We start from the raw sequence: 816,918 nt of genomic DNA, 5'->3' as shown, positions 1-816,918 counted from the left end.
GGCGCGTTCGAAAAATATTGCGCGCGCAGTTTTTTCTTCTGGATGACCCGCTTTTTGCGGCGGCAGTATGAAAAGGTGGAAATCGTGTTTCTCGCCCACCACACGGAGGCCAAGGAAGTCAGCGAGGAAGAGTTCTTCACCCGCGGCGAAAGCGGCGGCACGATCTGCTCGTCCGTGTACCAAAAAGCGCTGGAAATCATCGATTCCCGTTACCCCCCGTCCAGCTACAACATCTACCCGTTCCATTTCTCGGACGGCGATAACCTGACGAGCGACAACGAACGCTGCACCAAGCTGATCGTCGAGCTCATGAAGCGCTGCAATCTGTTCGGCTACGGTGAGGTCAACCAGTACAACCGCGGCAGCACCTTGATGTCCGCTTACCGGAACATCAAGCAGGAGAAATTCATGTATTACGTCATCAAGGAAAAAGGCGAGGTTTATAACGCGCTGAAGCGGTTTTTCCACAAACGCGAAGGGGGTGCGGCCAGTTGAACAGCCAACATGAGCAGCTCGAATACGCGATCGCGGAAATTATGGAAATCGCCGACTCCTTTGGTCTCGATTATTATCCGATGCGTTACGAAATCTGTCCCGCCGACATCATTTATACGTTTGGCGCCTATGGCATGCCTACCCGCTTTTCGCATTGGAGCTTCGGCAAAACGTTCAATAAGATGAAAATGCAATACGACCTCGGGCTCAGCAAAATCTACGAGCTCGTTATCAACTCGAACCCGTGTTACGCCTTTCTGCTGGAAGGCAACTCCTTGATCCAAAACAAGCTGATCGTCGCGCATGTGCTGGCGCATTGCGATTTTTTCAAAAACAACGTCCGCTTCTCCGGCACCAACCGGGATATGGTAGAAAGCATGTCCGCCACCGCCGAGCGGATCAGCCGCTACGAACTGATCTACGGCGCGGGTACGGTGGAAAGCTTCCTCGACGACGTGCTGGCCATCCAGGAGCATGTCGACCCGCAGCTCATCAAGCCGAAACGGTACGACAAACGCCGGCAGATGGAAGAGAAGCTGCGGCTGGCCAAAGAAGGGCGGCAGGGGCGGATCAAGCCGAAGGAATACGACGACCTGTGGGAACTCGACGTGATCGCGAACAAACGCGAAGCCGCAGCCGAAGCCAAAACCAAAGCCAAAGAGTCCTCTTTCCCCCCCGAGCCGGAGAAAGACGTCGTCTGGTTCATCCAGGAATACTCGGAAACGCTGGAGGACTGGCAGCGGGATATCATGAGCATGCTGCGCGAGGAAATGCTGTACTTCTGGCCGCAGATGGAGACTAAGATCATGAACGAAGGCTGGGCCTCCTATTGGCACCAGCGCATTATCCGCGAACTCGACCTGACCAGCGACGAAACGATCGAATTCGCCAAGCTGAACGCCTCGGTCGTGCAGCCCTCGCAGCAAAGCCTTAACCCGTATTATCTCGGGCTGAAAATCTTCGAGGATATCGAACGCCGCTGGGACAATCCGACGAAGGAGGAACAGGAGCGCTTCGGCCGCGAGCCCGGACAGGGCCGGGAAAAGATTTTCGAAGTGCGCGAGCTCGACTCCGATATCTCCTTCCTGCGCAGCTATTTGACCAAGGACCTGGTGCGCGACCTCGACCTGTACATTTTCGAGAAGCAGGGCCCGGAATGGAAAATCACCGATAAGACGTGGGAACACATCCGCGATCAACTGGTAGCCACCCGCGTAAACGGCGGCTCCCCGTACATCGTCGTCCAGGACGGCGACTACCTGCGCTCCGGCGAACTGCTGCTAAAACATCAATATGAAGGCCTTGAGCTCGACCTGAAATACTTGGAGCATACGCTCCCCCACGTCTACCGTTTATGGGGCCGCCCCGTCCACCTGGAAACCGTGGTCGAAGACAAACGCGCGCTGTTCTCCTACGACGGGCAGAAGCATCTGCGGAAGATGTTGTAATGGAGACGTAAGCCGTGGGCCGAAATCAGTGACGGACTACAAGATCAGATGGCCGATCCTTTCGTATGGAGTGAACGGTTCGGCCCTCGGGTCTCTGGATCTCCGGGCCACCGGTCTAACGCTAACGGTTGTAATCGCGCCTAATTAGCCGAAAAGACAGGGTTTCAATTTCTAACGGTTATGATCGCGCCTATTTAGGCGAAAAAGACGCGAATCTGCAGAAAAAAGGCAAAATAAGCTCTGCCACAACCGTTAAAATTAATTTCCTCGGCATTTTACCAAAATAACGGCGCTGACAACCGTTAGAATGGCAGCTCGGTTAAGGGATCTGTGCCTTTTCTGGTGGTCAAGCACCGTTTTTGGTTTTGCGCCTCTCGTGTATTAGAGCATTTGTTAAGTCAACATTAGAAAACTTTGCGTAGCTTAAATTTACTCTTCGAAATGATGCTCGCCTCAAGTCATATCCAGATATATTAACAAAGCTAAGGTCTGTACCATCAAAAGACGCTTTTATACCTACACAAATTCTTATATTTGAATGTATTAGGGAGGCGTAATCAAATACTATTTTACTCAGTATACACTCCGAGAGATTCACTTCTTCGAATGATATACTTAAAAAATAGCAATCACTCATATCATTATTAGTCAAAAACGAATTGTGCATATTGACTCTTCAATCTCTGAACAACTAAAAATTCATCCATGTAAGCTTCAGTTGTATTAATTCTTCTTTCACAATTTCTAATTTCTCTCCAATATGACCCTCCGAATCTGCCAATTTATGATGTTTTAAAAACATACTATCATCGCAGCCGAGCATCCGGCCGACAAAGAGATACAGCAAGATGCGGCGCAGAGGGAAGATCATCAAGATCAAATCCATGTCCTGACATTCTCCCGCCGTATCAGGGCTCATTTAATGGAAAACGATTCATGGATTTTCCCTCCCTACTGTGACGGCGACGGCATTTAGTTCTTGTTATACTCTCCATTTTCTCCATAAGAGATACTGCCGTTGTAATTGCATTAATACGTTCTTTACAATTTGCTGTTACATTATTCAACATTTTCTAGCTGATATAGCTTTATAGCTTCATTTCCATTTGACTTAATCGCAATTTTATTCCTATTTTCTAGTATTTTTATTTTCCTTGGAATAGCAAGTTCACCCGTTCTCTTCATTTCACTTCTTAGTTCTTCTTCCTCAAAATCATTAAAAGAATAGTACAAACTCTCATCTTTTTCCCAGTCTATATTATGATAGTCTAACACCTCTTCGTTTCTTAGTGCATACGTATATACTTTTCCATCGTCACCCCAATAGTAAAATCGTTTACATTCCTCACAGTACCAAATTGCAATTTGAGTTAGATCAGTAAATTCTCCTTCAAAATTTTTAATAAGTTGATTTTTTTCAGTTGCCTTATAAGTCCAAAAAACTACATTATTAGGTACAATTGTATCCGACAGAGTTACTCCGCACTTGCATGTCTTTCTCATGATATCCTCCTACTTAATGACATCCCCATCTGATGTCCATATTTCAATAGTTTTGTTTGGGAATTTCTCCTTAATTTTATTTGCAATATTACTCGCTTGCTCAAAAGTAATACTCTGACCATTTGAAGAAACATCCAAAACCAAAGAATCTGCGTTTTTACCTGCAGGTAACGGTGTGAAACTCTCTCTAGCGTATTTAAATGCCTTACTTTCAATACTTTCAAGCGTATCAGTAAGCAAACCTTTGAATTCCACCTTAACTTCATCAACTACAAAATCAGCTACCTTTTCCTTTGCGTTTTCGGGAATTCTATAGACATTCTTTCCGTTCCCCATGTATTTATCGATTGCCAACCATTCTTCTCGAGTTAAGCCATCCAATTCCCCTGATATTTTACCCGTCCACTTAGAAATATCAACTCTACCATCATTAATTGCTGAAATTACTGCACTTCGCTGTTCAGCATTAAGATATTTAAATTCATCCAAGTTCAAAATTTTCTTTTGAATAAACGTGGAAGAGTTCATTTCATTTTGAATCACTTTAGTGATGTTCTCTTCTGTTACACCTACAGCTTGCAATTTTTTAGCACGAACCATATTCTGTGGTGTATTTAACCCTAAATTCTCCAGTGTATTGAAAAGATTACTCGTCCCCTCAGCCATCTTACTCGGTACCAGCGTCTCCAAGTTTCCTTGCGTTGCCGGCACCTCATCCACTTCCGAACGCTTCAGCCACCCGTTCAGCTTTTGTCCCGCTGTACTCTTGAGCGCGCTGGAAATGAGCTTAAACGCATAGGTGAAGGTCACGTCCCCGGCTCCGGCCATAGCGGTATCCAGAGCGATATTTTGGGCGCGGTCAATGAGGTCTTGGTCGCCGTCATGCTTGAAGTCGGTTACCGCGTCAGATGCTTCGGTAGCCGTGCCGAAGATCGCTCCCGCCGTCATGGATCTGACCACCGTCGGCGATAGCTTGGAGAGGGCCGCCGGTGTTTTCACTGCCTTCACATATTTAAAGGGCAAAAAGAACCCGGCTACATTTCCGGCAGCTTCGCCAACTCCTTTGCCGTACGGATCATCCAGCGGATTTACGTATCCTTCCGGCTCCGGTCCCATAATCCATTCGGCAAGCAGCTCCGGCAATCCTGCCGAGGCCGTGTTGATTGCGTTCACCACGGCATTTGACCCGCCGACCATTAGGTTCGCGAAAAAAGGATTGCCGATGCCGCTTTGTTTTTGCCGCATTTCGTTTTCTTCTTTTTTCTCAAGCTCTTTCTGTTCGTTATATATCCTGTCTTGTTCTTCCTTGGTCAAATCTGCCCAACAGGTCTGTTTCAGCCGCTCCTGAACTTCCGGATCATCGCGGTTTAGCACATCGTCCAGCGAATAGCTTCGCGGATCATCGGCCATAATAAAGTATTGCGGCTCGTGCTTGGCCTCCTCAACCGGTTCCACTTTCGGAATATTAAACAGCGCCTGCCAGGTTGCCTGCCCGATTACACCCTGGAGCCCGTCTTGATCCTTCTCGTAAACCTCCCGGAACCCTTCCAACGCGCGTACGGTAGCTTCATCAAAATAGCCGTTCGCCTCGACCTCAACCCCCAGCTCTTGCAACCGCAGCTGCGCCATTTTCAACGGCTCGGAATAGGTTTGACCGTGCATTTGCACCGTCAGCAGCCCGCTCAGCGTCCCGAACAAAGTCCGCCACACATTTTCATCCACGATCCCTTGCCGATCGCCGGTATTGTCCAGGCCGTATTTTTCTTTGTACCGATTAACTGCTGCCAGCGTGGCCGAGTCAAAATAACCGTTTGCTTCCAGCTCGTATCCCAGTTCCTGCAATCTTTCTTGTAGCTTTAACACTTCGTCGCTCTTATGCTCCGGATCCAGGGTCAGTTCTTTCGTAAGTGGCTCTACGGTGATAGGGAGGTAAACCGCCGCCCGGGAGAATAAGGAAAACGCCGAAAACGGCAAAGGAAGGACGGCCGTTTTATTCCCTGAAGTCGTCGGGAGCGCGGCAAATTTATTTAAGGTAACTGGAAGTTTTAACTGCTTCGCCTTTAAAAAGGACTCCTGCTCCTGGCGAGTATACTCGTTCGCCGCCCAGCGCAGCGTTTTCTCTTTCGTGCGCAATTCGCCGCCGATCTCCCGGGACAGCTGCCTAATCCGCTCCATCCGCCGCTCCACTTCAGATATTGCGGAGCGGACTCCCGGCTCGGAATAAGCCGAACTTGTTCTACTGGCTAACTCCGATACCCTTTTTAGCGTAACTGTGACTTGATCCCCGAACTGTTGCTCCAACCGGCGTACTTCGTCTGCGAGCCCGTTAATGCGGGCCGGATCAACCTTCAGTTCCAAGACGTTCCCCCTCCTTTCCCCAACATACTTGGAAACGCAAAAAGTTGTTCAAGAGCGGAAAGCGGTTTGCGCCGAAACAAAAGGGCCTGACTTCGCTCCGGCATCATCCCCAGCATCCAGGTTCCTTTTTCTGTTCGCGCACAGGTAAACAGCGCTTCGGCCTCCTCTCCAGAAGCCAAGTGGTATCCGGCAATGACCCGGCAATCGGACTGTGGCCCAAAGGCTTCCGCTAAGTCTGACGAGGTTTGGCCGTCTATCCCAAGCTTTTGCCAAAGAACCGTTGCCGCTCCTTGTTCTCCCGCACCTGCAAGCGCCAGAGCGTAATTGGCCTCCGCCGCGGGTAGAGGGTAAAATGCCTCCTGCTCACAATCGCTAAGCAAAAACTGCTCCCGGAGCATGGCAATCGCTTCTTCCCGCCGGTGCAAAGCTGGACCTCGCAAGTCTCTTCCCCAGTTAAGCGCGTGAACATCCCCGCCCGGCAATGGATAAATTCCATGGAGACTGCCCCGTTTTTTTCCACCAAGCAAGCAAACACCTGGTCCGGAAACGACAAAATTTCCGCAATCGCGGCATAATCACGCTTTATGTATAGTTGATCCTCATCTTCTTCCGTCAAAATATGTTTTCTCTTCAGCCGCCCGGACACGATCTCCCATCGTTGGCGGGCCTCCTGCAAATTAAGGCCATTCAGCACATTTTCCAAACCGAACAAGGTAGTGGCACCGGAAAGCAAGCACAGGTAAAACCATTCATCTTGCGACAGCACATAGTTTGTCCTATTCATTCCGTACTCCTGGACATTTAGATATTTTATGGAAAAAACACTTCAATACATTCTATCAACCCGCCGCCGGCCTCACAATTCCTTAGTTGGCATAATATCCCACAATTGATCCGTTTCACCTATATAAATGAACAAAAAGTCCGGAGCAGCACGGGGCTGCCCCGGACACATTTATGAGGATAATTTACTAAGGGAAACGTAGGAGACTCGTCCCCTGCACCCCATCGCTCACCACGTGGCTGTCCCAGCAAAGGAATCCAATCACCAGTCAAGTGTGGCCTTGACTGGTTTACGGTGAGCGGTCAACATGGCCATCAAATCTTGGACACTAGAAACCATTATAGTACGCTGCCGCTTCCTATTGCACTTTTGCAATGCTTCCTCGATTGGAATCATTTTTTCATTGGCATGAATAGCTGTATTTGCTTGGCTTCGTTCTCTTCCGCCTACTAAATGAACGGGTGCATAGTGCACGGGGCGGCAGGACTCGTAAAAAACAAGACCACATGCAGTTGTCACACTCGCATGTGGTGAATAAAAAACTACTTTAGCCTGTTTGTCAGTGAATTAAGATCAGTAACCTCTTTTAAATCCATACCACTCAGATAATATGACTCATTATTTGTTTGATTATCTAACATAAAACTAATAGACGATAATCTGTAGTCCTTCTCCTTAAGAAACAAAACGATTTCAAAAATTGCATTCATAATTTGCTCTTGCTTGTCATCATTTACACTAATCCATAGTCTTAATTCAGGCATATCTTTTTCCTTGATTTCTTTCTTTATTTCATGGTAATTAGGCGGATATATTCCGTTAATTTCTGATCGATCTTGTGATGGATCAGACCTCAATTGAAACGACACACTTGATATTTGGTGAAATTGCTGTTTAATCTCATTTTTAACTTCATATTCCCAGTAGGATATATAATAATTGTCCGTTAACTTCTCCTTGTACTTGTTTACTTGAAATTGATTTTGTAGATTCTTCTTTAAGTGAACTACTGTATAGTACCTATACTTGAAATAAAATGAATTGTCAAAATCATACTTTACCGATTCAATTTTCATCTCGTCACCATACTTGTCCTGCAAGTATCTTGATGATTCTTTCCTCATGTTTTCTTTCCCCCACGGCGTTCCATTAAATATGCTATAAGCAAAAAACAGTACAGTAAAAACTACAAGTCCTGTGATCCAATATTTCACTTCATCACCCCTTAGTAGTAGGATAGATATTCAATCCCTATCCTGCTACACGCTTCTAATCTAATAGTTGCATTCCTATGTTAATATTCTTCAAAAATATATCAAATCGTTCGGATATGATTGTACCTCCCCTATTTTAGTGCCATTTCAATAAAAATTGCCGTTTTAATTGAAATGCAGGCCATTTATTTCATAGGAGGATTTCCGTCCTGATCATAGGGTGTTTCTTCTAACCCATTATGACCTCATACTGAGCAGATATTGTTCATATATATACATAACTCACTTATTACTGGACCATCAGTCCCTATCGGCTATCCCTGTATACCTGAAAGGAGTTTCTCTATGGCTCTGAAAATAAGTATTAATGGTTGAATGATGGATTCATTCGTCACTGGGTAGCCTTACCAAAGAAAAAACCTTGAAGGACACGAAGTCAATCAAGGTTCATAGATGGTGTTATTCCTCCAACATTACATCAGAACATACTACCGACAACCACGGTTTTGAGTAGTTTGTAGTAAAAATCCCCACATGATTTTGCTTATACGAGTTGTTTTTACTCTCCGCCATCTCTTTGAAAAGGACAATTGTAAAGAGACTTTCTTTGTTTACTTCATGAGAAGTTAAGGGAAGTTCTGTGCTGAATTGAAAATCCGCTTTCATGCAATTTTTGAAAATGATCTTTAATAGTCTTGTAGTGTCACGACCATCTTGAATATCCCAATAGTAATCGACAACTACTATCAGGTCTATTAGGTTGTCATCCCATTTCACTTCAGTAACTATGCTATCTGTAAAATCGAAATTTTCTAGAACATCATGCAAATTGGTAGCCAACTCACCTGCTAACAAAATAGAAATGTGTTGCATCTCTTAATTCTTGCTTATTGTCATCAAGATAGCCCCCGCCCTTATTTTGAACCCTAAAATAAGGAGTACCTCCCCCAGGCTCTGCATGTATTCTCACTTTAGTACCTGTGCTTGGGTCAGTAAGAATGGTTGCTACAAAGATTCGTCCCTTTAACCGCATAAGACGCACCGTATAAGCCTAGGGCGATTGAATTAATTTTTAAACCCAGCGCTGGAAATTTCGAAACTCATTTTATCCAACTGCCCTACCGTTAGCTCAGATAAATCTTGGCCATGCTTTCGTAGGAAATATAACTTGACGACAAGATAAAAACTATGACTTATGAGTAAATATATAGGTCTACGTAAAACTCGGCTTTTATTTCACTGGCAAATTCAATAAAATCATGATTAAAGTACATTGAAGGCTTTTCATTATTTTCTACGTTTATTACTATTGCAAAAACATATTCAAGGCTATACTTTGTTTTGATTTCCTTCAAGATAAGTTTTTTGTCTAAAATACTGTCAAGAATTTTAGACAGTTGTTCGTTGATGTCAAGAGATTCTTCATATTCAGTTTCAATCATCCAAATTGTCTCCACTCTTTTGATGCTCTTTCCAGGTATATCATCTCCTTTATCCCAAGATTTCGACGGAATTAGCTTTAATAAATCGCTTATCTCAGTAACGTTAAACTCTTCACCAGTGATAATGAATTCTACTTTCACGTTTGTTTTATCCATGTACATTCTCCCATTAGTTAATGTACTCACCTGTTCGATAACTTAGAATTTTGAACCTGATGATAGGTTCCATTCGGTACTGGGTAGTCTCCGCCAAAAAAAGAAACCTTGAAAAGCACGGAGCCAATCAAGGTTAATCGTAATCTTTAGATTAGATACGGCGAGGTAAATGCCTCTATAAATAACCCCGACTCTCTAATCTCATTTAGCCCAAGTCGGCATTCTTTTTGCAGTCCAATATACATATAGAAGTCATAACCAAAATGAACAAACATTGAAGACGTGGACAACTTTCCCCATGAATGCTCACGAAGAATTAGTTTACATAAATCAGGGATATTTGTAACGTTAAATTTATCACCATCTTTAATAGTCGTAAACATCTCGACCATATTTCTTGTAACATACTGATTTTGAACAATACTATCTTCAAATTTCTCTAGATTGCTAATTTCCAATGAAGATACATTCATATAATCCATAAGAATGGTTACTGCGCTGATATACTTACTCTCTATAGACAGATATTCTGTTATGGTAAATTGCTTTCCTCCAAATACTCTCCCAATATCAGAAAATGATGTCCACTCCTCCTTTTTAAAGTTCCCTTCGTAGTCGCGATATGCAGGATCATACTTTGTTATTCTCCAGCAATGCATTCTATTTAATCTCCAATCCAAGTTAAGTTTTCATCGTAAGTACCCATCCTAGTACTTTTACTGCCTAAGTTTTTCACAGAATCAGCCATTTTCCATATCCCACCATTGTGTCCATCTACATCAGGGGTAATATATTTATTTCCTTTCTTAAAGACAGGTTGGCCATGAGATGTAAAGTTGGTTTTTGTATACCCAAGTTTTTTTGCTGCCGCCGTAGCTTCTTTGGTTGTCATACCACCAAACTGCTGCAAATGCAACTTCAGCTTATTCCCACTCTGTGTTGGTTCACTCGTCTCCTTAACCCCATAAGACGCGCCATATAAACCTAGAGCAATTGAATCAATTTTAAACCCGGCGCTGGATAGGTCAAAGCTCATTTTATCTAGCTGCCCTACCGTTAGCTCAGATAAATCCTGGCCATCTTTCCGTAAGAAGTATAGCTTGACGACAACATACGAACTATGGCTTAAGGACGCAGCGTCAAGACGATCAAATGCTTTACTTCCGTTATACCACAAAGATTGGTATTGCTGCGCCTCATAAAACATCTCTTTATGATCCACAAATTTAAAATTAGGAAGCTGTTGTCTTAATTCGGCAAGTGTAAGTGTTGTTATATCCGGGGTGACCGTAAATCCGGCTCCTTGCTCATGTCTATGCCCCGTCGGGTCTAAATAAATTAATGGATTATTCTGCACATACGTATACAAATTCAAACTTAGCGGATCAGTAAGCTGCCCCTGATACGTATCTTCATTTATAAATCGACCAACCGACGGATCATACCAGCGGGCTCTCAGGTATTGTAACTCAACCTCATCATCCCACAACTCACCGGAATAACGGAATGGATTATGGACTTTCTCCTGTTCGGAAATGATATTTCCCCATATATCATATTGATACTGGTTCAGTAACGTCCCTGCTGAATCTCTCAGCTCTATTAAATCCCCGTGTCCATTATATAACGGATAGGCTTTGGTTTGATCTGCATATTCTATAGCTTCCAGCTTCAGTCCTCTTGTGTAATTTGCGACCAAATTGGCCTTTCCGTTTTCTACGGTTGCTTCGGATATAATTTGTTCACTGTTGCTGTCATAATAATAGCGCGTGTGTACTCCGCCTTGAATTCTTTCAACCAGCAGACCGTCTCCATTATACCGGTATTCGACGGTTTGACCATTCAGACTAACCCTTGTTAACTGATTTTGATCATCATAGCTATATTCTCTTGGTTTCGTCTTTAATTCTTGAACCGTCATCAAGGTAAGACGGTTGCCTCGGGAGTCATAGGTGTAAGTCTCGTTATTTTCTGTCGAGGTGTTTATTCGATTTAGCTCATCATACGTAAATGAATCATTAATTCCGTTTTGCAGGCGCTCTCTGATATTTTTATTATCATCATAACCATACTCGAAATGATGGGTAACATTTTCTGCCAGCGCATGATTTAACTCCGTCAATTTTGAGCCTGTATACCGATTTTGAGTTTCGTAACCATTGCTGGAAACTGCGCCTTGAACCAGTCCATTTTTATAATACTGATACGTTGTGTCCGGTTGCTTTTCTACACTTCCTACCGTTTTCACTTGGTTCAGGTTGTCATAAGTATAGAATGTTTCGGCTCCGAATGGACCTGCCATGTGTATTCGATTATTTCCTGCATCATATTGATTGCTAAGGGTTAATCCATCCGGGTAAGTCATCGTCTTCAACAGTTCCGTGTACTTATCATACTCGTAAGAAGTTGTTCCGGTTCCATCCGTCATCGACAGACGTTTACCGGCTGCATCATAGGTATAACTTACCGTTTCACTGTTGCTTTTCCGTGTTTTCAAACGATTGCGGCTGTCATATTCAAAAACCGTCGAGTTCCCGTTTCGATCTACCACACGAATTACATTTCCACTAGGATCAAAATACTGTTTTTCGGACTGGCCGACTTCGTCTTTGTTCTGAATAACGCGTCCAAGCTCATCGTAACTCTTCGACTTAACGTTACCATCAGGATAGGTAGTTTGAATTAGATTTCCAAGCATATCATAGTCATACTTGGTGATGTCTCCGTTAGGATCTGTAACCGAATTAACTTTGCCTGATGAATTATACTTGTAAGAAGTGGTGTTATTCAGAGCATCATAATCTTTTAGAACCTGGTCGTTGACCCAATCGTATTCGAACTTCGCCACAACCGTACTTTGATCTTGATTAGCAGGCTGTTCTTCCGTTATCTCAATTCTGTTCCACTTGTCGTAAGTGTTAATTTGTTTATTGCCTTCTCCATCAGCTTGTATTATTTGGCGAAGAGCATCGTTGTAAGTCGATGTAGCCGTAGAACCATCCGGGTAAGTTGTTGATGTCAGACGATCCAAACCATCGTAGGTATATCTGGTGAGATTTCCTAATGCATCTTCACTCGATACCAGTCGGCCATTGTGATCGTAAGCCGATTTTGTTTTAACTTGATACTCTGTGCCATTATACAAGCCAGTCTCAATGTTCCATCCTAGAGCATTCCAACGCGTTCTAGACTTTACTCCCAGTTCATTCGTTACGGTTACCGTATTTTCCTGATCGTCGTAAGATGCGCCTATGTTGTTTCCATCGGGATAGGTTACCTTAATCACACGCCCAAGTGCATCATACTCATAAGCGGTTTCATGGCCATTTCCATCCGTCGAAGCACTGACTAGTCCCGTTTCTTTGTTATAACTGATTTTTTTGCTGACTGTTGAAATATCTCCATCCGCATTCGTCACTTGTACACTTTGCAAAGTAGGGAATGCATTACCATACTGACTGCTGAACTCGCTCAGAGTAGTAACCGTCTTATCATCATTAGTAATGATTTGCTTGGTGACATTCCCGTACGAGTCTCTATCCGCATACTCCACCTTCTGCAGTAATTTACCGCTTGCATTGTTCTCGCGAACAGTAGTTTGAACAATATCTCCTTGCCCATTTCGTACAAATTCAACATAGCCATTGGTGTTGGAGTCTAGAGGTTCTATCGCTGTTTTAACGAGGTGATTGTCATCGAACGTATAGTACGATTTTGAGCCCCGATCATCCGTTGATTCCGTAACATTCCCGTAATCGTCATACACCGCACTTGAAGTATATACATCTGAATTTTAATTATTACTCGATGTAGTAACCGTTGGAACCGGCGCCGAATACGACTTGCCCTCTACCTGTTTATTATACTGATAGCTGGTTACCTTCTCGTTATCCACTGCTTGAACAACGGCCTGTTCCAGGTAATATTTGGAACCGACTTTATTATCGACATATTTTTTATTGTACTTATAAGTCGAATTAGTTAACCCGTTATTAATAAGGGTTGAAAAGCTTGTATTGTCATTATAGGTCGCTGCCATGTCAGAGGTATAGTGTATCGTTTCGCGATTAAACTCCTCAACAAGGTCATTACTGTAAATAATTTGATCCACTCGCGAGACGGCTCGGTAAGCTTCGTTAACAGAATTCGCACCAATATATCGCCGTACCGGCTGATCATCGTAGGTGTAGACGGTGGCAGCCCCGGTAGGATGGTACACTTTGGTCAGAAGCGCGTATGGATTCGACAATTGTCTTCCTGGCTCTGAGGCGTTTAGATTAAATTTAGCAGGAGCCAAAGTATATGAATACGTCGTTTTCCTTCCGGCTGCATCTGTTATCGAATCGAGAAGTTCAACTCCTTGTTCAGTATGCTTTTTATAAACTACCGTCTCATCTTCTTTCTTAAGTATTACTTCAGTCGCAGAATACGAAATTTCTATTGTGTTCCCTATGGCATCCTTAATTTTGCTCAACAATTTACGATTATAAGTAGCATTTTGCTCATAGTAAAAGTGAATAAAGTTGTTATGAGCGTCCGAAATCTGCAGTAATCTGCCGTCTTTTGAAAAATAGTATTTGGGCTGGGCATTCGTTGACTTTAGTACGTAAGCTGACACTTCACCATTTACGATTACGCTTTCGTCCGCTACAAAGGTAAGTCCCTTCCAATCATAATTTTTGAGTTGGTCTCCCTCAATTTCATAACTTCCACCCTCAGGAAGATGAATATATTGTTTGTCATCTTTGGTTTCTACATAAGGGAGATTCCAGGCCCACCCTTTGCCTAATGGAAAAAGCTGCTCGTTTAGCGGCGTATTAGTCGTATTCTGATAGATAAATTTGGGTTGATATTCAACGGTTACTGCACCAATAACGGGATGAGCACCTTCTGCAATATAATACCGATAGTTAGGTTCGGCGCCTTCTTCCGAGCCGGTAATCTCTAAACCGGAATTGCTGCCGATAAACTCTTTCCACACTTCGGCTTCTTCCAGTGTAGAGTAAAGCTGTGTTTGTTTCAGAACCTTACTTCCATTTCCTTCAGACTCAAGCTTATCGATCCATGGCAGGCCGTCAGCAGTATATGCGTACCTTATCCTTCCTCCCTGCCCATTGTCGACCCAGGGATCGTAGCCGGTGTCACTGGTGTACCCAGGTTTGGTAACAATCCCTTCGTAGTTCTGTCCCCATATACGGGTATCCTCAGTTCCTTTTGAAAAGACTGTCCCCGAATAATAAGCATCGCCTCGTACAGTGCACACCGAATTACGTTTTTTGTATTCAGGAGAAGGACAACCTAACCATATAAAATCATAGTTAAATGACAATGTTCCGCTATAGGTACCATCGTTATATTCTAGTCTTGATTTACCACATGAACCGCCAGGATAATCATATAAATTAGGAGACCAGTATCCATAGCCATCGTAACTCCCTACTTTAACGATCTCACAACTATAGTTTGAAATATATTTAGAGTCCAAAGGTGTATATGAACCTGATATCACTTCCGCTCGTCCTCTAGGCTCAAGACTTCCAACAAAGCCATCTTGATTATAACGAATAGATTGTGGAAACAATTCCAGTTTGCTGGCTGTGATGTAATCAGTTACTATCTTAGATTCTGCAGGAACCGTGTACGTTATCTTTTGACTTGCCGCCTGATTTGCCTCTTCCAATGTCGAATAGGTTCCTACAACTTTGGTTGTGGCAGGGAGATCATATGTATTGCGGTCAACTACCCCGTCTCCATTGGTATCTTCCTGGATCCATTTTTTCTCGTTATAGCTCACCTTATATTGTCTTATGATAGGCTTCTCAATGACATTAAATTCGACGTAGTAATTTTGCTTTGCTTCGCTTACATCAATTAATGTAGCTCCCATGCCATAAAATTGGGCATCGTTGGAATTATATTGCCGAGTAAGTGAAAATCCAAGACCATTTCTCCCCGGTAACGACATATCTGAATTTTGGACATGCAAGTTACCCGAAAGAGTGGAAATGCTTTCTTTTTCATTTCCCACGGAGTAAGGAGCGTCGTTAAATGAAGTTTTATCGTAAACCGGAGCTTCTTCTGTTATTGGGGGGAGTACAGGTATATCGGCCACTCTATTTAAGGAATTCGCTGTAGCCTTACTAATAGAGTACACATCTTCTGTAACAGAACTACGGTCCTCTGTTTTATTCGCATCGACGTCATCCGTGACATCAAAAACTACGATACCGTCTAAAGGCGATGTATTTAACCGATTATAAACATTACTCGTAACGGTTTCTGATTTATTTAATTCCTTAGGAAACAATTCCGCCAAGGCTTCTTCATAAGTTTTACTCGACTGTTCTGCATGAAAAAGTGCAGTATAAATCTGATTTATAGAGTATCCTTTTTGCAGCTCGTTCTGGATAAATGAAGCAGACATTCCAAAGCGGGAAGCGATTTGTTCGTATGTACCCGTTTTCTCGGAAGCGCTCGCGATGTTAGGGATATAGGCACTCATTGTATTGAAAAAAAGGAGTAGCAGCAGGAATATAGCAATATTACGCGTACCCAGTTTTCTCTTCATCGACCTTTTCTCCAATCTTAAGGATTGACCAGTGTAATAATTTGTATGAGATTCCCGTTCTTGTCATATTGGTAATCGAATATCACTTTGCCGTTCGACTCGATATAGTCCAGTCTTCCAGCGGCATCATACTTGTAGTTATAGTTTTTAGACACGCCTTTAGTGACCGTATTGCTCGGACCGGAATAATTTCCGGCGGCATCCTTGGCCTTCACGGTAAACGCATAGCTGGTTTGCGGATCCAAGTTTGTGATTTCATAAGCGAGTTCTCTTGTCTCACCAATGAGCTGACCGTCAATATAGATTTCGTAGCTGACCCCGCCTTCATCATCGGTAGAAGCCTTCCAGGACAGTTTGATGCTGGTTGGCGTTACATTTGTGCCGACTAGGTTGGCAGGAGTAGACGGGCTGTTTTGATCATCTGGCACATCCGGCATCACTTGGATAGCATTCAATCGGTTCAGCAGAAGTTTTTGATCGGTATCCTTTAAATCACTAATGAGGGTGCGGGCCGCATTGATATCCGACTGAAGCCTCGATGCCTCAGCTTTTTCAACTGCTTGGATGGCTTCGGCCAGTGTTTTCTGGTATAAATTCGCATCAATTACCGCTACCGCTTCAATGGATACATTCCCGACCCGATCTATCGTTCTTGCATAGACGATGACCGCATCCTGACGGTTAACGGTAAATGGAGCCGCATACGCTGTCCAGGTGCCCTGATCCCCGATTTTGTACTCCGTCCGGCTCACTCCGCTAAGTGTATCCGTTCCCGGCGTTACCGTGATATTGGCTCCTGATCCGCTCGGATTCAATATGCTTTCAATCACCGGTTCCGTCGGAGCTGTCGTATCTATTCTTGGTTCAGCCAAGACTTCTTCACTAAAGTTACCTGCTGCATCAACAACCCTCGCATACACCTTTATGCCTTCATCTCCAACGGTGATGGGAGACTGGTAATCAGCCCATGCGCCGGTATCCCCGACTTTATACTGAGCCTTGTAGGAGATGCTTCCGGTTGAGTTGTTTGGATTGTTGATTGTCGCGATAACATTTTGGCTCGTCCAGTCCACAGGACTTAAGGTGATAGCTGGCTTTACCGGCTTGGTCCGAATAATTTTAGCCACTGCGGTTGCTTCTTCGCTCACATTCCCTGCTTTGTCCATGGTACGGGCATAGATGGTCGTTACCCCTTCATTGGTCACTGAAAAGGGCGCCGTATAATCGGTCCATGCTCCTGAGCTATCAATCCGATACTGTGATTTCAGCACGCCACTCAGGGCATCCTGCCCGCTGGTTACGGTGACCGAAACATTTTTGGACGTATATCCGGTCTCACTCAATGTAATGGAAGGCTGCGCCGGGGGTGTGCAGTCAATATTTCCGTTGGATTGAGCAACCTCGCCCGCATTACCGGCATTATCTATCGTTCTGGCGTAAACGACGAGGTTCTCTTGGTTTACGGTTACCGGATCGGTGTAATCGGTCCATGCCCCACTATCTCCGAGCTTGTATTGACTTCGGTTTACTCCGCTTCCTCCATTATCTGTTCCGTGTTGGAGCGTAAAAGTTTTACCGCTGCTGGTCCAGTTCCCATCCATGCTAATTGTTGGCAGGTTGGGCGCAAGTTTATCAATGTAGACCACACCTGTACTTTCTGGACCCACATTACCAGCATTGTCTATCGTTCGGCCATGGACGACACTCTGACCATTAGCGGATATGTTGAACGTCCCCGTATAGGTTTGCCATCCTATATTAGTTGCTCCTGTCACGGCGATTTCACTTCTCGATACGCCGGACTGGCTGTCCGCCCCGTGGCTGCTGATGCCTACCATGACGTCCGTATTACTCCAATCCGATCGGCTAATGTATACGGCTGGTTCAGTTGGGCCTGTTTGGTCTATGTACGCACTGGAAGTGCTCACCCCGCTGACATTGCCCGCTGCATCTACCGCCCTGGCACTAATCGTGGTCTGTCCGGGGTTGGTAATCGTTATCGGGTTGTTATATACCGTCCACCCCGAATTATGAGCTCCTTGAAGGCTGTACTCATAACTGGCAACTCCCGTGTTGTCCGTACTCCCACTGATCGAAACAGAGACGTTGCCTTGGGTATATCCCGGTGGGTTAACAGATATTGTAGGATTAGTAGGAGGGCTTGCATCTCTATAGTAGATAACCATAGTGATGGTATCTATAAGATTAGGTTCATAGGTGCTAAAGTGAGTTAGAATGTTTTCTGTGACAGAAAAGTCATTGTTATTGGAGAACAAAAAGGAAGCAGAACCGCCCCTATTATCCCCATATACAATATTTTTTCTCCTCATAATATTAGTGTCACCAGACTTTACTGCTCTAACATCAATAGTACCAATATCTGTTTTATTGTAGTGATATATAAGATATGTGGTATAAGTCCAAGAGAGATCTATTCTGTAATTCCCCAGTTCACTTCTGGGGATATTTGTTGGATAATGCAAGTACACATTATCTTCGTAGTACATTAGTCTTTGAGTTTTGCTATAAATCGGTTTCCACTCACCTGCTGCCTCTGCTTTATTGCTTGTAATATATAATGAAACTGATAATATCCAAAATACTGCGATGAGCATAAGGCAAACTTGTCTGTTTATTCTTTTGCTAGTCATACTGCTCCCCTTTCTAATCAAGACTCTATAAAGTTGTAATCTTGTTCCATCTCCTACATGCATGCTTCCAATGTAATATCCAAAGACCTGCTTCTTTAGATTCACTTATGATTCACTCCCGCCCTCCCATCCTCCTAATTTCACAAAATCCAAATAGTATTATCATTCCATTTTTGGCTTTTGCATATAGCGAAACATGTCGACACCTGGTTTGGATACATGATGTTACTAATTTTGTCGTTTTTTGCACCATGAAAACAACCAAAAATGGATAGAGCTCAGACCTTGTCTGAAACCTCTATCCATCAGTTATTTTGCGCTAAGCCGCCTAACCTCCGTAGCTATTTGACCAGGGACCTGGTACGCGATCAGTTGTTCGCTTCTCGAGTCACTTACTCCTGTTCTCGACTTTTTGCCTATTCAGAAATCGGCAGAAACGGATGAAGTCCGGATCATTCATACCGCAGCGCATCGATCGGCTTCAGTTGGGCCGCCTTCCTGGCAGGATACACCCCAAAAATAATACCAACCGCCATGGATGACAGGAAGGAGTACAGCGTCGGCTCAAGCGTCAATTCAATAGACAGATTCGCCACTTTCTCAAGAAGTTTGGCCGTACCGAGTCCAAGCAGCACTCCTGCGGTCCCGCCCATGAGACTCAGAATAACCGCTTCGATCAGAAATTGGCGCATGATGACTCCACGCTTTGCCCCAATCGCTTTGCGGATGCCGATTCCGCCGACGACAAGTGAAATGACTTGGAAATCATCCTCTTCACTGGAAAGCAAGCCGTGTGAGGCCCGCAGTGCTGGTGTAATATCATTCTGCGCCTGGGTCATCGCTTCAGCCGATACGGCGGAAGCATAAATGGTTCGAATCGTGGTGATACCCAGTCTGACCTGCGCCGGATGACCGGGCACTGGCTGCGCCTGCGGATTTCTTTAAGCAGATACCACCCGTCATGATCCGGAAGCATGACATCCAGCAATATTAAGGCCGAGCCGAGCATTAGCGCCTTACTCATTGCCTCTCTGCCTGTAAATGCCTGCTCAACACGATAGCCAGCCTTTTCAAGTTATTGAGTATTATACTCTATGAAGTTTCAGAGCTTCAAAATAAGTATAAAAAAACACTAGCGTTGCATAAAACCTAACGCGAATAATCAAATATTAGTTAAATATGGGTAATTATGATCATTTTTCATGGAAAAAGCATAAAAAATCTCCTATTGTAAAGAGGTAGGTACGTTGTCCATAACTCTCTACAAAAGGAGACCATCCATGGATAACGTTAAAGCTAAAACGGTCATTCGTCAACTGATTTCCTTACTGCCCATCGATGTGCATCAACGTTTACTCTTCGACCATTACACCAAGAAACTTACCACGATGAAAGCGATCATGCTCTTCATCAATGCTCAGTTGAAACAATGGTCATCTTACGGTGAAATGGAAATTGCACTTCGTGCTGAGCCGAAACTTCAGCAGCTTCTACAGTTGGAGAGTATCAGCGGCTCGCAATTATCCCGAAAACTCGATCAGATCCCAACGGAGCTGTTGGAGTGGATGTTTCAGCATCTGGCATCACAAACACAGCAACGTGCTTGCCACCAGGGCCAGAGCGGGAAATTGCACATCATTGATTCTTCCAGCATTCGACTGCCGCTTCAACTTGGAAGTTGGGCCAAGATGTCAAATAAGAGTAGCGGCGTCAAGATGCATCTGCGCCTCGTTGTTACAGCTCCCGACAAGCTATTTCCTGATGCCATGATCCCCAGTTCGCTCAATGTAGGGGATCGTGCGGGGGCCGTTGAACTGGTCGTCCCCTCGGATGCGATTTATGTGATGGATCGCGGTTATGATGATTATGCCCGGATGGATCAATGGGTCCAGGACAACATCCAGTTTGTGATCCGTATGCGAGATCGCGCGCTTGCCACCGTCATTGAGGAGTATCCTGTTCCGGAAGGCTCGAACATCACGCGGGACGCCAAGGTTTGCGTGGGCAGTTCCTTCCGATCCATGGAACATTCCGTTCGTTTGGTGGAGTTTTATGACGAGCAGGAACGGACTTATCGTATTTTTACATCGGTATGGGATAAGACCGCTGAAGAAATCGCGCAGATCTATAAAAATCGCTGGCTCATCGAGTTGTATTTTAAATGGCTGAAGCAACATTTGCGATTGAAGAAGCTGCACAGTCATAAACCACAGGCTATTTGGAACCAGTTATTCTTGGCTTTAATTACTGCCTTGCTCGTGGAGCACATCCGGCACAGCACCCAAACGGCAAAAACAAACTGGCAAGTGCTCCGGATTCTCCGCGAGTATTTGTACCGTTCATGGCGATCCTTTCGAATCGAACTGGATCGGAAACCCAGTCGAAGTAGTCCGGGGAGACGTCCGGGGTCAGGTCCCAAAGTGTTATCGGTGCGCACAATGGTTGGGATAATTAAGCCAAGCAAATTCAAGGAATAATATCCATTATATACATTTAATGGGACATCGCGACCTACGCATTAGGTAACCTTGGCTTTTTGGTCTTAAGCTTAAAAAATGACTGTAAAAAAATCCATTTATAGTTTCAATAATCCAAATGTGGGTTTTGCTGAAAATTGATGTTAGTGTTCTTGCAACGCTAGTGTAAAAAAAACGTCTATCGACGTACATTCAAAGAAGACAGACCACGTTAAGCGGAAGTTTTTCTTGCGATTATAGAATTGTTCAGCTCCGCTGAAAACTTAAAAATTCTATAATCTAAAAAAATCCCTGCCTCGATATTCTTCAGAAATATCAAAGCAGGGAGTTCATCTTACCATGGATGTTACCGGCAGAGCATGTTCATTTAACGGTTCAACAAGCTTCCCACATAGCGCAGCAGCTCGTTGGCGCACACCGGGCAATACCCGTGCTCGTCGATCAGTCGTTTGCTGACCTCGTTGATCCGCTTCAACTGATTTTCGTCCGGCGTTTTGGTCGACGTCGTAATTTTCACGATATCCTTGAGATCGGCGAACAGCTTCTTTTCGATCGCCTCGCGCAGCCGGTCGTGATGATTGTATTCGAATTTTTTCCTTTGCGCGAGTAGGCGGAAATGCGGATCAGGATTTCTTCCCGGAACGCTTTTTTGGCGTTTTCCGAGATGCCGATCTGCTCTTCGATGGAACGCATCAAGCGCTCATCGGGGTCCAGCTCCTCATCCGTCAGCGGATCGCGGATTTTGGTCCAGTTGCAGAACGCCTCGATATTGTCGAGATAGTTTTCAAACAGCGTGCGCGCCGATTCTTCGAACGAATACACGAACGCTTTTTGCACTTCCTTTTTGGCCAGTTCGTCGTATTCCTTCCGGGCGATGCCGATAAAGTTCAAATAGCGCTCGCGCTCCTCCTTCGTGATGGAGGCATGCTGATCGAGACCGTCCTTGATCGCCCGCAAAATATCGAGCGCCCCCATGCAATGCAGGTCCTGCTTGATCAGCGCGCTGGAAATCCGGTTGATTACATAACGCGGATCGACGCCGGACATCCCTTCCTCCAGGTATTCGTTTTGCAGCTCCTTCAAATCGGCGTCCTTGTAGCCCTCCACTTCCTCGCCGTCGTACAGGCGCATTTTTTTCACCAGATCGACGCCCTGCTTTTTCGTCTCCTTGAGCCGGGTCAAGATGGAAAAAATCGCCGCCGACCTTAGCGCGTGCGGGGCAATGTGAATGTGGCTCATATCGCTTTGACCGATCAGCTTCGCGTAAATTTTCTCCTCCTGGGACACCTTGAGATTGTATGGAATCGGCATCACGATCATCCGCGACTGCAGCGCCTCGTTTTTCTTATTGGCGATAAACGATTTGTATTCCGCTTCGTTCGTATGGGCGATAATCAGCTCATCCGCGCTGATCAGCGCAAACCGGCCGGCCTTAAAGTTGCCCTCCTGGGTCAATGACAGCAGGTTCCACAGAAACTTTTCGTCGCACTTCAGCATTTCCTGAAATTCCATCAGCCCGCGGTTGGCTTTGTTTAACTCGCCGTCAAACCGGTATGCCCGGGGATCGGACTCCGATCCGTATTCGGTAATCGTCGAGAAGTCGATGCTTCCCGTCAAATCGGCGATGTCCTGCGACTTTGGGTCGGAAGGGCTGAACGTGCCGATGCCGATCCGCTCGTCCTCGGAGAGCAGCACCCGCTCCACCCTGACGTTTTCAATGTCGCCGCCGTACTCCGTTTTGAGCTTCAACTGGCAGACCGGGCATAAGTTGCCTTCGATCCGGACGCCCAGTGCCTTCTCTACCTCGGGCCTCAGCTCGTGCGGAACAAGATGGAGCGGGTCCTCATGCATCGGGCAGCCGGCAATGGCGTATACGGCCCCTTTGTCCGTCCGCGAAAATTTCTCCAGCCCCCGTTTCAACAGCGTCACCAGCGTCGATTTACCGCCGCTGACCGGGCCCATCAAAAGCAGAATCCGCTTCCGGACGTCCAGCCGGCGGGCGGCGGAGTGAAAATATTCCTCAACCAGCTTTTCAATCGCCCGGTCCAGCCCAAAGATTTCCTGCTCGAAAAATTTATACCTTTTCCGGCCGTCAACTTCCTCTATCCCATAAGACTTGATCATCTCATAAACTCGGGCATGGGCGGTCATCGCCGGCGAAGAGTCCTTGGCCAAAAGTTCGATATATTGTTTAAATGTGCCGCTCCACGACAAAGAGTCGCTTTCCGCCCGGTAAGCCGCTATACGTTCAAAAATGTCCATGTTAGGTACCTCCTGTACTCCCGCTTAGGGGTTCTCCCGCGTCCCCGGCCTTGGCCTTTGTATCTGAAGCTGAGTTTAAATGGAGCTTCCACGTTGAAAAGTGTATTACATTCCTATGCGGCTTTTCCCGAGAAGTTGACCGTTTTCGGGGTAAAAATATTCGCATCGAAAAAGTGGGGATTGAGGTTTGTGCTATAATTTGTACTGATCATGGATACGTAAAATGTAAGTTCAAAAAGTTAGATTTGCAGGACCGAGAAGGTTGGATGAAGCTAGGGACGAAAGGAGCGGAGCGTACGTTTTGGGTACGTGAGCACCGGAAGGCCCGGCTGAATTCAAGATTCGACGCCGTTCCGCTTCATGAACTTGCTTCGTCATGGAAAGATAACTTTTTGAACAACCTTGTAAAATGTAAGTTCAAAAAGTTAGATTTGCAGGACCGAGAAGGTTGGATGAAGCTAGGGACGAAAGGAGCGGAGCGTACGTTTTGGGTACGTGAGCACCGGAAGGCCCGGCTGAATTCAAGATTCGACGCCGTTCCGCTTCATGAACTGCTTCGTCATGGAAAGATAACTTTTTGAACAACCTTGTAAAATGTGAGTTCAAAAAGTTAGATTTGCAGGACCGAGAAGGTTGGATGAAGCTAGGGACGAAAGGAGCGGAGCGTACGTTTTGGGTACGTGAGCACCGGAAGGCCCGGCTGAATTCAAGATTCGACGCCGTTCCGCTTCATGAACTGCTTCGTCATGGAAAGATAACTTTTTGAACAACCTTGTAAAGGAGATCGTCATGGCCGTACAGCATGAGACGGAACTATACGCCCCGTTGAAGGCTTTTTTGAGGAGCGCGGATACATCGTGCGCAGCGAAGTCCGCCATTGCGACCTGGTCGGCTATCGGCCGGGCAGCGATGAGCCGCTGATCGTCGAAATGAAAAAGACATTTAACCTGCCGCTGCTGCTGCAGGGACTCGAACGGCAGAAGCTGAGCGGCGAGGTTTATTTGGCCGTGGAGAAAAACCGCGCGAAAAAGGGGCCCACAATCAGCGCTGGAGCGAAATCACCATATTGTGCCGCAGGCTGGGTTTAGGCCTGATCGCGGTCACCCGGTACAAAACAAAACCCGCGTTTGTGGAGATTTTATGCGCGCCGCAAGACAGCGTATACACCCCGGGGCCCAAGGTTGTCAAAAGGCGGGCGGAGCGGCTGATGCACGAGTTTCATGAGCGCAGCGGCGATTACAATGTCGGCGGCAGCCACGGCGCCAAGCTGGTGACGGCGTACCGCGAAAAGGCGCTGCGCGTCGCGCTCGCCCTGCAGGAAGGGGGCGGGGAGATGGCTCCCAAGGACGCGCGCGACCGCAGCGGCGTCGGCAGCGCCGCGGCGATTCTGCAGCGCGACTACTACGGCTGGTTCCGCCGCGTCGCCCGCGGCCGCTATTGTCTGACGCCCGCGGGGACGGAAGGGCTGCGGCAGTACGCCCACGTCGTGGACACGTGGCGGCGCGCCGCCGCGGCCTTGGAGCGGAGCGAGGGGGCGGAGTAGGGCGCGGCGTTGGCGGCGCGTTCAGCCCTGGGGCGCAGCGTTGGCGGCGCGTCGGCCCCCGGGGCGCGGAGATGGGGCGTGTCAGCCCCCGGAACGCGCCGTAAAGCCGGCGAGGGCGGCGGCGATGCGCGCCAGCCCCTCGCGCAGCCGCGCTTCTTCGAGCGCGGCCACGGTGAGCCGGATGCACCCGTCATCCGGCTCACCGGCGCAGCACAGCGTCCCCGGCAGGAACGCTGTGCCCTCCAGCAGCGAAGCGCGCAGCAGCGCTTCGCTGGAGATCCCGGCGGGCAGGCTGACCCACAGGTACAGCCCGCCGCCGGGATCGGCCGCGCGGGCGCCCCGCCAGGCGGGCGCCCGCAGCAGCTCCAGCGCGAGCATGCGCCGCGCTGTGTACGCCGCCGCGGCTGCGGCGGCATGCCGCGCGGCTGCGGGCGACGCGAGCCAGGCGCGGAGCCGCCCGGCCCTTGCGGCCACGGCCCGATCGCCCGCGGCCCGCACGGCCTCGCTCCATTGGCTGGCCGGGCCCGCCGCCGGCAGACCGCTTCCGCCGCCGCTCCCGCGCCCCGCTTCCCGCCGCAGCTTTTCCATCACCTCCGCCTCGCCGCGCAGCCAGGCCAAAGGCAGCTGCGGCAGAAGCGCCCGCTCAAACGAGCCGATGCCGATCACCTTGGCCCCGGAAATCCCCGCCATCTGCCGCAAGCGAAGCAGTGACTCGCAGCCTTCCGGCACCGCCGCTTTCAACATTTCGCCTTCCGGTACCATCGCTTTCGGCATTTCGTTCCCCAGCACCGCTGCGCTCGGCGTTTCACCTCCCGGCACCGCCGCCAACTTCTTCTCCGCAGCAGCAGCCCCCGTTTCCGGGACTTCCGGAGCTTCAGGAACCTGCGGATTTTTGAATAACAGCGCAAATGGCAGCGCCCCTGCCGTATCGTCCTCCACGAGCGGCAGCCCAAGCTCTGCGCTCAGCGCAAGCAGCGCCAGCTTGCGCTGCCGGCTCCACACCCGGCCGGACGGATTCGAGAAGTGCGGCGTCACATACGCCAGGGCAGGCTCCCCCCCGGCAGGCTTGCCCCCGGCCAGCCGCGCCTTCCGCCGCACATCGTCCGGCAGCATGCCGTCCCCGTCGCACTCCACCGGGACGGCCCGCAGCCCGAGGCGGCGCATCAGCTCGAGCGCCTCCGGCGCGGCGGGCGTCTCGACCAGCACGGCCCCGCCGCCGGGAACCAGCGCCCGCAGCGCCAACTCAAGCGCCCCGTCGGCGCTTTCCGCAAGCAGCCACTGCCGCGGCTGGAGCGCCTCTCCGCCTTCGCAATTGGCGTAAGCGGCAGCCAGCCAATCCACCAGCATACGCTCCGCCGCTTCCTCCGCCTGCACGCCAGCCGCGCTTTCATCCTGCGGAATGTTTTCTTCATTAAATATATCTTTATCATGTGCCGACTGTTCGTCCGCCCGATGCTCCCAAGGTTCTTCTCCGCAGAGCGGTCCTAATTTCTCATCACGGCTGCCGCTTCCCCCGTCCCCGTGCGACCCGGCCAACCCGATCAATGTTCCGTTTTCCAGCCGCTCTTCGGCTTCAAGTACAAAAGCAGGCGGCAATCTTCTCCTTAACATCTCAAGCCAGAGGTTCAGGTGAACTCCCCCTTTCCGCTCCTTCATTTACGGCGATTGTACCCCAGGACAAAGTTTCCAGACAACCGGCGCCGGCAAACAAAAAAAGATGCGCAAATTGGCATATTTTCTCTAAATCTATCCTTTTTGCGATAAAAATGTCGCCGTGTTAGAATGGGTACTGCGAATAATAGTTTTTGAGGTGATCATGTGATGTCTTATTCTACGGAGCCTGCAACCGTCACCGAACCGATGCGCCCCCGGAAAAAGCAGAGTCCTTCCGTAGCTTTGATTTTGCTCGTCTGGGTACTGTTGATCGGCGCCGGGGCCGCCGCCGCCTATTTTTACAGCAATCATTTAAAGCAATCGATGGTCGCGCAGCTGGACGCCAAATGGCAAAGCCAAACGGAAATGATGAAAGCCGACTACACCTCGCAATTGACGGCTTTATCGAAAGAAGTCGAAGAACTGCAGAGCAAAGTCGATACGTTTAATGAACTGCTTGAATTTACGAAGGACAACACCAGCGAAAAAACGGACAACAGCAACAAGCTGTATACTCAACTGAACGAGGTCAAACAGCAGCTGGCCAAGCTTCAGAAACAGATGGGTCTGCTCAAATGATTACGCCGTTAAAACGAGTCAACCGTTTTTTTCTGCTGGCAACCGGTCCTTTGTTTGGCCTTCTGATCGCCCTGCTGATCAGCGGCCCCCGTATCGAATGGAACAGCCCACCCGGCGATATTACGCCGGAGGCGGATATTTTTCAGACGACTGGGGCGATTTCCCGCGGACTTACGCAGGCGCAAGCGAACGCCAAAACCACGATTTCGTCCATTCAAAAAACCGCCGAGCTGTACCGCAAAACGACCTCGGCGATGAGCACCATCGTGAAAACGGCCAAAACGTCGGCCGGAATGCCCGCGACGATCTATAACCGAAGAATCACGGCCAAGCTCGGAACGCCGTACGAAACGGTCCAAAGCGACCGGATTCGCATCGAGTTATACAAAGTCAACCCGGGAACCTACCGGGGCTACGCGATGAAGGTTAAGCTGAAATCTCCGGACGCGATGACAATGACGCTGGGCAAAGACATGCTGGGCGGTTCGGAAACGACCAAACAAGCCGCCCAGCGCTACGGCGCCGTGGCCGGGATCAACGCCGGCGGGTTCGCCGATTCCCGGGGCAAACGTTACCCGTTAAGCACGACGATCGTGGGCGGCAAATATGTAAACGGGTTCGAAGCCACCTACAAGGATTTGTTTTTCGTCGGTTTGAGCAAATTCGGCAAGCTCATCGGCGGCAAGTTTGAGCGCAAAGAAGATTTGGACAGGCTGGAGCCGATGTTCGGCGCTTCCTTTGTCCCCATCCTGCTTCAGGACGGCAGGAAAACGGCAATCCCGGAAAAATGGCGGTCCTCGCCTTTACGTGCGCCGCGTACCGTGATCGGCAACTACAAGGATGACCAGCTGGTCATTTTGGTCATCGACGGCCGGAACGAAAACGGAAGTTCCGGGGCAACGCTGGAGGAGCTTCAGGCAAAATTGCAAAAGATGGGCGTTCAGGACGCCTATAACCTGGATGGCGGCGGTTCTTCGTCGCTCGTCGTCAACGGCCGGGTGGTGAACAGCCCGTCGGACGGTGCCCTGCGCCCCGTGCCAACCCACTTCCTGTTCTTCAAATAGCACAAGCAAACCACAATCATCTTCGTCTATGAAAAACATCACATTTTAGCATTTATTTTTAAAGTATAGGCGGGTATAATAAGAGCAGAAGTTCAACGTGGAGGTGTTCGGGTTTGTCTTTCTCTTTGACGTTCTGGATTATTACCCTGGTTATGGTTATGTTTGTGTGCGGGATTTTGACTGCGGCTTATAACGACGATAAAACAAAAGGTCTTTAATGAAGACAAGCGCCCATCGGCGCACATTCCAAGAAGAAAGACCGCGGCAAGCGGTCTATTTTCTTATGGCCAGGCAGGCGCGTTTGATCGCCGCTTGTCCAAGCCCACCGCACGTTTGCTACCAAAATAAATAAGCCCCCTTACGGGCAGCTCATTTATTTTGCGATCCGCCGCGGGCCGCCTCCCCTTATGGAAGGAAAGGACTTCCCGCGGCTATCAGGTCTTTGGTTTTAGGACAACTGGTTCATTTCGACCAAACACTGATTGCAAATGGAGCGATCTTTAAAATCGCTCACGTTTTCCATCGATCCGCAGAACACGCATTTCGGACGGTATCTTTCCAAAATAATGTGATCTCCCTGTACCAAAATCTCGACGGGATCGCCCTCGTTCATTTGATATCTTTTGCGCAACGACTTGGGTAAGACGATTCTTCCCAGCTGATCCACTTTACGGACTACACCAGCAGGTTTCATAAAGGCACACCTCTCCTGAAAAAAATTATGTAAAAATAGAACCAAATACCTAATCTATTTTATTTCGCTATCATTTTCAGGATTCCTGCTAAATTTCAATTGTTTTAATTATTTTGGCAGGATTTCCTCCAACCACCGTGCCGGCCGGCACATCTTTCGTAACGACCGCACCCGCGGCAATGACCGCGTTATCGCCGATCGTCACCCCGGGAACGATCACCGCCCGGCCGCCGATCCATACATTGTTGCCGATTTTGACCGGCTTCCCGAATTCCGCCCCGGAGTTGCGTTCGGCCGGATTCAGCGGATGGGCCGCCGTATAAATATGAACCCCCGGCGCCATAAAGCAGTACTCGCCGATATGCACCTCGCATACGTCCAGAATAACGCAGTCGAAATTGGCATAAAAATGATTGCCGACATAAATATTCGTGCCGTAATCGCAGCGGAAGGTCGGTTCGATGTAAATATCGTCGCCGCAGCTGCCGAAGAGCTGCTTCAAAATACCGGTTCTCCGCTCCCGTTCATCCTCTTGTGTGGCATTAAACTCTCTGGTCAACCCGCGAGCCCGCAGCCGTTCGGCAACGAGCGCGGGATCGCTGGCGTCGTACCAATCGCCGACCAGCATCTTCTCTTTTTCCGTTTTCATCACATCTACTCCATTCCCGGAAAATCAAGCTGCCGCAGCGCCTCATACACGATAATCGCCGCGGAATTGGATAAATTCAGCGAACGGACTTTATCCGTCATCGGCATCCGCATCACGGTATCGGGATGCGCCGCCAATATTTCCGGAGACAGCCCTTTCGTCTCTTTCCCGAACACCAGAAAATCCCCGTCCTGAAACGAGAAATCCGTATACCGTTTGTCCGCCTTGGTGGTCGCGAAGAAAAAACGGCTGCCCCGGTATTTTTCCTCCACTTCCTGAAAGGAATCGTGGTATTCAATGTGGACCGCGTACCAATAATCCAGCCCGGCCCGTTTTAAAGTTTTGTCATCGGTACGAAACCCCAGCGGACGCACCAGATGCAGATGGGTCCCCGTCGCCGCGCAGGTTCTGGCGATATTCCCCGTATTTGCCGGAATTTCCGGCTCCACCAGCACAATATGCAATGCCATGAAACTAACACCTCGTCCAATTTGTGAGTCTGTCCATCCTCGGGCAGCGCTTGTTCCATTATAGCAAATCGGCCGCCTTCTTTCAGGTGCGGGAACCGAAAATAAAAGCTCCACCACCGTCAAACCATGCGATGATGGAGCCGTATTTTGCGATGGCCCTAAACAGCGGCCAGGTCCGCCAGACCGAGACCCGCTTAGCCGTGCGATTTTTGAAAATGGTCCATAAATTCGACCAATGCCTTGATGCTGTCATACGGCACGGCATTGTAGATCGAAGCGCGCAGACCGCCGACGCTGCGATGGCCTTTGAGCCCGACAAAACCAGCCTGCTCCGACTCTTTGACAAACAGCTTCTCCAGTTCTTCGGAAGCGAGGCGGAACGTAACGTTCATCGTCGAACGGCTGCCTTGCTCCACACAGCCCCGGTAAAATCCGCCGCTTGCGTCGATCGCTTCATAGAGAAGACCGGCTTTTTGCTCATTTTTTTGCTCGATGCCTTGCAAACCGCCTTGTTCTTCAATCCATTTCAATACTTCGTTCACCATGTAAACGGAGAAGGATGGCGGGGTGTTGTAGAGCGAGTTGTTTTCCGCATGGGTATCGTACCGGAACATCGTCGGCAGATGCTTCGGCGACTCGCGGAGCAGTTCCTCGCGGGCGATTACGACCGTTACGCCGGACGGGCCGAGGTTTTTCTGGGCCCCGGCATAAACCATGCCGAACTGCTTGAGATCAAACGGACGGCACAAAATATCGCTCGACATATCGGCAATCAACGGCACGCTGCCGGTATCCGGGAACTTCCGGAACTGTGTGCCTTCAATCGTCTCATTGGACGTGATGTGTACGTACGCCGCGTTATCCGGAAGCTTCAAGCTGCCTACATCCGGAACGGACATATATTTGTTTTCCTCCGAGGAGGCCGCGATAAACGTCTCGCCGATGAGCTTCGCTTCCTTAATCGCCTTGTTGGCCCAGCTTCCCGATTTCACGTAACCGGCCGTTTTGCCTGCGGTCAGAAAGTTCATCGGAATCATCGCAAACTGCGTGGAAGCCCCGCCCTGCAGGAACAGCACCTGATAGCCGGATGGGCTGCCCAACAGCTTCAAAAGGCGGCTGGCCGCCTCGTTATGAACCGCTTCGTACACGGCTCCGCGGTGCGACATTTCCATAATCGACATGCCTGTTCCGCGAAAATCGACAAATTCCGCCTGGGCGCGTTCCAGCACTTCCAGCGGCAGCGCTGCCGGTCCGGCGTTAAAGTTATAAGCTCTGTTACTCATTGCTCCCCATCCCTTTCCCTTCCATGGCTTGTATGGTTCGAAGTTTTAGATAAGGATTATCATATCAACTAAACCGCCGCCCAGCAAGCTGATATTTCGCAAAAATTCGCCAGTTTACAGAAATGACACATTAATGCTTCATTTTAATAAAGACATAGGCTGTGTTCGTGTATGGGTGTCCTGCATGCCGCTTTGCACGATTATCCCCTTCGTTCAGGGGGGTCAGGGGGCTTAATGTACGGAATAAATAAAAAGAGAGCAGGAAAAAATGAGGCGGTTGCCCCATTCCTTCCGTCAGGTCTGCTTCACTTCTTCTAAACCTCTTTCACCTAAACCCGTCTAATGATCTCGAACATGTCTACTTCTCCCTAATCCGTCTAATAATCTCTAACAAATTTGCTTACCCTAAATATATCCGCTTCACTCAAATATATCTTCTTCTTTTGAATTTATCTTCTGCTCTGAATTTATCTACTTCTCTGCTTCCTGATCAAATGGGATAATCGTGCAAAGCGTCCGGACAGTGGATGTTGATCCGCCGACCACCCCGCCAACCAACCCACCGGCCTTCCCTGTCAAGCGCTGATTATTAGGTTAGTTAAGCTTAAAAAATGCCCTTTTTTTGCCTGAACCACCTACATCGTCTGAAAAAACTCGTAGATCCGGGTCCAGGTCTGCCGCTCACCCGGAGCGAGCTTCACTTCCACGAACATCTCCGGTGAAACAACGTGCCCCTTGCCCCATACCGCTGCTGCGGCCACGGGGAGCTTGCTGCGCTCGCGAACTCCCAGGCCGCTGGGCCGATGAACCAGTTCCCAGAGCCACGGCTGCTCCGCTCCGTCGACCCCCGGCAGGCGAAAATAAAAATCTTTCTCCGGCTGCCGCTCCCAGGTAACTTCGTTGCCGCTGAACGCAAGCCCGTCCAGCGTACCGGGGTCATCGCTCAGGGGTGAAGGCGCAAACGGAAAGCGCAGCACGTAGTCCGGGCCAATCGGCTCGCCGTCAATCCCGAAGAAATTGTGGCAATACTCATCGGTAAGAACTGGTCGGGTGCCAACGTTATCCAGCTCAACGCTCACGCTCAGACGGTTTTGCTTGATAGCGACGGTTTTTACGAGCTGCACGGCGTAACCGCGGCAGTCTTCAGGCAACACAGTAAACGCAACGCTTTGCGGCCCCTGCTGCTCAGTCATGATGGAAAACGGTTCGGCCTCATAATCGCGGAAAAATTGATAAGGCGCCTCGTCCGGGCGTGTCAGCAACCCGACGCCAAGTTTGGGAAATTTCCCGCCGCTCTCCGCTTCGTCATAGCCAATGGTTTGCGCGATCCCGAATTCGCTGCAAAGCCCTATGCCTCCGGTTCCTTGACCGGGAACCAGGCTTTCCGGAACGCAAAACGTATGGCTCGCGAACCGGACGCCCGTAATAAAGCCGCTCCAGTCGAACCGCGTTCCCCGGTATTCCCCGGGGTCCGCGATATCAACCGCAAGCAGCTCGTTATTCAGTTGATAAGCCATGCGATCATTACCTTTCTTGAGCTGTATAAGTTGAACTGTTGATTGTACGGATCAGGGCAGCCTTGTGAAATGACCCAACCCCCGTATTTCTTTAGTTCAACTTATATTGCGGCCAAGCGTAACGATCAGTTCGTGAACACCGTCGGCGGGCAAAGCTTCGATCAGCGAACGGCCGATCAGACAGCCGGCCCCATCGTTTTGGCAATCTACGCTTTGACCGTTCAGGCTGACGGAATCCACCCGGTACTGGCCGTGTTCGGCCGCCTGCGGATTGCGGTAAACGACGCGCAGCATGCGCCCCGCGAACAAGGTTTCGACCGCCGCTTCGCCGGAACCGTCAAACTGCGCCTGCACGAGCTTCGGCTCCAAACGCAGGTCGCCGAAGCAGCCTTTGACCCCGTAAACCTCGGTAAGCTGCGTCAGCAGCAGCCAACTCGCCGATCCGGTCAAATAGGTGTACATCCCCCGGCCGCGTTCGTTGATATACTCGGGAACCCCCGGATAAATCCGGCTGTTCTCGAAATCGGCGGACAGCCGGTAGATGGAGTCGAGCACCTCGAACCCTTCCTGCACGAACCCGCGTTTATACAGCGCGTTGGCGTACATGACGGTCATGTGGCTGAACATCGCGCCGTTCTCTTTGTGGCCGAAAGCGAAGCCAAAGGCCCGGCCGAGGTTTTGCTGGATTCCGCCGAAGCGGGAATTCAGCCGGTAGCCGATCCGCTCGTCCTTCAAGTAGCGGTTTACCGCTTGCGAGATGTTCTCCGTCTGTTCGTCCGTGGCGACGCCGCCCATAATCGCGAACACCTGCCCGGTTAACGTCATCCGCACGCCGTCCGGATGATCCCCCTCGACGCGTTCGCCATCGTTGTTGTAATACCCGTTGAACCAGGCGTACCCTTCTTTGCTTTGGATCCATTCGCTCCCGCGCAGATGCGCTACGGCCCAATCCGCTTTCCGCTTCAAATCCTCGGCCACCTTGCGGATGTCCAGCAACAGCTTTTTGCCGCTTACGCGCGGAGTGACGGCGTCGTAATAGCGGTCAAGCAAGCTCCGTTTTTCCTGAATGCTGTCATAGGAAATCGGCTTCCCGAGCGTATCGAGCAGCAGGGCCATTTCTTCGGCGATGTCCAGCGAATCTTTTCCGGTGCGCTTCTGCAGTTCAAGCAGCAGCTCGGACAGCTCCATCAGGTTGCTGGCGTAAAACGCCGTAAACGCCACGCTTTCGCCGCGGTCCGGGGCCAAATCGAGCCCGTCGTTCCAGTCCGCGCCCTCCAGCTTGATGTTGCCGTGATCGCCGACATTAAAGAACGGAACGATATTTTGCAGCAAAATATGCTCCAAAATCGTGCCCTCATAAATTTGTCCGTCCGCGGTCAGCAGCTTGTTCCCCTGCTCCGGCGTCCAGGAGGCGTCGCGCTCGCGGCACCGCTTGACGAATACGTCGCGGAAATAGCTCTGCGGCTGGAACAACAGGTCCAGGTCCCCGCTTTGATGGAGGTACAGCAGCGTCGTCATCAGCGGCCAGGCGCCATGATCCATCCATACCCGCGGGATGTTGTTGCGGTCGGCGACGAATTCCCCCGGCCCCGCGCCGATAATCGTCGCGTTGCTGCCGTCCATCCGCACGCCGGCGTAGTTGTTGAGCAGCAGATGGCGCACTTCCGCCGGCTCCATTACCATCAGCGCCAGGCAGTCCTGCCACAGGTCGCGCCAGCCTCTGCCCCCGCGTCCGTAATCGTGATACGGCAGAAACGAATTGCCGTAAAGCCGGCGTAAAATCGGCTGCAGCGTCACCCATTTCATCCATAAATCCTGCTCACCGTCCCCGGAGCTGAACCGGACCGTATCCAATTTGTCCCGCCAGTAGGCCCGGTTTTGCTCCAGCAGGGCATCAAACCGGCCGGCCGCCAAATAATCCGCCGCGTACCGCCCGACATCGATCCGGTCCCCCGAAATGACCATGGCCACGACATAGGAGACGGACTTACCCGGCGCTAATTCCACCGGAGCGAAGCGCAGCGCGCCGACGGCTTCGTAGCCTTCCACGGCGGCCCCCGCCTGCGCATCCGGTTCGCGGTTCGCGACGACGGCCTCCGGCCAGTCCAGCGCCCCGCCTTCGCCGATAAAATCCTCCGTCACCGGGAAAAATCCGGCGGGCGCCGTTCCGCCAGCTTCAGCGCCAAACACGCCGTAAGTGACCTTGTTGACGCGGTGGCCCCGCTCGTCAAAGGAAAGCGCCGGCTGCACTTCAATGCCGTACTCCGACGTAAATATCCGATGCAGCAGCGATGTGACGTGGCGGTGATCCCGCAGATCGTCGGCCGAACGCCCGTACAGCGGAATCGCCGCCGTCGGCGTCAGCTTAAGCGGAGCGTTCCCCGTATTGGTCAGGGTCACCCGCATCAGCTCGATTTTATCGTCCGTTACCGGAACAAAGCTGACCGTCCTGGCCTTTAGTCCGGCTTTTTCGTTGTCGCGCGTCACGGCATGCCATAGGAACCCCGCCTCCACCGCGGAGCGCTCTTCTTCGCCCGTAAACCGCGCCGCGTTTTGTCTCGCGGAGTTGCCGCTGACGGACCATGCCCCGTATCCTTCGATAAACACCCAAAAGTTCCGCGATGCCTTGGAATTATGCAAACTTTCCGCCGATACGGGCTCCATCAGAAACGTGTTGTGTCCCGAAGTGATTTCTCCGTGCAAATTCGGGGTCACGGCCGACATCATCCCCGCCTCGTTGACGAGGGGAAAATACAAATAGCTGTTATGTTCTGGCTGCTCCAGTCTGAACTCGCCTTGCTCCCCTTGAAACTTCCAACCTTTTTGTCCCATTTGCGCTTCTTCCTCTCTCTCTTTAGTCCGCATTTAAGATTTCACGGCCCCGGCAAGCGCGCCGTCCACCAGGTATTTTTGAATAAAGGTATAGAGCAAAATGAGCGGAGCCGCCACGATCGTAATCCCGCACGCCAACAGCGGCCAGTTGTTGCCGTATTGGCCCTTGAACTCTTTCAAGCCAAACGTAATCGGATAGTTCACTTTGCTCGGCAAATACATGATCGGACCGACGAAATCGTTCCAGATCCCGATTGCCGTAAGGATGACGCCTGTCGCAATAACCGGCTTCATCAGCGGCAAAATCATTTGGAACAGGTACCTTGTATAGCCCGATCCGTCCATGCCCGCGGCTTCGTCCAGCTCGCGGCTGATCGATTTGATGTAGCCGACGAACATCATGAACACGACGCCCGTACCGCTCGTTTTCAAAATGATATAACCCAGCTTCGTATCGTAACCGAAGAAATCCAGGCTTTCTTTAAAAGAAAGCATCAGCTTATATTGGGCGACCATCGGATTCGGGAGAAATTGCGACAGCAGGAAGAACAGGTAGATAAACCCGCTCCATTTGACGTACCCCCGGGCTACCGGAAACGCGCCGAGAATGGATACGATGATCGTGAGCACCGTAGCCGCCCCGGTATAAAGCACGCTGTTCAGAAAATAGCTGGCAAAATTGCCCTCGGTCCAGGCGCTGACATAGTTGCTCCATTGGGCTTCCTTCACCATTCCGATCGGATTCATCAAATATTCGGGATACGATTTCAGCGAAACGTTAAGCACCAAAATTAACGGCACCACGTAAAGGACAAGCAGCACGGCGATGACGGCGTAAGACAGAATCGTAAATGAATTGGATTTTTTCATTTTAATATTCCACCTCTCTCTTACGCGTCTGTCTGACGGCCACGATAACGAACACCAAAATGATCAGGAACTGGACCACGGACAGCGCCGATGGCAAGCCCATTTCCAGACTGCCGCGGAACGTTTCCTTATACACGTCGTAAGCCATCGTTCTGGTGTTGAACTTGCCGTCCGTCGTGGCGAGGATAATATCGAACGTGGACATCGCCCCGATGATCGAAAGCAGCATATTGACCGTAAAAGACGGGGCGATCAGCGGGAACGTAATGTTCTTAAACGATTGCCAGCGGTTCGTACCGTCGATGTACCCCGCTTCGTACAGATCTTTTGGCACGGATTGCAGGCCGGCAAGAAAAATCAGCATTGAATAGCCCATGTACATCCAGATTTGCACGAAAATAATGTAGCCGAACGCATGCGTAAAGCTGGAGAAAAACATGTCTTTATATCCGAACAGCGATTGATACAGCATGTTAACCGGCCCGCTCATCGGGTCGAACATCATGCCCCAAACGAGCGCGACGACAGCCACCCCAAGCACGACCGGAAGAAAAAACACGGCCCGGTAAAAATAATCGCCGCGCAGCCGTTGGTTAATCAGCACAGCCACAAACAACGCCACTCCGTTTTGCACGATGGTGACGATAAACATGAAAATTAACGTGTTTTTGATGGAAACCCAGCGTTCCCCGGAATTTCCGGCAAAAAACAAGTCTTTATAATTATCGAGCCCGACGAAGTTCATGGAGCTGCCAGGGATGTTTTTCACATCCGTAAACGAATAAATCACGGTCAACACCGATGGTCCGAAATAAAAAACGACGTATAACGCCAGCGGAATCAACAGCAGCAGAAAAGGAACGTAACGGGCAAAGCCTTTTCCAAATGGGTACATCTCTCTCACCTCTTCAGATCCAAATCAAATAAAGGATCGGGGCCTGACGAGCAGACCCCGAGGGCAGTACAGTATGGTTGTTTTCTTTCTATAGATTCAGGCAGAAACCTTAGGCTTACTTAGGCGCTGCGGCTTCCCATTCTTTTTGCTGGACGTCGGCCAGTTCCTTCGCGGTTTTAAATGCTCCGCCCGGAGCCAGGTATTCCGTATGCACGCCTTCGGCCGCAAGATGTTCGCCGACGTTTTCGCGGTTGATCATCATAATCTCGTAAGCCAGCTCAAAATCGCCAAGGTATGGAGTCAGCTCCTGGTCGATAAATTCGCTTTCCGTCGAGATGTTGTCCTGCGTCGGAATAAAGCCGGCGGCTTTGACGAATTTGGTGTAATTTTCAGGCTGGGAGAAAAATTCCATCCATTTGAGGGCCCCTTCTTTGTTCGGTCCCTTTTCGGCAACGTACCAGGTTACATCGTACTTCCCTACGAAAGAAGCGTTTTTCGCGGCGTCTTCCGTGGCCGGAAGCGGGAAATATCCATATTTCAAATCGGGATTCGCGGTTGCGATCGTCGGAGCGTCCCAAGATCCGTCCGCCAGCATCGCGGTTTTGCCCGCAGCGAAAATCGACGGTACGGAAGCATAGTCGATGCCCATAAAGCCATCGATCATGTAATTGTCTTGAATCGTTTTCGCTTTTTCCAGCACTTCCACGGCTTCGGCGTCATTAAACGCCGTTTCGCCCTTCCAAACGCCTTCGATCCATTTTTGCTGATCGCCGCCGCCCAAAATTTTCGACTGCAGGGCGAATACCGGCAGCTTCAGCGGCCATACGTCTTTACCGGCGACGGCGATCGGCGTGATGCCTTTCGCTTTCAGGTCATCGCAAAGCTTGATGAATTCCGACCAGGTTTTCGGTACGGAAAGGCCGTTTTCTTCAAAGATTTGTTTGTTGTAAAACAGGCCGGACATCGCCACTTTGCCGGTTGGAATCGCATACACCTTGCCGTTGTAAGTTCCGGCTTTTTCAATGTCGTTTGCATTCCAGTTCTTGACGAACGCCTGGTCCGACAGATCGGCGATCAGACCGGAATCGATCCATTGCTGCCAATCCGGCGTTTTCGCTCCGGGCGTCCATTCTTGCGGGGAAAGTCTCATCCCGGACAAGTCGGCCAAAATATCAACATCATTCGCCGTGATTCGCGCTCTTTGCGCCTGCTTGTACTCGTCGTCAGGGCCGGTCGTCGTATATTCAATCTTATATTCCGGATATTTTTCCTCGAACGCCTTATTGATCTCTTCCATCGCTTTGTTAATGTTTTCTTGCTTCCAGTGCAGAATCTTAATGACTTTCTTCTCCCCGGATGCTTTGCCGCCTTCGCCTCCGTTTGCCGGAGCCGTGCTGCCGCCATTGCCTCCTCCGCCGCAAGCAGCCAGACTAAGCGTCAGCGCACCGGCCAGGATCAAGGCTGAAATTCTCTTTACCATGCTGTTACCCCCTATTAAGGTAATGATTTTGGACTATCGATTCGGTTTACCTTCCCGATTTACGCTGTGCACTGAAGTTTTTCATAATTTTCGTAAAACCAGGCCATTTTAGAGAATTTCGGGATGAATTTACCGAAAGCGGTTTCGTCAAAACACATTATTGCATCAAAAATTTGCTTTGTAAAGGTTTTTTTCGCGATTCGCAAAAACCTCGTTCCGACGCGGATCAGACGCTGTATTTATCGTCGAATAGTCCATTTCCGGCCTTAGTATGCTTCGTTTTTCCCATTTATTTCGAGTTGTCTTGACTCCGTTTCGCAATTCCTTTAAACTAATCACGAAACCAGTTTCGTAAATGTTTCGCCATCGATTTCTTTAATAGTCTTGAGTATCTCATTAAGATATACTAATTCCAAAATGTTCTTTTATTGTAGGGAGGGCTGCTTTTTGGCGGTCAATATTAAAACAATCGCGGAAATGGCCGGAGTATCGGTATCGACCGTTTCCAAAATTATTAATAACTATAGCGACATCTCCGAGGAGACAAGAACGAAAGTTCTCGAAATTATGAAGCAGACGGGGTATATACCTTCGAATTCAGCGAAAACGCTGGCTACAAAGAAGTCGAACCTGATCGGCGTTATTTTCGCGGGCAAACTCAATATCGATTTTACCCACCCCTTCTTTATTGAAGTGCTGAACGCGTTCAAGAAGCAGATGGGTTTTCTGGGCTATGACCTTCTGTTTTTCTCCAACGAGAAATTCCACTCCGTCGACGGCGATTATTTGGCGCGCTGCCGGCATTTCCAAGTGGACGGATGCATCATCGTCACCGGTCAGGAGGTCGAGCCGTCCATCAACGAGCTGGATCACAGCGAAATCCCCTGCATCGGCGTCGATATTCAACTAAACGGCAAAAGCTCAGGGTACATCATGTCCGATAACTACAAAATGTCCTATAAAGTAGTGGAGCATTTTTATTTGCTCGGATACAGAGATCTCGGATATATCGGCAGCACGCTGGAATCGGACATTTCCAATATGCGCGAACAAGGGTATAAGGACGCGATTGAAAGCTTCGGCCTCCCTGTCATGGAGCAATGGTTTGTCAACGGGGACAATTTCTTCGAGTCCAGCGGCTATGAAGCCATGACCCGGATAATCCAATCCGGGTCCTTGCCGCGGGCCGTTTTTGCGGCCTCGGACCTGCTGGCGATCGGGGCGATGCGCGCTTTGAAGGAACATGGGTTTCACGTCCCCCAGGACATCGCCATCATCGGCTGCGACGACATCGAAGCGTGCAAATACACGACGCCAACCCTGTCGACCATCCGGCAAAACAAAGACAAAATCGGCAGGCTGGCCGCTTCGCTGCTCTACGACCTGATCAACAGTCAATCCGAGACGAGCAATGTTGTCGTGGAGCCCGAGCTCGTGATTCGCGAGTCCTGCGGAGGCAAACCCGCCGTGCTTTAAGGCGAACAGGTTGGAATCTCAACTTTCGCAGAGCAAAAATCAGCTTGAGTCCCTGAGCTGAAGGTGTTCAAAGAATTAAGAGTGGCAAGAAACACGAAAGGGCGTTGAACGCTTCAGGATAGGGAGGTGGGGGAGGTGGAGGACGGAGATCAACACTCCCTATCCGGAGACTTTGGACGATTATCCCGTTTGATCAGGTAGCTAGAGAGAAAGGCAAGCTCGGAAAATATTTGGTGAAGAAGCAGATAGGTTCGAGATAATTTAGACGGGCTTAAGAGAAGGAAACATATCATATTTAGGTGAGGTGAAGCAGACCGGATAGGAGATCAAGACAGGAAATCAAGGACCATTAAGTTGATCTGCATCAAACTCCCCCTACCGTTTCCAGCGTCTCGATCAGGCTGCAGCAGCCGCAAGGGGCTGGTTCGGTTGGCGTGCGATCAGCTTACGGTAAGGGATCGCCGGAATCGCCACACACATTTGCAGCAACTTCTGCCGCATCGTTTCTTCCGCTCCGGGCAGTCCTCCTTGCAGGCGCAGCCGGCGGCGTACGGTGTACTCGTTCAGGTACGCCTGCAGATGCTTCAGTCCCAAGGCTCCATACGTACTCTTCAGCGATTCCCATGCCTCTCTCACCACTCTCCGCAAGGGCGCATACAGCCGAAAGGCCTGAGGAAACAACTGTACCGCCGATGTATGGACATCCACATGCCCGCTAATAAAAGCGGTTAGATCGTGACGGTTTGTCATTTTCCCGTCCCCCCGCTTATGCGGCACCAGGCGGATTTTGACCTGCTCCGGCTCGCCCGACTCCGTTACCGTGCAGCCGGCTACGACCGCCGAGGCGTACGGATGCGAAAGCTGACACCGGGACGGATTACGTCCATACTGATCGCTGTTCACCTTCACCTCTCCGGAGAGCAGTTCCCGGGCATCGAACTCCCCCACGGCATGACGTATTTTGTGCAGCATCGACCAGGCGGTCTTGTAGGTGACCCGGATCACCTGGCGCAGCCGCAACGCTGAGATGCCGCCCTCAAGCAAGAACAAATCCAGGGCCTCGAACCACTTGAGCAAGGGCACCTTGGCTCCTTCAAAAATCGTGCCGACCAAAGGCGATGTTTGATGCTTGCATTTTCCGCACTCGAACAAAGGGATATGCCGGGAGGTCAGACGGCTGCACCGGGTGTGAGCGCAGCGCGGGCAGACGAAGCCGTTTGGCCACTTCATCGCGATCAGCGCCTCCAGGCAGGCCTGCTCGCTGTTAAACCGGCTGCTGAATGGCTGAAGTTCTGTTCCCGCATTGACCTCCATGTTCACTCGCCCCCGAATCAAGGATATACGAACATAAGTTCCATTTATTTCATTATACCAAACATGCGTTCCCTTATCAAGCCGAAAATCTCACCTGAACCACCTCATTTTTTCCTTATCTTTTTTTGTTTTTTCTTCTCTTTTTTTGGAACCCTTGACTTGCTTTAGCCCCCCCTGCTCCCTGGACGAAAGGGATAATCGTGCAAAGGCAGGTTGCAGGCAGGAACACCAAAGACACGAACCCTTTAGACAGGCCCCCTCACCTGGCGTCGATTTGTGACACAGCTCGAAACGGCCACGGTGCAAAAGGTAGATATACTAACCCCACCGGATCGTGACGTCTCTACATCGTTTACGCTTCCATAGTTGCTCGACTTGATCACCGAAGCAGCCCAAAATACCGGGAAGACATTGTCCGCCTTAGATTCAGCGTCAACTCCGGCAATGGATTGCTGCTTTACCCCAGCTAAATCAAAGCTTGTCTACGCCGATTTTTTGCTGCGAAAGTTGAGTAATAAATTTTATAAATATTTAAAAGGCCATCCGGCGAAGGTGATTGATAACCTTCAAGGGATGGCCTTTGGATTATTTTCTATTTATATAGTAGCAATACTTCTTACAGATCGTAATAAAGTCCAAATTCGTAAGGATGTACTCTTACGGCTACCGCTCTTGCTTCAGCGCGTTTCAATTCGATGAAGTTCTCGATGAAGGCTTTCGTGAATACGCCGCCTGCCGTCAGGAACTCGTTATCGGCTGCCAGTGCGTCCAGCGCTTCGTCCAGGGAGCCCGGTACGCTGCGGATGCCGGCTTTTTCTTCGTCGGACAATTCATAGATGTTTTTGTCGAACGGTCCGTAGCCCAGTTTCACCGGATCGATTTTGTTCTTGATGCCGTCCAGACCGGCCATCAGCATCGCGGAGAAGGCCAGGTACGGGTTGGCCGTGGAGTCCGGCGTACGGAACTCGATCCGGCATCCTTTCGGCGTTACGGCCGCTACCGGAATACGCACGGCCGCCGAACGGTTGCCCTTGGAGAATACGAGGTTCACCGGCGCTTCAAAGCCAGGCACCAGACGTTTAAACGAGTTCGTGCTCGGGTTCGTGAACGCGATGATCGCAGGAGCGTGGTACAAGATGCCGCCGATGTAGTGCAGCGCCGTTTCGCTCAGGTTCGCGTACGCCCCTTTATCGTAGAACAGCGGAGTGTCGCCGTTGAAGATCGATTGGTGCACGTGCATGCCGCTTCCGTTGTCGCCGAACAGCGGTTTCGGCATGAACGTCGCGGTTTTGCCGAATTGAGCGGCCGTGTTGTGCACGATGTACTTATAAACCATCAGGTTGTCGGCCGTTTTCAGCAGCGTGTCGAAACGGAAGTTGATTTCCGCTTGGCCGGAAGTGGCCACTTCATGGTGGTGGCGTTCTACGCGGAGGCCGGCTTCCTCAAGCAGGCGGCACATTTCACTGCGGATGTCCTGCTGCTTGTCGGTCGGAGCCACCGGCACGTAGCCGCCTTTGACAGGCACTTTGTAGCCGAGGTTTCCGCCCTCTTCGGCGCGTCCCGTATTCCAGATCGCTTCCTCGGAATCTACCGAGTAGAACGTTTTATTCATACCGCTCTCGAAGCGGACATCGTCAAAAATGAAAAACTCGGATTCCGGCGCAAAGAAGGCTGCGGTTCCGACGCCGCTTTGCTTCAGGTATTCCTCGGCCCGTACGGCCACACTGCGCGGATCTCGTTCGTAACGCTCGCCGTCCGGCGTATAGATATCGCAAAACACGTTCAACGTCGGATGCGCTGTAAACGGATCTACGAATACGGAGCCGTGGTCCGGCATCATAACCATATCGGATTCTTCGATACCGCGGAAGCCGGGGATCGAAGATCCGTCGAAAGCAACGCCGTTTTTGAAAGTATCTTCATCCACTTCTTTGGCAGGAAGTGTGATATGATGCGCGCGTCCCGACAAATCAACAAAACGAAAGTCTACCCATTCGATTTGCTTTTCTTTGATTGTTTTTAAAACGAACTCTGCTGACATTACGCTTTCCTCCCCAAATCACGAACATTAAATCTCGTTAATGCGATTAACGTTCATCCTTTTGTTTTATTCTGTGGTTCATTATAGGTCTATTGGGGCCGCTCGTCAATACTTATGTAAGGTATTTTTATATCTCATGTAAGGTATTATTACAACAAGTACAAATTATCCGACAAAAAGTATAAAAACCCCTTCGCTGGCGTGGCGAAAGGGCTGCCCATTATTGGCAAATACTCCAAAACATTTGTAACTTACAGCTGAAGCGCAGCCTTCGGGGTATCAAACCGTTTGCCGACAAGCGGAGCCAGCTTCTCCAAATCTTGCAGCAGGGCCGCAAACTGGTCGGGGAACAACGACTGAACGCCGTCGCCCGTCATCGAATTGTCGGGATCGGTGTGCATCTCGATAATCAGGCCGTCCGCTCCGGCCGCCACGGAAGCTTTGGTCATCGGCTCGACCAGCTCGCGCCGCCCCGTCCCATGGCTCGGATCGGAGATAACCGGCAGGTGGCTAAGGCTTTGCAGCACCGGAATCGCCGACAAATCGAGCGTATTGCGCGTATACGTTTCAAATGTACGGATGCCGCGCTCGCACAACATAACGTTCGGGTTGCCGCCGGCAAGGATGTACTCGGCCGCGTTCAGGAACTCGTCATAGGTCGCGCTGAACCCGCGCTTCAGCAGCACCGGCTTGTTGCATGTGCCGAGCTTGCGCAGCAGGTCAAAGTTTTGCATATTGCGCGTCCCCACCTGCAAAATATCGGCGTATTCCGCGCAGACGTCGACGTATTCCGGCGTCATGACCTCCGTGATCGTCAGCAGGCCGTGTTTTTTGCCCGCCTCGGCCATCATGACGAGGCCTTCCACGCCGATGCCCTGGAAGCTGTACGGGCCCGTACGCGGCTTAAATGCGCCCCCGCGCAGCACCTGGCCGCCGGCCGCTTTGACGAGCCGGGCGATTTCGTCGATCTGCTCGGGAGATTCCACCGCGCAAGGACCGCCCATCACGACCAGCTCCCCACCGCCGATGGTTACGTCGCCGATGCGGATGACCGTGTTTTCCGGATGGAAATCGCGGCTCGCCAATTTGTATGATTTTGAAATTTTAATGACATTTTCAACATCCTTCATCTGACGGAGATGCTCGGACAGCTTCGGTTCAATCGTCCCGATCAGGCCGATCACCGTATGGTCCTTTCCGCGCGATACATGGGCCTGCAGCCCTTCCTTTTCAATCACGGCGACAATTTCCTGGATACGCTCTTCCGGCGTCTGTTTCGAGGTAATTACGATCATCTTCATACATCCTTTCATGATTAAGGGGGTAGTACAAAAAGTCATCTTTTGATCACGCCCTATAATGGCAGGGGCCTGGCGTGAGTACGACAATGATAATTAAGAAGAATAAATTTGCTCTTTCACTTAAACGCTTGTTCGCTTTTAAGCTTTTATCCATTAAAGCAACTATAGCCGATTATCTCCCATCCGTCAAGCCTAAAGGTAACTTATAGATTTATTCGCGAAATGCAAAAGTACAGCGTATTTCCGACTCTCCTGCCGAATAATCCCAAAACAGATGTACTTTCGGGTTTTGCATTTCAATCGCTCTACCGTCCATATTCCTATTATATTAAACCAAACCTTGGCGTAAAAAAATAGAAGGCGCGGAGATTCTCTCTCCAGCCTTCTATCATACACCGCTAGATTAACTTATCTGCCCACAAATTCCTGTGCCCAGTAGCCGTTGTAGTATCCGACCCCGATCAGGTTGTAGTTGGCGTTCAAAATGTTGGCGCGGTGGCCTTCGCTGTTCATCCAGGCGTTGACGACCTCTTGCGGCGTTTTTTGCCCCATAGCGATGTTCTCGCCGGCATAGCTGTACTTGATGCCAAACTTCGTCATCATGTCAAACGGCGAGCCGTAAGTTGGCGAGGTGTGGCTGAAGTAGTTGTTTTGGCTCATATCCTTCGCCTTGGCCAAAGCCATGTTGTTCAGCGCGGAGTCGCCGGTGAGCGCCTTAAGGCCCTGTTTCGCCCGCTCCTGGTTTACCAATTTGATAACCTGGGTAGCAAACTGCGATTTGTCCGCCGTCGTTCCTGCGCCCTGCTGAGCCGAAGAACCGGAGTTACCGGTAGTTCCTTTTTGACCGGTTCCGCTTTGTGTATTTCCGGATTGCTTATTTCCGGATTGCGTATTGCCCTGGGGAGTTCCGGTTTGCGTTTTTCCTGCGTTCGATCCGCTGTTTGGATAACCTGTTACCGGCTGGGAACCAAAAAATAAATACCAAGGAATCGTATAATAGCTTGTCCAAGAATTATCAGAGGAATTATCCACATTCACTGTATAAGTTTTATAAGTCGTATTAGTCCGGTAAGTCGTCGTATCCGATGCCGATGCCGCCGAAGCCGTAGCCGGAACGATCAGAGCTGCGGCTACGAGCGCCGTAATGCCGCCGGATACCAACCGCTTCATTCTATTCGATTTCATGCTGTCATCTCCTTAGTAGTTTTTCGGTTACAATTTTGTAACCAATCTACTAGGAGTATAACATGAGATTTGCGGGGTTGTGACCCCGCAAATGTTGGAAATCGAAACGCTATTCCTCCCTGCTGCGGGCGGCGGCTTTTACCGGAGGCAGCAGCTTTTTCATGTTCACCGTACGGACGATGTCCCAGGTAGCCGGATTTTCCGGATCATATTGCTCCAAATAATGAATGACTTCCTTCGTAATCGGCGTAGGCGTCGAAGCGCCCGCCGTGACCGCTACCTTCCGGACACCTTGCAGCCACTCCCGCTTGATCTCCGTGACATCGGCGATCCGGTACGCCTTCACCCCGGCGATCTCCTCGGACACTTGCGCGAGCCGGTTGGAGTTGTTGCTGCGCGGATCGCCGACGACGATGACCAGGTCCGCCTGCCCCGCCTGTTCGGCGACAGCTTCCTGGCGCACCTGCGTCGCCAGGCAGATCTCGTTGTGCACTTCCGCTCCCGGGAACTTCTCCAGCAGCTTTTTCATGATATGCTTGATATCCCACTGGCTCATCGTCGTCTGATTCGTAATGACGATCTTGTCCGCAGCGACCTGCAAACCTTCGATCTCTTCCTCTTTCTCAATCAGATGGACATGCTCCGGAGCTACGCCGACCGCGCCTTCCGGCTCGGGATGGCCTTTTTTGCCGATGTAGATAACCTCGTATCCGTCCGCCACTTTTTCCTCGATCAGCACATGCGTTTTCGTCACATCCGGACAGGTGGCGTCAACGGTCGTAAGCCCTTTGTCCCGGGCTAATTTCCGGACCTCCGGGGACACCCCGTGGGCGGTAAAAATAACCGTCCCACTCTCCACTTGCTCGAGAATCTCCATCCGATTAGGCCCATCCAGCGTAATAATGCCTTCGTCTTCAAACGACTGCGTGACATGGCTGTTGTGCACAATCATGCCCAATATATAAATCGGCCGCGGCAGATCCAGATTTTTAGCCGCCTGTCTGGCCAGCACCATCGCATCAACGACGCCGTAACAGTAGCCGCGCGGCGAAATTTTGATCACTTCCATAACTTTATCCCTGCTTTCTGGCACCCATATTTCCTGACGGAGGGAAGCAACTCTATTATAGCGTGTTCAAAAGTCCGGTTTTCAGCACCGAAAGACCCTGCTGAATTCAAGATTCGATGCCGAGTTTCTTCTTGATTCACTTCGTGATCAAAAGCGGACTTTCTGAACTACCTCTATTATAGCTTATTCCAGCAGGCCGTTAAAGCTTGCAGGGAGCCAGATGACGAACGTCGTGCCTTGTCCGAGCTTGGTCATGACCTCCACCGAGCCGCCGTGCTCGTCGATGATCCACTTGGCGATGGACAGGCCAAGACCCGTGCCCTGGATCACGCCGCGGGAAGGGTCAGCGCGGTAGAAGCGCTCGAAAATATGCGGGACCTCGCTGCGGTCCATGCCGATTCCCGTATCGGCAATGCGGATGCCGATTTGGTCCCCGGAGCGCAAAGCGTCGATGGTGACGCTGCCCTTTTCGGTATATTTGAAGGCATTTTCAATGAAAATAAACAGCATCTGCTGCAAATAATCTTTGCTTCCCGCCACAACGGCGCCAGCCAGCGCATCCAGATTGCCGGTAATCCATTCGGCCTTGCGCGGCAGAAATTGGGCGCGGCGAACGACCTCCTCCACTACCGGCTGCAGCATGAGCGGTTCCTTGGCCACCGTTTGCCCGGCGTCGGCGCGCGCCAGCGACAGCATATCGTTGACCAGCCGGCTCATCCGTTCTGATTCGGCGGAAATGTCGCTGACCGCCTCCACGGAATAGGAACGTATCCTTTCTTCTTCGGCGGGATCGTGTTTTTCCGCTTCCTGGCTCCACATCTTTTTCAGCAAATCGACATTGCCGCGAATCGTGGTCAGCGGAGTCCGCAGCTCATGGGAGGCGTCGGAAACGAAGCGCCGCTGCGCCGAATAAGCTTCCTCCAGTTCCTTATAAAATCCCTCGGTACGTTCAAGCATGCGGTTTACGGTGCCGATCAGGCGGCCGATTTCGTCGTTCGGTCCGTCGTAGTCGATCCGTACGCTCAAATCGTTCCCCGTCTGAATCCCGTTTGCGGCTTCGATCACCTTCCCGATCGGCGCCATCGACTTGCGGGCCAGGAACAGTCCTAGCGAACTGGCGATCACAATCGTAAACAGCGAGCCGAATAAGATGACGGTCCGCATCTGCTTCATCAGCCGGTCTTCAGCGTTCGTATCCGCAGCCAGCTGAAGCAGCCCAACGATGGTATGATCGTTAAGCCCAAGCGCTCTTTCGTACAGCATATAGGAGTTTCCGTTTATGGTAATCGGTTGAAATTTACCGTTTTGGATATCTTTCATCTCGGGGATGGGAAAAGAAATCTTTCGTTCTCTCAAGCCGGGAGAGGTGCGGTATGTTCCAATGACATAATTGTTAAGCTGCCAAAATATCCGGGCATCCTCCAGCCGGATGATTTGATCGGGGTCGAGCTGCATATCCCATCCCTGCGTGACCGTAATGTTTTGTGTTTTAAGTATCTGGTCCGCCTGCTCGATGACCCTATTTTTTACTTCCTGATACGTATTATAATAAACCAGCCCGTATATCGAAGCGCTAAACAAAATAAGCGTCACGGCCAATATGCCGGTATACCATGCGGTCAGCCGCAGCCGGATCGACATATTAAGCGTCTCCTCTCAAAATGTAGCCGGCGCCGCGGATCGTTTGGATAAGCCGCTTGCCGCCATGTTCCTCCGTTTTTTGGCGCAGCATGGCGATATATACCTCCAGCACATTGGATTCCCCGCTGTAATCGTATCCCCAGATTTTATCCATAATTAAGTCCCGGGTCAGCAGCCGTTTCGGATTTTGCATGAACAGGTGAAGCAGTTCGAACTCTTTGGCCGTTAACTCCAACCGATTCCCAGCCCGCACCACTTCGCGGGAATCTAGATCCATGACGATATCCTCAAAAATCAGCCGCTGACCGCCAGCCTCCCCGGCGCTTTCCTTGCGCCTAAGCAGCGCCCGCACCCGGGCCAGCAGCTCCTCCAGAGCAAACGGCTTGACCAGGTAATCGTCCGCGCCGATATCGAGCCCCTTCACCCGATTCTCGACCTCATCCTTGGCGGTCAGCATCAGCACGGGGACCGTACTGCCTCCTTCGCGCAGCCTGCGGCATACTTCAAAGCCGTCGACCTTCGGCATCATCACGTCCAGAATGATCAGGTCGGGGTCGGCCGTCATGATCATGGACAGCCCTTCCGCCCCGTTATGCGCCGTATATACGTCATATCCCTCAAACGCCAGGCCGCGCCGCAGCATGGACGTGATTTTTTCGTCATCATCAATAACCAATATTCCCGATCGCACTTATGATCTCTCCTTATCTATACAACTCGCCTTACCTTATTGTACCAAAAGAGACGGCAGGCTTTAAACCTGCCGCCTCGCAAGCGCTTGGGCCATAAATGGCCGATCGATTACTCCACGTTCGGGTAATTGTTTTTGTCGCCGATCGTGACTTGAAGATCGACATTTTTTCCGTCGCGTACGACGTTCATGGTCACTTTGGCGCCAACCTGCTGCTTCTGGATAAATTCGATCAGTTTTTCCTTCGTGGCGAATTTAGTTCCATTTGCCCCGACGATGATATCATAAGGGCGCAGGTCGGCCGTGTAAGCAGGCGATTTGAAAACGACATCGGTCACGATCGAGCCTTCCTTTACATCGGTGCCCATCTGTTTTGCAACTTCATCGGTCATTGTCATCAGCGTGGCTCCGATGAACGGTTCCGGTTTTGCCGGAATTTCCTCGTTGTTTTTCAATTTGTCCAGCACTTCTTTGATCGTGCTGCTCGGAATCGCAAAGCCGATACCTTGGGAATCGGTGCTGACGGCGACGTTAATGCCGATTACTTCCCCGTTCAGGTTGAGCAGCGGACCGCCGGAGTTCCCCGGGTTAATCGAGGCGTCGGTTTGCAGCAAATGCTCGTACTCCCGGTCCTTTTCGCCGTTTTCGCCAGGAATCGTGATGGGTCCGCGTTCCTTCGCGCTCAGAACCCCTGCCGTAACGGTGTGGTCAAAGCCCTGCGGGTTGCCGATGGCCACCAGCCATTCGCCGACCTGCGTACTGTTGGAATCGCCCAGCGGAATCGACGGAAAATTGCTGGTTCCATCGATTTTCAGCACGGCCAAATCAAGGTCGTAGCTGGAGCCGAGCACTTTCGCTTCATACGGTTTGTCCGTGCCCTGCACAGTGACTTGGACCACATCCGCACCGTGAATGACATGCTCGTTTGTCAAAATGTAGCCCGTTTTATCGAAAATAAACCCGGAACCAATTCCGGTCGGTACCAGTTGGCCGGCCCCGGAAGAAGAGCCTCCATTACTGCTGTTCCCCCTGCCCGAACCGAAGGAATCGCCGAAGAAGTAGCGGTAAAACGGATCATTGCTGTAAGGATTCGAATTGCTGCTTTGCTTGCTCGAATCCGTCAGCGTTTCAATTTTGACCACAGCCGGGCCAGCTTGATTAACAACGCTGGTTACGTCTCCCGAACTCGTGACCGGATACACTACGTTCGCCGCCTTGCCCGCTGAACCGTTGCCGCTTCCTTCCGTCGTTGTGCCGGACGCAGGCGCGGTCGTTGTCGCCGCCGCTTGGTTCGATGTAAACAGGTTTTCGCGATCGGCGAACACCATGGCTCCGGTCACGATCAGCATCCCGGCCAGAACGCCGGCGATCACGGAACGGAACGATTGTTTCTTCGGCGGCTTGCTGTACTGCCAGTTGCCCGCGCTTTTAAGGGTCGGCACGCCGCGGCCGCCGTCCCCGTTCGAACCGCCGGACGCCTGCGCCGAAGAGCGGTAGTCATGCATCGGAAGCGGCTTTACCGGCTCCGGCCGGGTGATTTCCACTTCCTCCGGCTGACGGCGCTCATAGAAGCGGTCCTCTCCGGATCCTTCGTTGTTTTTTCCATAGGATTGAAAAGGTCCGTAAGAGTAATAATATGAAGAGCCCGACTCCGGAGATTCCTGTCGCTTATCGCCATGGTTGTCTCCAAAATTTTGGCCTGGTTTGTTTTTTTGATCGTCCATCTATGTTTACCTCCTTCCCCTGTTTCCAGGGGGTGTTGTTTTCATATTTTTATTTTGTACCAGGAACCTTAAGGGTACCTTAAAAACAATTAAAAAGGAGATAAAAGCTATAAGTCCGTATAAGTTGAACGAATTTGAAATATTGTTGGGGATCGCAAAACTTAAAGGCAAAAAATGCCCTTATACCTGGACTACCTGTCCATTTGAGAGAAATAGAGGCAATTGATGCCGCTATTTTCAAAGCCCAGCCGGGGTTCGCCGCTCCAGTAGCTTAGAGCAATTACCGGCTGCCAAATGGCGATTTTCGGGTCGTTTCCATATCCATATCCGGGGAAGATAAAACAACCTTACTGACGGGACGCCCAGCCCTGCCGGTGGGCATGAATGGCTAGCTGTGTGCGGTCGTCCAGCTCGCATTTCATCAGCAGGTTGCTGACGTGCGTTTTGACGGTTTTGATGCTGATATGCAGCTCTTCGGCGATATCCTTGTTGGTTTTGCCTTCGGCAATGAGCAGCAGCACTTCCTTCTCGCGCTCGGTGAGCCCGGAATCGTCCCCCTGCACGGTACGCTGGCGCAGCCCGCGCGTCAGCGCCTGGGCCACGTCTCCGGTCATGACCGGCATCCCGCGGTAAGCTCCTTGCAACGCATAGATGAGTTCTTCGGCCGAGACCGTTTTTAAAACATAGCTGACCGCTCCGGCTTCGACCGCCTGAACGACAAGCTCATCCTCCAAAAAGCTGGTCAGGATGACGATCTTGATCTGCGGGTAGCGGCTGAGTACCGCTTTGGTCGCCTCCGCGCCGTTCATGACCGGCATCATTAAATCCATCAAAATGATGTCCGGCAAGCCGCCGGGAATGCCTTGCTCCAGCAGTTCGACTGTCGCTTCGCCGTCCCCGGCTTCGGCCACCACCTCAAAGCCCGGGTCCAGCATCAAATAGGTTTTCAGTCCCATTCGCACCATATCATGATCATCGACGATCATGACCCTGATTTTGCTGCTCATTCGCGGCTTCCTCCCTTACCTTCCTCAAATTTCGGGATATGCACCCGAATGGTCGTGCCCGCTCCCGGCTTGCTGATCACCTCAACATGACCGCCAAGCTTTTCGGCGCGCTCCTTCATCGTCGTGAGCCCGTAAGAGCCCTGCTTCTGCGAGGTGCCGCTGAAACCCTGTCCGTCATCGCTAATGCCGAGCACCACCTGGCGCGGCCCTTCGCGAAGCGACAGGCTGACCAAATGGGCCCCGGCATGTTTGACAATGTTGGCCATGGCTTCCTGAATGATCAGAAACAGCTGATGCTCTTTCGCTTCCGACAGCTCCCCCTGAAGATCCAGGTCTTTGATTCCTTTCAAACCGTTTTGCCTGCAGTAATCCGGAAACCACTGATCCAGTGCCTCCGCCAGCGATTTGCCGACCAGCTCCATCGGCCGAAGTTGGGCAATCAGCGCCCGCATTTGCTTTTGCGCCGTATTCGACATCTGGATGAGCTGTTCCAGCACCGTATGAGCCGCGGGCGCATTGCTTTCCAGCACTTTGGGCAGCGAGGAAGCGGCCATGTGAATCGCGAACAGCTGCTGGCTCACCGTATCGTGCAAGTCTCGGGCCATGCGTCTTCTTTCTTCCAACACCGCTTTTTCGGCCGCCTGCTCCTTTTCCATGACTTCCTGCTCCCCAAGCTGCTGCAGCAGTTGCATTTTCGTTTCCATGGAATCGACCATTTCATTGAATTCCTGATAAACACCGGCAAACGTCTGATCCGCCGTTTCGGGCATCCGAATCGACAAATTGCCTTTGGCCACCTGCAGCATGTTTAAATGAAGCAGATCGATTTTCCCCTGAATCCGCCGGCCAGCGATATAGCCGATGATCAGCGTAAACACCACAATGCCGGCAATGTCGTAAATCCACACGTGGGGGTCGCCCACATGAATCACTCCGGTTTTGGAGCCGATGTAAAGAGCAGCCGCCGTCAATCCTCCCGTAAGCAGAAAATAACACAGCAGCTCCCATTTCGTATTTTTTAAAATACGCTGTACGATCATCCGCCTAACCCACCATATTCACTTTAACGTCGCCGATAAACACGCTGACGACCAGCTTGATTTTTTTGCTCGCTTCCCGGTAATACGGGGATTCGGCGGAAACGCTGCTCATAAATCCGCCCTGCTTCTGCTTCAGCACCTTCAAATCGCCGATAAAGGCGCTGGAAGTGGCCATGATGCCGATATCCATATCCTCCGGAATGAATATCTTGACGTCGCCGATAAAAGACGAAACGTTGATTTTTGTCTCCCCGTACGGAATTTGCGCCTTTGTCAAATCGATAACCGTATCCCCGATAAAATGCGAGATGTTCGTTGGCCGCAGCTGAAAATAATCCTGCCCCAAATGCACGTCTCCGATAAATCCCGATTTATTGACCACTTCACCCTTGTCGCTGTCCATGCCATAGTAATGATCGTATTTCGGACGTTCCTGCTTCGGACGTTCCTGCTTCGGACGCTCCTTCTCCTGCGTGGCTTCCTTCTTGGCCTCTTCCTTCTCCAGCGAACCGAAAATCGAATCCAGCGGCGACTCCATTTCCGGATGAAATGCCGGGGGCGGGGGCGGATTCAGCGGCGACGGCGGCGGAGGCGGAAATTGCTCATGGCGGCGGCGGTGCGGATGCGGCGGAAATCCCTCGCGGCGGCGGTGTGAATACCGCGGTCTGAAAATGAGGCAAATCCCGCCGATAATCAGCGCAAGCGGGAAGAAATACTTAAAGAAGTCCCCCGGATCGAGCGATATATATCCCAAATTACTGCCAAGAAAATAACCGCCGATCAGCAGCAAAATCAGGCTGCCCGCCAGTCCGCCGCCGTGCCGGTTGCCCGAGGCCAGGCTCGTCAATCCGGCAAAAATCAGAAACACCGGCCAAAACGTAGAGAACAGATAGCCGATGCTAACGTCGGTTATTCCCATTTGGTTGAGCAAAAACAAGGCCCCGATACCAATGAGCAGCAACCCGCCGATCAGCCTGCCGAACCAATTGTGTCTCATCATGTTTCCCTCCATATCTCAAGCAAACTCTGTTAATGATAGTGTACAACAAGCTGCTGAAGGAGGACAGCGGCGGGAGAAGTAAGCTTCTCTCGGTCTCCGGACCGAGGAAAACACCAAATATTTACATATAAAAAGAGCACCCGATTTTAGGGCGCTCTTCGCTTAGTTGCTTAACTATTGTTGTTGTTGTTGAGTACCGCTTACAGGCGTAGTTGCATTGCGGGAAGCTTTAGCCTTTTGGGCAACGGTTGCAGTGCTTTCCTCAGCAAATTCTTCGTTAAACTTCTCGTTTGGTGTTTTGTAACCAGGAGAAGCCGCACGTTTTTGATTTTGATTTTGATTTGGCATGAATTTCACCTCCCTCTCCATAACAGAGCGGTTTGTCACCGCCGGGTGCGATGCGGTCCTCGCGAAGGATGACCACATCGGTTATTATGCGACAGGCGAAGTAAAATATGCGGACTGGAGCAAATTGTTAATCCGCTGTTAAATGGCCTTGTTCCACAAATCTTCCGGGATTTCCTTGCTCACTTCCATCGCTTTGCCAAGCTCTTTCAGCATCGCTTCCGTCAGTTTCCCATTGCCTTTCCGGACGATCTGCACTTCGACTTCCTTCTTGCCCCATTCTTTATATACTTGCTTCGTTGTATCGAAATACAAATCGATTTTTTTTCCTTTGATGGCGGAACCTTTATCCGCGACGACCCCGTATCCGTAGCCCGGAATATATAAAATGGTGCCGATCGGGAACACCTTCAGGTCGGCCGCAATGGTCGATACCGTATCCTTGTCCCGCCGTACCTTGACTCCCGAATACGTTATGCCGTACTGCGGATGGTTGGGCTTTTTACCCGTGGATTCATAGCCCGCGGTATATCCGGTAGCCAGAACCCTGACCGTCTTGACGGTCTTTTGTTTCGGTTCGGGCTTCGTCTCGGTTTTTTGCACGTTTAACATCAACTTGTGCCGGTAATGAACGGCCCGGTTTTGCCAACCGGCGGGTGTCCGGGAAATTCCGGCTTCCAGCCACGGCGCATGACTCCGGTATTGATATACCGCCTGATTCGCCCCGGCAATCCCGTGCGGCGGAACATCCGCGGCGAGCGTAACGGTCAGCAGCACTCCTAGCATCAAGCACTTGCCGATATGTTTCCAGATATAAATTTGGCGCATGAGAAAACCTCCCCCTTATCCGAAGGTTTTCCACATGCGCCTCAATTTATACGTGAGCGGCTTTTGATCACGAAGTAAATTCATGAAGTTTATACGGCGTCGAATCTTGAATTCAGCCGGGTGGGGCATATGCTTTCGAAGCATGTTTCCTACGGAAACATTTTAGTTGCTTTACGTAGGATCCACCTACGCTCCGCTACTTTCGTCCCTGGCTTCAACCGACCAAAACGTTTTGGAAAAACGCACAACGGAAGCACATGCTCCGGTGCTGAAAAGCCGCCCTTTATTATATCGTATGGTTGCGGATTTCGTCCTGCAGCTTTGCGATCACTTCATCCAGCGCTTTGGCTCCAAGGTCGCCTTCGCCGCGTTTACGCACCGATACGGTGCCGCCGCTTTGCTCGTTTTCGCCGACGATAAACATGTACGGCAGCTTCTCGAGCTGGGACTCGCGGATTTTGTACCCGAGCTTCTCGTTGCGCAGGTCGCTTTCCGCCCGAATGCCGGCGGCCCGCAGCTTGTCTTCGACTTGGCGGGCATACGCGTCGAAGTTTCCGGATACCGGGATGACCTTCGCTTGCACCGGCGCCAGCCAAAGCGGCAGATTGCCGGCAAAGTTCTCAAGCAGGAAGGCGGTAAACCGTTCCATCGTTCCGAGAATGCCGCGATGCAATACGACTGGACGGTGTTTGGCCCCGTCTTCGCCGACATATTCCAGCTCAAACCGTTCCGGGAGCAGGAAGTCGATTTGCACCGTCGACAGTGTCTCTTCCTTGCCGAGCGCGGTCTTGATCTGCACGTCCAGCTTCGGACCGTAGAAGGCCGCTTCGCCTTCGGCTTCGAAGAACGGAAGTCCCGCTTCCTCTACGACCTCGCGAAGAATCCGCTGCGCTTTGTTCCACATTTCATCGTTTTGGTAATATTTCTCCGTATCCTGCGGATCGCGGTAGGACAAACGGAACCGGTATTCCTTGATGCCGAAATCGTTATAGACTTGGGCGATCAAATCCAGCACGCGCTTGAATTCATCTTTGATTTGGTCAAAACGGCAGAAAATATGGGCGTCGTTGAGCGTCATCGAACGGACCCGGTGCAGTCCGGTAAGCGCTCCGGACATTTCATACCGATGCTGCATGCCGAGCTCGGCGATGCGGATCGGCAAATCCCGGTAGCTCCGCAGATCGCTTTTATAGACCATCATATGGTGCGGACAGTTCATCGGGCGAAGAATAAATTCCTCGGTGTCGATGGCCATTTTCGGGAAAATATCGTCCTGGTAATGCTCCCAGTGCCCCGAGGTTTTGTACAGGTCGACGTTGCCGAGCACCGGAGTATACACGTGCTGATAGCCAAGCCGCTCCTCGATATCGACGATGTACCGTTCCAGCGTCCGGCGCACCGTCGCCCCCTTCGGCAGCCAGATCGGCAAGCCTTGTCCGACCAGATTGTTGAACGTAAAGATATTCAGCTCTTTGCCCAGCTTGCGGTGATCCCGTTTTTTCGCTTCCTCCAGCATATGCAGATGCTCGTCGAGTTCCGCCTTTTTCATAAACGCGGTGCCGTAAATGCGCTGCAGCATTTTGTTGTCGCTGTTGCCGCGCCAGTAAGCCCCCGCGACGCTCAGCAGCTTGAACACTTTGATTTTGCCCGTCGAAGGCACGTGCGGCCCCCGGCACAGGTCGAAAAACTCGCCTTGATCATAAATCGAGATGACGCTGTCTTCCGGCAAATCGCGAATAAGCTCCAGCTTGTACGGATCGCCCAATTCGGTGTAAATCGCCAACGCTTCTTCGCGGCTGACTTCGCGCCGGGAAATCGGCAGATTTTCGCCGATGATGCGCTCCATCTCTTTTTCGATTTTCTGCAGATCCTCCGGATTCAGCGGATGCTCCAGATCCATGTCGTAATAAAAACCGTCCTCGATGACCGGACCGACCCCAAGTTTGACCTCCTTGCTGCCGAACAGCCGCTTCACCGCTTGCGCCATCAAATGCGCGGTGCTGTGGCGCATAATCTCCAGGCCTTCTTTGGAGTCCCCCGTAATGATTTCCACCTTGGCCCCGTCAATCAGCTTGGCGCTCAAATCGACCGCCACGCCGTTTAATTTCCCGGCCAGCGCGTTTTTGCGCAGCCCGCTGCTGATCGAAGCGGCCACATCCTCCAAACTGCTTCCTTCCGCGTACTCCCGGACCGACCCGTCCGGCAAAGAAATGGATACTGCTCCCATCGTCGTTTCCTCCCTGTTTTCGTAAATAGTTTTAAGGTCTTCCGGAAACGGACAAATCAAAAAACGCCCGTCCCGGCAAAGGGACGAGCGTTATACCCGTGGTTCCACCCTCATTCGGCTTATTCCGCAGCATCCGCCAGCGGCGATAAACCCTTAATTCGGCATTGTGTAACGGCAATGAACCGGCATTCCTTAGTACCGTTAATCATCATAAACGAAAAACGGCGGACATGAATCCGCGCACTTGGGGTTCGGGAACGCAGCTACAAAGGGGTAAACCAAAACCGAATCCGGAGGGAATTCCAGCCCATGTTCCCTCTCTCTGCACCTTCAGGCATTTTGGTTCATGTCTTTGTCATCGCTTTTAGCTTGAACATCATTATAATGCTATCCCCGCCGGCTCGTCAAGATTTTGCCGGATCCCCCTTAAGTGCGAGTTCAAAAAGCCGGATTTTCAGCACCAAAGAGTATGCTTCCGATGTGCTTTGTTCAAAACGCTTTACCTCTTTATTATGTGCCTTGATCCAGGCGGCGGACCTCACGGTGAAACAGCTTGCACTGCGGACAGAGAAGGCAAATTTCCACGCGCTCGCCAAAAATTTTCGCCAAGGTTTCAATGACCTGCGCCCCCGGGTCCTGTGTATGGATCAAAATGCGGTCCGGGGAAAGCGAAATCAGCGTGCTGACGATAACGTCCTCCATTTCCATTTCCTGATCGGCGATTCGGGCCACCACTCCGCCCGAGGACGGAAGTTGGATCGGTGAAAATTGCTCGTTTAAAATCGCGAATTCATGTCCTTGCTTATGCATCAAATGGACGAGCGGCGTCAGCGGTTCCTGAAAATAAACAAAATACTGCAGCAAACTAATAAACTCCTCATACTGCTTATCCAGCAAATACTCGTCCACCGCGAAATCGGCGGCTTCCCGCAGACTGGCCTCGTACTCCTTCAGCCGGAAGGCGGCAAAACCGTCAAGATGCAGATGCTTTTCGCTGTGCAGATATTCCCGCAGCGCAGCGCAAACCATCTGAACCCGCCTTTCCGCCGGACAGGTCTTGACTCCGTCTCTGGGCTGCTCCAAAAGCTCGCGGCAGATGTTCTTCACGATTTCCATTTCCTCGCGCGAAGTCCACTCATATTCCCGGTTCAAAATCCGTCCGAGCAGCTCATCCTCTTTCACATGCACGACATACTTGGCTAATCCCAGCGATAAAAGGTCGATCAGTCGTTCCGGTTTGTTTTCTCCCGCCGCCCCCGGCAGGTTGACCACAGCCTCCATCGTTCCGCCCGAAACCTCGCTCAGCGTGAGCACGGCCCGCGGAGAGTGCAGACTGCTTACGGCATCATGCAAGTAACCGGCGAACCGGTTTTGCGCTTCGGCCTCAGCGGCTTTGACCCGTATCGTAAAAAAATCCATGAACCTGTCCCCCTTCCGCTTCCTTCTCCAAGTATATGGCGGGAAGGAAACGGATATACGGAATAGGTTCATGGAATGAAAGGCAGTTTTGCCAATAGCCTGCCAGCTTATGCGGATTAATTTTGCATAATAAAATCGCGTTCGACCGTGGCTTCTTCGTCAAACACCCGCAATATTTCGTATTTCGTATTGCGCTGCGCAGGAGTTTTTCCGGCCTCGCGGATGATTTGCAACGTCGTTCCGATGTTGACTTTGTAAGTTGCGCCTGCGGACGAGACGACATTCTCCTCGATCATCGTGCTGCCGAAATCGTTGCAGCCGTATTGCAGCGACAGCTTCCCGACTTCGGGGCCCATCGTCACCCAGGAAGACTGCAGATTTTTGATGTTGTCGAGCACGATCCGGCTGATCGCCACCGTTTTCAGGTACGATTCCGGCGTCTGTCTTTCGGCTTTCAAGTTCGTGTTGTCCGGTTGGAACGTCCATGGAATGAAGGCCAGGAAACCTTCCGACGGGTAGCCGTTTTGAATGCACTCGTCCTGCGCCTCGCGTACGCGCAGCAGGTGCAGCGCCCGCTCCTCCATCGATTCGCCGAACCCGATCACCATCGTCGCGGTCGTGTTCATGCCGATTTTATGCGCCGTCTGCATCACGTCCATCCAGTCTCTCCAGGAGCCTTTCAGCCGGCTGATTTTGCGGCGGGTGCGGTCGTCCAAAATTTCCGCGCCGCCGCCGGGCAGCGAATCGAGGCCCGCGGCATGAATTTCGCGGATCACCTGTTCAAGCGACAGTCCGTTCGACACTTCTTTCATTTTCATGATCTCCGCCGGGGAGAAGGAGTGCATCGTGATATCCGGGAACCGCTGCTTGATCGCTTTCAGCAGGTCCGTATAATAGCTGAACGGCAGATTCGGGTTCGTTCCGCCCTGCATCAAGATTTCCGTACCGCCCACGTCGATCGTTTCCTGGATTTTTTGAAAGATCACCTCATCCGGCAGGACATACCCTTCCTCCGAGCCCGGACGGCGGTAAAACGCGCAAAAACGGCAGTACACGTCGCAAATATTCGTGTAATTGATGTTCCGCCCGATGACGAATGTCGTCACCGGTTCGGGATGCTTCCGCTCCATCAGAATGTTGGCCGTGTGCCCCATTTTTTCCACTTCAGCGGATTCGAACAGACGGACCGTGTCCTCCAAATCCAGGCGTCCGCCCTGCAGCGCCTTGTTTAATATATCGTCGATCGCAGCCATATCACTGCCTCCCTACAACTAAAAATGAGATAAATAAAATCGTGAAAAATTAAACATTATGGTTTAATCGTAACATAATCATGGGCAGAAAAACAGCACCCGTGTTGAGCGAAGGCCGGATCGGAAGAACGGTTGAAGAACGGTTGAAGAACGATCGGGAGAACGGTTGGAAGAAGGACGGCCTTATGGAACCAACTGCAAAAGTGCAGTTGAAAAAGGCTAAAACCTGGTTGCCTGAGCCTGAGAGAGGAGTCCAGCAAAATATAAGGGCAACAAAGGGCGTTATTCCGGCGGTATCCGTCCATTTGAGAGAAATAGGTACAATTTATGTCGCTATTTTTTCGAATGACAAGGAAATGACCGCGTTCTAGACCTTTAATAGGAAAATAAGTACCAAAAATGCCGCTAATGGGAATGAACATGCCTGAGTCCGGATAATAAGTACATAAAATGCCGTTAACTTTCTTACCAAAAAGCAAGCACCCGGCCAGGATGACCGGGTACTGTGGGGGAAAACAAACATCAGCTTCGCTGAAGGGCGCGGTCCAAGTCGGCGATCAGGTCGCCGATATCTTCAAGACCGACGGAATACCGCAACAGGCCGTCGGTAATCCCGCGCTCGCTGCGTACTTCCTGCGGCATCGAGGCGTGGGACATCATCGCCGGATACGACAGGATACTCTCGACGGCGCCGAGGCTGACGGCGACGATCGGCAGCTTCACTTCGCTCAGCAGCCGTTTCGCCCGCTCGCCGGAGCCGACGTCAAACGAGACGACCGCGCCGTAACCGGCCGACTGCTTCTCCTGGATCTCCCGGCCTGGGTGATCCGGCAGGCCGGGATAAAAGACGGCGTCGATGTCGCCGCGCTTGCTCAGCCAATCGGCCAGCTTCCGGGCGCTGATTTCGCTGTGGGCCATGCGGGCGCCAAGCGTCTTCATGCCCCGCATGAGCAGCCAGGAATCCGACGCGCCAAGCACGGTGCCCATGCCGTTTTGCAGGAATTTAAGCCGCTTCGCCAATTCCTCGGTGCGGGCCACCGCCAAACCGGCCAGCACGTCGCTGTGGCCGCCCAGGAACTTGGTCGCGCTGTGCAGCACGATATCGGTTCCCAGTTCAATCGGCCGCTGGTAATACGGGGTCATGAACGTGTTGTCGACGATGCTGATCAAATCATGCTCGCGGGCCCAGGCGGAAATTTCGGCGATATCGGTGATTTTCAGCGTCGGATTCGACGGCGTTTCCATATATACCGCTTTGGTGTTGGACTTCAGGGCCGCTTTCACCTCGTCCGGCCGGGTCATGTCGACGAAGGTCGTTTCGATGTTCATCCGGCTTAAAATGTTCGACAGCAGCCGGTATGTACCGCCGTACACATCCTCCGTCACAATGATATGATCGCCGGCGGACAGCAGCATAAACGTCGTGGAGATCGCCGCCATTCCGCTGGAGAAGGCGAAGCCTTGCACGCCGCCCTCCAGCAGCGCGATATAATCCTCCAGCGCCTGCCGCGTCGGGTTGCCAGAGCGGCTGTAATCATGCTGCGGAGGATTAAAAATATCGTGATGATGAAACGTCGAAGCCTGATAAATCGGCACGCTGGATGCGCCCGTAGCGCTGTCGACCTCGCTGCCGAAATGAATCAGCTTCGTGTCGAATTTTTTCCCCAAATTCCCGGGTTGAGCCGCCGCTTCGTTATGATCCTGTTTACTCATGTTTTTGTCCCCCTTCGACTTCGATCCGCGCCGCCTCCAAAGCCTGTCCCAAATCGGCGATCAAATCGTCCTCATGTTCAATGCCTACCGAAAAGCGCAGCAGACGGTCGTCAACGCCCACCGCTTCGCGGATTTCGGCGGGAATGTCGGCATGGGTCTGCACGGCGGGATAGGTCATCAGCGATTCGACACCGCCGAGGCTTTCCGCAAACGCGATCAGCCGCAGGTTGCGAAGCACCGGCTCCACGTAGCCGGCGTCCGTCACTTTGAAGGAGAAAATTCCCGTGTTGCCGCGGGATTGTTTGTTCTGAATCCCGTATCCCGGATGATCCTCCAGCCCCGGGTAAAACACTTCGGCCACCTGCGGATGACCCTGCAGGTATTTGGCGACCGCCAGGGCGTTGCTTTGATGGCGCTCCATGCGCAGGGCCAGCGTCTTCATGCCGCGCATCAGCTGATAGGAATCGGACGGGCTCAGCACCGCGCCGATGGAATTGTGCAGGAACGCCACCTCCTCGGACAACTCTTTGCCCTTGGTGACGATCAGTCCGGCCAGCACGTCGTTGTGCCCGCCCAAATATTTGGTCGCGCTGTGCACCACGATGTCCGCTCCAAGCTCCAACGGCCGCTGAAAATACGGCGTAAGCAGCGTATTGTCCACGATCGTCAGCAGGCCATGCGTATGAGCCCATTTGCCGACGGCCTCGATGTCGGTCACCATCATCAGCGGGTTGGTTGGCGTTTCGATAAACACCGCTTTGGTGTTCGGCTTGCGCACGCTTTCCAGCGCGTCCAGATCGTTCGTGTCCACATACGAAGCCGTCACGCCGTATTTGGACATGATCCGTTCCAACAGACGGTAGGTCCCGCCGTACAGGTCGAGCGATACGATCAGATGATCGCCCTGGGCAAACAGGGTGAATATCGTTTGCAGCGCCGCCATGCCGGAGCTACAGGCAAACCCCGCATCCCCGGCTTCCAAAACGGCCGCCGCGTCTTCCAGCACTTTGCGGGTCGGGCTTTTGGTCCGGGCGTAATCGAAGCCTGTGCTTTGACCGAGCCGCGGATGCCGGAACGCCGTCGCCTGATAAATCGGGTAATTCACCGCCCCGGTCACCGGTTCCTCCACGGAACCGATTTGCGCCAGGACGCTTTCGATGCGCCACTCTTGCTTGTTGTTCTCTCCCATCTGTTATCCCTCCACTTCAGATCTCATACATAATTTCCGCCGCTTGATCGATATCATACGGCGTTTCCTGATACACATAGTAGTTCAGCCAATTGGAAAATAATAAGTTTGCATGGGCGCGCCAGGACGAAACCGGCTGGCGGGACGGATCGTCTTTCGGGAAATAGTTGACCGGCGGATCGACTTCCATTCCTTTGGCTATGTCTCGTTCATACTCCCACTTGAGCGAATCGGGATCGTATTCCGAATGTCCGGTCACGAAAATCTGTTTGCCGTCCCGGCTGGCCACCAGGTAAATTCCGGCTTCTTCGGATTCGGCCAAAATCTGCAGCTCGGGCACCCGCTCGATGTCGGCGCGCTCCACATCCGTATGACGGGAATGCGGCACCAGGAACATTTCGTCGAAGCCGCGCAGCAGTTTGACGCGCGGATCGTTGACCGTATGGGAGAACACGCCGAAGCATTTTTTCGGCAGCGGGATTTTCCGCACGCCGTAATGATAGTAAAGACCGGCCTGGGAAGCCCAACAAATATGCATGGTGGAAGTGACGTGGGTTTTGCTCCACTCGAAAATTTCTTTGAGCTCTTCCCAGTAATTTACATCTTCAAATTCCAGCTGCTCCACCGGAGCGCCCGTAACGATCATGCCGTCGAACCGGCGGTATTTGATTTCGTCGAACGTCTTGTAAAACATCTCCAAATGCTCGGCCGAAGTATTTTTGGAGGTATGGGAGCTCGGGTGGAGCAGGACGATTTCAACCTGCAGCGGCGTGTTGCCGAGCAGACGCAAAATTTGCGTTTCGGTCGTTTCTTTGGTCGGCATCAGGTTCAGGATCGCGATCCTTAATGGACGGATGTCCTGATGATAGGCCCGGCTTTCGTCCATCACGAAAATATTTTCGTGGGTCAGCACTTCTTTGGCCGGCAGATGGTCCGGTACTTTAATCGGCATAGGGGGTTCACTCCTTTAGAAGTTAGTCGGAAATCATATCGATTCGAAAGTCGGCGATAACAAGAAAGACCTCTCTCCGCGGGAGAAAGGTCATTACGTTCCAGTATGCGCCTCTCTCATCTCTCAGAATCCGCCAAGCATCGCTTGAAATCGGTTCTGCAAGAATTAGCACCGCTGCGATCAAAGATCGCCGGTTGCCGGGTTTCATCGGGCTAGTCCCTCCACCTGCTCTTGATAAGATTTCGCTGTATTTAATTGGGGTTCGGAGCTGTTGTTCATGAAGCGTTGCTCCTTGAAATCACTTTAATGTAAATGCTGCCTTCCGTCAAGAACTTAGGAGAAAAATCACACTGTTTTTTCATGTACGGCTTTCGTCCCGGTGCATAATATACTTTTGGGTTGAAACATTTCCGATCGCAGCGTTATACTAAACAAGTGCTTAGAGGCTGTTCGGCCTTGAAGCGGACTGAATGTTTCAATTTTGAAAAGTTGCGAGGTGAAACCGAGAATGGAAGGCGACCCGAGTTCGCAGAGGACAACCCGGAAATTACAATCGCATAGGAAATTGATCAGCTGGGTGCTCAAGGACCGAGATGGGCACTTCCGTTTCCCGGTGTTTGGCTAAACGCCTCTTTCGGTGCGGCCGAATGCAGCGGTCTCTTTCCTATGCTCTAACCAAGAGCAAACCCTGGATTCATCCCCAGGGGAAAGGGAGTGAAAGCATATGAAAATCCGTCATGTTAAAGAAGGCGTATTTAACGCTGTAGAGGACGTTGAACTGACGACAACCCCGCCGGAGGAAGGCTTCTATTGGATCGATGCCGACGTGGACGATCTGGCGCTGCTGCAGCCGCTGTTTTCGCTGCATGATTTGGCCGTGGAGGACTGCCTGACCGAGGAAGAGCAACGTCCGAAAATCGAGACATACGACAACCATTACTTTATTGTTGTGAACAGCATCCGTTATGATGACGAAGAGATTTTTCTGCGGGCGCTGAACATCTTTTTGGGACGGCATTACATCATTACCGTAACCAAGCAGAAAATCAACGAGCTGCGGGCGGTCAAACCGATTTTATGGGAACAGGAAGTAAGCGAACCCGACCGTTTTCTGTATCTGCTGATCGACCTCGTGGTGGACAATTATTTCATTGTCGGCGACCGGATCGAAGTCAAGATCGAAAAGCTTGAGGAAGACATTCTGATGCATACGAAACGTTCGCACTTGAACGAAATCATCGGGCTGCGAAGCGAAATTTTGTGGCTCAAAAAGGTGCTTGGCCCGCAAAAAGAAGTCATCAATATTTTAAATAAAAAAGATCTGCGGCTGATCGACGACCAACTGCAGAAATATTTCAGCGACATTTATGAAAACGCCGTGAAGATATCCGAAAACTTCGATACGTTCCGCGAACTGGTCGGCAACTTGCGCGAGGCCTACCAGTCCGCCATCGCCAACCGGGCCAACGAAATCATGCGCGTGTTTACGGCGATTACGACGATTTTCATTCCGCTGACGCTGATCACCGGCATCTACGGGATGAACTTCGACAACATGCCGGAGATCCATTCGCAATACGGCTATTTTATCGTTTTGGGCATTATGCTCGTGCTTGGTTTGGGCATGTTTTATATTTTCCGGAAGCGGGATTGGATTTAGGGGCAGAGCGGTGAAGAACGGGATTACGAGAAATATTTGGGCCTACGATCGCTGTTGCCGCTAGGATTCTATATAAGTTGAACTAATGATTGCACAGATGGGGCAGACGGGTGAAATGTTCTTACGATCGCTGTTGTTCCCGGATTTCTATGATTGTATAAATTCAAATATGGTAGAAATCCGCTCGCAAAGGCGGCCACTGCCGTTTCTTCAGAATCATTTCACCCTCTTGCCTATTCTTCACGCTTCTTTAATTCAACTTATATAGACAATACTGAAGCGGCAAGGCAAGCGCTACCCGCTTCAAATTTTCTCTCCATCCCGTAACACCGCTCTTTTGGTATGAAGGTCAAAGCGCCGACATGGAAGTTAAACCATGTTCGGCGCTTTTTTATATGGGGACAATCACCCCGCGTGGCGGGCGCTTTCGCGGTGGCGGCGGTAGCGGAGGCGGATCAGGCGCAGCCGTTCGTAGAGCAAATCGAGATTTGCTCCTTCCGGTGTTTCGGCGCCGTAAACCTTCTGGAGCACCGGCTTAAGAAAAGCGTCGCCCAGTTCCTCGTAAGCCTGCCAAACCGCGATTTGCTCCTCTTCGGGCATCTCCTGCAGCTCGGCATCCACCAGGGAATCGGTATCGTACCCTTCCTTTTCCAACGATTCAAGCAGCTCCAGCGCCTCCCTCCGCTCGATGCCGGCCCGGGAACACATGTCGTTTAAGCTTGAACCTGCGGCCAGGGATTCAAGCAACGAGCGGCGAACGCTGAATTTTTCCATCTCCGCGCGAAACTTGACTTCCTTCTGCTTATATAGCCAGGACCGGAATGTCTCATCATCGATCTCCCGCTCCACCCAATCCAGCGGAAAATCATGGGTTCGTTCCGCTTTCTCCGTAATATCCAGCACCTCGGCGCCAAACTCGGCGGCTTTGTTCTCGCCTACGCCCGGAAGCTGCAGCAGTTCCTCGGCCGTATGCGGCAAAAATGTGCTGATCATGCGCAGCAGCCGATTGCTCGCGATGAGATAGGGCGCTTTCCGGTCGGCGGCGGCCTTCTTTCTACGCCATACACAAAGCTCGTTATACACAGGCTCGTTTGCGTTCAGCTCGCTGTAACAAATCAATTTCTGAGCCGCCATTCCCCGCCCTCTCAGCTGCTCTTTTTCATCCCAGATTCCCTCCATGACGGGGCGAAATCCCTCCCCCAGCTTGACCGCCAGACGATGGCGGTAAACGTGAAGCATTTCCGACCAGGAAGCCCCTTCGTACCACAAATGCTCCTGCTCCCCGTCCGCGGTCAATTCGTTCCAGCCCATCCGCCATTGCCCTTCCTCTTCGCCGATCCAGACCTGGGCCTCGGTCATCAACGCGCCGTTTCTTTTCTTCTCCAAACTGTTCAAAAATACGATCCGCATAAGCTTTCTCCTCCTTTAACTTCAGCTACGCGGAGGAACCACCCTGATGTTGGCGGAACGCAAAAAGCACCCCTCCTGCGGTTATCGCAAGAGAGGTGCTTCCTCCAGACGTATACTGTTATTCCTAATCATACCATATTCAATGAGACTGTCAATAGACGACACTGCTATTATAAGATTAATCCTTTTTCCAACGGTCCGGCTTTTCCTGTATAATTAACCAAAAAGACATGTAACCACACCCACAGGAGGCATAAATGATGAGCCAACCGAACCCGCATAAAGATTTGGACTTTCTCTCCGACAGCACCGAGGATACCTCGACCCGTTTCGTCACGTTTATCGGGAGCTCGCTGCGTCGGTTCGATCTCGCCGTCACAACGACCAACCGCTTTTACGGCAAAAAGCTGGTCACGGATTTGCAATCCGGCAAAACCGCCATCTTAGGCACGGATGATTTGGATGAGGAAGGCTACCTTGAACACGTCTACGGCCTGGACGAAGAAGAAGCCGAAGAAATGCGCTCGTTTCTGTATCAGGTGGTTGGCGACGCTTATTTTACGGACTGATGCCACAAAGGTTTCATCTTTACAAAAGCCAAACGATTCTTAACTCGAATGAATGGACCAATTTCCGGTCAGACGGGACAGCAGAACCACGACTTTCTGCCGCTTTATTGTCTGGTCCGACCGGAAATGTCCGTTGGAAGTAAATTGCATAAAATTTCAAATTTATGTTACCGGAAATTCACCTTAGCCAAAAAGAAGTTCTTCCTTTGCCACGTATACTTCCATCATCATTAATGCCGCAAGCTGAAACCCATTTACGAGAAAGACTTACACATGATAGATTAAATGTGCAGTCTGCCTTTCAGGCAGTTGCGGGGAGGAAGTGGCGATTTCTTTTGCGAGGAGGCGCCGCTTCCTTTTTACTCATGATCATCCAACTTCTCAATCTTACGCTTACAGTCTCATTTTTCGTAAGCCGTACTGTAAGGCGGATTTCTTTCGGATTTTCCGAAAAAGGGTGCTCAAGTTTTTTTACGATATTTCACCTCCATATTTAACTTGAATTTTATATCGCCTAATGGATACATTTTGATTGTATATCGATTAGACGATACAGTCAATCATGTTTTCATAACGGACAAGAAAGCGTATAATTTATGTGATGAACTCTACTCGGAAGTTGGTGGCATTTTGCCAGTTGTCGTTAAACTCAAAGAGATTCTAGCCGAACGCAATATGTCTCAGCGTGAATTAGCAAGACTAACAGGACTAAGACCAAATACCATAAGCCATCTTTGTTCCAAAGAAGTTGACAGGGTACATCTCAGCACCTTTGATGTGATTTGTAAGACTTTAAACATCAGCTTGAGCGAACTTCTTGTATTGGAAGATGGCTAATCATACTGGATAGGGATGACTCAGGGGGAGCATTATCGTTTCCTACCTTTGGTGCGGTATTTAAGCCCTCTTTCCCCTACTGTCATCCTGACTTCGTTGAAGTGAGAATTTCCTCTAATGAACTCGCTGAATACAGGGCATTTTCTGTTTCTTTACCAGTTGCTATCCTCAGGCATTTCTTTCGAGTCAATCCGGTTAATCATACCAAGGATGTAATCTTCTTTTCATTGGTATAAATGGGGAGTAGGGGATGATAAAGCAACCAGACTCTTAAATATTTAAAACTCCTTTTTTAGTCTGCTTCTGTTCAAAAAAATAAAGCTGTCTCCATCCTATTTTTAGGCGTGAAGTATATGTAGTTATAAAAAACTCCCTTACTCCTAGAACGACTAAGGAGAGGGGGTTATGAGGTCTGACAAACCTTTTTTAAGATATTTGAAATTAGAATATTGAACATTTTCGAGATACAACTATTTAGTTAGCGGGGGAGCAATTACCTCAAATAAGGGATTTGGCCAGCAGTATTTCTCGCTCAAGCAGCGTTGCACAACCAGTGGATTCATTTGGTGTCACCTTGACACTACCATCATCTGCCAAATGGCGGATTTTTTTATATGCCGTTTGGCAGCTATTAAACTACAATCCTTATTCAAAATCCCAAAGATTCACCAACGAGGATAATCTTTATTCTCCCCGCCGGTCTACACATTCTTGTTTGGACGATGTAAGAACAGATGCAATCATCTGTTTTACAATCTCCGCAAGCACCATTGATCAAGCAGGGCGTTTTTTGCGGCGAATGTAAAAATGGGCTGGACGAATACGAACAGCGGTATACATTAATGGGGGCCGCATATGTTCTGGCTCTTATAACTGCGTCTTCAGCGGTCTTGCAAACCTTATTCATCCCAACGATAGCAACAACACTTTTCGGTCCAAAGGTAATCGCCGCCGTTCGATTGCCCACACTGTCTATATTGACCAATATGCCATCTTCGCTAACGGCGTTAAAACTCGTTAAATAGGTGTCGCACAAAAGAGATTGGCGCATGAGGTCATAACGTTCCTTCATTGTTTGCGCTTTATCACGATCAGTGATTATATAGCTGCCTTGACGTACTCGATTCAGAAGCCCGATTTCTTCAAGCGTGACTGACCCGCCCCATGATACCGAAGAATGTTCCGGAATAAATGATAGTGCCTTTTCTACAGCTTCTATGGCGTTATCACAGTAATAAGCCTCAAACTTTCTGCTTTGCAGATTTTTAATAACCTTTGAGGCTAAAAGTCGATTTCTCGCTTTTATTGAATTTTCTTTCTCTTGCATTGTTTTTCCTCCATTCTGACCTTAGAAAAGGTGACTAACTTTTTGTGTATTTATGATTAATATAGTATAGTAAACAGAAAAAGTATGTTGCACATGCAACGAGGAGTCTTTCATGAACAACTTAGATTCCCTATGTCAATCACGTTTATTTTCGGGGATTTCCCCATATGATATTCCCCAAATGCTTAAATGTCTGTCAGCCACACGGAAAGAATATGCAAAAGATGAGATGGTTGTCCGTGAGGGCGATTTAGTTGATGATGTCGGCATCATATTGCAGGGTAGCGCTCAAAGTACGAAATTGAGCGTCACGGGAAAACAAATTATTGTATCTCTCCATTATCCGGGTGGATATACCGCAGTTTTAACAGCGGCTAGCCGTGGAAGAAGATGCCCTATGTCAGTACAGGCAGTAGAACCGCTTGAGGTTCTGTTTATTCCTATCAAAAGCATATTGAGCCGTTGTACGAAGTTATGTATGGCACACGAACAATTACTTGGCAATCTTTTTGATAGTATTGCAGAACGAGCGTTAGAACTGCATGACCGAAATGATTGTCTGATTATGCCTACTATTCGGGATAAGGTCTTAACTTATTTAACAAGAGTTATGCGTGAAACTGGAACAGAAACTTTTACTATTCCTTTTGATAGAGAAGCGATGGCCGAGTATTTAGATGTAGATCGAAGTGCTTTATCCAGAGAGCTTGCATGGATGAAGCGGGACGGCTTGATTGACTTTTATAGAAACGAATTTAAGCTATTGCAAAAGCAGTAGAAAAAGATTTTCACTAACCGGCAAGCAGGGAGGGCGTCCCTCTCTTCATTTCGTCAAACAAAAAGAAACCGCTCTCTGGTAAAATGGAGGTACCACCCAACCATAAACCAGAAGGAGACGGTTTCTTTGTATATTCAATATACCATGGATCAACTTACCGACATTACCGAAGTGCCGGCTGTGAGGACTGTCCACTAAAGCCGCAGTGTAACAAAAGCCCAAGGTGATCGCGAGATCAAAGTTAGTATGAAGTATTTGCGGCTAAAGAACCAGGCAAGACAAAAGCTCCGCAGTGAAGAAGGTTATGCCCTGGCCGTAAGGCGCATGATCGAGCCGGAGCCTGTGTTTGGCCATATGAAGAACAATCGAGGCTTTAAAAGTTTCCTGCTTCGAGGTTTACCAAAAGTAAGTCTGGAGATCGGGTGGCTTTCCCTTGCCCATAATCTGCTCTTAAAAAGCTGCCGTGGACGCCAAAACTAAGGAGCTAAGCGAGAACAGACTGCTTAGCTCCTTAGTTTTTTTACGAATACCATCCTAATTTTATTGCTGAGGGTGTTCCAAAGTTTACTTTTGGGACACCCTCTTGCAAGCATTTCTTTACGATTCTAACCAATCATTTTCAACAAAGAGGTAAACCGGTATTTTTCAAACAAGTCCGCCGCCGCGTCCGGGTTCACCGTCCACAAGCATTCTTCCAGCGAGCATTCGATCGGCACCTCGATATTAATCCGGGCGAGCGTTCTGGACAAATGGAGGTTGTCCAAGTCGGCCTCGATTTTGGCTTTAACGCTCTTCGGCAAATGCTCCAAATTGTCCAGAATCCCGTCGATGGATTTGTATTCGGCCAGCAGCTTTAACGCCGTCTTTTCGCCGATCCCCTTCACTCCGGGGTAGTTGTCGCTGGTGTCGCCGGTAAGACCCTTCATCTCGACCACCTGGAACGGCTGAATTCCCTTGTCCTCTTTTAAGAAATCCAAGTCGTACACCGCATAATTGGATCTGCCCTTCTTCATGATTACGACATGAATGCGTTCCGACACCAACTGCAGCATATCCTGATCGCCGGTAAGAACATAAACATGACCGAACACGCTTAACCGGTTGGAAACCGTGCCGATGCAGTCATCCGCTTCGTATCCTTCGAGTCCGATATTGGGGATGTCGAGCGCGGCTACGATGTCTTTGACCAAAGAAAACTGCGGCACCAGGTCTTCCGGGGCTTCGGGACGATTCGCTTTATAATCCGCGTGAAGCTCATTGCGGAACGTTTTGCTGCCCATATCCCAGCAGCATAGGACGTGCGTAGGGTTAAACGTATTTACCGCGTCGAACAGATATTGCAGGAATCCGTAAATCGCATTGGTCGGGGTGCCGTCCGCCAGACGCCTGGCACTGTAGGACTGGGCAAAGTAGGCTCTGAAAAGCAAGGCCATTCCGTCAACCACAAGAATTTTATGTTCGCTCATGAAAAATATAAACCGCCTTCCTCAAAAGCATGGAGCTATTTGCCCCATACCTGCTCGTATTGTTCTTCCTTGTACCCGACCGTGACCGTTTTTCCGTCCGTGACGATCGGCCGCTTGATCAGCATGCCGTTCGAAGACAACAGCGTTATCTGCTCTTCCCTGGACATGCCGGACAGCTTGTCCTTAAGTCCCAATTCTTTATAAACCTCGCCGCTCGTATTAAAAAACTTCTTCAATTCCAGACCGCTCCGCTCCACCAACTCGGCCAGCTCAGCCTCGCTTGGCGGGTTCTCCTTGATGTGCCGCAAATCAAGCTCGTGGCCTTTGGACTCCAGCCATTTAATCGCTTTGCGGCATGTGCCGCATGGCGGATATTGATAAACCAATAATTTGCTCATATTGAACTTCCCCTTCCGTTTCGCAAAAGATCGTACAGCGCCTGCATATCCGCAGGCAGCGGCAGCGTGAAATGGAGCAACTCGCCCGTAAGCGGGTGGACAAAGCCCAGTTCCGAGGCGTGCAGCGCCTGCCGGCCGATCGCTTCGTCCCACCAAAGCACGGCCTCCCGCTCCTCTGGTCCGAGCAAGTCCAACCCCGGCATCCGATAAAATTTGTCGCCGATCAGCGGATGGCCGATCGAGGTCATGTGGACGCGGATTTGATGCGTCCGCCCCGTCCCGAGCCGGAGCTCCACGAGAGAGCCCGCCTGCCGGCCATCAAGCACCTTGTAATAGGTTTGGGCCGGATAGCCGCTCTCCGTGACGATCCGCCGGTGCGGCTCGGCCGGATCGCGGTCGATCGGCCCGTCGATCATCCCCTCCGGCTCCGCCGGCCATCCGTGCACAAGCGCAGTGTATTTCTTCGTCACCTGCCCGGCGATCAACTGCTCGGAGATATGCTGGTGCACGTAGGCGTTTTTGGCGATTGCTAGGAGTCCGCTCGTTTCCTGATCCAGCCGATGCACCGGACGAAACCGGAATTTTTCGCCTTTTTCCTGCCAGTAATGCACGACGCCGTTGGCGAGCGTGCCGGTGTAATGCCCGTGCGTCGGGTGGACGATCACGCCGGCTGCCTTGTTCACGACAAGCAATGCCTCATCTTCATAAACGATGTCAACAGGCATCGGCTCCGGCAAAATATCCTCTGACGTTTCTTTTTCCAGTGTGATTGAAACCGTATCGCCGGCTTTGACCGGCACGCTGATGTAAACTCTTTCGCCGTTAAGCTGCACCCCGCGCTCGGTCAGCTTGATTTTGGACAGCAGTTTCCGGGATACGCCCAGCCGGCGCTGCAGCACGCTTTTGACCTGCCAGCCGTCCTCGCGTTCGGTGACATGATAGGTGATCGGATCGTAATATTCGGTCATGACTTGTTGCCGAACACCTTCCTGCCGCGGGCGTATTCGATGTCGGAAACGTGCTGCCGGGCATTGGCGGTGCGGGCCGCCGCGAAGAAATAATCGGACAGCCGGTTTAAGTAGGTTAACACATGCGGATTCACTTCCGTGTGGCGGCTTAAGGTGACCGCGCGGCGTTCCGCGCGGCGGCAGACGGTACGGCAAACATGCAAAGCCGAAGCCAATTCGGTTCCGCCCGGAAGGATGAACCTTTCCAGCGGCGGATTTTCCGCTTCGTACCGGTCGATCCACGTTTCCAGCCGTTCCGCCAGCTGTGCCGCCACTTTATAGCGGCTTTCGGACAGCTTGACATAGGCCAGATCCGAACCGCAGTCGAACAGTTCCTGCTGAATCTCCACCAGTTGTTCCCGCAAATCGGAAAACAGCTCCGGTCCGGCCAAACTCGCCGCTACCCCGACAAAGCTGTTCAGTTCATCGATCGTACCGTAAGCTTCAATCCGGTCGTCATCTTTGTCCACTCTGCCCCCGATGACCGAGGTTTGCCCTTGGTCTCCGGTACGCGTGTAAATTGGCATTGGTACTCCTCCCATTCGCTTCGAGCCGCATATAGATCTCGAATATAGGTCTCACATATAGATCCGGAAAATAGGTTTCACAGATAGATATCGCATATAGATATCACATATAAGTCTCGCATATAGGTCAGCCGTTCTATCGGAACTTGCCACCTTCCATGATACCACAACAAAAACCGCCAGAGAACGGAGGTTATGCAGAGGCCCATCCATTATGTGCGGGAACCCTGTTGCCTAAAGCGGCGGCAATTTATGGCTCAACCTAGAATTCGGCGCTAGACAGCCGGCTGCTGGAACGACGAAGACAAGCCGGATGTCCTCCAAAATAGCGCCAATTTGTGTTCTTATGATCCGGAGCCAGCCATGTTCGTCACCCTTAACGGCATTTTATGTTCTTATTTTTCCATAAATAGTCCAGGTTGCGGGCATCTACTGGCGATTCGAGAAAATAACGGCATAAATGTCCTCTATATTACTCAAATGGACGGATATCGCTGAAATAACGACATTTTTTGTCCTTATGTTTTTCGCAACAGTTTCTAAGGGCAGCCAACGTACATTCTAGGATACCAAACACCAAAGAAGGAGATCCCCCGGGATCCCCTTCGAAGCCGCAAGCGGCTAACCATTATTTGTTTTTTTAGAGGTTGTTCAAAAAGTCCGCTTTTGATCACGAAGTGAATCAAGAAGTGGATTCACATCGAATCTTGAATTCAGCCGGGCCTTCCGTTGCTCTCGTACCCGATACGTACACTCCACTCCTTACGTCCCTAACTTCTTTCAACCTTCTCGGTGCTGAAAACCGGCCTTTTTGAACACGTATTTTTATGGGTTTTCATAAACTCATTGATTTTCAAATCAAGCAAACTGCTGATTTCGATCACGACATCCGAAGTAAAGGACTTCTCCTGCAAAAAGATCTTCTCCATCTTACTGCGCAGCAGATGAATTTCATCCTCTAACGTTACAGCTTGTGGTGAATTCGCCCGATCTTCTTCGTCCATCCACTGATTCGTATCATTGCCTTCGGCGATTATCATGTTATCGAATGGCAGGTTGTATCCACCACTGCGCAAAAGAAATCCCTCCCTGAGAAACTAAAACCTTCTCCCAAAATCGAATTATACCATGTCCTTATGACAATAATCAATTAAAAAATGAAAGAAATGTTAATTAACACCATTTCTACAGGGATTTTTTTCTAACCTAGCTTCAGTTTGTGGACAAACTCTCCTATCCGATGCAGCGCCTCATTGATTTGGCTGACTCCCGTCGCATAGGAGCAGCGAAGGAAACCTTCGCCTCCGGCCCCAAACACATTCCCGGGCACCGCCGCAACCTTGGCTTCGATCAGCAGGCGCTGCGCGAATTCGTCCGACGTCAGCCCCGTCGATTCGATGCTCGGGAAGGCATAAAACGCGCCTTGCGGTTCATGACAACTCAAACCGATGTCCCGCAGCCCTTGAACGATCAATCTGCGCCGCTGGTTGTAGGATTCGATCATCTGGTCTTTTTCCTCAAGTCCGTTTCGGAGGGCTTCCAGCGCCGCGACTTGCCCCATGACAGGAGCGCACATCACCGTGTACTGGTGAATTTTGAGCATGGCGTATATTAAATCCGGATGGCCGCAGGCATATCCCATCCGCCAGCCGGTCATGGCAAACGCCTTGGAAAAACCGTTGACGAGGATCGTCCGGTCCTTCATGCCCGGAATCGATGCGAAGCTGACGTGTTTTTGACCGTACGTCAGTTCCGAGTAGATCTCATCCGAAATAACGATCAGATCGTGTTCCTCCACCACTTTGGCGATCGGAAGCCAATCCTCGTACGTCATAATCCCGCCCGTCGGATTGCTCGGATAGTTCAAAATCAGCACTTTCGACTTCGGCGTGATTTTAGCCTTCAGGTGCTCGGCCTTCAATTTGAAATTGTCGCCTGCGTAGGTTTCGATTTCTACCGGAATCCCTCCCCCGATCGTAACGATCGGCGAATAGGAGATGTAACAAGGAACCGGAACGAGAATCTCGTCCCCCGGTTCGATCAGCGCCCGGAGGGCGAGGTCGATCGCTTCGCTTGCGCCCACCGTAACGAGAATTTCATCCTTCGGGTTATATTTGACGTCATAACTGGAATATAAATACTCCGCGATCGCTTCCCTGAGCTCGGGCGTGCCGGCGTTGGACGTATAGCTCGTGTACCCGCGCTCCAGCGAATACACGCAAGCTTCCCGCACATGCCACGGCGTGATAAAATCCGGCTCGCCTACCCCTAAAGTAATGATATCCTTGCTCCCGCTGGCCAGGTCGAAAAAACGGCGGATGCCGGAAGGCTGAATCTCCCGGACCCGGGGAGCCAAATATGAAGTCATCGTTGGTCCTGCCTGCTCTGCTTGCTGTGAATTAACGCTCATAACATTACTTCCTTTACGGAGAAATCATCAAACGGCGGTCTTCTTCCGGATCTTCGAAGATGACGCCGTCTTGTTTGTATTTTTTGAGAATAAAATGGGTTTTGGTCGATAACACGGACTCCAGCGTCGACAACTTTTCCGACACGAAGCTGGCCACCTCTTTCAGGTTGCGGCCCTCCACCTCGACCAGCAAATCGTACGCGCCGGACATCAAATAGACGGATTTGACCTGAGGGAACAAATAAACCCGCTCCGCGATCGCTTCAAACCCGCGTCCCCGTTCGGGCGTGATTTGAACTTCAATCAAAGCCGTTACCTTCTCGTCGTCCAGCTTGCTGGAATTGATCACCGTCGCGTATTTGACGATCACATGGTCATCTTCCAGCTCCCTGATCGCTTCCGCCACTTCCTCCACCGGAACCCCGATCAGGGTCGCCAGCAGATTCGCATCACGGCGGGCGTCCTCTTTCAGGAGGTCCAGCACCTTCAGCTTCAATTCGCTTAGTTGTTTCATCCCTCATCCTCCAGCGATGCTTCCGCTTCACCGCATCAATCCAGTGATTCGGAATCTAAATTTAATACTTATATTACATGAAATTTAGGCTCCTGCATAGAAAAACCGCCCATTCTAGGTGAGCTTCCCGGAACTGGACGGTTGCCCGCCGAAATCAGGCTCTAACGGCCCTAACCGTTTTTTTGCGGCGGCTATCCGGGTCTGAAGGGCTCGGCGCCTTTTTCAGCTGTTTGCGCAGCGCCAGCCAGCTCAGGATCGGCGCCGCCCCCAAACCGAACATCAACCATGTTACCGTGCTCATCTGCGGATAAAGCGAATAAATGACGATAAACAGCAGCGTTCCGGCCATGCGCCCCACCGTGATGCTCAGCTCCCGCAGGACGACGAGCTCGACGCGCCGCTCCACGCTTTCCGGGCTATTGCCGATCAAATCGAACACCGAAGAAACGACGGGGATGAGGTACAAGGGCAAAAACAAGGAGGTGCCGATGCCCATAAACATCAACGTGCCATAGCTCACCTTCCACAGCAAAGGGCCGATGACGAGCGTAATCAATACAGCGCCAATCAGCATTCCGTAATAGCGGAATTTCAGCTTCAGCCATTTGCCGACCGCCCAATAGCTGACGAGCGATACCAGCGAAGTCACAAACGAAAACTGCCCGATCCGCCATTCTGCCGACGTGCTGATAAAGACGAGCAGGTTAGTAATGAAAGTGAACACGCCTTCGCGCAAACCGTGGGCCGCCGACGCGGGTGCCGCTTGACGCCATGGGCTGTCGTGCCGCAGCTTGCGCACCGGGGCGAGCCAATCGTAGGGACCTCCCCGCTGCCTTTTTTTGAGCCAAAAACTGAGCAAAATGCCGAGGCCGTATACAACGAGGGAAATCGTGAAAATAAGCCGGTAGCCCGCTTCGCCATGCTTGACCGAAATCAGCCAACCGGATACCCAAGGGCCGAAAATCCCGATCACCGATCCCAACACTCCGACCCAGCCGTTAAACAGGTCCCGTGTTTTCACATCGGTCACTTCAAAATAAACCACATTGAAGGCCAGCCAGAACAGGCCCGATCCTGCGCCAAACAGCAGGCCCAGCGGCCAAATATAGTCAACCGTATGTTTCCCCGCCCAGAGCACCAGCAAATAAAACAAGCCGGATACGATGATGCCAAGCCGCAGAAAAAACATTTTGTCGCGCTCCTTGACCCATTTGCCGGCGATCCAAAACGCTAAACCAAGCGCCAGTTGCTGGGAAAACGTAAACCAGCCGATCAAAGAGAAATCCTGCTTCACCTTCCAGATGTACACGTTGAGAAAAGTCCCCGACAAGGCTCCGGCCAGCACAAACAGTCCGTTGACCGCCAGCAGCAGAATCGACTGACCGTTCAGGCTTTTGCGGTGTTTACTCATGATTCGTTCCTCCAGCCGTCAAAAAAGTTACTCTTGTAGAGGTTGTTCAAAAAGTCCGTTGCTCTAAACCCGCCTTTTTGAATACGCACTTTGTAAGATGCCCAAAACTGGAGGAAGCATGAGATTTTTTTCATGGGCAGGCTGGGGTTATGTTAAATCGGGATTATGCGATAACTCCGAAAGTAATGCCAAAAGCAACTCCGAAAGTATGCTAAAACTAAGGACTGGTCCGGGTTGTTCCGCCACCCGCGAGCGAAATGCAAAAATGCATGCGATTTTCGTCGAAATCCCTCGAAAAAGGGGGTTCAAATGCAAATGTGCATTTCATTCCCGTTCGAAAAAACCTTTTTTTATCCATCAGCGCCAAAACAGATGCACTTTTGCATTTCAACCTTCATAAACCGCCGCTATACTCGAAAACCAAATGCACTTTTGCAGTTGGTTTAGCCACGCCGTCATTAAATATCGAATACGCTCCGAGAAATCGAGTAGGAGAGGGTGACTAACCCCCGTCCTCTCACACCACCGTACATGCGGGTCCGCATACGGCGGTTCCAAAAGGTTAACAAAGCTCCAGGTAACGAGAAAGCAAACTCTTCAGCCCTTTCACTTCCCAGTAGGAAGTCGGAAGGGCGTTATTTGTGTTTCGAGACATTTCCCATGCACCCCGGCGGGAGTTTGCCATAACATAGCAGGCCCATTCTGGGACTCCGAGTGCCCGAAGTTCACGAATTCGGGTGCGTACCCGCTTCCATTGTTTCCATAGGCACATTCGAAGTCTTCTTCGAATCCACTGGTCGAATCTTTCACAGTGGCTCTTCGCCGATGCGATTCGGAAATATCCAATCCATCCCATGAGGTAACGGTTCAGTCTAGATATACGTTCCTCCATGGAGACTGATTGGGTACGGTTTGTCAACTCCCGGATCTTCTCTTTAAATCGAGAGATTGTCTTGGGAGCCAATCGAATCGTCGCCTGTTTATTCGACAGGAAACTAAAGCCAAGAAACTTCCGGTTCCATGGCCTGTCCACTGCACTTTTGTCCCGATTCACTTTCAGTTTCAACTTTCCTTCCACAAATCGTGTGACCGATTCCATGACTCGTTCACCTGCTCGCCTGCTCGCTACAAAGATGTTGCAGTCGTCCGCGTAACGAACAAACCGCAGCCCCCTCTTTGTCAGTTCTTTATCCAAATCATCGAGTAAGATGTTTGCCAGAAGCGGACTTAGCGGACCGCCTTGCGGAGTTCCCTCGTCCGTCTTCTGGCAGATGCCACCTTCCATCATTCCGGCTTCCAAGTAGGCCCGAATCAGCTTCAAGACTCGCTTGTCTGTCACTCTCCTTGCCACTCTTGCCATGAGAATGTCGTGGTTCACCCGGTCAAAGAACTTTTCCAAATCCATATCTACGACCCATCGCAGACCGCTTTGGATATATCGCTGGGCTTGCTTCACGGCATCGTGTGCTCTCTTCCCCGGTCTAAAGCCGTAGCTGTACCAAGAGAAGGGGGCATCGAAAATCGGGTTCATCACTTGCAGAAGTGCTTGTTGGAGGAAGCGGTCCATCACGGTCGGGATACCGAGCAGCCTTACACCGCCTCCGGGTTTGGGGATTTTCACCCGTCTGACAGGTATCGGTCTGTACGTTCCCGTTAGGAGTTCATCTTTCACCGTTTCCCAGCGTGTGTTCAGGTAAGCCTGTAGCCCCGCTACCGTTACTCGGTCTACACCGGGGGCACCTCCGTTTTGTACCACTCGCTTATAGGCGAGCCTGAGGTTCTCCCCTTCGAGCATTCGCTCCAACAAGTCGTTACTTGCCTCGTGAGAGGAAGGATCGATTTGTGCCGATGAAGAACTCGGCGCTCCAACATACCCTGACGGCTTCACCGCTTCTCTTTGTTGGCAGCTCCCTTTTGGGATATTCGGCTGTCTTTGCTCTTCACGCGAACGCATCGGTTTCCTCTCTCCTTTCGGTTCGGCCCTTCCGCTTTCCGGCGTCCCGTACTTGCGTACTATGGCCTCTGCTGACTCCTGCGGGTTCAGCGCAGCCTCTCGGTTGCGGTTACGAAGTGACTTCGCATTTTTTTTTTCTCCCGCAGGCCTCCCCAGATAAGAACGTCATCTTTCCGCCCACGACCACTGGAGTTTACAGGAGTGATCCTTGGCGGCTTTGGATTTCGCTGTGTTATGGCAGCTCATCCGGTTCATCCTGCCTCAAATCCAGTTTGTGTACCTTGGCCCGTGCTTTTGCCTCCGGCTTCCTTCAGATTCCACCTCGCGATGGACACCCTTGCCCTTGGCTAGCGGTAGGCGCTCGCCAGCCCCCGCTCGGGACTTTCACCCTATAGATGACGCCCATGCTGGGCGTACATGCAAAAAAGACGCCGTTTTGGCGTCTTTTTTCACGGGCGAATCATTTGTTGGATGCCTCATCATTCCCGCTCACCGTGCGGATAAAAGAAATCCGGTCGTCCTCGGATAAGAAGCGGCTGACATGGAAGCAGGCGGAGCAGATGTACACGTTCAGCTTAACCGGCGCCTGCAGCAAAGGCCGTTTCAGGCCGGTCGGAATCGGAGCGTCCAGACTGCCCGGCGCAAGCTCCTGCTGGCCGGCATAAATCATGTACTCCCGGCAGTGAGGGCATTCCGGAACCTCGTCCTGATGATCGAGCAGCTTTTCCACGCCGGTCTCGTACGCCAGCAAATCCCCGCCGGAGGACGTAAAGGCTTCCAGCCGGCGCACTGCGCCGAGATGCCCGCCCTGTTCGTCGTCCCAGTAGTCATCTTCATCCCCGTGATCATGCCCTTGATGATGATCGTAGTCACGGTCGTGTGCACGATCGTGGTCATGGCCATGGCCATGGTCGTCACCGTGTTCATCATGGTCGTAATCGTGGTCGTGATGATGCCCGCGTTTACGGTCGCCAAAAGGATGGTCCTCGTATTCGTCTTCAAACTCCTCTTCACTGCCGAGGGTAATGCTGAGCGTCCGGTAGCCCTTTAGTTCATTATGGCAATAGGGGCATTCTTCCTCCGGCCCCAGTTCTTCGTCCCATACGATTTCGGTTTGACACCATGGGCAAATCGTCGTTTCCATCGATGTTCGTCCTTTCAACGTATATTAAGCGTTCCATAAATAAATAATACCTGCTGCCAAAAACAGGATCGACGCAACAAACAAGATCCGGACCAAATTTTTCACTTCCGCTCTACTCCCCCTAAACTAGCCTATACAAGCTCCAATCAAAAAGGACACCGAAACGGAAACGGCCATGGAAATAAAACCAACGCTCGTGTTTCCTTCGGCGATTTCCCGGTCGAGCCGGAACACCGGCGTCCAGAACTGAAATAACAGGTAAGCTGCAAAAAGCAGCAGCGAGCCGACCGACGACCAGATCATAAAGTCGTAAATGGACGGCTGCTTGGCGGCAAACCGGATCACGTTGCACAGCCCGAAAATTTTTCCGCCGGTCGCCAGCGAAGCAGCCATATTCCCACGCTTGATTTCCTGCCAGCAGCGGTATTTGGTCAACGATTCAAAGCAGGAAAGAAAAACGATCAACTCCACAACCGCCACGGAAAAATAACCGATTATAAGCCCCAGCGGCTGCTCCAGCAGCGGATCGATGTTCTCCTTCACGTCCTCCCTCTCCTCTTACGTTATTTCAGCTCCGCAACCGTCACTCCCGTACCGCCTTCGCCGTAATTGCCGAGCCGGTAGCTTTTGATATGCTTATGTTTACGCAAATAGTCGGAGATTCCCGTGCGCAGAACCCCGGTGCCTTTGCCGTGGATGATATAGATTTGGCCCAAATTCGCCAGATATGCCTCGTCGATAAACCGGTCGACCTCGATCAGCGCCTCCTCCAAGTTGGCCCCGCGCAAATCAAGCTCGCTGCGGACCTGATCGTCGCGCGACCGCTTGACATTCGTCACCGTGCGTTGCGCCGGCTTGCTGGCCGGAGCCTGAGCAATGAGCTCCATGTCGTCCAGGCTCACCTTCATCTTCATAATGCCAAGCTGAACCACGGCCTCCCTGCTGCCGGCAAGCTCAACGACATGGCCCTTTTGATTCAGGCTGTACACCATCACTTCATCGCCGGGTTCGATTTGCCGGGGCGGCTTGGCCGCCTTGCGTCCGGCCGCGGTTTTCTTCCGCTGCTGCGGCTCGGCCTCATCCAACTGCTTGCGGGCCGCAATCAGCTTGTGCTCCTTGACGGCGGCTCCTTCCTCCTGGGCCATTTTGCGCAAATCGGCGATGATCCGTTCGGCTTCCTGGCGCGCTTTGGCAACGATCGCCGCGGCATCCGCCTCCGCTCTCTCGAGATGTTTGTCCCTTTGCTGTTCCAGCTTCTCCAGCTCCGCCGCATGGCGGGTGCGCAATGCCTCGAGCTCGCGCCGCAGCTTCTCTGCGGACTCCCGCTCCTGCTCGGCGCCAAGCCGGTTTTCCTCCAGGGAAGCGATCATGTTTTCGACCCGCAGGTCTTCTTCCTTCACTTCGCCGCGGGCATACTCCAGGATCTTCTCCGGCAGCCCCAGCCGCTCGGCTATGGCAAACGCGTTGCTGCGTCCGGGCACGCCGACCAGCAAACGGTAAGTCGGGCTCAGCGTATTGACGTCGAATTCCATGCTGGCGTTAATAACGCCTTTTCGTTCATATGCGTAAGCCTTCAGCTCGCTGTAATGCGTCGTCGCCACCATGCGGCAGCCCAAACCGTGGATATGCTCCAAAATCGCCACGGCCAGCGCCGATCCTTCCGCCGGGTCGGTGCCCGCTCCAAGTTCGTCGAGCAGCACAAGGCTTTTTGGCGTCATTTTCCTCAAAATGGAAATGATATTCGTCATGTGGCTGGAGAACGTACTGAGACTTTGCTCGATGCTCTGCTCATCCCCGATATCGGCGTAAATCGCGTCGAAAACGCAAAGCTGGCTGCCGTCCTCCGCCGGGACGAACAAGCCGGACATCGCCATCAGGCTGAGCAGGCCGATCGTCTTCAAGGTGACGGTCTTCCCGCCGGTATTGGGTCCGGTCACGATGATGGTCGTATATTGGTTGCCGAGCTCCACATCGGTCGGTACGACTTTATCCGCAGCAATAAGCGGGTGACGCCCTTTCTTGAGCTTCAGGAAGCCGCGGTCGTTCATTCGCGGCAGCGTCGCCTTCATCTCCCGCGCCAACCGTGCTTTGGCAAAAATAAAATCAAGCTGCCCCAGCACATCTGAGTCATACAGCAGCAACTCTGCTTGATCACCGACGGCGGCCGTCAGCTTCTGCAGAATCACTTCGATTTCCCGCTCTTCCTTCAGCCGGGTTTCCCGCAGCTTGTTGTTCATGGCCACGATCGACTCGGGCTCGATAAACAGCGTGGCCCCCGACCCCGACTGGTCGTGCACGATGCCGCCGAAGTGGGACCGGTACTCGGCTTTTACCGGAATGACGAAGCGGTCCCCCCGGATCGTGATGAGCTGATCCTGCAGCATTTTGGCCACGGAAGAGGAGCGGATCATTGCGTCCAGCTTCTCCCGGATGCGCACCTCGCCTCCGCGCAGCTCGCGGCGGATTTGCGCCAGCTCCGGGCTGGCGGAATCCAGCACCTCGCCGCTTTCGTCGATGCAGCGCTTGATCGCATCCTCAAGCGGCTTCTGGTCGCTCAAGGCATCGCTCAGCACAAACAGCAGCTCCACCTCGTGCTCCTCATGCACGGCCGCAATGTATTTTTTGACTCTGCGGGAACCCTCCAGCGTCGTCGCCACGCCAAACAGCTCGTGCGGATTCAGCGTTCCGCCGATGCGCGCCCGCTTTACCGCCGGCGTTATATCGACAATGCCGCCAAACCCCGGCGCCCCCTTTAGCCGGTCCACGTTAAACGCTTCGTCCGTCGCCTGCAGCAGCCGTTTGACGTCCTCCAGGTCGCTGACGGGAGCAAGCGACTCCGCCGCTTGTTTTCCCATCGGCGTTTGCGCAAAATGGATCAGCTGATCTATGATTTTTCGATATTCCATCGTTTTAAAAATTTTTTCGTCCAAGAACATTCACAACTCCCCTCGGGCTATGATCCCATTATAACCGAAACCGCTCATTTTTCGCTATTTTACGAAGCCGCACACATAAGATGCCGTATTGCGGAACATGATAATTACGTATAGCCAAACGTACTTACCAATTAAAAGGAGGCTATGTGCCAATGCAATTTCTGGGACACGTCGTGCGATTCATCGTCTCCGCCATTGTATTGCTCGTGGTGGGATGGCTTGTACCGCAATTCAGTATCGGGGGATTCGGCAGCGCTTTGCTGCTGGCTCTCGTAATCGCCCTTCTCGGATGGGCCATTGAAGGCATTTTCGGGAAGCGGGTTACCCCGTTCGGGCGCGGAATCGTCGGTTTTCTAACGAGTGCGCTTGTGATCTGGCTTGCTCAGTTCATTATTACCGGCGTTTCCGTCTCCGTCATCGGGGCGCTGCTTGCCGCCCTCGTGATCGGGATTATCGACCTGTTCATCCCGGTGTCTACGCCGTTTGAAGCAGGCAGAAACAAAGACAGAGCAACCCGTTGATGCCCTAAACCCGTTCATGGCGGAGCAGAAAATGCGGTCGTCCTTATGCAGCATCCAGCTGCTCAGGGCGGCCGCTTTTCATTTGTTCAATAATTATTCAAACCTGTCCCCGTTGTACTCCCGTAAAATACGATATGATATTCTTAAAATTGTCACAAAATATTTAAAATGCGGGGGATGACTGTGAAGAAAGGTATTGCTTTATTTGCATCCGCTATTATGCTTTTGGTTTTATCCGCCTGCGGCGGCGGAAGCTCCGCTGGAAACGGCAGCGCGGCCGAAAGCAATATTCAGCCCGAAGCCGAACTCGTGATCGAAGCGTCCAATTATCAGTTTGACCAAGCCGAATACCATCTAAAAAAAGACGTACCGGTCAAAATCGTGTTCAAAAACGCCTCCGGCAATCACGGCGTACTCGTCCCAGGTTTGAAGCTGCAGCTTGACCGCAAAAACGATTCCGCCGTCATCATCCCGAAGGAAGCCGGGGAATTTGAAATGTCCTGCTCCGTTATGTGCGGCTCCGGACACAGCTCGATGATTTCCAAAATCATCGTCGAATAACCGAAAAACAGCAGGAGCCCGCGGCCGTATGCCGGGGCTCTTGCTGTTGGCGGTACGTTTAAAATTATCAGGACTGGTCCTGCTCGATCAGTTCGATCCATTCGTTGAATTCCGTTTGCAGCTTTGCATAATCCTCCTGCAGCCGGCGGTGTTCCTCTTCCCGCCGCTCAAACGCCTCGCGTTCGGCTTCGCGTTCTACCTTAAGCAGCCGGTATTCATGCGAAATGATTTCGTAATGCTCGGAAATTTGCCGGAGTTCTTCGGCAAGCCGCTGCTTCTCTTCCTCCAACTGCTGGTAATCGCCCGACAACTGGATCACGCGCTCGCTGCCGGCCGCGCTCTCCTGCTGCCACTCGTCCAGCTGGCGCAGCAGCTCGGCTTCCTTCCCGCGCAACGCCTCAAGCTCCCCCTCGGCGGAGGCCCACTGCTCCATGAGTTCCTGTTCCCGCTTTTCCGCAGCTTCCCGGAGCTGCGCAAGCCGCTCTTCCCGTTCGGCATGCTCCTGCAGTTCCACGTTCATATCCTGCAGCCGGTCGTGCAGGCGGCTGAGCTCCGCCGCCATCCGCTGTTTCTCTTCCTCGGCCGAGCTTGCCGTCAGGAGCGCCGTCTCCCGTTCGCGGGAAGCCTCCTCTAGCTGCCGGCGCAGCAAATCCAATTCGTCCGCCAACACGCGCGCATTTTCCTCTTCCGCTTGCAGCCGCTCGCGGACGCTCGCCAGATCCGCGGCCGAAGAACGGAGCTGTTCTTCCAGCTGTTCGCCGCGGCCTTCCGCTTCCAGCAAGCTGATTTCCAGACGGCTAAGCTCTTCGCCGCGTTTATCGGCCAGCTTCTGCCACGACCTTTCGTTCTGTACGGCGGCGGCGATTTCCGCACGCAGCTTGTCCTGCTGTGCGCGCGCCTCCTGCAGCTGCTGCTGCAGCTTCTGGGCTTTGGCCTCGCTTGCTTGACGCGCTTCCTGCAGCTCCCGCGCTTTCGCTTCGCTTGCCTGACGCGCTTCCTGCAGTTCTCGGGCCTTCGCTTCGCTTGCCTGACGCGCTTCCTGCAGCTCCCGGGCTTTCGCATCGCTTGCTTGACGCGCTTCCTGCAGCTCCCGCTCCAGCTCTTGCGCTTTCGCTTCGCCCGCCTGGCGCGCCTCCTGCAGCTCCTGCTGCAGCTTTTGCGCCTTCCCTTCGGCGATCTGGAGCATATCCTTCAGCCGTTTCACCTGTTCCTCCAGCTTGGCCCCGTTCTGCGCGGCCCGCTGTTCGGCCGCTTTGGCGGACTGCTCCCGCTGCAGCGTTTCGCTTAGCTGCTTCTGCAGCTTCTCGCGCTCTTCCTTCTCCTTTACCGTCAGCTGTTCGGTCTGGCGCAATTTGGCCTGAAGCTGCGAGTTGCTGCCCCGCTGCTCGTTTAATTGCCGCTCCAGCTCCTGGATCCGGCCCTTGTGCTTGCGCGCTTCGCCATCGTGCGCCTGCAGCGCCGCCTCCAGCTTCTCCTCCTGGTCGGCCAGCTGCTGCTTCTCCTCCTTCAGCCTGCGGTGTTCCTCCTGCAGCGCCTTGTACATATCCTCCTGCTTGGCATGAAGTCCCTGCAGCGCGGAGTTCTCCTGCGCGATCACGGCTTTCTCCTGCTTGGCATTCTGCAGCTCGTTTTGCAACTGCTCCGTTTTGACCGCCTCTTCAGCCATCCGAACCGCCGCGAGCACCGCCAAACGCGATATATCGAGATGAGGATAGGCCTGGGCAATGCTGTGCATCAGCTCGTCTACGCGGCGGGCCACCTGCTTCATGTACTCCGTGCTGCTGCCTACGATTTTATAAGAAGTGCCGTATATTTCCACACTCACGCTAATTCGGCTTTGGTTACTCAAAACTATGTGCCTCCTTCGGTCCTGGGCTTAGATCTAAGATGTCTTTTATAAATTAAACGAAAGTCACATCGAATCGGTTATCTAACAATGGATTCGATGTGACTTTGCCCAATTCCTGCTATTTTCTCAGTTCGGCGGCAAAAGTTTGCGCAAGTCCGGCCACGACCCGATCATGGACCGCCGTCACCTCTTCGTCGGTCAACGTCCGCTCCTTGTGACGGTACACCAGGGACAACGCCACGCTCTTTTTGCCTTCGCCCAGTTTGGAACCGGTAAATACGTCAAACACCTGCACGTCTTCCAGCAGCTTGCCTGCGGTTTGCCGGATTTCGGCGATCAGCGCGCCGGCTTCGACATCGGCCGCGACGACGACGGCGATATCCCGTTGCATCGCCGGGAAGCGTGGCAGTTCGCGGTATACGGCCGGTTCACCGGCATATTCGTAAATCGGCTTCAGCAGCAGCTCGGCCACATACGTATCGTCCAGATCCAGTTCCCGCTGCAGCTCCGGATGAACCTGTCCCAGCGAGCCGATCCAGCGTTTTCCGCCCTCCGTCTGCAAATAAACGGAAGCCGAACGCCCCGGATGGAAGCCTTGCGGCCGATCCGCCGCATAGCTCACGCGGCCGCCCAGCCCCAGGTAATCGAACAGACTTTCCAGCGCGCCTTTGAGATCGAAGAAATCAACCTGCTCGGCCGGTGCGTTCCAGCGCTTCGGCTCGCGCTCGCCGGCCAGCAGCAGACCGAGCGCAGGCACTTCGTCCGGCTGCTTCGTCAGCTTCGCTTCCTCGGTCACGAATACGCCGCCGATTTCGAACAGCGCCAGATTTTCCTGCTTGCGGTTGCGGTTATATACGGCGATATCGATCATTCCCGGCAGCAGGCTGCTCCGCAAGGTGCTGCGATCCTCGCTCATCGGCATCGCCAGCTTAACCTCGTGGCCGCCCCCGCCAAGCTGCGGAAATTTCCGGGCCGCCCCCGCCCGGATAAAGGAGTAGCCGAGCACTTCCTGCCAGCCGCCATGGACCAGCAGGCTGCGAATCGCCCGCCGCAGCGCCTGCGGCTTCGTGCAGCCCCCGGCCGTGGTCGGCCCCTCGATCAGCGTGGTCGGAATGTTGTCGTAGCCGTAAAGCCGCGCCACCTCTTCGATTAAATCCACATCCCGGGTGATGTCGCCCCGCCGGGTCGGAATCCGCACTTCCAGAGCGTTTTCGGTCAAATCGGCGCTGGCGAAGCCAAGCCGGGTCAGAATCGTTTTCGTCTCCAGCGTGGAGATGTCCGTTCCCAGGTAATCGTTCAGCTTGCCAAGCGACAAAGTAATCACCTGTTCCTGCGGCTCACGGTTCACGACCTCTACGATCCCCTTGCAAACGTTGCCTCCGGCGTATTTGGCCATTAGCTCGGCGGCGCGGTTCAACGCGGGAATGACGGCGGAGGGGTCGACCTCTTTCTCGAAGCGCTGCGAAGCTTCCGAGCGGAGCCCCAGCGCGCGGGACGTCTTCCGCACCGCCCCGCCGTCGAATTTCGCCGACTCCAGCACAATGTTGACCGTCCGGTCCGTGACCTCCGAGTCGAGGCCTCCCATTACGCCGGCGAGACCTGCCGGCTTATCGTCGCCGTCCACGATAAGCAGCGCTCCGGGCTCCAGTTCGCGTTCCTGGCCGTCCAGGGTCACCAGCTTTTCGCCCTCCCGCGACTGGCGGACGCCGATTTGCCCGCCGGCGATTTTGTCGGCGTCAAAAGCGTGCAGCGGTTGTCCGTACTCCAGCATGACGTAGTTGGTAATGTCCACGACGTTGCTGATCGGACGGATGCCGGCAGCCATCAGCCGGTTTTGCATCCACAGCGGGGACGGGCCGATTTTAACGCCGGAAATGTAGCGGACGGCATAGCGGCTGCACAGCTCGGAAGCCTCGACTTTGACGGCGATCCGCTCCTCGGCCGGCTGGGCGAACTCGATCAGCTCCTTTTCCGGCTTCGGCAGCTTCACGTCGCGTCCCAGAATCGCGCCGACTTCATAAGCGGCGCCCAGCATGCTCAGGCAGTCGGAACGGTTCGGGGTGAGATCGAAATCGAGCACTTTATCGTCCAGGCCAAGCAGCCCCGCGATCGGCGTACCGATCTTGGCGTCCTCCGGGAGCACGAGGATGCCTTCCTGCTGCTCCTTCGGCAGCAGCTTGTCGTTCAGGCCCAGCTCTTTCGCGGAGCAGATCATCCCCTGCGAAGGGACGCCGCGCAGCTTCGCCTTTTTGATCTCAATCCCGCCCGGCAGCTTGGCGCCGACGAGCGCTACCGGCACCTTCTGGCCGGCGGCGACGTTTTTCGCCCCGCAGACGATCTGCAGCTCCTCGTCCTGCCCGGCATCAACAATGCAGACGTTCAGCTTGTCGGCATCCGGATGCTTTTCCTTGCTTTTGACATAACCGACAACTACGTTCGATACGCCTTTGTTGCGGTTTTCAACGGAATCGATCTCAATACCCGAGCGCGTGATTTGCTCCGCCAATTCCTCGATGTTGACTCCGTCCAGCGATATATAATCGGACAACCATTCGGTTGATACTTTCATCGTAATTCCCTTCCCTCTTCCAAAAATTAAACTCTGGCAAACTGCTGCAGGAAACGCCCGTCGTTGTTATAGAAATAACGGATGTCGTCCACCCCGTATTTCAGCATCGCGATCCGTTCCACGCCCATCCCGAACGCAAAACCGCTGTACTCCTCGGGATCGTAACCGCTCATCTCCAGCACGCGCGGGTGCACCATGCCGCTGCCGAGAATTTCCAGCCACCCGGTATGCTTGCACACCCGGCAGCCGCTGCCGCCGCATTTCATGCACGTCACGTCCACCTCAACGCTGGGCTCCGTGAACGGGAAGAAACTCGGACGCAAACGGATTTGCGTGTTCGCTCCGAACATTTTGCGGGTGAATTCCAGCAGTGTGCCCTTGAGGTCGCTCATGCGGATTTTTTTGCCGACGACAAGGCCTTCGATTTGGTGGAACTGGAACGAGTGGGTCGCATCGTCGTCATCGCGCCGGAACACCCGTCCCGGGCAGATGATTTTGACCGGCACTTCGCCCTTCATCGCCTCCATCGTGCGCGCCTGCACCGGCGACGTTTGCGTCCGCATCAGCAGATCGTCGGTGAGGTAAAACGAATCCTGCATGTCCCGGGCGGGGTGGTTTTTCGGCAGATTCAGCGCTTCGAAGTTGTAATAGTCGGTTTCCACTTCCGGACCTTCCGCGATTGAATAGCCCATGCCGATAAAAATATCCTCGATCTGCTGGATGACCTGGTTCAGCGGATGAACCGCCCCCTGCCTCAGCGGCCGCCCCGGCAGCGTCACGTCAACCTTCTCGGCGGCCAGGCGCGCCTCTGTCTCAAGACGCTCGAAATGCGCCTGCTTCTCTTCGATCAGGGCCTCGATCGCCGACCGCACCTCGTTGCCGATCTGTCCGATGACCGGGCGCTCCTCCGCGCTTAACGATCCCATGCCGCGCAGGATTTCCGTCAGCGCCCCTTTTTTGCCCAAATATTTGACCCGCAGCTCAGCCAGCTGCCCGGCGTCCGCAACTTTGCTAAGCTGCTCCAACGCTTCGTGCTTGAGTGCTTCCAAACGTTCTTTCATGAATATTTCCTCCTCAGGCAAAATAAAAAAGGCCTTTTCTCCCGAAAGGGACGAAAAGACCGTGGTACCACCCTTGTTAGAGCCCGTCAGGCCCGGCATTCCGTATAACCTCCGTATAATTGGCGCTGTTTGCCGCGCCAACTTCGGCCAGGCGGTACGGTGTCCGATGCTTCCTGCAGCTCTCACTTTAACGATATAACGGATCGTAACCGGTATCCTCTACTGCGCCGGCCCCTCGCCCATTGAACAGGCGAAAAGCGCACGGGGTTCAAGGAACTGCTCCGGAGCGAACTTCGGCAGCCTGTTTCCGTGGGGACGCTCTCAATCTCCGGCGTTCCCTCCCTGTAAGGAGGCCTCTGCTTACTCTTCTCCATCATCGCATTTCGTCGTTAGTGTTTGCAACCGCGCCTGTGACGGCGCGTTTTCGACTTTAACTGCTATTATATGCAAACTTGCCGCCATTGGCAAGCCGCCGCATAAATATGGTATGTTTATCTCAGCAAACTATACCATACAAGGAGTACACCCCCATGAACGGCAACGAACGCAAAAACATCTATCCCGGCCTTACCGTCGACATCGTGCTGAAAAAAGACCAGCCCAGCGGCCGTCTGACCCGCGGTGTGGTGAAAGACATTCTGACGAATTCGCCCGCCCATCCTCACGGCATCAAAGTACGGCTTCAGGACGGCCAGGTGGGCCGGGTGAAGGCCATCCATCCCGCCAAAGCGGACTAAAGGGTGCCGCCAGGCTCCATCCGCGCGGGCAGCCGGTTATTTCCTCACCGTCCACCATAATGAAGCGGATCGGCGGAACTTCAATCAGCATCGGCTCCGGTTTCGGCCAATACAGCTCCTTGTATTTCTTTTTATAATCGAGTTTTTCCATCATCGTCCATCCCGTTCCTTATTCCCGCTAGTCCCGCTTCCAGCGCTTCAGCGCCGGAAACCACGCCTGCATCCGCGTTCTGGCCTGTTCACGATCCGCAAAAAATTCCGCTCCAGACTCGGCCCCGTATTTCAGGCACTGCTCGATCATCTCCTCCATCGACAAATCGCTCGTAAACGCCCCGTCCCGGTAGCAGTAACCGCAATACTCATAGTTGGCCCCGCCGCCTTGTTCCGAGCCGAGCTCCTCGTTGTTCGTCAGCGGCATGCCGCAGCTTTGGCAGAACAGATGGCCCTTTGCCACCGGAAAATACAGCTCCACATGCGCCGGATTGCCCGGTTCCGGATAATGCTCGTGCACGGCTCCGGTCAACTGCAGCCCATGCTTGGGCAAATCATGTTCAATCGTTTGCTGAAACACCTCGCCGTAAGCCGTTCCGCGGCAATCCCCCACCAGATACGTGTGCGCCGGCACCGTCCATTTTGTCCATCCTTCCGCAACTTCGGCGTCCGCTCTCACTTCACAGCCGGCCAGATAAAGGCCCCGGTCGTCCCACCGTCCCAAATAGACGTCAGGGTGCCCCATCACCCCCCACATTCCCTTGGGCGCACCGGTTTCGTTCTTGAGGGCGATGTCCTGAATCTGGGAATACGCTCCGTTCGCTTGCTCCCAAAGGGGAACAATCCACTGGGGTCCCTCGTCCGCTTTTCCCTGGCCAAGCTTTCCGGCCACCGTAAACTCTTCCACATACTTCAACTTCAATTCCGCCATTTCTTGTCCACTCCCTTCTTTGATGGAGCCATTGTATCAATCATAATATGACGACTGTATGTCATATTCAGAAGGGTTTTGATATATTTTTGCGATTTTTTCCGCTTTGTCCCTCAGGATCTGCCGGATATGCGGCGGGGAGATCACCCGGACGTCCTCGCCAAAAGACAGCAGGTACCCGTACACCCACCCGTTTTCCGGATAGCTGACCGTAACCCGAAAGCTGCCGTCCTCGTTTTTATGTACGGAAGTCCGGTCAAATTCATCATGGATGCGGAAGGCCAAACGCGGCGAAAACCACAGCTCCAGCCGAACAAGCGGCGCCAATTCCCGTGAGGACGACACAAGTTCGGGAACTTCGCCCTCTCTCCGCTCAAAATGCTCGCCGGTATACGCGACGGCTTCCATCCGGCTGATCTTAAATGTGCGGAACGTCTGCTTTTGCAAGCAATATCCCTGCAAATACCAGGACTTGTTTTTGAAATGCAGCTTCAGCGGGTCGGCCTGCCTTTGCGTTTGTTCCCCGTTCGAATTGTAATAGGTAAAAGAAATCCTCCGCCGCTCCAGAATCGCCGTCTTCAGTATGCCGAACTTCCGCCGTTCCGCTTCCCCGCTTTCCCAATGGGAAAAATCCACGTCGATCCAGTTCACTTCTTCCCGCCGGAACAGGCGGCTTAATTTGGCCAGCACCTCCCCGGTTTGCTCGGCGTTCGTGGCCGCAAGACTTTGCAGTCCAAACAAAATTTCGTTTTGCTCCGTTTCCGATAACAGTGATTTATTGAGCACAAAATCCGGCAGCAAACCGATGCCCCCGCCCTTGCCTTTGCTGCAAAACACCGGGATACCCGCAGCGCTAAGCGTATCGATATCCCGGTAAATTGTCCGCGCCGACACCTCAAAACGTTCGGCAAGTTCGGCCGCCGTCACGGTTTTGCGTTCCATCAACAAATAGACGATCCCAAACAACCGACTTATTTGCACGCAGTTTCCCCCCTGCTACAAGTTCCTGCTTTGAGTATACCGGCAGCAAGACGACAATACCATGTATTTAAAGCGAACGACCCTGTCATTAGAGCGAAAGACCGTGTCACAAAGCGAAAGACCGTGTTCGGACAAAACGATTCAGAATATGCGGGCGGGCTATCGGACTAAAATAACCTTAAAGGCTAAAATTGTCGTTAATCCCGCGATATCAGGCAATTTGAGGAAAATAGAGACAATTCACGCCTCTATTTTCCTCTTTCGCAAGGAAATGACTCTCTTCTGCGAACATTCTAGGAAAATAAGTACATAAAATGCCGCTAATGGGGATGAACATGCTAGGTTTCGGATAATAAGTACATAATGTGCCGATATTTTAAACGCTGACGGTTGGGCGTTCCATTTGGTTGGCTGTCAAGCGCCGATCACTAGATTGAGCCCCACATTTGCCGTCATTCCCCAACACTCCGCAAAACGCAGAAAAAAAGACCCTTCACAAAGGAAGAGTCTTGGAAAGTGGCTTCCGATCTCAGATTCTTACCAGTCCAGTCGGCCGCTTTACGCCGTATGCTTCACATTCACCGGTGGCTGCGGCGCTCCCAGCTTCGTTCCTGTGTCCCCCTTTTTGCCGAACAATTTGCGCAGGTAAGGGAGCACGTAATAGTCAAGGCCGATTTTGCCGGCATTGGCGGCGGCGACGACGACCAGCACTTCAAGCAGCAGCATTTGCGCGTTCGTGCTTACCGTTCCGCTGAAGAGGAACGCCGCGTTCATTACCAGGCCCATCAGGGCGGCGAAGGTGGTGAAGGTGCCGAGGATCAGCCCCAGGCCGACCAGGAACTCGCCGTAAGGAACAAGGACGTTGAAGAGGCCTACGTTAGGCAGGGCGAAATGTTCCAGGAAATTGGCCCACCAGCCTTGGACAGCGGGATGATCGCCCGTGCTGTTCGCGATCGCGCCGGTGAGGAAGCCCGCGGCGTCGAAGCCGCCGGTAATTTTGTGATACCCGGCTTCAATCCATTGGTACCCGAGGTAAACCCGGATGACGGTCAGCAGCCACATGGCGATTTTATTGGTTCTCAGGAAGTTGTTAAACATATTTACCACTCCTTAAGTTGGTTTGTTTTGTTTTTTAAGGATGATCATCTTTGATGTCTTTATTATAAGTGATTTTTTTCACAATATATGTGATTTAAATCACATATATTAAAAATTTAATAAATTAATTTTAATATACACGAGCAAACTTCATTCAGGTTCCGTCAATAAAAAAACTAATGGTTATCAGCGCCGGCTACAGCCTGAATTTGTCCCTTAAACTGCCCCCTAGAGCAGAACGCAGCCCGTATTGGCAGCGTTAAAGACAAAAGAAAAAACCCCTGCGCCGCAAGGGTTTTTACAGAAATTTCACAGTAAGCGGGTGATGGGAATCGAACCCACGCTACCAGCTTGGAAGGCTGGAGTTCTACCATTGAACTACACCCGCACATTACCCGCAAAGGTATAATATGGTCGGGACGACACGATTCGAACATGCGACCCCCTGGTCCCAAACCAGGTGCTCTACCAAGCTGAGCTACGTCCCGGAAGCTTCGCGATCAGTCCGAAACGCGAAGACAAAATATAATATACCATTTTTGCGGGCCCGGTGCAAGAGGATATTATTTCCTTTAGGAAATAGCGGGAGAAGGAAAATCCCCTAGCCAGCGAGCCGGCTGAGGAATTCATGCTCCAGCACGCCGGCGGATACCGGTCTGCTGAACAAATACCCCTGGCCTTCATGGCATTTTTGCAGCCTCAGAAACTGCAACTGCTCCTCGTTCTCAACGCCTTCGGCCGTCACCTTGAGCTTCAGATGATGCGCCATCGTCGTGATCGTCGAGACGATCGCCGCGTCGTTGCCGTCGTACATAACCTCTTTGACGAAAGCGCGGTCGATCTTCAACCGGTCGATCGGCAAGCTTTTCAAATAGTACAGCGAACTATAGCCGGTGCCGAAATCGTCGATGCTGATCTGGATGCCCAAGCTCTTCAAACGATGGAGCTGGTCCAAAGCCGTATCGATATCGTAGGTCATGCTTTCGGTCACTTCCAGCTCCAGGTAACGGGGGTCCAGATCGACCTCGCGCAAAATCGCGCCGATCCGCTCCGCCAGATTGTATTGGCGGAATTGACGCATCGACAAATTGACCGATACGTTTACCGGTTCATATCCCGCAAGCTGCCACTGCTTATTGTACTGGCAGGCCGTTTTGAGCACCCATTCCCCCAACGGAACGATCAGGCCGCTCTCCTCGGCCAGCGGGATAAACTCGCCGGGCGGCAGCAGCCCGCGTTTCGGGTGGTTCCAGCGGACGAGCGCCTCCATCCCCACCATTTTTCCGGTGTCCAGACTCATTTGCGGCTGAAACTCCAGAAAAAACTCCTCGCGGTCCAGCGCTTTTCGCATATCGTTCTCCAGCTCCACCCGGGACTGGGTATACATCTTCATCGCCGGAGTATACCGCATAAAATGAACCCCGTGCTCCTTGGCGTGATGAACCGCCATATCCGCGTATTGAATCATTTGATCGACCGACTCGCCGTCAACCGGGAACACCGACAGGCCCATGCTGAGCGAGATATGGTATTCCGTATCGTCGATCAGCACCGCTGGGTTTACCGCACCGAGCAGCTGCTCGGCCCGCTCTTCGGCAATCTCGGCGCCGTCCGTCCTAGGCAAAATCAAGGCGAACTCGTCCTCCCCCATGCGGTACACCTGCTCTTCGGCACGACACAGCGCTTTCAGCCTGGCTCCGAACTCGGTGAGCAGCTTGTCCCCCGCGCTGTACCCCAGCGAATCGTTAATCGCTTTGAAACGGTCGATATTGATGACGGCAACCCCGGTATACGCCCCCGAAACGCTCAACCATTGGCCGAGCTGCTCCTTCATTAGCCTTAGATTCGGCAGGCCCGTCAAATCGTCATGATAAGCCATATGCTTCATCCGCGCTTCGGCCTGGCGCCGGCCGCGGATCGGCTCTTCGATCGTCAGCCGGTAAACGCCTTTCAGCACAAAATAATAGGATAAGCACATATACCACTGGCCCGCCGCTTGTATGGAGCCTTGGGGGTCTTTGAAAGGAAACGTCAGCATCACATGGCCCATAACCATAAACAGCAAGGCCCGCGTTACCGTCATGATGGCCGGCGGCTGTTCCGCCCGGTGGCTGTGCATAATCGCGGCGATCGCTACAATATACAGCATGGAAACGCCGAATATGAGCGTAAACCTGCCCGCCGGCGAGTTCAGAAAGCCCGCCGCCAAACCGGAAGCGAGCTTGGCTTCGTGCCGGTTCATCCATGCCAGGCCGGCGGCGGCGATCAGCGCCGTCACGGAAAACAGCGTAATTTTATGAACGTCGGACACCTGCTTCTCGGAGGAAGCGAAAACAGCCAGCATGCCAAGCGCTCCCACCGTATGGGACAACGTTAAAAACCAATCCGCCAGCCCCGGTCCGGGCTCGAAGCCCAAAAGCGGAATGCCTCCGTAAGCGGCGGAATATAACATGTCAAGGATACCTACCACCGAAAACAATGCGGCGGAATACAGCCGCTGCCTGGACAACTTGTCGGTAAACATGATCCATCCCTGCGCAAAGATGGAATAAGACACGGCCAGGCACATCAAGCCCGCAAGCAAATGCAGCGCTTGCATCGTTTTGCCGGTTCCGCCCAGCAAGACGGCTGTTGCCGACAACCAGACGACACCGATCATCGCTGCCAGCCCGACTACCCCTGGGACGATTGTCGATTTTGCTTCTGCCCTGATTCTCAATGCCCTCAACCTCCGGAGGTAAGTATCTGTCTATGGTCCTAAAAATTAATAATTCAACATTTTCCGTGTTTTTCCTTCCTTTTGTTCCAAAAATGTCGGAGCAAAAGAAAAGCCCGGCCAAAGCGGCCGAACTTTTCGCAGCATTACTTCTTCTTCTTGTCAAAGCTGATTTCCGGCGTCGTTAATTTATCGTAGAAATCCACAACGCCGTCCTTGTCGTCCGAAGCGCGCAGCGCCATCGCCGAGCGGGGATGCTCGTCCAGCGTCCCGGTGATCATGTAAGGGATCAAATAACCCCATTCCTCTTTTTCGCGCAAAGGGATAAGCAGCTCTTCCAGCACTTCGAGCACCGGACGCAGACGGTAGTTCGTATTTTTCAGATGCGTGACGAGCAGTTCGGTCGGGCAGTTGCCCGCGGCGCGCCCCATTCCGTACACCGACGCATCGAGCAGCTCGACGCCTTTTTCGGCGGCTATGAGCGTATTGGAAAACGCCAGCTGCATATTGTTGTGGGTATGCACCCCAAGCCGTTTGTTCGGCAGATGCGTTTTGAACTTGTTGACCAGATACTCCATATCCTTATAATCCAGGCTGCCGTAGGAATCGACGATATAAACGACGTCCACGACGCTCTCCCGGATCATTTCGAAAGCTTCCAGCAGCTCATTTTCCATAACGTTGGACAATGCCATAATGTTCAAGGTCGTTTCGTAGCCGCGGTCATGGAACAGCTGCACCAATTGAAGCGCCTTGTCTACATCTTTGATGTAGCAGGCGACGCGAATCAGATCGAGCAGGCTTTCGCTGCGCGGCAGGATGTCGTTTTCATCGACGCGTCCGATGTCGACCAGAGCCGACAGCTTCGTACGGCCTTTTTCGGGAATGACTTTCCGGAGAAAATCATCGTCAAGAAAGCGCCACGGTCCCGCCTGATCGGCGCCTTTAAGCAGCTTGGGCGAATTTTTATAGCCGATCTCCATATAATCGATCCCCGCCTCGTTCAGGCCGGCGTACAATTTTTGGACAAATTCAACGCTGAAGTCCCAGTTGTTGACCAAACCTCCGTCACGTATTGTACAATCCACGATTTTGCACGGGTTACCCTTCATACCAGCATGTTCCTCTCCATCGATAGTATTAATACCCATCTTACTTGAAGCGAAATCAAAAAGTAAAGAAGCAATTAATAATTGATATGAGGTTAGTCACAGTATGGTACGAACTAGCGTGATATATTACTTTTGAATCTAATTGAGATTGATTCTCAATGAAAACATCCATTCCATCTATCGCAGGCATCCAATAGACATACATTATTATCTTCCTAATTGACGAGGAGTGATTCGTAATGGAAACTTGCCGCTTTTGTTTGCTCAGATTAAAGCCGGGCGCGTCGGCCCGGGTTGCGGATTTCGGCCAAATGGACCCGATCTTGAAGCGCAGGCTGGCCGATCTCGGGATCCGGGAGGGATCGCGTATAACGGTTAAACGGTACTGCCTGCTGGGCGGTCCGGTGACTTTGGAATGCGGCGGGCAATTGCTCGGCATCCGGCAAAAGGAAGCCGCTAATATCGAGGTTATGGTGTCATGAGCGTCGCAGCGTTGATCGGCAACCCCAACACCGGAAAAACCTCGCTGTTCAACAGCCTGACGAAATCATACGAATACGTGGGCAACTGGTCCGGCGTGACCGTGGAGAAAAAAGTCGGACAGCTCCGCAACAAGTCCGGGCAGTTGACCGATCTGCCGGGCATCTATACGCTGCGCCCCCTGTCGCGCGACGAAGGGGTGGCCGCCGAATTTCTCGCCGCGGAACGCCCCTCGCTGCTCGTCAATATCGTCGATGCGTCCAATTTGGAACGCAACCTCTATCTGACGCTGCAGCTGCTGGAATACGGCCAGCCCGTCATCATCGGGCTTAATATGATGGACGTCGCCAAAGCAAACGGAATCGACGTCAACATAGAGCGGCTGGCCGGCTTGCTGGACGCCCCGGTTATGCCGCTTGTTGCCCGCACAGGCAAGGGCAGCAAGGAAATGCTTGCGGCGATGGGCAAGCTGTTGGCCTCGTCCGCAGCCGCGCCGGCGTTTAAGATTTATTACGGAGACATCCTTGAAGAGGCCATTCAGGACATTACCCGTGAATTAAACGGCTCGCTGACGGACCCTCATCCTTCCCTGCGCTGGATCGCTCTGCAATATCTGGAGGGCAATCCCGCCGTAAGTTCGGTGCTGCCTCCGCAAACCGATCTGAGTAAACTGGCCGCCTTACGGACAGCGGCGGAAAACCGGCTTGCCGCGGCAGGCGTCGCCGCCGGCGCAGAGGATCATATCCGCGCGATCCGCATGCAGGCAATCGGCAAAATATGCCGCGAAGTCATCGACACGACCGGCGAAAAGCCAAACGATTTCACGGAAAAAATCGATCGAATCTTCACCCATCCTATTTGGGGAATTCCGCTGTTCATCGCCTTTATGTTTCTGACCTTTCAGCTGACGTTTGACTGGATCGGCAATCCGTTATCCGATTGGCTCGACGCTCTGATCACCGGCCCCGTAACCCAAGGCGCGGCATGGCTGCTGGCGGCGGCGGGAGCTTCCGGTTTCACGCAGGCGCTGATTCTGGACGGGATTATCGGCGGGGTCGGCGGCGTGCTGGTGTTTGTTCCGCAAATTTTCATCATGTTTCTGATCATCTCGTTTATCGAAGACTCCGGCTACATGGCGCGGATCACCGTGATGATGGACAAATTGATGGAGCTCGTCGGACTGAACGGCAAGGCGCTGATCCCGTTTATTCTCGGGTTCGGCTGCAATGTGCCGGCGGTCATGGCTTCGCGGAATATCGAACAGCCCAAGGAACGCTTGCTTACGATGCTGCTCATCCCCCTGATGTCGTGCTCGGCCCGGCTCCCGGTTTACGCCTTGTTTGCAGGCATCCTGTTCGCCAAGTATCAGGCCTTGGTCGTGCTGTCGCTGTACGTGCTGGGCATCGTTCTTGCGCTGGTAATGGCCAAACTGTTCTCCGCTACCCTGTTTAAAAAGGAGCACTCCTTTTTTATGGTCGAGCTGCCGCCCTACCGTATGCCGCAAAGCATAACTTTACTCCGCAGCACTTGGGAAAAGGGCAAAGGTTTTCTGCGGAAGGCCGGTACGTTCATCCTGGGCGGTTCGGTGCTGATCTGGCTGCTTACTTACCTCGGACCGGGCGGTATCGCCGAAAATATGGACGACAGCTTTCTGGCCCTGATCGGCGGCCTGTTTGCCTCTGTGCTGGCCCCGGTCGGGTTCGGTACCTGGCAGTCCGGAGCGGCGCTGATTACCGGTTTTATGGCCAAAGAGGTCGTCGTTTCAACGATGAACATTATTTACCACGTTCCCGATCTGGCCGGTCTGCAGGGGCAAATCGCCCGTTTCTTTACGCCGCTGCAAGCCTACAGCTTCATGGCCTTCGTCCTGCTCTATACGCCTTGCATGGCTACGGTCGGCGTGCTCCGCAAAGAGACCGCCTCATGGAAATGGACGCTGTTTACGATCGGATACTCGCTGTCTCTCGCCTATGTCGTTTCGCTGATCATCTACCGGGGCGGAATATGGTTGGGACTTGCCTAAGTCAGCTCCCAACCCAAGCCAAAGAACGGAAAGGAGAAAAACTATGCTGTTCGATATTGTGATCGTAACCGCCGTCTTCGCCTTCGCCGGATACTCGCTGTACCGCGGCTTCAAAAAAAGCAAGAAAGGCGCCTGCGCGTCGTGCTCGCAGCAGAAAACCTGTTCTGCGGCGTGCAGCGGACGTCAGGCGCCCCCCGCCTCTTCCTGTTCGCCGGCCAAGCCCAAACGCGAGTAAGTGCAGCATCGTTTTTAAGATACGAGCGGCAGTTTGATGACGAAAATCGTTCCCGCGCCTTTGAGGCTGTCCACGGAAATATTCCCCCGATGGTTGCGGATAATCCGATAGCTTACGGACAGCCCCAAACCGGTGCCTTTCTCTTTTGTCGTAAAAAAAGGATCGAACAGACGGCCCAGCATGCTTTTGTCCATGCCGTTTCCGTTGTCCTGGATGGAAATGTTGACCGCCTTGCCCTCCATCTCCGCCCGGATATCGATGACTCCCTTATGATCCCCCTCCACCTCGGCGATGGCGTCCATCGCGTTTTTGATGATGTTGAGCAGGACCTGCTTGATCTGCTTCACATCGATCGATACGAGAAGCTCCTCCTCCGGAGCGTGCAGCATCATCTGGCAGCCTTTCATCACCGCCTCGCTTTCCGTCAGCAGGACAACCTCTTTCAGCAGCGATGACACGCTGACGGTCGATTTCTGCGGGGCGGAAGGCTTGGACGAATTCAAAAATTCATGAATGATGTCGTTGGCCCTGTCGATCTCGGTTAAAATTATCCGGGCGTACTCATCCTTGCCCAGCTCCACCAAATGCGGGCGGAGCAATTGAATGAACCCGCGGATCGCGGTTAATGGGTTGCGGATTTCATGGGCGATCGCCGCCGATATTTTCCCGAGCATCGCCAGCTTGTCGTTTTGGTACGCCGTTTGCTCGATCCGTTTGAAATCCGACACATCTTTGACGCTTAGCAAAAAGTCCCCGTCCATCTGATCTCCGTATGTAACCGTAATGAGCCAATGCCTTCCGTACTCATCGATAAACTCGTGGTATTTTTTCCGGTGAAAAATGGTTTCCCGATAAATCCGCAGAATCTTCCGCTTCTTGAATCGGTTCAGGTGCGGGTGGCGCAGCATTTGCAGCAAATTGCAACCGATGAGTGATTGGCGCGGCATCTCGAGCAGCCTGGCCATTTGAACATTGATGAAGGTTAATATTCCTTCGCAGTCAAACAGCATAATTCCGCTGTCTAGGTGCTGGAGCACGTTTTCGTATTTGTTTTTGACGAGTTGGGTTGATTGGAATGCTTTGACGGATTGGAGCAGCGTCTCCTGGAATTCACTCAACAAGTTGGTTCCCCCTTTTCCCATAAATGATGTACTTGCCTTACTGACAACATACGATCACTACCTGAGAAGAACTTACCCGAAATCGGCTCGCGCGTAACGCTTTTTTTCATTCCATTAGCCGCTCCGATCCGTTTCGACGACGGTAATATTTCATGAACTAAAAGCCTGTCCGAAAATCAGTCCGAAACTGCCTATTTCAATCATAGTAAAGTCTTCCAAATACCGTCAATCAGAGATACTGTCGAAAAACATGGAATCACCGCAAATGGACGACCATAGTCCTAAAAATAAAACGGCCTCCCTGCCGGGAGGCTGTTTATGGCCTGTATTCAGCCGTTATTTGTGTTGAAGCCGGGCTCTGCGCCTGCTCATAACGGCCAATCTTTTCTTCAGTTCTTCCTCCCATTTATCATCGCCGATTTGCTTCGCAACGGACAGGAGATCAAGCGAAATATCGATTTGGCTTTGAACGATCAAGAGCGGGTCCTCATCCTCCCGGTTGACGCAATTTCCGAAAATCGATTCATCGTCCTCCATGACGAAATCCTGAAAATCGATTTCCGAAACCCCGTCGCCGTGGGCGTATTCCGCCAATATTTCGTATTCGTTCTCCACCTTATAATGAACCTCAACCCGATGGCATACCGGGCAAAATAACAGGGGAACATTATGAACCTGCGTACGATAATGCTTTAAAGTCCCCTTTGTTCCCAGCATGCTTGCTCCGCAGCAAAAACTCATTCCCCTTCACCCTTTCGCGTGTTCGGTACATCCATGGATCCCAGGCTAATCGCATTGCAGGATTTTCATATAATTTATTCGTGAAGCAGGATTGAAATTCCTGCGCCTCATTTGAAAATTCACCCATTTTGTTACAAAACGGGACTATGGTCCGATCCTCAGGCAGGTAAGCGCCGGCGGACCAAGCTTGGCATAAGGCGCTTTTGATGGGCAAAAAACCCCCTGATTGGCAGTGGCCAAACAGGGGGTTCATCGCTATTCACCCGAAATTAAGCGTTCAGGTTTTTATCACCCGGTTTCCAGTTCATGGCGCAAAGGCCGCCGGATTGCAGGGCTTGCAGCACGCGAAGCGTTTCGTCTACGCTGCGGCCGATGTCGTTATGGTTAACGACTTGATATTTCAATTCGCCTTCCGGATCGATGATGAACAATCCGCGGAGGGCTACGCCTTCTTCTTCGATCAGCACGCCGTAATCGCGGGCAACTTTCTTCGTGATATCGGAAGCGAGCGGGAAGTTCAACTGGCCGAGGCCGTTGCTATCCTTAGGCGTGTTGATCCACGCTTTGTGGCTGTGCTCGGAGTCCGTGCTCACGCCGAGAATTTCGCAATCGAGGTCGCGGAATTGAGCGTAAGCGTCGCTCAGCGCCGTAATTTCCGTCGGGCACACAAACGTGAAATCAAGCGGATAGAAGAAAAATACCAGCCATTTGCCGCGGTAGTCGGCCAGCTTCTTGCGTCCAAATTCCTTTCCGTCTCCCGTTACGATCGCCATGTCAAAATCCGGAGCGGGTCTTCCAACCAAACGTTCTGCCATTTTTAAAACTCCTCCTTTGAAAATATGTAAGAAACACATGAGTGTTTCTAATCCCTTTGTTGGTAAGTTTCAACCTTTTTCAAACTTACAGTTCTCATGGTATCAAAGGCATATTTCAAAGTCAATATTATAACAGTTACTTTTTTATAATTATTATAAATAAGGATTTTTTTTGAACTTTTTTTAGACTCAAAACCGAGATCAGTGCTTGAAAAAATAAATTATGACTTTGACTCTGAGGTGGCTGTCTATAGCGTTTGTGTCTTGGTATCCCTGCATACTGCTTTGCACGATTATTCCTTTTGTTCAGGAGGGAGAGGATGGGGGCTATTCACAGTCCTTTCATTTTTCCCGGTGTCTTGCCCCGTTCCTCCCGTCAGGTCCGCTTCACTTCTCCTAAACCTCATTCTCACAAACCTGTCTAACGATCTCAAAATAACGATCTCGAACTAATGATCTCGAACAGGTCTGCTTCTCCCAAACCAATTTTCTTCTCCTGAATTTAACTTCCTATCTGCTTCCGGATCAAATGGGATAATCATGCAAAGCGTCTGGACAGCGGATGTTGATCTGCCGATATCTCTTGCCACGATCGGTTACCGGCCCTCCCTGTCAAGCGCTGATTATTAGGTTGAGCCCTTTTTTTGCTTATTTTTTCATCGCCGCGACGATCAGGTCGCCCATCGCTTTCGTGCCGATCGCCTTGCTTTTGTCAACCGCGATGTCGCCGGTCCGGTGGCCGGCGTCCAACACTTCCGCCACGGCGTTTTCGATCGCGTCCGCCGCGTCGGCGTAACCAAACGTCATGCGGAACATCAGCGCCACCGACAGAATCGTGGCGATCGGGTTGGCCAGGTTTTGGCCGGCGATATCGGGCGCCGAACCGTGCACCGGCTCGTAAAGGCCAAAGCTTCCTTCGCCGAGGGAAGCCGATGACAGCATGCCGATCGAGCCGGTCAGCATCGCCGCTTCATCGCTGAGAATGTCGCCGAACATGTTTTCCGTGACGATGACGTCAAAGCTGGCCGGACGGCGCAGCAGCTGCATCGCGCAGTTATCCACGAGCACATGCTCAAGCTCTACGTCCGGATACTCCGGCGCGATCCGGTTTACGACTTCGCGCCATAAACGCGACGTCTCCAGCACGTTCGCCTTATCGACGGAAGCAAGCTTCTTGCGCCGCTTTTGCGCGATTTCAAACGCTTGGCGGACGATCCGCTCCACCTCGCTGACGTTGTACGCGCAGGTATCCACGGCTTCCTGGCCTTGATCCGTATCCCGGCGGAATTTTTCGCCGAAGTAAATGCCGCCCGTCAGCTCCCGCACGACGATCAGGTCGGTGCCCTCAAGCACCTCCGGCTTCAAGGTGGACGCGTCCTTCAGGCAGTCGAAAACGACCGCCGGGCGCAAATTCGAGAACAAGCCCAACGCTTTGCGGATGCCGAGCAGGCCGGTTTCGGGACGCAGCTCCTTCGGATTGTTGTCCCATTTCGGGCCGCCGACCGCACCGAGCAGCACAGCGTCGGCGTTTTTGCACACTTCCAGCGTCTCTTCCGGAAGCGGCGTTCCTTTCTCGTCGATCGCAATGCCCCCAAACAGGGCATGCTCCGTTTCAAAACGGTATCCGAACAACTCCTCCGTCCGTTTCAGCACCTTTTCCGCTTCGGCCACCACTTCCGGTCCGATGCCGTCTCCCGCGATAACCGCGATTTTTTTTACTTCTGCCATTGCTTCCAGCTCCCTTTCGTGAACATACTCTTCTTCAGTTGTATCATAGCCGGTTAGGATAAACAAAGATATAGAATCTATTAAGGCAATAGGCATTAGCTATAAGCTATTTCCGTTTTCCTATGGATTATGGCGATTGTTTTATCCTCTACCGTTATCCTCGTTAGTGTCTCTAAGAAAGCTCGGACCAATGCGCAAAGCGGGCATGTTCCGGAGGCCCGAAGCGCCATCCGTAACGTGAAGGATAAACTGTGGCCGAGAAAGCATTACAATGAGTTTTTACGGCCCCCCGCCATGGGGTTAACCCGCCGGCTCCTCCTGCAGCGGCGGATCTTCCTGCAGCAGCTGCGGGGGCGGATACAGCAGTTAAAAAAACGTCTGTCGAGGTACATTCGGGAAGTTGAATCTTTTGCATTTCAATCGCTCTAAGATGGTGATTTACGGAAAATAGAATGCACTTTTGCAGTTGATCCCAGCGGGCTGTCCTTCTTTCCATGAAAAACGAAAAACGAAAAGCGAAAAGCGAAAAAACGGAGCATCTTCCGCTCCGTTTTTTTCGTTTATTTTTATTACTTTTTGATCCAGTGCATCAATCCGCGCAGCTCGCCGCCGACCACTTCGATCGGATGGCTGGCTTCGTTGCGGCGGGTAGCCGTCAGGAAAGCACGGTTCGATTGGTTTTCCAAAATGAAGTCGCGGGCGAATTTGCCTTGTTGAATATCGGCAAGCACTTCTTTCATCGCTTTTTTCGTTTCTTCCGTCACGATGCGCGGGCCTGTTACATAATCGCCGTATTCCGCCGTGTTGGAGATGGAATCGCGCATCGTAGCCAGACCGCCTTCATAGATCAGGTCGACGATCAGCTTCATTTCGTGCAAGCATTCGAAGTATGCCATTTCCGGAGCATAACCCGCTTCCACCAGCGTTTCGAAGCCGGCTTTGATCAGCGCGGATACGCCGCCGCAAAGCACAGCTTGTTCGCCGAACAAGTCGGTTTCCGTCTCTTCGCGGAACGAAGTTTCAATGACCCCTGCACGCGTACAGCCGATGCCCTTCGCATAAGCCAAACCGATTTCTTTAGCTTTGCCCGTAGCATCCTGATGGATCGCGATCAGGCCGGGAACGCCGAAGCCTTCCACATAAGTACGGCGAACCATGTGGCCCGGAGACTTCGGAGCAACGAGCAGCACGTCGTTGTCTTTGGAAGGCACGATTTGGCCGAAATGTACGTTAAAACCGTGAGCGAACATCAGGGCCGCGCCTTTTTTCAGGTTTGGCGCAATTTCACTGTTGTAAACCGCAGCCTGCGTTTCGTCCGGCATCAGGATTTGCACCACATCGGCGCGTTTCGTCGCTTCGGCGACGGACAATACTTCAAACCCGTCCTCTTTGGCTTTATCGAAGGATTTGCCTTCGCGAAGACCAACGATAACGTTCACTCCGCTTTCGCGCAGGTTTTGCGCATGGGCATGGCCTTGGCTGCCGTAACCGATAATTGCGATTGTTTTTCCTTTCAAAACGCCGAGATCTGCATCTTGTTCATAGTACAAAGTAACTGCCATTTTAATTTGCCCTCCTAAAATTTGCGGGATAGCCGTTTGGCTTCCCTTGATATTTAACCCTCCGCCTGATGAGCGGGCGTTTCAACGGACCGACGCCATAACGAGGTAAAGCGCTGCTGTCCATCCGCTCAAACCCCCGCTCTCCGGCGGAAGCCGAAGCCGTAAACGGCTTAGTTAAACCTGATTGTTTACTTGGACTTAAGGCTTTCGTTTTAGGCGTTGCCGCGAATCATCGCGGTCACGCCGGTGCGGCTCAGCTCCCGGATGCCGTAAGGCCGGAGCAGTTCGATCATCGCGTCGATTTTTTCGGTATCGCCCACTACCTGCACCATCAAGCTGGACGAACCGATATCGACGACCGCCGCACGAAACGTCTCGACGACGCCCATGATTTCGGGACGTTCGGCCGGCTCGGCTTTGACCTTGATCAAAGCCAGCTCCCGGGAAACCATCGGTCTGGAGCTCAAATTGACAACTTTGATGACATCGATTAATTTATAAAGCTGTTTTTCGATTTGCTCCAGCGTCTTGTCGTCCCCTTGGGTCACAATAACCATCCGGGACAAGCCTTCCTCCTCGGACTGGCCTACCGTGATGCTCTCGATATTGAAGCCGCGCCGGCCGAACAGGCCGGACACGCGCTGAAGAACACCCGGTTGATCGTTTACCAATACGGAAATGGCGTGCTTCATCATTCTTGTTCACCGTCCCCCATCAGCATTTGATCGATGGTAGAACCTTGCGGAACCATCGGATACACGTTCTCCTCTTTGCGGACCATGAATTCCACCAACACCGGTCCCGGCGTATCGAGTGCTTCCTGCCATACCCGTTTGGCCTCTTCCTTGCTTGCGGCCCGCAAACCTTTGACACCGTACGCTTCGGCGAGCTTCACGAAATCCGGGCTGCCCTCGAGGTTGATATGGCTATAACGGTTGTCGTAAATCAACTCCTGCCATTGGCGAACCATCCCGAGCACCTGGTTGTTGATGACGACGATCTTCACCGGAATGTTGTTGATGGCGCAAATGGCCAGCTCCTGAGAGCACATTTGCATGCCGCCGTCGCCGTTGATCGAGATGACCAGCCGGTCCGGGAACGCCATCTGCGCGCCGATCGCCGAAGGGAACCCGAAGCCCATCGTTCCGAGGCCGCCCGAAGTGATCCAGGACCGCGGCTGATTGAATTTGTAAAATTGCGCCGCCCACATTTGATGCTGTCCGACGTCCGTGGTGACGATCGCTTCGCCGCCGGTGGTTTCGTTCAGCATTTCGATAACCCACTGCGGCTTCAACTCGGAGTCCGAGTCTTTGTACTTCAGCGGTTTATCGATCTTCGACTGCCGGATCTGCTCTCTCCAGGCATCCGCCTTGTCCGCCCGGGATACGAGCGGGTTGAGCATTTCCAACACCGTCTTCACATCGCCGACGATCGGAATGTCGGCATGCACGTTTTTGCCGATTTCGGCCGGATCGATATCGATGTGCACGATTTTCGCGCGAGGCGCAAAACCGTCCAGCTTGCCCGTCACCCGGTCATCGAACCGGGCCCCGATATTGATCAGCAAATCCGCCTGCTGGATCGATTGGTTTGCCGTGTAGGTGCCGTGCATTCCCGGCATGCCCATCCACAGCTCGTGCCCGCTCGGGAAAGCTCCCAAGCCGAGCAGCGTCGTCGTAATCGGAATTTGTGTCTTGTTCACGAATTCGAACAGCTGCTCATGGCCGCCGGAGTAGACGACCCCGCCGCCGGCGATGATCACCGGACGCTCCGCTTCTTTGATCGCCGCCGCCAGTTTGTCGAGCTGCAGCCGGTTCGGTACAACCGTCGGATTGTAGCCGCGCAGATTGACCGTTTGTACCGGTTCGAACAGCGTCTTGGCCGCCGACACGTCCTTCGGAATATCGATCAGCACCGGCCCTTTACGTCCCGTGTTGGCTAAATGGAACGCCTCGTGGATAATGCGCGGCAGATCCTCCACGTTTCTTACGAGATAGCTATGTTTCGTAATCGGCATCGTAATGCCGGTAATGTCCGCTTCCTGGAAAGCGTCGGTGCCGATCAGGCTGGTCGCGACGTTGCCGGTAATGACAACCAGCGGTACGGAATCCATAAATGCGGTGGCGATGCCCGTTACCAGGTTGGTCGCCCCCGGACCGGAGGTGGCGATGCACACGCCGACTTTGCCGGTGGCCCGGGCGTAACCGTCCGCCGCATGAATGGCGCCCTGCTCATGTCTGGTCAGCAGGTGATGGAAGTCGGTAAAACCGTACATCGCGTCGTAAATATACAGCACCGCGCCGCCCGGATAACCGAAGACGCACTCGACACCTTCCAAAAGCAAACTGCGAAGCAGTATTTCCGAGCCCGTAATGACTTCCGGTTTCATCCATTTCTCACGTAATTGTTCTGTAGACCGCACTTCTGGAGTTTGCGCGCTCATCAGTCATCCTCCTTTTCAAGGGTTGTTCAAAAAGCCGACTTTTTGAACTCTTATTGAATTACATTGCAAATAAAAAAACCTTCCGTCCGCCGGAAGCAGTCTCCTGTTCCGAGGGACGAAAGGTTTGCATCCTTTCGTGGTACCACCCATTTTCACCCGGCACCTCACGGTGCCAAGCCTTATCGAGTACGGTGCTTGTTACCCTTACCCGAAGTCCCTAACGCGGACCTGACGATTTTCCCTAATAGGCCTTGTTCGCAAGCGTCACCGCGGAATGGCTTGCAGCTTTTCAGGAAAACAGCTCCGAGGTGAGCTCGCATTTAAGGGGTTTTGGTGGTGGTCTCAGCAAATCCATCCACTCTCTGAGCAAAGAGCCCTTAAACCTTCGTCCTCATCATCGCCGATTCAGTATGTTCATAAAATGTTTAGGAACATTATATGATTACTTTACACATAGAGTCAATACCCAATCGAATGAAAACTTTTGACCGGAACACCTCTCCCCCTGCTCTCATAAGATAAATGGCGGCGCCCATACAGGATACGCGGCAAGGAGGAGAATCATCGCATGATCCGCTACAGAAGACCAAAGCAGGACGATCCCGTCATTTTCGATCTCGTTCAAAAGCAGCTCGTCCCCCATTCGAGTTTGCCTTCCCACGAAATCGAAACGATCCTGAAGGAACTGCCGAAACGGCTTTCGCGCGGCGTTACGCTGGTAGCCTCGCCTTATTATGAAGCCGATCCGGTGGCGTTTATTCATTTTCTCGTGTACGACGATTTGCTGTATATCGATATGATGGCGGTTGCTCCCGCTTATCAGCGCAAGCGTTACGGCCAGACGCTGATGCTGCACGCGGAGCATTTTGCCGCTTCGCGCGAATGCATTCGCGCAAAAGTGATGGTGGACCGGGACAACACCCGAGCCCACCTGTTTTACCGCAAAATGGGGTACCGTAGGAAGCGTTTCATTGAGGCGACAAAGTGCTATGAAATGGAAAAAATACTTAATTTCTACATTTAGGCCGGTTTACCAAATGAACGGGCCACCAAACCCAAAGGGGCCGAAGCCGCCAAATCCAAAGGGACCAAAGCCGCCGAAAGCAAAGGGCGATGTGCCGATAGCCAGCAGATCAAACAAAACGAGCGGAGCAATCGCTTTGGTATGCACTTTTTTACCGGATTTCTGGCGGACGTACAGGCGGTTGCCGCTGATTTTCACCAGTTTGCCCGTTACAATACTACCGTCCTTTTTATAAGCTACAATGTCTTTGCCCAGCAATTTTTCGGCGTCTCTCTTCGTCACCGTTCTGCCCATCTTAACTCCTCCTGTTAGGTTATTTCATAGCCGTCAAACCGCTCGGGTGAACCGTTTTATTCGGCTATTGTGTGTTCAAACCTAACATATTCGCCTGTAATCATCGGTGCCTGCACCATCGCCTTGCTCCCTAAAAAAACAGGCCGGTGTCTACGGATTTAGGCAAAAAAAAGATGCTTGCGCGTTAACGCAGCATCTCTTTTATATAGCTTTCCGTCGTGCTTCTCACGGTTGTTTACCGTTTACCCGGATCGTAAGGCGTTCCCAGCGCGGACGGAGCCGAGGAGCGGCCAACCGCACCGACAAGCACGATGATCGTCAGAACATACGGGATCATGAAAATGAACTCCTGCGGTATGTTTCTTGACCATTCAAACAGCTGCACATAGTTGCGGATCGCCTGGGAAAAGCCGAAAAACATCGCCGCTCCGAACGCGCCCAGCGGGTTCCATTTGCCGAAAATCATCGCCGCGATCGCAATGTACCCTTGCCCGGAAATCGTATTATGGGCAAACGTGCTTGTTGTCGTCAGCGTAATCGTAGCCCCGCCGATGCCCGCCAAGGCGCCGCTGAGCAGCACGCCGATGTAACGCATGCGGGTTACCTTGACGCCCAGCGTATCGGCCGCGCTCGGATGTTCGCCCACGGCGCGAAGACGCAGGCCAAACGGCGTCTTGAACAGCACGAAATAAACGACCGCGACGAGGATCAACGCCAGATACGTCGTCGGATAGGAGTTGAAGACGCCCGGACCGATGATCGGGATATCCCGGAGCACCGGAACGGCGTATTTCTGGAAGACGTCGACCAGCGGCGTTTCCGCCGCCCCTTCAAACAGCAGCTTGACGATGTAAACGGTCAGGCCCGCTGCCAAAAAGTTGATGACGATCCCGCTGATCGTCTGATCCGCCTTGAACGTGATGGTGGCAACCGCGTGAATAAGCGCCCCCAAAGCCCCGACAACGACAGCCGCCAGCACCCCGATCCACGGGGCCAGTCCTCCCATTCCGGCCTCCTGGGCATAATAGGTGCCTACGCCCGCCGCAAACGCGCCGAAGATCATCAAGCCTTCCAAACCGATATTCACCACGCCGGAACGTTCCGAAAAAATGCCGCCCAGCGCCGTGAAAATCAGCGCGGTCGAAAATACAAGGGTTGAATTAAGCAGTTGACCAAGCAGCGTTAGTACGTCCATATCACAACACCTTCTCTTTCTTTCGCTTCAGGAAGAAAGGTTTCAGTACCAAGCGTACGATGCCCTGAGCGGCAATGAAGAATATGATCGAACCGAGCACAATCTTGATCAGCTCCGGCGGAACTTTGGCGGCAAAGCTCATCCCGGCGGAGCCGTAAGTCAACACGCCGTAAAGAATGGCCCCCAGCACCACGCCAAAAGGATGGTTCATCCCAAGCAGCGCTACGGCAATACCGTCGAAGCCGTACCCCGGCGATGCGGCGTATACCGACTGATAGTGAAAAACGCCCAGCACTTCAAACGTGCCGGCCAGGCCGGCAAACACGCCGCTGATGAACATCGCTTTCACCACATTCCGGCCAACGTTCATCCCCGCGTATTCGGCCGCGTTCGGGTTCAGGCCGACCGAACGCATTTCGTACCCTTGTTTCGTTTTCCACAGGTATACAAAGAAAAATACCGCCGCCAAAAGGGCGATCACCGTTCCCCAATGAATCCGGGCGTTGTTGAACATCCCGAACAGGAACGTCATCGAAGCCGAAGCTTCGATATCCTCGGAACGGTTTTGGCCTTTCAGTAAAAAGAAGTTCCGGATCACGTAATTGGATAAGTACAAGGCGGTCCAGTTGAGCATGATCGTCGTAATAACCTCGTTAATGCCCCGCTTGGCCTTAAGATACCCGGCGATGGCGGCCCATAGACCTCCGGCGATCCCGCCGGCGATGACCGCGAGCGGCACAAGGATGGCGGACGGCAAACCCGACAAGGACAACGAGACAGCCGTGGCGGTCGTCATGCCGATGAGCACCTGCCCGTCCGCACCGATGTTGAACATCCCCGAACGGAACGCAAAGGCAACGGCCAGACCGGTGAAAATAAGCGGCGTAATTTGCCGGATCGTTTCGCCGAAATCGTACGGATTGCCGACGACCCGCTTAATCAACGCGCCGTAAGCCACCAGCGGATTATAGCCGCCGATCAGCATCACCACCGCCCCGACCAGCAGGCCGAGCAAAATCGCCACCAGCGGGACGATCAGGCTGTCCATCGTAAATATTTTGCGCAGTTTATCCAATCGACTGACCTCCCCGTTCCAGGCTGCCCGCCATCATCAGGCCGAGTTCCTGATCGTTCGTTTCCTGCGGAAGCACTTCGCCGACGATTTTCCCCTCGTAAATGACGGCAATCCTGTCGGATACGTTCATGATTTCATCCAGCTCGAAGGAAATAAGCAGTACCGCTTTCCCCTGATCGCGCTGCTCCACCAGCTGTTTGTGCACGAATTCGATCGCGCCGACATCAAGCCCGCGCGTCGGCTGGGCCGCGATCAGCAGGACCGGATTTTTGTCTATTTCCCGAGCAATAATTGCCTTTTGCTGATTGCCGCCGGACAAGGAGCGGGCTTTGGTCTCAATGCTTGGCGTACGCACGTCGAATTGCTCGACCAAAATCTTGGCACGCTCGTCGATTGCACGCTGGTTAAGCATCACACCTTTGCTGTAAGGCGCTTTATAATACGTTTCCAGCACCATATTTTCACTGATGGAAAAGTCGAGAACGAGGCCGTGCTTATGTCGGTCTTCCGGAATATGCGACACGCCGCTTTCAATGATCTTGCGGGTCGGCAGGTTCGCGAGTTCCTTCCCCAGCAGCCGGACCGATCCGGATTCGATCTTGCGCAATCCCGTAATCGCTTCGATCAGTTCCGTTTGACCGTTGCCGTCAACCCCGGCGATTCCGACGATTTCCCCTGCCCGCACTTCGAGATTCAAGCCGTCCAGCACCGGAATGCCGTGTTTGTCCCTTGCCTTGATTTCACTTAGCTGCAATACAGGCTGCCCAATTTTCGGCTCATTTTTATCGATTTTGAACGATACCCCGCGGCCCACCATCTTTTCGGCCAGTTCGCTCGGATTCGTTTTGTTCGTCTCGACGGTATCGATCACTTTGCCGCGCCGGATAATCGTTACCCGGTCGGAAATTTGCATAATTTCCTTCAGCTTATGGGTAATCAGAATGATCGATTTTCCTTCGGCGACGAGCCGGCGCATGATCGCCATCAGCTCTTCGATTTCCTGCGGCGTAAGCACCGCCGTGGGCTCGTCAAATATAAGAATATCCGCGCCCCGGTACAAAATTTTCATGATTTCCACCCGCTGCTGCATCCCGACGGAAATATCGTGGATTTTCGAGTTCGGATTGACATGAAGACCATATTGTTCCGACAATTTCGCCACTTGGGCGGACGCCGATTTATAGTCGATGTTAACGCCTTTTTTCGGCTCCAAGCCGAGAATGATGTTCTCGGTCACCGTAAAAGGCTGGACAAGCTTAAAATGCTGGTGAACCATGCCTATTCCCAATTTGATCGCTTTATTGGGACTGTCGATCGTTACCGGTTGGCCGTTCATCTCGATCGTACCCTCATCAGGTTGATAGAGCCCGAACAAAATGTTCATTAGCGTCGATTTGCCCGCACCATTCTCGCCGAGAAGCGCGTGAATTTCCCCTTTTTTCAGGGTCAGGCTGATGGAATCGTTGGCCACTATGCCGGGAAAACGCTTTGTGATTTGCTTCAACTCGACTACGGGAGCCTCGGCATTCATGAAATCACCCTCACCATTTTGGGATTTACGCAAGCAACAAGGCCAGTTCATCCACTGGCCTTGCCTGCTTGATTGCTATGTTTACTGCTGCTTGACCGCATCCGGCTCAAACCCGGCCGATCTTTTAAGCCGCTTGGTTATTCGGATGGAACCGTGATTTCGCCGCTTACGATTTTTTGTTTGTACTCTTCCACCTTGTCGAGAATTTCCTTGCTCAGGTTCGGATTTTCTTCCGGCAAACCAACGCCGTCTTCCTTCAGCGTCAGGTTGGTAACTTGTCCGCCTTTAAACGTGCCGTCGATAACTTGCTGAGAAACGTTCTTCACCGCAACGTCAACGCGTTTAATCATCGAGGTTAAAGTAACTTCATGCCCAAACTCAATCGATTGGTCTTTGTCGACGCCGATAACCCACAATTTGTTTGCTCCGCCGGCGTTGTTGCGCGCGGTTGCTTCGTTGAACACGCCGTTGCCGGTTTGGCCGGCGGCCGGGAAAATAATGTCCGCGCCGTAATCAAACAATTGGCCGGCAAGAGATTTGCCGATATCCGGTTTGTCATACGCGCCGGCATAAGTAATTTTGACTTCCGCATCCGGATTAACCGCCTTAACGCCTGCTTGGAAACCAACCTCAAAGCGTTTGATAACCGGGCTATCGGCACCGCCGATAAAACCGATTTTGTTTGTTTTCGTCGTCAAGCCGGCTACGACACCGACCAGATAAGCCCCTTCATTTTCCGCAAATGTTACGGATTCCACGTTTGGAGCGTCAACCACGTTGTCGATAATGGCCATTTTGGCGTTCGGATTCGCGTCAGCCACTTGTTTCGTAGCGTCGCCGAGGTCAAAGCCGATCGACCAGGTCAGATCAAAGCCGTTTTGCACGAATTGGTTCAGGTTTGGAACGTAGTCCGAGCTGCTTGCGCTTTGCAAATACTGGTTTTGAATGCCTTTTTCTTTGTTCAAAGCTTGCAGCGCTTCCCATGCCGATTGGTTAAACGATTTGTCGTTAACGCCGCCGACGTCCGTGACAAGACCGATCTTCACATTGGAAGCTGAAGCCGTATCCCCGCCGTTGCCCGCTCCGGCATTTCCGGTTTTAGCCGCGTTGCCTCCGTTGGCACCGCCATTGTTCGCCGCTTTCTGACCGCAGCCGGCCAAAACCAACACGAAGGCGAGCATCATGACTAGAGAAAGTTTGAAGGCTTTGTTCATTGAAAAATAATCCCCCTTAAAATTTATGACCTTATCCAAGGTTTCGATATAGTCAGATTATAACTGCAAAATAAGCTAAAATCCATACTTTTAACGACCTTGGGTCAAATAATTTTCGTGTTTATTCCAGGTAAAGCGCTTGCTTTTGACAAGTTTCCCACGCAATGTTCGTTTGATGTGAACTTAAGCTGGGAAGAACTGTCTATTTCCGAACTTTTCCCAGCAACCCGAAGCACAATGTAAGCTTTTTCTCTCGGCCCGCTTCGCCCCGCTGTACCTATATACTTCCTCATTTTCTAATTTCCATGCCTGTCTTGCTTATGCATCTTCTAAAAAAGGCGCCGCCCCGGTGTTCTAATACCGGAAACAGCGCCTTGTCAACCTAATTAAGCGTTGATTTTTTCTTTGGCTACGGCGGCCAAAGAATTAAATGCGTTCAGGTCGTTGACGGCGAGATCCGCCAGCATTTTGCGGTTGATGTTCACTTCGGCCAATTTCAAGCCATGCATCAATTTGCTGTAGGACAAACCGTTCATGCGAGCTGCCGCATTGATCCGAACGATCCAAAGCTTACGGAAGTCGCGTTTTTTCGTGCGACGGTCGCGGTATGCGTACAGCAGGGATTTCATAACCTGCTCGTTCGCGGTTTTGAAAATGCGGTGCTTCGAACCGAAATAACCTTTAGCCAGTTTCAATACTTTTTTATGACGACGACGAACGACGAATCCGCCTTTTACTCTTGCCATATTAAAAACCTCCCAAAAAGTTGTGTTAAGTATGAGCGTTCAAAAAGTCAGGTTTTCGGCAGGCTTCATGATCGGAAAACCTCGATCGATGCATCTGCACGGAAGCCAGACCGCCTTAAGCGGTGGTTATTCTTGCGATATAAGGAAGCTGGTGCCGAGAGGCTTTACTTTCTTATATCTTCAAAAGATGACTTTTTGAACTATCTCTTTGATTACTTCAAGTTTGCCAGTTGTTGCTTCATACGGCTAACGTCACCTGCGTAAGCAACAGGGCTGTTGGCCAAAACACGTTTTCTGCGATTGGACTTATGGGACAGCAAGTGATTGCGGTTCGCTTTGTAACGTCTAACTTTACCGGACCCGGTAATTTTGAAGCGGCCTTTCAGGCTGCTGTGAGTTTTCATTTTAGGCATTGTACTTCCCCCTCAAAGTTTGTGAGACGATTGTTCCCTTTCCGTGGCATTCCGCGGGCGGAACGCTCATATATAGAAAACAAGCGCTTAGTTTTTCGGTGCCAGAATCATGATCATGCTGCGTCCTTCCAGCTTCGGAAGGCGCTCAATGCTTGAGATTTCCGCAACCTCATCTTTGACGCGGTCGAGAATTTTTTTCCCGATGTCGGCATGGGCAATTTCGCGTCCGCGGAAGCGGACCGAACATTTCACCTTGTCGCCATCCTTCAAAAATTTGATCACATTGCGAAGCTTCGTTTGGAAATCGTGCTCCTCGATGTTGCTCCGGAACCAGACTTCTTTGATGTCCACAATTTTCTGATTTTTGCGGGCTTCCTTCTCTTTCTTCTGTTGCTCGTAACGGAACTTGCCATAGTCCATAATCCGGCAAACCGGCGGCTTGGCAGTCGGCGCAACGTTCACCAGATCCAGATTCAGGTCGATCGCCATCTGCAGCGCTTCGCGCAGCGGCTTGATGCCAATTTGTTCTCCAGCAGCGCCAACCAGACGGACCTCTTTCGCACGAATCTCATCATTGATCAAATGTTCCTTACTGATAATTCTCCACCTCCAAAAGGTCTTAAGCTCTTTGACCGAAACTTAGGCACATAAAAAGGATGCAGGTCTTACGCCCGCATCCCAAATTGATCGTCAATTCTTCATGAACATATCATTCACAAATCATTGGATCAAAACCAGCCAACGTTAAAGTCGGTCAGGTGAGAAGCCGGGGCCTCTGCTTGCAATCCAAAAACTTCTTGCAACCTCAAATACTATAGCATGCGGATAAACGCCAAGTCAAGGGGATTTGATAAAAAAAGCCGGTTTGTATTTCTTTTGTATTTCCGTTCGCCTCCGGCGGGGAGTCAGACTCCCTCCCTACAAGCTCCCTATCCACTTGGTGGTCTCGCTGCCGGAAAGTTAGGCTGGAAAGATGGGCCGGAGAGTTGGGCCGGAAATAGCGGTCATTAATGTCGTTATTTTAGCTTTTTGATTCCGTTTGCCCGAAATAGAAGCGTTTTACGCCCTTATTTTCCAAGACAGCCCGTAAAAAGCAGCGATATTGAGCCTTCGCCCAAAAATAAGAGCCTAAAAATCCCTTATTTGCTCCACAGCTCCCTGGTCGGATAAAATAAGGTCATTTTTTGCCGCTATCCTTCCGACACGGCACGGTACAGTACAGTACGATACTGTACGGCGCGCTCAAGCGCCAACTTCGGCGAACCTGCATGACTTGCGAAATAAGGCAGATTATTTCTTCGATGATGATTCAGTCTTATATCTTCAAAAGATGACCTTTTGAGTTTTCGATTCAATAAAAGTTTAAAAACCGGCTTTTCGGCACCGAGAAGGGTTGGATGAAGCTGGGACCGAGTAGCGCAGCGTAGGTGAGACTACGTGAGCACACGCAGGGCCCGGCTGAATCCAAGATTCGACGCCGAGCCCGCTTCATCCATTTAAAGCTTCGTGATAAGAAAAACCTTTATCGATGCAAATCCAAGCAGTCAGACCGCATTTAGCGGAAGTTTTTCTTGCGATATGAGGAAGTTCTTTCTTGGATGATTACTCATCCTCATATCTTCAAAAGTCGGTTTTTAAACAACTGTTACAATCAAGACTCAAAAGGCCAGGTTTTCAGCACCGAAAAGGTTGGATGAAATAGGGACTGAGGAGCGGAGCGTAGGTAGTTCCTACGTGAGCACCGGAAGGCCCTATTGAATTCAAGATTCGACGCCGAACAGCCCTCTGAAATTACTTCGTGATCAAAAGACGGCCTTTTGAGTTTCCTTAAATCAGCCTTGTTTGCTTTGCACTTCTTCGAGGCGAACTACGCGCGTATGCTGCGTATGGCTCCATTGCTTGTTGTTTTGCGTAAAGAATGCGTAGAACGTGATCGGCCACCAGGAGATCAGATAAATCGGGAAAAGGATCAGGTATGCGTACACCTTCTTGGACTTCACCTTCTCCAGGATCATGGCCGCCAGGAAAATAAACACGTTCGCCGCGATCGCCAAATAGGAAACCCACATCGGCAAGTATTGATAAAGCGTATCGAAATGCGGCCCTTGCAGCAGCGACTGGTCCACCCAGATCAATGCCGTCAGCAGGAACGTCAGCAACACGATGTATACGTTGACCCCATAAAGCGCCATATCCAGCTTGACAAAATTGCGTTCCTTGATGCTCTTCCAAAGCAGCGGGAAGAAGTAACGGCGGGCGACCGTAAAGTGTCCCTGCATCCACCGCAAACGCTGGCGCGCCGAAGCTTTGAACGTCAGCGGCTTCTCGTCGAACAGCTTGGCGTCGTAGTTAAACACCGGATACACGCCCCGCTCCACGCAGCGCATCGTAAATTCCAAGTCTTCGACCAAGCTTGTCGCGCCCCAGCCCATCTCTTTGAGCAGGTTCGTTTCAAAGCACATCCCCGTGCCGCCCAGGAAGTTCGCCATGTTCAAATTATGCCGGGACAACTGCCAAAGCCGGTTGCAGTACCAGTACGAGATCCCGTAAGAAGCCGTAATCCAGGAATCCTCCGGGTTCTTCGTGTCGATGTACCCTTGGATCACGCGGGCCCCGGAGCACAGATCGTTGTTCATTTCCCGCAGGAAATCCGGATGCGCCAGATTGTCGGCGTCAAACATCACAATCGCGTCGTACTGGCGCGGCATTTTCCACAGCTGCTTCAGCATCCATTCGATCGCGTAGCCCTTGCCGCGCAAATTCGGATTGCTGCGGACGCAGGCGTTCATGCCGTGGCTGCGGACGATGTCCGCCGTACCGTCCGTGCAGTTATCGCAAATGACAAATACGTCGAACAATTCTTTCGGATAGTTCAGGAGCTTGAGATTTTCCATCAAAGCCCCGACTACTTTTTCTTCGTTGTGCGCCGCGACAAGCACGGCAAAAGATTTGGTTGGCTCGAATTGCCTTTTCGTTTTTTTCTTGTACATGCCGAATAAAGCTAAACCGAACTGATACACCCCAATCACCGCAAGCACCACCTGCAGCGAGACCAAGATGATGTCCAACATGATTTCTTGCCCCCTTTTTAATGCTCCGTTTTCTATCTCTCATGTCCGGAGCGTTTGGTAATAATTGACCCTTTTTTTGTCACTGTCCCTTTTTTTGTCACTGTCCCTTTTTTTGTCTTTCGAATGGCATTTTTTTCTAATCAAATTAACGTAACGCATTCGATTTTCCACGAATTTGCCGCTTTTGTCAAAGCCACTATAACCCCGCCGTAGCGCAAATATATCCGAAGTCGGTCTATTTTCGCGTACGGGACCGCCGCATCCTGCGTGCAGGTGCGGTTTGTTCTTATTTTCATCACTTTTGGCACTTTTTATTTCAGGTTCCAACTTTTTTTTCATTCTCCGCGTCAAAAAAAGGAACGTTCCATATTTAACAGACGTGACAAAGCGGCAAAAAGTTTACAGATTCCTGCACTTTTTTTTAAACTTTTTTGCTATTATTTGAATCATTGTAAAGGGACGCCGGGCAAAAAGTCAAAACCCGCCGATGTACCCCGAACAAAAAAACAGTTCTTGAAAAGGCCATGGATTAAAAATATGATAAGTCTAACCTGAAAATGCCATCCTACTTTTTAACCAAAACGTAAAAACGGGCAGTTTTAGGCCGTAGAACGCGGCCAAACCAAACGCGGAGGGATTACATGAATCAGCTCATTCAAAAATTAAAAAACCTGGACCGCCGGATTTTCGTGGGGATCAACGGCCGCTGGCACCGCGAATTTCTCAATTCCTGGCTTTATCGATTAACTTTTTTGGGCGGAGCTACGTTTACGATCGCCTTTTCCTTGCTCATTTGGCTTGCCGCACCCCAGCCCTGGAGCAGGGTAGGCCTGCAATCATGCGTTGCTCTTGCGCTCAGCCATCTTCCCGTCGCGCTCGTCAAAAAAACATATCCGCGCGTTAGGCCTTATTTGACGCTGCCGGGCACGAACACCTTCAGGAATCCGCTGAAGGACCATTCTTTTCCTTCCGGGCATACGACGGCGATTTTTTCGGTAACGGTACCGTTCGTGGCCGCCGCCCCCGGGCTCGGATTTGTGCTTTTGCCCGTGGCGCTGGTGGTCGCCGTTTCGCGGATTTACCTGGGCCTGCATTATCCTTCGGACTGCCTTGCCGGCGCGGTGATCGGTTCTTGCGTGGCCCTCGGCACGGTTGCATTCTGGGCGTAAAGGGGATATTGTAGTTCAGTAGGAAAACCTTGCAGGAAAAGGTGAAACCAAAGTGCATAAACAAAGAGTCTTGCTTTTATCCGAAGGGTTTGGAGCGGGACATACCCAGGCGGCCTATGCGCTCTCCAGCAGTTTACGGAAGCTGGCGCCAAACGTGCAAACGAAAGTCCTGGAGCTCGGCAGTTTTTTGAACCCGAGAGTGGCTCCGCTGTTCATCACCGCGTACAAAAAAACAGTGTCCACCCAGCCCAGGCTCATCCGCATGATGTACCGCAGCAATTACAAAAAATCCATGAACCGATTGACGACGCTTGCTCTACATCGGATTTTTTATACCCGCACCATCCAGATCATACGCCAGTTGCATCCCGACGTGATCGTCTGCACCCACCCGATTCCCAGCGCGGTCATCTCGCGGATGAAGCGGCTGGGCATGCTTGACGTGCCGCTTTGCACCGTAATTACCGATTATGATGTGCACGGGGCGTGGGTAAGCCGGGAAGTGAACTGCTACCTCGTCTCCACCGACCAGGTGCAGCGCAAACTGATGGACCGCGGCGTGGACAAGAGTAAAATCCTGATCACGGGCATTCCCGTGCATCCGAATTTCTGGGAGCGCCACCGCAAAGAAGACATCCGCCTGCAGTTCGGCTTGAAGGACATGCCGACCGTTCTGGTGATGGGCGGCGGCTGGGGGTTTATGAAGGATGAGGCAGTGAACTCGCTGCTGGCCTCATACCGGGAAAATATCCAAATCATTTTCTGCTTCGGCAGCAACGAAAAGTCGCTGGAAAAGATGAAAAAGGATCCTCGCTTCATCCATCCGAATATTCGGCTGCTCGGATTCACGAAGGAAATCGACAAGCTGATGGAAATATCCGACCTGCTGATTACGAAGCCCGGGGGAATGACCTGCTCCGAGGGACTGGCCAAAGGCATCCCGATGCTGTTCCACAAGCCGCTTCCCGGCCAGGAGGAAGAAAATTCCCACTATTTCGCGCAGCAAGGATGGGGGACTCCGATCGATTCCCTGGACGATATCACGAATTGGATCAAACGCCTGACCGACGATTACGAAGAGGTCGTCCGCGCCAGGGAAGACGCGCTGAGCCATATCGCCCGCTTCCGTCCGATGCAGAGCGCCCAGGCCATCATCGATCTTCTTGGAAACACGAATTTCATTCGAAAATAAAACAAGGCGGCGCGAAGGGTATCCCTTTGCGCCGCCTTGTTTTTTCAAGCCCGATCTAAAACCGCTCCAGCTTATGTTCATGATACCGCTGCAGCGCCGCTTCCCCCACAATCACCTCGCAGCGGTAAATCGGCAGGCCTTGACCGACGAACTTGCTTTCGTATTCCGTCATGACATGCCCCTCGTTAACGCCTCCCTCATGCAGGCTGAGTGAAATATCGCTCATCTGCAGCCCGCACGCGGCAAACGAATTCAACGAAAACTCGAACAGAATCCTCGAATCCGTCTTAAAGTGAATTTCCCCCCGCTCGTTCAACAGGGCGCGGTATTTGTCCAAAAATCTGGGGTGCGTCAACCTTCTCCGCCAATGCTTCTTCTTCGGCCAAGGATCGCTGAAATTCAAATAAATCCGCTCCACTTCCCCCGGAGCAAAAAACTCCTCCAGCGATTCGACGTTGCCGAGCGCCAGCCGAACGTTTTCCGGCCGCTCCGCGCCCTGTTCCCGCCAAATCGCCCGCACTTTCTCGCCCGCCCGGCGAATCAGTTCATCGTACATATCCATGCCGATAAAATTGACCTCCGGGTATTTTACGCTCATCCCGCTGATAAACTGTCCTTTTCCCATGCCAAGCTCGATGTGAATCGGCCGTCCGTTGCCGAACGCCTCCGCCCAGCGTCCTTTATATTCCCGGGGATCCAGCACAACCAGGTCGCGCTGCTGCTCCAAATCCTCCCGAATGCCTTTTCTGCCGCGTAAACGCATGTTATTCCTCGCTTTTCTGGTTATTCGTACTTGCAATATTTTGCCGAAGATCGTCATAAAAGTAAAGAGCGGAAAATGAAAAAGGAACCGAAACGAACGCCGGGGAGACGAACGAGTGATTCCTTTTTCGATATATTTTGGAATTGGGGTTCCAACAAATTTAATACATTCAAAATAGCATAATCCGTATTTCACTGCAAGGAAGCTACCAGGCTGTATTCCCCTTTTTTCGAAAAATTTGATACAATGAATCAGGTAGAATCGCCGAAACGACGGGCTTTTCCCAGTGAATAAATATACAAAAAATTTTTTTGACAAAATAAAGGAGCTTGTGATGAGTACACTAATGGCGGACACTCCTGCTTTGTGGGGAGACAAGCGATTTCATACCTGGAATACCGAGATGCGCCGCGAATTCGGGGAAAAAGTGTTCAAGGTGATGCTGGATGCCGGCTTTACCTGCCCCAACCGCGACGGTTCTATCGCCAAAGGCGGCTGCACCTTTTGCAGCGCCCGGGGCTCGGGAGATTTTGCCGGCAGCCGCCGGGACGACCTGGTGACCCAATTCAACCGGATCCGCGACCGGCAGCACCAGAAATGGCCGCAGGCCAAATACATCGGTTACTTCCAGGCCTATACGAACACGTATGCCCCGGTGGAGGTGCTCCGCGAATATTACGAGGCGATCCTCGAACAGCCCGGCGTCGTCGGCTTGTCCATCGCCACCCGGCCGGACTGTCTCCCGGATGACGTCGTCGATTATTTGGCCGAGCTGAACGAGCGGACTTATTTATGGGTCGAGATGGGGCTGCAGAGCATCCATGAATCGACTTCCGAACTGATCAACCGGGCGCATGATACAAAGTGTTATCTTGACGCCGTCGAGAAGCTGCGCAAACGCAACATTCGCGTCTGCACGCATATCATTTACGGCCTCCCCCAGGAAACCCATGAAATGATGCTCGAAACGGGGCGGGCCGTCGCTGCCATGGATGTTCAGGGTATCAAAATCCACCTGCTTCACCTGATGCGCAAAACGCCGATGGTAAAGCAGTATGAAGCCGGACTGCTGCGGTTCCTGGAAATGGACGAATACATCAAGCTGATCGTCGATACGCTGGAGTTTCTGCCGCCGGAGATGATCGTCCACCGCCTGACGGGAGACGCGCCGCGCGACCTGCTGATCGGGCCGATGTGGAGCCTGAAAAAATGGGAAGTGCTGAACGCCATCGACGCCGAGCTGAAACGGCGCGATTCCTGGCAGGGCAAATACTGGAGGGGGCAAGGGGCATGGGTTTCCTCTCGGTGTTAAGCATGGCCCATAAGCTGGCCGGCGAACGGCTGCAGCCGGGCGATGCCGCGGTCGACGCCACCGCCGGCACGGGGGCGGACACGCTGTTTTTGGCCAAAGCCTGCGGACCGAAGGGGCGGGTGTTCGCCTTCGATATTCAACCGCAGGCCTTAAACCTGACCCGGGAGCGGCTTGACAAAGGGGCGCCCTCCCCCCTGGCCGGCGTCACCCTGATCGAACGCAGCCATGCCGAGATGGAGGCTGCTTTGCCCGCCGAGGTCCATGGCCGTTTGGGCGCCGTGATGTTCAATCTCGGCTACCTGCCGGCCGCAGGAGCGGACCCGGCGCTGATCACGCTCCCGGACAGCACGATCCCGGCGCTTGAGGCCGCCGTGCGCCTGCTGCGGCCGCGCGGGATTCTCACCGCCGTCCTCTACCCGGGGCACCCTGGCGGAGAGACCGAAGCCGCAGCCGTGGAAGCCTGGGCCGCGTCACTGTCCGCCGCAGATGGACAAGCGATTGTATACCGGCAGCTGCAAAGGCCAGCCGCGCCTTATCTGATCGCCGTAGAGAAAAAGATGAGCGATGAACGATGAACAGCGAACAATAAACAATAAGCGGCAAACGATAAAAGAAAGGCTGGGGTTTATTCATGGGTATTCGCAAAATCGAGCATGTCGGAATCCGCGTGTCCGCGCTGGAGGATTCGATCGAATTTTACGAGCGGGTTATCGGGCTGAAGCTGCTTCACACGATCGGGGAGGTCGGCGACCCGTTGCGGCTCGCTTTTCTGTCTTTTCCGGGACAGGAGTCAGTAGAGGTAGAACTGGTTAGTTTGCAGGGCGGGGAAGATCTGCCGGGAGAAGGGCGCGTTCACCACATCGCCTTCACCGCCAGCGAGATCGAGGAAGAATACGCCCGCATCGCCGCTTTGGGCCTGTCGGGGCTTGATGGGGAAATCCGCTCGCTCCCGGGTGGCGGCGGCCGCTTTTTCTTCTTTAACGGACCGGACGGCGAGCGGATTGAGTTTTTTCAGCCGGCGGTGACGGTGTGACGGAATTGCGGTGTTATGAAGTTGCAGTGTAACGATGTTGCGGTCGGTGTTGCGGTGTAATGGTGTTGCAGTGTAATGGTGTTGCAGTGTAATGGTGTTGCGGTTTGACGGTGTTGCAGTGTGACGGTGTTAAGGTGTGATAGAGTTACAATGTGACGGAGTGACGGACTGACGAGTGATGGACTGACGAGTGATGGACTGACGGAGTGACCGTCTTCGGGTCGAACGCGGCTTTCCGCTTTCGCAGCATAAAATTGGCAATCAAGCCTTGATCTAACGGGGAAATCCGTGATCTACCGGTGGAGCCGACGCTAAATCAGAGCGGAAAGCTTTTCCCGGTTTTGGCAACGGCTTCGCGGGGGCAGCTTCAGTAATAGTTGCAAAGCGACCGCCCCACTAGGCCAGATTTGGTTAAGGCCTACAGCCGAGTTGATTTTTTTCACGGGAAGAAGGGCAAGCCGATGGAATCAACTGCGAAAGCTGATAGTACATCTCATTTAGGGCTATATAATAAAAAAGTAGACTTTGGACCGAAATGAACTGCATTTTTACATTTGAACCATCGGATTGACCTGCTTTTAGGCTGATTTTCATTCTGTGAAGTTGAATTGCGTTTTTCTTAACTAATCTGAGAAAGCGAGTGCTGCGCATGGAAGAGCGAACGTTTACGTTCGAAAACAGCGCCGGCCATAACGTGTTCGTCTATCGCTGGAGCGCGGAAGGAGCCGCTCCCCCGCCGCGGGGTGTGCTGCAAATCGCTCACGGCATGGCGGAAACCGCGAAAAGATACGAGCGCCTCGCCCGGGTGTTGACCGCCTGCGGCTTTGTCGTTTACGCCAACGACCATCGCGGCCACGGCCGCACCGCCAGAGGCCCGGAGGAATTGGGCTGGCCCGGCGAAAACGGCTTTAACGGCATGGTGCAGGATCTCATCAACCTTGGCGCAATCATCCGCGGCGAGTACCCGGAGCTGCCGCTGTTTTTGCTCGGCCACAGCATGGGTTCTTTTTTAACGCAAAAAATAATGTATGCTGCACACGAGCCTTACCGCGGGTTCGTCCTTACGGGTACGAACGGGCCGCGCTCGCTGCTCGGCTTCGGCAAAAACCTGGCCCGCCTGCAGGCAAGGTTTCAAGGAGATGATCATCCCAGTTTCCTGATGAACGCGCTCACCTTCGGCGGCTTCAACCGGAAGTTTCTGCCCGCCAGAACTCCGTTTGACTGGTTGTCCCGCGACGAGCTAGAGGTCGACAAATACATAAACGACCCTTACTGTGGTTTTCTGTGCAGCGCCGGTTTTTTTCAGGATTTTTTCGATCTGCTGCAGGAAATCCATCAGCCGGAGCACATGCAGTTTATCCCGAAACATAAGCCGGTCTATATTTTCGCCGGCGACCAGGACCCGGTCGGCTTGCACGGCGAAGGCATTCGGCGGCTGAGCGCTTTGTATTCCTGGCTGGGGCTGCAGGAAGTCGAGGTGAAGCTGTACCCCGGCGGGCGCCACGAAATGCTGAACGAAATCAACCGTGACGAAGTGATGAACGATCTTGCCGATTGGTTGGAGCGCCATTTGCCTATCAGCGCAGAGGCTGAGGGCAGCTCATCTTAGTATAGCAATCAAGCCGCTGAATAAGTCAGCGGCTTGATTTTGGTGTTTGCGCAGGTTGATCAGCAGTTGGCTTCCCGTCGAACGTTCTCCGATACTCAGTGGGTCGTCCGCCAGATACTCGGTGGAATTCCCGGAGGAATACCTGCCGGATGCCTGCCGATATTCGATGGGATACACAATAGCGGAGTTTTTTGTCCTTATTTTCGTAATTCGGCCACTTTTCGCAGCAATAACGACATTCTTGGTCTCTATTTCTGCGGCGGGCCCCCATTTCTCCCCCATTTTAGCTGGTCTGTGGAAAATAAGCACCTTTTATACCGCTAATTGTCTCATATCCCGGTTTGGAAGAAAATAACGACATTTTGGGCCTCTATTTCCACGCCTGTGATGGAGGAAGTGCCGGAATTTACTGAAATGCCAGCGGCGCATGGAAAAATACCGGGCGCTCGTCCTCGTTCTGCTGGTACAGCACGATCAGCAGGGTCGTGTCCGCAGCGGCGGGGAGAGGATCGGCGACTGAGAGTGAAACGGCGGTTGTGGCCGCGTCTACGGTTGTCGCCGGAGCCGCCGCTACGTCTTGGCCCGCGGCCGTGAATGCAGCGACGTCTGCGCCCGCGGTTGCGGTTGCAGCATCACCCGCGCCTGCGGCTACGACTTCCACGCCTGCGGTTGCGGTTGCAGCATCACCCGCGCCTGCGGCTACGACTTCCACGCCTGCGGTTACGGTTGCGGCATCACCCGCGGTTGCGGCGGCTGTAGCTGCGACATCGCCTGCGCCTGCGACATCCGCGCCTGCGCCTGCGGTTGCAAGATCGCCCGCGCCTGCGGCGGCAGCCGCAACCGTGCTCCCGCCTTGGTCCGCAGGCTCTGCCGGGGCTTCCTCCCCGGCAAGCACGTCGCCCAGCCGGAACGGCAGCACCTGCAGGCAGGCGTATTTCTGCAGTTCGCGCTCGTCCAGACCGTAGGCCGCGAAGTCCGCGGATAACGCCGCCGGATGCTTCGCCAGCGCCTTGAAATAGCCGCTGCGGCGCTCCTTGTCCAGCCGGTCTTCCCACCAGATTTTGCGCGGCTTGTATTTATGCCCGAGCAAATAATCGAGCTTCATCAGGCCAAGGGCCACCTCCGGCCGCTTCAGGCCGCGATGGGCGAGAAATTCGTGCAAACGGGCGAACAAATCCTCAAGCTGATGGCCGATCCGCTGCCAGCCCCGCTCCTCCCAGTAATCGCCGAACTCCTGGAAGAAATCGAACGGCGAGTCGAACTCGCGGCTCACCAGATATTCCAGTGTGTGGTCCATCCGATGCGCGTTCCAGTATTTCTCCAGCACATCCTCGAGCCGTTTCAGGCGCACGACGTCCGAAAACGGCAGCACATCGTTGCCCAAAATCTCATATGGAGCATGGTCCATATACACGTAATTGTATTTGGCCGCGTTATTCCGCAGCCCGGTTCCGCGCAGCATTTTCAGGAAGCCGAGCTGCAGCTCCTCGGGACGCAAAGCAAACACGTCGTTAAACGTCTTGCGGAACGTCGCGTAATCCTCCTCCGGCAGCCCGGCGATCAGATCGAGGTGCTGATCGATTTTGCCGCTGTCCTTGATTTTGGTCACCGTGCGGGTCAGCTTCGCGAAGTTCTGCCGCCGCTTGACGAGCTCGTTGGTCGGATCGTTCGTCGACTGCACGCCGATTTCGAAGCGGAAGATCCCCGGCGGCGCGTTTTCCGCCAGAAAATCCAGCACCTCGGGCCGCATGATGTCCGCCGTGATTTCGAATTGAAACACGCAGCCTTGATGGTTGTCGATCAGAAACTGGAACATTTCCATCGCATAGCTGCGGTTGATGTTAAACGTGCGGTCCAAAAACTTGATCGTTTTCGCTCCGTGCTCGATCAGGTACAGGATGTCGGATTTCACCCGTTCGATATCGTAATAGCGCACGCCCACCTCGATGCTGGACAAGCAAAACTGGCAGCTGAACGGGCAGCCCCGGCTCGTCTCAAAATAAATGATCCGCTTACCGAGGTTCGGGATGTCTTCGGGAAAACGGTGCGGCGAAGGCAGCGTGTTCAGATCGGATTTCGGACGCGGCGGGTTGATCACGACTTCCTCCCCTTTGCGGTAAGCCGCGCCGAACACGAAGTGGAACTTCCGGTCGCCGGACAGCTCCTGCAGCAACTGATGGAACGTCTCCTCGCCGTCGCCCATCACGATGAAATCGACATCGCGGACGCGCTCCATCCAATGCTGCGTATCGTAAGACACCTCAGGGCCGCCCAGCACAATCGCCGTTTCCGGCAGCACCTTTTTCAGCAAGCGGATCACTTTGATCGTCTCTTCGATGTTCCAGATGTAACAAGAGAAGCCGACCACGTCGGGCCGGCGCTGAAACAGGTCGGAAACGATGTTCATCACGGGATCCTTGATCGTATATTCGGCCAAATCGATATCGAACTCGTTCCCGCTGTAAGCTTTAAGCAGCCGAATGGCCAGTGAAGTATGGATAAATTTTGCGTTTAATGTCGCCAGTATGACTTTCATATTTCACAACCCTATTCCATATTTTGAAAAAATTCCAGAAACGGTTTGCCGTATTTGCGATATTTGACTTCCCCCACGCCCTTGATCTTCAGCATATCCGCTTCGCGCGTCGGGCAGACGACGCTCATTTCGCGCAAGGTCGCATCGTTGAAAATGATATAGGAAGGAACGTGCTCCTTCTCGGCGAGATCGCGCCGGATGAGGCGCAGCTGCTCGAAAATCGTCTCATTCACCGCGGACGGGCCGTCGTCATAGCCCCTGCGGCGCGATCCGCCGCCGGATCCGCTCTGTTTGCCGGCCGCCGGCTCCGGCGCGCGCAGCATCACTTGATGGCGGCTTTTCAGCACCTCCACGGCCAGCGGCTGCAGGCGCACGACCGGGTACTGCCCCTCCGACAAGGCCAAATATCCCTCGGCGATAAACACGTTGATCAGCTCGGAAATTTCCTTCTCCGTGCGCGTGCGCATCATCCCGTAGGTCGGCAGCGAGTCGAAGCCGTACTGCAGCACCTTTTTGTTCTGCGAGCCCTTAAGAACGGAGGAGACCAGCGACACGCCAAACCGCTCCCGCATCCGGTGGATGCAGGAGAAGACGATCTGCGCGTCGCGGGTCATGTCGACCAGCTCGCGTTCGTCCCGGCAGGAGCTGCAGATGCCGCACGGCGTATGGTCGTGCTCCTCGCCGAAATAATCGAGCATCGCCCAGCGCAGGCACTTGGTCTGATAGCAGTACTCCACCATCTGCTGCAGCTTGCGGTATTCGTTGCGCTTGCGGCTGTCGTCCTGCGGATTTTGCTCGATCAGAAATTTTTGCGTCATAATGTCCTGCGGGCTGAACAGCAAAATGCATTCGCTCGGCTCGCCGTCGCGGCCGGCCCGGCCGGCTTCCTGGACATACGCTTCCATATTTTTCGGCATATTGTAGTGGATGACGTACCGTACGTTCGACTTGTCGATCCCCATGCCAAACGCGTTGGTGGCGACCATGACGCGAATATCGTCATACAAGAACGCCTCCTGGCTTTCCTCCCGCTCCTTGTCGGACAAGCCGGCGTGGTAGCGGCCCGCCGGAATGCCGGAGCGGCGCAGCCGGTCGTACAGATCGTCGACCTCCTTGCGGGTCGCCGCATACACGATGCCGGGCTGGTGCGCGTGCGAGTTCGCATAGTTCATCACGAATTCGCGTTTATTTTCGCCGCGCAGCACCGACATCGCCAGATTGTCCCGGCCGAGGCCGGTAACGAACACGGCCGGTTCGGCAAGCCGCAGCAGCGACACCATGTCGTCCATAACCTCCGGCGTCGCCGTGGCCGTAAAGGCCGCGATGATCGGGCGCTGCGGCAGCCCTTGCACAAACGGCGACACCGCCAGGTAACTCGTCCGGAAGTCGTGCCCCCACTGCGAAACGCAGTGCGCTTCGTCCACGGCTACGCAGGAGATGGTCAGCCCGCTCATCTCCTCGCGGAACCATTCCAGCTCCAGCCGCTCCGGCGCCACGTACAGCAGCTTCAGCTCGCCGCGCCGGGCGGTGCGGATGCGCTCGTTCACCTCTTTGCCGGTGAGCGTGCTGTTGATGTAAGCGGCGGAGATCCCCATCGCGGTCAGCGCGTCCACCTGATCCTTCATCAAAGAAATGAGCGGCGACACGACCAGCGTAAGCCCCGGCAGCAAAAGCGCCGGAACCTGGTAGCAGATCGATTTGCCGCCGCCGGTGGGCATGATGCCGAGCGTGTCCGCGCCCGACAGCACGCTTTCCACGATTTTTCGCTGACCTTCGCGGAAATCGGGGTAGCCGTAATATTTTTGCAGCAATTGCCGCGCTTGTTCCATGTTTGCTGTTTGTGAAATCATTTGCTCCTCACTCTTTTCTCCCTAAATCCATATACTTAAAGTTTACCGGGCTTGGCCGCACCTTGGCAACCATGATCCATCGATCCGCGAATTCATCGCTCCGCGATTCGTCGATCCACGACCCATTAAGCGGGCCGCCTCACGCCCTTTCGCCGCCTAAATAAACCGCCTCTACATAAACATTTCCAAAATAACCAACACTCTAATTAGTTAGCGTGCTTCTACACAAGTTGAACTATTGATTGTATGGATCAGGGCAGCCGTGTGAAATGTTTTTGCGGTCGCTGTTGTTCGCGGATTTCTGATGATTTTTTTAGATTCCAACAAGGATGAAATCCGCTCACAAAGGCGACCACTGGTGTGCCTAACTTCCGCATTTGTTTAGTTCAACTATGTATAACCCGTTTAGGCGGGCGAATAGCCGCACCCGAACGATCAAACACTGCAGCGGAGGGCTTAAGTGATGTTGGATTGGAAACGCAAATACGAAACTTTTGTGGAAAAGCAGCGCCAAGCCGGCTCCTCGTCTTCTTCCTCCAAAGATACCGGTGGACAGGACGGTAAGCGGGGAAACGCCAAGCAACTGGACATCAGCCTGGAACGCAATTTGCGGGAGGTGCAGGTGCGGCTCGGCGACAATACCGATCTTACCGTTCGGAAGCTGCATTACGGCAAGCGGGAAGCGGCATTGTTGTATTACTCCTCCCTAACCGACCAAAAGCAAATCCAGGAAGGGATCGTCAGAGCGCTGATGTCGGCGGAGGGCGGACGGGAGGCAGGTTCGGGGGACGATGTGCTGGCCGCCATTTGCGAAGAAACGGTCTACATTAATGTAGGAGCGCGCAGCGCGGATTGGAGCGCACTGCTGGAATGGATGACCAAAGGGCATGCCCTGCTGCTTCTGGACGGATACGCCGAGGCGCAAACCTTTGACACGCGCAAAATCGAAAAACGCGGGATCGAACAGCCGCAAACCGAGCAGGTCATCCGCGGCGCCCGGGAAGGATTTATCGAAGCTTTGGAAACGAACCTGTCCCTGATCCGTTACCGGCTGCAGAGCGCCAGTCTGAAAATCGAAACCGGGGATATCGGGGCGCGGACCAAATCGAAAGTGGCGGTGTGCTATATGGACGGCATTGCGAATCCGGATCTGATCGGCGAAGTGATGCGGCGGTTGGCGAAAATCAATATCGACGGAATCATCGATACCGGTTACATCGAACAGTTTATCGAAGATCAGCCGCTTTCCCCTTTCCCGCAAATCCAAAACACGGAACGGCCCGATAAAACCGTCGCCGCCTTGCTGGAAGGGAGGGTCGCGATTTTGGTCGACGGCTCCTCCTTTGCGCTGATCGTACCGGCGCTGTTCGATCAGTTTTTTCAAACGATCGACGATTATTCCGAACGGTTCCTGATCGCCAGCCTGCTCCGGTTCGTGCGGCTCGCGGCCTTGATGTTTTCGATTTTCTTCCCGTCGCTGTACGTGTCCGTCATCTCCTACAACCCCGAGCTGATGCCGACGGATTTTGCGGTCGCGGTCGCCGGCGGACGGGCCGGAGTTCCTTTTCCCGCCATGCTGGAAGTACTCATTATGGAGGCTTCCATGGAAATTCTGCGCGAAGCGACGATCCGGCTGCCGCAGATGATCGGGGGCGCCTTGTCGATCGTCGGCGTACTCGTCGTCGGCCAAGCCGCCGTCTCGGCCGGCTTAGCAAGCCCGATTACGGTCGTCATCGTCGCCCTGACCACGATCGGGTCATTCGCTACACCGGCCTATAATGTGGCGATCGCCTTGCGTATGCTCCGGTTCCCCCTGATCATTCTCGCCGGCTTGTTCGGGCTGTACGGGGTGATGATCGGAAGTATTTTTATCATCAATCATTTGCTGTATCTCGAATCGTTCGGAGTCCCTTATCTAAAGTCGATTGTGGCCAAAAAACGGGCCGGGGTCAAGGATACCTTCGTTCGCGCTCCGCTCTGGTGGATGGGCAGACGCCCCGCCTATCTGCATGCGGTCGACGATACGCGGCGCGCCGAGGGCATGTTTGAGCACCAATTTGAAAAGATCATTCTTCCGGAGGGAAATCTCGATGCAAAGCGCAGGAAAAATCAGCACGATTCAACTGGCGGTCGTGATCAGTAGCACGATTTTCGGCTCTAATGTCTTAAGCTTTCCGAAAATCATGGCCGAAAGCGCCGGCACCGCAGCCCCGTTAATCACGGTGGCCGGAACGGCCTTTGCTGCGGTCAGCCTGTTCATCTTTGCGATCCTGAGCCAAAGGTTCAGCGACCGGACGATTTATGACTACAGCCGGAACCTGATCGGCAAATGGCCGGCTTTTTTCATCAATTCTTTGGTATTGGCCGTTTTTCTGATCACGACCGCCCTCGGACTCCGGCATACCGGTGAGGTGCTCTCCACCGTCGTCTTTCGCCAAACGCCCATCGAGATGAGCATTTTGCTGATGCTGCTTCTGGTCGCTTTCTCCTGCCGCCGGAACGTGCTTAAGTTTTGCTACGTGCATATTTTTTACTGGCCTTTCGTAATTACGCCGTTTTTGTTTCTGTTTCTGGTTTCCGCCAAATCGATCAATCCGCTGAATCTCATGCCGCTGCTGGGCAATGAGCCTGCGGATCTCGTCCCGTCGCTCTTTTCGTCGGCTTCCCTCTATTTGGGATCCTTTATCATCGCCATCCTGCTGCCTGTAACGGAAAAGCCAAAGAAGGCCCTAAAGGCAAGCGTTATCGCCATTTCGGTCGCGGGGGGAATGTATTTGCTGATCATCATTTCGGCCCTTGGCATATACGGGGTGGAAGAAACCAAGCTTCTGCTGTACCCGACCCTTGAAGTGGCCAGGTCCATTGAGCTCGGCGGCCAGGTCATCGAGCGCTTTGACGCGATCTTTATCATCATGTGGGTCATTAACATCTACTCGACGCTGTATTCCGGCTATTATTTATCGGCTTATTCGCTGTGCGAACTGCTGCGGGTAAAGGACCAGCGCATGACGTCGACCCTGCTGATTCCCGTCTTTTTCGGCATTTCCATGCTCCCGAATGATTTGTTTCAATTGTATGAGATCTCCCGGATCGCGGATTGGTCCAGCTATATTTTCCTGACGGGATACGGGCTGCTGCTTTTGGCGGTTTCGCTGGTTCGGCGCGGGAGGAGGACTTAACCATGAACAGGAGACTTGCCAAAAGATGCCTGCTTGGCCTGATGGCTTTAACCCTGCCGCTTAGCCTGTCCGGATGCTGGGATCAGGTTGAAATCGAAAACCGGGCGTTGGTGCTTGGCCTCGCCATCGACGAAGCTCCGCCGGAGAGCGCCAAGGAAGATCCGAAGGTAACCATCCTCAAAGACCAGCCGCCCAGCGCCAAAATGTTCCGGGTGACCGCGCAAATCGCCGTTCCCGGGCGCGTTCCTTTAGGGCCAAGCAGCGGAATGGGCGGCGGGAACGAGAACACCAATCCGGTCTGGGTCGTTCAAGTCATCGGTCACAGCCTGGACGAAGCGCTGAACAATTTGCAGCAGCAAATTGCCGATCCCCGCTATCTCGTGCATCTGCGGATTATCGTGATCAATGAAAGCATCGCCCGGCAAGGGCTCGATGAACTAAGCGATTTTCTGCGCCGCAACCCGGAAGTCCGCCGCCGTATCTGGCTGCTTGTTTCCGATATTGAAGCGGCAAGGCTGATGAAGGTGGCTCCTCCGCTGGAACGCGTACCGACGCTTTATCTCGATGCTATGGTGGAAAAAGCGGTCGATATGGGCAAGTTTCCTCCCAATTTTCTTGGGGCTTTCTGGGATGAGGAATCGAAATGGGGGCAGGACGGCTACCTGCCTTACGTCACCATTCAGGGCAAAGATAATATTTTGATCAAAGGGCTCGCGTATTTCAGCGCCGGACGTCTCGCCGGAACGAGCGATCCGATCGAAATCGGGGCTTTTATGGCGGCCAAAGGCCTGAATCCCGGCGGATACTCCACCCTGTATCATGTCCCCGGCATCGGTTACGTCATGACCAAGGTCACGGAGCGGCACACGCGGACCATCGTCAAAATCGTTGACGGCAAACCTCGCGTTTCCTTTAAAATTCATGTGGAATCCGTCCTTGACGAACACTTCGATTCCGGTCAAGCCATCGACAGTTCGGCGGACATCCGGCGTATTGAGAAAGCATTCGATCAAAAAGCGGCCGCCCTGATCAAAAGCTTTATCCGCAAAACCCAACGCGATCATTCGGATATTTTCGGAATCGGAGAATATGTCAGAGCCCACTACCGTTCCTTCTGGCGGGACAATATTCATCAAAAGCGCGATTGGGAGCTGATGTATTCGGACATTCCCGTTGATGTCGAAATCGAAAATACGATCCGCCGCGTCGGAATAAAGAGCAAATAGGAGGAAAACCGTATGATTCGCGTGCTCGCATCCACCTCCGTCATGTTCCTGTTCTCGGGACTTATTCTGCTGCTGGTGGACAAGGAGATTTACAAAGTGACGCATATGAAAAAGGAGCACCGCTGCGCCCGCTTCTTTGGCTGGGCCGAAGTCGCCCTCTCCGCCGCAGGGCTGCTGACTTTTCTATTGCTGCACGCCTTGAATTAAAAACCGAAGCGTTAGCTGCCAGTGGTGCTCCACGACCCCGCATGGTATAGTGGGTCTGTACATATTTCGAAAATGGAGAATCCGGATCAATGAAAGACAACAAACAACAACATTTTGATAAAAAAATACAGACGCCGGGAAAAAAACACGGTTCGAAGCCGCGTCCAAAGCAATCCGCCGCAACCCGGGAGGAAGCCGACCGGCTGCAGGCCGGAGACAGGATCGTCGTCACGGTCAAGAGGCTCGGGATCAACGGCGAAGGGGTTGGCTACTACCGCCGCAAGGCGGTATTTATCGAAGGCGCCATCCCCGGGGAAGTCATCAAGGCGGAAGTTACCGGTGTTTCGGACAAGTTTATTTCCGCCGTCATCAAGGAGATCGAAAAACGCTCCCCTTACCGGGTGGATGCGCCATGTCCGGTTTTCGGCATTTGCGGCGGCTGCCAAATCCAGCACCTGTCTTACGAAGGCCAGCTCGCCGGCAAGGAGGACATGGTGCGCGAGGCCTTTTCCCGTTATGCCGGATTGCAGGACATGCGGATTAAGCCGATACTGGGCATGGAGCATCCCTGGAATTACCGCAACAAAGCACAGCTGCAGCTCGGCATGGCCCAGGAAGGCGTGATCGCCGGACTGTACGCGGCCGACTCGCACAAGTTGATCGACATCACCGGCTGCCCGATTCAACATCCGAAGATCAATGAAGCGGTGGACCGGACGCGCAACGTCCTGCAGCAGTTGCAAATCCCCGTCTACCGGGAAAAAAGCAATCAGGGGCTCGTCCGCACAATCGTCGTTCGCTGGGGGTTCCAGTCGGAGCAGCTCCAGGTCACGCTCGTAACGGCGAGTGACAAGCTGCCGCGCCAGGCCGAGTTGATCAAGGGACTGCGGCTGGCGCTGCCCGATTTGACGAGCATTGCGATGAACGTCAATCCGAAAAATACATCGCTTGTCTTCGGCAACAAGACGGTGATTCTTTGGGGCGAAGACAGCATCCGGGAGTCGCTTGGCGACCTGGAGTTTACGTTATCGCCCCGCGCCTTTTTCCAGTTGAACCCGATTCAGACGGTGAAGCTGTACGAAACGGTGCGCGCCGCCGCCGGGCTGACCGGCCGGGAAACGGTCGTCGACGCCTACTGCGGCACCGGTACGATCGGCCTGTGGCTGGCGCCTTACGCGCGGGAGGTGCGCGGGATCGAGTCGATCCCCGAGGCCGTCGAGGACGCCAAGGCAAACGCCGCCCGCAACGGCCGCGGCAACGCCTCCTTTTACGCCGGCTACGCGGAGGAACTGCTGCCCCGCTGGGTGAAGAGCGGCTTCGCGCCCGACGTGATCGTCGCCGACCCGCCGCGCACCGGCCTTGATCCCCGCTTCCTCGAAGCGGTCCTGCGCACGAAGCCGAAGCGCTTCGTTTACGTGTCCTGCAACCCTTCCACCCTGGCCAAGGATTGCAAGGTGCTGCTGGACGGCGGCTATGCTATCGACTGGGTGCAGCCGGTCGACATGTTCCCGCAGACGAGCCATGTGGAGTGCGTTATCCTACTGCAACGGAAAAACGGTTAAATCCCCTTCCGAATTAATCGAAGAAAGAATTAAGGAACTGGGCGACTGGCGGAGCCAGTTGCTCTCAAAGTTGGGGAACCTGGTCAAGCGGGTCGAACAGGAGGAAGTTGAGGAGTGAAAGTGGAGCGGGCAGCTTCTGGAAGGACGAACTGCCGGCCTTCAAAAATAGTGGAATTTTATGTTCTTATTATCGGGAGCCCTAGCATGTTGATCCCTATAGCGGATTTTTTTGTCCCTATTTTCCTATAAATGGTCCAAAACATAGGTATATCCTGGCGACCGGGGAGAATAGCGACATAAATTTCCTCTATTTCTCTCAAATGGACGGATATCGCCGGAATAACGACCTTTTTTGTCCTTATCATGACGAAGTTAGGCGCTAAACCGGTACTCATTTATGATCAGCCATAATCAGCGGCGAATGTAATACCGGCCGATTCTCTCGCCGCTTGCACGATCTCCATCACTCTCCGGCTTTGCTCCAGCAATAGCTCCGCGGCCTGCGTGTCCCGCTGGGCTATCATCCGTTCAAACTCCACGAACTCGTCATACATCCGGTGCGCGTGATTTTTATGATCCACTTTTTCCGGCGGCGCTTGACGATGGAGAGTATAGGTATACGAATCGCAGATATTGGCCGGACTGTTCATCTGAATGACGCCCTTGTCTCCTTGAATGCTGTAGAAGGCGGAAGCCGAGCTATCCTTGGCGCCAACGCAGACGGCCTTAAAATGTCCGTAATCCAGCAGCAATACGCCGGAAGTGTCAATCCCCCGCTCGATATTGGCCGTATATTGCACATGTTCCGGGCTGCCGAACAATCCGGTTACCCAGTGGATGTTGTAAATGTTGATGTCCATCAGCGCTCCGCCGGACATTGCCGGATCAAACGCGGGCAGCGTGCTCCCTGCTTTAAACGCGTCATAACGGGAGGAATATTGGGAGTAGTTGCACTGCACGATTTTGATATCGCCAAGCAATCCCGCACGTTCTTTTATCGATTTGTAATTTTGCAGATGAATCGTTGTGACCGCCTCCAGCAGCATCAAGCCGCGCTCGCGCGCCAGCCTGTCCAACTCCAGAAACTCCCGCAAATTCGATGTAAAAGGCTTCTCGCAAATCACATGTTTACCCTGCAGCAATGCCTTTCTGGCAAAAGAATAGTGCAGATGATTGGGCAGGCCGATATAAACTGTATCCAAATCATCCTCCAGCATCCTGTCGTAATCCGTGTAAATCTCCGGAATCCGATACTGCTGCCGTAATTGCCCCAGTTTCTCATAGCTTCTTGGTGTCCCGCAGATGGCGATGACGGAAATGTTGGGAATCTCATGAATAAAACTCAACAAATCCAACACGATCTTACCCGCGCCCGCTATTCCCAATTTCATCTTGTCCGCACACTCCTTATCCTTGTAATTTAATGACTCCATTATAGGAACATAAACTCCCGCTCGTATAGAGACTGCCGCCAGAATGGTACTTATGTTCAGCCGTGCCGATGGCGCTCCCCCTAATGCTGAACTAAAAGTTCATTTTCTATACTTCTGAGCAAATCCTTTGGTACAATAAATCTTGAGGTGTGGGTCTGATGAAAATACTAACATTGCTGAAAGAGATGAGAGGTTTTACGCCAAATGAACAGAGTATTGCCGCCTACGTTCTGCAGCATCCGGAGAACTGCCTGTCCTTAAGCATCCATGAGCTTGCCCGAGCGGCTTTCACCTCGCATTCCGCCGTGGTTCGTCTGACGCAAAAGCTCGGCTTGGCCGGCTTCAAGGAATTCAAAATCAAACTGGCCCAGGAATTGCAGCAGTCCCTTCAGCAGATTTCCGGCGTAGATCCGAACCTGCCTTTTGGGGTCGATGAGTCTTCCATTCAGGTAGCCAAAGGGATGGCCGAACTCTTGAAGGAGACCATTGAGAAAACATTTGTTTTGCTGGATCATGAGTTGTTGAACCGGTCTGCCGAAATGCTGAACCGTGCGAAGCGGATTTTTATGTTTGCGTTGGGGGATTCTCAAATTCGTGCCCAGAGCTTTCAAAATAAACTGATTAAAATCAACAAATATGCCATTATTGCCACCGAACTGGCGGAATGGGCGCAGCATACCGTGAATATGACTCCGGAGGATTGCGCCGTTTTTCTGACGTATCACAGTAAATCGCCCATCTATTTGAAGGCCGCCCGGCATCTCAAAAATACCGGAGTTCCCATGCTGACCATCACCTCTTCGGCCCGCAGCGAACTGGCCGCACTCAGTAAGGTTTGTATTCAGGTGCCAAACGACGAGTTGTCCTATGCCAAAATCGGGACCTTCTCTTCCCAGATCGCATTTGAATATGTGTTAAACGTGCTGTATTCCTGCATTTACAAACTCGACTACTCCAAAAATAGGCAGACCGCCCTGCAATCGCTAACTGCCTTTCAAGCGTTCGACATGATGCAAAATCTATGAAAATTGAGGATATAAATCGTAACCGGAAGGAGCAGGCAAACATGGAAACTATGAATGAACCGCAGCGGATGGAGCAGGCCTTGCAGCAATTGGCGCGGTTGATCCTTCGCCACGCCCCGTCGAACGGAACGCATCGGACGGTTATGCCTTCTTTGACGCTGATGTATGCCGCGCATCCGGCGGAACCGCTGGAAACCGTACACAAGCCATCCATTTGCGTCGTGGCGCAAGGGGCGAAGACGGCCACATTGGCGGAGGAAACCTACCGTTACGATCCTTCGACTTATTTGGTCACTTCCGTCGAATTGCCGACCATCGGGAGAATTGTCGAGGCTACGCCCGAGATCCCCTATTTAAGTTTAAAGCTGAGCTTCGACGCCGACGTCATTCTTGAGATCTTGAACAAAATGGATCTGCCCGTTTCCGCTCCCGCGGAAGCCGGCCGCGGCATCAGCGTAAACCGGATGTCCTCATCGCTGCTCGAAGCCGTCGTGCGGCTCATGCAGTTGCTCGACACGCCTGAGGATATACCGATTATGGAGCCGCTCATCGTCCGCGAAATTCTGTATCGAATGCTTCAAGGGGAACCAGGGGCGCTCCTCCATCAATTTGCGATCGTCGGCAGCCATGGGTACAACGTCGCGCAGGCGATCCGGGTGATTAACCGGCAATATGACCGCCCGCTGGCGGTCGAGCAGCTCGCCAAGTCCGCGAACATGAGCGTGTCGGCGTTTCACAAGCATTTCAAACGCGTCACCGCGATGAGTCCGTTGCAATACCTGAAATCGGTGCGTTTGCAGGAAGCCCGGCGGTTGATGTTGGCGGAGTCCATGCCGGCATCCGATGCGGCGTTCCGCGTCGGCTACGAGAGCCCGTCCCAGTTCAGCCGGGAATACGCCCGGATGTACGGAAAACCGCCGATGCGGGATGTCCAGGAGACGACCAGTCGGTCATGAACCTGGGTCGGCTCCGAATATTCTCCTTCAGAACATAAGGGCACTCCCCTTGCTCCCAGCAATGTTATATTCAGCTTTATTTTACAGGAAAAAAAGAAGATCAGGACGCCGATGTCCTGATCTTCTTTTTACTTATCGAGAGGCAACCTCCTCCGCCGCACCGGCAATATCCTTCGCGGTCAGCTTGTAGAACTGTTTTAGGTATTCAAGCTTGCCGACCTGGCCGAATTGTTCCCTGACGCCGATCCGCCGCATTCGGGTAGGGCAATGTTCACTGAGCACCTCGGCCACGGCGCTTCCCAGTCCGCCGATCACGTTATGGTTTTCCGCCGTAACGACCGCTTTGGTTTTTTCGGCGTACTTGACGATTAACTCTTGATCGATGGGTTTGATCGAGAACATATCGATCACTGACGCTTCGATGCCCTGCTCTTGCAGCAGGTCAGCCGCTTTTAAGGATTCCGCCACCATAATACCGCTGGCAATAATGGCGACATCGCCTCCTTCACGCAGAACCTTTCCTTTCCCCGCTGCAAACACCTCATGTTCCGGGTAAAGTTTTACGGCATGTTTGCGGATCGTGCGTATATAATGAATCCCGTATTCTTGTTCAATTTTGCGCAGCAGGTAACGCAGCATCGTGGAATCGCTCGCCTCATACACCTGGGCCCCCGGAATCAGCCGAACCAGGCCAAGGTCTTCGAAGGCCATATGGGTACCGCCGTTATGCTCGGCGGTCACGCCGGCGTCGGAGCCTAAGATTTTGATGTTCGTTTTCGCGTAAGCGCCGGAAACGAACAGCTGGTCAAAGGCGCGGCGGGTGGCGAACTGGCCGAAGGTATGGACATAAGGGATCTTGCCCGTCAGCGACAGACCGGCGGCAACCCCCATCATATTCGCTTCCATAATTCCGGTGTTGATGATTTGCCCCGGAATCTCTTTCATTATTTTATTTGTCGAGATTGCGCTCATTAGATCGGCTTCCAGGCCGATGACATGGGGATTGGCCTTGGCCAGCTCCAACAACGTATTGGCATACATTTGGCGCATTTCCACGTTTTCCATTTCATAGTTTCCGGCAACTGCGTTCATCATAACTCCACCGCCTTTCCAAGTTTAGCTTCCAATTCCGCAATCGCCCTTAAAATAGCGGCTTCATCGGCTTCGCTGGGACGGATGTGATGGTTATCGGCCTTCTCTTCCAGATAAGGAACGCCCTGCCCTTTGACCGTATCCAAAATAATCGCAACCGGCTGATCCCCCTGCGCTTTTCCTTGTTCAATCGCTTCATGGATTTCCCGCAACGAACCGCCGTCCACCTTCATCGCGTAAAAACCAAAAGCGCTAAACTTCTCCGCAAAATCGAGCGGATCGATAATGTCCTTCGTTAAGCCGTCCAGCTGTTTTTTGTTGTCATCCACAAAGACAAAGAGGCGGTTCAGCTTATGATGCGCCGCGAATTGAAAAGCCTCCCAGCACTGCCCTTCGTTTAATTCGCCGTCCCCTACTATGCAATAGGTGTAATTGTCCTTACCCGATAGTTTATGAGACAGAGCTACCCCAACAGCCGCGGAAATGCCTTGGCCTAAAGATCCGGTGGTCATATCCACGCCCGGCGTTAAATTTTTATCGGGATGCGAAGGGAGCTTCGTGCCGTTTTGATTTAACGTATACAGAACTTCTTCGGGAAAGTAGCCTTTAGCCGCCAAAGCGGCGTACAGCCCCGGTCCGCCATGGCCTTTGGATAAAATGAAATAATCGCGTTCCTCCCACTTCGGGTTTTGCGGATCGACTTTCATCACACCGCCATACAATACGGCCAAAACCTCTACGATAGACAAGCTGCCGCCGTAATGGCCAAAACCAAGATGATGCAGCTCTTTTAACGTTTTTAAGCGGATTTCGTCACGAAATAATTCCAGTTTCTGCATATCCAAGCCCATTCGTATTTCCTCCTCTGGTATGTCTGGCATTTAAGCTTCCATCTGCTGCGAATCCTGGTTCGCTTTGCTTTTCTTAAAGAACCCGAATACCACGGCCAGCAGCACTAGTCCAACCACCGTTACGGTGACGCCTGTCGCCCCCAGCGATTTGGCGATATTCCCGAGCAAAATGCCGGAAGCCGCAAAATCGGTATCCGAGAACGTCGTGCTGGCAAAACCGAGGTTGCCGAGAACCGGCATTAAGAATACGGGAAGGAACGTAATGATCAAGCCATTTACAAAAGACCCCAGGGTTGCGCCGCGAACTCCGCCCGTGGCATTGCCGAATACCCCGGCCGTCGCCCCCGTAAAGAAATGGGGAACCACGCCCGGCAAGATGATCACGGAGCCTGTCATGGCCAAAATCACCATCCCCACGATCCCGCCAAGAAAGCTGCTGAAGAAGCCGATCAGCACCGCGTTTGGCGCATAGGGAAAAACAACGGGACAATCGAGAGCAGGCTTGGAGTCCGGAACCAGCTTGGTGGAAATCCCTTTGAAAGCGGGTACAATTTCCGCGAGCACCAGCCGAACCCCGGAAAGGATCACAAACACCCCTGCCGCAAAGGTAACCCCCTGGATGATGGAGAATACAAGGTAATGCGTGCCGCCGCTAAGTTCTTTTTCCACATAAGACGGGCCGGCAAAAATAGCAATGATAATATAAAGAACCACCATCGTTAACGAAATGGTCACCGAACTGTCGCGCAAAAATCCCAGCCCTTTGGGAAAGCTGATCTCTTCCGTGGAACGGGAGCCTTTCCCGACAACCTTTCCGACAAGCCCGGAAGCAACGTAACCTATGCTCGAAAAATGCCCGAACCCCACGCTGTCGTTCCCTGTGATTTTCCGCATAATGGGTTGGCAAATGGCCGGAAACACCGCCATGATCAAGCCTAAAGCCAGGGAACCGACGATAATCAGCGGGATTCCTTCCAAGCCGGAAACCACCAAGATGACAGCAAGCATACAAGCCATATAAAGCGTGTGATGACCCGTCAAAAAGATATATTTCAGCTTTGTAAAGCGGGCAATCAGGATATTCGCGATCATGCCGAAGAACATAATGAAGGCGGTGGCGCTGCCAAATTCATTTAAGGCCATGGCCACGATGGCCTCGTTATTCGGCACAACCCCCGACACATGGAAGGCGCTCTGAAACATTTTTCCGAATGGATCCAGAGACTGAACAATGATTCCGGCCCCGGCGGAAATGACCAGAAAACCGAGGAACGTCTTGGTGGTTCCTTTCACGATCTCGCTTGCCGGTTTTTTCTGAATAATCAGCCCCACCAGAGAAATCAGCGCAACCAGGACGGCCGGCTGGCTTAAAATATCCATCATCAATTTGAGAATTCTTTCGCCCATAGCAGATGTCCCCCCGTTATTAAATCATTCCCTTGGCTTGGAATACGTCCTTAAGTTTGGCGCGCAAACCGTCCATATCGATAATGCTGTCGATCACAATCACCTCTCCCAAGTGCCCCATTCCTGCGGCAATATCCTTGGCGGCGATAAACAGATCCGCAGAATCCGGCGTAGCCGAGCTAAGGTCGGAATGGTCCACTTCGACACCGCTTAACCCCAGCTCCGACAAGATTTGTTTGACGTTCATCTCCAACATAAAGCTGCTTCCCAAACCCGTACCGCAAATCGCTAAAATTTTCATAGCTCTTCTTCCTTTCGTTTCCATGTTTTAAACCGCGGCAGAATATAACTTGAATAAGTCAAGAAATGCTTCTATCGACGCTTCCTCTTTGAGGAGCTCAATGTTTTTGGTGTCGCTGAGAAGTTTCGTTAATTGCGTAAGCGCCTTAAGATGGGTCTTGTTATCATTGGCCGCAACGCAAAACAACAGCCGGACAGGGTATTTTTCGTCATTCAAAAAATAGACCGGCCGATTAAGCTTTAAAAAGCTCATCCCCACCTGGTTCACGCCCATTTTGGGACGCGCGTGCGGGATCGCCACTTCATTGCCAAGCACGACATACGGCCCCATGGTCTTGATATTTGCAATCATCGCCTCGATATAGGAGGACTCGATGGCTCCTTTCTCCAGCAGCGGGTTTGCCGCTACTTTAATCGCCTCTTCCCAATCCGAGAGCTGATCAACCACTTGGATCGTTTCTTCTTTTAATAAATCGTTTAGCACAGGTTGGCTCCTCCTCTGGATATCTATTTTTCTATGGAACGTCAGTTGGCTTAACGCATCCGTTAATCCCTTTTCGTCGAAAATGTCGGCGTAACGCCCAATCGTTTGGATCAGCTCTTTTAAGGACAGGTCCTGGTACCCGATTCCAAACAGCTGCCGATACACTTCATTGACCAGCCTGTTTTTTTCGTTGGGCGTCATAATCGGCTTTACATAAAAGCACGGGAGCTTGGACTCGAGCTCAATCGTCGAAAAGATCAGATCATACGGATCGTCATTCTCTGTTTGGTACTCCTGTAAGGACAGCGTTTTTTCCACGGTGATTTCCGAAAACAGCGACTCGATCTGGTGCTTCACCATCAACGAAGAACTGACTCCGCTGGGACAAACGACAATCGCTCGTTTCTTTTTCGGCATGGCGTGCTGCGGTTTGGCCAGCAGCGCTCCAAAATGCATCGTAATAAAGCCGATTTCTTCCTCCGGAATATTGATGCTTAGCAGCGATCCGACCGGCTGAAGCAGTTCCTTGATTATGGTGTAAAGCTCGCGATGTTCCTTCTGAATCTGCTCGAGCAGCGGATTATGAATCGGAATCCGGTATTTCATGCGAAAATAAGCCGGCTTAAAATGCTGATATAAGGTGCGGATAACTTCATCCTTTTGTTCGAAAACAATCGCCGCCTTATATTCAAAATCGACGACCAACTGTTCACATAAGTGAAAAAGCAAGTCCCGGCTCCCTTCTTGAACCGCGCGGCTGCCTAAAGACAAACCTAACAATTGGGTGGTGAAATAGCACAGCTCATGTTCATCTTCCTCGAATCCCAGATGATCAAATAAGGTTTTGGCCACGGGCCACATGGGATCTCTGCTTAACAACTCGATTTCATCACTATGAAATTGAACGGATTTTCCTTCTTTGTGACGGTAAGCGTAAAGAACAAGAAAATAAGCAAATTGACGAACCCGTTCCTCCACAAAATCGAGCTGAAAAAGCTTTTCCGCTTGCACAAGCGCACGGTGAGCCGAATCTAAGGGAAGAAGTTCTTGCCGATCCCGCACCAGATAGTGGATTAGTTTTTCAAAATACGGAATTTGCATCATCTGCGCTAAATGCTGCTGGACAAGGATTCGCTTATCGGACTCGGTCCCCCGAAGATGGTAGCCCTTCTGCCTGGAATAACGAATTTCAACCAGGAAAGGCCGGTTCATTTCGTTGGCCTTTTTCACATCGGAAATCACCGTGTTCTTGCTTACCTGGAGCAGCTGCGTCAAATGTACCGACGAAATATGCTCTTGCCGTATAAAGAGATACAGGTAAATGAATATCAAACGTTCCTCTTCCGTTAAAAAGAAATCCTGTTTGCGGTTCTCCAATTGCTGCTTCCGGCAAAAAGCCATCACCTCTTCCGGCACCATGATATGGTTCATTCCTTTGTACGGAATGGCAGGAAGTGCTCTCTCCTTCAACCAATAATTGATTTTGTCCAAATCGTAGGCAATTTGCCGTTTGGTTAATTGAGAGTGCTCCATGACTTGATTCATGGTTGTATGCTTCACTTTCAAAAGGTGCTTCAGTAAAAGCGCAGGACGTTTATCAATCATCAATGGAACCACCTCCTGCAATGATCATATAATAAAACGCTTTCATTTTGGAGGATCGTTGAGAACAAACGATGGCGGGGAGTGAGGAACAAAATTGGGCTGAAGTTGGGCTTGGGTAAAACCCTGTATGTGTGCAGAGGGAGTATAACAGGGACATAACGAAAAACGGTGAAGGTGATCGGTTGTGAAGGATATGGAGAGACTACGATTGCTTTTGCGGTAAATCGGGACTTAGGCTGTCGGAAGCCCAAATCCCGCTATTATTTACCCTCTCCTCTCTTCTCCCTAAATACCGTTATCAATATTTCGTCCAATAATCTATATTGCCGCTTGAGGAGTTGAATTTTGGACGTTGAGGCTGATCCCGTTCCCACGCCTCCAGGATGACTATCGTATCCAATCTGGGATTGTCCGGCCAGAAGATATACCGCTGCTCCACCAACCCCCGCAATCCGGCAAATATATCCTGCTTGTTCCTGCCGGTCTTAATCTCCAACTCATCGATCGTAGGCATCCGTTTCCGCTGCGTCGAATAGCTGTATAGGATACGGAGTAATTTCCGTTCAAGGTCTGGAAGCATTTTGATCACTCCTTTTGAATAAGAACATATGTTTGTATTATATACGAATATTCGTTCCACGTTCAATCAGAAAAAACTGTAATTCGCCCCTAAAGTATAAGAAGCATATGTTTGGAAGGAATATTGCTGTTGAATTTTACGAATAATAAACATACAATGATAACAGCAACCAAAAGGAGTTGTTATATATGCCGAATATTAAGCCCATATCCGATTTGAGAAATTACAATGAGGTTTTGCGGGATATTTCTGTAGGTGAACCGGTATTTTTAACTAAAAACGGCAGAGGGAAATTTGCTATTGTCGATATAAGTGAATATGAAAAACTAACGGCTTCTCTAAAACTGATGTCAAAGCTTGCTCAAGGGGAGCAATCAGGGAAAGAAAAGGGATGGATGACTATAGAGGAAGTCGAAGCAGACCTGGAAATATAAAATGAATAAACTGAAAATTTCACCTGAAGCCAGAAATGACTTAGTGGAAGTGAAAAACTACATCTCCCAGGAGCTTTATAATTCTGAAGCCGCTGTAAATTTGATCGCAAAAATAACGAAAAAAATTCGCAGCTTGGTGGATTATCCTGAAATTGGTACACCTCTATCCGCTACTATAGACATTCAAACCGATTATCGGTATCTTGTTTGTGACAATTACCTGATATTTTACAGATATGAAGATGGAGTAGTTTATGTGGTTAGAGTCTTATACGGCAGACGGAATTTCATACGTGTTTTGTTTAGCAATTTACTTGAGGAAGAAAAATAAAATTATTCTACTTAAATCAACATAGAAATAACGGGACAAAGGCTAACCATTTATCGGAACCTGCGTCCCGTTTTTTTATTTTTCCTGCCACTAATTCTCCCTACTCCTCCCGTAATAATTCACCAACGGAAATATCCAGCGCCTTGGCAATGGCAACGACTTCGTAATCCTAAAAGTGAAAGATTATTTTTTCACTGCGAATACCGAATTAAAACAAACCGATCCCTCGAGACGCGATTCAGGAAAGGTTGAACCACATTACAGCGCGTATCAATCGTCATCCCGAATTGCGTAAACTTCGTGCCGAGGAACGCTCGGCTTTTGAGGCCATGTTTTCCGGTACGGATCAAACGAAGTCGCCGGAGTATATGGACTGGGAGGACAAGCACCACTTCAGGCAGGGTTTAGAAAATGAACGTTTGTACATGCAAGGGATGATGGACGGTGTGCAACTTGCAATAGCGTTGTTTGATGACCTTCTTTTCGATTCTACAAGACCAATCAGAACGCCAAATCCGGCAAAATCGGATACAGAAAGCAAACTGTAGGGTGTTGAGTTACTATTGTACGCATAGCGGTCAAGTATACAAAAACAGCCGGTTTGTAAGCGTGAGGGAAGGCCGATCGGCCAGATCCAACTGTAAGATCCAAGTGGCACAAAGGGATGCAGAATGCCACGAAATGCAAAAGTGCAGGCGATTTTTGTCGAAACTCCTCAATAGGGGCAGTTCAAATGCAAATGTGCAGTTCATTTCCGCCCAAAAGTCACTTTTTTATCGCATAGCTCCAAAACAGATGCACTTTTGCATCTCAGCCGCTCAATAATAGCGATTTACGAAAAATCAACTGCACTTTTACACTTGGTTACCTCGCCCCCCTCCCCCTGTTTGAAGGGCCATTGGTGCGCAAACACGCTGCCTAAAGATTTGTTTTTGGGGGAGCAACATGCCGTCAAATTCATTGAAATGCAAAAGAGGGTGGATGAATCCGGATGGTTGGATGACGTTTGGGCCGAAGGCGGAGCAATTGTTGACTTGGATAAAAAGAAGTTAGTATTTTATGGCGGCGAGGATATACTTTACAATGTTCCACTCAGGAATTTCTACTTAAAACTGATGAGAACTATTTGGTCCGGTTGGGAAATCGCATGGGCTTACGAGGGCATTTTAGATTTGGCCAACTACGTCGGTTATCCGCAGGAAAAAATATTGACGTACGGTGAAGACGATTTAAAAGATACAAACTTAGAACCTCCCGAAGAGATGGCCTTAATATGATCCACGAGATCAATAAATCCTATGGATATAAAAGCATCGCCCTGCGTGAATGGTCTAAGGAATTCCCTATCGGAGGCTTCCATATTGATATAGATTGCAGGAGATTGGAATTTTGGCATGCCAACGATATTCCCAACATATCCCATGAACTTAAATCGAAATGGTCCGGCTGGGAAGTCGTTCATCATTACGGTGATTATGAATCCCATTTAAAGCGTACCGCCGGACAACTGCAATTCCAGGATATTGACCAGCAACAATTATTGGCGGATTTAAAGAGCCAACTGCTTTGGGAATCGTCCAATCCGGTAGATACTATAACCTGCTTTGCCAAAAAAGAAGCCGAGACAGGAAGAAACGTAGAAATAAACCCGCACGCTTTGCGATACGATTCATATGAACTGTCCAAGGAAATCAAAGCGGAAATCCTACAACGCGCTATAGATAACTTGCGTTAAATTTCTGGAACTGCCGCCGCAAGCTGTGCAGCCGTTCTGCGGAGGGCAGCAGGCCCCCGGGGCGGCGCATCTCCAGCACCCAGGCTCCCCGATATTCGCAGGCCGCCAGCCAGACGGCCACCGCTTCGATCGGGACGGTGCCGACGCCTCCATTCCCGGGGAGCGCGCCCCATCCGTCTGCTTGTCTACTTGATGCCGGAATGAATAAAACTGTCGATAAACTGGCGCTGGAACGCCAGAAAAATGATCAGGAGCGGCACGATCACCAGCAGCGTCGCCGCGCTGACCTCCGTCCACTGCACGCCGACCTCGAACGATTGCGCGAAAATCGACAGCCCCACCGTTAGCGGCCGGTTTTCCACGGAATTGGTTACGATCAGGGGCCACAAAAAATTGTTCCACTGATAGCTGATGGACACCAGCGCAAACGCGACAAAGGTTGGCCTGGACAAGGGAAAATACACCTTCCACAGCACCTGCCAGCGGTTTGCCCCCTCCACAAGCGCCGCCTCCTCAAGCTCGTTAGGGAGCGTCTTGAACACCTGCCGCAGCAGGAAGATGCCGAAGGAGGAGGCCAGATAAGGCAGCATAATCCCAAGCTTCGTGTCGAGCAGTGAGAACTGCTTCAAAATGTTATAGTTCGGAAAAATCAGCACGTCCGCAGGGATCATGATCTGGGCCAGGAACAGCAGGAACACGAGGCTGCTCCCGACAAACGGAACGCGTGCAAATGCAAAGGCCGCCATGGTTGCGGTCAGCATCTGCACCGCAAATACACAAAACACAATGAGCAGCGTGTTCAGGCAATACACCGCAAAGGGGGCGGCGGACCACACCGTCGCGAAGTTATCCAAGGTAAAATCCGCCGACCAAAAGCCGGACAGCGCCGCCTGCCGCGGGCGAAACGCCGTCACCGTCATCCAGACGAGCGGCACCAGCCAAATGATGGCCAGCAGCAGCATGAGAACATTGCCGATTTTCGGCGCAAGTTTCTGCAGCATAAATACGCCTTTCTTCCCGGACGGCCATCCGGGATCAGTTGTAATGAATTCGCTTGTCGAGCCCAAAGAACTGCACCGCTGCAAACAGCAGCATCAGCCCGATCATAATGACGGTCAGCGCGGAAGCAAGCCCCTGGTCCCAGAAGCTGAACGCCGTCTCGTAAATGTAATACAGCAGCAGATTGCTGGCATTGTTGGGACCCCCGCGGGTCATGATCATCAGATGATCGACGAGCTTAAAAGCATTCGTCAAAGCGATAATGCTAACGAACAACGTCGTTGGCATCAGCAGCGGGAACGTGATTTTGCGGAACACCGTAAAGGCCCCGACCCCATCCATCTGAGCGGCCTCGTAAAGGTCGCGCGGGATATTTTGCAGACCGGCCAGATAAAAAATCATCAGGTACCCCGATTCCTTCCAGATAATCATGATAATCATCGCCCACATCACCAGCCCCGGCGTGCCCAGCCAGTTTAGTTCGGGCTGACCCGTCCATGACAACATCCTGCTCACCAAGCCGTACTCCGGCGTGTAAATGAACAGCCAGATGTTCGCCGCTGCGATCATCGGAATCAGCGTCGGATAAAAAAAGCCCGTCCGCATCAGCGCTTTTCCCCGGATCGCTTTGTTGGCAAAAACCGCCATCAGCAGGGCAAGGGCGATCCCCGCAGGAACCGTTCCCGCCGCAAACAGGGAATTGTTGCGCATCACCTTCCAGAACACCTCGTCCTCCGCCAGCCGGCGGAAGTTGTCCAGCTCCGCGAAAATCGGCTCCGGCGTAGCCAGGTCAGCCTGAAAAAAGCTCAGGCGCAGCGTCAGAAAGATCGGGTAAAACGTAAACAGCGCCAGGATCGCCAGCGACGGCAGCAGCAGCAGCCAGGCGAATCCGTTGTTTCCAAGTCTGATACCCTTCATGGCTATTTGTTAAAGGACGCCAGCGCCTGGTCCGCCTCCGCCTGAGCTTTCTTCAGCGCGCCGGCCGGAGTCAAATCGCCTATCAATGCCGCCTGCACGGAATCATTCAAAATTTTCATCACCTTGCCGTTGTTATGGGTGGACAGTTCGGCCGCCGCGTATTCCAACTGATCGCGGGCCACGACCGCCGCCGGGAACCCGGCCGCGTACTCCTTCATCCGTTCCGTCTCATAAGCGGACTTGCGCACGGCTACATAACCGGTGTCGATGCTCCATTGGGCGGCGCGCTCGGGTTCGGTCATAAACTTGACGAATTCCCAGGCGGCCTGCTGCTTCTCGGGTGCGATATCCTTGAAAATATAGAAGTTGCCGCCGCCCGTCGGGCTGCCGTACTGCTTCTTCGCCGGCAGGAAGCTGACGCCAAAGTCAAAGGTGGCGTTCTTTTTCACGTTCGACAGGTTGCCGGTCGTATGGTACATCATCGCCGTTTTGCCTTCCAGGAAATCGGACGGCACGGTGCTCCAATCGGTCACGCCCTCCGGCGTCGCCTTGTGCTTCGCGGCCAGGTCCACCCAATACTGCAGCCCTTCCACGTTTTCCGGCGTATCAAACATGACCTTTTTGCCGTCCGGGGTCATCAGATTGTCGCCGTTCTGCAGAGCAAAAGTCTGCATCATCCAATAAGCAAAGCCCGTGACCGGGATTTCCAGGCCGTAGCGCCCATCCTTTTTCAGCTTAACCGCGTACTCCTGCATTTGCTCCCAGGTTTCCGGCCCTTTTTCCGGATCGAGTCCCGCTTCCTTGAACATCTCCTTGTTATAGTAAAGCACGATGGTGCTGCGCTGAAACGGAATGCTGTAAGTATGGCCGTCCGTTTGCGAGTTGGCCATAAAGGCAGGATAGAAATTCGCCAGATAGCCGCCCTCTTCCTTTACGATAAAATCGTCCAGCGGAATAATCGCGTTCATATCCAGCAGACTGAACAGCTCGGTCGACTGCTGCACCGCCTTCATCGCGCGGTGCAGCTTGCCGTAGTCGAACTCCCGGTCCATGCCGACCAGCACATGCGTCGCCTGCGCCGGATCGTCCGTCGTTTCTACCCCAACCGAGACGAGTTCATTGCGCAGCGCCTGCTCCCCGGCAACGAGCACCCGCACCGCCTCACGCGATTCCATAAAGTAAGCGGCGGACATAAACCCCGCCGTCACGATTTCTTCCTCATGCGCCGCAAGGCCAAGCTGCAGCAGGCGGTCCCGGCATTCCCCGCGGGTGCGGATGGTCGTATTGCTCAAAAACCTCACTTGTTTGTTCAAGCTTCTTAAATGGCACAGCGTTTCCTGCACGCCGGGCAGCAGGACGTCCCCCAGGAAAATGGTGCCGTCCAGATCGAAAAAGTACGTTTCAAATGACAGCGTGTCCGGCAATGAATGAGCAGCCTCCTTTGGTGCGGACAACACAAAAAAGCCCGTTATGCGGCGCACGGAAGCGGATATGGCAAACAAGCCATTCCTTCCGGCACCGCATAAGGGCTTTCTCCTAGTCTCCGACCCTCTAATGATGAAATTATTGAAAAAACAAACTTCTTACCTTACGATAATCCTTCCGTGTTATCCCGGTATTAACGTTATGTTAACGGTGAGCAAAAGAATGCGCAAGATTCACGCTTCAATAGCTTTAGGGGCCGCCGTCTGCCCAGCCGAACGCGGGGTTCTCCAACATCTGACGATACCTTCACTTTAACGGGGATTTATAACGTTGTATCATTGCCGGGTAAACGGCTTGTCAATTCGTCTCAGGTTACATCGGAGTCAGTAATTGAATTTTTTTAAGCAGGTAATACTGACAGGATTTTTGCAGTTGGGAGCCGCGAACCCGTCCTATAAACTCGTTTTGCCGCCTGGCGAGGATAATGCCTGCTATTCCTTGGGCATTTATGTCGCTGACGTTGATCGGGTGTTTGAAAATGCGGTGGCCAAAGGTGCACGAGTCAGAGAAGCCGTTACTAATTTTGTTTCAGGCGACCGGTTCGGAAGCATTTGGGATCCTTTTGGGGTCAGATGGAGCATCATGACCAGGGTTGAGGATTTATCCGAAGAAGAGAGCACCCGGAGAGTGAGAGAATGGGCTAAAAGTTTGAACGGTAATTGAAAATAATTCAGGGGCAATATTAAGAAGGCTCTTATGACGGAGCCTTCTTTTTGCCTTGGTTATGTTACTTGCCGCAGCATTTTTTATACTTTTTGCCGCTTCCGCAAGGGCAGGGTTCGTTGCGGCCTACTTTACTCACTTTGACAGGGGACTGTTTCGGCAACGTCAGGCCGCTAAGCGCATCCAGAAGGTCCAATTGCGAACCCATATCACGTTTAGGTTGGAAACTAGCCCAACCCTCCATTTCGGCGATCGTATCGTCAATAAAACTGTAGTCCCGAGTCCGCTGCGCCCCTTGCATAACCTCTTCTTGCGTTTTTTTCAGCGCGGACTCAACACTGCGAAAATCTATGTAGTTCTTCTCGAGTTCCCCGCTTTCATACAGTTGTTTGATATCTTCGTAAACTTCGAGCGGGTAAAGATCACTGGAGCAAGACACGATCTCGGCGTTCAAATAATATGGGGCATCCGAAAGCCTGCCGTTTAACAATTGTTTCATGTAATCTATTGCAAACTCTCTCGTCAATTGGTGATCAAAAACAAGCGTAACTATTGCTTTTAACGCTTGTCCCCTATCGGCGCATTCCGGCAATAAAAAAAACCGTCTGCAAACTCGCAGGCGGTTTTGATGATATTCCACATTAGATATCCGTGTGAGACAAAGCGAGCTGATCCTCGGGCATAGCCTTGGTCGAGCCGTCCAGATTAAGGATGGAGCGCCAGGAATAACGGGGTTCATAACCGAGTATTTTCCGGGCCTTGTCGATAGCCATCAGCGTCTCGTATCCCTGGATCTCCTTCTTTAGAGGGACCTTCGGAAAATACTTTTCGGCCAAATCGCGGCTCGGATCGGGCATAATCGTGTCCGGGGCCGTGATGTGGAACACCTCATGCCCCAGTCCGTTCTTCTCTATCGCCAGCAGGCAGGCGGTTGCGGCGTCCCGTACATCGCAGTAAGCCCATGCGTTTTTCTTCTGAATATCCTTCTCCTTGTCATGCCAGTGCAGGATCGGAATCTTCTCATACTCGTCGGGCTCATACATGTTGGCGAAACGCAGGGATACGAGCTGGGCGTTCGTCAGTTTGTGAAACATTCCCGTCAACTGTTCCGTCAGCGCCTTCGCCATCGCATAGGAGGACTTGACGAGCGTCGGATGCTCTTCATCCACGGGAAGATAACTAAGCTCTTCCGGCACGAACGGATACCCTAACACCGTTTCGCTGGACGCCCATACCAGCTTGGGAATTTTCAAATCCTTGCAGGCTTCGAGGATATTGAAATTGACGATCATGTTATTTTCGAATATGGCCTGGGGCGTATTTCTTACGTCCGTAGGGATGTTCCCCAGGTGAACAACGGCATCGCATCCCAACAGGAGCTGGATAACCTGGCCGTAATCGCGCAAATCCGCCTGGATAAAATTTTTCGACGCGGATTCTTCCCGCAGCTTCCGGTCCGAAGCGACTACGTCGTGCCCCGCTTCAAGGAACGTTCTTACGGTCCAGCGGCCGATCTTGCCCGCCGCGCCCGTTACCACTACTTTCACGATGGATTCACTCCTTTTGATCCTGAATCAAAATTTCTTTTTTAAAATCTCCCATCTTTGATGGTTTTATTAGCGGAGGAACGTATTTGCAGGAGCGTGGTGCAATAAAGTCCCGGATGTTATAATGAAACGAACTTCCTTGAATGGGTTACCTGCTGCAGATTTCGCAAAAAGGAGGCGCAACATGCTGTTGCAAGGAAAACGAATTATACTGAAACCAGCCGCCAAGGAAGACGCCCAGTCCCTGCTGGATCTCGAGGTAAGAAACCGGCCGTTTTTTCAGCAATTCAGCGGCAAAAAGGACGGATCTTTTTATACTTATGAGGGGCAGGCGGACAGAATCGGCAGATTTTTGGAACAAAGCGAAGCCGATCAAGCCTACCTTTTCTTGATTTTTTTCCCGGGCTCGGATGAAGTGATCGGCGAAGTGATGTTAACCGAGGTCGCCCGCGGAAATCTGCAAGGCTGCTGGATCGGCTATTTCCTCGATCAAGCTTACAACGGCCAAGGCTACATGACGGAAGCCGTAAGGCTTATCGTCCGATATGCGTTTGAGGAGTTGGACCTTCACCGGATCGAAGCCGGGGTGATGCCGCATAATGCCGCATCGATGCAGGTGCTGTTGAAAGCGGGGTTTAAGAAAGAAGGGCTTGCCCGCAAAAACGTAAAAATTAACGGAGAATGGCGGGACCATCAGACCTTTGCGATCCTCAAAGAGGATATCCTACCGGCGATTTCCGGCGAAGCCAAGCCGGCAACCGGCCGCAGCTTTATTATTTTCGGAGCCAGCAAAGGCTTGGGCGGCGCGTTCGCCAAAGCCTTGCCCGCCGCAGGGGATACCGTGTGGATCGTTTCCCGCAACCGTCCGCAAAGTTTGGAGCTCAAGGATGGCGTACGCCGCCATTGGATTGAAGCCGACCTCGCTTCGCCGGATGCCGGAAGCATGATCGCCAAAGCGCTTCAGGGCGCGGTCATCGACGTGCTCATCTATAACGTCGGGATCTGGGAAAGCCGGGGGTTCAGCCCAGACTATGATTTTGAAAAAGACGACCCGCAGCACATATCCGCCATCCTCCAGGTAAACTTGACCTCCGCGATCACCTGCATTCAGAAGCTGCTGCCTAATCTGAAACAATCGGACCGGGGCAAAATCGTTCTGATCGGTTCGACCGCTGGACTGGAGAACAATCATATATCCCAGGTCGCTTTTGCCGCATCCAAGTTTGGTCTGCGCGGCGCAGCTAATGCGTTAAGGGAGCATCTTAAGCCGCACGCCATCGGTGTAACCTGCATTAATCCGGGGGAACTGGCTACCCAAATGCCTTATGAAGCCGGCGTCGAAGCGGTCTGGGCGGCTTACCGTGGAGCCCAAATCCCCCTGCAGGATATCGTTGAACTGGTCAGATTCGTCATTCATCTGTCAAACGCTTCGTGCATAAAAGAAATCAATGTGCCGGCCATGCTGGACGCGGATGCCTGAATTTAGGGTAAGTGCAAAACATACAATTATTTTTGGACTATTTTTTGCTCCTTCCGGTTTAATTGCAAAACCTGCAGTTAAACCGGAGCAAAATTTCGCTTATTCCTCTGTCCCTTGTTTTTAGTTGTACTTTTTACAACTATCGCCACTTGCGGATCAAGCGCTCTATGCCAAGTGTAAGAAATGCAATTATTTATGATTAACTCCTATAAGGCCCTTAATGAAACGTGTTAACGGCACTTCAAAGCTAGTTTTTCGCGGTCCCCCTATTTAAAACTCTCGATAAACCGGCGGGCCGCTTGCGAAAGCGGCATATTCCGCATGTTCATGATGCCGACCTGGGACGGCGGCAGTTTGACGTCCAGCCTAATTTCGAACAGGGAGCCCTCCTCCAGCTCTTTGGACACGAATTCCCGCGCCACGTAAGAAATCCCCAGCCCCCTGCGCGCCATCTCGATCAGCAGCCCCACGCTGCCGACCTCGATTTCGGGCTTCAGCTCAAAGCCGAAGTCCTGAAACAGCTCCGTAATGGCCATCCGCGCCCGGCTGTTGCGCGAGAACAGAATCAGCGGATATTTCATCAGTTCCTCCAGCGTCAGCACCTTGTCCCTAAGCTCCTCATAAAAACGGCAGCCCGCCACAAAGCAATCCTGCAGCTCGATCCCCTGGCGAACCTCAATCTGCGCGTCCACAATCGGCATCCGGGCGACGCCCAAATCGATTTTCCCCTCTTTCAGAAACGTCATAATCTCCGGTGTCGTCCCGTGCAGCAGATGAATGCCGATCCCCGGATACCGAACGTGGAACGCCTCCACGAAGGGCAGCAAATAATGCTTGAACAGCGAATCGCTGCCGCCGATCCGCAGCTCGCCGCTGTCGAGGTTTTTCAGCTCGGCCATTTTCTGCTCGGCTGTCGTCATTAAAATATGCGACTGTTCGATATAGGAATAAAGGACGGCCCCCTCCTGGGTTAGCGAGACCCCCTTGGAATTCCGGTAAAACAAAGTCAGCCCGAAGCTTTCCTCCAGCTGTTTGATCGCGTGGCTTACGCTCGGCTGAGTGAGGTATAGGGCGTTGGCGGCTTGCGTCAGGCTGCCTGTCTTAGCGGCCCAATAAAACACTTTGTATAATTCATAATTTATGCTCATAGATGTGATCTATATCTCCTGTCAAATATATTAATTACATATATGAAGTCTATTCGTATTATAGTGGATTATGAAAAAAGATACCATAGCTTACAGATAGGAGATAGGGTTATTTGATCCCGTCTTCCGTTCATCTAATATGACCATAGAGAAGCTATGCGAGAGGAGAGAAACGTATGGAAGCCAGCACATTTGTTTTGTTTGGGGCGACAGGAGATTTGGCCAAACGGAAAATTTATCCGGCCCTGTTTAATTTATATCTCGACGGCAAGCTGCCGCAGGTTTTTTCCCTGATTGGCCTTGGCCGAAGAGAGTGGTCCGATGACACCTTCCGGGCGAACATCGAACAATCTCTGCGCAGCTTTTCCAGACGGGATGCCGATGATTCCGGAGCCTTGGCCCGTTTTCTGAGCATGTTCCGCTACCAAGTGCTCGACGTGGATCGTAAAGAGGATTACCAAACTTTGCTGCGGTTGATCGAGCAGCGGGAGCAAGCCTTGGGGGCTGCCCCTAACCGGATGTTCTATTTGTCGGTGGCGCCCGAGCTGTTCGAAACGATCAGCACCAACATTCAGGAAAGCGGGCTCGGCTCTTCCAAAGGCTGGAAGCGGCTGATCATCGAAAAGCCGTTTGGACGCGATTTGGAATCCGCCCGCCAATTTAACGCGCAGCTCGGCAAAGCTTTTACCGAAGAGGAAATTTACCGGATCGACCACTATCTCGGCAAACGGATGGTTCAGAAGCTGGAGGTGCTGCAGCAGACGAATCCGGTGCTGCAAGCGGCCTGGAACAACCGTTACATCGCCAATGTGCAAATTACGGCCAGCGAGACGGTCGGCGTTGAGGAGCGGGCCGGTTATTACGATAAATCCGGCGCCGTCAGGGATATGTTCCAAAACCATATGCTCCAGCTCCTGATGATGCTGGCCAGCCATCTGCCGAGCAGCAACAGCATGGAGCAGGTCCGTCAAAACAAAAAGCTGGTGATGGAATCGCTTGAACCGTTATCGGTTGAAAATGTGGGAGTAAACGTGGTTCGCGGGCAATATACTAATGGAGTCATTCAAGGCAAACCCGTCGCCGGCTATACATCCGAGCCCGGCATCGCCAAGGACTCCCGCAACGACACATTTATCGCCGCCAAGCTGCAGATCGACGATGCCTTTTGGCGGGGAATCCCGTTCTACATCCGGACCGGGAAACGCATGAAGGAGAAATCGACGCGGATCGTGATCGAATTCAAAGAGCCGATCAAGCAGGCCGCCGCGAAAAAAGGCGGGCAGGCCCCCAATCTCCTGGTGTTTGAAATCAGCCCGAATGAAGGCATTTACCTGCAATTGAATTCGGGGGGAGTTTCCCATAAACAGGATCTTACCCCGGTGCTGATCGGGTCGGAACAAACCGGCAACGCGGTTCCCGAAGCATACGAAAACTTGATTTTCGACGCTTTGCGCGGGGATTCCACTTATTTTGCGCATTGGGACGAAGTAGAGCTGTCCTGGAAATGGGTTCAACCGATTCTGGACGCTTTTGCGGCTGACCGGGTTCCCCTTCACGATTACCCGGCCGGCTCCTTCGGTCCGGAGGCAGCGAACGAATTGCTCGCGAAAGACGGGTATCGTTGGTGGTTCGACGAGGAAGCCGACGCCGGCGCCGCAGCTTCATCCGCCGCAAACGGCGTTCGGGAAGCCTTGTCGATCAAATAAAGCCAAAAAATCTAAAATTGGAGGTAAGGACGATGAAATTTTTTATCGACACAGCGAATGTGGAAGACATCAAAAAAGCTTACAAAATTGGTGTTTTGTCCGGAGTGACGACCAATCCTTCCCTCGTTGCCAAGGAAGGCGTGAAATTCGAGGACCGGATTGCCGAAATCCTGCAGACCGTACCCGAAGTCGAATCCGTCTCCGCCGAAGTGACGCCCGACGCCCTCACCGCAGAAGACATGATCGCCGAGGCCAACGAGCTGATCAAAATCAACAACAACGATCCCAAGATTACGATCAAGCTGCCGATGACGCTCGCCGGGCTGGAAACCTGCCGTTATCTTTCCCAAAAAGGCGTAAAAACCAACGTGACGCTCATCTTCACCGTCAACCAGGCGCTGCTCGCCGCACGCGCGGGCGCCACGTACGTATCGCCGTTTCTCGGCCGCCTGGACGATATTTCCGAAGACGGCGTGCAACTGGTATCGAAAGTCGCGGAAGTATTCCGCATCCACGGGCTGGAATCGCAGATCATCGCCGCCTCCGTACGCCACCCGGACCATGTGACCCGCGTCGCGCTGGCCGGCGCGCATATCGCCACGATTCCGTTCGGCGTGATCGAACAGTTGACCAAACACCCATTAACCGATCAGGGATTGGAAAAGTTCGCTGCCGACTGGAAAAAATCGCTGTAACCCCGGACTCCCGGGTTCCTCCTTATGGACCGCCGCCTCGGCCTCGCCGGGCGCGGTCTTTTTGCGTATCGGAGCATGTCCCCGGCCAGGATAACTTGAACACTTTCTCTCCGCCAAAGCAGGAACTTTACAAAACTTTGTCGAAATTTAACCTTAACAAACTAGCAAACGGTGCTGGAATAACGTGAGTATGGCGGCGGGCGGCGGCGGCTCCTCTTGCGGAACGAAACATAAGGGAAAAAAATGTCGCTATTTCGGCGATATCCCCCAAGTTGAGTGAAATAGAGGAAATTTATGGCGTTATTTTCTCAAAACGTAAGGGAAATGACCGCATTTCACAACGTCCATAGGAAAATAAGGGCAAAAAATTCCGCCAATGAAGATGAACATGGCCTGTTCTGGGAAATAGGGCCATAAAGTTCCTCTATTTTTATGAGGTGGGTATCCATCCGCAGATTGCCGCGTTCTTTCCAGCGTCGGTCCGCTAGATTTAAACTCGAGGTGACAAATGTTTTGACTATTCTGAAAAATGATTGGGCCCCCTTCCTGGAGGCCGAATTCGCGAAACCGTATTATTTGAACCTGCGCAAATTTCTGGCGAACGAATATAGAACACGCACGATTTATCCCGACATGTACGATATTTTCAACGCGCTCCATTATACTTCTTTTGCCGATACGAAAGTCGTCATTTTAGGTCAGGACCCGTATCACGGGCCGGGGCAAGCCCACGGGCTAAGCTTTTCCGTGAAACCGGGAATCAAGCCGCCTCCATCCCTGCAAAATATTTTCAAAGAGCTGCAGGACGATCTCGGCTGCTCCATCCCCAATAACGGCTATCTCGTTCCATGGGCCAAGCAGGGCGTGCTGCTGCTCAACACGGTGCTGACCGTGCGCGCGGACACGCCGAATTCCCACAAGGATATGGGCTGGGAGAACTTCACCGACAAAGTGATCGAGACGTTGAACCAAAAAGAAGAGCCGGTCGTGTTCCTGCTGTGGGGCAGCCATGCCCAGAAAAAAGCGGCGCTCATCAGCAACAATAACCATCACCAGATCCGGACGCCGCACCCCAGCCCCTTGTCCGCTCATCGCGGATTTTTGGGCAGCCGGCCTTTTTCGCGGGCAAATCAGTTTCTGCGCGCCAAGGGACTTCCCGAAATCGATTGGCAGCTTCCGAATTTGTAACTCAACTTTCGCAAAACGAAAACCAACTTAAAAGCAGGTGGAGCAAATCCCGCGAAATGCAAAAGTGCAGGCGATTTTTGTCGAAACTCCTCCAAACCGATGGTTCAAATGTAAAAAGGCAGTTCATTTCCGGTCAAAAGCTGCTTTTTTATCATCCAGCCCTAAATGAGATGTACTTTTGCACTTCAATCGCTCCAAAATGGTAATTTACGAAGAATGGAAAACACTTTTGCATTTGATCCTATACGACCGTCTTCTTCCCATGAAAAACGTTATTTTTTTTCGGTAGAAGGTGGATATCCCCAATTACATCAATGGCCCTGCTTGCCAATTTCATATAGCGAAAGTTGAGTCATGAATTTCAACCTTAGAATACGCTTCGCACGAGTCCCCCGTCGATCCGCAATGCGGCGCCGTTGATCGCCGAGGATAGCGGGCTGCTCAAGTAAGTCACGAAATGGGCGATTTCCTCCGGACGGATCAGCCGCTGGATGATCGAAGTCGGCCGGTTTTCCGCCATGAATTTCTTTTCCGCCTCTTCGATCGTCAGCTGCTCATTCGGGTACAGCGTGTCCAGCATCTTCTCCACCCCTTCGGTCAGCGTCGAGCCGGGCATGACCGTATTGACCGTGACGCCGGTCCCTTTCGTCAACTCGGCCAAGCTGCGGGACACCGAAAGCTGCATCGTTTTTGTCGCGCTGTAATGCGCCATTTCCAATGACGGCATCACCGCGGCTTCGCTGGCGACGAAGATGACCCGCCCCGTCCCTTTTTCCAGCATCCGTTTTAAATACCCGCGGGTCAACCGGACGCCGCTCATCACATTGACTTCAAAAAACTTGAACCATTGCTCGTCGGGGATATCGAAATACTCGGCCGGCTCAAAAATCCCGAGATTGTTAATTAAAATGTCGAGCTCCGGGTAATCGTCCATCACCTTGTTGCACCCATCCTCCGTGCCTAAATCGGCAGCCGCCGGTCTCAGCACCGCCGCAGGATACCGCGCTTGAATCTCCGCGATGGCTTGATTTACTTTCTCAACGCTTCGGCCATTTACAAGCACGGCCGCGCCTTCCGCCGCCAGCGAAGCGGCGATCGCTTTGCCGATGCCGGCCGTGGACCCGGTAACGAGCGCCGTTTTCCCCTGAAGTTGCAAATCCATAACCCATCCCTCCGTAACTCTCCTGATAATTTCTGATCCAATATGTTATTATGCACTCATAGCTCGTGAAATTAACAGTACGCACTTTGCGGTAACATAGGCACCTAGAAGTGCCTTTAGCTGGCCGCCGGACCAAGAACCGGACCCGACAAACCAGTACTGACTTCTACTGCTGCTTCTCCAAGCCTTCGGCCAAAGACACAAGCTTGTTTACCGTCTTCCAGTTGCGAACGGTGGCGGATTCGTCCAGCTTCTGCAGATTCGCCGCCAGCTTGGAGTTGCGGACGCTGTCCGAGAACAGCAGATAAACCTCACGGCCGGCCGCGCGGAACTGCTCCTTGTCGTTCGCGTAAACGGCAAATCGCTCCAGCGCCTCCGCCGAAGGCTCGCCTTGCAAGAACGCCGCGTACAAGCATTCTCCCGCGGAAGCCGCTTCCGCCGCGGATATTTCCTCCGCCGTAAACGGGCAGCCTGCCGCTGCGCCTCGCAGTTCCGCCGACGTTCTTAAAACGACGGGGACGTCCAAGCCGAAGTCCTGGCGGATAATCTGTTCGATCCGCACGCGCAGCGCTTCCTCCTCCTCATCCGATACGAACAGCACATTTCCGCTTTGAATATAGGTTTGCACCTCTTTTAAACCATTGTCCGTTAAAGAACGTTTCAAATCCGCCATCCTGATCATGTTTTTGCCGCCGACGTTAATGCCCCGCAGCAGCGCAATATAAACCGTCATGTTCCGTCCTCCTGAGTTTGATTTGGGCAACCGCCATAAGCCATAAAACCAATATACACCAAACCGCGGATTCACCTATAAATGAATGTTCAAAAAGTCGGCTTTTCAGCATCGGGAAGGATGAGGGTAACAGACGCCCAGCATCCGCATAGTGTATAGGAAAACCGTTCATAGAAGGGAGAACGTTTCCTTGTTTAATTACTACTATCGGCAGTGCCCCGCAGAGCACTACCCTTATACGGTTCAGCCCGGAGATACGCTGAATTACATCGCCTTCCGGCTGGAATCGAGCGTGTCCCGTATCCTCGCGGCCAATCCGGGAGTCGACCCGAACAATCTCCAGATCGGCCAGGTGATCTGCATCCCATCCTGCCCGCCCAATCATTTCTCAAAAATCATTGAGCCCGGAGATACGCTATACGCCATAGCGCAAGCCTACGGAGTCAGCGTTTCAAGCATTTTGGAGGCCAACCCGGGAACGGATCCGAAGGCCTTGCGGGTTGGCCAGCGCCTTTGCATCCCCGCGATCGGGGCCGGAGGAGCGGCCGATATTTCGGGGGTTCGCGAGACGCTCACCGCGATGCAAAGCGACATCAACATGCTGAAGGCCGAAAGCAGCGTGCAGCAAACGGTGGAAGCCAACTACGGCACTTCCAAGCAAACGACCCGAGCGCTTAGCGTAACGCCTCGCGAAATCCGGTTCGAGGCCGTTCCCGTCACGTTCGCCGGCTCCTACCGCGGCCATTACACCGGAGGCAGAAGCTATCCCTACTACCTGGATGCCGCCATGGGAGGACGGCGGGGAATCACGGTCAAAGACAATTTCGGAGTGTGGCATTCCTTCAGTTACACGGTGGAGACAGAGGCACAATAGATGTTGAATGACACGTCTGCGGAAAGGTATAATAGTAAGGATCACATTCGCATTGGAGTGACTTTTGAATCATGATCCATTACATTCGCTTACGTTAATGAAAGGTACGGATGGCGTAAACTCGGCTTTTTTTGAATTGTAGCTGCCGGGTTTATTTATCTGTGCCTTTTTTCATTCACGTAAATACGAATGAGAATGGGGTGCTTCTATGTCCGCCAATGGAAAAATTACTGCATGGCAATCCCTTTTTGCCGAATATGCGCATCTGTTTATTTGCCCGATCTGTTCCGGCCGCATGGCCGTTGACCATTTAAAAAGCCTGATCTGCCCGCAGGGGCATTGCTTTGATTTGGCCAAGCCGGGGTACGTACATCTGCTGCCGCGCGCCGCCAAAACGACTAAATACGACGGGCGGCTGTTTGAAGCGCGCCGGCTTCTGCATGAGCGCGGTTATTTCGAACCGCTGATCTCCGCCCTTTGCGGCGAAATCGCCAACCGGCTGCCCGCCTTGGCTCCCGATAAACCTGTAATCATGGATGCGGGCTGCGGCGAAGGCTCCCATCTGTCCGCTATTTTGCACAAGCTAGGGACCGGACCGCTGGGCGCTCCCCTGGGAATCGGCATCGACATTTCCAAGGAAGGCATCCGCCTGGCAGCCAAACATGCCGCAGCAGACGTCCAAAACGGCCGTAAGGAGCGTCACGATATCCTATGGTGCGTTTCCGACTTGGCCCAAAACCCCTTTGCGGACGGGGGAATGTACGGCATTCTCAACCTGCTGTCGCCTTCCAATTACGCGGAGTTTAAACGTCTGCTTGCGCCCGGCGGGCTGCTGATCAAGGTCGTTCCCGAAACGGAGTATTTGCAGCCTTTGCGCGCACGGTTTTACGGAGACAGCGCGAAAAAATCGTACTCGAATGCCCGCACCGTCGAACGGTTTGCCGAGCATTTTGAGCTCGTCCTTTCCCGGCGGATTCAATATCCCGTCACGCTGCGGCATGACGAGATCCGGCATTTGGTGGCGATGACCCCCTTGCTTTGGAATCTGCCGGCGGACCAGGCGGCCCGCGTCACCCGGCAGCCGGAGCTGACCGTAATGTTCGATTACCGTGTCCTAATCGGAACAAATCGATGTTGTGATTGATACATGCCGAACGCGAGTACCCGAGGAGCATAAAAACCCCGGGTGCTCGCGTTTTTTTCCCGCCAGATTGGGAATAAAAATTAGGGTAAACCTATACTGGAGGGGATTGCCTGATGAAGCTGACGCCGCAGCAGCGCGTTCAACTGCATGGGTTCAACAATCTGACCAAGACGTTAAGCTTTAATATGTACGATATTTGTTACACCCGGACGAAGGAAGAGCGCGAAGCGTATATCGCCTATATCGACGACGAGTACAATTCGGACCGTCTGACGAACATTCTTGGCAACGTGGCGAACATCATCGGCGCCCATGTTCTGAACATCGCCAACCAGGATTATGTCCCCCAGGGGGCCAGCGTCACGATGCTCGTCTCCGAAGGCCCGGTGGTAGAGGTGCCTACCGAATCTTTGGCCGAATCTCCCGGCCCGCTTCCCGAGTCCGTCGTCATGCAGCTCGACAAAAGCCATATCACCGTCCATACGTATCCGGAATACGATCCGAACGAAGGCATCAGTACCTTCCGGGCCGATATCGACGTCTCCACCTGCGGTGAAATTTCTCCCCTGAAGGCGCTCAACTATCTGATCCATTCGTTTGATTCGGACATCATGACGATCGATTACCGGGTCAGAGGGTTCACCCGGGACATCAACGGCCAGAAGCTGTTTATCGACCACGATATCAGCTCCATTCAAAATTATATTCCCGATGAAGTGATCGAACTTTATCAAATGATCGACGTCAACGTGTATCAGGAGCATATTTTTCATACGAAATGCAGGCTGAAGCAGTTTGATTTAAACAATTATTTGTTCGGTTACACGAAAGAGACGCTGACGCCCGAGGAGCAAAAGGAAATGACAGAAAGGCTCGTTGCGGAAATGGATGAAATCTTCTACGGCAAAAATATCGAGCCGGCCCGGGCATAAGATGCCCGCCAACCTAAAGGCTGCCCCTGACCGGATCAGGTTAAGGGCGGCCTCTTCTATGCACGGAAATTCGAACGCCTTAAATTTTATAAATGATAGTTCCAAAGTAATATTTTGTAGATTTTTGATAAATATTAGTTGTCGATTATAGAATTCTATTGCTCCTTTTGGTATATTATGGGTAGGTCGGATAACTTATCCTCTCGCTAGTCTGTTACTCACCCCCTTATATTGAAACTGAAAGTGAGGTGAACGGATCGTTTTATTGGTTTAGACGTTACTCCGGCCGGCATAATTTCGGGTTTTAGGAGAAACGAGGGCTGTTCGGCCAGCAAGCGCCGCATCTTTTGTTTTCTCGTAGAATCTCTTAAGAAGGAGGATGGAATCTAGCAAATGGGCAAAAGGATCAGGAAAGGTGGTATGCTGTCATTTAGCCTCATGATAGCGCTTACGGGTTATTCGGGATGGGGCGCTTTCTCTCCTGCAGCAAACGCGGCGGCATCGGATTATAACTACGCCGAAGCGCTGCAAAAATCGATGTATTTCTATGAAGCCCAGCGGTCGGGCAAGCTCCCGGAAAACAACCGCGTGGAGTGGCGCGGCGATTCTGGGCTTCAGGACGGTGCGGACGTCGGCCACGACCTGACGGGAGGATGGTACGATGCCGGAGACCATGTCAAATTCGGGTTTCCCATGGCCTCTACCGCAACTATGCTTGCCTGGTCGGTTTATGAGTACCGGGAAGGATACGAACAGTCCGGGCAGCTTGATGAAATTTTGGATAATATCCGCTGGGCGACGGATTATTTCATGAAAGCCCACACGGCCCCGAACGAACTGTGGGGCCAGGTAGGGGACGGCAACGCGGACCATAAATGGTGGGGACCGGCGGAGGTTATGCCGATGGCGCGGCCCGCCTACAAAATCGACGCCGCTCATCCCGGCTCCGATCTGGCCGGGGAAACGGCCGCGGCGCTCGCCGCAAGTTCGATTGTTTTTCGGGACAGCGACCCGGCTTACGCGGACAAGCTGCTTCGTCACGCCAAGGAGTTATACGACTTCGCCGACCGGTACCGGGGCAAATATTCCGACAGCATTACCGGTGTCAAGGAGTTCTACAATTCCTGGAGCGGATACGCCGACGAACTGAGCTGGGGCGCGGTGTGGCTGTATTTGGCCACCGATGATCAAACGTATCTCGATAAGGCGATCGCCGCCAGCAAGGAATGGGGCACCAACCAGCAGGGCGATTGGGATTATAAATGGACGCAAGGCTGGGACGACAAGCATTACGGCGCGCAGCTGCTGCTGGCCCGGATCACCGGCGATCCCAAGTTCGTCCGCTCTACGGAAAAGAACATGGAATTCTGGACGACCGGCGTTGCGGGAACCGGTGAACGCGTCGCGTATACACCGGGGGGACTGGCCCATCTCGATCAATGGGGAGCCCTGCGTTATTCGGCTAACCAGGCTTTTCTCGCCTTTGTTTACTCCGACTGGGTGAGCGATCCCGCGAAGAAAATAAACGCGCGTTCATTCGCCGAACGGCAAATTCTTTACATGCTTGGCGACAATCCGCGCCAAAGCAGCTATGTCGTCGGTTACGGCAACAATCCGCCGGAGCATCCGCATCACCGCACTGCCCACGGCTCCTGGGCCGACAATCTGAGCGTGCCGGAGAACCATCGCCATACTCTATACGGCGCACTCGTCGGGGGACCTAACAAAGACGATACCTACAAGGATTCGGTCAACGATTATGTCTCCAATGAAGTGGCGACCGATTATAACGCAGGCTTCACCGGCGCTTTGGCGAAAATGATGATCCTTCACGGCCAAGGTCAGCAGCCGCTTCCCTCCTTTCCCGCTCCGGAAGAGCGCGAGGACGAAATGTTCGTCGAGGCTGCGGTTAATGTCAGCGGCAGCAACTTCGTGGAAATCCGCGCGCTGCTGAACAACCGCTCGGCCTGGCCGGCACGCGCCAGCGAGGACATATCCTTCCGCTACTACGTCGACCTCAGCGAAGCCATCGAGGCCGGATACGGTCCGGAGGACATCAAGGTTACGGTGGGAGGCTACAATCAGGGAGCGACGGTATCCCAGCTTCAGCCGTATGACGAGAACAATCATATTTACTACACGACGGTCGACTTCTCGGGAACCCGCATTTACCCCGGCGGCCAGTCGGATTTCCGGAAGGAAGTGCAGTTCCGCATCGCCGCGCCGGAGAATACGAATTTTTGGGACAATGCCAATGACTTCTCGTTCCAGGGAATCGCGACGGGCGCAGCTTCTCCGGTCAAGACGCCGTACATTCCCGTGTTTGACGCCGGCCGCCACGTGTTCGGCGAACTGCCCGCCGGAGGCGGAAATCCGGGAGAACCGACGGCACCGGCCGCCCCGCGCAATGTTCGCGCCGTTCCGGGCGACGGTTTCGTCCAATTGTCCTGGAACGCCGTAAACGGCGCCGAAGCGTATTCGGTGAAAAGATCGCTGGCCAGCGGCGGTCCTTACGAGACGGTAGGAACGGTGACCGCGGCCGCGTATACCGATTCCGCGGTGATCAACGATACGACCTATTATTACGTCATCACCGCGACAAACGCCGCCGGAGAGAGCCTCCCTTCAGCCCAGGTCAGCGCCAAGCCGCGCGAAGCGCAGACGCCGGCGGAAGGGGATTTGAAGGTTCAATACCGCAATAATGACACAAATGCCGGAGACAACCAGCTGCGGCCGCACTTCCGCATCGTCAACACCGGCGATGAGGCCGTTCCGCTCAGCGAGCTCACTCTGCGCTACTATTACACGATCGACGGGGACAAGTCCCAGCAGTTCAACTGCGACTATGCCTTCATCGGCAGCGGCAACGTAAGCGGCCGGTTCGTGAAATTGGATAGCGCAGCGGACGGCAGCGATTACTACCTGGAGGTCTCATTTGCTCCCGGAGCGGGCAAGCTGGCTCCCGGGGCGGACAGCGGAGAAATCCAAACCCGCGTCAACAAAACCGACTGGAGCAATTATAACGAATCCGACGATTATTCCTACAGCGGATCTCAGCAGCAGTTTGCCGACTGGGACAAAGTGACGCTTTACCGGAACGGAACGCTCGTCTGGGGCGTCGAGCCTTAAGCCCGCTATTTTGCGGAAATCTTATAACGTCACCAAAACCAATATCCATGAAAGGATGATATAAAGATGACGCATTGGAATCGATGCAGGAAACCTGCTTCAATCCTGATGACCGTGGTGTTATCTCTAAGCGTGGGAACCGGCTTGTTCGGTTCCGGTTCGGGGCGAGCCGCTGCCGAAGCCGCTGCTGAAACTGCAGCAAAAAACGCAGCGGCAACAGTCTCCGCTCAAACCGGGGCCGCTTCCACGGAAAGAACCCGCTTCCTGCAGCTTTACGACCAGATCAAGGACCCGGCTAACGGTTATTTCTCGGCCGAAGGCATTCCCTACCACTCCGTGGAAACGCTGATGAGCGAAGCGCCCAATTACGGGCATATGACGACCTCGGAGGCCTACAGCTACTGGATGTGGCTCGAAGTGCTGTACGGATACTACACGGAAGATTGGAGCAAGCTTGAAGAGGCCTGGGACAACATGGAAAAGTATATTATCCCGGTCAATGAAGGCGACGGCAAGGAAGAACAGCCGACGATGAACTATTACAACCCGAACAGCCCGGCTACCTATGCGGCGGAATATCCGCAGCCCGACCGTTATCCTTCGGATCTCACCGGCCAATACGCAGGCGGTAAAGACCCGTTGGACGCCGAGCTGAAGAAAACTTACGGGAACAACCAGACTTACCTGATGCACTGGCTGCTCGACGTAGACAACTGGTACGGCTTCGGAAATCTGCTGAATCCAAACCATACGGCGGCCTATGTGAATACCTTCCAACGCGGCGAGCAGGAATCGGTGTGGGAAGCGATTCCCCATCCTTCGCAGGATGACAAGTCGTTCGGCAAAGCCGGCGAAGGCTTCATGTCCCTGTTCACGAAGGAGAACCAAGCTCCGGCGGCGCAGTGGCGCTACACCAACGCCACCGACGCCGACGCCCGGGCCGTTCAGGCCATGTACTGGGCAAAAGAGCTGGGCTACGACAACGAAGAGTATTTGGACAAAGCCAGAAAAATGGGCGACTATCTCCGCTACGGCATGTACGATAAATACTTCCAGGAAATCGGCAGCGCCGCGGACGGCAGCCCGACTCCCGGCAACGGCAAAAATGCCAGCCATTATCTGATGGCCTGGTATACGTCCTGGGGCGGCGGTCTCGGGAACTACGCCAACTGGGCTTGGCGGATCGGGGCCAGCCACGCTCACCAAGGGTATCAAAACGTGGTCGCGGCTTACGCTCTCTCCAACCCGGACGGCGGCCTGATCCCCGAATCACCGACAGCCGGACAGGATTGGGACACTTCGCTGAAGCGCCAGCTGGAATTCTACACCTGGCTGCAATCCGCCGAAGGAGCGATCGCCGGCGGCGCGACGAACAGCTGGGACGGCGCCTACAAAGCGTATCCGGCCGGAACGAGCACGTTCTACGGAATGGCTTACGACGGCGCGCCCGTCTACCACGACCCGCCGTCCAACAACTGGTTCGGCATGCAGGCATGGCCGGTGGAACGGATCGCGGAATTGTATTATATTCTCGCCTCGAACGGAGACACTTCGTCGGAAAACTTCCAAATGGCCAAACAAGTCCTCGATAAATGGATCGATTGGTCGATGGATTACGTGTTTGTGGACAGCCGTCCGGCTTCCGACGCGGACGGGTATTATCTCGATGAGCAAGGAAAACGGGTGCTCGGCGGACAGGATCCGCAAATCGCTACCGTCGAAGCGCCGGGCGAACTCTGGATTCCAGGCAATCTGGAATGGCAAGGCCAACCGGAAACCTGGAACGGGTTCGACAATCACGCCGGCAATCCAAACCTGCACGTTGTAACGAAAGACCCTGGCCAGGACTTCGGCGTAATCGGCAGCTACGTTAAAGCTTTGACTTTCTACGCAGCCGGTACGAAGGCTGAAAACGGCAAATACACCGAGCTTGGCGAACAAGCCGAAAAATTGGCCAAAAACTTGCTGGATGCTTCTTGGAACTATAATGACGGCGTCGGCATTACGAAGCCGGAGCCGCGTAAAGATTATTACCGTTACTTCACGAAGGAAATCTACTTCCCGGCGGGCTGGAGCGGCAAATACGGGCAAGGCAACACGATCCCGGGGACGAATTCGGTTCCGTCCGACCCGTCCAAAGGCGGCAACGGCGTATATATCAGTTATTCCGATCTTCTTCCGGAGATCAAAAACGATCCCGATTGGAAATACCTTGAGGATAAATACAATACGTCCTGGAATGCGCAAACCGGAAAATGGGAAAACGGCGCGCCGGAATTCACTTACCACCGCTTCTGGTCGCAAGTCGACATGGCCACGGCTTATGCCGAATACGACCGCTTGATCAACGGCGGCGGCGGTCCGGGCGAACCGACCGCCCCGAAAGCGCCGACAAAACTGAAGGCCGAAGCGGGCGACGCCCAAGTATCGTTGTCCTGGAGCAAACCGGCCGGAGCGAACAGCTACACGGTGAAGCGCGCAACAGTTAGCGGCGGACCTTACACGGAAATTGCCACGGTTACGAATGCAGTCTACCTGGATCAAAATGTCGTCAACGATCAAACGTATTATTATGTCGTCAACGCGGCTAACGATATCGGCGTGAGCCCGGATTCCGCCGAAGTCAGCGCTACCCCGACGGAAAAGCCAAAACCGGTGGAAGGCGATCTGAAACTGAAGTACCAAACGAACGACTCGAATCCGAACGACAATCATATCCGGGCGCAATTTAAGATCGTCAACAATGGAAAGGAAACCGTCAACCTCAGCGATGTGAAGTTCCGTTATTACTTTACGATTGACGGAGACAAACCGCAGGAGTTCCACTGCGACTACGCGGTAGTCGGCAGCGGGAACGTGAGGGGCACCTTTGTGAAGCTGAACGAAAGCGCTGAGGGCGCGGACTACTATCTGGAAGTTTCCTTCGGCCCCGGCGCGGGAACCCTTGCGCCCGGCGCGGACAGCGGCGAAATCCAGGTCCGCTTCAACAAGACGGACTGGTCCAACTACAGCGAAACGGATGACTTCTCCTACGATGCGACGAAAACATCCTATACCGAGTGGGAGCGCGTTCCGCTCTATCTCAACGGCACTCTCGTGTGGGGGCTTGAGCCGTAAGGCGTACCTCCGCACACTGTAACGATTTACTTTCTCCTTCTCCCCCTTTGGCGCGGTCCGGACATATTGTCCGGCCGTGCCTTGTTTTTATTCACTCGGCCGGCACCGGGGACGCAGCGTCTGCCGTAGCCAGCCGTTTCTCCGCCAAACGCCGCATAACAAAGGTTAAGAAAATCATGGCGGATACGAATACGGAACCGGCACAGACGAAAAACAAAACCTCGTATCCGGTATATTGGGAAACCCAGCCGAGAATGATCGAGCCAAGCCCGATCCCCCAGATCAAACGCCGTCATAAATGACGCGCTGGCAACGCCTCTTTTATCGGGGGGAGCCAGCTTTAGATTCGCGGCTTGAAGAGCGGGCTGGGCGGAACCGAATCCGATTGAATTTTTTTTCGATTGCACACAAGTTCGGTTCTGAAATCCGGCGCTAATTAATAGTAATAATTATGATTTAGCCAAGCCGTTATCTGCCATTAAATTTGAACCCGTTCGTTGAAGGAGATCGACATGAACAAAATCGCCCGGCCCCGCCGCCTGCTGCCGCTTCTGGTTCCGCTTGCTTTTGCGCTGGCCTGCCTGACAGTCCTTGGGCCGGCTCTCTTAAAGCAGGTCCCGCTGAACGAGGTGCAGACGTTAAAAACGAGCTTTATCGGCATTTTACTGGAGGCGCTGCCCTTCGTGCTGGTCGGAGCGCTGCTCTCCTCGCTGCTCCATCTGTTCGTGTCCGAGGAGACCCTCAGCCGCTTTATGCCCAAAAACCCGGCGCTCGGCATCCTTTGCGCCTGCCTGCTCGGCCTGATCTTCCCCGTGTGCGAATGCGGGATGATTCCGCTCATTCGCCGATTAATCCAGAAGGGGATGCCCGTTTATATGGCGGTCGTGTTTATATTGTCGGGACCTATCCTGAATCCGGTCGTGTTCAGCGCCACATACATGGCTTTTCGCTTATATCCCGAAATGGTGTACGCCCGGATGGGACTGGCTTTTGCCGTGTCCGCGGCGATCGGCGCCATCGTCTATCTCACCTGGAAAGACGGCCCGCTGAAGCTCAGCTTTGCCCGCGGGACGGTTGAACATGGAGGGCATACGCCCGGGCATGGCGGCGGGAAGTTGACGGCCGTGTTCGTGCACGCCGCGGACGAAGTGTTCGAAATGGGCAAATATTTGCTGGTCGGCTGCATGTTGACGGCGGGCATCCAGGCTTTTGTCGCTAAGGAAAACCTCGCGGAAATCGGCGGCGGGCCGGTCAGCGCCTATGTATTTATGATGGGGTTTGCATTTCTGCTGTCTTTGTGCTCCACGTCCGACGCTTTTGTGGCCGCCACTTTTCTGCAGACGTTTTCCGGGGGTTCGCTGCTCGCTTTTCTCGTGTTCGGGCCGATGCTTGATTTGAAAAACGGGTTGATGCTGCTCTCCGTCTTTAAAACCAAATTCGTCCTCTACCTGGCCTTTCTCATCTGTACGATCGTGTTTACGGGGGCCGTGCTGACGGAGGCGCTGTGGCTAAGCCCCTAACGGAAAAAACAAGGAGGTATCGAGCCGGATGAACCACCCCCGCGTGATTCGGGCCCATTATTTCGCCAGATCGCTGATCCTGCTCGGGTTCGCCCTGTTCATCGCTCATCTGTCCAAAGCGGGAGCGCTGAAATATTATATTGCCCCGTCCATGGAACCGTATATCCGCTACTGCCCGATCGCGTTGGTTTTGATGGCCGTGGCCCTGGCTTATCAGGCATTGTTTCAAAAAGCCGCCGTCCTCTGCGACTGCGAGCGCCCGCTGTCCGCGTCAGGCTGGAAAAACGCCGCGGTCTACGGCCTGTTCCTGCTCCCGCTGCTGCTGGGGGCGCTGCTTCCCGATCAGGCGCTCGGCAGCTCCGCCGCCGCCAAAAGAGGGATGAGCCTGACCTCCCCCCTCTCTGCCGCAGAGCAACTGGAGGCGACGTTTAAAGCGCCCGACCCGTACAACGCCGAATTCGCCGAACTGGCCAAGCGGCTGTACCCGGAGGAGATCATCGAGATCCGGCCGGAGATATTCTCGGAAACGGTGGGGGCGATCGAGCTGTTCCAGGATCAATTTCGCGGAAAAAAAGTCAAACTGAGCGGGTTTGTGTACCAAGCGCCGAACGCCCATGAATTTATTCTCGGCCGCTTCCTGGTGATGTGCTGCACGGCGGACGCGGCTCCGTTCGGCGTTGTCGTGACCTCGGCCGAGCCGCTGAGGAATATTCGGGCGGATGCCTGGCTGGAAGTGGAAGGAACGATCGAGCCGCAGATTCGCCAGGGGAAAAACATCATCACCGTCGCCGCCGAACAGATCAAGGAAATCCCCAGGCCGGACACGCCTTACGTGTACCCGAGCGGGGACTCGGTGAAGGTTTGGGAGAGCGGGCAAGACGAATAAAGGAGGAGCCACTAGGAGCGCTGCCTTACATTAGCGTCGGCGGATCGGACGTTGGGGCTACCTTACGTAAGCGTCGATTCCGTCATCATCAGGTTCCCCGCCTCCGGTGCTCACGATCTCCACGTACACCCGGTTGGGAACGCATATGATCGTTTCGCCCGGGCGGGAGATGAAACCCATCTGCATGGAAATTTTTTTCGGGCAATCGGCGTAAACCATTTGAATTCCCTGGTTAAACACCTTTAACGTATTGTGGCCGTATTCCGTCCGGATATCGACCGTTTGCTCCGGACCGTCCAGGGGTACGGTCGCATAAGGTTTTCCATCCACCGTTATAACCGCGTCCAGGGCGGACGGATCAAAGGTTTGCCGGTTTTCCGCAGCGGCCCGGAGCAGCAGCCAAACGGAACCGACCAGCACCAGAAACGCCATCAGCAGCACGTCGCCGCGTTTGAGTTTTAACATAAGCTCATTCCATTCTCGTTGTTTAAACGTAATTGTTACGAATAAACATATATTAGGAGCACGTCTCCCATTTGTCAATGACATGTCCCGAAAGGAGCTTGCAGGTATGCACCCTAACAGTAACACGCCAGGCACGCCGGTCATCATTTTAAGCGGATTTTTGGGCAGCGGCAAAACGACGCTGCTGCTGAAATTACTTGAGGAAGCGGGCAAACGCGGGCTTCGGCCCGGTGTATTAATGAATGAACTCGGGCGGCTCGATATCGACGGCGATCTCGTGTCCCGCGCATCCGGCACGGCCTTTCCGCTGGAAAAGCTGCTGGACGGCTGCATCTGCTGCACGAAAAAAGACGAAATCCAAGGAGCCATCGCCAGCCTGCTGCGGCAATCGCCCGACTTGCTGCTGCTGGAGCTCACCGGCGTGGCCAATCCGGAAGAAATCGTAGAGCAGCTTACCGAGCCGGGGTTGGTCCGCCGGGTCTATCTCCACCGCGTCATTACGATCGTAGATGCCGAGCATGCGCTTGAATACAACAGCATATTCGCCGCCGACAAACAGCTCGTGCGAACGCTGCGCGGTCAGATCGCTACGGCCGATGACCTGATCATCAACAAAACCGATCTTGCCCCCTCCTCCCATTGCGCCAAAGTGGCGGAAATGGCCCGCAAGCACAATGCCGCGGCGCGGATGCATTATGCCGTCAACGCCGCCGTCCCGCTGGGCCCTTTCTTTGAGGGCGTGCAGCCGGTCCCCGGCAAAACGGCCGTTCCGTTGAAGCGCTCCCCTTTCCGGGTGATCGTGCCGGGTCACGCTTATTCTCCCGGAGCACTCCGAAGCGGGCCGGGGAGCGAGCTGCGCGGGAACCCTGCCGGCAACGTATCTTCGGGCGGGCTTAAGGATGATCCCCCCGTTTCCTTCAGCAGAATCCGCACCGTCGTTCTGCCTTTGCCCGAGCCTCTAAGCCTGCCGGCAAGCAAGCTGGAACGTTTCATCAAACAATGGGGCAGCGGCGTACTGCGGGCTAAAGGCTATCTCCGGTTTTCCCGGCAGGAGCAAACGTATCTCCTCCAATTCGCCGGCAAGCGGTTCCGTTGGGAGTCCATTGCCCACAGCGGTCCGCATTACCTCGTACTGATCGGTTATGGGCTGGAGGAAACAGCAATCCGCAAGGAATGGGCTCTGCTCGTTTAACGGTCGCCCGCGGCGCGGGCCGGAGTTCGTTAAACATCTGGCGTGGGTCCTGTATCCGTTGTCCATCGAGATAGGAAGACAGCATCCTAACAACATCCCGCAACATCCCGCAATATCCTGCGCAGCATCCGGCATCCTCCGGTTTCCTCCGCCATCCTTACCGCACACCAAAAAGCCGCTTCCATCAGTCCAAGCGAAGGAGCGGCTTTTTTATGCAAGCAAACGCTCGCGGTTATTTCTGATTTTGGTTTACGACCAAATTGACGAGAATATCCAGCTGTTTCTCCAGGTTCAGCCCGTCAACCATCCAAAACTCTTTGTTGTCCAGCTTATACACATGATTGTTTTTGAGCGCCGGGAGGTTTTTCCAGATCGAACCGTTCATGACCTCTTGCGCGCGTTCCGCCCCGCCGTCCGGCTCATAAACCGTTACGAACATGTGGTCCGCCGCATACTCGGGCAGCACCTCCAGCGAAATGTCCGCCCCTGTCGTCGGGAACACTTCTTTTTCGATTTTGTCAAGCGGCTTCAAGCCGAACATCTCGTACAGGTTGTAGCCGGCATCCCGCGTTTTCGGCCATACCCAGAAATTTTTCGCCCAAATCGAATACGTTCCGACGGTTTCGTCCGGGCCAATGACTTCCTGCAGCTTAGCCTTGGCTTCTTCCGCTTTTTGCTTGTAGCGGGTAATGAACGCTTCCGCCTCTTTCTCCCGGCCAAGCAAGGCGCCAACCGTCTTCACCTCTTCGAGCGGATCGACGCCCTCCCAGCCTGTCGTGGCCAGAGTAACGACCGGTGCGATTTTTTTGAGCTGTTCCACAGTCTCGGCCGGCAGATAAGTAGGCACGATAATGAGGTCTGGCTGAAGCTCCAGCACCTTCTCCACGGATACATCGCCGACATTCTCGACACCTTCCAGCTCCTTTTGCAGCAAAACCGAATTTTCCAGCGCCACCGAGCCGGCGCCAGCCGGCTTCACGCCCAAGGCCGCCAGGTCGCCCAAATGCGTGATCGACACGATCCGCTGCGGATTCGTTGGGATTTCCACTTGCTCCCCTTTATAGTCCGTGTAGACTCTCGTCCCGGCTTGTCCTTCCGATGCTCCGGCGTTTCCGCCCTGCGCATTCCCCGCGGCTCCGCCGTTCGCGGCCCCATTTGCGGGAGCTCCGCCAGCCCCATTCGCCCCGGCGTTTCCGCCTTGACCGCCGCAGGCGGCAAGCACGACGGCCATCAGCATAATTACAGCCAAAGTAAGAAAACGATATTTAAAAGCGTGCATATTTCTAATTGATCCCCCATTCATACCTCTACTGATAATGATTATCATTATATAAAGAAACAGGGATTTAGGCAATAGGAGCCGGGATAAACGTAACGGATACGGGCTGCGCCGGCTCCTGCGAGATGCAAAAATACAGTTCGTTCGCGCCCAATCCCCTGACAATGGCCCGTCAAATGCAAAAGCTTTTGCATTTCGATGGACTATTTCGAGGAAATCTGACAAATATCGCCTGCACTTTTGCATTTGGGGACTATAAAAAATTGTCCCCGCCACCCAAAGTGACAGGGACAATCCCACGCATAAGCTAAAGCTTCAACCAAACGTTAAGACTAAGCGTTAACAAAACGTTAACTAAGCGGCATTTTACTTCCGTTCCACAGTAATCCAGCCTTCGGGGTCGACCTCAACCGTCGCTCCCAGCGCTTCTGCCAGAAAACGCAGCGGCACGTAGGTCGCTCCGTCCTTGTGCACGAACACCGGCCCGCTCAACTGAACGGTCTTGCCGCCCACCACCGCTTGTTTGGAGCCGATCGTCAGGACGATTTCCTCCCCGGTGAGATCGTTGACAACAACGATCCGTTTCGAGCCTTCCGTCCATTTCACTTCGGCGTCGAACTGCTCCGACAAGTAGCGAAGCGGCACGAAAGCAGTGCCCTTTTTATTGATGACTCCGTAATAATCGTTTTTCGAATCGATCACCGCATATTTATGGCCGATCTTCATTTGGTCCTTAAGCAGCTTATAGAGCGGCGTCACTTCTTGGAAATTGCGCAAAATTTGCCCCGGCGTTACCTTTCCGTCCGTCGTGTCAAGCACGCCCGCAGAGGTATCCACCTGATCGATGGCCACCTGGCCGCCAATGTTCCAGACTTCGTTTTCGCTGTGAACCTTGATCGCCGAAATCGGGAGATCTTCCGAGCTGGGGAGCGCTATGTTCAGATCCATCGTTTGCTTGCGGATGTTCAGATTGCTGTCGAAATACAGGTCCAGCTTAAGCACCGTATCTTTGCCAAGCACGGTGGACAATTCCGGCGTATCGTTCAGCAGAACGGCAATATCTTTATCAAAGTCTTTGATGAACTCTTCCAGTTCTTTTTTGATTTCCGGGTAAAGTTCTTCTACAACTTGCGCTTTGGACTGCTGGTCCATCGTTGTTCCCATGTCCCCGGCACCAAACTCGTTAACGGCGTTAACAACAGGAAGTACCATATCATAAAACTCGCCGATCAGCTCTTTCAAACCTTGCTCATCCGTGGACAAGCTGACAAGAAACGGCTTGATCATGCCGACCAGCTCATCGCCGCGGATCTCGGCGTGCAGATTGGTCAGGTTTAACGATTCGCCGTTAACCTGTTCCTGCGTTTGTTTTACGGTGAGGACCGACGGATTCGGGAAATGCTTGAAAATAAGCTCCGCTGTCTTCAACGTTAAATTTTGCACGCCTTCTTCATTCATGCCCATTTCTTTGGACAGCGCGTTATCCAGCGATATGTACAGTGGCTGCTTAGCTCCTTCGATCTGGAACGCAATCCCTTTAGCGGCATCCATCGACATCAGAAACGGGATGTTTCCTCCCTGGAATCCGACCGAGCCTTTGATGGACGCATGATTTTTATCCTGCACCTTGGCGCTGTCAATATTGATAGATAAAGAATTGATCAGTTCGATAGCTGCTTTGTCCTCGGCAGACAAGTTTCCGGAAGCCGGCACCAGTTCCACCTTAAGCGTCTGTCTGGATTCGCTGGATGTCGGGTTCAGGCTGCCGGCCAGCGCCTTGCTGACGTCAAAGCCGCCTACGGCTTGACATCCGGTCAGCACCGCCAATAGCAAAATGACGGGAATGGCCAGCCATTTCATTTTTTTCATCGTTCACCCTCCTCTATATTGATCTATAAATGATCTACTCCATTATCGACGATATCCCCGGTTTTGTGAACAGCTAAATAACATATCACTTCCAAAGAACTACCTGCGTCCGAATCGCATCAGCCCCTTTCCCGCTATAAAAATTGTGTTATAATGAACTTTGTGCCTAATGCCTATTATGAAAGCACCCAATTGAAGAAGAATCCATGCTGGCCGGATCCGGCTTACGGCATGGGAGAGGTTCGAGAACTCCCTCTATAAAAAACTATAAAACGCCCTGTCATATGGAGGGGTTGATTTTGGCGTTCCGTTCATCAGCGCTGCAAGCGCGGAAGGGGCAGCCGAAACACCCGCCGGAACCGGGCTTGTTTTTTTGCGACCAGTTCAAGAACTCTCTTTCTTCTGCCGGCGGCCAAGGCTTGCCGCTTTCAAATCCCAAAGAAGATGGAGGGTTTTTTTATGCTTAAAAACGAAAAAGCGGTCGTCGTCTTTAGCGGCGGTCAAGACAGCACCACCTGCCTGTTCTGGGCGAAAAAGCAGTTCGGCGAAGTGGAGGCCGTGACGTTCGATTACGGCCAGCGCCACGCTCGCGAAATCGAATGCGCCAAGGACATCGCCCAAGAGCTTGATATCAAGCACACGATTCTCGACATGAGCCTGCTCGGCCAGTTGACGCAAAACGCGCTGACCCGCAGCGACATCGCCATCGTGCAAAAGGACGGGGAGCTCCCCAGCACGTTCGTGGACGGGCGCAATCACCTGTTCCTCAGCTTTGCGGCCGTCCTGGCCAAAGGGATCGGCGCCAAGCATATCGTGACCGGCGTCTGCGAGACCGATTTCAGCGGGTATCCCGACTGCCGCGACGTGTTCGTCAAATCGCTGAACGTGACGCTCAATTTGGCGATGGATTACGAATTCGTGATCCACACGCCGCTGATGTGGATCGACAAGGCCGAGACGTGGAAGCTGGCCGACGAGCTAGGGGCCTTCGATTTTGTGCGCGAACGGACGCTCACCTGCTATAACGGCGTCATCGGCGACGGCTGCGGCGAATGCCCGGCCTGCAAGCTGCGCAAAGCCGGCCTGGACAAATACCTGCTGGAGCGTCAGGGGGCGGACAAACAATGAGCCGGACGCCGGGCGAATTTCGAATCGTCGAATCGCTGCAGAAGCTGGGTCGCGACATCGGCAAGGAGCAGCTGCGCTACCACCGGCGCCGCGTTCTCGTCAGCAAGGAATTTACTTTCGACGCCGCCCACCATCTGCATGCCTATGAAGGCAAATGCAAAAATCTGCACGGCCACACGTATAAAGCCGTGTTTGGCATCAGCGCCCTGCCTAACGAGATCGGCATTACCGTTGATTTCGGCACGATTAAGGAGATCTGGAAAAACGAGATCGAAGTTTATCTCGATCACCGTTATTTGAACGAAACGCTGCCGCCGATGAATACGACGGCGGAAAACATGGTCGTATGGCTGTTCGAGAAAATGGAAGCCGCGCTTGGGTCGGAGACCTACCGGAATGTCGTGCTGGAAGGCCGGACGGAGTTCGTCCGCCTGTACGAGACGCCGACCAGCTATGCCGAAGTCAGACGGGAGTGGATGCTGGATGAATAACCCGCCGATTCCCGTGCTGGAAGTGTTTGGACCAACCGTTCAGGGCGAGGGCATGGTCATCGGGCAAAAAACGATGTTCGTCCGCACCGCCGGCTGCGATTACCGCTGCGTCTGGTGCGACTCGGCCTTCACCTGGGACGGCAGCGCCAAAGACGCGATCCGCTTCATGACGCCGGCGGCGATCTGGGAAGAGCTGCGGGAGATCGGCGGCGATCGTTTCTCGCACGTCACGCTGTCGGGCGGCAACCCCGCCCTACTGCCGCAGCTCGCCGGCCTGGTGGCACTGCTGCACGCCAAGGGCGTTGCCATCGCCGTCGAGACGCAAGGCTCGCGCTGGCAGGACTGGCTGGCCGAGATCGAGCAGGTCACGCTGTCGCCCAAGCCGCCGAGCTCGGGAATGGAGACCGATTGGGCTATTCTGGACGATATCGTGACCAAGCTGTCCCATCGCCCCCATCCCTTGGCCGTCAGCCTGAAGGTCGTCGTGTTTGACGAGGCCGATCTCGCCTACGCCAAACAAGTGCACGCCCGCTACCCGGATACGGCGATGTATGTGCAGGTCGGCAATCCCGACGTACGGCGGATGGATATCCGGGAGCATGCCGCCGATCTGCTGCGGCGCTATGAAGCGTTGATCGACAAGGTTGTCGCCTCATCCGAATTGAATAACGTGCGCGTTCTGCCGCAGCTGCATGCCCTCGTATGGGGGAACAAACGCGGCGTATAGTTTTGGCAATTATTTTTTCTATATTGATAAAACCACTTTGCAAAGGAGAGCCAACCATGGCCGGAAGAAAACCTGAAGAAATGCAAGACGTTACGCTGCTGGGCAACCAGGGCGTAAAATATCCGTTTAATTACGCGCCGGAAGTGCTCGAATCGTTTGACAATAAACACCCTTACCGCGACTATTTTGTAAAATTCAACTGTCCCGAGTTTACGAGCCTTTGTCCGATTACCGGGCAGCCGGATTTCGCCACCATCTACATCAGCTACATTCCCGACGTGAAAATGGTGGAGAGCAAATCGCTGAAACTCTACCTGTTCAGCTTCCGCAATCACGGCGATTTCCACGAGGATTGCGTCAACATCATCATGAACGACCTGATCAAGCTGATGGATCCGAAGTACATCGAGGTATGGGGCAAATTTACCCCGCGCGGCGGCATTTCCATCGATCCGTACTGCAACTACGGACGCCCCGGCACCAAATACGAGGCAATGGCCGAACACCGCCTGCTCAATCACGACATGTACCCGGAAAAGATTGACAATCGCTAACGCCTCCCCCTCTCTTTTCTGGTATGATAAAGGTAAGTTTAAGTGTTTGTACGAAATCTTTATAAGTTGAACTAAAAAAAGCGTGGTCAGGCAAGAGGGTTCAATATTCTAAAAGAGTGACATTTTAGAATATTGAACCTTGGGGAAATGATTCTGAAGAAACTCAAAGCTTTCTGCAAGAAAGCTGCATCGAAAGCATACGCTTGGTCGCCTTTGTGAGCGGATTTCTACAATATTTGAATTTAATTCGATTTAATTTTAAACCCGGTCATCGAAATCTGCGAACAACAGCGTTCGTAAGAACATTTCACACGGCTGCCCCACACGTACAATCAATAGTTCAACTTATATAGAAAAGGGAGAGGAGAACCGTGAAGCCACATGTATTTATCGCCAGACCCGTGCCTCCGGAGGTTGAGGCCTATCTCGCCGAACACTGCCTTTGCAGCAAGTGGGACGGCGACGGACCGATTCCCCGCGCGCGGCTGCTCGCAAGCCTAGCCGAAGCGGACGGCCTGCTGACGTCCGGCACCCGGATCGACGCGGAGCTGCTGGAGCATGCTCCCCGCCTGAAGGCCGTCAGCAATATCAGCGTCGGCTACAACAACTTTGACCTGGAGGCGATGAAAGCCCGCGGCGTGATCGGAACGAACACGCCGTCGGTGCTGAACGACACGGTCGCGGACCTGATTTTTGCCTTGATGCTGGCGGTCGCCCGCCGCGTGCCGGAACTGGACCAGTACGTCAAGCAAGGGAAATGGAAACGCGGCGACGACGAAATTTTGTTCGGGCTTGATGTGCACCACAAGACGCTTGGCGTCATCGGCATGGGGGAAATCGGGGAAGCCGTCGCCCGCCGGGGCCATTTGGGCTTCGGCATGGACGTGCTGTACCATAACCGCAGCCGCAAGCCCGGGACCGAAGCCGAACTGGGCGCCGTGTACTGCTCTATGGAAGAGCTGCTGCAAACATCCGACTTCGTCGTCCTGATGACGCCGCTGACCCCGGAAACGCGGGGGCTGATCGGCGAACGCGAGCTTGCCTGGATGAAGCCCACGGCCGTGTTCGTCAACGCCTCCAGGGGGGCGACGGTCGACGAAGCCGCGCTGACCGAAGCGCTGCGGCAAAAACGCATCTACGGCGCCGGGCTCGACGTTTTCGAGCGCGAGCCGATTGCCCCGGACCATCCGCTGCTCGGCTTGCCGAACGTCGTCACCCTGCCGCATATCGGGTCCTCCACCGCGCAGACCCGCCGTCAAATGGCGTTGCTGGCCGCGGAGAACCTGGCCACGGCGCTGGCCGGCGGCACACCGCCGAATGTGGTCAAGGAGCTGCGCTCCTAAAGCCGGTGTGCTACACGGCGTGACTACGCAGTTTGCCTACGCGGCATGCCTACACGCTATGCCTACGCGGCGCGCCTAACACGGCGTGACTACGCGGTTTACCTACGCGGCGTGCCTAATTGCGTGCCTACACGCTGTGACTACACGGCGTGCCTATAGGTGTGACTATAGGCACGCTTATCATGGAAAGAAGCCGCTCCCTGGCATGGACTTGAACGTCCATGTTTCGGGAGCGGCTTTTTCTTTGGGCCAGGGTGGCCGGAAGAACTCCAGCGAAAAAATAAGGCTAAAAAACGCCGCTATTCCGCCGATATCCGCCCGTTTGAGAGAGATAGCGGCAATTTATGCCGCTAATTTCCCCGGCCGCTATCGAAATGCCCGCATTTTGGGCCACCCGCAGGAAGATAAGGACAAAAACTGCCGCTAATGAGGATAAACATGCTTGGCTCCGGATAATAAGTACATAAAATGCACTAGCGTTGCAAGAACACTAACATCAATTTTCAGCAAAACCCACATTTGGATTATTGAAACTATAAACGGATTTTTTTACAGTCATTTTTTAAGCTTAAGACCAAAAAGTCAAGGTTACCTAATGCGTAGGTCGCGATGTCCCATTAAATGTATATAATGGATATTATTTCTTGAACTTGCTTGGCTTAATTATCCCAACCATTGTGCGCACCGATAACGCTTTGGGACCTGACCCCGGACGTCTCCCCGGACTACTTCGACTGGGTTTCCGATCCAGTTCGGTTCGAAAGGATCGCCATGAACGGTACAAATACTCGCGGAGAATCCGGAGCACTTGCCAGTTTGTTTTTGCCGTTTGGGTGCTGTGCCGGATGTGCTCCACGAGCAAGGCAGTAATTAAAGCCAAGAATAATTGGTTCCAAATAGCCTGTGGTTTATGACTGTGCAGCTTCTTCAATCGCAAATGTTGCTTCAGCCATTTAAAATACAACTCGATGAGCCAGCGATTTTTGTAGATCTGCGCGATTTCTTCAGCGGTCTTATCCCATACCGATGTAAAAATACGATAAGTCCGTTCCTGCTCGTCATAAAACTCCACCAAACGAACGGAATGTTCCATGGATCGGAAGGAACTGCCCACGCAAACCTTGGCGTCCCGCGTGATGTTCGAGCCTTCCGGAACAGGATACTCCTCAATGACGGTGGCAAGCGCGCGATCTCGCATACGGATCACAAACTGGATGTTGTCCTGGACCCATTGATCCATCCGGGCATAATCATCATAACCGCGATCCATCACATAAATCGCATCCGAGGGGACGACCAGTTCAACGGCCCCCGCACGATCCCCTACATTGAGCGAACTGGGGATCATGGCATCAGGAAATAGCTTGTCGGGAGCTGTAACAACGAGGCGCAGATGCATCTTGACGCCGCTACTCTTATTTGACATCTTGGCCCAACTTCCAAGTTGAAGCGGCAGTCGAATGCTGGAAGAATCAATGATGTGCAATTTCCCGCTCTGGCCCTGGTGGCAAGCACGTTGCTGTGTTTGTGATGCCAGATGCTGAAACATCCACTCCAACAGCTCCGTTGGGATCTGATCGAGTTTTCGGGATAATTGCGAGCCGCTGATACTCTCCAACTGTAGAAGCTGCTGAAGTTTCGGCTCAGCACGAAGTGCAATTTCCATTTCACCGTAAGATGACCATTGTTTCAACTGAGCATTGATGAAGAGCATGATCGCTTTCATCGTGGTAAGTTTCTTGGTGTAATGGTCGAAGAGTAAACGTTGATGCACATCGATGGGCAGTAAGGAAATCAGTTGACGAATGACCGTTTTAGCTTTAACGTTATCCATGGATGGTCTCCTTTTGTAGAGAGTTATGGACAACGTACCTACCTCTTTACAATAGGAGATTTTTTATGCTTTTTCCATGAAAAATGATCATAATTACCCATATTTAACTAATATTTGATTATTCGCGTTAGGTTTTATGCAACGCTAGTGCATAAAATGCCGCTATTTTGAAGGCCATTTCGTCTAAACCCAGCCTACGGTTCGTTGTTCCAACAGCCAGTTGCCCGCTGGCAAGGTTCGTCGTTCCACAGCTAGCTCAGCCAGCTGCCAGCTCTCAAGCGCCGATTTCTAGTTGACAGAGCGCAACCGCATGGTGCTTTTCTCTCCATCCTGATCATCGTATACTTTGTCTCAAACCATTCAGCCCTGCTGCTTGGACGGCTTGGACGGCCTGGCCGCCGCGCCGCGAACAATCCGGTCCTTGGGCATGGCGATGACGACCATGATGGAACAAACGGCCGGAATCAAAGCCCACATGAAGGTGTGCGCGATCGAACCGGATAAGGCGTCCGTAATTTTATCCAAAATTTCCGGCGGGATCATGGCCCGCTTGTCCGAACTCAGCGCCTCCTGGGCATTGCCGAAGGTGGCCTCTGCTTGTCCCCCTGCTTGTCCCGTTCCGGCAAAAGCCGCCGACATCTTGTCCGCCAGCAGATTGCGCTGCACGATCCCGAAGATCGTAATCCCGAGCGTCATGCCAAGCGAGCGCAGGAAGGAGTTGGTCGACGTCGCCGCGCCGCGCTGCCGCATATCGAAATGATGGACGGAGGCCATGCTGAGCACCGAAAAGGAGAAGCCGACGCCAAAACCCGTCAAAATGCTGAAGACGGTAAGCACCAGGCGCGAGGTGTCGTTCGTCAGCGTGCTTAAGGCGAAAACGCCGCAGACGAAGCAGACGACCGAGATCGCCATAACCGCGCGGTACGACAGCCGGGAAGTCAGCATTCCCCCCATCATGCTGCCGACGACCGAACCGACCATCATCGGCATCAAAATAATGCCTGAGTTCGTGGCCGAACCGCCGAATACGCCCTGCACGAAAATCGGGATGTACACCGTCGCCACGATAAACACGCTGCCGTACAGCAAGGCGAGCAAACAGCTTGTCGCGTAAAGCCGTACTTTGAACATGCCGAACGAAATGATCGGCTCCCGCGCTTTGGTTTCCGCCAGCAAAAAAGCGACAAACAGCACGGCGAAGCCGGCAAACAAAGCGATGATCACCGCCGAGTTCCAAGCGTATTTTTCGCCGCCGAGCTCCAGCGCGAACATCAGGCAAATCACCGCGCCGACGAGGGTAACCGCCCCGCTCCAATCGATTTGCTGCTTCGTGTGCGCAAGCGATTCCCGGTAATATGCGGTGATCAGCAGCAGGGAGACGATCCCGATCGGCACATTGATGTAAAAGACCCAGTGCCATCCCAGCGAATCGGTGATAAACGCGCCGAGCAGCGGGCCGAAAATGCTGGAGGTGCCGAATACCGCCCCAAGCAGGCCGGTCATTTTGCCGCGCTGCTCCACAGGGAAAATGTCATAGATGATCGTAAATGCGATCGGCATCAGCGCCCCGCCGCCGATCCCCTGGATCGCCCGGAAGATGCTGAGCTGCATGATGCTGCCGGCCAGCCCGCACAGGATCGATCCGAGCAAAAACGTGATGATCCCGAACAGGAAAAAGCGTTTCCGCCCGTACATATCGGACAGTTTGCCGAAAATCGGCGTTCCCGCCATCACCGCCACCATATAGGCGGAGGTTACCCAGACGAACTGCTCCATGCCGCCGAGATCGGCGACGATCGTCCCCATCGCCGTCGTCACGATCGTGTTGTCCATGGCCGACATCAGGATCGCCAGCATCAGGCCGATCAGGATGAGTGGGGTTTGATTCTTTTTTTCCGCTGTCAACGTCGTCTCTCCTTTTAGCCAATTGATTCAAATTTTACATAACATAGCTTCTTCCCATTCTATTGAAATTTCCGCAAATGTAAACCATTATTCCGTTAAATTTTACGCCGGCCCCCAACTATCCCTTTTCCAATTATTAGCCTATAATGATATTTGAAACTGCTTGCGAAAGGAAGTATTTTTTAATGAATATGAAATGGGCTGAGCTTGACCGAAAAATGCGCGAATCCGGGATCAGCACCCTGCTGATTACCGATCCGAAACATGTATACTATCTCACCGGATTCCTGAGCAATCCTCATGAACGCTTTCTTGGCGCCGTCCTTCAAGCGGGAAGCGAACCGTTTCTCGTGGTGCCCGCGCTGGACGAGGAAGCGGCCCGGGCGGCGGCGGACGTCGCAGAAATCATCACCCACCAGGACACGGACGATCCATATCTCCTGCTGAAACAGCGTTTGAAGGGGACGATCGGCACGATCGGGTTCGAAAAAGAGCAGGTCTCCGTGGCCAGGTTCGAACAAATGCAGGAAACGCTTGGTTTTTCCCGGTATTTGGACGTTGGCCCGTGGCTGCGTGAGCTTCGCTTCCGCAAAAGCGCGGACGAAGTCGCTAAAATCAAGCGCGCCGTAAACCTGATCGAGCAGGTGCTGACGGAATCGGTACGCCAGGTCAAGGAAGGGGTCAGCGAAAACGAGCTGGTTGCCGAAGTGGAGTATCAAATCCGCAAGCTGGGCGCGGACGGCCCTTCTTTCGACTCCATGGTGCTGTCCGGAGAAAAGACGGCTTTGCCGCACGGCGTTCCCGGAACGCGGCAAATTCGCCGCGGCGATCTTGTCATGTTTGACATCGGGGTTTACGCGGACGGATACGCTTCCGACATCACCCGCACGTTTGCCGTAGGGGAGTTGTCCGATGAACTGGTCAAAATATACGAAACCGTGCTGGCTGCCAACACGGCCGCCATCGAAGCCATCAAACCGGGAGTCAGCTTCGCCTCGATCGACAAAGCCGCCCGCGGCGTGATCGAAGCCGCCGGTTACGGCCGCTATTTTATTCACCGGTTAGGCCACGGGCTGGGCATTGACGTCCATGAATTCCCTTCCGTCCACGGCAAGAACGAACAATTGCTGACGGAAGGCAACGTATTTACGGTAGAGCCCGGGATTTATGTGCCTGGAGTCGGCGGCGTCCGCATCGAGGACGACGTGCTCGTGACCGCCTCCGGCGTGGAAGTGTTGACCGCCTATCCGAAACAGTTGACTTATATCTAACGCTAAATGTAAGAAATCAGAGCCTTCTTCCCCTTCAAAAGGTTGAAAGCTCTGATTTTTTTCTTTTTCGCAAACATTCAGCGGATATTTTTCATTTTCAAAGGGCATTTTTTCCTATAAAATAATACTTATGAACCAGTGGTTAAAAAAAGAGAATCCACGGTTCGGGCATAGGACTATAGACATAAAACACTTATTTTATGGGAGAGATTGGGGAGATTTCCGTGTTAAAAATCAACAGCTCCATCAGCCGCAAATTCATGCTTACGTTTGCAGCGCTTATCGTAGTATCTTCGCTTTTGTTTAGTGTAAGCTTTTATTACATTTCTATGGGAATCATTAGCCAAAACGTGCTGCCGCAATTTGACAAAGTGCTCCTGACCAGTACGCAGGACATTTACAAAAGGCTGGACACGAATCAGGCGATGCAACTGATGAGCGGCAAGGAAAATTCCCGGTTTGCGGTTGAATCCTATTTGACGAAAAGCGCCAAGGAGTTTCATTTAAACAACGCCTACCTGATCCAGCTTCAGGAAAACGGAGCTGCCGTCATCGCCGCCAACGAAAATTCCGGAATGAAAGCCGGCGACCCGTTGGAGATTCAAAACGCCATGGCCGAGACCTCCGATGGCGAAATACATATCAGCGAGCTGTATTCGGACCGGTTCGGTTCGCACAAGACGGCGTTTATCGCGATCCCCGGAAGCAAAGCGGTGCTGGCCATCGGGCTGGACGCCACTTTTATCGATCAGAAGCGGGCGGAAATTTTGCAGATCTGCATCGGTATAACCGCCCTCGTGATCGGAGCCGGGCTGTTGGTCGCATATTTTGTTAGCCGGCGCATCACCAAATCGATCAAAAAGCTGGTTGCCGTTACGGAAAAAATGGCCGGCGGCGATTTCCGGCAGGCGATCGAGGTGGCTGGCCATGATGAAGTCGCTCAGCTTGCCGCAAGCTTCCGTACGATGACGAACCAGCTCAAAGAGATGTTCGCTAAAGTGCTGGACACATCGCAAATCGTCGTGAGCGGATCGGAACATTTATCCCGGTCGGTAGACACGTTTGGGGCGTTGATCACCCGCTCCAACGCAGCGACGCGGGAAATCGAATCCGGCAGTCTGACGATCGCCACGGCCGCCGCCGAGAACGCCCGGGCGATGGAAGAAATTTCGCAGGGCATCCAGCATATCGCCTCCTCTTCCGCCGAGGTCACCGAACGGATCGGACAAGCCGCCGAGGAAGCCGGCGCCGGCAATGCGTTAGCACAAACGGCCGTCGAGCAGATGCAGCTCGTCGAGGAAGCGGCCGGACGCACGCTGGAGCACATCCGCATTCTGAACGAACGGTCCGAATCGATCGCCACCGTCGTCGGCACGATTACAGAAATCACGAAACAGATTAATATTCTGGCGTTAAACGCGGCCATCGAAGCTTCGCGCGCCGGGGAGAACGGCAAAGGCTTCGCCGTCGTCGCCGAGGAAGTGCGCAAGCTGGCGGAGCAGTCCCGGGGGGCCATGGACGAAATCGGCGAATATTTGCTGAGCATCCGCGAGGAATCGGAAAATTCCGTCAGCGCCATGCAGCGCGCCAGCGAGCAGATCGTCTCCGGGACCGGCCGCGTAAAACAAGCCGGCAGAGCCTTCGGCCAACTGACGGAGCTGATCCAAAACATCAATTTAACGATCCAATCGGTGTCCTCTTCCACGCAGCAGGTTTCCGCCGGCACGGAAGAAGTTACCGCCTCGGTTGAGGAAGCGGCCAACATTACGGCCAAATCGCTGGAAAGCATGGAGCAAATCGCCCAATATTCGCAGCAGCAGCTCACCGAGATGGAAAGCCACGCCCAAACCGTGCGCTCCCTTCACGAGCAGGCGCTGTCGCTGCGCGAAGCGGTGGAAAAGTTCCGCATCTAATTGGGCGGAGATGCTCTCCTCCGTATGGGAGCTGCTCCATCTGCCGGCCAGAACGCTTTAGCACTTATGCACCATTCTATACGCTTATGTCGGACAAGCCAGATTTCTCGGGCAGCTCGTTGACGGAAACGATATCCGCCCGTTTTTTCTCCGGCTTCTTCCGGTGCGCATCGTTCCCCGGCAGATCGTCGAACCAGGCGGCATCGTCCGGGCATTCCAGCACCATAAACTTCCCGTATTCGTCATCTCTGGACTGATGGTATTTCAGGTAAGCGAAGCCGTTTTCGATCGCCAAAATTTCGATTTTCCCCGAGGTGCGGCTCATCGACAAACGCTCGCGTTTGCCCAGCCCTGACGTTTTCGCTAGCCGCAAACCTCCGATACGATGAGCAGCGCGGTCGTCCTGTATTTGTGCTGGCAGCCGGGAACGACGTAGTTCGTGTCTTCGTCGGAAGCGTCCCAACGCCCGTACTCCTTCAGTTCCCCGGTGTTCGGGATCACCAGCTTGCGGATCGGGTCCCGGGGATCGTTTCAATCAATCAGCTTCATGCTCAAGACCAAAATCAGTGCTGACAAAATAAATGATAATGGAGATGGGGGGAGGTTGTCCCTCCAAAGCACTTTGCACGATCATCCCTTTAGTTCAGGAAGCATAGTCACCTGGTCAAAGGGGATAATCGTGCAAAGCCTCCGGATAGCGAGTCTCGCTCCAGGCCACGGTCTGTTGCCGGCTTGACTGTCAAGCACTGATGATTAGGTTGAACCAAAAAACAGGGTCAATGATTGATGACTGAACGTATAAAAAATGACCCATCCGCTGCAAACGAGGTTAGCTGACTTCCTAGCCGCCCTTCCTGTTCGCCAGCGCCGGATCGAGCCCGGCGATTTCATAAATTTGCTCCAGCTTCAGATGCCGCCGGACATGCCCAGCGAGGCGGTCGAAGGCCGCTTCCTTGCGGGAGGCCGCCGTGAAGGTCGGGCCCAGGGGATCAAGTCCCTTCGCCGTGCGAATGCCGTCCAACCAGGCCCGCCGCCACGCGTCGTTATGAAACAGGCCGTGCAAATAAGTGCCGAACACGCGTCCATCAGAGCGTGCGGCGCCTTCGGGATGGACTTCGTCCCCGTCCGTAGGCGGCCCGTCGACGGAAGCGGCCATTTCGCGGCGGATCAGGAACATATCGGATATAGCTGAGCCGGCGGAAGCGAAGGCAGAAGCAGAAGATGCCGAAGCGGAAGCTGCCGGCAACCGAACCGTCTCCCCTTGATGGATTTCGTAGCCTTCGATAGGCAAGGCGGCCTGGCCGGGAGGATGCAGCCGTACCGGATGCCCGGTTGCCGTCGTCCCGCGGACGCGATCCGTCTTTTTGCCCGCGCGGAAGGTCGTCGCGAGCGGCAGCCAGCCCAGACCTTCCGCCGACCGCGGCGCATCCGCCTCCACCGCCTCGGGGTCGTGCAAACGCGCACCGAGCATCTGATAGCCTCCGCAGATGCCGGCCAGCTGAGCATGCTCCCGCAACTCCATATGCCGGCGGATGGCTAGATCCCATCCCTGCTCCCGCAGGAAGGACAGGTCTCCGATCGTGTCCTTTGTGCCCGGCAGGATAATCGCGTCGGGCTGCCCCAGGTCGGCGGGCTTGTCCACGTAACGGAGCGATACGTCCGGCTCGGCGGCGAGCGGAGCGAAATCGGTGAAATTGGAAATGCGCGGATAACGGATTACGGCGATATCGACCGCGGCTTGCTCCCCGGCGGATTCCGCCGCCGAAGGATAAGTATCCAAAACGACCGAATCTTCAGCTTCAATATCCAGGTCGGGAAGATAAGGCAACACGCCGAGCACGGGAATGCCGGTGCGCCGCTCCAGCCAATCTAGCCCCGGCTGAAGCAGGGAAAGATCCCCGCGGAATTTGTTGATGATGAAGCCTTTGACTCGGGCCCGCTCCTCCGGCTCCAGCAGTTCCAGTGTTCCGACCAGGAACGCGAACACCCCGCCGCGATCGATGTCCCCGACCAAAATAACCGGCGCATCCGCCCACCCGGCCAGATTCATATTAACGATGTCGCGCTGCTTCAGGTTGATTTCCGCCGGACTGCCGGCCCCCTCCATGAGGACAATGTCGTATTGCCGGCGCAGGCGGTTCAAGGCATCCATCACAAGCGGCTTCGCCTCCGGGAGAAACTTCTCCCGGTAATCCGCCGCGCTGAGACGCTTGAGCGGCTGGCCGTGAACGACGATCTGCGAATGCATGTCTCCGGTCGGCTTGATCAGCACCGGATTCATGTCCGTGGTGGCGGCGATGCCGCAGGCCTCGGCTTGAACCCCCTGGGCCCGGCCGATTTCCCGGCCGTCCGGGGTAACGTAGGAGTTTAAAGCCATGTTTTGGGACTTGAAGGGGGCGGTGCGAAACCCATCCTGGGCGAAAATGCGGCAGAGCGCCGTCACGATGACGCTTTTCCCGACATCCGAGGCCGTACCCTGCACCATAAGCACCGCGCCGTTCACCGTTTCTCTATTTTCCATCCGCTTCCTCTCCCTTCCGTTTTGCGCGCCAGCGATTACCGGAATATCAAAACCGCCAACAGCAGCAGCGCCGCTTCCAGACCTTCGTTCAGCGCCCCGTAAGTGTCGCCGGTTAGACCGCCGAGCTTGGCGCTCATCCAGCGGGCCGCCCGGGTTCCCGCCGCCCAGGCCAGCACCGGGTGCAGGCAGGCGTACAGCAGCAATTCCGCCAAGGCCGGTTCGATGCGGCCGCGATGGGCGGCCTCTGTTCCCGGCAGCGCCGCTGTCTGCGATAGCGCATCCGTCGCCGGCAGCATAGCCAGCAAGACGATCAGCAGCACAGCGGGCAGCAGCGCCGCCGCGGTCAATACGATCGCCCAAGCGGTTGCTCCCCGCGCATCGCGGGCCCCCAACCCGCGGAACTGCCCGGCCAAGCCTTCCCCTTGGCGGGCGTTCGGCCACAACCGCATGGCCCGGGTCATAAACCAGCGGCTCCAAACGGGCGCCGTCAGCAGCGCGGCCCCGGTTTGCCAAACGCCGCCCTGCAGCAGGGAAGCCAGCAGCGAAGCCTTCAGCATAAGCAGCAGCACACAGGCGAGCACCCCCATCGCTCCGACCCGGCTGTCCTTCATAATTTCCAGCATTTTTTCCCGGGGCCGGTAGCTGAGCAAGCCGTCGGCCGTGTCCATCCAGCCGTCCAGATGCAGCCCGCCGGTGACCCAGACCCAAACGATCAGCGCCAGCACGGCGGCGGGAAGCGGCGGCAGCAGCCACGCCGACAAAACCGCGGCGGCCCAGACGCTAAGCCCCACGGCCGCCCCGACAAGCGGGTAATATCGGACGCTTCGCCGCAGCAACTCGGGCGTGAAATCGAGCTCGGCCCGGACCGGAAACCGCGTCAAAAATTGGAAAGCAGCCAATATCGGCTGCCCCGGGCCGCTCTGCTCGTTCTGCTTGTTCTTGCTCTCATCGCTCATAGCCGGTACTCCCTGCTTTTCAACTCGATCGGAATGCCCGCCGTCACGAGAAACACCTGTCCGGAAATGGCGGCCATCCTGCGGTTCAACCGGCCCGCCAGATCGCGATACAGCCGGCCCAAGGGGTATTCCGGCACGATTCCGTTCCCCACCTCGTTGGTGACCATCACCAGCGTGCCGGGGAAAGCTTCGGCCGCGGCAGCCAGCCGCCCGATTTCCCGCTCCATGACCTCAGCCGCGTCGGACCTTTCCCCCTGCTCAAGCAGCATGTTTGACAGCCATAACGTGAGGCAGTCGACGAGCACGACGGCCGCGGCGGACGAGCCGGCCTTTTCCGTTCCCTGCCGGTCCATCCCGGCCGCTTCCGCCCCGCCTGCCCGCAGCTCGTCCCCTAATGCCGTGAGCTTTTCCGCCAGCCGCAACGGCTCCTCCAGCGTCGTCCAGGTGAATCCGCTTTGTTCCCTTTGCTGCCGGTGCAGGGCGATCCGCTCGGTCATTTCTTCGTCGAAAGCTTGCCCGGTCGCGATATACAACGCGGCTTCCGCGTGCTTCATAATCCAGCGCTCGGCAAACGAGCTTTTGCCGCTGCGGGCGCCGCCCGTGACCATTACTTTCATCGCTTTACCCCCAAACTCATGTTGACTGTCACCGCGATTTCAGCCGGGCAGCGCCCCGCCCATTTTACCGGTCGCCGCCCGTGGAAATCCCCGCGCTCTCAAAGGTCGCCATCTCCCGCACGATCCGGCTCGCCGCGTCCACCAAATGCAGGGCGAGCACCCCGCCGGTTCCCTCGCCGAGCCGCATGCCAAGCTCCAGCATCGGCTCGAGCTTCAGCTCCCGCAGCAGCTGGTGATGCCCCTGCTCCGCGGAGACGTGGGATGCGATCATATACCCGGCCGCTTCCGGCGCAAGCCGGCTTGCGGCAAGCGCGGCCACGCTGGATATAAAGCCGTCGATCACGACGGGGCAGCGGCTTTTCGCGGCACCAAGAATGACTCCGGCGAGCCCGGCGATTTCCAGGCCGCCCACTTTGGCGAGCACGCCGAGCGGATCTCCCGGGTCCGGGCGATTGATCTCCAGGGCGCGCCGCACGACTTCGATCTTGCCGCGCAGCCGTACATCGTCGATCCCGGTCCCCCGGCCGACGCTTTGCTCCGGCGAAATCGCGGTCAAAGCGCTCATCATCGCCGCGCTGGCCGTCGTATTGCCGATGCCCATCTCGCCCGTAACGAACAGGCGGACGCCGCGGGATGCCGCTTCCTCCACGAGCCGCGCTCCGATCAGCACGGCCGCCTCCGCCTCCTCCCGGGTCATCGCCGGGCCTTTGGACATATTGGCGGTGCCGTACCGCACTTTCCGCGACACCAAAGCCGGATGCGACAGCTCCGCGTTCACGCCGATATCAACGCACACGACGTCGGCGCCGGCCTGGCGCGCCAGTACGTTCACCGCTGCTCCGCCGGCGAGGAAATTGCCCACCATCTGCGGCGTCACTTCCGCCGGAAAGGCGCTGACGCCTTCCTCGCAAACGCCGTGGTCGGCAGCCATCACAAACACCGTGCGCCGCGGGAACTCCGGCAGCGCTTCGCCCGTTATGCCGGCCAGCCTGACGGCCAATTCCTCCAGCTTGCCGAGGCTGCCGGGCGGCTTCGTCAACCGGCCCAAGCGTTCCTCGGCGGCAGCCATTGCCGCCGCATCAAGCCTGCCGATGCTCCCTGCAAGTTCCAAAATAGCGTTATGCCCCATGATTGTTCTTCCCTCCCTCGTGGTTCATCCATTCAGTTCATCTATTCGGTTATTTGTTTGGCTCATCCGCCCGCTTTATTTGCCCGCTTCATCCGTTCGTATCTCAAGCCGGCCTTTTCCTCCTCAGCCGCCGGTTTCGCCGCTCCTAATCCCCTTGGCCTCCCCGCTTTCCGCCTTCCTTCGCTGTAGAAGCAGCTGCGGCACTCCGCTGTCCGGATGCGGCACCCGGTGCGCCTTCACTTGATAAACCTTATCTACCATAGCCGCGGACAAAATGTCTTCCGGCGGCCCCTCCGCCACAACGCACCCTTCGCTCAGCACCAGGAGACGGTCGCAAAACAAAGCGGCCAGGTTCAAATCATGCATCACGGCCACGACCGTCAGCCCTTCCTCCCGCTGCCATCCTGAGACCAGTTCCATGAACTGCATTTGGTAGCGAAGGTCCAAATACGTCGTCGGTTCATCGAGCAGCACCAGCTCCGGCTGCTGCGCCATCACCTTGCCGAGCGCGGCGCGCTGGCGTTGCCCTCCGCTAAGCGCGCTTAGCGGCCGGTGCTCCAGCGCGCTCAGCTCCAGCTTATCCATAATTTCGCCGAGCAGCCGCCGGGAGCCCTCCGGTCCGTCCTTCTCCCTGCCGCGCCAGTCCTGATACGGAAAGCGCCCCATCTCGACCACGTCGCGGACGCTGTACGAAACCGGAGGCAAACCGTCCTGCTGCAGGACGGCGATTTTCCGCGATAACGCCTTGCGGCCATAGGAAGAGAGCGGACGTCCGTCCAGCGCGATCTCCCCAGCGCCCGGCCGCTCCACACCGGAAATCAGATTGAGCAGCGTCGTTTTGCCGCTGCCGTTAGGTCCGATCAGCCCCCAAAATTCGCCCTTTCGCACGCTCCAGGTTACATCGTGGAGAACCGCCTGGCGGCCGTACGTTTTGGAAACTTTTTTCACCTCGATCAACGCAGTTCCCCCTCCCGCTCCTTCTTTTTCCGGTGCAGCAAATAGCCAAAGAAGGGGGCCCCGACAAAAGCGGTAACGATGCCAAGCGGGATCTCCGTCGGCGTCAGCAGGGAGCGGGCCGCAAGATCGCTCCACATCATAAATATCCCGCCGCCAAGCGCGGACAGCGGAATAATCAGACGATAATCGGGCCCGGTTATCAGGCGGATCATGTGCGGAATGACCAGGCCGACGAAGCCGATAACGCCGGACACCGACACGGCCGCCGCCGTCATCAGCGTGGCTGCCAGCAGCACGGTCAGCTTCGTCCGCTCCACGTTCAGCCCCGAATGCGCCGCCTGACGTTCGCCGAGCGCCAGCAAGTTAAGCGTTCCGGCCCGGCTCCACAGAAACACCCCGCCCACCAGCAAATACGGGAAAAGGATGGCCGTATACGACCATCCGCGCAATGACAAGCTGCCCATCGTCCAATATAAAATTTCATTGACCGTTTGCTTGGACATCGCCGTCAAAAACGACACCACCGCGCCAAGGAACGACTGCATGACGACACCGGACAAAATCAGGCTTTCAATCGGAATTTTCCCGTTTTCGCGCGCCAGCCAAATGACGATCCACAGCGTGATCGCACCCGTCAGGAAAGCGACCGCCGGCAGCGTAAACACCCCGAGCAACGAAAACTGCCAGCCGAAAAAAATAAGCACGGCCGCGCCGATCGCCGATCCCGACGAAACCCCGAGCGTAAACGGATCGGCCAGCGGATTGCGCAGCACGCCTTGAAAGCCTGCCCCGGCCACCGCAAGCGTGGCGCCGACCAGCATCCCCAACAAAACGCGGGGAAGGCGCACCTGTAGGACGATTTGCTCCGAGGCCACGCTCCAGTCCGCCGTGATCCAGCTTCCCGGGCCGGGAATCCGGTGCAGCAAAATGCGGGCGATATCGCCGAGCGGCAGCGATACCGAACCGATTCCGATGCAAAACAGCAGCGTTACGGCCAGCAGCGCCAGCAGAACGGTCCCGTAACCGGCCAGCTTACCGGTCATCATGGCTGAATCAGTTCCGGATAAATCGCTTTGGCTACCTCAATTAATCCTTGCGTCACCCGCGGACCCGGGCGGCTGAGCAAATTGTCGTCCAGCCCGACGACGCGGTCTTCCTTGATCGCGGCAATTTGATCCCAACCGGCGCGTCCTTTGATAATGTCCGCCAGCGTGCGATTGTTTTTGTCGACGACGCTTTTGGCGTACAGGATCACGTCCGGATTCGCTTTAATGATGTTCTCCTCGTTGATTTCGCTCCAGCCCGCAATGTCGGAAGCTACATTAACGCCGCCGGCCAGGGTGATCATTTCGTCCATGAACTCGCCCTTGCCGACCGTCCAGCCCGGCGAAAATTCGATGTACACTTTTTTCTTCTGATCCTCAGTCAGCGATTTGACCGCATCGGTCACCCGGCTCAATTCCTGCTGCATTTGGCCGACGACTTCTTCAGCTTGGGCCTGATGATCGGTGATCTCGCCGATTGCCTTGATGTGCTCCATCACGCCGCTCACCGTTTTCGGATCGGACTGGAACACCTTGAACCCCAAATCGCTCAAGCTTTTGACCGTCTGTTCGTCGATCAGGCTGGCCGCCACGATCAGGTCCGGCTGCGCGGCGACGATCGCCTCTACGTTCACCTTGAAACCGCCCATTCTAGGCTTGTCCTTCACCGCTTCCGGATAATCGTCCAAATCCGAAACGCCGGCGATCTGCTGATCGAGCCCGAGCGCGAACAGCGTCTCCGTCTCCGACGGGGCCAGAGAAACGATTTTTTGCGGCGCCGACTCAAACGTAAATTCCGTTCCGCTCGAATCCTTCAGCGTCAGCGGATACACCGTCCGTTTGGCGCCCTGTTCGCCCTGTGCTCCGTTTCCGGCATTCGAACTTGCATTTTGCCCGGTTTGGCCTGCGGCGTTGCCCGCCGCTCCTTGGCCGCCCGCGCCTTTATCCTGGCCGCAGCCCGCCAATAACAGCGCCATCGCCAGCAGCGCGATCCCCCATAAATTCAGCCATTTCTTCATCAATATCTCTCCTCTGCTCTGCATTTCTTCCGGGTGTTCCAAAGCCTACTGACACGCCCGAATCTAAGCGATGCGTACGGCACCGGGATTTACCCGTTCAAACAAGAAAACCCCCAATCCCGGGCGGATGGGGGTACGTCCACAAAGCCATGCCTTCTGCGGGAAACGGATCTCCCGCCTTTTGGGCATGGTGCTCTTAGCAGAACGTTATCCTTTCCTCGAAGGACCGTCTTTAATCTCCCGTGGGCAGGTCTCCTGACTTGCAGGCTTCGACGCCGGCTCGCCTTCCCATCCCCCGTCTTAAGCGGATGACAGTGGCAATATGAGCTGCGTCCCTGTTTACAGTGGCGGGACCGTGCCGGATTTGCACCGGCTTCCCTTTTAACCGAGAAGCCGCGGCGGCAAACGCACCGGCTTCAAGGACCTACGGGCACTGATTTTCGCTTGGTTCCAGGCTTTCTTCACTCTAGGATTATAGGTTAAAAAAATAAAACTTACAATAACCACCCTTTTATTGGAGGCTCAGCCAAAAACCGCGCTTAATACAAAATATTCAGCCGTGCCTCTTCATCCTAACCCATTCAGTCCCTGAACAACTCCAGCGAAAAATAAGGACATAAAGTGTCTTTATTTCGCCGATCCCCGCCCATTTTAGAGAAGTAGAGGCATTTTATGCTGCTATTTTCTTAGGACCGCAAGGAAATACCCCATCCTGGACCATTCAAAGGAAAATAGGTACATAAAATGCCGCTAATGGGGATGTACATGTTGGGGTTCGGATCATAAGCACTTAAAATGTCGCTATTTTGAAGGCCGATGGTTTCGGCAGCCGATAGCTCGAACGCGCCTTTATACAACCTTCATGCATATTTCATCATCGATTCATCGCGCCTTCATGACAAAGCTTCCCCGTCCCGGTAAAGTTAAGTTATCAAAGCGAAGGAAGTTGAATAATTACATTTACTAAGAGGTGATCAAATGACTAATGATAAAAAACGGTTAACCACCAGCTGGGGCGCTCCGGTCGGGGACAACCAAAACTCGATTACGGCCGGTCAGCGCGGCCCCGTCCTCATCCAGGACGTCCATTTGCTTGAGAAGCTGGCTCATTTCAACCGGGAGCGCGTACCCGAACGCGTCGTTCACGCCAAAGGCGCCGGGGCCCACGGGGTATTTGAAGTAACGAACGATGTCTCCAAATACACCAAAGCGGCGTTTCTGTCCGCAGTCGGGAAGCAGACCCCGATGTTTATCCGTTTCTCGACGGTGGCCGGTGAACTGGGCTCCGCGGATACCGTCCGCGACCCGCGCGGTTTCGCCGTGAAGTTCTACACCGAGGAAGGCAACTACGACCTGGTCGGAAACAATACGCCGGTGTTCTTTATCCGCGATGCGATCAAATTCCCGGACTTCATCCATACGCAAAAACGGCACCCGCAAACGCACCTGAAAAATCCGAACGCCGTGTGGGATTTCTGGTCCTTGTCGCCGGAGTCGCTGCATCAGGTGACGATATTGTTCTCAGACCGCGGTATTCCGGCTACATACCGTCATATGAACGGTTACGGCAGCCATACCTTTAAATGGGTGAACGCGGAAGGCGAAGCGGTGTGGGTGAAATATCATTTCAAAACGAATCAAGGCATCCAAAACCTTGACGTCAAGCTGGCCGAAAAATTGGCCGGCGAAAATCCGGATTACCATACCGAGGATCTTTTCAACGCGATCGCTCAAGGCGACTTCCCGAGCTGGACGCTGTACGTGCAAATCATGCCGATCGAAGACGCGCAAACGTACCGTTTCGATCCATTCGACGTGACCAAAGTATGGTCCCAAAAAGATTACCCGCTGATCGAGGTCGGCGTGATGACGCTGAACCGGAATCCGGAGAACTATTTTGCCGAAGTCGAGCAGGCGACATTCTCGCCGGGCAACTTCGTCCCGGGCATCGAAGCTTCGCCGGACAAAATGCTGCAGGGCCGCCTGTTTGCTTACTCTGACGCGCATCGTTACCGCGTCGGCGCCAATCATAACACACTGCCGATCAACCGCCCGATCGCCGAAGTGAACAACAACCAGCGCGACGGCTTCATGCGCGGAGACGGCAACGGCGGAGCCTCCGTTTACTATGAACCCAACAGCTACGGCGGCCCGGCGGAATCTCCGCAGCATAAAATTTCGCCGTTCGAAGTGTCGGGATATGCCGACAGCGTCGCCTACGACCATGATGACCACTATACGCAAGCCGGCGACCTGTACCGCCTGCTGAGCGAAGAAGAACGCACACGTCTGGTCGAAAACATCGTAAACGCCATGAAAGCGGTGGAAAAAGACGAGATCAAGCTGCGGCAAATCGAGCATTTCTACAAAGCCGACCCGGAATACGGAACGCGCGTTGCCGAAGGCCTCGGCTTGACCGTACCGCAAGGTAACTAAACCGCCCAAAAGTGCGTGTTAACCTCTAAAAAATAAAAGGAATGCGTACCTCCGCTTAGGACGGATACGTATTCCTTTTCACATAGATGAATAAATAACGGCAAAGACTTAACTGTATTTGTTGCCTATACCAGCTGCTGTGTGGTCAACCACACATGGCGGACAAAAGCTCCTTTACTGACGGAGCAAGAGTCCATGATTTTCAGGCCTGCGGCTTCAATCTCGGGCTCCAGCGGCTCGGAAGAAACGATCACCGCCCGCTTGCTGATCCGCCTTACGCTGGCAAGCATGAGGCTGCGCTCGGAGGCGGAAAGGACGGAGCATAAATTGTACGGCAGATCGACGATCGCCGCATCGAACGGCTCGTTAATATCGTTCAAGTCGCCGATGGCTATCAGACCCGCATCATCGTAACCGAAATGGCGCAAATTGACCCGCGCCCCGCGAACGGCCAGCGGATTGAGGTCCCGTCCGACGATATCGATGCCCATCGACAGCGCTTCGATTAGCACGTTGCCCATGCCGCAGCACGGATCGATCGTGCGCACGCCTTGCGGATCGGGCACGGCGATGTTCACTAATGCCCGGGCCACGACGGTCGTCAGACCCGTGGAGTAATTTTGCGGCTTATGTATATGCCGCTGCCAGACCGGGTCGGCCGGCCGGCAAATGCCGAACATCCAGCCATCGTCCAACGACAGCAGTCCAAATGTCACATCCTGCTGCCTCATATCGGCTTTGCCGCGGATCCTTCCGCCTAGCTGCCGCTCCAATTCGCGCTGCTGCTCATAAGTCCGTTTCAAACCGTTTTTGAGATACAGCACCTTAAAGGTGCGTCCGTCCAGTTCCAGCTCCGCCACCTGGGTGATGATTTCTTCCAGCGTCCCGGCGGCCAGCAAAACGTCCAACCGCATGGAAACAAACGGACTCCGGTTCGGTTCAATCCGCAAACGGCTGTCTATCAAAGCAAACGCCCCGGGCTCTTGTCCAAACAGGGCGCGAAGCTCCATCCGGCATAGCTCCAGCTCGTTCTCATGGCATGCAAAAGGATAGATGTACCGTAAAGGCGTTTGATTCAAATCCACTCCGTCAACTTCCCCTCTAAAAATACCTTTCCGTCCATTGTACCAGAACCGCCGGAAATCGGACGATGCCAAGCATATCCAGGCGTTTACTGCTTGCGGTTACTGCAAGCGTTTACCGCAGGCGTTTACTGCAGGCATTTACCGCAGGCCGTTTACCGCAGGCGTTTACCTCAGGCCGTTTACTGCTGGCGCTTCGACTCCGGAGAGTCGGGGCGGTATTCGCGCACTCCCTGCATCTCGGTCAATTGTCCCCAGTAGCGCTTGGGCATATGGGACATCTGCGCCCGAGGATTAATCCTCTCCCGGATCGCCACCGTTTCGTAAAACTGCTTCCAAAGGCGGCGGTACGCTTGGTCCTGCTCCCCCGCCTCAGGCAAAATCAGCTCGTCGACGTCCACGATCTCCGCTTTCCCTGCCCCCGCTTCCTCCGCACGGTGAATGAGCGCCTGTCCGTGGGTTTTGTCGTAAATCATAAAAGACTCCTTCCGGTAGCGGTCGCAAAAATGCGCGGCCAGCAGCGGCAGCACCCGGTTCTTCGGCTCAATGACCGAGACCAGCGTCTCGCCATACACCGAAAAGCGCACGAAGCCCATCAAGGCATGGCTCTCCGTGTTCAAATGCCGCACCGCCTTGCGCAATCGGTGCACCGTGTTCTCCGTCAGCATATCCATCACCGCCCTCCCATGCTTAAAGCCCAGCCGCAGGAACCGGTAAATCAGCAAATCCTTCTGCGGATCGCAGGTGAGAAAGCCGCGGCGGACAAGCTCTTGGGCGGCCGGCGATATTTTTTGCCCGATGGCCGCGTACACCCTGTTAGCCTTCTCCGGACAGGTTTCCACCCAGCGGGTTACAAACAGAGTATACTGCGGATCAGCGTCCGAACGCAGGTCGACCAAATCCTCCTTCCGCACATAGCTCTCAAACACGCAGCTCAGCAAGCCGTCAAAGCTGCCGTCGTAAGCGTAAGCCGCATCGCTTATCCAAGCAGCCATGGGCTTAGCTCCTTCCCGGCCTGCCCCGCCAGCTCCTCGTCCGAAAACAGCGACAGCTGCTCCACCTTCGGCTTGGGCAGGAACATATCGATTTCTTTGCGGGACAGCAGCGACCTGAGGATTGTGCTTTCGTTCACTTTCAACCCCTCAAGCCGCCGGCCTGAGCAGATGATAAAATATTGGGCCCGTTTGAGCACGACGCCCAGCTTCTTTAAGCCGGAAAAATCCAGCCGCGCCGTTCTGCGCGCCGCCACGATCCGCTTGGCGCTGCGAACGCCGATGCCGGGCACGCGCAGCAGCTCTTCATAAGGGGCTTTGTTGATCTCCACGGGAAACCGTTCGATATGATTGAGCGCCCAATGGCACTTCGGGTCCATGAACAAATTGAAATTCGGGGTGTGCTCATCCAGCAGTTCCTTCGCTTCAAAACCGTAGAAACGCAGCAGCCAGTCGGCCTGGTACAGGCGGTGCTCCCGCAATAGCGGCGGCTTGCTGCCGGGCGACGGAAGCAGCGAATGCTCCGCGACCGGGGTATACGCCGAGTAATATACCCGTCTCAGCTCGTATTTCCTGTACAGCGCCTCCGTTAAGGTTAAGATCCTAAGATCGCTGTCCGGCGTCGCGCCTACGATCATCTGGGTGCTTTGTCCGCCCGGCACAAACCGGGGAGCGTGGCGGTATTTGACGAGATCGGTGCTGTTCTCCCGAATGCCCTGCCGGATCGCGGTCATCGGCCTCAGGATCGCTTCCTTGCTTTTGTCCGGGGCTAACTGGTGCAGGCTGTCCTGTGAAGGCAGTTCGATGTTCACGCTCATCCGGTCGGCCAGCAGGCCCAACCGGGAAATCAGCGCCGGATCGGCGCCGGGAATCGCCTTCACGTGAATATAACCGCCGAAATGATATTTCCGGCGCAGCAGTTCCAGCACCCGGATCAGTTGTTCCGTCGTGTAATCCGGATTCCGCATGATGCCTGAGCTGAGAAACAGACCTTCTATGTAATTGCGGCGATAAAAATTTATCGTAAGCTCCGCCAGCTCCTCCGGGGTAAACATAGCCCGGCGCGTATCGTTGGAGCGGCGGTTCACGCAGTATTTGCAATCATAAATACAGCTGTTCGTCATCAGCACCTTCAGCAGCGAAATGCATCGTCCGTCCGCGGCAAAGCTGTGGCAGATCCCCGAGCTGACGGCGTTTCCCAGCGAGCTGCCTCCACTGCCCCCGCCGCTCCCGCGCTCCGCCCCGCTGGACGAACAGGATACGTCATATTTGGCCGAGTCCGTCAAAATGGTCAGCTTGTCATACACATCCATACGCTATGGCCTCCCTTTTGACAGCATTATATTGCGAACACACGTTCTTGTCAATGATTAAGACCGCCGAAGTCCGAAGGAATTCGTTCCGGCGGCCCCTGTGAGTCCCTGTGCAGTTCCTGTGCGGTCCCTGTGCTGTTCCTTTGCAGTCCCTGTGCAGTCCCTTGCAGTTCCTGTGCAGTTCCTTTGCAGTCCCTGTGCAGTCCCTTGCAGTCCCTTGCAGTCCCTTGCAGTCCCTTTGCACTCCCTGTGCAGTCCCAGGCAGTTCCTGTGCGGTCCCTGTGCGGTCCTTTTAATGTACAAGCAGGTCTCTAGCGGAAATAAAGACAATTTATGGCCTTATTCTGGGATTTCACCCCTTTTACTCAAAATAGAGGTACTTTAAGTCGTTATTCGGGAATTAAACCAGGAAATATCGCCCGTTTGACGCCATATCTCAAAAATAGAGGCAAAAAAATCCCCTATTTAAACTGTGCCCCCTTTTTTCACAAAAATAAGACCCATATTTGTCGTTATCTCAGGACATACACAAATACACGGGCCATCTGTTCCCCTCGGACCCCCACAATCCTGGAAAAAAGCCGCCGCCCCGTCTAAGCTTTCGGTTTACCTTCTTCCGGCCGGCGCGGTGCCGATCACCCCGTAACGCCACAGCACCCTGCGGCCAAACCAGCCGAACAGCCGGTCGGTGGCAAATCCCATCAACCCCAGGCTGAGCAAACCGACAAAAATCCAGTCGGTACGGAAGAACAGCCGGGAGTTCCAGATCAGGTAACCGACGCCTTCGTTCGCCGCGATCATCTCCGCCCCGACGATCGCCATATACGAGGTGCCCATCGCCAATCTGACGCCGGTGAAAATATACGGCGCGGTCGCCGGCACGATCACGTGCCGGACGATTTGCCACTCCGAAGCGCCCATGCTGCGGGCCGCGCGGATTTTGTCCTCCTCCACCGCCAGCACCCCCGTCAGCGTGTTCATGATGACGATAAACAGCGTCGCGTACAAAATCAGCGCGATCTTCGACTGCTCGCCGATGCCGAACCAGACGAGAAACAGCGTGATGAAAGCGATCGGCGGAATAAAGCGGATGAAGTTCAGCAGCGGTTCGGCAAAACGGCGGATAAAATCCACCTTGCCGATCAAAATGCCGAGCGGGATGGCGATCAGGCTCCCCAGCGTCCAGCCGCTGAACACCCGGTAGAAGCTGATCCCGATATATTTCGGCAGCGAGCCGTCCCGCAGCAGCTCCAGCGCTCCCGCCGCCGTATCCGCCGGCCCGGGCACCACCTCGGGACCGTAAAGCCAGGCGCCGCCTTGCCAGGCGGCCAGGATGAACAGCCACAAGAAGAGCAGGCCGACCCATTTCTTTTTCAGCCATGTCATAAGATTCGCCCTTTCTATTCGTCAAAATGAGCTTGAATCCGCCGGTAATACTCGTAAAATTCCGCCGCGGACACGTCGCGCGGATAGGCGAGCGGAATCTCGTAGATTTGCGAAATGTTGGAAGACGGGCCCGAAGACATGATGCCCACCCGTTCCCCGAGCAGGATCGCTTCCTGAATGTCGTGCGTCACGAAGACGATCGTTTTGTTTGTCTGCCGCCAAATGCGCACCAGCTCCTTCTGCATCGTCCGGCGGGTCATGGCGTCCAAAGCCCCGAACGGTTCATCCATGAGCAAAATTTCCGGATCATTGGCCAGCACGCGGGCCAGTTGAACCCGCTGCTTCATGCCGCCGGACAGCTCCTTCGGAAATTTATCCCCGTGGCCGGCCAGCCCGACGAGCTCCAGATAACGGTCGGACACGGCCCGGCGCTCTGGCTTCGCCACCTTTTTCATCTTGAGCCCGAACTCGACGTTTTGGCGGACGGTCAGCCAGGGAAACAGCGAGGAATCGGCCTGCTGAAACACAACCGCCCGATCCCGCCCGGGCCGGTCGACATCCGCGCCGCCAACCCGCAGGCTGCCGCTCGTTTTGGAGATGAAGCCGGCGATCATGTTCAGCAGTGTCGATTTGCCGCAGCCGCTGGGCCCCAGCAGGATAAAAAACTCGCCGCCCCGGACGACGAGGTCGACATCTTTGATAATGTAGTGAACCTCCCCGCTCCCCGCCGGACGCTGATCGCTATAGCTCTTGCCCAGCCCCGCGATCGTAATCGTGCGGTTCTGCGAAACCAATGATACGGACATGCCCTTCCCCTCCTTACGGTGTAATCGTTACGCGATCCGGTAAAACCTCGCGCAGAAATTCCAGCTTAATTTTATCCTTCAGTTCAAAATCTTTTTCGATAATTCCGTTCTCCACCATATATTTTTTCTGCCTTGTCAAACTGTCATAAGCGGCCTCCGTAAAATCGACGTTCCAATTTAGCACTTCCAGGTCTTTAAGCGTAGACTCCCGTGGCTGCTTGACTTCCTTATACAAAATGTCCGCGACCTCCTGCGGATTTTCCTTGACGAACCGCGAGGCTTCATCGAGGGCGCGCAGGAAATTCGCCACCGCTTCCGGGCGCTCGCGGATCAGCGCTTCCGGCGCTACGATCTGGCTGCCGATCCGCACCTTCGTCTGCGACATGTCGGTCAGCTGGCGGACCCCTTCGGCGGCCTCGAACTTCGCCACCAGCGCCGCGCCGCTGACCCAGACCGCGTCCACCTCGCCTTTTTTCAAAGCGATATACGCTTCGTCCGAGCCGCCTTGCCCGATCAGCTTAACGTCGTCCAAGGCGAGGCCGTGTTCGGCCAAATATTCGTCCCATAAATAGGAGAGAAAAGTCCCGCGCAAAAAGCTAAGCTTCTTCCCTTTCAAATCCTCTGGTTTGCCGATGTCGTCCCGCACGAACAGCTTCCACTGCTTCGCGTTTTGTTCGGTCGAGGTGCCGGTCGAGGCGATGATCGCAAACTCCCCTTTGCTCACGGCGTTCAAAATCGGAAAATCGGCGCCCCAGGCGATGTCCGCCTGCTTGATGAACAGCGAGTTGATGCCTTCCGCCGGCGTGGCGAAAGTGACCAGCTTCGCTTCAATGCCGTGTTTTTCAAAAAAACCTTTGCTTACCGCCATGCGCAGCACCGGATTGGTCGAAATGTCGGCGATATTCAAGGTAACGGGGGCTTGCTTCTGCCGGTCTTGCCCCCCGCCGCTCCCGGCGCCCGCGGCCTGCACTGCCGCCTGGGACCCCTCCTTCGCCGAACCGCAGCCGCTTAAGACGAGCAGCAAGGCCGCAAATAGCCAAATAATCAGGCTCGGCACCGTTTTTGCCTTCGTTTTTGAGGATATGGCCATACGTGGTCGCTCCTTTCTTCTATGTGGATTCCCGTTAAGACGGATCCGCAGCCGCGCGCGGCCGTTCATCAAACCGGGCGACGCAAAGCGCGCCTTCGCCGTAGGAGACGGTCCCTTCCACGGTGACGACCGAATCCGTGCCTTTCCCCGCGGCGCCGGGCACCCGGAAGCTGGTCACGTCGAGCGGCTCGATTGCCCGTTCCTCGGGATGCGGAAGCTGCGGCACCCAAGTGTAAGGAACGCGGTAAGCGCGGTAGACCATGTTGGAGTTCCGCTTGTTTTTGTACGGGGAAATATATTCCCATACGAGCTCATGCTCCCGCGTCACCTCGAAAATCCGCCCATCCGCTCCTTCCGTTATCAGCGTGTTGCCGTTCGGCAGGCGCTGGGCGGAGCTGATGTACGGGCTGTAGAAGCGGTAGGAGTCGAGCGGCGCCTGAAATCCGGCTTCCGTCGGCGTATACTGCCAGACGATCTCCAGGGTGACCGGATCGATTTCCAGCACGCGCGAGTGGTCGCGGACGGCGTTTTTCTGGCCGGTCGGTGACGCTGGATTCGGCAGCCCGTAACCCCCCCAGCCGCCGTTGTCGAATACGAGCAGATTACCTTCGCCGGGCAGACCGCGCGGGATGAGATGGGCGTGATGCTGGCCGATGATCCACTCCAGATGGTTGACCTCGGGCGCCGAATAATCCGGTCCCAGCTTCCAGACAAGATTTCCGCTTTTTTTGTCGATGATCGCGATGATGTTGCTTTCCCGGGCGTCCCAAATGATGTTGTCGGGATGAAAGCGCTCGTCGCCCGCGTCGTAATGACGGTTGGGTCCGAGCACCGACATCGAGTTGATATGCATCCAATCCCCGGCCTCATTGCCGAAAAAGCGGGTATTCGGTTCTTCGCGCAGCACTTTTTTCGCCGCATCGTCAAAACCCAGCTCGTCAAAATGCTCGTGGCAGTTCCATTCCCAAACGATGTTGCCTTCCCAATCGACCTCGATAATGGAGTCGTCCAGCAGCAATTTATCGGAAATTTTCGGGTTGCGCACATTTTTGTGAACCAAAATCAGCGTGTTGCCCCCCTGCGTTTCGGGCTCAAGTCCCGGCACAAAATAACCTACCGGATTGCCGGCCCGCTGATAGTCGTGATGGGCTCTCGCCATCCACTGCGGCTCATGCCCGGGATCTTCGATCCATTCGTGGCGGTTGAAGCGCCAGACTATATTGCCTTCCCAATCGACCTGAACGAGATCGGCCTCATCCTGGAACCCGTGCTGCGGATCGCGTTCGGCCGTGCTTCCGAGCACATATCCTCCGGGCAGCAGCTTGTTGGGAAAACCGCGCAGCCCCTGCCACAGCCGGATTTCTCTCCCGTTCATATCGATCAGCAGCGCGCCTTGTTCGGCCGCCTGATAAATCGTGTAGCCGCCATAAGCTTTCTCCGGCTTGTAAATCGTTGCCCCTGTCGGATAAATCGTCGGATGCCCCATGTTCCCCACTCCTTCAATAAGATAAAAATCTGCTCCGGATCTGGTTCTTGTTACGGTTATTGATCTGGTCCTGGCCTTGATCGTGATTCTGATTTTGGTCGTGATCCTGGTCGTGATCCTGATTCCGATTCCGATCCCGATCCCGATCCAGGTCCCGGACCTGGTCATGGTCCTGAACCTGATCCCGATTCCGATCCTGGTCTTGGTCCTGACCCCGATCCCGATCCCGATCCTGGTCCTGGCTCTGGTCCTGACCCAGTTCCTGCTTCCGGCCCAACTGCAGCTCCTGGTCCGCGCGCTTACTGCCTTCGCTCGGCTTTTGTCCGGCATTGCTCTCCGCCAGCGCGTTCAGCGTACCGGAGAAATGCTCCAGATTCCCGGTCAGCTTTTGGAAAAGGCCGGCCATTTGGTTCAGCTCCTCCGGGGAGAAGCCATCGAACAGCAGCGTGATGCACGCCGCGCCGATATTGCGGTTGCGGGCCATCATTTCCCTGCCCTGCTCCGTTATATCCAGCCATACCGTTCTCCGGTCGAGCGTCTGGCGGACCCGCCGGGCGAACCCTTTCTGCTCCAGCTTGTCGCACAGCCCCGTTACGGCCCCGGAGGTGAAATCGAGTTCCTCCGCCAAATCGCCAAGCCGCTGCGGCCCTTCCCGGATCATTTTTTGCATGACCAGCAGTCCGGGAAGCGCAATCCCTTCAACTTCCACTTTGTCCCTTTCCTTCACAAACCGTCTGACCATTTTGCGGAACAGCCAGTCGGCTTCCTCCAGCAGTTCCCACTCCGCATGACAACCGGATATGCGTATCACCTCCTTCGGCAAAAATAAAAGGCCCCCAAAAGTTCCCTCAACAGGGAACCTCCGGAAGCCTTTGGCGGTCCAATCGGCTGCAGTCCGAAGCGTATCTTAGACTTCTCTTAGCGCTAAGATAATGAGCTGTGAACGATTTTTCATCATATTAAACCAATTATTCTTACCAGTCAAGTATGAATTAAAGAAAGCTGGTCTACGGCCAGGGACATACTAACCCAAGGCTATGCCACATCCTGCGAAATGCAAAAGGGCATACGAATTTCGTCGAAATTCCCCGAAATAGGCGGCTCAACTGCAAAAGTGCATTTCATTTCCGGGCAAAAGATACTTTTTGATCCGATAGCCCCAAATCAGATGCATTTTTGCATTTCAATCACGCAAAAACGGAAATTTATAATGAGTTGAAATGCACTTTTGCATTTGATTCGGTCAAGCCGCGCCATTCTTCCGAAGGAGCATGCAGAGGCAATCCGTGCTGCCTTCACCGGAAGACCTCAGACTCCGCACTCCGCAACCGATGTCGCAAGCAGCCGGTAGGAGCGCAGCCGTTTTTCGTAATCGGGAATCGGCGTCACGATCAGAAATTCCTCGTTGCCGTATTGCCGCTGCATCTCCGCCAACTGCTTTCTTACTTGCCCGGCCGTTCCGGCAAATCCGCTGAAAGGGGAGCCGCCGCGGGCACGATATGCCGCTTCCACACCGGCGGCCATGGCTTCGGCCTCCTCCCGGGTTTCGCCGCAAATCACGCTGACCGCAAGGATCGTCCTCGGCGCTGATTGAAAAAGGGATGGCTGAAAAGCATCCCGGTACGCTTTCAGCGTTTCGATGCCGTCGGTCTCGCTCATAAAGCGGCCGAACACGTACCCCGTGCCAAGCTCGGCGGCAAAGCGGGCGCTTTTGACGTTCGTGCCCAGCAGCCAAAGCTCGGGCGGCGTCTGCGGAATCGGCCGGGCCGTTACGGGGCGCTCCTCATAGCGGTATCCGTCCCGGAGCAGGGCGGCAAGATCGCCGGCCAACTGGCGGTAACGGGCCACCCGCTCCAAAAAATTGCCGCTAAGCGCCATGACGGTATGCGCTTCTCCCCCGGGTGCCCGGCCGATGCCGAGGTCGATTCTGCCCGGATAAAGGGCGGCCAGCAGCCGGAAGCATTCCGCCACCTTCAGCGGGCTGTAATGCGGCAGCAGTACGCCGCCCGAGCCGAGCCGAATCCGGCTTGTCCGCGCGCCGATATGGGACAGCAGCACCTCGGGGGAGGCGCTGGCCAGCAGCTCCATGTCATGGTGCTCCGAGGTCCAGTAGCGCACGTATCCCCATTCTTCCGCCCGCTGCGCCAGCAGCACGGCCTGCGCCAAAGCCTCCTCGGCGCTATGGCCCGGCAGCTTTGGAACCATATCCAGTACCCCAAGCTTAAAGTTGATATTCGGCACGGCCAAACCGATCCCGCCTTTCTTTTTTAAGTAATGTAAGCAGTATTGGGGATCATAGGATCATCATAGCAGGACACCGCCCACGATAGTTGCCTCGTGCAGTCACACAAGAGTTCCCCTGTCCTCAGTCGTCCCTCCACCTCTCATTGGAAAAATCCAATAGATTGGCGGAAATCGTTCACCATTTTGATCTTTCATTGGAAATATCCAATAGATTTCGCTCGAGTCACCCATTTTGCGCCTGCCGAACCTCATCTGTTGGAAATATCCAATCAAACTGTTGCTATGCCATTAGATTTCTAATTCCATTGGATATTTCCAATCAAAACATTATGGATACTTCGTTATATCCCATCGTTAGAATCGCTATTCCCAATAAAGCCGCTTGATCCCGCCCGGAGGCAGCCGGGTATCCCAAAAGCCGAGCCCGGGCTCCAGCATCGATGACAACAGCGAGATGACCCCGCCGTGGGTGACGATCAGCAGCCGTATCGTTCGGGAGTTCCGCGGCAAAACCTTGCTTGTCTCAAGCCTCACATCAACATGTTCGCTCATCGCCCCGGTACATTTCCACAATGGCTCTGCTGGTTCCCCTACGACCTCAGCATGCTCTCCCGAAACCTCCACATTTTCCTGCATCAGCTCGCCGTTCTCACGCATCTCCTCGCCCGGTTTCCCCACCGTCACGGCGTTCTCACGCATCCCCTTGGCATCTATCCGTTCCCCATCTACGTTTCCCCGTATCTGTCCAGCGTCTTCTCTGCGCAACCGTCCACCCGCGGCCAAAGCTTGCGAATATGCCGCCAGCTCCTGGCGCACGCCCTCAACCCGCGCCCGGAACGCTGGCCACGACTCGCCGCCCGGCGGCGTGACCCGCTGCGGGTCGTCGATCCAGGCCCTGTACGAGGCATCGTCCTTCAGCATCTCGTACGTCCGGCCTTCCCACGCCCCGAAATCCATTTCCCGCAAGCGGCGGTCGGCCACGCAGCGTTCTATCAGATCCGGGCGGGCGTATTCCAGCGTTTGCCGGCAGCGCGCAAGATCGCTCGAGTAAACGGCGGAGAAGTCCACCCTCGCCAGCTCCAGCCGAAGCGGTTCCAGCCCGGAAGCTTCGCCGTGGAGCAGCGCAGGATCGCTATGCCCCTGATACCGATGCTGAACGTTCCACTCGGTTAATCCGTGACGGACAAGCCACCATTCGATCCGCACTTCCCTCCCTCCTTTCGCTTTCGCCGCTGTATAGTTTCTCCCATGATTATACTCCTCAAGACCAAGCTTGGCAGCTTTAGCCGCTCCGATTTTAACCTTTCCTTATCGGCCTGGCAGCGGCAAGGCGAGCAAGGTTTATAGGGGTTGCAGGGGTTGCAGGGGTTGCAGGGGTTGCAGGGGTTGCAGGGTTGCGCCCCAAAATAGCGGCCGCGGGCAACCCAGACGGCCAGCAGATCGCACCGACAATCCCCGCCTAAACAGCCAAAAGGATGGGTCCGGGTTTCCCCGTTCCCATCCTTCCCATCGCCGCTGCTAAGCCAAATGTGAGCCGACTTAAAGGTTCGGTGTAATATGGCGTTTGTTCGCCTGCAAAAACTCCGCCGCGTATTTTTGCGCGTTTCGCGTTTCTCTCTCCACCGCTTCCGGGTCGCGGCGCAAGGATGCGCCGTTGTTCAGCAGCTCGGCCTGCAGCTCCTTAATATCCAGCTCCCGCGGCCGAATCCCCTGCTTGGCGCTCAGCCCCGCCGCGGTGCCGGCCGCCTGCCCGATCGCCATCACGCTGCCTTGCGTGCGGAAGGAGCCGTGGGCTTCGCTAGTCGCCGAGATGCATCTCCCCGCCATCAGCAGCCCGTCGACTTTGACCGGCACAAGGCAGCGGTATGGAATGTCGTAGGAGTCCTTAATGTCGATCCACGCTCCCGCGGTTTCCGGATTGCCGTACCCCGCTTTGCCCGCCATATTGTGCACATCGATCGGGAAGTAGCCTCTCGTGATAACGTCGTCGAACCTTCTGCCCTCGATCACATCGTCCGCCTGCAGTACATAGTTGCCGACGATATGCCGGGATTCGCGCACGCCGAGCTCGCTGCCGGTCATGCTTAAGAAGGCATGCTCAAAACCGGGCACATATTTGTTCATGAACTTGACGATCGATTCAACCTGTCTGCGGCCTTCGATCTCTCCCGCCGTTCTGGAATCGGCGTTTGTGCCGTCCACGTCGATCACCCGCGTGGAATTGAAATGAATGACCCCGGGGTGAACGGAATTCAACAGCAGGATCGAATCCCGCCCAATATGCAGCTCGCCGTTATCGACCGCCTGTTTTACGAACTTTTTGAAACCTTGCGCGACAAAATACTTGCTCACGAGCCTGTCCGAATATTTCCGGATCGGAATAACGTCGGATTTCCATTCGAAATCGTCCGGGTTATCGAGGATATATTGGTAAAGCTTCTCCGTGTCCACGTTGCCCATTTCGAACATCAAGGTCGACGGCTGCATTTTCCGGTCTTTAGCCCGCCCCAGCACGAACTCCGCGCCGGCTCCGCCGGCCACGTCCCCGTCCCCCGTTGCATCGACGACCACCTTGGCCTTCAAAATATTTTCGCCGGATTTGTTGACGACCTTCACGCCCGTCACCCGGCCGCCTTCCGTCAGCGTGCCGCTGAACATGGAATGCAGCAGGACGTCCGCGCCGGCTTCCCTGACCATTTCGTAAGCGATATACTTGTATCTCTCCCGGTCGAAGAAGCCCAGATAAGCCCCGCTGCCGTAAGGATCAAGCACTTTGCAATGCCCCGGGCTCGCGCCGTACTCGACCATTCGATCCATAAATTGCTGCGGAATGCCTTTGACGACCTGTTCGTCCCGAATATGAAAAGGAGATATGGGACCCAATGCCGCCGAAGTGGCCGCGCCCCCCAGAAAACCGTTCTTATCCACCAGCAGCGTGCGCGCCCCCGTCCTGCCCGCGGCAATCGCCGCGATAAAACCGGAAGGGCCGCCGCCCATGACGATGACATCATATTCTTTTTCGACCATGTTCTCTTCCTCCCATGCCTGATGTTTTATATTAAACGGAGCCTTTTCTAAGTTTGCAGAAAAGCTCCGCCCAATACCGTTCCAACCGCTTACCTTACTGCTTGCCGGCGTTGTAGTTGCCCGCAACCGCGTCCAGCGTCTCCTTGGCCGGAGCGTTCTGGAAAATAATTCTTTGCGCCGCTTTGGCCAGATCCGTGCTCAAAAGGGTATAATCCGCCGGATAGAAAACGATTTGACCGCTTTCGCTTGCCTCCTGCTTCCAGCGCAGCAGTTCCTCGTAGTTCGGCAACGCAGTTACCGCGGCATCCTCGTAAGCGGAGGACAGCACGGGCATAACGCCGGCTTCGGCCCATTTGATCTGCGATTCTTTGCTCAAATAGTATTTAATGAACTCCCACGCCTGATCGGGATGTTTGGTGTTCGCCCCGATCGCCAGCGTCTGGCCGGCGACCATGGTCGGCGCGGGTTGCCCTTTTTCGAACGGAGGCATCGGCATCGTCATGATGTTTTGGCCGATCTCGGAGCCTCTGATCGCCGAAGCGCGCATCGTTCCCGACACCGCTGTGGCGATGTTGCCGGCTTTGAGCCCGCTTGTGATGTCGTCGGCCGTCATCGAAATCGTCTGATTGTTCATCGCCCCGCTGTCCACCATGTCTTTAAGGAAATTGATCGCTTTGACGCCGGCGTCATCGTTAAACACCGCTTTGCCGTCCGCGTCGAACATCTGGCCGCCCGCCGCCCGCAAAATCGGAATAAAGGTCTCCATGAACGATGCCGCGTTCGCCCCTTCGGACATGCCGACCGCAAATCCCAGCCGGCTGCCGTCTCCCACCTGCTTCGATGCTGCGAGCAGCTCGGGCAGCGTTTCCGGAGCTTTCAGACCGGCCGCGTCGTAAAGGTCTTTCCGGTAGAATAAGGTGAATACCCTCGCCTCCCAAGGCATCGCCATAATTTCGCCGTTCAGCTTGAGCTGGTCCGCCGAATAGATATAATCGTCTTTTCCTTCCTGACCCAGCCATTCCGCCGCATATTGGGTAATGGGCTGAATCGTCTTGGCTTCGGTATGCATTTTCAACAGATCGGTGTATACGTTCAAAATATCCGGTCCGCCGCCCGAAGCGGTCGCTTGAATAACCTGGGAATCGATCTTGGAAAAGTGAACGCTTTCAACCGAAACTTTGATGTCGCTCTGACTGGCGTTAAAGCTCTCGACGATGCTTTTTAACGCCGCCGATCGCGGATCGTCCTGCTGCTCCGGGTTAAGGAACGTCCACAATCTTAGCTGGGCAGGTTTCCCGGCATCGCCGGCGGCTGAATTGCCCGGCGTGTTTGAGCCGCCCGGCGTTTCCCCGCCCCCCGAATTGCCGCAACCGGCCAGCGCTCCGATCATCACCACGGTAAAGATGAAGGTCCAAAGCTTTTTCATGTTTAATACCCCCCAGTCGTTTAGTTATGTGAAGAGGATGTCCCTCTTGACACCGCCGATTACCCTTTGACCGCCCCCGCGGACAAGCCGTCCACGAATTTGGACTGCAGACAGACAAACAATACGACTACCGGAATGACCGAGATGACCACGGCGGCCATCAGTTGTCCCCAGTTGATCCCGTACTGGGTAATGTAGTTGTACAGGCCGACGGACAGAAGCCGCAGCTCGTCCTTGGTCGTAAAAGAGAAAGCCACGAGAAAATCGTTCCATACGTAGATGGCGGACAACAGCGCGCCGGCGGCCAGGCCGGGCTGGGATACGGGAAGAATAAGCTGGTAGAAGGTGCGAAGCGGCGAGCTGCCGTCGACCTTGGCCGCTTCCTCGATCTCCTTGGGGACGGAGTCGAAGAATCCCCGCAGCACCCAAATCAGCATCGGCGTTCGCCAGGCCGTGTAAATCAGGATCATGCCGATAAAGGTGTCGTACAAACCGACCTTGACGGCGGTTAAATAAAGCGGAATCAGAATGGCAATGCCCGGAATCATCGAAGTCATGAGAATCAGGAACAGGATTATTTTTTTGCCCCGGAAATGAAATCTTGAAGCCGCATACGCCGCATGTGCGGAAATAAACAGGGAAGCCAGGATGGAAACGGCCGCGACCAGCATGCTGTTCAGATAATAGCGGGGAAAGTTGGAATGAAACAGCACGTTGGCATAGTTCTCGAAAGTAGGCTGCGCCGGAATCCATCGCGGCGGGTATTGCACGATCATCGCCTCGGACTTGAGCGAAGTGCTGACCGCCCATAAAATCGGGATAAGCGCAAAGGCGGAGCTTAGAATCAATATGAGATACACGAGGAAATCGAATCTTTTTCCGTTGGACATGAGCCTGCTTTGCATAGCCGCCCCCCCTTTTCTTGTGTTCGCTATTCTTTGTTTTTAAGCGCTTTCACATATAGCAAGCTCAAAATGATATTGAAGCCGAAAAGCAGGACACTGAACGCCGAACCCATGCCGATGTTCCAATATTCGAAACCTTCCTTGAACGCCCGCAGGCTTAACGTCTCCGTCGCGCTGAACGGTCCGCCGCCGGTAAAGACGTAAATTAATGTCACCATGTTAAAATACTCCAGGCTAAGCATGATCAACGTGACCAGAACCGTAGGTTTGATCAGCGGCAGCGTGATGTGCGTAAACGACTTCCAGCCGGTCGCTCCGTCGACGCGCCCCGCTTCGTAAAGCTCGGACGAAATCGTCTGCAGCGCGGCCAAAATAAGCACCAGCGCGATCGGGAAGGTGTTCCAAACGTTGGCGGCGATTAGCGCGAGATTGGCTCCCCCGCTGGTGCTGAGCAGATCGACCTTGGCGCCGCCGAACCGCTCGATCACATAATTCACGGGTCCATAGTTGGCGTTGATCAGCCATTTCCACAGCAGCGCCGTAACCGTTTGCGAAATGACCCAAGGCAAGATGATCGCCGTTCTGAACAAAACTCTGAACTTGATTTTCATATTTAACAGAACAGCCAGCAGCGTGCTTAGGGGAACCACGATTAGAATTGATCCGAATACGTAGACAAATGAATTTCCGATGTTTTTGAGACCGCTTTCATTTTTGAAAATGGAGAGAAAATTGCCGGCGCCCACATAAGCTCCCGTTCTTACATATTCCGTTTCGTACATGCTCCATTTCATGGCCACGGCGATCGGATAAAACGATACCAGCAAAACCAGCAGCAGCGCGGGGGCCATAAAAGCGTACGCAATCCATTTTTCGCTATTTTTCTTCCCGATCGTCTCCATTCGTCTACCTCCTGCCTTAGATTTCAAAGTATAAATGATGGAAAACGTTCCATATTATAGAACATCGTTCTTAATATTTCGTAAAAAAAAGCGGAGTCACCCCTTTCAGGCGTACAATGAGATTAAGACAGCTGTCTTTCGATTTGTTGCTTATGCTGCTTCAGCAGGCTGGCGAAAAACTCGATTTTGTCCTCGTCAAACCGCAAGGAAGGACCGGATATGCTGATCGCCGCGAACGGATACCCTCTTCTGTCCATAATGGGAACACCGACGCCCTTGATTCCGTATTCATGCTCCATGTTGTCTACCGAGTACCCCCTTTTTCTTGATTTGATCAGTTCGGCCCGCATCGCCTCTTTATTAGTGATCGTGTTTTCGGTAAATTGCGTAAAATCGTCCTGCAGCAAGCTTTCGAGTTCGTCGTCCGGCAAAAAAGCCAGCATCGCTTTTCCCGTCGCGGTGCAGTACACTGGAGCCATGACGCCCATCTTGGACGTCTCCATGATCGTGCCGGACGTGCAGGCGTAGTCCAGATAGAGCACCTGTTTATTGTGCAGAATGGCGTAATATACGATTTCGTCCGTTTCGTTGGCGATTTGCTTGATGTGCGGCTGGATGAAGTCTCTTTCGTGCAGGTTGCTGCTGATAATGTTGCTGAGCTTCAGGATATTGAGGCCCAGCTTGTATTTGTTGGTGTGCGGATTTTTGGTCAAATAACCGTGTTTTTCGAAAGTGGATACGATGTTGTGCACATTGCTCTTATACAAACCAAGCTTGTTGCAGATCTCCGTGATGCCCAGCTCCGGCTCGTCAACGGAAAAACACTCCAGCACGTCCAACGCTTTGGATAGGGACTTTACTTTGGATTCTTCCATGGCCTAAGGTCCTCTCTTTTTGTCGACGTTCTATATTAGAGAACGTCGTTCTATTTCTATATCGTCATTATGGAATGCGCTTTCATTCTTGTCAAGGGGGTTTTTCTACTTTATTTCGACAATTTTTCTGTGTACTAGCCTGTTGAAAACTCAGGCGGCGGAAACATAAGGGGAAAAAATGGCGTTATTTCGGCGATATCCCCCATGTTAAGAGAAATAGAGGAAATTTATGTCGCTATTTTCTCGAATCGCAGAGGAATGGGCATTTTTTGCAGCGTTCATGGGAAAATAAGGCCATAAAATTCCGCTAATGGTAATGAACAGGCTAGACTCCGGATAATAAGAACATAAATTTCCGTTATTTGTATGGACGTTTCTGAGACAGCCTGATTTTTACAGCTATTTGGTTCATGCTCGCTGAGCATCCTCGATTCTGGCGCCAAGAACAAATGGAAATCAGCGATACATGGTACTCACCCGCAGATGAACCACGTTATTTAAGAAGCAAGCCGCTAGATCCAGGCAATTCCCCCGCTTCGCCAAATCCACAGCGCTGTGCCCAGCAAGACGAAGACGCCGGCCACCCAAAAAAGCAGCTGAGCGGTGCGGGGGATGTCCTCGGGCGCGAGCTCGCGGGTTTTGTCGCCCATATAAGCGCGGAACGAAACGACGCCGCGGTAGCTGTTTTCGCCGCCCAGCCGCACCCCGAGCGCTCCGGCGACCGCCGCCTCCGGGCGGCCGCTGTTCGGGCTCGGATGCTTCCGTGCGTCGCGGCGCACCGTGCGCCAGGCCCGGGCCGCGTCGAGCCGGAGCGTCCAGGCGGCCGCGATCAGCAGCAGCGCCGTCAGCCGGGCGGGGATAAAGTTGGCGACGTCGTCCAGCCGGGCGGAAGCCCAGCCGAGATCGATGTACTTGTCGTTTTTGTAGCCGACCATCGAATCGAGGGTGTTGACCGCCCGGTAAGCCATCGCCAGCGGGGCCCCGCCCAGCAGCGCGAAAAACAGCGGCGACACCACGGCGTCAACGATGTTTTCCGCGACCGTTTCGACGGCGCCGCGGGTAATTTCCGGCGCATCCAGGTGCGCCGTATCGCGGCCGACGATCATGCCCAGCGATCGCCGGGCCGCGGGGAGGTCGCCGCGCAGCAGGTGGCCGTGCACGTCCATGCCGGCGTCTCGCAGGCCTTTGGCCGCGATCGTCGTCCAGATCAGCGCGGCTTCCGCCAGCGCCGCGAGCCACGGGCTGACCTGGGCCAGGAGCCGCAGCGCGGCCCAGGTCAAGGCAAAGCTGCCGCCGGCGACTAGCAGCGGCAGCAGTACCCCCGCCGCTCGGTAGCGGCGGGGAGGGACGAGGCGGCGGAGCGCCGCCTCGAGCGCGGCGACCGCCTTGCCCATCCCGACGACGGGATGGGGCAGCCAGCGCGGGTCGCCGAGCAGCCGGTCGAGCAAATACGCGACCGGCAACACCCACCACGCCGCCGTCATGGGCGCAGCTCCTGCCCTGTCCCCGGCCCTGTCCCTGCCCCTGCCCCCGTTTCCGCTTCGGCCTCCGCCGCAGCGCGCAGCGACTCGGTCACGGCGGCATACACCAGGCGGCCCACCGTGCCGCCGAGGTCCGTGGCGGTGCCGGCGTACGCGTGCAGCAGCGGCCAGCCGGCCCGCTGGCTCGCGCCGAGCACGACCGCATCGGTCGTGGTGCCGGTGGCCGCAAGACCGTTCTCGGCGTCGCGCACGCCGAGATCCGCGAGCGCGGCCGTTTTCGCCTCCGTCGCCGTGATCACGGCGTTCACCAGCGCCGCCGGCGTCAGCCGCCCGTCCACGGCCAGCATAATATTGATCGTTCCCGGCGTCCAGGAGGCCGGGAACGTCGTCCGCCGCACGCCGGCCCGCGCGGCGTTCCCCGCCCCCGCCGTCGCGCAGCAGAAGACGGCGAAATCTTCGCCGCGCTCCTCCGCCACCGCGGCGTGCCGCAGCTGCACGGCCGTCAGCAATCCGGCCGTCCCTTCCGCCGGATATCCCCACTTGCGCAGCAGCGCCGCAATATCCCGCTGCGGATCGTCGCAACGGTAAGTCCGGTCTACATAGATGTTGACCATCCGCCGTAAAGCCCCGGGCCCGCCGCCAAACACCGAGCTGCCGAGGCTGTCCAGCTCTTCCGGAGCTACCAGCAGCAGATGCCGCTCCCCAAATTGAAGGCGCAGCCCCGGCCATACCTCCGAGTTATAAACGGCTCCCGGTTCCCCCGTCACAAAAGGCATCGTCATACTTTTACTCCTCCCGTTCTCCCATTACCTGCTCCATTTCCCAAACCAGCTTGGCGCAGGCCGCGTCATCCTTGACGGCAACGCGAATATCCCGCGCGGTTAAACCCGGATACATCGCGCAGCTGCGCACCAGCACTCCGCGCCGTCCGAGCGCTTCCTGCATCCGCTTAGCGGTCCAGGGCTCCGGCAGGCGGACGAGCAAAAAGTTCGCTTCCCCCGGCCACGTCCGGCAGCCGAGCCGCCCCAGCGCCTCGCGCAGCCGTTCGCGCTGCCGCTCAACCAGCGCGATCGTCGCCCGTTCATAATCGGCATCCGCCCGCAGACAAACTTCGCCGGCCAAGAGCGCCAGCGTGTTTACGCTCCACGTCACCCGCTTGTCCCGCATCGCCGCGGCCAGCCGTGGATGCGCCGCCGTAAACCCGAGCCGCAGCCCCGGGATCGCGTAAAACTTCGTCATCGAGCGGATGACGATCAGATGAGGGTACGCCTCAAGCTCGGGAAGCAAGGTACAGCGCCGCTCCTCCGGGATAAAATCGATAAACGCTTCGTCCACCGCCACATAGGTGCCGTACGCTTCCCCCGCCTCAGCGAACCGCCGCAGCTCGTCCAAACCGTACTGCACCCCGTTGGGATTGTTCGGCTGCCCGACAAACACCATGTCCGTATCGCGGATCAGCCGCGTCAGCTCGTCCGGGTCGGCCTTGAAATCGCGCTCCTCCGTGCCGAACACCGAAACCACCTCCGCGCCATACCGCTCCGACAAGCTGCGGTATTCCGAAAAGCAGGGCTCGACGATCCCCACTTTTCCCGGAGACAGCGCGAGCAAGGCCAAGGCCATATTTTCCGCGGCCCCGTTGCCGATGACAAACGACGCCTCCGCAAGCCGATAGCGTTCCGACAGCAGCCCGACAAGACGCCGGTGCCCGGGGTCCGGGTAGCGCACCACCTCCGGCAGCGCGTCTCTGAGCGCTTCCAGCAATCCCGGCGGCGGACCGAGCGGGTTGATGTTGGCGCTGAAGTCCGTAAATCCGCCGGCCGCCGCGCCGTATTTAAGCGAGGCCGTTTCCAGATCTCCCCCGTGACCGTAAATTTCCAACACGTCCATCATTCCTCTTTTCATGTTCCGCAAATCCTTCCATTTTCACCAATGCCCTCATTATGAAGTTCCGGCCAGTCTCCGTCAATCCGCAAAAAACGCGGCCGACCGCAAAAAACGATAGGCTGAACTCCGCTGAAACGGTTCTTTGGTTTCAAGGCCGATTGGTTTACAATAGAAGTGAAGCAGTTTTCATAGATTGCGGGAAACGCTCGAACGCCGGGCCGTCCGCAGACGAAAAGTGATAGGGGGAAAGAAACCTAATGTTATTTATCGACAACGAGGGGATTACCGATGCGTCCGTAAACCTGGCCATCGAGGAATACGCCCTCAGACATCTTCCGCTGGAAGACGACAGCTATCTGCTTTTTTATATCAATGCCCCGTCGATCATCATCGGCAAACACCAGAACACGATCGAGGAAATCAACGCCGAATACGTCAAGGAAAACGGCGTGCAGGTCGTTCGCCGGCTTTCCGGGGGCGGAGCGGTATATCACGATCTGGGCAACCTCAATTTCAGCTTCATCACCAAAGATGACGGACAGTCGTTCCACAATTTCCGCAAATTTACCGAGCCTGTCGTGCAGGCGCTCAAATCGCTGGGCGTCAACGCGGAGATGACCGGGCGCAACGACCTGCAGGTCGGGGAGCAAAAGATTTCCGGCAACGCCCAATTTTCCACGCGCGGGCGGATGTTCAGCCACGGCACGCTGATGTTTAATCTGAATTTGGACAACGTGCAGGCTTCGCTTCACGCCAACCCGGAGAAATTCAAATCGAAAAGCACCAAATCCGTGCGCAGCCGGGTCGCCAACATCATTGATTTTCTGGACAAAAAAATGACGATCGAAGAGTTCCGCGCCGAGCTGCTGCGCCATATTTTCGGCATGGAGCCGGAGGCGGTACCGCAATATAAATTGACCGAAAGCGATTGGGCCAAAATCCATGAAATCTCCAACCAGCGCTACAAAAACTGGGACTGGAACTACGGATTGTCGCCGGAATGCAACGTCAAACACGCGAAAAAATTCCCGGTCGGCATCATCGATCTGCGCATGAACATCAAGGACGGGCATATTCAGGAGATCAAGATTTACGGCGATTTCTTCGGCGTCGGTGACGTCGCCGACATCGAGGACAAGCTGCGGGGCATAAAATACGCGGAAGAGGCCGTGCGAACCGCGCTGGCCGGCATCGACATCCAACATTACTTCGGCAATCTGGAATTTGACGACTTTATCGGACTGGTGTTCCTTGAGGAATAGGACGCTTTTAGCAAAATAGAAGGAGAGAAACCATGTACAAACTGATAGCGATCGACATTGACGATACTTTGATCAACGACGACAAGGAGGTGACTCCGGCCACTCAGCAGGCGCTGGAACAAGCGGTGGCAAAAGGCGTTGTCGTCACGCTGGCGACCGGCCGGGCCTACGCTTCCGCGCAGGCGATCGCCCGCCAGACAGGGCTCAATGTGCCGATCATTACGTACCAGGGTTCGCTGATCAAGAATTTGATGGACGAAAAGGTGCTCTACGAGCGGTATGTCCCGAAGGAAGCGGCCCGCAAACTGTTCGAATATTGCATCCGCCGCAATCTGCATCTGCAGACCTACATCGATGACAAGCTGTACGCCCGCGAAGAAAATCAGAAGCTGATCGACTACACGAACCTGAACCGGACCCGCTATTATATCGAACCCGATTTTGAAAAATTGGTCGAACAGCCGACGCCAAAAATGCTGATCATCGACGAGCCCGATTTTCTCGACGAGATTGCCCCGGAGCTTCGCGAGCTGCTGGGCCAAGGCGTGCATATCACGAAATCGAAGCCGAATTTCCTGGAGATCATGCACGAGGAAGGCACCAAAGGCCATGCCCTGAAATTCCTGGCCGGCCATTTCGGCTGCGACCTGTCGCAAACGATCGCCATCGGCGACTCCTGGAACGATCACGAAATGCTCGAAGCCGCCGGACTCGGCGTGGCGATGGGCAACGCCATCCCGGCCCTCAAAAAAATCGCCGATTACGTGACGCTAAGCAACAATGAGGACGGCGTCAAACACGTCATCGACAAGTTCGTGCTGAATCCGGTAGCTCCGGAAGCTTAAATCCGCCCCTAATGAAAGAGGTTATCCTAGTAAAGCGCCGCGCATCCAATACGGCAAAACCAAGGATAACCTCTTTTTGATCTTGTCCGCCTAGCACAACTTCCTCCAAAAATAAGGACATAAAATGTCGCTAATGGAGATCAACATGCCAGGCTTCGGATAATAAGTACATAAATTGCCGCTATTTTGATGGCCGATCATCGGTCATTTCACTAGCTAGTCGTTTTCATTAGCAGGCCATTCCAACAGCCGGTCATTCCACTAGCAGATCGCTCCACTAGCAGGCCGTCCCTAGAGCTTGCCGTCAAGCGCCGCTTCCAGGTTGACCCCTTCTTACCGCTAACGCTGCCCCTCTTCAAAATTCCAATTCGATTATTCGCCAAGCCATACGCTCATCCCCGTTCTCGCAAACGCTACGCCGGCCGGCAAGCCGTAATCGCGGCGGAGGTCGATATCGTGGGACATGTGGGTGAACAGCGTCCGCTTCGGCCGGGTTTCGCGCAGCAGCTCCAGCGCTTCGGTGACGTCATATACCGATCTGGTGGAAAATTCGGCCTCTTCCCGGTAAAAGCTCGTGCCCAGCACCAGCAGATCCAAACCGTGCAGCGGGGCACGCTGTTCCTCGGGCAAAGCGATCGAATCGGAGCAGTACGCCCAGGCGAAGCCGTTTTTCTCGAAGCGGTACGCGTACGAAAACCCGTTTTTGCCGTGAAACACCTTCCAGCCGCGGATTTGCCATCCGCCGAGGGTGATCCCGTCATCCGCCGCATGCATATCGAGATTTCCGCCCAGCCAGGGGTACTGCCGGACGATCATGTCCAGCACCTCACGCGGCGCGTACAGCTGCCCTCTCCGGTTCAACCAGCGGCAGGCGTCGGCCCATTCCGGCAGCCCGCCGATATGGTCAAAATGGGCGTGAGTCACCAAAATCCGCTCGGCAAAACGCTGGCCTCTCCGCTCCATTCCCGTCCGCCAATCCGGGCCGCAGTCGATCAGAAAGCTCCCTTCTTCCCCCTCGACCGAGACGAGCGAACGGTACCTCCGATTGACGCCCGAGCTTCGGGCCTCCCCGCAAACCTCGCATTCGCAATATACTCTCGGAACCCCCATCGCGTCGCCGGTGCCGATAAATACAAGCTGATCCATGCAGGAGTCCGCTCCTTTCCAGCTAAATTTCCATACCCCCATTTTATCCCTTTCGATATATTCGCAACAAGCAAAAACGCCTTTTTTTATGCCGGGTAGTGGAAATCGACCTTACGGGCCGTGCGGCAATATCGTAAAATAAACCATGTCCCTTTCGAAGGAAATAACTATAAATGGTACAGAGCAGACTTGAATGCTAAAATAAAACAGAAATCATTAACGAGAAGAGTGAAAGCAGTGAGAATAGGATTTTTGGATTCCGGGATCGGCGGGATTACCGTGCTTCACCAGGCGCTGCGGCTGCTGCCGAACGAGGATTACATCTTTTATGCGGATACCTTGCACGTCCCGTACGGCGAAAAACCGAAGGAAGAAGTTAAAGAGTATATTTTTGATGCGGTGGACTTTATTGTGGGCCAAGGCGTGAAGGCGCTGGTCGTGGCCTGCAACACGGCGACCTGCATCGCGATCGAGGATCTCCGCCGGAAATACGATCTTCCGATCGTGGGCATAGAACCAGCCGTAAAACCCGCGGTACAAAAATGGGAGGGACGGCGGAAAAAAGTTTTGGTGCTGGCGACACAGTTAACGCTGAACGAGGAAAAGTTCCATAATCTAGTCAAAAGAATCGACCATGAGGACATCGTGGAGAGTTTGCCTCTTCCGGGTTTGGTCCGTTTTGCGGAGAAGTTCGAATTCGCCGAAGAGGTCGCCGTGCCCTATTTAAAAGAACAATTGTCTCCCCTGGATCTTACCCAGTATGGAACCGTTGTTCTGGGTTGCACGCATTTCCCTTATTTCGAAAATAGCCTTAGACAGCTGTTTCCGCCGGAAGTGGACATCATTTCGGGGAGTTTCGGAACCGCCAAAAACTTAAAACGCATCCTCGAAGCAAGAGGGCAATTGCACGAAGGTACGGGCGATATCGTGTTTTACCAGTCCGGCGCGAAAGTCGAAGATCAGGAAACGTTGACGAATTACAAAAATTTGCTGGCCATGCTGGACGAATTATATTACCATCCGAAACATGTCTGATTACCGAAAAGCGCGAGCCGTCAGGGTTATCCCCTTGCGCTCGCGCTCTTTTTGTGTCTATGCCCCATCCGGCCGGCGGCTACCGCCCCAGCAAATCCAAAGAGATTGTATGCAAAAGCGGCTTTCCTTCCGGCGCTCCGCCCGCCGGTTCGATCGTAAGCTCCAGGTTGTCGGCGTCGCTTAATGTTTTGTCCTTGACGTAAAGATGGGCCCGGTTGGCGTGATACTGCAAGAGGCCCAGGCTGTCGCGCATGCCCTCCTTGACGATCCATACCCTTACCAGTTGATTTTTATCCGGGACGAGCCCGCCGACCAGCATCAGCATCTCCCGGGAATCGGCATTATACCAAACCATGCCGCCATCCTGCTCCAGCCGCCCCATATCGATCTGATAAGATATCGTCCCCGGCTTGGACATTACCGGCAGCGCCTCGGGCTCATAGGTTTGTACATAGCGGTCCCACTTAGCATCCGGCTGCGTCAAGCGGCCGATACCAACCCCCATCCCAATCAGCACCATCAAAACAGCGGCAAACGATACCGTCCATTTCCAGCGGTGCGCAAAAAAACGGGAAACGCCGATCCGCCACCCGGTCATTTGTACCCGAAGGCGCAGTTTTCTGCGGATCGAGTCGGAAGGGACCTTGGCCGGCAGACCGTAATCTTCGCCGGCGTACGCCAGAGCATAAGCCGGTTCTTTCGTCTTATCCGCGGCGTCTTGGCCGCCGCCGCGAATATCCAAAATTTCTTCCCAGCGCCGCTTATGCTCAAGGCAGACCGCGCAGGAGGTTAAATGAGCCGCCATCTCCGAACGTTTCACCGCCGCCAGCGAGCCCAGCAGCCAGTCGATCCACTCTTGCTCCGAATACAAGCGGACGCAGGTACCCGGGTCGTCCTCTTTCCGTTTCGCCGCGCTGGTGCTAGGATCGATGTGTCGTCCGATCATGCGGATTCCCTCCCTCCAGTTGGTCTACCCAGCCCTGTTTTTCCAATTGCTTGCGCAAATTGTGCAGCCCGTACCGGACCCACGATTTCACCGTGCCGATCGGCACGCTCCAGGCCTCCGACATTTGGCGCTGGGTCTGCAGCGCGTAATAGGAGCCCATGATCGCTTTTTTCTGCGGCTCCGGCAGCGTATAAATCGCGGTGCGGATCGCTTCGCGCTCCAGCCTGGACAACACCTCGTCTTCGCCCGAACCGCCGGCCCCTTCCGTTTTCCGCTGCAGCGCCTCATCCCCAGGGTACTCCAACCGTGCCTTGCGCCGCATCCGGTCGAGGCTGCGGCTTCGCGTCATGACGGCCAGCCATGCCTTGATCGAGCCGCGGGCCGGATCGTAATCTTTGCCTCGGCGGAGCACTTCGATGAATACTTCGTGGCAAACATCCTCGGCTTCCATCCGTTCTCCGACCAAACGGCTGGCCACCTGCATCACAAATGGAGAAAACTCAGCGTAAAACGCATCAAACGCTTGCACCGAACCGCCGCACATCTCGCGCAGGCGCCGCGTCATCTCTTCATTTTGCAGGTCCATTCCCTTCCCTCCCGCAAGTTGTTCTCCTCTTCCTATTTAATTTTCGTTTTACCAAAAACGCTTCCTTTTGAAAACCCTAATTTTTTTTCGGCTCAAAACCGAGATCATTGCTTGACGAAATAAATGATGACTTTAGGCGGCTGTCCTGAGGGGCTGTCTATAGCGTTCGTGTCTTGGTGTCTTTGCCTGCTGCCTGCCTTTGCACGATTATCCCCTTCATTCAGGAGCAGGGACCAGGGGGTGGGGGCTAGAGCAAGGGTTCCAAAAAAATAGAAGAAAAAAACAAAAAAGATGAGGAAAAAATGAGGCGGTTCAGATGAGATTTTCGGCTTGATAAGGGAACATACGTTTGCTATAATGTAATAAATGGAACCTATGTTCGTACATTCTTGATTCGGGGGCGAGCGGATATGGAAGCCAATACGGGAACGGAACTTCAACCATTGAGCAGCCGTTTTAACAGCGAGCAGGACTGCATGGAGGCGTTGATCGCGATGAAATGGCCAAGCGGCTTCGTCTGCCCGCGCTGCGCTCACACCCGGTGCAACCGTCTGACTTCCCGGCATATCCCCTTATTTGAGTGCGGAAAGTGCAAGCATCAAACATCGCCTTTGGTTGGCACGATTTTTGAAGGAACGCATCTCCCCTTGGTGAAGTGGTTTCAGGCGCTGGAGTTGTTCCTGCTGGAGGGCGGCATCTCGGCGCTGCGGCTGAGCAAGGTGATCCAGGTCACCTACAAGACCGCCTGGTTAGTGCTACACAAAATACGTCATGCCGCCGGGGAGTTCGATGCCCGGGAGCTGCTCTCTGGAGACGTGAAGGTGAACAGCGATCAGTATGGGCGTAATCCGTCCCGGTGTCAGCTTTCGCATCCGTACGCCTCGGCGGTCGTAGCCGGCTGCACGGTCACGGAGTCGGGCGAGCCGGAGCAGGTCAAAATCCGCCTGTTGCCGCATAAGCGGGGAGGCGAAAAAAGGGCGAACCGTCACGAACTCGATGCGTTCATCAACGGGCATGTGGATGTCCGTACATCGACGGTGCAGTCCTTCCCTCTGGCCTTTCGGCTGTACACTCCCTTGCGGAAAGTGGTGAGAGAGGCGTGGGAATCGCTGAAAAGTACGTATGGAGCCTTGGGACTGAAACATCTGCAGGCGTACCTGAACGAGTACACCGTACGCCGCCGGCTGCGCCTGTCCGAAGCGGAAGAAACGATGCGGCAGCAGTTGCTGCACATGTGTGAGGCGGTGCAGGTGCTTCCCTACCGCCGGCTAATCGCGGGCCAACCGAATCAGCCCCTTGCGGCTGCAGCCTGATAGAAATGCTTGAACGGTACAGACGATGCGGCAAACGGATTTCAGGCTGCAGCAAGATCACGGTCTTTTCATTTTTCCCGGTGTCTCGCCCTATCCCTCCTGTCAGATCTGCTTCACTTCTCCTAAACCTTCATCCCCAAAACCTGTCTAATGATCTCGAACATAACTGCTTCTCCCGAACATTGCTTCTCCTAGACATATCTGCTTCTCCTAAACACATATCTACTTTTCGCAAATATATCTCCTTCACCTGAAGTTATCTTCTTCCCTGCTTCCTGATCAAACGGGATAATCGTGCAAAGCGTCCTGACAACGGATGTTGATTTGCCTTCAACGCTCTTCCGCCATTTCTTACCACAATCGGTTGCCTGCTTGATTGTCAAACACTGATTATTAGGTTGAGTTTTTTTCCCGGCGAATAAATCCAACCCGTTTTCCCGTTCGTATCCTTAATGAAATAACATTTTAACCATAGGGGGATCAAAGAGATGCTTCTATTTTTTCGAAAAGCGTCGCTGACGCTGCTCATCTTGTTTACCGCGCTCGGGGGCAGCGCTCTGACCGGCCCGGGCAAAGCTTCCGCAGCCGGCTCGCTGGAGCTGTACACCCCGTATCTCGAGTGGTCGGCCGCTCCCGGCGAAACCGTCTCTTATTCGATCGACCTCGTCAACCACGGGTCGTCCACCACTTCCGCCAGCCTGTCGCTGGAGACCGCGCACAAGGACTGGACCTATGACATGTCCGCAGGCGGGCGGGCCATTTCCCGGCTTGCCGTAAAACCCGGAGAATCGCAAACTTTTACCCTGGACTTGGAAGTGCCGCTGAAGGTCGATAAGGGCCGTTACGCCTTTAATTTGAAAGCCGATCAGACTACGCTTCCGCTCGTCGTCAACGTCTCGGAGCAAGGCACCTTCAAAACGGAGCTGACCTTGGATCAAGCGAACATGGAGGGCCATTCCGACTCCACGTTTACGTACAGCGCGGTGCTGCGGAACCGGACGACGCAAAAACAAACCTACGCCTTAACCGCCCAGGCCGAGCAAGGCTGGGACGTCCGGTTCAAAGCGGATTCCAACAGTGTGACCTCCGTGGAAGTCGAACCGAACGCGGAAAAAACGATCTTGATCGAGGTCAAGCCGCCGGAGCAAATCAAAGCCGGCACGTACGACATCCCGATCGCGGCCGCCAGCGGCGACTCGACGGCGAACGCAAGCATCGAAGCGGTCGTTACCGGTACCTACGATATGAAGTTTACGACATCCAATGAAGTCCTCAGCACGGATGTTAGAGCGGGCTCCGAACGCAAGCTGACGTTTGTGGTGCAAAACACCGGTTCGGCCGATCTGCAGGATCTTTCTTTTTCGTCGAGCGCGCCAACCGACTGGGAGGTTTCCTTTGAACCGTCCGCGATCAATGCCATCGCCCCTGGGGAGAGCAAGCAGGTCCAGGCCACGATCAAATCGAGCGAAAAAGCGCTGGCCGGAGACTACGTCGTCAGCCTGACCGCTTCTTCCGCCAATAAAAGCGCGAACGCCGATCTGCGGGTGACGGTGAAATCGTCCGTATTATGGGGATGGGTGGGAGTTCTCATCATACTGGCCGTCTGCGCGGGGATTTACTATTTGTTCCGGAAATACGGGAGAAGATAAACGATGGTGACCGGCATGAATCCCACAGCGGTTGCCGCCGATGATCAACCTGTCGTGCAGCTCAGCCAGTTAACCAAGAAATACGGAGAAGCCACCGCCGTAGACCACCTCGACCTGAGCATTTCGCGCGGGGAAATTTTCGGATTGCTTGGCCCGAACGGCGCCGGCAAAACGACAACGATCCTCATGATGCTGGGGCTGACCGAGCCGACTTCCGGGCACGCCCGGATTTGCGGCCTCGATCCGACCCGTGAAGCGCTCCGCGTAAAACGGATTGTCGGCTACCTCCCTGACGACATCGGCTTTTATGAGGACCGAACCGCGCTGGACAATTTGGTATACACCGCCAGACTAAACGGAATTCCGGAAAAAGAAGCCGTCCGGCGGGCCGGAGAGCTGCTGGAGAAAACCGGCCTTACCGCACACAGCGGCAAAAAGGTCGGGGCGTTCTCCCGCGGGATGCGGCAGCGTCTGGGACTGGCCGACGTTTTGATCAAAAACCCGGAGGTCATCATCCTCGACGAACCGACGCTCGGCATCGACCCGGAAGGGGTCCGCGAGCTGCTGGGGCTGATCTCCTCGCTGAGCCGCGACGAGAAGCTGACGGTGCTGTTGTCTTCGCACCATTTGCATCAGGTCCAGCAAATCTGCGACCGGGTTGGCCTGTTCGTTCAGGGCAAGCTGATTGCCGTGGGCGATATCCAAACGTTGTCGAAGCAGCTGGACGAAGACGGCAAAACCTACATCGAGGTCGGCACCAAAACCTGGCCGGAAGCGCTCGCGGACCAAATCAAGCAGCTGGACGGGGTGCAGGAAATCCGTTATCCGGAGGCGGGTGGCGCGGAGCATGACCAAGGCGTTACCGCGACGGTCGTCTGCAGCCGCGACCTAACGGCGCAAATCGCCGAAACCGTCATCCGCGCCGAAGCGGAGCTCGTGTATATCCGGCGCAAAGAGTATGGTTTGGATGACATTTACCATCGATACTTCGAAAGGAGAGGAGAGCGATGATGCCTAAGGGCAAGATGGCGTGGAACCTTTCCTCCATGAAGGAAACGCTGCATCTGAAAGACATACGGAAGCGGATGCAAAAAACGCTGCATGAGCTTCTTCCCCGCCGCGATGCGGAAGACGGAAGCGGCGCCCGGGTGCGCTCCTCTTCCTCGTTTTGGGTGATGGTGCAAAAAGAAATCGGCGATCATCTCCACAGCTGGAGGTTCGGCATCCTGATGGGGATCATCGTCCTGGCCTGCATCGGCTCGATTTATTCGGCGGTCACCGCGATCGCCGGCGGCAGCGCCACTAGCGACAGCGGGGGCGGAGACACCTTTTTGTTCCTGAAAATGTACACGCTGACCAGTTCCTCTCTGGCGGTGCCGTCCTTTGCCACCTTCCTGTCCTGGCTGGGGCCGCTGATCGGCATTACGCTCGGGTTCGACGCCGTCAATTCCGAGCGGAACAAGGGCACCTTGGGCCGGCTGTTGTCGCAGCCGATCTACCGGGACGATTTTATCAAAGCCAAGTTTGTGTCATCCCTATTCATGATCGGGATCGTGGTGTTTTCGCTTGGATTTCTGGTGATGGGGCTGGGCCTGATGACGATCGGGTATCCGCCGACGCCGGAGGAATTCGGGCGAATCCTCATCTTCCTGCTGATCGCGGTCGTCTATATCGGCTTCTGGCTGTGCCTGTCGATCTTGTTCTCGATCCGCTTCCGCCAGGCGGCCACCTCGGCGCTTTCTTCGATCGCTGTCTGGCTGTTCTTCACGATTTTTTACAGCATGATCATCAATATGATCGACAGCGCCACGGCCGTTTCGCAAATGGCGGCGGCGGACGTGCAGCTGCGGCAAATGAACTTTGTCCTGACGCTGAACCGGCTGTCCCCGACGGAGCTGTTTTCGGAGACGATCACAACGATGCTCTCCCCCGGCGTCCGCTCGCTGGGGCCGCTGACGATGGATCAGCTCATCGGGGCGATCGCCAGCCCGTTGTCGCTGGGGCAAAGCCTGCTGCTGATCTGGCCGCAGCTCACCGGTTTGCTCGCCGCCACGATGATCTGCTTCGGCCTGTCCTACGTGCTGTTCATGCGCCAGGAAGTGCGTTCGAGAGTGTAAATTTTGGAACAGATAGATTTGAAATAGATAGATTTGGAGTAGAGGTGTTTGGAGTAGAGGTGTTTGGAGTGTGCGGGAAACTTTGGTGCGGAATATTCAAAATAGAAATGGCGGCTTAAAAACACGCGGTTTCCGGGCAAATAGGCGGCCCCACACCGGCTTCTTAACGGGTGTGGGGCCGTCTATTTGTGCCTGCTAGGCGGGCAGGGTACGACGCCTGATTGGAAATATCCAATAGATTAGAAACTGAACGGAAAATACAGCAACTAGATTGGATATTTCCAATAGATGGGCTCGGCAAGATAATAAAACGGACAATTTGAGCGAATTCTATTGGATATTTCCAATGAGAGATCAATTTGTCGTTTGATATCCGCCAATCTATTGGATTTCTCCAATGGAATAATGTCAGATAATGACGCTAAGCGGGTTGCCTTTCAGCGGGTTTTCCAAGATCCAGCTGCGCTCGTCATTGAACAGATAAGCCCGGTGGACGAGCACGCGCACCTCTTGCCCGGGTTTCAGCGTCTCTTTTTCCAGCGAGCGGAAGGTCGTTAAAGTGTGGCCCCCGACTTCAACTTCCACCAGCCATTCGCTGCCGCGGAAATGCAGGTGCTTCACGATCCCCGGAGCCGTAGCGGAAAGCAGCGTAAACTCATGTTCGGCTCCCACCTCGATGTATTCCGGCCGGATCAGCGCACGCGTCCCGGGTCCGCCGCTTTCTTCCTCAAACCCTTTGAGGTCGGCCGCCCGCTCGACCAAAGTCGATTGCCCGATAAACGAGGCGACAAACGGGGTTTGCGGCTCCTTGTAAATATCCCAGGGCGTGCCTTTTTGCTCGAGGCGTCCCTGGTTAATGATCATGATTTCATCAGCCACTTCGATCGCTTCGTCCTGGTCGTGGGTGACGAAAATGGACGTAATGCCAACCCGCTCGATCAGCTCCCGCAGCCAGGAACGGAGCTCCTGGCGGATTTTCGCGTCGATTGCCGCAAACGGCTCGTCAAGCAGGAGCAGCTGCGGCTGGGGTGCCAAAGCGCGGGCAAAAGCGACCCGCTGCCGCTGCCCGCCGGACAGCTGATGCGGATAACGGCTCTCAAAGCCCTTGAGCCCGGTCAGCTCGACAAGCTCCATCACCCTGCCCCGCACCTCCGCTTTAGGTGCTTTTTTAACCTGCAGGCCAAAGGCAATATTATCAAAAACGGTCATATGCTTAAATAAAGCGTAACTTTGGAATACGAAACCGATGCCCCGTTCCTGGGGAGCGAGTTCGTTCACCCGTTTTCCATGAAACAGAATCTCCCCCGCATCCGGCTGCTCCAGTCCGGCCAGCATCCGCAAAATCGACGTTTTGCCGCCGCCGCTGGGCCCCAGCAAACCGATCAGCTGCCCCTTCTCGATCCCGAAGCTGACATTTTGTACGGCATGAAAAGCGCCGAAATGTTTATCCAGATTTCGTACTTCAACATGCATGTAAAGCCACATCCTTTCCAGATTCCGCAAGCCACCCGTGCCGTCAAACCGTTTCCCGAAAAAACATGAACCCCTTCATTATGTCTATTCTGATGTAAATACTCGGCTTTATATATATGGATAGATTACCAAACCCCTGGCCTTCCGTCAATCCGTAAATGGGCTAAGGCCAAGCGCTATGAGAAACATTTTTATGGCAAAAAATAAAACCGGCTGCTTGCGAAATGAGCTGGTTCATTTCACGTCCACCGGTTTTGTAAAGTAATGTTATAAAGTATTGATGCTATGATAGTGTAAATGATTAAAGCGTTAATTTAAAACAAAAACGCCTCATGACGTTATCCGGTAACAGCTGTGACTCAAAATTTTCACATGGGCCACCGCTGCGGGCTTGATTTCCTCAAAGGTCAGCCGATCCTGGATGTAGTAAGAGATAAATCCATGCATCCCCAAAAACATGCTGAGCGGAAGAGACGGATTGTCTTCCAGCGGGTGCTTTTCCTCCTGCAAAAAACTGCGAACGATGGATTCGAACATGTTAAAGCATTTGGTTTGCTCGCTGCGGCAATACGCCAATATTTCCTCATCCCTCAGCATGAACATGATTTCGTATTGGTGCGGATGCTCCAAGCCGAACTTGATGAATTCCAGCATCAGCTGCTCAGTCTTGGTCAAACCCTCCGCAGGCGGACGTTTGGCCACCTGCTCGCACAGATGGGCTAAAGATTCGAAATCCTTGACCACGATAGCGTAAAATAATTCGGCTTTTTCCTTGAAGTGATAATACAACGAGCCGTGACTGTAACCCAAATGCTGACCGATGCTCCGCATGGAAATTCCGCGGTACCCTTTTGTAATGAATAAATGCCGGGCCGCTTCCATAATTCTTTCTCTCGACAACTCCTGATCTACTGCTCTTCTTGCCATAGGCGTTATTCCCCTTCGATAAAGTAAACCTGGTCACCTTCCGCCATCAGCGCTTGTCCCCCCGTCAGATCCGTCATCCAAGCGATGAAGGCCTGCGCTTCATGATGAAGCGGCAGACAGCAGAGCGTCACCTTATCCGCAAACACCGTATCCCCCGTACGGATTCCACGGTTTCGCAGCTCATTTTCCACCTTGCCCAGCCAAGTATATTCCAGTTCCACAAACACTTCCTGGTGCAGTACCCGGGTTATGGCTTCCCCCGCTTCGATCGCCGCAACCGCCCCGTCCGTATAAGCGCGGATGAGACCTCCGGCCCCCAGCATGATGCCGCCAAAATACCGGGTAACGACGATGGCGACGTTTTTGAGGCCCTGATTTTTGATTACTTCCAAAATGGGCTTGCCGGCGGTGCCGCTCGGCTCCCCGTCATCCGACTGCTTCTGGATTTCATCCCGCTCGCCGATCATATAAGCGGAACAATTATGCGTGGCGTTCCAGTGCTTTTTCTTGATTTCCTCAATAAAAGCTATCGCTTCGTCTTCCGTTTCCACCGGCCTGACGTGTCCGATAAACCTCGATTTCTTGATGACGATTTCTTTCTCGCCGGCTCTTCGAACCGTCTTATACCGTTCCAGCATATGAATCCATCCTTATGAATGTGCCAAGAAGCAGCCCGGCCGAAACATGCGGCGAACTGCTTCCTGGCGCTGTATCTTTCCTTCGAAAAGGGGACCTGCTTCCGAAAAGCCGTTATTCGGAAAGTCTTGCTTCCAGTGCGGCCTTTTCCTTTTCGTATCCCGGTTTGCCGAGAAGCGCAAACATGTTTTTCTTGTAGGCCTCAACGCCCGGCTGGTCGAACGGATTGACGCCCAGCAGGTAACCGCTGATGCCGCAGGCTTTCTCAAAAAAGTACACGAGGTAGCCAAACGAATACGGCGTCAAATCAGGCACGTTGACGACCAGGTTCGGAACCTGTCCGTCCGTATGTGCGAGCAAGGTGCCTTGGAACGCCTTCTTATTCACGAAATCGAGCGTTTTGCCGGCCAGGAAATTCAGCCCGTCCAAATCGGCCGGATCGGATTCGATCGTGATGTGGCTCGGCACTTCCGTCACCTGAATGACCGTCTCGAAAATATTCCGGTTGCCTTCCTGGATAAACTGCCCCATGGAGTGCAGGTCCGTGGAGAAGTCGACCGATGCCGGGAATATCCCTTTAAAGTCCTTGCCTTCGCTTTCACCGTACAGCTGCTTCCACCATTCCGACACATAGTGCAGGGAAGGCTCGTAGTTCACGAGAATTTCCGTCACTTTGCCTTTGCGGTACAAAGCGTTGCGGACGGCCGCGTACTGGTAGCTGGCGTTCTCGGCCAGGTTCGGGTTGCTGAACTCTTTGGCCGCGTCCGCCGCGCCTTGCATCATTTCGTCGATGCTGATGCCGGCGGTCGCGATCGGGAGCAGGCCGACGGCCGTCAGCACGGAGTAACGTCCGCCCACGTCGTCCGGAATGACGAACGTTTCATAACCTTCCTCGTCGGACAGCTTCTTAAGAGCGCCTTTGGCACGGTCGGTCGTGGCGTAGATCCGTTTGCGCGCTTCTTCCTTGCCGTATTTCTTCTCCAGGGCCGCGCGGAAAATCCGGAAAGCGATCGCCGGTTCCGTTGTCGTTCCCGATTTGGAGATAACATTGACGGAGAAATCCTTGCCTTCGATCAGCTCCAGCAGGTGATTTACGTAAGTCGAACTGATGTTGTTGCCGGCAAAATAAATTTCCGGCGTTTTGCGCTTGTCCTTCGGCAAAATATTATAGAACGAATGGGACAGCGATTCGATCGCCGCGCGCGCGCCCAGGTAGGAGCCGCCGATGCCGATGACGATCAGCACGTCGGAATCGCTTTGGATCTTGGCTGCCGCCTTCTTAATGCGGGCGAACTCTTCCTTATCGTATTCGGTCGGAAGGTTGATCCATCCCAGAAAGTCGGCCCCGGCCCCCGTACCGTTATGTAACTGCTCATGAGCCGTTCGGACCTGCTCGGCAAGATAATCCACTTCATGCTGTCCGACAAATTGCAGGGCTTTGCTGTAGTCAAAGGTTACTTTTTTCGACATGTTTGAAAATACCTCCGTCTATTTATTTAACCCACTTTCCTATCCTAAGAGGCAACATTCAAAAGCTGAGGCGTGATCATTTTAACGTCTTGAGCTGAACTTTCCTCTCAAATAACTTAAACCTAGGATACTGTAAATTTCCAGCGAAAACAAGGGCACATTATACAGGTTTTAGGCCCTCTATGCTAAAATAATTAAATGCTGTTCAATTTTTCTTGAAAGGTGATCGTTTATGAAAAAAATCGGATTTATCGGACTGGGCACGATGGGCGCTCCGATGGCCTCCAACCTGCTGAAGCAGGGCTATGAGGTTGCCGTCTACAACCGCACCGCGTCCAAAGCCGCTGCTCTCGCCGAACAAGGCGCCGCCGTGGCCGCCTCGCCGAAGGAAGCCGCTGCCGCCGCCGACGTCGTCATCACGATGGTCAGCAACGACGCCTCCATCGCCGCCGTTTACGAAGGGCCCGAAGGCGTGCTTGCCGGCCTGCGCCCCGGGACTAAAGTCATCGACTGCTCCACGATCTCGCCCGCGCTCGTAAAACAGCTGGCGCAGCAGATTTCCGTGCTGGGCGGAGCTTTTCTCGACGCGCCGGTCACCGGCAGCTCGCCGGCCGCCATCGCCGGCACGCTCGTCTTTATGGTCGGCGGGCCGGCCGATACGCTGGCCGAGGTCATGGATATCTTTGAGACGATGGGCCAAAAGGTGCTGCATATGGGCGAAAACGGCAGCGGCGCGGTGGCCAAGCTGGCCCATAACACCATCGTCGGCATCAACAACTTGGCGCTCGCCGAAGGCTTCGCCATCGCCGCCAAATCCGGCCTGCCCGCCGGCCTGTTCCTGGAGCTGGTGCAGCTCGGTTCCGCGGGCAGCAAAGCGGCCGAGCTGAAAGGCCGGAAAATCATCGAACACGATTTTTCCAACCAGTTCTCCCTGGCGCTGATGCTCAAGGACCTCAAGCTGGCCTCGGCGCTGACCGACGGCTCGGGCATTCCCGCGCCGATGCTGAACCAGGCCAAAAGCCTGTTCCAGGCGGGCGAAACGCAAGGCTTCGGCGAAGAGGACCTCTCCTCCGTCGTGAAGCTCTACGAGGCTTGGATCGGCCAAAAAATCGGCGATAAAAAGGTGTAACGGTCGATCGGACTCTCCACGATATTTGTAAAAAGGCAGGTACAGCGCCATAACGCTGTTAACCTGCCTTTTTATTTGCTTTTTGCGGCATGCGCGCACCCGCCGCTAGACGTACGAGCAGCAGTAATCCGTGACGCTCCGCACTTCCAGCTTGAAGGAAGACTTGGCGGGAACGGTAAACGTTCCGCGGCCGCTGATTTCTCTCCACAATGTTTCGCCCGGAAGCAGGACCTTCAGGTCCCCGGACAAAATGTCCATCACTTCCAGCGAATCCGTTCCGAACTCGTATTCCCCGGGGAGCATGATCCCCAGCGTCAATTTGCTGCCGTCCTGAAGCCATACGGTCCGGCTGGTCACTTTGCCGTCAAAATAAATATTGGCGTTCTTCTCTACGGTAACATTTTGCAATTGCTGCGCCACGTTCCCCTCTCCCTTCGCGACCCGGCCGCCGAGATTATTTGTTCAATTGCGCTTTTACGTGCTTAACGACGTTTTCGATGGTGAAGCCGTATTCGGCGATAACTTTGTCTCCGGGAGCGGACGCGCCGAATTTATCGATGCCAAGCACGGTTCCGCTTTCGCCGACGTAACGTTCCCAGCCGAACGGATGCGCCATTTCCACGGCGACGCGGGCTTTGACGTTCGGCAGGATGACGGAGTCTTTGTACCCTTGATCCTGCTGGTCGAACAGATCCCAGCTCGGCAGGCTGATGACGCGGACGTGAATGCCTTCTTCGGCCAGCGCGGCTTGCGCTTTAACCGCCAGCTGCACTTCGGAGCCCGTCGCGATGATCTGCGCCACCGGCTTGCCGTCCTTCGCGTCGGATACGACGTAGCCGCCGCGTTTTACGCCGTCGCGCGCCAGCTCTGCCGTGTTCTCGAGAATCGGCAGGTTTTGGCGGGTTAATACGAGCGCTACCGGATTCGCTTTGTTCTCAACCGCATAAGCCCAGGCTGCGGAGGTTTCGTTGCCGTCGGCAGGACGGATGACCGTCAGGCCCGGAATGATGCGCAGGGAAGCGAGCTGTTCGATCGGCTCGTGGGTCGGGCCGTCTTCGCCGACGGCGATGCTGTCGTGCGTCAGCACGTAAGTTACCGGCAGCTTCATCAGGGCCGACAAACGCACCGCCGGACGCAAGTAGTCGGTAAATACGAAGAACGTGCCGCCGAACACTTTCAAACCGCCGTGCAGCATAATTCCGTTCATGGCCGCGGCCATGCCGAATTCGCGAACGCCGAAGTACAGGTTGCGGCCGTCGCGGGTTTCCGGCGTGTACATGGCAAGGTCGTTCAGATGCGTCATCGTCGAGCTTTCCAGGTCAGCGGAGCCGCCAAGCAGCTGCGGTACGTTCGGCGCCAGGCCGTTCAGCGCGTTGCCGGAAGCGACGCGGGTCGATACCGCCTTATCCGAAGCGCCGTATTTCGGCAGCTTCGCATCCCAGCCTGCCGGCAAATCCCCGGCTACCGCGCGTTCGAATTGAGCCGCAAGCTCCGGATATTGGGATTTATATTGGGCGAACGTTTCTTGCCAAGCTTTGTAAGTAGCGATGCCCCGTTCTTTGACTTTGGCAAAATGCTCGCGCACTTCTTCAGGGACATAGAAGTCTTCTTTATAGACCCATTTATAGAACTCTTTCGTCAATTGGGCTTCTTCCGCCCCCAGCGGGGAGCCGTGCGTACCGCCGTGGCCGCCTTTGCCCTGCTTGTTCGGGCTGCCGTAGCCGATGATCGTCTTCACTTCGATCAGCGTCGGGCGCTCCGTATCGCGTTTGGCCTCTTCGATCGCCGCTTCGATCGCGGCCAGATCGTTGCCGTCCTTAACGAGCAGCGTTTGCCAGCCGTAAGCATCGAAGCGCTGTCTTACGTTCTCCGAGAAGCTCAGGTTCAGCTTGCCGTCGAGCGAAATATCGTTGGAGTCGTACAGGAAAATCAATTTGCCCAGCTTCAGGTGGCCGGCCAAAGAAGCCGCTTCGCTGGCCACGCCTTCCATCAGGTCGCCGTCGCCGCAAATGCCGTAAGTATAGTGGTCGACGACTTTCAGATCGCCTTTATTGTAAGTCGCCGCAAGCTGCGTTTCCGCCAAAGCCATGCCGACGGCCATCGCCAGACCTTGGCCCAGCGGTCCCGTCGTGGCGTCTACGCCCGGAGTATGTCCGAATTCCGGGTGGCCCGGCGTTTTGCTGCCCCATTGGCGGAACTGCTTGATTTCTTCCATCGGCAGATCATACCCGCACAGATGCAGCAGGCTGTACAGCAGCATCGAGCCGTGTCCGGCGGACAAGACGAAGCGGTCGCGGTTGATCCAATTCGGAACGTCCGGGTTATGGTTCATCGTTTTGGCAAACAGCTGGTAACCCATCGGTGCGGACCCCATCGGCATGCCGGGATGGCCGGACTTCGCCTTTTCGATCGCGTCGATCGCCAGCGTCCGAATCGTCGTAATCGACAAATTATCGATCGTGTTGTTCTCTGAAATTGGCATTCATTTTCCTCCTTAATCATCAAAAGATCCTTGAAAACCATGAAAACTTAACTTTGCGATTACAAAACAATCAAATTGAAAAAATCATTTTGACTTTATTTATTGTATCATCATTTGTAACCCATTACCATATCATTATTCCCAAGGTGTTCACTCGAAATTACTTTGTAATCATTTTTGCCGCTCTTTCATGCAGGCGGCAATCTCCCCCCTCGAAACGTCACCATTAAATAAAAAAAGCCCCTTTAGAGAAAAGGACCTTCTATACGGCCTATTACTCAAAGGAGCTAAACCTGGTTATGGCCAATCCTTATTAAGGAGGTACACTCCTAAAAACACCGATAGATTGATAAAAGCAAAGATCGCCCTTTTAATTCTGTTTTTCAGTAAAACTCGAAAACTAAGAAATGTTCTAACGGTTGTGAGCGACGCTAATACGGCATAATCAAGGGGTTTTCCATTCTAACGGCACTAGCGCCTGCATTAAATCCGACAAGATACAATTTCTCGCCACCACATTCTAACGGTTGCCACAGCCGCTATTTGCTCTAATATCGCCGTTTTCAAATTCTAACGGTTGCCATAGCGCTTATTTAGCTAAAACCCGGCGATTTGGGCTCAGATTTGAGCAGATAACACCGCTCACAACCGTTAAAATTTAGAAAGGGGCTTTTTTGGCAAAATAGCGACTAATACAACCGTTAGATTTCTGGCGTAATCTCAAATGGAATTGCGGGCAAGGTGTACCGGAGATTTTGTGTAGGCGTTAATGCAACGCCAGTGTTCTAACGGTTTTGAGAAGGCTAATTTAGCCTTTTCTCGGCGGTTTCGGGCTTTTTTCTTGTAAATAAGCTCAGTCACAACCGCTAGAAATGGAACCCTCGACTTTTTGACCAAATAAGCACGCTCACAACCGTTAGCGTAAATCATCGTCGGATGGACTCTCGCCAAGCGCTACGTGTCCTCCCATTTATGTTGCGTAACTAAAGGGAAGAGGCTAACGCCTGCTTCGCCGCTTGGCCTCCAGCAGGCGGCCAAGCGGCGAAGCCCCCGGCCCGCTGTCCTGCGGCGGGCCGGCAGGCGCCGAACCGGCTCCCTCCCGCGGGGGAGCCGGCACTTCGGCCCGCGGCTCCTCGCTCGCGGGCCCCTGGCCCCCGCCCGCCCCGCTGCGCGGAGGGCGGGCCGGCGGGGCGGGCGCCGCTGGCGCCCTGTCGGCGGCGTTCTCGCCGACAGCGCCGCCGCGGCGGGCGCCTGCCCCGCCGTAAAACGCGGCCGCGCGCGACTTGCGCGCCGCGAGCCGGGCCAGCCCGGCGTCCGCCTCCGCGGACGCGCCGGGCGCGGCCCCGTCCGCCGCGCCGCCCGGCGCGCGGCGGCGCCAAGGCATGGCGGCGCGCACCAGCGCCGCCGCCATGCGGTCCCACGGCAGCGCAAGGCGGCGGATCGCGATGTCCGCGAGCCATAGCAGCAGCGCTGCCATCAGCAGCGGCCGCTGCAGATCGTGCGGCGACGGGTAAGGCTTGGCCGCAAATTGAAAGGCCGCTTCGGGCTTGTTCCAATCCAGCACCCGGCCCCCCGTGCTGTCCGCGATCTTCCGCAGCGTGTCCGGCGGCGCCCCGCTCGGCAGCCGGTACTCCGGGGAATAAGGGATGACAAAACCGGTCCCGGTCCCACCATCCACCTGTTCCCCATCGCTTTTGCCCTGCAGATGAACGAGGAACGAACCGGGTTCATCGGCCAGCATCGTCCCCCGGTAAACCCCCGGCGAGGTTTGGGCCAGCGGCACCCGCTCCTCCCGCAGATTTTCGCCGCTGACCGCCGCTTCAAGCTCTTCCGGAGGAGCTTCATCCTCGGCGGTAACCTCAAATAGAACCTCGTTCCCGCGAATCGTCGTGTTTACCTCAAATGGAGACGCCGAAAACTGCGGAAACGTCCATTTCACCATTTCTGTGAACAGGCCGGCATAGGACGGCCAATTCACCCAATCCCGCGACCATTTTCCGGTCAGATCACTGGTCCAGGCCACGCTGCGGCCGGAGCCGTACTGCCATCTAACCAGCAGCGGGTCCGGCTCGGGGCTGGACAGCACCGTTTGAGCCGTCGCTTTTGGCGTAGCGGCCACATAACCGTAAATTTTCGGCACCCCGCCCGCAAACCATTTTCCCCAATCCCCCGGCGATATCAGGGCCGGCACAAACGGCTTGTCCACAATGTACGTTCGGGCGACCATGGCGGCCTCCCGGCTAAAGATCGCCGGCAGTGTCGTGGCATCCGTTACCGGATAATACCGGCCTTTGGCCTCCTGAGCCAGCGACTGCAGCAACGCCGCATCCGCGTCTTCCCCGACCGCGACCGTGGACAGCGTGATTTTTGAGCTATTCATCGTTTCGAGCAGCGCGCCGTATCCCGAGTCCGCGGCCGACTGCCCGTCGGTCAGCAAAATCAAGTGCTTGCGCTGCGCCTGGACATCCAGCAGCTTGTTCAGCGCGCCTTCGACGGCCGGGTAGATATTTGTCCCGCCCCCGCTCGGAATGCCGTTAATTTGCCCCAGCACGTCTTTCTTATCGCCCAGCTTCTGCGGTTCGACCACCCACCAAGGCTGATCGTCGAAAGCGACGACGCCGACCGTATCCTGAGGACGCAGCAGCTCGACCGTGCGCTGCGCCGCCTCCTTGGCCAGCTTCAATTTGTCCCCGTCCATGCTTCCCGACCGGTCGATCACGAGAATCAGGCCGAGGGAAGGAATTTGCCGTTTGCCCTCCAACTCCATCGATACCGGCAGCAACTGCTCGATCGGCGTTTTGAAATAGCCGCCCATCCCGTAGCTGTCTTCACCGCCGACCATCACAAACCCGATGCCAAAAGAGCGGACCGCCTGCTCGATCAATTCCATCGTCTTCCCGCCAATCCGCTCGGCGGACACATTGTTAAAGACGATGCTGTCATAGCCGGCATACTTGGTCAAATCCGCTGGCAGCATCCCCGGATCGATTACAGAGTAATCGACCAGACCGGATTTCAAGGCGTTTACCAGATTGGCGGATGTCCCGCGCGCTCCTTCCACGATCAGCACCTTCGGACTTCCGGTGACCCGTGTAAACGCATAGTTCGCGTTGTTGGCCGACTGCTCGTCGCCGTCAGCGAAAATCTCCGCCCGATAGCGGTGCATCCCCTGCTTTTGCGCCAACCCCTGCAGCGTGAAGCGGTTGTCTCCACGCTCCAGAGTCACTTTGTGCCGGCCGATCTCGCGGTTGTCCTCGTATAAGCCAAGCTCGGCGCTGCCCGAGAACGTGCTGCGAATCAGTACTTCAAAGGCAAACGATTCCGCCTGATACAGTTTCCCGGGCACCTGAAACTCCTCGACGGACGCATCCTTCCGCTCTTTGACGGGTACGGGCAGCACATCGACGGCAATCCCCCGCTCCTTCAGCAGGCTGGCCGCCTTTAGCGCATCGCCTACGTTTTCTTCGCCATCGGAAATCAAAATGATCCTTTGGTTACCCCGTCCTCCGAACAAACTGCCGGATAGTTCCAAGCCCTGCTCCAGGTTGGTAAAATCGGGATGAACCGCCGCCTTCAGGCTGTCTGCGGAGACGGATTGCGTATCCAGACTTTTGTCCACTGCGGCGTTCAGCCCGGCAACTACGATGCCTACGCGGTCTCCCGCTGCTTTTCCTTCCCCGGCCCGCCCAATCCACTCGCTAACAAGCCCCGTCTCCGGCATGCTGGCGGAGCGGTCCGTCAAAATCACGACTTCCTTGTCCTTCACCAAAGTGTACGTCTGGACGCCGGCCAGAACCGCTGCCAACAGCACCAGGATCGCCGCGCGCAAACCGACCGCCAGCTTCCGGCGCCCCCCGCTTAATCTAAAGTCGGAGCGATAGGCGTAGACCACGCCGGCAGCCAGCGGCACAAGGAGCAGCAGAAACCAGGGATGATCAAATCGAACGCCCACGCTGATACACCCCCCACTCCGCCAAAATCACCAGCAAAGCCAGCAGAGCCGCCAACGGCACAAGCGATTGCCGCGATTGCGGCGGCGAAGCGCCCGAAAGCTTGCTATGCTCAGTGTCTTTGGAACCCTCGGCACCCTTAAGCCCATGGCTGTCCACCGGTGCCGCCGAATCGCCGGAAAATCCAATCGGAAACGGCTGCCCTCCCCCGGAAATGCCCGATTCCGCAGGATCGGCGGCAACCTCAAGCTGATAAGCTGCAAGCTTCTCACCGTCAGCCCCTAGCATCTCAAAGCGCCACAATCCCGGGATTCCCGGGGAGGTCTGCCGGGAGGCCACGCGGCCCATCTTGCGCGCTGCGGGAAGCTTCGCCGCGCCGGAGCGCAAAGCATAACCGTCAACAGGAACCCAGGTGGCCTGCTCCGCCTCCGCAGGGACGGGAATATCGACCTCGGTTCCCGCCGTCAAGCGGCCGAGCCCGGCCGCTTGACCGGATTGCAGCCATTTTACGGCATTGCTCACCAGGATCGGAAATTCCGGGCGAAGCGGCAAATCGCTGTCTTCAAGCGCAAATAGGAACGCCAGCCTTTTCCGCCCGGCTTCCGTCCCGGCATACGCCGCCGGCTGTCCGCCGATCTCCAAAATCGGTTTGCCCCATGCCGGAACCTCCTGATCGAGAAGCTCGCCCGTTGGCGGAGTCGTGAACGATAAATAACGGGTGACCGGGTGATTGACCGACTTCACTTCCCCGCTGGCCAGAGCCGCTTTTTTTCCATCGCCTCCCCAGGTCCACAGCGGCGTTTGACGAAGCAGCGCAGCCCAAGGTTCCCCCTGCAGAAACGCAGGAGGAACACCGTCGATCACGATCAGATCCGGCTTAATCCCGGGCAAAGCCGGCCGCCCCGCCGCTGCGGCTTCATCCGTTCCGGCCGGGACTGTATTCATCCGGGTAACGCGGGCCCCGGACAACTGCAGCGCCTTCTCCAGAAACAGATTCCCGGGGGAGATGAACAGGATGTCCGGCTCATCTCCACTCTCGAGAAAAGCAAAGGCTTCGTTGTCGGGCGCATAGTCGTCCTCGGGACTTAAGCGGAGCCGGTATACGTCCGCCGAGGGCAATTCATCGAACGGAACCTGCAGGCTTTTTCCGCCTTCCACCGTAATTTGCTTGGAGGCGAGCAGCTTCCCGTCGCCAAACAAATCCAGATTGGCCTGGATGGAGACATTCCGGTAATTCCGCACCACAGCTGTACCCGCAACCATGTCTTGGCGACCGCCGCCGTTCTTTACCCCGAATTGCTCGACGGCCGCGTTCGCTTCCGCTCCTTCGTTCACGGCTGCGATCTCAACCGGTACGCCGCCCGCCGCGAGATCATCGGTACGTTCGGGCCAGCGGCCATCCGAATATACGATGACGCTCGCTTCCGGATCGTCCCGCGTCAAGGCTTCCGCAAGCGACAAAGTCTCGCGGTATGCCGCTTGCCCGTAATCGGGGGCAAGCCCGTCGACCGCCCGGTTCAGTGCGCTTCGGTCCCGCTCCCGGGACAACAGCACTTCCGGCTCGCGGCCCAATCTCACCAAAGTGATTTCCGCCCCCGTTCCCAAAGCGTCAATGCGCGAGCGCAATTGTTCCTTGGCCCGGTCCAGGCGAGAGCCCGGTTTGTTCTCCGCCTCTCCGCCGCCCCAAGCTGCGCTCATGCTGGCTGACGTGTCGACGACGATGACCACATGCCCGGTACGGCTGCCAGAGGTCCACACGAAAGGCTGCATCAGCGCAAATACGAGCAAAGCGGCGACGAGCAGCTGCAGCCAGAGCAGCAGCCGATTCTGGAGCTTCTGCCACGGACGGTTGGCTTCGATGTTGCGCAGCACGCGGTTCCACAGCAAATGGCTGGGCACGAGCGTATCGGTATATTTTCGTTTGAACAGATACATCAGTACGATCCCCGGAAGCGCAAGGCCAAACCACAGCCCCGACCAATCCAATACCCCCATGACTTCATTCCCCCACGTTGATGATCTAACATACGCAACAAATCACGAGCGGCGTCCCGGATCATTGATGAGGCAAAAAGAGCCCACGGCCTTGGTCCGATCCGGCTACTTCCCCCCGGTCGTTCCCGCCTTGTCCATCATTTTCACAATCCCTTGCTCAAGCGGCACATCGGTTGGGGCAACCACATAACGAATCCCGCGCCCGCCGCAAAAGCGGCCGATTTCCTTGAAGTACTCGTCCAGCTCGCGCCCGTACCTGTCCAGGATTTTGCCGGTTAACGCAATCTCTTTGCCGGTCCCAAGCTCGCTGTCGAGGAGCCGCAAGTCTCCGCTGAGCACAGGACGAAGCTCCGCTTCCGACAGCACGTGGACGAGTACGATCTCTTGCCCGGCCGCCTGAAAAAAAGCCAACGTCTCCGCAAGCCCCTCGGCCCCGCTCTCCAGCCACAAATCCGAAAATATCCAGGTCATTCCTGGCTGCGCGGGAAGCGCTCCCGGCTGCCGCAGCGCCCCTCTCAGATCCCCCGGTCCGGCCGGCCCCATCTCCTGCAGGAACGAGAACAGCCTGAAAGCGGAAGCCTTTCCCCGCAGCGGCGGCAGCTTGCCCTTGATCTCTTTCGAAAAAACGGCCGCCTGCACCACATCGTCGCCTGCCAGCGCCATATAACCGACGGAAGCGGCCAACCGCTTAGCGTATAGCAGCTTATTCTCCGGCGCCTGCCCGGTTTCAGCGCGCCGCTCCGAACCGCCGCCGAAATCCATCGATGCGGAAATATCCACATACAGGTTGATCCGCAGCTCCTGCTCATCCCAATATTGACGGACAAAAGGGCGGCCCGTACGCGAATAAACGCTCCAGTCAAAGCGCCTGATATCGTCTCCGGGCGCGTATTCGCGATAATCGGCAAATTCGAGGGAGCTTCCGAAACGGCTGGAGCGCCGTTTGCCCTGCAGCGTTCCCCGGATTCTCCTCCGTGAGGCGATCGACAACCGTTCCAACCGGGGCAGCAGAGACGGAGGCAAGAGGGAAGAAGTCATTGCGCTCCCTCCAGCGCCGCCAAAATGTCCTCAATGATCCGATCCGTCGCCACGCCCGCCGCCTGCCCTTCGAAATTCAGAAACAAGCGGTGCCGCAAGGCTGGCACGGCAACCGCCTTAATATCTCCGGTCGATACGTGCATGCGCCCTTTGGAAATCGCCCTTACCTTGGCGACCGAAACCATCGCCTGGATGCCGCGCGGCCCCGAGCCGAAACGGACGTAACTGCGCACCGATTCGGGCGCGTCCCGCTCCTCGGGGTGCGTCATCATCAGCAAGCGCACCCCGTACTCCAGCACTTCATCCGCCAGCAGCACTTCTTTGGCGGCCTGGCGGATTTCCAGCAATTGCTGCGCCGAAGCGATCGTTTCCGCCTTGGGCTGATCGGCCGCCGTCGTCCTTCTGACGATCTCCGTCAATTCCGCGGGAGACGGGTAACCCACATGAATTTTCAGCATAAACCGGTCCAGCTGGGCTTCCGGGAGGGGATAAGTACCTTCGTTCTCCAGCGGGTTTTGCGTCGCCAGCACAAAAAAAGGCTGCGGCAGCCGCCGCGTCTCCCCGCCTACCGTCACCGTCTGCTCCTGCATCGCCTCCAGCAGGGCGCTTTGGGTTTTCGGCGTCGCCCGGTTGATCTCGTCGGCCAGCACGATGCTGCTGAACACCGGGCCGGGCTGGAATACCGTATCGGTCGCGCCCTGCGGTCCGAACCGGATCACATTCGTGCCGGTAATGTCGCTCGGCATTAAATCCGGCGTAAACTGAATCCGCGAAAAGGACAGGGCCAGGCAGTCGGCGATCGTGCGCACCAGCATCGTTTTGCCGAGTCCCGGAATCCCCTCCAAAAGCGCATGTCCTCCCGCAAAAACACACCACAGGATCTGTTCCACGACCTCTTGCTGCCCTACGATTACACGCGAAATTTGCTCCTGCACGGCCGCGACCGTACCGATCCACAATTCCAACCGGGCTTTCGCATCCTCCATCGTCTCTCCTCCTCGTTTACGCTCCTTCGCCTACGAACCCGGATCGATTTCGATAAAATAGTTCTCCACCAGGCTCTGCAGACTTTGCGGCAAATCGCCGCGCTTTAGCGACTCCTTGGCTTCGGCCGCATAATCGCTGTAAACCTCTTCATACGGACGGCTAACCCCGTCAAATACTGGGGAGGTGCCCCCTCTCTGGACGCTGCCGCCGGTTGCCGGTCCGCCGTCTTGCTTGACGTTGCCGTTGCCGCTGCCGGCCAGGTCGCGCGGCGTAGTCACCAACGCCCGGCCTCCGCTGCCTAGTCCAGCTCCGGCCCCATTTCCGCCGCCCTGGCCCTGGCCCGCTCCCGCGCCGCCGCCTCCGCTGCCGGAACCCGAGCCTGAGCCCGAACCGGCTCCAGCACCCGGTCCCGTCCCGGCAGCGCCTCCCGCCCCGGAACCTTGGCCTGCTCCGGGCCCGGAATCTGCGGCCGGGCCCTCTTGGCCCATGCCAGGGCCGCCGCCTGCGGCCAGCTGTTCGGCGCTGCCGCCCATGCTCCACGTGTCCGATACGGCCAGGCCCGACGCTTGCATATTTTCCGCCAGGCCGAGCCCCTGCTCGGCAAGGGCCGATGCCAGGGCCGCCGCGGCGTCCGCCTGCCCGGACGATGCCTCCACAGCCCGCATGTTTTGCAGCATAACCTCGTTTAAGTTCGCCAGCGCTTGATCCGTGGATAGCTGCTGACCTTCCTTCACCGCAGCGGCGGCTTTTTTCAGCGCATCCGCCAGTTCCTTCGCCCGCTCGTTATCGGGCGGCGCCGCTTCGGCGATCCGCTTCAGCTTATCGGCAAGCTCCTCCCGTTCCTGCTCCGTCAAGCCGGACAACTGCTTGCGAAAAGCCTCAGCTTGCTTGGTCAACTCCGCTGTGCTTTTGTCCCGTAAAGCGTTGGCCAGCTTTCCCGTCAGCGGATGAGCGTCCCACCGCTTGAGCCACTCCGTCCTTGCCTGCTGCCGGAGCTCCAGCTTTTCGGACATTTCCCTCAACCGCTTCATCGTTTCCTCCACGTTTTTGAGCGCCTCTCCCGGCTTACGGCTCGTCTCCAGCGCCCGGCGCAACTCGCTCAGCTCTTTAGCAAGGGCTTCCTTCGCCTTCATATCCAGCTTCAGGCGGTCCAGTTCGGCAATCTGCCCGTTCGTCTCTTCCTTCTGCGCATTGATCCATGCCCGCTCCTCTCGCGCCTGGGCGACCCGCTGATCCATCGGATTCGGCAGGATAGCCAGCAGCAAAGCGGCCAGAAGGCCAAGCACGGCGGGAATCCGCCATACGCGGCGGCGCGGCAGCGGCAGGCGTTGCTTGATATCCCGTACAAAGGCCGCGCCGTATTCTTCGGCCTGCTCCCGCTCGAGCTGCGCCGGAAACGTCTGCAGCTTCGCGTAGGCCAATGCCGTCGTCATCAGGTCCAGCCGCTCTTGCCCGGCCTCGGGACGATCCATCGTCTGCGCCGCCAAAATGACGGATACCCGGCGGAGCCGTCCCCACACCCAGCCTCCGGCAGTGCACAAAATGAGGCTGGCCGCGGCCGCGATTTTTCCGTATTCAAGCGGCCACAGCCTCCCCGCCGCAAGCCAGACAAGAGCGGCCGCCAAACCGGTCAGCAGGCCGTATCTGAGCCCGTCCAGCCCCCGAAACCGCCGGATGCGGCGGCGCACAACATCAAGCTGACGATAGATTGTCTCCACGCGCCAGGTCCCCTCCGTTTCGCGTTTTTTTGTACTATGGCGTTCGTACCCGATGATCCCGTGCTCTCGACCCTGCCGTCTACTCTTCCGTCTTGGTCTTGGTCATCGTCCCCGGTTCGGTTGTCTCGATCGCGCGGCTTTTTATTCTTCTTCTCACCGGGCGAACATGACGGATGGCCAGCCACAGAAACAGCGCGATCAACGGGCTGTAAACCCCCAGAAATTGCTGCCACAGTTCAACCGGCGCGCCGGACTGCATATTGCCTCCCCGGACCAGGAACACGGATTCGGAAAAAGACGGCTCAAATAGGCTGATCAACGCTCCCGCGGGATTTAACCCCAGGATGAAGCCTACCCATGAATAGGAGCGTGGAGGCCCCCCCGAACTGTAGTAGCTCGCCTGCTCGATCCCCATCGCAATGATATAGACAATGCCCGTCACCAGAAAAATGATCAAGCCCGTGCCGTAAGTCATGATGACCGATACGATCGTTTTTTTGAACAAAGTGGAATAAAACACCCCGATCGAACCCAACAGCAGCATGACAAACAGATAGAACAAAAAGACGAGCGCCAGTTGCTTCGGCGAGAGTCCCCCGTATAAAAAAACGATGCTGTACACCGGCAAAGTCGCCAGAATAACAAGCGTCATGAAGCTTAAGGAAGACAGGAGCTTGCTCAAAATAATCGTTGCGGAGCTCTGCTGCGTGGTAAGCAGCATGTTCAGCGTCTGCTTCTCCCGTTCGCCGCTGATCACCCCGGCCGTCAAGGCGGGGGTCATGAACGCGATCAGTACCAGTTGGCCGATGCTGAGCACGTAAAAGATGATCCGGCTGACGCCGGGATCCAACCGTCCGCCGGCGCTAAACCCTTTAGATGTCGTCATATAAATGATGGCCATCGCCAGCAGCCCCGTCACCAGAATATAGGCAAACACGATAAACGCCGAACGGGGTGTTCGCATCCGGAGACGAAACTCTTTGTCCAGCACGGGATTGATCAGCCTTCTACGCCAGTTCATCGCTTGCCCCTCCTTTGGTAATCTCCAAAAATACATCTTCCAGGTTGGTCTGCGCTTCGTTAAAGGACAGCACCTGGAACCCCAAAGAGATCATGCGGCCCAGCAGTTGCGCCTGCTCCGCGTCCCCGCCTCCGAAATGAACATGCACGCCGGTTTCATCCTGCAGCACCTCGCTGACATGCATCTCATCCTGCAGCAGCCCGGCCAATTCATCGGCCCGGTCGAGCACGCGGATATGCAGCACTCTTTTAACGCGCAGACGATTCTGTATTTCCGCCACCTTGCCCTGAGCAATCAGCCTGCCCCGCTCGATCACACCGATTTCGTCGACCATCTCGGCCAGCTCCGGCAAAATATGCGAGGAGATAATGATCGTTTTGCCCATCAGCTTCAATTCCTTCAAGATCTCCCGCATTTCAATCCGCGCCCTGGGGTCAAGCCCGGAGGCCGGTTCGTCCAAAATAAGCACATCGGGATCATGCACAAGGCAGCGGGCCAGGCAAAGGCGCTGCTTCATCCCGCGCGACAGGCTGTCCACGTATGCGTCTTTTTTGTCGCTCAGGTTCACCAGCTCCAATAGCTGCGGAATCAAGGCGTTGCGCTCAGCGCGGGGAATTCCGTAGCTGGCCCCGTAAAAGTGCAGGTACTCCGTCGTTTTGAACTGATCGTAAACCCCGAAGAAATCCGGCATATAGCCGATTCTTTTCCGCACTTCCTGCGGTTGTTCGGTAACTTCGAAGCCGCCTACTTTAGCCGTGCCAGACGTCGGCAGCAGCAGCGTGGCCAAAATCGACATCGTCGTCGTTTTCCCGGCCCCGTTCGGACCGACAAACCCGAACACCGTCCCTTTGGCGATGGACAGGTTCACCGCTTTCAGCGCCTCGAAGCTGCCGTAGGTTTTCGTCAGATTTTTGATCTCGATCATTCGCTGTACCTCCCTTGCAGGGAAAGTTCCGGTATATCAAAGCTCGTCCATTCCTCGGCCGTGATGCGGATCCGCAAGTTAGTTCCGTTTTGCAAATATTGATTTGCTTGATCCGCAAATTTAACTTCGCCATTCTTCCAATTCAGCTCTCTCCAGGCTTCTTTCTCCGCGTTCCAAATCGCCGCCGTCGTCCTGCTCCCCTTATCCTGCTGACGAATGGCTATCGACAGCTGTGAATAGGCCGGATTCGGCGCCGCCGGCAGCCGGTACTCGATCTGCATTTCTCCGGGAGCCATATTGACTCTGCCGCTGCCTTCCTCGCTCCATTGGCTTGAAGTTACGTTCAAAACCCGTCCTGCCGCAAAACCGTACGGCAAATACATTTCCCCATTCTGGCCAAGAGCCGGTTCGAACGGCTGCACCCACATGTTCAATTGGTCGGATTTTACGCTCTTTCCGTTCACCTTGTAGTCGCTTAGCTGTTCTTTGCTCCAGGCGATAAACAGATACTTGTCCTGTTCAAAAAGAACGTTCAAATAGCTGTTCACAAGTCCTCTTTGCCGCTCCAGCAGCATATTGTCCTGCCGGGTGCTGCTGCCGTTATAAGGGAATAAATTCCCCCCGTAATCATCATAGGGAACCGTCATCGAACTGGGCGCAATCGGAACGGATTGCTGCTTCGGCAGCTCTCCCAGCAGAAACACTTTTTTGCCCACAATCAGCGCGGCATCGCTCAAATCCGCATCCGTGCGGTTCGTTACGGTGCCTTGCAGCCTGCCTTGTCCGTCGAATCCGGCTTCAACGCTGACCGCTCCGAATTCCCTGTCTTCCGGCTGATCCATCCACAGCTTGGCGAAGGAACGGTGGGTCATGCCCTTGAGCTTCACCGTCGTACGATCCGCCTGCACCCGGATGGACTGCCGGTTCGGCTCCTGATGCTGTCCGCCGGCGAGCAGACCGTCCTCCCGCTTCACCGACACGTACGTGCCGGCGGGCAATTCTACATGGTAATCTCCGCCTCTCGGGACGAACATAGCCGAGGCCGTCGTTCGTTCGGCCCGTCCTTTTCCGTCCAGCTCCATAATATTGAAGGTATGTGTCTGAACCGACGACCCTCCGGAGGTCCCGGCCATATAAATGCCGCCGCTCGCCGCAACGGCAATGAGCGGAATCAGTACCCAAGACCACTCCCGCTTGTCCAGCTTTTTAAGTATGTAATACAGTAAAGGCGCAACGAGCACCGCATAACCCAACAGCAGCCATATTAATAGTGAGAAAGGCGGTAGGGTCACGGACGGAAAATAATCAAGCAGGCCGTCGATTCCCGAAAACAGTTCGCTTTTACTGCCTTCCGGCTTGCCGGTGCCGCTCGTTAGATCAAGCTGCAGGACCGAAGACCAGACCCCGGGATGTCCGCTCCAGGCATGAAGCGGTTCCATCGCAACATCATAAGCCGCATAAATGACCTTACCTTGCCCCACGGACCAAGACGCGATGAGCGGCTCGGAATCAAACTGTGCGATGGCCGCGGCCCCTTCCTTCAGCTTAGCCGCGGAAACGGGGAAAGAACGATCCAGGGATAGCTTTTTCCCGCCCAGTTTTTCAAGCTCAGGCAGCTCGGATACACTCGTATTGCCGGCGTAATCGACCGGAGACAGGTCCTCGAAGCCTTTCGCGCTTTTGGGATAACCGCCTCCGCCGCTGAGGATAAGCGTGCCGCCCTTATGAACCCAGGAACGAATGGCCCCGGTTCGCCCCTTGCCAAGCGTATCGGCGGAGTAATCGTTAATAAGCAGCACATCCAGCGAAGACAGCAGCGTACCGTCCTCGGGCACCTGCTCCTTGTCTAAAGGAACGACGGTCACGTTTCCGCCCGAACCGTTAAGCGTCCTTAGAAAGTTCAAGCTGTCCGGATCGGCGGCCAGGGTCCCGACCAGCGTTCCGTTCTTGGGGATCGTCTCCAAATAGGAGCTGCCCGCAGCAAACGGGATCATTTTCCCCGATTCCGCCGTTCCTTCGTAAAAACGAATCGAATTGTTATATTGGTCGAAACGGTTTCCAAGCACCGCAAAGGTAACTTTTTTCGGCGAGCCGGCCGGCAAATCCACCGCCTGGATATGGGTTGTACTCTCCCCGGTATACGGAATCTGCGCCTCAACAACCAGTTCCCCGCTTATGTCGGCACTACTCGTAAGGGTAATGGTAAGCGGATTCCATTCGCCCAGCTTGACAGTACCGTTAAACCCAAGTTCGCTCTCTATGGTGATGGACGGCTTGTCCGCCGCTCGGGCCGGCTGCGGAACCGCATAAACGATCCCCGCCAGCAGCGCCGCACAGAGCACGATCAGCGGTACGATCCGTTTTGCTTGAAACAACACCTGACACTCTCCTCCCCAATGATCGATAAATTTGGAAACTATCGTCTTTTATAATAACGTTAATTGGCTGAAAAGGTTACCCTATGTCAAAATAAAAAACGCCGGCACAGCGTGTAGAGTTGCTGCACAGACGTTTATTTACCTTGTTTTTTAGTTGAACACGACGGTCTTGTTCTGATGTACCAGGATGCGGTCCTCAATATGCCATTTGACGGCCCGGGCCAATACGACGCGTTCGATCGTCCGCCCGATGCGCTTGAGTTCGCTGACATTGTCGCGGTGCGTGACGCGCTGCACGTCCTGCTCGATGATCGGGCCGCCGTCCAGTTCCTCCGTCACGTAGTGGGCCGTGGCGCCGATCAGCTTCACGCCGCGCTCGTAGGCTTGGGCGTACGGCTTGCCGCCGACGAAAGCCGGCAGGAAGGAATGGTGGATGTTGATCAGGCGGTTGCGGTACGGCTCGATCAAGGCCGGGGACACGATTTGCATATATCTCGCCAGCACGATCAAGTCGACTTTGCCGCCGACGATCTCCAGCTGTTTTTGCTCGGCTTCGCGCTTTGTTTCCGGCGTCACCGGGATATGATAATACGGAATGCCGAAGGATTCCACGTACTCTTTCATGTCCGGATGATTGCTGACGACCATGGAAATTTCGGCGTCCAGATCGCCGGCCTGCCACTGCCAGAGCAGTTCCACCAGACAGTGGTCCTCCTTGGACACGAAAATCGCCAGCTTCTTTTTGCGGCTGAGCTGATAAATATTCCACTGCATGCCGAACTGCCCGGCGATGGCGGCAAAATCCCGCTCCAGCCCGGCGATCCGCCCAGCGAGATTTTCCAGATCAAACTCTATCCGCATAAAAAACATGCCGCCCTCGGGATCCATCGTATACTGGTCCGATTGCACGATGTTCGCCCCGTGCTCATGCAGGAAGCGGGACACCGCCGCCACGATCCCCGGTCCGTCCGGACAGGAAATCAGCATCCGGGCCCGGTTGCTTTCATAAGGTTTCACCGGCCGCCGGCCTGAGTGAATATGCGTTTCCATTGCTCTCCAATCCCCTTGCTCCTAATGATTTATGTCGATTATTTGTGCGCGCTCGCAAACCATGCGACCAGACGCTGGTTGATCTGTTCCTCCGATTGGTCCGGGAACAGGCCCGCTTCGATGACCATATCGAACAGGCGCTCCATAGGTTCGCGCGGATCGGCCTTTTTCGCTTTGGCATCGTTTTTCAGCACCGTCCAGGTGTCCAGCACAAAGCTGCGCGGATGAATTTCCTGTTTGCCGAAAAAGTCCCCCAAACGCTCTACGTCGGTCAGGAACGCGTCACCGAACCGCATCGCCGTATCGCCCCGCAGCAGCGCGATTTCCACCTCATACATCGGACGCTGCGTTTTCGCATCCTTGCCGACCCATGGCGTCTCCAGAATAAACGGCCGTCCCTGCAGCGCCTCATGGTGCACGACCCGGTGGATCGCCTCGAACCCGATCCAGCCTGAACCGATCGGCGTATGCCGGTCTTTTTGCGCGCCGGCCGGATTTTTGCTGTCGTTGATATGCACGACCTCAATCCGGTTCAGTCCGATCGTTTGATCGAATTTGTGCAGAACGCCGTCCAAATCGTTAACGATGTCATATCCGGCATCATGAATATGGCATGTATCCAGACAAATCGTCAAACGTTCGTTATGCTGCACCTTGTCGATGATTTGCGCAATTTCTTCGAAGCTGCGCCCCACTTCCGTCCCTTTGCCGGCCATCGTTTCCAGGGCAATATGCACTTCGGTCTCGTTCGTGCCGTTCAACACTTCATTTAGGCCTTCCGCAATCCGGTTCACGCCATACTCGGCATCCTTGTCCGTAAAAGCGCCGGGATGAAGCACGATATTGCGCACGCCCAGCGCGTGGGTGCGGCGGATCTCCTCCTGCAAAAAATCAACGGCAAGCTGATAAGTGTTCGACTTATATGAACCTAAGTTGATGATGTACGGCGCGTGAACGACGATTTCGCCGATCCCGGCCTGCTCCATCGCCTTTTTGCCTTCTTCAATGTACATCGTATCGATGGGCTTGCGCCGAGTGTTTTGCGGAGCCCCGGTGTATATCATGAACGAACTGGAGCCGTAGGATTCCGCCTCGGCCGTTGCGCTCAGCAGGCCTTTGTCCGAGAACGAAACATGGGAACCGATTTTAAGCATGAACATTTTCCCCCTTTTGGACAGTAAATCGCTAAACAAGCCTATTTTAGCTTGAATGCTGAAATAAATAAAGAAATAAGGTATAATTTCAATTTGAAGTATATTGTAACGTAAAACGCGCAGAAAATCTAAACAAGCGCCTGAGGTGATGAATCAATGCTGCAAATGGGGGTTCAACTATTAACGGCGGAAGGGCCCAATCGCTGGTTTATGAACGGGATTGCGTTTTGGGGATTTGTGCTGCTCGGCATGATGACGATCGGCGGATTTTTCATGTTCCGCAAATTTTTAAAGGTGCTCCCCAAAGCGGACGGCATGTCCAAGCTGGACTGGCAAAATCATTGGGTCGAGAAAAGCCGCCATCTGTGGACCGCCGAAAGTAAAGCCTTTCTCGATCAGCTCGTTGAGCCCGTGCCCGGACCGTTCCGGGACATCGCCAAACATTCCATCGCGGCGGAAATCGGCAAAATCGCCCTTGAGGAAAAAGCTCCCGCGGTCACCCGCGATCACTGCATCAAAGGGTATATCGTAGCCACGCCAAAACGCGACAATAAATTTCTGGTCCGGTTTCTGGAACAGAACCAGATCGATTACCAGCCATACCGGCATCTGTTAAATAAATAATCGCAACGCGAAAAACATCCGGCACATGAATTAGCTATTCAGACAGCCGGATGTTTCTTATAAGGAGGCGTAAGGATGAAGATCGCGGTTTTCGGCGGCACGGGTTTTATCGGCCGGGCCTTAACCGCTTATTGGCTTGAGCGGGGGCACCAAGTGCTTATCGTCAGCCGTGAAAAAGGCGGCGGCAATCCTATGCAGTCAAAGCCCGATGATCAGGCCGCCTTACACCCATCCCTCCCCAGCTATGTCACCTGGAGTGAGCTCGAAAAGGACGTCTCTCCGCTCGAAGGAACGGACGCCTTCGTCAATCTGGCGGGGACAACGCTCAACACGCGCTGGTCCGAGCGCAATAAACGGCGGATTTTGGAGTCCAGATTAACTGCGACGAGGATGATCGCACGTTTCGCGCGGGCGCTCCCCCACCCGCCGGAAGTGATTCTGCAAGCTTCGGCCGTGGGAATTTACGGCACCTCCTTAACCAAGGAGTTTGACGAGTTTTCCCCGCTCGCCCCGGAGCGTGCCGATTTTTTGTCCGAGGTTACCACTGCCTGGGAGGCCGCCGCGGACAAAGGGTTTTCCGGGCAACGTCTGGTCAAGCTGCGCATCGGCGTGGTGCTGGGCAATGACGGGGGCGCTTATCCGCTTATGCGCCTTCCCTGCTTGCTGGGGGCCGGCGGACCCATTGGAAGCGGACGGCAGTGGGTGCCGTGGATTCACCTCAAGGATATCGTTTCGCTATTCGATTACGTCCTGACCCATCCGGACATCCGCGGCCCGGTAAACGCCGTCAGCCCGAATCCGGTAACGAATGAACAATTCGGCCGGATTTTATGCCGCGTCTACCGGCGCCCGTTTTGGCTCCCGCTGCCGTCCGCAATGCTCAAAACGCTGCTCGGCGAGCGGTCGATGCTCCTGTTGGAGGGGCAAAAGGCGCTCCCCGCAGCGGCTTTGCGCGCCGGGTTCACCTTTGCTTATCCCGAACTGGAACAAGCGGCCGCTCACTTGCACGATGAAAAATAAAGGCAGCAAAGCCCGGAATCCGATGATTCGGAGATTCCGGGCTTTTTTAGGAGCGAATTGCCCGCGTTTTTGTGGAGGTCGGTCGCGGAAATAGCGGTAAAAAAGGTCCTTATCTTCAGCAAGAAAAGGATTTAAATAGAAATAGAGGAGTTTTTTACTCCTATTTTTAGAAGATGAGGGTAATAAGGCGCCTTATCTAAGCATGTTCCCCAAATAAGGCCAAAAAGTTCCGCTATTTTAGGGCACGAGGGGGGAAATCTCAAAATAGCGCCACAAATTACCTCTATCTCAGAGAAGAAGCTTCCCATCCCCATACCATACTTTCCTGTACGCCTAAAATATCGATTTGCGCATCCCGCTCCCTCTCAAATCAGACCTTTTCTTCAGCTATACTCTCGACTTTGAAAGCAAATACAGGAAGTAAGGAGCCCCGATCACCGCAACGACGATACCGGTCGGAATTTCATAAGGCTGAAACACCCAGCGTCCCAGCGTGTCGCCGACGATAACGAGCAACCCCCCGGCCAGCGCGGAGGCCGGAAGCAAATACTCGTGTTTCGGCCCGACCAATCTTCTCGCCAAATGCGGCGCAATAAGGCCGACGAACGAGATGCCGCCCCCGACGGCGACGCAGGAGCCGGTTAGCCCGACTGCGGCGGCCAGCAGGCCGAACCGCGAGCGCTCCAGCGGCGCGCCCAGCCCCGTCGCCGTTTGGTCTCCCAAGTTCATTACGTTTAGCGCGCGCGCTTTTGTAAATACATAAGGTATCAAAACAACGATCCACGGAATCAAGGCAAGCACGAATTTCCAAGACGTCCCCCAAATATTCCCTACCAGCCAAATTTGCAGGTTTTGAAAATTTTCCGGCCGCAGGCGCAATTGCAATACGATCATCGCGGCGTTAATTCCCGCCGCAACCGCAATGCCGACCAGCACCATACGAATGGGAAGCAACCCGTAATTTTTCTTGAACGACAATACGTAAATAAGCGCAGCCGCCAACGCCGATCCCAAAAACGCCAGCAAAGGCATCAAAAACACGGGGGCATCGGAAGTCGTCGGATAAAACGAAATAAACAAAGTGACGGCGAGCCCTGCCCCGGCATTAATCCCCAGCACGCCGGGATCGGCCAACGGGTTGCGCGAAATTCCTTGAAAAATGCAGCCGGCAACCGCCATTCCCATGCCGATTAGGACGGAATTGACGATCCGCGGCAGGCGGAATTGGAATAAGGCCAGTTCCTGTTTATCCGTCCCCATGCCGAACAGCGTTTTGAACACGTCAACCGGAGAGAGACGAAAATAGCCGGTATTCATGCTAAAAATGAACACGCCGACGATCAGCAAAGCAAAAATGATCATAACGATATACGCTCTGCGGGATCTTTGCTGCAGATGCAGCGGATAATTCCCCTTGTTCATTCCAATCCCCCCTTCTGCTTCATAGCCAGATAGAGGAAGAAAGGAACCCCGATCACGGCGATCAACGCCCCGATCGGCGTCTCATGCGGAGGATGGACCATCCGCGCCAAAATATCGGCAAACACCAACAACAAACCGCCTAGGAGCGCGGAGGAAGGAATCACCCACCGATAGTCGACGCCCACCAGAAACCGGGCGACGTGAGGAATCATCAAACCGACGAAACCGATCGCCCCAACGATCGACACGGCGCTGCCGGCAAGGACGAGCACGATGAGCATCCCGGCGATTTTGATCGTTCCCGTTTTTTGACCCAGCCCTGTGGCTACCTCTTCCCCGAGGCTGAGCAGCGTAATGGATTTGGACAGGAGCACAGCGGCGATAAGCCCGGCACCGATCCAAGGCGACACCATTTTAATCTGCAGCCAGGTGGAGCCGGAAATAGCCCCTGCATACCAGAACGCAAGGTCTTGTCCTATCCTGAAATAAAGCGCGATCCCTTCGCTGATGGCGGTCAGCAGCATGCTGACCGCGGCCCCGGCCAAGGTAAGCCGGACGGGCGACAAGCCGCCTTTGGACAGGGAACCGACGCCGAACACCAGTCCGGCTCCCAGTCCGGCTCCAATGAATGAATAGAACATCATCACCAAAAACGGCGTCCCCGGCAGCAACGCAAAACAGACGGCCAGCGCCAAACCGGCCCCCGCATTAAGTCCGAGCAAACCGGAATCGGCCATCGGATTCCGCGTCATGCCCTGCATTATAGCCCCCGCTACGGCGAGCGCCGCTCCGATCAAGGCGGCCGCAAGCGCCCTCGGCAGACGCAGCTCCATAATGATTTGATGCTGCGTCAGTTCCGGCTGAAAATGAAATACCGCGTTCCAAACCGTTCCCAGTCCGATGTCCGCGGCTCCGACCGAAATCGAAAGGCAAACGGCAAAAACTAGCAGCGCCGCTCCGCCAATGAGTACAATTGTTGCCGCAAGCGGGCGAGAGCGGAATTGCGGCTTGGAAGATTGTGTGACTGCCGACATATGCTGAACCATCCCTTAAACAAAATTTATTGCCTATGCAACCGATGAAACCCGTTAAGTCACGTAATTGAGAATCATTCTCGTTAATTATAACTGCTTTTGGACCACTAGCGTTGCAAGAACACTAACATCAATTTTCAGCAAAACCCACATTTGGATTATTGAAACTATAAATGGATTTTTTTACAGTCATTTTTTAAGCTTAAGACCAAAAAGCCAAGGTTACCTAATGCGTAGGTCGCGATGTCCCATTAAATGTATATAATGGATATTATTCCTTGAACTTGCTTGGCTTAATTATCCCAACCATTGTGCGCACCGATAACGCTTTGGGACCTGACCCCGGACGTCTCCCCGGACTACTTCGACTGGGTTTCCGATCCAGTTCGGTTCGAAAGGATCGCCATGAACGGTACAAATACTCGCGGAGAATCCGGAGCACTTGCCAGTTTGTTTTTGCCGTTTGGGTGCTGTGCCGGATGTGCTCCACGAGCAAGGCAGTAATTAAAGCCAAGAATAATTGGTTCCAAATAGCCTGTGGTTTATGACTGTGCAGCTTCTTCAATCGCAAATGTTGCTTCAGCCATTTAAAATACAACTCGATGAGCCAGCGATTTTTGTAGATCTGCGCGATTTCTTCAGCGGTCTTATCCCATACCGATGTAAAAATACGATAAGTCCGTTCCTGCTCGTCATAAAACTCCACCAAACGAACGGAATGTTCCATGGATCGGAAGGAACTGCCCACGCAAACCTTGGCGTCCCGCGTGATGTTCGAGCCTTCCGGAACAGGATACTCCTCAATGACGGTGGCAAGCGCGCGATCTCGCATACGGATCACAAACTGGATGTTGTCCTGGACCCATTGATCCATCCGGGCATAATCATCATAACCGCGATCCATCACATAAATCGCATCCGAGGGGACGACCAGTTCAACGGCCCCCGCACGATCCCCTACATTGAGCGAACTGGGGATCATGGCATCAGGAAATAGCTTGTCGGGAGCTGTAACAACGAGGCGCAGATGCATCTTGACGCCGCTACTCTTATTTGACATCTTGGCCCAACTTCCAAGTTGAAGCGGCAGTCGAATGCTGGAAGAATCAATGATGTGCAATTTCCCGCTCTGGCCCTGGTGGCAAGCACGTTGCTGTGTTTGTGATGCCAGATGCTGAAACATCCACTCCAACAGCTCCGTTGGGATCTGATCGAGTTTTCGGGATAATTGCGAGCCGCTGATACTCTCCAACTGTAGAAGCTGCTGAAGTTTCGGCTCAGCACGAAGTGCAATTTCCATTTCACCGTAAGATGACCATTGTTTCAACTGAGCATTGATGAAGAGCATGATCGCTTTCATCGTGGTAAGTTTCTTGGTGTAATGGTCGAAGAGTAAACGTTGATGCACATCGATGGGCAGTAAGGAAATCAGTTGACGAATGACCGTTTTAGCTTTAACGTTATCCATGGTTGGTCTCCTTTTGTAGAGAGTTATGGACAACGTACCTACCTCTTTACAATAGGAGATTTTTTATGCTTTTTCCATGAAAAATGATCATAATTACCCATATTTAACTAATATTTGATTATTCGCGTTAGGTTTTATGCAACGCTAGTGCTTTTGGACGGATAATCTACGGGTAGCACAAATTTTAAAAAGGAGGTTCGTTGAACCAGGGTACAATCCTTGGTACCCGATACACGCTGCAAATAAACTTAAAGCATTTCCTTGCCAAACTTGAAGGATACCTCCGCCAACGAAAAAACATCCCCGGTTTCGAGTTTATATTCTTTATAGGGAGCAATGAGTTCTCCCTTAAAACGCGTTCCGTTTCGGGACCCCAGATCCTTGAGGCAGCATTTCCCCGGGGTCACCATTACTTCAACATGAGCGCGGGATACGCCCGGCGTTCGCTCCACGTACTGGGCCATCTCCTCGGAGCGGCCGATCACAAAGCTCCCCGGCTTTAAGGTTATCCGTTCCGGGCTTACTCCGTCACCGCTAAACCTTTCCAAATAATACCGGGGTTCGATTGCGTGCTTCGACTCGCCGGAAAGCATCGGCTTGTTCAAAAGCATCGTTGCCGGTTGGCCGGCGCCACCGCTTGAAGCCTCCCATGAGGATGCCCCTCCATAGGCAGGCGAAAAATGCTCCTGCCCGGTTCCGGACATCGCTAATTCCACAGCCTCCCCCCCGTTCCCCGTACCCGCTTCGGACTCAGATCGGTTGACTTGAAGAAACGGCGAATCTCCAAAAAAGTCTTCGGGAAAGGTGCCGTTTCGATCATATGCGGGAATGGCATCGGGCTGCTCACCGACTGCGTTTTCACGCTGCTTTGCCCCGCTTGCGGATTGCAGAACGGGCAGCTTTCCGCTGCAAATGAGGTAGGCCGCCCCGGCCAATAGAAACGTTGCCGCGAAGCAAATGTAAAGGCCGATGTTCCATGGCCGGTCCAGGTATAGAAACTTCCAGCACAGCGCGTCCAGCAGGATGGCCCCCAAAATGCAGGATGTCGGCGTTATCCTAACTTTGGGCCCGGCTTCCTCCTCCAAGCCGGGCCACTGTTCCCGCCCGGGATTCACCGTTGCAGCCTTTGGGATCTCCGGCGCATATCCGGAGAAGAGACCGTCCGGCAAGTACTCTTTGATCACCGTATGCGATGATTTCAACTCAGCCGGCGCATTCTGGCGGCCCATATTTAAACGGTCCGGCTTCAAGCGCTCCTCCCTCCGCAGCGGCGTCCGGCTCTTCCTCGCGTTCTCTGAAGCGGCAGCGGCTGCGGCGGCAGCAGGCCCAGCAGCTTGCGCCTGTTTCCCTTGGTTTGGGCCGGCTTGCTGCGGCTTGAACCGAAGCGGTTCTTCCGGGAACGCTGGATTCCCTTCAGCCTGCTCCGCAGCGGTCAACAGCTCCAGCAGCATTTTTTTCAACCGGGGTAAGGAAAAATGCTCCTCGCTGCCGCAAAAAGAGATGATCTGCTGTATCCCGTTTCCCTCCACCCGGCTCACGCTAACAAGCATCCGGGTGATCAAAGCCAGCAGCGCTTGAGATAGCGGGACAACGGCCAGAGTATCGTTCAAAGGCAAATAAGCAAAGTAAAAAACTCCGCAGGGTAAGGGCTCCTCCACAAAAATATGCTCCTCGTCGAGCAAAACATTGGCGGGAGATAACATGTATTTTTTGCAATCGTCCAGCACGGCAACCACCTGAAGCAGCAAACCGTAAAATTCGGACATGCCGATTTTGTCGCTCTTCAGACAGTGTGAAAGCATTTTTTTGCCGGTGATATCATAATGCAGGCTTACCTCGAAATCCACCTCGCGAATATCCAGCCGCAGCAAATTGGGCACCGAAACCGCGGCCAGCATATTCCTTTGGACCCGGCTCAACTCTTCCGAGCGCAGCCCCTCCTCGGCCTTTAAAAGCATGTAAACTCCGCCGTTCCTGACAAAATCGGTTTGAAGCTGCTTCCGCATGAATCAGGCACCTCCTTTTCCAAATGCATAGTCCCCTTCACTGATAACAAAACGAAAGGATCGCCCCGGGCAGCACCGCCAGCATAAACGGAAACTGCAGCTGCCCCTTGGCCGCGGACTGAATAGGCGTAATGCTGCGGAAAATGACCGCTCCCCATACGCCCCAGACGACCCGCCGCAGCCGAAACAGCGTCTCCCGCCGGCACAACAAAATGAAAAGCCCGATACACCCGGCGGCCAAAATCGAATACATCATAACGGATAACGTAAAACTAATGCCCGTCCACGCCCCAATTCCGGCAAACAGCTTAACGTCACCTCCGCCGACGGCCTTCAGCAGATACAGGATAAACATCAGACCGAATCCAACCGCCGCGCCTTTAAAAGCATCCCCTATTCCGTTCCACGCCCCGGTCAAGGCGTGAAACAAAAATCCGCTCGCCAAACCCGTCAGGGTAATCCAGTTAGGGATTTTCATCGTTCGGATATCCGCTACGAAAGCCGCTGTCAGCATCAAAAAACAACCCCAATATTCCCATGGCATCCATTTGCGCCCCCTTCACATTATTTGGGACTGGTTACCTCAAACTCCATCGCCGTCCGCAACCCGTCTTCCGTTTCCACAACAAACGTCCACGTTCCCGGCGTCGTGTTTCCCCCGACCAGCCAATTCCATTCCACGATGCCTTCGCCGTCCGCCGTAGTTTCTCCCAAATATTTAGCTTGGCTGACGCCGCTCTTGTAAAAGACGGTCAACTTGGCCGTCTGCCCCGCCCCTATCTTCGCCTTCACCGTCGCCCGATGCCCGGCGTAAGCCGGATCCGGCTTGGACAGAATGACCGGAGCTCGTCCCTGGCCGTCGCCCCCGGCTTCCCCCGATTCCAGTTCCCCGGTATCGCCGATCCAAATGCGTTCCTCGGCCCGCGATTGAAGCACGACGCGGTTTGATGTAAACGGTACTTTAATCGGAAGCTCATAGCTGATTTCCAGCCCGAAATATGGCCGCTTTCCCGTTTTTAAGTCGGGCACGGTAACGCGGCTTACATGCAAACGCTTTTCGGTTAACAGCGTTCCTTCAAGAAACGGCAGAAGCAGCGGTTTAACCGCGGGATCAAGGACGCTTTCCGCAACGCCTGTTTTGATATGCTGCAGCGGCTCGTCTCCCTTCTCCGCGGCATCCATTACCCAATCGGAGATCGGTTCAGGCAAAACGCCGGCATATTGCTTGGCCCATTCGCTCACAGAAAGGCTTGGCATTTTCCAGTTAAAAGAAGATCCTTCGCCTGGCGATTTGTCCTCGCCCCCGGCATTTCCCGCAGATTCGCCTGAGCCGGCCGACACCGCCAAAGCAACGGGGTATATATGGGCGGAAACCTGCCTGACGGCATTGGATGCGACCGTATTCAGCTGGCTGGACAACAGCGTCATATGTACCATATAAATAAACCAGAACAGCACCATCACAAAAACGGGCATAACCAGTGCGGCTTCCAGGACAATGCTTCCTCGCGCCAAGCCACTTTTCCGGCCAGCAACTTGTCGTTCATCAATATGAGAAGTCCGCTTGTTTCTCGGCATAATACCGGCTTCCTTCCACATTTCCTTTCAGTACGCCCGCCACTCCCAACGCTCTGGCAACCCCCGGCAAAAACCACAGCGGCATCGATACCGAAACTCTCCCGCTCGTATAGGTCGCCCGCTCACCCGTGTCAATCCCCGTGTTCATCCGGATTACTGCGAGCATGCGCGACAATCTGTTCTCGCTTCTTCCATGCAACAGCAAAAAAATCCGTAAATGATCCCTGTAGGTAAGATCAACTTTGATGTACTCGCTCAGCTGTATTTTACCTTCGCGCGTTAAGGCAAGCATGTCCGACAGCGCATGTTCCGCGCCGTACAGCAACGCGGCGGCCAGAACCAGCAGAGGATGGCCCTTTGATGCGTTTTTGATGAATCCCTCCATCGTCCGGATTGCCAGACGCATCGCAAAGATTTCTCCGTAAGCGGCGGCGATATTGCCTACCGGATTGTGAAAGCCGTATAAAATATATTCGGCCTCCTGCCGCTCAGGCGCAAACTGATCGCCCAGCGCATTCAGTTTGTCCGTGCCGGAGCTCCCCTGCAGCAGCTCATTCAGCGCACTTAAATCCAAGCAACGGAAATAGCTGGCGATGTATTCGGTTTGAAAAGCGTTGTCCGTCATTCCGCCCATTAGTCCGGATAACCCCCCGAATAAGCCGTCCATGTCCGTCATCGCCGAATCCCCCGCCCGATAGGGATCGTTATCGATCGCGGCGCCCGCCGCCTCATCCCCGCCCGATGCAGCCTGGTTTATGTCCCGGTTCGCTTCATAATCCGCTTTTAATTGATTAAAGCGCTCTTGCTGGGCCTTCAGCTTGTTGCCAAACTGCTTAATTCGCGCGAGTAGACCAGTTGCTTCTTTCAGCTTGGCCCTGGCCGTCTTCTCCGCCGACTTGCGCTCCTTATCGCTCCCTCGATGCGATTCCAGCAGCTGCATATTGGCCTCCAAAACATTCGCCGCTCCCCGGTCCACATAGCTCCGCATATATTTATCCGCCTTCCAGCCAACCCGGCGTACAGCCGTTTGCAGCTTTCTTGAAGACGTTACCGCCGATAAGACCCCGCTTTGCAGGGTGCGCAGCGAGGTGATTTCCTCGTTCAATTGCTGAAAAGCCGCGGCTTGATCGTCCGTATCCGATTCGAGATCCGTAAAAAGTTCCTCGGAGAGGACAAGCGAACCGCTTTGCTCCCGTATTGCAGCAATCTCCTCCATCCCGCTCACTTGGCCGTCGTCCCTGGTGCTTGGCCCTGCAGCCACTTCGTTGTACCCCTTCTGGGCGGCGCGCTGCCCCGCCTCTTCTATCGTTTGTTTCATCTGCTCATTGATTTGGCGCGCCTCAGTAAGCAGCGCTTTGGCCTGCAGCAGCAAATTTTCATGCTTTTCTTCGGCTTTGGCGCGAATTTTGTCCAATTGCTTGTATACTTTGGACGTTTCGGAACGGTAGATTTTAATCTTCCATCGGTACTTTGGGTTCCCTGGCCCAGGTTTCTTATCCAGCTCAACCTTTTCCTTGTAATCGTCATATTGGGCAGTAAAGTCCAGGACTGAAGAGATCTTGCCGCCCAAAGGTTCGTCGTCTATCGCGAGCGCCGAACCCCTGGGCAGCAATTCCCCGAACCCCTCCGCCGCGCGTGCTGCCTGGCGCTGCATTTCCAGCAGCTCGTCGAGTTTCGCTTCGCGCTTATCGTACAGTTTCTGCAATTTACCGAGCAAATCGACCGTATTCGACGCTTCCTTCATCACTTGCGCCATCGGTTTGAAGCGATTTAGAATTTCTACCGTTAGATCAATCGGCGCCCGGTATTTCATCTGCTCCTGAATTTGCCGTTCAAACGCGGCGTAGGAACCGAGCGGACGGAGTTGTTCAATTGCCGAGGATTCCAGCTTCGCTCCAAGCAGCGGCAATCCGCCGCTTCTTCCCGCAAGCTGCAAAGAATCCTGGAGCACTTTGGACATAATGTAATTGCTGTCGGTCTCTCCTAACGCAAACAAACCGTACCGCTCGGCCAATTCCCGGTCGTACGAAGACATCGCGGATCTGGCCGCGGCATGGGCCAATGCTTCCGTCTCGGCCTGCAGCGCAAACATTCTGGCAAAGTCGATAAAAATAGCCACAAAGGCGAATATCGCCGCAAACACCACAACTAAAAAGACCGTAACCGCTCCTGACTCCGAGCGTCTCTTTGCAAACAAACGCTTCGCCTCCTTTCCATCCCCCATCCCTGATTCCCGGCCTATTTGCCAAACAGCTTCAGCGCGTTTCCGGCCTCCGTCCGGTCCATCGTGTCTCCGCCTTTGCCCTTAAACTTCGCCCCATAATAGCGCGCCAACTCGACGGTGCGAATAAATTCCATAGGTTCGATAACATAAGCGTAAGAAGATCCGGTTTGGGAAATATCGCCCAACCAGCTCTCCAGCGGCGGCAATGGAACGAACCGTTCCATTGCCACTTTAACTTTGCGCAAAAGCATGCGGTTGTCATATTCCATTTCTCCCGAGATGTTCCCGGGCAGCCCGCTTCCTGTCCTGGCCAGCTTTTTGCCGGCCAGCGAATCGGCGGAGTCCGCTCCGGCAGGCAAGCGAAGCCGGACGGCTCCGTTGGCCTCGCCCCAACCGAAAATGCTCTGCAGCATACCGTCGTCCTTGAGACGCCAATATAAGGAGTCATAGTGCCCCTCCTCAAAAGCTCCGGTCAAATCGTTACGATAGCTGTTGTCCCAAGTGTAAGCGCTGCGTTCCGCGGCCGCGGAAGCGGCCTGCCCAAGCAGAGCGTTTTGGTACAGATACAAGCAGAAGAACAGCAAGACCAATATCGCGTAAAAAATGACCGGCAACACCAAGGACGCTTCCAGCGTAAAGCTTCCCCTCGCATCCCGCAGGCAACGCCGCATGTTTCGCCTACTTCCCGTCCATAAAGTCTTCGGTTTTCGTTTTTGCTTTGCCAAGCAGGCTGCTTACGATTTCTTTCAGTTGCGAACGGAAGATCACGGCAATAATGACGATGACCGCGATAATTAAAATCATCTCAAGCATCCCCAAGCCGTCCTCGTCATGCAAAAAACCTTTAACTTCCTTGCCCATTGTCGTTAACATCGGCCTTTTCCTCCTTAAATTTCAAAAATTCGATGCCGCATACACTCCATGTGTTCTTGCTTCGTGATCAAAAGACGACTGACTTTTTGAACTGCCTCTTAAAGGTCCATGATCATAAATGCGGGGGCGCCAACCAGCAGAAGGATCGCCATAAACATCAGCACCATGGGAAAAACCAGCTTTGACGAAGCCTGCTCCCCCAGCGTTTTGCTGACGGCCTTGCGCTTCTCCCATAACGAATGGGACAAGTCGCGCAGCGCCAGGGCAAAATCATGGCCCCCGCGGCGATAGTTCAGCAGCACGGCGGTGGTGAAGGCGGAAACCTCCTGAATTCCGCAGCGCTTGCTGAACCCCTCCATCGCTTGCTGGAAGGAATAGCCCCCTTCCCATTCCCGCATCATTTGGAACAGTTCCCGGTAAAGCGGATGGTTCTCCTGTTCGCGCTTGCGTTCCAGACAGAGCTTGATCGCCTGCTGAACCGTTGAGCCGGCCCCGACGAGAAGCACGATTTTGTTCAGCAGCTCGGGAAGCTCCAGAATAACGGCATGCTCCCGCCGGACCAACTTGCGATGCAGATCATGGATCAAGGCAGCCGGAAGCAGCAAGGCTAGAACCGCACCGATCACGAGCCCCGATGAATCACCGTTCATCAGCAGGGACAGGACGCACCCCAAAGTGAGCAGCAGCCAGCTGTAAGTGAGCGTTTCGGCGAGAAACAGGAGCGTAAACTCACCGCTGCGCCGGTCGCCGCAAATTTTTTGCACCGCCCGGTTCACTTTAAAGAACACGCCCGGAAACCGCCGGGACACCTTGCCCCGTTCCAGCAAATACAGCATTGGCGGCGACAAGCGCTGAAGCCTCAGCCCCTCCATGACAAATCGGGTATATCCGCTATAGCGGCGGAAGGATATCCGGTATCCCCACCCCCATCCTCCCAGCAAAACCAGCAAGATCCCCCAAAGCATTAGGAACATCCGGCAAATCCCTCCTTAAACCCGAATATCGACGATTTTAAGCATCAGCCAGGAGCACCCGGCAAAAACGAGCAGCGCGGCCGCCGAGATCAGCAGACCGGCTCCGCTGTGCAGCGGCTGCATATAATCCGGCGAAGTCATTTCCATAAACAATAAAAACAGAATGGGAGCGGCAAGCATGGCCTTCGCTTCAAAGCGCTTTTGGGCAATCATGACGCTGATCTCCTGCCCGATCTCCAGCTTCTCGCCAATCAGCGCCGAGGTCCGCCGGACGATATCCACCAAATCCCCGCCGCAGCGTTTGCAGGTCGTAAACACGTCGGCAAAATTGCTGATATCCTCCATGCCGGCCCGGCGGCTGAAATCCAGCAGCGCTTCCTCGACAGGCTGTCCGTACTCCATCCGCGCGCAGATGATCCCGAGTTCCCTGATCAAATCGTTATCCCCGTCCGGGTACAGCAGTTTCAAATCATCGATCGCTTCGCGGAACCCGTTCTCCACCGATCGGCCGGCGGCCAGCGAAGAGGAGAGGGAATAAAGCGCCTGCTTAAAATGCAAGCTGAGATTTTCTCTTCTTTTTCTGAGCAAATGCCTGCTCCAGGGCTTCGGCACAAACAACGCGCCGGCGGACAACCCTAAAGCCAGCGGGATGGAATGAAAAAAAACGCAGCCGACGGCGAATAAAGCCGCACCGCCGAGCAGCATGCATAAAGCCTTCTGCCGCCCCGTCAAAACATACACACGGTAATCGGCAAGACCTTCGGAGCGGGCCCCGCCCGCTGCGTTTCTTTCCCCCGAAAAAACATCAGTCCGCCATGTCATGCGGTCCCTCCTCCTTCTGCCGGAGCCTCCGGCGGCATCCCCGCCATCCGCAGCTTGTCCGTATGCAAAAGCCCTGTTCCGGTACTTTTCAGCCGGCCGATGATTTTGCCTTCCCGCTCCCCTTCCTCCTGAAAGACAAACAGCGGCCGCAGCACCACCTCCCCTTTCATTAACCCCGCCACCTCGGAAATCTCCATCACCCGGCGCGAGCGGTCGCGCAGCCGGGACAAATGCACAAAAATGTCAATCGACGAGGCGATCTGCTGGCGGACCACGCCGATCGGCAAATCCGCGCCGCTGAGCACCATCGTTTCCAAGCGGCTGATCATATCCGCCGTACTGTTGGCGTGCCCGGTCGATAAGCTCCCGTCGTGACCGGTGTTCATCGCCTGCAGCATATCAAGCGCTTCGCGGCCCCGGACCTCGCCGACGACGATCCGGTTGGGGCGCATCCGCAGCGACGAGCGGATCAGGTCGCGAATGGCGATTTCGCCTTTTCCTTCCGTGTTGGCATTGCGGGTCTCCAGCGACACCAGATTCGGCACGGTCACGATTTGCAGCTCGGCCGAATCCTCAATGGTGATCACCCGCTCGTCCGGCGGGATGAACTGCGAGAGCGCGTTTAAAAACGTCGTTTTGCCTGAACCGGTACCGCCGCTGATAAAAATGTTGTATCTGCTTCTGACGAGCTTCTGCAGCAGCAAAGCGGCCTCCTCGCTCAGCGATCCGATGGCGACCAGCTTCTCCATTGTCAGCGGCTGCGCCGGGAATTTCCGGATCGTCATGGTGGGGCCTTTCAGGGCGATCGGCGGCAACACGATGTTTACCCGGGAGCCGTCGCGAAGCCGGGCGTCCACGATCGGCGAAGATTCATTGACGACCCGGTTTACGCCGGAGACGATCGATTGGATAATGTCCTCCAGCCGCTCACGGGATTCAAAACGGACGGGAAGCCTTAGGACATGGCCTTCCTGCTCGACGAAGATCTCCTCGTGGCTGTTGATCATGATTTCCGTGATCGTCCGGTCTTCAACAAGCGGCTGCAGCACATCGAGACCGCGGAAAGAATCGTATAACCGGCGAACCCATTTGCGCTTGTCGGAAGCCGTCAAATCGGCCAAACGGGCATCGTTCAGCACATACTCTTCAATGTACTCCAGCAGCTGCGCGTCGCTCATTACCTTTGTGACATCGAGCCCCATGCGTATATCGCTGCGCAGCGCGGCGAATATTTCCTCCTTCACCTTTACCCCTCCCATGCCGGGCTAGTTTCCGCACCGCCCAAAAGCTCGCGGCACAACTTCAGCACATCCCGCTGAAACGCGGGGGAATACGGCAGTTCGCCCTGCCTGCTTCCCTGGCTCCAGGAAGGGACAAACGACAATGTCGCTTGAATCGAAAGCCCCGGCTTCGGCAATTCGGTTACGATATTTCCGGTGTACTTGTTCAGGACAAACCGCGTTTTGCCGAGCAATTCATGGTATAAAGCAGTCCGCGAGCGTTCCAGATGGGACAGCCAACCCCCCGTCTTCCGCATCACGCCCCATTCATCCGTGACAAGCCACACCAATTGATCCGCCCGCTCAAACACGCCTTCCGTTCTTCCGCCCGGATAGGAATCAGGATCAATAATGACCGCGTCATAAAGTCCGCTCCCCGCGATGTACTCGATAAGCCCGACAGCATCCTTTCGTTCCATTTCCAGCATTTCGTTGATATTCTCCAGCGGGCCGAACGTATCTCCCTGCAGTACCGGATGCCTGTAAGCATACATGGAAATCGGAAATTCCGGGGCCGCCCGTTTGTCGTCGGCAGCCTTAAGGTCATACAACAACCGGGCCAGTCCGGCCGTCTGCCCTTCCCTGAACGAGGGTCCGGCAAACAGGCTGCCGCTGCTTAACGTCTCGAGGTTCAAATAAAACACTTTACCTCCTTCCGCGGCCAGCTGCCGGGCGATGTTCAGCGCCACGGTCGTTTTGCCGCATCCGCCGACGCTGGAGTAAACCCCGATGACCGCCGCTTGGCCTTCCTCCGGCGCCTTCCCGGCTTTGCCGCCGCGAACATAGTCCAGCACCGTTTGCAGAAGCAGGTGGAGCGGCTGATATTTCTCCACGCAAGGTTTGCCGTCATTTGCGCTGCCTTCTTCGCCGAGAACGATCCATGAAATCCCCCGCTTGTCGGCCGCATCCATCGCTTCCCGAAAAACCGCTTCTCCCAGCACGGCGTCAACAAACCCGGCGGACTCCTCCAGGTATCTGTCCAGCGCCTCCTTGCGGCTGAACGCGGTCAAGATCAGATTGCGGTTGAACTCCCCGCTGCGGGCGTAATATAAAAAAGCTTCGATATACTGCTCATCCTGCACGGCAAGCACAAGCCGGATCGGCCCCATAAGTCTTCACCTTCCTTTGGACGAAAACAAAAAAGCACCGCCCAAAACCCGACACAAATCGGATCATGGACGGTGCTACCGTTCCCGTTATTCCTGAAATTTACTGTAAGAATATCACAGTTTTGGGTCCTCGGCAAGTCCCAAATTAAAAGAAAAAAGCACGGGTTTCCCCGTGCCCGCAAACTCTTAAAAATTACTCCGACAAAAGCTTGTCAAGCCATTGTCCCTCATCGATCTGACGGTGAATTTCACCGGAAAACTTCTCCATGCACTGGCAAATAAAATCTTTGCGGCAGACCGGGCACGGCGTCTTTTGAAGCCGGTTGACGTTCGTTAACCGCCAGTTCGGATCGCGGTGGTAAAACACACGGCATTCCGTTCCATCGGCCAATTTGGCGATAAACTCGTATAATCCATCATTGTAGTTGCTTCCGGCCTTCGTCACGTTCACAACTTTCGGTCTGTAAGACATTCGATCACCCGTATTATCAAATTTCATTCCGCTCCAGAGATACTCTCTTTTAGAGGTTGTTCAAAAAAACCGCTTTTGATCACGAAGTGAGTCAAGAAGTAGCTCGGCTTCGAATCTTGAATTCAGCCGGGCCTTCCGGTGCTCACGTACCCAAAATGTACGCTCCGCTCCTGACGTCCCTAGCTTCATCCAACCTTCTCGGTGCTGAAAACCGGCCTTTTTGAACCCGCACTTTTAGTACTTAGACATATTAAATAATTTTCTCCGGCGTGTCAACTTAAAAAGGCGCTAAAAAAGCTTGTTTGGCATTATAATTCCTGCATTTGGATAGGATGCGCAAAAAAAAGCGATTTCATTCTTCGCCAAGCCGTTTTTAAATAAAAAGCACCCCGCCTTCGTTTATTTTCAGAGCGGGGGTGCTTGTCATTATTCTTTGATCTCTTCAAAAGCGGCGTCGTACAGCCGGAACATCGTCTTGTAACCGGACTCGTCGATTTTGATGCCAACATCGAGCCGGCCGGTTATCTGCAGCGCCTCCGGCTTGTAGCGAAGGTTGACATCGTCCGGTACGAACACGATCATGATTTTGTTCCAATACGTCTCGTCCCCGTTGTCAAAAGGGCATTCCGCACCCGGCTCGGGAATGAGCAGAAACCAGTGGTTTTCAAACGACAGCACCTCGCCCATAAACCCCTTGATGGTGACCGTTGAACCGCTGAGATCCCAAAAGCGTTCGGAGGGCGTCGTCTGGTCGTCCCCGTCAAAAAACTCTGACCAGCCGATGGTCGTCACACCCGACTTTGCGCCCTTCGTATCGGAAGCGGAAGTGCGGGCCGTTTCGCTTGCGGCGCCGGACGTTTCGACTTTCGGAGTCCCGTCTGAACCGGAGCTCTTGGGCGAAGCCGCCGCTGCATTTTTGCCCGGCGCCTGGTTTTGCCCGGACTTCGCGGGGCCCGGCTTTTTGGAGTTTGAGGCGGAAGATGAGCCGTCGTCCGCGGACTCCGGCTTTTCGGCTTTTTTTTCTTCCGCCTTGCCCGATTCGCCCGCGCCCCCCGCAGACGCTGCCTCCCGCGGAGCTCCGGCGGCCGTGTCCGGCGCAGCCGCCTTATCCGGTGTGGCGGCGGCTTTCAGTTTGGAATCGGCCGTGCGCTCATTTCCCGGAGCGTCCCCGTCCTTCCGGACGGCCGGATTATTGTTTGAAGCCGGCTCCTGCTGCGGCTGTTCGCTCTCCGCCGTACCCGAGCTTTGCACCTCATAACTGAAGGCCGTCCCCGCCGACGCTGCGGTGCCGAACGATCCGGCTCCGCCCTCTAAGCTCTCATCCTTGCCGCAGGCTTGCAGCAGCAGCGCCGACAGCACGAACAGCAGGCACGGCAGGGATAATTTTTTTTTCACGCTAGGCCATCTCCTTTCATTACGCCCGAAATAAAGCGAGCGGGTCCATTCTGTACAGCCGGATCGCCGGCCCCAGCGAAGCCGCCAGTCCGATGACAAGCGTCCCCGCGGCGATATACGCCTGGTCCGGCGAACCGCGGAACGGTTCAATCTGAATCCCCCCGTAAGCAAACAGCGCATCCTGCAAAACATAACCGGCGGTATGGCCGGCCAGGATGCCTAGCACCAGCCCCGCGGTGGTGACGAGCAGCCCTTCGCCGATCATCGTCATCCAGACGTAAGTCTTCGACTTTCCCAACAAGCGCAGCAGGCCGACATCCTTCGTCCGTTCGCCGGCGGCGGCAATCAGGGACAGCAGGATCGAAATCGCCGCCAAAATAACGCATAGCCAGGTCAGGATTTCAACGATTTCCGCCCCGCGGTCCACCAGGTTGACGACGTCGGCAACGGCTTTGCTCGTATAGGCAACCTGCACTTGCCCCGTTTGCTCCAGAGCGTTTTTGAGCTGCTGCGCTCCTAGAAGCGTCGCCGGCTTAACCAGAATCGCCGTGATTTCCTCGTCAGCTTCCTGATGCACGGCCCAGGCATAATCGACCGTCGTGAAGACGGCGCGGTCATCGGGCGTGTTGAGCCTGGGAAGAATCCCTTTTACCGTATACCTGAAGCTTCCGTGCTCATCATGCTCGCCGTGCTCCTCCGACTCTTCCTCCAGGTGATGGGCTCCCTCGATCAATCCGTGCGCTCCGGCAAACGTATCGCCCACTTGAAGGCCGAGCATGCTCGCCACATACGTCCCGACCACAACCTCGCCGGTTTTCCCGTAAAGCTCCCCGGCGGCTAAAGCGCGATCCCCGTAACGGGTCAAAAAATAGGACGGCTCGATCCCGACGATCGGATACCCGTTGTAGTTGTCCCCCGCCGTCATCGCATACGCCGCGTCCACGCCCGGGTCCTGCCGGACCGTCTCCAGCGTTGCCAGCGGGATGTTGCCGGTCGGCGCTCCGATATGATAAAACGTGCTGAGCACAAGCTGCGTTTCGCTCCCCGCCGCCCCGACGACGACATCGAAAGGCCCGTAGCCTTTCTCGGCCCCCTGCTCCACGCTGTCCCGCGACAGCGAAAGCAGCACGGTAAAGGCCACGGTTGCCGCCACCGAAACGACGGTCAGCAGCGATAGAAACTTGCGGTGCCAAATATTGCGCAGCAAAATCTGAAACAAACTCATCCTGTCTGCTCCTCCCGAACCGCAGGCGCGGAACCGCCGCTGCCGGCGGCGGATAGTCTCCGGCGCTCTGCGGACAATCGGTTGATTTCCGCGATATGCAGGCGGCGCGGAAACCGGTCCGCCAAATTGAGGTCATGGGTTACCGCCACAAGCGTATGCTGCCGGCCTTCGCACAGCCTAAGCAGCAGGTCCGTCACTTCCTCCGCCGTCTCCCAGTCCAGGCTTCCCGTCGGTTCGTCGGCCAGCACCAGCGCCGGATCGTTGATCAGCGCCCGGACGATCGCCACCCGCTGCTGCTGGCCGCGGGACAACTGGGACGGCAAATGGCGGCCGCGGTCGCTTAAGCCGACCTGCTCAAACCAATGGTCGATCAGCTCCCGCCGCTCTCTTCTTCCTTTCGTGCGGGGCAGCGTAATTTCTACGTTTTGCCTGGCCGTCAAGGAAGGAATCAAGTGAAAATCCTGAAGGATGTAGCCGATATGCTTCGCCCGGAAACGATCCCGGGCCGCTTCCGACATCTGCTGGAGCTCCCGGTCAAACACCTGTACCTCGCCTTCGTCGGGACGCATCAAGCCGCTGACGATATGCAGCAACGTGCTTTTGCCCGATCCGCTCGGCCCGGTAATCGCCAGCTTCTCCCCTTGGCGCACCTCCCACTGGGGGATATCCAGAATCGGAATGTTCTGCCCGGCAACCTGAAACTGTTTTCTCAAACCGCGAATGTTCAGCATGAGTGCTCTCTCCCTCCGTTAATCCGTTAAGATGGAAAAACAGGAGAACACGGATCGTTCCTCCTGTTTTTTCGGAAAGTCTGCCTGCCGGATTACTGCAATGCGATCCGTTCGGAAAGCGCGTCCCATTTCAGCGATTTTCCGGTCAGTTCGTTAAACGCCGCCAGCGGCAAGTACAATGTACCATTGTCCACGTCGACCGTCAGCTTATTCGAGGCCTCGGCGGTTTTTGCGGATCCCGCTTTGAGATCCACCGTAATCGTCTTGCCGCCTTTTCCGCTCAACGTCGCCGTGTTGCCGGATTCATTGTATGTCCCGCCGAGCGCTTCCGTTAAGGCCTTCGCCGGATAGAGCACCTCATTTTCGCGATTGATTTTGAATTTCGGATACAGATATTTGGATTGCAGCTCAGCCGTCGCTTTTTGCAGGTCCACGCCCAGTACCTCGGCACCGGCAAAAGCGATCTGCGTGTTGTCGATCTGTCCTTTGACTTTGTCGGCGATCGGCCCGTACGCCCACACGCCTACATCGACGGCGGAGTGTCCGTGGCCGGACCAGCCGATCAGCAGCCGCTTGGAAATAACGGCGTTATATCCGCCTTCGCGTTTGTAGGAAGAACCGTCGCCATCGAGAATCAGCTTGGCTTCTTCATCCGTCAAGTCGGTGATCCAGGTGTTCTCCGCAACGATTTTTTTCACGTCGGCAATCGTTTTCGCTTCATTCAGCGCCGTCACCAGATACTCGGAGGAATGCTTTTGCTTGTCCCACAGGTCGATGTTGACTTCATAAATATTGTCCCGGGACAGGGATAAACCGCCGGTCTCATGGTCGGCCGTAACGACGACGGACGTATTGCCGTCCTTCTTGGCAAAATCAAGCGCCACCTTAAAAGCCGCGTCGAAATCGAGCGCTTCCTGCACCAGTGTCGGCAAATCGTTGGCGTGTCCGGCATGGTCGATCCGGCCGCCCTCGATCATGATCGCAAAGCCGTTTTTGTCGGCGGACAAAATCTCGAGCGCTTTGGACGTCATATCCGCCAGGCTTGGCGTTTCGTCCGTGCGGTCGGGCACATAGGCGACGTGCGAGCTGCCGAACAGGCCGAGCACTTTACCCTCTTTCGCCGGCAGAGCCTTCAGCTCCTGGGCCGTTTTCACCACTTGGTAACCTTTGGCTTTAAACTCGGGCAGGAGGTTTTTGTCGCTGCGTTTTCCTTTTTCTTCTTTGGTGACGAAAAACGATTCCCCGCCGCCCAGCAGCACGTCCACGCCGCTGTCGAGGTACTGCGAAGCGATCGCGTTTTCGTTATCGCGATTGCGGACATGGGAGGCGTAAACGGCCGGCGTCGCATGCGTGATCCGCGCCGTCGTCACCAGACCCGTCGACTTGCCGCCGCGCTCGGCCGCCTCGATGATCGAAGCGAACGGCTTGGAGACGTCTTCGTTCGATACGCTGATGCCGGCGTTATACGTCTTGTGTCCGGTGGCGAAAGCGGTTCCGGCCGAAGCCGAATCCGTGACGATCCCGGACACGACGGTGCCCCCGTCTTCCCCGCGGTCCGCGTATGTAGTCGCTTGACCGACATAATACGGATCCAGATTCAACGACTTCGTGCCATGCTCGTACTGCTGGTAATAACGCGCCGCCGAGATTTGCGCCGGACCCATGCCGTCGCCGATCAGCACGATCAGATTCCGCGATTTTCCGTTTGCCGCGTTTTGCTCCGGCTGCTCCCCTTTTGCCTGGACGAAGCTTCCCGCCGATACGACGGACAGCGCCAAACCGCTGATGGCCAATCCTTTCCAAAACTTGTTCATTGCTTTCCCTCCCCAAAATAACGAACTAAAGAGAAGTTTAATTGGGGAGTATTAGCCCGATGTTATAAGATTGTTCTTGTTTGGTAAAAAATATCAGCCTTAATATAGCGGAAACAGAAAAAGAGATGTCCCGCAAGTTTGCACTTACGGGACATCTCCGTCATTCTTTCATATGATGCGGTCGAGAGGACTCGAACCTCCACGGGCGTACGCCCACTACCCCCTCAAGATAGCGTGTCTGCCATTCCACCACGACCGCGAATGGTTTAGAAACGAACATTACTATTATATCTTCGCGGCGGTTAAATGTAAAGTGGTATTATTGTCCAGACTGCTTTCCCCTTAGTTTCCGATAGCGGGCAAATTCGATATACTCCCGGACGAAAGCCCGCTCCGCTTCCGACAGCGCGGCAAAAAAGGCGTTCCAGTCGCCTTCCCGGGCCGTATATTTGGCTTTGCCTTCGTTTACGGCGGAAGCCTGTTTTTCCCGTCCGGTCATGAGCCAATCCAAACTTACGTCAAAAAAATCCGCAATTTCGATCAGCTTATTCGAGCTCGGCGTGGACTTCCCGCGTTTCCAGTCGCCCAAATTCCCCGTGCTGATGCCAAGCTTCAAACAAAACGCCTTTTTGGTCAAACCCGCATTTTTAATCAGCAGTTCGATACGCTCGTAAATGGACAACTTCTTCCCCAACCTTCCCATAACACCGTAATCATCTCGCATTTACGTTATTTTTTCGATTGTTAATTTACGCATTTACGTATACAGTGTGGATGAAACAAAAACTATTTTACCTGCGTATTCGTGTAAAGAAGGGGTTTTTGAAGATTAAGAGGCTGCTTACATCTTAACACAGCGCCTTGAAGGACTTAATAGGTCTCTATGACTGCCCTTATTCCATTGACGGGAGCGCATCCGCCGTGAAAGAAATATCCCTGTGTGAAGCAGCAATTCATTCGCTAAGCCAAAGCATTGCCGTAATCGGTCCGGATGGAATCGTCCTGGCGGTGAACCACAATTGGGCCAAAAGGGCATGTCAATATGGCCAAACGCCCCTTTGGGACCGCCCGGGAATAAACGTGATTGAGTATTTTCGCAGCGCCGAACGCGACGACCCTGAGTCCCGCCAGCTTCTCCAACATATCCTCCAAATCCTCGACGGGACATGCGATTATTACGCTATGGAAATTCGGGCCGTTGGCCCTCAAGGAATTAACTGGTTTCTGGCGGAGCTTAGTCCCTTGGGAAAAACACGCAATACTCCGGCGCAAGGAATGGTCGTCAGTTGTACCGATATTACACGCCTTAAGGAAAGGGAGCAGCATATGGAGCAAGCCTTGTCGCATGTTAATGCGCTGCGGGGTTTGCTTCCGATCTGTGTCGTCTGCAAAAAAATCAAGGACGAAAATGAAATTTGGAATTCGATCGAAGCTTATTTGCAAAAGCATGCCCATGCCGAATTTACCCATGACATTTGTCCCGATTGCATCCGGCTGCTTTATCCCAAATATTCGTCCATTTTGGAAAGGCAGGATGACACTTGACGGGCCCGCCCGGCTTTCTTCGGACGGACCTAACCCGGGGCGCTAAGCTGTCTCACTTTTGACGGCTGCCGCTTTTTTCCTCGTCCGCCGCACCATCTGCCCAAGGGTAGCGCCCGCCACCCCGCCGGCGACAAGGCCGAGGCCGCCCATATTCACCATCTCCCCCAAAGTGGATAAAACGATGCCGGTGCAGGCTGCCACCATGGAAGGCAAAGTTCGTTCGCCGCCGAACAGCAGCGCCAGGAACAACGCCGGCAAAGCGAAGCCGAGAATAGCCGCCGCCTCTGGCGTGACCAAACCGCCGAGGCCGGTTCCGACAACGGTTCCGGCAATCCAGGACCCGTAGATGGCCAAAGAAAACGTTATATAATAGGAAGGATTTAGCGGTTCGCCGCTGGCTGCCCGGGTTGATGTAACGGCAAACCCTTCGTCCGTCAGCCCGATCGCCGCCAGCCATTTTTGGCCTTCCCGCCATCCGGTCAAATATGGCCCCATCGTAGCTCCATAAAGAATATGGCGCATATTCACCAGCAAAATGGTCGTTACGATCGTAAACGGCGCAGCGGCGGAGGCAAACATGCCCAGCAGCATAAATTGCGCCCCTCCGGAAAAAATCCACAGGGAACTAAAAACCGTAAGCGGTCCGGAAAGTCCGCCGGCGGCCGCAAGCAAACCAAATGTCATGGATAAGGGAAAATAGGCAAGCATAATCGGGACGGCATGGCGCAGCGCCAGCCCTATTTCATCATAACGTTTCATCTCCACCGTCCCCCTATCCAATCAAATAATAAACCGCGGCATAAAAAGCAATCCCGGCAGCAACCGTCAGCAGTAAACGCCGCGACCACCAAGCTACCGCCATCGTCGGGATGGCGGCCAGCAGCATTTTATTTTCCATGAGCGGTATCCACTCCCCGTCGACCAGCAGCAGCAAAGGACCGATCAGCGCTCCAAGCACGGCCGGGGAAACAAAAGAAAGCCACTCCTTCGTGCGTTCGGACCATTTTATGCGGCTCCCGAGGACCAAAGATCCCGCGCGCAATAAATAAGTCCCCGCTCCAATCATCATAATAATCCAGAAAGCGCTGGTCACGTTTACCCTCACCCCATTTTTGCATATGTATTTTGCCGAAATGAACGCGTTGCCCGGGCCTGTTGACCTGAAATGCATTTCATAAACTATACTTTTAAACGGAGATCAAAAATATAAACCAATAGACCCGAAAGAGAGACACACTTGGGTAAGGAGGAGACCATTCATGAAACTGATCGCCGTTGATTTGGACGGTACGCTGTTGACATCCGAAAGCAAGCCGAGCACCGAGGGGCTGGATGCGATTCGCCAAGCGGCCGCCAAAGGCCACACCGTAACCCTATGCACCGGCCGGGCCAGCTTTGACGCTAAAGATTTGACGGGCGGCCTGGCTATCCCGATTATCGGTTTTAACGGAGCCGCCGTTTATGACGAACGCGGACAGCTGTTGCGGGAAACGCCGATCACAGCAGCCGCGGCTCAGGACGCGGTTCGATATCTGCTGGAGCAGCAAGTTTATTTTGAGATATTCTGCCCTGAGGCGATTTATTCCCCTTACGGCGGGGAGCGCAAGCTGCAGGCGGAACTGGATGTGCTGGCAAGCGCCAATCCGGCGGCCAGCCGCGAGCGCTTGTGGAAAAGCGCCCAAATCCAATTTGTCCAATTTGGTTTTCAACAGATCGAAGACCCTTTGCAGCTATTGAAGCGCGGGGCGCCGGTCTATAAGCTGCTGGTATTTACTTACGACGAAGCCAAGCTGGACCGTATCCGCAAGCACTTTGGCGGGCAGCGCCAGCTTCATACGACATCTTCCGCCGATCACACAGTGGAAATTATATCCACCGAAACCGATAAAGGGAACGCCCTGCGCTTTATGGCCGAGCATTTGGGGGTCCCCATGGCCGATACCGTCGTGATCGGCGACAGCTACAACGATATCTCCATGTTTCGCGTAGCCGGGACAAGCATTGCGATGGGCAACGCGGTCGATGAAATCAAGCAATTAAGCACCATGGTCACGCGCGACAACAATCACCATGGCGTGGCTTACGCTTTGAACCACCTGCTGAAACTGTAGCGGGCGGTTCATGGAACACGCGAGCGTGGCGGCTTCAAGGTTAGATCCGCAAAAAAACTCGGGGGAACTCTTGCCCAAGAGCTTGTAACGCTGATACTTTTCAGAATTCCCGCAAAAACTCAGGTTTTCGCGAGACACTATCGCCCAGCGGAACTCTAACGGTTGCAGCAGCCGCTATTTTTCGAAAAAAGACCTTTTCTAAATTCTAATGGTTACGAGCACCGTTATTTGCCTTAATCCAAGCAAAAATTACCGGTTTTCGGCGAAATAAGCGCCATGACAACCGTTACAATTTGAAATCAACGTTCCTGGAACAAATAGTGCTTGTGACAACCGTTAAATTTAACGAATCGCCTTTGGTTATGCAGAAAGAACCTTGCGTTCTGCAAGGTTCTTTCTGCAATTTGATGCGGTCGAGAGGACTCGAACCTCCACGGGCGTACGCCCACTACCCCCTCAAGATAGCGTGTCTGCCATTCCACCACGACCGCATATTCATATGTTCAGGGCTTCCACCCCTACTTGAAGCTTTGAAGAAAGCGTCGACCCGTTAGGGAATACTCTCGCTTCGCTCGAGACTGCGAAGTTTTCCTGCCGAAGCTTATGCTCCGACGAACCCCTATCAGGGCTTCTCCCCCTACTTGAAGCTATTAAGAAAGTGGTGACCCGTAGGGGATTCGAACCCCTGTTACCTCCGTGAAAGGGAGGTGTCTTAACCCCTTGACCAACGGGCCACAGCCTCATGCCGCTTGGAAGCAGCGACAAAATTGAGTATAGCAAAAACATGATCGCCTTGCAACCCCTAATTTTCAGGTTTACCTTTTAAAATTCTTTTTGAGAGAATTATAGGGAATTATCCTGCGCGCCAGTTCATCGCTGGATATCATTCTCATCCCTCTGCATAAAAGAACCTCCCGGATGAACGGGAGGTTCTTTTAGATCGTTATTTCAAAACGGAGAGAGAGGGATTCGAACCCTCGCACCGCTTACGCAGTCTAACCCCTTAGCAGAGGGTCCCCTTATAGCCACTTGGGTATCTCTCCAAGAATATGGCTCCCCGAACAGGACTCGAACCTGTGACAACTCGATTAACAGTCGAGTGCTCTACCGACTGAGCTATCGGGGAACATTTGAAATTGTGAGAACACCAATAAATTTATCACGATTAGGCGGCAAAGTCAAGATTTAGCGGCCATTCCCCTGAAGGACAAGCAATGGAAAATAAATATTGCAATCCGCAGGGAAATCAATAAAATAAACTTAACATTAAAATAATTTTAACGTTAAATTTATTTTTTAACGAGGTGATTGTTTTGAGCGAAAAAGTCCTGGTCAAAAGAAAAGGATTAGGAGGTTTAAAGCAGGAGCTGACAGTAAGCAGACCGTTTACGTATCTCCTTCTTGCCCGCGTCATCTCCAGATTTGGGGATTCGATCGATTCCATTGCCTACATCTGGATGGTGTATATGCTAACGGGATCCAAGGTTTTAATGGGGACTCTATTCGCTTTGAATTATGTCCCTAACTTGCTGTTCAGCTTTTTTGCGGGAACCCTGGTGGACCGCTGGCCCAAAAGAAATGTCGTTGTTGCAGCCTATCTGGGCCGGGGAATCCTCGTCAGCGTCACCGCTTTGATGTATTGGAAAGGGCTTCTGGCTCCGTGGCACTTGTATATTTTTACCTTGTTGATTTCCACGCTTGAATGCTTCGCCTCCCCCGCCGAGACCGCCTTGGTTCCACAGCTCCTTTCCAAGGAAAAACTGCTCAGCGGCAATTCCCTCAGCGCCACTGCGTCAAGAATCGCCGAGTTGGCGGGCATGGCGGCGGCCGGCGGTATCATCGCCTTTTGGGGAATATCGGCCGCGATTTTAATAGACGGACTTACCTTCACGGCCGCAGCCGCGCTCCTGGCCTTCCTTCGCGTTCCCCCGGTCTCCCTTCCCCCGTTAAACCAAGCAAGCAGCGCCTTTTTTCAAGAAGTCAAGGAAGGTCTGCGCTACCTTCAAGCGAACAAACTTGTCCTAACCCTTATTTTCACCGCAGCTTATGTGAACTTTTGTCTGTCGCCGTACAATGTGCTGAATGCGGTATACGTTAATGAAATTTTACGGTCCGGCCCCGAGGCCCTCAGTCTGTTGGGCATTAGCTTGATCATCGGGATGATCGCCAGCGGATTATGGATCGGCAAAAAGGGCGTCCACTTTAAAAAAAGCCGGCTCATCATCACCGGTTACTTGCTGCTGGGAAGCAATTACGCTTTGTTGTATGTCCCCGCTATTTTACCGGTACATCCGCTTTATCCGGCTGCGGCTTTCTGTTTTGGCATGGGCTTGGCCATCTCTTTAATCAACACCCCGTGCACGACGTACTTCATGGAATCGGTACCTAATGAATTGCTTGGAAGAGTAAGCTCCCTTAACAACATGGTCTGCACCTGTGCGATTCCGGCGGGGAGCGCCCTGGCTGGCGTGATAGGGGAATGGATGCAGGTCCACCTGCTCTATCTCGTTTTTGGAATATTCATGCTGCTGCCCGTCTTTTACCTGTTGAAGCAGCGTAAGTTTATGAACATTTGACGAACCGCCAGCTGCTTTGCGCATTTCCATGGATAAGCTATACTAAATTAAACGAAAAAATAACCGGTTGTTAGTCTTAACATGGGGTGCGCGCACATGGAAATCAAGGAACTGAAAACGCTGGAGGAAATCCGCATTTATTCGGATCCGTATCGCATGCAGATCATAAACGAATTTCAGCGCTTAAATCGTCCGGCGACGATCAAGGAAGTGGCGGATGCGATGCAGGAGGTGCCTGCCAAAGTATATTACCACGCCAAAAAACTGGAGCGCATCGGGCTGCTGCAGTTGGCGGACACCAAACTGGTCAACGGCATTACGGCCAAATATTATGAGCCTTTTAAAGGGGCAATCCATATTAAAAAAAGCGAGATGGACAAGGTGATCGGGCAGGTCTTTCAATCCGAGACGGAAAAACTGCTCAGCCATCTTTACGATGAAAGCAAGCAGCGCTTTTTGAAAGCCTCCAGGCTCACCCCGCCTTCGGCGCAAATGACGAGTCCGAGCGTTTTTTTGACGAAGGAAAAAGCGGAGGAATTATTCCGGTGGATCAATGATTTCTGCGAACAGCACCAGGAAGATAACAAATCTCCGGATGCCGAACGTTATGAAATTTTTTTCACCATAGCCAAAAACACGGATTCTCCGGGAAGATAAAAAGAACCATCGTCTCCATAAGCGGAAGCGTGGTTCTTATATTTTTGCTTGTTCATTTGTTCCAGCTTCGTTTTCGTTTTACGGGTCCTCATATCCGTGAAAACAAACGGGCTGCGGCTCAATTCGGGATTTCTCTTCCCTTCGCGGATCTGCTTGTTGCGTTGTTTTTTGGCTTTGGACTCAGCCATCTTCAATCACTCCTCTTTCAAATAAAGGCGAAAATCGCGGCTTTTCAGCACCTAGAAGGTTGGATGAAGCCAGGGACTGAGTAGCGGAGCGTAGGATAATCCTACGTGAGCAACGGAAGGCCCGGCTGAATTCAAGATTCGACGCCGAACCCGCTTCTTTAGCATCCGCTTCGTGATCAAAAGCCGTGATTTTCGCTTCCTCTTTCAAATGAAGGCGAAAATCGCGGCTTTTCAGCACCTAGAAGGTTGGATGAAGCCAGGGACTGAGTAGCGGAGCGTAGGAAAATCCTACGTGAGCAACGGAAGGCCCGGCTGAATTCAAGATTCGACGCCGAACCCGCTTCCTTAGCACCCGCTTCGTGATCAAAAGCCGTGATTTTCGCTTCCTCTTTCGCATTATGATCAAAGTATATCATATATCGGACCTATGTTCCGCCTATTTGCCGAGGAGCTGGATTAAGCGCAGCCGTCCGGCGCATTTTCCGCAGCGGTAGCGGTTTGGATCCGCGCGGCGTTTGCGTAGATATTCCATGCCGCACTCTACGCAGACCAGTTTGTAACGGTAAGGCAAAGTTTTTCTTTGTTGATTTCCGGGCAAAGCGTTGCAGAACCGGCTTCCTCCGACCCTTTTTAACAGAGCCTTAAATTCCGGGTCTCGATGCTGATAGCCTTGTCCCGACAAATGCAAATGGTAGTGGCAAAGCTCGTGCTTGATGATTTTCTCGACTTCCTCTTGCCCATGAACGAAGAGCTGCGCGGGATTGATTTCGATGTCATGGGTTTTTGTAAAATAACGCCCCCCGGTCGTACGCAGCCGGCTGTTAAACCGGGCCCGGTGGCGAAAAGGAACGCCGAAATCACGGAGCGAGATTTGCTCGATCCAGGCTTGCAATTGGTCGTTGTTCATCGGGTTCTCCTTTCTTGCTGAACTTCGTACCGGCGGGTTGTAGTCACCGGAATGGCCGGCTTGGGCCAGCGTGGACTTTTACTTGAAATTTAACTTCCTATTACGCTACACTGTCAAGTAGTTTAATAGAAAAGGAGATCATAAGCGATGTCCATGATGAGGTACGTGATTTTGCAGCAAGGCCAGGAGTTGAAGTTCGTGGAGATGCCGGCGGACTATGCTTATCAACTCAGCGCATTGAATTTGCGGTTAAATAAGGAGATCGACAAATTAACGGCCCGGGAGGTCCCGGCGCTGCCGCGTGCGATCGCGGAATGCGACCGGTTGGATCTATTGCAGGAATCGCTGAGGATTACGAGCGGACTGGATTATATCAATGAGCTGGAGGCCGCCTTTTCTTCCATCCAGGAAGAAAACTACCCGCTGATTTCACTGCTGACCGAAATTCGCGCTCTTCAGGCCCAGCTTGAGCAGTGGTACGAGGAAGAAGGCGCAAGCTGAATTCAGGGTTGAGTGTAGGAAAAGCCTACATGAGCCACTAGCGTCGCATTTAAATCTGACAAACTACCTTTTCTGGGGACACCAATATTCTAACGGTTGCCACAAGCGCTATTTGTTCCAATACGGTTGATTTCAAATTGTAATGGTTGCCATGGAGCTTATTTCACTGAAAACCGGCAATTTTTGCTTGGAGGCAGGCAAATAACGGCTCTTGCAACCGTTAGAATTTAGAAAAGGCCTTTTTTCGGCAAATAGCCGCTGATGCAACCGTTAGATTTCGGATAGCTTTACGGGAAAGCTTGAACAAAAGTCACTGTCAACGCCAGTGTACATGAGCACCGGACTTCGAAGGTGAACGCAAGATTCGACGCCGAACCCACTTCCTTAGCACCCGCTTCGTGATCAAAAGCTGTGATTTTCGCTACCTCTTTCAAATGAAGGCGAAAATCACGGCTTTTCAGCACCGAGAAGGTTGGATGAAGCCAGGGACTGAGTAGCGGAGCGTAGGATAATCCTACGTGAGCAACGGAAGGCCCGGCTGAATTCAAGATTCGACGCCGAATCCGCTTCTTTAGCACCCGCTTCGTGATCAAAAGCCGTGATTTTCGCTACCTCTTCCGGCGGGACGTGCACATCTTGGGGATTCGCCCCATAGTCTAAACATACCAAGGTGATTGCCGGAGGAGGAGATACATTTGCCTAACTGGCTCAGCAATCAGATCATGCGTGCCTTTAACAAAAGAGACCGCCGTCAAATTCGGCTGCTGAACGATTGTTGGTTCTTTTACTACAGCCGCCGGAACAGCCAAGGAGAAACGAGCAGTATGCAGTAAACGCTGGAAAAAAGCCGTCCCCTCCGCTTATACGGATTGGGGACGGCTGCTTCATTTTTTCACCACTGGGCTGAGCACCCGGCAACACATTTCGCCCCTCGCCTCTCAGTGGAAAAATCCAATAGATTGACGGACATCAAATGCGATTTCGAGCTCTCATTGGAATTCTCCAATAGATTTCGATCAAATCGCCTGTTCTGCTCTCTGCCGAGACCGATCTATTGGAAATATCCATTCAAGCCGCGGCATCCCCAAACAAACTTCCGATTCTATTGGATATTTCCAATCAGAACGTTATTTCGGACCGATGGAAATAGCTGCCGCCCGATTCAACCTAAGCAGCCGTTCCCAACTTGCTCTCGGTCTCTCGCCCCTCGCACCCAGCGAGGCGGCTCAACTCAAAGACGCCAGCCTGCCCTTCCCGCTCACAACAACGGCGCCAGCTTGCCGTCGCGATACCGCGCTTGCCGAAGCGCCTCGCCCGGCTGCGCCCGCAGCACCAGACCTTCCTCCCGCATTACAATTTGCCGCGGGTAAGCGGCATAGCTGGTGATTATCCAGCCATCCCCGTCCCGCGTCAAACAGCCGTTCGCGCAGCGAAGCCGCCCCTGCTCATCACGGTACAAATAAGCGGTCGTGCCGAACCCGAGCAGATACGCCACCAGTTCCTCGCCCATGTCCCAGTCGTCGCCCGCAGCATTCGCGAACAAACGGGCGAACAGCGGGTCGCTCGCGCCCCGGAACACCGATTGGCCGAACCGGTTGCGCGACAAGGACGGCATGTTCAGATTGGGGGCGGCGACGCTGTAGGTCGACGCGGCTTCGCCCGGTTGCAGGCGGCGCGGCGTCGACACCACGTTCCAGTCGTAACAGTTGAAGACGGCCATGCTGGCCCGGTAAGCCGCTTCCAGATACTGCGGGTCGCCCAGGTGCTCGTAAGCCGTCCGCGCCGAAGCCGCAACCAAACCGCCCCACAGGGAGTGAATCATATAGGACAACGCCTCCCACCAGCGGTCCGGATTTTGCCCCCGGTAATCGTTGCTGAAGCCGATGTTGGCCAAAATCAGCCGGGCGTACTTCTCTCCCTCGCCGGTCAAGCCGACGCGCAGCAGTGTTTCGCAGGTCGGGCCAAACCCCGCGTTGTCGTAAAAATGCTCGGTGACGGCCCCGGCAAACTGGCTGGCATTTCGCTTCAAACGGCTTCCGAACGCCTCCCACAGCGCCTGCAAACGGTTAAGCTCCCCGGTCAGGCCGCAAGCCGCCAAATCCGCCAGCAGGTCTAACACATACATAATAAACACGCCGTTTAAACCCGTCTCGTTTTTTTCCCGCTGCCCCTCATGACAGTCCGGATCCAGCCGTACGCACAAAACTTCGGCGGCCCACCGCAAGTACGTTTGCGGCGGATGGAGCTTCAGCAGCGCCGCATCCATCCGGGAGAGCAAATAAAACACATGAGCGATATAATCCAGATCGAAAATCCGGTAAAACGTCCCGTACAAAACGCGCGGCCGGGAGAAATCGCCGCCCTCGAACCAATGGTGTTTCATGTCCAATACCGCCGAGGCTTCCGCCATCGCCACCTGCTCCGGGACCGGCGCCGCCAGGCTGTTTTTCATCAGCAAAAAAGCCAGCTTGCCCAACGATTCGCCCTGGTTGGACAAAGGCAAAAAAGCATGCGGCCTGCCCGCTGTCCCCGCGGGATCGTAATTGTTCCGGCACAGCCATTCGGCCCGCTTCTCCAAAATGCGGTCGACCGGCTCCAGCACGTTCCACACCAGCACATCCTTGCGCCCGTCGTCCAGCGTCAGCTCCAGCTTATGTTCACCGGCCTCCTCCCGCCGTAAAGCTAAGTGCAGCACCTCCCCTTGTCTGCCATCCGCGGCAAACCGCTCTGTCACCGTTTCCTCTACGCCAGCAGCTAACCGCTCTGTCACCGCTTCATCTACGCCAGCAGCTAACCGGTCCGTCACCGCTTCCTCGCGGCGGCGGAAGCTTCCAGCCGCAGCGGGAACCGCGGAAACCACGCGGATTTCCCGCACACGCTCCCCCGCCGGAAGCTCCAGCTCCGCCTCGAACATTCCTCCCCGGACCAGCACCGGCGTATATTCCCAGCGCGGATGACCGTACGCCATTGCCTGCCGGTAGAAATCCTCCCGTCCCTCGCAGGAAGCGAAGGCGTACTCCCAACTCATATTCTGACCGGCCTCCAACACGACCGGATGATATCTTTCCCTATAAATCCAGTCTGCCGCCGCCGATTCCGGCATCGAGCCGCCGTCCTCCACCAGCGACAGGCGATGAAACAGCACCCCGTCCAGCGAGGGCGAAACCTGCTCCAAAAACCGGTTCTCGTAACGGCAGAACGAACCAAACGCCGCCGTGCGTCCTTTAACCCCGTACACCGCCAAATGGGGCGCCTCATCGCTGCGCCGGATCGCCGCAAACTTGGCAAAATCGCCGCCCAAATGGGCGAAAACCGCACACGATTGCCGCATATTGCGCAGCACGTTTTCGTCCCGGAACATCACGTAAGCGAGCGCAAACCAAATATGCAGCCCCTCGATCCGCACACTCCTGTCCGCCCTGTTTTTGCACTCCACAATCCAGCGAATGCACTCCTCCTCCAGCGCATAGGTCAGGTTAATCTCCAGCTTCTCCGCCATAAACCGGACCCGCATCCGGCTATCGCTTTCCCGCGTGATTTCCGGCGTCAATTCCGCACTATTCAGCGTCTGGCCGTCCACCACCGCCGTCCATTCTCCAAACAGTTTATCCAGCGTATCCTCGTACCCTGCTTCGGCCAGATACTCCGGATCCACCACCCAGTTCATAGCGGCGGGATCTTCTTTCATCAACAGCGCCGTCACCGCGCCGCGTCCGTTAAACTCCAGCTTAAACTTTGCATTGCTCAGTATGGTCATATTTCTCCACCCTCCGTCATGACGGCTCGTTATTTTTTGACACCGCTAAGCGAGATGCCCCCCAGAATCAAATTTTGCGTAAAATAGAACAGCGTGGCCGGAAACAGCACCGACAGGCAGGAAATCGCCATCAGCTTCTCGTATTCGATGTTGAACGCATTTTTGAACAGATTGATCCCCAGCGGCAGCGTATACATACTCTGGTCGTTGATAAAAATCAGCGGCGTCAAAAACTCGTTCCAGCACCACACGAAATGGAATACGCCGATAACGACGACGATCGGCCGGCATAACGGGAGGATGATTTTCCAGTAAATCTGCCAGCGGTTGCAGCCGTCGATTTCCGCCGCTTCGTCCAGGTCGCGCGGCACGCCCATAATAAACTGCCTGGCCAGGAAAATGAAAAACGCGGACCCGAACGCCCCGGGCAAAATCATCGGCCACAGCGTATTGATCATCCCCAGCTTGTTGTATTCGATATACAGCGGGATCGCCGTGACGTCCCAGGGAATCACCATCGTGCCGATGACGAGCAGAAACAGGGCGTTCCGGCCCCAGAAATTAATCCGTGCGAACCCGAAGGCGACCATCGTCGCGGACAGCATGGCAAACGGCGTCGAAACGCCCACCACGATCAGCGTATTGAGCAAAAACCGCCCGAACGGCTGGGCGTTCCAGGCATCGGCAAAATTACGGAACTGCCACGTATCGGGAATCAGCTCCGGCTTCGGCGTAAAAATATCCTCCGGCGCTTTCAGCGCGGTGGACAGCATCCAGGCGATCGGAAACAGGAACGCCGCGGCAAGCAGCAGGATCAAAATTTGGAACAGCAGCGTCTGAATTCGTTTTTTTCGCGCCAGCGTGTGCATCAGCGTCCACCTCCATCGGCTTCATAGTACACCCAATATTTCGACGATTTGAGAATAAGTCCGGTCAGCAGCACGATCAGAACAAACATCACCCAGGCCATCGCGGAAGCGTACCCCATTTTGAAATGGGTAAAAGCGTTGCGGTACACGTGCAGGGAATAAAAATACGTCGAGTTGGCCGGGCCGCCGCCGGTCAGAACAAACGCGAGCACGATCGTCTGGAAAGCCGAGATCAGGCTGGTCAGGATGTTGAACAGGATCGTTGGCGTGATCAGCGGAAGCGTAATGTTGAAAAATTTGCGGATCGGACCGGCGCCATCGATATCGGCGGCCTCGTAATATTCCGACGAAACGGAACGCAGGGCCGAGAGGTACAGCACCATCGGCGATCCAACGCCCCACAGCGCGATGAAGATCAAAGCGTATAAGGCGACATTCGGATCGGTCAGCCAATGCACCCGCGGCAGGCCGGCAAGCTCCAGCATGTAATTGACCGGTCCGAAATCATCGTTCAGCATCCAGCTGAAAATGAGCGCCAGGGTAACCCCTTGAATCAAGGAGGGCAAGTAAAAAACGGCCCTGAACAGCTTGATGCCGTACGAAGCCCGGTTCAGCAGCACGGCGATAAGGATCGCGAAAATCACCTGGAGCGGAACCATAATAAACACATACTTAAACGTGACGGTCATGGCATTCCAATAAAAAGGATCGGCCGTAAACATCTGCGCATAATTCCGAATCCCGATAAATTCGGGGCTGCCGACCATATTCCACTCGGTAAAACTGATACCTAACGAAAACATCATCGGGAAAAACATCAACAGGAGGAACCCGATCAGCCACGGAGAGATAAAAAACAGGCCTGCGAAATTTTCGCGCCGTCTTTTCCGTCTGGCCGCACGGCGCAATATGGCGGCATCCGAGCCGGCTGCTTGCATTTTGTCATCACCTCGTTTGGGGAAACGCGGAAAACGCCTGGGGCGCTTCCCGCAATTCCGTTACTTTAATACCGCTTGCGCTTGCTTTGATGCGTCATCCAGCGTTTTCTGAATATCGGCGTTGCCGTAGAAAATCGCCTGCACCCCGGCGCGGATCAAATCTTCCGCTTGGCTCCATTTCTCGCTGCGCATGCTGGCGATCAGCTTATCGGTGCCTTCCAATTCCTTCGCGAAGGACTCCAAATAAGGATCTTTGGCGTAACCGTTCTGTTCATCCACGGAAATGACCGGTGAAAAAGCGAATTTGTCGGCCGTAATGATTTTGATGCCTTCCTCGCCGGACATGAACTTGATCAACTCCCAGGCGGCTTCTTTGTTTTTGCCGGCTTTCGGCATGGAATATCCTGAAGTATGGATGATGCCTTTCAGACTGCCGCCTTCGGGAAGCGGATGCGTTACGGTCCCGATATCCAGCTTGCCTTCCTTCAGCATATCCCCCAGCGGCCACATGCCGTTGTCAAACATGGCGATCTGCCCGGTTTGGAAAGACTCCAGCCCGTTGTTGGTGCTGAATTTGCCGGCCGAATTGATTTTGGAGGAGGCGTCGTACAGCTTTTTCAGGAACGTCATCGTTTCCACATTTTCCGGGCTGTTCAACACTCCATCGACCGTTTTGCCGTCATCGCTAACCATATCCCCGCCGTTGCTCCAAAAATAAGGCTGCATCGTCATGACATCGTCCGGCGTCATAATAAATCCGTATTGGCCCGGTTTGGTCAGTTTTTGCACCGTATCGACGAACTCGTCCCAGGTCCATCCGTCCTTAGGGTAGGGAACGCCCGCTTCGTCAAACAGCTTCTTGTTATAGTAAATCGCCCGCGTGGAATAGGTCGTCGGAAGCCCCCACAGTTTTCCGTCATATTTCATGTAATCCATAATGATGGGATAATATTTGTTTAGATCGTAGTTGTCCTTGTCCACCCAGGTTTGCATATCCTCCAGCGCCCCTCCAGGAACATAAAGCGGATAATTCCAAGCCATAAACACGTCGGGCGCCGTCTCGGAAGCAAGGGAAGTCAGCAGCTTTTGATCGTAGTTGTCCGGTACGGATTCCACTTTGACCTTGATGTTCGGATGCTGTTCCATAAAAGCGTTGATCGCGTTTTGATAAGGCTGCAGCGTTTGGCCGGAGTCCCAGGTCATAAACCGCAGCGTCACTTGCTCCGCTCCTTTTTCTCCGCCGTTTGCCGCTCCGTTCGGATTGGCACCGCTTTCATTTTTGCCCCCGCAAGCGGACAGCAGGCCGAGACATAACGCGCTGACCAAGGCAAGGACTAACCATTTTTTGCTCTTTTTCATACGAACCCCTCCTTGAAATTTATGGTTGATGTTATATGTGAACTTGCGGGGGCGAGCTTTGGCTTTTGGCTTCACTTCCGCAAGACATCACCGCAGCAAAATCTAAACGTTTAGATTTTTCCGGTTAAAGAAACCTTCAGCGCGAAAGTTTCCCGTAAAAGCCTTCGTTTCGAAGTTTCCGTGTTATAGTTTCCTTGTTTAAGTTTCTATGTCCAAATTTCCATATCAAAGTTTTCATGTCATGGCTTTCCTCCTTTGGGAGGCGCCACGGAATCGCGCTCAATCAGCCGGCACACCGGCATTTCCGGACGCCAGGCCTGCTTTCCGTTGATCACTTCATGCAGCGTCTCCATCGCACGGTATCCCATCTCATGGAGCGGCAGATCCATAGTCGTAATCCGCGGGCTTAAATAATCGCTAAACTCCCGGTTGTCGAACCCGATGACGGACAAGTCGGCCGGGATGTTCACTCCCGCTTCGTTCGCAGCCTGCAGCACGCCAACCGCCATCACGTCGTTCATCGCCAGAATCGCCGTAGGCGGCGCGGGCAAGGATAGCAGCTCCCGGGTCAAGCGATATCCGGATTCCCGCTCCCAATCCCCCATTTTAATCAGCACCGGGTCAAAAGGAAGCTCGAATTCAGTCACCGCCTTGTAGTAACCGTTAAGGCGCAGCCGGGATGGAATGGAGTCCATTAAACCGCTGATGATCGCGATTCTCCGGTGTCCCCTGGCAACCAGGTAAGACATCGCCTCGTAAGAAGCTTGTTCATCATTGTATTGGATAGCCATGTCGTTTTGGGTATAGGCGTACGTATAAACGATCGGTTTGCCTTCGCTGTCGATCAGTCCGGTTAAATCCCGGGGATGCACGCCGATGTATATCATGCCGTCAACCTGCTTGCTGAGCAGTTCGGAAACCGCGCTTGCCGCATATTTCCGGTATTTGTCCGTATGTTCGAAATCCCGGCCGATCCGTTTGTCGAGCCGCAGGTTCGTCAGCAGGATATGTAAATCGTGGCGGTCGCCATAATCGTTGATTCCGTCGATGATCTCCGGCGTGTTGAACACGGTGACGTCCTCGGCGATCACGCCGATCGTGTCGGTACGCCGCCGCTTTAGGCTTTTGGCGATGTCGTTCGGCTTGTAATTCAGTTCCTCGATCACGGCCAGCACCCGTTCGCGGGTTTTGGGACGGACGTTCCGCGTGCCGTTCAGCACGTAAGAAACGGTTGCCGTGGATACGTTGGCTCTGGCGGCAATATCTTTGATGCTAGGATTGGAGCTAGGATTGGACATTGTTCTTGTTCCACCTCCCCCGGATTTGCTCCGCAAAACATAATTTAATCGTTTAGATTTATAATCCTTTTATATCACAACCCGTTTTTGGTTGCAAGCGGTTTCTTATTCGGTATTTTCAAATTTGAAGGAAGTTGTCGATCTTACGCGGGACGAACGTATTTTTTGCATAGGAGGCAATGCGATGAACGAATTGGAGTTTATTCGGAGCCCTTCCTGCAACTACATCCAAACTTCTGCGCCAGTCCTGCGAATGGCAGATCAATATCCGCTGTCCGGACGCTTTGCACGATTATCCCGTTTGATCCGGCAGCAAGGAGGAAGATAAATTCAGGAGAAAAAAATAGGTTTGGGAGAAGCAGATATGTTCGAGATCGTTAGACAGGTTTGTGAGAAGGAGGTTTAGGAGAAGTAAAGCAGACCTGACGGGAGGAACGGGGCAAGATACCTGGAAAGATGAAAGGGCCGAGATTCCCCCCCACCCTCTCCCCCTGAACAAGAGGGATAATCGTGCAAAGAAGCATGCAGGGATACCAAGACACGAACGCTATCATAATTTATTTTGCCAAGCACTGATCTCGGTTTTGAGCCGAAAAGTCTAAAGACTTTTCAACGGCATTCCCACTATGATTTTAAAAAAGCGCCGGCCCGCTAAAGCTCAGCGTCCGGCACATTGAAAAATTTAAACACTTAAACGTACTGAGGCTAAAGATTAAGCCTCTATTCCGGCCGGTTTGCGCATCGTTAATCCGACCCGGCCTTTTTTGACATCCACATTCAGCACCCATACGGTGACGTTGTCCCCGACCGAGACGACATCCATCGGATGTTTGACGTACCCTTTGCTCATCTGGGAGATGTGCACGAGCCCGTCGTTTTTGATGCCGATATCGACGAAAGCGCCGAAATCGATCACATTGCGGACAGTGCCCTGCAATTCCATGCCGGGCGTCAAATCCTCAATTTTCAGCACGTCGGTGCGGAAAATCGGCAGCGGGAGCTCTTCGCGCGGATCCCGACCCGGACGCCGCAGGCTGTCCAAAATATCGCGCAGCGTCGGTACGCCGACGTCCAGCCGGGCGGCCAGCTCCTGCGGATCAAGGGCGGACAACCGCTCCGCCAGCTCTTTGGAGCCAAGCTGATCGAGGCTGACCCCGAGCTCCGCGAACAGCCGGTTCACCACCTCGTAAGACTCGGGGTGGATCGGCGTCTGGTCAAGCGGATTTTCGCCTTCATTGATCCGCAAGAAACCGACGCATTGCTCGAATGTTTTGGTCCCGAGCCGCGGCACCTTCTGCAGCTGCTTGCGGCTACGGAAGCGGCCGTTTTCCTCGCGGAACTTCACGATGTTTTTCGCCGTCGTGGCATTGACCCCGGAAACGTAGGACAGCAGCGCCGGCGATGCCGTGTTGACGTCCACCCCGACATGGTTAACGGCCGATTCCACGACATTTTTGAGGCTTTCGTCGAGCAGCTTCTGGGACACGTCATGCTGATATTGCCCGACGCCGATCGCCTTCGGCTCGATCTTGACCAGCTCGGCGAGCGGGTCCTGCAGCCGCCGCGCGATCGAAGCCGCGCTGCGCTCGGCAACGTCCAGATCGGGAAACTCCTCCTGGGCGAGCTTGGAGGCGGAATACACGCTTGCCCCCGCCTCGTTGACGATCAAATACGCCAGCTTCCGGTCGCGCCGCTCGGCGATCACCTCGGCCACGAACTGCTCCGTTTCGCGGGAAGCGGTGCCGTTGCCGATGACGATCAGTTCCACGCCGTATTTGTCGATCAGCTCGTTGAACTTGACGGACGCTTCCCGCTTTTTATTGTTCGGCGGCGTCGGATAAGTCACCGCGACCTCCAGCAGCTTGCCGGTATCGTCCACGACGGCCAGCTTGCAGCCGGTCCGGTATGCCGGGTCGACGCCAAGCACGATCTTGCCGCGAACCGGCGGCTGCAGCAGCAGGCTGCGCAAATTGGCGGCAAAGATGGAGATCGCCTGGCGTTCCGCCTTCTCCGTCAATTCCCCGCGAACCTCCCGCTCGATCGAAGGGGCGATCAGGCGCTTGTACGCATCTTCGATCACCGTCTTCAACACGTCTTCCGTGGCCGAACGGCCTTTGATCACTTTGCCGGCAATATGGCGGAGAATAGGTTCCGTCTCCACCTCGAGCGTCACTTTAAGCACGTTTTCCCGCTCGCCGCGGTTCATGGCCAAAATGCGGTGGGAAGGCATTTTTTTGGCCGCCTCCCGATAGTCGTAATACATCTCGTACACGGATTCCTCGCCAGGCGTTTTGGCTTCGGACACCATCAGACCGCGATCCATCGTGTGCGCGCGAACCCAGGCCCGGACCGCGGCGTCGTCCGCGATGATCTCGGCGATGATATCCATCGCCCCCTGCAGCGCCTCCTCCGGCGTCTCCACGGGGTGCTCCGCTTCGGCGTTCACGTATTTGGCCGCTTCCGCCAGCGGCTCTCCCTGCTTCGGCTGGGACATTAGCCATTCGGCCAGCGGCTCCAGCCCTTTCTCCTTGGCAACGCTGGCCCGTGTCTTGCGTTTTTGCCGGTAAGGGCGATACAGGTCCTCCACTTCCTGCAGCTTCACCGCCCGGGCGATCGCCGCCGCCAGCTCGTCCGTCAGTTTTCCCTGCTCGTCGATGATTCGGACGACTTCCTTTTTCCGTTCCTCCAGATTGCGGAGATACTGCGTGCGTTCCTCGATACTGCGAAGCTGATTCTCATCCAGCTCCCCCGTCATCTCCTTGCGGTAACGGGCGATAAAGGGGATCGTGTTGCCTTCGTCAAGCAGCCCGATCGTCGTGCGCACCTGCTTCAAGGACAAGCTTAGCTCCTTGGCGATTTGCCCGGCAATCCGTTCCTGTTCCCCTGCATCCATGACTTGCTGTCCGGCGGTTCCGTTCGATTCCGATTGCGACAATGTGGATCCCTCTTTCATAAAAAATAGCGATTGTTTCTATTATAAGTAAAACATCCATCAACGTAAAATTCAAAGCAGACAGACCGCAATTAGCGGTAGTTTTTCCCCGCGATTATACCGCGGTCCATTGACGTGTTATGGAGAAGGAATAGGAACGGGGTTGGGGCAGCCTCGTTGCAGGAAATAGGTGTAAAAAATTCCTCTATCTTCGCTTAGCTCCTTTTTTGATGAAAATAGGGCCCTTTTTTACCGTCAATCTCCCGACCTCTCAAAACGCTGGCAGTGTGCCTATAATGACGAAAAAACACCGGGCCCTAAGGCACCGATGCTCTCTCCCTCTCTTACATTCATCCTAAAAGTTCGTGTACAAGTCCGGCGTTGCCGCGTACGCAATGATAAAGATAACAATGAACAGCAGGATAATTCCGTATAATGCCGTTCCGATAATGCCGCAGACGAGTCCCGCTACGGTTAAGCCTTTCCCTTGTTCATTCGTCTTTTTAAGTTCCTTGAATGCCAATGTGGAAAATACGATAGCGACAATGCCCAAAATAAAGCCGATGTAAGGTATAACGATCGACAGTATGCCAAGCACCAGCGAAGCGATCGATTTGCCGTTCGTTTTGGCTGGCAGCGGCGGCTGGCCTGGCGGGTAATTGCTGTTGAATGATGCGTACGGATAAGATGTGTCAGACGGATGTTGATCCATGTAAAGCGGTCCTCCCTAGATTTTTCCTTATAATTATTGTACTTGATCTTTGGGAATGATGCCATGAATATTTTCCCGTTTTTCTGTTTGTGGATAATCCTTTCAGAAAATATTAAGCTCCGATTCAGGTTTGCTTCTAAACCAACACAAAAAACGCCCCGGAAACACTCCGGAGCGTCTGTCCGCGCATCAAACTCGCGCGCACATATCAAAAATCGATCAAACCGAGACTAATCAGCAGCGAATCGTTAACTTTTTTCATCGTCTCTTCGTCCAAATGGGTAATTTTATCGGTAAGTCGTTGTTTGTCGATCGTACGTATCTGTTCCAGCAAAATCACGGAATCCCTGTCAAATCCGTGCGTAGCCGCATCGATCTCCACATGGGTCGGCAGCTTTGCTTTTTGGATTTGTGCCGTAATAGCGGCAACAATGGCCGTAGGGCTAAATCGATTGCCGATATCATTCTGGATGATAAGCACAGGTCTTACCCCGCCCTGCTCTGATCCAACGACAGGAGAGAGGTCTGCAAAAAAAACGTCGCCGCGCTTTACGATCAATGTTTACACCCCGCTTACTAGGCGGTCCAGAGTGATGTCTGCATCTTCCTCCGCATGGAATGCTTCCGAGGCCATGGACAAATTGATTTTAGCCATCTCCATATACCCGCGCTGCATCGATTCGCGAATGAACCGCTTCTTGCGTTCGTTCAGATACAGCTTCATGGCCTGTCTGATCAACTCGCTGCGGTTGGAATTTTCCATCGCAACGATCCCATCCACTTCCTGCAAAAGATGATCCGGCAAACTGATCATGATTCTTTTGGTGTTGTGCATATTGGCCATCCTTAACTTCCACCCCCAAAACCTTGTCGACCCTGATTCCCTGTCATCAGTATAGCATTATTCAAGGGAATTTATACAAAAATATATGCCATTGGTATATCAAGTATGCTGCATTTCATTATAAACAAAAATGACAATGCCGTACATACCTGAACAACTTCCATCTATTTGCTATTTCGATGGACCTGGCACAAAATCCTTCATGCGGGCGAAAAGTTTTGTTGAATTTTGTCTGCGGAAACGAATGTTTACAGCAGCGGATTGATCAACACGTCAGGCTGACCCTTGCGTTTGTATACCCGGGGTACACGGTGAGCAAGCATACACACCACTTCGTAATGAATGGTTCCAAGTGCGGAAGCCAGCTCGCCGGCGCTAATTTCCTCGCCGGACTGCTGACCGATGAGCACAACCTCCTCGCCGGCTTGAATTACTTCGGCTTCATCAGCCAAAGTTTGAAGCGAAACCATACATTGGTCCATGCAAATCGTTCCGACCACAGGGACGCGGCGCCCGCGTATCAGTACTTGCGCCTTGCCGCTCAGCATCCGGGAATACCCGTCCGCGTAACCGATCGGCAGGGTGCCGATCAGCTCCTCCCGCCGGGTTACGTATCTCGCCCCATAGCTAACCGCGGAATGAGGGGGCAGCGTTTTCACCCAAACCAACCGCGTTTTGAGCGACAGCACCGGGGTGAGCTGCACCTCGTCCTTCCGCACTTCATCGGACGGATAAAGACCGTATAAAGCGATGCCGATTCTTGCCATCCGGAGCGACAATTCCGGCAAGTCGATGGAGATCGCGCTATTACCCGTATGTATGATCGGGATCTCAATTTCATGCTCCCGCAGCGCGTTTACCACTCCCTGAAACCGGCTGAACTGTTCCAATGTATAGCTTTTGTCCGCATCGTCCGCCGTGGCGAAATGGGTGAACAACCCCTCCACTTCCACCTGCGGAATCTGCAAGGCCTTGCGTACGAAGGCAACCGCACCATCTCCCGGCAGCAGGCCCAAACGCCCCATCCCGGAGTCGATTTTGACATGGACTTTCAGCTTATGCGGGAATTCCGCCGGATCAAGCGTAGCGATTTCCTCCAGCACCTCTTCGCTGAACACGTTCAGCGTGATGTCGTGCTCCCAAGCGGTACGGACGCCATGCGGGGGCGTATACCCCAATACGAGAATCGGAAGCTTGATCCCGGCGCTCCGGAGTTCAAGCGCCTCATCCAAAAACGCGACGCTGAGATAATCCGCGCCGATCCTTTCCAATTCTTTCGCCACAGGCACGGCACCGTGTCCATAAGCATTAGCTTTTACACAAGCAAGCAATTTCATGTCTGCGGGCAATCTTCTCCGCAGCGCCAAGAAATTCGCTTCAAGCGCGTCCAAATCAATTTCTGCATGGGTAGGTCGATACTTCACTTGCACTTCTAGGTCACCTTCTCTAAAGATTGAAAGTCCAAAAACATCCTGAGCATTACACTAATCGTAATGGTCAGGGGGGCGGCTGTCAATTCTGCAGAAGCACCCATTTTAAGGCAAGTGAAGGCGGCCAAACAAAAGCAGGCGAAAAGACGGGCCCGGCCAACTCGGTCACGATAGCCGGAACAGCCGTAATCCGCCTGTTCATATCATTATTTACCCGTTTGATCCTGCATAGAAGCGGCGACTTTAACCATTTCATGGACAGGCAGGTTTTCGCTTGTGATCCGGAACTCCAAACCGTCCACGGTCCAGGTCAAGGTTTGCAGCTCCTCGCCGGTCAAGAAGCCCCAGGTAAAGCCCATGTCGACCAGTTCACCGGGCACCAGCGAGGCGGTGCGGTCCGGGGAACGCGTCTCCGACAGCGTAAACTGATATGTACCGTCATAACGCTGAAGCACGGTGATACGCTCGCTGCCTTCCACAACTTTATCGTCCTTGTACTCCACGCCGTCCGGCAAATAGGTGGGAATAATGACGCCGAACGGTTCCGACAGAGCCGGACTCGACGGCTGCTCCGCACTGGCTCCGCCGGCGGATGCGGTTCCGGTTCCGTCCGCTTGTTCCGAGACCGGCTTCTCGACGAGCATCCCATTCTCATCGACCTCCAGCAGCGTCCCTTGGGCGTCCTGTGCCGCCGCGTCGAGGTTGTGCTGCATGTCGAACGATTTGTCGTTGAACTTCGCATCAAAATCAAATTTGTCGAATTTCACTTCGACAACAACTTTGGCTTCGGCATCGGAGACCTGAACTTGTTTCGGCGCATAGTTGTCTTTGGCCAGCCAGATTTTTTGCCGTACGAGCGCATGGGTGTTGTAGTTGGCGGCCACTTCAAAAATATAGCTGTCCTTGTCGGTTTCGAACTGCCTCGAGCCGTCGGTCAAAATGCTGCGGGCCAGCGTCTGATACAGATAAACCTGGCCTTGGTTTTCCGGCCAATCGCTCTGGAAGCGGAAGCTCTTGTTCAGGCTTGGCGTGAGCACGTAAACGCCCTGCTCGTTGCGGAGCACGATTTGCGTGATATCCTTCTGCGCATTCGTCAGCGCGATCCGGTAGAACGACGGGTTCTGATACCACACCTCCACCTTATACTCCTGCGGCTTGTCGCCGGTATAAAGCGTCATCGTACCTGAACCTTGATAACTCTTTAATCCGGCGACCACTTTGTCCAAATCCTTGACGACGCCGTCAGCGTCCTTTTTCCCGCATGCAGCCAGCACAACGCTTAAAGCCAGCACGATGGTCAGCATCCCCAACCATGAGAAACGGCGCATGAGATCATCCCCTCTGCAGTTTGATTTCCTAAACTGATACATGTCTATGAGGGAACTTGGCCGATTATGCAGACTAGCTCCGGCTCGGCCAACGTTGGCCAAGCAGGCGGATGCATTGGGCCCCGCCCGAAATTGCAAGATGGCGCAAGCCTTACCCCGCCGAACAGGCGAACTCGCTCACGCATCTTACCCCTTTCAGCGTGCAGCTTGCCTGCGGCGGTATTGCTTCCGTAAAAATCGCCGTGATATGGTTAACTCACCAATAGATAAGGATACCGGGGAGTGAACCCTTTGAAATTGATTATCGACCAATCGCTTGACCATGAGGACGTGGAAATCACCATCAAATGCAGGCTGATCGACGCCGATTTGGAGAAGCTGATCGCGCAAATTCGCCTTTACGGCTTTTCCATCACGGGAAAAAAGGACGGCGCAACCTATCCGCTGCGGCCCGAGGACATCTACTATTTCGAGTCCATCGACGACAAAACGTTCGCTTATTGCGAGGAGGACGTTTATGAATGCAGTCTGCGGCTTTACGAGCTGGAGCAGCAATTCGCCCGGGCCGATTTTGTGCGGATCAGCAAAAGCTGCATTTTGAACATCATGAAGCTGTCCAGCAGCTCGATCGTATTTTTCCTCACGTTTTTGCGCAGCCAAAACGCCTTCTCGGCGGCCAGCACGGTGATCGGAACGCTGAGCGGCTTCCTGACCGGCATTTACGTGCCGATGGGCAGCCTGCCGGAAGCGGTGCAATGGGTCATCAAGGCATTTCCCGTATCGCACGCCGGCATGCTCATTCGCAGCGTAATGCTGGAGCGGCCGCTGGCGATCTCCTTCGCCGGAGCGCCGGCCGGAATGGAGGCGGAGTTCACGCGGCGCATGGGCGTGGTGTATCATTTCGGCGGCTACACGGTGGAGAACTGGCTAAGCATCGTCATTTTGCTCGGGACTACAGTTTTGTTTTTCGGCTTGTCCCTGCTGAATTTGTCGCGGAAAAACAAATAGCTCTGGCCCGCGGGCATAAGCCGTAGCGGCGTAACGGCTCCCGCCCAGTCCGCCTACATCTCGGCCACATTCATTATCGAGTCCAGGTGATGCACCAGGATGCGGCTGATCTTGTCCGCGCCCAGCCGCTGCGGATCGAGCAGCGCATGGAGCGCGATGCCGTCGATCAGGGCGTACAACCGCTCCGCCTCCAGCTCTTGATCCGCTCCCGCATTCAGCAGCCCCTGCTCACCCAAATAAGCGATGATCTGCCGCATCATTTGATGTATCCCGTCATGCTGCGCGTCAAAGCCGGGCTGCTTGTGCCGGAAATAGGACGTAAACGCCAGCCACACCTCCATTTCCGCCCTGGTTTCCTCGCGGGTCGGCACGATCTCCAGCAATAATCTCAGCACTTTCTTCTTCGGCGGCAGGTCCAGCTCAGCGATCTCGTTAATCCGGGCCGCCGCCTTCTCCTTCACCAAATTCATGGCATAGCGAAGCAGTTCCTCCTGCGAGGAAAAATCATGGCGCAGCGCGCCGGCCGACATCCCCGCCTCCTTGGCGATATTGCGCACCGACGCCCCTTCCATCCCCTGCTGCAAAATAACCCGCCACGTCGCTTCGGCGATCGTTTGTTTTCTTTGATCATGATCTACTTGTTTTGGCATATCTTCAGTTTACCAGCCCTGGGCCAACAACACAATTTATTAAATACAGTTGTATTAAATAAATAAGGATGCTACAATACTTCAAGACTTTGCAAATTGCAGGAGGGAAAACACGCATGAACACGGTGGCCTGGACAATCGTCGCCTGCGAAATCGCCTTTTGGGTGGTCATTGCCGCAGGATTAATCGTTCGTTATTTATGGAAAAGACCCAAGCTGGGGTTGGCCTTGCTTGCTCTGACTCCGGTCATCGACCTGATCCTGTTCGTCATTACCGGCGTCGACCTGTACAACGGGGCAACGGCCACGACGGCCCATGCGCTTGCCGCCGTATATATCGGGGTATCGATCGCCTGCGGAAAAAGCATGATAGACTGGGCCGACGCCAAGTTCCGCTACTACGTGGCCAAAGAGGAAGCCGCCAAGCCGGAAAAGCGTTACGGCATGGACCATGCCAAACATGAATTGAAAGGATTTATCCGTCACATCCTCGCGTTTCTGATCGGAGGTCTGCTGCTCGCCGGGATGATTTATTTCATCAACGATTCCAGCCGGACCGAAGCTTTGCTTGGGGTGCTGCGAGTGTGGGGTGTTGTACTGTGTGTGGATTTGGTCATTACCGTCACATATTTCATTTGGCCGAAACAACTCAAAAAATAATCAAGGGCCTAAGCCGAAACGCTTTTACCATGCATAAAACCCATCATGCCAACGCACCCTACTGTTGACTTATCGGGAGCTCGAAGGAGGGTAGCAGTATGGAGAAAAAGTCTCAAGGTCCTAGCAAATATGAAGTGCAAAGAGACGAGTTCAACAAAATGCCGGTTCCGAGCAAGGAAAGAGAAGAGTTTGCCAAAGAAATGGCGGAAGATGCCAAAGCGGCATTCGGCCAAGGCCAACAGCAATCGGAGCGTTAAAATAAGCATTCAACTTCAATCGCGTTATGAAAAGAAAAGCCAACCGCATTGGCACGAAGGCGGTTGGCTTTTCTGCTTTTCGCAAGTCTATGCTTAGATGTTCTCCAGCGGCGCGGTGTTCCCGTAAACCGGCGTCGGTCCTTGAACCGGAGCGGCCCAATCCACCGCGTTCGAAATCACTTTGAGCACTTCTGGCTGATGATAGATCGGGAACGTTTCATGGCCCGGTCTGAAATAGAAGATCTTTCCCTGCCCCCTGCGGTAGCAGCAGCCGCTGCGGAACACTTCTCCGCCCTCAAACCAGGAGATGAAGACAAGCTCGTCCGGCTCCGGGATTTCAAACCGCTCCCCGTACATTTCTTCGTTCGGGATTTCGATGTATTCCCCGAGGCCGCGGGCGATCGGATGACCCGGCTCGATCACCCAAATCCGTTCCTTCTTCCCGTCTTCGCGCCATTTCAGCAATTCTGTGTTCGTTCCCATCAGCTTCCGGAATATTTTCGAAGCGTGTCCGGAATGGAGCACGATCAGCCCCATCCCGCCGAGCACTTTTTGCCGCACCTTTTCCACCACTTCGTCGCTGACTTCATCATGGGCCACATGCCCCCACCAAATCAACACGTCCGTTTGATCCAGCACATCATCGGTCAGTCCATGCTCCGGATCGTCAAGGACGGCCGTCTTCACCTCGTAATCTTCATTGTTCTTCAAATAACCCGCGATCGCCATATGAATGCCTTCGGGATAAATCGCTTTGACCTGATCACTAAGTTTCTCGTGACGAAACTCGTTCCATACCGTTACCTTAATGGTTGACATGCCAAACATCCTCCTGCTGAATAGTGATCCATTTCTCTTCCGTAAACGAAGCGATGATGGAGTCGATCGTTCGTTGGTTCATATAACCGTCTTCCAGCGTGGCGTCAAATCCGTCGCCCTTGCCCAGAACGAGGTTGATAAACGACTGAATCTGACCGGCCTGATAGGAATCCGGGATGTCGACTTTGCGGAAATCTTTGTCTCCGTCTTCGTCGAAGCGGACATAAAGGGCATCCTCTTCCTCCAAATCGTAAACGAGCGCCCCGGCGCTGCCGTAAATCTCCATCCGCTGGTAATTGCCCCGCCCGTAAGCGAACCTAGAGATCGCCATCGTCGCGGAAACGCCGCCGCTGAGCCGGGCCAGCACATGGCAGAAGTCGTCGACATCGACCTCGCCTTTGCCTTCGCCGTCCAGCAAAGCGCGCTCTTTCACGATCGTGTCCGCGTCGGCGATCGCCCGCTCGACGTTGCCGACCAGGAGGCGCTGCAGATCAAGGATATGCGAGCCCAGATCGCCCAGCGCTCCGGAGCCGGCCAGATCTTTGCGGAATCTCCAGACCAGCGGGATGCGTTCGTCCAGCCCCCAGCCTTGGAGATACTGGCTGTACACATGTTTAATTACGCCCAAACGCCCCTGGCTGAGCAGCGCCTTGGCATATCTGACCGCTTTTTTGTAGCGGTAGCTGAAACATACCATGTGGGGCAGCGGTGCGGCCGCGATTGCGTCGCGCAATTCGGCCGCCTCGCGCGTATCAAGGGATACCGGCTTCTCCAGGGCAAACGGCTTGCGCTGCCGGATCGCCTCCCGGGCGATCGCAAAGTGGCTTTGGTTCGGCGTGGCGATCGTCACGGCATCCAGCTCGGGGTCGTCAAGCAGCCGCAAGTAACTTTCATATCTCCGCGCTGCGGGAATATTCAGCTCTTCTCCCCGCTTCGCCAGGGCCTCCTTATTGGCATCGCAAATGGACCATACTTCCGCGTCCGGGCTGGCCAAAATACCGGCGATGTGAGCCCCCGCAATTCCGCCCAAACCGATCACGCCGATTTTCAACTTTCCCATGCTGCCTCACCTCTTCACACAAAATCGCTTTCAATTTCTACTCCAGTATAGGCTGTGATAGAATGAACGGGAATGCCTAACACATACTCTTTTTGTACAAAAACGACTTTTTCATTTTGCCCAAGGGGGATATCCGTATGCTTGCCATCAACATCGAGGTGATGCCCAAAATCAAACTGATGGGGTTCGTTTCTTACCCGAATCCGTGGATTCATTTTAAAAGAACGATCAATGAGCATATTTTGTACTTTATTAAAAGCGGGGAATTGCATATCCGGGAGAACGGGGTTCCATATATATTGAAAAAAGGGGATGTGTTCATCCTTGAACCGGACTTGGAGCACGAGGGGATCGAAAAACGCGCCTGCGACTATTATTACATTCATTTTGAGCATCCGGACATGAAGTCCGTCGAGATTCCCGATCTGCTCACGCTGGCCCGGCATTTGATCGTGGAGGAAGGCGCCGAGCAGTCGGGGCCGGGCAGCCCGCTTTGTTATTTTCCCAAAGCCTACACCTTGTCCAAAAACAGCCAGCCGCTGTCCTTCCATGCGATGAACGACATGCTGCAGCTGTACAGACGCAAATATTTCAACCGGGGGCTGACCGCGCTGAAGCTGACCGAATGGCTGATCGAGGTGTCCCGGGAGCATTTTATGAACACGCTGCAGGCGGACCCTAGAAACAACTCCAAATCGTTCATCAAAGTGCATGCCCTGCTCGATTATATCCACCAAAACTATGCCGGCAAAATAACCAGCTCGGACATCGAGCAGGAATTCGACTGCAACTACGACTATATCAACCGGGTTTTCAGCAAGTTCACCGGGCACAGCATCATGCGCTACGTGAACCTGATCCGCATTAACCATGCCAAGGAACTGATCGAGGCGACCCATCTCAGCTTCGGCGAAATCGGGTATTTGACAGGGCTGGACGATCCGTATCATTTCAGCAAGCTGTTCAAAAAATACGCCGGCGTCTCGCCAACGCAGTATTACAAAAGGCACCGGGGCGAAACATAGTCACACGTTGCCGTATAGCAACGGAGCTCTTAGCCGAGCTGGCCGTGGCCAGCGCCGTCTTAGCTTTGCGCCGCAGCCTCGGCGGCTTCGGCCGCTTTGGCCGGCCTGCCGTCCCCCGAATGGCGGTTGGCCAACAGCAGAAACGGCACGCCGCAGGCGGTCGTCAAGGCAAGGATCGCGAAAATGGGCAGCGCCGCCCCGGCGCCCAGCGAATCCAGCAAAAATCCGCCGAGCAGCGGGGCCAGCGTGTTCCCCAGGTTGTTGAACCCGAAAACGCCGAAATAAGTGCCGCGCAGCTCCGGCTTGGCGATCTGGTCGACCAGCACATCCGTCATCGTAAACATCAGCACTTCCCCGATCGTAAAGATAACGACCCCGAGGATAAACGCCCAAATCGTATGGAACGATCCGAACAGAAGCAAACTGCAAGAAACGAACAAATTGCCGGCGATGATCGGGACGATCGGCGAAAAACGGCTGGCCAACCGGACGAGCGGAAACTGCACGGCCAATACGACGATCGCATTGAGCGACAGCATATAGCTGAACCACTTGGCCCCGTTTTCGATATCCGGGCTCATTTCCATATACTGCGCCAACGTGGAGTCGAAATGGCCGTAGCCCAGCACGCAAAAGATCATCCCGATCAGTACGTACACAAACGTCCGATCCCGGCCGGTCACCTGCAGGGCCCCTTTTAATGTCAGGCGCTCGCCGGCCCCCCGTTCGGCGGTGCCGATATTTTTATGGGCCATGAACTGGATCAGCAGCACGATGCCGTACAGGAAATAGACGAGGCCGGCAAAATAAAAAGCGATGCCCGATTCCGAAGCGCCGAGCTGCATGCCGAGAATCGGCCCGATGACCACGCCCAGATTGATCGCCGCGTAACGAAGGTTAAATACGAGTATCTTGCTCTCCTGCGTCGTAATGTCGGCCAGCAGCGCCCGCGAGGTCGGCTCGAACATCGCCCGGCACAGCCCGTTGAGCGCGTTCATGACGAAAAATACCCATACCTTGTCCGCCAAAGCAAAGCCGACGAACACGAGCGCCCAGCCGAAAATGGATATATACAGCACTCTTTTTCGTCCAATGACGTCCGAGATGTATCCTCCGTAAAAGCTGGCGAACACGCCGATCAGCGAACTGACGGCGACGACGATCCCGGTTTCCGAGGCGGTCGCGCCCATCGATTTGATCAAATAAATGGACAAGAACGGAATGCTCATGGATGTGGCCATCCGGCCAAAGATCGTGCCAACAATAATAGTCCAGGATAAAGGATGAATGTTTTTGAGATGCGTATTCATGGAGTTCGCCTTTCTTTGTTCACATTTATGCGAAAACTATTTACCTATTAAACCCCGGCTGTAAAATATTTGTCAAGACAAAAGACGAGGTTTGTCATTTCCTATCTCCGCCATTTTGCAGTAAGATTAGTAAATATCCATTTACGACCAACATCCTTTTCAGGGGGCCTTTAGCGTTATGAAATCCAACAACCAAACCACTTTGCAAAAAAAATTGCTGCCGCGCCATATCAGTTTTATGGCGATGGGCGGCGTGATCGGCACCGGCATTTTCAAAGGCAGCGCGGAAACGGTAAGCCTGGCCGGTCCAGGCGTCATTTTTTCCTACGTTTTCGCCGGCTTGCTGCTGCTTGTCGTGATGGGGGCGATCGCCGAAATGGCCACCGTTTATCCGGGCCGGAATATGAAAGACTTCATCCGCCAAGCGTTTGGGGAACGGGTATCTTTTATCATCGGCTGGCTGTATTGCTTTATGTGGCTGGCCGTCTGCGTCATCGAGGTCATCGCCGCCGGCAGCTTCCTGCAGTTTTGGCTCCCGGGCGTGCCGCTCTGGGTTTTGAGCCTGGCCAGCGCGGCCTTCATCCTGGCCGTCAACACGATGAGCGTCGGCGGATACGGGGAATTCGAATTTTGGCTCGCCGGCATCAAAATCGCCATGATCGTGGTGTTCATCGTGCTGGGCGCGGCCATCCTGTTCGGCTGGATTCCCGGGGACGGGGCACCGTTCCCGTACAACTACACCGCTTACGGCGGCTTTTTCCCTCACGGCTGGACCGCCATTTTCTCGGCCCTGCTGGTCGTCATGTTCTCTTACGGCGGCTCCGAGCTGATCGGGCTGACGTTATCGGAAGCGCAAAATGCCGAAAAGGTGCTGCCCCGGGTCGTCAAAAGCTTTATTTTGCGCGTCGTCCTGTTTTATACGCTGCCGATTCTCATCATCTGCGGACTGGTCCCGTGGAACAGCCTGAACGAACAGACCAGCCCGTTCGTCCAGGTGCTGGCATCCGCCGGTTTGCAGGGCTCGGCGCACCTGATGAATTTCATCCTGATTACGGCCGTTTTGTCGGCCGCCAATTCCGGCATTTACGGCGCTACCCGCATGCTCCACTCCATGGCGGCGGGCGGCGAAGCTCCGGCTTTACTCGCCCGAATTTCGGCCCAAGGGGTTCCGGTCAACAGCCTGAAGCTCTGCGGCAGCGTGCTGATCCTCGGTTCGCTGGTCGCCTATTTGAATCAAGCCGGCTTATTTCGCCTGCTGATGGCCGTGCCGGGTTTCGTCGTGGTGCTCGTTTGGATTACGATCTGCTTGTCCCAGCTTAAGCTGCGCAAATCCTATCCGGGAACGCCGGGCTTTAAAGTCTGGGGATATCCCTATATTACGATCTTAACGATTATCTGCTTATCGGTCATCGCCCTGATGTTTTTGTTTGACGCGCAAAACCGGATCAGCATATCGGTCTGTCTCGCCGTGCTGACCCTGCTGATCGTCTGGTCAGCGGTGCGGTTTCGCTCCGGCGCCGGCCGCGGCCGCTAGAACGCCGTTAACCTGCGAACCTAAGCGAAAGACAGTTTGCCCCTGTTCCTCCGTCCATGCCCGGCATGTTACAATAACGTCAGAAGTCTAAACCGGTTTGGGGGAATTATGGAACTACAGGTACTAACCGAACTTGTTCTGCAGAAACCGATGCTGCGTTACCGGCTGATCCGCCGGATTCAAGGCGCTTACCGGTACGATACCGCCTATTGGCGTTTTGCCGCAGCCGGTCCATGGGGCGCGGGTATGTTGGCTTTTATGCTGCTGGCTTTGGGCATGCCTACAGGCCTCGGGTCCGCCTTCGACATGCTGCTGTTCGTATTGACGGGGACGATGGGAATGTTCGCCGCCGCGCACGCGGCCGCGGCCCTGCTGGCGCTGATCGGAATACCGGTCCCCCGCCTGTTTGCGGGAACCGTGTTGTATGATCTGATCGTCATTTTTTTCATCTTCTATTATAATGATGTGCCTCTTGCCGCTGCGGCGGTAATATCCGGCGCGGCGACGCTGGCCGGAGCCATCGCCGGCTTGATTGCCGCATGGATCGTCCGCCTGCGTGTCCCGCTTCGCGCCAAAACCGGCCTGCTTGCGGCGCTTGCGCTGTTTGGACTTACCGCCGCCGTCTGGCCGGAGGTTTCGCCGCAAACCGATCTTATGCCGGCTTCCCTTACCGCTTCCGGCGCTTTCGAACCGGCCGATAATCCGGCCAATCCGGGACCTTATCGAGTTTCTACATTATATTATGGGAGCGGTAAAGACCGCTGGCAGCCGGAATTCGGGAAAGAGACGGATCTGCGGTCCGCATCCGTTGACGCCTCCGCTTACATTAAAAACTGGCCGAGGCTCCGCACCTGGTTTTGGGGTTATGACCAGCGCGCGCTTCCCGTCAACGGCCGGGTATGGATGCCGGATGCGGGCAAAGGAAATTCGGGGTACGCCGGCCCCTATTCGCTCGTTCTGATCGTTCACGGCAACCATTTGATGGAGGACTTTTCCGACGGGGGATACGCTTATTTGGGCGAGCTTTTGGCCAGCCGGGGATATGTGGCCGTTTCGGTGGACGAAAACTTTTTGAACTATTCGGCATGGTCGGGGATTCCCGACAATGATATGAAGGTGCGCGCCTGGATGCTGCTGAAGCATTTGCAGCAAATCGGAGAGTTTGCCGCCGAGCCGGGCAATCCGTTATACGGGAAAATCGACTTCGGACAAATCGCCCTGATCGGCCATTCGCGCGGAGGGCAAGCGGCCGCCATGGCCGCCGATTACCGGAATTGGTTCGGTTCCGATGCGACGCTGCAAAACCTGGACTCGTTCCGGATTCAAGCCGCGGTTGCCATTGCCCCCACCGACAAAAAGGTGGACAACAAATACACCAGGCTGCGGGAAGTCAGCTACTTGACGCTGCAGGGCGCCCGGGACGGCGATGTCAACGATTTCGACGGCGACCGCCAGTACATGAGGACCACGTTTTCCCGCGGGTCGGACAAATTCAAAGCTTCGCTCTATATCGCCGACGCCAACCACAGCCAGTTTAACAGCAGCTGGGGGGCCAGCGATGTCAGTTATCCGAAAGGCATCCTGCTTAGCCGAAGCGGCATGCTGGCTCCCGACGAGCAGCGGGAAATCGCGAAGGTGTACATTTCCGCATTTTTGGAGGAAACGCTGCAGCGGCAGGAGCAGGAACAACAGGAGCAAGAGTCATACCTTGCCTTGTTTCAGGACTATCGCGCCGGAATGTCCTGGCTGCCGGATACGGACTATTATAACCGGTTTGAGAGCGGATCATTTATCCCATGGGCCCGCTTTGACGAGGACACAAACAGGGCGTCGATTCCCGGCGGCGGAAAAGCGGAGGCCAGCGGCCTCATCTGGACGGAGCAAAACGCCAAAAACCGGCACAACGTCAGCAAACCGACCCGCGGCATCGTGCTGGAGCGCAGCGAAAGCGTGGCAAGGGGCGGCGCCGGCTCCGTTTACGCTCTGCAATGGGAGCAAGGCGCCCCCGTTCCCGGGCCGGGCGGGTCCGCTCCCGAATGGTTGTCCTTTTCATTGGCGGCCTTAAACCATGAACTTGAACCAAACGATTCGGGGGCTGCCGATGCGGCCGCTTCTGCGGAGATCAGCGTAGAGCTGACCGACGGCCATGGCACATCCGCCGTCCTGCCATTGTCCGCATTTATGGACAGGGCTCCGCTTCCGGAGACCACTTTCACAATTCATCCGTGGCTGGAACGGAACCTGTCGGAAGGCAAATACAAGCATCCGACCGAAGCGGTATTCCAAACCTGCCGCCTGCCGTTAGCGGCCTTCGCCGCGGCGAAGCCGGGCTTTGACCCGTCGCCCGGCATTACCCGCCTGGCCTTCCGCTTGAATGGCGGCCCGGCCAAAATCATGCTGGACAACATCGGGGTATATTAAAAACGCTTATTCCCTTCGGCCTATCTACAGGCCGGGAATAAGCGTTTTTTTACAATAAAGCGCGTATTATTCAGGTTTAGGTACGAGCTGGTAGATGTCCCCGCTTTCCATCGTATCGATCAAACGGTCCAGCCACTCGTAATATTTTACCGCTTCCCTCATTTTGCGAGCATCTTCCTCCAGCACCTTGCGAAGCGGTCCTTCCGGCTCGCTCGCCAGACAGCGGTTCAATTCATCCAGGGAACGGCGCAGCACCAGAATGTTGCCTTCCACGGCTTTTCTCCATTTAATGGCAAAAAAGTCCGTAAACGTCTGATACCAATCGTATTCGACTACATATAAGTCCTTGCGCGAGCCTTTCTCCCATACTTTATTCACCATTTTGAGATCAAGCAGCGTTCGCACGCCCGTGCTCATGCTGGTCTTGCTCATACTCATTTCGACGCCCATCTCATCCAGGGTCATCGGCTTATCCGCAAAAAAAAGCAGCCCGTACAAATGGCCCGTTGATAGAGAAATGCCATATAAGTCCATATTTCTGCCAATCGCTTCTATAACACGCTTGCGTACCTTCATTAATGACGCATGCTGTTCTTCCGTGAGCTGGTCCAAGCTCATGCTTGCAACCTCCTATTCATTGCGAACCATGATTCTATGGTGTTGGCGCCATCTAACACTGCGTAGTCTAACGCTTATTCTATCTTAAGGAAAGCCTGCCGAAATGTAAAGAAGCGACTTCGGCAGGATATGGGAGCATACGAGAGTTATCTGTAGATTCGTTACGTTCAGTTTTTTCTGTACGTTCCTTACGTACGGATTTGAGCTTTGATATATGTTTGTTTTACCTGTTAGACTGTTATACATAGGTTGATGCGATGCTGACCGCTTCGCCTTGCTTTTTGCTGCAGCGAAGTCAGGCATCGGAGGGCAAAGTTGTTAAGAAGAGGAGTGAATATATGAGTAAGGAAATATTGCGTGTCCATGAAGTAAGCAAATTGTTTGGCCCGCACGCGGAGCAGGGCATACCTTTGCTGAAGCAAGGTTATACGAAAGAACGCCTGCTTAAAGAGAAAGGCATTACGATTGGCGTCGGCCAGGTGAGCCTGGATATCCGCGAAGGGGAAATTTTCGTCATCATGGGCCTGTCCGGCAGCGGCAAATCGACGCTTGTGCGGATGCTGAACCGGCTCATCGAACCTACGGCAGGTGAAATTCTGCTGCACGGACAGGACTTGCTGAAAATGAATAAATCGCAGCTTCGCGAAGTGCGGAGAAAATCGATCGGCATGGTGTTCCAGAAATTCGCCTTGTTCCCGCACCGCACGGTGCTGCAAAACGTGGAATACGGGCTTGAAGTTCAAAAAGTAAACAAAAGCGATCGGAAGGAAAAAGCAATGCAGGCGCTGGAGCTCGTCGGACTGAAGGGCTGGGAAAATCAATATCCCGAGCAGCTTAGCGGCGGCATGCAGCAGCGGGTCGGTCTGGCCCGGGCGCTGGCCAACGACCCGGAGATTTTGCTGATGGACGAAGCGTTCAGCGCGCTGGATCCGTTGATTCGCCGCGACATGCAGGACGAACTGCTCGAGCTGCAGGAAAGAATGAAAAAAACGATCGTCTTTATTACGCACGATCTGGACGAAGCGCTGCGCATCGGCGACCGGATCGCGCTCATGAAGGACGGCGCGCTGGTGCAGATCGGAACGCCGGAGGAAATGCTGACGAACCCGGCCGACCGCTACGTCGAGCGGTTCATCGAAGACGTCGATCTGTCCAAAGTGCTGACCGCCGCGCGCGTGATGCGGCGTCCGGAGACGATTTACCCGGACCGCGGGCCGCGGGTGGCCCTGGAGCTGATGCGCGAACGGGGAATCTCCAACCTGTTTGTCATCGACCGCAGCAAGCGCCTGCTCGGCGTCATTACCGCCGAGGACGCCTCGTCCGCGGCGAAAACCGGAGCTTCGCTCAGCGACATCCTGATTCAGGACGGTCCGCGGGTTATGCCGGATACCGTGCTGAGCGATTTGTTCGAGGTCACTAGCTCGTCCAAAGTGCCGCTGGCGGTTGTGGACGAACAGGAACGCCTGCTTGGCGTTATCGTGCGCGGCGCCGTGCTCGGCGCGCTTGCCGGAGAAACTCATCATGAGACGAAGGAGGTGACCGGTCATGAACTCGATTCCGAAGTTGCCGCTAGCCGACTGGATTGAGTCGATCGTCGATTGGATGAGCACGTATTTGGGAGGATTTTTCGACGGCTTGTCCCTGGTGATCGAATCGATCGTGAATTTCTTTGCCGGTTTGTTTTTGCTGCCTCACCCGCTTCTGTTTATCGCAATCATCGGCATTCTCGCTTATTTGATCGGCAAATGGAAGCTTGCCTTGTTTACGGTGATCGGTTTTCTGCTGATCGATAACCTCGGTTATTGGCAAGAAACGATGAACACGCTTGGCCTTGTCATCACGTCGGGGCTGATTTCGATCCTGCTGGGGATTCCGATCGGGATTTGGAGCGCCTACAGCAAAGTTACCCACCGGATCATCGCACCGCTGCTTGATTTCATGCAGACGATGCCGGCGTTCGTGTATTTGCTGCCGGCCGTTACCTTTTTCAGTCTGGGGGTCGTTCCCGGCGTCATCGCCTCGGTCATTTTTGCGATCCCGCCGACAATTCGGCTAACCTATCTGGGCATCAAGCAGGTGTCCGGCGAATTAACCGAAGCGGCCAACGCTTTCGGCTCCACGTCCTGGCAGAAGCTGTTTAAGGTCGAGCTGCCTTTGGCGATGCCGACGCTGATGGCCGGGGTGAACCAAACGATCATGCTGTCGCTGTCCATGGTCGTCATCGCGTCCATGATCGGCGCGCAGGGAATCGGGGCCACCGTTTACCGGGCCGTGACCCAGCTTAAAATCGGTCAAGGCTTCGAAGCCGGTCTGGCCGTCGTCGTACTCGCGATCGTGCTGGACCGCTTTACGCAAAATTTGTTGAAATCCAAAAAAAGGGGAGATTAAGATGAAAAAAACGAGGAACCTGATGATGCTGGTAGGATTGGCCGGAACGCTGCTGCTGTCCGCCTGCGGTCAAACGGGCGGCACCAGTGCCGGAAGCAATGCCGGCGGAAACGCGGCGGCCGGCTCCATCGGCAAACAAGTGAACTACGAAATCATCGGCATCGATCCCGGCGCGGGCATCATGAAAGCGACGGCCAGCGCAATCGAACAATACGGACTTAGCGATTGGAAGCTGATCGAAGGCTCCGGCGCGGCGATGACCGCGATGCTGGACAAAGCGGTTAAAGCCGAAAAACCGATTATCATTACGGGCTGGACGCCCCACTGGATGTTTGCCAAATACGATCTGAAATATTTGGATGATCCGCAAAAAGTGTACGGGGAAGCCGAAGAAATTCACACCCTGGCGCGCAAAGGCCTGAAAGAGGATCAGCCGACCGCCTATGAATTCCTGGACCGTTTCGAATGGACTTCGGACGAAATGGGCGAAATGATGACGGCGATCCAGGACGGCCAGGACCCGGCCGAAGCGGCCAAAGCTTGGGCGGACAGCCACGAGGACCGCGTGAACGGTTGGACCCAGGGCTTGACGCCGGTGAACGGCGATAAGCTCAAATTGAGTTATGTCGCTTGGGATTCGGAAATCTCCAGCACGAATTTGCTGAAATACATCCTTGAGAACAAGCTTGGCTATAAGGTAGAAGCGCTGCAGGTCGAAGCTGGCCCGATGTGGACCGGGGTTGCCGGTGGCGACGTGGATGCGACCGCGGCCGCTTGGCTGCCGTTGACCCACGCGGACTACTGGGATAAGTACGGCGATCAGTTGGAAGACCTGGGCCCGAACATGACGGGTGTGAAAACGGGGCTTGTCGTTCCAAGCTACGTCGATATCAATTCGATTGAAGATTTGAAATAAACATGATCCGCAAAAGAAGAAGCCGCCCCTATTCGGGACGGCTTCTTCATATATATCAATTAAGAAGAGGGAGTATTTAAAATATATCATTCCTTGCTTAAAGGAACCTTACAGAAAGCTGAAAATTACCTTAAATTACGTGTTCAAAAAGTCGGCTTTTCAGCACCAAGAAGGTTGGATGAAGCTAGGGACTGAGGAGCGGAGCGTACGTTTTGGGTACGTGAGCACCGGAAGGCCCGGCTGAATTCAAGATTCGATGTCGAATCCGCTTCTTGACCTGCTTCGTGATCAAAAGATGACTTTTTGAACTTCCTCTTAAATTATAAATGGCCAATTCCAAAGCTAATCGATTGATTTATAGATGCCGATAAAACCGGGTAGGAGGTGAGAACATGGATATCGCAGCAGCGTCAACCGCTATGAGCCAAGCCAAACTGTCCCAAGCCGTCGGCATCCAAGTGCTGAGCATGGCCAAAAACCAGGCCGAAATCCAAGGCCAGAACCTGGTGAAAATGTTGGAGCAAAGCCAGCTGGATCCCAACCTGGGCAAACATTTGGATATTAGAGTATAAAATCGCAACCGCAAAAAACCGTCCGATGATGAAGTCGGACGGTTTTTAAATCTTTGCCGCGAATATTCCGCTTAGGACATAACGCCGTTCGCCGGGATTTGCTGCCACGAATAAAATTTGCCTTTTTTGTTGATTTTGCCGACCAGCGTGGGGGCTCCTTTTTTGGTGAACGTATATTCGTTAGCTTTGATCGTTACCGAGTAGCCTTTCAGATTGATCGAAAAGATGGATTGAACCGCCGGTTTGGCCACGGACAGGGCTTTAGCCTTGCTCAGCTTCGGTTTGGCAAACGATTTGGCAAAATCCTTCTCATCGTTCCAGTCCTCTCCCGTGATATTCAGAACCTCCCAAACTTTGCCGGTCTTCGCCCCGATCAGAACATGGTTAAAGTCGTTGTCGTCCTGATAATTCCATATGAACTTCTTATCCCCTTCCTTCTCGCGAGTGACGAAGTTGAAAGGTTTGGTGGAGCTGATCCCCAACGCTTTCAGGGCGCGGGAAGCTTTGTTGTTCGACTTCGCATTGGCGCTCTTCAAAGAATAGGAAATACTTGCTTTAATGGCATTGTTATTGTCCAAGTCGATGTACAGGTTTTGGGCATTGCCGAAAAATACCCAGTAATTGCGCAGCTGTTTATCCTCTTGGTACGGGGAGTAGGACCGCCAGAGCGCTTCGGGTTTGAATTTTTTGTCGGTGTCAAAAGTTTTCAGAAAGGACGTTACACGAGAACTCAAAGTTTTGTCCATCACTTTATCCATATCGTCGGCCTTATAAATAATCGACGTGGACTCCACCCGGTTTTTCTCGGGGTTGTAGAGTTGGCTGAAGCTCGCTTCGGTCTTCCCGCTCAGCGTCCCCTCAAAGACCCAAAGATTTTCGTCTACGCTGGTAAACGTAATTTTCGAATTCGGAGCCAGCTTGTTCAGCGCATCCGTAAGTTTATCCGAGACGGCCTGATCGATGTTCGGCGCGGTTTGCCCGTTTTGCTCCACCGATTGGGACAGTTGTTCCTCGGCGTGGATCGGGACCGCGGTAAACATAAGCGACAGTGCTGCGGCGGTTGCTGCGATTGATTTCCATTTCTTCATACTCCTTAAATTCCCTCCTGTGCTAAATGTGAGTCATCAATTTATATAACGTATGAAGTGAGGAGAATGTTGCCAATTCGCTAAAAAAGCCTTTTATTAATTTGCTAATGGTAATGACTAGGACAGCATTTTCCGGCTGTACGCATACTATCTAAAGATTAAGAAGGTCCGAGGTTAGCTGGTTTGATATAACTCTTAAGGCTCAACCTAATAATCAGCGCTTGACAGGGAGGGCCGGTAACCGATCATGACAATAAATATCGGCAGATCAATATCCGCTTTCCGGACGCTTTGCACGATTATCCCGTTTGATCCGGTAGCAGAGAGGAAGATAAATTTAAGAGAAGAAAATAGGTTTGGAGAAGCGTACATGTTCCGAGATCGTTAGGCAGGTTTGTCAGAAGGAGGTTTAGGAGAAGTGGAGCAGAGCTGACGGGAGGATTTGGAGGCAAGACACCGGGAAAAATGATTGGGCCGTGATATGATTACCGCCCCCCCTCTCCCCCTGAACAAGAGGGATAATCGTGCAAAGCAGCAGGCAGGGATACCAAGACACGAACGCTATCATAATTTATTTTGTCAAGCACCGATCTCGGTTTTGAGCCACTCTTAAGACTTAATTTATGTTCATCGTCCCTCGCTTCGGTTCAATTTCTTGCGAAAAATGTGAAGTTTTGTCCTAATTTTATTTTCAAAGGGCCGACGGAAAAGTATAATTGGGTTATTAAGCAACTCCCTCGCCGATGAGGAACACGATGAGGAGTTTTGTACAATGAGCAACGCGGAGCTAAAAGAAATGCTACAATTCGTCATAAACGAGTCCTAACAGCCGGTAAAGGATGACATTCGTTCAGTGAAGGATGAAATCCAACTGCTGAAGACAGGACAAGAAGAACTGCGGCTAATCACTAGCGCGATTCGCGACCGGCAGGAAGAAACCGACGCCAAGCTTGAAGCGTTATGCCTGGACGTGAATCATATGCACGGCGATCTGGTCCGGATTGAGCAAAAGCTGGACGAAAACGAGTCCGAACTTCGGGGGGATGTCCGGTTCCTTAACCATCGGATCGCCGATCTCGAAATGGAAGTCGAAAAATTAAAAAACCGGTAATGCGAACCGCCAGGGAAATTGCTCTGGCGGTCTTTTGTTCCGATAGCCCGTCTTCAAGCCCCGATTTTTAGGTTGAGCCCTTTTATGCCCCGTTAATCCCGGGCCACCGCTCGTCCAGACCGGGAAGCTGCAGTTAAGCGGCGCCGGTTATTACGGAAACAATGCTCTTCCGCAGTTGCTCCGCATTCCGCGCCTGATAAGGATCGGCGTTGAAGAGGATCGCATCCGCCAGGTAACCTTCCGCGATCCTTCCCAATTCGCGGCCGCTGCCGAGAATATCGGCGGCGGTTGTTGTGGCGGCCTGCCACGCATCTGACCAAGACAATCCGTAATCCATCAAAGTATCCAATTCCTGAAGATTGTGTCCGTGAAGCAGAGGGGTGGCGTAATCCGTTCCGAAACCGATCCGGACTCCCGCCCTTTGGGCGTATGCGATCGCCTTGGGATGGGCTTCGGCCGCCCGGGCTGCCCGGTCGCAGATCGCCTGGTTCAAAGCCAACACACCTTTGGGGTCGGCGGCAATGCGGTAGATCGATGTCGTGGGGACAAAGGCAACGCCGGACGCGGCAAGCCGGCCGGCCTGATCCTCCGTCAAAAACATACCGTGCTCTATAGATTCCACCCCCGCAGCAATAGACCAGTCTATGGTCACTCCACCCCAGGTATGAACCAAAACTTTTTTGTGATGAGCATGCGCATGGCGAACGATGGAGGCGAATTCTTCTTCCGAAAAAGTCGGATCGAGCACCTTTTCCGTTGGCGCTCCAAGGCCGCCCGTGGCCATAATTTTAATCCAGCCCGCGCCGGTGTCAAAAATCTGCTGCAGCCGCAGCTCCAGGTGCCCCAGGCCGCGGCGGGCATCGGCGGCCCCAAGCATATCGCTGCAGGCGTGCACCCTTAAAGGATGGCCATAGTGCTGCACGATATGCCGTACGGTGCCGGGCCGGATGCCGCCGGCATCCCTCGCTGTCGTCACCCCGGTGCGAAGGGTGGCTGCAAAAGCCTCCGCTTGCATCACTTCAATCTCATGCGGGTCTCGCTTCAATTGATCGGCATGGTCAAAATCGGTCCAGGCCAGATGGGTGTGCAAATCGATGACCCCGGGGCTTATCCATAGATCCTGGCCCGGGGACTCCGCCTCGGCACGATGCGGGCCGGTTTCGACGATCGAGGCAAAGCGGCCGTCCTGGATTGTAATATCAAAACGTTTACCGGCAATCCCTGCTATATGGACTTGATTCAAGATTTGCGGTTGGTGGCGGGAGCTTTTATCGATCAACTTCATCCCCCCAAACCTGCGAAACGGCCGCGATGGCGTGTTCCGGCTCTTGGCTTAACAACCGGGCGAGCGTCCTGACAGCCTCTTCTACGCTTGGCCGGCAGGCGTTCGCTCCAAAATGGTTGATCCGCAGCAGTTGCCCAAACAATTCCCCATCTCCGGGAGCGACGATGCCCACAGGCTGATCGATCAGCAAACCCGGTTTCCCGGAAATCCGCACCGTTGTCGTTAGCGTGGAATAAAACCGGCTGTCCTTCTGCCAAGGCACAAGCCCCAGGGCTCTTATTCCCGCAATCGCGGAGGCTGCGGCCAATTCATGACGCCGGATCACCCGCTCCAATCCCTCCTCTTCCACAAGCGTCAAGGCGGAGATCAAAGCTCTAGCTTCCAAAGCCGGAATGTTGGGCGGAACCCGCACCGGTGCCGTACCATTCCCGTCCGGCTTCAAATCCAGCAGGGACAGGATCGAATTGCGCGGGGCATGCGGGTTCGATTCAAGGAACTCCCAGCCGCGCAGCGAAACGCTTACGGCGCTGACGCCATTCGGACCGGCCAACGCTTTTTGCGCGCCAATAGCTGCGAAATCCACGCCCCATTCATCCACCGGCAGGGCTTCTCCTCCCACCGCCGACACGGAATCCATCACCGTGATGAGATCGAAGTCGCGCGCGATTTTCAATATTTCACGAGCCGGATTGGATCCGCCCGTCACTACTTCAGCCTGCACAAAAGAGAGCGCGCACGGCTTATGCTTTTTAATCGCCGCCAATATCGCTTCGGCAGTAATGACCTCATCAAAGGGGACGGCAACTTGGGCGACCGTGGCCCCGCCGCGTTCCAGCCACTTTCCGAACAAGCTTCCATAGGGACCGGTCACGACATTCAAAATCGTCCGGCCGGGCGCGGAGATCCCGGCGGCCACCGCCTCAATGCCCAGGATCGCCTCCCCGGGGATGATGACCGGAGCGTGCTCTGTAAACAGCAATTTGGAAAGCTGATGTTTAAGCGTGTCATACTCGGAGCGTGAAAGCGGTACGTATCCTTTAGGTTCTCGGCTCATGCTCAGGCAAACCTCCTGTGGTATTTAGTTTCGGCATTCTCGGAACAGCGGACAACAGCTCGCGGCTATACGCCGTTTCAGGACTGGCGAAAAACCGCTCCTTGGCATTGATCTCCACCAGCCTTCCCTGTTTCATTACCGCCACCGTATCGCTGATTTCATGAATAACCCCTAAATCATGGGAAATGAACAGCATCGTAAGGTCAAGCTCGGCCTTAAGCGCGTTAAAGAGGTCCAGCACGCTCCGTTGGACGGAAACATCCAAAGCGCTCGTCGGTTCATCCGCGATCAAAATGCTTGGTTCCACGCTTAATGCGCGGGCAATGGCGATCCGCTGCCGCTGGCCCCCGGAGAATTCATGGGGAAACCGGTCCAAGGCACTGTCGGCAATGTGCACGCGGGCCAGCAGCTCCTTGCAGCGTTGCTCGACTTGAGCGCGGTCCACAATCCGATGAAACAATAACGCCTCGGACAAAATCTGCCGGATCGAATGCTTGGGATTCAGCGACGCATCGGGATTCTGAAAGATCATCTGGATCTTTTTGCGCTGCTCGCGGCTCCTCTTTTTCTTCAAAGGCTCCGACTCCAGCACAATCTGCCCCTCGTCAGGCACAATGAGCCCGGCAATCACCCGCGCCAGCGTGGATTTTCCCGAGCCCGACTCTCCGACAAGCCCAAGCGTGGTATGCATCGGCACATGCAGATCGATGCCGTCCAGCGCCGTAAATCCGCCGTAACGCACCTTGATATTTTTGACTTGCAGGGCTGACTCCATCTTTAAACGCTCCCTTCAAGCTCAGGTACAGGAAGCACCGAGTCCATCAGCATTCGAGTATAAGGATCTTGAGGGTTTTGCAAAAGATTACGCGCCTCTCCCTGCTCCACAATTTTTCCTTCCTTCATGACGCACAGCTTGGAGCACAACGCCGCCGCAATGGCCAAATTATGCGTAACAAACACCATGGCAAAACCCAGCTCCTGCTGCAAAGCCGAAATCGTTTCGATGATTTGCCGCTGCACGGTTACGTCGAGCGCCGTTGTAGGCTCGTCACAGAGCAGAATCCCCGGTTTGCACGCCAGGGCGATGGCGATGACGACGCGTTGACACTGGCCGCCCGACAGCTGGCTCGGATAGCGGTCGGATTTCTTCAAGGAATCCGGCAGACCCAGCATTTCAAGCAGCTCCAGCGCTGCTCTGCGGGAAGCTTTGCGGCTCAATCGCTGCCGGTAATACACGACTTCCGTCAGCTGCTGTACAACCGGACAAAGCGGGTCCAGCGCCCCTCTGGGGTCCTGAAAAACCATCGCGCTTCCGGCCTCGCGCTTAATGACCCCGCCGGCCTGCTCGACACCGCGCGGAAGCAGTCCCAGAATCGCGCGGAGCGTAAGCGATTTTCCGGAGCCTGATTCCCCTACCAGCCCCAACGTTTCTCCTTTGTTCAACGAAAAGCTGACGTTATCGACCAATTTGGGGTTTGTTTTGGACGCCAGGGACAATGACTCTATTTCAAGGATTGGAGTTGTTGACATTATTTTTTCCTCCATATGTCGGCCAATCCATCTCCCACAAGAGACAGTGCGATTCCCGTATACACTACCGCAAGGCCCGGAACCGCCGAGAGCCACCAGGCTGTGGTGATGAACGGCTGGCCGTCGGAAATCATCGTCCCCCAATCCGGGGTTGGCGGGGTGATGCCGATGCCCAGATACCCGAGCGTCACAATGGCAACAAGCAGCCCCACCATATCCGTCATGAGGACGACGATCGCTTGAGGGAGCACATTGGGCAAGATATGACGCAAAATGATTTTTACACCGGGCAGGCCCAAGGTTTGCGCGGACGCTACCCATTCCTGCCGGCGAAACGAAGCGGTCAACCCCCTGGTCACCCGGGCGAATACAATCCAGCCGACCAGGATAAAGGTGATATAAATTCCGCGCTGGCCGGCACCGCTGGCAAAAGCGACGATAATCACCATCAAATAGAACGGAAAAGCGATAAATGTATCGGTAATCAGCGAAATGACGGTATCCACCCATTTTCCGTAATACCCCGCGACCATGCCGAGAAAGACACCGGTGCAAAACGGAATGATTTCAGCCAGCACCATAATGGTCAAATCCGTCCGCGCCGCATAAATCAGCCTCGTAAACAAATCGCGGCCCAATTGGTCCGTTCCCAGCCAATGCTCGGCCGACGGGGGCTGCAAAAAATCGCTCAAATTTTGCCCGGAAGGATCATAGGGACTAATAAACGGAATGAACACCGCCAGCAGGGCAAGCACCGCCAGCATCACACTTCCCGCCAGAAGCGAAGGAGTACGCCGGATCCGGCCGAAGACGCCCGCTCTTTTACCGCCTTCCTGCAAGTCGGGGTTTATGGTTATAGGTTTCATTGTTTTCCTTTCGTTCTGGGATCAAGCCACCAGGAGATGATTTCAACCAGAAGACTGATCATCACGACACCGATCGCACAATAAAGCGCGATGCCTTGAATGACCGGGAAATCCCGATTGGAAATGGAAGTGAACAACAGGCTGCCGATCCCCTTGATGCCGAACACCTGCTCCACGACCAGCGTGCCGCCGATCAGATACGAAATATTTACGCCAAGCAGCATCAGCGTCGGCAGGGCCGCATTCCGCACCACATGCTTGAACAAAACGACTCTGCTTGGTATTCCCGCGGCTTTCAAGGTGACGACAAAATCCGCTTCCAGCACTTCAAGCATCTGCACTCTTAACGACCGGACGAGGGTGGGGATCTGCGAAAATGCGACCGTAATCGCCGGGAGCGCAAGACTGTGCAATGTCCCGATCCAGCCTTCGCGCACCCCGCCTACCGGGAACCAGCCCAGCCGAACGCTGAAGGCCAAAATCAAAAGTAAGCCAACCCAAAAGATTGGCATACCTAGGGTTACCGTAGGAAAAATACGGATCAAATGATCCGGCAGCTTATCCTTCTGCGTAGCGGCAAGCACGGCCAGCAAAAGGGCGATCACAATCGCCGCAAAACAAGCCATCCCGATCAGAAGCAAAGTAATCGGCGCCCGCTCGGCAATCAGCTCCCTTGTAGGAGTGCCGGCAATGATGGAATTGCCGGTGTCTCCTTGGGTGAAGAGCGTCTTCACAAACCGGGCGAACTGTTCCCACAAGGGGAGGTCCAGCCCGAGAGCATGATGCATGCTCTCGATGGCCTCAGGCGTACTGTACTCTCCCAGGATCATTTTCGCCGGGTCCCCGGGCACGATTCTGATCAGAAAAAAAACGGCGGTCATCACACAGAAGATCACGGCGATGGCTCTTACGACAGCCGCCCCCAGCCACCTGTACGAGGACGGGGCGCCCGCCGCCGGATTCAACGTTTTGCTCCGCTTCATCATTTCTGGATACGCACATCTTCAAAGCGGAGGCTCCCATTAGGCAAAACCACGAGGCCTTCCACGGAAGAACGGACGCCTTTCAGAATATCCGGATAATAAAGCGGAATATACGGTACTTCATCCGCCAGCGTTTGCAGCAGTTTGGAGTAAACTCCGGCCCGGCCTTCGCCATCCGGCGTTGTTTGGCCTTCATGCAGAAGCTTGGTTACTTCATCGTTTGTGTAATGCGTCCAGTAGGATTTGCTGAAGCCCTCCGGATCGGTTTGGAAGGCAATAATCGAATTCGCGTCGGGCGAATCGGCTTGCCCGCTGTTCAGCATGGCCGAGAAATCATAAGCGAAAAACCGCTCGCGGAAGGTCGCCAACTCAATGGATTCAATCTCGATGTTAATCCCGATTTCCTTGCCGGCCGCCTGGATAATTTGCGCTTCCTGCGCTCTTGTGCTATTGCCTGACGCCACCAGGAGTTTGGTTGTGAAACCGTTAGGGAAAGCCGATTTGGCCAGCTCCGCCTTGGCGGCTGCTAAATCGAAATTCAGCGGTTTGATCGTATCGTTGGCGTTATAGGGAATCGCCGTCGGCAGCAAGGAATCCGCGCGTTTCGCATATCCGAAAGTAAGCGCATTGGTCAAACCATCCCGATCAAGGGCCAAAGCCAATGCGCGGCGAACGTGGACATCGGAAAAATGCTCATCCAGCGTGTTGAAGAACAGCTGCTCCGTCACCCAGCTGCCATTGGTTAATACGGTGGTGTCGGGGCCTTGCTTGATCTCATTCGCATTTTGCAGCGCCAGGGACTCGATCGCGTCCACTTCCCCGGCCTTAAGCTGGTTGATCGCCTGACTGTCATCTTGAATCAGCTTGTAGACAAGCTTATCAATATAAGGCTTCCCTTCCTGCCAATAGTAGGGATTTTTCGTAAAGGTTACATCGCCTGCCGGATCCCACTTTTCAACAACGAACGGTCCCGTGCCTACCGGTTTTTTGAAAAATTCTTCCTCGGAAACCCCGCCGAAATTGTTCGGAATGATCCCGTTGGAGAAATTGGACAGCTCCGAAATAAACGGGGTGTACGGCTCCTTAAGCGTAATAACCAGCGTGCGGTCATCCTGCGCTTTAACGGAATCCACCTTGGCCGCGATCGCAAGCGGACCGCCAACCTCCAAATGCCGGTTCAGCGAAAATACAGCATCCTCCGCCGTTACGTCCGTACCGTTGGAGAATTTCAAGCCGTCGCGCAGCACAAACGTATAGGTCAATCCATCATCACTAACGTTATGGGACTTTGCCAGCCAATCGATAATTTTGCCGTTGCTATCGAACGAAACCAAGGGTTCGAATACTTTGTCAATGGCAAAAGCATTGTTCGCCGTTATCTGATTATGCAGATCAAAGGAGGTGACCGATGCAGGCCGTCCATAGACGAAGGTTCCTCCCGCCGCGGGCTCTTTCGAATTTGCGCTTTGATTTGCGCTTTGATTGGTGTTTTGCTGTGCTCCATTATTTTGATTCGCAGCATTTCTAGCTCCGGAGCATCCGGCGACCCATACCAATAATAAAATGGCCGACAAGCCTAACCCTAATGATTTCTTTAAAGACGCTTTGTACTTTAACACAGCTGCCCCCTCCTTAACTTATAATTCCCATTAATTTAGTATGAATAGTATTATGAACCTCAGCTCCATATCTGTCAAACAAAAAATCACGATAAGGATGCGGGTTTAGTTTATTTTTTCCATTGCAGGAAATGAATTTGTTTTAGCGGCATCTGGTTTTACTTATTTATACAATTCAACACTTTTTCGGAGACAACATAAGCTTTAAGGAATAAAAATACGGCCCCGAGAATCTCGGGAGCCGCGCTGTACGTTTAATTGACGGAATCTATATAAGTTTGAAGCTGCTCCTCGCTGCTGATTTCCCCGATGATCGGTTGGGCGATGTTCCCCGCTTGATCGATCACATATGTAGTCGGCAAGGCTGTAACCTTGTACAATCCCGATATTTTGCCGGTTGCGTCGATGATGACGGGGAAATCCAATTGATGATCGGACAAAAATTCATTTACGGTCCCTTTGGACTCCCCCACATTCACAAACAAGGTTACGGCATCCGGGGCGTTGTTTCGGGAAATACGATGAATGAGCGGCATTTCCTTAACGCAAGGTCCGCACCAGGACGCCCAAAAATTAAGTACGATAACTTTGCCGCGATACTCGTCAAGCGACAGCTTCTCTCCGTAAGTACTTACCGCCTGGAATACGGGAGCGGCGCTGCCGATACTCAGTTTCTCATGGCCCTGATGAGCCTCGCTGCTATGACGATTGGACAGGGCAACCCAAAGTACGGCACCGGCGCATAAAAATACGATCAAATAGGTTAACGTCCTATTCATCCTCTATCCCGCCCTGCGGCGCATCCGCATCCAAACTATGCTGAAAAGCTTTATGGAGCGGAAAAGAGCCGTATATCTCACGAAAATGCCGCACGGAGCCTTCGCCGCAAATGCGTCCCGAGTTCAGAAAGATGACGTAGTCCGCCAACTCTTCGGCAATATCCAATTGGTGGGTTGAGAATAGAACCGTTTGGCCTTTGAGCTTTACGGCTTTCACCAGGCTTACAAACTGTTTCATCCAGTAAGGATCCAGGCCATTGGTCGGCTCATCCATGATGACCAAAGGAGGTTTCGACAGCATCGCCTGGGCAAAAAGAACGCGCTGCCGCATCCCTTTTGAAAAGGTGCTGACCAGTTTGTTTTTCTTTTCTGCCAATCCAACAAGGCTTAATACTTCCTGCACTCTTTGCCCGGGCACCTTGCGCAATGCAGCCCAAAAAGCTAATATTTCTTCCGCCGTCATTCCCTGCGGGAACTGAAAATCATCCGGCATATAACTTATCTGTCCGGCGAATTTCTTTCTGTCTTGTTTCCACTGCAGCCGGTTGACGTAAATTTCTCCCGAGGTGGGTTGAAGGATCCCCGCGACCATACGCAGCACCGTACTTTTTCCCGCCCCGTTGCCGCCGCATAATCCGACGATACTGCCAGGTTGAAGCCGGAAAGAAACATCCCGGACGATCCTTTGCCCTTTGATCGTTTTGTTTACACTCTCGGCTATCACAAAAGCTTCAGCCACGCCGTCTCCCCCTTTCCCAAATCCAGCAGACAACCGTCAAGGAGATGACCAGCCAAACCACAAGCAAGACCACAAACATAAGACTGCCGCCAGGACGTTGAATCCAGCTTACCCATTGGTAATATTCCGGCCCGAGCACGGAACCGCCTCCAAGCTTAATCACCACAAACAGCCTGACAAATTCCGCCGGGTTTAAAAACGTCAGAAACACGAGCAGCGGTTTTATCCATAAATACGGCAGGAATCCAAGGACAGCGATTAATATCGTCGGCCAGCCAATCACCGCAAAAAACCAGATCATCACCGAAATGGTCATGGCCTGCCAGCGATTTTTGGACAATGACCCGATCAATAACGCCAGCGTCAAAAAAAGCAGCACCAGCCCGCACGAAAACAGAAAAAAGAGCACATACGTATTTACTTCAAAAACGATCCCAAAAAGCGCGGTGATTAGGCCCATTAAGCCATAGCCAAATGAAATAATGGTTAACACGACGATGGATAAACCAAAGTATTTCCCAAGCAGAAACGGGATGGTTCCCAAAGGAAATGTCGATAACAGCTGCCAACTGCCTTCTTCTTTTTCTGCGGTTAATGAAAACGACCCTAGAAAAAGCGCCATCAATGGGAGCAAGTACAATATTAAACTTAACATCGAGCCGGTTACCCCGGAATACCCGCTAATCTCATTTTGCGAATTTACCAGCAGCAAACAAAGGCTAAACACCGAGAATAAAGCTAAAAATGAGTAAGCCCACGGGTTTCGCAGTCCAACCTTGATTTCTTTCTTCGCAACCTGCAGCATATCTGACATGGCTATAACCCCATGTCCATCATTCCTTTGCTTTGCTCCCAGGTGTGATTATTCAGATCCGCCGCGCTTAACAATCGTCCCACGCCCTGCTCCTTGATAAATGCCTCCGCGGACGCCTTGTCCTTAAAGCTAATGATCCCGTAAGCCATGGGCGTGCGGATCGAAGGATCATAGACGTATGTCGCCTTGGCAAACTCGATCCATGCTTTATCGTTGTAATCGCGTACAAAATCCATTCCGATATCGTCCGTACCGTTTTGCTTTTTCCATTCATTCATACATCCAATGTCATCGAATTTCAAACTCTTGCCTTCCTTCGTCACGATCTGGGTGGCATAGGCATCGTCCTTGACCTGCATGTTGCAAATGACGCAAACATCGACATCCTCATTGACGGGCTGCGCCGTGTACGCCTTCTTTCCGCAGCCGGCCAGCGCAAGCATAGCGATCAAAATTAAACTTAAAGCAGCGAATCCCTTTTTCATGATTTGTTTACCCCCGCATAGATTATGGTTATTACCGATGTGAAAAACAGCAAAGAAGCCACGATGAGCATGAAGCTTTTGCCCGAAATATATTCCCCCTCCGCTGATGAATCCCCGGTGATCACCGGCGTATTCAGATTCATGCGCGGTGAGCTGTCCGTAGTCCAGCTGGTCCGATCATTCTCATACATAGCGCTTAAAAAGCTGATCCCGGGCGACTGGAAAAAAAGCTGAAAGGCGGAATCTTTGGCGGTTAACTCCCGGTAAAACGGATTGATCGAATAGGCGATTTCGCTAATCCCGTCATTGTTCAAGTCCAAGACACGGGACGAATCCCAGAAATTCCGTTCCATTTGGTTTATTTGGCTGTCCGCCGCTTCCGCCTCAATCACATTAGCTACAAAATCGTTTTCATGAATGAGGTTGTTTTCCGCATCAACAAACTGGATACCTACAAAATTTCGGTATATCGAATTGTTTCTTATTTCATTGCGGCTGGACTGCTCAAGATACAATCCCACCCGGTTTCCGTCCACCACATTCTTCTCAACCAGGGACGTTTGCACATCATAAAGCAAAATGCCTTGCGCATTGACGTTGCCGCTTTGTTTAGCGAAGGAATTGTCCGAGACCAGCACATCTCTAACCCCCATAATCATGGCCCCAGTGATGTTAAATTCACCCCGATTTCCGACGATTTTCGTTCCATCGATATACATGCAATGAATGCCGTAGCGTGAGCCGAAAATTTGGTTGCCCGTGATGTCCAAGTTCTTGCTGTCCTCCAGATATACACCGTCTCTCATATTCACGATTTTATTTTGTTCAATGACGGTATTATCCGCATTGTACAGATCGACCCCATTGCCTTTTTGCCCCATCTTGGCGGTCCCCAGGCTTCTGTCCCAAGAAATGAAGTTGCCTGTCACCACGCCGTCATTGGAATCGCGCAGGACAATTCCGAATCCGCGGGTGGTAATCCGCAAATCTTGTACGGTTACGTTGTTACCTCGTACATCGACGGCCGCCAGCTCTTCCCCGGCTTGTTTCTGAAAAATGCGCAGTCCCTCAACCGTTGCCCCGTCAGCTTGTATCGTCATCGCCGATTCGGATTCTTCATTTAATAACGTCGCCCTGCCCAACCCCTGAATGATTAACGGCTTATTAATAAGGACCGGTCCCGAGTAGTTCCCTTCCGGCAACACAATGCGGTCCCCCGGTTTGGCTTGATCAACGATATCCTGCAGAGAAGGAGCGGATTCATGTAAAAACCCGTTATCGCCATCGGAGGCATATACAGCGGACGTATCCCAAAATGGATAACCTAGCAGAAAGACGCCGGACAGAATAAAAATTATGAATTTACTTTTGACATTCATCTTTTCCTTCCTATTCGGACACTCCTCTCACAAAATATCCCAATAGCATCATAAGCTATAACTGTTGATTCTTTATATAGCCCATCCGAGTGATAATAATCATAAATAACCGATGTTTTATGTCTTTTCTATGACAATTAGTTGGGGTGATTGACGATCTGAAAGGACGTATCCATTCGTTCTATTAGTATAGTTCTTTTCACACAGGTTATAACTCAACTTTCGCGGCAAAAAAACGGCAGACAAGCCTTGATGCAGCAGGGCTGCTTCGTTGAGGAAGCGTTAACGATGTGGAAGCGTCACGATCCGGCGGGGGCAGCGTATCTACCTTTTGCACCGTAGCCGTTTCGAGCCGTGTCACAAATCGACGCCTGGTGAGGGGCTATCTAAAAGGTTCGTGTCGTGGTGTTCGTGTCGTGGTGTCCCTGCCTGCTGTCTGCCTTTGCACGATTATCCCCTTCGTTAAGGAGCAGGGAGCAGGGGTGGGGCTAGAGCAAGTCAAGGGTTCCAAAAAAAGAGAAGAAAAAACACAAAAATGCTGAGGAAAAAATGAGGCGGTTCAAGTGAGATTTTCGGCTTGATAGGAGAACGTACGTTTGGTATAATAAAATAAACGGAACCTATGTTCGTATATTTTTAATTCGGGGGCGAGCGAATATGGAAGTCAATACGGGAACGGAACTTCAGCCATTCAGCAGCCGTTTTAACAGCGAGCAGGACTGCATGGAAGCGCTAATCGCGATGAAGTGGCCAAACGGCTTTGTCTGCCCGCGCTGCGCTCACACCCGGTGCAGCCGTCTCACCTCCCGGCATATCCCCTTATTCGAGTGCGGAAAGTGCAAGCATCAAACATCACCTTTGGTCAGCACGATTTTTGAAGGAACGCATCTCCCCTTGGTGAAGTGGTTTCAGGTGCTGGAGTTGTTCCTGCTGGAGGGCGGCATCTCAGCGTTGCGGCTTAGCAAGGTGATCCGTGTCGCCTACAAGACCGCCTGGTCGATGCTGCACAAAATACGCCATGCCGTGGGGGAGTTCGATGCCCGGGAACTGCTCTCCGGAGACGTGAAGGTGAACAGCGATCAGTATGGGCGTAATCCGTCCCGGTGTCAGCTTTCGCATCCGTACGCCTCGGCGGTCGTGGCCGGCTGCACGGTCACGGAGTCGGGCGAGCCGGAGCAGGTCAAAATCCGCCTGGTACCGCATAAGCGGGGAGGCGAAAAGAGGGCAAGCCGTCACGATCAAACCGCGTTTATTAGCCGGCATGTGGATGTCCATACATCGGCGGTACAGTTGTTTCTTCAGGCCTTTCGGCTGTATGCGCCCTTGCGGAAAGTGGTGAGAGAGGCGTGGGAATCGCTGAAGAGTACGTATGGAGCCTTGGGACTGAAGCATCTGCAGGCGTACCTGAACGAGTACACCGGACGCCGCCGGCTGCGCCTGTCCGGAGGACTGCCCGGAGCGGAAGAAACGATGCGGCAGAAGTTGCTGCAAATGTGTGTGGCGATTCCGGCGATCCCTTACCGTAAGCTGGTCGCACGCCAACCGAATCAGCCCCTTGCGGCTGCGGCCTGAATCGTGGCGCTTGAACGCTAGGAGGAGTTTGATGCAGATCAACTTAATGGGTCCTTGATCTCCTGCCTCTTGTCTGTTTCTCTGATGCATGATCAACTCTTAGCTGCCTGATCAAACGGGATAATCGTGCAAAGTCTCCGGACAGCAAGTGTTGATCTACCGCCCACGCCCACCCCACTTCCCTGTCCTCAAGCTTTCAACGGCCTTCCGCGTTTCTTGCCACGAGCGGTTTTCGACTTGACTGGCAAGCAAGGATTATAAGGTTGAGCCAGACACCTCTTCCGTCCGCCTATCTTAATTCTTTGAACACCTCTAGCTCAGGGACTCAAGCTGATTTTTGCTCTGCGAAAGTTGAGTTATAAATGCTATAATGTTCGCAAAAAAGCTTCTCACGAGCATATGCCCGGAGAAGCTTTTTTTAATATTTTATGTGGTTAAACGGCATTTCCGTTTACGGAAACTTTTGATAATAAGGGCGGGGGGCCCTTATTACATCATGCCCATGCCGCCCATTCCGCCCATGTCCGGAGCGGCTGGTTTTTCCGGTTCCGGTTTGTCGGCGATCACCGCTTCGGTCGTCAGGAACAGACCAGCAACGGAAGCTGCGTGCTGCAGCGCGGAACGAGTAACTTTAGCAGGGTCTACGATACCGGCTTCGATCATGTTCACCCATTCGCCGGTAGCGGCGTTGTAGCCGATACCCACTTTTTCTTTCTTCAGGCGATCCACGATCACGGAGCCTTCTTCGCCGGCGTTAGCGGCAATCGTGCGAACCGGTTCTTCCAGTGCGCGAAGCACGATGTTCACGCCGGTTTTTTCGTCGCCTTCAGCTTGAACGGAAGCCACCGCATTGTATACGTTCACGAGAGCCACGCCCCCGCCGGATACGATACCTTCTTCAACGGCTGCACGCGTTGCGTTCAGGGCGTCTTCGATGCGCAGTTTGCGTTCTTTCAGCTCGGTTTCCGTAGCCGCGCCGACCTTAACAACCGCTACGCCGCCGGCTAGTTTAGCCAGACGTTCTTGCAGTTTTTCTTTGTCGAACTCGGAAGTCGTTTCTTCCAGTTGCGCGCGGATTTGGTTGACGCGAGCTTGGATGTCGGCTTTGTCGCCGCTGCCGTCCACGATCGTCGTATTTTCTTTCGTAACGATAACTTGACGTGCGTTACCGAGTTGATCCACAGTCGTGCTCTTCAGGTCAAGGCCGAGTTTTTCGGTGATCACTTGACCGCCCGTCAGAGCGGCGATGTCTTGCAGCATCGCTTCGCGGCGATCGCCGAAGCCAGGAGCTTTAACGGCTACCGCGTTGAACGTGCCGCGCAGCTTGTTCACGATCAGCATCGCTTGCGCTTCGCCTTCGATATCTTCAGCGATGATCAACAGCGGTCTGGATTGTTGCACGATCTTCTCCAGCAACGGCAGGATTTCTTGTGTGCTGCTGATCTTCTTGTCAGTGATCAGAATGTAAGGATTGTCGAGTACGGCTTCCATTTTGTCCGTATCGGTGATCATGTAAGGAGATACATAGCCGCGGTCGAATTGCATCCCTTCCACCACTTCAAGTTCGGTGGCAAAACCGCGGGATTCTTCAACGGTAATCACGCCGTCTTTGCCCACTTTTTCCATCGCTTCGGCGATCAGTTCGCCGACTTCTTCGTCAGCAGCGGAGATAGCGGCAACTTGCGCGATCGATTGTTTGCCTTCGATCGTTTTGGAGATGTTCTTCAATTCTTCAACAGCCGCGCGAACCGCTTTGTCGATCCCTTTGCGCAGGCCGATTGGGCTGGCGCCTGCCGTAACGTTTTTCAAACCTTCGCGGATCAGCGCTTGCGCCAGAACCGTAGCGGTCGTCGTACCATCGCCGGCAACGTCGTTCGTTTTGGTAGCTACTTCTTTAACGAGTTGGGCGCCCATGTTTTCAAAAGCGTTTTCCAGTTCGATTTCTTTAGCGATCGTTACGCCGTCATTCGTGATCAGCGGGCTGCCGAATTTTTTCTCCAGCACCACGTTGCGGCCTTTCGGTCCAAGCGTTACTTTTACTGCGTTCGCCAAAGCGTCAACCCCACGAAGCATTGCGTGGCGGGCGTCTTCACTGAATCTGATCTCTTTTGCCATGATTAGATTACCTCCCTGAAAATGTTGGATGAAAATTCATTCGTATATTTCGGCTAAATTTCACCTAGCTGCTGTTCTTAGCCGATGATCGCGTGAATGTCGCTTTCTTTCATAATCAAATACTCTTTGCCTTCGTATTTCACTTCGGTTCCTGCGTATTTGGAGAACAGCACGCGGTCGCCTTCTTTAACTTCAAGCGGAACGCGCACCCCGTCCTTCAAAGTACCGCTGCCTACGGCGATTACTTTGCCCTCCTGCGGTTTTTCCTTGGCCGTATCCGGAAGCACGATGCCAAATGCCGTTGTCTCCTCCTGCTCGATCGGTTGTACCAGAACGCGTTCACCTAAAGGTTTGATCATGAAAAAACAGCCTCCTTTGAATATGTTGGTTTAAGGGTTTGTAAGGTCATATGTATTAGCACTCGATCTGTTCAAGTGCTAACAACCACTTTTATATTACTCAACTTGCGGACAGATTTCAAGTTCCTTTATGCAATTTTTTTCTATATTTTACGGGCGTGGAGATGCCCTTCCCATTGTATCCTATGAGTTGGAAAAATATTCCTGATACTCAGTTGCCCAGCCTTTGCAATATCCTCTAATATGATTTTCTCGGCGGAGTATTTTTAAGCTTGATTCCCTCCCCCTCGATGCTTAATCACCGTTCCCACCAAAATTCTGCCTCTGCCCCTTCCCCAACCTGCCGCAACACCAACCGCATGCACAAAAAAACACGCCCCATCTCAAAGGCGCGTTTCCTTATTTATATTTCTCCGCCCGCTCCGCATCCGCCGCCACGATCCTGTTATGCACCCGCTGCGACAAGAGCACGCTCAGCTCATACAAAATAACGAGCGGAATCAGCACCATAAAGGCGGAGAATAAATCGGCGGGAGTGATCATCACCGAAATAACGACCAGCGCGAAATAAGCGACCCGGCGCATTTTCCGCAGCAGCTTCGGCGTTACGATTCTCAGCTGCGTCAAAAACAAAATGATAAGCGGCAGCTCGAACAACAGCGAAATCGGCAAAACGAGGTTCATCATGAATTTGAAATAGTCCGCCATGCCGTACGTTTCGACCAGGCCAAGCTGCTTGTTGAGCGACCCCGTAAACGACATCGCCAACGGAAATACGACATAATAACCAAAGGCGAGCCCCACCAAAAAACAGATAAATACGAACGGAATGTATTTCACGGTCGCTCTGCGTTCTGCCGGCCTCAGCCCCGGACTGACAAACGCCCAGACCTGGTACAGTGTAAACGGGAGCGTAATCCCCAGCGACACCAGCATCGCGATTTTCATGTAGACGCCGACGCCGTCCCAAAACGAAAAGGCGTTCAATTCGATTTTCGCGCCGGAAATGGCGTTTGTCGTCAAATAATGATAAATCGGATCGACCACAAAAAAAGCGCCGACCAGCACGATGACAAAAACGATGCAGACCAGCATCAACCGCCGCCGCAGCTCCGACAGATGGTCGACGATGCTCTGCATCTCCTGCTCTTCAGCCATCAACCGTCCTCCTTTTCCCGCCTTGAGCTCATTCCGGCAGCCGGCGGTCCTCCGGTTTAGGGCTTTCGGCGCGGGCAGGGGCCGCTTCCGTCCGCTTTGCTTCCGGCACATCGTCCACAATGTCCCGCGTCGCCTCTTTGAACTCCCGGAACGTACGGCCTACGGCCCGTCCCAAATCCGGTAATTTATTCGGTCCAAACAGCAGCAAAGCCGCGATGACAATCAATAAAAATCCGCCTGCGCTCATCGCTATATTCTCCTTTCGCTACGTCCAAAATAGGCAGGGATATAACATGTTTTAACCACACGCCCACATCATACCATAACGAATGTCACAGTTACAGTCCATATATTTTACATTCAAGCAAAAAACGACGGTAAAAGTGCGGTCGATTACAGGCGGAATTGACCGGTTACCATTAGCAGCGCTTCCGGCAGCTGTTCCATAATGGCCGCCAGATTTTCATGCACACCTTTCGGCGTACCGGGCAGGTTGACGATCAGCGTGCGGCCGCGGATGCCGACAATCCCGCGGAACAGCATCGCCGCCGGATTTTTTTGCATCGCCGCGTAACGCATCGCTTCCGCCATGCCCGGAACCTCGCGCTCGATGACCCGTCTCGTCGCTTCGGGCGTAACGTCGCGGATCGCCAGCTCCGTCCCCCCGGTGGTGAATACCAAGTCCGCATGAAAATAATCGGTCATTTCAATCAAAGCCGCAATAATTTCATCCGGCTCATCGGGAACGATCCGGTATTCTACGATTTCGCCGCCCAACTCCTCTTCCACCAGCTCGCGGATAACCTGGGCGCTCGTATCTTCACGTTCGCCTCTGGCCCCTTTGTCGCTTGCTGTAAGGATCGCTGTTTTCCAAACCATGAAGTCACCCTCCTTATCCATTGTAGGAACTCCAAATTCAGTACGGTCATGCCGGGATCATCAATGCGAGTTCCGTGTGCTTAAATTTTTAAGTCCTCCCCAGCCTTCACGGCCGGACGTAATCCCCGCTTTTTCCGCCCGTTTTCGAGCGAAGCAGCGTCGGGCCGATCGCCATATCCTTCTGCAGCGCTTTGCACATGTCGTACACGGTTAGCGCCGCGGCGGAAACCGCTGTTAGCGCCTCCATTTCAACGCCGGTTTTCCCTTCCGTTTTTACCGTCGCCTCCACATACAGCTCGTCCCGCCCGTTATCGGAAAACGCGATATCCACGCCCGTCAGCGGCAGAGGATGGCACATCGGAATCCATTCGGACGTCCGTTTCGCCCCTTGAATCCCGGCCACCTGGGCAACGGCGAGAACGTCCCCTTTGCCGATCCGGCCTTGTTTTATCGCCTCAAACGTGGAGGGAAGCATCGAAATCTTCGTTTCGGCCACGGCGACGCGGACGGTCGGCGCCTTGCCGGAAATGTCCACCATACGGGCTCTTCCCTGCTCGTTAAAGTGAGTCATGCCTTGGCCCGATTCCGAGTTCATCAAGCTTATCACTACTTTCCTTCATATATATTGTTCCGGCAGCCGTAAACAGCAGGTCCAGCTTAAAATCATGCCGCTCCATCGGAACCTTGCCGGGAACGATCAGTTCCTCAAGCGCCAGCGCGGCCAGGACCACCCGGCCCGTTCCCCCGCTGCGCTCCGCCAAATCTCCGATCAGCCGGTCGTAATACCCCGCACCGAAGCCGATCCGTCCGCCGCCGCGATCAAAGGCCAGCCCCGGAACGAGGATAAGATCGATCTCCGGATACCGGGCAGGCGGCCAAACCGGCGTTTCGTCCCCCGGTTCGGGAATGCCCCAGGTGCCGGGAAGCAAAACTTCTTCCGCGCTGATTTCGTGCAGGGCAAGCGTGCGGTTCCCGCGAATTTTGGGGACGAGCATCCGATCGCTTTGCGCCAGGCAGCTTCGGATCAGCGGACGCGTGTCGGGTTCATCCCGGAAAGACACGTAACACATTACGTTAAGCCGGCCGCCGCGCTGCCCGCGAAGCGGTTTCAGCACGTCCCGCTCGGCCCGGGCGGCCGCGGCAACCGACTGCTCCGCTCTCGCAGCTTCGGGAATGCTTGCCCGAACTTGGAGCATCCGCCGGCGCAGCTCTTGTTTCGCTTCCGCAAGCTCCATTCCTTATCCCCTTCCGTTCACGGCAAAAGTACGATTTCATCATTGATCATGGCAAAAAAAGTCGAGTATTCTCTATGAACTAGTTTATCATTGTTATATGAAAATGAAAACTAAACCGGAAAAGGCAACCCGGCCATACGTTCTCCCACAATGAGCGGTGCAATGAGCGGTGCAATTAACGTTCGTTTCATGTACACTAAATATACAATAATGTTCATATTCTAATGATAATGTTTTTGGAGGATAGAATCGGATATGCTGCTTCAAGCCACAAACATCACAAAATTATACGGAGTAACCGCCGTTCTAGAGGGAATCAACCTGCAGGTGCTGGAACGTGACCGCATCGGTCTCGTGGGCGTCAATGGCGCCGGCAAGTCGACATTTCTGCAAATTTTAGCCGGTGAATTATCCTATGACGGCGGTCAAATATTCAAAGCGAAGGAAACGACGATCGGCTACCTGGCGCAAAACAGCGGGCTGCAGTCGGACCGCACCATCTGGGAGGAAATGCTCGCCGTATTTGCCCCGTTGATCGAAACGGAGCGCGAGCTGCGGCGGATGGAGGAGCAGATTGCCGATCCGGAGCTGGCCCGGGACGAGAAAGCGCATCAGGATTTGCTCAACCGCTACGCGCTGAAATCGGACTGGTTCAAGGATCACGGCGGCTACGAGATCGAGACCCGCATCCGCAGCGTCCTGCACGGCATGGGCTTCGGCGATTTCCCGCCGGACACCGTCATCTCCACGTTAAGCGGCGGGCAACGGACCCGGCTGGCGCTGGCGCGTATATTGCTCCAAGCGCCCGATTTGCTGATGCTTGACGAACCCACTAACCATTTGGACATCGAAACGCTGACCTGGCTGGAGGATTATTTGCGGAATTATTCCGGGGCATTGCTGGTCGTTTCCCATGACCGTTATTTTTTGGACCGGCTGGTCACTTCCATCGTTGAAATCGAACGCCATCAATCGCGTAAATATACCGGCAACTACAGCCGGTTTATCGAACTCAAGGCGGCGGAATACGAGAGCCAAATGAAGCAATATGAAAAACAGCAGGACGAAATCGCCCGGATGGAAGCTTTCATTCAGCGGAACATCGTTAGAGCGTCTACGACCAAACGGGCCCAGAGCCGGCGCAAGATGCTGGAAAAGATGGACGTCATCGGCCGCCCGCAGGGCGATCTGAAACGGGCCAGCTTCTCCTTTGAAGCCGAGGTTATGAGCGGCAAGGACGTGCTGCAGGCCGATCATCTTGCATATTCGTTCGAAAACAAGCAAAAACCGCTGTTTCAAAACGTCTCCTTCTCACTGCAGCGCGGCGAGACGGTCGCTCTGATCGGCCCCAACGGCATCGGCAAATCGACGCTGCTCAAAATGCTGACCGGGGATCTGAAGCCTGCGGCCGGCAAAATCACCTGGGGCGCTAAGGTGAAAATCGGCTTTTACGATCAGGAGCAGACCAACTTGAATCCGGACAATACGGTGCTTGAAGAACTGTGGAGCGCCTTCCCCCATATGGAAGAGGCACGCATCCGCACCGTGCTCGGCAATTTCCTGTTCAGCGGCGAAGACGTGCTGAAGAAGGTAGCCGCGCTAAGCGGCGGCGAAAAAGCCCGGGTCGCCCTGGCCAAGCTGATGCTGCAAAAAGCGAACGTCCTGATTCTCGACGAGCCGACCAACCACTTGGATTTGTTTAGCAAGGAGGTTTTGGAGTCCGCTTTGCTCGAATATGACGGAACGCTGCTGTTCATATCCCACGACCGTTATTTCCTGAACAAAATCGCGGAGCGCATCGTGGAGCTTCATCCGAACGGAGCGGAGCATTTCCTGGGCAATTATGACGACTATTTGGCGAAAAAACAGGAACTTGCGGAGCTTGCCGCGGAAAAAGCCGGAGCCGGCGAGGTTAAACCGGGCGCGGCCAACCGGGCCGTTCCTGCGCCCGAACAGGCCTCCGCTTCCCAGAAGACGGGAGCCGCTTCGTACGAGGCCGACAAACAGGCCAAACGCGAAGAACGCAACCGGCAGCGGAGGATGGAGCAGTTGGAGGAAACGATCGCTAAGCTGGAAGGCGACATCGCCGCTTTGGAGAGCGAACTTGCGCTGCCTGAGGTTTACCAGGATTACATGGCGGTTCAGGAACGCCAATCGGCCATCGAACGGCACAAGGAGCAGTTGTCTTCCGCTTATGAGGAATGGGAAACTTTAGCCGAAGCGTAAAATGGATTTTACAACACCTTCACAAAAATTTTTTATTTTACAAAACGAAAACAATAAAGCGAATTATGCACAAATTTATCCACATTATCCTGAATTATTTTCACATTAAAACGGCCCTTAGGGCCGTTTTTTTTGCAGGTTAACTAGGTTTTTTCACAAAAACGCCTAATTATCCACCAACTTATTCACATTATCCACAGTTTTCAGAAAACAAACCGGGGCTTTTTTCGTATCCGCATTCATAAGTTGACGGACAAGCTTTCATCTTTCTTTCATAAATTTAGCCAACAATCTGTGGATAACCTTGTCCACATCTTGACAAAATCAGACTTTTTTCTTCCCCTTCCATTATCCCATTCCCAAATGCCGGTTTTCTTCACAGGAGATCTCCCAGGTTCGAAGCTCATAGTTCTCGGCTCCCGATTTCACGAACGGATCTTGTCCGGCGATTTGCCGAGCCTGCTCGATCGTGTCCGCTTCGATGACGATCATCCCGCCTTTATAATCGGTAAACGGACCGCACATGACCAAATATCCCAGCCTATCCAGTTCCCTTAAATGGGCCACATGTTCGCGGATCAGCCCCTCGTCAAGGCTTTTCCCGGGATTTAGCGTAAGCAAAATGACATACTTTGTGAATTTCGGTGCCTCGGTCTTCGTTTTCATGCTAATTCCTACTGTCAAGTTACTGATTCTTTTTTCCCGCTTTTTCCGTTAAACCGTTTCACCGCCCGCATCCCGCCTGCAAACCATCCGAAATGCCTATTGCCCTCCCGGTTTTAAACTCTTTATGATCGAATAGAGCAAAACTAGAGAAAGCTGTAAAAGATTGCCGAAAAGGAGAGAAATGAATGAAACTTGTCAAAGCCGCTTCACTGGCCGCACTGGGAGCCGGCCTCGCTTTTTTGGGAGGCTGCCAGGTGCTTGGCGCGACGCAAGACGCTTCATCCACGGCTCCAGCCTTTACGGAATCCAAGCTCCCGGGCGGAGGGCTCGCTTTGCCTCTAAACGAGCGGATTCATTTGTCGACAGACCAAAAGTGGGTTGCGGAGGAAGGCCATCTGTCCGATTTGATCCGGCTGCAATGGACGGCGGAGCGGGCCAAACCGGCCATCGCTTGGGCCAATGAAGAAGGGAAGGACAAGACCGCCATCATCTCGCACGACAAGGCCAACAACCCGGAGCAGCACGATCATAAGCATATATCGATCGAAACGACGATGTCCCCTGACGGGGAGTATAAGGACCAGCTGTTCACCCGTTTTGAAATTCCTTATGATACCGATGTCGCCGAGATTCGCACCCATTCTTCGAACTTCAACGTAATGAACGGGATTTTGCGGGTTGCCGGGGAAGGAAACCGGGTTCTGGAATTTGCCAAAAACGGGAAGGATAACGCCACGACGCCGCTTTGGAGCATTCGGGCCAATAGCGCGGAGCAAAAAGGGAACAACTCCGGGGCCGACCTGAATATCGTCCGCTATTCCGATCAGGGAGAGGCCGTCGACAGCGCTCTGACGATCAAACGCGACGACGCCCATGTCGGGATCGGAACCAATGACCCGCAAGCGGCGCTCGACGTAAACGGCGACAGCATCCGGGTCCAGCAATCCCGGACTCCCGCCTCCGCCAATGCGCCGGGCAACCCGGGGGAAATCGCCTGGGACGAAAATTATGTCTACGTTTGCGTTGCCAAAGATACGTGGAAACGCTCCGCCTTATCTAGCTGGTAATGCCGGAAATGCCGGTAAAATAGCGGTGCGGGCAGCGGCAGCTTTACGGTATCTGCCCTGCCTTAGCCCGCTCCATTTCCTTGCTGCCGTCTCCTCGCTTGTCTTCTCCTTCTTGTATTCTCCTCGTTTGCCGTTTCCCCGCCATTATTTTGCAGTACCGACAGACCTGTTTGAAATCCTCGCCAACTTAAGCCCCCTTTTTCGTCCATGTGTGTAAAAAAAAGAAGAGTTCTCGCCGAACCCTTCTACGCTGTGCGTGTACATTAACACAGAGGACCTATTTGCGCAGTGACTTTTGTTACTTCGAGTTGCCCAAATGCCCTGAAACCCGATACAATAAGCGAAGACAGTTGCAGATCAAAATGGATTAAAAATAACGGGTATCGGAAAGCAGGTGCCGCCACGACATGTCCAGCAAAGCAGTAAATCATATTACAGAGCTGATCGGAAACACCCCGGCCGTTAAACTGGGGCGGTTGGCAGGAGAGCAGGATGCCGAGGTATTTGTGAAGCTTGAATATTTCAATCCAAGCCGGAGCGTCAAAGACCGCGCCGCCTTCCATATGATCGCGGCCGCGGAACGGGCCGGCCTGCTGAAGCCAGGGGCCGCGATCATCGAGCCGACCAGCGGCAACACCGGCATCGGCCTGGCGATGAATGCGGCGGCCAAAGGCTATAAAGCGATTTTGGTCATGCCGGATAACATGACCAAGGAGCGGATCGCCATCCTTAAAGCCTATGGCGCCGAAGTCGTGCTGACGCCGGCCGCGAAGCGGATGCCCGGGGCAATCGAAAAAGCCCGGGAGCTTCACGCTCAAATCCCGGGCAGCTTTATGCCGCAGCAGTTTCAAAACGAGGCCAACCCCGAAGTCCACCGGCTGACGACCGGTCCGGAAATCGTACAACAAATGGAAGGACAATTGGATCTATTCATCGCCACCGCGGGAACCGGCGGGACAATTACGGGGACCGGGGAATATTTGCGCGAGCGTATTCCCGGCATCTCCATCGTCGTCGCCGAACCCAAGGGCTCGCCCGTGCTGTCCGGAGGGCAGCCGGGGCCGCATAAACTGGTTGGAACAAGCCCAGGCTTCATCCCGCCGATTCTGAACACCGAAGTATATGACGAAATCGTCCAGGTTAGCGATGAAGCTGCGCTGGACACCGTCCGGCGCCTGGCGGCCCTGGAAGGCATCCTCGTCGGACCCTCCAGCGGCGCTTCGGTGTGGACGGCGCTGCAGTTTGCCAAAAAGCTTGGAGCCGGCAAACGCATATTGTGCATCGCTCCCGATAACGGCGAACGTTATCTGAGCATGGACGTTTTCCATTAATGCCGCGCCGGACCAGGCATATACATTTTTAATGAAAAGAGGCGCTACTCATGAGCGAAATCATTGACGGCATTTCCCATATCAACTCGGATGAACTGAAGAACCTGCTGCAAAACCCGGATGACCAAACGATCATTATCGATGTCCGGGAACCTTTCGAATACGAAGCCGGCCACATTCCCGGTGTTCCGCTGATCCCGATGGGCGAAATCCCGCACCGGCTGGAGGAATTCGATCCGGGCAAGGAATACGTGTTTATCTGCCGCAGCGGCAGCCGCAGTTTTGAGGTAGCACGCTTCTTCCGGCATAACGGTTTTGAACGGGTTCACAACTACAGGGGAGGCATGCTGAATTGGGATGGCGATGTGGAAGCGGGGCTCCCCGCCGAATGATCGCACCGGCAGCCAAACCATTTTAGCTTATCCTTCCAGCTCCGTTCTATGGCTTGCAAGCCATTCGACGGCATAGTCGACCAAATCGCGCTGGGGCATGAGCATCGCCTCGGCCCCGGCGATCTTTCCTTTTTTCACCAACCCCGTATCCTGCGCAAAATCCGCCCCCAGCTGTTCAAAATCGTCGGCATCGTAGGCGACGTCCGGGAACTCGACCCAACGTCTTACGCCGTTAACATTCATCGGGGCCTTGTTGATGAGCTTCGTTTTGCCCGGATAATCGGACCGGCATTCCGCCAAATGGATGGAGGTGTTGTTGCCGTGCCCGACGCCCAGCAGCAGCACGTCTCCGCGCAGATCATAAATCCGGGCCAGCGGCGACTCGTTTCCAAGCCCGTACGCCAGGGAATGCGCCGTAACGATGCGATCCGCGCGAGCGCCCCGGGCGGCAAAGGAATAAAGCGGGTGCCCGCTGCGCAGGGTTCCCTCCTGCTTGCGGAACGTTTCCGGAATGACGCCCATCTTGAGCGGAAGCGTTAGCGACGGATCGTACGCGGGCATTTGCTCGCGGATCGCCTCCCACCACGCCTCAGGCACCGGCGGATTCCCCCAGCCGGACGGGTCGGTCAAATCGCCGCTATGGGTCGGCATCACGATCGTGCCCGTTTCCCCCACCGCGGCTTCCAGGGCAAGCACGACGGCGGCAGGCCCTCCGCACACCCATTCCCCTAACGATTTAAAAGAGGAGTGTACGAGCAGCGTCGCTCCCTCCCGAACGCCAAGGTTAACCATATCCGCCCGCAGCGTTTCCACCGTAATTAACTTGCCGTTGATCTCTTCCATGTTTCGTTTCTCCTTCTCCTTTTTGGTTGCTCGCTACTTCCGGCTGCTGCGCATCCCGTCAAGCAGCTTGACCCGGCCGTCCTGCACTTCGCAGAACTCGCGGTATTCGCGGGAATCCACGCCGTATAAGGCGATTTTTCCATGTTCATCGTAATGCACGCCCCATCCGTATTTTTTCGGAAGGGCCGAAGCCCGCATGCAGGCGTGCGGTTTGCTGAACAATTCGTCCCCAATCTCCTGTCTGCGCTCGCAGAGTTCTTCCTCGGAAATGCCTTTATGGCGGATATGCACTTCGAAAATCAGTTCCTCATGATTGTATCGGTAAGGCGCCTGCGACAGCAGCTCGTACTGGATCATATGAATCGGTTTTCCCTTCTTGCCCGCCTCCGGAACAACGGCCCTATCCGCCGGACAATCGGGAGAAACCCGAATAAACGCGTTCTTGTAGCTCACATAACCCAACTCCTTCCATTGGAGGGTTCGGCGGCATTCTTGCCTCCGCTTCCGGACTCCAGCAGCGGCTCATACATCATCAACGCATGGTTTTCCGTGACGTACTCGTCCCGCATTATTTCACCCGCAAGGTTGTAGGTGCGCCGGAACAGCAAATTATGCCGGATGTAACCTCCCCAATATTCCTGGGAAATCCGGTGATCCTTTTCATAAACCTCATAGCGATAGTGCGGTTCCTTCATGGATCTGACTTCTCCGGCCAAATACCGCTCCGTTAAATAAACGTGGAGCTGCAGCGGTTCCGGACCGGGGTTATACAGCTTTAAATCAAGGTAGTTGTAGGAGCAGGTGGCTCCGCTTCCAAAGGGCTGGGTTCTTCCCGAATCGGGAAATACGTCATAGCTGTGGCGGTGGCGCTCCGTTATTTCAAGCGGTGAATGCAACGCCATCCAATAAAGCAAATTGGCTAGTTGACATAAACCGCCTCCTATTCCCTGCTTGAATTTCCCGTAGTGCAATACTATGCCGTTTACGTACCCTTTTTTCCGCGTCGGTTTGCCTATCGTTCTCCAAAACGAAAAGGTCTCCCCCGGCCGGATGATCAGCCAGTCAATGTTCTTCGCCGCCAGCTTGAGGTTAATTATTTTGTTGTATTGCAGTTGCATATCGACATCCTTGAGCTGCCTAAGCAAAACCGTTTGATGCTGAAAAATCCGGTGGGGAAAAAGTTCGGTTATCCGCTGTTTGGCCAGCTTATCCGGACCAAACCACCAATTCAGGTAACGCTGAGTCCGATAGAAACAAGTTCCTAACCAAATTCGAAATTTTGACCTTTTAACCGGTTTCACCATGTTCCTCCCATCCCGGCACCCCGGCGGAATGCCCGCTCGCACTTCCATCATTATACACCAGCCGGATGAGCACATTCACTTGCCTTCGACAAAATCCTGCTTGAATGGTGAAAAAAAGAGCAATTTTTTTCACAATGGAGGAATTTGGAACATTTTGCCGAAATAATTGTAGGGGCAAGTAGAAATAATGACTTTTGTCCTACTAGATATATCGGCGCTAGAATGACAGGAGGATGACATGAGGGGAAGATTCAAGAAAAAGTTAAACCGGCGATATACCATGCTGGTCGTACCCGAAGGTACAAATCCCGTATTTCGCTTTAAATTTCATTTTACTCATATGTTAGCCGTTCTGATCGCCGCAGCCCTGCTGCTTGGCTCAGTGTTGGCCTTATTTGCCGTCAATCGCAGCCACACAAGCCGCATCGGTTCGCTGGAGGCGGAGCTTTCCGATTCGTCGAACCTATTCGTCGACAAGGAGAAGGAGATTGACCGGCTATTGTCGGAGCTGATGGAGCTTTCCGAAAAATCCAAAACGATCGAAGCGAAAATGAGTGAATTGGAACAGCTGGAGGCCGAACTGAAGTCGATCACCAAAGACGGCATCATCCAGAGAACCAACATCAATTCCGCCTCTTTATCCAAAAATACCGCTACGGAAGCTTTGGCGGCGGGAGGCGTTGGCGGCGACGCAGTTCCTATAATGGAACAGGACATCGCCTCCCTCGTGGAGGAAACGAAGAAAAGCATCACCGGCTCGTTAAACGAACTGCCGAAATTGCAGCAGCGGCTGGAACTGGCCAAATCATCGCTGCAGCAGTATAAAAAAATGATGCTCATTTTCCCGACTTTTTGGCCCACGGAATCGGTCCGGATTACGTCCAGATACGGTGAACGGGACAACCCTTTTGACGGCAGGGGGCATGAGCTGCACAAAGGTCTCGATATCGGCGGCGGGGTCGGGGATCCGGTATATGCCGCCGCGGACGGCACAGTGACGGATGCGGGACACAACAGCGCACGGGGCAATTACATAACGGTTTCCCATCCTTCGGGACTCAGCACCATCTATATGCATCTAAGCAAAATCGAAGCGGAAAAAGGAGATTCCGTCAAACAGGGCGAGAAGATCGCGGAAATGGGTTCGACCGGCAGAAGCACGGGGCCCCATTTGCACTTTCAAGTAGAGAAGAACGGAGCTACGGTTGATCCCGAGCTGTATTTAAGAAAACCCGGAGAGGAAGATCAAAAATGAAACTAAGAGGCAATAGGCAGCAGCCCGAGAGGCTCGACCCGAACACGACCGACACGTTGATTGGCGAAGGCAGCGTTTTTGAAGGAAAAATCAAATCGGAGGCCGGCGTGCGCATCGAGGGTCAAATTACCGGAGACATCGAATGCGAAGGGGACGTTACGATCGGGGAGAAGGGGCTGGTTCACTCCAACATTCTGGCCAGAAACATCATTATCGCCGGGGAAGTCCACGGCAATGTACAGGCCAAAAACAAGCTGTCGATCACGTCCAAAGGAAAGCTTTACGGAAATATCGTAACCGCGGCGCTTTCCGTTGAAGAGGGCAGTATTTTTGAAGGAACGAGCAAAATGAGCGGCGGCGCCTCCGCTGCTTCGGCAGCGGTCTTAAGCCCCGGCATCAAAGAAACCGCGGCCGCGGCCGAAGCGGCGAATGCGGGGGAAAACCGCTAGGATTCATTGCCGAACGGCACCACGCAAAAACAGCTGTACCATAGAATATCCGGCAACGGTCTATGGCACAGCTGTTTTTTTATATGGAGTTAGTTATCCGTTTGAACGGACCAGCCCTCCAGCGACAAGGAAGGCTCGGCCTTCAGCCCAAGGCTGGAAAATTCCCCGCTTCTCCATTTCAGGTAAGCGGCGGCGCCGATCATAGCCGCGTTGTCCGTGCAATAAGCCAGCGGCGGAATAATCAAGGATATCCCTTCGCCGGCGCAGCGCTCGGTCAGCGCGGAACGAAGGCCGCGATTCGCGGCGACTCCGCCGCAAAGCAAGAGCTGGCGCGAACCGGTCGCCCGTACCGCGCGTACTGCCTTCTCCACCAGCACTTCGATCACCGACTCCTGGAACCCGCGGGCAATGGCCGGCTGATAGCCGTCTTCCCCGCGCATCCGGTGCTGGTTCACCGCGTTCAGCACGGCGGATTTCAATCCGCTCAGGCTGAAATCGTAGGAATCCGGCTCCAGCCACGCCCGCGGGAGCTCCTCGGCCTCCTCCGCTTCGCCGGCCAGCTTGTCCACATAGGGTCCGCCCGGATACGGAAAACCGAGCGCCCGGGCCACTTTGTCGTAAGCTTCCCCTACGGCGTCGTCGCGGGTATGGCCCAGCAGCTTAAAGCTGCCTTCGCGTTCCATCAGCACCAGTTCGGTATGTCCGCCGGAAACGACGAGCGCCATAGAAGGATACAAAATGTCCTCCATCAGGCGGTTGGCGTAGATATGCCCGGCGATATGATGTACGCCGATCAGCGGTTTTTCGAGGGCGAAAGCGAGGCTCTTGGCCGCCATAATCCCGACGAGCAGCGCGCCCACAAGCCCAGGCCCCTCCGTAACGGCAATCGCGGACAGCGACTCCGGCGGAATATCCGCCTCCCGAACCGCTTCTTCCAGGATGCGCGTAATGCTCTCCACGTGCTTGCGCGAGGCCACCTCCGGCACCACGCCGCCGAAGGCGCGGTGCGTTTCGATCTGGCTGGCGATCAAATTGGAGAGGACCTCGGTCCCGTTTTTGACGACGGCGGCGGAGGTTTCGTCGCAGCTCGTTTCCACCGCCAAAATATAACAATCCTGTTCCTGCATCAATACCATCCGCTTCCTTCCGTGTTCCCTGCCCGGTGCGGCCGCTTCGGCAGCTCGCACCACATAATGAGCGCATCCTCATGATTATCGGAATAATACCCTCTTCTTACTCCTGCAGGGGAAAAGCCCATTTTTCCATAGAGTGAACGCGCTACCTCGTTGGAAACGCGAACCTCCAGCGTCATCCGGACCATGCCGAGCTCGGCCGCCCATTTCATCATGCGGCGGAGCAGCTTTTCCCCCAAATGCAACCCGCGGTATGCGGTTCTCACCGCAATATTCGTCACATGCGCTTCATCCACGATCGTCCACATGCCGGCATAGCCGATCGGCTGGCCGTTATATTCCATCACCAAATAGCGGGCAAAATGATTATGAGTCAATTCGTTGCGAAACGCCTCTTCGCTCCAGGGCAACGTAAACGATTCATGCTCGATGACCATAATATCCGGGATGTCCTCCAGCTTCATGGTGCGGAAGCCGACGTTTTCGGGGTTGAAATTCTCCGCTTTCCTTGAGATCATATCGGCTCCCCCCTTCACCCGTTGCGCAGCCGCTTGGCTTCCGCTTCGGCCAACTGGGTATAGTTCGGCTCAAGCGAATGAACCTCGTCGGCCGGAAACGTCCGCAGCCGCTTCACGCCGGCCATTCCCATGAAGATACCTTCCAGTTCGTAAGGGACCGGATGGACCGGCGCCAACGCGGCGGAACGCAGCTGGCCAATGGCCGCTTCGTGCTTCCCGGTTTCGCCCACAAACCAAACCGCGGCCGGGCGCTCCTGCGGCTCCAGCGCGGTAAGGCGCTGCAACAGCTCGCCGGCCCAGCCGTCCATTAGCCGGATGGCGTCGGGCGCGAGCCGCTGCGGCCAGCCGCCGGACGCCGGCGCGGCAAACAGCGCCGTATAGGCCTGGCCGCGCCGCGCGTCCACCAGCGGCACGATCCAGTGGCCGCCGGCGTAGCGGCGGTTCTCGGCGGCCGGCTTGGCCCGGCCGGCTTCAGCCGGGGCAGCGGCCCAAGCGCCCAGCTTGGCCGCGTCCTGCCCGCTGGCGCCGGCCCAGCCGCCCAGCGCCAGCGCCTCCAGGCTCGAGACGCCATATACCGGCAGCCGCAGCGCCCAGGCCAAAGTTTTGGCCGTCGTGACGGCGATCCGGATTCCGGTATACGAGCCTGGCCCGACCCCGGCGGCGATCCCGGTCAATTCCCGTTTGGACAGCCCCGCCGCGTCCAGACATTCCTTGATCGCCGTAACCAAAAGCGACGAATGATCCCGTTCGGCGTGCATGCTCCGCTCGGCCAGCAGCCGGCCATCCTCCATGACCGCTACCGCCAGCGACGACGTCGAGGTGTCAAACGCCAAAAGCCGCTGCTGCGGCCGCTGTTCGTAATTGTTGTTCATCTTCAGGAGACCCCATTCTTTTGCAGGGCGGACACCCACGCTTCATAGGGTTCGCCCCGCCCTTTGATATGCATTTTCCGCGCCGTGGCCGACACGGTTTCGATATAGATTTGCAGCAAATTTGCCGGAAGCAGCTCCTCAATCAGGCTGGCCCACTCCACCAGAGAAACGCCCGCCCCGTAAAAATATTCGTCAAGCCCCAGCTCCTCGGCCTCTTCCAGCGACAACCGGTACACGTCCATATGATAAAACGGCAGCCTGCCCTCGTATTCTTTGATCAACGTAAACGTCGGACTGTTGACCGTGTCCGTTACCCCCAGGTGTCTCGCGAACAATTGGGAAAACGCCGTCTTCCCCGCTCCCAAATCGCCGTCCAGCGCGATCACCGTTCCCGGCAGCGCCTGCCGGGCCAAATGGGCCGCCAGTTTTTCCGTTCCGTGCAGATCCTCGGCCTCATAAACGTACGAAGCAAAGGGTTTGTCAAATTCCACCATGCTCAACCACCTTTAAGCGAGCCAGTATAGCCCCGTGGCCCTTGAAGGCCCCGTCCTTACGGCCCGCCGGATGAAACGATCGCAAAAAAACGTATGTCCCCATTATATCGGTCCGCCGAAGCCCCCGCAACCACGAAACCTATCTGTTCAATACGGTTGTTGTGCTTGGAAATCTCCAATAGAATTGTAAATTAATAGTAAATATAGCATCCTGATTGGATATTTCCAATAGATGAGGCACGGTAGGATGCAAACTGGGCAATTTGAGCGTATTCTACAGGATTTTTCCCCATGAGAGTTCCAAAATCGGCCAATTTTTTGCGGTCACAACCACTCTAACGGTTGCCATAGCGCTTATTTAGCTATAACCCGGGTATTTGGGCTCAGATTAGAGCAGATAACCGCGCTCACAACCGTTAAAATTTAGAAAGGGACTTTTTTGGCAAAATAGCGACTAATACAACCGTTAGATTTTCTGGCGTGATCTCAAATGGAATAGCCGGCTAGGTGTACCAGAGATTTTGTGTAGGCGTTAATGCAACGCCAGTGACATATCTGGCCTTTACCCGGCAAATAGCGACTCCCCTGTCCGTTAGAAATCAAACCGGCGTCTTTTCAGGCAAATAACGGCGCCTGCAACCGTTAGAATCAAATATGGCCTGGCGGCCACCGCCATATATGAAAAATATGGGTTGTACACGCACTCACTTTATGAGGTAATAATTATAGGTGGATCATAGGTCGATTACATTTTGGAGAAACACTCCGTGTTAGAATCGGACCAATTGCAACCACGAGAATCGCCGATTGTTACCACGAGTACGAGTATAAAGTGTCATCTTTATACAAGGTTGCATGATCTGCTTAAAACATCCAGAAAGGAGTTGTTCGTTTTGGATGCGATTTTGGAACGATGTGCAGGTATAGATGTCCATCAGGATAATATCGTGGCCTGCCTTCTGTACGGTCCGCTCGACAAGAGACCGTCAAAAGAAATCGAGACATTCGGAACGACCACCAAGGAACTACTTCGTTTAAAAGACTGGCTCGAAGATCAACAATGTACCCATGTGGCCATGGAAAGCACCGGGGTATACTGGAAGCCGGTATGGAACATTCTGGAGGATTCTTGTAAGTTGACCCTCGCCAATCCGGCCCGCATCAAGAATGTTCCAGGCAAAAAAACCGACTATAGCGATGCCGAGTGGATCGCCCGGTTACACCGAAGCGGATTAATCGAGCAAAGTTTTGTCCCGAGCGTAGATATTCGCGACTTGCGTGACCTCACTCGATACCGCCGGAAACTCCTGCAGAATGTGACCCAAGAGAAGAACCGGATTCACAAGATATTGCAAGATGCCAATCTGAAACTCACCACCTTTATGTCAGACGTCTTTGGGGTTTCCGGCCGATTGTTACTTGAATCCATTGTCAACGGTGAAGTGCTTAATGAACGGCAGGTTCGTGACATGGTGAAGTCGTCTCTGAAACGCAAAGTTCCCGAACTTATTGAGGCGCTAAACGGCCGTTTACGCCTTCATCATCGGAAAATGATTCGAAGACATCTGGAGCATATTGCGTATCTAGAACAGGAGATTCAAGAACTGGAAACAGAAATTGAACAACTGACTATGCCTTATCGCTTGGAAATGGAGTTGCTGGACACTATTCCTGGGATCAAACATGATGCAGCGGCGAGCATCGTGGCCGAATTGGGTACAGATATGTCACATTTTCCATCCGATGCTCACCTTTCTTCATGGGCCGGGGTATGCCCAGCCAACCATGAAAGTAACGGTAAAAAAAACGAAAAAAGAACCAACGCGGAAATAAGGGACTAAAATCCGTACTTTGTCAATGCGGTTGGGCCGCCATAAGGGTCAAAGACTCCCGGATATCCGCTTTATATTACAGGCTAGTCAAACGAATGGGTAAACAAAAAGCCATTATAGCGGTTTCACATTTACTCTTACGGATCATCTACGTCGTCCTACGAGATAAAGTGCCTTACGAGGAACTGGGCGCAGACTATTTGGGTAAACGTGAAAAAACCATCGAGTACTGGATTCGAAAAATCAAACAGATGGGCTATGAAGTTGAACTTCATGAACTGAATTCAGTATAAACCCATATTATGGAAAAAAAGAATCAAACACCCCCCCTTTTTGTTTCGACGCGCTTCCACACTTTAACGCGTTGAGTTATTTTTCGTATAAATTTAGAAAAGATCCTTTTTCGTAAAATAGCCGCTGCTACAACCGTCAGAGCTCCGGCGGACGATAGTTTCGATTCGAAACCCCCGCTAATAGAAAAATATTTTAAAACCATAATAAGACCTATGAGCGTTTCATGCGCCAACTGAGCAACCAATTCAGCCGCATAAACCACATAAACATGCATAAATCGCCTAACGCCTAAAAAGAAAGGAGCCATCCCCTCATGCATACCGTCTGGAAAGGGGCGATCAGCTTCGGGCTGGTCCATGTTCCCGTCAAAATGTTTTCCGCCACGGAGGACAAGGACATCTCCATGAAATATATCCACAAAGTGTGCGGCAGCCCGATCTCCTATGTCCGGCGCTGTCCGGCTTGCGATGTCGATGTCAACTGGGAGGAAATTTCCCGCGGCTACGAATACGAAAAAGGGAAATTCGTCCTGTTTGAAAAAGAGGAGCTTGAGCAGCTGAACGATCACGTCGAAAAAACGATCACCATTCTCGATTTCGTCGATTTGGAAGAGATCGATCCGATTTATTTTCAAAAAACGTATTACCTCTCGCCCGATCAGGCGGGCTCGAACGCCTACCAACTGCTGCTCGAAGCGATGAAGCAGTCGGGGAAAATCGGCATCGCCAAAATCGCCATCCGCTCCAAAAGCAGCTTGGCGGCGATTCGGGTGCTGGAGGGCTGCCTGGCGGTGGAGACGATTTTTTATCCCGATGAAATCCGGCCGATTTCCCAAGTCCCCAACCTCCCGGAAACGATTCAAGTCAACGACAAAGAGCTGACGATGGCCAAATTGCTGATCGAGCAGTTGTCAACCCCGTTTGAGCCGGAAAAATATACCGACGACTACCGGGAGGCGCTGCTTGAACTGATCGAGCACAAGGTGTCCGGCGAGGAGATCAGCCTGGCTCCGGCGAAACCGGAGACCAATGTCATCGACCTGATGGCCGCGCTGCAGGCCAGCATCGAGGCGGTCAAACCGGTTGCGACCGATCCCGGCCCCGCCAAACGAACGCGCAAGCCCGCCGCCAAAAAAGCCAAAGCGCAGCCGGAGGAAGGAGCGGTAGCGGGAAGGGGTGCAGTGGGAGGCGCAGCAACGGGAGGCGCAGCAACGGGAGGCGCAGCAACGGGAGGCGCAGCAACGGGAGGCGCAGCAACGGGAGGCGCAGCAACGGGAGGCGCAGCAACGGGAGGCGCAGCAACGGGAGGCGCAGCAACGGGAGGCGCAGCAACGGGAGGCGCAGCAACGGGAGGCGCAGCAACGGGAGGAACGCCAACCGTCGCGGTCAAACCGAAGCCGAAACGCAAAAGCCCCGCCAAAACGAAAGCCGAATAACGGGCCGGACGCTACATGTTTTGCGAAACGCTGCATTCCTCCGCCGGGACGCCCCCCCAGCCTTGTATGATCGGGTGGCGCATCGTTCCGCCGGGCGTCCACTCCAGAAATTGCACTTTTACGGTCAGGGCCGGCTGAATCCAGACGGCCCCTTTGATGCGTTCGGGCACGTTGTAAAACGGCCGCTCCGGCACGGCGAGCCCCGGAATCTTGGCGGTCAGCTTGCGCCACTCCCGAACCTTCCATTTTCCCGTCCCCGCATGTCCGATGTACAAAAACCGCCCTTCGTCGTCATATAAGCCGAGCAATATCGCGTTAACGATGCCGTCCCGGTACGTAACGCCTCCGATCGCCGCATGCAGATCCCGGGCCAGCTTCCGCTTGACCCATCTGCCATCCTTGCCGCCGATCAGGTACGGGCTGTCAAGCTTTTTGCAGACGATGCCTTCCCAGCCCCGCTCTTTCATCAGGTTAAACAGAAGCTGTCCATCCCGGGTATTGGGAACAAGCTGCACCCGGTCGCCGGGAACGACGATCTCCTGCAGCAGCTGCTGGCGTTCGGCCAGCGTACGTCCGGTCACCCAGCCGCCGTCGTAATATAAAATATCAAAAATCATGTAAATGGCCTGAATCCGTCCGCTCGCAAAGCGGATTTCCCGTTCCCGCCGCAGGCTGTCGCGCCGCATGATCTCATGAAAAGAAGGCTTGCCCCCGGATAAAGCGATCATCTCCCCGTCAAGGATGACCGAGCTCGCCCGGCAGTACGAGGGGACGTCGATGAATTCCGGATATTGCGCCGTCCGGTCGTTGCCTTTGCGGTTGATGAGGCGCGTCTCCCGCCCGTCACGGTAGGTCAGCATCCGCACGCCGTCCCATTTGACCTGGGCCACCCAGTTTTCCCCCTGCGGGATCGTTTCGCTGCGAATCGGTTCAAACGGCGCGACCGGTTTTAAATCCATAAGTGTTTGCCTCCATCTGTCTTTTTAAGTTGAACTAATGACTGTAGGGGGGATAAAGGCAGCCGGGTGAAATGTTCTTACGATCGCTGTTGTTCTCGGATTTCTATGATTTAATTAAATTCATGTATGGTCGAAATCCGCTCACAAAGGCGAACGCTTCGCTTCTTCAGAATCATTTCACCCTCTTGCCTATTCCCGAACTTTTGTTTAGTTCAACTTATAGCTCGATGTCTTCCAAGTTTGCCCATCGCCGCCAAGCTCCATTCTCCCGCCGGCTCATAGTTTCCGCGCCCCCAGGCAAGCCTAGAGATAATAACCCCGCGGGAAGCGCGGCCGGATCGCCCCAGCCAACCGACCTTCCCGCTTGAAAGGAGCTGTCCCAAGCGCATGCCGAAATCGATCAAAGGCACCATCCTCGTCGATGGCGCGGAAGTGCCCGTATCCAATCCCGACAAGCTGCTCTGGCCGGAAGCCGGCATCAGCAAACGGATCTATTTGGAGAAGCTCGCCGAGCTGTCGCCGTACCTGCTGAAATACTGCAAAAACCGCCTGCTGACGACGATCCGTTATCCCGGGGGCATCCACGGCAAATTTTTTTACCAGAAAAACGCGCCCGACCCGCTCCCGCCGTTCGTGCGCACGGCGCTGCACGAGAACATCCGGTACGTCGTTATGGACAGCCTGCCCGTCCTGCTCTGGCTGGGCAATTTGGCCTGCATTGAATTTCATCCTTCGCTGCATTACGTAGGGGAAAGCTTGCCCTGCGAATGGATGATCGACCTCGATCCGTCCCGGGAGGAAGAGCCGCGGATCATGGAGGCGGCCGCCATCGTCGGCGATGTTTTGGCTTCATTGGGACTTGCCTCCGTGCCCAAAACGTCGGGGGCCACCGGCGTGCAGATCATCGTCCCCGTCGAATACGGAGTTACCTTCGATGAATTGCGCTCCATCGGCCACTTTGTGGCCCGCTATGTCACCGAAAAACATCCGGGCCTGTTCACCATCGAACGGTTGAAAAAGGACCGGGGCGACAAAATCTATTTCGACTATCTGCAGCATTACGGCGGCAAAACGCTGGCCGCGCCATACACGCCGAGAGCCCGCGCCGCAGCCAGCGTCTCGACGCCTTTGACTTGGGAGGAGGTGCGCAAGGATCCCAAACCGTCCGACTTCAACCTGCTGAACATCGGCCGGCGCCTGAAGGAACGCAGGGATTTGCTGGCGGCCGTTCCGCCCCAGTCCGTCAAGCTGATTCTGCAGCATTTGCGCGGCCCCGTGAAGGTGTAACCCGCTACAGCAAAGGCTACAGTAAAGGCGACAGCAAACGCGCAAGCAGCTCCATTCCTTTTTGCCAGCGCGAACGCCGGGCAAATTCCGCAAGCCGGATCGGGACCGAGTCGGATATATCCCGTTCGAAATCGTCCGCGAGTTTTGCGATCGGTCCCTGATCGAACAGCAGCGCGGTCATTTCAAAATTGTAGAAAAAGCTGCGCATATCCATATTCGCCGTTCCGACGGAAGCAAGCAAATCATCGACCAGCAGGACTTTGGCGTGGATAAAACCCTTCGTATACTGATAGAACTTCACCCCGGCGGCCAGCAGTTCCTCAACGTACGACAGCGAAGCCAGCTTGACCAGCCGGTGATCGGCGTGATACGGCAAAATGACGATCACTTCGACTCCGCTGAGGGCCGCCGTTTTTAAAGCCGTATAAACCGCCTCGTCCGGGATGAAATAAGGCGATGCGATCCAGATTCTCCGTGTCGCCACCGACATCGCGCCAAAGCACATTTCCCGGATGTTGTTCCTCGGCTGGCCCGGGCCGCTCGTTAAAATTTGCACCTGCTCCCTGCCCTCGCAGCGATGGTCGGGAAACAAGCCCGGTCCTTCGATCCGCTGGCCGGAAGCCAGCCGCCAGTCGTGCACAAACGTCATCTGCAAAAAATAAACGGCATCGCCGCGCAGCTGCAAATGCGTATCTCTCCAGTATCCGGTTTTAGCGTACAGCCCCAAATAATCGTCCCCGACATTCAGCCCGCCCACAAAGCCAACGGTTCCGTCCACAACGATAATTTTGCGATGATTGCGGTAATTCAACCGGCGGCTCTGCAAAGCGGTCAGCGGCGGCAGGAAGAAATAAACCTCCACTCCCTCCGCCCGCAGCCTGCGGACAAAGGAAGCCCGCAGCAGATAACTGCCCAAGCCGTCGCAAAGCAGCCGCACCTTCACCCCTTCTTTCGCCTTGCGGATCATGACCTCCTGAAATCGGGAGCCAATCCCGTCGGCGCGGAAAATGTAAAATTGTACATGGATGTGGTCCTTCGCCTTCTCCATTTCCTCCAGCATAGCGGAAAAAGCGGTTTCGCCCTCCGAGTATACCTGCGTTTGATTGCGGCCCGTGATGGGACTTTTCGGCCAATGCGTCAGCAGCCCGAACAGCCGTTTTTGATTTTGAAAAGCCGGATTCTGCGCCTCTTCGGCCGTGCTTACGATAGACATCCGCTTCCGCAGCTTCGCCTGGGCTTCGGGAAACGGCCGCCGGCTGCGGAGCCGCAGCCATTTGCGTTTGGTGTAATCCTTCGCCACGAAATAATAGGTAATGAATCCAATGAACGGACAGAGGAACAAAATAAACATCCAAGCCACGGCCTTGCTAGGGTTCCTGAACTCCAAAATGAGAATCATAGCGATTGGAGCGATGTACGCGAGTAAAACTACAAGCAACCAGATCATAGGTGCAGCCTCCCCTAGCCATCAGCTTTAACCATCCGGCCTCCGGTTTATTCATCCCGCTCGCCTTGTATGACGGTTCGTACGTAAAACGCGATTTATATCAGACAGGGATTACATTTTTGACATGATTTAAGAGTCATAGGAATAGATAAGATATAGAACCAACTCGAGAAGTAGGGGAGGAGATGCCATGAGGAGTGTAAGCTTGCCGAACCCTAACCGGATGACGCTGCTTGTCCTTCGCGACGCCAACCAGCCCGTCAAGCAGGTTCAAGTGTCCAAGCCGCTCGTTGTTGCCGTCCCGCTGCTGGCGCTGCTGTCGATTTCCGGCCTGATCGTCAGCCTGCAAATCCAATCGGACCACACCGTTTCCAGGCTGGAAAAACAATTAAAATCGCAGACCATCGCTTTTGAAGCGGTCGTTACCGACAAAAACGAAGCGATCCAGCGTCTGCAAAATGAAGTGATTGCGCTTTCCGGACAATCCAAGGACATGATGGACCGGATGGAACGCGTGGCGGAGCTGGAGGCCCAGCTTCAGAAATTCATCGATAAGTACGGCGATTCGAAGGAGCTGGGCAAGCTGTCTTCCCTGTCCTGGGACAATTCGCAGGATTCGCTTGCGGACAGCGGGATCGGCGGCGAATTTATCGCCGTTCACGACAATGAAATTGAAACCCTTGCCCGGGAGACGAGCGACGATTTTGCGATGATGAGCGACATGCTGGATGAAATGGAGAAAAACGTCCCGGTTACGCTCAAAAAAGCAAGGCAAACGCAATACTCCATTTCCGGCACGCCTTCGGAATGGCCCACGCTGTCCACGCGGCTGACTTCGAATTTCGGGTACCGGACGGATCCTTTTTCCGGCCGGGCCGCTTTTCATGCCGGCATCGATATCGGCGGCAAGCTCGGCGATCCCGTTTACGCCGCCGGAGCCGGCAAAGTCATCACCACCGACAAGGACAGCTCGCATGGGAGATATATCGTGATCGAGCATCCCGGGGGCCTGCAAAGCTGGTATTTGCATTTGAACGAGATCGGCGTTATCGAAGGAGACACGGTCGACAAAGGACAGCAGATCGGCAAGCTGGGCAGCAGCGGGCGCAGCACCGGGCCGCATCTTCATTTTGAAATCGTGAAGGCCGGCAAACCCGTCGATCCCCTGCCCTATTTGAAGTAAATATCCTAAGTATGGAGGATTGAAGTGAACGATGTTAAAAGACAGGAAAAATGCCGCAGGACTCACCGACACGTTAATCGGCCAAGGCAGCAGCATCGAAGGCAAACTGGAGTGCAAATCGAACCTGCGTCTGGAAGGAAAATTCAGCGGTGAAATCGAGTGTCTGGGACAGGTCGTGATCGGCGAGACCGGAGAAGCCCGCTCGAATATTCAAGGCGGCGAAGTGGTCGTGGCCGGCAAAGTGGTCGGCGACATATCGACAAGAGGGAAGCTGACAATTACGGGAAACGGCCAGGTTGACGGAAATGTCGACGTCGCCAAGCTGATCATTCTCGAAGGCGGGCAGCTCAACGGCTCAAGCAAAATGGAACCGGCCGCCCCCGCCCCTGCTCCCGCACCCGCAAACGCTAAGGAGAAGCGAAAAAAATCGGCGCAGCCGGAAGCAGGGTAATCTCCGGTGCGCCCAAGGCACTGGAACCCCCCGGGTATCCATGAAAGTTCCCGCCTGCCGGATGCCAACGGGAACTTTTTGCTTTGACGGTCAAGCCGCGACATCCCTTTTTTTGAATACAAACCAGGAAATAAGAAGAAACAGCACGACGTACGCGGCCAGCACCGCCGATGAAAAGCCGAGCGTCATTCCTGCGGGTCCTGTACGTCCGCCGTAGTACTGGCTTAAATTCATATTGGTGAACAGGATGTATTTGGCCCACGGAAAGCGCACCGGGTTAAACAGCGCCGCGAACAGGTCTCCGGCAAACAAAATGAAAATGGACAAACCGATGGCAAGTCCGCCGGAGCGAAAAACCGTGGACAGCATGAAAGAAAAAATCGTAATCACGAAAAACTTTATGTAGTTATAGAGCCAATTTTCCAGAATGGACAGGGCCGGACTTGCCCCTTCCGGAAACACGGCCGAAGGCATGTCCGGAAAGATGAGAAAAGAGACCGCCAGCGCCGCGGCAAAAAACACCGCCGACATCGCCAGCGTAAACAACAGCACGGCCAGCAGCTTGGAAGCGAGCACCTTCGTGCGGGTCCAAGGACGAATCAGCAGCAGCTTGATCGTTCCCCACGTAAATTCTCCGGCAACCACATCGGCGGCGGCGATGGCGGCGAAAATGCCGACTAGATAATACAGAAAGGTCAGCTGATCCACGGCGTCCCAGGCGCTGAGCGTGGAAATTCCTCCATCCAGCGCATACAAAGTCCCAAACAGGAACGTCAGCAGAACCAGCAGTCCGGCCATGATCCAGGTGCGCAAACGGCGGTATATTTTCATATTTTCGTTTTGGACGAGCCGCCAAAAATTACTCAATGCGCCCACCTCCCGTAAGCTCCAGAAATTGATCCTCCAGCGAACGCGTCAACGCCCGGATTTCATAAACGGAAATGCCCGCCATGACCAGCTTCGCGTTGATTTCCGCCGCCTTGGTCCGATCCGCCGCGACGATCAGGCGGCTGTTTTGAATGCGGCCGGCTCCGATTACCCCGGCAGCCCGCTCCGGGTCGCTAACCTCAAAGGCGATTTCCCGCCCTTGTTCCGCTTCCCCTTCCGTCCGCAGCGGTTTGACGTCGATGAGCCGCCCCTGCTGAATCACGGCCACCGTATCGCACATCAGCTCCATTTCCGCGAGCAAATGGCTGGAAACGAACACGGTCGTGCCTTCCTCGCGGGCCAGCGTCCGCAAGTAATCGCGAAGCTCGCGAATCCCCTGCGGGTCGAGGCCGTTGGTCGGCTCGTCCAGCACCAGCAGCTTGGGCCGGTGCAGGATTGCTTGCGCCACGCCAAGCCGCTGGCGCATCCCCAGCGAATAGGTTTTCACCTTGTCGTGGATGCGTTGCTCCAGGCCCACCAGCTCAACCGCTTCCCAAATCCGCTGCTTCGTCACCCCCGGCGACATCCGGGCGTAATGCAGCAAATTTTGGTACCCCGTCAGGAACTTGTACATCTCCGGGTTTTCCACAATCGCCCCCACATGCGAAATCGCTTGTTCGAAATGCTGCTTGATACTGGCCCCCTGAATGAAAATATCGCCTTTGGAGATCGACATCAGGCCGACCATCATCCGGATCGTCGTCGTTTTCCCGGCCCCGTTCGGCCCAAGAAACCCGTACACCTGTCCCGCCGGAATGTCCAGCGTCAAAGAATCGATCAACGTCTTGGAGCCGATCGTTTTGCTCACGCCCTGAATCCGCACAACAGGCTCCTCCGTCACCGTCATGTTGCTCCCCCTTTACTTCTTGTTTGTCGATAGTTCCTTGCTTCGAAACTTCTTATTATACTTCAAAATGTGCAACAAAAATAATGCCTGGCCAAAACAACACCTGGAATGCATGGCACATTGATTGCACGATATCACCGAACTTCACCATTATAATCAGGTAATATTATAATCAAGAATATTTCTATATTCTACCACAAAATGGCATGCCCTTTAACCCGCTTGTTTCCAGGCCAAACCTATATAGAAGAATACACGATTATAGTTATACATAAGTTGCGGACCTACTGCTAAGTTTTGCACGGCCTGCCGCTTTGCAAGGACAAACAAGTTTACTCCTTCTGCACGCCTTGCATGGCAACCCAACCCGCTCCTTCTGCTCCCCAGTTCCTTTTTGCTGTGCTAATTCTTTTGAGCCTAGTGAAGATAGTTTAATGCCAGTTCCTGGAGCTCGTATGCACGAACCCCACGTCCCGTTTCGATAGGGCCCAACATTCCTTTGGCCGAAAGGACTCGAAGGCGATTGCGGGCGGTCCTAAAGTCGATATCAAGCTCTTGGATCACGTCCCTTGGCCGGACGCGCCCGCCCAGCCTCCAAGCCAAACGGAGAATTTCCTTCTCCCTGACGGGCAACCCCTGATCCCTGCCGTCTCGCAGAAGGTAAGGACTGATCACTAACTGAAGCAGCATGCGACATACCTCGGGACGCTGCTGCACATCATCGAAGGAAAAATGGATCATTGTCCAGCCCATCCCGGTTAAAAACGTATCCCGATTCAGCGAATAGCTGAACCTCTCACGATCCATGTCTTTAACATGGCTTTGAAACCCATCGCACTCCAAACCAAAGCGGCCGAAGGCCGGCAAAAAGGCAAAATCGAGAAACTGCGACTTTCGGTTCCAATCATACACTTCATACTCCGGGTGCAGGTTATCAAGAGTTCCGAACAGCGGCCACCACACATTTTGCAATAGAAGTTTCTCGGCATATTGATGCCCGCGAAGCAGCCTGCCTTTCCTTTCCCCCGCCCTGCCGGACAAATGATACTCTAAAAACGCCTGATGAGCTTTTTCAAACTCCATGAGCTTCCCTCCCCATTAACCATAAAAAAAGAACGTCCCGACGCATACCACGATATGCGTAATGGACGTTCTTCGTCTGAACCTAGTATAACATGCGCTCCTTCCGTAGAGCAATTTAGAAACGTTTTGAAATTTACTGGCGGTTTTTCTCTCACTTTACTTGCCTCGGATAACACTTGAGTTAATTCTGATTGGAAATTTCCAATAGAATTTAAAATGGGGCCCCTCGCTGCAAGTTTGATTGGATTTTTCCAATAGAATTGGTCCACAAAGCGGCAAATTGATCCGATTTGAAGAAATCTATTGGATTTTTCCAATGAATGTATCAGTGTGGCCATCAATCCGGAAATTCTATTGGATTTTTCCAACGTACCACGGGTCAGGGGGATACGGACAAGGAGGTGGAACTGCGGAAGCAACAATACCCGGAGGAGGGTGAGTCTATTATGGAACTGATGCCTGCGTGGAAGCGCTTGGGATACGATGAAGGATGAAGGCTTGAAGAAGGCGGCACTCAATATGCTTCGAGAGGGAATGGAGACATCGCTGGGGATTAAAGTTACAAGGCTGTCCGAAGAGCAAGTAGCGAAACTGAAGAAGCAAACAAGCCAGAAGGAGTAGTTCGAATCTTAAGTTCAGCCGAGAGGCAAGCGTATGTCTCGGTGCTAAAAACCTGACTTTTTGAACTCGCACTTATACAAAAACCCGGAGGCCTGATCAACGCAGGTCCTCCGGGTTTTTCCGGTTTAACTCTCGTATATTCGTTTCAATATGCCGTTATCTCGTCAGTCCTTGCCAGCTCTGGCCAATTCGCGCGCGTTGGCTTCGAAGGCGGCGAGCAGGGCCGCTTCGCCTTTAAGGCCTTCGTTCTCCACTTTGCGGATTTGCTCCAGCATCCGTTTGTAGTCCTTCGGAATGACGCGAACGAACTTCGGCAGGCATTCGTTCCAATTGCCCAGTACGCGCCGCCCCACCGCGCTGTCCGTGTACAGGACATGGCGGCTGATCATCGTGCGGAGCTGATCGGCTTCGGCCGGATCCTCCACGGCTTCGAGCAGCACCATCTCCAGGTTGCAGCGGCCGGCAAAATCGCCGCTCTCGTCGAGCACGTATGCGATCCCGCCGGACATCCCGGCCGCAAAGTTGCGGCCCGTTCCACCCAGGACGACAACGCGTCCGCCGGTCATGTACTCGCAGCCGTGGTCGCCCACGCCTTCGACGACAACATTCGCGCCGGAGTTGCGGACCGCGAACCGTTCGCCGGCGATGCCGCGAATGTACGCTTCGCCGCTCGTAGCGCCGTAGAACGAAGTGTTGCCGATGATAATGTTCTCCTCAGGCACGAACGTCGCCCGCGGCGAAGGCTTCACGATCACTTTGCCGCCGGACAGCCCTTTGCCGGTGTAGTCGTTGGCGTCGCCTTCCACGGTTAGCGTCATGCCCTTTGGAATGAAGGCGCCAAAGCTTTGGCCCGCCGAACCTTCGAAGTGCAGCGTGATCGTGTCCTCCGGCAGCCCTTCGGCTCCGTAGCGGCGCGTCACCTCGCTGCCCAGCACGGTGCCGGTCGCCCGGTTGACGTTGCAGATCGGCAGGCGCGCGCTGACCGCTTCCCCGCGCTCGAGCGCCGGCGCAGCGATTTGAAGCAGCTTCGTCACATCGAGCGTCTCCTCGATCCCGTGGTTCTGCCGCTTCGTGCAATAGCGGCTGCCGCCTTCTGGCAGCTCCGGCATATGCAGCAGCGAGTTCAGGTCGATGCCTCTCTTTTTCCAATGGTCCACTGCTTTAATAGTATCCAGGCAGTCGGTGCGGCCGATCATTTCGTCCAGCGAGCGGAAGCCAAGTTCCGCCATCCATTCGCGCAGATCCTCGGCGACAAACTTCATTAGGTTCACCACGTGCTGCGGATCGCCGGTGAAGTTTTTCCGCAGCTCCGGATTTTGCGTGGCCACCCCAACCGGGCAGGTGTCAAGCTGGCAGACGCGCATCATGATGCAGCCGACCGCCACGAGCGGCGCCGTTGAGAAGCCGTACTCCTCGGCGCCCAGCAGGGCGGCGACGGCCAGGTCCCGTCCGGTCAGCATCTTGCCGTCGGTTTCCAGCACGACGCGGTCGCGCAGATTGTTCAGCATCAGCGTTTGATGGGTTTCGGCGAGGCCCAGCTCCCAAGGCAGACCCGCATGGCGGATCGAGCTTTGCGGCGAAGCCCCCGTTCCTCCGTCATAGCCGCTGACCAGGATCACGTCCGCCCGGCCTTTGGCGACCCCGGCCGCGATTGTGCCGACCCCGGCTTCGGACACCAGCTTAACGTTGATGCGAGCCTGCGGGTTGGCGTTCTTCAGGTCGTAGATCAGTTCCGCCAAGTCCTCGATCGAATAGATGTCATGGTGCGGCGGCGGCGAAATCAGGCCTACGCCCGGCGTCGATCCGCGCACCTCCGCAACCCACGGATACACCTTGCGGCCCGGCAGCTGTCCGCCTTCGCCCGGTTTCGCCCCCTGGGCCATCTTGATTTGGATCTCATCCGCATTGACCAAATAATGCGAAGTGACGCCAAACCGGCCCGAGGCCACCTGCTTGATCGCGCTGCGGCGCAAATCGCCGTTTGCGTCCGGCACGTAACGCGCCGGGTCCTCGCCGCCTTCGCCGGTATTGCTCTTGCCGCCGATGCGGTTCATCGCGATCGCGATCGTCTCGTGCGCCTCTTTGCTGATCGAGCCGAACGACATCGCGCCCGTCTTGAACCGGCGCATGATCGATTCCGCCGATTCGACCTCCTCCAGCGGCACCTTCGGTCCAACCGGCTTCAGCTCCAGCAGGGAACGCAGCGTGAGATACTTTTCGTTCTCTCCTTGAACCAGTTCGGCAAACTTTTTATACACCTTATAGTCGCCCGTGCGCACCGACTGTTGAAGCAGATGCACCGTCTGCGGGTTGAACAAGTGTTCTTCCCCGCCGTCGCGCCACTGGTATTCCCCGATGGAATCCAGCACCTTGTCTTTGCCGTCCTTGTCGGTAAACGCCCGGAAGTGATGGTCGAGCGTTTCCTTGGCCACTTCGCTCAGCCCGATCCCGCCGATCCGGGAAGGCGTCCATGTAAAGTACCGGTCGACAAACGACGCCTCCAAACCGACCGCTTCGAAAATTTGCGCCCCGCGGTAGGATTGGATTGTCGAGATGCCCATCTTGGACAGCGTTTTGACCACGCCCTTGGTTGCAGCCTTGATGAAGTTGTAGACCGCTTTTTCGTACGACACGCCTTTCAGCATGCCTTGGCCGATCATATCCTGCAGCGTTTCGAACGCGAGATAAGGGTTTACGGCGCTGACCCCGTAGCCGAGCAGGAGCGCAAAATGATGAACCTCGCGCGGCTCCCCGGACTCCAGCAGAATGCTCACCTTCGTCCGCGTCTCCTCGCGGATCAAATGGTGGTGCAGGCAGGAGACCGCCAGCAGCGCGGGAATCGCCGCGTTCTCCGGATCGACGTCGCGGTCGGACAAAATCAGGATGTTGTGGCCTTTGGCAATGACGCGGTCCGCCGCCTCGCACAGCGTATCGAGCGCCTTGCGCAGCCCTGCGGCTCCTTCAGCGGCCGGGAACAGGATCGGAATCGTGATCGCCTTGAATCCCGGACGATGCACATGGCGCAGCTTGGCAAAGTCCTCGTTGGACAAAATCGGCGAATCGAGGCGGATTTGCCGGCAGCTTTCCGGCTCCGGCTTCAGCAAATTGCGCTCCGGCCCGATCGTCGTGATCGTGGAAGTAACCAGTTCCTCGCGGATCGCATCGATCGGCGGGTTGGTTACCTGCGCGAACATCTGCTTGAAGTAGTTGTACAGCCGCTGCGGCCGGTCCGAAAGCACGGCCAGCGGCGCATCGTAGCCCATCGAAGCGATATTTTCCGCCCCGGTCAAGGCCATCGGCTCGAATACTTTGCGCAAATCCTCGTACGTATAGCCGAACGCCATTTGACGCAGCGAGATATCCTCATGGCTTTCCTGGGGAAGCTCCGGCGCTTCCGGCAGGTCCTCAAGCGTGATCATATGCTCGCTTAACCATTCGCGGTACGGATTCTCTTTGGCGATCGCCGATTTCACTTCCTCGTCGGAAATGATCCGTCCTTCCCGCGTGTCCACCAGCAGCATCCGCCCCGGGCGCAACCGGTCCTTGTACAGTACGTCCTCCGCCGGGATATCGAGCACCCCGACCTCCGACGACAACACGATCAGATCGTTTTTCGTCACATAATAACGCGACGGACGCAGGCCGTTCCGGTCGAGAATCGCGCCGATCTGGATCCCGTCGGTAAAGCCCATCGCCGCGGGTCCGTCCCAAGGCTCCATCAGCGAGCTGTGGTACTCGTAAAACGCTCTTTTATCGTCATCCATATCGTCCCGGCCGGCCCAAGGTTCAGGGACCATCATCATCGCCACATGCGGCAGGGAACGGCCGCTCAAATACAGAAATTCAAACGTATTGTCGAACATCGCCGTATCGGAACCGTCCGGATTGATGATCGGTTTAACTTTTTCCAGATCATCGCCGAAGGCATCGGTTTCAAGCATCGACTGGCGTGCGTGCATCCAGTTCACGTTGCCGCGCAGGGTGTTGATCTCGCCGTTGTGAATCATAAAGCGGTACGGATGGGCCCGCTCCCAGCTCGGAAACGTGTTCGTACTGAAGCGCGAGTGAATCATCGCGATTGCGGATTCCAGGCGTTCGTCATTCAAATCCAGGTAAAACCGGCCGACCTGTTCCGTCGTCAGCATCCCTTTGTAGACCACTTTGCGGCAGGAAAGGCTGGATACGTAAAAAGCGTCTCCGCCCTCCGCCCCGCCGTACCGGATCGCCAATTCGGCCCGCCGGCGGATTACGTACAGCTTGCGTTCAAAGGCCAGCTCATCCCGCACTCCTTCGGCGCGTCCAATAAACACCTGGCGTACGAACGGCTTGGCCTCCTTGGCCGATTTGCCGAGCATGTCGTCCCGGGTAGGCACGGTGCGGAAGCCGATCAGCCGCTGGCCTTCCTCCTCGATAATTTGCGTCAGCAGCGCCTCCTGCTTGCTGCGCAGCTCCTCGTCATGCGGCAAAAACAGCATGCCGACGCCATAATGGCCCAGCTCGGGCAAAGCGAATCCAAGGCTTTGCGCTTCCGCAGCAAAAAAACGATGCGGGATTTGCAGTAAAATACCTGCGCCGTCCCCCGAATTCGGTTCGCTGCCCTGACCGCCCCGGTGCTCCATGTTCGCCAGCATCGTCAAAGCTTTGCTGACGATATCATGGGAGGCCCGGCCTTTGATATGGGCGACAAACCCCATGCCGCAAGCGTCTTTTTCAAAAGCGGGATCGTACAGTCCCTGCTTGGGTGGTGTAACGGTGTGTTTCATCATCTGACGCAACCTTTCTATAAGTAAAATAAGCGATAATTAACGAAACATTTCATGAGTCTGATCACCTTTGCTTGGCCGGATAAGCCCGGAACAATCTTTCTTTTATTCTAACGGAAAATGTCACGTCTGTTTTTGCACTATATTCTATTTCTTTTGCACTATTGATTATATTTTTCAGGGAACTCTGCCGCTTCTTGCCGCGAAAGCGTTCTTACTTATGCAGGATATTCTTCCGGTGTGAATATCAGCCAAAAAAAAAATCCGCTCCCGGCCTTACGTTCCGGAAACGGATGATGATCGGCGAGATAGCGGGTTTGCCCGGCTTATTTTACCGGCGACAGTCCGCTTGCCAAAAAATCGCGGATGAAATTTTTGATCTGGTCTTTGCTTAAAGGTTTATGCGCTTTGTTCCAATCCGAAGTAAGGGTGATGTACAGCTTGAACACCACGAACGAAACCAGCTTGGGGTCGAAATCGCGAATCTCTTTGCGCTCCGCCGAGCGGGAGATGTGCCGTTCCAGATAATCCAAAATGTTGTTCTCGACCCGTTCCAGACCTTCGCGGGCCTTGGGCGTGCCGATTTCCCGCACTTCCTGCGACAGCTTGATAAGCAGCTCATGCTCGCTCCGGTACTCCAAGATCGCATCCATCACCCGGTGCAAATTATCAAAAAAAGGCTTGTTCTCGTCCACCTCACGCTCAACGATCCGGCGCATATCGACAATCACGGAGCGCAGGATTTCATCGAACAGCTCCTCTTTGTTCTTAAAAAAGGTATAAATCGTTCCCTTGGCCACATTCGCGATTTTGGCCACATGGTCCATCGTCGTCGCTTTGTAACCGAACAGCGAAAACGATTTTTCCGCGGCTTCGACGACCTGCTTGCGGCGGTCCACCAGTACCATAAGGGACACCTCCTTGTACAAAGTACATGATATAATCTAAGAAATAAACGCATAAAAAAATCAAACGAAATATCATTTTTGGTCATTAAGTCAATTTTCACTCTATCACTATTAAGTATCGGCTGCAAGGTGTTTTATCATCTTTTGGGGACATGCCCGAATTCCCCATCTGCGGCCGCCTCCCCGTCCAAGGTCCAGCGCCGTACCCGTCCCGAGCCCCTTTAAACCGATGAAAAAAAGAAATAAAATATCCATAGGAAAAAGAGAGAATCCGGATTAAACTTTGGAGCAGGTGAACGACATGCGCAAAAAAAGAGTACTGATCTTATCGGAAGGATTCGGAAGCGGCCACACTCAGGCCGGACACGCTTTGGCCGCCGGTCTTAGAAAGCTCGCTCCGGATATCCAGACGAAGGTGATGGAGCTCGGGTCGTTTTTGCATCCGACGGTAGCTCCGTGGATTATATCCGCTTACCGGATGACCGTGAGCACAAGTCCGGCCCTGGTCGGCAAGCTTTACCGCAAAAATTACGAAAAACCCGTGAGCAAACTGACGCGCCTGGCGCTTCATAAAATGTTTTATCAGCATGCCGCGGATGTGATCAATCAATTGGATCCCGATCTTATCGTTTGTACGCATCCGATTCCGGCCGCCATCGTGTCGCGGCTGAAAGCGTCCGGGATCGATATCCCGTTATGTACGATCATTACCGATTACGATGCTCACGGCTCCTGGATCAGTCCCGGCGTGGACCGGTTTCTCGTCTCCGCGCCCGAGGTAAAGGAGCTGCTGCTGGGCCGCGGCGTAAGCCCGGCCAAAATCCAGGTGACCGGCATCCCCGTCCATCCGGAATTCTGGGTCAAGCAGGACCCCGCTCAGGCCAGAGCCGAGCTGGGACTCAAAAATATGCCCACCGTGCTTGTGATGGGCGGGGGATGGGGACTGTTGTTTGACGAGGAGCTGATTGCCGGAATAGCGGGTTGGCTGGATCAAGTGCAATTCGTGTGCTGCGTGGGAAGCAACGGCAAGCTGGCCGAAAAGCTCCGCAACCACCCGGCCCTGCAGCATCCCCACATGAAAGTTCTCGGCTTCACCCGCGAGGTGAGCAAATGGATGGACGCCGCCGATCTTTTGATCACGAAGGCTGGGGGCATGACCTGCACCGAAGGGTTGGCCAAAGGCATTCCGATGCTGTTTTTCGAAGCGATTCCGGGGCAGGAGGAGAAAAACCGCGAGTTTTTCGTCAGCCATGGCTATGGCTCCGAATTGACTTCGCTGGACGTTTTGGACGATTGGCTCGCCTTGATCCGCAGCGGCAAGGGGCATTCCGCCCCCGTTCAGCCGCGCCGCACGCGGACCGCCCTTTCCTCGCCTTACCGGCCGGGCCAATGCGCCGCAAGCGTGCTGGAGATGCTGAAAACGGCGGACCGCTTGTCCTCCAGAGCTCATCTCCCCGGCAAAAGCCATGCCGCGCAGCGGGCCAACTAGCAGAGCGAGAGAAAAAAGCGCCGGCCGGAATTAACCGGCAAAACCGCCAGGCCCGCCAGGGCCTTTTTTCATTGGCTAAAGCTGACGGTGGCCACCGTCTCGTACATGGGGCGTTCATGCATATGCGTGCGGTAGACCACCAAGCGGTCCGCCGTCCACGAACCGAACGCGGCAGCCTCCTTCAGCGCCTCGGCGCTTATCGCCGCCGCGTCTTCGCGGTATTTGCGGGCCAGCGTAATATGCGGGCTATAGCGCCGGTCTTCGGGGACGAAACCAAGCTCCCGGTTGGCTTCGGCAACCTCTCGGTGCAGCCGGCCCAGCGCCGGCAGGTCCCCTTTCACTCCGGCCCACAGCACGCTCGGACTGGCCGGCCGGCCAAAGGTGCCGCAGCCGCCCGCCTCCAGCGAAAAAGGGGCAACGCCAAAGGCCGCTTTCGTAAGGGAAGTTTCCAATTCCCCCAGCCGCTCGGGCGGCATGTCTCCCAAAAATTGCACCGTAATATGATAATCCTCCGCGTGCACCCATTTGCGGAACGGCAGCCGGTCCCGCCGCTGGCGGCACCAGTCGTCCAGCTTCCGCTTCACCTCGGCCGGAATGGGAACCGCCACGAACAAACGCCATTTCTCCCCGGTTTCTGTCATGTCGTGTCACCTCTTGTGATTTTTTTCCCAATATTTTATTTTTAGTGACGTTGTTTATTTGATGCAAATATTTTCTCATTATAATGTGTCTTAGACCATTCTACATATTCAGACATCATTCCGCAAAAAAGATAGGGGAGAAACCATGGGATTCGCACAAAAAATAACTTCCGTGTTAATCGGACTGCTCGTTATCGTCGGGCTTTTGCTCGGTTTTTTCGGTTACCGGATGACGTACGCCCAAGTCGAACAGTCCGTCGGCATCGAAACCGTAGGCTGCGCCAACATAACGACCGGCCTCGTCGATCCGAAGGATATCGAAGCATTGGCTCAAGGGGACAGGTCCGGCCTGACGGAACTGGAGAAACGACTGAACTGGACGGTGGCCCATAAGCCGCTGTTCAAGGAAGCGTTCCTGATGTCCCTGGACGGCAAAATCCTCGCCGCTGACGAAAATTTGCAAAAACGCGGGTACCGGGCAGGGGATTCGTTCTACTTCAGTCCGCAGGACCGGGATATGATCATGACGATGAAACATTCCGTTTATACGAAGGTTTATGACTACGATGGGGCCAAGCTGCTCAGCGGTTACGGACCGATATACAGAAACCACGATCCGAACCGGGAGATCATCGGCCTGATGGTCATTAACTTCGACGCTTCCATTATCGGGGAGCGCACCTGGGATATCATCGCGCTGCCGTTCGCCGTCGGCGGGGTCGTATTTTTGGCCGCCGTGGCGTTTATTTACTTCTTCATTCACCGCATGATCCGTCCGCTGGAAACTTTGTCGGGGCAAGTTGGCCGCGTCGCCCAAGGCGATTTGACCGTGGAGCCGCTGCTGCTAAGCAGCCGGGATGAGGTAGGAAAGCTGACGAGAGGTTTCGGAGAGATGATCGTCGGTTTACGCCGCCTGATTTCCGAGGTGAACGATATGTCCATGCAGGTGGCTTCCTCTTCGCAGGAGCTTTCGGCCAGCGCCGAGCAGACGGGACGGGCGGGAGAGCAGACTGTGGACATTACGCAGAAGCTGGCGGAAGGCGCGGAGACGCAGCTCCGCAATTTGGAGGCAAATTCGGAGGCGCTGCGCGAAATGTCCGGTACGATCGCTAGAATCGCAAGCCGGGCCGAAAACGTGGCGCAGGCGGCACGGCAATCGTCCGAAGCATCGCGGCAAGGCGGGGAATCGATCCGCCTCGGCAGCGGGCAAATGGAGACGATGGAGCTGAAAATCGTGCAGCTTTCCTCGCTGATTCAGGGGCTTGGGGACAATTCCAAAGAGGTCCAAAGCATCCTGGACATCATGACGGAAATTACCGCCGAAACCAATCTGCTCGCGCTTAACGCTTCGATCGAAGCGGCCCGGGCCGGGGAGCACGGCAGCGGCTTTGCCGTCGTCGCCGCCTCCGTCCGCAAGCTTGCGGAGCGGTCGGCCGACTCCGCCCGGCAAATCGCCGCGTTGATCGAGCATATCGTGAACCAGATCGAAGCGACCGGCCGGGCGATGGACGAGACCGTTCTGGAAGTTAGGCGCGGCGCGGAGCTGGTCCGCAGCGCCGGGCATTCGTTTGCCGATGTCGGCAATTCGGCGGAATTTACCGCCCAGGCTATAACCGATGTCAGCGGAAACGTACAGGCGCTCTCCGACAGTTCGCAAAGGCTGGTTCATTCGCTGGAGAACATCGTCAAGTTCGCGAACCAGACCGCGGAGAACGCGCAAAACATGTCCGCCGCTTCCGAGGAACAGCTCGCCGCGATGCAGGAAATCGATGCTTTGGCCAGCTTCTTGTCTTCCTTGTCGGAGAAGCTTCAGGGGCTCATCGACCGCTTCAAGGTGGTTTAAGCCTTGCAAAAAGACCTGCCCGGCAGCGGTTCGGCTGCCAAGGCAGGTCTTTTGTTTGCGGCGGTGTTTAATCGGCCAGCTTATTTGCCCAGGTAAGCGTTCAGCATCCAACGATGTTTGTCCAGGGCGGAAAGAACGCCGAGAAGCAAATCGCCGGTCGCTTCATCTTCAACGCGGGCGGCCGTTTCCATGGCGTCTTTCAGGTCGCTCGACAGCGTCTCGAAGTCGGCGACAATGGCGGCTACCATTTCATCGGCCGTCTCTTTGCCGCTCGCTTCCTGCAGGCTGGCGACCGCCAGCGATTCGCGCAGCGTAGCTACCGGAGTTCCGCCGATGGCCAGCAGGCGTTCCGCGATATCGTCGATGTATCCGGCAGCTTCGTCGTACAAGGATTCGAATTTTTCATGCAATGTAAAGAAATTCGAGCCTTTTACAAACCAGTGGAAATTGTGCAGCTTTGTGTACATCAGAGTCCAGTTTGCGATTTGCAGGTTCAATTGTTTCTGCAGCTGTTGATCAACTTGAGTCATCGTTTGATTTGCCATTTTAAATTCCTCCTATGTCCAAAAATTTTAATGCCCTTTTCGCTTCGATTTGTGTCTTTTAAAATCTTAAATTTAGACTAAATCTAAATCTTGTTTATATATTACCACTTGACGTCCCAAGTTGCAAGTCTTGGAAACATGAACATCCCGTGAAGATTGAACAGGGCTGTTAACAGGGCTGTTTATTTTCGGGGCTACCCGACTATTCTTCGCCTAAAGCGGCGCCAATATGCAAAAAACCGGCGCCTTTCGCGTCGGTCCTTAGAATGTTCACATCCTTTATCCGTTCCCTATTTATTTGTCCTTGCGAACCTGCAGTTTTAGCTGCTCCAGGCTGCGCTCCAACTGGCGGATCCCGTCTTCGACGAGGCGGCGGTCCACGGCGTTCTCCAGCTCAAGCTGCGGCTTGCGGGCGGCGAACGCCTTTATCTCTTCTTCCCAATAAGCCTGGCGGCGCTGGATTTCCTTATATTTGTCCAGTAAATCGGTGATGATATCGTAAAAGCGCTCATAGTCGACGATGATTTCGTCAAGGAAACGATCCACGTCCTCCTTGTCGTAACCGCGCATTTTGACGTCAAATTCCTTTTCATGAATGGAGAGCGCATCCAGCTTGATGCCAAGCTGTTTGAACAGACCTTTCTGGTCTTCAAGTTTACGCGAGTAATCGTCTTGCATGCTTATTATCCCCCCGTACGGTTCTTGCCTTTTCCTATAATGTACCACAGATACGGGCTTCGGTTCACCCTTCGCCTGTTAACTGTATGCAGCTATTGTAGCATGTATTCGACAAGTTTTAAGATTCTTTTTATAATATGGGATGTAAAAGTCAATAAGTCTATCCATCTGGTGGTGAGCAAGATTTTATACGTACTTTCCTTTTTGCTATCGTTTTTGATCGTTTATTTTCTCATTCCGCCGCTGGGCAAGCTGGCCTTTCGTCTCGACTTTGTGGACAAGCCCCGCGCCGACAACGAGCGGAAAATCCACCGGCAGCCGATCCCGCTGACGGCGAGCTACGCCATTTTTACCGGTTTTTTTGTTTCGTATCTGCTGTTCACGCGGGATTTCTCCTGGGAAACCGGGGCGTTATTTGGCGGAGGCTTGCTGCTGCTGGCGATCGGCACCGTCGACGATTGGTACAAAACGAAAGGCCGCGATTTTCCGGCGCTGCCGAAGCTAATCGTGCAGGTATCGGCAGCCGTGCTGGTCTATTTTGCCGGCATTCAATTCAACGGGTTCGTGAATCCGCTAAGCGGCCAATATGTATTTCTTCCGGAATGGCTGCAATTTATACTGACGATTTTGTGGATTTTCGGCGTAACGACGGTGGTCAATTTCTCGGACGGGCTTGATGGGCTGGCCGGGGGATTGTCGGCGATATCGGCCGTAACGTTGTTTGTGGTGGCAGTGACGAAAGGACAAACGAACTCCGCCATGCTGTCGATCACATTGATCGGGGTTACGCTCGCTTATTTGCGCTATAACAAACCTCCGGCCAAAGTGTTTATGGGCGACGCCGGAGCGACTTTCCTCGGCTTTATGCTGGCCGTGATCGCGCTGGACGGCGCATTTAAGCAAGCGACGGTGCTGTCCCTGTTTATCCCGGTTCTGGCGCTCGGCGTGCCGATCTTCGACAATCTGTTCGTCGTCATTAAGCGGATGATGGAAGGCAAATCACCGTATCAGGCCGATGCCAGCCAGGTCCATTATCGGCTGCTTCGCGCCGGCTTCAGTCAGAAACAGGCGGTCGTGGTGCTTTATTTGGTCAGCACCTGCCTAGGGCTGTCCTCGATTATATTGTTGCTGCTGCAAACATAACGACGGCGCGCGGACAAAAGCAAACGGCCGGTCTCCGAATTTGGTCCTTCGGAAGGCCGGCCGCCCGTTTATTTTTTCTTCAAAAGATCATCCAATATAAATTGCCCCGCTGTCTGAATTTGCTTGATAGCTTCGTCCAAGGAAACTTGGTTTTCCGCAACCTTTTGCAGTTCTCTTTGCATCAGTTCTTCGAACGATGGATAAAATTTGTCCGGAATATTGTCTTCCATGCTATGGTTTGCAATATTGGGTCTTAGTGAATAAAAAGCGTTAAGGTCAATTCCGAGGTCTTCATAATGCCCCCTTCTGGACAAAATAAAACCGTCCATGGTCTTCCCCTTCACTCTCGCGTAATCGTCGCTATTCACGTATTTGATAAACTCCCATGCCGTTTCCGCATTAGGCGATCCGTTTCTAATGGACCATATCTCTTTAAGCTGTATGTCATTGGATAGATCGCGTGCGTGCGAATCGACCGGCCCGGCCGCCGCTCCCAATGAAAATGCGGCATAGTCCCGATTCCTGCCCTGCGCATTTTCAAGATCCTGGAGCAAAAGCAAATCATCCACCGTCATCGCCATAGAACCGTTTATAAACGGATCGTTCATTAAATAATCGCGATATGTACTGCCTGTCCGCTCATCCGGCGGAATATAAACGTTTTTAGAGGCGCAAGCATCCAGCGCAAGCTGCAAAACTTCCCGCCAAGCATCCGAATTTATCGTGACTTTCATATCTTTAGAGTTAACAACGCGCAGTCCTTGTGTTAAAGCGATACGATCAGCCAAAATGTCGACGGACAGGCCGTCCTTTAAGCCAAATCCGTATAATCTTCCCCCATTGCTATCGTACTGCGGAAACCGCTTGGCCAGCTCAATCAGTTCGGCCCAAGTCATTTTATCCTGAGGGGGTGTTATTCCGTATTTTTCAAACAAGGTTTTATTGTAAAAAACCGCCGTTTCGTAAAACCGGGGGCTTAGCCCGTAAATTTTTCCGTTCCCTTTCTCTTGCAGCAATTCGATAATCGCGGGATAGATACTTTGCAAATCATAATTGTCTTTATGGATAAACGTGTCCAATTCCATGAGCAGTCCTTCTTCGATATACCGCTCATATTGCTCCGCCTCCAACAACAGAACATCCGGCTGCTCCCGCTTTATAAATTCGATTTCCGCTTTGTCCACATCGTCTTCGGAAGCGTAGTCTATATGGCTGTAGTCCAAAACTTCAATTTCTATATCGGGATATTTCGCTCTAAACACGTCGCCATATTGCTGATTGAAATATTCCTCGCTATAGTACATCACTTTCAACGATTTCGGTTTATTTGGAGCCGCTGGCGGACTGCCTGCGCACCCTCCGAGAAGCAGTGCAAAGATGATCAATATCCCCCATGCGTATTTCCCCTTAAACAATTTAACCGCCCCCGGTATATCTCAATTTTTATCCGAGATTTCAACCAATTTTTCGATGCGGCCATCGGCATTCCGCACAGCCTCTAAATCGATCGCGCCGTCGGGAAAGGTGAAAAAACGGTAAGTCCCGTTCCCGTCCAGTTCATCCGCAAAAGAACGGACTAATTTGCCGTGGTAATAAAAACGGTGCATTTTTTTATCAAAGGTTAAACCATACTTTTCATATACGGCATAACTCTGCGCGGTCTCTTCACTGTCCATCCAGTTCGCCGTGCCCGCTTGCTCCCGGACCGATGCAACGGCTTCTTCAGCATACGATCCGGCGGCCGCTTCTTGATTGGCCGGAAAGGCTATCCCCGAGCCTATTGTTCCTAAGAGGATAAGACCAAGGACAACGATTCCGTTCTTTTTCTTGGCTATATCCATAATGCTGAAAATTCGCTGCTTCATCTCTTTTAAACCTCCGTGAAAATTGGTGGAAAACATCGTTTGCAGCTTGGATTGATTCCTGATTACCCGAAGGATCGTCTCGCTGTATTGCTGCCTTGCGGCATCATCCGCCCCTTTCACCACCTCCGCATCGCAGGAAATCTCGCATTGCTTGGCAATCGACTTGGCCATCAGATACACCGCGGGGTTAAACCAGTGCATCGCCGCCGCGACAAATACCAGGCTTTTATACCAAAGATCTTTTCGTTTAAAATGAATAAGCTCATGCTTGAAGATATACGGCAATTCATCGGCGGAGAAATGCTGTGCGGGCAGTAATAAAGCCGGGTTTACGAAACCGGTGAGCATCGGGCTGGTCACGCAGGGGACGATATGCAATCCGACCTGTTTGGTTATGCCGAGATCGCTTTTAATGTTCAACAATATTTCATACATTTGCGGATCTGCGGGTTGTCTCCACCGTTTGACCAGCTTGAGAAAACGATAATGCTTCAGGCCATAATAAGCGGCGAATATAACAACCCCAGCCAGCCATAAGCCTCTCGCCGCTTGCTCCCAGGAACTTGCCGCCGTCAATCCCAAGCTCTCTTTGCCGGCCGGGATTAAAGCTTGGGTGCCCGCCGTATGTCCATATTCCTGCATGGCTTGACGAACCTCGGCGGGGGGAATAATATTCACCGGGATTAAAGCCGCGCCGGCGTGGAACCTGAGCGGAAAAATAAGTCCGGCCACAATGATCGCCCAAGCATAGTAAATCCATTTTGCGGCATATCTTTTCGACAGCCACGGTGTGACGGCCATAAAGCCAAATATAAGGACGGTCATGGAAATGGAACACTCGATCAAGGTACTTAGAAATCCCCGCATTTTACTTCCCCCGTTCTCTTACCCAATTTACCAATTCTTCAATATCGCGGTCGCTGAGCCGTTTTCCGTCATACAGCGCATTTACAAAGCTAAGGAAAGAGTTTTCGTGATAAAGTTGCATAAACTTTCCCGTTTCAAACTTGAGATAATCCTCCTTGGTTACAAGCGGGAAATAGGTGCGTTCCTTGCCTTTTTTCTCCGTTCGCAGAAAACCTTTTTCAACCAGGCGCATCATGAGGGAAATGACGGTGGGCGCTTTCCACTCACGTTCGTTGCCCAGCTGTTCCATGACCATGGCTGTCGTAATCGGGGGTTCATTGGCCCAAGCGACCTTCATGATTTCAAACTCGGTGTCAGGCAGTTTTTTGAAGCGGCTCATTCGCTATCCATCTCCTTTTTAGACAATTGCCTATAATGATGTTATACACTTGCCTAAAATGAAAGTCAATACTTTCCAAAGCTGACCCGCTGAAAAAAATTTGTCTATTTGATGGCAATCATGACCCCCAGAACAAACAAAAAGCGCCCGCGAGGGCGCCTCATTCTTTTATGCTAAGATGGTTTATTCGTTTCCGTCGCGGTTTGGATTTCCTGAGTTTTCTCCTCCTCAACGATATCCCCCCGCGCTCCTCTCTTGAACTCCTTCAACATCGTGCCAAAGCTGCGCCCAAGTTCCGGTAGTTTGCTGGGACCGAACAACAGCAGCGCAGCTATGACCAAAAGCAGCAAATGAGAAGGACGCAACAAATTCTCAAGCACATTTATCACCCCTAAGGATTATCTTTGTGGCAATTATACTACTTTATAAAGATAATGAAAACCTTTTATCGGCGCCCCTTCGTCTTCTGCGGACAGGATAACGGCTTCTTCCAGAAACCAAAAACCGCTTCTAGGCATATGCTGTGTCATCACGTAACGCAAAGGAGCGAACATCATGGATTCTTACGGTCTGTGGGCTGTCATCGCCATTGGACTCGCGTCCAACCTGGATAATGCGGGTGTCGGTATTGCTTATGGGGTGCGGAAAATCCACATTCCCTGGTATTCCAATTTGGCCATCTCCTTCATTTCTTTTCTGGCCACTCTAGTATCGGGGCTGTTCGGCAGTTGGCTCTCCCTGTGGTTTCACCCCTGGATCGGGCAAATACTGGGAACGCTCGTCATCGTGGGGGTCGGAGTATGGGTACTGCTGCAGCCGTTCATCGAGAAAAAACCGTTGCCCCCGGCAAACGGAGCAAATTCGCTTACCCGGCTGCTGCGCAATCCCGAGGAAGCCGATACAGACAGTTCCAAATCGATCAGCCTGGGGGAATCGATCGTGCTGGGGATCGCTTTAGCCATGAACGCGTTGGCGGGCGGATTTAACGCCGGAATCACGAGCCTGAATATTTGGTACACCTCGCTGTCGGTCGGCATTTTCAGCTTCCTATTGCTGGCGTTATGCTCCGGATTCGGCGAGAAATACGCCGCGGAAAAACTCGGCGACTACGCCACCGTCATCTCCGGCCTGCTGCTGATTTTTATCGGAATTCATCAAATGCTATAAATAAAGAATAGAACATGTAAAATTTAGGTGGCTCCGAATACCGTAAATAACTTTATTTCGCTGGTGAAAAGCGGATTTTACGACGGAACCACCTTCCACCGCGTCATTCCGGACTTCATGATTCAGGGCGGCGACCCGGATGGCAATGGTACCGGCGGTCCGGGCTACGGCATTAAGGGCGAATTCCCGATTCGGCCGGCTCCCAATTCTTCATCATGGTTGCGGATGCCCCGCACCTTGACGGCGACTATACCGGGGACAGACGCTGTCTCTGGCGAATTGGAACAAGCACGGCCTCTCATTATATAATGATTACAGGTTTCCTAATTTATGGGGGAGGTCGTATTCTTGAACTGGTTTACTAGTTTTGAAAAAGAGCTGGAAACAGCTTTCAGCGACGCGGAAAAGATTTTATCGGGAATGCCTGAAGCCTTCCGGGGACAAGCTGCCGCCTACCTTGACAGGTTTCACGCGCTTAAAAGGGGCGTTTCCCAAAACTACATATGCTACTTGCTGCCGTTTTGGCTGCAGGAGGCTGCCGGCACCAAAACGGAGGACAGCCGGCGCTTAACCGTCGCCATGATTTTCGTCATGATGTATTACCATTTGATCGATGAAGTAATGGACGATCCGGAAGCCGCGGATAAACGGAAACTGCCGTTGGCGAATCTGATTCAGCTTGAATTTTTACATATTTACGGCAGCTATTTTCCCGCCGCTTCTCCATTCTGGGGCTATTTCCGCAAATACGCGGCGGAGTGGGCGGAAGCGGTCGCGTTTGAGAACGAAAGTGATTTTTTCCAAGAGGACCCGGTACGGGTGGCTCACAAGGCCGCTCCGGTCAAACTGTCCGTTGCTGGGGCGCTGCTGCTGACCGGGCGGGAAACGCGGATTCCCGCTTTAGAAGCGGCGGTGGATACGGTACTGGTCACCCTGCAAATGCTCGACGATTGGGAGGATTGGGAGAAGGATTTAAGGGAAGGCAGCTACAATTGCCTGATCTCCGCCGTCCAGCGGGAGCTGCAGATCACTAATGACCGCCGGCCTACGCCGGAGGAGATCAGAGAGGCGTTGTACGTGCGGGACATCCTGCTCACCTATGCGGAACGCACGGATCAACACACTGCGGCCCTGGCCACCGCCGCCCCCGACCTTACGCATTTGCGGGAGTTTCACGAATATCTCCGGCAAAGCCTCAAACAAGGGGCGCAAGATCTACGGGAGCAGCGAAATTTGTTGATTCATGGCGGACTGGAGTATTGGCTGTCGAAAAACAAGTCGCTTACCTAGCACTTTGCCGAGTTCCATGGTATAGTAAAGAGGAAATATTAACCTATTTTTCAGGAAAGGGTGATCTTATGACAACAGGAGCTCTCCTTCAATCGCAAGTTATTGAGAAAGCATGGCAGGACCCCAGCTTTAAGGCGAAGCTGCTCGCCGACCCGAAAGCCGCTATTCAGGAGGCACTCGGCGTAATTCTCCCGGATCATATCAAAATTAAAACCGTCGAAGAAAGTTCTGACGAATTTTACGTGGTGCTGCCGCCCAATCCGGCAAATGTAGTGAAAAGCGAGATTAAACCGCTTGGAAGTTGGGGATAGTTAATAAGCCAGACTCAGCGACGTCGGGCAGTTAACACCAAAACGGACAGGGAGCGGAAACGCTTATCCGTTAGATTGTTCCTCTTGATTTACGGAGGGAAACCGGATAACAACTTCCGTTCCTGCCCCTCTCTCACTTGTAAAGTGTATTTCGCCGTTCATCACCTCGATAATCCGGAACGTAACCATCAGCCCCAATCCGGTCCCTTTGGTTTTGTTGGAGAAATAAGGCTCTCCTAGCCGAGCCAACACCTCATTGTCCATCCCTTCCCCGTTGTCCTTAATATGAATCACGATGCTGTTCTCTTCCTCATAACCCCAAATCAGAATCTCGCCCTCCCCATTAAGCGCTTCGATACTATTTTTAATAATATTAATGAACGCCTGCTTAAATTTTGAGGAGTTTCCCCGAACATAGAGATTTTTGGGAATATGAACGGAGATTTTGCCGCCTTGAAGGTTGGCGAGCGGAATTAATATTCCTTCGATATGGATAAATTCATCAAGCACATTCAGGGCCGTCACCTTCCCGGCTTCAGGCTTGGCAAAAGTCAGAAAGTCCGTAATAATCCCCGACGCACGATCCAATTCTTCCAAGGCCATGCTTAAATAAACTTTATCTGAGTTTTGCTGTTTCTCGGCCAGCAGCTGCAGAAATCCGCGAGTAACTTGCAGCGGGTTGCGAACCTCATGGGCTACGGAAGCTGCCAGTTCGCTAATGATCTCCATTTTCTCCGAACGCTGCAGCTCATTGTTAAACATCTCCAACTGCTTGGAGTACTCAACCACTTGCTCATGATTGGCGGCAATTCTTCTGCCCAAAATAATAACCAGTGAGACGAGGAAGCAGACGACTCCCCATTTCCATAAAGAAAGTTTATAATACCCGCCGTTATAATAATACTGTAACAGGTCCCCAACGCAGATCAGCGCAAAAGTAATAAATCCGGCGAAAAAAACAACCGCCTCTTTGTTCCGATTCATGATATAGATCGTTGAGGTGCAGGCCAAAATAATAAACTCTGCAATCATGATGTATCCGACTAATTGAACGGTAACCACGGAGTAGATCGTGTAAAAATGATTAGACGACATCTCATTGACAAGCATCACAAGGAAACAAAAAATAAAGTAAGCGACTAAAAACTTCCGAGTATGTCGAATGAGGCCACGGTACCCGGGACCGAATATTTTTTCAAAGAAAAAGATCACCGAGGGAAGCATGGTAAACAACGATATGTCAAACAGCATCAACAATAATGAGCCCGCTGTCGTATAGTCGAAAAGCCAATTTACAAACGGTGAATACGTAAGCACGAGCAGCCCGCTAGATAAAATGACCGCGCAGAGCGAAAACCACATCGACATATTTACATATTTCAAAAAAAGAGAACAAACGAGCATAATTACGGCGATAAACATAAGCGTACTGCCCACAATCAAATCCGCAATGTTGCCTCTGACAAAGTCCTTCATCAATCCCTGATAATGACCGATTTTGATATCATCGAAAACGCCAATTTTGTTGGTAGCTGACGATACTCCAATATAGACTGTTTGCCCGGAATTTTCAGCGGTGATCGGGAACAGGACGCTATTTAGGTTATAGTTGAATTTTCGCTGGGTTTCGTAAACTTGAACTCCATCCATATCAACTACAATGTGCCTACCGTATATTTTATCGATTAGAACAACCAGGGAATTGTCGGTTAATTCGGGAAGCTGGATCTTGATCCATTGGGCCATCTCCGCGTTTGGCTTCAACGGAATCTTCTCGCCCGCTTTCACATCGATCCAACCATCAAGCGCCTCAAGCTGCTCAATGCTCATCTGCGGATCTAAGCGGTCAGTCCAGGCAATTTGCCAGCGATCTATTTTGATAACATCCGATCCCGAATCGCTTGAACTATTAAATAGAAAGACACAAAAAGCCGCCAGAAGCAGCACGAAAAAAACAGCCACGCCTTTGATCCAAGACTTCATTACAGCACCTCTGCACTTAAGATAAAACGAGCTACCTTGTACATTTCGCTACAATCCCTATTAAAACCTCCAATTTTATGGAAATGTAGAGAAATTTTTTTAAGCTTTATGCACCACAGTTATTTTAACGTTTACATGAAGTTTTAGCTATGAATAGGTGCAAAAAAATGAAAGAAAAATTTGGCTCAACCTAATAATCAGCACTTGACAGGGAAGGGCGGTGGGTTGGTCGGCAGATCAATATCCACTTTCCGGACGCTTTGCACGAATATCCCGTTTGATCCGGAAGGGCAAGACACCGGAAAAAATGAAAGGTCCGTGATTAGCCCCCACCCTCTACCCTCTGAACCAAAGGGATAATCGTGCTAAGCAGCGTGCAGGGATACCAAGACACGAACGCTATAATTTATTTTGTCAAGGACTGATCTCGGTTTTGAGCCAGAAATTTTGGGCTCAACTTTAGAAATCGGCGTTTGACGAATAACCGTTGGACGAGGAATAAGTGCCGTGAACTATAGGAGCTATCGCTGCAACGCGAAAAACCGCAGGCAGTGCCTGCGGTAAGAGTGTGGCCGAATTTTATAACAAGTAAAGAGGTCACAAATCCGCCATTGTCATGAAAATTATTGATCAAGCAATTTTACAAGTTCATTTACCGTCAACCCTGCTACAGCCGATATTTGGTCAAACATCATTAAGTGGCTTGAGGCGGTTCATCATTAGTGGATTTCCTCCTACAGCAATTTTACCATATCTCTATGGCTGCAAATAAGACCCCTTTACAGTCTTAAAACGGAAAAGAAAGCTGCTCGACCTCCGGGGTAATTTCCCGCTCGGATACGGTGCAGGCCGGCTGCGGGACGGCCCCCGGCCGCGAGGCCGGGACCTCCGTGCCGATGCCGGATGAAGCCTGGGCCCCGCGCGTTTCCGAACCGTCTAGTCCGTGTTTGGCCAAAAGGGCGCGCGCCATCTGCTTAAAACGGTCCGTATACCATGGCTCCGCGTAGGCCCCGGCGTAAAGCGCACGGTAGCGGGATACCAGCTTGGGATCATGCTGCTGCAGCGTCCGGAAGTACCAGGCTTTCACGTCCGGCGAAAGCCTAAGCAAGGAGATCATGGCAAACCCGGCGCCATGCTCCTTGGCCGACCGGAGCAGGTTGTCCAAACCTTCCTCCGAATCGGTCAGAAACGGAAGGACCGGTGCGGCGAATATGCCGACAGGAATACCGTGCTCCGCCAAATATTTCACGGTGGCGAGACGTTTGCCGGGATGAGGCGAAGCCGGCTCCAGCTTGCGGATCAGCTCGGCGTCCAGCGTATTGACGCTGATGTTCACCGAAACGCCAGGCATTTTGCGCAAAATATCGATGTCCCGCATCACCAGCGGAGAACGCGTCGTCACGCTGGTATGAATCCGGTATTTGGCCAATACTTTCAGGCACTCCCGGGTGATCTGTTCCTTGGCTTCGACAGGCTGATACGGGTCGGTGGCCGTGCCGATCGCCACCTGCCCGACATGCCGGCTAACGGCCTCAATGTCGTAGGCGAACTTACGGGCCAAAGCCGTTAGCTGCCGTTCCAGCGCCTCCGCCGCATTTTCCTTGACCGAAATATGAAATTGGAATTCGTCCTCCGCGCTCCTCCCGAGAAACGTCTGGAACGCTCTGGCATAACAGAAGCTGCATCCATGGCCGCAGCCGCGGTACGGATTAATCGACCATTCGAAGGGCATCGCCTCCTCCTTGACGCGGTTTAACGTCGTCTTCGTCTGAATATGTTCATACCGGGTTTCGGACATCCCCTTCCCTCCTTACATTAAAGCTCCACCGAAAAAAAATAAGGGCAAAAACGCACGTTATTCTGGCGATAACCGTCCATTCGAGAGAAATAGAGGAAATTTTTGTCGCTATTATCTCGAATCACAAGGAAATGCCCATATTCTGGACCATCCATAGGAAAATAAGGACAAAAAGTGCCCCTAATGGGAATGAACATGGCTGGTTCCGGATAATAAGTACATAAAGTGCCGCTATTTGAAGGCCGAGGATTCGCCATACCAGCACCCAACAGTCAAGCACCGATTTCTAGGTAAATCCTCATTTCTGCATTCATTTTTGCCAATCACTTTTGAATATCGTCAATTCTTAGTATACCAAACATACGTTCTCATTAAAAGACGTAAGGCGATCCAGATTTTTCAAGTGGAAGTTTCCCTGAAAGCGAGAGGAACACAGGATTTTGGGGCAAACTCAACATAATCGCGAATTCATTAGGAGGGACTTGTTCATGGCTCCAAAACACGATAAAACCAAGGCGGATTTTGTATATGAAAGATACGAACTGTTAGCCGACGACCGCCCGGAAAACGATATTCCCGATGATGATCTGCTGCACCACGATACGCGTGTAACCCAGGGCATCAGCGAAAATACGGGCGAGGACGGCCAAAACGATATCGACAGCCTTCCCGATCTGCTGTTCGGCGAGCTGACCGATGTGCCTGACGCCGACGCTATCCAGAAGGACAGCCCGGTTGATCCGGTCGCACCCGATCCGGACGCAATGCACGGCACCGATTTGTTAAACGGGTACGACGGAGATGAGGATTAGCGGTAAATTGCGGAATCCCCCTGACAATGCCGGGCGCTGGCGCCGTATGCTTAATAAATCGCCCGGCACAGCCGGTTGCGGCCCGCTTGTTTCGCCTCGTACAGCGCCTGGTCCGCCTTGTCGATCAGCTCTTCCTGACGAACGTTGGGATACGTTGCGCTGCCGGCGGAGATCGTTAGCCTAAGCTCCCCGCCTCCCGGCAGGAAGAACGGATGCGCCTCCACGTTTTGGCGCAGCCGTTCGCCGATCTTCTCGATCTGCTCCGCGTCGCACTGGTCGACCAGGATGACGAACTCTTCGCCGCCCTTGCGAAAAATATGATCGCCCGGCCGGAACGTGTCCCGCAGCACATCGGCAAATTGCAATAAAACGGCGTCTCCCGCCGAATGGCCGTAGCTGTCGTTGACCTGTTTGAAAAAATCGATGTCTACAAACAGCAGCGTAAAGGGGGCGCCGTTTCGGTTGGAGGAGGCGACTTTTTGCGCCATCATGGCCTCAAACGCCCGCGAGTTGTACAAACGGGTCAAAAAATCGCGGGTAGCGGCCTCCCTCATCATTTTCACGGACTCGTCCGCTTCGCGCAAATGCTGGAGCATTAAATACGTAAACATCCCGGCGACAATAAATAAAAGGGTATACATAACTATAGCAGTCCATGAACTTATGTTTAACACCAGCAAAAAGAGAACCATCGTATTGGCGGCGGATAACATCAAGGCTGGCAGCCACCTTTTCAGCGAAAGCTTTCGCGCGCGCAGAAAAAACAGGGCAATCACCAGCGTGATCAGCACGTTCACGGCGCCGGCCATGGAACGGAAGCTAAACCCGTGCAAAAAGAACAGGCGGTAGACCGCAATAATCAGGGCGGAAATGCCCCCGCTGATCCCTCCACCCGCGTAAACGGCGATCAGAACGGGCAGCTGCCGGAAATCGGCAACCGTTTGCGTGCCGATGGGAAAGGTATAATACATCAGAACGACGCCGAACAACCCCAGCATCAATCCAAGGAACGCTCGGGTCCACGGCGTGCTTTGTTTTTTGGACAAAAACCTGCTTTGAATCATATAACCGAAATAAATAAAAGCCGTAAGCAAGGCAAAATTGGATAGTAAACTGTGCAGCATCATGAAGGTACCTCTCTGATGGAAGTGCAGGCAAATCGATGATTCATAATGCTAGCATAGCACAGATATAGATGAAAAAGATCATCTTTCCTCCTAAATTTCGTCATATTTCGACAACACGGCCCGTATTCCGGCTTGATAGACTGCGTGCTATAATGGCTCTGGAGATCGCCGAGACGAAAGGGTGAAAACGGATGAATGAGACTACGGAGTTGAATGAGGCTGCGGAGTTGCCGCAGGATTCTGTTCAGGTATGCCTTTTGGCGGGAAAAATCATGCTGCAGAGCGGGGCGGAGACCTACCGCGTGGAAGATACGATGAACCGGATGGCCAGCGCGCTGGGACTGCCCGGATCGCACAGTTATGTAACGCCGACGGGAATCGTGTTTCAATCCGGCGATACGGAATCGGCCAAACTGATCCGGATCGTCGAACGCACGACGGATCTGCAAAAGGTCGCCGATGTCAACGATGTATCGCGAAAGCTGGCCGGCGGAGAGCTGACCTGCTCCGAGGCCCGCGCCCGGCTCCTGGAAATCGAGGCGGGCACGAACGCCTATCCGGTGGCGCTGCAAATCGCCGCCGCCGCAGTGGCCAGCGGCTGCTTCACCTTGATGTTTCGGGGCGGGCTGCCCGATTTCATCCCCGGGGTACTGTGCGGCGGCTCCGGGTTTGCGGCTTTTCTTCTTTTTCACCGCTTGGTCAAAGTAAAATTTTTTGCCGAATTCACGGCTTCGCTGCTGATCGGCTTGCTGGCGGCGCTCCTCGTATCGCTCGGCTTGGGCCGCGAGCTCGACAAAATCATCATCGGCTCCGTCATGCCGCTTGTTCCCGGCCTGTTGATCACCAACGCCGTCCGGGATTTAATGGCCGGCCACCTCGTTTCCGGCTTGTCTCGCGGGGCCGAAGCCTTTCTTACCGCCTTCGCCATCGGTACGGGCATCGCGGTGATGTTTACGTTGTTTTGACGGCAGCAAATTGTTGTTTACCGGACCAAATGTCGTGACGCATCGGAGGGAATTTTAAACCTATGAACTTGATCGTTCAACTGCTTACCAGCTTTATCGCCTCGGCGGCCTTCGGCATTTTGTTTAATGCCCCGGGGCGCACCCTGCTGCAGTGCGGTTTCTCCGGCATGATCGGCTGGATCGCCTATGTGCTGCTCGAGCAGAGGGCGGACGCCGTTTTCTCCACCGTCGCGGCCACGTTTATCGTCGGCGTGATTAGCCGCCTTTTTGCCAGATATTACAAGAAGCCCGTCATCATCTTCAGCGTCGCGGGAATCATTCCGCTCGTACCCGGCGGCCTCGCCTACGATGCCATGCGCAAATTCGTGGAGAACGAGTACAACCTGGCCGTCCAGTTTGCCGCCCAGGCTTTCTTGATCTCGGGTTCGATCGCCATCGGACTGGTGTTGTCCGAGGTGCTCGGCCAGCTTCTGATCAGATATCCGCGCCGCTTAAACGGCAAATAGGCCCTGTCTCGCATCCGCATTTCTTCGGAGCGCTACGGGGCCTGTCCAACGCTTTGTATGATGTTTTGGGATTACTTACTGGGCTTCCAATTTGACGAATTGGCCTTTCGCTTCGCATTTAGGGCATTTTTGCGGCTTGCAGCGCCCTTCCTTCGTTTCCCCGCAAGCTTCGCATTTCCATACCGCCATCTAAGCTCACCTCCCCGCCATCCTTTAACCCGAATTGTAGCAAGGATTTCCGCGAGAAGATGAGACAAATATCACAACCAGGCGTTCGTTATTCCTCTATCGCCGACTTCATCCAAAACGTGTTCATATACACCTGTTCAAACCCTGCTTTCAGCATATTCCGATGGCTGGCCGTGCCGAATTCCACGTCAACGTAAACCCTTTTTAATCCCAGCGCCGCGGCAGCCTGAAGGCGATGCCGGATCAGCGCCGTCTGCAAGCCTTGCCCCCTGTAATCCGGGAACGTAAAATCGTTGGCTACGTATCCTTCCTCGCCGCGGATAAACAGGGAGCCCATCGCGGCCGGGTCCTCGTCCGCATAGGCCACGAAATTTTGAAAGTCGTCCCGGCAAAAGTAGCGGCATTTCCGCTCAATCCCCTGCTCGTCCAGCTTGACCGCGCCGCCGTTCGAGCGGCCGATCAGCGCGATAAACCGCTTTGCCTCCTCCGGCGTGGCGACCCGGCGAACGGATAGCGCGGGAACTCCCGTTTCTCCCTGATTCCGGGGACCGGGGCCGGTTTCGGGTTCCAGCTCCCGCTTAAGAAAAACAAGCTGCAGCCTCGGAACAAAGCCCTGCGACGATAAGGCCTCCGCGACTGCGCCGCTTTGCTTGTCCGGCGTCATATCGAAGCAGGGCACGATATTTGCCGCGCCGTAATGCCGCAGGATGTCCGGCAGCCGCTCCGCTTCGGCCGGTCCGAACCCGATGACGCGATTATAATAACTCGACTGGGGCGACTGACGGTCCATCAGCAGGGTTGCGCCGCCCATTTTCGTCGCCGTCAGTTTTGTTTCAAGATGCGATAACGACCGTTCGTTGTTGAACACCGTCATCTTCATTTCCAGAGCGGCAATCCGTTCCACCTCCTCTACAATCCGGTTCTTTCGCTCCTGAGGCTTGTGCATGCCAGCATCATCCTTTCCGCTTGCTCAAATCCGATCGCCTTCGAAACCGGGGGGCATGATATAATAACAATCGGTTGTCCTTTTGCTAGAATAACATCTCTTACCGAAAGAAGTGAAGAACACCGCGATGATCGGCGATATCATTTTGGAGGTCGTCCTCCCCATTTTCGTGCTGATCGGACTTGGCTGCCTGATGCAGCGCGCGTTCCGGCTCGATTTGTACACCTTGTCCAAAATCAATTTTTATTTCATCACCCCGGCGGTGGTGTTTCTAAGCATGTACCAATCCCAAATGTCCGCGGAGCTGCTCGGCAGCGTCACCGGTTTTTACGTATTATATGTGTTGTTGTTATGGGGAATCAGCATGCTGGTCAGCCGCACCCTCAAGTTCCGCCGCGGGCTGCGGGCCGCGTTCACGAACAGCCTTATCCTCGACAATTCCGGAAACTACGGGCTGCCGATCAATCAATTGGCATTCAAGGGCGACCCGCTTGCCGCGTCGGTGCAGGCGCTGGTGATGACGTTTCAAAGCCTGGTCACCTTCACATACGGCGTGATGTCCGTGCAGCGGGCCAAATCCGGCGGCACGCTGAAAGCCGCCCTGATCGGATTTTTGAAGATGCCCGTGCCTTACGCTCTCGTGCTGGGCATGGCTTTGCACGTCCTGAATTTGCCCTTGCCGTACTTTGTCTCGAAGCCGATGGGGTATATCGCCGACTCCATGGTCGCCGTCGCCCTGCTGACGCTTGGAGCGCAAATCGTTAAATACCCGCTGCGGCTCGACCGGTTCGACGTGTATGTCAGCGTCGCCCTGCGCCTGCTGATCGGCCCGGCGATTGGCTTTGGTTTAATTCTGCTGCTGGGGCTGAAAGGCGTTCCGGCCCAGGCGCTGCTGCTCGCCTCCGGCATGCCGACCGGCGTGAACAGCACCATTTTGGCCGAGGAATACGACAATGAACCCGATTTCGCCTCGCAAACCGTGCTTATCTCCACCTTATTGAATATCGTGACGATGACGGCGCTGATTTCGCTCGCCAAATACGTGGGGTGACAGCGCCAACGCTTGCCGGCGGCGATCGGAAGCGGCAGCAGCGGGCGGTTGCAGCGGGCGGTTGCAGCGCCCGAACGGGGGCGATCGGCGCGGCGCTTGCTACGGCCCGGCCGGAGCGGGCGGCGCGCCGCCTGCATGATTCAACGGCGACGCTAGGCTGCACCATTGGAATCCGCTAGGTAGCTCCGATTGTCGTACTCGTACGGCCAAATCCGTTCCCCTATTAACGGAACTGCTCCAGGTGAATTTTGATCACGATTTTGCGGACTGGACTCTCTTCGTGGATATAACCGCAAGGGCGATGCAGCTCGGAAGGGAAAAACACCGCGAACTGCCCCGGCCCAAGCAGCAGCTCGCTTACGCTCCCGGCAGCGGCGGATTCGTAAAACCGGATGTCCTCCCCGGGCAGCCGATCCTCAATCATGTTCAGGCGGCCGCCATCCATCGTCCATCCGATCCGCTCTTCCCCGCTGACGATGAATTGGATGTCTACGTACGTCTCGTGGGACTCGAAGCTCAGCGAGGCTGCCGGGCGGGTAACATATTCCTGCACCAGCGCATACATCCGCTCCCCTTCCAGTTCGTACCTGCCGGCCGGCAGAGCGGATAGACAGCCCGCAAACAAATGCTCCAAGCCCTTGCGAACGGCAGCCGGATACACCTGCTTATCCCGCTCGAAACGCCTGATGTCGCCCGCCATCACCGGCGTTCGCTTCCTTTGGCGCGGCCGCCGTCCATCCCGGGCAGCTCGGGATCGCGCTGTTCTCCTGCCGCCGCGGCCGTCCGCTGCAGCCGCTTCAGCCGCGCCATCGCCTCGCTGCCTCCGCGCCCGAACAGATCGTGCAGCTCGGTGTACTCCCTGTATAACAGGTCATACACCGCCTTGTGCGCCGGGTTCGGGCGATAGGCCGCCTCCTGCACCCGGGCCATACGCCCCGCCGCTTCCTCGATACGATCGTAACCGCCGCAGCGCGAACCTGCGGCTACCGCGCCGAGCATCGCCGCGCCGAGCGCAGGCGTCTGCGCGGAAGCGGCGATCTTGATTTCGCGGCCGGTAACATCGGCGAATATTTGCATCAGCAGCCGGTTTTTCCCGGGCAAGCCGCCGCAGGCAAACAGCTCGCGCACCTCCACGCCCGCCGCCTCAAAGGTTTCGATCACTTTGCGGGTGCCGAAAGCGGTCGCTTCAAGCAACGCGCGGTAAATTTCCTCCGGTTTCGTTTGCAGCGTCAAGCCCATGATCAAGCCGCTGAGATGGGCATTGACGAGAACGGAGCGGTTGCCGTTCCACCAATCGAGCGCCGCCAGTCCGTGTTCCCCCGGCCGCAGCCGGCTTGCCCGCCGCTCCAGCCATTCGTGTACCGTCAGGCCTTCGCGTGCAGCGGCCTGTTCGGCATACGCCGGCACAGCCTGCTGCACGTACCAGCCAAACAAATCGCCGACCGCCGCCTGCCCGGCCTCATAAGCGTACAGTCCGGGGATAATACCGTCCCTGGCCACGCCGCAAATCCCTTCTACCGCCACCTCCTTGCCGCTGAGCAAAAGGTGGCAGAGCGACGTTCCCATAGACAGCACCATCTGCCCCGGCTTCGTAGCGCCGACGCCGGGGACGGCCGCATGGGCGTCGATCATCCCCGGAGCGACGGCGATGCCGGGGCGCAGCCCCATCACGGCCGCCGCCTCGGCCGTCAACCGGCCCGCGGCCCCATCCAGCTTCGCGATCTCCCCGCGCAGCTTGGTCTCCGCGAAGCTTTCGAACCGCGGATCAAGCGCCCGGCAAAACGCGGCGGAGGGGTATCCCTCCCCGGAGTGCCACAGCGCTTTATAGCCGGCACAGCCGCTGCTGCGCTTCAGCTCCCCGGTCATCCAGAACACGATCCAGTCCGCCGCTTCGACGAAACGATCCGCCGCAGCGTACACCTCAGGAGCTTCACGCAGCACTTGCAGCACTTTGGGGAACATCCACTCGGAGGAGATTTTTCCGCCATAGCGGCTGAGAAAAGCTTCGCCACGCGTTGCCGCCACGGCGTTGATCAGGTCCGCCTCCTCCTGGGCGGCGTGATGCTTCCACAGTTTGACGTATGCGTGCGGCTCGCGGCGGAATCCTTCTTTTAAGAACAGCGGGGTTCCCGCTTCATCCACCGGCAGCATCGTGCAGGAGGTGAAATCGACGCCGATGCCGATCACTTGCCCGGGGGAAACGCCCGCTGCGCGCAGCACCTCCGGTACGGACCGCCGCAGCACCTCCACGTAATCGCCGGGGTGTTGGAGCGCCCACTCCGGGCCAAGCCGGATACCGCAGCCGATGAGTTCCTCCTCCATTACACCGTGCGGATAAGGGGTCGCATGCCAGGCCAGCTCCCGTCCGTCCGCCGCATCAACAAGCACCGCCCGCCCCGATGCGGTTCCGAAATCGATCCCGATCGCATAACGCGGTTCCGTCTCCTTGCCCATGTCCATCTCCATCCTTTCCGCCTCTCTATTTGTACAGCGGGCCGAACGCCGCGCACGCCCGGTAATCGGCGCCGACCGGATCGTTTGCGCCGAAGGCGTCCCAGGCGCTCGGGCGGAAAATCCGCTCCTCGGGCACGTTGTGCATGGTGACCGGAATCCGCAGCATGGCGGCAAGCGTCAGCCACTCCGAGCCGATATGCCCGTAGCTGGCCGCGCAGTGGTTGGAGCCCCAATGGCTCATCACCGCGTAGACGTCGCGGAACGGACCGGAACCGGTCAAATTGGGGACAAACCAGGTGGTCGGCCAGGTCGGGTCGGAGCGGCGGTCCAGCTTCTCGTGCACCTCCGGCGGCAGCTCCACCGAATAACCTTCGGCGATTTGCAGCACCGGTCCCAACCCGCGGATCAGATTGATGCGGGCGATCGTCAGCGACATGCCGCCGCGCGTAGTGAAATCGGTGGAAAATCCGCCCGACGGGAAAAAGTCCTTCGCCGGGCACCAGGCTACCGCGTCTAGACAACGCTGAACCTCCTGCTCGCCGATCTCCCAAAACGGCTTCATCGCCGGCTGCCCGTTCAAGCTCTGTTCCCCGGTGCCGTCCAGCGCGGCCGGGCCGGAATTGATCAGGTGAATCACGCCGCCCGCCGCCCGGCCCGTCAGCCGCTGCCCGGTAACGCGCTCCACCGCCTCCGGACTCCAGTAAGTCCGCACATCCGCGAAGATTTGCGCGCTTTGGCTGAGCTGGTGGCCCAGCAGCATCGTAACCGCGTTCAGGTTGTCGTTTTCGGTCGCCAGCACAAACGGTTCGCGGATGCCGTTCCAGTCGAAGGAGCTGCACAGCACCGCCTCCATGAAATCGCCGGTCGGCAAATGGTCGGTCCAAGCCCGCTGCCCCTGAAATCCGGCGGCGATCGCGTTATGGCCTATCGCTTCCTCGCCATAGCCCATCTCCGCGAGCTTTGGATTTCCGATCATCAAATCGCGGGCAATCAAGGCCATTTTCACGACGGTCTCCCAATCCCGCTCTTTCTGCTCCGCCGATCTTTGCCGTTCAGGGGGATTCACGTCCTCTCCCTCGCGGCAGTTGGCTTTCGTCCAGGCCAGCGCTTTGGCGTACTCCTCGCGGTCGTAAATGCCCCGCTCCATCCGGCGGATGAACTCGGTCATGTCCACGTACTCATTGCGCATGCCAAGGTAGTTCTGGAAAAAGCCCTCGTCGACGATGCAGCCAGCGATCCCCATCGAAACGCTCCCCATCGACAAATACGATTTGCCGCGAATCGCCGCGACCGCCAGTCCCGCTTTGGCGAACTGCAGCAGCTTGTCCTGGACGTCGCCCGGAATGGTATCGTCTCCAATATCCTGCACATCACGCCCATAAATGCTGAACGCGGGCAAACCCTTCTGATTATGGGCGGCTAACGCGGCGGCCAAATACACCGCTCCCGGACGCTCCGTGCCGTTGAAGCCCCAGATCGCTTTCGGCATCCACGGGTCTTCGTCGATCGTCTCCAGCGGATAACACCAGGAGGGCGTTACCGTGATCGTCAGGCCGACCCCCTCGCGCCGGAACTTCTCCGCCGTTTTGGCCGCTTCGCCCACGCCGCCGATCGTCGTGTCGGCGATGACGCATTCCACCGGCAGCCCGTTGGCGTGGCGCAGCTTTTCGGTGAGCAGACGGGCGCAGGCCTCGGCCAGCTTCATCGTCGGCTCCTCCAGGGACTCGCGGATGCCGCCCCGGCGTCCGTCGATAACCGGGCGGATGCCGATTTTGGGCATTTCGCCCGCCAGACGATTTACTATGATAGGTAAGCTCATGTTGTTTATCCCTCCCATTATAATGAAAGCTGCCCGGAGATACGCCGCGATAAATCGCGAAGCTGGCGGACTTCCAAGCGGTTCGTTTCCGTGAAGCTCCGGTGGTCCTTGACGCGGCAGCCATAATTGCCGAAAATGCCCTCCAGCATAAGAAAATACTTGGCGTTGACCGGATACAGCTGCTTCTCGATCAGCGAGGTCATACTTAGAAAACCGGTCAGTTCATCGGCCTTCTCCGGCTGTTCCCGCCAGTTTTGCAGCAGCCATACATACAGGTCCGGTTGAAAATTGGCCATGACCCCGCTGTAGCCATGTACGCCAAGCTCCAGCGTTTCCAGCAGGGTGGCCGTGTTGGCGTTGTATATTTTCAAGCCGCTGTCCCGGGTAGCTTCCAGCTTAAAGCGGATATTGCCGGTGTCGCAGCTCGTGTCCTTCAGGAAGCAAAAACGGCCGGTGCCGGCGCTCCAGCGGAGCAGTTCGGGCGAAATGAGCCGTTTGTAAGGATAGGGGCATTCGTAGAAGCCGAGCGGAATTTGCTCCGGCAGCTCCTTCAGAAGCCGCTCCAGATTGCGTCTCCACACGTCGTCCCCTTCCTCTTCCCGGGCCAGCCGGTTGGTAATGAGCACAAGCGCGTCGATGCCCGTCCCGGCCATCGCGTTCAGTTCCCGGACCTGTTCGGCAAAATCGTCGGAGATGTGCCCCGAAGCGATGACCGGTACGCGCCCAGCCGCCTTCTCCTTAATAAACGCGGCCAGCTTCACCCGCTCTTCCAAACTCAAATGGAACATCTCGCTGGACTGGCATACGGCAAACAGCCCGTTTACGCCATGGGCGATATACCATTCCACAGCCCGCGCCTGCGCCTCGTAGTCGATTTCTCCGCCCGCCGTAAATGGCGTGACCATCGTCGGCCAGACACCGCCGGCCATGGGCGAATTACTCTGCCTATTCATGTGCGTTCCTCCACGTTAGTCATTATGTTTTGCCTCCGGAATCGTAAAGCCAATCCTAACGGACTCCAGCCCCGTTATTTCCACCGCAGCCGCACAAAAGCAATGTTCTCCCGGTTCCAGGTGTAAGTCAGGTATAGGATGCCGCCATGAACGATCAGCGCCGGATAGGAGTACTCGCCTTCCCCGTCCTCCAGCACCGCTTCGCGCCTCCAGGTCAGCCCGTTGTCGCGCGAAATGTCCAGCGTCAGCGGCGTTCGCGGACCCCAGTTGACACCGACCGGATTGCTGCACAGCACCAGCGTCCCGTCGTCAAGGCGGGCAACGTCCAGCCCGCTGTTGTTGTTGGGCAGCCCGGTCGGATAAGCTTCGCTCCAGGTCAGCCCGCCGTCCGGCGAATCGCTGCGGTAGATTTGCCCTTCGGTGCTGCGCAGCAGCATATGAGCCTCCCCGGGCCGGGATTCCCACAGGGACGGCTGAATCACACCCCGCCCGTAGAAGGACTGCTCCGATACCGGAATGTCGCTGGCCGGAGCGGCGCCGCCAATAGCTGAAGCGGCCCCGTGCCCGGGAGCGCTGCCATTTAACGGCACGTCGTCCACGGGAGCAACGCCGCCTTCCGGAACACTGCAGTCCGCAGGAACGCCTCCGTTCCCCGCTGCAGCCCCGAACGCCGATGCGCCGCTGCTTCCAGCTAGACTGCCGGATGCCGATGCGGTGACGCTCCCCGATATGCCGCCGGCCGGCCAGGCATCCTCCCCGCCGATGCCGGGGATGCCGACCCAGCCGCTGCGGCGCCAGCTCCTGCCGCGATCGTCCGAGCGGTCGGTGAAGGCGCGCCACAGCCCGTCCTCGGTCGAAGCAGGCGCGAGCCAGGCCCCGTCCGCCAGCACGATCGCTTTGTTGCGCACCGGTCCGCGCCCGCCGCGATCTCCCGGAACCAGCTCGGCCGCCATGGTCCAGGTGCGCCCGCCGTCAGCCGAGCGCTTGAACAGCGTCCGCCACTCCTTAATCAAGCGGCCAGCTTTATAGAACAGAATGATTTCGCCGCTCTCCAAAACCAGCAGCACCGGATTCCAGCAAGGCTCATCCGGTTCGTCCGCCAGCTTGCCGGGCTCCGACCAAACGCCGCCGCTTCTGCGCGCCCCCCAGATAGCGGTGTCGTCCGCCCCCTCCCGGCTGCCCGCGAACCAAACCGCCAGCGCGTCGCCGCCTTCAAGCACGGCCAGATGCGAAGCGTGACAGCAGGCAAACGGCTTTTCCCCGTTCATGATGAGCTCTTTCTCGATTTTTTTAAACATGTCATGCCCCCTCTCCATCACGTTCACCTAGCCTTTGATCCCCGAATTGGTAATCCCTTCGACGAAGTAGCGCTGCAGGGACAGAAACACGATGATCGACGGGATAATCGCCATGCAGGCGGCGGCCAACGACGTGCCGTACTGGAACTGGGCGGTGGAGTTGGCTCCGCCCATAAACTGCGCAATCCCTACGGTGAGCGGCTTCAGCGCGTTCTCGCGGATCGCGATCATCGGCCACAGGAAATTGTTCCAATTGGAGATGAACATCAGAATCGTCACCGTGGACACGGCCGGTTTGGTCAGCGGCAGCATGATTTTGGCGAAGATGCCGAAATCTTTGCACCCGTCGATACGGGCGGCCTCTTCAAGCTCGTTGGGGATGCGTTTGAAAAAGCTGGTCAAAATGTACACGCTCGTTACGTTGGCTCCCGCCACGAGAATCAGCGCGGCGAACGTGTTCAGCAGCTTCAGTTCGGAGACGAGCAGGAACAGCGGTACAATATAGGCCTGAATCGGAATGAGCAGCATGGACACGATCAGGGTGAACATCAATTTTTTGCCGCGAAAATTCAGCCGTCCGAAAGCGTAGGCCGCCGGCGTCGTCAGCGCCAGCACGAACAGCGTCGACAGCACCGTGATCAGCACGCTGTTCGCCATCCAGCCGGTAAAGGGGTACTGCTCCAGCACCGCCTTGTAGTTGACGAAGGTGAAGGCGGCGATCCATTTTGGCGGATAGTTCATGATTTCGGCTTCCGGCTTCAACGAGGAGACGAGGGACCACAGCAGCGGAAAGACGAATACCGCCCCGATGACCGCCATGACGAGGTATGTCAGCGTTATTTTGAGCTTCATGTCACAGGTCCCCCCTAGTCTTCCAGCTTCAGCAGTCTGGATTGAATTTGCACGAATACGATCAAAATGAGCAAAGTGGCCATGCCAAGTACGGAGCCGTATCCAAGATTGTAGTTCTGGAACGCCGTACCGTACAAATACTGCACCAGGGTGAGCGTGGCCGTCCCCGGCCCGCCGTTCGTCATGACGAAGATCTGGTCAAAAATCTGGATCGTATTGATCAAGGTTAGCGTAATGACCATCGAGGTGATCGGCTTCAGCAGCGGCAGCGTAATCCGCATGAAAGCCTGCGCGCCCGTCGCCCCGTCGATCTTGGCCGCTTCGTACAGATCGGCGGAAATATCCTGAAGGCCGGCCAGATACAAAATCATGTTGTAGCCGAGAAACGACCATACCGTCACGATCGCGATCGACAGCAGCGCCCATTTTTCGCTCGTCAGCCATTCCACGGGGCCGAGCCCCGCCGCTTTCAAATAGTAATTCAGAATCCCGAAATTGTTGTCGTACAGCCAGTTCCAGATGATGCCGACCACTGCGGGAATCAGCACGTAAGGGATGATCGAAATCGTTCTTACGGCGTTTCGAAACCGCAGCTTCTGGTTAAGCAGCACCGCGACCAGCAGGCTGAAGACAATCAGCGGCGGCAGCGTCAGCAGCAGGAACAGCAGCGTATTTTTCAGCGAGACCCAAAATATCGGATCATGCAGCAGCTTCCTGAAATTGTTCAGACCGGCAAACTCCGCGTCGCCCACGATGTTCCATTTCATGAAGCCGATAAACAGCCCGGCCACGCTCGGGCCAAACCGGAAAACCAGGAAAACGAGCAAATAAGGCAACAGAAACAGCGCCGCGACTTTTCCTTGTGATTTCATAAAGTCGACAACCTTTCCAGCCGGCCGCTATTCGGCCAGCAAGCTATCCATGTCTTTCTTAAGCTGTTTTGCGATTTCATGCGGATCCTTGTTGTTCAAAACGGCGTCCTGCGCCGCCGTAAGAATCGGGCTCGGCGCCGTGCTGGAGAAGATTTGCGCCGCTTTAGGATGCGCCGGCAGCAGCACCGCGTTGTCCAGGCTGTTTATGAATGCTTCCCGTCCATCCATGCCCTCCGCCGTTTTCATGCCGTTGTTGCTGGACGGAAGCTGTCCGGATTTGGCCCATTGGCCCGAATTTTTGTCCAGCCAGCGTACAAACTCCACGGCCGCTTCCAGCTTGGCCGGATCTTCGTCCTTCTGCAGCGGGAAGGTCATGATTTCCGCCGCCCCCCAGGCGGCCGGCCGGTCGAATACCTGCGGATAAGGCGCGCTCGCCCACTGGATGTTGGAGCTTTCCAGCTTCGGCATCTGCCACGGGCCGTCGATGAACATCGCAACCTTGCCGCCCATGAAATCGTCGACCGGGGATTTCTCGCCCTTCGGTACAACTTTATATTTGAAAACGAGGTCCTGAAGAAAAGCGATCGCTTTGGCGGTTTTTTCTTCATCCAGGTCCACCGAGGCCATGTCTTCGGTAAACGGGTTGCTCCCCTGCTGGTTCAGAAGGGCGTAGATTTGATAAAATACGTGGTGGTTCATTGAGAAGCCCAGCCCGTACTGCACGACATTGTTTTCGTCAAAGCCGTCCTCGCCCGCATGTTTTCCATTGTTGTCCACGGTTAGCTTTTGCGCCGCGGCGATCAGTTCTTCCCCGGTTTTCGGCGCTTCGCTTATGCCTGCTTTTTCCAAAAGCTCTTTGTTGTAATAAAGGCCGTGCATATGGACGTCCAGCGGTACGGCGTATTGCTCGCCTTTATACTTCGTGCCTCCCCAGGCAAAGCCGGAGTAATTCGCCTCATCCATTCCCACCGACGCCACCGGCTTGCTGTCCAGGACGCCCATCTCCACGAACTGCCCCAGCTCGAACGGATGCATCACGAGCACCTCCGGCGGGTTGCCGCCTTTCATTTCCGTCAAAAACTTGGTGAACAGCGGCGTCCACTGCAAGGAAGTAAATTCCACGTGAATCTTCGTCTGCTGCTGGTTAAACACTTCGACCAGCGCCTGCATCGTGTTGAGATCGGGCCCCGTCCATCCGCCCCAGAAGTCGATATTGACGGTGTCTCCACTCCCGGTAGAAGACGTGCCGCCCGCTCCGGATTGCCCGCCCTGCGGCTTCGGGTCGGACGCGCATCCCGCCAGCGTCAAAGCCATTGCCATTGTTGCCAGTAACACTCTCATGGACCATCTCTTCATTTTCATGTGTTTTCATCCCCCTTGAAGGATTAATTCCGAGCAGTTAAGCGTTTTTGATAATGTAAGCGCTTTCTTATATGCCGTTGCTGATGCGCCGATCACCTCCTGAACCGGATTTAAATAAGCTTGCAACTTTTATTTATTAACGGGGAGAAGCTTTGGGCCGCCCCCCGGTGTTGCCTCGGGCACAAATTTTGCTTAGTTGCTCGGCCCGCCGCAGGATTTGCGCGTAACGATCCGCGTATCCATCTTTTTGGCGGCCTTTACGTTGGTCTGGTACCGCATCATCTCGATCAGCAGCTTCAGGCACTCGCCGGCCATGTCCTCCACCGGCAGATGAACCGTCGATAACGTCGGTACGGTGTAGTTCGTCACTTCATCGTTATCGTAACCGATGATCTCCAGTTCTTCGGGCACCTTCACGCCGCATTCGTCCAGCGCCTTCAACGCTCCGACGGCCATCTGGTCGCTGAGGGCGAATATCGCCGACGGCCACCCCCCGCCCTCCGGCTTTAGGCGTTTAACGGCCTCGTAACCGCCCTGTTCCGAAAAGTCCTCGTAAACGATCCACGCTTCGCCGACGTCCAACCCAAGCTCCGCGGCTTTGGCCATAAAGCCTTCCTCGCGCAGCCGGATCGCCCTGGAGGAAACGTCCGGAACGATCAGCCCCACCTTGCGGTGTCCGCGGCTATGCAGCAGCTCGGCCACCATCCCGCCGCTTTTGAAGCTGTCCACGCTGACGGAGGCATATTTGCCGGAATCCCGCTGGTACAGCACCACCGGCACGTTCAAGTCCGCCGCCTCCAGAAATTCATCGTCCTCCTCCGTCGAGTTGGCGATGATCGCCCCATTGAACCGCGTGCCGGTCACGAGGCTCTGGACTTCGCTCAGCTTCGTGCCCACGTAAGGGTGAATGAGCAGCTCGTATTCGTCTTCCAGCTCACTCATCGCATGCTGCAGTCCCTTCAAAAACCGCCCGACCAAAGCGGCGCGGGTGTCGAGCGTCCAGAACAGCGCAATGATCGGCAGGACCGTCTCTCCCCCGCTGCGCAAACGGCGCGCCGAGATGTTCGGCTGATAGTTGAGCTGTTTGGCGGCTTCAAGTATTTTCCGCTGGGTTGCGGCGGATATCCGGTATTTGTCCCCTTTGCCGTTCAGGACCATCGAGGCCGTCCCTTGCGATACATTGGCAAGTTTGGCGATTTCTTTAATACTGGCCATGACTATAACACCCCGTTCATATTCTTGGAAAAAACAAACAGCCTAATCTCCATTGTACATGGCCCTTGAAGACGAGAGCAATGAAATCCGCCGGACACGTTAGCAAAGCGAAGCTAAATCGTTTTGCTAAAACGTATTGCTAATACGTTTTTATTGTATTTTAAAAGCGCTTACATGTCAACGCAAAAATTATTTTTCCGACCGTAAACATAAGGACAACAATAGCCGCTATTTCGGTGATCCCACCCATTTTGAGTGAAATAGAGGCATTTTATGCCGTTATTTCTCCCCGTCGCAAGAAAATCCCGGTCTGCTGGACCGTTCGTGGAAAAATAAGGGCAAAAAATGCCGTTAATGTGGAGGTACATGCCTGCATTCGGACAATAAGTACATAAAGTGCCGCTATTTTGCAAGGTTGTAGGGGATACGTCACTTAGCCGATGCACGGCAAACAAAAAAGCACGCGCCATTCGGATTGGCGCGTGCCCTTCATCATTTCCATCACACAAAAATTAGACTTTGAATTTAGCGACCAAACTCTGCAGCTCTTCCGCCATGGTGGCTAAAGTGGTCGCGGAAGCCGTGATCTCTTCCATCGACGCCAGCTGCTCTTCGGAAGCCGCCGCCGTACTCTGAGAGTTCCCTGCGGATTGTTCGGAGATCAGCGCTACGGCTTCGATCATCGCCACCATGTTTTGGGAAGAGGCGCTTACTTCCTGCACGATGGCGGAAACTTCCTGGGACTGGGAGGATACTTCCTCGATCATTTTGGTGATGGTTCTGAAGCTGTTCCCGGTCTGCTGCGCCCGTTTCATCCCTTCGTCCACAGCTTGCGTCCCCTCTTGGATAGCCGTAACCGCATCGCGCGTTTCATTCTGAATGTCCTGAATAATGGCCCGTATCTTTTCGGTGGCTGCGGATGATTGCCCGGCCAATTTACGGACTTCATTGGCCACCACGGCGAATCCCTTGCCGTCTTCCCCGGCTCTGGCCGCCTCAATGGCCGCGTTTAAGGCAAGCAGATTGGTTTGGTTCGCGATTTCCGTAATGAGGGATACAACCTCCCCGATCTCGCTCGATTTCTCGCCTAAAGAGTGAATCACATGGGATGTAGCTTCAACCCGGTCATGTACCACACTCATTTGTTCCACCGTTTGCTGAATCACTTCATTACCCTTCATCGTTTCCTGATTTGCGCTTACTGCCGCCTCGGCAACCGCCTGGATCGAATAGGCGACCTGCTCCATGCCTTTTGATATTTCGCTTACGACTTCATTGGCGTCATTTGCGGTTTTGACCTGCTGTTCCGCTCCGACCGCGACTTCCTGGGCGGAAAGCGCGATTTGTTCGGTGGCTTTGGAGGTTTGCTGCGCGCTTGCGTTTAATTCTTCGGATGAAGTCGCCACCTGCCCGGAGCTGTTCGACACATGGCGAATCAGTTCCCTGAGGTTGGCGGTCATCGTGTTGAAACCCTGCGCCAGTCTTCCGACTTCGTCTTTATTTTTGACAACCAGCGGCTCCATCGTTAAATCGCCGTTGGATACCTTTTCCACTTGACCGGCCATGACGGAGATCGGTTTCACGATCGAGCTGACGAACAACCATGCGGCGGCCGCGCCGATGACCATAGAGATGGCCAGGGTAATGATCAGAACCCGAAGCACCTCGTTGGCTCCCTGATTAAACTCGCTCATATAAGCCCCCGAACCTACAATCCACCCCCAGTTTTCGTCCATTTCCACATACGAAATCTTAGCTTCGTCATGGCCGGATAATGGATTGTTCCATATGTATGTAAAAAAACCCCCGCCTTTCGCGCCAAGTTCAGTAAGCGTCTTGCCCATATGAACGCCGTCTTTGGTCACGACCGTATTCAAATCCGACCCTTCGTTGGCGGGATTCATTACGGAAACGCCATTTTTGTCGACCGCATACAAGTACCCGCTTTGACCGACCACGTATTTTGGGTTAATCGGCCGTTTGTTGTCGGAGCCTTTGGGCCCGAGAATCTCTTCGCGAAACATATCCTGCGCTTGCTCAAGCGTTAAATGTCCCGCTTTGACCTCTTTGTCCAAGTTGTTGATCATGGCGATGCTCAAATTAACGCTGTGTTTCAGCTGCGCCCGGCCCGACGCATCCAACTGCTGCTTGGAGATGTTAAAAGCCAGGAAGCCAAGCAAAAGGGAGGGAACGGCCAATAGCAAAAGACAAATTAAAAGAAATTTGGGGCGTAAAGCGTTCATGCGGAAAGTTTTCATGTTAGCGGTATCTCCTTTTGTGATATTTTCGCCATTATACTACGTATTTCGACATATCCATATATAAAATTTAGGGTATTCAAAATCGAGTAGGAGAGGGTGACTAACCCCCGTCCTCTCACACCACCGTACATGCGGGTCCGCATACGGCGGTTCCAAAAGGTTAACAAAGCTCCAGGTAACGAGAAAGCAAACTCTTCAGCCCTTTCACTTCCCAGTAGGAAGTCGGAAGGGCGTTATTTGTGTTTCGAGACATTTCCCATGCACCCCGGCGGGAGTTTGCCATAACATAGCAGGCCCATTCTGGGACTCCGAGTGCCCGAAGTTCACGAATTCGGGTGCGTACCCGCTTCCATTGTTTCCATAGGCACATTCGAAGTCTTCTTCGAATCCACTGGTCGAATCTTTCACAGTGGCTCTTCGCCGATGCGATTCGGAAATATCCAATCCATCCCATGAGGTAACGGTTCAGTCTAGATATACGTTCCTCCATGGAGACTGATTGGGTACGGTTTGTCAACTCCCGGATCTTCTCTTTAAATCGAGAGATTGTCTTGGGAGCCAATCGAATCGTCGCCTGTTTATTCGACAGGAAACTAAAGCCAAGAAACTTCCGGTTCCATGGCCTGTCCACTGCACTTTTGTCCCGATTCACTTTCAGTTTCAACTTTCCTTCCACAAATCGTGTGACCGATTCCATGACTCGTTCACCTGCTCGCCTGCTCGCTACAAAGATGTTGCAGTCGTCCGCGTAACGAACAAACCGCAGCCCCCTCTTTGTCAGTTCTTTATCCAAATCATCGAGTAAGATGTTTGCCAGAAGCGGACTTAGCGGACCGCCTTGCGGAGTTCCCTCGTCCGTCTTCTGGCAGATGCCACCTTCCATCATTCCGGCTTCCAAGTAGGCCCGAATCAGCTTCAAGACTCGCTTGTCTGTCACTCTCCTTGCCACTCTTGCCATGAGAATGTCGTGGTTCACCCGGTCAAAGAACTTTTCCAAATCCATATCTACGACCCATCGCAGACCGCTTTGGATATATCGCTGGGCTTGCTTCACGGCATCGTGTGCTCTCTTCCCCGGTCTAAAGCCGTAGCTGTACCAAGAGAAGGGGGCATCGAAAATCGGGTTCATCACTTGCAGAAGTGCTTGTTGGAGGAAGCGGTCCATCACGGTCGGGATACCGAGCAGCCTTACACCGCCTCCGGGTTTGGGGATTTTCACCCGTCTGACAGGTATCGGTCTGTACGTTCCCGTTAGGAGTTCATCTTTCACCGTTTCCCAGCGTGTGTTCAGGTAAGCCTGTAGCCCCGCTACCGTTACTCGGTCTACACCGGGGGCACCTCCGTTTTGTACCACTCGCTTATAGGCGAGCCTGAGGTTCTCCCCTTCGAGCATTCGCTCCAACAAGTCGTTACTTGCCTCGTGAGAGGAAGGATCGATTTGTGCCGATGAAGAACTCGGCGCTCCAACATACCCTGACGGCTTCACCGCTTCTCTTTGTTGGCAGCTCCCTTTTGGGATATTCGGCTGTCTTTGCTCTTCACGCGAACGCATCGGTTTCCTCTCTCCTTTCGGTTCGGCCCTTCCGCTTTCCGGCGTCCCGTACTTGCGTACTATGGCCTCTGCTGACTCCTGCGGGTTCAGCGCAGCCTCTCGGTTGCGGTTACGAAGTGACTTCGCATTTTTTTTTTCTCCCGCAGGCCTCCCCAGATAAGAACGTCATCTTTCCGCCCACGACCACTGGAGTTTACAGGAGTGATCCTTGGCGGCTTTGGATTTCGCTGTGTTATGGCAGCTCATCCGGTTCATCCTGCCTCAAATCCAGTTTGTGTACCTTGGCCCGTGCTTTTGCCTCCGGCTTCCTTCAGATTCCACCTCGCGATGGACACCCTTGCCCTTGGCTAGCGGTAGGCGCTCGCCAGCCCCCGCTCGGGACTTTCACCCTATAGATGACGCCCATGCTGGGCGTACATAAAAAATACCCCTTAAAAAAATAAGGGGTATTTAACATATCGTGTCCGCTCTATATGAGAATTTTCACTCTTTCTCTTAGCTGCCCGCTTTCGCATTCCGTTCCTGCTCGTTTTGATGCAGCTCCTTAATAAACCGCTGCAGCAGAAGGGCGTCCTGACGCCCCAATCCGTACTGGTTCTCCCTGCAAATCATCCGGCCGATCCGTCTTTTCAACAATTCGCTGCGGCGCTCAAACGCGTCCCCATTACTCAAGCTGCCCACTCCTCTATTTATACTTTATCCGTACAATCCTTATAAGTATAAAAGTTTTGGGGCCGGGCTGAAAAACCGGTTCGCTCCCGATATGACCGGGGATGGCAGCGTGAAGGGTCATGAAAGCGCCCACTTGCCGGCCGGGCATAAACATACTCCCGTTTGCTCCCAGATTCTCTTATTTTGCATTATCGCGGTAAAGCAATGAATATTTCATTTCAGCCTTTGACCGATCCGGCGGCGATGCCTTCCACAATGCGGTTGCTCATGATGAAGAAGGCGAGCAGAATCGGCAAAATGCTGATCATCAGCGTCGCGCCGATCGCGCCCCAATCGGTCGTATACTGGCCGATGAAGTTCTGGACGCCGACCGTCAGCGTTTTGAAGTGATCCGAGCTGATGAAAGTGTTGACGAAAATAAATTCGTTCCAATTGTAGATCATGTTGATGATCGCCGTCGTCGACAGCACCGAAGCGGTCATCGGCAGGATGATCCGGAAGAACATCCGATGGATCGAGCAGCCGTCCATAATGGCGGCCTCCTCCACTTCCTTCGGCAGCGCGTAATAAAATCCGAGCAAAATCATAATCGTGATCGGCAGGTTAAACGCGGCATAGGACAGGATGACCGACAGCGGATGGTCCGTCAAGCCGACTTTCAAAAACAGGCTAAACAGCGGAATCAGCGTCGAGTGTACGGGAATCATCATCCCGACCATAAATAAACCGAGAACAAACGAGCTCCCTTTCCATTTCATGCGGGTGATGGCAAAGGTGACGAAGCTCGCCAGTATTACGGTCAAGACGAGCGATACGGCGGTGATCCATACGCTGTTCAGGAAATAAACGCTGATATTGCCTTGGGTCCATACCTTTTCGTAGTTCTCCCAGCGGGGATGCGCCGGAATGGAGAAAGGCGGCATGTTGAAAACTTCCTGATTGTTTTTCAGCGAAAAGAACAGCAGCCAGATCAGCGGCAAAATTTGCAGCGCCGCCACAAGGACGAGCACGATATATAGCAGCCCGTACCCCAGCTTGCGGCCGAGCTGCAGACCGGGACCGGAAACCGCCGGTTCCAAACGGATCGATTTTTGCGTTTCCATCATTGGCCCCTCCTTAGGAATATTGAATCGTGTCGTCCGAGGCCGTCAATTTGCGGATCAGCCATGTCGCGACCAGACAGATCAGCAGCAGCGAGAACCCGATCGCGCTGCCGTAACCGAAGTCGAAGCCGCGGAAGGCCTGATGGTACATGTAGGAGGCCATCACTTCGCTCGCTCCGTTGGGTCCCCCGTCGGTCATGACATAGATCAGATCGAAATACTTAAGCGAGCCTACAATTGCGAGTACGATCGTCACTTTAATCACTTCCACGATCAGAGGCAGCTTGATGCGAAAGGCGATCGACATTGCGCCCGCACCGTCGATGCGCGCCGCTTCCACGAGCGATTCCGGGATGTTCTTCAGCGCGGCGTAATAGATCAGGATGTAAAAGCCGGCATACTGCCAGATGATCGGCACGAACAGGGCATACAGCACCATCGACGGCTCCGCGAGCCAGGACGGTGCGTCCGTAATGCCTACCCCGGTCAGGAAGCTGTTGAGCACCCCATTCGAAGGGTGGTAAATTTTCAGCCACAGCTGCGCGATCGCGACCGAAGACAACAGCATTGGGATCAGGTAAATTTTTCGAAACAGGTTGGCTCCTTTAATTTTTCCGGACAAGACGAGCGCAATCAGCAGGTATCCGATCAGGCTAAGCCCGGAGAAAACGGCCAGCAGCAAGGAATGGTACGCGCTTTGCCAAAACATCGGATCCTTGACGAGCGTGCTGTAGTTGGCAAGGCCGACAAACGTCATCGCTCCGATGCCGTCCCAGTCCATCAACCCGTAGTAACCGGTCAGTACGATGGGAATATAGATCATGGCCATGATCAGCAGCAGAGAAGGCAGCACATACAGGGCAATGACCCATTTATTCGACATGACCTTATTCATAAGGTTTCATCATCCTTTTCTATCTATCATGCCTTACTCCCCTTTTTGCAGGGCAGCTTCATGCTCCTTGGCGAAATCCTCCGGCGTGACCGCTTTGCCGAACAACGCCTGAATCATGTTCAAGTGCGTTTGCGCCGCGTTCGGTTTCATTTGCACGTCGGCGAACAACGTCAGGTTGCTGGCATTGTTCAGTTCGTTCAGCAGGTCGATGTACATTTGCGGAAGATCGGAAGAAGAGGTGTCCACTTTCGTGGCCGGAATAACGCCCGCCGTGCTAACCGATTCCGCGCCCCATTTGCCGATGAAATACTCCACGAATTTTTTCGCTTCGTCTTTGACCTTGGAGTTTTCGGCGACGAACAAGCCTACGCCCGGACCGCCGACCCAGCTGTTGATGTCGCCTTTCCCGCCTTCCACGGTCGGGAATTTGAAGAAGCCTACCTTGTCTTTGAATTCCTGCGGGACGTCCGGATTCGTCGTGAAGTTCGGAATTTCCCAGGTGCCCATCAGGTACATCGCCGCTTTTTCGTTCATAAACTCGGATTTGCCTTCATCGTTGGACAAGCCGTTAAAGCCTTTGTTGAACGCGTTCGTATCCACCAGCTTTTGAATTTCCGCGGCAGCCTGGATCAGCGCAGGATCTTCAAACGACCCGGAGCGGTCGATCGCTTTCTTCAGCGTTTCCGGTCCGCCGAGCCGATCCGCCAGATACATGTACCACAGCGAACCGGTCCAGCGGTCTTTGTTGCCGAGGGCAATCGGGGCCACGCCGTTCTCCGACAGCGTTTTCACGACTTGCAAAAATTGATCGTACGTTTGCGGTACTTGCAAATTGTATTTCTCGAAAATCGCTTTGTTGTAATAAATCGGCGAAATGTTGAGCTCGATCGGCAACCCGTACGTCTTACCGCCCACGGCGTAAGCGTCGGTCGTGCCCGGGACGAATTTATCCTTCAAACCTCCGTCCAGCAAATCGTCGAGCGGGGTAAACAGGTTTCCTTTGACGTACGGATCCATAAAGCCTGCCGCCCAAGTCACGCCGACGTCGGGAAGCTCGTTCGAAGCGGATAAAATTTTCAGCTTATTTTTGTACTGCTCGTTTTCCAGCACCTCCTGCTGAATCGTCACGTTCGGATGGTCGGTCTGATATTGGGTAATGATTTCGTTGACCAGTTTATTTTGCTGGGCCGAGCTGCCCTGCGGCCACAAATGCATGAACTTGATGGTGACTTTCTCGCCGTCCGCCGGTTTGACTGCTTCGCCGCCGGCATTGGCGCCAGCATTTCCTCCACCGCCGCTCGCCGCGCCGCCGTTCGATTTCCCGCCGCAGCCGGCAAGCACCAGCAATAGTGAAAGCGCAATCAAAAGGATTGATGCTGTCTTTTTGTTGGACATTTGTTATATCCCCCCATCATTATTAACGGTTTTATGTAACCGCTTAACCTGAATTCTAGCACCTTCGTTTCGTCCTCATAAGATCACGCTCATTAGCTAAAATTCCACTTTTTTTAGGTTGTTAATGCGTCCGTTTATGCTAAACATTTACAAAGCTAGTGATAGCGGCAGACTAGTACATATCATTTAGTAAAAGTTAAAAAAATTAAGTGCTCCTTTAGTTTTTTCTTGTTTCTCGGCTAACTTGAACGAAAAATACCTACAAACTTATATAATAAACCAAGTATAATTTCTTGCAATAAAAGCGGCTCAAAACCAGTGCTTGACGAAATAAATTATGACTTTGCCTCTGCGGTGGCTGTCTATAGTATCTGTGTCTGTGTCTGTGTCTGTGTCTGTGTCTGTGTCTTGGTGTCCATGCATGGTGCTTTGCACGATTATCCCTTACGTTCAGGGGGCGGGGGGTGGGGATTGTACGGGATAAAGAAAAAAGAGAAACAGAAAAAATGAGGCGGTTCAGGTGAGATGTTCGGCTTGATTCGAGAACGTACGTTTGGTATAATGAAATAAATGGAATTTATGTTCGTATATTCTTGATTCGGGGGCGAGTAAACATGGAGGTCAATGCGGGAACGGAACTTCAGCCATTCAGCAGCCGTTTTAACAGCGAGCAGGACTGTATGGAGGCGTTGATTGCGATGAAGTGGCCAAATGGCTTTGTCTGCCCGCGTTGCGCTCACACCCGGTGCAGCCGTCTGACCTCCCGGCATATCCCCTTGTTCGAGTGCGGAAAGTGCAAGCATCAAACATCGCCTTTGGTCGGTACGATTTTTGAAGGAACGCATCTGCCCTTGCTCAAGTGGTTCGAGGCCCTGGATTTATTCCTGCTGGAGGGCGGCATCTCGGCGCTGCGGCTGAGCAAGGTGATCCGGGTCACCTACAAAACCGCCTGGTCGATGCTGCACAAAATACGCCATGCCGTGGGGGAGTTCGATGCCCGGGAACTGCTCTCCGGAGAAGTGAAGGTGAACAGCGATCAGTATGGGCGTAATCCATCCCGGTGTCAGGTTTTGCATCCGTACGCCTCGGCGGTCGTAGCCGGTTGCACGGTCACAGAGTCGGGCGAGCCGGAACAGGTCAAAATCCGTCTGGTACCGCATAAGCGGGGAAGTGAAAAATGGGCAAACCGTCACGATCTAACCGCGTTTATTGGCGGGCATGTGGATGTCCGTACATCGGCGGTACAGTTGTTCCCTCAGGCCTTTCGGCTGTATGTGCCCTTACGGAAAGTGGTGAGAGAGGCGTGGGAATCGCTGAAGAGTACGTATGGAGCCTTGGGACTGAAGCATCTGCAGGCGTACCTGAACGAGTACACCGGACGCCGCCGGCTGCGCCTGCAAGAAGGACTGCCGGGAGCGGAAGAAACGATGCGGCAGAAGTTACTGCAGATGTGTGTGGCGATTCCGACGATCTCTTACCGCCGACTGATCGCGCGCCAACCGAATCAGCCCCTTGCGGCTGCAGCCTGATAGAAATGCTTGAACGGTACAGACGTTGCTGCAAACGGATTTCAGGCTGCAGCAAGATCACGGTCTTTTCATTTTTTCTTGTGTCTTGCCCCATTTTTCCCGTCTCAGGCTTGCTTCCCTTCTCTTAAGCCTGTCTATGATCTTAAACAGTTTTAATGATCTCGAACAGGTCTGCTTCTCCCATATCCACTTCTTCCAAATATATCTTCTTCTCTGAATGTATCTTCTTCTCCTGAATGTATCTTCTTCTCTGCCTCCTGATCAAAAGGGATAATCATGCAAAGCGTCTGGCCAGCGGATATTGATCTGCCGACCAACCCACCGGCCTTCCCTATCCTCAAGCTTTCAACGCCTAGGTTGAGTCGTTCATATTTTCCCTTTAGATATCAAAAGTTCTTGACGCTGTTTCTATATTTGCTGGGACTCATGCCTTCGAACGATTTGAACACTTTGATAAAATATTTGTCCGTTTGATACCCGACGCGTTCGGCGATTTCACCGACGGGTAAAGACGTGCGCAGCAGCAACTCCTTCGCCCTTAGCATCCGCAGCCGGCTGAGGTACTCGCTGAACGTCATTTCCGTTTGCTCCTTGAACAAGACGCTGAAATAACTCGGGTTCAAATGCAGCATATCGGCCACCTGGCGAAGTGTCACCGGCTCGTGCAAATGCTCGTCCAAATAGCGAAGCGCATCGCTAACCAGCGGATTGTACCGGGCATCGGTCTCCTTCGTCTCCAGCAGCCGCGGGTCGGCCAGCTTCTCCAGCGTTTCGATGCGGTGCCGATCGCCCTCGACCAGAAGCGCTTGCTCCACGGCTTGCACGAGTTTATGCTTATCCACCGGCTTGAGCAAATAGTTGACGACGCCTAACTGCATCGCTTTTTGCGCATAATCGAATTCCGGATAGCCGGAAATGATGATCGTTACTGGTTTAAACGGCTTATGCTTTCGCTGCATTTCGATCAGCTCCAACCCGCTGATGCCCGGCATGCGGATGTCCGTGATCAGCAGATGAGCGGCGTGGTTCTCCAGCCAAGCCAGCGCTGCCTGGCCGCTCTCCGCCGCTTCGATCCGGTAGCGCCCGCAGGACCAGGCCTCCAGCGTTTTGACAAAACCTTGCCTCGTTCTCGGCTCGTCTTCCACGATTAAAATCGTTTTGGAATGAATCATACCGCTCCCCCATATTCGCTCGGAATTTCAAAGCTCACCAGCGTGCCCTCTCCCGGCCGGCTATATACGTCCAGTCCCGGTTTTGCGCCTTGTTCCTTGTCAAAATAAAGCCGCAGCCGCCGCTGCACGTTGACGATCCCGAATCCGCTCCCCTTGGACGACAGGGCCGGCCCGCCGTCCAACGCCTGCTTCAGCTTGCGCAGCATCTCTTCGTCCATGCCGGGGCCGTTGTCCCGGACCGTGATTTTTACGTAACCTTCCCGGCCGGAAGGCGATACGTTCACCGTCACCACGCCCGGGCCTTCCTTTGTCTCCACACCGTGCAGAATCGCGTTCTCCACCAGCGGCTGGATCAGCAGCTTGGGAATTTTCACACCCCCGAAAGTTCCGGCTTCGATTGACCAAGTTAGCCGCTCGCCCAGCCGGATGTCCATAAGCTGCAAATAATGCTCGACATGCTCGAGCTCCTCTTCGACGGTGACCCACTCGTCCTGGTTCGGTCGGCTGATGGTATACCGGAACAGGCTGGACATGCTGACGACAAGGCTGGCCAATTCCTCTTCGCCTTTCTCCTCCAGCGACCAATAAAAAGCCTCCAGCGTATTAAACAGAAAATGCGGATTGATCTGCGCTTGAAGCGCTTTCAGCTCCGTCCGGCTTTGCAGCAGTTCCTTCTCGTAAACGACCCGGATCAATTCGTTCATGTTGTCGACCATCTGGTTGTACGTATTGTTCAGTTCGTTGATCTCCATCGTGTTGGAGAACATCGGATTGGGCTGCAGCACCCCGAATCTCGCCCCCCGCATCGCCTTGATCAGCTTGAAGATCGGCCGGGTGATCATCGTCGACAGCAATAGCGACATAATCAGAAACAACAGCACCCCGATCGCGCCGGACACGAGCACGGCCGTGCGCAGGGCGGAAATCCCGCTCGTGACGTAGCTGACAGGCGTAAAAAATACGAGCGTCCAGCCGGTAGGCTCTGACTTTTGCTTCACCTCGATAAATTCCTGCCCGCCGATCGTAATGTTTTTCCCCTCGTTGGTAAGCAGTTCGGACAAATTCAGCGTCCCGGCCGACCGGCCGAAATTGGAAGCGATCGTGTGGAAATTCCCGTCGACCAGCAAAATATATTCGCCGCCTTCTCCGCTCACCTGCTCCTGAAGCTGGAAGTAGGTACGGTCGATCCGCACCATCAGATATCCCCCGGACGAAAACCAGCGGTCGATCAGGCTGACGCGCCTTAAGGCGAGCACTGAAGAGGGATCTTTGGGATCGGCGCCGATCCAGACGAGTTCCCCTTTTCCCCGGTCGGCGGCGGCGATCCATTTCGGATCGATCGTGTCCTGCAGCGGAATATCGTTCAGCGGGAACAGCCGGCGGTAATCGGTCGTATACAGCTCCAGCGATTTAATCCCCGTGACGTACGACTGATAATTTCCCAGAATCGATAGAAGGGATTGGCGTGCGCTGAACGGCGTCTTCGTCCCCTCCACCTCGGACAGCAGCAGCTGCTGGATGCTGCCGTCCGTCGCCACCTGCGTCGACAGCGTTTTGATCTGGGCGAGCAAAGCGTCAAGCCGGCCGTTGGCCTGCAGCGCGGTTTGGCCGATATGCTTCTCCGCATTGTTCTCCAGCAGGGCGGAGCCCTGGGTGTAGGTCAGGATGCTGGCTAGCGTAAGCACGAGAACCATGGCAAGCATAAAGCCGACGAAGATTTGATTTTTTAAGGTGAACCATCGTTTCGGTTTTCTCACCTCGAAAGGTCTCCTCCCTGCAATCTTAAGTTGCAAAACATCCACCAATAATATAATCCAAGCGCCTGGCAGGCGTCAGCAAAATTCGTTCGGGTCTGCCGGTAAAACGCGGTATCCTGTATAATGGACGTTAGACTAGTAGATTTGTTCTTATGTTTTCGCCCACGTTATTTAGGAGCAGTCTGCCAGGATCAATCTAGCATATACGGTACATGGCCGAAATAAATAGAGAGACGGCCTTACGCGCCAAACGATAGAAGGAGGAATTCAACCTTGAAGTCTACAAAACCTGCCGCATGCGCACATGCCGTTTTTTTCGATCTGGACGATACGCTCTACGATCATTTGCTTCCCTTTCGCGGAGCCCTGCAAGCGGTGCTTAACACTGGAGACGATTTCCCGTATGAACCCGCTTATCACCGGATGCGCTATTACAGCGACCACCTGTCCGCCCTGGCCGGCGGCACGCCTACCCACGGCCCGGCGCTTGAGGAAATGCGAACGGAGCGTTTCGTGCGCTCCCTGGCCGAGTTCGGTGTAACGCTCAAGCAGGAACAGGCAGCCGCCGTACAGGCCGCTTATCTGGACCGCCAGTTTTGCATCCGCCCCTTTGAGCGTGCATTCGAGCTCATCGGGAAGCTGAAATCGGACAAAGCCCTCGTAGGTTTAATTACCAACGGGCCGCCGGAACACCAATGGCGCAAAATCCGCGCGCTGGAGTTGGATCGCCTGATTCCACCGAACCTGATCTATATTTCCGGAGCCGTCGGCATCACCAAACCGGACCGGAAGCTGTTCGACCGCGTGGCCGCGGAGGCCGGCTTAGCCCCAGAACAATGCTGTTACGTCGGCGATTCATGGCGCAATGACGTCGTAGGCGCCGCCGGTGCCGGCTGGCGGACCATATGGTTCAACCACCGGCGCGCCCAGCCCGAATCCGCGTTTCGTCCGCATGAGCAGGCGTTCAGCTACGCCGACTTAAGCCGCCTCCTTCTCGGGGAATAAGGCGCGCTTCAAAGCGCCTGTCCCCCTCCCCTCTGCATAGTTCCCCTCCATCTACGCACAATAGAAGAAAATGCCTCATTAGGGGGAACTTTGGTGTTATTCCGCCTTTTCAAATTTTTTGCGAAGCAAACAAAACAGCAGAAACAAAAATTGATGCAGGTGGACGCAGGGCCCCATGTAAACGAACCCCAGGCCCCCGGCCCGCTTTCGCTCGCAAACGTGATGGGCGAATTCCGCGGCTGCTCGGATCTGACCCGCCGTTCGCTTCCCTCCCTTAAGGCCGAATTAATCTATTTCAGCCACCTGATCGACAAAAACATCTTCAAACGCGACGTCTTGGGGCCGCTGGAAAATATCCGGCAGGAAGAACTCGGAGCATTGCTGCGGCAATCCCAATTCAACGAAGCCAAAGATGCCGCGTCGGTCGTAAACGGCATTTGCGCGGGCGATGCGGCGCTTTTTGTGCCGCAAGGTGTTTATTTGGTGCATGTGTACGGGCCGGAAACGCGCGCCATCGAAACATCGCAAACGGAATCGGTCATCATCGGACCCCATGACGCTTTTAATGAATCGCTGGACACCAATCTGTCCATCATCCGCCGCCGGATCAAGAGCAATCGGCTCAAAGTCAGGCAGTTTGAGGTTGGCGAAGTCCTCAAAACCAAGGTCTGCGTTATCTATATCGACGAGCTGGCCAATATGGACTACGTCAACCGCATGTCCGAACGAATTCAAAGCATTGAATACAGCGGATTATACGATAGCAACATGCTTGCGCAAATGATCGAGGATTTTCCAAGTACGATATTCCCTATACTTATGACCTCCGAACGCCCCGACGTAGCCGTTTCCAAGCTGAATGAAGGCAGGGTGGTCGCCATTATGGACCAAAGTCCGTCCGTAATCGTAGGTCCAACCACGATCTTCGAGTTTTTTACTACTCCGGACGACTATTACAGCCGCTGGGCGGTCGGTACATTTTTACGGATGCTCAGATATATCGCCTTTTTACTTACGCTTTCGCTGACTTCCTTGTATGTGGCGGTGACGACGTACCATTATGAAATGGTTCCGCAAAATCTGCTCGCCTCCCTGACCGAATCGCGCAGCCGCGTGCCGTTTCCGCCTATCCTGGAAGCTTTGCTCATGGAAACAACGCTGGAGCTTTTGCGCGAGGCGGGCGCCCGGCTGCCCTCGAAAATCGGACAAACGATCGGGATCGTCGGCGGGATCGTGATCGGCACCGCTGCCGTCGAAGCCGGCTTTACAAGCAATATACTGATCATCGCCGTGGCGATGTCTGCCATCGCTTCCTTTGTTATCCCCAGCTATACGATGAGCGGTTCGATTCGAATCATCCGGTTCGGGCTGATCATTTTATCGGGCATGCTTGGCAACTTTGGTTTTATGGTTGGAATTGCCCTGGTCATTATTCACGCCTCCGAGCTGACCAGCCTCGGCGCGCCGTATACGATTCCCGCCGCCCCGATGAAACCGGCCGACTGGAAGGACATTTTTATCCGCGGGCCGTTCTGGATGATGAGCAAACGACCGACACAGTCTCGCACCCCAAACCAACATACCAACAAAATGAAGAAATAGGTGACTTTGCTTGGAACACGAAAAGCTGCATCGTATCCATATCGCGTTTCTGATTTTTAATACCCAAAGCGGTATTGTGCTGTTCATCCTGCCGCGGCTTACGGCCCAGTATTTCGGAACGAACGGCTGGCTTGCGATCGTGATCGTATTCCTGTTTGTCACCCTCAATATCATGCTGATCTCGGCGGTTTACCGACTGGGGCGCGGGGCTTCCGTATTTGAAATTCTCCAGGCATCCCTGCCGCGGGTTATATTATACCCGCTTTATTTGCTGCTTGGAGGCATCTTCGGCATGATCGGCTGCCTCGTGGCCAAGCAATACGCCATGATTTATCAGATCCTGATTTTTCCTACGACCTCGGAAATGGTACTGAAGCTGTTTGTGGACGTTCTTGTGTTTTTGTATGTTGCCAAAGGGATTTACACCATGTCCAAGGCCAACACTTTTTTTGTGGCGGCGCTGCTGTCTCAACTGCCGTTGGCCTTCAACTTTATGAGGGATTTCGATTTCGTACGGTTGACGCCGTTTGTTTTCCGGGGCGGCACAGATATGCAGGAGGGCTTTTTGCGGGTATTTGGGGCGTATGCCGGCTACGAACTGTCGCTATTCTTGTTCCCGTATGCGGAGAAATCAAAAAAATGGCTAAGGTACGTTCATGTCGGAAACGCCATCACGGTGTCGATTTACCTGATCGTTTCCATTTTAAGTTACGGCTATTTTAATTCGGACGAGCTGACCCATATCGCGTTTCCGCTTCTCGACATGTACGCCTATTTAAGATTTCCGTTCGTCGAGCGGGTCCAAAACTTTCTGTTCAGCGTATTTCTATTCTCGATTTTGCAGACAGCCGGGATGTATTATTGGTCAAGCCAGGAAGTTCTCTCGCAGGTATTCCGGCGGATCAATTGGAAAGTTCTCATATTGGTGACCATGGTAATGACGATCCTAATCAGTCTCATTCCGAAAACGCTGATCGAGGTGGAAGGCTGGTTTCGGTATTTTACGATGGCCCAGCTTGCTTTCTCCGCAGGTTTTCCGCTCTTGTTGATTATCCTTCTGCTCCTTCAAAGGGGGAGAAAAAAACATGCGTAAACGGATCGGCTTGCTCTGCGCCTCGGCTTGTCTTCTGTTGGCGGGATGCGCCCAGGATCAGCGGATTTTGGAACGGATCGGTTATGTGGAAACGGCCGCCTTCGATGCCTCTCCCGAGGGCAAAATCAAGGTTACGGTCAGCATTCCGCTGGTTACCCAATTTGCCAAGAACGGAGAGACGACCGACGAACTGCTGACCACCGTCGCCAAAAGCCCCAAAGAAGCGAATAAAGAACTGGGGTTGAGGACAAGCCGCATCATCGTAAGCGGCCAGATCCGGACGCTGATGTTTGGCGAAGCTTTGGCCCGTATGGGTTTATGGAAGCATATGGATACATTCTATCGCGATCCGACCATTTCCCAAAGGACCTCCGTCGTTGTCGTGGAAGGTGACGCCGGGACGGTCATCAGCCAGGAATTTCCGCGCCATACGAAGACGGCGAACTATATTAACAAACTGCTGCAAAAAGAATACAACAGGCAGGGCTCGCCGCGCACCATGCTTCACCAGTTCGTCCGGGATTATTTTGACGACGGCCAGGACCCGATCGCCGTCATGATTAAGGAACAGAAAAAGGATATTACCGTCAGCGGCCTCGCCATGTTTCAGAAAGACCGGATGGTTGAAAAAATTCCATGTAAAGACATGTTTATCTTTTCTTTGATGTATCAAAATATGTCGCGAGGCGAGTTCAGCATAAAGACGGATAACCCGAACCTTGAGGCGATTTCTTTCCACTCCGTAAAAAGCAAGCGCAAAATCAAAATCACAAAAACCGAAAGCGGAGAATACGAAGCGGATATATTTATAAATGTCGTGAGCGGGGTCGAAGAATACATCGGCAATTTAAAGCTCAGCGGCGCCGATCGCCAAAAAGTCGAAGTCATGATCAGCGACTACATCGCGGAGGAAGCGGCCCGAATCGTCAAGGAAATGCAAAAGATTGGCGCCGACGGCATCGGGATCGGCAGGTACGTGCGGAACCGCATGAGCTACGCGGAATGGAAAAGAACAGCGTGGCACGACATGTACAGCGAAATGCCGGTGCGCGTCCACTGTTCTTTCCTGATCAAGCATTTCGGAACGTATTTCGATTAAAGCGCCTTACGTCTCTAGGATATCTGTAAAATATCCACGTCATAAGGGGCAAGGCTAAGCGTTCTCTCTCTCTCATGACGCCGTATAGCACGCTGGGATAACCTGCCGGCAAAGCGGCTCCCGGCTTAAGTTCAGCAACAACCAGGTAGGTCCCCCGATTCGCCGCTCCGCGCTGCGACCTGCACGCCCTCCGGCAAATCCGAAACCACCGGAATTTTCAGCTCCCCGGCGATCGGCGCGAACAGCTCCTTAAGATAACTTGCTTCGGGATGCGTGCCGAGATAGTACTTATGTATTTTGCAAAATAACAAAACTGCTCCCGCCCGATCGATCCTCTCGAAAGATGGCGGAAGCAGTCCATGATGCCAAAACTAAGACGGGCTTATATTTACTTTTTCAGCTTGTCCCAAGCCGCTTGCATGTTGGCCATCCAGCCGCCCTCATCCACTTTGCCGGCGATCAGCTCTTGAATGGCGCTGGCGAATTCCTGGGTTACGCCGTCCGGGAACTTGGACGATTGCAGACCGTACACTTTGTTTTCATCCACGTATTTTTTCACGTCCGCGCCCAATTGCCCGATATCTTCGGACGTTGCCGGGATCGTCGTCAAAGCCGGGATGAATTTCCATTTTTTTACGATGTATTCTTTCCCCAAATCAGAGGTCACAAGCCAGTTCAGGAAGATTTTCGCTTCTTCTTTGGAAGCGGAATCTTTGTTTACGACCAGGTTCGCGGGAATGCCGACCGTCAGCTTGTCGTTTTTCTCGGCATCGTCGTCGATCGGCAGCGGGAACATGCCGATGTTCATGTTCGGCGTGATGTTGTCGATCAGCGTTTGCGCCCAGTTGCCTTCCTGCATCATGGCGACCTCGCCGCTGGCGAACATGGCCAGATGCGTGTTGGCGTCAGTGGTCAGCGGGTTCTTTTGCCCGTATTTCACAGTCAGGTTCAGCAGATTGCTCCAGTTTTTGAACTGTTCGTTGCCGACGATCGTTGCGGTTCCTTCGTTAAGGCCTTTGATGAATTCGTCGACATTGTCCTGTCTTGCGAAAGCGGTGCTGATCCCCTGGTTGCCGAGCAGCCACCATTCTTGATAAGCGTTGCCGAACGGAGTCACGCCGATTTGCTGCAGCTTCTTGGCCGCTTCCTCCAGTTCGGTGATCGTTTTCGGCGTTTCGGTGATGCCGGCTTTGGCGAACAAATCCTTGTTGTACACGTAGCCGATCCCTTCCAGGTTCATCGGCATGCCGTACACTTTGCCGTCCTTGGTCATCGGTTCCGCGGCCAAAGGCACGAGGTCCTTCACCCAAGGCTGGTCGGACAGATCTTCGATTTTGTCCTGCCACATATCAAGCTCCGCAAATCCGCCGTTCGAGAAAATGTCCGGAGCGTCGCCGGACGCGAACTTCGTCTTCAGGGCCGCCGCGTAATCCGCGCCGCCGCCGACGGTTTGGATGTCCAGCTTGATGTTCGGATGTTCTTTTTCGAATTCGACCTTCAGTTCGTTAAGGCCTTCCACGATTTCCGTTTTGAACTGAAAAATTTTAACCGTTTTCACTTCGCCGCCTGCTGCAGCGCTTCCATTTTGTGCGTTGCCGGCTTTGCTGGAGCTGTTTCCGCCGCCACAAGCCGCGAGCAGCATGCTCATAACAAGCAATACGGATAAAATAATCAGCGAGCGTTTTTTCTTCATTTCTCATTTTCCCCCTATGCATAAAATTAATTATATACCTGGAACGCCAGGCCCGGCATCAACCTTTTACCGAGCCTGCCGCGATTCCCTCAACGATGTAGCGCTGCAGCAGCAGATAAAATGCCACGATCGGCAGGATGCCGATGGCCAGCGCCGGAAGCGCCATGTCCCATTGTTTCGTGTATTGCCCGAAGAACGAATAGGTCGCCAGCGGAATGGTCCGCAGCTCGGGCTTTTGCAAAATCAGGGACGGCAGCAAATAATCGTTCCAAATCGCCAGCGCGTTCAGCACGATGATCGTCATCATCATCGGCTTCAGCAGCGGCAGGACGATCCGGAAAAATACGGTGAACGGATTGCAGCCGTCGACGGTAGCCGCTTCCTCGATCTCAAGCGGCACCGATTTGACGAAACCGTGAAACAGGAATACCGCCAGCGGAAGGCTTAACCCCAGGTTCGTCAGCAGCAACCCCAGGATGCTGTTGTTCACTCCCAGCGTGTTGACCACTTTCAGCACCGGAATCATGATCGTCTGAAACGGAACGACCATCGCCGCCACGAACAGCAGCAGCAGCAGCCGGTTGAACTTCGTGTCCGCGCGCACCATCCGGTAAGCCGCCATGGCGCTGAACAGCGTGATCAGAATGACGCTGATCACGGTGATGATCACGGAGTTCCGGAAGGCCTCGGAAAATCGGGCCAGCTCCCACGCTTTGCTATAGTTTTCCCAATGAAACTGCGACGGCCAGCTGGCCGCATTTTTCAAAATCTCGCCAAACGGCTTGACCGAGTTCACGAACAAAAAATAAAACGGTGCGAGAAAAATCAGGCCCACCACAATCATAACGATTTCCGTGACGATGTTTCCCGCGCGCTTTTTGGCTCCCATCAGGCTTCAACCTCCTTGCTCTTCGTGATCCGCACTTGAATCAGGGAGATCACCGCCACGATTAGGAAGAACAGCAGCGCTTTGGCTGTCCCAAGGCCGTACCGGTTGTTCAGGAACGCCTCGTTGTAAATGTTCAGGGCTACCGATTCCGTCGATTTGAACGGTCCTCCCTTGGTCAGCGAGAGGTTGAGGTCGAACATTTTGAACGACCAGGAGATCGCCAGGAACAGGCACACCGTCACCGCCGGCATGATCAGCGGCGCAATGATGCTGCGCAGCACCTGAAAGCGGTTGGCCCCGTCGATTTCCGCCGCCTCCAGCACCTCCTTGGATACGTTGCTGAGCGAAGCGATGTATACGACCATCAGGTAGCCGGAATATTGCCAGACAAACACCATCACGATGGCCCAAAAACCGGTCGTCGAGTCCCCCAGCCAAGGCAGCTCGAAGAACGACCAACCCGTCATGTCTCCAAGCGTCGCAAACCCTTTAATGAAAATAAACTGCCAAATAAAGCCGAGCAGCAGCCCCCCGATGACGTTAGGCATGAAAAATACCGTCCGGAGCACATTCCGCGATCTTAACGGCTTGGTCAGGAAATAAGCGAGGAAAAAGCCTACCCCGTTCACCAATACGACGCCAAGCACGGTAAACCGCACCGTAAACCAAAACGCTTTCCAAAAATCGGGATCGTTCGCGAAAATTTTCGCGAAATTATCGAATCCGACCCAGGCGACCTGCCCTGACACCCCGTTCCAATCGGTAAAGGAATAGTACATCCCCATCACGAACGGAATGATCATCACCACGGTGAAAAACAGGAAGGCCGGGCCGACAAAAAAGGTCTGTTGTCCCCATTGCGACCATTTCTTTGTCCGCAACGCTCGCCCCCTCCTTTCTTTTGTCTATCTTTGTTGAAATATATCTTGTAATGTTATTATGTAGTTAATTTCACGCTCATTACACCTACGGAAGTGATCACTAAGGTGTAAAATATTGATCGGATGTGCACAACATGAAATGGACCAGTATTCGGACGAAATTGATAGTCTTTATGATCCTTCCTATCGCCCTTTGCATCATCGCGGTCATGTTCATCAGCTACTCGCTGACGACGGAGTCCCTGAAAACCCGGGCGGTCGAGGAAAATACGAATTTGCTGTATCAAGGGTACCGCAATATCGACAGCCTGCTGGGGGAAATCAACCGCATTTCGCTCACGGTCTATTCCGATTCCGAGTTCTACCGGTTGCTGAATGCCGGTTACGACGACATGTCAGCCAATATCGACATTTACGCTTCGCTCAATTACATTTACAAGTCCATGCCCGATATTTTTCAGGTGTACCTGTTTGGCGTTAAAGACAGCAAAGCGACGCTGATTACGCAAAATATCCCCAAACGCTGGCAGGGAGCGGCGCCCTACAAAGGCTCGGTTCCTCCCCAGGGCGAAGTACTGGCGGTCGAGGGCACGCATATGAGCCATCTGTACGGCATGACCCTCCCTTTTCAGCAAGCAACCTACGAGCAGGTGTTTTCCCTGCACCGGCGCATCGAACAGATTCCGTCCGACACCCCGCTCGGCTATCTGTCGATCGACGTGAAGTTGACCGCGCTGCAGGATATCGTAGAGCAGCTTTACGACCGCAACGAGGAAAAACTGTATATTACAGACGATGCCGGCCGGATCGTCTACGCGGATCAGCCCGAGCGAATCGGCCGCGCGCTGTACGACAGCTGGTATACGGCAAAGCTTGCCGGATCGCCCGGAGAACAGGGCAGCTTTGAAGAGAACGGCTCCATGTTTATTTATCAGCGAATCGATCATTACGGGGCCCATTGGACCTTGATCAAGGAGATTCCGAAATCCTACCTGCTCCGCGAAGCCAACCAGGCGGTCACGATCAATTTGATGCTGTTCGGCCTGGCGCTGCTCGTCATTCTGACGGCGACCATCCTGATCTCGATCCGCGTCACCGCGCCGATCAAACGGCTGTCCAACTATATGAGCCAGGTGAAGACCGGCAATCTGAACGTCGACGTCCTGCCGGCCGGAAATGATGAAGTCGGGCTGCTGACCGAACGGTTCCGCACGATGATGGACACGATCAACAATTTGATTCTACGGGAGTACAAGCTCGAATTGTCCAGCAAAAACAACCAGCTGCGGGCCCTGCAAGCGCAAATCAACCCGCATTTTCTCAACAATACGCTGCAGATTATCGGCACGCTGGCGCTGGAGCTGAAGGTGCCGCAAATCTACACCCTGATCTCGTCCCTGGCCAAAATGATGCATTACAGCATGCATTCGGGCGACCGCATCGTGACGCTAAAGGACGAGCTTGAACACGTCAAGGCATATGTGGAGCTGCAGAAAGAACGGTTCGAGAACCGCTTTGCTTACCGGTGCGAGGTCGCAGAGCCGCTGCTGCAGGTGGCGATGCCCAAACTCATTTTGCAGCCGATCATGGAAAACTACTTCAAGCACGGCATCGACCGCGCGGGCACGGACGGATGGGTGCGGCTCGCCGCCGCGCGGACGCCGGACGGACTCATCCAAATCACGGTGGACAACAACGGAGCGAGCATCCCGGAGGACAAGCTGGCGCGATTGCAGCGGAAGCTGCGCGAGCTATCCGACGCTCCCCAGGAGAGCGGTCCCGGCAACCCGGGCAAGGAACCGGGCTCATCGTCCATCGGCCTGATGAACGTATTGACCCGGCTGCGGCTCGTGTACGGCGATGAAGCCGCGTTGACCGTAACCAATCTGGAACCGGCCGGGGTGCGGATTACGCTAATCATGCCGGCTCAGCCGCAGTAAATAGTTGAACTAAATTTGAACTATAGAAAAGCTTGAGTTAGTCCAGAGAGTGGAGTGTGAACCGATGAAGGCATTGATTGTTGACGATGAAGCGCGCGTAAGGAAGGCCGTTCGGCTGCTTGTCGACTGGGAAGCGCACGGCATCCGGGAAATCGCTGAAGCTGACGGGGGAAACGAAGCGATCGAAATGATTCAAAGATCGGCTCCTTCGCTGGTCATTATGGACATGATGATGACTTCGGGCCACGGCCTCGACCTGATGGCATGGGTTCGCGAGCATGCCGGGAACATCAAGTTCATCGTCGTCAGCGGCCATGACGATTTTGATTTTGTGCGCAGCACCGTGCGCCACGGCGGGATCGACTATATTCTCAAGCCGATCGAACCCGAGGCGATCAACGCCGCCGTGGCCAAAGCGGTGGAGCAGATCCGGCGCGAGGAGCAGGAACGGCTGGATCAGCAGCACCGCAGCATTCGGCTCAACGAAATCAAACCGATTTACGGCGAAAAGCTGCTCTCCTCGCTGATCGACGAACCCGGCGCGGCCGAATCGTCGCTGCGCAGGTTGCGCCAGGAAGGCGTAATCCCCGGGGAAGTCGCCGCGATCAGGCTCATGCTGGCCCAGGTCGACCCCGGCGACGCCTCCCTGCTGCAGCGCTTCGCAGGCAACAGCGATCTGCTCCATTTCGCCCTGATCAATGTCTGCAACGAATTTCTGCTGCCGGACCATAGCGGGGTCGCCTTCAAGCATTGGGGCGCGCAGACGGAGATCGTGCTGCTGCTCTGGGCGGAGCCGGAACGGGCGCCGGAGCTGATCGCGCAAATCAACGACGGGCTGTATGCGACGCTGCAGCGGCGGCTGCATTTTGGCCTCGCCGCCGCCGGGGAACTCCCGCAAAGCCTCCCCCGGCAGTACGCCGAGGCGCTGGCGGCGCTCCGCCGCCGGAACCTGCTGGAGCCGGACAAGCATATCCATACGCTCCTTGCCGGCTCCGCCGCCGCTGCGCCAGGGACCGGCGGAAGCCTCTCCTTGACCTTCGCCAAAGTGCAGGAGGACTGGAAGCTGGCGGTCAGGAGCGCGGACCCGGCCCAGATTGCCGCGGCAAGCCGCAAATGGATCGACGAGCTCAGCCGGCTGGGAACGGTAACGCCGGAAATGCTGGCCGCGTGGACGTCCGATATTTTGTCGTTTCGCTCGGGACTGATCCGGGAAACGCTTGGCGATAAAACCGATAGTGTGTTGACGGAGTTGGAGCGGGACGATGCCGGACATGCTCCCCCCTCGGCCGACAGCTACACCTTCTCGCATTATGCCTGGAGCGACTGGGCGGAGCAGGTCATGACCGGGCTGGCGGACGTCATCTCCCGGCAGCAGGCGCGCGACAAAAGCACGTTCGCCGACATCGTCAAATACATCGAGCAGAACTACCAGTCCGATTTGTCGCTGCAGGACATCGCCAGCCATTTTTACGTAAGCCGCGAATACGTGTCCCGGAAATTCAAGCAGGACTATGGCATCAATTTCTCGGATTACCTGGGCAAATACCGGATCGACAAGGCCAAGCTGCTTATGCTGAACCCGCATCTGAAGCTGCAGGATATCGCCGAGATGGTCGGATTCCACGACGTGAAATATTTCAGCAAAGTGTTTAAGAAGCAGGTGGGTCAGTCGCCTAGGGAATACCGGGGGAAGTAAAAAGTTGGAAAGTGGCATAGGGACAAAAAAGGTCGTTATTTCGGCGATATCAGCCAACTTGAGTGAAATAGAGGCGATTTATGTCGCTATTATCCTAGGATCGCAAGGAAATGCCCTATCCTGGACCCTTCATAGGAAAATAGGGACAAAAAATGCCGCTAATGGGGAGATACATGCCTGCCTCTGGATAATAAGTACCTAAAGTGCCGCTATTTTGAAGGCTCAGCCGACGGTTCGCCGTTCCAGTCGCCGGCTGTCATGCGCTAGTAATGTCATGGGCTAGTATGGTCATTGGCCGGTATTGTCATTGCGCCGGTATTGTCATGCGCCGGTATTGTCATGCGTCGGTATTGTCATGCGCCGATATCCAGGCCCAAGCCTTATTTACCGGTAAACCCGCGAAAGGTCCCCCGGTTTAAACGACAATAGAAACCGTCCGATAACCGGACGGTTTCTATTTGTTTATCCCACGTACCACTTCAAAAAAGCCTCTGCCACCACTTTGCCGGCAAACCCGTTCGGGTGCGGATCGTCGCCGGGGCTCATAAATTCCGGTCTCAGCCGATGTTCCATAGGAGCCGCCTGGGACAGCAGCGCCGCCATATCGAACACCCGGTCCACTCCCGGGATGGAGGAGGCCCGAATCGCGGCGTTGACGCTCCGCCACACCTGCTCGCGCGATCCGCTGAAATTAAACGGCGGTACGGTGAACAGAATGATTTCCGTGGCGGGATCGTTTTTTTTCAACAGGGATATGATCGTTTCCAGGTCGCCAAGCAGCTGTTCGGCCGTCCGGGCGCCGATGTCGATGTCGTTGACGCCCAGCGCCAGGATCACCTGCGAACCGGGATGCTCCCCCTGCCCGTGCTTCACCTTGCCCAGCCAGGCGCCATCCGCCGCGGCGTCGTACGCTCTCGCCCACCCGGAGCCGAGATTCCATACCCCGTACCGCGCCCCCAGTCCTTCGGCGATCCGCGCCACCCAATATTCGTAGCCGTCCAGCGCCGTTCTGACCCCTTGGGTGATGGAGTCGCCGAAAAACGTCAACTGCCGCTCCACCGCCTTGGCATAACCGATAAAAGCGGGCGCCACCAGCAATTTCTCGGACAGCGCAAACGGCTCCGCCGATTCCTCGTCCGCATGACGGCCGGGGGCATCGTAGGCCGACACCAGCATCTGTTCGACGTTGTACGGGAACGTTTTGCCCGCCGCCGGCGCCGTAATCGTCCAGGTGAACGCCAAATAATGTCCTTCCGGCAGCTCGATATGTACGGGATCGCTCCAAAACGTCTCTCCCGGTTCCACCGCCTTCCCGTTTTCCCCGTCAAACGTGACCGGGACCTGCGAGCCCGGCGCCACCGCGCCGTCCGGCTCCTTGCCGCCGTCGGCCACATAGGCGGCCTCGATCCGCCACGCTCCGCCAAGCTGGCTGCCCTTGGCCACCGTTCCGGTATCCCAGGTGGAGTCCACGGCATTGCTGTGCCAAAACCGGAGCTGAAGCGGGCCGTTCTCCCTTAGTTTAAAATAAGTCCGGTACGTATGCGTGAACCGTTCTTCGCGGTCCATAATATAGTTGGCCGCCGTAGAAACTACGGTGGCTGGCGCATACTCTTTTGTCATGACGAGCACCTCTATCCTCTTGCAGCATTTCGCAAACACGCGAACATTTATGATTCTACAACACCCGCTGCAAAAATGCTCGCGTCCGTTCATGCCGCGGCTGGCCGAACAGCTGCTCCGGCGCCCCCGATTCGATGAACTCCCCGTCGGCCATAAACATCACGCGGTCCGCCACCTCCCGGGCAAACCCCATTTCATGCGTCACCACGATCATCGTCATCCGCTCCTCGGCCAGTTGCTTCATCACCTGCAGCACTTCGCCGGTCAGTTCCGGATCGAGCGCCGAGGTCGGCTCGTCAAACAGCAAAAGCTCCGGGTTCATCATCAGCGCCCGGGCGATCGCCACCCGCTGCTTCTGGCCGCCGGACAAATTCGCCGGGTAAGCGTCCGCCTTATCCAGCAAGCCAACCTTCTCCAGCAATTCGGACGCCCTGCGGCGGATGTCCTCGGCCGGCACCCGCTTTACCAGCTTCGGCGCCAGCTCCAGGTTGCCGCGCACCGTCAGATGCGGGAACAGGTTGAAATGCTGGAATACCATGCCCATGCGCGCCGTAATCTTTTTGATTTGCGCGTTCCCGGCATACCGGCCGTCCTCGACCAAATAGTCGTCGCCGATCCGGATGCTCCCGCCGTCCGCCTCCTCCAAGTGGGCCAGGCTGCGCAGCATCGTGCTTTTGCCGGAGCCGGACGGCCCGATGACGGCCACCACCTCGCTCGTATCCACGGTAAAGGAAACGTTCTTCAGCACCGGCAGCGAACCGAACGATTTTTGCAATTTCGTTACTTCCACGATTTTCATACCCGTTTATTCAACCCTTTATTCGAATTTGAACTTCCGTTCCAGCGCTTTAAACAGCAGCGTCAGCACCAATGTCAGCAGCAAATAAATGATCCCGGCGAGCACGAACGGCATAATCGTAAAATCCCGGTTCACCGCCGTTTGGGCAAAATGCAGCAGTTCCGGAACCGCCACGGCGTACAGCAGGGCCGTATCCTTCACCAGCGTAATCGACTCGTTCGAAACGGCCGGCAGGGCGATGCGCACCATTTGCGGCAAAATGATCCTGGACGTCGTTTGCCAGCGGTTTAAGCCAAGCACTTTGGCCGCTTCGTATTGGCCTTTGTCGATCGCCAGCAACCCCCCGCGAAAAATCTCGGCAAAATACGCTGCGTAATTCAAAGTGAACGCCAAACAGGCCGCCGCGAAGCGGTCCATCACTAAATATTCGCCGATGCCCGGAATGACGGGCAGCCCAAAGCAGATAAACAGCATCTGCAATAGCAGCGGCGTTCCGCGCATCACATAAATGTAGGCGTTCGCGAACCAGGCGACCGGCTTCACCCGGCTTCTCGCCATAAACGTAAACGCGAAGCCAAGCGGAATCGACGTCACGATCGCCAGCGCAAACAGCAGCAGCGTCATCCGCATACCTTCCAGCATCGGTCCCAAAATATCGAAAAAATAACTCAAACTCATCTCGCATCCCCTTCATTGACGGAATCAACGGAAGCGCGGTCCGGCGCGCAGCTCCCAGCGCGCAGTGTTTCGCTGCATGACGGCGGTCGGCCGCATGCTAAGCCCGGCTTACTCGCCGAAAGAACCAGAAAAACCGGATCGCGTTCAATCCGGTTTTGTCCTCGCCCCTGCGCGTTTTCAGCTTCCGGGTTTCCCCGTGTTCTTCGCACCAGGCTCCTTACTTCAGCACCTTGTCTTCGCCGAACCATTTTTCCGAAATCCGAGCGGCCGTCCCGTCCTGGTTCAGTTCGTCCAAAGCTTTCTGCAGCTTGTTCAGCAGCTCTTCGTTGCCCTTTTTCACGCCGATTCCGTATTCCTCCGGAGCGAGCGACTCGCCGAGAATTTTAAAGGTACCTTCTTCTTTGGACATGTAATATCTCGCCACGACTTCATCGATGACGACCGCGTCGAGCCGCTTTGTCTTCAAATCGCTGAGCGCCAGCACGTTGTCCGGAAATTCCGTAACCGTCTTGATCTCGGACTTGATCGGATCGGCGTTCAACGCATCCGCCGCGGAAGACAGCGATTGGAGCCCGACGGCTTTGCCGGCCAGGTCCCTGATCGAAGAAATCGGCGAATCCGCCAGCGTGACGATCACCTGGCTGTTTTTCAGATAGGGCTTCGTGAACAGCACTTTTCCCTTCCGTTCCTCGGTGATGGTGTAGCCGTTCCAGATCAGATCGATCCGGCCGCTGTTTAGCTCCGACTCCTTGGACGACCAATCGATCGGCTGGAAGGTGGCCTCCATGCCCATCTTCTCCGCAGCCGCTTTGGCGTAATCGATATCGAAGCCGACGATTTCGTTCTTTTCGTCGCGGAAGCCCATCGGCGCGAATTTATCGTCAATCCCGATGATCAGCGTATTGCCTCCCTTTACGGAACCCGAACCGGAACCGGAGCAGCCGGCCAGCGCCGTCAGCATAACCGTCAGGACCAAACCTATTAAAGCGATATTTTTCAGTTTCATAGTAACTCTCCCCCAATAATTTAGCAACTCCGCCGAACGCTTTAGTTCGTTAATACGTTATCAGATTCTCATGATAACATACTAATATAGAAGAGTCGAGGGTTTGGGTCATGATTCACCTTTTTTTCTATTCTTTCTGAACGTACCTACAAGAAGCAGCAGTAAGGGGATCGCAAAAAAATGCAGCGGCAGCACATAATTGATCCATACCTCAGTCAGCAGCATCCTGGATGAGGGGTTTAAGCGAACGACCGCCATACATACGGCCAGCGTAACCGTGGCCACGAACCATATGCAGTTTTTCCAGCCGGCCGGTCTGCCGATCCATTGGGCCGTTCCGTAGCTGGCGATAAACAAATAAACGGTCAGCTTGATAAACACGCTGATCAACCAGATCGCCACCAAAAAAATATCCATATTCTGAATGAATTCCATTAAATAAACCAGCTTGACCATTTCGAAAAACGGAAACTGGATTTTGGAAGACAATTCCGGACCAAAGGTCATAATCACCCATACCGCGCCGATCGCCAGGATCAGCGAAGCTACCGTTACCCCCAGCCATACGTTGCGCAGGGCGGACCGATCCGGTTTTTCCAGGAAAGCAACCAGCATCGCGATAAACGCGATTTCGCCGAGCAGGGACATCGGCGTCAGACTGCCCTTCAGAATGGCAAACGCCTCCGTATCGGCATAAACCGGAAGCAAGGCGCCCAAGTTCAAATTGCGCATCGACAGGGCGAAGGTTAGAAGCAGAACAAACAGCAGCACAGGCCCCCAAAGCTCGCTGAAACGGCCGAGGCCGACTATTCCGCCTTGGCGGACCGCATAAACGGCGATCGCCAAAAAACTGACCGCTATGACCAGGTCCGGCGTTTTCTGCAGCATACTTAGCCGGATAAAGCTAAACTGTTCGCGCAAAATGATCCCCATCACCCAATACCATTGAAGCAAGTACAGGAGACCAACGAGCTTGCCCGGCCATTTGCCCAAGATCGAAATGCTGAACTCAAGCAAAGTTTGGCCGGGATATAACCGGCTGACTTTAAACACCAGATACGCGATCAGCATGGCGGCCAACCAGGCGATGATCAAGGAAATCCAGACATCCTGCTTTGCGTCGGTAATGGAGAAGTTCAAAGAAATCAACAGGTTGATCCCCATTTCAAACGTCCATACAAGCCAAAAGAGCTGTCTATTGCTGATTCGCACCGTTATCCTTGTCCTCCACGCCGGGAACCAGGGATTTTCCCGTAAGCCCCGTGCCAGATATTTTCATGTGAACCCGAAATTCAATGTCCGCGTTTACGAACCGCCTGTCCCAATCCTTTTTCATCCTTTTCCAAACATAGGGGTGCTTGCGATGCAGCGTCTCTCCCAGTTCGAAAATATCCGCCTTATATTGCTTCTGCACCAGGGCCACCGTCTGCTCCACCTTTTCCGTCAACCGGCGGTTCAGTTCGTCCTCTACTTTTTTGACGTTGTCCGGCTTGGACAGATCCAGGTTTGCGTTGTTTTCGTTGATTTCGCCTTCCCCGCTAAGCCAAACTGTAAAGCTGACTTCTTCACCGTTGATCTTCGGCACAATCCGGCTTTTGAACCTCATCGCAGGAATCGTTACCGTCTCGCGCTCCTTCCCCATACGGATCGTAAACACGCGATGGTCAAGTTTTTGCGCGATCCATAAACGAACCCAAAAATTGTCAAACCCCAAATAACCTTTCAATTTGAGGTTGCGGTCGAATACCGCCGAGCCTGTCAGCGCCAATTCCGAACCTGCCGCATTGTCCGTATCTTCGCCTTTCTTTGCCGTTTGCCCGGGAGAGACGATCTCCACGATCGGTATCACGCTGCCTCCCGACGCCCCATTCGCCATGATGAAAAAATCGAGCAAAGAACGGCTCACCGGGGCACCCATCACCTCCTGTATTTTTTGCACGCTGATCGTCGGATTCTTTTCCAGCCGGCTGCCCAGGCTCATAGCTTCCTGCGCCGTTCCTCCCTTGACGACAAAAATATTCGTCCGCAGCCTGACCAGCGGATTGCGGGCATATTCGTCAAGCACATCCGCGATCCCGTGCCTGGCCAGCGCCTCGCCGATAAACACGTTCCTCCGGTGGCTAGCAAAGATGACGCGGGGCAGCTTTTTTTGCATATTTTGACCGGCATCGCCGTCGCTCGCGCCATAGGCGGTCTCGATGAGATATTGGTTTTTCCCGCCCTCGGTCCCTCCCGACTTTGTACCCCCGGGAACGACGATGTTGGCCGTGGCAACGTACCGGCCGTCCCCGTTCAGGTCCATCCCCCAGCCCAAAATGATCGCCCGGTCATTCATTTCCTGCCGGTCCCAGCAGCCGGTCGTCAGCAGCACACAAGCCAAAAAAGCCGTCCCCAGCTTCAAACGCATGATGGTCTCACTCCTTGTTTTTCTTGCCCGCATCGTTTGCGCCCGGCATAGGGTCCGCGCTCGCTCTCGTTAGGGAATGCCGCTGCGTTTTGGGCATGTTCCAGGTCGGTCCCCGCACCAGCACATCGTCGGCGCTTTCCCGGGAAACCGTGCTGGGACCAAGCGGGGTCATGTACGGAACGCCAAAGGACTTAAGACATACCAAATGAATCGTCAATGCGGTAATAAACAACACGATCCCGTAAAAACCGAACATGCCGGAAACGATCAACAACGGGAAGCGCAGCATCCGGTAGGCGGTTCCCAGATTGTAACGGGGAAACGCAAAGGAAGCGATCCCCGTGGTAGCCACGATAATGACCATCGGCGCCGAGATGATTCCGGCTTCCACGGCCGCTTGACCGATAACCAGGGTTCCGGCAATACTTACCGCCGATCCGATTTGGTTCGGAAGACGGATCCCCGCTTCCCTGAGCCCTTCGAAAAGGAACTCCATCAAGAGCGCCTCGAACACCGCCGGAAACGGAACGCCCTCCCGGGCCGACGCCACGCTGACCAGCAGGGATGTCGGCAGCACTTGCGGATGAAACGTCGTCAGCGCGACGTAAAGGGAAGGCAGCAGCAAGGAAGTATGGACAAAAATATAACGGACCCAGCGGACAAAGGTGGTGTAGATAAAACGTTCGTGATAATCTTCGGGCGACTGCAAACCGGACCAATAGGTCATCGGACAAATCAGGGCGAACGGGCTGTTATCCATCAAAATAACGACTTTGCCCTCCAGCAGCGACCCTGCGGCCACATCGGGCCGTTCCGTATTTTGAATTTCCGGAAACGGGGAGTAGGGCTGCTCTTCGATCAATTCCTCCAAAATCCCGGAGCCGTTTAACGCATCGATGCGGATTTTGCCCAGACGTTTCCGGACCTCTTCGACCAGCGACGGCTTGGCAACGTTCTCCATATAAACCAGCTTCACTTCGGTCCCCGTCAGTTGGCCGATCGACATCGACTCCATCTTAAGGCTGGGGCTGTGGATTCTTCGGCGCAGCAGGGACGTGTTGACGCTGATCGTTTCCGTAAAAGCGTCCCGCGGTCCGCGCACCACCTTTTCGGAAGGGGGCTCCTCGATGCCCCGCTGCTCCATTTTGGTTAAATCGGCAAGCAGCGCATAGCTTTGCCCTTCGAACAAAATCGCCGTCTGCCCCTCCAATACCCCTTCGATCAGGGAAGCGTATTGGGAAGTCTTTTTCACCTGGGCAGCCGCCGCCAGCGCGTCCTCAACAAACCTGCCGAATTGTTCCGGCTTGGGGAGCCGCTCCGCTTCCCCCTCGCTCAGCCAAAGGCGAAGCAGGATCTGATCCAGCAGTTGGGTATCGGTCATTCCTTCCGTATAGATTAATAAGATGACTTCCGCACCATGTACGGAAACCGGACGGAACACGATGTCGGAGCAGCGGTCAAACGACTGGCGAAGCTGCTGTTCGTTATGGGCCAGCTTTTTTAATATCGGTGTGTCATTGCTCATCCCCGGCACCTCCCGCAAACGTTATCCCGGTTAGTTTCATTCCAAATTTTGCAAAATATTCATGATTGCCGCTTTTTTGCGCCTTGCCAAGATTCACGCGGCATGCAAATATGAAGATAGATGCATGAAAGCGATTACGATTTCAACGCCGCTTCCGCTGCATGATCTGCTTCGTGATCTGCTTCGTGATCAAAAGATGGCTTTTTGAACTACCTTTCTAAGGAGGGGATGTTGATGAATGAACCTGCTGGGCACGGCATGGCGCCGCGGGGTATTACGGTGAATCAGCTCGGCTATCCGCCGGACGCCCGCAAGACCTTCATCCATGCAGGCCAGGGTGGAGTGTTTGAGGTCGTCCGGGAATCGGACGGGGAAGCCGTTTACCGAGGGGAAACCGAACCGCCGCTGGATGATGAAGCATCGGGAATCGCCGTCAGCCGGGGCGATTTTACCGCTTGTTCGGAGGAAGGCAGCTACTTTGTCAGACTGAATGGGGAAAAATCCGCTTCGTTTAAGATTAGCAGCAACCCGTATACAGAACTCCAATACGGTCTGCTCAAAGCTTTTTATTACTTCCGCTGCGGCACTGGACTGGAGGAGCCGTATGCCGGCCCGTGGACGCACGCCGCCTGCCATACGGCGGAGGGCATCGTTTACGGCGAGCCGGACCGGAGGCGGGACAGCTCCGGCGGCTGGCATGATGCCGGTGATTATGGCAAATACACCGGACCGGGAGCCAAGGCGGCAGCCGATCTGCTGCTGGCTTACGAATTGGCGCCGCAGGCGTTCCAAAAGCCGGTTCCGCTGCCGGAGACGGACGGCGTGACGCCGGATGTCCTGCGCGAATGCCGCTACGAGCTCGAGTGGCTGCTGAAAATGCAGGACGAGCACACGGGCGGAGCGTTTCACAAGCTCACGACAAAGCAATTTCCGGCGCTGGACGTAATGCCCGAGGACGACCGGGCGGAGCTGTATTTTATGCCCGTCTCCGCTACGGCGACCGGCTGCTTCGCCGGGGTCATGGCGCTGGCGGCGCGGGTGTACCGGACGTTCGACGAGGCGTTCGCGGACCGCTGCCTGGCTGCGGCGGAACGTGCGTGGGAGTGGCTTAAGCGGCATCCCGCGTCGCCGGAAAACCCCGGCTTCAAAAATCCGCCCGACATCGCCACGGGCGAATACGGGGACCCGGTCGACCTTGACGAGCGGTACTGGGCCGCCGGCGAATTGTTCCGGACGACGGGGAAAGCGGCCTATCACGAGGCGTTCCGGAAGCTGGCGGCGGAATCTTTTCCGAAATACGAGCTGGGCTGGGCCGATATGGGCGGCTACGGGACGATCGCCTACTTGTTCGGGGAAAAAGCGATGGCTGACGCCGCGCTCCGGGCCTCGCTGGAGGCAGGTTTGCTTGAAGAGGCGGAAAGACTGGCCCGGCGCTGCGCCGAGGACGGCTATCTGACCTCGCTGCGGCCTGAGGACTATATTTGGGGCAGCAACATGGTGCTCCTGAACCGGGCGATGCTGCTGCTGATCGCCGCAAGGGTTAGCGGCGAAGCCCGCTATCAGGCACTGGCGCTGGAGCATGTGCACTATTTGCTCGGCCGCAACGTGCTGGACTACAGCTACGTCACCGGCTTTGGCGACCGGGCGGTCCGGCATCCGCACCACCGCCCTTCCGTCGGCGACGGCGTGGAAGATCCGGTGCCCGGCTTAGTGGCCGGCGGCCCCAACCGCGGGCTGAACGACGACTGCATGCAGGAGCATCTGCAGGGCAAACCGCCGGCCGCCTGCTTCATCGACGACGCGCTTAGCTACGCCGGCAATGAAGTGACGATCTACTGGAACTCCCCGGCGGTGTTTGTGGTGTCCCATTTTGTGAAGTAGCTGGGGGCGAGCAAGTAGGAGCTTGCCAGTCGAATTCCATTCTATTGGATTTTTCCAATCACGGGAGGGGCGGGAGCATAAATAAGCACATAACAGACACCTAAAAGCGCACTTAAGGCGCATTTAAAGCGCATTTAAAGCGAACTTAAAGCGAACTTAAGACACACCTAAGGCGACAAAAAGGGATGCGGCAAACGAATGCCGCATCCCTTTTACATTTTGCTCTTTATATATTATTCGCTCTTAATATATTAATCGATAAACTGCAGCGCCTGCAGCATCCGCATCAGCAGGAGGGCCGCCTGAGCCCGGGTGGTATGTCCGTTCGGGGCAAAAGTTCCGCGATTATCGCCCTGCATGATCCCTTGCTCAACCAGCCGGGCCACGTCTGCCGCGGCCCAATCCGGGATCGCCGGACGGTCCGTGAAACGGGCCAGCAAAGCGGTATCGGTGCTTGTTCCGGCAGAACCCCCGCCATCTGTACCCTCATTTCCGTTCTTAACCAGCCGCATCGCTTTCGCAACCATTACGGCCATCTCCGCCCGGGTAATGCGTTCATTCGGTTTAAACGCGCCGGTTGCATCCGGAGTAACGAGACCGAATTCGACCGCGGCCGCGATTTCAGCGGCGAGACTATTTCCCGCCCCTACATCGCTGAATACGTTCGCCTCTTGCGCCGGAGTCAACCCCAGCCCGCGAACCAGCAGCGCCGTAAATTCCGCTCTCGTCATTTCCCGTCCGGGCTCGAAGCGGGTTTCGCTCACGCCTTCCACAAGCAGCTTGGAGGCCAGCTTGCCGATGGCTTGCTCCGCCCAATGCCCGTTTACGTCGGTAAACTGCCGTTTTCTGCCGCTGACCAGTGTATACAAGCTATTGCCCGGACGCTTCAGCTCTAAAGCAGGTTTGCCGTCCGCCATAACCTTGACTGCGGGAACGAAAACCAGTTTTCCGGCCGCTTCATTGTACATAACCGCTGCTACCAAACCACTATCGACTCCGCCCGGCAGCGAGATCGTTCGGCTGAGGTACGTGTTCCCGAAATCCGTGATTTCCCGCTCCTGACCGTCCGCAGTAAGAAGCAGCACTTTGAACCCGATTGTCGCAGAGCCCGTAAGGGTTACTCCCTGATTCGCGGCGGCCTTGGCGATCTCCGCCTGTTCGGACGTTTTGGCCGATAAAATGGAAATTCGTATGGATGCACCCGCCCCGGATGAACTTGATGCGCCGGTGCCGATGAAACCGGAACTACCCGAAATGATCGCCTGAAGCGGGATTCTATAGCTTGCCAGCGCGGTACGAATGGCCAGCGTTACATTCCCGTTTACAGCCCCGTCTTTATTAACCGAAAGGAGCGTATCCGCAGGCAGGGAAATCACGGTTCCCCCCTCGAGGTCCGTCAGCTTCACCACCAGTTCGCCCCGGCTGCTTGAGGCGGCTGCCGCTAGTACGTTCTTCAACACCTCAGGCTTGACGGAGACCTGATTCACCGTCTGGCCGTCGGCGCTGCGGACAACTTCAACCTGCAGCATATCGCCCACAAGCTCATACGCCGCATTTCCGGAGGCGGATTCCCCGGACGGAGTAGCCGTTCCCGGGGTGGGCGCCCCTCCGGATCCTGACGAACCCTTCCCGCCACTGCCGCCACTGCCGCCGCTACCACCACTGCCGCCGCCGTTACCGCCGCTGCCGCCGCTTGGCTTCGCCCGCTCGACGATCCGGCCATCCACGACCGGAGAGACCGTACCACCCAGCCGCCCGATATTCTCGATAAAAATCTCGTAATCGGGATACCCCAGATCCTCGTGGTAAGCCCCGGCGGCGATCGCTTCGGCGAAGGAGCTGTAGCCGTCCCCGCCGTTCGCCACGAAGCTGTTGGTCGCAAGCCGGTAAGTGGAAGACAGATTTAACGGAACATAAGCGCCGCCTTGCTTGATTTGTACGTCAAAAACACGGCTTCCTGCCGGCTGGGCGGGATCCCACTTAAACTTCATGCCGGCGATTTGCGGGAATTTTCCCGGAAGGTCGGTCAACTTGGCTCCGCTGATTCCGTTTTCCAATCCATCCTTCAACTGCTTCCCGGTGACGTCCAGCACGTACAGCGTATTGCCGAACGGCATCACCGTCCGCAGTTCGCCCATCGTGATCTCGCCTTGGTCGATGGAGGCGCGTATTCCGCCGCCGTTCATAATGGCGATTTGCGTTCCTTTGAGCTGCTGCGCTTTGGCCAGCATGCCGTCGGCGATCAGATTGCCCAGGTTCGTTTCCTTAGAACGCACATTGGCACGTTCACCGTCAAGAACGACCGCCGCCGTTCCGATCACCTGCTTCTTCAATTCTTCGAGCTCCGCCTTGAGAGGATCAAGCATCGCCTTCGCTGCGGCGTCTTCGGCAACCTGGCCGTTCACCGGAACCAGGCTGCCCGACGTTTGTCCGGGACCCGTCAAAACCCGGCCTTGCTCATCGAACACCAGGTCTGCCCGGCCGAGGTACTTGCCCCATTCGTTTGCCTGAACGATGACGGTCGGCGTTTGATGGACGCTGTCGGTGACAATTTCCGGCGCGTCCAGCTTCGTATGCGTATGACCGCCAACGATCAAATCGATGCCTTCAACTTCGGCGGCCAGCTTCTGATCCCGTGCGTACCCGAGATGCGAGAGGCCGATGATGATATTCAGTCCGTCCCGCTGCATGGCGGCGACGGTCGCTTCAGCGGCTTGAACCGCTTCGTTGAACGTCACGTCCTTGCCCGGGCTGGACGTATAAGCCGTATCTTCCGTCGTCAGGCCGAACACCCCGACCTTGTGGCCCCCTACTTCAAGAACGACATAAGGATAAACGCCCGCGTGCTCCGTCGTTTTCGGCGCGCTTACGTCAATGTTGGCCGGCGATTTCAGGAGCGGCGCGATGTTGCTGTCCTTACTGAAAGCGATATTGGAGCTGACCAGCGGAAACCGGGCTTTTTTGATGAAATCGGCCAGCACCCTCGTACCTTTATCGAACTCATGGTTGCCGAAAGTCATGGCGTCATATCCCATGTAATTCATAAATTCAAGATCACTTAGGCCCTGCCATTTGGTGAAATACAAATCCCCGGAAAAAACATCCCCGGCGTCCAGCAGCAAGCTGTCGCCGCCCTCGGCGCGGATTTGCTTCACCAGCGTGGCGCGTCTGGCCACATCGTCCAAATGCGCATGCGTGTCATTCGTGTGCATCACCGTCAGCTTCCAGGTGTCCCCGCCATCCTGCGCGGGCCGTACCGTCACCTGAGCTTCGGCCACGCCGTAGCCGTCTTCGCTTAACGCGGTAATTACGGCCTGCCCGGCTGCCGCCGGCGTAACGGTTCCGTCCGCGTCAACGGCAGCGACGGATGAATCGGAAGTCGACCAAACGACCTTTCCCCCGCTGCCTGCCGAACCGCCGGCCGGCGTCACCGTTGCCGTCAATTTTTCCGCCGCGCCGCCTGCGGTGAGTGTCAGCGAGGTTTTATCCAGGCTCACCTTCGTCACCTGCAGCTCCAAAGCCGCTACCGTGCCGCTTACTTCGTTGGCGACCAGCAGCAATGGCAGCCCCGTCGGGCTTTCAACAGCCGGCACAAACTCCAGCCCCTCCGGCCCGGTATCCGTGTTCAGCCCCGCGTTAAAGTCGCGCGTATTCGTGTAGTTGGCGAAGACCGGTTTTTCCGGATCGGTCACGTCGTAAACCATCACCCCGCCGATTCGCTCAAGCCCGGTAAAAGCAAATGCTTTGCTCCCGACTTGGCCGACGGTAACGTATTCGGGCTCGGGGCCTTTTTTCGGACTCCGTTTATCGAAATTCGCTTTGCTGTGGTTGGAGTTAAAATAGTCCGGCAGCCGCTCGGCCGTCACCCGTTCAAAATCGTTCCCGCTATCGTATACCTGCTGCATGGTGTCGGCATCCCACACCGAAAACGAGCGTGCTCCATATAGATAGACCCCGTCCGGGCCCATATCGCTGGCCGTTTCCACCTCGCCGTAACGCGAACCGTTTTCTTGTAAAAAGCGTCCCGCTTGCGAGTCCGGATCCAGCCCCTTCAGCTTTTTGATTTTAGTTACGTTGGTGCGCCCCGGCCATTCGGTTCCGTCACCTTCGTTGGCCGTGAACAAATATGTTTTTCCGCCTACCGTGTAGGCATCGATGCCGTCCGGCATGTACATCCCTTTGAACGGCACGTTTTCCAGATTGATGATTTGGTCTTCAATCAGGTCCAAAGCGTTGTTCGGGTCGCTCAAATCCTTAAACCCAAGCCCGCGAACGTAAAGAACCTCCGCTTTGCCGATATCGATCGCGGCAATCGCGTTGTTCTCCTGCAAGGATACGTATGCCGTAGTCTCGTCGCCGGAGAGCGCGATATATTCGGGCTCCAGGTCGAAGACGGCGTCTTCCTTGGCGCCGCTGCCGGCAATCATGCCATCGGCGTCGGCCTTGCCCCGGATATGCACCAGATCATCGATCACGGACGGATCGTCGAACTTCACGCGGCGGATTTGCCCCTGCGCCGTATCGACGATCGTAACGCTGCCTTCGGGGTCGATCCCGGCTTCGCGCGGCTCGCCCTCGTCCGCCGTCAAAATGTACCGGCCGTCCGAGGTATACTTGACCATGTCGGGCTGAACGCCGGCTTCGTATTCATCCAGCAAATTCCCGTCATAATCGAGCACGAGGATTTTGCCGCTTTTGGCCGCATCGGCTTCCTGCACGGCGGCGGCGATCTTTTTCGTGGCCGTGTTAATGTCAAGGCTCGTCAAATCGCCGAATGTAAAACCGTTCTTCTCAACGAGGCTTTTGACATCGACCGTTTTCTCCCTTGTCAGCGTGCCGCCTTCCGCCAGCGGAACGATATCGATGCTCGGCGGTTCGGACGACCCGTTTACCAGATAAAACTTTCCGTTGTCCTTGTTGTATTTGACGATTTCGGCGACACCGCCGTCCTCGTTTGCAGCCCCCACGGAATAAGAAGCGATTTTTCGGATCTGCAGCGTGTCCTCCAGGGGGGCCTGCTTCTGGCCGGCGGCAACCGTCAACTGCAGAACCGCTTCTGCCCGGCTAGGTTCGGCCGCGCTGTCCGTCAAGGTTACTTTAATTTCATGGGTGCCTTCCGTGCCGGCAGCAGGGGTTCCCGTTATCTTCCCGTTTTGAGCATCCAAAACGAGCCCGTTCGGAAGCCCTTCCGCCGCAAAGCCATAAGGCGGCTCACCGCCGTAAACGGCGATCGTCGCCGAATATGGCGAGCCGACAACGGCTTGCGGCAAATTTTGCGCGGCAATACCGAGCCCGTCATCCGCAGCAAGCAGGGCCTGGCCGGCGGTGCCGCCGGTCCCGGCCGCATCCGTACCGGCGGGGGCAGCTTCAGGTTGGACGGCGTTTGTTTCGGCGGCGCTATCCTCCGCTTGGGGGGCGTTTGCACCCGCCCCATCCCCTCCTGCTCCCTCCGAGCCGTGGGCCGACTGCGTCACCTGAGAGTTTTCCGCGGCAGAGCTTTCCGCAGCGGCCGCCCATTCGCCCGGACCTGCCAAGCTGACGAGTAACGCCGCAGCCAAAAGTGTTGAAACCGCTTTTGAACCTCTTTTCGTCAAACCGATTCCTCCCTAACTTCATCTATCATATTTTCATAGAAGTTTAGCGGGGAATTGTTATCGGAGAACGCTTTTTTTCTGAATTTTTGTAAAATAATTGTTAATAGATATAGATTCATAACTCAACTTTCGCAGAACAAACATCAGCTTGGCCCCTGCGTTGAATGCTTGAGGATAGGGAAGTGGGGGAAGGAGCGGCAGATCAACACTACCTGTCCGGAGGCTTTGCACGATTATCCCGTTTGATCAGGTAGCTGAGAGTTGATCATGCATCAGAGAAACAGACAAGCTCGGGAGAAGAAAATTTGGTGGAGAAGCAGATAGGTTCGAGATAATTTAGACGGGCATAGGCCATAGGAGAAGAAATCAGGTTTCGAGGAGGTGAAACAGACCGGACAAGAGAAGATCAAGGACAAGACGCGAGGGAAACGAAATGACCGTGATTATGCTGTATCCTGAACCCTTCCATCTGCAGCAACGCTCGCACTGTTCATGCTAACCCCTACCCATTAAGTTGTTCTGCATCAAACTCCCCCCATCGTTTCCAGCGTCCCGATCAGGCCGCAGCCGCAAGGGGCTGATTCGGTTGGCGCGCGATTAGCCGGCGGTAAGGGATCGCCCGAATCGCCACACACATTTGCAGTAACTGCTGCCGCATCGTTTCTTCCGCTCCGGGCCGTCCTCCTTGCAGGCGCAACCGGCGGCGTCCGGTGTATTCGTTTAGGTACGCCTGCAGATGCTTCAGCCCCAAGGCTCCATACGTACTCTTCAGCGATTCCCACGCCTCTCTCACCACTTTCCGCAAGGGCGCATACAGCCGAAAGGCCTGAGGGAACAACTGCACCTCCGATGTACAGACATCCACATGCCCATTGATAAACGTGTTTAGATCGTGACGGTTTGCCCTTTTTTCGCCTCCCCGCTTATGCGGCACCAGGCGGATTTTGACCCGCTCCGGCTCGCCCGAATCCTTGACCGTGCAGCCCGCTACGACCGCCGAGGCGTACGGATGCGAAACCTGACACCGGGACGGATTACGCCCATACTGATCGCTGTTCACCTTCACGTCTCCGGAGAGCAGCTCCCGGGCATCAAACTCCCCCACGGCATGACGTATTTTGTGCAGCATCGACCAGGCGGTTTTGTAGGCGACCCGGATCACCTTGCTCAGCCGCAGCGCCGAGATGCCGCCCTCCAGCAGGAATAAATCCAGGGCCTCGAACCACTTGAGCAAGGGCAGATGCGTTCCTTCAAAAATCGTGCCGACCAAAGGCGATGTTTGATGCTTGCACTTTCCGCACTCGAACAAAGGGATATGCCGGGAGGTCAGATAGCTGCACCGGGTGTGAGCGCAACGCGGGCAGACGAAGCCGTTTGGCCACTTCATCGCGATCAGCGCCTCCATGCAGTCCTGCTCGCTGTTAAAACGGCTGCTGAATGGCTGAAGTTCCGTTCCCGTATTGACTTCCATATCCGCTCGTCCCCCCGAATCAAGAATATACGAACATAGGTTCCATTTATTTCATTATAGCAAACGCACGTTCCCTTATCAAGCCAAAAATCTCACCTGAACCGCCTCATTTTTTCCTCATCTTTTTTGTTTTTTTCTTCCCTCTTTTTTTGCCCCCTTTGCTCTAGCCCCCCTGCTCCCTGAACGAAAGGAATAATCGTGCAAAGGCAGGCAGCAGGCAACAGGCAGGAACACCAAGACACGAACCCTTTAGACAGTCCCTTTAGCCCCTTCACCTGGCGTCGATTTGTGACACAGCTCGAAACGACTACGGTGCAAAAGTGTCCGCCTTTGATTCAGCGTCAATTCCGGCAATGGATTGCTGCTTTGCCCAGCTACAATCAAGGCTTGTCTGCCGATTTTTTTACTGCGAAAGTTGAGTCGTAAATTCAGCAATAAACGGACAAAAAACGCCCGAAGGCGTTCGTGAAATGCAGAAAAAGTGCAAGCGATGTTCGCCAAAATGCGGTGGCATATCGACTGCCCCAATCGGCGGCAGTTTTAGCGGTATAACTTTTTCCCCACGTCCGCAAACAGCGCACTTCCGGCTACCCCTTGATCGCGCCTTCCGCCATTCCGGACATAATCCGCTTGCTGAAAATGGCGCAGACGGTAATCGTCGGGATCGTCGCCATCAGAATCGCCGCAAACATCGGGGCATAATCGGTCGTATACTGGTCCTTGAAGTTGGACAGGCCGACCGGCAGCGTCATTTTCAACGGGTCCGATATAAAAACGAGCGCCACGAGCAGCTCATTCCAGATGCTGACGAAGCTGAAGATGACGATCGTCATCAGCGCCGATTTGGCCACCGGCAAAATGATCCGCCAAAACATCCCGTAAACGGAGCATCCGTCGATCACGGCGGCTTCCATCAGCTCGTTCGGAATCGCTCCAAGGAAGCCGCATAAAATCAAAATCGCGGCGGGCAGCGCAAACGCGGCGTAAATAATGATCAGGCCGGCTTGCGAATTGATCATCCCGATTTTGGAGAAATAGACGAATAGCGGAATCAGGGTGGCGTGAATCGGCACCATCATCCCGATCAAAAAATACCCTAACGTAAGTTTCGAGGCTTTCCAGCGCAATTTGGCCAGCGCATACGCCGCCATGGAGCTAACCACGACCACGATCAGCAAAGTAACGGCCGTAATGACCACGGAGTTGAACAAATATTTTCCCGTTCCCCCGGTCGTCCAGGCGTCCGAGTAGTTGCTCCAGATGAACTGCTCCGGAAAGCCCCACGGATTTTCATAGATTTGCGGCGTATGTTTTAAAGAATTCAAAACCAGCCACAGCAGGGGATAAAGGTAAAACAAACTTCCTATGCCAAGAAAAATGTAGATCAGCACCATTTTCAGAGGGTGCCGGCCGATGTCGTTTAGCATCATGGGAACGCCATCCCCTTTCAGTTTTCCTGATCCGTCATGCGGAACAGCTTGTTGATGATGACGGTAACCACCAGGCACATGACCAGCAAAACGACGGCCATCGCATCGCCGTAACCGTACTCCGACTGGTCGAACGACCGGTAATAAAGATAGGAAGCAAGCACCTGCGTGCGGTTGGCCGGACCGCCGCCCGTCATCACAAAAATCAAATCGAAAAACTTCAGCGACCCGATCGAAATCAAAATCGTGTTCACCTTCGTAATCGGCTTGACCAGCGGCAGCGTGATGTGTTTGACTACCTTCCAGCCCGTAGCCCCGTCGATCCGCGCCGCCTCGAAAATGTCGGCGGAAATGTTCTGAATCGCCGCGATAAACAAAATCATCGTATACCCGACGAACTGCCAGGACGTAACGATCGCGATCGCCCACATCGCCGTTTTCGGCTCCGACAGCCACGGCCGGGCCCACGCTTCCAGACCCGCCGCCTGCAGCAGCGCATTGATAATCCCCATGGACGGATCGTAAATAAAGGTCCACATCATCCCGACCGCAACGCTGGAAATGACCGCCGGGGTGAAAAAGACGTTTTTAAACCATTCCTTGCCCCGCAGCCTGCCGCTCAAAAAAACGGCCAAAACGAACCCCAAACCGAGCTGCAGCACCAAGCTGACCGCGAGCAGCAGCAGCATGTTGCGGACGCCGACGCCAAACACGTTGTCTTGCGTAAACATCCGCGTATAGTTATCCAGGCCGATAAATTTCATCGGACTGATAACGTCCCATCTGAAAAAGCTGAAGTACACCGAGGAAACGATCGGAACAAAAACGACGGCGGTATAAATCAGCAGAGCCGGGAGAATGAAGAGCAGAATGGACATTCTGTTTCGCAGCACTTTTTCCATCATTGACCACCCTATCCGAAAGGGAGCGGATTCCCTAAAAGTAAACCCGCTCCGTTTATCATTACTTGTTTTCGGCGCGATAACGCTCGGTGTATGCCTGCAATTCCTTAAACGCCTCTTCCGGCGACTGCCCCGCCAAAATCGCCTGAATCGTATTGTTGTATTCATCCCCGATTTGGGCGCCGAGACCCTGATCATAGAAAATAAACATGCCTTTCATCGTCGACATTTGATCGCTTAATTTCCGGGACAGCTCCGGCACTTTCTCCGGATCAAGCTGCACGTTGGTGGCCGGGATATCCCCGCCTTCCTCGACGATCCGCTTCTGGTATTTGTCCTCCGACCAGGTTTTCAGGAAGCGGATGGCCGCGTCCGGATCTTTCGCTTTCGCGTTGATCACCAGGTTAAACGACGGCTGGCCCAGCCACGTGTCCAGGTCGCCTTTTCCTCCTTCAAACGTCGGGAATTTGGCGATATCCACGGCACTTTTCACTTTGGAATCGTCCGCCGTAAGCTGGTTGATCGCCCAACTGCCGGTGACCATCATCCCCGCCCCGCCATTTTTGAACAGATTGACCATGCCGTTGTTGTCGATGCCGAGGAAGCCTTCGGGAAAAGCACCGAGCTTGGCCAGTTCCTGCATGATACGCCCGGTTTTGATGTAGGACAGGTCTTCCCAGGTGCCGCCGCCGTTCATGATCTTGTTAAACGGTTCGTCTCCGCCGATCCGGTTGGCGACCAATTCGCTGAACAACGCACTCGTCCACGCTTCCTTGGCACCGAAAGCAAACGGCGTGACTTTGTTGTCCGTCAGCACCTGAATCACCTGTTTCAGCTCCTTGTAAGTGGCGGGCGCCTTCAGACCGTATTTGTCGAAAATATCTTTGTTGTAAAACAGCACCGCCGCCGAAAATGACGTGGGTATGCCGTAAGTTTTGCCGTCGAACGAGAGCAGATTAAACGCGCCGGATGTAAAGCGCTCTTTCCATTCCGGGTCGGCCGCGAAAGCATCGTCCAGCGGCAACAGCCGTCCTGCATCCACGTACGTTTTCATTTTGCCGGCCGCATGCAGCGAAAACACATCCGGCCCGTTGTTGGCGGCAAGTCCGGCATTGATTTTCGGATAATACGGATCGCCGGGAACATGCTGAATTTCAATTTGCGCGGCGGAATCGGGCAGCGCATTAAATTCCTTGGCCAAATCCTCGCCGATTCGGGTCATGGCCGTATCGCTCGTCTGCCAGTCGTACATCACCATCCGGGTTTTGCCCTCGCCTTCCGCGGACGGGCCGCCGCTCGTATTGTCCGCAGCTTTGCCGTTTCCGCCGCCGCAGGCGGTTAAGCTGACGACTAGCGTCAGAAACGCCGCAAGGCTTGCGGTTTTCATTCTTTTTCTACTCATCCCATCGAACCCTCCCTTTGTCTCGCGCTGTTACTCTTTCATCATAAAGTTCGGGGGAACAAACCAAAACGAGGCGGCGCCGACTTCGATGTGGAAAATTCCGACCCGTTGCCGGATTACGGACCGTCTATTTCGGGCCGGCTGCCCAATTCCGCCCGCTGCCTGATGCCGAACCGGCCCCTTATCCTGCCCCGCCGCCGACTTCTTTCAAGGAGCCGGGCTGGATTCCTGCTCATTCCGGCCTGTCATGCCCGGTATGCCGGGCAGCGTGATCGTAATTTCCGTTCCTTCGCCGCAGCTGCTGTCGACCCGCAGCCCGTATTCTTTTCCATAGTGCAGTTGAATCCGCTGATGAACATTCAGCAACCCGATGCCCGCCGTATCCGCCGGACCGCCGTCCAGTACGGACCTGATTTCCTCCAGCTTGGCGGGCTCCATCCCCCCGCCGTTGTCGCTCACCGTCAGCAGCAGCCGGCCCTGTTCAAAGTACCCTCTTATCTCGATGAACCCTTTGTCCATCGCCAGCTCCAGCCCGTGAACGATCGCATTTTCGACCAGCGGCTGCAAGATAAACCGCGGGACCGACAGGGACAACGCATTCGGATCGATATCGGTGTCGACTTCGAATTTGTCGCCGAAACGGTGCTTTTGGATATACACGTATTTCTCGACATTGCCGATTTCGCTTACCAAAGGAATAAAATCCTTCCCTTTGATCCCCTCCCGCATCAAATCGCCCAGCGCCTTGGACAGCTTGCCGACCTCGGGGGCTCCTTGAATGCGGGCCAGCCAGTTGATCGTCTCCAGCGTGTTGAACAGGAAATGCGGGTTGATCTGGAACATCAGATACTTTAGCTGAGACTGCTGCTTGAGCAGCTCCTCCTGATACACCTTGTTGACCAGATGATTGATCCGGTCGACCATCCGGTTGAAGTTGCGGCTGAGCAGTCCGATTTCGTTGCGCGAGTTGTACACGAAGCGGGCGTCCAAACGAGCTCCTTCCACGTTTTTCATGACGGCGGAAAGCTGGCGGATCGGTTTGGAAATGCTGTTGGAAACGATATAGGACAAAATTACGGCCACCGTGATAAAAATAGCGAAAAGAACAAGCATCCAGTTTTTGAGGAGGATCGATAAGTTTTCGTATTCGGTCGCGGGAATGACGCTGACGATCCGCCACCCCGTTTCCCCGATCATCCGGTAATTGACGACAGCGTTTTGGTTGTTCAGGGCCGTCTTGAAGCTCCCCTGTTTGCCGCCGCTCAGTACCTGGCCGATATAGGCTGCGGAAGGCCGCGTATTGATCAGCTCCTTGTCGCCATGGGAAATGATGACCCCGCCCTGATTGATGATGTAAAGTTCCCCTTGTTTGCCGAGCTGGATCGAGCCGTAGATGGAATAAAGCGCCTTTTCGCGGAGATGCAGCACAAAATACCCCGATTTCTTCAGGTTGTCCATGTCATAAACGGAACTGCCCGCCGTGACGGCGGGCACCAAAGGTTCGGGGTCCATCCAAATCAGATTGCCTTCGTTTTTTTGCAGGCTCCGCCACTCTTCCCGGCTTAATTCGGTCAACGGCGGATCCGAGGATTGGAACAGGTAGGGCTTTAAAGAATACAGTTGAATTGACTGCACCTCGTCCCGGTCGATGATCACGCTGTCCAAAAAATGGTTGATCCGCTTGGCCGCGGCCACGTATTCCACCTGGCTGTCGAAGCCTTTGTTCGCTTCCCGCAAGGCGTTCCGCACATCCACGTTCGTAAAAACGGTGTGATACAGCCGGTCGATGTCCACCAGATGGAGTTCGATATTTTTGCTGACCTCGCTGAGCAAGTCGAGCGTATAATCGTTCGTTTTTTCCTGAATCAGCGATCTTGACTTCTGATAAGTCAACGTGCCGATCAGGGCGATCGGCACCAAGATGAGCAGCAAAAACGACGCCAGCAGCTTGCTGCGGATTTTAAAATCATGGACCCGCTGAATCAGCCTGCGCCCGAGTTTACCGAAGACCATGTTCATTTCTCCCCGCCGGCCAGCTGTTTGCTGCGGAATTCCTGCGGCGTAAGTCCATAGCGCTTTTTAAAGAGCTGCCCAAAATAACGGGCGTCCCGGATGCCGACCTTGGCAGCGGCCTCGTAAACTTTCACGTCCGGATCGGCCAAATATTCCATCGCCTTCTGCAGCCGGATCCGCGTCAGCGTATCGCTGAAGGTCTCCCCCGTCTCTTTTTTGAACAATCGGCTCAAATAATCGGGATGAAAATGGAGCGCCTCGGAAATTTTGGCGATCGTCACCTCCTCCATGAAATGGGCCTCCAAGTAATCCGTCATCCGTGCGACGACCGCATTATGGTTTTCCGCGGCCGGCAGCACCTTCCCCTGCAGGGTGAGCGAATATTCCTTCAATTGCTGGCGCATATCGCGCTCGGCGGCCGCCTGCTCGCGCTCCGCTTCGATTTGCAGCTTGGCCTTCCTGCAAGCCGCCATGATCTCATCCGGATCGGTCGGTTTCAGCACGAAGCCGACCGCCCCCAGTTCGATCGCCGACAAGGCGTAATCGAGCTGATGATAGGCCGTAATGAACACGACCTTGACCGGGCGGTTTTCCTGGTTCAGCGTCTTCATCAAGGACAATCCGTCCATACCCGGCATCCGGATATCCGTCAGCAGCAAATCGGGCGCCAGCGAACGCACCATATCGAGCGCTTCAGGGCCGGAAGAAGCAAGGCCGGTAAGCCTGAATCCTTCGGACTCCCAGTCCAGCGATTGCAAACCGAGGCGGGTAATATGCTCATCGTCGGCAATAACCATCGTGATCACTTCGGTCATCTCCTTTGCGCTAGTCCAGCGGGATGTAATCAAACCAGTCAAAGCGGGCCGGGGCTGCGGGAGCGGAGGTGCCGCTGACCGCGTACAGCCCGAAGAATACCCCGGTGAACCCGCCGGCCACCTCGGTCGCCAGCATGATGCACTCCCCCCTGCCCAGAATCGTTCGTTCTTCCTCCCGTTCCGGATGGCCGTATGTAAAGACGTAATTTTCCGCATCGGCCTGTACGCCAAGAATCACCCGCTCCCCTGCCCATGGGACGCTGTGCTCCACTTTCCGCAAAGAGCCCAGCCGCCGGCGGAAAATTAGGACGCGTTCCCCGCCCGTCCGCGTCAGCGCGATTTCATAATGGAAGCGATGGTTCATCAGCACGGTCAACCCGGCCTCATCCCCTTCGTGAGCGGGCGGAAACTCCAGCAGCGTCTCGGCCCGGCAGGCAAAATGCTGCTGCCGTCTGCCCAGGAACGCCGGCGCATCCTCATCGTCCAAAGTTACCTGCAAACCATGCAGGGTCAACCAGCCGGGGCGTTCTTCCAGCGACCAGCTGCCCGGACGGGGATTCCGCAGGAAATTCCAGGTCAATTCCGGGGCCGCTGCCGTAAAATCGTCGCGGTGATCTGTTTGTTCGCTCCACGGATGCAGCGGCAGTGTATCCGCTTCCACTTTTTCCGCGATCATCCCGCCTTCCCCGATCTCCGGCCAGCCTTGCTCGTTCCATTTCACCGGGGCAAGGAACGTCTCCCGTCCCAAATGGTGCCGGTTCGGATAACCGACCGGACGAATCCCCAGACAAACGGCCCACCAGCTGCCGTCATGAGCCTGCACCAAATCGGCGTGCCCGGTGGCCTGAATCGGACTCGCCTTGCTGCGGTGCGACAGGATCGGATTGCCGGGGCAGCCGGTAAACGGACCGGACGGACTGTCGCCTCTGGCGATCGTCACCATGTGACCGTATTCGGTGCCGCCCTCGGCCAGTATCAGATAATAGGTCCCGCCGATTTTATACAGATGCGGAGCCTCCGGATGTTTGCCGCCGCTGCCGTCCCAGATGATTTGCGGCTCGGTTAATCTTTTTCCCGTCTTAAGGTCGATTACGCTTTGGTATATGCCGGTTTCGGCCTGGCCCGAAGCGGTCGAGAAATACACCGTCCCGTCCTCGTCAAAAAACAAATCCGGATCGATGCCCGGCTGATCGATCCATACCGGGTCGGACCATTCCCCCGCCGGATCGCCGCTATGCACCAACAAATGCCCGCCTCCGGTCACGTTCGTTGTCGTCACGTAAAACTTTCCCTGATGGTAACGGATCGTGGGAGCGTAGATGCCTCCCGAGCTTCTCGCTTTGTCGAGCCGCAGCTGGCTCGGGCGGTTCAGCACATAACCCAGCTGCCGCCAGTGAACGAGGTCGCGGCTGTGGAAGATCGGCACCCCCGGAAAATATTCAAAAGAACTCGTTACCAGATAATAATCTTCTCCCGCCCGGCAAACGCTGGGGTCGGGATAAAATCCCGGAATCACGGGATTGCGGTAAGGGGCCATACAATTCATTCCTTTCCATTCGATCAATTTTTGGGTTCCGTAAGCCGGCCGCGCGTCCGGCGCCCTCAAATATGATATCGCCCGCGGAATTTGCCGGGCGGTTCGCCGGTCCAGCGCTTGAACTGCCGGCTGAAATGGGCGATGTCCTTGTAGCCGAGCCGCCGCGAGACGTCTTCCACCGACAGCTCCGGCTCCATCAGCAGCAGCTTGGCTTTTTTCAGCTTCAGCGCCGACAGGTACTGCCGCGGAGACATGCCGTACACGCTGCGGAAGATGCGGTTGCAGGAGGAGGCGCTGTACCCGAGGCCGGCGGTCACGGCCGCCACGGTGTCCCGCGCTCCGTCCGCGTCCTCGACTGCGCCCGCGCGGCCGCCGCTGTCGCTGCCGCCTTCACCATCGCCGCTCACGTTTCCGCCGCCTGCGCCGTGTCCGCCACCGCCCGCCGTCTCAAGCCCGGCCGGACGGCTCCAGGCGTCCGGCGCCTCAACGCAGCGCGTAAGGCCCGCGGCGATCTCCGCGGCGATGCGGTGCACGCGGCTGCCGGAAGCGCCGGCGCCGCCGCTTTCCGCCAAGCTGTCGCTGAGGCCGGCGAACAGCTCGAACAGCGCCGCCAAGGTTCGCATCTTGTCGGCCAGCTTCACGCCCGCGCCGCCCGAGGTAAGCGCGATCAGCTTGTCCAGGCTGGGGCGGATTTGCCTCGCCAACGGGCTGGCCGCCGCGTACAGCACCTCTTCGCCCCGGCACAGCACCTCCCGCAAGGCGGGGTCGTCCACGTTGAAATGCAGGCAGTAGTACGTCATTCTTCCCGTCCCCGCCGCCCGGCTCTCGTGCACATCCTCGGGCCGCAGCAGCATCAAGTCTCCCGGCTGCTGCACGTAGCGCTGGCCGCCCACGATCATTTCCTGGCGCCCCTCCAGCAGCAAATTTACTTCAAACAGCGGATGGCTGTGCCGCGGGTAGGACCATTCGTTCGTTACCGTCCGCATATGCGCGGCAAACAAACGGAACGTCGAATCCATATCGGGCAGCATAAACTCGGCCACCTGATGCTCTCCGGACATATTCATACACCGACTCTCCTTTTACCGTCAATTTCTTTTTTCTGATTGATTTGGGTAAATTGATTGGCGGTTTGGACATAGGAGGCTCCAATACCCCTTGATATAATCAAACTAACATACCATTTACCGAAATAACAGGAGGTAATCAAGTTGGGTAAAAATATTTTTTTCAACGCGCATCACTCGCCGGTCGGCGCTTTCGCCAGCTTCACGCTCGGGTATCCCGGCAAAAGCGGCGGGTTTGATCTGGAGCTTGGCAGCCCGCCCAACCAGAATATATACATCGGATTGCAGGAAGACGGCCAGAACCGCTACCGGGCCTTGCCGTTTTTCGGGGAAGGCCAGGACGAACGCGACCGTTACACGACGGAGGATAGCGGAGATGAGGGTGAACTTCAGCATTCCGTGCAAAAAAATGACAGCGGTATCATCGCTGCGTTTGCGCGCGGGGAGATCACCCGCAAGTTTGGCGTGGCGACCGACGAGTGGCAGGCCGGCGATCTGACGTTCCGCCTGTACTCCCCGTTCGGGCCGGTGCCCGATCCGGCAGCCGCCGCGGAGGAGGAGCTCCGCTTCGCCCTTTGCCCAGCGGTGCTGGCGGAAATTACGGTCGACAACACCCGCGGCAAGTCGGCGCGCAAAGCGTTTTTCGGCTTCCAGAACACCGACCCGTACACTTCGGTCCGCCGCCTGGAAGACACGACCGAAGGGCGGATTTGCGGCGTCGGCCAAGGCCGGAACACGGCGATTGCCTCAAACGATCCGCGGGTGGCGAGCGCCGGATTTTTCACGATGGAAGCGATTCTGCAGCCGAAGGTGCCGGAAAACCTGCGGTTCGGGCTCGGTCCGGTGGGCGCGCTGTTGATGGATACCCCGGCCGGCGAAAAAGCCACTTACCGCTTTGCGCTTTGCTTCTACCGCGGCGGTTACGTTACTACCGGGATGGACACGTCCTACTATTACACACGGTTTTTCGGCAATATCGAGGAAGTGGCCGCTTACGCGCTGGAGCAGTTCGACCGCAAGCTCGCAGCCGCGCGCCAAGCCGAAGAACTGGTGAACGCTCCGCATCTGAACGAGGATCAGCGGTTTATGCTGGCGCACGCCATTCGCAGCTACTACGGGTCCAGCGAGCTGCTTGACCACGAGGGACGGCCGCTTTGGATCGTCAACGAAGGCGAATACCGGATGATGAACACGTTTGATCTGACGGTTGACCAGCTGTTTTTTGAGCTGAAAATGAACCCGTGGACGGTCAAAAACGAGCTCGACCTGTTCACCCGCCGCTACAGCTACGAGGATACGGTCCGCCTTCCGGGCGATGATACCGTGTATCCCGGGGGCATCAGCTTCACGCATGATATGGGCGTGGCCAATTCGTTCTCCCGGCCCGGCTACTCCGCTTATGAGCTGCATGCGATCGACGACTGCTTCTCGCACATGACGCATGAGCAGCTTGTCAACTGGGTGCTGTGCGCTTCCGTTTATGTGAGTCAGACGGGGGACAACGAGTGGCTGAGCCGCAACCTCGGCGTGCTTGAGCAATGTCTGGATAGCATGGTAAACCGCGACCAACCGGACCCGGCCAAGCGGACCGGCATCATGGGCCTGGACAGCTCGCGGACGATGGGCGGCGCGGAGATTACCACGTACGACAGCCTGGACGTGTCGCTCGGTCAGGCGCGCAACAACATTTATTTGGCCGGCAAAAGCTGGGCCGCCTACGTGGCGATGGAGAAGCTGCTGCGGGATAACGGCCGCGAAGAGCAGGCGGCGCTGGCCGGCCGGCAGGCCGAGCTGTGCGCGCGGACGATCGTGGCTCACATGCAGCCGGGCGGCTACATTCCCGCCGTGATTCAGGAGAACAACGACTCGAAAATCATTCCGGCGATCGAAGGCTTGATTTTCCCGCTGTATACGGGATGCGGGGAGGCGCTGGACAGAGGCGGCCGGTTCGGCGAGTACATCGCGGCGCTGGCGGAGCATTTGCGCGCGGTGCTGAAGCCCGGCGTCTGCCTGTTCGAAGACGGCGGCTGGAAGCTGTCCTCGACGAGCAACAATTCCTGGCTCAGCAAAATCTACCTGTGCCAGTTCATCGCCCGCCGCATTCTTGGCCTGCCGTGGGATGAGCAGGGCCGGGCCGCCGACGCGGCGCACGCCGCCTGGCTCACCTCCGAGCAGAACGCCTACTGGAGCTGGAGCGACCAGATGATGGCCGGCGTCATTTGCGGCAGCCGCTACTACCCGCGCGGCGTAACCGCCATTTTGTGGCTGGACGAGAAATAGAACAAATCTGCGGGGTGCCGCGCAGTGAGGTAAACCGCCGGCCGGAGGCCTCCCCTCCGGAGATCCTTTGCTTGGGATGTGGAGAAGGCGCACTGCCTGCGTTTTTGTAGGTGGCCAGGGGAATAGCGGTAAATAATGTCCCTATTTTCAGCAAAAAAGGTAAATTGACTAAAATAGAGGAGTTTTTTACCGCTAATTTGGGAATAAGTGGACAAAGAGGGGCTTTTCCCATGCTTGTTACCCAGATAAGGCCCAAAAGTTCCGCTATTTCATGCAGAAGCGGAACTTTTTAAAAATAACGCCATAAATTACCGCTATTCCGGCAACAGAGGCAATGGCTGGCCCCTATCCTCGCCTCCCCGCACCTAAAGCAAGGGTTTCTCAAAAAAACGGGGTTGTCCCTAAGGTCATGTATATGACCTTTTGGGCAGCCCCGTACTATATCGCGTTTTTTATGATGAAATCTGTACATGCAGCCTAACGAATGCGCTGTTCATCCACTTCATTTAATTCCAGAACGTTACCCCAATATCTTATAATATCGAAGCTGAAGGGGCCGGGATATTGCCGGTAGTTCGGAATGGAGAGAAATGTTCCTTCCCCGGCATCATATTGCTGAGTGAAGGGATGACGCTCGCCGTCGGCATCCGCAAACGTATCCTTCAGTTCGAAATACCCTCCTTTAACCTCTTTTTGGGGCCCGTATTGCAGACGCAAACGCAATTCCTCGTCCGTACTTTCCTCCGGAATCCGCTCCAGTGAGATCTGGGAATCGGGAGAGTGAACCAGCTTGCCTTCCTCGGGATCAACGGTAATCTGCACTTCGTGATCGGGCTGGAAGCTCGCATAATAAAATTTTAGCCATAATTCCCTATGCTCCGAGTAGAAGCTGCTGGTCAGGTAAATCGTTCCCCCTTCAGGCGTCAGCAGGGTTCGATCATACCTTAATGTTGTATCAAAATCCATGCGCTCCTTTGCCTGCTTTTTCAGTGAGGCAAGCTCCAGCACGGCTTCGATCTTTTCCAGCTTTTGGCCGGTGCTGCTCTTGAAATCGAAAACAAGGTCCGTCCTCAGGGGGCTCTGAATCAGTTTGGTAAAGGTGATCTGCTGTCCGCTCTGCGTTATCTCCACGTGGATCGGCCGCTCCTCAATATCCGCGGCGTGAGCGCCATTTTGAATCGTAACGGGTACGACCAGGTTTTCTGTTCTCTCTACACTAACATTGCTGCTTTGGCGTTCATTGCTGCCTTGCCGTTGAAACTGAGACCAGGTCGTTTTGATCTGGAAGCTTTCCGGAATTTGTCCGGCCGTTTCAAAATCAAATACCATAACCCCCTTGGTCAGCGGCTGATTTTTAGGCAACTGGGCGTAGGTGTCCCAAGTGAACGAACCATTCAGCGGCCGGCCCTGACGATCCAGCAACTGCGGAGGCTGGTTATAGCTCAGGCGTAATGGAAGATCCTCATTCTGGTTCTCTGTGGTATAAAACATAATGATTCGCCTGCTGTCCGCCACGATTCCATCAACCGTCATTTTATAACCTTTAGCGACGATAGATTGATTCAGCTCATGATACAGACCGTGATCGGCAGCTTGTTTGAGCATGTTGAGAAGTGAAGGATTATCCAATTGGCTGTTCGCATCGAAAATGTTCTCCACATAGGAGGGAATCCGCGCATTGATCGGTGCCTTTTCTGCCGCTGGGACCCGGTATATCCGGTTTAGCTTATAGCTGCCTACTGCGCCGGCTCCGATGACCAACAAGATAGACAGGACCGCAGCGGCAACGCGAAGCCGCTTCATCGTCCGCAATCGGGACAACGGACGCATCCGTTCACGAGCAGCCCGCTCTATGCCCTGCCGCAGCGCCTCGTCTAACTTCTCGTCCGTTACTCTTCCGGCAGCCTGACGTACTTCCTGCCAGCTTTTTTCCATTATCCAGTCCTCATGATTGGCCATGTTGAAGTTCACCTCCATGTTCGTCTCCGTAATTTATTTTGCCGCGCAATTGCTTGAGTCCCTGGTGCAGCCACGTCTTGATGGTCCCCTCCGCCTTCCCGAGTATTTGGGCGATCTCCGGAACGGTCATATCATTGTAGTACCTGAGTATAATTGCATTTCTGTACTTGGGCTTTAGGCGGCTTAGCGCCTTTTCCATGTCGAGCTTTGCAACACTTATCATCTCGGGGGTGTATGTAACGGAGCGCTCCAAAATGATCTTTTTCCGGCGTTTTTGCCGTCTTAGTTCTTCTATGCAGCAATGGATGACGATTCGGATCAACCAAGGCAGCATTGCGCCGGGATCTTTTAATGTGTGGCATTTCGACCACCCCCTATATGCTGCTTCCTGCAGCATATCCAGCGCGTCGGCCTCGTTGTGCATATAGCTGTATGCAACACCGTAGAGCTTTCGCTTGTGCCTGGACACGAAGTTGAAGAAGGCTTCTTCATCTCCCGTGCAAACAGCCACGGCCAGCTTTTCCTCTTTCATGATGCCCTCCCTGTTCATAAGCTTCTTTCTTCAGTTGAATGCTGCTGATCTGTCTTGAACTCTCACTTTATAGACGGAAAGTTAACCTCCAAGCGTTTTATTTTTTTATGGGCATGAAAAAAGATCGCCGCGTTATCCTGACCAAGAAAGCAGGGTAACCGGCGATCTTTCTTTTAAAACGGGATGTTTGTATTGAACCGATAACCAAGCTGACCGGATAACTTGGCCAGAAATTCGGCATCAGTTTTGGCTGCCTCTCTGTAGGAAAAAATAGACTTCTGTTCTTCATAGCGCCCTCAATCGGGCTCGAATCTCCGACAACAGCCGGTTCTTCTCTTCCGGGGGAATCCAATCCGCGAGTCTGGCGGCGGCGACCGGCAAGGTCCATCCGTCGATTTCATGATAGCTCACATTCGAATGCTTTAAGTAGTGCTTTAAATATCCTTTTCGGCTTCGCTGATTCGCTGCCTTAGGAAATTTACGATGATGGATACGATTTTGGGAGTTCCCTCGGGCATCGTTCCGTAAGTCAAAAAAAGCAGGGATCTTGCAATATCCCCCGATGGATTGCCAGCCATTCCGGTCATCCAATCGATGATCCAATAATCCGTAGCCACCAGATCATCTCCTATAAAGATGGTACGTCTCGAAATGACAATATCTCATTGGAAATATCCAATGGCTTTGCCGCGGATGGGCTCCTTTCGCGAATTTTAGCTGATTCTATTGGAAATATCCAATCAAGCTTGCGAAACTGGGAGCAGAAACAAAAAAGACCTCCGCAACGGAGGTCGCCAAAATCAAAGTTAGTTAACACACAGGTTAAACGATCTTCCCTGTTAAGCGCCAGCTTTACCCACTTTGCCCGCGTTGCCCGCTTTCGTCTCCGCGGCGGGCGAGCCGCCCTGGCGTGAGATGATGAACAGCGCCGCCCAGATCAGCACGAAGCCGCACACTTGGGCCGCCGTAATCATCTGCTGGAACGCCACCCAGTTGACGAGCACCCCGACCATCGGGAAGCTCAGCTCGGCCAGCGTGGCTACCGACGCCTTCGTGGTCGTCAGTCCTTTGTAGTAGACGAGCAGGCTCAGGAGACCCGGCAGCAGCGCTTGTCCAAGCATATTCAGCGAAACGGCGGCGATTTGCCAGCCTCCGGCCGGCAGGTTCCAGCCCGCCCCTTCGTTCCAGGCGATAGCCAGCAGCAGCGGCAGCGCCAAAATAAACCGCAGCGACGTCACCGTCTCGTACTTCATCTTCCCGACCATCAGCCGCCCCATCACGGTGGAACCGCCCCAAAGCGCGGCCGCTCCCAGCGAAAGCAGGCTGCCGATTTGCACGAAATCGCTCCAGTGCCCGATCGGAACCGTAAATCCGAAAGTAAGCAGGTACGTTCCGGCCAAAGCGACCGTCAGCAATCCGAAAAAGTGGCGCGGCAGCTTCTCCTTCAATAGCAGGCCGGCGAGCAGGATGGCGAACAGCGGCTGCATTTTTTGCAGCAGCAGCACGGCGTTCAAATCGCCGCTGGAGAGCGCCATCGTGAACAGGATGGTGGCGATCGCCGACCCGCCCCAGGAAATGAAGAGCAGCGCGCCGGCGTGGCGCCAGCCCAGCCCTTTCAGTTCGGAGCGGTTTTTCCATAACACCGGAACGGCCACCAAAGCGATGATGATGTGTTCAATCAGAACGATTTGCGCCGACGTCAGCGACTTCAGCAAAATGACCCGAAACAGCGGGTCGACGCCCCAAAGGGCGGCTCCCAAAACAACGAGCCAAAACCCGGTTTTCGCCGTACCTTTCGCGGCCGCGCTCCCGGCCAAGGCTGCCGCTTTCCCTGACGCGCCGCCTGGCGCTGCGGCCCCTCCCGCCAGCGTGCCGGCGCTGCGTCCGGCCTGCAAACCGGTCTTGCCGGTTCCCGCTCCTACTCCGTTTACTCTGCTGCTTGCGCTTGCATTTTTCATAATGATGTCCCCTTCTTGAATATGGGGTCTACGTAGAAAACCCCCGCAATCCTTCCTACAAAAGGGGTTGCGGGGGCGACCAAATAAGCCTGGCCGAAGCAAAAAAAGCTCCGTTCAAACTTGCTTGTTTGATCTTCTCCCATCCGGACTATACCGTCGGCCTTGGAATCGCACCAAGTCAGTCGCCAACCGCGGACAACACGCGGTAAACGAGTCGCGGGCTTAAGCCCCTCTCTTCCCATGGAACAGAGGAACCTCACCGCCGGTCAGGAATTTCACCTTACCCCGAAGATCCATATTCATTTAAATTTTTTTAAAAATGTTGGGTTGGTTTCAGCATAACGCATCCACCCCAATATCACTGTAGCAAAAATCACATGAAAATTATATTTGAAAATTCTTGAAAATTCAAGACCTCCCGACATTGGCATTACCCGCCCAACGTTAATTACCTGAATTACACCCGCTTCGCCACGTCGAAGTTGTTTTCGATAAGCAGCCAGTTTTGCGGGAAGCTGAAAGCCCCCGTTTCCTATAGCTCATGCCCCAAAGGTCCAGTTCTTCCCAAGCCCGTTTTTAGAACGCCGGCAGCGCGATCTCGTCGTATTTTTGTTCCAGGAACTGTTTCACTTCCGGGCTGGAAATCGCTTTGGCCAGCTTTTGGACCGGCTCCGAATCCTTGTTGTCCTCGCGGGCGACAAGCGTAATGGCAAACGCGGAATCGACGGTTTCCGTCAGCAGCGCGTCCTTCTTCGGCGTCAGTCCGAGCGGACTGGCATACGCCGGCGTCATCAGCACCAGGTCGGCGTCATCGAGCATCCGGGCCAGCATCAGCAAATCGACTTCTTCGAATTTGTAATTATGGCTGTTTTCCACGATGTCCCCCTGGGTGGCTTCCAGCCCCGCGCCTTCCTTCAGCTTGATGACCCCCGCCTTATCCAGCATCATCAGCGACCTAGCGATGTTGGAAGGATCGTTGGCGATGGCGATCGTCGCCCCGTCCGGCAGTTCCTCCATCGATTTGTACTTTTTGGAATATGCGCCGTACACCGCGTGATATACCGGCTGAACCGCCGCTAGATGGGCGTTTTTGCTTTCATTGTACTGTTCCATGTAAGGAACGTGCTGGAAAAAATTCGCATCGACTTCCTTGTTCGCCAAGGCATCGTTCGGCTGCACGTTGTCGGACAATACGACCAGTTCCAGATCGATGCCCTCCTCCTTAAGCTGCGGCTTAATCAATTCAAGAATTTCCGTCATCGGCGGAATCAAGGTGGCTACCTTCAACGTTGTCGTTGTTGTTTCTGCGGACGCTGCCGCCGAAGTTGCCCCGTTCGTCCCCGCTTCATTTCCGGCGCCTTTCGCCGCCCGGTCTTGTCCGCCGCCGCCCCCGCACGCAGTCAGCACAAGCGCCAGCAGCGCCAAGCTCATCATCCATTTCATCATTTTCATGAAAAAACTCCCCCTTCAACCCTCATCCTAATTCTCTTCCTTGCTCTTTTTACCCGCTGCCTGCTTAATGCTGCCAGTGAATCCGGGCTTCCCCGCAAAAAAACTTAACGCTTGTCCAAACGCCGGGAAATCGCATTTCCCGCAAACTGAATGCCCTGCACCAAAATAATCATCAGCACGATGACGGCAACCATCAGCTCCGTTTCGAAGCGCTGGTAGCCGTAGCGGATGGCAAAATCGCCGACCCCGCCGCCGCCGACCACCCCCATGACCGTGGAGTAGGAAATAAAGCTGATCGTCGAGGAGGTCAGTCCAAGCACCAGACCGGAACGGGCTTCCACCAGTAAAAATTTGAAAATGATAGCCAGCTTCGAGGCCCCCATGGCCCGGGCCGCCTCCATCACGCCGCGCGGCACCTCCAGCAGCGACTGCTCCACGAACCGCGAATAAATCGCCACCGCCACGATCGCCAGCGGCACGGAAGCGGCCAGTGTTCCAATCGCGGTGCCCACAATCAAGCGGGTGAGCGGAATCATGAACACGACCAGCAGCAAAAACGGAAAGGAGCGTACAATGTTCACAGCGCTGTTCAGAACGGCCGACCAGCCGCGATGTTCGTACAGCTGCCCTTTGCTGGTCAGAAACATCAGCGTGCCGAGCGGAAACCCAAGCAGGATAGCCGCGGCCAGCGAGATACCGACCATCATAAACGTTTCGCCGATCGCTTCCCCGATCTGAGCGCGGTATTGCAGCACATCGTGCCACATGGCGGCAAAATCAAACATGGCGCCCCTCCGTTCCTGCGAGCAGCTGCTCCCGGTAGGACATCGCAAGTGCAGACTTATCCGCCGCACCCCGGCGCTGCCCCAGAGGGAACGTATCCGTCAGCCTTCCGTTCTCCATGACGGACACGGTGTCGCAGAGGCTTTTCACGACCTCCATTTCGTGGGTCACGATCACGATCGTTACTCCAAGGGTGTCGCGGATATGCCTCAGCACCTCCAAAATTTCCGCCGTCGTCCGCGGGTCGAGCGACGAGGTCGGCTCATCGCAGAGCAGCACGTCCGGCCGGTTCGCCAGGGCCCGGGCGATCGCCACCCGCTGTTTTTGCCCGCCGCTTAAGGCCGACGGATACTGCTTCGCCTTGTCCGGCAGGCCAACGAACCGCAGACACTCATCCACGCGCTCGGCGCGCTCGCGTCTTGGGGTCCCGGCCAATTCAAGCGGCACCGATATGTTGCCGCTGACCGTCCGGTTATTCAGCAGATGAAACTGCTGGAAAATCATCCCGATCGACCGGCGCACCTTCCGCAGCGCAGCCTCCGGGAGAACTGTCAGTTCCCGCCCCATGACGGTAATTCTCCCGCGGTCGGGCAGCTCCAAAGCGTTCATCATCCGCAGCAGCGTCGATTTGCCGGCCCCGCTCGCTCCGATAATGCCGTGAATCGTCCCTTTCTCGACGGCAAGGGACACATCCTGCACCGCTTCCAACTGACCGTCCGGCAAGCGGTATGTTTTGCTCACATGCTCCAGGGTGATGATAAGCCCCTCCCCCTTTCTTTGCGCCAAAACTACTGTACTAGTTATTTAAAACTACTGTTATATAAGTTATTCACCACCTGATTATAGACTATGTTTTTATCTGTGTCACCATTTTATATTATCTATTACAAGAATGAACTCGAGAAGAATCCGCTCCTCAAGACCTCTAATGGGCGAGCTTAAAACATGGGGGCACGTTAAAGGACTGCCGGAGCGATTAAAGGACTGTCAGTGCAATTAAAGGGTGTAAGGAGGACACGCGGCCTGCGTTTTTGTGGAGTTCATGAAAATAGCGGTAAAAAAGGTCCTTATGTTCCCCAAAAAAGGTGTGCAACGAAAATAGAGGATTTTTTTACCGCTATTTCAGAAAAACGGGGGACAAACATATGCTTTTTCCAAGCTAGTCCCCAAATAACGGCAAAAAATGCCGCTATTTTGCGTAGAAAGGGGAGAACTCACAAAATAACGGCATAAAATACCTCTATTTCCCGGCAGAGGTTTGGTGTGGTGTGGAGATAAAAGCGGGGACGCAGCCGGTCAAATCGCCGGCATCACATTGCCGCCGCTGACCGGAATGTACGCGCCCGTAATAAAGCCGGCCAAATCGGATGCGAGGAACGCCACGGCGTTGGCGATATCCTGGTCCTCGCCCCGCCGCTTCAACGGAACGCCGGCGATGTAAGCCGAATCGTTCCGTTCCTCTAAGTTTCGTTCCCGCTCGCTGATCGTCCAGCCCGGGGCCACCTGGTTGACGGTGATTTGATGCTCGCCGACCTCTTTGGCCAGTACGCGGTATACGCCGTCCATCCCTCTTTTGCCGGCCGTGTAGGCCGATTGATTCGGGAAATTCTGCATCGCGCATTCGGTGTTGATCCCGATAAAACGTCCGTATTTTTTCTCCATCATTGCCGGAATAAACGCTTTGGCGAGAAATACGCTCTGCAGCACACACGATTCGAACTGGCTGACGTAGTCCGATGCAGGCTGCTCCAGCACGGACATCCAGTCGTATTGCACGACGGCGTTGGCGGCGACGATATCCGGATCGCCCAGGTTCTCCCGGATTTCTTTTTTCATATGCACCGTGGACGCTTCCTTCGTGACATCGCCCTGCACAATCATCGCCGATCCGCCCGCCGCCGTTATTTCGTCAAGCAGTTCCTGCGCTTTGGCTTCGTTATTCATGTAATGAATGGCCACCTTGGCCCCGCACCCGGCCAGCGTCCGGGCCATCACCCGTCCCAGTTGCCCCGTTGCTCCAGTGATCAAAGCAATTTTTCCCGTCAGATCGATTTTTAGCATACCCATGTTATCCTTTCGCCCCTTGCGATTTCAGCTAATTTAGCGGTCCGCTTCGGACAGCTCTATGCCAATTCTACCATTTGAGCTTTCGTAAGCCTTCAGTACCGAATCGAGCAGTCCGGGAAAGCGGTACTCCAGATCCTCCTCCCGCAGCGACAGAAAGCGCTGGGTTCCCTGGATGCGCGTAAACACAACCCCCGCCTCGCGCAGCGTGCGGGCATGATGGGACAATGTCGATTTGGCGACCGGCACGTCGAAGCAGTTGCACGGCTGCTCGCCCTTTTTGCGGATTTCGGCCACGACGCTTAACCGTACGGGATCGCTAAGGGCATACAGTACGGAAGACAACTGGATTTCTTCCCGGTCCGGATGATACAGCACTTTCATCGAAAAAACCCCTTTGTGCATATATTGATCTGCCATCGATTAAAAATCGCGTAAAAGAAATTTTATCTTTTTTTCGATTCCCTAATTGCATTTTAAACGATGGCATGCTATATTTCAATCGTTCGATTACAATCGAACAATAAAACAAATAAAGAGTGGGTGAAATGCTGCATGAATGTTGTATCAACCGAAATTCCCGCGCTCCCTTCCTCCGAAACCTCTATAAAGAAGGAAGGGCTGCTGACACTTTTGCTCGGACTCGCCGTCGTCCTGGTCATCATGAATACGGCCATGTTTAACCTGGCGCTGCCCGACGTAACCGAAACGTTTGGCCTCACGGCTTCCGTTTCCTCCTTGATTGTCACCGGCTATTCGATTATGTTTGCCATTTCATCCATTACGTTTAGCCGGCTCGCAGACTTTCTGCCCATCCGGAGGCTGCTGGCGGTCGGGCTGCTGACGCTGGGGCTTGCCGCCGTAGCCGGACTGTTCAGCACCAGCTTCTGGTTTTTGCTCGCCGTACGCGTGATCCAGGCTTCCGGCGCCGGGGCGATCGTGTCGCTGTCGCTGGTGCTGCTCACCCGGTACGTGCCGATTCAGCGCCGCGGCAAAGCGATGGCGCTGATTATGTCGGCCGTTTCGCTGGGACTCGGGCTTGGTCCCGTCGCCGGGGGCGCGATCGTGGAATACTGGGGCTGGAGATACCTGTTTGTCGTAACCGCGCTGACCCTGGTGCTGGTACCGTTTTTTCTCCTCTACATACCGAAGGAGAAAACGGCGCGCGGCACCTTCGATACCCCCGGCGCCGTATTTATCGCCATCGGCACGACCGGGCTGCTGCTGTTTTTGACCCAACACGCCTGGGTCGCTTTGGTCTTCGGCGTACTTGCGCTCGCCTTGTTCGTCTGGCGCGTCCGCAGCGCGCGGGAGCCGTTCGTATCGCCCGCCCTGTTCGGCAACGGCGCTTATCTGACTTTGTCGGCCGTGGGGATCGCCTCGTACTTGTGCAGCTTCGCCACACTGTTTCTGCTGCCGCAAATCCTGGTGCACCATTTTCATCTTAGCGCCAGCCATGCCGGCCTCATCATTTTTCCCGGCTCGATGCTGGCCATGGTCGTCTCGCGCAAGGTCGGCTCCGTTATCGACCAGCACGGCAACGGCGCAATTTTGCGGTTTGTGCCGCTGCTGATGCTAAGCGCCATGATCCTGTTCGCGCTGTTCAGCGGGCAATCCTGGCTCGCCATCCTGTTCATTTATTTGCTCACGAGCCTAGGATTCACCATTATTTCCAGCAGCGTGTCCAACGAGATCTCCCGCATCCTGCCCGCGTCCCAAATCGGTTCGGGCATGGGGCTGTTCCAGCTGCTGCAGTTTTTCAGCGGGGCCTTCAGCATCGCCTTGGCCTCCAGCGCCATCGAGTGGCAGCACGGCCTGCCGCTTACCGCCGCCTATGCCAACATTTTTTGGGGGCTGATGGTCATGGCGCTGCTCGCCCTCGGCTCATCGTTTGTTTATCTCCGCAGCGCTTCCGCGGCGGGGTCAAGAAAACGCGAGTCCCTAGAAGCTTGAGCTCTTTCTCGTGAGTTATGAATAAGGAGCCGCCTCACGGCATCCCTTCCAAATAAATGCACCCCGAAGAGCAAATATCGGAGAAACGCCTATCCCGTTTATCTCGATGAACTCGCAGGGGTGCATTTTATTGGGCCGATTTTATTCCGCTTCCCGCAGCCTTTCCACGATCGTTGCCCTGGACATCCGGCGGTAGGCGGCCAGCGTAACGCTCAAAGCTATCGCGATGAGCAGCGGCACCGCGGCGGCGATCGGCAGCGGGTTCAACCGAAATTCCGCAAATGCGATGTTGTCGGTAACTCCCCTGGCTACCGCATACGTCAATCCTATTCCCGCCGTGCTTACGATCAGGCTCGTCAATAAAACGCTGTAGAGCCCTTCAAACACAAGCATTTTCTTCAGTTGTTTTCGGGTCATGCCGACACTCTCCAAAATGGCGAATTCATTACGGCGGGAAATCATGCCGGTGATCACCGTATTGATATAGTTCAATATGCCGATCAGGGCGATCACAAAGCTCAGACCGTAACCGATCGTTTGGAAGATGCGGATAAAGCCTTGCATCTCCTGTTTGTAATCCCCCCGGGATTTTACGAACAGGCTGGGACTGGACGCCGCGATGGATTTTACCGCCGCCTCCGCTTCACCAAGCTTGGCCGGATCGGCATGCAAGGTCGCGGACAAAATGACCGGGTCCTTCGCCGACTTGACGAACTCGTCCGCCGGCCAGAACACTTTAAAGCCTCCGGTCATGTAAAACTGCGTCCCCGCCGCATACAGCGCATCCGATTTCAATACCGCCATAATCTCATAACTCTTCTTCATGCCGTCCGGCTTAATCCGGTCGCCCGGCCGATAGTAGCTCGTATATTGATCCGGGCCCAGCTCCGCTTCCGTAACGAGAACATAATTCCCGGAATCGAACTTGACGGGGTCAAACGCACCGGCGGCGATCTCGTTTTTGTCGAGCACACCGTACCATCCGCGGTCAATGCCATGAAGCTGCAGCGGGACGGTTCCGTTCTTCAGAAGCATGGCGAACGCGGGCTGCCTGGGGTCTTCCGCCGCCGCCAGCGGTTCCAGCGTCCGCCGGATCGGCTCGCTCATTTTAAGCACATCAGCACTATAGTACACTTTATCCAAGCCAGTGACCCCGTCGATCCCGCTTAGCTCCCGGCAAACCTCTTCCGTAAGCACGGCGGTATCCGGCTGGGGCACGCCACCCAGGCCCCCGGCATCCTCTTTAACGACAAAGTCTCCGGAAATAAAAGTGTTCAAATACTTGTTAACGCTAAACGAAGAGATGACCGTATAAATCACGCTGAACAAAATAATGCTTAACGACAAGGAGGCCAGCATGAGCAACAGCTTCTTTTTGTAGCGGAACAGATTCGCAAACGACATCCTGAACAGCTTGGCTCCATGCAGCGAGCGTTTGGTTTTCCGGCCCGCGCCTCGGCCGCCGATCCCGGAATATTTCACCGCCTCGACCGGCGGAATCCGCGCTGCCGTCCGGCCCGGCTTGCTGGCGGCGATCCGGACCGTCAAATAAGCAAAAATGGCGGCTCCGAGAAAAATCAGCGGGTTGGCCGAATTTACGGTCTCCATTCCATCGGACAAGCGCAGCAACAACGGCAGCAGCCACACGCCGGCTCCGTAGCCCAAAGCCAGCCCGACCGGAAGACCCGCCAAATACAACCGGTTCGCTTGAATGGAAATGACCCTTCTGAGCTGCCGCGGGGTGGTCCCGATCGTTTTCAGGAGCCCGTAAAATTTAATGTCCCGCACGACGGAGATATGAAAAATATTGTAGATCAGCAAATATCCGCTCAGCATAATAATCAAGATCAGGATGACGAGCGGAATCACATTCGTCGGGTCCTCATTCAGAGCTACGCTGGTGTAGGCCCAGTTGACGCCGTAAGGAACATCCAGCCCGGTGTCGGACAGCACCTTTTGCAGCTTCTTCTCGATGTCCCAGGAATTGCCGAACATGACGTCCAGCCGGATCGTATTGACATAACTGCCGCTCAGCCGCGACCGTTCGGGGTCGATCTGTGAAATATTCCGCTGCACAAACGCCTCCGATACAAAAGCCAGCCCCGACATCGACAAGTTGCGGTCCGCCGGATAATACCCCGACAGCACAAACTCTTTGGAGACCGCCTGACCGTCGATATCCAAATCGAGCTTTACCTTGGCGCCCAGTTTATGGGGCACGCCAAGCAAATCGAGCACCCAAGTGCTCATCGCGATTCCGTTCTCCTCCTGCGGCAGACCGCCCTGCGTAAATTGAATAAAGCTGTGCTTGGCCTCATTTTCGTCGATTTGGTCGATTTCCAGCGCGGTGCCGCGCAACGCATCGCCCGTCGCGAACCCGACCAGCACGGATTTGCCGTACTCCTTAATCGCCGGGTGCTGCAGGAGCCGGTCCGCCTCCTCCGGCTTCAAATATTTGAAGCTGCCGTGAAAATCGCCGCCGGACGTTTTCATTTTCGTCAGCTGCATCGATTCGTTGATGCTGAAGGCCATCGTAAACACGGAGGTGAGCAGCAGCGTCGTGAGCACGATGGCGCTGATGATGATCAGATTGCGCGGCCGGTTGGCCTTCAGGCTTCGCCCGGCGATGCGGGCGACCGCTTTACGATTGTTCGCCGCCATCATCTCGAACCCGCCTCCTGCCCTTCGGCGCGGCCGGAACGGCCGGCGATGAGGCCATCTTCGATCCGCACGATCCTATCGGCGGTGAGCGCGATCTCTTCATTATGGGTAATCATCACAATCGTCTGATTAAACCGCTCGCTCATCTGCTTCAGCAGGATCATCACTTCTTGGCTTGTTTTGCTGTCCAGGTTTCCGGTCGGCTCGTCCGCGAGTATGATCGCAGGCTTGCTCGCCAGCGCCCTGGCAATCGCCACCCGCTGCTGCTGCCCGCCGGACAAATTCGCCGGCAGATTGTGCACCTTACCGCCAAGCCCAAGCGCTTCGATGACCTGGTCCACATATTCCTTGTCCACGCGGGCTCCATCCAGTTCGATCGGCAGCACGATATTTTCGTAAGCATTCAGGATCGGGATCAGATTGTAGCTCTGAAACACGAAGCCAACCGACCGCCGCCGGAAGATTGTCAGCTTCTCGTCATCCATCGCAAAAATATCGTTTCCGTCAACGTAAACCTTTCCCTCCGTCGCCCGATCCAGCCCGCCCAGCATATGAAGCAGCGTGCTTTTGCCGCTGCCGCTCGTGCCGACGATCGCGACAAATTCGCCTTTTTCCACGCTCAGGTCGATTCCGTCCAGCGCCTTTACGGCGGTGCTTCCTTGACCGTAATATTTCTTAAGCCCCTCGATTTGCAGAATCGGCATGTCCTTTTCCTCCCCCCAATAAAAAAACCTGTACGCACGTACAGGATTAAATGTAGCAGATCAATCTGACTCCCGGGTGTCTGAAAAATAACAATATCGACAGAATTCCCTAAATCGCGGGCAAAAAAACAGAGAACACCGCTCCCTGGCGGAGCTTGGACGACACCTTAACGTACCCGCCCTGGGCGGTAACGATCTCCCTGGCCAGATACAGGCCGATCCCGACGCCTTCGTGCCCCGCCGCTTGCTTGCTGCGGTAAAAGCGTTTAAAAATATCGTTCCATTCGCTCTCCGCGATGCCGATACCCCGGTCGGCGACATCGATGCGGGTGAACATTTCGCCCGCCTGAACCGAAATACGCACGCTGCTTCCGGGCTCGCTGTATTTGACCGCATTCTCCAGCAGGTTGAAGAGCGCCTCCGCGGTCCATTTCGGATCGTGCTTCGCCGCGGCCGCCGGATCGCAGTCAATCGCGATCCGTGTGCCTTTGCGCTCCGCCGCCGCATACACATGCGATACGGCTTGCGTAATCGTGGGGATCACCGGAGACACGGCGGTCTGCAGCGAGATCATGCCTGCCTCCAGCCGGGACATTTTGACCAGCGAGCCGATCAGCCAGTCCAGCTTCGCCGCTTGGAGCTTGATCTGAGCCGCATACTGGCGGGCATCCTCTTGCAGATCCGGAACTTCCTCCAGCAGCTCGCTGTACAGCATGATGCTTGAAAGCGGCGTTTTCGTTTGGTGCGAAATGTCGGAGATCAGCGTTTTGATCTTGCTCCGTTCCGTTTCGATTTGCCGCTCGCGCGCCCGGGTCAGCTCGACATAGCGGAACACTTTGTTTTCCAGCGCGGAAAGATTCGTTTCCGCGTAGCCGGTGAGCCGCTGCCGGCCGCCGATCGCCGCGTCCACAATGTCGAAAGCCGCTTGGATCGCGGCCGCCGCTCTGGCCCTCAGGAGCAGGGCGAAGGAAACGGCGGCCAGGAACATCGCCGCGGCAAAGGACACGGGCAGCCAGAGCGGCGGGCCGAACACCTCCCCGGCCAAATACCGGGCCGCAACCGGGTAGCCCAGCACCAGCAGGCCAAACAATGTCCCGTACGCCGCATAGACCGGGGCAAAAGCAAGGGCGTTCCGGCCTCGGGAGCCGGCTTGCGCGCTGGATCGACCTTGGCCGGTTGCTCTGCCAATTCCGCCGCCGCTCATCGCCGCACCCCCGCGTCGGCCCACATGTATCCGAGACCGTATACGGTTTTGATGTACTTCGGCGCGGACGGGTCGTCTTCGATTTTGGCGCGCAATCTTTTAATCGTCACCGTCAGGGCGTTCTCGTCCACAAATTCGGCCTCCCGCAACCACACGGCGTCCATCAGCTGCTCCCGCGTCAAGATTTGCCCCCGGTTGGCCACCAGCGTTTTCAGCAGCTTCTGCTCCGTAATGCTGAGGCCGATGCTTTGCCCCTGCTTGCGGTAATCCATTCTCCCGAAGTCGAACAGAAACGGCGGAATCGCCGCCTTGTCCTCCTGTCCGAAATCGCAGCGGCGCAGCACCGCCATCACCCGGGAGCGCAGCACCATCAGGCTGAACGGCTTGGTGATGTAATCGTCCCCGCCGAGCTCAAAGCCCATGACGATGTCCGACTCCATATCGTTGGCGGTCAAAAAAATAACCGGCACGCGCGACCCCGCCCTTACTTTTTCGCAAAAATCAAGCCCGCTCCCGTCCGGCAAATTCACGTCGAGCACGATCAAATCGACGCCCCCTGCGGCAAGCCGCCGCTCCGCGCCGGCCAAATCATAGGCCTGTTCGATCGAAATCCCGTCCTGGGCCAGCGTTAACGCAATCCCCTTGTTCAAGCTCATATCGTCTTCCACGATCAGAATGGTCGTCATGGTATATGTATGCTCCCCTTCCTTCCGCCGTCATGCTTAGACTGGAATCAATTATACACAATGGTACAATTACAAAGGTGATAGATTGGTTACAGAAAACTAAGCGCAGCGGTCGCGGTGCTAGTGAGCGTGCATCTTTTGCACAGTAGCCGTTTCGAACAGTGTCACAAATCGACACCAGGTGAGGGGCTATCTAAAGGGTTCGTGTCTTGGTGTCCCTGCCTGCTGCTGCCTTTGCACGATTATCCCCTTCGTTCAGGAGCAGGGAGCAGGGAGCAGGGGGGGCTAGAGCAGGGTTCCAAAAAAGAGAGAAGAACAAAACAAAAAAGATGAAGAAAAAATGAGGCGGTTCAGGTGAGATTTTTGGCTTGATAAGAGAACGTACGTTTGCTATAATGAAATAAATGGAACCTATGTTCGTATATTCTTGATTCGGGGGGACGAGCGGATATGGAAGTCAATACGGGAACGGAACTTCAGCTATTCAGCAGCCGTTTTAACAGCGAGCAGGACTGCATGGAAGCGCTGATCGCGATGAAGTGGCCCAGCGGCTTCGTCTGCCCGCGCTGCGCTCACACCCGGTGCAGCCGTCTGACTTCCCGGCATATCCCTTTGTTCGAGTGCGGAAAGTGCAAGCATCAAACATCGCCTTTGGTCGGCACGATTTTTGAAGGAACGCATCTGCCCCTGGTGAAGTGGTTCCAGGCGCTGGAGTTGTTCCTGCTTGAGGGCGGCATCTCGGCGCTGCGGCTGCGCCAGGTGATCCGGGTCACCTACAAGACCGCCTGGTCAATGCTGCACAAAATACGTCATTCCGTAGGGGAGTTCGATGCCCGGGAGCTGCTCTCTGGAGACGTGAAGGTAAACAGCGATCAGTATGGGCGTAATCCGTCCCAGTGTCAGCTTTCGCATCCGTACGCCTCGGCGGTCGTGGCCGGCTGCACGGTCACGGAGTCGGGCGAGCCGGAGCAGGTCAAAATCCGCCTGGTGCCAAATAAGCGGGGAGGCGAAAAGAGGGCAAACCGTCACGATCTAACCGCGTTTATTAGCGGGCATGTGGATGTCTGTACATCGGTGGTACAATTGTTCCCTCAGGCCTTTCGGCTGTGTGCGCCTTTGCGGAGAGTGGTGAGAGAGGCGTGGGAATCGCTGAAGAGTACGTATGGAGCCTTGGGACTGAAGCATCTGCAGGCGTACCTGAACGAATACACCGGACGCCGCCGACTGCGCCTGCCCGGAGGACTGCACGGAGCGGAAGAAACGATGCGGCAGAAGTTGCTGCAGATGTGTGTGGCGATTCCGGCGATCCCTTACCGTAAGCTGATCGCGCGCCAACCGAACCAGCCCCTTGCGGCTGAGGCCTGATCGGGACGCTGGAACGGAAGGGTTAGCTTAATGCGGATCAATTTGATTGATGTGGGTTAGCATGAAGAGTGCGAGCGTTGCTCCAGATGGAAGGGTTCAGGCTACAGCAAAATCACGGTCTTTTCGTTTCCCGCGCGTCTTGTCCTTAACCCCTGTCTTGATCTCCCATCCGGTCTGTTTCACCTCCCCTAAACCTGGTTCCTTTTCCTAAGCCCGTCTAAATTATCTCAAACCTATCTGCTTCTCCACCAAATAATTTCTTCTCCCGAGCTTGCCTGTTTCTCTGCTACCTGATCAAAGGGGATAATCGTGCAAAGCGCCCGGGACAGTAAGTGTTGATCTGCCTCCCACCCCAAGAAAAGAATACTTTAATTCGTTTGGCAGTTGATTTAGGTCGGGCTGATGGCCTATAACAATGAAACACCACTTCTGTCTGATCGTAGAAGCTCGTCACTCTCGCTTTACCAAACGTTTCGCCCAACTCCCAAATCGCCTCTCCCCCAAAATAGACACAAAAAGTTCCGCTAATTTGGCGATACCGGTTGAAACGCGCAAAATAGCGGAACTTTTAGAACTAGACTAGAATTGTACTGTTAGGTTAGCGGCCACGGTCACTCCCGGCACCACGAGCGATGTTCGACAAGCAGTTGCTCGACCTGCATTTCGGTGATCGCGTGCTGACGTCGAGGAAATCCTTGCCGTCATGGCCGGCCGTATTTGTATCGATTTCCTCCCATCTCGACTGCTCCATACATATTCCTTTTGGAAAAATTAGTGCATCGTACATCCTACATTGGCGTTGTCGTCGTTTGGGCCGCCATTACCGGGGGCTGCGAGGATTCCGCGAACGCCGGAGCCGGCGGCGCCAGCACCTGGTCCGCATCGTGATCCGCAGTATGTCTGAACGATACAAATCGGGAATAAAGCAGCGATGCCAGCAATGTGATCAAACCGATCAAACCGGTCGCTATGCAATCCTTCAAAACTTGGGCGGTCGTCAGCCCCTTCAGCATCACCGCGCGCACCGCCTCGAGAAAATAGGTCAGCGGCAGGCCGTGGGCGATCACCTGCAGAAATTTGGGCATCGCCTCCATCGGCCAGGAATGTCCCGACAGCGAAAAAGAAGGAAGCGCGACCAGCATGGAAATTTGCAACGCCGTGATTTTGTTGGGAGCAATCAGGCTGAGCAAATAACCGACGGACGCCACGGCAAAAGAGAAGACTACGGCGATCAGCAAAATCGACCACGCCGACCCGCGGAACGACAGCTCATACACGGAGGTGAGAATCGCCATGACGACGAAGACGTTCAAAATACCGATAAGCCAATACGGAAACATTTTGACGAACATGATTTTCCACGGGCTTCTCTTCCACACGGCGAAGCGGCTCCAGGTCCGCTCTTCCTTTTCCCGGGCGACCGCCATCCCGACGGCCATAAACATGACCTGCTGCAGCGTCGTTCCAGCCATCCCGGTGACGAGGAAATCCACGTAATCATAGGTCGGGTTATAAAGTGTACGCGAGGTAAACGGGATGATCGATAAGGTCGCGCTCACCTGTTCATCCTTCATTCCTTGCTGCTGCAGCCTTTTGGTCGTCGTTCCGTAGCTGTACGTCGTGACCACTTCGTTGGCGCCCTTGACGACGGCGTTCGTGATCATCAGGTTGGTGCCGTCCACCGCGGCGACGATCGGCGTCGGCGTTCCCCGCTTCAGCTTGGCTTCCAGATCGGCCGGGATGATCACCCCGGCTCTGGCTTCGCCGTTATCGATCGCTTGCCGTAGTTCCCGGCTCGAATGGACTTCCCCGACGACTTTGATCGACTGATGCGCATCCAGCGCCTGGATGATTTGTTGGCTTAACTGGCTCTGATCTTCATCGTAAATGAGCGTGGGAATTTCCAAAACCGCCCGATGACTGTAAAGGGAGGCGAAAAAAAACGTATAAAAAATCGGCCCGATCAGCAGGATGACGAAGATCACCCGGTCCTTGAAAATATTTTTCCACTCTTCCGCCAGCATAGAGCCTATCGTAAGCCTATCGTTCACTGGGCTTCACCCGCTTTGTCCGCTTTGTCCGCTTTGTCCGCTTTGCCCGGCGATTCCTCAGTTCCCGCCTGCCCCCCGGAGGTTCCGCCGTCCTTGCCGTACCATTCCACGGTCATCCCGGTCGCGGCGGTGTCCGGCAAATCGATGAACTGAACTTTAATGCCGAAGGAGCGGATGTCCAGGTCCCCGGTATTCTGCGTCGCTTTTTGCGAAGCGAACGTCGCCGCCTGCGCTATCGTAACGACCTTGGCCTTCTGCATGCTGCCGTCGGCAACGAGTTTCACGTTTACGATATCGCCTTTTTTCAGGCCGGCCATCTCGGTTTCGGGCAAATAAAATTTCGCCGTCTTGACCGCTTCGGTCTGCTGAATCGTAAATACGGGGAACCCGGAACCTACGATTTCGCCGAGCTCCGCCGATTGGGACACGATTACCCCGTCTACGGGAGCGATCAGCTTGGTGTAGCCCAGATAGGTTTGGGCCTCCTTCAGCGCTGCGGCGGCTTGCTTCTTGCCGGACTCGGCCGTCCGCCGGGCCGCCTCGGCCTGCTCGATCATCGCCACGGCCGCGTCCACATCCTGGCGCTTGATTTCAATTTGCGCCTTGTTGGCCTCGGCCAGCGCCAAAGCCGCTTTCGCCTGCTCAAGCTGGGCTTCGGCAGCATCGATCTCCTCCTGCCGGGCGCCTTCTTTCGCCATGTTGTATTGCTCGACCGCGGCGTTGTAAGACGCTTCTGCCTGCGTATAGGACAAGTTCACTTTGTCAAAATCGGCTTGGCTGACTATCCCTTCGGCAAACAAGCCTGTGGTCCGCTGCAAATTGTCCTTGGCGATGTCGTAAGCTTTTTTGGCCGCTTCCATTTGGACTTTCGCCTGCTTCAGCTCCTGCGGGCGCGCTCCCGCTTTGAGCCCATTAACCTTGGCCTGGGCCGCCTGAACCACCGCCTGCGCCTGCGCGATCTGTTTGTCGATCGTTTCCGCCGTCAGGAAAACGGCACTTTCACCCTCCGCTTTTTTCGATTTCGCCGCATTTACGGAAGCTGCCGCTTGCCCGATCTGGCCTTCGGTCACGGCCACCGCCGCCTGGGCCTGGGATACCTTGGCTTTGACCTCATCGCTTTCGATCTGGGCCAGGATATCCCCCTTTTTCACCTCATCGCCTTCCTCCGCCAACAGCTCGACGATCCGTCCCCCGACTTTAAAGCTCGCGCTCGATTGATCAGCCTCGATAAACGCCGTCGGGCGATTCTCTTTTTCGCTGCCTGAGGTAATCTGGTTCGAGTTCAGGATCCAGATTCCGCCCGCAATGAGCAGAACGATCGCAACATAAATCAACAACCTGGGTATCAGTGCTCTTAGCTTTTCCATCTTCCTCTACTCCTCCAAATATCATCTCACTTAAGTTTGAACTGTTAATGGTTCATGCGCGGCCGCTCGGCCGACAGGCCTCCCGCCAGAAAAATCCGCATGGATTCCTTGATTCGCTCCTTCTCCAGCGGCTCGTGGTTTTTGTTCCAATCCAACGTTAACGCTATGTACAGCTTCAGCATGACGAAAGAGATCACTTTCGGATCAAAAGCATGAATTTCACCGCGCTGTCCAGCCAGCGTAATTTGCCGCTCCAAATAATCCAGAATGGCGCTTTCGATTTTTTCCAAACCTTCCCGCGCCTGCTGGGTGCCGAAATTACGCACCTCCTGAAACAATTTGGCCAGCAGCTCATGCTCGCTTCTGAACTCCAGCAAGGCATCCATGCTTTGAAAGAGATTCTCGAAAAAAGGCTTATTCTCATCCACCTTTTGCGCCGTGAGCCGCTTCATCTCCGCAATGATGGAACGGAGAATTTCATCGAACAGCTCTTCTTTGTTGGAGAAAAATGTATATATAGTCCCCTTGGCTACATTGGCGATTTTGGCCACTTGATCCATCGTCGTCGCCTTATAGCCGAACAGCGAAAAACATTTCACGGCGGCTTCAATCACCATTTCCCGACGGTTGATTTGAGCCAATCCCCATAGCGCCTCCTTTCGCGAAAATGACTGATTGACCAAAATAAGAATATAGTCAATTGGTCGATTTTTACTTTACTCCTTCCACAGACGAATGGCAAGGTATTTTTTGCAAAAAACCTTTAAAAAATTTTCCCGTTCCGTGTTGCGCGATTTTTTTATTACTCGTTTTCGCTTTTTATTGATTAATATTTGGTGATTTTATCGTGTTACTACTTTTTTGCGAGAGATAGGGAATATTCTTAATGTGCCGCTATTTTGAAGGCTTGAAGATCAATTGTTGGCTGTAGCCGGCTGTTAGCGCCGACTCTGCCGGTGAACATCACGCTGCCGGACAATAAAGAGACTGAATAACGTTATTCAACTTGACAAAAACCAGGCCCCTGGCGGCGCCTGGTTTTTGTCATACGTTTAGCTGCGAAAGCGCCTCAAAGGCTAGTCTTCCCGTAACGAACATCTCAACCAAAAAAGTCCCGGCCCTATCGTACAAAGGGCGGGACTCTGCTTGCTTATTTTTTCCGGTTTCGCAGCTCTTTCATGATTTTGCGGCCGGTCGGCGTTTGGGCCAGGCCGCCCTGGGCCGTTTCCCGATGCCGGCTGGGCATCGCGGAGCCGACCTCCAGCATGACGTCGATGACTTCGTCGGACGGAATCGCGCTGCGCACGCCGGCAAGCGCCATATCCGCGGCCGCCAGCGCATTGACCGCCCCGAAGCCGTTGCGGACGATGCAGGGGATTTCAACCAGACCGCCGACCGGATCGCAGATCAGGCCCAGCGTATTTTTCAGCGCCAGACCGACGGCGTGCACCGCCTGCTCCGGCGTTCCCCCGCGCAGCTCGACCATCGCGCCCGCCGCCATGCCGATCGCCGAGCCGATTTCCGCTTGGCATCCGCCTTCCGCGCCGGAGATAAACGAGTTGTTGGCGATGACGTACCCGATCGCCCCGGCGCAGAACAAACCTCGCACCAGATGCTCATCCTCCCAGCCAAAACGTTCCTGCGCGCTGACGAACACCCCCGGGATGATACCGCAGGAGCCGGCCGTCGGAGTGGCCACGATCCGCCCCATCGAGGCGTTGACCTCGGAGACCGCCAAAGCGTAAGCCATGGCCTGACAGGCGATGTCCCCCGCGGCGGGCTCCCCGCTGCCGCGGTATTCGTTCACCCTTTTGGCATCGCCGCCCGTCAGCCCGCTCGTCGAGGTAATTTCCTCCGTCAATCCTCGGCGTACCGCTTCCTTCATAATTTGATAATACTCGGCCATCGCCGCCATGATTTCCGCTTCGCTCTGGCCGCTTTCCGCCGCCTGATCCTGCAGCATCACCTGCGAAATCGTCAGGGCCTCCTTATCGCACAAAGCGACGAGCTCCCGCAAATTCCGAAAACGCATGTTTATCTACCCCTTCACTTTGATGTCAAACGCTTTACGTTAAATCGATGTAAGCCGTCCGGCTCACGTGCGGAAGCTTTTCGACCGCTTCGATGAGCGCGCCCGGAATCGCCCCATCCGCCTCGACGACGGTCAAGGCTTCTTCGGTCCTGCCCTTCCGGTCGGTTATGATATAGCCGATGTTCACGTCCGCCCGGCTGAACAGCGCCGTGATGCCGGCCAACATGCCCTGGCGGTCGGCATGCTCGATCACAAGCGTCGGCAGCTCGCCCGAACACTTGACCTCAAACCCGTTGATGCCCTGGATCGCAATGTTCCCGCCGCCGATCGACGCGCCCGTCACCTCGACCTTGCGGTTTTCGCCGGCCAGTGCGATTTTTACCGTATTGGGATGGACCCCCGGCTGAACGCCGGTCGTAAAGTCAAGCTTTATCCCCGTTTCTTCCGCGATTTGCAGCGACTCCCGGATGCGCTCGTCATCCGTGCGATAATCCAATATCCCGCCGGCAACGGCCAGATCCGTGCCATGCCCCTGATACGTTTCCGCAAACGATCCGTAGAAGCAGATATGCGCTTCGGCGGGCGCCTCTCCCAACAGCTGCCGCGCAAAACGCCCGATCCGTACCGCCCCCGCGGTATGGGAACTGGACGGTCCAATCATCGCCGGACCAATAATCGAAAATACATTTTTAAACCGCATGGTCATCTTCCCCGTTCCCCAATATCTTTGTTTTCACCATTTCGCAAAAATCTTACTTTCAGCTTTCCCTATTAGTGCGTGTTCAAAAAGGTCGGTTTTCAGCACCGAAGCGAAGGCTTGGGCCAGGCTGAATTCAAGATTCGATGCCTATGTAGGAAAAATACCCGATGCCCTCCAAGCGCCAAAAAGGACAGAAAAAAGGCTTGCAGCCTTTTCTCTGTCCCCGTTACCTGAGAGTTTGATGCTTCCGTTGGCCGGAACCACGTACCCCTTGGGTGGCTTTCGCTCTCTCCAGAGTCGCGTCAGGCCATGGTCCTTGTACCTGAGAGATTCAAAGCCGCCCCGCATGGCCGGCTATTTGCTCCTTCGGTGCCGCCTCCAAAGCGGACTCTCCCATGACCCTCATTCGCGCGATATCATTTTGTAATTAATGTAAAACGAAAAGCACCATATGTCAATATAGCTAACATACAAATTCAGCTAGATGCCAAATAATATAGTAAAATATTCCTATTTTTCTATGAGTATATGTATATTTTCATAAAATTCTACTTGTGCATTTTCATTTTCATAGATATACTATTTTCAAAACAAGCCAGTATTTACCTATTTTTATTTTTTATTGAAAATAACCTACTTTTCCTATCGAATTTATAGATCAGCCAACCTCAACCCCATCGGTAGTTCAACGAAGGCTTGAATTTATCGCCGATACCTCACTGTTTTCCGCTTCACGTTTTGGTTATGTCCTAATCGGCTTGCCGTATAAACCGGGCCCGACCGCCAAGCGTTAGCTCCCCGCTGCCCGAAGCGGCTCGCTTTCTCAACTCAACGGCAACTAGTGTTAACTTTTCTCCCATGAAAGGAGGTGATGCTTGGAATTACGATAAATGTCCGTCTTTTTTTCGCAAGTCTCTCAGGTCGTCTCCGGTTTTAACTGACAGCCGGCAATTCTCCGGGCTGCCACAAGAGGATGTTCCGAAGGAACCATTAACCTAGAAGAGGGAGTGAAGAAGTTGATCCGATTCAAAAGATTCCGTAAAAATTTCTCACTCGGTATGTCGATCCTCCTTGTGCTTACTTTTGTTCCTGCGACCTATGCCGAAAACGCCGGCGCTGCGGCCAGCACCAGTTTAAAATCCAGCTCGCCGCAAATTGCCGAAGCCAAGATCGATGACAAGCTCACGACGCAGTTCAAGCAGGACGATTACGTAACTTATCTTGTCAAATTAAAAGAACAGACCGATACGGCCTCCGTTTCCAAGCTGGCCCTGCAAAAAGCCGCAACCCAAAAAGCGACGCCTTCGGCCGCCAAGCTGTCGGCCCGGACCTCCGTCATTAGCGCCCTGCGCGAAACGGCTTCCCGCACCCAATTCAGCTTGGAAAACTATTTGAGGCAGGAGCAAAAGTCCGGAGAGGTTAAAGATTACAAAAGCTACTTTATCGTAAACGCCATGGCGGTGACAAGTACAAAAGAAGTGCTTGACCAAATCGCCCTGTTTCCAGAGGTAGAAAAGATTCTGCCCAACGAAGAACGGTTTCTGGATAAGGTGGAAATCGACAAACAGGAGGCGGCGGCCGGTCAAGAAACATCCGTCAAGGATGCCGCGGCCGATCACGCCGGAGCGGCGGCCGTCAAGCCGAGCAGCGTCGAATGGAACATCGCCCAGGTCAACGCCCCCGAGGTGTGGGCCCAAGGCATCGACGGGACGGGGATCGTCGTCGCCAATCTCGACAGCGGCGTGGAATACACCCACCCGGCTTTACGCGCTAAGTGGCGCGGGTTTGACGCCGCCGGAAACATCGTCAACCCCGAGCTGAACTGGTACGATCCGCACAGCCACGCCACGCTCCCGGCGGACACCGACGGGCACGGCACCCACACGATGGGCACGATGGTCGGATCGGAGCCGGACGGCTCGAACCAAATCGGCGTAGCGCCCGGGGCAAAATGGATCGCGGTGCGCATTTTCAACCCGTCGACCACTGACGCCATTATCCTGGACGGCGGGCAATGGCTGCTCGCTCCAGTGGATGCGCAGGGGAATCTCCATCCCGAACTGGCTCCCGACGTCGTCAACAACTCGTGGGGTGGGGGCTCGGGGGTGGACGAATGGTTCCGCCCGATCGTGCAAGCCTGGCGGGACGCCCAGATCTTCCCCGAATTTTCAGCCGGAAATACGACTCTCACCAATCCGGGCGGTCCCGGTTCCGTCGCCAATCCGGCCAACTATCCGGAGGCATTTGCCACAGGGGCGACGGACATCAACCGCAACCTGGCCGATTTCTCCCTGCTTGGCCCCTCGCCTTACGGCGAGATCAAGCCGGAGGTATCCGCGCCGGGCGTCAACATCCGCTCCTCCGTACCCGGCGGCGGTTATGAAGGCGGCTGGAACGGCACCTCGATGGCCGGCCCGCATACGACCGCGATCGCCGCGCTGCTGCTGCAGGCCAACCATTCGCTGACGGTCGACCAACTGGAAGAAGTCCTCACCGGCACGGCGACGCCGCGCACGGACAGCCAGTTCCCGAACACGCCGAACAACGGATACGGCCATGGCATCGTCAATGCGCTGGACGCTGTCGGTTCCGTGCTCGAAGGGGTCGGAACGGTGTCCGGCCGGGTCGTCACCGCCGGCGACGATTTCGAAGAACCGGTGCTGGAGCATACTCCGCCTTCTTTAATATATGAAGGTTTCGACGTAACGTTAACCGCCCATGCGGCCGATAATGTCGCCGTGACTTCGGTTGAATTTTACGCCCGGGAGGCGGGAACCGAGCATTATTTATACCTGCCTGCGAAGCGCGTGTCGGGAACGAGCCAGGACGGCGTCTATGAAGCCACCGTCCCGTCCTTCCTGGTCGGAACCGCGGGGCTCGAATATTACATCAGGGTCAGCGATTACGGGGGCAACGGCTTTGATACCGCCCCGTATTCCGTGACCGTGTCGGCCGGGATTCAGCCCGGATACGAGCAGGATTTTGAGACCGGTGTGATCGGGTACGCCTCCGGCGGAACGGGAAACACATGGGCCTGGGGAGCGCCGGTCAGCGGCCCGGGCAGCGCCTATTCGGGGGAAAAAGTGTACGCCACGAACCTGAGCGGCACCTATTCCGCGAACGCCAACTCCTACCTGCTGGCGCCTCCGATCGATCTCACCGGAAGCCCGGAAGGGGCGCTGCTTTCTTTTAAACATTGGTACGATCTTGAAAACAACCGGGATTACGGCACGGTGTATATCGCTTCCGAGGAGAGCGATTACGCTTTCGCGCCGGTGGCCGAATTCACGGGAACGAGCGGCGGCTGGAAGACGCAATATATCGACCTTCGCCCCTATGCCGGCCAGCAGGTTTATCTGCAATTCAATTTAACGTCCGACGGTTCGGTGCAAAAAGCCGGCTGGTATCTTGACGACCTGTCGCTGCAAGCTCCGGACGACGTGGCTCCGGCGGCTCCCGGCGGGCTTAGCGGTTCCGTCAATTTCGTCGGCAGCGCGGAGCTTTCCTGGTCCGCCCCGGCCGATGAAGACGTGAAGGAATACACCGTATATCGCTCCGTAACTTCGGGAACGGGCTACGAAGCGATCGCCACGACGGCGGAAACGGCTTATACGGACGCTTCCACCGCGACCGGCGCCACGTATTACTACGCCGTCGCCGCAATCGATTACAGCGGCAACGAAAGCGAAAAATCAAATGAAATCGCCCTGACGATCGAACGTCCGGTCAGCCTGTTCAGCGACGATTTTGACGGCGCCGACGACGGCGGCTGGACCCATAGCGGCACGCAGGACGAATGGGAACGCGGCACACCGTCCGCCCCCGGCCCGAGCAGCGCCGTATCTCCCCCGAACGTGTGGGGCACGGATCTCGACGATACCTACGCGAATGGAGCGGATTACTCGCTCGTGTCTCCGGCCATCGATCTGAGCGGGGTGGACAATGCCACGCTGGCCTTCGACCACTGGTTTGAAATCGAAAGCAACTATGATTTCGGATACGTGGAAGCCAGCTCCGACGGCGGTGCGACCTGGGCCCAGCTGGGCAGATTTTCGCACAGCACGAACGGCAAGCAGTGGAGCCCCGTATACTACAGCCTGGACGAGTATGCCGGCGGAGCGGCGAAAATCCGCTTCCGGCTGAAGACGGATAACAGTGTTGCCAAGGCGGGCTGGTATATCGACAACGTTCAGGTGCTCAGCGTAAATACGCCGGCAACGAAGGCTGCCCAAGACGTGGTTGACGAGATCACCCCGCAAAAATCCAAGGCCGACAAACCCGGTCCCGCCTACAAGCTGATCCGCACCACCAAAAGCGAATATAATGCCGCTGTCGGCAAAGCGCAGGGGAGCGGTGAAGTCGGCGTCAGCAGCCTGCCGGCCAGCGCAACCGTGACGGTGGTGGAAACGGGACGTTCCGTGAAAACGGACCCCGCGACCGGAAAATACAGCCTGACCCATGTGGCCGGCAACTATACGCTCAAGGCGGAAGCCTACGGCTATTATCCACAAACACTGCCGGTCTCGATTGAAGATCAGAAGAACGCGAAGGCTAACTTCAATTTGCAGGCGATCCCGAAAGGGCAAATCGCCGGCACGATTAGCGACGAACGCAGCGGCGAGCCGATCGCGGACGCTACCGTAATCGTGCTTGAGGACGCGGCCATCGCCCCGCTGCGCACCGGTGAGGACGGCGGCTTCTCGCTGGAAGTGCTGGAAGGAACGTACACGCTGTCGGTGTCGGCGCGCGACTATTACAGCGGCACAATCACCATAACCGTGCCGCCGGACGGCAGCGCCGACGGATCGCTCGCGCTCAAGCCGTTCATCGGCTTCCCGGGCGAAATCGGCTACGACGACGGCACGGCGGAAAACGCCTGGTCCTTTAACTCCGCAGGCAACGCCTGGGCGGTGCGGATGACGCCGGAATCCGGCGCTGCGCAAGTGACCGGCGCCTCCATCCGGTTCTGGAACGAGGAATGGCCCGTACCGGGCGGAACGGCGTTCCAGTATGCGGTATTCGACGCCTCCGGACCGGACGGCTCGCCGGGCCGCCAGCTTGCAGGACCGTTTGACGGCACGGCGCTGCGCAACGACCGGTGGACGACGCTGGAATTGCCGGAGCCGGTGACGGTCGAAGGCGACTTCTACATCGTCTATATCCAAACGTTGGCGGGCACCAGCGCGCCGGGCCTCGCGGCAGATGAGAACGGTCCGCACGCCGGCCGCAGTTGGCAGCGGGTCAGCGGCGTCTGGAGCCAGACGAAGGAAGAGGACGGCAACTTTATGATCCGCGCCATTGTCCGCTACCCGGTGAACGCGCCGGTGATTACCTCGCCGGCGGCCGGCTCCTTTACGAACCAGCCGACGATTGCCGTAACGGGAACGTCGCCGGCCAATGAGGCGACGATTAAGCTGTACAACGGCACGGAACCGGCCGGTACGGCGACTGTGGAGAACGGGCGGTTCAGCTTGAATACCGAGCTGCATTCCGGCGCGAACGAACTGAGCGCGGAGGTCGTGGTAAACGGCAAAACGACCGACCGTTCGCTCCCGCGGACGGTGACGCTTGACAGCGACGCACCGCAGCTCGACGTCGTATCGCCGCGGGACGGATTCCGCACCAATTCGGAAGTGCTGAATGTGGCCGGTACCGCCCTAGACGATTATCTGAGCAAGCTGACCGTTAACGGCGCTGAGGTTGCCGCCGGAGACGCGGGCTCCTTCGCCCACCGCATTTTGATAAATGCCGGCGAAAATATCGTTACGGTCACGGCCACCGACCGGGCCGGCAACGAAACGACGGTCACCCGCGCCGTTTATGTCGATCTCGAGCTGCCCGAAATCACGGGCCTCTCCCCGGCCGAAGACGTGCATTTGACCGCCGGCGAACCGCTTACCGTAGCTTTTGACAGCGTTCCGGGACTTGATGCCTCGTTCCGCATCGAGCTGCCGGTGGCGCTGGCGGGAAGCGGCGGCAACGGAATCGCCCTGGAAGAAACCTCCCCGGGGCATTATGAGGGCGTTTATGTCACGCCGGCATCGCTTGTGCTTGACGGCGGAGTGATCGTCGTCAGCGTGCGGGACGAAGCCGGGAACGCCGGCGACTTCCAGGCCCCGGGCCGATTGTTCGTCGCCGCGCCGGGCGGCAACCCGCCGGGTGAAGATCCGGGCGAGGACCCCGGGCAAAATCCCCCGGACGACAATTTGGCTCCCAAAGCCGTGATCAAGGCCGCTAATAGCGCGCAGAAGAGAAAGCAGGTTGAATTCGACGGCAGACGTTCCTCGGACGAGGACGGCCGCATCGTCAGCTACAGCTGGCAGTTCGGCGACGGCGGCAGCGCGTCCGGCGCGAAAGTAAAGCATCGCTTTGACCGCGCCGGAACCTACACCGTGACGCTGACGGTCACCGATAATGACGGAGCTACCGGCACCGCCGTTCACACGATCAAAATCAAATAAGCAGAAAAAACAGGCGGCCTTGGCTCGAGCGATTTAAGCCAAGGCCGCCTTGCATTTTGCTGCATTTCTACATTCCGTTATGCTGGACCAGGTCCAAGCGATTTCCGTAAAGATCCTCGAACACGACCTCGATCCCCCACGGCACTTCCTTTGGCTCACCGAAAAATTTGACCCCGTTTGCCTTCATATGCTCGTAATCGCGATAGCAATCCTCAGTCTGAACGGTCAGAAAAACGTGACCGGCCGCCTGGCTGCCGACCCTATCCGCTTTGTCCGCCGTGTCGGCCTCGACAAAAACGATCGCCGTTCCGGCATCTTGAGCCGGGGCGACGGTCACCCAACGCATCCCGCCTCCGAACGCGTTATCCGTCAGCAGGACGAAACCCGCCTTCTTCGTGTAGAACTCAATCGCTTCATCGTAATTTTTCACCAGCAACGTAACATGCCCTATTTTCTTCACAATTTCACTCCTATCACTTTGTAACTACCACTTCGTAACTATCACTTCGTAACTCATAGCCTGCTTCTTCATTAATTTTTCCTCTGATCGAACATAGTTTATGGGAGATTCGCCGTATCTATCCAACTCCCCAGCCGGAAGATCTATTCTAACGGTTGCCTTAGCGCTTATTTAGCTAAAACCCGGCTATTTGACTCAGATTAGAGCAGATCAACATCCGCTGTCCGGACGCTTTGCACGATTATCCCATTTGATCCGGAAGCAGAGAGGAAGAGAATTTAGGAGAGGAAAATAGGTTTGGGAGCAGCGGACATGTTCGAGATCATTTGTTCGAGATCATTAGTTCGAGATCATTAGTTCCAGATCGTTAGACAGGCTTGTGAGAAGGAGGTTGGAGAAGTGAAGCAGACCTGAAGGGAGGAATAGGGCAAGACACCGGGAAAATGAAAGGACCGAGATTAGCCCTCACCCTCTCCCCCCTGAACAAAAGGAATAATCGTGCAAAGCAGCATGCAGGGATACCAAGACGCTTATTTTGTCAAGCACTGATCTCGGCTTTAGGACTTTAAAAAGATCTTTTTTCGTAAAATAGCAGCTGCAACAACCGTTAGATTCTCAGCAGGTGTAATATCGGCTCGAAAACCTAGCAATTGCGGGAAATCTGAAAAGTATCGGAGCAAACACTAGTGTAATCTGTAGCATGCAACGGATACAGCGGACCTTATTAGCCCTTTTAGCTCGTTTTGCCACTGCCAGCAGCAGCTCAGCGATACCTACGACGCCGAAAAGCTGCGGATAACCTCCTCGAAATCGGGCTCCTCCATGTCGACTTCGTCGATTTCTCCCCAGCCGCCAAGCTCCCGGATGATCTCCATGGTCCCGATCTCGCGCCGGTCGGCTTCGATGACGACCGTGTTCTCCTCTATGCCTGTGACGCGAAACGGCAGGCCGGACGGGGCGAACGTGGCCCGAACGGCCTGCGGACCCGCCGTCGCCCGAACGAATCCGGCCGAGGCAGCGCCATCCGGGGAACCTGCAACATGCCGTACCTCGAACCCTTCCTCCTGGTTCCCGGCAACATGCCGCGCCTTGATCCCTTCCCCCGGGTTCGAGGCAACATGTCGCGCCTCTCTCCATCCCTCCGGCATCCGAAACCCGCCCCGGAACTTTACGCGGATGACCGTCGGCAAGCCGATCATGTCCCGCAGCGCGCGGATCGTCCCGTCATAGGCGAGCTGCCCGTGATTAATCACCATCACGCGGCTGCAGAGCTGCTCGATATCGTCCATGTCGTGCGTGGTAAGCAGGATCGTTTTCCCGAATTCCTTGTTCAAGGTTTGCAAAAACTGGCGGATGTTGCGTTTGGCGTGCACGTCAAGGCCGATCGTCGGTTCATCGAGGAACAGCAAATCCGGATCGTGCAGCATGGCGGCCGCAATGTCCGCCCGCATCCGCTGGCCCAGCGACAGCTTGCGCACCGGCGTCATCCAAAATTCGTGCAGGTCCAGCAGCTCGGCAAACCGGTCCAGGCGCTCCCGTTTTTCCGCCGGGCTTACGCCGTACATTTCCGCTAGGATGTCGTAGGAATCCTTCACGGGCAAATCCCACCACAGCTGGCTGCGTTGTCCGAACACGACACCCAACCTGCGAACGGCCCGCCGCCGGTCGCGATGGGGATTGAGGCCGCCGATCATAACCGTGCCTGAGGTCGGATGCAAAATGCCGGTGAGCATCTTGATCGTCGTCGACTTGCCTGCGCCGTTGGGACCGATATAACCGACAAACTCCCCGCGCTCGATGTTGAAGCTGATGCCCCGGACCGCCTCTTTCAGCCGGTATTCCCGCGAAAACAGCGTACGCAGGCCGGACAGCTTTCCCTCCCGCACGACGGGTGTTTTGAACTCCTTATATAAATGGCTGGCTTCGATCATAAGCCGCTCCTCCTTTTCGTCCTGTATGCCTTCGCTTACCCTTACGCAGCATGCCTTCACTGACTTATACACAGCATGCCTTCACTTACTCGTACGCACTAGCTTCCTTGTACTTACGGCCTTCCGTTCTTACTCTCCCTGTGCGCTTAGCTTCCTGTGCTTTGATATTTCGTGATGCCGAACAGCCAGAACCGCAGGCTTGCGGCTAAGCATACCGCCGCCGCCCCCGCCGTCGCCGCAAGGATCCACGGCCCCCATTCGCCCCGTAAAATATAGAGCGAAGGTACATAATTCACAAAGCCGACCGGGATCACGAACAAAAATAGCGAGGACATCCACTTCGGATACAGGGTGAGCGGGTATCGCGCCGCCGTTTGAGCGGCATCCTCGGTGAAGTTTTGCAGTTCGCTGATGCGGGTCGTCCAGAAACCGAGCGTAGCCGTAGCAAGTCCGATAGAAAACAAAATGACCGCGCCGGTAACGATAATGAATAGCGTAAACGGTACTGCAATCCAGCCGACTTGTCCGCTATGCGTCATCGCGCCGAGCGACCAGCACAGGATGAAACCGCCCTGCAGCAGTTCGCCGGGCATCAGCCGGAAGTTCTGCGGCATTAAAGCGAGCAGCACCGGCATCGGCCGCGTCAATAGCTGGTCGAGCTCTCCGCCGACCAGGTATTTTTCCAGATGGTGCACCTCCTCGGCAAACGTGCGGTACAGCGTCCTGGACAACGTCATCACCGCAAACAAATACCCGATCTCGTAAACCGACCAGCCCTGTATTACGCCGAACTTGTCCAGAACGATCGCGATCATCAGAAATTCGGAAATCTGGATCAACGCGGCCAGCACCGTACCCAGCACAAAATTGAATTTGTACTGCATCCGGCTTTTTATGCTCGTACGGATCAGCAGCCGGTACAGGTTCAGCCAAGACATCGGCTTCGCGCCAGCGGACCGGGTCGGGCCGGCAGTGACCTTCGAGAATCGTCCGCCGCTGCCGCTAATGTCATCGTACATTTCGTGCGTGCCGTCTATGCCGCTCATAGGCTTCTGCCCGCTCTTAGACTTCCGCCCGTTCTTTGGCTTCCGCCCTCTCCCAGGCTTTTGCCCGTTCTCAGCGCCAGGCCCCTTCCTCTCGTTCATCCGCCCTGCACCTCCACTTTCCGCCGCAGCAGCCGGGTTGCCAGCAAGCAGCAAGCAGTCATCAGGACGCACCAAAGCAGCGTTCCCCATAAGGCGGAGCCGCTTCCGTTTCCAAGATAAATCGTTGTGGGAACATAGAGCAGGTAAGGGTAAGGCGATAGCCAGGCGAGGTTTTCCAGCGGTCCGGGCAGCCATTCCAACGGGATGAAAAATCCGGCAAGCAAATTGATCAGCGCGCTATTGGCCCAATAGAGCCAGGACGATTCCATCGTCCACAAGGCGCTTACGCCGATCAAATAATTGATGCAGATCGACAGATAGGAGGCCCCGAGCAACCCTAACACGGTGTACAACACGGCGGTCCATTGATTTGGAATTTGCAATGAAAAAATGAAGAAATACAGGAGATAAATCGGGATGGATTTGAAAATGAACTGGTAGGCGATCTGTCCCCATTCCCTGGCCATCGTATGGCTGAACAGATGGACGGGACGCATCAGATCAAGCGCGATTTGCCCGGTCCTGACGGATTGGGGGATGCCGAGCCCGTTCGTGATGAAGCTGGTGATCCAGAGACACGCCTGGGTGAAGGCGATATAATTCACCATTCCCTGCGTTCCGTACTCTCCCAGCGGGTGGTCCTTCCCCAACCCGATCCAGATGCACGCATACATAAATCCGAACATCGCGCTCGCGAGGTTGTGCACCATATGGGCTCCGCGGTACTGCAAATTGCGGGCATAGGCTTTGGAAGCCAGCGTGAAATAAAGCATCCGGTTAAACACCTCCGATAAGCTTATTTAGAGGGGGGGTCCCCCTCATAGACGGGCAGACCCGTCCACTTCAGTCAAGGCGATTTTGCAAGAAGGGTACTATCATACCTTAATATTCCAAGAGTGGCAAGAGAAATTTTGCGCACCCGGATTACCAGGAAATGGATTGCATGTTTTATGGAATCGTGATACGATGTTTTTTGTGAAAAAAGCGGCTACGATAAACGGCAAACCTGTCGAAAGGCAGCGACGCAAAGCTAAAGGGCCTTCCCGCAAGGATGGCAGCCAGCTACCGAACAGAAGGCTTTTTTTGTTTTTTTATATGTATATTAATTTAAGTAGGCTCAACCTAGAAAACAGGTATTCGACAGTCGGCTGCTGGAGCGCACCAAACGCCGGTCTTCAAAATAGCGGTAATTTATGTGCTTATTATCCGGAGCCGGGCATGTTCATCCCCATTAGCGGCATCTTTGTTCCTTATTCGCTTGTGAAGGGCCCAGAACGCGGGCGTTTCCTTGCGACTGAAGACAATAGCGGCATAAATCGTCTCTATTTCTCTCAAATTGACGGATATCGCCGGAATAGCGGCATTTTTTGCCCTTATGTTTTGCGCTTTTCGCAGGAGTCTCTCATGATCGTTTGGTCAAGCGCCGTTTTGGGTTTTTGTGCTATAAAATAGGAAACGCTTAATCCAAATGAACGGGTTTTGGCATACGCAAGCGGAATGTACTTCCTTGCCCTACTTCCGAGGTTAACGTAATCGTCCCCCCGTGGTCTGTTGCAATTTTTTTGACGATATAAAGGCCCACGCCGCTGCCCTTAATTTGACGGGAACCCGAATGACCGGCTCGATAAAATTTATCGAACAGCCGCGCATGCATCTCCGCGGGAATTCCTATTCCGTAATCCGTAACCTCGATGATATAATAGTCTGCTTCTTCCGCGATTCGGATGAGTACTAATGGTTTGCCGGGAGAATATTTAATCGCATTGCTGATTAAATTGTCAAAAACTTGAGACATTCTAAACCGGTCCGCGTAGATGAAAGCGTCTTCAACCTCGGAATCCACCTCGATAAGATGCGATGATTTCAAATTCCACCGTTCGGTCACTTCGTGAATGAGTTCAATCAGCGGTACATAAGTTTTATGATAGTTATACCCTCCCGATTCCAGCCGCTCACTGTCCAAAACATCCTCAAGCAGATGGGACAACCGGTTTCCTTCCGCAAAAATGATTTCCATGTAACGCCGCCTGTTCTCCGCGGAAATATCGTACTGCATCAACATTTCCACATAGCCCAGCAGCGTCGTCAGAGGTGTCCTTAATTCGTGGGAGACCACGCTGATCATTTCGCGTCTCTGCGGATCGGCCGCCTCTTCTTCGCCGCATTCCCGAAATACCAATAAATACCCGTAACACGCCGTTTGCGCGGTATCCAATACCGGGCTTACATAAAACGAGAACAAACGCCTAGGTCCTTGGGCATATGGGAACTTCCCCTGATTTCCGTTCACCTCTCCTTTTCGAAACGCTTGTATGGTCTTGGTCAGCTTATGGTCCTCCTGCTGAATGTTCGCATCCATAGCTTTGGTAAAAGCCGTAATATCCTGCCCCGTCATCTCTTCCAAGCCGAACAAATCTTTGAGCCTGCGGTTCATAAACACGATCGTCCCCCTAGTGTCGCATTTAAGGATACCTTCCTGAAATGATTCCAAGTAGTACGTATCGATGTCCTGTTGTTCCTCAGCCATGTTTTCTCTCATTCGCCAACCGCTTGTCCGGTTTTACCGCCTGGCCGGCACCTCATGGTTTTGCTCTTCCCCCTTTCCCTCCTTCGCCATCCAAGGATCGGCATAACGGATCATGTCGCTGTCTTCGATTTTTCGGCCGATTTGCAGTTCGATCAACTCCAGATCGCTGTACGCCAACAGCGCATGTTTCATGCCGGGCTCAACGACAACAACGCTTCCCGCCTCTACGGGAAACGTTTGGCCGTCAATGCACGCTTCGCCCGCGCCGGCAATCACGATCCAGATTTCTTTGCGCCGCCCATGTTCATGATAACCGATAAAACGGCCTGCGGAAATCACGGCCCGGTTGGTCAACGATTCCGTTTCGCCCGCGCGTCTTGCGGTCAACACCGTCTTCCGGCCCCACCCGGTTTCTTTAAAACGGGGGGTGATTTCGACTTGAGCCACCATATCTTTAATGCCGGCCGACGCTTCCCGGTCGGTGACCAGAATACCGTCCGGTCCCGCGGCCACGACAATGTTGGGCACTCTCCATACGCCCACGGGGATATCCAGCTCATTGACAATCCGGGAGCCGGATGAATCCGGACAGACATAACCGCTCCCGCTGACCTGCTGCTCCATTTCTTCCGAAAGCGAATTCCATGTGCCGATATCCTTCCAGCGGCCTTGATAAGGAACGGCTACAATGCGCTTCGTTCGTTCCACCACCTCGATGTCGAAGCTTTGGCGCGGAAGCAGCTTATACATGCCGAGCAGCTCATCGTAATCCGCCGGCAGGCCCCTTTGCTTAAGCGCATCAAGCAGAAATCCAAGCCGAAACACGAACACTCCGCAGTTCCATAAGGCGCCCTCGTCAATCAACGTTTGGGCCCTAGCCGCGGAAGGCTTCTCCACAAACGCTCGCACCCGCAAGCTTCCGTCCGCTTCGGCCGGCTGCTGCGTCACAATATAACCGAATTTATCCGCAGGCGCGTCTGGGGTCACGCCCAAAAGCGCCAGATCGGCGCCAGCGTCCGCCAACACGCCGGGCAGTTTGCCCAAGGCTTGAAAAAAGGAATCCTCCGCATAGCCATCGACCGGCATAACCCCCACGATTTCGTCAGGACCGCAGCCTTCCTTGCTGTGCAAGTAGGCGGAGGCCAGACTGATGGCCGGAAAGGTATCCCTGCGCTCCGGTTCCTCGAGAATCGGCGCCAGATCGCCGACCTGCCCTTGAATCAGCTCCCTTTGTCCGAGGCCGGCCGAGAACAACAACGCCTCCCCTAGCCCCGCGCCGGAAAGCTGGCGGCAAACCCGCTGCAGCATGCTTTCCGCTTTCCCCTCATGCCGCAGCACGGGCAAAAACTGCTTCGGGCGGTTCGTGTTCGACAAAGGCCATAGCCGTTTCCCCGCACCGCCTGACAATAAAATTAGACGCATTTTTTCTCCCACCTTTAAATTGATGATTGTCACATTATTTCAAATATTAATCATTTTTGTAATTTTGTATATTGCAAATATTAATTTTTCCTTTATTATTTCATAGAATAGGAGGGTGACTTATGAATGAGTACCAAAGTACTACTTGTTGATGATGAGAAAAATCTAACCGACATGATCGCTCTCTTCCTTGAAGAGAACGGGTACCAGGTGAATAGCCTCTATCATTCCCGGGAAGCGATGCAAATGCTGAAGCAAGATGAGCCCGATGTGATCATCATCGACTTGATGCTGCCCGGGATGGACGGCAACGAGCTGGTCCGGGCGCTTCACGCCCATACTTCCGCACCGGTTCTGATGATTTCGGCCAACACCCTGCTTGATGAACGGATTCGCGCGCTCGAAAACGGGGCGGACGACTTTCTGTGCAAGCCGTTCAGCCTAAAGGAGCTGGACGCCAGAATCAAAGCGCTGCTCAGAAGATCGCAGGCCGCCCGCGAATCGCCAGGCGCCTCGCCCGTTACGGCCAAAAAGGGCGAAATCGCCGTAAACGAGTACAGACGCTGCTTATTTGTAAACGGCGAAGAGATCGAAGTGACGAATATTGAATTTGAAATTATGAAGCAGTTGGCCAGCTCCCCCGGCAAGGTCTTCACCCGCAACGAACTGCTCGACCGGATTAAGGGCAGCGATCGCGCCTACTTGGACCGCACCATCGATGTGCATATTTCCAGCTTGCGCAAAAAAATCGAACCCGACCCGAAAAATCCCCGTCACATTCTGACTGTATGGGGAGCCGGGTACAAGTACGCCTTATAAGGTTTTACGAAAAAAACCGCCTTTGGCCTTGTTGATAATTCTCATGGAAGAACAGCCGGCCCAACGCAAAAATACATACCGCACCAACCGACAGGCTTAGCACCAGCAAAACGATTCCAATCTGATAGAAGCGGCGGAGAATCACGACGATCCTGCCGCTTCCGCTCCCGCTCGTGATGAACCCGGTCGTTACCCCGTTAACGGCGATGCGCGCCCGTTGCTTCTCTCCGTTTAGTTCAAGCTCCCACAGCGGATGGGGCGATTCGCTCTCATTGATCAGCACCTGCTCATGCCGCGGATTGTGGAGCGTAAACCTGCGGCTCATCGCATCTATGCGCTGAACCGTCACCTCGGGCGGATGCGGCGGAGAGATGAAAAAGGGGCTGCTGCCGTCCCCTTCAAAAAGGATAAATTGATCGAGCAAAATCATGTCTTTGTACGGAATGACCGAATAATTTTTCATCCGGAAAAACCCTTTTTCCCGGCGATCCCCCTTCGCCAGCACTTGAATCCGCATCCCCGCCGCCCCTTCGGGCGCAGTAAAGATCTGCTCATAATGATTCCACTTGTTTTTGTAGCTCTCTTCGATCTCATCGACGTAGGAAGTTGCAATCACTTCATCTTGATCGTTAAAAAACACCACTTTCAAATGCCGGCCGGGAGCATTCTCCGATACAGCGTCAAAGCTTACCAGGTACTCCCCATTCGCTTCTGCGGGCATCAAGCCGGATTCATAGGTATACCAGGCGCAGGAAGCGCTGGGAGAATAGCGGATTTCCAGCTGGTCCGCCGCTGTTTTCAGCTCCGAGCGGCCCAGCGGAAGACGGACGCACGCTTCTTCCGCATGCACCGGTGCATCCGACGGCGCATTGGTCGGCACATTGGACGGAGCATTGGACGGAGCATTGGACGACGCATTGGACGGAGCGTTGGACGACGCATTGGAAGGCGTATCCACCACAGCGGGCGCCGCTTGGCCGGATGCTTGCTCCGGCGCCTGAAAATCCGCCGGCGAGCTCAGCGACGGAACCGAACTGTCGAAAACGATCGACAGCGTGTAAGTTCCTTTAGCCAAATGCAAATTCCGGATTTCATGGCGCCGGTAATCCGCCAAAACTGCGGGCAGACAAAGCAGCTTTTTGGGGAATGTCTCCCGCAAACGGTCGGTTTCGATCACCGTATCCTCTGTCCGAAGTATACTTGCCCCCGCCGCTTGTACGGTGCGTTTAATCACTTCCCCGGACGCCTGATTGGTCAAGGTTACCGTCAGCTTGCCGCGGTGACCGGACGGCAAATTGGCCAGCAGTGCCGCCGAATAATCGCCGTCCCGCAAAATTTCCACGGTTCTGCGCAGCTCCCCGTCCTGGTAGCTGACCCCGCGGCCCATGCTCAATTTCGGGTAAGCACGATCGCTTTGCACGTTCCCCAATCCCATAAAATCGTGCTCCGCCTCCAGCACCAAAAACAGCTTGGCCCGCTCGATCGCCCGCTTCACGGGAAGCGCCAGTTCCTCCCGCTTCTCGTCAGGAACGATTGCCAGCGTATTGACGGCATTAAATCCCTGAACATTGGTTACCGAAACATTCACCTCCCCCTGCGGCAGCAGATGCTGTCCCAAGTCCACCCATTGAAACTGATTGATGCTGTCGTCTTTGGTCGGCACATCGACCGTCCCGTCCGGCAACGTAACACGGATGCTCCCCCCCGCTTTGTTGATCAGCACCCGCGCGTAGATCCGCGCTAGCTGCTGCTTGTCCATCGTTTTATGCATGACAAAAGTGTTCGGTTTCTTATACGCCCCGAGATCGGCCAGATCAATCGCATGAATCCGCCAATAGGTATTTTGCTCTGGCCGCTGCCGGGTCAGCAGGTCGATCCGCATCCGCGTGGTGCCGGGCGGCGTGATAAACTCCCCGTAAAAGCGGGCCCCGTCAAAGTCGCTTTCCGTCGTAGGGGCGACGACATAATGGATGCCGAGCTCATTTTTATTTTCATCATAAAAACGGACCTTGAAATGCAATTGGTTTGTCCCCTTGCCGGAAGCCGTAATGGAAAATTGATAAGGGTTGTTTTCCTTCGCCTCCAGCAAACCCGATTTGGCCACCTGCCAGATGTTCTTCGGTTCTCCCTTCATAATCTCTCCGTACAGTTTGGGCAACCGCTCCGCCGAACTTGAGGAGGCCGCCTCGATTTTGAACAGGTCCGGGTTATCGGCGGTAAAAAATCGGTTCTCGCTCAGCATGCCGTCAAGATCAAGCACCGTTTTCCCTTTGACCCGGTCCATCATATAAGGTGCGACATCCAGCTTGCTGGTGGCAAAGGTAACGGCGGTCCCGGCGTTCAGGTCCATGTCAAAGGGATAATTGCCGATATTTTGCGAGGCCAAATACCACAGCCAATCATTGTTGGAAACCAGCGTTTTCGACCATTTCAGATAAGCGTTCCCGTCCTCGATGGCATCGAACGGGCGCAGGTAATACTCGGCGGGAAGCTGGGACAACAGCAGATCGTCAAACGAAGCCGCCTCCAAATAATCCCCTTGGTTCACGGCCGGCAAGATCGGCAGCGAGGGGTTTAAGCCGGTAAACAGCACCGCAAAATTGGAGAAGTCAAAACCGGGTTGATGGCTGTAGCTTTCCATGCGGCTGAAGCCGTAAGGCGTCACCACCTTGCGCGGGACGACATACATGTAGGGCAGCGCGTGTTCCAGCCGATACAATGAGAAGTACCGGTTATTGTACGTATTGTCCAAGCCTTCCTGCATCTTCAGCAGCTCTTGGTTAAACGCCTGTCGTTCTTCCTGCCCGGCGTATTCCTGATGGTAGACAAGCTGGTCGATCCCAAAAGGCGCAAACAGCTTGCCCAGCTTGCCGCTAAGCCCGTTATCCAGCAAATATTGAAGAAAATTAAAATAGTACGTAATGCTCGGCGCGTTCCCCTCATGGTGAAACAACGTGTTCTTGGGCGAAGAATACACCTGAAAGTCGCCGGTCGCTTTTTCCATAAACGTATTTCCTTGATTCCACACCGGTGTGGCCACACCGTTATAGCTCTGAATCATATTGTCGGCGATAGGGAAATAAAGCGCCTTGCTCCCGAGCTGCTTGGCATCGGTCTGCTTGGCATCGGTCTGCTTGGGATTGGTCTGCTTGGGATCGGTCAGCTTGGCGGCCAGTTCGCCATACTCCGCGGGAATTTGCACCGGCATGTAGTAGCCCTTAATAAACTCTTCGCGCAGCGGATTGACATAAATCCATAAACAGCCCAGCACGGCCAGCACCGCCGCCGCTTTCACAACACGGGAGCAGCCCGGCGGCTTCAGCCACGCCAACGCCCGGATGACGCCAAAGGACAAAAGCACGCTGAAATTGACGGCAAGAAGTCCGACGATTTTGTTCGGGTCGCGGAACATCGTGCCGATGATCGGCGTCTTGGTCACCAGCAGGACAAACGCCTTGGCCAACAGCGGGATTTTAACCCCTGTCGCCACGAGCGCAAACACAAACGTCAGCAACGTAAACATCAAAATGATGGAAAACCGGCGCGACGCTGTCAGCATGCTTAATGCGATCAGCGCCAAGAGCACGCCGCCGCCAACGTAGAAGGAGCGCGGCAAGCGCTCCAGCGGAAACATCGGCCACCAGTAGCTGATGAAGTACAGCACATTGACCAGGCTGCTGTTCCTGCTGAAGAGGGACAAGGTGTCGACCACGTTGATGTTGTTCTGGGACACCTGGGCATCCATCAAGATGCTGCCGAAATACAGGGACAGCCAATAGAAGCTGAGCAGACCGAAGAAGAGGCCGAAGATCACTCCTTTGAGCAGAAAGTTCCGGTACAGCGCCTTAAGTACGGACCAGCCGCCGCTGCGGTAAACCCAGCCCTGCTTGATCGCCAGTAACACCGCAAACATCCCCAAATAGATCAGGCCGTAAAAAAAGTAGTGGATCGCCGCCGCGCTAACGGTAAAAACAACGGCAAGCAGAAACAAGTCAACCACGTTGCGGCGGTACAGCCTGCGAACATCGTAATTTTCGATCCGCCGGCGCTGAAATTTCGGATCAAACGCGCTGAAGAACAGCATCAGCACAAGCGGGAACAAGCTGTACCCGCACAATAAATAAATGTGCTGAATGCGAAACACAACCCATGGGTTAAGCGCGTAAAACAACGCCCCCGGAAGCAGAGCCATCATGCGGATGAGCGTAAAGTCGCCGGAATCGGAATAATACACTACGGCCAGCCGTTTCGTAAACAGATACATCGACAGCGCCGACACCAGCAGCAGACAGGTGACAAACGACTTGAGCAGGACGGCGCCGCTTCCTCCAAAAACAAGAGACAATCCATAAAACGGTAAAATATACAGCAGCCTCGGCGCGTTGAGCAGGGTCGACGTAGACCAGCGCTCATTCCAGACGCCGACAATTTCCTCCATGTAGCGGTCCGAACGGCCGCCAAAAGCCAAATCGCTGAACACGATTTGCCCCCGGCCGTAAATGGGCGCCAGAAACAATAAAACAATCAATAGAATCGCTCCGGCGGCGATCAAATCGTAGCGATATATGTAAATCCACCGCTTCACTAGCGTCCTCCTCTACCCGCGGCGGCTATTTGCCCCCCAACAACCGTGATTTCAACAAAGCTGCGATGCCGATAAAACTTAGGCATACATACATATACAGCATGGCGGCGGTCAATACCGGATGCTTGGCATATTTCCGCAGGTTGGCCGGGCGGTACAGCACCGGACGGAAGAAATACCAGCGCTCCAGCGCTTTGCGGAAGCCTCCCCGCTCCGAAGTCAACGTACGGTCCATCACCGAAAAATAGTAAGCTTTTTTGCTGAGCAATTCGCGCAGCAGCACTTTTTTCTCATCGTGATAGATTTTGCCGAAGGTCGCGCGCCGGACAATCCCGCCCTGTTCGAGATAGCGGAGGGTGGGCTGAATCTCTTCAAACGAAATCTGCTGCGACTTGAAGCCCCCGGTACCGACATAAGCTTCCATTCTCCAGAAGCGCGCCGCCTCGATCGACCTTTTCCCCAACTCCTCCCCGGCGTTGTTGAGGACATTCCGTTCAAATACTTTGACTTTGGAAAAAAAATTGCCGGCATGCGTAAACGCCTGTTCAGGCACCACAAGCGCGCCCACCTCCGGATGAGCCTCGAAGTAATCGATCCCGCCGCGCAGCAAATGATCGTCCAAAATCATGTCGGAATCGATCACAAGCAAATAATCGGCGCCCGCCTGGCGCGCCGCTTCTACCGCCTTGACCCGGGCCACGCCGCGTTCGCCGTGCGGCAGTTCCAGCAGCGTAACGGGATAGGGAGCGGCGGACGCCTTGCTGCGGATGACCGCAACCGTATCGTCCGTGGAGCCGTCATCGGCGATAAAAATCTCCAGGCCGGGGTAGTTTTGGCGCATACAGCTGTCCAGACACGCCTCCACACTGGAGGCGTTATTATACGTCGTAAACACGATCCCCGCTTTCTTCATGATGCTGTTCTCCTTTCGTCAAGCTGTCCATCCAGCGGCCGAACACGGCTCCGGTATTGTCGAAATGAAATTGGCGCGAAAATTGATGCGCCCGCCGCCGGATCGCTTCATACTCGCCGGGGTTTTCGACGACCCTTTGCATTTGCGCCGCCAAACCGTGCACGTCTCCATGGATCGTCAAATAGCCGCATTTACCGAAATCGGTCGCGTCAATCAGTCCCGCCGTGTTGCTGACGATGCTTGGCGTACCGACCGCCGCGGCTTCCGTCACGGTCAGCCCCCAGCCCTCCCGCCGCGAAGGAAAAACAAGCGCATGGCAGCGGCTCATCAGCTCCAGCTTCTTCTCCTGCGTGACAAAGCCGTGAAAGAAAATGTCCGCCTCCAGCGCGGTTTCCTTACGGTCGTCCGGCTCCGCGCTCCGTAAGCCGTACCGTTCCAGCAGCGGCCGCAGCTGCTTTTGCACATAGGCCTTGTCGGTTTTTCCGGCGATCCACAGCACCGCGTCGGGGTACTTTTGCTTGAACTCTCCGAAGGCCTGAATCGCCAGATCGATGCCTTTATATTTGACGAACCTCCCTACGTACAGAAATGTAGGCCGCCGCTGCTTGGGCAGAAAGCGCTGCTCGGGCCAATGCTCGAATTCGATCCCTTCGGGAACGATCTGGATCCGGCCGGCCTGAAAACCCAGCTTCACCAAATCGCTGCGGGTCGAGGGGGAAACCGTCAGCGCCCGGTCCTTCCTGGCCAAGCGAAGCAGCAGCGGTTCCAGCACATAACCGACGGCGCCCGGCAGCGGGCCCAGGTTATGAAACCAGATTTCCCTCGTCAATTGGTGGATAAAAAAGATACGCTTGGACGGCGGCACCCACAACCGGGTGAAAAACTGGTGGGTATTGCATTGGTTGACCACATAATCGATGGCTTTGCGGTGACGCCAATAGTACAGCATGGCATGCACGATCACACTAAACGTGTTGCCGGCTCTCAGGTAAGTTACTCCATCCGCTTCCTCCCGCGTTTTGGCGCCGGGAAAACGCGGCGAAAAGTGAATAAACCGCAAGCGCGGATTCGCCGAGCGCTTTAGCATTTCATGCGTGAATATCTCCGCCCCGCCGCTTTTCGGAGAGAAAATATCCCGCCACGACAGCAGCAAAATGACCGTTTCCCCGGGATTACTGCGGATATTTCTCATACATAGCCCTCCCTTTGATCCGTCTAAAGCCCAGCGCGGCATCGGCGGCAAAACCGGCCGCAATCCCTCCATATACGGCAAGCTGCGCCAGCTGCAACTCTTCCGGCGTGCGGTGCCGGAGGCCGAAACTTAGCAACAGCGCCGCCGCCCCGGCCGCCAGCCACAGCATAAAACGTCTGCGTCCGGTCAGCACATGCAGATGCGCGAAAAACAGCACGGCCGCAAGCAGCCAGTACACCGCGCCTCCAAGCGGAAGATACCGCTCCGCCGCCTGATAGCCGGGACCGAACAGCAGCGGGAGTGACAACGGAAACAGCCAGGCGGAACCGGCATAAACAAACCCCGCGCAGCCCAGCATAAATCCCCCGAACAGTAAAACCTGCTTCCTCAGCGCGGCCCTGTCCCCCGCCTTCGCCCCAAGTTTGGGCACAAATGCCGTGATCACGCTAAACGCCACAAAATAAACGAGCTGGCTGTACTTGAGCGCGATTGCATATACGCCGGCATCTGCCGGCAAATAACGCTGCACGGCGAGCATATCAATCGACGTGAAAAACAATATGAACAGATTCATGAGCAGCGTGTCCATCCAATCCCGGCCCAGACTCTTCAGCGGTTTGCCGCGAAGCGAACCGTCCGCGGGGGATGCGGGTCCGGCGCTTTTTCGTTCCGCAAGCCAACCGTGCGCAAGCGCTAAAATCATGCCCGCGGCCAGCGCCAGCATCAAGCTCCAAACTTCCAGCCCCAACGGAACGCAAACGAAGATGACGGCCAGCTTGCCGCCAACCTCGAGGTAAAAATTGACGTTCAGCGCCAGCATCCGCTCGCGCCCTTGCATGCTCCCTCTGAACAGGCTGACCAGAATATGCATGGACACCACTGCGTACAACAGGATCAGCGCTCCGCCGTCCACGTTGAGCAAGCGGACAAGCAGCGGATGGGCGCCGCCCAGCGCGGCAAAAACAGCGGCAGCGGCCAACGCCGGAACAAGCGCTCCCCCCGGGAACCCGCCGCCGGCTTTGTTTTGCGAAACAAGCTTGGCCGCTAGCAGCTGGACGGATAAGCCGAGTACGGACAGCAGCGCGAACAAAGCCAGCAGCGCGTTGGCCTGCCCGTACTGATCCTCGGTCAAATACCAGCTTGCGGCCATATGGAAGAAGAAATTGAAGGCATTCAGCAGCACATTAAACAACGGAAAAACGAGCGCACGCCATCTCCGCAGCATAGGGCTACCTAATCCGCCGATCAAGGCGCCAAATATCCACCAGCGAACGCATAAACCGGACGGAATCCCGCCACACCTCGATGTGCGAGCCGTCGCGGTCAATACATTCGACGGGCAGCTGCAGCACCCGCAGCTTCAGCTTCTTGGCGATGAACATCATTTCCAGATCAACGGCCAAGCCCAGCTCTTCTTTTAAATGGGGAAATATCCGCCGCACGGCGACAGCGCTCATCACCTTCAGACCGGTCTGCGAGTCGATGACTCCCGCCGGCAAAAAGGGCTTGGACACGATCCGTTTGCACTTGCTGATCCAAAACCTTAACCATGGCCGGTTCTCCGCAGAGTCGTCCTTCGTGCCGATGATGATGTCATAGTAGCCCATTTTGACGATATTGATCATCCGGGCAATGTCCTCGATAAAAAAGGAATCGTCGGCGTCCACAAACACAAAATAATCGGCTTCGATGGTGCGCATCCCTTCAAGATAGGTGCCGGCTTTGCGGGTATTCCTCCCCAGTTTTCTGGCGCTTACCAGCGGAATGACGTTATCGTTATCGTTGATCCGGCCTGCCGCCAGATTCGTCTCCCGCTCGATCCCTTCAAGCAGTTCCAGCGTCCGGTCCTCGCTGCCGTCGTCGATCAAATAAATGGAGCCCTCGATGAGATGGGCCTGAATATAGGCCTGCAGGCGTTCGCAAAAGCGGCGCACATGCCTGAAACGCTGTTCTTCATTGTAAACGGAGAGGATAAAAGCGGTATGCGGGCCTTCCGAGAGAAATTCCGGATGCAGCTGCCGCTGAATTTCCAGCAGCAGTTTGCTACGGTAATTCTCTTTCCAGTGGATCAGACTGATTCTTCCCACCCCGCGAATACGGATGAGATCATTATCGCTTAACGCGGCTCCCATATCTGTGATGAGAAGCAAAGCAACCTCCGGCAGCGATGCGCGGATGGTGTTGGAGGCGGCAATAGCCCGCTCGGGATCCGCATAATCGACAATGCAGCAAAGCACGGGCTGAAGCAGAATATCCGCGCGCGGTTCCGCAAAATATTTAACCGCATAGAACCGGTTAATTTCCGTATAGGAAATGTTTCTCTCGCGGTCCGTGAATATTACGACATCTCTATCTCTCACAATGAAAACCTCCATTACCTTTCGTTTCCATTGTGCGAAATGAATTTTAAGAAGATTTGCGTCAAAATATAAAGGAATTATGAAGTTTATTTGCGCTTTTTTAACAATTTATGAGCTTATTTGATAAAATAACTTGCGAACCCTGGCGGAAAATTGTTGAACTATCGGCGCCGTAAACGAGAACTGCCCCATCCTGGAGCCACCAGGCCGATGTTCGTATCTTGCGATGAAGAGTCATGGGGGCGATTTGGGGCAAAAGCCCCGCTTTTTTACAGGATGAAATAAATCGGTCGTAAACCTTGGGAGAATTACTTGACGCGCCGCGAGGCATCCACGAGCTGGAGCGTATCACTTAACGCAGCCCGGAGCGGTAATCAAGAAAGATTACTTGAGTTTAGGAGGGGAACAGGTAGTTTGATTGGAAAAAATCCAATAGATTACGCCCAAATCTCCCGTTTTCCGCCCTGCCGAGCCTATCTATTGGAAATATCCAATCAAACGGCTGTATTTTCCATTCAATTTCCATGATATTGGATATATCCAATGGCAATGTCATCTGTAAGAAGGACCGCTGGAACGAATTCCTCCGGCGGTCCCTTTGATGGGCAAAACAAATCTCTACTGGAAATAGAGACAATTTGTGTACTTATTTTGAGATCCCCCCCTCCTGGGGTAAAATAGCGGAAATTTTCGTCGTTATTTGGGGATTAAGCTGGGAAAAAGCGTCTGTTTGACGCCATCTATCTAAAATAGCGATCAAAAATTCCTTTATTTCTGCTGTATACCCTTTTTGGGAGAAAATAGGTCCATTTTTCACCGTTATTTCCAGTAACTTTAGAAAAACGCAGGCCGTGGGTTCCCCTCCGCACCCGCAAAAAGCCCTTAAATCTCCCCGAGGGTGATTTAAGGGCTTTTATTGCGTAATATTCAACTGTCCAAGGACCCGCCGCCCGAGACCTGCTTTACTCGAGATTGGCGTGGCGTGCGAACATGTCTTCGTCGGTTTGTCCAGTCTCCTGCTTCAAGTCGATGATGATGCTGTCATAGATTAGCCAGCTTAGCTGCTCGAAGGAGGAGCCTTTGGTCTGGATCGACGCCGCTTTGCCTGCTTCCTGGTTCACCTTGGAGGTAACGCCGGGAATTTTGATGCAGGCCGAAGCCAGAGAACCGATCGTATTCGCCGGAAAAATCGTCAAGGTAGCCAGTGTTGCCCCCTGATCGAGTGCCTTTTGCGCCATTGCCTTCAGGCTGGCCGTTTCGCCGGAGCCGGAGCCGATGATCAGCAGATCGCCCGGCTGAATCGACGGTGTCGTCGGTTCCCCGATAAAATAAGCGCTAAACCCCAAATGCATCAGGCGGTTGGCGAATCCCCTGGCGGCGAAGCCGGAACGGCCCGCCCCCGCCACGAACACGCGCTTGGCCTTGGCAATCAGGTCCTTAACCGCTTCGACCTCCCCACCGTCAACCTGCTTTGCGTCCTCCGCAAGCTCTTCCAATATCGCCAGCAAATTACCGCATGGTTTCATTACCGCATCTCTCCCTACGTTTTCACTGTATTCCCCATCTTCATCAAACTTACTTACTTACTTACAATTCAACTCACTATCCTCACAAGCATTTTCACACTCTTCGCGCCATTGCTTCTTTAATCAGCCGCGCTTCCTTGACCGGGTCGGCCGCATGGGTGATCCCCGTTCCCACGATGATGATGTCGGGTTCGAGCGCGACATATTTGTCGATTGTGCTGCTGTTGATGCCGCCAGCGACGGCGATTTTGGCCGATTTGGCATGGGCCTTCATCACCTTCAGATCATCGATCGGCCGTCTGCCGGCCGCCTGTTGATCAGCCCCCGTATGGACAGCCAGCACATGAACGCCTAAGCCTTCGAGCTCGTTGATTTTGTCCGGCAGATTGTCCACGCAAATCATGTCGACCACCAGTTGCTTGCCGAACTCGTCCGCCGCCCTCAGACAGGCTTGGATCGTCAGCGCATCGGTAACCCCAAGCGCCGTTACATATTCGGCCCCGGCATCGAAAGCCAGTTTCGATTCAAAAAAGCCGCCATCCATAATTTTTTCGTCGGATAAAATTTCTTTGTCCGGAAAACGCTCCTTAAACGTTCTGACCGCGTTCATGCCTTCGGCGATGACGAACGGGGTACCGATTTCGATAATATCTACGTAGTCCTTTACCCTTTCGGCAAATTCCAGCGCTTCCTCCAGTTTCAATTCATCCAATGCCAGCTGCAGTTTCATTTTCCTGTCTCCTCTCCAATTTTTAGAGGTTGTTCAAAAAGTCATCTTTCCATGACGAAGCAGCTCATGAAGTGGATTCGACGTCGAATCTTGAATTCAGCCGGGCCAAGCATATGCTTCCGAAACCGTTTTCTCCGAAAACGTTCAGCTCCGCTACTCAGTCCCTAGCTTCATCCAACCTAAAGCGTTTTGAAAAAACGCACTTCGGAAGCATACGCTTCGGTCCTGAAAACCCGACTTTTTGAACTACACTATTTGAATTACACTATTTTAAACTCGCACTATTAGTATTTGACGGCAGGGCATTGACCCGGATAATCCAGGAGCACCTTCAATTCCTCGTCCAGGCGCACAATCGTGAGCGACGCGCCGTTCATATCCAGGGACGTGACGTAATTGCCGATAAATGTGCGGTCGATCCGGTGCCCTTGTCCCGTCAGGAGCTCTGCCACTTTGTCGTAAAGCACATACAGTTCCATCAGCGGGGTCGCGCCCAAACCGGACAGTAGGACGGCCAGGTTCTCCGACCCCTCGAAAGCAAAGTCCCGCAGGATGGCGCCGGTCATTTCTGCGGCGATTTCGTTCGCCGTCCCCAGCGGCTGCACCCGGATCCCCGGCTCGCCGTGATGGCCGATCCCGAACTCCATTTTGCCTTCCTCAATGGTGAAATTGGGAGAGCCGGCCGCCGGAATCGTGCAGGAGCCAAGTCCGACGCAGATGCTGCGCGTGTTGTCGGCGGCTTTTTGCGCAGCGGCTACAACTTCATCCAACGAGCCGCCCATCGCCGCCCGCGCGCCCCCGGCCTTCCACATGAACAGGCCGCCGGCAAAGCCATGCCGCTTCTCCCGGGTTTCCGGCGGTGATGAAGCTATATCGTCCGTGGCGGTCACATACTTCACGGTAATCCCTTCGTCTTCCGCAAGCTGCACCGCCATTTTGACGTTCATGTTGTCGCCCGCGTAATTGCCGAACAGGCAGGCCACCCCTTGGCCGGAATCGGCTTCGACGATGGCGTCAAAGAACGATTGGGCCGGCGGAGAAGCGAAAACTTCGCCAATCGCGGCCGCATCGGCCAGCCCTTCGCCGACATAACCGAGAAAGGCCGGCTCATGGCCGCTGCCGCCACCGGTGACAATGCCCACCTTGCCCTCCACCGGGGCTTGAATCCTCTTCACCACACGGTCATTGCGGTCCGAAAGTATGACCGTATCTCCATGGGCTTTGACATATCCTTTCAGCATATCGTCCACGATCAGATCGGGATGGTTTACAAAACGCTGCATTCTTACGCCCTCCTTAACCTGTTTTGGCCAGCCGGAGAGAAGCTTCGGCCAAGGCCCCCAGAATGATATAGCAGGAAGTTGCGCCCGCGTCCTGATGCCCGATCGCGCGGTCTCCCAGGCGGCTGCCGCGGCCAAGTTTGGCCGCCATCCCTTTCGTCGCTTCAAGTCCGTTCCGGGCGGCTTCCAGCATCCGGCCCAGGCAGGCCTCCAGATCGCCGCCGCCGGCCGCGGCTTCCTCATAAGCCCGTACTGCCGGGTCCAGCACATCGATCAGCGTTTTGTCCCCGGCCGCGGCGTCCGTCAACACGGCGATCCGGTCGTAAGCTTTCCGCAGCATGTTCCCCATGACCGCCGCGCCGATGACCGGCTCGTTTTTGGACGCCATGGCCAGGCCGCGGAAGAAGCCACCGTATAAAGGGCCCATCGAGCCGCCGATTTTGCCTACCAACACGGTGCTGATCGCAAGGAAACCCGCGCTCATATCGGCGTCAGGCTGCTTGCTAAGCTCTTCGCCGGCGATGGTAAAGCCTTTGCTCATGTTGATGCCGTGGTCGCCGTCTCCCACCGCGGCATCGACCCGGCTCAAATAATCCCGGTTGGCGCAGACCGCCTCAATGACCGCGGATACAACAGCGAAACCCGCCCGGTTCGTAAATTCCATACTCGATCATCCCTTCTCTTCCCAGCGCTGCCGCTTGATCCGGGACAGCTCTTCGTAATGGTGCAAAATGGCCTGATGCAACCGGGTCGTCTCCGCAATTCCGGTATAGCGCGTAATCGCCGCGCCGATGCCGTGCTTCTCGATAAACAGCCGCAATTCCTCGCTTTGGGCGTCCTCCGGGTTCCTGAACAGAAAAGCGGCGGCGATGCCCTGCAGCAAGCGGTCGTTCTTCAGCCCGTAAGCCTCGCAGCCGAGGCAGGGCCCGACCAGCCGATCATCCGGCTGCAGCTTGCGGATCGGCGAGCGGCAGACCCGACCGATCGTATCGACGATGCCCGGCGTCCGGAAACGAGCGACGGCAAAATCGACATATTCGGCCAGCTCCCGGATCGCGAACCCGTATTTGCGCTCCAGCAGCCCCGCCGACTCCATCATCGCCTCCAGGATCTGCCGCAGCAGGGCGTCATTTTGGAACACGTCCTGAATGATCTCGTAGCCGTAAATATGGCCGATGTAGCCGGCCCAGGCATGCCCGCAATTAATGATATACAGTTTCCGCTCCAGAAATTTCAGCAGATTGTCCGTATACACGGCATTTTGGATCGGGATGCTGCCGGGTTCGGCCAGCTTGTTCTGCTCGATGACCAGCTCGAAGTCTTGGCCGATGTTAATGACCTTTCTGCCTTCCCGCTCATCCTCAAGCACGAGCCGGTCAACGGCCGTATTCGGAAAAGCGGCGGTTTCCGCCAATTCTTCCGCTGACAGCCCGCCTTCGATGGAGAGCAGGCTGCTGCGCAAAATATCGGAGTTGAACATCGCGTTTTCGCAGGCGAGTATATTCACCTTGCTTTTGCCCGCCTCCCGCCGGGCCCGCAGCCCCTTCAGGAGAACGGGCGCTATCCGCGGCAGGTTGTCGGCCCATACCGAGGTCGTAATGATATCCGCATCCGCCAACGCCGCCACGGCCTCTTGCTCCTGGGTGACCGAAGAGACGGCGCACACGTGGTCAATCGTCTTCCTTGCATAGTTCTGTTCAATCACATACAAATCGTAAGCTTTGTCCCGGTTGATCTGCGCGATGATCGCGGGATCGACATCGACAAACGTGATTTCGTATCCCGACGCATGCAGCAAATCGCCGATAAAACCTCTGCCAATGCTCCCGGCTCCAAAGTGTACCGCTTTCAAAACAAGCACCTCTTTTGTTTGGCCATGAATTTTATAATCTTAAAAAATACCCGTGATGGCGCCGATAATACTAATCGCAATAATGACAAGCATGATGACCGTAAAATTTTGATTTTTCTTGTTCAACCACCAGTACAACCCCAGCACGGCCAAAAGCGGCAGCAGACCGGGCACGATCCCGTCGAGAATCTTCTGCAGCACGAACGGCTCGTTGCCGCTGCCGAAATTGAACTGCAGCGGGGTGCTGAGCTTAACGTAGGTGGACGAGAGCGCCCCCATCATGAACAGCCCGAGCGTGCTCGCGCCCGCGATCAGCTCCTTGATCCGCCCGGAGTGCAAGAGTTCCCGGATCGAAGCCTTGCCGGCCCGGTACCCGTATACGGACAATCTCAGGCCAACCAGGATTTGAATCAGCGGCAGCAGCAGCAGGACAAACGGGCCGATGATGCTCCCGGTCGCGGACAGCGTCGCCGCAAGCGCGAAAATAATCGGCTTCAGCGTGGCCCAATCGATGGAGTCGCCGATCCCCGCAAGCGGTCCCATCAGTCCTGTCTTCATACCGGTGATCGATTTGTCGGTGATCGGTTCCCCTTTGGCCTTCTGCTCTTCCATCGCGATCACGATGCCGTTGACCGGCGAGCCGAATACCGCTTCCGTATTATAGAAGACGAGATGCCGCTTCAACGCTTCCTTCAGATCCTCAGGATCCGAGTACAGCTTCTTTAGAATCGGGATCATGGCCGTCGTAAATCCCAGCGCCTGCAACCGTTCGTAAGAAATGCCCATCTCCGCCACCATGTAATAGGTCAGCCAGTTTCGGCGCACATCTTTTTCGGTGATCAATTTGCCGGTTTCCTGGCCGGTTTCCGCTACATTTTGCGTTTCCGTCATTTTCCTCACGCCTCCATGTTCTTCTTATTGTTGTAATAAGTGATCAAGAGCACCGCGCACAGGCCGAAGATCGCCGCCCCAATAATCGGGATCCCGCTGAACTGAATCAGGAAATAGCCGATGATAAACCAGGGAAACAGCTCTTTTTTGCCGATCACGAACATCGTTAAAGCGAATCCGAGAGCGGGCAGCAGACCGCCGGCCACGCTAAAGCCGTGAACCAGCCACTGCGGAACGCTGTTCATGAAGGAATTAACGGCATCAGCGCCGTACAGGATCGCGAAAAAAGGAATCGGAAAACGGAAGAAAAAGCTCAAAGCGGTAGGATAAACAACGGAAGCCAGCATGATTTTTCGGGTGTTGCCTTCTTCGGCATAGCGGTCGGCCATATGGACGAACATGACATTGATCGTTTTGCGCAGCTGATCGACGAACACGCCCATGACACCGACCGGAACGGCAATGGCAATCGCCAGCGCCGGGGTAAGATGCGACTGAATCGCGATCGGTATGGCAATGAGTCCCGCCAGGCAATCGTCGGCCGGAAGATTGGAGCCCGCCGCCACCAGACCGATATACAAAATTTGCACGGCTGCTCCGATAATCATCGCTTGTTGTACATCGCCCATCATCAGACCGATGGGAAGCGCGGCGAACAGTGGCTGGCGAATCGCGTGGGTAATCGCGTAACCGACATCGGTTTTACAGATCCAATACCATATTCCCGCAAAAATACTTACTGCCAACATTGCCATCGTCTATACCCCCAATTTTTTCAGCGCTTTATCCAGCGGAAGTTTGGTTTCCTCCGGGGTGACCTGGAATGAAACCTCCGTGCCCCGGTCCTTCAAATAAAGCAAATTGTCCGCGTCTTCCCGGTCGATGGAAATGCCTTTGACCACGGAGGTTTTGCTGCCGGCCGCGCCGAGCCCTCCGATCTGCACCTCTTTGAAAGAGATCCCCTGCTCCGCAGTCCGGCGCACATCTTCGATATTTTTAAACAGCACGAGAATGCTGCCTTTATCATATTGGCCGGTCTTCGCCTGCTCAGTGAAAGCAGCGATGGAGAGCACTTCCACCTTGATGCCGGGCGGAGCCGCCATGACATAAATGTCGGCCATAAATTCGTCTTCGGACAACTCGTCGTTGACGACGATGATCGTTTTGGCCGTAATCGTGTTGCTCCATTTGGTCACAACTTGGCCATGAATCAGTCTGAAATCAACGCGCACCAGTTTGATTCCGTTTAACATGCCGGTCCATTCCTTTCTTTAATGATTTTGGTGATATTGCGGATGCCCTCGGCTCCGAACGCGATAATTTTGTCCTCGACTCCTTCCCATTCTCCCAAGGACCTGCGCGTTTCCGCCTCGATCAGCATCGGCAGATTGACTCCGCAAATTACGGAGTATCCATCCTTCTTGGCAAAATAAGCGCCGATATTCGACGGAGTTCCCCCGTACAGGTCGGTAAGAAAAATGGAATTCGGCGGTGCCACGGCCAGCGCGTTCCGGATCGTTTCAATCAGCGTTTTGGATTCCATGCCTTCCATTAAGGAGTAGCAGTACACATCCTCCATTTTTCCGATGATCATTTCCGCGCTTCGTTTCAGTTCTTCGCCGAAGGTCCCATGGGTGATGATGATAATCCACGGCTTGGTATTCACGGTTAGCCCCCTCCAAGTTCCTTGATGTTTCATTAACCCCGCGATTTACCGCCGGTAATATTCACGATGGTGCCTGAAATGTAGGAGGAGCGGCCGGACAACAGGTACGTTACCAGATCGGCGATTTCCTCCAGCCTCCCCGGTCTGCCCAAAGGGATGATTTTCATATAATCGGTGGATACGCTGCCGGCTTCCATTCCACGGGTATAGGCCAGCGCTTTGACATGTTCGGGATTGCCCATCGGTGTAGGTTCGTTGATCCCGGGAGCGATACCGACCACCCGGATGTTGAAGCGGCCAAGCTCTTTTGCCCACGATAAGGTAAAAGAATTCAGCGCACCCTTAGTGGCGGAATAGATGCTTTGCCCTGTCGAGCCTTCCATGCCGGCTTCAGAACTGATATTGACCACCACGCCGTAATTTTGCTTGATCATCACTCTTGCGGCCGCCTGAGTGCAAAAGAACGCCCCTTTCACGTTGACGTTAAACATAAACTCAAAATCTTGCTCGTTGAATTCATGATTCTCGTCATCGTGGTAATAATCCACCAGCAATTTGGGCCGATTGACTCCGGCGTTGTTAACCAGGCCGTCAATCCGCGAATATTTGGCCACAACTTTGCCGATCATCTCTTCCACCTGGCGTTTATTGGTGATATCGCACTGTATAAAATCCGCGTTTCCTTGAGCGCTCCCTGAAACATCCGCGATAACGACCTGCGCACCATGTTCGTCAAGGCTTTGCACGATTTTTGCGCCGATGCCCGAACTTCCCCCCGTGACCACGATGACCTTTCCCTGCAGATTCAACCAATCGTCCTTCATAGCTGCTCCCGCCTTTCTTTTTCTACTTCCCCTCAAGACATCATGACGTCATTATGTCTTATCGTTATAATGACACTATCTCTCCTTTTTGTCAAGCGCTTTCATTGGAAAAACGGTACAAAAAAATAAACCGGCCGCATCCGTTCATTCCCGCGGTTGGCGGAAATATTCAAAGCGGCAGGTTTATCCTGTCCATCATACTTATTGGATAAGTGTGGGAAAATGTCTAATCCTTGTATCTCAGCAGCACCCGGAACCGGTTGAGATCGCCTCTGTCCCTGGACACGGAATATTCGAACGGTCTGTCTTTGTCATCATAAGTGACCGTCTCCACCAACTGGATTGCAAAGTTCGGCTCCACCTTCAAAATCGCGGCGTCCTCGGGGCTGGCGTTGATCGCGCGGAACGTCTTGTTCGCGTAATTGATTTTGAGGCCGTAATGCTCTCTTAACGTGGCAAACAAAGAAACCTCCGAGAAGTTAAACCGTTCCAAATCGGGCGCTACATCCACCGGCACATACGTCGTTACCAGTACGGATGGCTCATTTTCAATAAACCGGAGCCTTTCCAGCTTATAGTACGAGCTATGCCCCTCGCCGAAAACGCTCTTTATCGTCTCGTTGGCTTTGACCCGCTGCATGCTTAGCAGCTCGGTTCTGGCCGCCAAACCTTGCAGGCCGGCGATTTCGTTAAAGCTTCGCAATTCGGCCAAATCCCATTGATTCAGGTTCGGCTTGGCCACAAAAGTGCCTACTCCCCTCCGCTTCTCCAAGTAACCTTCGTTGACGAGCAGATCGATCGCCTGTCGGACCGTCGTTCTGCTGACGCCGTACATCGTCATCAACTGGGTTTCGGAAGGCAAACTTTCGTTCACTTTGTATTCTTCATTGTTGATTTTTTTAATCATGTCCTCTTTAAGTTGAAAATATAAAGGAATTGGACTGTTTTTTTCCAGTTCAAAAGACGCTGAATTACCCATTTTTTCCTCCTATATAATTAATGATGTCACGTTGTCCGTACCTCTATTATACAGCAGTTGTGATTTGATGTACAAACGGTTTATTTCCGATGATTTCCATAGGGGCTCTGGTAACCGTGAACCCTCCGCCCGCGCTGAAATATTAAGCCCCCGGTCAGTTGAACCCGACCGTGGGCTTGAGCTTGAAATGTATTTTTACAGCACACGATGGCGCTCTTGGTTTACCGGTACTTTAACTCGATGCCGACGACAACCTGTGGTTCGGTTCCGTTCCCTTCGCTTGCTTCTTCCGCAAACACCCGCCACTGCCGGCCGATCAGGGTACGGAGGATTTCTATCTCCTCCGGTGTCAGGCGAAGTCGCCGCAGCGACAAATTTTCCTGCGTGTAGTCACGGTCCGCCTCCTTGCCGAAGCGGAAGGCAAGCAGTCTTTTCAGTCCGTTGATATGCAAAAACTTGAATTCATAGCCGTTTCGAAGGGCCTCTTCCCAATTATCGCCGATTTCCTCCGCCGTCCGCAGCCTGTCCGCGAAATCCATCTCCGGTTCCTTGACCTTCTCCAGCAGAGGGGAAAAGTCCCCGCTCCGCAAACACGAAATGATCGCTTCCTTCGGCTCGCCGCTGGTCAACGCGTTTTCCACCAGCATCGCCACCGGAATGGAAAGCTGCACATGGCTCATGCCGGAGCACATCCTTTCACAAATATTGCCCGAACCACGCGTTCACCTGCTCGAAGCTGTCGACGCGCAGCGATGGCTTGCCGCTTTTCAGCAGCGTATGGTTGGAGCCGGGATAACGGATAAGTTTCGTCGTTTTTCCATACCGCTTCAAAGCGGTGTACAGCTCCTCGGCTTGCGAGATCGGCGTGCGGTAATCATTTTCGCCGTGCAAAATCAGCAGCGGCGTTTCGATCCGGTGCGCATGGGCCAGCGGCGATTTGGACCAGAGCAGCTCCGCGTGCTCTTGCGGATTGCCGCCGATCACGCCTTCGACGTACGAGATGCCGATGTCGCTCGTCCCGTACATGGACAGCCAATTGGAAATGCTGCGATGCGTCACGGCGGCCCGGAAGCGGTTCGTGTGGGCGACGATCCAGTTGGTCATGACGCCGCCGTAGCTGCCGCCGCCAATCCCCAGCCGCGTCTCGTCGATAAAATCGAATGCGGCCAGCGCGTAATCAACGGCCTCCAGCAAATCCCGGCAGTCTCCGCCGCCGAAATCGCCGCGGCACGCCTTGGCAAAATCCTGCCCGTATCCCATGCTTCCGCGCGGATTGACCCACAGTACGGCATACCCTAGCGCGGCCAGGGTTTGCATTTCATGGCTGAACACGCCGGTGTACATCGCGTGCGGTCCCCCGTGAATCTGCAAAATCAGCGGAACTTTCGCGCCTTGGGGCAGCCCGGCGGGCTTCAGCAGCCAGCCGTGGATGCCCGGCCCGTCCGAAGCCTTGAATGCGATCCGTTCCGGGATGCGCACCTCAAGCTCGGCCAGAAACTCATCGTTGCGCCGCGTAAGCCGCAGTTCTTCTCCTGTGCGGACGTCGACCCGGTACAGTTCGCCCGGCCGCTCGGCCGTCAACGCGGCAGTCACCATATAGCGGCCGTCCGGGGACAACGTATATTGGTAGACATCTTTTTCGCCGCCCCCCGTCACCGCCTCGCAAGCGCCCGTTCCATCGATCCGGTACACGTTAACGTTGCCGTGATCGGTGCCAAGTACGTACACGCCGAGCTGCGGATGGTGCGGATCATATAACGGGGACGGGCTGGCCCCCGCCGATTTCATATCGCCGAGCGCGGCGTTGCCGAGCTGCATGTCCAGCCCCGGGGCAAGCAGCTCCGGCGTGCCTCCCGCGGCAGGCACCGTATACAGCCGATTATGGCTGCCGCTGCCGTACACGCGGTCGCTGGCGATCAGCGTCAGCCGCCGCCCGTCCGGCGCATAGGCAAACTGGCTGATCAGCAGATCGGACGCCGTGATTTTTACCGGCTTGCCTATCGGCTGACCGCCGCTAAGCTTCACGGTGTACACATCGGCAAAATGCAGCAAATCCGCGTCCAGCAGCTCATCCTCCACCCGTTTCGAGACGAACGACAAAGCTTCGCCGTCCGGCGACCAGACCGGAGCGGAAACGTCCCAGGGACCGGAGGTCAGCTGCGTGATCCGGCCGGTTTCCAGCTCCAGCACAAACAACTGGCTGTACAATCCGTCCCACCAGCCAGAGCCTTCCGTCTTAGGAGTGGTGCGCTCAAAAACGCGGCCCCGCAAGGCGGGCTGTTCCGGGTGTGCAGACTGTGACTGGTGTCGCTCCTGCAACTGTGGCTTATCCTGTATCTGCGGCTTATCCTGGACCTGTAGCTTATCCTGAACTTGTGGCTTATCCTGCAACTGTGGTTCCACATCCGCGCCGGCCCGGCTCATCAAGGCGATATACCGCCCGTCCGGCGACCAGACAAAGGCGTTCACTCCCCGCGTAAGCGCCGTGTGCTTCACGGCCAGACGGGACTGAACCTGGTCCGGCTCCGCCGCCTCTCCCTCCGCCGGGACGGTATACAGCTGCTTACCGCCTTCGGCCGGGCGCAGAAAAGCCAGCCGCGAGCCGTCCGGCGACCACGACGGCGCGGAGTCCTTGTCTCCCCCGGTCAAGCGCCGGTCGCCGCTTCCGTCCAGAGAGACGGCGCGGATATGCGTTATATAGTCGTTTTTTTCCCGGTCCACCGTCTGATTCACGTAAGCCACCAGGCCGCGCGGGTTGACCGACGGCTGGCTGACCCACTGGTATCCGTATAAATCGTCCGGCATAATCGGCCGTTTATTCATTCCAATCGCTCCCTTACTATAGGCGTGGGAGGGAAGGGGAAAGGGAGATTGCTATTGTCTCTATTGCCGGAAATAACGGTAATTTATGTCGCTATTTTGAGATTGTCCCTCTCTTACGCAAAATAGCGGTACTTTTAGGCTCTATTTGGAGAACAGGCTTGGAAAAAGCAGCTTTTCACCCTCGTTTTTCCGAAATAGCGGTAAAAAATTCCTCTATTTTAGCCAACCTCCCTTTTTGCCGATAATAAGAACCTTTTTTACCGCTATTTCCTCCGCAGTCTCCCCCCGTCTCCACAAATACGCAACCGCCTGCCCTTCTCCCTACTCCCAAATTTTATAATTACCACAGGAAGAACCACCACTAATCGAGATCTGGCTTCCTGGAAATATACGCCGTTGCACATCGGAAGCATTCGCTTCCGTGCTGAAAATCCGACTTTTTGAGCGCTCAGTTCAAACCGGATAACGGAAAATGGCAGGCCGCAAAATGCCCATCGTCATGCTCCGCCAGCGGCGGTACCTGTGTCCGGCATAGATCCTGCGCATAAGGGCAGCGCGGATGGAAAACACAGCCCGAAGGCGGATTCGCCGGACCCGGGATCTCCCCGGACAGCAAAATCCGCTCCCGGCGCTGCGTCGGATCGGGCACGGGCACCGCCGCGAGCAGCGCTTCCGTATATGGATGCCGCGGCTCGGCGAACAATTCGTCGCGCCCGGCCAGCTCGACGATTCTGCCCAGGTACATGACCGCGATGCGATCGCTGATATGCTTGACCGTCGGCAGGCCATGGGCGATAAAAATATAAGTCAATTGAAACTGCCGCTGCAGTTCTTTCAGCAGATTGAGAATCTGCGCCTGGATCGACACATCCAGCGCCGACACCGGCTCATCGCAGACGATCAGCTTCGGCTTCATCGCCAAGGCGCGGGCGATCCCGATCCGCTGACGCTGTCCGCCGCTGAATTCATGCGGATGGCGGTCGGCCAGATGCGGTCCCAGGCCGACAGTCTCCAGCAGCCGGTAAACCTCGTCCTTCAGCGCCCGGCCTTTGGCTAAACCATGCACCTGAAGCGGTTCGGCAACGATGTCGAACACCTTCATGCGCGGGTTCAGCGACGAAAAGGGATCCTGGAACACAAACTGCAAATCCCTCCGCACTTTGCGGATTTCTTCCTCCGACAGCTCATCCAAGTCCCGCCCCTGAAAGACGATCCGGCCTTCCGTCGGCGCTTGCAGCCGGGTAATCAACTGCCCGGTCGTCGACTTGCCGCAGCCCGACTCCCCGACGATCCCCAGCGTTTCGCCCGGCATTACCCGAAAGCTCACGCCGTCGACGGCTTTGACGACGCCGCTTTTCCTGGAGAACCAGCCTTTGTTCTGGGGATAATACTTCTTCAGCCCGCTCACTTCAAGGAGCGGCTGTTCGTTTTCCTCGGACCGGCGCTCCGCTCCCGCCGGCGAGTTTACGGCCGTTCCGTTCTTCGCCCCGGACAGCCCCGGCCCCGTTTCCACTGGTTCGACCGTTTCCACCGGTTCGACCGCGGCCTGCCGGCTTCCCATCCCGGACGCACCAAACGCCGTTTCCGCCGCAGGTCCGCCCGCTTCTCTGTTCGCTCCGGTCATTATGGCGCCACCTCCTCCATCCGCAGGCATCTGACTTTATGGCCCGCTTCCTTGACGCGCAGCTCGGGATATTCCTTCGCGCATGCTTCCTGCGCGTACGGGCAGCGCGGCCGAAACGGACAGCCGCCCGGCATGTGGAGCATATCCGGCACGGTGCCCGGAATCGAATCAAGCTTGTCCCTTTGCTCGTCCAACCGGGGCAGCGAGCCCAAGAGGCCGATCGTATACGGATGCCCCGGTTTGGCAAACAGGTCGAACACGTCCGCTTCCTCGACGATTTCGCCGGCGTACATCACGGCCACCCGGTCGGCCATCTCCGCCACCACGCCCAAATCGTGCGTAATCAGGATGACGCCGGTGTTCTCCTCCCGGCTCAGCTCGGCGATCAGCCGCAAAATTTGCGCCTGGATCGTCACGTCCAGCGCGGTCGTCGGCTCGTCGGCGATCAGCAGCTTCGGCCGGCAGGCGAGCGCCATGGCGATCATCACCCGCTGACGCATGCCTCCCGACAGCTGGTGCGGGAAGCTCCGCGCCGCTTTGGCCGCATCCGCGATGCCTACCCGCTCCAGCATCGCGACGCTTAAACGCGCCGCCTCCGCCTTGCTCACCTTCAAATGCTGAAGGATCGCCTCGCGGACCTGATTGCCGACCGTAAACACGGGATTCAGCGAGCTCATCGGCTCCTGGTAAATCATCGAAATTTCATTGCCGCGAAGGGTGCGCAGCTCTTTTTTGGACAACTCCAGCAAGTTCCGGCCCTCGAAGCGGATTTCGCCGTCCGTCACTTTGCCCGGCGCGCCGACCAGCCCCATGATCGACAGAGACGTGACGCTTTTGCCCGACCCGGACTCCCCGACGATCGCCAAGGTTTCGCCCCTTTTCACGGTAAAGCTGACGCCGCGCACGGAAGGAACCGTCCCCTCCTCCGTCTTGAAAGAAGTTTTCAGATTGCGAACCTCCAGCAATTCCGCTGTCATAGGCTTTCGCGCCCCCTTTCCTTTAAGTATGTGTTCAAAAAATGACTTTTTGAACTACCTCTTTAGGCTTTGGTTTTCATGCGGGGGTCCAGCACATCGCGCAGCCAGTCTCCGAGAAAAATAACGCCCAGCACGGTCACCGTAATCGCCAGTCCCGGGAACGTCGCCACCCACCAGCTTGTCGCCACATATTGTCTGCCGTCGCTGAGCATCCCGCCCCAGGATACGTCCGGTGGTTTGATGCCCAGCCCCAAAAAGCTTAGCGAAGCTTCCATAATAATCGTTGTGGCCACATTCATGCCGGAGATCACGATAAACGAGGATAGGATATTCGGCAAAATATGCTTCAGAATGATCCGCCCGTTTTTCGCTCCGACCGCTTTGGCCGCTTTGACAAAATCGCGCTCCTTGATGCTCAGGACTTCCCCGCGCACCACCCTGGTATAAGACACCCAATTCGTCACGCCGATCACAAAAATAAGCGTCGTCAGGCCCGGCCCGACCACCGCCATCACCACCAGCATAAACAGAATCGTCGGAATCGCCATAAATCCGTCGGCCACCCGCATAATGACGGCGTCGATCCATTTGCCGTAAAAGCCCGAGACCAGGCCAAGCACCGCGCCGATCGCCCCCGACACCAGCACCGCGCCGATCCCGACGATCAGCGAAACCCGCGAACCGTAGACGATCCGGCTCCACATGTCCCGGCCCAGGTTGTCGGTGCCCAGCCAGTGTTCTTTTGTTCCGCCTTCCAGCCACATCGGGGGCTTCAGCCGGTTCAGCGGATCGACCGCGGCCGGGTCATGGCCGGCCAGCAGGGGCGCAAGCAGCGCCGTCAGGCACACGATCAGCACCAGCACGGCGCCGACTGTTCCGGTTTTGCTGCGGAGCAGCCGCTTCAAAAAAAACCGGAAACCGGCCCGTTTGCGCTCCGGGTCCAACCCCGCAACCTCCGGGCCTTCCTGTAAAGGACCAGGTTGCAGCGGCCCGCCCTGGCCCTGACCTTGAGCCGGTCCTCCCGGCCCCTCCGCCGACAAAGAACTTTCATTTATCGCCGCCACAGTCCTCGCCTCCCCTAGTTGTATTTGATTCGCGGATCAAGCAGCCGGTACGCCGCGTCCGTCAAAATGTTGGTGACCACCACGATAACGGCGATCACGAAAACGGAAGCCTGCACGATCGCCATATCATGCGTGTTGACGGCCACAACCAGCAGCTGGCCCAGGCCCGGCCACGCAAACACGGTTTCGGTGATCAGCGTGCCGCCGATCAGGCTCGTAAACTGCAGGCCCATAATGGTAACCACCGGGATCAGCCCGTTGCGGAAGGCGTGCTTGCCGATGACGAGCAATTCGACGATCCCTTTGCCGCGGGCGGTGCGGATATAGTCCTGATTGAGGATATCCAGCATGCTGGAACGGATCAGCCGGGTCATTTGCGCCGCCAGCCCTACGCCAAGCGTGAACGCCGGCAGCACCAGATGAGCGAATCCGCCCCGGCCGGACACCGGGAGCACGCCCAGCATGACGGAAAACAGCAAAATCAGCATGATGCCCATCCAGAAGTTCGGCATCGCCTTGCCGATCACCGACAGGCCCGAAATCACCAGATCCAGAAACGTATTGCGCTTAACGGCCGAAGCTACGCCCAGCGGCACGGCCATCAGCACCGCGAACAGCATGGCCGCGGCCGCCAGCTCAAAGCTGGCCGGCAGCCGTTCCAGCACGAGCGGCAGCGCCGGCTCGCCATAGCGGAACGAGCTGCCGAAATCTCCCTTGAGCGCGCTCCCCAGAAATTTCACGTATTGCGTATATAAAGGCTGGTCCAGCCCCAGCGCCTGCGCCAGCACCGCGCGGTCCTCCTCGGTGGCCGTTTCCGGGAGCATAAGCGCGACGGGGTCGCCGGTCACCCTGACCAGAATAAAAACGATCAGGGAGACGATCAGCAGGACGGGAATCACCTGCAGCAGCGATTTGACGATATATTTTCCCATGCGGTATTCACCTCCATCACCATCGCGAACGGACCAGGCAGGCCCAGGCTGCCCGCAGACCTTCCGCAAACGAGATTACTCGGCCGCCGGCGCGATTTCCTCGGCGTAGAACAGTTCGTCGCTGCGCGGCTGGAAGTTTACGCGGGCATCCGTACCGTATACCCCTTCCATTTGATACAAATACACCGCCGGACGTTCTTCGGCCAAGATTTGCTGCACCTGCCGGTACTCTTTCTCCCGAGCCGCCGGCTCCATGTTGACCAGCGCTGATTGCAGCAGCTTCTCCACCTCCGGATTGTTGTAATCCGTCTCGCCTTTCGCTTCCTCAAGCAGGTAGCGGGTGTAGTTGTTGGAGGCGTCGAACAGCGAGTTGCCGATCCCGATCATAAAAATTTCCTTAAACGATTTGGAACTGTAACGTTCGCTGAACGCGCTCGGCTCCAGCACATCCAGGTTGATTTTGAAACCGGTCTGATCCAGCATGGCGGCCACCACTTCGGCCTGTTCCTTATATTGCGACGATACGGAAAGCGTTAGCTCCGGGCCGCCGTCCGGGTAACCGGCTTCTTTCAGCAGCTGCTTGGCTTTTTCCTGATCGTACAGCGTCTGTTTGTACAGCGAAGGGTCGGCGCCGAAGTTCCCCGGCGTTACGGAAGTCCGGGTCACAATGCCCGCGCCCCCGGCGATGCTGTCCACAATGCCCTGCTTGTCGATCGCCAGATCGATCGCTTCCCTCACCTTCGGATCGGCGGTCGCGGTGCCTGCGGTATGGCGCAAAATCAACTGCAGCACGCGCTGGGTCGGCGTTTTGACGATTTTTTTGCCGTCCGCGCTCTCGATTCGCGAGATGTCCGTCGACGGAACCCCTGAGATGATATCCACGCCGCCGGCCAGCAGCTCGGATACGCGGGTCGAGGCTTCCGGAATGACGCGGAACACAACGCTGTCCCATTTCGGCTGGCCGCCGAAGTAGCTGTCGTTTTTGATCAGTTCCACGCGGTCATCCTTCAGCCATTTGCTGAATTTGTACGGCCCTGTGCCTACCGGCTGCTTCAGAAAAGCCTCCATGCCGTTCTCCTGAATATATTTGGCCGGCAAAATTCCCGCGCCCATCTTCGACAGCCGGTTCAGCAGCAGCGGGTCCGGTCCGTTGGTCACGATGTCCGCCGTATGCTCGTCCACGACCTTCACTTCCGCGATATTTTTAAAGTAAGAGTGCTGCTTCAAGGTGCTGTCCTTGGCTACCCGCTCAATCGTAAATTTCACGTCTTCGGCGGTGAACGGGTCGCCGTTATGGAACGTCACGCCTTCGCGCAGCTTAAACCGCCAGGTCGTGTCGTCCACCTGCTCCCACGAGGTGGCGAGCCCGGGAACTTTGTCCGCTCCGCCGTCATTTTTCAGCAGGTAGTCAAAGACGTTGACCAGCACCGCTTCGCTGGCCGTATTGTTGTTGTTGTGCGGGTCGAAGCTCTCAATGTCGGTGGCGTTCGCAACCGTCAGCGTTTTGCCGCCGGTCTCCGCCGCCGCGCCGCCATCCTTCGCCGCATCGGGCGCCGCCGCGCTTCCCCCGCCATTGCCGCCGCCGCAAGCCGTGAGCACCACCATCGCGATCAGCAGCGTTAACAAAGCGCTAGTCCATTTATGTTTTCTCATCTGTTCCACTCCTTTTAGAGGTTGTTCAAAAAGTCATCTTTTGAAGATATAAGGAAGAATAGGCGTCTTAAGCACAGCTTCTTTATATCGCAAGAAAAACTACCGCTAAACGCGGTCTGGCTTCCTTGAATGTACTTCGATAAAGTTTTTCTTATCACGAAGCAGGTCATGAAGTAGACCCGACATCGAATCTTAAATTCAGCCGGGCCTAAGCATATACTTCCGAAGTATGTTTCCTGCGGAAACATTTCAGGTGCTCACGTACCCAAAACGTACGCTCCGCTCCTTTCGTCCCTAGCTTCATCCAGCTTTCTCGGTGCTGAAAACCTGACTTTTTGAACTCACATTTTTACAGTTCTCTATTCAAAAAATTCAGCGCAATCGCCGACAGCATGCTTACTCCATAAGGCAAAGCCGTTTCGTCCAGGTCGAACATCGGATGGTGCAGCGGGTACCTCGTCCGCTCCTCGCCGTTTCCCGACCCCAACCGGAAAAACACCCCCGGAATATGCTCGCAATAAAAAGCGAAATCCTCCCCGCCCGTGGACGGTTTAATGTAGTTCCACACCTTGGAGCCGTAAACTTGCTCACTGGTTGCGGTCATCAGATCGACCATGTCCGGATCGTTGATGACAAGCGGATAACCCGGACCGAACTTCAATTCGTATCCGGCGCCAAACGAAGCGCATACGCCGCTGACCACCTGCTCGACCAGGCCCGGCATCCGTTCCCGCAGCTCCCGGGACAACGTGCGGATCGTGCCCGTCATCTCCACCTCGGGCGCGATAGCCGTCCCCATGTAACCTCCGGAAATTTTGCCAATGGTTACAACCACCGGCTCCAGGGGGTCGACCATGCGGCTGGAGATGTTTTGCAGCGCGCTGATTACTTGCGCGGACACCGCGATGGCGTCGATCCCTTCATGCGGCCGGGCCGCATGGCCGCCTTTCCCCAGTACCTTGACGGTAAAAGCATCGGCCGATGCAAAAGCGACCCCTTTGCTTACGCCAAGCGTCCCCGTGTCCAAGTCGGGGAACATATGCAGCCCCGCGATGGCATCGACCTTGGGATTGTCCAGCACCCCGTCTTCGATCATCGCCCGCGCGCCCGCCAAACCTTCTTCCGCCGGCTGGAAAATAAATTTGATGTTCCCCGCTTTCGGCTTTCCAAGCCCGGTCAGGAGCTGGGCCGCGCCCATCAAAATCGCCGTGTGCGCGTCATGCCCGCATAAATGCGCTTTTCCCGCCACCTGCGAGCTGTAATCCGCCGTCTTCTGATCCTGGATCGGGAGCGCGTCCATGTCCGCCCGCAGGCCGATCGTCGGGCCCGGCTTTTCGCCCCTCAGCAGCCCTACGACGCCGGTCCCGCCCACATTCCGGGTCACTTCCAGGTCCAGCTTTTCCAGATGCCCGGCAACAATCGCCGATGTGCGGAACTCCTCGTACCCCGTTTCCGGGTGGCGGTGAAAATCCCTGCGCCAGGCGGTCAGCTGCTCTTGAAGCGGTTTTGTCCGTTGCAAAAGCTCTTTAATTTCCATTAACTCCACGGTCTCCTTCCTAGTCCCCGGCCACCACGCGGGCGTAAATGGCCTCTGCGGCAAAGCTGATATGTCGTTTCATCACGGCGCGCGATTGGTGTTTGTCGCGGGCCTCGAGCGCTGCGAGAATCTCCTTGTGCTCCCCGCAGTTAGCCGAACGCACATTTTCGTCGTAAGGCATCAGATCGAGCGCGGGATTAATCCTAGTCCGAATCTTTCGGACCGCCGCCTCGCAGTAGGGGTTGCCCGAAGCCTTGGCGATGGTCAGATGAAATTTGACGTCCAGCGCCCGGAACCATTCCCGCGTACAGTCCGGTTCCAAGCTCTGTTCCAGATAGCTTTGGAGGAGCTTCAGCTCGCCTGCGGTGATCCGCTCAGCGGCAAGAAAAGCGCTCTCCGGCTCCACAATCGACCGGTATTCGAACACCTTTTGCATCTGATTCCAATCCCGCCTGATCTCCTCCCGGGTTCGCTTATGGGCGTAGGCCGTCGCCGGCAGGATAAACGTTCCCCCCTTGGCCCCGACCCGCTTCTCAATGAGGCCCTTGGCCTCCAACGCGGCAAGCGCCTCGCGCACCGTAATGCGGCTGGCATTAAAAATCTCCGCAAGCTCCCTTTCGGACGGAAGCTGATCCTCGCTCATAAATTCTTTCAGGATGATCGCTTCCTCCAGCTGCTCCTTGATGAATTCGCTGACCTTTTTGGTCGATACCTTCTCAAAGGGCAGGGGAAATTGAATCGACATATTTAACACTCCGATCTATTAATGGTCTAGATCTTATACCATTACTATAATACCAAGTAAACTGATATGCAATCTAAAATTTTATTTTCAACATTTTGGGTGAATTAGATTCGAATCCCTTGTTTTATAATTTCTACACTATCTTAGGAATCCCTTGGTATCGGAGTAAATGTGCGGGGACGGCCGTTTTCCGGTGAATTTGGCTTGACCTGAAATGCTTTTCATACTTTATAGTAGAGGTAATAGTGAAATGTTCGTTTTTTAATATGAGATTAAGAGGAGGCAACATGAGCTACAAAATCGTATTTTTTGACATTGACGGAACATTGGTAAACGAACAGAAAGAAATTCCGGAATCCGCCCTGCAGGCTGTGCTTGAGCTAAAGCGCAAGGGGATTGAGACGGTCATCGCCACGGGAAGGGCGCCTTATTTCATTACGAAAATTGCCGGACGGCTGGGCATAGATTCGTTTGTCTGCCTGAACGGCGCCTACGTCGTATACAAGGGATGCCCGGTCGTAGAGTATACGATTCCCAAGGAGCACCTTGAACCGCTGGTCGAGCGGGCGGGAAAACATAATCACTACCTGGTTTATCAAGGCAAAGAAGCTTACTTCTCCAACGCCAAACAGCATCCTGCTTTGCTGCAGTCGGTCTCTTCCTTAAAGGTAGAGCTCCCGGGTTACGATCCGGACTTCTGGCGGCATTCCGACGTATACCAGGCTTTTTTGCACTGCACGGCAGAGGAGGAGCATCTATATACGAGCGATATCCCTCATTTGCGGTTTGTCCGCTGGCATAGGCACGCCATGGATGTCATGCCTGTGGGTGGCTCCAAAGCGCGGGGCATTCAGGACTTGCTCCAGCACTTGGAGGTAAGCCCCAAAGAAGTCGTAGCCTTCGGCGACGGGCTTAACGACAGGGAAATGCTGACTCTCGCCGGGCTGGGCATAGCCATGGGGAACGGTCACGAGCAGCTCAAAGCTTGCGCGGATTACACCACCACCGACGTGGACAATGACGGGATCGCCAACGGCTTAAAATATGCGGGATTGCTGTAGATTTATGCGCTTGAACCGATGGCCCAGGCGAGCGGTACAACGCTAAACATCCAAGGAAAAGGTCCGCCAGACCTATCTGAGAAACTCCTGTAAAAACATAAGGACATAAAATGTCGTTATTCCGGCGCTATCCGTTCATTTGAGAGAAATAGAGGCCATTTATGTCGCTATTTTCTCGGATCACAAGGAAATGCCCGCGTTCTGGACCCTTCATAGAAAAATAGGGACAAAAAGTGCCGCTAATGGGGGATGAGCCTGGCTGGTTCCGGATAATAAGAGCATAAAGTTCCCCTATTTGGGAGGCTGGCTGCCTTGGTTGTCCAAGTAGTCGGCTGTCAAGCAACGATTTTAGATTGAGCGCAATAAAACGCCCGACGGTGCCCCTGAGCTTTTTCAAAGGCACGCCGTCGGGCGTTTTTCCCTATCTGCCGCCGGGGAACCGCAAGAATTCCGGATCGCCGGAAACAAGCAGCGTCATAGCGGAAGAGCATCCGATATTTCCCCGGTCAGATTCTCCGGGGCCGCAAATGGAGGTAAAGCGGCGGTCCGTCGGCAAAATCGCGATGGGTCACCTTGACAAACTCGCTTTCCCGCTCAATGAGCGGGGACCTCTCGCTGTCACTGGGCGCCTCGGCCCCGGCCGCTAAGGACATGACCAGCCGCCGTTTGTCCTCGGCATACTTTTTGTGCGGCATTTTGGGACGCCTGAACGCCTATGGGAAAGGCGCAGCCAAAAATGCCGCACATTTTAACGTGCGGCACCTTGCCGGTTCAGCCTACGCCAAGGCCTCCCGCCGGATCCGTTCCAGCAAAGCCCGGCAGCCCTGCTGCACCATCTCGTAAACCTCCTCGAAATTGCCCGTATAATACGGGTCGGGCACTTCCTTGATTTTCGAGTCGGGAACAAGGTCGAGCAGCTTCCATATTTGGGCATCCGTCTGGCGCGCCAGCGCTCTCAAATCCCGCTCGTTTTGGTTGTCCATGGCGATGATATAGTCGAAATCCGAGAAATCCGCAGGCGCGACCTGTCTGGCCCGCAGCCCTTCGTACGATATTCCGTACTGGTCCAAAATCCGGCGTGTGCCGTGATGCGGCGGATTGCCGGTATGCCAGTTGCCCGTTCCCGCCGAATCGATGCGAAACCGGCCGCTTAAATCCGCTTCGGCCACCAGATGCCGGAACACGGCTTCGGCCATCGGCGAACGGCAGATGTTTCCGAGGCACACAAACAAAACGCCGATCGGTTGTTGCTTGTCCTTCATTACGCTTTTCCCCCCTGGTCAGATATTACTATAGGATTTCCGTCAGAACAACCTGCCGGTGATTTTTACGGTTGGGGGCCACTCTAAACGGCAGCAAAAAGCCCTGCCCGGGAGTATCCTCCCGGGCAGGGCCTCTATGAAGACGACGCTGGGCTGCCCCCGGTTGGGCAAATCCGCCGTCCCCGGGACAAACGCTACTCTTTCCGCACGACCGGAATCCAGATTTCGCTTTTGTACGTCGGCGAGGTGACGTCTGGGCTTTCGTTCCAGAGAATTTCCGGCCCTTCGGCCAGCTTGTAATTTACGGACGGGAACCACTCGGCGTATATTCGTCCCCAAACGTTTTGCAGTGTCTCGGGGAACGGCCCCACCGCTGTGAACACCGCCCATGTCGAAGCAGCGACTTCAAGCGATGCCAGATGAGCGGGACAGTCCCGCGTAGTGGCGACGCCGATATAGTGATCGAGTTCCCCTTGCTCCTTCATCCGGCCCTCCGAAAAATTCGCCGACGCGCTGATCATCCCGGCCGGCTCCACATTGGACAGCCCTTTCAGGAGCCGAATGGTCTCCTCGTCCAAGCTCTGCCACATTTCCGCGATCTGCGGATTGACACCGTGAAATTGGATCGGCACTCGTTTGGATAACCCCACAATCCGAAAAGCCTCTTTTTCCACAATACGATAGTTCATTTCGCTTCCTCCTTGAACGGTAAATTGGAAGGTCATACGCGGATAAGCTTTTAACGGTTGGCCTGGATTTCTCGCTTCGGACGGCATGATGCCGTGCATGACTTGAAACGCCCGGGCGAAAGCGTCCGCCGAGCCGTATCCGTATTTTACCGCTACGTCGATAATCCGGACATCTTGATGCTGCAGCTCGAACGCGGCCAGCGTCAGCCGCCTGCGGCGAATGTATTCGGACAACGTCACGCCGGCCAGAAAAGAAAACATCCGCTTGAAGTGATATTCCGAACAAACGGCGAGCCTGGCCGCTTCCTTATAATCGATTTCATCCGCCAGATGCTGCTCGATATAGTTTAAAGCGGCGTTTAAGTTTTTAAGCGAATCCATCGTCTGTACCTCCTTCACATTCACAGGATAACAGGATCAAGCTGGCCCGATCCGACTTTTCGTGCCCGAAAATAACGGGGGTGTTCATCTTGTGCTGCAGCCGGTTGGAGCAGCGGGCGTTTGGAGCAGCAGCGGGTTTTACCGCGTGCAAGCCCGGTAAGCGGTCGGGGAAATCCCCGTATGCGCCTTAAATTGGCGGGAGAAATGAGAGAGCTGCATGCCGAGCCGTTCGGCGATTTCGGCGATGCTCTCGTCGGTATACGTCAGCAGCCGCTTGGCTTCTTCCATTCGCTTGCGCTGCACGTAGTGCATCGGGGTGACGCCCATAATTTTTTTAAAATACGGGATAAAATAATTCGGATGCAGGTGGGCGATATCGGCCAGCGCTTCGATCTCTATCGGCTCGTGCAGGTGCTCCTGAATATACTTCAGCACGCCCGCCAGCTTGTTCCGCTCCGTAAACTGCATATAATCCTTCAAAAAGTCCCGGTATCCCCCTTCCTCCAGGCAGCAGGCCAACAAATTGAGCAGTCCGGCCTGGAGCCTTAAGCCCGCAAACGGCCCGCCCGCCTGGAACAGACCGATCATCGTCTCAAACGTCGTACGGACAAATTCCGGGTCGCGGACATCGCTGATGTACAGCTTGCTCCCCGCGTGAAACAGCGGCCACTCCCCCACCTGCGCGTCGAAATGGCAAAAATACCGGGTATACGGATTGTCCGGCGCGGTAAAGGTCGTTTGGCTCGATCCCGCCGGCATGATCATCAGTTGGTTCGGCCGCGGATAATACGTGGTTCCGTTGATGACCACCGCACCCTCGCCTTGGGCGATAAAATACAGCCGGTTGAAGCTCGGGGCTTGCTCCGCCCGGTTCCAGCCGGGGAACCCGCTTTTAAGCTGGACATGCGTTACCGTTACGGTCAGGCTTTCGGGCAGCCGCCCGGCCAGTTGCTCGGCTTCTTTCATAGGAATTATCGTCTCCCTCGTTTCCTTTGATCGTGGGTCCGGCAATTTACGGATTAATTTTGCAAGCACTTTCATTGGTTGTTTGATGTTCTTATTGTAGCATCGCGTTTTTACCAAATACACCTTAATTTTGTGCAAAATACCCTTAATCTTTGCCATTCTCATCGTTTGGAATTCAAGCTAAGCTAAGGGGGCATGAGATACATACTCGGCGGTTTAAAAACGGTAGCGGAGAGGGGAGCTTAAGGAGATTCGCCGTTACCGAACGGAACATCCCTCCACCCAAAAATTCGAGAAAGGCAGGGAGCATCATGAACAAAGTACGGTTTGGCATCATCGGCATCGGAAATATGGGGACGTCGCACGCGCTCTCTTTGATAGGCGACATTAAGGGGGCGGAGCTGACGGCCGTATGCGATTGGAACCCGGAAAGGCTGAATTGGGCAAAGGAGCGATTGCCGAGTGCGGTGCGCGCTTTTGACCAGGCGGAAGCCTTTTTCGCTGCGCGGGTTATGGACGCCGTGTTGATCGCAACGCCGCATTACGATCACCCGACGCTGGCGGTGCAGGCTTTTGAGAGCGGTTACCATGTGCTCGTGGAAAAGCCGGCCGGCGTGTACACCAAAGCGGTCCGCGAAATGAACGAAGCCGCCGCGAAATCCGGCAAGCGGTTCGGGATCATGTACAATCAGCGGACGAACCCGCTGTATGCGAAGCTGCGCGATCTAGTACTGTCCGGGGAGCTCGGAACGATCCGCAGGACGAACTGGATCATCACGAACTGGTATCGGTCGCAAAGCTACTATGATTCCGGCGGCTGGCGGGCGACCTGGGCCGGGGAAGGCGGCGGCGTGCTGCTGAACCAGGACCCGCACCAGCTTGACCTGTGGCAGTGGACGACCGGAATGATGCCGAAGCGGGTGCGGGCTTTTTGCCATTTCGGGAAGCACCGCAGCATCGAGGTCGAGGATGACGTCACCGCCTATGTGGAATACGAAAACGGCGCAACCGGCCTGTTCGTCACGACCACCGGCGAAACGCCGGGGACGAACCGGTTCGAGCTGGCGGGGGACAATGGGAAGATCGTCGTCGAGGACGGCAAGCTGACGTTTTGGCGCCTGCGCGTGCCGGAGCCGAAGTTCAACGCCGAATATACCGGCGGATTCGGGCAGCCGGAATGCTGGAAATGCGAAATCGCCGTGGAAGGCGGCATAGGTCCCCAGCACAAAGGCATCCTGCAAAATTTCACCAACGCGGTGCTGCACGGCGAACCGCTCTTGGCTCCGGGGGAAGAAGGCATCCTCGGCCTGACGATTTCCAACGCCATGCACCTGTCCGCCTGGACGGAGGATTGGGTGCAGCTGCCGCTCGATGAAGATTTATTCTACGAAAAGCTGCAGGAAAAAATCAAAACCTCGGTGTACCGCAAGGGCAGCGGGGGCGCAGGCGGCGGCAGAGTGCTGGACGTGTCGGGTACTCACTAAGGGAGAGGCCAACTGGTTGGGCGAGGCTGATGGGGTTTGTGGAGGCAGATGGGGTTAGTGGAGGTTGATGGGTACTGGTGATCTGGGGGATCGGGCGATTGGGCGGGTAGGTGAACGGGTGGATGGACGGGTGGATGGACGGTTAGGCGGTTGGACGGGCGGGTGGATAGACGGGTGGATGGACGGTTGGGCGGTTGGACGCGGGTGGATGGACAGTTAGGCGGTTGGACGGACGGGTGGATGGACGGTTAGGCGGTTGGACGTAAAAATAGCGGTAAAAAATGTCGTTATTTATTTTGTCCTCTACCTATTCAGGAAAATAAGGGAAAATTATGTCGCTATTTAAGGGACTGAGTGGAAAAATGCCCGTTCAGCCGGGGTTGCTCTAAAAATAGAGACAAAATTTGCCGCTATCTGAGTACAAAGCTCATGACGCTGCAAAATAAGGCCATAGAATGCCGCTATTTTTCCCCAACTATTCCCCTAGTACCTTTCCCCAACTATTCCCCTGCTACCTTTCCCTACTACTTCCCGATACTACTTTTCCCTACCACCTTTCCCTGCCACAGTAACCAATGCACCCCATTTTCATATCAGCCCCCCCCCTATCTAAGAAAGCCGCCGTGCTAGTCCGACCGACCTGTTTTATGTATGCCGACAAGCTTATACCTAAGGATTACACCAAAGGAGGAGCGATGTAAGATGAAATTGTCCGTGTTTACGGTGGCCACGCCGGATTTGACGCCGGAGGAGCTGGTTCTGACGGCGAGGGAAGCCGGGCTGGATGGCGTCGAGTGGCGCTTCAAGGGGGTGCCCGCCGAAGCCAAGGATGAAGCGCCGTCGTTTTGGCGCAACAACCTGTGCTCGATTGACCCAGGACTTTCGGATACAGAAATGCTGCGGTTCAAGGAGATTACGGAGGCGCAGGGCCTGGAGGTCGTTAGCGTAACGCCGTACTTAAATTCCTTGAACCTGGAGGAGACGGATCGGGCCTTTCGGGCCGCCCGTCTGCTCGGGGCGAAGATGATCCGCGTCGGAGCGGCCGGCTACGACGGGTCTACACCCTATCCTGAACTGTACGAGGCCACCGTCCGCTATTTAAAGGAAGCCGAGCGGATGGCGAAGCAGTACGGGGTCAAAGGCGTTGTGGAAACGCATCACAATACGATCGCGCCAAGCGCCGGGCTCGCCCACCGGCTGGTCAGTCACTGTGATCCGGAATATATCGGCGTGCTGTTTGATCCCGGCAACATGGTGCATGAAGGGTATGAACGGTTCAAAATGGGGCTGGAGCTGCTCGGTCCTTATTTAGCGCATGTGCACGTGAAAAATGCCGTTTGGACGCAGGACGGCGCACGCGCGGACGGGACGGCCGGCTGGCGTTCCGAGTGGGCCCCGCTGGCAAGCGGGATCGTCGATTTCCGCACACTTCTCTATGACCTGAAATCCGCAGGTTATGACGGCTGCCTCGGCATCGAGGATTTCAGCGGCCAGTACGATTCCAAAACGCTGCTCAAAGCGTTTGCCGAATTTATGCGCGAAAGGATGTAAAACCGATGAACGAACCCTTCGAAAAGAACCCGACGACTCCGTCGAGCCCGTCGAGTCCGTCGAGTCCGTCGAATCCATCAAATCCGTCGAATCCATCAAACCCATCGAGTCCATCAAATCCATCGAATCCGACGAGTCCAATGAAGGCGCACGTCCCAGACCAGCAAAATGGCGGCGACTCCTCGCCCTCGTCCTCTCTCCAGCCCGAGTCTTTTCAGACGAGCGACGGCATGAATTACGCGCCGAAAGGACGGCCAAACCCCGTTGTGGGGCCGGGCGAGTTCGTGTTCGCGGCCGTCGCCCTCGACCATGGCCACATCTACGGCATGTCCGGCGGGCTGGTCGAAGCCGGGGCCACCCTGAAATGGGTCTATGATCCCGACCCGGCCAAGGTGAAGGCGTTCTCCGCGCAGTTTCCCCAGGCCGCTGCGGCCGACAGCCTCGAGCAGGTGCTTGCCGATCCCGAGGTCAAGCTGGTCGCGGCCGCGGCCGTCCCATCGGAACGCGGTCCGCTCGGCCTGCGGGTGATGGATGCGGGCAAAGACTATTTTACCGACAAAACGCCGTTTACGAGCCTGGACCAACTGGAAGCCGCCAGACAAAAGACGCGCGAGACGGGCAAAAAATACGCCGTCTATTACAGCGAGCGCCTTCACGTCGAATCCGCCGTGTACGCCGGCCAATTGGTCCGGGATGGAGCGATCGGCCGGGTGATTCAGATAACGGGCTTCGGTCCCCATCGCCTGAACGCCGCCTCGCGTCCGGAGTGGTTTTTCCGGAAAGAAAAATACGGCGGCATTCTCTGCGACATCGGCAGCCATCAAATCGAGCAGTTTCTGTACTACACCGGCTGCCAGGATGCGCAGGTGCTGCACAGCAAAGTCGCCAATTACCATCACCCGGAATACCCCGAGCTGGAGGATTACGGGGACGCCACCCTAGTCGGGGATAACGGGGCCACGCAGTATTTTCGCGTCGACTGGTTTACGCCGGACGGGCTCGGCACCTGGGGCGACGGGCGGACGTTTATTTTGGGCACCGAAGGGTACATCGAGCTGCGAAAATACACCGATATCGCCCGGGACGCCGGCGGCGATCACGTTTATCTCGTCAACCGGAGCGGGGAGCATTATTTTAACGTTCGCGGGCAGGTCGGCTACCCGTATTTCGGCGAGCTGATTTTCGACTGCATCCACCGGACGGAAAATGCCATGACCCAAGAGCATGCCTTTAAGGCCGCAGAATTATGCCTGAAAGCGCAGCAGCAAGCGTTGCGAATTTCTTAAGGAACGGAAGGGATTAGCGATGCGGGAACAAACAGGGGCGGCGATCGTCGGCTGCGGAACGATTTTTCCGGTACATGCCGGGGCTGTTAGCCGAATGAAAACCGCCAGCTTGAAGCTGGTCGTCGACACCGACAGGAGCAAAGCGGAGCAAGCCGCGGCCGAATACGGCTGTGAAGCGGCAGCGGATTATCGCGCCATTCTGGAACGTGACGACATTCAGGTCGTTCACTTATGTACGCCCCACCATTTGCATGCGGAAATGGCGGAAGCTCTGCTTCAAGCAGGCAAACATGTGCTATGCGAAAAACCGCTGGCCCATAACTTGCAGGCGGCGGAGCGGCTGCTCAAGACTGCGCAGGAAGCGCCCGCTCAACTTGGCATCGTGTTTCAAAACCGGTATAATGCGGCATCGCAAAAAATCCGGGAGGTGATCGATTCCGGCGCATTGGGCAAGCTGCTCGGCATGAAGGGAATCGTCACCTGGAACCGAGGCCGCGATTATTATGCCGGCAGCCCATGGCGGGGACGCTGGGAAACCGAAGGCGGCGGCGTGCTGATCAATCAGGCCATCCACACGCTTGATTTGCTGCAGTGGTTCGGCGGCGCCATCGCCTCCGTCCAGGGCAGCGTCACGACGGACGCCCTCGCCGATGCGATCGAGGTGGAAGACACCGCGCATGCCGGCATCGCCTTCAAAAACGGGGCTTGGGCTATTTTTTACGCAACCAATGCTTTCGTCGCCAATTCCCCTGTTGAACTGGAGCTCGTCTTTGAAACAGGAGCGCTCCACCAGCGGGATAACCGCCTTTATTTGAGGCAAAACGGCGCGGAAACCCGCCTGGATGAGCCTGCTTCGGGCCAAAACGCGAGTATCGTTCCAGGGAAGGCGTATTGGGGCGGCAGCCATGAGCTGCTGATTTCCGATTTTTACGATCATGTCCGGGAAGGACGCAAATTTGGGATTGATGGAACGGAAGGGATTAAAACGCTGCGGATGATCTCGGAACTGTATCGTTCATCGCAAACGCGCCGTTCGAGATAAGCGGGAGCGGATGAATAGGGCTTGCCGCCGGAATGCCGGGCACTCCGGCAGCGATGGATTATTTGCGGAACAAATAAAAAACGCCGTCCTGGAATGAGGTGAGAAGCGCTGCATATGACCATCCAATTACAGCAGTCTTCTCATCTTCATCAGGATCGGCGTGAGTAGGGACCCGCGTTTCTTTTCGCGCGGAGCCTCATTCCGCATCGACTTGGCCCGCTCTTTGGCCTGCTCTTTGGCTAGCCGCCGCATCTGCTCAGCTATCCTGCACCTCTCCATCTCCATCTGAAGATCACGGATATGTTGTTTGGCAATATCCAGGTTGTTGAAGTTCATTCATTTCATCTCCATTCTTTATGATTCCGGGCGGCCTGCAGCAATGCTCCGGTTTGGCATTCCGCTTTGTCGCCCTTTCTCATCATAAAGCTCCCAATGCGGTAATGCCAGGTACAAAACGGCTTTAATTCTTTTTTCCAGAGACGCCAAAAACCGGCCTCTCGTTTATTCGGAGAGGTCGGCTTTAGCATTTTGCTTGCGCCGGGTTAGGAGATTCCCTTCACCAGTTGGCCAAGGGCTTCTTGAATAGGCTTTAGCGGGCGGCCGAGCACTTTTTCGAAATCGTTGCTTTCAACTTCCAAAGTGCCTTCGCGAATGCCTTGTTGAATCCCTACCAGCATCGGGATTACGAAGTCGGGCACGCCGGCGGCTTTCATGATGTCCGCGTAAGCGGCGTCGTCCACTTGCTGCACTTGCACATCCTTACCCAACACAGCGCCTAGCGCGGAAGCCAGTTCTTCCTGGGTCAACAGCTTGCCGGAGAGCTCGTAGATCGTATTTTCGTGACCGTCTCCCGTCAATACCGCCGCCGCCGCTTCCGCGTATTCTTGTTGAAGCGCCCAGCCTACCTTACCGTTTCCTGCCGAAGTCACCCAAGGGGCCCCGGACAAAACAGCCTGAATGGTCGAAGTTTCATTTTCCAGGTACCAGTTGTTGCGCAGGAAAGAATAAGGAATTCCCGTTTTCAAAATTGCTTCTTCGGTTGCCTTATGCGTTGGAGCCAGCATGTTTTTGCTTGCTTGGGCATTGGCGATGCTCGTGTAAGCAATAAATTTGACCCCGGCTCGCTCGGCGGCCGTTACGGCAGTTTGGTGCTGCCGGATTCTTGTTTCGTTGTCGCCATCCGCAGAAATGAGCAGTAAACGTTCAACGCCTTTAAAAGCCGCTTCCAACGTTTCCGGACGGTCAAAATCGCCCTGCCGCACCTCTACGCCCCGCGCCTTAAGCCCTTCCGCTTTCTCCGGGTTGCGCACGCTGACCGCCAGATCGCTGGCCGGTACGGACTTAAGCAGCGTCTCAACCACTTTCGTTCCCAGTTTTCCCGTTGCGCCAGTCACTAAAATTTTCATCGGTTTTGCCTCCATTAAATTGGTGTAGTTCATTCTGTTATAACACATTTGGTTACAACGAATGTATAAATAAAAGCTCTTATGTGAGCTTTTATTGAAACTTTTCGATAATCTGGCCCAGCGTCGTTTGCGCCAGCCTATGTTCCATCGCCAATTGGGCGTCCTTCAATTCCGCTTGCAGGACGTTTTCGATATTCCGTCCCACGAGACAAGCAATATTGGAATTTTCATGAATGCGGAACAACTGGTTCTCCTCCGCCACATTCACGGCCCGATATACATCCAGGAGCGTGATCCGGTCCGGTTCCTTGAGCAAAGCGGCTCCTCCCACCCCTGGCCGCACCTCCACCAATCCCGCTTTTTTCAGCATTCCCATAATTCTCCGGATGATCACGGGATTTGTGTTCACGCTGCCGGCGATAAAATCCCCGGTGCAATCCGGCGTGACCGCAATGAGGGAAAGGGTGTGCACGGCAATCGAAAAGCGCGTACTGATCTGCTTCATAGGGTATCACCACCGTTGTAACCAGTATAGTTACAAACATTCATTTTGTCAACTTCCTCAAACTCACACTGCAATATGCCGTGCTGACGCTTTGGGCTGTTAAAGTATTACCGCCGCGCTCACTTATAAGGGTAGAACGGGAGCAAAAATAACAACCGCTTTTTTGGATTTTTTTGCCCCATCCCCTTTGGCGAAAAAAAAGCCGGCAATAGTGCCGGCTTTTAGCGGAGCGTACGCTTCAAGAACTTTTCATCATCCGGGACATCTCCTTGATCATTTTCCGCTTCCATTTGTTCACTCCTTGTTGCGTCATATTCAGCTCGCGGGCAACTTCCCCTTCTGTCTTGTCCTGCAGATATATTTTGTAGATGATCTCTTTTCCCGTGTCGGAGGGAAGTGCGTTAATCAACTGTTTCACAACGATTTTGTCATCAGAAGATGAGGTGAAGCAAGTTTCCGACGGTTCGAATCCGTTGAACGAACATTCCCGCTTCCTTACCAATTTGGCTCTGTACTGAATCCTCCAAGCGATCCGATAAACTTCTTTCCGATATTGCTCGTACACGGTTGGCTGTTCTTTCATAACTACTTCCCCCTTTCATCCATCTTCTACCTATAGGGAAATCCAAAGGGGCGATTTACAACCAAAAATGCTTAGGTAATTAGTATCATTTCATTTTTTTCTAATTACTGGTTGTAATTATGGTCATTTGATTATGGAGGAATTGAAGAAAGTTTAAAGAAAATATATAGGATGGCTAGTCCGAAAAAAAGGTTGGAAAGGGGTACAACATGCAATTCCTTCTGAATGAAGCGGTTGAGGTGCTGGAACGTACGCCGCTGGCGCTGGAGCAGTTCTTATCCGGTTTGTCTGAAGCATGGCTCCGGTGCAATGAAGGCGAAGGAACCTGGAGTGTCTCGGAAGTGATCGATCACCTGATCGAGTGGGAAAAAAGCAATTGGCTGCCGCGGCTTAAGTCGATACTCCAGGACGGTGACAGCAACCCGTTCCCTCCTTTCGACCGGAACGCACATTTGAAAGATAAACCGGAAACATCCATCGAACATCGGCTACGGGAATTCAAAGAACTCCGAACGCAACACATCGTTAAAATCAAAGAGCTCGTCGACCCAGCTTCGCATCTTGAACGAACAGGTTTACATCCGGCGTTTGGTGAAGTCAAGTTAAGGGAACTGCTGTCCACGTGGGTAGTGCACGATTTGACACACCTTGCCCAAATCGCCAGAGTCATGGCCAACAGATACAGGGCCGACGTCGGGCCTTGGGTGGAGTATTTGGGGATATTGAATAGGTAATCAACCATTATTGCCCGCAGATTACGCCGATCCGTCATGCCGTTCAACGCTGGAGGTATCTTTTCGCCAACTTTGTGTATTACATGTTTGGACATTAAAGAAGGAATTGAGGTAGAAATCATGGTTACGCCGGAAAATGGCATTTTTCTCCGCCCGCTAAGTAAAACACAGGAAACCAATGATGATTTACGTAATCATTTAAAAAAACTTCTTAGTTTGATTAAACCAGGTTCCCCGCGACATGAAGAAGTTGATTTTGGTGTTGAAGGAGACGAATTGATTTGAAGACCATTACTCCATGGAGAATCTGATTTGGCTTGGACTTTGATCCGCAAGCTGAAAGGGAATAAGCCGGGAGCGTATCTACCATTGTATTGTCTGAATTTGATTTTAGCGAATAAGGAGTTTTGTTTGGGTTTGTCTAATATCCAAACTAAAAACTACGTTTTGAAGTTGCTCTTGAGGGACTTCAAATAAATGGAGTGGTCCACCTGTCAAGCGATTCACTTCCGGCAAAGAAATTTATCGCAATACGAGATCATTTTGAGTTAAAATCCAAATCTTAGCTCCGAAGCAGTAACGATGTCTGCCTCAGAAAATTTTACATAGCATAAAAACCAATATTTCACTGTGCGGATAAAAAAAATCAAGTCAGATACGTTTATATCCCACTGCGTTAAGATAAAACTAGCGTGCTGAAACATAAGACTCGCAACAGAATGAACTTTATATCCCATTACGTTCAGATAAAACGTTTCCTTGGTTACAGGGTCTTTGACCTTTTGACACCTTTATATCCCACTACGTTCAGATAAAACAATGCAAAACCTTGAAAGACTTAGGTTACGGTTTTGTCTTTATATCCCACTACGTTCAAATAAAACGTTGTCTCTGTGAAAGTAAAAAGCACCCTTGTACCATCCTTTCCCACTACGTTCAGATAAAACGCTGATCAGTCAACTGCTGCAAAGCCACCTGCATCTGCCTTTATATCCCACTACGTTCAGATAAAACGCAGCTCCCAGGCGATGAACTCCGAGCTGTTATCCTTCTTTATATCCCACTACGTTCAGATAAAACTTAGCTTGCTCGCCGGATGTAACCCTACTGTCGGCCCTTTATATCCTACTACGTTCAGATAAAACGCTCATACACTTTGTTATGCTTGCGATACTTCTTATATCTTTATATCCCACTACGTTCAGATAAAACTCAAGAAACACCCCGGACGTTGACACGTAAATGCAACTTTATATCCCACTAAGTTCAGATAAAACCCATTCCGGATTCAACTGTATCGACAACGTCACTTGTCTTTATATCCCACTACGTTCAGATAAAACACTGGATTCCAACCGTGACACGCATAGCCAATTCGTTCTTTATATCCCACTACGTTCAGATAAAACCAACTTCCCTCCCAGACCATTAAAGCGGTCTTTGTACTTTATATCCCACTACGTTCAGATAAAACGTGATAGTGCGCTCTACATTTCCCTTTCGCATAATACTTTATATCCCACTACGTTCAGATAAAACGGTGATACGCCATGAAATAGACATAGTTGATGTAGGTACTTTATATCCCACTACGTTCAGATAAAACTTTCGACTGTTTTGGTGATTTTTTGACCTCTACAACCTTTATATCCCACTACGTTCAGATAAAACCCCGATTTTTTGCAGCCGAAAAGCCTTGTTATATCAGCATTTCTAGGTCAGGGGTCTTGCTCATTTTGCATTGAACCGTCAATTTGGAAAATACATTCCTTCAAAAAAGGGCCTTCAGCCCTTGAGGCACAAGGCTCTCGGGCGATTCGACAAAATTTTTGATCGCTGCATTTTTATCAGAAGCGCCATTTTCCTAACTGTACACTTCAAAGGAATAACTTATCGAAAGATCGGTCTTCCCCGATAACCTCTTTCACAATAGCCTTGGGATTCTCGACTTTGTACAGATAAATCGAATCTTCATCCTCCATCATTCCCCGCAGTTCGGCTAGACAACGCGTTAATTTTCCTTTAGTGATCTCACCTTCAAACACCGAATTTTGCGTCCAATCCAGGTATTCTCGTAATTTCTTGCAAACTTTGCCTACGCGTTTCTCTCCAATATCGTACGTAATAATGACAAACATGTCTACCACCAAGCCTTAAAAGGTTTGTAGCTTTCATCGCCAATGACGTGCTTAATCAGCTTGTAGGCTTCTAGCCGAATCAAATAGCGATACGTCACATTGCGCTTCAATTTCCGATGTTTAATCGTGGTCTTCATCTTTTCATCATACGTGGCCAGAAATATTTTTCGTCCTTCTTCAGTTAAGTATACGATCCCATCTCGATCGTCAAAATGCTTCGCTTGAATCCGTCGATTATTTACCAAACTAAAAATAAGCGGATCAATCAAAAACGGCTTGAAAATTTCCGCAATATCCAAGCTAAGTGAAAAACGCTTGCTTGAAGGCTCATGCAAGTAACTGATCGCCGGGTCCAACATCGTTTTATATAGCTCCGACACAACCGAAGTGTACATTAGTCCGTTACCAAAAGAAATCAATGCATTCAGCGGATCACGCGGCGGGCGTTTGCTGTGGCTCTCCCAAGTAAAACTGCTGTTTTTGGCTAACAAAGGAAACGTCTCATAGTATACTTGACGGCACTGTCCTTCAACCCCCATCACGGACGGAATATTAGAGGCATTTTCAAGTAGAGCCACTTTGGATTGAATAGTATCAATGTATGGCTTGGATTCATCACCCGCTTTCCGCAAATTTCTTACCATATAATGTACTCCGCCCTGTATAAAAGACTTGGCCAGTACCAACCTTTTATTTAGATCCAAATAATGCTCGCTTTGGCGAATTACCGTATAGCCGGACACCCGGGAATTTCGCGGATAATAGGTACCATCGTAATAACCATAATGGTTATATACATGTAAACGCACATCATGCTGGGTTAAAATATGCAGAAGTGAGGTATTGAAATCCACATTTCCAAACAAATGTAGATTCTCCGTCTGTTCAACGGGCAATGGACTGGACTTTTCTTCCTCATCCGTAAAATACAACGTATTATGCTTGCGATGCAGCTTGCCAGTCGAGAAGACAAACACATCCCTGCTCATTCCTCTTCCCCCTCTCCCGCTTCACAAAAGTCTTGATAGGCACACTTGGAACAATACTTTAGTTTTCGATAATGCGGGAGTTCGCCTTGCAGTACTTCGTTTATGCCCTCTATGGCCGAACGAACCTCCAGCTTCTCATCAAACCCCAGTACAACTTCGGTCGTTTTCTTTTCCTTTGGATAGCTCAGCAATCCCTTTTTCTCGACTCCACGTTCCCTCAGTAAATAAAGATAATAGAGCATTTGCAGACAATCCGCTTTCTCCATCCGGCTGCTAATTTTAACTTCCCTGACGTATTCTCCATCTATGGCGTCCAAAACAGCCAAATCGTCGGCATTGATCTCCTTATCCAATTTGGCATACGTATGTTCATGAAGAATTTTTCCTTCTTCTACCCGATCATATTGTTGCTCAAAACCGATTCCCCGATGAAATAACCACAATTTACATTTGTAAACGGCATAATAGTGTATTTCTATCCCACGAATAGACATTGGAGAAATCCCCTTCTATCACTGAAATAGAGGAGCTGTAATCCCCTGTATATCCAGCCCTGTCTCCTCGCAATACTTGGCATTCACATAATAAAGACCTTTAATTATCGGGAAGGGAGTGAGTATTTTTTTATCTTCCGCCATATAATAATTCACTCCAACGGTATAATTCTCTATCGTTCTCCGTGCTTTACGCTTCGCTCGTTTATCTTTTGCCTTCTTCCAAACTTCCAAAGCTTCCTCGATTTCCTTTGTTTCGCGATAACTATCCGGAATCGCCTGCACTTCCCGAATATCCCGGAGAAGTTGTTGAGCCTCCAATTTGTCCAGCTCATACATCGGACGATCCTCCAGTTCTTTCATAGTTTTATCGAATTCTTCTTTAAACTTGGAATCTTTCAAGGCTCCCTCGTCATAAAGAGCGCGAATCATCCTCTGCTTGTCCGACTCCAATAAAATGCCGGATTCATGCTGTGCGAACAATTCCAAACTCCGGTTATAAATATCATCGTGATACACCGAATTCTTGCCGAGTTTTACGCCGGACACGTCCCCGGTATACACATGTATGTTCACCTCGTCTATCGACTTCTTCCCTTTGCGGTTGCAGCGTCCGTAACGCTGAAACTGGCTATCCAGCGTCGACATTTCCGTATGCAAGCGATCAAAATCAATATCCAGACTGGCTTCAACCAGTTGAGTTGCGACCCAAATTCCATTCCCTTCCCCCTTGGCAAATTCCAAAATATCGGATTCTTTTTGATCACGGTCCTTTTTGATATATTTGGAATGTAGCAATTGAAGCAGCAATTGAGCTTGTTCCGTTCGCAATTTCAACGCTTCATACACTTCCCTTGCCCGCCTAACCGTATTGCAGATAACCAGAACTTTAGAATTCTTCCCCTCTTCGGCAATTTGTTCTATTACACTTTCATCCAAAATAGACTTCGGACTCAGCTGAACATGATGGCGAACAACGCTATCGTCGATAAACTCCTCACAGGCGACTGGTAATCTGGATATCCCCAAATGCTTGATCAAAGCTTTATAATAGAAGTCCGGCAGAGTAGCCGTCATGATCATAAAAGATCCGCCGATTCGGTCAATCAGAACTAGTGCCCTTACGATCAACGCCGCAATGCGCGGATTATAAGCTTGAAGCTCATCGATAATGACTTTCGCCGAAGCGACTGTCGCGTATTCTTTTTCGAAGCCTAAATAAAAGAAGGGAAATTTCAGAATTTGATCGATTGTAGAAATGACCAGCTTGTTTGCGTACTCTCTGGATTGGGAATGAATTTTCTCAAGGATGTCATCTCTGTTCGTCTCCATTTTCTCATCCAATTCCGCCTCCTTCTTCTCGTTCGACTTCTCATGTAAATAATCCAGACTGGTGGAATGCAAAAGACCCGTCGCTTCTTCCCCCTCACCGTTCGACAAGCTGGAACGCGAAAATCCGATCTTGTTTTTATCTGTAATCCGTCCGTACATTGCATTAATACTTACTCTTAGCGGCAAGGTGAAAAATCCTTTGGACGAGCCCAGCCACAATAACCCGGCTTCCGTTTTGCCCATTCCCGTCTGGGCCACGACAACGACATGCTGATCCCGGTGCCGCTCCGTAAATTGCTGCAATTCATTCTTTTTGCCTCCAAAATTTGTCTGAATAAACCTGTCCACATATTCTCCCACATGCATATCTATTGCTAATTCAACAGGGACATGGGCCGATGCGGCGTGATCGAGGCGATGAAGCAATCCTTTGATTAATACATAGCGAAGAAACACATCCCCTTTATCTTCCCGGATCCGTTTTGTATTGGAGAGGTGCGCCAGCTTTTGACTAATACATTTGTCATCCAGTTCAATGCCCAATTCCCGTTCGATTTGATCACGATGGGGCAGAATATGCTGCTTATAGATAGCGGCAACTTCTTGATTTATAATGTTATCGTTTCTTTCATGGTGATATCCTACCGCTTGGGCAAGGATATATTTTTCGTCATCGCTTAGCCCGAGTTTTTTGAAAGGAAGCGCCATAACGGAGACATAATTATGCCTCACGTCAAAATTGCATTGCGTATCTACAGGCCGTTGCTTCAAAGCACGCCTAATTTTATTTTGGAACACCGCATCGTATTTACCGACATCATGATACAAAACAGCCCAATAAAGCAATTGCCAATCCCGGTCGCTCATCCGCAAAACGTTCCCGTACCCATTTTTAAGCTGATGATAGCATGCAATCAACGCATTCGTGTGCTGCTGTATTGTCTCTGTTTCCGGCAAAGGCGGTGTTGATTTAGCAAAAAATATCACCTTGTACATGTCTCCTTTCAAAACAAAAAGAGAGAACCAGTCATAGATCGGTTCCCTCCTTCCGGCAAATTTACATTTTAACTTGGTTGAGCAAAAAACACGCCATTTCCATCTTTATCAATCAGCAAACCGTCATCTTCGTTATAAATGGACGAACCTGCTTGTACATAACCAACATGCAGCTTATCCCATACGCGAACCCCATCCACAATTCGATAGGTCCAGTTCAAGCGATAGGGAAAGTGCTCGGTCGGCCCCAACAATCCAATCGGCACAAACGCATTCTGTTGCAGAATGATTTCTTCCTCTGTGTTTACCAGCTCAACCCGCTCGCACGCATCAACCCGCACCAAGTCTTCCCATCGGCCGAGGCTTAAATGGACATTTCCCTCATGAACGCGTTGCTCCAGTCGTTCCAGCACATCATCCTCGGCATGGATATGAATCAGCAAGTTGACGTCATAAAGCATATGGCTGTAGATCGGCATTGTGGTGATATCCTGAAACTCCCTGTCTATTCCCAAACCATCCACGGTTAATGCAAATTCATCCGTTTTCTCCGTTTTAAAAAAATAGTGCGTCTGGTAATCCGTAACCAGCGTATCGTAATTTCCCTGAATGCTAATCTGCATTGGAATTAGTTCGCCCGCTTCCAGAATCGCATGCACCATCCCCTTCACGGTCGAATGAGGAGGGAGCGGGTATGTTTCCGCTACTTTAAAGGCGTAGGGCTTTTTGTAACAAGCCGTTTGCTGATATAACTTAAGCCGTAGTGCATTCATTTCACTGCTGCTCCATAGTAAGCATCGATCTCATCTTTTAACACGGCAAAAAACTCCTCTACACTCCCCGTTCTGCCCGGCGCCGCTTGTTCAAATTGCGAATCATTGCGGAAAACGCCGGATACAAAGCCAATACGTGTGAATGTCTGCATCGCTTGTCCGCCAAATGTCGTCTTGCCCACATCTTCCAGGGCGGACACATTAAGATTCCAAGCCTTGGTTTGCGGCTCGAGCATAATGCGGCCAAGGAAAAACGGATTTGCCACAGGATATATCCCGCCGATAACGAACAAAGGAGCAAGCGATTCCTGCCGGCCGCGAATATTGCGATTGAGCAGTTTAAGGATATCCAGTAATTGGTGTAAGCGCACCGCTTTTTCCGCTACCGCCAGTTCCACAGGATTACCCTTATCGGCTGGATCCACGCCTACTCGGTCTAAATCAACCGTCACAGTATAGGTATAGAAACTTTCATGCTGCTCAATATTCGCCAAATTGGGAGTTTCATCAATCCGCTCTGCAAGTCCCATGTTATTTAAAAATTCGAGATCACTGCGGTAAGGCTCCAAAGATACGGCATGAGACAAGCGGGCAACGGCAGGACGTTTCTGCGATTTTTTTCCCGTCTTGAGATAACCGAACAAATCCATTTCAACCGAATCCGCAATGTTGACATCTTCTCTGAATTGCAATGTTCCTTTGGCTTTGTCCACCGTTTGCAAATTCCACCCAAACCACTCGTTTCCGAGGCGAACGATATCATAGCGAATGCTTTGCCGGGAGGCAAAGGTCAGCACGTCCCCGTTCCCGCGATGGATTTTTTTCAATTCGGAAATGTTCCCGATACCTTCCCCATAATTCAGTGAGTTTGCACGAAAAACGACAGTTAGAGTCAGAGCTTTACTCATTAATGGCTACCTCCTCGGTGGATTGAGATGATGGAGAATCCTGACCAAGTAATCCGGCTATAAAAGCAGTGGCGATAGAATCAAAATCCAGACCATCTTCTTGTTTAAAACCGTCCAGAAAGATGCTGGACACGCCTACGCTGCCATATCTGCCGTTTTGGCGCGCGCCGGATGTATTTGCAGTTAAATACAGGCGGAAGACGGTATCCATAAACTCTGCTTTATTGTTGGATTTGGCCGAATTCAGCAACCGATAAGCCCAACCTTCCAATTTTTTTCGACCGGTAGCTCGATACTCCTCTCCTTCCACTTCTTCGGTCGGACGCGTAGAGATCAAGCGCTTACGAAGAGTAACCCCCTCGCTGTATACATGATAGATTTTCTTATCATAGCTGGTCATTTCCTTCTCTCCTTTCTTGGCCTGTAAAATACGTTTGCGCGTTCTGGCGGCTTGATAGGCGCTGGAAGCAATTCGAGCCTTCTCGTTCATATTCAGTTTGGGATCAACTGATATTCTAAGCAATTCATAAACAGATGCCTTAGGATCAAGTCCTTTTAAAACGGAGCGTAAAAAAGCTTCTCTTAAATGGTGATGATGAATGGACTCAAGCGTCTCACCGTATTTCTTCAGAAACGCAGCAAGGTAAAGCGGCATGTGGTAGTAATCCAGCAACGTTTTCTTGGCCTGATACTCGGAATGCAGTTCTACGAAAAGATAGGCAGGTTCTTTTACTCTCGCTGCCTTATCTATGGACTCGTTCAACAAGCCAACGATTGCTTCTCCAAAGGTGCTTCCTTCCCGGCTGCGCAACGTACGATAGCGTTCGTTGTCCTTAACCACTTCAATAAATGATTTCTGAGATAACACCATTCCAAAAAAACGTTTATGTTCGTTGAATTGTTCCGTGCCCAACCGGCGATTGTAAACCGTGAGCCCGATAGGGACGGCAAGCAGAATGAGGCGCGCTACCGCGCTGATTGGAACCGGCAGCCCTTTATTAAAGTTCCAGTTGAAGTTCACGGCATTTTTCTTGGACAAAGCCAACGGAGAAAAGGTCATTTCTTCAAAAGATTGGGTGGCAGGCAGGCCGTCAATGAATGAACAAGGAAGCAGCTGTTGCTTAAAAAAATGATGAATCTCTTCGGGACTATTTATTTTTTTGGCGGTTTTTAGCCAGTCTTTAAAAGGCTTATAAGTTTCACTATGCTCCTGCAGCAACGCAAGAATGTTGGACTGGTCGGGAGAATTGCTTAATTCCCCGTATAGTTGAAGTTCTCGCAACGCAGGAACGGCAAAATCCTTATCCAGTTGATCGATATGCTGTTCAGTAGACTTGGCGTTGAATGTGGGCTGAAGGATGGACGTTTGTCCGAAAAAAGGCCCCATAATTAACGCCTTAACGTAATTTAACGTCAGTTTTTCGTTAATGACCGGAGTGGACATCACCGTTTCGTAAAGATCCACGTTTTCATGGATTTTCGACACTTCATCATGCTTATTGATAGAATTCAAAGATTCTATAATTTCCAATAGCTTACTATATTCTGGCAGATCGCCAAAGTATTTTTCTACTTTTTTCGCCTGTTCGGTCATCATCTTGCGGATTTCTTTGGCGGCCTCCCTAACTTTCGCATCCATTTCAGCCGCTTGATTAGGCTCGCTCTGAGCTCTTGACTGTGCCCGGTCCGCTTGATTGATCCACCATTCCATCCGTCTTCTGTCACGTTGAACGATGCTGAAATTTTGGATCATCCAATAAATGTACCTTTTCGGGAATTGTAAAATGTGCTCTTCGCTCAAAACAATACCGCTGTGGGTTAACACCCGGTCCCGGTCCTCTTCAAACAATCGGGTCAACCCGATCAAGCCGGCGGAAAGCATCCAGTCTTCGGCTTCGATCGCTATTGAGATAGTCATGCTCGATTACTCCTCCCGAATGTATTCCAGCAATCCAAATGATTGCGAAGCCCGTTTCCCCACGCCGGACTGATATAGAAGCTGCAGATCCTCAGGATGACCGCTCAGCTTCAATTGCCCTCGGTAAGCCGTAAAATACAGATAGTTATTCTCGGAGTCGGAGCGCTGGCGAAAAACGGAGTTGCTCTCCCTAATTACCGTCTTTTTCATGACCAATGGTTCAATCTTTATGGCCTCATACGGTTCGCGCCCGGTTAATTCTTGAATCCGCAAAGCCGCATAATAGCCAAATTCTGTGACATAACTCGGATCGTCCGGATGAACCGGTTTCCCTAGCTTATCTTCGATTAAAACCGGAGAAAGAGTGGAGAAATAAACCTGACGCCCTTGAATCTGCGCTTCCTTAAGCATTTGTATGCTGATCCGACGCCACGTTTCTCCGGCCGTCTTATATGTATTCAATCTCTGCAGCCCGTTAAAAATATGCAGCATGAATTCCATATCAAAACTGGAAATCGTGATCGTCAAGCTGTTCAGCTGAATCTCGTGCTCCAAGTAACTGAAATCCTTTAAATACACGGCGGTTGAAAAAGGCTTCATACTACCGGCATTTTCTGCGTACAACTTGTTGCAATACCGCTCATCCGATAGACATAAAGCCTCTTTTAATAACGACAAAACAACCAATCGATAATCGATCGGAATGCGCCCTACCTTATAAGTCACAGATAGTCTCAAAGACTCACTCCCTTCCTAGAAAAATAGGATAATTTTACCTGGTTACAGGATAAATTTAACATGGTTCTACTTCGTTTGACAACCAAGTTTGGAAAAATGTTGGATTTTCCCGCAGAGTTCAGATAAAACAAAGCTCACTCTCAGCAAGTGAACATACATACCAAACTTTATATCCCACTAAGTTCAAATAAAACGATCCTTCGCCAAACATGATCGCTCACAGCACAGCCAACTTTATAACCCACAAGTTCAAATAAAACGAGCTGCCGGCGGTTGAGGATATCATTGCTGTAATCGCTTTATATCCCAATACGTTCAAATAAAACTAGAACCAAAAGTTTTCGTTGGTCATGTATGGCATCTTTATATCCCACTACGTTCAAATAAAATAAAACAACGCTTTGCCGGGCGTTATCGGGCTCGTAACTTTATATCCCATTACGTTCAAATAAAACGTCCAAGTGGGCCACCGGCTTCGGTGTCTCCAGGCATCTTTATATCCCACTACGTTCAAATAAAACCCTGTTGCTCTATGGCCGCTTGTCTCTTATTGACAACTTTATATCCCACTACGTTCAAATAAAACACGCCTGGCCACCACGCCATCACCCATATTACGGGCTTTATATCCCACTACGTTCAAATAAAACTGGCTGCCATCATGGCAATCATCAGGACCTTAAGGTTCTTTATATCCCACTACGTTCAAATAAAACCGCCGCTGCCTTTGTAATCAGGCGTTTGCATATCGTCTTTATATCCCACTACGTTCAAATAAAACGTTTACATCGCTGTCAGCCAGCAATTCATTAGTGAGCTTTATATCCCACTACGTTCAAATAAAACCCCGGTTTTTTGGGGCTCAAAAATCCTTGTTATATCAGTATTTTTTGGCCAGAGGATTTGCTCGTTTTGCATTGAACCACCAATTGGGAAAATACACATCTTCCAAAAAAGCCCCTTAACCTATGAGGTGCAAAGCTTCCAGGCGATTCGACAAATTTTTCGACCGCTGCATTTTATCAAGAAGTGTCGCACTCTCCTGAATACACTTCAAATGAACAGTTTACGTACAAGACCAATCCTCTACAATAATCTCTTTCACTATAGCCTGGGATTCTCTACTTGTACAGATCATTGTGGGCTTTATCTTCCACTATTCCCTACAGTTCAGCGAAGAAGCGTGTTAACTTCTCTTTTATAATCTCAACTTCAAACACCGAATTTCACTTCAAATCCAAGCATTCTGAAATTCTCTTCCCGATTTTAATCCTTGGCACGGCTTTATATATCATTACGCTCAGAAAAAACGGCCAAACTTATGTTTATGCCCGAATCATCGACCATTTCTTTATATCCCACTACATTCCAGATAAAAACTTCTAACTATTTAATAACAATGTTTTAGGCTGAAAACTGCTTATTTTGCATTGAACCTATGAATTAATCTTTGCAATTCTTTAAAAATGTGCAGTATAAAATCCATATCAAAACTGGAAACCATCATGATTAAGATGTAAGCCGGATCTTATTTTCAAGGAATCCGCACAAACTTTTATGTTACAGATGTTTACAAAGTCTCGCCCCTCCCATATACCCAAGTTTAAGATGAAATCACCATATTTCTGTTTATTTTGTTTGTAAAAAGGTCGCATTTATAATTGAACATCCTTAAGCTATTTTGATAAAAACCTGTTTACGTTCGACACCGCGAACTTTATATCCCACTACGTTCAGATAAAACGGCGTTTCCTCCTGCTCGCTGTCCGTCACTTTCTTCTTTATATCCCACTACGTTCAGATAAAACTTAGTTTTGATAGAAGTTTCCGCCCTGACGCTGATAGCTTTATATCCCACTACGTTCAGATAAAACGGTAATTGGATTGCTTGCGACATATATCTTTACTCTCTTTATATCCCACTACGTTTAGATAAAACTGCTGGCGTTGTTTTGAGCAGGTTGAGGCCAAGAATCTTTATATCTCACTACGTTCAGATAAAACCTGCCTATGTATTGCCGTCTCCCCAAAAGTTTGTACCCTTTATATCCCACTACGTTCAAATAAAACAGAACGGCAAAACAGCATCCCGTTTTCGCTCTCAACTTTATATCCCACTACGCTCAGATAAAACCATGACGGAACGGTTATCGGCGGAAGCCCAACCATCTTTAGATCCCTCTACGTTCAGATAAAACACCGCCTGCGGCACCACGAACCGATCCCAATTTGCCCCTTTTATATCCCACTATGTTCTAATAAAACTTGGCACACAATCAGCGGGCACTGGGGCGCATCACCGCTTTATATCCCACTGCGTTCAGATAAAACACAACGCCGTGTTTGTTCTTGGCATTGTCATTGATTTCTTTATATCCCACTACGTTCAGATAAAAACATTACCTATGGGATCGAGAGGGCACTCATCTTGATACCTTTATATCCCACTACGTTCAGATAAAACTTATCGGGGCAACGCTGACCAATCAGGACATTACAACCTTTATATCCCACTACGTTCAAATAAAACTCGGAAAACTCTTAACCATGCTGTACGTATCAAGCCTTTATATCCCACTTTATCAAGAAGTGTCGTACCTTCAACTGAATGCACTTCAAATGAACAGTTTACGTGCAAGACCAATCCTCTACAATAATCTCTTTCACTATAGCCTGGGATTCTCTACTTGTACAGATCATAGGGAGCTTTATCTTCCACTATTCCCTACAGTTCAGCGAGGCAGCGTGTTAACTTCGCTTATATAATCTCACCTTCAAACACCGAATTTCACTTCAAATCCAAGCATTCTAAAAATTACTCAAAAAACCATGCCCATCTCCAATTGGTCTACTACCAAGCCATAGAGGTTTCATCTCACCAATGACGCGCTTGATCAGCTTATAAGCTTCAAATCAAGTTAAATTACACTAAAATTCACTTCGCTTAAAATTTACGTCCCAAAAGATTCATTAACGATTGAAACCGTGATGATTAAGATGCTAAGCCGTATCTTATTTTCAAGTAATTATCTGGAATCGCACAACTATATGTTACAGATGGCCTCAAAGTCTCGCCCCTCCCATTTACCTGGTTTAAGATGAAACCACCATATTTCTGTTTATTTTGACAAACAAGTTTGTAAAAATGTCGTATTTATAATTGAACATCCTTAAGCTAATTTGATAAAATTAATTATCAAACTAATTATGATGATTTTGATTTATCACTCAAAATAATTACTTTCCAAAAGTATCATGAGATCCGAAATAGGGGGTAGTTAAATGCCTGAAAAAAACGCAATGAACGAATTGTTATTAGAAATTGCCAAGGATCTAAAAGAAATCAAATCCCAAATTTCAAAAGGCTTCGATCAAATCGATCAACGATTTAATCAGATTGAAAAACAATTCAATCAAATCGAAACAAGAACAACTAGATTAGAAAGTGATATGTACCAATATAAATTTGAAGTCCGCGAGTAGCGGACTTTTTTTAATTGACCTCATGGAAAAATGTTTTTATTCTCTATACTCACAATTGAATCTAGTCTTAATCTAAGATTTTACTTTTGAAATGTTATTTCCTAATATGTATCTGATAAAATGGGACAGCCATAATCCAATTTCGCGCATGTTGACACTACGAAAACCCACTACATAAGATAAAATGGCCGTACTCTTATATCCTACTACGTTCAAATAAAACGAATCGACTCCGGCGAATTGTCGCCCTGGTTGAATACTTTATACTCCACTACGTCCAGATAAGACGAGGCGAGCATCACAGCAGGATACACAGAGCATTTAACTTTATACCCCATTAGTTCAAATAAAACAGTGTATGAGAGCCAAACTTATGAAGTGATTTTACAACTTTATATCCCACTATGTTCAAATAAAACTAACCCCACGTGACAACCGTAGCGCGGGCAGTTGGGTCTTTATATCCCACTACGTTCAAATAAAACGACATATACGTTTCCAGCGCCATCTTTCGATGGATCTTTATATCCCACTACGTTCAAATAAAACCTTGATGAACGCCTCGGTTATGGTTGTTGTTTCCTTCTTTATATCCCACTTCGTTCAAATTCCCCCCCATGCGTGAGGTGTACACGTAAACAAAACATTACTTTATATCCCACTACGTTCAGATAAAACCCAAAGCTGGCCGCCTTCAGTCAGCGTGAGTTTGGTCTTTATATCCCACTACGTTTAGATAAAACACCGAAACGTATTGGACGATCGGTTGGGGGCATTACTTTATATCTCATTACGTTCAGATTAAACGGAAATTCAAGAGCTCGTTCATTGCTAAAATGATGCTTTATATCTCATTACGTTCAGATTAAACCCAGCGATTGGCGCAGCTTCGGATTGAGCAAAACGTGCTTTATATCCCACTACGTTTAAATAAAACGTCACCGGCTGCAAGATACCAATATCCGATATTTTTACTTTATATCCCACTACGTTCAGATAAAACTGCAGGCGTTGCTCGCAGTGGACAAAACCTACACACCTTTATATCCCACTACGTTCAGATAAAACAGAGAGGCCATCTATTTCGAACCGCCGCTTTTGGAGCTTTATATCCCACTACGTTCAAATAAAACATGATATCCAGTCTTGATGGCCACGTTTTTAAACACCTTTATATCCCACTACGTTCAGATAAAAAACCTGGCACGACGGATGCGCAAACATCGTCACCTTCCGACTTTATATCCCACTACGTTCAAATAAAACACTTTTCCGCCAGATCTTCAGTATCGTAAGCAGCACCCTTTATATCCCACTACGTTCAAATAAAACCCCATTTTTTGCAGCCAGAAAACCTTGTTGTATCAGCCTTTAAGGTTAGGCTATCTAATTCATTTTGCATTGAACCACCAGTCCTGTAAATAGAGCCCACTTAAAATTCACTCTCAGCCCACACGGTATAAAGGATGTAGGTAATTCGACAAATTTTTCGTCCACTGCAGTTTGGAAATAATAGCACGCTAGTTTGCTTTCAATGAACATCTTTACTTTTAAAATTTCGATGCCTTTCCCTGTCTTTCCTCTATTACAAGCACCTTTTGTTCATTTAACGCTTCCTCCATTTATCCTTCACGTGATTAAAGCATCAACTAACCACCCAAATATAAGAGGAAATCGCAGGTAAAAATAACAACCGTAAATTGCTCCAAGTACTGATCCCCTGTTTTCCCACCCAAAAATAAAAGACCGGCATCCTCCGGTCCTTACAATAAACTGATTATGAGATTTCTTCCAGATCGTATTTTTTGATTTTATTGTAAAGGGTGGCCAGGGAGACGCCGAGCATTTGCGCGGCTTGTTTGCGGCCTTCGAGCGTATTGTCCGTCCGCTTCAGCGCTTGGGCGATTCCTGCGCGTTCCGCTTGCTCGACCGCTTCTTTCAAACTTCCGCCGCCTTGACTGGCCGGCCGCCGCTCCGCGTGCTCCTGGCGGATGTAATCCGGCAGGTCGCGCGGCGTGATCGTGTTCCCTTCGGCCATGCAAACGGCGTAGTCGATCACGTTTTTGAGCTGGCGAACGTTGCCGGGCCAGTGATACCGGGCGAAAATATCCATCACCTCCGGCTCGACGACGTACGCTTCGGCATCCTGGCCGTTGGCCCGCGCCTCGTGCTTCAGCATGGAATCCACAATCGCTTCGATATCGCGGTGCCTGGCGCGCAGCGGCGGCAATTGCAGCATAAAGGCGTTAAGCCGGTAAAAAAGATCCTCCCGGAACCGCCCCTTCTCCACCATCTGGGCCAAATCCTTGTTAGCCGCGGCGATCACCCGCACATCCACCTCCAGCTCATTAACGCCGCCCACCCGGCGGATGGCCGATTCCTGCAGCACCCGCAGCAGCTTGGCTTGGATATCGTAAGGCAGCTCCGAAATTTCATCCAGAAAAAGCGTGCCTTGATGCGCCAGCTCAAACAGGCCAAGCTTCCCCCCGCGTTTGGCGTTCGTAAAAGCGCCCTCCTCATAGCCGAACAGCTCGCTTTCCAGCAGCGCTTCGGGGATCGCGGCGCAGTTGACGGCCACGAACGGCTTATCGCTCCGGCCGCTCTCATTGTGAATCGCCTGAGCCAGCAGCTCCTTGCCGGTCCCGCTCTCCCCGTAAATCACGACCGAAATCGCGGACCGGGCCGCCTTTTTCGCCTTGGCGATCACCGCTTTCAGGTCACCTTCCGCGCCGATGATATGCTCGAAGCTGTATTTGGCTTTGCTCAAGCTGTTCATGCCTTGCTGCAGCCGTTTGAGTTCCTTGCTGTTCTTTTCCAGTTTCTTCACCAGCTCATGGACCTCGACGGCGCCTTTGCAGATCGATACCGCTCCTTCCACCCGGCCGCCCAAAACGATCGGAGCCATATCGACGACGTACTCGACATTCCGCTCCTTCCGCCGCAATCCGACCACGACCTTATTCTGTTTCATCACCTCCACCAGCTGCGCGTTAGGGCGAACCGACAACAGCGGCTTGCCGACGATCTCCGCTTCGGTCACCCCGGTGATCCGGGTATACTCGGGATTGATGAACAGTACGACGCCTTCTTTGTCAATGACGAGCAGCCCATCCTGAATTGAACGGAGCAACGCGAAAAAGTAATCGGCCAACGAACCGGACGGCAGCTGCAGCAGTTCTCTTTTATTCCACATAACGCCTCCTTGAATACGGTTTCATCCTATTTTAAAAAAAGAAAGAAGCGCGATCAATGCGCAAACCGCGCTTCTTTTGCCGTCATACACACGGCACAGCATGCTTCTTTACTGCCACCTGCATAGCACACAATTCTAATCCAGCTCGATCTCCAGCTCCAAAAACGCCGAGGAAAGGCTTTTGCCATGCATATCGATCGCCAGCGAACGGGTCACTCCGCCGCCCAACGCCTTGGACATAACGAAGTTCAAAGCATGCAACCGGGGCAGTTCATAACGCACCACTTCACCCTGGACGATATCGCTAAAAAACTCCCGCACCTTCTCCGCGGTAACCTGCGCCTTTACGGCTTCATAATCGGCTTCCTTGTACACGATCAGCGAAATGTTGGAGATATCGCCTTTGTCGCCTGTCCGGGAATGGGCAATTTCACGCAGCTTCATCCTCTACACCTCCTCGTAAAATACGGCAATCTCAATATCATCGGCCGGCACCAACACGGACGCAATCGAGACAATCTCTTTGACGCCCGCCCGGGCTCCCCCGCCGCCGGCCGGCCCGTTGGTGTACAGCGCCTCCACCTCATTGCCGATCACGGCCGCGTGTTCGCGTTCGAGCGTTCTCCCCGCCACCCGCAGGCGGACTTCGCTTAGCCCGTCAAAATCAGCATTAATCATACGGGAAATTTTATTTCCGTACAATGAATTTACTCCGATGTAATCCACGCGCAGCTCCTGGATCGGCACCTGCAGCAGCTCCAGCCGTTTGGCTACGATTTCTCCGGCCAGCTTGGCCCGTTTGTAAGCCCCGCTGCCGCCGTAGCTCATTTCGCCTTCGCCAATATAACAATCTTGATATCCCACACTCGTTTTATAAAAACCCGTCTTGGCTTTTCCTTTGGCCCCCGTCACTCTAACCTGGTTTAATCCGATTTCTTCAACGGTCAGCTCCGTAAAATCGGCCACCACATCAGGGGTCAGATAATTGGCCGGGTCGTGAATTTCGTACAGCAGCTGTTCTTTAATCGTATCCTTATTGACCACGCCTCCGGTATCGGGGAGCTTCTCGATCACAATATTTCCGGCGCTGTCGACCTCGGCGATCGGAAAGCCGATGTTCCACGGCTCCGGCACGTCTTTGTAGCCCGGATCGGCGTAGTAGCCCCCGGTAACCTGCGCTCCGCACTCCAGCAGATGCCCGGCCACCGTCCCGGCGGCCAGCAGGTCGTAATCCTCCATGCTCCAGCCGAATTCATAAACGAGCGGGGCGATCGCCAGCGCCGGGTCGGCCACACGGCCGGTGACGACGATATCCGCTCCGTTACCCAGCGCTTCCACGATTCCTGCGGCCCCGATATAGGCGTTGGCCGAGACGATCGAGGAGCGCAGGGAACCAAGCTTCTCGCCGGTTTCGACGGTCGGGTAGTCGATATATCGGTCGATTTTGTCCGCGATATCGTCACCGGTTACGGCGGCGATTTTCAGTCCGGTAATACCGAGGCCCTGGGCGATCTCTTTGATTTTTTGCGCCGCGGACAGCGGGTTGGCCGCCCCCATATTAGTAATGACTTTCACATTATGCTGCTTGCAAAGGGGCAGCACTTTGACCATCCGGTGCTCCAGCAAATGGTTGTAGCCCTTCGTCGGGTCCTTCAATTTCTGCTGCTGCGCGATCGCGATGGTGCGCTCCGCCAGACATTCGAACATGATATAGTCGAGGTTGCCTTTTTCCATCAGCTCCAAGGCCGGTTCCAGACGGTCTCCGGCGTACCCCGCTCCCGCGCCGATACGGATTGCTTTCATTGCTTATCAGTCCTCCACTTTTTTGTCTTCTTTATATCGATATGGTTCCTGTGATGAGCGCTATCGCGGTAAACACAAGCGACGTGCCCCAAGCCCACTTGAAGGTAAACTTCTGATGCTCCGCCAGGTCCACCTCGGAGAGGGCGACGAGCAGAAACGTCGACGCCGTCAGCGGGCTAAGCGGAAAGCCGACGGTCATCTGTCCGAAGATGGCGGCCCGCCCGATTTCGATCGGGTCCATCCCGAAGTTGGCCACCGCTTGGGCCAAAATCGGCAGCATCCCGTAATAGAAAGCGTCCGGCGTAAACACCAAGCTCAGCGGCATGCTGATGACGGCCAGAATCAGCGGCAGGAACCGGGCCATCGAATCGGGCACGATCGAGACGAGCGAATCGGCCATCGCGGCGATCATCCCCGTGCCGTTCAGGATGCCGGAAAAAATGCCGGCCGCAAAAATCATGCTGGTCACAAGCACAATGCTTTTGGCATGCGCGTTCAAACGCGCCGACTGGTCTTTCAGGTTGGGATAATTGACCAGCAGGGCGACCGCAAACCCAATCATAAACAAAATCGTATGCGGAAAAATATGCGTCATCAGACCAACGATCAACAGCACCGTGAACACCGCGTTGAACCAGAACAGCTTGGGACGGCGCATCGCCTTTTGTTCCTCGGTCAATTCATCTTCCATGTTGTAGTTGAAATCAATGACGCCCAGCCGCTTGCGCTCCCGTAAGCCCAGGAAAAAAGCGACCGCCAGCACGTAGATAATCCCGCCGGCCATGGACGGAAGAATCGCGGTGAACATCTGGCTGGCATCGGTTTGCAGCGCGGACATGGCCCGCGCCTGCGTCCCCGACCAGGGAACGAGATGCATCGCCCCCGCCCCCAAAGCGACCACGCAAGGCAAGATCAGCTTGTTGATCCCGATGCGCTTGTAAATCGGCAGGAAGGCGGTGATCGTAATCATAAAGGTCGCGGTTCCGTCGCCGTCCAGATGGACGAGCATCGTCACGGCGGCCGTGCCGACAATAATTTTCAGCGGATCGCCTTTGACGGCGGACACCACTTTTTTAATTATAGGGTCAAACAGACCGGCATCGGACATCAGCCCGAAGTAGAGTACGGCGAACATGAGCATAATGCCCGTCGGGGCCACCTGGATCACGCCGTTTAAAGTTGCCTCCCCCAGTTGATCCCAAAATCCGCCGATCACCGCGAACAGAACCGGCACGATCACCAGCGCGACAATGACCGAAACCTTTTTGGTCATGATTAAATACAGAAAAAGCGCAATCGTCAAAACACCTAGCAAAGCCAGCATATTCTAACCTCCGGATACAGACTGTACTGCAAAATAAGCCCCAAGCGCTATACCAGCTCCACGATCGTGGACACGCCCATGCCGCCGCCGATACACAGTGTAGCCAGGCCGCGTCTGGCGCTGCGCCGCTTCATTTCGTACAGCAGCGTCACGAGCACCCGCGCGCCGCTGGCTCCGATCGGATGACCCAGCGCCACGGCGCCGCCGTTGACGTTCAAGCGGTCCTCCGGAAAGCCCAGCTCGCGGGCCACCGCCAGCGCCTGCGCCGCAAACGCCTCATTGGCTTCGATCAGATCGATGTCGGCCACAGTCAAGCCCGCTTTGGCCAGCGCCTTGCGGGTGGCCGGGACCGGCCCGGTGCCCATGATCGCCGGATCGACGCCGGCACTGGCATTGGCGCGGACAACGGCCAGCGGCTTAATGCCTAGCGCTTCGGCCTTGCTCCGGCTCATCAGCACCAGCGCGGCCGCGCCGTCGTTGATCCCCGACGCGTTGCCCGCCGTTACGCTGCCCGCCTCGGTAAAGGCCGGTTTCAGCTTTGCCAGTTTCTCTACTGTAACCCCTTCGCGCGGGCTCTCATCTGTGGCAAAAATCACAGGCTCGCCCCGGCGCTGCGGCACGGATACGGGCACGATCTCCTCGGCGAACACTCCTTTGCGGATGGCCTCGACCGCTTTTTGCTGGCTGCGGGCGGCGTACTCATCCTGCTCCGCGCGGCCGATGCCGTACTTCGCGGCGATGTTTTCCGCCGTGATCCCCATGTGATAACCGCCCATGGAGCAGGTCAAGCCGTCGCTCACCATGCTGTCCACCGCTGCCCGGTCGCCCATGCGGTACCCTTGGCGCGCTCCGGGCAGCACGTAAGGAGCGGTGCTCATCGATTCCATGCCGCCGGCCACTACGATCTCCGCCTCCCCGCTATAGATGGCCTGGGAAGCAAGGTGAACCGCTTTCAACCCGGACCCGCACAACAAGTTCAACGAAGTCGCCGGCACCTCCTGCGGCAATCCCGCCAGCATAGCGGCGCGGCGCGCCGGGTTCTGCTTTTCGCCAGCCTGAAGCACGTTCCCCATAAACACTTCATCCACCATGTCCGCGGAAATCTGCGCCCGGCTTACCGCTTCCCTGATTACGGCGGCGCCAAGCTCCGCGGCGTGAACCTCCCCCAGCGCCCCCATAAACGCTCCAATCGCCGTACGTACGGCGCTGACAATAACTACCTCGTGCAAATCGCTTCCTTCCTTTCGTTTAAAGAGATTGTTTTTCCCGGTGCCGGAAAACCGGATTTTATGAGCTCGCACTTAAAGTTGCGGCAGATTAACGGCAAAAGACGCCGTTGTTTTTGCTTTTACCGTGTCCAGGTCTACGCCGTCCGCCAATTCGATCAGCTCCAGCCCCCGCTCCGCAAAGCGGAACACCGCCAGCTCGGTAACGATCATGGACACCACGCCGACGGCCGTCAGCGGCAGCGTGCAGCGCTTGACGATTTTCGCCGCGCCGCCCTTGGCGCAATGCTCCATGGCGATGATGACTTTTTTGGCCCCGGTGACTAAATCCATCGCCCCGCCCATGCCCGGCACCATTTTTCCGGGAACCATCCAGTTGGCCAGATTGCCCTGCTCATCCACCTCAAGTCCGCCGAGCACGGACACGTCCACATGACCGCCGCGAATCAGCGCAAACGACACGGAGCTGTCGAAATAGCTGCCCCCGGGACGAAGACCGGTCGGCTGGCCGCCCGCGTTCACCAGATCCTTGTCCGTCTGCTCGTTCACATCCGTCAGGCCGATAAATCCGTTTTCGGATTGAATCTGAATATCGATCCGCGGGTCCAGAAAAGCGGGGATCAACGTGGGCAGCCCGATGCCGAGGTTCACCACATCCCCGTCGCGGATTTCCTGCGCCACCCGTTTGGCGATTTTCTGTTTGCCCGTCAGCGCCTCCGTTTCGCTTCCCTTCATTCCCGTTCACCTCCGCATTGCACGATTTTGTCCACCAATATCCCCGGAGTGACAATGCTGTCCGGGTCCAGCTCGCCGGTCTCCACGATCTGCTCGGCTTCCGCGATCACCAGATCCGCGGCCAGGGCCATGATCGGGTTGAAATTGCGCGCCGACTTGCGGAATACCAAATTGCCCGCCCGGTCTGCCTTGTAAGCTTTCAGCAAGGCCACGTCGGCGCGCAGCGGAGTTTCCAGCAAATATTCCCGGCCGTCCACAGCCACCTTTGGCTTGCCCTCTTCCACCAGGGTGCCGAGCCCCGTGCGGGTCAACACGCCGCCCAAGCCGGCGCCGCCCGCGCGGATCCGTTCGGCGAACGTGCCCTGCGGGGTCAGCTCCACCTCCAGTTCGCCGGCGATCATTTGCCGGCCCGTCTCCGGATTGGTGCCGATATGGGAGGCGACCAGCCTCTTCACCCGGCGCTGGACGATCAGCGGCCCGCAGCCTTTGTCGACCGTCCCCGTATCGCTGGAGATCAGGGTCAGTTCGGCCAGCTCGCTGTCGAGAATCGCCCGCACCAAGCCCTCCGGCGCGCCAACGCCCATAAATCCCCCCATCATGACCGTCATTCCGCTCCTCAGGAACGAAAGCGCCTCGTCGAGCCGAATTACTTTGTCTTTCAATTTTCCTTTCACCTCGTTGCAGCAAAAATGTGGTTCAATTAAACTAACAAGCAAAAACCGTGCCAAACTCCGATGATAGTGGCGGAAAAGCCCGGTACTCCAGCAAAAAATAAAAATCCGGAGGCAATGTCTCCGGACCGGACGGCCGTCAATATTTCTAAATATTTAGAACAGAACCCGCTTCATGGAAGATGGTTCCACGATCCGCAAGCGTTCCAGCTTTTGATAACGGAATCCCAAATATTTAGAAGAAAAGAAAGCAAACGATGCGTTATCGCTCATTTTTGAACCCAATGTGAACTTTGGCCAAAAAAATATTTTTCCCCCGCCTAAAAAGTAAAGGCTAACTTCTTTTTGCGAGAAGACGGTGTATCATATTAAAAAATCGCGCTGCCCGGCGTGGCGTGAATCACCACCGTTATTTGGAAAGGAGTTCATCCGCGTGCGTACCCAAATCCAGAACAAGCAACGCCAATCCGTGCAATTGAACGTCAATCCGCAAATGCTCCAGACGTTTCGGCTGCTTGCGATGCCGAACGGCGAATTGGAACGCCTAATCAGCGAAAAGGCGCAGACCAATCCGTTTATCGAAATCCTGCCGCCGCGGCCAAATAGACGTATGTCCGCCGGCCTATCCAGGCAAATCGCTGCGGGCTTGTCCACTGAACTGCTGGGCTATAAGTTGAAAGCGAAAACAACGAGTGAAGAGGCGATTTGGGAGGAGTTAAAATTCAGCGTGGATGATCCTAAGGTGAAAAAAGCGCTGCAATTCCTGATCGGGAATTTGGACGAAGCGGGGTATTTGCCGCCGGACATCGACCGTCATGCCGAACAGGCCGGTATTTCCCGCGCCGCGTTCGCCAGGGCGCTTTGGCTGCTGCAGCAGGAAGGCGCGCCCGGGATCGGTGCCCGTTCATTGCAGGAGTGCCTGGAACTGCAGTTGATTCGCGAAGGCCGGAAAAACTCCCTGGCCTATATAATGGTGCACAGCTACATGGAAGAAACGGCGCGGGGCGACCTGCCGGCCATTGCCAGGGAAACCGGGGCTCCGCTTGCAGAAGTGGCGGAAAGCCTGGCCCGCATCCGTAAGCTGCAGCCCCGGCCGGGATTGGTTTACGAGGACGCAGAGCCCGCCCCGGCAGTGAAGGATATCGCCGCCAGCGTAACGATGGCCGACGGACGCCTGAAAATCGCCTTGAATTCGCTCAAGATCAGCCTGTATGAAGAAACTGGCTATCTCGAAAGCATGAAAGAGGCATGTTCCATTGAGTTAAGGCAAAAGATCGAGGAGGCGAAAGCGCTGGCCCAACAGCTGGATTACCGGCATACAGCGCTGTTAAAAGTGCTAACCGCGCTAGTGCGGAAGCAGAGGGCTTTTTTCCAAAGCGGCATCCATGAACTCAAACCGCTTAAGCTGGAACAAATCGCCGGCAGCACGGGAATGCACCCGTCCACCGTCAGCCGGGCGATCAAAGACAAATGGCTGGATACACCTTGGGGCGTGTTCAGCTTCAAATATTTTCTGGCGGGGGGAATTGAAGCTGAGTCCGGGGATATGCTCGCCGCCGGCGCGGTCAAACAAATGATCCGCGAGTTGATCGCGGGCGAGGATAAAAGGAAACCTCTTACGGATCAGCTCATCAGCGATCTGCTTCAAGAGCGGGGGATCTCCATCTCCAGAAGAACCGTCGCCAAATACCGGACGCAAGCGAAAATCGCCCCGGCCTCGCAGCGTAAATTGAACCTCCATGTATAAAGGTAAAATAAACCCGGAAATAACAACGTGCTCCCGCGGAATTTTATACTTTCTGGCTGATATGCTGAAAAAGCCTGCAAAAGCGCAGGCTTTTCCGTTTCCTAGCGTCCTCAGTCCTTCCGCTCCTTGATCATCTCCAGAAACTCGAGAATGATATCGGAAACGGCGTCTTCTTTAGACATATGGATAAACTTGCTTGTATGCAAAATGTCGCCTTTAAACAACTCAATCAGCTTTAACGTTGATTCGGGATCGTTCTCCCTCGCTTTGCGCAGCAAATTCAGGAACTCTTCATCATCCGGGACAGCTCTTTGATCATCTTTCGTTTCCATTTGTTCACCCCTTGCTGAGTCATATTCAACTCGCGGGCGACTTCCCCCTCAGTTTTGTCCTGTAGAAAGAGTTTGTGGATGATCGTTTTCCCCGTATCGGAAGGAAGCGCATTAATCAACTGTCTCACAACGATTTTGTTATCAGAAGATGAGGTGAAGCAGGTTACGGCCGGCTCGACTCCATTGAACGAACATTCCCGTTTTCTCACAGTCTTGGCTTTGTACTGAACCCTCCAAGCGATCCGATAAACTTCTTTGCGATATTGCTCGTACACGGTGTGTTGTTCTTTCATAACGACTTCCCCCTTTCATTTTCATCTTCTATATATAGGGAAATTCTGGCGGGCCATACACAACCATAATTATATAGCTAATTATTATTATAACATTTTTTCTAATTATTGGTTGTACTTTGCCCAAATAAATTTCACTATATAAGTGAAAGGCCCAAAAAATCAAAGGAGGTATTAGCATGCAGGTTGCGGATATCGTGTCGTTGGTTGCCAATGTCGGGTTTCCTGTCACGTTGTGCTTCATTCTGATCAAGTATGTGCTGCAGACCGTCGGCGATAAATTGGGCAAGATCGAAACCTCGCTTGAGGAGCTTTCCGAGCAGGTGCAGCAGTTGGAAAGCATGGTGGACGAAGAAAAAACGGGAAACGCGTTCTCGACGAAAAAAATAATCTAAGAAACTTTCAGACTTCCCGACTGGAAAGGTTGTACCGCCGGGGCGGCTAAAAGCTGCCCCTTATTATACATATTCCCGGATGCTTCATTTTAGAACATTCACCCCACCTCCATCCGTTTTCATTCCCTTCGGCCGCACCGCAATCCGTGCAAAAAAATCCCGCCAAGGCTTCTCTGGCCCGACGGGATAAAGTTTTTACGCTTGCTTTTCAAACGGATAACGCAGCCCCCACGGTTCGCGGATCTTATCGAGCAGGCGCATGATGGCCAGCGACTCGTCCAGCGGGATTTCCGCGCTTTCGGTCAGCCCGGCGCTCAGGGCCCGTCCGACCGCCTCCGCTTCAAACACATAACCCTTCGTTGCACGGTCGTCGACAAACGTTTCCGCTTCTTCCCCGTCCGCGTACAAGGTGGCGGTTTTGGCGTTCAAGAAGCCGGGGACGTATATTTTCCCTTGGGTGCCGTGAATGTAAGCATCGTTGCCGATCGCCAGCCGGACGCCTCCGTTCAGGGAGGCGATTTGGCCGCCCTCATAAGTGAGCAGCACGGAAAAATGCTCGTCCACTCCGGTTTCCCCAAGATGGGCCGTGCTTTGGATATGCTGCGGATTGGCGCCCAGCACCATCGCGGCGAAGGAAACCGGATAAATGCCGGCATCCAGCAGCGCGCCTCCGCCAAGCTCCGGGTTGAACAGGCGGCCGGCCGGATTCCAGTCGGCGCGGAAGCCGAAATCGGCTTTCACCAGGCGCACCTCTCCGATCCGCCCGGCGGCCAGCCATTCCCGGACCCGGCGAATCGCGGGCAGAAACCGCGTCCACATCGCTTCCATCAGAAACAGCTTGCGCTCCCGCGCGTAGGCGACGAGCTCCTCCAGCTCGGCGCTGTTCACCGTAAACGGCTTTTCGCATAGAACCGCCTTTCCGGCCCGCAGCGCCAGCATGACATTGTCCTTGTGCAAAGGATGCGGAGTCGCCACATAAACCGCGTCCACATTGGCATCCGCAAGAAGCTCCTCATAGCTGCCGTAAGCCTGCGGGATACGGTATTTATCCGCAAACGCCTTGGCTTTTTCCAGCGAACGCGAGCCTACGGCATAGGCTTCCCCATTTCCGGCATGGGCCAGATCCTCCGCGAATTGCTCGGCAATCCAACCGGACGCCATAATGCCCCACTTGATTTTCGCCGTTTCTCCCACTTGCGAATCCCCTCCTGAGCCAAACGAAATTTTCATCATGATTATACTCTTTTCGAGGAAAGCAAGGAAATCACCTGCCATACCGGGAAATATAAAAAACCAAATTCCATATATTGATATTGTTGATTAAAAAGGATATTATTGGATTTAGATACGGCTGGAGGTGCACATCCGGAGCGTATCCGCCGGTGGAAGCAGCATACATTTTTGACCCACCAAAAAATTTCGTTGGAGAAAGGGAGGTATGTGAGTTGAAAAAAGCCCTAGCCCTTATTTTGTCCAGTGTAATTTTGGTAGCGCTATCAGGAGTAATACCAGCGAAAGCCGCGTCCCCGATCGTGGTCAATTCAACGATTGTGGTGAAAGCGGGGGAAACGTTTGACGGGAAAGGCCAGACATATGTGGCGAATCCCGCCACCTTGGGAGACGGCAGCCAGGCCGAAAACCAGAAACCGATTTTCAAACTGGAAAACAACGCAACGCTGAAAAACGTCTATATCGGCGCACCGGGCGCCGACGGCGTGCACGTCTACGGCAACGGCACCATCTCAAACGTGACCTGGCTTGACGTAGGCGAAGACGCCCTGACGCTCAAAAAGTCCGGCACGGTCAATATTACCGGCGGCGGAGCGTATAAAGCTTACGATAAAGTGTTCCAGGTCAACGCGGCCGGCACGATCAACATTAAGAATTTCAAGGCCAACGACATCGGCAAATTAGCCCGGCAAAACGGCGGCACCTCGTATAAAGTCGTGTTCACGCTGGATAATTCGGACATTTCCGATGTGAAGGACTCCATTTTTAGAACGGACAGCAAAACGAGCACGGCCAAAATCACAAACACGCGGTATCATAATGTGCCCACGCTGTTCAAAGGGTTTGCTTCCGGCAACACCAGCCAGTCCGGCAATACGAAGTATTAGAGGCGGCTGTCCCGGAGCATTTTGTAAATACTCCAATACACCCCGGGAATAACGACAAAAAGGGCCTTATTTTCCCGAAAAAAGGGGGCCTGCAGAAATAGAGGAATTTATTGTCCCTATTTGAATAAGGTGAGGGCAACCAGGTGCTTTTTCCCATCCTAGTCCCAAAATAACGACATGAATTCCCTCTATTTTGCGCAGAAGCGAGCAAATCTCGAAAATAACGGCACAAATGGTCTCTATTGCCAACAGAGGCTCGGCGGCGACGATTTCGCTGGCGACGACCAGCGAACCGGCCTCGGCGACCCCGCGAAATCCGCCGCCGATGCCTCCGGGTTTGCGCAAAAAGGGAGCGCTGGAGAAATTCCTCCGGCGGTCTTTTTCGATCAAAAAATTACACTCCGGCGGCGCTGATCCAGGCATCCGCGATCAGCCCGTGTCCCGCTGCCGAAGGGTGGACGCCGTCCGGCGCCCAGTAAGCCGGCTCCGCTTTGGCGGAAGCCGCCGCAAACAAGCCGTCGAGCGGAACCAGGATCGCTTCGAATTCGCGGGCCAGCTCGCGCACGATGGCGATCTTCGGATCAAGGTCAGCGCGCCACTGTTTGCGGTCCTCCGGAACCGGCAGCACAAACGGCTCCAGCAAAATCAGCTTCGCGTCCAGCCGCTCCTTGGCGCGCTCCAAGATGTTGCGGTATAACGCCGCAAATTGCTCCGCGCTCGTCGCGTCGTTCGAATCGTACCGCCGCCAGGTGTCGTTAATGCCGATCAGGATCGATACCCAGGTTGGTTTGAGGTCAAGGCAATCCCGGTCCCAGCGGTTTTTCAGATCGATGGCCCGGTTTCCGCTGATGCCGCGGTTTACAAAGGCAAGGTTTTTCTCCGGGAACAAATGTCCCAGCCGCGAAGCCACCATCAGCGGATAGCCGAAGCCCAGCGAGGCGCTGTCCTCGTAATTCCGCCCGCAGTCGGTAATGCTGTCTCCTTGAAACAATACGACGTCGTTCTCCTTAAAAATCATGCGTGACTGTTACTCCTTTCGTTTCCCCAGGGTTAGTCCGGCTTTCGGAGCGGATCTTATGTAAGCGTTGTCGATTCTGGGCTGGCAAACCGCCCGCTGTCGTACGCATTTATTATAAGCCATTTGCCGGCTTGCCGGAATACGGCGATTTTCGGACAATTACAGGGCGGTTGCCGGGCAACCGCCGGTGCGATCGCCCTATTCTTCCGCGTCTGCGGCGGCGATCGCAAACGTCACCACCGCTCCGCCGTCCTCCGCGTTGCCGGCTTTGATCCAGCCCCCGTGGCTTTCAACCAGCCGCTTGGCGATGTAAAGTCCCAGGCCGGAATGGCCTTCCGCCTGCCCGCGCGCTTTGTCGGCCCGGTAAAAACGCGCAAACACCTTTTTCTCCTCCCCGGGTTTAAAGCCGGGACCGGTATCCCGAATCCGATAAAGAACCTGCCGCTCTTGGGTTTTGAGACCGACTTCGATGCGCCCGCCTTCCGATGCGTAAGAAATGCTGTTGGAAATGATATTGCCGAGTATCCGCTCCAGCTTCTCCGTATCGATCCGGTATACTCCATCGGCCCCTTCCGGGTGAAAGAGAAGGCGAATCCCCTTGTCCCTGGCGGCCGGTTCGAATTGCCCCACCAGCTTTTCGGTCCAGGGAATAAGTTCGACCGGCGAGACGTCAAGCCGCCCTTCGAGCCGTTCCACCTCGGCGCTGTATTGCAGCTGGCGCACGAGCCCGGCGCTTTTTTGCGCATTGTCGTGGATCACCGAAAGATAACGGCGCTGCCTATCATCCGCGGCCCCGGATTCCAGCAAAGCCTCGGCATAACCCGAAATGAGCGATACCGGCGTCTTCAGATCATGGGCCAGCGCTTCGACCATTTCGGCTTTTTCCCGCTCCAGCCGCCACTGCGCGGACAACGACGAGCGGAGCTCCTCCTGCATCTGCGCGAACGCGGCGCACAGTTGTCCGAGTTCATTGCCGGAGCGGTATTCAATCGTGAAGTCCAAATCCTTGTCGGCAATTTTGCGGGACGCCTGCATCAGCATGCGGATCGGCTCGTTCATCCGCCCGGCGATTCGTCTAGCGAACAGCAGCGTAAACAGCAGGATGTAAAAAAACGGCGACAGCAAAATAGCGATGTAAACGGCCGCCAGCCAGCCGCGGCCTTCGGCGTACGTCGGGCTCAGCGTGTAGGAGAGCAGGACGGCCCCTGAAATCCGCCCGTCCCCGCCGATCACCGGCACCGTCTGGACATACCGGCCGCGGAGGCCGGTCACCGTGTTCAGCTTGTCGTACAATTGCCGTTTTCCTGCGAAAATTTGGTCGTGGAGAGTTCCATAGATATAGTCTCCTTCGCCGTCGACCACCTGATAAAGGAAGCCGGCCGCGGGCACTTGGGCTTCCAGCGCTTCCCTGCGGGACGGATCGAGCAAAGCCGTATTTTCCTCCCTGATGTATTCCTTAATGCCCGGAATTTGTTTTTCGTAAAAATTGGCCGGATAAACGCTGCTGTTCTCCATCCGGGTGAACAGCAGGACCCCAAACGCATAGGTGATAACGGTAGCCGCCAAACTGAGCGCAAGGATCAGCGCAAAGCCGAGGGTAAACTGCGATTTCAGCGACCAATGGGCGATTTTTTTCATCTGCTTACCCCTTATTCCATTTGTAGCCGATGCCCCATACGGTCTGGATATAGTCCCCGGACGGATCGGCCGCGGCCAGCTTGGCTCTGATTTTTTTGATATGTTCAACGACGGTGGACGAGTCGCCTTCCGCATCCAAACCCCAAATCCGTTCATACATCTGCTCCCGGGAAAAAACCTGGCCCGCGTGCAGCGCAAGCAGCTCGACGATTTCGTACTCCCTCCGGGTCAGCGCCACCGGCGTGCCGCAAACCGTTACGGCCATGCCTTTCAGGTCGAGCTCCAGGTTCCGCCAGCGCAGAAGCGCTTGTGCCGCAGTTCCCGCACCGGTAGTGCCGGTGATATTCGCGGTGCCGGTGGTATCGGTGGTGCCGGTGGTATCAGCGGTACGGATGGGGCCAGCGGCATTTGCGTTTTGTCTGGCGCGTTCCTCCCGGCGCAGATTGGCCTCGATGCGGGCAAGAAATTCCCGCAGGCCAAAAGGCTTGACGATGTAATCGTCGCCGCCGAGCGAAAAGCCCTTGACCCGGTCGTTTTCCGACTGCCGGGCGCTGACGAACAGGATCGGACAGCGGACGGTGTCACGGATCGCCCGGCACACCTCAAAGCCGTCCCGCCCCGGCATCATGATATCCAAAATGACCAGATCGGGCTGCGAGCCCGCCAGCTCGATGCCGCGGTCCCCGTCGTACGCGGCCAGCACGTTGTGCCCCCTGGCCGTGAGCTCATCCGCCAGCAGCTCCACCATGTCCCGCTCATCGTCAACGATCAAAATCGTACTCATCGCAACCTCCGCCATTTCTATTCGTAAGTTTTGCGTCCTTCCCAGCGGACAAACCATATTGTACCGCAGATTGCGAGAACGATAAACGCGGCGAGCGCCAACAGGAGGGCGGCGTTGGCCTGCCGGAGGTACAGCTCAAGGGACAGGGCGCCTTGCCCCTGCCGAAATTCCGGCAGACGCTGCATCAACGGCAGCAGCGACAGCCGGACCGGCCAGGCCCAGGGGACGAATGTCCAAATACGGTCCCCGATGGCCGTGGCGCCGACGATCGCGGCGAGCAGAAAACCCGCCCCGCCGGCCGCGGCGGAAGCGCCCATCCCGTAAGCGAACGCCAGCCATAGATGCAGCGCGCAAAGCGCCAGCGAGCCGAGCGTCCCATACGCCGCTCCCGCGAGAAAAAATCCGGCATCGGCGTCGGCTATGCCAAGCAGCGTCCCCATGCCGGTGACGAGCAGCAGCGTGGCCGCGAAGATGCCGCAGCCGACGGGCAGCGCCACCATCAGCAGCTTGCCCGCGTAGCTCAGCGCCCGCGGCTGCCGCCTCCCGAGCAGCCCGCCGAAACGGCCGGCCTGCTCCTCCTGCATGGCGAGCATCCCGGACAGCAGGCCGATGGCGAGCGGCAGCGCGGAGGCGATCAATTGGAAGAACGCGTCATATATCGAGTTCGCCAAACCCGGCGTCACCGGCCGGCCCGAATAATACCACAGTAAAATTCCCGCGGCCAGCGGCGGCGCCGCGAACACGAGCCAGCGGTAGCCGGTGCGTTTGGTGAGCAGCCAGTCGGTGCGGAGTATGCGCAGAAGAGCCATCGTTAACGTACCTCCCTGCGGGAGTACCACAGTGCGGTCAGGAGCAAGGTGATGGCCAGAAACGCGATCGCAGCCGCGAACCCGGCCGGAATGACGGCGCGGCTAAGCAGCGGATCGCCGGCCGGAAGCGGGACGCCGTTCGGATGGACCCCAATGAGCGGGGCCATCAGGCGGGTTGGCCAGCTCCACGGGACGAGCAGCCAATACGGCCGCGACGCCGCAAGGACGCCGGCGAACATTCCGGCCAAACCGAGCAGGAGCGAGACGGCCGTGCCCTTCCATGCTCCCACGAGCAAATGCAGCGGAATCAAGGCCGCCGACAGCAGCCAGACCACCGCGCTGGCTATGGCAATGTCCGTGAAGGGCACAGGCCCCTCGGCGATCAGCAGGCCCGCGGTCACTACCGACGCGACCAAAACGGCGGAAGACGCCAGCGTGTGGCCGGCCAGAACAGCCGCTTTGGCCAGCCACAAACGCCGGGGCGAAACCGGCAGCGCCCGCAAGGAGCGTTCGGCGCCCGATTTTTTCTCACGTGCTTCCGTCAGACCGCACAATAGCGCGTTCCCGACCGGCACAAACAGCACCGGCCACCAGTTAAACACCATGAACAGGAGCGCGTCCCAGCCGCCGATCGTCTGATCGGGCATCAGTATTTTGACGACGATAGCGAACAGCACGAAGAACAAAGGAGCGCCGCAGGCCAGCTTCCTGGCAAATGTGCGTTTGGATTTCAAGATTTCCGCCCGAAGCAAGTTAAGCATGGCCCATCCCCTCCTTCACCTGGTTTTCCCGGACCACTTCCATAAACAGCGCCTCCAGATCGCTGCCGCGCCGGTTTGCGCCCTCGTAGCACAGGCGTCCCCCGCTGATAATGCCGATATCGTCGGCGGTATGCTCCACCTCGGTCAGGATGTGGCTCGACAGGATCACCGTTATGCCCCGCGCTGGAAAAGAGCGGATCAGTTCGCGCAGCTCCTGAATGCCAAGCGGATCAAGCCCGTTCGTCGGCTCGTCCAAAATCAGCAGTTTCGGGTTTTGCACAAGCGCGATCGCGATCCCCAGCCTTTGTTTCATGCCCAGCGAAAATTGGGACGCCTTTTTGCGGCCGGTACCGGTGAGGCCGACAGTCTCAAGCACCTCCCGGATCCGCGTTTCGGGCAGGTTCAGGAGCCGGGTGTGTACCAGCAGGTTTTCGCGGGCCGTCAAATTGCCGTACAGCGCCGGCGATTCGATCAGCGCCCCGATCTCGTTCAGGCAATCGCGGCTCCACAGCTTGCCGTTCATCCATATTTCGCCGGAGGTAGGCCGCAGCAGTCCCGCGATCATTTTCAGCGTTGTCGTTTTCCCGGCGCCGTTGGGACCCAGCAGGCCGTACACCGTGCCCGGGCGGATATGAAGCGACACGCCGGAAACGGCGGCATGTCTGCCAAAGCGTTTTTCCAGATTCACCGTTCGTAAAACTTCATTCATCTGCCATCATCCTCTGTCATTATTATGGGGGATTTCCCCCTCTGCCAGAGAGCTTATCAAGCAATTATAAAGAATCGCTAAAGATGATTTCGGGTGTCCGAAAAAATTCAGCTCCATTTGTTCAAAAAATTGTTTGAATTTTGACACAAAATGTTCAATAATAGAGTTAGACACAAAACGTTCATAATTTCTTCCTGCCGGTGAACGAATTCAAAGTGCGAATTCAAAAAGCCCGGCTTCACTTCGTGATCAAAAGGGACTTTTTGAATCACCTCTTAAAGGAGCTGATCCTCATGTGGCAAAACGGAAGCGATTCTAAAGGCAACGCATTTTTGTGGATTGTTGCGCTGGGTACGTTTTATGCCGTGTTCTATACGATGTTCACTCTTTTCTCGATTCATGGATAATAAAGCTTCATGTTTGTAACCGCTAACAGACAAACCTATACAACGACGTCCCTCCTATACAACGCGGTTTCCTTGTACCCATAAAAAAACAAACCGCTGTCCCGTCCGATCAGGCGAACCGGGTCAAGCGGTTTGTTTTTCGCTTTGCGCTCCATGCAAAAAGAGCGGGTGCCCGTTGCATCCCGCCCTTGTTTGCTTTGCCGTTATAACATTATACCGCGCTGTCCAAAACCTCTTGCGGCACTTTGATTTCGGAAACTTCGTTGTGCTTGGAAATCGTGCTGTCCATCTTCATTTCGAGCGAAACGCTTTGGCCGTCCTGGCTCATTTCCATCGTCATTTCGACATTGGTTTTTGTCGGCAAATAAGTTTCCTTGTTTATGCCGTAAGTAATTTTGATGCCTTTAATGTTCATTTGATCCAGCATCGCCGCCATTTGCTCATTTTCCCCGCCGGACTGGCTCATGAGCGTTTTCGCCAGCTCTTTAACGCTGTCGCCGGACACGTCGGCCGCCAGGATATATTCGCCGCCTTCTTCGGACACTTTCGTCTCGCCGGCAATCGCCTTAAACTGCTCCAGTTGTTTTTCCAGATTAGCCGATTGCCCCATGCTGGCCAAGATTTGATCGCGCTGATCATCCGGCAGCTTCGTCCAGGTGCCCGTAGCATTCGTGAAAATGCCTTCTTCGGTGACGTATTGCTCGAATTTCTGTTCCCCGCTGTCCGGGATGGACATTTGCGTTTCATTGTACATGGCCAGAGGTTCCTTGGTCGTGTCGATCTTCATCTTCATGTCGACCTTTTGCTCCTGCTTCTGTTCCCCTGCGGTTACGACAATATTTTGGTTTACGCTGGCATCCATCGAGAAGCTTTTCAACCCTTTGCTGGCTTCCGTCGTTTTTTGGATCAGCTCGTCCACCGTTGGTACGGCTCCAGCGTTACCCGAAGTCTCCGCGGTTGCCGGCGTTTGCGCTCCCCCTTCGGCATTGCCGCCTTTTGCCGCCTTTTCTCCCCCGCATGCTGTCAAACTTACTGCCAAAATTGCCGTCAATAGTACTGTGACCCACTTCTTCAAAAGCTTGTCCTCCTAAATTATGTATTCCTATCCATGTTAACTAACATGCGGTGAAAGCAATAGGGAAAAAAGTCCAGTTTATCCGAAGTTCAAGGTCCTGATTATGTAGTTATTTAGAACTATATACTGCTGCCTGAGGGACGAAATCCCAGAAAAGTTTATAATAGAAATAACCCTATTTAGAAGCATAAGGAGTTTTCACCTTTGAAAAATATTCTGGTTACCGGTTACCGGGCGCACGAGCTCGGCATTTACAGCAACAAGCACAAAGGCATCCCCTATATCCGCCAAGCCATCGCCTCCCGGCTCATTCCGCTGGCGGAGGAAGGGCTTGAATGGGTGATTACGCCCGGGCAGTACGGCGTTGACCTGTGGGCCTGCGAAGCCGTGTTCGGCTTGAAGCGGAGATACCCGCAGCTGAAATGCTCCATCATTACGGCGTACAGCCGTCAGGAAGAAAAATGGAGCGAAGAGAAACAACAATACTACCGGCAAATTTTGCAGCAGGTGGACTTTTTCGCCGAGGCGAGCAAAGAGCCGTATACCGGGCCTTGGCAGTTCAAGGCCAGGGACGAGTTGTTATTCCGCAAAACGGACGGCATCCTGCTCGTTTATGACGAAGACGCGGGTGAAGCCAGCCCGAAATTTTTCAAAGAACGCGCTTTGAAAAAGCAGGCCCAAGACGGATACGCCTACTTCAGCATCGGCGCCGAGGAAATCCAGGCGATCGCCGCCGAAGAGCAATCCGCGTATATCGATGAAAGCCCGGATGGCAGCCTTGATGGCGGCCTTGATGACAACCTTGATGATGGCCTTGACGGCGGCTTCGACGGCAGAGTCGACGACAGAGTCGACCGGGGACCTCGATAGGGACCTCGATGGCTAATTCGACAGCTAATTCGATAACTGATTCGATAGCTAATTCGGCGGGATCCTCGATAACAGCTCCGGCGGGATCCTCCATGACAACTCCAGTGCGATCTGCGATGAGGAAGCTCGCTGGCTGATTCGATGGCAGTTTCGCGTGAACCTCGAGCAGTCCGGAATATAGTGAGGCCGGTTTCCAACGAAATTCAAGCCGGTAAATGCAAGCTAGTTTGGTACGAGATCATACGGTTTGTTCTAGTGCAAGCTAGTTGGTACGAGATCATGCGGTTCGTTCTAGTGCAAGCTAGTTGGTACGAGATCATGCGGTTCGTTCTAGTGCAAGCTAGTTGGTACGAGATCATTCCGAATTGTTCCAGCGCAAGCTAATTTGGTCCGAGTGCATACCAGTCGTAGGCCATTCTATCGCGTACATACTATGCAAGTCTCCCATCAAATGCAAAAGTGCAGGCGATTTTTGTCGAAGCTGCTCAATATGGGCGGTTCAAATGCAAAAGTGCAGCTCGTACTCGCCTGTATAACCATAATTTGTAAATTCGATAGAAATCAACTGCACTTTTACATTTCATCTCCCCGGAAACGTGAAATTCAGAAAAATGAACTGCACTTTTGCAGTTGGTTCTGCAAAGTAAAAGGGAAGGCGCACGTTATCTGCCAAGTGCTAAACAAAGTTTAGCCGCTCGCATGGATGCAGGCGGCTAAAGCTAGCAGAAAGCGCGGGCGGCCAAAACCAGCCGCGTTAGGCGAAATCGGCCAGGACAGAGCCGCGCAAGGCGCTGACCGGATATCCAGAGCCACGCAATGTGCAGGCCAGATAACCCAGAGCCGCGCAATGTGCAGGCCAGATAACCCAGAGCTGCACAATGTGCAGGCCAGATAACCCAGAGCTGCACAATGTGCAGGCCAGATAACCCAGAGCCGCACAATGTGCAGGCCAGATAACCCAGAGCCGCGCAAGGCTCGCAGGGCGGCCAAGCCCGAGCCATCAGGGCCCAAGCGCTCTCTTGCGCCCAAGCCGCAATTTCCGTTCACATCCCAACCGAAGCGGAGATGGCCGCAAATACGGCCGCGATGATCCACAGAACGGCGAACAGCTTGATGATCACTTTGATCCATTGGCCGAAGTTGATGCGGGCGATCGCCAGGCCGGCCAGCAGTACTCCGCCCGTCGGGGAGATCAGATTGGTTAGGCCGTTCCCGAACTGGTAGGCCGTGACGATCGCTTCGCGGTTGATGCCGACCAAGTCGCCCAGCGGCGCCAGCACCGGCATCGTCAACGCCGCTTCGCCGGAGGAAGAAGGCACCAGGAACGTGATGACGTTATGCACCAGCAGCATGATTGTCGTAAATGCGTAACTCGGCAACCCTTTCAGCAGATTGGCCAGAGAGTTCAGAATCGTGTCGATGATCATGCCGTTTTCGGCAATGACGAGAATTCCGCGGGCCAAGCCGATGATGACGGCGGCATAGATGAATTCGGCGCAGCCTTTGACGAAATTTTCCGCCATTTCGCGCTGATTCATCTTCGACACGATCCCGGCAAACAAGCCGAGCGCAAAAAACACCGCCCCGATTTCGATCATATACCAGCCTTTGGCCAAAATCCCCCACACGATCAACCCCAAAGTGGCGACAAATCCGCCGACAATCAGCTTGTCCCGCACGGAGAAAACCACCTCTTCGCCGCTATCCTCCTTAAGAAAAAGCGGACGGGTCAGCAAATCGCTTTTGAAGACGACCGATTTCTCGGGGTGCTTTTTGACCCGGTGGGCATACCACATCGTAAACGCGATTGAGACGCCCGTAAACACGATCCATTCGATAAACCGCAACCACAGCTGCGGATTTCCGTGGATTCCGGCCACCCCTTGCGCGATCAGGACCGAAAACGGATTGGTCGTAGAGCCGACGTAACCGATTTGCGTGCCCAAAAACAGGATCAAAATCGCGGTCATCGAATCGAACCCGAGCGCAAACATCAGCGAAATGAAGATCGCGTACAAAGGAATCGTTTCCTCGCTCATCCCGAACGTGGAGCCGCCGAGGCTAAAGATCACCATGGCGATTGGAATGACAAGTATCCCTTTGTTTTTAAGCCGCCGGGCCAGCGCCAGCAGCGCCCGGTCCACCGCGCCGCTCTGCAAAATGATGCCGAAAGCCCCGCCGACGATCAGCACAAACGCCACGACATCCGCGGCATTGATCAGACCTTCCATCGGCGCGCTCAAAATCTGCGGGATCCCCTGGCGCAAATTCCCGTCTTCGCCGTTTTTCGGCACGGTATGGTACGTTCCCGGCACGATCGCCGATTTGGTCATGCCGTCGACGGTAACCTCCTGGCGGTCGAACTGTCCGCTCGGCACAATCCAGGTTAGCGCGGCCATCAGAACGATAATGGCAAAAATCAACACATAACTATGAGGCAGGGACCATTTCCGTTTTTTACTTTCCGCTTCCATTGAAATCCCCTCTATTCCCGGATTTGTATAAACTAAGCAGTTTTCATATCGTTATAAGACGTCTTCTTCAAAATGACATTATTCCCTAAATTCCCTAGTTTGGCCAACCTCGTCATGCGTAATCAAACCGCCGGAAATCGTCAGCAGCGCCTTGGCGCTCCTTAAGTCCGCCGCTGGAGTTCGCAGCAGATTGCGGTCGAAAACGGCGATGTCCGCATATTTGCCCGGGGCGAGCGTGCCCGTCTGCTCTTCCATGTAACAATGCTTCGCGCCGTTTACGGTCCATGCCCTCAGCACCTCCGCCGCCGGCATGCCCCGCTCGGGATACCATCCGCCTTCCGGCGACCCGTCCGGGAATAACCGGGCGGTGGCGGCGTACAGCGAATCCGGTACGCTCGTGATAAACAACGGTAAATCCGTACCGATCGTCACCGTTACGCCGGCATCGAGCATCGCTTTATAATCGTAGAAACGGCACTCTTTATCTTTCCCCGCTACTTCAGCCATATAAGCTTGTTCGCGGGAGGGGTTCAAAAGTAAAATCTGAGCGTACACTTCCGCAAAAATCCCCAAATCGGCCATCCTCGTCAAATCGCCCGGATGCGGATATTCCAGATCGCTGATAGAGTGCCGGATGTCCCGGTCTCCGTTCAGCTTGCGGCACTTCTCCAGCATTGACACCGCCCTGCGGATCGCCGCGTCGCCTTCGGCGGTCAAAATGCATTTCAGCCCGTGGCGGTCCGCCTCCATGACGGCAGCTTCAATCGCCTCGTAATCGACAGGCCGCAGGTTCGTCACTCCCGGCAGATCGGCATATGGCTCCAGCATATCCCCGGTATGATCGGCCACCACGCCGTCCACCATGATCTTAAAGCCTTGGAATCGGAGCTTGTCGCCGCGATAGCGCGCTTTGTAATCCAGCCCGGCCGTAACGTTAAGCGGCTCCAGCACAGGCTCCAGCGCGAAGTGAACGCGCAGCGGCAGCCGGCCGTTCTCCTCAAGCTCCGCCAATACGGGCAGCAACCCGGCGTAATCGTCAAAGCCGATGTCTTTGACCGAAGTGACTCCACGCCCCGCCAGCATGCGGCAAAAATCCAGAAACTCGGCCTCCACCAATTCCCGGTCCCGCAGCATATCCCGCAGGAGCAGCGCCCGGTCCTCCGCGCTGCACCGGTCCGGCGTAAATCCGTATTTTCCGATCGCAACCGCGTTCATCCAGCAATAGCTTTTGTTACGATTGATCGCAATCACCGCCCGGTCCGGAAACGCCTTGTCCAACGGCCCCTGCTCCGGCAGGCCGCCCCAGTCGGCGGCATCCCACCCGAAAGCGTATACATTTCCGTGAGCAGGCAAGGTTTCGGCATACCGGCTCAGCATATCGAGCGCCTCCCGGCTCGACGCCGCGGCCGATAAATCCAAACCTCGGTGCATCGACATATATCCGGTAAAAAACACATGATTATCGTGAATCCCGGGCATGACCAGTCCGTCTCCAAGCTCGTAAACCTTCGTCTCCGGCCCAATCCACTGCAAAGCCCCGGACTTTGGCCCAACCGCGCTGATGCTCTCGCCGCATACGGCCACATACCCGGGAGCGGCCTCGTCTTCCGCACCGGTAAACACGGCGTTTGACAGCAGCACGATATCCGCATAGGCACCATTTGTCGCTTTCATCTTCACCCTCCTCTAGTCTTTCCCGATATATTTCTCAAGCGCTTCCATAATCCGTAGATCGGTTTCGTCAGGGCGCTCATAATAGCGGAAATCGGTAATTTCCTGTCCCAATAACCCCTGATACCCATAATCGTTCAGCGTTTGGATCATCGACTCCAGCGGAAAAGTACCATCGCCCCAAGCCAGGTGGCCGTAAGGCGTCCCATCGATGAAATGGAGGTGCACGATCGACTCGCCTAGCGCATCAAACCACTGCTCCAGCGTCTCTCCGGCAATGCCCATCGCCGTGGTGTCCACCATCAACCGGAAGGCCGGAGAAGCGATCTCATCCAGCATTCTTTTGGCGCCCGCGAGCGTGGTCACAATCTGCGACTCTTCCGGGCGCAGCGCCTCCATGGCGATCACCACGCCTTCCTGTTCCGCTATACGGGCCAGATGGGACAGCATGTCCGCGGATCTCGACCAGGCCTCCTCCTTCGTTTCGTTCAAGTAACCGTAACCTGAATTGACCGTCATCAACTTGCAGCCGAGCTCGGCTGTCGCCTTAATCGCATTGGTGAAATAGCTTTTGCTTTTGGCGAATTGTTCGGGGTCGGGGGCCGCGATATTATACGGATAAATAATCGATTCCGGCGTAAACGCGCCGATCGTCAAGCCGCGGGCCGACGCCTTGCGCCGGACGCTTGTGCAGTCGGCGTAGCTTAGCGCATCCATATAAAAATGCGGCGCCCCTCCCCACAATTCAACCGTACGCATGCCGGCCTTTTCCACCGAGTCCAAAAAATAATCCAAGGAGTAAAACAAATAGTGAATATTCATTCCCGCAACTTGCCGGCGTTGTATGCTGGGCATAATAACAACTCCTTATAAGAGACTTTGAATCATCCGGTTTAAGAAATCCGCCCTTTCGCCAATACGTATTATAACGTTATATCCAAAAATATACAGCCCCGCATTATGCCGAAGCTATAAAGTTAGAGGCTATAAAGATAGAAGCTATAAGCTACGTTCCAAGCGGAACTTGCGGCAAAAGGGCGGAAGCGGTTAAAGCGTAAACCGGTAGCGGTCTCCAATGATATATTGCTTGCCGACATGAACGGGCAACCCCTGATCATCGCAAATCACCGTCTTCATATAAAACAGGGGTTTGCCGATCTCGGTTTCGAGCAACCGGGCCTGCTCCTCGTCCGCCAGCACGATTTCCAGCGTCGTCTCCCCCGGCTGGTTCGGATCGATCCCGTATTTGTCGCGCAGCAGGTCATACAGCGAGCCTTCCAGCGGTTCATCCAGCAAAAAGGAATACCGGCGCTCCGGGTAATAATTGTTCTCCAGCATCAGCGGGTGGTCTCCGGCGAATCTTTTCCGCTGAATATAGATCGCCTTTTCCCCTTTCGCCAGTTTAAGCGCGTGCTGGAGCTCGGGATCGGGAGCCACGATTTCCCTTTGGGTCACCTCGCTGCGCGAAGTATATCCGTTCGCCTGGCAGGCCGCCGTGAAGCCGATCAGATGCTCGATTTTCCGGCCGATTTTGGCGTGGCTGACAAAGGTCCCTTTGCCCTGCCGTTTGGTCAGATAACCCTCCTGGACCAGCTCCTCGACCGCTTTGCGGACGGTGATGCGGCTGACGTTATAGCGCTCGCTGAGTTCCGTCTCCGTGGGAATTTTCTCTCCCTGCTGAAACGTACCGTTGAAAAAATTCGATTGGATCGCTTTTTTCAATTGGATATATAATGGTTCAGGATGATCTGCGTTTAACATGGTTACCTCGCTTGTTATATAACGTTATATTCTCTCTCAAAGCGTATCAAACGTTTTCAATTTGCACAAGCGAGCACCGTTAATTTTCTGCGCTAAATTCATTCGTACGGAACGCCGAAGCCAAACGATCCTTCCACCAGGCAGCTGGCCGCCGCAAACCGCGACCCTTCCTCCATGGCTTTCGGGATATTCCGGTCCTGAAGATAGCTCAGCAGAAACGCGGCAATATAGGAATCCCCCGCTCCCATCGTGTCCACCGCCTCGACGATGTCCGGCGCATGGAAGTGGAAGTTGCTTCCGTCATAGACCATCGATCTGTCGCTGCCGCGGGTGGCGGCGATCAGCCGGTTTCCGGCCTTCCATTTGGAGCGGATATATTCCATCGCCTCATCCTCCGGCATATGGCTGCAGGAAAAGAAAGCAAAATCCGCGTACGGAATGAACCGCTCCACCTGCTCGTCCTCAAAATCGTCGGAGAAGTCGAACGAGAGCGGAACGCCAAGCTGTTTAAGCTCGGGCAGCAAATGCCCGGTATGGCTGTAGAGTCCGGTATGCATGACCGCGAAGGAGCGGATATACTCCTTGTCCTCCTCGTCGAGCTTAAGCGGATTCAGCCGCGTTACCCCGCCTTCGTTACTCCCCAGGAACACCCTGTCGCCGTTTTCCAGCGTCACCCGGGCGCAGCCGTTTTCCCCGCTGCAGTGGCGGCACCGCGAAATATCGATGCCAAGCTCCCGCACCGTGTTCTCGACATGCCGCGCCTCGCGGTCGTCTCCGAACACGCCCACAAAAGCGGCTTCCACGCCGAGCTTCTTGGCGAATACGCTAAAGTTCAGCGCATTGCCGCCCGGGTACATCGTTTTTAGATGGACGTATTTGTCCACCACATTATCGCCTATTCCTAAAACTTTCATGTTGTCACCTGCTTTCGATCGGTTTCTCCCAAAAATCCGTTTGCCTGTTCCCCTTGAAAGCTGTTAAATCATTATTAAATCAGTAGGCCACTTTCCCCATGTAACGGCGGGTTTCCAACGGATGATTGCGTACGTCCGCCAACGCCTCGCGGTATACGCAGAGGATGCTGTAGAACAGAATCGGGTTAAAAAACTCCACCACTTCATCGGCGATCGTACCGATCCCGAGCTCCTTGGCGTCCACGACCTCCACTTTTTCCGCGTACTGCTTAAGGAAAATCAAGGCGCGTTCATCCAGGGCGCGGGTGCGTCCTTCATTCATCATCAGGATAAACGGCGTTTCTTTATCCGTCACTTCAAACGGGCCGTGGAAATATTCGCCCGAATGGATCGGCGCCGCGTTCAGCCATTGCATTTCCATCAGGGAGCAGATGGCGAAACCGTAAGCGTGGCCGTAGGAAGCGCCGCTGGACAAAATGTAGAACAGATCCTCCGCGCGGTATTTGTCCGCAAACGTTTTGGCCCGGGGAGCCACCAGCTTTTTCCCGGCGACAATGATGCCGTTGATCTTCTGCATCCCGCTTTGGAAAGCATCGTAATGCGCGTACCCTTCCACTGTGTTCAAAATCTCCACCACGAGTTCGAGAATAATCGCCATCGGGTTGTTTTTGACGTCGCTGTCTTCCCCCCACTCATACAGGAAGGTGTGGTCGGAATGCTTCAGCAGCGCGGCTTCCTTGTTATGCGTCAGGCCGATCGTATGAGCGCCGTGTTCCTTGGCCGTCTTGGCCGCCGCCACCGATTCCGGCGTGTTGCCACCGTGCGAGCAGACGATGACGACGGAGTCTTTGTTCAGGCGCTTCGGCAGCGCGTGGACGAACTCATTGGCCGTGTACAGGCCGGTTACGACTTTTTGGGCTTCGCTTTCCAAAAAATATTTCGCCGGATACATATCGACGAGGGAACCGCCGCAAGCGACCAGGTAAACTTCCGTAATCCCGTTTTCCGTCTTTTCGCTGATCGTGCTGATGACTTTCGATACGTTCATATTGTTCTCTCCTTTTTATATAACGTTATATAACGTATTGTCTACAAATCCAATATAACCGCTTTCATAAATCGCGTCAAGGCCAAAATGGAGTAAATTCCGATTCCCTCAATTTTTCGCCACATTTTGCATACGATATCAAGAATCTCCGGAGTCGGTTTCCCCATCAAAGGAGGTATTCCCATGAACGAACAGAAATTGCCTGCGGTCGCTTATTTTTGCATGGAGTACGGGCTTCATTCCGATTTTAAAATGTACGCCGGCGGCCTGGGCATTTTGGCCGGTGACTATATCAAAGGCGCCAAAGATTACGGCGCGCCGATCGTCGCGGTCGGCATCAAGTGGAAACAGGGCTACACCGATCAGCGGATCGGCCCTGACGGCAAGCCTTACGATACGTTTGAAAACAGAGACTATGATTTTCTCGAAGATACCGAGGTGACGGTCACCGTCAAAGTCCGCTCGGCGGACGTTCGCTGCAAGGTATGGAAAACGGAAAAGTTCGGCAACGCGCCGCTTTATTTGCTGGACACGGACCTGCCGGGGAGCGGCAGTGCGTGGATTACGGAGCGGTTATACGGGGGAGGCTTCGGCGAGGAGCGGATCGCCCAGGAGATCGTGCTGGGCATCGGCGGCGTCAAAGCGCTGCGCGCGCTGCAAATCCCGGTGGATGTCTATCATTTTAACGAAGGTCACGCCGTGCTGGCGGCCACCGAATTAATCCGCGAAAAGATGCAGTCCGGGCTCACTTTTGAAGCCGCCTGGCGGCAGGCCCGCGAGGAAGTGGTGTTCACCACCCATACGCCGGTTAAGGAAGGCAACGAAGCTCATCCGCTGGACTTGCTTGAGGCGATGTCCGCATTTAACGAATTAAGCCGCGAGCAGATGGAGCGCATCGGCGGCAATCCGTTTAACATGACCGTCGCCGGTTTGCGACTGTCCCGCGTTTCCAATGGCGTGGCCGCGCTGCACGCGGAAACGGCCAACCGCATGTGGCGGGATGTCGCCGGGCGCTCCGAGATCATCGGCATCACCAACGCGGTTCACCTTCCGACCTGGGCCGATCCGCGCATCGTGCGGGCCTATGAGGAAGGCGGCGATTTATGGGCGGTCCATATGGAGCTGAAGCGCGAATTGCTCGAGTTCATCCGGGAGCGCTGCGGGGCCGCGTTGAATCCGGACCGGCTGCTGTTCGGTTTTTCCCGCCGCGCCGCCCTTTATAAACGCAGCGAGTTGATTTTTTCCAAACCGGAAGTGATCGCCCCCTATCTCGAATCCGGAGAAATCCAAATCGTTTTTTCCGGCAAAGCCCACCCGAACGACGAAGCCGGCAAGCAAATCGTCGCGGGTCTCGTCGCCATGGCGCAGAAGTACCCGGGCAGCGTCGTGTTCCTGGAAAATTACGATATGACAATCGGCGCCATGCTTACCCGCGGCTGTGACGTCTGGCTCAACAACCCGCGCCGGCCGCTGGAAGCGAGCGGTACGTCGGGGATGAAGGCCGCGGCCAACGGCGTGCTGAACTGCTCGATCCTCGACGGTTGGTGGCCCGAAGGCTGCCTCGACGGCGAAAACGGCTGGCAGTTCGGGGACGGCTACGAGGCGGACGATCCTGCGGAAGCGGACCGCCATGACGGCGAAGCGCTGTACGATACGCTGCTGAACCGCGTGCTGCCAGCGTATTACGGCGACCGGACCCAGTGGGTGCGGATGATGCGGCGCAGCATCGAAACGATCCGGCAATCCTTTGCGACCGCCCGGATGCTGGAGGAGTATTATCGTAAAATGTACATCCGCAATTAACAACCGCCGTCTTGCCGCCGCAAAGATAAGCAGGCCGAACGGGCAAATCGGGCGGCTTGGCGGAATCAGGTGCGCAAATTGGTGCGGCTTTTGGCGGAACCAGATGCGCGCTTGGGGCGGCTTCGGCGGAACCGGGCGCTCGCTATTGGCCTCCACTATGGAACGGACCGCGCTCTTTCCGGAGCGGGCGGTCTTTTTTTCTTGGGGCTTTCGGCCGATATTACATAATGAGACATTATCAGACATAGGGAAGAAGGAGTACATATTTTATGAAAAAGAAACTGCTGCTGTTGTTGCTCGCCATGATCTGCCTCGTGCCCGCCACGATCCCGGCTGCATCCGCGCCTGCTCCCAAAAACGTCGTCCTGACCGACGCCAAAAGCGGCCGCGCTTTTGTACCGGTCCGCATTTTAAGCGGGTTTGAAGGGACAAGCGTCCAGTGGAACGCCGCCGAGCAAAAAATCGATATCGCCAAAGGCGATGTACAGCTTACGATGTTTGTCGGGAAAAAGAACGCTTCGGTCAATCAACAGTCTCATTCGTTAACGGATGCGCCCTTTACCGAAGCCGGGGTCGCTTACGTCCCGCTGCAGCCTGTAAGCGAGCTGTTAAATTTGCCGATGGACCGGGACAAAAACTTGTCATCAATCAGCCTGGGGCAAGGCGAGGAACGGCTGACCCTGCCGCTGGCCAGCCGGGGGGCGACGGACAGCGGCGGCAAGCCGATCGTCAGCGAACGCAAGTCGTTTAAAGTCGGCGGCAAAACGTTTAGCGTGCAAATGGTTACGATTTCGCTGATGGACCCGAAGGTCCAACTGGACGTCGTGCTGGCGGGCGATAAAGTCGGCAAGGTCGAAGACTTAAGCAGCATCGCCAACCGCCATAAGGCTGCCGTCGCCGTGAACGGCACTTTTTTTGACGCCTACACGTCAGGCGCCTATAAAGCCCCTTACGGCTATATCGTCAGCGGCGGCGAAGTTAAAAAGGCAGCTTCCGGGGACAAGCGGACGATTTTTACCTATGACCAAAACCTGCTGGCGCAGCTCATTCCGGGCAATGAGTTCAGCGAGCGGTATGACGAAGGCCGAATGGAAGGCGCCTTGCAGGCCGGACCACGCCTGGTCGCAGACGGCAAAGTAGCGCTCGACGTCAAGGCGGAGGGCTTCAAGGACCCGAAAATCCTGACCGGCGGCGGCGCCCGCAGCGCCCTTGGCCTGACCCGCGACCACAAGCTGATCCTGCTGACAACCGGCGGCGCGACGATTCCGCAGCTCGCGGAAATCATGAAGCAGGCCGGCGCCTATCAGGCGATGAACCTCGACGGCGGCGCTTCCAGCGGGCTGTATTATAACGGCAAGTACTTGACGGCGCCGGGCCGCAAAATCAGCAACGCGCTGATCGTGACGTACCGTTAGGGGCGCAGGCGCGCTAGCTAATGCGGAAACTTTGTTCCACATCGCCATGGGCGGATGGATCTCGCTCACCAGCAGGTAGAGGCATCCCCAAAGGCATCCCTTTCTAGCGGGCAAATCCATTCTACCGCGGATAATTGCATCTCACTTACCATCAGACAGGCTGCATCCCTTACTGGAAGGCAAATGCCTCCCTTATTAGACGGTAGATGCCTCCTTACTAGACGGTAGATGCACCCTTACTAGAAGGGTAGATACACCCTACTAGAAGGGTAGATGCCCTTTCCGGTGGGCAAATGCAAAAGTGCATGCGAACTTCGTCGAAAATGCCCGAAAAGGGCGGCTCAAATGTAAAAGTGCATTTCATTTCCGTCTTAAAATCAACATCCGTCCCAATGAGCTTGCGGCAACTGCACTTTTGCAGGCGATCCGCCTCGATGGGCGGAAATTTCGCTAAATCAAATGCACTTTTGCATTTCGTGCAAACCTGCCTCCAATAAAAACGGCACTTTCGCGCACAGGGGAATTCCGGAATTCCCGGCGGCCGAAAGTGCCATTTTTCATATGATGCTGATCGGTGCAGCGGTCGTGCAACGTCCAAGTGAGCTTGCTTACTGTTTAGTCCAGCGTTGAAGTAACAACTTGATAAAACAACATGATACACTGACTTGAAATAACAACTTCGTCTATAATCTGGTGCAGTAACTTGGTTTAAACTACTTGGTCCAATAATCTGGTGCAGTAACTTGATTTAAACTACTTGATGCAATAATCTGGTGCAATAATTTGATACAACGGTTTAATGTAGCTTAGTTTGCGCCCTTGCGGCGGTTTGAGATGTCCAGCCAGACGGCGAAAACGAGGATCGAGCCTTTGACGACGTACTGCCAAAACGACTCCAGCCCCATCAGCGACATGCCGTTGTCGAGCGAGGTCATGACCAGGGCGCCGATCAGCGCGCCCAGCACCGTGCCCGCGCCGCCCATGAGCGAGGTGCCGCCGATGACGCAGGCGGCGATCGCATCCATTTCCGCCATGTTCCCGGCGGTGATCGTGGCCGAGGCGAGCCGGGAAGTCAGCACGATCGCGGCGATCGAGGACAGCAGGCCGCTGAGCAGGAAGATCAGCATCGTTTTGCGGCGGATGTTGATCCCGGAGAGGCGGGCCGCTTCCAGGTTGCCGCCGATGGCGTAGATGTGGCGGCCGAAGGTCGTTTTTTTCGAGAGGAAATAAAAAACGGCGGCCAGCACGATCACGAAAATGATCGGGAACGGGATGCCTTTGTAGGCGTTCATAACCAGCACGAACACAACCACCAGCAGCGAAAGCGCGGCCACCTTGATGACGTCGGCGGCGAGCGATGCGACTTCAAAGCCGTATTTTTGCCGAGAGCGGCGTTTATTGAACATGCTCCAGACGAGCAGGCCGACCGCCAGCACGCCAAGTACGATGCCGAAGCCCGGGGCGAAATAGGCGTTGCCGAGCAGCGCCAGCACCGGGTCCGATACCGGGATCGTCATCGAGCCGGTGATGCCCATCAGCGCGCCGCGGAACACCATCATGCCGCCCAGCGTAACGATAAAAGCGGGGACCATCTTGTAGGCGACCAGCCAGCCCTGCACTAGTCCGAGCACGGCCCCGGCCGCCAGCGTGGCAAGGATAACGACGATCGCCGGCAGGCCCAGCCAATTGCTGAAAATCGCCGCGATCCCGCCGGTCAGGCCGACGATCGATCCGACGGAAAGGTCGATATGTCCGGCCACGATGACGAGCACCATGCCGATCGCGAGAATGGACGTGACGGACATTTGCGTAAACAGGTTGGACAAGTTCCGCGCCGTCAAAAACGTCGGGTCCAGTATGCCAAACAGCACCCAGATGAGGATTAGGGCGCCGACCATCGTATAGGCCCGCACGTCCATTTTTCCGAACAGGCCGCTCCATAGCGCCGATTTGGCGTCAGCGCTTTCCGTTTGCGGCTGAACATTTTTTTGCAGCTCCATGCTATTTCCCTCCTGTTGCGGCTTGCATGATATTTTCCTGGGTCGCCTCGCGCCAATGAAACTCCCGTACAAACCGGCCCTCGCTCATGACCAGAATCCGGTCGCTCATCCCAAGCACCTCCGGCAGCTCCGAGGAAATCATAATGATCGCCACGCCCTGGCTGACCAGCCGATTCATCAAATGGTAAATCTCGTATTTGGCCCCGACGTCAATCCCCCGGGTCGGTTCGTCCATGATGAGGATTTTCGGATCGGACATCAGCCATTTGCCGATGACGACCTTCTGCTGGTTGCCGCCGGACAACGTGCCGACGGGCGTTTCCAGCGAAGCCGTTTTGGTCTTCAGATCCTGCACGTACCTTTGTCCCCATTTCATTTCCTCGTTGTCGTTAATGACGCCGAACCTGGACACTTTGCGCATTGTCGCCATCGTCGTGTTCGTTTTCACATCCATCCCCAGCACCAGGCCCTGCCGCTTGCGGTCCTCGCTGACCAGGCCGATGCCCGCTTTGATCGCATCCGCGACCGAGCGGATTCGCACCGGCTTCCCTTCGATCCGCACCTCGCCGGACGAGCGGCCCCCGTACGCGCCAAACAAGCTGCTGACAAGCTCGGTGCGCCCGGCGCCCATCAGCCCGGCGATGCCGAGAATTTCACCTTTTCGCAGCGTAAAAGAAACATCCTTGATGACTCTTTGATTGCGTTTTTCCGGATGCCAGACGTTGTAGTCCCGCACCTCCAGCACGGTCTCCTGCGGGGTATGCTCCACCCGGGGATACCGCTCGGTCAGCTCCCGGCCCACCATAAGCGACACGACCTGGTCGTCGTTCGTCTCCTTGCGGTCCAGCGTCGCCACCGTACGCCCGTCGCGCAGCACTGTAATCGAGTCGGCCAAAGCGAACACTTCCGGCATCTTGTGCGAAATGTACACGCAGGATACGCCTTCCCGGCGCAGCTGATGCAAAATTCCCATCAAAATCGCCACTTCGCTTTCGGTTAAAGCCGCCGTCGGCTCATCCAAAATCAAAATCCGCGTATGCTTGGACAGGGCTTTGGCGATTTCCACCAGCTGCTGCTGACCGATGCCGAGGCTGGCGATTTTCGTTTCCGGGGAAATGCGCAACCCGACCCGGTCCAGCCAGACGGACGCGTTGTGATACAGCTCATCCCACTGAATGACGCCGCGTTTAGTCGGTTCCGTCCCCAAAAAAATATTTTCTCCCACCGTCATTTCCTTCACGAGCGCCAGCTCTTGGTGAATGATGGCGATGCCGGCCTTTTCCGCATCGGTGATGTTATGGAACTGTCTTTTTTCGCCGTCGATGATGATGTCGCCGCTGTAGGTGCCCGCGGGATACAGGCCGCTAAGCACCTTCATCAGCGTCGACTTGCCGGCCCCGTTTTCGCCGCACAAGGCGTGGATTTCACCCTTTCGCACCTGCAAATTGACGCGGTCGAGGGCTTTGACGCCCGGAAACTCTTTGCTGATGTTCACCATTTCCAACACGTGCATAGGCGTTTGCACTCCTTTTTTTAGCCAATACCAAAGGCGGGTTCACTCCGTTTACTGCTGCGGCCATTGATCCTTCGGCACGTTTTTGTACACGTCCTCCAGCTTGTGGAACCCGTCCTCAATGACCGTGTTCAGGCTGCTTTTGTCGACCGGGATCGGGTCCAGCAGCACCGACGGAACGTCGATTTTGCCGTTGTTCACCGTTTTGTCCGTGCCGATGTTCTCGCCTTTGGCGGCCGATACGGCCATTTCCGCGGCTTTGGTGGCGATCGATTTGATCGGCTTGTAGACCGTCATCAGCTGTGTGCCCTCGGCGATCCGCTGCACGGCGGCCAAGTCGGCGTCCTGCCCGGAAACCGGAACTTTGCCGGCCATGCCCTGCGCGGTCAACGCCTGGATCGCCCCGCCGGCGGTGGCGTCGTTGGCGGCGACCACGCCCTGAACGTCATTTTTGTTTGCGGTCAGCGCGTTCTCCATGTTTTTCAGCGCTTCTTCGGGCTTCCAGTCCTTGGAGAACTGGTCGTAGACGATTTTGATGTCGCCTTTTTCCTCCAACGGCTTAAGCACGTTCATCGCGCCCTCCTTGAACATGTGGGCGTTGTTGTCGGTGTCCGCCCCGCCGATATACACGATGTTCCCTTTCTGCGCCGCGGCGGTGACGGCCTGGGCCTGCAGCTCGCCGACGCGGACGTTGTCGAAGGAGATGTAGTAGTCTACTTCGGCGTTGTTGATCATCCGGTCGTAAGCGATCACCTTGATGCCTTCCTTATGGGCCTTATCCACGATCGGCGCGGTCGCTTCCGCGTTGTGGGCGATCACGACGAGTACGTCGACCCCTTGGGAAATGAGCTGCTCCGCCTGGCTGAGCTGCGTGGCGTCGTCGCCGTTGGCGGCCAGTACCTTCACTTCCCCGCCAAGCTCCTGGACCTTCTCCGTAAAAATATCCCGGTCCTTCTGCCAGCGTTCTTCTTTCAGCGTGTCCATCGACATGCCGATCACGATTTTCCCGTCGTCTCCGGCGCCTCCATTCGCCGCCCCGCCCGAGTTATTCGGCGCATTGCCGGAACCGCCGCCCGCGCCTCCGCCTGCGCCGCCGTCCGAAACGATGCCGCACCCCGCCAGGGAAGATGCCAGCAAAACGGCCGCCAAACCAAACCGGAAACGTTGACTGAATTTTTTCATATTGCTTCGCCCCTTCTCGTTATTCGGATTATGATTGCGCTTACACACAAATCTTAGCACCGATTGATCCGCCGCGGGGCCGCTAATGCCAGCACTGGTTTGCCCGCGATCAGCATTTGGTTGCTGCCGGATGAAATGAAATTCATCGCCTGAGCTTTCACAGCACATTTTTGTCGGCCGGACAGCAAAAAAGTCCTTGCCTGTGGACAAGAACTTGAGGATGGTCCTTTCTGTTTCGGAAATAGTTGCATTTTATACACGTAACCGCTGGGTAATGGTCGCCGGTTCCATTTTAATTGCAAAACTTACAACAAAACGAATGCTGCGCGCATCAACCTCTGATTTTCGCCTCAATAACTGCAGCTTTTGCAACTATTTCTGGTAAGCAGCTTATATTCCGCCTATTTAAGTGTACTTTTTACAATTATCTTCTCAAACTGATGGGGACCCTGGGCCATTGCAGTGCCACGTTCCATTTCGGGCATGCCCCGCGCCACAGTGGTGCGCCGCTGCGTTGGTCACCAGCGGTGCTCCACGGCGTGCTCCACCGCGTCACGCCACGGCGTAACGCCACGGCGCTACGCCCCTGCGGTGCGCCTCAGCGATGCTCCACGGCGTGCTCCACGGCATTACGCCACGGCGCTATGTCCCAGCGGTGCGCCTCGGCGGTGCGCCACAGTGGTGGCCACGGCGATGCTTCCACGGCGCTACGCCCCAGCGATGCGCCACAAGCGGCGCGCCGTGGCGACCATGCCCCGTCCTCCCGTTTATTCGCTGTGCTGGCGGTATTCCGTCGGCGTCATGCCGGCCGCCTTTTTGAATACCCGGCTGAAATAGTTCGGGTCCTTGTAGCCTACCTCGTAACAGATTTCCTTGAGGCTCAGGCGCCCCTCCGCGATCAGCCGCTTGGCCTCCTCGATGCGCAGCCGGGTGACGTAGTCGCTGAAGTTTTCGCCCGTCTGCAGCTTGAACAATTTGCTGAAATAATAAGGGCTAAGATTGACGTGCTCGGCCGTCTGCTCCATGGAGAGTTCCTCCTTGTACCTTTGGCCGATGTACAAAAGCGCGCGCTGCAGCACATGGGAGCGGCCGCGCTCCTTCGCTTCCCGCAGCCCGTCGATCCAGGCGGCCAGCCGCCGCTGGGCCCCGTTGCGCAACGAGTCCGGATCGTTAAAGCCGCTCAAGAAGGAAATCAACTCGCCGCCGTCCCCTGCCTGCGCGCTTCGGCCCAGATGCAGTAGCAAGCCGATCACGTCCCCGCGCAGGCGCGGGAAATGCCGGGGCTCGCTTTGCGCAAGCCGCTCGAACAGCCGGTCGAACCGCTGCGCCGTCTCCTGGCGGTCATGCCTTAGCAGCGCGTCGAGCAGCCGTTTCTCCTCATCCGGCGGGAGCGTGGGCCGGCCCGAGCTTTCAGCGATGTCGTCGTAATGGCGGACGCTGGCGACGTCCTGCTCCTGATCGTCCGCGCAGACGCGGACCGCCTCCCGGTAGGAGCGGCCGAGCCCGTCCCAGCCCTCGCGGACCGGACCGATCCCGACCGCCAGCGGCAGCCCGAACCGCTGCTCGACCTGGCTGCGCAGCCGCTCGCCCCATTCCAGCGCGGCCACGCGCTGCGAATATCCCGGCCGCCCGGGCGGAAACGGGATAAACAACGCCAGCTGATGGCCGACCACCGGGCTGACGAGACAGGACAAGCCGGGTTTCGTCCATTGCTTGACGGCTTCGTGGAGCTCTTTTTTGACCAGTTGGAAATTGGCCCGCTCCTTCGGGGAATGCCGCGAAAAAGACAACACCATCGCGTACCCCTTATGCCAGTCCAGATGAAGCAGCTCCGCCAGCTGCGCCAGTTCCGGCTCCTGCGCGCATTCCAGCATCAGCATCAGGGACAGCTCGTTTTCGGCGAGCGGCACTAGCTGCGCCAGCTTCTCCTGCATCGCCAGCCGCTCATCGCGGGCGCGCCTGGCTTCCTCGGCCTCGGCGATCAGGCGTTTCAGCAGGTCCAGCACTTCCTCCCGCCGGGCCGGCTTCAGCAAATACTCGCGCACCCCGAGCGCCAGCCCCTCCTTGGCGTAGGCGAAATAATCGTGCGCTGTGATGATCACGACCGGCGTTCCCGGCTGCCGCGCCAAAATTTCGCGCACGGCCTCCAGTCCCGGAATCCCCGGCATTTTAATATCCATAAAAATAAAATCCGGCCGCTCCTCCTCCGCCAGCTGAATGGCCCGCCGCCCGTTCTCCGCATGGAGAAAGCGGAACGTATCCGGCAGCATATGGCCGATCATCAGCTCCAGGCCTTCCCGTTCCAGCGCTTCGTCATCCGCAATCAGCAAGGTATACATGAATCGGAAATCCTCCATTCTTATTTTTATATAAAGTTAAAGTGCAGCCGTGTGAAAATGTTCTTTTACGACGCCATGGCCGCCGTACGGTACGGCAGGGTGAATTTGACGGTCGTGCCGGCCCCTTCCTTGCTGTCGATGTCGATCTGCTGGCGGCCGTCGAAAAACAGATGCAGTCTTTTGAACACGTTATGCGTGCCGAGCCCGGTCGACTGCCCTTTCCCGCCAAAACGCGGCGCTTCCTCGCGCACCGACCGCAGCAGCCGCTCCACCGTTTCGCGGCTCATGCCGGCGCCGTTGTCGCGGATTTCGATCTCCACCTTACCCTCCTCGCTAAGGCGGATCGCCAGCTGCAAAAGCGCCCCCTCCTCCATCTGCTCGATGCCGTGCACGAAGGCGTTCTCCAAAATCGGCTGCAGGGTGAGGCAGGGAACGATGCCGTCCAGCGCCCGTTCGTCCACGTCCAGCTCGAATTTGATGCGGTCGCGGAACCGCGCCTTCTGAATGTTCATATATTCGCTGACATGCTGCACCTCTTCGCGCAGCGGGACCGCCTGGTCCAGCTTCTGCAAATTGTACCGGAGCAGCCTGGAAACGGAGACGGCCAGGTCGCTCGTTTTCGGCGCCCCTTCGATATAAGCCAGCTTGGAGATGGAATTCAGCGTGTTGAACAAAAAATGCGGATTGATTTGGCTCTGCAGCGTCTTCAGCTCCAGCTCCTTGACCAGCCGGTCTTTTTCCAGATTGTTGATGTTTTCGGCCATCAGGCGCTGGATGTTGTCGATCATCCCGTTAAACGCCCGGCACAAAATGCTGATCTCGTCGTTGCGGTCGCTTTCGGGAGCTTTCGTGTCCATCCGCCCTTTGGAAATTTGCTTGGCCGTGGCGACGAGCCGGCGAATCGGCCCGGTGATGCTGCTCGACAGCCAAAGCGCCAGCAAAATGCTGAACGCCGCCGCCGTCACCACGAGCATAATGCCAAGCCTGTTCAGCTTGTCCGTCGCGTACATCATGTCTTGGTAAATCGGCTTGTACTGCTCCAGCTCAAGATCGACGAGTTCCTGGGCTTCCTCGCGAATGAAGCGCTGCGTTTGCTCCGCTTCAATGTATTTTCCCGCCATTGTGCCTGAATCTTCGCCGCCGATCTGGTCGATCATGTCCTCGGCTTGCTCCAGGAACGTATCGACGATATTGCGGTAGTTGACAAGCGGCAAAGCGCTCCCGCCGATCGTTTCCAGCCCGTCCAAGTCGGCCCTTAAGGTTCTGACCGCGTTCAGGTGGCGTTCGACCTCGGGCAGACTTTCCGTATCCACCTGCATGATAAAGCGGTTCATCGCCCGCATGATCTCGCCGACCTCGTAGGAGACTTCCTTGTACAGCAATATGCGCTTCATCATCAGGTGATAGCTTTCCTGCACGTTTTTGCCGCTTTCGAACAGAAAAAAAGACACCGAGCTCATCAGCAGCACCAGCAGCGGAATAAACAGAAACAGCTTGCGGCGGATGCTCATAAGCTTTCCCCCTCCCGCACGTTGCGCTGGTCCAGCACTTTAACCTCCGTGTAGTATTCCGGCTGAAGCGGTTTGCCCTGAAAATGCTCGTACAGCAGCCGGACCGCCGTCTCCCCCATCAGGTAAGGCTGCTGCGCGACCGTCGCGGCGATCTCGCCCTTGCGAATCGCCGCCAGCGTTTCCTTCTGATTATCGAACCCGATAATCATCAGACGCTCGCGCTGCAGGCTTTTTGCCGCCTGCAGCACGCCGAGGGCATCGGTCGCGCTGGTGCCGACCATGACCCCGATCTCGGGATGCTGCCGCAGCATTTCCGCGGCCTGCTGGATCGCCTCCATATGCGAGATGTTGGAGCTGCGCACGGCAACGATGTCGAGTCCGGGATGCTCGGCCACAACCCGCTTCAGCCCGTCCAGCCGCTGCAGCTGGCTGGCGGCCTGATCGCTGCCGATGATCACGCCGAGCTTGCCCGAGCCGCCGGTCGTTTGCACCACCAGGCGGCCCAGCCGCTCCCCCGCGGCCAGATTGTCGGTCCCGACATAGGCCAGCCGCCGGCTGTCCGGCGCGTCGGTGTCGATCGTCACGACCGGGATGCCGCGCTGCACCGCCTTGTCGATGACCGGCGTGAACTTCTCCTCGTTCAACCCCTGCACGATAATCGCGTCGGCGCGGGCGGCGATCGCTTTTTCCAGCAGGTTCAGCTGCTCCTCCATGTTGTTGCGCACCGCGCCGGTAAATTCGATGTCGATGCCGTATTTTTCCGCCGCCTGGGCCGCGCCTTTTTCGACCATCTCCCAGTATGGGTGATACCGTTCCTGCTCGATCAGCACGATATGGTAACGGCGTTCGCCGCTTGCGGGATTGCCCCGCAGCTCCTGAACGATGCTGCCGATTTTCCCGGAATAGCGGGCAAAGCCGAAAAACAAATAAACCAAAATGACGATGCACACGGTAATGCCCGCCAGCCATGTTTTGTCCTTGATCATCTGCGTTCACCTCACCGATTATCCTAACTCATGATTGAAAGCGGTTGCAATCAAAAAAATGAACTTGTCTTGTTAGTGAGTACGAGTACGTAAACATGCAAGTATGCAAATAGGCTCCCTTGTGGCTGGTTCCCTCGCCTCTAATTGGATAAATCCAATAGATTGACGAAAGTCGGCCGCAACTGGGGGCTCTCATTGGAAATATCCAATAGATTTCTCGCAAACAGCCCATTTTGCCCTCTGCCGAACCCAATCTATTGGAAAAATCCAATCTAACCAAACCATATTCCACTCATTTTCCATTCTATTGGATATTTCCAATAGAACCATCCATCGCATCACCCAAACCTGCCGCCAAACTAATATTAGCTTGCAACTTGCCATCCACCAGCCTTATTGACTGACCACCCGCCAAACTTACCGCTCACCACACAGCACACTTCTTAATTAGTCTCCAGCGAGCGCCAAAAAGGCCCGGAGCGTATGCCCGGGCCTACCAAAACAGCCACAAATCTCAGGTTGACCGGCTAATCCTGATCGGCCGCGTACCGCAGCCCAAACTGGCGCCGCGCTTCCTCCATCAATTCGGCGACGGCCAGGGAGCGGGCGTGCGTATTGATCTCGCTTTCCCGCCGGCCGCTTTGGAGCAGCTCAATGAACTCCAGCGCCTCGTAGTACATCGATTCCTGGGGCTGGGAGCGCGACAGTTCTTCGGTCGTCCCGTCGCGGTACAATATTTTTACATCGTAAGGCTGGTTGATCTTGTCGATCACCATCGTCCCGTTTTCCCCCTGGATTTCCGTCGGCACATACGAGTCCGTGATTTTGGAATACATGATCACGCCGTCCATATCCGGGTACCGCGCAATAAGGCTGCCTTCGCCGTCCACCCCGGACGGCAGCATCACCGCGGACGCCTGAACGGATTCCGGCTTGCCGAACAGCGTCACCATCGGATAAATGCAGTAGACGCCAAGGTCCATTAAAGAGCCGTTGGAGAACGCGGGATTAAAAGCGTTCAGCACTTTTCCTTCCTTAAAGGCGTCATACCGCGAAGAATACTGACAGTAGCTGGAAAAATATCTCCGCACCCGGCCGATTTTGTACAGATTGTCCTGAACCGCCCGAAAGTTCGGCATCAGCGTCGACTTCAGCGCCTCCATAAGCAGGACGCCATTGCGGCGCGCCGCCTCGATCATCCGCCGGACTTCAGCGGCGTTGGAAGCCATCGGCTTTTCGCACAGCACATGTTTTCCGTGATCCATCAGCAAAATCGCCTGCTCGGCATGCAAAGAATTCGGACTGGCGATGTAAACGGCGTCTACGTCAGCGCTTTCAGCCAGCGCCTTGACCTCGGTAAACACCTTGGGGTCGCCGAATTTGGCGGCAAACTCCTTGCCTTTCTCCTCCGTGCGGGAGTAAACCGCCGTCAAAACAAACTGCTCCGTTTCCAAAGCCGCCTGGATAAAGCGCTCCGTGATCCAGTTCGTGCCAATGGTGCCGAATCGTATCAACGTTATGTCATCCCCTTTTTTGAATGAATGGTCTAACCGTATTCTCTCATTCCCTGTCAACCTTGTCCACTTCCAGGCGAAAAAGAAATTCGCCGGCAATCAGTGTCTTTACGGATACCGTTAGCGCCATCACCGATCGCGAACAGCTGCAAGGGCGGTCCGGGGCGGTCCTGCAAACGGCACCCCACTCCCTCCACGAAGTGCATCGAGTACCCTGCAAACCGCGCCAGGCCGTTCCGCCGGACAAAAGCCGAAACTTTAAGCGTTTACATGAGGTTCAACGCGGTGAAGTCTACTTGCGCACCGAAAGAAAACTAATCTACAATAGGGGTAACAGGCGTTTATATTACGGACCGAGCGACCTTCCAAGGTTTCGAGGCTGGAAAGAGGTGAAATCTGTGAGCGAGGACAGCAGCGGAATTTTCAACAACGAATTTAAGTACATGGTGAGCGGCGATTCCATTTCCAAGGGCGTCATTTATGATGAAACGAAAAACAAATACGTCGTTTTGGAGGACAATTATGTATCTCTCCTGCAGAAAAAATTGAGAGGAGCGATCCATAACACGGCCAGGTTCGGCAACACGCTGGTTAAGGGGTTAACCAACCTGAAAAAGGACGTTTTGAAGGATCGGCCGAATTTTGTCCTGATCGAATATGGCGGCAACGACTGTGACTTCAACTGGAACGAGATTGCTGAACAGCCCGACGCAGAGCACAGCCCGAAAACCGACTTTTCGATGTTTGAGAAAATGCTGACCGAAGCGATCCAATTCGTCAGAAGCCAGCAAATTACCCCGATCCTGATGAGCTTGCCCCCGCTTAATGCTGACAAGTACTTCAAATGGGTCAGCAGAAACGATCCGGAAGCGGAGCAAAACATCATGAAATGGCTCGGAAGCGTCACGAAAATTTACTGGTGGCAGGAAAGATACAATTCGACCATCCTCAAAGTATCGGAACTGACCAAAACAAAGTATATCGATGTCCGGGGGGCGTTTTTGGAACACCCCGATTTTACGAAGTTCCTTTGTTCCGACGGCATTCACCCCAACCAGGACGGACACCGGATCATCTTTGACAAAGTGCTTGAATTCATGCGCACGAACTATCGTTTCTTGCTTCGGGAGGGCGGCAACTTGGCGCTGGATTGAACCGGATGGCGCGGATGGAGGTGCCAGGTGCCGGAACCTGAAGATGGCGCAGATAGAATTTGCCCATGAGGAGCTTCGCGGGCCCAATGGAAAGGCATCGAAATTAGAGGCAATTTTTGTCCTTATTTCGAGAGTTCCCCCTCTCCTGTCCAAATAGCGGCAATTTTTGCCGTTATTGAAGGGCTAAGCTGGGAAAAAACAACTGTTTGCCTCCATTTTTCTAAAATAGCGGCAAAAAAGTCCTCTATTTCTACTGTAATACCTATTTGCGCGAAAATAAGATCCTTTTTTGCCGCTATTCCCATCCCATGATCCCCACAAAAAGGCAGACCGCGTGGTTCCCCGGCACTCTGAAGTTTTACAAAGAGACCTGACCCCAGGTCTCTTTGTTCATTGCATAGGCGGCAGCCTTATACATGGCGGCTTATTGCGGGCGCCGGCTTTGCTGCAGCTCGCGCCACACCTTTTTGTTGCTGTAACGCTTGTCTGTGCTGATGTCCGGGCCAAACCACTGCGGCGGCTGAAACTCCCGCGCCTCCGTCTCCGAAGCGAACTCCACTTCCAACACCATCAGGTCGATCTGATCGTAGCGGTCGATTTCCAGCACGATCCCGTTCCACTCGGCGGTCACCCGCCGTTTCGTCAGCGGTATCGCCCGGTGGATTCCGGTGATTTGCTCGTAAAGCCCCTCCGAAATGGAAACCTCCACTTCCTCCCGGGACAAACCGAAGCCTTTTTTAAACGTATGCGTAAACGTAACGTTCCCGGAGGCCGCATCGCGGATCTTCCGCACCCGCAGCTCCTGATCCTCATGCAAAGCCAAATACGTCTGATCGATCTCCTGCTCCGAGCGAATAATCAGTTCACCTGTCCGAATCAGCTCTTCCGGATACTCCGGCAGCAGAAATTTACGTTCTATTTCCAACGGCATAGCGGTGTTCCTCCTGGTTGTCGGCGGGCCCACGGGCCCTTTTTTCAGAATGCATGTTACCATTATACGAATACATACCTGGCGGGACAATCACTTTAAAACGCAGCCGCGGCCATCGGCCAAGAAGCTCAGGAGAAATGCCCGCCGGATTGCGGTATAATAAACTTATTAGTGGAAAAAGGAGGAAAAACGAATGGCAGCAAGCGTCAAATTAGGCAAAACCGATTTATATGTAAACCCGATCGGTCTGGGGACCAACGCGGTAGGCGGGCACAACATTTATCCGAATCTGGACGAGGAAACCGGGAAGCAGGTCGTGCGGACCGCTCTGGAGCAGGGGATCAACTTCCTGGACACGGCGTATTTCTACGGGCCGGAGCGGTCGGAAATCCTGATCGGCGAAGTCGTCAAAGAGCTTGGCGCCCGCGACCGCGCCGTCATCGCCACCAAAGGCGCGCACCGGATGGCGGGCGGCAAAATCGTGTTCGACAATTCGCCGGCCTTCTTGCGCCAGGAGGTCGAAAACAGCTTGAAACGGCTGCAGACCGACTACATCGACCTGTACTACATCCACTTCCCCGATGAAGCGACTCCCAAGGACGAGGCGGTCGGGGAGCTGAAGAAGCTGAAGGATGAAGGTAAAATCCGGGCGATCGGCGTATCCAATTTCTCGATTGAACAGCTCAAGGAAGGCAATAAGGACGGATACATCGATGTGCTGCAATCGGAATACAATCTGCTCAAGCGCGATGTAGAGAAGGAACTGCTGCCGTACTGCCGGGAGCAGGGCATCTCCTTTGTCCCGTATTTTCCGCTAGCGGCCGGCCTGCTCGGCGGGAAATACGACAAGGATACCAAGTTCGCCGATTACCGGGCCAATCACCCGATGTTCCAGGGCGAAGCGTTTGCCCGCACGCTGGAAAAAGTGGACCAGGTCCGCAAGATCGCCGCAGCCAAAAACGCCGAGGTGGCCCATGTCGTGCTGGCCTGGTACTTAACCCGGGATACGATCGACGCCTTGATTCCCGGAGCCAAGAGACCGGATCAGGTCATTCGCAATTTGAAAACGCTGGACGTGACCCTAACGCCCGAGGAAATCGCCGGCATCGACCGTATTTTTTCCTGAAGCAACGGCGGAAAAAGAGGGATGAAGCCCGGTTATTCGGGGTTTCATCCCTCTTTGGTTTGCCCGATTCACCAAGGTTCCCGCTGCCTAGCGGTTTCTATCCTCCTCCAGCGCACGGACCGCCCGGAATTTGGCCCAATTGAACCCCGGCCAGCCCTGGCCTTCGGGTATCGTTGTCATGACGTCCCAGCGTTCATGCAGCTGGCGGTTCAGTTCCGGATCGGCCTTGCGGCTGTAGCTTACAAGCCATGGCAGCGCGTCGGCGGACAGAGTCGTCAGGTAATGGGCATCGATTTTGCCGGTCGCTTCGTAGCGTTCAACGTTCTTTTTGGCGATAAAGAGGTCCATATTGGCATAGTTTACCGCAACGTAAGCGGCCAGGCCGAGCACGATAAAGCATTTGGCCAGCGGAACCCGCGCGAAGCGGATGCGCAGCCCGGCGCAAACGAGCAGCAGCGCCAAAAAGATCATAAAGGCGAAGACCAGAAAGCGGATATAGGTATAGCCGTAGGCTTCCTGGTACAGGGCCAGCCGCGTAAACGCCGACAGCAGCATGATGCCGGAGCATCCGACAAGGATATACAGCAAAGCCTGATTCAGCGTCCGCAGCGCCTTCCTCGCCTCGCCGCCCAACGTCAAGGCGCCGATCAGTATCGCAAAATTGATCGACGTAACCAGAACGAGCTCAACAAATCCGCTTCTCGCGTAATCGGCGTAAGTGCTGCCGTCCGGCAAAACGCCCCGCCACGCCCCGAACAAATATGTAAACTGGAGCGAAACGAACAGCAGATAAACGATGTTGATCGAGACCAGCACGGTAGCGGCAATCAGCGGATCGATTCTGACGGGCGTACTGCCCGGGTACGTACTGCCCGGGTACGGGGAAGCGGCAGCGGTTGCGCCAGGCAGCGTTTCGCTTCTGCCTGCACCGCTCGTACCGTTGCGGCCCGCATCATTCTGAATCGTTCTGCTCACGCCCGCACCGCTCACGCTCGCACCGCCCTCACCCGCTCCGCTCTGGACCATATCGCTCTGGACCGTATCGCTCCGGAACCCACCGGTCTGCCCTATACTGTCCGCCATCGGGATTCCTCCAAACCAGTCTACGGGGTTTTCCCGCATCGGGTCGACGAATCCCCACAGATAGCCGAACAGCAGCAGGCCGAGCAGCAAGATCCAGATCAGCCGGAACATCACATCCCCGAACGAAAGGCTGTCGTTCAGCCAGTCCGGGATCGCCGAGAGCAGGCGGTCAAAGCTGCTGTCCGCCGAGGTCAACAGCCCGATCACGACGATCAGAAGCGGCAGCGCGATCAGCAGCCCGAGCAGCACCTTGCCGGCCGCTTGTTTGCGGCTGTCGCCCATTTTTTTCGTCGCTGCCGATTGCACGGCACGGAATGCTGTAGCCCAGTGCCGGAAGTTTTGCGGAAGCAGATGGTCGAGCACATCAAAAATAATCCTTAAATCGCCCCACGACCGTTTTTTCAGATTAAACATATAAGTCGTCTGGGCAAAAATGAGGCCGGGCAAGGCAAGCAAATTCAAGGCAAAAAACACCGAATTGGCAAACAGCGCATACGTCAGCGACAGCAGCACGACCGCCGCCAAGGACAGCCAGCCGAACCAGGTCATCGGGCGCTGAAACCGGTCCCTGGCGCATAAGAACAAATACAGGTAAAACAAGCCGGCAAAAATCGGAACGGATACGCCGTAGCCGCCCCCGTAAAACAAATATTGATGCGCCGCGGCCAGCGCAAAGCCGCCGAGCAGCGCCGCCAGCACTTTGTCGTGCGGCATGGGCCTGTTTTCGTTCATCCCTTGGATCCCTCCGTAACTTCAAGGTTCGTCGAACCTTTGCTTTCTACCGCCCATTTTAATGGATAAAACAAGAAGATAAAGAGAAGGTTTTTCACAAGAAATTTCGTATTTTTAAAAAAGGCCTGCCGGACGGCGTCATCATTCAATCCTTATTTCCTTCGTTCTTCCCGCGTACCATGCGTAAAACGACCTTGCCCAAGCGGCCGGAACGCCGGGAAGCTTGTGCTGCAGAACGGGGCGGGCCCGGTTCGCGATATGGACGGACGCCAGCCCCCACCGGCGCTGCAGCGGGCCGCGGGTCACTTTCACTTCAATGATTTTCTCCCGCTTGCTGATAAACAGCCGGGAAGTCAGCCCTCCGGTCCGAAACTGCAGGAAACGGCCATGGATGGCATAAGCCGTATTGAAATGATTCAGGATATTCCGCGCCACGGTCCAAATCAACAGCCCCGCCGCGGCCATCCACCACCAAGCCGCCCCGAAAACCGGTACGTCCGGTATGAAAGGAAGCCAAGGAAGGGATAAAGCAATAAGAGAAACCCAAGTCCACCCTGACTTAGCCAAACTGATTCCCAGGGATGCCCGGGGGAGCGGGCTCATTTCGGCGGAAATCTCATAGGAAGGCAGCATTTCCGACACAAGGCGGAAGGCATCCAGGACCGGCAAAAAAGGATAAAGCGAGTTGACCTCCCGTTCGTCTTTCCCCTCGCCGCCCGCGGTGATCAACCGTACCTCCGCCAAACCAAGCAGCCGCTTCATCAGGGATTGGACAACCTCCACCCCCTGCACTCTTTCTTTTGCAATGGAGAACGCCGTACGTTCGATCATCCCCTTGACGATATAGATGCGCTCCGCATCCGAAGAAAGCTCAAAGCCCCCATATCTCACAAAAGTTACGGCGATCCCCAGGACGACGGATACCGCCGCCAGCAGCGAAAGTGTCGCCGCCGCCGACCACCAGGTACTCATCAGCTCGGCCAGAACGCCTTGGGCTTGTTGCTCAAGATCGAAAAAGTCATCGGCTTTGGAATACAGCGAAAAAAGAACCGGAATCAGAATAAGGAAACTCAAGGAGGTAAACGAAGCTTTGATCAGGTCTTTCCGGGCCGGACTGAAATGCAGGGTCCGCTTGGAATCACCGGCTTCTTTGGGCTTTACTTCCGAGGTTGCCCTATCGCCGTCCGCCGCAGTCAAAGCATCCTCCCTTTTTGCCGGTCCCGCCACCCGCTCCTCCAGCCGGTCCGCTTCCGCATAGGAGATGACGCGAAACTCGACGGCCGCATCTTCGCCCTCCATCCCGGTTTCAAAACGGATGGCGGTCACCTTGAAAATCCGGTGAAACAGCGTCGTATGACGGTTTATATTTTGAATTTTGGAGAAGGGGATCACTCTTTTCGACTTGACGAAAACGCCTTGGTATAAACGGAACGAAGTGTCATCAAGCTGATACCGGCGCGTGAGCCAACTCCACAGGATGGACAAGAGGCTGATTCCGGCCAGGACCAGCAAGGCCAGCCTGCCGTATTTCACCCATGCCGCGTCCGAGCCCGCTTTAAGAACAAATAAAAAGAAAAAGAAATAAATCGCATTTTTCCCCAAGTTCCAGATGCCCAGCAGCATAACAAACGGATGATAACGTTTGGCCCGGCTCATTCGTCGGCCTCTTTCAGCTTGGCATAACGGGCGATCTGATTTCTTAGTGCCTTGGCCGCGTCCTGGTCCAGGACGGGAATCGTATGCGAAGCCCCCATCGTCGTGACCGTTACCGAGCAGACCCCGTACCTTTTTTGCAATGGACCCTGCCGGGTGGCCACCGCCTGAATTTTGGTCATCGGAATCAACTCCCCGGTTTCCGTAAGGATTCCATATTTCAATTGCAAAAACTGCTCCGAAATGGCGTAACGCCATCTGGCATACTTCATGGAAGGCTGGATAAACACGGACCAAATCATCAGCGGCACCTCAAGGACGGCGAGTCCGGCCAGAATCCATCCCACCCAGGAAACCCATGAAAAACGGTGACCCAGATAAAGCAGCACCCCGATCACCAGAAATGTGACGGCGCTTTCGACCGCCTCATGAATCCTCCAAATTTTCACCGCATTTTTGGATAATCGCTGCCGAGGTTCGATGACTTCGTTAGACAAAAAAGAACCACTCCTTTCTATCAAGTCTAAGTTTAGCAAAGGTTACACATGAAACTCAATATGATTTTATTGTTTTTCGATAAATTATTATTGATTTGCAGTGCGACTTGTGCTAAATTCAGTTCCAGACACAAAGAGATTACGAGAAGAGGAGTATGAAATCATGAAATCCAAAATGTTCTTCAAAGCGGGATCCGTCGCTAGCTTGATCGTATTTTTTGTAGCTCTGCTGATCGGTGTGCTGGAGGCGATAGAGCATGTTTCCCGTCTCTGGTTCGCAGGCAGCGGATGGACCGGGGTTTTGGGCGATTTTGAGCCGGTATTCAGCTATATCGATATCCATTTTCTTGCCAATCCGGAGCTCTACGACAGCAGGGCGTTTATCGCTTTATCCTTCGTTAACTCGATCAGCGCGCTTCTTTTAATCGCGTTGTCCGCGTTTTATATGCATAAGTTGCTGCGGAACATTCACCGGGACAGCCTGTTTATGTATGAGAATGTTTCCGTCTTTTACAAACTGGGGATCGTTATTATTGTACTGGGTACGTTATTCAACTACACGGAATCCGTTATGCTGACGCAGGCCATCGGCGAGCTGCAGATCGTGGGCGCCTCCATTCAATTGACCGACATCTCGTACGTAGACAGCCTAATCAGCGGATTCGTTATGATGATCATTGCCTCCGCCCTCAAAATCGCCGTAAACGCGGTGGAAGAAAACAAAAATACGATCTGATCGAGAAAGCAGGTGACGGGCGTGATCAGAATCAAGCTTGATGTCGTAATGGCCCAGCGGAAAATGTCGTTAACCCGTCTCTCCCAACTGGTTGGAATTACCCAGGCCAACCTGTCCATCCTCAAAAACGAAAACGGCAAAGCGATCCGCTTCTCCACGCTGGATGCGCTTTGCCGGGCGCTCGAATGCCAACCCGGGGATTTGCTGGAGTACGTGGAGGATGAAGACGGGAACGCCGCGGAGCGGGGTATCGAAGCGGAATGATCCAAAGCGGACTTTTTGAACTACCTCTATGAAGAATACTTCTAAAAAGGGGGCGGCTCTCATGAAACTGCACCATCAATATTTGCTGCTGCATGAGCGTTACGGCGCCAAGGAGGGTGAAGCCGCCGTTGCGGGAGTTACGCTGGACGAGCTGGCGGCCGCCCTGGACTGCACCCACCGGAACGCCTTGACGATCATCCGCAACATGGAGGAGCGCGGCTGGATCGGGTGGACGCCGCGGCGGGGCCGGGGGGCGCGTTCTTCCTTGCGCTTCCTGGCGAGAGCCGAAGAAATCGCCGCGCAGTCGGTCATGCAGGCCATCCGCCGCAAGGATGTCCGGCAGGCGATCGAGGACATCCGCCGGCACGCTGGAAGCTCCTCGCTGCAGGACCAGCTCCAGGGCTGGCTGCTTTCCTATTTCGGGCATCACGCCGAAACGCGCCGCGACCGGCAGATCGACACGCTGCGCCTGCCGGTCCGGCAGCGGCTTTATACGGTGGACCCGCTGTACATGAACCTGCTGGCGGAGTCTTTTGTGTCGAGCCATGTGTTCGACGGTCTCGTCCATCAGCAGAGCGCCGCCGGGGAATTGCTGCCAGGCATCGCCCACGCCTGGGACGTTGACGCAGGCCGCACCGAGTGGACGTTTTACCTTCGCAAAGGAGTGCTGTTTCACAACGGCAATCTGCTTACGGCGGACGACGTCGTGTTTACCTTCGAGCGGCTGGCCGGAAGTACGCGCCGCGCTTTGTACAGCTCGATTTTCAAGCAAATCCGGACGGTTCGCGCGCTTAATCAAAACACCGTCCGCATCGAGCTGAAGGAGCAAAGCGAGCTATTTCTTCCGTGGCTTTGCACCAGCCGGGCCGCCATCGTCCCGCGAAACCTCGACGGGCGCGGGGAAGCAAGATTCGGGGTGAGTCCCGTCGGCAGCGGGCCGTTCAAAGTCGCCGAGATGAACGGCGATCTGTGCGTGCTGGAGGCTTTCCCGCATTATTTTCAGGGGCAGGCGCATCTTGACCGGATCGAAATCGTGTATGTGCCCTGGAATATCGCCGGGGAACCAGGCGCCGGAAGCGACGGGGATTCTCTCTCCCCGTTCCACGTTATCCCTAATCCGACTGCGGCGGAAAGCGAAGGCTGGAGCCAAATGCATTCCCGGGTCTCCGTCCGCAAATTCGTGACCTGCAATACGCGAAAAAGCGGCCCGCTCAGCGATCCTGCGGTGCGGGCGCGGGTTTTTTCCGCGCTGCGGGGCGCTGCCGCCGAGCCGGCTCGGCGTGCCGACGCGCCGGGGCGGCTTGGCACCGGACCTGGGCAAGACGTTGCCGACTCTGTGCGAGGTAGCGCCGATTCAACACGGGATACTGCCGATTCAGCACGGGGTACTGCCGATTCGGCGCAAGGCGGCGGCTCATTTGGCCAGGACGCTATCGCATCAGAAGAGGGCGCCGCTGCACCTGGGCGGGACGCCAGCGCACTTGGGTGGAGCGCCGCCGCTGCACCCGGGCTGGACGCCAGCGCACTTGGGTGGAGCGCCGCCGCTGCACCTGGGCGGGACGCCAGCGCACTTGGGCGGAGCGCCGCCGCTGCACCCGGGCTGGACGCTAGCGCACTTGGGCGGAGCGCCGCCGCTGCACCCGGGCTGGACGCCAGTGCGCTTGGGCGAAGCGCCGCCGCTGCACCCGGGCTGGACGCCAGTGCGCTTGGGCGGGATACGGCCGCACCGGCGCAGGATGCGGCCGGGTCCGAGCTGCTTATCGCCACCATTGCGCCGTACAAGCCGGACGCCGACTTCGTCGCCGGACGCTTGATGGCCGCGGGCTATCCTTGCCGCGTACTTTCCGCGTCGGCGGAGGAATTCAAGGGCGATATCCGCCTGAAGTCCGACCTGATCGTCTTTTCCCTGCTGCGGGACCAGGACGAGCAGCTCCGCCTGTTCGATCTGTATCAAACCGTCTCCGAACACGTGGAGCCGCATATGCAGATCGACATCGGCAGACTGCTGCAGGCCGTGGCCTTGGAGCAGCATCCACGGCGGCGGGCCACCCTGTTCGAGAAAATCGAAACGCGGTTAATCGCCGCGGACGAACTGCATATTTTATACGAAAAACCGGTCCAGACCGCTTTCCTCCCATCGGTGCGCGGCGTCGCTTTCAACAGCCAAGGCTGGGTCGATCTGCGGAATATCTGGTTTCCGCCGAAGCTTTAAGCACGCCAAAAAAATTTGCCCAAATGCGGCAAAAAACGCTCGCAAGTGAAACATACCTCATCCTGGTTACGTCAGGAAGGCAAATACTTAAAATTAAAACGATAAGGAGGGACTTGATGCACAGTGTACGGGGACGGCGGTTATGGTCTGGCGGCCATATCTGGGGCCATATTCGGGATTATGTTCGGGATCATATCCGGGACCTTATTTGCGGCCTGGTTCGAGGCCCCATTCCGGCTGCGGCCCTGCTGCTGGTTTCCGGCTGCGCGAGGAGCGAAGCAAGCAGCGGGAACGGCCTGGGCAGCGAGCCGCCCCTGCCGGCGGTCCGTACAGCAGCCGATACCGCCATTACGGTAATTCAGGGGTCGTACTGTTGGAGCAGCACCGGCAAGTCCGGGAAGACGGGCCAGGGAGTCTGCGTGGATTACGCCAGCCCGAGCGAAATGGCCCAGGGCAAACCGGCCGCGGCGGCAAGCCCCGGGGAGAAGATAACGTTCCGGTTCGACAACGTCAAGCCGCCGACGGAAACCACGGTAACTTTATTTAAAGACGGCCGTTCCGAACAGGTTGCGGCGGCGGACGGTTCCTTCGAAGTGCCGCATGAGCCGGGAACGTACGTTTACGATCTGTTTGCGATATGGCTCAAGGATCCGGAAAAACGCATTTCCGCAGGCACGTCTAGCTATGTTTTTTCCGTCCGGGTCGAATAACGAATAACTCAACGCGATGGCATGCAGGGCTTATGCGGGGCTTGAAGCCGCTATTCGGAAACTTGAACTCGCCGAAGCCTTTGCGTAGAAGGAACCATATGCCACTCCCCCACTGTCGCAGATATAAGTAACGGGGAATCCTACGAAATGCAAAAGTGCATGCGGTTTTTATCGAAATTCCTCGAAACAGGGGGTTCAGATGCAAAAGTGCAGTTCATTTCTGAATAAAAGATACTTTTTTATCGGATAGTTCTAAATGAGATGAACTTTTGCATTTCAACTGCTCCAAGACGGCAATTTATATAGAATGGAATGCACTTTTGCATTTGATCCATTTGATCCCGCCAGGCCGTCCTTCAATATGTTTCGACTGGCTGAAAAAAGTGTGCTTGATGATCCGCCGATTTCATGCTGCGAAGATTGAGTAATTACTCTTTTACGGGAGGCAACCTATGAACAACACGAGCAAATTCACTTTCAAATGGATGAAGCTGACGCTGCTTATGGTCATCGCCTTCACCCTGCTGGTTGGCGGCACCGCCTCCGCCTTCCAAGACGCCAAAGGAGGCCGTGAGCAAAAAGCGATCGAAACCTTGAAGAAACGAGGCATCCTTAAAAGCGACCAATCGGGATATTTCAAGCCGAACCAAAAACTAGACAACGCTTCGGCCATCTCGCTGATCGCCGGCGCGTTCGAGCTAAACCTCGATAACCTGCGTTTCGTGAAAAAACCCGAGGCCAGCGACTACTACAGCAAAGTAAAAAACGACGCCTGGTACGCCGGAGCTTTCGTGATCGCGCTTTACCGCGGCTTCGATATTCCGAAGGACATCGACCCTTCGGCGAAAGTGACGAAGGAGCAGTTCAGCCACTGGCTGTTCCAGGCGATCGCCACCCAAGGCGAATACGCGTGGCCGATGATTTATACCGAAATCAAGGACGGCAAATCGATCGATGCGGATTTGATGGGCAGCATCCAGAAGCTGCTGAACGCAGGGATCGTGACGCTGGACAAAAACAAGAAGTTCAACCCCGCCGGACCGATCACGTTCAGTGAAGCCGCCGGCATGCTGGAGCGGGCGCTCGGGTTCGTCGAAGACAGCAGGCCAACCGGCACGGTGACCGGAAACTTGTATGACTTCAACTTGTCAAAAGACAAAGTGAACGGAGGCATCTACAAAGTGACGGTTTCGGCCATGGCTCCCCATCCGGGATACGGCATCGAAATCGCGAGCATCGTTTTTGACGGGGACAAAGCCGTGATCAACTACCGGATCACTGGGCCGGAGAAAGGCAAATTGTATCCACAGGTCATTACCGAGGTTAAAGCGGTCACGTATATTCCGGACAATTACAAGCCGGTGCTAGGCGAAGGAACGAAGTGAATCCGACGGTCCGCCCCAACGGGAACGGTGAGTGAGTAAGTGAGATAGGCCCAAATACAAAGACAAAGACGATTCCAGATCCGCCCGCAAGCGGAAATGAAATCGTCTTTTGCATGCATAGTTATTGAATTTTCACTTTATTAGGGCTCTACTCCCCATACCAGCGAATCATCCAGGTACAGCGTTACTTTATCCCAGTCGGCATAAGCCGTTTTGGTCGGATCGAAGGAGTAGTCGTCCGCTTCGTTGAAATTGGACCAATCGGATTTGGCCATCCGCAATTGAATTTCACCGGTTTCCCCGCCGGCCGAAATCGAGCCCGCCGCAGCGGTAAAGCTGAGTTCGACATAAGCGTCGGTAAAGGCTCTTTGAATGTTTTCGGCTCCGATCGGCGCCCAATCCACCCAAGAGCTCATGCTTTGCGTGCCGTCTTTCGAGAAGTAATAGCGGAGCTTCAGGCCGCTCAAGTCAACTGCGGTTGTACCGTTGTTCTTAATATTAAAATGCGGTTTGATCTGATTGTCGGTCGGATTGGTGTCGGCCGCCTTATACTGCACGACCAGATTGACATCAGGCGCGTTTGAGCCTTCTTTCGGCGTCGCGGCCGCCTCGGCGGAATTGCCGCTTTCTCCGGCGCTGTTCACCGCGCTGACCACATAATAGTAGGCCGTGCCGTTGGCAAGTCCGCGATCGGTAAAGGCCGTGCCCGTGATCCCGCTGGCTACGGTCGTGTACGGTCCCCCGCTAACCGTCGCTCGCTTCACCTTATAGCTTTCCGCCCCGGCGGAAGCCGACCAGTTCAAGCTGATCTGTCCGTTGCCCGCCGTAGCCGTCAATTTGCCCGGGGCGGCGGGCAACGTTTCGCCTAACGGCTGCATAATCCGGTCCAGCATGGCTTGCTTCGGCTCGTTCCAGGTGACCCAATCGTCCAAAAGCAGCCCGCCCGTGTCTCCGGAGTTCGGGTTTACGCACCAATAAGTCCAATAAAGCTCGTTCTCGCCGATATAATCGACCAGGCGGTTCTGCCAAATGCCTTCAACGCTGCTCATGTCCACGCTCCGGCCGCCGAATTCGCCCACGATGACCGGGGCGATGTTTTGCTTGCTGATATATCCCCAGTAGGCGTCCCAAATCGCCGGCATGTTATCGGGGAAGGAAGGGTCCGAGAACCAGGGCTGGGAAGCGACGCCAGGGCCGTAATCATGGGCGGAATAAACCAATTGGTTCGGAACGTCCAACTCAACCGGGTGATTGGCGACTCCTTTAAGATTGCCGCCCCACCAGTAGCCGTCGCTGTAGCCTTGCACATTTTTCTCGATTCCTTCGACGATGATCAGCCAATGCGGGTTTACGGACAAAATGGCGTTGCCCGCCCGCTCCGCCGCCAGCTGCCAATCGGTGGCCGGATCTCCCGTTCCCCAACTGGCCGGACCGTGGGGCTCGTTGTGCAAATCGGCGCCAATCACCGTGTCGTTGCCGTTATACCGTTCCGCCAGCATCTTCCAGTCGTCGATCCAGCGTTGTTCGGAGTAGTCCGCGGTATACCAAAGCTCGGATTGTCCGCCGGACCCGGGACGATGGCGGTCGAGGAAAATCTTCATGCCGCGGTCTCCTGCTTTTTCGATTAGTTTATCCATGATCTGAATGGGAGTCAGCCCTTTTAAATCCGGGTTTTTGTCGTAGTCGATGCTGTTGGGGGCGGATCCGGGGTCAAACATCTGGTTGCTGTACGGCAGACGGATCAGATTGTAGCCGCGCTCTTGGATCTGATCCAGGACGTCATCCATGGACCGTGTCCACAAGCCGTGAGGCGAATAATTCGGTGTCTCGAATCCGAACCAGTTGATCCCGTTGAACACCGCCGGATTTCCGGCCGAATCGACGATCCGGTTCCCTGACGTATGGTAATAATTAGCAGCCGCTTCCGCATGGCCCGGTGCCAAGCCGGCCATCCCGATTCCCATAGCGCCTAATACGAGCGAACCGGCCAGAATACTTTTAACGATCGTTTTGAACATACGCTCACCCTCTTTCCTAAAATGCGGTTTATATTAAAGAAAACAAAAAATCAATCCGTTCATCCATCAAGGCTCAATTCCCCAAACCAGCGTACCGTTCTGATACAAAGCAACATGGTCCCAATCGGTGTAGGCGGTTTTGGCCGGGTCAAAGGAATAGTCGTTCGCTTCGTTATAAGCCGACCAATCATTTTTGTTGATGCGGGTCTGAATTTCGCCGCTGTCGCTGCCGGGAGCCAGGCTGCCCGCACCGGCATTGAAGGAGATTTCCACATACGAATCGGCATTCTCCTTAGCTTCCGCCATCTTCACCGTTTTGCCGCTAAGATTGCCGCCCCCGATCTGCGCCCAATCGCAATGGAACGTTTGCTCCTTGTCCCCATCCACCGTATACCAATAGCGAATCGTCAGTTCCGACAGCGGAACAGCGTCCGTACCGTTGTTTACAATGCGGAATAACGGCTTCATCTGATTGTCGTCCGCATTGGTGTCCCCGGCTTTGTACTGGAGCACCAAAGTTCCCGGCTGGCCTCCTTGCCCGGCTTGGGGAACCGCGCTGATCTGTGCGGAGTCGGCGCTTTCCCCGGCGCCGTTGACGGCGCTGACCACATAATAGTAGGCCGTGCCGTTCGTCAGGCCCGCGTCCGTAAAGCTTGTCGCCGTGATCCCGCTCTTCACCGTCGTGTAAGGGCCGCCGTCCACGGTCGCTCTTTTCACGTTATAGCTTATCGCTCCGGCGGCCGCGTTCCAGTTCAGCGCCACTTGAGCATTCCCCGCCTTCGCGGCCAGACCGGCCGGTACACCCGGCGGCTGTTGCGGCTCTTGCGGCGTTCCGCCGCTAGGCTCCTCGCCGACCACCTTCACTCCGTTCAGATAAAGGGGGATTCGGGTTGTCTCCCCTTTTGTGGCGGAAATCCCTTGACGGCTCCAGTCGTTCGTTGGGTCCCAATGACTCTTATATTGGGAATCCTGCTTCGCGATCAGGCCGAATTGGAAGTCCCGGCTGCCGTAAACCTCGTTGCCCGACCAATCCAGCTCATAGTAGTAAATCCCCGCCGCCGCGTCCACCGCATAAGGTCCGTTGACCTTGACGGCCCCGCCGTAGCTTGCTTTTTGCTCATCGTAATACGTTTCCAGCGTGACGTCGTTAATGCTTTGGCCCGCCGCCAGCAGCTCGCTGATGTTGAAATAATAACGGGCGCTCATCGTTCCCTCCGTATGAGGCGGATGGACGGATTCATTGTGAATGGTAACCGTAACCTGGGTCCGCTGGTCGTTTTCCTGCTCGATTTTTCCCTCCACCCGGTATTCCGTTACGCCTTGTTCGGCGGGCGGACTGTCGGCCGTAACCGTTTCGCCGTTTCCGTATTTCAGATACAAGCCTGCAAGCGCGCCGACCAAACCGGCATTGTAGTCGATCGCCACCTCGTTATAGACGTAATCGGTCGTAACATCATTGTGGAAATCCTTCGCGTCCGGTCCGCCGACAAGCGCTCCCCAGAGCACATGGCGGTGTTCCGCCGGGACTTCCATGTTGTTGGTCATGGAGCCGTGCGCGGCCCGATGGTGAGGATGCTTGGCCGATTCGTCCGGCGACGGGAAGCCGACGATGTACGAATAACCCATGGGGTTGTCCCCCATGATATAATCCATTTGGCTCTTGGCCCAGGCCGCAAAATCGGGACGGTCTTTATACTTGTCATACACCAGCGCGCAAAGCTGGGCGGCCGCGTTGTACCGCGCCGAACCCCATGTGGTGAGAACGCCGAACCCGGCGGGCGACGTAGTCAAATACGTATTGTCGTTCGCCTCCTGATGAGGAACCTTGCCGCCCGACCAATATTCAAGATTCCAGCGGGCGTAATAATCATATTGGGCATTGTCCGGGAACAGGGCCGCAAGCCGTACAAAAACGCCGCCCCATACCGTGTCCCAGCTGTGCGTCCAGATATTTTGCCAGCTATCCGCTTGAGAAGGGACGATTCTTTTGAGATATCCGGTGTATTTTCCCGACGCGTCAACCGATACGATATCCTGTATATACGTGTTGTCGCCGGTCGCGGTATACAACCAGACGGCCGCCCATGACAATTCATCTTCGTCATAACTGGAATTATAAAAGCCGTCGCTGTTGCCGAGTCCTCTGTGCTGCTGGGCAAAGCGGTAAAGCGCGGCGGCCGTATCCAGGCACTCCTCCGCATAGGCAGGATCGGTATCCTTCGTATTGAGATACATCAGAGCAAGGGCGGCCGCAGCTCCGGCAGCCTGGTCGCTGGCGGGTTGATCCGCGGTCGCGAACGTGGCCGGACGCGGATATTTGTCGGGATCCTGCAGTTCGGGAGGGCCCCAATAGGTGTGATCGACCGTTCCTTGACCAACCATGTAGTTGAAGGCGACAACCTCACCCTTGTCGTTACGGAAAGTAGAGCGCAGAAAATAGTCGCTGAACCATTTCAGCTCTTCCAGCATATGCGCTTCCTGGCCGCTCTGCCGGAAAGCTTCCCTAAACTCGTAAAAGCTCCATCCCAGTGTCGATGCGGCATAGGATTGCGGCAGGCCGAATTTGACATGGTCGCCGGCGTCGTGAAACCCTCCGCTCAGATCGACGGACCCGTTGCCGTCGGGGTCCAAGATCGGCAGGTTCTGCGCGATAAAATCCTCCCGCAAATTCGTCATGTTCTTCGCGGTGCCGTTCACGCCGAGCGGTACGTACATGTCGGACAGTTCCGAGTCCCCCCGCCATTCCAAACGGCCGCCTGTAATCCCGGGACCGGATTTCTCCGCGTCGTAAAACCAGAGGGATTTTTGCAGGGCATCCGCATAATTGTAAGCTTCCGCGTCTGCAGCCATTGCGGCCGAAGAGGCCAGAAACGGAAATCCGCCGCAGGCAACCAGACCGGACAGCACGGTTTTTCCGAGCCAATTTTTCCAGGCCGGCCAACGTGCTTTTTTGGTTTTGTTCATCATTCACAACCACCTTTCCCAAATTATTTCGTTGGTTTGCCGAATATTAATTTGGCTCTCACCCCCTTTTCCGCAAGGATAAATATTTTAATATATAAAGGAAGAAATTTGTAATAAAAAGTAAAAACTTGGCACCTTCATGTTATTTTTCCGTTCTTTTTTTGTATAGTTTAAATTCTTCCGCCGTTAGGTTGAAATTCTTCTGAACGATGAAGAACAAAGCGGAGAAGAACAGACAAGCCTTCCCCGCTTTGTTCGCCGTCAAGGCGCATGCCGCTTCGTTATTACGGTTCTACGCCCCAAACGAGGGTATCGTTTTGGTAAAGGGTGATATGATCCCAATCGGCGTAAGCCGTTTTGGGGGAATCATACGAATAATCGTTGCTTTCGTCAAAGTTGGACCAGTCGGTCTTGGATATCCGAAGCTGGATGTCGCCGGACTGCCCTCCTGGGGCAAGCGTCCCGGCCGCGGCGGTAAAGCTAAGCTCGATATAAGTGTCCGCGTCCGTCCCGGATACGGTGCCGAACGTTTTTTCAATGTTCGACGCGCCCAGTTGGGCCCAATCGATCCAAGCGTTCAAGTCCTGGCTGCCGTCCTTCGTAAAGTAATAGCGTATCTTCAACGTGCTCAAATCAACAGCCGTCGTACCGTTGTTTTTGATATTGAACTGGGGTTTGATTTGATTGTCGGCAGCGTTCGTGTCCCCGGCACGGTATTGCACCACCAGATCCCCGGTGCCGGTTCCTCCGCCGCTCGGGGTGGCGGCAACCTGGGCCGAATTCGCGCTTTCCCCGGCGCTGTTCACCGCGCTGACGACATAATAGTACGTCGTGCCGTTTGCAAGGCCGGTGTTCGTGTAGCTTGTGGCGGTAACGCCCGCCGCCACGGTCGTGTACGGCCCGCCGCTGGTCGTGGCGCGCTTCACGTTATAGCTTGTGGCGCCGCTTGACGCCGTCCAGCTAAGCTCAACCTTTGCATTGCCCGCTGTCGCGGTCAGGCCGGCTGGCGCTACCGGAACGGATATCGTCGCCAGCGGCGTCGCGGCAGCCTGGGCCGAATTCGCGCTTTCTCCGGCGCTGTTCACCGCACTGACGACATAATAATACGTCGTGCCGTTTGTCAGGCCGGTGTTCGTGTAGCTTGTGGCGGCAACGCCCGCCGCCACGGTCGTGTACGGCCCGCCGCTGGTCGTGGCGCGCTTCACGTTATAGCTTGTGGCGCCGCTTGACGCCGTCCAGCTAAGCTCAACCTTTGCATTGCCCGCTGTCGCGGTCAGGCCGGCTGGCGCCGCCGGAACGTCAGGCGTCTCGCCGCCGCTGGTCGGAATAGCCGGATATGCATTCTGAACCAGTTGAACGAATTGGTCATGGAACCAGTGTCCGGAAATCGGAGCACCCGGCAGCGCGCCGGTCAGCGTGCCGTTGGCACTGGTATAAGTCGGGTCGCACATTCTGTCGAACCCTTTGCCTTCATTGTTGGGAATTTCGGTGCTGGAGCCGTCCGATTCACCCGGAGGCTTCACCCATACGAAAGCGTCCAGATGAGAGGCCGGATAACCCGCCGGAGCGGCTTGCGGAGGCTGACCCATCCCGGCGCCGCTGGCATTGCACCAATTCCCGCGATGGAGACGCTTGTCGATGCGTCCGGAATTGGCATACGCATCCACCGTTGTTCCGCTGGCTCCGGTCGGACGATCCGGGCCGCCCCACCCGTTGCGTGATGTATCGATCAGGAAGCCGATGCTGGACGGCCAGCCCTTGGCTACGAATCCGGAATACAGAGCCGCGGTGAAATCCACTTCGTCAAAATAGGGATTCCACTCATAATACTTGGCGGATTTCAGCTGCATCCCGTTAATCGTCAAATTCGGGTCGGTCAGATACGGTTCCTCCAAGGGAGTCGTGTTGGCTGTATTGGTGATGAAGCCGTCCACGCTGGCAAGTCCGGCAGGAGTCCCGGCGACGACCGACGTAAAGAGGTCGATGGCCGGCTGCCGATTGTTGTCCCAGCCTAACCAGCCGGAGTGGCCGATGTCCATGTAGTTGTAAACGTTAGGAATAGCATGCAGCTTTTCGAGGGCATACCGCGTTGCGTCGCGGTAAATGTTGGTCGAATTGGCCTGCGCGCATTTCGGGTCGCTCAGGTTCGTCACCAGGTTCGGCAGCGAATCGGGTTCGATAATCGCGACAATCCGAATGTCGGCGTATTTCGGATTGGAGAATACTTCGACGATGGGATCAATATAGCTCGTTTTATAAGTCTGCAGACCTTCCGCAGTCAAGGGCAGCTCCCCGTTGGAAGCCAAAGCGTGACAATCCCGGCCCGGCAGGTTGTAGATTACGAAGGTGGCTACAATCGGCGTATCCCCCTGCTTCTGGGCAAGCACCTCGTCCATGGTTTCCACCAGGCTTTTCCGGCCGCCGTTGGCCTCACCTCCGGCAATGGCCGCAATGCGGTCCAGCCAAACAGCCGTCGGGTACGACTTGACGGTTTGCATCTTCGCCTTCAGCGTATTATCGCTAACTTTGGCAATGGAGGTATCTACGAGCTCCGCATAATCGGAATTCACATACATCGTCGCGCCCAAAAAAGGATTGTCGACATGAGCTTCGGCGGCATAGCTCCTTTGTATTCCAAAAGGCTGCAGCAGCGTCAGCGCCAAAGCAGCAACCGCAGTCATCGCCACCGTTCGTTTGAAAAGTTTGGATAACATGGAATCACTCCTCATCATGGATTGTTTACTTCAGTTCTTCATACCAGCACAGCATTCCGGTACGCCGTCACCTTGTCCCAATCGGTATAAGAGGTCACCATCCTTTGAAACACCTCATCCGCCTTCCCGAAACGTAAATTTAGCCCTCACCTCCTTTTTTGCATGGCATTATTCCAATCCGAACCGACGTTTTATCGGGCCGAAGGAATACCTGGTAAAAGTTCATAACATCCCGCTGCGATCTAACGCTTGCCCTGTCAGCTGCTGGGCTTGTCCGCTTTAAGTTGAATTCACTGGAAAAGTATGCGCTTTCAAAAATGAAATGAAATGGAGGGTTAATGAACAAAAGAAGAATAAGTAGCAGAATAGTAAAATCTTGGCACTTTCATCTTAATTTTTCTGTTCTGCTTTTGTATAGTTTAAATTTTTCCGTTATTGAGTTGAAAATCTTCTGGCCGGCCCTAACGGGCGCCACGAACTATTGACGGGTAGGGGAATCAGCCGCCAATAAAAAACAAAAATCCCAACGGCGAAATGAAGCAAACACATTGATTAATTCATTAAGCGCATCCAGTTGATGCGTACGTTCGGAAAATTGATTTAATGTCATATTTTTTCGGCTCAACCTAATAATCGGTTGCTTGACAGGGAGGGCCGGTAACCGATCGTGGCAAGAAATATCGGCAGATCAATATCCGCTGTCCGGACGCTTTGCACGATTATCCCATTTGATCCGGAAGCAGAGAGGAGGAGAAGTTCAGGAGAAAAAATAGGTTTGGGAGAAGCAGACATGTTCGAGATCGCTAGACAGGTTTGGGAGAAGGAGGTTTAGGAAAAGTGAAAGCAGACCCGACGGGAGGAATGGGGCAAGGACACCGGGAAAAATGAAAGGACCGTGATTAGCCCCCCTCTCCCCCCTGAACAAGAGGGATAATCGTGCAAAGCAGCATGCAGGGACACCAAGACACTAACGCTATAATTTATTTTGTCGAGCACTGATCTCGAATCGTTCAACAGGATCGTGGTGTCGTACAAAAATAGTAATCTACACAAAAAAAGCCCAGAGTTGTTGATTTCAACTCCGCGCTTTTGGGATTATGCGGTCATCTTTATTTCGACTTTTCGAGCTAATTTTAATGCCCCTTGATCGATATATTTCATATAATAATGCGACAAAATAAATAACGGCACCATAGAAACCATAAACGTAATTGCATAAGCAAGATTATAACTAAAAAAATGAATCACTTTACTAAACAGGAACGCGGAGAACGTATTTAGGAAAGTGAAATGAATGAGGTAAAGGGAAAATGAAATCTGTCCTAAATAAGCAAACGGCTTCCATCCAAACACATGCTGCAGCACTTTTAAACGAAGCAGAGCAAACAAAATCATAGCAGAACCTAGGGTTCGGGCAAGAAGCCGCGGATCGATGTTAAATTGAATCCATGCATTGATATTTTTTGTCCACACTTCTATTGGTTCGTACATAGTCCCCATTAATGAAGTATACGGCGCTGAACCTAAGTAAATCCCTATTAAAAGCACAAGTACTGCCGTTATTTTACTTTGGACCCATTTGTGCTTAAGCAAATCGGCCAGCAGCATTCCCCACAAAAAAGCGACAAAATAGGTTTGAATCAAAGCAATGGATAAGACCGCATACACCATCCATCTTTTTTTCACTCGTCCGAATAATGCAAGAAAACCGAAAATTAAAAAAGAACCTAATAGCTCATAGCCCATTGTCCAAAGGACCGGATTGTAAGGATGGGCATCAAACCGGAAAAATGGATCAAAAATAGCAGCCTTGATAACGGTATATATATTTGTATCTAAAGCGTAGTAGTCCTTTTTCATATCCGTCCATGTTGTTCCCCATATTTCTTGGAGGTAAAAGGCCCTCGTAATAATTGCTAGATACACAAGCAATACGGATACCGCTGCCGGCACGGCAAGCCGAATGTACCTTCGTATAGCGCTGGAATGCAACAATTTTTGAAAGGTCGTGCTATCAAGCTCTTTTTTAAACATTTTGACACTGAGCACATAACCGCTTAGCACAAAAAACAAACAAACGGCAAATTGTCCATTATAAAATAAATTAATCGGAGAATGTCCGTACCAGATATCCCATTTAAAATGAGCTTGTTGCGGCCTTCCGTTTAACGCAGCTGGATAAAATACTTGTATGTAGTGTGAAATAACCACGGCAAATGCCGCGAGTCCCCTGATGCCTTCCAAATAGAACAGCTTTTTCTCGGATGTCTCTTCATTCATTTTTTATTTTTCCCCTACTTTCACGAATAGAACTACTATAACATGTGTCGCTCGAATAAGCGCGGGTGGCAACCGTTAGCGTAGTGTTTCGCTTCATCAGAACCGATGTAAGAGACGGTTTTCGCATCGCAGGATAACTCCTGCGGTAGGCGTACCACAGTACCGGATTGAACCAGTGCATGATCAGCAAAACCGTCATTGCCCAGTTGACGGCGATATCCTTCCGTTTGTGATGAACCAGTTCATGGAGGAATATATACTTGATCTCATTTGCGGAGAATTAGTCTGCGATGGTCGCGGGCAGCAAAATTTTGGGCGACCTTAGTCCGTGCAGCGCCGGGCCGCCTCCTTGGTCCGTCATCCGCAGTGAAATTTCACGGCGGACACCAAGCTTGTGTTGGCAGGACTGCAGCAGTTCCTCCAGCGCTGGATCTACCCTTCTATGAGAGCCGCTGACAATGCTCTTGGTAAACCTATGGTTGATACGGAACATATGGACGGACAAAGCGATGACGCCAATAAGCCATAATCCGAATAAGCCTGCGTAAACTCCATCTTTGGGAGTTAATCCAGCGGGCTGCCGGGACGAATCCGCCGGCTCGGCCGGGGCCGCCGCGGTCTCCATCTTGGACGCTTGGCCGCTAACCTCGGCCACAACGTTCGGCAAGGTCTCTTCCGCCGCCGGTTCAGCCGCGTCCGGGCCGGGCTGCCGCTGCTCCGCTACCTGCGTAATTAATGCGTCGATCCTGCCGCTTGGCTCGGAGAGGGAAAACAGGTTATACATGCTGATGGAGCTTTCGGGTGCCCACGGAAGCAAGGCCCGAAGGAGGACAATCAGCCAAAGCGCGTACTGCCAATTGATCGGGAGCCACTCCTTGAGCGCCCATTTGAGCAGCAGCACCAATCCGACCAAAATGGAGACCATGATCGAGGTTTGAAACAGCCAGCCCAAAAAGCCGGGCAACCACCTTAGCAGGATCATTGCCGCGTTCCATGCCACGGTCATTGCCGGTCCGTCTTTTCATCGAGAATTTGTTTGAGTTCCTTGATTTCTTCCTCGGTAAGCCGTTCTTCCTTTAGAAACTGCACGAACATCGGCTTCAGCGCTCCTCCGTACAGCCTTTTCAGAAACGACTTGCTCTCCGCCTGGATACATTCCTCTTCGGTCACGAATGGTGAGTACAGGTACGTCTTCCCCTCTTAGTGGAAGCCGAGTGCTTTCTTCTTCAGCAAGCGGTTGATCAAGGTTTTGACAGTAGCCGGTTTCCAGTCTTTGTCGTCGCTGAGCGCTTCTATTACATCGTTCGCCGAAGCCGGCGAGCTTTGCCAAAACACCTTCATTACCTCCCATTCGGCTTCGGATATCCGCGGAATTTGCGACATCATAAACTCCTCCTATTTAAAGTTTACATATGTAATCGATAGATCGGTCAACTCAATGTTTACACTTGTAAACGGAATATGTCAAGAAGTGTATTTTCCAACCATGCATCGTTCAACTTATAGCGAAAGGCCCAACAAAAAAGAAACAGCGGCAGGGAAAGACCCAAAAACAAGGTCTCGTTTGCCACTGTTTCTCTAAAGTGATACGCGCTTCTGACCACAAACTATTCTAACGGTTGCCACAAGCGCTATTTGTGCCAAAAACGCTGATTTAAAATTGTAACGGTTGCCATAGCGCTTATTTCACCCAAAACCGGCTGCTATTACCTGAATTCAGGCAAATAAGGTCGATTACAACCGTTAGAAATTGGAAAAGGCCTTTTTTCGGAAAATAGCGGCGGCTGCAACCGTTAGATTTCCGTCGAGCTACCACGGGATACCGGGGGATACCGGGGGATACCAGGAGATACCATGAACTACCAGGTACTGCTAGATAATGCCGGGTAATGCCAGTATAAACCATAATATACCAGATTTACACATCGAGCTACCCGCCGGATTACTCGCTAGATTATTCGCTAGATTACCCGCCAGATTACTCGCCGGATTACCCGCTAGATTACTCGCCGGATTACCCGTTAGATTACTCGCCGGCTATCCGGCAGGTTACCCGGCCGATCTACCGAACCACTTAACGATAACAAACGAGAATATCCAGCGGATAACGCCCGGCGTTCCGCCCGTACAGCGCCAGCCCGCCTTCGCCCGCCCGAAGCTCCAGGCGGAAGCTGCGGCTGCGGTCCAGCTTGGCGGCGATTCGCCCCGGCACCTTCACCTTGCACAAATAACCGTATGATCCCGCTTCATCCAAACGGTTCGCCACCGGCTGATAGTGCCAGGACAATACGCCGCGGCTGTCCGCCGGATCGTCGGGCAAGTGAACGGTTCCGGCCGGCTCTCCGTCGATGCACACAGTGACCTCTGACTCATGCCGCTCTTCGTCCGTCATGTAGTACGTATTCGGATTGTGCTCCACATCGGCGGCGGCGCCATGCATAAAGTGGATGCCCGTCTCGCGGGCTTTGGCGCCTTCGATGTTGCGGGCCAGCACTCTTTTGGCGCTTGCTTCAAACACGATTTCGATATCGCCGATCAACTCAAGCCGCTCGCGCTCGGGAAGCCGTACCTCATAAGCGAACGCCCCGGCCCCCGCGCCGCTCACCTTGGCCCCCTGAATCGCATCCCAATGATGCGTAAACGATTGGCCGGCAAAACCGCCTACCGGCAAACTGATGTGGCCGAAGCCGGAGTCATATGTTCCGTCCGCCTCACCGCTCCGCACGTCAAACGTAATGAAGTTCCGGGTAATCGCTCCCCCCGCTTCATCCAATAAACGAACCGCCAGCACGGCCACGGCATCCCGGTTTGGCATCGTCAGGTTCAGCGGCGCAATCGGGGCTACGCCGTAGCCGTTCCATTCGATGGAAGCTTCACCGCGGTCGGCCGCTTGGCGCTCGCCAAGCTGGTCGTACCACAGCTCCCAGTCCAGCTTCAGCGTCCGGCCGTGGTAACGGTCGGAGTAACTGGAGCGCAGCAGGGCGACGGCAACCCGCTCGCCGCCTTCCACCGTTCGGCACGGAGGCGCGTCGATGACGATAAAGTCGGGCGAATGCAGATCGGCAATCGTCATGCCGGGCACAAAATCGCCGTAGCCGAAGTCTTTGTCCGTGCCGTCGAGCCGGTAGTAGCCATTGAATTCATTCGTCACGTCGCGGAATTCCGTAAATACGAACCCGCACATTTTGTCATGGCGGCGGAATTCGTTCAGCATGTACCGGTAATGCCACGCCAGGTCGCTGTCGCCCGCACCGTGTTCGATGCCCCAAACGTTGCCGCATTCGCTGTTCATCAGCGGCGCATCCGTCTGTACGTTCCCGCCGATAAAGTTGAGCTCGGACCCGGGATAGGTTTTTTCGACCACATCGCTCACGTGCTGCCGGACCTGTTCATACCCATTGATATAAAAATGCCAGGTATTGAGATCCGTTTCGACGTGGTCCCAGTTGCAGGCCGAATTGTCCTCCACCAGCCGCGTCGGGTCGGCTTCCTTGGCCCAACGGTACATCCGCCGCACCCATTCCTGGGTCTCCGGCAAATAATTCATGTTGCCCGATTCATCCCCGGTCAAACTGCCGGCCGCTTTCCCCGATTTCAGCCCCCACGTCTCATTGAACATCACCCAGGAAAAAATCGCGGGATGATTGTAATCCCGGGCGAGCACTTCACGGGCTTCGCTTTCGTAGGCAGTTCGCGCCCGCTCATCCGGCGCGCCCCAGAAGCAGGGCATATCCTCCATCACGAGAATCCCCAGCTTGTCGGCCCAATACAGCTTGCGCGGCTCCTCGGGTTTGATATGAATCCGCACGAAGTTCAGCCCGAGCCTTTTCATAAGGTAAATCTCGTTTCTCATTTCCTCGTCGCTCGGATACGTAAAATAGCCGGTTTTGTGATAAGACTGGTCGAGCGTGCCGTTCAAATAAACCGGTTTTCCGTTCAGCGTGATCCAGCGGTAATCGCGGTCCCCAAACCGGGCGGTGGCGATTTCGCGGATTCCGAAATAAGTGCTGACGCGGTCGCGGCCAAACGAACCGGACAAAACGATCTCCCCTTCATACAAAAAAGGGGTTTCCGGGCTCCACAAACGGGGATTTGCCACCGTAAACGAGGTGCGGACCGTATTTTCGCCGGCCGTCAGCCGGACCTGCTCCTTGTGGTTCACCGCGCCTTGCGCAAATTGGAAGGACAATTCCGCTTCGGTAACCCCGCCGGAGATAATGAAACACTCCACTTCGATCCGTCCGTCCATGAACGTCCGGAACCTGGCTTCCCGGACAAAGCTTTCCGGGCGCGCCTCCAGCCAAACGGGCTGCCAAATGCCGCGGATTTCCCCGTACCCTTGTTTGCCGCGGGCCTGGTAATCTTCGTCCCGGTCCTCCACGCGCACGACGATCGTGTTTTCTTTATCCTTTTTCCACGTGTCCGTCACTTCGAATTCGAATGCGCCATACCCGCCCCGATGCAATCCGGCATGAACGCCATTGACCCAAACATCGCAGCGGTAATCCACCGCCCCAAACCGCAAAAAAATCCGCGCCGGCCCAAACTCCGGCTGCCAAGCCACAGTCCGCCGGTACCAGCCGATCCCGGGCTCATTGACGCCGATGCCGGACAAAGGGCTCGACCAGGAAAAAGGAACCTGGATTTGCTCGCGAAAAGCCGGCACTCCCTCGTTTTGCCAAGACTGGCCGATCCCCTCGTCGCTTGGATCAAAACGAAACGCCCACGCCCCATTCAGATTGAACCAGTCTTTCCGCTCCCAATCGGGCCGGGGAAATTCCGGACGGGGAATTGCAGCTGCATCCGCGGTCATCGCTTGATTAAACATCGTCATTAGCCACACCTCTCTCCTAAAATCGCTATTAGTCCAACTTATATGGATGATTCCATTTGCCCACATCATAGCATGTGTATTACTTAATTGCAATGTACATTATAAATTTACAATATACATCTTTTATAGTACACTGGACACAGGTTTCATCCTTATGCAGAAAGGATTTTTTGTTGATGAGCGATCCCCACCGCCAAGAAACGATCCATTACCCCGCTTCGCGGATTCTCGATGTGGCCAAAGCGCTGTCCGGCGACGTGCGTCTGCGGATATTGGAGGCGCTCGGCAAACAGCCGATGAGCATCAATCAGTTGGCCGAAGCGCTGGGCGTCGCCCAGCCGACGATTTCCATCAACGTGCAGACGCTGGAGCAAGCCGGCCTGATCGTATCGGCGCAAGGCGCGAACCGGGAAAAAATCTGCTCGGTCACCTGCCGCTCCATCCTGCTGGAGCTGCCGACCCAGCCGGGCGAAGGCCTGCATCACATTGAGGAAATCCATATGCCGATCGGCATGTATTCGCTCAGTTCGGTGCAGCCCCCTTGCGGCATGGTCGGGCGCGACGGCAGTCTGATCGGCTCCCAGGACGATCCGCGGGTATTTTATATGCCGGAACGGACGGATGCGGCGCTGCTGTGGTTCGCCGAGTCGGGATACGTGGAGTATTATTTCGCCAACCCGCTGCCGCCGGGCGTGGAGCTTGAAGAATTAAGCGTGCGGGCTGAAGTCTGCTCGGAAGCCCCGGGGTTCCGGGATGCCTGGCCGTCGGACATCAGCGTAAGCATCAACGGCCACCCGGCCGGAACCTGGACGAGCCCCGCCGATTTCGGCGACCGCAAGGGCAAACTGACGCCCGAAAAATGGAAAGGCGGCACCGAATACGGCCAGCTTATCGAATGGCGCGTTACCCGGAGCGGCAGCTTTGTAGGCAGCGCCCTGGCCTCCGCCACCACGCTTGGCGCGCTTGATCTTGCCTTCAACAAGCCGATCCGCGTCCGCTTCGAAGTCCGGGAGGATGCCGTGAACAAGCGGGGCCTTAATTTGTTCGGCATGGGCTTCGGCGATTATCCGCAGGATATCGTGTTATCGTTTAAACGCAGCAGCAATTAATCATACGTCAATTAAAAAGCAAGCAGCCGCACCCCTTCATTTTTCAGGGCGGGCTGCTTGCTTTTTGTTCGCGGCCGGGGATATATACGTAACAAAATGTAACATACTTTAATTGGATGCATACTTTTTTCAATATGAATGACTATTTAAAGTGCGGAAAATCATCTTTTTCGGATAAATCAAACTAATAATCCCTTTACTAAACTGGATTTTTCAATTATCATGTGAGTGAAATGGCACTTTTTCTCACATACAAAACAGTTATCCGTAAATGCGGGGAACTCTTTGCCCGATCAGGCACACGACTTCATAATTGATTGTATCCATCAGTCCGGCCACTTCGTCGATGGCGATAAACGTCTCCCCTTCACCGCCGAACAGGGTTACGACATCGCCGATTTGCGCGCCGCCCACCGCAGTGATGTCGAGCATCGTCTGGTCCATGCACACGCGCCCGATGATCGGGACTCGCTTCCCGCGAACCAGCGCCGATCCCCGGTTGGAAAGCGCGCGCGACAATCCGTCCGCGTATCCGACCGGCACGGTGGCGACCACGCGGTTCGCAGGAGCTTGATAAGTGCGGCCGTAACTGACGGTCCGGCCCGGCTCGATCGGCTGGATGGCGGTTATTTTCGTTTTAAGCTGCATCGCCTGACGCAGCGGGTAAGCCGAGGTGCGCAGCCGCTGTGCGGGATACAAGCCGTAAAGAGCGATGCCGACCCGGATCATGTCGAGATGCATATGCGGAAAACGCATGGCGGCGGCGCTGTTGCAGCAATGCTTGAGCGGAACCGGCACGCCGGCGGCGTCCAGCGCCTCGATGCAGCGGCGGAACCGCTCAAATTGCCGCTCGGTAAACCGGGCATCCGGTCCGTCCGCATCGGCGAAATGGGTAAACAGTCCCTCGAGCGTGATCCAGGGGCAAGACTGCGCTTGGCGGGCCAAATCAACGGCCGCCTCGATCGAGGTTAGCCCGATGCGGGTCATCCCCGTCTCCAGCTTGAGATGAATACAGGCCCGCCGCTGCTGCCGCTGGGCGCTGTCCATAATTTCGTCCAGCACTTCCTTCGTATACACGGTCATCGTAATATCATGCCGGATCGCGGTTTCGACGGCATGAGGCGGCGTGTACCCCAGCACGAGAACCGGCTCCCGGATGCCCGCCGCTCTTAATTGCAACGCCTCATCCACCAGCGCCACGCCCAAATACTCAGCGCCTGCCGCGATTGCGGCTTGCGCGGTTTGCACGGCCCCATGTCCGTAACCGTTCGCCTTGACCACGGCCATGACCCGGCAGCTTTCAGCCGCCTGCCGGCGGAACAGCTTCGTGTTATGGGCGACGGCCGCCAGGGAAACTTCCGCCCAAGTATCGCGATAACCGACGGTATTTGTGTTTCCTTTTACCGATATCATGGAATGGCCTCTTTCCGTTTTGGGATTTGGAATCATATAATATTCCGCAATTAGAAATTTGAAATACGCAATAATCCGCTAATCTGGGAAACACGAAGGTGATGCCTATGGGCCGAGAACCAACTTTATTTGACTTTTACGCCGACAATCTGGAGATGCTGGCCGAAACGATCGGCGAGACGCTTGGCCGTCCCGTGACGATCGAGGACGCGAATCACCGGCTGGTCGCGTATAGCTCGCATGCCCCGGATACGGACCCCGCCAGGCTGGCGACCATCGTCGGGCGGCGCGTGCCCGATCAGGTCATCAGCAGCCTTTGGCATGGCGGCGTCATCCGCTGTTTGCTGGAAAGCAATAAACCGGTGCGCATCGCCGCCATTCCCGACGTCGGGCTCAGCGAGCGGGTGGCGGTCGCCATCCGCTCCAACGCCGCGGTGATTGGCTTCATCTGGGTGCTTCAGGCGGGCAAGCCTTTCACCGATGAAGAGATGTCCTTGCTGGAGGCCGCGGCGTCCGCCGCACGGAACAAGCTGGTGCAATGGCCCCTGCAGCGGCACAAGGAAGAAGCGGCGCACAAAGATTTTTTCTGGCAGCTGCTGACCGGACATATCCGGACCGAGGCCCATATTCGCGAGAAAGCCCAAAGCATCGGCATCGTCCTGCCGGCTCTTTTTTACATTGCCGTCCTGGAATTTACCCATACCATCGAAGAACGGCAACAGCAGCAAGCCCTCGAAAGCTTCGCTTCGTTCGCGGCCCATTGCCGCATCGTACTTTGCGTAAGCGATAAAAACCAACTGATCCTGCTGTCCGCTCCCACCGTGCACAAAACCAAAGCCGCGATCGGCCGCCAGCTCGAGCTCGCCGACGGAAATTTGCGGGCCCGGTTCGGAGCGCGTTATGCCGGACTGGCCAGCGGAAATCTTTACGAAGAATACGGAAGACTGGAGACGAGCTACCGGGAAGCGCTGCTGCTGCTTCAAGTGAAGCGGCGTTTGCCGGAGGAAACGTCCCGCCTCCATTATTATTCCGATCTGGGTTTTTACCGCTACTTGCCGCTGATCTGGGAAGAAGCCGGCAAGCACAGCTTCGAAAACGAAAGCCTGGCCAGGCTGCGCGCTTATGACCGGGAGCATCACGGCGAGCTGGTTCATACGCTCGAGGTATTTCTAGCCTATGACAGCAATGTCAAAGCCGCCGCGGACGCGCTGCACGTTCACGCCAATACGCTAAACTACAGACTGAAACGAATCGGCGAGATCGGAGGCATCGACTTGACCGATATGGAGCAAAAAGTGACGCTCTACCTGGACTTCAAAACGGAGAAATTCGGCGGCGGCCGCGATTTGTGAAATTGCACAAATCCGGCCCCTTTTTTTGTTGGATCTCCATAAACACAAAGAATTTCACCTGTCCTATACTGGTGTCAGCTTAGTTTACAGCTATGCCGTTAAGGGAACAACTTATGACAAACCGGCATGTTTGTGTTAACTAAAGTGACGAACTGACGAGGAGGAAGACAAGATGATCATCGGGGTCCCCAAAGAAATCAAAAACAACGAAAACCGGGTGGCGTTGACGCCTTCGGGCGCGTATTCGCTCGTTAGCGCAGGCCATCAAGTGTTTATTGAAAAAAACGCCGGCGCCGGCAGCGGCTTTACGGACGCCGAATACACCGCCGCGGGAGCCCGGCTGGTCGGGCAAGCCGCCGATGCCTGGTCGGCGGAGCTGGTCATTAAAGTGAAGGAGCCGCAACCTTCGGAATACGCTTATTTCCGTAAGGGTCTGATCCTGTTCACTTATTTGCATTTGGCGCCTGAGCCCGAACTGACGGCGGCGCTTCGTGACAAAGGGGTAACCGCCATCGCCTACGAAACCGTCGAGGTGAACAAAACGCTGCCGCTGCTGACGCCGATGAGCGAAGTTGCCGGGCGGATGGCCGTGCAGATCGGGGCGCAGTTTCTGGAGAAGCCTTACGGCGGCAAAGGAATCTTGCTCGGCGGAGTTCCCGGCGTGAAGCGCGGCAAAGTAACGATCATCGGCGGTGGCGTCGTCGGGACGAACGCGGCCAAAATCGCCGTCGGACTTGGCGCTGAGGTGACGATCATCGATGTGAACCCCGAACGGCTCCGCCAGTTGGACGATATTTTCGGCGCCCGCCTGCAAACGTTGATGTCCAACCCGCAGCATATCGCCGAGGCCGTGGAAGAATCGGACCTGGTGATCGGCGCGGTGCTGATTCCGGGCGCGAAGGCGCCAAAGCTGGTGCGGGAAAATATGGTCAAGGCGATGCGCCCGGGATCGGTGATCGTCGACGTGGCCATCGACCAGGGCGGCATCTTCGAGACGGTCGACCGGATCACGACGCACTCCGATCCGACCTACGTCAAGCATGGCGTCGTTCACTACGCCGTCGCCAACATGCCCGGCGCCGTGCCGCGGACATCGACGTACGCTCTGACCAACGCCACCCTGCCCTACGCGCTGGAGCTCGCCTCCAAGGGGCTCCACGCCGCGCTTAACGACCGCCCCGCGCTGCGCCGCGGCGTGAACGTGGCGGGCGGCGCGATCACCTACGACTCCGTGGCGAGGGACCTGCACTATGACTACGTGCCTGTGGAGCAAGCGCTGGAGTTAAGCGGAAGCCTCGCGCGGTGACGTACGGGGCTTCCGCCCTTGGGTGCTGGAGCCTCACGCGGTGACGTACGGGGCTTCCGCCCTTGGGTGCTGGAGTCTCGCGCGGTGACGTGCGGGACTTCCGCCGTGGGGCGTTGGAGTCTCGCGCGGTGACGTGCGGGACTTCCGCCGTGGGGCGTTGGAGTCTCGCGCGGTGACGCGCGGGACTTCCGCCGTGGGGCGTTGGAGTCTCGAGCGGTGACGCGCGGGGCTTCCGCCGTGGGGCGTTGGAGCCCCGCTGCGAGGTTACTCTAGCTCTATCAAGCACAGATTTCTAGGTTGACCCCAAAAATAACGGCAAAAAATGTCGCTATTCCGACGATATTAGTTCATTTGAGGGAAATAGAGGCAATTTGTGTCGCTATTTTCCCCCATCGCAAGGAAATGTGCCCGTTCTGGACCATTCACAGGAAAAATAAGTACATAAAATTCCGCTAATGGAACGAACATGCCAGAGCACCGGATAATAAGTACATAAAGTGCCGCTATTTTGATGGCTGACAGCCGGTCGTGTCGGTAGCCGACTATCAAGCACCGATTTCTAAACTAATTTCTAAACTAATTTCTAAACCGGGCCCGTAAATTTACTGCTACCCTCCTCTTTTTGCCTTTCCTTCGAAAACAAGCGGACTAATTGCACAAATTTGCACTTAATCGGACAACGTGGCAGCATTTCCGGATAGGTAGCGGTATGTTGTTTTTCAACTAGTTCTTCAACCATAGCGACCTGAAGCGAGAAGCGGGCGCACTTGATCGGGTGATCGCTTTACCACACGTTCGATGGAGTAATCTACTTTGCTACACGTTTGAGGGAGTGATCCCTCTACCACAGCCTGATGAAGTGGTGGTCTACTTTGCTGCACGCTCGACGGACTAATCGCACTGCCCGCTCTGCCACACGCTTGGCGGAGTGGTTGCCTTGCCGCCCCGCAGCGATCAGATCACGCCGGCGCCAATGCCTAGACGGCGCATCAGGGGCTCCATCCGCTCCAGCGCCATGTACAGGCTTTGCGTTCCCGCCGCGTAGGAAAAGCGGATATGCCCTTCGCCGCCCGCGCCAAACACATGGCCGGGGACGGCGGCAACGCCCGCTTCCCGGAGCAGCAGCTCGGCGAACTCAGCGGAGCCGAGTCCCGTGTGCACGATGGAAGGAAACGCGTAGAAGGCGCCCCGCGGCTCATGGCAAGGGAGGCCGAGCTCCCGCAGCCCTTGGACGAAGCTGCGCCGGCGCCGGTCGAACGTTTCCTTCATCCGCTCCTTCGCCTCGAGGCCATGGCGCAGCGAGGCGAGCGCGGCTACCTGGCCGAGCGTCGGCGCACACATCGCCGTATACTGGTGGATTTTGAGCATGCCGGCCATCAGGTCACGGTTGCCGCAAGCAACGTAACCGACACGCCAGCCCGTCATGGCAAACGCTTTGGAAAAACCGCTGACCACCACCGTGCGTTCCTTCATCCCGGGCAGCGAAGCGATGCTGAAGTGCTTCCGGCCGTAAGTCAATTCGGCGTAGACTTCGTCCGAGATGACGATCAGGTCGTGTTTGATCGCCAGCTCCGCCACCGGACGCCAATCCTCTTCCGTCATGATGGCACCTGTCGGATTTCCCGGGAAATTGACGATCAATACTTTGGAACGAGGCGTGATCCGCTTGGCTAAAGCGGCTGCGGTCAGTTTAAACCCCTGCGCGGCCATCGTTTCCACCTCGACCACGTTTCCGCCGCAAAATTGCGCGATTGACGGATAAGCTACATAGCCCGGGGCCGGAATAAGAATTTCATCCCCGGGGACCGTGCAGGCCCGAAGCGCCAGATCAACGGCTTCGCTGCTGCCCACGGTTATCATTATTTCGCTTTCCGGTTCGTATCCCAAGCCAAAGCTCTCCTTCAAATAACCGGCAAGCGCTTCTCTCAACTCCGCCATACCGCTGTTCGCCGTATACCCCGTCCGCCCTTCGTTCAACGCCCGAACGCAAGCTTCACGCACCGGCTCCGGCACGGTGAAATCAGGTTCTCCTACGCCAAGCCGAATCGTATCGGCCCTTTCCCCGCTCAAATCAAAATATTTCCGGATGCCGGACGGCGGCACCTGCCGTACCTGCGGGGCGATCCAATCCCGGGACATCATGACAGCACCTCCAACCGAATTTTTCCGTCCTCGGGGAACGGCTTTGGCCAACTTGCTTCTTTCAACGCTGGTATCGCCTGCTTTTCCGCTTCTTCCGAAGCTGGTATCGCCTGCCTTACCGCTTTTTTCAACGCTGGTGCCGCCTTCTTTACCACTTCTTCCAACGTTGGTATCGCTTGCCTTACCGCTTCTTTCGTAGCTGGTGCCGCCTGTATGGGGGGTTCCGCCAAAAACGACGCCGCCCCGCCTCTTCGTTCCAGCAGCGACAGCCCGATGATGCGGTCCAGCAGTTCCGCATAGGATATCCCGGCTGCCAACGCGCTTTTGGGCAGCAGGCTGGTTGCCGTCATCCCCGGCAAAGTGTTCACTTCAAGCACACACGGCACGCCGTCCTTCAGGATCATGTCGATTCGCGCATAAACGCCGCACTTCAGCATCCGATAACAGGCGAGCGCCATATCACGCACGCGCGCCTCCACCTCGGAAGGCAAAACGACCGGCTGCTCCTCCGCCCCGCCCACACTGTATTTAGCGCGATAATCGAACCATGCCGCTCCATTCGCCCGGATTCCTAAAATCGGCAGCAGCTCTCCCCCTAAAACGGAGCAGGTGATCTCCTGGCCGTGAACCATGGATTCCACCACCACCGACCGATCCCAGCGAAAAGCCTCCTCAAGCGCGGCGCGCAGCTCTCCTTCATCATCAACCCGCCGCACCCCGATGCTGGAGCCGCCGCCGTTGGGTTTTACGAATAAGGGATAGGCCAGAGCCGAATCCGGACTCCCGTTCCCACGGCTGCCGCCGGACGCAGCCGACGCTTCGCTCCATGACGAGCGCTCAAGGCAGACCCAATCCGGCGTAGCGATCCCTTCGGCCCGCAGCAGCCGCTTCGACAAATCCTTATCCATACACAGGCTGCTGGCCAAAACGCCGCTGCCGGAGTAAGGAATGCCCAGCGTCTCCAACACGCCCTGCACCGTCCCGTCCTCGCCAAAAGCACCATGCAAAGCGAGAAGCGCAAAATCAATCTCCCTCACTTTATCGATCAACTCTTCCCGGCGGGAAATCTCGATCGGCAGCACCTCATATTTACGGCGGTCCAAATGAACCGCCATTTCCTTGCCGGTCATCCGTGAAACTTCACGTTCCGAGGAGACGCCGCCCATAATAACGCCTACCCTCATCCCTCATCGCTCCTTTAACCCTCGTTGATTTCACGCCATCCGGCGCCGCTTCGCAACTCTATAAGTCGAACTTAAGTCGAACTATTGATTTTACGTGACAGGGCAGCCGTGCGAAATGTTCCTACGATGCACCTGCCGTGTCCCTTCGCGCATTTGCCGTGTACCCGCCGCGCACTTGCCGTGTACCCCCGCGCACTTGCCGTGTACCCACGCGCACTTGCCCGTGTACCCCCCGCGCGCTTGCCCGTGTACCCCCCGCGCGCTTGCCCGTGTACCCGCCGCGCACCTGTCGCTGGCTACATCATTCCGGCCGCGGTTTCCCCGATGATGCGGATGCCCTTCCCGATATCTTCATCGCTCACCCGCGAGAAGCCGATCCGCATCGTATTCCTGCCCCCGCCGTCGGCATAAAACATATCCCCGGGCGTAAAAATCACGCCTTGACGGGAACACGCCTCAAGCAGCTCCCACACGTCAAACCCTTCCGCGAATTCGACGAACAGGTGCAGCCCGCCGCTGCCGGAGAGCCGGGAGTACGGGATAAACCGCTCGCAGCATGCCTTCGTCCATTCGTATTTCCGTTTATATTCCGCCCGCGCTTTTTTCAAATATTTATCCAGATGGCCGTTTTGCAAATACTGATAAAGCACCGACTGGTCCAGGGTCGAGGTATGGATGCTGCGCGCCCGCTTCACGCTTTCCAGCACATCGACCAGTTCCCGGTCCGCCAGCACCCAGCCGACGCGCATCCCCGGGAACAGCACCTTGGAGAAGCTGCCCAGGTACACCACGCTGTTCCCTTGACCCGCCATGGCGATCAGCGGCGCCACATGCGAGCCGGAATAACGCAGCTCCTCGTTGAAGCCGTCTTCGATCACCGGCACCCGGTATCGCGCGAACAGCTCCAGCATGGCCAGCCTTTTCTCCGCCGAAGTGACGATCCCGGTCGGATTATGGTAAGAAGGGACCAAATAAGCGCAATCGTAGGGCCGCTGCGCCAAAGCTTTTTCCAAGCCCTTCAGGTCCATCCCGTCCTGCTCCATCGGAATGCCCGTAATCTCGAAGCCGTGCATCCGCAAATTTTTGATCGCCGTATGGTGCGTCGGATTTTCGCATATCACCGCTCCCCCAGGCTTCCCGCCGATCGAGGACAACACGATGTCGAGCCCCTCGGTAAAACCGCTGGTGATCAGCATATCTTTACCCGCCAGGCCGACGCCCTTACGCTCCATATACTGCAGCAAAACGTCGATCAGCGGCTTATAACCCTTGGCATAACCGTAATTAAGCAGCACGTTGCCTTCAATCGCCATCCGGTCCAAAAAAGCGCGCTTCACATGATCCAAATCAAACAGCTTCTCATCAGGGGCAATGCTGGTGAACGAAATCGTTCCTTTCTCCGCCCGGATGCCGCGTTTTCGGCGTTTCATATGATCGAGCTCCACCGCCAGCCGCGCCCCGCCGTTCAAGCGTTCCAACCAGTCCACCTTCCACGGCGGCACGGTATCCGCGGCCGAAGCCAAAGCGGCGGCATCCGGGGCCACGAAACTGCCCTGGCCCGACACAGCGTAGATGTAGCCTTCTTCCTCCAGGGCTTCATAGGCGGAGATGACGCTGTTGCGGCTGACCGCAAGCAGCCCCGCCAGCTCCCGCGTCGACGGCAGGCGCTGATCCGGCTGCAGCGCTCCTTTGGCAATCAGCCCTTTGATATAATCCTTCACCTGAACGTAGACCGGACGGTCCGCGGTCAGCTTCAACTCGTTAAACATCGGTTCATCGCCCCCAACCTCATGATGACATCCTTATCCGAAAAATAAAAGAACCACCGTCCCGCGATTTTGTTCGGGAGGTGGTTCCTTTCCTATCCAATTGGCCGTTCTTACACCATCACTTTGCAAATATCGTTCGTGAATTCGACCGGATCGGCGATCGGCAAGCCTTCGATCAGCAGCGCCTGATTGTACAGCAGGTTCGTGTACAGGCCGAGCTTCTCTTTGTCGCTTTCGTACGCCTTTTTCAGCGACTTGAACACATCGTGGCCGACGTTGATTTCCAGCACCTTGTCGGCTTTGACATTTTGTCCGTTTGCGCCCGGCATGGCGCTGAGCACCTTTTCCATTTCAATGGACAATTCGCCCTCCGTCGACAGGCACACCGGATGCGATTTCAGCCGTTTTGAAGCTTTAACTTCCTTCACTTTGCCCGCGAGCAGCTCTTTCATCGCGGCAAACAGCTCTTTGTTGTCGTCCGCTTCCGCTTTCTCTTCGGCGGCGTCGGCTTCGATCCCCAGGTCGCCGCTCGATACCGATTTGAACTCTTTGTCCTTGTAGCTCATGATCATTTTGATCGCAAATTCGTCGATATCGTCGGTAAAATACAGGATTTCGTAGCCTTTGTCCAGCACCAGCTCGGTTTGCGGCAGCTTCTCCAGCCGTTCCACCGATTCGCCGGCGGCGTAATAGATATACTTCTGATCCTCCGGCATCCGCGACACGTATTCGTCCAGCGTAACGAGCTTCTTTTCTTTGGAGGAGGTGAACAGCAGCAGATCCTGCAGCACCTCCTTGTTCATGCCGTAATCGTTGTATACGCCAAATTTCAACTGACGGCCAAACGACTCGTAGAACTTCTCGTATTTCTCGCGTTCGTCCTTGAGCAGGCTTTGCAGTTGGCTTTTGATCTTGCTTTGGATGTTTTTCGCAATCATTTTCAGCTGCCGGTCATGCTGCAGCAGTTCCCGCGAAATGTTCAGCGACAGGTCCTCCGAGTCGACCATCCCTTTGACGAAGCTGAAATAGTCCGGCAGCAGGTCGGCGCATTTGTTCATGATCAGCACGCCGTTGGAATACAGCTCCAGGCCTTTTTCGTACTCCTTGGTGTAGTAGTCGAAGGGTGTTTTTTCCGGAATGTACAAAATCGCGTTATACACGACCGCCCCGTCCGCTTTAATATGGATATGCGATACCGGCTTGTCGAACCCGTAACGTTTCTCCATATAAAAGTTTTCGTAATCTTCGTCCGTCAGTTCGGATTTGTTCTTGCGCCAGATCGGCACCATGCTGTTGACGGTTTGCTCTTCCGTGTACTCCTCGAATTCGCCTTCGCTGCCTTCCTTCGGCCGGCTGCCCGTAATGTCCATCTTGATCGGATAGCGGATAAAGTCCGAATATTTCTTGATGATCGATTTCAGGCGGTATTCTTCGAGGTATTCGTCGTATTGCTCGTCCTCGGTGTTCGCTTTGATTTTCAAAATAATTTCCGTACCGACCGTATCCTTTTCGCACGGCTCAACAGTATAACCGTCCGCCCCCTGGGACTCCCACTTATAAGCCTCATCACTGCCCAGCGCCCGGCTGATTACGGTGACCACGTCCGCCACCATAAACGCCGAATAAAAGCCGACCCCGAACTGGCCGATAATGTTGTGCCCGTCCTTGATTTCGTTTTCGTTCTTGAACGCGTACGAGCCGCTTTTGGCGATGACGCCGAGGTTGTTTTCCAACTCGTCTTTGGTCATGCCGATCCCCGTGTCGGTGATCGTCAGGGTGCGGGAAGCCTTGTCCGGCTTCACTTTAATAAAATAGTCGTCCTTGTTGAACACCAGCTTGTCATCCGTCAGCGCCCGGTAATAAATTTTATCGATGGCGTCGCTGGCGTTGGAAATCAGCTCCCGCAGGAAAATCTCCTTCTGCGTGTAGATGGAGTTGATCATCATCTCCAGCAAGCGTTTGGACTCTGCCTGGAATTGTTTTTTGGCCATGAAAAACAGGTCTCCTTTCGTTGAAACAGCCTGATCTCAAAATATTAGCACTCCAACCACCAGAGTGCTAATTCCTATTTTTATATTATCGATCCTCATTTTCCGTGTCAATATCGGATGCCGCCGCGATCGGCGTGTACCCCGTTTGCTCGACCAAGGCTTGGCCTTGCGGGGATAAAATCCACGCGATCAGCCGGCTTACGTTCGGATTGTCGCTGCCTGCCGTCACCGCGTAAAACTCCGCGGCCAGCGGGTATTCCCCGCTTTGGATCGTCGTTTTGTCCGGCTTCACTCCATCGATCTCCAGCAGCCGGATTTGCCCGTTGTGCGCCATTTCCGTCGCAAAGAACAAAAAGGAGTACCCGAGGGCGTTCGGGTAGTTGCGGTAATCGGCCGTTTGCGCGATAATCCCGCCCATCCCCGATACCACATCTTTTTGCGGGGGCGCCATCAGCTCTTTTCCTTCCATCAGCTTCTGCAGCATCGTTTGGCTGCCGCTGCCCTCCGGCCGCTGGAAAGCGCGGATTTTGCCGCTTCTGCCGCCGACCTCGCTCCAGTCGGTAATCTCCCCGGCGTAAATGGCCTGGATCTGCTGTGCGGACAGTCCCTGCACCGGGTTGTCCGCATGGACGAAAAACACGAAAGCCTCGCGCCCGATCGGCGTCAGCTTCAGCTCAAGCCCCTGTCTTTTCGCCTGCGCCAGCTGGAGGCTGGAAGGAGCAGCGGCAAAAATGACGTCGGCCCGCCCATCCAGCAAATTTTTGTAGGCTCCCGGCGTCGTATTCGCCATCACTTCGCTGTCGTAAAGGTCGTATTCCTTGCGGGGGTACACCGCCTGCGCAAAAGCCGAATATAGCGGGTAAAGCGCGGTGGCCCCGTCCATCCTCGGCAGATCATCAAGCAGCGTCAGCGACGAAGGCTTCGCCAACACTGCGACTTCCCCGTTATTTTGAAAAGGCCGGTACTGCTCCAGGTCCACGTCCTGATCGCTGACAACGGCAAAGCTGTTGTGGTAAGCCTGGTTGATTTCGTACGCCGCCACGGCCACTCCGCATGCCGCAAAACAGCCCAGCAGCACGTAATTGACCGTACGCGCGCGCCCGGGCAGAAACGTGCGGGCAATCACAAACAAAACAAGAATCCCGGCCACCGCCAGCGCGAGCGGCGCGTAAAATTTCTGTCCCCCCATAAATGCGGTTATGAACGCCGTCACCGCGCCCGCAAACAAAATGACGAACGCCGCTGCCAAACAGCCTAGAACTTTCAGCAAAATCCTCCCGCTTTGTTTCATTATGTTGCCTCCCCTTTATTAAACATAATAGTACGAGTTCAAAAAGTCAGGTTTTCAGCACCGAAGCGTATGCTTCCGATGTGCGTTTTTTCAAAACGCTGTAGGTCGGATGAAGCTAGGGACGTCAGGAGCGGAGCGTACGTTTTGGGTACGTGAGCACCTGAAATGTTTCCGCAGGAAACATACTTCGGAAGCATATGCTTAGGCCCGGCTGAATTCAAGATTCGACGTCGAATCCGCTTCCTGACCTGCTTCGTGATCAAAAGATGACTTTTTGAACTACCTCTAAAAGCCCCTCATTGTGCAGCTTCCAAATCCCGCATCGCATAAAGCGGCAGGCTAATCGTAAATTCCGTGCCTTCGCCCGGCTCGCTGCTTACCGATACCGTTCCGCCCAACGACAAGATCGCTTGGTACGAAAACGTCAGCCCGAGCCCGGTGCCGCCCGATTTGGTCGAGAAATAAACGGAGCCCAGGCGCCGGGTCTGCTCTTCCGTCATCCCGATGCCGTTATCCTTGATGGACAGCACCACCTTCTCCGCAGCCGTCTGCAGCTTGAGGATGACTTTGCCCTGCCGCAGGGGCGCTTCGGCGCAGGCCTCCACCGCGTTTTTGATGAAATTGACGAGCACCTGCTTCATTTTATCGGGATTGGCCATGATCCATAAAGGCTCCTTATCCGCGGGATACTCGATTTCCATCTCCACATTGTGCATATTGGCGAACGGATTCATGACATCCCTTGTAATTTCCAGCAGCTCCTGCAGGTTGGTAGGCATCTCTCTATCGGCAATCGGCTTCGAGATCGCAAGATACTCCGACAATATGTATTCCGTACGTCCGATTTCGCTCATGCAAATGTCGATATAACGGGCTGTCTTTTCCCGGTCCGCCGCGCCTTCCTTGATCAAGGTCAAGAAGCCTTTGACCGCCGTTAACGGATTGCGCACCTCGTGAACCAGCGAGGCCGCGACTTGGCTGATCGCCCGTACCCGCTCCTGCTGCGCGTAGTTGATATACAACTCCTTGTCGGCGACCGCTTTTTTGAAAAACGTAATCAGCAGCCAGCAGCCGATCGAATTTTGCGCAGGGATGACGAAGAGATGAAAAAACAAATGGTTCAAAACCGACTGCGGGTTGTACAAATACACCATACCGATGGGAATCGCCGAAAAAAACAAACCTGCCGCTATAATGACGGGCAGCTTGCGGCTGGTCCGCTGGTAAATCCGGTACAGGACGAGCGAAACCGGGAAGGTAACCAGCGTGATGAGCAGCGCAATGAACGTACCTTCACCCCCGAGATATAAGCGGTACAATATAAATTCCGCCAACAGGATCAAACCGATCTGCAGCCCGCCGAAAATCAAGCCGAAAAATATGATGATATATCGAATGTCGTAAGTATATCCGGGAACGGTGCTGATCCCAAAGGTCATCGATAAGAAAAGGCAAATCATGCTCGTGGCGATGATGAATTTCGGCGTATAATTTTGCGTGCGGTCGCGATAAAACAGGTTAAACATGACTAAAGGCATATGGGCAAAAAAGAGCTGGAGGATTATTTCCTTAACATACAACATCATGCGCATTCACCCTTCGTCAAAAGACATGGTCGGCCCACCCGGATTCACCCTAAATTATTCCATATCCCTCCGGTAAATCCTCTTTCTTTCGAAGGGTTCTCTCAAGTTTCTTGGTTCGAAAGAAGGCATGGCCGGTTGTCCCGATGCATAGGTTGTATAAGCAGGACTAGCCTGCGACTCCATTACCTGCAAAAGGATGATTCCCGTGAACCGCAATCGCCAAGCTTACCGGGCTTTTCTTCTACGCCGCCTGTGGAAAAAAACAATCCACATCCTTGCGGGCTCCCTGATCCAGGGCTGCGCCATGGGCGTTTTTTTGTTTCCGCACTCCATTCCCTCCGGCAGCGGCGCAGGCCTTGCGATGCTGCTGAATTACTGGTTTCATCTGCCGGTGAGCATCGGATTGTGGCTGGTTAACATCTCCTTCCTTTTGTTTGCGGTGCATTACCTGGGACGGGTCAGCGCATTCGGGACGATTATGGTTATCACGATAACCTCGGTTTCCGTCAATTTTTTTGAAGTCTATGTCAAAACGTCTTTCGGCAATCTGTGGATCGATCTGCTGGTTGGCTCCGTCGTTTTGGGCACCGGAATTACCATCCTGTTCAGGGAGCGGGTGACGAACGGAGGAATCGGTTTTGTTGCGCTGGCCATCGCGAAATCGCGGAGAATCAATCCCGGGACCTCTTTGTTTATCATAAACGTTCTCATTTTTTCGCTGACTGCGATCGTGATCGATTGGAAGATTATTATCCAAGCCCTTATATGCCAGTGGATATCGACACGCGTCATCAAGTGGCTGCACCGTCCCTCTTTGTTGGGAAGAGCGTTTTTCCATTTGGCCTGGCGCAAAAAATAATCCGAAGTACATGTAATATTATTATATGATTTTACATCCAATTTTTAGGGTATTTTCCAGTTCGGTTTGTGTGGTAATTTAATAATTAGAAAGCGCTTTCAAATTACCGGATACGGTGTATTCGCGTTCATCGTATTTCAAACTTAAAGGAGGTTCCGATATTACTATGCGAAAAAAGAAATTGAAATCCGGTTTGGCGCTCACGATGGCCGCCGCCCTGTTGATCACCTTGTTTTCCACGGTGGTGTCCGCGGCCGATGATGTGCCGGAAAGCATGGCGCAGAGCTCAGCCAAAAAGAGCATGCAGGCCTACGTCGAAGCCATGCAGCCGGGATGGAACCTGGGCAATACCCTGGATTCCACGGGTTCCGACGAAACGTCCTGGGGCAACCCCCGCATCACCCGCGAGCTGATTCAACAGATCGCCGCGCAAGGCTACAAAAGCATCCGGATTCCGGTTACCTGGGATAGCCATATCGGAAAAGCGCCGGACTATACGATTGAACCGGCCTATCTGGATCGGGTGGAGGAAGTGGTGAATTGGGCGCTTGAAGCCAAGCTGTACGTCATGATCAACGTCCATCACGATTCCTGGATGTGGATTAGCCACATGGAGAAAAACCACGATGAAGTGCTGGCCCGCTACGAAGCGGTGTGGACGCAGGTCGCGGAGCGCTTCAAAAATCATTCCTCCAAGCTGATGTTCGAAGGCATCAATGAGCCCCGTTTTACCGACGGCGGAACCACCGACCGGGCCAAGCAATACGAGATGCTGAAGGAGCTGCTTGTATCTTTTCACCGGATCGTCAGGGATTCCGGCGGCTTGAACGCTACGCGCCCGCTGGTGCTGCCGACGAGGGAATCTTCTCCGGCGCAGGACGATTTGGATGAGCTGTACAAAACGATTCAAACGTTAAACGATCCGAACCTGATCGCGACCGTTCATTATTACGGCTTCTGGCCGTTCAGCGTGAATGTCGCCGGGTACTACAAGTTCGAAAAGGATGCGCAGCAGGATATCGTCACGACGTTCGACAACGTCCACAACACCCTGGTCGCTAAAGGCATTCCCGTCATTCTTGGGGAGTACGGGCTGCTGGGCTTCGACAAGGGCACCGATGTGATCGAGCAAGGCGAAAAATTGAAGTTTTTCGAAGCTTTGACCCATGATGTCCAGCAGAAAGGGATCACCCATATGCTGTGGGACAACGGCCAGCATTTCAACCGGCTCACGTATAAATGGTCCGATGACGAGCTGTTCCAAATGATGAAAGCAAGCTGGAAAAAACGTCCCGCCACGGCGGAAACCGATCTGGTGTACTTAAGAAAAGGCGGGAAAATTCAGGACGCCAAAATCCCGCTCAATCTGAACGGAAACCAGCTCACCGTTTTGTTTGCGGACGGACAAAGGTTAAAAAAGGGGATGGATTACGAGATAAGCGGCCGGGAACTGACGCTGAAATCCGGCCTGCTCGACCGCCTGACGGACGGCGGCGCTCCGGGGCTGAACGCGGTTTTGTCCGCCCGCTTCAGCTACGGCCCGGATTGGCGGCTGAAAGTGTATGTGTACGATACGCCGGTGCTGAGCGGCGCGTCGGGAACGACCGGAGCGTTTGCGGTCCCGGCCGCGTTTAACGGCAATCTTCTGGCGACGATGGAGGCGGTTTACGCCGACGGCAGCAATGCCGGTCCGCAAAACTGGACCTCTTTCAAGGAATTCGGCTATACGTTTGTGCCCGACTATGAAACAGGCGTCATCAAGCTGCAGCCGGAATTTTGGCGTGAAGTGAACGACGGCGAGGTGACGCTGAAGTTCCATTTCTGGAGCGGCGAAATCGTGGCGTACAAAGTCGTCAAGAGCGGCACGAGCGTGACGGGGACGAGCGCGAAGTAACGGGAGCAAGCGTGGAGTGACGGGGAGTAGCGTGGAGTGACGGAAACGAGCGTGAATGGCGGGTAAGGGAGACTTGAGGGGGGGCAAAATAAGTTACCGCAAGTTAGCGAGTCCCATAAATCCGGAAAGTCCATGAAAGCTCCTATAGTTCTGAATTCCCGACGCAATTGTGGATGATCAAATTCCGCGAATTTCACGCGAAGTGCAAAATTTAACGCGAAATGCAAAAGTGCAGGCGATTTTCACCCAAATGGCCCCGAAATGGCCGATCAAATGCATAAGTGCAGTTCATACTCGCGAAATTAACCATAATTTGTAAAAATAACCTGAATCAAATGCACTTTTGCATTTCAGACGCCTCATAACGGCGATTCACGAAAAATGAGATGCACTTTTGCAGTTGGTTCGCTCCGATAGCTGCTGGTTGGCGCTGATTTTAATTAAGGCGTTCCTCCGAGATCTGTCCCGGGGGAGCGTCTTTTTCTCAACTGCCGGTTGAAACCGCCGCTATTTTCAATCACGAAGTTATTGTTCTCCACTCTCGCCGCCCCTACAATAGGGATAACCAAGGAGCGTGAGAGGATTGAAAGAACAGCTTGCCAGAACGATCAGCCGTTATCGGAAGGAAAAAGGCTTGACCCAGGAAGAGCTTGCCCAAAAGCTGGGCCTCTCTTTCCAAGCGGTATCCAAATGGGAAAACGCCCAAACGATGCCCGACATCACCCTGCTGCCGCAGTTATCTGCCATTTTAGGCGTCACGATCGATAAATTGCTGGGCTACGAATCGCGGTTGGAGCCGGTAACCATTTACGAGGAACAATACGAAAAACCCGGGTATTATTGGGGTACTCAGCCGAATTCCTCCTGTTACCGGATATTGCAGCTCATGCCGCCGGTTCGCCCGCTGAAGCTGCTGGATATCGGCTGCGGCGAAGGCAAGGACGCCGTGTTCCTCGCCAGAAACGGCTTCGACGTCACCGCCTTTGACGTGACGGACGCCGGCGTGGAGAAAACGAAGCGGCTCGCCGAGCAGGCAAGGGTACACGTCAACGTCTTTAAGGCGGACGTCCGGGATTTCCGCCTGGACAGCGGGTTCGACATTCTCCATTCCAGCGGCGTATTGCACTATATCCCGCCGGAGGAACGGGAGGACATTTTCGCCAACTATAAACGGTTCACGAATCCGAACGGGCTGCACGTATTTAACGTGTTCGTCCATAAGCCATTCATCGCGCCGCCCCCGGAAAAAGAACCCCACTCCTACCTTTGGCGTTCGGGCGAACTGCTGGGCCTTTACCACGACTGGCTGATCCGGGACAGCGCGGAGATAGTGTTCGACTGTAACTCTTCGGGCATCCCTCATCAACACGCCATGACGAAAATGATCGCGGAGAAACTCTCCGGTTGACTTGTATGGGAGCCCCCTGCCTTATCTACCGTGAACCTCCCGCCTTGCCCCATACAAGAAGCCCCCGCCTTATAATAAGGCAGGGGCTTTCACATTTTCATTTATCCTGAGTCAGCTCATACGTCAGTTCAACCAAAGGCTTGCCCCAGTCGTTGCTGGGATGCTCCGCAACTTTGACGAAGCCCGCCCGCGTGTACATCCGGATCGCCTGCTGCTGATCCTCCGTCGTTTCCAGGAAGACTTTCGGGTAGCCTTTTTCCCGGCAATAGTTCATCGCTTCGTCCAACAGCCTGCGCCCAAGTCCGATCCCGCGGTACTGCGGATGCACGACAAACCAGCGGAGCTGGGCTTTGTCCGGCGAATGCTCGACGATGGCGATCGCGCCCACCATATTGCCGTTCGCTTCCGCAAACCAAAACCGGTCCTTGCCCGGGCTGTAGTTTTCAAAAAACTCGTAAAACGTTTTGCACACGTACCCTTCAAACCGGTGGTTGTAGCCGCGCTCCTGGTAAATCCAACCGTGCAGATGGACCAGGTAGCCGGCGTCCCCGGGCCGCAGCTCGCTGCGGATGACGATTTCCTCCCCCGTCAGCGCCGGTTTCTCCGACAGCGCCGCTTCAATCGATTGCATCCCCTGGGCGAGTTGCAGCTGCTCCTGCTCCGGCAGACGGCTGATCATTTGATAGATTTGGCCGTCGGACAACCCGTTGAGCCGGGCCAATGTCTCCTTCCCCTGATCGGTCAGGAAAAGATAATACAGCCGCCCGTCCTCCTTGGACTGCTCCCTGTAAGCGAGGCCCATTTTTTCGAAGCGTTTGATGATCCGGCTTAAATAACCGGGGTCAATACTCAGCAGCTCGATCAGCATTTTAGCCGTACAGTTTGGGGTGTTGCCGATTTCGTAAAGCACCCGGGCCTCCGACAACGAAAAATCGCTATTCAGCATATGCTGATCCAACAGCCCGAGGATATTCGTATAAAACCGGTTAAACCTGCGGACGGCCTGAATGATAGGGTGATGGACGGAATTCATGGGTTACCTCCTAAAAAAGCCAAAGAATAGTAATCCCATCATAAAGCATTTAATTTGACTTAGTCAACTAATTTGCGTTTAGCATCAGCAACTACATGGCGCCGGCCGGCAAACGATAATAAGGGATCATCAGCGAAGGCACGAATCCCAGCTTCTGGGCCAGCCTGTACGAGCCTTCATTTTCCCGGCGGCAGGACCAGACCGGCTCCAGGCCTTGCCGCAGGCAGTAATCGATCAGCGCCGAGCATACGGCGGCCGCAAAACCTCTTCCGCGGTATTTTTCAGCAGTCTCTATGCCGATTTCCAGCTCTTTTTCGGTGATGAACGCAGAGAACGCCGTAGCGGCGATTTTCCCCTCGTAAATTAGGCTGAATCCAACCCCCATCCGCTCAAACTCAACTTCATCCTTCCAGAAAAAACGCGGCACAACCGCCCCCGGAGCGGCAAGGAACATCTCCTTCGTCGTTCTGACGATCTCGCAGCCCGCCAAATTTGCCGGTTTCGCGGCAATCCGGTATTTATCCCGCTCAAAACGAAAGTTAACCCGTGTATACTCGACTGCCTTAGGGGATACAGCTGCGATTTCTTCCTGCAGCTCCGTACTCTTCACCACCAACTCCGAGCCGAGCATTTGGCGAATCCGCCCGTTCCAGTCGGCCGGGTAGGCCTGCAGCCATTCGTGGCCGCTGCGCGCCCGGGCTTTGTCCAGTAAATATTGCTGCAGCCACTGGTTAAAGCCGGGCTTGTCCGCAGCGCCAAACAACAAGGACATCCCGTAAGGGTGGACGACATAAAACACGCTTGGGTTTGCCTCGTCGTCTGCGTAAACTTGCCCCGGCGTTTTCCCGTGAATCACGGACTCCGCAAATAATGTGTTAAAACCCACTTCCCGCAAAGGCTTCTCGGCTTTCTTGTAATCCCGGACGTCAAGCAGAATCATCGGTTTCCCTCCACTATCTCTTGATATAATCCGTAATTCCCAACCTGTTTCCGAAGGGATCTTCAAATTCGACCGCCGTCCCCGTAGCTATCGCAAAGGGCTCGGAATTGAATGCAACGCCCTTTTCTCTTAACTCATTATATTTTCGCCGGGCGTCGTCAACCAGAAACCATATTGCCGGTTGGGCAATGGGAAAATGGGAAGTATCTCTAAGGATAACGGCGGGCTCCTCCCGGCCGATCCGATAAGCCAGCATTCCTTTTGCCGAAAAATCGAATTTCACATCCAAACCCAGCATCTGCCCATAATAGTATCCTGCCTGCTTTAGATCGCCAACGGGCAGAAAAAAATTATCGTAGCCTTTCACATATACTCCTCCTTTAGGACTTGGATTACCCGACGATCGGTCATTTACCGTTAACCTGATTTTGCCAAGCCGGCAGCCGGGACATCATATTTCGCGCGGCGGCTTCCGCAGCTTGCCGGTCCAACCCTTGGGTCCGCACGATAAAAGCGGCCCAGGATTCCAGCTTCTCGTCGTAAGACTGCATCGTGCCGTCAGGACGCGCGCAATGCACGCAGTAGTCTTTCGCGGTATCCCCCGCGGCAAATTCGGACGGTTCGTTCATCGGCATTCCGCAAGCAATACATGTTTTCATTGCCCATCGCATCTCCTTAACATTTTTTTATGGCAAAAGACAGTTATCTTTTGACAGCGATCATGCGCCAATAATGCTCCAGCAGTTCTTGACCGTAACGCTCCAGCACGGATCCGCCCGGGGCAAAAAGGTCATTATTGGCCAAATAATAATGAATCAAGCCAGTCCAGGTGTTGAATAACAAATGCAGCGGGTACGCATCTATGGCACCGGCATTCATTTCCCGCTCGGCCGCTTGGCTTACATGTAAAGACACCGTTGATTGGATCGCAACCAGCACGTTTCGGGAGCTTTCCGGCAACAGTCTGCTTTCGATCACCAAACGGGTATAAAAGGCTTCAAACTCCGCCAGGCCGGTGAGATGTGCCTTCAGCACGTCCCGCAAGCCGCCGCCTTCCGCAGCCAGTTCATGCAACCGCCGGGATACCCGCGAGCCAAATTCCTCGATAACGGCATCCATCAGCGCTTCCTGCGTGGAAAAATGGGCAAACACTGTCCCGTGAGAAACTTTTGCCGCTTTGGCAATATCGGAAGTACGAGTAACCGTCAAGCCGTTTTGAGCAAACTGCACCAATGCGGTTTCGACCAGGCGTTTTCTTGTTTGTTCTTTTTGTAATTGACGTTGGGTTTTATGTTCAGTCACTCCGATGACTCCTTACTCAATGACTTTATACTCATAATAAGTTTCTTCGTTTGTAATGTCAAGATATGGATTTCCAATTTTCCAAGTAAAAAAACGCCAGAACATTTTGTTCTGGCGTTTTTTGCTGCACTCCCTCGAGAGCTTAAGCTCAAAACGAGCATCAATTACTTCTTCTCCACCTGCAGCAAAGTGATGCGTTTCGTCGCGTAAGTGTCTTTGAGCCGCTCCTCGGGAATGACGTTCAGCTTAATCAATCCCGCCACCTTTTGCGCATCCGCTTTGGAAATCAACCGCCATACCTCAGGGTCGGGGAGCGCTTCGTACAGCTTTTGGTCGTCATATTCCTTCCGTTCCTGAATAACCGTCTTCACCCGGTAGTTCCCGATTTCAAGTTCGGCAGCTCCCTGTTCAAGACAATGCTTCAAAATTTCGCTGCGCAGTTCGGCCATTTCCAGCTCCGCCTCTTTTTGCTGCTGCTTTAATTGATAGTACCGCTTCACTTTTTTATCCAACCTGCTCACGCTCCTTCTAAGGCATGTATATGAACGGACAAGGTGGAATAAAACTTTACTTCCTATACTGAGTGAAAATGCGGTAGATCACGACAGCCGCTTCAGCGCGGGTGGCCCCTTGCTGCGCGTCAAACTTGCCGGCCGGTTTGCCCTTCATCACGCCAAGCTTGGCGACGAGGCCAACCGACTCCTTCGCCCAGCCCGGAATTTGCGCCTGGTCGGTGAAGCCGGAAGGTGCCGCAGCCGTTCCTCCCGTCCCCAGGTCCAGGTGAGCCAGCGCCTTGGACAAAATAACGGCCATTTCGGCGCGGGTAATCTGCCGGTTTGGCCCAAAGGCGCCGTTTTCATAGCCGGCAATAAGCCCTTTGGCGGCGGCGATGCCCACCGTTTCCGCAAACCAGCTGTCCGCCGGGACGTCGCTGAATTTGGCTTTTCCGGCCGCGCCCTCATCCGCTTCCAGCTCTAGCGCCCGAACCAGCAGCGAGACGAATTCGGCGCGGGTGACTTTGGAACCCGGAGCAAACGCGTTGGCGCTCATCCCGGTTGCAATGTTTTGGGCCGCCAAAACCTCAATTTCGTTCACCGCCCACGGATAACCCGCTTCGGTTACGTCGGCGAACGAAATTTCTCTGGCCATAAACATGTAACGGCCAAAGCCGTTCAAATGAGCCACCACTCTATCATTAGCAAGCCGCCCTGCATGCTGTTCAAGTACGCCTTGGCCGCCGAGCTTAAACAGGCCGAGCTTTTCTCCGTTCACGTCTCCCGCGTTCAGGGCGCTTAGAGGAATCGAAGCCTCGGCAGGCTTGCGGAAAACCACGTTCTCGATCGGCTTCCCGTCTTTATCCAAAAGGGCTAAGTCGTAATAAACCCCAAACGGTTTCAGCTCCGCGCCAAGCTTCAGCCCCTTGATCAACATGGTCGCGTCGGATTCGGAAGCGGGCGCCACCTGCACAAAAGCCGCCTCCGGCGATGGGATGGCCCCGGCCGGAATCGTAAGCGTAAAGCCGTTCGGCAAAGTGATAACCGTTGGCTCATTCGCTTTGATCGCTTCTTTTACCGCTTGGTTGGGAGGCGATTGCTTTTGCTGTTCTTGCTGGTTTTGCATTATTATTCCGCCATTGTTCTTTCCGTCGCCGTTCTTTCCGCCGCCGCCACCCGTGCCACCCGAGGATGCTTCGGTAACAGTAACGCCTACGGTCGCCGTCAAACCTTCATAAGTAATCTTGATCTTGGTTTTGCCGGGTTTATGCGCGGTCACCGTCCCTTTCGACACGGTTATAATTTGCGGCTCCTCCGGCCCATAGTAAACCGCATAAGTCACGTCTGTGACCGTTCCGGCGGTGTCCTTGTAAGCGACGGTCAACCGGCCGGTTTTCCCTTCTTCAAGGGATAAGCTTTGCGGCGTTGCATGCAGTTCGGCCCGCTCTTCAACCGTCACTTGAGTGTCGGAGACCAATCCCGCCGGAATTCCGTTCCCGTTCTGATCGTACAATGCCAGGTTAGCTACCTGGAAAGTATATTGCCCGGCAGGAGCCCCCTGAAACGTAAAAGTAGCCAAAGAGCCATCGCCGGCATACCCTTGTGCGTCATGCAAGCTTTCCATAAATTCAAACCTGGTCTGGCCATCATCCAGTTCATAAACCGCCTTAGACACCGTCAGCGGGCGATCCGGGTTTTGCGCCGCCTGGCGCGCGCTAAGCTCAGGGCTTGGCGCAACGCTGACCTGTTCCAACTCACTGCTGTACAACAAATCGAATTTGGCGGCGTATACGGCCTCCGTAACCGAAAACAGCACATCCAGCTTAAACGGGTCATTCCGCTGTACCCGGGAAGGCTCGACAAAAGGAGTGACGTAACCCGAAAGCGTATAATTAACCACGTGGGCCGGAGTTACCAAACCGTTACCCGCCAAGTCGTATACGTAAATTTCATACGTATTGTCCCCTGGTGCAATCGGGACCTCAATGGTGAAATGGCCCGTGTCGTCAATGGTCCCATCCATCTGTTCCCGCTCGCCGTCCCCGTTGCCGTCAAACAAGGCGGCCACGCCAATCACATCGCTTACCGCCGCCCCGGCCTCGGAAACCAGCAAATCGATCAGCAGATCTTCCGTGACCTGACCGGAGATCGTCCCTCGAAGGCTGGCCGCGTCTACCTTAATGGCAGGGTCGCTTAACTGCGATACCGGAGCCTTTCTGTCCACGATAAACACCTCGAACTGATTCTCTAAAGGCACGGCATCCGCCAGGCTGGTGCCGACCCAAGGCTCCAACAGGTAACCGCCATCCGGGAGATCCACGCCGTCCCAGCCGCGAAGAGCGTAGCTGTCCGGAGAAACACCGTCTTCAACTTCAATCAACGAACCGAGCCAACTGCCGTCCAAGGCGAAAACATCCAGGGAAAAATACTCGGTATATTCATTGACCGTAAACGTGATGTCCGTCGTATCGAACCTGCCGTCCCCGTTCGGCGAGAACGGATTCGGAGTTAATGCGAGATCCGTGACGGCATCCGCTTGCGGGGCTTCACCGACATAAACCGAAACCGGTATATGGATAACGTGGCCGCTCGAAGATTCCGTCAGGATCAGCTCGCCTTCATAACGCTGGCTAGCGGCTTCCTCCGGCGCTTCCACCGCTACGGTGAACGAGGTTTCCCCGCCCGCCGCAACCTTGGCCCGGGTTTCGGACAAGGTCAAAGTTACGGGAGAATCGCCGCCATACCAAACGGATTCAATAGAATAGTCCGACGCTTCCCCGGCGATATCTTTAACGATGACCTCACGCTGCACCGCTGATCCGTATCCGACATAACCGAACGAAAGGCTGCCCGTAAAATACGGCGTAGGCTCGTTGCCGTCGACGGAATCGGTCGTGTCCCCGACCAGCGCCACCGCCTTCGCTTCGACAACTTGATCCAGGCTGACACGCCCGGCCCCCTGATCCATATGCGAGTAGCGGCTGCCACTGCGGTCGGACAACTTAAGCGCATTATTCATCAGCAGCGCTTTGATTTCATAAGGCCCAAGCTTGGGATAATGCTGCTTAAGCAGCGCCGCGGCTCCCGCGATATGCGGGGCGGCCATGCTCGTGCCGTTTTGCGCCTCATACCAGCCTTCATAATCCGGCACGCTGGAACGGATGCCGATCCCCGGCGCGGAAATATCCGGCTTGATGTCATAAGAAGGTTTGGACGGCCCCCGCGAGCTGAAAGCGGCCATAATGTCCTGTTCGACCGTTGAGCCAAATTTAGCCGCAAGCTCCTGCCGATCCAGCGCAGCTTTGATTCGCTCACCGTCCGCCCCGGACAACGCGTATACCGGGATCGTCACGTTGGCGTCACCCAGAGTGCCGCTTTCCAGCGCTTCCGGCAGGTTGTTGTAGATAATCGCGGCAAGGGCTCCAGAGGCTTGAGCGTTCAACGCTTTTTCCGCAAAAGGAATCTCCCCGCGTTTAATAAAAGCGACTTTTCCGCTCCAATCCTTGCCCTCGAAATCGCCTGGTTTGCCTAACCCGGCATCGCCGAGCGGATAGGACTCGGTCAGGTTTTCCAGGCCTGCCGATTTATCGAACGTGTCCATATAAAACGGATCGCCTTCCAGCCCGGCAATTTCCATAACCGGCGTATCCAGCGGGGGTTTGGAAGCGCCGACCGTAATCGCCAGTTCCGCGCTGCCCGGGTCCCCTACCGTGGCCTCTTCGGGACCGGAGTTGCCGCTGGATACGACCGCGATGACGCCCGCCTTCATCGCATTGTTGACGGCTACGGAATCCGCCGACTGCTCGTTGTTGGAATCCGAGCCGAGCGACAGGTTGATGACGTCCATCCCATCCGCCACCGCCCGCTCGATCCCGGCGATCACGTTCTCCGTCGTACCGCTTCCATACGGCCCCAGCACCTTGTACGCATGGATTTCCGCTTCCGGCGCGACGCCTTCGATCCCCGCTTGGCCATCCGCGCCCGCGCCGCGCCCGGCCACGATCCCGGACACGTGGGTTCCGTGCGAGGTCCAATACGGTTTGCCGTCCTCGTTTACCTCCGGAAGCGCCGGATCATTTTCCCGCGCTTTCTCGTAATCTTCCTTGGTCGTTTCGTACGGCTCGTTATCCTCGTTTACGAAGTCATATCCCCAATCGCCGTCCGGGACGGCGGCCGCCAGATCGGGATGATCCTTGGCCACGCCGGTGTCGATGACCCCAACCTTGATCCCCTGGCCTTTGATCCCTTGCTCCCAAAAAACTTCGCTGCCGATAAACGGAACGCTGCCCAAAGGAGCGGACGGGGTCTCTTCTTCGGCGGTGGCGTACACCTCGTTGTTCGGGTACACCGCTTTGACCCCGGGAAGCTTAAGCAAATTTTCCACCTGATTGGCGGCGATCGTTAAAGAAAAACCGTTGAAAATTCCTGAATAAGAGCGCTTGAATTTTGCGTTCAATTTGCTGATCGCCTGCTTTTTGAACGTTTGCTGCTCCAAATTCACCGTTTGCTTATGCGTGGACAACGACTTGCTGCTGCGCAGCTTGCTTCCGGCCGCTTCGAACACTTTGACCGGAGCTTCCCGCAATTCTACGATCACGGAAATCCGCTCCGTGCCATCCGATAGAGGCACAAAGCTTTGCGGTTCCACCGCGGCGGAATCCGGGGCGGCGTCCTGCCGCTCCAACTGCAATCCAGCGCCGAGCAGCGGGGTTTTTGCCGGCTTCGCGCCGGCCGGCCCTTTCTTGCTCTGCAGCCGAAGCTCCTTCGCCTTGACCGCATCGAGCGCTGCGGGGGCGGCAGGATTCAGCTTGGAAACAGCGGCCCTCCCTTCTTCCGCCCCCTGCCGGGCGTCTCCTTCAGCCCCCGCCAGCGGCGGCAGCAGCGAAAACGCCAGCAGGAAGCTTAATAGCCCTGCGGCAACTCTCTTGCTCAAACTCTCACTCTCCCTCTCTATATGTAGTTTTCTAGAAGCTGAAACAAGTTGACATATAATATTTATTTTGGAAATTATAATAAATTCCCATTTTATTTCAGGGAAAAAAGTCATTTGCAATAACAGCCCCGCGAAAAACATAAGGGCAAAAAATGTCGCTATTCCGGCGATACCCATCCGTTTGCGAGAAATAGAGGCCAGATATGTCGCTATTTTCTCGAATCACAAGGAAATGCCCGTATTCTAACCCTTCAATGGAAAATAAGAACAAAAAAATCCGCTAATGGGGATAAACATGCTTGGCTTCGGAAAATAAGAACACTAAGTTCCGCTATTTTGAAGGCCTACGGTTCTTCGTCGTTCCAGTCGCCGGCTGCAAGCGCCGATTTCTGGGTTGAGCCCCTAAAAAAGCCTGGAACTCGCTGTTATTGCGTAAATTCCAGACTTTCCGCACGGTTTATATACATCGGCACCTACGATTCTTACTATCATAAAATTTTAAATTCTATCATCTTAAAAAAAATCATCAACTGCCGATATTTTCTTATACGCATTTATTAAGGGGAGGACGAGGACATACATGGATATTATTACTGCACTGGTACAAGCTGCACCCTATTTCAAGCAAATTCATTCCCAGGATATTATGATCGGCATTACGGACCGGGAGATTTTTCACTATTACGCTCCCAGCCGGACGCTGGATTTCGGTTTGGTTAAAGGAAGCCCCGTTCCTCCCGAAGATCCCACTTTGAAGAATGCCTTGGCCGGGCAAAGAACGATCAACCGGCTTCCCGCGGAAATTTACGGCAACCCGGTCATTTCGGCGGGCGTGCCCGTTTACGGTCCGGATCAAGAAGTCGTCGGGGCCTTTGCCATCGCATACACGCTGGAAAACGAACAAAAGCTGGAGGCGTTGATGGAGGAAGTGAACGGGATCACCGGCCACTTGGTCGATATGGTTCAGAACGTGGCGGCCCATTCGGAGGAACTGTCCGCGACGACCGAGCAAATTCTCGAGAACACCCGCAAGACGGTAGAAGATTCGGAACAGGTAGGCAAGGTGGCCGGTTTTATCCGCGAAATCTCCGACCAAACGAATCTGCTGGGCCTGAACGCCGCCATCGAGGCCGCTCGCGTGGGAGAGCTCGGAGCCGGCTTCGGCGTGGTGGCAAACGAAGTCCGCAAGCTGTCCGTTCATTCCAAAGAAGCGACGCAGAACATCGAGAAATCGCTGGTCACCGTACAGCGCTCCATCGAACAGATGGAAAGGGAAATTCAAGCGATCGCCGCTTCCTCCAATGTTCAGGCGGAGCTCGTCAATGAATTCAGCGAAGTGATCGACCGCCTGAACCAGGCCAGCAAGGAAATGGCCGTGTTTATCCAGTCGTTCACGAGGTAGTTTTGACGGGAAGCGAAAACGGGGCCACCCGGACGTAAAAAATCAGCGCTTGACGGCCAGTTGCCGGAATGAGGAACCGTCTGCCGTCAAAATAGCGGCACTTTATGTACTTATTATCCGGAGCCGAGCCTGTCCGTTCCCATTAACGGCATTTTTTGCACTTGTTTTCCGATGTATGCCCCGGAACGCCGGCATTTCCTGGCGACGGGGCAAAATAGCGGCATAAATGGCCTCTATTTCTCTCAAATGGACGGATACCGCTGGCATAAAGACATTTTTTGCCCTTATGTTTCCGGCCTTGACCAGCCACTAAAATAGGACTAAAAAAACACAAAAAACGCACTGTCGCGGCCCTGGACAATGCGTTTTTGTGTGTCCGATCCGATCAGGAAACGAACAAATCGTCCGCCTTCGCCGTTTCCGCCGCGCTCCCGGACGCCCCCCGGCGGTTCCCTCTGATAAAATATTCATACCGCCCCAACCGTTTAAGCGCCTCTTTGTCCGGCTGCCAAACCCAAGCCTCGATTTCCGACTGGCACCGATGGTCCCGGAACGCGGCCAGCTTGGCCGGCAGATGGTTTTGCACGTCGACTTTTACGATATCGCCGCGGGTGTAGCCAAAAACCTCCGGCCGCTCCATGGCGTCGCCGAAAGAAATGAAATACAGCGCCCCCCGCTCGCCGAGCCGCCGGAAGGCCGCCGTCGTTGCCTTGCCGATGGCGCAGTGGTCGGGATGGCCGCCGAGGCGCTCGTGAAAAGTAAGCACGACGTCCGGCTCAATCTCCTCCATCAATCCGGCGATGCGGCCGATCAACAGCTCCTCGTCGATAAACTCGACCGTTTTGTCGCGAATATCCAAAAACCGCAAATCGCGGATACCAAGGCTGGCGCACGCGTTCCGCAGCTCTTGCTCCCGGGCCGCCCCCATCGTCTCCCGGTTCAAATACGGAGGATTGCCCATGCGCCGTCCCATTTCGCCCCGCGTGGCGCTGACCAATGTGATCTCCACGCCCTCATGGGCGTATTTGGCCAAGGTCGCTCCGCAAATAAAGCTCTCGTCGTCCGGGTGGGCGAAGACGGCCAACAGTTTGCGCGTCCGCTGTTCTGTCACATTCGTTTTGTTCATTCCGGAAACGGCTCCTTTCCAAGATGCAGGGCTACGTTCATCCGCCCCCGCTCGTCATAGCCCGCCAGCAAAAGGCGCCCCTGCTCGTCCGCTTCATAATGGGTGAGCTCCTCCATGCGCAGCCAGCCGTGCCCGTCAAACCGCAGTGCGGCCCGGTAAGGACCTTCCCCGGCGATAAAAGCTTCCGTGACGCTCACTTTGAAATTGCGTGCGAACATATAGGAAGTCGCCTCGCTATGCACATACGCTTCCGCGCCCGCAAAAGCCCGGAGTTCCTTCGCCACTTTCTCCCTGTCGATTGGTTTCATCATCACTTGCATTCCTTTACTGCGTATTTTTTTCGTGCGCCTGCACAACCAACCCTGCTTTCTTTTTCACAGTACCATTATACTAGCCTTGTCCGGATTCACAATAAGTTAAATTTGCGGCCGGCCTTGAAAACCGCAGGTTCCCTGTGCCAAAATAATGGAGGGCCGGGCTTGTTTGGCACGATATCATGGTATCGCTTACATATAATCAAAACCGGGCAGCCCAGCACCTAATCCGCTTAAGGAGGAATCACGAACGAATGAGAACGATCAAGCTTGGAACAAGCTCGCTGGAAGTGCCGGTCGTGGCCGTCGGCTGCATGCGCATAAATGCTTTGGACAAACCCGCGGCAGAACGTTTTGTGCAAACCGCGCTGGAGGAAGGGGCCAACTTTTTCGACCACGCCGATATTTACGGCGGCGGAGCCTGCGAAGAAATTTTCGCCGAAGCCATCCATATGACGAGCGATGTCCGGGAAAAGATCATCCTGCAGTCGAAATGCGGCATTCGCCAAGGAAGCTTCGACTTTTCCAAGGAGCATATTTTGGCCTCCGTCGACGGCAGCCTGAAGCGGCTGAAAACCGATTATCTCGACGTGCTGCTGCTGCACCGCCCCGATGCGCTGGTTGAACCCGAAGATGTCGCCGCGGCGTTCGATCTGCTCGAAAGCTCCGGCAAGGTGCGCCATTTCGGCGTTTCCAACCAGAACCCGATGCAGATCCAGCTGCTGAAAAAACACGTCAAACAACCGCTCGTGGCCAACCAGCTGCAGCTCAGCATCACCAACGCCACGATGATTTCTAGCGGCATCAACGTCAACATGGAAAACGATGCGGCCGTGAACCGCGACGGCAGCGTGCTGGATTTCTGCCGGCTGCACGACATTACGATTCAGCCGTGGTCGCCGTTCCAATACGGATTTTTCGAAGGCGTGTTCCTGGGAAGCGATAAATTCCCCGAGCTCAATCAAAAAATCGACGAAATCGCCGGCAAATACGGCGTAACCAACACGACCATCGCGATCGCCTGGCTGCTTCGCCATCCGGCGCGGATGCAGCCGGTGACCGGCACGATGAACATCGAACGGCTCAAAGACTGCTGCAAAGCGGCCGACATTCGCCTGACCCGTGAGGAATGGTACGAAATTTACCGCGCGGCGGGCAACGTGCTGCCGTAAAACTTGCCGCCATAGGCAAGGGCTGATCCGGTGATATATTGAGAGCAAATCGGCAAAACGGATGCCCCCGCAGAGGGAAGCATCCGTTTTTGTTTTTTCCGCCAAAGCAAGGTCAGAGCTTCTCGCTCCGCTTTTGCAATTGAGCGATCGCCGGCACGGTAAACCGGGCCAAATTGCCGGGAAGCCGGTCCAGCGAAAACCAGCGCACTTCCCCGATGGCGCCGCCCTCCTCCATATTGCGCGGCTCTCCGCCCGTCACGGCCGCTTCATACAACGCCGAAACCCAATGATTCCCCTTCTCCGGTTCGATCAGTTCCGCCGTGCAAAGCAGGCCCTTCACTTCCACGTCGAGGTCGACTTCCTCTTTAATTTCCCGGACGACGCAAGATTCCATCGTCTCATACAGGTCCACTTTTCCGCCGGGAATGCTCCATGTATCTTTTTCCGGCTCCCGGTTTCGCCGCACCAGCAAAATTTCGCCCTGCTCGTTTAAAATAACGGCCCCCACACCCAATCTCGGAACTTCCGGCATAACACTCAACCTATTCCCCACCTTTCAATAAACACACATGAAACACACTTGTCCATAATTATAAAGCTTAGGGAACGGACGCTCCAATTAAAATTTGAATCGTTCCACCGATTTGCCGAGTTGATCCGCGATGGACTCCAGCCCTTTGGCGGAGGCCGATACCTGCTCCATATTGGCGAGCTGCTGCTGCGTGGAGGCGGAAATCTCCTCTGTGGACGCCGTGGCCTCCTGGGCAATCGACGCCATGCTTTCGATCGTTCCGATCACTTCGTTTTTATCTTCGTTAACCTGGGCAATGCCGCTGATTAATACTTCGATTTCCTCGGTAACCAGCTGTACCGTGCGATCTATCATGTTGAAAGCTTCCCCGGTTTCCAAGGACGCGGCGTTCGTCCGGTTGATAGCTTCGGCTCCCTGCCGCATGTAGCTTTTGGCGTCGGCCACGGCCGCGCCGACTTCCCGGACCATGTCCTCGATCCCTTGAACCGACCCTCTCGTCTGCTCCGACAAACCCCGGATCTGCTCGGCGACGACGGCAAAGCCGCGCCCTTGTTCGCCCGCTCTGGCGCTTTCAATCATGGCGTTCAAGGCGAGCAAATTCGTTTGTCCGGCCACCGCTTTGATCACCGCCGCAACCTCCGTAATCGCTTCCGATTTGACGCTGAGCGCGTTCACCTGTTCTTCGATTTTCAAGGTGACCTCCGCATTTTCGCGGATGGCCCGCTGCAGCTGCTCCATGCTGTTCATGCTGGCTTGGTTGGCTTCCCGCGTCTGTTCAATGCTCGCTTTCATCCGGCCCGCACGTTCGGTCAGCGCCATGATTTCCGCCGCCAGCCGGTTAAGCCGGTCCAGCCCGGCCTGTGAATTCGCCGCCAAGCCGCCGGAACCGGCCGCCAGCTCATCCGCGGCTCTGGAGATTTCCCCGCTCGCATGGGAGGTTTCATCGATCATGGAGGCAAGTTCCCGGGAACTTGCGAACACCTGATCCGCGTTCTTCTGAATCGTTTCGACCATTCCGCCCAGCGTTTGCCGCATATGAGCCAGATCGCCGGCCATCGCCCCGATCTCATCTTTGCCGCGATGGGTCAATTCGGCGGTGAAATCCCCTTCGGCAAAGCTTTTGATCCGCTCCGACATCATGGCGATCGGCCGGATCATTTTCCGCGCCAGGACCAGCCCGATGCCCGCCGCCAAAACGAATATGAGCAGCGAAAGCACAAGTGTTTCAAGCTGTGCCTCGCGGATTTGGCCGTACATGCTTTTCAGCGATATCCCCACGTTTAATGCTCCCGAAAGCTCCGGGCTGTACGTAAAATCCGTGGAAATATTGTACACTTTCTCCCCGCCGGCCGTTTCTAAAATGCGGCCCTGCGTTTCCTGCCGCTCAACGACCGCCGACAGATCGCTGCCGGTGTTGGCCGCCGAAGCCGAAGAGACAGCATCCGCTACAGCGCCTTCCCCCTCCTTGCGCAGGCTGCTGTCCGAAACGATCACCTGCCCCTTGGCATCGGCAAGCGAAATGTAGACGATATTGCCGCCGCTGTCCTGTTGGATCGTCTGGAACACCTGCTGCAATTCCTGCAAATTCAGCAGCTCATCCTTGACGATTTCCCGCTTGATGTTGGCCACAAGAGTCGTCCCGTCGATTTTCATTTGGCTGGTCATCGATCTTTGAATCTCCGTGTGCGAGACCAGCGCAAAGGACACGGCGCAAACCGCTATCAACGATAGCAGGACGGCAAGTATTTTTCCGGTTAACGATCTAAAAAATCCGATCCGTCCGGAGGAACGCAACGGCTTGTTTAAGTTGTCTGGGTTGTTTGGATTGTCTGGGTTGTTTGGCCTAGCTGTTTCGCTTGGCTTGACTGGCCCGATCATAAAGTTCGCCACCTTTTTTATGATGATTTACACAACAAAGTTAGGCTCAAAACCGAGATCAGTGCTTGACGAATATTGTGACTTTGGCTCCATGGATTCCAGGATGCCGGACTGAGGTGGCTGTCTATATGTCTATATAGCGTTCGTGTCCTGGTGTCCCTGCATGTTGCCTTGCACGATTATCCCTTTCGTTCAGGGGCAAGGGGGGCTTGTGTACGGGATAAAGAAAAATGAGAAAAGGAAAAAATGAGGCGGTTCAGGTGATCTTCTTCTCCCGAATATACCTCCTTCTCTTGAATTTATCTTCTTCTCTGCTTCCTGACCAAATGGGATAATCGTGCAAAGCGTCCGGACAGCGGATGTTGATCTGCCGACCACCCCACCAGCCTTCCCTGTCCTCAAGCCTTCAACGCCCTTCCGGCACTTCTTGCCACGATTGGTTGCCGGCTTGACTGTCAAGCATTGATTATAAAGTTGAGTCCAAAGTTATAAGCGAGACTACTAAATTTTAACAATTACTTCTAAAATTACAGTGACTATTTTCATGATATCTATGACTTAGGACACGGGTTAGCAAAATGTTGGAGATTAGAACAGCAGCATTTGGGGATGGCAAGTCCGGGAACTGACGCGGAAATTTATAGGCAATGCCATAGTTTCGAACGCGAGCCGTCACAATTCATTCATCATTCGCCCTTTCCTGGAGCGGGAAAACGCGGCTGCCCGCATATTTGTCCGCAATCGGAAGACAATAACCAGTGAATTCCAATGAAAGGAGCGAGAGGATGGCCCAAATCAATCAAGTGGAGCTGCAAAACCTGCGGCATCTGATCGGCGCCCACGAGACGGAAAACCAAAAGATGCTGACCTACGCGCAGCAATGCACCGATCCGCAGGTGAAAGCTTATTTTGAGAAATCGGCCCAGGCCGCGTTAAACACCAAACAGCAGCTGATGTCATTTTTGAAATAGGGAGGAGGCAGGTCAACATGATGCAGGACAAAGAAATGGTCAACGATGCGCTTTCCATGGTCAAAAGCAGCTTGACGACCTATACCAACGTGATCTCGGAATGCGCCAATCCCCAGCTGAGAGCCACGATTCAGCAGATCAGAAACAATTGTGAAGCATCGCAATACGAGCTGTTTCAGCTCGCCCAATCCAAAGGCTTTTACCAACCGGCCATGATGGCCGACAACCAGGAAATTCAACAGGTGAAGTCGCAGTTGGGCAGTTGATATCAGGGAATTTACGAACGCAAAGAAGATGGCCTCGGTAACCGCCGAAGTCATCTTTTTCTTTACGTCTTTCATCAAATTACGAATCGGGACTCAACTTATGATGTCTTATGATCAATAATGCAAAATTAGCGAAAAAAACAGGCGGCCGTCAACCGCAAATCAGGTCAGCACAAAACGCGTGTGGCTGTGGCCTTCTTTCGTTTTCTTGACCTCGAGAATGGCCGGGATCGCCTGCTTCAGTTCCTGCACATGCGAGATGACGCCGATGATGCGCCCGGATTGCTGCAGGTCGATCAGCGTTTCGATCGCCTTGTTGAGCGATTCTTCGTCCAACGAGCCGAAGCCTTCATCGATGAACATCGTTTCCAGCGAAATCCCGCCTTCGTAGGCCTGAATCACGTCGGCCAAGCCGAGCGCGAGGCACAGCGAGGCGTTGAATTTTTCCCCGCCGGACAACGTCTTGACGTCGCGAAGCTGGCCCGTATAATTGTCGTACACGTCGAGTCCGAGGCCGCTTTGTTTCCCGCGTTTCTCCATCCGTTCGCTGCGGACGAGGTAAAATTGGCCGCCGGACATCCGGGCCAGCCGCTCGTTGGCATGGTGGATGATTTTGACCAAAAATTCAATTTGCAAATAACGCTCGAACGAGATTTTTTTGCTGTTTTCCCCGCGCACGACGTCATACAGTCCTTTGACCAGCCCATGCTCCCGTTCGGCTTCCTGCCACGTTTGCTCCGCGCGCACAATGTCCTGCTTGCTTTCCTCCGCTTTTTTGCATTGGGTTTCGGCCAGCAGACACTCCTTCCGCAACGTCTCCACTTGCCGCTCCAGCTCTTGCAGCCGCAGTTCCATGGAGGCCAGGTCCTGCCGCTTCTTGTCGGCCAATTGCGCCCTCATTTCCTCAAGCTGGGCCCGGTTGGCGGCCACGGCGGCGTTGTAGGCTTCGATTTGCTCCTTCAGCGCCTGGCGTTCGGCATCCGCCATTTTCACGGCTTTATACTCTTCCTCCGCGGCGAAGCCGGCCTGGGTTAAAGCTTGGGCATAACTTTGCCGGGCCTTCTCCCGCTGAGCCCGGGCGTCCGCAAGCTGGCTCTCCGCATGGCTCAGGTTTTCCCCGGCTTTGATGCTCTGCCCGTTCGCTTCCTGGTAGCGCTGCTGCGCTTCATGCCAAGCCGCCTCCAGTAAAGTCTTCCGCTGCTCCGCCTGCCGAATCCGCTCTTCCAGCTGATTCAAGCTGCGAGCATCCTCGGGCAAGGCCGCCAGCTCCCGATCGAACAGCGCCTTCTCCCGCGCATAACTTGTCTTCTGCTCCTGGCTGGCATGGTCGGCCCGCTCTTTTCGCAACCGCAGCTCCTCCAACCGCTGCTCCAGAGCTTCCAGTTCCTTGCGCAGCTCCAACAGCCCGGCGTGCTGTTCCTTGAGCGCTTTTTCCTCGGCGGCCAGCGCTTTCCCTTCCTTCACCAGTTCGTCATAAACATGGCGGATGTCGGCGGGATCAAATCCATGCTCCCGCACCTCCTGCAGCCGCTCGTCCATTTGCCGCCGCGTTGCGGCGAGTTCCGCCTGCGCTTGCAGGTAGGCTTTTTCGGCATCCGCTTTGTCGCGGCGCAGCCGGTCGAGCGCTGCTTTGTCCGGCGCATCTCCCGAAGCCGCCGCCTTCTGGGGATGATGAACGCTGCCGCACACCGGGCAGGCTTCGCCGTCCTGCAGAAGAGCGGCGAGTAAACCCGCCTGCCCTTCCATCCAACGCTCCTCCAGCGCCGTATACAGCTCGTTGGCATGTTCGTAAGCCGCCTTCGCCCCCTGCTCGGTTTCCCGCTCTTTTTTCGCTTTTTCGGACAGCTTCAAATACTCCTGCACGATCTGGGCCTGCTGCCTAAGAACGGCCAATCTCGCGGATTTATCCGGCAACAAGGCCACCCGCTCTTCGATTTCTTTGACCCGGCCCCCCTTGGCGGACCGCTCCGTCCTTAGCAGCTCTAACTCGCGCTGAACTTGCTCCGCCTGCTTGGACAGCTTCTCGGCTGCCGCGGCGAGCGCGGCGACAAGCTGCCGCTTGGCGTCAAGCTCTTTGACCGTCGGCAGAAAGCCCTGCAGCCGGTCAAGCTCGCGCAAAGCCTGCTCCCTATCTTCCTTCCTGCCTTCTTCCTCGGCATACCGGGCCGCTGCCGTCTCCAACAGCCGCTTGGCCGTCTCGTTTTGGGCCTGGGCCGCTTCCAGCAGCTTTTCTTTTCGCGCCAAATCGTCCGCCGCTTCCGCATCATGCCGTTCATACACCTGCAAATGCACGGCCTGCTCCGCCCGCTTAAGGCGCGCCGCTTTTTCCCGGTATTCCGGCTCCTGCTCGGCCAGCTGCTGCCAGGCTGCAGCTTTCTGCTCGAGGAGATCAAACTGCTCGTTGACGCTTTTGGCCTGATGATATAACGCCGTTTGCCGCTGATGCTCGGCCGCTTCCCGCTCGAGCTGTTGCTTTTTCTCGTTGGTCTGTCCGGCGAAATAGGCGATCTCCTGATCCAGCGCCTCGAGCACCTGATGGGTATTGTAATATTCCTGCCGAAAAACGGTGTGCAGCGCGGAGCCTTCGCGCCCGCCCAAAGCGCTTTTGGCCTGCTCTATGTACAAATCCCGCGTCTTTTGCAGACTGTGGCAAATTTGCTGCATTTCCTTGCGCTTTTCGTTGAGGTGGTCGGCGACGTGCTTGTACAGTCCGGTCTTGAAAATCCGCCGCAAAATCTCCTCTTTATTCTCCGTCTCCGACGTCAGCAGCTTGCGGAATTCGCCCTGCGGCAGCATAACGATCTGGATGAACTGCTCTTTGGTCAAGCCGATGAGCTCGCGGATTTTTTGGTCGATTTGCGAAACGATCTGACGGTCGGTCAGAGGGATCTCTTCTCCATTCGCCAATTCATACAGCTCGTACCGGTCGCCCGTCGCCACCTTGTTGCCCGCTTTAACGTGGGCAAGCTGCCGGAACACCCGGTATACGTGCCCTTTTAGCTCGAATTCGAAGTCCACCGAGGTGTATACCTGATCGTCCGCGAAGTGGCTGCGCAGCATCTTGCTGTCATTCCGGTCTTCGCCGCTGGCGCTGCCGTACAAGGCAAAACAGATCGCGTCGAAAATCGAGGTTTTACCCGCTCCGGTATTCCCGGAAACCACAAACAGGCGATGTTCCTCCAGCTCGGAGAAATCGATGACTTCCGTATCTTTATACGGCCCGAACGCCGTCATCGTCAGCTTCAATGGCTTCATCCCGTTCCCCTTCCTTCAAGACGATTTCCTGCAGCGTCTCGGCAAACAGCCGTTCCGTTTCCGCGGACGGCTCGTCGCCCGTAACTTCCTGATAAAAAGCCCTGAACAAAGAATACCCGTCCATTTGCGCGCGGCCCTGGGTTTCCTGCAGATCTCCCGTCAGGCCGCGGATCGCCTGTTTCCGCTCCACATGCATGGCGTTCGGATACACCGAGCGCACCCGTTCCATCGGGGACAGCACCAGCGCCTCGTCCAGCAGGCGCACAAACACGTAATCTTCGTTGACGGGATGGCGCTCGATATCGGCGATCAGCCCTTCCACCGTGCGCATATCGCGCCTTGGGACAAGCGGCCGCTGTTCCACTCGCACCTGCCCCGTACCATCCAGCTCGACGATCAAATATCCTTTCCGGTGATGCTCCTCGGAAATCGAATATTTTAGCGGCGAACCGGCATAACGGACCGTTTCATTAGCGACATGATGCGCCTGATGCAAATGCCCCAGCGCCGTATAATGAAATCCGGCAAAATGCCGGGCGCTCACATGCTCGGCTCCACCGATCGCCAGCGGCCGCTCCGAATCGCTGGTGTTCGCTTCCGGCTCCCCGTGCGGCGTCACGAAGGCATGTCCGACCAACACATGTCTCGCGCCCGGATCCATCGTCCGTTTGATCGCGTCCGTAATGACCCGCATCGCGTCATCATGGGTGCGGACCTCCTGCTCGCCGAACGTCTGCCGCACTTTGCCGGGTTCGGTATAAGGGACGAGATGGAAATGAACCTCCCCATGCTCGTCGCGTAGCACCACCGGTTCAAGCGGGGAGGACAGCACCCCCGCAATATGTAATCCCGACGCCCTCATGATGCGATGGCCGAAATCCAGCCGCGTCGGGCTGTCGTGATTCCCGGCCACTGCCAGCACCGGCACCTTAAGCCGCAGCACGATGCTCTCCAGCACATCGTCCAGCAATTGCACGGCCTCCGTCGGCGGAACCGCCCGGTCGTACAAGTCGCCCGCAATGATTACCGCATCCGGCCGCTCCGCTTCAATCTCATTTACAAACTGCTGCAATACGTGCCGCTGATCCTCCGTCATATATACGCCCTGCACCAGCTTCCCCAGATGCCAGTCCGCCGTGTGAAAAATTTTCATCAGCTTCCGACCATCCTTTCTCTTCTATGACCAAAACACGATTCTAGTGTATTTATACCTCGCCGGTTTCTATTTTCGTCTAAGCAACTCTATTATATCAGAAGATTCAGCTCAAAAAGCTCCAAATGCCCCGTGATTCCAGCTCCCCGGCCGCCCCAAATACCAGTGGTTCCCACGCCACGGCCGCTCCAAATGCAAATGTGCAGTTGAAATAAGCTAAAATCGGTAAATTTGCCCAGTGAAATGCAAAAGTGCAGTTGAAAATGAGGTTTGGAGACAAGTTTGATCAAAATGGCAAAAATCGCCTGCACTTTTGCATTTGAACCCGTATAAATGGCTTGATTGGGGCCGAATGAACTGCACTTTTGCACTTCGTTCGCTTGCGGGGTAACGTGAGGAAATGGATACTTCAGACTAGTTATATAATTACGGCTAAGCACGGACTTTCTAAGGATTTCCCATGGACTTCACTCGGACTTACGTCGGTGCAATCTCGGCGTATCTAACGATCGTTATCTACACTACAACCCAAGCCCATCCTTAGCCGAATACACATCGATCATCATCAGCGTCCCCAGTTGAAAGCCGTTCACAAAAGAAGCTGCAGCCAATAACGATTCCGACTCGAGACGTAAATCCAGCATAACCTCAAGCTGCTTAAACTCATTAGGCGAAAGCTTCTCTTTCCACATTTGTATGGCCTCGGATAGTTTTCGATTTACGGCTCGGTACTCGGGATCTGCAGGGACAATCGTTGCCTCCGGGTGGATTTCACCGCAGTATAAGGCTTCCAGCATGCTTTTCATTTTCATCTTCCTTTCGTAGTGGGTCGCGGCGCCTTGAAAGAAAGACATACACATGTTAAATTTAGGGTGCAGTCTGTCGATCAGGCAACTGCGTGGCGGAAGTGGCGAATTCTTTTGTGGGAGTGAGCCACTTCCCTTTCTTATGCATGGTCGTCCAGTTTCTCGATGCCCCGTCTCATAGCCTCGTTTCTAGTCACCTTATGCTTTGCTGCATAGCGTTCGAGGATATCATTATGCCTCTTATCAAGCCGCACCGTAAGACGGATTTCTTTCGGATTTTCCGAAAAAGGACGCCCTATTTTCTTTAGCTATGGATTTCACCTCCCAAAATTTATTACTCTTAAGAGTAAAATTCCTATTACCAATATACTACTCTTAAGGGTATAGGTCAATACACTTTTTTCCGAACTATGCTATAATAATTGCGTTTACTCTTTAAGGTAATGGAGGAACTATGAAAATTCGTATACGCTTACGGGAAATCCTTGCCGAACGGAATATTTCGCAAAGACAATTCGCCCTGTCGATGAATATGCGGATTGCGACCATCAACCATCTTTGTTCCGATTCCGTGGACAGAGTCTATATCCGCACGCTGGAGCAGATTTGCAATGCTTTGGAAATTACGGTCGATCAACTGATCGTGTCCGTGGATGAGAATGATCGATAGAGACCGCCCGATTGCGCCGCGGCAAAGGTCCGTAAAATGACAAAGTCCTCAAACCGATCCAACGGGTTTGAGGACTTTTTATATGGCAGCTAAGCAACGTCGGTATTCCTTACGGTGTTACAATCCGGGTTGTCAAAACGTCCAACGCATTGCGAACTTCTTTGGCAAATACCAAGGGTTTCTCTTTCTTTTCAAAATGAATATACCAAAGGTTGGGTTTATCAAAAAGCCAGTGGTTATGCAAGGCCGTTACCTTTATATTATGCTTTCTAAGACGGGTGATAAACGGATTGATCTCAGCGGTCAGGATCACGGTTTCTCCGAGACAAAGAGCGCGTCCGTCTTTACCGATGCTCTCGAAAGAGAATGCTTGGGGGATCGCCAGAAACGATCTGCTTCGCTTGCCCAGAATAATAGGTTTAATATTATTACGGACTCTCGATGCGGTGCAGACGCCGTTAATAACTTGAGGTGTTGCACCGGAGCGAGCTCTGGCCGGATGAATTATGAAATTTTTCCGTCGGCCGGTTTAAAAACCTATTTCTTAAATCTTAGCCCGGCCACCTGAACGTGACCGCTGAATGTGAGGGCAGCGAGTAGACGAATGAACGCGATTTCCAGACCACCTTGACGGTGTGCGGCGTCTCGCCGGTATTGGCGGCGATCAATACGATCGTGCCGTCCGCGTTGCGGAACGCCACGTTCTCGATGTCCGCTTCGGCCGGCGAGGATTCGATCCGGACCGCTCCGGGACCTACGAATTTGCTGGCGTGGCCCAGCGCGTAATATTCCGCATTCCGGGTTACCGCACCGCTCTCCGGGTCGATGGTCACGACGCCGCGGCAATCCGTGCAGCCCCCATTTACAGGACCGCCCTCCGGATCAAGGGCCAAATTCCAGAGCAGCACCGTCTCCGCCCAGTTGCGGGTGGCGCCGATGAGCAGCTTGGACATCAGCCAGCTCAGGTTGCTCCCGAAATCCTCGCTCCAGCTCCCGCCGCTGCATTCCGTAAAATAGACCGCCTTGTCCGGGAACGCGTCATGAATCCTGGTCATCACATTCGGCTCGCCGCCGTAGCAGTGATAAGCCGTCCCCTCAGTATACCTGCTCGCCTCCCCGTTGCCCAGAACGGTTCGCGCATACGATTCGCCGAGATCCCAGTTGTGATCGTAGGCGATAATTTTGGTGCCCAGCCCGCTCTGCTCGATGGCCGGGCCGAGGTAGCCGCCGATAAATTTCGCCTGCTCCTCCGCCCCCATGCTCATGCTCGGATAATCCGGGGTGGTGAATTCGGGTTCATTTTGCACCGTAATCGCATCGATCGGAACGCCCGCCGCTTCGTATGCCTGAATATATTTGACAAAATAATCGGCATATGCGCGGTAGACCCGCTCGTCGGTATAATCCAAGTACCAGCCGTTATATACGGTTTCCCCGTATTTCATCCAGGGCGGAGCGGTCCAGGGAGTGCCGAGAACCTTAAGCTGTTGATTTTTATTGACGATTTCCCGCATCAGGCCGATGACCCGGGCGTCCCGCTGAACAGAGAAGTTGTTTAATTCAAAGTCCGTTTCTCCCTGAGGAACATCGTCATAGGTATAGCTGCTCGGCTTGCCGGATTCATCCACGGAAAAATCGGACGCTCCGATCGTATGGCGAACGTAGCTGAGGCGAATTCCGCGGTCCGTAAACAAATCGTCCAGCAGCGCCTCGCGCTGCGAAGCGGACAGCTTCCCGCCGATCAAATAAGCGCTTGAACCGGTAACGGCCGCGCCGAACCCTTCGATCGTCTGATATCGCCGGCCGGCATCCACTTCGATGACCGCGTCGCCGTATTTGCCTGTCCCGCTGAAGACCGATACCGGCTGGGGCGTCAACAGATTATTTCGATCGGGCGTCGTCAGCCAGGATTCCACAGTCAGTTCGCCGGCCGAAAAGCCGGTGCGGGACAACTGCAGGAACAGCAGGACAACAACACACGCGATAAAAGTCAAAACAACCCGGTAACGGATAAGCGCCTCCCCCTTTCTCTTTGCTTATACACAGAAAGAGCCGAAGCAAAGTGCTGCGGCTCTTTCCGCTACTCTTTTATTCCGTCCTTAAGCGGATGACGGGCGTGCAACAAGATGTTATTTCCCCGACGGGCTTCCGACGGTCACGCTGGTATTCAGGCGAATATCCTCGGAAGAGCTGCCGACATAAATCGGAACTTTGCCTTGCGGCATCACCCATTCGCCCGACTGCTCGTCCCAATAAGACAGCGCTTGGGGATCCAGTTCAATCTCCACCCGCTTCTGCTTGCCCGGCTGAAGCTCGACCTTGGCCCATCCGGCCAGCTGTTTCGGCGCCGTTTCAACTGCGGCCGGCAGCTTACCGGTGTACACTTGCACCACTTCCGCCCCCGTAACCTTGCCGGTATTGCGCAAATTTAGCGATACTTTGATTTTACGGTCGTCTTTATTGCCGCTTACCTTGGCTTTCGCGTTGCGGTACTCAAAATTCGTATACGACAAGCCATGTCCGAAGGCAAACGCCGGCTTGATGCCGCTAAACTCGTAACCGCGATAACCGACCATCACGCCTTCGCTGTAATCGGCCTTACTGTCGATGCCCGGGAACTGCTGCTCGGTCGACACCGGCGTGTGTTCATCGTCCACCGGGAAAGTCACCGGCAGCTTGCCGGAAGGGTTGACTTTGCCGAACAAAATGTTCGCGATGGCATGACCTTGTTCCTGCCCGGCATACCAGGCTTGCAGGATGCCTTTAACATTCTGCCGCCAGGTGTCCATTTCGACCGCCCGGCCGCTCATCGAAACGACGATGGTGTTCGGATTGGCGGCAGCCACCTCGGCAATCAATTGGTCCTGGTTGTTCGGCAGCTCCAAATCGGAACGGTCGATATACCCTTCGCTTTCATAAGTGCGAACCACGACGATAGCGACATCGGAACGCTTGGCGAGATCAACCGCCTTCTGCATTGTTACATCGACCGCTCCGGCCGGCGGTTCCCATCCGAACCGGATCAGTCCGCCGAAATCGGAATCCAGGTTGTCCGGCCAATCCGTGCGGTATTCGATGCGGACGTCGTGTTTTTCTCCGGCGGTGAGGTTCACCTTGGCTTTGCTTGTTTCCACCTTTTCGCCCTTGTTGTCGATCAACAACTCGCCGTCGAAATACAGCTTGCCGGATCCGATGCTCGTAATGGACAACGTATACTCGCCGGTTTTGGGCGCGGCGATCGAGCCGGTCCAACGCGCTGACATCATGCCGTTATATTCGTTGGGCAGCTTCGTCAACTTCTGGGATTGCCCATTCAGCCCATCATAGTTATAAAAGCCGAGATTCATGTTGACTTGGCGGTCCGTTCGGGTTAGGGACGGTTCGCCTTCCATTTTGTTGTTGGTCCAGTATTCCCCATGCAGTCCCGATTCTTTGGATGACCCGTAAGCGGATGATTTGCCGCTTGCCGGGAACAGCATGGAAGAAGGCACCGCGGACGGGCCGTTGACGATATCTCCGGTGGAGATCGGGTCGGTTCCCGGCGCATACTCCACTTGAACTCCTTTTCCGGCCTGCTCCCGGATCGCTTCCAGCGGGCTTACGGTATACGTCGGCTGGACCAGGGAACTGCCGCCAACCGTAGCGTAGCTGTCCGCATCCGGGCCGATGACGGCGATGGAGTCCAGCTTGTCCGCATGCAGCGGAAGCGCGTTATCTTCGTTCTGGAGCAGCACCATGCTTTCTTCGGCCATTTCCAGCGCGGCTTGGCCATGTTCCTTGGCGGGGATTTGCACGTTCACGGCAGGCTTATCGAACAATCCTTTATCGAACATCTGTACTAAGATTCTTCGAGCCATTCCATCGATTACATCTTCTCCGACCTGGCCGTTCTTAACGGCGGCCAACAGCTTGTCTCCCCATTCGCCATAAGGCTTGCCCGGCGTTTCCAGGTCGAGGCCGGCCAGCGCCGACTCCGCCGTACTTAGATTGGCGCCGTAGTCGCTCATAATAAACCCTTTAAAGCCAAGGCGGTCTTTAAGAATTTTCGTCAGCGCCGTCTCATTTTCGCAGGCGAAAACACCGTTGATCCGATTGAAGGAGCACATGGCCGAACCGAGGTCGGCCTCTTTCACCGCAGCCGCAAACGGGCGGGAGTAAATTTCCATAATCGCCCGTTCGCTTGCCCGGGTGTCCACCGCAAACCGGTCCGTCTCTTGATTGTTCAGCAAATAATGCTTGGCGGTGGCAATCACCGGATATTTCTGCACGCTGTTCACATATTCGACCCCAAGCTTCGATTGCAGGAGCGGGTCTTCACCAAGCGATTCAAAATTGCGGGAGCCCCAAGGCAACCGTGCGATATCGAAACCCGGTCCAAGCAAGACGTTATGAGTCGTATTATACGCCTCATTGCCGACCAGATCTCCGTAGCGCGCCGCCGTTTCCGTATTCCAGGTGGCTGACAGCGCGATCGGCGTCGGAAAAGCCGTTGATTTTTTACCCTGAATTTCGGAGTTCGCCACACGGACGCCGGTCGGACCGTCGGCCATGGTCAACGCGGGGATTCCCAAGCGTTCAATCGGGGCATTGTAAAAGCCGTAGTTGTTGTTAACGTCCCCCGTTACAAAATCGATCTTCTCCTCAAGCTTCATTTCCCGAAGCAGCAGCTCGGTCCTCTCCTCAGGGGATTTGGACATGTCGAACCAAGGCTGTTCGGCATTTGTCCCGGCTGCTTTGACCGTGCCGAACGGCGAAATGATTGCGGCCGAAACGATCACTGCAGCGAGCATCATACGAAACAGCATTTGTGATGTTTTTTTCACTGGTTGTTCTCCTCCTTATGCATAATCGGATGCTGCAAATTTTTTCGTCGGTTGCCCCAGTTCCTCTCCGTCTCTTAACGGTATGTACGCAGGCGGAGCAACCGATGGAGCTGACATGCATTGGGCAAATTACGTGTTCAAACGCTTAATACAAATTGCTCACACGTGAAAAATAAGATTTAGTAACGCTTCTTATCCCGGGCGTGTTTGGGAGCGTCCTATCTGCCGACCGACGAATGCCATCATTTTCTGGTGCGTACTCTCGGCTTGAACCGCCGCCCCCGCATGCCTAAATAAAACGTTAAGCTAAAAATTCGCTGAATGCACTACCTAAAAAATGGAATGCCTATTCACATATCTGGAAAATAATATAAGTAACCGTTTTATTGTAGGACTTTATAACTTAAAATTTTGTAACTTTTATGACCTTGATAAGACTGAAGTTCCAAAAAAATAGTGCTTATTTTTCCGGAATAAGTTACAAAAAGTTAACTATTGAAAATTAGAACAAAGTAACTAAAGTACAAAGAAAAAGCGAAAGCGCACGAGTTGCATGCACTTCCGCTTTTTGGATTTTCTCCGGCTGATTTCGCCCTGCGTTATAACGCTGAACCGATCGGTTTAAGCCGATCCCACCTGCTTGCTCAACACATCAACCGCCAAGATGGCGTTGGCGACTTGCTCGGGCGTGATTTCGCTCGACAGATTCACCATCGTTTCATTCGGCTGCGTGGCGGCTTGGCCCACTTTCAGCAGTTCCTCAAAAGTCACATGTTCCAGGTGCAGTTCCTTCAAGGTTGTCGGAAGCCCCAGTTCCTGGTAAAAGTCAATATACTTGATGATCTCCGCCTCGGGATGCAGTTCCAGCATCAATTGAACCAGCGTGCCGTAGGCTACCTTTTCGCCGTGGGTTAAGTGATGGATATCGCCGGACAACACCGTAAATCCGTTGTGGATCGCGTGGGCCGCCGCCAAACCGCCGCTTTCGAAACCGAGGCCGGACAGCAGGGTGTTCGCTTCGACAACCGCCTCCACATGCCGGGTAACCAGCCCTTTTTGCACAGCTTGATAAGCGGGAATTCCGTACTTGAACAGCGTTTCTTCACAGGCTTGGGCAATCGCTTGCGCGGCAATGCTCGTTTTACCCCCGGACATGGCGGTACCGTTGCTTTTTACCGTGGCGCGCACTTCAATCCAAGTTGCCATCGCGTCGGCGATCCCCGAAGCGAACAGGCGGGCGGGCGCTTTAGCCACAACGGCGGTATCGACCAGAACCAAGTCGGGATTTTTATGGTAAAACCGGTAGGACTCGAATACCCCTGCATCGCTATAGATTACGGACAAAGCGCTTGTGGGCGCATCGGTCGACGCCGTGGTCGGAACGATCACCACTTTGGATTTCAGTTCGTCGGAAACGGCCTTGGCCGTGTCCAGCGTTTTGCCGCCGCCGACGCCAATGACGAAATCGACGGATTGCGACCGCCCCTCCTGGGCGATGCGGTTCACTTCATTGGAAGAAGCTTCGCCGTTAAAAGAAACGAAATGAAACTCCTTGCCCTCCGCGGACAAGCTTTGCTTGATCACGTCCCCGGTAATGCCCCAAACCACCTCATCGGCGATGATCAGCGGTTTACGGCCCAGCTCTTTAATGTGTTTGCCCAGTTCCTGCAAAGCGCCTGCGCCCTGAATGTATTTGCCCGGTGAGATAAAAACGATGTTTGCCATTGCGATCGCTCCTTACATGGTTTTTGTTCATATTCGGTTTTAACATGTGCCAATCATTCTATATTATGCCAAATTTATCATACCCAATTTATTATACCAAACTTTTATTTAAAGTTCGTGTTCAAAAAGTCAGGTTTTCAGGACCGAAGCGTATGCTTACGATGTGCGTTTTTTCAAAACGCTGTAGGTCGGATGAAGCTAGGGACTGAGTAGCGGAGCGTAGTTGAGACTACGTGAGCAACGGAAGGCCCGGCTGAATTCAAGATTCGACGTCGAACCCGCTTCATGAACGACTTCGTCATGGAAAGATGACTTTTTGAACAACCTCTTAAACGTGGTATTTCTCGATCGGCTGGTTTAACACCCATTCCAGCATCTCAATCTGGGCTTGTACAACAGGGTCATTAGCCCTTTTGGCCGACAGTTGTTTTAATTCATATAGTTTGCGCTTGATTTGGTCTTCCGTTCTCATGATATTCCCCCTATTTGCAGTGGTCCTAATGCGATTAACGTAATCGATAGCTTCGGAGTGATTGACGACTTCAAAATGCTCGCGCAGCTTTTTGCCGCCGATCGTTAAACCTTCCTCAAGCACGAGCTTCGTTTCAAAGAGGGGAAGCGTGTTGCCTTCAATCGCATTCGAGTTGTACGTCCATTCTATCCGATATACCTCGTCCAGATTTTTGACGGCCGCCGGCGGGAATGGCCGAACTGCGTCCGGCTCTTTTTTTAATTGTTCGATGGTGTCAAAGCGCATATCCCCCCTCCTTAACTATATTTACCATTATAGCATCCCCCTTTCTGGAATCTACCTTCCCCCCTGCGGTATAATAAACTTATTGAATTATTTTCAGACTTCTTAGCCAAAAAAGGACGGTAAACATGACCGATATTTCTTTACCCTTGGAACAAATGAGAGCCTTACAGAAAAAGCTGACCCGTTTTTTGATGATGTATAAGTTCGCCTTGCACGAGATGGAGACGAAAATCGAGATTCTGCAGGAAGAATTTCAAATGCTGCACGACTATAATCCGATCGAGCATACGAAATCGCGCCTCAAATCCCCGGAGAGCATCATGAGGAAAATTTACCGCAAAGGCGGTCCGCTCTCCCTGGACGGCATCAAAAGCAGCATCCACGATATCGCCGGCATCCGGATCACCTGCTCCTTCATTTCGGACATATACCGGATCAGCCAAATGCTGCAAAACCAGAAGGATTTAAACGTGCTGTCGATCAAGGATTACATCAAGTACCCGAAACCGAACGGCTACAAAAGTTTGCACATGCTGGTCGAGGTTCCCGTGTTCATGTCGGACGGCGAAGAGCCGGTGTGCGTGGAAATTCAGATCCGTACGATCGCCATGGATTTCTGGGCCAGCCTGGAGCACAAAATTTTTTACAAATACAATGAGTCCGTCCCGGAGCGGCTGCTTCAGGATTTAAAAAAAGCCGCCGACACCGCGTACGAGCTGGATATAAAAATGGAGCAGCTGCAGCGGGAGATGGAGGAGATCAAGCTTGCTAATCAGGCCGCCGCGGCAGGCGAATTTCAGCTGCTGATCGACGACCGCAAGATCAACATTCCCGAGAATTTGCTTAGACTGCTGTCGGGAGAGCCGGAATAATCGCTGCCGCACAGGCCGGCTGGTTGATTCAAATAAACAGCTATAAAAAATAGGTGCAAAAAGTGTCGTTATTTCGGCGATATCCGTTCATTGAGAGAAATAGAGGCAATTTATGTCGTTATTTTCCCCCGTCATATGGAAATGGGGCGTTTTGGACTATTTCATAGAAAAATAAGGACAAAAAATGCCGCTAACGGGGATAAATATGCTCGGCTGCGGATAATAAGCACATCAATTGCCGCTATTTTACAAGGCCGACGGGTGGTTGCTTTTCGGCAACAGGCGGTCAAGCTCCGATTTCTAGGTTAAGCCGAAAATGGAGCTTTTTACCGTTGTTTCCTTACTTCTCATCCAAAAATAAAGGAGCCGCCCCCTAGCAGGTCTGCCATAGATGGCTTCCGGGGTACGGCTCCTTTTATTTTTACCGCTTGGAGAAAATCATTCGGTCCATATTGCCCACGTAGGGCAGTCCGGACGTCGTCGAGCCTTTCAGTACGACGCAGATCGTTTGCTTGCCGGGCAGCGTCTGATCGAGCGCGGCGCCTTGGATTTTGTACGTCCCCCAACCGCTGCCGGTATTCGGCAGTTGGACCTGTCCGACCAACTCGCCGTCCTTATCCCCCAGGCGAATTTCGGCCACGACGTCCGCCGGGGCTTTTTGGGATGGAGCGTCATATTCGATCTCGATGTAATTTTTCCCTTGGGTGCCGAAATCGACGTCATTATACACCAGCCACGCACCGGTAAAAGTGTTGTTCACGACGGTGTTGTTCCCGTTGTTCTTCTCCGTCCTCAGCCCGCCTTTGCCGAAGGTGCTGACCTCCGTCGTCCAGCCGCTGTAGCTTTCGAACTCCACGGTCACATTCGGCTCTCCCGGTTCCGGCTTAGGCTCGGGCTCGGGTTCCGCCGTCTTCAGCGAAAAGCTGGCGTTATCGAAGTTCCCGATATAGGTATATTTCGAATCGGTCGTACCGGTCAGCACGAGATAAACGTCTTGAACGCCGGTGACGGTCCGGTTCAACTCGGCGGTTGCCGTTTTATAGGTTCCCCAGGAGCCAGCCGTCGGCGGTACGGCTGCCTTGCCGGCCAAAGTTCCGTTCACGGAGCCGAGACGAACTTCAACGGCGGCATCGGCCGGGACGCTGTTGCTGTTGCCGGAGTATTCGATCGCGAACTGATTGACGCCCGCGCTGCCGAAATCCATTCCTTTGTAAGCAAGCCACGCCCCATTGAACGTGTTCGCTACTTGCTTCCCGCTTTTTCCGTTTTCCGTTTTTAGCGGCGTGCCTTTGGCCGGGTTAAGCTCCGTCGACCATGCGTCAAAGGTTTCCAATTCCAGCTTGGCATAATCGCTTCTGACTTTGTCGAACGTAAAGCTGTCGAAATTGCCGATATACGGAAGATCACCCGTCGTCGTGCCTTTCAGCACGATATATACATCCTGGACGCCGGTGACGGTGGTGTTCAGGTTCGCCGCGGCGGTCCGGTACGTTCCCCAGCTGCTGCCGGTATTCGTCAGCGCTACGGTGCCGATCAGGGTGCCGTCTACCGAGCCTAGGCGGATTTCCGCCCTGGCGTCGGCCGGCGCTCTCCCGGTCGGGGCGTCATAAACCACTTGAATCCGGTTCATGCCCGCGGTTCCGAAGTCCGCGCGTTGATAAGCCAGCCATGCGCCGTTAAAGGTGTTTTTGACCACGGTCCCGCCGTTGTTCGGTTCCGTGCCTAACGGGGCGCCGTTAGGGTGCTTATCCGATGACAAGCCGGTGTAAGCCTCAAATTGAATGGCCAACTTCCCGTCCGCCGCCTCGAAATTCGGCGTTTCCGCCGGCGGTTCCGGCTCCACCGCTGGTTCCGGCACATCCGGCGTTTTCACCGGTACCGGCAGCGGTTCCGGCAGCGGCTCTTCTTCGCCCGGCTGTCCCGGCTGTCCCGGCTCTTCGCCGCCCGGCGTACCCGGGTCCGGCTGCGGTTCGGCCTGCGAGACGATCGGCTCGGCCAGCCAGAGCGAATCATAAATGTTGCCGTCGTATTTGTCGACCAGGTAGATATTTACCTGATATTTGCTGGCGTTGACATTGAAGCTTTGCGTCAGATCAAAGTTTCCGGTTGCCACCGGCACCGCGCTGGATACAAAAGCCTGTTGGCCGCCGTTCATCAATTGGATGACGGCAACGGCCGAATCCGCATAAGCGCCTTTCAGCGTGCCTGACACGTCAACGACCATATTGCCGGTCCGTTTGACATCGGCGTTCAGGTCAAACACGTCCCATTTTATGTCGGAGGTGTATGCAGCATCCGAAAGCAGCGGCTCCCCAGCGGTTACGCCCAGGCTTTCGTTCGCCTTGATTCTCACCTGCACAACGCCCGCGCCGTAAGCGACCGGGCCCACGATTTGCGGATTGGCGGTGGCGATCGTCCAGGTGCGGCCTCCGTCCGTGCTGAATTGATAGTCGGACGGCTGCTCGAAGCCCGGCACGTTAGTCCAGCCGAACGTGTTGGCCGTATCGTCCACGACCGGTCCGGTCGGCGCGGCCGGCTTCGCCATTTCCTTCACCGCGACAAGACCGAAGTCAAAGGCGATATCCGAGCTGGTCGCATTCACCTGATGCACCTCTACGGTCAGCACGTTGGTGCCTTTCACCAGAAGCGAAGGATCAATTTGGAAAACATTCCGGTCCCGCTCGTCATTAACGGTCGCATTGGCGTACGTGTTATAGCTAACCGGTCCGGTTGGCATATTGGTACGAATGACTTCGTGCCCGTTCAGGTACACAACGGCCCCGTCATCACGGACCAGCGTAGCGTCCAGTTCGAGGATGCCTGCGGTGTCCGCAACCTCAAACGTTTTGCGGAAATATGTCGCCGGGTACTTGTTGTTGCCGTCCGGCCCATAGCTGACGACTGTTTTCGCGTAGCCTTTGTTGTCGTATCCGAGCGGCGCCGGACCCGACTTCCACGCGCTGTCGTCATAGGCCGCGCCTGTCCAGCCGTCGCCGGCGTATTGACCCTTGTCGTAGTATTTCCAGGCCGAACCTTCGGCGATCAGCGCTTGACGGGACAAGGAGTTGTCGAAATCGGTGCCGTAGTCGGTCATCGGCGGTGCCGCTTTGGCCTTGGCGCCCCAGGCGGTGTTCGGCTCCGAACCCATGTCGAATTCCAGCGTGCCGCCGGCCATAATATCCTCGTACTTGATCCAGGCTTGATCAAATTCCCCGCCGTTCAGCGTGGCGGATTGAATAAAGCGGTTTTTGCCGGACACATTGTTCGCTTTGATCGTAAACGTTTTGCCGCCGTCCAGATGCAGCTTCACTTCCGAGAAAATCGGCGATCCGATCAGGAAAGCCGCGTCGCCCGGATTGGCGGGGAACAGCCCCATCGCGCTGTAGACGAACCAGGAAGCCATTGCACCCGCGTCATCGTCCATCGACGGCAGGTAGCCTTCCGGGTCGGCCCGGTACAGGCGCGATTTCAGCGGATAGGAATACGCCCCGTGGTTATGGTATTTATGCGTCACCACTTCCGTCGTATACTCGCGGGCAAAATATTGGGTCAAATACGGATAACCCAGGTAGTTGAACAAATACGGCGCGTCCAAATCCTGCTCGTTGACGGCCATATATTCGTCTCTAATGAAGAAGTCCGTCAACTGCTCGGCCATTTTCGTTTTGCCGCCGATTAGTTCAGCCAAACCTTTGATGTCCTGCGAAGCGGACCAGCGGTACTGCCACAGGTTGCCCTGGTAGGCGTATCTGTCCACCGCCGTCACATCCCCACTGCTAACGGTTATCCCGTTCGGGGTAAAGAACCCGATCTTGTCGCCGTTTTCGTCGACCTGATCCGGATTCCACAGGTCCTTGTAAGACAGAGCTACCTGCTTGTATTTCTCGTACGTCGCTTTGTCCCCGAGCAGCTCGGCCAGTTTCATCGGAAAATAACCGCTTTTTGCTTTTTCCAACTGACCCGACACTTTATCCTGATCGCCGAAGTTGCTCACGTCGACGCCCATGCCCTTCAGCGCCGTGTACGCGTCAAAATCGCGGAATCCCTTGGCATATGCGTCCAGAAGGACCGCGCCGTTAAACTCGTTCCGCACTGTCGGGCTCGGCCAGTATCCGTCCCCAAATTGCGTATAGGTGCCGCGTGTCTCGTACAGATCCGCCAAAGATTTCACCATGTTGTTGTATTCCGTTGGCGTCAGCACGGAGAACAGGGCGTATTTGCGAAAATCGTCCCAAGTCGCCCAGCCGTTGTAGTATTCAAAATCGTCGCCCAGCTCGGAAGCCTGCCGGATCGTGTTTTCGTCCCGTCCTGCTTTGAAGGTGCCGGCGGAGCTGGTTACGTTTTTCGGATGAAGGAACGTATGGTACATTTGCGTGTAAAAAATCCGTTTGTTTTCTTCGTCGGCATCGGTGATCTCCACTTTGCCGAGCAAATCGCTCCAAGCGCCGCGAATCTTGGTGTGCTGAGCGTCGAAGTCCCAGCCCTCGATGTCGTGATCGCGCTCGTATTTCGCCTGTTCCACGCTGATCGGCGACAGGCCCACTTTCGCCTGAATCACTTTGCCGGCGGCGTTTGCGAAGTTCACCCACACGCCGCTGTTTGCGCCGCTGCGCACTGCGTCCGTTCCCGTCGCATCGCCCTGCCAGGACGTGTAGGAGTCGAAATCATGATCGAACTGGATGGAATAATACATGACGTAATATCCGTATCCGCAGACGTTTTTCGATTTGACCATGCCGGAAATTTCATTGTTGTTTTCCACTTTAAGATTGGCGTCGATCATGCCGGCATACGAGTTGGACAGATCGACCAGCACGGAGCCGGTCGTTGCCGATGCCGGGAACGTGTAGCGGTGAAAGCCCACATTGTCCGAAGCGGTCAACTCAACGCCGACACCGGAGTTCAGGTTTACCGCATAATATCCGGCGGAAGCCTGTTCGCTGGCTTTATCGTATTTTTGCTTGTACTCGTTGACGTTTTTCGTGAAAGAGCCGGTTTCCGGCATCATCAAAATATTGCCGCCCGCCCCGCTGCAGCCTGCGCCGCTGAATCTCAGGTGCGAGAAACCCTTCAAGTTCTTATCCTGGTAGTAGTACCCGCTGAACGCTCCGCCATCGCTATCGGGCCCTAGGGAAACGAGGCCAAACGGCATCGTCGGTCCCGGGTTCGTCTGGCCGTTGTCGCCGAGCGTATTAATGAACGGGTCCACGTAGTCGACCGGATCGAGGTTGGCCGGCGGATAAGCCGGCGTTTGACCGGCATCAACCCCGTACAGCTCAAGCTCATACAAGCGCACGGTATTGGAGTCATGTGCTCCTTTGCTCACGTAGAACCGGACATACCGGGCGGAAAAAGGCTCCGGCAAATAGCGGTCGACAATCGTCTGCGCGTTGTTTTGCACGACGTCGACGTCCGTCCAGGTTTTGCCGTCATCGCTTTTTTGCAAGCGGAAATTTTTCGTGTTCCAGAACGGGCTGTTGCTTTCGTTGATGCCCGCGTTGACGACAACCCATTCGTTGATGTTGTACACTTGGCCCAAATCAAGCTTTAGCCATTTGATTTTGGCGTTCGTATTGTCGCACCATTTCGTGTCGGTTTTACCGTCGATGGCAAATTTGGCGGCTTCGCTGCTGTTGCACTGCCCCGAGGCCGTCACGGACGCGTTCAAAGCGACGTTCCGCGTCGGTTCTCCCTGGACCGCAGGTCCCGCGGCCGCGGCGGAAACGGGAACGGCGCCCGGAATCATCGACTCGATCAAGCCGCACAGCAGCAGCACCGTCATGAGCGCTGCAAAAATCCTCTTCTTCATCGCGTTTGGTTCTCCTCCTCTTGTTCGCATGTATAATGTAAGTTCAAAAAGTCAGGTTTTCAGCACCGAGAAGGTTGGATGAAGCTAGGGACTGAGTAGCGGAGCGTACGTTTTGGGTACGTGAGCAACGGAAGGCCCGGCTGAATTCAAGATTCGATGTCGAGTCCGCTACTTGACCCTGCTTCGTGATCAAAAGATGACTTTTTGAACTACCTATTATAGAGAACTGTTAGTAATCAGCCGTTTAACCATAACAGCAACCTCGGCGCGGGTCACGGCCCGGTCCGGGCTGAATTTCTTCCCGTCGCCTTGAATCAGGCCTTTGCTCCATGCGCTGCTGGCGGCGGCCTTCGCCCAGCCGGAAATGCTGCCGGCATCGGCAAAAGCGGGCTGACCTCCGTTCGTTGCCGCCAGGTTGAAATAATCCGCAGCGCGGACCAGCGCAACGACCGCTTCCTCGCGGGTAATTTGGTCGTTCGGCCGGAATTTGCCGTTGTATCCGGTAATGATGCCAAGCGCCGCTGCGTCGGCCACATTCCGGGTGTAATATTGGCCGGCCGGCACGTCCGTAAATGTCCCCTCGGCGCCCTGGTCTGCCAGCGGTTTGTCCGATTGCTCAAGCGTCCGCATGATCAAGGCGACGAATTCGGCGCGGGTAATGCTGCGTCCCGGCGCGTAATGGTTCGCGTCGACGCCTTTCACGATCCCCTTGGCGGCCAGCGATTTGACGGAGCTTTCCGCCCAATGCCCGACTAAATCCACAAATGTTTTGCTGTATTGCAGAATCGTGTAATAGGAAAAATGCCCGACGGTAAAGTTAAACGTTCCGTTCTTCACCGTACCCGGCGTATATTCAAGCGTTTTGCCGTCCGCATAATAAACGCCGGCAAGATCCGCGGAAATCCGCTTCGCCTGCTCTTCCGTCAGCTTCAGCGTCACCACAGCGGGTTTGTCCAACTGATGGATTTCCGTCACGTTGTCGCCGGAGATTAGCTGAATCACGACGGAGAGCACAACGCCGGTGGATGTATAGTCAGGACTTACGCGCAGCGACTGTTCGACCACCGCCTTGGCTTCATCGCTCCAGGCCGCGTTCAGCACGACACGGACTCGCGACAGATCATCGTTCGAGACCGCAAATGAGCCGGCAGGGAAACGAACCGTGCGGTTATCCGTTGTGACGATGAGGTCCAGATTTTTATCCTTAATGGCGTTCAAGGACTTCGCAGGAATTTCCAGCGGGCTGCCGGATTCTCCAGCCGCTGCGGGCAGTTCGATCGTTACCGCGCCTTTCGCTTGCTCTGCGGCTTTCGCGATTGCGTCGCTGCCGGCGATATATCGGCCGTCCTTGGCCAATTCCGGCTGAACGTTTGCGCCGCTCACCTGTCCCGCGGCCGGCGGAATGTCCTTGGAAACGGAATTATTCGCCGGTGGAGCCGTTGTTACGGGACTCGAATTCGAGCCTCCGCTCGGTTTGCTTGGTCTGGAAGGTCCCTCACCCGGAGGCTCGGGATTATTTCCGCCTTTGCCCGGAATCGTAAACGTGCCGGACTGCGTCAAACCGCCGTTGCCGGCAACGACCGTATAAACGCCGGAGGGCGCCAGGTCTTCCGTCTCCGGAATCGTCACCGTCTTCGAATAAACGCCGTTTTCGGCAGAGATAACATCGATATACAAAACCGTTTGATTCGGACTCACCATTTTGACCACGACGTCGTCCGTTTCGTCCGCCACCGTTCCGGAAAGTGTAATTTCGCCGCCGCGCTGCACCTCCTTCACGCTTAACTCCAGCGTGAAGGAAGCCGCGGCGTAGACCGAAATCGGCGCAAGTACGAACAGGAACGCCAGGATGGCCGCCACATATTTTTTCACCGTATTGTCCTCTCTTTCTGCCCGTTACTGAAACACAACCGGTCTCGCCAGTTGGAGCGGCACTTCAAGGTTGCTGTTGAACTCGTCGAACACAAACACTTTGACACTGTACTTATCTCCGCTGACATTAAAATATTGGGAAACATTCAGCTTGTCCTCCTGCAGCGGAATGGCGTTGATCAGCAGCGGCTCGTTTCCGTTCAGCAGCTCAAACACCACGTAGGCGGGTCCGCTGTAATCGGCCAAACGCTCGACCTCAACGTCCACCCGGAGCTGGTCTTCTCTTTTCAAGGTGCCCGACAGGGCATACGTATCCCGAACGCCGTTCGCGGTAAACGGTTTATCCGAAACCAGCGGCAAACCGGCCTCGGTTCCTGCCGCTTCGTCCCCTTTCACGCGCACCAGCACCGTGCCTGCGGGATAATCATGATCCCCCACCGGCTGCGGGTTGGCCGTTACCGGCTGCCAGGTCTTGCCGGCGTCGGCGCTGTATTCGTAAGCGGACAGCTCGTCATAACCGGGAACCAGGGTCCAGCCAAACGTGTTGCGCGCGTCATCGACCACCGGAGCGGTCGGCGCCGGCGGCACATCGCCCTGCAAAACGGCCGTTCGAATGTCCGAATTGTCCCGCTTATCCACCGCTCTGACCGCAAACTCGTACGTTAAAGCAGGATCCGTATTGTCGACTGTGTATTGATAGTCCGTTTGGCCTTCAACTGCCGGTACGTAGACGCTCCAATTCGGGCCAAGTCTACCGTTCACTTCGTAAATCCGGAAGCCTCGAACTGCGTCATCGGCGTTTTTGTCGGCCGGTTTGGTCCAGGAAAGCTCTGTTTTCTTGCCGTCTACCATCTTGGCAGACAGCCCTTCAACCGGATTTGGTTTTTCGCTGTTTTGGACGATCGTATAGCTGTCGAACGGAGTATCTTCACCCGAAATATAGGTGTTGATGGTCAGGCTGTCCTCCGTGATATGAACGCCCGAATAGATCGGTTTATTCGGTTGCTGATAAGCCGCGGCGTAATACTTGTCCGCATTTGGATTGATTTGATAGTATTTTCGTCCCGGCGAGTTGTTGATCATATACAGCGTTCCGTCCGGATTGATCAGCCGGCCGTTGGCGTCCGTCTGCACATCCGTAACGGGCTGGTTGTTGTACATTTGATAGGATCTCATGAACGTATGGTCATGCCCTTGCAGAACAAGATCGATCCCCAACTCGTCCAGCACCGGGTAAAGCTTCTTCCGCAACTCCGCGATATCGGAATCGGTAGCGTGATTGCCCACGGAATATATCGCTTTGTGGAAGGCTACGATTTTCCATTTTTTGTCCGTTTGAGCCACTTCTTTTCGCAGCCACTCGATTTGCTTGTTGAACGAATTCGTCTGCGCCGCGTCCCAAGGGATATCGCCGGTATTCAATACCATGATATGAGCGGGCCCGTAATCAAAGGAATAGACCGTGCCTCTCGGTTTGGGATCGGTGTGCGAGTCGTCCGGCAGATTAAAATGATAGAAAAAATTGTTGTTGTTCGGCCCCTCATGGTTGCCGATCGTCGCCATCAGCGGCAGATTCATCAGCAAATCCTGAGGCTGGCCGAAATAGTCGCTCCACTGTCCTTCGTTCGCTCCGGCATCCACCAAATCCCCGGGCATAACCAGAAATCTTGCGTCAGGATAGTCGTCCAAGGCATTCTTGAGCGAATTGGCCCAGACGCGGTAGTCTTCGGTATTCGCGCCCTGCGAATCCGTCATATACAGGAAATCGTATTCGTTCTCGTTATTCCCCTCGGTCGTAAAGCGGCCGGTTTGGCTCCAGTTGCCGTCGCTGCCCACCCGGTATTTGTAGGCCGTTCCGGCAGTGAGGCCCGTCGCGATCGCCTTGTGGCTGATAAAAGAGCCGGTGGTGCTGCCAAGATTTAAGTTCTTAAGGATCTGCGTTTCTTTAGGATCGCCGACAAAACGCATCACCGCCGCCGAATCAAAATCCTGATCGGCAGGCACGACTTCCACGATGCTGTCCAGAATATTGGCGGGCGCGTTATCCGGAACCTCATATGAGGTATACCAGGCAAACGAACGGGTCGTTTTCGCGTCACCGTAGAGGGACATCGCTATATCCTTCGGCGAATAGTCCACGGCTTCGGATTGATTGACCGGACTGAAGGTAAAGCCGCCTACGTTTCCGCCGCCGGCAAACTGCAGCCCGGCTTGCCCGTCGTAAACGACATTTACGATTTCTTTGGGCTTGACGGTATCTTCCAGCTTAAGCTTAAGCACGGTCGGATCGGCGCCCTGCTCCACGCTTTCGACTTTAAGCTCTTTGCCGCCGGCTTTCACCGTTAGATGGTCCTTCAAAGCGGACGGCAAATCGCTCAAGTCCTCCATCAGGTTAAGCGAAACGGTCAGGCCGTCGGCCGCCAAGTTGCCCGAGACCGGTCCGGTATAGTTTTCCGGCAAATAAAAAGCGGTCGCCGGCACGATATCCTTGAGCATGTTCGGCGTCGACCAGCGCAAATACAGGTTGGAGCCGCCGTAATCCTCGAAATATTCCACCTTGAATTTGTATTTGACGCCGCCCTCCAGGGTCACCGGCTGGCTGGTCTGCTCGTTGTCCCAGTCGTTCACCCAATGGTCGATGACGACTTTATCGTCGATCCACAACTTGAACCCGTTGTCGCCGATCATATAAAACGTATAATCGCCCGATTCCGGCGCCATAATTTGCCCGGTCCAACGCACGTTGGCGTCGTCCTGTCTGCCCGCCCAGGTTTGCAGGACCGGGTCGAGATTCGTGAAGTTGATTTGCGAGTCGACGATGGTCGCTTTGTGTTCGACAAAATTAAATGGCAGATCGCCGTTATTGGTGTAATATTCGGCAAGCAGCCCTTGACTTGTTCCAAGTGCGGGCGGTTCCGTGTCGGAGCTGTTCAGCTCTAGTGAAAAATACAGGTCGGAGCTGTCGGCGCGCTGCTGATGGACTTCCGCGGCGATCACGTTCGTGCCGTCAACCAGCAGGGACGGATCGATCTCGAAAAGCTCCTCGTCCCGCTCGTCGCCCACCGCTTCGGGAGCAAGCGTAGTGTACGTGATGGCGCCTTGCGGCAGATTCGTGCGGTACACCTCCTGGCCGTTCAAATAGATGACCGCGCCATCGTCGCGGATCAAAGCCGCGGAAAGCTGTTTGATCGCGTCCGCGTCCGCTACCTGGAATTCCTTGCGGAAATAAGTCGTAATGTATTTATTGCTTGCACTGGGGCCGTATTCGATCACGGTCGTCGGCTGCGGTTTGCCGCTGCCGGCATACCCGAGCGAAGCCGGAGCCGTTTTCCATTCGCTGTCGTCAAAGCCGGCGGCGCGCCAGGCCGTACCCTGATCGGTACCGTTGTCGAAATAGGTCCACTCGCTGTTGTTTGCAATCAGTTGGCCGGCCGCAAGAGCTTCTGCCGCTTTCGCCGCCGCGACGGTGACCAGCGCGGATGCTTTATAACCGCCATCCTCCGTGGTCGCGGTGATCCGGGTTGTCCCCGGCGCTTTGGCCGTAACGAGGCCGTCGGCATTCACCTCGGCGATGGCCGGGTCATCCGACGACCACGTATAGGCGGCATTGGCCGCATCGCTTGGCGCAACCGTCGCCGTCAGCCGGTCCGTGCCGCCCACCGCCAGTTCCAGGTTATGCTTGTCCAGCGTAATGCCGGTCACCGGTACGGCAGCCGGATTTTCCCCAAACGAGCCGTAAGCCGCAAACTCATAGATGTTCGCCTGATAGTTCCCGCTTTCGTTGGCATCCCCCGGATCGGTGATGTTCAGCTTGAAATAACGGGCCGTCACCGGTGTATTCAATTCATGCTCCGTCGTGCCGTACGTATTGTCCGTCACCGTCACCGCGGTTGTCCAATGCACGTCATCGGAACTGGTTTCGATCGTAAAATCGCGGGTATTGAAGTCGGCCGGTTCGCCCGCGTGGGCCACCACGAACCTGTGTACCGCCGCTTCGGCGCCCGCGTCGATTTTGAGCCAATAAGGGTTCTGCGCGTCAGGAGACAACATATCTCCCTCATAAGACCATTTACTGCCTGTAAAATTTCCGTCAATCGCTTTAGACGGGGCATAACCTCCCGATATCTCTCCGTTTGCCGAGGCCGTTACGCCCGGGCCGGCAAACACATTAACGTCCCCGGACTCCGCCAGCGCCGGCCGGACCGGAACATACCCCGCCGAGAACAACGAGGTTAAAAGCACAACCGCCGCAAGCACCCGGCTTGTCAGCGCAACCCTATTTTTCACTCCCAAACTCCCTCCCTGTCAAAGTATTGATAATCGAAGGAAATGATACGCTTTAGCCTGACTTCATTCAATTCATGCATCGTTAAGGGGGCATTAAATTTTCGTTAAGACAAACGGCAAAATAGCCCGCTTAGAAAACCCGCTTCCCGATCACGGCAAGTTAATAATTCCGCCGCTGCTTTTTTTTGTAAGGAAAAGGATGATAATGAACAGGATTTAGTTCATGCCGAAAAAAATGAAATGTGCAAGATACCCCTAAATATCAATGGGTAAGCGCTTGCAGGATATGCCGGTATCGCCGCCTTTGTTCGCCTTATGGGTGTCCTCTTCCCAATGTTAAATCTATGTAAAAAACGCCGCACTATTTCTAAATTTTAGGTAGTTTATTTTGTGACAATCCTTTGCCGAAAAACGCGAAAAAACCGCTGAACGGACCAGAGGCTTTCAATTATATGTAAATCCCGATATACGCAACTCCCAATAGCAGCATTTTTTGTCCTTATTTCGGCACCATTGCCTTTGTCGAATCAATAGCGGCATTTTTTGTACCTATTTCTCGCATCCCCCCTCGAACGCCCCCTATTTTACCTGGTCCACCGAAAATAAGAACCTTCTATGCCTCTGTTTTGCTCATAACCCGGTTCCGCCAAGAAATAAGAGCATAATTGTCCGCTATTCCAGGCCCGGGGGCCGGCGCAAAAACCCGGCAGACCGCTTCACGCTCGTCCCGGGACAGCGGGGTTACGGTGATGCCGTCGATCACCCGCGAAATCCCTCTCTTCATCTTTTTTAATCAAACCGGTCAAAAAACGTAATATCCCGTTCATATCCTAAATAATGTAACGAAATAAAAGCAATGGGATGATTCCGTGAAGAAAACGCAGTCATACGTGGCAACATGCTGGAATATGCGGGTTTTACCTTCTGACGGTTATGGTATAATCACCATGATTTGCAAAATGGAAGGACATTTTTGCAGCTTGAATGAGAGAACAAACAGAAACAGGTGATCAAATGTTCGAACTGAAATGGCTGTGGCAAAATCTGCGCGGGGACAGGGCAAGGTACATACTGGCTCTCATCCTTTCCGTCGCGGGCTCCTCGCTGACGATCGTGAATCCGTACATAGGCCAGCGTATCGTCGATACGTTTATCGCCGGGCCCGACGCCATGCAGAATTTGACGCAGGAACGGCAATTGCTGATTATGCTCTGCCTGGGAATGGTCGGCTTTTCCTTGCTGCGCACGGGTCTGGCTTACTTAACGATGATGCAGTACGAGCGGGCCTCGCAAAACATGCTGTACCGCGTCCGCATTTATCTGTACAACAAAATCCAGGAACAGGACATGCATTACTACGATCACAACCGCACCGGCGATCTCATGACCAAGATGACAGGCGATCTGGACATGGTTCGGCACTCGATGGCGTGGATTATCAAAACGATCATCGAATCGCTGACGATTTTCGTTGCTGCGGTTGTTTATTTTTTCACCATTGACGCCGTGCTGACCTGGTGGCTGCTGATCTTGTCGCCGCCGATTTTCATCGTGGCCTACATGTTTGCGAAACGCGTTCGCCCTATGTATGTGGACCTGCGCGAACGGCTGTCCCAACTGAACACGACGACTCAGGAAAATATCTCGGGCAACCGCGTCGTCAAAGCCTTCGCCCGCGAGAACTACGAAATCGAGAAATTCACCGAGAAAAACGTAAACTTCTCAAAGGCCAACAAAGCGGCCGCGCTCGTATGGCTGGATTATTTTCCTTATCTGGAGACGTTCGCGCAAGCGTTCAACGTGATCCTGATGATCGCCGGAGGGCTGTTCGTAATGAACGGACGAATCACCTTTGGGGAATATTCGGCGTTTGCCGCGCTGGTGTGGGCCGTCTCCAACCCGATGCGCAACATCGGCATCATCATCAATGACATTCAGCGCTTTTTCGCCAGCCTGACCAAAATCGTGGAGATCTATTACGCCAAACCGCAGATCGTCAACGGGCACAACGCGGAGGAGCCCCGGCGTTACGAAGGCCGGATCGAGTTCGAGCATGTCAGCTTTAAATACGACAACGCGCTGGTGCTGGACGATGTGAGCTTTACGGTCGAGCCGGGTGAAACCGTTGCCATCATGGGCTCGACCGGATCGGGCAAAACGACGCTCGTCAACCTGATCCCGCGCTTTTACGATGCGACCGAAGGGCGCGTGCTCGTCGACGGCGCGGATGTGCGCCAGCTTGAGCTCGACGAGCTGCGCGGGAACATCGGCGTGGCGACCCAGGACGTGCTGCTCTTCTCCGATACGATCGACGGCAACATCGCCTTCGGCGATCCCGACCTGCCGGAGGAGGAGACGATGGAATACGCCCGGCTCGCCGCGGCGCACGACTTTATCGTCAAGATGCCCGAGGGATACGACACCATCGTTGGGGAGCGCGGCGTCGGCTTGTCCGGCGGCCAGAAGCAGCGGATCGCACTGGCCCGGGCCATGGCGGTGCGGCGGCCGATTCTGATTCTGGACGACACGACCTCCGCGGTCGACCTTGAAACCGAAGAGCATATCCAGAAAAGCCTGCGCGAACTGGAATATCCGTGTACGAAAATCATCATCGCACAGCGGGTGTCCACGACCGCGGAAGCCGACCGCATCCTCATCCTGGACGGCGGCCGCGTGATCGAGGAAGGAACCCACGCCGAGCTGCTGGCGAAGCGGGGCTACTATTACGATGTGTTTATGCTGCAAAACGAAGGCGTTGGAAGGGCGGTGACGGCAAATGGCAAGGAATAAATTCGACATCGACGAAAACCTGGAATCGCCATTTGACATCAAGCATTTCCGGCGTGCAATGGTCTATATCAAGCGACAGAAAAAGCCGATGCTCGTCGCCTTTGCCCTCAGCGCTTTGTCCGCGGCGATCGGGCTGTCGGCCCCGCTGATCATGCAGCACGTCGTCGACGTGACGATTCCCGAGAAGGCCGTCCTTCCCCTGCTGGGCTGGTCGGCGCTGATGCTGGCGACGATCGTCGTCAGCGTGATCCTGGCGACGGTGCGCTCGCGCATTATGACGAGCGTCGGCCAGGACATCATCTTCGACATCCGGACGGACCTGTTCAAGCATTTGCAGGAGCTTCCGTTCAAATATTACGACGACCGGCCGCAGGGCAAAATCCTGATCCGGGTCGTCAACTACGTCAACGCGGTATCCGACGTATTGTCCAACGGCATCATCAACTTTATTTTGGAACTGCTCAACCTGATCTTCATCGCCGCGTTCATGTTTGCCGTCGATGTCCGGCTTTCGCTGATCACGCTAGCGGGGCTGCCCGTGTTCCTCGGCATCATGCTGATGATCAAAAACAAGCAGCGCCGGTCGTGGCAGGCGGTATCGAACAAAAGCTCCAACATGAACGCTTACCTGCAGGAGAGCATCAGCGGCATTCGCGTAACCCAGATTTTCTCCCGCGAGCAGCGCAATGAGGGGATTTTCACGCGGCTGGCCGGCAATTACCGGCGCGAATGGATGCGGGCGATCCACTACAACGCGCTGATCCCGTTTTCGGTCGACAACCTGGCGACGATCGTGACGATGCTGATTTATCTGATCGGCCTGCTCGCGCTGAATCCGGCGGAGGTGACCTTCGGCGTGATCCTGGCGATGAGCAACTATGCGGCCCGCTTCTGGCAGCCGATTTTGAACCTGTCCAACCTGTACAACAGCTTTATCAACGCCGTCGCTTATCTGGAACGGATCTTCGAAACGCTGGATGAGCCGGTCACCGTCAGCGACGTGCCGAATGCGAAGGAACTGCCGCAGGTGAAAGGCAATGTGACCTTTGACAACGTCACCTTCGCCTATGACCCGGGCCTCAACATCCTGGAGAACCTCTCCTTCGAGGTAAAAGCCGGGGAAAGCATCGCGCTTGTAGGCCCGACCGGGGCGGGCAAGACGACCGTCGTCAACCTGATTTCACGGTTCTATAACGTAACGGGCGGCAGGATCCTCATCGACGGCGAAGACATTTCGCAGGTGACGCTGAAGTCGCTGCGCAGCCAAATGGGGATTATGCTGCAGGACAGCTTTATTTTCTCCGGCACGATTTTGGATAATATCCGCTACGGCCGGCTTGACGCCACCGAAGAGGAAATTATCGCCGCCGCCAAGACGGTATGCGCCGACGAGTTCATCCGCGAGTTTGAGCACGGGTACCTGACGGAGGTTAACGAGCGCGGCTCGAAGCTGTCCCAGGGGCAGCGCCAGCTCATCTCGTTTGCCCGGACGCTGCTCGCCGATCCGCGCATTCTCATCCTGGACGAAGCAACCTCGTCCATCGACGCCAAAACCGAACGGCTGCTGCAAAAAGGCTTGAACGAGCTCCTCAAAGGGCGCACCTCGTTCATCATCGCGCACCGGCTGTCCACCGTGAAGAACTGCGACCGGATCATGTACGTCTCGGACAAGGGCATCGCCGAATGCGGTTCGCACGACGAGCTGATCGCCCGCCGCGGCCTCTACTACCGCCTTTACACGGCGCAGAAGATGGAAGCTATGTAAGAGTAACGCTGGCAGCGTAGTCGTATGAATCTGACTTCAACGTTGGACAAAGGGAGGGAGGAGTATGGGATTTCACCCCATACTCCTCCCTCCTTGGTATTTCCCGGCCTAATCCCGACCGAAATGACGCTAACTCACGCCAAAGAAGTTCAGCCGGGCAATTATAGTAAATAACGAAATGGAAAGCTAACTTGACATTTCGCATTTGAGTGTGTTAGTTTTGATGTAAAGTTAACTTTCCATTTCAAGCATTTGAGGTGAATCTGTGAAAAACAGGCTTGAGGAAATACGCAAACGGGACGGGATTAGTCAGGAAGATCTGGCTGCTGCGCTCAAGGTTTCACGGCAAACGATCGGCTCGCTGGAGAACGGGCGGTACAATCCGTCCATCATCCTGGCCTTCAAGATTGCCCGCTACTTCGGTATGAGTATAGAAGACATTTTCATCTATGAGGAGGAGACATCATGAAGATAAAAGCATCGGTTTATATAGCTGCGTTGATCGCGGGCATTTGCTGCATCGCGGCCAGCTTCGGTTTCAAAAGCGAAGAGGTAAAAGCCGTATCCGGAATGCTGGTCGGCGTCGGGGCGGGATTGATCGGGATGAGTGTGGCGCAGCTCTATATGAAACGGTTTGAATCCAGGAATCCCGAGCTCGTAAAGCAGACGGAAATCGAAATAAGCGATGAGCGGAACACGATGATCCGCTATCGGGCCAAAGCGAAAGCCGGCGACATCACCCATTGGCTCATTATGGGCATTGCTTACATGACGATCCTCATTTCCGCCCCTTTATGGGTCACGCTGGCGGTGGTAGCCGTTTTTCTGCTCCATACCGCAATCGGCCTTTATTATATGAACAAATACCAAAAGGAAATGTAAGCCGCGAGACTATCTCTCCATTGGCAAACATGTCATGCGGGAGGAAATGAGCGGATGCTCCCGCTTGGAAACTTTGTCCCTCCGGATCAAAGATTTTCATTGACGTACCCCTTTCCAGGACGCTACAATTTTCGACATGAACATGGTTGTCCGAGGAGATGGAGAAAATAAAAAATATCATCGTCAACATTTTAAAGAACGCCGCCGTTCTTTTATTATATGCGTGTTTTCTTTTCATCGAAATCAAGTTTTACGGGCATATTTCGCTGCCGATCCAATTGCTCGCCATCGCGCTCCTGATCGTGTTTACCTATTTCGTAGCCTCGCCTCTATGGATGAAATCGTTCCCAAGGAAAAGAAATTTCGCGATTCGCCTGATGCTTGGCATTATTCTCGTGTTAAGCTACGCCTGGGATTTTCTCAGAACTCAACACTCGGCCCACGTGTTCAGCGTTGAGATTTTTATCGTGCCCATCATTCTGGTGTTATTGTTTTTCTCGCTCAAAGAGTCGATCATCGTCTTGTTGTCCTGCGTCGCGATCAGCGCGATCAACGTTCTTTCCCGCCTGAGTGCTATCCACATCGATGCGGTTTTTTCGGGGGTGTTGGAGGTGGGGATCTGCACGCTGCTCATCTTCATCATGAATCGGGCGCTGAAAGTAAGGTCCAGGCTCATCAACAAGCAGAACATTTTCGTGGAAAACTCCCGCGCCTTAATGATCGGAATCGACCGCACCGGAAAAGTCGACTTGTGCAATCCGGCGATGTGCCGGCTTTTGAGAATGAAACAAGACGAGGTGTTGGAGCACTTTTTTTGGGAAGTCGGCGCAAAAGTATCCGGCGAAGCGGTGGATCAAATCTTCCAGCTATTGGCCGGGCGCAAAAAAACGGAGCAGTTAGAACTCCAATTTCCGGACGGCCAGGGGGCTTCCACGTTTTTGGCGGATACCTATCCCGTCGAAGATGACGGACTGGTGAGCGGCATTATCGTCGTATTAAATGATATTACCGACCGAAAAATCGCCGAGAAGAAACTGTACGAGCTATCGGTTACCGATGATCTGACCAAGCTGGCGAACCGCAGGCATTTCGAGCGGCGTCTTGACGAAGAAATCATTCGCTCCAACCGTTATGGCCGCCCGCTTTCGTTAATGCTGATCGATCTGGATCATTTTAAGGACATCAATGATACATACGGTCACCCCTTTGGGGACCTGGTGCTGTCGACGATAGCCAAGCAACTGGAAAGCCATGTGCGGGATACCGATGTTGTGGCCCGCTGGGGCGGAGAAGAATTCGCCGTATTAATGCCTGAGACCGAGCTTCAGGAAGCGGAAAAAATCGGCATCAGGCTGCTCAAAACAGTTCGCGAGACCTCCATTCCGGTTCCGGAAGAGCGCGGTGAACCTATTACGATGACCTTCTCGGCAGGGGTCGCGACCCAATCATCGGACATTGTGAAAGAGCAAATTATCGAATCCGTCGATACGGCCTTGTACAAGTCCAAAAATAACGGCAGGAACCAGGTTACGCTCAGTCTTTAGAAGGATTTTGGAAGCATTTGTCGAATAGGTCTATAGACCTGGAATTGTGAATTGGAGGGAATCTACGGAAGTGCAGCGTCCATCGAAACCAACCGCAAGCCCGGCGCAAAGATCATCCGCGCCTCAAGCCGGACGAACGGCCGGCGGGCAGGCCAGAGCGGCCGGCAATACGCCAAGCCGCGCGTCCGCCGCTGCGTCCGCAGGAGCGGGATATCCGGCCAGCAGCGCAAACCAAAAGACCGTTGTCTGCCGGAAATGCAAATCTCCGCAGATCGTTGCCAACAAGCGGGGGTACAGCTTCGCCTACCTGTTTACCTGTCTTATCACTATGATTCTTTTCGGCGTTTTCCTCTTTGTGCTTAGCGGCGTGATGTTCATTTCCGCCAATATACACACAGCTAAGGCTTTTGGCTTTTTGGGGCCACTCGGGCTCGTTTTTATATTCTTTTCATTGCCTGTCAGCATATTGGTTGGCTTTGTCGGAAGAAGCACGATTGTAAACGGCTGTATGAACTGCGGACACAAATGGACACCTGCCAAGAAGAAATAAGCAAACAACGCTGCCGATCAAGATAAGTTGAACTAAAGAAATACGGGAATCAGGCAAGAGTGTGAAATGATTCTGAAGAAACGGTAGTGGTCGCCTTTGTGAGCGGATTTCTACAACATTCGAATTTAGTTGATTAAAGAAATCTGTGAGCAACAGCGATCGTAAGAACATTTCACACGGCCCTATCACGTACAATCATTAGTTCAACTTATTATACTGCGGCGTTGTTTGCTTTCCGGACTATGAATTGTTTCACATGGTTTGTGAATTTGTTCACAAAACTTTGCAAACAATCATGTTATAGTAAACGGGAACAACAGGCATAGAAAGTGGAGGGGTAATCATGACCAAGAAAACAACAACAGCGCTGATCCTCGTTCTCTCGCTCGTTCTCGTACTGGCGGGATGCGGCGGCGGGAACCAAAATCAGACCAAGAACCAGACCCAAGGCCAAAACCAGAGCCAAAACGCCGGGAACAAGGACACGGCCAAAGAAGCCGAAGCCGTCTCGGGCGCGTCCGAAACGAATAGCTATACGCCAATCGACCAGCTTAAGGACAAATACGATCTCATCATCGTCGGCGCGGGCGGCGCCGGGATGACGGCCGCGCTTGAAGCGAAAGCCGGCGGGATGAATCCGGTAATTTTCGAGAAAATGCCGGTGGCCGGCGGAAATACGACGAAAGCTTCGTCGGGGATGAACGCTTCCCAAACGAAATTCCAAAAAGAGCAAGGCATTGAAGACAGCAACGATTTATTTTATGAAGAGACGTTAAAGGGCGGCCATGGCACCAACGACAAAGAGATGCTCCGCTTCTTCGTGGACAATTCCGCGGCGGCGATCGATTGGCTGGATTCGATCGGAATCCGCTTGAACAATATTACGATTACGGGCGGGATGAGCGAAAAACGCACCCACCGTCCCGAAGACGGCTCCGCCGTCGGGCAATACCTTGTCAACGGCTTGCTGAAGAACGTCAAAGAACAAGGAATCCCGCTGTTCGTGAACGCCGACGTCAAGGAGATTACGGAAAAAGACGGCAAAGTGAACGGCGTCAAAGTTCTTTTCAACCAAACGGATGAAAAAACGATCGCCGCGGCTGCCGTTGTCGTGACGACCGGCGGTTTCGGCGCCAATATGGACATGATCTCCAAGGTGCGGCCGGATTTGCAAGGATATGTGACCACGAACCAGACCGGCAGCACCGGCGACGGCATTCAGATGATCGAGAAACTCGGCGGCACGACGGTCGATATGGATCAAATCCAGGTTCACCCGACCGTGCAGCAGGAAAAATCGTATCTGATCGGGGAAGCCGTTCGCGGAGAAGGCGCCATCCTCGTGTCCAGCGAAGGCAAACGGTTCACCAACGAGATGGACACCCGGGACAATGTCACGGCGGCGATTAATAAACTGCCGGAAAAATCCGCTTATCTCGTATTCGATTCCGGCGTCAAATCGCGCGTGAAAGCGATCGAGCAATACGAAAAGATGGGCTTTGTGCTCCAAGCGGATTCCACCCAGGCATTGGCCGGGCAAATGAGCGTGCCGGCGGATGCGTTGCAAACGACGCTGGATACGTGGAACGGCGCGGTGAAGAACAAAAACGACGCCGAGTTCTCCAGAACGACCGGGATGGACAACGACTTGTCCGCGGGTCCATACTACGCCATCAAAATCGGCCCCGGCATCCACTACACGATGGGCGGCGTAAAAATCAACACCAACACGGAAGTGTTGAATAAAGCAGGCCAAGCCATTCCGGGCTTGTTTGCAGCCGGCGAAGTAACCGGCGGCCTGCACGGCCAAAACCGGATCGGCGGCAACTCCGTGGCGGAAATCATCATTTTCGGCCGCCAAGCCGGGATCAAATCGGCGGAATATGTGAAGGCGCAGCAATAGCTTTGCAGCAGTTCCTTCGGCAAAAGAAAACGCTTGGGCACAACAGGCCCAAGCGTTTGTTCGTTTAAATTCGGAATGATTCCAATCAAGGCAAACCCACGCCTCGAGAACTAACGTATAAACTGTACCATTCATCGCGGCTCAATACGATGTTTTCGGCTTCCGCACACGCCCTAATTCGGGATGGGGCGGTTGTTCCGATGACCGGTTGGATGGCGGCGGGGTGTTTCATCAGCCACGCAAGCACGATCGCTTCCGGCGATGCTTGCTTCTCTTCCGCCAGCCGTTTAACCCGTTGAGCCGTATTTTTCACACTTTCGCTGGCATTCTCCAGGCTGGCTCCTGAATATAAGCCTTTGGCCAGCGAACCCCAGGCTTGGAGCTGAATGTTTTCCAATTGGCAATATTCGAGCGTACCCTCGGGAAAAATATTGTTTTTCGCCGCGTCTTGATTCACGTGGATGCCGGTTTCAAGCCAGCCGATTTTGTGCAAGCTCAGCTCCAGTTGGTTTATCACCAGCTTTTCACTGCAATGGGCCTGCAATAAACGAATTTGCCCGGCGCTCATATTGGAAACGCCAAAATAGCGGACTTTTCCCGCTGCCTTTAACTGATGAAAGGCTTCCCCTACTTCCCGCGCGTCCATGAGCGCATCCGGACGATGCAAGAGCAGAATATCCAAGTAGTCAATCCCCAGTCTGGAAAGAATCCCATCCACACTCTCCAAAATATAGGCCTTGGAAAAATCATAACGCGCCGGAATGCCCCTGACTTCATCCGGAAAGCGAATTCCTAATTTGGATTGAATGATCATTTTTTCTCTTAACTCCGGTTTTTCCTGCAACACCTGGCCAAAGACGGTCTCGGCTTTTCCGTACGCGTAAATATCCGCATGATCAAACATATTGATTCCGCTGCCCAAAGCCGTCTCCACCGCTTCATGCGCCTGCTTTACATGTTCTGCTTGAACGGGATCCCGGCTCCAGCCTCCGCCAAGCCCCATACATCCAAAAATAAGCCGGCTTGCGTTCAACCCGTGATTATGAATCGGCAATACTGTCATCTCAAGCACATCCTCTGTTATATAAAATATTGTTTCATAGCTCCATTTTCATCCGTATAATCGATGACCGACTGATTCGTTTTAAGATCAACGAACAAGGTACACCGCGTTTCATCCTTTTGCCAGGAAAGCCGAATTTCATCCGCCGCGGAGTCAAGCACTTGGAACTCCCCGTTAAACGCCGCAAATTCATTGCGAAACCGGATCAATTTCAACAATCTCTGAACCGCTGCTTTTTCCAAAGCCTGTTCGATTTCCCCAAGGGTAAAATTGTGGCGGTTGATTTCCCGCCCTTCCCCGGTTTTTTTCACATTTTCCAGGTCGTTTTCCCCGGCCAGCAGTCCGACATAATACACCTGGGGCACGCCCGGCGTAAAGAACTGCAGCGCCCGCGCCGCCAAATAGGCATCGTCATCGCCATCTAGAACGGAGTAGTACGAGCACCTGATTTGATGAACATCAAAACCATCCTCGGCTTTATGCTCGTCCGATAAAATCAAACTTAGGTTCGCTCCTCTTTCCAAACAGATATCGACTAATTTCCTAGCTTCTTGGGTATCCAGCAAATCGTCCAAATCCGGCTTGACCGGAATGCCGTCATGGCAATCCAGCATCGTAAACTGTTTAGGCGGACGAGTCCTCAAGTATTGCTTCAGCGATTCCCCCGATTTATTAATGAATGCTTCCAGGATCCGGTACGGCAAAATAAAATCGTAAATCCAATAGCCCCGTTCCGCCAGTTTGTACTGGACGGAGTAATGCGCGTGCACTTCAGGCAGCAATTCAATGTCCAAGGAATCGGCAAGCTCTTTGATCCAATCGAGAAATTCGTAGATTTCCGGTTCTACGAAAAAGCAGCTCGTGCCCAATTTTTTAACGACATATCCGACAGCGTCAAGACGTACGATTTTCACATGATGCCTTTTAAAATGCGTAAAGAAATCGGTAAACAGCTGCTTGACCTGCGGCGAGTTTATATCCAAATCGATTTGTTCGGAGGGATCGGTTTTTCCAAACGTCGTCCACACCTTTTCTTCCTGGCCGGTTTCTCCAATGGTAAAGGCCGAATACGGCAGCGGTCTGCGCAAGAACATTTTTTCAATATCCGCTTGTACCGGTTCTCCGTCTCGCCAAATCTTATCCAGCGTAATAAAAAAATCAGCGTACTCCGATTTTCGGCCTTTTGCGAGAAAATCCTGAAAATACTCCGACTGCCGCGAAATATGATTGACCATCAAATCGACCAATACGTCAAAGTTTTCGCCAATCGCTTTGACATCGTCCCAGGTGCCGAAGTGCGGATCAATCTCCAGATACGTAAGCGGAGCAAAACCGCGGTCTCCCGAGGAAGGGAACGGCGGAAGAATGTGGACCCCGCCTTTAAAAATATCCGGAAAATACGCGGAAAGAACGCGGTTGAGCGTTTTTAAATCACCTCCTAACGAATCCGGATACGTGATCAGTTGCACTTGATTATGGACCGCCACTTTTTATTCCTCCCGTAATCCATACATGTCTTTTATGACTTCCAGCTTTGGCAAATCGGCAATGGCGCCGGTATATTTCAATTTATAGGCGCTGACTGCAAACCCCAGGGTTAAGGCTTGTCTGATCGTATGCCCTTGCACCACCGCCGCGTAAAATCCCGACCAAAAAGCATCTCCCGCCCCCGTCGTATCCGCCACCGAGGTGGCCAAGGTGTCGAAGCGGACCGTTTCCGAACCGTTGGAAACCAGGGCGCCGTCTTTTCCCAAGGTCAGGATAACGAGTTTGGCGCCAAGCTCCAGGAACGTTTCCATATAATATTCGGGCGTTTGTTTGCCAAACAATCTTTCCGCATCGTCTGCGGACGGCTTTACAATATCCACCCTTCCGAGGAGGGACTTCACATACCCGACTCCGTCCTCGCCGTTCTCCCATAACATCGGATGATAGTTTGGATCAAAACAGACCAATAATCGATTCATTTGAGCTGTTGTTATGATTTTTTCAATGGTGCCCCTCGCCGGTGTTCTGGATAGGGGCCAGCAGGAGAAATGTACGATTTTGGAATTTAGCAAAGCCGCTTCAAGCTCCGCGGTGTATGACAAATGATAGTCCGCGCCCCGGTAAAACACAGGAGTCGGCGTGGCTTGGCTTTTGGTTACGACGACCATGCTCGTGGAGTAATCCGCTAACCTTTGAACACACCCCGTGTCTATGCCGGCGTTTTTTAACTCATTGATTAAATAGGAGCCTAAGCCATCTCCCCCCACCGCCGACGCAACAATAGCCTGAATCCCTAATTTCTTGGCGTTCATCGCAATATTGGAGGGCGATCCGCCAAAAAATCTCTGGTATGTGCTGCACGTAAAATCATCAGTATAATCCGCGGATATCATATCGATCAGAATTTCTCCCGCCATGAACAGATCGTTGCCGTTGCTGTTTTGAAGCTCGATTGGATGATCAAAATTAAACATGTCCGTCCCCCGAAATCCGCTTAATGAGCCCATACTCTTGTTGTCGTTTTTACTTCTTGATGCGGACTTTTAAGCGCCGCGTCCATCATCAGAGAAATATAAGTATCCTGCAGCGCTTCTTTTAATGAATAAAATTCGGTTCCAGTGGCCAAGTATGCGCCCATCCGCTCCAAGCAGGTAGACACGGCGATTTCATCATCGTTCAATCGAGCGTTCGCAAACGGATTCCTATAAACGAACTCTTCACCCAACATGATTCCGTAGTGAGCCCATTCCTGGTTATTGTATTTGCCTAAGTCGATACGGTTTAATTCCTGCGTTACCGGCACGTTGCTAGGCGTAAGATATCGTACGGTCAAGTCATCGATTTCGCCTCTTACGCCTTGCACGGTCAGTTGGCGGGTGCGGATAAACGAGTGGTACTGGGCCGGATCGGAAAAATCGAAAAACGCGACCTTCCCATTTTCGAATTCCAAAGTTAAACGGTCCCTTGTACAGGAAAAAATCTTCCCGTCAAAGTCCATGCCTTCACGCCCGTAGGTTTCCGTCACTCGGAAGGAAAACCTTTTCCCGCGGATTATACAATTTTCATAACCTGCGTTCAAAAACTTTCTGATGATGCTGACGCCGTGATACCCATGCAAGGACGAGAGATTCATATTGCTGACTTCTCCGAGTTTGCCGTCTTGAATCACCTTTAGCCAAGCGGCATACAGCGGCTGTACAAAGTATTGCTCGGCAATCTGAACCTTGGCGTTGTATTTGTTGGACTGTTCCCACAGCTCCTCCAAAGCTTCTATCGTTTCTCCCGGAGGTGTCTCGCACAATACGGGGATTCCTCTTTTAAATAAGTCGATTAAATAATCGGTAACAAAACCTCTCTTGACGGATAACACCACATAATCGGGCTGGCTTTTGAGCAGCCCGTCCAACGATTGGACGACGTTTACTCCGAATTTTCGGGCAAACTCCTCCCCTTTTTCCCGATTTCGTATGACCACCCCGGTTAATTCGAATTTCTCGGGAATGGCCTTTGCAATACGAATGTAAAATTCGGCTCTCCACCCCGAACCTATAAGCCCAAATCTTATTTTGCTCATCCTCATTCTCCCTTTGATGTTTTATCCTTTAATCCCCCCGGAGGTTAAGCCGGCAATGATTTTCTGCTGAAATATTAAAACCAACGCAATGAGCGGAACCGTTACGACAATCGACGCCGCCGCCATGTCGCCCCATGGGAGTTCATAATTGCTGGGAAACAGCGCAATTCCAACCGGCACCGTTCTCATGCTGTCGTCCGTCATAAAAGTCAAACTGTAAATATACTCATTCCAAGCATTGATAAAAACCAATAGAGCAACCGAAAAGGTAGCGGGTTTAATGAGCGGCAGCATAATCCTGAAAAAAGTTTGCAGTCTGGAACAACCGTCAATGGTTGCCGCTTCCTCGAAGCCCTTCGGCAGTTGACTGAAGAAATTCGTTAATAACCAGATCGCCATGGGCAAGGCGAATGTAGTATAAGGGATAACTAGCCCGGCATACGTATTTAGCAGGTTCATATTTTTCAAAATTAAAAATAAAGGGCTGACTGTGGAAATCGTCGGAAACATGGAAATCGTCAGGATGGACAGCAGGATGACTTTTTTCCCTTTAAAGCGCAGTCTCGCCAAGGCATAGGATGCCGATGCGCCGATTAAAATGCTTACAACCGTAGTCATCGTCGCTACAATCACACTGTTGAATAAATACCTGGCAAACGGATGTTTCTGAAACACATTGAAATAATATTCTACGTTAATTTTGCTGGGCACCCATTTGGCAGGGATCGCCGATATTTCCGCAAGCGGTTTGATCGAGGTTAAAAATTGCCAGATATAGGGCAACAAAATAAAGCCTAAAAAGATCAAAACCATGACATATAATAAGCTCGACTTTAATGTCCGTGATATTTTCAAATCCATTGAAGCTTCCCTCCTTTCCGAAAATATTAGGCCAGATTTTTACCAATTAATTTCATATAAATTAGACTAATGGCAAATACGACCAAGAAGATCAGAATCGACAGCGCTGAACCATAGCCGAAATTCAGGAACTTCATCAGGTGGGCGTAAGCATATAAAGATACGCTTTCCGAACCGTTCGCCCCGCCGGTCATTACGGAAACCAAATCGAATACCCTGAACGCGTCGATCGTTCTGAACAGAAGAGCGACAAGCACGGTGCTCTTGACCATCGGCAAAGTAATTTTTACGAACGCCTGAAAAGCATTGGCGCCGTCGATTTTCGCCGACTCATACAAATCGCCGGGAATCATTTGCAGCCCCGCCAAGATGAGCAGCGCCATAAACGGAGCCGTCTTCCAGACATCCGCAATAACCAGCGCCATAAATGTACCGCTTTCCGTGCTTAACCAGGCTTTATAGCCGTCGATCATCCCAAGTCTGTACAGCACATCATTAAACAAACCGTACTGGTCGTTATATATAAATTTCCACATCAGGGCCGATACGGTGGTCGGAATCGCCCATGGGATCAGAATCGCCGCTCTAACCATTCCTCTGCCTTTAAACGTTTTGTTCATAATCATCGCCGCAGCAAAACCGACGATTAATTCTAAAAAAACAGTCGTAAGCGTGAATTTAAAAGTAAAAAATATGGAAGCCCCCGCTCGTTCGTCCCGAAAGATATCGGAATAATTTTTCAAACCGACAAATGGATATCCCGAGCCCGGATCCGTTAACACCATTTCATGCAGACTTAACCAAAATGTCCTTAAAATCGGATAAACCGCAATGACCGATAAAATGATTAGCGCAGGGAACATCATCAGCCAGGCATCTCTAGTTTCCTTTCTTTGTTGTAAACTCTTCATTCCCTCATTAACTCCTTCTGGCGGCATGGACTGCAGCGAAGCGGGTATTTAAGTTGAACTAAATAATTATTCAACTTTATATACCCTGCCTACAGTCCATGTCCGTCTATTTCTTTATTTGCTTAATGCTTCGAGGTCGGTTTGGATGGTGTCCAAAGCCGTTTTAATATCGATATGTTCCGACAGCGCCGCATGGATATTACGTTGAATCGAATCGGAAACTCTAGAATAATGAGGAGACATCGGTCTTGCTTTCCCATTCATAATAATGTCATAGAAATCCGCGTAGAATGGATTCGCTTTCAAAACTTCGGGATCTTGATAAACCTCTTTTAACACCGGCGGTTGGGCCGCGATCAGATTCATTTTCTTCTGTACGCTTTCGCTGGACAAATATTTGATAAAGTCGACGGCAGCCGCTTTATGCTCGTCATCGATGGAATTATTGATCACCAAATTCAGACCGCCTAAAGTGGAATGCGACTCGGTTCCTTTAGGGCCAACCGGCAGAGCGGCAACGCCCACTTTATCCTTTACCTTGGAACCTTCTTTGTTGGCTTGGCTCCAGAACCCGGACCAATCCCGGATAAAAAGCGCTTTGCCGTCCAAGAATACCTGCTCGCTTTCCGGCTCCGTATAAGTCGTTACCCCCTCGGGAGCATAGCTTTTGACCATATCAAGCATGATTTGCGTCGCTTCGATATTATTTTCCGAATTGACAACCGGTTTGCCTGATGCATCCAGGATCTCTCCACCGTTGTTGGCTACATATTCAACCCAGTTGCATACCAACGCTTCGGACAGAGCAGCTTGAAAAACCCCTGTGTATTGAACATCGTTCATGCCTTGCACTTTACTTTGCAGATCCATCCAGCCTTGATACGTAGCAGGAGGTTCTACACCCAATTGATCAAGCACGTCTTTACGGTAAAAGAGAGCGCTTGCATTTGTAAACCACGGAAAAGCGACAAGTTGACCGTTGTATGTTGCCGTTTCAATGGTACCCGGCAAATATTTATCCTGCGTCGCTTGATCAAAATACGGGGTTAGATCGGTTAACCAACCGGCCGCCGCAAACTCCGCCACATAAACGACATCCAAAGCCATAACGTCCACGCTTTTATCGCCGGAGGCCAGTTTATTCACAAAATCATCGTGAACCACATTGGCATCCTGCGGCAAAATTTTCGTTTTGACAACGTATTGATCCTGACTTGCGTTATATTCATCGACAAGCGTTTGCGCCGGCTGCCCGATTCCTTGGTCAAACGAAAAGGTGATGGTCACCGGGTCCTTTGCTCCGTTTGATGTCGGCTCCGTTTTGGCCGAATTCGCGCCGCATCCTGCCAACGAAAAAACAAGAGAACCCGCAATTAAAGGCAACCACAATTTTTTCCCTTTTAACAGTGTCATGAAAGTACCCCCATCAAAGTATAGATTGCAAACTTCCGACAAAAAAATAGGAAACGCTTTCTTTAACGGCTAAAAAAAATGTATTCCCCCTTTTGATTTCGTTTCAGGAAAACCTTTTCCTAATACTAAAAAAAACGGCACTCATTTTTACCGCTAATCCCCCCTTATTTCCCCAGAAGCAAGGTTTTCCGAATCAATTTCAGGAAAACCTTTTCCTGATGTGGGTATATTATACCTCGAATTTTTGGTAAAAATCAATAGAAATTTTGTGCCTTTCAAAGAGATATTTTGCGCACACTAATTCTTCTTATGATTTTGTGCGGAATAAATTGAGTTTTCGGTATGGCCTGCTGCTTCTGATGAATCAGCTTGAACAGAGTTTTGACCGCTTTCAGCCCTTCATCGAAGTAAGAGATTCGAACCGTTGTCAATTCGGGGCTGAAATATTTACCGAACTCCAAATCATCGAACCCCATAATGGAAATATCGGCAGGTACCGAAACCTTCGCATTTTTCAAAAACCGGATAGCCCCAATCGCCATAACATCGTTGCATACCATGACGGCGGTTGGCAGAATGCTGTTTTCCTCATATATTTTTTTCATACAATCATACCCGGATTCGAAGGAAAAGTTCCCATGCTCGATATAAGAATCCGGAACTTCAATGTTGTGTTCCTTCAGCGCCAGCTCATACCCTGTTAAACGTTTTTGCCCGGATGAATAATCGTTTTCCGGACCGCCTATAAAAGCTATTTTTGTATGCCCGTTTTCAATAAGAAAAGAGACCGCATCATACGTAGCCTTGATATTGTCATGAGTGACCGTGTGAATCACTTCTTCTCCTTCCGAAGCCTCCTGGGTAACCAGGACGATGGGGTACTCTTTCCTTTTCATTTCTTCCACCAAGGTGGAATTCACGTCGACTCCCGCAAACAAAACCCCATCAACCTTTTTATTGGCCAATATCCCTAATAATTCGATTTCCTTCTCCTGTTGTCCCCCCGATTCGCAGACCATTAAAGTATAACCCTTCTGTTGGCAGAAGCTGTTAATCCCCCTGGTCAAGGCACCGAATACCGGATTTGAAATGTCCGGAACGATGATCCCGATAATGTTGGTTTGATTCATGATTAAACCTCTTGCCAAGGAATTCGGCTTAAAGTTTCTTTTTTGAATTACATCATTTACTCTTTTTTTCAGCTCCGGACTAACCGCTTTGGAATTATTGATCACTCTGGAAACGGTTGCGACCGAAACCTGGGCCTCTTTGGCAATATCTTGAATCGTAACAGACATGACACCACTCCTTGAAACCAACTATTAATCATTTTGACAACATTTTAGCATTAAATCAACTCGAAACCTTGGTACAACCGGTACATCGGCAGCTCCTCGCTCATCGTTACGGCCAGGGCATAAGCCTCTTCCGCGCTCTTTCCATGTTGGATCATTTCATAGAAAAATCTCAGCACGAACATCAGCGCATCATTGCCGTCCGGATAATCGTCCGGGCCGATATAGATGCGGCAGCCGCGGCCGAGAAACGCCCGGGCCAGTTCCTTGTCGCCGAGCGTGCATCCGTTGCCGATGACGATCTTCCCGTCCAGCTTGGCATAGCGCAAAATCTCGGCCGGACCAAAGTCCCCCTGCGGCTCCCCTTCCTCGTAAACGTCCTCGCCCAATTCCGGCATGATGAATTTTCCTTCATCGCCGTGAAAACAGAGGACGATCATATCCGTCCCGGCGTACAGGTCCTCCCCCGACAGGACGGCGATTAAATCGTTGGGCCGGCCGATCCAATACGTAAACACCCTCGCGCCAAAAAGCTCCAGCGCGGCGCGCACCGCCTGTGTTTCCATATCGCAATCCGGTCCGCACACTAATGCGATGTTCATTACAGGTTTAGACATCCCTATCCTTGCTCCTTCCGTTAACGATTATGATTTCGTCTTTCTCCGCTTCAGCTTTCTTTTTCTTTCCCTTAAATAATGGGCCAGCCCTTTAAAGAAATGCCCGTTAACGATCAGCAAAATCCCGTCCAGCATCGGCATATTAACGACGCCGCCGGTCATTCTGGCGATTCCTCTAAACGGCATATGATAAACCGACATCATGATCAGATTCGCCGTGCTGCGTTTGCCTATTTTTCTCAGGAACCAGTAAGCAAACACAATGGCATGATAGGCCAGCCTGGCGAAGGCGCCCTGCGCATACTGGCATTGCTCAATCGTATCGTTGTACCCCAGCGGTTTCGACCGGTCCCAGGTGGAAACCGGCACCTTTCTCCCGATCAGGTTTTCGAATTCCGCGGTGCCGACATCGGTGATCCGGCCCGAATAATAGGACGGAAGCTTCGCTTTATCATAAGGCGCCGGCGCTGCCGTTCCCGCCACAAATAGGGTATCCGTCAACCGAATGTCCGCGCTCGATGCGCCAACCATGATGGTATAGTCCGCTTCTTCGATTTCCCACCCGTTTGTTTTTACGTTAAAATAGCGGAACGTCTTGTCGTCAAACGGAATATACACCGTCTTGGATTCGCCGGCATTGATAAACACTTTGACAAACCCCTTTAATTCCTTGCGGGGCCTGAAAATTTCCCCGGAGCTGCAGCCGATGTATAGCTGCGCGACTTCCATCCCGGCAACGGCGCCGGTATTGGTCAACTTGAACGTCACCCCCGCCTTATCGACCTGCAGGTCGGAATACTCGAACGTGGTGTAGCTCAGTCCGTATCCGAAAGGAAAAAGCACGTCGACGTCCGCCGTATCGTAATAGCGGTAACCGATATAGACGGCCTCCCTGTACTCGGCGGTCGTTTCATTGCCGGGAAAATACCGGGAGGACGGGGTGTCCTCATAGCGAAGCGGGTACGTTTCCGCCAGCTTGCCCGATGGATTGACGTCTCCCGACAGCACCCGCAGGATCGCCCTGGCTCCGGCCTGCCCGCCCAAATATCCGTGCAGCAGCCCTTTCACCTTGCCGATCCACGGCATTTCCACCGCGGAACCGCAGGACAGAATCGCCACGATATTCGGGTTCACTTGGTGCAAAGCGTCCAGCAGTTCGATCTGATTCTCCGGAATTCCCATGCTCTGCCGGTCCAGGCCGTCGGCCTCCGTCACTTCATCCAGACCGATATACAGCAGAACCACATCCGCCTGCGCCGCGAGGGCGCAGGCCTTTTCGATTTTTTTCCGGTCCTTCTTTCCGTAGCGCTCAAAACCGGGTTCATAGCCGATGCTGACGATGCCCGACTGTTCGAAACAATCGAGGGTGTGGTCCAAAATGGTCGGATTGACGATGGAGGAACCCGCTCCCTGAAACCGGGCGTTTTCCGCAAAATCGCCGATCACCGCCACTTTTTTGCCGAATTTGAGCGGTAGAATATTCCCCTCGTTTTTCAGCAGTACGATCGACTCTTCCGCGACCTTCTGGGACATCCGGTGGTGATACTCCACATTAAACTCCAAATGCGGCCGCCGAAAAGCCTCTCCGCTGGTAAAAATCAGCTCAAGCAGCCGGTTCACGTTTTCGTCCAATACTTCTTCCGGGATCTTTCCGCTGCGAATGGCCTGGACAATCTCCCGATCGGTTTCGCCCGCGGTTGTCGGCATTTCCAGTTCATTTCCGGCCAAAAGTCCGGCCACACGGTCGTTGCTCCCGCCCCAATCCGTGATCACAACCCCTTTGTACCCCCACTCGCCGCGCAAAATATCCTGCATAATATGTAAGTTCTCGTTCGTGTAGGTACCGTTCAATTTATTGTAAGAAGACATGATTGCCTTCGTTTTGCCTTCCTTCACCGCAATTTCAAAGGCGGTCAAATAGATTTCCCGCAGCGTTCTTTCATCGACGATGGCATCGATCGACATCCGCCGCTTCTCCTGATTGTTGACGGCAAAATGCTTGACGCAAGCGGAAATGCCCTGCGACTGAATGCCCCGAATGTAAGCCGCCGCCATTTTACCGGCCAAATAAGGATCTTCGCTGAAATATTCAAAATTCCGGCCGCACAGGGGATTCCGCTTCATGTTGACGCCGGGCCCGAGCAGAACGCTGACTTTTTGCGCGATCGCTTCTTCCCCGAGATACTCCCCTACGGTTTCTCCCAGCTCCACGTTCCAGCTGTTGGCCACCGTCGCCGCCGTGGGATAACAAGTGGCCGGCACGCCTTCATTAAGGCCCAGCTTGTCCGCCGCTACCGCCTGTTTCCGGATACCGTGTGGTCCATCGGCAAGAAATATACTTTGAATGCCAAGGCGCTCGATGTCCTGGGTCTGCCAAAAATCCTTCCCCGACATTAAAGACGCTTTCTCTTCCAATGTCATTTGTGCAATGATCTCTTTATATTTCATCTTTGGTTCCTCTTCTGTATGATAGGCGGTATATTCAAAGATATTCTACTATAGATTCTCCCTACTTTCTAATATAGGAAAAGAAGCAGGACACCCTACAGGCCCCTGCTCCCCACGTTAGTTAAACCCGACCAATCGTTGCGAAATCTTGTACGCCCCCACGGAAATGCGGCGGCCGGCCCGTCCGGGCAAATTGATCAATCTTCCCATCAGGCCGTATTTCAGATCCTGGTACAGCTTGATATCTTTATTTTTAATATAGTCCCATAGTTCATCTTTCTTCTTAAGATGTTCATCCGTTCCCGAGCGGATCAACAAAATCACTGATACGACCGTGACGATCTCCAAATGCCTGAACATATAGCGGCGCAGGTTCGGATTTTCGATCATATCCAGCCGTACTTGGTCGATCATCAGTTTATTGACTTTAATCTGCTGATCGATTCTGCGGATCATAACGCTCTCCTGGACCGATTGGCCTTCCCTGCCGATAAAATACCGGTAAAAATCGACGTTGACATAATAAAGCGTTTTGACATGCGCCAGCGGCGTATACACAAATAAATTGTCGACATAAAAGGTGTGTTGCGGAAGCTCCAGCCGGCAATCCCGGAGAAGCTGCGTCCTGTACATGACGGAATGCATTAACATGTATTGGCCTTTGCGAAAACACTGGATATCATCCCACGTAAAAATCCGGCCTTCCGGAAGCACATCGTCGTATTTCATGATTTTTCTGTACTTTTTGCCTTCTTTTTCATAGACGAAATTGCTGACCAGCATGTCCACATGTTTACCTTCCCCGGTTAGAGCGCTGAGGGTCTCCAAGATTTTCAGATACGCCCGGACATCCACCCAGTCATCGCTGTCGACGACTTTAAAATATAAGCCCGCCGCATGACGAATCCCGGCGTTGACCGCTTCCCCGTGGCCGCCGTTTTCCTGGTGGATCGCTTTGACGATCCCGGGATAACGGCTTGCATACTCGTCGGCAATTTGCCCGGTCCGGTCCGTGGAACCGTCGTTGACGATCAGCAGCTCCACCCGCTCTCCCCCGGGCAACAGCGATTCGATGCAGTACCTCATGTAGTCTTGCGAATTGTAGCAAGGGATAACTACGGATAATAATTTCATGACTCAACTCACACTACCTTTAATCGCACTTTAACTATTCCTGCTTCTCGGGTTCCTGCTTGAAAATGACTTTGAAAATCGGGAAGAACACCCAGAACGAAATAGCGCTGTTGATAATCATCGTAATCACGTCGGCCGTCGTCTCGCCGGCGGCGCCCCATCCCCACGTATTGATGAACAGGTTGTAGATCGGCGCTTTGTAGAAGCCTTGAGCCGCCGCGGCGCCGAGCGTGATCACGATATAAGCGACGACGTACCAGAACGCGGCCTGCCAAATGTTGCTGTTCGATTTGAACGTAATGCTTCTTTGCGCAAAAAAATTGAGAATCTGGGCGATCGCAATCGTAATTTGCACGGCGAGAAAATAGGCCAGGCCGCCTCCGCCGCCCGCGGCCAGCGGACCCGCCGCATAATCGAATACATAGTAAAGGCTGCCGTCAAAGTTATGCCCAAACTGCAAAATTTGAAAATTGCTGTTTACTAGAGACGTGCGGGCGAACAGACTCTTAAATAAGGGCATTAAAAACAACTGCAGGACGGTAATGCCATTGCTCAATATAAAGAATAACAGAAACTGCGCAATATGGGGATGTTTTTCTTTGTATCGGGCCCAAAGGCCCAGCGGCCCGGCCGCTGTTTTTCTACCGCTCATATTTCTTCTCCTTTTGTGGCTTGGGCTGGTATGACGACCTTAGGCTTGGCGGCCTTCAGCATCTTGCTTCTCTCTTTCAGAAAATGCTTAAGCCCCTTGAAGAAATGACCGTTGACCATCATCAGAAGACCGTCCAGCATCGGCATGTTCACGAGCCCGCCGGTCATTCTGGCAATGCCGCGAAACGGCATATGATAGACCGACATCATGATCAGGTTGGCCGTGCTTCTTTTGCCCGTTTTCCACAAAAACCAATGGGCAAAAGACATCAGGCGAAAGGCCAATCTGGCAACAAAGCCTTTGGCGTACTGGCATTGGGCAATCGTATCGTTGTAACCGAGCGGCTGCGTGCGGTCCCAGGCGGCAGCCGGGACTTTCCGCCCAAGCAGGCGTTCGAATTCCTCCTGGCCGACTTGGTTCGCTTGGCCCGAATAATAGGAAGGAAGCTTCGCCTGCTCGTAAGGAAGCGGCGCTCCCGTTCCTTCTACGTGAAGGCTTGCGATCAGCCGGATATCCGCACTGGAAGCCCCGATCATAATCTCGTATTCCCCGCCTTCAATTTCCCAACCGTTTGTTGTTACATTAAAATAACGGAACGTCTTGTCGTCAAACGGGATCGTGACCGTTTCCGTCTCGCCCGGATTGACCAATACCTTGGCAAATCCCTTCAGTTCTTTATTGGGCCGGAAAACATCCCCCGATTTGCAGCCGACATAGAGCTGGGCGATTTCCTTCCCCGGCATGCTTCCCGTGTTCGTGATTTTAAAAGTGACCCCATCCCGGTCCGCCTGCACATCGGAATAGGCAAAAGCCGTATAGCTAAGGCCATATCCAAACGGGAAAAGCACCTCCACCTTCGCCGTATCATAGTAACGATAGCCGATATAGGGGCCTTCCCGGTATTCTACGCTGACTTCCTTGCCGGGAAAATGATAGTAGGACGGCGTATCCTCATAACGGAGCGGATACGTTTCCGCCAATTTTCCGGAAGGATTGACCTTCCCGGTCAGTACTCCAAGGATCGCTTTGGCTCCCGCCTGACCGCTCAAATAGCCGTGCACCAGGCCTTTTACCTTGCCGATCCACGGCATTTCCACCGCGGAGCCGCAGGATAGCACCGCCACGATGTTCGGATTTGCCTCATACAAAGCATTCAATAATTCGACCTGGTTCTCGGGAAGCTTCATATTTTGCCGGTCCAGGCCTTCGGCTTCGGTCACCTCGTCCAGACCGATATATAACAGCACGACATCCGCTTGCTTGGCAAGGTCGCACGCTTTGGCGATTTTCCCCCGGCTTCTTTTTCCGTACCGCTCAAATCCGGGTTCATACCCGACGCTCGTCAAGCCCGCTTCCGCCAAACCGTCCAAAGTGTGGTCAAGCACGGTCGGGTTGACGATCGAAGAGCCGGCGCCCTGATAACGCGCTTCCTTGGCGAACTCGCCGATGATCGCTACTTTCACGCCATGATGAATCGGCAATATACTGCCTTCATTTTTCAGCAGCACGATGGATTCTTCGGCGGCTTCCTGGGCCGCGCGGTGATGCCGATCCACGTCAAACTGTGGTTTATCCGCTGTCTTGAACGCTTCCTCCGTGGAAAAAATCAGTTCAAGCAGCCGGTCCACGCATTCGTCCAATACTTCTTCCTTGATCTCTCCGGTTTGTACGGCCCGGACAATTTCCGCATTGGTTTCCCCGGCCGTCGTCGGCATTTCCAGCTCGTTTCCGGCGATCAGGCCGGCCACGCGGTCATTGCTGCCGCCCCAATCCGTGACGACAACCCCTTCAAAATTCCATTCCTTGCGCAGGATTTCGCGCAGCAAATGAATGTTCTCATTCGTATACTCGCCGTTCAGCATGTTATAGGAAGACATTACCGTCTTGGTCCCGCCTTCCTTCACGGCGATTTCAAACGCGGTCAAATAAATTTCCCGCAGCGTCCGCTCATCGACGATCGTATCGATCGACATCCGTCTTTCTTCTTGATTGTTGGCGGCAAAATGCTTCACGCAGGCGGAAATGCCCTGCGACTGAATGCCCCGGATATAAGCCGCCGCCAGTTTCCCGGCCAGATACGGGTCTTCGCTGAAATATTCGAAGTTTCTTCCGCACAGCGGATTTCGCTTCATATTTACGCCCGGCCCCAGCAGTACATGCACTCTTTGGCTGACCGCCTCTTTGCCGAGATATTCGCCGAGCTTCTCTCCAAGTTCGGTATTCCAGCTGTTGGCCACGGTCGCGGCCGTCGGATAACAGGTGGCCGGAAGGCTCGGGTTCAAGCCCAGATGGTCCGCAGCCTCCGCTTGTTTGCGAATGCCGTGCGGTCCGTCCGCCAGAAAAATGCTCGGGATTCCCAGGCGCGGGATATCCTGCGTCTGCCAGAAATCTTTCCCCGACATTAAAGAAGCTTTCTCCTCCAATGTCATCTGCTTTATCAAGTGTTTGTGTTTCATCTCCGAATACCCCATTTTAGCCTTTGGGCGGTAGCCGACTTAATCAGCTACCGCCTAAGGCCTATCTATATATTTTGGTTTTGCGTTTCAACCGCTTCGATTTTGCGGGCCTTCCGGTGCGCCGCTTTATAGAACCCGAGGGTCAGCAGGGCCAGAAGGATGATGTTTCCGAGACCGAGCAGCAGCAGCCAGTACGGATACGGCGCGGCGTTGATTTCCAGAGCTTTGCTGTTCGCCACGGTATAAAGGATGTTGTGGCTCGCTTTGCGCATCGCCTGTTTGCCGGTGTTCGTGTCCGTGCTCAGTTTCGTCGGCTTATCGCCGAGCGTCGTCAGCATCAGGTCGCCCCCCGCACGGATCGCCCGGTCCACATCCATATGCGGGAACATGTCCCAGTCGGTGATGACCATGCCTCTAAAGCCCCATTCATCGCGCAGCACGGTGGTCAACAGGCCGTAATGTTCGCCCGCCCATGTCGTGCCGATCCGGTTAAAGGCGGACATGACGGCCGTTGCTTTCCCTTGCTTGACGGAAATTTCAAACGGCTTCAAGTAGATTTCGCGAACCGCCTGCTCATTGGTCCATACGGCCACGCCGTCGCGGTTCGTTTCCTGATCGTTCAGGGCATAGTGTTTGATGTAAGCATACACGCCTTTGGATGCGGCTCCCTGCACCACATAAGACCCCATCTTGCCCGAAAGGAACGCATCTTCCGAATAATATTCGAAGTTTCTGCCCGAGAACGGCGTGCGGTGAATGTTCATGGCCGGCGCGTACATCCCGGTCACGCTGTAAACGAGCGCTTCGTTAGCGAGAGCTTCGCCCATTTTTTGGGCGAGATCCACATTCCATGTCGACGCCAGCACCACTTCGCTCATAAACTGCACGCCGTTAATACCGGTGAGCAGCGCATTGATCCCGGCCGGGCCGTCCAGATCGGTCGTGCCGGGCTTGTTGATCGACGCGACCGGCTGGGTGGCGTAGCCGCCGAATCCGATCAGTTGCGCCATTTCCTCGACGGACAGCTGCTCCAGCAGCTCGTTCCATTTCGGATCGTTATAGTCCAGCCCGGCCATATCTTCCAGTTCCAGACCGTGTTTGGCAAAAACAATATCCTGATCGTCCGGGTTGTCGGTCACCTGCTTGTTTTCCAAAGCCTGGACCAGCTCCTGCGAAGCTTCCTTTTCCGGAGTCCGCTGCGCCGGCAAGGTGCCTTCCCAATCGGCTCTGGACACATAGGTCAAGCCGCCGAGCGCATCATCAAACACATTTGTTGCCGTGACTTGATCCGAAGGACGTTTGTTGTCTCCGCCATAAACGATCGTGTCCTTCACTTCATACGTTCTGGAGTCGATCGTCTCATGGGCGTTTTTCATCAGCTTGATTCCGTAAGTTCCCGCTTCCAGCACATACGCTTTTTCATTTTTGTAGTCGTAAGACGCCATATCTTCCACCGGAATCTCCAACGTCACCGTCTCGGAAGCGCCCGGCTCGAGGATTTCCGTTTTATCGAACGCGCCCAGCACGACATGGGATTTTTCAATGCCGCCCTCATAATAAGGCGGAGTGTAGTACAGCTGCACGACATCCTTACCGGCCGTATCGCCGGTATTCGTCACTTTGACCTCGACGGTAATCTTATCGTTTGTGGTTTGATAGTCCGTAATCTCTTGCGTGAAGCTCGTATAGCTTAAGCCGTAACCAAACGGGTACTGAACCGCTTTGCGGTACGCCGCCTCGTCCACTTGGCCTGTCGCGTTGTCGACGTACCGGGTTTCATAATAACGATAGCCGACGTAAATGCCTTCGGCGTAATTGACGAACGCATGGTATTTTTCGCTCTCTTTGCCGAATTTGTCTACGGATTTATGTTTGGTATTCAAGTACCTGAAGTCGCCCGCATTGTAAAAAGCCGGGGATGTCGTTACATCGTAAGCGTAGGTGTCGACCAGACGGCCCGACGGATTCACCTTGCCGGCCAAAATGCTGCCGACGCTGTTGTTGCCGGTCGAGCCGGGACCGCCGATCAGAATCGCGGCGTCGATCCCCTTGTTTTCCAGGAACCCGAGTTCCATCGCGTTGCTGGAGTTGATCACCACGATCACCTTCGCGAAATCGCGCGAAGTGACCATGTCGATCATCTTTTCTTCGGCTTCCGACAGCTCGAGGTAATGGCGGTCTTTGGAACCGCCGTATTCCGCCGTTTCGAACGGCAGGTCGCCGCCTTCGCCGCCCGATCTGGAGAGCACGATGACCGCCACATCGGAAAATTGCTCCGCATTTTTCAGCAGTTCCTCGCTGAAATCGCCGGTAGCCGGTTCGCTGAGCGTATAGTCGCCGCCGTCCAGGTTAAACGTGTCCGTTTTCTTTTTTGCGGGGGCGTGGGCTTTATAGAACTCGGTGAGTTCGCTGTTGACCTTAAACCCGGCCTTCTCCAGGCCCTGTTGAATCGTGACGTTCGCGCTTTCATCGCCCGAACCGGAGCCGCTGCCGCCGTAAATCATTTTTACGGAAGCCTGGCCAAAAATATTTACATTCTTCTCATTGGCGTTGTTCATATCCAGAGGCAGGGCATGCTCTTTATTTTCGAGCAGCACGATCCCCTCGTCTTCGATTTGCTCCGTAACCGCTTTGGAATCCGCAGAAGCCTTCGCCAGCGCCTCCTCATCGATTTTCGCTTTGGTCAGGTATTGGTTAACGACAACCTGATACTTGTATACGGCCACGTCGAGGCCAATCACGATGACCAGCCCTAAACTAAGCAGCGCCATCAGCATTCTTCTTAATCCTTTTCGCTCCGTGGGGTTCCGTCTCGCCCACATGAAACCGCTAACCAATACAACAACGGAAACAATAACGGCCGCAACGAGCAGAATTTGGATCGTTTTTGCAACCGATGCCATTGAAACGGTTACAACCGCACCGACGGCCAGCGCCAAAAACAATGCCGCCCATGCCGTAAAAGTTTTCTTGCCTTTGCCTGACTTGCTCACTTCTTCGCCTCCTATGTAAATAAACCAAGTTGCCACAATCACAAAAATTTTGTATGTGCTTTCATGATTGCAAGTTGATGGGTACCCTTAGCTAAGGGTACTCCATCGCGGCCAAAATAACTATCAACCAATCGTTAGGGGGAGGCAACTTTTAGTTTATAACGAAAAAAGCCGTTTCGACGGGTCGTTATTTCCGTCAAAACGACTTGCATTTATCCGCTACATAGCTTTGAAACAAGGCGATTGCTTTCGATTGGATCCCTCTTTTGCGGAATACGAGATAAATATCCTGGGGGATCTTTTCCATCAGCCGGATCCGTTTCAGGTTGTCATTGTTAAGGGAGTCCTCCACAAAATCGATCGAAACGGCCACGGCCCCATTTCGCTCGCACAGCCGATGAGCCGATATAATATTGCCGAACTCATGGATCACATTGGGGGTAAAGCCCTGTTCCAGGCATTTCTCGACAAATCCGTTTTCCTTGCCGCTGCCCGCAGCTTTAACGACCAGAGCTTCGTTCGCCAGCTCTTTGACGGAAATTTCATCTTTGCCGGCCAGGGGGTGGCTTTTCGCAACGACAACGACGACTTCACCGCGGACCAGCATCTCGAATTCGCAATCGTCCATCTCTTCGATTCCGATCACCAGCCCGACATCCGCTTCCTCCTGAAAAATCTTCGTCAAGGGATATTCGTCGGGGAATTCTTTAAGCTTGATTTGAATTTCGGGATAATGCGCCGAAAACCGATACAAAAAATCCACCGGCAAAACCGATGAGATCGAGTAGGTTATCACCACGTTTAAAGTCCCTTTTCTCCCGTTCATGATCCGAATCTCTTTTTTGATGTCTTCGATCAGGTAATGGATATGCTTGGCCCGGGCATGCAGCAGCTCGCCGGCTTTGGTCGCTTCCATCCCCCGCGGGCCCCGGTAAAACAATTCGGTCTCCAGCTCCATCTCCAACTGCCTGATGGTTTTGCTGATGCCTTGCGGAGTTATGTACAAGTCCTTGGCTGCGGCCGTAACGCTTTTTTTCTCGTAAACTTTGATAAAATATTCCAATGCTTCGGTATTCATTCCGGCTAAAACCCCCTACATCCCCGTCCCGGACACTCATTAGCCAATAGTATAGCATAATTTTGCCGGAGCGCTGTAGTTGCCGGCGCGGGATTATGCTAAGATGTGATGGGAGTAAAACATTACAAGGAGTTTCCACATGTATGATTACTTAATCGTCGGCGCGGGTTTGTTCGGAGCCGTCTTTGCTTATGAGGCCACAAAAAGAGGCAAGAAGTGCCTGGTTATCGATAAAAGAAACCACATCGGCGGAAACGTGTATACGGAAGAGGTCGAAGGCATTCAAGTGCACAAATACGGCGCTCATATTTTTCACACCAACAGTAAAGCAATATGGGACTACGTGAACCGGTTTGCCGAATTCAACCGCTATACCAATTCGCCTATCGCCAACTACAAAGGGGAAATCTACAATCTCCCGTTTAATATGAATACGTTCAACAAATTATGGGGTGTTGCCACCCCGGATGAAGCTAAACGGAAAATCGACGAACAAAGGAAAGCCGCCGGCATTACGGAACCGGGCAACCTGGAGGAGCAAGCCATCTCTCTGGTCGGAACCGATATCTACGAAAAACTGATCAAAGGCTACACGGAAAAACAGTGGGGAAGATCCGCCAAAGAGCTGCCTTCCTTCATCATCAAGCGCCTGCCCGTCCGTTTTACTTATGACAACAATTACTTTAACGACACGTATCAAGGCATCCCGATCGGCGGTTACCAGGCTATAATCCAAAAGATGCTAGAAGACGCAGACGTCAAGTTAAATGCCGATTTCTTTCATGACCGGGGAGCGTACGAAAAACTGGCCAAAAAGATCGTTTATACCGGCATGATCGACCAATATTTCGAATACGCCTACGGCGTTCTGGAATACCGGAGTTTGCGGTTCGAGACGGCCGTATTGGGCGACACCGCCAATTATCAAGGCAATGCCGTGGTCAATTATACGGATAGAGAAACACCGTATACGCGAATCATCGAGCATAAGCACTTTGAGTTCGGAACGCAGGACAAGACGGTCATTACCCGCGAATATCCCACAGAGTGGAAGCCGGGAGACGAGCCTTATTACCCGATCAACGACGATAAAAACAATGAAATCTACAGGAAATACAAGGCATTGGCCGACGCGGAGGCAAACGTGATCTTCGGCGGCCGCTTGGCCACCTATAAATACTATGACATGCACCAGGTCATCGGCGCCGCCTTGGCTGCGGCTGATAAGGAGTTTGGAGACTAAACGACCTTCTCTGTTTCTTGGATGGTCGTTTAGTACCTTGTTTTGCCGTTGGCAATGCATGAAAATGTGAGAAATGAGTATTATCGTTAGGGGTGCTGATCTCAACTTGACCTATTTTATTCGGGAGGTTTGACATGAGCGAAACAACGATTGTTAGCTTACTCATCGTATTCGGGTTGATCACGGGTTCGTTAACTTTAATTGCCGCCCTAAAGACACTCCGTGCCAACCAGAAAACCCAGCGGGAGCGTCAGGATATCTTGGACAACGGAATCCGGGCAAAAGCGCTCATCCATTCCGTCCAGCAGACTTCATCCAGTATAAATGATCGTCCGGGCATCCAGCTCGATTTGACCGTTACGCAGGAGGACGGCCAGACCTTCCGGGCCACGGTGAAAACCTTTATATCCGTCGTTCACATTCCCCGTTACCAAGAGGGGGCCGTCATTGATGTAAAATACAAATTGGTTGGGAATGAACGTAAGGTCGAAGTGGAGGAGGCCTATATTCCATCCGCATAAGTGTCGAATCAATCTAAGATCCCCCTTTTGAGACTCAAAACTTCCCCGCTTCATCCATGCTTAAAAATCGCTGGCGCTGCTCCGGCGTCGGCAACATGCATTCGCTGCGTTTGCCGAACCAGCGGTATCGATTGCGGGCAAATAGACGGTAAGCCCAATCCCTGAGCGGTTTGGGGACAGCGAGGAACAGGGCCGCTCCTCTCCAGATCCCGTCCAGCTTTCTAGCGATTCGAAGTACCGCGGTGGACTCGGTGAACACCCGGTCATTTTCAATCAAAATGATCGAGTCAAGACTGGGTGCTTCCGCCCGCCCTGCGAGCAGCGACTTCGCCGCATCCGACTGCAGCGAAGCAAACCGGAAGTAACCAGCCCGATCTCTCCGAATGATGAACTGCACCGATCCGTTGCAAAAATTACATACGCCGTCAAAAAGAACGACGGCATGGTTATCCGACTCTCTCACAGCGGGAGCCCCCTTTCAACCCGTTACACTATCTATTGTAATATAAGATGGTTAACTTTCAGCAAGGTATTCATTTAAATTTGAATTACGGCTGAGGTGGCTGTCTATAGCGTTCGTGTCTTGGTGTCTTGGTGCTTAGTGCCTTGGTGTATCTGCATGCTGCCTTGCACGATTATCCCTTTCGTTCAGAGGGGCAGAGGGGGGGGTAGTGAACGGGATAAAGAAAAAAGAGAGCAGAAAAAGAAAGGGTGAAAAAATAAGGCGGTTTAGGTGAGATTTTCGGCTTGAATAGAGAACGTGTGTTTGGTATAATGAAATAAATGGAACCTATGTTCGTGTATTCTTGATTCGGGAGGTAAACGGATATGGAAGCCAATACGGGAACGGAACTTCAGCCATTCAGCAGCCGTTATAACAGCGAGCAGGACTGCATGGAGGCGCTAATCGCGATGAAGTGGCCAAACGGCTTCGTCTGCCCGCGCTGCACTTACACCCGGTGCAGCCGCCTGACTTCCCGGCATATTCCCTTGTTCGAGTGCGGAAAGTGCAAGCATCAAACATCGCCTTTGGTCGGCACGATTTTTGAAGGAACGCATCTCCCCCTGGTGAAGTGGTTCCAGGCCCTGGAGTTGTTCCTGCTTGAGGGCGGCATCTCGGCGCTGCGGCTGAGCAAGGTGATCCGGGTCGCCTACAAGACCGCCTGGTCGGTGCTGCACAAAATACGCCATGCCGTGGGGGAGTTCGATGCCCGGGAGCTGCTCTCCGGAGACGTGAAGGTGAACAGCGATCAGTATGGGCGTAATCCGTCCCGGTGTCAGCTTTCGCATCCGTATGCCTCGGCGGTCGTAGCCGGCTGCACGGTCACAGAGTCGGGCGAGCCGGAACAAGTCAAAATCCGCCTGGTGCCGCATAAGCGGGGAGGCGAAAAAAGGGCAGACCGTCACGATCTAACCGCGTTTATTGGCGGGCATGTGGATGTCCATACATCGGCGGTACAGTTGTTTCCTCAGGCCTTTCGGCTGTATGCGCCCTTGCGGAAAGTGGTGAGAGAGGCGTGGGAATCGCTGAAGAGTACGTATGGAGCCTTGGGACTGAAGCATCTGCAAGCGTATCTGAACGAGTACACCGTACGCCGCCGGCTGCGCCTGCAAAGAGGACGGCCCGGAGCGGAAGAAACGATGCGGCAGCAGTTGCTGCAAATGTGTGTGGCGATTCCGGCGATTCCTTACCGCCGGCTGATCGCGCGCCAACCGAACCAGCCCCTTGCGGCTGCGGCCTGATAGAAGTGCTTGAACGGTACAAACGTTTCTGCAAACAGACTCAGGCTGCAGCAAGATCACGGTCTTTTCATTTTTTCTTGTGTCTTGCCCGATTCCTCCCGTCTCAGGCTTGCTTCCCTTCTCATAAACCTGTCTATGATCTTAAACAGGTTTAATGATCTCGAACAGGTCTGCTTCTCCCATATCCACTTCTTCCAAATATATCTTCTTCTCCTGAATGTATCTTCTTCTCTGCTTCCTGATCAAACGGGATAATCGTGCAAAGCACCGGCAAGTGGATGTTAATCCTGTCGACCAACCCATCAGCCTTCCCTGACATCAGCTTCCCTGTCCACAAGCTTTCAACGCCCTTCCGGCATTTCTTGCCAATTCTCTTTGAAAAAGCCTGACACATTTTTTGTGCCAGGCTCATTAATCAAAGGCCACTGCCTCCGTTATTTATCGTACGCGCATCGTGATACAGCGAATTGATTTTCTCCACGGAATTTTTATTCGTCAGGTATTCGGACCAGGTCATAAAGTAGACAAACCGGGGTTGCCGTTCCTTTAAGACCTTAGGGTCGGGCAGCTCTCCGTTTTCGCCGATGGCGATCGGTCTTCCGCCGCTGAGTTCCACCAGTTTTTCGTAATAGGCGTCTTTGTAGTCGTTATTGTAGATGTCCATGGCCAGCACGTCCACATAATCGTGTCCGGGGTAATAAGGAGCCGAGTCATAAGCCCATTCGCTTTCCGCGTTTGGACTCCATACCCAGATCAAGTTATCCAAATGATGAACATTGGTGAACCTGTCGTACATATTGACCCATAATTGCTTGAAAAGCTCCGGACGTCCGCCCCACCAGAAAAATTCTGCGTTCATTTCATGGTAAGGCCGCCATAACACGGGAACTCCCGCATCCTTAAGCTGGGTCAGGTAACCGGCTACTTCGTCCACTTGGGCTGCCCATTGATTATACAGGTCCGTACCGGGGGGAACGATCTCTTCCATCTGCTCCTCCGTTACCTTCGCTTTTACGCTTTCCCATCCGGCAGTTTTAGGATCAAAAGGACGAATTTGGTGATAAGTCAAGGTGATCATGGCGCCGCTTTGGGCTTTGGCGATGGCGGTATTAATCATCTTTTGTCTTAAGCCCGCAAAGTCGCCGCCTGTGTAATAGGCAAAATCAGAGCCCCATAAGGCAGGATACACGCCGGTTATTTCGGCTGCTTTATTGTACCAGTTGGAGGGGTCCTCATAGTAATTGTGCTGTCCTGTAAAAATACCGTTCCCGGTGGTGTCATACAATCGCTCCAGCAGAGATAGCGCCTCGGCGGAGGCATCCGGGTTGGAGGCCCTCACAGGGCTTGTGGCTGCCCGCAAAACCGCTCCCTCCGAAACCAGGTCTCCTTCGCTGACCGCTTTTATTTCAATGTCATAAGCCGTTTCCGGAGATAAGCCTTCCAGTTTATAGGAATAAGACGTCTGCCCCTGGACAGCGGGAACCGTTACCGTCCGCCATTCCTCATTTCCCCCCTCTTCCTTATAGGATACCGTATAAGCCTTGACTCCATAAGGTCCTTCCGACGCCTCCCACTCCAGGTCCGCCGATACCCAGTCCGTTCCGTTTACTTTGGCATTGGCCGGGACGCTGGGTTTGAGGTTTGCAGGAAGCTCAGGCAGGGCCCCTACAAAAACATCATCCATAAACATGTCTACGCCCGTCGTATTCCACATGGCCAGCCTCATCAGCTTGTCGCCGCTTCCGGAATGAATTCGCTCTTCGGTCTTGGTCCATTCCGTGCTGACCGGGGCAGTTATCGGCACCTTGGTTTCCGTTGGCCCGAATAAGCTGAAATCTAGCCCGAAGCTTGTGACCGGCTCGCCGGCAAACCGGGTCCAAAAGCTGACCAAATAGGTGGTATCGGGCGTTACGTTTATTTTCTTGGTGCCGCCGCCGGTCAGATTTTTGATCTTCAGGGCGTATTGTCCGCTGTGCGGATGGTCCGTGGTGGTCTCAAGGTTTTTCCATACCTCCCAAGGGGACACGGAACCGGTCTCAAGCCCCGGGTTTTCCACCAGGTTGGGGCCCGGTGTGGCTTCCAGCCCAATAACGGCGTCCGAGATGTTGCCCGCCTCGTCTACGGCAGTCAGCTTGAGGGCATATACCTGATAGGCTTCCAGATTTTCGAGGCTATAGGTGTACTTGGTTTGTCCCTCCACATGGGGGACGCTCACGTTCTGCCAGCCGGAATCCTCCGTTTTCTTGTAGGAAAGCTGGTATGCCTCCACGCCGGAATCATCCGCTGAACCCGTCCAGGTCAGCTTAAGACCGTCCTCTATAAGCTCGGTCTCCCATTTGCCGGGTGCGGTTGGCGGTTCTTCGTCCGCATATTCCCGAATCACCGCATCGTCAATAAAATAATCGACCGCCGTGTTATTCCAAAAAGATACCCGGGCATACTGCACGCCTGCAGCGGGGGTAAATAAAATTTGTTGATACTCCCAGTCCGTCGATCCGGAGAATTTCAGGCTTTCTTTTCCCTGCTGGGAACCGAAATACTCCATCGAAATCGTATGGCCGGTCGCGCCGGTGCCGGCAAATTTAACCCATACGCCGATCCGGTATGTTTTTCCGGCCTTAACGGCCACGGATTGGGAAGCTCCGCCCGTATTTCGTTTCACCTGAAGCGACCGGTTTCCGCTATGTTTTTCCGCCGTCGCAACCACCGGGTTGCCCCACTTCTCCCAAGCGGCATCCCCGGCTTCAAATCCGGGATTCGTCAGCAGATTCTCCCCTGCCGCCAAAACCTTGCCCGGCGCGGCAGCGATGGCGATTACCGTTGTTGCCAGAATGACCGCCAAAAACGCAGCCGCCATCCGTAAAAAAGTTGCTTTAGACCTTGCGCGTACCCTACTCGCCATGGTTGTTTTCCTCCTCTTATGGAAAAAGATATCTTTTCTTAAGGCAAGTAGGTATTTCGCCAAAATGCGTCACTTTCCTTCAGATTCCAATCAATCGTAGTTATATTAGGCGTATTATAATTGGACTATCCAATAGAATGGATTTTTCCAATGAAAGTTGAAGGGCCGACCGGGTTTTGACAAGTATATTGATCATAATAATACCTCATTTCTCCGCAAGTGGAATTATCGTAACAGGCAAATGTTTAAGAAATGTTTGCGGGACTAATGACAGCTTACCTTAAGAGGAAAATTGTTGCATCTCCAACCCTGACAACCATGTTGTCAGAATTATTAGTGTAGGATCGTTCTCAGATGACCTGCACAAGTTTATCGACAGAGGAGGCGATGGCCGTGAGATTGGACCGTTTGCTCGGAATCACGCTGGAGTTGATGGCTAAAAAAAGGGTAACCGCCGAGCAGTTGGCCGGCAAGTTCGAAGTGTCGGTGCGCACCGTCTACCGTGACGTCGAATTGATCAACCAGGCCGGCATCCCGGTCGCCTCGTTCACCGGCGCGGATGGCGGATTCGAGCTGATGAACGGATTTTTCCTGACGCGGCAGCACTTCTCGCTCGAAGACTTGTCGGTGATCTATTCGCTTTTGAAGGCGATGGAAGGAGCGATGGGCGGGACGGCGGCATCGGCGATGCGGAAGCTGGCCAGCCTGCATCCGGCGCTGGCGAATGAAGGAAGCCATGAAGCCGTCATTCTTAGCATGGACGCGCCGGAACAGCTCAAAGCTTCCAGCGGCGGCAAGACGCTGACGATCCGGCTGGCGGCGGGAACCGATCCCGCCGGCGTCTGCGGCCTGCTCGCAAGCGAGCATGGGGTGGCCGGCCAAGCGAACGAGGATGGGTCGATCGTGAAAGTAGCGGTCCAGGAAACCGGGCTGGCGCACGCCGTTATCGGCACGCTGCTTGGCCACGGGGCGGCGATCGACGATTTTACCATGGGCGACCCGAGCCTTGATGACGTGTTCTTCGCGCTCACCGCCGCTCACGGAAAGGAGGCATCGTCAGCATGAATATCACCCAGGCAACCGGAGCGAGGAAGCCGCGCCGCAGTCCGGGCGGCCTCGCCGCGACAGCGCCGTTCATGCGAAGAACGCTGTATCACATGCGAAACAACGGCTTCGGCTTCGCCATGGAGGCGGTCTTGTCGCCGATCGTCATGCTGCTCATCTTCGCCTTTTTGTTCGGCGGGGCGATCACCGGTTCCGTCACGGAGTATATCCAGTACCTGCTGCCGGGCATTCTCGTGCTGACGGTGGTGCCGATGACGGTATACAGCGGGACGACGTCATTTGAATCCGATCAGCATTGCCGTCCAGCTGACAAGGGAACTGCTGCATGGCACGGCCGGCGCGTCCGACCTGGCGTCCGGCATCGGCGCCGGTCTGCTTCTGATCGCCGTCTTCGCGCCGCTGACGGTTTACGTTTACTTAAGAAGGCAGCTGCGGTAAAAAGGGAGGCATTTTGCCTCCCTCAAGCCAATTAAAAACCAACCGCATTCCCCCCGGACATCGCCCGGCGCCGTTCCAGCTCCACATCCATTTCCGCGCGCTTGCCGTCAAGCTTATAGAACCAAACGGTAATTCCGATGAAGATGCAGATGATTAGCGGAATCCATATAAACGTTAATTCAATATATTTTAAAGCGGTTACCGTTTGCTCGGCATTGGGGACATAACCGCCCATGTTCAGGATCACTCCGATTAAAGCGCTGGCCAGCCCCATGCTTCCTTTGACGAAAAAGCCTTGGAAAGCCGCAATCATACCGGAAATGCTTCGGTTCTTTTTATATTCCGAATAATCGATGACATCCGGCTGAATCGCAAACGTGACGCCGAAGATGCCGTAAATACCGAGCCCGGTGATCGCCAGCCCCGCGATGAGCAGCAAGGCGGATGACTTTCCGAAATAAAGGATTAAATCCCCCGCAATATAGATAGCGATGCTTAGAAGCATGACGTTTTTCTTGGATATCCGCTTTTGCAGCCAAGGTAAAATAAGCAGCATCGGCAGCCCGGACAAAATGCCGAACAGGCCGGCAAAGGTGAGCCAGTCCGTCCGTTCGAGGTTATACGTAAAATAATAGATGACGGTCGTATTGCGGATAACAAACAGCGCAAAATAGAGGAAATTCACGATAAAGAATAAAATGCTCTGATCCGTCAATCCTTTCAGGTCTTCTTTAAAAGAAGACTTCCCGGGCGCCACGGTCGGAGGGACAACCTCTTTTGTGTTCATAAAGGTAAAAATAAATATGAACATGGCCGCAATGCCGTAAAGGCTCATGGTGAGCAAAAAGCCCTTTTGCGTATCTCCTTGGCCAAAGGAATTTACTAACGGTGTTGTAATGGACATCACTAAAGCCGTCCCAATCAGCGCGCAGATCATTCTGGTGGACACCAGCCAGTTTCGCTCGTGATTATCCGCGGTTAATCTGGGCACGATCGTGTTTAACGGGATATTGACAACCGTATAAGCAATGTTTAACAAAGTAAACGAGAAATAGGCCCAGATCAGTTTTCCGGTCATATTTACATCGGGAACCACAAACGTCAAGATGGTAAATACGGTAAAAGGAACGGCGCCGATCAGAAAATAGGGTCTTCCTTGCCCCCATCTCGTTTTCGTGCGATCCACCAACAAGCCCATGCCCGTATCCGCAAAAGCATCGATGATTTTGGTTACCAGCATTAACGTGCCCGCGGCAGCGGCCGTGATTCCGAAGACATCCGTATAAAAAATCATCAAATAAGAGGCCATGGTGCTGAATACCAGGTTGCACCCTAAATCGCCAGCCCCATAACCGATTCTAGTTTTCCATTTATTCATTGGCTCACCTGTCCTTTTTCAGCAATTTAGGATTCCGCCTTCGCTTCAAGAAAGTTTTGTCAGCGTTTTCATATCCTGCTTTAAATGTTGATAAACCGATTTGTAGACCTCGTAATAACCGTTATATTTCTCGCGGTGCTGTGGATTAGGCATCACCTTCTCGTCCAAAACCGGCCATTTCTTCACATCCTCGTAAGAGAGCAGGCCTGTTCCGATTCCGGCCAGCATCACATCGCCCATATTCGCTTCGACATCATGCACCGGGCAGACCACCGGATAACCGGTCACATCGGCAAAGATTTGCCGCCACAGTTTTGACTTCGTTACACCGCCGGCAATCAGGATATACTCGCCGAGGTTTTCACCGGTGGCTTCCATCGCCTCCCGCAAAGAATACGCAACCGCTTCCAGAAACGCCCGGTAAATATGGGCTTTGGTATGCGCCAACGATAGTCCGACGATCGTTCCTTTGGCGTCCGAATCCCAAATCGGGCTTCTCTCCCCCATAAAATAAGGAAGCACGATCAGCCCTTCGCTGCCGGCCGGGATTTGGGCCGCCTGCTCATTTAACACGTCGTACGCGTTTTTCCCGCCGGCTTTTTCCGCTTCGAGTTCAAATTGGCACAACGTTTGCCGGAACCATTTTACGATCGCTCCCGCCGTGGCCCCGCCGGCGAAATAGTAGGATAGTTTTTTGGCATCGTATAAATAGGGCCAAACGATGAGATCTTTTCGCTTTAGCGGTTGATCGGAAATGAATGCCGCACACATCGAAGTTCCGATGGCCGCCGCATAAACCCCGGGTTCCAATACACCGAGACCGATATTGGCGGCGCCGCAGTCAATCCCGCCGGCGATCACCGGCATCCCTTCGCAAAGGCCCAATTCGTCCGCCGCCGCTTTCGTTAATCCGCCGACAATATCCGTGGATTCCACGAGATTTTCCGGCATCATGGACAGCGGTATGCCCATGGCGTCCATCATTTCTTGCGACCAGGTTCGGGTATTCATATCAAAAATGCCGCCGATATTGCCCGCGGAAGAATAGTCGATGGCAATGTTCCCGGTCAGTTTATAGATGACGTAATCATTGGGCGGGAGAAAAAGCTTGGTTTTCCGCCAATTTTCCGGTTCATGGTGTTTCATCCATAATATTTTCGTATAGCCGTAATAGGGGTCGGCCCCGTTATGGGTAATTTCCAGCAGTTTTTCTTCGCCGATCCGGTCCAAGACCCACTTGGTCTCTTCTTCCGCTCTGCGGTCCATCCAAATCATGCACGGCCGGACCGGCTCCATATTGTCGCCCAGCGGAACCCCGGAGCCCCCGTACAGTCCGCTGATGGCGATCCCGTGAATTTTTTCCGCCGGAATTCCCGCTTTCCGTACCGTATTTTTAATCGACGTCTTCGCCGCCTCCAGCCACACCTCGGGCCACTGCTCCGCCCATAAGGGCTTTGGGGTCAATACGTCGTATTCCTGTAAATCCTGGGCGACCACATTTCCGCTTGTATCCGCCAATATCGTTTTTGTGCCCGATGTTCCAATATCCGTTCCCAGTAAATAGTGCATGCGTTAGTCTCCTTTCGCAAAGGCCGGATTTTTGCAATCCGTTAAATACAAGTAAAAGCACCGTCTATGACAAAATCGGCTCCCGTCGTAAAGCTGCTGGTGTCCCCGGCAAGATAAACGCAAATGGACTGCAGTTCTTCCGGTTTCCCCATGCGCTTCAGCGGCGCAACGCTGTTCCATTGTTCGATCAACGGCTTTAGGCTCGGAGAGTTCAAGGTCAGCTCTGTTCCGATATATCCGGGGCTGATGCAGTTCACGCGCACATTTCTTGACGCCCATTCCACGGCCAGCGATTTGGTGAGCTGGATCACTCCCGCTTTGGAGGCGTTGTAGGAGCATTGCGGTTGCGGCACATTCACAATATGTCCCGACATCGAAGCCGTATTAATGATCGAACCGCCGCCTTGTTTTAACATGACCTTTCCGGCTGCCTGCGCGGTCAGAAATACCCCGGTCAGGTTGATGTCGATCACCTTTCTCCACTGGTCGTACGTCATATCCTCGGCCGGGACATTCAGGCAAATTCCGGCGTTGCAGAAGGCGACATCCAGACGCCCGAAAACGCTCAGCACTTCCCCGATCATGGCGTCCACCTCTTCGGGTTTGGTTACATCCGCCCGGATTGCAAACGCTTTAATTTTATGGCCTTGTTCAAGCTCCGCAGCGGTCTTTCTGGCCTCCGCGATATCCAGGTCCACAATCGCCACATCCGCTCCCGCTTCGGCAAAGGCGGTGGCCACGCTTTTACCGATTCCTCTTGCGCCGCCGGTAACGAAAATTTTCTTCCCGTCCAGTCTCATTTTTTCGATGATGCCCATTTAGATACCCTCCTGTTCAATGAAGTTATTTTGTAAAATTATTTTATAAAATATGTTTATATAATATAGCCGTTTTTTATTGCCGTCAATATGCATAAGTTGGCTGAACCTTATGACGAGCTGTAAATATCCTGCCCCCCCCTGCAAACACCCTGCAAATATCCCGCCAAAGTTGTTGCCGTATAAGCCGCTATGATATAGTTAAACTAGGATTACATAAATCTTTTTTGCAAAAGTATTTTATAAAAATATGAGGTAAGATTTCATGGACCATAACACCGCAGTTAAAGATATAAAAAAGAACAATTACTCGGCGATTTACCATCTCATTTATCAACATGGAAAACTTTCAAAACAGGAAATCGCCAACCAGCTTCATTTGAGCTTGCCGACCGTTACGCAAAATCTGGTGCGTTTGGAAGAGGAAAAACTGATCGAGAAAAGCGGGTTGTTTGAATCTTCCGTCGGCCGGCGCGCAGCCGCTTATGCCATATGCCCTCAAGCCCGAATTAGTATCGGCGTGGAAATTCAGAAAGAGTCCGTGCGGATCTTGGCGGTTGATTTGCTTGGCATCGTCTTTCGGCAAATGGAATTGCCGCTTGGCTATGCCAACGGGGACCGTTATTACAAGGAGTTAAGCGATGCCGTGCAATCCTTCATCTCGTCTCTGGATGTGCCGGAAGATCGGGTGCTCGGCATCGGATTTGGCGTGCAAGCCTTAACCTCCGCCGACGGACAAAAAATCACATACGGTAAGATCTTGGATTGCACAGGACTGGAGATTGATGTGTTTGCGCGGCATCTCAAGTATCCTTGCATGTTTGTGCATGATGCCAAGGGAGCCGCGGCTGCAGAACTGTGGGTTAGAAATGACATTGGCGACGCGGTCTACCTGTCGATTGGGAGGCATCTCGGAGGCGCCATTATCATCAATGGCCAAATTGAGATGGGCAAAGAAGGACATAGCGGAACGGTGGAACATATGACGATTGAGCCAAACGGCGCTCCTTGTTACTGCGGCAAGAAGGGCTGTATGGAAACCCGCAGCTCGGTAAGCGCGCTGTTGGAAGAAGGGGAAACCTTGGATTCTTTCTTCCGCCAAGTACGTTCCGGGGTTTCTCCTTACGCGGAGCGATGGGATGCGTTTTTGGATTACCTGGCTTTTTCGATCAACAATATCCACCTGGTCATCAACCGGGAGTTTATTTTGGGCGGCCATATTTCTCCTTACTTAAAGCAGCAGGATATCGATATTTTGCATGAGAAAGTTGATGAAAGAACGGCGTTTCCCAGCCATGAACCATTTATTCATATCAGCCGTTCCCCGGAAAACGGTGTGCCTATAGGCGCCGCGCTCCCCTATATTCAATCTTTTTTGAATTCGATTTAATACGTTCGCTGAGTATACAACCAAGGGCATCGGGATTTTTTAATCCCAATGCCCTTGGTGTTTATTTATTCGGTGAGGCTATCGTTAGTTTCCCTTCGCTGCGCAGCCACTCCACCGTGTCAGCGATGGTTTCTTGAAACGGTCTTGTGCGGAAATCGAGCTCCTGCCGTGCTTTTTCGGAAGAGAACTGATTATTGCGGGTTAAGTTGTAGATTTCAAATTTCAAAGCCTCAAGATTGGCCCCGCCTTCGGATTGGGCGAAACGGTGTTGCGGCATGGCCTGCATCTGTTCCGGCGTCAAAATGGTCTCGACCCGCTTGGCACCGCTGGCTTCGCTGATCAGGTCGAACATCCGCCGCATCGCTACCATCTCATTGCTCAAAATGTACCCCTCACCTTTTCGCCCTTGCTCCGTGCAAGCGATTACGCCGTCCGCAAGATCGCGGACATCCACTGCGTTGAAGGAGCCTTCAACACCCACGGGCATTTGTTCTTGGCAATAACGGATCACAAAACTCGTGAATGGCCCGAAGGCGCTGTCGTCGGGTCCGGATATACCGGAAGGATAAATGATGGAGGCATCCAGATCTTTGCCGCGCACCGCTTCCAACACATATTGCGTGGCGATGGCCTTGGTTTTTGCATAATAGCCGACCACCTGATCCGGGAAAACACTTCCGGCTCCCGGATCACCTGACCGTGCGGCGCTTCAAGAATGGCCCCGGTGGAGCTGACATACACCAATTTTTTCACCTGTTTGGTAGCGCACATGTCCACAATGTTTTTGGTTCCCGTCACATTGACGTCATATACTATGTTAATCCCCTCTCCTATCCCGAAATCATTGTTGTTTTTATCTGCCCCCTACCTTACCGAGAATTTGTTTATGAATTACTTAAGAAATGTTTGAGAAATGCTAATAAACGAAAAATGTGAAAAGACAAAATTTCTATAGGAGGTCACCTTATGAACGACAGTGAAAAAGCAGAAAACCAGCTCGAGCAGGCAAAGGCCAAAGACTCGACCAATGAAGGACGAACAAAGGCGTTTATGACGAAGGACGCGTGGAATCAAGACGGCAATCCCGCCGCGGCAGTTGACGAGTTTGGTCCGGAGATGGAACAGGAGGACCCGCCTACACATAACGGGGGGCCGATGTAGATTATGTTGCACTACATCTCAAGCACGAAAAAAGGGGCTTCCTCCCGCCCCCTTTTTCATTTGACCGATTTGCTTAAATGGTCCCCATAATCAGTCTGCATCTGAGTTTGACGTATTCGATGTTGTCTCTGGTTTGTCGGACACGAAAAGAGGATCGTTAAACAACGCAACAACAAGCTGTACGCCGTCGATCATCCCCTGCATGTACAAACGTTCATTTTCTAAAGCCCGCCTGAAGTGGTGTTTATCCTCCCAGTCCATAAACTCTGGCAGTTTCATTTTATCTATCCCAGGAAACATAGCATTAAAAGCTGTGCGTTCTTCGGCACGGAGTTTACACACATCAGGATGGCGTTCGATCCTGGCCGAAGCGTCGTCCACCCTCTGTTTTATCGCGTCTTGAAACCAAAGTGGAAATGGCATCGCGCTTAACCTCCTATGAAAATGGTTTTCCCGATAAGTCCATTATCAGCCTGTTATACTAACCACACCAGATAAGGTTTACAACAAAATGTAAACTTTTCACAAATGAAGCGGCGATATTTTCTTGTGTAGTGTATAAAAAAAACGCCGGGGCTACCGACGTTCCTATGCCAATGGTTACAATATGATGTTCGAGCCACATTAAACTTTTTATAAGCGGGATGGATTGTGAACCTTCAATAACTGAGTTTCTTGTTTATATTGTAGAAAAACCAGTTGAGTCTGTGTAATGCTCTGCTTAGCAAACTCAATTGCACGGTTCTTTAAAAAATATTCTACGTCTTGTCCTTTTGGACATGAAAAATCAGAGAGGATTTGTTTTGTTTTCTCCTCTCCTAGTTGCTTAATCATATCAAGCAAGGGGATTTCTAAGAAGCCCTTGACCAATGTTACTTAAAGATCTCCTTAATCTTCTCTCCTCGGATTTCTTTATGCGCTTTAGAGTAAGAAACTTCTTGGGAGCATTTACCGTCAGCATTTTCAAGCGCAGAAATCAACTGTTGGCTCGCTTTTTTGTCCCTGATAACAATGTCTTTTGTTATGCTACTTGTAGCCATACCGTTGACCTCCTTTCTGCCGCTAATATTATATGCAACTTCCCTTGCTTTATGTACCTTATTATAACTTTTGTGCCCAAAATGGCAACGAAATTCGCAATTTGTTGGATTATTTTTCAAAAATACTATAAGATCGATTTCAGGCATAATTTTCAAATAAAACAAGACGAATCATTCATTCTAGTCTTATCATACCTCTTTTTGTCATTTATTGGTTGACAGATAACGGCCTTGTATGGGACAAAAAACCGCCAGCTAAAAAACGCCCTCAACTTTAAGCACTGAAAGGACGCTTCATATGCTATTCTTTTGGTTTAAAGTCCGGAAAGAAATAAGCCACCATGGCCGCATACCGGTCCTGTGCCGATAAACACGTATCGATTAGATACCCTCTTTCTACCTGAAACTCCTTTAATCCCCGATAATAAAAAAGCTTATACTCGTGATCAATAATGAAAGGCATGATATCATGCTTCAGGCATTCTTTGAACATAATTATCCTGCCCACCCGGCCGTTCCCATCCTGAAAAGGATGAATGCTTTCAAACTTATGATGAAACTCTATAATATCCTGGGCGGTAACCTGCTTTATTTGGTGATAAGCAGCAAGCAGCTTTTTGATTTCACCTTCAACTTTTCCCGGTGCTGTCGTCTTGCTATCCCCAACTACGTTGGGTCGCGTTCTGTAATCTCCAACACGAAACCACTCTTTTTTTTCATCCGAGGTATTTCTCTTTAGGAGACGGTGAAACTCTTTGATCATTTCGTCAGATAAATCCTCCGCTGCATGGTCCAACATATAATCAAAGCAGGTAAAATGATTTACCGTTTCAATAATATCATCAACGTTTGCCGCTTCTTCCTGCTCCATATGAATAGTATTGGTTTCAAAAATATACCGTGTCTGATCCTCGGAAAGCCGGCTTCCTTCAATACGATTGGAATTATAGGCAAGCTTAATCTGGGTCTGATGGTACAGGCCTCCCTTTAAGTGCATCTCTTTTTCTTCCTGCAACAGTTTAAGCAATCTATGTTCCATAGGCACCGCTCCTTTCCTCTCATATTATTAATATAAATTAATACTGTAGCATATTTCTATTCTTTATCTTAATTACTTTTAAAAGTATTCCCCTGATTACATCCCCATATCCTGTCAAAAAAAGAACACCGGGGTTACCGACGTTTCTTTCAATCTCCACTTCTCCGCTAACTCCCACCTAATCAATTACCAAAACAAGCGGCGAACCTTATCGTTTCGCAGCCACAGTCCTCCCCAGGCAAGAATCGCCATATAAACCGCAAACAGCGTATGCGAAAACAAGGGAGCGTCCACGCGAATTTGCGTGGCGACCACACCGCCGTAAAAAGCGGTCAGCAGTACCGCACCCAGGACGGCCGTCCTCGGAATGGCGTACAGCACGGTAGAGAGAAGCGCGAGGATGCCAATGGTTACGATATGATGCTCGGCAAACCCGAGCGTCAGCGTGCCCTCCACAACGACGGCCGGCTTAAAAAGCTTGGATATGCCGTCGAACAACATAAACAAAATGACAATACCGCTCATAATTCGCCCCGTCCAGAGACGGCCTTTGGATATTTTTTCGGTCATCGTTCATCCACCTCGATCATGAATTTACACGTATCATAGCATGAACGACGATCCTTCGTTTCTTATGGATTGCCATCTTTTTGAGCCGCTGCCCTTCTGCATTCTCCAGCTCATTCCGAACGCTGCGCTAACTTCGCAAACGCTTCGCTGATGTTTTTCATTCGATCTTCCACTTTTTTCGCCGCCGCATCCAAAGTATAGCCATCATCCAAGAGCTCCTTGATTAAAAGAACTTTTTTCACGTTCAAATAATCATATTTTCGCGTGGTCCCCTCGGTTTCTTTTGATGAATGGATGATCCCTTTTTCTTCCCAGTACCTTATTTGTCTGGTGGGAACGCCTGAAATTTCAGATACTTCACCTATCCCGACAACCAATTTGCCCAATAAATCGAAATCCAAAAGGATATTTTTAAGCTCTTCGTTCGAGTTCATGTCATCACCTTCAATGAAAATAATGAAAATATTGCTTTGAAGATATTTTACCTCAAATGACGATCAGCTACAAATTTTAGTTTTATATTGACATTGATTGTAATTTAGTTACAATGAATGTTGTGATTATACGTTTGTCGCAAATCAATTACTAAGGAGATGTTATTTATGCCTATTATCAATGTAGACTGCTGGGAAGGTTTTAATGAGCAACAAAAAAAGGAATGGATTAAGGCACTAACCGATGCTACTGTAAATCTTTTTAACCTGCCTCCCGATAAGGTTTTGGTGATCCTGCGGGAAACGCCGTTGACCAATTGGGGGCAAGCCGGAGCAATCGCCGCTGACCCTGAATTTTTGGAAAAAAGCCGCATCACGGACATTTCACAGCAACGAAGCGAATAACCTGGAGGATTATTCCGGAGGGTGGTTTTGCAATTAAGGAGGACCTTTCATTGACACAGCTTGTTGAAAAAATTCATGCAAAATCGGATCAATACAACTACTCTCTGATAACGGCCATACTGACTTGGTGCGGTTTGGCGGTTGTATCGAGCCTTTACATCACGATTCCTTTGGTCTCCATCTTTGCGGATGCGTTTCATGCAGCACCGTCGCAATCATCCTGGGTAAGCAGCTCTTTCTCGTTCACCTACGCCATCGGTTTTCTTTTCTTTGGGACATTATCGGAAAAGTACGGAAGAAGACAAACGATGCTTTACGGTTTGGTCGCTTTATGCCTGTTATCTCCTTTGCTTGGACTTGTCCACAGCCTGCCGGGGCTGATCCTGCTCCGAGCCGTTCAAGGCTTTGCCGCCGCATCGTTTGGTCCCGTTGTCCTTGCTTATATCGTGGAACTGTATCCGATTGAAAAAAGAGTGACAACCATTGGTTTTGTCAGTACAGGTTTCTTGATGGCAGGCATTATCGGCCAGGTTTTCAGCAGTATGATCAGCATAAATCTTGGCTGGTCCTATGTTTTTTATATTTTGGGGGGAATCTATTTGCTGTCGGCTATTTTGTTCGGGGGCTTGGTTCCAAGAGGAGAAGTCAAAAAGAATCAAGTAAGCATGGGGAGTACATTCCGACAGATCCGGGCTGTATTTTCGAATACATCGCTGTTGTTTTGCTACCTCGTAACGATCACGCTTCTTTTTTCTTTTGTGGGAATGTACAGCACGCTGGGAAATTATTTAAGCCAAACTCCCTTTGCCTTAAGCAGCAACCAAATTCTATTGGTGCGGGCCGCCGGAATTGTCGGGATGTTAGCATCTCCGTTTGCCGGGCGGTTAGCCGGTAAATTTGGCGCCAAACGTGTTTTACAAGGCGGGCTGCTCTTAGCGACAGCGGGTCTCGTCATCATTGGAATCAGCTCCAATCTCCCGATTCTGATTGGTATGAGCATCGTTTTTGTTACGGGTATAGCGATTTCCGTACCTACCCTGATCACGTTAATCGGAAGCATCGCAGGTGAAGCGAGAGTGATCGGCGTTACTCTATACACTTTCATATTGTTTATTGGCGCTACTTGGGCCCATCGCCGCAATGAACCTGATGAAGTTCGGAAGTTTTATCCTAACTTTTGAGGTATTGGCATTCATCATAGGCAGCGGATTGCTGGCTTCGTTTCTGGTTAAAGCAAATGGTAATTCAAAGTGATACAAGTCCAAGGAAGGAAAAGAGCAAACCAAATATTTCGCATGAGGTAACGATTCCGGACGGATATGTCCTGAAAACTGTTCAAGGCCAAAAGCAAAACGCTGAAGATGTCTGGTGGTTCCGCTATGAAAAAGCATCCGGCGCAAACCATGGTCCGGGAGGCGAACATTTTTCATTTGTTATAACAAAAAGCAGCAATAAACTCCTGGGGGTTACTTGGATGGATAAAACTTTGGCGGAGGGAGAACTTCCAACGAAAGAAGCTGCCAAAGCAAGCGCACAACAATTTTTAGGCATGCTTGAGCCGGGCCTATTTGCAAAATTGGATAACTTATGGATCGACAAACATGATGAAAGCACCCTAGTAAAAAACGGAAAAGCCATTACCTTTGAACAAGAAATCAAATGGGTCAACGGTAGAGTTACCGAGAAGTGGCTGCATGATAGTTGGGTTAGAGACAGATCATAACATTAAAAAAGCCCTTCACTCGCAAAAAACGAATGAAGGGCTTCTCCAATTTAACGGTTGAAAGGTGAGGAGGAGTGAACCTCCATCTCCTTCTTAGCGGGAAGGTGTTCTCGTTAAACTATCACCCTACACAGGAAGGATTGAGACCTTCATCTCCTGCTTGAGAGGCAGGCGCCTTAATTAAGCTACTGTGTGAGAAAATTTTATCATATGTTATGATGGATGTAAATTATTTCTCAAGGTGGTAAGATGAAGAACCCGGGAACAGCAACGGAAAACGGCCGAAAATTTAGATGCTATATATGCAAAGAACCGAATCCGGTCGTCCACGACCACTATACCAAGCTATGCCGGGCCTGCGGCGAATACAATGAGCTGAAACGGACAGCCAGGCATCACCTGGACAACTATATCGCTCTGGTGACGGGCGGCCGGACAAAAATCGGCTATCATACGGCGCTGCGTCTGCTCCGCGATGGTGTACGGGTTATCTTAACGACCCGGTTTCCGTACGATGCGCTGCAGCGTTATATCAAAGAGCCCGACTTTGACACTTGGAAGGATCGTATTCATATTTACGGGTTGGATTTTCGCCAAATCGAAAGAGTCGAGATGTTTGCCCGCTACATAAACAAGGAGTTCCCTTACATCGACATTATTATCAATAATGCTGCGCAGACGGTGAGAATGTCCCCCGAGGAATACGATGGGTTGATGCTAAAAGAAGCGGAACTCCAAAAACAGCTTTTTGGCGGACAAGGGTCTCCGCAACTTGCCGGAGGAACCGCTCTTCCCCGCATTGCCAATCCGATAAGCAGTGAAACGGCGGATTCCCCGTATCTGCAATTGCTGAATCCGGAACGAAGCTTGCCGGCTTCCTCTTCCCAGCTTCAAAATTCATGGACGGCCGAGTCCCGGCAAATTTCCGTGGTGGAGATGCTCGAAGTTCAATTGATCAACGTGACCGCGCCCTTTTTAATCAATACCAAACTGAAAGACGCCATGATACGAAGTCCGCATCCAAACCGTTTTATCGTAAATGTATCCGCGGCGGAAGGCCGTTTTCAAATGAAAAGAAAAGGAGGCTACCACGTTCACACCAACATGGCGAAGGCCTCGCTGAATATGATGACTCTAACCATGTCCAAGGAATATAAAAAGGATCGTATCTTCATTACCTCCGTGGATCCCGGATGGGTGTCGAACCAGTTCCCGGAGCAGGCGAAGGCCCGCAAGGCGATCGAATTGCCTCTGGACTTTGAGGATGCCGCGGCCAGAATCTGCGATCCGATCTATGAAGGAAAAGATGCGGAGCGCCCTTGGACCGGGGTATTTTTAAAGGATTACAAGCAGGTGGATTGGTGAAAAAGAAAGCTCTCTTTCGTCGGGAAAGAGAGCTCGTTTGCGTTTCGCGATTTTATTGAACTCTTCTCGCTTCCAATTCCGCAACAATCTCATGATGCGGTTTCTCCCACCGGTACAGAGAAACCAAGATGAGAATCGACAATATACATAAAAGGATCGGCAGCCAAATAAAGCTGATTTCTATCATATGAAGTGCGGATGGCGTCTGAGTTTGATTGGCAACATAACCCCCTGCCGCAAGCAACCAAGCCGGAATCGCTCCGCCAAGACCGGAGCCTAATTTAATCGCGATCCCGGAAGCGGTAGAAGCAAGCAAGCCTTGCGCGCGGACGCCCGATTTCCATTCGCCATAGTCAACCGTATCGGCAATGAGTGCAAACAATAACCCGACCGGCAAGCCTAGACCAACGGCGCCAATGACTATACCCGTAAGCACCATGGCCGTACTATTACCGCCAAGATAAATAATCAACTGACCGAGCATGCTGATGGCCATTCCGGCGATCATCAACGTTTTTTTACTGAACTTCTTGGATAAGAACGGCACACAGATAATTCCCACCAGCGTCAACGAGCCGAGCGTATTGGCCGTAGTAACGAGGTCAGGCTGATTCAGATTGTAGGTAATGTAATAAATGCCCGACGACAATTTCACCACGTACAAGATAAAAAATACGACGCCCACTAAAACCCCGGCAAACCATGGCATATTGCCTTTTATCGCCTTGACGCTCTCTCGTACAGGCAATGATTTTCCCCCGGATCGATCCTGAACCCGTTCTCTCGTATTGAAAAATGTGATCAGGAACATCACAAGTCCCACTGCGCCAAACAGAATCATCGTATGGAAGAAGCCTTTTTGCTGATCCCCATTCCCGAAAAATGCGACAAGCGGCAATAACGTCAGATTGACAAGCAATCCGCCCAGTTGCCCGCCAAACATCCGAAAGGAGTTAGCTACCGTTCTTTCCTGAACATCGCTGGACAAGCTCGGAAGCAAGGTAGTTAACGGATTGTTAACGGCGGTATACAGGATGTTGGAAGCAATATAGAAAATGTAGGCATACGCCAGCTTCCCGGACGCGCTTAACTCAGGTCCCATAAACAACAGGATCGTCACGATGGTGAACGGAAAACAGGACCATAAAATCCACGGTCTTGATTTCCCCCATCTGGTATGCGTCTTGTCGATAAAGATGCCGAAAATGGGACTGTCCAGCATATCCACAAGTCTTGCAACCAGCAATAGCGTTCCTACGGCGGCAGCGCCAATGCCATAAACATCCGTAAAATAGAAAGTTAAATAAGTGGTAACCACCGCATAAATCAAGTTTGAAGCCGTATCTCCCAAACCGTAGCTTACTTTTTCCAATAAGGACAACTTTTGATTCGACTCTTCTCTTGTCGCCATTGTGCACCCTCCTGATGGGAACGTTTTCAAGGAGAAACTAGTGTAAGTAAATACTTCCCTTGATTAAATCCTTCTCCGTGCTGCTGGTTCCGATGTACACTTCATAGGCCATCTCTTCAAGCTCCCACCGGTTTGCGGCAGGATTGAACCACTTGATTTTTTCAACCGGGCAGGCGATTTCAACCTTCGCTTTTTGACCCGGCTTCAGCGTAATCCGCTTAAACCCGCGCAGAACTTTAACTGGCCGATCTATCTTGGAGTTGGCGAAACCGACATACAGTTGCACGACTTCGTCGCCCGTTACGTCCCCTGTATTTTCAACCTCGCAAGCAGCGATGATTTGATTATCCATTGTTTTGAAGGAAGCATTGGAAATCGCAAAGCTGGTGTAGGATAAACCAAATCCGTATGGCAAGGAAGGCTGGATGCCTTCTTTCTCCAATTTGGCATATCCGTGATAATAGTCATATTTGATCTCGGTTGCATCCCAATCCACTTGGGGAAGATGGCTTTCGCTCGCCGGTACCACAAAAGGCAGTTTGCCGCCCGGATTGACGTCGCCGAACAACGTTTTGGCTATGGCGGTGCCGCCTTCCATTCCCGGATAGTAGGCCATCAGGATGGAGGAAACCGACGGCTTCCATTCTTCAATCATGATCATATTGCCGCCGATCAATACCGCAACAGAGTTTGGGTTAACGGGGCCAACCGCGTTGATCAGTTCAATATCTTTCGTATGCAAACCAAGACTGTTTTTACGGTCCCCACCCGCCTTCAAATCGGCATCTTCGTTCGTGACGGATTCCCCTTCATCATCGTGGTCGTATCCTACGACAAAGACAACGGCATCAACGGATTTCGCCAATTGCTTCGCTTGCTCCAGGTCTTTACCGTTATTGAAGATCACCTCGGCATTTGGAAGTAAACGTTCGATCCCCTGGAGCGGTGTAACAACGTATGGCGGAAACACACGGCTTGAACCATGATCGCCGATATTTCCTTTGCTGCCGAGTTCGCCAATAACCGCGATACGCTTTGTTTTCGTTTTTGAGAACGGCAGGACATGGTGATCGTTTTTCATCAAGGTCATAGACTTCTCGGCCGCTTCCAGCGCTAATGCGATATGCTCTTGGCTTGCGATCAGGTCCTTCCCGTACGTATCCTTGTCTGCTTCTGTAAATGCCAGTAATGTACGGACAATTCTTACTGCCGACTCATCGATTTTTTCTTCACTGACTTGGCCGTTCCTTACGGCTTCAACCAGCTTGTCGCCAAAAAATTTCGTATGGCACATTTCAACATCCATACCGCCATTTGCCGCTTCGACCGTATCTTTGATACCCCAGGCAAAATCACTGACGACAAAGCCGTCAAAATCCCATTCATCCTTCAAAACCCGATTTAACAAATAATCATGATGCCCGCAATGAATTCCGTGGTACATGTTATAAGCACTCATCACACTGCCGGCACCCGCATCTACACAATCCTTAAAGTGCGGCAAAAAAACCTCGCGTTCCGTTCGTTTATCGGCGGTGACGCTTACCTTAAATCGAGCCCATTCCATGCTGTTGAAAGCATAATGCTTCACGCAAGCGATTACATTTTCTCCCTGAACGCCTTTTACCAAAGAGGAGCCCATGACGCCCAAGTGGAACGATTCCTCGCCGTAGACTTCCTGGCTTCTGCCCCAACCCGGGTTATACGGGAGATTAATGCAAACGCCGCCAAAAAAATTGCCGCCTTGCGCACGAACCTCTTTGCCTATTGCATGCCCAATGCGCTCTTCAAGTTCCGGGTCAAAGGCAGCGCCTCTTGCCATAGCTACCGGAAAACAGGTGCTGTTGCCGGATACGACTCCACGCGGGCCGTCGACAAATTTCATTTCCGGCACTCCCAAGCGGTCATTTCCGCCGGCGGGATAAGGTCGCCAGTTGTAATGTCTCACCTTAAAATCTTCCAGCATCTCTTCCATGGAGACTCTTCCGCTCATGAGATATACTTTTTCTTCCAAACTCATTTGGCTGACGATTTTCTTCGCCTTCGCGGTATAAGACAAGCGAACCTGTTTATTGGCCTTCATCCAATATCTCCTCCAATCTGTTTTTCAAATCTCTATAAAACCGCTTTCAAACAAATTTTAATGCAGATCCGTCCATGATTCCTTCCGATTTCTTGGGCAAGTGATAGGAAGATAAGCGCAAGTGCAGCGGATATCCGCAAGAAAAAATAAAAAACCAAAGAATTTCCCCCAAATGATCCAGGGAATTCTTTGGTTTACTTTTAAAAAGTAGTCTTTCAACTCTTACTTATAGAACTTATTTAAGATGATGCATTCAATCCCATGAACCGGAACATGCAAAGTAAGATGAAAATCGCCTGTTAAGGTGAGCTGTTTTAATTGCAGAGAAGGTCTGGATATATTTTTCAAGTAATCCGTTTCTTCATGATTCAGATCGGCGTATTCGCCCATGCGAATCCATTCGTCATAAGCGGATCCATGCTTTCGGTTAAGGCTGTATTGTTTGCATTTATACGTTCCGTATATATTTTGAAGGTGAATATTAAATAGCATATCATTGGATTCCTCAAAAATATCATAAGAATGCTGCTCCGATTGATCTCCCTTCATGAACAATTGGTCAGGGTAGGTGTGATTATAAGCTAAAATTTGGATATTACCTCCTTGTTTGGTCATGATATAATTTTTGCCTTTGGCAAACACGGTGCCGCCTAACTTAGATAAGAAGACGAAGGCATAATACGCGGATTTCTTGATGCCTTCCGTATTAACCAACCCTGTCCCCCCGAAAAAGGGATTGCTTTTAATATCCCATTCATAGAGAATATCGGAAGCCGATAAAAAACCGATGGCCTTGGCATGCACCGCCGCTGGATCAAGCATATTATCGATAATAAAAGTGGCCATAAAGGCCGTATCGTGAAGGAAGTTCGTCACATCCCAGCTAAAGTTCCAGCGTGTTACGATGAATTCCATATCCTCCTTATCGTGAGCTTTCAGCATGCGATGCGTCTTTTCCAGCAAATGCTTGGTATGATTTTTGGCTTCATATTGAAACGGAATTACCTTAATATCAACAGGACTTGTTTGGGACCGTTCCAGCCAATCTTTAAATTTGACGCGATTATGGTAAATATTGCAGCTGTAAAAATCAAGGGGCACCGCATTTTCTTGACAGAATTCGAGCAGTTTCTCAGAAAGTTGATCGTCCGTATGGAAGTTTTCCGCTGCAGGTCCCACTTTGAGCGATGGAGATATTCCCTTAATGAGCAGCGCCGTTTGCTTATATAATTCGAAATACTGTTCCAGCGTACCGCTCCAATGAATACCATGCACCGGAAACTCGGTCCATATTTGAAAGTACCATTCCGAAACCGTATCAAGGCCGTAACGATTTATGCAATTCATCATAAAGGATTGAACCAGGGATAGCCATTGACTCATTTCTTTGGGGGGAGAGGTATTTCCCTGATAATTAAAAAAACTGGTGCTTTTGCTGGCAAATAAAAGCGGCATGTAACTTAAGCAAATAAATGGTTTGAGTTCAAGCTCCCGCATATAATCCAGAATGTTGTTAATAAATTTCCAATTGAATTTCAACCCTTCTCGATCTTTCTGAATCACGTCCAATTCCTGGTTGAATACGCCTTCAAAACGTAAATATTCGATTGGGATTTCTTCCCGCATCTCTTTGATTTGATCGCGAATATTTTGATTTAACAGCGTATTGGCGGATCCAATGTTCATCATTTTGTTCCACACCTGCTTCAATTCGTATCCATCCGCTTGAATATCTTTGACAATGGCGGAATGGATCGTATGTTCCTCTATTGTTTTTAATTCGATCGGAAGCGAAGCGTAGTGATGAATCAATGGCTCGTTGGAAGCTCCGAGCAAATCCGGGCCGTCGTTATTCCCCTCTTGATACTTTTTGCGCAACTGTAGCGGGGTTAACGAAAATTTACTTTTGATGGCTTTATAATAGCTTTTTTCATCGCTGAAGCCTGAAGACAAGGCCACGTTCATAATGGATGTTCCCTGGTTTTGCAGCAAAAACAAAGAATACCTGATCCGAACTTCTTCCAAATAAGCTTTAAAAGTAACCCCGACGTTTTTCCGGAAGATGTCCGACAGATAAGATGAATTATAATGCTGCTCCCTTGCGATTTGATTTAACGTAACTTTCCCTTTGAAATCCAGTTCAACCCTGTTCAATATTTGCTGGACAATATTAAAATCTTTATTCAAAGCACGATTTTCCGGTTCCGGCGTGGGGAGCTTTCTACTGAAACGAGACGTTAAGTATCCGAGCAATCGAAGAACATATTTGTTCTTTGCCCGACTCCCTTTATTCGGATAGGCAATCAATTGACTGAATAAAATACGAACAACATCATACGGATGTTGATTGTCTTCACTATTTTTGAAGGATTTCAGATCATAATTCAAGCTGTAAAAATCGTGATTATGTTTATATATAAAAAGGCTATCCATATGCAATTGAATAAAGCGAGTATTCAAGGCTTGCGGAATGACGCGATGGGATTCGAAATGGTTGATTAGCAGAAGATCGTCTTCATGTAGATGATAATCATATGGGCCGATTGTCACTTTCAGTTTTCCAGTAAAGAGCCAGATGATTTCCAGACCTGAGTGTTGATGGAGCTCTTCGGAGTTAGTATCATTCATCATGAAATGGATTGGACATCCCGGCAGATACGGAATCGGAATAACGGAATACTTCAAATCTACACCCCCTTAATAAGCAATTATAACCAACCGGTTTGTTACCGAGTCTAATTAAAAGTGATTCACAAGTGGTCGTTATAAAAACATCTAAACAAAAAAAAACCTTGATATCAAGATTTGAAAGGGTACCTTATAAAACTTTAGGGATTCAACATACTTATTCGTATGTGAATCCCTGGGGATTGTCCTGTTACCGCCTACTCCCCCCGGCTCACCCGCAAACCTTGATCAGCCCCAAAGCCATTCGCCTCGAACTTGCCGCGAAAAGACAACTCGATGCTGTGAATGTCGCCGACCCAACCGCCGCCCTTTACAACCCGGTAAGATCCGCCGCTACTATAATCCAAATCGTCCCCGTACCAGTCCCAGCACCATTCCCGTACATTGCCCGACATATCGTAAAGCCCCAGCTCGTTGGGTTTCTTGCCGCCGACAGCTTTTGTTTTACTATTGTTGTTCTCTATGATGGGCCAGTTCCAGTCTCCGGATAAATATTGATCTCCGGCGTTTCGCCAATTCCAGGCTGCTTCATCCGCGTTATTGCTTCCGCTGTAGGTGTAGCTCTTGCTTATTTGGCCGCCGCCCGCGGCGTATTCCCACTCCGCTTCCGTCGGCAATCGGTAACCGTTAGCGCCCGCATTGATCGTTATGGTCCATTTTATATGATCGTAATCGCTCAGATTATTCGGGTCCTTTTTATTCTTATCTATATTGTAGTAAGGTACTAAGCCCTCTTTTATACTCCGTTTATTACAGTACTCAACAGCGTCATACCAGCTTACCATTTCTACCGGCATATTGTCGCCTATGAATTGTGAAGGGTTGCTTCCCATGACCTCGACCCACTCTTTTTGAGTGACCTCGTATTTGCCGATATAAAAATCCGATAGGATTACATCTTTTCCATAGTAATTGGACTTGGTGTTCTTAAAAGCTCCGCCTTTGACGAATACAAGGCTGTTGTTCTTGTCAGTCTTTTCTTGCGAACAAGCGCTAACCACAAACATGATTGCTATTAAAAGGAAAATCAATAGCCTTCTCACTGCTATCTCCTCCTTTAAAGCCATAGGCCGTCCTATAGTATGTAAATAAGTACCTTTTGCTGAAATAGTTAAGGCCGTCGGCCGCGAGACCGTCCGGCCTTAGACAATACCACTGATTAACCGCTTACCACACCGTTACGTTGGAGCTCCCGCTGCTTTGATAACCCTCCGTCGCCAATACCTGATAAGACCAGCTGCTTCCCAGATTCATTCCTGCATTTCTCCATGCATTTACGTGGTTGCCAAAATTGATAGAGACGTTGCTCCCGGTTGGTCTCTTTGACTGCCGCACGCTCCAGAACTGCTGGAATGTTTGTATACCGTCAATGGAAGGTGCGTTGTAGCGCATCGTCGTATATATGTCATAGGTGCCCCCATCGCTGTTCACGGTGCCTTTATACGTTCCGGTAGGTCTGTAAGTACCCCAGCTATCCACGACGTAATATTCGATGAGCGAGTTTCTCGTCCACCCGTAAAGCGTCAAATACGCATTGCCGGACGGCGCCCAGACACCGGCATTGTAGTTTACTGTTCTGGATGGCGATCCGGTAGTCCAGCCTTTACCGACAACAAAATTCCCGGTATTTTGCCATGTGACACTGTAATTGCCGCCGGACCCATTGACCGCGTTGACTGTCCCGCCGCCATCGGTCCAATATTGCCAATAGTCTGTCGCCGCATTTGAGGTTGCCGCCAACAAGCTAAAACTCATTAAAGCTGCCGTAAATACCGTCAACATTTTCTTGTTAAACTTAAACATGCATTTACCTCCTCAAATATTTTTTAGCGCTACTTTAACCTCTACCCTACTTCTTGCCGGTTGCTTCTCTTTACGGTACACCGCTTATCCTGTGTCGTATGCCGAGAACATCTTACTTCCACCTCCTTTATTAGAAAATTATAGAAGGTAAGCGCATACATTTCACTTCACAAATTAAAGATGTTACCCCCCTATTTTTTACATAAATGCATAGAAACCGCCGAAGAAGCGAGGTCATAACAGGTCCGGCAGCGTCTCCATAATGCGAAAAGCCGCCCTATTAAAGGACGGCTGGACGATACGACACTATGATATCTACACTTTATGAATTATTCTCCCTTTCCGGATAACCAATCAATTGTATAGGGCACGCTTTAAAGCCGCGTGATATTCTTGTATCATCCTCTGGCTGATCTCGGCAGAAGGAAAGTATTCTTCGCAGCCGTGAAAACATCCGGGATACAAATGAAATTCCGTTGGTACACCGGCCTGCGTAAGCCTTAGCACATAGTCGATGGTTTCATCGCGAAACGGATCCAGGTCACCGACACAAGTGTACGTAGGCGGAAGTCCCGACAAATCGGCTGCGCGTGCCGGTGCGGCATAGGGGGATGCTTCACCTTGTTCCCCTAGATACATTTCCCATGCCAATTGGGTTTTGGCTTTGCTCCACACTCTGTCATCCGTGATTTCATTGCTGGACTTGGTTATGATTCGATCGTCAAGCATCGGATAAAGAGGCATTTGGAACAGGATCGAAGGGCCGTTTCGATCTCTTGCCAAAAGGGAAACGGCAGCCGTCAATCCGCCGCCGGCACTGGGGCCCACAACCGCAATTCTGGATGAATCGCTCCCCAGTTCTTCAGCATTTTCGGAGAACCATTGGAGTGCGGCGTAGCAATCTTCAAGCGGAGCCGGAAAAGGATGCTCCGGAGCCAGCCGATAATCCACGGAAACGATGACGCATTCGATTTCCGATACCAGATGCTGCAAGACGGGGTCCATCATATCGGCAGAACCGAGGATATAGCCGCCGCCGTGAATATACAGAACGCCCGGAAGCGGTCCATTCTTCACTTTCGGTTCGTAAATTTTGATCCGGACATCCGGATCCCCCGCCGCGCCCGGAACATATCTTTCCGAGGTCAGAACTGCGTCATTAACAGGCAGCGAGGCTGCCGTACCGGCAGCAAACTCTTGCATCTCTTGCCTTTTGGCCGCTAAATTCTCCCTGGTGTAAACGGCTTCCGGTAAAAGGGAAAACATATTTTTAAGTTCCGGATGTACTCTTTCTTCCATTTTCATTGAATGTCACCCCTGGCTGTTTCGCCACGCCGTTTGTCCCAGCATATCCCGCATGGTTGCCATGTATTTTTCTTCCGACTGGGACCATCTCAGTTTAGCCGTTTCTTCCGCGTCCGGACCCGCGAGATAACGCAGCCGGTTCGACGGATCGCACGCAGCGGCGTAAACCTGATCCGCAACCTGGTTCTCATCCGCATTATCAAACGGATAGTTCATCATGGAGTTCATCATATGATCAAAATAAGACTTGTACGCTTGTGGAATGGATACGTCTTTAGCGGCGGCCATGGTGTTCGACGCGAAATTCGTGGTTCGCATAGCTCCGGGTTCCACAAGTTTGACGGAGATATTTTGCGATTCCAGCTCGTACGACAGCGATTCCGACAGCCCCTCGACGGCATGCTTGGTGGCCACATAGACCGTCAGAAGCGGATTGGATACAAAACCCACGTTCGAAGTGACATAGACGATGGTTCCGCCCCCTTGCTCGCGAAAATAAGGGGTAATCGCCTGGATGACGTTCATGACACCAAAGACATTGGTCTCAAAAATCCCGCGGATCACATTCATCGGTGTTGCTTCAAAGATCGATAGGATGCTGACTCCGGCGTTGTTCACGACGGCGTCGATCCGGCCGAACCTGGCGATCCCTGCCGCAATCGCCGCCTCGATGGTGGCGGGCTTAGTCACATCAAGTTCGGTTACGAAAATCCGGTCGGGATTTTCCTCCGCCAAGCGCCGGTCCGGCTTGCGCATCGTCGCAACCACGTTCCATCCTTCATTGGCAAACTTCTTCGCTGCCGTATTCCCTAGTCCGGTCGAGCTCCCGGTAATCAATACCGTTTTGGTCATTGAAGATCCCCCTCTTCATCATTTTTGTTATTTCTACCTTAGCTTACCGGGTTGAAGCCGCTCTAAGTCAAATCCAAAACTCGATCCCTTATGGACAAGGGGATGATAGACTAATAGCAAGTTCAGATTGTAAAATAAACGAGAGTAACTCTAACACTCAAAGGCGGTGACGAACGCTTATGGCTTATACGATGAAGGAAGTGGTGAAAAAAACGGGCATTAACCCGTATACGTTGCGTTTTTATGAGAAGGAAGGCGTATTGCCGGCGGTTGACCGGGATGCTAACGGGGTGCGTAAATTCAACGACCACTACGTCGATTGTGTAGAGATGGTACAAGCGCTTCGTTCAGCAGGTTTGCCTTTGGCGGAAATAAAACAATATGTTGAGCTGTACAAGAGCGGGGACCGGACACTTCCTTTAAGAAAAACGATGCTGGCCAACCAAAAAAGCAGAGTGGAGGAACAAATAACACGACTGATAAAAACGCTGGAAAAGCTCAATTACAAGCTGGCGTTAATCGATGCCCAGGAAAACAAATTTGACAGGCTGCCCTGATAGGCGGAAAAGCATTCTAAATTGGATGGATACTGAATGTTATCTATAAAAACACTAAAAAATCGAGCTGAAAAACGCAATTTTTCAGCCCGATTTTACTTTATCTTTTTAAACTATTCGATATTGATAGTTTTACATCTAATGGATAAATAATGCCTTAGTTCTTACCGCCATAGCCCTTATAAGTAGCGTAAACCGCATCTGCGTATTGATTGGCCAGAATAGGACGGCCATAAGAATCTGTAGCTCCCGGATACCAGTAATCTCCTCCGTTATAGTGTAATAAGCCGTTATATATGTTGCCGAATTTAACAATCTTTTCATTTAAAATCAGGGCGCCCAAATAAACCTGATCTTGTTCACTGCTGTGATTATAAGCGCGGCCAAATTTTGAGCTGAATTGCGATAAATAAGCATTACGTGTGTTTGGTTCTACCTGCATCAATCCGTCGCCGGCTGATGGACTGCCTGGTAAACCTGCTCCAAAACTGCTTTCCTTTTTGATCACAGCACTCAGCAATAAAGCAAAATCTCCGCCTTTACCGAATTTATTGTCCGCATTCACTGCATATGTCCATATGTGGCTTGGAACTTCGGATGGCTTTGTTACTGAAGGATTTGTTGGTGGTGTCGTTGGTGGTGTCGTTGGTGGTGTCGTTCCGCTGCCGCCTTTCTCCCATAAAGCAGGAACAATGGGTGGTTCCCAACCAACGAGGGAAGTATGTGCCTGACGACAGGTATAAGTACTTCCACTATATGTTACTGTATCATTTACTGCATATGCAGTATTTGGAGCCCATGCTCCTCTAGCGGCTGCGCTCACCGGTAAGACTGCGCAAAAGGTGGATAAGAATACTGCTAAAACTACCAAAAGTGATGTGGCTTTAAAAGAAAACTTTCTATTAGTCATTTTCAAACCTCCTTGTATTTTTCTTCTGATATTTTCCCGTGTTGCTCATTTTCGATATTTTTCAGCACTATTCCCCCCCTTTGTTTTCACAAATACTTCAAGTTCATTCCATAATTAAAAGCGCTTAAACTTATTACAATTCTAATAATACATAAATATGAAAATAATCCCAATAGGACATAAGTTCTACTTTCTTGAAATTTTTGATTAGACTGGAAAGAGGCTAAGTCTACAGGTCATAGAGTCAACCTAAAACTTAGCCCCTTGATTTCATATTAAATTTATTTTAAATAAACTTTGGCTCAAGACCAAAATCAGTGCTTAACAAAATAAATGATGACGGTGATAGGGGGTGTTGTCTCTTCAAACCGCTTTGCACGATTATCCCCCTGGTTCAGGAAGCCAAGTCACCCGATCAAACGGGATAATCGTGCAAAGCCTCTGGATAACGAGTCTCGCTCCAAACCACACGGTCTGTTGCCGGCTTGACTGTCAAGCACTGATGATTAGGTTGAACCTAAACTTTTTCTTATTTATCTAAGTTCATCTTTAAAATCGATCTACAACGTCTCCGTACTGAGCGTAAATCCTTCAATCACGGCGTCTTCGTCAACCTCGATCAAGATGCAGCGTTTCCCTTGATAATTCACCTGTCTCACGTACTTTAAATCTTGAGGACTGATCGAGATCGTGGCTATCTTCGTATCGATCTTAATCGATTTCGAAGTGAACTTCGGAATAACGCTGCTCGCTTTGATTTCATAGTTTTTATCGTCAACGATCGTTTGAAACGCCCGTTCCACCTTTTCCGTCGTCACGTTCTCCACGCCGCTCACCGTCAGCATGCGTTCCACATCTTTATAATCCAGCTTCGGCGGTTCTTCCTCCTCGTGGGTTTCGATGACTTGATGAATTTCCTCGTATACGTTCGCGATCGTCGAGGCATCGAGCTGATCTCCCGTTACTTCTTTCACGATCTCCTCAAAAATGGCCCTCTCTTCTAACGCAGTCACGCTCTTCTCCGCATTCAAGACTTCCTCGATGAAATGCTGATTCGGCTCATGCGCTCTGCCCGAGGAATAAAGAATACGATTCACATCGGAATAGCCATCCGTCACGCTGGGGTAGAAAAAGCCTTGCTCCGGCGAACTTAACTTAATGATCGGATCTACGATGACGTTATACTTGAATTCCCGCTCGACATAATCGAACATAAGCGTTTTCTTCTGTTGTTCCGTAGAATTTATGCTGCACAGAATGAACGGATTGGCGAACATTTCGTCGTTTTCGCTCTCCTCGGCTTCTTCATTCCTGGCCTTGGTCGGCTTGAAATATTGCCCGCGAACGAAAGTAATCACCGTATCCCGTTCATATTGGGTATCCGCCAGCATTTTCTCTACCAGCAGGAGCATCAGATCTTGCCATTCTTCGGGGTCGCCGGTCACCAGACCTTGATGAAGAAGTACCCGCGTAGGCGTCTCCGCGTCCTCATGAAGCTTTAACTCAAACAGCTTTTGATCCAATTCCCCGGCCAGCAGCTTTTTGAAATTGCCCATATGCAGTTCCTGCTTCTCCCTGTCCAGCAGTTCGAACGGTTGACGCTCGTAATGATAGATTTCATTGGTTTCCTTCATAATATACACATTAAGAATATCGAAAATGTGCAGCTTTTCGTGATCCAGCTTAAATTGCTTGCGAATATACGCGACTTCTTTCTTTAACATGATTTATGAGACATCTCCTATGAAGTTGTTTTGTCTATGAATATGGCTCCCCCGCCTGAATCCGGCTTCCCTCTAAAATTCAGACCCTTAACGAGCCGCGGAACCCCCTGGCAGCATAGTAGGATTCCGCTCCATTGTGGTACACAAAGACAGTCTCGTAGCGACGGTCACAAAAGATGGCCCCGCCGAGTTTTCTAATATTAGCGGGTGTTTTCACCCAGCTCGATGTTTTCGTATCAAACTTTCCAAGTTCCTGCATCTCCCGGTATTGTTCTTCCGTTAAAAGCTCAATGCCCATGGCAGCAGCCATATCAATGGCGTTATTCTCCGGTTTATGTTCTTTTCTTGACTCCAGCGCTTCACGGTCGTAACAAACACTTCTGCGACCTTTAGGACTTTCCGCTGAACAATCATAAAAAATATATTCGTCCGTCTCTTTATCATGACCAACAACATCCGGTTCGCCGCCAGTTCTCTCCATTTCATTGAGCGACCACAGTTTTTCAACATTAGCTTCGAGCTTTAGTTGAACATTAGCCCATTCAAGGCCATTATGACGGCTCATGTTTTTCTCGAATCGGGATTTCAATGTTCCGAGCAGCTCTTCACGCTGTTCTGGTGACAGCGCCTTTGCGTTGTTGGTTCTATTACTCTTTGTCATGTTAGATCCTCCCTCATACGTATTTCAAAAATTACGCATTTGCTCCATTCTACCTCAGCTCTTTATACCACAACTTTATTATAGTTTAAATTATGTATATATAAAAAAAACAGGGAGTAGCCTACTCATAATGTTTTACGCCGTAGTTCATAAAAATACTGCACAATGGGATGCTTTAACTTCATCTGATCGGACATGTTTAAAATCCGCTTTTTCCCAACTCTTCTGTCCACCAAAGCTAGAATATTCAATAGGATTTCATGGCTCTCCATGCTATCCTCTACAGACGTAGATAAGAACTTATTAGCCACAACGATAAAATTGGATTTACTTAATGAAGCCTGAGCGGACAAAAGCTCTTTTGCATGTTCAGAGCTTTTTCTGCTTCGAGCAATGACTATTAAGCGATCCTCCGGCACGGGTCCTTTGGTATCTTTTCTGACCGCCTCAATGTCGTCACTGGTGATCGGAATTTGAATTTCAGGATCATTCTTGATTTCCAGCTCCGTTTGGTACCATCTGATGAAGTTCGTCTTATCACTCATATTAAGGATGTTCTTCTTATCAACCGAGATATAACAAATCCCTGATTTATCCGGTAAATAACGATAACCCGGTGCGCGGTATTCCACCCTTCCCTGTAACGCAGGACTGAGAAAGCTCTCCAGCTGCTGCTTCAATTTGCTCCAGGACATGTAAATTCCCCCTCCATATAAAAACAGAGGAAAGGCTTGCTGGCTCCGGGTTTGCCCCTCTCCATCCATCCGATCCTCATGCTCTTGAAGTCTGTTTCTATTCTCCTCACGTTCGTTAGGAATTACTTAATCCCCACGTTCCTCCGCTCCGGCATGCTCCTTGTTTCTAAACTCATCGAGCAGCGCGCGCACTTCACTTGTGGACCTTGCGTTCATTAAGCTGTTTCTTAATTCGCTCGCCCCTCGAAATCCGCGGACATATATCTTAAAGAAGCGGGGGAGAGGGCTGAAGGAACGCGGCGGCCCCAGTGCTGAATAGTGATCATGGAGATCCAGATGCAACCGCAGTAAATCAAGCAATTCTTCGCTGCTGTGTTCCCTCGGCTCCTTCTCAAAGGCAAACGGATTATGAAAAATACCGCGCCCAATCATAATCCCATCCACCCCGTACTGCTCAGCCAGCTTGAGGCCGGTCTGGCGGTCAGGGATATCCCCGTTAATGGTCAGAAGGGTATCCGGAGCCACCTCATCACGAAGCTTCTTAATCTCCGGGATGAGCTCCCAATGCGCGGCTACCTTGCTCATTTCTTCTCTTGTCCGCAGATGAATGGACAGATTCACAATGTCTTGCTGCAAAATATGGGTTAACCAGCCGCGCCATTCGTCGACGCTACTAAAACCAAGTCTTGTTTTTACGCTGACGGGCAGTCCCCCGGCTTTGGCGGCCTGGATAAGTTCCGCTGCGGTTTCCGGACGGCAGATCAGGCCGCTGCCCTTCCCGTTCTCCGCTACATTCGCCACAGGACACCCCATATTAATATCGATGCCCTTGAAACCTTCCTTCGCCATACCGATGCTCATTTGACGAAAATATTCCGGCTTATCTCCCCAAATATGCGCTACCATGGGCTGCTCATCCTCAGTAAACGTCAAACGCCCGCGCACACTTTGGTTCCCCTCCGGGTGACAATAGCTTTCCGTATTCGCAAACTCCGTAAAAAACACATCCGGTCTGGCCGCTGCACTGACGACATGGCGAAAAACAACATCCGTCACATCCTCCATGGGCGCCAGTATAAAAAAAGGCCGCGGTAAATTACGCCAAAAATTTTCTGTCATATCAAAAACCTCTCTATATCAAACGTCTGTAAGTGTTAATGGTCTACATTTAAACGAGTATATCATAAACCCTGGAGTGAAGCATACTTACCCAACATTTTCAAGATAAGGGGGGGAAGCCTCCTCGATCATTGGCCCGGATACATTTTCTGTTGATTTCTTGGATTGGGTTATCGTATACAGTTCACCATTACGGACGATGAACATGCAGACTTAAAAGCGCAGGCAATTGCCGAGGGTTATCCGAATGTTGCTGAATTTTGTAAATCAAGGGCGTTAAATGGCAAAAATACGTATGCAACCCTTTTCAAGGAAATGAAAGAGAAAATCGAAAAACTAAACCCTAACGACAAAATTAACGAACAGCTGAATCCGGGGGAATTCTATCTTCGTGATATAATTCCGACACCACCTGCTTTGCTTGGCCGTTGGTTGTATGAAGCTGTCCATGATGGAAGAATACTCCACGTTGAGCACCTTGGAAATGACGGAACAAATCCTGAAAAATATAGAATAATGGAGGAATCAGTATGAAGGTCAATCAAGGAAATCATCCCGTTGCAGAGATCAGGGCCACTCCTCGTTAAAATAATCGTACCTTCATTCTTTGTACTCGACTTATATTCGTAGCAATCACCAAATTGCATTAAACAAAAAAAGCCCCTGCCAGCACAATGCCAGCAGGGGCTAAGTCTCCGTACTGGGAAAACGGACTCTATTTCATCACGGATTCAGGTCCACAGGATAGAACCCTAGCTTTTTTAATGTATTCATATAAATTACCAATTCATCAGTATTCATAATACTTTTTATATTCATTAAAGATTTCAAACAACTTGAGATTACGGCTTTCCGCGGATTTTCAGACATTGCTTCATTCTGCACAAATTGTAACAAATCAAGGGCGTGCTGCCTATTATCGTTATTCGCAGGAAGTTTCTCAATTAATTTTTTTAAATTCCCAGTACTTAACATGAGGTCATTATAAGGGAAATCTACTTGTCCTATACTAAGTAAAGACTGTTCAAAATCTTCAATATTAAATAGCCGTAGTCGCTTATGTTTGAGTAATGAAAGTACTTCATCTACTAGACTAAAACAATAATTGCAAATTTCAATCATAGGTTTTGGTTGGATTTGAACATTATTTATTTCGTTGGCATTATGCAGAATCCCCGTTAAAAAAATTGTAGCATCAGCAATATAATCTCGATATTCTGGGTAAATCTGCTTCATCCTTGTGAAGAACCAATATGCCCATTGTTGCCTGATCTGTTTTAAGAAAGCAATAATTTCATTATCGTTGGAAACTAAAGCATCCATAAGCAATGCATCTACTTTTTTTTCTATGCGATAGTTCATCATAACTTCTAACTGACGAATAAAGATATCTTTGTTCGTTTCATCCTGTCCGACTAAAAGTTGATCACGATCCACATACATTTTTTCTTCGGAATACACAAGTACATCCCTGAATAGTTCTCCTTTGGTTTGAAAGTGTTTATAAAAAGTTCCTCTTGAAATATTGGTTTTGTCAAGAATGTCCTGGATTGATGTGGCATGATAACCTTGTTCAATAAAAAGACGAAGAGCCGTAATTAATATATCGGATTTTTTCACCTGCATCATTATCATCCTTTCTGCTAACATTATACACCACATACTATATGTTTAAATGTATACTCCGAGTATATTTAGTGATTGATTTTTTGGTCATTCAAGTATAATATGGATCAAGTAAACCTCGAGTTTAAATATATACTCAAAGTATATTGAATGCTTATTTTTTTGGCACCCTTAACACAATACAAGAAGATAATAGGAGGAAACCAACATGGGGAAAGAACAGTCTCTTCCAACGTTTAAGCGGAATGTACTTGTGGTAGTTATGCTTGCAGGTGCTTTTGTTACCATGTTAAATCAGACGCTGCTCAATACCGCTTTGCCACAAATCATGAAGGATCTATCCATTTCCGCCAATACAGCTCAGTGGTTAACGACCGGGTTCATGCTTGTCACCGGGGTGTTGATTCCGGTTTCTGCTTTTCTAATAGAAAAATTTTCGACAAGAAGACTGTTTATTACTGCCATGTGCCTGTTTGCGTCCGGGACATTGATGGCTGCTATTGCACCAAACTTTCCTGTTTTATTATTCGGGAGGATTCTACAGGCGGTAAGTGACGGGCTCATGCTCCCGTTAATGCAAACGATCTTTTTAATGATTTTTCCTGTTAAGCAACGTGGGTCAGCAATGGGTATGGTGGGACTGGTAATGGCTTTTGCTCCTGCGATTGGACCGACACTTTCCGGTTGGGTTGTTGGTAACTTTTCATGGCGAGCCCTCTTTTATATGATTTTCCCAATTGCTGTACTTATCATCATTTTTGCTTCGTTTATGCTTGAAAATGTTACGAAAGTGACCCGTCCAAAAATTGATATCATGTCCATTATTTTGTCATCCCTTGGATTTGGAGGATTGTTGTACGGCTTCAGCAGCGCAGGTAATCATGCCTGGAACAGTTCAGAAGTGGTCATTGCTTTGATTACCGGTACGGTCGCAATTGGTTTGTTTATTTGGCGGCAGCTGGCTGTTGAAAAACCGATGCTTGAGTTCAGGGTGTTAAAAAACTGGACCTTCTCATTGACCTTATTTATCGGTATGGTTGTTATGGTGACGATGATCGGCGTAGAGCTCTTTCTTCCGCTTTATATACAAACGGCAAGAGGCTTTACACCGCTTGAATCGGGTTTGCTGTTGTTACCTGGTGCGATTGTGATGGGGATAATGTCGCCGATTACCGGGAGGATCTTTGATAAGGTTGGAGCACGACCGTTGGCTCTTATTGGTTCGGTTATCTTAGTAGGTATGACGTTCTTGTTCAGTAACATGACCGCTTCAACGCCATACATCTATATGATGGTGATTTACGCCATACGAATGTTCGGAATATCTCTTATGATGATGCCAGTCATGACGGCCGGATTAAACCAACTGCCTGACCATTTGATTCCACATGGAACCGCAATGAGTAACACGTTGACGCAAATGGCCGCTTCTGTTGGAGCAGCCTTGCTGGTTACGGTTATGACGAACAATACAGCGGCTGCCGTTCAGCAAAAACTTCCCAATCCAATGATTCATGGGGTCTCAGTTGCCTTTACGTTCTCCACCGTTTTGGCATTCTTTGCTTTAGTATTGTCATTCTTTATTAAACCGATGAAAATATCACAGAAAGAAGATACACAAGACGAAGGCAGTTCTGCTACTGAAAGCTAAAACGGGTCTGCGCGCGGCCAAGCGCACAAAAGTCCGCGAACTTCGCGGACTTTGTATATTTATATTACTCATCTTCAGTTTATATCCATCATGGTACCCAATGCCTTATCGCCAACTATCGACAAAGCCGCAAATATCAAAGAGTTTTACATCAACCTTTCCAGGCATATTTGCTAACAAAATATCCCGCTCAACCAGTCAACGGCAACGGCATACATCGGCTACATTGCTCATTAACCAGACGTTCATGCGAAGATCATACCGGAACGGCTCGGGCATGGAAATACGACGACGATGAATATCTACGGTACAAGACAAAAAGACGCTCGGCCGAACGAATCCGGGCGTCTTCTTTTATGTTGAATTATCTCTTATGAATAACTATATATTTAATAATCTTTCTGTTTCTGAAATGAGTTCTTGAAGTATTTCAATACCTTCCTTTGTACTGTCTTGATTTGAGGAAATCAAATTAATAATTTGATCTATCTTTTTCTTATAATCATTAGGTTTTGTATTAAAACCTTCAATCATCCGAACTGCCTTTTTCTCATTGATACAGTATTCCCCATTTAATGCAAATATCACTTGATTTAGACATGAAATAGAGCGGAAGGCATGGCCTGCAACGTACGAAATGTCATCCTTATCTAAATTTTTCTCAGCAAACATTAAGGAAAAGGATGATTCAAACATAAAATATCCAATCACTGCATCTTTTAATGGTTTTGGATACGGCATGGTTCTAGCTTTTAGTTCGGCTATTTGATTGGTGGGGTCAGATAATACTTTACAAATTGAGATTTCACCCAAATACATAACATTAATATAAGCATGGGGGTGTCCAGTCTGATAATTGGGAGAAACCTTTCCCATCAAACAGTCATCCATAACCTGTGATACACGTTTTACATCACGGAATAAAAAATCCACATGATATCCTTGAACAATGAGCCATCCCCCGCCATTTACCCATGGACCCCATTCTCCTAAAGATGTGATGATATTTCCCCGATGTTCATCATCCAATTTTGTAGCGATCTTACCAACTTCACTGACATCAAAGCCTGCCGCTTCATCATAATAAATCCCAATATCAATGTCAGAAGTAGCATGATTAGTTCCTCTTGCTCGCGAACCTCCTAATACTACGCCCACGATGCCCTTAACTCCACTAAGTTCTTTATTTATTTGATCAATAACCTGTTGTACAGTCATACATTCTTCATCTCCAATTCAAAAAAATCAACAATTTATTTATTTTGCTTATCCATTTCTTCACGCTCCATAGACCTGTGAAAATATTTTTGCAACCTAGCTGGGCAGCGCTATCTTGTAATTCATAATCTGTGCCCCTTTATGACAATTCCAAAATCCTGATTCCCTGAAAGTTTTTTCCGCTGAATACATTAACATTTCGTTTTTCAGTAATGTGTACTCCGGCAAAGTTAGACAAAATGCTTCTCCCAGTTGACAGCAATATTATTATCAACCTCCTATATGCCAATCTTATCAACCGAAGGCTTATCAAGATAACCATGTGTTGCCATCCAATCCCATCTTGCATATGTAAACTCAGAATATCCCAGTCCAACTAAAAAAAACCTAACTCGATGATAATCCTCTGTAATACCTGCTTGTTTTGTATAATTTCTAAATTTTATAGACATAATTTTATTCTCCCTTTAAGGAGTATTGTATATGCTAAATCCGTACAAAAGTATTCCGACTTTATCTATAATCATTCTACACCAAGGTTTAGGTGGGCGTAGAATTAACCACGCCCCCCCTTTTTTTTACACTTTTTATATAATTTTTCGAACTGTTTTATATGCCAATCCAAATTCTCGAGATAAATGTTCGATGGTAAATCCCATTCGATATAACTTTTTTATTTGCTCGTTCCTATTACAAAATAAAAAAACTGCATCGTCTTTGGATTTAAGACAATACAGTTTTATCAAGATGTGTACAAGGTTTTTTATTTTGCAAAAGCCTGGGCGATTCCGACGATGATCAGGAACAAAATGACACAAAGGAATGTCGTGCCCAAGGCGCCGAATACTTTCTGTTTTTTTTACTTTGGTCTCGATTAGGCCAGATGCAGATAGAATTAATCGATAACTTACTTCAAGCTTCCATGACGCTTTGCTACTTCCCTAGCTCAAAACTTCAAAATCACTAGCTGTAATTACAGACAAATCGTTTTTCGACACATTAGCTATGTTTATTACTCTTCTAGCGTGATTCATAACTAAATCATCGTATAAATTACGCGCCAAACGACCATTTGCAAAGTTCTCATTTTTTTTACTTATCTCGTTTTCAAAAAAGGCTTTTACACTTTTCCTAACTTCCTCACTTAATCGATAGTCGTTCTTTTCACACATACTTATCAAGATTTCTTCTAGTTCTTCAGCCTGATAATTTTCAAATTCAATGAATGTATTAAATCTTGATTTTAACCCCGGATTCGATTCAAAAAACTTATTCATTGGTTCTGTATAACCAGCAACAATAACAACTAAATCATCTCTATAATCTTCTAATGCTTTAGTGAGTTCCGTCAGGCACTCTCTTCCATAAGAATCACTGTGATCATTTTCAGTAATACTATAAGCCTCGTCAATAAATAATACTCCGCCTTTTGCACGTTCTATTACTTTCTTAACTTTAAGTGCTGTTTGGCCCTGATATCCTGCTATAAGATCTGTTCTAGACACTTCAATAAAATGTCCTTTTGATAGCAACCCTATCTGTTTGTAGATTCTACCAACAATTCTCGCAACCGTTGTTTTTCCCGTTCCCGGATTTCCTGTGAAGGCTAAATGCAAAGTGTTTTTTGAGGAGTGAAGATTATTCTCTCTACGTAGCTTTTGAACTTTTTGATAAGCAATTAAATCATTAACCTTAGCTTTAACTGTCTCCAAACCAACAAGGGCGTTTAGCTCGCCCAACAGTTCTTGCAAAGTTCTTGTATCCTCCGCTATCACTGTATCTGGTTTGCAAATGCTTTGCAATGTTGTATAGCCATAGTATTCAATTAAATTTGAGTTTAACAACTGGGCTACACGCTTTACTTCAATCTGGTATTTAGGATTATCTACTACGTCTGATATTTTTTTAAGAAGTGAAACCGTAGCCGCCCTACTGTTATCCTCAATTATAGAAGATGCAAGCTTTGTAATCTCACCACAGGCATCTGTAATAGCATCTAATTTTGATGCATTATTTATTAACACGCTCTTGTATTTATCCATCATACCACCTTCAAAAGAATCACAATCAACTCAATAATTGCAAGCCCAAATGATCCACCTGCAAGTAGATACGCATATTTGATTTTTTTAGTTAACATCTGGACAGCTGTATCATTCTTTTCAACAACACTTGCGATTGAAGCATCAGTGTTTTCCTTAATCGATTGAACAATGCTCTTTATTTCATCGCTCTGCTTTTCCAATTCAGACAATTGGCTAGAATGCATCTCGCTGGAATTCCAAATATCATCTATATCGTTCAAATGCTCACAACTAGACAGATTTTCCATAAAGGATAGAAGTGTTTCTATGTCAGATTGTTGTTTAGATGCGGTATCCTTAAAGGAACTCAACTCATTGCTGATATTCGTCAAAGAAGTATGCGCATTTGATAAAGAATCCCACATTTCGTCGATATCTTGTAAGTGGACAATTTTCTCTAACTCACTAATAAAAGCGATGATGGCTTCAAGTTTTACAATCTGTTGATTTAACTGATTTGATAGATCATTTAATTTCGTTTCCGTAGCCTTTAATACTGTTTCTATATCTTCCGCTTTTTGTGCATTTGCTTTGCTGATGGCCATCGTACTACTAATTAAATTTGATAATGTAGTAATTTCACTATGCCATTCCTGGAAATCACTCCAAATTTTATCTATGTCTTCAAGATGGGCGTAACCATCCAGTTTTTGCTTAAACTTTTTTAGGACCTCAAGTGTTTTCTTCTGATCATCAACAATCTTTTTTATTTGCTCTTGCGTTGCTTGAATACGTTCACTGGTTTTTTCAGTAGCTTTGATAGATATCAAAATAGCTTGAATGTAGTCTTTATCCAACGCTTCTAATGCACTATATACCTGACCAAACTCTTTGATGGTTCTATTATTCGTAGTATTTAAATCGATTAAATGCTGTTGAATAGTACTGAGTCTACTATTTAATTCGGATCCTGTAACCTTATGATCACCAAGACCCAGAAATCCTCCGTCTGTTCTAACAGTATCAATCTTTAACTCATCTGTCTTCTTTTGCGAAAATTCTTTCAACCCTCTTTTTGCTAGTTCGAAATTGTGGGTTTTTATAACTAATTCATTCATCTTTATTCCTCACTTAGTTCGTCAAATAGATTATCGATATCGTCAAATGTGTTCTGTATAGATTCATCATCCTCGCAATTTGCAGCGATATTTTTTAGAGATTCACTCATCATATTTGCTGCAGCAACATGACGATCTTTTATCTCCTTCGCTGCATTTGCCTTGGTATGTTCAAGGTTTACCTCACTTACAATACGGACTTGGTGCTGAAGATTTAGAACCTCGTTGCTCTTCTCGACTTGAGCTTTAACAACATCTGCTTTCTGGCTTTTTTCAATTCTTTTTTCAATAAGATTTATCGCAATAGCACCTATAATCCCAGCAACTACAGCACCTAGAAAAATACCTATAATATTTGCAAGGCTACCAATCAAAGGTATTTTTATGGCAAATATAGGAATTGTCATCAGCCCTTTTTCGATAGCTTCGCCAAGCACTAATGCTCCAGCTCCAGTTAATCCTGCAATAATTATTTTACCTGTTTCGAGAAGGAGACGACTAATAGGTTTACCTTTGTTCTCAGGGCTCTTTATATAATTGACAGCGTCTTTAAGCGATTTCCAACCTTGCTTTAACAACATCCATACTTTTTTTATGGTTCCAAAAATAGGACCTAAAATCGCTGTTGCAACAGTACTAGACACAGTATTTCCTGCATTAATCAAGTGTGTTTTCATTTTACTGATGAAGGAATGAATAGCTTCTTTTAAGCTATCTAGAAGGGTATCTAGGCCCTTTTTAGCAGACTTAAACCACTTAACTAACTTAGCGATAATTTCTTTAACCAAATCAGCAAGCAACTGCATGAGCACCGCTCTAAGTGCTTTACCGCCAATACGAAATGCTTCTTCCTTTTGAGACTGTTTCCCTGCCTCGATAGATTTCTTCTCAGCTTCTTTTTTCTGCTTTTCGTATTCTTCACGAGCCTCTTTGTCTTTTTTACGCAGAGCTTCCTCATCTACATTAAATCGTTCTGCTGCTTTTTTTCCATCTCTTTCGCTGTCTAGCCATTCCGACGTAGTCGAATCGCCCTTAGACTGGTTTGCTGCAGAATCCATTAGGTTAAGGTTTTTCTCGCTATTTGCAAAAGCAACCTGTTCTTCTCTTGTCATATGTGCATTAGCAGCGGGATCTCGAATAATTTCTGCTGCCGAAACAGTGTGATCCATATTGGTATTATTTGTATCTTTTCCAGTCGGGCGCCTTTTATCAAAATCATCACGTGATCCTTTATTTAACACCTTTTTCCACGAGTCGATTCTTGTATCATGTTTTTCCCACACTTGTTGGTCTTCATTGTATCTAAAATTGCTAGTCTTATGCTCTGTGTTAGGATCCTTCTGAAAATTACTTTGCCAACTATCATATCGCTCTTGATAGTAAATTTTTGTATTATGTGTTGCAATGTTTCCATTCGCAAAATTTTCTGTTGTTTGAATATGAGCTTCATCTCGTAAATCAAGTTTGAGGCCATTATTCTCTTTAATAAAATCCTCCCCAGCGGTGACAGCAATTTGATTCATAAACTGCTCCCAAACAACATCCATAATGACATTTCCAAGGTTGTCCGGGTTTCCTATTTTCTCCTTTTCGTCTGCCAAAAATTCCAAATCAGCAAGCTCTTCTTCTAATTGGCTTTGGAGTTTCTCTTCCAACTCATCAAAGTCAAAAGAGTCCGCTACATCCTCACTAAGCCCTTGGTTATCATCAAGAAAAGCATTTTCCTTTGCCATAATATATCTATCCTTTCAGCAAAGAGTTTTTTCATCTCTGCGTAATTATGTTTTATTATACTTCAGTATTATAGGTATATTATACCATGCAAGATGGAGTTATATTTTCCATGTCTATCAATTAGTACTAACTTTAAGCAAAACAGTCCTAGATTCAGACGAAACACCTGTGCTGTTAATTTTGCTTCGCTTTTGCTGAATAATATGAACTTAGAGATGTAGAAATGAGTCTGAGAGGAAAAAATAATAAATGACTTTTTAACACTACCAGAGGACAAAATGCTAGAAATTATTGATTCCATTGAACTTCTTTAAATCCAAAAATGAGCAAAATTAGAACTGCAAATGTATGAAATCATTAATGAGAATAAGGATGCTCTCATGGAACTGACAAGGTAATGATATGCTGCAACACCATATAAACTAGATATTGCTCTGTTCTGTTAGCTTCAAACGAACAAAATTTTATTAAAACATATTAAAATGGGGACGCGAATTTAGCTCGCGTCCCCATTTCGTCCCCTATTATCCCATACACCTGCTAAAAACCTTCATAAATTAAGGAACAAACCGTCTCGATATGCCTTGAATGTACAAAAAGGATGACGCTTAGGCATGATGGGGTCTTGGCGGAAAATCTATCGTTTTTATAGATCAGATTCTTTATTGTATTAGTTTCATACCCTCATACAACTAGTTAGTGTTTTAATGCTTCCAACCTTTTTGCACGTTCAAACGCTTTATGTAAAAAGTCTTTAGCCGATAAATCCTCATAATCCCAATTCATGACCTCTATTGCAGTCGCTCCTGAATAATTCGTTTCCGCAATTTTTTTCATGGTTATTGACCAATCAATCGTGCCATCAAAGGGTAACCCGTGTTGGGCATAACTTCCATTATTATCATGTAAATGTAGTGCCATTAACCTGGAACCGTACGTGGATAATAAATCATTGCCCGGATAGTAGCGGTAGTGATGTCCGCAGTCATAACAGAATCCGATACACAGGGAATCTACTTGCTCCAGCACATATGCCAAATTGGTAAGGTTCCGTAAATTCTCCAGCGCAACATTGACACCAAGCTGTTCAGCTTTTTCAGTGATTCTCAAGATTCTATTCAATCCCAATGCGTTATGTGGATTATCTTCATCGGGCAGGTGCACCACCATTGTCGGAATCTCAAATTCGGCGCAATCTGCAAGACATTGCAAATAACAATCGGTTAAGGCTTCACCGTCCAGATTGTCAAGCCAGAGGTTGTTTTGGTTTTGGATTGGCGTATGGATATTCTCTATAAAAAGACCCGCTTCCTGCGCAATTTGCGGTCCGTTAAGGTAATCGTTCCGGCCAAAGTCTTCACTCCACCATAATAAAACGCCATCAAATCCAGCTTCTTTTATTAACTGATAACGTTCCTTTATCGGCATTTCATAGCCAAACCAATCATAAATGGTAATCATAAGCCGATTCCTTTCTTAATTTTCGGGTTCTCGCTTCAGCGCCAAAAGTCCGACCCGCGTTGCTCTCGAAATCCCCGTCTCAATTCATCTCAACAATTTTGCAAACCTATATAACTTCATGAACCTTTGAAAATACGTAAACTGGTTAATGTCCTCATCGCCCAGCGGAACTACCGAACTGTAACCCTTTAGAAACGATTTCACTTGAGGATTATCCAAGTTCATATCATCGCCAAGAAAATCATCAAGAGCCGTTATAATGTCGTGAGCATACCAACTATAAACAGCATCATCGAAATCAATAACGCTATACGAACGATTTTTCTCTTCATAAAATAGGTTGTCCAGTTGAAAATCATAAGTAACTGGAACCCTTTCCCTGACTAATAAAATCAATGTGACCACAAGGGCGGGAAAGCACGAATTAGAGTTCGACAAAGCCGCAAATATCAAAGAGTTTTACATCAACCTTTCCAGGCATATTTGCTAACAAAATATCCCGCTCAACCAGTCAACGGCACAGCACACCATATTAGAATGGGGTGATTCATAAAAGATTCGGAAATGCCTGGTTCTATAAATCGATATTTGCGTCCGCCTCTTTCGATTTGGAGATTTCTGCCGGAAAGATAGTCGATAACAGCTTAAAAAAGAACCAAATGCTTGCCATACCGATTATAAATATCTCCAAGGAGACCACATATTTGGGAACAACGGCTCCAAGCGTTACCGCCAGGCTGCCCAACATGACCGCCCCACGCGTGGTGACAGCGTTCATAGCCATATACGACCCCCGCTTATCGTTTGGAATAATATCGGCCATTAAGGCTTGTTTATGCGGGACATAGATTAATTCTCCTAAGGAAACGACGGCCATCATGGCGAACAAAATCCACGGTCTTGTTTCGTAACTGATGATCGAATACCCCGTCGTATATATTAGCATACCGGCAACTATCGCGTATTTGGGCCCTATCTTGCCCGTCAGATATGAAATCAAGGCTGCAAAAACAGTAACAATTACAGCATTTAAGGTATTCAGCATTCCGAATAAATTATATCCGTCGACTAAAAAGTTGCAATTTCCCCAACTAAACAGCTTCTGTTCGCTGATTTCATTTACCAAACGTACTGCTATAAAATTACTGGTTTGCGTTTGTACCGATAAATCCAGCAGAGAAGCGATGAGAAAAACGAGAAATATCCGATCCATGCTTACCGTCTTATAGTTAAGAAGGAATTGCGGCCAGAACCGTTTTTTTAGTTCTACAGGCTGCAATTCCGTTTTTCCAATTGTTTCCTTAATAAAAAACACCAAAAGAATGATGGATATGATGGAAACTAAGGTCAAGCAAAGCATTAGGATATGTTTGTATTCTTTAAAGAAGAACCCCCCAATTACACTTCCCGCCAGAAGCGAAAGATTCCATAACCAATAGTCGATCGTATATATGTATTTTCTTTCTTCGGAGCTGCTTGAATCTACGATTAAGGCCTCGCCTGCCGGCCCTGATATTCCCGAAGCAATAGAATTTATGGCCATGGCGAAATACACGACCATAGCCGAATCGAATAAGGCCGTACTTTCCAGAAACATGGTAAACACTGCGAAAAATCGCACAATCTCGCTTAGAATCATGATCCTTTTTCTGCCGAATCGGTCGGACCAATAACCTCCGTAAAATCCGGATATAAAAGACAGAATAACGTTAATGGCAAGCAGAACACCTGCGAGCTTGGCCCCTAGCGTATACGAAAAATAAATGACCATAAAGGGCTGAATCGCATTCGCTACAATTTGTGTTAGAAATCTTTCAATCAATCTGATCTTCACATTAATGTCGAGACTGAAAAACTTCATTGGTTCTCTCATTCCTTCTTAACCGCTTTACTTAAGTCTGGAAGGCAAATAAAATTTAAAAACGGCGATAATAATATTCGGTAAGTTATAGATCAAATGGCCGAGCATGGGAAAAATAATGTTACCGGTATACAAAATACTGGAAATCCAGCTTAGTCCAAGAAGAAATAAAATGAAATAAGTGGATAAAGTACACGTCTCGCGCGTGTCCTTTTGCAAAAAATGAGAAAGTGTAAACAACAATGAAGCAATGATTGCGACATACGATTCTTTCCATAAATTCAGCACATCGGGAATCAAATTCCTATAAAATAGTTCCTCGGCGATCACGCTTCCAAGCAAGGAAGCTTCAATCAATAAAAATTGTTCCAGAGAAATAGGATTTATTAAATAATATATGTCTTTGCTTAAAAACACTTTGAAACTTTTAAATTGAACGATTAAGGCTATGATCGAGGGAACTATGGCCAGAAGAAGGCCAATCAAAACTGTCCCCTTTTCCGTTACGGCAGTTATAGAATCCACCACATTAAATACAAAGAGGGGCAAGATATAGGGGACGAAAAACAAGACCATTCTAACAAACGAAGCGCCGCGAAAATTTCGTATATATTTTCGTATTAACTGGCTGCAGTAAAACACCGAAAAATAAATAATTAGACAATACGCCAATTGCTGTATCATATCGATCCCCAACCAGTTCTTTCTTATCTCTACTTAAGGAAGAAGGTGTCCTTCGAAAAATCTGCTGCTTATTTATTCGAGTTTACGCTTTTTGAGATGCGGCCGGCGAGGCAACCTTTTTCAGTTTCGGCTTCTTGTACATTGCATTCACCTCCATTCATAACAAAATTATTCATTATGCCTACCATAAAAAAATTTGATTCATTTCTTTTTCTCAGGACATCTTCTTCACAAAATAGGGATAAGCATATTAGTTTACCTTTTCAATCATGTTGGCATGGAATAGCTCGGTTAAGTATTCCCGGACATCTTGGTGTACTTCTTCAAAAGGAACTTGATATTTATTTGACATAATCGTTGCAATTTGTTCCTCTGTCGTATCGCTATCAATTAATTTCCATATCGCTTCTTCAACTTCATCGAATAGATATACGTCATTATTGTGGACGGCGTAAGTTTTCCCCGAAATAACTCTTAATTGGACGAAATGATTCTTCTCATACTTCATTGATTTCACTCCTCAATTTGTAATTTAATTAAGTCCTGCGAACGCTCGTTAAGATGTTGACAAAACTTTAGTCCGTTTTTCAAATGTCCGGCAATCGTACTTTCATCATAAGCGTGTCCTTGTAACTCCATATACTTCTCCAGCAGTCCCATATCATTTCTGTCTTTGCAATATCGCAGAAGCTTTCGATAAAGCCATTTGGGATTCGGGTTTGTTTCCCCGTGAAGCGCAAGATACATGGTCAGACTTACCTCAAGCAGCTTCCTGATTCCAAAAAACGCAGTCCCGAAATCCCCTGAACGGTAGGCTCCCTCCAAATCCTCAACGACGTGCGAATAGAGCCAGGCTTCGGTCATTGCCAAGTACAAATTCAAATGATTAAAATTAACATTTCCAATCAACTCTTGCTTCTCGCTGGACATCTTTAACATTCTTGAAAATCTTAAACGATGCAGGAAATCGATCCCGTTTTTATCAAATTCACCGGGCCGTTCATTCGATCGGGGGTTAAAAAGGTTCAACTTCGTTATGAGAGATACAAAATCTTCCGTTCTTACATAAGTAAAATCATATCTCGTATCGTCAACCACAATATTTTGAACAATGGTGCGGTTCTCCTTGATTGTCGATGCATTACCATCTAAGCGGTTTAATTCCTCCTCGGACGGCAAACTTTCGGAAATCACAAAAACATCAACGTCAGAAGTGGCATTCCCGAAGCCCTCGATGGTAGACCCGGCCAAATAGACGATGGCGTTCTCTAATATAGAATCGGGAATATGTTGGAAAACAACTTGTTCGGTATGTGGACCTTGCATCTAAATCCCCCCCGAAGTCTCGACTCGGACTTTGAGTCTATGACCGACTTCATTTTGAATCCGATTTATTATTTCATCCAGCGGCTCGGCCGTATTCAAAAGGATGAATTGATGTGCATCCTTTAGTTGAAGAAATCTCTCCCTCGCTTTCTCGAGAATCGCCTCGGATTCATTCATCGACCGTTTTGGGCCTCTTTCATCGATCCGTTGTAAGGAAGTATCTACCGGAACGTCCAACAGAAATACCAAATCGGGTTTGAGACAACTATCCAATATTGCATGCAGGGTTTTCGTTTCGATATTTCGAGCATAAGCGTATGCATAATGGGAGTATATCCAGCGGTCCACCACAACGATATAGTCTTCGGCCAGCCACTTTTTCACCGCCTCGCTCTGTTGAAACAATTCAAATGCAAGCAGTATGCTCCTGTGCTCTCTGGGCATAGCTTCATTGTATAAATCACTATAGTTTTTGCCGATGGTTTGAAGGTAAGTTAAAAAATCGTTATCTGAATTAATCGGTTTGAACCTTTTTACTTTTAGTTGCTGCCGGGATAACCATTCCGCCAAGAATTCAACATGCGTACTCTTTCCCGATCCGTCAATCCCGCAAAAAGCGATAAGCATTATAATTCCTTCCTCCATTAATATGTAATGCTATTGCTAAGGCGCTACACGTATGAACTCGTTATACGGTTCTTAATGTATTTGCATCGCTTCTTTGAACACCATTTATTCCAGAAGTCTTTACACTCATCGAACGCTAAATTTCTTGCAGTCATATAATCCATATTATCTTCCAGATACTGAATGCATTTGGAATACGTTCGGACGATATCTTCCGTTACTTTGCTGGGTATCTCCCTGCCGGTAATTTTCAACGTAGTAACCCCCATCTCATACAGCTTCCCTACACTGCATAAAGAACAATACAGGTTACTGTCATAGTAGGGATAGTCCTTCTCCAGAATATCTTCGGTGATGACATCATATTTGGATTTACACGGAAAGCCGAAATCAAGCTCTTCGCCCATATTATGGTATAGACTGCATCTTCCGTTTAGGAATGTTCCCCCGAAGTTCGCGAAAACTTCTATATCTATACCTTCGACTTGACAAATTTCCCTGATCTCCCGGGTCAGCATTTGATATTCGAGCGTGACTCTTCTAAACCCAAGCTCTTTAAAAAATTTCACCTGCTCCGCATTTATCGTAGCCAAATAAACACTTGCAAAGCATGGAATGTCGATATTATGCTCCCTTATCAATAAATACTGGCCGATATCCGCAACAACCACATTGTCAATGCCGCATTGTATTCCGGTTTGGATATATTCGATAAAATTTTGTTCGATTTTGCTTCTCTCCTCACTTGGCAAACTGAATTGCGGAAGGTTTGCAAGAAAGCTGACACTCGCATTATGCCGATGAGCCAAATCGACGGTCTTTTTTAATTCGGTTTCGTCAATCGTAATCCGGGAGTTATGGACGTTGGAATTCCCTCGTGCACTGTAAGCAATATTTTTAAATGCCCCATTAGAGGCCCCAAGATAAATCTCGCCCGCGCCTGCCTCCAGCATTTTCTTGGCCGAATCAAATGAAATCACAGGAGCTTTTACCTTCATAAAATAATCTCTCCTAACCGAAAAAACGTAATTGTTATAATTTTCACAAAGTCAAGCATAAACATAAGCCCCAAAATGACTATCCTCAACACCGTACGTGATTAAATGGGACATATCCAGTAATAGCTCTTGATCGGGATTTCGGTAGTAGGTTATATTTCCGGCAACATAATAATCGGGAACCATCCTTTTTACTTCCTTGCTTGGCTCAATATATCCGTCCTCTTTTAGACTCCATACTTTGGACAATCTAAGTACGGCCGGTTTCTCGCATTTATCCTTGCATGCCGGATAGCTCAAACTATGATACTGGGCTTGACTGCAAATTCTGCTGGAAGATCCGATGATCGTATTTAAATGGACTATGATATCGAATCCGTTTTGCGCAATTTCTTTTAATCCCTCCGCATTTTTATGGTTTGCACTAAGATGAGCTCCTTCGATCCCCATGTCCTTAAACATTTTAATTTTCCTGGGGTCATTCAGCGCGAAACCATTCATGTATTTTTTGACGAAATCTTCCTCATTTCTGTTCAGATGATCCGACCAAGGACAATCGGAGAACGATTTGGTCAATAACCTCCCGAGGTAAAACTTTATATTTGAGTATTTATACTTGTTCGCAACGTAATAAAGCACGCCGTAATCATTAAAAGTTATTGAATCTATGGCGTTCGCGGAAATCAAGTCATCTATCGCATCCTTGGCCAATTGCAAGTTCATTTGTGACACAAGAGGAGTAATGATATGGATTTCCATATCTTTAATCTTATTTTTCAGATCAACAATTTCATTTTTATGCGGTAGTTTGTAAATGCATCCCTCGCTTCCAAGAAAAACGCACTTGTTTTTGTTCATCTTTTCCCATTCAACTTCATCATATTTGCGTATAAAAAGTCCTGTCTTCATTCCATCACCGATCCTATTTCGTTGATTTTTAAATTTCCCGTAATGAGTGCACATTTTCCGGAGCTAAATTTAAAATTCCGCACGGCCAAGCTCTCTCTGCAAACGCAACTATTTATACAAAGAGAGTAATCATCGCAATTCTGGCATAAGCTGTTTACTGATTTAACAATTCTGTATCCGTCAAAATATCTGGATTCCTTCCAGATCCAAGACAAGGAATAATCGCGGACATTGAAACCCGAAGCAGCGGAACAAGCACAAGCAGCCGTATCGCCGCTTTCGGTAACGTAGAGCATATACATTCCGCCCTCGCAAATTTGCAGCGGTTTCTCATCCTGCAAAAACGACTGCGGCGCGGAAATATACAGCCTTTGTTTGAGCTCCTCCCTCCTTTCTTTGATTAATGCCAGTGCATTTTTCAAGTCCGACACATCCAATTTGATCTCATTCCATATATTCTTGGCATCCCCAACCGGCATCACCGGATAGAAGTAAACACTATATAGTTTATTCTCTAAACAGAATTTAATTATCTCATCGATGAAACCAATACTTTCATTTGTCAAAACGCTGCATATGCCCAAACGGATACCGTAATCCATTAATCCGCTTATTTGTTTAATATTCTTTTCAATATATTGGTTCCGGACTCTATCTTCGTAAAACTTACAACTCATATTGTAGGAGACCTGAACTTCATCCAGATGCGAATTAACTATGGATTGAAAATATTTGTCGATATGGTACCCGCTTGTCAACAATACTTTTCTTTTGTAACCTAAGTCAGATGCGTAACCAATTAGTTCAAAAGTTTCCTCCGCAACTTCATCATGCAAAGGTTCCCCGCCTGTTAAAGCGATCGTTTGTGCTCCCAACTCATAAGCTTCGTAAATTACTTTTTTCTTTTCCTCTAAAGATAACTGTTCTGAGGGGTTATATTCTTTCTTGCTGCAATATGTACAATTAAACGGGCATTTATGGGTAACGGCCAACTCTAATTTCCCTAAAGAAATAAATTCGTTAGTTTTTTTCGCGGCAGAAACGGATCTGGCGTAATTCAATATCTTCACGGGATTATAAGAATAATGTTTGTGCAACTCTTTTTTCCTCGGTTCAAACTTCAGAAATTGTTCTTCAACCAGTTGATTCAATAGATCGTTAATTTCATGGATGGACATATCGAAGACGGCATCATATCTCCGGATGTTGTCACTTACCTCCAAAGAATTATTCATTCCTTCCGAAAACAAATATACCAAGAGCTCATTAAAATTTACTTTCCTTTCTTTCCCGTACTCCGTAACAATCTTAAAATCGTTATCGCCCATCTTAAACAGGCCTTGCTTAGGTTTAGAGAATGAAAATTCGAAATTCGATAAACTCAATTTTTTCACCCGCATTCGTTTCAAAAGTTAAACTTTCTTCCAGTTTGTGGTTAATACTCTTTACTATAATATACCTCTAAGATTATGTGTTCAAATTACTTTTATGTTTGATTTTGTAATAAAAAGCAATATAAAGTCAAAAGTTATTACTATTTTGTGAACTCAGTTCAAACTTAATAAAAAAACTGCATCGTCTTTGGATTAAGACAACACAGTTTTTGCCAAGATGTGTACAAGGCTTTTTCTTTTGCAAAAGCCAGGGCGATTCCGACGATGATCAGGAACAAAATGACACAAAGGAATGCCGATCATCCGGCGTCATAGCATTAAGTGGTATAAGATGCGCCGACTGGCTGGAGACAAATGGATAGGCCGATTGTTTAGCTTTTTCACATCCGCTCAGGCCTGATGGGGCCTTGGCGAATACTCTATTTCCGAGAATCAAGGATAAACAAAGATGCATCATAACCCATGAATATTTTACTTCCGGTATAGAAAGTTTTAGATTGAATATCCCTGTATCCGATTTTTGTCATCATGTCAGTTAACTCTGCCTGATCAAACCCGTTATGGACCATATCAGAAACTATTTTTTCATTTTTATTAAAATCTACGATTAGTAAATGTCCGCTTTCATTTAAAACCTCATATAATCTTGATAAAACTAACTCAACATCATGAATATGGAGTAAAACCTGAGCCATAAAAATATAGTCAGCATGTAAATCCGAAAGACTGTCTTTTTCAAAGTCAAAGCATAATGTAGCTGCATTCTGTATATTAGCACTAGAAATTTTTTGCTTAATTTGACTAATCATGTTTTGAGATGTATCCAGAAATAGCATAGCATTAAAATCGTTAAGCAAGTTCATTCCAACAAGACCAGTTCCACACCCAAAATCAATAGCATTCTTACTTTTAGTATCAACTAAATATTCACGAATGGCATTTGATGATACCTTTGCGATTTGAATTCTTTCAGAGGTGTCATATATATTAGCTATCATCTCAAACTTATCCGTATTCCCCATGATTACCCTCCAATCTTGAGACGGTTGTTTCTGCAGCTCAAATTGTGTTGCTTCTAATATCAAGATAAGTCTATCATTATTAACACCAAAAAACCTACAGATATTTCAAGGCGATAGCCATAAGGGGCTGTACCGCTGCGAAAGCATCCCTCCTGATCCATCTGCCCCAAAAAATTTATTGCTCAACTACCCCAAAATCATCCACATAAACATATGCTGTGCCAGGCTTCTTGTAAGCATACACTGTTGCCCTGGTAGCGCCTGCTCCGGTTGTAAAAGGAATGTTTACCATTGTCCAGGATGTACTGTCAGATGTTGCCGATGCATCCGTTCCTCCAAAGCCATTAACGCCAATCTGAATCTGCTCACCTATGTCTGCCTTCACCCAAGCGGTACACACATAGCTGGTATTAGGACTTAGCCCTGTAAGTACCTGCTCGATACCATCTTCTCCGGGTCCCAATCTAACACTCTTAGAGCCGCTTCTTGGTACCGGTACGCTTACAGCAGTATCTGAATATGTTGCTGCCCATGGTGAGATTATCCCTTTCTCGAAATCAGATTGCCTTACGTTATTAACATAAAGTAAGCTGACACTCTCAAAAACCGGGTCCGGAGGTGAAGAAAAATCATGCCCGGCCGTCCAGTCAGTTCCACCGAACTCATATGCTCCAATATCCGGGGCCGCACCAACATAATCATTCGTGATTCCGGATATTACAACCCCTGCATTAATAGCTGGAGAAGTGGACTGCAGCCTGAAATCATATGCTGTGGGATTCACAAATAACGGATTGGTTTCTGAGGTAATATTATTTCCCTCTATATGAGTACCAGGCAGTGTAAAGGCTGTAGTAAAGATATTGTTGAAAATTCTGTCGCCGTACATATCTGACTGAAAATTACTTCCCCAATATCCTACATTTCCGTTACTGTAGGTGGTATTGTTATATATCAGGTTAAAATTACTGGGTGTATTCAATCTTATCCCTGTATAGTTTCCCCATACAACATTATGATGCACAATATAGCCCTTGCTACCGTTATCCAGATAGATACCCGTGCCGGAATAATTCTTTGCCAGATTATCATGGATGTAATTATGATGAATTACCGTCCCTTGCCCATCCCAGGCAAATTCATAGAGTATTCCGCAGTCTTTTGTCAGCTTTCCTGCATTGTACAGATTATTATATTGTATCCGGCTGTTTTGGGTAGGCATAAATATCAGGTGACGCCCAGCGTTATATACCGTATTATGACTGATTAGATGGTTTGCCCCCAATAGATAGATTGCCGGAATATCCGCTGCCGAATAATTGGCTTCATGAATAAGATTATTAATTACTTTATTTCCTGTTCCCTCTATACTCACCAGATTACCGGAACTGTAGGTCAAAGTACTGTCTCTAAGCTCATTATTGGTACCGGACATAAATATCCCTGTACTGTATTGTCTGGTAACATCCGAATCATGACTGACATATTCCGCAATCATATTAGAAACTTTACAGTAATTAGAATTAGACATTTTAATGCTGGAGGCAAAGATATTAATTCCGGTAATATTTATGTAAGAGCGGGAACTTAAATCAAATGCATAAGTCCGCTTCTTTGCTTCTACTGTCAAAGTATTCGGATCAACTCCACCAGGGGCCCATAAATAAAGTCTGCCAGTAATGCTGTCATAATACCATTCTCCCGCACTGTCAAGATCTTCAAGATTACCAGTAATATAATAGCTGTTACCGCCTGTCGCTGCAGCAGCCATTTGATCAAAGGTAATGGAGCCGTCCCTTGAGCCGGTAATGGTACTTTTATAAGATTTATAGCCTGTTCCCGGAACACTCCAAACCGTTTTGCCAACCCAGTATCCAGGTGCCTGAGTTAAGTCCCCATCCTTGATGGTTGTAGTGGAGCCGGAATCAACGGTTGCATATGTTGAATTTAAGGGATCAAGTGTTGGTGAATTGGGCCATCTGGCTTCAAATTGCATTTGCTTATTAACAAATATCTGATTTTTTGTTCCAAGGGAACCCGTCATTTCCGCATAATAGATGGATCCGGAGTAATTTTCCCAGCCAGTAACCGGATCGGCACCGGATACCGTTACGTTCTCTCCTGTATAAGCCTTAAAGTTTATGGGATTTGCAGAAGTTCCGGAAGTATGAAGTGTTACTGTTTCCCGGTATGTACCACCTCGTATGATGCAGGTATCTCCGGCTTTCATGGTATCTGCTGCCTTTTGTATGGTTTTCCATGGATTTGATAGTGTACCGGTTCCAGTAATGTCATTCCCCGTTGTAGAAACATAATATACGGAATTTGCCTTTACAGTTTTCCCACCCAGATTAAAAGCAAATACATAAATCATCATAATTACAACTAAAAATCTAATGCCTATTCTCTTATTCATAGCTTACCTCCTGTAATGAATTCTATTTTTAGATACGGCTTCTACGCCTCGGCTTAAGTTCACTGCTAGGTATGTTCTAATATAGAAATTTATGTATATAAGCCCTAATTATTTAATCGACTTATACCGACTTAAAGTTTATGATTCGTGAAAATGCGATCATCGAGGAAGCGGAAAACACCTCAAACTATGAGCCGGGATTATTCGGGCATGCCGAATTCAACCTTGTTCATAAACTGGTCAACAAGTACCCGGATAAATTATATTTGGCAAAAGAAAAGACAGCCCTGCGGCTGTCGTCGAGTTTTAGCTTTGGATGGTGATGTAGGGAGTACATTTTTGCTTACTGTCTCAGCACTTTGACTTCTTCCATAGACAACCCCGTTGCTTCCGAAACAGTTTGCAGATCTACCCCTTTGTTCAGAAGTCTGATGGCAATTTCTTTGCTTGTTTCCGTCTTGGCTCCCTCAATTCGGGATTTCTCATCGCTCAGCGCCTTCATTCGGGCGTCATAAGCCATGCGCGCTGCCCGATCCTGGCTCAGAAACTCCAGCGTATCCATCGCTTTTTTCAGCATCGGCTCCTTCATCGTCAGCACCTCCCAATTTGATTTATCTACACCCTTTAAAAACAGCAGCCAGTTCACCAGACCGCCTTCTTCAAGCTCTGCTGCATGCTCATTCAGCTTGGTCAGCTCGATGATGTGAATCTCAATATCATCTAGGAGCAGTGTACGTTTTTCCATATTGATACGGGTTGAACAATTGCATTTCGATATTCAAAAGTTAGCCCTTGGCTGTCTTGGCCTTGATGTCCATAATCGACTGCTTATCATTCGGACTGTCTGGCTCAGTGTAAGGGTTGAGCAGTACAATCTCGGTTAGCGGCGATTCGCCTGCCTCGCGAAACGTGCTGTTCAAAAAAGCCAGCAACACATCCTTATTACGCTCACTTCCAAAAATTCGCTTGAAGATCACATCGACACGCGGATCCAGCAGCTCGAACATGCGCATCTCACTCCATTCCTTATTCCCTTAAAAGCGGACCGCCAAATGTAAGGCGATCCGCTTCCGGCTTGCTTCATTAGAAATTAAATTGTTCGACGTTTTCTTTCGTAAATTCGGTCGGCGGACCCATGATGACCGTTTTGTTGTCCGATTTCACTTGAATTTTGCTTACGCCCGGCACCTCTTGCCCATCGGTCGGAAGCTTGCCGCTAACCAAGTCTTTCGCTAAGGAAACCGTCAAATAGCCGAGGCTTTCCGGGTTCCAGAGCAGCGCGGAAGACATCGAACCGTCCAAGATGTACGGCTTCGAGTCGGTCGGCAGAGACGCGCCGACGAGCGCCACTTGGCCTTGCAGGCCTTTCTCTTGAATCGCTTGCGCCGCGCCGAGCGGAGCGACCGTCGAGAACGCCATAATTCCCTTCAAATTCGGATATGCTTTTAACAGGTCGAGCGTTTTTTGGTAAGCGACTTGCTGCTTTTCGTCGGTCGCGATTTTATCATTGACGAGCTTCAAATTCGGGTATTTTTCTTCCGCTTGCTTTTTCGCCCAGTCGATCCACGTATTGAGGTTCGCCGCCGACATGCCGCCGGTCAAGATTGCGATTTCGCCGGAATCGGTGCCCATTTTTTCGACCAATTTATCCGTTACCGTGCGTCCGAAGATTTCGTCGTCAATTTGATGAACGGACAAATCGACGACCGATTGATCCGCAGGCGTATCCCAGTCCATCACTTTGATGCCTTGTTCTTTTGCGCGCTTGAGCACCGGCGTGAGCGATGCCGGGTCGTTCGGCGCCACCGCGATGACGTCGACTTTTTGCGAAATCAAGTCTTCAATGATTTTGACTTGCTGTGCCGCATCCGCTTGGGTCGGGCCCGTGTATATCACTTTGACGCCAAGATCTTCGCCCGCTTTTTTCGCGCCGGTCTCCGATGCGTTAAAGTACGGGATGCCGATCACTTTCGGCACGACCGCGATTTTGATCTCCCCGCCCTTCTCCTCTTGTCCGCCGCCAGACGTCGCCGAATTCGTGCCGCAGGCCGACAGCACGAGCATGCTTGCCAATACTGTCGCAATAACACTGGAAAACTTCTTCATCTCTAATTGCCCCTTCCTTTTCTTATAAGAATGAATTTATGATTCATGCCCTTCGAGAGATGGACAGGATCAATTTAAGCCGATGCCTTCGAGCTCAACGCTTGTTTTAAAGCTTTTTTGCTTACCTGCTTGGCCGAGAAATAATTCAGCGTCAGCACGGCGATCAAAATGATGCCCATCAGTATGTCGACGATCGTCCGCGGCACTCCAAGCAAGTTTAGCCCGTTGGACATCACCTGGAAAATAGCAACTGCGAACACTGTGCCGACCACTTTTCCGTAACCGCCCGAAATTTCCGTTCCGCCGAGTACCGAAGCAGAGATGGTAAGCAGCAAATACGAGGAACCCAGGTCGACCTTCGCCGAATTGTAGCGCGAGATCATAATCAGCCCGGCGATCGCCGCCATAAATGCCGAGAACAAATAGACGCCCATTAACACTTTCTTGACATTAATGCCGGAAAATTGGACGGCGATCGGATTGATGCCCACTTTATATACGCTGCGCCCCCACGGTGTCCGGTTGAGCATCACCGACGTGATTACCGCAATCACCGCAAAAATGATGACTGGCAGCGGAATCGGGCCAACCGACAGGTTGCCGAGCAAGCTGAAAGATTCCGGAAAACCGGAGATGGCGTTGCCCTTCGTAATCGTCAAAATAACGCCTTCGAACAGTACCATGCTTCCGAGCGTGACCAAAATCGGCGAGATGCCGATGACTGAGACGAAAAATCCGTTAAGCAATCCGCACAATAGCGCGATCGCGACGCCGATGGCAACCGCCAGCGCCGTTGGCATGCCGGAAGCCAAGCCAAGTGCGGACATAACACCGGCGAAGGCGGCGGTGTATGTGATCGATAAATCGATGCCGGAAGTCACAATGACAACCATCATGCCGAGCGCCAATATGCCAAGCTCAGGCAATTGGAACATCATGTTGCTCAAGTTGTACGGGTCCAAAAATCCCGGTGCAACAACCGCCATAAGAATGAACATTCCGAGTAAAATGACACCGAGTATCGATTCTTTGGAAAATTTGAATTTCATTCGCCGCTCCTCCCTACTCCTGTACTTCGACTTTCATCAGTTTCGACTCGGCGCGTTTGCGCTGAATGACATCATAGCTGACAGCCGTCAAGATGACGATACCGACGACGATTTTTTGCCAGTACGTATCGATGTGCGTCAGAATGAGACCGTTTTGCATGACGCCGAGCAGCAACACGCCGAGAAACGTCCCCCACGCGGAACCGCTGCCGCCGAGAATGTTCGCACCGCCGATCACGACTGCGGAAATGACGGTCATTTCGAAACCGAGCATACCGTTTGGGTCGACCGACTTCGTATACATCGTCTGCGCCATCGCCGCGACGCCCGCCATAAAACCTACGTAGCCATATACGAACATCTGCGTCCGCTCCAAGCTTATGCCGGCGCGCACCGCGGACACCGGGTTGCCCCCAATCGCGAATACGGAACGGCCGATTTTGGTATGCTTCATGACATACCAGGTCAAAACAGTGATGATCAGCATCAAATAAACCAATATCGAAATGCCGGCGATTTTTAGATCAGCGAACCGGATGAAAACTGCCGGGAAGTTGCTGCTGTTCATGTACATGCCGTTGGTGAAATACAAAATACTGCCATTGATAATGCTCATCATGCCGAGCGTGGCAACGATCGGCGGAATTTTCACCCTCGAAATGAGTAAGCCATTGATGAGTCCAAACACGATGCCGCACAAAATTGAAACCGCAAACGCGATGATTACGGACAACGGCGAGTCCGGCAGCTTGGCCATCAAATGCCCTGTAATGACGATGGATGCACTCGTGACGGCGGCCACCGACACGTCGATCCCGCCCGTAATAATTACCAGCGTCATTCCCATTGCCAAAATGGCAAGTACGACGTTCGCTTTTAAAATATCATGAAGATTGCCGCCCGTTAAAAAGACGGGATTCATGACGCTAAGCACGACGCATAAAAACAGCAGAACCGCGAGAATCCCCGTCTCTTTGGAACGAAATAACGCTTTCACTTCTTCCACCTGCCCCTTATTCTTACAATCCTAAGCGTTTTGGGTTTGTTGGTGATGCGAGCCCAGGACCGCCAGATTCATAATTTTCTCTTGCGTCGCTTCTTTGATGTCGAGCTCACCGGATAGGCGTCCTTGCCGCATGACGAGGATGCGGTCGCTTACCGCGAGCACTTCCGGCAGTTCGCTGGAAATGACGATGATGCCCATGCCTTTGTTGAGCAACCGCCGCAGCAACCGGTGAATTTCCGTCTTCGCACCGATATCGATGCCGTTGGTTGGTTCGTCGATAATCAATATTTTCGGTTCGGTTGTCAACCATTTGGCGATGACGATCTTCTGCTGGTTGCCCCCCGACAATTGCCCGGCGTTCATCTCCGGCATCGGCGGACGAATGTCGAGAATTTTAACGAAATCGCTCGCAAGCCGCTCTTCTTTCGCCCGATCGAGGAGGCCGAGCTTATTTTTCATCTGGCCCAACACCGTCACCGAAATATTGTCGATCATCGATTGGCGCAAAAACAGCCCTTGCGTTTGCCGGCTTTCGGGGATATAAGCCATCTTGTGCTTCACCGCGTCGCCCGACGATTTAATGTCGACTTTCTTGCCCGAGATGTAAACGACGCCGGAGTCCGGCTTGTTCAGCCCGAATAACGCCTGAGCGAGCTCCGTCCGCCCCGAACCGACGAGACCCGTAATGCCGACGATTTCACCTTCGCGCAGCGTAAACGAAATGTCTTTGAAGTTGCCGCGCTTCGACAGCCCTTCGACGCGAAGCACTTCCGCGCCCGCTTGTGACACGTCCAGCCGTTCTACCATCTCGATTTTCCGGCCGACCATCAATCCGATCAATTTGTCCTCATCCAGTTCTTCTTTGTCGTAACTGCCAACGAATTTGCCGTCGCGCAGGACAGTGAACCGATGTGCAACTCTGAACAACTCTTTCAATTTATGGCTGATATAAATGATGGCGATGCCTTTCGCGCGTAAATTTTCGATGATTTTATATAATTGTTCTACCTCGCCCGATGAGAGCGATGAAGTCGGCTCGTCCATGATGATCAGCTTCGAGTCGAAGATGAGGGATCGTGCGATCGCCACCAATTGCTGTTTCGCAATGCTCAGTTTTTCCAGCGGCATGGACACGTCAACCTCAAGTCCGAGCTCAGCGAGCGCCTGCTCCGCAAGTATTTTCATGCGGCTCCAAGGCACCCGTGACAATGCTTTACTGGCGCTTTCACGACCGATACAGATGTTTTCGGCGATCGATAGGTTCGGAAATAAACTCAAATCCTGATAAATCATCGCTATACCGCGAAGCGTCGCATCGATCGGCTTTTGGAATTGCACTTTTTCCCCTTCGAACACGATGTCCGCTCCGTTGTCCGGTCGCTCGGCTCCAACCAATATTTTCATTAGCGTCGACTTGCCCGCTCCGTTTTCGCCGATCAAGGCGTGCACCTCGCCGGGCTTAATGGCCAGCTGTACGTTGTCCAGCGCTTTGACCCCGGGATACGTCTTGCTTACACCGCGCATTTCCAGCAAATATTCCATTACGATACACCTCCCTCGTTTTTCCGCACATCAACGGGAATCCCGTGTTCTCGGCAAAACGCTTCCAATTCGGTCCGCGTCGGCAGGCCTTTTTGCGCCCCGAGCCGCGTCACTTTCAACGCGCTCACCGCGGTCGCGAACCGCGCCGCTTCCGGAAGTGTCGCGCCGTCGTCCAATGCAGCGGCCAAAGCGCCGGCAAACGAATCGCCCGCTCCCACCGTGCTGACCGCATCGACCGGAATACCTTCGATCCTGAAGGCTTGCCCTTCCGTGTATAGTACGGAACCTTGTTCCGCCATTTTAATGATGCTGCTCTTGACGCCTGCTTGTTCGAACCTTTTCGCCGCTTCGTTCGCCGACGCCTCGTCGGTGACGTCGATGCCGGTCAAATGTCTCGTCTCTTGCCTGTTCGGCGTTATAAGATCCGCATGTTTCACCATGTCAAGCGTTAAACCCTCCGCTGGCGCGGGATCCAGGATGATATAAACGCCATGCTTTTTCGCGGTCTCCATCGCGTACAGAACGACGTCATGCGGCACCTCCATTTGCACGAGCAGCACGCTGCTCTCTTTAATCCGTTCTTCGCATGCGTCGATGTGAGCCTTCGTCAGCCGCTCGTTCGCGCCTTTGATGACGATCATCGTGTTCTCCGCTGTCTCGTCAATCGTCACGATAACCGTGCCCGTCGAAGCTTCATCCGTCCTGGCGAGCAGGGCGTCGCTGACATTGTTATCCTTTAACGACTGTACGAGCAGGTCGCCGGCCTGATCGTTTCCGACACAGCCGATCAACGCTACACTCGCTCCCAGCTTGCCGCATGTGGCAGCTTGGTTCGCACCTTTGCCGCCCGGCAACATCTCGACCGATTTACCGATTTTCGTTTCGCCATAGAATGGGTATTTATCAACTACCGTAACGACATCCATATTGATGCTGCCGACCACTGTAATCATCGAATTATCCCCTTTTTTTATCCGGGTAGCTTCATATTGAGCCGTTTTTGTTCTCCCGCAATAAATTGTTTCAACGCAATCGTGTTTTTCTCTAAGTCATTGCCACAGAACAAACTGGATGTGCCGCACACGAGCATATCCGCCCCGCGCTCCAACACTTTCGGAATGGTATCGTAACTAATATTTCCATCGACTTGAATTTTTACGTCGACTTTCCGGCGGTCGATCAACGTTTTAAGGTCGGATATTTTTTCGTACATGCTCGGAATAAACTTTTGGCCGGCAAATCCCGGATTCACCGTCATGAGACAGACATAGTCCGTCACGTCCAGAACGTATTCCAACACCGCGAGCGGCGTCGCTGGATTGAGCGCCACGCCAGCCTTGAGCCCGAGATTGCGAATTTGCTGCAGCCCCCGTTGGAGATGAGTCTTCGTCTCTGCGTGAATCGAGATCATGTCGGCACCCGCACTCGCAAACAATTCGATGTATCTCTCCGGTGCTTCCACCATCATGTGAACGTCGAACGGTTTCTTCGTGAGTCCGCGCAACGATTTCACCATGTCCGGCCCCATCGTAAAGTTCGGAACGAAATTCCCGTCCATGATGTCGAAATGATAATAATCCACTCCCCCAAGTTCCAACTGCTCGATATTTTCCTGCAGTTTGCCGAAGTTGGCGCACATGAGGGACGGCCCGATGAAAGCCATTTCTCCCACTCCCTTACTGACCTCTTCTTGATCCAAAAGAGGTTCTCTCTGTTTTTTTATTTGAACCACATTGAAAACGCGTTCATATCTGCATTTTACACTATAATAATCTTTGTTTTCAACATTTATTTTTTTGATTCAAACAAAAAAAGACCGAATGCAATGCTAGCACCCGGTCACTTACGTCTATTTTTCAGCGATTCCAAGGAGTGTTTAAGACGTTGTTACGATGTTTATTCCTTTGTTTTGCAACAATTGTACATCAGCGTTCGCCATTTTTGTGTCCGTAATCAACAAATCCACTTCTTCAAGGCCAAGCAGGCGGATCAATGATTTTTTTCCAAATTTGCTGCTGTCCGCCACCAAAATATGTTGGTCCGAGATGTTCAATATTTTCTCTTTCAACCTGGCGTGCGACTCGTAGGGTTCGCTCACGCCGCGCTGGTCGTCGAACCCTTGGCAGGAAAAGAAAAATTTGTCCACATGATACGCTTCTACCATATTTTCCGCCGACATGCCGGTGATCGCCATCGAATCGCTGTCGAAGTTGCCGCCGATCAAAATGACGGCAATCTCTTTTTTCTTGATCAGCTCGTTGACAACGGCCAGCGAATAGGTCAACACCGTCAGCGGCCTGTTCGGCAAATGCTTAACGAGCTGTAGACACGTCGTACTGGCATCCAGAGCGATGATTTCCCCTTCTTCGACAAGGGAAGCGGCGTATTTGCCGATCGCTTCTTTTTGTTCCAAATGAATCGATTCCCTCTGCAATACCGGCGGTTCGAACCCTTTCTCTTTCGGCACGAGCACCGCTCCGCCGTGCGTCCGCAAAATGACGCCATCCGCCTCCAGCCGGTCCAAATCCCGCCGGATCGTTTCTTCCGTAACGCCAAATAGCTTGCTCAAATCCGCCACTTTCGCATTCCCGTTTTGTCTGAGCAATTTTACAATCTCTTCTTTACGATTTGTAGCCAAGGATGAACCTGCCTTTCCGCCCGAAACGTCCCGATCCCGGCGTCACCGGCACAAACATAAACTCTTCGTTTCACAGAAAAAACTGTGTTTAAAAATAAAACGACTCTACCTCAATATACCAAAATTGTTCCATTTGTTCAATTTTATCTTCTTTTCCGAATTTCTCTTTCATTATACCAAAGATATGTGTGCGCGTAACAACAAGGCGGCCTTTCCAACAAAAAAAGGATTCCGTATGTTTGATTCATCCATAATTCACAACTTAGAAAAATGTCTCACAGCTTTTATATTAATGGCAATAACTATGATCATATACTAGAACTGGCTTAAACCTTTATTTTATAGAGCTTAGCGAGCCCGCCTTCTGCAGTTTCACGGTAACGGCTACTCATGTCCAAGCCTGTTTCATACATGGTCTGTACAACCAGATCAAAAGATATTTTACGGGTATTTGACAAGAAATTTGCCAGGCTCAGCGCATTGATCGCCCGCATGGCAGCCACGGCGTTCCGCTCGATGCAAGGGATCTGAACAAGTCCGTTAATAGGATCACAGGTCAACCCCAAATGGTGCTCCAACGCTACCTCCGCTGCATACTCAATCTGGTCAATCTCCATACCAGACAGTTCAGCCAGCGCAGCCGATGCCATAGCAAGCCGTGCCTACCTCCGCCTGGCAGCCGCATTTAGCACCGCTGCGGGTCATTAAGAACAAGTCTTTGTACTTCTCCGAGTATTCTTCGAATCTTGTAGGTCCCACCATACATCTCTCGGACATTCCGATCCCTCTTTAGCATAAAATGTCATTCTTTCTTAAAGGGAATATAGCAAAGAGGCTGTTTGGTCTTTAGCATTATCGTTAAAGACAAGTACAGCCCCTCTGCCATTATTCCTTCACTTTCAACGCCGCCAATGGACTGCGATTACACCTCTTTGCCCATTAGACGTCCTTGCATTTTTTTCAGCCGCTCCAGAGCTCCTTCTTCATCAATGGCCATGTCATACATTTGGTGGGCAAGCTGGAACCCTTGATCACTGACCAGAGCTTGTTTCCATGGACGGGATATAATGGAATGGGACAGATGTCTCGTTGAACGCGGCGCCTGCATGATCATCTCCGCAAGCTCCCATGCGCGGGGAAGTAGCTTTTCGCGGGGCAGAACTTCACTAACGATGCCCAGGTCCAATGCGGTTTGACCATTGATACTCTTGCCGGTGTATGCGTAGTATGCTGCTTTCTTGAAACCGATCATGTTCTGCAGCGTAAGCAACATTCCATCTCCGGGAGGTGTGCCTCCCAGATAATGCGGATCAAAAAAGTCCGCGTCTTCTGTACAAATGGTAATATCACAGAGAGTTGCGAGTTCACAGTGCGTTCCCGGCCCGTTGACCGCCCCGATGGTCGGGATGTCAATGCAGAAGATCAAATTTTCAAGCACAAAAATCGCATTTTTCAGCCCCATTTTTTGCTCATTTTTCACCCAAAAGCCACTACATATTGTGGTACAGCCCATCTATTTCTTCTCTTTACCACAATACGTCATCATTATCACTGCTTCAACATGTGTTGTTCTCGGAATAGGAAGGCACTCTCCCCCTTTCACTTCGCAAGGACTTTTTTTGCTTATGCATCTTGCTTTGGATGCTGTTATGAAAGCCGGTCTTATAGACGAAGGTCAGTCTGTACGGCTCGGGACTTTCCTGATTGGAGTTCTCCCCAATAATCACTTTATCAACGATGCTTTCGAATACGTTTCGGTCGAATGCGGTCAGAACCTCATTTGTTTGAAGCACTTTGCGGAAATGCTCAAGCCGCTTTCCCAAATCAATTTCATCTTGTGCGGATTGCTCCAGTTGTTCCTTTTCTTCGAGCAGTTTAGTGAGCGAAGTATCGAGTTCCACATACTTCTGTTCGTAGGTAGCCCTATCTATTTTCTCATCCAGGCACAAATCAATCAGTCTGCAACGTTTTTGCTCCATGGCCTGAATGTCGCTGATAATTTTGTTCAATCGCTTTTGATGATTCTGGTCGCTAAACACCGATTCCATTCTTTTCATAAGCTCGTCTAGCACGTCCGAATTATTGCGGCACACCATTTTGTATGATTCGACAAAAGCACCTTCGATCAGCTTTTCCTCCAAGGCTTTACTGTGAGAGCAGTATTTCTTCCCCTTTTTCGTGGCTGTCACGCACTGCCAAATCACCTTCTTGTGGAGTGCCGCTGTGCCAGTTCCGTCGCGAGAGATTGCTTCCGCAGAAAGCACATTCCAACTTGCTGCTGAAAGCAAATTTTCTGCTGTACTTGTCCCGCTTGCCTATTGCGCCGCGGCGGCGATTTTCACCTCTTCGATGCAATATATCCTGCGCCTTCTCAAATACTTCCTCGCTGACAATCGGCTCATGATGATTTTTGACATAAAACTGATCTTCCTCGCCGTAATTGTCCAATCTTCTCTTGGAAATGGGATCGACGGTAAATGTCTTTCCTTGCAGCAAATCGCCTTTGTACTTCTCATTCTTTATGATACCAAGAACGGTTGTGTCCTGCCATTCGACTCTTCCGTATTTGGTCTTATGTCCCGCCTCAGTCAGTTCCTTAGCAATTACGTAAGCGCCGATCCCCGATGTATATCGTTCAAAAATATAGCGGACGATTTCGGCTTCTTCTTGATTAACGGTGATCTGTTTCGTATTCACATCGTAATCATAGCCCAGACAACTTTGGAAGCCCACCAGTTCACCGCGCTTCATTTTCATCTTCAACCCTTTTTTTACGTTGGCGGAGATGTTCTCCACTTCCTGCTGCGCTACTGAGCTTAGAATGACGAGCAGCAATTCGCCGTCCATCGTCAGCGTATTGATATTCTCATCTTCAAAATGTACGGCGATGTTCTTTTCCTTCAACATTCGGACGTATTTCAACGTGTCCAGCGTATTTCTTGCAAATCTGGAGATAGACTTCGTGATGATCATATCAATTTTCCCATCCATACAATCGTTAATCATGCGTTGGAAATCCTCGCGCTTCGTTACCTGAGTACCGGTTATGGCTTCATCTGCATAAATATCAACCAGCACCCAGTCGCTTCGTTTGCTAACGAGATCGGTGTAATAGGCGACTTGCGACTTGTAGCTGCTCAATTGCTCCTCGGTGTCGGTACTTACGCGGGCATAAGGGGCGACGCGAAGGACATCCGATAACTTTCCGGCGTTGCGATCGGATATTTTCCTACTTGCTTTAATTACTTCTACTTCGAGAGCCATGGTGTTGTCCTCCATTCTTATTTACTTGCCATCAGTTTAATAAGAGATGGGCGGACCGACAAATGTGCGAATCAAGAAGTAAGGTCCGAAATGATGCCGTAATCCCGCATCGTTTTGTTCTTTATCAAATGAAATTCGTTTTCGGTAATCAAAGATAATGCCAGTAATTGTTTTATCATAGCGATTTGCATGCTGTACCGGATGAGTTTATGGTTCATAAAAACCTCCCAATAATCCAGCAAAGCTGAAAAACAGAGATGCGCGACAAACATTACCGCTTGTGCGCATCTCTGTTTCCGCCTCTGTTTTGGTTGCTTCTCTTCCATTAACCCTATCCGGCGGACAGTGGTTAGCCGTCCTCATAGGCTTCAAACCTCTTCCAGGATCGCTGCAAGCCGCCCCCATTGCGATGAGCTATGGCTGGACGAAAGTATCATTATCCCTCCGCATGGATCTTCGCCTTAAATGGAACCACCATTTATGGATTGCATGGGCAAAATCGCTCGCTTTCTGACGGTTCCGCTACAAGACATGCAAAAACAAGAACCGGCAAAATGGTCGTGGCGCGCCTGCAATTTGGCTATCCTTCTAGGCCATGCGGGGAACGTACCGGATAAGATTGTATTCGGTTGTCAAAGTTCATTGAGAGGAACGGAACATGTCCCTCTATTATTCATTTCATTTTTAATGCAAAATCGGACCTTGCGAGTTGCTGTTGCCGATGGCTTATGGATCGCTACTCCCAGAATGGATGCAAAAAAGTCGCCAAAACTGCGATGGAGGTAATAGGTAGTGAATGAAGAGTTTGGTTGAGGATACAAGAGTTTAATGCTACCATTATATTGATGCGTAAACGCAAGGTACTTCAGAATTATATTAACATGACTAAACTAGCTAACCTTGCTGCTGATAGCTCTTTTATCTTTGAACCAGAAGTTGAAGTCAGTGGGCAAAACTAAAAGAGATACACCAAAAGAAGAAGTTAAATTAGCTAACACACATGTTCCCGATAAAGTCTACGCCTATTCGTTACAAGTACGACACGCATTATACGAACTTCAGAGTTGTTCATCTAACGATATAGTAAGTGTAGAGGTTCTTGAAGATGTGGCTGTTGAAAAATCCGATGGAACTGTAGATGCAATACAGCTAAAAAGTGTTCTTTCAAACAACAATCCCATTTCGAATCGCGCGAAAGATCTATGGAAAACTCTTTATAATTGGTTGTTATCTGTAACAAATCATGAACTTGATGTTCACAACACAAAATTCATCCTTTTTGTAACAGCAGATAGAAAAGGATCAATTGCGAGCTCCTTTCAAGATGCAGATACATTAGAGAAAGCACAAGCAGCTTGGGAATCTGCAAAACAAGAGTTTTATAAAGATACAGGGGAAGAAAAAGAACTTTCTGACGAGTATGCACTGTATATAAGAAGTTTTTTTAAACCTGGGAATAAATTATTTGCAAGTCAAATCATTCAAAAATTTTGTTTGAAAACTATACAAACAAACCATACAGCTCTTCTTTACGAAACATTCTGCGAAAGGGCTATGCTAGAAGAAGATTTAGGAGACATTTTATTTACGTATATGTTGGGATGGATTGATAAAAGATTATCGGAATTGGTTGAAAATAAACAACCGATGTGCATATCGTATCAAGAATACAGAACAGAACTTATTGCGATCAGACGTGAATATAACCAAAAACAAAGTCTAAAAGAATTAGCTCCAAGACCCACCGCGCAAGAAGTTCAGGAAGAGATGAATGCATTAAGAAGATATGTAGAACAATTAGACGTTGTGGAATGCGACTATACGGAAAAAATCGAAGCGATAAATGACTATCTCCGGGCCTCTACTAACCGAACAATTTGGGCTAAGCGCGGGGACATCAGTGATGGAAATCTGACAAGCTATCAAGAAACACTAGTAAGAAAATGGGATACTAAAAGAAAAATTCTCTCTCTTCAGAATAAGCATCTGAACCTTTCACCTGAAGAATTGGGGAAGCTATTGTATCTTGAATGTAAGAATGATCCAGTTAATATTGATCATCTTTATGTGCCAGACTTTTTTACTGCCGGATGTTATCATGCCTTATCTGATGATGTGGAAATTGGCTGGCATCCAAATTATAAAGATATTTTCATGCCAGGGAGTGGATTAAGTGTCCAACTTAAATAAGGAAATTCAAAACGTTCAGAATCCTGCATTCGGTGCATTTATTATATGGAACTTTGTAAGAGGCTATTATAGTAACAATAAATCCTTAGTCCCATTCCCTCTATTATTTATTGTTTTACCAGTAATATTTCGTGAAGATATCTCTGAATTGTTGTCTTCCACTAACAAGCCCTCGGGCCTACGAACCTTTGCTAATAAATTTCTTTCAACAAAAGTGCATAAAAATGATCTTGTATCAAATATTCATATAAGTGCATCAAACATGAAAGAACTATCACTTCGGTCGATCCAAATAGCTCTCTACTCTTCCCTCATCGCATTAGATTATGAGGAAGCCCTGGCTTTTCCTTTTACAACAACTGAACGAAAACAAGAACCTAAATCTATAGTTAAACTTGGAAAAGCTTCAGAAAAGTTGGGATTTTGGTGTTCCCAACTGACTCTTCATGAAATATCTCAAATACTAAAAGTGAGGTTTTAACAATGGATTTCCAAATAAAAAAACTTATCCTCTGGTCAAGAGAACCTCAATTCAAACCAAAGGAGATTGAGTTTAAGACTAATTCTGTAAATATAATAACTGGTGCATCTCGAACTGGGAAATCTGCAATTATTCCGATCATTGATTATTGCTTAGCCTCGGATTCTTGTTACATACCTGTTAAAACAATCAGAAATGCTTGTAGTTGGTTTGGAATAGTCATTGAAGTCAATCAAAAACAAGTGCTTCTAGCAAGACAAGAACCTGGGCTACAGAAGTCTACTGATAATATGTACATCGCATCCGGTATTGAAGTAGAAATCCCTGATATCCCTATAAAAAATACGAATAGAGATTCAGTAAAAAAGTTTTTAGATGAATTGTCATCTTTAACTTTCTTAGACATCGACGATGAGAATTCAAGCAACTACCTAGGTAGACCATCCTTTAGAGATTTAATGGCATTCTGCTTTCAACCTCAGAATATTGTAGCAAATGCAAACACATTGTTTTATAAAGCGGATACTACAGAACATAGAACAAAGCTTATAAATATATTCCCATATATACTTGGTGCAGTTACCCCTGATATTCTTGCGAAACGACAAGAAATTAATAATCTAACTAGAGTACTTAAGCGCAAAGAAAAAGAATTATTAAAGCTCAAAGAGGTATCCGAGAAATGGAAAACCGAAGTAAATGGCTGGCTTGCTATAGCACAAGAGTTTGGCCTTATTAAATTGGATGCATTGAATGACCTTTCGTTTGAGGAACAAATTGAGATGCTGACATTAATATCGGAGAAACGAGCATCGGATTCGAGCATTCTTAATAAAAATATTGAAGCTTCCTCTCAAGAAATTGTCGCATTAAGAAAGGAAGAAAGCGAGCTCTCTCTAAAACTCTCATCCTTAAAAAATCGTTATACAGAAATGCGTCAATTGATGAATAGTCTAGACGGGTATCGGGAATCTTTGACCATTCAGGTTGAACGCTTAAATATATCTAAATGGTTAAAAAGCCTGACAGAAGACAATGAAACCTGTCCAATATTCGGAACTAAGAATCATCCAAAAGAACAAATCGATAAATTTTACACCAATTTAATTAAACTTGAAGATGAAACGGGATTTACAAATAAAATCCCAGCAGCATTCGAGCGCGAATTTGATAATGTAAAATCAGAAATCAGTATACTATCTGAGCAGATTACGGCTGTACAAAAAAGAATTAAATTGCAAAGTCAAATAAGAAATTCTGCCGAGCATGAAAAATATACTGTTGAAAATATCTCCAGATTTATAGGCCAAGTTCAATATGCAAACGAAACATTTAAATCATTAGGTACAGATAGTGAATTAATTCATGAGATAGAAACCATCAATAATACACTATCAAATTTAAGGGCACAGGTAAATGAAAGTGCAGTAATACAAAGGGTCAATTCAGCAATAAATAAAATTGGGGGCTATGCAATAAGACTCTTGCCGTTGCTAGATTCAGAACGCCCAAATGATCCCATTCGGATTGATTATCAAAATTTAACTGTTGTTGTCAGTGGACAAGATGGGCGTGACGATTACCTTTGGGAAATAGGCAGCGGTTCGAATTGGCTTGCTTATCACATCTCAGTGACACTCGCATTCCAATTATTTTTCAATCAACAAAGTCATTCACCAGTACCGGGATTTATTGTTTATGACCAACCTAGCCAAGTTTATTTTCCTAAAAAAATAGCAGCCAGAGAAAATGAACAAGAATTAGATCCAAAGCTTGAAAATGACGAGGATAGGATTGCAGTCAAAAAAATCTTTGAAACAATGTCAGAAGCATTAAAAATATCTCAATCAAAATTCCAAATTATCGTATTAGAACATGCTGACAGCAGTATTTGGGGCGACATTCATAACGTTAATGAAGTTTGTGAATGGCGCGGCGACAATAATAAACTCATTCCTGAAGAATGGATTAAATAAAAAACATTGTAACAGAACGGGGTGGAGATATGTCTTTTGACTTTAGCCAATTTTTTAACAAAACAACTGGTCCTAGGGAACAACACCCGATAAAAATATATGATAACTTACCAAAAGGAAAGGTTAATGACCTCTGGCGAGGGCAGTACTTAGCACTTGAGGAAATACATCATGTATTAGATCAAGGAAAAAAGCATGTTGTTGTAATTCTTAATACTGGAGGCGGAAAAACGGTAATTGGACTCTTAGAAGGGCAATCAATTACTAATCGTTCTTTAGATAGAGTTTTTTACCTGTGTGGATCAAATCAACTTATTGTTCAAACGGCTCAGGCTGCAGAAAGACTGGGACTATCCGTAGCCACATATTTTAATAGAAATATGGTCAATGAGCTTGAATTTAATACTGGCGAAATTCAATGTTTAACCAACTATCAAACCTTATTTAATGGGAAGAACACTCGTTTTAGGACAGATATTGAAGGGATAATTTTTGATGATGCCCATGTTGCCTCCCACATTGTTAGGGAAAATTTCACTCTTCATCTTCCTGAATCAGAATTCCCTACAACCTACTCCACGTTGGTTGGACAAGTCAGACAATATTTTGAGTCCATTCACCGGGGACCTGAATTCGATCAAGTAGTTGCTTTTAAAGATGACCCAAGTGTTCTTTTTATTCCTCTTTTTGTTTGGAGGCAAGTAGTAAGTCGCGTTATTGAGTCACTTACAAATGAGGGTGTTACAACTAAAAGGATCTCTATGTTTGCTTGGGAACACTTACGAAATAATTTGGATCTATGTGTAGCATTTCTAAGTTCAGATGGAATTGAGATATCGCCTTTCTTACCACCAGTTAATACTTTACCTTTTATGTCTTCATCAGTAACTAAAGTGTTCTTATCCGCTACTATGCAAAACAAACCTGAATTTGTTCGTACTTTTGGCTTCTTGCCTGATGCGTATATCGAGCCTAAAACAAGTGCAGGAGAATCTGAGCGTCTTATAGTGACTCCATATGTTAATCCTGGACTGAAAAATGGGATGTTTGATTACATCATTTTCTTATCACAATACTTCAAGATACTTATTATTCCTAAAAGCGAGCCCAGGGCTAAACGTTGGCGTGAGCATGAAATGACTTTTTCGTCAGATGATTTTACGTTGAAAGTGGAAGAATTCAAAAATGCACAAACAGGTATATTAGTTGCCCCTGCTAGATTTGAAGGAATGGATTTCCCTGGAGACACATGTAGGTTTCTCGTTATTGATGGCCTCCCTTCTGGTACTGGTAATATGGAAAAGTTCTTATGGAACAATTTGGGGGGAAACAAATTTCTTCAAGGAACAGTTGCTTCTAGGTTAATTCAAGCAATGGGTAGGATTTCAAGAGGAAATGATGATTTTGGTGTCGTTTTTCTACTTGGAGATGACATAGGCGATTGGATCACAAGAGGAAGCAATCGCAAAGTGATACCTCCATATACACGTGCTCAATTAGAACTGGGCGAGCAACTCACAAAGAGTATCTCCGACTTCCAGAGTTTGCACAAATTAGTTATGTCCGTTGTAGCCGTACCACGTGATCCCGGATGGACTTCTGTACACAGAGCAAGAATACAACCTCATTCTGTTGCAAACGAAAAGGCATCAGAAGATTCTGTGAGAGAACTTGAAGAACACAGTATACAAGTTGCATTTGCTGAACGAAAATTTATAGAACATTTATGGGATCGTGAATATCAACAAGCAGCACGCGCCTTGGAACAACATTTAGATCCTATTTTTAATCAAGACAAAGCACTTGCGGCTTGGCATGCACACTTGATAGGTTATGCTTACTTATTAGGTGGCAATACCTCCGCAGCCGAGAGATATTTTAATAGGTCTTCTAATGCTTATCGAGTCCTGGGTCGAATTAATCCTGAATCAGTCACTACTTACGCACCTCCCGTAATATTTGGCGATTCGCAAGGAGAAAGAATCGCGAGTGTTCTCAGTGCGCGCGGTGACTTCAATTACGGATCTTTTAGTGAAATGCAGGATCGTCTATCTCCTCTTTTCACTGAAAAAAATACGACTAATCAATACGAAGAAGCTTTATCTTGGTTGGGGAGATATTTGGGCTTTGCATCAAACAGACCTGATTCAGAAACAGGGGGACGTGGCCCTGATATATTTTGGACTTCCCCTGAGGTTGATATATTAATTGAAAGTAAAGAGGAGAAGAAAGATACTTCTTTTTACTCAAAAAGAGATGTTGGTCAAGCTCTAAATCATAGTGAATGGTATAAAGAAGAATTCCCGAACTCTGCCCGAAATATTAAATTAATGATTGTCGGTCCCATAATACCGGCTCACCCAACAGCGAGTCCTGGAGAACAAATGCATATTTGGACACCGTCAGAAATTTCTTCATTAGCCCATCGCATTTCATCTTTAGTGTTTGATGCTTATACAACAAGTGACAGTGCCACTTACACAGCTACATTAAATAAACTGTTAGATGAAGCGGGATTGACATATGTGAAATTATATGAATCTCTTCCTACTCGTCCTATTCAGAGGGGGCAATAAAAAGACCGAGCAATAACATAAATTGCTACAAACAGGCAATCCTCAGGGAATGCCTGTTTGTTTCAACAACAATGGAAAATTTAATTTACTCTTTGTCGTGTTGTCTACTATTGAAATTTATTTGTGTTCAATTATAATCCCTCTTCGCCCAGAATATATTCTTGATTGTTCAAACAATCGAGTTGAATCTCTCAACCTAATGTTTTGTGTCTTTTCACTCTCTCGTTACCACTAATTGAAGGTATTGAAGGCAGCCTCAATGTCCAAAATTTCAGGTCTGCCAAACAACACTTGTTTGTCCGAATCGAACAGATTGCGATACACCACCTGCCCCCGACTTGAGGAAGCGTCCACTACTTTGCCATCTCCCGCATAAATCCCAACGTGAGTAATATTCATAAATCTGCCATTACTCTCGTAGCTCCAAAACACGAGATCGCCAGGAACCAAGTCGGCCGCGCCTACTGTCAGGCCATTCTCCACGCAAAATCTGGCCTGCTCCGCTGCGGTTCGCGGCAAGTTAATACCTAGCTGACGGTAAACCCATTGGACGAGATAGCTGCAATCCGTATAATTACCCTGCCCGGCCTTCGGCTGGCTGTACGGATCGCCTAGACGAGTCAGCGCCAACTTGACGGCTTCACTGCCCAGTTCACCTTCGGGCAATTGCTGTTGAACCAAATCAAGCTGCTCCGGCGTCAAGCCAATATCCGCATCTTTACCAAGTATCGCAAACATAAGCGGGCGAAACTCCTCGGACAGCATTTCCTTCATAAGTTCCATCTGTTCACTTGTAAAGCGGTAAGTATCTGCCTGTTGCTCCGCAGTATGGCTAGTGACGGTAATATGCAAAATGCGTTCATGTCGGGTAATCGTCTCTTCGCTGGTGCTCCCGTCCTCATGTTCAACCGTAACCGTTTCCTTATGTTCTATCGTTTCAACACGAGATTCCAGCGAATTCATATCCCAAAACACCGATCGGATGATACCGTTTCTTGTTGCATCAAGTGTGGCCACATCCATTCCGTTTTCCGCATCCGTGACGGTCTTCACGGCAAAGACGGCGATAATTTCCATCCAGTTATCGATCCGCGTATTGTCCGCGCTGCCGGGATAATGATATTCCACCCGGTCTACATTGCCAGCGGATTGCTGTATCTCTACCAGTCTGGCTGCGAATTCAGCGTCCAGCTCTTGAACGATTTGGGAAAGCGGCTTGACATCGGCATCCGTATTTTCACCGGACGCAAAGATTCCGAACGGAGAGGAAATGACAGCGGCTATCGCCATAACGATGCATAGAACTACAATTACCGAACCGCTGAATCCCAAAAGCGCCGTCAATCCCTTGACGAGCAACGCGGCGGCTCTTTCAACCATTTTAACGATAAGACGATTCAATCTCGCGGCAGCTCGTGCAGTCTGGATGGACCGGCGAGCAGACATCGCCATCTGCGCAGCCCGCTGTGCTTCCTTGACGGCATTCATTTTCCCTTCAGTTTGAGCATCCGAATGATTGTTAGCGTGATCTATCCGATGCCCACTTTTTATAAATGGCGATAACGTCTTGAAGTTTCGTACTTTCCGTTTAACTGCATGACCTGATTGCTTGATTATTGTTGCCGAGGCTCGGTTTAACGGTTTCACGTACCCGATTGCTGAACAAGTTACCGCGGCGGAGAATGTTTCCTTCTTCCCGGTCGGTTTTAGATGTCCGAAATCCCGTTTTGGCATCCGTTCAGGATAGCCACCTGTTCGAGAACGATACAGAAGCCGGGCATTGACCCGGCTTCGAATAATAAAACGTTGTTTTCCTGAATGCGAACCAGAAGACAAGACGTATTTTCCATCAACCGGCTTACGGAGATGTAAGCTACGAGCAAGTCGCGGTGTACGCGTAAGCGAAGGCTCCGCATTAACATCAAGCGAGCTATCACTTGCGACAGAATCACCCTCTGGCAACAGCCGCCTTTTTAGAATGTGTCGGATTAATCTCTTGTTAATGCGCAGACTCACTCCCATTTGGACGCGTGTCGTTTTTTTCGTAGCCGCTGCGAACTGTCGCTGCGCATATTCAACTGGAGACTGAGAGGTCTTCTTGTCATTCTCAACCTGCCGTTTGACACGACCGCTTGAACGCTTTACACGAGGCAACACGTTCAGGAATCTATCCAAACGTTTGATGTCTTTCACAACATCTCTCGTTTTAATCTCTTTCATAGTCCCAATCAACTCCCAATGTTGGCAGCCATTCAGCGGGTTTGTTCGGCCAGCCGTTTGAACGTTCTCTCGTGACTTCGGCAATATTCGGGGTAACGAAGACGAATCGCTTCAAAAAAGTAGGGGGTATAGCTGCAATCAAATAATTCATGGGGAGTGGAGTGATGTTCGCCCCCCGCTTCGGTCCAGCCATTCCACAAATTAAAGGCGAGCCGGCATACCCGAGTGGAACTGCCGGTTTGCCAAGGGGCCGAAAGGCCTTCGGGCTTAATGCCGCCATTAGCAAAATCATACAAATCACGGATATGACTTCTGGTTTCTCGGGAAATGCCCAATGTATAGAACAATGCTCGGTGATAGCCGTCGTTGCATTTCCTTTCATCCATCATCTGAACATAAAACCTCTCGTGTTCATCATCTCGAAACCGAACCTGTTGCATCGTCACATACCCCTTTCGTATAGAATGCAGCGGCTGGTTGCAACCAGCCGCTGTCTGAACATGGTCCTCTATATAACCGTTCATTTTGGCAGGAAAATCGGACCCTCCCACGAAACGATTACATGTTTTTGAGCAAGGATTCCATTTGTTTCAAGCCCCGTTGAATCGATTTACGAACCGCCCGCTCATCGACATGCTCGGCTCTGGCAATATCGACTTTGCTCATATCCAAGAAATAATGGGCGTAAATCCGCCTGGCAGATTTCTCCGGCAAAAGGCACATTGCTTCATAAAGTTGCTGCCTTGAAAGTTTGCGCTCGTAATACTCCTCCGGTGAAATCGAAAGAAATAAAACATGCTGCTCAATCCCATCGTTGCGATCAAGCGAATAATAGGCCCGATGGCGATATGTTCGAAGTCTGTAAGCACCTTCTTCCAAGTCGAATCGCCGCATTTCGTGGGCAACTTCTTCATCTACATCAACCCATACATCCGACTTTATAAAAGGATACATATCCCGCAAATTCATCTTTTTCATTCATGTCCCTCCATTTTGGTTTGTTGGCAAACCAAAACAGAGGGGGGAGAACGACAGCCAACGCTACCTTTTGTGCCTTTGTATAACAGCTGTAGAAAACAAAAAGGACCTTGCCGGAGAGCGCGTCCACGCTCGATTGCGACTAGGTCCGATTGTGAAATTGAATTATATTCTTGCCGATATTTTCGCCGATTGCAGTTATGAGCAATAAGCATACATCGCCTTCACCCTCTTTCTCACCTGGCAACACCGTGTGAGAAATTAAGCGGGCTATGATGCATGGCGCTGCCCTTGTGCCGTTCAACTCCTTGGCATCTGATATTTAGCCGACAACTGCATTAGCAATATAGAAAAGCGCCGTACTTCCTTCCGCTGGGCATCAGGGAAAGAAACGACGCTTGTAAAAAAGTAATCACTGATTTTTCTTGTTGCTACCGTGGCACTGTCTGTCCACATTATCAACATAACACGAAACATGTGCATATGGCGTGCATAGTTAGTGCATAAAAAGGGCAAAACCAGTGCAGCATTCGGAACATGTTCCATGCGGCGCCGGCACTCCGACCCTCAAAGTTGAATACGGGGGTCAAATCTATGTGCAATGCGTCTTCTGAATTCATTCAATCTGCTTGAGACGACTCCAAATCCAGCAAAAACGCCCTATCTTTAATTTTCATGTAAATTTTGCGTAAAATTCGCTTCCGATGATAAAAGTACGCGCGGCGGGAAAGTGCCAGACGACTTATGGCATCTGAGGACGCAATATTATCAATATATCTCAATCGAACAAATAAGCCTTCTTCCGAGGTAAGCGACGTAAGAGCGTAGTCGATAAGACTGATTCTGGATAGCAATAATGGAATTTCATGTTCAGTGATCTGTATGCGTCGAATGACCGTTCGTAATACCGTTTCCTGTTTTCTGCCTCTGCTATGAGCCGCAACCATATGAAGGGTGCGCGTCAATTCTGGGATGTGAGCGAGTTCGGATTGAACATACTTCAATCTCGCTTTCCAGTCGTTATAGGACTTCAGCCACGATTCAACCTTTTCAAAGGGAACAGGGGCCAGATCTGCGACATCAGACACCCCTCCTTGCTGTGCATGCTTTCTTAACGTATTCCTCCGCCTGTTTGGCCCATCAATCGACTTCGTTGTACATTGTTCACGCTCCATTTCCATCGTCATCTACCCTTCTTTTCTAGATTCGCCAAAGTTGACAAGGCTATTTTCATAGTCTTCCTTTCCCTTTTTGCGACGCTCACCCCCGGTCGTATTTTCCTAAAAATCTCCCTCTTCATCAACCATTTTACCTATAAAGCGCTTAAAAATGGAGGGTGAAATTTTCATCAACACGATCAGCTCATAAAGTGTCGAATAAACACAAATTAACTCGAATTAAATACAAATTGCTAACACAAGGTTCGATCTTGACGATCGTACAAGCCTCTTCGTTTCGCTTTCTCGGCTGCTTCATGAATGGAACTGACATTGAACTTTCGAATGATGTTACGAATGTGCGATTTCATAGTGTTCTCTGTAACGCCTAATAACTCTCTAATTACCGGCTGTTTATAGCCCCACCCGATCAACTGCAAGATCTCTTTTTCAGTGGGGGTCAGCATGCAGTGTAATTCTTTACGCTTATCAAGCCCAATTTCATTACGGATTATGGATGCAGCATCTGCATGAAGGGAAGCCTGTCCCCGATAGGCTTCTCTGACGGCGTGCACGACATCCACATAGTTGATCTTGGTAATATAATTGATTGCTCCGGCCAACACAGCTTCCACAATGATTTCAGGCTCGCAGAGGGAGGTCAAGATGATGATTGGCATCAATTTTATTTTTAGAACTTCGGAAATTGTATGGAGTCCGTCCTGCCCCGATGAATGTAACACCGGATCAAGAATCATCACATCTAAATCCAATTGCTCACTCGCTCGAATGGCCGACTCCTTGTTTGTTGCAATATGAAATAGATTCATATCCGTCTCCGCATTGATCATTTCCGTCATCCGATGCTGCCAAATGGGGTCGCTGTCCACCAGCAGTACTTGTATCTTGCCTTCATTCCAACGCACGACTTCATCAACTTCTACGGGCATAACTTGCACGCTCCTCCATCTTATCATCACCTCGTTGATTGTTCTGGGAACACAAAAAAGACACGCCCCCGAAAGGCCGTGCCTTTAACTGACAGCATTAGCGAGGGTAACCCGGCGATCATTGCACGCAGGCAGAAGACCCGTGGCTTTGCGTCCCAGTCTTTCGAACTGGTTTGCCTTTTTCCTATGTCGCTTTATGATATATCGGGACAACTGATCAGATAGTCATGCATGCCCGTTAGGATGAAACCCAATCGCTACTGGATGATCCTGCTATTACCGCTTCAGTTGCCTCTCTTTCGTAGCAAATCGAGCTTTGGCAGGATTAACTTTATAGCTTACTAAGGTCGGGATGGACAGCATCGTCGGCATCCGTAGAGAGCGAGAGTTCTTCCCATTTGGCCAGTTCTGCGAGCTTCAACTCGTCAGCTTGCCGGATCATGTTCACGGCATCGCTGCCCAAAGCGAGCCATTGCGGCGGCTCTTCCATGTCGGCCACTTGAAGAATGATCTTCGCAGCCTTCTTGGGGTCCCCGATGGGACGTCTCCCCGTCCTGGCCGCGTCGCTGAAGATATTCAGCAGTATGCCGACTGTCTCTTGATACGCTTCGCCAGGCGGAATGATCTTCATCGAGGATCCTGCCCAGTCGGTACGGAAACCGCCGGGTTCAATCAAAGTTACTTTCACCCCGAAAGGCTTGGTCTCTGCGGCAAGCACGCCGGAAAATCCTTCGACGCCATGCTTGGCGGCCGTGTATGCGGCGAGTCCCGGTCCTGCCGGGCGGCGTCCGCCGATCGTGGAGAATTGAATGAACCGCCCGCTCTTTTGCTTTCGGAAGACCGGAACCGCCGCGCGGCTAACATGGACGACACCGAACAGATTGGTCTCGATCTGGGCGCGGAACTGTTCCGACGGCGTTTCCTCAATCGATCCGAGATCGGCGTATCCGGCGTTGTTCACGACAACATCGATTCGACCGAATTTCTCTACGGCTTGCGCAATGGCCTGTTTGGCTTCGTTCTCATCGGTAACATCCAGTCGAACGGCATAGGCGCGTCCTTCGCTTGCGGATACCAGTTCTCGCAACGTCTCCGGATTTCGCGCCGTTGCCACCACCAGATCGCCCCGTTCAAGCGCGGCTTCAGCAATGGCGCGGCCAAATCCGCGCGAGGCTCCTGTAATAAACCATACTTTTGCAGGCATAACTTTCGCCCTCCTTATTGAATGAACGTTTAATTAATTACTTCCTCATTAAACCACACGCCAAATCCGGTTGTCAAATGAACGTTTATTCAAGTATAATGATCCCATGATGAAAAGAGATCCCGAATCCAAAAAACGACAGCTTCTTGACGCCGCCTTGAAGGAATTCGCCGCTCGCGGCCTGGCCGGAAGCCGGGTCGATCAAATTGCCGAGCGAGCCGGGTGCAGTGCAGGACTGGTATATACCTATTTTGGCAGCAAGGACGAATTGTTCGACGCTGTGTTGCATTTTATTGTCAACGAGACTATAACCAATATTCCCATTATTCCAGAAGACCTGCCCGAGTATGCAGGAAAGCTATTCGATGCGAGCGTGCAGCATCCTGAAGTCGCTCGTGTAATCATGTGGCACCGACTCGAACGAGGCGGGACCGATCAACTGATCCCCGGAAGCATCGAGGCCGCTCGTCATAAAATCGATGTCATTCGAGCCGCTCAAGAGGACGGAAGGCTTTCATCCCGGTTTGACGCGGAACAATTGATGATACTTGTTCAAAGCATCGCTGCTTTGTGGTCGTCCCAACCTCCCGAGATCGCAGAACTGGCGGCCGCGAAATCGGATCATGCACGTCGACGCGCAACGGTAGTTGAGGCCGTCAGACAATTGATTTCCAAGTCCGGAGAGATAGAAATATAGAGAGCTTTAGGTACAGCCCTGAAGATAAAAACGACTACACACTGTACTTACAGTTTGAACCGGCGGCTAGTCATTCGTCGGTTATTTTTTTAGTCGTCTTAATTTTTGGATCGTGCATTTTAATGTTCGCTTCCTTATCATTCATGCCCCACTTTCAAACCGGCGGGGGTGTTGCTGACATCTGTTTCGCCATCGTTTTCTATCCTCTGTTCTGCCGCTTGCACGTTTGCTGGAAAAAGGCGTGAAATATGCGGCTTTGCTCTATTGCCTCTCTCTTTGATTTGTCTTCTATCTGCCAGAGGGAAAGTAGGTATAAAGCCGGGCAGCAGTTCTGCAGACGCTTCCCTGGAGGAAGAGGGTTTATACGCGGATTTCGCGGCATATAAGGCTAATTCGGCTAATACGGTTAAACTAGCCGGAGGTGGAAATAGAACGTCATCCCTTCCGGCGTGCTATGTGCTCCGAACGCCTGTTCATGAAGCAGCATAATTTCCTTAACGACCGAAAGCCCCAGTCCAGTTCCGCCCGCTTTACGGTTCCGCGAGTCTTCCCCGCGGTAGAAACGCTCCCAAATCAAAGGCAGCTGATCCTGCGGAATAAGCGGCCCCTGGTTGGTAACGGAAACACGGAGAAATTCCGGCTGAGCCTCCAGACGGATCAAGACGGCGCTGCCTTCGGTTCCATAACGGATCGCGTTGCTGAGTAAATTAAGCAGCACCTGCTCAATTTTTTCCTTGTCGGCCTTCACCCGGCTTCCGGCTTCGCCTTCCATTTGAAAGGTCATACGCTTGTCCCGGGCCAAACGCGACATCTTCTCCACGGCTTCTGCAGCCAGTTCCTCAAATGAAAAAACACTTTCTTTCAGCGGAGCCGAGCCCGCCTCAAGCCGGGTCAGCTCCAGCATGTCAGCCACCAGCTTCTCCATCCGATCCGCTTCCCGGAGAATCGTCCGGGCATAGCGGTCGCGTTTATTGTCGGCCACATGATCCAGCAGCCCTTCGGCAAATCCTTTGACAATGCTGATCGGTGTCTTCAGCTACTTGTTCCCGGATGATCGGATAGTCGTATCCCTTGTCAAGAAATATGTTGCGGGCAGTATAAAACCACGATTCTTTGGGAAAATTTGATTTCAAATGAATCCTCAGGTATCAAATCTTGTTATTTTGAACGCAACTCTTGGCAAGGAGCATTAATTTATGTACGAGCAAATTAAAACGCAATTTATTAAAAATGATGATTTTTTTCAACAGGAAGAAATAATTGGAGATTCCCCACTCCTTTTTTGCGGGTTGAACTCCATGATTGATCTTCCACGAACAATTGCCGATCTTAAGATATCCGATCGTGGCAGCAAAATATACAGACTTCATGAAGAAAAGAAAACCAGCCCCGAGTCTGTTGTTAATTCTATACTCTCGGGGAAACTTGCAATTTTTGATATCCACAAAACACAATGCCTCATCATTGAGCCAATTCCGAGGCAACTAAATCGTTCTGTCCAATCGTCAACTAATGAGAATGTCGTTCAAGGTACATTGGCGGCATTTATTGAGGACTTAACTTCCAATATTGGCATCGTTCGCGAACAACTTCGATCCACACACTTAAGAGTTAAAATAAATGAAATTGGATCAACAAAGAAGACAAAATTAGCTGTGCTGTACCTTGAAGGATCTGCGGATAACAGATTAGTTCAGCGAATTGAACAACAGATACGATCGGGAAGCTCAATCGATATCAGCTCGATACAGGAGGTTTCTAAATTACTTGGATTCCATAAATGGTCATTGATTCCCCAATTTAAGACAACCGAATTGTCGGATGAAGCAGCTAACGTTTTAGAGCAAGGCAGAGTTGTTTTGTTCGTCGATCGAATGCCTTTTGCTTTATCACTACCTAACTACTGGTGGGACACTTTTCTATTAAGCAACGATCGTCAACTTCCCAGGCCGATTATGTTCGCCGTTCGGGCACTCCGTATTTTCGGCACATTTGTATCGATTACATTACCTTCCCTATATGTGGCCTTAGTAGCAGTCAACCCGGAAGTATTACGGATTCAGTTAGCGCTTTCCGTTGCACTCAGCCGCGAAGGTGTTCCTTACCCTGCGATACTTGAAACACTTATCATGCTCCTGCTGCTTGAATTGATTCTTGAAGCAAGTATCAGACTGCCGCAAAGTGTCGGCCCCACCATAACCATGGTCGGTGGGATCATTCTTGGCCAAGCGGTCGTATCAGCCAAACTCGTCAGTAATTTACTCATTATTATTGTCGCAGCAACCACGATCGCGAATTCAACGCTAGTTGGAATTCAAAATAGTTACTTGGTGAGATCGCTTAAATATATAACCTTGATATTGGCCGCAATCTTTGGGGTAATGGGGATATTCATCGGTGTTGTTATGATTTGCGGTCTCCTCGCAAGCGAACATACATACGGAATATCCTATATCCGTCTACCATTTACGAAAGATGAGGTCGAACATGACTAGAAGTTTACATGTAATATTGATGTATATTCTGACTCAATTAGCGTTAATTTTTTTTCTATACCCGGGAGATATAATCGAGAGTACTACTGAAAGCCATTGGATCGCTATCCTAATGGGGTTTGGAATTTACTTTGCTTTTCTCTGGATATTTATGAAGGGAATGAGCTACGGCCAAGGAAGAGATATGGTGCGCTTATACTTGAGGATGGGTAAACTACCTGCCGCCATTTTACTCCTCCCGGTCCTTTATTACTTTATAATTGAAACTGCACTAACTATTCGTGCTTATTCAGAAATCATGACAATCGTCTTTCTCTCGAGCACACCCTTATGGGCAATTATGTTAATATTACTTCTCGGATCAACTTTTTTAGCTGCCAAGGGATTGAGAACCATTTTAGGGACAGGATTTTTAGTTGCCTGTTTCGGGCTTCCATTAATTCTGTTTATTTATATAGCTTCGTTTCAAAATGTTGATTGGCGATATATATATCCTTTATTGAGTAACCATTTTTCTTTTTTGACCACCCCGTCTTACTATAAAAGTTTCTTTGTTTACTCAGGCAGTTTCCTTTTTCTTGGCTTTGTACAGCCATACTATAAGTTTCAAATTCGGAGTCTGCTGGTTACTTCGCTTTGCTTGCTGCCACTGCTCCTCAGTTCTGTGTATATTCCCGTTCTGACGTTTGGGGAAGCCACTGCCCGTACATTGTTCTTTCCTTACATTGTGGTTTTGGATATTCTTCAAATTGATTGGCTCATGTTTGAACGAGTCGCTGTTTTTTTCCTGCTCAGTTTAATTTCAATGATGTTGTTGTTTCTTGCCCTGACCATTTGGCAGTCTGTTCGTATAGCAAGTCAGTTTCTTCCCAAAATTCCCTCGACCTATCTATTGATCGGGATTGTTTCCGGAGTATTTGTCATTTGCCAATCCATAACGAGTTGGGAAAATGTTCACCAGTTATTTGTTTGGAATATCTGGGTTCGTTTTTATATACTGATCGTCGTACCGGTCACTGTCTTTTGTTTGGGACGCCATGCCTTGAGAGGTGCATCCGATGATAAAAATGGTTCCAATTGTTAAAACGCTAGCTTTGACAATGATCATTGCATTATTAACTGGTTGTTGGGACAACAAAGACATTAACCATCGTACGTTACCGATTGTGATGGGGATTTCAAGCTACAACAATATTTATCAAGTTTTTTTACAAATCCCCGAGCCTGTTGAAAATCGTCTTCGGATAAAAATTGTTGAAGAAGAAGGTCATACGATTACTCAAGCAATAGACCGCATAAGCGAAAACATGGAGAGTCAAATTGATTTACTTCACCTTAAAGTGATTTTGCTTGATAAAAAACTGGCTTTAGCGGGTATGAACGATGTCTTCTCCTACCTGGTAAGAAGCAAAGATATTTCGCCTAAAGCGCTTGTTGTACTAAGCGAAGAAGAACCCCGTGTTTTTTTTGAGAGCACTAAAGATAAAGTAAATCCCGAAGGCAACAATTTCCCCGATTTTTTTGAGAAAGATGCCGGTTGGAATCCACAAATCGCATTAACGAGAATTTGGCAAGTTTATCGCAGCGTACATTCCTACACACAGGATGTAGTTCTGCCTATTGTCAGGCCGGGTCGATCAACCACAATAGATCATGTTGGCTCGGCAATCATCAAAAATGGACGGATGGTCGGCCAAATCAATGCCGACGAAACACTCCTGGTTAATATGTTCCATGGTCATAGCGCGCAAGGAAAAATTGAAGTTATGGAGCATGCAAGTATCTTGATTAACCAGGCTTCGATTCGCCATCATGCTCAAGTCATTGATGGAAAACCCGGCTTAAAGACTCATATGACAATAACGGTCAGTATTCTTGAAAATAGGGGGAATGTGTCAGCAAACATCATAAAAAAAGAATTGAGCGAACTGATCAACTCAAGATTTGAACGACTGTTTACTCAAGCAAGAAGAGAACAGGCAGACATTCTTTCGCTTGGTCAGGAATTTCGAAAAATCTTTCCAAGATGGAGGTTAAAGGATTGGCGTGATAAAATCTATCCTGATTTAAATGTAGATTTTGATGTAAACATTATTATTCAGGACCAAGGGTTCTTAAAGGGTGTCTAATCAATTATACGGTCGGATGTGGAGAGCCGCTGTATGATTATAGTTTATTACCCACAACAAATGGCGGCCGTATCGCTACGATAGCCGCCATTATCATTTATTGAAACCTTGTCGTCACAGCCCGGCCAGGAATACGCACGCCCAGCTTTGTCTCTTGCGCTTCTAACCTTTTTCTCTCTGGGCGCGGTTCCCGGCTTCGATGATTACTACGCTTGCATATGCTCGACCTCGGCTTTGTAAATGTCGAACAGATGCGCCAGGGAGCTGCGAATGTCGTCGGCGTTCTTCGATTCAACCGCCTTGGCGAGATCGATCTGCCCCTGCAGCAAGGAGTTGGCATCGGCCTGCACCGCAACCAACTTCGCTCCGGCTGTCGTCGTGCTATCGCCTTCCGACAGCTTAACCGTTACGCCCTGCACCGCAACCGCTTTGCCGGCCGGAATATCCTTGCCGGTGAAATCGATGTCCGTATCAACCGGTGTCAGCGCAAGACCGGAAGCATCGGCTTTCCCGATATTGTTCTCGCCACCGGACACCGTTGCAAACCCTTCTTTCAACACCGTTCCATCCATTGTATTCCCTGTCTGTCCGTCGAAGTCGATAGAACTTTGCGACGGAACAAGCGACTGCACCGCAACCGCTTCGCCGGCCGGAATATCCTTGCCGGTGAAATCGATGTCCGCATCAACCGGCGTGAGCGCGAGGGGGCTGCCGTCCGGTGTCAGCGCAATGCTTGGCGAGTCGACCCTCAGCGCTTGTCCGGCGTTGGCGTTCAGGGCGTCGTATTTGGCCAGCAGGCTTTCCCACGCTTGGACCGTATCCGGCGCATAGCGCTTGGCGACCGCCAGCGGGTCCTGCAGCTTGAACGCGAGAGCCGAAGCCGCGGTGACCGCTTTGACCGGACCATCGGAAGAGAGCGGCGCGGCGTTGGCGGCGATCGGGCTGGCCAAGGCGGACAGCATCAGGGCGGACAGGGCGACTCTGTTGACGATACGTTTTTTGTTGTTCATGAGAGAACATCTCCTTTGAAGTGTAGTTTGTCTTACAGGTCTCAGTGTATCGCCCAACGATGGCAGGACATTGGTGAAATTGTGGAAAAACGATGGCACAAACCGCTAACGGAACGACACTTGTTATAATGAATAACAGAAAGGGGATTTTTCGCATGAACGATTATTTCATCGCCGTCGTGGACGATGATCAGCATATACGCAATCTCGTAGAAGCCTATTTAGTGAAGGAAAATTTCCGCACGATCGGGCTGTCCTCCGCCGAGGAGGCATGGATGCTGTGGCGGAACAACCCGCCCGATCTGTGGGTGCTCGACATTATGCTGCCGGGCATGGACGGCTACGAACTGTGCCGCCGTATTCGCGAGGAAGCCGACGTGCCCATCATCATCATCTCCGCCAAAGACGGAGAGGTCGACAAAATTCTCGGCCTGGAGCTGGGCAGCGACGACTATCTGGTCAAGCCCTTTAGCCCCAGAGAGCTGGTCGCCCGGGTGAAGCGGCATCTGCAGCGCTGGTACAAGCCGCGCCGGAGCGAAGACTCCCCGGGAAAGACGTCCCCCGCCCAGCCGATCGTCGAGGTCGGGCTGCTGCAGCTTCTGCCGGAGGAACGGCGCGCATTCTGGGACAAGCAGGAAATCGACTTGACGTTTAAGGAATTCGCGCTGCTGCAAGTGTTCGCCGAGCATCCTAACCGGGCTTATACCCGCGAAGAGCTGCTCGTTCTCGTTTGGGGCGACGATTACTTCGGCAGCGACCGCGCCGTCGATCACCTGATTAAGCGGCTGCGCAAAAAAATCGAGCCGTTGCCGATCGAAGCGGTATGGGGACACGGCTATCGGCTGCGGACGGAGGGGGGAGAACAAGGATGAAGCTGGTTCATCAAATAAATCTGGCCTTCAGCCTGCTTCTGGTCATCATGTTAGGGGCGACTGCGATTCTGATTCACTACGTGCTGCTGGATCATCTGATCGTCGCCCAGAAGCGCGAGATGCACACGCTCAGCGCCAGCATAGCTACGTCGCTGCAGACGCAGGGCATCCTGACGGAAGCAGGCCCAATCAACAGCGCGGGCGACATCTCTGCGCTTCAGGGAACGGCAGTGCCCCTGACCCAGGGAGTACAGGCGATTGTGTCCGACCCGAACGGCAACGTGCTGTCAGGCACGCTTCCGGGGCAGTCGGAATTGGCAATCGGCGGCGACATTTCCCTCACCCCCGCTTCGCCGATCAGCAGCGAAACGTTGGAGGCGCTGCAGAGCGGTAAGGACAGACGTTACATCGTAGATGTCAGTTCTGTTCCTCAAGGCACATTGACGCTCGTCACGCCGATGAGCAAGGTGAGCGAACTGGAGCAGGCGCTGTTCGGACGGCTACTGATCGTGCTCGGCGTTGGCGGCGTGCTCGTGCTTCTTCTCAGCCTGATCATCACGAGAAGGCTCATCCGTCCGCTGATAAAACTGCGAGAGGAACTAAAGAAGGTGAAGGAGCGCCGCTTCGCCGATGTCAGTGTCGTGCGGGCCGGAGGCGAAATCGGCGCCGTCGCCCGGACGGTGTATGATCTGGCAGGAGAACTGGATCGCTATATCCGCGTGCAGAAGCAGTTTTTTCAGAATGCTTCCCACGAATTGAAAACGCCGCTGATGTCGATCGCCGGATATGCGGAAGGCATCCGCGACGGCGTATTCGAAGGCGACGGCATGCGCAAGGGGCTGGACATCATTATCGGCGAGAGCGGCCGGCTCAAAAAAATCGTCTCGGAGATGACCTTGCTGGCGAAGCTGGATAGCGAGGCGGACATTTTCCGTCCGGCATCGGTTCGGATAAAGGAGCTGCTCGACGATACGGTCGAGCGCGTCAATCCGCTGCTGACGACCAGAGGGCTGCGGCTGGAGCTGCGGTATGAGGACGAAGCGGCCGAACGCGGCGCCGTCCGGGCCGATCGCGACAAGCTGCTGCAAGCGCTGTTGAACGTGCTCGCGAACGCAGCGAGGTACGCCAGACAGACAGTCGAGGTGGGTGTTGGCATGAAGAACGGTACGATTGTCATTACGATCGCCGATGACGGGGACGGCATTCCAAAGGAGCTGCTGCCGCATCTGTTCCACCGATTCGTCAAAGGCAAGGACGGAGAAAACGGACTGGGACTGGCCATTTCGCGCGCGATCGTGGAACGGTGCGGCGGCCGGATCGAAGCCGGCAACCGTGCGGAAGGGGGCGCATTGTTCGCGCTCCGTCTTCCCGCATGAACGCCTATCGCAGACGACAAGCTACGGTCCCTTCGCCCTCCGTTCGGCGGCTTTCCTTTATTTTTCCATGCCTTGGATCGTATGCAGTTCCATTCCGAACAACACGGTAACTCCGACCAGAGTTTGTCCGCACGTGGACAAGCTCTTTTTTGTAGTTATCCACAGTCCATTTCCGCTTTGTAGAGTAGATGTAAAGCATTGCATGATATCATAAATCGTACGAGCATGATGTGACATATCTATCATATCCTGCCGAAAAAATAGCGAAAATGCAATGAATGGAGGTACAGAGTGTTGAAATTTGTAAAACAAGCTCAGATGTCGCTGCTGATTACGGTGCTCCTGCTTGTATCCTTACTCACCCCCATGGCGGGCGCAGCGGCAGCTGAGGATACGGCGGTAACGGTATATGTTTCAGATGAAACAGGCGACAATACTTCGGGTACAGGCAGCGAAGAGCACCCCTACAAAACGCTGGATAAGGCTGTCGAGCAGGCGGTTGCACTGGCAAATGACGCATCTGAAACAGCGGCAACCGTCAAGCTGTTGACGGATCTTCCCCTGGAGGACAAACAGGCACTCAACGCAGAAGCGGTTGAGATTACGATTACGTCAGCTGAAGGCGGACCCTATTCGATCTATCGGAAGGCAGATTATTCTGGTCGGATGATTGAACTTAATGGAGGAACAGTCATTTTCGATCAACTGATGATCGACGGGAAAGACGTGGCCGTGACCGCTAACGACAGCAGGGGCATGGGCGTGTATGTCTATTCCGGCACTGCAATCTTTGAAACCGTCGAGATTAAAAATCATCGTATTGCCTCAAATTCCGGTACTGCTGTTATTTTCGCTTATGGGTCCGGGAAAGCAACCATTAAAGAGGGAACCCTCATTCAAAAGAATATCTTGAGCGGAAATTCTAACGGCAGCAATCCGAATGCAATCCTGAGCGCAGGTACAGGCGGTCACTTAATCATCGAAGGCGGCTTGATTACTGAGAATACGGTAGAAGCAGGAAGCGATGCTGTTATCGTGGGGATAGGCTTATATCTGACTCCTGTTTTTACGATGACGGGCGGCAAAATCACGAACAACCATTTATTCGGGAAGGGAGAGAATGAAGCTGGCGAAACAATAGGCAATGTTGCGGTAAACATGCGCGGTACTGCGTCACAGGCGCGCTTCGAGTTTAGCGGCGCCCCCTATGTATACGATAATAAGAATGCAGCAGGCGAGCAGCGCAATGTCTTCTTGAAGAACACAGCAGCTATTGGCAACGCCTATTTATTCTTAATTGGATCTATGACCAAAGGAGCAAAGGTTGGCGTTTATGCGAATATAATGCCTACACTTGCTGAGCCGATTGTCGATGTTGCCATAGGTCGTTATTATACACCGACCGCAACCGATGCGGAGTATTTTGTGTCAGATAAAGCATCGCAAGCGGAAATTCAATACAACGATGCCGGTCACAAAGTTATCCTGGCGCCAATTCCGCCGGAACTCGATCACGTCTGGCTGAATCAGGCTTCGGTTAATGGCAAGGAAATTACACTGGTGTTTAATGACGACATTGCTTTAACGGATTTAGACGGATTTGCTATAACAGTGGATGGAAATCCTGCATCCATTGAATCGTATCAGGTCAACGGAAACGAACTGGTGATCGTTCTGTCTGAACCGCCAACTGGCGATATTATTCTGAACTATACAGGAGAAGACGGCAATTTAAAAGGTTTGAATACAATGCCCGTAGCAGACTTTACGTTTCATTATGAAATAAGCTTCGTGAATGAATTTTCCGTTACTTCTCCTGCGGGCGATCCGGCGAAGGTCGCGGATTCGAGACCTAAAATTAAAGGAACGGTTGATGCAGGCTCGACTGTGAAAGTAATTGTTAAACAAAACGATGCTGAAGTCGCCGGGGCCGGCGGGTCTGCAACCGTTGATGAAGCCGGCAACTGGATCTTTTCACCAAATTTCGATCTGGAGGCTGGTACCTACACTTTTGAAATAACGGCAACAAGCTCTGATGGAACGAAAGTTCTGACCAAAACAAAAGAGATACTGGTAACGAACTCTCCTGTTCCGGTGAACGGCCGCTTTATTGAAGGGGAAAATACGGTTACGATAACATTTGATCGACCTGTAGCATTTGACGCGGGGTCACCTGTTGACGGTTTTTCTGTTTCGGTCGGGGGGACACCGGTGACCGTCGTAAGTGCGGTCGTCTATGATGCGGATCCAACACAAGTGGTGCTGACACTGCCGGAAGAAATCGAACTTTCCATTGATAAACCGGTGCATGTTGCTTATGAGGGCGAAACCGGACATCTGATTGGCTCTGGAGAAGGCGGTACACCTGTAGAGGATTTCGAACTTGATGCAGAAGACCCGGTTGCTGCCGCTCTGCAAATTACATCGCCGACAGGAAATGTGACGAATTCTACTCCAACGGTAACAGGAACCGTCTATGAACATACGGATACGCTGAGCGTAACGATCCGGGATTCCGCTGGAAATCCGGTGGATCCGGAAGGAACGTTGATCTGGGAGCCGGGCGTCACGACATGGTCTTACCAGGTCAAGGATGAACTGCCTCCCGGCACCTATACCATTACTGTGACTGGAACCGTCAACGGCCGTTCGGTAACGAAAGAAAGAACATTTACCATTGATGCCGATGATGATAACAGCGGCAGTTCTGGAGGCAGTTCCGGTGGAGGCACAGCCCCGTCAACACCTCAACCTCCTGCCGCTCAGCAACCTGCTGTCATTGAAGTTACTGTAGACGGTGTGGAAGATTCGTTTGCTTCGGGCGTCGTTGCTCAGACGAATGGTCGTCAGGTTACCACGGTTCAGGTCGAAGCTGATTTGTTAAACAAGGCATTGAACGCCGGGGACAAGCAGGATCTGGTCATCTACTCCCCGAATGAAGGGGATATGCATGTCACCGGGTTGACCGTTGCAGACGTCGAGCGGCTCGCGGATACCGGAACACGCCTGGAGATCGGCAATCTGCTGGCCATATATCCGGTTCCGGGCGAAGAATTGAACACTGACGGTATTTCCCGGCAGCTTGGAGGAGCAGCGACGAAAGATATCGATCTGAACATCGATATTGCTCGCGCATCGTCCGATTTGATCGCCCGTGCCGAGAATAGAGCAAAGTCCGAGGGATACGAGCTGCTGGTTGAACCGGTTACTTTGGACATGACATTTACTCATAACGGCGAGACGATTCAATCGGGTCTCTTGGACGGATATACCAAGAGATATATCGCATTGCCGGAAGACATCGATTTGAACCGCATTACGACAGGCGTCATTGTCTATCCGGACGGAAGTGTATATCACGTGCCTACCGTAGTGACTCAAATTCAGAACCGTTATTATGCGCTGATTAATGATCTGCGCGGGAGCGGAACCTACTCGGTTATTTGGAATCCACAGGACTTTGCGGATGTGAAAGGACATTGGGGACAGGAAGACATTAACAATATTGCGGCAAGACTCGATCTGAAAGGCAATGGAGACAACACCTTCTCCCCGTCCCGAGCCATTACTCGCTCCGAATTTGCGGAGATCGTGGTCCTTGGCTTGGGGTTAATGGGCATGGAAGCCGCAGATGGTCGGTTCCCGGATGTACCGGATTCGGCATGGTATCGCCGTTCGGTAGCCATCGCGAACGAATTTGGCATTGTCAAAGGATATGACAACGGAACGTTTGCAGGCCATCAGGAAATTACGAGAGAGCAAGGAATCGCGATGATTGCCCGCGCTTATCGCTTGATTCGCTCCGAGTCGCGGCTCGATGAAGCACAAATCAATGCGCTACTTGCAAAGTATGAAGACCGGTCTGCAGTTGCCGCATGGGCGAGGGAAGATATGGCCTTGATGATACAGGCCGGAATTGTGCAAGGACAAGATCAGCAGCGATTGAATCCGCAAACAAAGATTACACGTGCGGAAGTAGCGGCGCTGATTGCCAGACTGCTGAAGACAACCGACTTGATCGACAAATAAGAAGCTTCACAGGAACAGCCACCGCCGCTTTGATGGCGGTGGCTTGTTTGTTTCAATCGAGCAACATAAACCGCCACCCCATGACACGGACAGGATTGATATTATGAAACCACCCCTGATGAAAGACCACTCGGCAGGAGGATGTTATGAAGGCCATTTTGATTGATGATGAACACTTGGCATTGACCTATTTGGAGTATCAATTGAATATGATCGGTGAAGTTGAAATCATAGGAAAATATACAAATCCATTGGAGGGCCGTCAAGCCGTCGAGCAGCTTGACGTCGATATCGTTTTTTTGGATATTCAAATCCCAAAAATCAATGGTCTGGAATTGGCTGAAATTTTACTGGAGCATAAGCCTTACCTGCATATCGTCTTTATAACTACTTATGATGAATATGCGATTAAAGCGTTTAAATTAAATGCGCTGGATTACGTGCTTAAGCCAGTTGAGCTGGAACGGTTGAAGCTCACGATTGAGCGAACGAAACCGTACAAAAGCCGTCTTGATGAACCACAGGAAACAATTAAAAAATGGGAAATCCGAACCTTCGGCGGATTCAAGATTTTTGACCATCGCCAGAAAGAGCTTCAGCGGTTTAACTGGAGGACAACCAGGGCACAGGAGCTATTCTTGTATTTACTGCATTATCAGGGCAATCCCGTAAGCAAAGCGAAACTGATTGAATTACTGTGGCCGAACTCCGATTTGCAAAGAGCTGCTTCACAGCTATATACAACGATCTATCATATTCGCAAGACACTTGAGCCGCTTGGCGGTCGAATACAATTGCGCAATACGCCAGCCGGGTATTTGTTAAGTCTGGAAAATATCTACCTCGATATGAATGACTTCGAGCGTTTCCTGCAAGAAGAGCCGCCTCTCCAGGAAGAAACGGCAGCAGAGTATGAACGGGTGCTGCATTTGTTTCGAGGGGAATATCTTGAGGAAGCCGATTATATCTGGGCCGAATACGACAGGCAAAGATACCAGATGCAATGGATACGCTTGAAATTGCATTTGACAAACTGGTTGTTCGAGCACGGGCGATATGAGGAAGCCTATAAGCATTGCGAGAACATTTGCGGACGCTATCCATTGGAAGAGACGGCCCATCTCTTGTATATGCAAATTTGCGATAAGCTGGGCCTGGATTTTCTGGTTCGCAAGCAGTATCAGATGCTGGATATCCTGATGCAAAAAGAATTCGGCGAGAAGCCAAGTCCGGAAATTATGAAGTGGTATCAGCATTGGGAGCAGGACAATCTCTGAAAAACCTGGATGCCCTGGACCAAGAAATTGCTGGTTCAGGGCATCGGAATAAAGAATGAAACGGAGGTGCCTTCACCCGGACGGCTGCGAATCGATAGGCCACGTCCATAGAGCCGACTTATGCGCTGGTTCGTATTGTACAGTCCAATCCCCCGTTTATTTCGGCTCGGTTCGTGCAACAGCCGATTCACCAAATCGGGCTCCATGCCTTGTCCGTTGTCGCGAACCTCGACCCGGAATCCCCCTTCCTCCCTGACACCCCGGATCAGCAAGGTTCCTCCCGTTAATTCGGTTAGCAATCCATGTTTGAGCGCATTTTCCACCAGCGGCTGTATCGTTAACGGAGGCAGCAACAGTCTGGGCTCCTCCTGGATCTCCCATTGAATGGATAGTCTCTCGCCAAACCGCTCTTGTTCTACATATAAATAAGCCCGTAACAGCTCCAATTCGTGGGAAAGCTCCACCAGTTGCTTCGTATTAAGAAAATCGAAGCTGATTTTTAAATAGGTCGCGAATGCATCTCCCAGTTTCCGCATTTTTTCGATATCGATAAGGCTTAAGGCCATAATCGAGTTTAGCGTATTGAAGATAAAATGGGGTTGAATCTGTGCTTGCAAATAGGCAGCTTCCATAGTAAGGAGTTCATGAATCGACTGTTTTAGTCCTAATAAAGCGCGAATCCGATACTTGAGTTCTACTCCGTCTACGGGCTTGGTCACGTAATCATTGGCCCCTGCGGAAAATCCGGCATAAATATCGGCAGGCTGCGCACGTGCGGTAAGCAGCAGCACCGGGAGTTCGGATAAGGAAAACTGCTCACGGACCATGCGGGTTAAGTCATAGCCGGACATGCCCGGCATCATGACGTCGGCGATCAGCAGATCCCATTGACCCGTTCGGAGTAGTTCCAGGGCTTTTTCAGCCGAATTGGTTGTAACAATCTCATACTGTTCTGTGGACAGAATGGTCTCCAGGATATTCAAATTTATCGGATCATCGTCTACCGCCAGAATCCGATGCTGTATTTTGTTGGAGTCTTCGGTATGGTTTCGCCAGGTTTCATTGAACCAATCAAACGAACGGGAAACAGCCTGCCCGGCAAAATAAACAAGGTTGGCAGGCGCCGGAAATGGCTCCTCACGCACGGATGTCTGGGACACCGGGGCGGACTCTGCATTGCTCGTCACTAAAGAGAAGCTGAAGACCGAGCCTTTACCGGGCCAGGATTGAACGGTCAGCTCGCCGCCGTGAAGTCCAACAAGCTGCTGGCTTATGCTCAGGCCAAGACCGATTCCGTTGCCATGGTTCAAGCCGTGTATCCCTTGCTCATACGGCAGCAAAATACGGGATAATGTCTCTTCATCCATGCCAGGTCCCGTATCGGAGACATGAATCCACATTTTTCCTTCGCGTTGTTCCCCTGTGATTGCAATGGTTCCTTGTTCCGTAAATTTGATCGCATTATGCAGCAGATTATGCAAAATTTGCACAAGCCGCCTCTCGTCCGCAATTACAGCAGGTGTCGATGATTTGATATCGATGATCATTCGAATTGGTTTATTTTCATGCATGTAGCCAAGCATGCTCACAACACCCGGAACGATGGACTGAACGTAAAGAGGCTTTAAGTTCAGCTTCATACGATGCTCTCTTAGTTGCGAAACCTCAAGGAGGTCTGTCAGGAGCAAAGACATCCGTCTGCTGATCGTCACCAACAACTCCATGTCCTGTCTGCTTTTATCGTTCAGTTGTTCATGATCGCGTTCCAGAAGCGATTGGGCGATATTGATGATCCCATGAAGCGGTGTTCTTAACTCATGGGAGGTATTGGCGAGGAATCGATCCTTCTGCTTGTCCTCTTCCTGCAACCGATAGCTCAATTTTATATTTTCTTGCGTTTTACGGAAAAATTTCTGGAACCAATACGCCGAGAAGCTTACGATAGCTGCAATCATATCGATCGGATAATAGACTGTCGGCGTCGGCAGAAAGTCATCAAGGATACTCCAGCCAACGTGGGAGATAATTGCTGCAGCCGTCAGCAGCAGGAAGATCGCGTCCTCTCCGGACTTCTTGGCCAAATACGCGCGTATGGCGGCATAAATACTCCACCCAAATGGATATAAATAAAGCAACATAAAGAGATTGATCACGCTGCAGGTGGCATGCACCGGCCCGGGGGGAGCCACTAGCAGAAATGCAGAATACATCGTGAGAAGCGCCGTATAAACGGCAACTCCTTTAGTCCCCTTTGCAACAGTAGAAAAGCTTCTACAAAAATAAAGAAAAAGAAACGCCATCCACAGATTAGCCAGCAAGCTGAGCTTCAATGCCCATTCGTAGTTGAGCGGAACCCAGAGCATAAATATATTATCGTGATCTGCAACAACGGAAAGCCCCGCTGCAAGCGTTAACAAGCTGAACAGAAGCAAAGAGCGCTCTTTGCGGTTAAGCAGATACAACATACAGGCATATATGCCATGCAGCAGCAAAACGATAAATGTCACTAATTGAAACCCGATAGAATACCATCGTTCTGTATCGATAGCGGCCTGGGAGCCGAATCGGACCGACTGGAGAATACCTCCTTGATAGGGGTTTTCGAAATTTGCTGCGTGAATGAGCACGACAAGCTCTTGCATGCCTTTCTCCATGTAAGTATTCGTATAAGAAAGCCGCCTCGGGATATAATCGGCAGCATTGTCAGCAGGTTTGCCGATATTGCGCTCTCCGGGAAGGACCTCAGCAAAGCCGTTGATCTCTGCAAAGGAGGAAGCTTCTATGTTTTGCAGCCAAAGAGAAACTGGCCTTTCCAGCGGATCGACTAAAATCCGTAAACGATAGGTCCCATATCCTAATGAAGAATCTGATTGGGGGAAAGCCTCTCTCCAGTCTCCAGGAACTTGGACCATCGTTATGTGATCCGCCATACGGTCCATCTCGTCACTAGTGACTAGTTGATTCGGCAGGAACTCCCACACTCCGTTTAGCGGAATGGAGGAAGTCTGTTGAAGATTCAGGTTTCGCAGGTCAAGCACGCCTTCGACAGCTTTAGGGTGTACAGTCGTAGGGAACAATTCCGTCCATCCCCATCGCAGGCCAAGCAACACGCTGAGAAACAAGAAAAGTACGGCGATATTGAATACAGACGGGTTCCATTTTGCGGTTATCATGTTCTTCATCATAATAGATCAATTTCGACATGATTCGCAGCAATCCTTCTTCGAACAGGGAAGATGACTTGCTGAGTATAAGTGATCCTGCAGCGCTTGGTCTGATAAGCTCCGAGGACAGAAAGCGATAGAAAAAGAATTAAATTCAGAACAATTCCACCGATGATTATAATAAATAAAATGTCTCGTTTCGTAGTGCGATTCTGCTTAACGTAAGGGGGGAACATTTGAACCTACTGCTATCCGTACTGCAAAACAAAGTCAAAACCGAATTGTACGACAAGACATTCACTCACCCAGACGGCGCCGAGTATACAAACATCGACCGGGTTTCCATCTTCTCCATGATCACCTACACGACAAAGCAATTTCCGCTGTGATACAAGCCTTCCGTCCGCTCTACTTCTCCAGTGAAAAAGTGTTTAATTCGTGGCTTCTTGCTCCACTCCAACAACTCCGTTGCACGGTACAACCAGTCCACATCCCTTGGACCGCCAGTATCATAATGGATCTGCTCCTCCTCGTACACCTCCATCAGCAGTTGCCCGCCTGGATTCAGAGATTTTACAATATTATCCATAACTCGGTACTGTTCCTTGCGGGGAAAATGCCCAAATACCATCACAGCAGCATCATATTGCTCAATCGGCAACGCATCTTCAATCAAGTCCACCTGCACTGTTTGTACCTGCACACCGTTCTTGGCTGCCAGCGCTTCCGTTTTACGAAGCCCGACTTGCGCATAGTCATAGGCCGTAACCTCATGCCCCAGTCTGGCCAGGAACACCGCATTGCGCCCTTCCCCTTCCGCGTAAGCCGCCACCTTGGACTTCGACGGAATCAGCCGCGCCGCTTCCTGTATAAATCAATTCGCTTCCTCACCGTACACATATACATCTCCGCTATATCGTTCATCCCAGCTTGGGATCCCCGGACTGCTGCCTTTTGGCAAGTTCATCTTATTGCCTCCCTCGTATAGTATCTTTAAAAAACTCTTTTAGGGTCATTTCCATCCCCCCGGGGGATGGAAAACAGCCTCCAAATTTCCAGCTTGTTCTTTGAAAATTCCATCAGGGACTGGACTTTCCGGTATGCCTCTGGACAATGGAACGTAGGGTCCATTCGGGGAAATCCTTCTGCCTCCAGTAGCATTGTCTACTCCTTAAGTCTGTTTCTCCGGTACGCGTCTGAGCTTCTTACCCGCTGGCTGTTCCCTTCGGCATCCCATGCCCGGTTTTAGCAGATCCGGGGCAGCTCATGGCCCGAAGTGTGTCCTCATACGCGAGGGTGATAGATCTGCGCGTGCGCCGGAGGCATCCCGGAGCGTCCATTCCCTGAATCCCTAGC

At 53.1% G+C, this 816,918-nt stretch carries 670 protein-coding genes, 8 tRNA genes, 17 pseudogenes, 3 CRISPR repeat arrays and 7 riboswitches; of the genes and pseudogenes, 195 read left to right on the top strand and 500 right to left on the bottom strand.

The features are described from left to right. A partial coding sequence (locus tag NYE74_RS32550; RefSeq protein WP_341005537.1) for a DUF444 family protein occupies positions 1-495 on the top strand: 495 nt, incomplete at its 5' end. Next, on the top strand, positions 492-1,943 hold the full coding sequence (locus NYE74_RS32545; protein ID WP_036624811.1) for a SpoVR family protein: 1,452 nt from the start codon (positions 492-494) through the stop codon (positions 1,941-1,943). The genes NYE74_RS32550 and NYE74_RS32545, both read left to right, overlap by 4 nt. A 346-nt stretch (positions 1,944-2,289) precedes the next feature. On the opposite strand, the gene NYE74_RS33455 is transcribed toward NYE74_RS32545, so the two are convergent. From NYE74_RS33455 to NYE74_RS32480, 14 genes are all read right to left on the bottom strand, one after another. Next, positions 2,290-2,580: a pentapeptide repeat-containing protein gene (locus NYE74_RS33455; RefSeq protein WP_227872678.1), complete on the bottom strand. Its 291-nt coding sequence runs from the start codon at positions 2,578-2,580 to the stop codon at positions 2,290-2,292. 54 nt (positions 2,581-2,634) lie between these two features. Next, the gene (locus tag NYE74_RS32540; RefSeq protein ID WP_036624813.1) at positions 2,635-2,829 is read right to left on the bottom strand and encodes a hypothetical protein; all 195 of its coding nucleotides are present in this window, start codon (positions 2,827-2,829) and stop codon (positions 2,635-2,637) included. 173 nt (positions 2,830-3,002) lie between these two features. Continuing rightward, positions 3,003-3,446, bottom strand: coding sequence for a hypothetical protein (locus NYE74_RS32535; protein WP_036624815.1), 444 nt, complete (start codon positions 3,444-3,446; stop codon positions 3,003-3,005). Positions 3,447-3,455: 9 nt separating this feature from the next. Continuing rightward, complete coding sequence (locus NYE74_RS32530) at positions 3,456-5,804, bottom strand: peptidoglycan-binding domain-containing protein (protein ID WP_341005536.1); 2,349 nt, start codon at positions 5,802-5,804, stop codon at positions 3,456-3,458. 253 nt (positions 5,805-6,057) lie between these two features. Next, the gene (locus NYE74_RS32525; RefSeq protein WP_341005535.1) at positions 6,058-6,588 is read right to left on the bottom strand and encodes a hypothetical protein; all 531 of its coding nucleotides are present in this window, start codon (positions 6,586-6,588) and stop codon (positions 6,058-6,060) included. Between the two features lie 542 nt (positions 6,589-7,130). After that, entirely contained in the window at positions 7,131-7,802 is a 672-nt protein-coding gene (locus NYE74_RS32520; RefSeq protein ID WP_124331679.1) for a YfjL-like protein, read from the bottom strand. Between the two features lie 459 nt (positions 7,803-8,261). Beyond that, on the bottom strand, positions 8,262-8,675 hold the full coding sequence (locus NYE74_RS32515; RefSeq protein ID WP_124331680.1) for a hypothetical protein: 414 nt from the start codon (positions 8,673-8,675) through the stop codon (positions 8,262-8,264). 320 nt (positions 8,676-8,995) lie between these two features. Further along, positions 8,996-9,400, bottom strand: a complete 405-nt coding sequence (locus tag NYE74_RS32510) for a DUF4279 domain-containing protein (RefSeq protein ID WP_036624831.1) — start codon at positions 9,398-9,400, stop codon at positions 8,996-8,998. Between the two features lie 146 nt (positions 9,401-9,546). Continuing rightward, positions 9,547-10,059 (bottom strand): hypothetical protein, encoded by a 513-nt coding sequence (locus NYE74_RS32505; RefSeq protein WP_036624834.1) that lies wholly within the window; start codon positions 10,057-10,059, stop codon positions 9,547-9,549. 5 nt (positions 10,060-10,064) lie between these two features. After that, the gene (locus NYE74_RS32500) at positions 10,065-13,166 is read right to left on the bottom strand and encodes a toxin C-terminal domain-containing protein (protein ID WP_316561575.1); all 3,102 of its coding nucleotides are present in this window, start codon (positions 13,164-13,166) and stop codon (positions 10,065-10,067) included. 27 nt (positions 13,167-13,193) lie between these two features. Further along, complete coding sequence (locus NYE74_RS32495; protein ID WP_341005534.1) at positions 13,194-15,968, bottom strand: hypothetical protein; 2,775 nt, start codon at positions 15,966-15,968, stop codon at positions 13,194-13,196. A gap of 17 nt (positions 15,969-15,985) precedes the next feature. After that, positions 15,986-18,619, bottom strand: coding sequence for an OmpL47-type beta-barrel domain-containing protein (locus tag NYE74_RS32490; protein ID WP_341005533.1), 2,634 nt, complete (start codon positions 18,617-18,619; stop codon positions 15,986-15,988). 452 nt (positions 18,620-19,071) lie between these two features. Then, positions 19,072-19,539 (bottom strand): ABC transporter permease, encoded by a 468-nt coding sequence (locus tag NYE74_RS32485; protein ID WP_445323429.1) that lies wholly within the window; start codon positions 19,537-19,539, stop codon positions 19,072-19,074. Then, positions 19,455-19,643 (bottom strand): hypothetical protein, encoded by a 189-nt coding sequence (locus NYE74_RS32480; protein ID WP_341005532.1) that lies wholly within the window; start codon positions 19,641-19,643, stop codon positions 19,455-19,457. The genes NYE74_RS32485 and NYE74_RS32480 overlap by 85 nt, the downstream gene beginning before the upstream one ends. 256 nt (positions 19,644-19,899) lie before the next feature. On the opposite strand from NYE74_RS32480, the gene NYE74_RS32475 reads away from it, so the two are divergent. Then, positions 19,900-21,096, top strand: a complete 1,197-nt coding sequence (locus NYE74_RS32475) for an IS4 family transposase (protein ID WP_341005531.1) — start codon at positions 19,900-19,902, stop codon at positions 21,094-21,096. 367 nt (positions 21,097-21,463) lie between these two features. Here the strand turns inward: NYE74_RS32475 and NYE74_RS32470 are convergent. Beyond that, a pseudogene (locus NYE74_RS32470) lies at positions 21,464-23,358 on the bottom strand (PrkA family serine protein kinase). Positions 23,359-24,147: 789 nt separating this feature from the next. On the opposite strand from NYE74_RS32470, the pseudogene NYE74_RS32465 reads away from it, so the two are divergent. Then, a pseudogene (locus NYE74_RS32465) lies at positions 24,148-24,901 on the top strand (DUF2161 family putative PD-(D/E)XK-type phosphodiesterase). 81 nt (positions 24,902-24,982) lie between these two features. Here the strand turns inward: NYE74_RS32465 and NYE74_RS32460 are convergent. Then, a complete protein-coding gene (locus NYE74_RS32460; protein ID WP_341005530.1) occupies positions 24,983-26,557 on the bottom strand; it encodes a hypothetical protein in 1,575 nt (524 codons plus the stop codon). Between the two features lie 165 nt (positions 26,558-26,722). On the opposite strand from NYE74_RS32460, the gene NYE74_RS32455 reads away from it, so the two are divergent. Both NYE74_RS32455 and NYE74_RS32450 read left to right on the top strand, forming a co-directional pair. Next, positions 26,723-27,133 carry a hypothetical protein gene (locus NYE74_RS32455; protein WP_036624842.1) on the top strand — a complete coding sequence of 137 codons (411 nt, stop codon included), beginning with the start codon at positions 26,723-26,725 and terminating at the stop codon, positions 27,131-27,133. After that, positions 27,130-28,197 carry a phosphodiester glycosidase family protein gene (locus NYE74_RS32450; protein ID WP_341005529.1) on the top strand — a complete coding sequence of 356 codons (1,068 nt, stop codon included), beginning with the start codon at positions 27,130-27,132 and terminating at the stop codon, positions 28,195-28,197. Before NYE74_RS32455 ends, NYE74_RS32450 begins: the two co-directional genes overlap by 4 nt. A 448-nt stretch (positions 28,198-28,645) precedes the next feature. Here NYE74_RS32450 and NYE74_RS32445 read toward each other — a convergent pair whose 3' ends face one another. The 9 genes from NYE74_RS32445 to NYE74_RS32405 form a co-directional block, all read right to left on the bottom strand. Further along, positions 28,646-28,891, bottom strand: a complete 246-nt coding sequence (locus NYE74_RS32445; protein WP_036624848.1) for an AbrB/MazE/SpoVT family DNA-binding domain-containing protein — start codon at positions 28,889-28,891, stop codon at positions 28,646-28,648. Positions 28,892-28,979: 88 nt separating this feature from the next. Next, positions 28,980-29,540 carry a maltose acetyltransferase domain-containing protein gene (locus tag NYE74_RS32440; protein ID WP_316561513.1) on the bottom strand — a complete coding sequence of 187 codons (561 nt, stop codon included), beginning with the start codon at positions 29,538-29,540 and terminating at the stop codon, positions 28,980-28,982. Between the two features lie 5 nt (positions 29,541-29,545). Beyond that, complete coding sequence (gene trmL, locus NYE74_RS32435) at positions 29,546-30,010, bottom strand: tRNA (uridine(34)/cytosine(34)/5-carboxymethylaminomethyluridine(34)-2'-O)-methyltransferase TrmL (RefSeq protein WP_124331685.1); 465 nt, start codon at positions 30,008-30,010, stop codon at positions 29,546-29,548. 194 nt (positions 30,011-30,204) lie between these two features. Further along, positions 30,205-31,293, bottom strand: a complete 1,089-nt coding sequence (gene serC / locus NYE74_RS32430) for a 3-phosphoserine/phosphohydroxythreonine transaminase (RefSeq protein ID WP_036624856.1) — start codon at positions 31,291-31,293, stop codon at positions 30,205-30,207. 635 nt (positions 31,294-31,928) lie between these two features. Continuing rightward, on the bottom strand, positions 31,929-32,810 hold the full coding sequence (locus NYE74_RS32425) for a hypothetical protein (protein WP_316561514.1): 882 nt from the start codon (positions 32,808-32,810) through the stop codon (positions 31,929-31,931). Positions 32,811-32,906: 96 nt separating this feature from the next. Next, entirely contained in the window at positions 32,907-35,642 is a 2,736-nt protein-coding gene (locus NYE74_RS32420) for a GH36-type glycosyl hydrolase domain-containing protein (protein WP_341005528.1), read from the bottom strand. 33 nt (positions 35,643-35,675) lie between these two features. After that, on the bottom strand, positions 35,676-36,512 hold the full coding sequence (locus NYE74_RS32415) for a carbohydrate ABC transporter permease (RefSeq protein ID WP_124331686.1): 837 nt from the start codon (positions 36,510-36,512) through the stop codon (positions 35,676-35,678). Between the two features lies 1 nt (position 36,513). Then, entirely contained in the window at positions 36,514-37,407 is an 894-nt protein-coding gene (locus NYE74_RS32410; RefSeq protein ID WP_036624860.1) for a carbohydrate ABC transporter permease, read from the bottom strand. A 115-nt stretch (positions 37,408-37,522) separates the two neighbouring features. Next, positions 37,523-38,887: an ABC transporter substrate-binding protein gene (locus NYE74_RS32405; protein ID WP_036624861.1), complete on the bottom strand. Its 1,365-nt coding sequence runs from the start codon at positions 38,885-38,887 to the stop codon at positions 37,523-37,525. 477 nt (positions 38,888-39,364) lie between these two features. On the opposite strand from NYE74_RS32405, the gene NYE74_RS32400 reads away from it, so the two are divergent. Continuing rightward, complete coding sequence (locus tag NYE74_RS32400; protein WP_036628566.1) at positions 39,365-40,363, top strand: LacI family DNA-binding transcriptional regulator; 999 nt, start codon at positions 39,365-39,367, stop codon at positions 40,361-40,363. 396 nt (positions 40,364-40,759) lie between these two features. Here NYE74_RS32400 and NYE74_RS32395 read toward each other — a convergent pair whose 3' ends face one another. From NYE74_RS32395 to mqnC, 16 genes are all read right to left on the bottom strand, one after another. Beyond that, positions 40,760-41,677, bottom strand: coding sequence for an IS1595 family transposase (locus tag NYE74_RS32395; protein ID WP_341005527.1), 918 nt, complete (start codon positions 41,675-41,677; stop codon positions 40,760-40,762). Between the two features lie 616 nt (positions 41,678-42,293). After that, a complete protein-coding gene (gene glnA / locus NYE74_RS32390) occupies positions 42,294-43,718 on the bottom strand; it encodes a type I glutamate--ammonia ligase (protein WP_036624862.1) in 1,425 nt (474 codons plus the stop codon). 251 nt (positions 43,719-43,969) lie between these two features. Continuing rightward, complete coding sequence (gene aroF / locus NYE74_RS32385; protein WP_124331689.1) at positions 43,970-45,013, bottom strand: 3-deoxy-7-phosphoheptulonate synthase; 1,044 nt, start codon at positions 45,011-45,013, stop codon at positions 43,970-43,972. Between the two features lie 414 nt (positions 45,014-45,427). Beyond that, complete coding sequence (locus tag NYE74_RS32380) at positions 45,428-46,204, bottom strand: CAP domain-containing protein (protein WP_036624864.1); 777 nt, start codon at positions 46,202-46,204, stop codon at positions 45,428-45,430. 109 nt (positions 46,205-46,313) lie between these two features. Further along, positions 46,314-47,273: a 4-hydroxy-3-methylbut-2-enyl diphosphate reductase gene (locus tag NYE74_RS32375; RefSeq protein ID WP_036624865.1), complete on the bottom strand. Its 960-nt coding sequence runs from the start codon at positions 47,271-47,273 to the stop codon at positions 46,314-46,316. 183 nt (positions 47,274-47,456) lie between these two features. Then, entirely contained in the window at positions 47,457-48,914 is a 1,458-nt protein-coding gene (locus NYE74_RS32370) for a sensor histidine kinase (protein ID WP_036624866.1), read from the bottom strand. Between the two features lies 1 nt (position 48,915). After that, positions 48,916-49,605: a response regulator transcription factor gene (locus NYE74_RS32365; RefSeq protein WP_036624867.1), complete on the bottom strand. Its 690-nt coding sequence runs from the start codon at positions 49,603-49,605 to the stop codon at positions 48,916-48,918. A 110-nt stretch (positions 49,606-49,715) separates the two neighbouring features. Further along, entirely contained in the window at positions 49,716-51,329 is a 1,614-nt protein-coding gene (locus NYE74_RS32360; RefSeq protein ID WP_316561461.1) for a S1C family serine protease, read from the bottom strand. Between the two features lie 347 nt (positions 51,330-51,676). Then, positions 51,677-52,336, bottom strand: a complete 660-nt coding sequence (locus tag NYE74_RS32355; protein WP_155621213.1) for a response regulator — start codon at positions 52,334-52,336, stop codon at positions 51,677-51,679. After that, positions 52,333-53,376 (bottom strand): sensor histidine kinase, encoded by a 1,044-nt coding sequence (locus NYE74_RS32350; RefSeq protein WP_036624871.1) that lies wholly within the window; start codon positions 53,374-53,376, stop codon positions 52,333-52,335. Before NYE74_RS32350 ends, NYE74_RS32355 begins: the two co-directional genes overlap by 4 nt. A gap of 4 nt (positions 53,377-53,380) precedes the next feature. Continuing rightward, positions 53,381-54,373 carry a cell wall-active antibiotics response protein LiaF gene (liaF, locus tag NYE74_RS32345; RefSeq protein WP_270618884.1) on the bottom strand — a complete coding sequence of 331 codons (993 nt, stop codon included), beginning with the start codon at positions 54,371-54,373 and terminating at the stop codon, positions 53,381-53,383. 177 nt (positions 54,374-54,550) lie between these two features. Next, entirely contained in the window at positions 54,551-54,724 is a 174-nt protein-coding gene (locus NYE74_RS32340) for a hypothetical protein (protein ID WP_196427587.1), read from the bottom strand. Positions 54,725-54,862: 138 nt separating this feature from the next. Beyond that, the gene (locus NYE74_RS32335) at positions 54,863-55,549 is read right to left on the bottom strand and encodes a 3D domain-containing protein (RefSeq protein WP_276323229.1); all 687 of its coding nucleotides are present in this window, start codon (positions 55,547-55,549) and stop codon (positions 54,863-54,865) included. 286 nt (positions 55,550-55,835) lie between these two features. Then, positions 55,836-57,776: a threonine--tRNA ligase gene (gene thrS / locus NYE74_RS32330; protein ID WP_124331694.1), complete on the bottom strand. Its 1,941-nt coding sequence runs from the start codon at positions 57,774-57,776 to the stop codon at positions 55,836-55,838. Between the two features lie 510 nt (positions 57,777-58,286). Continuing rightward, on the bottom strand, positions 58,287-59,195 hold the full coding sequence (locus NYE74_RS32325; RefSeq protein WP_036624875.1) for a putative sporulation protein YtxC: 909 nt from the start codon (positions 59,193-59,195) through the stop codon (positions 58,287-58,289). A gap of 116 nt (positions 59,196-59,311) precedes the next feature. Beyond that, on the bottom strand, positions 59,312-60,448 hold the full coding sequence (gene mqnC, locus NYE74_RS32320; protein WP_036624876.1) for a cyclic dehypoxanthinyl futalosine synthase: 1,137 nt from the start codon (positions 60,446-60,448) through the stop codon (positions 59,312-59,314). Positions 60,449-60,633: 185 nt separating this feature from the next. Here mqnC and NYE74_RS32315 point away from each other — a divergent pair, with 185 nt between their 5' ends. Next, complete coding sequence (locus NYE74_RS32315) at positions 60,634-60,819, top strand: hypothetical protein (RefSeq protein ID WP_270618853.1); 186 nt, start codon at positions 60,634-60,636, stop codon at positions 60,817-60,819. Between the two features lie 151 nt (positions 60,820-60,970). On the opposite strand, the gene NYE74_RS32310 is transcribed toward NYE74_RS32315, so the two are convergent. The 3 genes from NYE74_RS32310 to metA are packed head-to-tail and all read right to left on the bottom strand — an operon-like array spanning position 60,971 to position 64,302. Beyond that, positions 60,971-62,161 carry a trans-sulfuration enzyme family protein gene (locus NYE74_RS32310; RefSeq protein WP_124331696.1) on the bottom strand — a complete coding sequence of 397 codons (1,191 nt, stop codon included), beginning with the start codon at positions 62,159-62,161 and terminating at the stop codon, positions 60,971-60,973. Then, positions 62,154-63,350, bottom strand: coding sequence for an aminotransferase class V-fold PLP-dependent enzyme (locus tag NYE74_RS32305; RefSeq protein WP_124331697.1), 1,197 nt, complete (start codon positions 63,348-63,350; stop codon positions 62,154-62,156). The genes NYE74_RS32310 and NYE74_RS32305 overlap by 8 nt, the downstream gene beginning before the upstream one ends. 16 nt (positions 63,351-63,366) lie before the next feature. Continuing rightward, positions 63,367-64,302: a homoserine O-acetyltransferase MetA gene (gene metA / locus NYE74_RS32300; protein ID WP_124331698.1), complete on the bottom strand. Its 936-nt coding sequence runs from the start codon at positions 64,300-64,302 to the stop codon at positions 63,367-63,369. A 113-nt stretch (positions 64,303-64,415) separates the two neighbouring features. Continuing rightward, positions 64,416-64,543, bottom strand: a riboswitch (SAM riboswitch). 483 nt (positions 64,544-65,026) lie between these two features. On the opposite strand from metA, the gene corA reads away from it, so the two are divergent. Continuing rightward, positions 65,027-65,962: a magnesium/cobalt transporter CorA gene (gene corA / locus NYE74_RS32295; protein ID WP_124331699.1), complete on the top strand. Its 936-nt coding sequence runs from the start codon at positions 65,027-65,029 to the stop codon at positions 65,960-65,962. Positions 65,963-66,367: 405 nt separating this feature from the next. On the opposite strand, the gene NYE74_RS32290 is transcribed toward corA, so the two are convergent. After that, complete coding sequence (locus NYE74_RS32290) at positions 66,368-67,372, bottom strand: HRDC domain-containing protein (protein WP_036624883.1); 1,005 nt, start codon at positions 67,370-67,372, stop codon at positions 66,368-66,370. A gap of 260 nt (positions 67,373-67,632) precedes the next feature. Between NYE74_RS32290 and NYE74_RS32285 the strand changes: the two genes are divergently transcribed. Then, the gene (locus tag NYE74_RS32285) at positions 67,633-67,941 is read left to right on the top strand and encodes a DUF3055 domain-containing protein (protein WP_036624885.1); all 309 of its coding nucleotides are present in this window, start codon (positions 67,633-67,635) and stop codon (positions 67,939-67,941) included. A 630-nt stretch (positions 67,942-68,571) separates the two neighbouring features. After that, positions 68,572-68,778, top strand: coding sequence for a helix-turn-helix domain-containing protein (locus tag NYE74_RS32280; RefSeq protein WP_082208085.1), 207 nt, complete (start codon positions 68,572-68,574; stop codon positions 68,776-68,778). 649 nt (positions 68,779-69,427) lie between these two features. Here NYE74_RS32280 and NYE74_RS32275 read toward each other — a convergent pair. Then, a complete protein-coding gene (locus NYE74_RS32275; protein WP_270618855.1) occupies positions 69,428-70,105 on the bottom strand; it encodes a lactate utilization protein in 678 nt (225 codons plus the stop codon). 112 nt (positions 70,106-70,217) lie between these two features. On the opposite strand from NYE74_RS32275, the gene NYE74_RS32270 reads away from it, so the two are divergent. Together NYE74_RS32270 and NYE74_RS32265 are read left to right on the top strand one after the other, a co-directional pair. Continuing rightward, positions 70,218-70,883, top strand: coding sequence for a Crp/Fnr family transcriptional regulator (locus NYE74_RS32270; protein WP_036624888.1), 666 nt, complete (start codon positions 70,218-70,220; stop codon positions 70,881-70,883). Positions 70,884-71,041: 158 nt separating this feature from the next. Then, positions 71,042-71,363, top strand: a pseudogene (locus NYE74_RS32265) (transposase); the annotation flags it as partial. Between the two features lie 125 nt (positions 71,364-71,488). Here NYE74_RS32265 and NYE74_RS32260 read toward each other — a convergent pair. The 12 genes from NYE74_RS32260 to NYE74_RS32205 form a co-directional block, all read right to left on the bottom strand. Next, positions 71,489-72,349: a 5'-3' exonuclease gene (locus tag NYE74_RS32260; protein ID WP_124331701.1), complete on the bottom strand. Its 861-nt coding sequence runs from the start codon at positions 72,347-72,349 to the stop codon at positions 71,489-71,491. Positions 72,350-72,384: 35 nt separating this feature from the next. Then, positions 72,385-72,747, bottom strand: coding sequence for an arsenate reductase family protein (locus tag NYE74_RS32255; protein WP_036624892.1), 363 nt, complete (start codon positions 72,745-72,747; stop codon positions 72,385-72,387). After that, positions 72,744-73,715 carry an RluA family pseudouridine synthase gene (locus NYE74_RS32250; RefSeq protein ID WP_036624893.1) on the bottom strand — a complete coding sequence of 324 codons (972 nt, stop codon included), beginning with the start codon at positions 73,713-73,715 and terminating at the stop codon, positions 72,744-72,746. Before NYE74_RS32250 ends, NYE74_RS32255 begins: the two co-directional genes overlap by 4 nt. After that, positions 73,712-74,281 (bottom strand): cob(I)yrinic acid a,c-diamide adenosyltransferase, encoded by a 570-nt coding sequence (locus NYE74_RS32245; RefSeq protein ID WP_124331702.1) that lies wholly within the window; start codon positions 74,279-74,281, stop codon positions 73,712-73,714. The genes NYE74_RS32250 and NYE74_RS32245 overlap by 4 nt, the downstream gene beginning before the upstream one ends. A 770-nt stretch (positions 74,282-75,051) precedes the next feature. Then, positions 75,052-75,285 (bottom strand): aspartyl-phosphate phosphatase Spo0E family protein, encoded by a 234-nt coding sequence (locus NYE74_RS32240; RefSeq protein ID WP_172531724.1) that lies wholly within the window; start codon positions 75,283-75,285, stop codon positions 75,052-75,054. Between the two features lie 197 nt (positions 75,286-75,482). Beyond that, on the bottom strand, positions 75,483-76,691 hold the full coding sequence (locus tag NYE74_RS32235) for an aminotransferase class I/II-fold pyridoxal phosphate-dependent enzyme (RefSeq protein ID WP_036624895.1): 1,209 nt from the start codon (positions 76,689-76,691) through the stop codon (positions 75,483-75,485). Positions 76,692-76,704: 13 nt separating this feature from the next. Further along, positions 76,705-77,205: an Lrp/AsnC family transcriptional regulator gene (locus tag NYE74_RS32230; RefSeq protein ID WP_036624896.1), complete on the bottom strand. Its 501-nt coding sequence runs from the start codon at positions 77,203-77,205 to the stop codon at positions 76,705-76,707. A gap of 154 nt (positions 77,206-77,359) precedes the next feature. Then, positions 77,360-78,616, bottom strand: coding sequence for an MFS transporter (locus NYE74_RS32225; RefSeq protein ID WP_051985634.1), 1,257 nt, complete (start codon positions 78,614-78,616; stop codon positions 77,360-77,362). A gap of 562 nt (positions 78,617-79,178) precedes the next feature. Then, positions 79,179-80,570, bottom strand: a complete 1,392-nt coding sequence (gene ltrA / locus NYE74_RS32220) for a group II intron reverse transcriptase/maturase (protein WP_036621729.1) — start codon at positions 80,568-80,570, stop codon at positions 79,179-79,181. 460 nt (positions 80,571-81,030) lie between these two features. Continuing rightward, positions 81,031-81,714: a hypothetical protein gene (locus tag NYE74_RS32215; RefSeq protein WP_036624897.1), complete on the bottom strand. Its 684-nt coding sequence runs from the start codon at positions 81,712-81,714 to the stop codon at positions 81,031-81,033. Between the two features lie 126 nt (positions 81,715-81,840). Further along, on the bottom strand, positions 81,841-82,257 hold the full coding sequence (locus NYE74_RS32210) for a DUF350 domain-containing protein (protein WP_036624898.1): 417 nt from the start codon (positions 82,255-82,257) through the stop codon (positions 81,841-81,843). A 20-nt stretch (positions 82,258-82,277) separates the two neighbouring features. Further along, entirely contained in the window at positions 82,278-84,644 is a 2,367-nt protein-coding gene (locus tag NYE74_RS32205; RefSeq protein WP_036628572.1) for an endonuclease MutS2, read from the bottom strand. Between the two features lie 158 nt (positions 84,645-84,802). Here NYE74_RS32205 and NYE74_RS32200 point away from each other — a divergent pair, with 158 nt between their 5' ends. Both NYE74_RS32200 and NYE74_RS32195 read left to right on the top strand, forming a co-directional pair. Beyond that, positions 84,803-85,171, top strand: coding sequence for a phage holin family protein (locus NYE74_RS32200; protein ID WP_036624900.1), 369 nt, complete (start codon positions 84,803-84,805; stop codon positions 85,169-85,171). A gap of 177 nt (positions 85,172-85,348) precedes the next feature. Further along, positions 85,349-85,732: a cytochrome C oxidase subunit II gene (locus tag NYE74_RS32195; protein WP_306308127.1), complete on the top strand. Its 384-nt coding sequence runs from the start codon at positions 85,349-85,351 to the stop codon at positions 85,730-85,732. 67 nt (positions 85,733-85,799) lie between these two features. Here NYE74_RS32195 and NYE74_RS32190 read toward each other — a convergent pair whose 3' ends face one another. The 3 genes from NYE74_RS32190 to pheS all read right to left on the bottom strand — a co-directional run bounded on the left by NYE74_RS32190 (position 85,800) and on the right by pheS (position 91,211). Further along, a complete protein-coding gene (locus tag NYE74_RS32190; protein ID WP_316561671.1) occupies positions 85,800-87,581 on the bottom strand; it encodes a hypothetical protein in 1,782 nt (593 codons plus the stop codon). Positions 87,582-87,699: 118 nt separating this feature from the next. Continuing rightward, on the bottom strand, positions 87,700-90,150 hold the full coding sequence (gene pheT, locus NYE74_RS32185) for a phenylalanine--tRNA ligase subunit beta (protein WP_036624904.1): 2,451 nt from the start codon (positions 90,148-90,150) through the stop codon (positions 87,700-87,702). Between the two features lie 26 nt (positions 90,151-90,176). Further along, positions 90,177-91,211, bottom strand: coding sequence for a phenylalanine--tRNA ligase subunit alpha (pheS, locus tag NYE74_RS32180; protein ID WP_036628573.1), 1,035 nt, complete (start codon positions 91,209-91,211; stop codon positions 90,177-90,179). A gap of 530 nt (positions 91,212-91,741) precedes the next feature. Here pheS and NYE74_RS32175 point away from each other — a divergent pair. Further along, on the top strand, positions 91,742-91,948 hold the full coding sequence (locus NYE74_RS32175; protein WP_036624906.1) for a YwbE family protein: 207 nt from the start codon (positions 91,742-91,744) through the stop codon (positions 91,946-91,948). Between the two features lie 178 nt (positions 91,949-92,126). Here the strand turns inward: NYE74_RS32175 and NYE74_RS32170 are convergent, their stop codons facing one another. The 7 genes from NYE74_RS32170 to NYE74_RS32140 form a co-directional block, all read right to left on the bottom strand. After that, positions 92,127-92,870 (bottom strand): zinc ribbon domain-containing protein, encoded by a 744-nt coding sequence (locus NYE74_RS32170; RefSeq protein WP_213510460.1) that lies wholly within the window; start codon positions 92,868-92,870, stop codon positions 92,127-92,129. Positions 92,871-92,906: 36 nt separating this feature from the next. Next, the gene (locus NYE74_RS32165; protein WP_036624908.1) at positions 92,907-93,851 is read right to left on the bottom strand and encodes a helix-turn-helix transcriptional regulator; all 945 of its coding nucleotides are present in this window, start codon (positions 93,849-93,851) and stop codon (positions 92,907-92,909) included. A gap of 558 nt (positions 93,852-94,409) precedes the next feature. Then, the gene (locus NYE74_RS32160; RefSeq protein ID WP_036624909.1) at positions 94,410-94,949 is read right to left on the bottom strand and encodes a DoxX family protein; all 540 of its coding nucleotides are present in this window, start codon (positions 94,947-94,949) and stop codon (positions 94,410-94,412) included. A 317-nt stretch (positions 94,950-95,266) separates the two neighbouring features. Further along, positions 95,267-95,337, bottom strand: a tRNA-Gly gene (locus tag NYE74_RS32155). A 23-nt stretch (positions 95,338-95,360) separates the two neighbouring features. Continuing rightward, positions 95,361-95,437 (bottom strand) — tRNA-Pro (locus NYE74_RS32150). Between the two features lie 113 nt (positions 95,438-95,550). Next, positions 95,551-97,668: a putative bifunctional diguanylate cyclase/phosphodiesterase gene (locus tag NYE74_RS32145; protein WP_316561581.1), complete on the bottom strand. Its 2,118-nt coding sequence runs from the start codon at positions 97,666-97,668 to the stop codon at positions 95,551-95,553. A gap of 143 nt (positions 97,669-97,811) precedes the next feature. Next, a complete protein-coding gene (locus NYE74_RS32140; RefSeq protein ID WP_036624913.1) occupies positions 97,812-98,777 on the bottom strand; it encodes an aldolase catalytic domain-containing protein in 966 nt (321 codons plus the stop codon). 239 nt (positions 98,778-99,016) lie between these two features. On the opposite strand from NYE74_RS32140, the gene NYE74_RS32135 reads away from it, so the two are divergent. Genes NYE74_RS32135 through NYE74_RS32125 form a run of 3 tightly spaced genes read left to right on the top strand, consistent with a single transcriptional unit; the run spans position 99,017 to position 101,515 of the window. After that, positions 99,017-99,259, top strand: coding sequence for a FeoA family protein (locus NYE74_RS32135; protein ID WP_036624914.1), 243 nt, complete (start codon positions 99,017-99,019; stop codon positions 99,257-99,259). Then, a complete protein-coding gene (gene feoB, locus NYE74_RS32130) occupies positions 99,256-101,280 on the top strand; it encodes a ferrous iron transport protein B (RefSeq protein ID WP_155620534.1) in 2,025 nt (674 codons plus the stop codon). The genes NYE74_RS32135 and feoB overlap by 4 nt, the downstream gene beginning before the upstream one ends. Positions 101,281-101,323: 43 nt before the next feature. Further along, positions 101,324-101,515 (top strand): FeoB-associated Cys-rich membrane protein, encoded by a 192-nt coding sequence (locus NYE74_RS32125; RefSeq protein ID WP_036624916.1) that lies wholly within the window; start codon positions 101,324-101,326, stop codon positions 101,513-101,515. 14 nt (positions 101,516-101,529) lie between these two features. Here NYE74_RS32125 and NYE74_RS32120 read toward each other — a convergent pair whose 3' ends face one another. The 7 genes from NYE74_RS32120 to ilvB all read right to left on the bottom strand — a co-directional run bounded on the left by NYE74_RS32120 (position 101,530) and on the right by ilvB (position 109,925). Next, positions 101,530-102,636, bottom strand: coding sequence for an ATP-binding protein (locus tag NYE74_RS32120; RefSeq protein WP_036624917.1), 1,107 nt, complete (start codon positions 102,634-102,636; stop codon positions 101,530-101,532). A 336-nt stretch (positions 102,637-102,972) separates the two neighbouring features. Next, the gene (locus tag NYE74_RS32115; protein ID WP_036624918.1) at positions 102,973-103,377 is read right to left on the bottom strand and encodes a hypothetical protein; all 405 of its coding nucleotides are present in this window, start codon (positions 103,375-103,377) and stop codon (positions 102,973-102,975) included. Between the two features lie 269 nt (positions 103,378-103,646). Continuing rightward, positions 103,647-104,192 (bottom strand): peroxiredoxin, encoded by a 546-nt coding sequence (locus NYE74_RS32110; RefSeq protein WP_036624920.1) that lies wholly within the window; start codon positions 104,190-104,192, stop codon positions 103,647-103,649. Positions 104,193-104,840: 648 nt separating this feature from the next. Next, a complete protein-coding gene (leuB, locus tag NYE74_RS32105) occupies positions 104,841-105,920 on the bottom strand; it encodes a 3-isopropylmalate dehydrogenase (RefSeq protein WP_036624921.1) in 1,080 nt (359 codons plus the stop codon). A 569-nt stretch (positions 105,921-106,489) separates the two neighbouring features. Beyond that, on the bottom strand, positions 106,490-107,482 hold the full coding sequence (ilvC, locus tag NYE74_RS32100; protein WP_036624922.1) for a ketol-acid reductoisomerase: 993 nt from the start codon (positions 107,480-107,482) through the stop codon (positions 106,490-106,492). A 212-nt stretch (positions 107,483-107,694) separates the two neighbouring features. Next, positions 107,695-108,177 carry an acetolactate synthase small subunit gene (ilvN, locus tag NYE74_RS32095; protein ID WP_036624923.1) on the bottom strand — a complete coding sequence of 161 codons (483 nt, stop codon included), beginning with the start codon at positions 108,175-108,177 and terminating at the stop codon, positions 107,695-107,697. Further along, complete coding sequence (ilvB, locus tag NYE74_RS32090) at positions 108,174-109,925, bottom strand: biosynthetic-type acetolactate synthase large subunit (protein WP_124331705.1); 1,752 nt, start codon at positions 109,923-109,925, stop codon at positions 108,174-108,176. Before ilvB ends, ilvN begins: the two co-directional genes overlap by 4 nt. Positions 109,926-110,493: 568 nt before the next feature. On the opposite strand from ilvB, the gene NYE74_RS32085 reads away from it, so the two are divergent. After that, complete coding sequence (locus NYE74_RS32085; RefSeq protein ID WP_341005524.1) at positions 110,494-110,949, top strand: GNAT family N-acetyltransferase; 456 nt, start codon at positions 110,494-110,496, stop codon at positions 110,947-110,949. A gap of 6 nt (positions 110,950-110,955) precedes the next feature. Here NYE74_RS32085 and NYE74_RS32080 read toward each other — a convergent pair whose 3' ends face one another. From NYE74_RS32080 to NYE74_RS32040, 9 genes are all read right to left on the bottom strand, one after another. After that, positions 110,956-111,243 carry a hypothetical protein gene (locus NYE74_RS32080; RefSeq protein WP_036624927.1) on the bottom strand — a complete coding sequence of 96 codons (288 nt, stop codon included), beginning with the start codon at positions 111,241-111,243 and terminating at the stop codon, positions 110,956-110,958. 235 nt (positions 111,244-111,478) lie between these two features. Then, positions 111,479-112,438 carry an ABC transporter permease gene (locus tag NYE74_RS32075; RefSeq protein ID WP_036624929.1) on the bottom strand — a complete coding sequence of 320 codons (960 nt, stop codon included), beginning with the start codon at positions 112,436-112,438 and terminating at the stop codon, positions 111,479-111,481. Between the two features lies 1 nt (position 112,439). Continuing rightward, on the bottom strand, positions 112,440-113,513 hold the full coding sequence (locus NYE74_RS32070; RefSeq protein WP_036624930.1) for an ABC transporter permease: 1,074 nt from the start codon (positions 113,511-113,513) through the stop codon (positions 112,440-112,442). Then, entirely contained in the window at positions 113,506-115,044 is a 1,539-nt protein-coding gene (locus NYE74_RS32065) for an ABC transporter ATP-binding protein (RefSeq protein WP_341005523.1), read from the bottom strand. The genes NYE74_RS32070 and NYE74_RS32065 overlap by 8 nt, the downstream gene beginning before the upstream one ends. A gap of 137 nt (positions 115,045-115,181) precedes the next feature. Continuing rightward, positions 115,182-116,258 carry a BMP family lipoprotein gene (locus tag NYE74_RS32060; protein ID WP_036624932.1) on the bottom strand — a complete coding sequence of 359 codons (1,077 nt, stop codon included), beginning with the start codon at positions 116,256-116,258 and terminating at the stop codon, positions 115,182-115,184. A 386-nt stretch (positions 116,259-116,644) separates the two neighbouring features. Continuing rightward, positions 116,645-117,004, bottom strand: coding sequence for a 50S ribosomal protein L20 (gene rplT / locus NYE74_RS32055; RefSeq protein ID WP_036624933.1), 360 nt, complete (start codon positions 117,002-117,004; stop codon positions 116,645-116,647). 212 nt (positions 117,005-117,216) lie between these two features. Continuing rightward, positions 117,217-117,417, bottom strand: a complete 201-nt coding sequence (gene rpmI / locus NYE74_RS32050) for a 50S ribosomal protein L35 (RefSeq protein ID WP_036624934.1) — start codon at positions 117,415-117,417, stop codon at positions 117,217-117,219. A gap of 87 nt (positions 117,418-117,504) precedes the next feature. Beyond that, positions 117,505-117,999, bottom strand: coding sequence for a translation initiation factor IF-3 (gene infC, locus NYE74_RS32045; protein ID WP_036624935.1), 495 nt, complete (start codon positions 117,997-117,999; stop codon positions 117,505-117,507). A gap of 1,250 nt (positions 118,000-119,249) precedes the next feature. After that, positions 119,250-120,488 (bottom strand): glycosyltransferase family 2 protein, encoded by a 1,239-nt coding sequence (locus tag NYE74_RS32040; protein ID WP_036624936.1) that lies wholly within the window; start codon positions 120,486-120,488, stop codon positions 119,250-119,252. Between the two features lie 641 nt (positions 120,489-121,129). Between NYE74_RS32040 and NYE74_RS32035 the strand changes: the two genes are divergently transcribed. Together NYE74_RS32035 and NYE74_RS32030 are read left to right on the top strand one after the other, a co-directional pair. Next, positions 121,130-121,657 (top strand): phosphatase PAP2 family protein, encoded by a 528-nt coding sequence (locus NYE74_RS32035; protein WP_036624939.1) that lies wholly within the window; start codon positions 121,130-121,132, stop codon positions 121,655-121,657. Between the two features lie 52 nt (positions 121,658-121,709). Next, complete coding sequence (locus tag NYE74_RS32030) at positions 121,710-122,849, top strand: UDP-N-acetylglucosamine--LPS N-acetylglucosamine transferase (RefSeq protein ID WP_036624940.1); 1,140 nt, start codon at positions 121,710-121,712, stop codon at positions 122,847-122,849. A 55-nt stretch (positions 122,850-122,904) separates the two neighbouring features. Here NYE74_RS32030 and trmB read toward each other — a convergent pair whose 3' ends face one another. After that, on the bottom strand, positions 122,905-123,612 hold the full coding sequence (gene trmB, locus NYE74_RS32025) for a tRNA (guanosine(46)-N7)-methyltransferase TrmB (RefSeq protein WP_036624942.1): 708 nt from the start codon (positions 123,610-123,612) through the stop codon (positions 122,905-122,907). Between the two features lie 334 nt (positions 123,613-123,946). On the opposite strand from trmB, the gene NYE74_RS32020 reads away from it, so the two are divergent. The 4 genes from NYE74_RS32020 (at position 123,947) to NYE74_RS32005 (ending at position 127,566) form a co-directional block, all read left to right on the top strand. Beyond that, on the top strand, positions 123,947-124,924 hold the full coding sequence (locus NYE74_RS32020) for a TIGR01212 family radical SAM protein (RefSeq protein ID WP_036628576.1): 978 nt from the start codon (positions 123,947-123,949) through the stop codon (positions 124,922-124,924). Next, positions 124,903-125,499, top strand: coding sequence for a tRNA (mnm(5)s(2)U34)-methyltransferase (locus tag NYE74_RS32015; RefSeq protein WP_124331710.1), 597 nt, complete (start codon positions 124,903-124,905; stop codon positions 125,497-125,499). The genes NYE74_RS32020 and NYE74_RS32015 overlap by 22 nt, the downstream gene beginning before the upstream one ends. 56 nt (positions 125,500-125,555) lie before the next feature. After that, a complete protein-coding gene (locus NYE74_RS32010; protein WP_036624945.1) occupies positions 125,556-125,957 on the top strand; it encodes a VOC family protein in 402 nt (133 codons plus the stop codon). Positions 125,958-126,606: 649 nt separating this feature from the next. After that, complete coding sequence (locus tag NYE74_RS32005; protein ID WP_036624946.1) at positions 126,607-127,566, top strand: alpha/beta hydrolase; 960 nt, start codon at positions 126,607-126,609, stop codon at positions 127,564-127,566. Between the two features lie 883 nt (positions 127,567-128,449). Here the strand turns inward: NYE74_RS32005 and NYE74_RS32000 are convergent. Continuing rightward, positions 128,450-130,102 (bottom strand): annotated as a pseudogene (locus tag NYE74_RS32000) (B12-binding domain-containing radical SAM protein); the annotation flags it as partial. Positions 130,103-130,113: 11 nt separating this feature from the next. Beyond that, a complete protein-coding gene (gene recQ, locus NYE74_RS31995; RefSeq protein WP_155620532.1) occupies positions 130,114-131,952 on the bottom strand; it encodes a DNA helicase RecQ in 1,839 nt (612 codons plus the stop codon). Positions 131,953-132,415: 463 nt separating this feature from the next. Between recQ and NYE74_RS31990 the strand changes: the two genes are divergently transcribed. The 5 genes from NYE74_RS31990 to rlmD all read left to right on the top strand — a co-directional run bounded on the left by NYE74_RS31990 (position 132,416) and on the right by rlmD (position 138,126). Next, entirely contained in the window at positions 132,416-134,095 is a 1,680-nt protein-coding gene (locus NYE74_RS31990; protein ID WP_051985635.1) for a spore germination protein, read from the top strand. Next, positions 134,043-135,131 carry a GerAB/ArcD/ProY family transporter gene (locus NYE74_RS31985; RefSeq protein ID WP_036624951.1) on the top strand — a complete coding sequence of 363 codons (1,089 nt, stop codon included), beginning with the start codon at positions 134,043-134,045 and terminating at the stop codon, positions 135,129-135,131. Before NYE74_RS31990 ends, NYE74_RS31985 begins: the two co-directional genes overlap by 53 nt. 2 nt (positions 135,132-135,133) lie before the next feature. Beyond that, a complete protein-coding gene (locus tag NYE74_RS31980; protein WP_063836321.1) occupies positions 135,134-136,357 on the top strand; it encodes a Ger(x)C family spore germination protein in 1,224 nt (407 codons plus the stop codon). Between the two features lie 12 nt (positions 136,358-136,369). Continuing rightward, a complete protein-coding gene (locus tag NYE74_RS31975; protein WP_036624952.1) occupies positions 136,370-136,564 on the top strand; it encodes a CLC_0170 family protein in 195 nt (64 codons plus the stop codon). Positions 136,565-136,653: 89 nt separating this feature from the next. Continuing rightward, complete coding sequence (gene rlmD / locus NYE74_RS31970) at positions 136,654-138,126, top strand: 23S rRNA (uracil(1939)-C(5))-methyltransferase RlmD (RefSeq protein WP_036624954.1); 1,473 nt, start codon at positions 136,654-136,656, stop codon at positions 138,124-138,126. Between the two features lie 401 nt (positions 138,127-138,527). On the opposite strand, the gene NYE74_RS31965 is transcribed toward rlmD, so the two are convergent. Then, positions 138,528-139,517, bottom strand: coding sequence for a Gfo/Idh/MocA family protein (locus tag NYE74_RS31965; protein ID WP_036624956.1), 990 nt, complete (start codon positions 139,515-139,517; stop codon positions 138,528-138,530). 200 nt (positions 139,518-139,717) lie between these two features. Here NYE74_RS31965 and NYE74_RS31960 point away from each other — a divergent pair, with 200 nt between their 5' ends. Further along, positions 139,718-140,584 carry a MurR/RpiR family transcriptional regulator gene (locus tag NYE74_RS31960; protein WP_124331714.1) on the top strand — a complete coding sequence of 289 codons (867 nt, stop codon included), beginning with the start codon at positions 139,718-139,720 and terminating at the stop codon, positions 140,582-140,584. A 50-nt stretch (positions 140,585-140,634) separates the two neighbouring features. Further along, positions 140,635-141,540, top strand: a complete 906-nt coding sequence (locus tag NYE74_RS31955) for an AraC family transcriptional regulator (RefSeq protein WP_036628580.1) — start codon at positions 140,635-140,637, stop codon at positions 141,538-141,540. 132 nt (positions 141,541-141,672) lie between these two features. Here NYE74_RS31955 and NYE74_RS31950 read toward each other — a convergent pair whose 3' ends face one another. From NYE74_RS31950 to NYE74_RS31925, 6 genes are all read right to left on the bottom strand, one after another. After that, positions 141,673-142,635: a transketolase family protein gene (locus NYE74_RS31950; RefSeq protein WP_227872670.1), complete on the bottom strand. Its 963-nt coding sequence runs from the start codon at positions 142,633-142,635 to the stop codon at positions 141,673-141,675. Continuing rightward, positions 142,632-143,483 (bottom strand): transketolase, encoded by an 852-nt coding sequence (locus tag NYE74_RS31945; RefSeq protein WP_036624960.1) that lies wholly within the window; start codon positions 143,481-143,483, stop codon positions 142,632-142,634. Before NYE74_RS31945 ends, NYE74_RS31950 begins: the two co-directional genes overlap by 4 nt. Positions 143,484-143,513: 30 nt before the next feature. Next, positions 143,514-144,890: a PTS ascorbate transporter subunit IIC gene (locus NYE74_RS31940; protein WP_036624962.1), complete on the bottom strand. Its 1,377-nt coding sequence runs from the start codon at positions 144,888-144,890 to the stop codon at positions 143,514-143,516. A 19-nt stretch (positions 144,891-144,909) separates the two neighbouring features. After that, positions 144,910-145,191 (bottom strand): PTS sugar transporter subunit IIB, encoded by a 282-nt coding sequence (locus NYE74_RS31935; RefSeq protein WP_036624963.1) that lies wholly within the window; start codon positions 145,189-145,191, stop codon positions 144,910-144,912. Positions 145,192-145,218: 27 nt separating this feature from the next. Next, positions 145,219-147,279, bottom strand: coding sequence for a BglG family transcription antiterminator (locus NYE74_RS31930; RefSeq protein WP_227872682.1), 2,061 nt, complete (start codon positions 147,277-147,279; stop codon positions 145,219-145,221). A gap of 298 nt (positions 147,280-147,577) precedes the next feature. Further along, positions 147,578-147,859, bottom strand: a complete 282-nt coding sequence (locus tag NYE74_RS31925; protein ID WP_036624967.1) for a hypothetical protein — start codon at positions 147,857-147,859, stop codon at positions 147,578-147,580. A 188-nt stretch (positions 147,860-148,047) separates the two neighbouring features. Here NYE74_RS31925 and NYE74_RS31920 point away from each other — a divergent pair, with 188 nt between their 5' ends. The 5 genes from NYE74_RS31920 to NYE74_RS31900 all read left to right on the top strand — a co-directional run bounded on the left by NYE74_RS31920 (position 148,048) and on the right by NYE74_RS31900 (position 150,359). After that, a complete protein-coding gene (locus tag NYE74_RS31920) occupies positions 148,048-148,293 on the top strand; it encodes a type II toxin-antitoxin system prevent-host-death family antitoxin (protein WP_036624968.1) in 246 nt (81 codons plus the stop codon). A 1-nt stretch (position 148,294) separates the two neighbouring features. Beyond that, positions 148,295-148,624 (top strand): type II toxin-antitoxin system RelE/ParE family toxin, encoded by a 330-nt coding sequence (locus NYE74_RS31915; protein ID WP_036624970.1) that lies wholly within the window; start codon positions 148,295-148,297, stop codon positions 148,622-148,624. 248 nt (positions 148,625-148,872) lie between these two features. Further along, positions 148,873-149,172, top strand: coding sequence for a hypothetical protein (locus NYE74_RS31910; RefSeq protein ID WP_115311228.1), 300 nt, complete (start codon positions 148,873-148,875; stop codon positions 149,170-149,172). Positions 149,173-149,427: 255 nt separating this feature from the next. After that, entirely contained in the window at positions 149,428-149,901 is a 474-nt protein-coding gene (locus NYE74_RS31905) for a hypothetical protein (RefSeq protein ID WP_124331715.1), read from the top strand. Continuing rightward, positions 149,898-150,359: a hypothetical protein gene (locus NYE74_RS31900; protein WP_036624974.1), complete on the top strand. Its 462-nt coding sequence runs from the start codon at positions 149,898-149,900 to the stop codon at positions 150,357-150,359. The genes NYE74_RS31905 and NYE74_RS31900 overlap by 4 nt, the downstream gene beginning before the upstream one ends. A 185-nt stretch (positions 150,360-150,544) precedes the next feature. Here NYE74_RS31900 and NYE74_RS31895 read toward each other — a convergent pair whose 3' ends face one another. Genes NYE74_RS31895 through NYE74_RS31885 form a run of 3 tightly spaced genes read right to left on the bottom strand, consistent with a single transcriptional unit; the run spans position 150,545 to position 153,700 of the window. After that, the gene (locus NYE74_RS31895) at positions 150,545-151,360 is read right to left on the bottom strand and encodes a carbohydrate ABC transporter permease (protein ID WP_036624976.1); all 816 of its coding nucleotides are present in this window, start codon (positions 151,358-151,360) and stop codon (positions 150,545-150,547) included. A 34-nt stretch (positions 151,361-151,394) separates the two neighbouring features. Beyond that, positions 151,395-152,276 carry a carbohydrate ABC transporter permease gene (locus tag NYE74_RS31890; RefSeq protein WP_036624978.1) on the bottom strand — a complete coding sequence of 294 codons (882 nt, stop codon included), beginning with the start codon at positions 152,274-152,276 and terminating at the stop codon, positions 151,395-151,397. A 2-nt stretch (positions 152,277-152,278) separates the two neighbouring features. After that, on the bottom strand, positions 152,279-153,700 hold the full coding sequence (locus NYE74_RS31885) for an extracellular solute-binding protein (RefSeq protein ID WP_341005522.1): 1,422 nt from the start codon (positions 153,698-153,700) through the stop codon (positions 152,279-152,281). 421 nt (positions 153,701-154,121) lie between these two features. Between NYE74_RS31885 and NYE74_RS31880 the strand changes: the two are divergent. Continuing rightward, positions 154,122-154,424 (top strand): annotated as a pseudogene (locus NYE74_RS31880) (VOC family protein); the annotation flags it as partial. 64 nt (positions 154,425-154,488) lie between these two features. On the opposite strand, the gene NYE74_RS31875 reads toward NYE74_RS31880, so the two are convergent. Continuing rightward, positions 154,489-155,064 (bottom strand): DUF1186 domain-containing protein, encoded by a 576-nt coding sequence (locus tag NYE74_RS31875; RefSeq protein WP_341005521.1) that lies wholly within the window; start codon positions 155,062-155,064, stop codon positions 154,489-154,491. Position 155,065: 1 nt separating this feature from the next. Continuing rightward, positions 155,066-155,971 carry an NAD-dependent epimerase/dehydratase family protein gene (locus tag NYE74_RS31870; protein ID WP_036624984.1) on the bottom strand — a complete coding sequence of 302 codons (906 nt, stop codon included), beginning with the start codon at positions 155,969-155,971 and terminating at the stop codon, positions 155,066-155,068. A 124-nt stretch (positions 155,972-156,095) separates the two neighbouring features. On the opposite strand from NYE74_RS31870, the pseudogene NYE74_RS31865 reads away from it, so the two are divergent. Continuing rightward, a pseudogene (locus NYE74_RS31865) lies at positions 156,096-156,653 on the top strand (GNAT family N-acetyltransferase); the annotation flags it as partial. Positions 156,654-156,677: 24 nt separating this feature from the next. Continuing rightward, complete coding sequence (locus tag NYE74_RS31860; protein WP_371860959.1) at positions 156,678-157,451, top strand: SDR family NAD(P)-dependent oxidoreductase; 774 nt, start codon at positions 156,678-156,680, stop codon at positions 157,449-157,451. Positions 157,452-157,717: 266 nt separating this feature from the next. Here the strand turns inward: NYE74_RS31860 and NYE74_RS31855 are convergent, their stop codons facing one another. Next, entirely contained in the window at positions 157,718-158,599 is an 882-nt protein-coding gene (locus NYE74_RS31855) for a LysR family transcriptional regulator (RefSeq protein WP_036624986.1), read from the bottom strand. 176 nt (positions 158,600-158,775) lie between these two features. Here NYE74_RS31855 and zwf point away from each other — a divergent pair, with 176 nt between their 5' ends. The 3 genes from zwf to NYE74_RS31840 all read left to right on the top strand — a co-directional run bounded on the left by zwf (position 158,776) and on the right by NYE74_RS31840 (position 162,188). Beyond that, complete coding sequence (zwf, locus tag NYE74_RS31850; RefSeq protein ID WP_036624987.1) at positions 158,776-160,305, top strand: glucose-6-phosphate dehydrogenase; 1,530 nt, start codon at positions 158,776-158,778, stop codon at positions 160,303-160,305. 32 nt (positions 160,306-160,337) lie between these two features. Further along, a complete protein-coding gene (gene fsa, locus NYE74_RS31845) occupies positions 160,338-161,000 on the top strand; it encodes a fructose-6-phosphate aldolase (protein WP_036624988.1) in 663 nt (220 codons plus the stop codon). A gap of 513 nt (positions 161,001-161,513) precedes the next feature. Continuing rightward, entirely contained in the window at positions 161,514-162,188 is a 675-nt protein-coding gene (locus NYE74_RS31840) for a uracil-DNA glycosylase (protein ID WP_036624989.1), read from the top strand. A gap of 367 nt (positions 162,189-162,555) precedes the next feature. Here NYE74_RS31840 and NYE74_RS31835 read toward each other — a convergent pair whose 3' ends face one another. Both NYE74_RS31835 and NYE74_RS31830 read right to left on the bottom strand, forming a co-directional pair. Beyond that, positions 162,556-163,350 carry an SDR family NAD(P)-dependent oxidoreductase gene (locus NYE74_RS31835; RefSeq protein ID WP_036624991.1) on the bottom strand — a complete coding sequence of 265 codons (795 nt, stop codon included), beginning with the start codon at positions 163,348-163,350 and terminating at the stop codon, positions 162,556-162,558. Between the two features lie 166 nt (positions 163,351-163,516). After that, entirely contained in the window at positions 163,517-164,083 is a 567-nt protein-coding gene (locus tag NYE74_RS31830; RefSeq protein ID WP_036624992.1) for a DUF1697 domain-containing protein, read from the bottom strand. 190 nt (positions 164,084-164,273) lie between these two features. Here NYE74_RS31830 and NYE74_RS31825 point away from each other — a divergent pair, with 190 nt between their 5' ends. The 5 genes from NYE74_RS31825 (at position 164,274) to NYE74_RS31805 (ending at position 173,279) form a co-directional block, all read left to right on the top strand. Next, positions 164,274-164,957, top strand: coding sequence for a LysM peptidoglycan-binding domain-containing protein (locus tag NYE74_RS31825; protein WP_036624995.1), 684 nt, complete (start codon positions 164,274-164,276; stop codon positions 164,955-164,957). Between the two features lie 208 nt (positions 164,958-165,165). Continuing rightward, complete coding sequence (locus NYE74_RS31820) at positions 165,166-166,101, top strand: putative RNA methyltransferase (protein WP_341005520.1); 936 nt, start codon at positions 165,166-165,168, stop codon at positions 166,099-166,101. A gap of 113 nt (positions 166,102-166,214) precedes the next feature. Then, a complete protein-coding gene (gene speD / locus NYE74_RS31815) occupies positions 166,215-167,033 on the top strand; it encodes an adenosylmethionine decarboxylase (protein WP_036624997.1) in 819 nt (272 codons plus the stop codon). 438 nt (positions 167,034-167,471) lie between these two features. Further along, positions 167,472-170,162: a glycoside hydrolase family 9 protein gene (locus NYE74_RS31810; RefSeq protein ID WP_445323433.1), complete on the top strand. Its 2,691-nt coding sequence runs from the start codon at positions 167,472-167,474 to the stop codon at positions 170,160-170,162. A gap of 66 nt (positions 170,163-170,228) precedes the next feature. After that, entirely contained in the window at positions 170,229-173,279 is a 3,051-nt protein-coding gene (locus NYE74_RS31805; protein ID WP_227872672.1) for a glycoside hydrolase family 48 protein, read from the top strand. Positions 173,280-173,370: 91 nt separating this feature from the next. Here NYE74_RS31805 and NYE74_RS31800 read toward each other — a convergent pair. Continuing rightward, positions 173,371-173,665, bottom strand: a pseudogene (locus tag NYE74_RS31800) (MFS transporter); the annotation flags it as partial. 126 nt (positions 173,666-173,791) lie between these two features. Here NYE74_RS31800 and NYE74_RS31795 point away from each other — a divergent pair. Together NYE74_RS31795 and NYE74_RS31790 are read left to right on the top strand one after the other, a co-directional pair. Further along, the gene (locus NYE74_RS31795; protein WP_341005518.1) at positions 173,792-174,799 is read left to right on the top strand and encodes a permease; all 1,008 of its coding nucleotides are present in this window, start codon (positions 173,792-173,794) and stop codon (positions 174,797-174,799) included. A gap of 28 nt (positions 174,800-174,827) precedes the next feature. After that, the gene (locus tag NYE74_RS31790) at positions 174,828-175,685 is read left to right on the top strand and encodes a TIGR03943 family putative permease subunit (protein ID WP_341005517.1); all 858 of its coding nucleotides are present in this window, start codon (positions 174,828-174,830) and stop codon (positions 175,683-175,685) included. A gap of 57 nt (positions 175,686-175,742) precedes the next feature. On the opposite strand, the gene NYE74_RS31785 is transcribed toward NYE74_RS31790, so the two are convergent. Beyond that, the gene (locus NYE74_RS31785; RefSeq protein ID WP_036625008.1) at positions 175,743-176,150 is read right to left on the bottom strand and encodes a NusG domain II-containing protein; all 408 of its coding nucleotides are present in this window, start codon (positions 176,148-176,150) and stop codon (positions 175,743-175,745) included. A 106-nt stretch (positions 176,151-176,256) separates the two neighbouring features. On the opposite strand from NYE74_RS31785, the gene NYE74_RS31780 reads away from it, so the two are divergent. Continuing rightward, positions 176,257-177,342: a CobW family GTP-binding protein gene (locus NYE74_RS31780; protein ID WP_170179971.1), complete on the top strand. Its 1,086-nt coding sequence runs from the start codon at positions 176,257-176,259 to the stop codon at positions 177,340-177,342. Positions 177,343-177,574: 232 nt separating this feature from the next. On the opposite strand, the gene NYE74_RS31775 is transcribed toward NYE74_RS31780, so the two are convergent. Both NYE74_RS31775 and NYE74_RS31770 read right to left on the bottom strand, forming a co-directional pair. Then, on the bottom strand, positions 177,575-178,621 hold the full coding sequence (locus NYE74_RS31775) for an ABC transporter substrate-binding protein (protein ID WP_341005516.1): 1,047 nt from the start codon (positions 178,619-178,621) through the stop codon (positions 177,575-177,577). 366 nt (positions 178,622-178,987) lie between these two features. Next, positions 178,988-180,490, bottom strand: a complete 1,503-nt coding sequence (locus NYE74_RS31770) for a copper amine oxidase N-terminal domain-containing protein (RefSeq protein WP_036625013.1) — start codon at positions 180,488-180,490, stop codon at positions 178,988-178,990. 231 nt (positions 180,491-180,721) lie between these two features. Then, a riboswitch (PreQ1 riboswitch) is annotated at positions 180,722-180,765 on the top strand. A gap of 184 nt (positions 180,766-180,949) precedes the next feature. On the opposite strand from NYE74_RS31770, the gene queC reads away from it, so the two are divergent. The 6 genes from queC to NYE74_RS31740 all read left to right on the top strand — a co-directional run bounded on the left by queC (position 180,950) and on the right by NYE74_RS31740 (position 185,160). Then, positions 180,950-181,618, top strand: a complete 669-nt coding sequence (gene queC / locus NYE74_RS31765) for a 7-cyano-7-deazaguanine synthase QueC (protein ID WP_036625015.1) — start codon at positions 180,950-180,952, stop codon at positions 181,616-181,618. After that, positions 181,615-182,109: a 6-carboxytetrahydropterin synthase QueD gene (gene queD, locus NYE74_RS31760; protein WP_155620496.1), complete on the top strand. Its 495-nt coding sequence runs from the start codon at positions 181,615-181,617 to the stop codon at positions 182,107-182,109. Before queC ends, queD begins: the two co-directional genes overlap by 4 nt. Next, on the top strand, positions 182,072-182,836 hold the full coding sequence (gene queE / locus NYE74_RS31755) for a 7-carboxy-7-deazaguanine synthase QueE (RefSeq protein ID WP_230877144.1): 765 nt from the start codon (positions 182,072-182,074) through the stop codon (positions 182,834-182,836). Before queD ends, queE begins: the two co-directional genes overlap by 38 nt. A gap of 56 nt (positions 182,837-182,892) precedes the next feature. Then, complete coding sequence (queF, locus tag NYE74_RS31750; protein WP_036625020.1) at positions 182,893-183,390, top strand: preQ(1) synthase; 498 nt, start codon at positions 182,893-182,895, stop codon at positions 183,388-183,390. 371 nt (positions 183,391-183,761) lie between these two features. Next, complete coding sequence (locus NYE74_RS31745) at positions 183,762-184,733, top strand: 2-hydroxyacid dehydrogenase (RefSeq protein WP_036625021.1); 972 nt, start codon at positions 183,762-183,764, stop codon at positions 184,731-184,733. Positions 184,734-184,938: 205 nt separating this feature from the next. Then, positions 184,939-185,160, top strand: coding sequence for a hypothetical protein (locus tag NYE74_RS31740; RefSeq protein ID WP_124331727.1), 222 nt, complete (start codon positions 184,939-184,941; stop codon positions 185,158-185,160). A gap of 210 nt (positions 185,161-185,370) precedes the next feature. Here NYE74_RS31740 and NYE74_RS31735 read toward each other — a convergent pair whose 3' ends face one another. Both NYE74_RS31735 and NYE74_RS31730 read right to left on the bottom strand, forming a co-directional pair. Then, positions 185,371-186,567: an IS4 family transposase gene (locus NYE74_RS31735; RefSeq protein ID WP_240752336.1), complete on the bottom strand. Its 1,197-nt coding sequence runs from the start codon at positions 186,565-186,567 to the stop codon at positions 185,371-185,373. Between the two features lie 360 nt (positions 186,568-186,927). Beyond that, on the bottom strand, positions 186,928-188,424 hold the full coding sequence (locus NYE74_RS31730; protein WP_155620538.1) for an MDR family MFS transporter: 1,497 nt from the start codon (positions 188,422-188,424) through the stop codon (positions 186,928-186,930). Between the two features lie 233 nt (positions 188,425-188,657). On the opposite strand from NYE74_RS31730, the gene NYE74_RS31725 reads away from it, so the two are divergent. Beyond that, positions 188,658-189,743, top strand: a complete 1,086-nt coding sequence (locus NYE74_RS31725; RefSeq protein ID WP_124331750.1) for a M24 family metallopeptidase — start codon at positions 188,658-188,660, stop codon at positions 189,741-189,743. A gap of 224 nt (positions 189,744-189,967) precedes the next feature. Beyond that, positions 189,968-191,656 (top strand): methyl-accepting chemotaxis protein, encoded by a 1,689-nt coding sequence (locus NYE74_RS31720; protein WP_213510491.1) that lies wholly within the window; start codon positions 189,968-189,970, stop codon positions 191,654-191,656. Positions 191,657-191,732: 76 nt separating this feature from the next. Here NYE74_RS31720 and NYE74_RS31715 read toward each other — a convergent pair. The 8 genes and pseudogenes from NYE74_RS31715 to NYE74_RS31680 all read right to left on the bottom strand — a co-directional run. Then, positions 191,733-192,187: pseudogene (locus NYE74_RS31715) on the bottom strand (hypothetical protein); the annotation flags it as partial. Positions 192,188-192,497: 310 nt separating this feature from the next. Next, complete coding sequence (locus NYE74_RS31710) at positions 192,498-194,177, bottom strand: cobyric acid synthase (RefSeq protein WP_155620494.1); 1,680 nt, start codon at positions 194,175-194,177, stop codon at positions 192,498-192,500. Positions 194,178-194,212: 35 nt separating this feature from the next. Further along, the gene (gene cobS, locus NYE74_RS31705; protein ID WP_155620493.1) at positions 194,213-195,133 is read right to left on the bottom strand and encodes an adenosylcobinamide-GDP ribazoletransferase; all 921 of its coding nucleotides are present in this window, start codon (positions 195,131-195,133) and stop codon (positions 194,213-194,215) included. After that, positions 195,130-195,750, bottom strand: a complete 621-nt coding sequence (locus NYE74_RS31700) for a bifunctional adenosylcobinamide kinase/adenosylcobinamide-phosphate guanylyltransferase (RefSeq protein ID WP_036625029.1) — start codon at positions 195,748-195,750, stop codon at positions 195,130-195,132. Before NYE74_RS31700 ends, cobS begins: the two co-directional genes overlap by 4 nt. Positions 195,751-195,814: 64 nt before the next feature. Further along, positions 195,815-196,879, bottom strand: coding sequence for a nicotinate-nucleotide--dimethylbenzimidazole phosphoribosyltransferase (gene cobT, locus NYE74_RS31695; protein ID WP_341005515.1), 1,065 nt, complete (start codon positions 196,877-196,879; stop codon positions 195,815-195,817). 123 nt (positions 196,880-197,002) lie between these two features. Then, positions 197,003-197,836, bottom strand: coding sequence for an ABC transporter ATP-binding protein (locus NYE74_RS31690; RefSeq protein WP_051985639.1), 834 nt, complete (start codon positions 197,834-197,836; stop codon positions 197,003-197,005). Continuing rightward, positions 197,833-198,879 carry a FecCD family ABC transporter permease gene (locus tag NYE74_RS31685; RefSeq protein WP_124331933.1) on the bottom strand — a complete coding sequence of 349 codons (1,047 nt, stop codon included), beginning with the start codon at positions 198,877-198,879 and terminating at the stop codon, positions 197,833-197,835. Before NYE74_RS31685 ends, NYE74_RS31690 begins: the two co-directional genes overlap by 4 nt. After that, a complete protein-coding gene (locus tag NYE74_RS31680; RefSeq protein ID WP_036625032.1) occupies positions 198,879-199,898 on the bottom strand; it encodes an ABC transporter substrate-binding protein in 1,020 nt (339 codons plus the stop codon). The genes NYE74_RS31685 and NYE74_RS31680 overlap by 1 nt, the downstream gene beginning before the upstream one ends. A gap of 228 nt (positions 199,899-200,126) precedes the next feature. After that, a riboswitch (cobalamin riboswitch) is annotated at positions 200,127-200,341 on the bottom strand. 535 nt (positions 200,342-200,876) lie between these two features. On the opposite strand from NYE74_RS31680, the gene katA reads away from it, so the two are divergent. Next, on the top strand, positions 200,877-202,334 hold the full coding sequence (gene katA / locus NYE74_RS31675; protein WP_340926258.1) for a catalase KatA: 1,458 nt from the start codon (positions 200,877-200,879) through the stop codon (positions 202,332-202,334). Between the two features lie 125 nt (positions 202,335-202,459). Here katA and NYE74_RS31670 read toward each other — a convergent pair whose 3' ends face one another. From NYE74_RS31670 to cobD, 18 genes are all read right to left on the bottom strand, one after another. Further along, positions 202,460-203,419, bottom strand: coding sequence for a TRM11 family SAM-dependent methyltransferase (locus NYE74_RS31670; protein WP_340926257.1), 960 nt, complete (start codon positions 203,417-203,419; stop codon positions 202,460-202,462). A 179-nt stretch (positions 203,420-203,598) separates the two neighbouring features. Beyond that, positions 203,599-204,411: a TIGR03915 family putative DNA repair protein gene (locus NYE74_RS31665; RefSeq protein ID WP_340926256.1), complete on the bottom strand. Its 813-nt coding sequence runs from the start codon at positions 204,409-204,411 to the stop codon at positions 203,599-203,601. Further along, complete coding sequence (locus tag NYE74_RS31660; protein ID WP_340926255.1) at positions 204,396-205,721, bottom strand: putative DNA modification/repair radical SAM protein; 1,326 nt, start codon at positions 205,719-205,721, stop codon at positions 204,396-204,398. The genes NYE74_RS31665 and NYE74_RS31660 overlap by 16 nt, the downstream gene beginning before the upstream one ends. A gap of 606 nt (positions 205,722-206,327) precedes the next feature. Further along, complete coding sequence (locus NYE74_RS31655; RefSeq protein ID WP_340926254.1) at positions 206,328-207,107, bottom strand: ABC transporter permease; 780 nt, start codon at positions 207,105-207,107, stop codon at positions 206,328-206,330. Between the two features lie 14 nt (positions 207,108-207,121). Next, entirely contained in the window at positions 207,122-207,913 is a 792-nt protein-coding gene (locus NYE74_RS31650) for an ABC transporter ATP-binding protein (protein ID WP_328273911.1), read from the bottom strand. A gap of 13 nt (positions 207,914-207,926) precedes the next feature. Continuing rightward, complete coding sequence (locus NYE74_RS31645) at positions 207,927-209,003, bottom strand: ABC transporter substrate-binding protein (protein WP_341005514.1); 1,077 nt, start codon at positions 209,001-209,003, stop codon at positions 207,927-207,929. 34 nt (positions 209,004-209,037) lie between these two features. Next, positions 209,038-210,489, bottom strand: coding sequence for an aryl-sulfate sulfotransferase (locus tag NYE74_RS31640; protein ID WP_340926251.1), 1,452 nt, complete (start codon positions 210,487-210,489; stop codon positions 209,038-209,040). Between the two features lie 13 nt (positions 210,490-210,502). After that, positions 210,503-211,312 carry a MarR family winged helix-turn-helix transcriptional regulator gene (locus tag NYE74_RS31635; protein ID WP_341005513.1) on the bottom strand — a complete coding sequence of 270 codons (810 nt, stop codon included), beginning with the start codon at positions 211,310-211,312 and terminating at the stop codon, positions 210,503-210,505. A 485-nt stretch (positions 211,313-211,797) separates the two neighbouring features. Further along, entirely contained in the window at positions 211,798-212,736 is a 939-nt protein-coding gene (locus NYE74_RS31630; protein ID WP_340926249.1) for an LLM class flavin-dependent oxidoreductase, read from the bottom strand. A 360-nt stretch (positions 212,737-213,096) separates the two neighbouring features. Beyond that, positions 213,097-213,939 carry a histidine phosphatase family protein gene (locus tag NYE74_RS31625; protein WP_340926248.1) on the bottom strand — a complete coding sequence of 281 codons (843 nt, stop codon included), beginning with the start codon at positions 213,937-213,939 and terminating at the stop codon, positions 213,097-213,099. A 333-nt stretch (positions 213,940-214,272) separates the two neighbouring features. Further along, on the bottom strand, positions 214,273-215,760 hold the full coding sequence (locus tag NYE74_RS31620) for an FAD-dependent oxidoreductase (protein WP_340926247.1): 1,488 nt from the start codon (positions 215,758-215,760) through the stop codon (positions 214,273-214,275). Positions 215,761-215,854: 94 nt separating this feature from the next. Beyond that, on the bottom strand, positions 215,855-217,186 hold the full coding sequence (locus tag NYE74_RS31615; RefSeq protein ID WP_340926245.1) for an ABC transporter substrate-binding protein: 1,332 nt from the start codon (positions 217,184-217,186) through the stop codon (positions 215,855-215,857). Between the two features lie 59 nt (positions 217,187-217,245). Next, positions 217,246-218,091 carry a carbohydrate ABC transporter permease gene (locus tag NYE74_RS31610; RefSeq protein WP_340926244.1) on the bottom strand — a complete coding sequence of 282 codons (846 nt, stop codon included), beginning with the start codon at positions 218,089-218,091 and terminating at the stop codon, positions 217,246-217,248. 26 nt (positions 218,092-218,117) lie between these two features. Then, the gene (locus NYE74_RS31605) at positions 218,118-218,993 is read right to left on the bottom strand and encodes a carbohydrate ABC transporter permease (protein ID WP_340926243.1); all 876 of its coding nucleotides are present in this window, start codon (positions 218,991-218,993) and stop codon (positions 218,118-218,120) included. Between the two features lie 122 nt (positions 218,994-219,115). Next, positions 219,116-219,868, bottom strand: a complete 753-nt coding sequence (locus NYE74_RS31600) for an IclR family transcriptional regulator (RefSeq protein ID WP_340926242.1) — start codon at positions 219,866-219,868, stop codon at positions 219,116-219,118. 512 nt (positions 219,869-220,380) lie between these two features. Next, a complete protein-coding gene (cbiB, locus tag NYE74_RS31595) occupies positions 220,381-221,352 on the bottom strand; it encodes an adenosylcobinamide-phosphate synthase CbiB (protein ID WP_340926240.1) in 972 nt (323 codons plus the stop codon). Beyond that, positions 221,349-222,131: an adenosylcobinamide amidohydrolase gene (locus tag NYE74_RS31590; RefSeq protein ID WP_340926238.1), complete on the bottom strand. Its 783-nt coding sequence runs from the start codon at positions 222,129-222,131 to the stop codon at positions 221,349-221,351. Before NYE74_RS31590 ends, cbiB begins: the two co-directional genes overlap by 4 nt. 4 nt (positions 222,132-222,135) lie before the next feature. Beyond that, positions 222,136-223,251, bottom strand: a complete 1,116-nt coding sequence (cobD, locus tag NYE74_RS31585; RefSeq protein WP_340926237.1) for a threonine-phosphate decarboxylase CobD — start codon at positions 223,249-223,251, stop codon at positions 222,136-222,138. A gap of 239 nt (positions 223,252-223,490) precedes the next feature. Between cobD and NYE74_RS31580 the strand changes: the two genes are divergently transcribed. Continuing rightward, positions 223,491-224,495: a lipoate--protein ligase gene (locus NYE74_RS31580; protein ID WP_340926234.1), complete on the top strand. Its 1,005-nt coding sequence runs from the start codon at positions 223,491-223,493 to the stop codon at positions 224,493-224,495. Between the two features lie 32 nt (positions 224,496-224,527). Further along, positions 224,528-225,340, top strand: coding sequence for a Cof-type HAD-IIB family hydrolase (locus NYE74_RS31575; RefSeq protein ID WP_340926232.1), 813 nt, complete (start codon positions 224,528-224,530; stop codon positions 225,338-225,340). Positions 225,341-225,712: 372 nt separating this feature from the next. On the opposite strand, the gene NYE74_RS31570 is transcribed toward NYE74_RS31575, so the two are convergent. Then, positions 225,713-226,486, bottom strand: a complete 774-nt coding sequence (locus tag NYE74_RS31570; RefSeq protein WP_340926229.1) for an MBL fold metallo-hydrolase — start codon at positions 226,484-226,486, stop codon at positions 225,713-225,715. 237 nt (positions 226,487-226,723) lie between these two features. Between NYE74_RS31570 and murI the strand changes: the two genes are divergently transcribed. After that, positions 226,724-227,521, top strand: coding sequence for a glutamate racemase (murI, locus tag NYE74_RS31565; protein WP_340926227.1), 798 nt, complete (start codon positions 226,724-226,726; stop codon positions 227,519-227,521). Positions 227,522-227,600: 79 nt separating this feature from the next. On the opposite strand, the gene NYE74_RS31560 is transcribed toward murI, so the two are convergent. Both NYE74_RS31560 and NYE74_RS31555 read right to left on the bottom strand, forming a co-directional pair. Further along, a complete protein-coding gene (locus NYE74_RS31560) occupies positions 227,601-228,467 on the bottom strand; it encodes an anti-sigma factor (RefSeq protein WP_340926225.1) in 867 nt (288 codons plus the stop codon). Further along, the gene (locus NYE74_RS31555) at positions 228,442-229,053 is read right to left on the bottom strand and encodes an RNA polymerase sigma factor (protein ID WP_340926223.1); all 612 of its coding nucleotides are present in this window, start codon (positions 229,051-229,053) and stop codon (positions 228,442-228,444) included. Before NYE74_RS31555 ends, NYE74_RS31560 begins: the two co-directional genes overlap by 26 nt. 410 nt (positions 229,054-229,463) lie before the next feature. On the opposite strand from NYE74_RS31555, the gene NYE74_RS31550 reads away from it, so the two are divergent. The 4 genes from NYE74_RS31550 to NYE74_RS31535 all read left to right on the top strand — a co-directional run bounded on the left by NYE74_RS31550 (position 229,464) and on the right by NYE74_RS31535 (position 234,132). Continuing rightward, on the top strand, positions 229,464-230,366 hold the full coding sequence (locus tag NYE74_RS31550) for an IS1595 family transposase (protein WP_340926222.1): 903 nt from the start codon (positions 229,464-229,466) through the stop codon (positions 230,364-230,366). 488 nt (positions 230,367-230,854) lie between these two features. Beyond that, positions 230,855-232,015: a COG1470 family protein gene (locus NYE74_RS31545; RefSeq protein WP_341005512.1), complete on the top strand. Its 1,161-nt coding sequence runs from the start codon at positions 230,855-230,857 to the stop codon at positions 232,013-232,015. Positions 232,016-232,018: 3 nt separating this feature from the next. After that, positions 232,019-233,026 (top strand): ABC transporter ATP-binding protein, encoded by a 1,008-nt coding sequence (locus NYE74_RS31540; RefSeq protein ID WP_328272024.1) that lies wholly within the window; start codon positions 232,019-232,021, stop codon positions 233,024-233,026. After that, the gene (locus tag NYE74_RS31535) at positions 233,023-234,132 is read left to right on the top strand and encodes an ABC transporter permease (protein ID WP_340926218.1); all 1,110 of its coding nucleotides are present in this window, start codon (positions 233,023-233,025) and stop codon (positions 234,130-234,132) included. The genes NYE74_RS31540 and NYE74_RS31535 overlap by 4 nt, the downstream gene beginning before the upstream one ends. 408 nt (positions 234,133-234,540) lie before the next feature. Here NYE74_RS31535 and NYE74_RS31530 read toward each other — a convergent pair whose 3' ends face one another. From NYE74_RS31530 to NYE74_RS31515, 4 genes are all read right to left on the bottom strand, one after another. After that, positions 234,541-235,605 carry a sulfate/molybdate ABC transporter ATP-binding protein gene (locus NYE74_RS31530; protein ID WP_340926217.1) on the bottom strand — a complete coding sequence of 355 codons (1,065 nt, stop codon included), beginning with the start codon at positions 235,603-235,605 and terminating at the stop codon, positions 234,541-234,543. A gap of 330 nt (positions 235,606-235,935) precedes the next feature. Beyond that, a complete protein-coding gene (locus NYE74_RS31525; protein WP_036625094.1) occupies positions 235,936-236,532 on the bottom strand; it encodes a TetR/AcrR family transcriptional regulator in 597 nt (198 codons plus the stop codon). A 5-nt stretch (positions 236,533-236,537) separates the two neighbouring features. Continuing rightward, positions 236,538-237,170, bottom strand: coding sequence for a YigZ family protein (locus NYE74_RS31520; RefSeq protein ID WP_340926214.1), 633 nt, complete (start codon positions 237,168-237,170; stop codon positions 236,538-236,540). 112 nt (positions 237,171-237,282) lie between these two features. Next, positions 237,283-238,638 (bottom strand): glucose-6-phosphate isomerase, encoded by a 1,356-nt coding sequence (locus NYE74_RS31515; protein WP_340926213.1) that lies wholly within the window; start codon positions 238,636-238,638, stop codon positions 237,283-237,285. Positions 238,639-238,870: 232 nt separating this feature from the next. Between NYE74_RS31515 and NYE74_RS31510 the strand changes: the two genes are divergently transcribed. After that, a complete protein-coding gene (locus NYE74_RS31510; protein ID WP_340926212.1) occupies positions 238,871-239,767 on the top strand; it encodes an NAD(P)-dependent oxidoreductase in 897 nt (298 codons plus the stop codon). 105 nt (positions 239,768-239,872) lie between these two features. Here the strand turns inward: NYE74_RS31510 and ppnP are convergent, their stop codons facing one another. From ppnP to NYE74_RS31450, 12 genes are all read right to left on the bottom strand, one after another. Further along, complete coding sequence (gene ppnP, locus NYE74_RS31505; RefSeq protein ID WP_036625106.1) at positions 239,873-240,187, bottom strand: pyrimidine/purine nucleoside phosphorylase; 315 nt, start codon at positions 240,185-240,187, stop codon at positions 239,873-239,875. Positions 240,188-240,221: 34 nt separating this feature from the next. Then, positions 240,222-242,249 carry a transketolase gene (gene tkt / locus NYE74_RS31500; protein ID WP_340926209.1) on the bottom strand — a complete coding sequence of 676 codons (2,028 nt, stop codon included), beginning with the start codon at positions 242,247-242,249 and terminating at the stop codon, positions 240,222-240,224. Between the two features lie 997 nt (positions 242,250-243,246). After that, entirely contained in the window at positions 243,247-246,201 is a 2,955-nt protein-coding gene (locus NYE74_RS31495) for a VWA domain-containing protein (protein ID WP_115311230.1), read from the bottom strand. Next, positions 246,185-248,194: a vWA domain-containing protein gene (locus NYE74_RS31490; protein ID WP_036625114.1), complete on the bottom strand. Its 2,010-nt coding sequence runs from the start codon at positions 248,192-248,194 to the stop codon at positions 246,185-246,187. The genes NYE74_RS31495 and NYE74_RS31490 overlap by 17 nt, the downstream gene beginning before the upstream one ends. Before the next feature lie 105 nt (positions 248,195-248,299). Further along, the gene (locus NYE74_RS31485) at positions 248,300-249,232 is read right to left on the bottom strand and encodes a DUF58 domain-containing protein (RefSeq protein ID WP_036625116.1); all 933 of its coding nucleotides are present in this window, start codon (positions 249,230-249,232) and stop codon (positions 248,300-248,302) included. After that, positions 249,229-250,218 (bottom strand): AAA family ATPase, encoded by a 990-nt coding sequence (locus NYE74_RS31480; RefSeq protein WP_124331764.1) that lies wholly within the window; start codon positions 250,216-250,218, stop codon positions 249,229-249,231. The genes NYE74_RS31485 and NYE74_RS31480 overlap by 4 nt, the downstream gene beginning before the upstream one ends. A gap of 30 nt (positions 250,219-250,248) precedes the next feature. Then, positions 250,249-251,937 carry a hypothetical protein gene (locus NYE74_RS31475; protein WP_036625120.1) on the bottom strand — a complete coding sequence of 563 codons (1,689 nt, stop codon included), beginning with the start codon at positions 251,935-251,937 and terminating at the stop codon, positions 250,249-250,251. Positions 251,938-252,016: 79 nt separating this feature from the next. Then, entirely contained in the window at positions 252,017-252,958 is a 942-nt protein-coding gene (locus tag NYE74_RS31470) for an ABC transporter permease (protein WP_051985648.1), read from the bottom strand. Continuing rightward, positions 252,945-253,883 carry an ABC transporter ATP-binding protein gene (locus tag NYE74_RS31465; protein WP_036625123.1) on the bottom strand — a complete coding sequence of 313 codons (939 nt, stop codon included), beginning with the start codon at positions 253,881-253,883 and terminating at the stop codon, positions 252,945-252,947. Before NYE74_RS31465 ends, NYE74_RS31470 begins: the two co-directional genes overlap by 14 nt. After that, positions 253,880-256,261 carry a DUF7408 domain-containing protein gene (locus tag NYE74_RS31460; RefSeq protein WP_278739353.1) on the bottom strand — a complete coding sequence of 794 codons (2,382 nt, stop codon included), beginning with the start codon at positions 256,259-256,261 and terminating at the stop codon, positions 253,880-253,882. The genes NYE74_RS31465 and NYE74_RS31460 overlap by 4 nt, the downstream gene beginning before the upstream one ends. Before the next feature lie 150 nt (positions 256,262-256,411). Next, positions 256,412-257,311, bottom strand: a complete 900-nt coding sequence (gene purU / locus NYE74_RS31455; protein WP_036625129.1) for a formyltetrahydrofolate deformylase — start codon at positions 257,309-257,311, stop codon at positions 256,412-256,414. Positions 257,312-257,349: 38 nt separating this feature from the next. Further along, positions 257,350-258,465 carry a deoxyribonuclease IV gene (locus NYE74_RS31450; RefSeq protein ID WP_036625132.1) on the bottom strand — a complete coding sequence of 372 codons (1,116 nt, stop codon included), beginning with the start codon at positions 258,463-258,465 and terminating at the stop codon, positions 257,350-257,352. Positions 258,466-258,621: 156 nt separating this feature from the next. On the opposite strand from NYE74_RS31450, the gene NYE74_RS31445 reads away from it, so the two are divergent. Together NYE74_RS31445 and NYE74_RS31440 are read left to right on the top strand one after the other, a co-directional pair. Then, on the top strand, positions 258,622-259,089 hold the full coding sequence (locus NYE74_RS31445; protein WP_036625135.1) for a DUF2621 domain-containing protein: 468 nt from the start codon (positions 258,622-258,624) through the stop codon (positions 259,087-259,089). 75 nt (positions 259,090-259,164) lie between these two features. Continuing rightward, positions 259,165-260,109 carry a TIGR01777 family oxidoreductase gene (locus tag NYE74_RS31440; RefSeq protein WP_036625136.1) on the top strand — a complete coding sequence of 315 codons (945 nt, stop codon included), beginning with the start codon at positions 259,165-259,167 and terminating at the stop codon, positions 260,107-260,109. A gap of 387 nt (positions 260,110-260,496) precedes the next feature. Here the strand turns inward: NYE74_RS31440 and NYE74_RS31435 are convergent, their stop codons facing one another. From NYE74_RS31435 to NYE74_RS31340, 20 genes are all read right to left on the bottom strand, one after another. Then, positions 260,497-261,531, bottom strand: a complete 1,035-nt coding sequence (locus NYE74_RS31435; RefSeq protein WP_316560863.1) for a FecCD family ABC transporter permease — start codon at positions 261,529-261,531, stop codon at positions 260,497-260,499. Beyond that, a complete protein-coding gene (locus NYE74_RS31430) occupies positions 261,528-262,577 on the bottom strand; it encodes a FecCD family ABC transporter permease (RefSeq protein ID WP_155620547.1) in 1,050 nt (349 codons plus the stop codon). The genes NYE74_RS31435 and NYE74_RS31430 overlap by 4 nt, the downstream gene beginning before the upstream one ends. 259 nt (positions 262,578-262,836) lie before the next feature. After that, complete coding sequence (locus NYE74_RS31425) at positions 262,837-264,033, bottom strand: IS4 family transposase (protein ID WP_115311341.1); 1,197 nt, start codon at positions 264,031-264,033, stop codon at positions 262,837-262,839. Between the two features lie 248 nt (positions 264,034-264,281). Further along, positions 264,282-266,039 carry a DUF6382 domain-containing protein gene (locus NYE74_RS31420; protein ID WP_278739355.1) on the bottom strand — a complete coding sequence of 586 codons (1,758 nt, stop codon included), beginning with the start codon at positions 266,037-266,039 and terminating at the stop codon, positions 264,282-264,284. Positions 266,040-266,076: 37 nt separating this feature from the next. Beyond that, positions 266,077-266,583: an A24 family peptidase gene (locus NYE74_RS31415; RefSeq protein WP_213511257.1), complete on the bottom strand. Its 507-nt coding sequence runs from the start codon at positions 266,581-266,583 to the stop codon at positions 266,077-266,079. Positions 266,584-266,603: 20 nt separating this feature from the next. Next, positions 266,604-267,554 carry a TadE/TadG family type IV pilus assembly protein gene (locus tag NYE74_RS31410; protein ID WP_230877152.1) on the bottom strand — a complete coding sequence of 317 codons (951 nt, stop codon included), beginning with the start codon at positions 267,552-267,554 and terminating at the stop codon, positions 266,604-266,606. A gap of 31 nt (positions 267,555-267,585) precedes the next feature. Further along, a complete protein-coding gene (locus tag NYE74_RS31405; protein ID WP_036625145.1) occupies positions 267,586-269,814 on the bottom strand; it encodes a TadE/TadG family type IV pilus assembly protein in 2,229 nt (742 codons plus the stop codon). A 41-nt stretch (positions 269,815-269,855) separates the two neighbouring features. After that, entirely contained in the window at positions 269,856-270,512 is a 657-nt protein-coding gene (locus NYE74_RS31400) for a TadE/TadG family type IV pilus assembly protein (protein WP_036625146.1), read from the bottom strand. Positions 270,513-270,519: 7 nt separating this feature from the next. Then, on the bottom strand, positions 270,520-270,714 hold the full coding sequence (locus NYE74_RS31395) for a Flp1 family type IVb pilin (protein WP_124331771.1): 195 nt from the start codon (positions 270,712-270,714) through the stop codon (positions 270,520-270,522). Positions 270,715-270,812: 98 nt separating this feature from the next. Then, complete coding sequence (locus NYE74_RS31390; protein WP_124331772.1) at positions 270,813-271,688, bottom strand: type II secretion system F family protein; 876 nt, start codon at positions 271,686-271,688, stop codon at positions 270,813-270,815. A 15-nt stretch (positions 271,689-271,703) separates the two neighbouring features. Then, on the bottom strand, positions 271,704-272,510 hold the full coding sequence (locus NYE74_RS31385; RefSeq protein ID WP_124331773.1) for a type II secretion system F family protein: 807 nt from the start codon (positions 272,508-272,510) through the stop codon (positions 271,704-271,706). Next, positions 272,507-273,754 carry a CpaF family protein gene (locus NYE74_RS31380; RefSeq protein ID WP_036625149.1) on the bottom strand — a complete coding sequence of 416 codons (1,248 nt, stop codon included), beginning with the start codon at positions 273,752-273,754 and terminating at the stop codon, positions 272,507-272,509. The genes NYE74_RS31385 and NYE74_RS31380 overlap by 4 nt, the downstream gene beginning before the upstream one ends. A gap of 2 nt (positions 273,755-273,756) precedes the next feature. Continuing rightward, positions 273,757-274,899: a ParA family protein gene (locus tag NYE74_RS31375; protein ID WP_036625151.1), complete on the bottom strand. Its 1,143-nt coding sequence runs from the start codon at positions 274,897-274,899 to the stop codon at positions 273,757-273,759. Positions 274,900-275,092: 193 nt separating this feature from the next. After that, entirely contained in the window at positions 275,093-275,371 is a 279-nt protein-coding gene (locus NYE74_RS31370; RefSeq protein ID WP_036625153.1) for a hypothetical protein, read from the bottom strand. 426 nt (positions 275,372-275,797) lie between these two features. Further along, positions 275,798-276,766, bottom strand: a complete 969-nt coding sequence (locus NYE74_RS31365) for a hypothetical protein (RefSeq protein ID WP_341005510.1) — start codon at positions 276,764-276,766, stop codon at positions 275,798-275,800. Between the two features lie 19 nt (positions 276,767-276,785). Further along, a complete protein-coding gene (locus NYE74_RS31360) occupies positions 276,786-277,991 on the bottom strand; it encodes an ABC transporter permease (protein ID WP_341005509.1) in 1,206 nt (401 codons plus the stop codon). Further along, the gene (locus NYE74_RS31355) at positions 277,988-278,722 is read right to left on the bottom strand and encodes an ABC transporter ATP-binding protein (RefSeq protein WP_341005507.1); all 735 of its coding nucleotides are present in this window, start codon (positions 278,720-278,722) and stop codon (positions 277,988-277,990) included. The genes NYE74_RS31360 and NYE74_RS31355 overlap by 4 nt, the downstream gene beginning before the upstream one ends. A 92-nt stretch (positions 278,723-278,814) precedes the next feature. Next, positions 278,815-280,536: an alkaline phosphatase gene (locus NYE74_RS31350; protein WP_341005506.1), complete on the bottom strand. Its 1,722-nt coding sequence runs from the start codon at positions 280,534-280,536 to the stop codon at positions 278,815-278,817. 176 nt (positions 280,537-280,712) lie between these two features. After that, positions 280,713-280,795 (bottom strand) — tRNA-Leu (locus NYE74_RS31345). Between the two features lie 60 nt (positions 280,796-280,855). Continuing rightward, positions 280,856-281,239: a helix-turn-helix domain-containing protein gene (locus tag NYE74_RS31340; RefSeq protein WP_341005505.1), complete on the bottom strand. Its 384-nt coding sequence runs from the start codon at positions 281,237-281,239 to the stop codon at positions 280,856-280,858. Between the two features lie 218 nt (positions 281,240-281,457). Here NYE74_RS31340 and NYE74_RS31335 point away from each other — a divergent pair, with 218 nt between their 5' ends. Then, on the top strand, positions 281,458-282,081 hold the full coding sequence (locus tag NYE74_RS31335; protein ID WP_341005504.1) for a hypothetical protein: 624 nt from the start codon (positions 281,458-281,460) through the stop codon (positions 282,079-282,081). A gap of 42 nt (positions 282,082-282,123) precedes the next feature. Here the strand turns inward: NYE74_RS31335 and NYE74_RS31330 are convergent, their stop codons facing one another. Beyond that, positions 282,124-282,840, bottom strand: coding sequence for an AzlC family ABC transporter permease (locus NYE74_RS31330; protein ID WP_341005503.1), 717 nt, complete (start codon positions 282,838-282,840; stop codon positions 282,124-282,126). A gap of 13 nt (positions 282,841-282,853) precedes the next feature. Then, positions 282,854-283,174 (bottom strand): AzlD domain-containing protein, encoded by a 321-nt coding sequence (locus NYE74_RS31325; protein ID WP_341005502.1) that lies wholly within the window; start codon positions 283,172-283,174, stop codon positions 282,854-282,856. Between the two features lie 166 nt (positions 283,175-283,340). On the opposite strand from NYE74_RS31325, the gene NYE74_RS31320 reads away from it, so the two are divergent. Beyond that, a complete protein-coding gene (locus NYE74_RS31320; RefSeq protein WP_341005501.1) occupies positions 283,341-284,192 on the top strand; it encodes a Cof-type HAD-IIB family hydrolase in 852 nt (283 codons plus the stop codon). Positions 284,193-284,600: 408 nt separating this feature from the next. Here the strand turns inward: NYE74_RS31320 and NYE74_RS31315 are convergent. The 4 genes from NYE74_RS31315 to NYE74_RS31300 form a co-directional block, all read right to left on the bottom strand. Then, positions 284,601-284,683, bottom strand: a tRNA-Leu gene (locus NYE74_RS31315). A gap of 168 nt (positions 284,684-284,851) precedes the next feature. Next, positions 284,852-284,926: transfer RNA gene (locus NYE74_RS31310), tRNA-Glu, on the bottom strand. 220 nt (positions 284,927-285,146) lie between these two features. Next, a tRNA-Ser gene (locus NYE74_RS31305) sits at positions 285,147-285,235 on the bottom strand. Between the two features lie 7 nt (positions 285,236-285,242). After that, a tRNA-Asn gene (locus tag NYE74_RS31300) sits at positions 285,243-285,318 on the bottom strand. Positions 285,319-285,505: 187 nt separating this feature from the next. On the opposite strand from NYE74_RS31300, the gene NYE74_RS31295 reads away from it, so the two are divergent. Further along, positions 285,506-286,768 carry an MFS transporter gene (locus NYE74_RS31295; RefSeq protein WP_341005500.1) on the top strand — a complete coding sequence of 421 codons (1,263 nt, stop codon included), beginning with the start codon at positions 285,506-285,508 and terminating at the stop codon, positions 286,766-286,768. Between the two features lie 96 nt (positions 286,769-286,864). Beyond that, on the top strand, positions 286,865-287,425 hold the full coding sequence (locus tag NYE74_RS31290) for a helix-turn-helix domain-containing protein (protein WP_341005499.1): 561 nt from the start codon (positions 286,865-286,867) through the stop codon (positions 287,423-287,425). On the opposite strand, the gene NYE74_RS31285 is transcribed toward NYE74_RS31290, so the two are convergent. Both NYE74_RS31285 and NYE74_RS31280 read right to left on the bottom strand, forming a co-directional pair. Beyond that, positions 287,374-287,613: a hypothetical protein gene (locus NYE74_RS31285; RefSeq protein ID WP_341005498.1), complete on the bottom strand. Its 240-nt coding sequence runs from the start codon at positions 287,611-287,613 to the stop codon at positions 287,374-287,376. The two genes, NYE74_RS31290 and NYE74_RS31285, sit on opposite strands and share 52 nt — an antisense overlap. 436 nt (positions 287,614-288,049) lie before the next feature. Then, a complete protein-coding gene (locus NYE74_RS31280; protein ID WP_316560858.1) occupies positions 288,050-288,520 on the bottom strand; it encodes a SprT family protein in 471 nt (156 codons plus the stop codon). A 147-nt stretch (positions 288,521-288,667) separates the two neighbouring features. Between NYE74_RS31280 and NYE74_RS31275 the strand changes: the two genes are divergently transcribed. Next, positions 288,668-289,021, top strand: a complete 354-nt coding sequence (locus NYE74_RS31275) for a hypothetical protein (RefSeq protein ID WP_036625169.1) — start codon at positions 288,668-288,670, stop codon at positions 289,019-289,021. Between the two features lie 695 nt (positions 289,022-289,716). Then, positions 289,717-289,854 (top strand): cortex morphogenetic protein CmpA, encoded by a 138-nt coding sequence (gene cmpA / locus NYE74_RS31270; protein ID WP_115311231.1) that lies wholly within the window; start codon positions 289,717-289,719, stop codon positions 289,852-289,854. Positions 289,855-290,279: 425 nt separating this feature from the next. Here the strand turns inward: cmpA and NYE74_RS31265 are convergent, their stop codons facing one another. From NYE74_RS31265 to NYE74_RS31245, 5 genes are all read right to left on the bottom strand, one after another. After that, positions 290,280-292,778 (bottom strand): hypothetical protein, encoded by a 2,499-nt coding sequence (locus NYE74_RS31265; protein WP_316560855.1) that lies wholly within the window; start codon positions 292,776-292,778, stop codon positions 290,280-290,282. Positions 292,779-292,807: 29 nt separating this feature from the next. Then, complete coding sequence (locus tag NYE74_RS31260; protein WP_124331776.1) at positions 292,808-293,647, bottom strand: carbohydrate ABC transporter permease; 840 nt, start codon at positions 293,645-293,647, stop codon at positions 292,808-292,810. Continuing rightward, positions 293,647-294,585: a carbohydrate ABC transporter permease gene (locus NYE74_RS31255; protein WP_316560854.1), complete on the bottom strand. Its 939-nt coding sequence runs from the start codon at positions 294,583-294,585 to the stop codon at positions 293,647-293,649. The genes NYE74_RS31260 and NYE74_RS31255 overlap by 1 nt, the downstream gene beginning before the upstream one ends. A 60-nt stretch (positions 294,586-294,645) precedes the next feature. After that, positions 294,646-295,944, bottom strand: a complete 1,299-nt coding sequence (locus tag NYE74_RS31250) for an ABC transporter substrate-binding protein (protein ID WP_124331777.1) — start codon at positions 295,942-295,944, stop codon at positions 294,646-294,648. Between the two features lie 239 nt (positions 295,945-296,183). After that, on the bottom strand, positions 296,184-297,242 hold the full coding sequence (locus NYE74_RS31245; RefSeq protein ID WP_036625184.1) for a LacI family DNA-binding transcriptional regulator: 1,059 nt from the start codon (positions 297,240-297,242) through the stop codon (positions 296,184-296,186). 184 nt (positions 297,243-297,426) lie between these two features. On the opposite strand from NYE74_RS31245, the gene NYE74_RS31240 reads away from it, so the two are divergent. Then, positions 297,427-297,570 (top strand): hypothetical protein, encoded by a 144-nt coding sequence (locus NYE74_RS31240; protein ID WP_172531700.1) that lies wholly within the window; start codon positions 297,427-297,429, stop codon positions 297,568-297,570. 384 nt (positions 297,571-297,954) lie between these two features. Here NYE74_RS31240 and NYE74_RS31235 read toward each other — a convergent pair whose 3' ends face one another. From NYE74_RS31235 to NYE74_RS31210, 6 genes are all read right to left on the bottom strand, one after another. Next, positions 297,955-300,135 carry a Tex family protein gene (locus tag NYE74_RS31235; protein WP_174905532.1) on the bottom strand — a complete coding sequence of 727 codons (2,181 nt, stop codon included), beginning with the start codon at positions 300,133-300,135 and terminating at the stop codon, positions 297,955-297,957. A gap of 394 nt (positions 300,136-300,529) precedes the next feature. Then, positions 300,530-300,886: a DUF4190 domain-containing protein gene (locus NYE74_RS31230; RefSeq protein WP_036625190.1), complete on the bottom strand. Its 357-nt coding sequence runs from the start codon at positions 300,884-300,886 to the stop codon at positions 300,530-300,532. A 208-nt stretch (positions 300,887-301,094) separates the two neighbouring features. After that, entirely contained in the window at positions 301,095-301,445 is a 351-nt protein-coding gene (locus NYE74_RS31225) for a type II toxin-antitoxin system PemK/MazF family toxin (protein ID WP_009226461.1), read from the bottom strand. A gap of 3 nt (positions 301,446-301,448) precedes the next feature. After that, positions 301,449-301,730 carry a CopG family ribbon-helix-helix protein gene (locus tag NYE74_RS31220; RefSeq protein ID WP_018750966.1) on the bottom strand — a complete coding sequence of 94 codons (282 nt, stop codon included), beginning with the start codon at positions 301,728-301,730 and terminating at the stop codon, positions 301,449-301,451. 248 nt (positions 301,731-301,978) lie between these two features. After that, positions 301,979-303,160, bottom strand: coding sequence for an alanine racemase (gene alr / locus NYE74_RS31215; protein WP_036625196.1), 1,182 nt, complete (start codon positions 303,158-303,160; stop codon positions 301,979-301,981). 206 nt (positions 303,161-303,366) lie between these two features. Beyond that, positions 303,367-304,488 (bottom strand): outer membrane lipoprotein-sorting protein, encoded by a 1,122-nt coding sequence (locus NYE74_RS31210; protein ID WP_036625199.1) that lies wholly within the window; start codon positions 304,486-304,488, stop codon positions 303,367-303,369. A gap of 291 nt (positions 304,489-304,779) precedes the next feature. Between NYE74_RS31210 and NYE74_RS31205 the strand changes: the two genes are divergently transcribed. Further along, positions 304,780-305,496: a LytTR family transcriptional regulator DNA-binding domain-containing protein gene (locus NYE74_RS31205; RefSeq protein WP_341005497.1), complete on the top strand. Its 717-nt coding sequence runs from the start codon at positions 304,780-304,782 to the stop codon at positions 305,494-305,496. A gap of 53 nt (positions 305,497-305,549) precedes the next feature. On the opposite strand, the gene NYE74_RS31200 is transcribed toward NYE74_RS31205, so the two are convergent. Next, on the bottom strand, positions 305,550-306,146 hold the full coding sequence (locus NYE74_RS31200) for a TetR/AcrR family transcriptional regulator (protein ID WP_213510894.1): 597 nt from the start codon (positions 306,144-306,146) through the stop codon (positions 305,550-305,552). A gap of 116 nt (positions 306,147-306,262) precedes the next feature. Here NYE74_RS31200 and NYE74_RS31195 point away from each other — a divergent pair, with 116 nt between their 5' ends. Next, positions 306,263-306,805 carry a hypothetical protein gene (locus NYE74_RS31195; protein ID WP_036625203.1) on the top strand — a complete coding sequence of 181 codons (543 nt, stop codon included), beginning with the start codon at positions 306,263-306,265 and terminating at the stop codon, positions 306,803-306,805. Positions 306,806-306,903: 98 nt separating this feature from the next. Continuing rightward, complete coding sequence (locus NYE74_RS31190) at positions 306,904-307,062, top strand: hypothetical protein (RefSeq protein WP_164815300.1); 159 nt, start codon at positions 306,904-306,906, stop codon at positions 307,060-307,062. Positions 307,063-307,155: 93 nt separating this feature from the next. On the opposite strand, the gene NYE74_RS31185 is transcribed toward NYE74_RS31190, so the two are convergent. Next, entirely contained in the window at positions 307,156-307,881 is a 726-nt protein-coding gene (locus tag NYE74_RS31185; protein ID WP_316560852.1) for a ThuA domain-containing protein, read from the bottom strand. Continuing rightward, positions 307,868-308,941, bottom strand: coding sequence for a Gfo/Idh/MocA family protein (locus NYE74_RS31180; RefSeq protein WP_036625207.1), 1,074 nt, complete (start codon positions 308,939-308,941; stop codon positions 307,868-307,870). Before NYE74_RS31180 ends, NYE74_RS31185 begins: the two co-directional genes overlap by 14 nt. A 137-nt stretch (positions 308,942-309,078) precedes the next feature. Here NYE74_RS31180 and NYE74_RS31175 point away from each other — a divergent pair, with 137 nt between their 5' ends. Continuing rightward, a complete protein-coding gene (locus NYE74_RS31175; protein WP_124331780.1) occupies positions 309,079-309,966 on the top strand; it encodes an AraC family transcriptional regulator in 888 nt (295 codons plus the stop codon). Between the two features lie 59 nt (positions 309,967-310,025). Here the strand turns inward: NYE74_RS31175 and NYE74_RS31170 are convergent, their stop codons facing one another. Further along, positions 310,026-311,276 (bottom strand): MDR family MFS transporter, encoded by a 1,251-nt coding sequence (locus NYE74_RS31170; protein WP_124331781.1) that lies wholly within the window; start codon positions 311,274-311,276, stop codon positions 310,026-310,028. Positions 311,277-311,454: 178 nt separating this feature from the next. Between NYE74_RS31170 and NYE74_RS31165 the strand changes: the two genes are divergently transcribed. Both NYE74_RS31165 and NYE74_RS31160 read left to right on the top strand, forming a co-directional pair. After that, entirely contained in the window at positions 311,455-312,810 is a 1,356-nt protein-coding gene (locus NYE74_RS31165; protein WP_036625213.1) for an amino acid permease, read from the top strand. 108 nt (positions 312,811-312,918) lie between these two features. Beyond that, positions 312,919-315,231 carry an alpha/beta hydrolase family protein gene (locus NYE74_RS31160; protein WP_316560850.1) on the top strand — a complete coding sequence of 771 codons (2,313 nt, stop codon included), beginning with the start codon at positions 312,919-312,921 and terminating at the stop codon, positions 315,229-315,231. A gap of 66 nt (positions 315,232-315,297) precedes the next feature. On the opposite strand, the gene NYE74_RS31155 is transcribed toward NYE74_RS31160, so the two are convergent. Beyond that, the gene (locus tag NYE74_RS31155; protein WP_213510891.1) at positions 315,298-315,849 is read right to left on the bottom strand and encodes a GbsR/MarR family transcriptional regulator; all 552 of its coding nucleotides are present in this window, start codon (positions 315,847-315,849) and stop codon (positions 315,298-315,300) included. A gap of 338 nt (positions 315,850-316,187) precedes the next feature. Between NYE74_RS31155 and NYE74_RS31150 the strand changes: the two genes are divergently transcribed. From NYE74_RS31150 to NYE74_RS31135, 4 genes are all read left to right on the top strand, one after another. Continuing rightward, entirely contained in the window at positions 316,188-317,435 is a 1,248-nt protein-coding gene (locus NYE74_RS31150) for a quaternary amine ABC transporter ATP-binding protein (protein ID WP_036625217.1), read from the top strand. Further along, positions 317,395-318,237, top strand: a complete 843-nt coding sequence (locus NYE74_RS31145) for an ABC transporter permease (RefSeq protein ID WP_155620563.1) — start codon at positions 317,395-317,397, stop codon at positions 318,235-318,237. Before NYE74_RS31150 ends, NYE74_RS31145 begins: the two co-directional genes overlap by 41 nt. 1 nt (position 318,238) lies before the next feature. Next, on the top strand, positions 318,239-319,153 hold the full coding sequence (locus tag NYE74_RS31140; protein ID WP_036625219.1) for a glycine betaine ABC transporter substrate-binding protein: 915 nt from the start codon (positions 318,239-318,241) through the stop codon (positions 319,151-319,153). A gap of 392 nt (positions 319,154-319,545) precedes the next feature. Beyond that, on the top strand, positions 319,546-319,725 hold the full coding sequence (locus NYE74_RS31135; RefSeq protein WP_036625221.1) for a YjfB family protein: 180 nt from the start codon (positions 319,546-319,548) through the stop codon (positions 319,723-319,725). A 71-nt stretch (positions 319,726-319,796) separates the two neighbouring features. Here NYE74_RS31135 and NYE74_RS31130 read toward each other — a convergent pair whose 3' ends face one another. Then, entirely contained in the window at positions 319,797-320,813 is a 1,017-nt protein-coding gene (locus NYE74_RS31130; RefSeq protein WP_278740276.1) for a hypothetical protein, read from the bottom strand. Positions 320,814-321,666: 853 nt separating this feature from the next. Between NYE74_RS31130 and NYE74_RS31125 the strand changes: the two genes are divergently transcribed. Continuing rightward, positions 321,667-321,924 (top strand): hypothetical protein, encoded by a 258-nt coding sequence (locus NYE74_RS31125; protein ID WP_051985654.1) that lies wholly within the window; start codon positions 321,667-321,669, stop codon positions 321,922-321,924. A 133-nt stretch (positions 321,925-322,057) separates the two neighbouring features. Here NYE74_RS31125 and NYE74_RS31120 read toward each other — a convergent pair whose 3' ends face one another. The 12 genes from NYE74_RS31120 to NYE74_RS31065 form a co-directional block, all read right to left on the bottom strand. After that, entirely contained in the window at positions 322,058-323,203 is a 1,146-nt protein-coding gene (locus NYE74_RS31120) for an amidohydrolase family protein (RefSeq protein WP_051985655.1), read from the bottom strand. After that, entirely contained in the window at positions 323,193-324,263 is a 1,071-nt protein-coding gene (locus NYE74_RS31115) for an aminotransferase class V-fold PLP-dependent enzyme (protein ID WP_036625225.1), read from the bottom strand. Before NYE74_RS31115 ends, NYE74_RS31120 begins: the two co-directional genes overlap by 11 nt. Continuing rightward, positions 324,247-325,038 (bottom strand): ABC transporter ATP-binding protein, encoded by a 792-nt coding sequence (locus NYE74_RS31110; protein ID WP_036625227.1) that lies wholly within the window; start codon positions 325,036-325,038, stop codon positions 324,247-324,249. Before NYE74_RS31110 ends, NYE74_RS31115 begins: the two co-directional genes overlap by 17 nt. A gap of 2 nt (positions 325,039-325,040) precedes the next feature. After that, positions 325,041-325,793 carry an ABC transporter ATP-binding protein gene (locus tag NYE74_RS31105; RefSeq protein ID WP_051985656.1) on the bottom strand — a complete coding sequence of 251 codons (753 nt, stop codon included), beginning with the start codon at positions 325,791-325,793 and terminating at the stop codon, positions 325,041-325,043. Further along, complete coding sequence (locus NYE74_RS31100) at positions 325,793-326,659, bottom strand: ABC transporter permease (RefSeq protein WP_124331786.1); 867 nt, start codon at positions 326,657-326,659, stop codon at positions 325,793-325,795. The genes NYE74_RS31105 and NYE74_RS31100 overlap by 1 nt, the downstream gene beginning before the upstream one ends. Further along, positions 326,656-327,645: an ABC transporter permease gene (locus tag NYE74_RS31095; RefSeq protein ID WP_227872692.1), complete on the bottom strand. Its 990-nt coding sequence runs from the start codon at positions 327,643-327,645 to the stop codon at positions 326,656-326,658. The genes NYE74_RS31100 and NYE74_RS31095 overlap by 4 nt, the downstream gene beginning before the upstream one ends. Then, positions 327,642-329,261: an ABC transporter substrate-binding protein gene (locus tag NYE74_RS31090; protein ID WP_213510887.1), complete on the bottom strand. Its 1,620-nt coding sequence runs from the start codon at positions 329,259-329,261 to the stop codon at positions 327,642-327,644. Before NYE74_RS31090 ends, NYE74_RS31095 begins: the two co-directional genes overlap by 4 nt. Positions 329,262-329,515: 254 nt before the next feature. Then, positions 329,516-330,040 (bottom strand): TlpA family protein disulfide reductase, encoded by a 525-nt coding sequence (locus NYE74_RS31085; protein WP_316560848.1) that lies wholly within the window; start codon positions 330,038-330,040, stop codon positions 329,516-329,518. Continuing rightward, positions 330,033-330,779, bottom strand: a complete 747-nt coding sequence (locus NYE74_RS31080; RefSeq protein ID WP_051985657.1) for an ABC transporter ATP-binding protein — start codon at positions 330,777-330,779, stop codon at positions 330,033-330,035. The genes NYE74_RS31085 and NYE74_RS31080 overlap by 8 nt, the downstream gene beginning before the upstream one ends. Further along, positions 330,772-331,593 carry an ABC transporter permease gene (locus NYE74_RS31075; protein WP_036625233.1) on the bottom strand — a complete coding sequence of 274 codons (822 nt, stop codon included), beginning with the start codon at positions 331,591-331,593 and terminating at the stop codon, positions 330,772-330,774. Before NYE74_RS31075 ends, NYE74_RS31080 begins: the two co-directional genes overlap by 8 nt. 2 nt (positions 331,594-331,595) lie before the next feature. Then, positions 331,596-332,078, bottom strand: a complete 483-nt coding sequence (locus tag NYE74_RS31070) for a nitrous oxide reductase accessory protein NosL (protein ID WP_082207901.1) — start codon at positions 332,076-332,078, stop codon at positions 331,596-331,598. Then, on the bottom strand, positions 332,075-333,457 hold the full coding sequence (locus NYE74_RS31065) for a right-handed parallel beta-helix repeat-containing protein (protein WP_036625235.1): 1,383 nt from the start codon (positions 333,455-333,457) through the stop codon (positions 332,075-332,077). Before NYE74_RS31065 ends, NYE74_RS31070 begins: the two co-directional genes overlap by 4 nt. Before the next feature lie 657 nt (positions 333,458-334,114). On the opposite strand from NYE74_RS31065, the gene NYE74_RS31060 reads away from it, so the two are divergent. After that, a complete protein-coding gene (locus NYE74_RS31060) occupies positions 334,115-335,029 on the top strand; it encodes a transposase (RefSeq protein WP_124331788.1) in 915 nt (304 codons plus the stop codon). A 489-nt stretch (positions 335,030-335,518) separates the two neighbouring features. On the opposite strand, the gene groL is transcribed toward NYE74_RS31060, so the two are convergent. The 7 genes from groL to NYE74_RS31025 all read right to left on the bottom strand — a co-directional run bounded on the left by groL (position 335,519) and on the right by NYE74_RS31025 (position 340,775). Further along, positions 335,519-337,144: a chaperonin GroEL gene (gene groL, locus NYE74_RS31055; RefSeq protein WP_036625237.1), complete on the bottom strand. Its 1,626-nt coding sequence runs from the start codon at positions 337,142-337,144 to the stop codon at positions 335,519-335,521. Between the two features lie 77 nt (positions 337,145-337,221). Continuing rightward, positions 337,222-337,503: a co-chaperone GroES gene (groES, locus tag NYE74_RS31050; RefSeq protein WP_036625239.1), complete on the bottom strand. Its 282-nt coding sequence runs from the start codon at positions 337,501-337,503 to the stop codon at positions 337,222-337,224. Between the two features lie 399 nt (positions 337,504-337,902). Then, complete coding sequence (gene tatC, locus NYE74_RS31045) at positions 337,903-338,661, bottom strand: twin-arginine translocase subunit TatC (protein ID WP_036625240.1); 759 nt, start codon at positions 338,659-338,661, stop codon at positions 337,903-337,905. Positions 338,662-338,689: 28 nt separating this feature from the next. Further along, on the bottom strand, positions 338,690-338,908 hold the full coding sequence (locus NYE74_RS31040; RefSeq protein ID WP_036625242.1) for a twin-arginine translocase TatA/TatE family subunit: 219 nt from the start codon (positions 338,906-338,908) through the stop codon (positions 338,690-338,692). Between the two features lie 146 nt (positions 338,909-339,054). Continuing rightward, complete coding sequence (locus NYE74_RS31035) at positions 339,055-339,540, bottom strand: MogA/MoaB family molybdenum cofactor biosynthesis protein (protein ID WP_036625245.1); 486 nt, start codon at positions 339,538-339,540, stop codon at positions 339,055-339,057. Positions 339,541-339,646: 106 nt separating this feature from the next. Then, positions 339,647-340,111 (bottom strand): cyclic pyranopterin monophosphate synthase MoaC, encoded by a 465-nt coding sequence (moaC, locus tag NYE74_RS31030; protein WP_036628641.1) that lies wholly within the window; start codon positions 340,109-340,111, stop codon positions 339,647-339,649. Beyond that, positions 340,098-340,775 (bottom strand): 5-formyltetrahydrofolate cyclo-ligase, encoded by a 678-nt coding sequence (locus tag NYE74_RS31025; protein ID WP_124331789.1) that lies wholly within the window; start codon positions 340,773-340,775, stop codon positions 340,098-340,100. Before NYE74_RS31025 ends, moaC begins: the two co-directional genes overlap by 14 nt. Positions 340,776-341,030: 255 nt before the next feature. Between NYE74_RS31025 and NYE74_RS31020 the strand changes: the two genes are divergently transcribed. Further along, a complete protein-coding gene (locus NYE74_RS31020) occupies positions 341,031-343,001 on the top strand; it encodes an ABC-F family ATP-binding cassette domain-containing protein (RefSeq protein WP_036625255.1) in 1,971 nt (656 codons plus the stop codon). A gap of 348 nt (positions 343,002-343,349) precedes the next feature. On the opposite strand, the gene NYE74_RS31015 is transcribed toward NYE74_RS31020, so the two are convergent. Continuing rightward, entirely contained in the window at positions 343,350-343,667 is a 318-nt protein-coding gene (locus NYE74_RS31015) for a YciI family protein (RefSeq protein ID WP_051985659.1), read from the bottom strand. Between the two features lie 185 nt (positions 343,668-343,852). Between NYE74_RS31015 and NYE74_RS31010 the strand changes: the two genes are divergently transcribed. The 3 genes from NYE74_RS31010 to NYE74_RS31000 all read left to right on the top strand — a co-directional run bounded on the left by NYE74_RS31010 (position 343,853) and on the right by NYE74_RS31000 (position 346,457). Then, a complete protein-coding gene (locus NYE74_RS31010) occupies positions 343,853-344,734 on the top strand; it encodes a hypothetical protein (protein WP_036625256.1) in 882 nt (293 codons plus the stop codon). 407 nt (positions 344,735-345,141) lie between these two features. Beyond that, positions 345,142-346,065, top strand: a complete 924-nt coding sequence (gene cysK / locus NYE74_RS31005) for a cysteine synthase A (RefSeq protein ID WP_036625258.1) — start codon at positions 345,142-345,144, stop codon at positions 346,063-346,065. A gap of 50 nt (positions 346,066-346,115) precedes the next feature. Further along, the gene (locus tag NYE74_RS31000) at positions 346,116-346,457 is read left to right on the top strand and encodes a rhodanese-like domain-containing protein (protein ID WP_036625261.1); all 342 of its coding nucleotides are present in this window, start codon (positions 346,116-346,118) and stop codon (positions 346,455-346,457) included. A 27-nt stretch (positions 346,458-346,484) separates the two neighbouring features. Here the strand turns inward: NYE74_RS31000 and NYE74_RS30995 are convergent, their stop codons facing one another. From NYE74_RS30995 to NYE74_RS30985, 3 genes are read right to left on the bottom strand one after another with little or no spacing between them, the layout of a single operon-like run. Then, the gene (locus tag NYE74_RS30995) at positions 346,485-347,300 is read right to left on the bottom strand and encodes an aminoglycoside N(3)-acetyltransferase (protein ID WP_036625263.1); all 816 of its coding nucleotides are present in this window, start codon (positions 347,298-347,300) and stop codon (positions 346,485-346,487) included. A 33-nt stretch (positions 347,301-347,333) separates the two neighbouring features. Beyond that, a complete protein-coding gene (locus tag NYE74_RS30990; RefSeq protein ID WP_036625266.1) occupies positions 347,334-347,753 on the bottom strand; it encodes a DUF6157 family protein in 420 nt (139 codons plus the stop codon). Next, on the bottom strand, positions 347,750-348,604 hold the full coding sequence (locus NYE74_RS30985) for a VanW family protein (RefSeq protein WP_326047412.1): 855 nt from the start codon (positions 348,602-348,604) through the stop codon (positions 347,750-347,752). Before NYE74_RS30985 ends, NYE74_RS30990 begins: the two co-directional genes overlap by 4 nt. 238 nt (positions 348,605-348,842) lie before the next feature. Here NYE74_RS30985 and NYE74_RS30980 point away from each other — a divergent pair, with 238 nt between their 5' ends. Then, positions 348,843-349,859 (top strand): M23 family metallopeptidase, encoded by a 1,017-nt coding sequence (locus NYE74_RS30980; protein ID WP_270620270.1) that lies wholly within the window; start codon positions 348,843-348,845, stop codon positions 349,857-349,859. Further along, on the top strand, positions 349,856-350,308 hold the full coding sequence (locus tag NYE74_RS30975) for a bactofilin family protein (RefSeq protein ID WP_036625270.1): 453 nt from the start codon (positions 349,856-349,858) through the stop codon (positions 350,306-350,308). Before NYE74_RS30980 ends, NYE74_RS30975 begins: the two co-directional genes overlap by 4 nt. A gap of 89 nt (positions 350,309-350,397) precedes the next feature. Here NYE74_RS30975 and tsaD read toward each other — a convergent pair whose 3' ends face one another. Genes tsaD through tsaE form a run of 4 tightly spaced genes read right to left on the bottom strand, consistent with a single transcriptional unit; the run spans position 350,398 to position 353,325 of the window. Further along, positions 350,398-351,444 carry a tRNA (adenosine(37)-N6)-threonylcarbamoyltransferase complex transferase subunit TsaD gene (gene tsaD / locus NYE74_RS30970; protein ID WP_124331793.1) on the bottom strand — a complete coding sequence of 349 codons (1,047 nt, stop codon included), beginning with the start codon at positions 351,442-351,444 and terminating at the stop codon, positions 350,398-350,400. Then, the gene (gene rimI, locus NYE74_RS30965; RefSeq protein WP_170179974.1) at positions 351,435-351,959 is read right to left on the bottom strand and encodes a ribosomal protein S18-alanine N-acetyltransferase; all 525 of its coding nucleotides are present in this window, start codon (positions 351,957-351,959) and stop codon (positions 351,435-351,437) included. The genes tsaD and rimI overlap by 10 nt, the downstream gene beginning before the upstream one ends. A 14-nt stretch (positions 351,960-351,973) precedes the next feature. After that, positions 351,974-352,831 (bottom strand): tRNA (adenosine(37)-N6)-threonylcarbamoyltransferase complex dimerization subunit type 1 TsaB, encoded by an 858-nt coding sequence (gene tsaB, locus NYE74_RS30960; RefSeq protein WP_036625279.1) that lies wholly within the window; start codon positions 352,829-352,831, stop codon positions 351,974-351,976. A 2-nt stretch (positions 352,832-352,833) separates the two neighbouring features. Further along, positions 352,834-353,325 (bottom strand): tRNA (adenosine(37)-N6)-threonylcarbamoyltransferase complex ATPase subunit type 1 TsaE, encoded by a 492-nt coding sequence (tsaE, locus tag NYE74_RS30955; protein WP_036625281.1) that lies wholly within the window; start codon positions 353,323-353,325, stop codon positions 352,834-352,836. An 893-nt stretch (positions 353,326-354,218) separates the two neighbouring features. Here tsaE and NYE74_RS30950 point away from each other — a divergent pair. Next, entirely contained in the window at positions 354,219-355,166 is a 948-nt protein-coding gene (locus NYE74_RS30950; RefSeq protein WP_249732660.1) for an IS110 family transposase, read from the top strand. 598 nt (positions 355,167-355,764) lie between these two features. After that, positions 355,765-356,622 (top strand): annotated as a pseudogene (gene ku / locus NYE74_RS30945) (non-homologous end joining protein Ku); the annotation flags it as partial. Positions 356,623-356,897: 275 nt separating this feature from the next. On the opposite strand, the gene NYE74_RS30940 reads toward ku, so the two are convergent. After that, positions 356,898-357,845 carry an ATP-dependent DNA ligase gene (locus tag NYE74_RS30940; RefSeq protein WP_124331795.1) on the bottom strand — a complete coding sequence of 316 codons (948 nt, stop codon included), beginning with the start codon at positions 357,843-357,845 and terminating at the stop codon, positions 356,898-356,900. A gap of 387 nt (positions 357,846-358,232) precedes the next feature. Between NYE74_RS30940 and ligD the strand changes: the two genes are divergently transcribed. Beyond that, positions 358,233-359,132: a non-homologous end-joining DNA ligase gene (gene ligD, locus NYE74_RS30935; protein WP_036625289.1), complete on the top strand. Its 900-nt coding sequence runs from the start codon at positions 358,233-358,235 to the stop codon at positions 359,130-359,132. Positions 359,133-359,148: 16 nt separating this feature from the next. On the opposite strand, the gene cls is transcribed toward ligD, so the two are convergent. After that, on the bottom strand, positions 359,149-360,579 hold the full coding sequence (gene cls / locus NYE74_RS30930; RefSeq protein WP_036625291.1) for a cardiolipin synthase: 1,431 nt from the start codon (positions 360,577-360,579) through the stop codon (positions 359,149-359,151). Between the two features lie 190 nt (positions 360,580-360,769). Between cls and NYE74_RS30925 the strand changes: the two genes are divergently transcribed. Continuing rightward, the gene (locus tag NYE74_RS30925) at positions 360,770-361,762 is read left to right on the top strand and encodes a M23 family metallopeptidase (protein ID WP_036625292.1); all 993 of its coding nucleotides are present in this window, start codon (positions 360,770-360,772) and stop codon (positions 361,760-361,762) included. A gap of 31 nt (positions 361,763-361,793) precedes the next feature. Then, the gene (locus NYE74_RS30920; protein ID WP_036625294.1) at positions 361,794-362,213 is read left to right on the top strand and encodes a bactofilin family protein; all 420 of its coding nucleotides are present in this window, start codon (positions 361,794-361,796) and stop codon (positions 362,211-362,213) included. 90 nt (positions 362,214-362,303) lie between these two features. Here the strand turns inward: NYE74_RS30920 and NYE74_RS30915 are convergent, their stop codons facing one another. The 5 genes from NYE74_RS30915 to NYE74_RS30895 all read right to left on the bottom strand — a co-directional run bounded on the left by NYE74_RS30915 (position 362,304) and on the right by NYE74_RS30895 (position 371,362). Continuing rightward, on the bottom strand, positions 362,304-363,089 hold the full coding sequence (locus NYE74_RS30915) for an ABC transporter permease (RefSeq protein ID WP_240752463.1): 786 nt from the start codon (positions 363,087-363,089) through the stop codon (positions 362,304-362,306). Further along, a complete protein-coding gene (locus NYE74_RS30910) occupies positions 363,073-363,987 on the bottom strand; it encodes an ABC transporter ATP-binding protein (protein ID WP_124331796.1) in 915 nt (304 codons plus the stop codon). Before NYE74_RS30910 ends, NYE74_RS30915 begins: the two co-directional genes overlap by 17 nt. Positions 363,988-364,404: 417 nt before the next feature. Continuing rightward, positions 364,405-365,070 carry a hypothetical protein gene (locus NYE74_RS30905; protein WP_036625302.1) on the bottom strand — a complete coding sequence of 222 codons (666 nt, stop codon included), beginning with the start codon at positions 365,068-365,070 and terminating at the stop codon, positions 364,405-364,407. A 785-nt stretch (positions 365,071-365,855) separates the two neighbouring features. Then, positions 365,856-370,454 carry a glutamate synthase large subunit gene (gltB, locus tag NYE74_RS30900; protein WP_036628647.1) on the bottom strand — a complete coding sequence of 1,533 codons (4,599 nt, stop codon included), beginning with the start codon at positions 370,452-370,454 and terminating at the stop codon, positions 365,856-365,858. 326 nt (positions 370,455-370,780) lie between these two features. Beyond that, complete coding sequence (locus tag NYE74_RS30895) at positions 370,781-371,362, bottom strand: TetR/AcrR family transcriptional regulator (protein ID WP_036625304.1); 582 nt, start codon at positions 371,360-371,362, stop codon at positions 370,781-370,783. Between the two features lie 301 nt (positions 371,363-371,663). Here NYE74_RS30895 and NYE74_RS30890 point away from each other — a divergent pair, with 301 nt between their 5' ends. Continuing rightward, the gene (locus tag NYE74_RS30890; RefSeq protein ID WP_036625306.1) at positions 371,664-372,851 is read left to right on the top strand and encodes a UDP-N-acetylglucosamine--LPS N-acetylglucosamine transferase; all 1,188 of its coding nucleotides are present in this window, start codon (positions 371,664-371,666) and stop codon (positions 372,849-372,851) included. Between the two features lie 68 nt (positions 372,852-372,919). Here the strand turns inward: NYE74_RS30890 and thpR are convergent, their stop codons facing one another. Continuing rightward, the gene (gene thpR, locus NYE74_RS30885) at positions 372,920-373,492 is read right to left on the bottom strand and encodes an RNA 2',3'-cyclic phosphodiesterase (RefSeq protein ID WP_124331797.1); all 573 of its coding nucleotides are present in this window, start codon (positions 373,490-373,492) and stop codon (positions 372,920-372,922) included. Positions 373,493-373,637: 145 nt separating this feature from the next. On the opposite strand from thpR, the gene NYE74_RS30880 reads away from it, so the two are divergent. After that, a complete protein-coding gene (locus NYE74_RS30880) occupies positions 373,638-375,335 on the top strand; it encodes a methyl-accepting chemotaxis protein (RefSeq protein ID WP_340926120.1) in 1,698 nt (565 codons plus the stop codon). Positions 375,336-375,415: 80 nt separating this feature from the next. On the opposite strand, the gene NYE74_RS30875 is transcribed toward NYE74_RS30880, so the two are convergent. After that, positions 375,416-375,880 (bottom strand): Dps family protein, encoded by a 465-nt coding sequence (locus NYE74_RS30875; RefSeq protein WP_326047180.1) that lies wholly within the window; start codon positions 375,878-375,880, stop codon positions 375,416-375,418. A 294-nt stretch (positions 375,881-376,174) separates the two neighbouring features. Beyond that, a complete protein-coding gene (locus NYE74_RS30870) occupies positions 376,175-376,558 on the bottom strand; it encodes a DivIVA domain-containing protein (protein WP_340926119.1) in 384 nt (127 codons plus the stop codon). A gap of 183 nt (positions 376,559-376,741) precedes the next feature. Here NYE74_RS30870 and NYE74_RS30865 point away from each other — a divergent pair, with 183 nt between their 5' ends. Continuing rightward, positions 376,742-377,701, top strand: coding sequence for an MraY family glycosyltransferase (locus tag NYE74_RS30865; protein ID WP_036628648.1), 960 nt, complete (start codon positions 376,742-376,744; stop codon positions 377,699-377,701). Between the two features lie 68 nt (positions 377,702-377,769). On the opposite strand, the gene NYE74_RS30860 is transcribed toward NYE74_RS30865, so the two are convergent. The 4 genes from NYE74_RS30860 to NYE74_RS30845 form a co-directional block, all read right to left on the bottom strand. Next, positions 377,770-379,116, bottom strand: coding sequence for an ABC transporter substrate-binding protein (locus NYE74_RS30860; protein ID WP_340926118.1), 1,347 nt, complete (start codon positions 379,114-379,116; stop codon positions 377,770-377,772). 21 nt (positions 379,117-379,137) lie between these two features. After that, positions 379,138-380,433 (bottom strand): M56 family metallopeptidase, encoded by a 1,296-nt coding sequence (locus NYE74_RS30855; protein WP_326047184.1) that lies wholly within the window; start codon positions 380,431-380,433, stop codon positions 379,138-379,140. A 1-nt stretch (position 380,434) separates the two neighbouring features. Next, complete coding sequence (locus NYE74_RS30850) at positions 380,435-380,812, bottom strand: BlaI/MecI/CopY family transcriptional regulator (protein WP_326047186.1); 378 nt, start codon at positions 380,810-380,812, stop codon at positions 380,435-380,437. A 173-nt stretch (positions 380,813-380,985) separates the two neighbouring features. Continuing rightward, entirely contained in the window at positions 380,986-381,192 is a 207-nt protein-coding gene (locus tag NYE74_RS30845; protein WP_326047188.1) for a twin-arginine translocase TatA/TatE family subunit, read from the bottom strand. Positions 381,193-381,367: 175 nt separating this feature from the next. On the opposite strand from NYE74_RS30845, the gene ytaF reads away from it, so the two are divergent. The 4 genes and pseudogenes from ytaF to NYE74_RS30825 all read left to right on the top strand — a co-directional run bounded on the left by ytaF (position 381,368) and on the right by NYE74_RS30825 (position 383,580). After that, complete coding sequence (ytaF, locus tag NYE74_RS30840; protein ID WP_340926116.1) at positions 381,368-381,979, top strand: sporulation membrane protein YtaF; 612 nt, start codon at positions 381,368-381,370, stop codon at positions 381,977-381,979. 27 nt (positions 381,980-382,006) lie between these two features. Further along, a pseudogene (locus NYE74_RS30835) lies at positions 382,007-382,221 on the top strand (peptidylprolyl isomerase); the annotation flags it as partial. A 106-nt stretch (positions 382,222-382,327) separates the two neighbouring features. Beyond that, complete coding sequence (locus NYE74_RS30830) at positions 382,328-383,269, top strand: hypothetical protein (protein WP_328272077.1); 942 nt, start codon at positions 382,328-382,330, stop codon at positions 383,267-383,269. Between the two features lie 68 nt (positions 383,270-383,337). Beyond that, the gene (locus tag NYE74_RS30825) at positions 383,338-383,580 is read left to right on the top strand and encodes an NHLP leader peptide family RiPP precursor (protein ID WP_036625332.1); all 243 of its coding nucleotides are present in this window, start codon (positions 383,338-383,340) and stop codon (positions 383,578-383,580) included. 63 nt (positions 383,581-383,643) lie between these two features. Here NYE74_RS30825 and NYE74_RS30820 read toward each other — a convergent pair whose 3' ends face one another. After that, positions 383,644-385,563 (bottom strand): sensor histidine kinase, encoded by a 1,920-nt coding sequence (locus NYE74_RS30820; protein WP_326047193.1) that lies wholly within the window; start codon positions 385,561-385,563, stop codon positions 383,644-383,646. A gap of 787 nt (positions 385,564-386,350) precedes the next feature. Further along, positions 386,351-387,361 carry an SPL family radical SAM protein gene (locus NYE74_RS30815; RefSeq protein WP_326047195.1) on the bottom strand — a complete coding sequence of 337 codons (1,011 nt, stop codon included), beginning with the start codon at positions 387,359-387,361 and terminating at the stop codon, positions 386,351-386,353. 488 nt (positions 387,362-387,849) lie between these two features. Here NYE74_RS30815 and NYE74_RS30810 point away from each other — a divergent pair, with 488 nt between their 5' ends. Continuing rightward, positions 387,850-388,173, top strand: coding sequence for a hypothetical protein (locus NYE74_RS30810; RefSeq protein WP_326047197.1), 324 nt, complete (start codon positions 387,850-387,852; stop codon positions 388,171-388,173). Positions 388,174-388,223: 50 nt separating this feature from the next. On the opposite strand, the gene NYE74_RS30805 is transcribed toward NYE74_RS30810, so the two are convergent. Further along, the gene (locus NYE74_RS30805) at positions 388,224-389,300 is read right to left on the bottom strand and encodes a GGDEF domain-containing protein (RefSeq protein WP_326047199.1); all 1,077 of its coding nucleotides are present in this window, start codon (positions 389,298-389,300) and stop codon (positions 388,224-388,226) included. Between the two features lie 191 nt (positions 389,301-389,491). On the opposite strand from NYE74_RS30805, the gene NYE74_RS30800 reads away from it, so the two are divergent. Together NYE74_RS30800 and NYE74_RS30795 are read left to right on the top strand one after the other, a co-directional pair. Then, positions 389,492-390,265, top strand: coding sequence for a threonine/serine exporter family protein (locus tag NYE74_RS30800; RefSeq protein WP_340926113.1), 774 nt, complete (start codon positions 389,492-389,494; stop codon positions 390,263-390,265). 62 nt (positions 390,266-390,327) lie between these two features. Beyond that, positions 390,328-390,771 (top strand): threonine/serine exporter family protein, encoded by a 444-nt coding sequence (locus tag NYE74_RS30795; RefSeq protein ID WP_340926112.1) that lies wholly within the window; start codon positions 390,328-390,330, stop codon positions 390,769-390,771. A gap of 75 nt (positions 390,772-390,846) precedes the next feature. Here NYE74_RS30795 and NYE74_RS30790 read toward each other — a convergent pair whose 3' ends face one another. Continuing rightward, positions 390,847-390,960, bottom strand: coding sequence for an RCKP-type rubredoxin-like domain-containing protein (locus NYE74_RS30790; protein WP_340926110.1), 114 nt, complete (start codon positions 390,958-390,960; stop codon positions 390,847-390,849). 88 nt (positions 390,961-391,048) lie between these two features. After that, on the bottom strand, positions 391,049-391,906 hold the full coding sequence (locus NYE74_RS30785) for a GNAT family N-acetyltransferase (RefSeq protein WP_340926109.1): 858 nt from the start codon (positions 391,904-391,906) through the stop codon (positions 391,049-391,051). 127 nt (positions 391,907-392,033) lie between these two features. On the opposite strand from NYE74_RS30785, the gene NYE74_RS30780 reads away from it, so the two are divergent. Together NYE74_RS30780 and NYE74_RS30775 are read left to right on the top strand one after the other, a co-directional pair. Beyond that, positions 392,034-392,957 carry an AEC family transporter gene (locus NYE74_RS30780; RefSeq protein ID WP_340926107.1) on the top strand — a complete coding sequence of 308 codons (924 nt, stop codon included), beginning with the start codon at positions 392,034-392,036 and terminating at the stop codon, positions 392,955-392,957. Next, positions 392,954-393,136, top strand: a complete 183-nt coding sequence (locus NYE74_RS30775; RefSeq protein ID WP_340926106.1) for a hypothetical protein — start codon at positions 392,954-392,956, stop codon at positions 393,134-393,136. Before NYE74_RS30780 ends, NYE74_RS30775 begins: the two co-directional genes overlap by 4 nt. A 44-nt stretch (positions 393,137-393,180) precedes the next feature. On the opposite strand, the gene NYE74_RS30770 is transcribed toward NYE74_RS30775, so the two are convergent. The 15 genes from NYE74_RS30770 to NYE74_RS30700 all read right to left on the bottom strand — a co-directional run bounded on the left by NYE74_RS30770 (position 393,181) and on the right by NYE74_RS30700 (position 411,660). Beyond that, complete coding sequence (locus tag NYE74_RS30770; RefSeq protein WP_340926105.1) at positions 393,181-393,657, bottom strand: YhcH/YjgK/YiaL family protein; 477 nt, start codon at positions 393,655-393,657, stop codon at positions 393,181-393,183. Continuing rightward, positions 393,657-395,411: a ribulokinase gene (locus NYE74_RS30765; RefSeq protein ID WP_340930356.1), complete on the bottom strand. Its 1,755-nt coding sequence runs from the start codon at positions 395,409-395,411 to the stop codon at positions 393,657-393,659. The genes NYE74_RS30770 and NYE74_RS30765 overlap by 1 nt, the downstream gene beginning before the upstream one ends. 25 nt (positions 395,412-395,436) lie before the next feature. After that, positions 395,437-397,230, bottom strand: coding sequence for an L-fucose isomerase (locus NYE74_RS30760; protein ID WP_340926104.1), 1,794 nt, complete (start codon positions 397,228-397,230; stop codon positions 395,437-395,439). Between the two features lie 17 nt (positions 397,231-397,247). Further along, the gene (locus tag NYE74_RS30755) at positions 397,248-398,183 is read right to left on the bottom strand and encodes a dihydrodipicolinate synthase family protein (protein ID WP_340926103.1); all 936 of its coding nucleotides are present in this window, start codon (positions 398,181-398,183) and stop codon (positions 397,248-397,250) included. Positions 398,184-398,257: 74 nt separating this feature from the next. After that, positions 398,258-399,481: a sialidase family protein gene (locus NYE74_RS30750; protein ID WP_341005490.1), complete on the bottom strand. Its 1,224-nt coding sequence runs from the start codon at positions 399,479-399,481 to the stop codon at positions 398,258-398,260. A 27-nt stretch (positions 399,482-399,508) separates the two neighbouring features. Beyond that, positions 399,509-400,333, bottom strand: a complete 825-nt coding sequence (locus tag NYE74_RS30745) for a carbohydrate ABC transporter permease (RefSeq protein WP_036625367.1) — start codon at positions 400,331-400,333, stop codon at positions 399,509-399,511. Positions 400,334-400,347: 14 nt separating this feature from the next. Continuing rightward, the gene (locus NYE74_RS30740) at positions 400,348-401,205 is read right to left on the bottom strand and encodes a carbohydrate ABC transporter permease (protein ID WP_036625370.1); all 858 of its coding nucleotides are present in this window, start codon (positions 401,203-401,205) and stop codon (positions 400,348-400,350) included. A gap of 27 nt (positions 401,206-401,232) precedes the next feature. Further along, on the bottom strand, positions 401,233-402,567 hold the full coding sequence (locus NYE74_RS30735) for an extracellular solute-binding protein (protein ID WP_082207904.1): 1,335 nt from the start codon (positions 402,565-402,567) through the stop codon (positions 401,233-401,235). A gap of 192 nt (positions 402,568-402,759) precedes the next feature. After that, complete coding sequence (locus NYE74_RS30730) at positions 402,760-403,782, bottom strand: LacI family DNA-binding transcriptional regulator (protein WP_036625373.1); 1,023 nt, start codon at positions 403,780-403,782, stop codon at positions 402,760-402,762. Between the two features lie 512 nt (positions 403,783-404,294). Beyond that, on the bottom strand, positions 404,295-406,040 hold the full coding sequence (locus NYE74_RS30725) for a methyl-accepting chemotaxis protein (protein WP_036625378.1): 1,746 nt from the start codon (positions 406,038-406,040) through the stop codon (positions 404,295-404,297). 163 nt (positions 406,041-406,203) lie between these two features. Continuing rightward, positions 406,204-407,595 (bottom strand): group II intron reverse transcriptase/maturase, encoded by a 1,392-nt coding sequence (ltrA, locus tag NYE74_RS30720; RefSeq protein WP_036621729.1) that lies wholly within the window; start codon positions 407,593-407,595, stop codon positions 406,204-406,206. Between the two features lie 495 nt (positions 407,596-408,090). Next, complete coding sequence (locus NYE74_RS30715; RefSeq protein ID WP_155621468.1) at positions 408,091-408,267, bottom strand: hypothetical protein; 177 nt, start codon at positions 408,265-408,267, stop codon at positions 408,091-408,093. Between the two features lie 218 nt (positions 408,268-408,485). Continuing rightward, the gene (locus NYE74_RS30710) at positions 408,486-409,370 is read right to left on the bottom strand and encodes a carbohydrate ABC transporter permease (RefSeq protein WP_115311234.1); all 885 of its coding nucleotides are present in this window, start codon (positions 409,368-409,370) and stop codon (positions 408,486-408,488) included. Positions 409,371-409,383: 13 nt separating this feature from the next. Continuing rightward, on the bottom strand, positions 409,384-410,265 hold the full coding sequence (locus NYE74_RS30705; RefSeq protein WP_115311235.1) for a carbohydrate ABC transporter permease: 882 nt from the start codon (positions 410,263-410,265) through the stop codon (positions 409,384-409,386). Positions 410,266-410,298: 33 nt separating this feature from the next. Beyond that, on the bottom strand, positions 410,299-411,660 hold the full coding sequence (locus NYE74_RS30700) for an extracellular solute-binding protein (protein ID WP_115311236.1): 1,362 nt from the start codon (positions 411,658-411,660) through the stop codon (positions 410,299-410,301). Between the two features lie 614 nt (positions 411,661-412,274). Between NYE74_RS30700 and NYE74_RS30695 the strand changes: the two genes are divergently transcribed. Beyond that, a complete protein-coding gene (locus NYE74_RS30695) occupies positions 412,275-413,189 on the top strand; it encodes a transposase (RefSeq protein WP_115311237.1) in 915 nt (304 codons plus the stop codon). 386 nt (positions 413,190-413,575) lie between these two features. On the opposite strand, the gene NYE74_RS30690 is transcribed toward NYE74_RS30695, so the two are convergent. Together NYE74_RS30690 and NYE74_RS30685 are read right to left on the bottom strand one after the other, a co-directional pair. Continuing rightward, a complete protein-coding gene (locus NYE74_RS30690; RefSeq protein ID WP_036625382.1) occupies positions 413,576-414,361 on the bottom strand; it encodes a response regulator transcription factor in 786 nt (261 codons plus the stop codon). After that, entirely contained in the window at positions 414,358-416,118 is a 1,761-nt protein-coding gene (locus NYE74_RS30685; protein ID WP_036625385.1) for a cache domain-containing sensor histidine kinase, read from the bottom strand. Before NYE74_RS30685 ends, NYE74_RS30690 begins: the two co-directional genes overlap by 4 nt. Positions 416,119-416,391: 273 nt before the next feature. On the opposite strand from NYE74_RS30685, the gene NYE74_RS30680 reads away from it, so the two are divergent. The 4 genes from NYE74_RS30680 (at position 416,392) to NYE74_RS30665 (ending at position 420,917) form a co-directional block, all read left to right on the top strand. After that, the gene (locus NYE74_RS30680; RefSeq protein WP_036625387.1) at positions 416,392-417,123 is read left to right on the top strand and encodes an HAD family hydrolase; all 732 of its coding nucleotides are present in this window, start codon (positions 416,392-416,394) and stop codon (positions 417,121-417,123) included. Positions 417,124-417,216: 93 nt separating this feature from the next. Continuing rightward, positions 417,217-418,725 (top strand): spore germination protein, encoded by a 1,509-nt coding sequence (locus tag NYE74_RS30675; RefSeq protein WP_227872694.1) that lies wholly within the window; start codon positions 417,217-417,219, stop codon positions 418,723-418,725. A 10-nt stretch (positions 418,726-418,735) separates the two neighbouring features. Then, complete coding sequence (locus tag NYE74_RS30670) at positions 418,736-419,818, top strand: GerAB/ArcD/ProY family transporter (protein WP_036625389.1); 1,083 nt, start codon at positions 418,736-418,738, stop codon at positions 419,816-419,818. Continuing rightward, positions 419,811-420,917 (top strand): Ger(x)C family spore germination protein, encoded by a 1,107-nt coding sequence (locus NYE74_RS30665; RefSeq protein WP_155621464.1) that lies wholly within the window; start codon positions 419,811-419,813, stop codon positions 420,915-420,917. The genes NYE74_RS30670 and NYE74_RS30665 overlap by 8 nt, the downstream gene beginning before the upstream one ends. 131 nt (positions 420,918-421,048) lie before the next feature. On the opposite strand, the gene NYE74_RS30660 is transcribed toward NYE74_RS30665, so the two are convergent. The 4 genes from NYE74_RS30660 to NYE74_RS30645 all read right to left on the bottom strand — a co-directional run bounded on the left by NYE74_RS30660 (position 421,049) and on the right by NYE74_RS30645 (position 424,380). After that, on the bottom strand, positions 421,049-421,228 hold the full coding sequence (locus tag NYE74_RS30660) for a hypothetical protein (RefSeq protein WP_036625393.1): 180 nt from the start codon (positions 421,226-421,228) through the stop codon (positions 421,049-421,051). Between the two features lie 77 nt (positions 421,229-421,305). After that, entirely contained in the window at positions 421,306-422,610 is a 1,305-nt protein-coding gene (locus NYE74_RS30655; RefSeq protein ID WP_155621463.1) for an ABC transporter substrate-binding protein, read from the bottom strand. A gap of 58 nt (positions 422,611-422,668) precedes the next feature. Then, positions 422,669-423,499: a carbohydrate ABC transporter permease gene (locus NYE74_RS30650; RefSeq protein WP_036625396.1), complete on the bottom strand. Its 831-nt coding sequence runs from the start codon at positions 423,497-423,499 to the stop codon at positions 422,669-422,671. Further along, on the bottom strand, positions 423,499-424,380 hold the full coding sequence (locus tag NYE74_RS30645) for a carbohydrate ABC transporter permease (protein ID WP_036625398.1): 882 nt from the start codon (positions 424,378-424,380) through the stop codon (positions 423,499-423,501). The genes NYE74_RS30650 and NYE74_RS30645 overlap by 1 nt, the downstream gene beginning before the upstream one ends. A gap of 134 nt (positions 424,381-424,514) precedes the next feature. On the opposite strand from NYE74_RS30645, the gene NYE74_RS30640 reads away from it, so the two are divergent. After that, positions 424,515-426,320, top strand: coding sequence for a cache domain-containing sensor histidine kinase (locus NYE74_RS30640; RefSeq protein ID WP_036625401.1), 1,806 nt, complete (start codon positions 424,515-424,517; stop codon positions 426,318-426,320). 64 nt (positions 426,321-426,384) lie between these two features. Beyond that, positions 426,385-428,016 (top strand): response regulator transcription factor, encoded by a 1,632-nt coding sequence (locus NYE74_RS30635; RefSeq protein ID WP_155621462.1) that lies wholly within the window; start codon positions 426,385-426,387, stop codon positions 428,014-428,016. A gap of 462 nt (positions 428,017-428,478) precedes the next feature. Here the strand turns inward: NYE74_RS30635 and NYE74_RS30630 are convergent, their stop codons facing one another. The 7 genes from NYE74_RS30630 to NYE74_RS30600 all read right to left on the bottom strand — a co-directional run bounded on the left by NYE74_RS30630 (position 428,479) and on the right by NYE74_RS30600 (position 436,051). Continuing rightward, a complete protein-coding gene (locus NYE74_RS30630; protein WP_124331812.1) occupies positions 428,479-429,636 on the bottom strand; it encodes an SGNH/GDSL hydrolase family protein in 1,158 nt (385 codons plus the stop codon). A 55-nt stretch (positions 429,637-429,691) separates the two neighbouring features. Further along, on the bottom strand, positions 429,692-430,435 hold the full coding sequence (locus NYE74_RS30625) for an amino acid ABC transporter ATP-binding protein (protein WP_036625410.1): 744 nt from the start codon (positions 430,433-430,435) through the stop codon (positions 429,692-429,694). A gap of 18 nt (positions 430,436-430,453) precedes the next feature. After that, a complete protein-coding gene (locus NYE74_RS30620; RefSeq protein WP_036625413.1) occupies positions 430,454-431,113 on the bottom strand; it encodes an amino acid ABC transporter permease in 660 nt (219 codons plus the stop codon). Positions 431,114-431,330: 217 nt separating this feature from the next. Beyond that, the gene (locus NYE74_RS30615) at positions 431,331-432,119 is read right to left on the bottom strand and encodes an amino acid ABC transporter substrate-binding protein (RefSeq protein WP_036625415.1); all 789 of its coding nucleotides are present in this window, start codon (positions 432,117-432,119) and stop codon (positions 431,331-431,333) included. Between the two features lie 108 nt (positions 432,120-432,227). Next, the gene (locus NYE74_RS30610; protein ID WP_036625417.1) at positions 432,228-433,331 is read right to left on the bottom strand and encodes a GerAB/ArcD/ProY family transporter; all 1,104 of its coding nucleotides are present in this window, start codon (positions 433,329-433,331) and stop codon (positions 432,228-432,230) included. Further along, positions 433,315-434,526: a Ger(x)C family spore germination protein gene (locus tag NYE74_RS30605; protein ID WP_036625419.1), complete on the bottom strand. Its 1,212-nt coding sequence runs from the start codon at positions 434,524-434,526 to the stop codon at positions 433,315-433,317. Before NYE74_RS30605 ends, NYE74_RS30610 begins: the two co-directional genes overlap by 17 nt. Before the next feature lie 7 nt (positions 434,527-434,533). Beyond that, complete coding sequence (locus tag NYE74_RS30600) at positions 434,534-436,051, bottom strand: spore germination protein (protein ID WP_051985665.1); 1,518 nt, start codon at positions 436,049-436,051, stop codon at positions 434,534-434,536. Positions 436,052-436,285: 234 nt separating this feature from the next. Between NYE74_RS30600 and NYE74_RS30595 the strand changes: the two genes are divergently transcribed. Beyond that, positions 436,286-437,932, top strand: coding sequence for a glycoside hydrolase family 9 protein (locus NYE74_RS30595; protein ID WP_230877275.1), 1,647 nt, complete (start codon positions 436,286-436,288; stop codon positions 437,930-437,932). 251 nt (positions 437,933-438,183) lie between these two features. Here the strand turns inward: NYE74_RS30595 and NYE74_RS30590 are convergent, their stop codons facing one another. The 9 genes from NYE74_RS30590 to NYE74_RS30550 all read right to left on the bottom strand — a co-directional run bounded on the left by NYE74_RS30590 (position 438,184) and on the right by NYE74_RS30550 (position 454,163). Next, the gene (locus tag NYE74_RS30590; protein WP_341005485.1) at positions 438,184-443,526 is read right to left on the bottom strand and encodes a choice-of-anchor I family protein; all 5,343 of its coding nucleotides are present in this window, start codon (positions 443,524-443,526) and stop codon (positions 438,184-438,186) included. A gap of 556 nt (positions 443,527-444,082) precedes the next feature. Further along, the gene (locus NYE74_RS30585) at positions 444,083-444,997 is read right to left on the bottom strand and encodes a transposase (protein ID WP_051985666.1); all 915 of its coding nucleotides are present in this window, start codon (positions 444,995-444,997) and stop codon (positions 444,083-444,085) included. A gap of 587 nt (positions 444,998-445,584) precedes the next feature. Beyond that, positions 445,585-446,427, bottom strand: coding sequence for a carbohydrate ABC transporter permease (locus tag NYE74_RS30580; RefSeq protein WP_036625421.1), 843 nt, complete (start codon positions 446,425-446,427; stop codon positions 445,585-445,587). A gap of 17 nt (positions 446,428-446,444) precedes the next feature. Beyond that, positions 446,445-447,329 carry a carbohydrate ABC transporter permease gene (locus NYE74_RS30575; RefSeq protein WP_036625423.1) on the bottom strand — a complete coding sequence of 295 codons (885 nt, stop codon included), beginning with the start codon at positions 447,327-447,329 and terminating at the stop codon, positions 446,445-446,447. Positions 447,330-447,390: 61 nt separating this feature from the next. Continuing rightward, positions 447,391-448,731, bottom strand: a complete 1,341-nt coding sequence (locus NYE74_RS30570; protein WP_082207906.1) for an ABC transporter substrate-binding protein — start codon at positions 448,729-448,731, stop codon at positions 447,391-447,393. A gap of 207 nt (positions 448,732-448,938) precedes the next feature. Further along, the gene (locus NYE74_RS30565) at positions 448,939-450,744 is read right to left on the bottom strand and encodes a sensor histidine kinase (protein ID WP_036625425.1); all 1,806 of its coding nucleotides are present in this window, start codon (positions 450,742-450,744) and stop codon (positions 448,939-448,941) included. 2 nt (positions 450,745-450,746) lie between these two features. Further along, on the bottom strand, positions 450,747-451,541 hold the full coding sequence (locus tag NYE74_RS30560) for a response regulator transcription factor (protein ID WP_270620213.1): 795 nt from the start codon (positions 451,539-451,541) through the stop codon (positions 450,747-450,749). A gap of 28 nt (positions 451,542-451,569) precedes the next feature. Next, complete coding sequence (locus NYE74_RS30555) at positions 451,570-453,105, bottom strand: glycoside hydrolase family 43 protein (protein ID WP_445323432.1); 1,536 nt, start codon at positions 453,103-453,105, stop codon at positions 451,570-451,572. A gap of 56 nt (positions 453,106-453,161) precedes the next feature. Next, entirely contained in the window at positions 453,162-454,163 is a 1,002-nt protein-coding gene (locus NYE74_RS30550; RefSeq protein WP_036625429.1) for an AraC family transcriptional regulator, read from the bottom strand. 144 nt (positions 454,164-454,307) lie between these two features. Between NYE74_RS30550 and NYE74_RS30545 the strand changes: the two genes are divergently transcribed. Then, positions 454,308-456,443, top strand: a complete 2,136-nt coding sequence (locus tag NYE74_RS30545) for a glycoside hydrolase family 52 protein (protein ID WP_036625430.1) — start codon at positions 454,308-454,310, stop codon at positions 456,441-456,443. Between the two features lie 477 nt (positions 456,444-456,920). Here the strand turns inward: NYE74_RS30545 and NYE74_RS30540 are convergent, their stop codons facing one another. The 9 genes from NYE74_RS30540 to NYE74_RS30500 form a co-directional block, all read right to left on the bottom strand. Further along, positions 456,921-458,402 (bottom strand): DUF4179 domain-containing protein, encoded by a 1,482-nt coding sequence (locus NYE74_RS30540; protein ID WP_036625432.1) that lies wholly within the window; start codon positions 458,400-458,402, stop codon positions 456,921-456,923. Beyond that, positions 458,389-458,934, bottom strand: coding sequence for a sigma-70 family RNA polymerase sigma factor (locus tag NYE74_RS30535; protein WP_155619973.1), 546 nt, complete (start codon positions 458,932-458,934; stop codon positions 458,389-458,391). The genes NYE74_RS30540 and NYE74_RS30535 overlap by 14 nt, the downstream gene beginning before the upstream one ends. A gap of 434 nt (positions 458,935-459,368) precedes the next feature. After that, positions 459,369-459,551 (bottom strand): hypothetical protein, encoded by a 183-nt coding sequence (locus tag NYE74_RS30530; protein ID WP_051985668.1) that lies wholly within the window; start codon positions 459,549-459,551, stop codon positions 459,369-459,371. A 222-nt stretch (positions 459,552-459,773) separates the two neighbouring features. After that, complete coding sequence (locus tag NYE74_RS30525) at positions 459,774-460,892, bottom strand: DMT family transporter (RefSeq protein WP_082207910.1); 1,119 nt, start codon at positions 460,890-460,892, stop codon at positions 459,774-459,776. A gap of 127 nt (positions 460,893-461,019) precedes the next feature. Then, a riboswitch (FMN riboswitch) is annotated at positions 461,020-461,189 on the bottom strand. 279 nt (positions 461,190-461,468) lie between these two features. After that, positions 461,469-462,344, bottom strand: a complete 876-nt coding sequence (locus NYE74_RS30520; protein ID WP_373281391.1) for a MetQ/NlpA family ABC transporter substrate-binding protein — start codon at positions 462,342-462,344, stop codon at positions 461,469-461,471. 104 nt (positions 462,345-462,448) lie between these two features. Continuing rightward, a complete protein-coding gene (locus tag NYE74_RS30515) occupies positions 462,449-463,129 on the bottom strand; it encodes a methionine ABC transporter permease (RefSeq protein WP_036625436.1) in 681 nt (226 codons plus the stop codon). Then, complete coding sequence (locus NYE74_RS30510) at positions 463,122-463,886, bottom strand: methionine ABC transporter ATP-binding protein (RefSeq protein ID WP_082208097.1); 765 nt, start codon at positions 463,884-463,886, stop codon at positions 463,122-463,124. The genes NYE74_RS30515 and NYE74_RS30510 overlap by 8 nt, the downstream gene beginning before the upstream one ends. 537 nt (positions 463,887-464,423) lie before the next feature. Further along, entirely contained in the window at positions 464,424-465,188 is a 765-nt protein-coding gene (locus NYE74_RS30505) for an SDR family NAD(P)-dependent oxidoreductase (RefSeq protein ID WP_036625440.1), read from the bottom strand. A 39-nt stretch (positions 465,189-465,227) separates the two neighbouring features. Further along, on the bottom strand, positions 465,228-465,575 hold the full coding sequence (locus NYE74_RS30500) for an ArsR/SmtB family transcription factor (protein WP_270620201.1): 348 nt from the start codon (positions 465,573-465,575) through the stop codon (positions 465,228-465,230). Between the two features lie 171 nt (positions 465,576-465,746). On the opposite strand from NYE74_RS30500, the gene NYE74_RS30495 reads away from it, so the two are divergent. Beyond that, the gene (locus NYE74_RS30495) at positions 465,747-467,144 is read left to right on the top strand and encodes an MFS transporter (RefSeq protein WP_036625443.1); all 1,398 of its coding nucleotides are present in this window, start codon (positions 465,747-465,749) and stop codon (positions 467,142-467,144) included. 141 nt (positions 467,145-467,285) lie between these two features. On the opposite strand, the gene NYE74_RS30490 is transcribed toward NYE74_RS30495, so the two are convergent. The 4 genes from NYE74_RS30490 to NYE74_RS30475 all read right to left on the bottom strand — a co-directional run bounded on the left by NYE74_RS30490 (position 467,286) and on the right by NYE74_RS30475 (position 472,399). After that, positions 467,286-469,808, bottom strand: coding sequence for an ABC transporter permease (locus NYE74_RS30490; protein ID WP_341005481.1), 2,523 nt, complete (start codon positions 469,806-469,808; stop codon positions 467,286-467,288). Then, positions 469,805-470,509: an ABC transporter ATP-binding protein gene (locus NYE74_RS30485; RefSeq protein WP_316561501.1), complete on the bottom strand. Its 705-nt coding sequence runs from the start codon at positions 470,507-470,509 to the stop codon at positions 469,805-469,807. Before NYE74_RS30485 ends, NYE74_RS30490 begins: the two co-directional genes overlap by 4 nt. A gap of 109 nt (positions 470,510-470,618) precedes the next feature. Continuing rightward, entirely contained in the window at positions 470,619-471,713 is a 1,095-nt protein-coding gene (locus NYE74_RS30480) for a sensor histidine kinase (RefSeq protein ID WP_316561500.1), read from the bottom strand. Next, positions 471,710-472,399, bottom strand: coding sequence for a response regulator transcription factor (locus NYE74_RS30475; protein ID WP_213510087.1), 690 nt, complete (start codon positions 472,397-472,399; stop codon positions 471,710-471,712). The genes NYE74_RS30480 and NYE74_RS30475 overlap by 4 nt, the downstream gene beginning before the upstream one ends. 450 nt (positions 472,400-472,849) lie before the next feature. On the opposite strand from NYE74_RS30475, the gene NYE74_RS30470 reads away from it, so the two are divergent. Continuing rightward, a complete protein-coding gene (locus tag NYE74_RS30470; RefSeq protein ID WP_051985670.1) occupies positions 472,850-473,764 on the top strand; it encodes a transposase in 915 nt (304 codons plus the stop codon). Between the two features lie 788 nt (positions 473,765-474,552). Here the strand turns inward: NYE74_RS30470 and NYE74_RS30465 are convergent. The 5 genes from NYE74_RS30465 to sdaAB form a co-directional block, all read right to left on the bottom strand. Then, positions 474,553-475,815, bottom strand: a complete 1,263-nt coding sequence (locus tag NYE74_RS30465; protein ID WP_124331818.1) for an ABC transporter permease — start codon at positions 475,813-475,815, stop codon at positions 474,553-474,555. Then, on the bottom strand, positions 475,812-477,182 hold the full coding sequence (locus tag NYE74_RS30460) for an HlyD family secretion protein (protein WP_316560592.1): 1,371 nt from the start codon (positions 477,180-477,182) through the stop codon (positions 475,812-475,814). Before NYE74_RS30460 ends, NYE74_RS30465 begins: the two co-directional genes overlap by 4 nt. A gap of 44 nt (positions 477,183-477,226) precedes the next feature. Beyond that, positions 477,227-477,823, bottom strand: a complete 597-nt coding sequence (locus tag NYE74_RS30455) for a TetR/AcrR family transcriptional regulator (protein WP_172531702.1) — start codon at positions 477,821-477,823, stop codon at positions 477,227-477,229. A 509-nt stretch (positions 477,824-478,332) separates the two neighbouring features. Further along, positions 478,333-479,214, bottom strand: coding sequence for an L-serine ammonia-lyase, iron-sulfur-dependent, subunit alpha (gene sdaAA / locus NYE74_RS30450; RefSeq protein ID WP_213510091.1), 882 nt, complete (start codon positions 479,212-479,214; stop codon positions 478,333-478,335). A gap of 34 nt (positions 479,215-479,248) precedes the next feature. Beyond that, positions 479,249-479,914, bottom strand: coding sequence for an L-serine ammonia-lyase, iron-sulfur-dependent subunit beta (sdaAB, locus tag NYE74_RS30445; protein ID WP_213510116.1), 666 nt, complete (start codon positions 479,912-479,914; stop codon positions 479,249-479,251). A gap of 300 nt (positions 479,915-480,214) precedes the next feature. Next, positions 480,215-480,320: riboswitch (glycine riboswitch) on the bottom strand. Between the two features lie 610 nt (positions 480,321-480,930). Here sdaAB and NYE74_RS30440 point away from each other — a divergent pair. After that, positions 480,931-486,375 (top strand): S8 family serine peptidase, encoded by a 5,445-nt coding sequence (locus tag NYE74_RS30440; RefSeq protein WP_316560593.1) that lies wholly within the window; start codon positions 480,931-480,933, stop codon positions 486,373-486,375. A gap of 67 nt (positions 486,376-486,442) precedes the next feature. Here NYE74_RS30440 and NYE74_RS30435 read toward each other — a convergent pair whose 3' ends face one another. The 4 genes from NYE74_RS30435 to NYE74_RS30420 all read right to left on the bottom strand — a co-directional run bounded on the left by NYE74_RS30435 (position 486,443) and on the right by NYE74_RS30420 (position 490,684). Next, complete coding sequence (locus tag NYE74_RS30435; RefSeq protein ID WP_227872697.1) at positions 486,443-486,835, bottom strand: VOC family protein; 393 nt, start codon at positions 486,833-486,835, stop codon at positions 486,443-486,445. Positions 486,836-487,608: 773 nt separating this feature from the next. Beyond that, the gene (locus NYE74_RS30430; protein WP_316560594.1) at positions 487,609-488,766 is read right to left on the bottom strand and encodes an ABC transporter ATP-binding protein; all 1,158 of its coding nucleotides are present in this window, start codon (positions 488,764-488,766) and stop codon (positions 487,609-487,611) included. Positions 488,767-488,912: 146 nt separating this feature from the next. Beyond that, positions 488,913-489,704 carry an ABC transporter permease gene (locus tag NYE74_RS30425; RefSeq protein WP_036628694.1) on the bottom strand — a complete coding sequence of 264 codons (792 nt, stop codon included), beginning with the start codon at positions 489,702-489,704 and terminating at the stop codon, positions 488,913-488,915. A 203-nt stretch (positions 489,705-489,907) separates the two neighbouring features. After that, complete coding sequence (locus tag NYE74_RS30420; RefSeq protein WP_036625461.1) at positions 489,908-490,684, bottom strand: ABC transporter permease; 777 nt, start codon at positions 490,682-490,684, stop codon at positions 489,908-489,910. Between the two features lie 216 nt (positions 490,685-490,900). Then, positions 490,901-490,981: riboswitch (cyclic di-GMP riboswitch) on the top strand. A 13-nt stretch (positions 490,982-490,994) separates the two neighbouring features. Here NYE74_RS30420 and NYE74_RS30415 point away from each other — a divergent pair. Continuing rightward, positions 490,995-491,363 (top strand): hypothetical protein, encoded by a 369-nt coding sequence (locus NYE74_RS30415; protein WP_316560595.1) that lies wholly within the window; start codon positions 490,995-490,997, stop codon positions 491,361-491,363. 7 nt (positions 491,364-491,370) lie between these two features. Here the strand turns inward: NYE74_RS30415 and NYE74_RS30410 are convergent, their stop codons facing one another. Together NYE74_RS30410 and NYE74_RS30405 are read right to left on the bottom strand one after the other, a co-directional pair. Next, positions 491,371-492,438 carry a PAS domain-containing sensor histidine kinase gene (locus NYE74_RS30410; RefSeq protein ID WP_170179977.1) on the bottom strand — a complete coding sequence of 356 codons (1,068 nt, stop codon included), beginning with the start codon at positions 492,436-492,438 and terminating at the stop codon, positions 491,371-491,373. Between the two features lie 33 nt (positions 492,439-492,471). Continuing rightward, positions 492,472-493,860, bottom strand: a complete 1,389-nt coding sequence (locus NYE74_RS30405; RefSeq protein ID WP_316560596.1) for a sugar phosphate nucleotidyltransferase — start codon at positions 493,858-493,860, stop codon at positions 492,472-492,474. Positions 493,861-493,986: 126 nt separating this feature from the next. On the opposite strand from NYE74_RS30405, the gene NYE74_RS30400 reads away from it, so the two are divergent. Next, positions 493,987-494,679, top strand: a complete 693-nt coding sequence (locus NYE74_RS30400) for a response regulator transcription factor (protein ID WP_316560597.1) — start codon at positions 493,987-493,989, stop codon at positions 494,677-494,679. A 4-nt stretch (positions 494,680-494,683) separates the two neighbouring features. Here NYE74_RS30400 and NYE74_RS30395 read toward each other — a convergent pair whose 3' ends face one another. From NYE74_RS30395 to NYE74_RS30275, 25 genes are all read right to left on the bottom strand, one after another. Continuing rightward, positions 494,684-499,264, bottom strand: coding sequence for a hypothetical protein (locus NYE74_RS30395; protein WP_341005476.1), 4,581 nt, complete (start codon positions 499,262-499,264; stop codon positions 494,684-494,686). 25 nt (positions 499,265-499,289) lie between these two features. Then, positions 499,290-500,177: a glycosyltransferase family A protein gene (locus NYE74_RS30390; protein WP_036625467.1), complete on the bottom strand. Its 888-nt coding sequence runs from the start codon at positions 500,175-500,177 to the stop codon at positions 499,290-499,292. Next, entirely contained in the window at positions 500,143-501,369 is a 1,227-nt protein-coding gene (locus tag NYE74_RS30385; protein ID WP_036625469.1) for a glycosyltransferase family 4 protein, read from the bottom strand. Before NYE74_RS30385 ends, NYE74_RS30390 begins: the two co-directional genes overlap by 35 nt. After that, positions 501,350-502,594: a transporter gene (locus NYE74_RS30380; protein ID WP_270619363.1), complete on the bottom strand. Its 1,245-nt coding sequence runs from the start codon at positions 502,592-502,594 to the stop codon at positions 501,350-501,352. The genes NYE74_RS30385 and NYE74_RS30380 overlap by 20 nt, the downstream gene beginning before the upstream one ends. Positions 502,595-502,598: 4 nt before the next feature. Beyond that, on the bottom strand, positions 502,599-503,729 hold the full coding sequence (locus NYE74_RS30375; RefSeq protein WP_270619364.1) for a glycosyltransferase family 2 protein: 1,131 nt from the start codon (positions 503,727-503,729) through the stop codon (positions 502,599-502,601). A gap of 962 nt (positions 503,730-504,691) precedes the next feature. After that, the gene (gene hxlB / locus NYE74_RS30370; RefSeq protein WP_124331825.1) at positions 504,692-505,255 is read right to left on the bottom strand and encodes a 6-phospho-3-hexuloisomerase; all 564 of its coding nucleotides are present in this window, start codon (positions 505,253-505,255) and stop codon (positions 504,692-504,694) included. A gap of 94 nt (positions 505,256-505,349) precedes the next feature. Further along, complete coding sequence (hxlA, locus tag NYE74_RS30365; RefSeq protein WP_036625480.1) at positions 505,350-505,985, bottom strand: 3-hexulose-6-phosphate synthase; 636 nt, start codon at positions 505,983-505,985, stop codon at positions 505,350-505,352. Between the two features lie 284 nt (positions 505,986-506,269). Continuing rightward, complete coding sequence (locus NYE74_RS30360; RefSeq protein WP_341005474.1) at positions 506,270-507,268, bottom strand: dihydroxyacetone kinase subunit DhaK; 999 nt, start codon at positions 507,266-507,268, stop codon at positions 506,270-506,272. A gap of 13 nt (positions 507,269-507,281) precedes the next feature. Beyond that, positions 507,282-507,929 carry a dihydroxyacetone kinase subunit DhaL gene (gene dhaL, locus NYE74_RS30355; protein ID WP_213510095.1) on the bottom strand — a complete coding sequence of 216 codons (648 nt, stop codon included), beginning with the start codon at positions 507,927-507,929 and terminating at the stop codon, positions 507,282-507,284. A gap of 6 nt (positions 507,930-507,935) precedes the next feature. Beyond that, the gene (locus NYE74_RS30350) at positions 507,936-509,126 is read right to left on the bottom strand and encodes a mannitol dehydrogenase (RefSeq protein WP_249732537.1); all 1,191 of its coding nucleotides are present in this window, start codon (positions 509,124-509,126) and stop codon (positions 507,936-507,938) included. 30 nt (positions 509,127-509,156) lie between these two features. Then, positions 509,157-510,008 (bottom strand): PTS system mannose/fructose/sorbose family transporter subunit IID, encoded by an 852-nt coding sequence (locus tag NYE74_RS30345; RefSeq protein WP_036625490.1) that lies wholly within the window; start codon positions 510,006-510,008, stop codon positions 509,157-509,159. 5 nt (positions 510,009-510,013) lie between these two features. Then, entirely contained in the window at positions 510,014-510,763 is a 750-nt protein-coding gene (locus NYE74_RS30340) for a PTS mannose/fructose/sorbose/N-acetylgalactosamine transporter subunit IIC (RefSeq protein ID WP_196427494.1), read from the bottom strand. A gap of 3 nt (positions 510,764-510,766) precedes the next feature. Continuing rightward, positions 510,767-511,261, bottom strand: a complete 495-nt coding sequence (locus tag NYE74_RS30335; RefSeq protein WP_036625492.1) for a PTS sugar transporter subunit IIB — start codon at positions 511,259-511,261, stop codon at positions 510,767-510,769. Next, on the bottom strand, positions 511,255-511,674 hold the full coding sequence (locus tag NYE74_RS30330) for a PTS sugar transporter subunit IIA (RefSeq protein WP_036625494.1): 420 nt from the start codon (positions 511,672-511,674) through the stop codon (positions 511,255-511,257). The genes NYE74_RS30335 and NYE74_RS30330 overlap by 7 nt, the downstream gene beginning before the upstream one ends. Positions 511,675-511,706: 32 nt before the next feature. Further along, a complete protein-coding gene (locus NYE74_RS30325) occupies positions 511,707-512,498 on the bottom strand; it encodes an SDR family oxidoreductase (protein ID WP_036625495.1) in 792 nt (263 codons plus the stop codon). A 226-nt stretch (positions 512,499-512,724) separates the two neighbouring features. Then, the gene (locus NYE74_RS30320; RefSeq protein ID WP_036625497.1) at positions 512,725-513,477 is read right to left on the bottom strand and encodes a GntR family transcriptional regulator; all 753 of its coding nucleotides are present in this window, start codon (positions 513,475-513,477) and stop codon (positions 512,725-512,727) included. Positions 513,478-513,698: 221 nt separating this feature from the next. Beyond that, positions 513,699-514,157: a hypothetical protein gene (locus tag NYE74_RS30315; protein ID WP_036625499.1), complete on the bottom strand. Its 459-nt coding sequence runs from the start codon at positions 514,155-514,157 to the stop codon at positions 513,699-513,701. 16 nt (positions 514,158-514,173) lie between these two features. After that, a complete protein-coding gene (locus NYE74_RS30310) occupies positions 514,174-516,300 on the bottom strand; it encodes a S9 family peptidase (RefSeq protein ID WP_036625501.1) in 2,127 nt (708 codons plus the stop codon). A gap of 448 nt (positions 516,301-516,748) precedes the next feature. Then, positions 516,749-517,924: an ABC transporter ATP-binding protein gene (locus NYE74_RS30305; RefSeq protein WP_230877065.1), complete on the bottom strand. Its 1,176-nt coding sequence runs from the start codon at positions 517,922-517,924 to the stop codon at positions 516,749-516,751. Beyond that, positions 517,924-518,901 (bottom strand): ABC transporter ATP-binding protein, encoded by a 978-nt coding sequence (locus NYE74_RS30300; RefSeq protein ID WP_036625503.1) that lies wholly within the window; start codon positions 518,899-518,901, stop codon positions 517,924-517,926. The genes NYE74_RS30305 and NYE74_RS30300 overlap by 1 nt, the downstream gene beginning before the upstream one ends. A gap of 62 nt (positions 518,902-518,963) precedes the next feature. Next, on the bottom strand, positions 518,964-519,845 hold the full coding sequence (locus NYE74_RS30295) for an ABC transporter permease (protein WP_051985914.1): 882 nt from the start codon (positions 519,843-519,845) through the stop codon (positions 518,964-518,966). 134 nt (positions 519,846-519,979) lie between these two features. After that, positions 519,980-520,897 (bottom strand): ABC transporter permease, encoded by a 918-nt coding sequence (locus NYE74_RS30290; RefSeq protein WP_036625504.1) that lies wholly within the window; start codon positions 520,895-520,897, stop codon positions 519,980-519,982. 75 nt (positions 520,898-520,972) lie between these two features. After that, positions 520,973-522,550, bottom strand: a complete 1,578-nt coding sequence (locus NYE74_RS30285) for an ABC transporter substrate-binding protein (protein ID WP_155619984.1) — start codon at positions 522,548-522,550, stop codon at positions 520,973-520,975. Positions 522,551-522,899: 349 nt separating this feature from the next. Next, entirely contained in the window at positions 522,900-524,087 is a 1,188-nt protein-coding gene (locus NYE74_RS30280; RefSeq protein ID WP_036625509.1) for a M20 metallopeptidase family protein, read from the bottom strand. Positions 524,088-524,106: 19 nt separating this feature from the next. After that, positions 524,107-524,832, bottom strand: coding sequence for a FadR/GntR family transcriptional regulator (locus NYE74_RS30275; RefSeq protein ID WP_036625510.1), 726 nt, complete (start codon positions 524,830-524,832; stop codon positions 524,107-524,109). Positions 524,833-525,119: 287 nt separating this feature from the next. On the opposite strand from NYE74_RS30275, the gene NYE74_RS30270 reads away from it, so the two are divergent. Beyond that, positions 525,120-525,893, top strand: a complete 774-nt coding sequence (locus tag NYE74_RS30270; RefSeq protein ID WP_036625513.1) for a Cof-type HAD-IIB family hydrolase — start codon at positions 525,120-525,122, stop codon at positions 525,891-525,893. A gap of 506 nt (positions 525,894-526,399) precedes the next feature. Here NYE74_RS30270 and NYE74_RS30265 read toward each other — a convergent pair. From NYE74_RS30265 to NYE74_RS30250, 4 genes are all read right to left on the bottom strand, one after another. Then, complete coding sequence (locus tag NYE74_RS30265; protein ID WP_155619985.1) at positions 526,400-526,588, bottom strand: hypothetical protein; 189 nt, start codon at positions 526,586-526,588, stop codon at positions 526,400-526,402. A gap of 81 nt (positions 526,589-526,669) precedes the next feature. After that, on the bottom strand, positions 526,670-527,155 hold the full coding sequence (locus NYE74_RS30260) for a low molecular weight protein-tyrosine-phosphatase (protein WP_036625518.1): 486 nt from the start codon (positions 527,153-527,155) through the stop codon (positions 526,670-526,672). 194 nt (positions 527,156-527,349) lie between these two features. After that, entirely contained in the window at positions 527,350-528,225 is an 876-nt protein-coding gene (locus NYE74_RS30255; protein WP_124331829.1) for an AraC family transcriptional regulator, read from the bottom strand. Between the two features lie 138 nt (positions 528,226-528,363). Further along, positions 528,364-529,191 carry an AraC family transcriptional regulator gene (locus NYE74_RS30250; RefSeq protein WP_036625524.1) on the bottom strand — a complete coding sequence of 276 codons (828 nt, stop codon included), beginning with the start codon at positions 529,189-529,191 and terminating at the stop codon, positions 528,364-528,366. Positions 529,192-529,502: 311 nt separating this feature from the next. Between NYE74_RS30250 and NYE74_RS30245 the strand changes: the two genes are divergently transcribed. From NYE74_RS30245 to NYE74_RS30225, 5 genes are all read left to right on the top strand, one after another. Next, positions 529,503-530,675, top strand: coding sequence for a Gfo/Idh/MocA family protein (locus NYE74_RS30245; RefSeq protein ID WP_270619366.1), 1,173 nt, complete (start codon positions 529,503-529,505; stop codon positions 530,673-530,675). A gap of 64 nt (positions 530,676-530,739) precedes the next feature. Continuing rightward, positions 530,740-530,895 (top strand): hypothetical protein, encoded by a 156-nt coding sequence (locus NYE74_RS30240; RefSeq protein ID WP_213510098.1) that lies wholly within the window; start codon positions 530,740-530,742, stop codon positions 530,893-530,895. A gap of 482 nt (positions 530,896-531,377) precedes the next feature. Further along, a complete protein-coding gene (locus tag NYE74_RS30235; protein WP_036625528.1) occupies positions 531,378-532,226 on the top strand; it encodes a sugar phosphate isomerase/epimerase family protein in 849 nt (282 codons plus the stop codon). Positions 532,227-532,456: 230 nt separating this feature from the next. Further along, positions 532,457-533,512: a Gfo/Idh/MocA family protein gene (locus NYE74_RS30230; protein ID WP_036625530.1), complete on the top strand. Its 1,056-nt coding sequence runs from the start codon at positions 532,457-532,459 to the stop codon at positions 533,510-533,512. Positions 533,513-533,531: 19 nt separating this feature from the next. Then, entirely contained in the window at positions 533,532-534,554 is a 1,023-nt protein-coding gene (locus NYE74_RS30225) for a Gfo/Idh/MocA family protein (protein ID WP_036625532.1), read from the top strand. A gap of 126 nt (positions 534,555-534,680) precedes the next feature. On the opposite strand, the gene NYE74_RS30220 is transcribed toward NYE74_RS30225, so the two are convergent. From NYE74_RS30220 to NYE74_RS30205, 4 genes are all read right to left on the bottom strand, one after another. Continuing rightward, entirely contained in the window at positions 534,681-534,890 is a 210-nt protein-coding gene (locus tag NYE74_RS30220) for a hypothetical protein (protein WP_124331831.1), read from the bottom strand. Between the two features lie 206 nt (positions 534,891-535,096). Beyond that, entirely contained in the window at positions 535,097-535,960 is an 864-nt protein-coding gene (locus tag NYE74_RS30215; protein WP_036625535.1) for an SDR family oxidoreductase, read from the bottom strand. 91 nt (positions 535,961-536,051) lie between these two features. Next, positions 536,052-536,465 (bottom strand): Rrf2 family transcriptional regulator, encoded by a 414-nt coding sequence (locus NYE74_RS30210; protein WP_124331832.1) that lies wholly within the window; start codon positions 536,463-536,465, stop codon positions 536,052-536,054. Between the two features lie 238 nt (positions 536,466-536,703). Beyond that, entirely contained in the window at positions 536,704-537,048 is a 345-nt protein-coding gene (locus tag NYE74_RS30205; RefSeq protein WP_036625538.1) for a hypothetical protein, read from the bottom strand. Positions 537,049-537,257: 209 nt separating this feature from the next. Here NYE74_RS30205 and NYE74_RS30200 point away from each other — a divergent pair, with 209 nt between their 5' ends. Together NYE74_RS30200 and NYE74_RS30195 are read left to right on the top strand one after the other, a co-directional pair. Continuing rightward, positions 537,258-537,782, top strand: coding sequence for a DinB family protein (locus NYE74_RS30200; RefSeq protein WP_278738351.1), 525 nt, complete (start codon positions 537,258-537,260; stop codon positions 537,780-537,782). Between the two features lie 120 nt (positions 537,783-537,902). Beyond that, positions 537,903-538,067, top strand: coding sequence for a hypothetical protein (locus NYE74_RS30195; protein WP_270619370.1), 165 nt, complete (start codon positions 537,903-537,905; stop codon positions 538,065-538,067). A 374-nt stretch (positions 538,068-538,441) separates the two neighbouring features. After that, positions 538,442-539,453: direct repeats of the CRISPR family, unit length 29 nt; unit sequence CTTTATATCCCACTACGTTCAGATAAAAC. A gap of 206 nt (positions 539,454-539,659) precedes the next feature. Here the strand turns inward: NYE74_RS30195 and cas2 are convergent. The 8 genes from cas2 to cas6 form a co-directional block, all read right to left on the bottom strand. Continuing rightward, complete coding sequence (gene cas2, locus NYE74_RS30190) at positions 539,660-539,920, bottom strand: CRISPR-associated endonuclease Cas2 (RefSeq protein ID WP_270619371.1); 261 nt, start codon at positions 539,918-539,920, stop codon at positions 539,660-539,662. Positions 539,921-539,922: 2 nt separating this feature from the next. Continuing rightward, on the bottom strand, positions 539,923-540,909 hold the full coding sequence (cas1b, locus tag NYE74_RS30185) for a type I-B CRISPR-associated endonuclease Cas1b (protein WP_270619372.1): 987 nt from the start codon (positions 540,907-540,909) through the stop codon (positions 539,923-539,925). Then, the gene (locus NYE74_RS30180; protein WP_278738350.1) at positions 540,906-541,403 is read right to left on the bottom strand and encodes a CRISPR-associated protein Cas4; all 498 of its coding nucleotides are present in this window, start codon (positions 541,401-541,403) and stop codon (positions 540,906-540,908) included. The genes cas1b and NYE74_RS30180 overlap by 4 nt, the downstream gene beginning before the upstream one ends. Before the next feature lie 18 nt (positions 541,404-541,421). Then, positions 541,422-543,722 (bottom strand): CRISPR-associated helicase Cas3', encoded by a 2,301-nt coding sequence (gene cas3, locus NYE74_RS30175; RefSeq protein WP_278738349.1) that lies wholly within the window; start codon positions 543,720-543,722, stop codon positions 541,422-541,424. Positions 543,723-543,799: 77 nt separating this feature from the next. Next, positions 543,800-544,504, bottom strand: a complete 705-nt coding sequence (cas5b, locus tag NYE74_RS30170) for a type I-B CRISPR-associated protein Cas5b (protein ID WP_270619374.1) — start codon at positions 544,502-544,504, stop codon at positions 543,800-543,802. Further along, positions 544,501-545,412, bottom strand: coding sequence for a type I-B CRISPR-associated protein Cas7/Cst2/DevR (gene cas7i, locus NYE74_RS30165; RefSeq protein WP_341005463.1), 912 nt, complete (start codon positions 545,410-545,412; stop codon positions 544,501-544,503). Before cas7i ends, cas5b begins: the two co-directional genes overlap by 4 nt. Further along, positions 545,405-547,330 carry a type I-B CRISPR-associated protein Cas8b1/Cst1 gene (gene cas8a1, locus NYE74_RS30160; RefSeq protein WP_278738347.1) on the bottom strand — a complete coding sequence of 642 codons (1,926 nt, stop codon included), beginning with the start codon at positions 547,328-547,330 and terminating at the stop codon, positions 545,405-545,407. Before cas8a1 ends, cas7i begins: the two co-directional genes overlap by 8 nt. A 6-nt stretch (positions 547,331-547,336) precedes the next feature. After that, complete coding sequence (cas6, locus tag NYE74_RS30155; protein ID WP_278738346.1) at positions 547,337-547,930, bottom strand: CRISPR-associated endoribonuclease Cas6; 594 nt, start codon at positions 547,928-547,930, stop codon at positions 547,337-547,339. 435 nt (positions 547,931-548,365) lie between these two features. Further along, a CRISPR array of direct repeats spans positions 548,366-548,914; the repeat unit is 29 nt. Positions 548,915-551,350: 2,436 nt separating this feature from the next. On the opposite strand from cas6, the gene NYE74_RS30150 reads away from it, so the two are divergent. Then, positions 551,351-551,551 (top strand): hypothetical protein, encoded by a 201-nt coding sequence (locus tag NYE74_RS30150; protein ID WP_036625542.1) that lies wholly within the window; start codon positions 551,351-551,353, stop codon positions 551,549-551,551. A gap of 648 nt (positions 551,552-552,199) precedes the next feature. Further along, a CRISPR array of direct repeats spans positions 552,200-552,883; the repeat unit is 29 nt; unit sequence CTTTATATCCCACTACGTTCAGATAAAAC. A 445-nt stretch (positions 552,884-553,328) separates the two neighbouring features. On the opposite strand, the gene NYE74_RS30145 is transcribed toward NYE74_RS30150, so the two are convergent. The 7 genes from NYE74_RS30145 to atoD all read right to left on the bottom strand — a co-directional run bounded on the left by NYE74_RS30145 (position 553,329) and on the right by atoD (position 560,494). After that, entirely contained in the window at positions 553,329-554,744 is a 1,416-nt protein-coding gene (locus NYE74_RS30145; protein ID WP_341005461.1) for a sigma-54 interaction domain-containing protein, read from the bottom strand. A 135-nt stretch (positions 554,745-554,879) separates the two neighbouring features. Next, the gene (locus tag NYE74_RS30140) at positions 554,880-555,188 is read right to left on the bottom strand and encodes an AtuA-related protein (RefSeq protein ID WP_213510099.1); all 309 of its coding nucleotides are present in this window, start codon (positions 555,186-555,188) and stop codon (positions 554,880-554,882) included. Positions 555,189-555,191: 3 nt separating this feature from the next. Then, positions 555,192-556,547: an acyclic terpene utilization AtuA family protein gene (locus NYE74_RS30135; protein WP_213510100.1), complete on the bottom strand. Its 1,356-nt coding sequence runs from the start codon at positions 556,545-556,547 to the stop codon at positions 555,192-555,194. A 31-nt stretch (positions 556,548-556,578) separates the two neighbouring features. Then, a complete protein-coding gene (locus NYE74_RS30130) occupies positions 556,579-557,871 on the bottom strand; it encodes a CitMHS family transporter (RefSeq protein ID WP_036625549.1) in 1,293 nt (430 codons plus the stop codon). A 47-nt stretch (positions 557,872-557,918) separates the two neighbouring features. Next, on the bottom strand, positions 557,919-559,100 hold the full coding sequence (locus NYE74_RS30125; protein WP_036625551.1) for an acetyl-CoA C-acetyltransferase: 1,182 nt from the start codon (positions 559,098-559,100) through the stop codon (positions 557,919-557,921). A 72-nt stretch (positions 559,101-559,172) separates the two neighbouring features. After that, positions 559,173-559,832 carry a 3-oxoacid CoA-transferase subunit B gene (locus tag NYE74_RS30120; RefSeq protein WP_036625552.1) on the bottom strand — a complete coding sequence of 220 codons (660 nt, stop codon included), beginning with the start codon at positions 559,830-559,832 and terminating at the stop codon, positions 559,173-559,175. After that, the gene (atoD, locus tag NYE74_RS30115; RefSeq protein ID WP_036625554.1) at positions 559,829-560,494 is read right to left on the bottom strand and encodes an acetate CoA-transferase subunit alpha; all 666 of its coding nucleotides are present in this window, start codon (positions 560,492-560,494) and stop codon (positions 559,829-559,831) included. Before atoD ends, NYE74_RS30120 begins: the two co-directional genes overlap by 4 nt. A 442-nt stretch (positions 560,495-560,936) precedes the next feature. Between atoD and rpoN the strand changes: the two genes are divergently transcribed. Then, positions 560,937-562,250: an RNA polymerase factor sigma-54 gene (gene rpoN / locus NYE74_RS30110; RefSeq protein ID WP_341005454.1), complete on the top strand. Its 1,314-nt coding sequence runs from the start codon at positions 560,937-560,939 to the stop codon at positions 562,248-562,250. 110 nt (positions 562,251-562,360) lie between these two features. On the opposite strand, the gene NYE74_RS30105 is transcribed toward rpoN, so the two are convergent. Both NYE74_RS30105 and NYE74_RS30100 read right to left on the bottom strand, forming a co-directional pair. Beyond that, the gene (locus tag NYE74_RS30105; RefSeq protein ID WP_036625556.1) at positions 562,361-562,582 is read right to left on the bottom strand and encodes a hypothetical protein; all 222 of its coding nucleotides are present in this window, start codon (positions 562,580-562,582) and stop codon (positions 562,361-562,363) included. Beyond that, positions 562,531-562,875, bottom strand: a complete 345-nt coding sequence (locus NYE74_RS30100; RefSeq protein WP_036625558.1) for a hypothetical protein — start codon at positions 562,873-562,875, stop codon at positions 562,531-562,533. The genes NYE74_RS30105 and NYE74_RS30100 overlap by 52 nt, the downstream gene beginning before the upstream one ends. Before the next feature lie 179 nt (positions 562,876-563,054). Between NYE74_RS30100 and NYE74_RS30095 the strand changes: the two genes are divergently transcribed. Beyond that, a complete protein-coding gene (locus NYE74_RS30095; protein ID WP_036625559.1) occupies positions 563,055-563,270 on the top strand; it encodes a hypothetical protein in 216 nt (71 codons plus the stop codon). Between the two features lie 195 nt (positions 563,271-563,465). On the opposite strand, the gene NYE74_RS30090 is transcribed toward NYE74_RS30095, so the two are convergent. Further along, positions 563,466-564,464, bottom strand: coding sequence for a Gfo/Idh/MocA family protein (locus NYE74_RS30090; protein WP_036625561.1), 999 nt, complete (start codon positions 564,462-564,464; stop codon positions 563,466-563,468). Positions 564,465-564,736: 272 nt separating this feature from the next. Here NYE74_RS30090 and NYE74_RS30085 point away from each other — a divergent pair, with 272 nt between their 5' ends. Then, positions 564,737-565,387: a pectate lyase gene (locus tag NYE74_RS30085; RefSeq protein ID WP_411831172.1), complete on the top strand. Its 651-nt coding sequence runs from the start codon at positions 564,737-564,739 to the stop codon at positions 565,385-565,387. Positions 565,388-565,453: 66 nt separating this feature from the next. Here NYE74_RS30085 and NYE74_RS30080 read toward each other — a convergent pair whose 3' ends face one another. The 8 genes from NYE74_RS30080 to NYE74_RS30045 form a co-directional block, all read right to left on the bottom strand. After that, positions 565,454-565,777 (bottom strand): hypothetical protein, encoded by a 324-nt coding sequence (locus NYE74_RS30080; RefSeq protein WP_036625563.1) that lies wholly within the window; start codon positions 565,775-565,777, stop codon positions 565,454-565,456. 4 nt (positions 565,778-565,781) lie between these two features. Beyond that, complete coding sequence (locus tag NYE74_RS30075) at positions 565,782-566,405, bottom strand: SGNH/GDSL hydrolase family protein (RefSeq protein ID WP_036625564.1); 624 nt, start codon at positions 566,403-566,405, stop codon at positions 565,782-565,784. A gap of 198 nt (positions 566,406-566,603) precedes the next feature. Beyond that, entirely contained in the window at positions 566,604-568,043 is a 1,440-nt protein-coding gene (locus NYE74_RS30070) for a sensor histidine kinase (RefSeq protein ID WP_036625566.1), read from the bottom strand. Between the two features lie 4 nt (positions 568,044-568,047). Further along, positions 568,048-568,827 carry a response regulator transcription factor gene (locus NYE74_RS30065; RefSeq protein WP_124331836.1) on the bottom strand — a complete coding sequence of 260 codons (780 nt, stop codon included), beginning with the start codon at positions 568,825-568,827 and terminating at the stop codon, positions 568,048-568,050. Between the two features lie 17 nt (positions 568,828-568,844). Next, positions 568,845-569,636 (bottom strand): lantibiotic immunity ABC transporter MutG family permease subunit, encoded by a 792-nt coding sequence (locus NYE74_RS30060; protein ID WP_270619379.1) that lies wholly within the window; start codon positions 569,634-569,636, stop codon positions 568,845-568,847. A gap of 2 nt (positions 569,637-569,638) precedes the next feature. Beyond that, positions 569,639-570,397: a lantibiotic immunity ABC transporter MutE/EpiE family permease subunit gene (locus tag NYE74_RS30055; protein ID WP_270619380.1), complete on the bottom strand. Its 759-nt coding sequence runs from the start codon at positions 570,395-570,397 to the stop codon at positions 569,639-569,641. After that, positions 570,390-571,106 (bottom strand): lantibiotic protection ABC transporter ATP-binding protein, encoded by a 717-nt coding sequence (locus NYE74_RS30050; protein WP_036625569.1) that lies wholly within the window; start codon positions 571,104-571,106, stop codon positions 570,390-570,392. Before NYE74_RS30050 ends, NYE74_RS30055 begins: the two co-directional genes overlap by 8 nt. A 618-nt stretch (positions 571,107-571,724) precedes the next feature. Further along, the gene (locus NYE74_RS30045) at positions 571,725-572,588 is read right to left on the bottom strand and encodes a DUF6612 family protein (RefSeq protein WP_036625571.1); all 864 of its coding nucleotides are present in this window, start codon (positions 572,586-572,588) and stop codon (positions 571,725-571,727) included. Between the two features lie 204 nt (positions 572,589-572,792). Between NYE74_RS30045 and NYE74_RS30040 the strand changes: the two genes are divergently transcribed. After that, positions 572,793-573,458 carry a DUF1273 domain-containing protein gene (locus tag NYE74_RS30040; RefSeq protein ID WP_082207915.1) on the top strand — a complete coding sequence of 222 codons (666 nt, stop codon included), beginning with the start codon at positions 572,793-572,795 and terminating at the stop codon, positions 573,456-573,458. A 1,043-nt stretch (positions 573,459-574,501) separates the two neighbouring features. Here the strand turns inward: NYE74_RS30040 and NYE74_RS30035 are convergent. The 6 genes from NYE74_RS30035 to NYE74_RS30010 form a co-directional block, all read right to left on the bottom strand. Then, positions 574,502-575,932 carry a YfcC family protein gene (locus NYE74_RS30035; protein WP_341005448.1) on the bottom strand — a complete coding sequence of 477 codons (1,431 nt, stop codon included), beginning with the start codon at positions 575,930-575,932 and terminating at the stop codon, positions 574,502-574,504. Between the two features lie 78 nt (positions 575,933-576,010). Next, positions 576,011-577,606: an amidohydrolase gene (locus tag NYE74_RS30030; protein WP_124331838.1), complete on the bottom strand. Its 1,596-nt coding sequence runs from the start codon at positions 577,604-577,606 to the stop codon at positions 576,011-576,013. Positions 577,607-577,618: 12 nt separating this feature from the next. Continuing rightward, on the bottom strand, positions 577,619-578,458 hold the full coding sequence (locus tag NYE74_RS30025; protein ID WP_036625575.1) for a sugar phosphate isomerase/epimerase family protein: 840 nt from the start codon (positions 578,456-578,458) through the stop codon (positions 577,619-577,621). Positions 578,459-578,650: 192 nt separating this feature from the next. Next, positions 578,651-579,364 carry a GntR family transcriptional regulator gene (locus NYE74_RS30020; protein WP_278739444.1) on the bottom strand — a complete coding sequence of 238 codons (714 nt, stop codon included), beginning with the start codon at positions 579,362-579,364 and terminating at the stop codon, positions 578,651-578,653. A gap of 98 nt (positions 579,365-579,462) precedes the next feature. Continuing rightward, positions 579,463-580,278 (bottom strand): fructoselysine 6-kinase, encoded by an 816-nt coding sequence (locus NYE74_RS30015; RefSeq protein ID WP_036625577.1) that lies wholly within the window; start codon positions 580,276-580,278, stop codon positions 579,463-579,465. 79 nt (positions 580,279-580,357) lie between these two features. Further along, entirely contained in the window at positions 580,358-581,326 is a 969-nt protein-coding gene (locus NYE74_RS30010) for an SIS domain-containing protein (RefSeq protein WP_036625578.1), read from the bottom strand. A gap of 183 nt (positions 581,327-581,509) precedes the next feature. Here NYE74_RS30010 and glgP point away from each other — a divergent pair, with 183 nt between their 5' ends. Together glgP and NYE74_RS30000 are read left to right on the top strand one after the other, a co-directional pair. Further along, the gene (gene glgP / locus NYE74_RS30005; RefSeq protein ID WP_036625580.1) at positions 581,510-583,129 is read left to right on the top strand and encodes an alpha-glucan family phosphorylase; all 1,620 of its coding nucleotides are present in this window, start codon (positions 581,510-581,512) and stop codon (positions 583,127-583,129) included. Positions 583,130-583,398: 269 nt separating this feature from the next. Next, positions 583,399-584,544 carry a phosphodiester glycosidase family protein gene (locus NYE74_RS30000; protein WP_155619997.1) on the top strand — a complete coding sequence of 382 codons (1,146 nt, stop codon included), beginning with the start codon at positions 583,399-583,401 and terminating at the stop codon, positions 584,542-584,544. Positions 584,545-585,350: 806 nt separating this feature from the next. On the opposite strand, the gene NYE74_RS29995 is transcribed toward NYE74_RS30000, so the two are convergent. The 7 genes from NYE74_RS29995 to NYE74_RS29965 form a co-directional block, all read right to left on the bottom strand. Next, positions 585,351-586,544: a sugar ABC transporter permease gene (locus NYE74_RS29995; protein ID WP_341005444.1), complete on the bottom strand. Its 1,194-nt coding sequence runs from the start codon at positions 586,542-586,544 to the stop codon at positions 585,351-585,353. Position 586,545: 1 nt separating this feature from the next. Continuing rightward, the gene (locus NYE74_RS29990; protein WP_341005442.1) at positions 586,546-588,057 is read right to left on the bottom strand and encodes a xylose ABC transporter ATP-binding protein; all 1,512 of its coding nucleotides are present in this window, start codon (positions 588,055-588,057) and stop codon (positions 586,546-586,548) included. A 51-nt stretch (positions 588,058-588,108) separates the two neighbouring features. After that, a complete protein-coding gene (gene xylF / locus NYE74_RS29985) occupies positions 588,109-589,239 on the bottom strand; it encodes a D-xylose ABC transporter substrate-binding protein (protein WP_155619999.1) in 1,131 nt (376 codons plus the stop codon). A gap of 767 nt (positions 589,240-590,006) precedes the next feature. Continuing rightward, on the bottom strand, positions 590,007-591,578 hold the full coding sequence (locus NYE74_RS29980; RefSeq protein ID WP_036625584.1) for a helix-turn-helix domain-containing protein: 1,572 nt from the start codon (positions 591,576-591,578) through the stop codon (positions 590,007-590,009). Positions 591,579-591,643: 65 nt separating this feature from the next. After that, the gene (locus NYE74_RS29975) at positions 591,644-593,089 is read right to left on the bottom strand and encodes a sensor histidine kinase (RefSeq protein ID WP_036625585.1); all 1,446 of its coding nucleotides are present in this window, start codon (positions 593,087-593,089) and stop codon (positions 591,644-591,646) included. Next, the gene (locus NYE74_RS29970) at positions 593,086-594,075 is read right to left on the bottom strand and encodes a sugar-binding protein (protein WP_036625586.1); all 990 of its coding nucleotides are present in this window, start codon (positions 594,073-594,075) and stop codon (positions 593,086-593,088) included. The genes NYE74_RS29975 and NYE74_RS29970 overlap by 4 nt, the downstream gene beginning before the upstream one ends. Before the next feature lie 527 nt (positions 594,076-594,602). Continuing rightward, the gene (locus NYE74_RS29965; RefSeq protein ID WP_036628718.1) at positions 594,603-595,586 is read right to left on the bottom strand and encodes a Gfo/Idh/MocA family protein; all 984 of its coding nucleotides are present in this window, start codon (positions 595,584-595,586) and stop codon (positions 594,603-594,605) included. A 401-nt stretch (positions 595,587-595,987) separates the two neighbouring features. Between NYE74_RS29965 and NYE74_RS29960 the strand changes: the two genes are divergently transcribed. Continuing rightward, positions 595,988-596,743 carry an SGNH/GDSL hydrolase family protein gene (locus NYE74_RS29960; RefSeq protein ID WP_328273026.1) on the top strand — a complete coding sequence of 252 codons (756 nt, stop codon included), beginning with the start codon at positions 595,988-595,990 and terminating at the stop codon, positions 596,741-596,743. Between the two features lie 122 nt (positions 596,744-596,865). Here the strand turns inward: NYE74_RS29960 and NYE74_RS29955 are convergent, their stop codons facing one another. Together NYE74_RS29955 and NYE74_RS29950 are read right to left on the bottom strand one after the other, a co-directional pair. After that, positions 596,866-597,048, bottom strand: coding sequence for a hypothetical protein (locus NYE74_RS29955; protein ID WP_341005438.1), 183 nt, complete (start codon positions 597,046-597,048; stop codon positions 596,866-596,868). 119 nt (positions 597,049-597,167) lie between these two features. Beyond that, positions 597,168-597,674, bottom strand: a complete 507-nt coding sequence (locus NYE74_RS29950) for a CYTH domain-containing protein (RefSeq protein ID WP_036625587.1) — start codon at positions 597,672-597,674, stop codon at positions 597,168-597,170. Between the two features lie 193 nt (positions 597,675-597,867). On the opposite strand from NYE74_RS29950, the gene NYE74_RS29945 reads away from it, so the two are divergent. Beyond that, positions 597,868-598,800, top strand: a complete 933-nt coding sequence (locus NYE74_RS29945) for an aldo/keto reductase (protein WP_341005436.1) — start codon at positions 597,868-597,870, stop codon at positions 598,798-598,800. Between the two features lie 87 nt (positions 598,801-598,887). Here the strand turns inward: NYE74_RS29945 and NYE74_RS29940 are convergent, their stop codons facing one another. The 3 genes from NYE74_RS29940 to NYE74_RS29930 form a co-directional block, all read right to left on the bottom strand. After that, positions 598,888-600,615, bottom strand: a complete 1,728-nt coding sequence (locus NYE74_RS29940; protein WP_341005435.1) for a DUF4153 domain-containing protein — start codon at positions 600,613-600,615, stop codon at positions 598,888-598,890. 141 nt (positions 600,616-600,756) lie between these two features. Further along, complete coding sequence (locus NYE74_RS29935) at positions 600,757-602,271, bottom strand: PH domain-containing protein (RefSeq protein ID WP_036625590.1); 1,515 nt, start codon at positions 602,269-602,271, stop codon at positions 600,757-600,759. Further along, on the bottom strand, positions 602,268-602,765 hold the full coding sequence (locus NYE74_RS29930; RefSeq protein WP_036625592.1) for a PH domain-containing protein: 498 nt from the start codon (positions 602,763-602,765) through the stop codon (positions 602,268-602,270). The genes NYE74_RS29935 and NYE74_RS29930 overlap by 4 nt, the downstream gene beginning before the upstream one ends. A gap of 163 nt (positions 602,766-602,928) precedes the next feature. Here NYE74_RS29930 and NYE74_RS29925 point away from each other — a divergent pair, with 163 nt between their 5' ends. The 5 genes from NYE74_RS29925 (at position 602,929) to NYE74_RS29905 (ending at position 608,072) form a co-directional block, all read left to right on the top strand. Beyond that, positions 602,929-603,501 (top strand): DUF2975 domain-containing protein, encoded by a 573-nt coding sequence (locus tag NYE74_RS29925; RefSeq protein ID WP_124331846.1) that lies wholly within the window; start codon positions 602,929-602,931, stop codon positions 603,499-603,501. Positions 603,502-603,522: 21 nt separating this feature from the next. Beyond that, positions 603,523-603,765, top strand: coding sequence for a helix-turn-helix domain-containing protein (locus NYE74_RS29920; protein ID WP_255310181.1), 243 nt, complete (start codon positions 603,523-603,525; stop codon positions 603,763-603,765). 61 nt (positions 603,766-603,826) lie between these two features. Continuing rightward, positions 603,827-605,977 (top strand): ABC transporter substrate-binding protein, encoded by a 2,151-nt coding sequence (locus NYE74_RS29915; protein ID WP_341005433.1) that lies wholly within the window; start codon positions 603,827-603,829, stop codon positions 605,975-605,977. A 116-nt stretch (positions 605,978-606,093) separates the two neighbouring features. After that, complete coding sequence (locus NYE74_RS29910; RefSeq protein WP_278739437.1) at positions 606,094-606,687, top strand: hypothetical protein; 594 nt, start codon at positions 606,094-606,096, stop codon at positions 606,685-606,687. 452 nt (positions 606,688-607,139) lie between these two features. Then, positions 607,140-608,072 carry an S-layer homology domain-containing protein gene (locus NYE74_RS29905; RefSeq protein WP_036625596.1) on the top strand — a complete coding sequence of 311 codons (933 nt, stop codon included), beginning with the start codon at positions 607,140-607,142 and terminating at the stop codon, positions 608,070-608,072. A 140-nt stretch (positions 608,073-608,212) separates the two neighbouring features. On the opposite strand, the gene NYE74_RS29900 is transcribed toward NYE74_RS29905, so the two are convergent. The 7 genes and pseudogenes from NYE74_RS29900 to NYE74_RS29870 form a co-directional block, all read right to left on the bottom strand. Continuing rightward, entirely contained in the window at positions 608,213-610,090 is a 1,878-nt protein-coding gene (locus NYE74_RS29900; protein ID WP_082207916.1) for a cellulase family glycosylhydrolase, read from the bottom strand. A gap of 66 nt (positions 610,091-610,156) precedes the next feature. Further along, complete coding sequence (locus tag NYE74_RS29895) at positions 610,157-613,054, bottom strand: glycoside hydrolase family 9 protein (protein WP_445323428.1); 2,898 nt, start codon at positions 613,052-613,054, stop codon at positions 610,157-610,159. A 284-nt stretch (positions 613,055-613,338) separates the two neighbouring features. Beyond that, the gene (locus NYE74_RS29890; protein ID WP_445323431.1) at positions 613,339-615,783 is read right to left on the bottom strand and encodes a glycoside hydrolase family 6 protein; all 2,445 of its coding nucleotides are present in this window, start codon (positions 615,781-615,783) and stop codon (positions 613,339-613,341) included. A 1,080-nt stretch (positions 615,784-616,863) separates the two neighbouring features. Beyond that, positions 616,864-618,048, bottom strand: a complete 1,185-nt coding sequence (locus tag NYE74_RS29885; protein WP_124331850.1) for an acyltransferase family protein — start codon at positions 618,046-618,048, stop codon at positions 616,864-616,866. Further along, positions 618,041-619,030 (bottom strand): annotated as a pseudogene (locus tag NYE74_RS29880) (M56 family metallopeptidase). Before NYE74_RS29880 ends, NYE74_RS29885 begins: the two are co-directional and overlap by 8 nt. Positions 619,031-619,050: 20 nt before the next feature. Then, positions 619,051-619,434 (bottom strand): annotated as a pseudogene (locus tag NYE74_RS29875) (BlaI/MecI/CopY family transcriptional regulator). A 688-nt stretch (positions 619,435-620,122) separates the two neighbouring features. Further along, positions 620,123-622,882, bottom strand: a complete 2,760-nt coding sequence (locus tag NYE74_RS29870; RefSeq protein ID WP_227872705.1) for a glycoside hydrolase family 2 protein — start codon at positions 622,880-622,882, stop codon at positions 620,123-620,125. A 176-nt stretch (positions 622,883-623,058) separates the two neighbouring features. Between NYE74_RS29870 and NYE74_RS29865 the strand changes: the two genes are divergently transcribed. Next, entirely contained in the window at positions 623,059-623,991 is a 933-nt protein-coding gene (locus NYE74_RS29865) for an ArsR/SmtB family transcription factor (protein ID WP_036625601.1), read from the top strand. 261 nt (positions 623,992-624,252) lie between these two features. Here the strand turns inward: NYE74_RS29865 and alr (NYE74_RS29860) are convergent, their stop codons facing one another. Beyond that, positions 624,253-625,404 carry an alanine racemase gene (alr, locus tag NYE74_RS29860; RefSeq protein WP_124331852.1) on the bottom strand — a complete coding sequence of 384 codons (1,152 nt, stop codon included), beginning with the start codon at positions 625,402-625,404 and terminating at the stop codon, positions 624,253-624,255. A 107-nt stretch (positions 625,405-625,511) separates the two neighbouring features. On the opposite strand from alr (NYE74_RS29860), the gene NYE74_RS29855 reads away from it, so the two are divergent. Continuing rightward, entirely contained in the window at positions 625,512-626,756 is a 1,245-nt protein-coding gene (locus NYE74_RS29855) for a PucR family transcriptional regulator (protein ID WP_051985677.1), read from the top strand. A gap of 172 nt (positions 626,757-626,928) precedes the next feature. Then, positions 626,929-628,062, top strand: a complete 1,134-nt coding sequence (gene ald, locus NYE74_RS29850; protein WP_036625604.1) for an alanine dehydrogenase — start codon at positions 626,929-626,931, stop codon at positions 628,060-628,062. 954 nt (positions 628,063-629,016) lie between these two features. Here ald and NYE74_RS29845 read toward each other — a convergent pair. The 6 genes and pseudogenes from NYE74_RS29845 to NYE74_RS29820 all read right to left on the bottom strand — a co-directional run bounded on the left by NYE74_RS29845 (position 629,017) and on the right by NYE74_RS29820 (position 638,022). Next, positions 629,017-630,201 carry a pyridoxal phosphate-dependent aminotransferase gene (locus tag NYE74_RS29845; RefSeq protein WP_373281395.1) on the bottom strand — a complete coding sequence of 395 codons (1,185 nt, stop codon included), beginning with the start codon at positions 630,199-630,201 and terminating at the stop codon, positions 629,017-629,019. A gap of 254 nt (positions 630,202-630,455) precedes the next feature. Next, positions 630,456-631,388, bottom strand: a pseudogene (locus tag NYE74_RS29840) (D-alanine--D-alanine ligase); the annotation flags it as partial. Between the two features lie 296 nt (positions 631,389-631,684). Beyond that, a complete protein-coding gene (locus NYE74_RS29835; protein ID WP_124331856.1) occupies positions 631,685-633,157 on the bottom strand; it encodes an aminotransferase-like domain-containing protein in 1,473 nt (490 codons plus the stop codon). A gap of 110 nt (positions 633,158-633,267) precedes the next feature. Further along, positions 633,268-635,148: a molecular chaperone HtpG gene (gene htpG / locus NYE74_RS29830; RefSeq protein ID WP_124331857.1), complete on the bottom strand. Its 1,881-nt coding sequence runs from the start codon at positions 635,146-635,148 to the stop codon at positions 633,268-633,270. 85 nt (positions 635,149-635,233) lie between these two features. Further along, positions 635,234-636,439 carry a PstS family phosphate ABC transporter substrate-binding protein gene (locus tag NYE74_RS29825; RefSeq protein ID WP_124331858.1) on the bottom strand — a complete coding sequence of 402 codons (1,206 nt, stop codon included), beginning with the start codon at positions 636,437-636,439 and terminating at the stop codon, positions 635,234-635,236. Positions 636,440-636,735: 296 nt separating this feature from the next. After that, the gene (locus tag NYE74_RS29820; protein ID WP_278738389.1) at positions 636,736-638,022 is read right to left on the bottom strand and encodes a sensor histidine kinase; all 1,287 of its coding nucleotides are present in this window, start codon (positions 638,020-638,022) and stop codon (positions 636,736-636,738) included. Positions 638,023-638,230: 208 nt separating this feature from the next. Here NYE74_RS29820 and NYE74_RS29815 point away from each other — a divergent pair, with 208 nt between their 5' ends. The 3 genes from NYE74_RS29815 (at position 638,231) to NYE74_RS29805 (ending at position 642,186) form a co-directional block, all read left to right on the top strand. Beyond that, positions 638,231-638,884: a YitT family protein gene (locus tag NYE74_RS29815; protein ID WP_341005431.1), complete on the top strand. Its 654-nt coding sequence runs from the start codon at positions 638,231-638,233 to the stop codon at positions 638,882-638,884. A 166-nt stretch (positions 638,885-639,050) separates the two neighbouring features. Next, positions 639,051-640,778: a cellulase family glycosylhydrolase gene (locus tag NYE74_RS29810; protein WP_341005430.1), complete on the top strand. Its 1,728-nt coding sequence runs from the start codon at positions 639,051-639,053 to the stop codon at positions 640,776-640,778. Positions 640,779-641,361: 583 nt separating this feature from the next. Then, a complete protein-coding gene (locus NYE74_RS29805; RefSeq protein ID WP_036625614.1) occupies positions 641,362-642,186 on the top strand; it encodes a methyltransferase domain-containing protein in 825 nt (274 codons plus the stop codon). 97 nt (positions 642,187-642,283) lie between these two features. Here the strand turns inward: NYE74_RS29805 and NYE74_RS29800 are convergent, their stop codons facing one another. The 7 genes from NYE74_RS29800 to NYE74_RS29770 form a co-directional block, all read right to left on the bottom strand. After that, complete coding sequence (locus NYE74_RS29800) at positions 642,284-643,219, bottom strand: bifunctional helix-turn-helix transcriptional regulator/GNAT family N-acetyltransferase (RefSeq protein ID WP_124331860.1); 936 nt, start codon at positions 643,217-643,219, stop codon at positions 642,284-642,286. Between the two features lie 91 nt (positions 643,220-643,310). Then, entirely contained in the window at positions 643,311-644,159 is an 849-nt protein-coding gene (locus tag NYE74_RS29795; RefSeq protein ID WP_124331861.1) for a GNAT family N-acetyltransferase, read from the bottom strand. 13 nt (positions 644,160-644,172) lie between these two features. Then, complete coding sequence (locus tag NYE74_RS29790) at positions 644,173-644,526, bottom strand: VOC family protein (protein WP_124331862.1); 354 nt, start codon at positions 644,524-644,526, stop codon at positions 644,173-644,175. Between the two features lie 40 nt (positions 644,527-644,566). Beyond that, entirely contained in the window at positions 644,567-644,818 is a 252-nt protein-coding gene (locus NYE74_RS29785) for a zinc ribbon domain-containing protein (protein ID WP_036625618.1), read from the bottom strand. 43 nt (positions 644,819-644,861) lie between these two features. Further along, on the bottom strand, positions 644,862-645,461 hold the full coding sequence (locus NYE74_RS29780; protein WP_036625620.1) for a TetR/AcrR family transcriptional regulator: 600 nt from the start codon (positions 645,459-645,461) through the stop codon (positions 644,862-644,864). Positions 645,462-645,625: 164 nt separating this feature from the next. Next, positions 645,626-645,973, bottom strand: a complete 348-nt coding sequence (locus NYE74_RS29775; protein WP_036625621.1) for a hypothetical protein — start codon at positions 645,971-645,973, stop codon at positions 645,626-645,628. A gap of 55 nt (positions 645,974-646,028) precedes the next feature. Further along, positions 646,029-650,888: a S8 family serine peptidase gene (locus NYE74_RS29770; RefSeq protein WP_196427496.1), complete on the bottom strand. Its 4,860-nt coding sequence runs from the start codon at positions 650,886-650,888 to the stop codon at positions 646,029-646,031. A gap of 580 nt (positions 650,889-651,468) precedes the next feature. On the opposite strand from NYE74_RS29770, the gene NYE74_RS29765 reads away from it, so the two are divergent. Beyond that, a complete protein-coding gene (locus tag NYE74_RS29765) occupies positions 651,469-652,290 on the top strand; it encodes a methyl-accepting chemotaxis protein (RefSeq protein ID WP_036625624.1) in 822 nt (273 codons plus the stop codon). A gap of 385 nt (positions 652,291-652,675) precedes the next feature. Here the strand turns inward: NYE74_RS29765 and NYE74_RS29760 are convergent, their stop codons facing one another. Both NYE74_RS29760 and NYE74_RS29755 read right to left on the bottom strand, forming a co-directional pair. Next, positions 652,676-653,416, bottom strand: coding sequence for a PIG-L family deacetylase (locus NYE74_RS29760; RefSeq protein WP_124331864.1), 741 nt, complete (start codon positions 653,414-653,416; stop codon positions 652,676-652,678). Further along, a complete protein-coding gene (locus NYE74_RS29755; RefSeq protein ID WP_227872708.1) occupies positions 653,413-653,727 on the bottom strand; it encodes a DUF1806 family protein in 315 nt (104 codons plus the stop codon). The genes NYE74_RS29760 and NYE74_RS29755 overlap by 4 nt, the downstream gene beginning before the upstream one ends. Before the next feature lie 257 nt (positions 653,728-653,984). Here NYE74_RS29755 and NYE74_RS29750 point away from each other — a divergent pair, with 257 nt between their 5' ends. Next, the gene (locus tag NYE74_RS29750; RefSeq protein ID WP_124331865.1) at positions 653,985-654,902 is read left to right on the top strand and encodes an aldo/keto reductase; all 918 of its coding nucleotides are present in this window, start codon (positions 653,985-653,987) and stop codon (positions 654,900-654,902) included. A 112-nt stretch (positions 654,903-655,014) separates the two neighbouring features. Here the strand turns inward: NYE74_RS29750 and NYE74_RS29745 are convergent, their stop codons facing one another. After that, positions 655,015-655,434: an NUDIX domain-containing protein gene (locus NYE74_RS29745; RefSeq protein ID WP_036625627.1), complete on the bottom strand. Its 420-nt coding sequence runs from the start codon at positions 655,432-655,434 to the stop codon at positions 655,015-655,017. 87 nt (positions 655,435-655,521) lie between these two features. Continuing rightward, a complete protein-coding gene (locus tag NYE74_RS29740; protein ID WP_341005427.1) occupies positions 655,522-657,099 on the bottom strand; it encodes a methyl-accepting chemotaxis protein in 1,578 nt (525 codons plus the stop codon). Positions 657,100-658,097: 998 nt separating this feature from the next. Between NYE74_RS29740 and NYE74_RS29735 the strand changes: the two genes are divergently transcribed. After that, a complete protein-coding gene (locus NYE74_RS29735) occupies positions 658,098-658,283 on the top strand; it encodes a hypothetical protein (RefSeq protein ID WP_036625631.1) in 186 nt (61 codons plus the stop codon). 17 nt (positions 658,284-658,300) lie between these two features. Then, positions 658,301-658,549, top strand: a complete 249-nt coding sequence (locus tag NYE74_RS29730) for a spore coat protein (RefSeq protein ID WP_036625634.1) — start codon at positions 658,301-658,303, stop codon at positions 658,547-658,549. Between the two features lie 162 nt (positions 658,550-658,711). Here NYE74_RS29730 and NYE74_RS29725 read toward each other — a convergent pair whose 3' ends face one another. The 3 genes from NYE74_RS29725 to NYE74_RS29715 all read right to left on the bottom strand — a co-directional run bounded on the left by NYE74_RS29725 (position 658,712) and on the right by NYE74_RS29715 (position 663,763). Next, positions 658,712-661,804 (bottom strand): AAA family ATPase, encoded by a 3,093-nt coding sequence (locus NYE74_RS29725; protein WP_036625637.1) that lies wholly within the window; start codon positions 661,802-661,804, stop codon positions 658,712-658,714. Beyond that, positions 661,761-662,957 carry an exonuclease SbcCD subunit D gene (locus NYE74_RS29720; protein WP_124331868.1) on the bottom strand — a complete coding sequence of 399 codons (1,197 nt, stop codon included), beginning with the start codon at positions 662,955-662,957 and terminating at the stop codon, positions 661,761-661,763. The genes NYE74_RS29725 and NYE74_RS29720 overlap by 44 nt, the downstream gene beginning before the upstream one ends. A gap of 521 nt (positions 662,958-663,478) precedes the next feature. Then, positions 663,479-663,763: a DUF6809 family protein gene (locus NYE74_RS29715; RefSeq protein ID WP_270619654.1), complete on the bottom strand. Its 285-nt coding sequence runs from the start codon at positions 663,761-663,763 to the stop codon at positions 663,479-663,481. A gap of 454 nt (positions 663,764-664,217) precedes the next feature. Here NYE74_RS29715 and NYE74_RS29710 point away from each other — a divergent pair, with 454 nt between their 5' ends. Beyond that, a complete protein-coding gene (locus NYE74_RS29710) occupies positions 664,218-664,433 on the top strand; it encodes a helix-turn-helix domain-containing protein (RefSeq protein ID WP_036625643.1) in 216 nt (71 codons plus the stop codon). Positions 664,434-664,542: 109 nt separating this feature from the next. On the opposite strand, the gene NYE74_RS29705 is transcribed toward NYE74_RS29710, so the two are convergent. From NYE74_RS29705 to NYE74_RS33450, 5 genes and pseudogenes are all read right to left on the bottom strand, one after another. Continuing rightward, the gene (locus NYE74_RS29705; RefSeq protein WP_227872733.1) at positions 664,543-664,938 is read right to left on the bottom strand and encodes a DUF1259 domain-containing protein; all 396 of its coding nucleotides are present in this window, start codon (positions 664,936-664,938) and stop codon (positions 664,543-664,545) included. A 46-nt stretch (positions 664,939-664,984) separates the two neighbouring features. After that, positions 664,985-666,427, bottom strand: coding sequence for a glycoside hydrolase family 30 protein (locus NYE74_RS29700; protein ID WP_341005425.1), 1,443 nt, complete (start codon positions 666,425-666,427; stop codon positions 664,985-664,987). 135 nt (positions 666,428-666,562) lie between these two features. Beyond that, complete coding sequence (locus NYE74_RS29695; RefSeq protein WP_036625649.1) at positions 666,563-669,256, bottom strand: beta-glucosidase; 2,694 nt, start codon at positions 669,254-669,256, stop codon at positions 666,563-666,565. Positions 669,257-669,877: 621 nt separating this feature from the next. Next, entirely contained in the window at positions 669,878-670,981 is a 1,104-nt protein-coding gene (locus tag NYE74_RS29690; RefSeq protein ID WP_036625650.1) for a glycerol dehydrogenase, read from the bottom strand. A 508-nt stretch (positions 670,982-671,489) separates the two neighbouring features. Beyond that, positions 671,490-671,738, bottom strand: a pseudogene (locus NYE74_RS33450) (cell filamentation protein Fic); the annotation flags it as partial. Positions 671,739-671,863: 125 nt separating this feature from the next. On the opposite strand from NYE74_RS33450, the gene NYE74_RS29680 reads away from it, so the two are divergent. Beyond that, positions 671,864-672,610 (top strand): GTP pyrophosphokinase, encoded by a 747-nt coding sequence (locus NYE74_RS29680; protein WP_036625652.1) that lies wholly within the window; start codon positions 671,864-671,866, stop codon positions 672,608-672,610. Between the two features lie 421 nt (positions 672,611-673,031). Here the strand turns inward: NYE74_RS29680 and NYE74_RS29675 are convergent, their stop codons facing one another. The 3 genes from NYE74_RS29675 to NYE74_RS29665 all read right to left on the bottom strand — a co-directional run bounded on the left by NYE74_RS29675 (position 673,032) and on the right by NYE74_RS29665 (position 684,578). Further along, positions 673,032-678,419 (bottom strand): glycoside hydrolase domain-containing protein, encoded by a 5,388-nt coding sequence (locus tag NYE74_RS29675; RefSeq protein WP_341005424.1) that lies wholly within the window; start codon positions 678,417-678,419, stop codon positions 673,032-673,034. A 216-nt stretch (positions 678,420-678,635) separates the two neighbouring features. After that, the gene (locus NYE74_RS29670; RefSeq protein WP_036625655.1) at positions 678,636-680,291 is read right to left on the bottom strand and encodes an S-layer homology domain-containing protein; all 1,656 of its coding nucleotides are present in this window, start codon (positions 680,289-680,291) and stop codon (positions 678,636-678,638) included. 24 nt (positions 680,292-680,315) lie between these two features. After that, positions 680,316-684,578 (bottom strand): PA14 domain-containing protein, encoded by a 4,263-nt coding sequence (locus NYE74_RS29665; protein ID WP_036625657.1) that lies wholly within the window; start codon positions 684,576-684,578, stop codon positions 680,316-680,318. Between the two features lie 1,014 nt (positions 684,579-685,592). Between NYE74_RS29665 and NYE74_RS29660 the strand changes: the two genes are divergently transcribed. From NYE74_RS29660 to NYE74_RS29630, 7 genes are all read left to right on the top strand, one after another. Beyond that, a complete protein-coding gene (locus NYE74_RS29660; RefSeq protein WP_036625659.1) occupies positions 685,593-687,368 on the top strand; it encodes an ABC transporter ATP-binding protein in 1,776 nt (591 codons plus the stop codon). Continuing rightward, the gene (locus NYE74_RS29655; protein ID WP_036625660.1) at positions 687,355-689,133 is read left to right on the top strand and encodes an ABC transporter ATP-binding protein; all 1,779 of its coding nucleotides are present in this window, start codon (positions 687,355-687,357) and stop codon (positions 689,131-689,133) included. The genes NYE74_RS29660 and NYE74_RS29655 overlap by 14 nt, the downstream gene beginning before the upstream one ends. Before the next feature lie 265 nt (positions 689,134-689,398). Beyond that, the gene (locus NYE74_RS29650; RefSeq protein WP_036625661.1) at positions 689,399-689,602 is read left to right on the top strand and encodes a helix-turn-helix transcriptional regulator; all 204 of its coding nucleotides are present in this window, start codon (positions 689,399-689,401) and stop codon (positions 689,600-689,602) included. After that, positions 689,599-690,015: a hypothetical protein gene (locus tag NYE74_RS29645; protein ID WP_036625664.1), complete on the top strand. Its 417-nt coding sequence runs from the start codon at positions 689,599-689,601 to the stop codon at positions 690,013-690,015. Before NYE74_RS29650 ends, NYE74_RS29645 begins: the two co-directional genes overlap by 4 nt. Before the next feature lie 158 nt (positions 690,016-690,173). Next, positions 690,174-691,559: a sensor domain-containing diguanylate cyclase gene (locus tag NYE74_RS29640; protein ID WP_051985678.1), complete on the top strand. Its 1,386-nt coding sequence runs from the start codon at positions 690,174-690,176 to the stop codon at positions 691,557-691,559. 70 nt (positions 691,560-691,629) lie between these two features. Next, entirely contained in the window at positions 691,630-692,109 is a 480-nt protein-coding gene (locus NYE74_RS29635) for a hypothetical protein (RefSeq protein WP_036625666.1), read from the top strand. Between the two features lie 343 nt (positions 692,110-692,452). After that, on the top strand, positions 692,453-694,012 hold the full coding sequence (locus NYE74_RS29630; RefSeq protein WP_036625667.1) for a flavocytochrome c: 1,560 nt from the start codon (positions 692,453-692,455) through the stop codon (positions 694,010-694,012). An 85-nt stretch (positions 694,013-694,097) separates the two neighbouring features. Here the strand turns inward: NYE74_RS29630 and NYE74_RS29625 are convergent, their stop codons facing one another. The 15 genes from NYE74_RS29625 to NYE74_RS29555 form a co-directional block, all read right to left on the bottom strand. Beyond that, positions 694,098-695,075, bottom strand: coding sequence for an aldo/keto reductase (locus tag NYE74_RS29625; protein WP_036625668.1), 978 nt, complete (start codon positions 695,073-695,075; stop codon positions 694,098-694,100). A 17-nt stretch (positions 695,076-695,092) separates the two neighbouring features. Further along, entirely contained in the window at positions 695,093-696,562 is a 1,470-nt protein-coding gene (gene gtfA, locus NYE74_RS29620; protein WP_036625670.1) for a sucrose phosphorylase, read from the bottom strand. A 3-nt stretch (positions 696,563-696,565) separates the two neighbouring features. Further along, positions 696,566-697,537: a carbohydrate kinase family protein gene (locus tag NYE74_RS29615; RefSeq protein WP_036625671.1), complete on the bottom strand. Its 972-nt coding sequence runs from the start codon at positions 697,535-697,537 to the stop codon at positions 696,566-696,568. A 20-nt stretch (positions 697,538-697,557) separates the two neighbouring features. After that, positions 697,558-698,637 (bottom strand): Gfo/Idh/MocA family protein, encoded by a 1,080-nt coding sequence (locus NYE74_RS29610; protein WP_036625673.1) that lies wholly within the window; start codon positions 698,635-698,637, stop codon positions 697,558-697,560. 21 nt (positions 698,638-698,658) lie between these two features. Further along, complete coding sequence (locus NYE74_RS29605; protein WP_063836329.1) at positions 698,659-699,498, bottom strand: carbohydrate ABC transporter permease; 840 nt, start codon at positions 699,496-699,498, stop codon at positions 698,659-698,661. A gap of 26 nt (positions 699,499-699,524) precedes the next feature. Then, positions 699,525-700,409 carry a carbohydrate ABC transporter permease gene (locus NYE74_RS29600; RefSeq protein WP_124331872.1) on the bottom strand — a complete coding sequence of 295 codons (885 nt, stop codon included), beginning with the start codon at positions 700,407-700,409 and terminating at the stop codon, positions 699,525-699,527. A gap of 114 nt (positions 700,410-700,523) precedes the next feature. Next, on the bottom strand, positions 700,524-701,822 hold the full coding sequence (locus NYE74_RS29595; protein ID WP_213509913.1) for an ABC transporter substrate-binding protein: 1,299 nt from the start codon (positions 701,820-701,822) through the stop codon (positions 700,524-700,526). Between the two features lie 275 nt (positions 701,823-702,097). Then, positions 702,098-703,120, bottom strand: coding sequence for a LacI family DNA-binding transcriptional regulator (locus tag NYE74_RS29590; protein WP_036625676.1), 1,023 nt, complete (start codon positions 703,118-703,120; stop codon positions 702,098-702,100). Positions 703,121-703,170: 50 nt separating this feature from the next. Continuing rightward, a complete protein-coding gene (locus NYE74_RS29585; RefSeq protein WP_036625677.1) occupies positions 703,171-703,734 on the bottom strand; it encodes a hypothetical protein in 564 nt (187 codons plus the stop codon). Positions 703,735-703,761: 27 nt separating this feature from the next. Next, positions 703,762-706,182, bottom strand: coding sequence for a beta-glucosidase family protein (locus NYE74_RS29580; RefSeq protein ID WP_036625678.1), 2,421 nt, complete (start codon positions 706,180-706,182; stop codon positions 703,762-703,764). 117 nt (positions 706,183-706,299) lie between these two features. Further along, positions 706,300-707,316 carry a glycosyltransferase family 2 protein gene (locus NYE74_RS29575; protein ID WP_341005423.1) on the bottom strand — a complete coding sequence of 339 codons (1,017 nt, stop codon included), beginning with the start codon at positions 707,314-707,316 and terminating at the stop codon, positions 706,300-706,302. 34 nt (positions 707,317-707,350) lie between these two features. Further along, the gene (locus NYE74_RS29570; protein ID WP_036625681.1) at positions 707,351-707,968 is read right to left on the bottom strand and encodes a hypothetical protein; all 618 of its coding nucleotides are present in this window, start codon (positions 707,966-707,968) and stop codon (positions 707,351-707,353) included. Next, positions 707,965-710,424 (bottom strand): beta-glucosidase family protein, encoded by a 2,460-nt coding sequence (locus tag NYE74_RS29565; RefSeq protein ID WP_270619662.1) that lies wholly within the window; start codon positions 710,422-710,424, stop codon positions 707,965-707,967. The genes NYE74_RS29570 and NYE74_RS29565 overlap by 4 nt, the downstream gene beginning before the upstream one ends. Positions 710,425-710,489: 65 nt before the next feature. Then, a complete protein-coding gene (locus NYE74_RS29560) occupies positions 710,490-713,417 on the bottom strand; it encodes a beta-glucosidase (protein WP_227872711.1) in 2,928 nt (975 codons plus the stop codon). A 196-nt stretch (positions 713,418-713,613) separates the two neighbouring features. After that, entirely contained in the window at positions 713,614-714,495 is an 882-nt protein-coding gene (locus tag NYE74_RS29555; RefSeq protein ID WP_036625685.1) for a LysR family transcriptional regulator, read from the bottom strand. A 139-nt stretch (positions 714,496-714,634) separates the two neighbouring features. Between NYE74_RS29555 and glf the strand changes: the two genes are divergently transcribed. Together glf and NYE74_RS29545 are read left to right on the top strand one after the other, a co-directional pair. After that, positions 714,635-715,738 (top strand): UDP-galactopyranose mutase, encoded by a 1,104-nt coding sequence (glf, locus tag NYE74_RS29550; RefSeq protein WP_124331874.1) that lies wholly within the window; start codon positions 714,635-714,637, stop codon positions 715,736-715,738. A 134-nt stretch (positions 715,739-715,872) separates the two neighbouring features. After that, positions 715,873-716,259 (top strand): hypothetical protein, encoded by a 387-nt coding sequence (locus tag NYE74_RS29545; RefSeq protein WP_036625688.1) that lies wholly within the window; start codon positions 715,873-715,875, stop codon positions 716,257-716,259. A 34-nt stretch (positions 716,260-716,293) separates the two neighbouring features. On the opposite strand, the gene NYE74_RS29540 is transcribed toward NYE74_RS29545, so the two are convergent. Next, positions 716,294-716,722, bottom strand: coding sequence for a thiol-disulfide oxidoreductase DCC family protein (locus NYE74_RS29540; protein WP_036625691.1), 429 nt, complete (start codon positions 716,720-716,722; stop codon positions 716,294-716,296). Positions 716,723-717,087: 365 nt separating this feature from the next. Between NYE74_RS29540 and NYE74_RS29535 the strand changes: the two genes are divergently transcribed. Then, positions 717,088-718,002: a transposase gene (locus NYE74_RS29535; RefSeq protein ID WP_124331875.1), complete on the top strand. Its 915-nt coding sequence runs from the start codon at positions 717,088-717,090 to the stop codon at positions 718,000-718,002. Between the two features lie 415 nt (positions 718,003-718,417). Here NYE74_RS29535 and NYE74_RS29530 read toward each other — a convergent pair whose 3' ends face one another. After that, positions 718,418-720,904: a glycosyl hydrolase gene (locus tag NYE74_RS29530; protein ID WP_341005421.1), complete on the bottom strand. Its 2,487-nt coding sequence runs from the start codon at positions 720,902-720,904 to the stop codon at positions 718,418-718,420. Positions 720,905-721,297: 393 nt separating this feature from the next. Here NYE74_RS29530 and NYE74_RS29525 point away from each other — a divergent pair, with 393 nt between their 5' ends. Both NYE74_RS29525 and NYE74_RS29520 read left to right on the top strand, forming a co-directional pair. Further along, on the top strand, positions 721,298-721,969 hold the full coding sequence (locus tag NYE74_RS29525) for an HTH domain-containing protein (RefSeq protein WP_341005420.1): 672 nt from the start codon (positions 721,298-721,300) through the stop codon (positions 721,967-721,969). A gap of 279 nt (positions 721,970-722,248) precedes the next feature. Continuing rightward, positions 722,249-722,407, top strand: a complete 159-nt coding sequence (locus tag NYE74_RS29520) for a hypothetical protein (RefSeq protein WP_227872713.1) — start codon at positions 722,249-722,251, stop codon at positions 722,405-722,407. Between the two features lie 31 nt (positions 722,408-722,438). Here NYE74_RS29520 and NYE74_RS29515 read toward each other — a convergent pair whose 3' ends face one another. Genes NYE74_RS29515 through NYE74_RS29505 form a run of 3 tightly spaced genes read right to left on the bottom strand, consistent with a single transcriptional unit; the run spans position 722,439 to position 726,172 of the window. Continuing rightward, positions 722,439-723,785: an MFS transporter gene (locus NYE74_RS29515; RefSeq protein WP_036625701.1), complete on the bottom strand. Its 1,347-nt coding sequence runs from the start codon at positions 723,783-723,785 to the stop codon at positions 722,439-722,441. Positions 723,786-723,830: 45 nt separating this feature from the next. Next, positions 723,831-725,354, bottom strand: coding sequence for an FGGY-family carbohydrate kinase (locus NYE74_RS29510; protein ID WP_036625703.1), 1,524 nt, complete (start codon positions 725,352-725,354; stop codon positions 723,831-723,833). Positions 725,355-725,395: 41 nt separating this feature from the next. After that, on the bottom strand, positions 725,396-726,172 hold the full coding sequence (locus NYE74_RS29505; RefSeq protein ID WP_036625705.1) for an SDR family oxidoreductase: 777 nt from the start codon (positions 726,170-726,172) through the stop codon (positions 725,396-725,398). A 265-nt stretch (positions 726,173-726,437) separates the two neighbouring features. Here NYE74_RS29505 and NYE74_RS29500 point away from each other — a divergent pair, with 265 nt between their 5' ends. Beyond that, entirely contained in the window at positions 726,438-727,562 is a 1,125-nt protein-coding gene (locus NYE74_RS29500) for an ROK family transcriptional regulator (RefSeq protein ID WP_036625707.1), read from the top strand. Positions 727,563-727,623: 61 nt separating this feature from the next. On the opposite strand, the gene NYE74_RS29495 is transcribed toward NYE74_RS29500, so the two are convergent. Both NYE74_RS29495 and NYE74_RS33445 read right to left on the bottom strand, forming a co-directional pair. Continuing rightward, positions 727,624-728,220, bottom strand: a complete 597-nt coding sequence (locus tag NYE74_RS29495; protein WP_278739333.1) for a hypothetical protein — start codon at positions 728,218-728,220, stop codon at positions 727,624-727,626. A 35-nt stretch (positions 728,221-728,255) separates the two neighbouring features. Next, positions 728,256-728,378, bottom strand: a pseudogene (locus NYE74_RS33445) (SDR family oxidoreductase); the annotation flags it as partial. A 150-nt stretch (positions 728,379-728,528) separates the two neighbouring features. Here NYE74_RS33445 and NYE74_RS29490 point away from each other — a divergent pair. Further along, positions 728,529-728,723, top strand: coding sequence for a hypothetical protein (locus NYE74_RS29490; RefSeq protein WP_036625709.1), 195 nt, complete (start codon positions 728,529-728,531; stop codon positions 728,721-728,723). Positions 728,724-728,813: 90 nt separating this feature from the next. Here NYE74_RS29490 and NYE74_RS29485 read toward each other — a convergent pair whose 3' ends face one another. From NYE74_RS29485 to NYE74_RS29460, 6 genes are all read right to left on the bottom strand, one after another. Beyond that, positions 728,814-729,146 carry a hypothetical protein gene (locus NYE74_RS29485; RefSeq protein WP_036625711.1) on the bottom strand — a complete coding sequence of 111 codons (333 nt, stop codon included), beginning with the start codon at positions 729,144-729,146 and terminating at the stop codon, positions 728,814-728,816. Between the two features lie 210 nt (positions 729,147-729,356). Further along, positions 729,357-729,593 (bottom strand): hypothetical protein, encoded by a 237-nt coding sequence (locus NYE74_RS29480; protein ID WP_036625712.1) that lies wholly within the window; start codon positions 729,591-729,593, stop codon positions 729,357-729,359. A 2-nt stretch (positions 729,594-729,595) separates the two neighbouring features. Then, positions 729,596-729,763, bottom strand: a complete 168-nt coding sequence (locus tag NYE74_RS29475; protein WP_164815204.1) for a hypothetical protein — start codon at positions 729,761-729,763, stop codon at positions 729,596-729,598. A 301-nt stretch (positions 729,764-730,064) separates the two neighbouring features. Further along, positions 730,065-730,802 carry a Fic family protein gene (locus NYE74_RS29470; protein ID WP_036625714.1) on the bottom strand — a complete coding sequence of 246 codons (738 nt, stop codon included), beginning with the start codon at positions 730,800-730,802 and terminating at the stop codon, positions 730,065-730,067. A 186-nt stretch (positions 730,803-730,988) separates the two neighbouring features. After that, a complete protein-coding gene (locus NYE74_RS29465) occupies positions 730,989-731,372 on the bottom strand; it encodes a DoxX family protein (protein WP_036625715.1) in 384 nt (127 codons plus the stop codon). Positions 731,373-731,482: 110 nt separating this feature from the next. Further along, on the bottom strand, positions 731,483-731,806 hold the full coding sequence (locus tag NYE74_RS29460; RefSeq protein ID WP_036625716.1) for a MerR family transcriptional regulator: 324 nt from the start codon (positions 731,804-731,806) through the stop codon (positions 731,483-731,485). Between the two features lie 168 nt (positions 731,807-731,974). Between NYE74_RS29460 and NYE74_RS29455 the strand changes: the two genes are divergently transcribed. From NYE74_RS29455 to NYE74_RS29445, 3 genes are read left to right on the top strand one after another with little or no spacing between them, the layout of a single operon-like run. After that, complete coding sequence (locus NYE74_RS29455) at positions 731,975-732,211, top strand: tautomerase family protein (RefSeq protein ID WP_051985683.1); 237 nt, start codon at positions 731,975-731,977, stop codon at positions 732,209-732,211. Between the two features lie 50 nt (positions 732,212-732,261). Further along, positions 732,262-733,392, top strand: coding sequence for an MFS transporter (locus tag NYE74_RS29450; RefSeq protein WP_278739334.1), 1,131 nt, complete (start codon positions 732,262-732,264; stop codon positions 733,390-733,392). Between the two features lie 56 nt (positions 733,393-733,448). Then, on the top strand, positions 733,449-733,934 hold the full coding sequence (locus tag NYE74_RS29445) for a YcdB/YcdC domain-containing protein (protein WP_278739335.1): 486 nt from the start codon (positions 733,449-733,451) through the stop codon (positions 733,932-733,934). A gap of 126 nt (positions 733,935-734,060) precedes the next feature. On the opposite strand, the gene NYE74_RS29440 is transcribed toward NYE74_RS29445, so the two are convergent. Next, positions 734,061-734,129 (bottom strand) — tRNA-Glu (locus NYE74_RS29440). A 54-nt stretch (positions 734,130-734,183) separates the two neighbouring features. On the opposite strand from NYE74_RS29440, the gene NYE74_RS29435 reads away from it, so the two are divergent. Then, complete coding sequence (locus NYE74_RS29435) at positions 734,184-735,299, top strand: SDR family NAD(P)-dependent oxidoreductase (RefSeq protein ID WP_036625719.1); 1,116 nt, start codon at positions 734,184-734,186, stop codon at positions 735,297-735,299. 52 nt (positions 735,300-735,351) lie between these two features. Here NYE74_RS29435 and NYE74_RS29430 read toward each other — a convergent pair whose 3' ends face one another. The 7 genes from NYE74_RS29430 to NYE74_RS29400 all read right to left on the bottom strand — a co-directional run bounded on the left by NYE74_RS29430 (position 735,352) and on the right by NYE74_RS29400 (position 745,441). After that, a complete protein-coding gene (locus NYE74_RS29430; RefSeq protein ID WP_120460047.1) occupies positions 735,352-736,710 on the bottom strand; it encodes a glycoside-pentoside-hexuronide (GPH):cation symporter in 1,359 nt (452 codons plus the stop codon). A gap of 37 nt (positions 736,711-736,747) precedes the next feature. Then, entirely contained in the window at positions 736,748-738,793 is a 2,046-nt protein-coding gene (locus tag NYE74_RS29425; RefSeq protein ID WP_036625723.1) for a beta-glucosidase, read from the bottom strand. A 222-nt stretch (positions 738,794-739,015) separates the two neighbouring features. Then, positions 739,016-741,478, bottom strand: a complete 2,463-nt coding sequence (locus tag NYE74_RS29420; protein WP_036625724.1) for a GH39 family glycosyl hydrolase — start codon at positions 741,476-741,478, stop codon at positions 739,016-739,018. A gap of 200 nt (positions 741,479-741,678) precedes the next feature. Beyond that, positions 741,679-742,524 (bottom strand): formylglycine-generating enzyme family protein, encoded by an 846-nt coding sequence (locus NYE74_RS29415; RefSeq protein WP_341005544.1) that lies wholly within the window; start codon positions 742,522-742,524, stop codon positions 741,679-741,681. A gap of 124 nt (positions 742,525-742,648) precedes the next feature. Then, positions 742,649-743,284, bottom strand: coding sequence for a glycoside hydrolase family 11 protein (locus NYE74_RS29410; protein ID WP_341005418.1), 636 nt, complete (start codon positions 743,282-743,284; stop codon positions 742,649-742,651). Positions 743,285-743,638: 354 nt separating this feature from the next. Further along, positions 743,639-744,589: an alpha/beta hydrolase gene (locus NYE74_RS29405; RefSeq protein ID WP_341005417.1), complete on the bottom strand. Its 951-nt coding sequence runs from the start codon at positions 744,587-744,589 to the stop codon at positions 743,639-743,641. Between the two features lie 6 nt (positions 744,590-744,595). Beyond that, the gene (locus tag NYE74_RS29400; RefSeq protein ID WP_341005416.1) at positions 744,596-745,441 is read right to left on the bottom strand and encodes an SDR family oxidoreductase; all 846 of its coding nucleotides are present in this window, start codon (positions 745,439-745,441) and stop codon (positions 744,596-744,598) included. Positions 745,442-745,620: 179 nt separating this feature from the next. Here NYE74_RS29400 and NYE74_RS29395 point away from each other — a divergent pair, with 179 nt between their 5' ends. Further along, positions 745,621-745,998 (top strand): MerR family transcriptional regulator, encoded by a 378-nt coding sequence (locus NYE74_RS29395; protein ID WP_036625730.1) that lies wholly within the window; start codon positions 745,621-745,623, stop codon positions 745,996-745,998. A gap of 157 nt (positions 745,999-746,155) precedes the next feature. On the opposite strand, the gene NYE74_RS29390 is transcribed toward NYE74_RS29395, so the two are convergent. The 5 genes from NYE74_RS29390 to NYE74_RS29370 all read right to left on the bottom strand — a co-directional run bounded on the left by NYE74_RS29390 (position 746,156) and on the right by NYE74_RS29370 (position 751,107). Beyond that, the gene (locus tag NYE74_RS29390) at positions 746,156-746,908 is read right to left on the bottom strand and encodes a carbohydrate-binding protein (RefSeq protein ID WP_036625732.1); all 753 of its coding nucleotides are present in this window, start codon (positions 746,906-746,908) and stop codon (positions 746,156-746,158) included. A gap of 560 nt (positions 746,909-747,468) precedes the next feature. Next, positions 747,469-748,632 (bottom strand): DUF4317 domain-containing protein, encoded by a 1,164-nt coding sequence (locus tag NYE74_RS29385; protein WP_036625734.1) that lies wholly within the window; start codon positions 748,630-748,632, stop codon positions 747,469-747,471. Between the two features lie 79 nt (positions 748,633-748,711). Continuing rightward, positions 748,712-749,293, bottom strand: a complete 582-nt coding sequence (locus NYE74_RS29380) for a DUF4256 domain-containing protein (protein ID WP_036625736.1) — start codon at positions 749,291-749,293, stop codon at positions 748,712-748,714. A 125-nt stretch (positions 749,294-749,418) separates the two neighbouring features. Further along, positions 749,419-749,988, bottom strand: a complete 570-nt coding sequence (locus tag NYE74_RS29375; RefSeq protein ID WP_036628759.1) for an SF0329 family protein — start codon at positions 749,986-749,988, stop codon at positions 749,419-749,421. Positions 749,989-750,114: 126 nt separating this feature from the next. Next, positions 750,115-751,107: a tRNA dihydrouridine synthase gene (locus NYE74_RS29370; RefSeq protein WP_036625737.1), complete on the bottom strand. Its 993-nt coding sequence runs from the start codon at positions 751,105-751,107 to the stop codon at positions 750,115-750,117. A 165-nt stretch (positions 751,108-751,272) separates the two neighbouring features. Here NYE74_RS29370 and NYE74_RS29365 point away from each other — a divergent pair, with 165 nt between their 5' ends. After that, positions 751,273-751,641, top strand: coding sequence for a hypothetical protein (locus NYE74_RS29365; protein WP_036625739.1), 369 nt, complete (start codon positions 751,273-751,275; stop codon positions 751,639-751,641). A 189-nt stretch (positions 751,642-751,830) separates the two neighbouring features. Here NYE74_RS29365 and NYE74_RS29360 read toward each other — a convergent pair whose 3' ends face one another. Beyond that, a complete protein-coding gene (locus tag NYE74_RS29360; protein WP_036625741.1) occupies positions 751,831-752,733 on the bottom strand; it encodes a TetR/AcrR family transcriptional regulator in 903 nt (300 codons plus the stop codon). A 208-nt stretch (positions 752,734-752,941) separates the two neighbouring features. On the opposite strand from NYE74_RS29360, the gene NYE74_RS29355 reads away from it, so the two are divergent. Beyond that, positions 752,942-754,384 carry a DHA2 family efflux MFS transporter permease subunit gene (locus NYE74_RS29355; RefSeq protein ID WP_124331880.1) on the top strand — a complete coding sequence of 481 codons (1,443 nt, stop codon included), beginning with the start codon at positions 752,942-752,944 and terminating at the stop codon, positions 754,382-754,384. A gap of 381 nt (positions 754,385-754,765) precedes the next feature. On the opposite strand, the gene NYE74_RS29350 is transcribed toward NYE74_RS29355, so the two are convergent. The 30 genes and pseudogenes from NYE74_RS29350 to NYE74_RS29210 form a co-directional block, all read right to left on the bottom strand. Further along, on the bottom strand, positions 754,766-755,602 hold the full coding sequence (locus NYE74_RS29350; protein WP_036625744.1) for a nucleotidyltransferase domain-containing protein: 837 nt from the start codon (positions 755,600-755,602) through the stop codon (positions 754,766-754,768). Positions 755,603-755,880: 278 nt separating this feature from the next. Then, entirely contained in the window at positions 755,881-756,054 is a 174-nt protein-coding gene (locus NYE74_RS29345) for a hypothetical protein (RefSeq protein ID WP_155620770.1), read from the bottom strand. A 489-nt stretch (positions 756,055-756,543) separates the two neighbouring features. Further along, a complete protein-coding gene (locus NYE74_RS29340; RefSeq protein ID WP_036625745.1) occupies positions 756,544-757,644 on the bottom strand; it encodes an AAA family ATPase in 1,101 nt (366 codons plus the stop codon). Next, positions 757,644-758,744: a hypothetical protein gene (locus NYE74_RS29335; protein ID WP_036625747.1), complete on the bottom strand. Its 1,101-nt coding sequence runs from the start codon at positions 758,742-758,744 to the stop codon at positions 757,644-757,646. The genes NYE74_RS29340 and NYE74_RS29335 overlap by 1 nt, the downstream gene beginning before the upstream one ends. 2 nt (positions 758,745-758,746) lie before the next feature. Then, a complete protein-coding gene (locus NYE74_RS29330; protein WP_124331881.1) occupies positions 758,747-760,477 on the bottom strand; it encodes an AI-2E family transporter in 1,731 nt (576 codons plus the stop codon). Between the two features lie 697 nt (positions 760,478-761,174). Further along, entirely contained in the window at positions 761,175-761,939 is a 765-nt protein-coding gene (locus NYE74_RS29325) for a sugar phosphate isomerase/epimerase family protein (protein WP_036625749.1), read from the bottom strand. 84 nt (positions 761,940-762,023) lie between these two features. Beyond that, positions 762,024-762,344, bottom strand: a complete 321-nt coding sequence (locus tag NYE74_RS29320; protein ID WP_227872735.1) for a phosphotransferase — start codon at positions 762,342-762,344, stop codon at positions 762,024-762,026. 169 nt (positions 762,345-762,513) lie between these two features. Further along, positions 762,514-763,812 (bottom strand): MFS transporter, encoded by a 1,299-nt coding sequence (locus NYE74_RS29315; RefSeq protein WP_082207927.1) that lies wholly within the window; start codon positions 763,810-763,812, stop codon positions 762,514-762,516. A gap of 15 nt (positions 763,813-763,827) precedes the next feature. Further along, positions 763,828-764,376: a CPBP family intramembrane glutamic endopeptidase gene (locus NYE74_RS33440; RefSeq protein WP_227872736.1), complete on the bottom strand. Its 549-nt coding sequence runs from the start codon at positions 764,374-764,376 to the stop codon at positions 763,828-763,830. A 358-nt stretch (positions 764,377-764,734) separates the two neighbouring features. Then, on the bottom strand, positions 764,735-764,992 hold the full coding sequence (locus NYE74_RS29310; protein ID WP_124331882.1) for a PqqD family protein: 258 nt from the start codon (positions 764,990-764,992) through the stop codon (positions 764,735-764,737). Positions 764,993-764,997: 5 nt separating this feature from the next. Further along, positions 764,998-765,810: a hypothetical protein gene (locus NYE74_RS29305; RefSeq protein ID WP_124331883.1), complete on the bottom strand. Its 813-nt coding sequence runs from the start codon at positions 765,808-765,810 to the stop codon at positions 764,998-765,000. Then, on the bottom strand, positions 765,811-766,437 hold the full coding sequence (gene tmk / locus NYE74_RS29300) for a dTMP kinase (RefSeq protein WP_170179981.1): 627 nt from the start codon (positions 766,435-766,437) through the stop codon (positions 765,811-765,813). A gap of 44 nt (positions 766,438-766,481) precedes the next feature. Then, the gene (locus tag NYE74_RS29295) at positions 766,482-767,435 is read right to left on the bottom strand and encodes a peptidase U32 family protein (protein WP_124331885.1); all 954 of its coding nucleotides are present in this window, start codon (positions 767,433-767,435) and stop codon (positions 766,482-766,484) included. 51 nt (positions 767,436-767,486) lie between these two features. Further along, on the bottom strand, positions 767,487-768,344 hold the full coding sequence (locus NYE74_RS29290) for a hypothetical protein (RefSeq protein WP_124331886.1): 858 nt from the start codon (positions 768,342-768,344) through the stop codon (positions 767,487-767,489). Continuing rightward, the gene (locus NYE74_RS29285) at positions 768,341-769,744 is read right to left on the bottom strand and encodes a radical SAM protein (protein WP_341005543.1); all 1,404 of its coding nucleotides are present in this window, start codon (positions 769,742-769,744) and stop codon (positions 768,341-768,343) included. Before NYE74_RS29285 ends, NYE74_RS29290 begins: the two co-directional genes overlap by 4 nt. A gap of 413 nt (positions 769,745-770,157) precedes the next feature. Continuing rightward, positions 770,158-770,760, bottom strand: coding sequence for a class I SAM-dependent methyltransferase (locus NYE74_RS29280; protein ID WP_124331888.1), 603 nt, complete (start codon positions 770,758-770,760; stop codon positions 770,158-770,160). A gap of 175 nt (positions 770,761-770,935) precedes the next feature. Next, the gene (locus NYE74_RS29275; RefSeq protein ID WP_341005415.1) at positions 770,936-773,176 is read right to left on the bottom strand and encodes a right-handed parallel beta-helix repeat-containing protein; all 2,241 of its coding nucleotides are present in this window, start codon (positions 773,174-773,176) and stop codon (positions 770,936-770,938) included. Positions 773,177-773,519: 343 nt separating this feature from the next. Next, positions 773,520-774,183: pseudogene (locus NYE74_RS29270) on the bottom strand (Rpn family recombination-promoting nuclease/putative transposase). A gap of 76 nt (positions 774,184-774,259) precedes the next feature. Further along, complete coding sequence (locus tag NYE74_RS29265) at positions 774,260-775,282, bottom strand: autoinducer 2 ABC transporter substrate-binding protein (protein ID WP_036625778.1); 1,023 nt, start codon at positions 775,280-775,282, stop codon at positions 774,260-774,262. A gap of 74 nt (positions 775,283-775,356) precedes the next feature. Next, positions 775,357-776,331: an ABC transporter permease gene (locus NYE74_RS29260; RefSeq protein WP_124331890.1), complete on the bottom strand. Its 975-nt coding sequence runs from the start codon at positions 776,329-776,331 to the stop codon at positions 775,357-775,359. 13 nt (positions 776,332-776,344) lie between these two features. Further along, complete coding sequence (locus NYE74_RS29255) at positions 776,345-777,328, bottom strand: ABC transporter permease (protein WP_270619723.1); 984 nt, start codon at positions 777,326-777,328, stop codon at positions 776,345-776,347. A 30-nt stretch (positions 777,329-777,358) separates the two neighbouring features. Then, positions 777,359-778,879, bottom strand: a complete 1,521-nt coding sequence (locus NYE74_RS29250; RefSeq protein ID WP_036625783.1) for a sugar ABC transporter ATP-binding protein — start codon at positions 778,877-778,879, stop codon at positions 777,359-777,361. Next, positions 778,879-779,832 carry a ribokinase gene (gene rbsK / locus NYE74_RS29245; protein ID WP_051985686.1) on the bottom strand — a complete coding sequence of 318 codons (954 nt, stop codon included), beginning with the start codon at positions 779,830-779,832 and terminating at the stop codon, positions 778,879-778,881. Before rbsK ends, NYE74_RS29250 begins: the two co-directional genes overlap by 1 nt. A gap of 17 nt (positions 779,833-779,849) precedes the next feature. After that, positions 779,850-780,542, bottom strand: coding sequence for a ribulose-phosphate 3-epimerase (gene rpe / locus NYE74_RS29240; protein ID WP_036625786.1), 693 nt, complete (start codon positions 780,540-780,542; stop codon positions 779,850-779,852). Positions 780,543-780,755: 213 nt separating this feature from the next. Beyond that, positions 780,756-781,517 (bottom strand): DeoR/GlpR family DNA-binding transcription regulator, encoded by a 762-nt coding sequence (locus tag NYE74_RS29235; RefSeq protein ID WP_036625788.1) that lies wholly within the window; start codon positions 781,515-781,517, stop codon positions 780,756-780,758. A gap of 326 nt (positions 781,518-781,843) precedes the next feature. Then, complete coding sequence (locus tag NYE74_RS29230) at positions 781,844-782,167, bottom strand: L-serine ammonia-lyase, iron-sulfur-dependent, subunit alpha (protein ID WP_036625790.1); 324 nt, start codon at positions 782,165-782,167, stop codon at positions 781,844-781,846. Further along, positions 782,145-782,294 carry a hypothetical protein gene (locus tag NYE74_RS29225; protein ID WP_227872715.1) on the bottom strand — a complete coding sequence of 50 codons (150 nt, stop codon included), beginning with the start codon at positions 782,292-782,294 and terminating at the stop codon, positions 782,145-782,147. The genes NYE74_RS29230 and NYE74_RS29225 overlap by 23 nt, the downstream gene beginning before the upstream one ends. Before the next feature lie 145 nt (positions 782,295-782,439). Continuing rightward, a complete protein-coding gene (locus NYE74_RS29220) occupies positions 782,440-782,997 on the bottom strand; it encodes an enoyl-CoA hydratase/isomerase family protein (RefSeq protein ID WP_227872716.1) in 558 nt (185 codons plus the stop codon). Between the two features lie 76 nt (positions 782,998-783,073). After that, a complete protein-coding gene (locus NYE74_RS29215) occupies positions 783,074-783,706 on the bottom strand; it encodes a hypothetical protein (RefSeq protein ID WP_249732519.1) in 633 nt (210 codons plus the stop codon). After that, entirely contained in the window at positions 783,663-784,781 is a 1,119-nt protein-coding gene (locus NYE74_RS29210; RefSeq protein ID WP_227872718.1) for a recombinase family protein, read from the bottom strand. The genes NYE74_RS29215 and NYE74_RS29210 overlap by 44 nt, the downstream gene beginning before the upstream one ends. A gap of 945 nt (positions 784,782-785,726) precedes the next feature. Here NYE74_RS29210 and NYE74_RS29205 point away from each other — a divergent pair. Genes NYE74_RS29205 through NYE74_RS29190 form a run of 4 tightly spaced genes read left to right on the top strand, consistent with a single transcriptional unit; the run spans position 785,727 to position 792,004 of the window. Beyond that, positions 785,727-786,971 (top strand): ABC-three component system protein, encoded by a 1,245-nt coding sequence (locus NYE74_RS29205; protein WP_051985471.1) that lies wholly within the window; start codon positions 785,727-785,729, stop codon positions 786,969-786,971. Next, the gene (locus NYE74_RS29200; protein WP_036623419.1) at positions 786,955-787,452 is read left to right on the top strand and encodes a three component ABC system middle component; all 498 of its coding nucleotides are present in this window, start codon (positions 786,955-786,957) and stop codon (positions 787,450-787,452) included. Before NYE74_RS29205 ends, NYE74_RS29200 begins: the two co-directional genes overlap by 17 nt. A gap of 2 nt (positions 787,453-787,454) precedes the next feature. Beyond that, complete coding sequence (locus tag NYE74_RS29195) at positions 787,455-789,428, top strand: DUF3732 domain-containing protein (RefSeq protein WP_036623420.1); 1,974 nt, start codon at positions 787,455-787,457, stop codon at positions 789,426-789,428. A gap of 29 nt (positions 789,429-789,457) precedes the next feature. Next, positions 789,458-792,004 carry a tetratricopeptide repeat protein gene (locus tag NYE74_RS29190; protein ID WP_213509919.1) on the top strand — a complete coding sequence of 849 codons (2,547 nt, stop codon included), beginning with the start codon at positions 789,458-789,460 and terminating at the stop codon, positions 792,002-792,004. A gap of 231 nt (positions 792,005-792,235) precedes the next feature. Here NYE74_RS29190 and NYE74_RS29185 read toward each other — a convergent pair whose 3' ends face one another. The 6 genes from NYE74_RS29185 to NYE74_RS29160 form a co-directional block, all read right to left on the bottom strand. After that, positions 792,236-794,224, bottom strand: a complete 1,989-nt coding sequence (locus tag NYE74_RS29185; RefSeq protein WP_341005414.1) for a C40 family peptidase — start codon at positions 794,222-794,224, stop codon at positions 792,236-792,238. Positions 794,225-794,256: 32 nt separating this feature from the next. Further along, on the bottom strand, positions 794,257-794,664 hold the full coding sequence (locus NYE74_RS29180) for a DUF6075 family protein (RefSeq protein WP_341005413.1): 408 nt from the start codon (positions 794,662-794,664) through the stop codon (positions 794,257-794,259). Between the two features lie 118 nt (positions 794,665-794,782). Further along, positions 794,783-795,202 carry an RNA polymerase sigma factor gene (locus NYE74_RS29175; protein WP_341005412.1) on the bottom strand — a complete coding sequence of 140 codons (420 nt, stop codon included), beginning with the start codon at positions 795,200-795,202 and terminating at the stop codon, positions 794,783-794,785. 620 nt (positions 795,203-795,822) lie between these two features. Beyond that, positions 795,823-796,383, bottom strand: coding sequence for a hypothetical protein (locus NYE74_RS29170; RefSeq protein WP_341005411.1), 561 nt, complete (start codon positions 796,381-796,383; stop codon positions 795,823-795,825). A gap of 230 nt (positions 796,384-796,613) precedes the next feature. Then, the gene (locus NYE74_RS29165; protein ID WP_341005410.1) at positions 796,614-797,309 is read right to left on the bottom strand and encodes a response regulator transcription factor; all 696 of its coding nucleotides are present in this window, start codon (positions 797,307-797,309) and stop codon (positions 796,614-796,616) included. A 102-nt stretch (positions 797,310-797,411) separates the two neighbouring features. Next, positions 797,412-797,497, bottom strand: a riboswitch (cyclic di-GMP riboswitch). A gap of 143 nt (positions 797,498-797,640) precedes the next feature. After that, positions 797,641-798,513: an SDR family NAD(P)-dependent oxidoreductase gene (locus tag NYE74_RS29160; RefSeq protein ID WP_341005409.1), complete on the bottom strand. Its 873-nt coding sequence runs from the start codon at positions 798,511-798,513 to the stop codon at positions 797,641-797,643. Between the two features lie 106 nt (positions 798,514-798,619). Between NYE74_RS29160 and NYE74_RS29155 the strand changes: the two genes are divergently transcribed. Next, the gene (locus NYE74_RS29155) at positions 798,620-799,210 is read left to right on the top strand and encodes a TetR family transcriptional regulator (protein WP_341005408.1); all 591 of its coding nucleotides are present in this window, start codon (positions 798,620-798,622) and stop codon (positions 799,208-799,210) included. Positions 799,211-799,616: 406 nt separating this feature from the next. On the opposite strand, the gene NYE74_RS29150 is transcribed toward NYE74_RS29155, so the two are convergent. Then, a complete protein-coding gene (locus tag NYE74_RS29150) occupies positions 799,617-800,234 on the bottom strand; it encodes a sensor histidine kinase (RefSeq protein ID WP_341005542.1) in 618 nt (205 codons plus the stop codon). 172 nt (positions 800,235-800,406) lie between these two features. Here NYE74_RS29150 and NYE74_RS29145 point away from each other — a divergent pair, with 172 nt between their 5' ends. The 3 genes from NYE74_RS29145 to NYE74_RS29135 are packed head-to-tail and all read left to right on the top strand — an operon-like array spanning position 800,407 to position 803,834. Continuing rightward, a complete protein-coding gene (locus tag NYE74_RS29145) occupies positions 800,407-801,705 on the top strand; it encodes a spore germination protein (protein WP_341005407.1) in 1,299 nt (432 codons plus the stop codon). After that, a complete protein-coding gene (locus tag NYE74_RS29140) occupies positions 801,698-802,789 on the top strand; it encodes a GerAB/ArcD/ProY family transporter (RefSeq protein ID WP_341005406.1) in 1,092 nt (363 codons plus the stop codon). Before NYE74_RS29145 ends, NYE74_RS29140 begins: the two co-directional genes overlap by 8 nt. Continuing rightward, complete coding sequence (locus tag NYE74_RS29135; protein WP_341005405.1) at positions 802,764-803,834, top strand: Ger(x)C family spore germination protein; 1,071 nt, start codon at positions 802,764-802,766, stop codon at positions 803,832-803,834. Before NYE74_RS29140 ends, NYE74_RS29135 begins: the two co-directional genes overlap by 26 nt. 206 nt (positions 803,835-804,040) lie before the next feature. On the opposite strand, the gene NYE74_RS29130 is transcribed toward NYE74_RS29135, so the two are convergent. Further along, positions 804,041-804,844: a hypothetical protein gene (locus NYE74_RS29130; RefSeq protein WP_341005404.1), complete on the bottom strand. Its 804-nt coding sequence runs from the start codon at positions 804,842-804,844 to the stop codon at positions 804,041-804,043. A gap of 155 nt (positions 804,845-804,999) precedes the next feature. Here NYE74_RS29130 and NYE74_RS29125 point away from each other — a divergent pair, with 155 nt between their 5' ends. From NYE74_RS29125 to NYE74_RS29110, 4 genes are all read left to right on the top strand, one after another. Next, positions 805,000-805,716, top strand: a complete 717-nt coding sequence (locus NYE74_RS29125; RefSeq protein WP_341005403.1) for a response regulator transcription factor — start codon at positions 805,000-805,002, stop codon at positions 805,714-805,716. Next, entirely contained in the window at positions 805,713-807,092 is a 1,380-nt protein-coding gene (locus tag NYE74_RS29120; RefSeq protein ID WP_341005402.1) for a sensor histidine kinase, read from the top strand. The genes NYE74_RS29125 and NYE74_RS29120 overlap by 4 nt, the downstream gene beginning before the upstream one ends. Positions 807,093-807,386: 294 nt before the next feature. Next, entirely contained in the window at positions 807,387-811,121 is a 3,735-nt protein-coding gene (locus NYE74_RS29115) for an S-layer homology domain-containing protein (RefSeq protein WP_341005401.1), read from the top strand. A gap of 146 nt (positions 811,122-811,267) precedes the next feature. Next, entirely contained in the window at positions 811,268-812,398 is a 1,131-nt protein-coding gene (locus NYE74_RS29110; protein WP_341005400.1) for a response regulator, read from the top strand. Positions 812,399-812,433: 35 nt separating this feature from the next. Here NYE74_RS29110 and NYE74_RS29105 read toward each other — a convergent pair whose 3' ends face one another. After that, positions 812,434-815,571: a hybrid sensor histidine kinase/response regulator gene (locus tag NYE74_RS29105; RefSeq protein WP_341005399.1), complete on the bottom strand. Its 3,138-nt coding sequence runs from the start codon at positions 815,569-815,571 to the stop codon at positions 812,434-812,436. A 227-nt stretch (positions 815,572-815,798) separates the two neighbouring features. On the opposite strand from NYE74_RS29105, the gene NYE74_RS29100 reads away from it, so the two are divergent. Further along, positions 815,799-815,951: a hypothetical protein gene (locus tag NYE74_RS29100; protein ID WP_341005398.1), complete on the top strand. Its 153-nt coding sequence runs from the start codon at positions 815,799-815,801 to the stop codon at positions 815,949-815,951. Here the strand turns inward: NYE74_RS29100 and NYE74_RS29095 are convergent. Further along, a pseudogene (locus NYE74_RS29095) lies at positions 815,924-816,529 on the bottom strand (class I SAM-dependent methyltransferase). The gene NYE74_RS29100 and the pseudogene NYE74_RS29095 sit on opposite strands and share 28 nt — an antisense overlap. Positions 816,530-816,918: the final 389 nt, after the last annotated feature.

This window comes from Paenibacillus sp. FSL P4-0127 (assembly GCF_038007325.1).
Taxonomy (GTDB): domain Bacteria; phylum Bacillota; class Bacilli; order Paenibacillales; family Paenibacillaceae; genus Fontibacillus; species Fontibacillus macerans.
The sequence above is the reverse complement of the archived record's forward strand: the minus strand, read 5'-3'. Positions and strand labels throughout refer to the sequence as shown.

Bases quoted from the DNA above. Each gene is read 5' to 3' on its own strand.
- NYE74_RS33455 (WP_227872678.1), bottom strand. From the start codon at position 2,580: ATGAGTGATTGCTATTTTTTAAGTATATCATTCGAAGAAGTGAATCTC.
- NYE74_RS32540 (WP_036624813.1), bottom strand. From the start codon at position 2,829: ATGGATTTGATCTTGATGATCTTCCCTCTGCGCCGCATCTTGCTGTAT.
- NYE74_RS32535 (WP_036624815.1), bottom strand. From the start codon at position 3,446: ATGAGAAAGACATGCAAGTGCGGAGTAACTCTGTCGGATACAATTGTA.
- NYE74_RS32525 (WP_341005535.1), bottom strand. From the start codon at position 6,588: ATGAATAGGACAAACTATGTGCTGTCGCAAGATGAATGGTTTTACCTG.
- NYE74_RS32515 (WP_124331680.1), bottom strand. From the start codon at position 8,675: ATGCAACACATTTCTATTTTGTTAGCAGGTGAGTTGGCTACCAATTTG.
- NYE74_RS32510 (WP_036624831.1), bottom strand. From the start codon at position 9,400: ATGGATAAAACAAACGTGAAAGTAGAATTCATTATCACTGGTGAAGAG.
- NYE74_RS32505 (WP_036624834.1), bottom strand. From the start codon at position 10,059: ATGCATTGCTGGAGAATAACAAAGTATGATCCTGCATATCGCGACTAC.
- NYE74_RS32495 (WP_341005534.1), bottom strand. From the start codon at position 15,968: ATGAAGAGAAAACTGGGTACGCGTAATATTGCTATATTCCTGCTGCTA.
- NYE74_RS32490 (WP_341005533.1), bottom strand. From the start codon at position 18,619: ATGACTAGCAAAAGAATAAACAGACAAGTTTGCCTTATGCTCATCGCA.
- NYE74_RS32480 (WP_341005532.1), bottom strand. From the start codon at position 19,643: ATGAGTAAGGCGCTAATGCTCGGCTCGGCCTTAATATTGCTGGATGTC.
- NYE74_RS32475 (WP_341005531.1), top strand. From the start codon at position 19,900: ATGGATAACGTTAAAGCTAAAACGGTCATTCGTCAACTGATTTCCTTA.
- NYE74_RS32460 (WP_341005530.1), bottom strand. From the start codon at position 26,557: ATGAAGGAGCGGAAAGGGGGAGTTCACCTGAACCTCTGGCTTGAGATG.
- NYE74_RS32455 (WP_036624842.1), top strand. From the start codon at position 26,723: ATGTCTTATTCTACGGAGCCTGCAACCGTCACCGAACCGATGCGCCCC.
- NYE74_RS32450 (WP_341005529.1), top strand. From the start codon at position 27,130: ATGATTACGCCGTTAAAACGAGTCAACCGTTTTTTTCTGCTGGCAACC.
- NYE74_RS32445 (WP_036624848.1), bottom strand. From the start codon at position 28,891: ATGAAACCTGCTGGTGTAGTCCGTAAAGTGGATCAGCTGGGAAGAATC.
- NYE74_RS32440 (WP_316561513.1), bottom strand. From the start codon at position 29,540: ATGAAAACGGAAAAAGAGAAGATGCTGGTCGGCGATTGGTACGACGCC.
- trmL (WP_124331685.1), bottom strand. From the start codon at position 30,010: ATGGCATTGCATATTGTGCTGGTGGAGCCGGAAATTCCGGCAAATACG.
- serC (WP_036624856.1), bottom strand. From the start codon at position 31,293: ATGAGTAACAGAGCTTATAACTTTAACGCCGGACCGGCAGCGCTGCCG.
- NYE74_RS32425 (WP_316561514.1), bottom strand. From the start codon at position 32,810: ATGGCTTATCAACTGAATAACGAGCTGCTTGCGGTTGATATCGCGGAC.
- NYE74_RS32420 (WP_341005528.1), bottom strand. From the start codon at position 35,642: ATGGGACAAAAAGGTTGGAAGTTTCAAGGGGAGCAAGGCGAGTTCAGA.
- NYE74_RS32415 (WP_124331686.1), bottom strand. From the start codon at position 36,512: ATGAAAAAATCCAATTCATTTACGATTCTGTCTTACGCCGTCATCGCC.
- NYE74_RS32410 (WP_036624860.1), bottom strand. From the start codon at position 37,407: ATGTACCCATTTGGAAAAGGCTTTGCCCGTTACGTTCCTTTTCTGCTG.
- NYE74_RS32405 (WP_036624861.1), bottom strand. From the start codon at position 38,887: ATGGTAAAGAGAATTTCAGCCTTGATCCTGGCCGGTGCGCTGACGCTT.
- NYE74_RS32400 (WP_036628566.1), top strand. From the start codon at position 39,365: ATGGCCGGAGTATCGGTATCGACCGTTTCCAAAATTATTAATAACTAT.
- NYE74_RS32395 (WP_341005527.1), bottom strand. From the start codon at position 41,677: ATGGAGGTCAATGCGGGAACAGAACTTCAGCCATTCAGCAGCCGGTTT.
- glnA (WP_036624862.1), bottom strand. From the start codon at position 43,718: ATGTCAGCAGAGTTCGTTTTAAAAACAATCAAAGAAAAGCAAATCGAA.
- aroF (WP_124331689.1), bottom strand. From the start codon at position 45,013: ATGATCGTAATTACCTCGAAACAGACGCCGGAAGAGCGTATCCAGGAA.
- NYE74_RS32380 (WP_036624864.1), bottom strand. From the start codon at position 46,204: ATGAAATCGAATAGAATGAAGCGGTTGGTATCCGGCGGCATTACGGCG.
- NYE74_RS32375 (WP_036624865.1), bottom strand. From the start codon at position 47,273: ATGGAAGTGATCAAAATTTCGCCGCGCGGCTACTGTTACGGCGTCGTT.
- NYE74_RS32370 (WP_036624866.1), bottom strand. From the start codon at position 48,914: ATGTCGATCCGGCTGCGGCTGACCGCATGGTATACCGGCATATTGGCC.
- NYE74_RS32360 (WP_316561461.1), bottom strand. From the start codon at position 51,329: ATGGACGATCAAAAAAACAAACCAGGCCAAAATTTTGGAGACAACCAT.
- NYE74_RS32355 (WP_155621213.1), bottom strand. From the start codon at position 52,336: ATGAGCAGCAAAATCAGGGTCATGATCGTCGATGATCATGATATGGTG.
- NYE74_RS32350 (WP_036624871.1), bottom strand. From the start codon at position 53,376: ATGATCGTACAGCGTATTTTAAAAAATACGAAATGGGAGCTGCTGTGT.
- liaF (WP_270618884.1), bottom strand. From the start codon at position 54,373: ATGAGACACAATTGGTTCGGCAGGCTGATCGGCGGGTTGCTGCTCATT.
- NYE74_RS32340 (WP_196427587.1), bottom strand. From the start codon at position 54,724: ATGCCAAATCAAAATCAAAATCAAAAACGTGCGGCTTCTCCTGGTTAC.
- NYE74_RS32335 (WP_276323229.1), bottom strand. From the start codon at position 55,549: ATGCGCCAAATTTATATCTGGAAACATATCGGCAAGTGCTTGATGCTA.
- thrS (WP_124331694.1), bottom strand. From the start codon at position 57,776: ATGGGAGCAGTATCCATTTCTTTGCCGGACGGGTCGGTCCGGGAGTAC.
- NYE74_RS32325 (WP_036624875.1), bottom strand. From the start codon at position 59,195: ATGGATTTTTTTACGATACGGGTCAAAGCCGCTGAGGCCGAAGCGCAA.
- mqnC (WP_036624876.1), bottom strand. From the start codon at position 60,448: ATGGCTGCGATCGACGATATATTAAACAAGGCGCTGCAGGGCGGACGC.
- NYE74_RS32315 (WP_270618853.1), top strand. From the start codon at position 60,634: ATGGAACCAACTGCAAAAGTGCAGTTGAAAAAGGCTAAAACCTGGTTG.
- NYE74_RS32310 (WP_124331696.1), bottom strand. From the start codon at position 62,161: ATGAGTAAACAGGATCATAACGAAGCGGCGGCTCAACCCGGGAATTTG.
- NYE74_RS32305 (WP_124331697.1), bottom strand. From the start codon at position 63,350: ATGGGAGAGAACAACAAGCAAGAGTGGCGCATCGAAAGCGTCCTGGCG.
- metA (WP_124331698.1), bottom strand. From the start codon at position 64,302: ATGCCGATTAAAGTACCGGACCATCTGCCGGCCAAAGAAGTGCTGACC.
- corA (WP_124331699.1), top strand. From the start codon at position 65,027: ATGAAAATCCGTCATGTTAAAGAAGGCGTATTTAACGCTGTAGAGGAC.
- NYE74_RS32290 (WP_036624883.1), bottom strand. From the start codon at position 67,372: ATGCGGATCGTATTTTTGAACAGTTTGGAGAAGAAAAGAAACGGCGCG.
- NYE74_RS32285 (WP_036624885.1), top strand. From the start codon at position 67,633: ATGAGCCAACCGAACCCGCATAAAGATTTGGACTTTCTCTCCGACAGC.
- NYE74_RS32275 (WP_270618855.1), bottom strand. From the start codon at position 70,105: ATGCAAGAGAAAGAAAATTCAATAAAAGCGAGAAATCGACTTTTAGCC.
- NYE74_RS32270 (WP_036624888.1), top strand. From the start codon at position 70,218: ATGAACAACTTAGATTCCCTATGTCAATCACGTTTATTTTCGGGGATT.
- NYE74_RS32260 (WP_124331701.1), bottom strand. From the start codon at position 72,349: ATGAGCGAACATAAAATTCTTGTGGTTGACGGAATGGCCTTGCTTTTC.
- NYE74_RS32255 (WP_036624892.1), bottom strand. From the start codon at position 72,747: ATGAGCAAATTATTGGTTTATCAATATCCGCCATGCGGCACATGCCGC.
- NYE74_RS32250 (WP_036624893.1), bottom strand. From the start codon at position 73,715: ATGACCGAATATTACGATCCGATCACCTATCATGTCACCGAACGCGAG.
- NYE74_RS32245 (WP_124331702.1), bottom strand. From the start codon at position 74,281: ATGCCAATTTACACGCGTACCGGAGACCAAGGGCAAACCTCGGTCATC.
- NYE74_RS32240 (WP_172531724.1), bottom strand. From the start codon at position 75,285: ATGGACGAAGAAGATCGGGCGAATTCACCACAAGCTGTAACGTTAGAG.
- NYE74_RS32235 (WP_036624895.1), bottom strand. From the start codon at position 76,691: ATGAGCGTTAATTCACAGCAAGCAGAGCAGGCAGGACCAACGATGACT.
- NYE74_RS32230 (WP_036624896.1), bottom strand. From the start codon at position 77,205: ATGAAACAACTAAGCGAATTGAAGCTGAAGGTGCTGGACCTCCTGAAA.
- NYE74_RS32225 (WP_051985634.1), bottom strand. From the start codon at position 78,616: ATGAGTAAACACCGCAAAAGCCTGAACGGTCAGTCGATTCTGCTGCTG.
- ltrA (WP_036621729.1), bottom strand. From the start codon at position 80,570: ATGCGTTCGCGTGAAGAGCAAAGACAGCCGAATATCCCAAAAGGGAGC.
- NYE74_RS32215 (WP_036624897.1), bottom strand. From the start codon at position 81,714: ATGGAAACGACGATTTGCCCATGGTGTCAAACCGAAATCGTATGGGAC.
- NYE74_RS32200 (WP_036624900.1), top strand. From the start codon at position 84,803: ATGCAATTTCTGGGACACGTCGTGCGATTCATCGTCTCCGCCATTGTA.
- NYE74_RS32195 (WP_306308127.1), top strand. From the start codon at position 85,349: ATGACTGTGAAGAAAGGTATTGCTTTATTTGCATCCGCTATTATGCTT.
- pheT (WP_036624904.1), bottom strand. From the start codon at position 90,150: ATGAAAGTATCAACCGAATGGTTGTCCGATTATATATCGCTGGACGGA.
- pheS (WP_036628573.1), bottom strand. From the start codon at position 91,211: ATGAAAGAACGTTTGGAAGCACTCAAGCACGAAGCGTTGGAGCAGCTT.
- NYE74_RS32175 (WP_036624906.1), top strand. From the start codon at position 91,742: ATGAACGGCAACGAACGCAAAAACATCTATCCCGGCCTTACCGTCGAC.
- NYE74_RS32170 (WP_213510460.1), bottom strand. From the start codon at position 92,870: ATGGCGGAATTGAAGTTGAAGTATGTGGAAGAGTTTACGGTGGCCGGA.
- NYE74_RS32160 (WP_036624909.1), bottom strand. From the start codon at position 94,949: ATGTTTAACAACTTCCTGAGAACCAATAAAATCGCCATGTGGCTGCTG.
- NYE74_RS32140 (WP_036624913.1), bottom strand. From the start codon at position 98,777: ATGAAGGGTAACCCGTGCAAAATCGTGGATTGTACAATACGTGACGGA.
- NYE74_RS32135 (WP_036624914.1), top strand. From the start codon at position 99,017: ATGGAAACTTGCCGCTTTTGTTTGCTCAGATTAAAGCCGGGCGCGTCG.
- feoB (WP_155620534.1), top strand. From the start codon at position 99,256: ATGAGCGTCGCAGCGTTGATCGGCAACCCCAACACCGGAAAAACCTCG.
- NYE74_RS32125 (WP_036624916.1), top strand. From the start codon at position 101,324: ATGCTGTTCGATATTGTGATCGTAACCGCCGTCTTCGCCTTCGCCGGA.
- NYE74_RS32115 (WP_036624918.1), bottom strand. From the start codon at position 103,377: ATGAGTTTTTGCTGCGGAGCAAGCATGCTGGGAACAAAGGGGACTTTA.
- NYE74_RS32110 (WP_036624920.1), bottom strand. From the start codon at position 104,192: ATGGCAGAACGTTTGGTTGGAAGACCCGCTCCGGATTTTGACATGGCG.
- leuB (WP_036624921.1), bottom strand. From the start codon at position 105,920: ATGGCAGAAGTAAAAAAAATCGCGGTTATCGCGGGAGACGGCATCGGA.
- ilvC (WP_036624922.1), bottom strand. From the start codon at position 107,482: ATGGCAGTTACTTTGTACTATGAACAAGATGCAGATCTCGGCGTTTTG.
- ilvN (WP_036624923.1), bottom strand. From the start codon at position 108,177: ATGATGAAGCACGCCATTTCCGTATTGGTAAACGATCAACCGGGTGTT.
- ilvB (WP_124331705.1), bottom strand. From the start codon at position 109,925: ATGAGCGCGCAAACTCCAGAAGTGCGGTCTACAGAACAATTACGTGAG.
- NYE74_RS32085 (WP_341005524.1), top strand. From the start codon at position 110,494: ATGATCCGCTACAGAAGACCAAAGCAGGACGATCCCGTCATTTTCGAT.
- NYE74_RS32080 (WP_036624927.1), bottom strand. From the start codon at position 111,243: ATGGGCAGAACGGTGACGAAGAGAGACGCCGAAAAATTGCTGGGCAAA.
- NYE74_RS32075 (WP_036624929.1), bottom strand. From the start codon at position 112,438: ATGGACGTACTAACGCTGCTTGGTCAACTGCTTAATTCAACCCTTGTA.
- NYE74_RS32065 (WP_341005523.1), bottom strand. From the start codon at position 115,044: ATGAATGCCGAGGCTCCCGTAGTCGAGTTGAAGCAAATCACAAAGCGT.
- NYE74_RS32060 (WP_036624932.1), bottom strand. From the start codon at position 116,258: ATGAACAAAGCCTTCAAACTTTCTCTAGTCATGATGCTCGCCTTCGTG.
- rplT (WP_036624933.1), bottom strand. From the start codon at position 117,004: ATGGCAAGAGTAAAAGGCGGATTCGTCGTTCGTCGTCGTCATAAAAAA.
- rpmI (WP_036624934.1), bottom strand. From the start codon at position 117,417: ATGCCTAAAATGAAAACTCACAGCAGCCTGAAAGGCCGCTTCAAAATT.
- NYE74_RS32040 (WP_036624936.1), bottom strand. From the start codon at position 120,488: ATGTTGGACATCATCTTGGTCTCGCTGCAGGTGGTGCTTGCGGTGATT.
- NYE74_RS32035 (WP_036624939.1), top strand. From the start codon at position 121,130: ATGAATCAGCTCATTCAAAAATTAAAAAACCTGGACCGCCGGATTTTC.
- trmB (WP_036624942.1), bottom strand. From the start codon at position 123,612: ATGCGTTTACGCGGCAGAAAAGGCATTCGGGAGGATTTGGAGCAGCAG.
- NYE74_RS32020 (WP_036628576.1), top strand. From the start codon at position 123,947: ATGAGTACACTAATGGCGGACACTCCTGCTTTGTGGGGAGACAAGCGA.
- NYE74_RS32015 (WP_124331710.1), top strand. From the start codon at position 124,903: ATGGGTTTCCTCTCGGTGTTAAGCATGGCCCATAAGCTGGCCGGCGAA.
- NYE74_RS32010 (WP_036624945.1), top strand. From the start codon at position 125,556: ATGGGTATTCGCAAAATCGAGCATGTCGGAATCCGCGTGTCCGCGCTG.
- NYE74_RS32005 (WP_036624946.1), top strand. From the start codon at position 126,607: ATGGAAGAGCGAACGTTTACGTTCGAAAACAGCGCCGGCCATAACGTG.
- recQ (WP_155620532.1), bottom strand. From the start codon at position 131,952: ATGATTTCACAAACAGCAAACATGGAACAAGCGCGGCAATTGCTGCAA.
- NYE74_RS31990 (WP_051985635.1), top strand. From the start codon at position 132,416: ATGTTGGATTGGAAACGCAAATACGAAACTTTTGTGGAAAAGCAGCGC.
- NYE74_RS31985 (WP_036624951.1), top strand. From the start codon at position 134,043: ATGCAAAGCGCAGGAAAAATCAGCACGATTCAACTGGCGGTCGTGATC.
- NYE74_RS31980 (WP_063836321.1), top strand. From the start codon at position 135,134: ATGAACAGGAGACTTGCCAAAAGATGCCTGCTTGGCCTGATGGCTTTA.
- NYE74_RS31975 (WP_036624952.1), top strand. From the start codon at position 136,370: ATGATTCGCGTGCTCGCATCCACCTCCGTCATGTTCCTGTTCTCGGGA.
- rlmD (WP_036624954.1), top strand. From the start codon at position 136,654: ATGAAAGACAACAAACAACAACATTTTGATAAAAAAATACAGACGCCG.
- NYE74_RS31965 (WP_036624956.1), bottom strand. From the start codon at position 139,517: ATGAAATTGGGAATAGCGGGCGCGGGTAAGATCGTGTTGGATTTGTTG.
- NYE74_RS31960 (WP_124331714.1), top strand. From the start codon at position 139,718: ATGAAAATACTAACATTGCTGAAAGAGATGAGAGGTTTTACGCCAAAT.
- NYE74_RS31955 (WP_036628580.1), top strand. From the start codon at position 140,635: ATGAATGAACCGCAGCGGATGGAGCAGGCCTTGCAGCAATTGGCGCGG.
- NYE74_RS31950 (WP_227872670.1), bottom strand. From the start codon at position 142,635: ATGATGAACGCAGTTGCCGGAAACTATGAAATGGAAAACGTGGAAATG.
- NYE74_RS31945 (WP_036624960.1), bottom strand. From the start codon at position 143,483: ATGGGCTTGGATATGCAGAAACTGGAATTATTTCGTGACGAAATCCGC.
- NYE74_RS31940 (WP_036624962.1), bottom strand. From the start codon at position 144,890: ATGGGCGAAAGAATTCTCAAATTGATGATGGATATTTTAAGCCAGCCG.
- NYE74_RS31935 (WP_036624963.1), bottom strand. From the start codon at position 145,191: ATGAAAATTTTAGCGATTTGCGGTACGGGTTTGGGAAGCAGCTTTATG.
- NYE74_RS31930 (WP_227872682.1), bottom strand. From the start codon at position 147,279: ATGATTGATAAACGTCCTGCGCTTTTACTGAAGCACCTTTTGAAAGTG.
- NYE74_RS31925 (WP_036624967.1), bottom strand. From the start codon at position 147,859: ATGCTTCCAGACCTTGAACGGAAATTACTCCGTATCCTATACAGCTAT.
- NYE74_RS31920 (WP_036624968.1), top strand. From the start codon at position 148,048: ATGCCGAATATTAAGCCCATATCCGATTTGAGAAATTACAATGAGGTT.
- NYE74_RS31915 (WP_036624970.1), top strand. From the start codon at position 148,295: ATGAATAAACTGAAAATTTCACCTGAAGCCAGAAATGACTTAGTGGAA.
- NYE74_RS31900 (WP_036624974.1), top strand. From the start codon at position 149,898: ATGATCCACGAGATCAATAAATCCTATGGATATAAAAGCATCGCCCTG.
- NYE74_RS31895 (WP_036624976.1), bottom strand. From the start codon at position 151,360: ATGCTGCAGAAACTTGCGCCGAAAATCGGCAATGTTCTCATGCTGCTG.
- NYE74_RS31890 (WP_036624978.1), bottom strand. From the start codon at position 152,276: ATGAAGGGTATCAGACTTGGAAACAACGGATTCGCCTGGCTGCTGCTG.
- NYE74_RS31855 (WP_036624986.1), bottom strand. From the start codon at position 158,599: ATGAGCATAAATTATGAATTATACAAAGTGTTTTATTGGGCCGCTAAG.
- zwf (WP_036624987.1), top strand. From the start codon at position 158,776: ATGGAAGCCAGCACATTTGTTTTGTTTGGGGCGACAGGAGATTTGGCC.
- fsa (WP_036624988.1), top strand. From the start codon at position 160,338: ATGAAATTTTTTATCGACACAGCGAATGTGGAAGACATCAAAAAAGCT.
- NYE74_RS31835 (WP_036624991.1), bottom strand. From the start codon at position 163,350: ATGGATTTGCAACTTCAGGGGAAAACGGCGCTCGTTACCGGGTCCACG.
- NYE74_RS31830 (WP_036624992.1), bottom strand. From the start codon at position 164,083: ATGACGGTTTATATTGCGCTGCTGCGGGGCATTAACGTCGGCGGCAAA.
- NYE74_RS31820 (WP_341005520.1), top strand. From the start codon at position 165,166: ATGTCCGCCAATGGAAAAATTACTGCATGGCAATCCCTTTTTGCCGAA.
- speD (WP_036624997.1), top strand. From the start codon at position 166,215: ATGAAGCTGACGCCGCAGCAGCGCGTTCAACTGCATGGGTTCAACAAT.
- NYE74_RS31810 (WP_445323433.1), top strand. From the start codon at position 167,472: ATGATAGCGCTTACGGGTTATTCGGGATGGGGCGCTTTCTCTCCTGCA.
- NYE74_RS31805 (WP_227872672.1), top strand. From the start codon at position 170,229: ATGACGCATTGGAATCGATGCAGGAAACCTGCTTCAATCCTGATGACC.
- NYE74_RS31795 (WP_341005518.1), top strand. From the start codon at position 173,792: ATGAACAAAATCGCCCGGCCCCGCCGCCTGCTGCCGCTTCTGGTTCCG.
- NYE74_RS31790 (WP_341005517.1), top strand. From the start codon at position 174,828: ATGAACCACCCCCGCGTGATTCGGGCCCATTATTTCGCCAGATCGCTG.
- NYE74_RS31785 (WP_036625008.1), bottom strand. From the start codon at position 176,150: ATGTTAAAACTCAAACGCGGCGACGTGCTGCTGATGGCGTTTCTGGTG.
- NYE74_RS31780 (WP_170179971.1), top strand. From the start codon at position 176,257: ATGCACCCTAACAGTAACACGCCAGGCACGCCGGTCATCATTTTAAGC.
- NYE74_RS31775 (WP_341005516.1), bottom strand. From the start codon at position 178,621: ATGCACGCTTTTAAATATCGTTTTCTTACTTTGGCTGTAATTATGCTG.
- NYE74_RS31770 (WP_036625013.1), bottom strand. From the start codon at position 180,490: ATGAAAAAAATGAAATGGCTGGCCATTCCCGTCATTTTGCTATTGGCG.
- queC (WP_036625015.1), top strand. From the start codon at position 180,950: ATGCTTAAAAACGAAAAAGCGGTCGTCGTCTTTAGCGGCGGTCAAGAC.
- queD (WP_155620496.1), top strand. From the start codon at position 181,615: ATGAGCCGGACGCCGGGCGAATTTCGAATCGTCGAATCGCTGCAGAAG.
- queE (WP_230877144.1), top strand. From the start codon at position 182,072: ATGCCGAAGTCAGACGGGAGTGGATGCTGGATGAATAACCCGCCGATT.
- queF (WP_036625020.1), top strand. From the start codon at position 182,893: ATGGCCGGAAGAAAACCTGAAGAAATGCAAGACGTTACGCTGCTGGGC.
- NYE74_RS31740 (WP_124331727.1), top strand. From the start codon at position 184,939: ATGGACTTGAACGTCCATGTTTCGGGAGCGGCTTTTTCTTTGGGCCAG.
- NYE74_RS31735 (WP_240752336.1), bottom strand. From the start codon at position 186,567: ATGGATAACGTTAAAGCTAAAACGGTCATTCGTCAACTGATTTCCTTA.
- NYE74_RS31730 (WP_155620538.1), bottom strand. From the start codon at position 188,424: ATGCTGGCGATCCTGATGTCGGCCATGGACAACACGATCGTGACGACG.
- NYE74_RS31725 (WP_124331750.1), top strand. From the start codon at position 188,658: ATGAATATGAAATGGGCTGAGCTTGACCGAAAAATGCGCGAATCCGGG.
- NYE74_RS31710 (WP_155620494.1), bottom strand. From the start codon at position 194,177: ATGGAAAATAGAGAAACGGTGAACGGCGCGGTGCTTATGGTGCAGGGT.
- cobS (WP_155620493.1), bottom strand. From the start codon at position 195,133: ATGAGCGATGAGAGCAAGAACAAGCAGAACGAGCAGAGCGGCCCGGGG.
- NYE74_RS31700 (WP_036625029.1), bottom strand. From the start codon at position 195,750: ATGAAAGTAATGGTCACGGGCGGCGCCCGCAGCGGCAAAAGCTCGTTT.
- cobT (WP_341005515.1), bottom strand. From the start codon at position 196,879: ATGGGGCATAACGCTATTTTGGAACTTGCAGGGAGCATCGGCAGGCTT.
- NYE74_RS31685 (WP_124331933.1), bottom strand. From the start codon at position 198,879: ATGACCGGTAAGCTGGCCGGTTACGGGACCGTTCTGCTGGCGCTGCTG.
- NYE74_RS31680 (WP_036625032.1), bottom strand. From the start codon at position 199,898: ATGAAGAAATGGCTGAATTTATGGGGGATCGCGCTGCTGGCGATGGCG.
- katA (WP_340926258.1), top strand. From the start codon at position 200,877: ATGACTAATGATAAAAAACGGTTAACCACCAGCTGGGGCGCTCCGGTC.
- NYE74_RS31665 (WP_340926256.1), bottom strand. From the start codon at position 204,411: ATGGCTGCTTGGATAAGCGATGCGGCTTACGCTTACGACGGCAGCTTT.
- NYE74_RS31660 (WP_340926255.1), bottom strand. From the start codon at position 205,721: ATGGATGTGTATGACAAGCTGACCATTTTGACGGACTCGGCCAAATAT.
- NYE74_RS31655 (WP_340926254.1), bottom strand. From the start codon at position 207,107: ATGACATGGCTGAAAAAGAAATGGGTCGGCCTGCTCTTCTTGTGGCTG.
- NYE74_RS31650 (WP_328273911.1), bottom strand. From the start codon at position 207,913: ATGTCCGTATCATTGGTTTCGCAGAACCGCACGATTACGATCGCGGGG.
- NYE74_RS31645 (WP_341005514.1), bottom strand. From the start codon at position 209,003: ATGGCCATATCCTCAAAAACGAAGGCAAAAACGGTGCCGAGCCTGATT.
- NYE74_RS31640 (WP_340926251.1), bottom strand. From the start codon at position 210,489: ATGGGGCATCCGACGATTTATCCGACAGGGGCAACGATTTACAAGCCG.
- NYE74_RS31620 (WP_340926247.1), bottom strand. From the start codon at position 215,760: ATGGTCGAAAAAGAATATGATGTCATCGTCATGGGCGGCGGCCCTTCC.
- NYE74_RS31615 (WP_340926245.1), bottom strand. From the start codon at position 217,186: ATGAAAAAGCTTTGGACCTTCATCTTTACCGTGGTGATGATCGGAGCG.
- NYE74_RS31610 (WP_340926244.1), bottom strand. From the start codon at position 218,091: ATGCAAAGCAGGCTCATGTCCAACGGAAAAAGATTCGATTTCCTCGTG.
- NYE74_RS31605 (WP_340926243.1), bottom strand. From the start codon at position 218,993: ATGGAGACGATCGGGAAGAAAAATAGCGAAAAATGGATTGCGTACGCT.
- NYE74_RS31600 (WP_340926242.1), bottom strand. From the start codon at position 219,868: ATGGAAGAATCCAAAGTAAAGTCCCTATCCAAAGCGTTGGACGTGCTG.
- cbiB (WP_340926240.1), bottom strand. From the start codon at position 221,352: ATGACGGCGGCGTGGTGGGTGTTGCCGGTCGCGTATTTGCTCGACCGG.
- NYE74_RS31590 (WP_340926238.1), bottom strand. From the start codon at position 222,131: ATGACGATGCCTTTTGTGACGGGGGAACCGGGAGCCGTTTATAACTCG.
- cobD (WP_340926237.1), bottom strand. From the start codon at position 223,251: ATGAAAAGAGGAATGATGGACGTGTTGGAAATTTACGGTCACGGGGGA.
- NYE74_RS31580 (WP_340926234.1), top strand. From the start codon at position 223,491: ATGTTATTTATCGACAACGAGGGGATTACCGATGCGTCCGTAAACCTG.
- NYE74_RS31575 (WP_340926232.1), top strand. From the start codon at position 224,528: ATGTACAAACTGATAGCGATCGACATTGACGATACTTTGATCAACGAC.
- NYE74_RS31570 (WP_340926229.1), bottom strand. From the start codon at position 226,486: ATGGATCAGCTTGTATTTATCGGCACCGGCGACGCGATGGGGGTTCCG.
- NYE74_RS31560 (WP_340926225.1), bottom strand. From the start codon at position 228,467: ATGATCGGACGACACATCGATCCTAGCACCAGCGCGGCGAAACGGAAA.
- NYE74_RS31555 (WP_340926223.1), bottom strand. From the start codon at position 229,053: ATGGACCTGCAAAATGAAGAGATGACGCGGCGCCTGCGCGAGATGTGC.
- NYE74_RS31550 (WP_340926222.1), top strand. From the start codon at position 229,464: ATGGAAGCCAATACGGGAACGGAACTTCAACCATTGAGCAGCCGTTTT.
- NYE74_RS31545 (WP_341005512.1), top strand. From the start codon at position 230,855: ATGCTTCTATTTTTTCGAAAAGCGTCGCTGACGCTGCTCATCTTGTTT.
- NYE74_RS31540 (WP_328272024.1), top strand. From the start codon at position 232,019: ATGGTGACCGGCATGAATCCCACAGCGGTTGCCGCCGATGATCAACCT.
- NYE74_RS31535 (WP_340926218.1), top strand. From the start codon at position 233,023: ATGATGCCTAAGGGCAAGATGGCGTGGAACCTTTCCTCCATGAAGGAA.
- NYE74_RS31530 (WP_340926217.1), bottom strand. From the start codon at position 235,605: ATGCATGTTGAAGTACGAAATCTGGATAAACATTTCGGCGCTTTTCAT.
- NYE74_RS31525 (WP_036625094.1), bottom strand. From the start codon at position 236,532: ATGGCAAGAAGAGCAGTAGATCAGGAGTTGTCGAGAGAAAGAATTATG.
- NYE74_RS31520 (WP_340926214.1), bottom strand. From the start codon at position 237,170: ATGCTGGAACGGTATAAGACGGTTCGAAGAGCCGGCGAGAAAGAAATC.
- NYE74_RS31515 (WP_340926213.1), bottom strand. From the start codon at position 238,638: ATGTCGAAAAAAGTAACCTTTGACTACAGCAAAGCCCTGCAATTTGTC.
- NYE74_RS31510 (WP_340926212.1), top strand. From the start codon at position 238,871: ATGAAAAAAATCGGATTTATCGGACTGGGCACGATGGGCGCTCCGATG.
- tkt (WP_340926209.1), bottom strand. From the start codon at position 242,249: ATGCCAATTTCAGAGAACAACACGATCGATAATTTGTCGATTACGACG.
- NYE74_RS31490 (WP_036625114.1), bottom strand. From the start codon at position 248,194: ATGGGGGTATTGGATTGGTCGGGGCTGTGGTTTGGCCTTGCGCTTCCG.
- NYE74_RS31485 (WP_036625116.1), bottom strand. From the start codon at position 249,232: ATGACTTCTTCCCTCTTGCCTCCGTCTCTGCTGCCCCGGTTGGAACGG.
- NYE74_RS31480 (WP_124331764.1), bottom strand. From the start codon at position 250,218: ATGGAGGATGCGAAAGCCCGGTTGGAATTGTGGATCGGTACGGTCGCG.
- NYE74_RS31470 (WP_051985648.1), bottom strand. From the start codon at position 252,958: ATGAACTGGCGTAGAAGGCTGATCAATCCCGTGCTGGACAAAGAGTTT.
- NYE74_RS31465 (WP_036625123.1), bottom strand. From the start codon at position 253,883: ATGATCGAGATCAAAAATCTGACGAAAACCTACGGCAGCTTCGAGGCG.
- purU (WP_036625129.1), bottom strand. From the start codon at position 257,311: ATGGAAACGCATATTCACTCAGGCCGGCGGCCGGTGAAACCTTATGAA.
- NYE74_RS31450 (WP_036625132.1), bottom strand. From the start codon at position 258,465: ATGCTTAAAATCGGTTCCCATGTTTCGTTCTCGGACAAAGGCCTGCTG.
- NYE74_RS31445 (WP_036625135.1), top strand. From the start codon at position 258,622: ATGCTGCAAATGGGGGTTCAACTATTAACGGCGGAAGGGCCCAATCGC.
- NYE74_RS31440 (WP_036625136.1), top strand. From the start codon at position 259,165: ATGAAGATCGCGGTTTTCGGCGGCACGGGTTTTATCGGCCGGGCCTTA.
- NYE74_RS31435 (WP_316560863.1), bottom strand. From the start codon at position 261,531: ATGAACAAGGGGAATTATCCGCTGCATCTGCAGCAAAGATCCCGCAGA.
- NYE74_RS31430 (WP_155620547.1), bottom strand. From the start codon at position 262,577: ATGGTTCAGCATATGTCGGCAGTCACACAATCTTCCAAGCCGCAATTC.
- NYE74_RS31425 (WP_115311341.1), bottom strand. From the start codon at position 264,033: ATGGATAACGTTAAAGCTAAAACGGTCATTCGTCAACTGATTTCCTTA.
- NYE74_RS31420 (WP_278739355.1), bottom strand. From the start codon at position 266,039: ATGCGGAAGCAGCTTCAAACCGATTTTGTCAGGAACGGCGGAGTTTAC.
- NYE74_RS31415 (WP_213511257.1), bottom strand. From the start codon at position 266,583: ATGCCATGGGAATATTGGGGTTGTTTTTTGATGCTGACAGCGGCTTTC.
- NYE74_RS31400 (WP_036625146.1), bottom strand. From the start codon at position 270,512: ATGCGGCGTTGCCTGCGGGATGCGAGGGGAAGCTTTACGCTGGAAGCG.
- NYE74_RS31395 (WP_124331771.1), bottom strand. From the start codon at position 270,714: ATGTTAACGACAATGGGCAAGGAAGTTAAAGGTTTTTTGCATGACGAG.
- NYE74_RS31390 (WP_124331772.1), bottom strand. From the start codon at position 271,688: ATGTTCCTAATGCTTTGGGGGATCTTGCTGGTTTTGCTGGGAGGATGG.
- NYE74_RS31385 (WP_124331773.1), bottom strand. From the start codon at position 272,510: ATGACATGGCGGACTGATGTTTTTTCGGGGGAAAGAAACGCAGCGGGC.
- NYE74_RS31375 (WP_036625151.1), bottom strand. From the start codon at position 274,899: ATGGGGCCGATCCGGCTTGTGCTTGCCGTGCAGGATGAGCAGTATATC.
- NYE74_RS31370 (WP_036625153.1), bottom strand. From the start codon at position 275,371: ATGTCTTACAGACCGAAAGTTGTGAACGTGACGAAGGCCGGAAGCAAC.
- NYE74_RS31360 (WP_341005509.1), bottom strand. From the start codon at position 277,991: ATGAGTTTGTTTCAGATTTTGCTGCGCAATATTTGGCACCGCAAGTTT.
- NYE74_RS31355 (WP_341005507.1), bottom strand. From the start codon at position 278,722: ATGCTGAACATTCGCGGTTTGAGAAAACAGTTTCAGGTTGCCGGGCAG.
- NYE74_RS31350 (WP_341005506.1), bottom strand. From the start codon at position 280,536: ATGAACAAGTTTTGGAAAGGATTGGCCATCAGCGGTTTGGCGCTGTCC.
- NYE74_RS31340 (WP_341005505.1), bottom strand. From the start codon at position 281,239: ATGGGAAGGTTGGGGAAGAAGTTGTCCATTTACGAGCGTATCGAACTG.
- NYE74_RS31330 (WP_341005503.1), bottom strand. From the start codon at position 282,840: ATGAAACGTTATGATGAAATAGGGCTGGCGCTGCGCCATGCCGTCCCG.
- NYE74_RS31320 (WP_341005501.1), top strand. From the start codon at position 283,341: ATGAAACTGATCGCCGTTGATTTGGACGGTACGCTGTTGACATCCGAA.
- NYE74_RS31290 (WP_341005499.1), top strand. From the start codon at position 286,865: ATGGAAATCAAGGAACTGAAAACGCTGGAGGAAATCCGCATTTATTCG.
- NYE74_RS31285 (WP_341005498.1), bottom strand. From the start codon at position 287,613: ATGGCTGAGTCCAAAGCCAAAAAACAACGCAACAAGCAGATCCGCGAA.
- NYE74_RS31280 (WP_316560858.1), bottom strand. From the start codon at position 288,520: ATGAACAACGACCAATTGCAAGCCTGGATCGAGCAAATCTCGCTCCGT.
- NYE74_RS31275 (WP_036625169.1), top strand. From the start codon at position 288,668: ATGTCCATGATGAGGTACGTGATTTTGCAGCAAGGCCAGGAGTTGAAG.
- NYE74_RS31265 (WP_316560855.1), bottom strand. From the start codon at position 292,778: ATGACCATACTGAGCAATGCAAAGTTTAAGCTGGAGTTTAACGGACGC.
- NYE74_RS31260 (WP_124331776.1), bottom strand. From the start codon at position 293,647: ATGCACACGCTGGCGCGAAAAAAACGAATTCAGACGCTGCTGTTCCAA.
- NYE74_RS31255 (WP_316560854.1), bottom strand. From the start codon at position 294,585: ATGCAAGCAGCCGGCTCGGATGCCGCCATATTGCGCCGTGCGGCCAGA.
- NYE74_RS31250 (WP_124331777.1), bottom strand. From the start codon at position 295,944: ATGAAAAAGAGCAAAAAATGGTTAGTCCTTGCCTTGGTCAGCGCGTTA.
- NYE74_RS31245 (WP_036625184.1), bottom strand. From the start codon at position 297,242: ATGTCCAATCCTAGCTCCAATCCTAGCATCAAAGATATTGCCGCCAGA.
- NYE74_RS31240 (WP_172531700.1), top strand. From the start codon at position 297,427: ATGAACGAATTGGAGTTTATTCGGAGCCCTTCCTGCAACTACATCCAA.
- NYE74_RS31235 (WP_174905532.1), bottom strand. From the start codon at position 300,135: ATGGATGCAGGGGAACAGGAACGGATTGCCGGGCAAATCGCCAAGGAG.
- NYE74_RS31230 (WP_036625190.1), bottom strand. From the start codon at position 300,886: ATGGATCAACATCCGTCTGACACATCTTATCCGTACGCATCATTCAAC.
- NYE74_RS31220 (WP_018750966.1), bottom strand. From the start codon at position 301,730: ATGGCCAATATGCACAACACCAAAAGAATCATGATCAGTTTGCCGGAT.
- NYE74_RS31210 (WP_036625199.1), bottom strand. From the start codon at position 304,488: ATGCGCCGTTTCTCATGGTTGGGGATGCTGACCATCGTGCTGGCTTTA.
- NYE74_RS31200 (WP_213510894.1), bottom strand. From the start codon at position 306,146: ATGCCAAAACAAGTAGATCATGATCAAAGAAAACAAACGATCGCCGAA.
- NYE74_RS31195 (WP_036625203.1), top strand. From the start codon at position 306,263: ATGAACACGGTGGCCTGGACAATCGTCGCCTGCGAAATCGCCTTTTGG.
- NYE74_RS31190 (WP_164815300.1), top strand. From the start codon at position 306,904: ATGGAGAAAAAGTCTCAAGGTCCTAGCAAATATGAAGTGCAAAGAGAC.
- NYE74_RS31185 (WP_316560852.1), bottom strand. From the start codon at position 307,881: ATGTCAACCATTAAGGTAACGGTATGGAACGAGTTTCGTCACGAGAAA.
- NYE74_RS31180 (WP_036625207.1), bottom strand. From the start codon at position 308,941: ATGGGAAAGTTGAAAATCGGCGTGATCGGTTTGGGCGGAATTGCGGGG.
- NYE74_RS31175 (WP_124331780.1), top strand. From the start codon at position 309,079: ATGCTTGCCATCAACATCGAGGTGATGCCCAAAATCAAACTGATGGGG.
- NYE74_RS31170 (WP_124331781.1), bottom strand. From the start codon at position 311,276: ATGAATACGCATCTCAAAAACATTCATCCTTTATCCTGGACTATTATT.
- NYE74_RS31165 (WP_036625213.1), top strand. From the start codon at position 311,455: ATGAAATCCAACAACCAAACCACTTTGCAAAAAAAATTGCTGCCGCGC.
- NYE74_RS31160 (WP_316560850.1), top strand. From the start codon at position 312,919: ATGGAACTACAGGTACTAACCGAACTTGTTCTGCAGAAACCGATGCTG.
- NYE74_RS31155 (WP_213510891.1), bottom strand. From the start codon at position 315,849: ATGAGCTTGGACCAGCTCACGGAAGAACAGCATGCGTCATTAATGAAG.
- NYE74_RS31150 (WP_036625217.1), top strand. From the start codon at position 316,188: ATGAGTAAGGAAATATTGCGTGTCCATGAAGTAAGCAAATTGTTTGGC.
- NYE74_RS31145 (WP_155620563.1), top strand. From the start codon at position 317,395: ATGAACTCGATTCCGAAGTTGCCGCTAGCCGACTGGATTGAGTCGATC.
- NYE74_RS31140 (WP_036625219.1), top strand. From the start codon at position 318,239: ATGAAAAAAACGAGGAACCTGATGATGCTGGTAGGATTGGCCGGAACG.
- NYE74_RS31135 (WP_036625221.1), top strand. From the start codon at position 319,546: ATGGATATCGCAGCAGCGTCAACCGCTATGAGCCAAGCCAAACTGTCC.
- NYE74_RS31130 (WP_278740276.1), bottom strand. From the start codon at position 320,813: ATGAAGAAATGGAAATCAATCGCAGCAACCGCCGCAGCACTGTCGCTT.
- NYE74_RS31115 (WP_036625225.1), bottom strand. From the start codon at position 324,263: ATGAGCCGAGAACCTAAAGGATACGTACCGCTTTCACGCTCCGAGTAT.
- NYE74_RS31110 (WP_036625227.1), bottom strand. From the start codon at position 325,038: ATGGAGTCAGCCCTGCAAGTCAAAAATATCAAGGTGCGTTACGGCGGA.
- NYE74_RS31105 (WP_051985656.1), bottom strand. From the start codon at position 325,793: ATGTCAACAACTCCAATCCTTGAAATAGAGTCATTGTCCCTGGCGTCC.
- NYE74_RS31100 (WP_124331786.1), bottom strand. From the start codon at position 326,659: ATGAAACCTATAACCATAAACCCCGACTTGCAGGAAGGCGGTAAAAGA.
- NYE74_RS31095 (WP_227872692.1), bottom strand. From the start codon at position 327,645: ATGATGAAGCGGAGCAAAACGTTGAATCCGGCGGCGGGCGCCCCGTCC.
- NYE74_RS31085 (WP_316560848.1), bottom strand. From the start codon at position 330,040: ATGAATAGGACGTTAACCTATTTGATCGTATTTTTATGCGCCGGTGCC.
- NYE74_RS31075 (WP_036625233.1), bottom strand. From the start codon at position 331,593: ATGTCAGATATGCTGCAGGTTGCGAAGAAAGAAATCAAGGTTGGACTG.
- NYE74_RS31070 (WP_082207901.1), bottom strand. From the start codon at position 332,078: ATGAAAAAGGGATTCGCTGCTTTAAGTTTAATTTTGATCGCTATGCTT.
- NYE74_RS31065 (WP_036625235.1), bottom strand. From the start codon at position 333,457: ATGAATGTCAAAAGTAAATTCATAATTTTTATTCTGTCCGGCGTCTTT.
- NYE74_RS31060 (WP_124331788.1), top strand. From the start codon at position 334,115: ATGGAAGTCAATACGGGAACGGAACTTCAGCCATTCAGCAGCCGTTTT.
- groL (WP_036625237.1), bottom strand. From the start codon at position 337,144: ATGGCAAAAGAGATCAGATTCAGTGAAGACGCCCGCCACGCAATGCTT.
- groES (WP_036625239.1), bottom strand. From the start codon at position 337,503: ATGATCAAACCTTTAGGTGAACGCGTTCTGGTACAACCGATCGAGCAG.
- tatC (WP_036625240.1), bottom strand. From the start codon at position 338,661: ATGGCTGAAGAGCAGGAGATGCAGAGCATCGTCGACCATCTGTCGGAG.
- NYE74_RS31040 (WP_036625242.1), bottom strand. From the start codon at position 338,908: ATGAGCGCAGGCGGATTTTTATTGATTGTCATCGCGGCTTTGCTGCTG.
- NYE74_RS31035 (WP_036625245.1), bottom strand. From the start codon at position 339,540: ATGGTTTGGAAAACAGCGATCCTTACAGCAAGCGACAAAGGGGCCAGA.
- moaC (WP_036628641.1), bottom strand. From the start codon at position 340,111: ATGACTCACTTTAACGAGCAGGGAAGAGCCCGTATGGTGGACATTTCC.
- NYE74_RS31025 (WP_124331789.1), bottom strand. From the start codon at position 340,775: ATGGAGCTTGCGGAAGCGAAACAAGAGCTGCGCCGGCGGATGCTCCAA.
- NYE74_RS31020 (WP_036625255.1), top strand. From the start codon at position 341,031: ATGCTGCTTCAAGCCACAAACATCACAAAATTATACGGAGTAACCGCC.
- NYE74_RS31015 (WP_051985659.1), bottom strand. From the start codon at position 343,667: ATGAAAACGAAGACCGAGGCACCGAAATTCACAAAGTATGTCATTTTG.
- NYE74_RS31010 (WP_036625256.1), top strand. From the start codon at position 343,853: ATGAAACTTGTCAAAGCCGCTTCACTGGCCGCACTGGGAGCCGGCCTC.
- cysK (WP_036625258.1), top strand. From the start codon at position 345,142: ATGTCCAGCAAAGCAGTAAATCATATTACAGAGCTGATCGGAAACACC.
- NYE74_RS31000 (WP_036625261.1), top strand. From the start codon at position 346,116: ATGAGCGAAATCATTGACGGCATTTCCCATATCAACTCGGATGAACTG.
- NYE74_RS30995 (WP_036625263.1), bottom strand. From the start codon at position 347,300: ATGGAAGAGATCAACGGCAAGTTAATTACGGTGGAAACGCTGCGGGCG.
- NYE74_RS30985 (WP_326047412.1), bottom strand. From the start codon at position 348,604: ATGGTGAAACCGGTTAAAAGGTCAAAATTTCGAATTTGGTTAGGAACT.
- NYE74_RS30980 (WP_270620270.1), top strand. From the start codon at position 348,843: ATGAGGGGAAGATTCAAGAAAAAGTTAAACCGGCGATATACCATGCTG.
- NYE74_RS30975 (WP_036625270.1), top strand. From the start codon at position 349,856: ATGAAACTAAGAGGCAATAGGCAGCAGCCCGAGAGGCTCGACCCGAAC.
- tsaD (WP_124331793.1), bottom strand. From the start codon at position 351,444: ATGGTATTGATGCAGGAACAGGATTGTTATATTTTGGCGGTGGAAACG.
- rimI (WP_170179974.1), bottom strand. From the start codon at position 351,959: ATGATCTCAAGGAAAGCGGAGAATTTCAACCCCGAAAACGTCGGCTTC.
- tsaB (WP_036625279.1), bottom strand. From the start codon at position 352,831: ATGAACAACAATTACGAACAGCGGCCGCAGCAGCGGCTTTTGGCGTTT.
- tsaE (WP_036625281.1), bottom strand. From the start codon at position 353,325: ATGGTGGAATTTGACAAACCCTTTGCTTCGTACGTTTATGAGGCCGAG.
- NYE74_RS30940 (WP_124331795.1), bottom strand. From the start codon at position 357,845: ATGGATTTAAAACCGGTCGCGCCGTTTGAACCGATTCGCAGCGAAACG.
- ligD (WP_036625289.1), top strand. From the start codon at position 358,233: ATGCCGAAATCGATCAAAGGCACCATCCTCGTCGATGGCGCGGAAGTG.
- cls (WP_036625291.1), bottom strand. From the start codon at position 360,579: ATGATCTGGTTGCTTGTAGTTTTACTCGCGTACATCGCTCCAATCGCT.
- NYE74_RS30925 (WP_036625292.1), top strand. From the start codon at position 360,770: ATGAGGAGTGTAAGCTTGCCGAACCCTAACCGGATGACGCTGCTTGTC.
- NYE74_RS30920 (WP_036625294.1), top strand. From the start codon at position 361,794: ATGTTAAAAGACAGGAAAAATGCCGCAGGACTCACCGACACGTTAATC.
- NYE74_RS30910 (WP_124331796.1), bottom strand. From the start codon at position 363,987: ATGACGGTGACGGAGGAGCCTGTTGTGCGGATTCAGGGCGTGAGCAAA.
- NYE74_RS30905 (WP_036625302.1), bottom strand. From the start codon at position 365,070: ATGGAGTTTGAAAAAGCTCATCAGGCGTTTTTAGAGTATCATTTGTCC.
- gltB (WP_036628647.1), bottom strand. From the start codon at position 370,454: ATGAAACACACCGTTACACCACCCAAGCAGGGACTGTACGATCCCGCT.
- NYE74_RS30895 (WP_036625304.1), bottom strand. From the start codon at position 371,362: ATGGTACTGGTGGACCGCCGCAAGCAGGTCGTCGAAGCCGCGGAAAAA.
- NYE74_RS30890 (WP_036625306.1), top strand. From the start codon at position 371,664: ATGCGCAAAAAAAGAGTACTGATCTTATCGGAAGGATTCGGAAGCGGC.
- thpR (WP_124331797.1), bottom strand. From the start codon at position 373,492: ATGACAGAAACCGGGGAGAAATGGCGTTTGTTCGTGGCGGTTCCCATT.
- NYE74_RS30880 (WP_340926120.1), top strand. From the start codon at position 373,638: ATGGGATTCGCACAAAAAATAACTTCCGTGTTAATCGGACTGCTCGTT.
- NYE74_RS30875 (WP_326047180.1), bottom strand. From the start codon at position 375,880: ATGGCAAATCAAACGATGACTCAAGTTGATCAACAGCTGCAGAAACAA.
- NYE74_RS30870 (WP_340926119.1), bottom strand. From the start codon at position 376,558: ATGCAAGACGATTACTCGCGTAAACTTGAAGACCAGAAAGGTCTGTTC.
- NYE74_RS30855 (WP_326047184.1), bottom strand. From the start codon at position 380,433: ATGCGGGGATTTCTAAGTACCTTGATCGAGTGTTCCATTTCCATGACC.
- NYE74_RS30850 (WP_326047186.1), bottom strand. From the start codon at position 380,812: ATGAGCCGCTTCAAAAAACTGCCTGACACCGAGTTTGAAATCATGAAG.
- ytaF (WP_340926116.1), top strand. From the start codon at position 381,368: ATGGATTCTTACGGTCTGTGGGCTGTCATCGCCATTGGACTCGCGTCC.
- NYE74_RS30825 (WP_036625332.1), top strand. From the start codon at position 383,338: ATGACAACAGGAGCTCTCCTTCAATCGCAAGTTATTGAGAAAGCATGG.
- NYE74_RS30820 (WP_326047193.1), bottom strand. From the start codon at position 385,563: ATGAAGTCTTGGATCAAAGGCGTGGCTGTTTTTTTCGTGCTGCTTCTG.
- NYE74_RS30815 (WP_326047195.1), bottom strand. From the start codon at position 387,361: ATGTCCGAAACCCGGTATGAACATATTCAGACGAAGACGACGTTAAAC.
- NYE74_RS30810 (WP_326047197.1), top strand. From the start codon at position 387,850: ATGGCTCCAAAACACGATAAAACCAAGGCGGATTTTGTATATGAAAGA.
- NYE74_RS30805 (WP_326047199.1), bottom strand. From the start codon at position 389,300: ATGATGCTGCACAGTTTACTATCCAATTTTGCCTTGCTTACGGCTTTT.
- NYE74_RS30800 (WP_340926113.1), top strand. From the start codon at position 389,492: ATGAATGAGACTACGGAGTTGAATGAGGCTGCGGAGTTGCCGCAGGAT.
- NYE74_RS30795 (WP_340926112.1), top strand. From the start codon at position 390,328: ATGAACTTGATCGTTCAACTGCTTACCAGCTTTATCGCCTCGGCGGCC.
- NYE74_RS30790 (WP_340926110.1), bottom strand. From the start codon at position 390,960: ATGGCGGTATGGAAATGCGAAGCTTGCGGGGAAACGAAGGAAGGGCGC.
- NYE74_RS30785 (WP_340926109.1), bottom strand. From the start codon at position 391,906: ATGCACAAGCCTCAGGAGCGAAAGAACCGGATTGTAGAGGAGGTGGAA.
- NYE74_RS30780 (WP_340926107.1), top strand. From the start codon at position 392,034: ATGATCGGCGATATCATTTTGGAGGTCGTCCTCCCCATTTTCGTGCTG.
- NYE74_RS30770 (WP_340926105.1), bottom strand. From the start codon at position 393,657: ATGGCGGGCGACATCAGGCGTTTCGAGCGGGATAAGCAGGTGTATCCG.
- NYE74_RS30765 (WP_340930356.1), bottom strand. From the start codon at position 395,411: ATGGGCAAGGAGACGGAACCGCGTTATGCGATCGGGATCGATTTCGGA.
- NYE74_RS30760 (WP_340926104.1), bottom strand. From the start codon at position 397,230: ATGAGCTTACCTATCATAGTAAATCGTCTGGCGGGCGAAATGCCCAAA.
- NYE74_RS30755 (WP_340926103.1), bottom strand. From the start codon at position 398,183: ATGAATAGGCAGAGTAATTCGCCCATGGCCGGCGGTGTCTGGCCGACG.
- NYE74_RS30750 (WP_341005490.1), bottom strand. From the start codon at position 399,481: ATGTTTAAAAAAATCGAGAAAGAGCTCATCATGAACGGGGAAAAGCCG.
- NYE74_RS30745 (WP_036625367.1), bottom strand. From the start codon at position 400,333: ATGAAGCTCAAAATAACGCTGACATACCTCGTCATGGCGGTCATCGGG.
- NYE74_RS30740 (WP_036625370.1), bottom strand. From the start codon at position 401,205: ATGAAATCACAAGGAAAAGTCGCGGCGCTGTTTCTGTTGCCTTATTTG.
- NYE74_RS30735 (WP_082207904.1), bottom strand. From the start codon at position 402,567: ATGAAAATGAAGAGATGGTCCATGAGAGTGTTACTGGCAACAATGGCA.
- NYE74_RS30730 (WP_036625373.1), bottom strand. From the start codon at position 403,782: ATGGCCAGTATTAAAGAAATCGCCAAACTTGCCAATGTATCGCAAGGG.
- NYE74_RS30725 (WP_036625378.1), bottom strand. From the start codon at position 406,040: ATGAAAACTTTCCGCATGAACGCTTTACGCCCCAAATTTCTTTTAATT.
- ltrA (WP_036621729.1), bottom strand. From the start codon at position 407,595: ATGCGTTCGCGTGAAGAGCAAAGACAGCCGAATATCCCAAAAGGGAGC.
- NYE74_RS30710 (WP_115311234.1), bottom strand. From the start codon at position 409,370: ATGGAAACGCAAAAATCGATCCGTTTGGAACCGGCGGTTTCCGGTCCC.
- NYE74_RS30705 (WP_115311235.1), bottom strand. From the start codon at position 410,265: ATGAATAAGGTCATGTCGAATAAATGGGTCATTGCCCTGTATGTGCTG.
- NYE74_RS30700 (WP_115311236.1), bottom strand. From the start codon at position 411,660: ATGTCCAACAAAAAGACAGCATCAATCCTTTTGATTGCGCTTTCACTA.
- NYE74_RS30695 (WP_115311237.1), top strand. From the start codon at position 412,275: ATGGAGGTCAATGCGGGAACGGAACTTCAGCCATTCAGCAGCCGTTTT.
- NYE74_RS30690 (WP_036625382.1), bottom strand. From the start codon at position 414,361: ATGATTCATTCCAAAACGATTTTAATCGTGGAAGACGAGCCGAGAACG.
- NYE74_RS30665 (WP_155621464.1), top strand. From the start codon at position 419,811: ATGCGTAAACGGATCGGCTTGCTCTGCGCCTCGGCTTGTCTTCTGTTG.
- NYE74_RS30655 (WP_155621463.1), bottom strand. From the start codon at position 422,610: ATGAAGAAAAAACGCTCGCTGATTATTTTATCCGTATTGCTTGTTATG.
- NYE74_RS30650 (WP_036625396.1), bottom strand. From the start codon at position 423,499: ATGGGAGCCAAAAAGCGCGCGGGAAACATCGTCACGGAAATCGTTATG.
- NYE74_RS30640 (WP_036625401.1), top strand. From the start codon at position 424,515: ATGAAATGGACCAGTATTCGGACGAAATTGATAGTCTTTATGATCCTT.
- NYE74_RS30635 (WP_155621462.1), top strand. From the start codon at position 426,385: ATGAAGGCATTGATTGTTGACGATGAAGCGCGCGTAAGGAAGGCCGTT.
- NYE74_RS30630 (WP_124331812.1), bottom strand. From the start codon at position 429,636: ATGACAAAAGAGTATGCGCCAGCCACCGTAGTTTCTACGGCGGCCAAC.
- NYE74_RS30625 (WP_036625410.1), bottom strand. From the start codon at position 430,435: ATGAAAATCGTGGAAGTAACGAAATTGCAAAAATCGTTCGGTTCGCTG.
- NYE74_RS30620 (WP_036625413.1), bottom strand. From the start codon at position 431,113: ATGAGTTTGAGTTATTTTTTCGATATTTTGGGACCGATGCTGGAAGGT.
- NYE74_RS30615 (WP_036625415.1), bottom strand. From the start codon at position 432,119: ATGAAACTGAAAAATATCGCTTTAATAGGTTTGGTCCTGACGGTTATG.
- NYE74_RS30605 (WP_036625419.1), bottom strand. From the start codon at position 434,526: ATGCGTTTGAAGCTGGGGACGGCTTTTTTGGCTTGTGTGCTGCTGACG.
- NYE74_RS30600 (WP_051985665.1), bottom strand. From the start codon at position 436,051: ATGAGCAATGACACACCGATATTAAAAAAGCTGGCCCATAACGAACAG.
- NYE74_RS30595 (WP_230877275.1), top strand. From the start codon at position 436,286: ATGAATGAACCTGCTGGGCACGGCATGGCGCCGCGGGGTATTACGGTG.
- NYE74_RS30585 (WP_051985666.1), bottom strand. From the start codon at position 444,997: ATGGAAGTCAATACGGGAACGGAACTTCAGCCATTCAGCAGCCGTTTT.
- NYE74_RS30580 (WP_036625421.1), bottom strand. From the start codon at position 446,427: ATGATGCTAAACGACATCGGCCGGCACCCTCTGAAAATGGTGCTGATC.
- NYE74_RS30575 (WP_036625423.1), bottom strand. From the start codon at position 447,329: ATGGAAAAAGTGCTGCGAAACAGAATGTCCATTCTGCTCTTCATTCTC.
- NYE74_RS30570 (WP_082207906.1), bottom strand. From the start codon at position 448,731: ATGAGTAGAAAAAGAATGAAAACCGCAAGCCTTGCGGCGTTTCTGACG.
- NYE74_RS30565 (WP_036625425.1), bottom strand. From the start codon at position 450,744: ATGGTCTTCGGTAAACTCGGGCGCAGGCTGATTCAGCGGGTCCATGAT.
- NYE74_RS30560 (WP_270620213.1), bottom strand. From the start codon at position 451,541: ATGGTTATTGCCGACGATGAGCATATTACCCGCCTCGGTTTGCAATCG.
- NYE74_RS30555 (WP_445323432.1), bottom strand. From the start codon at position 453,105: ATGAATTGTATGGCCCCTTACCGCAATCCCGTGATTCCGGGATTTTAT.
- NYE74_RS30550 (WP_036625429.1), bottom strand. From the start codon at position 454,163: ATGAATATGTCCGGAGAGCATCAGGTGGCCGAGTTTATGCTGCCCGAT.
- NYE74_RS30540 (WP_036625432.1), bottom strand. From the start codon at position 458,402: ATGGCCAATCATGAGGACTGGATAATGGAAAAAAGCTGGCAGGAAGTA.
- NYE74_RS30535 (WP_155619973.1), bottom strand. From the start codon at position 458,934: ATGAAAGAGGAAAAGCTGGCCGTGGCTGTTTGCACGGGAGATGAAGAA.
- NYE74_RS30525 (WP_082207910.1), bottom strand. From the start codon at position 460,892: ATGAAAAATGCAAGCGCAAGCAGCAGAGTAAACGGAGTAGGAGCGGGA.
- NYE74_RS30520 (WP_373281391.1), bottom strand. From the start codon at position 462,344: ATGAAAATGATGAAATGGATGATGAGCTTGGCGCTGCTGGCGCTTGTG.
- NYE74_RS30515 (WP_036625436.1), bottom strand. From the start codon at position 463,129: ATGTTTGATTTTGCCGCCATGTGGCACGATGTGCTGCAATACCGCGCT.
- NYE74_RS30505 (WP_036625440.1), bottom strand. From the start codon at position 465,188: ATGCTAAAAATCGATCTGACGGGAAAAATTGCTTTGATCACTGGAGCA.
- NYE74_RS30500 (WP_270620201.1), bottom strand. From the start codon at position 465,575: ATGAAAGTGCTGTATCATCCGGACCGGGAAGAAATCCAGTTGTCTTCC.
- NYE74_RS30495 (WP_036625443.1), top strand. From the start codon at position 465,747: ATGAATGTTGTATCAACCGAAATTCCCGCGCTCCCTTCCTCCGAAACC.
- NYE74_RS30490 (WP_341005481.1), bottom strand. From the start codon at position 469,808: ATGATGGCGGCGAACAATCGTAAAGCGGTCGCCCGCATCGCCGGGCGA.
- NYE74_RS30485 (WP_316561501.1), bottom strand. From the start codon at position 470,509: ATGCCGATTCTGCAAATCGAGGGGCTTAAGAAATATTACGGTCAAGGA.
- NYE74_RS30480 (WP_316561500.1), bottom strand. From the start codon at position 471,713: ATGAGCGGCGGCGGAATTGGCAGAGCAACCGGCCAAGGTCGATCCAGC.
- NYE74_RS30475 (WP_213510087.1), bottom strand. From the start codon at position 472,399: ATGACGACCATTCTGATCGTGGAAGACGATATGAGCTTGAACAAGGGG.
- NYE74_RS30470 (WP_051985670.1), top strand. From the start codon at position 472,850: ATGGAAGTCAATACGGGAACGGAACTTCAGCTATTCAGCAGCCGTTTT.
- NYE74_RS30460 (WP_316560592.1), bottom strand. From the start codon at position 477,182: ATGGAAAAGCTAAGAGCACTGATACCCAGGTTGTTGATTTATGTTGCG.
- sdaAA (WP_213510091.1), bottom strand. From the start codon at position 479,214: ATGCGTTTTCGGAATTTGCGGGAGCTCGTCGCTTTGTGCGATAAGGAG.
- sdaAB (WP_213510116.1), bottom strand. From the start codon at position 479,914: ATGCGGTTTAAAAATGTATTTTCGATTATTGGTCCGGCGATGATTGGA.
- NYE74_RS30430 (WP_316560594.1), bottom strand. From the start codon at position 488,766: ATGATCGAAGCCAGCCATTTATATAAGGAGTTCAAAACACCCGTCGTG.
- NYE74_RS30425 (WP_036628694.1), bottom strand. From the start codon at position 489,704: ATGTCTTGGCTGAACCTGTACCGGCTGCTGATCCGTACGAGCATAAAA.
- NYE74_RS30420 (WP_036625461.1), bottom strand. From the start codon at position 490,684: ATGCTTTATTTCACGCTGGCTTCCAAAGCCTATGCCCGCAATTTGCAG.
- NYE74_RS30410 (WP_170179977.1), bottom strand. From the start codon at position 492,438: ATGGCTGAGGAACAACAGGACATCGATACGTACTACTTGGAATCATTT.
- NYE74_RS30405 (WP_316560596.1), bottom strand. From the start codon at position 493,860: ATGCGTCTAATTTTATTGTCAGGCGGTGCGGGGAAACGGCTATGGCCT.
- NYE74_RS30400 (WP_316560597.1), top strand. From the start codon at position 493,987: ATGAGTACCAAAGTACTACTTGTTGATGATGAGAAAAATCTAACCGAC.
- NYE74_RS30390 (WP_036625467.1), bottom strand. From the start codon at position 500,177: ATGAAGAAAGCGGGGATCGTGTTTACGACGTATAATAACGCCTCCAGT.
- NYE74_RS30385 (WP_036625469.1), bottom strand. From the start codon at position 501,369: ATGAGAAATATCCGCAGTAATCCCGGGGAAACGGTCATTTTGCTGCTG.
- NYE74_RS30380 (WP_270619363.1), bottom strand. From the start codon at position 502,594: ATGCTGCGGAGATGGCGTGCGCTCGTTTTTCCGTTGTTTAATGTGCTG.
- hxlB (WP_124331825.1), bottom strand. From the start codon at position 505,255: ATGAAACCATGCGGTAATTTGCTGGCGATATTGGAAGAGCTTGCGGAG.
- hxlA (WP_036625480.1), bottom strand. From the start codon at position 505,985: ATGAAACTGCAGCTGGCATTGGATGAATTGAAACTGGAGGAAGCGCTG.
- NYE74_RS30360 (WP_341005474.1), bottom strand. From the start codon at position 507,268: ATGCAGCGTTTTGTAAACCATCCCGATCTGATCGTGGACGATATGCTG.
- dhaL (WP_213510095.1), bottom strand. From the start codon at position 507,929: ATGGAATTTACGAACCGGGCGGGTTTCGCTGTTGTATCCGCGGTCATT.
- NYE74_RS30345 (WP_036625490.1), bottom strand. From the start codon at position 510,008: ATGACGGAAACGCAAAATGTAGCGGAAACCGGCCAGGAAACCGGCAAA.
- NYE74_RS30340 (WP_196427494.1), bottom strand. From the start codon at position 510,763: ATGGCAATGTTGGCAGTAAGTATTTTTGCGGGAATATGGTATTGGATC.
- NYE74_RS30335 (WP_036625492.1), bottom strand. From the start codon at position 511,261: ATGTTAAACGGAATCAAACTGGTGCGCGTTGATTTCAGACTGATTCAT.
- NYE74_RS30325 (WP_036625495.1), bottom strand. From the start codon at position 512,498: ATGAAGGACGATTGGTTGAATCTGCAGGGAAAGGTCATCGTGGTCACG.
- NYE74_RS30320 (WP_036625497.1), bottom strand. From the start codon at position 513,477: ATGGGTAATTCAGCGTCTTTTGAACTGGAAAAAAACAGTCCAATTCCT.
- NYE74_RS30315 (WP_036625499.1), bottom strand. From the start codon at position 514,157: ATGAGCCATGTGCAGCTTTCCATTCCGGTGGCGATGCTGGTGGAAAAC.
- NYE74_RS30310 (WP_036625501.1), bottom strand. From the start codon at position 516,300: ATGAATAAACGGCCGATTATGCCGGACGATTTATACGGATACCAGTGG.
- NYE74_RS30305 (WP_230877065.1), bottom strand. From the start codon at position 517,924: ATGACCGGAGCGAACAGAGAAGCGGGCGGACCTGCGGCGGAAACGGCG.
- NYE74_RS30300 (WP_036625503.1), bottom strand. From the start codon at position 518,901: ATGACAGCGGAATTGCTGGAGGTTCGCAATCTGAAAACTTCTTTCAAG.
- NYE74_RS30290 (WP_036625504.1), bottom strand. From the start codon at position 520,897: ATGGGAAAATATATCGTCAAATCGCTGCTGCAGGTGATTCCCGTCCTG.
- NYE74_RS30285 (WP_155619984.1), bottom strand. From the start codon at position 522,550: ATGAGAAAACATAAATGGACTAGCGCTTTGTTAACGCTGCTGATCGCG.
- NYE74_RS30280 (WP_036625509.1), bottom strand. From the start codon at position 524,087: ATGGAAATTAAAGAGCTTTTGCAACGGACAAAACCGCTTCAAGAGCAG.
- NYE74_RS30275 (WP_036625510.1), bottom strand. From the start codon at position 524,832: ATGTCGATTCAATTTCCCCTGCCCTTTGAGAAGGTATCGACCAAAAAG.
- NYE74_RS30270 (WP_036625513.1), top strand. From the start codon at position 525,120: ATGAGCTACAAAATCGTATTTTTTGACATTGACGGAACATTGGTAAAC.
- NYE74_RS30265 (WP_155619985.1), bottom strand. From the start codon at position 526,588: ATGCCGCACAAAAAGTATGCCGAGGACAAACGGCGGCTGGTCATGTCC.
- NYE74_RS30260 (WP_036625518.1), bottom strand. From the start codon at position 527,155: ATGAAGGACAAGCAACAACCGATCGGCGTTTTGTTTGTGTGCCTCGGA.
- NYE74_RS30255 (WP_124331829.1), bottom strand. From the start codon at position 528,225: ATGGATTCGCTTAAAAACTTAAACGCCGCTTTAAACTATATCGAGCAG.
- NYE74_RS30250 (WP_036625524.1), bottom strand. From the start codon at position 529,191: ATGAAAGAAGCCGAGCAACTGGCCGGGCGGCTGCCCGAAAGCCTGACC.
- NYE74_RS30245 (WP_270619366.1), top strand. From the start codon at position 529,503: ATGAACAAAGTACGGTTTGGCATCATCGGCATCGGAAATATGGGGACG.
- NYE74_RS30235 (WP_036625528.1), top strand. From the start codon at position 531,378: ATGAAATTGTCCGTGTTTACGGTGGCCACGCCGGATTTGACGCCGGAG.
- NYE74_RS30230 (WP_036625530.1), top strand. From the start codon at position 532,457: ATGAATTACGCGCCGAAAGGACGGCCAAACCCCGTTGTGGGGCCGGGC.
- NYE74_RS30225 (WP_036625532.1), top strand. From the start codon at position 533,532: ATGCGGGAACAAACAGGGGCGGCGATCGTCGGCTGCGGAACGATTTTT.
- NYE74_RS30220 (WP_124331831.1), bottom strand. From the start codon at position 534,890: ATGAACTTCAACAACCTGGATATTGCCAAACAACATATCCGTGATCTT.
- NYE74_RS30215 (WP_036625535.1), bottom strand. From the start codon at position 535,960: ATGAAAATTTTAGTGACTGGCGCAACGGGAAAACTGGGAACGAAAGTG.
- NYE74_RS30210 (WP_124331832.1), bottom strand. From the start codon at position 536,465: ATGAAGCAGATCAGTACGCGCTTTTCGATTGCCGTGCACACCCTTTCC.
- NYE74_RS30205 (WP_036625538.1), bottom strand. From the start codon at position 537,048: ATGAAAGAACAGCCAACCGTGTACGAGCAATATCGGAAAGAAGTTTAT.
- NYE74_RS30200 (WP_278738351.1), top strand. From the start codon at position 537,258: ATGCAATTCCTTCTGAATGAAGCGGTTGAGGTGCTGGAACGTACGCCG.
- NYE74_RS30195 (WP_270619370.1), top strand. From the start codon at position 537,903: ATGGTTACGCCGGAAAATGGCATTTTTCTCCGCCCGCTAAGTAAAACA.
- cas2 (WP_270619371.1), bottom strand. From the start codon at position 539,920: ATGTTTGTCATTATTACGTACGATATTGGAGAGAAACGCGTAGGCAAA.
- cas1b (WP_270619372.1), bottom strand. From the start codon at position 540,909: ATGAGCAGGGATGTGTTTGTCTTCTCGACTGGCAAGCTGCATCGCAAG.
- NYE74_RS30180 (WP_278738350.1), bottom strand. From the start codon at position 541,403: ATGTCTATTCGTGGGATAGAAATACACTATTATGCCGTTTACAAATGT.
- cas5b (WP_270619374.1), bottom strand. From the start codon at position 544,504: ATGAATGCACTACGGCTTAAGTTATATCAGCAAACGGCTTGTTACAAA.
- cas7i (WP_341005463.1), bottom strand. From the start codon at position 545,412: ATGAGTAAAGCTCTGACTCTAACTGTCGTTTTTCGTGCAAACTCACTG.
- cas8a1 (WP_278738347.1), bottom strand. From the start codon at position 547,330: ATGACTATCTCAATAGCGATCGAAGCCGAAGACTGGATGCTTTCCGCC.
- cas6 (WP_278738346.1), bottom strand. From the start codon at position 547,930: ATGAAGCCTTTTTCAACCGCCGTGTATTTAAAGGATTTCAGTTACTTG.
- NYE74_RS30150 (WP_036625542.1), top strand. From the start codon at position 551,351: ATGCCTGAAAAAAACGCAATGAACGAATTGTTATTAGAAATTGCCAAG.
- NYE74_RS30145 (WP_341005461.1), bottom strand. From the start codon at position 554,744: ATGTGGAATAAAAGAGAACTGCTGCAGCTGCCGTCCGGTTCGTTGGCC.
- NYE74_RS30140 (WP_213510099.1), bottom strand. From the start codon at position 555,188: ATGAAGCTGCGTGAAATTGCCCATTCCCGGACAGGCGACAAAGGCGAT.
- NYE74_RS30135 (WP_213510100.1), bottom strand. From the start codon at position 556,547: ATGAAAGCAATCCGTATCGGCGCGGGAGCGGGGTACGCCGGAGACCGT.
- NYE74_RS30130 (WP_036625549.1), bottom strand. From the start codon at position 557,871: ATGCTGGCTTTGCTAGGTGTTTTGACGATTGCGCTTTTTCTGTATTTA.
- NYE74_RS30120 (WP_036625552.1), bottom strand. From the start codon at position 559,832: ATGAAGGGAAGCGAAACGGAGGCGCTGACGGGCAAACAGAAAATCGCC.
- NYE74_RS30105 (WP_036625556.1), bottom strand. From the start codon at position 562,582: ATGGAAACGAAAGATGATCAAAGAGCTGTCCCGGATGATGAAGAGTTC.
- NYE74_RS30100 (WP_036625558.1), bottom strand. From the start codon at position 562,875: ATGAAAGAACAACACACCGTGTACGAGCAATATCGCAAAGAAGTTTAT.
- NYE74_RS30095 (WP_036625559.1), top strand. From the start codon at position 563,055: ATGCAGGTTGCGGATATCGTGTCGTTGGTTGCCAATGTCGGGTTTCCT.
- NYE74_RS30075 (WP_036625564.1), bottom strand. From the start codon at position 566,405: ATGATTTTTAAGGAGAACGACGTCGTATTGTTTCAAGGAGACAGCATT.
- NYE74_RS30070 (WP_036625566.1), bottom strand. From the start codon at position 568,043: ATGAAAAAAATCGCCCATTGGTCGCTGAAATCGCAGTTTACCCTCGGC.
- NYE74_RS30065 (WP_124331836.1), bottom strand. From the start codon at position 568,827: ATGAGTACGATTTTGATCGTTGACGATGAGCGGGACATGGTGGAGCTG.
- NYE74_RS30060 (WP_270619379.1), bottom strand. From the start codon at position 569,636: ATGGCTCTTCTGCGCATACTCCGCACCGACTGGCTGCTCACCAAACGC.
- NYE74_RS30055 (WP_270619380.1), bottom strand. From the start codon at position 570,397: ATGCTTAACTTGCTTCGGGCGGAAATCTTGAAATCCAAACGCACATTT.
- NYE74_RS30050 (WP_036625569.1), bottom strand. From the start codon at position 571,106: ATGAATGAAGTTTTACGAACGGTGAATCTGGAAAAACGCTTTGGCAGA.
- NYE74_RS30035 (WP_341005448.1), bottom strand. From the start codon at position 575,932: ATGGAAGCGGAAAGTAAAAAACGGAAATGGTCCCTGCCTCATAGTTAT.
- NYE74_RS30030 (WP_124331838.1), bottom strand. From the start codon at position 577,606: ATGAAAGCGACAAATGGTGCCTATGCGGATATCGTGCTGCTGTCAAAC.
- NYE74_RS30025 (WP_036625575.1), bottom strand. From the start codon at position 578,458: ATGCCCAGCATACAACGCCGGCAAGTTGCGGGAATGAATATTCACTAT.
- NYE74_RS30020 (WP_278739444.1), bottom strand. From the start codon at position 579,364: ATGTTAAACGCAGATCATCCTGAACCATTATATATCCAATTGAAAAAA.
- NYE74_RS30015 (WP_036625577.1), bottom strand. From the start codon at position 580,278: ATGAAAGTTTTAGGAATAGGCGATAATGTGGTGGACAAATACGTCCAT.
- NYE74_RS30010 (WP_036625578.1), bottom strand. From the start codon at position 581,326: ATGAACGTATCGAAAGTCATCAGCACGATCAGCGAAAAGACGGAAAAC.
- glgP (WP_036625580.1), top strand. From the start codon at position 581,510: ATGAACGAACAGAAATTGCCTGCGGTCGCTTATTTTTGCATGGAGTAC.
- NYE74_RS30000 (WP_155619997.1), top strand. From the start codon at position 583,399: ATGAAAAAGAAACTGCTGCTGTTGTTGCTCGCCATGATCTGCCTCGTG.
- NYE74_RS29995 (WP_341005444.1), bottom strand. From the start codon at position 586,544: ATGGAGCTGCAAAAAAATGTTCAGCCGCAAACGGAAAGCGCTGACGCC.
- NYE74_RS29990 (WP_341005442.1), bottom strand. From the start codon at position 588,057: ATGCACGTGTTGGAAATGGTGAACATCAGCAAAGAGTTTCCGGGCGTC.
- xylF (WP_155619999.1), bottom strand. From the start codon at position 589,239: ATGAAAAAATTCAGTCAACGTTTCCGGTTTGGTTTGGCGGCCGTTTTG.
- NYE74_RS29980 (WP_036625584.1), bottom strand. From the start codon at position 591,578: ATGTATACCTTGCTGATTGCGGATGACGAAGCGCTGGAACGGGAAGGC.
- NYE74_RS29975 (WP_036625585.1), bottom strand. From the start codon at position 593,089: ATGAGCATCCGCCGCAAGCTGTTTCTGTTTATTCCGCTGCTGGTGCTG.
- NYE74_RS29970 (WP_036625586.1), bottom strand. From the start codon at position 594,075: ATGATCAAGGACAAAACATGGCTGGCGGGCATTACCGTGTGCATCGTC.
- NYE74_RS29955 (WP_341005438.1), bottom strand. From the start codon at position 597,048: ATGGGAATAGCGGCAAAAAAGGATCTTATTTTCGCGCAAATAGGTATT.
- NYE74_RS29950 (WP_036625587.1), bottom strand. From the start codon at position 597,674: ATGCCGTTGGAAATAGAACGTAAATTTCTGCTGCCGGAGTATCCGGAA.
- NYE74_RS29945 (WP_341005436.1), top strand. From the start codon at position 597,868: ATGGCAGCAAGCGTCAAATTAGGCAAAACCGATTTATATGTAAACCCG.
- NYE74_RS29940 (WP_341005435.1), bottom strand. From the start codon at position 600,615: ATGAACGAAAACAGGCCCATGCCGCACGACAAAGTGCTGGCGGCGCTG.
- NYE74_RS29935 (WP_036625590.1), bottom strand. From the start codon at position 602,271: ATGAGCCGGGCCAAACGTTATCATCCGTTTGTTATGCTGCTGGGCATC.
- NYE74_RS29925 (WP_124331846.1), top strand. From the start codon at position 602,929: ATGAAATCCAAAATGTTCTTCAAAGCGGGATCCGTCGCTAGCTTGATC.
- NYE74_RS29915 (WP_341005433.1), top strand. From the start codon at position 603,827: ATGAAACTGCACCATCAATATTTGCTGCTGCATGAGCGTTACGGCGCC.
- NYE74_RS29910 (WP_278739437.1), top strand. From the start codon at position 606,094: ATGCACAGTGTACGGGGACGGCGGTTATGGTCTGGCGGCCATATCTGG.
- NYE74_RS29905 (WP_036625596.1), top strand. From the start codon at position 607,140: ATGAACAACACGAGCAAATTCACTTTCAAATGGATGAAGCTGACGCTG.
- NYE74_RS29900 (WP_082207916.1), bottom strand. From the start codon at position 610,090: ATGTTCAAAACGATCGTTAAAAGTATTCTGGCCGGTTCGCTCGTATTA.
- NYE74_RS29895 (WP_445323428.1), bottom strand. From the start codon at position 613,054: ATGAACAAAACCAAAAAAGCACGTTGGCCGGCCTGGAAAAATTGGCTC.
- NYE74_RS29890 (WP_445323431.1), bottom strand. From the start codon at position 615,783: ATGAGGAGTGATTCCATGTTATCCAAACTTTTCAAACGAACGGTGGCG.
- NYE74_RS29885 (WP_124331850.1), bottom strand. From the start codon at position 618,048: ATGAATGAAGAGACATCCGAGAAAAAGCTGTTCTATTTGGAAGGCATC.
- NYE74_RS29870 (WP_227872705.1), bottom strand. From the start codon at position 622,882: ATGACGATGTTTAATCAAGCGATGACCGCGGATGCAGCTGCAATTCCC.
- NYE74_RS29865 (WP_036625601.1), top strand. From the start codon at position 623,059: ATGAGCGATCCCCACCGCCAAGAAACGATCCATTACCCCGCTTCGCGG.
- alr (WP_124331852.1), bottom strand. From the start codon at position 625,404: ATGATATCGGTAAAAGGAAACACAAATACCGTCGGTTATCGCGATACT.
- NYE74_RS29855 (WP_051985677.1), top strand. From the start codon at position 625,512: ATGGGCCGAGAACCAACTTTATTTGACTTTTACGCCGACAATCTGGAG.
- ald (WP_036625604.1), top strand. From the start codon at position 626,929: ATGATCATCGGGGTCCCCAAAGAAATCAAAAACAACGAAAACCGGGTG.
- NYE74_RS29845 (WP_373281395.1), bottom strand. From the start codon at position 630,201: ATGTCCCGGGATTGGATCGCCCCGCAGGTACGGCAGGTGCCGCCGTCC.
- NYE74_RS29835 (WP_124331856.1), bottom strand. From the start codon at position 633,157: ATGTTTAACGAGTTGAAGCTGACCGCGGACCGTCCGGTCTACGTTCAG.
- htpG (WP_124331857.1), bottom strand. From the start codon at position 635,148: ATGGCCAAAAAACAATTCCAGGCAGAGTCCAAACGCTTGCTGGAGATG.
- NYE74_RS29825 (WP_124331858.1), bottom strand. From the start codon at position 636,439: ATGAAACAAAGCGGGAGGATTTTGCTGAAAGTTCTAGGCTGTTTGGCA.
- NYE74_RS29820 (WP_278738389.1), bottom strand. From the start codon at position 638,022: ATGTTGTATGTTAAGGAAATAATCCTCCAGCTCTTTTTTGCCCATATG.
- NYE74_RS29810 (WP_341005430.1), top strand. From the start codon at position 639,051: ATGCGAAAAAAGAAATTGAAATCCGGTTTGGCGCTCACGATGGCCGCC.
- NYE74_RS29800 (WP_124331860.1), bottom strand. From the start codon at position 643,219: ATGAATTCCGTCCATCACCCTATCATTCAGGCCGTCCGCAGGTTTAAC.
- NYE74_RS29795 (WP_124331861.1), bottom strand. From the start codon at position 644,159: ATGATTCTGCTTGACGTCCGGGATTACAAGAAAGCCGAGAAGCCTTTG.
- NYE74_RS29785 (WP_036625618.1), bottom strand. From the start codon at position 644,818: ATGAAAACATGTATTGCTTGCGGAATGCCGATGAACGAACCGTCCGAA.
- NYE74_RS29765 (WP_036625624.1), top strand. From the start codon at position 651,469: ATGGATATTATTACTGCACTGGTACAAGCTGCACCCTATTTCAAGCAA.
- NYE74_RS29760 (WP_124331864.1), bottom strand. From the start codon at position 653,416: ATGAACAAAACGAATGTGACAGAACAGCGGACGCGCAAACTGTTGGCC.
- NYE74_RS29755 (WP_227872708.1), bottom strand. From the start codon at position 653,727: ATGATGAAACCAATCGACAGGGAGAAAGTGGCGAAGGAACTCCGGGCT.
- NYE74_RS29750 (WP_124331865.1), top strand. From the start codon at position 653,985: ATGAGAACGATCAAGCTTGGAACAAGCTCGCTGGAAGTGCCGGTCGTG.
- NYE74_RS29745 (WP_036625627.1), bottom strand. From the start codon at position 655,434: ATGCCGGAAGTTCCGAGATTGGGTGTGGGGGCCGTTATTTTAAACGAG.
- NYE74_RS29740 (WP_341005427.1), bottom strand. From the start codon at position 657,099: ATGACCAGCCAAATGAAAATCGACGGGACGACTCTTGTGGCCAACATC.
- NYE74_RS29735 (WP_036625631.1), top strand. From the start codon at position 658,098: ATGGCCCAAATCAATCAAGTGGAGCTGCAAAACCTGCGGCATCTGATC.
- NYE74_RS29730 (WP_036625634.1), top strand. From the start codon at position 658,301: ATGATGCAGGACAAAGAAATGGTCAACGATGCGCTTTCCATGGTCAAA.
- NYE74_RS29725 (WP_036625637.1), bottom strand. From the start codon at position 661,804: ATGAAGCCATTGAAGCTGACGATGACGGCGTTCGGGCCGTATAAAGAT.
- NYE74_RS29720 (WP_124331868.1), bottom strand. From the start codon at position 662,957: ATGAAAATTTTTCACACGGCGGACTGGCATCTGGGGAAGCTGGTGCAG.
- NYE74_RS29715 (WP_270619654.1), bottom strand. From the start codon at position 663,763: ATGAAAAGCATGCTGGAAGCCTTATACTGCGGTGAAATCCACCCGGAG.
- NYE74_RS29710 (WP_036625643.1), top strand. From the start codon at position 664,218: ATGAAAATTCGTATACGCTTACGGGAAATCCTTGCCGAACGGAATATT.
- NYE74_RS29690 (WP_036625650.1), bottom strand. From the start codon at position 670,981: ATGGCAAACATCGTTTTTATCTCACCGGGCAAATACATTCAGGGCGCA.
- NYE74_RS29680 (WP_036625652.1), top strand. From the start codon at position 671,864: ATGACCGATATTTCTTTACCCTTGGAACAAATGAGAGCCTTACAGAAA.
- NYE74_RS29675 (WP_341005424.1), bottom strand. From the start codon at position 678,419: ATGAAGAAGAGGATTTTTGCAGCGCTCATGACGGTGCTGCTGCTGTGC.
- NYE74_RS29660 (WP_036625659.1), top strand. From the start codon at position 685,593: ATGTTCGAACTGAAATGGCTGTGGCAAAATCTGCGCGGGGACAGGGCA.
- NYE74_RS29655 (WP_036625660.1), top strand. From the start codon at position 687,355: ATGGCAAGGAATAAATTCGACATCGACGAAAACCTGGAATCGCCATTT.
- NYE74_RS29645 (WP_036625664.1), top strand. From the start codon at position 689,599: ATGAAGATAAAAGCATCGGTTTATATAGCTGCGTTGATCGCGGGCATT.
- NYE74_RS29640 (WP_051985678.1), top strand. From the start codon at position 690,174: ATGGAGAAAATAAAAAATATCATCGTCAACATTTTAAAGAACGCCGCC.
- NYE74_RS29630 (WP_036625667.1), top strand. From the start codon at position 692,453: ATGACCAAGAAAACAACAACAGCGCTGATCCTCGTTCTCTCGCTCGTT.
- NYE74_RS29625 (WP_036625668.1), bottom strand. From the start codon at position 695,075: ATGACAGTATTGCCGATTCATAATCACGGGTTGAACGCAAGCCGGCTT.
- NYE74_RS29615 (WP_036625671.1), bottom strand. From the start codon at position 697,537: ATGTTTAATTTTGATCATCCAATCGAGCTTCAAAACAGCAACGGCAAC.
- NYE74_RS29610 (WP_036625673.1), bottom strand. From the start codon at position 698,637: ATGAGCAAAATAAGATTTGGGCTTATAGGTTCGGGGTGGAGAGCCGAA.
- NYE74_RS29605 (WP_063836329.1), bottom strand. From the start codon at position 699,498: ATGGATTTGAAAATATCACGGACATTAAAGTCGAGCTTATTATATGTC.
- NYE74_RS29600 (WP_124331872.1), bottom strand. From the start codon at position 700,409: ATGAAGAGTTTACAACAAAGAAAGGAAACTAGAGATGCCTGGCTGATG.
- NYE74_RS29595 (WP_213509913.1), bottom strand. From the start codon at position 701,822: ATGACACTGTTAAAAGGGAAAAAATTGTGGTTGCCTTTAATTGCGGGT.
- NYE74_RS29590 (WP_036625676.1), bottom strand. From the start codon at position 703,120: ATGTCTGTTACGATTCAAGATATTGCCAAAGAGGCCCAGGTTTCGGTC.
- NYE74_RS29585 (WP_036625677.1), bottom strand. From the start codon at position 703,734: ATGTCTAAACCTGTAATGAACATCGCATTAGTGTGCGGACCGGATTGC.
- NYE74_RS29580 (WP_036625678.1), bottom strand. From the start codon at position 706,182: ATGAAATATAAAGAGATCATTGCACAAATGACATTGGAAGAGAAAGCG.
- NYE74_RS29575 (WP_341005423.1), bottom strand. From the start codon at position 707,316: ATGAAATTATTATCCGTAGTTATCCCTTGCTACAATTCGCAAGACTAC.
- NYE74_RS29570 (WP_036625681.1), bottom strand. From the start codon at position 707,968: ATGAGCGGTAGAAAAACAGCGGCCGGGCCGCTGGGCCTTTGGGCCCGA.
- NYE74_RS29565 (WP_270619662.1), bottom strand. From the start codon at position 710,424: ATGAAACACAAACACTTGATAAAGCAGATGACATTGGAGGAGAAAGCT.
- NYE74_RS29555 (WP_036625685.1), bottom strand. From the start codon at position 714,495: ATGAATACCGAAGCATTGGAATATTTTATCAAAGTTTACGAGAAAAAA.
- glf (WP_124331874.1), top strand. From the start codon at position 714,635: ATGTATGATTACTTAATCGTCGGCGCGGGTTTGTTCGGAGCCGTCTTT.
- NYE74_RS29545 (WP_036625688.1), top strand. From the start codon at position 715,873: ATGAGCGAAACAACGATTGTTAGCTTACTCATCGTATTCGGGTTGATC.
- NYE74_RS29535 (WP_124331875.1), top strand. From the start codon at position 717,088: ATGGAAGCCAATACGGGAACGGAACTTCAGCCATTCAGCAGCCGTTAT.
- NYE74_RS29530 (WP_341005421.1), bottom strand. From the start codon at position 720,904: ATGGCGAGTAGGGTACGCGCAAGGTCTAAAGCAACTTTTTTACGGATG.
- NYE74_RS29515 (WP_036625701.1), bottom strand. From the start codon at position 723,785: ATGAATAAATGGAAAACTAGAATCGGTTATGGGGCTGGCGATTTAGGG.
- NYE74_RS29510 (WP_036625703.1), bottom strand. From the start codon at position 725,354: ATGCACTATTTACTGGGAACGGATATTGGAACATCGGGCACAAAAACG.
- NYE74_RS29505 (WP_036625705.1), bottom strand. From the start codon at position 726,172: ATGGGCATCATCGAAAAAATGAGACTGGACGGGAAGAAAATTTTCGTT.
- NYE74_RS29500 (WP_036625707.1), top strand. From the start codon at position 726,438: ATGGACCATAACACCGCAGTTAAAGATATAAAAAAGAACAATTACTCG.
- NYE74_RS29490 (WP_036625709.1), top strand. From the start codon at position 728,529: ATGAACGACAGTGAAAAAGCAGAAAACCAGCTCGAGCAGGCAAAGGCC.
- NYE74_RS29485 (WP_036625711.1), bottom strand. From the start codon at position 729,146: ATGCCATTTCCACTTTGGTTTCAAGACGCGATAAAACAGAGGGTGGAC.
- NYE74_RS29475 (WP_164815204.1), bottom strand. From the start codon at position 729,763: ATGGCTACAAGTAGCATAACAAAAGACATTGTTATCAGGGACAAAAAA.
- NYE74_RS29470 (WP_036625714.1), bottom strand. From the start codon at position 730,802: ATGGAACATAGATTGCTTAAACTGTTGCAGGAAGAAAAAGAGATGCAC.
- NYE74_RS29465 (WP_036625715.1), bottom strand. From the start codon at position 731,372: ATGACCGAAAAAATATCCAAAGGCCGTCTCTGGACGGGGCGAATTATG.
- NYE74_RS29460 (WP_036625716.1), bottom strand. From the start codon at position 731,806: ATGAACTCGAACGAAGAGCTTAAAAATATCCTTTTGGATTTCGATTTA.
- NYE74_RS29455 (WP_051985683.1), top strand. From the start codon at position 731,975: ATGCCTATTATCAATGTAGACTGCTGGGAAGGTTTTAATGAGCAACAA.
- NYE74_RS29445 (WP_278739335.1), top strand. From the start codon at position 733,449: ATGGTAATTCAAAGTGATACAAGTCCAAGGAAGGAAAAGAGCAAACCA.
- NYE74_RS29435 (WP_036625719.1), top strand. From the start codon at position 734,184: ATGAAGAACCCGGGAACAGCAACGGAAAACGGCCGAAAATTTAGATGC.
- NYE74_RS29430 (WP_120460047.1), bottom strand. From the start codon at position 736,710: ATGGCGACAAGAGAAGAGTCGAATCAAAAGTTGTCCTTATTGGAAAAA.
- NYE74_RS29425 (WP_036625723.1), bottom strand. From the start codon at position 738,793: ATGAAGGCCAATAAACAGGTTCGCTTGTCTTATACCGCGAAGGCGAAG.
- NYE74_RS29410 (WP_341005418.1), bottom strand. From the start codon at position 743,284: ATGTTTAAGTTTAACAAGAAAATGTTGACGGTATTTACGGCAGCTTTA.
- NYE74_RS29405 (WP_341005417.1), bottom strand. From the start codon at position 744,589: ATGAAAATGGAAGAAAGAGTACATCCGGAACTTAAAAATATGTTTTCC.
- NYE74_RS29400 (WP_341005416.1), bottom strand. From the start codon at position 745,441: ATGACCAAAACGGTATTGATTACCGGGAGCTCGACCGGACTAGGGAAT.
- NYE74_RS29395 (WP_036625730.1), top strand. From the start codon at position 745,621: ATGGCTTATACGATGAAGGAAGTGGTGAAAAAAACGGGCATTAACCCG.
- NYE74_RS29390 (WP_036625732.1), bottom strand. From the start codon at position 746,908: ATGACTAATAGAAAGTTTTCTTTTAAAGCCACATCACTTTTGGTAGTT.
- NYE74_RS29385 (WP_036625734.1), bottom strand. From the start codon at position 748,632: ATGTTAAAGAAAGAAGTCGCGTATATTCGCAAGCAATTTAAGCTGGAT.
- NYE74_RS29380 (WP_036625736.1), bottom strand. From the start codon at position 749,293: ATGACAAAGAGTAATAGAACCAACAACGCAAAGGCGCTGTCACCAGAA.
- NYE74_RS29375 (WP_036628759.1), bottom strand. From the start codon at position 749,988: ATGTCCTGGAGCAAATTGAAGCAGCAGCTGGAGAGCTTTCTCAGTCCT.
- NYE74_RS29370 (WP_036625737.1), bottom strand. From the start codon at position 751,107: ATGACAGAAAATTTTTGGCGTAATTTACCGCGGCCTTTTTTTATACTG.
- NYE74_RS29360 (WP_036625741.1), bottom strand. From the start codon at position 752,733: ATGCAGGTGAAAAAATCCGATATATTAATTACGGCTCTTCGTCTTTTT.
- NYE74_RS29355 (WP_124331880.1), top strand. From the start codon at position 752,942: ATGGGGAAAGAACAGTCTCTTCCAACGTTTAAGCGGAATGTACTTGTG.
- NYE74_RS29350 (WP_036625744.1), bottom strand. From the start codon at position 755,602: ATGACTGTACAACAGGTTATTGATCAAATAAATAAAGAACTTAGTGGA.
- NYE74_RS29345 (WP_155620770.1), bottom strand. From the start codon at position 756,054: ATGTCTATAAAATTTAGAAATTATACAAAACAAGCAGGTATTACAGAG.
- NYE74_RS29340 (WP_036625745.1), bottom strand. From the start codon at position 757,644: ATGGATAAATACAAGAGCGTGTTAATAAATAATGCATCAAAATTAGAT.
- NYE74_RS29335 (WP_036625747.1), bottom strand. From the start codon at position 758,744: ATGAATGAATTAGTTATAAAAACCCACAATTTCGAACTAGCAAAAAGA.
- NYE74_RS29330 (WP_124331881.1), bottom strand. From the start codon at position 760,477: ATGGCAAAGGAAAATGCTTTTCTTGATGATAACCAAGGGCTTAGTGAG.
- NYE74_RS29325 (WP_036625749.1), bottom strand. From the start codon at position 761,939: ATGATTACCATTTATGATTGGTTTGGCTATGAAATGCCGATAAAGGAA.
- NYE74_RS29315 (WP_082207927.1), bottom strand. From the start codon at position 763,812: ATGAGAGAACCAATGAAGTTTTTCAGTCTCGACATTAATGTGAAGATC.
- NYE74_RS33440 (WP_227872736.1), bottom strand. From the start codon at position 764,376: ATGGTCTTGTTTTTCGTCCCCTATATCTTGCCCCTCTTTGTATTTAAT.
- NYE74_RS29310 (WP_124331882.1), bottom strand. From the start codon at position 764,992: ATGAAGTATGAGAAGAATCATTTCGTCCAATTAAGAGTTATTTCGGGG.
- NYE74_RS29305 (WP_124331883.1), bottom strand. From the start codon at position 765,810: ATGCAAGGTCCACATACCGAACAAGTTGTTTTCCAACATATTCCCGAT.
- tmk (WP_170179981.1), bottom strand. From the start codon at position 766,437: ATGCTTATCGCTTTTTGCGGGATTGACGGATCGGGAAAGAGTACGCAT.
- NYE74_RS29295 (WP_124331885.1), bottom strand. From the start codon at position 767,435: ATGAAGGTAAAAGCTCCTGTGATTTCATTTGATTCGGCCAAGAAAATG.
- NYE74_RS29290 (WP_124331886.1), bottom strand. From the start codon at position 768,344: ATGAAGACAGGACTTTTTATACGCAAATATGATGAAGTTGAATGGGAA.
- NYE74_RS29285 (WP_341005543.1), bottom strand. From the start codon at position 769,744: ATGCGGGTGAAAAAATTGAGTTTATCGAATTTCGAATTTTCATTCTCT.
- NYE74_RS29280 (WP_124331888.1), bottom strand. From the start codon at position 770,760: ATGGGGAATACGGATAAGTTTGAGATGATAGCTAATATATATGACACC.
- NYE74_RS29275 (WP_341005415.1), bottom strand. From the start codon at position 773,176: ATGAATAAGAGAATAGGCATTAGATTTTTAGTTGTAATTATGATGATT.
- NYE74_RS29265 (WP_036625778.1), bottom strand. From the start codon at position 775,282: ATGAAGAAGTTTTCCAGTGTTATTGCGACAGTATTGGCAAGCATGCTC.
- NYE74_RS29260 (WP_124331890.1), bottom strand. From the start codon at position 776,331: ATGAAATTCAAATTTTCCAAAGAATCGATACTCGGTGTCATTTTACTC.
- NYE74_RS29250 (WP_036625783.1), bottom strand. From the start codon at position 778,879: ATGGAATATTTGCTGGAAATGCGCGGTGTAAGCAAGACGTATCCCGGG.
- rbsK (WP_051985686.1), bottom strand. From the start codon at position 779,832: ATGATTACAGTGGTCGGCAGCATCAATATGGATGTCGTTACGGTAGTT.
- rpe (WP_036625786.1), bottom strand. From the start codon at position 780,542: ATGGCTTTCATCGGGCCGTCCCTCATGTGCGCCAACTTCGGCAAACTG.
- NYE74_RS29230 (WP_036625790.1), bottom strand. From the start codon at position 782,167: ATGGCATCGGCTGCGCTGGCTGAACTGTCTGGTATGGAGATTGACCAG.
- NYE74_RS29225 (WP_227872715.1), bottom strand. From the start codon at position 782,294: ATGTCCGAGAGATGTATGGTGGGACCTACAAGATTCGAAGAATACTCG.
- NYE74_RS29210 (WP_227872718.1), bottom strand. From the start codon at position 784,781: ATGGCTCTCGAAGTAGAAGTAATTAAAGCAAGTAGGAAAATATCCGAT.
- NYE74_RS29195 (WP_036623420.1), top strand. From the start codon at position 787,455: ATGGATTTCCAAATAAAAAAACTTATCCTCTGGTCAAGAGAACCTCAA.
- NYE74_RS29190 (WP_213509919.1), top strand. From the start codon at position 789,458: ATGTCTTTTGACTTTAGCCAATTTTTTAACAAAACAACTGGTCCTAGG.
- NYE74_RS29185 (WP_341005414.1), bottom strand. From the start codon at position 794,224: ATGAAAGAGATTAAAACGAGAGATGTTGTGAAAGACATCAAACGTTTG.
- NYE74_RS29180 (WP_341005413.1), bottom strand. From the start codon at position 794,664: ATGCAACAGGTTCGGTTTCGAGATGATGAACACGAGAGGTTTTATGTT.
- NYE74_RS29175 (WP_341005412.1), bottom strand. From the start codon at position 795,202: ATGAAAAAGATGAATTTGCGGGATATGTATCCTTTTATAAAGTCGGAT.
- NYE74_RS29170 (WP_341005411.1), bottom strand. From the start codon at position 796,383: ATGGAAATGGAGCGTGAACAATGTACAACGAAGTCGATTGATGGGCCA.
- NYE74_RS29165 (WP_341005410.1), bottom strand. From the start codon at position 797,309: ATGCCCGTAGAAGTTGATGAAGTCGTGCGTTGGAATGAAGGCAAGATA.
- NYE74_RS29160 (WP_341005409.1), bottom strand. From the start codon at position 798,513: ATGCCTGCAAAAGTATGGTTTATTACAGGAGCCTCGCGCGGATTTGGC.
- NYE74_RS29155 (WP_341005408.1), top strand. From the start codon at position 798,620: ATGATGAAAAGAGATCCCGAATCCAAAAAACGACAGCTTCTTGACGCC.
- NYE74_RS29145 (WP_341005407.1), top strand. From the start codon at position 800,407: ATGTACGAGCAAATTAAAACGCAATTTATTAAAAATGATGATTTTTTT.
- NYE74_RS29140 (WP_341005406.1), top strand. From the start codon at position 801,698: ATGACTAGAAGTTTACATGTAATATTGATGTATATTCTGACTCAATTA.
- NYE74_RS29135 (WP_341005405.1), top strand. From the start codon at position 802,764: ATGATAAAAATGGTTCCAATTGTTAAAACGCTAGCTTTGACAATGATC.
- NYE74_RS29130 (WP_341005404.1), bottom strand. From the start codon at position 804,844: ATGAACAACAAAAAACGTATCGTCAACAGAGTCGCCCTGTCCGCCCTG.
- NYE74_RS29125 (WP_341005403.1), top strand. From the start codon at position 805,000: ATGAACGATTATTTCATCGCCGTCGTGGACGATGATCAGCATATACGC.
- NYE74_RS29120 (WP_341005402.1), top strand. From the start codon at position 805,713: ATGAAGCTGGTTCATCAAATAAATCTGGCCTTCAGCCTGCTTCTGGTC.
- NYE74_RS29110 (WP_341005400.1), top strand. From the start codon at position 811,268: ATGAAGGCCATTTTGATTGATGATGAACACTTGGCATTGACCTATTTG.
- NYE74_RS29105 (WP_341005399.1), bottom strand. From the start codon at position 815,571: ATGATAACCGCAAAATGGAACCCGTCTGTATTCAATATCGCCGTACTT.